Below are 922,746 nucleotides of genomic sequence, written 5' to 3' on the forward strand. Positions count from 1 at the left end.
ATACCGGATTTCTGCTAAGTTAGCCGTTTGGCCCCCCCGCTTATTTGTTTTCTTCGGTTCCATCATCTAGCTAGAATTTCGGTATCAGTGTCTGCAAAAATCAATTCGAACGCAAAAACTCCAGTCGGCAAAAGCTTCCAAGAAAACTGGCTGCAAGCATTAACGTTATCGGTCGGTAGCCCATCGGCCCGCCTCGTCAAACCCTTGATCAACGATATCGATACAATCAGCCAAAGTCGCGAGCCAGATCAGCAGCTTGCGGCGGCTCAGCGAGCCTGGGAGTTCGCTCAAGAACACCACTTGCTGCATATTTTGAAGCTTGTTCCAGCCCAGCAGTTGGAATGGGCGTTTCCCGATCAAGATACCTATGCGTTTCGAAATGAATCGCCAACGGCTATTGAAAGCCAAGAAGTCTGGCTGCAAGCTATCGGGCTGCAAACTGGCGAGTTTCGCTTGACGGCGACCATAACGGCCGGCGATTGGGGGGAACTGCTGCGACGCGAAGCGGTCAGGCAACGTCGCACCATGAGTGCCCAGTCCATGCAGAGTTCCAACACCATGGAGAAGCAAACAATCGCCCAGTGGAAAGACAATGCTTGGACCGTAAAGTTTGTCGACGCCGATTGGGTTGTGTTGAGCTTTGAAGAGCCCTTTGAAACGCAGCGTCCCAGTGTGCTGGATGTCGAAGAAGCTGTGCTCACGGCGCTGATGAGTGCGGAGCCACATTTGTTGCCAAAGGCTTTACCCGGTACAGCGGTTGTCACTGCGGGTCCGTGGGCTGATTCGGTCGAACGCCTTGCCCCATTGCATAAAAGCTTTTTAGCGGGCACCAAATCCAATTCCAATCTGTGGATTCGACGCGCGTGGGCTGCCGTTTGGCCAGTGATCTATCGTGAACAGAATCAACTGAATCAGCCTTGCGATTTGGATTTCATTCGCAAAGAGCTTGCAGATTGTTTTACGCACGTTCCCAAAGCGACCTTATGGATGTTTGCAACGGCCAAACTTGTCTGCAGTTCACAACTTGGGCGAGGCCTTGGTGTGTGCGGAAACTTCCGTCGCGACTGAAAACTTGCTTTAATTTTTGAACGCCCTTGGCGATTTTGCTAACCGCTCAGCAACCCCGGGGATGATGCGGGCGGCGTTTTGATAATAGATCTTCTTTAAGACCTCGTCGGGCAGACCAACCCCAAAAATGTTCCATGCACCTTGTGGCGGCGGTTGCTTTTCTGAATAAGCAAACCATTCGTCTTTGCTTTCCAAGAATCTCCAGTAAGCATTCAACCGTTGAGCAGGCCAAGGACCATCGGTGCCAAACAGGACGCGATCTTGGTACTTGATCAGGAACGCATGCGCTGAATAAGGTTGCCGTCCCAGTTCGCTGATGCGCGAAGCAAACTCGACTACCATATTTGGGTACATGTCCAGCCATTGGGCCGTTTGCTGTAAGTCCTCTGCGTCGTTGCCCATATGCGCAGCAATAAAAGTCGTCTTCGGAAACCGAGCGATCACGCGATTGCGAGCCAGATGCAGTTCGTCTCGTGAAGGTACATCCTTCCCATAGTAGCTCCAGTCTGGATGTCGCAGTAGTTCTTCAGCTCGCTCATTGGTGGAGTCAATCGGCAAGAAGAAGGCGCTCGGATCCGCCGTATGCATGATGACTGGCCAATTCAACTCGCCGCATAACTTCCAAATCTCATCCCAACGTTGGTCATCGATTCGCAGCAAACTGCCGTCGGTAGCGGGATACTCCAAGCCAAACTGTTTAAAGAATTTTAAACCGCTGACGCCGCGTTGATGAGCAAGCTTCATCTGCTCGCAAGTATTTCTTACAAAGTCAGGTTGATTGCAGGCCCAAGACGCAGGATTGTCGGTGGCCCCTGCTCCACGAAAATCAATTTGCCCAAATACAACAAACCGATCGTGATAGTCCGTCCATAAGTACTCTAGATGACGCTCCAGTTGATCGCCAAGTTTTCCGTCCAGTGAAACGCAAACAGCTACATTGTTTGCGTCCAGCATTGCCACGAGGTGTTTGAGCGCGTCGGGATCATGACGCGTGCGATACATCAAGTGAGTGTGTACATCGACGGCAGGGAAACGCGCCGCTACGATCGGTGTACGCGGTGTCATCAGTCTTGACTGCGGCGTGAACTGTGTGATCGATATGTCCGGCGGGCTGTCGGTGTTGCCGAGCTCTTGCGCGAAAGCACTAGTCCCACCAATGACCCAGACGCATAAAACCAATATGCCTACTAACGGTTGGTGCATCGAACTGAAACGACATTGAGCGATTGGGCAATGGTTGTAATTCATTTTGAACTGATTGAAACCTGCAGGCGATTTCTCGTGATGTTGCATTCGGCTCCATCGGACAACGCTTTTAACAATTGGTCAATGTCTAAGTTCTTGGCTTCTACGTCGATAAATCTTTCGCCTAGTTCTTTGGTTAGCTCCGATGGAATCCAGTGTAGTTTCAATTGTTGCATTAAGGTTGGAAAGATATCGATCAGCCTGCCCCGCAGATGCGTAGTAAAGCGAGTTTGTTCCAAGCTTCGTAGTGCGGCTTGCGATGCTCGGGAGTCTAGCTGAACTTGCTGCGTCCCAGCGGCGTTATTGGGTGGCATGGGCGGCAATGAAAGCGAGCTGATAAATAACTCACGATGTGCGGCGACTGGGCCTTTGAGCCATTGATTGGTCCCGCTTTCACGGATCTCGGTTGTAGATCTCCATTTGTTTTGCCAGGCCGAATGTTGCGGAATCGGAATCGAGTTGATCAGCTTTTTTTCGTACGGAAATACGACTTGGCCAGCATCTTCGGTAACGGATTCTAATTGCCAAACGTTGTCTTGTTGAACGATCAAAGTCAAATCGAAACCGGCCAGCAGCAGTCCGAAATGGGTCGCTGTGTCTGCGGATCGTAATCGGCGTGGCGACCATAGGTCATGCTCGATTTTCTCCAAGCCGTTAACTGCAATGTTTTGCCGTTGCGCAAGTTGCATTACAAGGCTACGCGGTTCTATTGTGCTGTCCCAAGCCCAGGCCGCGGTGGACGTCGAAACAAGCCTGCCTTTGGCTTGGGTTGCCAGTGTCCAGTAGCACAACTCGACGTTTGGCAAGTTCTCGGGCCGACATAAATAAGGTATAGCGCCAACCCAAGTCTGGCTTAGCTGGCATGAAGTGCTCAGTGTCTCAAGTGCTTCATGATAACTCTGATCCTGGATAGATAGATCTACCAGTTGTTCAGCATCGATACGACGGTCCAGCCAGATGGTTACGCCGGAAGTCTCGCTTAATTGCGCAACAGCGGAACGCAATGTCACGCCGCGAAGTAATTGTTGGAAATTTTTTTGGAGCTTTTTATAGTTCGACTCAAAGGCTTGGTTTGCATAAGGATAGGTAAACTGCGCAAAGAGCAACGGACTTGACAGAGGCAAAACCAGTACAAAAAACGACAAAACGACGCATCGCTTTGCTAGCACAGCGGTGTATACCAGCGAAAAAAACGGTAAGCATTTTGTTCGATACATTGTCTGACGTAGGCGTGGTAACTAGACTGAGTCGAGCTTAAGGATGAGCGGATGGATATGCAAGGATGGCCGGTAAGCTCTGCAAGCCGCCTCACGCAACGATGACATGCTTCTACGAATGCTTAACCGCTTGTGAGTTTTATGGTGCAGCGATCCCATCGACCGCCCCACATCCTGAATTGTTACCAAGTATACCTCAGCGACGGCGATTCAGCACGCTTCGTCCGAGATGTTGCTTTGCGTTACGGCGTAAACACACTCGTGCGATTGACGGGCTCGGTTGATGCCGCGGTACGAAGGGCTACTGCGTTAGCTATTGGGATCTTGGGTGACCGCCGAACGATATCCGTTTTAGGCAAATTGTTATGCGACAACGATCGAGCTGTACGCATGATTGCGGACGATTCGATGAAAGCGATTTGGGCACGGACGACCTCCCCGATCGGGAAAACTTTACTCGACAAAATCGTGGCCAAATTGGGTGTTGAGGACTTTGACGCGGCGATTGATACCGCTGATAAACTGGTATTCATGCAGCCCAACCTTCCAGAGGCGTATTGCCAGCGAGCCCTTGCATATTATGCCAACGGAGAGATTGAACCGGCGATCGCCGACTGCGAGCGAGCTTTAGAACTCAATGAATTCGAGTACATGGCGTATGTCGGTCTGGGACAATGTTATTTGGAAATAGAGCAACCACGTATGGCGTTGGATTACTTCCGACAAGCCATTGCGGTGTATCCAGACCTGGAACCCGTCCATTTGCAGATTCGCAAACTAGAAGATTCGCTCCGCGAGATCATTTAAGCGACTGCCTGCGATCGAGTGTATTAGAGCAGCGAGAGCCGAAGTGGGCCGGCCGGCTGCCAGTAGGCTGGCTCTTTACAGCCAAGCCTTTGCGGTCTCGCAGACTTTCTCGTGAATCTGTTCTATCGGTGCGGTGGCATCAACAATCAGGTAGTGGGTCAGTTCCGATACCTCAGTGAGGTAGCCCTGGCGGAGGCGTTCGAAGAACTCCTGACCGCGTTTCTCAAGGCGATCTTGGTTGGAGCCGACTCGCTGCATCGCAGTGCCAAGGTCAACGTCAAAGACGAAGGTGAAATCGGGTTCTAAACCTTCGGTGGCGACATGTCCAACTTGCCAGATCGTTTGCGGATCCATGCCACCGCCATGCCCTTGATAGACCACATTGGCCAGGAGAAAGCGATCACACAAAACGACTTTGCCAGCGGCTAAAGCGGGCTTGATTTGCTCACGGACCAACTGCGCCCGAGCGGCCATATACAGCAACATTTCGGCAGTCATCGCCAGCGGGATGTCTTCTCGATGCAGCAGTATGTCACGGATCGCTTCACCCAAGCGCGTGGTGCCCGGATCGCGAAAACAAGCGACCTCTATCCCAGAAGCCGTGAGGTAGTCCGCAAAGAGTTGCAGTTGCGTCGACTTGCCGCTGCCATCGATGCCGTCAAAACTGATGAACTTCATGATTTTCCATCTGGGGATTGGCACCAGTTCGGCGATGGAGCAACCCACCGGCAAGTCTGGTTTTTCGTCGGATGTTGGAACTCGATTTCAGCGGCGTGTAAGCACATTTCGGAAGCTTCTGGAGCTAGGGTGCAATTGCTGGCAAGTTGCCCGTCAGGCTGGTAAGCCGGATCATTGACGATTGGCAGTCCCAAATGCCACAGGTGGCAACGGATCTGATTGGTGCGACCTGTTTTGGGCCAGACATTCAACAAACTGGTACCGTCTGCAAAGCGCTCGACCACCTCGAAATCAGTTTGTGCTGGCAAGCCATCGACGGCATCGATCTGGCGAGCACCGCCCGATTCACACTGGCGCGCTATGGGGGCGTTACAAGAAAATCGAGACTGCTCGGGGTGCCCGTGCACGCGAGCCAAATAGCGTTTCTGGACGGTGCCAGACACAAATTGATCCTGAAGTCTTTTCGCCACCGCATGTCGCCGGACTAGCACCATCACGCCGCTGGTATTGGCGTCCAGTCGGTGGATCAACCGGATCTTCTCTGGGGCATAAGCCAAATTCAAGAAGTGTTCCAGCGTGTTGCGATTGAAGCGACCGCTGGCATGCGAAGGCAGACCCGCAGGCTTGTTGACGATGACCAGCACCTCATCTTCGTCCAGGATTTGGATGTTCGTGTTGACCGGCGGTTCGCTGCAATTCTTTTCCAAATGATTGATGCGTTGGCCTTCGTTCATGATCTGATCCAGCGAAGCAACTTCGCCGGAGAGGGCCAGTTCGCTGGCGACTACGATATTGTGTCGAGGCAATCGGACGGGAAGTCGCAGCAGTCCAGCTTCGGCTTCCCGGACCCAGTGGTCTTGGTCGAATTGCGGAAACATCTCCAGCAGGCACTGGAGCAATGATTGGCCAGCAGACTTGCGAGGAATATGAATTGGCCGAAGGTTTAGGTACGGTTTGCAGCCCGGTTGTTGCTGGTCCAAAGCGGCAAACAACGCGTGGCGTTTGGCAATCGTCTGCTGTTTTTTCGCTTCTTCCGACTGGAAGCAGAACGGGCAGGAGTGGGGTGGTTGATACTGCGGGCAATCCATATCTTCCTGGGTCAGAACATGCTGGCAAGCATAGCACAGCACGGCTCCCGATGGAGCCAAATCGGGTTTGACCGCAACGCGATCGTCAAAGACAAAGCAATCGCCACGGTAGTGAGCTTCGCCGCATTCCTCAAAGTAACGCAAGATTCCGCCGTCCAATTGATAGACCTCTTGAAAACCAGCTTGTTCGACAAATGGGCCAGCTTTTTCGCAGCGAATGCCTCCCGTACAGAACATGACCATCGGCTTGTTTCGGGTCTCCGGTGGCAGTTGGCGAACTCGCTCTGGGAACTCACGAAAGTTTTGAATTTGCAGGTCAACCGCTTGGTTGAAGGTTCCCAGTTCGACTTCGTAGGTGTTTCGCGTATCCAGCAGCAGGATTTCGCGTCCTTCATCCAGCCACTGCTTCAGTTCTGCGGCGGAGATCTTTTGGCTGGTTTTGACCACGGGATCTACTTCGTCGACGCCAAAGGAAATGATCTCCTTTTTCAGTTTTACCAGCATGCGATTGAACGGTTGCGCCTCGCTCCAACTCTCCTTGATCGGCAAATTCGCGAAACGCGGGTCGGCTTGCAGCGTGTCCAGGAAGGGCCGCACGTCGCGTTCTGGTCCTGCGACAAACAGGTTGATGCCTTCACTGGCCAGTAGAATCGTGCCCTTGAGTCGATGTGCGACAGCCAACGCCTTCAGTTCCTGCCGCAACAGTGGCAAATCTTCCAGGCGCACAAACTTGTACGCAGAAATGTTGAGGATATCGAAAGTGCTCGTTGGAGCATCCGAAGTTTGGTCGCAGGTCGTCACTTTGATCAGTCGTTATGCGGAAGGTGTCAGAAGTACAAATGAAACCAGCCAGTGGGCTCTGCACCAGTTGTGTTCGCAAGGTGGATTTCTATCTATCACGTAAGATATTTGATTTTGGTCGAACTGACAAAGTGCGATCTTGGAATTCCTGATCAAGCAGGTTCTGTTCGAATCAGCATCCGTCTGCTAGTTTAAAGCGAGTGGCTAACGGATTAGATGCCAAATGCAATGGCTGCATGGGCCATTAAGACAGACCAGTGTGCGATTTCGGTAAGCGAGGCTTTGTGATTGGACGAGCGAGATACTCTCAAAAGTGGGATGCAGGAGCAAGCGGCCTCGATCGATCTTCGGCCAGCCGCGTTGGATGATTTAAGCGGTGTTTTGGCGCTGCTACGGCCGTACGTCGTAGCGCGGAAACTGCTCAAGCGATCGCGATCAGAAATGGTTGGCTTATTGGGTAACGGTTTTGTGGCAGTGGTCGACAAGCCGACCGGCGAATACGAAATCGTTGGATTTGCGGCAGTGGAGATTTACTCACGCAAGCTGGCTGAAGTCCAATGTCTAGCGGTCCGGGACGATTTTCAGGGCCAAGGCTTAGGTTCAAAGCTGGTCAAATTGTGTGTGGATCGTGCTCGCGAACGAGGCGTATTGGAAGTCATGGCCATCAGTGCTTCGGAAAGTATGTTTCGCAGTTTGGGGTTCGATTATTCGCTGCCCGACCAAAAGCGAGCGTTGTTCTTTCAGTTGAAAACTCGCGATGAAATGTACAACGAGTTGCCCGACGATGAATTGTGAGGCTGCAAGCGGCTGGGCAGCAGTGGTCGTAAGCTGGGTAACAGTGGTTGTAAACTGCCGGTTTTGATACTACAAAGAGCCTTTTCAACCAGCATTTTAGGACACCGCCTGCAAACGGCTTTTCTGATTGGATTCTGTTGATGAGTGACTCCAAAATAACCGGCATTGTGCATCTAATCGAAGAAACCAAATCTTTCGGAGCCAAAGGCTTTCGTAAGCGTTTGGTGGTTATCGAGCAAGACAATGGTCGTTTCGTCAATTACATACCACTGGAGTTTATTCAAGACGGTTGTGACCAGGTCGACGGCTTGTCGGTAGGCGAAGAAATCACCGTCCAGTATCGACTGACCGGGCGCAAGTGGCAAAAGGATCCGCAAAGCGAAGTGAAATACTTCCTGTCGGCTGAAGCGATGTCTTTTTCGCGAGCGGGTGGTAATTCGGGTAGCGCGGCCAAGAGTGCCAAGCTAGATCCTAACGCGGATTTGGACAGTGCCAGCTACGACGACGGTGAGAACGTACCGTTCTAATCTTGCAGTTGCCAAATTTCCGCCGTCAGCAACCAGTGTTCTGGCGTTGGAAGCGGTTGGCTTTGAAGCGGATCGTTGGCGGCATGTGTTTCCAGGATCAGTTTCGCTGTTAAACGTGGTCCGAACAGCAGCGTTTCCATGCGTTCTTCGCCAGCAAGATTCCAGATGACTTTGCCGCGTTCCCAGCCGATGACATGCCCGCGGTTTTGGGTCAAAGGGCCTTCATAGTCAAGGTATTCAAGTCGGTGGTCAGGCAGGCGACGGATCATGCTTTGCTCGCCTTCCATGGGCAAACGCAATAGTTCCCAAGTCCGCAGGTCGTCGCCGAACTGCAACATGAGGTCGAAATGGCTTACGCGGGCTGCTTTGGGAGGGATGGCGGCTAGAGCTGTTTTTCGCGGAAGCAGCGATTCGCCTTCAGAGCCAGCCGTCATCTCGCTGGGCATTGAGTGCCAAAGGATCGCAAAACGGTATTCGTGCAGTTGGTTGGCGATCATCACGGCAGAAAGGGCGTCAATAGGAGTCTAGCGAGCCAGTGTTGGCGCACGTTGTAATGGTACTCAACATGCCATGGCGCGACCAGCAGTGACGAAAAAGTTCGTATTCTGCTGGAACTTCCGATTATGCCGATCGTCCAAGGGCTGACGTGTGTAATTTCCTGAGCACAGGAAGTTTGCAGTCAGAAAGCCCCAAATTATACTCGAACCCAACTGCGATTTATTAGACCTTGCCTGAGGGGAAGGGATTTTACGTCGCCGTTAGGCAAACGTCCGCATAATCCCCGCTGGGGTTTGCGAGAGAAGATCTAACTCATCATGCTGCAAGGCTTTGCGAAAGCAAGTAAGGCGGTTTCCGGTGCGGTTAGTTCTTCCGCAAGCTCGGCAGCAAACACCCTTTTTGTGGTAGTAGAGAAACGGTAATGACCAACCGCAAGTCGCGCAACTCGTCCAATGCATCCAATTCCTCTCCGCTTTCGGCAGTAAATTTCGGTGAAAAAAGAAGAAGTTCTTCGATTTCTCGCCGCCATGAGTTGCGAGGCTTGTTGGTCGAGCAATTAGAACGACGAGATTTGATGGCCAACGACTTCTTGCGTGGCATCTTCGCTCAGGGTACGACAGAGGCCTATCGTGCTCACATGACGCAGCATTTGAATCAGCAAGCGGCCGCGACGCTGGGGACGTCCTTGGGGGCGCCGGCTGGTAGCAGCGCGTTCAATTTGGGGCCCCGTTGGACAGAGCCCACTGGTGGGGCTTCGCCTAACGTTGGTCAGCCAGCGGTCGTTACCTGGAGTATTGTTCCTGATGGAACGATCAACCAGAACGATAACGCGCCAAGTAACTTGGTGGCGTTTATGGATGGGATTTACGGCGGCGGCACCGGGCCTATTTCTCAGCGGCCTTGGTTCAACTTGTTTCAACGGGCTTACGATCAGTGGGCTCAGCAAACTGGACTGACTTTCGTCTATGAGCCAGCCGATGACGGCGCACCCTACGCGGGCGGGGACGGCAACCGCGGTGTCTTGGGCGTGCGCGGCGACATGCGTATTGGCGGCAACAACATCGACGGGAATAGCGGCATCCTGGCGTATAACTTCTACCCGAACAACGGAGGGCGAACCGGTTCGGACGGGGACATGGTGATTGATACTGGGGACAATAGCTACGCGAATAATGCGGACTCCGCCAGTGGCGAGAATCGTTTCTTGGTCAACATTTTAGCGCATGAAATTGGCCACGGCATTGGGCTTGGGCACGTCTTGCCGGTCAACGGTACCAAGTTGATGGAACCCTTTGTGAACACTTCGTTCTTTGGTGTTCAGCATGATGATCTCTTGGGTGGTATTTCCTTGTATGGTGATCCTCGAGAGTCGAATAATACGCGAGCGACGGCTACCGATCTGGGCGAGTTGTCCAATGGGGTTTTGAATCTAGGTGGGATGGCCATCAATAACGCTACCGATAGCGATTGGTTCAAGTTTCGCGTTGCTAGTGGCGGAAAAGCAAGTGTGACCGTTTCCCCGCTTGGTTTTCAGTACACGGTCGGTGATGACGGTGGTCCAGCGCCAGTTCCCGTAGATTCATCGCGTTATGGTGATTTGGCGGTCGAGATTGTCGATGCTTCAGGGACGGTTTTGACGACGCGGAATGCAACGCTTGCAGGGGCAGCGGAAGAGATTGTAGAGTTCCAGTTGCCAGCAGGTGGTGAGTACTCGATTCGGGTTTCTGCCGTTGGTGTGAATCCGCAGTTGTATAACCTGCGACTCCAGTTGAGGGGGGTGGTAGATCCAATCGAACGATCGCGTGCACCGCGTTTGTTGTCCATCGCGCCGAACTCTGGCGAGATTTTGTCGTTGACGCCGAATGTAAGTACGGTTCTGACAACGTTGAATGTTCAGCACGAGTCGCCCACGGAATTGGTTTTCCGTTTTGATGGTGCGCAGCAGTTGGATCCAGCGACGTTGACAGGCATTCGAATTTTCCGAGCTGGAGGGGACGGTGCGTTCAATGGTGCAAGCGATGTTGAAATCATCCCTGGCTTTTTGGGCTTTGGGGAGAATGAGCGAATTGTGATCGCTCGTTTTGCGACGGCACTGCCCGATGATCTTTATCGCGTAGAAGTTTTGGCGGAAGACGTTAATGGTCGCCCTGCCCTACGCAACATTAACGGGGAAGCGTTAGTGCCTCGCGTGAGTGGTACAGATCGAGACACCTATTACTTTAATGTTGAGCTAGGCGTGCAAGTAGTTGCCGTGGTGCCACAGCCTACTAGTTCGAATGCCGCCGGTGTTGTGACTCGCGCTGCAAATCAAATCGATGTGTACTTTGACGGCAACAATGACAAGTTGGCTTTGCCTGCGGTAAGTACATCGCTCGCCACACGGCAGTTGTTCCAGTTAATTTGGACCAAGGACACTGTGACGCCTAATGACGACGTCGTTCAACTTCCTAGCGAAGTTCGCTATGATTCAGTGAGCAATTTGGTGTCGTTGATTTTTGATAATCCTATCGAATCGTATGCGGGTGGAGCTGGGACATTCCGATTGAAGGTCGGAGTTGAGCAAGTTGCGCCATCGCAGGCGTCACCAAGTATTCCTCGAACGATTGATCTGACCTTGGCCGATCCTGCAGGCGATCGGACCAATTCCAATACGTCTATTGGTGTAATCGATGGGAATTTTTCGGCGATCATTTTGCAAGAAGTTCGCACGGTTAATCCTGCCGATCAATTGCTGCACGACTATCCAGGTTCAAGTGCTGAACCCGGAAATCGCGATATACAGGATGAAGGCCATTTGGGGCGAGGCGCTGAGGCCGATAGCAGTCCTTTCATTACCAAGCGATTCTACTCGTTTGTTGAGAATCAACCTTACGGGACCGACTCATTAGGGCGTCCTGTGCAGACTGCGATCAGTGAGATTCAGAAGCAACGTATTCGAGAAGTGTTCGAGTTCTACTCGGCTTATCTTGGAATTGATTTTGTAGAGACCACAGGGCTTGATTCGCCGGATGGTTCAGGGCCCGCTTTGCAAGTGGTCGTGGGTGACCTGCTAGGACCGGTATTGGGCATTAGTGGGCCGGGGGATTTTGTGTCTTCGGTTACCAAGGCGCTTAATGACAATCCGCTGGATTTTACGATCAATTTGGCGATTTTAGACAACTCGGAGTCATGGGATAATGACTTTGGGTTTGGTACGTTGCCTGATCGGACCAGTATTGGCTGGATTGCCGATTGGCGGTTGTCTTCGCTGTACTTACAGCAGTTAAGCTTACCGCAAGACCTCAATGGTCCCAACTTCTTTATTGAAGCGATGCGAGCCATCGGAGCATTGCTGGGTTTGGGGCAGTCTAATGAGTTGCCTCCAGGAACTGTCCAAGGATTTGACCCATTGCTGGGCCGGGTGGAAAATCCAGTAGAGCAGATTTTCCCAGGGGATCATGATATCGTTCATGGACGCCATTTGTATCGGCCAGATAATCGAGATATCGATTTGTATCGCTTTGAAGTTGCCGCTGGTCTTTCTGGCATGTTCACGGCGGAGACGATTGCTGAACGGCTGATGAACTCCAGTGATGTCGATACGCACTTGACACTGCTGCGTGAATATACCGACAGTTTTGGCCGATTGCGAACGCAGGTTATCGCGACTAACGATGATTACTTCAGCAGGGATTCGCTGTTGCGGCTTGAGTTGAGCGAGGGGATTTACTACATCGCGGTTGTCGCTAGTGGGAATCAGAACTTTGATGCAGATGTTGCAGGCTCAGGATCTGGTGGAACAAGCCAAGGTCGATATGAATTGCGAGTGGACTTTAGGCCAACTCCAACGCCAGCAAATTCGCTGCGCGACGTGGCTGGGACTGCGATCGATGGTAACGGTGATGGTTTAGCGGGAGGCGTATTTGACTTCTGGTTCAGAGCAGCGGCTCCGGCCGGAGTGGCGGCAGCAGGTGCGCCACGTACGTTGTATGTGAGCAAGGCATTCAACGGTCTAACGCAAACGGGCTCGCTTTCACAACCGTTTAATAACATTGCGACAGCCTTGAGCGCTTCACGCTCTGGCGACATCATTCGTATTGTTGGCAACGGTGGTTTGGACAACAACATGTCGACCGTTGGGAATAACTTTGCCTATGAGATCGGAAACGGCGGCAATGTGATTGGCACTTTGTCAGATGGCGCAGATTTGGTTGTGCCTGCTGGTGTCACGTTGATGATTGATGGTGGCGCGATCTTCAAGTTTGGTAACAGCCGAATTTTGGTAGGAAGCAATGATACGACGACTGACCGCAGTGGGGCAGCGATTCAAGTGCTGGGAACGCCGCAGCATCGCGTAATCTTTACTTCGTACACCGATGAGTCTGTCGGGATTGATACCAATCCGCTTACCACGTCGCCTGACAAGGGGCATTGGGGAGGGATTGAGATTCGAAATGACTTTGACAACTCGCAGGGCCGCACCAATCGTGAACGCCAAGGCGCGTTCATGAACTTTATCTCGAATGCCGATTTCCGTTACGGTGGTGGCATCGTGTCTGTGGGTGGTTCACAAAGGTCTGTCAATCCAATTGACCTATCGGAAGCCCGCGCGACCATTATCAATAACCGTATTACAAACTCTGCGGCTGCCGCAATTTCGGCTGACCCCAATACGTTTGAGGAAACGTTATTCACGGAACCTCGATACCAAGGCAATGCTCCGTTCACGCCAGATTATGTGCGGGTTGGGCCAGTGATTCGAGGCAACGAAATATCGCAGAACTCGATTAATGGCTTATTTGTGCGTGTCGATACGCTGGCCGGTCAAGATCCTAAAGAATTGACGGTGACGGGCCGAATTGACGAAACTGATATCACAATTGTTCTTGGAGAAAATCTGTTCATTCGCGGAAATCCGGGGGGGGCAATCGCAGAGCGAACAGGTCCTAACGGCGTTTCGTTGGTTGTGCCAACACCAGTAGCTCCTGCAGTTGGAAGCACAGGTTTGCCGGCAGGCACCCATAGCTACGTTATGACTTTCGTCGACATTTTCGGCAGCGAAAGCATGACCAGCGCGGTCTTTGGAACGACGACACTTGCGACGACTCGCTCGATTCGCTTGAGCAATCTTCCGGCGGCTAGTGGTGATTATGTTGGACGTCGACTATATCGGACGTCCGATGGTGGAGTGACTTACAACTTGGTCGCTGAATTAAATCGCCAGCAGGGGACCTTTATTGATCAAGGTGTGACGCAAAACATATCGCCGACGACTATGGGCTTGTCGTTCATTCAACGCGCTCGTCGCGATGCGACACTCGTGATCGATCCGGGCGTGGTTGTCAAATCACAAGGTTCTCGCATCGAAGTTGGCATTGGCGCTACGATGATCGCTGAAGGTACGGATGCCAAGCCGATTGTCTTTACGTCAACACGCGATGACCGATACGGCAAGGGCTCAACCTTCGACACCAACGGGGACGGCATTAATGTGACGGTTGCTGCACCTGGCGATTGGTCGGGTATTTTGGCACGACATTTGTCCAAGCTGAGCATCGACTCGGCAGTCATTACTTTTGGCGGTGGTAGCTCGCGTGTTCCTGGGGATTTCGCATCGTTCAATGCGATTGAAATCCACCAAGCGGAAGCACGCATTGCAAATTCATTGATCGAGAATAACGCATCGGGTGTCGACGATGCAAGTTCGAATCGTCGCGCGGCTCGTGGAATCAATGATGCGGCGGCGATTTTCGTCATGGGTAGTCAGCCCATCATTGTCGACAACATTATTCGCAATAACGCTGGCGTTTCGCCGAACCATTTGACTCAGTTCCAGCAGAATGGCGAGACCGCAGCGATCAGTATCGATCCGAATTCGATGAAGTTCGTTCCTAAGACAGATTACGGTCGCAGCATCGGGCTCGCTTTGGCAACTGACAATGATGCGGGTAACCAAGGTCCGCTCGTCAAAGGCAACTTGCTAGGTGGAAATGCTATCAACGGGATGCGTGTTCGCGGTGGCACGATGACGACCGAAGGCGTATGGGATGACACGGATATCGTCCATGTCGTTCAGAAAGAGATCATTGTTCCTGACTTCCATACGTATGGCGGATTGAGGCTGCAAAGCTCCGTGGGTGAGAGTTTGGTCGTTAAACTGCAGGGGACCAACGCGGGCTTTACGGCCAACGGACGTCCGTTGGATATCACCGATCGCATCGGCGGTAGTCTGTATGTCGTAGGTTCACCGGGCTTCCCTGTGATGTTGACCAGTCTCCGAGATGATTCGATTGGTGCTGGCTTTGATTTTGCTGGGCGGTCTATGTCGGACACCAACAACGATGGCAGTGCTACAGCACCTGCTGCAGGTGACTGGCGTAGCATTCGAATCGATGCCTTTTCGAATGATCGCAATGTCTCTGCCTCTTACGAGTACGAATCGCGAAATCCCAACGCGATCGGCGTGAATGGGGTAGTCGGAGGCGCTCAGGAAATCGGTAGCTTGGCCCCCGCATTAAATGCAGGTGACGAGAACTTAAGGTTAGGTTTGACCGTCACGGGTACAATCGCAGCACGAAATGATCGTGATGTATACAAGTTCTCGGCCGTGGCGGGAACGATGGTTTGGCTAGACTTAGACCAGACGTCATCGACACTTGATTCGGTGATTGAATTGATCGATGCCCAGGGCCGCATCATTGCCCAAAGCAGTAATTCGATGGCAGAGTCTTTGTCGCGAAATGTTTGGTTCGATCCAGAACTAGTCGACAATGGGCAAGTATTCCCGTTAGATCAGTCCGCCTACGCCCCGCGCAACGCGAATGCGGCAGCAGCCGTCGATAATTTTACGGTGAATCCGTTGGACGCAGGTTTCCGCATGGTATTACCCGGAGCGCCTGGAACGACCAACGATTATTATGTCCGCGTGCGTAGTAGCAATCTATTGCCCGGCGACCCAACCAGCAAGCTTCAAGACCCGACAGCCGTCAATCAGGGATTGACGACCGGTTCCTACCGGATGCAGATTCGTTTGCGTCAAACGGACGAAGTGCCAGGTTCTACCGTTCGGTACGCCACCGTACGCTACGCGACCACCGGTATCGAAGTTTTAGGTGGACCTATGCATTCGCCTTTGATTGGTGAATTCTCTGAGACTGACCCGACGGAAACAAATGCTGATCCTTCGTCGGCGATTAATATCGGCAACATCCTTTCGCAAGATCGAGGTGCGACCTCTATTGCTGGAAATATTGCGTCTGCAGGGGACGTCGATTGGTTCCGTTTCACCGTTCAGCGACAGCTAGCCTCGAACTTCCAGTCGCAATATCACACTTCGGTAGTGTTCGACATCGATTACGCGGATGGTCTAGGTCGGCCAAATACAAACTTGTGGCTATTTGAAAGCAACAACGGCGTTCCGACTAATCTAGTTATGTATGGTCGCGATTCGAATATTACCGATGATCGCGGCGTAATTGGTCAAGGTTCTGCTGCGGGGGATCTATCGCGCGGTTCGTTCGGTTCGGGAGATCCGTTCATCGGGATGGTTGAGTTGCCGCCAGGCGAGTATATGGTCGCGGTGACGAATAACTCGTTGACCAGTACCGTGCTGCAGATTTACGAGCAGAACACCTTGGATGGGACAGCAAGTGCATTGACTCGAATTGAGCCAATCGATTCGATACTTCGAATTTCGGAAGATCGATTTGGTGGGACTGTGGTAACTAACCCAGGACCTGCATATCAAGTTGCTTTCCAAGACGCGGCGACCAATGCTGTGCCGTATACGTTGGCAGATGTGAATCTATATGTTGCGAGAACGAATCCTAACAATGGAAATCAGTCTCAACTGCTGATCGGCAACGGTATGACCGCGGCCAAAGAAGCTCAAGGCAGCGGTGGTTTTGGCGGTATGTTCACAGCCGGCCGGGTCCAGGATATTGCCGCTAGCCCACTGGGCTTGATCGTTGGTGCAAACGTGCTGCCGACTGGCATCATCAATGACGCGACCACCAATAACTTTACAAGTGTGCAAGTCAGTGGCGGCGCTGCAACTACGACCAATGCAGGAATTCAGACCTTCAATGCCCGTTTCAATAACGGAAATCCGGAAGTCATCCAGTCGGTTTCTTCTAATGGTTTGCTAAACGGTGTGGGATTGGATTTCACGGCGCTCACATTCGCTGCGTCGGATACCAATTCATTGGCCATGTTTGGCGTGGCTCACCGCGCTAACAACTCGGACTTCGATCGCGCAGTCCTGATTAACGTTAACAATGCTCCTGCTTTCCAACCGGTCGATCCACGTTTGCCCGATCTGGCTTACATCATTCCAGCACAGAATGATCCGACCAATACAGACTATATTGGTGGTTTCCGGAACATCTTGTACCGCTTGGATCCGAACACCCAGGCTGGTATTTCCCCGCCACAGCCAGGGAATCGAAACGGGCTGGTAACTGCAACAGGTACCGGGACTCAAATCCGTGAATACGGCATTTTCGCGGAAGTTTCCACTTACACTCGTGACAATATTCTTGGTGACAGAATTGTCGTTACTCGTGAGGCAGACGGCCCGATTATTGGGATTACCCAAATCGGTACGTTTATCTATGGCGTAACCGCGTCCGGTGAACTTTGGCGAATGCAGGCGACTAACTGGCAATCGGGTTTCCAGGGGGCAGTTCGAATTGCGACTGGACTTCCTAACGGCTTGACAGGCTTGACCCACGGTCCTCGCAATTTGCCAGTGCTGGGAGGAAGTGCTCAAACCGTTCTGACCGTTCCAACCAACACGGTCTCAGGTCAGCTTACTCTAAGCATCTTGGGCTCAACCAGAACGATTGCGTACAACGCCACAGCCGCACAGATCCGAACTGCACTGGAAACCGTGCCCGGCATCGGTGTGGGCAACGTCAGCGTGACCGGCGGACCATTGTCGACTGGCCCGATTCGAATTGAGTTCCTGAATGGACTGGGTGTGATACCGATCGCCATTGTCAGCGATACGCTGATTGCAAGTGCACCGGACCCAGTGATTACTCAGCCGGTTGACCTCAACACTGGCACTATCGATCTGTTCGTAAATCGTGCCAGTGGTGACAACGTAACCTTGAACGTCAATGGCGCTCAAGTTCAAGCTCCAGCCAACGGCGCGGCATTTGCCACTGCAATAGGACTGCAAAACCTGATTAATGGTTTAGCACCTGTCACAACTGGATCGGCTCGCGCTGTAGTAACCGTCGTGCGAGACGGCTTCTACCGAGTGACTTTTGTGGGGGCCAATGCGGCGGCACTGAATTTGACGGTGGCCGGTCCTGCCAGCGTGACGCAGGCGTTTGATTTGCGTATCAGCGATCCGTCCCAACCAACTCCGCTGCAATTGATCGGTGGAACGAATCGTGTGGTTACCATTCCGCCAAATGCTACTGCTGCGATGATGACGACCGCGATCAATGACGTCTTGGCAGTGGCACCAGCCGTGGCTGCTAATGCGGTGGTCGTTGATATCGGCGGTGGGCTGTATCGTGTTTCTTTTGGGGGCGGCACGGGACCTGCGATCCAAATAGCCACTCCAGCGGCGGGCACTTCGTCAAGTGCGGTATTGTTTGCCATTGCAGACACCACCGTTCAATCTCGATTGACTCTTCGCAATACAGCGAACAATACGACGCGCGAAGTTTTCATTCCTGCGAACGCCGATATCGTCCAGATTCAAAATGCGATTGCTGCGGCCTTAGCGAGGGGTGGCGCGATCAATGCCACTGTTGCAGTAGCTAATGGAACGGTCCCAGGACAATTCCGAGTTACATTCTCAGGTACCCAAGCGGCCGATTTGAATCTTGAAGGAGCTAATGCTCCGGCTGGCAATAGTTTGATTTTTGGCTCTGGTCCTCAGTCGTTTACGTTTTCCGTGGTCGGCAGTGAGACACTGACCACTGAGATTCGGTTGCGTGATGTTTCCAATCCGCTCATCGATATTGCGGTACCAATTCCCGCGAATGCAACGGCGGCACAGATTCAAACTGCGATCACTACAGTGTTGAACAATGCATTTCCTGGAACGGTAGCCACAGTTACCGATTTTGACCCGATTCTCACGCCGGGGATCTTTACTATTAGTCTCGCAGGAGCGTTTGCACCGCAATTATCCTTCGTTGCTTCGACAGCCGTCACCTCGACAACTGTAGATGCTTACGATTTGTTGATTGCAGACACGACGCAAACGTCGCAAGTCAGAATTCGGGATGTTAATAACACCATTGACTTGCTCGTAAACTTGCCAGCAAATCCGAGTCCGATCGCAATTCGCGCGGCGATCGCAGCGGCGCTCCCAGCAGCGCAGAACGCGACGCCATCGGTAACGTTGTTAGCGGACGGCAGATTTCGAATTGCGTTTACCGAGACTTCAAACCCAGCGAATATCAACCGCAATTTGCGTGTGATTGGGACTGGTGGAGCGACCGTTAGCCAAGTGGACGGTCAGGATTCAGAAGGCTACCGAATCTCCTTCCATCCTTCGGTGTCGGGTGGCACATTCCAATTGCGTTTGGGAACAGAAGTGACCAATCCGATTACGGTGGTGGCACCGTTCGGCGTAGTGAACGGTCCTGCGACAGCGACGAATATCCGCAATGCCATAGCTGCATTGCCGACGTTCGCGGGGATCGCTAGTGAAAACATCACTCTGCTGGTTACACCAGCAACGCTACTTGGCGGGGCATCGCAGCGAATCGATATTGTGTTTGCTGGACCATTAGCTGAATTGGTTGGTCCATTGTCCCTTGCAAGCTCTTCGGTCTTGGGCGTGCAAGTTGACGGGACGGTCACTAACGGACAAACAGTAGTCAACTATAACGACATTCTGTTTGGGATAACCCCTAACGGAACGTTGCATGCCTTTGATACAAACGGCTTGCCTCAGTTTATATTCCCAGGCGGACTTTCTTCTAGCTTGACTGCCGACGCAACGAACGGTTTGAGCAATGCAGGAGCTGGTGGAACCGACGTGGCTGGTCTCGATTTCAGTGCGATCGATGTGAACTTGTGGCATAACACCAATTCTCGGGCTGATGATGAAGGGCATGGAATACTAGAAACCTTTAATCTGTCGCGAGCTGCTTCGCCTGGTGGGCAGAGTTTGCGATTTGGCTTCCGCGCCAACGACGTCGGATTGCGACAAGCGGGAGATTGGGGTGGTATCTACAACATTGCCGCCGATATTGGGGCTGATGCAGGCAACGGTAACTACAACGTTCCCGGTGGAGCACGCGGGGCGCTGCAAAGTAATCCGATCGACTTGAGTGGATATGCTCCTGACGATCTGCCAATGTTGTACTTTAACTACTTCCTGGAGACAGAGGGTTCCAACAGCCATGCCGCTGATACGGCAGTCATGCGAGACGCATTCCGTGTTTACGGTTTGGGGCCCAACGGTTGGATCTTGCTTGGCACGAACAACTCTTCTGGAAACACGGATCAGAACCTAGCCACTTTGGTCAATCCGCATGAGTTCGATGTCCCAATTTCGAAGAACGAAGATGCATACGGGCAAAGTCGTCGTACGCAAGAGCTGTTCGACGAACCGGGCAAAACCGGTGATTGGCGTCAAGCTCGTATCAATCTGTCTGCCCTGGCAGGCATGAAGGATACGATGATTCGGTTTGAGTTTAGCACGGGCGGTGAATTCCGAACCGGCGATCCGTTGCGCGGTGGGGTAGAGCTGATTGCGAAGACGGGTGGAGAGTTCAAAGCTGGCGATACATTCACGATTTTGCGAAACGGCTTGGTGACACCGGATGTGTTCCAGTTCGTGGTTGGCAGTGAAGCTTTGCTCCCGGGTGCGACTCCAATCCCTGTCACTGCAGCAATGACAGCAGAACAGGTTCGCGATGCAATTCGCTTAGCTCTGGCGCAGCGAATCAATGGCGACAGCAATTTGATTCCGTATCCGGTCTACGGAAACACGGTCGTGCTTTACAAAGCAACTGTATTGGATGCAGGAGCTATTCGCGCTACGACTGCGTTCGATCGAACGGGAGATATATTCGGACCATACGGTAGCGTTGCGTTCCCAGTGGGTGCAAATCCAATCGCCACCAAGAACTTTGATCGCGCCATGCAAGCCGCGCTGGCAAATAGTTTTGAGGGTGTTTATATCGACGACATCATCATTGGGTTTGCTGAGCGTGGAGAGCAGGTCTTTAACCCTGTCACCGCCGGTGGAACAATCTTTGTCGCCAATCCGTTCTACGAAGCATTTGGCGGGCCGGGCGGCGTTCGCGCCGAAGAGGTAGAACTAGGTGCTTATCAGCTCGAAATCCGCGTCGCCTTAGAGTATGGGATTCAGGATCTAACACGTATTATTCCTGACGCAGTAAGTCGACGTGTGGTCGACACCAACGATCGTATTACCATGCAACCGTCGATTGCTGTAAGTCGGACGATCAATGTCCAAGATGGTGAGCAATTCACCATCAGCGATGGTGCGAATACAGTGACTTTTGAGTTTGATTTGAATGGGGATGGGGTAAGTAGCGGGGCTGTAGCGGTTCCATTGGTATTGCCAACCTTAAGTGCGGATGCGCGAGCCGGAATTGTTGCAACTGCGATGCGTGATGCGATCAATGGACCAGTTGCTCAAAGCATTCTTAAAGTGACCGCAGCACTGCGAGGGCAAATCAAGAATGGACTGAACCAAGACATCCACACTGACGCATCCAACATCGTTGAGTTGTTTGGAAACGCGGCTGGGGACCTGTATGGATCGTCGACCTTCACGAATAGCCCCGCATTGCAGCAGCTATTCTTGAATTTTCTGAACTTCCCCTTTGGTCAGGAGGTAACTGATAGCAATATCGTCCGCGATCAAGGCCAGATCATCATCGATTCTAATACGATATTGGATAGCGCCAGCTATGGGATTTTGGTCTCTGCTGGCTTGCAGTTGAGGAACGATCTCGGGCCGAACGTGCAACCACGCCCATATCCAGGTGCCGTTCGCAACTTGGTGACCCTAAATACCGAAAACTTGATTCCTGGTCCTGTGGTGATGAATAACATCGTCGCTAGAAGTGGCGTTGGCGGGATTCAAATCGCGGGTGATCTTGGTGGAGGGCCATCTATCGCTCCGGTCTCAACCGCTCGTGTTTTAAATAACACGCTGTATGGAGGGGACAGTGCTACTGGAACGGGCATTTTGGTTCAACGCGCCACCAGTCCTACCTTGCTGAATAATATCATTGCGAATTTTGCAACGGGTATTTCTGTGATCAACGGTGCAACCGCGGTCACGGGAGCCAACTTGTTCCAAGGCAATAGTACTAACCGCAACGGTATCGGAGCAGGCACGTTTGACGTTGTCTTGGGAGCCAATGAACCTCTGTTTGTCAATACTGCAAACAACCGGTTCTACCTAGCGCCCAACTCACGAGCAATCGACAGCAGTACTGCGTCGCTCCAAGAGCGAACTGGCCTGACACAGGTGAAGTCTGGCGTACAACTGCCAACCAGTCCGATACTGGCTCCGCAGTTTGATGTCGGTGGACTGCGACGTGTCGACGATTTGTCGGTCAATACGCCACCTGCACAGGGTGGGAACGTCTTCATCGATCGCGGAGCTGTTGATCGTTCCGATTTCATCGGACCAACCGTTACCTTGACTACGCCGCTGGACAATGATTTGGTGTTTGTGGATGCCGATCCAAGTCCAACGTACGTGCGTTTGTTGGAGGGTTCCGATCCAATCAGTTATTTCGAAATACTTGTTGATGAACGAGCTGGAACAGGGCCTGATCCCGCGTCGATCAATTCAGACAATGTGATCGTGACTGAAAATGGTCGTGTTTTGGAAGCGGGGGTGGATTACGAGTTTGGTTACAGCGCCAACAGCCGCACCATTCGAATCACGCCGCTATCTGGATTCTGGCGAGACGGCAATGTCTACGAGATCCTTTTAAACAATCGCAATCGGTTCGTGTTCAATGTTCCCTTTGGCGCGGCAATCGCTGACGAAGACCAATTCTCGGTCGTCGATTCGCTCGGCGGTACAGTGGTATTTGAGTTCGATACTGGCTACCAGTTGTATTTGCCGACGAGCCCAAGACTTTTTGTGCCTGTTACCGGAGGACGTCAAAGCGGAATCCAAGACGGAGATCGCTTTACCATTATTGCCAACGGTCAGCGAGTGACCTTCGAACTGGACAGCAATAACTTTGTTGTTACAGGCAATGTGGGGATAACCTACTTGATTACCGACACGCAAGCTCAACTCACGACGAAGATCGTAAACGCGATACGCGATAGTGTGTTGGGGCTGACGCCGGTGGTCTTGAGCGATAACAGCATTGCACTGGATGGTGCGGCGGACATTCAAATTGATTTGTCCAACAGCGCTTTGACACAACCAGCCGAATCGCTGACGCTGTCTCTGCCGGACTTTGCCACCTTGGCCGACGGACAGACATTCACTGTCTCCGACAACCGTCGGACGGTGACTTTTGAGTTTGATACCAACAACAATGTTGCGGTTGGGAACACGCGAGTGAATCTGAGCGACGTTACCACGACACAAGAAGCTGCAGAGCGTATCGTGGCCGCGATCAATTCGACGGAGTTGCTGGTGAATCCAGTGGCCTTGGGCACGTTTGTCGCATTGGGCTTGCCCACTGCAGGACGTGTAAACACGGGTAACACCACCATGACCGTGGTTGGCACCAATCAAAATGTGGTTGATGGGCAAACCTTAAGCATTACCAACGGTCTGCAAACTGTTACCTATGAATTTGATTCCAACAACAGCGTGACTGCTGGCAATGTGCGAGTGCCAATTGGCTCCAGCCAAACGCCATTCGAGCTTGCTGCGGCCCTCGCTCAAGCGATTAACGGTTCAAACCTAGGCGTGGTCGCAACAGCGTTGCGAGACGGTGGCTTGTCATTTGCGACTACAGGGACTCTGACATTTGACTTCCAAGGCTTCTCCAATATTTACGTCAATGGCGAGCCGGGAGTGACTCCTCAGACTACGCTGGAGGTTACCACTGTGCCAGTGGATGGTGAGTTCTTCACGGTTGTTCATAACGGAGTATCGGTTACGTTCGAATTTGAGAACACGACGGTTAACAACAGCCGTGTCTTGAGCCGCAGGCCAATTCTGTACAACAATCAAAGTACGGCGGCAGATGTTGCAGGGGCAATCGCTGCAGCGCTGCGTTCTTCGGTGTTGGCCTTGAACAGTACGGTAGATGGTGACACCATCGTGTTCGACGACAACGCACGAACAACCTACGACTTCAGTACATCCCCGTCTTTGACTCGTTCTGGAATAGCCGGTGGTGTCATACCTGTGTTTATTTCGAGCGACAGTTCTGTAGACCCTGCTGAAGTGGCCGCGGCGATCGTGCGAGCATTACGCAATGCTACTTTGCCTGGTAACCCAGATCGATTCGATACTTCGCTAATCGCTCGCGTGGTTGGCGGCAATCAGGTACTCTTCGAGAATGCGACCAGCGTAAACAGTTCCGTTATTGGAACGCAATTTTTGCCAGGCATCCGGGATTTGGCGGGTAACTTGTTGCGGCCCAATCGCGTCAATGGTGAAACGATCTTTACGATCTTGATGCCGGGAATTGAACTGGACTACGGCGATGCTGCAGATCCATTTAGACTTGTTCCCGGACAGTACCCAACCTTGAATGCCAGCGGTGGGGCAGCTCACGTGATTTTTGAGGGTGGCGTCAGACTGGGAGTGGGTGTTTCGACCGAAGATGATGCGAATGCGTCAGCCGATGGTTTGGGAGATACATTTGATGATGGGGTGGTCTTCAATTCCGCAGTGGTGTTCCCAAGCGGTTTTGAAAGCTCGGCTATCATCAGCGGTCAACTCCAAAACTCAGTGACAGTGACATTGTCCGGTCCTGGATTTGTTGATGCATGGATCGACTTCAACTATGACGGCGATTGGAATGATCCAGGTGAGCAAATCCTGATCAGTGAGGAGTTCTTTGCGGGCAACCTAACTCGAACCTTCAATATTCCAGTGCCTCAAGGTTTTGTCGCGCCGACGGATCCTCAATTCGCTTTTGCTCGCTTCCGTGCTTCGGCTGAAGGTGGATTAACTCCAATCGGAGTCGCCACTAGCGGTGAAGTTGAAGACTATCGCATCACGATTCTGCCTGACAGCAGGCCTCCTGTTGTGGTGACACCTCTGCCAGATATCGCGCCAGACGAAGATGCTGATCCGATTCGCATCGCGCTGTCGCCCACCTATTTTGCAGATCCCGACAGTTTCGACTTGTTGACCTTCACAGCAACCAGCAGCGATCCTAGCAAAGTGGTTGTCAGCATTGAAGGCAATGAATTGGTGATTCGGTTGCTGAAGGATCAAAACGGACCGGTTACGATTACGGTAACCGCCACCGATTTGACTGACTTCAGCGTCAGCGATTCTTTTGTGGTTGATATTCAACCGGTGAATGATGCTCCTGTTGCGTTCCCGGATGTGTATGACGTCGCCGTAAATCGCTCTTTGGTCACTACCGACATCACGGGGCAATTGACAGAAGGTCTAAATGACAACGGCGTGCTAGCCAACGACATTGACGTCGACGGAGACGCGATGACCGCGCTGCTGGTCTCTGCACCAACGAAAGGTACGTTAACGCTACGGGCTAATGGCACGTTCACTTATCGTCCGTTTGCCGGTGCAGTTGTCGGTGATTCCGATACCTTTACTTATCAAGCATTGGATGGTAACGGAGGCGTCTCCAACACGGTTACGGTCACGCTTCGATTTGTTGCTTCGGCGATCTCGCCGCATCACAATCGAGCGTTCCCAACGGACGTTGTCCCGGGAACAACACCAGGCATCACTTCGTCCATTGACGTGCTGTCGATCATCAACCTGCTCAACCAAAATCGAGCGGTCAATCCGAATCGCACTTTTGTGCCTATCGAAGAACTCGAATATGCACCACCTCCTTTCCGCGACGTCAATAATGACTTCATCATTAGCTCGCTGGATGTGGCCGAAGTTATTCGAGTATTGAATCTGCAGTCGCGGTTGGGCATTTTCGCAGGACAGGGCGAGTCGGCAAGCACGACGACGCTGAATGTGGTGTCGTCTGCCAGCGCAGCTTCCCAGGAAGTTTCGCAGGCCTCTCAATCGATCTTGGTTGGACCAATGGTCGAAAGTACAGCGAGTTTGACGCGTGCCATTGCAGAAGAGACGGTCAACACTTTGATTGCACCAGAGGTGAATCGCATGTTGACCTTGTCGAGCGTTGGTTCTGCTGCAACGCCAACTCAGACGCTAGATGCTGCGTTGGCTGGTTTTGGCGAAGAAGATGAGTTGGATTTCGAATTCAGTTCTGCGTCAGTCAGTGAGTCTGACTTTGATGCAGCACTAGTCGATTTTGCAGAGCTTTCTAATCGCAAGCCGCGTTAATCGCGATCGCTAGACAACGAAAGTCAGATTTTGAAAGACGGATTCAGGCCAAAAACCTGGATCCGTTTTTCGTACCAGGCCTGAAAACAAAGCATTTCCTGTTTACGGAGAGCCCGAATTGGCAAAAACTTCTTGGCAATCCGAATTGCCCCCGTTGTCAACTGGAACAGAAATTGCCACCATGGTCACTACAACGCATAGACGTCGATTTTGACAGGCGTAAAATATTGATACGTGACATAATCGCGTGTGAACTATTTGTTCGAAGAAAGGTACATGATGGGGAAAGCACTAGAATTTAATGACGCCGATTTTGATGCGGATGTCCTCCAGTCGACCGAACCGGTCTTGGTGGATTTTTGGGCCCCGTGGTGCGGTCCTTGCCGCCAGATTGCTCCGTTGATTGAAGAACTTGCTGTCCAATATGAAGGCAAGGTAAAGGTTGGCAAGATCAACACAGACGACAACCCTGAAACGGCTCAAAAGTACGGTGTGATGAACATCCCTACGTTGATCATTTTCAAGGATGGCGAAATTGCCGAGCGATTTATGGGCTTGGTTCCAAAATCGAAAATTGAATCTGCGATGCAGTCGGTTTAATTAGCGACTGGGTAACCCTCGCTCAAGCGAGTGGAAACTGATCGCCAATGCTAATCCGGCGGGTTCGCTAAAAACGCACCCGCTGGAATCGTGCCGAGAAATCAGCGATTGATTTCAGGTCGGTCTCCGAGACTTCGCAGCGCCGCACTCAAAGCTACTTTGCTGTGATTTTCAAAGCCAGATCGCGAATCGCTTTGAGGTCGAGCTTACCGGTACCTAGAACTGGGATCTCCTCGACTGCCAAAAAATCATCTTTAGAGGGCAGGTACAGGTTCGGCAAGCCGATGTCGCTTAAGTGCTTTAAGATGACTTCGGTGGGCTTGCTCAATCCGCGATGCAGAACAATCAAGCGTTCGCCGCGTTTCTCGTCGGGCACGGCAGTGACAACCGCTGTCACACTGCCATCTTCGTTCGTTTCACCGATACAACCGTGGATTGCTTCTTCGACCACGCCGTGCGGAATCATTTCACCGCCGATTTTAGAAAATCTGCTTTGCCTACCGGTCAGGTGAATAAAGCCATCATCATCGATGTGGCCGATGTCGCCCGTTTCGTACCAGCCTTCCTTGATGCATTTAGCAGACAGCTCGCTTTGATTTAGGTAACCAGGCATCAAGCCAGGTCCTCGGACGTACAACATGCCGTCGACATTGCGTGGCTGCACCGAGCCATCTTCCAGAGATAGGATCTTCGCTTCGACAGCGGGCAAAGGCTGGCCGACAGAGCCTTCTCGCAGTTTTGAACTGGGGTCTGCATCTGTGCATCGATTGGCGGGGATATTCACCGAGACGAGAGGTCCCATTTCAGTCATGCCATACCCTTCTACCGGTCGCACGCCGAATCGCTCTTCGAATGCATCGGACAGGGATTGAGGCTCTTTCTCGGCACCAACCACCACAAGATTCAGCGAGCGGAACATCTCTGGTTCTACGCGTCTCAAATAGTTTCTGAGAAAGGTCGGGGTCGCAAGCAGCACGGAGGCTTGGAAATCTTGAGTTAACTTGCCAATTTGTCTTGCGTCCAATGGGCTGTAATGGAAGGCGGCCCCCAGTGGCAGCACAAAAGGAGTCCACAGCGTGACGGTAAAACCGAAGGAGTGAAAAAACGGCAAAATGCCAATCAGGAAATCTTTCTCGGTTAGCGAAAGAGCTGTTTGTATGGAACTGATGTTTGCTCGAATGTTTTCATAGGTAAGCACCACCCCTTTGGGATCGCCCGTAGAGCCGCTGGTGAAGATGATTGTCAGAGGGTCGCTTGAGTTTCTTTCCCGCCCCGAACGAGGCTTACACAGCGCAGCGACCGAAGCAAACTTTGCCTGAATTGCGGACACTATCTTGTCCCATAAGCCCACTTGCTCACGGATGTCCTCCAAGTAGATGTAGGAGGTCTTGAGTTCCAGGGGAAACTTCTCCATCGCTTTGCGCGAAGTGATCACGTGGCGAATCTCAGCATTATCCAGGCAACGATTCAAAATTGCTGAGGTTGCGGTGTAATTGAGGTTTACGGCGGTGACCCCATCGAGAGCCAAAGCGAAGTTCACGACGGCTCCGGGCACCGTAGGTGGCATTAAGACGCCTACATTTTGCTCATCGACGCCCAAAGTCCTTCGCAGCACGCGGCGCAGGACTAACGTCCGAGTCAGCAGATCAGAGCCATTTAATTTAACGCCGGTCGAATCGGCAATCCGAAGGTTTTTCGCTCTCGCGCGGCACTCGACAACGAACTCGGCACACAGGTTCCAACTTAGATTCTTAAATACTGGCATGTTTGGGTATTGAGTTGGCGAACTTGACTCAGTGGACGGACGTTTGTTATATCACGCAAGGCCCGTCATCACACTAGTACTGGGGCTTAGGGCAATCACAAAAGAAGTTAACAAAAGATGAATCGCTTTACGTCCTTTTTAGCAGGAATCGTGGTGGGAGTGATTGGGTTGTACGGCAGCATGCACTTCTATGTTGTCCGATCCAATGATGGAGTGCAATTCGTTCGAAAAATTTCGCCCCAAGTTGCCTTTCCTTACGTCGACATACGCACATTCACGGTGACCGACTGGCAGAATCACTCGCAATTGGCGGCCGCGATGGCAAAAGCTGGCAATTCGAAAGTCTTTGGCCAATCGGCGTCCAATGCGGTGGGCGAAACGGTATCCAACGCGGTGGATAACTGGATGAACGACCATAATTGGAATCGCTAGCGGTCGTTGATCGCAGTTAGGGGAAATGCAGAGCTTGCGGCGTGTTTAGGGTGGTCTATGCGGGGTTGAAATCCCGAACTGGAGATCCGAAAAGCTTCTGGTGTTGCGCGTTGATAGCCCTTGCGGTAGGGACAGATATTGGTAGATTAACCCCTCCAAAAAATGGGAGCGTAGCTCAGTCGGTAGAGCATCGGACTTTTAATCCGTGGGTCGCGCGTTCGAGTCGCGCCGCTCTCACTTTTGTTTTCTTTTGTATTCGGCTGGTCTCACACCACCGTTTTCGTGATGTGTCGCGGTTTTTCAAGAATGAATGCGACCACTCGTCTTTCCGGAATTTTGATTCCGGGGAACTAAGCACTTGTTGTAACGCGTCCGTCAGCGAGATTTCCAACTCGATTGAACAGGCTCGGTGGGCGTGCGACGTGCCGGAACATGCACAACCTGCGACAATAGTTCGCAATACCAACTTCAGGCGGGATCTATTTGCAGGCACTGCCGCCTAAAAGCCGACACGCCTGCGGAAGACTTAAATGGGCCTAAAGGAGGGACTGCCTACAAAGTTGAACGGTATTGCGTTTAGATGAAAAGCCTGTCGTAGGCTTCCATCATCAAAGTTTGAGATGCAACCTCAACTTTTACGGATCATGTCGATTAAGTCTTCCGTGGATAGTTTGGCAGCACTGTGCGACCCATCTAGGATTCCTGCGACTAAATCTCGCTTGCTCTCATGCAGCTTGAGAATCTCGTCCTCAATCGTGTCCTTGGCGATGATGCGATAGACCATCACGGCCTTGTCTTGTCCGATTCGGTGCGCACGGTCAGTCGCCTGATCTTCCACGGCCGGGTTCCACCAAGGGTCCATGTGGATCACATAATCGGCTGCGGTTAAGTTCAATCCGGTGCCGCCAGCCTTCAGCGAAATCAAAAATGCTGTCGCATCACCATTTTGGAACCCATCCACTTCCGTTTGCCGTTTCGCCGCCGGGGTCGATCCGTCTAAATAACGATAGCTGATCTGTTCCTGCTCTAGCATTTCACGGATCAAGGCAAGATGTTGCACAAACTGACTGAAGATCAATACTCGGTGCCCCTCCTCCTTCAACTCCTGCAGTTTCTCGGCAAGTTGTTCCAGCTTTGCAGACCGATCTTTCCAAGTGTCATGCACAATCCGTGGATGACATGCAATTTGCCGTAGTCTAGTAAGCAATGCAAGGATCTTGAAACGCTGATCTTGGATGTCAGGCAATTTGGCAATCGAATCCAACTCGCCCATTGCGGATTGGCGAACCGAGTCGTAGATAGCTCGTTCGGCTGGCGACAATTCCACGTACAGATTCATTTCAGTTCGCGGCGGCAGGTCTTTGAGGACTTCTTTTTTCGTTCTTCGCAAGACGAAGGGTTTCAGTCGTTCGCGCAGTGCCATTTGCCTTTCAGGATCTTTGCCTTTCTCAATTGGAGCCGCAAATCTCGTGCGGAAATTTTCCCAACTGCCAAACACGCCTGGAGCGACGACCTTGAATAAGCTCCACAGTTCGCCAAGATGATTTTCCACCGGGGTACCGGTCAGGGCGATCGTCCAATTCGATGGAATCGCTGCGATAGCCAACGACGTTTTGCTGCGTCCATTCTTGATCGCTTGGGCTTCGTCCAGCACCATGCTAGACCATTGCACCTCCGCTAATTTTTGGCTGTCGCGAAGCGCTAAGCCGTAGCTGCAGACGACTAAATCGTTAGCACCGATCGAGCTCAGGAAATCGCCGCGGTCGGTTTCGCGATAAAGATGCACGTTCATTTCGGGTGCAAAATTCTTCGCTTCCCGAACCCAGTTAAATGCGACGGAAGTCGGAGCGATCACCAGGGCTGGTCCTTCATGGGCGCGATCCAGCAGCACGGCAAGTGTTTGGACTGTTTTTCCCAGTCCCATATCGTCGGCCAAGACTCCGCCCACACCCCATTCGGCCAATCGCCTGAGCCATTGGAAGCCTTCGAATTGATACTCCCGTAGCGTAGCGTTCAATCCCGCGGGCAACTGAGGATCGATCGTTTCAGCACGCTCTAGCTTTTCCAGGCACTTGTTCCAGGCTCGAGTGCTTTCGAAATGGAACAACTCGTTCAACTCGCGCAGGTGAACCGCGGATGTCTTATCAAAACGCAGTGTCCCTCGGTCTTGATGGGTGGAATCGTCCAGACGACGCAGTCCGTTCCGCAGATCGTCTGAGATCCGAGCCCACCCCTGGTCACCTATGCGAACAAAGTTGCCTTGGACTTGATTCTCGGCCTGCTCACGCAAGCTTTGTAGCAGGCTGGAAATCTCAATCGACGTTTGGCCGTTGTTCCATTGACCACTTAAGTTGAACCAGTCTCTTTTTTGTCCGATTTCGACTCGGACATTGTTGGAGCTGATCGTGCCCAGGATACGCAACGGCTCTTCCGAAGTCTTGTCCCACAGCACTTCACATTGCAGTTGTTCTGCTGGCGTGGTTTGGATTCGCTCAAGTAACTGGAAGGCTGTCTCGAAGTCATCAATGGTGCCTTGGTGTTCTCTGGGATTCAGTCCAAATGCGGTCAGTGTTTGCTGAGCGAGCTGGATTTCCTTTCGATAGGATCGCAGTAGTTGATATGGTTTGCCATCTTCTAGACCTTGGATAACTGACGGGCCTTTGGCAGGACGTCGCATCGTCCCTAAGGTGTCTTTCAATCGAATACCATAATCCAGTTGTCCTGTTTTTCGCGAACGGAGCAGCAGCACGGCTTTGGGATTGTCATCTCGTTTGGGGCCATGAGTCGACTCGGGTAACAGAAGACCGATGGTACGTTGTGCGGCGACTAGCTTGGGCAGAAGCGTTTCAAAGTGTTGAGCAGGAATGGGAGGCAATCCAATGACAGCGGAGACCACGTCGGTCGTGATCTCGTCGGACTCCCAAAATTGAATTTCAAGTTTGTTTGTATCCAAACAGACCACACCTTCATCTTCAATTTCACAGTCTTCCGCTGAATAACAGAGGCCATTGGAGTAGAAACTTGGGTGGTAGCAATCTTGCTCAAGTTCGAAGGTTATATAGACATCGGAGCGAACGACTTTTGCGGGCACACTATTGATAAGAGCTTCTTCTGAGCCTTCTAGGGCTGCCGCCACTTGGGTGAGCGACAGGTAGGGTGAGTCATAGTAGTTCTCTGGCATTTCAATCAGACTAGCAATTTGCTTAACTTTCTCGCTCAAGTCCTTTCGCATATGCAGCGAGTCTAAAGAGAGGGCTTTACCTTTGGTCCAACCGCCCCCTTTCTTGCGCGGCGTTTGCAAAATCGGGATGACTTTCCATTCTGAAGAGCAAGAAAAATCCCAAACAACTCGTCCGGTAGGCGCAGAGGGCTGGAAGTCACCCAGACAATCGTCCGGTTCCATAGAAAGTAAATCTGCTTGGCCGAGTTCGAAGTCGAGTAATGAAGCGACCTGCTGGACATCAAAGTAAGCGAAGCTAGAAAGCGCCGGTTTTTTTTGATCAGGATCAAAGTCCGAGTTTTGAATCTGCTTGTTGAGCGCAGACTTGTTGTCGTTCAGTAATCGGACAATGTGGGATACAAAAAGATAGCCGTGAGGGCAAGGATATTGACCGTCGGAATCTTCACAACTGCAGCCACAGGGGCTGTTTTCTCTAGCGTCTCCCTTGATGAACCGAGCGAACACAGCGTGCCTCTCTGTTCCGACAACCACTCGGCCGCAGACCATCCCGTCCTTGAAAACGGAATCAATATCAACCGTCGCCTTAAGTTTTTGGGAATTGGTTCGCGACTGCTTCGGGAAAGCCCCCTGCAACATTTCATAATTGCTCAGCCAAATTGATTTGGTGGGTTGGCTGATTGCTGTTTTCATCGCAGCGATCCGCGTTAACGGGACGTCATCATCTAAAACTTGTTGAACCAGCAATGGATCATCCATAAGAGCCGCAAGAGGATTTGGCGATGCTGTTGCGCGTTTGCCGCCAAAGATGGCTCCCAATGCTGCGGACAAAGTATTTCGGTCAATTGGAGAGCGGCGATTTGGTTGGTTCTTCATGAATCCTTGAGACTCCGTGTGCAGTTGTGACTTTACAGCCACTCGCTGGTGAAATTCGTTATTTGCTCCAGAGGCCTCAATTTACCCAAAGTTGCTGAATTCGAGAACGTCAGTTTCCCGGCATTCTGCTCGAAATCGAAATCGCTTTCGATCACATCGCGTCATGGTTCGATGTGGCTCACTTGAACTCTTTGCCGACACCCAGCGAGATTGGTGAAGTTGGTCAAGCGGTGCTGAACCCAAGATGGTCTGCTTCCGTCATCAAGTGATCATTTTCTTTGGTTTCCTTTGCCCAGACATTCATCAATGTTAGTTCCGCGTCGCCCCAGATCGTTGCGAACGCTGCATCGGCGGCATCTCGGCCAGCACCGATACGAACCAAGCCTGCCGGTGGGGCAAGCTTTGTCGGGTCAAACAGGTACCATCGGTCGCCAAGATACGCTTCAAAGAAGCCATGGAAATCAGGTGGCTTCAAACGACAGGCATATCCAGAGATATAGCGTGCAGGCACGCCTAGCGCACGACAAAACGCGATTGCCACGTGAGCAAAATCGCGGCATACTCCTTTGCGCTGGATCAGGACATCGCAGGCTGTGGTGGAAAGCGTCGTTGTGCCTGCTTGGTACGTGAGTTTCTTGTGCGCCCACTGGCAGATGGCGTTTACACGATCAAAATTCGCGGGCAATCCACCAAACAATTGCTCCGCATAATCAGTCAGTTTGTCCGACTCGCAGTATCGACTTTGATTTAAATAGATCAGCACTTCTGCTGGAATGAAAGCGTAATCCAACTGCTCAACGGTTTTTGTCGACTCCATCGCCGCCGCCAATCGCACCGTGGCGTCGTACTCGATCTTCAGCGGACCTGGGGGCACTACCAAGCGATGGAATCGGTTTTTCGCTTGTCCGATCTGGCATGGTACCGCATCCACTTCGGGAGTCACTCGCAAAGACTCCTGCAAAACTTCCTGATGTTCTGTCCTTGCACAAGCAATGTTCAGCAACAGTACCGTCGGTTTGGCAACCTGGTACTCCAATAAGCAGCCTACCTCAATAGGGGCTAACTTCAGTCTACTCATGCATCGCTACCTTTCTGTTGGGAATCAACGGGTCTAGCCAGCTTTTGGAAACGCTTTGAAGTGTCGCTGCCATGGCATCATGCCAAGTTTGAGTGATCGCTTGAAGGTCACTTTCCTGAAAGCGTTGCTGCCTAAATTCAGTTTCATCGCTTTGCATGATGGCCATATCGATTGGATAATCGACGTCGGTCACGCTAGTGGCTGTCATGTCAAAGGCCAACAGAGATAGCGTTGCGGCTTGGGCCAGCGATGTTTTGCAAGTCAGATGTCGATCCAAAACCGCGCGACCATTGGGCGTGCGACCGATGACAAAGTAAGGTGAATCGTCGTTGACTTCGATCCAGTTACCTTCGGGGTAAATCAGAAACAAAGTCGGATTGGGGTCGTCTCGCAGTCGACCTCCGATGATCGCATGCAAATTGAAGCTTAAGTTCCCTTGGTGCAGTGCTTCGTAATCTTCCGAGCGGACACGTCGCAATTGTTCGCCCAAGACATTGGCCACTTGGTACAACCGCGTGAAAGAACCTTCGCTGCTGGACATCGCTTCTTCACCGTAGATCAGCATCTTGTCGCGAATGCTCCGCAGTCCGCTGGTCATCGTAAAAAACGATCCTCCAGCAGCAAGATGAAGTGCGAGTTTCGCTTTGCTCAGTCGCTCGCCGCCTTTGACGATGCGTGTGTCCGCCAAAGCGACAATGCCGTCTTGAACTCGCGTAGCAATACAGAATGTCATTCCGGGCCTTTATCTAAAACACGATCAAATGGATCACTCGGTTATAATCTACGACACGCGTGAAAAGTCAAACGCTCTGCCCTATTCTTTTTGGTCGAGCGAACCTTCTTGAGCCAATGACGACTTGATTTGAGCGATTCGGTCTTGTAACAACCGATACTCTGGAGCTTGCTTGACTAGCGAGAGTGCGGTTTCAAAGCAGGCTAGCGCTTCAGTGAATCTCCCCGCGCGGCGCAACAATTCGCCCTTAGCCGAATGCAAGAGATGATAATCGGCCAGACTTTTTTCAGAAACAATTTTTTCAATCACAGCTAGACCCGCTTCAGGGCCTCGCTGCATCGCGACTGCGACCGCTTGGTTCAGCTCTACAATCGGCGATGGTTGCCATCGCTTCAGTAAATCATACAACGCGACAATCTGCCCCCAATCCGTCTGATCAGCAGATGGGGCGTCAGCATGAACCGCGGAAATCGCTGCTTGCAAGGTGTAGCTGCCAAAGCGACGCGAGGCCAACGCTTGTTCGACCAAATGAAGGCCTTCCCGGATCAGCGCTTGGTCCCAAAGCGATCGGTCCTGTGCTTCTAACAGAATAATCTCACCTTGCGGCGTCGTACGAGCCGGAGTTCGCGATTCATGCAGCAGCATCAATGCGAGTAACCCCTGCACTTCCGGCGCGGGATGCAACTCCAGCAGCAATCTACCCAATCGGATCGCTTCGCTGGCAAGCTCGTTGCGTGTGTGAACGGGACCAACCGACGCCGAATAACCTTCGTTAAAAACCAAGTAGATCACCGATAGCACAGCGTCTAAACGCTCAGGCAAATCCGCTAGGCTCGGGATCTCGTAAGGGATCTTCGCTTCACGAATCTTCGCTTTGCCGCGCACAATCCGCTGCGCCATCGTCGACGTGGATGTGAGAAAGGCGTTGGCAATCTCTTCGGTGGTTAGACCACATATTTCTCGCAATGTTAAAGGCACTTGGATGCTGGGATCGATCGCGGGATGGCAGCAAGTGAAGATTAATCGCAACCGGTCGTCGGTGACATCGTGCTGTGTCCCCTGCTGATTGCCTTCTTGAATCGCCTCCATCCTGGCCAGAATGTCAGGCTGCATTTGCCTAAGTTTTGCTTGGCGGCGAACCAAGTCGATTGCCTTAAACTTGCCTGTCGATACCAACCAAGCGGTTGGATTGGCGGGTTGGCCTTCGACCGGCCACTGTTTTAAGGCCGCTGCAAATGCTTCATGCAAACACTCTTCGGCAAGATCAAAGTCTCCTACCAAGCGAACTAGCGTAGCAAAAACTCTCCTTGCGTGCTGCGTGTAAATCTCGCTGATACTGGTGTCAGTCATCCGAGTTCTTTACTAGCGGTTGGATCAATTCAGGCCCCTGATTCCTTGCGTTGCTTACCTTAGAAGAAACTTCGATAGCCATTAAGTCGTCATTGGCAGGCGGTCTTGCAAACTTCAACATATCGTCAGCCTCGAAGGGTTGCTCGCTGAGCCATCGTTGCCGCTGCGGTTCATCCATGAGCAACAAGGGCATACGGTCGTGCAGATATTGATACTTTTCATTGGCGGTTGTCGTGATGATACTGACCGATCGCAAGGGCGATTCAGGGTTTTCCGCCAGATGCTTATTGTCTTGCCAAATCCCAGCGAAGAAAAAAGGTTGCTGATCGGCCCGAGTGATCCAATGAGGACGCTTGGAGCCATCTGGCATCTTCATCCATTCGTAATAACCGTCAGTCGGGACTAAGCAGCGGTTGGTCTGAACGATTTTCTTGAATGTGGGCTTTTCCAAGATGGTTTCGCTGCGTGCATTAATCAGCTTGGCTCCCTCAGCCTTCGACTTGACCCAAGCTGGCAGCAGTCCCCAGAACATTTTTTGGCATCGCAGGTGATGGTCCGTGCTGCAAGCTACCGTCCAAATGAATTGCGTTGGAGCGATATTGTAACTGGGAGTGATCGATGACGGTACCAGATCGATCGGGTCTTTGAATAACGAGCCGATCCAATCTGCGAGATTGCTTTTTAGCGTGAATCGACCGCACATGAGAGCATGGAAAAGGGATAATCAGCGTTTGGGCTCACTCCAGTGTAATCGCTCGCGTGATCAGGGGCCAGAATCGAAGCACTCCAATTGTGGCACTGGCACCACAGGCCAGCAAAACTGCCCCAGCGGCTACATCTTTCGCATCGCGAACCAGCGGATGATACTCCAACGAAATACGATCCGCGAGTCTTTCCAACGCGGTATTAAACAGCTCTGCGGTTAATACTATTGCGATGCACAATACCAGCCAACACCAATCGTCCCAGTCTGCACGCAGTAGCAAAGCCAGTGTGCTCACCGCAATCGCGACTAAGATTTGGAAGCGGAGATGCGATTCCGTCGCGATGCCATGGCTCAGCCCTCGGACAGCGACCGCGAAAGCCTTTATCTTCAGTGCCATGGCAGATTTCGTTGGAGCTTCAGCAATAAGCTAAAACTCATTGCTGCTTTGTTGCGGAACTCTTCAGGCTACTTTGCGGAGCGAGCCTGTATGGAAGTATTGATCGATCGCTTCCACGACCCGATGTTGCTCTTCGATCGCTAGCTCCGGATAAATCGGGAGATGAAGAATCTCGCGAGCTGCTTTCTCGGTGTGAGGCAGACTGCCGGCGGTGTACCCCAAGTGCTTAAAGCATTGTTGCTGATGAAGCGGAATCGGATAGTAGATCTCGCAACCAATATTTCGTGCTTGCAAGTACTGCAGCAATGCGTCGCGACGTCCTTCATGCACGCGAACTCCGAACTGGTTGTAGACGTGAAACGCCTTGACGTCTTGGCTAGGCAGATCGCATACATCGTCCAAATGGTTTGCGGCGAAAAGCGTTCTGTAACGAGCCGCGTTGGATTGACGAGCCCGGGTGTAGCTGGCTAAGTGATCCATCTTGACACTCAGTACGGCCGCTTGAATGGTGTCCAGTCGCGAATTGATGCCAACCTCACGATGATGGTAACGTGGCTGCATGCCATGTGCGGCAAACAATCGCAGTCTGGCTGCAGTCATATCGTCGTGGCAGGTCAGCATGCCGCCGTCGCCAAACCCACCCAAGTTTTTGGTTGGGTAGAAACTTAAGCAACCGATGTCGCCCCAAGCACACGCAGGTTTGCCGTCATAGCGAGCGCCGATGGCTTGCGCAGCATCTTCGACCACAGCGATGTTCTTGCGTGTAGCAAGATCGCATAGTTGGTCCATGGCGGCGCACTGGCCGAACAAATGCACCGGAATGATCGCCTTGGTCTGCGATGTAATCAATGATTCCACATGCGAAACGGAAATGTTGTAGGTGTCGGGTTCTATGTCTGCAAAAACAATCTTTGCGCCTAAACGCTCGACACAGGAGGCTGTTGCAAAAAATGTAAAGCTAGGCAAGATAACTTCATCGCCAGCCCGCACATTCAACGCCATCAGTGCCAGCAGCAAAGCATCGCTGCCAGAAGCACAACCAATAGCGTGCTTGGTCTCGCAAACCTCAGCGACTTTGCCTTCAAGCTCGGTGACTTGAGGGCCATGCAGGAACCTGCCGCTGTCCACGACGGCCGTGATTGCTTGCAGGATTTCGTCGCGCAGCGCTTGGTTGCCGCGATTGACGTCAAGAAGTGGAACGGGATTGGGTTTTAGAGAAGTGTTCATGAATGAAAGCATCCTTGCTTGTTCGCGGCAGGCATTGAAAAGTATCGCGGCAGCCACATGTAGAATTACTTGTTGGAATCTAAGCCCCCTGCTTGCTCAGCGTCAAGAGAGGTTCCAGAAAACCACGCAACCGCTAAATCTCCGCTGCGATAACTACTAGGCCTGCAGGGGCGGACTGCACGTAGGAAAGCAGTCGATGTCGACCGAAAGAACGTGCGAGTTTTGCTGGCAGACTATCCGCGAAGTTTAGAACATCGCTACAATCTAAGGCAGCGTTGCATTGAACGAAACTTATCAAGGAAAACCACGTGTCAGGAAAACCGCCCCGCAATATTGGTGATTTGCTTCGGGAATTTCGCGAACATCGCGATCGAATGAAGCATGAGATGGCAAAGATTATCGTGGGGCAAGACGAAGTCATCGACCAGATTTTTGCTGCCATCTTCACCCGCGGACACTGCTTGCTGGAGGGTGTGCCTGGCCTAGCGAAAACGTTAATGGTCAGTACGCTAGCTAAAATCCTGGATGTTCAGTTCAAACGTATTCAATTCACGCCGGACTTAATGCCATCGGACATCACAGGCACCAACGTGTTGGATGAAGACGAACATGGTCGTCGGCAGTTTCGCTTTGTCGAAGGGCCGATCTTTACCAACATATTGCTGGCCGACGAGATCAACCGTACGCCTCCCAAGACCCAAGCGGCTCTCTTGCAGGCTATGCAGGAACGTGAGATCTCAGTTGGTACAACGACCTATGATTTGCCGGACCCATTCTTTACGATCGCAACTCAAAATCCGATCGAACAAGAAGGGACGTATCCTTTGCCCGAGGCCCAGTTGGATCGCTTTATGTTTAACATCAAGGTGGGGTATCCTTCGGCCGACGAAGAAGAACAAATCTTGACCAACACGATTCGAGCGGAAAAACCGGTTGCTGAAAAAGTGCTTACCGGCAAAGCGATTTTGAACATTCAAAAACTAGTCGCAGGGGTGGCTGTCACTGACTATGTCATTAAGTATGCCGCAGCCTTGGTCCGTGCAACACGGCCGCACGACAATGCGTCACCTGGCTTTATCAAAGAGCTATTGGACTGGGGCGCAGGGCCTCGTGCAGGACAATTCTTACTGGCTGGCGGTAAAGCGATGGCCGCTATGGATGGTCGATTCTCAGTCGCGATCGAAGACATCCGTCGCGTCGCGATTCCCATTCTGCGTCATCGCTTGGCGACGAATTTTCAAGCCCAAGCAGACGGTATGTCTACAGAGAAGATTCTAGAGCGATTGCTAAAGGAAGTACCTGAACCGGTCATTCCCAAGTATGCTGCCGCCCAAGAAGCTCCGCCAATCCAGTTGTAATATCGAAACTATCACGAGCATGGAAGCGGCTGTGCGACGCATTGAGCACCGCTTCGCGTACGACGTTTAGGTCCCTTTTCGTAATGAATCCATCGATTGAATCAAACGCTGATTGGGAGCTTTTGCGAAATGCGCAACGACAATGGGCCTCCCGCGATGTAAAAGCTCGCGTCGCTCCGCTGCGCATGCTACCCAGCATGCTGCAAAGCAATGCTGAAGCGATCTTTGTCCAGTTGGATCAACGAAATGCGCGTTCGCTGTCGCAGTTCATCTCGTCCGAATTGCTTTCGTTAGCGGCCGCGGCCAAATGGCATGTACGAAATGCCCCGTCTGTTCTCAAGCAGCGATTCACTCAACATCGCGGGCTCGACTTTTATCTTGGACGCATGCAAGTTGAGGTGATTCGTGAACCGTATGGGATCGTTCTGGTAATTGGAACATGGAACTACCCAGTGTTTCTAACGGGCGTGCAGATGCTCCAAGCTTTAGTTGCTGGCAATGCGGTTGTGGTGAAGCCCGCTCCCGGTGCTCAAGCAGTGACGCAGGCGTTAGCGAACTTGTTTATTGAGTGCGGTTTTCCTCGCGAGTTAATTCGTGTCATTGACCCGGCGGCGCAATCGGTCGATGCATGTCTGGAGGCGGGGGTTGATTTGCTGATCATGACGGCGTCGAGCAAGACCGGGCGCTTAGTGGCGGCCAAGGCGGCGGAGAAACTGGTGCCGGTAATAGCTGAGCTGAGTGGTTGTGATGCGATGTTTGTGCTAGAGGGGGCGGATTTGGAGAAAGTGGCCCGCGCGATTGCCTTTGGTTTGCGACTGAATCATGGAGCAACCTGTATGGCACCGCGACGCGTGTTGATTAACGAGCAACAAGCGAACCGCTTGGTCGAACTGCTCTTGACCCATATGCCTCAGCTCGCCGCGCGAAAGTTGCCTTTACCAACGCAGCAGTCCCTGCATGGCCTGTTGGAAAGTGCTACTAGGCAAGGAGCTGTGGTGACCGCGTTTGCTGGTGCGGAATCGATCGAGTGGAATTCGTTTGCGAGTGAAGCAGATGTATCCGCTGTGATCGTCGATCGCGTCGATAGGGCGATGGCTATCGCGCAAGCAGACATCTTTGCTCCAGTAGTTTCGATCTTAAGGCAGAAAGACGCGAGCCTGGAAACGTGGCTGCAGTGCAATGAGCAGTGTCCGTACGCTCTGACGGCAAGTGTTTTTGGCGATCCACAAACGGCTCGTCAATTGGCCACACGTATCAACGCGAGTATGGTCACGATCAATGACGTCATTGCACCTACGGTCGAGCCAAGTCTGAGTTTTGGCGGGCGTGGTGAGAGCGGGTTTGGCGTTTCGCGTGGAGCCGAGGGGCTTCGACAAATGACGCGGGAAAAGTCAATTCTGCTTCGCCAAGGGAACTTTTTGCCGCATCTGGATGCGCCTCATGCGTCCGATGATAACTTGATTCAAGGCCTTTTCGCTTGGTTGCACGGGCAAAATCTAAGGCAAAGAATCGCGGGAATTCGTCGAATGGTCCAAGCCGTGAAGCTCAAGAGCTTGTCAAAGTGATAAAAAGCATCATAACAGTACGTTGACAGTTGCGTGGCGAGCGGACTTCGAGATCGCACATTGTTAGGAACATGGGTTGAAAATGATTGACAAGCAACGAAGCAGTTTACGAGTCGGCGTGGTTGGAAGCGGTCTGGCAGGTTTGGCATCGGCCTGCACGTTGGCTGCACGCGGGCATCGCGTCACTGTTTTCGAAAAGAACGAATGGTTCGGTGGCAAAGCAGCGGTGCACGCCGAAGGTGGCTATCGATTCGATATGGGGCCAACCATTCTAACGCTGCCATCGGTCCTAAAACGTATCTTTGCCGAAGCTGGTAAGAATGTTGAAGAGTATCTGGACTTGGTTCGCTTAGATCCGCAGTGGCGATGTTTTTTCGATGACGGAGCTACACTGGACTTGGTCGAAAATACCAGAGTGATGCAAGAGAACTTGATCGCACTTTCAGGCCGCAAGGAAGTTGCCGATGGCTACGAACGCTTTATTGGTATCTCGCAAAAACTGCATGATGTATCCAAGAAGTTTTTCTTTTGGCGCAGCATCGGTGGGTTGGCCGACACGATGGATGTGGGAGGAGCCTTCTCTCTGGACGTATTGAAAGATGTTTTGTCGCTGCGAATGGGCAAATCGGTCGCAGGACTGGTTCGATCTTGCGTCAGTGACGAGCGTGCGGCTCAAATGATCGACCACTTTACTCAATACGTAGGTTCTTCGCCCGAAGCCTCGCCGGCCGTACTCTGCGGGATTGCTCATATGCAGACCGAAGAGGGTGTCTGGTACCCGATCGGCGGAACACGTGCTGTGCCGGAAGCTCTGTACAAGTTGGGCCAAGAGTTAGGCGTTGAATATGTCGCCAACGCGGAAGTTGCGACGATCAACCGTGACAGCCAGCGAGTTCAAGGCGTGACGTTGAAAGATGGCCGTAGCTTCGAATTCGATGCCGTCGTTAGCAATTGCGATGCAGTCAGAACGCATACGGAATTGATGACCGGTTCGCCCGCTACGGGTCGCTTTAACAAACGACGCAAATACGAGCCCGCTTGTTCAGGCGTGGTGCTTTACTTGGGTTTGTCGCAGCGGTACGACCATTTGCTGCATCATAACTTTGTGTTCTCCAAGGACCCGCACGAAGAATTTGAATACATCTATCGTCGTGGTGAGCCCGCGCCGGACCCAACCGCCTATGTTTGTGCTCCAGCCGCAACCGAACCAGCCGTTGCACCGGAAGGTGGCGAAGCGCTGTATATCTTGGTGCACACTCCGTATTTACGAGAGCATCACAACTGGAGCGAGATGTTGCCGAAATATCGCGAAGTGATTCTCGATAAACTGGAACGCACCGGAAAAATGGTCGGCCTTCGCGATCGCATCGTAACCGAAGCGTCGCTAACCCCTGAAGGTATTCACAAGCGTTATCGTGTATTGAACGGCGCGATTTACGGATTGGCCAGCCATGGTCGATGGCTGGGAGCATTTAAGCCCGCTAATCGTAGTAAGGACCTGAAAGGGTTGTACTTGGCTGGCGGTGCCGCTCACCCTGGACCTGGGATGCCCATGGTCATGATGAGTGGCTGGATCGCAGCGGATGTAGTTGATCAAGATTCCAACAAGCTGGCGACGACTGCAGCGCACTAATCGATTTGTTTTCCGCTCATGCCGAAGCCAAAAAACGAGTTGCTCCAACGGATAGATTGGTTGTACAAAGGCTTTGTATGGTATGCCAATCGTATGGTCCGGCGGTCGTTTGAAACGATGGCTGTCGATGATTCTGCGTTTCGAACTCGGACCATTCCGGCTGATGTTCCGGCACTCGTTTTTGCCAATCATCCTTCCTGGTGGGATCCGATCCTGGCGATCTTGTTGCACGAGTTTGTATTTCCCGAGCGGATGTTTTATGCACCGATCGATGCGGAAGCGCTGAAGAAGTATGAAGTCTTTCGCAAGTTGGGTTTTTATCCAACACAAATGAATTCTCATACGGGGGCTGCCAGTTTTCTGCGTTACTCCAAAGCAATTCTCGATTCCAAGAAAGCCGCAATTTGGCTTACTCCCGAGGGACAATTCACCGATGCGCGTGATCACTCACGACCACTCATGCCTGGGTTGGCACACCTGTTTGTCTCTCAAAAACAAGTTGTAGCCGTGCCCTTGGCAATCGAGTATCCGTTTTGGAACGAACGTTTACCGTACATGCTGATGCGATTGGGTCAGCCGATCTTCTCACAAGATCTGGAAGGGAGATCGAAACCGGAAGTCTCTGAATTGTTGGCTCAGCAGTTTCGAGCTAATCAACAGCAGCTTAGAGAACTTGTGCTTGCGCGTTCGATGGCCCCATTTCACCGAGTGAAGCAAGCTACTCAGCGGCCAGGAAACTTGTACGATGTAGCCAGAATGACCAAGGCGATTTTTAAACGCCAGTCGATTCGGCTTCGTCATGATGATCAATAACATGCTTCACCTCTGGATTAGTATCGCCCTGCTCTGCCTGGCTCTGTTGCCAGCAGTCATGGTCATCGCCAACCTTAAACGGTTTCAACGCGCAGGAGCCGTCGCGGAGATAAGTAAGAAGTCTGATTCTCAATGGCCCAAGATCAGCGTGCTTGTTCCGGCGCGAAACGAGGAGAAATCGATTCGCAACGCCTTGGAATCGATTACCAGGCAGACGTATCCCAACTTAGAGGTCTGCGTGCTGGACGATCATAGCGAAGACGCTACCGCTGAGATTGTCAGCCAGATTCAGTCACAGGTCAGTTTTATTCGACTACTGTCGTCCCAAGATTTGCCGAGTGGTTGGAATGGCAAGCAGTTTGCTTGTTGGCAGCTAGGGCAAGCTGCTACTGGAGATTACCTGCTCTTTTTGGATGCAGATGTGCGACTGCACCCAGAAGCGTTGAAGCTGGTTTTGTCGATACAACAGTCGCTTGATGTCGATTTGCTGAGCGGTTTCCCGTGGCAAGAAACGGAGACGTTTGCTGAGCGATTGCTGATCCCGATGATGTATTTGGTGTTGTTGGGATACTTGCCATTGGGTCGAGCTCGCAAAGACAACAGTCCTTCTCTTGCGGCTGGTTGTGGTCAAATGTTTTTTGCCAAGCGGGATCGATATCTGGAATTGGGCGGCCATTCGCTCATCTCCGCCTCTCGTCATGACGGCTTGTGGTTTCCGCGAGCGTTTCGAGCCAAAGGGGCCACCACAGATTTATTTGATGCGAGCGATCTTGCTGTGTGTCGCATGTATACGAACACTCGCGAGGTCAATGTTGGGCTATTGAAAAATGCGACGGAAGGTATTGCCAACAGTCGTTTGATTTACATTTTTACGGTGCTGCTACTCGGCGGTTTTGTGCTACCGTTCTTGATGTTCTTGCACAGCTTGTATTGGCAGTGGGAATTGTTGCCCAAGCTCATCTTGTGCATAGCGTCATCGCTCTCGTTCTTGCCACGCCTGCTGATTGCCCAGCGTTTGGAGTCCAGTTTACTGGGCGTGCTGCTCAATCCGTTAGCAGTAAGCTGGTTTGTGGCGGCGCAATGGGTGGCCTATATTCGATCGATACTTGGACTGAGTTCGCAGTGGCGCGGCAGAAGTACTTAAAGAAGGGCGGTGGTCTTATTCGATTCAGCCACCAGCGAAGCAAGCGGCGGCCGATCGTTGACCACGGGACCAAGCTCGACCGCTTCGTCGGCAATCCGTTGCGCTTTGAGGCGTCCCTCCCAGAATCTGCCCGTGCACTCATCGAGCTTATTGGCCATTCTTGCGATTGGTTCTGACAAAGCTCGCACGTCATGCTTTAGCGAACCAATCCTATTGCGAAGACTGGGCAAGAGAATGGGGGCAGGAGAATGGTCATGGATTCTATTCTACTGCCCTGATTCTCCTGCCAAAAGAAATTCGGTCGCTCTTCGCGCAACAATCCTATTGCGAAGACTGGGCACAAGGCCCAGTTTCGCGTCGATGCTTGCACCGCAGCGCGATCCAAATCCCACTGGCTTGCCCAGTGGATGGTTGGGTTTCTAGCTACACCAAAGAGCCCGCCAGAACGGGAATCCCACCGGCTCGTCCGGTGGATCGTTCGGCTTCTTGCTTTGCAGTAACGACTTTAGCAAGAAACGGAACGATCTCCTGGGCAAGCCAGGAGCATTAGTGGTAGAGGGGTCGTTTGTTCGTAGGCATGTAGCGAGAAACGTAACAATCTCCCGGACAAGCCGGGAGCATTAGAAAGACAGAAGACCAAGGCACAACGTTCGGAGATCGCGAGCTCTGAGCGACCGTTGGGCTTGCCCCAACGTGTCGCAATAGGATTGGTGTGCTAAACATGCCAGAGTATTGGCCGTAATGTCGCTGGGCACTGGTTGCTTGATGGACGCTGCGGTTGGCCCCTCATCCCCAGCCCTTCTCCCCTGAAGACAGGGGAGAAGGGAGCCAGGGGCGTGGGTGATCCGCCCCGCCCAGCTCACTTGATCCGTCACCGACACCAGGCGATTGCGATGATCCCAAGCCATCTCGCGGACATTACCATTAGAGATCTTGGTCCGACGAATCGTGTTCCCTTCGTTGTCGGAGATAGTCATAAGTCCCATCGGTGCTCAGCAACCGTCCTTTGTGCCTTAGCGTCTTTGAGTGAGACAAAAAGCAAAATTTCACACCAAGACGCAAAGCACACGGAGGAAGTCATTGCTGCGTCCACTTCAGTAACGACTCGCCAATATACAAATACGACGCGAATTCGGTCTATCCAATCTTCAAACCTCAAACTTCCCACTTCAAACTTTTGTTGGTTCTCCAGCCTTCGTGCTAATTCGGCCAAAACTACGTCCACAATTCGGCCCGTAACAATGATAATTCAAAGCGAAAACTCAAACATGCCAAGCTCAGTCTTGGCGTTCGGACTAGTGATTGCAATTGAATTAATCGCTTCACAAACTATCTGCGTGAGAGCATCAATTGAGGTGTTTGGACTCCGCTTACCGTAAAACCAATTGAAAAATCCAATTTGAGATATCGATAGCGAAACGTAATCGCCAACTTGGATGACACACACATAACGCCTTCCTTCAGATACCAACACAAACTCCCAACCATAAAAGGATCTTTGGAATAGCTGCTCTACTTTCAGTTGTGGATTTGCGGCGAGGCAGTCGCGAATTTTTGCCGCCAAGTACCTGCCGTGAGGAGTCTCTGAATCACTCGATTCAAACAATATAGAATCGAAGACGTCTAGCTCAACTCGGACATGACGCCCCACTCTCATATTGTCTCACTCCTTTACGCCGGAAACAATTACAATAATTTCGACGCCTTGCATCGCGTCTGCCATACCGTAGATAGGCGAGTTTAGCCACTGAGAAGTCGTATGCCCATTTAATGGAAACTGTCCAGGTAAGAAATTGTCACGGGACCAAGAGTCTCCCCCAGGGATGCGTACAGTTCTGCAAAAAGGATCACCCAGAGCATGTCGTTCATAGAATCGACCTTTGCTAATGTTCGTGGGGCGCATTACGTTGAATGGGCTTTCGATCAAAGATCGTGGCAAAACACCACCTCGATCTGACGCAAATCTTTGGGGAATAAAGTGATTGCCTTGTGATACCCTCGGTAGCGGCTCCATCAAACTTCTCGCTTGACGCGGCCAGTATCCTTGACTTCTATAGCGCTGATACTCCTGCATCGGAGTTCCTTGAGGGCTTATCCCAAGTCCTGGCTTAATTGTTTGGGCGATTCCGAATCCTGACAAACCCGCCATTCCTGTATTGAATGTTCCAGAGAAAATGTTTCCCTCTGAGAAATCTTCAATCGCCTGCGAGCCGCCATGGTAAACGCCGTAACCACCAATGCCTACTGCAATCGAAGTAGTGGCTGCACTAGGTAAGGCGCTTGCAACATATGGTGCCGCAACTGCGATGGTCCCACCCTTTGCAGTTGAGCATACCAGCCCTTTGTGGTAACTGATGCTATATGGTGTTTGATTCAAATCTATTGGACGGTCATTGTACATGTCATCCGCGACTTGCGAGTTATTCCACCAGATGTAAATGTTTGCGCCCACTGCACCGCCTAGAACGAACAGAGGAACTATCATTCCTGATGGGTCGGTGTATCTCGTCGATTGGTTAAATACATACCGATATAGATTCGCATCGCCAGCGGCAAATGAGATAGGGTCTTGGCTGAGCCATCTTCCGGTCTTAGGATCGAACCAGCGGGCGCGGTTGTATTGTAACTCGCTGTCGGTGTCCCAGTCGCGACCAGTAAAGCCGAAGAGCATCTGGATGCTGCCAGGAGTGCCTGCTCCTACCACAGTGCCACTTGCATTGCGATAGACTTCGCTGATGCGGTTACCAAACGCATCATAGTTCACATGCTGCCGAACAACTTTGCTGTTATCGACCACATCGCGCACACTGCCCAAGTGATCTGTTAGCGGCCAGAGCGTCGTGCCAGCAGTACCGCTTGCCGACGTGGCGCTCAACAGCGGACCATTGTTGGTCAAGAACTGCTCGTCCGCCAATAGCATGTCGACGATATCCGCATATAAGTAACGATTCGATAACCGAAGATTTTGTGCACTGCCTACGCCATCGGTATCTCTGAATTGCAGCAGCGCATGGCCTTCACTGTAAACCCAAGCCGTCTCCGAATCAATCGTCCCGTTGCCGTCCGCATCCAAAAGCTTACCGACTTTGTTATCAAACGCATCGTAAACATACTGAACGCTCTTCTGGATAGCGCCGCCCAGGCTCACTCGATCGGTCACCGACACCAAGCGATTGCGATGATCCCAAGCCATCTCTCGGACATTACCATTGGAGATCTTGGTCCGACGAATCGTGTTCCCTTCGTTATCGTACAGATAATTGTAAGTCCCATCGCAACTCGGAATCACGACTGCCCACCTATTGGACTTCGCTTAGGCATTCCTTGAAGCTGTCGCACAAGTACTCCATCGTATTGCTCGACATGCCGGCCACGTTGATTCGCCCTGTCCCCAAAATATAGATCGCTTTGTTCTCCTTAAGCCAAGCGGCATGCTTTGGATTCAAACCGGAATACGAGAACATTCCCTTCTGACTCAATAAGAAACTGAAATCTCGTCCGCAATCTTTCTCCTGCATCGTTGCCACAAAGCTTTTACGCATGCGATCGATACGATCACGCATACCATCCACTTCCTCGGTCCATTGTTGCTTCAATGTAGCGTCACCAAGAATCTCAGCCACAATAGCCGCACCATGACGAGGCGGGTTGGAATAGTTCGATCGCACGACGACCTTGCCTTGAGACAACGTCGCCTCGGCTGCCGCGTCATCTTTGCAGATGAACATCACCGCGCCGATACGCTCGCTGTACAAACCAAAGTTCTTGGAGAAGGAAGCGCAGACGATCGCTTCTTCGCTAGAGTTCAAAACTGACTTGAGACCCATTTGGTCTGCTACCAGCCCATCACCAAAACCTTGATAAGCGAAATCAATCAGCGGAATCATCCCCACTTCCGCGATGGTCTCCCCGATGGCTTGCCACTGCTCCATCGTCGGATCGATGCCAGTTGGATTATGGCAGCAAGCGTGCAAGCAAATCATGTCACCACGGTTTGCGTTGTTCTTCAGAAAGCTTACCATCGCATCGACATCTGCAGAGATCTTGTCAGCTCCTAGATACGGATGCGTTTGGACATTTAACCCCGATGTCTCAAATATTGATTTGTGATTTGCCCACGTAGGATCGCTGATCCAGATCCGCTTACTGGGCGAAAACTTGCTCAAGATGTCGCTTGCAATTCGCAGCGCACCGGTACCACCAGGGCTTTGCAACGTTGCGACTCGGCTCGCTGGTATGTCGGTTCCCAGCGTTAGCTGGGTAACTTGTTTGGTGTATGATGCCAAACCATCAATGCCGAGATAGCCTTTCGTCTTTTCACTAGAGAGCAATTTTGCTTCGGCAGCTTTGACAGATGCCAGTACCGGAGTCAAACCTTGGTCGTCCTTAAATACACCTACCGTCAAATTAATTTTGTTGGTGCGTGAATCTTTCTGAAACTCCTCGGAAAGGCCGAGGATGGAATCAGGGGGTGCGACTGGTAAGCTTTCGAACATGGCAAATGTAATAGAAAACGAGTAAAACGAAGACGGAAATCAAGGATACGCAGGCACCCAAGGTTAATCCGGGCGTAAAGTACGTCAATTTAACATCCTTCACCGTCGCGGGAAGGTGTACCGTCAACATATGCTGCTCGCTAAATTGTAGACGTGCCTGAGCGTTGTTAGCTCGCCAACCACCGTCTTGAAGAATGGGCAAACTTACAGTGACTTCCGAGTCGGCGGGCATTCGCTGGATTTGGATTTCGTCGTCCAGCAATTGCACTTGAATGTTGGCTGTCTGCTGGGATGGCGTAATGATAGGTTTAAGCCAGGCGAGTTTGTTTGCCTGCCGATACGCCTCAGGCTCCACGGATAGCTGTGCGTCGAAGGATCGGCCGGGCGACAGTAAGTGCATCTTGCCGACCAACTGCAAACGCTGGAATGCGGCGACTTCCGCTGCGGATCTGGGCTGCGAGCGAAACACTAATGAACGGGCTAACGGCTTTGAGTCCGCTGGGGCGGCAGACTTCCAATAAATGGGAATCTCCCCTTGCTGTGTTGTCCACACGGCCTGTGACGGAATCTGTATTGCCAAAGCTTCTGTAGGAACCGTTGTTGTCACCAGCCAAGCACAAAACAGCACTTGCGCAGAAGTAGCAATCAGCAATTGCCACCAGAGATGTTTTTGATCATGAGACCTGGATCGGTGCACTGCAACGGCCATCCACGCACAACAAATTGCCGTACAAACGCTGGCAGAGAGAATCAATCGCAAACAAGCGGCTAGATGGAACGCTCCGCACAGGGCATCCGATGGAACTGGTTGCGTATCGAGTAACCTGAACAACCATGTTCCTGGCTGCGCAGACAGGCAAAAGATCACGACCACTAAGTTCATTATTGCGAGGCTCAAAAGTGCCACCACCCAGCTTTGTGATCTCCGCCGCTTGACATAATGGTAATCCAGAAGCTGACCACCCAACATGCATAGCAGGATTATTGAGACGGTGAACCACTTCATAGGGAAACGAAAGCCATCGTAGAACGGCATTACCATTCGCAGGATGGAGTAGACGCCCAAGGCATCTCCCGTCGCTGCTATCGTACAAAACAGAATACCGACCACAAGCCAACGATTTTTGCGCAGGATGAGTTGTCTTCCGCCTGCGAAGATCGCTGCTAACAATAGCGAACCGATGTGGATCGACGGCGTCCACATCGGTGCGTGGTCCACCGCAGCCGCCCAGCGTGTGTGGCTGGGCGTGTAGTTGCCCAGAGCAAGCGGGGTGATCAAACTTGCTATGTCGCTCAATCGAAATGTAAATTCATGCGAGATACCTCGACTCGCAATCGGAGCAAGTCCACCTGCGTGTAGCCAGCGATACGTAGGAACTAATTGAATCGCCGCTAACAACGTCGCGGCTATGAAAGGGGCAGCTAGAAGTAAGAAGCCTTGCAAAAGATAAATGAAAGCCACGCGAGCTTTTGAAGTTGTTGAGAGGGCCACGCAGGTGCGTCGATGTCGCAACTTTTGCAAGACGCTGACCACTGCGGCAAGGACGATCGCGAGTATGGCCAGGTTATAAGGCATCTGAATGTCCCCGCCTAAATACATCGCTGTCAATGCAACCATTGTAAGTGTTTGCGTGGTAGCGAATGATCGTTTGCCAAGCGTAGAGGAACGGACTGCAGTAACGTAGTGATAGATACCCGTCATCGCCAGCGGGAGCCAAGCCGCAGATACCAAATAAGGTGGGTTGTAGATATAGAAGTAAACCGGGCCACTGAATGCATAACTGCAAGCCATGATGCCCGCGACTGGGGGAGAACGCAGAAAGATACGCGTGCTGGCCCAATACATACCCAGCCAAGCCAGCAGCAAATGGAATGCAAGAAATACGCCTATACTCTGCTCGATACCGATGCAAGGCAGCTTTAGTAGCAGCCGCGGTGGATAGAAAATCATGCTGGTCGGTTCACCGATGATCGACGCACCGGCGCGATCCAGAAAATTGAACTGAGGCCACAGCCAATCCGCGTAAGACCTATCGTGCAGATAGCTCCAAAGCGGATAGTAGAAATGAAGGGAATCGCGAAAACCCAGCACTTGGCCCTGAACCAACAGTGGCATCAGCAAGAAAGCGATCGGCAGCGCTGGCAACAATGCCCACAATGTCGTCCTTCTCGCGGCCGCGTATCGGTACCGAGGGCGATCGTGCATTCAAACTAATTGCGTTCCGCAACGTACTTCCGCATGCGCGCTCGAACTAGCGCCTTGTCCTTGATGGCGGCTAAAGCAGGCTGGTTGGATGGCAAAGCCAATGCGGTTCGAAGCTCTTCCTCCGCGTCAGCCAGCTTGATGGTCGAGGGCGACTGCATTTTATCGGTGAGAACGGCGACGCCTTCGGAGGTGACTTGAACGAACCCGCCATCGACATAGTAGCGGTCAGTCTTGCTGCCGGTTTTGACTTCCATGATCCCATAACCCAGTCGACCGACCATCGGCGAGTGCCCTGGCAGGATACCAATTTGTCCGTCGTACAGCGGCAGATTGACGGCGTCAGCCACCAAGTCGAGTTCGGTTTTTTCTGGAGTGGTAACGGTGCAGCGAATTTGAGCCATGGAGAGTACCCTTAAAGTATGGACGTGAGGCCCTATGGTAACTTCTGGCCGTAAATGTTTGTAGACCCAGCGTCAGAAAACTTCCTAAGCGGGCATTTCCTGGGCAAATTGCCGCAGGACACTGCTACCGTCGTCCATTTCCGCGATTTGGCGCGGGTGGCGGGGGCGTAAATTGCGCTTGGTCATTCCCGGGCTGATCGTTGGGCTGTTGGCCTTGGTTATTGCCTGGTTTTTGCATCCCCAGCAGAGCTTGCAGAGCTTTCTGCATCGATTCGTTGTTGGCCGTACCAGGCAGTTTGACAACTTCCATCGAACCGGCTGGTTTGGCGGCTTCGTCAAGCTGTCGCACCATTTTCACGATCAGTTCTAGCAAGCTTTTGCCTTGAGCGGACACTAAGACAGAGTTGGTAACGCGGTCGACACCCAGCGACAGTTTGCCTTCGAAGGTAAAGTTGACCGCTCCATTGCGAACTACATCTTCGTCGTTATCCCGTTTGGCTTCGCCACCGCCTCCCCCTGCTCCACCTCGCTGCTGCTGGAAGGCTTTGTCATTAGAACTTAACAGGTCACGGTAGGCATCTTTGATAGTCTCCACAATCGCGTCGGCTTTGGAGTAATTTACGCGGACCAATTCTGTGTATCGCAGATCTTTGTCCGACGTTTTGGCAGGCGTGTCCCATAACTTAATCAGATCCGAGATCAACTCCAGTTGTTGCGCATCGGCATTGCGGACAATCACGGTGTTGGTGTCGGGATCGTAGACGAACCGCATTTTCTTTTTACCGCTCAGTTGAGGGTCTTCCTTCTTTTTGTCCTGCGGCCGGTCGTAAAAATAGTAAACACTTCTGGAACCAGTTTCTTGGGCTTTGTCTTCATCGCTGAAGTAGTCTTTAAGATTCAAGACGATCCAGCTTGCACGTGTGTTTTTGATTTGAAAAACGGTAAATGGTTTGTTGGGCGGCGGTTGCTGCAGCATGATCTCTTCGAGCAGATCAAGGGCTTTGGTGTCGTCGCTGCGTACAATTAGATTGCCATTCTCGTCAAAGCTAATCGAGATGGGCGGTGCGGACTGTTTCGCATTCTGACTAGTCAGTCCGGTTGCTTGCGTCGTTTGCTGGGAAGCCTGAGAAGTCGGGCCGTGCGGTGACTGGTCTGTGTTTTCATCGTTTGGCGCGGCGACCAGAGTTGAGGTCCGCAACTTGGAAGATTGAGTGATCTTTTCATTGTTGGGGTCAGCGTTTGGTTGGGCTTCAGGCTGGGCATCGCCATCTTTGGCGTCTGGCGGTGGCGCGCTCGGGTCGGAATTGGGCGTCGGCTTTGGCTGCTCTTCATTCTTTGGCTGCTCTTGCATGGGCGTTCGAAACTCATCCTCGCCCGGCAAGATCAGCGGTGAATCGGAGATTTCATTCCAGCGTTGCTGAAGTTTTTTGAGGTATTCCAAAGTATCTGCCGATCGGTTTGCTTCGATGACTCGGACGCGGGAAGTAAAGCCTGTAGCGGGCGGAATCTCGCCTAACTTGATCAGTAACTTGTTGATCTCTTCTCGCTCCATGTCATTGGCCCAAACCAGCAATTGATTATCGCGGGAGTTTGCACCGACACGGAACTTGTCCGTTTTTCCTTTGTCTTGTTGATTGCGATTGCGCGAGCCATAGTAGTAGTTGTAATAGTCGTAGCTGTTGTTGTTATTGCTCTCTTCCTCTTGTTCCACGCCCATCAGAAAGCGGATAGTGCCAGCTACTTCCTCGGCGTCCAAACGACGCAGTTGGACCACTTCGAATTCTCGCGCAGAGCCATCCAAACGTTCGATGACTTTACCAATCGCATAGTGATCGGCTAGTGATGCATATGCGATGACGGCTTTGTTCTTCTCATCGACCTCCAGTCGCGTCGTTGGCTCGAGCGCGTCCATGGCCAAGAGGCTTGTGACTAACTGCTGGGGGTTCAGTGATGATAGTCGATAGACCTTCATCCCATTGAGCATCGTTTGCAGGTTATCGTTGGCTTCGGAGGGAACATCCACCCGCTTAATGAACGATTCGATGATAGCCAGTTTATCGGGTGGAGCGTGGACGATGATGCTGTTTTGTCGTTTGCTGGCCACCAGGAAAACGTCGGTTGGTCTGGGCGGTCGCTTGGCTTGCGCATTGGCGTTGGGATCACCTCCGCGTTGCTGCATTTGTTGCTGCATCTGTTGCATTTGCTGCATTTGCTGTTGGAACTGCTGCATTTGCCGTGGATCGCTCAGGTCAGGCATCGCGTTTTTCTGCTGCCCAAGAAACACTTCCAATTGCTCTTTTACTTCCGCCGCACGAACGTACTTTAAAACAAATTCACTCGCTAATTGATTGCGAACGGCGGATGATTGCTCTTCTTCCAATAATTGCTGTATGCCTTGCAAGACGACCACCGCGTCCATCACCTCAAGTCGATTGGTCGTGGTCAGCGGTGTAATACGACCGTTGTTGCTTTTCAGATCTTTGATTTCCTCCGCAATGATTTCTGCCAGCAAGCTTTGCAAAGCGAAAGAGGTTCGTACGTAACGATTGGGTGGAAGCGAGCTGAGTTGGTGGCTGGGGATTTGCGGGACCAAGGCCGGATTGATACCCTCGGTCTTGGCTACCATCAAAACATCGCCTAACTCCAGCATCGTATAGCCACGCAGCAACAACAGGCGATTGACCAAGTCGCGAGTCTCCTCGATCGAATAAGGACGCGTTGTCGCCAAATTGACAAAATCGCCGGGCAACTCTTGCCAGTCGAGTGACATGTTGGAAACGCCGGCCAACCATCGTAGTAAATCTGGCCAAGGCTGATTTCGAAAGTTGAATTGAATCTTGCCGTCAGCGTCAGGCATGATGTTGAATTCTTTTCGATCCGGTGGCTCCGGCGGCGTCGTCGGTCGTTTAACAGGACCGCCAGCGGCGTCTGCCTGAGCAGGTGCTGCTGCGTCGGCAGGTTTTTCCCCTGGAGTTCCCGGTTGAGCCCCTGGTGATGGGGGCGTCGGTGCCCCAGGTGTCGCGTTAGGCTGGCCCGGACGCGGTGCCCGAACGACTTGCGTCGTGCCATCCGGCATCTTGATGATTTGATCTTGTGCTGCGACGGGAACTAGCGGGAAGGCGAAAGCCATCGTCGCAGTGACACCGATTAGCCGCTTTAATCGCTTGCCTAGTCCGATTTGCATTTCACGCATCGCCTTAGGCAGAAACATACAAATCGCTCGGGACAATATGCTCATGTGGGGTTGTCCAGAAATGAAGAGGTCTGACGAGACTTATGGTAAAGTACGAGCCGCAAAGATATTGGGTGTGTCCCGTATCCGCACACATTGTACTCGCCAAGCTGCCTGCTGTAAAAGAATGTCGAGATCGCGTTTGCAAATCTTCACTAAAATCTGGCGTTGGTCCGGAGCAAACAGGAATCCTAAGCAGTCGGACCAAGCCATGTGGTTGCCAAGCCGTGCGGTTGCCAAGCTGTGCGGTTGCCAAGCTGTGCGGTTGCCAAGCTGTGCGGTTGCCAAGCTGTGCCGTCACTGAACTGTGCCGCTAGTAGTGCGGCGGTTTCTCGTGAGGCAGAGTCCGGTTGGAGTCGACATGCTGCTGCAGAAACTCCTGCTCACGCCGAAGCTCCGTGTTTTCGCGTTCCAGTCGGTCCAGCGTCTTTCCCAACTGAATCACCACCGCATTCAAATCGTCGACGGTGGATTGCATGTGGGAAATCACAAACTCAAGCTGCTCGACGCGTTGTTCCAATGTCTTCATTAAACGATTCTCCACCACTGGTCACGGCTCAAATTCAAACTCATTGCCGTGGGTTCGATCTCACTAGCGAATCTTTTGGCATCCACGGGGTAGCCTGCCGTCGGCTTCAAATCCGCAATCTTACTCTGCCAAAAGTTATTTAAGCGTAGCATCAGTAGCTCGCGTGTCCACTTGGCAAAGATGGACGCTAGGCCGCATGGGGTCAAGCGATCGCCCTTCGCAAGAAAAGAGAATTCTTTGGGCAGTTGACTGGGCGTTACGTAGTAGCGACTGAGTTCCTTGGCTTCGGATTGGATTGCAAAGAACCATTCTGGCCAACAGTCTGACAGGGCGGCGACGTATTTCGAGCGTCCCCCATGTTTGTCGAAATACAGTTCGATCGCATCCAATGGAGTGGCCATCAAAGTCGCTGACTCGACGCTCATCAGTCTCGCTAGCATGGTCTTTGCCAATCGCAGAGATTCACGAGTGAGCACGGTGGCTTTGTTTCCGTGCTTACCAACCAAGGTGTTGAAGAGTGGTTCGGTAATGACTCGCAAACGCACATCTAAGAACCGTAGCCCCGCACTCTCCATTTTCAACAACGCTTGTTCGCGAAGCTTGCTGTGGATTTGCTCCGGTGCAAAGACTGGTTCTAAAGGGGCTAGGTTGTCTTCAAACCAAGTGGCTTGACTGATTTGTTCTTTGAATTCGACGTCCAGCGATTCCAGCAAGTCCGCCCGATTCAGCATCAGCGCATTATCGCGACTGAGCCGACTTAAGAAGAATCCTACCGTGCGGTCCAGTACATTAAGTTTCCGTGTCGATGAATAAAGCAGTTTGGAATCGCCCAGCGCAATCGGAGCGTCGGAACCGGCGCGAACCTCCGTGGAAAACTCTGGCTTTAAAATCTCCGACCATTGATCGACGGGCAACGTAGAAGGCCCCAGCCACGCAGTGCATGCGATCACCAGCGGTCCTAAATTGGGACCGTACCCGGCTTCATCGATTCCAAGTATTAACTTCATGTGTTTGTAACGCTTCAATCCATTGGTTTTCGCGACCAGATCAATCTTTCGGAGAGGAGAACAGGTTGCGTAAAAACGTTATTGCAATAAAAATCACCATGCCGATCACGATCAGCGGTACGATGGCCGTCATTGCTTTGGGGCGTATTAAAAAGAAAATCGCCGCGACAAGCAAGCCGACTAAGACAACTCGGCCATAAGAAGAATGTTGCATACTTTGCAACTGCGGCCACGCCAGGGCGACTGCCATTAGCACTAATGCGACTTTGATCAGAATGTTGAACCCCCAGATTTTTATCGATTCATCAATGTCCAAGGGTAATTTCAGGATCAAAGCAACCATGAATAGCAAAGCCGACACTCCCAGCAGCAGCCATTGCTGAGTGTCCAATCCCTTTTGCTTAAAAGTACGCTTTTGAGACGCCATAAAATTCTGTCACGCTGCTAGACGCAAGTCGCCAACCTTAGAGTCCATCGAAAAGGAGTCTGAACCTTTTGAGGCAAGTCGTTATCAATATTATGTATGCCTTGCCGGAAAGGGTCAGACCCCTTTTCGGATAGGCGAAAGCTATGGAACGCGTTTGAGCGAATGGAAAAAATCTTGAACGCGATCTTTCGCTCGACACTCCTCGGCGCTCAAGCGATGAGGCTGTCCCATCGCTGCCGCTCGGTCAGCGCCATTCATATAAGCCGTGATCAGCACTCCTCCTTGAACTGGAAATATCTCCGCTTCATGCTTGGGGGTCTTTGCGTCACCCGCCAACTGATAATGATAGCCCGCTAGATTCGCACGCTCGACTGGATAGATGTCGCTGGCTCCCAGTTGGCGAATGCCAGCGATGTAAGCTTCGATATTGAGGCCTTCTAAGTAGACATATCCCAATTCATAAAGTGATTTAGTGATGGGGTTTTGCGACATTTCTGATTTTGAAGATACTCCCGGTCTATTCGCAACGCGATCACCAGGACCAGTCACTGCGTAGCCTTGCAGTTTCAACTCGGTGGTGCGTGAATACGGATTGTACTTGATGGCAATAATTGTCCCCGTTACCGTAAGTATCACAGCACCGAATCCAAATAGCATGAACAGCCCATGCAGCACGCTGTTAGAACGAGCGCGTGATTTACGACGTTTGGGTTTGTCCAAGTAGGATGCAGGTACAACCACCAAGGGAGAATTCTCTCGGGACATGTTGGAAATGTCCTCGAACGGATTTGGTTGGGCTGCCGATCCACTTGCACGCGCACTTTGGGCATGCTTCGTCTCTTTCGCAACGTGGTGCCAGTAGTCCGTGGACTCCCGAGTCGCTTGTACTTGTTTGGGGTCAGGAGTGGATGGCAACGTTCGCCAAATCTGCATCCGATCCCTGGTCAACGGGGCATCTTTGTTGGGCGGTTGCAACTGCAACATGTTTTTGCATTTGCCACATTGGATCATTTGGCCCGGAGCAGCCGATTCGATCTGCAGCAAGCTTTGACAACGATAACAGCGAAATTGAATAGCCATAGAATCAAAAACTCAAACTTTGTAAAACGACCTCGGAGTCTTATCATAACTTCTCATGCGAGAATCGACGATTCTTACACAGGAGATTGCAAGATTTGACAGACGCTTTGTCGACTTTTTGATCTTTCGTAGGCGTAATTTGCTTGCTTCAACGCAGATCCAGCAGGGCCCGCGTGAATTGCTCCGGATTGAATTCAGCTAAATCATCCAGTGATTCACCAATCCCAATAAACTTCACCGGCAACTGGAATTCGTTCAGGATGGGGACTACCACGCCACCTTTAGCACTGCCATCCAATTTTGCCAAAACGATTCCTGTGCAACCGGCGGCTTGGGAAAAGCCGCGAGCTTGGCTGATTGCGTTTTGTCCGGCCGTCGCATCCAGCACCAGCAACACTTCGTGCGGAGCTCCTTCCACTTGCTTGCCAACAACACGTCGGATTTTTTCCAGTTGTTGCATCAAGTTGACCTGGGTTTGCAAACGTCCGGCAGTATCAATAATGCAAACATCGAAGCCTTCGTCCTTGGCTCGCTGAGCGGTTTTGAATGCAACCGCCCCCGGGTCACTGCCACTTTCACCGCACTGAATCTCGCATCCGATGCGTTCGGACCAAATCTTTAACTGAGCGACCGCAGCAGCGCGAAACGTGTCACCTGCTCCCAGAATAACGCGTTTCCCTTGCTTGGTGAAACGATTGGCAAGTTTCGCAATGGAAGTTGTTTTGCCAGCTCCGTTGACACCCACCACAAGGATAATCGTAGGATTCGTTGGAGCCATTTGAATTGCGATCGGACGGTCCTGCATCATGCTGCGAATCTCTTCGCTGGCAACTTGCAAAATGTCTTCCATGTGGACCTTTCGCGCACGGTAGTCATGGCCGATTCGATCTCGAATCTTGCCTGCTACTTGAGCACCCATGTCTGTTTTAATCAGCATCGCATAAAGCTCGCGCTGGAAGGTTTCGTCGACCACGCGACCTTCTGTCTTTAGCAAATCGCGAATGTCGGTGTGCAACCATTCATTAGTCTTTGATAGAGCGGTCTTCAGTCGACTCATCCACCCCGATTTTTCTTCGACGCTATCAGCGGACGGCGAATTGCCCGACGCAGCATCGGCCGAGGCGGACTGGACAGCATCCGTGGCACTCTCCGCTACCGATTTTTCAACAGGTTTCTTTTTCCAAAATACCATTTGTCAACAAGTCTTCGTGTGGCGCTAATCATCAAAACACATCCTGCGTGTTCTGTGCTTAGATTCGCAGTAAAATGTTTTTGCGATACATCCAATACAGTATCATCCAAATTGCAAGAAACGTCAGCGTTCCAAAAAGCAATTCCTTCGCTTCTGGACGGATACTCACAGTCGCCCAGCCTAGGTAACGTTGCCAGTTCTCATTAAACCAATCGACAATCGTCCAACTCATGAAATAAGCCGCGATCGAATTAGCTCCTATGACTCGCAAAGGAAACGACCAACGGGTCCAGCCTTGCAAATCGCAAACGATATGGAATCCAAGTAGAAACGCAAAGCACCATGCGCCACTGTAAAGCGTCCATGTGGGAGTCCAAATCCGTTTAACGATCGGACACCAACCTGCGTAGTCCACCAGCAAAGCAAGTCCGGCGCACGTCACGATGGCCAAGACAAAACGTGTAAGACGAGTACGAACGGTCTCTATCGTTCGCAACCAGTTGCCGGCCAGCAACCCCAACAACATTGTGGCAAGAGTGGGTATGAAGCTGATCGTTGCATAACCGCCTGAAGAGTGCGTAAACTCTTTTTGACGAGGAAACAAATTCATCCAAACGGTATCAAACGCCCAGGCCGCGTTCGAATTTTTGTTCCAGTGAGATTCCAAGCCTGGCCGATGATACGGCCAGTCTGCAGGTACGCCTACCGACGCATAATCAAAGTCCATGCTCGGCGCTGGGTAAGTAGCAAACACCAACCAGTAGCCGATTAAGATGACTCCAATTGCCACATAGTGAAAGGCACTGGGTAACCAAGCAATTAGAAATAGGAACGTATAACCCAGTCCAATCTGCGTTAGCGTATCGTCGAACGTGAAGTTGACTTGATCGCGTCCCAAGCTGCGTAAGAAGATACCCAAGAAGATAAGAATCAAGGATCTGGAGACCGCGTGAATCAGCATCTGTTGGAACGATTGCCCGCGAGCCTTACGCGAGAATATTGAAAACGCCAACGCTGTCCCAACCAGGAATGAAAATCCTGGCTGAATCAAGTCATGCAAGGAACAACCAAACCACTCTACATGCGAAGTATGAAAGTAGATAAAGTCCCAAAAGAAATTTCCATGCATCGCATGCGCAAAACGTTCCAGTTGGGTCATCTCCAACAACATTAGGCACATCACTAACCCACGATAAACGTCGATACTGATCACACGCTTGGCAGGACTGGGCCCTGTCGCAGCAGCATCGCTAAGAGGAGGCTGCGCGGAAGGTAAAGCGGTACCGGAATTTCCAAGGAGGGCCGTTGCGTTCATTTCGAAGTCTCATTCATTGCCGTGTCGCTGTTTTGATTCCGAAGGACGTCGAAACGAAATGCGAGCCGCCTGACTTGCTCGCATTACGACACAGTATCGCCGCTGGCTGGGTTGGCGGGCTCGGTGGTGGGGGGAGGGGTAGTTGGCGGTGCAGTGGGAGTGGCTGCTGAAGCGTTCGTCGCGGATGAACGTGCGGCTTCTTCCTGACGTCCAATTTCCAAGACGCCCGCTTGATCATAGTTTGACGAAGGCAAAGCAAGCGGCGAACCGGTCTCTTGCAAATCTAACTCATCATATTCCGTGTGATCGACTTCGCGACGAACGATCAAATAGGTTGCAGCGACCGCAGCCCAGAACAATGATGCGGCTAATCCATAGATAAGGAGTCCCACGAACACTTGCACGAACTGCCATATGCTGTTGGCAAAGCCCGTACGAAGCTGGCTGAAGTTTTCGATTCCTGAACCCGCAGCATAAGCGGCAATGTACGCCCACGAGCCAGCCGCATAGATCGCTGCCACGATGGACGTGAAAAGCGAAATTATCGTACCCGCCACCACCACTGCAATCAGGACCGTGACAGGCCGTTGGAACAAATAAGCTGCGGCACGAGATAATCCATCGAAAGCATCGCTGTCTTTTTCCGTCACGATTGCAGCGGTCATCAACGGGAACCCCAGTAGAACTAGGAGCACCAACCACGCGATCGGAATCACCACCACAAAGGTACCAAGTACACCAATCGCAGCCAGAACTTCACCGATCGTACCAAAGCGGCCAACCCACCCCAACAGAAAAGGAATAACGCACAGGCTGATCGCTGCGAGAGCTGGCAAGCCTGCCGCCTCGAAAATCGCTCGTAGTCTGGCCAACACTAGCTTGAAAGCGCTCGTCCAGCCAATCGTGGTCCTAGCTCCTAATTCCACAACCGAACGGCGGCAGATCACTCCACCTACCACGCCCCACACCAGCACCAGCCAAACAAACAACAAGCCCAACGCTGCGATACCACGCATATCGAACTTCCACGTGATACTGCCCAGTACGCGAATGAAATCCAAACCCAGCCCAGACGAAACACTCCAAATGTCGGGATAGCCCTGGCCGCTGTCGCCGATCTCCCGCGGAACAGTCAGCAAACCTGCGGCTAGCCGCCAACCTAAAAAGGACAGCCAAACCCCCAACGTTGCAAACAAAACGTGCGAAAGACGCCAGCCCAGTCGTACGAAACCGGAAAGGAAAAACCACCATGGCATCGATCGCTGCCAATCAATAGTTACACGAGTAGAACCGACCGCGTGGAGAATGTCGTCGCCGCGTTCCGCAGAAAGCGATCGGTCAGCATCAGTTGAATTTGGCATCTGGATTGAAAAAAGCTCAGTTCGCAGTTTTGGAAAACCAAGATTCTAGTCGTGGAATTGAGCTTTCTTCAACCACAAGTAGATTCGCAATTTCGGGACAAAAGCAAATGTCCGCCAACTAGGAACCTGAAATCTAATCGAATCGCCATTCTCGAACAGGTGGCGGCGGCTCCTCTGGCTCCTCTTCGTCGTCCTCTGACCGAATGTGGGGCATTCCAATTTCTTCGTTCATCCAGCGGCCCAGATCGATTAACTTGCATCGCTCCGAACAAAATGGCATAAACGACGATTTCACATCAAATACGAAGCGTTTTGCACATGTCGGGCAAGCCAGCGTGTTTGAGGCGGGCTGTTTTTTACCGTTTTTCGACCTATTCATTTTCCAACTGCTTCATTTTTCAATTGCGGACAACTAGGCAGCATCGTGCCGCCGATCGTCACTTGAGTGAGCTTCAGCAACGTCCTCATATTCCTCGATCTGCGCAGAAAATACTAGTTGCCAAATCACCGCAAAGAAAGCGGCAATGCTAATTCCGGCCAGCACATCCGTTGGATAGTGCGATCGTGAAGCGATTCGCTGCAAGCAAGCGACCACCGCAATCACAAAAAAGAGGTATCTGCCGCGAGGATAAAGCTGAGATAACGCAAATGCCATCGCTGCTGCCGTCGCGGAATGCCCCGATGGGAATGACCTCACGCCCGTGTCCCAGCCCTTACGTGTCTGCTCAGGAAACCAAGTTCCCGCAATAGCCGTCACATCTTCAAACGTATACGGTCTAGCTCGACTCATCAGACTTTTGGAGAGATTCGCTACGACCATGCTGGTCACGACCAACGCCAGCATCAAGAGAATCTTACGGCGGTTCGCTTTATCAACGGTCAACAAAACAGCAAAGATCGCTAGAACGCCACTGCCATGTGCAAAGGCTTCGGAGAGCTGGAGGGCTTTCTCAATGTCACCTGGCAAATCACGCTGCGACATCCAAGCCACAATAGCGCTGTCCTGAGAGGCGATTGCAATGGCCGCCAAAGGAGCAATCGCTAGTACCAGCACTGGCAAACTGTGCCAAACCCTTTTGGTTTGCATGGGTTGATTCAAAGTCGGCTTCATCCTATAGCGTTCAATTAATCGCAATATCGCCAAGAGTTTTGCGGGCACTGTCGCCTTTTAGCGGGACCAAAAACAAAATTGAACTGAATCGCATTTCAAGAATCGATTATCGCTTGGATCGGCGACTTGAGCTAGCCGCAGAAGTGCGTTTTGGCATTGGCGTCATCCACAGTAAAATGCCAACTAACAATAGCGGCGTGATTAGCATCCACAGTGAAACGGTGTAGGGTTCCGCTTTTTCAGCCGCCGGTTCCAAGCCTGCTTCTGACGGAAAGTTCGCCGAAGTCGCTACCGGTAGAATTGGCTGGAGCGGCGGAGTGTGAATTCCCAAAACCTGGCTATTGCCTGACAAATCGATTGTGTTGCCAGCAAACGCAGGATCTGCGAGCCCGGGCTCCAAGATCGACTGGCTGCGAAATGGCGAAGTTTGCAATTCGCCCGTTTTACTAAACTGCTGCACATTGTCGGCAACTTGTTGAGCGAACGGCGAACTGAGATTTACCGAATCAACCCCCATGGCCGACAGTAGCAGCCCCATGATGATCGAAGCACAAATGAGCAGGAGCCCCAACAAACGCAATCGTGGAGCAATAGAACGGCTTGGCATGGTAGAATCCTTTCTTGGGACAGATTATAAGCCTAGCCCAATTGAGGGTAGACGAATCCTGGCGAAATCTCTACGACTCCGCCTGGTTTTTGGCTCAAACCATACCTTGCAATCAGCCTCGATTTAGGGCCAAGTTGCGTCCCAAAACGAATCCGCAACGCTTGTCGATTGCTATACTAACTAAGATTCGTTTACTTTTGCCCAGTGTAAGGTGGGGTTCGCAGCCATTGAAGATTCGAAAGTCAGAGGAATGAACGACGATACTTATGAATTCTCACGTCCGATTCGTCGCGCGACGGCCTTAAATCCGGTCGATTCGTATTTGTCGGGATCCTGGGAGGCGTTAGGAGCTGGAGCTCCAATCTTGGTCGCGTTAGCCCAGTTATGTTCACAAGCGATTGTCGATCGGCCAAGAATTCCCGACTTATCGGAACTGTCTCATGAAGCACGCGCAATTCTATACGCTGCTCGAAATCGCGGAATCGTCGAGATCAAAGGGCTGCATACCGCTTTTGAAGCCCCGTCTCGATTGGTTGCCGTATATATCGAGGACGAAGAAGGTCTTACGATCGCTTTTCGGGATGCCAGCAATCCCGAAATCACCGTACAATTCTTGGAGGGCTTCCGCGAGCTATGCGTCTTCGGACTGGTGATCCATCACTTGCATCGAGACTTCTCGCTTTCCACGGCAGGTTTTCACCTAGCACGCCTAATTGAATTCGAGGATGTCAAAGAATGGCTAGCGAAAGGGACCGAATTTGGTCTGCACGATTAATTCAGTTTACTATCATCACGGCGATCGGCTTCAGTTTCTTCTTCGTGGTGATGCATTTTTACACCAAGCGCAACAAGGCTCGACTCGACCGCCCTGTACCAGAGGTCATCGACCCAAATTGGGTTATCCAATCAGACGCCAATAAACATCCGTTGGACCCCATCCTGGTCATTGCTCAAGAAGCTTTAGTAAATATGAAGCAGACGGTGATGGACTACACGGCCACCCTGGAAAAGCAAGAGCGGATCAACGGCAAACTGGGAGAACCGCAGTTTATGGAACTGAAGGTTCTCTCTCGATCCCCGCGACCCGGCAGCGATCAGCCTCATCCGCTGCACGCCTACTTCCGATTCATCGAACCTTCCAGCTCAGCCGGTCGCGAAGTCATCTGGATTGAAGGAAAAAACAATGATCGTTTGGTCGTACACGAATCGGGCTTTATGAACGTCATGCGAGTCAACTTAGCGCCCACCAGCGCCTTGGCGATGCGTGGCAACAAGTATCCCGCAAACCAAGTTGGTCTCGAAAACCTACTCAAAAAGCTGATTGAGAAAGGCCTCCGCGATCGATCGCAAAACGACTGCACAGTGGACACCGAGGATAGCCTCACCTGGGAAGATCGTCCCGCACGCAAGATTGTCGTTACTCATCCCGTAAGGAACGAGTCCGTTGATTTTCATCAAGCCGAAATCATTTTTGACCAAGAATTGCAATTGCCCGTTAGCTATACCGCTTACTTATGGCCAACTGCTGACGGCAAACTGCCCATTGAAGAACGCTATGTTTATCGCAATTTGAAAATCAACGTCGGACTTACCGAGGAAGACTTTAATCCCGACAATCCCAACTACAACTTCCCGTGACCCAAGGTAGTAGGCACTCTCCGAGTGCCGTAACAGGGTAGTAGGCACTCTCCGAGTGCCGTAACAAAAACAACCGCAACTCTCCGATTACCAAATCCAGCTTAATCGCATCCTGCGCCGACCGGCTGAATTAACTTTTAAGATAAGCTGTTCGCCAGTTCTTCCTTCGACGAATCCTCGACGATCTTTTGCAGCTTAATCAGCAGTTTCTCACCGCTAGTAATCTCCATCGAGTTGTACTGCATGGACTCCATCCACTCTGGCTGAAGCATGTTGTACGCTGACCGATGTATCGATTCATTCAATTCGGGGTTCGCGGAAATTGATGTGCAGTGTTGGCTTGCCCACTGCTGGCATCCCGAGATCATGAACTGCCATCGCAGCTTTGACTGTCGGTCACGTGCGCCTTGGTCGCTGACTTCGTGGGCATAACTGTTCTTACGATCAAATAGATAGCAGGTAGATCTTTCCGGGGCATCAATCATGCTGATCAATGTATCGCTCCAGGTCTCCATCGACTGGCGAATGCGGTTCAGTCGCATTGCAAGGTCAAGCGGTTGGCCGATCCCGTTGCTCATCAAGTGCAAGCAGCGATTCCTAGAGTCTTCTTGGCCAGAAAAAACGCTTGCTGCGACCGCATGGGAGTCCAAATCAATTCGGTGATCTTCAAGTCGTTTGGCCACAGCACAAATCGATCGGACCAGCAGATCGCTCAAGAAGACTTCTTCAATGGTCGATTGCAATTGCTTCCATATCAATCCGCGATACGAAGCTCCCGTTTCTTCCAAGCACTCGCGATACTCGCGTAATGTTCGATTCCAGGTATCCATGCGCTGTCTGGAGGCCATCCAATACCGATTCACCGCTTCGCGCGGCAAGCACACTCCATTTTCAATCATGGTCTGCGAGTGGTATGTTAGCAAAGCCGCAATATCTACTAACCATCTTGCATGCATCGATAAACTCCAGGTTTGGGGGCTTGAAACCTACGCGGAAATCACAGCGTTCTCTTGCCACCGAGACGACAATAAGCGTTATGCATATCCCAGACCAATCAGCCATGCGGAGGTGCGATCGAAGCTTTTAGGGCAACTGCAAGTGCTTGTTAGATAGCGGCTTAAGTTAGCTGGTTGCCCGCCTAATGGATTCCTGGTCGGTCTGCTTCGGTTGTAAGCTTCAGTCTCGATGTTGCAAACGTTCAACAAATTGTTGACCAAGCACAACGCTCAACCGGAGGCTACCATATTGGGCTACGCTTCTCAAGAAAAGCAGTCAGCCCTTCATTGGCAGATTCCGTAGAGCACATTGTTGCTAGGACACTTGAGCCGCTGGACAAAGCAGTAAAGACGCTTTCGCCGATCATTTCATTCAGCAAGCGTTTACTCATTTGAATCGCTTCCGGCGCGGACTCGGCAGCATCACGCGCCCATTGCTCTGCAGCAACCCAGCATTGATCGCTGGGGACCAAACGATGGATCCAACCCAACGCACTTGCTGTTTTGCCATCGATTCGTTCGTTGCCCAGCATCAACCTGGCCGCCGAACTTGCTCCATAGCGAAACGCTAAGAGCGGAGCGACATGCCCGGAAACTAAACCCAACCGCGGAGCTGGCAAAGCCAAATAAGCGCGTTCGGTCCCGACAACTAAATCGCTCGCAAGCAACATGGCTAATCCAAAGCCCATCGCGCCACCATCGACGGCAGCCACAATCACTTTTGGGAACCGCAACATCTGCTCAATTAATGTTTGCAGTTCCAGGGTCAACTCCTGCCAGCTTTCCAACGCTGTATCGCTATCTTGCATCGTTTCATGCCAAGCTCGCACGTCAACGCCAGAACAAAACGTTTCACCGGTCGAAGTTAAAACGACCGATCGTACCTGCTTTTCTTGTCGCAGGTCTTCAAATGCTTCTTGCAACAGCCCAACCATCTCTTCGTTCAAAGCGTTATGGGCTGCCTTGCGATCAAGAATGATCGTGGCTGTCGGCGCAGTGACTTTGACAGTAATCATTTTCAGTGTACTCCTTGTAAACCTAGGTTTTAAGTTCCACGTGTATTGCCAAACCAGTGGATGTGCATCCGGTCACAGACTTTCAGTCGATGTTCGGTACACCATGGTTGCAACCATTCAATTTGCATCTTTAGTTCGTCGTGGCTGGTGCCTCGCGGCATTAAGTACACTTTGCAATGATCGATGTCATGTAACAAGGTCAAGTACTCAAGGGCTTCTTCGGCGTCTAACACCGAGCCTACGACAAACTTCAACTGGTAGTCTTTCGATGCGGCAATCAGTTCCCGAACAATCTGGGGGCGGTGACGCGTCTCCTCATGCCTGCGATGCCAGAGCGGTTCCGACTGGATATCGGGTGCGCTATTGCTGAGCTTGGGACTGATCGACATCAAATCGCATACGAACGGTTGTTTGGGAAACACCGTGCCAGCAGTCTCGATCGTGATGTGCTTGCCTTGCTCGGACAAACGGTTAGTCAACTCTTCAATGCCGACGGCGATCAACGGTTCGCCACCTGTGATAACTACATGCTCGCATTCAAACTCTAGAACCGCTTGCGCGACGTCTTGAACGCAATAGCTTTCCCCTTCAGGCTTCCAGGATGCGTAAGGTGTATCGCAGAACCAGCAACGCAGATTACAACCACTGGTACGTACAAAAACGCTGGGAGTACCCGTCAGTACACCTTCTCCTTGAACACTCGCAAAGAGTTCGGCAATTCGCATGAGTAAACTGGCGTTTGGGATAAGTTAACGTAGATGATTGTATCGAAGCTCTTCATGACTATCCCAAAACGCTCAACGGGCTGGAAGCCCATTCTACTTCTCGGGTTTTGGGAAAGGCTCTTCGTGCATAATACCCTTGAGCCTCATTCTTGTTTAGACGGGGCGGTTAACCATCGCTAAAAGATTCCCAATTTTGCAGTCGCTTTTCAACCAATGCGTTCACTTGGCATGTTACCTGCAATACGTATCTCCCAAAGCAAATCAAGTCTGCTCAAAGCGTTGACTATGGTTGATGTCTTATCAAGCAGACGATATGCGTAGCCCATCAAGAATTTTGGTGGACACGTTTTCTAGGCGGCTTTGATTTCAACAAGGGGAATGCAAATGGCTGATCGAAAAAAAGTAGTTGATTCAGACGAAGCAGCACGGCTTCGCAATGAAGATCCAATCACCGGCCAGTCCGGGGCTCATCCCGTTGGTGTGGGCGTAGGGGCCGCTTTAGGTGGAGCCGCTGCTGGCGCTGCCGCCGGCGTTGCAGGCGGTCCGATCGGTGCTGTCGCAGGCGCGGTTATTGGTGGTGTGGCTGGTGGGCTTGCAGGCAAAGGCGTTGCCGAGAACATCGATCCAACAGTCGAAGTTGACTATTGGCGAGATGAATATCCCAATCGCGAGTACTATAGCGAAGAACGCAAGTTCGACGACTATGAGCCAGCGTACCGTGCTGGTATCACGGCGTATGATCCCGCTGAACCGCTCGACTGGGAGACACGCGAGGAACTGGCGCGACATGAGTATGAAGCGACCAACCGCAGTCTTGCCTGGGACGATGCGAAGCACGCTGCCCGCGATGCTTACTGTCGTTTGCAACAGAATCGACCCGCTGGCAACATGCAAAACGAGTCGACTGGCGAAGTGCCCAACATTGGCAATACCGAGCAGTCGCATCGTCGAAGGTAACGCTCGGTAAGACCTGTTTCGGAATTTTTGAGCGTCTGGTTACACATCTTGATTTGTAACAGGCGCTTGAATCCTGGAGCGCTGACTGGGTTGGCAGGGGCAAGGTTGAAGGTGATGACCTTTTGATCACAATAGCACTAGGCTCTACGTCATCGAGCGTGATGTTGACACAAGTCGTCTCACTCGCACAAGGAGTGTCAGCCATATCTCTGTTGTTAGCGCTGCAGTACCTGAGTTCTGCATTGGCGGTACGATTCAAATCAATAAATGGACTTCTAAAGGCCAAGCCCACCCTCCTGTTCTATCGCGGCGAATATTTGCTCGACGAAATGCGCCGTGAGCGTGTCACTAGGGACGATCTATTATGCGGACTCCGACAGCAAGGTTTCGGTGATCTGGCTGCAGTTGACGCGATAGTCTTGGAATCGGATGGTTCGTTAAGCGTCGTGTCGCAGGGTATGAAGGAAATCGAGCGAGCCGGACAGCACGGGCTAATTGGCGTCAATTCAGCCAAGCGGACGACTGAGCAAGTGAAGTAGGCTAGAAAGCCCCTAGTCGAATTCCCCTTTTTGACTAAAATCGGATCTCATTGAAAGTTTCGGGCTGTAGCGAAGCCTGGTATCGCGCTTGGCTGGGGGCCAAGAGATCGCAGGTTCAAATCCTGTCAGCCCGACTTTCTTTCAAAATAAGCCCTTCGGCCAAAACGTCGAAGGGCTTTCTCATTGTGGAACAAAGAGTTACGTCATCAAGACGGCAGTTCAAAAACACAATTTCGAGCAATCTACGTTTTGTAGCATAATCTGCTATAACCCATTTCTCTTTAAGGGTTTGCGAAAGTTCAAACACTTTGGTAGCTAGTTCCGCGGTTTCATCATGCGACCGGTCTAAAACGTCTAATTGGAGTTTGATAGAAGCCAATCGGTCTCGCAGTTCCGTATGTTTCCGAGCGTATGTCTCTTGATCGATGTCTTCCGATAATCGCATGTTGAGCAGTTTGTCTTGCTGAGCCACGATGAGCGATTCTTGACGCTGAAGCTCTGCTCGTTGTGCAATGGAGCTCGCCTGTGCATCGCGCGTTTGTGAAGCGAGAACTAAGCGGAACCAATCCCGCACTCCTTCATCTTCTACCCGCATCTTATCGAAGATCGCCATCACCTGAGCTTCAAGGTGAGCTTCCGGAATACGTATGCGTGGATGTCCAGGCTTAGTGTATTGACTACAGCGATAGTAGACATAATACCGCTCTCCGTTCTTGGTTTTCTTTGTGACCCGTTCACCGGTGATTGGATGGCCACAATGTCCGCACTGGATGAATTCACCGGCATAGGTAATTGAAAGTGAGTGATAAATATGTCCACCAAGTAAGTTTTGTACTCGATCCCAAGTTGCTCTATCAACCAGTGGTTCATGCTTTCCTGGATACCACTGTCCGTGAAACTCGATTTCACCGATGTATGATCGATCTCGTAGAATAGTATGAACTGAACTCCGTGGAAACTTGGGTACCGAATCGCGAAATTGTCGCCCCTCATCGCTCAACTGCTTGACCAGCGTATCTAGTGTGTGGTTCTCATAGGCAAATAGATGAAAAATTCGCTTTACATTGTCAGCGGTCTTCGGCTCCACGGCGACCATGCCCCGCCCATTCTTACGAATGTTTTTATAGCCGTAGGGCGCACGCGCTACGAACCAACCTTCCTGGACGCGGCGGGCCAGACCTTCGCGTACATCCACCGATTGCTGTTCGGTGTAGAAACTAGCCATATTGGCTAGAGTACGTCGCATCATACGACCAGCGGGCGTACTTTCTGTTGGTTGCGATACCGAGATAAATGGTAGTTCGTATTCCGATTCCAGTCGCTCCAGTTCCACGTAATCAAATAGATTACGAGCGGCCCGGTCTACCTTGTAGAAGAGCAAGCCATCCAGGAGGCCAGCATTCTTCTTGGCATAGCTGACCAGTTCGCGAAATGTCTTGCGTTGATCGCCTTTACTTGCTGTTTCCGCGATGCGGAACAACTTAACAATCTCGCCTCCTGCTTGTTTGGCATAGCGTTGCAATGCTTCTTCTTGAACTTCCAGGCTAAAGCCTTCGCGTTCCTGTTCACGGCTGCTGACTCTCGCCAACGCTGCGTATCGCTTCAACATCGCTTACTCCTGAAAGCACATCGATCAGTCGGCCCACACTCATAATCATTGCAAGTGCATCCTCAGCTGACAATTGTTCGGAGTAAAAAGGTTGCCAAATATGTATAGTCCGTTCGACCAGGTTGGCGGTGACCCAGTTGGGAGCACCGGACGGAACCGTTACGTTTGAATCAGATTGTGGCATTGCCTGCTGGTTCACTTGCTCAGCCCATGGATTGCGATAGTCTTACGATTGCCCATGCTTGAAGGTCGCCATCTGTCCAGTTGGCCAGCAGCAATGCCGTCATTTAGCTCGGTGAGAATTCAGCAAGTTTCTCCCTCGAGAAAATCCATTCGGGACCGTATTGGTCCGAGAATTGGATTATTTGCTTGACGAATGTTGGATAGTGGCGAGTCACACCCCCAAAAACCGCTATAACGACCGCGTCTCTGGGGACGAGTCAAGAGTGCCCGTCGTGCACCCGAAGGCAGGTGCGCGACGGCTTATGCCCGCCCGACTCAAAGGTAAGGCTATCGCGGAATGAATTCGCGAACGGCGTCGAATGCAACGACCCATTCTGGGCCGATTCTGTCCCACGTTTCGCAAAGTTGATTAAACGTGTACTGCCAGCTCGGCAGAAGGCTTCCAAAAAGTTGCTTGTCCACGGCATCCATTTTCGCACTCGTAAGGGAAACGATTCGCTCAGCGAGATGCTTTTTTAGTGCGTTCGGTACGCCGTCGAGAGACTCGTAGCTGAAAAGTTCGATCACATCGCTTTTCAGCGACGATTCGTTCAACAAGCAATCCAGCATGAGCGAATCGCCAATTCCTACCAAATCCCGCTTCCGTGGTCGGTATCCCTCGCCCGTGCTTTTGAGCTTCACCAGCATCGCAATTCGTCGCGGACAAAGAGCCCGAACAACGGGGCTAGTCAGCGTCAATGCAGAATGGAAGCCAACTTCATAGCAGAGCGCCGCGAACGCTTCTTGGTCCAGAAATTCTGACGCTGTGCGATCACGCATCCATCGTGAAAATCGATTGATTGACCTCGCGATATCGAACGATACGGCGACTCTAAAATTGCAATCCAGTTCGTCGATGCCAGATTTTGCCCTGTGCTGATTGTAGCATACGATATCTTTCCACATCAGAGATCGCCGCTTGACTTCATCCGGCACGAAGGGTAGCAGTTTCTCGAACTCATCGGAACTATTGTCCAGCAAAACTCGGCGCATGCGAAGTTTCGCAATTTTGGCGTCTGTAATCATCTTCATTATCCTTCAAACAAAAGGGATACTAAATGAAGCAAGCCATCGCCGACCTCGTTCTCGTCCTACGTTGCGTGTGGCATAATTGCATGTGCGACGGTTCATCATGCCTTGCAACGGATAGCGAGAAATCGACGAATCGGGAAGACCCGGCTTGCCTCAATTACGTAGGCGATGTCCGGGTTTTCTTTTCCAGTTCCCGGCCATCACCATTGCCCCGCGGGCACCTGAATTTTTCGAGTTCAAGGTGGCATAAAACTGGAAATTCCTGCGTGAAACGACGGTTCAACTGCGTTTCACGGGCGTTTCGCATTGGCTGCACTCACTGCGATCTCACGACAATCCGATGTCATTTATGCTTCACCAGCCTTTGGCCACTGGTGAGGTATATCCCCGACTCGCACAAAGTGTCCAACAAGACACCCGAAAGAAAAATGTTGCTAACGATTCTAAACGTGCTATTTAGTTATGCATGACAGAGGATTTCAAACAGACACCTGTCGGCGAATCGGGGCTGGATCGATGGCTAACCCCTGCCGATAGTGCTAAAGCCGTATACGGTTTGCTGACTAAGCATACCGACGATTCGGCAGCAGTCGCTAGGGCTGCTTTCACTCCGGCACAATGCGCCTTGTTGAGCGACACGAAGGGTATACTTATGGGGATTGCAAATGGTAGAATTGCAAGCGGACAAGAACGTATCCGATCGAATATTGTAGAAGTGATTTCCTTATTCGACCCCTCCGGCTACTCAACCGCAGAACAGTCAGATACAATCCGCGTGCTCTGCGATATACTCCAGCAGGCATCAACAGCTGGCCTAACAATCGAAGGCAATGCGTTTCCCCACGCAAAGAACAAAGCAGAATTCAGTCGCTAGCATCCTATTCATTACCAAGCAAGGAAAAGGCAACTTTGGAACCGCGGCTTCGAGTTAATCCGAATGTGCTGAAAATGCTCGAAGACTCCGGATGGACGGCCGAGCGATTGCGTCTCCATATCGCTGAGAACTCTACAAAACTTGGAGTTGGGCATCGCGTCTGGCTTATGTTCATTCAAGTCCCGACGGAGAAGTCAAAGGATAAATGCGGAGCAGTTTTTTCAACATACCAAAGATTTTGTTGCTTCATCAATGAGACACTAGGGACGAACCTTACGTACGACCAGTTTTGCGTGAAGGAAGATGTGGAGAAGATTCCAGTACTTCTCCGCACGTTTGAAGCTAAGTTTGATGCAAATGGGCAACCCGAACTTCCTGTTGCGTCCTCGCGTGTTTCACGGAAATGGCTACTACTTGCACTCTCTCTCGCGTCCTTTATCGGCATTGCGATAGTTTGGGGCTATAGCATCAATCGAAATGCAGTCGTGAGCAACAACGGGGCCGTAAAAGCTCCGGAGTTCGAAGTGTTTGTTCTTCCCAAGAGCTCGCAAACTTCCAGGCCTGTTACCGAAGTAGAATTGCCAATTACCCCGGGTGACGCTATGCAATTCCGTGTGAGATCAGAAGAACCCTATCACTATTATTTACTTTGGCTGGATGCAAAGGGTGAGGTTACGCCGCTTTGGCCTTGGCCGAAAATGACTTGGCAGGACAAATTTGATGATCGACCGCGACTCGAACTCACGTATCCAGCAGGGCTGGATTACTTTCAGTTGCAGCCGGATCACGAAGGACTTCACTCGGTCATATTGTTGTACGCTCGCAACCCGATTACTGACTTCGAAAAGATACGACAAACGCTAGCCGCTATCGACTACATGCAGGATGGACTGCTTCCAGTCTCCAGCAGCCTGATGGCTGAGATAAGCAACGGCCGCTCGGCAAGGTCGTTGAATCGTTTCCCACTTGATTCTATGCAAACTAGAAAAGACAATAATCCCTTAGAAGTCATACGGCAAACTTTGAGTAAATCTCCCTTTGACGGTGACGTCTCAACTAAAGCGATTTTGTTTGCATTTGGAGAGCGAGAGTGAGTCTTCAACGACTGATTTTCCTTGGCCTTTTAGTTTTGGCTCCTCGAGCGTCGGTCGGCCAAGGTTTCGATGCTCCATTTCCAAAAAGTGTCGACGAGTGCTCTGTGTCGGAAATCTGGGAAGGAAGTTGTCTAACGCACGGATTTCTGCTCCAGGTTACGGAAGATGAAATCGTTGAAAAAGCAATCTCACTTGGGCTTAATCAACAATTAGACGATTGTCGCTCGCTCATCGAGTACGTAGGAAGGTATCGATCCAATAGACGCAGTCACGCAAACCTTGAACAAGTCTTGGATGATGAGCAATCCTTTTCAACTGCTGCAAAATCGCGAAGCAAGCGTTGGGTTGATGCAGCATTGACATTCTATCAAGAGAAGCCCAGTGTCAGCGACGGTGAACTCTACGCACTCGTTAGGTCTGAAAATAGACGCTCAACAAAGTCGTTGTACCAAAATCTTGCGTGTTTGCGACATATGGAACGCCATGTTGATACAGGCCGGTCGAAGCGGCAGTCGCTTCGGTGTGATGTGACTGAGGAGCTTTGGTTCCATTCTTCAGATTTAAAAAGCGAAGCAATTGCACGCCAAATCGAAGAAATCAATAGTTCATTAGCTAAGAGTGCCAATGAGATGGGCGTTGGTGTGATAGACGAACTTCGCGAGACGCACAGTGCAAGTCTTGCCGAATGGAGTACAGCCATCCCTCATGGCAGTGCGGTGATTGAACTCGTCGAATATGAGCCAATTACGCGTCCCGATCTACCAACTGTTTCAAACAACAGGCAATATGTTGCATTCGTCTCATTTCCAACCAGGAAAGCCAATCAGCTTCCTTACCAAATACACAGTCCTAATGGACATCAGACGAACTACGACATGCCAAATGTGACGCGAGTTGACATGGGGCTATCGAAGGAAATCGACGATCTCATCAAGCTATGGAGATCGGAGATCACTGCACAGAAAGACACTGTAGCAACGTCTGCTCAGCTGTATCGAAAGATTTGGGCACCACTGGCGCCCGTACTTAAGGACACACCTAAGATTTATGTGGTGCCTGAAGGAATGTTTCATCATCTTCCATGGGCCGCCCTACCCGACCGCAACGGAAAGAGTGCCTTGGTTGAGAAGCATTGCTTTATAGAGCTTCCCTTTTCGGACTATATAGCACAGGCAGGTGCAGAAAGTTGTATTGACCAGGTGGCGTGGCCAGATCCTATGCACGAAAGCAAAATCGTGAGTGCGTGCGGCGTTGCGAAAGACCTCGCCTTTGGTCAAGTAACGTCGGACTTCTTGAAGTCTCAAATACCTTCCGACCGTTTGTCCATTATTTCCGGTGGGCAAGCGACTGTCGACCGCGTGATGGAAGAATTACCCCACGCTTCAGTAGTTCAGTTCGATACTCACGGCATGTACTCTCAGTCTGCGCTTAACAGCGCCAGGAAATCGCAGTTCTTAGAGACATTATCTACGCAACACAGTTTGATTTTCTCAGCGCTGTTTTTAGCTGAAGCAAGCAACGATGCTGTCTATAGGACCTCAACGCTTTCAGGCTACATGATTTCCGAATGCGATCTATCAAATCTGCAGTTGGCAGTCCTGGCCGCCTGCCAAACTGACTTGGGCGAGATGGAATATGGCGAGGGTGGGTTCGCACTGCCGAGAGCCTTCCACCTTGCTGGCTGCCGGGATGTAATATCAACAATTTGGAATGTGGATGACCAAGCAGCTGCCGTTTTCACAATATGTTTGTACCAAGAACTTGCACGAGGAAAGTCTGTGTCAGAAGCATTCCACCAAACACAACTGGCTGCCTATCGCGGGAAACTCGGAATTGACACTAAGTCCAACCAGCGCTTTCCAATCGATCCGAATTCTATTCGACAGGGCACTACTAGCAACGAACAGCCCCTCGTCAATAAACCGAATTATTTGCCGCCGGTTTACTGGGCAGCCTTCCAGTTGTCCGGACCTGGCGACCACAATCCTCTAGGCAATTAACCTTCATTCTGGACGGCGATTGCCAATTAGGTCGAAATTCGTTCCACCGTGTTCCTCGTTACTTGCCGCTGTCGGCGATCGTATAGTTCGGTCACTCGACTATCCGCGTGACCAAGCAACAATTGCACTTCACTTAACGACACGCCTTGTTCAAGAAGGTCTGTTGCTATCTTCGCCCGAAAGGAGTGTGGCGACAAGGACGTCGGAAGATTTGCCGCTTTTAGTCGCCGTTTGATCATGCGACAAATATCAACTCCCGAGATCGGTGTTTCCGTAAGTTGCCCCGTTTGCCCCTTACAAGTTCGAAAGAGCGGGAAGTCTTTCTGACTGGCGGAATGATGGACATGATTGACGTACGCAAGAAGCAGAGTTTCCAGATCCAGGCGCACAGGAATCACCCTTTGCTTCGATCCCTTTTCCGAAAAGCGAAGCACGCGTTGAGCACCTTCATCGACAAGGTCACGGATCTTCAATTTGGCGATTGCACCCGCCCTAACGGCCGTGAAACTCAAGATGCCGATAATTGCGCGATCGCGCAGATCGATTGCGGTTCGGGGCTCAATTGATCGAAGTAGCCTGCGGGTCTGCTCGACTGTAATCAAAGGTGTCTTACCCTCAGTAACCGAGTAGCGTTCTGTCCTAACTGACAGCGCCGGATTCAAGATCAAGATGTGTCGGAGCACGAGCGTATCGAACAACCCGCGAATGGCAGCCATGTGCAGCTTCTTGGTAGGAATGCTTCCCCGATGTTCATCAAAATAACGACCAATTATGCCAGGAGTTGCATGCTGCAAATCAACTTGTTGAAGTTCTAGCCAGTTCAGGAATCGCCGAACCGCGTATGCGTAGGCTTTCCTGGTGTGCGGATTTCGCAATTTCCCGACAAAGAATTCGTCCCAAGCATAGCGGCCCTGGGCTCCGAATTGAGCGATACTCGGCGGGAGCGATTCGATGAGACCTGCCAGATCACGATGGGTCAACGCGGGTAGAACTTCTTGCATACAATTCCTTTGTCGTCATTTGCCGTTTCATCGTTGCACATGCTTACGTTGCATACTAGGCGGCAACTGACAAAGCCTCTGTGATGTTAAGAACGTTTTCGAAGTGTTTCTTTGCCTTCTTCCCAAATGCATCATCGGCAGTCACTAGCGGAACAGCCAATCGTTGCGCCATAGCGAGGTAGATGCAATCCGGAAGTACATGTGAGAGCTTCAACGCAATCTCATGCCCGAAAGCGACGTCACGTTGATCGTCTTCGAGCCGCAAAACGTTTGTGGTGACAGCATGAAGCCAGCGGTCACGGTATCCCAATGCATCAGGGGCAGTAATCTGTTTGTCACGAGCTCTACGTGTGATTGCTCCTGCGACTTCATACTTTGCCAAAACGGGCCCTACTAGCTTAAGGCTACAGCTCAGCAAGCGAATTGCATCTGCCGAATCGTCCTCAACCAAGAACCACTTCACGGCAATACTGGCATCTACGACCAGCATCACAACGACTCGCGTTGTTCTCGAATGAGATCGAGGGAAGAAGGCAAAACTCCATATTTCTTACGAGCTTTTTCAAGCTGCGAGAGGGATTCCTGGGCAAAAGCACGTTGCGAATCCAGTGCCGACTGTCTGAGCACAGCGCGAAGGTGTTGCTCAAGCGAGCAGCCGAGTCGATCTGCAAGGTCACGATGTACTCCCACGACCCAATCGTCCAGGTTCCTAACTTTGACTTGCCCCATACCGCTTCCTTTCTTTTTTGGTGGCGAAATCCAATATTGCCACAGCTTACACATGGGGTCAACCAAAAGGTGCGCGAGAGCCATTTCTGACAAATTCGGTGTTTTCCGCGATGCCACCAGACAAGCAAAACGGGGTTATCTGCAGTGGTGGCATTCTCGCTCGCGTTAACCAACTGTTAACCTGCAGCAAATAACCCCTTTTATTTATCACCCGCATGGGGCCGGTGTCAAACTTGAGCGACTGGTGCATTTAGAGGACTTGCGTTAATTTCAGACACAGGACGGTTCGTCATGGTGCACGAACGCGGGGCATTCCAGACGGCTAGGTAAACTCAAGATTGCTCCGGCGTCGGCCACCGGGGCAAATTCACGGGACTGAATTCTCTGTCGTTATTTGACCCAAGGCACGCTCTACTATGTAACACGGGACCGTGCACGCCAATGGCTTTTGTGTTGTCATCGTGAAATTGACCTCTCAGTCAGAGGTGGCTTACGACTGCGACAGCGGGCATCCCATGACTTCGACAATGGATATCCATGCGCGACCTAAATTAAGACGCCCTGTCCACACATTCAGCTTAACTTAGCGGCTCGGATGACCAGTGCCGTATCCATTGAGCACGATTCGGCACCAAGGGTTGGTTCAAGGCGTGGATGTAATTTGGCAGCAAGTAGCACGCAGCAGAATGCACAAACTGCGTGCCACCTCGTCGTGAAGTACTTTCTTGATGCCGTGGCAGCATTCCTGGTATTAGAACAGCGAGCGCCGCCCGTCTCCGCACGTTATGGTATGATGTTGTTTAGCCGAAGAAATGAATCCATGGAGGGTAGGACATAGAAAACCAGCCCCTTTGCGAAATGCGGTTAAGCAGTACGCAACCAACACATCCCTTTTGAAAACCGAACACAAAGCCCCACGAGGGGACACTATTGCCAAGACGAAAAGTCAGCCGTGACCTTTGTCAACAATCCATGATCACCATAAGCTTGTGTCTTGAGTGCGTACCGAATAGTTTAAGTCAAAAATGTCGAATGCAAACCTTGTTCGCTATAGCCGTGACGGAGACCAATTTCATTACTTGTGGGCGGCTCGGCGATGCCTTCTACTCCTATCATCAAAAAGCGATTTGGTTTCTATCAGCATCGAAGGCCCATCTCCGAACGAGCGACAAGGTGAACCTCCAACTGATGTGGGTGAGGAAGTTATCGACATTGCAGAATATTTCGGCAGTGAAAACATCCAAGATGCTCGGCTATTCCGATACATGCAGCTCAAACATTCAACGGTGCGTTCAGCCGATCCGTGGACTGCAAGCGGTCTTCAAAAGTCCATTGAAGGTTTTGCAAAGCGATATAAAGACCTGCTTCAAAGATTAGCCGTTGATGCGCTAGCGGAAAAGGTCCAATTTTGGTTCGTCACCAACAGGCCCATCAGCTCGGACTTCGCGGACGCCGTCGCTGACGCTGCGGCTGGAGCAGTCCCGCGTAATCTCGATGAATTTAGTAAGTTAGAACGTTTCGTTGGTCTACACGGCGATGAACTCGCGGCGTTCTCGAAACTCCTGCACTTCAAAGGCGGGCAAGATGATTACTGGGATCAGCGAAACATTCTGTTTCAGGAGGTAAGTGGTTATCTACCCGGTGCGGATGTTGATGCACCTATACAACTGAAAGAGCTTGTCACCAGAAGAGCGCTCTCTGAGGGAGAGGGCAATCCAGTTATCACGAAGTTTGATGTCCTCAGAGCATTGAAAACCGATGAGGATCTTCTCTTTCCAGCCAATTGCCTGATCGAATTGCTCGATTCCGCAATACCGCGTGCGCAGGAAGCAAACCTGATTCGCAAAATTGTCGAGGCACAATCGCCGGTGATCGTTCATGCATCAGCTGGAGTGGGCAAGACTGTCTTTGCGACACGCATCACACGCGGTCTTCCCGACGGATCTATGGGCATCTTGTATGATTGCTTTGGCAACGGCCAATACCGCAATTCGATGGGCTATCGCCACAGACACAAAGATGCCCTCGTGCAAATCGCTAATGAGCTTGCAGCTAAGGGACTTTGTCATCTCCTGATTCCTGCCGATCATGCCGACGTCTCATCCTATATGCGAGCGTTCATTTACAGGCTCAAGCAAGCTGCAACGCAAGTGAGGCTTGCCAACGCAAGTGGACTCCTATGTCTCGTGGTCGACGCTGCCGACAATGCGCAAATGGCTGCAGAAGAAATCGGTGAATCCCGATCATTCGTTCGCGACCTCATACGTGCTAAAGTGCCAGACAATGTTCGCCTTGTTTTCCTTTGCCGGTCGCATCGTCAGAACGCCCTTGATCCACCTGTAGAGTCGATACGTTGCGAGTTAGAGCCGTTCAGCCGAGAAGAAACAGCAGCGCACCTTCAGCAGACATTTGCGGAAGCAAACGAACACGATGTTTCGGAGTTTCATCGCCTAAGTTCACACAACCCACGTGTTCAGGCACTCGCGCTATCACGCAATAATTCTCTTTCTGAGACGCTGCGACTGCTTGGCCCCAATCCCACAACCGTGGATGACACAATTGGGAGTTTATTGGAAAGTGCCATTGCTAAGCTAAAGGACGATACGGGTCCCATAGAGAAAGTCCAGATTGACAAGATATGCGCTGGCTTAGCTGTCATGCGTCCATTAATTCCCATTCCTATCTTGTCGCAAATGTCAGGCGTTGATGAGGGAGCTATAAAGAGCTTCGCTATCGACATCGGTCGTCCGCTACTTGTGGCTGGCGATACAATTCAGTTTTTTGATGAGCCTGCCGAAACGTGGTTTCGGGAGAAATTCAAGCCTTCGAAAGACACGATGGAGGGGTACATAGCAGGTCTTACTCCCCTTGCCACGACGAGTGCCTATGTTGCGTCAGTGCTACCTCAATTATTACTGGAATCCGGAAGGTTTTCTGAGCTGGTCGAGCTCGCTCTCACCTCTTCAGCTCTTCCTGAAACAAGTCCATTGGAAAAGCGAGACGTTGAGTTACAGCGGTTGCAGTTCGCGCTGAAAGCATGCCTTCGAGTTAAACGCCATCTCGATGCAGCCAAATTGGCATTGAAAGCTGGAGGCGAGATGGCGGGTGACGACCGGAGCCGGAGAATTCTGCAAGCGAACACCGATCTAGCGGCTGCTTTTTTAGATTCGGAACTCATTCAGGAACTGGTATCGCGCCGGACGTTCGGATCAGGCTGGATCGGGGCTCATCACGCCTATGAGGCTTCTTTGTTGTCGGGCCGTCGAGAGCTTTTGGGCGATGCGCGAAGTCGGTTGCGGATGGCATATGAATGGTTGCGCAATTGGAGTCGACTACCGCCGGACGAGCGACGTGATGAAAAGATATCGGATGAGGATATCGTCGAACTTACGTTGGCAGACATTAACATTCATGGTTGCAAAAGTGGGGCACATAACCTTGGAACCTGGCGGCCACGCGACGTGTCGTTCCGCGTCGGCAAGTCAGTAACAAGGCGTCTAATCGACCATGGTCGCTTTGACGAAGTGGAAGCACTTGCACTGGCCGCTGGCAACAATCTTTGCCTCATACTTGCAATTGCCGTTGAGCTGCGAGAAGTCCAACGTACGCCTCCAATGGACGTTACGCAGCGTGCCCTCCGGTTATTGGCAAACTCGCGGATTAAACTCTCAGATGGCCATGCTTGGGATGACCGTGAATCCGCGCTTAATGCTGTAACAGCAATCGTCGAAGCTGGCCTGCAGCTTGGGGCAAGCACCCATGTCGAAGCATCCGAGATTCTTTCTCGCTACTTACCTGCTGAGCCGCCCAGGGTTCTGGCATCACAATACTCCAAAGCCAGGGTGCCAATTTTGCGAGCATATTGTCTACGGGCTGCCTTGCGAAAACAGGTACTAGATCTCCGGGATTTGGCCCATTCTGAGCTGCGTGTCGAGATCGACGAGAAGAAGCACTATTCTAGGTCAAGTGATCTGGTGGAATTTCAAGAGGACATTGGCGCACTGCTTCCCTGGTACCAGCTTTGGGCTTCGACGCTTCTCGGCCGTGTTGCGAAAGCAACTCTTGACGACGAACTGAAACGAACGCGCCAGGCATCTGACAGCGCGCAACAAAACGCTTATCGGGACGAATTCCACACGTCGAACCAAATCGCTTATTTATGGTGGGACATTATGCACCGGCTTGACGCAGTCGATGCAAGCAACCTCGCCGCGTTTACTGAATGGAAGAGCGGCCTAAAAAGGCCGCTCTTTACTCCTACGCTGACCAGTCTCGCTCGGCTGTCCGGTCAGAAAGAGAGCACCAAAGAAAGTGCAATCGATCTTGCTCTTGAGGCATTTAACCTCACGAAGGAGGAGCGGTCAGATGCCGAAAACAAATCAGAGGGGTACGTCAATGCAGCACGCGCCATCTTTCTAGTGAGTCAAGCCGATGCAGCTGCATACTTTAATGAAGCTGTTGAGGTCGCGAGCAAGATTGGCGACGAGAACCTGTCTCGCTGGGACTCTATTTTGGACTTAGCAGATCGTGCCGCTCGTCGTGATCGCCCGTCACCAGAGACCGCGTACCACTTCGCACGCTGTGCTGAGTTGACTTACGACTATGTCGTCCGAGATAAGTACTTCAATTGGGAAGCAACTATTGAGGCACTTTGTGGTCTTTGTCCGGCATCTACCTTGGCCATTTTGAGCCGATGGCGAGACCGAAGTTTCGGATGGTCCGAGCGTATACTTCCTGTTGCGATAAACCAACTCATCAAAAACGGCGTTTTGGGAGCGCGGGATACGTTACCCCTTATCGGATTTCGTGCAAATTGGAGATACGATCAATTGCTCGGCAGTGCGTTATCGGAATGCACGTCGATAGATGAGCGTGCTACCACCGCCGCATACGTCTTTCGCTACATGCAGTTTAGTGGAGGTGACTTTTCTGCTGTAATGAGGTGTACCTCGAAGCATGGAATTGAGCTAAAAGCTCTGGATGAGATCACTAAGTTTGAAGAGGCAAAGAGGCTAGTCGTCCAAGGTAAAGAATCCGAAGCTGTAACAGAATTGATGAGTTACGCGAAAGCAGCGCCAGCAGGGACTTGGGACGCTGTTTTCTCCGGCCAGAATTTGGCCGAACCTGATGGGCTGGTAAAGGCCTATGGAAATTTCAAAAAGACGGAAGCACCTTGGATACACGAGAGATTTTTCAAGGAAGCCATAGCGCGTGTACCCGCTGGTTCCGAGGCATTATTCATTGAAGCTGTCGCAAAAGTTCCTGATTTCGAACTCTTTCACTTAAAGGAATTTTTTGAAGTTGCACCCATCGGATGGAAGGACCGGCCAGCTACTCGACGCGCTTTGGCGACTACTCTCAAAGTCTTTTGTCGTCGGTACTGCATGCAAATTGCAAGAAACAGGTACTTTGAAGTATTGCCCTTCACGACTGCTTGTACACTTGCAGGGATACGTGAAAGCGAATTATTCGACGTTGTGCTCGACGCGGTCGGTCAATCGTCCGCCCTGGCAAACTCGGACAGGTTATTCTCGTTGGTCGGCCTTCTCGCGACTAAGCTTTCTGAAGATGAGGCGCTTGAAACGCTAGATTTCGGTCTCGACCTTCTTACTCCAATCTTGCAGGATCGGGATGGGGATGGCCCATGGTCGAATGGGCTACTGCCTCCCGCGGATGCAAAGGTTGCTCTAGCAGGCTACATTTGGACATCAATGGCAGCGCCGGAAGCCGCCCTGCGATGGGAAGGGTCGCATGTGGTTCTCGGGCTAGCTACATTGAGGCGGCAGGATCTTATTGGCCATTTATTCAATTTTGCAATAAGAAGGCAGGGCGGTCCTTTTGTCGACGCAAGGCTACCGTTTTATGGCCTCCATGCTTTCCAATGGTTCCTTTTCGGCGTGGCGCGTGCCGCGACTGAGTTCCCAGAAGCGTTCGTGCCGTTTGCAGGTCAAATCGCGGATTGGGCGATCAAAGATCAGACTCATGTTCTACTCCGGCTTTTGGCTGCACGCTCGGCGCTCGCGCTGATGAATAATGGGTGGCTTGCTGACACGAATGGTCTCAAGGATCGACTCGTTAACATCAACCAATCCCCCTATCCCATTGTTGATTCAAAGTCCTATGGACGTATCAGTGCCACGGCAAAAGTTCACACACCCGCGAACGACGATGATCGATACTACTTTGACTACGACATTGGGACTTACTGGTATCCATCTCTCGGTCGAATTTTCGCGTTGTCTGGAGACGACATCGAATCCGAGGCGTTGAAGATAATCAGAAACGCATTCGGCTACAATGCGCATGGGCGCTGGGATGACGACGAACGCAGCAAACGTCAGCTTTATGAAGAAGGGCACACGCATCATTCTCACGGGTCGTATCCCCGTGCCGACAATTTGCATTTCTATCACGCCTATCATGCCATGATGATTGTTGCGGGAAATCTCTTGGCTAGGACGCCCACTCATCGTGATTCTGAGTCTGGCGAGAATGACGAGTTCGCAGACTGGCTCGATCGCCATGAATTGTCGCGCGTCGATGGACGCTGGCTTTGGGACAGACGTGATCCGGTGCCATTGGAACGGTATTCGTGGCAGGATCGAACGAAGGATGACGACACAGACCATCGCATCACGTCAAACGATTTCGACGAGGCTCTTAACATCGGAGGCATGTTCAACGTATGGGGGACCTGGACAACGGCTGACTCTAAGTTTGAGCAGTCGAACCGAGTTTACAGCGCATTGGTAACTCCAGATAAATCTCATTCACTTCTCAGAGCACTTGGGACAGCCCGAAATGTTTATGACTACGCCATACCGAGCGCAGGAAGTGAAATGGAAATCGATAAGTTCGGCTTTGCTCTCAAGGGATGGATAGTCGACCACTGTCGCGACCAGGGATTAGATGGTATGGATCCTTGGTCCGGCGGAATCAGTTTTCCTCCACCTTCGCCGGCACGTTTCATAGTTGAATTGATGACTCTTACCACTGACTTAGACGATAGATATTGGAGAAACTCTGAAGCATTAGTTGTGATGACCTCGAAAGTCTGGGGCCATTTCGATGAAGCAAAGCGTCACGAGAACAGCAATCCTGAACGCGGTAGTCGACTTCAAGCAAATTTAGACTTTATCACTGAATTGCTGGCGAAGCTTGGTCGTGATTTGATAATTGAGCTCCAGATAGATCGTCGGCGTCAACGTCGACCTTATGAAAGCAGAGTTGAAAATGACGATGAACGAATCCCAACTAAAGCAAAGCTCTACCTCCTCGGAAAAGACGGTCAATTCACAACACTCTGATGCTATCGTGAAACTGGGGCGTAAACTCGTAGATGAACTTGGGCTAGAGCCGTCAGTTGATACCCTTGGCCGTTGGATGTCGCACCACCTAGCTGAACTTATCACCAAGTGCGAAACGGAAGACGGAGAAGCCAAAGAATTAGCAAAAAAGGAATGCTTTAACGCCATTCTAACGCTTTGGAGGCATCGCCGCGAGTTGCCCAATGGCAAGCGACCCTTTGAGGACATGGTGCCGATTGTCAGGGCTGTTGCGAGCTTAGACCCAGAAGACGAAACCCCACGTTATTTCCGCGAGATGCGTCATCGCAAAGAATCCAATGCAGAGGAATCTGACGTAGAGTGCTGGCTGGATCTAGCAGATGACCTCGACTATTCGGCTAAGTTACTAATCCGACACTGCTTAACACAGGCCGCAAATTCGGCTACTGACAAATCCAAAGAGTGGGTTAAGTACGCAATGGATGCCGGCTTAGATGATGGCCCATTCGAGATTGTGATAAAGCTTGTCTCCCTGGAGGATGAGTCTAGCCTTAACCAAATACTGCGTGAGCAATTGGAGGGGCGAATAGCGCGACTTAAAGCCTTCGTGAGTAAAGCTGGTGCTCTTGTTGAAACCTTGGAGTTACAGCTGAGTTCAAATGAAGAAGGCGTAGAGGAAACGCCCCCACCTGAGAGCAGATAAAAGAACTGATGCATGAGAGTTTTGGAATTTATTTGCAAAACGAGAGCCGCGACGATGGGAGGGGCTAGGCTAGTGGCACATGACGAACCGACCTGTGTTGCCAAGACGTTCGCGCTCACCGTCTTCATCGACCGGAGTCAAGTTGCGCCCGCGCCAAGACAGTCAACGGCGTCGGAGATCGCGAGTTAGGCGCCGCGACCAGACAAACGCAAGCGACCGTCGTTCCAGGGCGCGACGTGGCTAACACGTGGGGGGGGGTAAAATCCAAGTAAATCTAGGGGCGATGAACCGGTGCAAACGCCCAGCACGGAACTGGGACCACTCACGTCGTTTGAAGCAAGTAGCAATTTCGACCGATCATTGCCTCAACTGCCCCCTCTGAACCAACACAATCCAAAGCCCGATTAAAAGCATCGGTCTCGCTTACGTCGTGCATCATGCCCGCAATCTCATCGTGGTTCCTACCAAAGGCACAACAGAGCACCGCAATTGAGACGCTCACTAGATGCGAGCGGAACTCTTCGATGTGATCAGGTATCCATTTGGAAAAATTCGGACTAACTCTGACTCGTACCTTTGCATATTCCGTCGACTCGCAAACGAGAATCTGAGGTGGTGAGACAGCTTGGTCGTCCATTAAGACCTCGACGCAAATAAGCTGATCGGTAGCTTCGCATTCATCAAACACGCAGAGAGACGCAAGGCTCTCAAGCGTACCCAAAAGGTCATCGGAATATGTGATGGTCTCGAAATTAGCTGTGCATTCTAGGCAAATCACCGCATCCCGGACGTTACCTGTCGCTTGGACTTTAGTCCCGAATTGATGCAGTAGAGTTTCAGGGAACCCCTTGCGCACGGAAGATTCCCACTTTGCGAAGAATGATCGCATCCATTCAACATCTTCCTCAAACTTCCTTGTGAATTCCTCTGCCATCTCGTTTTCGAGCCCCGCTAAGAATAAAACCGTGAATCGAGACATGGGCAACTGCATATCCTGAAGCTGGCTGGCATACGGTACAAGTCTCTTAACCTGGTCGCTGCTCAGCGTGTAGAGACGATTGCAAAACGCCTTTTCAATTTCTTGGTAGACACCTGCAAATTGTTGAAGCTCGATGTCTGCATCATAGAGTTCGCAGAAGCAGTTCGTCGCCAGCTGCATCCATCTTATGAATGATGCCAAACGCCCTTGGCTTAGGTCTGTCCAAGCGAGCATTCGGGCAGCGCGATATCCATACCATGAAGATTGGTAACAGTCGCCCGTCCACTTGCAGGCGTGATATGCTCCGAAGAGCGCTTCCTGACGCGATGCATTGGGTAGGCCAAGTGAGATGAATGCAGTGGAAGCTAGATCGGCTGCTGTTACACTTGTTTCAAGACCTTCTTCCTTCGCCGCTTTGTATCTTGCTTGTTGGTATGCGGACGCCGCTTCGCGAAGCCGACCCGCTTTTTGAAGAGCCTCTCCCTTACGAATTAGCAACCTTGCTTCTGCAATCTCTCCATCACGCCCTGACGTTAATTTCTGAATCAAGTCAAAAATTGCATCAAATTCGGGACTCTCAACTAAGTATTCAGAAAGACCTATTACCGTGTCAGTGAATCGCGTTAACGGATAGGAAATGATCCCTTCAGAACGTGCAAAACATGAGGTGAGTTTTCGTAGAATCTCATCAAGATCGAAAACGTCATCACGTTGCCAAGGCGACAATTCCCCAAATGCGAGCATTGTTTCGGCTTGTAGCCGGACTGCCTCGTCGAGATGATCGTTTACCAGCTCATTTAGCCTACGACGTATGGCCGCATCGCGCTCCAGCAAACGTAATTCGTCGCGATCGAATTCACCGCGAACGACGGAGCACCATAACATGGAAAGTAAGTTACAGAATTTTTCAACGGCGTGCGCGTCAGGCGCGGAATCGAGAAAACGCTCGATCTCGTTGTAGACCTCGATGGCAGTGGATACGTCGTCGTACCACCAATTGTCAGTCCACGCGTGGTGATAAGCGCAGTGGACAATAAGTGACGTGTTTTGAGATTTCTTAGCGATTGACCGAGCACGTTGAAAGAAACCCGTCGTTTCATGTCTTGGCAGTTCAAGTTCGCGAGAGAGAAAGCCAGCTTGAAGGTAAGCGCTTACGATTCCATCGTCAGATGCGTAGTTGCCTAGCGGCTCACGAAGCTTATTAAGCACTTCGTCGAGTTCCAACTGACGTTCGGTATCCCTCGGGCCACGTTTGAGCTCCGGTGCTAAGGGCACCGAGATCCTGAGCGTTTCTATCGCGATATGCTCTCGGTTGAACGTCAGGACACGTGCACAAAGCCATTCGCGGTCAAGGATATGAACTTCGAATTCGTACGTCTTTGAAAGTTCTTCTTCCAATTTTGCACGGGTCTTGTCTCGGGCAAACTGGCTGGTGATGAAATAGACAACGGAGAACTTGGTATCCAGTTCGGCGATTTTCTTACAGTCGCTTCGGACTTTGCTGGTCCAGGTCTTCTGGCAACTGAATGCAAATGCCCAGCGTTCCGTTGCTGGCGCTGCCGGTGTACCCCAATAGCAACGCTCAAGTAGCGTCGTTGAAACTGGGTAAGTCGAAGAGTCGGTCTTCGAGTCGCCGCCGCCTAAGGGCCCCGCCTGGGGCTTGAGGTTTGGGCAAAGTTCAGCTTCCGCAATGCGTCGACAGAAATCCTCAAACAGATACTCTTCTTTTCTATTCACCAAGGTTTCGAGATGATATTCAAGCAACGATCGTTCCAGTCGTGGAGCCGACAAACGTTGAGAATCAGAAAAAAGGTATGGGCTATTCGCCCGCATTAAATCGCTTGGCTTGGGGAGGATTGGCTCTCTTCCGTCATGTGGCATTCGTCGTTTCATCACAGGCAACTCGTCGAAGACTCATCGATAGTGACTCATCGATAGTATTGAGGAATGATTCGGTTTCAGTAGCACGTCAATACTTTCGTCAGCTTTGTTTTGATCGACAAACGGTGGCAAATAGACGTCGCACTTTCTAATTAATGAAACGTGTACCTTGGGGAGAGTTTTGGGCACAGATTTGGTGGCGGGACCATGATTGAGGAATAGCGTGTCGTTCTGAGGCAGAGAGAGTTTCATTCGAGCCCAATGGATAGTTCTCGTCGTAGTCCAATGACGTGAATTATCGCCGTTCTATGAGCTTATGCAACTCCACTGATGAGTGTTTCTATAGTGAGTTTGCATGCTCCGGTGGCCGACACCGGAGCAGCACATCGCGTCGGCAGGAATCATTGGTCCATCACCCCTCGCTTGTTCTGAGGTTTAGTCGTGCCGATCGTCATCGTGATCAGATGAGTCGGATCACACAGTCAAGCTAAGTTGCTCAGGTGGGCGTGTCCTGAGAAGCGAACCGTACCAGATGGAAATTGCGCTTATCGATTAAGCATATCGGAGCTTACTTCTGAAGCCTTTAGACTTTTGTACACGTTTCTGGACGTTGCCTTAAATCGAGCAAGACTATCTCTTGCCCGTCGAGTAAGCGCTCTGATTCTAGCCAGCGGATCTGACGCATCGGAACGCGCAAACGGGCCTACGGAAGTTGGAAAAGAGCTAAGCTGCAGAACAATAATTGTCAAGGCGAGTACGCAAAACTGAAGACAACTTACGACTTGCTGATCGCAGCCAGTCCTTGAACTTCGTAATTGCCGACAATAGCTTCTATGTTGACTTTGTGTCATTGAAGACTTCCAATTTTCGCAAGTCGATTCTTACCGAATCTACGACAGCATCGCTGGGTTCGCTGAGGAGAATTGATCTGGAGTCGGCTTCGTAGATGCTAGCGATTCGAAAGTTCTGAAGACGGCGAACTCCAGGCAATAAGCGAAGACCGTGAACGGTCACAGTGTGTTCAGAAAAGTGAAGGACGATGCCGGTCTCTGGATCGTAGCTTATCCGGTAAAGATGCGAATAGGCAAAACTCTCACGCTTCCCATCTTTAAAAACTAGCTCCAGCATTTCTGCCCTGCGCGTGGGCTGGCGAGTGCTAACGAAGGCCTGGTAGTGTTCAGGATCTTCGTAGTCTTCCTCATCTTCTATGTAATCCAACTCGGAAGCAACCGACGGCAATAACTTCAGCTTATCCACGACGCTGCGGGGTTTCGTATCTTCCATACAAAAATCTATCGAGAAATTTGAGGTAACGGTTCTGGACGTATTACTTCGGCGATTCGACGAGCTTTGTCAACGACATACTCGTGTGTACTCGATAGGATATGACGTAGCCGTTCTATCCGCTGCGTCACACGCGACTTTCGATCTGGATGGGCATTTGACTTGCGATCGAGTTCAATCGCGGACATCACCGATCGGTCTTTGCAAACCGCGTTTCGAAGTCCCGCTATGTCGTCGGTGTATATCTCAATTCCGTTCTTAAGCTGGCCACGCGAAGCAGATACGTAAAGTTGCTCAGCACTCGATGCAGAAAAACTCTGGGAGCTTTGGGCAATGAAAACACGCTGGCTTGTATCGCCCTGTGCCGAGTAACTGGTCGTCACCAGTCCATGCGTGAAATGCCCCCAGTTCGATCCGATATTGATTCCATTTTGCAACTCGATTGAACCATCCGGTTTGATATTCTTGATGCGATGAATATCGCCATTGGTTAACCTTTGTTGACCAGCCTTGGCACGACGATTGCGCGTAATGCGAAGACTGTCCCCGACCGCAAATGTTCTAGCCACCGGTCGGAACGTGGCAAAGGCACCAGCAGATGCTAGCGGAAGTCGGGCTACTTCATTGCCTTTTCGGACCCACACATCTTTTTGATCGGTACTTGCGACCTCAAGACGATCCCCCGGCTTAAAGCCACCTTGACCACGCGCATGGAACTCAACGACATCGCCGACAGAATACATTTTAGCATCCTGTCGCTGAGCCTCTGTCCAATGGTAGGGTGTGAGGGTGACAAGCTCATGGTCGCGGCTATCGATTTTCCCCCGTGTCCGAAGCTCGGCTCGTATCGCTTGAGTGACGATCTCCTTTTCGGCATTGCTCGGAGAAATCACGATTGCTGTTTCGCCAGTTTCGATCGTGTCGGCATAGCGTTTTGCCAATGCCTGATTGCGAGACTCGTTGGGCAGTTCTTTGACTGCGCCCAATTGCTCCAATGCGTTGAAACCGGCGGCCACACTTCCCTGGCTTAGTAGCTGGACTGCGTTTCTGTAATTCTCGTCGACTTGCCGACGTATCGTTTTTACTTCTATCGGTTTGATGCCGGATTCTTCCTCTAGCAATGCCAAAGCATTTCCTCGCTGGATCGCACCATGCTGATATCGATCCCCAGCGAGTATGATCCGAGCATCAATGTTCTTTGCGATCTTGAAGAGCTTAGCCATGTCAATCGTGGATACCAATCCAGCTTCATCAAGCCAGACTACGGGCTTATGAGCATCCTTCGCAGGATTTTTACTTTCCAGGAAGCTTGCAAGTGTCTTTGGAGCAAAGCCGTCACTCTTTAGCTGATTTACCGACTTAGTCGTCGGTGCAAGTACGATAACTTCCGATCCATTCTCGCGGATTCCTTCGATCGCTTCTTGTGCGAGCGTAGTTTTTCCTACTCCCGCCTTTCCAGCAACGATCATCACTCGGTTGTGACTGTTCCAGATCTTCTTCACAGCTTGTTTTTGCTCGTCGGAGAGCCAGCCGCGAGCAATCGTACGATTTGGCGCCATAGAATTCACAGTTCCCAATCCCTGTCGAGCGAACCTTAACAGCGACTGTTCTTCAAGCAGGACTTCGCGAGTAGTGACCCAGGCCTGTTCGTCTTTGCCCTCCCGGATAAGTGGACGCTGAAGATATTCAAGCTCAACACTGCCTACGCTGTTGCCTTCAATACCACGCCAAATGGCGTCTGTGAGGATTTCTCGGTCGCGAACCGTGGATTGTTTCTCAAATCGATGAGCAATGGCGTGATCGACCGCCAAGCCTACTTCTTCTTTGGCGGCACGGCGACTAACGGCTAAACGAACGGTTGTTAACAGATCTTGTAGCTCTTTGTCCTGTAGTTTTTCTCGCCAAACAGAGGGTAGTTCTTGAGGCAAAATAGTGTGTGACTTCGCTTCTCGTGTCTTGGCGCCTAGTTCTGCCTTTTTGTTTGGATCGGTGATGTTGTGGTCTTTAGCATATTGTTCAATCTGCTTTAGGCGTTCGGAGTATCGTTCGACAATATGACGCGGAACTCCTTCAATCTCAAACCATTTACTGCCTTGCCGCTCTATCGAAAGGTTGAGCTTCTGGCGTAGTTTGTCTGCCAGACGACTATGGAAGCGAGCTTCGTAGTATGGACCATCCTTTTTGACCAGGGAGATATCCATGGCTTGAGCTCGATTGCCGCGGAATGTTGCATTGGCAAGCCATGCATGGACGTGAATCTGGGGCATTGCTAAGCCCTCTACTGGACGCGAGGTGGTATGTAGCCAAGTTGCCGCGATAATGTTGCCCGTTTTCTCAGTGTGCATCGTGTTTCCGGTATGCACACGGGTTAAGACATCTTGCTCGATCTCGCCAAGTGTTTCATTCACCGATTCCCGAACTAAATCGAGAATACGATGGTCTTGGCTCAAGGCCCATAGAATGCTTACGGATTTACTGACGGAGAAGGTGAGGTCCCAGCCGACGCGACGATCGACACGTGTACGCGGAGTTAGACTGCGATCTTCGAAGGGATGCTTGTTCTCTGCAAGGCGGTCAAATTGTTCCTTGTCGACGATGCCGGTTAACCCCAGTTTTGCCGCACCGTTTCCGAACCAGTGCCCTTTGAGAGCGTTTGGACCTTCCTCGTAATAGTCGCTGTGCTCGTAGTAGGACTTGACCTGAGCACTCGACCGCTGAGCAACTATTCGCAGCATGAACTACCCTTTGCATGGAATTGAGCAGTCAGAATTTGCTCGATTCGGTACCTAGCAGTTCAATATGACAATTTGATGACAGTGGTTTGGCGTGAGACGCAGAGAATCCCAGCAGCGATTTAAAAGCAAGAACGGCGCGTTTCCGCGCCGTTCCATACTAGTTGTGGTGTTAGCGATCTATCGAGCGTTCGCTGACTGAGCTACCGAACCACGCATTTTGCCTTTATCTTGCTCGATCCATGCATCGGCGTCTAGCAAGAGTTGGCGAAGGCGTAGCAGGTCTGAATCTCGCATGTACGAAGTTGTCTTGAACGAGTCAGAATTGTCATCTTTATAGGTTCGGTCCGCTTTGATCGTATACCGATCCCAACCCCCTTCGGCCTTGTCCTTCCAAATTGAAACTTGCAGGCCACCGCTACCGTTGAAGCGTGCAACTGGTCGAGAGTTTCCAACTTGTTGTGCTTCAGTTTGTTCGTTTTCTTGCTCCATGTCATCTCCTTACGTTTTGTTAATGAGCGTTTCGTAACTATCGCTTCTTTTCGACCTTGTCAACTGTTAGCAAAACGGGCTGAGAATCCTCGAAGGAGCATCGTTCAGTCAGAGATTCTTACTGCGTGCTTTCGCACTTGTTCGCCTTGCGAAATGCGTGGATCAGTATTGGGTGTGCAAGCTCCCTCATCGTGCATGGTCACCACTGATGAGGTGGCCTTGAAAGAAGAACGCTTTTATTCACCTATGGTGAGCGTTGCCAATAAGGAGTTCGAAGCTCCGCTGCTTCTTGAAACACCATTGCTTCAATGTATTTGCTAGCGGTGGAAAGACGTCGGACAAAATAGGCGATCGTGCCGACATTTGATATTGAAGCAAACATAAAATGGTCCTTTGCCCAGGCGTATGTGCGTTTGGCAAAGCATCTTTCTCTCCCATCTAGCTCCCTTGGAGGTGCTCTATGCGATTCTTTAGAAGTGTGTCTCTGGCCTTAGTGTCGATAGCAGCTTGTGCATCAGGCTACTCTCAGACGAATATGCTCTTTACGTGTACCGGCGGAGCAGACGCAACCGCAACAACTTGGACTGGTACGTTTACTCATTCAATGGACGCAGCATCGCTGAATGCCGCTAACTTTGTCTATTACGGCTCAACCCAATGGACTGCACTGACAAGTGCCCGTGCCACTAAGCTCGATCTACCAAGTACTGCTCTGTTGAGTGGCTCTTTTGCTACTGGAGCAGTCGGATTTCAAAATGGTCCTAATCCTTCTACTGGGCGGATCGCAAATTCCAATGTCAGTGTAGGCCTGACAGCGGTTAACACAAATCCTGCGAACATGACGGTTTTTCTATATGTCATCGGGAACATTTATTCCACGGCATCTGGAGGAAACGGAAATTTCGATATTGGAGCTAGCGGCGCTGGCTACGAACTTCGTTGGGTTACCAACGTTGGTGGCAGCCCCGTCGCTCCACAATTAAGATTAACTGGTCCCCAGGGGCTCATTACAAGTGTAACAACGAACACTCCAAACCATCTCATTGTGATCGAAATGCCAATAGCCTCCCACACCCTGGCTTCGACAAATACGTCAAATTGCTCGTTTCCAGGCGCTTTAATGGGGTCCGCAACGGCTTGGTCGCAGGCCGGCTTGATGGACCTGCCAGATGGGGGGACTGTGCTCGTGTCGGCAACACCTAAAGTCACTTTGTTCAACAGTCCGAATATTTCGGTATTTGGGGACGCGCCAGATGCCGCTTTGAATCCGCCTACGAGCTTGGAAGATATCGCGGATGAAAATATGGGAACGCAACAATAAGTAGCTCCCTATCCACACTTCCCACCAGGTGCGACAAACGCTCGCGCCTGGTCAATCTTTAAAATATTTACTTTCGCAAACAATCCCAGCCAAAGCAGACGTGAAAAGGCTTCAATGCCACCAGATCTGTGACACCTTCGTAGCTTAAGTGATGGTCCCTTTGCAGTAATCAGTTGCTCGAAAACCACGGCATGGCGTTACATGCTAGCTCTCATTGTTACTCTGGAAACTTCTTCCAGGGTCGTCAATCCACGTGAGGCAAGTTCCTGGCCGCTGTCGGCTAAGAGCTTCATCCCTTTTGAAACTGCATACTCACGTACCTCTGTGGAATGACTTCGACGCGTTATCAGACTTCGAATTGACTCATCGACCACCATGAGTTCGTAAATGCCTAACCGTCCCTTGTAACCCGTTTGCCGACACGACGAACAACCTCTAATGTCTGCGGACGAACAATCAGCGCAAACTCTACGCACTAAACGCTGGGCAAGGACTGAAACCAAACTACTGGCTAGCAAATAAGGTTCAATCCCCAAATCCAGCATTCGCGTGATGGCGCTGGCAGCGTCATTGGTGTGCAAGGTGCTAAAGACCAGATGCCCGGTAAGTGCAGCTTGAACTGCCATAATCGCGGTTTCCGCATCACGAATCTCACCTACCATAATGATATCTGGATCCTGTCGCAAAACGCTTCGCAATCCAGACGCAAATGTCATCCCCTTCTTAAGATTAATCTGAGTCTGCGACACCTTCTCCAATTGATACTCGATCGGATCCTCAAGCGTTACGGCATTACGCTGCGTCGTATCGAGTTCCTGCAGCGCGGCATACAAAGTCGTGCTCTTGCCACTGCCTGTTGGACCGGTAACCAGAATCAGTCCGTGCTCTACTGAGATTGCTTGCCGAAATGCTTGCAAGGTAAACGTGTCCATGCCCAGCTCGGGCAGTGTGTACAATCGGGCGCTCTTATCAAGTAGCCTAACCACAATGCGTTCGCCATTGCTAGCAGGCATGGACGCAATGCGGAGGTCGATCACACGGCTACCGACGCGAACTGTTGCGCGACCATCCTGCGGCAGTCGCTTTTCGGCAATATCCATTCGCCCGGCGACCTTGATTCGTGTCAGCACTTCTTCTTGCAGCTCTTTGGAGATTTCTCGGACATCGAATAAGATTCCGTCCAGCCGCATCCGGACCACCATTGAATCCGCTCTAGGTTGGAAATGAATGTCCGAGGCTTGCAACTGCACCGCCTCGAAAAACACGTTATTTACCAATTCAATGACCGGCGCATTACTGTTATCCTGCAACAGATCGGCTCCAGCGTCCACAGCGAGAAGCTTGACGTCACTGGTAGAAGCGACTTTTTGGCTTTGCTCGCTCTTTCCTCTTCTATACAGCTCAAAGGCGCTGTCAATCATCAGCAGCAGCTTCGCTGAGTCAGTTGCGACGACTGGTAACGGCGATCTTACCCATCGACGGATCGCATCAATGACAAATGGCTGTGTCTCAGATGTGACGGCAATAGAGACTTGCCCTTGGTCATTTCTGGATAAGCAGACCTTTTCGCGGCGACAAAGTTCGATCGGAGTTCTTGAGAAGAATCTGTCGAATACTTCATGCTGTGTATCGATAGATTCAACAATCATGCTTGCGTGGTACAATCATGGCAAAAAGAGGCATACACGACGCCGGTACAGAAACATGGCCATTTTAGCGTGTAAACTCCCGCAATCGAATACGGCCCCACCCATCTAATAAGCATTTTGAGTAAACAACTTCATGTCCAGTGGGTACCCAGCCTTCAGGTAGCTCCGCTTCGTTGCCGAAACCCCAGGCATCCGAGTCAATTATCCAAACTGGTCCCTGATACTCATTAAGAGCAATTGGTTTGCGAAGCTCGCCGGTTCGCATCAATGGAGCTCCACCGTAAAACATCGCTTTGCCCCACGCATTTAGAGCAAATACTGGACGATGACCTAATTGGTCTCGAATATAATACTGGGCCTCAAAAAGCAAGAACGATCGAAGCACGATGACGGGTTGATTCGTTTGGCTAGATTCGCAGATTACTTCACATATGCCACGCATCCCAGGACTGTTTGGAATCTCAGCGATTTGTTTTGTGCATACTGTCACTTGCCAGCTTAGCAATGCAATGCAGGCGATACTGGCGAGCCGCCAGTCCATAATCTGAAAGATGAACCTCACCAGCAGAGGAATAAAGAGCACTGAAGTTGCGAGCAAATATCGCGGTGTGAGTACGGGGGTTAAGAGGACTGACACCCCGATGGCAAGGACAAATGGAACAATAACCATCCACGCCAAGTATTTCTCTAGTGTACTTCCTCGGAAAATACCCCATCCGGCTGCCAGCAACACCAGTCCGTTGATTGCCACACACCACCAAATAGGCAATACGCTTGAGTGAAAGTCGCTAAGAAAATGATCCGGCAAAGTTCTTAACACCGATTCCAGCGTGATCGGTGTGAGCCAATAATCCTCTTTGACCGACGTAATCTGTCTCCACAACACCGGCACCCACGGAAGGTATAGGACAAATGGGCACAACAACAATGTGTAGTCTGCCTTGAAAGAAGAGACGGGGGTCCCTCGCTGAGAAAGCCAATAGGCCAGTGCGAACGCACATTGTGAGGCGACGTAAAACAGGCCAAAGTTATGCGTGTACAACAACATGGCGGCCGAGATAAAATAAGCGTACCTGGCCCAGGGCCGGGAAGACTGGTTCTGCAGCACCTGCCATAGAAAGTACGTTGATACGACCACCAAGCAGACTAGCAATGAATAGATTCGCCCTTCCTGTGACCAGCGCACATGATCAGGTAGAACGGCAAGAATCATGCCTGTCCAGCCTGCGATCAACCACGTCCTTACGGAAGATTTCGAGTTCTGAGCGACACTTAGACGCATCGTGACAATGATGGTAACGATACCAAAAACTAGTGCCAAGAGTCGATAGACAATAATCGAATCGGTAGAAGCAATCGTCTGAACTGCTCGCGATATGGTGTAATCCAAAGGTGGATGTACATCTGCCGCCGTGCGCCGAATCATCTCAAGCCAAGAAAAATGGTTGGCTAGCTTCCATGCGTAGGCTTCATCGAACCAGATTGATCTTGTTACCAGATAAGGCAGCCGAAGTGCGATGGCAGAGATCGCAACTGCGGTTAAGAAAAGCACTTGCACTGGGCGAAAGTGCTTTCTATGACTCTCCGCACCAACATTTCCTACTAGCGTGACCGATTTAGCGGGCGGGGACGGAATAGGATCTGGTGCCATGCGAATTACGTGCGTTCAATGCAGATACACTGGATTTCGGGACAGTATAGCAAACAACCTGAATCGTAACAGTTCGGGGTAGACAACTTCGTAAACAGAGCAATACCTCGGTGAGCTCAAGCATCGCAAATCATCGGTTAGCCAGCGGCCCAGCTGCAGCAATCCGATCAAGACCAAAGAAGGTGCGATCGTTTGCACTTTTTCCTTTTGGAATCGCAAGAGCAGCAGGCACACGCCAAAAAATTCACGGAGTCTACAGCACCATAGCAAAAGAAAAAGGAAGCGTCAGAACTAGGACCACAATTCGATCAGCGTAAATGCGATAATAACTCGGCCATAAGTAGATGCGACTCCAACGCGGCCAACGTGCACATGCGACAACACTTTGGCCAACATCCAAATAAGATCGTAGCTCGGCCAATATGCAAATACGATACGAATTCGGCCTATCGCACTTCAAACTTCTGTTGGTTCTCCAAACTTCATGACAAATTCAGCCAAACGCAACAAAAGCAGCCTTAAATCTCTACCGTCTCAATTCGGCTAAAAACTGCGACAATAATCCGGCCCGAAACAGCTCACCGGCTTTCTCAATACCAGGATCGCTCTATAAGAATACTACGGTTTACGGTGTCTACCCAAATATTTGTAACGTGATACTGCACCGAATCCGGAGTGCAATAAAGTTCAGTAGCATTATCGGGGATAAACCACTTTGGAACTCTGTCACCGGTCGCAAATGTCGTTGAAGCCTTCAAGCCAACTACTTTGCTTGCATGAAACGCTTGAGCAAATTCATCAACTAATTCCGGGTCAGTGTATTCTAAAAGTGCTAGATACATCGGATCGTGCCCGGAATCACGAGTGAATGTTTTTACATAACTTACTTTTTCATTCGGGGGAAACTTTTCCCAAGGTGGAAAATTAACTCGGTTCTCTGATAGCAGAGGATATTCACATCCTGGCACTACAAGGAACCAGCAAACTAGCAGCAACGATAAATTTCTACAATACATTTCGTTTCTATTTACTGTCGAGGTTGATCATCTATGAGGGCGATCTTCGCTCCCTGGCCTTACTCGGCGGGGACCTCGATCTCTGGGTCTGCTTGGCCGACCGCCGTTGCTTTCGGTTACAGGTGGTTCAGCGCTATCACAACCATACTTAATACTCACATCTAACTCCTCCGTGTGAAATGTGCCTGTGAACTCGTATGGACCTCCGTATTGATCAGCATCTTCTCCCTCATAATTAGAACCTTTGTAATCTCCAGGATTCCTAAACTTATCCCAGACGCGATATGCGATAACGCCCTTAAAATTATATTCAGTAATTTGCTCCGTGCAGCATCCACAAACGATGGAACTAACGCCCGTGGTAATCATAATCACTGATGTTGCCCCATAGCAGTGAAAATCATCTGTGAGGATCGAGTATGGTTGATTCCCCACATATCCGCCATAGGAACTTGGAGTGAAATCTATTCTAAGAGAACCAAATTTAGTCTTGTTTCCTGAACATGACAATCCACTACTGTCTTTCATCTTGGTCATGACCGTTTCAAAATTTAATTCTTTCATGATATAGCTATCATTGAAAAGCTTGACTATGTCACTACTTGGAACTAGCAGTTTTTTACCTCCGCCACATTCGTAATGCCAAAGAAAGTCTTGTGTTTCAATTTCTGGATCAATCCAGTTTCCGCCAGTACTAGGAACACCCGGTGCAAGTTCATGTAACCCTAGTGGATCGGCGTTTTCCAAAGAAAAATACATGTTATATAAGGAAGGACCGTTAATAAACCTTAAAGGGTCTCTAACACCAAATCTTCCACTGAGCCCGCTAATCCACCTAGCTCTAAAGTAATGTAGACCGATGGTGCTGTCCCATTCACGAGCGGTATAGGTGTAGCGATTTTCATAATTGCTAGAAGCGAGTAGCGAGCCGCTGGAATCTAGGAACGTTGGTTGGCCGTAGGCGGTATAGGCGTAGCGCTCTACCACGCTGCCGCTGGAATTGGTCATAGCGTAGATCGAGTACTGTTGGTTGCGATGCTGCGCTAGTGCAACTTCTGAAGGCCAATCACTGTTGCTGATCAGCGATGAGGCTGTGCAAGTAAAGCAGGCTGCTGCGGACTCGTGTTGTGATGACTCGCTATTTGAGACTGACGCGTCAGATGACTTTGCCTGGAAAGAAAAAGAACCATTGAATGAAACAGTGGCGTTCAAATAAGGGGCATTCTGATCGCACAACGTATCCCAATCGCTAAGCGAGATTTCTCGATGCGATAAGTGTTTAACCGGAAGTGATGAGGATTGAGACTGCATGTCTGCCATTATAGAGAATGACAGTTGAGCGGTGGTGCGAGATGGGCGGGATAATTGGCAGAATATTGAGGTGGCAGCCTGAAGGGCCGTAGCAATTATTGCCGGTGTGCCGCAGGCCACCGGACTTTGAGGTTCCTTGAGACCGATAAGCCCGAAGGGCTGGCGCAAATCAATTGTCTTGGCCCTCCGGGCCTGAGGGATCAACTGCGCATGCAAACCGTGACCGGATCGGCCACGGCAGCAATTGTGACAAGCCGTTGGCTTGATGAGGCAGGTGCCTCGAGGTCAATTGGCAAGTGGACGCGTAGGCGGCTCGCCCTCCCCGGTCGCTCGTGGAACTCGCGGCCGACCCTCCCGCAAGCGAGAGGGTGAAGAAGAACGCGTACGCCTGGCGGCTGACGGTTAAACGAAGAAGGCGGAGTCGCTGGGCTACATACTACTCAGCGAACGGAGTCGCTGAGCTACTGGCTACTCAGCGAACGGAGTCGCTGAGCTACTCAGCGGGTGGAGTTGCTGAGGTGCCTTCGACATCTGGTTTAGCCGGATGCGTGGCGTCGTGCACTTTACGCAAGCGATCGATGGTCACGTGCGTGTAGATCTGAGTCGTATTCAAATTCGCATGACCCAGCAACGTCTGTAAACTTCTTAAGTCCGCGCCGTTCTCAAGCATCAACGTTGCCGTCGTGTGACGAATCACATGGCACGCGCCGCTCTTGTGAATCCCCGCCTGATCCAGATAGTCTCGCACCATCTTCGAAGCTTGACCGGGCAATAACGGCTTGCCCGTGTTGCTCAAGAAGATTCGATCTGTTGGCATTGCCGCTGGCCCCAATCGCTTGCGACCATGACCGGCCAGCAACCAAGGACGCACATCGGCCAAATACTTTTCAAGCCACTGCAAGGCTCGCACACCAATCGGTACCACGCGATCCTTACGCCCCTTGCCCAAGCGGATCATCAACAACCGACGACTGCGATCAATGTCATAAACCCCAAGCGACAGTAGCTCCTGGCGACGAATCGCACTAGAGTAAAAGATCTCCAGTAATGCTCGGTCACGGATGCCAAGCTCGTCTTTCACATCGGGCTGATTGATCAACAGTTCGACCTCGGGCTCCGTTAAGTAATTCATGGGCAAGCGAACTTCCGCTTTGGGCAGTTCCAAACTTACCGCTGGATTGAATGGCAAGTGACCCTTCAAACATAACCACTGCAGCCAGTGCGACAGGGTCGATAGATAGGACGCTTGCGTCGAACTGGCCAAGGGAGCCCCGCTGCGCAGATGGCCTACATGATAAAGGCTGCGTTGATAAGCGGCCACGTGCTCGGCAGTAACCTGTCCGATGTGATCGATGGCACGCGCCTGCAGCCAGTTAATGAAACGCCTTAAGCTTGACTTGCGGCGATCAATGGTCGACTCTGACCAGTTCAATACGCGAAGATCAAGATAGTACGCTTGCAGCAAAGATGGATACAACATGGTTGGAACCTAGAAATAAAAAGTCTGAAATGGGAAACCAGTAACCAATGCCTTAAGCCTGGCCATGGCAGATGCACCTATGGCGACAGGCAGGGGCTCTCGCAATCTGGCTTGAAAGCCAGGAGAGAGGCACTAAGATCAGATCCTAGAAGGCTTTAGATGATGGCTGCTGACCCCTGGAAGTTACCTGGAACTTCCCTGGAAGTCGGGTGTCTACGGGCAACTAGAGAAGTTCGTAGACGTACGTGGCCCCTTGTCGGCCGCGATGAGCTCGCACGTATTCTAACGATACCAAGCGGTCTAAATGCGTCGATACTTGGTAATCACTCCACTGGATCGATTCACGCAGCATGCGTCTTGTGAAACGCACTTCACAGTTGCGGACGCCGTCCCTTTTTGCGATCGATTCCACCAGTTGCTGCAACAACGTCAGACAGTTCTGTGTCTGCGGCGTCAGCTCGTCCATGCTCAGCTTCAAAATGCGTTCGACCAAACGATTGGCTAAATCAATATCGGTCTGAACCACTTCGATGCGTTCGACGCCAGCTTCGTCACAAATCACGGGACGCTGGTGTTGGTGCAATAAAGCTATCGTGCGAATCAATGTGAGGAACTTCTCATGATCGCGGCGATTGCGAGTTCGGCTGCAAGGGAACTGCATCGTCTCGGCCAGTGGGTTATCGACTTCCATCGGACGAATCACCCGCTGGGCATTGCGGTGCAGGCTGCGAATCTGCTGGGTCTGTTCCAATGAGGCTTTACCTGCTCGCGTTTCGAGTTGTCGTTGGCGCTGTTGGATCGCCAGCGTGTGTTGGCTCGATTCGTCCACGGTGAGGACAAAGCATCGATTCACCAGCTCTTCATCCAACTGCATGCGTGTGGAAGTCAGAAACAATTGCACCGGTCCTTCGACTTCATGCGTTTGCATTTGGAAGTTCCCTTGAGCGTTCTTGCCTACGGTCGCATGCGTCAGCTTACCTTCGCTCTGTAGCAGCTTCAAAGCGTACGCTGCTTCGGAGATGCCTTGATCTTCGCTAATAGCCAGTATCTTGTGAGCAATCGAGCCGGCTGGTAGGTAGTACAGCGATTGACTGGTAAGGTTACTTAATCGCAACTGATGTTCGGGTGGCATCAGATGAAGGATCGAGTCCATTAAGGTGGTCTTACCGGCTGCGCTGTTGGACCTCACGAGGATCGCCAGTGGCTTGTCTAGCAAACGACTGGTTGCCGCCAGGTACGCAGCGAGTTTATTGAAGGGCTCGCCCACCATGCCACACTGATCCAGATCGCTAATGATGCGGCTGATCAACTGGGGATCGCTCAGCAAGCCCAGTGCCTGCTGCTGCTCTTGCGGCGATAGCTCGACGGGTTTAGTAATCCCCTTGGCCGCTTCGATCTGGCGATTGCGCAGCTCTTCAATATGGAGTAAGACTTGGCCGAGATCACGCTTGATGGTGTCCTCCTCGCAGTACAACTCCACAGCGGTTGCGCGTTGGAAGCTATTGCGCGATTGAGCTTTCATCAGATCGACCGTGTCGACGTGAATCAAGTCCGCTCGCGCTGCGGTGACGTTGACCTTCAAAGATAAGCTGGATATGTTGCGATCCAGCCCTCGGATGCGATAGCTGCGGTCACCGCGTGTGATCAACACCGATTCAGATTCCACGGTGAAGCTGACGCCGCTGCCCGGCGGAACTTCATTCGTGCTCTTGCTCGTGCTCGTGCTCGTGCTCGTACTCGTGCTCGTACTCGTACTCGTACTCGTACTCGTACTCGACCCATCGCCCGTCACTTCTTGTACAGCCACTGCATCTTGCAACACTTCCTCTTCCTGAAGTCTGACTCCTGAAGCCTGATCCCTGTTCAGATCCCTTCTCTCAAGCTTGCTGCATCCCGTACCAATCACAAGCCGCTGGGGGTTCTTGCTTTTGGCATCCAGCCGCCAGCCTTCGATGCCCGAGATCACGCCAGCTTCATCCCACAGCGGGATCGTCACGTAACCACGCATCGTCTCTCGGCCATTGTCCTTGTAGATCCCCAACTGCGTTAGTCGATTGCGAATCTCTTGGCCCAGCTTCACGCGATTGCTTGGAACTTCACTGCCCAGCGAGCGATCGGAGAAGCCGACTTGGTACTGAGCCGCTTGAGCGATCGAAAGCCCAAACTGTTCCTGCAAGAAAGTTATCAGCGCCGGTCGATCCAGCATCCCTTGCAGACTATCGGCATAGGCTTCGACGGTCGCTTGCCATGGGGCTGTCAGAAAGACCTCTAAGCGTGGAAAGCTATCTTGATAAGTTCGTGATCGTTGAAGCATGAGAGCGGGTCCATCAAGAGTGTTTGTGTGGGCGATAGATGGAATCAAACAGAAGTTCTTCAAAGCAGGCCCCTTCAGCAGAACGGGCCAGCAAGGCCTTGTGCAAGGGCTGATGATGAAGAATCAAAAGAATTCTTTGGAGGCCATCGATCAGCGTCGGCATCATAGTGCAGGTCATGCTCTACAATGCAGCTACATGCGTCGCAGTTATGACGGTACTTTTACTGAATCAGTCAACAAACGTGAGCACCAAGACGATCTCCTGCTCGCTGAATCATCGTTTACCAGGGGAACCAAGCGAGAATGTACTTGCAGCTCTGCGTCACTATGGCAAAGCGTACTTGTACGATGATTCTATTCCACGATATGCGAGACATGCGCTGGACAAGATCCTCGAATGCCGCTCCGGTGCGTATGGCTCCAGTTGGTTCCGCTGCGGCCAGTGTGATTCCAAACGCATTCTGTATTCGCCATGCTCCAATCGTCATTGCCCCAACTGCGGCTGGCTCAAGCGTAAGAAATGGCTCGATACGATCCAGTCCTGGGAGCTAGATACGAAGTACTATCACGTCGTCTTTACCGCGCCGCATGAACTGACCGAGCTATTCGGAGACAATGCGGCTGAGAGCTATAAGCTGTTCTTCCAGTGTGCGCAAAAGACGCTGCTAGAAACCTGCCAAGAAGCTTTCGGTTGCCGTCCTGGGATCTTGATGACCCTGCACACGTGGGGGCAACGGATGCTGCCGCATGTTCACATCCACGTCATGATGACTGCCGGTGGCATTGACCAGGAAAGTCGACAGTGGACAGAGATCCCTTCCGATGCGCCGGCGATCCAGCCCAAGCGTCTGGCGCAGGTCTTTCGAAAGAAGTTCATCCGAGGGCTCAAGAGTCTCTTTCGACGTGGCAAGTTATTACTAAAATCCACTGCTGAGCAATTAGAAGTTCCAGACGCTCAGTCGTTGGCAGAATGGTTAACACCGATCGCGGCCAGGAGCTGGGTCGCAGATGCTCAGCTCACTCCAGATGTACTTGCCACCAAGCGACAATGCGCGGTCTACTTGTCGGAGTACGTGCAAGGCACGGCGATCAGTGACCAGCGGATCGTCAGCGATGACGGACAAAGTGTTACGATCAGCTTGTGGAATTATCGTAAGGAGCAGTACGAGAAAGAATCGATGCCCGGCGGCGAGTTCGTGCGACGCTATCTATGGCATATCGTTCCCAGAAGCGTTTATCGCATCCGTTATGCAGGCTTATTCCAAGCTCAAAACCGCAAAGCAAACATTCAGCAGACACGTGCCGCGCTGAACGCATTTAACCATCCGCGTTCAGATGATGATACGGACGATGATGACGATGTGAATATAGTTCGACATAAGTCATTACTGCAATCGAGCATTAAGGATGCAAGCAAGCTGATCGAAGAGAACCAATCGCCAAGTACCAAAGCAGAAGTCGATGACCATGCGCCGCGATGCCAACAATGCGGAGCGGAGGGCATGAGCTTCCAAGAGTATCGCAGTCCCTGGCATACGCGTGGTGATATGGGAACAGTGTATTACTTGATCAGCTACTTCGCTGTTATCTGGACATCGCTGGACGATCGCGTGCGAGAGGTCTGCACCAAGGCACGCAAGAACATAAAGTTCAAGCAACTGAGTTTCGAAGATGCTCGGCTGCTTCGATCCGAAGCCAATATTTATTCAGCGTTCGATGTGAAGTTATTAACAGATGATGTTCGCGTCATTACTGCTTGCAGCCGCATGAGCTGCATCAATCAATCAGATACTCAACTACCATTACCGGAGATTTAAGTTGAAAGAGTTGCTTAACTCTCCCGGCCAGGAGAGTGGCGAGTCTTGCGAGCCGAGAGGGGGCGTTCGAATCATAGCCCGCTTCGCTAACAAGAATTGCATTATGAGTAACGAGAGCAACTTGCCTTTAATGGCTGAGCAATTCGAAGATCCGTATCAGTCAGAGAAATCCGCATTTAATGGACAATCATCAACACAAATTCTGGCCATTAAGCTGCGTTCTGGCTCGTTCTTGAGCCCTGCAAACAGCTACTGCAAATTAGATTAGTAGCTGGTAATTCTGTAGAGAAAAACATTGAACAACCGCAAAGCTGGGGAGAAGGACCGTCCACAGCTTGCAGCCGTTTTAATCACTCGTTGCTATCTCTTACTTGGTCAAGAACTCCGATTGTCGCTTCGGAGCGTAAGGCTCCAGTTGGTTCCGCTGCAGCCAGTGCGATCATAAACGAATTTGTTATAGGCCATCGACACTCATTCTCCGCATTCTCTCACCATCTTTCAATGTCACTCACTGTCGTCTTTAATTTGGTCGATACTTATTTTTATTTTTCCATTGGAGGATTTACACAGTTGCAAAATCCTTTGGTTGGAGATTGCTAACAATTCGCAAAATTTCCTTGTATCTGGACGTTCCACACGTTCGATCCTCTTCGTTGATAAATCGATTGTTGAATACGAAGCCTCACCAAGTAACGCAATACTTGCATCACCTAGGAATTCGACTGACTGACTGTCTAATGTGCTAAGGTCTGAGAATTGATGGGTCATCGCTCCTGAGTCGAGGTCCCAAATCATTAAATCTGAACGTCGCTCGTGCAGAGGATGCATCGGCTCGCTTAAGTCATCCGAAATAACAACTGCAACGAATCGGTTACTCGACGAAACAGCCATCCGTCCTGGGCCTTGTTTTTTGTGTAATTGCTTCGTGTATTCAAGCACATTGCGTTCTAATCGATTGTGTCCAGAAGCGCTTAGACGCCAGACGCAAGGGTATCCATCGGCTGATATTAGACCAACCAAATTCCTTCTTTCGTCCACGAATGTGCTTGCATGCAAAAACCAGTCGCCAGCTTGATTTTCGACGTTTAGTTCAAACTCGTTAAACTGTCGTGGATCAGAATTGAGGTCCTTAAACTGGTAGAGAAGCAATTTATGGTCATTTGGAGGCCTACCATAGTCAAAAAACACAAACGCATTAATTGTGGTAAATACTCCCGTCAACAGACTCGATTCAGGTGATAATTGCAGCTTGTGAGACCTATCTTGTTTGTCTATTAGGTAAAGCTCCGGAGATTCTCGATACCGTAACTTGAAACACAGCCACGCGTTGTCTGATGGCATATACACGACGTCATCGAAATATGCAGGAAAGGTTTTAGTATTTAGAATCTGCAAGCGGTTAGGGTCATCCGTCATACGCAGTTTCGTATATATGGTCCCATCCGCGGTGGGATTGCTTTCAACAGTTGAAAAACTATTCACCGTCAGAACGTGGGGTCTCGCGTTAAAACTCTTTTCTTCAAAGTTTTTGAGCAATATCGTGCTAGCATAATCGCTGTCGGAAGACCGGCATCCGATTGCCATAGCTAATAATAGCATCCATCGCGTAATCGACATTTATTTCACTCATTTTCTAATCGGATTGTCAGTTGAGTCTTTAAAGAATCGGAAGGGTTTTCCAGAACACCCGTCTACGAATGGCTTCTGATACCATTTACTTTTATCTGCAGTACAGAAATATCCTTCGCCACCATCCTCTAATGCGAGCGGATCTCGTGGATGAATCGGTGACGGTCGCCGCTCTCCTTTCTGGCCATACACATCACAACCCGTTGATGAGGCAATCTTCTTTCGAACCTCAGTCTGCTCCCAAGGATATCCACCTCCACAAGTGTAGAAAAAAATCGAACAACCAGAGCAAGTATTTCCTTCCAATGCAGTGCGAATGCCAGTCTCAAGAGCTTTGTCTTGAGTTGGTAAGACCTGAATAGGTTCAGAACCAGGTTTCTTTATTTTCACGCCACCCTTCTGCCCCTGATGACCGACAAACAGTATCTCGCAACATCCACGAGACGAAATGATCGACGGAATCGTGGAGGGATCTTCTACGACACCGCTATATCCGTCATTATGCGGTATTGAATCAACTCCCATAGACCAATAACCATTTTCATTATAGGGAGGGAAGTAAAACACGCATCGTTTGTTCTTTTCTTTATGATCGAAAGTTAGCGGACCATCCAGTGGATTGTGGCTAGGCAATCCCCAGGAGTTGTCTGGAACTGGCCGTGGCGGCGTGTAAACCGTTTCCAAGCCACTTGGATCAAGTTTGTTTAGAACTCTTAAAACAAGAAAACCGTACAGATTATCCCCTCCTCTGTACCCAATCGGGTCTCTTCCTACAAACCTTCCACTATGCCCACTCATCCATCTTGCCCTGAAGTAATGCAATCCGACGGTATGATCCCACTCGCGGGCGGTATAGGTGTAGCGATTGTCATAAGCGCTTGTAGCTATGACTGAGGCAGATGCGTTGAGTACCGTTGGCTGGCCGTAAGCGGTATAAGCGTAGCGCTCTACGACGCTGCCGCTGGAGCCAGTCATAGCGTAGATCGAGTACTGTTGGTTGCGATGCTGCGCTAGTGCAACTTCTGAAGGCCAATCACTGTTGCTGATCAGCGATGAGGCTGTGCAAGTAAAGCAGGCTGCTGCGGACTCGTGTTGTGATGACTCGCTATTTGAGACTGACGCGTCAGATGACTTTGCCTGGAAAGAAAAAGAACCATTGAATGAAACAGTGGCGTTCAAATAAGGGGCATTCTGATCGCACAACGTATCCCAATCGCTAAGCGAGATTTCTCGATGCGATAAGTGTTTAACCGGAAGTGATGAGGATTGAGACTGCATGTCTGCCATTATAGAGAATGACAGTTGAGCGGTGGTGCGAGATGGGCGGGATAATTGGCAGAATATTGAGGTGGCAGCCTGAAGGGCCGTAGCAATTATTGCCGGTGTGCCGCAGGCCACCGGACTTTGAGGTTCCTTGAGACCGATAAGCCCGAAGGGCTGGCGCAAATCAATTGTCTTGGCCCTCCGGGCCTGAGGGATCAACTGCGCATGCAAACCGTGACCGGATCGGCCACGGCAGCAATTGTGACAAGCCGTTGGCTTGATGAGGCAGGTGCCTCGAGGTCAATTGGCAAGTGGACGCGTAGGCGGCTCGCCCTCCCCGGTCGCTCGTGGAACTCGCGGCCGACCCTCCCGCAAGCGAGAGGGTGAAGAAGAACGCGTACGCCTGGCGGCTGACGGTTAAACGAAGAAGGCGGAGTCGCTGGGCTACATACTACTCAGCGAACGGAGTCGCTGAGCTACTGGCTACTCAGCGAACGGAGTCGCTGAGCTACTCAGCGGGTGGAGTTGCTGAGGTGCCTTCGACATCTGGTTTAGCCGGATGCGTGGCGTCGTGCACTTTACGCAAGCGATCGATGGTCACGTGCGTGTAGATCTGAGTCGTATTCAAATTCGCATGACCCAGCAACGTCTGTAAACTTCTTAAGTCCGCGCCGTTCTCAAGCATCAACGTTGCCGTCGTGTGACGAATCACATGGCACGCGCCGCTCTTGTGAATCCCCGCCTGATCCAGATAGTCTCGCACCATCTTCGAAGCTTGACCGGGCAATAACGGCTTGCCCGTGTTGCTCAAGAAGATTCGATCTGTTGGCATTGCCGCTGGCCCCAATCGCTTGCGACCATGACCGGCCAGCAACCAAGGACGCACATCGGCCAAATACTTTTCAAGCCACTGCAAGGCTCGCACACCAATCGGTACCACGCGATCCTTACGCCCCTTGCCCAAGCGGATCATCAACAACCGACGACTGCGATCAATGTCATAAACCCCAAGCGACAGTAGCTCCTGGCGACGAATCGCACTAGAGTAAAAGATCTCCAGTAATGCTCGGTCACGGATGCCAAGCTCGTCTTTCACATCGGGCTGATTGATCAACAGTTCGACCTCGGGCTCCGTTAAGTAATTCATGGGCAAGCGAACTTCCGCTTTGGGCAGTTCCAAACTTACCGCTGGATTGAATGGCAAGTGACCCTTCAAACATAACCACTGCAGCCAGTGCGACAGGGTCGATAGATAGGACGCTTGCGTCGAACTGGCCAAGGGAGCCCCGCTGCGCAGATGGCCTACATGATAAAGGCTGCGTTGATAAGCGGCCACGTGCTCGGCAGTAACCTGTCCGATGTGATCGATGGCACGCGCCTGCAGCCAGTTAATGAAACGCCTTAAGCTTGACTTGCGGCGATCAATGGTCGACTCTGACCAGTTCAATACGCGAAGATCAAGATAGTACGCTTGCAGCAAAGATGGATACAACATGGTTGGAACCTAGAAATAAAAAGTCTGAAATGGGAAACCAGTAACCAATGCCTTAAGCCTGGCCATGGCAGATGCACCTATGGCGACAGGCAGGGGCTCTCGCAATCTGGCTTGAAAGCCAGGAGAGAGGCACTAAGATCAGATCCTAGAAGGCTTTAGATGATGGCTGCTGACCCCTGGAAGTTACCTGGAACTTCCCTGGAAGTCGGGTGTCTACGGGCAACTAGAGAAGTTCGTAGACGTACGTGGCCCCTTGTCGGCCGCGATGAGCTCGCACGTATTCTAACGATACCAAGCGGTCTAAATGCGTCGATACTTGGTAATCACTCCACTGGATCGATTCACGCAGCATGCGTCTTGTGAAACGCACTTCACAGTTGCGGACGCCGTCCCTTTTTGCGATCGATTCCACCAGTTGCTGCAACAACGTCAGACAGTTCTGTGTCTGCGGCGTCAGCTCGTCCATGCTCAGCTTCAAAATGCGTTCGACCAAACGATTGGCTAAATCAATATCGGTCTGAACCACTTCGATGCGTTCGACGCCAGCTTCGTCACAAATCACGGGACGCTGGTGTTGGTGCAATAAAGCTATCGTGCGAATCAATGTGAGGAACTTCTCATGATCGCGGCGATTGCGAGTTCGGCTGCAAGGGAACTGCATCGTCTCGGCCAGTGGGTTATCGACTTCCATCGGACGAATCACCCGCTGGGCATTGCGGTGCAGGCTGCGAATCTGCTGGGTCTGTTCCAATGAGGCTTTACCTGCTCGCGTTTCGAGTTGTCGTTGGCGCTGTTGGATCGCCAGCGTGTGTTGGCTCGATTCGTCCACGGTGAGGACAAAGCATCGATTCACCAGCTCTTCATCCAACTGCATGCGTGTGGAAGTCAGAAACAATTGCACCGGTCCTTCGACTTCATGCGTTTGCATTTGGAAGTTCCCTTGAGCGTTCTTGCCTACGGTCGCATGCGTCAGCTTACCTTCGCTCTGTAGCAGCTTCAAAGCGTACGCTGCTTCGGAGATGCCTTGATCTTCGCTAATAGCCAGTATCTTGTGAGCAATCGAGCCGGCTGGTAGGTAGTACAGCGATTGACTGGTAAGGTTACTTAATCGCAACTGATGTTCGGGTGGCATCAGATGAAGGATCGAGTCCATTAAGGTGGTCTTACCGGCTGCGCTGTTGGACCTCACGAGGATCGCCAGTGGCTTGTCTAGCAAACGACTGGTTGCCGCCAGGTACGCAGCGAGTTTATTGAAGGGCTCGCCCACCATGCCACACTGATCCAGATCGCTAATGATGCGGCTGATCAACTGGGGATCGCTCAGCAAGCCCAGTGCCTGCTGCTGCTCTTGCGGCGATAGCTCGACGGGTTTAGTAATCCCCTTGGCCGCTTCGATCTGGCGATTGCGCAGCTCTTCAATATGGAGTAAGACTTGGCCGAGATCACGCTTGATGGTGTCCTCCTCGCAGTACAACTCCACAGCGGTTGCGCGTTGGAAGCTATTGCGCGATTGAGCTTTCATCAGATCGACCGTGTCGACGTGAATCAAGTCCGCTCGCGCTGCGGTGACGTTGACCTTCAAAGATAAGCTGGATATGTTGCGATCCAGCCCTCGGATGCGATAGCTGCGGTCACCGCGTGTGATCAACACCGATTCAGATTCCACGGTGAAGCTGACGCCGCTGCCCGGCGGAACTTCATTCGTGCTCTTGCTCGTGCTCGTGCTCGTGCTCGTACTCGTGCTCGTACTCGTACTCGTACTCGTACTCGTACTCGACCCATCGCCCGTCACTTCTTGTACAGCCACTGCATCTTGCAACACTTCCTCTTCCTGAAGTCTGACTCCTGAAGCCTGATCCCTGTTCAGATCCCTTCTCTCAAGCTTGCTGCATCCCGTACCAATCACAAGCCGCTGGGGGTTCTTGCTTTTGGCATCCAGCCGCCAGCCTTCGATGCCCGAGATCACGCCAGCTTCATCCCACAGCGGGATCGTCACGTAACCACGCATCGTCTCTCGGCCATTGTCCTTGTAGATCCCCAACTGCGTTAGTCGATTGCGAATCTCTTGGCCCAGCTTCACGCGATTGCTTGGAACTTCACTGCCCAGCGAGCGATCGGAGAAGCCGACTTGGTACTGAGCCGCTTGAGCGATCGAAAGCCCAAACTGTTCCTGCAAGAAAGTTATCAGCGCCGGTCGATCCAGCATCCCTTGCAGACTATCGGCATAGGCTTCGACGGTCGCTTGCCATGGGGCTGTCAGAAAGACCTCTAAGCGTGGAAAGCTATCTTGATAAGTTCGTGATCGTTGAAGCATGAGAGCGGGTCCATCAAGAGTGTTTGTGTGGGCGATAGATGGAATCAAACAGAAGTTCTTCAAAGCAGGCCCCTTCAGCAGAACGGGCCAGCAAGGCCTTGTGCAAGGGCTGATGATGAAGAATCAAAAGAATTCTTTGGAGGCCATCGATCAGCGTCGGCATCATAGTGCAGGTCATGCTCTACAATGCAGCTACATGCGTCGCAGTTATGACGGTACTTTTACTGAATCAGTCAACAAACGTGAGCACCAAGACGATCTCCTGCTCGCTGAATCATCGTTTACCAGGGGAACCAAGCGAGAATGTACTTGCAGCTCTGCGTCACTATGGCAAAGCGTACTTGTACGATGATTCTATTCCACGATATGCGAGACATGCGCTGGACAAGATCCTCGAATGCCGCTCCGGTGCGTATGGCTCCAGTTGGTTCCGCTGCGGCCAGTGTGATTCCAAACGCATTCTGTATTCGCCATGCTCCAATCGTCATTGCCCCAACTGCGGCTGGCTCAAGCGTAAGAAATGGCTCGATACGATCCAGTCCTGGGAGCTAGATACGAAGTACTATCACGTCGTCTTTACCGCGCCGCATGAACTGACCGAGCTATTCGGAGACAATGCGGCTGAGAGCTATAAGCTGTTCTTCCAGTGTGCGCAAAAGACGCTGCTAGAAACCTGCCAAGAAGCTTTCGGTTGCCGTCCTGGGATCTTGATGACCCTGCACACGTGGGGGCAACGGATGCTGCCGCATGTTCACATCCACGTCATGATGACTGCCGGTGGCATTGACCAGGAAAGTCGACAGTGGACAGAGATCCCTTCCGATGCGCCGGCGATCCAGCCCAAGCGTCTGGCGCAGGTCTTTCGAAAGAAGTTCATCCGAGGGCTCAAGAGTCTCTTTCGACGTGGCAAGTTATTACTAAAATCCACTGCTGAGCAATTAGAAGTTCCAGACGCTCAGTCGTTGGCAGAATGGTTAACACCGATCGCGGCCAGGAGCTGGGTCGCAGATGCTCAGCTCACTCCAGATGTACTTGCCACCAAGCGACAATGCGCGGTCTACTTGTCGGAGTACGTGCAAGGCACGGCGATCAGTGACCAGCGGATCGTCAGCGATGACGGACAAAGTGTTACGATCAGCTTGTGGAATTATCGTAAGGAGCAGTACGAGAAAGAATCGATGCCCGGCGGCGAGTTCGTGCGACGCTATCTATGGCATATCGTTCCCAGAAGCGTTTATCGCATCCGTTATGCAGGCTTATTCCAAGCTCAAAACCGCAAAGCAAACATTCAGCAGACACGTGCCGCGCTGAACGCATTTAACCATCCGCGTTCAGATGATGATACGGACGATGATGACGATGTGAATATAGTTCGACATAAGTCATTACTGCAATCGAGCATTAAGGATGCAAGCAAGCTGATCGAAGAGAACCAATCGCCAAGTACCAAAGCAGAAGTCGATGACCATGCGCCGCGATGCCAACAATGCGGAGCGGAGGGCATGAGCTTCCAAGAGTATCGCAGTCCCTGGCATACGCGTGGTGATATGGGAACAGTGTATTACTTGATCAGCTACTTCGCTGTTATCTGGACATCGCTGGACGATCGCGTGCGAGAGGTCTGCACCAAGGCACGCAAGAACATAAAGTTCAAGCAACTGAGTTTCGAAGATGCTCGGCTGCTTCGATCCGAAGCCAATATTTATTCAGCGTTCGATGTGAAGTTATTAACAGATGATGTTCGCGTCATTACTGCTTGCAGCCGCATGAGCTGCATCAATCAATCAGATACTCAACTACCATTACCGGAGATTTAAGTTGAAAGAGTTGCTTAACTCTCCCGGCCAGGAGAGTGGCGAGTCTTGCGAGCCGAGAGGGGGCGTTCGAATCATAGCCCGCTTCGCTAACAAGAATTGCATTATGAGTAACGAGAGCAACTTGCCTTTAATGGCTGAGCAATTCGAAGATCCGTATCAGTCAGAGAAATCCGCATTTAATGGACAATCATCAACACAAATTCTGGCCATTAAGCTGCGTTCTGGCTCGTTCTTGAGCCCTGCAAACAGCTACTGCAAATTAGATTAGTAGCTGGTAATTCTGTAGAGAAAAACATTGAACAACCGCAAAGCTGGGGAGAAGGACCGTCCACAGCTTGCAGCCGTTTTAATCACTCGTTGCTATCTCTTACTTGGTGAACATTGCTTCGGAGGGATCCACACAATTGACGATAAAACAACTACTATCAATATAACTATATATCTGATGCTAACGACTGCGATATGATTCTCATCGCGGAAAATGTTTGTGCTCGTAATATCTGCGGCCCCTTCACTATTTCCAATCCGAAATGGCGGAAAATACTCACCAGAAGAAATATCTGATTGTCGATCCCATGGCACGGTGTAAAAAGAGATCTCTACCCCTCCCGGCGAGAAAAGTAGCCTACTGTCTGGTGGATAATAAAACGCGATGAATACAACTTGCGTAGCCAACAATACAACAAAGTTTAGCAACGAGCAGCACAAATGATTGATCCTAAGGGCTATAGCAATCCATGAAATAGACGTTCTCCAAGTGCACCTAAGTATTGCAATCGCCATACTTAACACGCAAATCGCGAGAGATAAAGCATATCCCCCTGCAGGATGCGCCAGGAAAATCGCTACCCAAGTAATTATGCCAATCGAAAATACTGTTGACATTATCTTTTCGGGTCTCCACTACTTTCTCCTACAAACGAGCAGCTAAAATCCTTACAACATTCCCAGTCAAGATCTATTTTGTATTCGCCTTGTCCTTCGCCCTTATGATAATCCTGTATCCAGCGGTTGCCAGTTTTCGGGTTTTCTTCCCACCCATCTCCTCCCGCTGGGAAATAACAGCAATTTGTCGGATACTTAGAAGGAGGAACGAGTTTATTTGAAAAATCCGGCGGTAGATCGGTTGAACAATAATACCGCAGAGTGACAGAAAGTGTAAAGCTGCCGCAGCCACTAGGGCTACCACCTTGTGCTGGGCTCTCTGTGAAAGGATAGTCGTAGCTCTGATCTTTTGCGAATTTTTGAACTTGCATTGCTTCAGTGCGTCGGGAGGTAAAGCCGCCGCATTCACCACCGTTGCATGGTGCATTCTTGCAAGTTGCCCTGATGAACTTAATCAAATACCCTTCGCAAGGTGCTGAAAATCTGACATAAAAGTCAATGTTTAAATTATCTTGACAATCGCGCTTATGCCGTTCACTGCCTCCATCTCTTGTTTGCACAATTATGCTAGTTCCCAAAGGATCAACATTTTCGAAACCGAAGTACGGGATTGCCAAGTTCCAGCCATCGGCGTAGCCACGGGAATCTCTTCCCAAAAACCTACCACTATGCCCACTCATCCATCTAGCTCGGAAGTAATGCAAACCGACGGTATGATCCCACTCGCGGGAAGTATAGGTGTACCTGTTGTTATAGGCGCTGGTGGCTATGACTGAGACGGATGCGTTGAGCACTGTTGGCTGACCGTAAGCGGTATAAGCGTAGCGCTCTACAACGCCGCCGCTGGAATTGGTCATAGCGTAGATCGAGTACTGTTGGTTGCGATGCTGCGCTAGTGCAACTTCTGAAGGCCAATCACTGTTGCTGATCAGCGATGAGGCTGTGCAAGTAAAGCAGGCTGCTGCGGACTCGTGTTGTGATGACTCGCTATTTGAGACTGACGCGTCAGATGACTTTGCCTGGAAAGAAAAAGAACCATTGAATGAAACAGTGGCGTTCAAATAAGGGGCATTCTGATCGCACAACGTATCCCAATCGCTAAGCGAGATTTCTCGATGCGATAAGTGTTTAACCGGAAGTGATGAGGATTGAGACTGCATGTCTGCCATTATAGAGAATGACAGTTGAGCGGTGGTGCGAGATGGGCGGGATAATTGGCAGAATATTGAGGTGGCAGCCTGAAGGGCCGTAGCAATTATTGCCGGTGTGCCGCAGGCCACCGGACTTTGAGGTTCCTTGAGACCGATAAGCCCGAAGGGCTGGCGCAAATCAATTGTCTTGGCCCTCCGGGCCTGAGGGATCAACTGCGCATGCAAACCGTGACCGGATCGGCCACGGCAGCAATTGTGACAAGCCGTTGGCTTGATGAGGCAGGTGCCTCGAGGTCAATTGGCAAGTGGACGCGTAGGCGGCTCGCCCTCCCCGGTCGCTCGTGGAACTCGCGGCCGACCCTCCCGCAAGCGAGAGGGTGAAGAAGAACGCGTACGCCTGGCGGCTGACGGTTAAACGAAGAAGGCGGAGTCGCTGGGCTACATACTACTCAGCGAACGGAGTCGCTGAGCTACTGGCTACTCAGCGAACGGAGTCGCTGAGCTACTCAGCGGGTGGAGTTGCTGAGGTGCCTTCGACATCTGGTTTAGCCGGATGCGTGGCGTCGTGCACTTTACGCAAGCGATCGATGGTCACGTGCGTGTAGATCTGAGTCGTATTCAAATTCGCATGACCCAGCAACGTCTGTAAACTTCTTAAGTCCGCGCCGTTCTCAAGCATCAACGTTGCCGTCGTGTGACGAATCACATGGCACGCGCCGCTCTTGTGAATCCCCGCCTGATCCAGATAGTCTCGCACCATCTTCGAAGCTTGACCGGGCAATAACGGCTTGCCCGTGTTGCTCAAGAAGATTCGATCTGTTGGCATTGCCGCTGGCCCCAATCGCTTGCGACCATGACCGGCCAGCAACCAAGGACGCACATCGGCCAAATACTTTTCAAGCCACTGCAAGGCTCGCACACCAATCGGTACCACGCGATCCTTACGCCCCTTGCCCAAGCGGATCATCAACAACCGACGACTGCGATCAATGTCATAAACCCCAAGCGACAGTAGCTCCTGGCGACGAATCGCACTAGAGTAAAAGATCTCCAGTAATGCTCGGTCACGGATGCCAAGCTCGTCTTTCACATCGGGCTGATTGATCAACAGTTCGACCTCGGGCTCCGTTAAGTAATTCATGGGCAAGCGAACTTCCGCTTTGGGCAGTTCCAAACTTACCGCTGGATTGAATGGCAAGTGACCCTTCAAACATAACCACTGCAGCCAGTGCGACAGGGTCGATAGATAGGACGCTTGCGTCGAACTGGCCAAGGGAGCCCCGCTGCGCAGATGGCCTACATGATAAAGGCTGCGTTGATAAGCGGCCACGTGCTCGGCAGTAACCTGTCCGATGTGATCGATGGCACGCGCCTGCAGCCAGTTAATGAAACGCCTTAAGCTTGACTTGCGGCGATCAATGGTCGACTCTGACCAGTTCAATACGCGAAGATCAAGATAGTACGCTTGCAGCAAAGATGGATACAACATGGTTGGAACCTAGAAATAAAAAGTCTGAAATGGGAAACCAGTAACCAATGCCTTAAGCCTGGCCATGGCAGATGCACCTATGGCGACAGGCAGGGGCTCTCGCAATCTGGCTTGAAAGCCAGGAGAGAGGCACTAAGATCAGATCCTAGAAGGCTTTAGATGATGGCTGCTGACCCCTGGAAGTTACCTGGAACTTCCCTGGAAGTCGGGTGTCTACGGGCAACTAGAGAAGTTCGTAGACGTACGTGGCCCCTTGTCGGCCGCGATGAGCTCGCACGTATTCTAACGATACCAAGCGGTCTAAATGCGTCGATACTTGGTAATCACTCCACTGGATCGATTCACGCAGCATGCGTCTTGTGAAACGCACTTCACAGTTGCGGACGCCGTCCCTTTTTGCGATCGATTCCACCAGTTGCTGCAACAACGTCAGACAGTTCTGTGTCTGCGGCGTCAGCTCGTCCATGCTCAGCTTCAAAATGCGTTCGACCAAACGATTGGCTAAATCAATATCGGTCTGAACCACTTCGATGCGTTCGACGCCAGCTTCGTCACAAATCACGGGACGCTGGTGTTGGTGCAATAAAGCTATCGTGCGAATCAATGTGAGGAACTTCTCATGATCGCGGCGATTGCGAGTTCGGCTGCAAGGGAACTGCATCGTCTCGGCCAGTGGGTTATCGACTTCCATCGGACGAATCACCCGCTGGGCATTGCGGTGCAGGCTGCGAATCTGCTGGGTCTGTTCCAATGAGGCTTTACCTGCTCGCGTTTCGAGTTGTCGTTGGCGCTGTTGGATCGCCAGCGTGTGTTGGCTCGATTCGTCCACGGTGAGGACAAAGCATCGATTCACCAGCTCTTCATCCAACTGCATGCGTGTGGAAGTCAGAAACAATTGCACCGGTCCTTCGACTTCATGCGTTTGCATTTGGAAGTTCCCTTGAGCGTTCTTGCCTACGGTCGCATGCGTCAGCTTACCTTCGCTCTGTAGCAGCTTCAAAGCGTACGCTGCTTCGGAGATGCCTTGATCTTCGCTAATAGCCAGTATCTTGTGAGCAATCGAGCCGGCTGGTAGGTAGTACAGCGATTGACTGGTAAGGTTACTTAATCGCAACTGATGTTCGGGTGGCATCAGATGAAGGATCGAGTCCATTAAGGTGGTCTTACCGGCTGCGCTGTTGGACCTCACGAGGATCGCCAGTGGCTTGTCTAGCAAACGACTGGTTGCCGCCAGGTACGCAGCGAGTTTATTGAAGGGCTCGCCCACCATGCCACACTGATCCAGATCGCTAATGATGCGGCTGATCAACTGGGGATCGCTCAGCAAGCCCAGTGCCTGCTGCTGCTCTTGCGGCGATAGCTCGACGGGTTTAGTAATCCCCTTGGCCGCTTCGATCTGGCGATTGCGCAGCTCTTCAATATGGAGTAAGACTTGGCCGAGATCACGCTTGATGGTGTCCTCCTCGCAGTACAACTCCACAGCGGTTGCGCGTTGGAAGCTATTGCGCGATTGAGCTTTCATCAGATCGACCGTGTCGACGTGAATCAAGTCCGCTCGCGCTGCGGTGACGTTGACCTTCAAAGATAAGCTGGATATGTTGCGATCCAGCCCTCGGATGCGATAGCTGCGGTCACCGCGTGTGATCAACACCGATTCAGATTCCACGGTGAAGCTGACGCCGCTGCCCGGCGGAACTTCATTCGTGCTCTTGCTCGTGCTCGTGCTCGTGCTCGTACTCGTGCTCGTACTCGTACTCGTACTCGTACTCGTACTCGACCCATCGCCCGTCACTTCTTGTACAGCCACTGCATCTTGCAACACTTCCTCTTCCTGAAGTCTGACTCCTGAAGCCTGATCCCTGTTCAGATCCCTTCTCTCAAGCTTGCTGCATCCCGTACCAATCACAAGCCGCTGGGGGTTCTTGCTTTTGGCATCCAGCCGCCAGCCTTCGATGCCCGAGATCACGCCAGCTTCATCCCACAGCGGGATCGTCACGTAACCACGCATCGTCTCTCGGCCATTGTCCTTGTAGATCCCCAACTGCGTTAGTCGATTGCGAATCTCTTGGCCCAGCTTCACGCGATTGCTTGGAACTTCACTGCCCAGCGAGCGATCGGAGAAGCCGACTTGGTACTGAGCCGCTTGAGCGATCGAAAGCCCAAACTGTTCCTGCAAGAAAGTTATCAGCGCCGGTCGATCCAGCATCCCTTGCAGACTATCGGCATAGGCTTCGACGGTCGCTTGCCATGGGGCTGTCAGAAAGACCTCTAAGCGTGGAAAGCTATCTTGATAAGTTCGTGATCGTTGAAGCATGAGAGCGGGTCCATCAAGAGTGTTTGTGTGGGCGATAGATGGAATCAAACAGAAGTTCTTCAAAGCAGGCCCCTTCAGCAGAACGGGCCAGCAAGGCCTTGTGCAAGGGCTGATGATGAAGAATCAAAAGAATTCTTTGGAGGCCATCGATCAGCGTCGGCATCATAGTGCAGGTCATGCTCTACAATGCAGCTACATGCGTCGCAGTTATGACGGTACTTTTACTGAATCAGTCAACAAACGTGAGCACCAAGACGATCTCCTGCTCGCTGAATCATCGTTTACCAGGGGAACCAAGCGAGAATGTACTTGCAGCTCTGCGTCACTATGGCAAAGCGTACTTGTACGATGATTCTATTCCACGATATGCGAGACATGCGCTGGACAAGATCCTCGAATGCCGCTCCGGTGCGTATGGCTCCAGTTGGTTCCGCTGCGGCCAGTGTGATTCCAAACGCATTCTGTATTCGCCATGCTCCAATCGTCATTGCCCCAACTGCGGCTGGCTCAAGCGTAAGAAATGGCTCGATACGATCCAGTCCTGGGAGCTAGATACGAAGTACTATCACGTCGTCTTTACCGCGCCGCATGAACTGACCGAGCTATTCGGAGACAATGCGGCTGAGAGCTATAAGCTGTTCTTCCAGTGTGCGCAAAAGACGCTGCTAGAAACCTGCCAAGAAGCTTTCGGTTGCCGTCCTGGGATCTTGATGACCCTGCACACGTGGGGGCAACGGATGCTGCCGCATGTTCACATCCACGTCATGATGACTGCCGGTGGCATTGACCAGGAAAGTCGACAGTGGACAGAGATCCCTTCCGATGCGCCGGCGATCCAGCCCAAGCGTCTGGCGCAGGTCTTTCGAAAGAAGTTCATCCGAGGGCTCAAGAGTCTCTTTCGACGTGGCAAGTTATTACTAAAATCCACTGCTGAGCAATTAGAAGTTCCAGACGCTCAGTCGTTGGCAGAATGGTTAACACCGATCGCGGCCAGGAGCTGGGTCGCAGATGCTCAGCTCACTCCAGATGTACTTGCCACCAAGCGACAATGCGCGGTCTACTTGTCGGAGTACGTGCAAGGCACGGCGATCAGTGACCAGCGGATCGTCAGCGATGACGGACAAAGTGTTACGATCAGCTTGTGGAATTATCGTAAGGAGCAGTACGAGAAAGAATCGATGCCCGGCGGCGAGTTCGTGCGACGCTATCTATGGCATATCGTTCCCAGAAGCGTTTATCGCATCCGTTATGCAGGCTTATTCCAAGCTCAAAACCGCAAAGCAAACATTCAGCAGACACGTGCCGCGCTGAACGCATTTAACCATCCGCGTTCAGATGATGATACGGACGATGATGACGATGTGAATATAGTTCGACATAAGTCATTACTGCAATCGAGCATTAAGGATGCAAGCAAGCTGATCGAAGAGAACCAATCGCCAAGTACCAAAGCAGAAGTCGATGACCATGCGCCGCGATGCCAACAATGCGGAGCGGAGGGCATGAGCTTCCAAGAGTATCGCAGTCCCTGGCATACGCGTGGTGATATGGGAACAGTGTATTACTTGATCAGCTACTTCGCTGTTATCTGGACATCGCTGGACGATCGCGTGCGAGAGGTCTGCACCAAGGCACGCAAGAACATAAAGTTCAAGCAACTGAGTTTCGAAGATGCTCGGCTGCTTCGATCCGAAGCCAATATTTATTCAGCGTTCGATGTGAAGTTATTAACAGATGATGTTCGCGTCATTACTGCTTGCAGCCGCATGAGCTGCATCAATCAATCAGATACTCAACTACCATTACCGGAGATTTAAGTTGAAAGAGTTGCTTAACTCTCCCGGCCAGGAGAGTGGCGAGTCTTGCGAGCCGAGAGGGGGCGTTCGAATCATAGCCCGCTTCGCTAACAAGAATTGCATTATGAGTAACGAGAGCAACTTGCCTTTAATGGCTGAGCAATTCGAAGATCCGTATCAGTCAGAGAAATCCGCATTTAATGGACAATCATCAACACAAATTCTGGCCATTAAGCTGCGTTCTGGCTCGTTCTTGAGCCCTGCAAACAGCTACTGCAAATTAGATTAGTAGCTGGTAATTCTGTAGAGAAAAACATTGAACAACCGCAAAGCTGGGGAGAAGGACCGTCCACAGCTTGCAGCCGTTTTAATCACTCGTTGCTATCTCTTACTTGGTGAACATTGCTTCGGAGGGATCCACACAATTGACGATAAAACAACTACTATCAATATAACTATATATCTGATGCTAACGACTGCGATATGATTCTCATCGCGGAAAATGTTTGTGCTCGTAATATCTGCGGCCCCTTCACTATTTCCAATCCGAAATGGCGGAAAATACTCACCAGAAGAAATATCTGATTGTCGATCCCATGGCACGGTGTAAAAAGAGATCTCTACCCCTCCCGGCGAGAAAAGTAGCCTACTGTCTGGTGGATAATAAAACGCGATGAATACAACTTGCGTAGCCAACAATACAACAAAGTTTAGCAACGAGCAGCACAAATGATTGATCCTAAGGGCTATAGCAATCCATGAAATAGACGTTCTCCAAGTGCACCTAAGTATTGCAATCGCCATACTTAACACGCAAATCGCGAGAGATAAAGCATATCCCCCTGCAGGATGCGCCAGGAAAATCGCTACCCAAGTAATTATGCCAATCGAAAATACTGTTGACATTATCTTTTCGGGTCTCCACTACTTTCTCCTACAAACGAGCAGCTAAAATCCTTACAACATTCCCAGTCAAGATCTATTTTGTATTCGCCTTGTCCTTCGCCCTTATGATAATCCTGTATCCAGCGGTTGCCAGTTTTCGGGTTTTCTTCCCACCCATCTCCTCCCGCTGGGAAATAACAGCAATTTGTCGGATACTTAGAAGGAGGAACGAGTTTATTTGAAAAATCCGGCGGTAGATCGGTTGAACAATAATACCGCAGAGTGACAGAAAGTGTAAAGCTGCCGCAGCCACTAGGGCTACCACCTTGTGCTGGGCTCTCTGTGAAAGGATAGTCGTAGCTCTGATCTTTTGCGAATTTTTGAACTTGCATTGCTTCAGTGCGTCGGGAGGTAAAGCCGCCGCATTCACCACCGTTGCATGGTGCATTCTTGCAAGTTGCCCTGATGAACTTAATCAAATACCCTTCGCAAGGTGCTGAAAATCTGACATAAAAGTCAATGTTTAAATTATCTTGACAATCGCGCTTATGCCGTTCACTGCCTCCATCTCTTGTTTGCACAATTATGCTAGTTCCCAAAGGATCAACATTTTCGAAACCGAAGTACGGGATTGCCAAGTTCCAGCCATCGGCGTAGCCACGGGAATCTCTTCCCAAAAACCTACCACTATGCCCACTCATCCATCTAGCTCGGAAGTAATGCAAACCGACGGTATGATCCCACTCGCGGGAAGTATAGGTGTACCTGTTGTTATAGGCGCTGGTGGCTATGACTGAGACGGATGCGTTGAGCACTGTTGGCTGACCGTAAGCGGTATAAGCGTAGCGCTCTACAACGCCGCCGCTGGAATTGGTCATAGCGTAGATCGAGTACTGTTGGTTGCGATGATAGTAAAGGATCGTACCGCCTGTACCTGTTTCCTTCCGAACTACGGGCTCGTCGATGTAGCTGGCATAGACATAACGGTACAGGGCATTGCTCGGTCCTTGACCAATTACATAATCACACAGCGTCTGCTGACCTGCTTGCACAAAGACCCAGGAACCGCTGCTGTGCGAGCGCGTAACGCGTCTACCGAGTGCGTCATAGGTAAAGGCCACATCGGGCGTGCTATCGGCGTTGATGTCAGCCGACTTCATGCGGTTGTCAAAATCCCAGACTAGATTGAGAGCGGTACTTGCCCCGGCTTCTCTAAGGTTGACCGGAATAGACGTCATGTTCCCCTTCACGTCGGTCGTAACGCTCTGGGCAGATGCCGATCCAATCTTGTTGGTCAGAAGTTCATGCGTTGGACCGTGTGTGCGAGTGTGAGCCGTGCCATTGATCGTCGTGCTGCTCCAGTCACCGACATCGGTCAAGCTCCAGCTTTGGGATAACTGTGATGGAGCCGAAGAGCCTGCTCGGGCATAACCTGTTAAGCGATCTTCGTCATCGTAGCTAGTCCCACCGGAGGTAAAGCCCCAATCGGCCATGGTACCGCCAATGGTTTCACTGGTCTTGTTCTTGTTCGCATCCCAAGTGTAGCTTAGGTTACCAATCGCAGTGCCCGTGCCACCGAAGGTGATCGACGTCAGCAAATTGTCATTAGAATAAGCTCTGGTTTCAGTCACGCCATTGCTCAAGGTTTCGCCTGTGAGTCTGGTGCCATCGTCGTAAGAACGAGTGCTGACGGTATTGCCATCCAGCTTGAGAAGATTGAGTGCACCGGTGGCGTGATATGTCCGCTCCTGGATCGAACTGTCAGGGTAGGTGTACTTCACCAGCTCTCCACGCGTGTTGTACTCAGTACCAATCGTGTAGGTCTGGCCGTTGGTGGTGATCGCTTCGGTCGCCTTGCGACCGACGAGGTCGTAAGTATAAGTGACCGTGTTGCTGTAGCGACCAGAGACGGCCGTGAGTATTACGCCGATTCGATTGTAAGTGTATGTATCGCTATCGGCGATCGTGCCCGAGGGCGAGTCCACTCTAGTTCGATAGTCACGTTGAGTCATTCTTCCAGCCAGATCATAGTTGAACGTGCAAGTGTCGCCAAACTGATCTTGCTTACGCAGTAACCTACCGGCATTGTCATACACAAAGGTCACGATGCCATAGGTTGCATCCGCAGGGTTGCCACCACTGTGATCCGGATAGGTCTCAGTGAGCTTCTCCCCGCGGTCACTATAAGCATAACTGGTGGCCTGGCTCTCTGCATCCGTCAAACTGGCCAATTGTCCTAAAGCCGTATAAGTAAAGTTCGTCACCGCACTGATGCGATCTGTAATTTGCTTTCTGCGTCCCCGAGCATCGAAGGTGATAAAGGTATCCTTGTTCTTGGCATCGGTCTGTTTGATGGCATTACCCGCTTTGTCATAAGCGGTCTTGGTCACCGCACTGGCAGTTCCTGTGCGCTGGGTGTTTCTTCCAAGGGCATCATAGACCATGTCAGCTCCCACATTGTTGGCATCTCGGACAGTAAGCTGATTGCCAGCGGGGTCGTAAGTTATCGTGGTGGCTTTATCCAATTGGTCAAAGCTCTTGAGAGTTCGGCCCGCCGCATCGGCCCATGTGCGTGTAGCGTATCCCTGGGCATCGATTGACCTGCTTTCCAGAACGGTGCCGTAGCCCGAAAGGCTAGCGGTATTATCGTGCAACTGGGTTGACCATGAGGCCAGGGTATTAACGGCGGTAGCGCCGGAGCCTTTGTAGTTGTTGAGTTTACCGCTCATGACCGTGCGGCCAGCCGAGTCGCTGATGGAGAAGCTGACTTCATCTTCGGAGTTGACACTGACGACCGCTCGGCCGACAGCACCCTGGGAGCTGTTGAAGCTGATGCCAGCTCCGCCGTTAACCTGCGCATCGGCCAGCTTGGTAAGTGCATTGGCCAAACTAACGCTGAAAGTGCCGCTTGGGCTAGTGCCCGATTGTTTGAAGACAGCGACACCACCGGAACTGTCGAGCCCTACTCCGTCGGTCAGGTTATCGTCGTAAAGCGTGATACTAGTCAGGCCATCGGCCACCGAGACGCTATTCAAGCCCGCAATCGGTGGATTGGCGGTATCGACCAGACCTCTGGCGCTCAGCCAGATAGTCCTGTGAGTTGCTCGCCCGCGAGCATCATACTTAGTGGTCGATTCGGTGATGGTTTTCGAGTTATCCGGATTGTTGTAGTTGCTAGAGTGGCTGGTCACGTCCGAGACGGTGATTTGATGGACTGGCCTGCCGCGTGAATCGGCATTGACGATCGAGCCATGTCCCAATGGATCGACATTGGCCCGCGTCAGGGCGCAGCAGCCAGCTTCGATCATCGTCCAGACCTTGCCGGCAAAGTCGGTGTGCGTCGCTTTGTGCCCATTAAGGTCGTAAGTAAAATATTCAGTGGCAGCGATGCCGGTACTCGGCGCTTCGGTATGGGAAGCGACCAAGTTGCGACCGGTATAGGTCCAGGTTTCTCTGGCGTTGTTCTCACCTTCGCTATCGGTGCTATCGAAGTAACGCGGCGATCTTACTTCTGTGACGTTGCTGGCAGCATCGTAAATCGTTTGCGTCTTGGCAACTAGGCTGGTGCCATAAGCAGCCTCTTGGATCGTGTTGCGCTTTCGGCTGTCATAAGTTAGCTTGGTGGTTGTTCCGAGGGGATCGATCTGTTCAACCGAAAGGCCACTTGCGTCATTGATGATATCGTTGACGATGTGCGTCGCATTTGGGGACGTGGAACGTGTGACGGCCAACACTGCCGCGTTGTCGGCTAGGCTTAAGCCTGGAATCGTATATTGGACAGTACGAATCATTCGACCATCCGTCGCGTCATATCCGTAATATGTTCGTCGTTCATAGGGATCTTCAGAATAAAACAGCAGGTTGTTTAAGAACACTCGTTTGCTGATAAGTTCTTTGTTTTCACGAGGGAAAACGTGCGATTCGATTTGCCGTCCTCTGTAGTCGTAAGTTAAGCTTTCAAGCGCCCCGGCGGTTGTGTGAGTCGCGACCAAATAACTTCCAGGGATGTATGTGAAACTTTCAGTCAATCCTATTCCTGTTGATACTTCAGTGCTGCCATCCAAAACATAACCGGCGTTAATTTGTGTGATTAGGCGATCTGCATCGTCGTACGAATAGCTATTTATTACACCCGCACGGTCGATCTTCTTCAAAATCAATCCAACACTATTGCCATCAGACGTGGTTCCATAGATCCATTGCTCACTAGTGCCGTCTTCATAGGCGATCGATGTCACGCGATCCATGCTATCATAAGTTCGAGTAGTAACGTGGCCCTCGGGATCGGTTACTGTGGAAAGACGTCCAGCGGAATCATAAGTCAGGACAGTTTCTGGGCGAGTCCCATTTGTGACATCTGGCGGTTGCTTGACCTTTGTGACACGGCCAGCACCATCGTACTCGTAATCGGTTCGTCGACCATTCTCGTCAATAACGGCTTTGAGAAGGTTCGCGCCATTTCCCGAAGAACCATAGTACTCGAATGTCCTGGTCGCATACTCAGATGTTTGAACATCATTGGTGGCGCATCGATTATAAGTGTAAAGTTGAACGCCAGCGTAAGGATCGATGGTTGCGACATTCGACGAATGGTCAGTCAAGCCAACAGCAATTTCAATTAGCCGATCTGATGAATCGTAAGAGTATTTTGTTACCCTTCCTTGGCGATCTCGATATCGTGTCAAGAGAGTAGAACCACTGAGATAACAAAACGCCTCAAAAGTTTCGTCGTCATATACCTGAAACCGGATCTGTTTAAACTTATTCCCACTTTCAACATCGTAACGAGTGCGAAAGCCGGCATCGTCTCTCGTATATTCTGGCCCGTAGGACAATGAAATCAAGGATTCGGCGTACTTCGGTTCAAATGTGCCAGAGATACTTGGTTGAGTATTTGACGTGTCAAGTGACCAAGAAGAATAGTAACGGCGTGATTGACCACTACGACGAGGAGTTTGAAGCTTGCCCGCGCCTTCATAGATGATGCCAATCTCATTAGCCTGGTCCTCCCAACCGTAGAAACTCGCATACGTTGATTCAGCCTCACCGTTGCGAATCAGTCGCATTAAGCCCCAAGCAGTTACAACAAGGTTTCCATCAATGGTTGAAGCGGTACTAGAGTGCCATAGCGTTTTATAACGATGTCCCGGTGCCGCGACCGGATCTTCGATTTCCAACTTTACCAAGCCATTTGGTCCACTGCTGTAAGTGAAGCTAGATTCACTACCATCTGCATGAGTAACTGTCGTAAGGTGGTTTGAGTTGTAGGTATATTCTGCAGTCCGGCCACCAGGAAATGTCAATTCACTTATCACCCAGTCTCCGGCAACTTGGGTGCTTAGATATTCAACGTTGATACTTCGAACACCATCACTGATTGCATCCATTTGCCACTGTAGCGTTGGATCATTCGTCAATTCCGTGCTTGTAAAATTCTTATAGGTGATCGATATTGCGTGCCTTGTGGGATATACGTAGCTGATTAGTCGTCCGTGCGTAAAGCGACTGTTTCCTGTGGATGGAGGGGGATGGACATCGGTGTTAATTACTTCGAAAGTAAGAACGCGTCCGTCCAATAAAGTGAAGCGTAGATATCTTGCATCGTCAAACTCACCTGTGTAGCCATAATCGCCAGTCAAGGGAGTGGCAGACGCGAATGAACTGTTGAGGACTTCAATTTTTTGGCATTGCGAGGGCGGCTCATCAAACTGAGTTTGATACCCATATTCTTCGAATGAGGTTGCATTGGTGTTCGCAAAATGCAATTGAACTTGCCAACCATCGAACAGTTGTCCAACCAATTCCCCTGCCATGTGGTGACTTTGATAAGGACTTGCATAAGCGTTGTAAAAGCTTGTTGAATTGAAAGCGGCGAGGTCTAAGCGCAGATCGAATTGGCACGCCATATTCGGTCCGAAAGAACCATTCACTAATCCACTTCCGCCGTGACGGCTTCTAAAAAACCTCCGCAAATTGAGAGCACCTCCACCAGATGGATCTCGATAATCATCCGCCCAATGAACGTACGTGAAACTGCGATTATGCACGTAAGAACCTGTTTCTGTGACATGTATATCGCCTCCAACTTTAGGGGATGTACGACGGGGGGGAATTGGCGGGAATCCTGGTTCTGGACCGTCACTGCAACTTGTGCAACCCGGTCCTGGCCCACCAGGCCCACCAGGTCCCATTCCTGGACCTGGATCTGTAATATCGCAGGTTGGATACGGATGCGGTATCTCATTCTGGCATTGTCCGCCAGGGTTGTTTCCTAGTTTATCAGGATCAAAGGGCGGGCCTAGATACTCTGCTCGAACGTCGCCGCCGTGTGAAACTGCCAAACAGCATAGGAAACAACAAAACAAACTTCTTGCCACAAGAGTCTGTACCGGCCTTAAGACTAGAACCATCGCAATTTCCTTTCACTTAACCTAATACTCGTCTACTGACACGTCGGCGTCATTACAAACGGGAACCCTGCGGAAGAACATGCACAATAAACTCCTGATATCCACTGGCGACAGGCGATGCAGCCCGAACTCTTACCGAAGAAATAGTGCCGGTAGTACCAGTGAATTCGGCTCTAGCAATTCCAGTGCTGTCGGCAGCCACAGTGATTGCGGCCAATCCTCCTTGAAACGCGCCAAGATCGAACGACAAAAAACTCGCGGGCATGCCCGGCAGGGTTTTGACTTGCAAGCGGATTGACTCGCCTTGCACGATCGACTGATTACGTTCGCCAAGTCGCTGAAGGCGTGGCACTCCTGGGCCTGGCTGAGCTGACTGCCACACGCGGGCTGGTTCAACGGTATTTAGGTAGGCCTCGGGATTCTGCAAATATACTTGGACGTCGAACTCCTTAATCTGAGCGAACGCACTGTACGCCTGATGTGAGTCAACATCATTCGCCGTAATTCTTCGAAACACTTCTTTCAATGCTAAATCGGAGCCTGGGTCAATCAGAGGAGCGATACCAAATGGCCCACCAGTGCGAGTTATTGTTTCTTCTTTTGGCCGTTCTAAGCCAATGGTAAAAGGCCCTTGGCCCTCGTCCTGATTAGAAACCACTCTATCGCCGATTCCTTCAATATCGCTACGCGGACGCTTTACTCCACCTATTTCCACAGATTGATCTCGGGGCAAAACGCTGCCGCCATCACGAGTTGCGAATTCCTCGACCGCGACTTCCGAGCGGCCAATGATGAGTAGTGACAAGCCGGCGAGGAACACCATTCCAGTCAATGCAAGGCCCAGTGGAGTAAACAGAATCTTACGCAAGCTCATGAGGAATCTCCCAAAAAGCAGGTGAAGGCAAATGAATGTTGATCAAGTCTATCTCGCCGCCTGTAAATCGCTTTTTGTAGCGAGTTCTGAGTCAGTTTCAGCCAAGACCAAGCCGAACGTATTTAGAGACGCTTGCGCGCTCGTCTTAGTACCTGCCATCCCAGATCCGGGACTTCGTTGGAATGCTGCGATCAACTGATTGCGCTGCTCCTTGTCGATTCTATAGACCAACATGCCTTGTCCAATAGTGTCAACTGGCTTTATGAGATTGAAGTAGGAAAATACTGGTCGCGTTACTGTTTCAAACAGAAGTCGGTTGTTGCCATCCGGAACAGGCATTGAATGACCAATGAGGAAATTCTTGCTGACTACGTACCAACCATCCTCCAGCGAATATAACTTCCTTATAATGCCCGCAAGATTGGGATGATTCGAATCAATTTGCGCTGGGAGCTTATATTTCACTCCAAAACTAGCTGGATCGTACGAGCCAAAGTAAGCTAGGTTTAGGTCATTGGAGGCATCAGGATTTCTTGCAAGCCAATCCTTAAGTCGATACAAGTCTTGCCCCCAGTCAATATTACCATCGCACAGGACATCCGCCCCTCGGCCGGGACCACCGGCTGCGGCATTGAAGTAGCTAAGCCAATGGGGCCCTTGTGCGAGGGATGATGCGAGATACGATCCTGTTGTCAACACTAAGGCTGCCGTCGCAATCCTTCGACTCACGGGATGCTGGAAAGTCTCAGCCGAAACAAACCTAGCTAGCTGTGAGACCCAGATGAATAGCAGGGGCAAAAGCGGAAGCGCATAACGCACGTATCGGTTCAGTCCTGTATTGATCGAGATCAGGAGAAATAGCATGCCAGTTGGGATCGCAATCGCAAACAACCATTGCTTCTGACTAGTTGTCATTGGAATCACAAAAACTGCCACCAATGAAGCTGCTAACAATGCCCATATCGCCAAAGGCTCTTTAAAGAAAAGGCCGACTGCGTAAAAGTACCACCACCCTCCCTGCTGCCATCGGCCCCAAAGATAGCTTTTCCATGCGGGATCGAACGCTCCCCTCTCAAAGTCGGCTTTCTGTACATCGATTCCCGCCATGTATGCCGAAGGAAGCGGCACTGGCAGATGCCCGAGGACACTCCCAGCAAAGCGATTTCCTTTGGCTAGGCTAGCACAATCAACGCACGGCTCATTACCGGACAGTGATGCGGAGACAAATTGATAGCTTTTTAGCGTCCGGAAAGAGCCTTGAAAGCCATAGAAAGCATTGACTATCAATAGTGCCGTCACAGATGCGATTACTAGCTGCCCAATCTGCAGCCCAAAACTGAATTTAGGCGTCGAGGCAGCTTGCCCGGCGTCGGTCTCGACTTGCTGAGACAGCAAACGAGAGACCGACAGCAGTAACAGAGACACGAACGCCGCCACGGGCAGAAAGATCCAGACACTCTTCACCAGCATTGCCACGCCGAAGGACATTGCCAGTACAGCGGCACTCGACCATTTCGCATTAAAAAGCCATCCCCATATCGCGTAAGCCACAAAGAGAACGACAACCGCGGACGAAAGATCTGGAGTAATCACACTCCCATACGCCAGCACCATCGGTGAAAACGCCCATAGCGAGGCAGCCATAAAACCGGCATATACGCCGAAAAGCATCGAACTCAATTGAAAGCACAACAACGTCCCGAGCACCGCGATCGGCACTAGGGCAAGGCGAGCGAAAAAGAATCGACGTTCAATCGAAACGCCGTTTAGTTCAATCATCCGGCGACCAACATAAACCTCACTACGAACAGAAGCATCGGATCTATAAGGAGCCCAATCCATTAGTGGCTTGTCAAAGAAGACGACCGGTGCCGCAGCGATAACACGCGTTAATGGCGGGTTAACGGCATAGAGATCAAAACGTCCTGTCTCCCAGTGTGATATGCCTGCCGCCAAATGCCCTACCTCATCCCAGGTTGGAGAGTGAACTTTTGCAGACCAGACCAAGAGTCCGGTCTGGAAGCTAATGAGACATGCCAACGCACAAATGACCCAATGGTCCCTGAGCCAGGAGATACGCAATCCCATACGCAACCTCGATCACACTTAGAAAAGGAGTCTGTTTGAGGCAAGGTCCCCGCGGTTTGCCTTGACGAGTGATTAGGAGAAGTAGAACGACTTTGAAATCTAATTGCAACTAAAATCAAGACGAAATTCCGATTTTTCTTTCGTGTGATTTTTTTGACTTTTTTCGAGATTTTCAGCGTGCCGGTAGTTGATTTTTGCACTCGCACTTCAACCATGTCTCAGCAGAACAAAGAGATGCACCGGCGCTATGAATCCGTTGATAGATGTCAGCCTAAACGTTCCCTGACATTGTGCGCCGCATGCAAGGTCGATGAAGTCAACTGGACGACACGCATAGACGTGTTACTTCTCGGTTAGAGTGGAATTACAATTACAAGGGTCTCGTTGTGCAAAATGACTGCTCGAGCTGGCGGAGTGCTCGAGGCAGATGGCATGAATACTTCAATGGTGCATTCTGATTGCCCATTTGCGACAATCGTCTCACCAACGATTTCTGCTTTGCCTTCCTTGAATGTAGGATCAACGAGCTCTACTGATAATCGATGACCTTTTCTAATTAAGGACGCTAGTGACTCGCTTTGAACGATGATCCGCATCACAGTTCTTTTATTCATGCGCCGGAACTCAACCGAGTCTGCTGCTACAACACTGCGGTGTGTGTATTGAACTAGAAACGTACTTTGAAACTGCTGCTGTTGCGGATTAGTCATTGTCAGATTGATCGTCGTGTTTGACGACGATGCTAAGCCTTTGGAAGGATTCAGTCGCAACTTTAACTCGCCGGACTTTGGGTCAAAGCTGCATTGCTCAATCTCATCCCCGTAGGCCTCTAGCCGCGTTTGTGCCAAATCGATCAGTGGCGATCGTGGCGTTATGGGCACAATTACTTGCTGCACACGTTCCGAACTAACAAGCACGGGCTTTCCACTGTTGATTTCAATCGCCAGTATAGATTGGCCGTGAACGTGGACCTGAAGCACTGGCTCACCCGTTGCGTTCCAGTATGCAAAATTTTGATGTATTTCTTCGGTTCGCCTTGGGATGTCGAACTTAATGGGGATTGAGACGGAACCTCTAGCGGTGATTGAGAGTGAATCAGGGAGCCCGGAAATACAACCACATGAGAAGGTCCGTCTCGGCAGCTCAATTTGGTTGTCGCTCAGGTTCTTGATCGTGAGATGAGCCTCAACAATGGATCCACAAACTACTTTTCCCAGTTCGATTGTCGCAACATCGTCTGGATTGGAAAAAGCCGTCTCTACCTCAAATCGCAGAGGCAATGGAGCGATTTTCTCTACTTTCGTTTCTGGTATGTTGACTGGATTCTCTTGCGCTAACAATGCTATACTCAGAGGAGACATCAAGGCGAATATGCCCAGTGAGGCTCTTGCAACTATTGACCTGACCATTGATTAATCCTCCAAATGCCTTCCAACATTCCACAGCTTGTCGTTGCTTGGGAAGTCTACACATCACCCTGCTATGCCAATCTTTGAATATACCGTCCGTGATGGACACCGTACACAGCGAGGCACGCTCGCTGCGGATTCTCCGCGGCAAGCACGTGACCAGTTGCGGGCTGAAGGCAAATCCGTTGAAACAATTAAGGCAGTTGCCACGACCGCCGATCGCCGGGATTCCGCAGGCTCCATAGTCAGAGATTCAGCCAAGTCGCTTGTTTCATGGAAAAGCCGTCATCACTCCCAGGTCTCGTGGTTTATCCGGGAACTTGCCACGTTGTGCCAAGTCGGAACACCTATGGTTGATTCGGTGCAGATGGCAACCAAACAATGCCGCGGAGCGTTTCGAACTATTTTGTTCGACCTTGGAGAAAGAATCACGCAAGGTGAGTCACTCGCATCTTCGTTTGCGCGTCACCAGCACGTGTTCGGTACAATCCTCTGTGAGATGGTACGCGTGGGTGAACAGTCGGGGTCACTGCCAACAGTCCTGTTTCAGGCAGCTAGTTATCGCGATCGACAAGACAAGTTGAAAAACCGTGTGTTGTCAGCGATACTGTACCCAGCAATTGTACTTTGCTTAAGCGTTGCCGTCACGGTTTTCCTCATGACAGTCGTAGTGCCAACACTTATCACAAGCTTAGCGGAGTTGCAGCGTGAACTGCCCCTGCCCACGGCAATTCTGAAAGGGATTAGTGATTTCCTGTTAGTCTATGGCGTGTACTTGGCCACGTTCACCCTTTTTGTTGGCATAGCCTTCCTATCGTTTATTCGAACCGATCTCGGTAAGATGTATTGGCACCAAACCTTACTCAAAATTCCTGTGCTGGGGCAACTGATCATCAAACAAAACGCCTCTAGGCTTTGTTTGGTCACGGCGACATTGCTGAAGTCAGGTGTGGAGTTGGTCCGAGCATTGGAAATAGCAGAAAGTTCGGTAGCCAACGCGAAGATGCGTGAAATCTTGTCCGATGCCCGTGCTAAGATTTCCTCTGGTGTTGAGTTAGGGAGTGCTCTGGCTGGAAACGGCGTAATTCCGCCCGCACTGATCCAGGTGTTTTCGCTAGGGCAGCATACGGGGCAGCTTGAGGAATTGCTTTTTCGGATCGCGGAAGACTACGATTATCAAGTGAATGCATTGGCTGATCGATTGACGACGATTATGGAGCCGGTCTTGATTGTCGGCTTATCGCTTATCGTTGGATTTATAATGCTGGCGACACTCTTACCCATACTGGAGTCAGGCAATGTTTTATCGGAATAGTTTTATTGCGAATCGACGCAGTCTCGGTCGGCCTGCTTTAGCACGCCAGTCCGGCTTTACGCTGGTAGAGTTGATGGTGGTCATTGCGATCATAGCGTTGCTGTCCGGAATTGTGGGCATTAGCGTACGGACCTATTTGACCAAGAGCAAACAGAATGTGGCGAAGATCGAAATTGGCAAATTCATGCAAGCGCTAGATACGTTCTACACTACGTTTGACAGATACCCCACCAACGAGGAGGGATTGGAAGTACTGGCACAGCCAAGTGACGAATTCAGCGAAGGCCTGCTTCCGTTCATTCCGAAAGATCCGTGGAAGCATCCCTACGAATACCGCAGCCCTGGCGAAAAGGAACCTTTCGAGATCATTTGCTTTGGTGCGGACAAGCGACAAGGCGGTACGGGCGCGGACAAAGATATAACTAGTATGGAACTGAGTCGGGGCTCATGAAATGTTGACTCGAAAGGCGTTTACCTTAGTCGAGCTAGTTGCAGTGCTTGCCGTATTGGCAATGTCCGCCTCGATCATCACTTTGCGTCTGGCGACACCTTTGCGGACAGCCAGAGTTGATACAGCCACCCAGCAGTGGCTAAATGCAGATCAGTATGCCCGATCCATCAATAGTTCGAGAAGCGTACGCCTCCAGACGGTGAAGAGTACCAACTGTTGGTTATTGAAGGTCGAGGATCTGGACGGAGCAGCGCTGCGTTCATGGGCGTTCCCTCCAACGGTCGCGATTTTCCTTCGTAACGGAATCGGCGAAGATGTCAGCTCAGTTGACTTCCCTCTATCAGGCGGTTGTCGCGACTATCAGATAAAGTTCACTGACGGTTCCGTTTCGAAGACCATGCTAGTTGCGGGGGCAACAGGCCATGCCATCCTTCAGAGTCATTAGAATCAGGCTGTCGCAATCAATGTCAATTCGTTGGTCGCCAGCGGGACGTCAGCTAGGTGTAACGTTGATCGAAGTGGTGGTTGGCTTGGTCATGCTTGGTGCCTTGCTGACGGCAATGATGATATCCGCTGGTCGCTTTACCAAAGTCCGGACGGCTGCCATGGAAAAATCTGCTGCGATAGAGATACTCGATGAACTACTAAGCCAATTGTATCGTGAAGGGTTTCCAAAGGATGACCAGATGCACCAAGTCAATCAACGAAAAGATTGGTATTGGCATGTACAACGGAGGCCGTGGGACGGTAGCCCTGAAAAGTTTGACATCGGAACGGTGAGTATCATCGACCATTTTAGAAACGACCGAATCCTGTCCTCTGTGCAGTTACTGATAACAAAATGAAGATCCGCAAAGGTATTACATTGCTCGAAGTCACGCTTGCATTGAGTCTCGCATCAATGCTACTGATTGCGATCAGTGGGATTACCTCTACACTTCAACGTCAGAACAGTGCACTCAAGACCAATCGATTGGAGGATGTGTTGCAATCGTTTCGGATGTTGCTGTGGAATGATTTAGCTCAAGCACAGAGCGCTGCCATGCAGAAAGGAGTGCTGATGCTGTCCGTCCCGGCCTCTAAGTTTTCAGCGCAAAGCGGTCCGCAACTGGTGACTTATGAGCTACTAAAATCAGATGGGTTGCCAATGCGACTTTGCCGCCGCGAATCAGCGGTACAGCCCATGGGCAAGTTTGACGTCTTTGAGCAGACAGTCTTATGGGACATAGAGTCTGTTTTGTTTGAACGACTGGACCAACAAGGAGTAGAACAGCCTCTCCCACAAACGATGGGCCCCGCACCCAATTCACTACGCTTTCGTTTAAAAATAGTAGGTGCCCCGCAGATTATGGAAGGGGCTATATGCGTTCGATAGCGATTGCCTCTTCTGCCAAACAACGACACGCGGTAATTCTTGTCTTTGTGCTAACGCTACTGGCAGTCTGCGGATTGGTGTGTGGACAGTATGCCTCGAAAGTACTGCGATTGCATGCCAAGGCCGCTACGGCGGAGAAACTGCTCCAGTCTCGTTGGGCTGTTATATCACTGCGACGTTCATTACTCACGAATGCAGGACACTTCTTTGAAAGCCAGGTCGACGATGTTTCGAACGGTCTTGGGAGGAAAGTTGTAAGGCTAAATGTCGTACTAGGCAAGCAGCGTTATTCTGCCCAAGTAGAAGATGAGTCCGCGAAGTTGCCGCTGCATACGCTCGCAACTGACGAGAATGATTCGCGGTTGCGGTCTGCAATTCGAGAGTTAGTGCCACAGTCATCTCTGCTGCAAGTTGTGATCCCCAAAAAGCCGACTCATTGGTCTCAGGTTTTCCAGCGTAGTACAGTGATGTCGCCTCGCGATTCTCTCGCCCAATTACAAGCCTTGGTGCCTCGCTTAACACTTTACTCCGATGGTAAAGTGAACCTGCGAATGTGCGAGCCCTCGACACTGGACGCGCTTTGGATCGCAAAGTTTGGAGTCACCGCCCCGCAGCCCCTTCACGAATTGCGATTGAACACGTCCATTGCCGATCTTAGAGCCCTTACTTCAGCCTGTAATCTCAGCACCACGCAAGCTAGTTTCATCCAACAGTATTGCTCGCTGAACTCAAACACTTATTCGCTGTGGATTGAAAACACAAATAACCAAGGTTTTGGATTTACTGCAGTATACTATCGTCGGCAGGTGTCAGGATTTGTCGACGATCAATTTGGATTTCATGCACCGTGATGGCACAACGAAAACTCATCAAGCTCGCAATAGCGTCTGCTACGGTGGTGGTCAGCGCGGCTCATCTCTTTTGTGTTTACCAGATGACTGGGGACACCGGCGAGTCCTTTGCGGAAGTGCCAACAAGCAAGGTTGTAAGATCAGAAGAAGTCTCAGAAAAGTTGAGTGTACAACGCGAGCAACTCGTGGCAGCGGGAATCGTCAGTTTGCATAGGATGAAAAAGCCCACTCCCGTGGCCCCTCCGTCGCCAGCGCCCCAGCCCCCCGCCACGCCCGTTGTTCCTCCCTACCGCTTCAATGGTCAGTTGATCGGCACGCTGCTTGATAGTGAGCCTCAGCATTCTTATGCAGTCCTGCGTGTTGGAACTGGCACAGTTCAATTAGTGAAGCTTTGGGATTTCATTGATCCACCAACAAACTCCGTGCAGCTTGTGGCCATACGTGCCGATAGCGTTGACTTAAAGCCAGCGGACACAACAGCGTTAACCACCATTGAGGTGCTGCAATGATGAGTGAGGTCGCTGAAAACCACGACGCTAGCAAAAAATTTAACGAGTCGCATCAAGCAAATAGCCGGCCGCCTGGCAGGATTGATTTGAGCAACGGTAGCGTTATCCTTGTTGAGTCCTTTCATTGCTATGCCATACCGTCAGAGGAGCTAGATTCCCAAGCGTGCCAATCACAATCTAGGCTTGCTTTCGAGATGGAACGGTACCTTCCGCTTGACGCAGAAGACCTTGCGGTTGCGAATAATCTGCGGCGAGGCAGGCTAAAGCACATGTCGGGGCTATGTATCGGAGTGGAGCGTGAATGGATCCAGGCACAGGTTGCGTTACATGAAGATCAGGGGCATTGGATCGCCGCCATAACGCCAAAAGCGACTCTTCAGATTGATTGGTTGATCTCCTGCGATCGGCTGCCGCCAGAATGTGTCGTCTATGGGTTTAACGATTCTGCGACGGTTGATCACATAGTGGTTAAGGGATCGAAAGTCGTGGCATGGAACTGGATCGCCCAGGACGAAGCAGTGACTAATAGCACTCGACTTAATGAGTCATTAATCCCCGTCTACTGGATTGGGAACAAAAAGATGCTTGATGCCTACGCAAATGAACTTGATTGCGGGAACGTACATTTCATCGAGGATGAAGATATTTCGAGCAAGGCAGCAGCGGAAATACTTGCGGGCAATCTGTCTCCGTCAATCGATCTTCGTTCCCGTCAGTGTCCGACGCAACAACGATGGCTGCCCTACGCACGAACGTTACTGACTTGTGCGTTAATCCTGATGGTGAGTCTGGTTTCCACTTTGGCGGTCATGCTATTGCACATTGCGCAGCTGAGTCACACCGAGATGGCAGCCAGAGATAAGCAGCTTTCACTCTTTACGGACCTGTTTCCGAAGCAACGCCTTCCCGGCGATATACCCGGTCGTCTCGCAAGCGAGAATCGAAAGCTGCAAGGAGAGTTAGCAAGCCTAACCACCATTCCCACAATCCATTCCGTTTTGCCGACTGTGGTCTCTCTGCTTGTGGCATTGCCTGATGATCCGAAGATTAGAGTTGACAGCATCCAAGTGGAAGAGAAATTGATTCGCCAGATCAGCGGTGCCGCTGCCTCACTGGATGATTATGAAGCGACGGTCAATGCCCTGAAAGAAAGCGGGTATTCATTTTCACCGCCTAATACAGCACAGATGCTAGATGGATACTCGATGCGTTTTGAGAACCTCAAGCAAGGGTCGCAGGCTCCATGAACCAATACCTACCAAAACATTTCGAATGGGTGGCGGCCATACTGTTCCTGCTGACTCTGGCCAACGGCATGGCCTTCTGGTGGGCAAGCACGGTACGTAGCCGAACTGGGCTGGCTGTCAGCGAGTTGCGTCGTTGCGAAAGCTTAGCAGGCAGTATCAAGCAACTCAAAGAAAGCCTACCCAAGAGCGATTCGATAGCCGATAGCGGCAACCAGCGAGGATTCAGCCTTCTCAGGCCTTCTCTCGAGGCGGCAAACATAACGCAAACGGCAATCGTGAGTGTGACCGATCGTGGAAAGTCTGCGATCAGCAAAACCGCCTTTGAGCGGATGGACACCAGCGTGGTACTGAGCAAAGTGCCATTACGAGACGTCTTGAACTTCATCGCAGACCTGGAATCAGTCGCACCAAACGCAGTTTGCACCAAACTCGATGTTCGTTCGGCAGATGAAGGCTCTGCACCAACAGAATCGCTGTGGAATGCAGACATTACTATAACCCAGACGTTTCGAAAGCAGGAAAGTAGGTAGTGCCCCCAATCGGTCTTGCCAGCCTGGTAGTTTACTTCCTATAAGCAGTCTTTAAGAAGTGGACGCTGCCGCGAAATACTGGCTTGGAAAGTAAATGGCTGCGGCTCACAATGGTGATTCCCGTTACCTGATAGCCTCGTTTTGTTACACAGCGATCAAAAGTGAATGAGATGGCTGCCATCACTACTTTTGCTTATTATTTTCTCAGCTCTCGGCTGTAGTGCCGTTTCGTGGACGGACACGGATAGTTTGACGATGCTTCGCAGCCCAGCCAAGCATCGCGCAGCTTCTCAGAATGAGCGAGGCATTAAGTATCTGGCGAAAGGACGACCAGATAAGTCTGAAGTGCATTTCCAGAAGGCTTTGGAGTTGGACCCAAACTCTGCAGCCGCCCACAACAATCTAGGCAACGTTCTATTTGCGCGTCGGGAGCTGTATCTTGCCGCATGGGAATTCGAACGTGCAGCGTCGCTCGCGCCGCGTGATGTTTCACCGCTGATCAATTTAGGGCTGGTCTACGACGAAGCAGGTAGGTTCGATGAGGCTGCTGCGAGGTACATTGAAGCTTTGCAGTTGGAGCCAAACAATAGCATTGCCTTGGGTAACCTCGTTCGTGTTTACGTCAAACAAAACGGCGACCCGGTAGAGATTCAGAACATGCTTAGACACCTCGTTTTCATTGATAGTCGTCCAGAGTGGGTTCATTGGGCCAACGATTTACTAGCTACGCGTTACGCGCTTGAACGTGTCTCGGTGATGGACTCAAACCAAGACAAAGAAGCAAGGTCAACCGGTTCCGGAGAGCCACAATTAGAGGTGCTTCCGCCGCCTCCAAGTGCTGCTGGCGAGCCAACCGGGCAAACTTTTATGCTCCCATCAATGCACGGCGCTGTAAATGTCGAAGGATTAGAACCTCCATTCGTATTCCCTTCTATGGAATTCCCTGTCCAACATGCTCTCCCTATAGCGATTCCCGAACAATGAACAGGCACACCAATTCATCCGCGTGGGGAATGATGCAGCAGCAATTGAAGAGCACGACTGGGCTGCATTTTGTACTGGCTCTGCTAACGCTACTGCTAGGTGAGCATCAGGGACTGGCTCAGGCACAACCGCCAGCTCAGGTGCAGGTTAATTTTGCAGGCCCTACCCCATTGTCGACGCTGGTCGAATATGTGAGCAAGCGGACCGGGTATCGGTTCATGTATGAGGATTCGCTGGGACAAAAACAAATCTTTCTTCAAGTGCCTGGTGAGATTCCAGTGGAAAGCCTGTTCGATGTTCTTCAAAGTGCACTGCTGATCAACTCCATGGCCATTGCTCAGACAGAAACGCAGGGTTGGTACAGAATCGTTCCGGCATCTCAAATCCCCAATGTCGCGTTGCCGTCCCAGACTGCCGAAGATCTTAGGAACTCGGGGCCCGCCATACCGGTGACTCAAGTATTCTCTTTGAAAAGAGGAGATCCAGCTCAGATTCGGTCGCTAATCCAACCGTTCTTGACCAACCCCGGTGCAAATGTGATTGCAGTTCAAGCGAACCGCACACTTATCGCAACAGATATTGCGTCCAACTTAAGAAGGATCGCTCGACTCATCGAATTATTAGATGCAGAGCAATTCACATCTTCGGTTCGATTCATAAAAGCCAAGCACGTTTCAGTCGTCGTACTTGCCGAAAAGCTGCAAGCGATATTGGCTGCCAGAGCTCGCATGGAAAGTGGAAATGCTGGAGGTGGACTAGACGCTCAGAGTAACTCTGGTTCTGGCGCATCCTCAGTAGAAATTGCGACTGATGAGCGACTGAATCAATTGATTCTCGTGGGACTGCCAGCTCAAATCGACTCGGCGCTTGCGATTCTAAGTGAACTTGATGTGCCGTTGAGCACAATTACCGCCACTTACCGACCGCAGTACTTGTCGCCTCAGCAACTAGATTCAATCATTCGATCATGGATCGATTCCCTTGCGCCACCTCCAAGCTACGAGTCACGCATCGAGGGAGCTTCTTTGATTATCTCCACGACAGAAGCCACCAAGGTACAGCTTGACCGTATCGTTCCCCAATTGGATTCACGAGAAACTTCGACGCAGCAAAGCCCAATCAGGTTCTATAAGATTCGCAACGTGAGAGTTCAGGATATCCTTGAGACCTTAAATACATTGCAAGGGGGCTTTGGATTGAACCCATTCGCCTCTGGCTCCGACAGCAACAATCGCTCGAATCGTTCAAGAACGACAAACGACCGAGCCGTTCCTGGTCAAAACAATCCGTTTCTCGTCAATGGTGCGACTGCTCAGCCAGGTCTTATTCCGCCAAGCCCTCCCGCCTTTCGAGGCTCAGGACAGAATAACGCGAATTCTCAGCAGCTTATTGATGGTTTCAATCAGAATACAACAAGTGGTTTCAACCAAGGAATGTTTCCAAGTGGCGGGCCAGGTTTCGCGACCGGACAAATTGGTAACTTCCCCTCGGGGTTTCCTTACTTTCCAGGCGGTTTGCCCTATGAACGCGGGATTCAATCACCACTTGGCAACGCAATGGTGACAGCGGACATTGGAAGTAACACATTGATCATTATCGCAGAACCGCAAGTGCAGGTAGCTTATGAGCAGCTTATTGAGTTTCTCGATAAGCGGCGGCCACAGGTTATGATCGAAGCTCGTATCATCATCGTCGACACAAGTGACAACTACACATTAGGTGTTGAGATTTCTGGTGGCGATCGATCAGGCGCAAGACGTCTGTTTGCCTTCAGTAGCTATGGGCTTTCAACGGTGAATCCTGTAACTGGGGCACTCACAATTAACCCAGGCCCTGGTCTTAATGCAACGCTTGTTGACCCTTCGACCGCCGATGTGGTGGTCAGGGCATTAACGACTCATCGCAGGGCACGTGTCCTTTCTTCCCCCAAAATCTTGGTCGATGACAATGCGGAAGGCACTCTAACTAGTGTGAACGAAGTACCTTTTACAAGCGTCAATGCGTCGCAGACAGTCGCCACGACAAGCTTTGCAGGGTTTGCTGAGGCAGGTACCACCATCACAGTCACCCCCACGATCAGTGAAGAGCGTCATGTGAACTTGGAGTACATCGTCACGCTCAACTCATTTACTGGTACCGGTTCGGCAGGCGTTCCGCCGCCCAGGCAAACCAATGAGGTCAGCTCCCGAGTCACTGTCCCAGACACCTATACAATCATCGTAGGTGGTTTAACTCAGAAGAATGCAAGTAGCACACTCAATGGGATTCCCTATTTGGAAAAGATTCCGCTGATTCGAGAACTCACTAGCCTGACGACCGACAACTTTAGCGAGAGTACGCTGTTCGTTTTTCTGCGACCGGTGATTGTCGACGACGACAAGTTTCGGGACTTGCTGTATCTGAGCAAAGGGGACGCCATTCGAGCCAAGGAGGGTCACAACTATCCAGCGAGTTCTCCGTTGCTAATGAAATAGCGTGCAAAATGAGAACTGTCTTAAGTCAAACGATTATTGCCTGGGGCATGTGGATAGAATCTTACGGGACTACACATGTCAACATATCAGCCTGCCGCATTGTTGTTTGACGAGGTAGCGAAGTTTTTCGCAAGCGGTCCTTCGCCGAGTGACATACTCGATTTTCGGCCTTCGTAAGCGACCATGGAACGAGCTAACTGACAGTATCTATTTCCTCATCAAATCTTGTTAGCGAATGATCGACACCGACTGGGGTACACAGAAAGAGTTATTCGCCTATGGTGAGCGTTGCGAACTACGAATTTGATGCGCCGCTGCATTTCATTTGACCGGTCCGTACGGGGATTTGCTAGCGGTGGAAAGACGATGGGAAAAGCAGATGAGCGTGCCGACAGTTGTTATTGAAGCCCCCATAAAATGGTCTTTTGCCTAAGCGTATGTGCGCTTGGTAAAGCATCTTTCTCTCCCATCTAGCTCCCTTGGAGGTGCTCGATGCGATTCTTTAGAAGAGTGTCTCTGGCCTTGATGTCGATAGCAGCTTGTGCATCAGGCTACTCTCAAACTAATCTGCTCTTCACGTGTTCCGGCGGAGGAGACGCAACCGCCACGACTTGGACTGGCACGTTTACTCATTCAATGGACGCGGCATCGCTGAATGCCGCTAATTTCGTCTATTACGGCTCAACCCAATGGACTGCACTGACCAGTGCACGTGCCACTAAGCTCGATCTACCAAGTACCGCACTGTTGAGTGGCTCATTTGCTACCGGAGCAGTCGGGTTTCAAAATGGTCCTAATCCTTCAACTGGGCGGATCGCAAACTCCAATGTCAGTGTAGGTCTAACAGCAGTTAACACAAATCCTGCCAATATGACGGTTTTTCTATATGTTATTGGAAACATATACTCCACGGCATCTGGAGGAAACGGCAACTTCGATATTGGGGCCAGTGGAGTTGGTTACGAACTTCGTTGGGTTACCAACGTTGGTGGCAGCCCCGTCGCTCCACAGTTGAGATTAACTGGTCCAGAGGGGCTTATCACAAGTGTAACAACAAATTCCGTCAACCATCTCGTCGTGATCGAAATGCCAATTGCAAATCACACTCTGGCTTCGACGAATACGTCAAATTGCTCGTTTCCAGGCGCTCTAATGGGGTCCGCAACGGCTTGGTCGCAAGCCGGCTTAATGGACCTACCAAGTGGAGGCACCGAACTCGCATCGGCCACACCTAAAATCATCTTGTTCAACAATCCGAATATTTCGGTTTTTGAAAACGCGCCAGATGCCGCATTGAATCCGCCTACGAGCTTGGAAGATATCGCGGATGAAAATATGGGAACGCAACAATAAGGAGTTCCCTATCCACACTTCCCACCAGGTGCGACAAACGCTCGCGCCTGGTCAATTGCTTGGTTAACCTTGACACGTTTCCGCTCCTCTTGGCCGATTAGAGTTTGGTCCGTTCTCGAATCCATTTTGAAATCGTGGCGAGCGCCTCGGGTGAGAAGGTCTCTTCTATCTCTCCATACTCGCTTACCGCACCCGTGGTGCAGTGCTGAAAGAGATGGTTCAGGTCGGCAAACTCGACGATTCGCACTTCAGTGTTGCCCCCTGCGGTGAGCGCGTCGCGGATTCCGGCGAGGTTGTCTTTGGCGGCGACCTGGAGATCTTTCTCCCCATTGATCGCCAGCACTGGACATTTCACTTCGAGCAGGGTGGGACGCGGATTATAGGCGAGGAGTTGCCGGAACCACGGTGTGGCCGCGACTTTTGCCTGACCGTCGATGACAGTATCGGTCAGCCCCATAGCCTCTCGCTGCTCTGGCGTGTAGTCGGCCATTTGGCGCATCGTCACCTCGCGCACTAGTTTCTCGGCAGTAGCGGTGTCGACGTCATCTTTCAGAAGCGAAAACACTTCGCGTTGGACAGCTGCAGTTTTAGCGATTTCCACTTCGCTTTGGCCCCTCACTCGACCGAGGTCCATGCCCTGACGGACCAGCAGTTCGTCCATCGGCACCCCTACGCCCGCTAACAGCACGATAAATGCGATGTCGTTCGGCCGCTTCACTGCCGCCAGTGGCGCCACAACGCCGCCTTCGCTGTGCCCCAGCAGACCAATTCGAGCGGGATCGATTTCCTTGCGAGATTTCATCCAGTCCACGGCGGAAAGCGCATCTTCCGTGAAGTCATTGTGCGTGGCTTCGGCAAAGTTGCCGGTCGATCTACCGACGCCCCGGTCGTCGAAACGCAGGACGGCAATGCCCTGTCGCGTGAGATGGTCGGCCAGCACTAGGAAAGGACGATGTCCCATAACCGTCTCGTCGCGATCCTGCGGGCCGGAGCCGGTAATGAGCACCACCGCCGGGTGCGGCCCCGCACCGCAGGGGAGCGTGAGCGTCCCAGCAAGAGTGACGCCCGCGACTTTGTTTTCAAAACGGACCTCTTCTTCCTTGTATGGATAGGGTTTCTTTGGCTCTTGCGGGCGGTTGAGCTTGGCCGCTTGCGCCAGCCGCATGAAGACCAGTGGCAGCTTCTGGCCGCCCTGTTGCCAGTCGCCCGTGATTTCCGAACCATCAGCATTGAACTTGCCATCGTACGAACCTCCGATGCTGGCGATCGTTAGTTTGACGTTGCTGGCGTCGTCAGTCGTGACGATCATCGGAATGGGCGTGCCCCCTTGATCCAGGCTGATCATGACTCCCTCGTACTGGCCGTCATTTTCGGTGAACTCGAGTGCGAGCCGCAGTTCGATTAGTGGCGAGGCTTTAAGTGCGCCCTGCCAATGTCCAGCTAGGCCGCTACCGGGCACACCTTTGGCTGGGGTGTCGCCGGCGTTCGCGCCCGTACGTTCTTTACGGGCCAGGATGAAGCGAAACTTTTGGTCACCCTGAGAGAAGTCTCCGGAAATGGTGTTGCCGTCGACTGTCATTTCTCCCGCGAATTTAGGATCACCCGGAATGTTGGGCATCGCGCAGCTAACATTGGCTCCCTCTACAGTCACCGGACTCATCATGAATCCACGTAAACCCTGAACCGGAATATCAATGGTGCCCGACCACGCGTCGCCGACTAGCTCGAAGTCGATGCGGACAGCGAGTTTTACCCCTGGCAATGAGATCTCTCCTTCCCAGTGTCCGGCGGGCGACGCAGGCGGCTGAGCATGCGCCGAATTTGTTAACGTTAGGATTAGGATGCAGATAACAGTCCACGACAGGTTGCGTAGGGTATTTTGTTTCATAGTTATGTCAAATTCATTTCAATTTGGTTTAGTTCTTGTCGTCAAAAATCTTTTCAATCGGTTGTTTGAAGAGTCTCGCAATCTTGAATGCCAGGGGTAAGCTGGGGTCGTATTTTTCCGTCTCGATCGCGTTGACGGTCTGCCGTGAGACGCCAAGCATTTCAGCTAATTCGCCTTGCGACCATTCGTGCTGAGTTCTCAATTCTCGGAGTCGGTTTTTCATCGGAAACGCCGATTGCTGCGGGCAAGCCCCACAGTCCACAGTAAAAAGGTGAATGCGAAATAACCTTCCCAGCCAAAATGCAGCTTGGAGATAAAGCCAGCCAGTTGAAGCAGGTCGACGGTTAGCGCTAAAAACAACATCGCGAGTGCCGCGAAACAGACGGCCTCAAGTTGGATCAGACGCTGCATCTCATCAAGGCTACGCAGCCAACGCCACAACGCGCGAACGTAGAGGATTCCCGGCAACAGCGGCAGCAATGCGACGCAAACGCGCAAGGTTCCCGTCAAATCAGGATCATGTAGTAGCAGTCGCGAGACAAATGCCGCCAGCACTGCCGCTGGCGCCCAAGCGTTGAGCTTGAAAGCATCGCGATACGACATTTGCACGGCTTCCGGCAGAGTAAATGTGTTTGACTTCATGACTAAGGCCTTGGGGAAAATGTGCGGAAGTATGGGTCTGACGATTTTAAGCAAAGAATCACGCCTACCGGCTTTTGCACCAAAACCAGAGAAAGGCCAAGCCGTAAATGAACAGCATGACAAACCCAGCCGGACGCAAATGCCATTGGAATCCAGCGTGGACCCCTGCCACTCGCAGCAAGTCCCAAAACAAGGCGACTCCAAGAAATCCAGGAGAGACAACAGCGAGTGATTTGAGCTGGATGATGCGCTGCAACTCGTCGAGCCCGCCTACCCAACGGCTCAAGTAGAAGATGCAGACCGAAGCCAAACCCAGGGTCGCCAGACTCAACGCGACGGCAAACGCCGGGGAAACCTGATGGTGATCGAAGATGAAAAACACCCCGCGGAGTGCCAAGGCGAACAAGATGCCCCAAGCCAGGGACTTAATCCCGACACGGGTGACCGGCCACGGACTGGGCGATGTTTCAGGAATTGAGTGCATGTTGAGGGACTCCATGTGTAAAGTTTGCTTGATACTCGTATTGTAAAGTGAGCTTTACATGGGTCAAGAGCAACAGTTGCAAAATCATGGCATTTTGCTCGCTCAAGATTTGACGTGCTCAAGAGGACTCGGTTAAACAACCGCCTACAAGACCGTCTTTAGAAAAACTACTCCGTCGATTGTCTAGGTTCTGGAGCAAGTCGATTACCAGGGGAACCCAGCGAGAATGTACTTGCAGCTCTGCGTCACTATGGCAAAGCGTACTTGTACGATGATTCTATTCCACGATATGCGCGGCATGCGCTGGACAAGATCCTCGAATGTCGTTCCGGTGCGTATGGCTCCAGTTGGTTCCGCTGCGGCCAGTGTGATTCCAAACGCATTCTGTATTCGCCATGCTCCAATCGTCATTGCCCCAACTGCGGCTGGCTCAAGCGTAAGAAATGGCTCGATACGATCCAGTCTTGGGAGCTGGATACCAAGTATTATCACATCGTCTTCACTGCGCCACACGAACTGACTGAGCTATTCGGAGACAATGCGGCTGAGAGCTATAAGCTGTTCTTCCAGTGTGCGCAAAAGACGCTTCTGGAAACCTGCCAAGAAGCTTTTGGTTGCCGTCCTGGGATCTTGATGACGCTGCACACGTGGGGGCAAAGGATGCTGCCGCATGTTCACATCCACGTCATGATGACCGCTGGTGGTATCGATCTGGAGAGCCAACAGTGGACGGAGATCCCTTCCGATGCGCCGGCGATCCAGCCCAAGCGTCTGGCGGAAGTCTTTCGAAAGAAGTTTATCCGAGGGCTCAAGAGTCTCTTTCGACGTGGCAAGCTATTACTAAAATCCACTGCTGAGCAATTAGAAGTTTCAGACGCTCAATCGTTGGCAGAATGGTTAACACCGATCGCGGCCAGGAGCTGGGTCGCAGATGCTCAGCTCACTCCCGATGTACTGGCAACTAAGCGACAATGCGCGGTCTACTTGTCGGAGTACGTGCAAGGCACGGCGATCAGTGACCAGCGGATCGTCAGCGATGACGGTCAAAGTGTTACGATCAGCTTGTGGAATTATCGTAAGGAGAAGTACGAGAAAGAATCGATGCCCGGCGGCGAGTTTGTGCGTCGCTATCTGTGGCATATTGTACCTAGAAGCGTTTATCGCATTCGGTACGCAGGCTTGTTCCAAGCTCAAAACCGCAAAGCGAACATCCAGCAGACACGGGCCGCGCTGAACGCATTTAACGATGAGCCGCAACGCGATAGCAGGCTGTTGGTTTAGTGCGTGTTTTTGGTGTGGTTAAAAATTCTTGCCATCATCGCTTGGCTTTTCCGCATCTTACGCGTTGAAGTAGCGCTGGAGCTGTTTGAAAGTTCGTTTCGAGGCGTTCTGCGATGGTTTTTAGAGACTTTTCTAGCTCTACGGTCCTCAATCACGCAATCGATGTTGTGGCCGATAATACACCCGGGGCTGCTGAGCAGTGCTTCATCAGTTTGCTCAGGTTAAAGCTCGTCGATGCCCATCGCCATTCCTGACTGACTCCCTCCTGCCCTCGAAGCAGAAAGCGACGCAGGCCGAACATCGTCTTGATCACCGCGAAGGGTAACTCACCTATATGCTGCCGCTTTGCGTACGCGGCTTGAGCTTCGGGAGTTTTCATTCGTGCCCGCTGGCGACGACGTGCGCCTTCATGTTCGTCGTGCATGACCTCGCGGCCTTGGCGGTTGGGCTGACTACCTTTGGAATCTGGGTTCTTGCGGCACAACGCCGCCAACGGACAACCCACACATTCTTGGCATGTATAAACCTTTCGCTGCAACCGCTTGTCACCACGAGAGGGTGTATGCTCGGTCATTCGATGAGGCAACTGCTTACCAGCTGGGCAGTAATAACAGTCCGATATTTCATCATATACAAAGGCCAATTTGTCAAATCGCTTGGTCTGCGGATTGATCGGCAGGTCTTTGATTCGCTCCGAAGCAACTGGTTGTGTGAGGTCCTCGCGAATCGCAGGATTATCGGCGCACTTGGGTTCGGCCAACGGCCCGATCAACTCGACCGACTTGGACTCGGCAGCGGTAAGATTCTCGCCATTTATATACGCTGTATCTGCGATGGCTCGTTCGATATCAACTTCAAAGTCTTCTGCCACGCAGTCCAAGATCATACTCAACTGATCGTGCTCCACATTCCCGATCATTACATCGCAGTGAACGATCAAGCCACCTTGAGTTTCGGTCGTCACCATCGGCGTGTAGTTCGGTGCATAGCCACCTTCTTTATTCGGAAGAATGCGTGCATCGGTGTCTGTTTTGGGGATTTGTGCCGGCCCCTTGCTGCCGTTCTTTTTGCGAGTTTCGTCCATCGCTTGTGCGGTTCGCATCACATCGGCAAGCTGCTCACGACGAGCTTTCAGATCACTGATCGCAGCGGGAAGCCGATCGGCCGAAACATCCTCACCCAGGAGATCCTGATCCAATGCATCGTTGTTTTCCAGCGTTTCTAGCGCTTGAGCAATTTGCGAATCCAGATGTTCCAAGGCCTTGGCCAATCGAGCGGCGGTCCATGTCTTGTACTTATTAGCATCAGCAAGGACTCGCGTACCATCAATGCAGAGTTCGGAAAGATTAGCGATGCCGAGGTTGATCGCCAGTTTGATCATCTGCTGAAAGATTCCACGCAGTTCTTTGGTGTGCTTGCGTCGGAACTCGCTGATCGTTGAGTAATCGATTTGGCGTCCGCTGGTGAGCCAGATGAAATCGATGGAGTGCTTGAGTTGGTACTCGATACTTCGACTGCTTCGAATTCGCCGGATCATGGCGAACAGCAGAATCTTGGCCATCACGCTGGGGTGAATCGGGGGTTGGCCGAAGGAACCATGGTAGGCAGCTTCCCACTGTTTCCAGTCCAGTCGATCGAGAATCTCATCGACCAAGCGTACGGGGTGATCCACAGGAATGCACTCTGTCAACGAGCAGATAAATTTGACCCACTTACGAGCATTTAGTTTTGACCCGGGGTTTTGATAGCGTTGCTTTTCGGGATTGCTCCTGTTCTTCGAGTTTCGTTGTTTTTGCTAGAGGTTATTTGTGCTCGACCAACGCGGGGCGTTTACCGCTCGCGAGCAGTTAGTTGCGATCCGCTTCGGAACAGCTACTGGCTGCTCCGCTCTTGCGCTTTTCCCGCAAGCGATAGCTCTCGCCGCGAATGTTCACCACCGTGCTGCGGTGAAGTAATCGGTCCAACGCCGCACTGGCCATCACTGAATCTTCTGCGAATACACTGGCCCATTCACCGAACGCCTTATTGCTCGTCAAGATGATCGGCTGGTTGCGTTCATAGCGATAACAGATCACTTGAAACAGCAAGCTCGCTTGCACCTTATCCAACTGCAAGTATCCCACTTCATCAATCAGCAACACCTTGGGCTGCATCAGCATGTTCAACTGACGATGCAACTGATTTCGTTCCATCGCCTTGCTCAGCTTACTGGCCAGGTCACTTGCCGATGTAAAGTACACGCGATGTCCCAACTCAGCGACCATCACCGTCAGCGATACTGCGAGCATCGTCTTACCAACTCCGGGTGGGCCCAAGAACACCACGTTACGTCCTTCGCTGATATAACGACAGGTCGCCAGTTCATCGATTAAGCGTTTATCCAGACCTGGCTGCGCCGTGAAGTCGAATTCACTCAATCGCTTGATGAAGGGGAACTTCGCGAACTGAAGGTTCAGTTGCACTCGTTTGCGATGTCGCTCTTTGAGTTCTCCATCAAGCAGATACCCTAAGAAGTGCGTGTATGACCAGTCTTGGGCTGCCGCCCTTTGGCTAGTCGCATCCAGATGCCCCCTAGCGACAGTTAAGCCAAGTAGCTCAAGTGCTTCGCTGGCTCGCTCCTGGTAGACTCTCGCACCGTCGCCTTCAGCGTGTAACTCTGGTGCAGTTCTTTGTTCTGTAATCTTAGTGCTCATGCGCATGCCTCCTCAAAGCTGTTTAAACTGCGAACTTCTACCGACTCATCAAGCTTTACATTGCAGTGCCGCTGGCCCACCACGGGGTGTTGATCCAGCGTGCATCGCCATAACTCTTCGATATGCTGGTCATTGGCCACACTCTGTCCGATACCCTCGGCCAATGGATGTTCGGCAATAATCGTGTCGTTGCACCGAATGATAATCTGCGTGCCTTGCATTTGAAGTTGCACGCATTGACCAATGTATTGCGGTGGCACACTGTATCGCGCACGGTTGTAAGATACGAACGTATCTTTGCTGACCTTGCGTTCGACTCTAATGCTCGACACATATGGCCTATTGGGATCAAGCTGTAGAAGTTGGTCTTTCTCTTGCTTCCAGAGTTGCACAGGCTGTTGACCAGTCGTGCCATGGGTACGTACGTTGGCTGTTTCATCAAGCCATTGCTGACCTTGCAGATTGAGCTCGTCAAGGCCCGTAAACTCGCGAGCGTTGAGGAAGTTGCCTTTGATGTAATCGACCATGCGTTCGACCTTGCCTTTGGTGCGAGGTCTGTAGGGGCGATGCGTTTTGACTTCGAAGCCGTGATGATCAGCGAAGTCCGCGAAAGTGCTGTTAAGTCGACCAGCACCCGAACGCACTTGGGCCATGTTGTCGTAGAGGATCGACTGCGGTACTCCTTGAAAGTACTCGAAGGCTTTCTGGTGACACTCGATGAGCGTGGGAATCTTCATGCTCGTTGTAAAGCGAATGAACATCTGCCGTGAGTAGCTCAAGACAATCACAAAGACGTAGATGTTGATGAGCTTACCGGTGGCGTCAGGGAATTTGCCCACGTGGCCCCAGTCGCATTGAGCTTGCTTGGCAGGCGGCGTTTCGAAACGCACGGTGGCAGAGGCAAGCTGCTTGGAGCGAGCCTTCAGCTTATTGATGTAGCGTCGCAAGGAGTGAATCCCACCGCTGTAGCCCATGGCTTCAATTTCTGGGAGTACGCGCGTCGCATCCAGATCGAATTGCTCGACCCGCGAGCGAATATACTCGCAGAAAGGGTCAATCTTTTTTGCTCGTGGCTTTCGCGGTTTGCGAGCATTTGCTGTTTGCAAGGGATGCTCGCCGCGAGCAATTGCGCGGACTGTGTTTCGTGAAAGGTTTGTATCTTTGGCAATAGAGCGAATAGATTGCTTATTGGCCAATCGTGATTTAACATCCATGTATTGATCCACCAAGATCATAGGAATGAAGACCTCCTGTCGAAGTTGCCTGAAACCAAATCAGGCGACCTAGGAAGCCGTGGTAAGCTGGGTGGTCTGGGTCGCCCTAGCTGCTGCGCAGCAGCTAGGGCAAATTCCTTCTCTAATCCCAGCTTGGTGGGTCAATTCCTAATTGCTCGCTACTGGGTCATTTCTTCATGCTCGATGACACCGTCCTGGGATCTTGATGACCCTGCACACGTGGGGGCAACGGATGCTGCCGCATGTTCACATCCACGTCATGATGACTGCCGGTGGCATCGATCTGGAAAGCCAACAGTGGACTGAGATCCCTTCCGATGCACCGGCGATCCAGCCCAAGCGTCTGGCGCAGGTCTTTCGAAAGAAGTTCATCCGAGGGCTCAAGAGTCTCTTTCGACGTGGCAAGTTATTACTAAAATCCACTGCTGAGCAATTAGAAGTTCCAGATGCTCAGTCGTTGGCAGAATGGTTAGCACCGATCGCGGCCAGGAGCTGGGTCGCAGATGCTCAGCTCACTCCGGACGTACTGGCCACCAAGCGACAATGCGCGATCTACTTGTCGGAGTATGTGCAAGGAACGGCCATCAGTGACGAGCGGATCGTCAGCGATGACGGACAAGAGGTTACGATCAGCTTGTGGAATTATCGCAAGAAGCAATACGAGAAGGAATCGATGCCCGGCGGCGAGTTCGTACGGCGCTATCTGTGGCATATTGTACCTAGAAGCGTTTATCGCATTCGCTATGCAGGCTTGTTCCAGGCTCAAAACCGCAAGGCAAACATCCAGCAGACACGTGCCGCGCTGAACGCGTTTAACCATCCGCGTTCAGATAATGATACGGACGATGATGACGATGTGAATATAGTTCGACATAAGTCACTACTGCAATCGAGCATTAGGGATGCAAGCAAGCTGATCCAGCAGAGCCAATCGCCAAGTGCCCAAGCAGAAGTCGATGACCATGCGCCGCGATGCCAACAATGTGGTGCGGAAGGGATGAGCTTCCAAGAGTATCGCAGTCCCTGGCATACGCGTGGCGATATGGGTTCAGTGTATTACTTGATTACTTACTTCGCCATGGTTTGGACATCTCTGGACGATCGCGTGCGCGAGGTCTGTACCAATGCACGCAAGAACATACGATTCAAGCAACTGAGTTTCGAAGATGCTCGGCTGCTTCGATCAGAAGCCAATGTCTTCGCTGCTTTCGATGTGAAGTTATTAACAGATGATGTTCGCGTCATTACCGCTTGCAGTCGCATGAGCTGCATCAATCAATCAGATACTCAATTACCGTTACCGGAGATTTAAGTTGAAAGAGTTGTTTGACTCTCCCTTGCGGGAGAGTGGCGAGTCTTGCGAGCCGAGAGGGGGCGTTCGAATCATAGCCCGCTTCGCTAACGAGATTCATGTTTCGAATTACGAGTGCAACTTGCCTTTAGTAGCTGAGCAATTCGAAGATCCGAATCAGCAAGAGAAATCCGCATTTAATGAACAATCACCAACACAAATTCAGGCCATTAAGCTGCGTTCTAGCTTGTTCTTGAGCCCTGCAAACAGCTACTCGAAATTGGATTAGTAGCTGGTAATTCTGTAGAGAAAAACATTGAACAACCGCAAAGCTAGGGAGAAGGTCCATCCACAACTCGCAGCCGTTTTACTCACTCGTTACTATCTCTTACTTTGTCGAGTAGCCAAAAAGCTCAATGTACTTGCTAAAACTGCAGAGAAAAATACATGGAGGACAACCCAGAACATATCAAATGAAAAGAATGTCTCATCAAAAATATAAGTATATACAAAAAATAGTGGGAAATAGGAAACTGGACCCGCGGCACGAAACTTTATCGGAATGCATGGAATGAATGCCGTTGCCGCAAAAGACAGTAGGAAAGACACCAAAAACGTTTTATGCATTTTCATTTTGAAATAGCTCCACTCAGAAGCATGTTCCTTGAGTATCAAAATGGACTCGCATGCAACGTGGATATTGCGAACTGCAATTCCGACGCTGAACGCAATCAAAGTACTTCGCTGCATTGACTGGGTTGTCGAATCCAGCGACACCCTTTCCCGCTTGGCCGCCACATGCGTCTGCACAGCCGCGAAACTCTTCTTCAGGCTTATTACAAGTATCCACACAAGATGGCATTCCAGCCTTAATCAATTCACCGAAGGTAGTTACACAGTTAGAACCGTTTACGCAAAACTCTCTCTTTCCAGAGGTGCACTCAGACATTATTTGATTCCATTTTTCTGCAATCGCCGCTTCGTCTAGCTGACAGTCGAAGCACTTAATTTCGTCAGGCTGTCTACCCTCTCCCACGTGCTTGTCCTGGTCCTGAAGCTCTGTATGCCCACCACATTTATGGCATCCGACCGCCCAAACCTTTTTGTCCGTGTCAGGCCAGAACGAGAAGTAACCACTATCGCATTTTAGTGCGGCATGGCCATATAGTTTTTCACCATCGTCGTCCGTACTCTTGTACCAGACATGCAAGCAGCACTTTAATCCAGAGGGATCGAATTTGCTTAACTGCATATTGGCAAGATACATTGAATAGCCATCAACATAGCCCTTTGGATCTCTGCCGGTAAACCTTCCACTATGACCACTGACCCACCTTGCACGGAAGTAATGCAATCCGACGGTATGGTCCCATTCGCGCGCGGTGTAAGTGTAGCGGTTGTCATAAGCGCTGGTAGCTATGACCGAGCCGGATGCGTTGAGCACTGTTGGTTGGCCGTAAGCGGTATAAGCGTAGCGCTCTACAACGCTGCCGCTGGAGCCCGTCATAGCGTAGATCGAGTACTGCTGATTGCGATGATAGTAAAGAATCGTGCCGCCAGTACCGGTCTCTTTGCGTACCACTGGTTCGTCGATGTAGCTGGCGTAGACATAGCGATACAAGGCATTGCTTGGTCCTTGACCTATCACATAATCACACAGCGTTTGCTGACCTGCTTGCACAAAGACCCATGAACCGCTGCTGTGCGAGCGCGTAACGCGTCTACCAAGTGCGTCATACGTAAACGTCACGTCCGGCGTACTATCAGCGTTGATGTCCGCAGACTTCATCCGGTTGTCAAAATCCCAGACCAGATTGAGCGCCGTGCTTGCTCCGGCTTCTCGCAAGTTCGCTGGTATCGACGTCATGTTGCCTTTCACATCGGTCGTGACGCTCTGAGCTGATGCCGATCCAATCTTGTTGGTCAGCAGTTCATGCGTCGGACCATGGGTGCGAGTATGTGCCGTGCCATTGATCGTCGTACTGCTCCAGTCACCGACACTGGTCAAGCTCCAGCTTTGTGATAACTGCGATGGAGCCGATGTTCCGGCTCGAGCGTAACCTGTCAAGCGATCTTCATCATCGTAGCTTGTGCCACCGGAGGTAAAGCCCCAATCGGCCATGGTGCCGCCGATGGTCTCACTGGTCTTGTTCTTGTTTGCATCCCAGGTGTAGCTTAGATTGCCAATCGCTGTGCCAGTGCCACCGAAGGTGATCGAGGTTAGCAAATTGTCATTGGAATAAGCCCTGGTCTCGGTTACGCCATTACCCAGCGTTTCACCTGTGAGCCTGGTGCCATCGTCGTAAGTACGAGTGCTAACGGTATTGCCGTCCAGCTTAAGTAGATTGAGAGCCCCCGTGGCGTGATAGGTCCGCTCTTGGATCGAACTGTCAGGATAGGTGTACTTCACCAGTTCACCACGCGTATTGTACTCAGTACCAATGGTGTAGGTCTGGCCGTTGGTGGTGATCGCTTCGGTGGCTTTGCGACCGACTAGGTCATAAGTATAAGTAACCGTGTTGCTGTAGCGGCCACTGACAGCCGTGAGCATGGCTCCGATACGATTGTAAGTGAACGCATCGCTATCGGCGATCGTGCCCGAGGGCGAGTTCACTTTCGTTCGATAGTCACGCTGAGTCATTCTTCCAGCCAAGTCGTAGTTGAACGTGCAGGTGTCGCCAAGCTGATCTTGCTTGCGCAGTAACCTACCAGCATTGTCGTACACAAAGGTCACGATGCCGTAGGTGGAATCTCCAGGATTGCCGCCACTGTGATCCGGGTAGGTTTCCGTAAGCTTCTCGCCCCGGTCACTGTAAGTATAACTGGTTACGTGGCTTTCTGCATCAGTCAAACTGGCTTGTTGGCCCAAAGCGGTAAAAGTAAACGTCGTCGTGGCACTGATGCGGTCGGTGGTTTGCTTTCGGCGTCCCCGAGCATCGAAGGTGATAAACGTGTCGTTGTTCTTGGCATCGGTCTGTTTGATGGCATTACCGGCCTTGTCATAAGCAGTCTTGGTCACCGCACTGGCGGTGTCTGTCCGCTGAGTATTTCGCCCCAGAACATCATAAACCATGTCAGCTCCCACATTGTTGGGATCTCGGACGGTGAGCTGATTGCCAGCAGCGTCGTAAGTTATGGTGGTGGCTTTGTCCAATTGGTCGAAGCTCTTGAGAGTACGGCCCGCCGCATCGGTCCAGGTGCGTGTAGCGTAGCCCTGAGCATCGATCGACTTGCTTTCCAAAACGGTACCGTAGCCCGATAGGCTAGCGGTATTATCGTGCAACTGGGTTGACCATGAGGCCAGGGTATTGACTGCGGTAGCGCCGGAGCCTTTGTAATTATGGAGTTTACCGCTCATAACCGTGCGGCCAGCCGAATCGCTGATGGAGAAGCTGACTTCATCTTCGGAGTTGACACTGACGACCGCTCGGCCGACAGCCCCTTGGGAACTGTTGAAGCTAATACCAGCTCCGCCATTGACCTGTGTGTCCGCAAGTTTGGTTAGGGCATTGGTGAGGCTGACGCTGAAAGTGCCGCTGGGGCTTACGCCCGATTGCTTGAAAACAGCGACCCCACCGGAACTGTCGAGCCCTACTCCATCGGTCAGGTTATCATCATAAAGAGTAATGCTGGTCAGGCCATCGGCCACCGAGACGCTATTCAAGCCAGCAATCGGAGGATTGGCGGTATCGACCAGACCTCTGGCGCTTAGCCAAGTAGTCCGGTGGGTTGCTCTTCCGCGAGCATCGTATTTAGTGGTCGATTCGGTGATGGTTTTGGAGTTATCCGGATTGTTGTAGTTGCTAGAGTGGCTGGTCACATCCGAGACGGTGATTTGATGGACTGGCCTGCCGCGTGAATCGGCATTGACGATGGACCCATGGCCCAATGGATCGACATTGGCCCGTGTCAGGGCGCAACAGCCAGCTTCGATCATCGTCCAGACCTTGCCAGCAAAGTCGGTGTGCGTCGCTTTGTGGCCGTTGAGATCGTAAGTAAAATATTCGGTGGCTGCGATGCCGGTGCTTGGCGCTTCGGTATGGGAGGCGATTAAGTTGCGACCCGTATAGGTCCAAGTTTCTCTGGCGTTGTTCTCACCTTCGCTATCGGTGCTATCGAAGTAGCGCGGCGATCTTACTTCTGTGACGTTGCTGGCAGCATCGTAAATGGTTTGCGTCTTGGCCACCAAGCTAGTGCCATAGGCCGCCTCTTGGATCGTGTTGCGGCCCCGACCGTCGTAGGTTAATCGGGTTTCGGTATTCCTGCCATCGAACTGCTTCCAAGCCTGCCCTTCCGCATCATAAACAATGTCTTGAATGATGTAGGTTGCATTTGCAGCGGTATCGCGATTGATTGCGAGGAGTGCTTGGCTGAGCGTTTGACCGCCCGTCGGTGCAGGAGGCGTATATTCTGGAACTGTTCCGGTGACAGTGCGTACCAGTCTTCCATCGGTGGCATCATAAGCGTAATAGGTTGGACGGCCATAAGGATCTGTTGTTTTGTAAAGTTGATTGTTCTCGAATTGCTTTGACGCAATCAGAGTTTTGCCAGCCCTCGGATACGTTTTCGTTTCTGCAACGCGTCCTCGATAGTCATAAATATATTCAGTCAACGCACCATTTACTATATGCTTCCAAATTTGGTCGCTCCCAACGACATACGTGAAAGTCTCTGTAACGGCAACTCCCTGATCGGTAGCGGTATCAGTTGAACCGCTCCGTGTTGCCGCCGCCTTGACTTTAGTTACCAAACGTTGCGAGTCGTCATATTCAAACGTATCTACGACGTTCATTCGATCTATGCGCTTAGTAACTAGTCCCAAGCTGGATCCACTAGTGCCATACTCGATCTTCTCGGTGGTGCTATCTCCATAGGTGGTTGTGGTTAGGCGGTTGAGGTTGTCGTAATTGTAAGTTACAACTCTCGACTCAGGGTCCGTGATAGATGCTATATTTCCGGCCGTATCATAAGTCAGAATTGTTGTTGGGCGAGTTCCGCCCGACGTGTCTGCAGGTTGCTTGATCTTCCACAACCTTCCTTCGGAATTGTATTCATAATCCGTCTGTTTATTCAACGGGTCAATGTATGCCGATACTCGTCCTTTGGCAGCCCCGCTAGCGACGTACTCCCACTTATCAATAGAGTATGCCGAGGTCTGTACATCATCAGTAGCACAACGGTTGTAATATTGAATTCCTGTATAGCTGCCAGAACCGGGGAGGTTCGTGGGGTGGTCCTCCAAACCCACGTGTCTCTCAGTCATTTGACCGTCGGAATCGTAAACATATTTGGTGACGCGTTTGAGCCTATCGCGATAACGTGTAACCTTCTTGAAACTATTATAGCAGAAGGTCTCAAAAGTACCGTCAGGATACTCTTTGTAAATCACTGCATTGTCGGTATCGAAGCTATAGTGGCATTCTGTCCCATCCTCTGCGACAGTGTTGAAGCCCATCGGACTTGTGTTATAGTCGGGCAGAAGACCGGCCTCGGTATCTGCAGTTCCCGAGAGTGCGAACCACGAACTGAAGCTGTCGGTGCCTTGTGGGGTAATGGACCAGGTCTTCATATATTTGGATCTAGCTTCCAAGTATGTAGCGTACTGGTTGCCGGAGCTCTCGGTACCGATGACTTTAGTCCTACCTCCCCCTTCATGTTGGACAAGGAATTCAGAAGTACCTCGCATTCCCAGATACTGAACTTCATCATCTCCATTGGTGAGCATCCGAATAGAGTTCAACGGGATTTGATTGCAGTAGGTGGTACTGGTGTTGTAATCGGTCCATGTCCCCGTTTGCATATTGGACAAATACGCAATCTTCTCTTGGTGCTTTGGTGCGGCGGCGCGATCCTGTATGGAGATGGTTGTCGTAATAGTGGGTGTATCTGACGAATATGAAAAGGTCGATTGCAAACCCGTTGGGTAGTCAATACTTGCTAGCTTGCCGCTGGAATAGTTGTAGGTACGAGATTGACCGTTTGGAACTGAAATAGAACTTACAACCCATTGAGCCGACTGTTGCGACGTTCCGTACGAGAATGTAAGTTGATTTCCAAAATGGTCCGTTACCGTGTCGATCTGGTAAGCACGTGACGGAGATGCCGCCAGTTCACCGCTGGTGAAAGTTTTGAAGACAATCGTTGTGTCTCCAAGGGATGATGATAACTTCTTAAGCTTTCCAACTCGGAGATTTGACTGCCCAACATCGAATAGCTGAAAAAGCATTGAACTCCCGTCCCAGGCCTCCGCAAGAACATATTGAGCTCCGTTGAAATCACTTGTGTTGCTTGAAACTATTGGAGTCTGATTGCTCTGAAGCAGAGTTAGCTTCTTCATCGGGTCTCGCTTGGTCGGTTTCAGGACGGCGTAATCTTGGGACGGGGCAGACCAAATTCGGCTGTAGGGCCGAATCTGGGTAATCATTGGGTCCAATACTTCTGCGTTTATCGTAAAACTTCCACTACTACCTGTTTGAGTCAGAATAATTGTATGGTCGTAGTTGGAAAACACACCGGGCCCAAAACTTCCCCCAAACGACATGTCTAGTGGTCGGTGGATTCGACAGATACCCACCCCGTCTTGATCAAGCCGCGGATAATCCCACCCCCAATGATAAAATGATAGAGACATGCCATCGATCAATGACCCGGACGATTGAATAGATGGTACGCGTACCATAGGACCATTGTTTGGATTAAAAGTAAAATGCTGAAAGTCTTGAGGGTAGCTTCGTTCAATTAAGCTATTCAGCAAGGAATTACCGGAACCAACGCAACTTGAACAAGAAGTGTTGCCGTCTGACGAGTCTGAACGAAGCACACTTAAACCACCACCGAACCCTCCAATCCAGTCAAATAATTCAAGTATTTTGCAAGGCACACAAAATCGAGGAGAGGAGCACGTGCAGCCGCTTCCATATCGCACGTAGTCCGCAACAGGAGTTGTACCCGAACCTTTCTCATAGGTGCCTAAAGTCTGACCGTACGTACCACCCGTTTGCCCACGAGCTACGTCCGTTGGGGTGGACAGCAGCCACAACATCAATAAGACAGGAAAGAATTGGTGTGAGCGTAGAGCTAACATGATACAAATTCCCTTGCGACCAAGTTGTAGTAGAGATGAGCTGTTGTAGATAAGGATGTTTCCGGAAATGAGTCTATTGCAGCGCGAGTCGCTCCCGCTTTACGATAAATCGGACGTTACCAGACGCGACAGGGCTACCAGCAAGAATATGGATCGTATCCGAACCAGTGCTTGTCGTAAAAACAGCAGTCGCGATCCCGTTTTGGTCAGCCACCGTAGTAATCGCCGATAGTCCGTTCTCAAACGTGCCCACTCCAAATGCCGTTAGATTTACCGGCGCCTTCGCCAACGTTTTTACACCTAGCCGCACAGCTTCACCATCTTTAATCATGTAAAAGGCGTCGCTGGCACTCTCAAGAAGTGGCACATTGGTTCCTGGCTGAGAAACGTCGTAAATTCTCGCTGGCTCAACTACGTCTAGGTAACTCGCTTCCTGCTCATGCAGTGCAACAAGCTTAGTTGCAGGCTGAACCGTGTGTGTAAGATCGTCCGATCCAAGAACTTGATAAACTGAGGGATTTGCTTTCCATGCATCAACATCGAACGGTCGAGAAGAATGAATTGGCGATAGCCGCTCTGGATACTTCCCAGTTGAAGCTGCTTCCATAACGGAGTCCATCTGCTTATTCTGGCCCCAAGAAAGTATTGGCACTTTTGGACAAGTCACCTGCCCAAACTGGTACTCCACCTTCGAGTTATCGGGGGCAGTTCGAGCCCGCGTCCTAGCTAAACCTGAAACAGAGCGAACCGTCGCAATATCCGTAATGGGTCGCTCAACTCCTCCAATAACCTGTGAAGTACTTCTGCGAATTTGAGGGTCATGATCGCTCAACTCCGTATTTGGCTCTCGTGTGGAAATGTAGTAGGAGAATACCAACATCGGTAACCCGATTAGGCAACAGATTCCTATAGGACTCAAGAAAAACTTTTTCATGTTTAGAGCACCTCATTTGAAACTTGAGTGAGAGATTTTCCATCAATCGATGAAGGAGGCAGAAGAGTAGAATGTGTGTGCGGAACGTTGAGGTCATTGTCGTATATCTGAATCATTCCAAGGCTTTTCCGTACAGAATTAACCTCACTTTGGCGCAAATGGTAAACCAACATCGAGCCTCCAATCGAATCGACGGGCTCGAACATCTGGAAGTAAGTGAATGGCTCCCAACTACGATGCTTCAGCTTCCCGTCTTGCGCAGATAGCGGCATAGGGTGTCCAACCAAATAGTTTTTGCTGATGATATACCAACCTGGAAGAGGACCGCTGGAAGCCTCATCAAAAATCGTATTCTTTGAAAGCCCCTCAATGTATGCCGGAGGAATCGAATACTCGATTCCCAAAGCTCCAGGACTGAAACCTCCGAAATACGCTAGATGAAGCTGCCCCTTTACATCCGGGTGGTTTTCAATCCACTCCTCGACGTACTTTAGATCCTGCCCCCAATCGACATTACTATCAGCAAACCAACGGTGGCCATTGGCCGGTCCGCCCGCAAACGCGTTGAAATAGCTCAACCAATGCGGAGCACTTCCGAGCGACGAACCAATCAATGCAACCCAGGCCATACCAAGCAACCCAACTGCTATTCTTCGAGTCACCAGACTCTGCATGCCTGCAATCATTGCAGGACATGAGCTCGCAACGATGACAATCAAAGGAAGTGCGGGAAGCGCATATCGCAGATACCTATTCAATCCAGTATTCACGCTCAAAAGCCCCATCACGGTGCTTGCCATTAACAGCAATGAAAGAAACCCAAGCCGGGAGTTCATCGAGAGTTTTAGCGTTCCAATACCAAACGCACCAATGGCAAACAAAGCCAATACCGCGACGGGGGTCTTGAAGGCTATACCTGCCAGATAGAAATACCACCACCCTCCTTGCTTCCATTCACCTGCAAAATAGCTTGCCCAGTCAGGCCTGAACATCCCACTTTCAAAATCGCGTCTTTGAATATCAATCCCTTCCAAATATCGGGCAGGAAGCGGAACCGGGAGGGCTGCAAGAGCAGTGCTTGTAAAGCGATTGCCAGGCAATGGTTCAGGAATATAGCGATCTATTGTGTTACCAAAACTGGAAGGCAACTGACACGATTCGCAGACTGGCGAATATGGACCAGACATAGCCGCTGCAGCAGTTGCACTAGCTGCAGCACAAGCTGGGCAGTCACCGGCAGTTTGATTGATCTTGGCGTTGAACACCACCGGCGTTAAGTCGTGAAAAGGTTTACCCCCAAGCCTTGACTCACCATGCTGAAAATTTACTACCTTAGCGAGACTAGGAAGCGGCTCACCAATAAATGAGCGGCTTACAAACTTGAAGTCTCCAAGCCTTTGAAAACTGCCGTTGAATCCATAGAACGAATTTACGATTAGAAATGCAACCAAGCACGATGCAGCCAAGTAGGCAGGGGCTCTCAAGCGGTTTTTAAGGTCCGAACGACGATCTGAAACTCCAAAAAACCCCGGGACGATCGACGCGATTGCAAGCACCAAAAGATAAACAACCGGCAAAATCAACCAGATGCTTTTGCAAAGCATCGCCATTCCAGTTACGACTCCCAGCGCGAGCATCCATCGCCAATTAGCACAAAGCAGGAACTTCCAAAACACATACGCACAAACGAGCCCCGAAACGGCACTGGCCAAGTCTGGAGTGATGACGCTCCCATAAGCGAGAACATCAGGCGAAAACGCCCAGAGTGCTGCGGCGAGAACTCCCGAAACATTGTTCTCGAAAAGCTCTCGCGCGAATTGAAAGCAGAGCAACGTTCCGAGCAGAGCAATGGGGATCACCATCATTCGGGCGATGAATATCATTGGGTAAATATCTGCCCCGTTGTCCTCAGCCCAAGCCCGTCCCAAGTTCACTTCGGATCGGTAAGATGGGTTGGTCGAGTACAGAGACCAATCCACGACCGGATCCATGAAGAAGTAGACAGGGGCTGATGCAATGGTCCGGACCAGTGGAGGATTGACAGAGTACAGATCAAATCGCCCAAACTTCCAATGCGATATACCTGCCACTAAGTGCCCCGGCTCATCCCAGGTTGGAGAGTGAACTTTTGCAGACCAGACCAAAAGTCCAGCCTGAAGACTCATGAGACATGCCAACGCACAAATGACCCAATGGTCCCTGAGCCAGGAGATACGCAATCCCATACGCAACCTCGATCACACTTAGAAAGGAGTCTGTTTGAGGCAAGGTCCCCGCGGCTTGCCTTGACGAGTGATTAGGAGAAGTAGAACGACTTTGAAATCTGATTGCAACTAAAATCAAGACGAAATTCCGATTTTTCTTTCGTGTGATTTTTTGACTTTTTTCGCGATTTCCAGCGTGCCGGTAGTTGATTTTTGCACTTGCACTTCAACCATATCTTAGCAGAACAAAGAGATGCACCGGCGTTACCCCAACTCTACATTCCACCATGGATCCACGAGGATGACGTGATTGAGATGCACGATCATTGCAAGGACTTCTCGCAGGATGCCAAGATTCAAAAAGCGTTACATTTCTGTCTCCCCTAAAACTCTTCGGATCGTAAGCATACCGTCACACACTAGTCGATGCATTCACCTCTGTTGCCAGCAGAATCACTACATATTCACTATGGAGCGAAAGCGTAGTCCAGTTCCTGAGATTTGGGTCCACGCTCCAGGCATACACTCTTGTCAATCTGATCGACTGCAAGCCCCCGAATGCATGGGGACTAAACCTGGCGACGGGACTTGCAAGTGAAGAATCGGTTCCCCCGCAAGCGGTCCCCCCAATTCTTCACTTGCAAGCAAGGCTCCGCTCCCGCCTATGCCAGGTTTCTTTGGCGAGTTGATTCGGGGGCATGTTGCATCCGAACACACACAACTGAAAGGATTCTATTATGTCTCGTCTAACTGTTGCAGAAAAGGAACACTGGAAACAACGCATCGAAGCTCGCATCACTCGAGCCATTGAGAAGGTCAAAGCCACTCGGCCGGACCGATTCCAAGATATTCAGCATGGTCTGAAAATTGAAGCCCATCGAAAGCTGGGTGTGATCGACCAATACCAACGCGTTCTGGATATCAACCAATCGATAAAGCTGCTTTCCGAAGAGAAAGATTTGATTGAGACCGAAATCCTCAATCACGCCGTTGATCCCTCCTCCACGCATGTCACGCATCGATACGATCGTGAGCAGATACTTAAATCCAGACTGGCTACAGCAATGCAACAAGTTGAAGCCGAGCTTTATTCGAACTTTCCGGAAGGGCAACAGATTCTCAAGCTAAAGCAAGAGAAAGAATCGCTGCTGGACACGATCTGGCTTGCCACCTCGCCGGTGCAGATTCGAAGCCTCTGGTCCGAACTTGCAGGGTTGCTGGGCGACGAAAGCACCGAGCTGCAACAGCAGGTCTTAAGCAAGGTCGAAGCTCTGTAATCCCATCTCTTAATCATGGCTGCATCATTTGGTGCAGCCATTTCTTCCAAAGGACCATCCATGCAAACCTTCATTCATCGAAAGCCAATCGCCAACCAGCATCAACTCGATTTGTTTATCCATTTTAAATCTATCCATGACGATCTGAAAAACTTCTCGCCAAGCAGTGGCAATTGTGGCATGAGGCATCAACCAGTTCACACCGATCCAAACGCTATGTCTACTCATTCAAAGCAATCCCTTTTCGATTTCGAAGAAGCACAGGCTCCAGGATTGGCGACGCTGCCACAGCCCACCGACACGGTTCATGACTACCATGCAATACCAAACCATCATTCTCGAACTCATTCAACAAAACCCAACCCTCTATCAAAGCCTAGAGGCCAGCAACTCTTTGCATTCGACGTTAACGACGCTCGCGACAGAGTTTCGCGAGTCGCATCTGCAGACACTCAGGCAGCTCACGAGTTCAGCTCCAGGCACGAACAGCAAAATCCTGAATCAGCAAGCCTTCGAGATCGCATTGCAGGAAATCGAAGAGCGGATTCTGAACGCATCCCAAGACATCTGATCGCCGATCTGGTTCCAAATCCCACCTTCGCTGCCCCCTACCCGCTCGTTTCTCCCGATTCACCAATCGAATCGCAGTCAACTCCGTTGAATCCGCATCCTGGCACTGCTGACCATGGCCATCCAGTGATCACGAGTGCGAAGGGAAGTGTTTCTGGCGATAAGGCCAAAGCCCGGAACATCATCGCTGCCATCAAAACATTAAAGCAGATTGAATCTGAAAAGCGATTGGCGACTGATGCCGAACGCCAAATCATGAAACGATTTGGCGGTTTCGGTGCCGTGGCACTGTCGCTCTTCCCTGACCCGGTGAAAGGCACTTACAAAGATGCTGCATGGGAAGCACTGGGCCATGAACTTAAATCAATCCTCACCGCCGACGAGTATGAAAGTGCCAAACGCACCACATTCAATGCGTTCTACACATCGCCATTGGTCATTGATGCCATGCATCAGGCACTATCCAGGCTCGGATTGCCTGAGCAAAGCCGGGTCTTAGAGCCCGGTTGCGGTACTGGAAATTTCTTAAACCATCTGGCTGAGAAGGCTCGTTGTATCGGAATTGAGCTTGATTCCATTACTGGCCGGATGACGCAAGCGATCTATCCGACCCAGGATATTCGCGTTGAAAACTTTCGCGATACCAAGCTGCCCGACAATAGCCTCGATGCGGTGATTGGGAATGTACCATTCGCCAATATCAAATATGAACATAAGGGCAATCGATTTGCACTTCACGATTATTTCTTTGCAAAATCAATGGATGCGTTAAAGCCAGGCGGCGTCATGGCACTGGTAACTTCGCATTTCACGATGGACAAGCAAAATGCCTCTATTCGTGAGTATCTGGCGGAGCAGGCCGATTTCGTGGGAGCGATTCGCTTACCCGCTGAAGCCTTTAAGAATGAAGGCACCAAAGTCGTAACCGACATTGTGTTCCTTCGAAAACGCGATGTCTCTTCCCCGGCTCAGCATGTTGATAGCGATTGGATGAAAGTCGGTGAGAAGGAAGTCGACGGAAAGCAAGTTACGGTGAATCAATATTTCTTGAACCACCCTGAAATGGTACTCGGCGACTGGACGCGTGCCAGTCAGCTATATGGCGATGACGGCTTCAGTATCAAAAGCAATGGCGATTTGAAATCGCAGCTTCAAGAAGCTGTTGCGAGGTTGCCACAGTTTGCAACCAACGTTCCCGAACTGCTGCCCTTCGAGCCAGCGCCTGCTCGCTTTACACGGCCCCCGCCATCAAAGCATATCAGCGAAGGCAGCTTCTTTATTGGTGATGATCGGATCATCTACCAAGTTGAAGACGGAGAATCCAAGCCGGTCACGCACGGAAGCACCATTCTTAAGTCCGACGGCACCATGATGTCCAAACGGCTCGCAAGCCTGATTGGACTTCGCGATGCCGCCCGACTCGTGCTTCAGGCTCAAAACGAATCCTGGCCGGAATCAGAACGCGAGACCACGCGCCAAACACTGAATCTCAAATACGACCAGTTCGTTGCACTTTACGGTCCGATTAATAAGACCACTTTCAGTGAAACCGCTGACGGCACCATTATCCGCCGCATGCCTAATCTGGTGAAATTCCGCGATGACCCTGATGCCATGCTGGTCATGTCGCTGGAAGAATATGATGAGGTCACGGGCAAAGCTGAAAAAGCATCGATCTTCACGCGTGATGTGGTCGGCCCGAAACATGCCGTGACATCGGTTCGATCTGCGGAGGAAGGCTTGTTGGTATCGCTTGATGAACGCGGCACAATCGATCTGCCCTTCATGGCGAGTATCTATCACAAGCCTGAAGCGACCATCATTCAGGAATTGGGCGATCTGATTTTCCTGAATCCGGAAACCCAACAGTATGAAACCGCAGATATTTATCTCTCAGGCAATGTCCGCGAGAAACTGAAGGTTGCTGAAGCTGCGGGACCGGCGTTTGAATTTAACGCCAGTAGATTGCGGAGCGTTCAGCCGCCGGACGTTCTGCCAGGCGATATTGATGCCAAGCTTGGCTCGCCCTGGATTCCGGTAAGTGATATCCAGGCATTTGCCGCTGAACTCTTTGGCGTGGAGCCGAAGAATATTCCAATCGCCCATTTAAAGAAGGATGCAACATGGAGTGTCGCTCCTGATTATGTGGCTGAAAATTCAGCGAAAGCCATTTCGGAGTTCGGAACACCCAGGGTGAACGGCATTCATTTACTGGAGCTTGCACTCAACATGAAAACGCCGATTGTCTACGACACAATCGACGGCCCAAATGGCGAAGAGCGGGTGATGAACCAGGATGCGACTCTTGCAGCACGTGAGAAACAGCGGGAGATCAAAGAACGGTTTAAGAACTGGGTATTTGCAGATCCAGAGCGTAGCGAACGTCTGGTTCGGATTTATAACGACACCTACAACAATCTTCGCCCACGCCTGTTTGATGGCTCGCATCTGGAATTCCCTGGCTTGAACCAGGGCATTGAACTTCGCCCGCATCAGAAGAATGCCGTCTGGCGGGTAATGAGCAGTGGCAATACCCTACTCGCCCATACGGTAGGAGCCGGTAAGACCTTTACCATGGCTGCCGCTGGCATGAAGATGAAGCAGGCTGGATTGATCAAAAAGCCGATGTATGTCGTTCCCAATCACATGCTTGAGCAATTCTCACGTGAGTTTATGCAGCTCTATCCGAATGCTCATCTCTTAGTTGCAAGCAAGGAGGATATGAGTAAGGAACGCCGCAAATTCTTGACCGCCAAGATTGCCAGCGGCAATTGGGACGGCATCATTGTGACCCATAGCTCTTTTGAGCGGATTGGTATGTCGAAAGAACGCCAGCAGGCGTTTCTTCAGGAGCAGATTCACGAATATTCCGAACTGCTATCCGAGGCTGCTGCCAACAATACCAGTGGCAAGCATCGCAATATCATCAAGACGATTGAAAAGCAGAAAGCCAACCGTGAAAACCTGCTGAAAGAGCTTTCCGCAGAAGATAAGAAAGACGACGGGCTTGTCTTTGATGAGCTCGGTGTCGATCATATCTTCATTGATGAAGCCCATTACTTCAAGAATTTGGAAACGCCCACCAAAATGGAACGGGTTGCCGGCATCCAAACCGGGGGTAGCCAGCGAGCCTTCGATATCTTCATGAAGTCCCGCTATCTGGATCAGCTCCATTCAGGCCATGGTGTGACCTTTGCGACGGGTACGCCAATCAGTAACACCATGGTTGAGATGTATAACATGCAACGCTTCCTCGATCCGAAAGGTCTGATTGATCGCGGCATCGAGCATTTCGATGCCTGGGCAGCCAATTTCGGTGAAGTCGTCGATACGATGGAGATCTCGCCTGACGGTAAATCACTTCGCCCGCGTAGCCGCTTCGCCAAGTTTAATAATCTGCCGGAACTACAGCAGATGTTCCGTGCGTTTGCAGACGTGCAAACGGCTGAGATGCTGAACCTGCCAAGACCGAAGCTCAAAGGCGGCAGGCCCATTACGATTTCAAGCCCAATGTCCGATGACCAATCCGCTTTGCAATCGGAATTGGTGGAACGTTATGATCGCATCCGTAGCACTAAAGTGGACCCACGCGAAGATAATGCATTGGCGATTACCACCGATGGCCGGAAACTGGCACTCGATGCCCGGTTGCTCAAAGCAGGTTCCTTGGATGATCCACAATCGAAGATCAACCAACTAGTGCAGAATGTTTACCAAATCTGGAAAAGCTCTTCTTCCTTTCGCGGCACGCAGCTTATTTTCTCCGACATGGGCGTTAATACGACAGCATGGGGCTTTTCTCCTTATCAGGACATCGAACGCAAGCTGATCGCCTCCGGCATCCCCAAAGATCAAATTGCGACTATGGGCGACGCGGAATCGGATGCGAAGAAGCAGGCCCTATTCGAGAAAGTCCGAAACGGCTCGGTTCGCGTTCTGATCGGGAGCACTCAGAAAATGGGCACCGGCACCAATGTGCAAAAGCGACTCGTCGCATTGCATCATTTGGATGCACCGTGGAAGCCAGCAGAGGTTGAGCAACGCGATGGCCGCATTCTACGGCAAGGCAATCAAAATGAGGAAGTAGCCATCTATCGTTATGTTACGCAGGGAAGCTTCGATGCCTATATGTGGCAAGCTCTTGAGACCAAAGCACGCTTCATCTCGCAAATCATGACCGGCGATATCAACACAAGGAGTGCTGAAGATATTGGTGGTCAAGAATTGTCCTATGCCGAAGTGAAAGCGATTGCTTCGGGTAATCCAGCGGTACAGGTCTTGGCCGAAGCGGACGCAGAATTGCAACGTCTGCATATCCTTAAGAAGAACCATACCGACGAACAATTTCTGGTTCGCCGGAAACTCAAAGAATTACCCAAGCATATTGAAACCAATGAGCATTATGTCCAAGGCCTTCGAGCAGACAGGAAGCGGATCGAATCATTCGATCATACTGATTTTGAAATCGACGGACGCCGCATCCTTCAGGATGATATCTATCGTGCATTGGATGAAATGCTAATTCGCATCCCGGAACGCACAAACTCCGTCCGCGACTTCCCGATTGGCAAATTTCACGGTCTTGAGTTCGGAATTCAGGTTACGCCGTACGGGACGAAGGACGTTTACTTGAAAGGAGCCACGCATCGGTCTGCCAATCTCGCTCGCGAGTCGATCGGACCCAAAGCGATACTCAATGCCCTTGATCGTATGGCCGATACGTATCAGAAGCGAATCAGCGAAATTGAGCAGGATCTACAGCTCTCACGCCAGCAACTTACCGACTACAGCAGCCGGAAGGATGCGACATTCACTCAGGAATCATATCTGAAACAGTTACGTGAATTACGTGATCAATTGCGGCTTTCCCTTTCGGAATCGAATACAGTGCCAACGGAAAGTCAGCCGCAACTTGATCCAGTCGACATTGCATCAAAGATTAACGCTTTAAAGTCTGAGCAAAGTCAGACACATCAAGTCGAGCGTTCCGTTGAAAAGTCGGTATCGAAGCCTGAAGAATCCGTGGTCAGTAGGATTTCGCGTAGCTTAAGCAGAAGTGAAGCAACCGCCAACACCAAATCGAACGCGGTTTGTTCAATGGGTCGGTAAGAATCACCAAGCTGCTTTGATTGCAATGGTGCATACTCGCTGTTCGGGATTTGGTCGCGTATTTACAATCTGCGTAGGATACGAATTCCATAACCATTAAGCATCATAAACAGGTGTAGGACCGCCAATCAGGCATGATTCCAACCTGGGCCTACCCTTGGGAGAGAGTTCTCTCGCCGATGGTTAACGTCTCCAGCTTGAAACCACGCTTCCCCCTGTCCGCATCACAAATGCCCGCAAGTGATATTGGAAGAAACACGTAAGATGACTGTATTGGTCTAAAGGATCGCTAACGTCAGACCAACAGCTTGCTTTCCCAAAAACAACCAGTTTTCCGACCGATCTTGAACAAATGCATCTCGCATCGCTTGAAATTAGATGGCTACTGAGTGCAGAAAATGTAACTTTAGCAATCCCCTCGCTTAGAGTTGTTTAGTATGTTATGGAAGCGAGATTCTCTGAAATAGAGAATGATTTGCAGCACTTGCCCAGTGGTGCAGATGCGGGTATTATCCAGCTAAGAGAGTAATCGCGACAGCCAAATTGCCGTAGAGACGCTTGTACTCGCAGTTCGGAGAAACAACAAGTTATTACCGCAAAACCGCTACGTAAGCCGCGATAACAGAAATGACTTCTGAGGTCAATTTCTACGCGCACAACCGACAAGCCCTGTGTTGAATTAGAGGAGACGCATATGAGGATGCTTGGCCATCGTCCGATTCGGCTTGCAGTAATAGTCACCGCTCTTAGTCAACTGGCAGGAGAAGTATCCGGACAGGGCTTTCAATTGCAAAGATACAACCCAACACAAATGACGGGGGAGCAAGTAATTGGAACCGCAATTCCCTACGACTTGATTAGAGCTAAAGTAGTGACGGGTCATGTTAGCTGTGAGTTCATGATCGATACAGGTTGCAATGCGAATTTTGTGGACTTGGAATTATAAAAGTATCTTGTTGGCAAGCGAAGCGTTTGGGAAGTCGCGACTCCGAGCGGTATTCGCCCGCATTTGATCTATGACAAGCTCGACATTAAGGTTAACTCAATATCTACGACTTTAACGCCTGTCATAGTTGGGAACATGAGAAGTATTGCCGAGTTTTGCGGAGGGAATTTTCAGGGAGTAATGGGTTTCCCATTCTTAACGGGAGACACATTTGGTTACCGTACATCTGACGGTTCTTTTTATATTGGGAAAAACTCGGTACGCCATTTTGAGAAAGCATTTCCGCTAGCGTTAAGAGAGGATGGATTGCTTTGGACACAGGACGTCGACTTGAGCAATGCCGTTGGTCCATTTTTAATTGACACTGGCTTCGATCATCCTTTGACAGTAAGTGCTGATACATTCAATCTTTTGAACGCAAATGCCCAGTTGAACAATCTGCAGGACAGTTTCACGTTGACTGCCCATGAAGTTACTCCGAGTAAGTCAGCTACGCTGAACCATGTTAAAGTATTCGGAACTGAGTTCTCTAATGTTCCAATTGCAGTGAGTAGAACCGGTAACCGGATTGGTTGGGAACTGTTGAGGAGGTTTGATTTTCAAATCGATCCGACCAGACAGATTATTCTGTTGAGCGAAACCAACGACACTACGAAGGCTTTTCCAGAAAACTGGAGTGGTCTCTTTCCACTGCGGCTGGAAGAATATATGTACTGTCAGTCGCTGACAATATGCCCGCAGCTTCCACGGGTGTCAGCGCCGGGGATTCGATACTTGCTATCAACGGGGAACAAGTAGGGAGCAACGATATCCCAAGAGTTAGAGCTCTCTTAAATGAGTCTACCGGTAATAGCATACTTCTCGAAATATGGAGTAGAGGAAGACAATACAACGTCGAGATAAGAAAACCGTAGCACAGTTGACTGGGCCCATGAATCCAAATTGATTTGAGGTTTTCCGGAGCAAGTATCGATGACAAAGGCTCTTGTCTTTCCCCATGCAAATTCGCCATTCCAGTTCTCTGACCAGTTTCAGGCCACTGGAAATAAACACTATTATATGACCCTCTCACCGCCCACATCCGCAACCTTCCGGATGGGCTGAATACGGCATACAGCCACCGGCGTTCGGTCGCTTTGCTCCCCAAGCAGAAAGGCCGCTTTCCTAAAGGAAGCCTTCGGCCTTTCAACTTGCACCGGCGTCTTGGCCTGCCGTGCTGAATGAGCCATCCGGTCGCGGAATGTGGCCGGATTAACTCATTCGAAAGGATTCGATATGTCTACGATCTCATCAGTACAAACTGCTACACCCATGCTTCTTGAGACCGACCTGCTGCAATTCACTGGCGATTTAGAACGCTACCGCCATCCACTCAACCCCAAAGTTATCTATACGCCAGGCGTCAAGTATCTGGCGGATCAAGCCGGTGCATACTGGCTAATCGATGCCATCGCTTCATATTTCGGCAGCAAGCAAATGACAAAGGCGATGGCCGAGGACTATCGCATTCAGGTGCTTCAGTTCTGGCGGCTTACTGTCAAAGACGGTGCCACCCTACTCACTGCCGAAGCGGACGCAGGCGTTACGCCATTTATTACGCAAGAGATTCCATACACTGACTTTCCACTTCCCAAAGTCGACATCTGGGCTGGATTCGATGGTGATCACTGGACGCTCTACCTGCCAAGCGAGCATTAACTAACCTAGCGGGCAAGGTGTATCGCCTTGCCCCTCCCATTTGAAAGGACTCAATATGCTTACCTCCCCAATCTCCACCAACGAACGACTGAACTTTCAATCGCTTGTATCCGCTGTACAGTCGGACCGCATATGTCTTATGAGTGCGTTTGACACCGTCGAAAGTAAGCCAGCCCTGCTGGTTTGTGCGGTCAATTTCGTCTGCGACGGCGATGCCGCCTACGAGTTCGTACCGCTGGCCGTCCTCTGTGGCGAGAATCCTTATGAACGGTACTTACCGCCAAATGCTGACTCATTGCAAATGGCAACCAAAAAAAATGAGCTGACGAAATGATTGCCATCATCTATCGTCGCTCAATGAATATCGAGCAAGCCAAATCCATTGATCTTGTCGCTTTCCTGTCTCGCATTGGCTTTGAGCCAACGCGTCGCAGGCGTGCTGAGCTATGGTACTTAAGCCCACTTCGAGCTGAATCGACTCCGTCCTTCAAGATCAACCAGACACTTAACTCATGGTATGATTTTGGTGATGGCTCGGGCGGCGATATCATCGACTTCATTAAGCGATTCGAGTCGCTTACTTCAACGTCGGAAGCCTTAGCCCGAATCAAGTCAATCGTCGGTAGCGACTTGCCCCCTGCCCCCAAGCCACCGTCCAGGCAGGAAGTCATACCTGAGCCGAAAATCACCCTGGACGATATCGGCCCAATCAAATCGAAAGCCCTGCTTGCCTATCTCAAACGCCGTGGCATCGAGCCGGGACGGGTAAAAGGCCATGTGTTTGAGGCCCACTATACGATGGGTGAAAACTCATATTACGGCCTCGCCTTCCCAAGCGACTCTGGCGGCTCAGAGATTCGAAATCCCATGTTCAAGGGAAGCATCGGTACTAAAGACATCACCACAATTGACGGTGATCCGAAACGCATAGCAGTGTTCGAAGGCTTCATCGATTACTTAACCGCCATCATGATGAATGGCGGTGCAAAGCTCTCAGAAACCGTCATTGTTCTGAATTCCGTATCGCTTAAAGGCAGAGCAATTAAGCTGATTGAATCGCTGCATCCCGAGACCGTACTTCTATACCACGACAATGACGCTCCGGGTCGGGCAACGCGTGAATACTTCCGCCAGAAATTGCCCGATGTTGAGCTTGTGAGCCAGGCGAAGCTCTACGGCGAGTACAAGGATCTTAATGAGTGGTATGTGGCAGGGCAGCGAATTCGCTAATTCAAGTCTATTTCTTAACAATGATCTTGCATCTTAACTCATCGCTTTTGGCATAGGCCGTGCCCGCGGCGTCGGCCACGCAGCCATTTCCAGGTGAATTATCATTAAAAATATACTGGTCATAAATTCCTGGTGCGATATTCTGAACACGAAACGCACGAACGTTTCCGCCTGAAGGAACCCCATCGTCTACTTTAAAGTCCATCTGCAATGCTTGAGTTGGCGAAAGCGACGAGCTAGCCGTGTAGCCGGAAAGCCACTTACTATTACTAGTATTTCTTCTTCCGGTTCTTCGTGGAATTTAGTGATTAAGGGATTTCCAAGTCGAGGTTGAGTTTACCGCAAAAGAACAGGATCCGAGTACGGTAGTTGTCGAAGTTGCGAAATCCGCGAGCTGAACTTTTGATGGATTGGATACGACTGTTGAAGCCTTCGCTGATCGCGTTGGTTATTCGATGGTCTATGTAGGCCATAAGACCCTCATAGTGCCTCTTGAGCATCTTGGCGACTTTCACCATCGGTTTGATTTGGCAGCGTGTGGCCCATCCGTACCAGCCAGCGAACGTCATCTCAGCAGTGTCTCGATCGGTACATTCCCAGAAGTGCCTGAAATTCTCCTTAAGCGACCATGCTCGACCTGTTTTGATGTCCGAATGCTGCAACTGGTAGAGATAGTTTCGATCCGCCTCCGACAATTTCTCACGTGCAAATAGCAGTAGTTGCCTAGTGCCCTTGAGTCGCTCATCACCTCTCTCGGCAAGCAATCGACTCTCCTGGCGGCGGACAAGATCAACTGCTTCTCCAAGGTACTTACTGACGTGGAATTTGTCGTGCACAATAGCAGCGTTTGGATACACTTCCCTGATGGCAGCTAGGAATGCCTTCCACATATCAGCGGCAACCGCTTTGATCTTCGCTCTTTGTGGTTCGGGCAAGGTTTTTAATAGCTTTTCTGCAGACTGCTGCGTCCGCTGAGGAACAACTTCTAGCACGCGGTGCTGATCCAAGTCGGTCAAGACCGAAACGTAATCCTGCCCTTTACCAAAGTTCTTTTCATCGATACCAACATGCTCAATTTCGTCCATGTTTCGGCGTTGGAGCCCACGCTCCACCGCACGCTGCATGATGCCATTAGTTGCCGCCCAATCTATTCCCAGTAGCTTAGCGGCCGCTGAGAGCGATGAGCAAGCTTGAATGACTTCAATGGCAACTTGTTCAAACATAAGCGTAAAACGTCCGTGCCTTTGGGCCCATGGAATCGCTATGGTCAACACGCCGCACTGAGAGCATTTGCTTCTGGGAACCAAGGCGTGGATGCGAGTCACAAATTGCATCGTATCCAAATGCCTCCAAGTTCGCTCAGGGGCAAGATCGGCTTGTGAGCAGGCGGCATCACAGCGAGGACAACGCAGAGTTGTTCCGGTATGATTGATGTGAATGTCTACGGCCTTCTCAGCAGGGCGAAAATCAACCGATTGCACGCTCCAGTTGTCGTCCAAACCAAGTAACGCATGATAGTGAGTAGTAGTTGCTTCTTTCATAGACAAAGAATACGCTAACGGCCAAATCTACGCACCTACCCACTAAATTCCACGAAGAACCCTTCTTCCATTTAATATGTACCAAGTGGACATACTAAATTCGCTAGCAGTCACGGGGATGATATTAAATGAGTCATTGATTTTGGATGCTGGATACTTTCCAACAACGTCTCCATTCAGGTTGACACTGGTGCAAGTCGAATTGAATCCGATCGCGGGGTTAACGTCTATGGTCAGCAGATTGGCACCCTTGATATTTGAGTTGGCGGGACAAACCGCATCGCTTAGTTGAGAAAAGTAAAGATAGCTTTCTGGGAATGGGATACCAAAACAGTCTTGTCCCTTTCCACACCAAACTCCATTTAGATTGCCGTTCCCATATGACACGTTGCCTTGGGGGTCTGAGAAAAGCCCAAATCGTAGAGCTTGTGTTCGGGGAATATCGCCTGGTAATGCATTGTACGTCGATCGGAAAATGGTTTCAGCGGCACGAAACTGATCGATCTGTTGCAGCTCCGCTCGGATCTTTGATGCTTCGATCATGTCACGGCCCACCAAAACCCCACCCGCGACCAATCCAACCACAACAAGCACAATTGCCAGCTCAATTAGCGTGAAGCCTTCAAGCTCTCGCAATTTTCGTCTACTCCACATTCTGTTTCCTTTCTTTATCCAGCTTTGAGAATCAGCTCTAGTTTTTGTCGTACTACCTCAATATTTTTCTGCAAAACGCCTTAAAATTTTTTCCGACTCCCCGGGCAACTGCACGCGTGTCAGATTGAACTACCATCCCTTCGTAATCACCATCACGCACAATGCATGGCCTAACGTACCGTACGAATAGTTTGGATCGAAAAAACTGCCTCCTTGGGTGCACCCCGCTGACGTGGTATTAACTAATCCCAACATTGCTCCAATACGTCCAGAGTTGGCACGACCATCATCAAACTTATCATCTATGCCTTTCACATCGTTTCTTGTTAATCTACCCTCTTGAGTCATTCCTATCGTTGATTCTCCACCAAGGTAAAGTGCATGCGAATGTGCTGGCCTAAGTGCACCGGTTATGTTTAGCCAGACCGGGTCATTCACGTAGGGATATATGGATATTCCTAAACGTGACATGGCAGTTTTCGGAGCATTCACGCCAATCACAACATGGATGTCAGGGTCACCTGGACCTCCTACTCCCGTATATTGTCCTTCGATGAGTCCTGCTAAAGCAAGATGCTGCCAGAACTTCAAAGGTTCTCGGCGTTCCGCAGTAGATCCTTGAGCATCTACTTTTGCGTTTCCGTTCCCATTACAAGTGGTCGCAGGATCGCCATCACCATCGGGACATGCAGCTGAGGGGAAAAAATTTGTCGCTGTCGAACAGTCTCCCGGTAAACATTTATATTTCAGCTTGAAAGTATTGACTGCGGTATCGAAGGAATCGATTTGACTCATGAGACTTCTCAGTTCTGCTGCCTTTATCAGATCCCTCCCCACCAAAACCCCACCCGCGACCAATCCAACCACAACAAGCACAATTGCCAGCTCAATTAGCGTGAAGCCTTCAAGCTCTCTCTCTTGATTTCTGCGGCATAGCGAGTCCTTCCTGTGCATAGCAGTTGCTCCTTTGAATGTCAGACTAACGCACAAAGGTTAATAAAGCATGAATGGCCGTCTGCAATTTTTCGCTTGAATCTAATTCATCCAATGTTTATGTATCTGCCGCCGGACGCTCACATCCCGCCCGGTATACAGACCATGTGTTGCCAGAATATCAATTCCTTGAAGCCGTCAAGAGCGGCAATGAGTCGGAAGTAAAGCGTCTTCTCGATGACGGCGTTTCGATAAACTCACGCGATGTCGATGGGCTCTCCGCACTGTCGCTTTGCGACAAGCACGGCCGAAACGACATAGCACGCATGCTAATTCAGCGAGGTGCCAATGTCTCTGAATCGATTGGCCGCAATGGCGATTCACTGCTGCATCGTGCGATTGCCAATGGCAATTTGCACTTCGCCAAGCTGTTGCTGGAAAGCGGCATCCACCCGGATGTCAGCAATGCAAAAGGTCAAACTCCCCTGCTTATGGCCGTCGAGCGTGATTTGCAGTATTTCACGAAAACCCTGATTGATTTTGGGGCATTCGTTAACGTCGCCAACCAAAAAGGTGATACGCCTCTTCATCTCGCTGCTCGCCATGGGCGAGCCAGCATCATGAAATTGCTAATTAATGCGGGTGCCGATGCTTCGCTCGTCAATGTTGCCGGTCGCTCACCGCTTGATGAAGCGGTTTCCTCCAAGAAGCTTGAAGCAGTCGCGTTGCTACTCAAACGCTGCGGGAGCACCTACCTTGATCACCCTGCTCTGCTTCGCCGTGCTCAGCAGGAAGCCGTGAGTTCCGGTCAGTACCTACACGCTTTGGCGATGGAGGAGCAGCTTTCAAGAGAAGATGCGGCTAACGTTGCATATCAGCAGACCAATAAGATATCGGGTAATTCCAATGCAGCGGATCAAAGCCGGTAACTGTAAACATATTGCTTAGTGACACTTAGAACACACTCGGCAGAATGTCAAACGTTGGACTGGATTGAAATCATTGATCCGGAAATGTTATGAGCTGCAAGTTCGAGATATGTTGGTAGTCCTTCGCGTTATGCGTGACCAATGGTGCCTTTACCGTGAGAGCCGTTGCTGCAATCCAAGCATCACTAACCTGCATTTCTCGTCCAAAACTGCGAGCTTCCGCAGCAACGCGGGCCCAGTTTCTACAGAGTTCGTCCGAAACGCCGTATCGAACGTAATGCTTTGCAAGAAACTGCTCCATTTGATTTCGTTTGGTCTCTCCCCATCCTTTGACAAGCATACCAAAATAGATTTCTCCCACCGTCATGAAGGAGATGATGAGCCGCGATCCCTGAAGGGATGGGCCATAGTTTTGCGTAAAGCGTTGGTCCTGCCGAAAGCCAAATGAAACAACGTCGGTGTCAACGACCAAATAAGCCACTATGGAATCCGTATCTGACTGACGCCATCAAACCCATCGCGAATAACGTTTAGGAACTCATCAGCTGTCGTATCGGCTGGCCAGAAGTCTGCGTTCAGTTTCCGAAAGTCGTCAAGCTCACCAATAGATTGAGATCGAGCAAGTTCATCTAAGTCGATAGACTCAGGCAATACCGGAAGGTTTATCGCTTCATACGTCGCAATGCTGTTGAGCAATGCTGAAATCACATCAGACGCAGAAGCGTATTTCCCTGTTGCCAACGCGGCTTTTACCAACTGCTCGGCCTCGCCATGTATCTCAATTTGCATCTTAAGCACCTTTCCTTTTGTAGACAAGTTTACGCATTTTCGGCACCAAAAGTCAAGCATTTCCCGCAATGTTGGGGGCGTTAGCTTAAAAGCCTCCGAATCACTTCGAACATTCCAGGGCCATCCGGTTCAACAGCTGGAATACCGCGGTAATAACCTGTCGGTATGCCAAGCAACGCATTCCGACCCTCGCTGACTTCAGGTGGATCGTCAGCACTGTCGTAAAGATAATCGTCATCGTGCAAAATTCGATCATGCAGCAATTGAATGGCAAACTCCCATTCATCTTTTCCCTTTTTCCAATCAACTTCCCATTTCAGCTCGCGTATGACGCGTATCATCCGCTTTCGCCAATCGCGAAGAGATTTCAACGACTTGTCATTCTTGCAGTCACGGGCAATATCCAGCTCGATTTCAATTTCACCTTGGATATAGTAAACAATCGCGGCCGCCGTGCCTTCAATCACTGCCGAAAGCGGGTTACTTGTAGGAGTGTCATCAAAAAGGTATGTTCTCACCAAATCTAGCATGACTAGCTGTTGGCACCCGGTGAGCATGTCGAACACAGGGACCCCAACGGTCAGATTGTCCATGTCAGAATTTTGTAGTAGCTGATAAGTCATGGAGCAAAGTGCTGCTCCGATGATCGTCCGCTCTTCGCCATGGAGTATTCGATGCCCTTTCGGCGAGTTCCAAGTCATAATCTTTCTACTTCACTGCAGCGGGATTGCATACTTTTTCGCGTGTTTGTGTGCCTGTTGAGCATTCTAATCCGGACGCAAGGTGTCGGCTACAACAGTCGAGAACGCTACCTGTCATTTTTCAACTCGATCTATGACCAGACTTACCTTCGTTGCCGGACAAACTAGTTGCGGTAAATCCACCGACCTTCGACCCTGCGTTGCAAATCCTTGATCGTTGCAAAAGTACTGGGGATTTCGAGCAGCTAAAGGTCATGAAGGACGAGCATGCCGTGGCGAGTAATGCACGCTGGCATAAGCAGTTTGTCGAACCAGGCGTGTGGCCGGTAGTTTCAGATACCGAGCAACTGAAATTGGCCATCGAGCATTGGTTACAAAGCGAATCGCGTTCGGCTTCATAATCGAAGCAGATTTGCATTACGTGATGCCCATACGCTTCAAGCTAATTTTGTCTTAACCGAACTGCCTGAAAAACTCAGTCAATGCACCTTCTACGTTAGCTTCTATCTGTCCAGCAAATCGTGTCCAGGCTGATCGACGGTTTGCGGCAATTACTTTCTTTGCACTCCAGACTCAAAACCCAAACTGCCAACGCATATGGCATAACCGACGGGACTCACTAAGCTTATACTCGCTTCCTACGCCACTATTGATGCAAAAGTCATTGTCTGCAGCTGCATTCCACATCCGTTGACCACTAACGCCTCGTATTGCAACCATCTTTCCACTACGAGCAAAACCATCATCCATTTTTGCATCGAGCCAGAGAAGTTCGTTGGCGGTGAACGGATGCTGCTGGATCGAGGCGTGTGACATACTTCTTAGCCATGGCCCCGAATTACCGTTATATACCCCATCTGTCACCCAATAGTGAATGGGGCTTGGACCTGGTGGATTTAAGCAATTGTCAGCACTGCAATCGGCAGTGATATAATAGTTGGTCATCGAATTAGTCGGCAACTTAGGCAACTTCTGGTTTGGTGTATCGCCATTTACGCAAACGGCAAATGTCTCAGCAATCAGACTCGCTGATGAGAGATGATGGAATGCATTGCATCGTTCCAATCCTTGGGCAGCAAATCCGAAGCTTTCGCCTTGTGACCATATCATGTCATCACCGTTGCCGTTCGTCGCACTAGTGAAAAATGTGCTGGCGTTTTTGCAGTCTCCGGGCATACAGTTATACTTCAGCTTGAAAGTGTTGACAGCAGTTTCCAGTTTCTCTTTCGAGGATACGACTTGCCTTAGCCTAGATGCTTCAATTAAGTCCCTACCCACCAACACTCCACCCGCAATCAATCCAATCACCACCAGCACAATCGCCAGCTCAATCAGCGTAAAGCCTTCAAGCTCTCTCTGGTGATTTCTGCGGCATGGCCAGTCCTTCTTGTTCATGGTTGCGGCTCCTTTTACCAATGACCTTAGCATCCTCAAGTTAATTTTGTCTTAACCGAACTGCCTGAAGAGCTCAGTCAATGCACCTTCTACGTTAACTTCTATCTGTCCAGCAAATCGTGTCCAGGCTGATCGACGGCTTAAACTCAGCGTCGGGGCTTGCAAGTGCTAAATCGGTTCCCCCTAAAGGTCTCCCCCAATTTAGCACTTGCAACCTCGCTACGCTCCCGACTGAGCTGAGTTTCTTGGCTCGTCATCAGGACACGATGTTTTGTGGACTGATGTAACAAACAACGAAAGGTTTCTTTTATGACTGACAATTCAAACACTTCTACCGCTACGCCAAAACTACCCAAGTTTCGCAAGCAACTACCCAATGGCATCAGTGCCGCCGTTTTCGAAAATGTCCGCGATGGTCGCACCTACCGAAGCGTCAACCTCCAACGCTCTTACAAACGTGACGGCAAATGGAACCGTATGAGCCTGTACCTGGATCACGAGCATATCCCATTCGTGCAGGAAGCATTGCAAGGTGTTTGGAACTTCTTAAACAGCGTGCCGCCAACAAGCTTCGCAGAATCTGAGCAACCGGTTGAAAATGGTTCAGAAGACACCACTGAAGTTAATAGTGACTCTGAGGCTCCATTCGACACAGAAGAAGTAGCTTAACCCCAATCACGGCAGCCGGTCTCCGGACTGGCTGCCATCACCAGGAGTAAACGATCATGGCAACAATCCTTCAATTCCCAACCTATTCTGCCGGCGGTCCATTCTACATTGCTGAAAGCACCGACGGCGTTGACAATACGTTTGAGATTATCGGCTACGGCAGCGGCAAAGTCGTCGCTCGAACCCGTTACTGGGAAGCACGCGACGCCGCCCATGATGACGCCAAGCTATTAACAATCGCCCTCAATGCGTATCTTTACGGCTACAAAGCTGACAAGCTATTCAGCCGTAAGCTCATCAAGGAGTTTCGTCAGGACTTCCCAGGTCCTTTCGTTTACCAATTCGAATCGGATATTCTGCATCCGTGTCATCTCATTATCGACGATACGACAAAGGAGATTGTGCATACCGAATACGGAAGCCAAAAAGATGAAACCTATCGCTGCACTCGCTTGCTCATCCTGGCACTCAATCATCTGAACCAACAATCATCGCTCAAACAGCACGTTAGCACCCACCCAATTGCCTAGGCAATAAGTACGTTTCCATTGCCGAGCGGGTGGCACGCAGCAAAGTGTTGCCATCGGCAAGCTCTGCTGCGAATCAATCGCCCTTGGCTTGCGAAGGCACGTGCTCCGTGCCGCAAGATCTAGTACGCGAAATGGAGGTTCGCTGCCATACGCGTGTACGGTTGTCCATGTATACGGGTTTGACAGGATACCTTGCAATCATGTGGGAACTCTAAATCATCGAGTTGTGGCAGTGTACGTTCGATAGGGTACATAGCCATCGCCAATCGATTGGAACACTTCGAAAAAGAGTTCTTGTCGACAACCCAAATAGAATGCGGTCAGAGATTCGACCCAGTGCACTCCGGTTTCATCATCTGGTTTGACCAAATGGACTCGGGCATGTTCGCGGAAGCGACGATACCAAGCGGCATCGACCGTTGTTGGCACAAGCAGAATTGCTTCCACTACGGCTCCTTTGATAAAGGCCAAGTAAAGCTCTTGGGATACTGCCTGCAACGACTCTGTGGTTCGGGGCGGGTTTACAAAGACTCTGCCCGACCATTGTCCAGAGGATTCCGCTGAAGCCTCCACGAGTAGTTGATTGTTTGGATTTGTATCAAACTTCGAACCCTGCGGCATCTCGATGCAACGGAACACAGCTTTTGCAGCGTTGAGGAAGGCCAGAGGAGTAGGTGTTCCTTCTACGAAATGTACCGAGCATTGAGGAATGAGTTCTTGGGCAGTTCCCATAGTCCCGTTTGCGTCAGCGGTCGAATCATTCCGCTCCGCTTTCTTCGCGTCCGTTGATTTAAGCTTGTTGGAGTTCGAGAGCAGTTGCAAGGCACTATCTAAGCTCAAATCCGTCAAGCTCGACGGTTTTCCAAGTTCCACGAGTCGCTCTTGCAACTCTGGCCATTGGCGAAAAAGTCGCATGTACCGCTGAGCGGTTACCTCGCTAAAGGCGAATCCTTGACCTTGAAACCAGTTGAGCCATTGCCCGTGGCCTACCTTGTGTTTTGCTTCACACAGGAGCTTACCAGCATACAGAGCATGCTTCACTGTCCTCCTGGCGTAGTCATCTACTTTGACGATCTCTTGGCGGATCGTTTCCGCGAGGGTTGCCAAGTGTTTTTCTTGGGCAAGTTCCCGGCCTGAAGTCGTTTCTGTCGCATTGTTCTCTGACATTGGCTTTCTCTCCGAAGACGGTAGGCACCTATGGTATGCCCGTAAACGGGTACACCATGGACGAATTAAATCATCACTGGCTAAAGAATAAAATCACGAGCCAATGTTGCTTGCGTGGAACGCCAGCCGTAATCTCAAATCCGTCGGATTCGACGGATTTGCCCTCGGTCGATGAAAGTAGAAATCCCCAGCAGTCAGAGAAGCGATGAGAAGATTTCGTAAGTTAGTTGCCCGACTTAGGGGTTGAAGAGGGGTGTTTTCAGAAGGGCTAATTTTTATCAGACGTCTCCTCGATCACGCTTGATCGATTTTTGGCAAGGTTGTCGGACGAAAGGATTTGACCGAAGTTGAAAACTGTTATACGGGTAACCTTGTACCCAGGGACACGGACACACACACTGCTTGGCAGGCGTGTGGCTTGGTCTAACAACCTACGGATATCTTGACATACCTATCAGATGTTACACGGGGAGTTGGACACACTGGGCTAATTGTGGAACCGTTTCAGGGTTTACAAGAATACCCGTATGCCAGCCTGTCCGCTAACGGGTACACCATGTTGCAACGGAGGTGACGGTGAAGACGATTGCTTTGGTATCTCAAAAGGGTGGCGCAGGAAAGTCGACGCTTGCCATCAACTTGGCTGTCGCAGCTTACCGCTCCAAATTTCGCGTTCTATTGATCGATCTAGACCCGCAGCATACTTCGGAAACCTGGTATCAAGATCGCCAGGAAGAAGAGCCCGCTTTGATCACGGCGACGGCCAATCAATTGCCAGATGTACTTAAGCGTGCCCACGAGTCGGGGATTCAAATTGTGATTCTGGACACTGCTGGACGAGATGAACCAGCCACTGCTGTCGCAGTTAAGCATGCGGATTTTTGCTTGGTTCCTTGTCGACCGTCTCCTGCAGACATGAAGGCCATCCCGCCAACGATTGCAACTATTGAAAGGCTTCGGAAACCTTTTGCGTTTGTCTTAACCCAGTCGCCACCTCGTGGCCCACGAATTCGTGAGGCCCAGGTAGGGCTCGGAATGCTCGGACCAGTTGCTCACGTTTCCATTACCTCACGAACGGCGTTCCAAGACGCGCAGGGCATCGGGCAGGGAGTCATCGAATATGAACATCATTCCAAAGCGGCCGCTGAGATCAAGCAGCTCTGGGAATGGATCACTCGCAGAATGAAGAAGCTTGAGAATGTCTAAGAAACGTACGTCCCTCGACGCCGTGCTTCCCAGCAGCAAACCGCTTTCCATGACGGTTGAATCGGTATCAATACCATTGCCGCCAGAAAAAAAAGAGGGCAGCGCCAAGCCCGCTGGAGCGCGTCCGCATGTTAAGCAGCAGGCATTGTACTTAAAGCATCCTGTGCACCGACAACTCCGGATGCTGGCTTTCGAGGAAGAGAAGAAAATGCATGATCTGTGTATAGAAGCCCTAAATCTGCTTTTCGCCAATCGTGGATTGCCTTCAATTAAAGAGCTACTGGAGGAATAGGTCGAATCACGTTTTGGGTTTCACTGCCGCTCGGCACAACCTGGTCAAGCCTTCAATTGTTGCAGAGTACTAGACGAAAGCGTCTTAGCGCTTGAAAGCATTCGGTTGGACTCGAACACAGGACGGTTCGTCGAATGGCACGTAATTCTACGTAAGTCGTTTCTTTGAATTGATATAGGGAAAAAAGGCCTCTCATGCCTAAATGGAGTTATCACACACCCATTTCTGACACGGAGGCCTCACGATGTCCTTTTCTAACTATGGACGACTTCGCCCGCAAGTACGATTTCTGGGGCACGAAAGGCAGCCGCGATTGGGGAGGAAGTCGACCGACCTGTGCAGTCAAAATGATCGCAGTGCTTGGCTGCTATATATGCCAAATTGCTATCGGACGGTGACAACCTTTGAAATCGTTACCGCATACCGACTGAGCATTGGAGATGCCAGACGAGATGAAAGCGTTAGAGACAGAATTGGAATGGAAGGTTTTGATGGACAACTCAAGCGGAGCACGCAATGAGTCGCCTGATGATCTTCCAATCTTCCCACTCATCACCGAGGTTCAGAGCATTGAAGCACCTCAGCAGTTTCTGCAAGTGGGCAACCGGCAGGGTGACGCCCCTGCGGAACTCAAATCGAAACTGTTCGGAATTGCCGACGGAATTGAGTTTTCTGCCGACAAGCAGGAATTTCTGCGAGATCAGACTCGTCGATTTGGGGTTCGCAAACCTGAACTATTCAAGTCGAAGTTTTGGGACGACATGGTGCTCATACAGAATCGGACTGCAAGATACTCCAATGGCTTTGGCATCAGGAAGAAGGCGTCACAGCTGTGGACGATGAGGGTTGGCAGCAATCACAAGAGCGTGTGTCGAAAAAAGTGGCTTGCAGACCCACACTTTGAATCAGCAAAGACACCCCATATCGGCTAGAATGGGCGGCAGTGCCTGAGCCTGATGTAAGCTGCGATGATAAACAGAATTCGGTTCCAAATCGCAATTGGCTGCGGACACGTTTCCTTCCTGAAGTCTCACACAGTCCATACGAGGAGTCGCAAAATGTTCGTACGAGCTTTGGTCGCTAGCTTGGTTCTAGGAGGAGCGGTAGCAAAAGCTGTAGACCCCCCTAATGAACGCTCATTCCTCCTCAAGACGGACATACAGATTACTGATTTCGAAAAGGTTGCCCCTGGTGAGGAGGAGCTTATTCGGCAGATTGTCGTCGCAACGGGCGAACAAATGGCCAAGCGGTATGGGGAGAGTCAAAAGGCTCTACGAAATCAACATGCAAAAAGTCACGGATGCGTTGCAGCGAAATTCACCGTTCGCAATGACATTGACGCTCCATATCGTGTGGGAGTATTTGCCAACCCAAAATCGTACGATGCCATAGTACGCTTCTCGAACGCGGACTCGCGAGTTCGGAACGATTCAGTTGAAGTCGCAGCGGGAGTGCGAATGCATGGAAGTCGTGGTATGGCGATTAAGGTGCTACGTGTAAGCGGTGAGGCCCTGCTTCCACTTCACGGGGCACTAACCCAGGACTTTGTCATGATCAATTCGCCAGTGTTCGTATTCGCCAACGTCGAAGACTATGCGTTGGGCAGCAAACTCATTGCGGAGCACGGCGATGACAAAGGACCTGGTGTGTTCTTCCAGGCACGGAGTGCACCTGGGACTACTGATGAGGAAAAGATGAGAGCCCAGGAAAGTGGAGCGATTGCCGCGAAAATCCGCTCTACGGGAACGCCTCAACCATACCAGACACCTCCAACCAATCCAGTCGAAAACAGCTACTTCGGAGCTGCGCCATTTTTGCTTGGTTCCGGACATGTGATGCGGTTTCGGGTGAGACCAGTCGGCGAAGACGCGGCAGGAAAACAACCTGACATCGAAAGCCCCAACTATTTGCATGAAGGGCTGGTGAGGCGATTGAAGGCAGGGGATTCCGTTCGCTTTGTTTTCGAAGTACAAGTTCGCTCGAGGGAACAGATCACCGACACGGCAACTCAAATTGAAAACGCGTGTCGCGAATGGGACGACTCGTGGAAAGAGTTCGCAGACCTAGAGCTGAGTAAGACGCTGCTCGACGAGGCTGCATGCGAGTCTCTCGTGTTTACGCCATGGCATTGCCTCAAGGAGCACCAACCTCTGGGTTCTATCAATCGGCTGCGAAAATCCGTTTATTTGGAATCTGCGATGATCCGCAACCTGCCGAAGGAACCGGGGGCGTTGCCGGTTGGTCAGTGAGGCCTGCCGATCGTCCTGTAGCGACTTCGTTACCCCTCAAGCGTCTGTCGGTATTCCAAAATTCTGGAGGAGGATGGGGGAGCCTACACGTGAGGGCGTGCTTATCATTTCCAATTACAAGAAAGTGCACCGGACGGTTCGTCCTGGTGTACGAACGCGGGGCATGCTAGACGGCTGGCTCAACTCAAGATTGCTCCGGCTTCGGCTACTGAAACTCTCCGGAGTGGAAGCTGGCGAGAGTCAAGTAGGGAGCCTTGTACCAAGTTTGCGAGTCTTGAGGTTTGAAAATTATCAAATTCTCGGGCGTTTCTCGTATGCTTTCGCAAGCACACACAACGCACTTTGGCTAACATGCACTGTCGATTAAAAATTTACATAAACTCCGGTTTGACTTTGAGTTTGAGATTTCCAAACAATCGATGAGCCAGATTCGAGAGGGGATGAAAGTGATTTCACAATCTGTGTTGATTTTTATCTTTGATGTAGTGGAATTCTGCGCGAGGTCTGCTATTCACTAAGCCACTGACAAGACGCTCAAAGATTACCACGCTCCCATCACCGTGAAAATTTGCGAGACTTTCGACCTGTGGATCGCAGAAAGTAGGAAAGGTTTGAGAAAATGCCAAGTGGTTCGTTTTCAAGTAGATATGGATACAAAGATCAAATTCCGCCGATCTCCATTTGGGAGGATGCACCTCAGGACTTCCGTTACGCAATCCTCCAAGTAGCAAATGAAGATTGTGGTCTATCGCCTAGCCGCCTTAGAGACATCATTTGCCGTGCACTCAGAAAGCAACCCGACGCGAGCAATTGGAGTGAGTACCCAAACATTTGGGATGAAGTGCAATCCCTAATCTTTCGTTGCGAATGGTATCGCGTGTACGACATCCTCGAACTGATCGGAGATGACCTCGTTCAAAAGCGCATTTCCAAGAAAGGCAAGTACGTAATGGCCAAAGATGTTTTTGAGGACGAAGTCAATGTGTTGTTGGCAGAGTCTGGAATCGGATGGAAACTTGAGGCCTGCGTTGTTACGGCACGCGGGGAGGACAGTTACGAAGCATATCTGAAAGCGGCAGAGGGGGCACTTGAAGAGGCGAACAAACCGACGGCACTTTGTGAACTTCAGGAAGCAATCCGCGACGTTTCACGACGGCCCGCACCCGACACCTCGGGAGCGATTCAACACGCAATGGCGGCACTTGAGTGCGTCGCGAGAGATGTCAGCAACGATCCGAAGCCAACGTTTGGAAAGCTGATGCAGATACATCCTACTTTATTCCCTATGCCTGTGGACAACGCGGTTGAGAAACTGTGGGGTTACGCTTCAGAGAATGCTCGGCACGGAAGAGAAGGAAACGACCCAACTCGCGAAGAGGCAATGCTCGTCGTCGGCATCTCAGCCACGCTGGTCAATTATTTGATCCACAAGACTGGGGCGGGGGACAAATGACTTCAGTCAAGTTTGAAAAATGCACCAGCTTGCTGCCCGTACACGGTGGTCATCTGATTTTCCGAGGTCGTGATGCAATACGCCGCAGTCTAAATCTACAGATCGCATTCGACCGTACACACAGGGAGGTTGAGTAATGGGAACACATATCCCGAGGTTGTGCGGTGAGGAATGGCAAAATTGGGCCAACAAGATTCTTTCCGTTCATTATGGACCGACGGAGTATCAGCAAGTTCCCGACCATGATCGTGGGGATGCCGGACTAGAAGGCTTTACTCGAGGGAACGGGCATGCTTATCAGGCCTATGGCTGCGAGGAACCAATCACTACCGCCGACCGCTACGAAAAGCAGCGGAACAAGATGACAATGGACATCGGGAAATTCATCAACAACAGGTCGACCCTGACGCGGATCTTTGGAACAGTACAGATTACTCGATGGGCGCTCTTCGTACCGCACTGCGATAGCAAAGATATGGTCGCACATGCATCCAGGAAAACTGATGAAGTGAAGTCGGCAGCGCTTCCATACGTGGCAGACACCTTCCAGGTGTGCGTATGTCAACAATCCGATTTTTCGGTCGCCGAGAGTCAGCTCCTCAACGCCGCCCAGCGGCAACTTCGCGTTTCCGCAGAATCACCGACGCCTCAGCAAATCGCGGAATGGAACGTGGAGAACGAAGGTCCCTCCCAAGTTCTTGCCGACAAGCTCCTTCGATTACCGACGCTTACGAATGACGAGGCTCGGTCGAAGTTTCATTCTCAGGTTCTTGACTGGTATCTAAGGGGGCAGGACATTCTGGACGGACTTCGAGCGTATCCGGACACTTTTGCGAAAGTGAAATCAGCCAAGTCGCACCGGGAATCATTTCTCGTAACCGGAATTGTCAGTGGTCTACCGCCGCAGGAACATCTGATGCGGTCAGTCAACGACCTCCGCGAAGCCCTGGAGCTAGAGGTCCGTGAACTCCATCGGTTCTCTTCAGAATCGCTGGCATATGAGGCCGTGGCAGACTGGCTCCTTCGCTGTCCACTTGATTTTCCGGAGGTGGCCAATGCCTGACGAAGCCCAAACTCCAATCGATATTCCGGAACTTCGCGTTCCATTCGTTTTTCGCCAACGACCTGTATCTCTTCCGGCAGATCTACGCCCGGCATGGCGAATTGGATTGATTGTGCTTCTTCTTAAGAAGTGCTGTCAGCAGCGAAGAACGAGTCTCACGCGACTTCATGTGCTTAGTTGGGGATTTGTTTCCCCAGAAGGCCGATCGCAGTTGCTGGCCGCTGCCGCTGGCACATTGTCGCCGGACTCTCTCGTGATTCGGTTTGAGCCGTTTCTGCTTCAAGCCGTTGACTATGGAATCGGCGAGGGACTGATTCGACGCTACGGAGGCGGAAGAATCGAGCTCACCGATATCGGACTGCGGTTGGCTGAGGAGCTTGAACAAGATCAGTCAGCATTTGTCACTGAGCAAACTGTGATGGCAGCTCTTCGCACTCGCGTCAGTGAAGACCTTGTAAAACGGATGTTTGGATGGAGGGAAGACGCATGAAGTTCCGAAAGCTTCAAATCCACATCCAGACGCCCAATGGGCCGTACGGAGCCAGCATTGATTTTGCAGATGGTCTAGTGGTTGTTTGGGCAGATAACTCGATGGGCAAGTCAACTTGCGTGCGGTCGATGCTCATTGCACTCGGCATGGAGGCAATGCTTACTTTTAGCCGAACTGACTTGCCGCTTCCACCGGCGGTGAAGTCCCGACTCGACTCAGACAGCGGGGAGCACCTCGTTCTGGAATCGGAAGTTTTTCTGGAGATCGAAAATGCCTCCGGCCAGCGAATCGTTACTCAGAGAACAATTAAAGGGCAGCGAGACAAGAATCTGATTACGGTGCATTCTGGTCCTGTGTTGACACAACCGGATTGTGTCGCGACATCCCGAGACTATTTCGTAAATTTGCAGGGAAGCGCCACGCGTGTGCTTGGATTCCATCATTTCCTGGCAGATTTTCTTGGTTGGACATTGCCGGCCGTTCAGTCATTCGACGGCTCGGAACGGCCCCTTTATCTACAATGCATTTTTCCATACGTTGTCGTCGAGCAGACACGTGGCTGGTCTTCATTGCAGCCTCCCATCCCGACTCATTTCCGAATCAGAGATGCCCAGAAGCGCGTTGTCGAGTTCCTGCTTAATCTTGATGCTCATCGAGTCGCATTGAAACGACAAGAGTTGCAACTGGAGAAGTCTCGCATTGAAACTGAATGGAAAGCGAAGGTCGCGCAAGTCTCGGATATAGCCGAGTCAGCAGCTGGCACCGTTCAATCATTACCTCGACAGCCAGTTGCTTCGTGGCCTCCGCAGGTACCGCCACAAATCGTAGTGCCTTCAGGTGAGAGTTGGATTCCACTGACACACAAGCTCGAAGCCAGAACGGGCGAGCTTGCCCAACTCGTTGAACAGGAGACTCCCCGTGTTCAGGAGATCGCTGTGGCGGCGCAGGCCGAATTAGACGCGACTGAGCGGGAAACCCGCGATAAGCAAACGCTACTCTCCCGATTGCTTCACATTCTTGAGACAGAGCAAGAGGAAGTAAAGCGGGTGGAACACAGGCTCGCGACCATTGCTGAAGATATTCAGCGCCACAAAGACGTAAAGACGTTGCAGGGTCTAGGGTCAAGGCAGGGTTCTGAACTAGACGCAGGCCACTGCCCAATCTGCCATCAGGCCGTTCAGGACAGCCTGTTACCACTCGACAGCGACCAGATTGTCATGTCGCTTGACGAAAATATCGAGTTCCTTACGGAACAGAAGCGAACATTCGAACTGGTGTTGCAGAACTCAAAACGAGTAGCCGACGCAAGGGCCACTCAGGTTCGATCTCTGAACCAAGAATTATCTTCGTTGCGAGATCGCGTTCGAAGCCTACGGCAAACACTCGTTTCCGATGCGAGACTCCCATCGGTCGCAGCAATTCGCAACCGTATGGAACTAGAGAACGCCATCAAACGAGATGACCTGTATCTGGCACAGTTTAATAGAGTGATCGGCTCCTTTGCCGACCTTTCAACGCATTGGAAACGATGCTTGCAGGAAATCGAAGGGTTGCCACGAGAGGACACAACGAAACAGGATCGGCAAAGACTCCGCGCTTGGACAGACTTAATTCGTGAGCAACTCATTCAATTTGGCTTTCGAAGCTTCCCGCCTTCGCAGGTGAATGTGTCAGAAGACAGTTACCGGCCCGAGCATGATGGCTTCGACATTCAAGCCGATGTCACTCGTACAGATTCGGCATCCCCACCAGGCGCTGCCGCATCCCCGAACACGACACAACTGCAAAACAGCATCTCCGCCAGCGATTTAATCCGAACGATATGGGCTTATCTTAACGGCATGCTCGAACTTGGACGTACTGGAGGTACGAACCATCCTGGATTCCTTCTTTTTGATGAGCCACGGCAGCAAAGTACGCGCGATGTAAGCTTCGTCGAGCTTCTGCGCAGAGCGTCCACCTCACATACATTCTCACAGCAGGTAATTTTCTTCACCAGTGAGAATCTCGAACGCCTGCAGGGCCATCTCTCGGGGCTTCCGCATTCGCTAGTGCCCATTGAGGGACGGGTTATCAAACAGTTGCCTCCACAGCAGCCGAGCGAGTCATCCGAAGGCTCGGGAGAGCCGTAAAGGCAGGCCTAACATTTAAAACGAAACTATTCGACCTTCAAAAGCTTCTCGGAAACTGGAAACGATAAGAACACCGGGAACTTTCCTTGACGTAGCTACTAGATTTATTGACTCAATCTCATGCTCCGGTGGCCGACACCGGAGCGGCCCATCGTGTCGTCTGGAATCGTCGGTCCGTCCCCCCTCATGTTCTGACGTTTAGTCGTGCCAATTGCCATCGTGATCGGATAAGTCGGACCACATAGTCTAGCTATGTTGCTTAGGAGGGCGTGTCCTTCGAGCAAACCCAGGCATGCATCGGACGGTTCGTCCTGTGTTACTATTGCGGCGTTTCAAAGTCCGCCAAGAGGCGTCCTGCCCAAACACTTTGCCCACGCTTTTCACTCTCTCGGTCTGGGAACGGTCGAAACCGACGCAGTAGCGAGCGACAATTTCTTCGTGCTGGCTGCGATTGGAACCGACGCTTAGAGAATTCTGTGTGAGGCGACACCCTGGTAGTACAAATTCTTTGTGCGTGGTGATAAGATAAACTGTCTTGCGGAGTTGCGTCACAAGGTCACCGAACAGGATATGCAGCAATGGCAGACATCATACTTACGCGTGATCCGAGCGGAACTAAGCGTGAAATTGCTGTGGCAGTGGTCCAGCAACGACTAAAAGAGCGCGGCTACAACATAGGCGTCGATGGGATCTTCGGCTCGCAAACCGAATCGGTCGTCAAGAGCTTTCAGTTGGCAACAGGGCTTGGCGAGACGGGCGTCGTAGATCCGGGAACATTGACGAAACTTGGTTTCGATCAACGATTGCTGCAAAGCGCCCTTGACGCGTGGCCTCGGTTGACTAGCTTTCGTCCGCCGAAAGAACTCCAACAAAAAGTTGTGGATCGGGGGCTCGGTTGGCACTTCCATCGAATCGAGTCGGCTTACGACGACCTGAATATCGACTTCTACCCTGTACGAGTTTCAAAGTTGCCAACCGTCAGTGGGACGCAAGTCACGGCGATGGAACTACTAAATTTGTTCCGCGTTGGGTTTAACGACTTCCTCGACCACTCCGTTGCGACTTTTGAACCGTATGATCCCGCAATCGACAAGCCTCTTATCGAAGGAATTGACCCGCGATCTGCAATCGGTAAATTTCGAATCTTTTCCCCTCCTCCGATCAATATAGACGATGGTTCGGTCGCACTAACTGAATTCACTTCGAAGTCGTGGATCTTCTCGACTATCTGGACTCACGATGATCGAGGTCATCCGGTTAGCGGAAACCGCGAGTTCGGATATATGGAAGTCGATAGTGAAATTGTTTACTTCGTCCGTGCTGCAGATCGACTCACTGGGGTTTTGGACTTGACGGCTAACGCAACCTCAGGCCTATGGTCTGGGGGCCTCGTGTTCGAGGGTGCTGACAAATTGTGGATTAGCTTCCAGCAAAAGTTCGCCGCCTTTGTCAACGAACATGCAGGTCAGGCCGAGGTTCGGATCGATGATCGGATTAGCCAGCGGATCGACTGGGACGATTTCAAACCGACTCTATTTCATCCCACGTCGGATTGGCATACGTCGCCTTTCACAGGAATTCTGGATTGGATTTATCAGAAGCTCGCCCCAGAGGTTGGCGCTTCCAATCAACTGAAACTGGATGAAGGGATTCTGGGGGACGCCGAAACGTCTGGCATGCTTGCCAAGGCGCTGGGAACGCCGGCACTCACACTGCAGAATGCTACGGTCAGTACCGAGCCTGACCGAATCACGGTGCGCGGTGTGGCTCCAATGCTCAACAACACGGCGATTCCAACCGAGGTCACCTTCGTCGATGACGACGGATTAGTTGTGAACGTTGCCGGGCGAGTTCCCGCCCAGACTCCTTTGGCATCCGCTATCGTCCAGCGATTCGTCGGCGGAAGAGTTTCGATTCCCAACGCTTTGGCCGACCTGCGGATTAAGACAGTGACGATCAGCGTTTTCGCAGCTAAGAAGAAGGCAGTGCTCGAAATAGCCGACACAGGCGATACGAAGCTGGCTGGCCTATTAAAGGTTCGCCAGCCGAAGCTGACGATCGAAATCACGAAGCTGGCCGAAGCCACTCCGGACCTTTTTACCCACTTCTCGGGTTTGTTAGTTGTTTCAAACGTCCCATTTCGTATCGATGCAAAAGTCGGCAAAGATAGTGCGTTCTCGATTGTTCCAACGACGGAGGCTCTGCTTTCCAGTGAGCAGTTAATTCTCGACCTGATTGGTGGCGTCGTTTCCAACCTTCCTGACCTGCCCATTACCGATCTCAACCTGTTGGCTGATTTCGATTCCGGCGCATTCACACTGTCCGCAGCTGCAGCGGGGACCTTCAGCATACCGCTGGGAATCGACGGACCAGAACTATCCAATATTCTTTTCGTCGTAGAAAAAATTGAAGGTAATGTTTCAGGCCGAATCGCCGCAAGTATGAAACTTGGCGGTCAAACGGTCAACGTGCAAGGGACGATTCCCGGCGAATTCACCATCGCAGGCACGCTGCCCCCATTCGATCTGCTCGATTTCGTCGGCGATATAGTTGGTCCAGTACTTTCGATTCCTGCAGGGATTCCAAACCTGCGATTCGAAACTTCGCAGTTCCTACTTGTGTTTGGTGGCGAATCACCTAGGTGTTATGTCGAAACGACCATTGATCGTTTCGGTAGGTTAGCGCTTATTGTTGCCGAGATACAAGGTAAATGGGAAGTCTTGGTTGCCGCAATTCCGCCGACCGACTGGAAGTTTTCGGATCTTTCCCCGGTTCTCTCGCCCTTGAACATCTTCAAGGTGAAAACACCGCGGGTCATCATTGCATCGTTCAGCGAGCCCGAGTTCGAGATTCCCGCGATAGGCGAAATCCACTTGGCCGGACGTGTGCGCGAAGGGGTTGCATTAGAAGCAACGCTGGTTCTGGAAGGAGGAGGGCTCGGTTTCGTCGCCGACCTGATTGGTTTCACAGAACTGCCGCTGAGCCTTGCCGCGTTGAACGACCTCGCCTCAGCGGAGATAATCGCATCGCTTCAGGGGCAAAGGTCGTTGATCCCATCGGTGTTGACGATTGAAAATGTGGAGGTTGCGCTGACCCCCAGACCTCTATCCGTCTTCCTTCGTAGTGACGCAATTGTTGTGATTGGCGGCTCGGAACTTCCTCGATTTCGCGTCGCGGCTGGCATCAGCGATGCCACGCAGAAGTTCTCATTGCAAACGGCCGAACCGTGGGTCGACCCGCTGGGCATCTCGGGGCTAACCATCCGACAGTTGATACTTGATATCCAAACCGCCCCGAACCCGGCCTATGGAATCTTGGGCGAAGTCGAGGTAGCAGGCCGAATTATCCTGGTGGCAGCCCAGTTTGTCGGTAACGCACCGAGCGCTATCGTCGGCGAATTGCAAGGCAAGTTAGCCCTGTCCGACGTTGTAAAAGATTTGGTCGGGCTCACGCTGCCAGCGGCGCTCGATCTGAGCATTGAAGACTTTAGCCTACAGATCGTCTCGAACCCGCTCGGTGTGACGATCGGCAATGTCTTTTTCGAGGCGGGGCTGTCGGTCCGCGGAACGCTTGGCATTCTGGGGATGGAATTGCTCGTCAACGTGCGCATTCGCCCCAATAATGGCGTCTTCGCCAGTGGGGCACTGAAAGAGAAAGTCGAACTTGGCCGAGTCCTCCGCATCTCGAACGCGGCTGGCGATGGCCCGCCATCAATGCTGCTCGACACCACCGGTTCACCGATGCTGCAATTGAGCGGTCAGTTGTCCCTTTTGGGTCTGTCGGAAACAATCGAGGCCTCGGTCGACCGCTCTGGCTTCCAGCTTCACCTCGAACGCAACCTTGGCGTCGGGCGTTACGCCCTGGATCTCAAGTTTGGATCGGCAAGCAAATTTCACGCCAACGGCAGTTTCGAGTTCGGCCTTTCCGCAAGCATCAACACCGATCTCGGCAAAATCGTCCTCGACGCGGGCTTCACTGGTGCGCTGACAGTGAAGATGGAAAACGCCGTCTTTGAACTCAACGCGACTGGTAGCTTTGTTTTTGTCGGGAACGTTCTGAAGATCCCTCGGCTGAGGATCACGGCCGAGATCGATTCGCTGGAAGAAATCCCACCGAAGATTCGGCAAATGGTGATCGATCGGGCCCAAGATGTTTTCAAGTCCGTACTGGAAGATCCGGCCAAGTGGGTCCAGGCAATCGCCGCCAAGGGCATCCGCGAAGTCGAAGATGTCGCCAAGGAGCTGAAGGAACGATTTGGTAAAGATGCCGAGTTCATAGGCCGTCACTTAAAGACAGTGCTGCTCAAATCGAGCGTCGAAGTCGGACAGGCCCTCAAGGGAATCGGCGAGGCACCCGAGCGGATCGCCACCGTCCTGCGAGATCTGGGTGATCCCGCCGCGAACGTGCGCGAGGCCCTAGAGCGGATCGGAATCCCAGCGGCGGAAGTGGGACGGATCATGCGCGAAGTGTTTCCTAGCATTCCACATCTCGACGAAACGATTCACACCGACACTCACGCCGACTCGCCAGTCATTCCACCGATTCGGCAACATACCGACACGCCGTTGGTTCCGCACATCGATCAGCACACCGACACGCGAGTCATCCCGCACGTGGACCAGCATACCGATACCCGCGCGATTCCACCTGTGCGACAACATACGGATACGCCACTCATTCCTGGCGTCCGCGTGCATACCGACGGACGAGGACCGGGCCTTTCCAACCACGTCGACACTCGTTTTGTCAAATCACATCAGGACGTGCCCGGGCCGCATCTCGACACGCACACAGATACACCGCATGTAGGCCATGGCGACATCCACACCGATACACGCGGCCAAGGGCACCTTGATGCCCACAACGATCAAGCCCATCGCGGACATCTCGACGCACATAACGACGAAGCTGGCAGAGGCCATCTTGACGCGCACAACGATGAACCTGGCCGCGGCCACCTAGACGCGCACGGTGATGCTTCCACGCATGTCGATGCTCCATAGCCGCTTACACAGAAGGACTCCAATGGGAATTGAAGTGAGACCGCTTGGCGTAAGTTGTAACATCGCCTGCCAATACTGCTACCAGAATCCACAGCGTGACGCCGGCAACGTGACAGCGAGGTACGACTTAGACAAGATTAAAAAGGCCATCGTTGCGGAAGGAGGGGACTTTATTCTGTTCGGTGGAGAGCCCCTAATGATGGCCGAACGTGACTTAGAAGACCTGTGGGCATGGGGCCTTGAAAAGTTCGGGCGCAATGGCATTCAAACCAACGCCACGCTGATCAACGACAACCACATTCGCATGTTTCACAAATACAAGGTGCATGTAGGAATCTCGATCGATGGGCCAGGTCCGCTAAACGATGTGCGCTGGGCAGGCACGCTCGAAAAGACGCGCGGGCGGACTGGGCGAGTCGAAGAGGTGATTGAACAGCTTTGCCGGGAAGGGCTCGGCCCGAGCGTCATCGTCACGCTCCATCGCTGCAATGCGACCGCCGAGAAGCTACCGATCTTGAAAGACTGGGTGATCCACCTGGACCGGATCGGTGTGGTTTCAGCACGCCTTCACATTCTCGAAGTAGAGCACGACCCGGTCCGCAACAAGTACGCTCTTTCGGCCGTGGAAAACGCCAACGCCTTGCTTCAGTTCGCGGAACTTGAAAAGTCGCTTACACGAATGACTCTCGATGTCTTCACAGACGTCAAGTCCATGCTTTTTGCTCAAGATGATTTGGCGACCTGTATCTGGAAAGGGTGTGACCCACTCACCACCGACGCCGTTCGTGGCATCGAGGGTTTCGGCCAACGCAGTAACTGCGGGCGTACCAACAAAGACGGCATTGACTACGCCAAAGCGGATCAACGTGGATATGAGCGTTACATTGCGCTGTATCACACGCCTTACGAACATGGTGGATGCCAGGGATGCCGTTTCTTTTTGATGTGCAAAGGGCAGTGTCCCGGTACTGCGATCGGGGGTGACTGGCGAAACCGTACTGAGCACTGCGAAGTCTGGATGCAATTGTTCGAGCATGTCGAAGAAGCCTTGATGGCGGATGGGTACCAGCCGATCTCGCAGAATCCGAACCTCAACTACCTAGAAGAGAATATGCTGGGAGCGTGGGCCGATGGATCGAATCCTTCATTGGCCAACATGTTGAAGCAAATGCACGAAGTATACGCTAAGCAGCAAGCCAAACTGGAGGTGGCCGACGCATGAGCCGCCAGGAACCCCTCCCCGCTTGCGCTCATTTTCCCGAACTCTTGCCGTTTCGTTTGCACGACTTCACACGCTTCGCATGGGTCAGCGACGAAGCTCGTACCGTCTGGGAGCAGCGCATTCAGCGCGTAACTGACATGCTGTTAGCAGTCGAAACCGAAGCAATCGCTGAGGGCGATCGAAAGTGTGCATTACGCAGCCTAACAGTCGATCAACTGGACGAGACCCGCGCCATGCTCGACGGACGCGGCGTCGGCCTTGTCGCCCTTCAACCTATTCGGATGTCTTCCAGTTATTCGTCGACGCTCGAACCGTGCCGTGGCGAAACCCCGACGGCCTACTGGTGCGCGCTGGGGACAGAGCCGTTTCTGTCGCAGATGGAAAATGCTTTTCGCGACAACGACCAACGGACCATCGGGCGTTTGCTGGCGTATCCAGACTGCTGCAACGAATTCTTTCAGCGTACTTGGGTCGACGCCGGGATGGTTGATACGACTTGGCCAATGGCCGCCGCAACGTCTTCTGCATGCCACGAGAATTCGCACAGCATCGTGGTCGGCAAGACGTCGCTCTGCGGCATGCAACTGCGTTGGCTTGGCGTTCGCGCTGTGTTCCATCTTCCGTGTGCGTTCGACTGCGAACCCTCGATCGCGCTTGCCCAGCGGCACCTGAAACTTGCGGAAGAGGCTGGGTTTACCGATGCGGTTAACTGGTTGCGCGACATGCTGGCATGGCCGGTCGAGTGGAGTGCCCTCCACGGCATTGCTGAGGTCCGCTCCCCTGTGGTGAAGATCGTGACGCGCACGGATGCGACTCCAGCAAAGTACACCGTTCGCTATCTAGGACATCAGGACGGCATCCCGCGGGAAGCCGGGACAGGCCTCGTCTTCCCCTACAACCGCGGCAATCATTTGCCCATCACAGAAAGCAGGAGCTTCCAGCTTGGATTGCAAAACCCAATCGAACCAGGAAGCGATGACCCACTTAGGTTTGCTCCGTGGTACTGTGCGGACAACGGGTTTGCGTCCCGCTATTCAATGGATCGTGCTCATGTACCGATTGTCGATGTGGCAAAGGAGATAGTCTCGCGTGGAACCTTACCGCGCGAAACCAATCTCGTGTTTGACATTGGCTGCGGCAATGGTGCGTTGGTTCGTAAGATTGCACAGCTTAACCCGCTCTTGCAACCAGGCGGGATCGACCTCGATGCAGACAAAATTGCTCATGCCCAGTTGTTAAACAACTCGGCGTCACAATGCCACTTCGTAAAAGGCGACATGTTCGAGACCGAATTGCTGGAACGGTTCGAGTCGATCTATTTGGTGGTCTTGATGGTGGGAAGATTGACCGAAGCGTCCCGCGAATCGGCCCAGGGCCTGCTAGCCCGAATTCGCAGGAAGGTACAGCATCTAATTCTGTATGCCTACGACGACTACATCGCCACCAACGGCTCCGTCGAAACAATGGCAGCGAAGGTCGAGCTGCCGCTGATTGAAGGCACACTGGCGGCAAACGTTCGACTGGCGGACCTAACGAAATTGAATGTAAGGCAAAGAAAAGAGACGCCATGAATCAGACTCCAATAGACTGGGTGCGAATGGCACGCCCCCAAGCGGACGGTTACGACACACAGGTTACTTTGGCACTGGCGGCAGAGCAGGGATACTGTCGTCCAACTACGATCCCGGCACCCACATTTCTGAACGGAGCGATCTCGTTGCAGGCCGACCCAGACCTATTATTTCCCAATATATGCCATCCAGCCCAGCCTAGTCACGCCAATGTAGCCACGGCCGAGTCGTTATTGCGGCTGTGGCCCGAAGCCGCGGCGCAATGCCAGCAGCTGTTGCATCGCATTACACTCTTTCAAATGAATGACAGCAACGGTGACATGGTTATCGGTTCCATCTGCGGCCCCGGAACCGAAGGCTTCGGATCGATCGCGGTAACGGTCGACCATCATGTTGGTTGCGCCGAAGGAATCGTGCATGAAATGGGACATCACAAGCTCCGCACGTTGGGAGTCGACTTTGAGTCGGCCAATCGACTACTGCTAAACGATCCAGCCGAACTACTACCCAGTCCAATCCGCTACGATTGCCTTCGCCCGATCTCGGCCGTTCTGCACGCGCAGTATTCGTATACCTATATTCTTCAGCTTGATTTGCGGATTCTGGAGGCTGCATTGAACCGCGATCGCGACGATGCCATCGTGCAGCATTCGTTGGCTATCATCGCCCCAAAGATCGAATTCGGCCGTAACGTTCTCCAGCGACATGCTCAGCCAGACAGCGAAGGAGAACACTTCCTTGAAGGCCTATACTCTTGGACCGACGATATCCTCAATCAGTGCGACCATTGGCTAGGCGAATTCGAAGTTACCCCCGAGCCTTTCCAGCACCCAATTTCGCCTAGTTGATTCGATTCGGATCGTCCTGTTTGGACCCACTCATCAATTCTCAGAAAAGTTACTAGAATTCCGCTTGGTTCGTTGGAGTTATGCGATTGCTAAACTGCGCGCCGAGATGTCAGTTTGACGATCGCCAGGTTACACAGGAGGGCGTGTCATTACGCTGGACAGGTACAGCAAAATGTCGGTTCGTTATTGGTCGCAAATACCGACACGCCGAAGGTTACCTACAGGCGTCTACGGCAGCGATTTTGGCAGCTTCGACCTACATGACCGTGAATTAACCGACCCTACTCGCGGCAATTCCTTGCAGAGGTCGGTCGATGCACCCGCCGTCCGATCTCGACCCAAGACTCGCATCGGTGTGTGTACTCCAAAGGATCCGATTCCAAGATTTTCCTCCAGCGCTCTTGCCTAGCCACGGTAAGTCGAGAAACGTAGCCTCATTACCGATTAGAAATGACGCTGCACAAACCCGCGAGTGCCACGAACGTGACCAATGCATCAAAGCTGGAATTAGTCCGCAATGGTCTTGCTTAAACTAAATTGATAACACGACAACGAAACGGAACCACAAACCCAGGAAGAGCATTGTCGTGCTACAATATTCGTCCGCAACGGCTTTCAACAACACGTCGCTTTCCACGTGACTTGATTTGGCGACCTCTTGCTGGAAAATCGACGCTGGGTGTTCGGCTCGGTCAATTGGAAGAATTCAGAATTAAAGGAAAAAAGATGGCAAGTGAGGAAGGGCCGAAGTCACCTTCGCGACCAACAGTAAAACGCCTGTTTGCACTTTCCGAAAATACATGCGCCTTTCCCGCGTGCAGCACACGCTTAGTAGATAAGGAAACAGGCGCAATAGTTGGCGAAGTCTGCCACATATGTGGTGAAAAACCCAAGGCGGCACGATATGAACCTTCTCAGAACAATGCATACCGCCATAGTTTCGAGAACTTGATTTTGCTTTGCAACATTCATCACAAGGTCATTGATGACTATCCAGAAGAGTATCCGACAGTAACACTCACGGAATGGAAGAAAAATCATGAGCGCAGCAAATCGCCCGTTGCGATTGATAGCGAGGACTGCGAAGCTTTCGTAGCAAGGTTTGAAGCTACTGCTGGCAACCACTCGAGCATATGTCAGGCTGGTACAGTGACAGGCGGCCAAGTAGCAAATACGATCGTCAACAAATATAGTCCCGATGTGGAGTCAGGCAGAAAGAAAGAAGTCAAGGTTGAAGCGATAGTCACTGTCTCCTTCGGTGAAGTCAGTGTCGGTTGTCCTTATTTGCTTGTAAAAATCATTGGTCGTAGCGAACGCCCAGCAAAAATCGCAACCGTTCAACTATCTCTTAAGGATCAAGGAATTATGGCTTCACTCCAAAGTGGATTTGGAGAAACTTTAAAACATGATCCCGTTGAAGGTATGGAAGAAGAATTGGCTGTCGATCTGTATCCACGCCAGCCGCCTAATATAAACGGCGGTCTCAAGCTTGAGCTTGATGATTCCGGGGAATTCATTCTTCCTGCTCTCGCAGCACCCATTGCGTATCTGATTTCAAGGCCTGCTGAAAAGCTCTCCTTGAAAGTAGTATTGGTCGACGATTCAGAACTCGTTGTTTCGTCTGGAGAAAAGCTAAGAGCTAAGATTGAAGTGCTTCTTGAACACGCAAAATCCGTTCCTTGCGTTGCAAACTTTCCCCCATCCAAATTCCGCGTTCGAGCTTTTTCCAAGACTCCTCCGAACCACGCGACAGCGGGAATGCTAAATAAGAATCCAATCACTTTCGGTTTGAGGGTAGATGACGCGGAACTTCCAGCTGATAATAAACCGTCGCATCAAGCCACAAATGACTTGCCTTGGTATGAACGGAAAACGGATTGGTTGCCGTACCCTGAGGTGTTGCAAGGAAGTCTTCCTCATTGTGTCTACGCCGCTATTTCCAGCGCATGTAATCATCTGCTGAATCGTACCGTTTGGGAGTCGAATGAGCTACTGGCTGCTCATAAGAGCGCTGGCGGGCGTACCTCTGACTTTGGCGTAGCTACAGCAGCGCGAACTCGAGTTGAGAACGAAATCGAGTTTTTCCATCACACTCACGAACAACCAGAATCATCGCTGCGCGCAGAACAGGTAACCAGTTGGTTGATTGATGGTGGTGTCGTAATACTATCGATGGAACTGTGTCGCGAAAATGGATCTCGGGCCGGACGATGGCACATGTTTACAATTGTTGGCCGTCGTGAGGCTGGGTTTCAGGTTTGGGATACCAATGGACTAAAGGGCGTATTAAGTGAATCAGATATTGAGACTGGTTTCTCGTACCCCAACGGCTGGCGATTCCTTCCCCATGACAAGCAGGACACACTTGTGCTACGGCTGAAACAATCCAAATAGCCGTTAGCCACGTCAACGAAGCTAAGTCAACTCCACCGCAACCGGATTTCCATAGCGGCCGAGGCGAGCCTAAATGGGACTAAATCCACTGAAGTTGTACAATCCGGCGGTTCCAAAGCTCCGTCGAATCTGCTCGCGGTGATTCCAACCACAGTTGCGTTATCAACTCGACAAAGACATTTCCGTAAGCATCGTACGAATTCTCGAACCGGCGTTTCGGGCAAAAGGAGGGCGTGACCTAGGGGGCTGTATACTGCTCGTTGCTCTTTGAAAGCGGTTTTCGCAAGAGCTCTTGAGCAATCGATGACAAGCTATGTTCGCTTCAACACCCTATAAGCTACGAGAAAGGTGCTAGTAGACGTGTCTGTGCATCGGTTCAGAGAAAAGATCGCCATTTTAGAGTGCCTTCAGGGCTGCGAAGTATTCACGACAACATTTTCGATGCGCATCAACGAATCCCCTGAAGTTCCACGCTTCGCCTCGTTCAACATCCATAATCGATCGCCATGAACTCGAAACTTCAAAATAGAATCGAAGCTTTCTGACTGAATCCGCAGGCTTGTCGGTGCATATCCTTCCTCAATTGCGACATAATCCCCGAAAGTTTCGATGCATTGTTTACCGACCGGGCCTAACGAAAATTTGTGCTCAAGCACCGTAGCGGTCCTCGGATCGATCAGGATGCTTCCAGTAGAAAATCTTTGAGTAAAAAAGCCGTTCCATTTGGGACCAACGCCAAGTCCGATGCTAAAACCACGATCTGTTTTAAGGCGGTACGCAAGCTCTGCACGGTCTTCAAAAATCTCGACTTTATAGAACCGCACATTCTCTGGTTCAGAGAACAGCCAACGTATTGGTGGCATCCAGGCAAATCCACGTAGACGTGCAATATCAGACCAAGCGGGGCCCGATGGGGAATCCCCATCGATAAGCACGTGCGTTACCTCACCCTTTGCGTTGATTGCATCGTATTGATAGGCAATTGACTTCGGCGGACGCGCATTCCAAGGCATTGCGGCTTGGGCAACTCGATCCAAAAGACCTATTGCTCGTTTCTGAGTTTCTTCGTCAACAGGTAAACCGAAGATCGGGCTGGGTATCAGCAGTTCCGTTGTACGGTCCTTCGAGGTTGCGTCTTTGACCGAAATCACAATGAAGTAGGGTGTTTCTGACTCCGGGGACTCCAGTACTTCCAGTTGAAGCTTGTATCTTTGCGGGGCGACGAAATTTATCGCGTGGGAAACAACTTCTATGCTTTGGAGTCGACTTTCTCTTTCGCCTTCTGGACGTATTTTTCGATCATCGCTCGGTTTGATGTCTGGTTGTCGAACAACTACAACATGGTAGGACTCGGATCGCGGGACGATGTCGAAGCGCCACTCGTCCCATCCTTGAACGTATTCTCCTGTTTGATCATAGCGATGTAGGGTGGCATCCCGACCGGCGCGTAGCAGCACTTTCTGTGACCAACCAGAGGGCGTCTCGCTTTTGATCTTAATTGTTGCAGCGGCTGGAGTATCCAATACAAAATCTGCGCGACGTGAAATGTCCGTGTCAGCTTCGTGCAGCTTGGGTCCCTTCCAATCGGTTGACTTGTGGTAGCGTCCTGGCATAGAGACAGAAAGAGATGGAAAATTTTGAAACGTCTTCGTCTCAAAAACGTAACGTCCGTCCGCATCAGAAAGCCGCGTTGCGCCACTAAAGCAAGTGCCAATGCAGTCGAGAATTTGAACGGTAGCCCCTTCTATCGGGCGACCTTTCTCGTCGATCACGCGGCCTTCTAAGAAGTTGTCTGCGTAGCAAGATTGTGCTGCAACAAAGCCGCATAGAACAACCGCCAATAAGTAGCGCGCGAAAAAAAACAAGTACATCGCACTTTCCCTTATGGCAACCATGGGTAGAAGCGTCATCGGTTACTAGCGTAATTCGAAGTATCAATACAAAACTCAGCAATTTAGACGCATTGTACCGAACCAGCGTGTCGTATCAAATTGTTTTCCGAGTGTAGCTGTCCTTGATGCGTTTCGACCCTCATGAGCGCGTGACCGCTGCTGTCCTGATCGATTTTTACGGTTCATTGTTACGGCACGACAATTATCCTAAAGAGTGTCGCTCAGGAAACTGGCTGAGCGACGGACATCACTTCAATCATTGGCAGGACGCATTAACGTGTAGCCGGTGAGACGGATCCTTCAAACAACCTAGCGCCGGCGGCACTGGAAAATTTCAATGCCGACCACTTTAGAATCAGTTATTAGTGACTACCTTCGATCAGGCAGCCCTGCTCAACGTACCCGCGAAGAATACGCTACGACAATTAGAAAGTGGTCGCGTTGGAACGGCGCCGTCCCGCTCGAAGCCATTGGCAAAAAAGAACTTCGTGCATTTCTCGATTGGGTTCATGAGGACGCGGCAACGCGTGATGGTAGCAATCCAGGGCGAACAACTAACAAAGTGCGCTCTCATTTGCGAGCAGTATTATCTTGGGCCTGGGAACAGGATGTCTTGCAAGCTCTACCACAGTTCCCCAGGCTCAAACCACAGCGCGACGTTGCTGGAAAGCACTACCTGACGAAAGCAGAACTCAACGCGCTTTACTTCGCAACACACCAACTCAAACAGCCGCGAGGTTGGAACGAAGCACTACATGTCGGGAGATATTGGCGAGCTGCATTAGTCATCTTCTTCAACTACGGTGTTGATACAGGGACAGTGTGGAAGACATTGCCATTCCATGAACCGATACTTTGGCGTCACGCTTCGTGGGGGCGACAGTCGCCAGACCGAGAGATGAAAGAGTCGTCGCCTTGGGGGTGGTTATACTACCGACGCGTGAAAACGCAAAAATCGTTTTGGCGTCCAATGAATCGCACTGTACGGCTTCACTTGAAAAGCCTGTGCCCCGCTGTTGTCGACCCAGACTCGCATGTCTTTCATGGCGGCGGCACTCGTCCCAATAGTCGTTTTTGGGAGCTTTGTAAGTTGGCTAGAGTTTCGACAAAACGAGATATCGAATCGGGGGCAGAACAAGAATGGGTGTTGAAGGACCTTCGTAAGACTTGTGCGACCTACTATGACGAGCACATGCCTGAATCCTCGATTGAAATACTTGGACACTCGGCAGGTGGTATCACGTACCGACACTATGCCCATCGTGCGCCACTGGCGTTCCGCGCAATTCTCAGTTTGCCGCAGCCTTCTGCCTTCAAGTCACTTGCACAGGGCTTTGAAGGACAATGTCCCTGTTGCCGGCGGCGATTCTAATAACTTGTAGTTGCCAACCCTCGATCACATGCCCAAGAACGGGCACGGACGGTTCGTCCTGAGTGGCGAGCTAATATGGCGCAATCTGTCATTTTTCGTTCAAAAGAGCACTCCTGGTCAAGCCTGTACCTTCAATCCGGCGGCATGCACTACTCCGACAAGTTTCGCCGCTGTTCCGCCCAACCATCCGACGAACGAAATTCCTCACTAAAAATGGTTTAACCGCAGGCGACTTGAGCCGCATGGTCAAACGTCGTATACTCGAAGCCTGGCTTCAGGAACGGCTCTCGCCTCACTCGTTTCGGGGAGCTGCAAAACCGACCTTCACAGCCGGGGCGTGCCGCTTTAAAAAGTGCAGAACCTTGCGGGACACACAGACCCTAGAACGACGCGTTTGTACGAAGGGCGACAACGCAGAAATACCCGAAATATTTTTTAATGTATCTCGATTTAGCCTCTATGAGTCCCCTGATTCTGTCCGATAGCGGCTTGGGGAATAGACCACCCTATCCCCTCCCTGTTATCATTGTGACTCTTGTTAACCCGGTAGAAAGGTGGGGAAACTCTTGGCGAACTTCATTCAGCAATTCCTAGACGCGAGGCTCTTCAACATTGCGGATAACGAGGAGCGTCTGCAGAAGCTGCAGGCATCCGCCGAATCGTTAGCCGGGTCGTTCGTTGAGGATAAGGCTCTCTTAATTCAGTTCTTAAGAGCGTCCCTCGTTAGCGAGATTGACGACGATTCACCCGCTCTTGCTCGGATCGAGAAGCATGTAAAGAGCGACTGGCCCACGCTTCGAAGCGCTCAACCCGAGCGTCCAACCATGATCTTACTTGCTGTCGGCTGGCAAGCTGTACAGACCGCCGTGGAACGAGAGCCTGAACTGTCAGCAGCGGTTTGGTACGGAGCGGTAAACATATTGAATGATTCCCAAATCAATCCACGCATGAGCGCGGTGACTGATTTCATTCGTTCTCAAGGGGATGCGCTAGAGGATTTCGCCGCCACTCTGTGGCGTCCACACGTTTCAAAAACTGCAAAGCAAGTTAAGCAATTGGGACAGATTGAAGTTAAAAATGCTTTGGGCAACCACTTGTTGCGAGCAAGTTCATCAGTGGATGCGGCAGGTACTGCGATTGAGGGTGGTAATCAGCACTCGCCAGGAGATGGAGTTTGGGCCATCGCATTTTCAAAACAAGCCGCCGCATCGATTAACACCGCTTTATCACAGCTTGCCAACGCGACGATTGAAACGGTGAAACCGCCTCTGGATGATCTCAACAAAAAGATCACGGCAATTGCTCCGAGCTTACGCGCAGCCATGCCGCACAAAGCCACAGGACTGAGCTATTGTGGCTATCGGAATCAATGTACTCTCCAAGCGTACGGAAGGGCTATAGAGAACTTACGCCTGCCGAAGCAGTCGTTGCGTTGGCTGTGGATACCGCTCAGATTGCTCGCGGACCTTCACCACAAAGCGTCGAATACTTCTTAGAAGCAACCGCTAATCGCACTTTTCCTGACCATAAAATCAAACTTAAGGTTTTCGTGCGAGAGATATCGCAGTCTGCAGCATTCGCAGAGATTCCCCCGGGTGTATTTTACCAGTTCGAAGATACCTGTCGGCTCGGACTGCTCGAGTTCGCTGGGGCTCTCAAAAAAAATACCCTCGAAGCAAAGGAGCTCACAGCCAAGACCGGTGTTGCCGAATCTAAGGCCATGCCTCTTGGAGAGCTTGCGCGACTGGTGTTTCGGGAAATCAAATGCATCGAGTCCATCAACGAGGATCTCTGGAAATGAATGGCACGTGTAGCCAGGCACATTGCCACCCTGATACGGGTTGCATTCTAGGTGAACCAGACCCGTCGAAGTGTAAGAATTGGTCAGCAATCGACGAGTCCAAACCCGCCGCCGAGCAAGACTCGCGAGGTTACATTCCCTGGAGCGGTAACGCATTCGGCCTGGACGACATCCGCTTGCTTTCAGCCCGCGAAAGGCCGCGAGTCGTCGCCCTCATCGGGCCGCATAACGCTGGTAAAACCACTTACCTAGCCGCTCTCCATTTGCTCTTCGTAAGGAAACAAATCGATCCCAACCTTTGTTTTTGCGGTTCACTGACGCTTGGAGGATGGGAGCGAATTGCCGACTTTATGCGGTATCCTCAAGAAACTAGCCCGTCGTACCCTCCACACACTCCCGTCTCGATAGATCGGACACCTGGACTGCTCCACTACGCGTTCAGAGGAGAAGACGAGAAAACTCGCAACATGCTTTTCACGGACGCCCCAGGTGAATGGTTCACCGAATGGGCAATTAGTCCTGAGCCTTCTCAATACCCTGGCGCGGCGTGGACGATTAGGCATGCTGACGTATTCCTCTTTTTTATTGACTGCGATTCATTGACCGGTGCAGATCGCGGCATTGCACGTCACCGAATAAATACGCTAGCCGGACGCCTCGCAGAATACCTGGAGGACAGGCCAGTGGCGGTTGTATGGTCAAAGAGTGACGTTGCTGTAGATCCGAAAATGCAAGCGGCAATAGAAAACGCCGTAAATCGAGTATTTCCGAATGCCCCACATTTTCGCACGAGGTTCAAGTCTAACGGAAATGATGCGCACTTGGTACACGACCCACTTGTATCGTCGTTTATGTTCACGATGCAACGTGGAGTAACAGCGAGTACATTCGACATCGAACTCTGTCCTACAATTCCTACAGACCCATTCCTTTCGTATCGGGGCAAATCGCGATGAGCACTAACTCAGAACGGACTGCTATCGTTATGATCGGCGGTCCGAATACAGGCAAGTCGCATTTCACTTTTCAGCTGTTTGGTCGTCTTTTCGAGCAGTCTGGTCAGCTCACGTTACGTGAAATGCCGAACTTGCAGCTTTTCAAAGAAGGTCTTGAGCAATTAAACAACGGGTTGCCTGCAGAACATACTAGCATGGAGAAGTATGACGATGCCGACTTACGATTAGTCGGACCTGGTGGCAAGCCATTTGACCTACTTTGGCCCGACTACGGCGGCGAACAAATCAGACTGATCCTCGAGAAGCGCGGTGTAGATGCAAGCTGGAAGCAGCGACTTGAAGCAGCTGAGGGACTTTTAGTTTTTATTCGGCTTAAAGAGGTAGTCGATTACAAGAACATCGTTGAACACCCCATTGCAGCGGAACTTGAGCATCGGTCGCAACCGCACGAATTCAAAGATGCAGATTTATCTTCTCAGGTCGGAATCGTCGAGATGCTGCAGATGTTGATTTGGGCCGCACGTTGCGAGACGTCGCGTCGGCTGCGGTCGCCAAAGCTAGGCGTGCTTCTCTCCTGTTGGGACGAGCTTGGGGTTGAGCATGTGGAACCACGTGCGTTATTCGCGGAGCGCGCTCCACTGCTTGAGCAATTCATCCGCGCCAATTGGCAGGACGACAGCTGTTTTGTCATGGGGCTCTCTGCTCTGGAGCGGCCGCTCGATAAAAACATGCGCGATGAGGATTTTGTCAGTCACGGGCCAGAGTCTTTTGGTTACATCGTACATCCCGATGGCTCCCGAGATGAAGATTTAACATCGTCCGTTCTTAAGATGCTCGAACTTATTGATGAGAATTAAATTCGAAACGGCAGTCTACGGCGAAAGCAGTAACGCTCATGCGCTTCTATCCTCGTCGCAACCTGGGATCGCAAAATCGCTGACTGCGATTACAGATTTGCCGCTCGACCTACCAAACGCTGTCGGTAATTTGCCGATGCTGAGCGGATTCCCATACAATGATCACTACGTGTTTCTTAGTACTATCCGCGACACAGCGGCGTCTCGTGGCGGAATGGCGAGAACGACTGCGTTAATCACGGAACTCGTCAACGCCGGGAAGATAGTAACGCTCTCTTCAGTATTCACACAGCTTTGCAGCGATTCACGCCACTTTTCTTCCACTCAAGCCATAGAGATCGAAATTGACGACAATCCGACTATGACTGCAAACGCGGGTACCATCGCCCTAGTGCGAGCATTGATCGCGAACAAGAGTTCACAACCAGTGGTCTGGGTCGGTGAAGAGGGCTTTGCCACGGCGGTAGATGGCCTGTGGCGTGGTATTCCAGCCCCGTTGCGACGTGGTCTTACGTTTCGATTTTGCTGCACGCCTCGGGACGGCCGCAGTCGAGGTGCGAGCTTGATATATACACCTCTAGAATTTCGTGCACGCTGGAATGAGAATCTTACAGTGCAGCCCCCTTTTGATGGCACGCCAACCGCAGAGATTGAGCGACTCATCGGCGACGAGGCGTCCCGCTCCTCTGTCCTTAGTTGGGCAGACGATCTGAACGTAGACGTAGGTTCTTTCGAGATATTCTGCCTTTTGGCGGATTCGCGTAGTCTCTATGACAATCTCAAGTCCGCGACGAATTTGGATGTAACGGTCCTAGTTCGAAATCTATGTCGCCTAGCCCCGGACCCGAAAGACGGAGCAGTAGTCAAAGAGGCGACGCTTTCTGAACTTAGGCGCCGAATCGCGTCAGAACCGGTGGACGTCGTAAGCTACCTTCGGAACATCACTGCTTCTGAGTTTGAGAGCGGTCCTGAGGTAATTCGTACTACGGTCCGTGCGAGATTCGCGAAAGCGTTGCAGCATGATTTCGCTAAATCACAATCGCTTACGGAACAAGCGATCGACGATAATTCGCGACCGTGGGCCTTAGGATTGTTGGAGGCGTTCGCGACGTTGCTACAAAATGCAGAGCGACTGGGAGTCAAGCTGTTTTGGCAGCTCCTTACTCAGTGTAAGCAGCCAGCAATCCAGCAGTGGCTATCAGTGGCTTGCAAGAGCGCTCAGCAAATCGAAGAGTCACTTATCGAACACGTCAGCGAAACCACTCCGCTGGATGATGTCAGAATCGTCGCTGGATTTTGCAAGACCCAAAATTGGTCGCGGCTACATGCGCACGCGGCGATTTGTCTGCTACCGCCCCCAGAAGCTTTACGTGAGCAACTAGCGTTTCCTCGCAACACGAAACTCGGGCTTGCTGAGTTGTCGAAGGTAGTAACGCCTAGAATGTTTGTACCATTAGCTGTAGACGCGCTGACATCGAATACTTCCCAGCCGCTGCGCAATCAGGTGATTGAAGAATGCATCGCAGATGTACAACTGCTCGAGCTGGTGGACGTCACGAGCGCCCCATGGCGACAAGTAGTCAGCAGAGTTATCCCGCGGAAGTTGCGTGAAATTAATCAAACAGCAATTCTTGATGACGCAGTTCGCTCGACTTGGCAGCTTTTAATAGATAGTAAGCTTCAGGATGACGAATTCATTGCAGCTCTTTGCGAAACAAAGTATGCAAATCTTATAGATGAAGACAATCGGACACTGATCTGGCACATTCTGCCGCCTCCAACGAGGAAGAAATACTTAAGGGCCACCGCGAGAGCCTGGGTCGAGCGAGCGATCTCAGGGAATCCTCCCACCGAAAAGCCCGAGCCGCCGCTCAGCAGCGAAATCCTCAGTCCCGACCTTCGCGACGAACTTCTACCCACTGTAGACGCAGACGCAATTCGCAAATCTCTGCACGTTCTCCAACTGTTCCCCGACTTAAGTTCGGCGGACTTCGATCGGTGGCGAGTTCGTTTACTTACTGACCGAAGGGATCTTTCTATCTCGGAATCACGAAGTATCGGCGCGTTTGTTGCGAAGAATGGATGGCGAAGTTCAGCGCAGGCGCTTCTAGCGGACTACGTAAACTACTCGCGGCGCGACCTGCACCCCGCTCTTTGCGAGTGCGCCGCTCTATTTGGCTGGCTCCATCGGTTAAGGTTCTCGCTCTCTAAAGATCCCCCGACCCCCAACGAATGGTGGGAGGAATTGGAGAATACGCTTTGCTACCTTTATCCAGAAGGTCCTTGCGATAAGAACTTGTGGGAGCGAATTGGCGGAGACGTTGCTGACCTGAAAAACAGCGAATCTGGTCGTGAACAATGGCGAAAGCTGCTTAAGCAATTGCGCAAAGGTGCTGGTTATGGAGATGCAACGCTGCCTTCACTCATGTTTCAGTGCCGACGTGATTATTGGAACAATGACGACATGAAAACACTGATCGAAACCTGTCCTTTTCAAGTAGGAGATTCAAGAGAGGATTCCTTTATTGATTAGCTCGCGTCTTACAACTTCGATCGGTGTGCCTTCATTTCGAAAGAACTCACGGGACGAAGGGGAATTGGGCTCACGTAGCATTCCTCCTGCGCGATGAATTGCAACAACTTCCCATTTCGAATTAAAGACCGGCGAGCCCGATGAGCCCCCCATTGTATCAGTCAGATATTGCACGCAGGACTCGTCTGCATACTGAACGAGATTGTGATATAGTGCAATCTGTTTTGGCTGGCCACCGGGGTGTTGAATAATGTTCACTGGCTGGTCCTTTACTGCAGGAGTTAGCGACAATGCGACAGCTCCCCATTTAGTGTTTGCGTCTCCCGAGACACGAACCGCTGTCCAATCATCTTTCTTCGATGTCACGAACACTTCATTGGGAGAAAGAATTAGTCGAGTCACGTTCACATCTCGCCCATCGTGTGTGAGTTCGTAGTTGAAGAGCACGTGAGCAGATGAGGCAGTACCTACTGAGTCGATTACATGGTTGTTCGTAAGCAGGATATTCTCTTGAATTAGAAAGCCAGAGCCGCAGCCGACGCCTGGGATCTCTATCTTTACTACGGCACGCGCCGCTTCGATGCCACGCTCGAGAAAGCTGATCGGAAGTAGAGTTGACTGCTTACCTGTGATTTTTTCAAGTTCACGTGCAGATACATTTCCTCTCCAATCATCTTTTGCAATATCCTGGGGCATGTCGGCTGGCGCTGGGTCAAGAATAATTGGCTCTGCGTAATCCCAATCTGCGTTTGGGAATTCGGCTTTCAGTTGGCTCAGGACCACATCAAAGCTGGTGTGTTTCCCTATCTCTGAAAGCAACTTGAACCACATTGTTTTAGGTGGTCCGCTGAAATCCAGGTATTCAGTGGGAACGGAAATGCTGTTCACGAACACCCGTGCCCGGTCGCTGTCCGGATAGTAATTGCACATGAGCTGAATCAGTTTTGGCGGGACCTTCTTTGGCATATGTATCAGTTCATAAGTTTTTCGGAATCTATTAATAGTTCGGCACTGGAGCACACTTTCACACAGAGTGATGTTTCAACCGCCAATGACAGACCATAATAGGTGAGCTACTTCCGTTTTGCTGATCTCGCTGTGCCCGGAAATCACGCGACTGGCTTCGACATTAGTGATCGCGCCGGCGCCAGCCAATTTGTAACCTGTTCCTTGTGCGGCGATATCCAAATTAGCGATCGTGAGCCCAGGTCCCTGGATCCCGAACGATCCGATTCCGCCGAACTTGGGGAACGGATTCGGGGCGTCGAAGGCGACCGAGCGGTTCATACGCGACGCCAGTGGATACCATCGTCCGACGGCGGAATCGTGCGTAGAATGAGTCGTGACGATCGGACCGCGAACTAGGCGGCGGGAGACAATGGAATGGAAGTAACCGGCAGTATCCTGAGCAAACGGTATATGCGAACAGTACGACCACAGCGACATGGCTCCCTGCAGCAGCGTCAAACTTTCGATCGCGTGCGGAAGCGCCACCGTGTTGGCAGCCCCCACCGTGGCGGCGGTTACAACGATGCAGCCGAAACTGTGCCCGACCAGGTGATAGCGCACGTTTCGGTCGGCAGTTGTTTGCTGCAATCGAACGAGCAACTCGTGCACAGCTCCTTCGCCAATCAACCGTGCACGATCCTTCATTTTCCAGTAGGAAAGAGCCCGCAGCGGCGAAAGGAACCGGTCGCGCCACGAACCGCCGTCTCCACCGAACGCCAGCGGCGCGGTCTCTTCTCCTTGCGGGAACATTTCCTGGTAACCCTGATAGACGGCGACGGGATCGAACGGATCGCGGTCGGCACTGGGGTTGGAACCGAGCCCTTGAGCCCCGAGCCCGATCGCCGTGTCGAGTTCGCGATAGGCATTTTCCAATTCTGCAGACATGCCGCCGTCAGGATTGCTGGACATATTCTGAGTAAGTTCGAGCACCCTGCGAAGCGAAGGTCGAATCCGTTCCCGCGCCTCGGGAGAATCGCCGAGGCGCTCGGTGTACGCTTCCAGTTCGGCGGCCAGAGATGTATTTGAAGACTGCGGGGTTGAAAAAGGAGTAGATCCGAGATTCTCATCTCCCCACGGCTGACTGGGCCAGTGAATGCCAACCAAAACTGGCTTGAAGTCTGGACGTTTCTGGCGGATACGCTGACGATCGTCGTTATTGGCTGCCATGGCCCCAATCCAAGATTGGTATTGGCGACGAGCCCCAGCCACATCACCCTGCCAGCCGTGGCTGAGCACGACGACGTCTGTGACGCTCGTATCGCTGAGGGCCTGCGTGACAAGGCGGCTGACTTGGCCAGCCGGATGATCCATGCGTTCTCGGCCATCCTTATCATACGCGACTAGGTAATAGCCGACGTCCGTGCCTTCGACCATGTCGGTCAGGCCGAAGGAAGATGTCTCAGCTGGACTGAACGAAGGAGTCTCGCCACCTAAACGAGGAAATACGATATCTTGCAGGGAATCGAGCTGCCGTAGCGGCGAGGCTCCCACGGCAAAGCTATCGACTGAACCTACATCGACTTGTGTCAAGCGACCGAAGTTGAGGCCCGTGAGCGTTTCGATTTCGCTGACTGGAACTTGAAACGTTCTGGCGACATCTTCGGGACCGAACGACATCATTTTTCGCAGTAGTTTTTCCTGATCGACGATGAACCCTAGCGCGGCAATCTTGCGGTGGGGTCGGGCAACAACCGCCACCTTCCAATACTTCATTGGAATCGGAATGTCTCGATAAATTGGATCGGCGCTAGTAAACACCGGTCCGGTGAAGACAGTCAAGCGTCGATCCTCATCGGTCGCCTTATCAAGTAGGTAATCTTCGAGCCCGGCCCATAAGTTTTTCCCTTGATTGAATCTGGAATGCTGCGGAGAGCAGTTCGTGAAATGGAACGTGTCATCGTTTGCACGCTTGATGATGGCTGCAGAACGTCCCCACGCAGGGTCCAGGCGGCGAACCAAATGCCCGCGATCTAAATCGTTGTCCGAATACAGATCTTCGCCGACTTGCATGTTCGCGGGAATTCGCGGATCAAAGAACCACTTATCTGTCTCGCGTTTTGGCCTACCAGCTTTGGTTCCATCTATGTTCACGGCAGTGAAGAAGGCCAGTTTTCGCTTGCCATTATGCACGACGCTATAGTGATGATATTTCAGTTCGATCGATTCCTCGCCTGAGTCGGAAACAAACTTGGCAGCGTTGGCGAGCTGGCTAGATGAAAGCTGTGGCAATGGGACCATCCGACCGGTGCCGAGGAACTTGCTGTCGTAACCTTCACGAGCGTCGTAGTCAGGGTCGATTTCGACCTTGAAGGCTTCCATTTCCGCAACCGCGCCACTGGCCGCATCGGTGGCGATATGGGACTGAACGACATCGCCGACGGAAAGGCTAACCGTTACTTTCAATGGAATGGTTACCGAGATTTCGCGAGCTTTCATTTTAGGTTCTTCTTGATTTAGGATGGTGCGAGAATCTGTTTGAGTGGATGCAGCAACACTCAATCCGGATGGTGTCTGGTCCGCTGGCATTTCTGGCGCCAATTGTGTCGGCGCGATGCTGATCGCCGTTCGACTGGGGGCGGCTGTTCCAACTGGTGCCAGCGGCAGCCGGACGGCCGGATCGCCGATGATCACATATGAACGAGCATCGTTGTTGGCGGTCCATTGATTTGCGATCGCGTAGTCATCGACCGGCTTACGCCCCTCGCGGATGTCCAAAAGTTCGCTGCTCAATGCAGAAGACAAATCCGCGTAGCGTTGATTGATCGATTCCAGGGCATAGCCGACCGGCATGCCTTTCATCAACACATCGACGGCGTCCTCGAACGCTTGAATCTGCGAGCCTGCGTCGCGCCATACAATCGAGCACCCCCAGGCTCGTTCGACGTGGCCGATGACCGCCAGGGCACCGCCAGATGGATGCCCGAGTAGCCTTCGAGGTAAAGCAGCGACGAAAGATTTTGCGGCGATCGCACTAGGTTTTTGAAACTGCTGATAGGCAAAATCATCCAAGCGAGGCGTACCTGCCCCGTAACATGCAAAGTGAAAACAAATTAATCCGGCCAGCGTGGCGGAATCGACGATATCTTCCGCAGCGAAGTACTGACTCCGATCAATCGGACCGTTCCCGGGGCCGTTCCAATCCTGGCACAGAAGGGCTCCTTGATAGGCGTTCTGGCGATGGTCGTTCAACGGGAACCCCATGCCGTGGCTGGCAGTGAAGAGGAGAGCTGGTGTCTTCGCTCCACCAAGATATTCCGTTAAACGAAGGCGAGATGCATCGCTTCCGATGACACGATCGATCTTCCAGTTACTTACCGCGCCGCGTTGTTCCGCGCGATCGGCCAAAGGACTCAGCAGTTGCTCAGCGCTTAGCTTCGTCGCGCGATCGTTGGGATTTTGTGGACCAAAGAAGGCTGCCTGTCGGGGCAGGATGACCTTGCCCGACTCGGCATGAACGACGCTGTGGGCATAGCGTGAATACTCGTCGATTGTTTCGAACCATATGCGTCCCACAGCATAGATGACGTCGAGCTGGTACTGAAACTTGAAAGGAATCGACTCTGGATCGCCGATTAGCAACACATAGAAGGGAAATCGATCTGGAACTGCTGGTCCAGGGCCGGTGCCGTTGCGTGTCAAAAAATCGTCTTTGGATTCACCTGGAACGTAACCCTTTGTACCAAGGCATTCCTTATAAAGTTTTCCGGCTTGATCTTTGCGCAAGTTAAGTAGCGGACTCAGAGCTTCCTTTATTCGTGGATCTGCGTCGCGTGCGAACACCACGGCCCATCCCGCCGACGCCACACTTCCGACATCGACGCCAAAACGGGGTCCAAAGGCCTGCGCTTTATTGGCTTGCGAGCGATAATCTAGTTCCTGCAAATGCCGCGTGGTGGCATCGATCGTGAAGGGGCTTCGCGTGAGTCCCGGGTCGCTCAAGGCGATCGCTGCAAGTTGTTTCGATGACTTAGGAGCTTCCAAATACTCTCCCGTGGTCGCATCGATACCATTGAAGTAAAACTGTTGGTCGATCTGGTTTTCTTCGGACATGGAGGCATTCTCGCTTTGCATAAATGGAACACTTGGGGAAACTCGACGCGAACTTGCGCCAGAAAGGTCATCTTTTTTTGCGTCTACCATCCCGGGTACAATGGAATCGGTGTAGGTCACAAAAGTGCGATCAAAATCGAGGCAGGGAGTGAATCGTTCCAGTTTCCTAACCAATCGCAAAATGGCGTCCCGCTCGAAGGACTCAAGCCCGGACAATTTCGAGGAAGCAGCGTGATACAAGCGAAGCCGATCGAGCGCATAGGACATGCCGTCGGTAAACAAAGGAAGACCGCGTCGTTCTAGTAGTAGAAACGCACGGCATGCATCCAAGTGATTACCACGCCGTGCCTCATGCTCGCCGCGAATCGTCGCACCATCGGGTAGCCACTCAAACCATTTCATCAAGTTAGCTGTCCACTCATGCAATGCCTCAAGTTTTCCAAGCCTCAGCAATGTGTATGCGCCCACTGCTGCTGCAACTGGATCTTGGGCTTTGTTCATTAGCAGATACTCGCCGGTCATTGAATCGGAAGCTATCGAGTCGCTCGCTTCCGAGAACATACTACGGCGCATATACCGAGTGAGCAGATCGGCCGTCTTATGAAAAAGACGAATCCCAATCCGATAGGCAGGAGCGGTATGCTCCGGAACTAACAGAGAAACGGTGGGCTGAGGACCTACTTGAGAAAAAGGAATTCGGATGTTGATAGGATCGCGTTTCGGTTGACGCAACTGGCAAATGACCGGCTCCGAAACGCCTCTCAACTCTTCAGGGACGTCAATTTCCAGGGGTTGAGTAAACTTCGTCGTCCATTGCTGGGTGCGGATCGACTCGACTTTCGGATCGTCCGCCAACAGATTACCCACACACCACTCGCACTCTATGAGTAAATGGAAAGGAGTTTCCGCCGCATCATCCGAAGCTGATTCGAGTTCTTTAAGAATGGGTTCCATCGAATAGGGCAAACTTTGGATCCCAATGCTTTGTCCTACCTGATCGATGGAACGCCGCAGAAAGTGCTGTACCTCCAATGATTCGGAGGGAGACTCGTCGACATCTTCCGGCCTGAGGTCCACCACTCGCGATTCACCAGATTTTAAATCGTAGTAAGCCTCGAGTGTTTGACCGGCTGGAAGTCGAGAGGTGAAAAAATACCCACCCGCCGGAAGCTCCACTCGCTTCGTCGTCAATGTCCGCATTTGCAGATGCATTCTCGTGTCGCGGATTTCAACGGGAAGTTCCAACAGGCCGAGTTCGTCACTGGCGAAATGAGTTTTAAATTGTACGCTTGCCTTGTCACCGTTCATTGTCCCACCGTTCCGATATAGCGATGACTTGGCGGCCGTACAAAACGCGGTGCGGGATTAGGACTGACATAGGGAGGTGTGATGCTGATCTGAAATCGATAGAGCCCCGCAGGCCAACGTCCAATTACGGGTGCGCCGACGTTCGAATGGCGTTCGATATTGCCGGCCACCTCTAGAACCTTGACGCTTGCCAGCATCCGGGCCAATTCCGGCTTAATATCGATCAAAACGTCCACATCCGGCGGTCCCGCCAGTCTCCTTAACGGAACGTCGCCCGGTCGAAGCCCGCCCACAGTGAAGTTCTGATCGAAGAGATCGTTCTCAAAATGCATTCGTAAGACCTCGGGTAGTCGTCCCGTCGTTACAAGCCATTGAGAATTCCCGCTCTCGTCGTCGAAGAAGTCAGCGGCCGCCCCGTCTAGTGACTGCAGCAACGTCTTAGTAAACAGGCTCTCACTCGCATTGAAGCCCACGGCTTCCCCACCGGAAATGCTTGAGAATATGACTGGAGCTTTACGATCGTCTAAGCCTCCAAGGTCGTTGTCGAACACCTCCGTCGGACTGGGATTTGCAATCTCCTTGAACCGTTCTGGGCGTACTCTACAAGCATCGATGAAATACACTTGTGACCGAGCAATATTGGGTCGCAGCGGCGAGGGCGTCATACCGTTGCTTAAATTGGCGACGTCAATCGCGTTGAAAAGCCTTCCGCCGCCCGTAGTCTGGCCAAAATCTTGAAGGAGAAGGACTGCGTCATTGCTCGTTCGCTGAACGCCGTGCCCACAGAAATAGAACCAGGTCATATCGTTGGGATCCTTGGCTGCAGCCTCTCTCCAATGAGCCGCGGCGGTAAGCACTTTATTTAATGAACACTCTTGAAACTTTCCATCGGCTTGGGCCTGAGCCAGTTCTGGGAATGCCTGAAGCTCGGCTTGAGATGGAGACAGCAGCAGAGAAACGTGCCCAAGTGGTAGCGGCAGCTCATTCAACGCATTGACCCGCTGCAACCACTCGTACACACGAAAGGCCGAAATTGCGGGAGAAGTAAGCTTCGTCATTCCCAGCGCGTTAGGAGTATCGGGCTGACCGGGATCAGGAAGATTGGAGTACTCGCTGACGCCGAGTATGAGCGCATGCAGCCTATTAATAGCCATAACGGTTTTTCCAATTTGAGATGAGCACGAACTCGGTCGAGATGTTGTTCCGCAATCCGCAATGAGGGAATGTAAATGATGATTTTGGTGAGCCTATCCTTAATCGTCTGCCGTTATTTAAGAATTACGCCGCGCCATCAACGTCTGGTTGGAAAGACGTTACCATACAAATACTTTAGCAATTTATTTTGAATGTGAGCGCCGTGCATGCCTGTAAGCTGAATTTTTAACGTTAATTTATGTAGCGCGGTTGAAGTTCACCAAAGCTTGGAGCACTTTGGCAGCAACGGGGCCGCGGTGACGAACTGCCAACGCGTAAGGAGGGCGTGTCCTTATAGCGGAATGGAGCACAGTTCCTCGAGTCATCGAAGTTTCGAGCCGCGTATCAAGACTAGCCACAAAAAGTTGCCAACCCGTCGACGCAACAACTTGCACCTATCACCTCGGACCGGTACGACCAGCCTTTAACATGGCTAAGATCCGCGATTTCGCTTTCCCGGCGTGCCACGCAGATTTTCGTTTAATTTTACGTAAGACTGTTAACTATTTGAATATTCAACACTTCCGCAGGAAGCGTCTATGTTTCAATGGTTACAAGCACTCTGCAACGGAGCAGGACATCCTACCACTGACGTTCTCCAATACCTGGGTATAACAGCGCAAGACCTGAGTCGCCACTTCTTTCTGTGTGGCGAGACAGGATCCGGGAAGACCAGCGTACTTCGCATTTTGCTTGAAGCGGTCCTGAATCAGTACCAGCCAGGCGGCCTGCATTGCTGCGTGAAAGCAGACGAAGCTGAGTGGATCTGTGATCTAGTAGAATCCACTTCGATGCGTGATCGACTGCTTCATCTCCAACTGGGCAAATTTCATTTCAACGTCGCTGGCTATGAAATGGGGCGAGTAGGGGGCAGCCCCGAAAGCCTTACACGCCTGCTCCAGCGCCTAAATGATCTACGCAATCGGACTTCGGGTGACGGTTCAGAAAAGAACTTCTGGAAGAACTTGTTCTTTGATTACATGCACTTTGCTGCCATCATCGTTTGGCATGCTTATGGCCGAGAATCAACGCTCGAGCATATCTATCAAGTTATCTCCACATCGCCAGCCTCTATTGAAGCGGCGAAAGCTAAGACATTTCTGGATTCCCCCTGCTGGAAGATCCTACAACATGCTGAAGCTAACGTCTCTACTGCAGCAGATATCCGATCGTTTACGCGAGCGGCTGAATTCTACCTTAAGATCCAGAATAGCCTCGGAGAGAAAGCCCGCGCCGCTGGCGTCCAGGAGTGTAGCAGTGTCCTGAGTCCATTCCTACTCTCGCCGTTCTATGAAACTTTCTGCAGTTCGAAATCGGACTTTACGCCGAAGTTGCCATTGCGACAAGTCTATGCCGTGCTTGATTTCCCGGTGCTGGTGTATGGCCCTCAGGCGCAGTTAGCCCAGGCCCTGATCTCAATGATGACGATCGAGGCCGCTCTTCGTCAGGTACGTCCAAAACACTTTACGCTCATTGTCCGCGACGAGATCCAGTTGCTGGCAGCAGATCCACAGTTTGAAACGCTGGCGCATAGCGTTGCCAGAAGTCATGGACTGTCCTTCTGGTCCGCGGTTCAAAATCTCCCGCTGCTATCCACTAGCTTTGGAGGTGATGCAAAAGCGGAAACGCAAATGAAGTCGCTGATAGCTAATTACGGGACCAAGTTTGTATTAGCTAATTCGTGCATGGACGTTACCAATCGTTTCTTCAGTACCATGTTTGGTCAGCATAAGGAGCAGTTCTACAACTTCAGCCAGCAGTCGCAGCAAGTTGGACAGGACAACGGCAGTTTGATGGAGTCTGTTTTCGGTCAATCAGCCTTCAATTTCGGAGCCTCGACATCTTACGCCGATCGCGTGCCACCAGATCACTTTCTACATCTGCGGCGTGGTGGGCCACCTCATTATTTGGTCGACGCATATATTGCTGGACGTATCTTCCCTGAAACAGGGCTTCCCTATCGTTTGGTGACTTTTGCACAAAGGTAACTTCTTATGCCTGGAGAGAAACAAGAATCGCTAGTAAATCTCAAAGACGGGATGAGCATTGGTCTTACGATCATTTTTAGCCTCAGTCGCACCGTTCAAATCTGGTCGAGACTTCCCGGTACGACCGGTGACTGGTTCTATGGCTGGATGTTCGCGGTCGGCATCGCATTGAGTGCTTGGTACTACGAGGTGAATGTTCAAGCCACCCAAGCTGTTGATTTCATCCAGTGGCGTGTAACTGCAGGCCTTAGTGGCATGTGGTTCGGAGTCCACGGCGTGGTACGCGCTATCCGGCAACTGCAGGGCGTACGATTTCATTCATACGAGCCGGGTATCGGGCTCTTTGATTGGTTTTTAGGCAGGCTGACGCCGCAGCATGCGGCAGTGATCTCAGATATTGCGATGGCCATTCTGCTTAGCGTGATGTTTCGGTGCCTGAGATGTCCGATCCAAAGTGGTTGGTACTCCGCGATGTGCGTTTGGATTGCCATCGGTCACGCCTGGATCATTGCGAGAGATGCTCGGCAAAAGCAGATTTGGATCGACTCGCAAGTAGAAGCTTCGCAGTGGTCTCACCGAATTAAACATTAAGGGGTGTTTTCATGTCCAAGCGAAGTAGTAAGCAGACAGATCAAAAGCAAAATCAGAAAGCCTCCCTGGGAGAGCGAGTAGGGCGCAATATTGAAGCCCTTAGCAAAGCTATTCTCAAGGGCTTGAGCGTCCCCTATGAAGGAACGTTCGGCAAATGGTTGCAGCATGGAGCGACGGAGCTAGCCAATATGGCTTTGCACGGCCATGCAGCGCCGGTGTATTCCCATTCGATGTCTCCGGCCGAAGCACCGCGGTCAGAACAACCTGACGCTCAGGACAAACAGGCGGCCACTCCTGAATTTGATAAACAATCGAAGAACCAGTCGGTGGTTACTGGCCCCACGGCGCCGCAAGTTACCGCTCATGGCCCACAGGCGACCGAAGTGTCTCCGTCGACTTCCACTGTCCACGGACCTTCTGTTTTGGAGGCTACGGAGTCTCAGTCCGATAAGGCCATTTTGGCGGGGTTCATGAATCAACTTGCATCCTATGAACCGCAGATGAGCCAGGAGCAAGAGCTAAGTCGTTAGTTTCACATTCAGTTCACCTCTGGAGCCAATCATGAAAATTGAAGAATTACTGGAAAACAATAGGGCGAATCGACCCACGAGAAATCGTAAAGCTAAAGCCACAAGCCGGGCGAAGCGGACCTCGCGATCAGTCGTACATTCCGGTGCTACAATCGGCGATGGCATGCGAACTACTGCGAAAGTAGCAGCGGCAACGACGCTGATTTCGATCCTCATCCATTCTGCGCCCGCATTGCTGGCAGCAATGCTCGGCAGCTTTCTACTGTTCCGCGGCTGCGTTCAACCCGCTCCCATACCGCTGCAATCGGCCACCATGCAAAACGCTTCTGCGTACGTACCTAGTCCAACTTTCAGTCCACCGCAACGCGTCCTATCACCTTCACTGCAAAAAAAGGAGACCAACCAAGTTGCCACGATGCTGGCTGAGCAGGTCCCGCACGAACGGGGACTTGATATGGAAGGTGAGCATTTGGACTTCTCAGATCTCCAGGCCTCACAGCCTCTCATGTCGTCGCTATTGGAAACGCAACCGCCAATCTCGACTCCGAGCACTCTCGAATCGAATATGCGAATGCTACCCGTACCAATACCAGAAAGCATTCCCGACTTTGCACACAGTCCATTCGCCAGAGCAGTGCCAAATCCATCGCCTCCTATGGATGCTGCCGTGTTTGATCTTCGTCGCGGCAAGACGTACCTCGGTACTTGCCAAATGTCCGGTCAAGCGTCCAAGCGAATGAGCTTGTCGATTAGCGAAATTCGTGATCGCGGCACTAACATTCAAGCGAAGCTTACCTTGCTGGAAGCGCCTAGAACCAGCAAAAAATTTGCAGGTACGGTGGTGAACAATCCTCCGCGCCTGATCTTGACGCCCCAAAGCGAAGGAAGCGGATTTGGGACGTTTCTGACTTACATGCCTTGGTACAGCAATTCCCCGATGACCATTACTTTGGAGGTGAGCAAGGATGGCATGCATCTGGAAGGGACCAGTGGTAGCACTGAACAATTCGATCTTTGGGCACAAAGCAGGCCCGACAAAACCGAACGTGACGACGTCCTGACTTCGGATCTTGAAGACTTCGTTGGCTTCGACCCTTCCAACGGCCGAGGCTCGACTTGGTCGATAGACCAGATCGATTCTGAAGCAGTTGCTTCTTCAAATGCACAGTCATGGATCTTCACAAGCCTGGAAGAAGGTATCGGCACTTTTGTTTGGACTAGAAATGACAAGATTCTGTCCAGTGGCACCTACAAGGAAGGAACGAATGCAAGTGAGTTCGACATCGTAATCATGAAGGAAACTCAGCAGCAAGTCTATCGTGGCATCATTCAGCCTCTTGAGCAAAGCAAGCGACTACGAGTATGTGTTTCGAAAGAACCCAATGGCCAAAGACCCAGACAAGTGACTTCCTCGCAGGGGCGGGTCTACGACTTAACTCTTACCGGACCAAAGGAGCACTAGCTATGAATGTAAACTTGCAAGCGGCCAGTTCACGTAGGATTTACAAACCACGTAGCCTTTCGCGGCGGATCCAGCACCTCTGGAATAGCCTTACTCCGCAGCAACGGCACCAGCTCAAAGGATACTACTGGGCTATTAGTGTAAACCTTTGCGTTATCCTTCTTTTGGCGGCAATCACGATGCATGCACGAAAAGACATTGGCATCGTCTTAGATCTCAGGATCTCCGATGGGATGGAATCCGAAGTGTCATTCGATCTGTCTGACAGCGTCGATATTTCGGCGATCGAAGAATTTGAAACTATGAAAACCCAACCTCTTGAAGTGCCCCTGGAAACGCCTCAACTTGCAGAAATGCCCGTTGATCTATCTGATCTCCTTCCGACAACGGTTGAATTGGGAACAGACGTAGGGGCCATGGCAGCTAATGATGCAATCGAGAGTGCGAATTCACTCGCTGAATCACAACTTATCCGAGCCGTCGATAGCAGGATCGCTGCCGCTGGAGGCGCATTGGAGGGCCCAATTCGAATCTCACTTATATTCGATGGGGACGACGATCTTGATCTGCATGTGTCGTATGTCCCCAAAGGCCGCACTTTACCTCGAAATCAAACTATGTTTGGATTTTTCCCCAACAATGATGCTCGTCATATACACTTCGCTTGTAAGCAGAGTGAACATGCAACTTTGGATGTGGACGCCAATGCCAATGGACTCATGGCAAACCCCTGCGAGAACATCATCTTTACGTCAGTACCGAAGTCTGCCACGTACACGATTTCTCTCGACAACTACACAGAGCGAGGAGTTCCTGACGATACACCCTATACGATCGTCGTAAAGTATGGTCGCAAGACCAAGATCTTCGAAGGCAAGTTGAAGCCGACCGATCGCATGAAAGAAATCTGGGTTTTCAAATACCCGCGTTGATGCTAAACGCTGGTCCTAAATCAAACTTATCCACAGCAACGTTGAGGTTGCTTTGTGTGTTAAATAGGTGTTAATAATGTGTTACGCTGTGGATAGCGGCTTCTAAGGTACTCAAAGATATGGACGACTGACTTTGATCGGTGGGTAAAAGCACGAAAGGCGGTGGGTAATTACACGAAGAAGGGTGTGTAAAAGCACGAAAGCAGACTGTCGGTGGGTGAAAACACAAAGCGCTTGACATTGGTGTGTGAAAGCACGATAAGTCGCCTATGGTGGGTGAAAACACGAAACTCAAGACACCGCTACTTCCCGATCGCTATCCCATCGACGATTTCTTTATCTGCGATGTAACGGATGCGATCCCGAAAGACGATCTCGGATCAATGGAGCATCCGATCTTTAGCTTGTCGACCAAACCGGATACCCGTATACGGGAGTACCAGCATAACAGTATATCCATCACCGTCTCACCAAGTGCACAAGGGCTGGCCACCATTCACGATAAGGACATCCTAATCTACTGCATCAGCCAGCTCATCGCCAAGATGAATGCAGGCGGCGAACCCAAACGAACGTTGCACCTCAAAGCATACGATCTTCTTATTGCGACCAATCGTAAGACTGATGGCCGGGGATATGAGCAGCTTGTGGCAGCGTTTGATCGCTTAAGTGGAACGCGTATCAAAACCAACCTGAAGACCGGCGGGGATGAGATTACAGAGGGTTTCGGACTGATTGATAGTTGGCGGATAATCCGACACTGCGAATCGGGTCGGATGCTTGAGTTAAAGATTAACTTGTCTGATTGGGTGTTCAATGCGGTGATGGGCTCGGAGGTGTTGACGTTGCATCGAAACTACTTCCGGCTTCGTAAACCGCTGGAGCGACGAATATATGAAATTGCACGGAAGCACTGCGGCCAGAAGAACGAATGGTGCATATCGCTAGAGACCCTTCAGAAAAAGTGCGGTTCAGCATCCACGCTGAAAGAATTCCGCAGGTTAGTTGCGACGATAGCTGAGGAGGACGCCGATCATGCCCACATGCCGGACTATGCGATCTCAATCGACGATAGCGACATGATTCATTTTCGCAACCGAGGAACGATGCATGAACCGCAGACTGAGACCAGTGCATTCGTACTGCCGCTCATGCCTAACACATACGACGAAGCAAGGAAGGTAGCCCCTGGAATTGACATCTACGTGCTTGAGCGAGAGTGGCGGAGCTGGATTACAGAGTCACCACGCGATCCCGATGCAGCCTTCATAGGCTTCTGTAAGAAATGGTTTCAGAAAAGAATCGGCGGGATAGTTCAATCAAACATGTAATAACGTCTGAGAGCTGAGCTTGACGGGTGCAACAAGGTGATTGAAGAAACGCGATAGGACGCTTGAGCGTGCAGGCAAGTTACGTCAAGAAAAATTGCAACCAAGAGTAGCTACATTATTCATACCGAATGACTTCAGCCAACTACGCTAGGTGTTACCGTGCCCCGTTGAACCTGGGGCACCTCATCGACTTTGGATTTAAGCGAGAAACCGTCGCCGCCCGTTGAGGCGAAGTCCTAAGCACGATGTCTTCCAAACTGAGTTAGCCTATTAGCAGGCAATTCAAACTACCGCTGAGCGTCGACGAAATGAGCTCACCAAGAATGAGGATGGACTTGAAGAAGAGATCGAGTGACTTTGACGTGAATGTTAGTTGTCCCTAAGTGCTTCCAACCGTCAGATCTGTTTGTTTCTCTCGCTGAGTAATTTTCATATAGAACTGATTCTTCGCTTGATAGAAATGAATATTAAATTCTTTAATGACGTCAAACAATGAAAGTAGTCCGAACACTGGGTGAACTGGAAGTGGGTCGCCGACCACGACATCCTTCAGTTTCTTTTCGTAATCCTTCAACTCGTCTCTAGCGATGGTAGGACGAAACCCCATTCTCAGTTGAATTTGTGGTGCATGCTCTTCGAACTTTAAGAAGAATGTTCTAATAGATGTGTCAAACGTTTCATCAGGAGTGTTCACTTTCAGCAAGTATTGTTTCGACTTATCGGCCCAGAGTTTGGGGATTTTATCGCCTGTGGGAAGTTTGTTTACTGGAGAAGGCAGCAAGGAAACAGTTGAGCCCGTATCAAAAATCATCGGCACTTTGATCCAATTCTGTCCGTCATGAGCCTTAATCAACATATGTTCAAAATATGGAAGTCGGCCGTGAATCTTATTAGGTTTTTTATGAGCGTTCTTCGGAGGCTTTGGACCGTTTTTTCTCTCATCCCACCTATCGGGATCAGGAAACGTTGGGTGAAGTTCAATCTCAAGGGTGTACATATTCGACGGTAAGCCAAGGTATCGTTGTCTGCCGACATTGTCACAAAGCATTGCGATTCGTTAACACGTTGTAACGTAGAGATACGATACATTAACGGGTAATAGCGTTTCGCTCTAACCATGGCAGATAAGTTTCAACTGATACCATTCTGGGGTCGGGAACTTGAGATTTCGCTTCCGTAACCTCTTGTTGGCTTGGATCAACGGCCAGACATTCTGATCGAACTCGATTCCGGCCTTCAGAATCTACAAACTCAACCCATTTTAATAGAGTCTTGTGACCCTTGTTTTGATGCTCCCAAATGGTGCGATCCACGATCGCGTCAAACATGCTGATCGGGAGGTATTGTCGGTCTTCGAGCATGGAGCCCAAACGCCCTTTGATTTCTTCGTACAGTTTAAAGGGAACTTTGCCAATAATCCCCTCAGCCCGTTTGAAATAGTATTGCAGTAATTCTTCCATGAATTGATCTTCCACGGTCACCTCCGAACCGTCTGATTCCACCGGCACCGGTGGTGAGACTATAGTTTCAATAGCACGTGCGTGAGCAAACTGCAATACAAATTTCTGCCATGCCCCCTTCGTTGAATGAGTGTCAACAAGTTTTCGGAGTTCCCTTACCGGGATTTCAATATTCAAAACTGCCCGAATCAAATCATCGTGTGCCAACCACAACGGATGATTCTTGGACTCATCTGCGAGAAGTTCCGCCAACCAGGGAAAGGCTGAGTCTAGTTTGAGCTCACGTCCAAACCTTGCCCACGCTTTTAATCCACCTAATTCTGCTAAGGATGCATGAAACTCTATATCTAAGCTGCACAACATCTCAGGATCGGATACGTGTAACTCTTCTATGTTACGCATATCGTGCACTAAAGGGTTCAGAGAAGATTTAACCACTTGAGCAAACTTACCGTTTCGCAACACTTGCTGTCGCACGGCGACGGTAGCAGTCCAGTCGATCTGAAACCTGAACCAAAAAAAACGTTGAATATCGGCAGAACGACCAGTTTGCATTAACCGCTTAAGCGTTGTCAAGACACTTTCACTAAGCTTCATCTGATCAATGGCAATGTCGTTGAGACGGTTACCGAAAAAAGTTCCGCTCGATTTGCCGACTGCGGTCCTGACCTCTTTACTGACATCTTCAAGCAATTCGGCCGTAATCATGGGCAAAAACCGCAGGTTAAGGTAGCTTCGTATCAAAATCGCGCAATTTTGTATCCTAAAGGAGTTCACTGCCTTATGCAACCGGTGTTCCTCCAAACGCTTCCAATATTCGCAGAAGGTACCACGTCCCTCCACTAGATCAAATTGACGGAAACCCGCCCTAGGGCTTTTGAAAGCCCTAATTTAACCCGGGTCGCGCAATATTTGACTATGTGGGAGTTGGTGCGTAGTATTGATTTGCGTGTTTAATGGAATGTGAAATCGCTCTACGGAGATAGAATCTTGCAAGCCCCGATTTCGGGAAGCCTGCTGGCAATGCTAGCAGTACTCCCTGATCCTCGTGGGCGACAGGGACGACGCCATCCTTTGGCTGCAATGCTCGCAGCCGTCATTTGTGGACTTCTCAGTGGTGCAACTGGCTGCGCTGCCATCTCGCAGTGGGTCAGGACTCAAGAAACGCGAGTCTGGCACTGGTTGGGGGGCAAACGCAAACCGCCATCGGAAAATTGCTTTCGCATCTTGTTGGCTCGATTTCATTGCAGTGGCATTGCATGCCTGTTGAGGTGGTGTTGAAGCGACTCGCAGCCTTCCAACCGTACCGCCGAGTATCCCGTGGTGGGAACCAATGGCCCAGATTCCCACTGCCAGATTCCACCGTCCCTCTATTCTGCTCCGCTGCGATTCCGAGTCCGACCACAGACCGTCGCCTATGACGGATGCCGGTATAATTTAGTCGAACAGCGATGTTACGCGGCGAACGAGGCCAAACCAGTCGCCTCTTGAGACGTCGCGGGAGGTCAGCCGGTGACGGTCAGGTTTTCGGAGGCGGTTGGGGTGAATCTGATCTCCATCCGCACCATCATGGACTGCCGCCCGAGTTCAAGGCGTTACATTTAACCAAGGTCGGATATGAGTTGTAAACGGTAGGTTTCTGATGAACTGGGTTTGCCTTTATTGCGCAGAGTTAAGCGGAGTCCCGTGGCTCTTGTATGGGTATTCGACACGCGCGGATGGACTGTCCGCATTCGCGCACTGGAGGCGTCACCAGATTGGCACATTTAACGGTGGCGTTAACTTGGTCGAATACCAGTTGGCAGCCGATGATGCTGCTGTCTTGGTCTTTCGAGGTAACCTGTCACAGGCATCGACCACAATCACCCTGGCTAATCATCAAACAGTAGCAGTCCAACACGGTGGGCTGATTCCCCGACCCGACGTTCTGTCCGCCCTCCCCACAGCCGACTCGGCTGGAGTACCAGTCTCCCTTTCCGATCAACTCACACGACCCGCTACACACTGGCAGACAAAGGCTGACTTACTCCTCGACGCCTTTGCGTCCCATGCGGCACTTCCCGCTGACGAGCGCGAAGAGTGTCTTGTTCGCATCCTCAACTGTATAAGCGACGCAACAGGCATCGACTTCCTGGGCCATGACGCCGGGCGGTTCGGCAACTTTGAAGACATGCGTTACCTGCTCGGCTCCTACGATCAGCCCGACGGGTTGTGCCACCGCCCGGAGCGGCCGACGGACAATGCCGGAGCCTCCGTCGTAGTGTGGGTCGAGCCGCCCCTCTCGGCCCTGTCACCGTTACTCATCGGGTGCCGCCTTTTTAACGGACACCCGCGGGATGGCCGCACACTCGTTCTCGATGAAATCAAGCGTTGGCCGGCACCTGGTTTACCGCCGCTCCGATTCACGGCATCCGAACCTATCTCCTCATACGAATTGTCTGTGTGGGCCGAGGCGGACGGCCGTCTGCTAGCACGTCAAGACGAGTGGGTGATGAGACTTATTGGCACCAATCTCGCAATGAACGACCCGTCAAGGGCGGTTAGCACGGCATGGGACCGTGGTCTGCCGGTGCCGCTCCGGCAAAGAGTTGCGGCCGCGACGGGAGTCTCACATTCGCAGATTGTGGTCGGCGGATACAAGAATGACCCGTGGGTTGCAGCGGAGGATCAAAAGAGGGCAATAATCCACCAACTCGGACCAGCGGCCGGGCCTGGAAGGTTCTTTCCGGCAGGAGATGAACACCACGTCGAAACCATTCTATTCTTGGCTGGCATGTTCAATAGGCATGGGGTGACGAAAGTTCTAATCGCCGACCCTTACCTCGACAAGACGGCGATAAACTCGCTGCTGGTTCGCGTCCGAGAGGTCCCGGAAGTGGTGCTGCTGTCGAGCCATGACCGGCCCGATTTGAGACAATCAGAGCGGTGGTGGAAGGGAAGCCTAAAGGTCACTATTCACAACTGGGTAGTGAGCATCGCCGACTGGTGCCTGAAACCCACCGCGTCTCCTCCGGAGGAGCCGATTGCTGCCCTAATTGAGGCGTGCAATCAGCACAGAAACGCTCTGCCTGCTAAGGTGCGTGTATTGAATGTCTCCCATGCTGACGGGAAGGGGCAGCAATTTCATGATCGCAATGTGGTTGTAGAGCTGAGCAGTGAGGCACGCGAGGTGTGGAGTCTGACAAATTCGCTAAGCATGGTGGCGAGGCGGTATCCACTTTTGGTCACGCTTGTCGATCCCGGTGTTGGACGCGCCGTTGCCGACCATCTTTCCCAACTCCAACGAGGACAGGTGCCAGGCAAAACCAACCTACGCGCAGAAGTTCTATGGGAGAAGCCAACACCACAGGCGACCAAGTCACCACCTGCAAGGCCAGAAATGGTTCAATTCCAGGCAGGTCCTCGCGTATTGAAAATACTGCTCCCAGATTTCTCCCCCGAGAAGCGGCTCAGTGAGGCCGTAGCTCAAGGGCTACTCGAACCAGACGCTGCCTCGGGAAGCACCACTTGGAAGGTGCCGACTGCGAAGCACGCGGAAGTGGCAGCGAAGTGCGTCTTTGCCGTTCTATCGGCTGGTGACCGCGCTGCGGAAGTCCTCCGCGCCCTCGGAGAATGGGCGTACCACGGAGGACTCGGCGAGACGGAATATGCTTTTAACATGGCCGTCGTCCCACATGCCGAAGTCGCACTACGTGATGTCCTCCGCTCTGCGCCCACCCCTGTAGTTTCTGGCCCTCTCGACGTTCGGAGACCAGCACTATTCCCCGAATGCCTGGATGGTGTCCATCACTACATTAACATGAACGCGCCGATGGACATGGAGCCTCGGGGCTCATCAGGCTTACAATTTGCCGCCGGCATTCTGTGGCGTTTGGCCCCGGAACGTCTCGTCGCTGTCGCCGAAGAGGTAGGAGGCAGTTGTATTACCGGTTGGCTTGCGGCGGAAGCCAGCAATCTTACTCAAGCGCAAAGCCAAGCTCTCCTCCGGTCCGGCAACGGACGAGTCGTAGCACTTGGTGTCACACTCTTATGGGACCGGACACTCGATAACCTCGCCCTGCCCGGGGCACGGATCGCGGCGATTGAGGCTGCGATGGTAGCGGCCAACATCTCGCAGTTCGACCGCTACCTCGCCGAGCTTTCGCTCACCGTACCAGGTAGCCGTTCGGCAGCCGAGCTTCATCAGTCAATTACTGCAAGTATCGCTCAAGCACCTCGGCAGCTTGACGCCCAGTCGCTGGAACGGCTCATCGGGATTCTCTCGACCAACGGCCCGCTCCACAGCATTGTGCGTGTCGGTGCGCTCGCACACCTCATCCCGGATCCGGCCGTTGCGATCGAATTGCATCAATGGTGCGTTGACAGGGTTACACAGAACCTGCACTTCCGAAACGCTGCTGTGCCAGAGAGATCATCAAACAGTCCACCGTGGGACAACGTGGCGGTCCGTGAAGCGTTTGCCCGGTCCTACTGGCACGTCCACGGTAATCAAACGCCAGTAAGTTATATCGGGGACATCCTACAACGCCTCAATTTCAGAGCAGTCGATACGCCGCTGTACCCCACCCGCGAATACGGGAAATGGAGTGAACAGGTCACCGCACTTCTATGGGGGATGACACTCGGCATCGAGGTAGTGAATGCCGCATCAGCGGCAAACCGTCCCACCGCCATGCAGGCCGTGTTGCCGGAAATCATCTGGTGTTTACGCGAATTCCGACCGGGACTTTGGCATAGGTACGGTGATTTGCAGGGCCTTCTCGCCGCCCTTGTTGAAAAACTCTCGGCGTGGATTGATGACCCCGCTACTTCACCTCCGGCCCGAACGGACTGGGACAATGTGCTCATTCGTGCAACCATACCGGAACTCTGGAGGTTGCATGGCATACTCGGGTCGAACCACCTAACCCAGGCCCATGCGGCCGACCTGCCCAACTTGACGCAGAACCCGGCGTCGTCCCCTAGTTTGTGCGAAAGGCCTCGCAATGGTCCTACGCGAAACTATCTCGTCGCTTCCTTTGAGGCTCGAAGGGCAGCACTGCCGAACCTGGCCGCGAACCTCGACGCTGCGCGGGATTCGCTGATGGCATGGTGGGATGACCGTTATCCTGGTGCATGAAAGCAAGCTGCAATGCCAACGAATGACGAAGCTATCGACCTGACCCGAAATGAGCTTGTCGCTTTCTGCGAAGAGTTCTTGATGCATCCGTACCTACCGAGCACGGCCAGCATTATCGTTTTGCTTCCCGTCTCTACCAGGCAATCCAAGAGGATGAGCGATACCAAACAATCGGAGGTATTCGGATATGCCGGGTCCAGAAGGAGTATCCAACCCATAAGGATTTATCGAAGTCCCGCCGGCAGCATTGGGATGTATCGCTGATTGCCAAGGCGGACGAGCTGCCTCGCATCCAGTACCCGTGCGATCACCTCTCACTCGCCACCGTCGTCGAGTTCGGGCTGAACTGCGACCTTGAGCACCTCCAGGATGACATTAAGCGTCTCGCGCACGCCGACTCGAACGTATACCAAGGCTTTGCTGCTCACCTCTTCCGTCTGTCAGCAGTGAAGGAGCGACCATCGGCCAGGGACTGGTCACCGCGTTCCGAACGTTTGCACGCGACTGACGCTATCCAGTCGCTCCTGCTCGGAACGACCGTCGAAGTTTATCTCGGAGTGTTCGATCCGACGAACACGAACCCGACCGGTCTATGGCGAATCACCGCCAATGAGATCGTCACGCTCGCCCCGGTGGGGCTTCCTCCCGAAGCGGCCAGTCTCCCAGACAATCCGAGCGACAATAGCTTCTAGGACCACCAAGGGCTGAACGTAACATGCATTGAGCCTATTCGCTTTGTCAATTCCCGTCGGTCAAGGATAAACACCGCGATGCAATGCGAACTGCGTCAATGATGGATGACTGCAATGCCAGTGCCCTGGTCCCCATCAGAAAAAGTTCAATAGCCGTCTTGTTACCCCGACTATTTTTCGAAATGAGCCCTTCGGCCAAAACGTCGAAGGGCTTTCTCATTGCACAGCATGATTTGAGACTCGACCTAAAAGTTCAATGATCGAGCTGGATTTTTTGAGATTCTGGATGAGATCTCATAACTCGTTTTGCGGTCGCACGATACGTCCTCCAAATTCTGTCTGCTGTTTGGGTATTCCATCCTCAATGCGATGACGCTGGCCCCGGTAACGCTATACTGAAGAGCGTCGGTGAATCGTCAGTAATGCCGAACATGGCGTTGCAGTGGTGCTGCAGTAGGCCACGCAGCTTTTACGGAGTTCAGAGGTTCCTCAGCCATCCCCGGCCACCGAGCTTTAACACTCGGCGAGGGAGGCGTTAATCTGGAGTGGAGCATGATGACGCAGACAGTCCATCCACTGAAGCCGTTGACACCCGATGATCGGCTGGGACACATTCCCTATGCGTTCAGGTACACGAGCGCGGCGCTCGGCTGGCATGGGCTTCGAGTCGAACACGACACGCGGCAACCCGCAAGCGAAATTGTTCACCCCCCCCTCGAATGTCTATGGCTTGTCCTAACGGGCAAGATCGTCCCAGAGCAAACCGACCACCGTTGCGAGGATGCTCGGTACAACGGGGACGGCTTGCCGAACGCAATGAATCTCCTGCCGCCTGGCGTCGAGAGCCGATGGCGGTGGCGCAACACGGGTGACTTTACTGACTCGACTCACTACCAGTTGTCCCCGGCCTTGGTCGCTAAAGTCGCTGAAGAGGCATTCGATCTCGACCCGGCTCGCGTTCATTTTCCAGTTCGCTACTACGACCGATCCAGCCCCGAAGTGATTGAGACCCTTACCGCTCTTCGCCGCGAACTGCTCACCGGCGGGCCAGGCACGCGGCTGTGTGCCGAGTCGCTGGCAAACGTGCTGGTCGTCCAACTGATTCGACAGATGTCCAACAGGCAGTTTTCCAACGGGGGAGTCTGCGGGGCGAGCGGCCGACTGGCGCGGCATGCGTTGCGGGAAGTCGAAGAGTACATCCACGCTCATCTCGATCAAAACATCGCCCTCGCCGACCTAGCCAATGTCGCCCACCTGAGCGAATTCCACTTCGCCCGACTGTTCAAACAGACGACTGGACTGCCGCCGCATCAGTTCGTCATCCACCAGCGCGTCGAGCGTGCTAAGCGTCTCATTGCCGAGGGACGGCTCTCGCTTGCCCAGATCGCGTTCGAAGTCGGCTTCAGCGATCAAAGCCAACTCACCCGGCACTTCAAACGGCTCGTTGGCGTCACCCCCAAGCGATTCGCCTGATGAGAGCAAGATTCGCTAAAAAGTCAGCAAGAACCGCCGATACCATCCGGATTCGGTCATCTACTCTTTCATGCAGACATCGCGGTGTCGCGATGCAGCATAGAGTACTCTTCTCTCTAGGAGAAAATCATGGCCAAAGTCAACAAGTGGATGATCGACCCGAACGATGCGGTGATGCTGCTCATTGACCATCAGAGCGGGCTGTTTCAACTGGTCAAGGACATCGAGCTTCCCGTCCTGCGATCCAACGTCGTCGCCCTGGCGAAGGTAGCCCGTCTCGCCAAGGTTCCGACCTTCACGACGGCCTCGGTTCCCGACGGGCCGAACGGGCCTCTCATCCCTGAAATCCACCAACAGAATCCTGACGCTGTGTACGTTCCGCGGACAGGCCAAGTCAACGCCTGGGACAACCCGCCATGGGTCCAAGCCATTGAGAAGACTGGCCGCAAGACGCTGCTCATCGCCGGCACGCTGACGAGCGTCTGCATGGCGTTTCCCTCGCTCAGCGCCGTCGTCGCTGGATACAAAGTCTTCTGTATCATCGACGCATCTGGCAATCACTCCCAAATGGCCACCGACCTGACGCTCGCCCGCATTACTCAGGCTGGCGCGATGCCGATCGACACGTTCGCGGTACTGGGCGAGCTAATGAGCACCTGGAACCGCCCCGACGCGATGGACTTCGCGGCAGTCATGGTCGACCTCGTGCCGCACTACCGGGCGCTGATCGAGAGCTACGACAAGGCGCAAAGCGTGCAGAGGGTCGGCCACGAGACCAAGCTGGACAAGTACCAAGCCAACACGAGCGAAGAATTGCTTCACGCTCATTGAGCTAGCCAAGAAGCCCAACCCGACACTGCACCTGACCGGGGTCGCATGTTCGCTTTGTTGCGTTCATCGTCGAAACGCGGCCCCGGTGGTTGAACGCAAGCGTTGATCGATTTCGTGACGTGAGGATTGCAATGAAAGCGATAGTGCTTCAATCATTTGGCGGCCCAGAATCGTTCGAGCTTTGTGACGTACCCAAGCCCGTGCCGCAGGCGGACCAAGTCCTGGTCCGAGTCCATGCAACCTCCATCAATCCGTTGGATTACCAGGTTCGACGTGGCGATTATCCGGACTTGGTGCCACTGCCAGCCATCACCGGACACGACGTATCTGGCGTTGTCGAAGAAGTCGGGATCGGGGTGACGAGCTTCTCTCCAGGAGACGAAGTCTGGTACACGCCGCAAATATTTGACGGGCCAGGAAGCTATGCCGAATACCACGTTGCTGCCGAAAGCATTGTCGGAAAGAAGCCTGCCTCGTTGAGCCATCTTGAGGCGGCAAGCCTGACTTTAGTAGGCGGTACGGTGTGGGAATCGCTGGTCGTACGTGCGGCGCTAAGAGTAGGCGAAAGCATTCTTATTCACGGTGGCGCAGGAGGAGTCGGGCATGTGGCGATCCAACTCGCAAAAGCGATAGGAGCGAAGGTGTTTACCACGGTGCGCGAAGCAAACTTTGATTTCGTAGGAAGTTTGGGGGCCGAAGTAGCTATCGACTACAGGAAAGAGGATTACGTCGACGCCATCATGCAGGAAACGGGTGGCCGGGGAGTCGATGTTGTACTGGACACCGTCGGCGGTAACACATTATCGCGCAGCCCCGACACACTTACGCAGCTTGGCCGCGTCGTCACCATCGTAGACACTGCACAGCCACAGAACGTCATTGGCGCTTGGGGCAAGAACGCGAGTTATCACTTCGTTTTTACAAGACAAAACCGCGGCAAGCTTGATGAGTTGAGCGCACTGATCGAGCGTGGTCAGTTGAAGCCGCACGTCGGCGCCGTCTATTCGCTCGCCGATATTCCGCTCGCCCATACCAGGCTGGAGAGTCCCAATCACGGTATTCAAGGAAAGATCGCGATCGCAGTCGACCGTCGGCTTGGAGAATCCGTCGATTAAGCAACACCGACAACTTATCTGTACCCGATTTACCATCGCAACTTGCCGATAGTTCAGCTAGACGTGCTTGTCATTCCCGTGCTTGGGCGGATTAGGCATTGCCCACCCAGCCGCGGTGTTTCGACAGGCCACTAGTCGCGATCGGCTGGAATGTACGGAATCAAGCCGTTGAGATAGGCCGCTTCCTGCATCTCTCTGGGAGCCTCGCGAATGTCTACGATTAAGCCGTTAATCGAGAGCATCCAAACCAATGGATTATCGTCTAGATTACTAGGTAAAGTCCATTCGGGATCTAGTTGACAGATCTTGAGCAGCTTGCGGATATCTCTGGATTTGGCCGAGCTACTGCTCTCGCTGACTCCGAAGTATTGATCGATATCCTTTAATCGCATATACGGCTTTTGACTATTATCATCCAGAAAATTGACCCATCCAATCACTCGAGCAATACCGCTGGCCCAAACGTTTGGTTTTCCCTGCAGAAGTGGCGAGGGACGCTTCCTCGCTAATTTCATTGCCAGTTTTTGGCACATGGCAGCATACTCTTCATTGAGCTGCTCTTTGCAAAACTGGTCTAGCAAAACCAGGATTGAGTCGACTTGATCATTTGCATTGACTTTCGCAGCACGCTTGGCTGTCGATTTTTTCAACGGTTTGGTGGGCGAGGTTTGGTTCGGTATAGCGGCGTCGAGCCGAGGTAGACTTTTGACGAGACCGTACCGTTCTGAAGCAACTAGGAAGTCCTTGATCAACCCGTCATGCATTTCGGGAGTGATTTCAACTCCATAACTCATCATCGCTCCTTCATAGATGATTTCATTCTTGTAGGGCAGCAGAACCAAATCGACTAATTTGGGCATCGACCGTACAAATTTGGAAAAAGGCTCTGATAAAGCTTTGACGGCATAAGGGATATAAGGTGGCGTCGATGAAATGAAAAGTGTATGGTCTTGCAGTTCTTGTAACATAATAAACTGTCCAGCCACCGCATGCTTCCATGCTGCGACGATTTCAAGTTCCTCAGAAGATAACTGCGCAGGATTTTCTTCAACAAATTGGTCGATGAGTTTTCGGTCTGCGAGCCAAGCATCTCGTACTTGTACCTGCTTTTCCGGGGCAAGTTGACTCCACTGGTCTGCCGAATCTACTTGGTCGGTTAAGATACCAAGTCGTCTATTGACGAAGAATGAAAACGCTCGTTGGAGTTTGTAGTACTTTTGAACTTCTGCGATGGGTAGAAGCATCGGAAAACTTCGCGTGTTGAGGGAATGGAAGCTTGTTGATCCCGAGCTGCAATGTATTGGTGTAAGATTCGTGCAGAACCGCGCACTTGTCAACGGCGTGGTGGAAATGGCAAGTAGTATGGGTGGGGGATTATCTCCGTTCTCTGCGAGTTACACCACACGCGTTGACATGGTGCGATTTAGCGGCGATAGTGCAGGACATGGCATGGGAAAAGTCCGCAGATTCTGAGCTCGGTTTGTTTGTCGCACGCAACGCGCACCGTGCGGCTGCGCATTTGCCGTTCCTGGTCCTTTATACACGCTACTCGCCACTTTTCTACGCCTACTTCTTGGCTCGTTTGGAGAAAGATCGTGCGGTTGAATTAAATGAACGCACGTGGAATTCCGCTTGGCGGACAGCGGCGGAATTCTTGCACAGTGGCCTCACCTATCGAACGTGGTTGCTCCATCTTGCCCGAGCCGAACTGGACGCCTTTGTGACTAGGTCCCCTGCCCCTTCGGCGATGACTCCGCTGGTCCATTGGATCGACCCGGGGGTACCCCAGACCGATGCTATCTGCCAGCTTGATCAATCAATTATTGCGAAACTTGAGAAGTCATGCCGAATGCTGACCGACGATCATCGAAGACTTTTTCGAGCGAAAGCAACGGGAGTGGACGCAGCGGGCATTCAAGGGAACTTTGGAATTGACGCAGAACGGGCCGAGAAATGGTTTGCCGCAAGCGTCAAGCAGTTGGAGGGATCTGGGCAGGGGGCCACTGCGCGGCTGTTGGTAGTCGATACCCCTGAGCCTCTCTCTGACCTAGCTTGGTGGTGTCAGCGTCTTTTATGCTCCGCCAGTATGCGTCAGTGGGTTTCAGAGCTCGCTGCGATACTTCAATGTGCGGACTCCAACGATGTGCTGGCTCTGATGGATCTAGATATATTGCTGGGTGATCAAGCGGAGTTAATTTACGAGCAAGGACTGGTTGGGTTGAGTCGCTTGCAGTTGCAGCGGTTGTTACAACGACCTTGGTTGTTGCTGGAACTGCAAGCTCGAATGATTGAACGAGGAGGGCGATTGTGGCTGGACACGTTTAATGCCCAACTAGTCGGTGAGGATTTTGACCAGCAGCAAACCAAGATGGAAATGACGTTAGGACCTGAAGCGGTTGGGCTCGTGCGAGCAAAGCTTCAAAGTGTTGGTGGTGAGCAAGTAGATCTCGCTGAGGATAAATTCTCAGCCAACCAAGCTAGGTTTGCTAGGTGGTTCGTTGTTGTGAGTATTGTTGTATGTGTGGCGTTGATTGTGGTATGGGGGGGGATGCAATGGCAACGCAATCGTCGAGCGACCGAAGTCACGAATTGGAGTAACACACTCAGGGACACGCAAGCAGTAGATAGCCGCGAGTATTTGGATGCGTTGGCCGTGTTGGCCCAAGAGTGGTTTAGGGACCAGCCAGCTAATGCAACGCAGTTAAAAATACGTTTGGGTGCGATGAACAACAATCTAACATGGTTGTCGACAGAGCATCATGCTGCGTTGCCGGTCGAAGAGCGCAACTGGCTAGCGCAGTCAGCGAATAAATGGAAGGCAGAGTGTGAACAACTGCTGCAAGCAAGCGATAACGATTTTCCGTTGGACGCGGCCAATGCACTGGCTGTGGAGATAATCAATGCATTGCATCAGCGAGCAGCTCTAGTTAATCGGTAAACTCGATGTCAAAGTCCCCCTAGCTTAACAGCTTGCAGGTTGATTGTAGCAGTTCACGCAATTGCGACTCGTCAGAAGTCAATTGGATCGTTATCTTCGATAGAAACATGTCCTTTTCAGTTCGCTCGAAGACGTTTGAACTATGCTGCAACGACGCACTTCTGGAATACTACTTCATCCAACATCGCTGCCCGGTCCCTATGGAATTGGTGACCTCGGGTCACACGCTTATCAGTTCGTGGATTACCTGATCGCTGCAGGACAGTCGGCTTGGCAGGTGTTGCCATTGGGGCCGACAGGCTATGGCGATTCGCCCTACGCGAGCTTCTCTAGCTTTGCGGGGAATCCGATGTTGATTAGCCTGGATCGACTAGTAGAAGATGGCGATTTGGAATGGACAGAAGTTGTTCCACGCGATGACTTTCGTGATGACCGAGTTGTGTATGGTTCGGTCATTTCTTGGAAGATGGATTTGTTGTACCGAGCGGCCGAGCGATTTTTGCGCGAAGGCAGCCAATCGCGGAAGCTTGCCTTCGAACATTTTTGTCAGCAGCAAGCAAGCTGGCTTGAGGACTTTTCTTTATTCATCGCATTGAAGAGTCACTTTGAAGCAAAGGCTCAACAGGAACATGCTTCTAATTCAATGTGGAATGTCTACTGGGACCGCGACATCAAGTTGCGTGAACCTCAGGCAATGGCACATTGGCGAAAGCAGTTGTCGGGTCCTATTTCCATTCGCAAAGTCTTGCAATACTACTTCTTCACGCAATGGTTGGAGTTGAAGCACTACGCGAATGATCGAGGTGTTTCCATTATTGGAGACTTGCCGATCTTTGTAGCGGCAGACAGTGCGGATGTGTGGGCCTCGCCAAGACAATTTATCGTGGACGAGGAGTGTCGTCCGACGATTGTGGCAGGAGTACCGCCCGACTACTTTAGTGCGACCGGCCAGCGTTGGGGGAATCCCGTTTACAACTGGGATGCGATGCGCCATGACTTTTTTACATGGTGGGTAAAGCGATTTGAGGGCACGCGAACTTTGGTCGACATCATCCGGGTAGACCATTTTCGTGGATTCGAAGCTGGCTGGGCCATTCCTGCCCATGAAGAAACCGCGATCAATGGCGAGTGGGTGAAGGCCCCCGGCGAAGAATTGTTTCGGGAGGTTCGCAAACGCCTGGGCTTACTGCCGATCATCGCGGAAGACCTGGGTTTAATCACACCCGCGGTAGAGCAGCTTCGCGTTAGCCAAGATTTTCCTGGGATGAAAGTTTTACAGTTTGCGTTTGATTCGATGGATCAAGGAAGTACCACGTTCCTGCCGCATAATCATGTGCCTGCGAGCGTCGTATACACAGGCACTCATGATAACGACACGACTGTAGGTTGGTACGAGAAGAGCAGTGATCATACGAAGCAGCGAATTGAAGAGTATCACGGCCGATCGATCACCGATCCAGCTTGGGACTTCATTCGGATGGCACTCGCCTCGGTCTGTCGGACTGCGATAATGCCGATGCAAGACATCTTGTCTTTAGGCTCGGAGTCACGAATGAATCAGCCGTCGGTAGCTGGTGGAAACTGGTCATGGCGGATGCCACCAGACTATGCAAGTCAAGATGCTGCAGATCGGCTTTTGTACTTGACCAAGCTGTATCAACGCGACCCTGCGAGCCAACTTTAGTAGATTAGTAGATGAGCTACCAGCCGGCTTGTTGCCAGAACTCTTTCACGCCGTGGTGCAGCCTTGCTCCCACTTGAGTGATCACTTTCATACAAAGAAAATTTGCAGCTCTGGCAGACAACTCTGGCGCGCATTGGTGCGTGATGCCATACATGAATGCACCTGCGAACATATCGCCCGCACCGGTAAGGTCTTTGGGAGTGCATTTGCAAGCAGGTTCGTGAAACGACTTGCCTTCGTAGCGGACGTGAGCACCATGGGGACCATCCGTGACGACACAATTGGGTACCAGGTCCTTTAACTTTTCGAATGCATCGGCAACCGACTCAGTTTGCGTAATCGACATCGATTCTGGCCCGTTGCAAAACAACAGATCGGTATCGGCGAGAGCTTCGTGAAGAGCGTCTCCGAAGACTTGCGGTACAAAAGCGTCGGAGCAAGTGATGGCAATTTTGGTACCGGCTGCTTTGGCGATACGAATCGCTTCGCGGATTGCATGTTGGCCGGTCTCTGGATTAGCGAATACGTAACCTTCAATAAACAGCCATTCGGAGTTCTCGATGCGTCTGGCTTCGACGTGCGCGGCCGATAGCTTGCTGGATACCGCCAAGCAAGTTCGCATAGTGCGTTCGGCATCGGGGGTGATCAATGCGAGGCATGTCCCTGTCTGTTCGCCCACGAGGATGGGGTTACCGATGTCAATGGTGAGTTGCGAGAACTCCTCAGCATAGTGCAAGCCGTAGCGGTCATCTCCGACGCAACCGATAAAAGCCGCGCTGCCGCCCAACTGAGAAATCGCGATGATTGAATTAGCAACGGAGCCACCGCTAGCCAGTTGTAGCATGTGCCCAGTCTTCTCGAACTGATGAAGCAGTTGGGTTTGTTCATCGTGTGCGACCAATTGCATCGTGCCACGGTCGAATCCTAATGTTGCAAATTCGTCTTCCGAGACATCCAGGAAAATATCTACAATTGCATTGCCAAGGCCACAAACGGCAAATTCGCGCTTCATGAAAACTGCTCACCTTTGTTAAATAGCTGTCGAGAACCCAAGTCTTCGACGGGGAGTCTACATCGTGCGTTTTCAGCGCGTTCTGGCAAGGGGGATTGGGTCAGAAATGCGGAACGAGTCTTTAATTAGTTGACCTTTCACCGCACCGCATCGCATCGTTTAACTGCAACCAAGTTCAATGAAGGCCTCCGTACGTCTGTACCCAAGCGGAAACTTATTTGACTTGCATCGCTGGAAACATGTCACGCATCATTTGGATGGCGGCGGGGCCAACCAGGATTACGAAAACGCCAGGGAAGATGAACAAAACCAGAGGAAAGATCAGCTTCACAGCCGTTTTGGCTGCTTTCTCCTCGGCGATTTGCTGGCGACGAATTCGCATTGAATCGCTTTGTACACGCAAGGCTTGCCCGACGCTCGCACCGAATTTGTCGGCTTGGATAAGCAGAGACGCAAGGGCTCGCAACTCATCTACACCATTGCGACTGCCGAGGTCTTGAAGGACCTGTGCTTTGGGGCGGCCCATTTGTAGCTGCATGTTGCAGAGGCCGAATTCCTCAGCAATCGTTTTATAAGCGGTCTTCATCTCTTCAACCACTTTGCGTAACGCTTGATCAAGCCCCAAACCCGATTCCACGCAAACGACCATCAAGTCCAATGCGTCAGGTAGTCCCAAAAAGAGTGCTTTCTTGCGAGTCATCCGGAGATAGTTCAAGCCGAGCTCTGGGAGATAGAAGCCGATACCACCACCAAAAATCGCTTTGAGTGCAGCGCCGCTGGAGAATCCATTTAAGAATACTCCAATTCCACCGCCGATGATCAAGAAACCGATTGCAAACAGAATCTTCAGGGAGAGAAACATGCCGAACGCTGCTTCACTACGAAATCCAGCTTCACTTAAACGTTGTCGAAGTTTGTTGGACTCTTCTTCCGTCTTAGGTGTTAATGCTTTTGATAATTGAGGGGCGGCCTTGCTCAGCGCCTTGGTCAGAGCTTCCGATGTATTCGTCTCCGGCTTTGCAGCTTGGCTCTGCGAGCGATTCTGCATCTGCGACAAAACTTGCAAACGCTCTTCAGTCCGCGTTTGTTTATCACCGCCACGATCCATCAGAAGCCATGCGATGGAGAAGACCGCAATGCTGATCGAGATCGCAAATAAGATGACGTAATTGATTTCGGCTAAAAACAACATCATTGAACCTAAACTTTAATATCGACAATCTTGCGGATAACGTAAGCACCTAGCAATTGCATGAAAATTGCTCCACCCACCATCCAACGACCTACGGGTTCGTCGAACAGACTCATCACGTACTCGCGATTGAGGAAATAGGTCGAAACAAACAAGCCTGGTGGAAGCATGAACAGAACGATCCCAGACAATCGACCTTCCCCGGTCAGCGCCTGGATTTGTCCCGCCAGCTTGAATCGCTCGCGAATCAAACGTGAAATCTTTTCTAGGATTTCAACCAAGTCACCGCCAGTCTGCCGTTGCAGAACGATCGACGTGACCATGAATCGCAAGTCCATACTCGGGATGCGAGCACACATGTTTCGCAACGCGTCTTCGATAGGAATACCCAGGTTTTGTTCTTCGAAACAGCGACCAAATTCACGTTTGATAGGCTCTTGCATCTCGCCAGCGATCAGTCCGAAACCCGCTCCCAGCGAGTGACCGCTGCGCAACGAGCGACCCAGTAGATCCAAGGCTTCCGGAAGTTGTTTTACGAATTTGTTAATACGTCGCTGCTTCTTGAAATTGAGAAAGAAGTAGGCCGCTGCAGGCGGCAATAGAAACAGCACCGGGGCGATGTAAAGGCTCAGTCCCGCGACGGCGGCAATGCCCACTAAGGCGATGCCACTGAAGAGCACGATGGCCGCGAACTTGACCAATTCCATCTTTATATCGGCCTGGTCCAGCAAGCGTTGAAGGTTAAGGTGTCGATTGCAAAACTCCTCAACCAATGTTTGGGTATCATTGAGCGGGGAAGACAGCAGCGTTGAACCGTCGCGAGCACCTTTGTCAGCGCTAGAACTGCGACCGCTGGTCAACGCAGCTAAGCGATCTTCGACAACGCTTTCAGGTTGTCGTTGAAGCAACATGACGACCACAGCGCCTACTGCGGCAACCAGACCGCCTACAGCAATACTGAAAAAAATAACTGGGGACATTCGCGATATTCCTACTGGAGAAAACTTTCGGTAAAAGTCTAACTCGCAGTTAACGCGAAGGCTGAGGCGTAAGGCTACTTTTCTACTTAATCCGCTTGTAGCGGTTGTGCTGGCTGTTGGTAGAAGTCGACTGGCTAAACTAAGCTCGCATGATCATTCTTTGCCGGAAAGCGCTGGCCGGTAAGCGAACTCCGACAGACTCCAAACGGCTCATGAAGTTCGGGCGAACACCGGTACATTCGAAGTAACCAATCGCTTTGCCCGCTTCATCCACACCATCTTGCACATAGCGGTAAATGTCCTGCATCACCACGGTGTCTTGTTCCATTCCGACAATTTCAGTGATGTGCGTGACGCGTCGCGGACCACCCTGCAAGCGGTTGGCTTGGATGATGAGATCGACGGCCCCAGCGATCTGCTGGCGAATGGCTTTGACCGGCAAATCGAAACCAGCCATCATTACCAGCGTTTCCAGACGAGCGATTCCGTCTCGTGGAGTATTGGCGTGGATGGTGGTTAGCGAACCGTCGTGACCGGTGTTCATGGCTTGTAGCATGTCCAGTGTCTCGCCACCACGACATTCGCCGATGATGATTCGTTCAGGACGCATACGCAGGGCGTTTTTTACCAGGTCGGTAGCGGTAATCTGTCCGGTGCCTTCAATATTCGGTGGCCGGGTTTCCAAGCGTACAACGTGGTCCTGTTGCAGTTGCAGTTCCGCGGCATCTTCAATCGTGACAATGCGTTGGTCATTCGGGATGAAGCTGCTGAGCGTGTTTAGCAAAGTCGTCTTACCAGAGCCAGTACCACCGCAAATAATCATGTTTAGACGGGCCTTGATCGCGCCTTCCAAAAGCATGACCATTTCTGGCGTGAAAGCACCATAGTTTAGCAAATCTTCTAGTTTGAGCGGGTTTGATCCAAATCGTCGAATGGAAACCGCTGCACCGTCCAATGCGAGCGGCGGGATGATGGCGTTCACACGCGAGCCATCTTCCAAACGCGCATCGACCATCGGGCAAGTCTCATCAACGCGTCGTCCAACGCGGGACACGATGCGGTCAATGATCTGCATCAAGTGAGCATTGTCGCGGAACTCGACGTCCGTTTTCTCCAGGCGTCCGCGACGTTCGACATAGATATTTTTAGGGCCGTTGATGAGAATATCGCTGACGGCCGCATCCTTGAGCAGGAATTCCAGCGGTCCAAGTCCAAATGTTTCGTCGAGTACTTCCTCGACGATCCGCTCACGTTCGTTGCGATTGAGAAATGTGGCTTCTGTATCGCACAGATGTTCGACAACCAGTCGAATCTCGCGGCGAAGCGTCTCTCCTTTTAAGTCACCAATTCGACTCAAGTCTAACTTGTCGACCAGTCGCGAGTGAATGCGACGTTTGATGTTTTCAAATTCTTCTTGTTTCGACGAATCACCAGAACGCGAAGAATTTAAAGTCTTCATGACCATTAATCCATTAATAGTTGCTTGAACAAATCGTCGGCGCTATCTGCCAATGCAGCAGCGCCACAGCGCAGTAACTCTTCCTTAGATCGGAATCCCCAGGTAACTCCAATCGCGAAACAACCTGCATTTTGCGCGGTCAACATATCGGTATTGGTATCTCCGATATAAGCGATACAATCCGTCGAGACCGAAAAGTCGCGAGCGATCTCATAAACCGCTGCCGGATCAGGCTTTCGCGGTACCGCATCGCGTTGCCCAAGCACTATCTCGAAAATCGAATCTTTGAAGTAATGTCGCACAAGCCGCTTGGTAAAATGATCTGGCTTGTTGGACAAAACGGCCAGTTTGCAGTTTCGATGAGACAGTTCTTCGATGAGGTTCGCTATGCCAGGATACAAACGTGAATGTTCGGTACAACGCGTGTCGTACACTTCATTAAAACGTCGCATGCAGTCATCTAGCAGGTCGGCTTGAGTTTGCGAATCAGCGCCCAATGCTCGTTCAAACAGCACTCGCACCCCGTCGCCAACCAGTGTGGCGTATGCGGAAAGTGGATGCGTAGGGTGTCCCATCGATTCCAGGACATCATTGGCCGAACTGGCGATGTCCTGCAAAGAGTCCAGAAGCGTACCGTCTAAATCGAAAATCGCTGCAGGGTATTTCATTTTGCTTTTATGGAGTCAGCTCGTTTGGTATGGTTGGTCAGCTTGATTGCTCAAGCTCACTTAAAACATAGTTGAAAGGCAAGTGTCGACAACATCCGAATGATTCATGGCGTGTCAATCGTTTGCGTGTAAGCGTCGGCGAAGTGATACCGCACAAGAATTTGGCTGCCTGCCGCGGTGTCCCCAATTCTTCTTGTGATTGCTCGCGCAGGGATCGCAACAGAGATAGCGTTGAAGTTCCTAGCTTTCCCGGTGCTGCGGATAGTTCGGCTGCATTCGGAGTTTGCTGATGGCAAGACGAGCATTTGCCACAAGGTTTCACCGGGGAATCGCCAAAATGGCTTGCAAGACTGCTGGCCTGGCAGTTATTCGTTGTGGCTAACCCAAGCAATTGTTCGATGCGTTCCAAAGAACGCGATTCCAAGATCTGTAGGCGTTGATAAATACCCGTTGCGACTTGGTCGGCGTTCTCAAAGCGATTGGCGACCCGGTAGCCAAACATTAATCCGGAGGGACGCAGCTCTATCCAACCTTTCTCCGCAAAGTATTCCAACATCGACATGATGCGTTGGCGAGGCTGGTTTAATCGCTGACCTGCAACCGCCATATTGATTTCGGTCCAGATCTTCTTTTTTACTGACATCGATAGCACTGAATCAGCAAAACTCTTGCGTTCGTCTTGGAACTGTTGCACGATCCAATGCAACGGCTTGATGGGCTTGAATTCGTACTTGTCATACCGCGGACCGATCGATTCCAAGTAGCCATCAAGCTCGAGGTAAGTGAAGATCGTCCTGAGAACGTTATCGCGGATGTCATGCTCGTGCGACAAATGATAGTAACTGGCGTAAAACTCATCACGTTGGCCTGAAATGAACCGCATAAAGTTGGTGATGGATTCTTCTGCTGGTAAGTCGCCATGGGCAAAGTTTTGCAAAACATTTCGATCTTGTTCATCGAGAAACGTTAGACAGAGCGATTCTTGACCATCACGCCCTGCCCTGCCGATTTCCTGAGCATAGTTCTCAAGGCCATTAGACATGTTGTAATGCAAAATCATCCGAATGTTCGATTTATCGATTCCCATTCCGAATGCAATGGTCGCCACGACGATGGCTGAGTCAGATTGCATGAAGCGGTCTTGAACGTTGCGACGGTCAGCATCCTCCATCCCCGCGTTGTAGGCGTACGCTTCATAGCCTTTGGATACCAGAAACTCGGCAATCGATTCGCTGGTGGCTTGCAGCGTAGTGTAGATAATCGCAGGACCGACGTTCGCATCGATCGCTTGGCATAAACGATGGTTCTTTTTATTGGACGCGACATTCTCAAACTTTAGATGCAGGTTAGGACGGTACGAAGGGGTGCGCACTTCGTCAGCGTCCGCTACTCCAAGTGTCGTGCGGATATCGGAGGCAACTTGCGGAGTGGCCGTCGCGGTCAATCCCAAGACCGTAGGGATCTGATACTGGCGAACGACATCGCCAAGTCGCAAGTAATCAGGACGGAAATTGTGGCCCCATTGACTGATGCAATGCGCCTCGTCGACGGCCAGTAAATCGATTTTTAAAGTGCGCAGCAACTCGCGGAAGCGTTCGTTGAATAGACGTTCGGGAGCTACATATAAAAGTTTGGCTTTCTCGCTACGCAACTGTTCAACAGTGTTTTTATATTCGTCGATCGTCAACGTACTGTCGATGCGTACCGAACAAATTCCCAGCGAGTTCAAGACGCCAACTTGTTCGCGGATCAGCGCTAGCAGCGGCGAAACGACGATCGTCAGATTGGGCATCAACACGGCTGGCAATTGATAACAGAGCGATTTTCCGCCGCCGGTTGGAAAGATCGCCAAGGAGCTTTTGCCGTCAAGTAGCCGCGTGATAACTTCCAGTTGCCCAGGACGGAAATCCTGCAAACCAAAGCGACTACGAAGCACACTTTCGATATCCGTTATTGCTAATGTAGGCATTCGTAACGAGGTAGATTCCATTTCAAGATCGATCATCGGAAGACGCGGAGCGTTCTCTAAGTCCCGCGTTTTGCCAATCTTACCCAATCTTTGCAGTTCCAGCGACGGCAGGCAGAGAATGCTGGTCGAAAGTTCGCAGAAGCGGCTTGGCTCGTATTGAGACGCTCTCCCTTCGTTTCCTATACTCGCTGCCAAGTGTGTTTTCATGCCAGCATTTCCTTTGGGCATGTTTTGATGGATGGAAACTCACTGGCGTTTCGTCTCCTCATGTAAAATGACAACTTGGTGAACTGGTCGCAGGACATCTCGATCTTTCTTCAGCCTGCCAAAGGCAGTTTGGTCGCTGCTGCGCCCAAACCGATTAGCTCAGGGCAAGCGCGAGATGTGGTCAAGTCAACGCGAAGCTGGCTCCGGTCGCTGATCTGTCTGGTCTTTCTCTGCCTACCGAGTACCAGTTTTGCTCAGGGTATTGAAGTCGTTCCGCCGACTTTGAGTACTCAATTGCCGATCCAGGTATCGGCAGATGAAGCGCGTGTAACGCAACAGGGCAACTACGATGTTTATCAGTTGATTGGGCATTGTCGAATTCAGCAAGGGCCGTTTATTGGCGAATCCAATCAATTAACTTTGTGGGTAGACCAAGCAAGTGAGTTTGATGGAGAGACGCCCGTCAAAGTCATTATGACGGCCGATGGTATGGTCAACATACGATGGTCTGAAACCGATCGCTTGCAAGATGCAACATGGTCGGGGCGGCTGTTTACGGTCTATCCGTTGGACTTGAAAGCGAATAAGACGATCGAATCTGGGGCTTTCGCTGTACCCGAACTTTGGCAGCAACCGCTACAGAACGCCTTTGTACTTCCTGATCAGCAGACTGGTGACTTTCGAGCTAACGGAGTTCAGCCTGCTCAGTTCGCAACTCAGAATCAATCCCTAGAGGGTAGTTTCAATGTTCCCACTTCACCGCTGGGCGGGATTGTGATTGACGATGCTGGGAACATTATTGAAGAGATTCAAGGTGCACCTGTTACCGAGCAACGAGCCTTCCAATTACCAGCACCTGGAGGCGGTTTCAATTCTGCTGGACCTGAGGTCTTTTTGCCGCCTACGATGGGTTCCATACCGTCGACCATGGGGCCTAGCATTAACGCCAATCCTACGATTGTTCCTAATGCCACAACGGGCACTTTGTCGGTTGCTCCAACGCCACCGCCACGAATCGGCGCCAAAACATTTTCCATGACCGGTCGCGGAAACAGTCCCTATCAGATCGAAGTCAAATCGGACCCGTTGCGTAATGAGTCGATCATTGTCGTTACGCGCGGTGTGCGATTAAGTTTCGCTGGCGCAGTTCAACAAACGTCTAAAGGGCCGATGCCACTGGGGGCTGTTTCGTTGGAAGCCGATCGCGTGGTGATTTGGACTTCGGACATGCAGCGTTTGATGAGTGGCGATGCGAGCGAGATTCCCATCGAGGTGTACTTGGATGGTAATGTTGTCTTTCAGCAGGGCCTGCGCAAGGTTTACGCTGACCGCATGTACTATAATGCTCAAGCGGAAATTGGGACGATTTTGAATGCCGAGATTCTGACGCCAGTTCCGTTGTACGAAGGCATCCTGCGATTGAAAGCAGACGTTGTACAGCAGCGATCGCGACAGAATTTCCTAGCGTACGACGCCGCGATGACCAGTTCGCGACTCGGCGTGCCGCGTTACTGGTTGCAAGCGGATCGATTAGAGTTGTCTGACCAGCGCGACGCAGATGATCCAAATCAATACATGAATGCGCAGCGTACGGGCACCACCAACATGCAGGCTAAGGCTCGCAATAACTTCGTGTACATCGAACAGATACCGGTGTTCTACTGGCCATTTTTCAACTCGAATGTTGATTCGCCAAACTTCTTTATCCGCGGTGGTAAGATTAAGAACGATCAGATCTTCGGTCAACAAGTTTACCTGGATTCCGATCTGTATCAATTGCTAGGCATCAACGGTCGCGACGGAACGGATTGGCGGATGTCGACAGACTATCTTTCCAAGCGAGGGTTCGCACTTGGAACTAGCTTTCGCTATAACGTTCCCACATTTATCTTCGATGGCCCAGCGAATGGTTTTATCGATGCATGGGGGCTAGAAGACAAAGGGCTCGACCTCTTGGGGGCAGACCGCATCAATATCACGCCGGAGGAATCGTTGCGTGGACGCGCGATTGTTCAGCATCGTCAGTTGCTAAGTCGCGACTTGGAGCTTCGCGCCGAGGTGGGCTATCTCTCGGATCGCAACTTTCTTGAACAGTATTTCGAACAAGAGTGGGATCAGGAGAAAGATCGTACGACCACCTTACGCATGCGTCGGTACAACGACAACCAAATGCTGGACGTTTGGGGCCAAGTGCGTTTGAACGATTTCTTTACGGAGTCGGAATGGCTGCCGCGACTAGATTACTTTGTGTTGGGGCAATCATTCTTCGATCGATTGACATGGTATTCAAACTCGCACGTTGGTTATGCACGTCAGAAGATCGCTAGTACGCCGACGGATCCTCAAGATGCTGCAACTTTCCAACTGTTGCCTTGGGAGGCCGAGTCCTCAGGGATTCGGGCTGGCACTCGGCAAGAATTGGCTATGCCAATTGCGGCTGGTCCATTTAAGTTCGTGCCCTACATCAACGGCGAGGTCATGACCTATGGCGAGGACCTGACGGGCGAATCCTTGACTCGCTTAACCGGTCAGACTGGTGTTCGAGCATCGATGCCGATGTGGCGAGTTTACGAAGATGTGCAAAGCCGGATCTTTAACGTCAATGGTTTGGCGCACAAGATGAATTGGCATTCGGAATTTTTCTATGCCGATACCAGCGAGAACGTCGATCGTATTCCGCTTTATGACCCGCTGGACGATAACGCTCAGGAACACTTTCGCCGACGTATGATTTTCAATACCTTTGGTGGAGTCATGCCGGACCAATTCGATTCCCGCAGTTTCGCCATTCGGCAAGGTTTGCAACGTTATGTCACTGCGTCTAGTTTAGATGTTGTAGAAGATCAGATGCAGTTCCGGGTTGGCTTGGATCAAAGGTGGCAAACCAAGCGAGGGTTGCCTGGTCGCGAACGAATCGCCGATCTCTATGAAGTGGACATGTCTGCGATATTGTTTCCCAAATCGGAGCGAGATAATTTTGGAGAGACTGTCGGTGCGTTGACCTATGCGTCGCGACTTCATTTGGGAGATCGAGTCACTTTGCTCGGAGACGGCTATGCCGATATGTTTGAAGACGGTTTGCGAGTTTTAGGATCTGGCGTGATGGTCTCGCGACCTGGTCAGGGGCAGATTTTTGTTGGATTAACGCGATTGATGGGCCCGATCGATTCGACCGTGTTGACGGGCAATGCAAACTATCGGCTGAACGAAAAGTACATTGCTTCGGCGGGGATGATTTTTGACTTTGGCGAGGTCGGAAGCGTTGGGCAGAATTTCGGTTTGACGCGAATTGGCGAATCCTTCTTGTTTCAAGTGGGCATGATGGTTGATCGAGGGCGCGACAATGCCATCTTCAACTTCAATTTCGAGCCAAGATTCTTGCCGATTCGAGGATTGGGAGCCGTGGGCGGCAAGCTAGTTCCGCCCGCTGGATTGTATGGTTTGGAGTAATCGCCTCTGGGTTGTCGAGGACCTTGCAAACCGTGTCCGAAGACCGCTATTGTTTCTCGCGAAACCTACTAAAATATGGACTCTGGGTTTGGTAGATAGAGGTCCTCTGGGCATAAACGAAGAATGAATCAACAGAGCTTTAAAGATCGAGCAGATGCTTTAGAAAATGCATTTTTTGCGGAAGTGGACGCCAAGTTATTGGACCAACTTCGATCGAGTTTCGAAAAAGAGCAGACAGCAGACGAACTAGCCGCGCTCTCCGGCATCGGAGATAAAGCGGTGCTGACCGCGTTGGTCGATGCGGGCGTTACCGCTCGATCAATGACCGTGCTGCATCTTTTCCCGCTGATTGCAGTGGCGTGGGCAGACAATATTGTGCAATCCGAAGAACGAGAGAAGATCGTGCTGGCCGCGGCCAAACAAGGTCTATCGGCGGACAGCCCGGCAGGCATGTTGTTGGCCTCATGGCTGAATCACAAGCCAGCGGATTCTGTTTTTGATGCTTGGGAAGCCTACGCCAAGGCCTTGGTCACACGCTTGAACGCAGACGATGCGGATGCACTGCGTTCTAGTATAGAAAAAGAGATCAAAGATGTGGCGCAATCCGCCGGAGGCGTTTTGGGCTGGGCAGCAATCTCCAAAGGGGAGAGTGAAATCATGAAACGAATCATGAAGGCACTCGGTTGATCAAGCGATTGTCGCCTCAGGCAAAGAGCTTTCCGTTGTGGTAAAGTCACGATCAACGCAACTTTGGTACGAAAAATAAGCGAATCAATGCATCCCCAGGGTTCTACAGAAAAACCGCATGTAGTTTGGCATGCCGCAAGTGTCTCGCTGGCCGAGCGCCAACAGCTTAACGGCCATCGAGGGGGCGTGCTGTGGTTTACTGGATTGAGCGGCTCGGGAAAAAGCACGATCGCTAACAGAGTGGATGAGCTTCTGTTTCAGCAGAAGCGGCATACCACGGTGCTCGATGGCGATAATATTCGCCACGGACTGTGTGCTACGCCTACTCAACTGCAAAGCGACTACGATCCAGAGTTCGCTCAACGATTCGGCTTAGGTTTTCCTGCTCAAGACCGACGGGAAAATATCCGTCGCGTTGGTGCCGTTTGCGAATTGATGGCGGCCTCGGGATTGATTGTGCTCACGGCGCTGGTTTCACCGTATCGGGCCGACCGAGATCGTGTACGCAAAACGATCGAGCAGCAGCATGGGGCCGGGAGTTTCTTTGAAATCTTTGTCGATGTCCCACTAGAAGTTTGCGAATCGCGAGATCCCAAAGGACTGTACAAAAAGGCTCGCGCTGGCGAGATCAAAAACTTTACTGGGATTGATGATCCATACGAACACCCCTTCAATCCTGAACTGGTGCTAAAAAATAGCGAACAGTCGATAGATAGCGCCGCACAACAGGTGATTGATGCCTTGCAGCATCAAGGTTGGTTTTACAAATAGATTACAGCTTCAGGTGAAAAGATGGCAGAAAAGTGGCCCATTGGCGTGTTTACTAGTATCGATGCTGGCTTAGGTGTCCAGTTTCCGGTCGTAGTCGAGTTGGGGATTCCTACCATTCAGCTTCACGCCCCCGCGCGTGCCAGCCGAACGCCGGATTCTGCTAGTGCCTTCTTGGAAAAACTTGACCAGCACAATATTCGACTGACCTGTGTTTTTGGCGGTTTCGATGGCGAAAGCTATGCGGATATACCAACGGTCGAAAAGACGGTCGGATTGGTGCCAGAAGCAACTAGAGCAGCCAGGCTGAAAGAGATGTACGAGATCTCCGATTTTGCTTGTTTGCTAGGATGTGGTGTGATTGGATTGCACCTTGGCTTTGTCCCACATGACTCAGCCAATCCTATATTTAAAGACGTGGTCGCTGTCACTCGACAGTTATGTGATCATGCGCAATCCAACGTGCAATCCGTGCACTTAGAAACCGGCCAGGAAACTGCCGAGTCATTGTTGCAGTTCATACAAGCTGTGGAACGTCCCAATTTGTTTATTAATTTCGACCCTGCGAACATGATCTTGTACGGAACAGGAAACCCTATTGAGGCACTTAAGAGCGTTGGCCGCTATGTTCGGTCGGTGCATTGCAAGGATGGTAAATGGAGTGATCAGCCAGGGGTGACCTGGGGCACCGAAGTCAAATTGGGCGACGGTGATGTCAATATGGAGCTGTATCTGCGAACGCTGCAGGAGATCGGCTACGACGGACCGCTGACCATCGAACGCGAGATCCCTCAGGAAGCTGACCGTCAGAAGGAAGAGATTCAGCATGCCAGAGATCTCTTGATCGCCTTGCGTCAAAAGATCTAGGCTGCGTCTACAGCTAAACCGCCGCTTGGTCGTACTTTACGCGATGGTGATAGATCGCCGTCAGCGATTTCAAGATTGCTGTTTTTGCGATATTGAGTTGTGTAAGAGTAAGTCCGCATTCATCGAACTGGCCATCGGTTAGCTTCTTCATCGAAATCGATTCGATCAGGTTTTGCAACTTGGTTGGCGTCGGTTCGACCAGTGTCCGCGAAGCGCTTTCTACGGCATCTGCAATCATTAGGACGGCAGCTTCCAGCGTCTGCGGTTTCGGCCCAGGGTATCGAAACGCCGCTTCGGAGACTTGCGAAGATCCCTGATTGGACTCTTCGTGTTTTTTCGTTGCTTGCTTAAAGAAGTATTCAACCAAGGTCGTGCCGTGGTGTTGCTCGACAAAGTCGATGATCGATTTGGGCAACCCATGTTGACGTGCAAGGTCAGCCCCGTCTTTAACGTGAGCGATAATGACCAAAGTACTCATCGCTGGCTGCAGTGTGTCGTGGCAGTTGACGCCTTGGGATTGATTTTCAATGAAGTAGTTTGGTTTGAACATCTTGCCGATGTCATGGAAATAAGCACCGACGCGAGTTAACAGACCATTGGCACCGATACTTTCTGCAGCCGCTTCGGCAATGGCAGCGACGGTGATGCTATGGTTGTAGGTGCCAGGTGCACGCTGAGCCAACTGTCGCAGCAAAGCGTGGCTAGCATCGCCAAGTAGAAGCAGACTCATGTCTGTTTGGACGTCAAACACTCGTTCAACCAGCGGCAGCAGTCCGGCCAAAATGATACCTGCCAGCAGAGTGTACGAAGCATGACGTAGGGCTTCCCAAGCCAATTGACGAAACAAAGGCGGACGTTGGCGTTCTGGTGATTTTTCGGCTGCGGGTGAATTGCTGGACACAACCGACATTTGTTCTGGCTCTTGGGAGATGCCATTGACTTGTCCGACCATCGCTCCCACGCCCATCGTGGTGGTTGCGACAACCAAAGCCGCTCCCAGGGCGACGTACACCGGGCGTTCACGCGTTCGAATTCGTCCCAGCATCAAGATGCTAGCAGCACAGACAGACAAAGAGATGACAAATTCGGCGAGATCCATGCCCAGCGTTAATGTAATTGCCAGCGCCAAGACCATAAGTAGGATCAAGGCTGCGGACCGCCCAAAGACAATGGTTGCAGTCATTGCGAAAAAGACTAGCGGTAAGACTCGCGCTCGCCAAGGATCTTGAGCGGCAAACACACACAACAAAATACAACTTACTGATAATCCAAGGAGGCGTATCAGGCGACCATTATCCGTCAGCAGCGTGCGGTCAATTTGATAATAGAAGAACAGACCGCACAAAAGACAGATAGCCAGTAGCATCCCTACATAGGCCATCAAACGAACCAGACGTTCGCCGTAGCTTTGTTGGCCAACCCAAGCATCATACTCGGCTCGCAGTAAATCAATGTCATTGGCCACTAGGGGTTTACCACCGGTGACCATGGTCGTAATCGAAGGGAAGTATTGAATCATGGTCGGTTTGACTTCAGATTCACGTTTCTCACGCGCCATGCGAGTCAGTTCTTGTTCGTTCTTTTCCCAAGTAAGCGTTACCGGCAGTCGCGATTGCATGAACTGAAAGATTAGTTCCGCGAAAATGGGTGTTTCCGAACTGCTTGCGAATTGTCGCCGAAGTTCTCGCTTCAGATTCTCGTGCAACACGGGCAATACTTCGACGATGCGAACGCGTTTCACATCTACTTCAATTGCATCTTCTTCTTTGCCTGAGGTAAATACGCGGATCGCGCGCTGGTTGCCTTCTTCGAACGTGTGCTTTAGATTCTCAAGCAACCCTGTTTCTTCCAACGGGCGAAAAACGATGTCCAACGCATTGTCCAGTTTGGCGATCTGAGTATCGTCGGCCAGCATCGATTGAATGGCGGTGAATGCATCGTTGGCGCTGACCGCCGTGCCAGTCGCTTGCAGAGCGCTGAGTATTCCATTGACCACGTTGCGCTGCTCTTCGCTCAACGCCTCAAAGCTGGTGGTGGTTTTGAACCGCAGGACGTGTTCGCGTACGCCGCTGCGCAACTGAGCTAGCGGTTTGGTGTCGTGTCGGTAGTAACATAGTACTTCGCGTCCGGCTTGTGCTTTTTTGTTTTCGGTCTGCTTCTGGTCCAGGACTTCGAAGGGGACGCGAGCTACGATTGCCCTAGCTGGGACGTAGCCTTCGCGATAAGGAAATGGCGGATTCCATGCCCGCACGCTGATTGTGACCAGCGCAAGAGCGGCCAGCACAAATCCAAAACGAATCAAGACTTGCGTTTGCGTTAATCGCGACCAAAGCGCAGACCAAGAAAATGAATCAATTTGAAGCGAAGCGACTCGGTCACTTCGGGTTCGAATAGGCGCGGTTGACATGTTTTATTGCGAAGTCATTAAAGAGCTCCGTCCGCTGAATCGGAATCGTCATCAAAGATAACGCTAGGCGGGATGGTGCTGGAGCTATCATACGCGGTTACAATCCTTTGAACTAAGGCATGCCGCACGATATCGGTTTGGTTCAATCGGACAAAGGATACGCCTTGGATGCCTCTAAGTCGTTGGACTGCATCGCGTAAGCCACTGGTAACACCCCCAGGCAAATCGATCTGCGTGACGTCGCCGCTAACAACAACTTTTGACCCTTCGCCCATGCGGGTTAGAAACATCTTCATCTGGCTCACGGTCGTGTTCTGAGCTTCATCCAAGATGATAAAGGCATTGTTCAGTGTTCGGCCACGCATGTAGGCCAAGGGGATGACCTCGATCGTCTCTTGTTCCATCAAGAATTTGATCTGCTCAAAATCCACCATCTCGTGAATCGCATCGAGCAAAGGGCGCAAGTACGGGTTGAGTTTGGCTTGCAAGTCGCCAGGTAAAAATCCTAGGCTCTCGCCAGCTTCAACGGCGGGACGAACCAGAACGATCTTCTTGATTTGACGCGACTTAAGCGCCTCAACGGCAGTTGCTACCGCAAGGTAAGTCTTTCCGCAGCCAGCCGGACCAATACAAAAGGTCATGTCGTGCTTACGGATTGCATCGACATACCGCGATTGTCCTTCCGTGCGCGGGCGTATGCGTTTGGCAGCCGAACCAATCGCTACTTCCGAGTTTACGAAAGAGGCTTCCTTCGGGCCTGAAGTGCCAAGCACCTCTGCGACTGTCTCTGGGCCAATTCTCGCGTTTCGCATCGCTCGATCCTTGAGTTGCTCAAGGATATCGGTAGCTAAGCGAACGGCTTCTGGTTCTCCGGAGACGCGGATCTGATTTCCGCGGTGAGTGATAGCGACTCCAAACTGATTGCGTACAGCACGCAGATTGGAATCTTGGGGGCCAAATAGCTGAACGGCGATGGCCGGGTCGTGTAGACTTAAAATTGCTTCTGACATGCAGGCGGGCTGCCATAATAAAACGGCAGCTTTGTGCTCCTTTCCAAATGGTAACTTGTTCGTCGGCGGTCGCTACGCGTCAATATAGTGTAACGAACAGCCGATTGTTCTGTTTCAACAACTCCCGTACCGTTTGGTGATCCTTGCGGGTTTTCGCAAACGTGCAATTTACAACTGCTAAGGCTAGCTTGGCGAAACGATTAGGGAAAGTATGTGGCGCCGAATTCACGAGCTTTTCTTGTCTGAGTTAAGCGACCCGAACGGTTGCGACGGTTGCGACATTCGGTTTTCGCTAGCCCAGCCAGCCAGCCAGAATTGTAAAATAACCAACCGGGGCAGCAAAAAATAGGGAGTCGGTCACATCCCAAATCCCTCCCAAACCCGGCAAAAGCTTACTGCTATCCTTGACATTGCAGGAACGTTTGATCACCGATTCCAGCAGATCCCCAACCAATCCTGCCATTGCAAGCAGCACTCCGGCTGCCGCAGGCCCCCATAATGGAAGCTGAGCCGAAGCTGCAGGTTCGCAACCGAACAGATTCGACTTGAGAAACAGGAAGAAAAGCGAACTGACTCCAGCCGCAACCAGAATCCCACCAACCGCACCTTCCACCGTTTTCTTCGGACTGATTACCGGGTCCAGCGGTCGGCGACCAATTGCACGGCCAGAAAAATACGCTCCCGCGTCGGACATTTTAACGACGATCACAACCCCAACCATGGTGATCAAGCCTTCGTAATTGGGTGGAGTCAACCGAATACAAAGCAAGAAATGCGCTAGCAGGCCTGAGTAGGCGACGACCAAAAAGCTTGCCGCCAAGCGACCGGTGGCATCCGCTGAGGTTGCCCGATAGTGCTTCATGGCATCCAAGACTAAAATTCCAAAGGCGACGAAAAGCCCGACACTGGACCAACCAACCATTCCAATCGGACAGTCTGCCGGATACGCCTTACTCGTCGCAAACGAATAAAGCACCGGAGTAGTGCTCAGCAGCAATACGACGGCTGCTACCGCGACGCACAGAGTAACTGAGATTGAATGCCTCTGGCGAGCCATGCAGGCGAATTCATACGTCGTACCTAGCACCAGAAACGCTTGCACCGGGATCAAATACAAACCTGCTGTAGCCCCCCAAAGGGAGTATGCGTCTGCAAACACAAAGACGAGAACGCTGCTGATTAAGACGGCGGCAGAGAGTAAGCGAAGGGACAACAAGGTGCGGAGCGTATGTAGGTTGTTTGAATGCGGTGGTCAAAACTTATTAATAGGATGTATCGCGCATCGGTACTTCGGCAATCCAATGCGAGCTTTAAGTTGATGCCAAGCCGCCAAAGCGTCGTTCGCGTCTGCCGAATTGCTGTACGGCATCTACGAAATGTTCTTTGGTAAATTCGGGCCACGATGTGTCTAAGATAACAATTTCTGCATAGCTTAGTTGCCACAGCAAAAAATTGCTGATCCTAAACTCGCCGCTGGTTCGAATCAAAAGATCGGGGTCCGGCAGATCTGCGGTATACAGATAGGACTTGATCGTGCTTTCATCGATTGCCGATGCCGTCAACTTATTGGCCGATACATCCTCTGCAATATGGCGAACCGCATCGGTAATCTCTTGCCTTGAACCGTAATTGATCGCCAACGTCAGCGTTAGTCGGTCACAATGAGCAGTTGCCTGCTCTGCAGTCGCCAATTGCTTTTGGATCTTTGGTGTCAACTCATGGATACGACCAATGGTCTTCAAACGAATAGATTGCTTGATTAGGTCGTTCTGTTCAGAAGTCAGATACTGCTGCAGCAACTGCATTAGGAAATCCAACTCAAGCTTTGGTCGTTTCCAGTTTTCTGTGGAAAAGCAATATAACGTCAGAAACTTGCAGCCTGACTCAATGGCTCCCTCGATCGCTTGGCGTACTGCGTTAGCCCCGCGGCGATGGCCTTCGATTCGCGGAAGTCCTCTTGCTTGAGCCCAACGCCCATTACCGTCCATAATAATGGCTACATGCTGTGGGCTATCAAGATTGCTCATAATGGTTTTAACGCGTACTACTTCGAGGCGCGAATGCGATTGGACTGATCCAGGAATATGGTTTGGGCTCGATCCGGTCCAATCGAAATAACTCCCACATCGACGCCGACTAGGTTGGCAATTCGCTGGACGTAGGCGATAGCGCCGTCGGGCAGATCTTCCAATTTGCGAGCACCGCTAATGTCTTGCTTCCAACCGGGGAAGCTTTCATATATCGGTTTTGCCTTACGCAACTGCTCTACATGCGAAGGAAAACGGTGCACGATCTGGCCGTCGATTTCGTAAGCTGTGCAGATCATGATTTCGTCCAAATGCCCTAGCACGTCCATCATCATCAGCGAGAGTGTGTTGATGCCGCTGAGCCGGGCGGTATAGCGAACCGCGACCGCATCAAACCATCCACAACGTCGTGGGCGACCTGTGGTGGTACCATATTCTCGGCCAATATCGCGTATCTTTTGCCCAATGTCATCATGCAGTTCGGTCGGGAAAGGGCCTCCCCCAACTCGCGTGCTGTAAGCCTTGGCTACACCAATGACATTCTCTAGCCATTTGCCCGGAACGCCTGAACCGGCGCTGATGCCCACTCCCGACGCATTGCTGCTGGTGACAAACGGAAAAGTTCCATGATCGATGTCCAATAGAGCGCCCTGGGCGCCTTCCATAAGCAATTGTTTGCCATCGTCCAATGCATCCAACAAATAGTTGGTGGTATCCAATGCCAACGGCCGCAAGGCTTCAGCCCACTTCCTGGCATCGCCGATAATCTTATCTAAATCCAACGTCTCTAATTCGCCCTCTTCGGCAAGAGACGAAAGCCACTTACGTTTGAACTCTAGGACGCTGGCAATCTTTTCATCAATATCGCTCGACAAGATGTCGGCCAACCGAATGGCATGGGTCCGTCCAACTTTGTCTCGATAGCACGGCCCAATACCGCGCAGAGTGGAACCGATGCTTTCTCCGGAAACGGATTGTCGATTCGATATGCGATCTTCCACAATATGCCAAGGCATGACCAAATGCGTCCGTTCGCTAACTCGCAAGTTCTTTCGCGGGTCCATGCCACGTTGCATCAAGCCATCCAACTCGGTGAGGAACGTTGCCGGAGCCATAACGACCCCAGGAGCAATAATGTTCATCACGTTGGGATGTAAAATGCCGCTGGGGATATGATGCAGCTTGTAAACCTGGTCTCCCGATACGACGGTATGGCCAGCGTTGGCGCCACCTTGGTAGCGAACCACGATATCATGCTGCGGAGCTAGTAGGTCAACTAACTTCCCTTTGGCTTCATCACCCCATTGCAGTCCAATTACACAAGTTGCTGGCACTATCGCGAAACTCTCTAAAAATCAAAGTAACAGAAGCCTGGCATTCCGGCCTTGCAATGTAACGAAACGGAAAAGTCTAGGGAAGGAGAGGTTGTTTGGTCAAGCCGCTTGCCTCATCTTCTCGACTTGCCTCGTCTAATTTCCATGGCATTTGGCAGGAATCGTCGGTTTTTTCTCTCCATCCAACCACATGATCCACGTCCTGCAAGCTTCGAAGATCGGTCAGAAAGCAGCTCTTTGGGACTGCTAACTGCTCTTCCCAAATCGAATTCGGATCGTCTGCCCGCTGTGCAAAGCGTCCAATTCGAGCTCTCGACCTGCGTCGAATTCGTGCTCAGTATCCTGTCCCAGTGGCATCGTTGCGACACTCGGTAGAACCGAACTACGTACGAAGTGAACCGTGAACTGCTTGTCCGGTAGATTGATGGCGACGGTAAAATCGCTCCAGTCATCCGGAACTTGAGGATTGAATCGAATCTTCCGGCCACGGAGCTCGATTCCCAGCACTGTTTCAATGACCACTCGATACATCCAACTGGCAGCGCCGGTATACCAAGACCATCCGCCACGCCCCAAGTGCTGCGGGTTGGAATAAATGTCGGCCGCTATCACGAACGGCTCAAGCTTGTATACCGCACTAGATTCCGGTGTTTGGCAACGCAACAATGGATTCAAATAGTCCAGTAGCTGCATTGCAAGATTATTTTCCCCAAGGACGGCTGCTGCCTGAACCAACCAAACGGCGGCATGCGTATATTGCCCGCCATTTTCACGAACACCGGCAAGATAAGCGTTGATATAGCCTGGGTCTGGATCGTGACGATCAAAAGGCGGTGAGAACAAGAGAATTAATTTTTGATCATGGTCCACCAAGCGTTGGATCGCTTCTTCGAACGCGTGCTTTGACCGCGATTTTTCCCCTTGGACCAAAACAGCCCATGATTGAGATATCGAATCAATCTTGCATGACTTGTTACGCTGCGAACCCAAAGGCGATCCGTCGTCAAAAAATGCACGCAAGTACCAATCGCCGTCCCAGGCGTGTTGATCCACGGCAGCTCGCAATTGATTTGCCGCCGCCGTGTAATTTGCTTTGCGGTCGCTGGACAAGCGATTGGCCTGTTCCGTCAGCATGCGGTCCAACAAATGAATTAACAACCAAGCGACCCACACCGATTCGCCTTTGCCCTGCACTCCCACACGATTCATGCCGTCGTTCCAATCACCACAACCCATCAGCGGGAGTCCGTGAGCACCAAATTGCAATGAAACATCCAGCGCCAAGGCACAGTGCTCAAAGAAGGAAGCTTGCAGTTGACTGACTTGCGGCTGTTCATACCGTTCAATTTCGTCTGGACTGAGAACTGGGGAGTCCAAGAAGCTCACGTCTTGTTCCCAAATGGTTTCATCTCCAGTGACAGCCACATAATGCAATGCAGCAAAGGGCAAGAATAATCGGTCGTCCGAGAATCGCGTTCGCGTGCCTTTGCCTGACGGTTCATGCCACCAATGCTGAACATCCCCTTGCACGAATTGACGGCTGGCCGCCTTCAATAAATGCGATCTAGCAAGCGCAGTATCCGCGTAAACGGCTGCCATGATATCTTGCAATTGATCCCGAAAACCAAACGCGCCGCCACTTTGGTAAAAAGCGGTTCTTGCGTACAGCCGACACGCTACCGTTTGATATAAAAGCCAATCATTGACTAAACGATTAAGTGCGTGATTGGGTGTTTGAACGTTAAACGGCTGGGTCAATTGCTGCCACCGTGAGAGTGCATTTTGCAAACTTTCATCACTGGAGCGTTGTTCACGCAGTTTTGTTGCAAGGGCTGGCAATTCACTGAAGTCTTGGACAACCGCAATTGCAAAACAAATGCTGCCGGTGCTATGAGGTTCAATCTGCACGGTACTACGAATGGCTGCTCCCACGTCGGCACCAATGCCGTCGGCGCTGTCTAAATCGGCCATTTGCATAGCCAGAGGCAATGGCGAATCACTGGCCGTTTTGTTTAGAAACAAACGATTGCCAGTCATCGAACAATGGTCTGAGTCGCTCAGTAAAACAAAACGCGCATTGGGATAATCTTCGTGGTAACTGTTGCGAACCCACACGGTGGCGTGATCGTTCAGAACGCCTGACTGTAAAAAGTTCAGCGAATGGTCAACGTGGTCGGCTAAAACAACGTCAGCGATGTAAGTAGCACTGATCTTTTTCGGCTTGTCGCTTCGATTACGGAAACGCAATCGCACAAACTTGATTGGCAGTTCGGTGTCCACCCATACTTCGGCTGTCGAGGCCAACTGATGCTGTTGGTAATGAAAAGTCGCGAGACCTGGGCGATAATGCGTCTGTTCTGCGTCTCGAAAGGCATGGTAAACTTGTAAAGTCTCTTCGTCGCGAATCCACAAGTCCTCTGAAACAGGATCCGCCACGGGATCGTTCGACCACTGCGTAAGTTTAAATTGGCGACTGTTGCCAAACCACGTATAACCGCCGCCTGATTCAGTAAGCAGCGTTCCAAATATGGGGTTGCTTAATATCAGCGACCAAGGGCTGGGCGTTGGAAGTGGATTCGTTCGATCAATTTCGTAACCTGCTTCATTGTGGCTGACGCTTCCCCAACCATTGTCAAGCGATGGCAAAGGGGAACTGGCCACAGTTGGCAACGCCGACATCGAGTAAGCTTGATGGGGTTCAATCGATTTTGAAGCGAAATGTCGTGGATCGTAATCAATTGCGAGTGTCGGCTGCGAGTTGAGGAATTGCGTTTGCTCTTTTTCCCAGACTGATGCTTTTGCAAGTATTGCCGCAAGCGAACCCTCACTTGATTCAGCAAAGATTGTAGAACTCAACTCCATCAAGAGGCGTTCTTGCTGACTGAGGTTGATACCTGGAATCGTTACCACTTTGCCGATCGCATTTTGTGGTGTTAGCATGCGTGAACGCAGGTCTTCTAGCATGTCACGAACGTCATTGAAATAGCTTCCCGAATTCTCATCGACAAACACTAAATCGAAATCAAACCCCATGGCTTGCAGATAACCTTGAGCCTTGAGGATTTCGACAACCATCGGCTTGTCTTCGAGCGAATAGACGCGAAGAGTAAAGATTGGTAAGTCGCCTGAGACACCGAATCTCCACCAACCGCTTTGCGATAACTCATTGTTTTCAAATGAGTCACGGTTTCCACGCAGGGCCAAAGAGGGATACAGTAGGCAAGAGCCCAGTCGTTGGTAAAGATGTGACTGCGTTGCATCAATTCGTCGTCCCTTCAGCTCGGCTTGTTGATAAACCCAGCATAAATCAAAAGTACGCTGAACGGTCTTGAAGTCGCTCCATAATTCAAGCAGTTTCTCTAAACCGGTCTTGTTTTCCGACGCCACAGTTGCACAAGCGAGCGTGATTGTTTGTTCGGGTTCAAGATCGATGATGCAACGAAATGAAAATATTGGATCAAGAACTGAGCCGACTGTGTTCGACAAACGTTCCTGTTGCAAGGCAACAGGCGCATCGACATCACGCAACCTTCCTACAAAGTGCTCGCGGGATGTCTCATACGTAAACGCAATAGCGGTTTTGGAATCGTGTGAAATGACCTGTCCAACCCAAAGGTCTGATGCGGCTCCCTCCCGCGAGCGGCGCTGAGCCACCAACGCCGTGCGGTTTGCCATCCGCGATGTTTCAACGAATAGCTTTTGAAAAGCCGGATGAGCTGTATCGGCTAATTGGCTGGCCATGCATAATTCGACATACGAAGTCACTTCAATACGACGTTTCTCTGCCGAATGATTGGTAAGACGCAATCGACGCACTTCCGCATCGCTGTCAGGGCTAACGGTAACATCCAAGAGAGATTCGATATTGTTGAGTCGGCAGCGGTATTCTGCTTTGTCGATTGCAAAAGTAGCGGATGCTTCATCACATTGCGAGTGATTTTGCGGTGCATATGTCGGGCTCCATCGTTCCTCAGAGTGCAGGTCACGCAGGTAGAAAAACGCCCCCTGCCCTGATGCTTGCGATCGATTCCGCCAACGAGAGATCAAAACGTTCTTCCAGCGACTGTACCCTTCTCCGCGATGCGTCAGCATGACGCTAAACGCGCCGTTGCCCAGTAGCATCGTGCGTGGACGTAAAGTGTCAAATCTTTCAAATCGCCGCACTACTAAAGTGTTGTCGACCGGCGAGGGCGCAATCTCATCCCACGTTTGTGTAAGGTCTTCGGTTCTGGGGATTGCTGTAGGATACTTTTCTTGTAACAGCAGTTCGCACGAGCGGGCAATGCTGTGGCGGGAAAAGCGTTCCTGCATCTTTCCTTCAAACAAGCAGTTGATGATCGCCAGCACACTCATACCATGGTGATGAGCCATGTAGTTGCGGACGATGACCGGCGTATGCTTGGCCGGAGCTCGACCTGCGGTGAAATCAACCGCGTCATAGAAGCCCCAGGGCCCAAGTGCTCCCAGGGCCTCAAGTCGCCTGAGATTGTCGGCGGCCGCTTGAGGCACTAAGTCCATCGTCAGTAGCGTGGCGTAGGGTGCAATCACCAAATCCCGAGCTAAGCCGCGTTTCAAACCTAAACCTGGAACGCCAAAGGATTGGTACTGGTAGTCGCCGTTAACATTCAAGGCCGCATAGGCCGATTCGGAGATCCCCCAAGGGATCTTACGATTCCGCGTGTAATGTTGTTGCCGCTTGATAGCCGCCAAAGCAGTCTCGGTCAGTAACGATCTTTCAAAATGTTTTTGCAAAAGCGAGGGCATCAGATATTCAAACATCGTGCCGCCCCATGAGACCAGGCAAATAGATCCAGCGGCATAAGTCGATTGTCTGCCCAAGCGGAACCAGTGCGAGGCCGGTACGTCCCCTTTGCCGATCGCAATGTAGCTTCCCAACCGTGACTCCGATGCCAACATGTCATAATGGCTGCGATCAAAACGGTCGGAATCAACGTTGTAGCCAATTTTGAAGAGTTTGCGTTTGCGATTGAGTAGGAACTTAAAGTCCATTTCCAGAAACGCTTTCTCGGCATCAATACGATTGGATTCCAAGCTTGTCAGGATTTCTTCTATGGCTTGGTGTGCCTCGCAACCACACTGCGAATGTTGAGCATAGACTGCAAGCAATTTACGCAGCGAAACACTGCGCATTGGTTGCGAGTTAATACGATCAACCACTGGGCGGATAAGGTCTAGGTCGCGTTCAAAACCCATCAATGCAAGACGCAACGCATTGAGCTTGCGACGTAGCCACTCGGAAACGTCACTCAGGTTCCATTGCTCCAGTGGCAACAAAACTTGTTCTCTTAGTCGGACAAAAATCGCATCCCATTGTTCGAAGCTCAAATCCACATACTCAACACTCTCCTCTTGAATCCGGACATGACGTTGTAGAGTCGCTTCAATAAACTTCTGCGCAATCTCCGTTTGCTCTAGCAGTAAGGCAACATGGCTACTGTATCCAGCCGAAAGCTCAGTGGTTCCGTAGAGTGCCTTTCGCAAGTCTTCCAGCAGACAATCCAAAGTGTCACGCAGTCCGAACAGCATTCGCGGGTGAAAGCAAGGTTGTTCGCCAAGCTCTGTGAGGCATGATTGCCAAGCCAATAGACAAGCTGCCAGATTACCGCTATCCACGGTCGATACATAGCGTGGCAACAGGGGCTTCAGTTCGTTCGTGTCATACCAGTTGTAATAGTGACCGTGATGTGTCTCTAGTCGTCGCCACGATGCCCAACTGCCTTGCCAGATTTCTGCTAGTTGAGTGATGGACACGAAACCGCAGTCACGAGCCCCCATGGCTGTGAGAAGAAAGAGGCCTTCGTTAGTGGGGGATATCCGAGTTGCAATTCGGCCATCTGGAATCTCTTGGACATTGTCTGGTGGCAGATAATTATAGTCCTCGGTGGCATACGCTTCGAAGAAAGACCAAGTGCGGCGCGCGATTCGACGTAGGTACTTCTGGTCTACCGCGTCTATGTTTCCATTTGCATTCGGCCGGCGTCGCGACAATCCATAGGCCACAAGTGGAGCGGTAAACCAGAGAACCAAGATCGGCAATGCGATCCAAAATGAGCGTTGGTCCGAGAAAGCACCGATGACTACCGCAATGACAGGGCTTGCCCACAAATAGACCAGCATGCTTGGCAGAGAGCCTTTGTTGGCCATCTCGACCGCTTGAGCTGTTTGCCACTGTAAGAGATTCTTGCGACTCACATTCATGCGATACAGTGTTCGGGTAATTGCATCAAGCATTTGTTGAGCCTTGTGACCGGTGAAAATCAGGTCAGAGAAAGCCAATATCAGATTGTGTTGGAACGCGCGGGTCAGTGACATCGCGTGGTCCGTAAATCGAATCTGACGCGGCTTGTGGAGTATTCCGTAGATTGCATGTAGCAAGATCGGAACGAAGAAAATCGTCAAGATTGCCAACACGGCCCAATGCGAGCGATTGGATAAAAATACCACCGCCAGTCCAAGCAATAGGACAATCGCAGGTGGCACGACCGAGCGACGAATGTTGTCGAAGATCTTCCACTTGGAAAGCGCGTTGATTGGGTTGGCTCGCGTACCATTCTCTGTGCGGACGCGCGAAAACAACCACGGCAGAATCTGCCAATCTCCGCGTACCCAACGATGTATGCGCTTTGCATCACCATCATATCGGCTGGGGTAACCATCGAAGACTTCGATATCGCTTGTCATGGCGACCCGCGTGTGTGCTCCTTCAATCAAATCATGCGACAAAATCGCATTTTCCGGGAAAGCACCTTGCAAGGCATGCTCAAATGTCTTCAAGTCGTATATGCCTTTCCCGGTAAAACTTCCTTCCTGGAACAAGTCTTGATAAACGTCTGACGCCGCCGTTACATAAGGACTAACACCCGCGCCGGAGGAATGCAAAGCGGCAAAAGTTGATGTCATGCGAGACTGCAGATCGATACTTACGCGCGGTTGCAAGACAACGTAGCCTCTTTCCACTCGACGTTCGGATTCGTTCCACACAGGCCGATTTAATGGATGAGCTAACGTGCCAATTAGCTTTAGGGCTGCGCCATGCGGCAACTGCGTGTCTGCATCCAACGTGATTACAAAGGGGGCGGCGTTGGAGCCTTGGAAATTCGCCATCGCCTCAAGATCGCCTTCAGCCAGTAAATAGTCGATGCTCGGATCGCCTAACAGCCATCGCCCAAACTCCATCAGCTTGCCGCGTTTGCGTTCCCACCCCATCCACTTTCCTTCTTGAGCGTTGTAACTACGTTTGCGATGGAAAACGTAGAATGGCCCTTTTCCATGAGTGCCGTATCGATGGTTCAGCAATTGTAAGCGTTCAACGGCGGCCTTAAGTATCGTTTCATCGGCTTTTGTGGTCTCGCTATCCGCATCCGCAAAATCGGTCAGCAATGCGAAACGGAGACTCGGGATGCCGTTCGAAAGATAGTGATTCTCCAAACGCCGCATCATGATGTCGACTTCGGCAAGTGACCCAAACAAACAAGGTACCACCGCCATCGTGGGATGTTGCGCCGGGATGCCTTCTTCGAGCTCCAACTTTGGTATTGTTTGTGGCGGCAACACAAGCGTGAATAGCCAGTTACCAATCTGCATCGCTAGTTCCGTTAACGCGACTCCACAAGCTGCCATGACCGATAGAAATACAAGCCATGTTCCATCAGCGGACGCAAACAAGCTGCCAAAAAACATCATGGCGATCAGCCAAAGTCCACCCATTACGAAAAAATACGCAGAGAACGGCTTGGCCTGCAGGAAACGAACGAGTTTCTCTCGCACGATGGGCTCATAACGTAGTTTGTTCTCAAGCTGCCCCAATCCTTTGTCGATCAGCCAGTAACCGACATGGGATTCAATGGCACAATCCGAATGAGTGACCCCTTTATGGTGCTTGCAAATATCAATGACGATCTCAGCAACTTCGTGGTCCTTGTACTCTGTTCGCTTGGAAAGATTCTCCACGGAATTTCGATATCGATTGCGAGTGGTTTGATCGCAAAGTGAATAAATCCCCGCCGGGTCCTTGCGTAAGGTCTTTTCAGCCACGCAGTGGTCTTCAAAAAAAGTGGCCCAATCAATGACCGACATCAGTCGCATGCTAGTGATGGTATTGGCAAAGGAAACCTGCGACCTAGCCACACTCTGATGTTGCAGTTTTTCAAGATCTGATAGTTTCCATCCCACGTCATTTAGTCGACTGTGCAGCAGGCTAAGCAAACGTGAGGCATCCATTCCCGAAATCTGCTCGACTTGCAGTGCGATCCAAATCGCGCTTTGCATCAGTTTGGAGGGATCGATATCCATACGGTCTGTACGTTGGAAACGTTCGACGACACGCTGGGCATAGCGGTGCGATTGCTGGATGAGCCACAGTTGTTCGGCCAGTCGGCGCAGACGCTCCACCAGTGTAATGCGAAGCATAATGGGAAAGGCCCACATCTCGCCAATCGATAACGTGCTTGCCGATTGATAACTGTCTAGAAACTGCGACAGGGAGTCTTCGTCGAGTGCCGAGTCTAGCTTCGTGACCAGTTCATGCGCAAGGAGGTAGACGCGAGGTTCGCCTCCTTTAATGCGTGGAAGTTCGTCCAAGTACGTCGGCGGAAGGTCGTTGTCAATCTCAAGCAGTTGTTCCTCGATCACAAAGTAGTTATCCAGAATCCAATCTGCTTCCGCTGGCACGTAGTTTCCCTGCTGCGCGGCTTGCCGAAAAGTCCGATTCAAGAACCTTAATCGCTCAGCATTATCTCGGAACCGGCGAATTAGCGCACGCCCGTCCCGACGCTTGCGAGGCTGCTCGATGTCAAGATCCGTAGCCAAGCTCTTGGCGTGGCTGCAGAGTTGCTCCGTGCTGATGGTTTGTGAAGAAACAAGCTCGTGGGGATGAGCGGACGAATTCGGTGTTGTCGGATGCATGCAAAGATAAGCGATGGAGACCTCAAGTTGAACAGTGCCCGATTGTTATAATTGCGATCCGCAAAAGATCCTATATGCATTAGACGGACATCTTTTTTAGGAACGTGCGTAGCCGCAAGAGCCGGAGAGTTGTTATAAGAGCAGTACAAGCTTGCAAGTCTGTCCTCTTTCTTCTGTGACGTGTGGAGTCACACAGCGAGAAATCATTTGCGTTCGACACTTTTCTACATCCCTCACGAAATTGGTCCGCTGCCTGTTTTTGGCATGGGCTGGCTATTGCTAGCTCTTGTGTTGGCATGGGTAGCCACGCGGATCGTGGCCTGGACAAAACATCGTTTGGACTGGACTTCCGCGTTGGGCGTTTGGGGATTTATTGCGGCCGCAGTGGTCTTTGTGCTGCCATTACTGGAAACGAAAATCACCTTTGCCGACAAAACAAGCATGACGCTGGGGCTCCCCATTCGCGGCTACGGATTAATGTTGCTCAGTGGCGTGGTCGCTGGAAGCTACTGGACTTACCGCCGCGGTCAGCCTTTTGGAATCGATCTAGATATTCTGTTTAGCTTGGCTTTTTGGGGCATGATCGGAGGCATTGGCGGCGCGAGGCTCTTTTACGTTGTGCAAAAGTGGGAGGAGTTTGAAGCTAGCACTCTGGCGGGAAGATTGGCCGAGGCCCTGCGCTTTACCGAAGGCGGGCTGGTGGTTTACGGTGGGATGATCGGCGGACTGCTGACCACTGGATTGTGGTGCTATCTTCGAGGGCGATCTTATCTCATGCTTGCGGATATCGTCACGCCGCCTTTTCTTTTAGGGCTTGCGCTTGGTCGCATCGGATGTTTGTTTAATGGTTGCTGTTACGGCGGAGTTTGTATGCAGGACTTGCCTGCGATTGTCTTTCCGCCAGGTTCGCCGCCTTATATGGATCAGTTGGAAACGGGTGCCTTATTAGATGCCAAACTCAAGCGATCCAAAACTAGTTTTGTCGCAGAATCGGTCCAGCCCGACGGTTGGGCCGCAAAACAAGGCATCATGCCGGGTAACCAGTTAGCTTTCGAAAGCTATCCCAACCTACAAAGTCCTGCAAGTCCACCCGAGGTGGTCGTTGTGTACACTAATTCGGGCGGAGTTCATCGAAGCATACTGCCTAAGCGAAGTCTGCCGGTCCATCCATCGCAGGTGTATGCTGCCGTGAATGCATTCTTGTTGTGCGGGGTGTTAGCCAGCGTCGCTCTGTATTATGCTCGTCGTGGCTACATCTTCGGAATGGGGCTTGTCCTTTATGGTTTCAGTCGCATTATCGAAGAATTTATCCGCATAGATGAAGCGGGACAGTTTGGAACGACCTTCAGTATCGGTCAGTGGGTCAGTTTTGCTGGTATCCTAGTTGGCGTCGCGCTGTTGTTGCTAAGTGCCCAGCGAGCTCGAAAGGACGCCAGCTCCCGATTAGCTGTTATTTCTGGAAACCCAACGAATCCATCTTGAACGGCAGGTTCCAAATCGTCTACAACAGTTGCGGTCAGCATAGCCGCAACCGTATCGACCCAACACTCTAGTTACGCCAATCAACAACGACATGATTGATATTAAGTCGATTGCCGAAATGCAAATCTCCACGACAGCACTTTGGCATCAGTCACCCTATGAAAACAGTCTCGCTGGCATCATGGCGATCGCATGTCAGCAGCACCGCTACAATTACGATCTATGGCACGAAGAGGATATCGCTCGCAGCAAAGAGGTGTCAGATACGCAAATCGCTAATGTAAAACGAGCGATTGATAAACTGAATCAACAGCGGAATGATTGGATCGAAAAGTTCGATGACTTTCTATCTGTCTTAGTATCGGAGCGTGGAATTCAAGCTGCACCGAATGCTAGACAAAACTCAGAAACACCTGGTTCAATCGTAGATCGTATGTCGATCATGGCGTTGCGAATCTACCATTTGGAAGAACAATTGCAGCGCACCGACTGCGATGAGGATCATCGCGAGAAAGTCGCAAACCGGCTAGCGATCTGCCGATTGCAGCGCGAAGATCTTCAAACATGTTTTATGGAACTGATAGCGGATATCGAAGCGGGCGTCAAACGCCACCGCACGTATCGGCAGTTCAAGATGTACAACGATCCGACAATGAATCCTTACTTGTACAAGCAGCAGCTTCGCCAGTCGGCTTAGTTCCTTGGTAATTCTGGAAAACTTAAAAGCAGGATAGAAAAATGCGACGGATTGCAGTGCTGAATCAAAAAGGGGGCGTAGGCAAGACCACGACTTCGGTAAATCTTGCTGCAGCGCTTTCTGACTGTGGTCAAAAGGTGTGCGTGATCGATCTCGATCCGCAGGCTCATGCGTCTTTGCATTTAGGAGTCGTCGCACATAGCGATAATTCGATTTATGAAGTGCTGTGTGGGAACGCATCGATCGACTCGGTGCGCCAACAAATTAATGAGCGTTTGTTTGTTGTCCCTGCCAGTTTAGATCTGGCAGGAGCGGAGTTGGAATTAGCAAATGAAGTTGGACGCGAGACGATCTTGAAAGACCGTCTCGAAGAATCGAGTGAAGAGTATGACTTCATGATTTTTGACTGTCCGCCATCGTTGGGCGTGCTGACTTTGAATGCGTTGACGGCGGTCGATGAAGTCTTCTTGCCGTTGCAGCCTCACTTTCTCGCTCTGCACGGGCTCAGCAAGTTGTTGCGGACCATCGAAATTGTTGCCAAGCGACTTAATGGCCAACTTCGTTTGAGCGGTATTGTCTTGTGCATGTATGAAACGGCAACAAGGCTGGCTGCAGAAGTAACCAAAGATGTTGCTGAGTTCATCGAGCATCAATCGGCGAACTCTTCCACTTGGGCTGATGCACGATTCTTTGAAACCAAGATTCGTCGCAACATCCGTCTAGCGGAAGCTCCTAGCTTCGGCCAGTCTATTTTCGCATACGCACCAACATCGCACGGCGCAGAAGACTACCTAGCGTTAGCCTATGAAGTTCTTGCGCAATCTTCTGGCACGACTTCGACGTTCCTGCAATCGGAAACCGATGCTAGCCTACGCATGTCTTCACCGATCAACGCGTCGTAAGTCATTGTGTTGTTTGCACATTGCGTGTCGGAAGGTAAGCGTTTCTCACGCATTGCAGTTCGAACGGCTTTACTCCAGATTCACTTGCCGGAGCAAGCTTGCACGGCCGGCAGCGTCAATCAGATTCGCTAACAATGTTGAGCGAGAATCTTGCTTGGTAAAGTGCAGTTCCAGATAAGGCCGCGCGGGATTGTTGCCGTCCAAATTGCGTTGCGGTCGCGTATCGGGTAAAGCGATTGATTCGAAATCATCTAGCAGCGGTTCGCTAGATTCCAAATGATGGACGACCAGCATCTTGCCTCGCGCCGATGCCTCAATTCCGGCTAACGTTTGCAGCATCGACCTTTCTAAATCTGAATCCCCAGTTTCAACACTAGCTTGCCGGTAAGCCTGACTAGAAAAATACACGATGCGGATCTTTGCGCTCGAACCATGAATAGAAGCGTAGAAGCGATCGCGATTTGAAGGTTCATCCAACGATGATGAATCTAGATTCCAGAGCTCTACGTCACGGCCTAATGTTAAACTTTGCAGCGATGGCTGCTGGTGGTTTGTGGGAGCGAACTTTGGAACCAAAACAGTTGGTACACGACGATTGAATTCAATCGTCGTTGGCAAACCCAGGTACTGTTGAAGTGCGAGCCGGTCTTGCTCTTGAAGGGAAGCTTGGCTTTCAATTGCCAATAAATAGTCCGTTTTGCGATTGAGCATGTTGCTATGTGCTTGAAAGCCAAACGGCCCGTCTCGCTGTTGAAAATTCCAGGGCGTGGACTGCAATGCAAGTTTGAAAACCGATGGGTCCGATAAAGCAGGAAGACTTCGAAACTCACCAGCCAATTGAGACTTGCTATTGTCTGCGTTATCAGCAGACCGCACCTCGACTCGGATTTCATATCGCGTGTCAGGTAGCAAAGTCTGGAGTTCAAACTGGGTCGTAAAGTCAGTATCCGCCTTGCAAACAGCCCAGTCCGTCTCCTGCCAACTCGCATTGGTCGAACGATACAGAACCCGGGCCAATGCCGGTGTGCCTGGCACTGCAAAGGCGATTGGTGTTTGGCGAAACATCGTTCCAAAATCCCTTTGATTATCTCCCTCTAGCCAAACGTCCCTTATCGAAGGTAAGTCACCTAGGTTGGGTAGTGGCCACTGCGTCGAGCGGACTTTGACAGCGAACGTTTGGTCAGGGAGATACTCCATTTGAAAACCGCTAGCTAGATATGGGCCCACAGGCCTCGCTGCGTGGGAAGAAGCTGGCAAGCTCTTTAGCTCAAGTCGTTGCACCGGAAATGCAGACTCAATCGCTGTGGTCAATTCAACTATCGATGTGATGCGATGAAAGCCAGGCAGAACGACTCCATCCGTCAAACTTTTTGCAGGGTGATTAACGTAAATCTTGATGGGATCGAGTTGTCCATCTTTGGAGTCAGCTTGAGCCGCTAGGAGCATGGCAAGGATCGCATGCTGATCCGATCCAGCAATGGCCATGCTGGGTGTCTTTAGCGTTGCAGTAAGCGCCTGATAGGCTCTCTGGAGAGCCTGTAGATGCAATGTCTCGGGAGACAAGCCCAGCAGATAAAACTGGCGTAAATATTGAACTCGCTTTTTCGAATCATCGTTTTTACGAAAGGCGCTCGCAGGCGTTGAATGAACAAAGTAATGGAATGAATCAGGAAACGCGTCAAGCCAAAGTTTTAGGGTTTCGTCGTCAAACAAGCTCTCTAAATTTGTTAGATGCACCGGCGTGGTTAGTTGATCCGTTTGCAGCACGGTCGGAGCTGTCGAATCGCGACCAATTCCAATCAAGTAGTCTTCGCCTCCAGGAATTTGGAAGACTTGAAGCTGGTACTGGCCTAACTGCCGCTCGCTCAACAAAGTAGTTTGCTGTGAAGGCTGGTTGGAATCAGAAACAATGCGATAGCGTTTCAGCCAGGGTAAAACGTCACTTTGAAAGCTCGCTAGTGAGCTCGCTGGGTTTGCAACTCGGAGCGGTAAAGCGAAATAGCTTGGCAGTGATGTGACCGTTTCATCTTGTGGGATCGACGTTGAAAAAACCGACAAGGCCGCAGGCTCCAGATCCTTGGTGGCAGCCTTTTCGATCACGGGAACTTCTCCCGTCAGATGAGTCAGCAGCCATTTGAATGCGCCGACTTGCAGTTCTTGGGTATCTTGGTGAGGCCCGGGTGTGATTAAAAGACCGTAATTCTTTGACGATTGCAGATTGCTGTAGTGCTTCTGCAGTTGGTTGTGGATTCGCATGACGCCGTCCAAAGGAAAGATGGAATCATTATCGGAATTGGCTAGCAACAATGCTCTGGGCGCAACCAAAGCTGCTAGCTTGCCATAATCCCAGCCGTAGTAGTTCACGAAGTACATGCAGTCGCAATGACCATTCACGCATCGATCATTGACATGATTGCGCAAGTCGGTGATTCCAGCGACGGGTACGGCTACTTTGATGCGATCGTCTAAAGCTGCTGTAAACCAACTGTAGGCCCCACCGCCACTGCGCCCGGTGATGCCAATTTTCGTCTTGTCTACATACGGAAGTGTTTCCAATAAGTCGATGGCGCGCATGGCGTTCCATGTTTCGACGCCAGCAGGCGTGTACCCACGGTTGATCCAGTCCCAGCGTCCCAAGCGGTAGGTTCCATGATGCTCGCCATGCAATTCGCCTAATTGGATCGTATCGATGGTCAAGCATACAATTCCATGACGCGCGAACCAAAGCCCGTGATGATGGTAACCCGTTTTGTTTCCAAGCAGTCGTCCGTTGGCTGTGTTCTTTGAATGGCCACAAACATATAAAACTGCTGGCCAACCTTCGCTGGGCGGTGACGCAGCAGGTTTGTATAAATTCGCGGTTACGTACAATCCGGGCAGAGATTGGTAATGTAGTTTGTCGATTTGAACTTGTTCAGTTGCCAAGCTGCCGGTGATCGTCAATTGCATCGGATCGCGAGGAAGATCGGAGGAGATACCAAGCATCTCTCGGAGTTCCGATCGCCACTGCTGCTGAATCTGCGACCAGTTCTCTGGATTAACGCCAGCGAGTTCTGCTGCCGTTTGTTGCTCGATTTGTTCCACTTGCGCAGCGAAGAAGCGTTCCAGGCTGTCTTCCTGCGCAGCCGACTGAACACACAATAAGTTGAGTGCCAAGACAAAACATAGCAACCAAATATAGGGACGGTCGCCCGTGTGGGCAGGATTAGCAATCGCCATGACGCGAGCTCCAAGGTGGGGAAGTGGTGGAGGTGGGAGGGGGGCTTAAACGGCCGCTAGGGCCTTGCTCGGTTCATGAGTAACTGGGTTTCAGCATCAAACTTTATTTTGAAGTCCAGCAATCACGGTTTCAAGGAACTCACGAGCGCGGCGGGCAAGTACGTCGATGGCTTCTGCGGATGTCGGCCGCGGAACCAGCGGAGCGGAAATGTTCTCGTAAGCCAGTGGCAGAGAGCGGCCTGTGAAGGCAAAAGGCTCTAACAAGCGGTAATGATCGATCTCGCCAAAGCCAGGGCCGCAGTCTTGATCTTGGGGCCAGTTGCGATGGTCTTTGATGCAGAAACTGCGGATTTCTTCTTTGCATCGTTGGACATCTTCGATTGGGTCCAGGTTCAAGTAATCCATAACGTTCCCTGCGTCATAATTGACCCATACATTCGGATCGTTGACCTCACGGATGATTTCGTCGCAAGCTTGTCCTGTTCCTGTGTCACCACCATGTTGTTTGACCACTAAGGTAACGTTGTAGTCTCGAGCAATGGGGCCTAATTCTCGAAAACGCTGGACCCATAGATCGCGGTTGCCACCTTCCGTGTGTCCAAAAGTCAATACTTGCTGGATGCCAGCGGCTGCCGCTTGTTGAAATCGTTGCTTCAAAACCTTTATTGCCAGCGGCGCTTCGGGATATATCGTGGAAAACATCATAATGGGCTGCAAGCCCAAGTCGCGGCATTGCGAGGCTAGTGCTTTGGCAGCAGCGGGAGACGCATCCTCTGGCATCACTGGAATCTGCTGGCCATTTTCTTCGCGGTGTGATACCCCCCAAGCGACGAAAGTGAACCCGGCTGCTTGGATACCTTGTAACGCGCGTTGCAAAGGGAACGCGCTGTACGGAAGCGTCATGCAGGCGTGCTGAAAGATGGTAGCCGCGTTTGCTGAATTTTCACGATCTTGGTTTTCGAGTTGGCTTGCTGCAAAACAATTCGAAGCTAAAGGCTTAAGCGATAGTGTTGCAGCGGTCGATAAGCCTGTCGCTAACAAACAACGCCTATCGAGCGATCGAGTGGACTGCATTGATTCAATCTTGCTTGGGTGCATCGCTGTGTTCTGAAAGTTAGCGGATAGAGAATGGTTAAGCTAATTAGCTAAACGTACTTCGTAACTCCTGGAACGGCAATCGCGGGTTCTGCAAGTTCGCCCCACTCATATTTGGGCGGGGTCAGGTCTTCACGCGAGTTCCACGCCATATCCCATGTGATCTCCTGCCCGGTATATGTGGCCATGCGTCCCATGATTGCCAATAGCGTACTTTTAGCCATGTACTCGCCATTATTGATGGGTTTGCCAGATCGGATACTGGCAAATAATTCGTCATGTTCTACCTGATAGCAGCTTTTCTCGTCACCGTCATAGGTCCAATCGTAGGCACCTGTCAAACTAACGCCCCGAGAACGTTCCGTTAAACGAGCGGACCCTGCCGAGCCTAAAATGTCGACGCTGATATCGCTCTTGCAGCCTTCAATCTGTCGCGTGTTACTCACCAGCCTTGCTCCATTGGCATACTCATAGACGACGCTGTGATGGTCATAGATGTTGCCATACTCTGGTCCCTTACGGACTTCGCGGCCTCCCATGCCAATTGCTTTGATCGGATACTCATCTCGCATCGCCCATGCGCACAGGTCTAGATTGTGTACATGCTGTTCGACGTTGAAGTCGCCGGAGAGCCAAGTAAAGTAGTACCAATTTTGCATTTGCCAATGCATGTCGGTCCACTCTGGTTTGCGGGGCTTTACCCAAATTGGACCGCGATAATCGTTGGCCAGTAGCGTGCGGATTTCACCGATGGCACCTGACTGGATACGGTCAATCGCGGCTCGGTATGGGTAGTGGTATCGCAGGCAGAGCCCCGAAACGACAGCGAGGTTTTTTCGTTTCGCCTCCTCGCAGCTTTTCAATACGGAATGAACCCCTTGTGCGTCGACAGCGCATGGCTTCTCTGCAAAGACATGCTTGCCCGCTGCGACGGCGGCCTGCAAATGCAAAGGGCGGAAATGAGGCGGCGTGGCAAGCAAGACGACGTCTACCCCACTGTCGATCACATGTTGGTACGCGTCAAAGCCAATGAATTGCCTCTCCGCAGGGACATCGATTTTCACTGCCAATTCTTTGTTACGCTGCAGCACCTTCAAGCTTTGCTGCAATCGCTCCTCAAACATATCACCCACTGCGGTGAGTTGTACATGGGCATCGGCCATCAATGCTTCTGTGGCAGCACCCGAACCACGCCCTCCACAGCCGATCAGCCCTACCTTGATGACGTCGCTGCCAGCAGCGTGCACGGCGGGTGAGTGTAAGGCCGAGCTGGCTACAGTTCCCGCCGCAGCCATAGTGGCTGAAGCAAAAGTGCGTCGGTTAGTTGTCTGCTGTTGATCAAACTGTGATGCCATCCAGCGCGTCCCTCGTCTTGCGATTTGAATCTCATTATCTTCAGCCATTGACGACCATTTTAACAACGTCGACGCCGCGGTGTTGTGTCGAGACGCATGGAATGGAAAAAGAGTCGGGCTAACTAAAGCGTCGGGCCAGCCACCGGCTAGGCGTTGGGGACCATCGCAAGGATCACTTCATCTCCCAGGTCCCGCAACCACTGCCGCACACGCTGATCAAACGCTTCAGGGGATTCGAGCCCGACTACCTGCCACACCAGGGGTGTCTCCAGAATCCGAGCACGGATTGCATAAAACTGGCCAAGGATCTCACTTTGTGTGAGATCGGCAGTCGTCACTGCCGTCAAATTGAGCTTACTGACCTCTGCGCTGCCTGACGCTTCTGCAGCGTTTAGCCGTTGGAGTCGTCGACCAGTCGCGGCGTATCGTTGAGCGTCAATGAAAACGCGCCGTAACTCCTGCTGCGAATTGAATTGAAAAACAGGATCCTGGTTCCAATACAAACTGAGTTGGCCCGCGCGACGAAAGCCCACAAAAAGCTCATGCTCACCAACCATCGTCTGGCCACGCACGGGCATTTGGACGCCATCTCGTAGCAAGTCCTCTCGATCGGTGACGTTCTTCGCCATTGGGGGCTAATCGCGGTTTTCTGAGAAAGTGGATACTTGCCGAACCGATATCGACAAAGTCCACATGGAGACAAGAGACTACTTGCTGAAGTTAACGCGAACCATGGTTTGATTGCCTAGCGGGCCAAAGAAGCTTGGACCCAAGGCCGAATCATTCTCGTTGCAACCCGCTTTTAATTCGCCATTTTCGTTGAGATAAGGGTGATTCAACATCTCGATGCTAGGTCCACACACTCGCAGTACCACTCGCCCATCTTCGTATAGGATGTTGCAACGGTTAAGGCCATGGTTGCTCCAGTCCAACTTGTTATCAATAATCCGAGGCGAATCGCCTAAGATTGCAAAGTTGGGCCGGGATAGATACCGAGGCATCCTGTATTGACCCTGAGAAACAACACCCAAGTTGTAGGCGTACGATCCGCCAATCCAACGTTTCCAAACCTCCAACTCCTCTAAGTCCGCTAGCATCAATTGCCTTAGCGAAGGCAATGAGCGAACCGAAGTCGCATTCATTGCCACCGACTGCATCTGGGAGTTAGGACACAGCAGCGAGTCGTCGTCGGTGAGCAGTTTTTGGTCGTTCAGTTTTGGTGCATAGATGCCAGCAAACGAAAAAGGCCCGTCGATGTCCAGCTCTGGGGCAACTTGCCGGCTTCCATGAAATGCGTAATCCTGAATCGCGTGACCGAGATTCATCAGTTGGTAAGCACATCGATTCTGGCGAGCTTGTTCACGGGCCAATTGGGTGTTGGAGAGAATGACCACTCCAAAGACGAGGATGCAGACAGCTACAGTTGATAGTTCTAAGGCGCTGCGAAACAGACATGCACCGCCGCGGTCAATCGTTTCCGATGGCGACATAGCACCCAAGAGTTTGGTGCGATCGCAAAATTTGGCCCAACGGGAAGGTTTCGATAGTTCGTTACGAAGCCCTTGGTTTTGGATGGCCTGCATCGTGATGGACGCAAGGTCACCGCGTGGTTCCGGAACGTCGTCAGAGGCGGAGTCGAGCAAGCCTTGGAAATCCTCGCTCAGCCGGTCTAACCGCTGGCGAACGGAAGGATCCGCAGCAATTGCTTCTTCGATAAGAAGCAACTCGTCAGGATCTAGGCTATTGAGTAGATAGCCTAACAATAGCGTTTCGTCGATTCGAGGTCGATTCACTTTGAAAACGAATCAAGAGGGCTGTTCGGGTAACTGATCAGGATACATACGACGCCAAGCGTCATTTAGTTTGATCATAGCATTAAATACCCGGCTTTTCACTGTCCCAATAGGAATATTCAAAGCCTCGCTCACATCCGCATACTTCATCCCTTGGAAGTAAACCATGTTGAGCAGTTGCTGTGTGTTTTCGCTCATCTGCGAGATGACATCGCGGACTCGTTGGGCGGTTTCTTGCTTGCTGATCTCGATGGAAGGGTCCATTTCGCGAGACTCAAGCTGTTCTGCGCCCGACCATTCGCGGCCAGCGCTGCTGCTGCTGTCCAGCGGAGCGTCCAGCGAGACCGCTTGACGCCTTCGGTGGTACCGCTTCAGATCGATTGTTTTATTGACTGCGACCGCGTAGAGCCAAGGCCGGAAACGTCGGCCGGGCTGGAAAGTCTCCAGCCGGTCGTGGACAGTGATAAACGTCGCTTGGAACGCGTCTTCTGCCAATTCAGGATCGCCAATGTAGCGAGCTAGATATGCGTACAGTTCCCTTTGGTATCTGCGAACAAGAATCTCAAAAGCTTCCGCGCTGGATGAGTTTCGGAATAGTTCTACCAACTCTTCGTCTGCCAAATCTTGAAGACAGACATCTGTTTGGTGAGCGATTTGGTTGTCTTTGAGTTTGTGCATTTGTCAGATCAGTTCGTAAAAAAGGTTACCGCTTGGGCTGTCAACCTGACGTTGAAGATTCGCAGAACAATCAACCGCAAAGTCTGGGCCGAAAGACGAAAAAGCAACGCTCAACCGATTGGGGCGTGTAAAAGACTCGTTCAACGCCGTTTCCGACAAAGTTAGCCAGCAAATCCGAGTCTGACTTTTCAACTTTTCTTCAAAAGCCATTGTAACATCTTCCTCCCTGAACTGCTAAACGGCAACAATTGTAACCTCTGATCACCCTCCCAAGAAATACCGTTTGCAAGCGGTAAACCCAGCGAAGGCTGCGCAGAAACCTCTGTTCTCCTGCTGGCGCTACGTTCCGCAGTCTCTTGCGGTTTTAAGGATTGGCTAGATTTTTTCGGTTTTTTCGGTTTCCCAATCAATCTGCCAGAAAAAAGTTGGCACCGGATGCGATGGTGCGTGACGGAATGACGAAATAAATGAAGTGGCTCATCAAGGGCACACTCGAGATCAAAATGATTTCGGAACCATTCGCGAAAGCGATCTTGGCCAACGCTGCCAAAATCTGGACAGGAGTTTCGCGGGAGATCCCACAGGCCAGCCCACCACCCGCCTTCGGGCCGCTGCCAAACCAGCAGTCGGTCTTGAGCGTCCCGCAATGCGACGGCAATCTCGAAATGGTCCACGAACTGTTTCTTAGGCTTGGCGACAGGAATCTGATCCTGCAACCGATGTTTGTACGTCGGGCACTGCGAGTTGACCGGACAAATAAGGCAACTGGGGTTTTTCGGTTTGCAGATCATGGACCCTAAATCCATCACGGCATGGTTGACCAAACCGGGTTGCTTCTTGGGCAGGATCGCAGTTGCGAATTGCCACAATTGCTGCTGGCTGGCGGACGCTGCAACTGGAGCTTCTAACTTGAGCAAGCGAGCGTACAAACGTTGTGTGTTCGCTTCTACGATCGGCTGAGCTTGGTCGAACGCAAAAGAGGTGATGGCACCTGCGGTATAACGGCCGATACCGGGCAGTTGCAGAACTGCTTCAAGACTATCTGGAAACACTCCATGGTGGACTGCCATCACATGCTGAGCTGCTTGGTGCAGTGAACGAGCGCGGCGATAATAGCCCAATCCTTCCCAGTGTGATAACACTTCGGTTTCGGAGGCCGCTGCCAAGGTCGCAATGTCAGGGAACCGCTGGAGGAATCGGTGATAGTAAGGGATGACGGTTGACGTCTGCGTTTGCTGTAGCATGATTTCGCTGACCAGCACGCGATAAGGGTCATTAGTTTGACGCCAAGGCAGATCTCTGCCATGACCGCAATACCACGCAAGCAAGCGCGCCCGGAAGCTGGTTAACCAAGCTTTGTCGATCCAATCCGGAAGAGGGGGGGCGATCGTCGACGAACTCTGCAGGCGGATTGGTCGGCTCAATTTTCAATCCCGCGCAAGAACAGCGTTGGCACTAGTCAAATGTCCCTGAGGGTGCATTTTAGTCTTGCATCCCCAGAGTCACTTCGGTGGTCATCAAGTGCCACACGATACTGGGTTTCCCAGAGTCGTTTAATTGCATGATTGGTCTTTCGAAAACGACTTGCACGGATTCATTAGGAGCGTACTTGGCCAACTCGTTTCGCAGGTCGTCAAATTTGGTGATGGAAGCGTCATTAATCAAGATGATTCGATCGTCGGCGCGCAAGTCCGCCAGTGCAGCGCCGCTGGAAGGCAGGACGTTGCCAATCACGTTGGAGTTGGGTTGGCTGGCCATGATGCCTAGAAAACCTCCTCGTCCATGGATAAATTCCAACCCTTCTAACTGCTCGCCTAATTCTTCAAGCGCTTTTGGATCAAGATCGGTTCCGAACAATCGCAGGCTTCTGGATACAGGCAGGTCCGCAAGTACAGAAATGGAAGCTGAGTCAAGATGCGTGTAGATGAACTCTAGTGTTTCGAGGTTGCGGATGTTGGCCAGCAACTCGACATCTTCTGTCGTCATTTGAACATCACGCAGTTGAAGCACTCGTAGGTTCGGCAATGACACAATGTGTTTTAGTGCTTGGCTGTTGATCAACTTGCCACGTGCATGCACCATGTCAACATCGACCAGCCATCGCAAGCTTTCGAGCGAATCTGAACTGCCTCGATAATTGTCATCTAATCTCAACAGATACCGATTGAGCGCTTGGGCGGTAACGATTTGAATTGAATCTCGTCCAATGAAAGCCCCTTGGCGGCGCAAACGCTGCGTCACTTCTACCGAGTGCTCAAGCGTAAGTTCGGTCAATAGGTTTTGAGCGCGGATCGCGGTCACCGTGGAAGCGCTTCGAGACAGCTTTTGTAGGCCGTGCATCGCTTCTTTGCCTAAAGAGGAATCGGGATCGTTGGCCCACATCGAGAGCAGTCTTAGCATTCGCAGTGAGGCTTCAGGAAGAGCTTGTCCAGACTCCGATCTTTCTTGCAGCAAGTTTTCGATGACTAAGGGAACCGCCTCGTTGGGGTATTTGAGCAGCATCTCGGTGGCGGCTTCGCGACTGGCGTACGAGGTAGCATCCAGCTTTTGTATTTCCGCCTGCAGTGCTTCGACCGCGGATTGATCTGCTTGCTGAGCGTAACTGCAAGCAAAATCGGTTTGCCAGGCCCATCCGAAGCTGAACAGGACTGCGACCAAACGAGCCGTGATACCCATCCTCATGCTTCTGCAGCAACTGCTTGCCTGTATGCTGAATCGTACGATGATCGTCTCCAAGAGTCTGCGTCGAACGTCGAACATGATGGGATGTTTGGTTGAAGGCATTCCGGGTACAGCGTTAAAATTTAACACTTTTGCTGGATTTGTCGACAACTTGCACTCCGACGCCGTATTTCCGCAACAGCGAGCGTTCACGGCGGAAAAAGTAACGCCTGCAACGATTGGAAGACAAGCTTGATAAAAACCGGTTACAAAACGCGAAATTGACGCTGGCAAGGAAGGCTTGCTAATCCGATGAACAGAACGTCTGGCTGTGGGTGAACGGATCGCCCTCAAACTAAGAATCATCAGCGAATGTCGGAGTTGCATTCGCCAACCAATAAATGTCAGCGGATGACAGGCAGGGATGCTCGCCCCGTAGATCGCATGGTAGCGACTTGGGGCGATCTGCCGCAACACACGCACGGAGGGTATTGCTGTGAAGAAAGTCTTTTTGCCTGGAATGATTACCGCGGCCATGTCGCTGGCATTTACTGGGGCATCGGTATTTGGCCAGTCAATGGGCTACAACAACGGTTTAACTGGAAGTGCATACCCTGTCCAGACGGGCGGAGCACCCGTCGGACAGCAGTACTTCCACACGACTGGGACAACCATTGGTACGGGCGTGCAGTCACGTCTAGCTCAAAACGCTAATGGGGCAGTCGGTAGCAACCATGTGCATATACCGCCTGGAAATTACAGTGTTGGAGAGAGCGTCAACGGACAAATCCAGTCCGCACTGCCAGCACCAAACGGCTATCAAAATCAAACGGTATATCCTAACCAAGGGACGGTCCAAGCATCCGGGACCACCCAGCAATATGCGCCAATTCCCCAGCCTCAAGTCCAGAACCTTCCGCATAGCTACGGGTATGAAGGTGGCTTTGCCGTGCAGGACTCTGGGGCAGGTTGTGCCAGTTGTGGTACGGGGCAGCCAGCGTACGGAATGGCCCCCAGCTATTCTCCAGTTCCATCCTTTGGTTACGGTGCTGCTCCTGGTTGCGGACCAGCTCCAACACAGCTCGTTCAAACAGTTGTGAATCCGAAGCCTTGGATTTTCGGTGCCAACGCATTGCTCTTCAGCAGAATCGATGACGAGTACGTGCGATTCGCTTCGGACAGTAACATGCCATCGCGCTCGTTGCTATCGACCAACGACGTCGACTTCGGACATGCTGGCGGTTACGAACTGTTCGGCGGAAGATACTTCGGTTGTGGTCGATATGCGGTTATCGCAAACTACTGGACGCTTTTTGCTGACCCGCAGATGGCTCAGTATGATTCCATGCCAGGTGTGAATCAGCGGACGAATGTGCCCTTCACCACTCGCAGCATGGTTGACCCGAACGTTTATTACGGGATCGAATTGCCCACTTCCAACGTATACTCGCGATACGATGGAACGTTCTCGCAACGTGTTCGACGCGACCAAGACTTCCAAAACTTCGAGCTGAACTTCTTCTCGTTTGCGTTGGGTGGAGCGGCTCGAGCAGGTGTTGCGTCGGTCGCTGTGCCTTGCGGCGGAGGATGCGGAGACTGCGGTGATGTTGGCTGTGGACAATCCGCGTGCGGTTCGGCCGGATCTTGTTTGCGAGGACCAACCGGAGCATGTGCCCCCATCTATGGTGCTCGATGCAGCAAGCTGCGATTTGCCCCACTTGCTGGATTCCGCTGGTTCCGATTTGACGACGACTTGGAATACGCTGCAAGCATGACCGACAACGTGTACGGTGGTACCGCTGACGATGTGTACTATCGCAACAATGTTACCAATGATTTGTACGGTTTCCAATTGGGTGGGATCGCCACCTTCTGCACGGGTAAACGCTTGAGCCTGCTGGCAGGCACCAAGGCTGGTATCTTCGCGAACCATATCTCGTACGATTCGTACTCTGGACTTAGCGATCGCGCTGCGACTGTTATGTCTCCAAACAGCTATTACGGTCAAGATTATGCTTTCAGCGTCAATGATACTGACCTTGCGTTTATCGGCGAAGGAAACCTTGGCCTGGGTGTTTGTCTGTGGAAAGGCCTAACCGCGACCATCGGCTATCGCATCATCGGCATCGGTGGCTTGGCGACAGCTCCTGGCCAAATCCCCAATGACTTCGGCTTGATGAACGACGCGATGCATATCAACCGCAACAGCAGCATCTTGTTGCATGGCTTAACCTTAGGCGGTGCCTACAACTGGTAGGTTCGGCGGAATTGTTGATTTCAAAGAATCGTAAAAGCTGGTGATTGGGATTTAGCCCTGGTCACCAGCTTTTGCTTTTGGCACACTAGGTGATTCGCTCAGTTCCCTAATTCCAACGACCAAAGCATATTTATGCCTGAAGCACTCACGCCCCATCTCCCTACTATCGCGTTGACAATGGGCGATCCTGCCGGAGTCGGGCCAGAGATTTGCCTGCGAGCGCTTCAAAATGTAGAGCTGGCCGAGCGATGTAGGCTAGTACTGGTGGGCGATTATCAAGTCCTGGAGCGATGTCGGGAGAAGTTGAAATATGCCGAGCTTCCCCCACGGCTAACTTGGGACGACTTCCTCGCGGGAAAAGAAACTTCGGCCCGCCACCAAGTTATCGATTTAAATTTCGAGTCGTTGAAATCGATGGTACCAGGCATAACCAACGCCAGCACTGGCGAGGCCAGTTACCAGTTTATCCAACGTGCTATCGATCTGGCGTTGCCTGGCAAAGTGCAAGCGGTCGTGACGGCCCCCATCAATAAGGAAGCCTTGCATGCGGCTGGGCACCTTTATCCAGGTCATACGGAAATGTTTGCCCAACGCTGTGCCGGAGACGAACAAGATCGCTGGTGCATGATGCAGTACTCGCCGGAGATCACCTGTTCTTTTGTGACGGTTCATTGTGGGTATCTGGAAGTGCCTCGGCTTCTTACTGTAGATCGAATCTTGGATGTCATCGAGTTGACCTTTGAAGCACTGATGAAGATTCGAAAGCGTTCGCCGAAGATCGTTGTTTGCGGCTTAAATCCTCACGCAGGTGAGCATGGGCTGTTTGGCAATCGAGAAGAAGAACTGGTCATCATGCCAGCGATTGCAAGGGCTCAAGCGAAAGGGATCAACGTGGAAGGTCCCCTGCCCCCAGACACCGCGTTCTTAGCAACGCGCCGCAAGCAAACAGACGCTTTTGTGTGCATGTATCATGACCAAGGGCATATACCGGTCAAAGCCTTGGCCTTTGATTCTGCGGTGAATACTACCTTAGGTATTTCTGTGATTCGAACGAGTGTAGATCACGGCACAGCCTGCGATATCGCTTGGCAGGGCGTTGCCGACCCTAGGAGCTTGTTTGCGGCGACTGAGCTTGCCATTGGCTTGAGTTCTCAGTGCTAAGCCGAATTCAGCTCACTAAACTGCGGGTTTAATCTGCATGTTTCTTTTGAAGCGACCGGTTTTCGAGTTCCAATCTCGCATTGATTTTTGGTACATTCCGATAGCAGCCTCCAAAATTGAAAGACCGTTTCCTGAACGAAGGACGGATTCGAAGAGGTCTCTTTATCGCAGCAGGAGTAACCCATGATCGACACGGTATCGGAATCCAAAGGCAAAACGCTCTTTCAGCGTTACCACCATACTCCGCTTTATCTGCGCATTGTTTATGCGTTAATCCTAGGTGTCCTGATCGGTCTCATGCTTGGATGGACGGAAACGTATGCCATATCAGTTGGTCAATCCATTTTCGGAGATGCTGTCCTTGCTGGTAAGATTTCCAAATTTGTGGCGATGCTGGCAGGTCAGACGTTAGTAACGCTTTCGCTCTTTAGCAAAATCATTCTGCAGTTATTGGGAGCACTCGCGCCGCCACTGATCTTGATTGCCGTTGTTCATGTTTTGATGACGACCGAGATCCCTGGGAAATCGGCGGGACGATTGGTGTTTCTATTGATTCTGAATACTGTGGTGGCAATCTTAATTGGTTTGACGATCACCAATATATTGCAGCCAGGGAAATGGTTTGCCAAAGAAAATGTCAGTGTGGTAGAGGCCTTGGCATCGACCACGGATGTGCCGGCTGCTGCTCACGGTGGCGCTGGTTCATCGACTCCCGTTGAACTGATTGTTCGCAACATCCCAAAAAGTATCCTGGGACCACTGGGCGATCAAGCAAACATCATCGGCGTGATTTTTATAGCGATTGCCTTTGGGATCGCGTTTCGCAAGCTGAAGGATCGACCTTTAAAAACGCCGAGCGACTTTGTCCAGTTTGTATATGACGCACTCATCATCGTCTTGCACTGGATTATCGATATCGTGCCTTTTGGGGTGCTGTGCATTGTTGCTCATATCGTTGGCACCGAAGGCTTTATGCCATTTGCGACCTTAGGCGGTTTTGTCATCACGGTTATTATTGCTTTGGTGCTACAGTCATGTTGGTATTTAGTTCGAATTAAATACTTTTCGTGGTGTAAGCCATTGCAGGTTCTCGCTGGCATGAGAGATGCCTTGTTGATGGCGTTTTCTACCAGTAGTTCGACTGCCACTATGCCTGTCACTTACAAGTGCTTGCGCGAGAACGTGAAGCTACGAGAAAAGTCGGCTAGTCTAGGGGGGCTGGTAGGCGCGAATTTCAATAACGACGGCACCGCGTTGTACGAGGCGTCGGCTGCCATCTTTATTGCCCAATCGATCGGGACGGAATTGGGTTTGACTCAACAAGTGCTGATCGTACTGACATCCATTGTGGCGTCGGTTGGTGCGGCGGGGATTCCAGAAGCAGGTTTAGTAACGATGACACTTGTGTTCACTGCCGTTGGTTTGCCAACCGAAAAGATAGCCACGTTGCTGGCTGTGGACTGGTTTCTTGATCGCTGTCGGACTACAGTCAATGTCTTAGGCGATGTTAATGTTAGTTGTATATTGGATGGCATGGTGTCGGAACATCAGGAGCAATCTTCATCGGTTCAGTCCGATGAACACTCGCCGCCAGTTGAGAATCTTCCTTAGTGTTCACGAATCAATGTTTTATTGCCGAAGTCAAATTCTCTGTGTTTTACTGGTTACTGCTGTGGCGATGCCAACGCGATTACTCGCGTGGTCGGAGTCTGGGCACGCCATCATTGCGTACCTCGCTTATCGGCAACTGTCCGATAAAAAGCAGAAGCTTTTCGACGAACTAGTCCGCTCGCATCCCAATTATAAAGTTGACTTTGTTCCAATAGACGATCTTCCGACAAAACTAGAACGGGACAAATGGAAGATTGGACGCGTTGGGTATTGGCCTGATGTCGCTAGGTCTTACGAGCAATACGATCGACCTACGTGGCATTATCAATTAGGCGCTGCCATGACGATGGGCAACATCGATGGCATCCCCGTACCCGATGAGCCAGGGCCATTGCCTGACGATGCAACGACGCAAACCCAGGAACTCTATGTTCTTCAAGCATTGGAATTGAATGTTCGTGAACTATCTAACCGCCAGAATTCGGCTGATCAGCGCGCCATTGCGCTATGTTGGGTTGCGCATTTGGTTGGCGATGTCCATTTGCCTTGCCACTCTGGAAGCCTTTATGCAGAAGGTCTTTTCACTGAGCCCGACGGCGATCGAGGCGCGAATCGAATCGTGATCGGTGACCTGCGTTTGCATGGTTTATGGGATCAACTGCTCGGTAATCATTATGAAAGAGGTGACGTCAATCGACGCATCTATGAACTGAGCAGTGATCCAGCTTTGGTCGCCCGCAGTAAGCAGGCAACTGCCCGCATGAAGCCCATCGAGTGGCTCCAAGAAAGTCGTTCTGTGGCAGAACAGTATCTCTACACTGGCGAAGTCCAGCAAGCTATTCGGGCTGCCATCGAAGAAAAACGTGACAAGCTACCGCGGCTTTCGATTTCCGATGAATATGGAAAGCAAGCCGGACGCATTGCTCAGGTGCGTGCTGTGGAAGCCGCTGCAAGACTAGCCAAACTGCTAGAAGATAATTTGTAGTTTTGGCCAGATTCCCTACGCGGTTAATCGAGGTAGTGGTCGAGGATCTGGCTTTGGATCTTGATGCCGCGGACTAACGTCCAAACGTGAGTTGGGCTGAACTCGCAGGGTTGCGATGCCGCTAAATCGCGCAAATCCTCTGCGACCGCCGCTTGTTGGTCGTGAAGCGCGTCCATGGTCATCCGAATCGTTGAGCAACGTTGCATTAGCAACTGCTCGTCGGCAAGCACCGAAAGATCCTCTTCTGCCTTTGTCAGCAGCAGTGCAAGTCTCGCAAGGTAGGTGTCGTCAGCCTCGGGTTCTAAACGATGAAGCCGTTCAACCAATTCGCTCAGTCGCATTCAATCAGCCTAGTCTATTAAATTACTGTGTGGTTGTGCACGTAAAACGTACCTGCCAGACGGTACGTTTTTCGATAGGCGAAATCAAATCTCCGTCAAGCAATGAGCGTCAGAAGGATACGCGTCTATAGAAAAAACCCGTACAGTCGATACAATCGAACGAAAGGACTTCAAGAGATCACATTATGGGTACGCTCGTTATCGCGATTTTTTTAGTAGGCATCGCCCTGCTCTTGCTAGGGATCGACCTGTTTTTGCCTACAGGCGGAATTCTCATGGTGACGGCCGCCTTGTTCGCGCTGGCTGGCATGGGATTTGGCTTTGCACACTCGGCAATTGCTGGCGGGTGGTTGACTTTAATTGTACTGCTAGCAATTCCAGTCACCTTGGTCATCTTTGTAAAAATCTACCCGTCCACTGCGATCGGAAAAAAGATGATCATGAATCGTCCGCAAGCAATTCCTTTCGATTTCAATGACTCTCAGTTCCGTCATGTCTTGGCCCAAGGGGATGTCGGATTGGCCAAAACAAACCTTCAACCGGCTGGAAAGATCACCATTGATGAGACCGACTTTGAAGCCGTGAGTGAAACCGGAATCATTCCGGCAGGAACCGCCGTTATCGTTATCGACATCGAAATGAACGTGGCGACGGTCGAACGCTATGAGACAAGCGTTGCTATGGAAACTATCGACGGCGACGCGGAACAGGCTGGCTTGGCGACTGAACAATTTTCGGGCGATACGGATCTTTTGAATTCTGCTCCCGAGGAGTTTAACTTGGAAGACTTCGACTCGTCGAAAGGTGGGCTGAAGTGAACGACAGCCAGCCAACGGCACCAAATGACGAGACAACTCTGCTCAAGCGAATCGGTTTGGGGCTTTGCCTGTTTATGCTCGTGCTGTTTATTCAGCCTATGCTGCAGTTTGTCTGGCTGAAGTTGAGACCTCCGATTTCGAATCCGGCTCAGGTTAACTACCAGTTCAAACTCCATCTGGCAACGGCTTCACTCGGCGAGATGTTGCTGATTCCTGGATTCGGCGAAACACTCGCCACTCGTTGGATCCAAGAACGCGATGAACTGCTGCGTCAATACCCTGACCCCTTAGTCGCCATCGCTCATATGCGAGGCATTGGGAAGCAAAAGCTAGAGGTCATTAAGGAATTCGCTTTGGAGGCCGACGACGTGGTGCCCAGCGAACCTAGTCATTTGGCTCAACAAAAGTCAATAGTTCTTGAATAGTGGACCGTAGCTTAGGTTCGCCACCAAAGTTCATCCCTAAGTGCTTGATCTTACGATTGTCAATTTCGTTCTTAGGTACCGTAGCTTGCCCCTGGATGGTACTAGAACTGCCGCTCAACTCTTTAGCGATCTTCGCAACCTGCCAATGGCTGATATATCGGTCATAACAAGCGAATGTTTGGCCAGCAATGCCCGACTGCTTCAATAGCAGTAAGATCGCTTTGGCGACATCATCTACGTGCACTTCCTTCCCACCCGATTTACAAACAACTTCGTCGCCTCGAGCGACATTGCGAATCAACGAGAACCACTTGCTGGATTCCGGAGGAGTTGCAACACCGTAGATGCCCGTAGGGCGAATGGCGCAGATATCAAGGCCTTCAGATCTCGCGAAGGAATGGACAAAGGCCTCGACGGCTGCTTTGTGCGCACCATAGTGCGACTTGGCAATCAGCGGGTGCGTTTCGTCTAATGGGCGGTCCTGCAAAATCTCTTCGTGCACCGCACAGGAGCTGACGTAGACAACCTTGCCTACTTTTCGCTGGACGGCTGCTTGGAACAACTGGATCGAACCGATCACATTCTGCTCAGCAAACTTAACGACATCGCCTTCGGCTCCGCGAAAACCAGCACCTGGCCGCCAAAGGGCCGCGTGGATTAATGCATCGCAATCCAGCAGGAGGTCAGGCAAGACTGCTGGATTCCCCAATTCGCCAACGATCCATTTTATCTGGAAGGCTGATAGAGTGCTGATATCGGATGTTTCGCGTCCGAGGCATCGCAGTTGATGCCCCTCCCTGTGTAGGAGTTTGACGAGTGCTCGCCCTAAAAACCCGGTGGCACCCGTTATCGCAATTCGCACCCGACTACTCCACGATATATTTCAGACGAACGGACTAAGAGTTAGCGATCAAAGAATTTCTTGATCGTATAAACGGTGGCCGCGCGACCTGCTTGAGCGATGGACTTGGTCAACGGGATCTCTTTCGGACATACTGCGACGCAGTTTTGAGCGTTACCGCAAGCTTGGATTCCTCCCGGCCCCATCAACGCTTCCATACGTTCACCGGCCATCGATTGGCCAACTGGATTCATGTTGAAAAGCACTGCTTGAGAAATGGCGTGTGCACCGACAAATGACTCGTCGTAGGCAGCGTTCTTACGCTGTTGGAATGCTTCCTCCGACTCGTCGGGCAGTCGCTCCAATTCAATCTTGGTAAATTGTGGACAAGCATCCAAGCAGCAGCCGCAACTCATGCATTGGCTGAGCGGATACATCTGCTCTTGCGTCTTTTGCGGAATGCGAGGTCCAGGACCCATGTCGTAGTAGCCGTCGACCGGCACCCACGCCTTGACGCGTTGCAGGTTGCGGAACAATCGACTACGGTCCACCATCAGATCGCGCAAGACGGGGAACTTGGTCATCGGTCGAAGTTCAATCTCGCCCGGTTCTTCTTCCAGCAAACGGTCGACCAAGGCGGAGCAGCTTTGGCGTACGCGGCCGTTAATGACCATCGTGCAAGAACCACAAACTTCTTCCAAGCAGCCGCAGTCCCAGGCGACCGGCGCGACTCCATTCCCGTTGACGGTTCTAGCTTGAGCTGCAATTTTTTGCAGAACGCTAATCACATTCATATCGGGTTCGTAATCAACGCTGTGGTGTTCCCAGTAAGGTTGTTCCCCGGGACCATTTTGTCGGAGCACACGAACGTTAACTTTTTCAGGCTTACGACGTTTGCTGTCAATTGGAGCGATCATGGTTAATCAGTAATGGAGTTAAATGGCTAATGTGAAACTGGATCTCGTTCAACTTTAAACGTGTACGAGTGCTTTTTCGGTTGGTTTGGCCTTTGCTTCTTGACGTTTCTTCCAAGCGACCTCAATCTCTTCGGCACCGACTAATCCATACAGACGTGGGCGAGGAGGTATCAGCGAGGTGTCGACGTCTTCGTAAACGATTTCTGGTTCGCGGCCGCCCCAACTGGCGACAGAACTCTTTAGGAACCGTTCGTTGTTAGCTTCGAAGCGATCGCACCATTCTTCGGCCTGCTGCATTCGCTCGGAACGGTCCTCCGCAGTTAACGCCGGCATTTCAAACTCTGGTTTGTAGTGAGCTCCGCGACATTCGTCACGCATATGAGCACCCTTTAGAATGCACAAAGCGATTGGAATCATGTCTTGCAAGGACTTGGTGAACATCACATTTTGATTCGTCCAGTTGCCCGAGTCGCTCAACGAACACTTCGCGGCACGATCTTGCAAGTCAAGTACCTTTTCGTAAGCGGCGGCTAGTTGGGAATTCTCACGCACAACGGTCGCGGCCCGAGTCATCGTGTCGCCCAGTTCTTGGTGCAACAGGTAGGGGTTTTCGCTGCCACTGTTCTTGAGCAGCAGGTCGTGGCGTTCTTGATGCTGCTTGCGAGCCGAATCAAACACGCTAGATGGCAACTCCTTTGCGACTTTCTTCCGGGCGTTGATGTAGTTGAGAACACTTGGCGCAGAGATCAGGCCGCTGAAGATGCAGCTCAAGAGCGAGTTGGCTCCCAGGCGGTTTGCTCCATGGTACTGATAATCACACTCGCCAATCGCGTACAAGCCAGGAATGTTCGTGACTTGATTCTTGGGTGAGCCAGCTACCAATCCGCCGTCTGAACTGCGCTCGTAATCCACCCATAAACCACCCATGCTATAGTGAACGGCCGGGAAAATCTTCATCGGTTCATCGCGAGGATCAACCCCTTGGAATTTCTCGTAAATTTCCAAGATACCGCCCAGTTTGCGATCGAGTTCTTTGCGAGGAATGTGCGTCAAATCCAAATAAACGCACATTCGATTTGGGTCAACGGAAAGTCCTTCGTTGACGCAGATGTTGAAGATCTGACGCGTTGCGATATCACGCGGAACTAAGTTCCCGTACTTGGGAAAGCGTTCTTCCAGGAAGTAGTAGCGTTCAGATTCGGGAATATTCTTCGGTTCGCGAACGTCGCCAGGCCGACGTGGAACCCAAACTCGGCCACCTTCACCACGTGCCGATTCGCTCATCAAACGCAATTTATCAGCACCTGGAATGGCCGTTGGATGGACTTGAATAAACTCCCCGTTGCCGTACTTACCACCAGCTTGGAAGACGCGGCTGACGGCGCTTCCGGTGCAGAATACAGACATGGTCGAGCGGCCGAAAATTAATCCACAACCGCCCGTAGCCACAATCACCGCGTCTGCGGGAAACGTTCGAATCTCCATAGAGACCATATCTTGGGCAACGACTCCGACGCAATTGCCAGCATCATCCTGGACAGGTCCCAAAAAATCCCAGAACTCGTATTTTTTGACCAAGCCTGCTGTTTCCCAGCGGCGAGTTTGCTCATCCAAAGCATAAAGAAGTTGCTGCCCGGTGGTCGCACCAGCAAAAGCGGTTCGTTTATAAAGCGTGCCACCAAAGCGGCGGCGATCCATGAAGCCTTCAGCGGTGCGGTTAAAGGTCACTCCCAAGCGATCCATTAAATCGATCACTTTGGGTGCCCAGTACGACATCTCTTTCACTGGCGGTTGGTGTTGCAGGAAGTCACCACCGTAGATCGTGTCGTCGAAATGCTTCCACTCGTTGTCACCATCTTGCCGCGTCATATCACTAACGCTGTTGATGCCGCCTTGGGCGCACACGCTATGCGAGCGTTTGACGGGGGTCAGGCTGAGCAAATCGACGTTGACGCCTAATTCGCCCAGTTTCGAAGCGGCGGCCAGACCTGCTAAACCGCCACCTACAATTACTACCTTCGGACTAGCCATACATTCAACCTTTTCGAAAGGAACGCTTCGTTTGCCTTTGTTAACTAATAACTGTTATTCGGGAGCAGCGATAACTGCTGCGGCGCTGGCATGCCCAGAGCTGTGGCCTGCCGGCGGATTGCTTAGCTTGTGAGGATTGGCGGGCACTGTCCCAAGCTCGACACCCTTCTCATACATTCGAATCTCTGTCTTTTCGGCCAACTCGGGGTCAACAGTCTTGACCGCAAATAGGGAGGAGAGTCCTAAAGCCGTCAAAATAACGCCAAAAACGCCGCACGCTTTCAATGCTCGCTGCTGGCCAGCGGCTGAAACCCAAGCTCCCCAAGTGATTCCCGCGGTCCAAACGCCGTTCGCCAAATGGTAGCAGCACGCCACCACGCCAATGACGTAGAAAATAGGCCAAGCGATCCCCGTCATGGCGTACGCCAGCGTACTAGCCGCGTTGTACGGTCGAAACTGAGCCATCCCCAACGGCTCGGCGACATTCTTCAACCACCAGTCGGCATGGAACCAGCCGTGCAAATGAAATACGTGGGTGAAAATGAAGACCATCGCGATGTAGCCGGTATACCGCTGCCAAGTGTACCGAATATTGCTGCCATATCCGTACATCTGAGAATTAGATTGGCCCGTTTGAGCAATCCAAACTCCCACCACCGCATGGAAAATAATAGGCAAGAAGATAAACGTCCACTCAATCAGTGGGAGAATCGCTCCCAAGCTGTGGATGCCATAGACTAAGGATTGAAACCTCTCTGTCCCCAACAGCAAACTGGAGTTCACCGTCAAGTGAACTGTCATGTAAGCACCAATAGGGACAAGACCGCTCAACGAGTGGAGTCGGCGTATAAGAAACTCATGCCGCAAAAAGAACGAATTCATCGAAGTAGCAATCGCTTGCTGGTGGAAGAAATAAACGAAATTTTACGTGTTTATCAACAGGAAAGCCGTCGCAGGCTAACCGCAATGACAAACTTTTCATCACCTGCACAACATACTGCAAACACCACATTTTACCAATGGCACATCGCGAAAAGTCCACTCGTCATTAGCCCAGCAGTTGATGCAGATGGAAGTGATGGCGGCCCAATTTGCCCCCATAGTTTCCTCCGGTTATCTGTCGCACGCCACAGTGCCTTCCAACTTCGCAGGCGGCTAAAATGCCTACCCGCATCGCTTCCGCAATTCCCTCAGCGGTTAGTCCGTCGATCACAAGTTCCAAGGCTGCGCTGCTGTTCTCGCCAACCAAGGAGCCATGCAGATGTCGCAAGGTAGGGCAAAATGACTCATTGGTTGAAGCTCTGAGCTTTTTGTATTTCGAGCCGACCTTCGAACCGCTGCGTGCTACACCTCCAGGAAACGGAGTAATCACATCAGGGACGTTTTGGATTGCGCGGACTGCGGCGTCGCAAGCCTGTAATGCCCCGGTGATCGATTCGGCTAGCACCAAGAAATTGCCGCCGCCAACTGCACCCCTGACACCGGCGGAGTGTTCGCAGACAAACTCACCATCCATGACAGGGATTCGCCAGTAGCGTTTTGCGCCGAACTTCTTGGCGATCTGTTGGCCATCTCCAAAGTATCGGACGTGCGAACCCATCGCGATTCTCTTGTCGCTGTCCAGTCCATTGAAGGCAGACGTGCTAGGGCATGTCAGAACGCATTGTCCAATACGCCGGACCAGTTGCTTCTCCAGTTCCGATGTACTGACCGCGCACATCAAGACGGCAATTCCCGGGCGACCATCGGGAGTCTCAAGCTCCGTAAGCTCGCGCTCTATGCCCGCCTCAGCGCCGCAACCGATGACGCTGGTGCCAAAGCCGACGGCAGACTCCGCGGCGCGTCGGGCCCAGATCTTGTCTGCCGCCGTGATCACGATTTTTGTCGCCTTCATGTCAAAGGCTTCCGCAAACGTGTCCGTGATCTCGATTCCATGGATATGCATCGGTTATGCCTTTCCTCGCGTCTAACCAGTGACCGGCAGGATATCGACGCCCTGTCGCAGCAGTTCGTCATCAGCAATTGAAAACGCGCTGTCGGTTACTGCATGGTAACGCGACCACTGTTGCTGCAGCGGACCTGCCAGTCGGAGCTGCTCAGGTAAGCTTGCGGTAACAATCGATTTCTTTACGGAGCCTGGGTGCGTAGGCTGTCCATTCTCCCAGACAATTTGTCCTTGTGAGACCACGAGTACCGCTTCGGCAAACATCTTTTCTGCATCGCGGTCCTTGCGAAACAGCGTGAAGTTCGCTGGGGCGCCTTGCGTCAACGCAAATTGACTTTTCAAGCCCATCGATTTGGCCGCGCCGCTTCGCGTAATAATAGCGATCTCTTCCAAACTGTACTGGCGTTTCAAATGGGGCAGTTGCGTCCAGTTTCGAACCTCAGGATGGAGTTGCTCCAAGATCTCCATACGGAAATCATAACTCATCAATAATTTGATCAAATGCGGGTAAGCAGTAAACGGAGCCCCATTGGGGTGGTCTGTCGTCAGAAACACTTGCCAAGGATTCTTCACCAGCAGGAACAACTCCAGGCCAATTGCCCATTGCAACGCATTGACAAATTGATCTTCTCGATAGCGAAACGGCAGCACACCGCAACCCGCTTGGCAATCCGCATCCTGGAAGATGTACTTCCGCGGACGAGCCAGCCGCCGATTGCGAAATTGATGCATTGTGTCGGCCGACAAAGTCGCGGTTTGTCCAAAAAAAACTTGGCCAACATCGATCGAAATCTCTGGCTGACGATTGACGCGATCGGCCAATTGGGATGCGGCCGAACTAAAGCCGAAAGGTCCTTCCGAACCGTACGCATGGAACTGCGCATGCGTCAAATGCAGCCGATGACCTGCCACCGCATCAATAGTTGCCAGTGTCGAAGCGATGTTGCCTGCCATACCCAAATTACTGCAATGCACATGCAGCGGATGGGGCAGCGCCAGTTGGTCGATGGCTTTTGCCAAACGAGCTAAGATCAGACGCGGTGTAATCTTCCAATGCACATGCGGCGTCTCCAAGTCCATCTCGCGTTGGTTGTACTTGAAAGCGCTAATCCCGCCAGCGTTGACAACCTTCACTGCCACGCACTGGGTTGCTCGCAATATCCAGGCCACGTAGTCACGTACCTCGTCATCGCCAGCCCCATGTGAAAGTCGGTCCAACAACAGCTCGTCATTGCCCAAAAGCACATAGCCGCCGGTGCTGAGAAGAGGGGTGTCAATCATCTCGCAGTGAGCTTGACGCGCACCACTGGGGACTATCGCGGGCTCAAAGCACGCCGTATAGCCCAACTGCAGATATCGTAGCCCAGTTTCCAGCGTGCTGGGCATCGGCGAACTAAGCCCGCGTGTGTGCGAGCCTGTAAACTTTGGCCGAATTGCTTGGTCGCGTTCATGCAGCAGCAACCGCGTGAGGTTCGCTTTGCCGCCGCCGATATGCGTATGCAAGTCGACGCCGTTGGGCATCAAGACGCAGTCGCTGGCGTCAATGACGCGGTCGTCCGGAGAATGCCTGTGCGTGAAGGGCAGCGTTCCGCCGACGGAAAGCAGTCGCCCGTTATCGACCAAGACATGCTCGACCACCGAATTTCCGACTTGGCTCGGCCAAACTAACGTCGGATTTTGTATTTGAATTCGCACGCGAATAACGGTTGGGGACTTCTGCTGGGGGAAGGAGCACGCACTGCACAAGCTTATAGAGCGAGCCATGTTTGGGCCAGTTGCGTTGGCTCAAGTGGCTTAAAGAATGAAGGACGCTGGTCTAACTGTCAATCAGACGCGTGGGGTTCGTTCAGAGACCTGCGGGTGGCTCGTCAAGCAAAAATGGAACCGACGGTAGCAGAAGTTGGCAGCTTGGCATTTTCAGCCAAATTCTGTTTGCTAAGATGCACACCGCGTGGTTTCCAGCGAATTAGCGGTTTTATCGTTTTGGATTGGAGTGTGCGGAATGCTGATCGTCGCAATCATTATCTACATGTTGATAACGGTCAGCATTGGTTTGTACGCGGCGACTAGGGTTCACGGGTCCAAAGACTTCATGGTGGCGGGGCGATCCTTACCGCTCTACATGAACTTCGCTTGCGTGTTTGCTACTTGGTTTGGAGCGGAAACGCTACTTTCCATCTCCGCAACTTTCGCGAAAGACGGGCTGCAAGGGGTTTCCGGTGACCCGTTCGGAGCCGCCCTGTGTTTGACGTTGGTCGCTCTGTTTTTCGCTCGCGCTTTCTATCGGATGGACCTGCTGACCATCGGTGACTTCTATCACAAGAAGTACGGTAAGGTCGTTGAAGTATTCACGTCCGTGGCGATCACTATTTCCTATCTCGGCTGGACATCAGCCCAGATGACTGCCCTTGGCTTGGTCATTTTCGTGCTTGGCAACAGTGGCCTAACCATGGACCAAATCTCCACCGACCCAGCCATCACGCTGAGCCAAGGTATCATTATCGGTTCGGTTGTGGTCACGATCTACACTATCTTCGGTGGGATGTGGTCCGTGGCCTTAACGGACTTGATTCAAACTGCCGCAATCGTGATTGGACTGTTTATTGTCGCGTGGATCTTAAGCGGCCAAGCTGGCGGATTTGGGAACGTAATTTCGCACGCCAGAGAGGCGGGGAAGTTCCAGCTTTTTCCTGACATGGCCGGCGAAGGTGCATTCGGGAATTGGATGCTTTTTATAGGGGCCTTTATTACATTCGCGTTCGGTTCGATTCCTCAACAAGACGTTTTTCAACGCGTTACTAGCGCCAAGAACGAACGAACTGCGGTCATCGGAACACTCATGGGCGGGGGCTTCTATTTCATTTTCGCTTTTATCCCGATGTTCATCGCCTACGCCGCCGTTGTGATTGACCCAAACTACATGAAGCTGTTTGGTAGCGAAGATAGTCGCGAGATCCAACGAATTTTGCCGGAATTGATTCTTAATCGAACACCGATCGCTGCCCAGATCCTGTTCTTCGGTGCTTTGCTTTCGGCGATTCTATCCACGGCCAGTGGAACTCTGTTAGCACCTTCAAGCCTTTTTACCGAAAACGTGCTGCAGCCAATCTTCAAGATGAACGATCAATTGATGCTGAAAACGCTAAGATCGATCCTTGTGGTTTTTTCGCTATGCGCAACCATTGTGGCTCTTAACTCTACCAGCACCATGTATGAGATGGTTCAGAACGCCTATAAAGTGACTTTGGTGGGAGCGTTTATTCCATTGGCCTTCGGTGTTTACTGGAAGAGGGCCACCACACAGGCTGCGATTTTTTCAATCGCATTGGGAATGCTCTGTTGGCTCAATGCTGAAGCTTTGCAACCTGCCGCAGACGCAACGCCAACGACGTTTCAGTTGATTCCTCCGCAATTGATTGGTTTGGCGGGCGCTCTGGTCGGCATGCTCGCGGGAGGCTACCTGCCACAATGGATTCCACAAGCGGAAGTCGACGAAGAGCAACTCAAATCGAAGCCGCGCGTGAATACAGGACATTAAACGCTTCCCACCGCGCAGCGCCCTAGCCGCAGAACCATAATCTAGTTACGACATACATGTCTGTTTTACTTACTCGCTCAATTGAGTCGCTATGTTCACTGGATTAGTTCAAGGTATCGCTTCCGTGGTCGACATTGCGGAAGGAATCGATTCGCGAGACTTACGCATTCTGTTTCCTGAGTTCGATTCGGAAGTAGAACTGGGTGAAAGTATCTCGATCGATGGTTGTTGCTTGACTGTGACAAAGATCGACGCTGGCGAGTTGACTTTTCAAGCAGGCTCCGAAACTCTTGCGAAAACCAGTCTGGGGAAATATCGCGTTGGCCAGCTAGTGAACTTTGAACGAGCGATGAGGCTTTCCGATCGTTTGGGTGGCCATATAGTCAGCGGGCATATAGACTGTGTGGGAACCGTGCGATCACGCCTAAACCACGATGAGTGGTCTGATTTTAGCTTTACGATTCCCAACGCGTTTTTGGGTCAAATAGTGCCTAAAGGATCGATTGCGATCAACGGCGTGAGCTTGACAATTGTCGATGTGGTTGAAAACTGGTTCAGCGTTGCTCTGATTCCTCACACCTTGGCCGCAACCAATTTGGGGCGGCTTCGCCCGGGGGATCCCGTAAATCTAGAAACCGATGTCATTGCCAAGTATGTTCAGCGGTTGCTCCAATTTCAGTTAAAATCTTAACTGGCATATACCCATAACAAATCGTGCGGGCTTTTCCGTTCCCGACGTTTCATAGGTCCGCATGAAAAACCGCCATACAGTTTCTTATCTCACTAATCGCCTCGGGCTGGCTGGGACAAAACCGCAACGGCGGTTCGGCCAAAACTTCTTGATCGACTTGAACTTGATCGAGCTTATTGCCCGGTCCGCCGAGCTTTCCTCGCAAGACATCGTCTTGGAAGTGGGCACGGGAACTGGCTCGTTGACCAGTCACATTGCGGAGCTTGCCGGGCAAGTGGTGACTGTAGAACTCGACCCATTCATGCAGGAGATCGCGGCCGAAGAATTAGAAGAATATCCTCATGTCACGCTGTTGAAATGCGACGCCCTGGCGTCCAAGCATGAAGTTAACCCTCTTATTTTAGAGCTGATTGAGCAGAAGCGTTCGCAGTTAAACGATGGCCAGTGGAAACTCGTGGCGAATCTTCCCTACAATATTGCGACGCCCTTGATTGCTAACCTTTTTGCACTGCCCGATCCCCCAACTCAAATGGTGGTCACGATTCAGTTGGAGCTCGCCGAACGAATTGTCGCCAAGCCATCGACCAATGACTACGGTGCATTATCGGTCTGGCTGCAATCGCAGTCCGATTGCACTATTATTCGAAAGTTGCCGCCCCACGTCTTCTGGCCAAAACCAAATGTTGACTCGGCTGTCCTGAGGATTGTTCGCAACGACACGCTGCGAAGTCGCTTAGGCGATGTAAATCGCTTTCATGAATTGGTGAAAGCGATGTTTGCCCATCGCAGAAAGACAGTCAAAGGCCAGCTTGCCGCGTTTGCAAAGCAAGCTGGTTTGGCTGTGGATGTGCAAGAGTTGCTTCAACGCGAAGGGTTGTCGCCTGACGTTCGTGCTGAACAATTAAGCGTCGATCAAATCGTAAAGCTGAATGAATCGTTCCAGGTCACTTCCACTTCGACGTGAACAATGCGTATTAACGCTTGCCACTGACATTCATCTTTACACTAAAGACGCTGTCAGAAGCTGTGATGAAAAGCGTCTTAAAGTCTTTTCCTCCAAAGCAGACGTTGGCCGTCCAACGCTTGCCTGTTGGAATGACACCAAGCTTTGTCCCATCTGGTGAATAAACACAGACTCCTTGGCTGTTGGTCAAGTAGATATTGCCCTGTTCATCGATCGTCATCCCGTCACTGGGCTCTTCGCAGAACAGTTTTCGTTCTCCCAGCGAACCATCCGCTTTCAACGGGTAGACGTAAATCTTATTGTCATTGATATCTGCCACATAAAGCAGCGAACTCTTGGAATCGCCAATAATTCCGTTGGGCTGTTTGAATTCGCCATCTAGTAGCTTTAATTCACTGCCGTCAATCTGGCATTGATACAAGCCCCGCGTCTCTCGCGGCGCTTTGTTATGCTCCCACCACTCGCGCTTGTAGAATGGGTCGGTGAAATAAATGACATCGTCCTTTGAAATCCAAAGGTCGTTTGGTCCGTTAAGTTTCGTGCCGTCTGGATCTTTCAGTAAGACTTCGTGCGAGCCGTCTCCGCGGATCATCCACAGTTCATTTTTTTCATCCGCACAAGTGATCAAGTTCCATTCACTGTCGAAGTACATGCCGTTGGATCGTCCAGCATCCTCTAGAAAAGTTGAGACGTTACCTTCCAAGTCAATCAACATAATGCGATTGTTTGGTTGGTCGGTAAACAGAACGCGTCCCGCGACATCGGCCGCTGGGCCTTCGGTAAACCTGCACTGATCCGTCACCAATTCAACTTTGGCTGTTGCAATCAGCTTCTGGAGTTCAGGTGTTGGGGTAAAGCCCTGAGCTTGTAGAAAGGCTTGCGGCACGATCAGCAAGGCCACGCTCATGCATGCGGCAAGGAAATCAGTCAATTGAAACTTCATAGCGATACTCAATCTAATTAGAAGGAAGGAAACGTTGCTTTAAAAAAATACGAGTTGTTTGGGCAGTCAAGTGAATTTACTTGGGCAACTGCAATACAGCGACTACCGGTTGATGGTCACTGGCGAAACGCCCTGTGTCCGTTTTCGGATCAAGAATCTCAGCGGAAACTTGAGTGAAACCCCGGGCGATAAAAATGAAGTCGATGCGGTTGGGCTCAATTTTCTTGAAGCTGTTCCAAGTGCCTTCAGGTTGACCGTCTTTGGCCGTGTACCCGCTGAGCGTGTCTTTCAGTTGGATCGCAGCGCCTTCCTCACTGGCCATCTCTTGATAAGGTTCCGAAGTAGGATTGCAGTTGAAATCGCCGGTAAGGACCAAAGGCAATTCTGGATGAAGTTCGGCAGCTCTTTTGCGAATCAGCTTCGCGCTTTCTAGCCGGGCAACTTTGCCCATATGATCGAAGTGGGTATTCATGTGTACGAATTGTTTGTTGTTGGTTTTGTCTTTTAGAACCACCCAGGTCACCATCCGAGTGATCGCGGTATCCCAGCTTTTGCTGCCAGGATATTCTGGCGATTCACTCAACCAAAAGTGACCACCATCCGTTTTCTCAAAACGCTCTCGCTTGAAGAAGATGGGCACATACTCGCCCTTTTCTTGACCGTCATCGCGTCCCGCGCCAAAATGTTCATACTCGGGTAAGCCTTTAATAATGTCATCAAGCTGACCTTTGAGCACTTCCTGCAGGCCAACCGTATCGGCTTGTGCTATCGTCTCGATGACTTTGCTCGCCCGATTAGGCCAAGCATCTTGTTTGTCAGAAGCAGTATTCAAGCGAATGTTGTAAGTCATCACCGTGGTGGAGTCTGACTCGCCTTTCGCTTCCGAGACGTGCCAACTCGGGTAAAGCACCAAGGCAAGCAGCGTACAAGCGAGTTTCCAGGGCATCGAAAACATATTCATTACTATCTCCTATGAATCAGGTTATTGCGGTTCTACCGGATAAGTATAACAAATCGGGGCATCTGTTGGTGCCCGGGTCAATAGCTTCGTGCAGCCGTCTGTCAGTTTGAAAGAATCGCTCGTGCCGCACCCGCACTACTATGCATAGAAGCGGACACGCTGCGACGCCTTGATGAGTTCTAGCTCTCGAGCAGCACCGACCAAATGCCGAGGGTTGTGCGTGTGCCTCGGGTCGCTGTAGTGACCGCCTTTTAAACCACTGAAGCCAAACACACTGACCATCGGAACAAACTGGACCAAAATGTATAGCGCAGTAAAGCCGGTTGTCGCAGCATGTGACACTTCATAGATCGGATACAAAAGCGAAGCGTCTCGGACGCAATGAAGTTGGAGATTGAGATGCTTTTGACAAGCTTCGACGGCGAGTGACTCAAACGCCTTTGGCATAAAGCAAATCGTCTGCTCTTTGACATACGCGTTGGGGTAAACTCCCAACAATCGAAAGCGGTTAAAACGGCTCACGATCCATCGTTTCCAGCTAGGCATAAAAGGTACGGCATCTACTTTGCCGTGGATGCACCAGTGAGTGATGCGCGTACCCACCTGCTTTTCGAATCCTGCTAACCGAAAGTTGTTGCATCGTATTACCGTCGCATGGCTGTCAATCAGCTCACCGTAGTCGTCGCTAATCACGCCGTTGCCTACAAATGCCACGGGTTGCTCCATCTTTTGAAACAACTCTTCGACAGAAACACGATCTGGCTTTGGAATCGACTCAAGTCGCTCGGTTATCGGCATGGTACGGCATTATCGCATTCTGTAGATGCTGGTGAACAAGGGAGCTTCCCTGCGGCTGGGTATCGTTTCCGCGTCGGTCGCTTTTAGTCTGAGATTCTACTTGCCCTCAAGTCTCCAAATTCTGGTTTGGTCGAGCTTAGTTAGCTCAACCGCTGAGTCAACCTCGAATAGCTCGTCCAACTGCAACTGTTGTAAGACGCTAAAAGGCGTTTGGCCAAAATCATCGTTGGTCAACAATAAGGCGTTGTCATCATTGGTTTTTCCCAAGCCTGGGACAAAGAAGTGGTCTAAAGACCATCGATTTTGATGGAAGAAGTAAACGATCGACGCGGACTCGGGTGTTACCGCAATGATGGGCTGTTTTGCATTCGCATTCTCTGACAGCCACTGCGCAATCTGCTCTGCCTGACGGACTGTGGCGTGTCGATCAGAATGATGGATCGCTTGGGTGACGAAAGTTTGCGTCGTCTGGTAAAGGAAGAACATTGAAGCTAAACCCACGGTCAAGATCGCTTGCTGTTTGCTATTCAAGAATTTCGACATCAGGAATACGCCTGCAATCGACATGACGCTCGTAAGTGGCATCAGGAAGATAAGTACACGCAGTGGCGGTAATGTACCGTGCACTAGGCTTAGGATGCATGTTGCCAAAATGCTGAAAAGGGTTGCCGCACCAGTAATTCGCCAACCGCGTACCTCAAGTTCATGGCCATCGGACTTGCGGAATCGGAATAAAAATACCAAGTAGACGGTGCTTGCGCTAAGCAGCATAATCTGAATGGCCCAAGGAATCTCCCAATGGAAATACTGCCAAAGTTCCCATACGTAACTAGGCAACTGACCAAACAGTTCAGCTATCGGTTTTCGACTAGCGACCACCACTCCAGCGACTTGCCCGCGTGAATTGGCGAGAATGATAGGTAAATAGAGGGCAACCGCAATGACGATTCCTGAGACGACAGCGATCGCTAAACGAAGGATCCCAAGCAGCACGGAATTTGGAAAATAGCGACTTATCCAACTCACATGTCGTTGTTCCGTCCTCAACGGTCTGTCGTACGCTCTGGCGTCCAAGACAAAACGTGTGGTTCCCCAAGCGGTTAACGCAAAGACGCCGTAGATCGCGGTCGGCACCGTATACAGCGCAAGACCGGTTTGTACAGAAAACAACAGCAACGGCCAGAAAGGCCTGCGACTGCGAAAGCTGAGTTCCATTAGCAGCAGAGCTTTTGTTAAAAGCAGAACACTCAGCACATGCCCACGGGCGTTGGAGGCGGCCTCCACAAAAGTGGGGTTGGCTGCCAACAACAGTGCGCTGCCAATACCGACCGCAGGGTGGATAAAGAGCCAGCCCGCCAAACACATGATAAAAACTAAGCTACACGCGGCGATGAATGCGGGTAATCGCAACGTGGTCACCGTGTCTCCAAACAGTGCGATACTCGCCTTGGCAAACAACGAATGCAAGACGTGATTGTTTGGTGCGTCGTAGCGGGTAACCGTGATGAAGACCGGAGGAGCGACGTAATTGAGATAGGTGTGTGCTTCGTCATAGCGAATCGGCTCGTCCATAAATTGAAACGCAATTAATGCATAGAGCGATGTGATTGCGATACAGACTGGGAGCACCCAACCGCTGAGACGATACGCGCTTTGCCTAAGCTCTTTGATGTTTAGTGTCGCATCATTCCAACGGGCGGCGATAAAATATTTGACTGCCCTGCGACTGATGTGGATACCAGAGATCATCACTAATAGAACGATGAAGGCGACCAGCAGAGCAGATTGGGTCTGCTGATAAATCTCTAGTGTGAATGCGTCTGCTGAACCGTCGCCAGCAAACGAATCTAACTGTCGCTTTAGCCAGTCGAAGGAGAGCCAACGCAGGCCTGCTGTGGCGGCCAATGCAATGAACAAGCAACCTTGGATGCCATAGAGCAGGATTGTGGCAAATGGCTTCGGGGGTGGATGTGTGGTGGCTGGCAATTGAGTCATGCGCTATGCGAATTTACTCTGTTGGAAAATCAGCGTTCTTCCACGCCGTCCAACCGCCATCCATCGAATGCACGTTGGTGTAGCCCATCTTCCCTAAGTTGTCGGCTGCCATCGCCGAACGGAAACCACCGCCGCAATACAGGATCAGTTTGCGGTTCGCATCGGGGATAGTTTTTTCAATGTCCCGTTCAATTACGCCTTTGCTAAGATGAATAGCACCTGGTAATTTTCCAGCCGCAAACTCACTTTCCTCGCGAACATCAATCAATGTAAAGTCGTCTTGTGCGTCGATCGCCTGCTTTACATCGTCGACCGAGCAATGCTGAACCTTGGCCTGTGCCTCGCTGGCGATTTTCAAAAATTGTGGCGAATGATTCTTCATGGATCGACCTTTGAATGCGAAGCCCCGTTGCGTTTGCTCTATAATGCCGACGGCACTTTCGATTATATCACGTGAAGATGAAAGTGTTAGCAGTCGTCGATAGAAGTTGGATGCGAATGAATAATGTATGGCTTTGGTTGAGGAATCTGCATAATGCAATTGCCGCGCTGGCTACCATTGCGATTGTTCTACACCTGATTCTGCGTTTTGGTTTGACGACCGATGCGAGAGTCTATGATTTGCCGTTATGGGTGGCATTGATCGGCGGCGGTTTGCCGTTGGTCTGGGGGTTGATTCAGAAGGCGATCCGGCGTGAGTTCGGCTCCGATATCTTGGCGGGAATCTCAATCGTCACTTCGCTAATTCTAGGTGAGTACCTGGCAGGTGCTTTGGTCGTGCTAATGCTCTCAGGAGGAGAAGCGATCGAGGCATATGCGGTTCGCAGCGCGTCCTCAGTGCTTGAGGCCCTGGCTGCTCGGATTCCATCCACTGCGCACCGCAAACAGAATGGGAGCCTCGAAGATATCCTGATAGAACAGATTGCAATCGGCGAAACCATCGTCGTTTTTCCGCACGAGACTTGTCCCGTCGATGGCACGGTTCTCGAAGGCCAAGGGGGCATGGATGAATCCTATTTGACGGGTGAACCCTACGACGCCTCCAAAGCTCCTGGCTCGCAAGTACTTTCGGGGGCGATCAATGGTGAGTCGGCTTTGACGATTCGTGCCGACAAGCGAGCGATCGATTCCCGGTATGCCAAGATCATGGAGGTCATGAAGTCCTCGCAGCAATATCGACCGCAGATTCGCCGATTAGGAGACCAGTTAGGAGCAATCTACACGCCAATTGCGATCGTCATTGCCTGCGCAGCATGGATGGCTTCCGGGGATGCCGTGCGTTTCCTCGCTGTGTTGGTCGTGGCGACGCCTTGCCCGCTCCTGATTGCCATTCCCGTCGCCATCATTGGATCGATTTCATTGGCGGCAAAGCGTTCCATCATTATCCGAGATCCTGCTGTTTTAGAGCAGGCTCCAAAATGCCAAGTCATGATTTTGGACAAGACTGGCACGTTGACTTATGGCAAGCCAGCCGTGACGGAAGTTCTGTCGGCAGTGGATTGGGATTCCAGTGCGGTGCTAAGGTTTGCAGCAAGCCTGGAACAATACTCAAAGCATCCATTATCATCCGCTATTATTCAGGCCGCAAAATCAAGAAACATCGCATACCAATCTGCAACCGAAATCAGCGAACCGCCAGGCCGTGGCATGACCGGGTTGGTCGAAGGGCGACGAGTTCAAATTACGAGTCGCAATAAGCTGCAAGCCCAAGCGCCAGAACTCATTCACTTGCTACCTCCGCTGGCTGGTGGATTGGAATGCGTCGTGTTGATTGATGACCAATATGCAGCCACTCTGCGCTTTCGCGATGCACCCAGAAGCGATGGCGAATCCTTTATTCGACATCTAGGTCCTAAACATAGTTTCGATCGCGTCGTCCTGCTGTCAGGCGACCGGCTCTCAGAGGTTCAATACTTGGCAGACCAAGTGGGCATCAAAGAAGTTTACGCAGAAAAAAGTCCCGAAGAAAAGCTGCATATCGTTCAACAAGAAACCGCTCTGCGAAAAACATTGTACGTCGGCGATGGAATCAACGACGCACCAGCTCTTACAGCCGCGTCAGTTGGTATTGCGTTTGGCCAGCACAGCGACGTCACTAGTGAGGCGGCTGGGGCGGTTATCATGGATTCTTCGTTAACGAAGCTAGATGAGTTCCTGCATATCGGCCATCGCATGCGTTCCATCGCCCTGCAAAGTGCGGTTGGTGGAATGACGTTGAGTATCGTTGGGATGTTCTTGGCAGCGTTTGGTTGGCTGCCACCAACAGCGGGGGCCATTGGTCAAGAGTTGATCGACGTCGTCGCAGTGCTCAATGCTCTGCGAACAGCTTTCCCACCGCAAGCTCTCTCGGATCTTTAGCTTACGGCTTTTTCATCAAATCAAGAACCGCAGCGGTCATCGTGGCGACCGAAACGTAGATGGTACGCTCAAAGTCTGGGTAGTAATCGCTGCTGTGAAGTGAAGGCGGATTGGCTTGCAAGCGAGTGAACTTCTCCATTCGTTCGGGGTGAACGGTTCCCACGCGATACATCAAAATCGGAACTCCGGCTAAACCAAATTCACTGAAGTCTTCACCGCCCATGCTGGGCTCATCAGATAAGACATTTTCAGGCCCGAGCACTTCGCCAAACACAGACTTCATCCTTGAGGCAAGCTCGTCATTGTTATCCAGCGACGGGGTACCTTCGCTAAAGGTCACCTCAGGCATCGGTGCATCGTATGCTTTGGCTATCGCTTCTGCCTTGCGCTGGATGGCGGACAAGACCTTTTGCCTAACATCGTCGGTGTAGCTACGAACCGTGAGTTGCAGGCGACAATCGTTACCAATGATGTTGTGTTTGGTACCGCCATGAATTGACCCGACAGTAACGACTGCAGGTTGTGAGGGTTTGATTTCACGGCTAACTATCGTTTGCAGGGACATGACTAAGTCGGCTGCTTGGACAATTGGGTCGATTGTAGTATGAGGTGCTGAACCATGCCCGCCTCGACCTTTCACCACAATATCAACGCTATCCACATTTGCAAAAGCAGGTCCCGAAATGACCTTGATTTTTCCTGCTTCAAACTCCCCTGCGCAGTGAAAAGCAATTGCAAAATCAGGTTTGGGGTACTTCGTGAATAATCCATCTTTCAGCATCGCGCGGGCTCCAGATCCGCGTTCTTCCGCCGGTTGGCCGATCAGCAATAATGTACCTGACCATAGCTGTTTGTGCTGAGCTAGGAAATCGGCCACCGTTAGCAAATTCGTCATGTGAACGTCATGCCCACAAGCGTGCATAACTCCCGTGGTGCTACCGTCCGGCAAAGCCACTGTGACCTTAGAAAGAAATGGTAACGGCGTGGTCTCTGTGACAGGCAGTCCATCCAGGTCGCTTCGAAGCATGACCGTTGGCCCTTGCCCGTTGCTCAATACTGCTACCACTCCATACCCGCCGACTTGCTGAGTTACGTCATAACCTGATTTACGAAGGTGATCGGCGAATTTCTCCGAGGTCCGTGCTTCTTGGAATGACAGCTCCGGTGAAGAATGGAAGTCAACATAAGTTCTGACGACTTCTTCAATCTGCGGCTCTAACCACTGAGAAACACTTTTCCAGTGCTCGCTGGTGGGGTCCTCTGCCAGCATTGAGGTGGTGGCCGAAAGTCCTATCAGGAAAGCAGCGAAGTATTTCATCAGATCAATTCCTCTTAACGGTCGCGGTGGCACGATGCTACGGGTGGACCATGACGATTCCGGTATCTTCAAAACTAGTCATAGCCGATAGCACTGCGGGGGTTTGGTCTAGGCCAACTGTTCTCGTAATCAAGCTACTGGGATCAAGTTTACTATCCACGGTTAACTGCATCAACTCTTCGAAGCCGCCGATCGGTAATCCATGGCTTCCCAGGACTTCCAATTCCCAAGCAATGATTCGCGCCATCGGCAATCGCGCAATAATATCGCGGCCCGTCATCAGGCCTACTTGTACGTGTTTGCCTCGTTTACGCAGCGAGAGTACTGCGTCCATGACCACTTTGGAGTTGCCGATGGCATCGATGGTGGCGTGCGATCCACCCTGCGTTAAGTCGTGAATCACAGCCGGCAAATCGTCTGTTTGTTTGCTGTTGATAATGATGTCCGCACCATGGTGTTTCGCTGTGGCCAACGCTTCGTCGCGGATGTCCACGGCGATCGTTTGCACACCATGCGCTTTGGCAATCATGATGGCTGAAAGTCCAACACCACCGCAACCAAACACAGTCAGCCACTGCCCCTCGCGGCAGCGCGCTTGTTGCATGACTGCGCGATAAGCTGTCGAGAATCGGCATCCCAAGCTGGCCGCGGTTGGGCTGCTGACCGATTCCGGAATAGGTACCAAATTCAAGTCGGCATAGCGCAGGGCAACGAACTGAGCAAACGAGCCCCAACCGGTAAAGCCTGGTTGATACTGATGGTCGCAAACATGTGTGTCCCCAAGTTTACAGCTATCGCATGCACCGCAACCGGCCGCAAATGGAACCGTCACCCGCTCGCCAACCCGCCAGCGCCGGACGCCTGAGCCAATCGCGACGATTCGGCCTGCTAGTTCGTGCCCTGGCACATGAGGCAGGTCCTTAATGTCAGGGTCATGCCCTTGCCAAGCGTGCCAGTCGCTGCGGCAAATTCCAGTCGCCTCAACTTGCACAACGACGCCATCAACTTCAGGAGAAGGGTCAGGAACTTCAGCGACCTCCACAAGCCCTCCAAATTCTCGGATGACAACTGCTTTCATAATTCCTTAACCGCCTTGGTAATCTCCATGACTGCTTGTTGACCGTCGGCGTAGAACATCAAGGTGTTAGGGGCTGCGAACAACGGGTTGGGGATACCGGCAAAGCCGGGGCTCAAGCTGCGTTTAATGACGATCACCGATCGACATTTATCGATGTCAATGATCGGCATACCAGCGATTGGACTTTTGGGGTCGGTTCTGGCCACTGGGTTCACGACATCGTTCGCTCCAATCACAATCGCGACATCAACGGTCTCTAAGGTCGGATTGATTTCTTCCATCTCTTTCAGTTTGTCGTAACTTATGTCTGCTTCCGCCAAAAGAACGTTCATATGGCCTGGCATTCGTCCAGCAACTGGATGGATCGCGAATTCAACGAGCGCTCCTCGCTTTTCGAGAAGATTCGTTAGGTCTCGCACGGCATGTTGAGCTTGAGCGACTGCCATGCCGTAACCGGGGACAATCACAACACGCTGGGCTCCATCCAAGATCATCGCGATATCATCAGCACTGGTGCTCCGGACATTCGCATAGACGTCATCATCCGCAGTCGCAGCGCCAGTTGACGCCATGGACCCAAACAAAACGTTGGTCAGCGAACGATTCATCGCTTTGCACATGATCTGCGTAAGAATGATTCCGGAAGCGCCCACCAACGAGCCTGCGATAATCAACGCATTGTTGTCGATGACAAAGCCCGTCGCGGCAGCAGCAAGTCCTGAATAGGAATTCATCAGGGAAATTACGACCGGCATATCCGCACCGCCAATAGGGAGGACCAACAAGACTCCCAGCGCAGAGGCCAGTACAATGATAGCGATGTAGGCTAAATTCGCGGACCACAAGGCCTCTGATTGGACCAACGGAACAATGCACATCAGAGCTACCAACAGAATCGCTCCATTAATCAGCGGTTGATACGGAAAGCTAAAAGGTTTCTTGAACTGCTTGAACTCTTCGAGCTTGGCATAGGCAACCAAGCTTCCCCAAAAAGTTACGGTACCGATCAAGCAAGACAAACCGATGGCGATCAAGCTATCAGCCGCATGGTGCTCTCCATTTTGAATCAGGTCTGCCCAAGCCACCAGCGTCGATGCGGCTCCTCCTAGTCCATTGAGTAATCCAACCAACTGCGGCATCGATGTCATTTGGACACGGAGAGCCAGAGTCGCACCTACCGCCGCTCCAACAATCAAGCCAAACGCGATGTAAACATAACCACCGATTGTTCTATCCAGTAAAGTGATGCAGATCGCCAGTCCCATCCCAAAGGCTGCAATTACAATGCCTCGCGCTGCAGAGCGCGGATGCGACATTTGCTTGAGGCCGACAATCAATAAAACGGAAGCGATCAGGTAAGTCAGCGAGATGATGGCCATAAATTATAGTCTGCTTAAAGTGCGTTGCGGTTTATCTAACACGTTTATCGCTTCTTGAACATCAGCAACATGCGACGTGTAACTAAGAATCCTCCAACCACGTTGATCATCGCCAAGACCACAGCCAGCATCCCAAGCATGGCTGAAAAGCCTCCGATGCCAGATCCAGCAACAATCATTGCACCCAATACTGTAATGCCACTGATTGCATTTGAACCAGACATTAGCGGCGTATGCAGCGTAGGTGGCACTTTGGTGATCACTTCAAAGCCCACGAAAACAGCCAGCACAAAAATTGTCAAACTCGAGATCAAGACAAGATTTCGATTGGATTGGGAGCTCACCGCATCTTTTGGCAGCGGCGCGATGGCTGACGTTGGTTCGGCACTGACTGCACCGGACATTGCAGCGGCGTTATCGACACTTTCCTGTGCTGAAAGGTCGGTCGACGAAACCAAAGTCATACCGCAAACGATGATGCAAAACCAAATGATTCTCAACATTCAAAAACTCCTTCACACATAGTCGATTTTACGATTAGTCCACAGTGAAAAGCGAAAGCACTTCGCCCACTTATTCAGTGATTACTTTGCGTCCCAACAAATCAAGCACTCGCGATGATACGACTTCACCAGCGTTTGTCATCATGCAATCGCGAATGATTTCGTCATCGCGATTGAGTACGAGCTCGCCTTTTTTGAACATGTTTTGAATAAACTTAGTCACGTTGTGCGAGAACATGGAGCTCGCATCATAAGGCACTTCGGCCGAAATGTTGGTTGGGCCAAAGATCGTCACGCCATGCACCTGTTGGACTTGATCCGCTTGAGTCAATTCGCAATTGCCTCCCCGCTCGGCGGCTAGATCGATGATCACGCCTCCAGCCGCCATACGTTCCACCGCTTGAGCCGTGATCAGTACGGGCGATTTCTTGCCAGGAATAGCAGCGGTGCTGATAACAATATCGCTTTGGGCAACGACATCGGCCATCAATGCTTGTTGCTTGCGATAGAAATCATCGTCCATCGCTTTGGCATAGCCGCCCTTGTCCTCCGCATTGGATGCTTCCAACGGCAACTCGACAAATTTACCGCCGAGACTTTCCACTTGTTCTTTAACAGCGGGCCGGACGTCATAGGCATGGACAATGGCCCCTAGTCTTTTCGCCGTGGCAATCGCTTGAAGGCCCGCCACGCCGGCCCCGATCACAAAGACCTTCGCTGCAGTCAACGTACCCGCTGCGGTCATCATCATAGGGAACATTTTTTTGCAGTGGATCGCCGCTAGCAGCACGGCGCGATAACCTGCGATGGTTGCTTGGCTCGACAGAACATCCATGCTTTGAGCTCGCGTGATTCGCGGAATCATTTCTAGCGAGAACAAGGTAACACCAGATTTTGCCCAACGGTCAATTGCCGTAGGTTCCCCCAACGGATCACAAGTGCCAATCACAATCTGATTTTGTTTTAACTGATTTACGAAGTCAGCATCACCATCGCGATTGGCTCCAGCAGCGCGAACGCAGGCAATCATTTCGCAAGATAAAACGGCTTCGCGGGAAGCGACCGTGGCCGATTTTTCTTGATAATGCTGGTCTAAAAAACCAGCCGCCTGCCCTGCTCCGTGCTCAACGACAACTTCCAGACCGGTCTTGATCAAAGCTGAAACGCTATTGGGGGTGACTGCAACTCGAAACTCCCCTTCTTTGCTTTCCTTTAAAACTCCAAGCTTCATGGCTTACTATCTGCGTAAATGAATGGTGGACCAGGGTTGTTTCCAGCATGATACCAAATACCGCCGCCTTGCAGAATGACACAACCCGCTCATACAGCCAGCAAGAGTGTTTTCAACTAAACGATTTATTGCGCAATCGCTTGTTCGACTGCTTTAATCCATGCTACTGGTGTTTGTGGGTACAACGTTTTTAAAACAGTTAATTCCTCTGAAGCTTTATTGTTTCCCGCCGATCTAGAGATTGCCAGCAACCAGTCTGCCTTGATCCGATACCAATCCGCAGTCCCTATCTTTTCTCGGTTTACCAAACGAGTCAGTAGATTGACCGCTTCGCGTTGTCGCTCTGGTTCTGCGGCAGTCAACAGCCGTCCTAACCAGAGCAAATTCTGCTTGCTTTGTTGCCCATTGACGTGTTCTTTCCATAGGGCAAGTCCTGCTGCCCAGTCGCCCTGGAGCATCATCAATTGTGCTCGGTCTAAAACCATCGTATCGCGTAAGACCTCCGCCGCTAGTTGATGCGTCGGGCTCGATCTTGAAAGCAAGTCATATTCTTGGGTCCGCTGATCCAGCGATTCGAGTGTGTTCGCCGGACTAGGGGTTCCACTATTGAGATAGCTGCGAGTGGTTCTTCGGAGCATGATCTGACATTGCAGCATTCTCTCGAGTATTGGCAGCGTATCGGAGGGACTGTCGTCGCTTGATTCCGCTGAGATTGTGCGTTGCTGGACACCTACGACTTGATCTCTAGTTGCAACCAGCCATGGCAACGCACTGTGGGGCTGCGAAGCTCCTTGCTTAACCGAAAGAGGCTCAGACGCATGGTCGTTGGAAGTATCGCTTGGGATATTGTGCGAAGCCCCATCGGTCTCGATTAAATCTGACCAATAAGTGCTGCGGCATAGATCGTACAGCATCTGATCGTCTCGCTGAAAGTCCCTGTGCAACTGAGAAGTATGAGTTGAGACGTATTCAATCTTTTGCAAGTTTGACGACAGCAAACCAAGTGCAACGAGCACTGAACGATGGCGACGGATCTCCTCATGCCAAGCGTGATCGAGGCCAATCTTGTCGTCGTTAGCCCCGGTTGCTTGCAGTTCCCACAATCGAACTCCACTTGCGAAATCGCGTTGTGCTATTAATATCGGCTCGGCAATAGCAAGGATTTGGCGGACAGCGGTGACATCGGAGATAGGCTCGCCAGTCAATGCTGCAAACTCAAGAATCAATTGGTGAGCTGACGCATTGAGAGTCGCGTCCTGGCCGATTGCATCGCGTGCGATTTGGACAGCTTGTAAAAGTTCTTTGGGCGCGTCGGGTTCCGTGGCATACTTCACGGCCGTGTCTCGACAGTTCTCTGCGATTCGCAATCTAGCCATGATCGTTTGTTGATTGACTGCAACCGCCTCTTGCTTGCGCAGCAGGTTGTATAGTAGCGCATTGCGTTGGCGCGCGGTCAAAAACGCTTTTCCCAACTGCTGAGTTTGGAGGGCTTGTTGTTCGATACTCTGCAAACGTTGAACAGCTTCTGCCACACGTCCCGCTAGTAAGTCCTGTTGTACTTGCGCATCCAGCAATTCTAGGCTTGCACTGGAGGTGTCATTGGTCGCAGCGAGCGATGAACGGTTGTTGAGCAGCAGCGCTTCAGCACGCAATCTCCAATACTTACCATATTTTTTCCCCACGGCCTCTTTGAGCTTCAACAGCTCGGCCATTGAATTCCTAACGGTCATTGACGCGGCCAATTTGTCCGCGTTGTCCAACGCATTAAGTTCGCCAACAGTGTTTGAGGATGCCGCATCAGAAACTTGCTGCAAGTTGTAACGGAAAACAGCAAAGGCCAGCTCGGGGGGAATCGGGTCGGCGACCAGTAACATCTCCATTAAGATTGCACGCGCCTGATCGGTTGCTTGGGCCACATTGGATCGTAAGAGCACATCGACTGCCAACAGTCGATTCTGATCGCGCAACGAACCACTGAGCGAACGCGACAGGTCGGCTTCCAACAATGTCAGTGCAGCATCGGTTTCGCCCAATGCCGACAAACTCTTGGCACGCAGCAAGTTCAAGCGTGGACTCTCCGACGCTTCGCTTCCCAGTGTGCTAGTCACTCGGTCGATCTCGGTTTTCAGATTGGTAGCCGCCGCGATTCGATCTGCTTCGTTGCCCCCCATCGTATGGTCTAGCTGCATCGCCTGCAGATCGACTTTTAAAAGCAGGATTTCATTAATCAATCGGTAATGCTCGTTGATCCAGGTTTGTAGAGATATGGAGGTTGGTTTCCCCGACAAACTGGAAACTCGGGCTTCTGCATGGCGTTGCAAATCATTTAAAGCATCCGTCGTATCCAAAATGGATCTGACGGCAGTCTCATGAAGTCGTTGGTTGCCCACGGTCGCCAGGCTTGCGGCAACAAAGAGTCGAGCTTGTTCTGAGTTTCCTTTTTGCAAAGCGAACTCGGTATACAGTTCAATGTCAGGAGCGGACGGCAACGATGAATCAGGAAGGTTAAGATTCGATTGGATTGCCGCCATGGCTGATTTCGCTGCGGTGGCCAAACGCTGCCGGTCCGACGCATAAGAATCCGCTGTAAATGTCGCTTGCGAAAGCTGCTTCAGCATCTGTGTTCGAATCAATAGCATAGCGCGTTGAATCGATAGCCGCAAATCGGTCGATGGACTGGCAAGACGTCTTTCCAGAATCAAGATCGCGGAATCGAAATCATTTGCATCAGTCAAACGATCGATGAGCTGATCCAAAGTGGCTTTGCTGGAATGATAACCGAAAGCAGACGCTCGATCGGCCGCAACAATATCTCGGTCAGCAGTTTGCGCGGGTAGCGGCAGCGAAGCACTTGTAATCAAGCTGATCGCTACGAAAAAAAGTGTGCAGCGCGAGTAGTTGCCGCATCGGAAGCGAAAGCGAGATAGCCAAGAAGTGGGACTGCCGTGTCTAGCCATTCTTCACTTTGCGACGGAGTTAGCTTTAGTTTTGACGCGTGAATGGAGCGAGCAGGTGCCGCCTTCGTCGCAGTTCTCTCCCGCAAGGCGGTATCGTCGCTCGGCTACCTTTTGATACGCCCACCGCCAAAAACTTCGTGTTCCTGGAAGGTGGAGCAAAGGGGCGAACGGATACAACAGCGGCAATCGGCGAGTCAGATATCGGACTGCATCAGCGCCTCCGTATCGGTGGCCGCTCGCACTTACGACCCACATTTGTTCCATCAGCATATCGAACGTCAGGTCCGGATACTTTTCAGCAACGCTGGAACTGTGAAGCGACACAAACTCCAGCGACTTGAGGAGGTCCAATCGAGCGAGAGTCTTTACGCCATGCGTGCAAAAGTTGCACTTTCCATCAAAAATGACTGTGTCCACGGCGTACCTCGAGGAGTTCGAACTCCAGTGCTGCAAAAACTTGAGTCCGAGGGCAATAAAATCGGTCGGCCAGCGGAACGCGGTTGAACTCGCATTGCGAGGCGGAGTTCGTCAGATGGCCATACCTGTGTTTAGTATAGCTATTTATGAAGACCGTGTTCAAGTAGAAAACGCAACCCGGGTTTCAAGGTTGCGTTTGTCGCAGTTACGTTGGGACTAGATTAATCCAGACTCGGGATCAATCTCAAGTTGTTTCCGGTCCGCATAAGTTTCGCCTGGTGCGTGCCAAGACGTGATCTGTGCCTCGCCCATTTTCCAGCAGTAGTAAGCTGGTCGATCGTCGATCAGTGCCGGGAAAGCGACAATTCCATCATGTGCGGACTGCAGGATTACGCCTAGTGCTTCCAGTTCGAGGATCAGTTCCTGCAATTGAGCTTCTTCAATCTTGAGGTCTTCGCGGGTGACTTCGATTTCGTCAAGGAAGTATTTATCGACACGAGACTTCCGACTTTCGCGTTGTCGTGCAATCCGGTGCATTTGGATTTTGCGGTCGGTAAGGTCGCGGTGTGCCAGGGAAATGTCCGCCACGATCAGGCGCAACAACGGCAGCATAGCGCTCGCTTGAGCGTAAGAGAAAACGACATCGATTTGTGAATCATGCGAATTCATCCGCGTGATCTCTGTTGAGTAGTTGGCTAACATCCGCAAAACCTTTACAGTGGCGTCCTCGGCTTACAGCCAGTACGTCACTGTCTCTTATAATGTTTCGAACTTTAGACTGATGCAATGCCGATTTTGCTAAATCGGCCATCGGTTTCAGTACAGACCGCGAAGTTCTCAAACAGGTTCACTGGGATCGAAACTTGCCATCTCTAAATCTGGCTGGCCAACGTGCATGGATAGCTCGCTGGCAACATCATCCACCAATTCTGAGGAAACCCGGTCGACGCGGCGTAAAGCACCTGCGACTAGGCTCAAATCTGCTAGGTAATTTATCCTGTAGGGTAGACCGTCGGCAAGTTCTTGTATGCGGGTAATCGCTTGAGCTTCAAAAATACTATCGCGGCCTTTGCAGCGATCCATGCAAAATTCAAAGTAATCAGCCGTCTGACCCAAATCCCAGGCTGGTAAATTGATTCGCAACTGGCAGCGGTCAATTAGTCCGTGTGGTAGATCCAAAATTCGATCTTCCGTAACTCCAAGTACACAAGTTACCGGCACTAGGCTACCTGTGATGCGTCGTACGATCGAATAAATATCGCCCGAGCCATGGTGGGAGTCATCAATAAACAGAGTCACATGCTTTTTCGTGGCCGCCACACCACGCAGCGCGTCTTCCAGCAATGTCCAGCGACGCTCGCGAGTCATCGAGATGGTGTTCTGCAGCAGCGTCTCGCTGACCGAAAGTCGCTCGATTAGCGTACTGAGCATCGAGTCCAAATCGAGTCCCAGGAGCGACAAATAGACCACACGGGTAGAAGTGGAAGACCAACTGAATTGATTTGCCAGGCTGCGGAGCAATACCGATTTGCCAACTAGGGACGGGCCAACCAGCAGACCGAAGGCGCCGTGGTTTTTTACTACGAAACGAACCCTCGCGATCGCTTCTTCGACCGTGCCGCCCTCGTACATACGCGAGCGGCTGGAGACCACGAATGGTGAATGCGTAATTCGCCAGTATTGCGTATAGTGCATTTTGGTGATGATTCCCAGGTTCTGCTGCGATCGTTTCGTTCAGAGTGTCCGCTTATCAGTTAAGTTCGGCAAATTCGGCAGGTCACTGGAGAAAAAATCCCCCGTTTCGCAAGTTCCGATCAAGATCTGCAAAAAGTACCAGTCGAAGGAATTGCGTTTGTCAGCTAAAATATCCGAATCGATCATTCGAACTCAAGCTACATCAAAGCGGCTTGTGTTCTCATTTACTCAGTAACCTTTTGACAGCGGTTTGGAGACAATCTGTGACGCCACGCACTCTGATGGCACTATGCCGCGAAAAAGGCGTAAGATGCGTTGAAGTACGATACATGTGCTTGAACGGTCAAACGGAGCGATTTCATATTCCCGCCGATCGTTTGTCGGAAGAACTGTTCGAAGTCGGCCTCCCCTTCACCGCTTCGCAGAACGATACGTATGCTTCCCAAAACGCCGCCTTGGTTCCGCTTGCCGATACCGCTTATCTAGCTCCCTTTCGTTCGCAGACAACTTTGGTGCTCTTGGCCGAAATTCAAGATGTGGTTACTCGGCGCGACGATGACTTTGATCCCAGAGGCATTTTGCAGCGAGCTAACGAAGCTTGGAAGTCGACCGGCCTGTGCGATAAGGTCTTGATCGGCCAGACGTGCGAAGTTCTCCTACTGCAATCGCTTGATTGCAAACAAGCCGACCGCAGCTCGGAGTTACGGATCCAGCCGCTGGCCGATGACAACGTCTTGGGATTCGCGCTAGACCCCTCAAAGTCAGATGGAGGCAAAGCGAATTTCATCGAACCCGCAGCGAAGGTCTGGCCAGAGGGGCTACCAGTCAATGATGTAGCGACCTACTGCGGCGAAGTGCTCCAACATCTAGCTGACGTTGGAATTGAAGTTGAGTACGCTAACAACTCCGGAACTACGATTGGGCATTGTCGCTTTCAACTGGCACCGGTCGAGCCGGTTCGCGCTGCTGACATTCACTTGCTGGCTTGTGAGATCATTCGAGTGACCGCCGCAAAATATGGACTGATCGCTTGTTTCTTGCCGGCGATCAGTGCCAAGGACCCCATGTTGGGCTGGGATCTTCGCATCAGTGCGCTCAAGTCAAATGAATCGATCGTTTCGGGTTCGAAGCAGTTCGGCCTGTCCGACAAAGGCGTTTCGATCACGGCCGGTTTACTGCGTCATATGGGAGCCGCTATGGCATTCACGAATCCCACCGAAACCAGCTATCGCCGGATACAACATAATGCGAAACACAATGGCGACTCCAAATCAAAAACTGCGATCCATCCGTTCGTCAGCGTCCTGGCTTCCACCAGCCAATTGATTGACCGCACAATCGAACTGGGCGTTTGCGATCAGACTTGCAATCCGTACTTGGCTATCGCAGTGATTCTGATGTCGGCCTTGAATGGTTTGGAAGAGAACATGCAATTGGATGAATCCGGCAGTCTTGTGTCAGGGGCCGAGCGATCGTCGAAACCGAATCTACGTCTGCCAATGACCCTGGAACGAGCCGTCGCTCGGCTAGCTGCAGACCACGATTTTCTGCTAGCGCACGATGTCTTCTCGAACACCGTGCTGAAAGTTTGGCGAAGACGATTGCTTAAGAACCGCATGCGAGCCTACGATGAAATTACTCCGCCCGGCGAGTTTCTGGCTAGATATCGCGGCTGATGCCTCAGGCAGAAAACCACGATTATCAAGTTGCGGATAGGTCGCTTTGTCCTTCTTGTGCTGCTTTCTGACTGCTAGGCTGCACCTGGTGGCTTGGGCGGCGAGAAGTGTTCGTGGTTCAATATTCTTGGGCTCCCTGCGCTCCAAATCGAAAGCGCTATTCCAGAACCAATGGAAACGCCGCCGCTCAGAACAAACGCGATCCAAACCAAGGGGCTGTCAATCTCACTGATGGCAATAGCACTGGGAACACAGCAGATAACGAAACAGACGCACGTTGCGATCGCTATCACCACGCCAAGGAACAGTGAGAGCAGGAAGTGTTGAGCCATCGTGCCTTGGCTATGAAATGGTGGACAGCGAATTTGTTCGTCGGTAAAACCGCTGTAATACTGCTTTCGGCTGAACGCAACGCTGCGGATAAAACCGCTGAGAGCAGCCATGAATCCGAAAAACGCGAACACGTGGGCACCCATAAAGGACATCAAAAAAAGCACGCTTATCAACACCACCCACAAAATCCAGAACTCCGTCGGATAGACGCGTCTAGTTTGGCTGAAGGTCATCTGCGATGGATGGGGGCCAGTTGCTTGGTATGGATTCGAACCGACTGCATAGGGGTTGCTTACGCCTGTAACATCCGGCTGGTCTGATCCTGGTTCTGCATTCATGGTGGCAACCTCGCGGGCTCTGCAAGTTGTTCAGCAAGTTCCGGTAAAGCGACATGTCCATCACGGTACAGAACGTTGTAAGCGCAAAACGGAATGATGTGTCCCGATGGCAATACGTGATGCGTACAACACTGCATGACGCGGCGAACGTCGAAATTATAAACGTCCAAGAAAGAAGTGATGGTGATCCGGAAAAGATCGCGGGCCCCCGCTTGGCCTGCTAGGACTCGCTGCACAAATTGCACTGCCAATTGCTCCTGGCGAGAGGCTTGATTCACGGGTTGCAAAACGGTATTCCGCGAAGCTGTTTGCAACTGCACCAATTCGTCAGCAGCTAAGGAAGTATCATTCGTGGGGCCACAACCGCCAGGACCACAACAGCTTTGACGAGCCAAGTATTGCGAAACAAGTTGAATGCCTTGCTCGCGAGTGAAAGCAAGTCCATTGGCCAGCAAGTCTAAATGATTGGCCATATCAAAGAGCTGAGACAATGGTACAAACCGGCCTTCATGACGCGTCGCCAGCGACAAGATATGGCAATTAGGGTGTGCGCATGGCAGTGGGAAAAAATCGGCTTGGGTAAACTGACCGCTTGTCTGCTCGCACAATCCGTTGATTACGTCGGGGAAGGTGATGCGTCGCTCGAGTACATCGGGCAATTCGTGCCGTCCGCTGTAAGTTGCTGGCTGCAGCGACAATCCCGTAATCCACGGACGTTCTGCTGCGAAAGCAATCAGCTTACCTAACTCTTGGTCGTTAACGTCCGTTTGCAATGTTGTGACGAGCGTCGCATGAATCTCTGCCGCACCGATCCGCTCAAGTGCCTTGCATTTGGTCGCCAACAAGTCCTCGCCTCGCAAACGCCGATAGATTTCATCATCAAAGCCATCGAACTGGAAATACAGCTCAATTCGCCGGCGATTCTCAGCGATTTTCGCAATCAGTCGATCATCCGACGCCAGCCGAATTCCGTTGGTGTTGATCATGATGAAGTCAATGGGTTGTGCTAAGGCATAATCCAAGATTTCGAACAGTTGAGGATGTATCGTAGGCTCGCCACCGGAAAGCTGCATTACTTCCGGTCGACCTTCCGATGCGACCAACGCGTCGATCGCTGCTTTCACTTGCTCCAACGACTTATGCTTCAAGCCAGGGCGACTGTTGGCATAGCACATCGAACACGCCAGATTGCAGGCGTCGGTAATCTCAACAACAGCCACACACGTATGTTGTTCATGCTTGTCACACAAACCGCAATCCAAAGGGCAACCGCGATTCGATTGAGCTCTTGTGTGCTTGGGTAATTTCGCTGGTTGGGCATTTTCGAAGCGATCGAACCAACGCACGTCGCTGCAGATAAAATCTTCTCGAGTGCCGTGGGTTGGGCATTCCTTTAGAAAGTACACTCGTCCCCGCCGAACGATGATTTTGGCTGGTACCACATGCAGGCAAGTCGGGCATAGCGATTGAGTTAAACCACGAAAAGTATAGTCCCGATGATTCGTGGTTTTAGTTGCCATCTAGGTTCCACCTTCGTCCTTCGATTCTATCGTTCCTGTGATAACCGACCTGTCTTTGTCATGTTCGAAGTCATGTTCGAAGCTTGGGGTTATAACCAGTCGAGCCCCAAGTCTAGATTCACTGCGGAATGAGTTAGAGCACCAACGCTGATGCGATCGACGCCTGTCTCAGCGATCCCACCAATGGTATCCAAGTTGACTCCCCCGGAAGCTTCCAATTGCACTTGAGGATTCCGGTTGTTTCTTAGACCAACGCAATATCGTAGTTCTGCCAGCGACATGTTATCCAGTAAAACGATATCGGCATTTCCGCGTAGAGCGTTCTCCAGTTGTTCTACCTGATCAATTTCGATTTCCACAATAACGTTTTCGAAATTAGGAGTGCCGCTGCCAGCCAGATACGCACGAGCTTTTTGGATCGCCGCGAAAGTGTCCAATGGCTGGCCAAATTTATCTGCGTTTGCAGCCAAGTGATTATCCTTGATCAACACCGCGTCGTACAATCCCGAACGATGTGTAAAGCCGCCGCCGCAACGTACCGCGTACTTCTCCAGTCTTCGCCAACCAGGTGTGGTTTTCCGCGTATCGTAGACTCGAGTCGCCGTGTGCTCGACGCGTTTGACAAATCGCTGGGTCCAACTGGCAATACCACACATCTTGCCGAGGATGTTCAGCAGCGTTCGTTCCACGGTCAGCAGGTCTCGCGTGGAGCCCTCAAGCGTGGCGAGAGTCGTACGGGCTTCAAACAGTTGGCTGTCACCGACCAACACTTCGCATTGAACCGAGCAATCGAACTCATTCAGAATAGGTTCTATCAAGTTGAAACCGGCCGCTACTCCTGCCACTCGGGATACGATCGCGGCCTTACCTTGCATCCCGTGAGGTACCAGCGCGGCCGTCGTAAGGTCTACCAGTCGATCTAAGTCTTCGCGGATCGCAAGGCGAACAATCAGCTCCAGGTCTTCCAAAAGAGCGGCATCGATCGTTTGCTGTTTGAACTCTTTCATGCTGTGCCTGTTCAATCCCTAGGAAGCCATATTCTCGGGCGTGTATTTTTTGCGGCGCCATTCTCGAAATGCTTCATAAACAATCGGAAGGACGCTGAATGCGATAATGCCCAATATTACCAGTTCGAAATTTTTCTTGACAAAGGGGATGTTGCCAAACGCATAGCCAGCGAGCACGCACAAGACGACCCAGGCTACCGCACCGACAAAATTGTAGATCCAGAACTTACCGTAATTCATTTTCCCAACGCCAGCCACAAAGGGGGCGAACGTTCGCACTATCGGCACGAATCTGGCAAGGATAATCGTCTTGCCTCCGTATCGCTCGTAAAATGCCTGGGCGCGATCGAGATGCTTGCGATTGAACAGCCAAGAAGACTCTGCCCGAAACACGCGAGGTCCAATGATCCGACCTGCAAGATAGTTAACGCCATCTCCGACCACCGCAGCCACAATTAGCAGCGGAATGAGCAACTGAAGAGAGACGGGAGAATCGGGTAAAGCGACCAAGGCGCCAACCGCAAAAAGCAAGGAATCCCCCGGGAGAAATGGGGTCACTACCAGCCCCGTCTCACAAAAGATGATCGCAAATAACAAGGCATAGAGCCAAGGGCCCATCCAGCCGGCGACCTCGATTAGATGTTTGTCGACCTGAGTAAAAAGCTCTACGATTTGCATGAAACGCGAGGAATCTCAATAAAAGTTGGAATGTGTATTTTGGAATTGAACCAAAATGCGACGGTCGGGAATAAAAATAATTGTTATCTTGGCAATCGAATCGGCTTCTCTTCTGGGTGTGACGTTTATTTTTCCCAGCCACAATAGCCTAAGAGCTAAAGAGTAGTTTATAGAACTTGCTTTGGCGACCGTTGTTCAAGCCATAACTGGGCGAGTCGCAAAAAAATCGATTTCATTCTTGTTTCAATTGGCATACTGAATGCCATGGCTAGCGTCCGTCCGAGCTCCCTCGCCTGCGATTAGTGAACAATCCTAAGATTTCGTTGTCAGCGCAAAGTGGCGAGCTAAACTATACTTACGTTCCTAGCAATTCGAATTCGACATCCTGAGATTCCTTGATAAATTTCTCTCAAAACTCGTCTTCCCGACGACTTAAAACTGATGCAACACGCACTCAAAACCCCTGCTTAAATACCACCGCTGGCGGTTGGTTGCTGACGGGCAGCACGGGGCTGGTTGGGCGATTTGTGCTCAGGGAACTGCTGCGCCAAGGTCAGGATGTCTGTGTGATAGCGAGACGTCGTGGACCGATTTCAGCCGCAGCGCGTATCGAAGCGATCGTGCAATTCTGGGAACGCGAACTGCAACAATATTTGGTCCGACCGCAGATTTTGGAAACTGGACTGCACACGGAGGATGGCGAGGATTCGATCGCCTTGCACTTGGATCGACTGCGTGGTCGTTACACTAACGTCCTGCATTGTGCCGCCAGTGTACGTTTTGACTTGGATCAAAACGGCGTGGAACCGCTCTACAGCAATATCAACGGCACCGCCGACTTAATTCAGTTGTGTCAACGGATCGGCATTCAACACTTTCATCATGTCTCCACCGCGTATGTTTGCGGACATTCGGCAGATAAGGTCTACGAGCAGCCCACCGCACGCTCTGCTGAGTTTCGTAATCCTTACGAGTATTCGAAGGCTGCGGCCGAACGGCTGGTACTAAACTCCAACTTTACGACCAAAACTATCTATCGGCCCAGCATTGTCATTGGCCGCTATCGGGATGGTTGGGCCAACGCGTTTCACACGTTGTACTCCAGCTTGCGGTTCGCCAGAGAGATCGATTTTGCGGATGCTCCAACCTTGATGAATAACGCTGGCCTGCGAGGGCAAGAAGAAAACAATGTGGTGCCCGTGGATTGGGTCGCTGACACGATCTGCAAGATTGCAAACCAGCCCGACCAGTGGGGACGCATCTATCATCTAACGAACGAAAAGCCAGCTCGTGTCTCGGAAATAGTCCGTGCAATCTACGAAGCGTCGAAACGGAATATTACGCAATGGCAGAATCTTCCGACTTTGCTGAGCCAGGAAAGCCACGGTAAAGACGCATTTCAGTTTCATTTGGGGGCATACGCTAACTATTTTCAAAACGATCCGGCCTTTGACGTTTCTAACCTCAATTCGGTCCCCGGCGTTAATCCAGCTCCCGACATGGACTTCGAAATCTTGACGACTGCGTTCAGCTTTGCTGTTCAAAGTAAGTTCTGCGACACAACCGGCTGGGCGACCAGCGCGGCGTCCGCTGTGCTATGTCAATTCACGGGTTACTTGGACCGCATGGCAATCGCATCTGGCGTTGCACCGTCCCAATTGAGACTATCAGTCGCTGGTCCCGGCGGTGGAATCTGGTGTTTGGACCAACCGCAGTTGCCGAGCCCGGCACAAATCCATCTTCCAGCTTGGGCCCTCGACGCGCTGCTGGAAGGGAAAATGACAGTTCAAGATTCAAGCAGGATGGACTTGTTGCACTCCAATCAGTTGACCGTGCCTGAAATAGCCAATGCATTGACCTCACTGATCCAAGAGTTCCGACGTACGATAAACGGTGCTGCGGCAAACGGCGAGGCAACCGGCAAGGCGAACACTTCATCAGCATTTAGCCATTCGGGGGGGGCATCCGATGCTTGAAGATGCGATGCAATTGAAGCAGCCACAGTTCGGCGGTGGCTTGATCAACGAACCGATCGCCATCGTGAGTATGGAATGCTGCTTGCCAGGAGCGGAAGGTTTGGCTGAGTTCTGGGAGTTACTCATCAGCGGTCGATCTGCAGTTGGACCGCTGCCCGAAAGCGTCATCCAAAGGCAACGTTTCTTTGATCCGACCGAGACTAGGCGAGCTACCTCCTATAGCGATGTGGGAGCAGTGACCGCCAGGCGCCCCGTCTCGGCTGATGACTTGGGTTTACCTGCGGCGGAACTCGCTGGGTGGGACCAGTGCCATTTGCAATTCGCGCGGGTTGCGTTGGCAGCTTGGCAGAAACCATTTCAGAAGGCATCAGCGGTTCAGGAGCACCGCTGTGGGATTTACATTGGCCATAGCGGCGGTGTCGACTCCGGTGAGCTTGTCTACGCGACCATGTCACCCGCCACAGCTTCATACTTAGAGGACTGCGAGTCATTCAACTGCTTGCCAAACGAAGTACAAGGGCAGTTGCGGCTGATGTTTCAGCAGAACATGAATGCTGGACGCCCGCATCGCAAACCCGGCCAAAAGCTCAACTGGGATGTCAATGACATCGCCCGACTTGCATCGAAAGTGACTGGTACTTCAGGGCCTCAAATCGTAATCGAATCCGCCTGTGCATCTTCGTCAGTGGCACTTTGTTTGGCCGCATTGGCTCTGAATGAAAATCAGATCGATGCTGCTATTGTCGGTGGCGCGAGCTACAACAAAGCAGATAGCTTGATTTTGTTTTCCCAAGCCAAATCATGCAGCGCAACCGATTCGCGCCCGTTCGATGACGACGCCGACGGGCTGATCAGCAGCGAAGGGTTTGTCGTCTTCATTGCAAAACGATTGGCCGATGCGGTTCGCGACCAGGATTCGATCCAGGCAGTGATTACGGGTGCGGGGATCGCATCGGATGGAAAAGGCAAAAGCCTGTGGGCTCCTCGGCGTGAAGGTCAGTTGGAATCGATGCGTCGAGCGTATCGAGACGTCGAACATCTTGCGAGTGTTCAGTATGTTGAAGCGCATGCGACTAGCACTCAAGTGGGTGATGCCACCGAAACCGCCGCTCTGTCGGAGCTTTTTCGTGCCTCCGTTCCTGGTAAACGACTGCCGTTGGGTTCCGTGAAATCGAACTTGGGTCATACCTTAGAGTGCGCGGGCTTGGCTGGGCTGTTAAAGTCGGTCCTAGCCATGCAGCATGAGCAGATTCCGCCAAGCATTAACTTCCGCAAACCTAATCGACAGATTGATTGGTCGCACACGCCATTCCAAGTGGTAACTGCTCCTTTAGCATGGAAGGTCGCTGACCAAGCCCCAAGAGTAGCGGCGGTCAATGCGTTTGGCATCGGAGGACTGAACGTACATTTGGTGGTAGAACAGTTTAGCCGCAGCAAGCACGCCTCTAACATTCAATACATCCCCCCCCGGTCTTCGCCTGTAAGTATAGTTAGCGACCGAGAGCCGATCGCTGTGGTCGGCATTGGCTGTGTGCTGCCGGGAGCGTTACAGGTACGGCAGCTCACATCGTTGCTAGCCAGCCAGGCTGCTTACATTCAGTCGCCGCCTACTAAGCGATGGTCAGATGCGTTGCCGATGAGCTTCAGCGATCCAAGCGGCAAATCATCGGTATCCATCAAGGCCGGTTATATCGATAACTTCCAATTCGACTGGCGAAGCAATCGGATCCCGCCCAAGCAGATTCAAAATGCGAACCCTTTGCAGTTTATGTTGTTGCAAGCGGCCGGCGAAGCGATGGAAAACGCTTCTTGGTTAGATTCCAGTAAGTTGCTGCAACGTGTTGGCGTTGTAGTTGGAACGATCTTTGGAGGCGAGTTTGCGCACGGCTTGCAAATTGGCCTGCGTCTGCAAAATGCCATCGCTGAATTTGATCAAGCGATGTTGCGTATAAAGTTGGAGCCAGCCAAGCGGCAGCAGTTGATTGCCGATTTCGAAACATCGTTGCTGCAGCACTTGCCAGCGCTGCTGGATGAAACAGGAAGTTTCACAAGCAGCACGCTCGCATCGCGAATTACGAAGCACTACAACTTAATGGGCGGCGCGTTTGCATTGGATGGTGGCGAAAAATCATCTGCCCATGCACTCAATGTAGCCATGCAAATGCTACGGTGTGGCTGCGTGGATGCCATGCTGTGCGCAAGTGGCTCCTCTTCAATTGACTATTATTCATTTTCGCGGATGTTTGCCGAAGGCAGCTTGCCTGGCCAACAAAAAAACCATGACAGCGTTTATCCTGCCGAAGGTGTCGTAACCATAGCGCTGCAGCGCTTGTCAGATGCGCGGCGGCAGGGACGCAACATCCTAGGCGTGATCGATGAGGTCCGCTTCCATGGTAATCGCACAAGTACAACTCCGTCCGATGCGGATCGCCAGCTTAAACAACTCGAACGTCGCATCGGACGTATTACTGGCTCCGAATCGCTCATCGGTTTAGCGGCTGCACTTGTAAATAAAGTATCGGGCGTTCAACGAAACGAACTTAGTTTGCAAAATAGCTATCGCGACGACACGAGCTCAACAATTCATTTTTCCATTGGCCCCAGAGATACTCAGGCCAAACCGAATGCATTGGAAATCAAGATTAGTCCATCAACGAAGTACAACCAATTGGATATGCCCGCAAAGCCTTCTTTCCTTGTTTCGCATTCTGATGACACTCGCCCGCTCGCTGGTCTGCAGACGGTTGGTTGTATACCCGGCCAAGGTTCGCAATCTTACGACATAATGTCTCAACGAGCGATGCAGACCGATGTTGCTCAAAGCGTCGTCTCGCAAGCCAACGTGATCCTCAAGCAACTGCAAAGTCCCTGCTTTAACGATTTGCTGACAGCGCAAGACCCCGATCCAGCGAAACAAATTTGGTCTGTTCAGGCGTCTGTCCTGATCGCGAATATCGCTCATGCAGAGAGCTTGATGCAGATTGGGCTCAAACTGGATGCGATCATTGGACATTCCTTGGGCGAAGTCGCAGCTCTCGTTATTGCAAGGGCATGGTCTCTCGAAGATGCGATTCGGTTCGCTCACGCTCGCGCCATTGCGGTTCAACGAGCAACCGGTGCCATGCGCAGCGGACTGCTATCGATTGCGGCGGCAAGCACTGCCGTTTCCAGCCTGATCGAGCAAAAGCTGACGACGCTTCGAATTACCCATCGCAACACGCCGATGCAAACGGTTGTCGGTGGTAAGCTTGAAGACTTGCATGCCTTACAGCAAACCTGCAAGACGCAGAAAATTGGAAGTGTCCTCCTGAACGTTCCAGCGGCATATCACAGCCCGATTCTAGAATCTGCTCGTTGGGAGTTGATCGACTACGTGGCAAGTGCAATGTTGTATCCACCACGGATCCCAATTCTAAGTACTGTTACGGGACAGTTTACTTCCGACCCAGAAGTTATTCGTCGTAATTTGGTCGATCAATTGACCACGCCGATCGATTACGTTCGCGACTTTCAGCGTCTGGTCACGTTAGGTGCGTCTAGCTTTGTGGAACTGGGACCCAGCGATGTGTTAACGAAAATGCATCGAACGATGAATCCTGCTATTCAGGCTTTGACGGCGGAAGCTTACTATGACCAAATCACAATGACTGCGAACGTCGGTGATGTTCCGTCGGAAGGCTTGCCTCGCTCTGCACCGACGAGGACAGGGAGTGTACTTTCCAAAAAGGTTGCTGGCAAAAACACTCGTGTCGTTATCGATGCGACAACCACACGAAGAGCGGAGATGAAGTCGCGAAGTAGTGCTTTGACGCAAACATCTACTAAGAGCCTTTCCCAAAACCCGAGAAGTAGAATGGGCTTCCAGACCGTTGAGAGTTTTGGGATAGGTTCTACAGGACAAGCTCCTGTTGCGTCTGACTCAGCAGCCAAAAAACCTGTGCCAAATTCCGTAGTGACGGAAACGATGCCGAGCATCGTTCCGACCCCGCAAGTGCTGTCGGAGGCACCGACGGCTCAAGCGTTCTCCGACGGCATTACCCGCGAAACGCTTCAGCAATTCATTATCGACTTTATCGTCGAGCATACTGGCTACCCGCAGGAAATGATCGAACCACATTGGGATCTAGAAGCGGATCTCGGGATCGATAGCATCAAGCAAGCGCAGTTGTTTGGCGAGTTGCGACAAACATTTAACCTTGATGTGACCCAATTTCAGAAAGTTGTCGTACGGACCATTCATGAAATCTGCGATGTCATTCTTGGTAGTCTTGAACAAGCAAGTGTTTCTGCTGTTGAACCGAAAGCTGCTGGAATCGAGATCAACGGAACGCTATCCGACCACGGTCTCTTGGCAAACGCAGAAGCGTCACTGAGCAGTACCAACGATATCAAATCCAGTTTCGAAGACGGCGGACAACTCAACGCTGCAGTCCTCGACGAGTTCATGATTGATTTTGTGGTGGAGCATACAGGCTATCCTCGTGAGATGATTGACTTGGATGCAGAGTTTGAATCAGACCTGGGACTGGATAGTATCAAGCTCGCTCAGCTAATCGGAGAAATTCGATCCTCGTTTGCAATCGAATTGTCTCAAGAAGATCGCCAAGCGTTTTTGCAAAGCCGTACATTGCGTGATATCAGTAATCATTTAGTCGCTCGGCCAATTGTTTCACAGGTAGAGAATGATGCGGACACGGCGGTCGTTGTTGGGACTGCGGACGATCACGTGATGGCGAAAGGGACTGATGCTTCGCTGCGCAGCAGTACGACTGAAAGTCATTTCGAACAACCGCTTGCGCATAAAAAAAAAGAGGGCATCAAAAGCAAACTAACTGAGAATGCCGCGTCCAAGACGCTCAACTTACTTAATCGCTTCGATGAGCATGCCAAAGCACTGGCCGTCATCGATAGCTTCGATATCGAAGCTCGCATTAAACGGCAGTTAGCAGCCTCCGGTATGCTGTTGTTAGAGCCTCGCATTGATGGTCATGCGGATGAATCGTTAGTGCCGCAAGACCTTCCTGCTGTCTTGCCTCCATCTATCACCCAGCGTTTTCAATTGCGGATGTTGGCCAAACCGATCGAGGAATCCGTTGGCTCCCCGCGGTTCTTTGGTCGCGCCGTGATTGTCGGTGAAAACACCATTGCGGATGCGTTGGAAAAGCAATTGAATTGGTTGGGGGTGGAGTGCGTTCGATTGCGGAACCAAGATTCCTCCAATTGGGTTCAGCAGTTGAGTGACCAATGGCAAAACTCGCCGTTGCCTCATCTGTTTGTAACGACGCCGCACGATGCACAAGCCGCTCCACAGATGCATCCCAAGTGGTGGCCGAATCGTTCGAAGATCGCAATCGACGCGGTTTTTTGGTTGTGTCAACAATGGTTCAAATTAGTCGACGAATCGGATTGTTATCAAGATTGCTCCTTGGTGGTGACACCTAACTTGGGAGGGGACTTTGGTTTTGAGTCTCAGGTAGGATCAATTGAAGGCGGCGTAGTTGGAGGAATCCTGAAGGCATTGATTATCGAATGCTGGATGGCTGGTCAAAGACGATTGAACTTCAAGTCGATTGATCTTGCGCCCCAGTTGAGTGCTCAAGCAAGCGTGGAAGCGATCCTCACAGAGCTCAGCTATGGCAGTTACGACTCAGAGATTGGGGTTACCGATCAGGGGCGTTTCGTCGTGCGAGCGGTACCATCGGCCCTGCCTCGCCCAACCGCGAGCCGACCTCAAGCTGGCGACGTCTGGATCTGTACTGGCGGCGCACGAGGAATCACATCGTTTGTCTCCCAAGCGCTGGCGGAAAGATATAAGATCCGATTGAACTTGGTCGGCGTCACTTCGCAGATTCCAATCCCCCAACAATGGAAAGAACTGGATGAAGCTGGCCTGCGATCTCTGAAGCTTCAGGTCATGCAACAAGCTCGCGAGAACCCAGCGGCTTACGGGAATCGCAATCCACTTAAAGTGTGGCAAGATGTCGAGAAAGCGATGGAGATCGAGGCGACGCTAGAAAAGATTCGCGACCTGGGAATTGACGTTCAGTATCATGCTTGCGATTGTGCTGACGCGCAAGCGGTCGATGATGTCGTTAAAAAGATTCAGAACGAGCAAGGGCCGATCCGAGGGATCTTGCATGGCGCAGGGATTGGTCAAGACTCTCGATTTGATCGAAAGCAACCGTTGAAAGTAAAGCAGTGCTTCGATGCAAAAATCACTGGCGCGCTGAACCTTGTGCAAGCAGTCGATCGAAACGAGTTGCGATACTTCATTGGCTTTGGTTCCATCAGTGGTCGTTTCGGAGCCAATGGTCACACGGATTATTCAGCCGCCAATGACGGATTACTTAAGGTCTGCGATTGGTTGCGTACCGTGGCACCGCATGTGAAGTCGATCGGGTTTCATTGGCATGCTTGGGGCGATATTGGAATGGCGACCAAGCCCGAAACGAAGTTGGCGCTAGAAAGTATCGGGATGCAGTTTATGCCTGCTGAGGAAGGGCTGGGGCATCTGATTGGCGAGCTTGAAGGCGAATCTTCAGCGACGGAAGTGTTGATTACCGATGACAGATATTACCGCGCTTTCTATCCTGCCGAAACTGTGGCCGCCGAGTCAGGTGGTTTGAGCGAGTATTCACCGCCCGCTCTGCTAGAACCAGCAGCTCCCGCTGAGCGAACTTCCGCAGGACAGTCGAGAGCAACTAGTTACAGTGCCTTCCTGCAACCAACTCAAGATCCATTTTTGATCGAGCATCGTCTGAATAACTACCCGCTGTTGCCGGTCGTAGTCGAGATTGAGTTGATGGCGGAGGCAGCGTATGAGCATTGGCATCCAATGCACAAGATTGATAGACCGCCCAATCGCCGCCGCACCAGCGATGGTCTGAGTGAGTTGAGTTTGGTGATGAAGGATGTTGTCGTCCATGCGCCGTTCAAATGTTTTTGCGATCAAAGGCACAAACTGCAGGTTCTAGCCGCATCTGGGGCTTCGAATGGTGGCTTGGTGGTTACGATTACCGGCGATACGATGAACCGACAGGGGCATTTGGTTACGAAGGAGAAGCGGTTGTGCGAGGGAGTCGTCGGCTATATCAACAACGCATGGAAGCACCGCGAAGTCGAATCGATCTATCCCAATGATTTGGTTTGGTGCAGACCTCAATTCTCGGTTGAAACGGATGCTTTTCATTCGGGGGCTCCCTTTCGACTGATGCAACGCTTCGGGCTGGAACAATCGCAAATATTTGCCGAAATGACCGCCCCATCCCTGGTCGAGTTAGCGGGACTTCATCGCAACGCTAGGGGTTGGCGTACGCCCAGTGCGTTGTTAGACGCCGCTCTCTATGCGTGCGGCATTCTGGCTTGGCATGAAGTCTGTCCGCAAGTTTGTCTTCCAACAGGTTTTGCGGAGTTGGCTTTTATTCAGCAACCGCGGCCGGGAAAACGGCTTATCACTTGTGCCCGTTTGGTAAAATCGGACGATCGTATGGCTTATTTCGATTTTGACGTTTTCGATGAACAAGGAAACCTTTATATCGCCGCAAAAGGCTATCGTGCAACTTTTGTTCATCAATAATCAATAGACTGAGATCGAAATCTCATTCACGGACCATCTATAACTGTCAGCCGTCGATCGCTTTGTCATGACGTTTGTTGCTAAACAGAAGCTACCGCATCGCATTGCGCCACAGTCCTACTGTTCGGCGGATGTGTTCCAGCGCGAGCGGCAGTGGATGCTGGAAAATACGTGGCAGTTGGTCGGATCGACCAGCGAGCTAAAGCATGCTGGCGACTACGTTACGCGTCAGGTGCTAGGGGTTCCGATAATCATCCGCAACTTTGACTCGCAACTCTCAGCGCTCTCGAACGTATGCGCTCACAGACACAGCATGATTCGTTCCGAACCACGCGGGAATCAAGCGGAGCTCAAGTGCCAATATCATGGCTGGTGCTATGGCAGCGACGGGCTTACGCGGCGGATTCCTTGCGCGAAAGACTTTGCGCCTGTAGATCGCGACACTTTGCGAATTGCCAAGTATCGTTGTGAGTCGATTGGGCAGTTAGTATTTGTCGCCCTTCATCCAGGTGTCCCTGTGTTGCGAGAATACCTTGGACCGCTGGCGACTGTCTTAGAAGAACGTTGTGGAGAAGATTATCGCGTTATGCTGCAAAGGGATTATGAGTATCGTGCTAACTGGAAAGCTGCTGTCGAAAATACTTTGGAAGCGTATCATATACAGTCTGTGCATCCAGAAACGTTTCGGATAGAGCCGGGCGAAATGCGATCGGACCACACGTTCCATACCAATCAATCCTCCTTCAAAACTGATGTACCGTTTGCAGCGGAGAATCGAGTGGACTTGTTCTTTCAGGGCATGCAGTCCAGGCTAGTGCAGTGGCTGGGCAGGTCGGCTCAGCGTGAGTACCAGCATCACCACTTATACCCCAACTTGCTAGTGTCGTTCACCGATGCCGTAACGGTCATCCAGTCGGTACAACCCATGGCTGCCAGTCACAGCCAATCCTTTGTCTATCAGTTTGGCATTGTCCCGATGAAAGCAAGCAAGCTTCAGCGTTGGGTGGCAGCACGCTGGGGTAAATTGGAAGCGATGATTCTCCAACGCATCTTGGCGGAGGATTTTGGCATGTTGCCCAAGATTCAGGCAGGTTTGGAACACAGCTCGCATCAGGGCGTATTAGGTCGATGCGAAGAACGAATCGCTTCTTTTCAGAACTACTGGGCCGACGTAATGATGTTGGAACCCTATTCAGGCGATGGAATTTGAAGCCAGACCCATTACAATCTTCGATTATGCAAGACTTAGAAGGCAAACGAATACTGATCACAGGCAGCTCGCGGGGCATCGGCCGGGCTACCGCTTTGTTGTTGGCCGATAGCGGTTGCGACGTGATTATTAACTACTTGACCAACGAGGCGGCCGCGCTCGAAGTGGCCGACGAAGTCGAAAAACGCGGGCAGCAAGCATTAGTCATCAAGGCCGATGTTTCCGAAGTTACCGATGTGCAGCAAATGATTGATAGTATTGCCGACGCGTGGGGCAGTATCGATGGGATTGTAAGTAACGCGGCCGGTGGAGGATTCCGCACGATTCTTTCGTCAACACCAGATCATTTCGATCGGGCCATGCACATCAATGCAAGACCGTTAGCATTGCTGGCCAAAGCGGCTGTGTTGTTCTACGAGAATAGGGTCGAACCATTCAAGTTCGTTTCGCTGTCCAGTCATGGGTCGCATCGAGCCTTGCCGGCTTACGGTTTGATTGGTGCTTCGAAAGCAGCACTCGAAGCATTGACTCGACATCTGGCTTTAGAGCTAGGTCCGCAAGGGGTTTACTTCAACTGCGTACTGGCAGGACTGGTTCGTACTGATGCAACCTCCAATTTGCCCAATGCAGAGGCCCTGTTTTCGTCGGTAAACCAAAGTATGCTGCTGCCTGATGATCGCGAACTGCTACCTGAAGACGTGGCGTCGGTGATTCGATTCTTACTGAGTACCGATTCGGACTTAATCCAGGGGCAAACTATTGTCGTCGACGGAGGTGCGTCGTTGCATGGCTAGTCCTATCGATTGGGAAAGGCTTTATATCGATCGGGATGCAATCCAGGGCTTGGAGCACTTTCCGCTGCCTCTGACGGTCATGGAAAAGTTTTTTATATGGGATCACACGCCGCAGTATCCCAAGCGTTTTCAAATCGTGGTGGACTGTGATGGATCGCTAGACCTTGCGTGCTGGCATCAGGCGTTACAAACTACGCTTCCACGGCATCCCATGCTATTGGCTGAGGTCGAAACTTACGATCGCCAATGGTGCTTGCCAAAGGAACCGTTTATCGAAGTTGCACTCATTGGCAATCAAGATACCGTTCATGCATCGGGCCAGCATACCCCTGCAGCTATTGCTGAAGCTGTCCGCAGTGATATAAAGCCTGGGCAGCCAAGCGGTTCACTTGCCAATCTTCGAGTGGCCGTATTTCAAGGTTCGCAACAAATCACACTGGCATTTGATGTCTACCATCCCGCTTGTGATGGCCTGGGAATGCGAGTGTTTATCGAGGAGGTTACGTCATGCTACAACGGCTTGATGCAACAAGGGCAGGCACAAATTCGCTGGCGACAGCTTGATTTCAATCGCTTGCGTTATCGAGGCGAATTGCCGGAACCGAAAGCGAAGGATGCTACCAGAAAGACCACGCTGTGGGAGAAACTGGTTCACGCTTACCACTTTCATCTAAGGGGTCCCTACCCTATCGAGAGCAGAACGTCGCGCCAGAGAGCGAACGGTAGCACTGCACTTGCGTTTCGATCTGTCGAACTAGACATGGATGCGCTGCAGGAACTAAAGGCATTCTTGTTGGAACGCGAAATGAGCTTCAATGATTGGGCCATTGCATGTCTATTCACCACGATCCACAATTGGCAATCCGCTCAACATGCGAATCGCCGAGCACGCATTTCTATGCCAGTGGATTTACGCACTTGGGATGACCTGCGGGCGCCAGCTTGTAACAAGATAGGGTTCGGCTTTTTGGTCGCGGAACCCAAACTGGCAGCCGACCGCAAAGCTCTGACGCAAAGTGTAAAGGAACAAGTGGAAATGGTCCGCAGCCTTTGCTTAGGGGCTGATTTCGTGCGAATTTTCGAGCCGTTGGGTAAGCTCGGGGCGTTGGTACGTTTCTTTTTAAAACGCAATTCGTGTTTTGCAACGGCAATCATCACCAACTTGGGGGATGTCACAGCTCGTCAGCGGAAGGGGCGTGACAATGCAGACGGACGATCATCTGCGGGGGATCTGCGATTGCGTGCGATCTATGGTTGGCCTCCCATTCGGTCTGGTACGCAAATTGGAATTGGCCTGTGCCGATACGATCATCGGCTGAGCATTTCCGCCGTCTTTGATCGATCCGTTTTTTCAGATCTGCAGATCGACGAGATTTTTAATCGCTATCAATCGTTGATCCGGGACAGCGTTCTATAAAGCAGTTGCAGGGATGCTACCGATACCAGATATGGATCTACGTAATCTTTGTCCCAATAGCAATCGTTGCAGGTCGATAGTCACGGCGAATCCATTCATAGCGTGGGTCTTCGAACAGAAACTGATCGGCCGTTACGTCTTCCAGTTCAATTACGATGGTCGATCCCTTTGGCCCGCGATCCATCCAGCGCTCAATCAATTTGGTAAGTTCAACGGCGTGCGATTTCCACATGCTGTAGGGAGGACAGCAGAACAGAAGCCATGGTGTTTCGTCCACCAAGACGCCTTCACTGCAGGCAGCCATGAGCTTGCTGGGGTTGTGTGAGATGCGAAACGCATCGCCATTGAAGACACGGGCTCGATCTGCCAGATCGATTCGTTTAGCATTTTCGATGATCTCGTTCGCTCGAAAAGATTGCTTCTCGACAATCGCAGCGTACAACGAACCTCGCGACAAGCTTTCAAAACCTAAAACGCCAGTACCGGCAAACAAATCGACGGCCAGCGTACCCTCGACGGTATATCCCAAGAGGTTAAAGATCGCTTCGCGCGTACGATCTTTCATCGGTCGCGTCGAATCTTCGATTTTGAACAGGATCTTTCGCGAACGGTGGGTGCCACCAATGATTCGTAGAAATCCGTTGCGGGGTGAATTTGGAACACCCGTTGGCTTAACCGTCGACTTGTTACGGGCAGCTTCACGGCGAAGAATGCGCTGATATTCGTTTTGATTGGTAACGTCCATGATGGAATTGGTTAGTGTTCTTTGATCGAGAAACTTCGGAGTTTTCCTGGTAGCATTATTCGGACTTGTAAGTCGCAATATCAATCGTTCGTTCGACGGGTACAACAAAGATCTTCCCGTCTCCAATCCGTCCACTGCGTGCTGTTTCCAGCAGAACGTCAATCACTTCATCCAACCGGTTTTGCGCGACGTAGATCTTGATTTCCACTTTGGGGAGAAACAGCGAGTGGAATTCAGCGTCTTTGTATTCTTCCAAATAGTCCTTCTGGCGGCCGAAGCCCTGGACTTCGCTGACCTGAAGAGCCTCAATCGGTTCCAGCTTTAGCCGTTCGAGTATTCTGTCGACCAGAAACGGTCGCACAATGGCAGTGATAGAGCGCATACTCGGGTTTCCATGTTAAGGGCGTTTTACTCTTTGCGTTGTTTCTTTTTCTTCTTCGGCGACTTCTCACGGCTTAAAGCTTGGTTGGCCGCCAGTTGGTCTTGCAGTCCAAAATACATCTCCGAGTACTTTTGAGATGTTTCCGCGGGAACGACTGGGTATTTCACATCCATCGACTCCAGTTCCTGGGCAATCAAATCGGCGACTACGGCGCGGGCATACCATTTGGCATCGCAAGGGACGATGTACCAAGGCGAGTAGTTGGTGCTGGTCGCGGGTAGCATCTCTTCGAACGCATGTTGATATTCTGACCACAGTTTGCGTTCTTCGAAATCCCCAAGATTGACTTTCCAGTGTTTATCGGGAGATTCCAGGCGGGAGGCGAGTCGTTTAAGTTGCTCTTCTGGCGAGACATGCAAAAAGAATTTCACCACTTTGGTCCCGTGCGAGACCAACATCCGTTCGAATTCACAGATCTCATCAAAGCGGATTGGCCACAAATGGTCCAGCGACTTAAGCTTGGGCAAACGCTGGGGTTTCAAGAAGTCGGGACGTACACGTACCACGAGAACTTCTTCGTAATACGACCGGTTGAAGATCGCAATCTTGCCGCGCGGTGGAAGAAACCGCATCGGCCGCCACAGGTAATGATGCTCAAGTTCCTCGGCGGAAGGAGCTTTGAACGAATGGACAAGGCAGCCTTGCGGGTTTATGCCGCCAAATACATGACGGATACAACCGTCCTTTCCAGCCGCATCCATTCCTTGCAAAATGATGACCAAGCTTTGCTTGTCTTCCGCGTAAAGCTTTTCTTGCTGTTGTTGCAGGAACAGCAGATCTTCTCCCATCGCTCGTACGGCATGTTCCTGCGATTCGAATTCGGTACCCGGAGCGGTCGCGATCTTTGAAAGATTGACTTTCGACTCGTGCTCAACCAGAAAATCGTTGGGTTTGAAACGGTGTTTGGCCATAGATGTCTCTCCTCATTGGTGCTTTTGAAGTCGACATTTTAGTCTAGATCCAATCGACTGCGGACTTTCGTGGAAAAAATCGCGGAATACTGGCTGTTGCTCTCCGTCCAGATCGAGGGCCTGAGCTACTAGTTTCATTGAGTGCAGATTGCCCCAGCAGACTGACTAACATGTTGTCAGCCGTCGGCGACTGGCTGTGAAGTGCCGGTTTTTGCCCCGCGGCGCGGATTCAGTGGGGGAAAGCTGGGTTTTGTTGCCACTGAACTTGTGTCATTCTCAACATAATTGAATACAATAAAGTAGGGCCTTGCAGCTTGCCTCCACTCGGCGACCTCAGCGTCCTAACCCATTTCGTTACGGAATCTCCAGTCTCTCAGCCACCGTAGCCCACAGCAATTTATGGAATTCACGCCTCAATCACTAGCCCAACGCTTAGTCGACTTGAATTTGGTCCCTCAGCAGCGGATCGAGCAACTTTGGAGCGAAATGAAACGCGGCTCCGCGGACGATCTGGAGGAATTCAAATCCTTGGCCCTGCGAAAAGAGTTGGTAACCAACTTCCAGTTGGATCGGGTGCTGACAGGGGAAAGGCTGGGGTACTTCTATGGTCCTTACAAGGTCCTATACCTCATCGGCGCCGGAACGTTCGCTCGCGTATTTCGTGCCGTTCACAAAAACACCGGACGCGTGGTGGCTATTAAGGTCTTGCGAAGGCGGCATCGCAATGAAGTGAAGCAGGTCGAGCAGTTTCTGCGGGAAGGACGCATGGGCCTGCAATTGCGGCACCCCAATATCGTGACCGTATACGAAATTCAAAATGATCCACGTACGCCGTACTTGGTCATGGAATTCGTCGAAGGGGAAACGCTGCGGCATGTGCTGAAAAATCGAGGGAGATTCAGTCCAATCGATTCTCTGAGAGTCATGAAGGACATTTGTGCGGGGCTTGAGTTCGCGTTCAGCCAAGGGGTCACGCATCGCGACTTGAAATTGTCTAACGTGCTTGTCAGTTCGACGGGACGCTGCAAGTTGGTGGATTTTGGTTTGGCGGCATTGGCAGACACCTCTTCCAACGAAGCCATCGCTGATTGCCCGAGTGCACGAGCGATTGACTATGCCGCATTGGAACGAGGGACCGGCGTTCGCAAGGGCGATCCTCGCAGCGACATCTATTTCACTGGCGCGATTTTTTACCACATTCTATCGGGGGTTGCTCCGCTAACGGAAACTCGTGACCGTATGGCTCGTCTGAACGTGTCGCGTCTGCGCGAAATCCCACCCATTGGCGGCATCGTTCAAGATATCCCCCAAGTGGTCATGATCATTCTCAATAAGGCGCTGGAATTTGATCCAGAAAGACGATATCAAAACCCAGGAGCCATGCTTCGCGATATCGAAAAAGCGATTCATCTTCTCGAGACCGGAGGCGACACGACCGCGGCCGCTCTAGATGCACCGACGCTGGACGAAGCCGATATGAGCCAGGAGGGCGAAGGCAAAACGATCATGGTCGTCGAGAACAAAATTGAGTTCCAGAATCTGTTGCGAGAGAAGCTGAAGAACCGTGGTTATCGGGTACTCGTGTTAAGCGATGTTCAACGGGCCATGAGTCGATTTACACAATCGGACGAGCAAGCGGCGGACTGCGTTATTGTAAGTGCCGTGAACTTGGGCAATGACGCGCTTGACTTCTTTAACCAAATGGGCGAGCAACCTCATACGAAAGACTTACCCATGTTGTTGTTGGCCGATCAGCGCCAAACGCATATTGTGGACCGAGCTCGTGTGGCAGAGCATCGCAAGATTATCACCATGCCATTAAAGGTCCGTGAATTGCGCGAAACCATTTTGCAACTGTTTCAGTCGCAACCCGTCAGCGAGTAGTGACCTAGCCACTTTCATAAGGAGCGTGCCTTCAAGAGGCTAGCGACAGCCATTCCAACTGCGCCAGCGAATGTGACTGTTAGGATCAGAAAACTTTGCCAAGGTATGCCGAGTCCGTAGGAATCCGGCGCCAAGCTCTCCTCTGTCCTTACATACCAGATCACGTAGAGTACCCCGTCAACTACTGCGATCTTGCCAACGCCCCATAGAAATAACGATGCAGCGACTATCAAAGCGAAGAAAGCAGTCGATAGCCTGAGTACATCCACAAACGCTGGTAGCGCTCTTAGCATTATTCAAACGATCGAAGTTACGTTTGAGTGCCCAGCATTTTGGCCATGCGATGGAAGTCACTGCCAGGCACAATGAAGCGGACTTTGGTCACCAAAGTTGCCGGATCAACTAGTTCCTCAAACGGGACAAAGGTTAAATCCATCTGACCGCCAACGCTGATCATAACTCCATTTAAGTTTTCTTCGATCAACGCACGATAAGCTCCGATGCCAATCTGCGAACCCAAGATAATGTCGAAAGCATTTGGCTGGGTGCAACGAGATTCATAACCCAACTGCAGGCCCGTTACTTTCCGCGAACCGCCTGTGCGTTTCTTATACGCTGCAGAGATCAACTTGGCCAACATGCGATTGAGATTCACATCCGCAATAGAAATGTGTCCGTGGTCATCGCGGGCAATGCCCTCCAAGTGTTTGCTGGGCAGATACTCCGCCAAACCTTCTGCAACCACGATTACGCCACTGTTTTGTCCTAGCTTCTCTCGAGCAAGCATGACATCGACGATTTGCTCAACCACCAAGTCGACATTCATGATCGGTCGCTTTTTGGTTTGGCCAGTTGACGGATCAGTCACGTTCTCCTCACCACGCAACTCGCCAGCGATGTCTTCAACGCTCAGTACCATCGCAGCTTCACCAGCGATGGCAGCGCCATAAGCTAGCCATCCTGCTGCTCGCCCCATCGCTTCGCACAAGAAGTACGCTTGGCCGGCCGAGGCATCGCGGTTGAGATTACGGATTTCAATGGCCAAGAATTCAGCGGCAGTGAAATAGCCAAAAGTGAAATCGATTCCCGAATAATCGTTGTCGATGGTTTTTGGGAGGTGCACCACAGGCAATCGCTTTTGATCTGCAGGCAGCGTGTCTTGGTACATTTTCATTTTATTAGCCGTCTTCAGCGTGTCGTCGCCGCCAATGCTGATCAAGGCATCGACTTCGATGGATCGCAACGCTTTGTAAACGCGGCTGAGCGGCGCGGTGCGTTCTGCATCGCTCAAGTGCTCTGGGCTGGAAACGCTCTTGCCTGGGTTGCTGCGAGCTGTTCCGATCACGATGCCTGGTGAGGATCGCATCATGTCCAGGCCTTCACGTGTGAAGCGGATAAACTGCTTGCCTTCCTGCAGTGGCTTGCTGGGATCGAAATCGATCAAGTTCGAATAACCATGCTTGATACCGACGACTTCGATGCCCGCATTGAGAAACGTGTAGGCAGCAGCGGTGATAACTGCGTTGGCTGCGGGCGCTGGTCCACCAGCGAACAATATTCCAACGCGCTTAATCTCGTTCTTGCTCATGAAATGATTTCAATCTTTAGAATGAAGTGAAAAACAAAGGAGGAATCTTGGTCGCTCTGCCCAGGGACCAAATCAATGCTTAGGAATGTTTCGCAATCGCTGTTTGGACAGCTTTGCCCATATCGGCTGGTGATGGAGCGACAACGATGCCAGCGGCTTCGAGTGCTGCTTGCTTTTCGCTGGCAGTTCCTTTGCCGCCGGTGATGATCGCGCCAGCATGTCCCATGCGTTTTCCGGGAGGAGCGGTGCTGCCAGCAATGAACGCGGCGACTGGTTTGGTAACATGCTTGCTGACATATTCCGCAGCTTGCTCTTCTGCATCGCCGCCGATTTCACCGATCATCAAGATCGCCTCGGTTTGATCGTCTTCTTCGTACAGCTTCAACAAGTCGATGAACGATGTGCCCACGATTGGGTCGCCGCCCAGACCGACGCACGTGGATTGCCCCAAGCCGATCTTCGTTGTTTGCCAGACCGCTTCGTAAGTCAAAGTCCCCGAGCGACTCATGATCCCAATCTTGCCAGGTTTGTGGATATAGCCTGGCATAATGCCGATCTTGCATTGTCCGGGCGTGATCACTCCGGGGCAATTCGGACCGATCAAAACGGAATTGCTCGCACGTACGACTTCATAAACGCGGACCATGTCCAAGACAGGAATGCCTTCAGTGATCGCGCAGATTACTTTGATTCCCGCGTCGATCGCTTCGAGAATGGCGTCAGCCGTAAAGGCGGGGGGGACGAAGATCATGGTTGCGTTAGCACCCGTTTCCTTGACCGCTTCAGCGACCGTATCGAAAACCGGAAGATCGGCAACTTTCTCGCCCGCTTTACCGGGGGTGACGCCGCCGACCATCTTGGTGCCGTAGTCTTTGCAACCGCGAGTGTGGAATTCACCCGCCTTGCCCGTGATGCCTTGGCAAATAACTTTAGTCTGATTATCTACAAGAATACTCATGTGAGGTTCGCTGTTTCTTTAGCAAGTATGCAAGCTGTACTGGGGTTTGTCTGGTTTGGAGCCAAGTGATCTTGTGTAAGATGTATGATCTACGTGGCTCTCGAATCTTTAGGCGATAGCCGCTACGACCTTTTGAGCTGCTTCGGTTAAATCGTCGGCGGAGATAATCGGCAGACCACTTTCGGCGAGCATCTTCTTGCCTTCTTCGACTTCAGTACCTTCTAATCGAACGACCAGTGGTACATCAAAGCCAACTTCCTTGGAAGCTTCGATCAATGCCGTCGCGATGGTTGTACAACGCGCGATACCGCCGAAGATGTTGACCAAAATGGCTTTCACGTTTGGATCGCTGAGGATAATTCGGAACGCTTCGGTAACTTGAGCTGTATTCGCACCGCCGCCAACGTCCAGGAAGTTGGCCGGAGCACCGCCGTGGTACTTGATGATGTCCATTGTGGCCATCGCCAGACCGGCGCCATTGACCAAGCAGCCAATGCTGCCTTCCAATTTCACATACGATAGGCCGGTGTTGCCAGCACGGACTTCCGCAGGCTCTTCTTCGGACAAGTCCCGCAACTCTTTGACTTCGGGGTGACGGAACAAAGCGTTGTCATCAAAGGTAACTTTCGCATCCAACGCGATCATCTGATTATCTTCGGTGATCACCAGCGGGTTGATTTCGGCCATCGAGCAGTCATAGCTAACGAAGAACTTGCACAGTTTCTTCATGAACATCTCGGCGTTCTTGGCCGCTGGGCCCGAGATATTGAGTTGTTTGCACAGCTTACGGACCTGAAAACTTTGCAAACCGTAGGCTGGGTCAAAGTGTTCCTTCAGAATCTTTTCGGGGGACTCTTCGGCGACCTTTTCGATCTCCACGCCACCTTCGCTGCTGACCATCAGCAACGGTTTGGCTGCTGCGCGATCCAAGACAACGGCCATGTACAATTCGCGAGCGATCTTGCAGCCTTGTTCGATGAAGACTTGGTTGACCTTGGTTCCCGATTCACCGGTTTGGATGGTCACTAGGTCGTTGCCCAGCATGTTTTTGGCTGCTTGAGCGGTTTCTTCCGCGGATTTGACCAATTGGACTCCGCGTTGATTTGCATTCTGCTTGAAAGTGCCTTTGCCACGGCCACCGGCGTGAACTTGCGCCTTGATAACGGCTAGTGGGCCGCCCAGCGTTTTAAAGGCTTCAGCAGCCGCTTCGGGCGACTTGGCCACAATCCCCTGTAGAACTGGCACGCCTGCCGCGCGAAATAAATCCTTCGCCTGATACTCGTGAATTTTCATCCGTCAGATAATCCGAGGCTAGTTGTAGTTATGATTAAAACAATTGTCGGATTATTGGAGGGCTTTCAAAATTGGTCAAGGATAGTCGGCGATGGAAACCCTCGCGATCGGCGGAATTAAGTTGTTGAATCGATTGCCTGCAAGCTTGAGCCAGCCCAACGGTTTTTGGTGCCAGCAAGCCACGTAGTACTTTGTTTCTGGCCGTGAAGTCTCAACGGCCAATGTGGCGTCCAACGGGATTGCCGCTCCTGAAATGACCATTCTCGCTGCACGATCATCGAGTTCTACAAAATTAAACTCAGTCAAGCTCCGGTGAGCCAGCATCGCCAAATCATGCAGGGGGACGGTGTGACTTTTCGAAAGTTCCGCCAACTTAGGGAATCCGATCGCTGGCAGCTTGCCTCCAGTCGCCTGTTCAATACGGCCAAACGATTTTGACGAGCAGCCATGCAGATGCGTGGGGCTGGGCAATTGCAACAAAGTTTCGTCCAAGCGGCCAAAATCGGTAAGCTTGGTCTCCGCGTTTGCTACAGTCTTGGCGTTTCGAGCCGAAGGAGCAAGCTTGTTTTTGCGACGCGATGAAGTCCCCTGACTATCGCTCAACGCAATTTCATTGGTCTTCAAGATTCGAGCCGCAAAAGCTCCGGCGGTTGGGTCGCGATGAGGCCACAATCGATAACAGCCCTCGAGCATTGGCGATTGCCACGCCGAAAGCTTCTCGTCAGGAAACATTTTCAGCGCGCTAGGATGCTCTTCCAGCAAGCTTTGTATCTGAAGTTCATTTTCAAGATCAGCAAAAGTACACGTCGAATAGACCAGTCGGCCACCAACTTTCAGTAGCCGAAGTGCATCACGCAAGATGCGGCTTTGTCTGGCCGCGGAATGCTCAATGTGCTTGAGGTCAAAAGCGTTTTGACCTCGTTTGTCCTTTGCTGTAAGTGTTTGCCCGCTGCACGGGGCATCAACCACGACAAGGTCAAACGCGTTGGCGAAACTGTCGGCCAACTGAGCCGGATCAAGGCTGGTGACCATGAACCTTGGATTGCCTGTACGAGCCAAATTGTAATGCAGTACGGCTACTCGGGAGGCGATCACTTCATTGGCGAGCAGGAAGCCAGAACCGTCCAGATGCTCCAGGACCGCCGAAGCTTTACCCCCAGGAGCCGCACACAAATCGCACGCCAGGTCTTCCGCTTGCGCGTTGGCCAATGCAATCGCCAGCAATGACCCCGCATCTTGAATGTAGTAGTCTCCAACCGCATATTCCAAAAACTGGGACGGGCGAATCGTCGAATCCGCCAGCAATCTGCCAGCAGAATGCCAATCCACTGGCTGCACGTCAAAGGGCACGTGGTTAACGTCACGCTTCAACCGAATACAACGAGGCGGATAGCGTTCCAAAGCTTGTTCGAAAGCAGCCCACTGAGATTCTGGTAAAATGGTTGATACGGCATTCATGTAGCGGCTGAGGTGTTCCTTGGAAGCGTTACGCTAGGCGCATGCTGCAATGTGCGAGCTGCTGGATAATTCGGCGCTGATAGCAATCACAGTATGGTATCGCTCTCAATTTTGGGATGCCGTATGATACCGTGTTAATCCAATCGTGTTACTGAATCCATTTTTTGAAGGCGAATGAAACTCATGGACGGCCAACTGAACTCGAATGCCACTGCGGATACTGCTCCATCTGCCACGCCGGTTCGTCGCTGGCTGGCGGTGGTTTCATTGTTAGGGATTGCCGCCGTTACTTGTGGTTCGTTGTTCTTTCTGATCAACGGCGATTCTTCGGCGGCGGAATGGAAACCACCAGCGCCGCTCAATGCGAAACGGGCAATCGAATCGATAGAAAAACTATGCAGCTTTGGTCCGCGGATGAGTGGCTCTAAGGGGATGGAGTTGCAACAAGAGTGGTTGCGTGGGCAGTTCACCAAACTGGGCGGCGAAGTTCGCTGGCAAGAGTTTGCGATTCGACATCCGGTGACGGGTGATACCGTGAATCTTAAGAACATGATCATCAGCTTTGGTCCGGCAACGCCAGAACGCTTGTTGGTGGCTGCTCATTATGACACTCGACCTTTTCCTGATTTAGATCCGGTGAATCCTCGCGGAAAGTTTGTCGGGGCTAATGATGGCGCCAGTGGGCCTGCGTTGATGATCGAAATGGCTCACGCCTTCTCTGCTCAACCACCCAAGATTGGTGTGGACATGGTATTGTTTGATGCGGAAGAGTTTGTGTTTCAGGATCGCGACGAATATTTTTTGGGATCGGCACATTTCGCGCGGACCTACCTGATGCGTCAACCCAGCGATCCTAAGTATCGTGCCGGTGTGCTGGTGGATATGATTGCTGACAAGAACTTGGAACTATACTACGAACAAAATTCATTTCGTTTTGCACCGGAGTTGACTCAGCAGATTTGGAAGATCGCCGCCCAACTAAAGATCAAAGAGTTTATACCCAAATTGGGGCATGAGTTGCGTGACGACCATTTGCCGCTGAACGAAATCGCGCGTATTCCAGTCATTGACATTATCGATTTCGATTATCCAAGTCGCGGGCGGCGTGGGACAAATTACTGGCACACCATGCAGGATACGCCAGACAAGTGCAGTGGCGAATCGGTATGTAAAGTAGCCGCCGTGGTGCTGCGATGGATAGAGATCGAGGGGGCCGCGAAATAGCAGTTTGCTCAGGCTGAAGGTTTTCATCATGTGGTCTGGTAAGCGTCGGCAAGAAAGCTAACTTAGTAAGACTCCGCCGATTGCTTCCATCGATCCCCCCACCTACGCAGAATCCTACATGTCTCACGAAATCAACTCGCTTGTTGAACGTATTCCGACGAAGATCTATCGCGACGCTGGGGCTGCCAGTGTCGCTGTGGCCGCTGAAATTGGCCAATTGATTGCCGATCGTACTGCAGAAGGACGTCCCTGTGTGCTTGGTTTAGCCACCGGCAGCACGCCGACCAGCGTGTACGATGAACTGATCCGCTTGCATCGTGAGAACGGACTTTCGTTTAAGAACATTATCACTTTTAATCTGGACGAATACTTTCCAATGCAGCCGGATGAACTGCAAAGCTACGTTCGCTTTATGAACGAACAACTGTTCAACCACATCGATATCCAACGGCACAATATCCATATCCCCGATGGCACGTTAGACCTTCAAGCGGTGCCGCAATGGTGCCACGAGTATGAGCAAAAGATCCGCGATGTGGGCGGAATCGATTTGCAAATCTTAGGTATCGGCCGCACGGGGCATATCGGTTTCAACGAGCCTGGCTCAGGACGCGACTCTCGCACTCGTTTAATTACCCTGGACCGAGTCACTCGACGCGATGCCGCCGCCAGCTTTTTTGGCGAAGAGAATGTCCCTCGTCGAGCGATTACGATGGGAGTGGGAACCATCATGGAAGCCCGACGCGTAGTCTTGATGGCATGGGGAGAGGGCAAAGCATCGATCGTGGCCAAAGCGGTCGAAGGAGATGTTTCTCCCGGTATTCCAGCAACGTTCTTGCAAATGCATCCCAATGTGCAGTTTGTGATTGACGAGGCAGCCGCAGAGCAACTGACCTATGGTCGTGCCCCTTGGCGTCGAGAGAACATCGAGTGGACTGATGCGATGATCCGCAAAGCTGTAATCTGGTTGGCATTGAAACGCCGCAAAGCTCTGATGAAGCTCACGGCCGAAGATTACAACGAAGAAGGTTTGCAGGATCTACTGGCCACGCGTGGGACCGCTTACGATTTAAACTTGCAAGTCTTCCGCATGATGCACTGCACAATCACCGGTTGGCCAGGTGGGAAACCCGAACGTCGCAAGCAGCCTGGCGATCGACCGCAACGCGATGATCACATTTTTCCGAAACGCGTGATGGTGTTTTCGCCACATCCCGATGATGACGTGATCAGCATGGGGGGGACCCTGATTCGCTTGGTCGACCAAGGGCATGAGGTGCATGTCGCTTATCAAACATCGGGCAATATCGCGGTCTTTGACGAGGACGCGATTCGGTTCATGGAGTTTGTGACGCACTTTAATCATCAGTTCGATTTCAACTCGCAGAAGTCTGCCGAATTGCTCGCCCACGTCGATCAATTCTTGAAGCATAAAGAGCCTGGCCAAATCGACAACGAAGAAGTTCGCTTTATCAAGGGGCTGATCCGACGTACCGAGGCGATATCGGCGGCGCGCTGCTGCAATGTACCGCAAGAGAATTTGCATTTCCTGGACATGCCATTTTACGAAACAGGACGCGTAGGCAAGAAGCCATTAAGCGACGCCGACGTGCAGATCTTGGTCGACCTGCTGCGTAAAGTCCAACCGCACGTGATTTTCGCTGCTGGCGATCTTTCCGATCCCCACGGTACACACCGCACCTGCTTATCGGCCATCGGTAGTGCGCTGGAGGCCATTGATGAAGACGACTGGTTCAAGAATTGTCGCATCTGGTTGTATCGGGGCGCTTGGCAAGAGTGGGAACCGCATCAAATCGAAATGGCGGTACCAATTAGTCCTGACGAACTGATGCGAAAACGCATGGCGATCTTTCGGCATCAGTCGCAAAAAGACCGCGCGCTATTTCCTGGTTCGGATCCAAGAGAGTTTTGGCAGCGAGCCGAAGATCGCAATCGTGGGACAGCCAAGATCATTGATCAACTTGGGCTGGCTGAGTATGAAGCTATTGAAGGATTCATGGAATGGAAAGATTTCGCTAGAAAATAAGCCGGCGACCACAAGGTGGTTTTGCTTGGCCGCCGTTTCTAGGAAATCTGTGCACGAAATCAAAAAGCGTGCTGGTGTTGTTTGTGCATCCAAAGCCCCAAGCCCGGGTCGTTGAGGAAGTAGAAATCTTTACCGCTGGCCGATGTGTACCAACCATCCGGGCGATCCGCCTGATAGTACTCCGCCATGATTGGTGCTACCGGCGAATGGTCGTAGCGTGCATTCTCAATCAGTTCGGCACTCAACAGATCCGTCGCATAGGTCACTGAAAAACGATTCTCTGTCGAGCCATGGATTAAGTGAGCAGCAGCGCTGAGGTTAGCTCGCAAGTCGTCATTGTTCTTGACTGCATCAAGCACCTCGGGCGTGGTCATGTAGCCGTACTTGCGAATCAAACGGTCGACTTCCGCGTCCTCACCAAATGTTTTGACGCCAGGAGCGATGATGACCAATCGACCGCCATCGCCGATGGCCATTCGCGTACGATAGATCGCTTTGTTGGCGATCCAAGTTTTCGAGTACTTGTCCGGATTCATGTAAACAACCATAGTCTCTGGTGCTTGCTCCAGCCGATAGCAGTTCACTTGCGCCGAAAGAGCGCCCGCTTGTTCAAAGACATCGTGCGAGTCTCCGATGTACAACCCCCGCATGACTTTGGAGCCATCAGGCTGGGAGTCGATGACTGTCAGGACATAGACGATGGGAAGGTCACGGCAAAATCGGTCTGCGGCCTCATTCAAGATGCGTCGCAGCGGCGTGTCGCAACGTCCCATAACGCGTTCCATGCCATACAGTGCGCTCAAGTAGTGGCTTTCGTTAATGCCTTCCGGGCCGCCAACGCCGACGAAAATATTCTTGGTGTAGTTTGCCATCCCAATAACTTCATGAGGGACAACTTGACCAATGGAAAGGATCAAGTCATGGCCGCCTTCCAGCAGCAGCTTATTGGCTTGAGCCTTCCAGGGTTTGGTATAGATCCCTTCGGTTGCCGATGACACGAATTCGCTGTCGATTTCACCTAACGTTTCGACATCGGAGCGCCAATGGTGAGGGCGAAACAGCGATTTAGGAGTGCGAGGGAACATCTTGTCCAGTTGCTTTTCCGACATGGGCTCGTGCGTGCCCAAGGCTGGCATGATATCAACCAGTTTGTCGCCCAAGTGTTGGTGGCACAAATCGGTTATTTCGCCAGCGCGGGAATCAGATCGAGTTTGGTCTGGTGGCAGGGCTAGTACCCGTTTTGGATTCAGTTTATCCAAGAATGCTGCCAGCGTTTGTTGCAGCATGTCAGATGTGATGATCACATCTGTTCCACCGTGGGCGAAATAAATTGTCATAGATATAAAGTTTACCTAGTAAGACTGTTGGCTGGCCAAGCGTGTCAGCTCATAATAAGAACCTCGTTCGCTTTGTTCATCGCATCCATGCATTGTCCGGAAATGTTGACTTACTTCAAGCGATATAAAATGCGGTACGAGTTGGGGCATCTTTCTGACTTTGACCTTGATTTGCCCGAAGACATTATGATGCTTCCGTGGCGGGATGATCTGCTGCGAAATCACGCCAGAGTCAAACACGAATCCTTTCGACAGGAATTGGACGCAATTGTCTTCCCCTGTTTGGCCCAAGCCGACGGGTGCCTGAAGTTGATGAACGACATTCGGCGGCGGAATAATTTTGTACCCGAAGCAACGTTTTTGGCGGTGCAAGTGTCCAAAACGACTGGCGCGCATGTCCCAGTTGGGACTATCCAAGGGCTGCGATACAATCAGACTGACGGTTCCATCCAGAACGTTGGCGTGGTGCCAGACATGCGAGGTCGAGGGATCGGACGCATGCTCTTGACCTTCGCTCTACACGGTTTTTTGTCGGCAGGTTGCAAACACGTTTTTCTGGAGGTGACAACGCACAACTCCAGTGCGATTCGATTGTATCAACGGACAGGCTTTGATACCGTGCAAACGGTTTTCAAAGCGTCTGAAGTACCAGGTTTTTGAAGCAAGTACCCTGGGTTGTGCCAACTACTACGACTTCATCTTGTCCAACAAACGGCCCGGACTGCCCATGATGTTGTAGCCGGCATCGACATGCAGGATTTCGCCAGTGATCCCGTTGCTGAAATCGCTGAGCAAATAGGCGCCTGACTTACCAACCTCTTCGTGGGTGACGTTACGCCCCAAAGGCGCCACGTGCCCGTAGAATTCTTGCATCTCGCCTACACCAGCGGCATAGCCAGCCAGTGTCTTAAGAGGGCCCGCACTTACCGCATTGACGCGTACGCTGGCGGGGCCCATGTCATACGCCAAATAACGGATGGTGGCGTCTAAGGCCGCTTTGCAAATCCCCATCACGTTGTAGCCCGGTACACATTTTTCACCGCCGAAGTACGTCATCGCCACGACCGACGCGTTTTCGTTGAAATAAGGTCGGGCGGCATTGGTGACTGCAATCAACGAATAGACGCTGACGTCCATGGCCAGCTTGAAGCCGGCCCGGCTGGTCTCGACGGTTTCACGCGACAAATCATCGCGGTCCGCAAACGCGATCGAGTGCAGCAAGAAATCAAACTTGCCTAATTTTTCTGCGGCTAACGCCATGACTTGCGTGATGTTTTGATCGTCTTGGACATCCAGCGGCTCAAGAAAAGCGGCCTTGTCGGCGTACTTGTCAATGCACTTGCTGACACGCATGCGATTCTTCTTTTTCTCGTCATCGGGTCGATCAGGCAGATGGGTAAATCCGCAGGTTCCACCATGCTCCATGATTTGTTTGGCGATAGCCCAAGCAATCGAGTTCTCATTGGCGACACCGAGAATTAGCCCTTTTTTACCCTCAAACATCTTCTGAATATCCCTCAAGCCCAAATACCGGAAAACGCAGTGGCTGGCCGACTGCGATGCTAAACACTCTGTGCATAAGATAACGCTCAAACTCCAAATTGCCTATGCGGTACATTTTTAGCTGGCGCTCTGCGTCGCAACAGCTCCATTTTTCGACGTGGACTTGTCAGAATTTGAAAGTACGTAACATTACAAACGTTCCACATCTGCATCAGCGAACTCGTACCGTGCAGAACCACCATAGGTCGATAAAGGAAGTCGTCGTGAATTCATCACTCATGCCACCGATTCTTGATTCTCACGCTTATCAAAGTTACCAGCGTCAACGCCAAATGACCCTGGGTGACTTATTGCTTGAAAACCGCATCGTTTTCTTGCAAGGCGAGATTTACACCGGGAATGCAAATGAAGTCGTCATGAAACTGCTGTACTTGCAGAGCGAAAATCGCCGCAAGGATATCCATTTCTACTTGAATTCGCCGGGGGGCGAAGTCGTTTCGACTCTGGCGATCTACGACACGATGCAGATGCTGTCCTGCCCCGTCGCTACGTACTGCGTCGGTCAAGCGGCCAGCGGTGCGGCAGTGCTCCTGGCCGGCGGTGCGAAAGGCAAACGCTACTGTCTGCCTAATTCGACCGTGATGGTTCACCAACCCCACGGTGGCGTTCGTGGACAGATTTCGGATATCGAAATTCAAGCTAACGAGATCCTACGACTGCGTCAGCGTTTGAACGAGATTCTATCTTTCCACACAGGGAAATCAGTAGAATCAATCGCCAAGGATACAGACCGTGACTTTTTCTTGACCGCCCAAGCTGCTAAAGAGTATGGCTTGGTCGACGACATTTTGGCCAAGAACGAAGTTGAAGTTGAGTCCGCTTCGTAACTTCACGCTGCGTCTTTCACTAAGGGCGCATCCCAGTCTGCACCTTTCCTCATACAGAGCAATTAGTTTTTAGAACAACGACGGAGTCGATTTGCCATGCCGATGATCCCATATGTTATTGAGCGAGACGGAAGAGAAGAACGAGCATACGATATCTATTCGCGACTACTGAAGGATCGCATCATCTTCTTGGGTTCACAAGTGGACGATGAGATTGCCAATGCATTGGTCGCGCAGATGTTGTTTTTGCAATCGGATGATCCGAAAGCTGACATCCACATGTACATCAACAGCCCCGGCGGGTCGGTAAGTGCTGGGATGGCGATTTACGATACGATGCAGTTCATCTCTTGCGATGTGGCGACCTACTGCATCGGCCAAGCTGCTTCCATGGGGGCCGTATTGCTAACCGCCGGTGCGGCTGGCAAGCGGTTTTCACTGCCAAACTCCCGAATCATGATCCACCAACCACTTGCTGGTATGCAAGGGACCGCCGAAGAAATCGATATTCATGTGAAAGAGTTCCGCCGACTCAAGCAACGGCTCAACGAAATCTTGATCAAACATAGCGGCCAATCCTTGGAGAATATCGAAAAAGATACCGACCGAGATCGATTCATGTCGCCTGAGGATGCCGTGCAGTATGGCTTGATCGACAAAGTTGTCGAAGCTATGCCTCGCACCGGAAAACCTGCGTAAGGCGGCGTTGCAAACATCGTTTCATTAAGATCGTCCCGGAGCAACTAGCCGGAACATCGCTCGCTCAATGGCGATGAACTCTGTGTGCGAAATGAAGGTTGCTTGCGGGGCATTACGCGGTATCCGCCAGAGCAACGCGACCTTGTTACCGGCCTACGCGGCGATCATTTACTTTCGATCGGTAGTGGAAATGCAGGCATCAAATGCTGCAGGTCTTCTTTGCCGCGGCCAAGCGGTTTCGTCCATTCACCGTACGCCGGATTCGGCAGAATGATCCAGCGTTTGCCCCAGTACTCCGCGTGCTGCTCGACAAGCTCCTTGCGCCCCGCGACACCTTCTCTGGCAGAGTACTTAAACATCTCGTCAAAATCGCGAAGGTTGTCGCCAACCAGCATGACAACGTCAAACTTCGCAGCCACAACCGCTCGGCGACTGGTCTTGTTGGAACCCGTTTTCGAGTCGGCGCTCAGCAAGTATTTGTCGTCAACCTCCAAGCCAAACTTCTCCAGAATGGCCATCGTCTGGAAGGTCGCTCGAGCGTCACGATTGGTGATATAGATTGGTTGAATGTTCAACGATTTCAGTTTAGCGATGAACTCGACCGCACCAGGGATTGGCACAACCTGCTCCATTCCAGTGTCTTCCCAAACCTTCCACAGATCAGGTACAAATTTCGAGTTGGCTTGAATTTGCCATGACTGAAAAGCGCCGTTATTCAAAACGGTTTCATCCAAATCCAAGACGACCGCTGCGGGACGCGGGTCATCGCGTCTAGCCATCAGGTTTTCCACGCGTTCGGTCGCCATGTTGTAAGTCTGTAAGCAGATGGCGTGGTATTCAGCGGACGACTGCATGAAAAGTGCGGCATCCAGATTTCGATACGGTGGGTCCTCGGGATCGATCTCAATCGCGACCGTGGCGGTTGCTTCTTCAACGGCGGGGGCTTCCACTTCGAGCCCAGTTGGGTCGCTTTCCAGCGAACTATCGCTGGATGATGGAGCTAGTTCGTTGAGGATAACCACTTCTTGGGCATTGCATCGGTCGTGGCCGGAAAAGCAGAACGCGATTACGAAGCATGCAATCAGTATTTGATAGGGGTTACGCATAGGATAATTGTCAGTGGCAATCTAAAGTGAGTTTACCGACAATTCTGTCTGCGGCCCCGCCCAGTTGCAAGCGAATAACGACGCAAAACTGGATTTCTCGCGTTAGGGAGGCGCTCTAACCGATTTTGGACTTGCCCATCCACGGTTGCAAGACTTTAGGAACTAGGATGCTGCCGTCAGACTGTTGGTAGTTCTCCAGGACCGCGATGATCGCTCGCGACAAGGCAATCGCTGTACCGTTAAGCGTGTGGACAAAGTGCGTTCCTTTTTCATTCTTGTTGCGATAACGGATGTTAAGCCGCCGAGCCTGATAATCCGTGCAATTCGACGTGCTGGTGACTTCGCCCCACTGGCCTGACTCACCGCGACCCGGCATCCACGCTTCCAAGTCATATTTTCGGTAAGCTGGGCCTCCCAAGTCGCCGGTTGCCGTGTCGACAACGCGATAGGGAATTTCCAGTTGGTCAAAAATTTCACATTCGTGTTGACGCAATTCCTCGTGCACGGCGTCGCTTTGTTCGGGCAACGTGAATGCGAACATTTCCACCTTGGTGAACTGGTGCACGCGGTAAAGTCCTTTGGAAGCTTTACCCGCCGCGCCTGCTTCCGTGCGGAAGCAATGCGAGATTCCGGCCAGCTTCAGCGGCAATTGTTCCGCGTCAAAGGTTTGCCCGGCATACATTCCGCCCAACGTGATCTCGGCGGTCGCGACGAGATTCAATTCCGTATTCTCGATACTGTAGATTTGAGTCTCAGGGCCGCGTGGATTAAATCCGATTCCATGCAAAATAGCCGTCGTGGCCACGTCCGGCGTAGTTACCGGAATGAAGCCCTTGCCAACCAAGAAGCTGATTGCAAACTGCTGCAGAGCCAACTCCAACAATACGGCATCGCGTTTAAGAAAATAAAAGCCCGCTCCACTGACACGCGCGCCGGCTTCAAAGTCGATCATGTCATGTTGCGTGCCCAGTTCGAGATGGTCTTTCGCTTGGAAATCAAAGACCGAGACAGGCGTCTGGCCGCGAGCGACTTCCAAATTCGCATCATCGTCGGCTCCAATGGGAGCATCGGGATGCGTAAGGTTCGGAATCTGCATCTGGATCGCCAAGATTTCCTGCTCTAACTGGTCGTGTTCGGTTTGAGCAGCATCCTTTTGCACGCGCAGCAACCGGCCGGCCTCTTTCAATTGTTCGCGTTCATCGGGCGAGGCTGCTTTGCCAATCAGCTTGCTGGACTCGTTGGCGCGACGATTCAGGTCTTCCGTCTCCTGCAACTTCCCACGACGAGCGTGCTCGAGCTCCACCAATTTCGCGACATCGGCGTGCACGCCGCGCTTTTGGCAGTTTTTAGCGATGAGGTCTGGTTGTTCAACGATAAGTTTGCGATCAAGCATGGCAAAGCTAGCTTTGGATAAAGTCCGTGGTGGTGACAGGCGGGGCTCAAGTGGAATCGATTCTTCCCTGCGTATGGTGGCATTTGACCACGCTGCTGACAAGGGCGCTGCGCCTGAAACTGCGGCTGTCAAGAAATTGGTCTCTTCTGCGACGAGTGTTCAAGAATTAGGCCATTTCGGCTAGACCCCAACCCAGCTTTTTTTCTACAAAGCACCTTGCTTTTTTCGATAATACCCGGATTTTTACGGAGCTTGGGGTCATGCACCATTTTCGCTATCAACAGATCAGAAGACTGCTTGTCGCCTCTTGCCTGTCCGCCTCGGTCGCCACAAGTTGTCTGAGGGCAGAGGAGGCCACGGATCCATCCAAAAGCACGCCGGTGAAAATCGTTAGCCGCGTCACGGAAGTAGAATCAGATGCCCGCGTGTTGCTGCAATACAAACTACAGCCCGGCGAAACGGTTCAAACTCGCGTAACGCACATGGCCAAAACGCTGACGAAAGTCGACGACCAGGAACAACCCAGCACCAGCCGGACGGTGAGCACTAAGACTTGGCGCGTCAAAGAAGTGAGCGAAGATGGCCACATGACGTTCGACCACAGTGTTCAGAATGTCGATGCCTCGCAGCAGATTGGTATTCAAGACGAAGTTCGCTACAACAGCAATCAGAGCGAAGAAGTGCCGATGCAGTTTAAAGACGTCAGTGCGAAAGTTGATCAAGTGATATCGACCATTACGATTCGCCCCAACGGATCGGTGGTTACTCGCAGCACCAACGATCCTTATGCTCGTTTAAATCTTGGTGAAATTGCAATTCAGTTTCCTGAAGAGCCTGTCGCAGTGGGCGAGAAGTGGGAAACCACTCGTGAGATCCAAGTGCGACGTGAAGACAAATCTCCGATGCGAGTCAATTTGCGCGAGGTCTTTACATTACAGAAGGTCAGTGCCGGCGTAGCGGTAATTGAAGTCCGCAACGAGCCGTTGACACCTATCCGCAGCCCTGAAATTGAATCGCAAGTGATGCAGCAATTGAACAATGGCACAATACGATTTGATATCGACGAAGGGCGTCTGCTGTCCAAAAGCATCAACTGGGACGCAACCGTCATTGGCTTCTCCGGCCCAGGCAGTCTGCTTGAGTATTCCGCTCGTTTGGACGAAGAACTGATCCAATAAAAAAGGTGTCAGGAACCATTGTTTAAGTCATTGTTTAGAGAGATCGGATTGTCCAACGAATCTGAGAAGATCTCGAATAAGACCTCGGCACCCTATGGCTCGATACGATTCGAATTCTCTTTCGATTCGTTGGAAGGCATCATCAATCGATGCTGCTAAAAATTGAAGTCCGCTGGAGCGAGTGCTTCGGCGTTGACTTTTACAATGCGGAATTCGACGCGCATGTTCTGCTCCGCTTCGGTCATGTTTTTCGGCTTGGCAATCAGCGGTTCGGAGATGCCAGCACCGACTGGAGCGATTTGCGACAAGTCCAAAGTGACTTTTGATTGCTTGGCGAAATCCTCAAGCGCCTTCATCACTTGATCAGCACGCGCTTTGGAAAGCGACAAAGCGGCTTGCATTGTGATGTTCGGGTCCGGGTCACCACCGGAGAACGCGCCTTGTTTGATCAGGTCGACAACTTTTTTGGTGTCGTCCAAGCTTAACTCTTTGCCTTGGAAGTAGTAGCGATAATTTCCTGCAACACCGTTCTGCTGGATGATCTTTTTCGTGAGGCCCGCTTTAACCAAATCGATAAGCGTCTTGGTTGGATCCGCATGACCACGAATCACCACGCGAGCGTTTCCGAAAGTACTGGCGGCTTTAAGGGCTCGCATGAAATCCGCACCGTACTGATTGATCGGGAAATCCGTTTGATTTGGGCGAAATGAGATCGCAAAACTGACGATCGTGTTTTCGTCCAAATTGTCGCCAAAGAATTCTTCGGTAGTCTCTGCGGCTTTATCAAATGCGTTGCTCTTTTCGGGTTCGACATATTTGATTCCACCAAGTTTGGCGATCTCTTCGTAGACTTGATTGGAGAACGCTGGCGGCTCGAACTTTTGCGTGTTGACGGCATAGCCCCACTTGATGGCCATGTCCAACGCTTCATCGGTCTTGCGTTCGAAGTTCGATAAGTTGCTGGCGTCGTTGAAAAATGCGATTTGACCGGGTAACCCTGTGAAAGAGCAATCTAGCAACAGTCCGTGAGCATCGATCTCCAATGTCGGCAGGAATTCAACGCCAAAGATTTTTTGGCTCAGCGACAGTATCTGCTTGTACTCCGGGCTCAGCTTCTGAGTCTCTTCGAACGAACGCCGCATGGCGACCAATTTCTCGGTACCCGACAAATAACCTGCGACGTACTTCTTGCACCAATCGGTGTTGGCTTTGTACCAGTCAGATCGCACGGCGATTACGTCAGCGATTGATCGGCTCATTTGCGCGGTACTGTTGATTACGCGAGCACCTTGCACCGTGCCTTCTGCGCCGCTGCCGGCTTCATTGCTTCCGCCAGTCAATCCGATCATATCGGGGGTGATGACACAGCACGCATCAATAGAAGGGTCTTTTCGGAAGGCTTCCGCTGGTCCGTTAGCACCGGTAATATCTTTAGTCCATACAATCGTGACGTCGTCTTTGGCCAACTGAGCGGCTGACATGGAGTCGTACAACAGTCCTACGTGGGGACCACCTTGCTGGACAGCAATCTTTTTGCCTTTGAGTTCATTAAGGTTCTTTACGCCAGGCCTAGCGACAATGTGGTCTCCGGCGCTCCACGACAATTGCAAGATCACCACGGGTTTGGTGGCCGGATCTTTTCCGATGACTTCGCTGGCCATGCCCAGCATATGCATCGTTCCACGCAGGAAAGGTGACTTGCCGGTGACGTAGCGGCGAACTTGTTCGACAAAATCGTCGCCACCGACCAGTTGCAGATCCATTTGTTGTTGGGCATAAAACGAGCCCGGTTTGGTCTTTAGGTCGCCATTGGCCAAGAAAGTTGCCACATCACCGCCCCAGGTAATATAGGGCACTTCGATCGTCTTTCCGTTTGCGACCGGAGCCGTCTTGATATTGCCTACGAGATCGGCGAATTTTTCTTGCCCAAAGGTGCGGTTACAAGAAATGGTGGCTGTGATTATTGCACAAGCAACCAACGGAATGAAACGAAGCTTGAATGCAGGGCTGGTCATAGCTGGTCCAACGAATGAAAAGTGCCTGAAGTTATCGTGTTCACCACCGACGATGATAGCAGATTCGTCACTGGACTGCAGTGTCTTGGAAAAGAAAACCGCGCAAACCCTTTACCTCTGACAACGGAATGCAGTCATGCCGCTATACGGCAGACTAGGTACCTGCCGCCGCGGTTGCTGCATTTTCGCTGCGGTTATAATTGCTACCGAACTCCGATTGCTTCCAAGGCTCGGATCTCCTGTTCCCACTGCATCCGTTCCTGGTCGGTCACATCCGGATTAGGCAACAAGGATCGTCGCGTGCAATTTACCAGTGCTTGCAGCGTTTGGTAGCGTCGTGTCTGACGGATAGCTGGTTGCAAGAAATCAAAGATAGCCGCCTTAAGTTCCGCTTCATCTTTGGGCGCAATCGCTTTAAACTGGCTGCGCAGAGCCGCATAACCAGCCGATGACATGTCTTGCTCTAAACCTTCTTGGTCCAACCACTGAACCAAGTCATCGTTGACCAAGCCAGTTGGCTTGAGCATCCAGCGAATGAACTCCAGTCGGTCTTCGCCGGTTGGGTCAAGGATGGGAATGATCAGATCGCCGACGCGCCCCGGGCGGCGGATGTCGGGCGAGAGCTGATGGATGCGAGCGGTCATCAACAGCCAGATGATTTTGCCTCGCAACCGATTGTCGCTCATCATCCCTTGAATCTTTCCGGTTAGGCGGCGTTCGGTTTCGTGGGCATCCGAACCCACGCCGCCGAATTGCGTATCCGCTTCGTCGACAAAAATGACTACTTTTTCGAGCGACTCTAGCACTCGTTTTAGGCGTTCAAAGATAACGTCGGTTTGGCCGAACCATTGGCTGCGAATGTTCTTGAGAACCAGAACGGGCATATCCATTTCCGCTGCGACGGCTTCAAAGATAAACGTTTTTCCGCTGCCAATGGGACCAGCGATCGCAGCGCCAGGCAGAGCGCGATCATCTCCCAGTCGCAATCGTGGCAACATGTAGTCATCGAGGAATTTCTTCAACTGGGAAAAACCGATCACTTCTCGCAGCGAGTGTTCCGGCTTCTTGAATTCGATAACGTCTTCCCCAAGTTGAGCTTGGATGAAAGCTTCGACTTGATGCGTGGTGTCCTGCCGGTCGATTGGTTTGTTGAGATAATCGGAAACCAAGACTAGTTGCCTCAGGGCGTGCAGCGTGAGGCCTGCGGTGGCACCGGCCACGATTTGGCGGTTCTCTGGTGTACCTGCGTTTCCAGGGTTCTGGCGTGCTGCATGGACATCCAGAAAGTGCCGTCGCGACTGGGTGTCAGGTGACGGGATTTCCACCGACAACATTTGAGGCAGACGGGAGACCCGTGGATGGATTAACGATCGGCTTTCGGCTAATACCAATAATGTGTCTTTGCCGCTGTAGAAAGCCGGGTCGCTTAGCCAGTCGCTGACAATCGAGATACGGCGGAGCTGGGCGTCGTTCATGCGAGCAACATCGCCATCGCCTGCGGGCAAGATCATGTCGGCCCCTTCGACGATGATCATTAGGTTCTCGCGTAAGGCCGCCCGAGAGCAGATCGTAAGTTGCCTGAGAAACTCGAGCGCTTGCGTCGTATTGCCCAACGCGTCGCGTAGGTACTGATCGAATTCCTTGCGGCGCAGTTCAAACTTTGAACCGTCTGGCAAAATTTCCTGCATTGGGATTTTGTCGATCGTCGTGCCGTTCTTCCAGGCGGCCCACGCGTCCCTCAGTTTTACGCGATCGCTTTCAGCGACTCGCACGGGGCCATTCAATTCGTAAGTTACTTGGATTAAGCCTTCGATTTTCGTTTTGGCCAGCAGGAAGGTAATCAACGGCACATAGGCTTGGCCGTCAAAGTACAGATCGTAGATATTGCCGGACAAAACAATCGCTCGAGCTTGGCCGGAATTGATGATTCGCGCTAGCGAAGTATAAAACGGGTAGCTGGTTTGCTGAGGGACTTCGTTAGTTGGAAGATTAACGTCTGCGTTGCCCACGTACTGGAACTCCTACCGAGTAATGAATGGCGGACCATAAACAGAGCGTTAGTATACGCAGAAAATCAGCTCAGTTGCATCTGGCTTCGCAAAGAGGAAGATAGTTACCGCGAAACGTTCGAATCATACCTGCCCAGTGGACATGTCACCAAAACGATGTGATCTACGCCTTTTGCTACCCTGGCACGAAGCCGGGCTGGATGGGCGATGGAGACTGCGTTTTGTGCGGCCTGAATTAGGTAGCCGCACGCTTGCGGCGAGTTGCTTCGAATCGTTTGATCCGAGGCTTGAGCCGTTGGTAGGCATGCAGCATCTCATTTGCATCGCGAAAACGCCGATTGGGGCGTACTTCCAAGCTGCGACGGATGAATTCGATAAAGTCCGGATGGGCCTTGCGACGCAACGTGGCATAACCGGGCGGGGGCCAATCGAAAGGGTACTCCGGCAACTGGTTCGTTAAGATCTTGTACATCATTAACCCTAGAGCGAAAACATCCGATCTTGCGCTAGGACGCCCCATCGCTTGTTCGGGGGCCATGTAGCCTACAGTGCCAGATCCCGAAGCGATCATCGTGCGGATGATCGTTTTCTGAGCGACCTTTGCGATGCCGAAATCCATCAACTGCAAACGTCCATCCGGGTGGACAATCATGTTCTCCGGCTTGATATCGCAGTGAATGATCTTGTTTTCGTGAGCATGAGCCACGGCATTGATCATTTGCTCGATCAAATGAATAGCGGTTGCAAACGAGATGCGTTTACGCAGACGATCCCCTAAAGTCTGAGCTCCCAGTCGGGAGGTGATGACAAAGCGGCCTTCGATAAAGGAGGCATCTTTGATCGGCAGAATGTTGGGGTGGTCTAAACGGGCGACCAAACGTGCTTCTCGCTGAAAAGAATCCAGTAGCGAGGAGGTCACATTGGCTTGATGAGGCATTTTCAACGCGACGTGGACGCCCTCGATGGTATCAAACGCTTGATAAACATGGGCGAACCCACCTTCGGCCAAACGTCGCTCAATGCGATATTTGCCCAGCTTTTGGCGGGCTTTCAGTTGATTATTGTCGCGTCGCGACTTGGCCATTACCGGTAAGCTCTGTGCGATCATAGCAGAGGAATTACTATCGAAAAATGATAGCGGGCTGAATGTCTGATTCTATGCATCACACGAGTGAGAGCGTAGTCAATTTTCAGCTAATGCGCTATTCTATTTGCCAGTCCGAACTTGTCTGCGGTATGAATCAAAAATCCCTTTCGATTTCCGCAAACATTGCACTCCAAGTTATCGGCAGAAGACGGAGCTAGGCTCCGTGTTCCTACCTAACAAGCGAGTAAAAAAACCAACTTTCGCCATCCAAGCGACGTCAACAACGTTACATTCGCGGAATGATCGTTACAGTTTCTCATCCGACGCAATGTCTACGTTGCGTATATCAATACGTTTAAGCTCAAAGCAATGTCGAACCCTCACGATTCTACTGATATGACAACCTCAACTATAAACACGCCACATCGTCCTTGGTGTCTCGCAGAATCTAACTTGAGCGAAGTTCGATCACATCGCTATGAGGTTGCAGTGCTTCCTTTGGGTGCCACCGAACCGCATAACCTTCACCTGCCCTATGCAACCGACACGCTCCAAGTCGATGCAATCGCTCAAGAGTTTGGTAAGAGAGCATGGAGCCAAGGGGCGAAAGTTTTGGTTCTGCCTACCCTGCCCTACGGGACCGAATCCAACCTGCGGCAGTTCCCTCTGGCAATGAACCTCAGCCCCTCGACCGTCTTTGCGGTGTTGAACGATCTACTGGAAAGTCTGCAGCACAGCGGGATTCGCAAGCTGGTGATACTTAACGGTCACGGCGGTAACGAGATTAAGCCGTGGTTACGCGAAATCTATGGAAAAACCGAAGTCCAGGCTTTCTTGTGCAATTGGTTTACCGTGCTCAAAGACGTCTCTGACCAGTTGTTCGAGCATCCCGAAGACCATGCCGGAGAAATGGAAACGTCCCTGATCCTGGCGTTACGTCCAGACCTCGTGGCCCGTACTTCAACCGGCGAACTTGCCGCAGATGCCGGTGAAGTTCGCGAGTTTCGCTTTGACGCGCTCAGCAAAGGTTGGGTCAGCATGACTCGGCCCTGGCATCTTCTGACAACCAATTCGGGTAGTGGAAACCCGCATCGTGCAACGGCCGATAAAGGCCACCAGTCGTTGGAGATCCTGTGCGATCGCCTCGTGCCTTTCCTGGTGGAACTAGCACAGCAACCGATTGATGCTTGGTTTCCCTTTCGAGATTTCGCGGACAATTGAATTCCGGATGCTACTGGAATTTTGCGAACCGGCGTCCTATACTCCCGCAGTCGAACACCTACACTTTTTTAGACGCTGATGAGCACAATTTCTGCAGTTGCATTTGATCTCGATGGCACCACGCTCAACAGCGAAGATCTTTATCTAGAAGTTTGCTCGGAATTGATGCGTCGTCGTGGGCATGAGTACGATTGGGAAACCCGCCGCCGGATGATGGGGTTGCCTGCCCCGCAAGCCTACGAAGTTTTGATCGGCAGCAAAATGCTGAGCGACTCGGTGGACCAACTGCAACGCGAAAGCGACGAAATCTTTGAAGGCATCTTGGAACAAAAATTGCGCCCGATGCCCGGCGTCCATGCGTTGTTGGATTTACTAGACCAGTGGTCTTTGCCACGCTGTATAGCCACTAGCTCTCGCTTCACCTTTGCGGAACGTACGCTGCAAATTGTTGGGCTTCGCGACCGATTCGATTTCGTGATCACGGCCGAACATGTCCCCCACGGAAAACCGGAGCCAGACATCTACCTGGCAGCCGCAGCACGTATGGGAGTAGAGATTGGCGAACTGCTGGTGTTGGAAGATTCCAGCATCGGCGTTCGAGCTGGCGTCGCGTCGGGAGCTTATACCGTCGCGGTGCCCAATGAACACACAAAAGGTTCAGATTTTGCCAACGTGCGGGCAATGTTTTCGTCCCTGGAGGACGAAGGATTTCTTACGTGGCTGCAAACTGCTGCAGTGAAAAACAAAAACGCCGCTAGCTCGAAAGACTAGCGACGTTTTGATGGGTGACAAATCCAAGGGCCAAATCCGCGATGTTTCGCGCACAGGAACCCTCGGGTTTTGCTTAAGCCATATCCTTCAGCTTCTTCAGAGGTCGAACCTTCACTGCGGTTGAAGCAGGCTTTGGATCAGCCCACTGCATTTCCCCAGTCGAAGGATTGCGAACTTGTCGTTTCGGTAGAGCTTTCTTCTGCACTCGAACAATTTTGCAAATGTCTGGGAATGTGAAAACGCCCACGCCCTTCTTACCAACCGCGGTAGCAATCTCTTCCTTGATCGACTCGAATACATCAGAAACTTGCTTCTTGGTAAGCCCTGTCTTTTCAGCAATGTTTGCGAACAATTGCATCTTGGTGAGTGGCTTTTCTTTTGCTGGCGCTGCTTTGGCCATATTCATCAAACCTCGTATCATAAGTGCGAAATTTCTGGTTGTCCCTGCGGACATCATGCTTCGAAGATTAAACGAACAGTCAAGAAATACTGCAACTAGGCCAGAGCATAAAATCATGGAAAAACCAAGAAAAACTAGGTTTTTATGGTGATTTAGGTGCTATTCAGGACGCTTGTGCGTGCAAATTTCAGCCTTGCAGCTAATTCTGGCAGGCAGAGTTTCTCCTGTGAACTAGAATTTTGCAGGTCTCGTTCGCTTATTCAACGCTTCCTCATCGAGTTTTTTGCGCCAGAACTTCATGATTTTTTACTGCCCGACTTGCTACCATCCCAGCCGCTTGCCAGCGAGTTCTGAACTTTCGCAAGGTAGTGATTTGGAGTGCCCGTACTGCCTCATCCGCTTCCCACTGGCGCAATACGTCAGTCTGTCCGAGCCTGCAGCTTCACAGATCATTTCCTTTCGCTTGGCCAGCTCAACGGTCGATAGCAACCCTGCTCCGCAAACCCAAGATCCTTCGGATGCAAGCTTACTGCCTGACTCTTTGCCAGAGGTCTCATTCGATGATTCCGACCAGCTTGTCGTCCTGGATGATGACCAAGAATCGGGCGAAGTAGAGCCCCTGGATTTCGCCCTAGAGCCAGCGACCGCTCCAGCGACGCAACCCAAGCCAGCGTTTCAGCTCAAGACGCCCACCAACGCTTCCCGCCGCAAGTCCAGCTCGCCGCTGGGAGGCATGGTTGGCGTAATCTTCGGTGGCTTGGCTGCACTTCCAATCGCGACCGGAATCATGTGGTATGCAATGGGTAAAGACCCATTTCGCGTCGCGCCCACGATCGCCAAGTATGTTCCGTGGATCGTGCCTGAAAATCTGGCTGGACGTTCCTTTGCTGATTACCACTCCCGTACTAGGAACGATTCCAGCAGCACATGGCCAGACGCGAACCCATCGCAATCCAACCCCACAGAAGGGACTTATTTCAGCGACGAGTCTCTTCGTGACGCTCAGCAGAGGCCGTCCGCCGCTTCGCAAGTCGATGCCACACCAGTTCCTGCTTTACCAGCAGAATCGAAACCATCGGACGCAAGTCCTCCTACGACAGACAGTGCCGTCGCTGAAGCGGTCACGTTACCGTTCGCTCGCGATTTCCAAATCCCAGCGACAAGCCCCGATCAAATTCTGCTGCTTGAAAATCTAAGCAGTTCCGTCGACCAAATGCTGCTGACCAAAGACACTTCCGCGATCACAAAATTTTTGGATGACTTGCAGCGAGTTGTAGAGGGAGTCTCGGCCGCAAACCTTGATCCCGCTGGCAGATTACAGATGAAAGGTATCGAAGACAAACTTGGTCGAGCGGGCAACGGTTCGCTATGGCCCAGACTGGTTGCGGCTGCTAAAGCTCGCTTCCGCGGCGCTGCCGAATTTGACTTAGGTCAGGTGTACATCGATGCTTTCGAACGCGAAGCTGTTGTACCGCTTGACTCGGGCATGCCTACGGGCTTGAACGAAATGGAATTTGAGCGCTGGCTGCCCTCGTCACGTACCCGCGAGCCAGTCCGGAGCATGCAAGTGATCGCCAACAGAACGCCGAACGATGACCAGCTCGAGACTTCGGCCGCCCAGCGATTCGTCTTGATCGGTAAAGTGGTGGAATCCGCCGATACCGAACTGCCCCCGATTTTTGTTGTTTGGGCAAAAGTGCAGCTTTAGCTGAAATTGCCGCTGACGCCGGGCAATGGCTACATCCAGGACTTGCCTTTAGCCGCCGGCCGTTTGGCAGCAGGTACATCAGGCTTGGTCGTGCTGGTGGTTTGTTCTACCACTGGTTTTGCAGCGTTTGCTTTGGGCTTGGCTGGTTTGACAGGGACGTCGGTCCGTACCGTCGAAGTGGATTTGGAATTCAGGAGACCGCCGGTTGGAATACTGGCTGCTCCAGAATCGCTAAGCGATAGCCCTAAGGGCCATAAATGCTTTCCGTGCAAAATTGAGTTCCAAATTCTAAGTTTGATGGGGAGAGGAATTGGATCAAGTTAATGAATTTGCCCGACCACTTTGCAGCTAGAAGTAGGTTGCGCCTTGAGGTCGCTGATGACTTCTATTCTGCAGTCAATATCTTTCTCTTCCGTGGAGCCCATTTCGGCTTGCACCGTAACGACGTGTACCAGCCTCTTGCCGCCGTCGTGCGCGAATTTTAGTCGACCATCGGCCGCGCGAATATCCTTAATCTCAAAAGGTTGGCTTCCTTTGACAATAAACCTTTGATTGGCCGGCTCACTAGCAGTCAGCCTGCCAAGGTCTACCACCGCCGGTGCGATCTCCATAGGGGCACTAATTCTCGCTGCCACAGGCAACGTAAAAGCGTTATTTACAGGATCATTGGTGACGATGACAAGCTCATCTTGCAGCGGGCCCGATGGCGTCGAATCCAATAGCCTTAACTCCAACATGTATGTGGTCTGGTTGCCGCGTCGTTCCATGTTCTGAATGCGCACCTGCAAATTCTGGCTGTTTCCGCGAACGTCCGTGATGGCCCAGTCCGGTCTGCCTGCATAGGAGATTTTGACTATTTGGTTCCTCATCTCACCCTGATTTACATTCCCAAAGTCGACTTGGCCAGGCTCAGTTACGATATCCGAACGAATTCGCCCCATTACCAACAACTGGATCTCCGCGTAGTACGGGCGATCAATGACAACGGTGATCGCCGCAGTCTTAGGGCCAATAAAAGACTTTGTATTGAACTCGGCGAGAATTCCTCCCTTTTCCCAAGTCTTTAGTGTCGGCTTGAGTATTTTGGCCGTGGTGCAACCGCAACTGCTACGGACCGAAGCTATATGAACGTCTTCTTCGTACGAGTTTTCGATTTCAAAGATAAACTCCGCCTTGGCATTACGGCTGACCGTCCCATAATCGTGTTGGGTTGTGCTGAACATGTTCGCCGCCCAAGATTGCCCACGCGCAGGAATGGCGCAATCGCAGATAGCCACTAGAGTGAAAACGGTAGCTAGAATCCTATACATCATCATGCTAACGAGCGCTCGCGGTGTAAAAAGAACCGAATGATGGCTTTATAAAAGCCGCCGCGTCCCAAAACGGGGGACCTCTATCGAACGATTAAATCGACCATCAGCGAGCCGGAACTTCAGCCTAATCGGAAAAGCTTTACATCCGTGACCCTAGTGAAACCAAGATATGGCAGACGCATTGCCGACTTTAATCAGGCATAAAGTTCGGCAGTATTTTCTCGAGCAACTCCATCGGCAACCCGACGACATTGGTGGCCGAGCCTGTCTCCAAATGAACCCAATCCGGTCCATCCTGAAAGCCGAACGCTCCCGATTTGCCGACCCATAAGTCGGTATCCAAGTAGCTTTCAAGCAGTTCTTCAGTCAAGCCGTCCATGCGTAGAACCGAGATGTCGACGTCGATCGTACGCTTGGAGCTCGCTTTGTCCCATACGCACAGGCCACTAAAAACGCGATGACGAGTACCCGACAACCGCTTCAACATTTGTTGAGCATGATCGCGATCGACGGGTTTGCCTAGAATCAATCCGCCACACTCCGCCACGGTGTCGCAGGCAATGACCAAGCCCGAGTCAATCTTTTGAATGACGTTCGCAGCTTTCTGATAAGCGAGTCTGGCAACCAGTTCCGCGGGTGATTCCCGTGAACATATGCCACATTCGGCCGAATCATCCGGCGGGACGACTTCAAAATCGTAGCCAGCTTCGGTCAGCAATTGTCGGCGTCTGGGGGAAGTACTGGCAAGGATCAACCGAGTCATTCAAAACCGCCTCCTCCCTGCATTCGTGGTCGGAACTGGTCCCAAGAGGCTTTCAGCGATTCCAACAGCCGTGGGACATGCCCTGCGGCCATAAACACTCGCGCACTGACAGCCGACTGTGGATAAAAGTTGGTGATAAAATCGAAGCTGAACTCGAATTGCCCGTGACCAATCATGACTGCATTAGCGTACGTGCCGCTGAGCAATTCGTCGCGAAGCTTAAGTTCGTCATAAATCTCTTGTGGATTTTGAACGCGAGGTGGCCTTGGTTCGTGAGGAGCCCTGTCGCTCCCTGGCGAGTGTTCTGAGTCGGCTGGCGGTTTCGCCGGGGGTTCAATACTGGCACCAGGCAGAACATCGATCGGCTGTCCAAAGTCTGTCGCTGGTGAGCTGGCTGGGCGAGCTGGCTGCGTATCGGCGGGCTGCACAAGTGGCGGCGTTTCGAATGGTACGCTTTGCGCTGTCGCAGGCGGTACAAGCGGTGGTGGATCGGTTGGGTTCGCCAAGCCTTCAGGTGACTTGATTTGGCCATGCAAATCGCGAGAGACCAAGCCGACGTTGGCTTGGTTTTCACCGGCAATGGGCCCGAAGCGATTGCGGTAGAGTTCTAGATTCTTCTCCAATGCTTGAATGAATTGCGGCATGACACCGTGCGGCAATACCACACGCGAAACAATCGCATTGGGGCGAGGAAGGCTACGCACAAAATCCAAAAGAAACTCCATCGGTCCCGTGACGATGATAACGCCAGTGCTGATCTGACCGCTGGCTACATTGGCAGGAATGCGAGCGCGCAAAGCAGGTTGGTCGTCAGGGTTTAAGTGGACGTTGGCCATAGCAATTAGTTTTGTGTGATAGTAAGGTCAATTGACCTGTGTGCAAACAGACTCAAATTCAATCGGCTGCGAACGGGTCATCGGTTGTAGCCTTAGATCGACGTTGCTTCAAATCCAAATCCAGCTCCATCGGCGATTTCACGCGAACTAACGTTACGTCGCCACTTACCATCACGGCATTAACGCACAAGATGATGAAGGTGGTGAAATACAGCAACAATAGCGGGCTTTGCATTTGGACTACATTTCGAAAATCCAACAACGTCCAGAAGGGATTGGTAAAGCAGAACACTTCATAGCTAGGCTGGCGAAAGTTATTGAGATACAAAGACAAGAACATGGGCAGCCCACTGCCCAACGATAGCAACAGCCCGCCGAACAAAAACGGCAAAGCAGCGCTGCCCGCTCCTGCCTTTGGCAGAAAAATCATGATTAAGCGGAGCAGTCCTAGGTAAAACGCCAGATAACACCACACGGCTATTACAAAGTAAAACGACATCCATTCCTGCGATGTCAGGATCATCAGCGTTATCAGCGTGGCCACATACCCAGCGAAGTTGATCAAGATAAATAAGTAGCCGGTGCCACCACCGGGGTTCAACCACACACCCAACATGCGTCCGGTGGTTGTTTCCGCAAGTGAGCGTTGTGCACGAATCGACAGCACGCCCGGTTCCGAAACGACGAACATGCCAGCGACACCCCAATGCAAACTGAGCAGCGATAACGTCACGCCCAATGTTTCTCGATTCCAGTTGTAATTTTCCGGCAGCTCGAAAATACAAAACCAGAACAGCAACAGCGATTGAATGGCCAACCAGATTCGGATGGGCCGCGAGTAATTCTCGCCCGGAATGCCGATCGATGCTCCGCCTACCAAAATGGCGAGCACACCATAGCTTGCCAGGAGTACCAACGCTGCCAACACCGCTAAAATGCCGCTGGCTGTGTTAAAGGCGGCATCGCCGCTGGCCGCCGCATCTAAGACGACTCGCAATGTAGTTACCATCGCCGCGATCGAGACCGCTAGTTGTACCAGCAACAATAAGACGGAATGGAACATCGTCCGACAAAATGTCGCCAGCATCACGCTGAAGGAAATCGTCACAAATGATGCCACGATCATGATTGGGAAAATCATGAGCAGACTGGTTAATGAGACCCCGCGCAACAGATACGTTAACGCAATGCAAGGTGTGAGCGCAGAAAAGTACAGCAGCAACTGCACGCCAGCGACGATCACTTTTCCTAAAACGATCTTATGAGAACTGAGTGGAGTAATGGAAAGCACGTCGAAGGTGTTGCTGTTTAGTTCGCTGGACATGGAAAAGAAGGCGGCCAGCGGAATGATCACCAGGGCGGGGATCGCCAGCATCACCAAATAGCCGGTCAGCAAGCTTCGTCCCGACGGATAAAAGTAGATGCCCGGTGACAGTGCCGTGATCGATAAAAACGTCCATATGACGATGCACAAAAGCATGAACCCAAAGGTCCACACAAATTGCTTACTGCGCAATGCTTGTCTGGTTTCTTTGACAACGATAGGGCTGAGAATTTCGCTACCACGAATCAACCATTGGTCAAAAGCGTTATCCCCATCTAACAACCGACTGGTTATGCTTTGATTGAATTTGGATTGAATAGCGATTTCTGCAGCCTCATCAGCATTTTGTCGCGCGAGCTTCACTGCACTGCTCCTGTTGTGATCTGCATAAAAACATCTTCCAACGAGATCGCTTTCGATGAGAACTCAACTACTTCATGTCCATGGTTGACGATCTCACGCAACAATTGGCTTTGTCCGTGGTGATCCCCTAGCCATATAAACTCGAGCAGGTCGCGATTGATTTGCAATTGATCGATTTGAGGCCTGTTTTGCAGGAATGCGAACAACTGATCGGCTGGACCGAAAGTACGAATATGGATGTTGGCACTGCCAGCTTGTCGTTTTTGGATATCATCGACCGAACCCACTGCCAAAAGCTTTCCGCGTTCAATGATGCCGACTTGGTCGCACATTTCCGCTAGCTCTGTCAGGATATGGGACGAAACGAGAACCGCTTTGCCCTCGGTGGCAAGCTGAGTAATCATCTGCCGCAATTCTATTCTCGCCCGCGGGTCCAAGCCATTGGCCGGCTCATCAAGGATCAGCACTTCTGGGTTGTGAATCATCGCTCTGCCTAAACACAAGCGTTGACGCATGCCTTTCGATAAACCGCGAATGTTCTTGGCGGCGATCTTGTCCAGGCCTGTGAAAGCCAGCGTTCTGCGAAGGCTTTGCACCCGCTCCTTACCGACTAGGCCAAAAGCGCGGGCGAAAAAATCCAAGTACTCGACACAGTTCATGTTGTGGTAGGTGCCGAAACCGTCTGGCATAAAACCCATTCGCTGACGAACAATGTCTGGGTCATTAATGCATGACACTCCCGCAATTAATGCGTCGCCATAGGTAGGCAGCTCCAACGTTGCTAGGATGCGCATCGTTGTCGTTTTGCCTGCTCCGTTGGGGCCAATGAATCCAAATACGGTACCACGTTGAACCTCAAAGGAAACATCATTGACGGCGGCTGTCTTTCCAAAGTAGCGATGAAGCCGTCGCAACTCGAGCATCGGCGGCTCGCTGGTATGAACGCCAATCATGGATTAGGGCTCCAATGTCCAAAGATGAGATGAAGCGAATCCTGCTCTTTCGATAGATCGATGGCGCGATCCACATGCAGGCCATCCTCAACGTATGCAAAGTAACATTGTTGTTTGGCAATGAAATCCGGACTCACGAGTAAATCACGTGTTCGCATAAAAAGGTCCGATTGTTGTTTGCCAAAGTATCGATTTCTGGAAGCGCCAAAAAGCGCGCTGAGGACGTCTTGTTGTGCACTTCCATCCAGGCCCTCAGGCATCTGAAGCGGTTGCGTCGACTCCATGCGTTTTATTGCTTTCGACGCACCCTCTTCGTCGATTGGCATCAGTGTGGCAGTTACACCAGACGCGATTTTTTCCGCTAGGTAATATTTGCCCTGCCCATCACATACCAGCAGCAATAGGATGGTTTCTGGAAGCGAATTTTGAACTTGGACGCTGGACGTAGTGCTTGCAGACCGCTCCGCTGTGGCACTAGCAGCCGCCGTCCTCGGATACCCAAGCCACTGAAAGGGTTGCAACGAAGCAATTGGCTGGCATACCGAGAATTGAAACTGTTCGCGAGCACGAACAACGTTTTGGTAAACTTGTTTGTCAGGTGTCCATTGCAGTTGGCCGCCGCTGCCCATCTTTGACAGATTGGTATAGTTTGGCTCGATTAACCAAACTTCGGAATCCTTATTGTATTGCACGCCTTCTTTTGGCTGCAGGCCGCTGAACAAGACCTGCCGACTTAAGCAAACGCCTGCAGTGCCGCCAGGGTCTAGGATTGTCAGCGAACGTACGCGGGAATAGGTATCAAATCCATCGCTCAGCGCCGCGAATGAAACTAAGCAGAACGTACCTACGATCGCCATGGCCGGAAAAACAACCAAAAGCCAAGCGGAGCGATTGGTCCGAATGCAGTAAATCAAAAAGATGGGAGCAAACACTCCCACAAACAACCCAATCAACACGCTGAATGCGGCGACGGGCGGCTGTCCCAACTTCTGTAATGACCAGTACCAAAAGTCTTGAAACTGGAAAGCGTCAACTCGGCTCATGCTGGCACTGGATCTCGAAACAAGGGAATTGAGAAGGTACACTTCCAAGGTCGGATCGTTGACCACGCTGTTCATGTTTGTGTGGGGAAGAATCGCGACAACTCCCAGACCAATACTGGTCGAAAAGCCATTTACGTCAGTCAGGTTATTGGTCGACCAAGTCAATGGGGGCGCTGATTGATCTGCATAGAACCAATCTTTGAAGTGAGATTCGGTCGATCGGAAATTGCTTTGACCAACGAGAATCAATTGGCCCGAATTTCGAATGTATTGTCGAAGGCAGGCGGAAAGCTGCGGATTCAAGCTCGCCAACGCATCGCTACGAACAATCACCTTACGCACCGTCGTCCAATCCAATAGCTCAGTGGAAGCCGTATCGATGCGTGCTAATTGCATTGAGCTTTCGCTGGATCGATACGAGCGATAGTTGGCTTGATTGGCCTCAAAGCTTCGCTCAAAAGGTGTGTGCCAAACTTCTCCTCGGCGCAAGCTGTTGAGTCCGGGCGATCGAATGCGTCGGTCCGACTCAAATGCTGCCAGATCTGAATTATCACCCAGGAATACGATCGACGATCGCGTATTGTCATAGGGCTTTGACAATTGATTGGCCGACAATCCCGCGACGTAATTCCCATCGACTCGGGTACTGAAACTGACAAACGTTGTGATGTTTGGGATCGGCGTTACAAACTCCGCCGAGCCCACGGAGCTACCTTGTGGGATGACAAGCTTGGTAGACACACTCGGTGCGCCACGTCCCGGACCATCCAGCGTCAGCGAAAACTCAATATCAATATCTGATACCGCAGGGGCGCCTGACGCTGTTTCAAATTGGACTAAGAAGCGAGCGTAACCCGAACCCGGCGGATTCAACTGAGTCACCATGCCCGCGAGGCCTGCTCGAGTGGCAGAGTAAGGGTCGTCGATCTGAAAGCCGAACGGATCCTGCACAAACAATCTTCCCGATTCATCATATTGGCCATATGCAAAGCCGGTCGCCAGGAAAATCACCAATAGCAGCGGTAGCAGCACCGCGGGTGAGCGCGAGCGAATACCTTCTGCAAGGTTCCCAAATTTTGAAAGGAACTGGTGTCCGATTGGCGACTTGGGCTCGGAAGTCATTTGGCATCCCCTTGGTCAATTGGAGCAATGATTTGCGTCGGCAAGCGTTCGCTCGCAAAAGGACTCTCGGGGCCAGCAACTTGCGTCGTGATGTATTTGTTTAGAATGCCCAGCGGATACAGAATCAAAAACAACACAGAGGAGAAAACGCAATAGGCTGCCGCAGGGGTAAGCAAGATCAGCATCGTGATCCCGGTTCTTGAACCCTCGCTGGCCAATCTCCAAGCGTAGATGACCACTCCAATCAGCGAGATGGTAATCAGCAATATGAGCGTAGAAGAGGCTTGTTTCATAGTTACTCCTAAAACCTATCTTAGCCGATTCGTGCAGGCAGGGTGAGCGACTCACGCAGCTTATCGTAACCGAGTTAGCGAAGAATTCTCTGGCTCAAACAATCTGTAAGTGCTTGGGTAAACGCGTAACGCGGCCTTCTGCATTCAAGCAAGCCAGTTCGCTATCGGCTTCGACCAATAGCTGGTCTGCTCGAGTTAAACGGTACGCATGTACCACACGAGCACCCTTCGCCGATTTTGTTTCCACATGCAACAGTAAGACGTCGTCAAACTCGGCTGGCATATGGTAAGTGATCTTTAGGCTGCGGACGACCAACATCCATCCATCAGATTCCATCTGTCGGTACGAGATTCCAGCGGCTCGCAGCATCTCGACTCGACCACGTTCAAAGTAGTTCAAATACTGAGCATGGTGTACCCGTTTCTGCCCATCGACTTCGTGATAGCGGACGCGAATTTCAGTCGTAAAGTTCCTGAGAATCTCAACCTGTTGTTCCACTGCATGCTCCAAGTGAAGAGAAAACGCTAATCTTGTAGGTGAAACGACTCTACGTAATTGATTTTGTGCCGCCAGTAGCTTATACCGATGCTATCAATTCAGTTGTATTTATTCCACCATTTCATACTCAGCCGGACAATCTATGAGCAGCGGAGAAGGATCGAGTGTTGGTTACCAAACCGCTCGAGGCAGGAATTATCCTACGATTCGCCAGTTTACTGTATTTCTGGAGAACCGCGTGGGCCAATTGCTGGAGGTCGTTCGTCGATTCGAAGGTACGGGCATTCGCATCGTGGCGTTGTCAATTAATGATTCCGCCGAATGTGCTTTTGTCCGCTTTTTGGTCTCTCAGCCAGAACGTTCTCGCGAGATTCTGGAGCGAGCGGGCTTGGCAATTATTGAATCTGACTTGATTGGCGTTGAACTGCCCGATAGTACACAGCCTTTGTTGCAAATTTGTACGGCCTTGCTCCAAGCAGAAATCAACATCATCCAGGCTTACCCGTTGATGGTGAACCCCAATGGTGGGCCAGCCGTCGCGATTATGGTAGACAATACGGATGCAGCCCTAGAGACACTCAGTCGCAAGGGTTTCCGAATGGTTACCGAAGGCGACTTAGAATAGTAAGCGGTCGCTTCATTGGAACTTCTCTAGAGAAGCCAAAAAGTCGTGGAAGCTCTGCCCATCGTCGCTGGTGTCTGCCGCGCCCGCGGTCGATATCGGGTCAGTGACATAATCGAGTAACGCTAAATCATTGGAGTTGACTTGGCTGGTCGACTGACTGAAGTTACTCGCGCTCAGCGTGCTTAGACTATTAAGCTCGCTAGCGCCCGACGTGTTGGCTGCAATTTCAGCGGCTGTTGGAGTCGGCAAACCGAAATCAACAGGCTCTCCCAAAATCTGAAGGTAGCGATGGTTGCCTTCGCTTGCCCGCAGCAAGACTCGCGAACTCGCGGAAACATTGACTGTTTGCGTGCTGACCTGATTGGAATTCGAGGTAGTGCTAATCGTGAGCTGTGTTCCGGTTGCATTCAAACTCGCTGTCACCGACTTAAAGCCGCGCCACGCACCGTTGGTCTCAAGCCACTGCTGGGTCGAGCCTAAAGTTGCGGCTACAGTAAAGCCTTGTCCAATCGACGAACCCAAGAAATCTCTGTAGTTCACTAACTCCGGCAAGACTTCGCCAATGCTCAGTACATTATTGAGGCTATTGCCGTCATCAGGACGAGAACTAATCGCGATCGACTGCGCAGCGACTCGGCGGAAAGGCAACGGGCTTAATGCAACCGAGTACTCGCCCGGCGGAAGGTCGTCCGCTTGGAAAGCACCGGTCGCGTCGGTTGCCAACTGACGCTGAATTGTTTCCCCAGTAAAAGTGGTCCCCGTCAGGCTCAGGGCAAAGCCACTGAACGTTCCACCCGTGAGAGGCGCTAGCATCGAAAGACGTCCACCAATGGAGCGCGGTATGTAATTTCGCACATCCAGCACCACGGTGGCTGTATCAGTCAAGCCCGTCCCGTCGCTGAGCGTGTAGGTGAACGTGACAATGCCTTCAAACCCCTCGCTTGGAGGATTGTAAATAAGCGAACGTGAATCCGAACTAATCGTGATCGTACCTAGCGATGCAGGAATGCTGCTGACGCTGGCGATCGACAATATCTCACCCTGATCAACGTTGGTATCATTAGCCAAGACATCAATGATTTGGTTCGGTGCAGAAAGAACGGTAAACGCATCATCGTTCGCCGTTGGTGGATCATTCACCGGCGTGATATTAAATGTCACAGTACCAAAGGTGCGACCACCATTGCTGCCTACCAAACGGTATGTGACTATCTCCACACCATTAAAGTTGGCCGCTGGTCGATACGTGATGCTGCCACCACCGGCAGTTACCGAAACAATTCCTCCGTGCGATGCTGTAACCGAATCGATCGACAATGTTTCGCCCGATATGCTTGGTATATCATTTGCCAAGACGTCGTAGGTTGCCAACGCAGCATCTTCAAGAATCGTAAAACTATCCGGCACTGCCGTTGGCGGAGGTACCTGCGGCCCGACATTAACAGTCACCATGGCAGTAGCCGTTCCACCACGCCCATCGCCTAAGGTGTAGGTGAATGTTTCTATGCCATCAAAGCCAGCGCGAGGTGTGTAGATAATGCCGGTTCCATTGGCTGCCAGAGTCACTGTGCCTTGATGGGATGTTGTGCTAACGGCTAGGACTCGCAAAGTCTCTCCCGTGTCTGGTCCGCTGTTATCATTGGCCAGTACATTCAAGAAATTGCCTGTGCTGTTTATATCTACGTTGAACGTGTCGGCAACCGCAACCGGCGGGTCATTCACATCGACTACAGTCATGGTGACCGTGGCTGTATCTTCCGCACCGCTGGTATCGCGAACGGTGTAAGTGAACGTTTCAGTTCCCGCGAAATTCGCAGCAGGAGTGTACAGCAAAGTGCTGCCGGAAATGGAGACCGAACCACCGGCGCTTGGAGTGCTGACAGCTACTATGGTTAGGTTCGCTACCGAACCCGTGCGAATAATATCGTTCGCAAGCACGTTCAGTGTGTTGCTAGCGGAGTCTTCATTGACAGTGAAAGAGTCATTGATGGCATCAAATGATCGACCAATCGACAAGCTAGCGGAGTTGTAGACGATACGCTCAGGCGGAACAGCTCCCTCTCGGTCGTAGAGTGCAAAACTGGATCCCAAATTGTCGGCTGGCTCACCAGTGAAGACTGCTTGACCGCTAGCCAGTGCACGCATCGTGACTTCAGCAAAAAGCAAGGGAGCAGATCCTGAAATTGTCGAAGTCGATCTTGCACCACCCAGCTCATTGATGACACCAGGTGTATTGAAGTCACCCGATAGAGTCAAGTTAAAGCCGCCGAAGTACGCGATTGGATTGGTACCAAAGGGTTCGACTAAATTTTGGTTAAACAGAACATCGAGGTACGCTGAAAAAACGCCTTCGGGATTATCTTCACGCAAGTCCGCCGCCGTAAACCGCACTTTAAAAACTTGCCCAGTTGCGACTTCCGTTATTGCATTGCCATTTTCGTCGGCAAAGCTTATCGAGATTGAACCCAATGGCGGTTCGACGACATCGATACTAAAGTTCTGGGTTGTTACATTCCCAGCAGCATCAGTCAGAGTTAAAGCAAAAGGCCTGGTACCAAGCTGACTGGATACCGGCGTCCAAGTCACAACCCCGGTGACAGCATCAATGGAAGCCCCCGCAGGAGCAGACGTAAATGCATAACGTAGACCGCTGCCTTCTTCGCTGTGTGCCAAGTTTAAGTTCAGCGGCGTTCCGACCACGGCAGTGTTCGGAAACACAGATGGACTGAGTTGCGAAGGAGCAATACTGTCAAATGTGATCGACAAGGCGGGCGATAACAGACTGGTTTCCGTCCCCACCGTTTGCCGAGCGGTCAATGTGGAAGTACCTTGGCCAGCCGCCGAAATCGCTGAGGTTGTAATTGTCGTCGTTGTCCCGGTGGCAACTTGTGAAGCAACAACCTGTCCGTTTCGCAAAATCTCCACCGTCGCTCCGGTCTGCGTACCCGAAACTACGAAAACCATTGATGTGGCACTCGTAATATTGTCTGTCGAGCTGAGGCCAGTATCGCTCTCGGTTGCCAAGTCGATGCCTGTTGGAGCTGGGGGGCGATTGTCTGCAACAGTAACCACGACGGTTTGCAAGTCCGTTGGCGAACCAGTACCGCCGCTGGCGGCTCGCACACCCACAACAACATTGAAGGTCCCCACAAAGTTAGCTGGAGGCGTTATTGTAAGCAGTCCGCTGGAATTGACATTCGCAGTATACTGCACACCGCCACTGCCTGGCGGATTCACGAAGAAGGTTACCGCGTCGCCTTCCGCATCCTGCGCGCTCAACTGAACTGAAACTGCTTGGCCAACCGACGTATTCAACCGATCATTGAAGTCGTTCAGAAACGGAGGATCGTTGGAAGTCTTATTGGCTGCGGTCGCGGTAAACGTTCGCGAAGTTGAATTATTGTCAGCGTCGGTAACAGTCACCGTTATTATCGACGATGTTCCGGCCGCACCCACTGCTCGCAATCGCAACAATCCGTTTTCAATGTCATCGAAGATGGTGATCGATTGTATTACCACAGGATTGATTGGACGATCGCTCGCATTCACCGCCGTTCCCGAGATCGCCTCGCGGACCGATTCGCCTTCAATGAGTTGCCCAAACACAGAGTGATTCGCGTTGAGGAACTGAGTCGCTACTTCGGTAATAAAGAATTGCGAGTTGTTCGTGTCATCGGTACTTTTTGCAAAAGACAAAACGCCTGAACGATTGTGTTGCAAATTGACGTTAAAGATATCGTCAAAGTTACCCAACGGAGAGCCACCAGTGCCAAGTCCCGTTGGATCGCCACCCTGGATGACGAATCCATCGTCGACTCGGTGGAAAATCATGTTGTTTGTTGACGTAGTATTGTAGAAGCCTGACTGAGCTAACTCGATAAATCTAGCCGCAGCCCGCCCAGCTTCCGCTTCAAACAGACGGAAGGTCATATCACCAAAGTTGGTCGAGATGCGAGCCGATCGCCCGCCTTGAATCACTTCCGCTGTAATCGCGCTAGGGTTGCTGCTTTGCACTGTAACAGTCAATGGGCCGCCGCCAGGCGAATAGGCGTCGACCGGGACGTGCAAGGGCGAATTAATCTGAACGGTCTGGTTAGCGATCGCGTTCAAAAAGGGTGTGCTAGAAGTTGGTATCGCGATGCCCGACAGGGTCGACAGTTGCTGAAGCGTTAGAAGACCTTCCTGTGGAGGAGTGCCGTTTTGAAACTTCCACGTTGGATAAGTGGTGATCCCTTCGGCCGTAGCAATTGCATTGGGAGTGCGGTCAGGATTAGTGACATCAACAAAGTCTAAGAAATCCGCTCCGTCTTCAAACAGTCGCTTTTGATCCGCACAGACTGGGCACCAAGCAGCGCCAAACATCGTCACGCCAGCATCGCGAAGCAGCGTCGCGAACGCGACTAAATCTGGCCCCGCTTCACCTTGCGCAGTCAAAGTGATCGACGAGTCGTCGTGAAGCGAAAAAAAGGCCGAGTCAAGCGACGTATCTTGGTGGAAATTGCTGCCTAAGAAATCGCTTAAATCCGACGCCATCAACTCGCGGCGTTCCAGCGGTTCTACACAGTAGCGACGAGGTTCCACCTGATCCTCTAATCGCAATAGTCGCGCTAACCAAGATCGCTTCATTGAACGTGTTCGTGCCAAGTGGCTCGTCGACATCGGATAAACCTCGAAGAACTTTCGGAAAACCACCAGATGATGAGTATCAAGACGGCGGCTAGTGCCCAGCTAGCCAGAATTACCTACTTTACTTAAGCGACCCTCAGGGGACGATTGTTACACTCGTGCAATTATAAATGTCGGCATCCGGCTGCCAAATTTTGCAGTACAATCGACGTAATCGGAAGATTTTCGCTGGAAGGATGTTCTGGCCCTGCTGTTTCGACGCCCATTTCCCGCCAAAGTTCCATAACGATCGTATTCCTCTCAAACCACGCACAACCCCATGAGTTCCATAGATTCGCTTCGCCCTCTCAGATTATTGGCTATTTTCGCTCTGCTAATTGCCGCGAATTTTCATCTGGCCGCCGCACAAGAGACCGCTGCTCGCAACGAGCCAGCGGCCGCGGATTTCTCGATTCTGGAGTTTGATGGTAACCTCGACAAACTTCCGGCAGGCATAGAAAAACCGCCCAAAATAGTGCTGATCAGTGGCGATGACGAATACCGCAGCGAAGAGGCGCTTCCCATGCTGGCCCAAATCCTGGCCGAACAACATGGTATGAATTGCATCGTTTCATTCAGTATCAATCCGGATTGCCAATGCGTTGACCCCAACTACCACTTTCATAACTCCGGGTTGGAGCATCTGGCCGACGCGGATGCAATGATCCTTTTCACTCGCTTTCGTTCTTGGCCCGACGAACAAATGAAGCTGTTCGAGGATTATGTCAAAGCAGGTAAGCCCATTATCGCGCTGCGGACGGCCACACACCCATTTGATTTTCCAAGAAACAGCGACAGTTCCTACAAAGAGTGGTCCTGGAATAATCGAAACTGGGCTGGTGGATTTGGACAAAACATTATCGGTGAGACTTGGCATTCACATCATGGGAAGCATAAATCGGAATCCGCTCGAGCCGTCGTAGAACCGGGCCAAGAAGCTCACCCAATTCTCAAAGGCGTCGACGACGTGTGGGCACCTAGTGACGTCTACGGTGTCGTCCATTTGCCAGCAGAGGCAAATATTCTGCTGCGCGGCCAAGTGCTCGCGGGGATGGAACCAACCGACCCTCCAGTAACCGATGGGCGAAATGAGCCTATGATGCCGTTGGCTTGGACCAAGCCTTACCAGTTCAAGGACGGGCAAGAAGGAAAAATCTTTTGTTCCACGATGTGTTCCTCTGTCGACTTGCAAAATGAAGGCTTGCGGCGATTAGTGGTCAATGCAACTTATTGGGCCTTAGGGTGGCAAGAACTTATTCCCCAATCCAACTCCGTCGAAATACCCGGTAGCTACGAACCAACCTTTTTTGGTTTTAGCCAAACCCCCGACTTTTTTCAGAAGCAGAACAAGAAACCTGCAGATTTCCGACTGAAGTAGCAGTGAACCTGGCCTGCCTGGGCGGCGTCTAAAACTCTATGAAACGCTCATCAAACTCAAATAACTATAAGGCCCTGCAACTCTGCAGCCAAGTTCAACGTACGCTGGAGTATTGCGTCAACGAGGAACTGAGCGAGGAACTTGCCGTTCGTGTTGCGGAGGTTTTGCCAGCTCCCAACACCGGGCATTTATTGGTTGTCGTTGAGCCCTTGGAGCCGGTCCCCATCAACGATTTGCCGTCGATTCTGGAATCCCTCAACAAGCAATCTGGGCGACTGCGTGCAGAGATCGCGCACGCGATCAATCGCAAAAAGACGCCCGGGTTAAGTTTTACGATTCGCCCGACACCGCTCCCTATCGACACGAAAGTGACGGGCGTGCATACCGCTGATTAACGGATCGGTGGCCGACGTCCAGCCAGTCGGTACGCTAACCGATTCATAGTGCTAGAACTCGTCGATCCGACTTCAAGGGGCCTTTAGGCCGCGGACCTATTTGACCACAATTCCAAACCGAAATGGATCATTGGCTTCTTGTATCAGCTTACCTTCACTGCAAAGGTATGCTTCGCCGGTTATGCTGGGGATAATGCGACCATCGCCGTGCCACCGAAAGCTCGCTTCAAATTGGCTGCCAATGATACTTTCCTGAATCCAAGTCTCGCCAACTTGCAGGGTTCCTTTCTTTGCCAAACAAGCAAGTTTCGCGCTGGTGCCTGTGCCGCACGGGGAACGATCATAGGCACCCCCAGGGCAATAAACAAAATTTTTGCTGTGTGCCTGCGGTAGGCTGGGAGGACCAAAAAATTCAACATGATCAATCAAAGCTCCGCCCTCGCCACAAATCCCGTCTCGTTCCAATGCATCCCGGACTTTCTGGCCCAGCGAATTTAATTCCGCTATTCTTGACGGCTCGATCAGCACGGGGCTGGCCTCAATCAAGAAAAACCAATTCCCTCCCCAAGCAATATCGCCCACCAATATTCCATAACCGGTCACTTCTACGGAGATGTTGGTGCGATAAACAAAGCTGGGCACATTCTCAATCGTCACTCGATTGCGGTTATGCAATTTCGCATGAACGCATCCGACGGATGTCTCTAACTTACAGTCCGGTGCCTTAATGCGGCCTAAATGCGCGAGCGTCACAGCGACTCCAATCGCGCCATGCCCACACATATTAAGGTATCCTTTGTTGTTGAAAAAGATCACTCCGCTGTCACAAGTTGGATCAACCGGAGCACACAACAAGGCTCCCACCAATGCATCGTACCCTCGAGGTTCATTCACTATGAAACTGCGCAAATCGTCAAAATTTTCGCGAAATTGGACTAAGCGCTCCGAAAGGGGGCCGCTACCCAAGTCAGGCCCACCGCTGACGATGACCCGCGTCGGCTCGCCTGCGGTATGAGAATCTATGTAATGCATGACGGGACTCAATGAAAACAAAAGAGGAGAATTTCCAGAACGGCGTTTTCCGTCTGGCGGGCCTGTTGCTAAATTTTGCCAGGCCAGTTTTTCCACCATTGGCGAAACTGCTTCCATTGCTGATCGATCAAAGCAAGCTGACTGGACGAAAGATAGTCGTTGGGATTGATTTGCAATTCGTACTCCGCATTGCCCTCCAGTACCATCAAACGCTTATAGTAAAGCACCAAGTCAGGACTTTCATCAAAAGTCGATAGCACGTGCAACGCGTCTCGAAGTTCTAATGCAAGTCGATTTGCAACTGCATCGCCGGCAGCGGCTTGCTCGCATAGCGCCACATATCGCAATATTTCTTTTGGCAATGCATTGCCGACTCCGGTGATGGAACCACAGGCACCGCAGTTAACAAAACCATGATAAACCTGAGTGTCCACGCCGACCATCAACGCCAAGCTAGGATCGCCACTTGTAATGTGTTCCGCAGCGTAGGTTAATGAATCCGCTCCGCCAAACTCTTTGAAGCCAACGAGATTCGGATGTTTCTTCCGCAACGAGAAGAACATATCCGCTTTGGTCTCGAATCCATAATAGGGACTGTTGTAAATGACCGCGGGCACTTTAGGAGCGGCATTTAGAATGGCAGAAAAATGAGCCAACTGCGCTGTTGGTGAACTGCCGCGGGATAAGACGCGGGGAATGACCATCAATCCTGCTGCTCCAACCTGCTGTGCATGAGCCGCATGCGCAACCGCCAGCGATGTGTTCTGCGCACCGGTGCCGACCACGACGGGAACGCCTGCATCGACCAATCGAGCGACCCCTTCCATGCGTACGTCATCGCTCAGCAACGGCCAGTCACCCATCGAACCACAATATACGACAGCACGCATTCCGATCGCAATCAGTTCTTGTCCTTTTTTGACCAACGCATCAAAGTCCACACTGCGATCGCTGCTGCAAGGCGTCATCAAGGCGGGAATACATCCTGAGAAAATATTTTGGCTCATTGAAAATCTTGGTATCCGTTGGGAGTCTAGGTGGTTTTTTCTTGCAGCGAGTTGCTGCTGTAAGTTCTCTAATAGAATCTAATCTGTTTGATGACCTCTAACGAGTAGTTGTGTCTCGCGGATGCCTAGTGTCAACCACAACGAGCGAGAAAGAAATCCCTAGAGAGTTGACAATCGCAGTCGCTTTCGAGTTATTGTCTCACCGCGATTAACCGAGCGACTTCCGGAATTCCCGAATAAGTTTCGTTTCGCCGATTTCAAATCGTTTGCTCAGCCAATGTTCAATTGTAAAAATGGTAAGCCCTGGTATCTCGGTGCTTGAAACGATAGGCCGGTAATTGCCGTCGGTCAGACGATTCATTTGTAAGTGTTCTCCGTCATGTCGCCAGACTTCGGGAACTCCCATCTTGGCGAACAGTTTCATCTTGAATATTGCGGAGGAAGTTAATTCGACTTCAACGACCAGGTCTGGAGCCGGATCTAAATTCAGATTAACTTCCTCTTTAGGCCGGATTAATTCTGCATGCGTCACATAGTAGGCTTCATCCGCTTCAAATGCCTTTTTCATGTCTTTGCGTTTGAATGTTGTCGACGCAACGGACTGAATCTCGATATTGTGAACTTCTGTGTACGTTTCAACTAGCCGTCCAATTAAACGACCGATGCTTTCGTGTTGTCTCAGGGGGCTCATCAATTCAAGCAGACCTTCGTCATAAGTCATACGCGGAACACTACCGCTGCGCTCGTCGGCTAGTGCTTCAAAAGTTTCCCAAGAGATGTCATGCAGAAGCATGCGGGATTCGGGTGGATCAGTCCAGTGAGCGACGTTCATGATCTACGAAGGGATAAAGAAACTATTCGGCTAGCGAGTCTATAGAGACTTGCGAGTTGATAGTATAGCAGAGCCAAAGTGGAGGCTTGCGAAATGGAAATAAAAAAACCCGGCAGTGTTTCCACTGCCGGGTCTCTTATAAAATCTGTTTGATGACCTCTAACGAGTAAGTCGTGTCTCACGGTTGCCTGCTGGTGTCACCACTAGCGAGACAGAAATCCTTAGAAAGGAGGTGATCCAGCCGCAGGTTCCCCTACGGCTACCTTGTTACGACTTAGTCCCAATCATCGAGCTGGCCTTCGGCACCTGCCTCCCTTGCGGGTTAGCTCAGTGACTTCGGGCCCTCCCAACTTTCGTGGCTTGACGGGCGGTGTGTACAAGGCTCAGGAACACATTCACCGCGGTATGCTGACCCGCGATTACTAGCGATTCCAGCTTCATGCAGGCGAGTTGCAGCCTGCAATCCGAACTGAGCAACACTTTTTGAGATTTGCTTGCTCTCACGAGTTTGCTTCCCTTTGTATGTTGCATTGTAGGACGTGTGCAGCCCTAATCATAAAGGCCATGAGGACTTGACGTCATCCCCACCTTCCTCCGGCTTAACGCCGGCGGTCTCTCTAGAGTCCCCGCCATTACGCGCTGGCAACTAGAGATAGGGGTTTCGCTCGTTAAGGGACTTAACCCGACATCTCACGACACGAGCTGACGACAGCCATGCAGCACCTGTGCAAAGGCTCCCCGAAGGGCACTCCCCGCTTTCACGGAGATTCCTAAGCATGTCAAGACTAGGATAAGGTTCTTCGCGTAGCCTCGAATTAAGCCACATCCTCCACCGCTTGTGTGAGCCCCCGTCAATTCCTTTGAGTTTCAGCCTTGCGACCATACTCCCCAGGCGGAGCACTTAACACTTTCGCTACGTCCGGGAGGATGTGAGGGTCCCCCCAGACTAGTGCTCATCGTTTACGGCTAGGACTACCGGGGTATCTAATCCCGTTCGCTACCCTAGCTTTCGTTCCTCAGCGTCAGAAAATGCCCAGTATGCCGCTTTCGCCACCGGTGTTCCAGATGATATCAACGCATTTCACCGCTCCACCATCTGTTCCGCATACCCCTGCATCCCTCTAGCCCTACGGTTTGAAACGCAATTCCACGGTTAGGCCGTGGGCTTTCACATCTCACCTGTAGAGCCGCCTACGAACTCTTTAAGCCCAGTGATACCGAATAACGTTTGGAGAGCTCGTCTTACCGCGGCTGCTGGCACGAGCTTAGCCTCTCCTTCCTCCTAGAATCACTCAAATAAAGGGGATAACCCCAATACCTTTGCTCCTCTACGACAGCGGTTTACAACCCAAGGGCCTTCATCCCGCACGCGGCGTCGCTCGGTCAGACTTTCGTCCATTGCCGAAGATTCTCGACTGCAGCCACCCGTAGGTGTCTGGCCAGTGTCTCAGTGCCAATGAGGCTGGTCATGCTCTCACACCAGCTACCCATCATTGCCTTGGTGGGCCATTACCCCGCCAACAAGCTAATAGGGCGTGGGCTCATCCCCGGGCGGAATCACACCTTTGATCCAAAGATATTATCGGGTATTACCGGCAGTTTCCCGCCGCTATCCCCGTCCCGAGGGCAGATTCCCACGTTGTCCTCTCCCTTTCGCCGCTCTCCTTGTATTGCTACAATTCGCGCACGACTCGCATGCCTAATCCACGCCGCCAACGTTCATTCTGAGCCAGGATCAAACCCTTCACTTGTGTTTTCATTCCTAACGATTGCTCGCCAGGTTTGCTTTTAACCAAAGAAGGCCTTGAGCCTTTGCGTCGGTCATGGTCATTACCCGACGACTTAAATTCAAACAAAACTTACTCAAGAAAACTTGACGTTTTCAACAAGAGGTCATCTACCAGATTGTCAAAGATCAATTTACTAAAACCGTTGCCAGTTCTAGGTTTACTCGCTGAATTCGATCTTGCGATCGTTTTCGCGGGTCAGACAGTTTATCGCTTCACAGTTTGGCTGTCAACACGTTTCGGGAATTTTTTTCGTTACTAACTTTCGTTAGCAACTGAATCGCTTGCTTTCGCTTGCGACTGTTCCCGTCAGCGAGGAGGCAAGAAGATACGAATGTCGGCCTGCTTGTGCAAGGGGCTCTTTCGATTTTTGGGGAAATTCTTTTCCGATACTTAATCTTCCAAGCTTCTAACCCCATCACACCTTACGCAAACGTTGCACTCCTGCGTTCTTCTAGCTCTCAAAGCATTCCGCAAAACGCGACCGATAACTTGAGAAATGAAGCATTTCCAAGGTTTGTCGCATGTTGCGAGCCCCATTTATCGACCAAGGTGACCGCTGACTTCAGTCGAATCCATTTCTTCTCCCAAAAATGTCAGGCTTTCAATGTTGGACGGCAAAAACTCAGTTCGAAACCAAGACGCAGCTCTTGAAGCTGCTATCGATCGCATTCGACGCCTTGCAGGTGACAAAAGCGAACGCCGCGAAAACGCTGGCTCCAATCCTTACGAGAATTCGTCCCCTTCCAGTCCCGAGGCCGAACTTCGTTCCGCGAACGCCGCCGATTCGTTGCTTCGCTTGTCCGAGCTAACGGATACGCCAGCAGTTCAATCTCCCCAGGAAGCCCGCCACACCAACAAAGCTGCCAGCGCTGGAAACGCGGAGCTGATTTCGCCCCAAAAACGCAAGCTTTTTAAAGTAACCGACCAACGCGACGAACCTATCGTGCCTGTCGAGCCCACGTCGATGCAGCACGCTGGAATTCATGATCGCTTAGTCGAAGAGCTGGCGTCCAAATATCTACTTAGCGTCGGTGAGTCCACTGGCCGCTCTATCGCCGACCAACTACGACTGCCTTTTCGTTTGCTTGAGCCGACGCTCTTGCGGATGAAAGCTCAGCAAATCGTGGCGTATGTCGGTTCCACCGCCGTGCATGATTACATTCACGTATTGACCGATGCTGGCCGCGAGCGAGCACGACGCTTCAATGCCGCCTGTACCTACTTCGGCGCGGCTCCCGTTCCAATCAATGACTATATCGAGTCAGTCGGACTCCAATCGGTTGAAAAGCAACACCCAAGCCGCGAGAATCTACAAAACGCTTTTCGCGATCTATTGATTCCACCCAAGCTTCTCTCGCGTTTGGGACCTGCCGTCAACAGCGGGCGCGGGATGTTCTTGTATGGCTATCCGGGCAACGGAAAAACAAGCATCGCAGAACGCGTTACCCGCGCCTTCGGTGAGTATATCTGGGTGCCACGCGCCGTTTCACAAGACGGTGCGATTATGCGGATTTTTGACCCTCAAGTTCACGAAGAGTGTCCGCATTCTGTCGGTGACGGTTTGCTAATCGATAGTCCTTTCGACCATCGCTGGGTTCGAATCCGCCGCCCCACCATCATTGCAGGTGGAGAGCTAACCATGGATATGTTGGAGGTTCATCACAACCACGACACCAATATCGCTGATGCACCTTTGCAACTGAAAAGCAACTGCGGGGTGCTCTTGATCGACGACTTCGGTCGCCAACGCATGACCGTCGATGAACTGCTGAATCGATGGATCGTCCCGCTAGAAAAACGCTACGACTTCCTTAGCATTTCAGGTAGCAAGAAAACTCAGGTCCCCTTCGACCAATTGGTCATCTTCAGTACGAACCTTGAACCTAAAAATCTTGTAGATGACGCGTTCCTACGACGCATTCCCTACAAAATTGAAGTGCCTAATCCTTCGGAAGAGGTGTTTCGCCGCTTGTTCGAAATCATGGCCAAAGCACTCAAGATTCCCTATGACCCAGCCTGTGTGGATTATCTGATCGAGAAGCACTACAAGCCACTGAATCGTCCCTTCCGCAACTGCCATCCACGAGACTTGCTGCTTCAAATCCGCTCGTACTGCCACTACAACCAAGTACCTATGGAAATGAAACCTGAGCTCATGGACTTCGCTGTCGATAACTACTTTTCAATTATGTAGTAACTGCGGTATCCAATCGATCCAGCGAACAGTTGCAAAAATTCTAACCGTTGCCGCTAATATGACCTACGATTTGCACATACTAGGACTGGGCGGTCTTTGAGACTGTCGGTCCATGGAGGCCAATTAATCGTTAAATTCATTACAATCTATGACTCAGTCGAAAGCCGCATTAGCTGTTCCCGTACCAACTGCTGAAGCCAAGATCGCTGACACCAAATTGCGTTCAAACGCCTTGGCTGCGCGTTTGTCTAAAGATCCCCAGTTGAGTCAGTTGTTGTTAGCCGTCGATGGCTATGGACAAATCAATTCCACATGGGTCGCGGACGATATTCACCCTGCGAGTCGAGTGATCGCGAGCCTGTTCGGTTTAATGCAAAGCCACCAGCGTCCTCAAGGCAGCGATGCAAAAACTGCGATGGCGCAGATCCAGTCTTTGGTAAAATTGCTGCAGTGGGCCTTAAAGCGGTCCTCACAAACGTCCCAGCATTTCATGACTAAATCGATGACCGGCAGAGGTTTATCGAATCTGTTTTTTCCATCACAGTCCGCTACTTGGTCCGATCTACTGCGCAGTTGTCTGGCAGCATGCGTTGATAACTTGGTTGTGTATGAGATCAATCGCCAAGTCGGCGGGGATCTCGTCCCCTACCTCGACCATGCACTAGACGCCAATACCAACGCTCATACCGCGATCGAAAGGGATTTTGGATTATCGGTTCCGGCCATCACCCAACAATTCGTTGCTGCCATTGGTACCCAGTGGGCTGTCGAAATGGATTTTGCTGGCCATGAGAAATCGCATTGGTCTGTGGTTTACCATTGGTGCAGTGGCGGTGATGTCATTACGATCCCCAGCTCGATTAATTGCCATCGAATCGATTGGAAACAAATATCGGAATTAAATTCGAAATTGATTAAATGCTTGGCGAGCGACTTGAGCAAGCCTCAGCTTTTAAATGAACAATGTATTAATAACGCTTTTCAAGATTCCAACGCTGCGTCGGGCAACGACTGCGCCGAGCTTCCAGACCAAAAGCGAGCGATTGAAAGTAAGTCAAGCTTTGTGCGAAAAGATGGCCCGGAAGTCCCTCAAGAAAAACTTTCTGGCGCGGCTGCCTGCGAGAAAACACTGGACAAGACCCAAGATTATCTTGATCAATTGCATATCGAGGTCTTGGCAACATCACAGGACCAGAACAAGCCCGTTCGCAGTGAGATTCGCGCCGCCAACGATCCGCAACTGGCAAAACTGCTTGAACAGTTTGTCGATAACTGTCGAATGGAGCAATCAACCATTTCGTTATTACGAGTCAGAGCTATCTCTCTGACAACTGGGCTTGCGCTTCCTGCATATGGAGCTCAATTGCTCGACTGGCATTCTCAGGCTTACCGATCGCTCAAGAATGCGACCACCGCTCCTGTATTGATTTCCTTCCTCAACGCATCGGGCGATCTGTCGATACTTTTTCAAGACCTAGACCGCACTCAGGTGACTCGGCTTGCACGCGAGTCTATTTTGTCGAATGAGTATACCATTGCAACGTCGAATCACAGTTCCGAAAGATGTGCAGTCTCATGCGGAGCGGCCACGGTAAGCTGTCCGACACGAGCCTTCACGTTTGAGCAACTCGCAAACTCTGCCGAGCGTTGTTTGCAAGGCGCATTGCTACAAGGCCGAGGAGCAATTAAGAGCCTCGAAGTATTTTAAAATTGTTTTATGCATGAACTTGAGGATCATTGATTGGTCCAGAGGATGCTTGTGTCGATCGTTTGGTCGGCTTCGATGGCTCGCGAGATCTTCAGGCACTTTTCTTGTAATGATCCTTCCGTATAGCTCAATGCATTGGCCATGTGGTCGATGGCGGATGCTTTATCGCTGCCAGCAACTGCAACGGCAAGCGCAACATTGGCTTGCCAATCCTCTTGGGTACCGAGCGCTTTGGCTAATCGAGCATTTTCGAGAGCATCACGTTTCGAGAGCGGGCGAGTCTTGCTGCGTTCAAAACTTACCAAGGCTAATCCTCTATGGAGAGATTGCGAAAACTTTTTGCTTGCCAGCGCTTTTTGGAAGTGCACTTCCGCGGATTTCCAGTCTGAAATTTCCGCAAATCCGACGGCCAGCACCCAATGTACGAGCACTTCATCTTGAGCTAACTTCTTGGCTTGGCTTAAGTCTTCGCGAGCTTTCTTGGTCTGCGAGAGCGCATTATAAGTCCGGCCTCTAGCGGCCAACGCCACAGGCGTCACCCAAGCTTCATTCTTGATCAGGTGACTAAAGTCCTTCTCAGCGGATTCGTATTCGCTGAGCCGGTGATAAAGCATGCCGCGTACTATCAAGCCAACGGGATCTTCTGCACTGATATCTTTGAATTCGTTTAGGACGTGTCGATTGATCGCTTCATCGTAGTAGCGCGGAAGGTCTGTAAAGTCCCAAAGTTTTTCGAGGAGTTCATAGGCACTTTTCATGAATTCGTGTCGGGCTTCAAACTGCTTGCGCCCTATCTCAAGACAGTCCATGCGTTTCCTTGCCAAGGCCATACCCGCAGCGCTTAACTGCTGCATTTCAAGGCTGTTTTGCATATTTCGCATGCCAATGACAATGGCCTCGTCGGTCTGTTGTCGCCGGCCAAAAGCGGTGTTACGCATCGGGTCGTTGTCCAGCATCTGCCGGTACATCTCGTTGCTTAATCGAATCCATTGCAAGACATTTTGCGATTCCGAAATCATCGAAAGCTGCTTGTCGATCTCTGCCAAGTTTCGCTGATTCTGAATCATCGCAAACTTATTGTCGTTGATGTTCTTATTCAGTTGCCGCAGTTCGGCGAGAGCTGCTTTCGCGACGACTGCCCTGGCGAGCGAGCCATCGCTCTGGCCTAGTAGACTGCCACTCAAAGCACACGCAAGGATGCACATCGACCAATGACAAAGAGTACGTTGATAGTACATGGCGGCACTCGGGTTGACGGTTAGGAGAGGAGTTCGTAGCCGCAGCCGGTTCACGGCAACTGGCTTCTTCCGCTAGAGCTCAACATACCATAAACCTCGCTCAACTGCATCGCGGATAAGTTGGGGAATTGGCCCTGGGAAGAGTGGGCTGACGGATATCCGTCAAGAAATAATCCGGAAATCGACATGATTTTGCCACCAGCATCTTCCGATTTCGTAAAATCAGGAGCAGTCGGATGTGCTTCCCTGTCCGAGAAGCAACGGAATTCCTCTCTTTTCTTTGGAGTTAAAGACGATGCGTTGTCTACGTATGCAGATATTCAAGCAGTTTGCTGGCTACTCTTCCATGTTCGGTTTACTGGTTGGTCTCACCTCCTGCCCACACCAACTTGTGAGTGCCGGAGAGCAAGGAATGGCGATATCCGAGGTGCTCGAGGCCGAGTCCAAAGGCTTGGCAATCGATCGCAAGAAAGCTTTGGAGAACGACCAGGATCTCGCTGCAAAATGGCAGTCGGGCCAAATATTGTACCAAGGAAACTGGGTCGATATCGAAACGCTCAATGACGATGAGCTTTCACCTCAAATGCGAAAGTATCGTGAGCTGCGAAATGTTGAGTTGTTGGACGCTGATGCTCATCGGCGACTTGCAAAATGGTGTGACCAGAACGGAATGAAAGTGCATGCAACCGCTCATTGGAACGCAGTACTGGCTTACGATCCAAACGATCAAGTCGCTCGTGGGAAACTTGGACATACGTGGCTAGGCAGCCGCTGGGTCTCGCAAGCAGAGCTTGAGACTGCGGAGCAAGAGCAGTTAAGGCAGATTGAAGCAGCCAAGAAAATCATGCCGCAAGTGAAAAAGATTGTGTCCATGTTGCAGTCCAGCGATGTAAAGACAAAGCTCAAAGGCGCTGACTTATTAGAGAGCATTGCTTCAAAAGACGCGGTGCCCGCTCTCCAGTACGCTGCGTTGCAAGTCGACGACTCGATTGCTCTGCCGATTGTATCTGCAATCAAAAAATTCCGCAGTGAAACCGCTTGCAAAGCGCTGTGCCTTATTGCGTTAAAGAGTCCGCTTAGTCAGTCAGGGCAATCTGCAATTCAAGGGCTCAAAGAGTACGACGAGCATTTTTACGTGCCCGACTTGCTTGATATGCTCACACTGCCACTGGAGGTCCGTCAACAAGTAGTCCGAACCAATAACGGCAGCCTTTCCTTACAACAAATTGTACTGACAGAATCTCGGTTCGAAAAAAGCGCACTGCAGTTGGAAAAGAGTATCTCGGTTTCTACTGCCCCAAGACATCTTGCCTCTGGCTACCTTGGACGCGTTATCGTCGGTTTCGATAGCAGTTCTAATCAGGAAATAAGTCGCGAAGTTGTTGGCGTTCCAATCCAAGTTGCACAAAACGAGCAAGCCAAGAAAGCGCTCGATACTGTAGCTGATCTTGAGTCCCAACACATGAAAAACCAAGTAGACGAGGTGTCTCAACGAGGTCAGGACTTTCAAACAAGATTGAAAATCGTCTTGTCGGCGGTTTCTGGGTTGCCAGCCGATACAACGGCGGAAGCCTATTGGGATTGGTGGCCCGCCTACAACGAATCGAGCGTTGAGGTAGCAAAGGGTGAAAGCACATTGCGAGTTTTAGATTACTCAGGTTCGGTTTCCCAGCCTACCGTTGGCGTTGCCAGGGCGTACGGCCCCGAAGTGCGCAAGACACTCTACTCGAGTCCTGGAACGACAAGAGGGCCTATCGTGACGCCAATTCGGGGAGCGTCGAACCTACGGCAGGTTCGGCCGATCATTGTTCGCGGGTCGTGTTTGGTCGCTGGCACGCTGGTGCAAACTTCAGACGGGCTGCGTCCTGTAGAGTCGTTGGAAGTGGGGGATTTAATCGTCTCAACGGATGTCGTGACGGGTGAAAACGTGCTAAAGCCTTTGAATCTTACCACCAAGCGTATGGCCGCCGAAACGTACCAGATCGGCTTTACCGACGGGCCAAGCATGCGAGCCACTGGTGGGCACTATTGGTGGGTCAACGGTCGCGGTTGGACACGTAGCCGAGACCTGCAGGCCGGTATGCTAATTCGAACTGCTGGTGCCAGTGTCGAAGTTGTTTCTAACGAGCGCATTCAAGAACCAGTTGAGGTTTTCAACTGCGTCGTCGACGGAAATCACACGTACTACGCCGGCCAACAGCGTTTGTTGAGTTGGGACGTTACCGATCTAAAGCCGACCTTGTTGAAAACGCCTGGTTACGACGGTCAGAAACTCGTCTCCTTGAAAGCTGTGAAATAAGCTTTGATGCGATCAATGCCTTGTCATATCGTAAATTGGCTGCAGTCTGTCGCGACTGCAGCCAACCTTTCGATAAGCCAGCCTAGCTGAATTTGTCGGTGCAGAGCAAAGTCGTGTTTACTTGATGCAAATCAGTTCGCTGTAAGTCCTCAGATAAACTGCACCCGCATGCAGCAGAGGAGTGGCCACTGTTTGGCCGTCCACTTTGTTTTCAGCCACAAGCTTGAAGCCATCGGTCACATCGACAACAAACGTAGTTGCATCTTCGCGGGCACAGTACAACTTGCCATCGGCCAGGATTGGTGAACTACTGAAAGGAGTTCGGTTTTTGGGTAAGCTACCTTCAAACAAGGTCTGGCCCGTTTTTCCATCCAGACAAGTCAGATTTCCCTTGTCACCGAGGAGATAGATCTTACCATCGGCGACCGCGGGTGTTGGCACATCGGTACCGATGTCTTCGCGTTTCCATGCGACGCGGTCATTGCTTTCCAGATTCTCGCTAGTACGTATCGCTGTGATCGATTCACCGCGCGCGTAGGGACAAATGATAAGGTCGTCCACAATAACTGGAGAAGCGATACTGCGGAAGAATCTTTGGTTCGTTGGATTAAAGCCGCCGACAGCAAAGATCTGTTTGCCGTTGCTGTCGTGAGCGGTCAAGTGGTCAGCACCGAGGGTGAAGAGCATTTGTTGGTCGTTAATGGTCGCCACCACCGGTGTCGTATATGCTTGATTGGATTCATCATTGACGTTGAACTGTCGTGCGGTCTTCCAAAGTTCTTTGCCAGAGGTTTTGTCCAATGCAACCAGGTAACTTGGACCGGATTGCATAACCGCAATGACGACCGCGTCTTGAGTCAGGACGGGGCTTGTGCCTAAATCCCACCAGAGGGTGTCCTCCCCGTACTTCTCTTGCAGGTTGAGCTCCCATAGTTTGGTGCCATTCAGATCGCAGGCCACTAGCTCACCACTTTTAAAGTAGGCGAATACGGATTTTCCATCCGAGACTGGTGAAGAGTTGGCGCCGCTGGCCTTCGCGTTCTTGCCTTTCCTAGCCACGCCAGCCTGGAGCTTCCAAAGTTCTTTACCTGAGGTGCTAATGCATGTAATGTGGTTGGTGGCATCGTCAGCGGAAGTAAGCAGGATTTTGTCTGCCACCAGGATCGGCGTAGAAGCACCGCGACCTGGCAAGCTGACTCGCCAAGCAACGTTGTTATCATTGCTCCAATTGGTAGGAAATTCGCCTTCCGACACCGCACCCCTGCCCTTCTCTCCCCGCCAGGACACAAAGTCGCTTTGGTCGGCATGCAGCACAGATAACATTGGGCTTGGCTGGGCAGCCACACTAAGAGCCAAAGCGAGAGCAATGCGAGGGATTTTCATTATGAGTTTCCTGGTCGGGGGCGGGTTAAGTAACGATGGAATGGGTTGCCAATAGCGACCTCGAATGGTCTGCGATGGCTAAAGGTTCAGTTCGTGCGATGAAGTTCCTTTACTGGATCAGCGACATCGTCTTTTTCAAGTGCCTCTTCCTCGTCAAAATTCAGATCGGTGACATCGGATATGGCAGCAGCCAAGTTTCCTATTTGGCGAAAGGCAAAGTAAACAATGAACGGTATTAGTATAGAACCAAGGATTGTCAGCGGGGTTCCTTTCCCAATCACAAAAGTCAGCAAGCCAAACAGCAAGAGCATTGCCAGGGCATTCCAGAGATACATTGCTGCCCACGAATCTCCCCGTGGTTTCATCGATCCGATCACTTCGGCGCTGTAGGGTTGCATCACCGCTCCGTTGTCTAAAACGCCTAACAGGAGAATGGGGAACAGGAACCAGGCACTCACCAGTGTAACGCCTAAACTGACCATCAGCGGGAAACCCATGCTCGCAGTGGCCCAACCCAGGACACCGCCTGGTACCGCCGCGAAGGCTAGAACGATCAACAGCATAATCACATCGCCGATGGCGTCGCCCATGTTGTACATAGGCCATTGACTGACGCGACGTTGTTTATTGGCGGAGGTCTCCAAAACTGCTAAGCCGTTGACCAGTGTGCTAGCCAGAAGCGGCAAACCGAACAAAACTAAAACGAGCGTGCTCCCGACAAACCCTAGTTGTGCATTGGCGCTGCCAGCCTTACTTTGGATCAGAAGTGCGACGACAAACGTAATGCCCAGAAATAGCCCAGGGATGGCAGCGACGACCCACACGGCGGGATCACTTAGGAAGCCAAAGGCTTTTTGGAAAGCGCCATAGGTATCGAAATCGTAGGATTCAAATTTTTGTGTTGACTCGTCTTTCTCCAAGTCCTGCTCGGCGCGACGCAGAAACTCGTCCGCTTGATTCTTGTTTCGCTTCTGATCACGTGCGGCATCGACCGCTGTCTCTTTGAACGAGACATCAGCTCCATCATCGGCGCGAGGTGGCGAAGCTGCTTTTTTGGCGGCAGGGCGAGGCATTGGCCGGGGGATGGAGAATTCTGCGTAACAATCTGGGCAGCGTGCCATATTGCCGATCTCGCTGGTCTTGGCATACATTGCCGTTCCGCAGACTTTGCATGAAAAGCGGAACTCTTCGTCGACACTTTCGGCAGCGCGGAGAGCCGCAGAAATTGCATCCAGTTCGCTTTTGGCAAAATCGTTGGCTTTGGCTGTGGGTTTGACTTCCGTCAGGTCGAATTCGGACAAGTCTAAATCGCCCAGGAGACTACTTTTCTTCACCGGTTGGGTTGAAGGCGCATCGTCCATGAACTTAAAGTCGTCGTCTTGCGAATCGTTGTTCGATACCAAGGGTGCTTTGTTCGGCTCGGGAGCAGATTCCTGCACTACAGGAAATCGCGAAGAGCAGCTTGGGCAAGCCACCGATTTGCCCAGCAGTTTCGGCGGAACCTTCAAACGCTTGTCGCATGTCGGGCATTTGACGCGAATATAATCTGCTTTATCGTCCAACGTATTACCTGTTCGCAAACTCTTTCCAGATGGATTCCAGTCGCTGAGATTCCAGCGATCCATCATGCAATAAAACTAAATAGCGAAGGAAAATCTCATCGCCTTGTTTCAGGGTAAATCCACCCATGCGACCTTTCTCCAGATCGTCCATAGCGGGTTGACTGACAACGAAATCGTGCATGCCGAAGGGATTGTGAGCAAATAGTCCATAGGTTCGCACGTGCCAGCGTCCAGGATAACCAAAACTGGCGGGGTGGACCAGCATTGTCACTCCGGCGGTTTCCAGTTCTTGCGTATTAGTGACTGGCCCGACGTTCCTTTGTGCCGGTCCAGTGTATTGGACCCAACGCGCAGCTTTTCCCCAAGTCGCATCGTCCTGGTGTCCAATGTCATTTTGAATGTGCCCCCCCTTTTTTGCATCGACCTTCATTAATTCGCCGACTCGCACAGCAAAAGCGCCTTCTTTTGTGTCTCCAAAACGCAGGTCGCCGTGAGTTGCTGTTAATCGAATTGTCGTTTCAAAATGAACCACTTGATCGACGAGGGTAAAGCGGAAAACTTGGTTTGAATTGGCCTGTAGCACTTGGTCGGCATTCAGCCATTCCCAGTCGGCTTCCAAAACAATACCGTTTTTGTCGGTCTTGGTGGAAACGTCAGAACTGATGATGTAGCCTTGCTTGGCTTCTGCTTCTTCCGACCAGTAATCCACTCCGTTGATGTTGCCGAAGCTAAACCAGAACGACCGATGGTGTGGGTGGTCACTTTTCTCAAATGGCAGAGCATCTGTAAGCGGATAGTTGCGATTGACACGGTTGCCACGCACCGTTTGCAAAGGGTAGAAAACTGGTTTTGTGTTTGATTCCGGGAGGTACTGAGTGATCAATTGATCGCCGACATAAATGGCGGGCGATTTTGGGTCGGAATTTTCCAGTCGCAGGCTTATGACCGGCGTCGATTCTTGTGCGGTCAGTATGGCAGGGGAGGACAAACTTGCGGCTAGATTTGCAAAGCAGATGGCGAAGCAGGTTACGATAAAGGAAAAACAACGCATGCTGAAACTAGCTCCGATTTCGAAGATTCAATTCATGTTTGGCAATAGGCTCGATAGCGTCGGACACGATAGGGGTAACCGACGGTAAAGAACCGCTCTGGGCCATGATCATACTGCTCCAAGTATAACCTGAATCGGGGCTTGCAGATTTGCTAAGCTCGCTTTTTTCCTCAAGCTTCGTTGCCCCGCTACTTAGCTGTCCGTCTGATAGGTTTCTTCGCAGGGCTGAGTCGAAGGTTCCAGCGTGCTCCAGTTGCTTTCGGAAGCAGGCTGTGGAAGCTGGGACGGGGATCTCAAATGCAGATGGATATAGGCCTTTGCCAGGAAATGTGCCGTCACGGGGGCTGTGATGAAAAGAAAAACGGTGATTAAGATTTCCTGCATGGAGATTACTCCTTCTTTTCCCCAAAGTTGGATCATCGACGCGATTAAGCACCCTCCCACTCCCAGCGTAGTCGCTTTGGAAGGTGCATGCAGACGCTCCATCAGTCCAGGCAGTTTGATGATGCCTACAGAACCTACCAGAATGAAGAACGCACCCAAGACGATATGGAATGCAACCAAGTTTTCTATGATATTGTTCATGGTATCAGTCGATCGAGGAAGTTGGTACAGTCGTTCTATTCAATGATGTCGCCACGCAGAATAAATCGACAGTAAGCTACTGTGGAAATGAAACTGAACATGGCTAGTAGCAGCGCGGACTCAAAATAGAGCGTCGTGTCCTGCTGGATGCCATACAGAATGATCAACGCGATCGTGTTGATGACCATGGTGTCACCGGCCAAAACGCGATCGAGTTGCGTGGGACCCACCGCCAAACGCCATAGATTCAACAGCAGTGCGATGGAGACAGCCGAAAAAGCAAATACAAGCGCATTATCAATCATGGGAAGATCGCCTTTAATCTCTTTTCGTAACGGTTCTTGATTCTGTCAATCATTACTTCAGGGCTTTCAAGGTCCAGACAATGGATCAGTAGAAACCGTCCATCGGCTGACAAGTCGCTGCTGACCGTGCCAGGGGTCAAAGTAATCGTCGCCATCAATGCTGTAATCGCTTCTGGTGTTTGCAAATCTAAAGGCATGCTAATCCAGCGACTGCGTAGAAGAGCGGCCGGTTTTAAAAGAATTAAATACGCTACTTGTGCATTCGCGATCGCAATATCAATGAGCAGAATAAAGATGAAATAGACCGCCAAAAATGGACTGCGAATCTTAGGACGGTCAGGCCAAAAGTGACCTGTGTAAATCGGGATCATGATGCCCAGCACAAAGGCCAGCAGCAGGTTCCCATAGCTGACGCTATTTTCAAGCGCAATCCAAAGCATGATGAGTACTAATGTCATCAATGGATGCGGCAACCACTCTTGCAGTTGGCGTTTGACGAACTCTGCAAAAACAACCCAACGAGATTTAGCCATAGTTACTCGCCTCCTTTCAAAACCGCCTGTATGTTCTGCGCGGTGTTCAAATACTGCAAAGTAGTCCGTTCCGCATGGTCGGTCAGTACGCCCGCAAAAAAGGTAATCGCAATCAATAAAGCGAAGGTAATCGAGATCGCCGTGATCGGCGCGATTGTTGCAGAACGCCTTTCGCGCTCGACGTGTTCAGAAGAAAATTTTTCCGTTGCAGAGTTTCCTTCCAAGGCCTCTTTCTCGGAGCCACTCTTCCAAAACAACATGCTTCCACTGCGGCTTAAGCCAACGAGAATCATCAAGCTTGAAACCAATATTGCGATCCAAAAGATCGGGAATACATGAAACGCTTTAATGCCCTGCATAAACAATAGCTTTCCGAGGAAACCGGAGAGTGGCGGCAGGCCTGCCACCGCAATGGCAGCGATGAAAAAAAGACCACCGGTCATTGCTTGATAACGAAAGCTTGGGCTGACTTCCAGTGAATCTCCATACGACTTGCGGTGTGTGATCAGGAAGTCAACTACTAAGAATAGGGCCGTCATCGCCAGCGTCGAATGGATGATGTAGTAGAATCCCGCCACTCTCATGGCCAAGCTTGGATAGGCTACGGAAATCATAATTAGACCCATCGAGCTAATTGCCATAAAGCTTGCTTGCTGACCCAGACTGGATGCCCCTAAGACGCCAATACCTCCGATCAAGATCGTCACTAACGCTGCAATTGCAAACAGATTAATGACCAAGTAACCGTATTGGCTTTCGAACAAGAACGAGGCCGATAGTTCATACACACGAAAGATAGAATAAACGCCAACTTTGGTCGTGATGGAGAATAACGCTGCCACCGGTCCAGGAGCATTTGCATAGGTGGCTGGCAACCAAAAGTTCAAAGGGAAGAACGCGCTTTTCAACGCGAAAACCACCCACAGCAGCATCACACCGACGTTGAAGATCGCTTTGTCACCGGCCGGTATCGCATCGCATTTGGCATAGAGGTCCGCCAAGTTCAACGTTCCACTGACGCTGTAGATCATGGCCAGGGCCAAGAGAAAAATGGTCGATCCGACCAAGTTTACAACCACGAATTGTACTCCGGCTCGCATCCTTGCGGCACCACCGCCGTGCACCATTAATCCGTACGAAGCAATCAGCAACACTTCGAAGAAAACAAACAGATTAAACAAGTCACCCGTCAAGAATGCTCCATTAATCCCCATGACCTGGAATTGCACCAACGGATGGAAATGCTGCCCACGCTCATCCCATCCATGGAGTGAGTAAAGCAAAACTATCAACGCAACCAAGGCCGTAAGCACCAGCATCACAGCAGTGAGTTGATCCATGACAAGTACAATGCCAAACGGTGACGGCCAGTTCCCTAGGGAGTACGTCCGAACGCTACCATCGCTGGCCAGTACAAGGTGCAATATCGCAAGTCCCAGCGTAGCCAGCATCGATCCGATGGAGAAAATCCGTCCCAAAACAATGTCGTGTCGCACCGCCAGTAACAGCAAGGGCGCAACGACCGCTGGCAACAGTATGGGCAATACCAACCAATGATTCATCCGCGGTCCCTCGCTATGTTCGATTCAGGCCCCAGCAAGCTCACCTCGTCGCTGTCAGTTTCAAAGTAACTTCTCACCGACATCACCAAAATGATTGCGGTCATCCCAAATGAGATCACAATCGCGGTCAGGACTAAAGCTTGCGGCAAAGGATCGGCATAGTTCGTTTGCGCTGCCACAATGATATCTGGCTGGTTGGTCTTTAAACGTCCACTGGCAAAAATGAAAAAGTTGGTTGCATAGGTCAACAGTGTCAGCCCTAAGACGATGGAGAAGGAACGCGAGCGAAGTATCAAAAATATTCCAGCCGCAGTCATAGCGCCTACGGCTGTTGCAATGAGTATTTCCATGAAGTTCTTTCTAAGATGCAATTGAATCTGATTCTCAATGAATGGGACTTGGCAACGAGCTTTATACGCAGCACGTTCGGGAGACCCTATTTACGTGTCCTTGGGCTGTAATTCGCTGGCAGTCCTAGAACTATCTGCTAGGGTGGTCGTGAAGCTTTCTTTGGTAGGAGATGGCCCCGTTGGATTGAAGTCCATCGGCTGCTCATTAATCGTCTCTCTTGCCGTCATCCGCCCAAGATTTGAGAAATTTGCGAGTGCCAACATCACCCCGCCCACTACGGTCAGGAATACGCCTAAATCAAACGCAGTCGCACTCGCCAATTCGATATCGCCGATGATCGGAAAGTGAACATGAGTATGACCACTGGTCAAAAATGGTTTCCCCAAGACCATCGATCCAATTCCAGTGGCTGCAGCAATCAGCCCACCGCCGCCAATCAACGCGTGATAATCAAACCGCACCTGCTTTTCTGCCCATCCGAAGCCGCTGGCCATGTACTGCATTATCAAAGCAATTGCGACCACCAGTGCACCGATGAATCCACCGCCAGGAAGCTGGTGTCCACGTAGGAAGATAAACGCGGCAACCATCAGTGCTAAAGGTAGCATCAAGCGCGTGATCACCACCATAAAAAGCGGATGTCGATTCGGCGATTTGCGAGTCTCGGTTGTCCATTTGGCCAGCCGCTTCCTGAGTTTGCCATGGAGCATTCCATTGATCATGGCGTGAATTGCAATGGCCGCGATACCAAGCACTGTAATTTCCCCAAAGGTATCAAATCCACGGAAATCGACCAGGATCACATTGACGACGTTCGCTCCTCCCCCCCCTGGAACCGATTGCTGGAGGTAATAGGATGAAATTGAGTTCCCCTCGCGACTCATCATTGCCCAACATATTGCGCCGACTGCAATTCCAACCACGCCAGCAAGTGCTGCGTCTCTGAGTTTGCGTCCATGGCTGGAGTCGACCAGCGACTGTTTAGGCAAGAAATACAAAGCTAGTAGCATCAGAATCAAGGTCACGACTTCGACAGAAATCTGGGTCAATGCCAAGTCGGGTGCGGACAAATAAACAAAAGCTACAGCGCTGACTAGCCCAATTACGTTGACCGTGATCAATGCAACCAAACGATCGCGATGCTTTGCAACTACCAAACCGCACGCGCCGACGATGAGCAGCCAACCGATAAACATCACCGGATTGAGCGGCAACGGTGGCTTGGTACCGGACTCATACGAGGACCCAAGAAACGCGGTAACCCCTAAAACAGCGGCGGTGCATATAACGGCCGACAGATAGCGATGCAAGGATCCATTGAACAACCATGTTCCAGCCCTGGCCGAACAGCCTACTACGGTTTCTACAACTCGGTCAAAAACTTGCTTGGCCGGAATCACAGCCAGCGTCTTCCATATCCATCGCTGGTGGCGGTAATTGAATAGGACAATGGTACCAATTGCAAATGCAACGATCGATAAATAAAGCGGTATGGTCCAGCCGTGCCATAGCGACAAATGAAATTCAGGAACCGCACCTTGTAGTACCGATGCACTAGCCATCCTGACCATTGGCCCTGCCCAAGTTTCAGGAAACAGTCCGATCAAGATTACCCATAGCACCAGAAACATTGGCGACAGCCACAGGCCGCGTTTGGGGTCATGAGGAACTTTGGGATAATCACTACGCTGCTGGCCATAATAAGTGAAGAACAGATAACGCAGCGAGTAAGCAACCGAAAATACGGAAGCCAATGTTACTACGGCAGGCAATGCCCAGCCGTTGCCTAGCCATTGCGCATGGACCACTTCCTCCAGCATCATCTCTTTGGATATAAATCCGTTGAATGGCGGAGCTCCGGCCATCGAAAGCGCTGCGATCGATGCCATAAATGTGGTCACAGGCATAAGAACGGCCAGTCCACCTAGCTTTTGAATGTCGCGTGTACCCACTTCATGGTCAACAATCCCTGCATTCATGAACAACGACGCCTTAAAGACTGCGTGGTTCACAATATGAAAGATACAAGCCACGACGGCCAGTTGGCTATTCAAACCCAGCAGCATCGTCAGCATACCTAAGTGACTGATCGTGGAATAAGCCAGGATGCTCTTCAGGTCGTCTTGGAACAAAGCGATGATCGCCGCAACGAGCATCGTTACTAGTCCTACTGAGGTCACAATCGAGAACCATTCGGGCGTACCGGAAAGTATTGGCCACAGTCGAGCCATCAAGAATACACCAGCCTTCACCATCGTGGCCGAGTGCAAATAGGCTGACACTGGCGTCGGTGCGGCCATCGCATGCGGCAACCAAAAATGGAATGGGAACTGCGCGCTTTTCGTAAAGCAACCAATCAAGATCAATATCAATATCGCCAAGTAATACGGAGAGTCTTGGACTTGTTGGCTTCTCGCAAAAATCTCCGTCAGTTCGTATGTGCCAGCCACACTTCCCAGCAACAAGAAGCCTGCCAGCAACGAAAGTCCGCCGCCCGCAGTAATCGTCAACGCCATGCGTGCCCCCTGGCGTCCCTCGGCATACTTGTACTTGAATCCAATCAGCAAAAATGAAGATAGACTCGTTAGCTCCCAGAAGATCGACATGAGCAAGATGTTGTTCGACAAGACAACGCCGACCATCGCGCCCTGAAACAACAACAGATAAGCAAGAAAGTTCCCCATTGCGTCGGATGGGGATAAATAAAATCTAGCGTAAAGAATGACCAGCAATCCAATGCTGAGAATCAAACCTGCCAGCAGTAAACCTAATCCATCCACGAAAAAGCTTACGTTCAAACCTACCGCGGATAACCACGGCCATGAAGCCTGGACGGTCTCTCCACGAACTGCTTCTGGGGTGTTTGTCAATAGAATGGCGAGCGAGAGTACCGTGAGGGACGCTGCGGTGATAGAAGCCGCCGTTCGTCCAGATCGGATCATCAACGCAGGTAGAATTGCTCCTAAGATCGGCAACAAAACAATTAGTGCGAGACTCATCCAATCTCCTTAGATGCTCAAAAAACTGAAGGAATTTCAACATGCTATCCGAACGACTGCCCTGTTGTCACCCAATATCGAAAAATCCAGCCCGTCGCTGCCGCCAGGTGATTCGCACGCTTTTCCGTCTGATCGGCTGACACCCGCGCGCCATAGTCCGAGGCCGGATAGCTCCTGTTGTAACGATTGATCTGATCACGAGCATTATTCGGATGCGGCAACCTAGGAATTGCACGTGATTTTTATGTTCAACGAGGAACTTTCACAGCCCAAAACCTAAGTTCCATGAGACGATTCTGCGTTTCTTGATTTTTGAGGTGTGCAAGTGGACCTAAGTGTATTCGACAGGTTGGAATCCAATATTCGGGGATATATTCGATCCTTTCCAACTGTCTTTGAATCGGCTTCCGGCAGTTGGTTGACCGATACGCAAGGGCGTCGGTATCTGGATTTTTTCGCCGGCGCAGGCACTCTCAACTACGGGCATAACCATCCTCGCGTGAAAGCGGCGTTGATCGACTATCTATCTCGCGATGGGATCATGCATGGATTGGACATGGGTACGAAAGCCAAACAAGATTTATTGTTGGCCTTGGATGAAATCATCTTTAAACCACGCGGGTTGGACTTTAAAGTTCAGTTCACAGGCCCGACCGGTGCGAACTGCGTAGAAGCGGCGATCAAACTCGCTCGCAAAGTCAAACAACGTTCTCACATTGTGGCCTTCACCAATGCTTACCACGGTCACTCCTTGGGGGCTTTAGCGTTGACGGGAAATCAATACTATCACGATGTCTGCTATGGAGCCCGAAGTAATGTTTCACATCTTCCGTTCGACGGTTATCTGGACAATCAAGATACGTCGATCGTGCTAGAGAAGATGTTGAGCGATCCCAGCAGCGGCCTGCCTCTACCGGCTGCAGTAATCTTGGAGACCGTCCAAGGCGAAGGTGGAATCAATGTCGCCTCGAACCGTTGGCTGCAAAGTATTGAGCAGATTTGTCGCAAGAACGATATTCTGTTGATCATCGACGACATTCAGGTAGGTAATGGTCGTACAGGAAGCTTTTTCTCCTTCGAGCCTGCAGGAATCAAGCCGGATCTCGTTTGCTTATCCAAAGCGATTGGTGGAGGTTTGCCGATGTCTCTGCTGTTGATTCAGCGAGAGTTGGATCAATGGAAACCTGGGCAACATACAGGAACCTTTCGAGGCAACAACTTGGCGTTCGTCGCCTGCCGCGCGCTACTAGAACTGTGGCGGGACAGTGACCTGACGGCGCACATTAAATCCTCAAGCGATTTGATGGAAGCTCGATTGAAACAATGGCAACTTGAGTTCCCTGACTACATCGTCGACGTTCGCGGACGGGGTTTGGTGTGGGGAATTGATACTGGCAAGAAAAATATTGCTTCCCATGTTTGCAAAGAAGCTTTCGAACGTGGGCTAGTGATTGAGACCTCTGGCGCACATGACCAAGTCATTAAATTATTGCCGCCGTTGACTTCTGATCAGCATGAGATCATGCACGGATTAAAGTTGCTGCACCAATCGATCGAAGCTGTTGTGCAGCAGCAAAATCGTCATCCATCAGTCATTCCGACGCTTACTCAAAGCGAATGGCAAATCAGTGCCGTTGGCACTATTAGTAGTCTTTGAAATCAAGTCGAAAACTTATCCAATCTTAATTTTAAGAGCTGTCTCTAATGGCATCTGTGACTAACCTGTTCGACGCTAAACACTCTGAGCTGGCCTTTCAAACCGAAAGGTTGGCAGATAACGTGTGTAGCAACCTTGCAACACTGGAAAAAACTGTAGGCCAAGACACGTTCTTAAGCCGCTTTGAAGAGCAAGTGAGTCGGACGCCCGATTCTGCTGCTGTCGTCTTCGAAGGTCAAACAACTACATACGGCGAGCTGAATTCGCGGGCTAACCAACTCGCACGCTATCTTGTCGAACGAGGATTTGAACGGGAAGATCGGATCGGCATATGCTTAGACCGCTCGACAACTGCGATCGTAGCAATGCTGGGCATCCTGAAATCAGGCTGCGCTTTTGTGCCCCTGGACCCGGAATTTCCGGCCGAACGGTTGGCTTACATCGTAGATCACGCACGCATTCGTTTCATTCTATGCGATGAAAACTACCGGCAACTATTTGACGGTAACATCGACGCGGCGATTGAAATTGTTAACCCCGACTCCGATGAGCTATGGCGTGCGTCGATCGAAAATCTGCATTTGCCAATTGGACCTAACTGGCTCGCTTATGTCATGTACACTTCGGGTTCGACTGGTAAGCCTAAAGGAGTGCAAATTGAACATCTCAGTTTGCTGACGTATTGCTTTGCTGATGTCGACATCTATCAATTGACCGCAGACGATAGGACATTGCAATTTTCCACCTTGAACTTTGATGTCGCAATTGAAGAAATCTATCCACCGCTGCTAGTCGGCAGTACCGTAGTGGTTCGCCCTCGCGTGCGTTCCACCGCGGCAATTGAGTTGTCGGATTTGATCGTATCGAATTCCATCACTGCGTTGCATATCGCCACGGCATACTGGAACGAATGGATCGATCTGATGCTGGCGGCCAAAGTCCGAGTGCCAAGTTCACTGCGACTGGTGATCGTGACGGGAGAAAAGATTTCCGTTGAGCATTATCGTCGCTGGCAAAGTCTATGTGACGGGCCATTGCTTTGGTGTAACGCATACGGTCCAACCGAGACTACGGTAACTTGTACGGTCTTCATTCCGCCGGAGGATTGGGACCAGCCGCAAATGCCGATTGGAAAACCGCTCATGGGTTACGATGCCTTTATCCTGGATGAGCAGATGGTGCCCGTAGGCGACGGAGCAACCGGACACTTATTCATTGGTGGGCCTGCACTGGCTCGCGGATATTTGGATCGTCCAGACCTTACCGAAAAAGCATTTGTTCAAGTGCAATTGCCGGGAGAGACAACATATCGCCGGTTGTATCGGACCGGCGATCTAGCACGTTGGTTGCCATCGGGTGATATCGAGTTTTCCGGCCGAGTTGACCATCAGATGAAGATCGGCTCCTACCGCATCGAACCAGGTGAAATCGAAGCGGTGATCCACCAGAACACAGACATTCGCGAATCGCTGGTAATTTGTGATGAAGTCGCCGGCCAAAAATACTTAGTGGCTTACATCGTCGCTCAATGCCAACGACCGACCGCATCCGCAATCGCCGATTTCTTACGTGCTCGGTTGCCTGCCTACATGGTGCCTGCTCGGTATGTTTTCCTTGATAACATGCCAAAGACCATCAATGGAAAAATCGATCGCGCGGCCCTGCCGCCGCCGTCCACCGCAGAAATTGCGCACGTCGGAATAGCCCAGCAAGCCTCCACGCAACTTGAGAAGGAACTGGCTGCCATCTTTGAAAGAGTGCTCAACGTATCCAAAATCGGTGTGCATGATGATTTCTTTTTGCTAGGCGGCAGTTCGTTGCTGGTGACCCGTGTTATCGCACAAATTGCAAGTAAACTGTCCTTCGCGATACCAGTGCGCGACTTCTTTGCCAATCCAACAATTGCGACCTTGGCCAGGCACATCGACCGAATGTCTGTCGGAAACTCCAGCGCTGAAGACATCGACCAAGCATGTCAGCAACTTCGAACTCAACTGCCTCGCATACGTCCTTTTGATGTCCTTAGCGGCGGCTGTCGACTACACGCTATTCATTATCAGCCAAATGGTGCGAGCAATGAAGGACGCCAGTCGCAACGCAAACAACACGCGGTCGTGCTGGTGCCATCGTTGGGGCATGAGTACGCTCGGGCGCATCGCAATTTGCAACAGTTGGCGGTCCAGCTATCCAAGCAGGGGTACGATGCCATTCGCTTTGATTTTGCAGGTACGGGCAACTCCGACGGAGACTTCGACGAGTTGACAGTGAATCAATTTACAACAGACATTCGCTCGGTTGTAACTGCCGTACGCGAGCAAATGGGGTTTGAATCGGTTTCCGTCCTAGGAGTAAGATTGGGCGCGACACTTTCCCTGCATGCAAGGATCGAGAATCTACAAACGTTGATTGGTTGGGATCCTGTCATCGAAGGCGACGCTTACTACCGTATGCTGCAGCGTTTTCACGCGTTGGAACTTACCAGCTTAACCAAGTACCTTACCGTGCGAACTTCCTCGCCTACCGAAATGTTAGGGTACGCATGGCCCAAGCGACTGATCGAAGGCGTATCAAGTCTGAATCTAGGCCGCAGTAGCGTTGTTTCACTGACCAAAGCCAAATCGAACTGGATTCTATCCAGCAAGGGCGACGATTCGGAGGCATTGCGAAACACATTCCGACGCGATTGGAATTTCCAGGATATTCATGACGAGATTCTTTGGAACGACTATAGCTTTACCAATGCGGCATTCGCGTCACCCCAATTGTATCGAATGGTCATCGATCTGCTTAATGGAACCCAGAACTAAGATGGAAACTACCGTAGTCTTTGGAAAATATGAAAACCTCGTTGGGACTTATTGTGGTCCCACGTTCGCTCAGCCTTCCCCGCTGGCGGTACTGATACTGACACCGGGTATGTTGCATCACGTTGGGCCGATGCGTTTGCACGTGCAGTTAGCTCGGCGACTCGCAAACTCCGGCATCTCTTCGCTGCGTTATGACCTATCAGGGATTGGTGAAAGTCTAGCAGTCGGCACAGCCGGAAGTTCGCTGCAGCGTGCGACGCAGGAGGCGGTCGAAGCGATGGACTGGATGCAAAGTGAGCATGGAATCCAAAAATTTGTCTTGTTCGGATTGTGCTCTGGTGCAGACGATGCACTCGCTATTGCGCAAAACGATAGCCGCATTGTTGGTATGTCGATGCTGGATGGACTTGGCTATCGCACGAAGCAGTTTTATCTAAACTGGTTTTTGAAGAAGCAGCTTCCGAAGATGTTGCGAGCGTCCAAATGGTTGGCCTTATGCAAAAGTATCTCAGGCCGCAGAAGTACCCAATCGCAAACGATGCCATTTGGGCAAGACATCCGTGAGTTTCCGGAGCAATCGCAGGCCGAAATGCAGCTTCGCAACCTGATCAATCGCGATGTCCAATTTCAGTTGATTTATACAGGTGGTGTCATCGACTACTACAGTTATGAAAAGCAATTCGCCGATATGTTTCCCAGCTTGAGTGGGCACGCAAACATCCAAACAAAATACTATCCCCACATGGATCATCTGGCGACACTGGCCGAGGACCGTGAGGTGTTGTTAGCGGAACTGCAGCGATGGATATGCCACCTCAGTGACCAGGTTGCTGTGGAGCGATTGCAAACGTTTGCACGCGCAACGGTTGCGGCCAGCTAACCAAAAGTAGGCGGTCACGGAAGCAACACGTGGGCAGTAAATCAATCGTCAATTGGCGAGCGATTGCCAACAAGCCTTACTCGCAATAAAACTCCAGCGTGTCATGAATCGCTGGTGGATAGTTCAGGAACAGCACTCTCGATGTCACGATCCCAAGAGCGTCTTTGTAAAGGTCATCTCTGCTCTTATCCAGTTCGATAAAAGCCTGGATGCGCTCTTTGCTTTCGTCGCTGATCGTCGATCCTTTTCCTTTGGTCATGTTTTTAAATGCCATGACTAATCGTGTTAAACTTGCAAGTTTGGGAGCTTGTTTGTCATACACGGTGGAGGATTGATAATCGAACCGTTCTGCTTGCCAGATGGATCGATTGTCGTCCGATGAAGTTCGAATCGCACTATCCACTGCCACCAACGCGGGTTCGATTGCTTCTGCGGTTTTCGGCCATGCGGACCGCTGCTGCTGCACGATGGCGGCAATCGCATTATGGCGGGAATGGATTGCCAGTCCGAACGCGAGAATCGCCGCTGTAACTAACGCAAAACCAATTGTGAAAAACTTGCCATTCACTCGCATAATAAACGCAGCCCAAAACCTGCGCAGCTAACATGTCGGACGCTTTGGAAATCGAAAATGGGACCGAAAATCTCAAGGCTGTCGGTGTCCAACGCGTGAGAGCAACGATCTCGCTGAAGCACGGGATTGTACACTCAAATGACTGCACGATGTGTGTACCTAGAGCAAGAGCGTTGTGGAATAGCCACAACGCTCTTGGATCAAGGATAATGAAGCAAGTTGTCGAGAAACGCTTAGACCTTCCAGCTTAGAAGGTTTTCTCGTTCCTTCTTGCAATCGCTGCCGTCTGGCGTGTCGTCGGAATCAATCTCGAACCAGGATTCCTCGAACTTGACATAGCCTGGTTCGCCACGCATGTTTTTCTGGATAGCGACGTTGGTTGTCAGTGCGATCACGGCATCGCCCATGGCTACCTTTGGATAGCAGCGAGGCTTGTTTTCTGGAGCTGGATTGCGGATGCAATAGGCCCAATGTTCAATTTCTTCGGTGTAACCACGGCTTATTGGCCCGGTCGATGCGGCAGCCTTGGCGACAGGCGCTGCCGCTCCACCGCTGGCTTGCGTATCAAGAGCATAGCCGCCGCCAGCGGGCTTCACGCCAGCGGTGGCGCTGGTGTCGGAGCCTGCATACAGCATCACTTCTTGTTCTTTTTCAAGAATCATCGTGCCCTTGGTACCCATGACGACTTCGCCATAGCCGCCAAAGCCGTTTCCATTGATTGACGAATACGTAACGACAATCTTCTTATTAGGATCGACCGTGTAAGGGTCGATCACGTTGCCGCCTTTGAGCGTTGGGTATCCGACGTCGAATTTTCCGTCGTACTCTGGTCCGGGGAACTCGAATTGGCAATAAACGTGATCTTCCGCATCGCGATCATGTGGGAAAATATGACGACCGCCAACCGCATGCACGGTAATGGGGTGCGCCTTGCTGCCATCTTTCCTTAGCGCACTGCAGAAGATGCTGGCAGCGTCCAGTTGGTGCGAGCCCAGTTCGGCCATCAAGCCGCCGCCGGTGCGGTCCCACAATCGCCAACGAATCAACTCTTCCATCGCGCTGCGTTCGCGGCCTGAGGCAAGCGTCTTGGAGATATATCCCAATTCCTCTGCGTCGATGTCTTTGTCTCTCGACCAAGCTTCCCACTGCATCACCTTCTTTTGCAGCAACTCGAGATCCGCTGCCGAAGTAGCACCCTTCAGTTGATTTTCAAAACTCTTAAGCTGTTTGGCAATCGTATCGATCTTGTCGCCTTTGGGACCGATTTCACCGCCTGGGATCGGAGGAGCCCAGGAGTCGTTGCCGGGCAGATTGCCACGGTGCCATTGGGCTCGAATGTGGTGGAGTTGGCCTAGCAACCCCCAACGGATCAAATGCACGGCGTTATCGTATAGCACGCTGTAATGGCGTTGGTGCCCGGTCGCTAAGTGCAGGCCCTCTTCGTCGGCGATTCGTGACATCACTTTGCACTGTGCAACATTGTGAGCCATCAGTTTTTCGGTTAGCACATGCTTCTTCTTGAGCATCGCCTGAACCGCGATCGGTGCATGCAGGTGCAACGGCAGGGCGATGATGATTGCTTCGACGGCGTCGTCGTTCAGCAGGTCGCCAATCGCCGACTTGCCTTCGTAGACTTTGACGTTCTTGCGAGCTTCTTCGTAGGAAGAGTAGCCAGCTTTTGCGATCAAGCCGGGGCGAGCCGACGTGGCCGCAGGGCTAGACCAGTCGCCGTAGAACGCGCGGTGAATGGAAGATGGACGGACATCAGCGATCGCAACGACTTGAACATAGTCTGGTGAGCAACCGCCCAGCAAAACGTTGCCTTCATCGCCGACGCCGATCACGCCAACGCGGACAGGGTCAGCAACTTTGCTGTAACCGAAGTACATGGCTCCTAGGCCGGCACCGGATACAGCACCGGCGGCAACAACGCCTTGGAGGAATTCGCGTCGAGTAAAGCCAACGGCTTCGTCAAAGTTGTCCTTGCCAACAACCTTTTCTTCTGGGGAAAGCTGGTCCATATCAGAGGCCCTTCGTTCGATAAATAATGTTTGAGTGAGTGAGTTTTGTATTGTAGTTGAGGAACTAAAAATGACCGTTGGATCGCACAGCTATTTATCTATACGGTCGCAACGGAAGATTTGTTGCCTGCCGCTGCTGGTTTCCGACTTTGCCAAAACGACCATGGTATAAAGTCGAGTCCCGCGTAACGGCCAGCGTCTGCGAATGCGAGCACGAAGCATGCGGCCGCTTCAATCGCTTGATAGTACGTCGGTTGAGCGCCTGTCGCACCGGGGAATTGTGTGAGAACGACGGACACTAGAAACAAGCCTGCAGCAATACCTGCCACAGGTGTGAGCAAGCCGATCACCAGCAGAATCCCAACCGTCATATCGAAAATTGGAATGATTCGATCCACAGTTGAGTTTTTGATCAAACCTTCGTCACCCAAGTTTACCTTCACGACGCCCGCTCGAGCACGCTGTTCTGGAGTCACGATCCGCGATGTGTTTGCCACCAACAAGCCCAAAGCGGCATCGACATCCTTGAGTACAGGCTTGACTTTGCCTTTCCACTCGGTCTCGATGGAAGCTTGTTGAGCTGCGAGGGATTCGGTCCCCGCGCGAGCTTTGTCCTTTTTCATCTTCTCGATTCGCTCAAAGCCGTTTCGGTATTCGGTCAGTTCCTTACTGTAGCCACTGTAAGTCGTTCGAATTGAGGCTTTGGTCTGGTCTACGGCGGCGGCGAGCTGCTTCTTTTGAGCGTCATTCATCGCGTAAGATCGTGCTGCCTGCGAAGCGTACTGATCGATTTTCTCAAACAGTTTCGATTCGTCGGTGCGCAGTGACCCGTCGTGATCAGGTATCAGAGAATGAAAGAATGGAGCCATCGGGCCAACGGCCGCGCCAAGGAAGCCGGCGGAGGAGAAATTTCCCTCACGGACCTTGGATGCTCCTTCTTGAAAAAAGTGCCAACCGACGGCCACGCGCAGGACAACTAAGGCAACGATGGCAACAAAACTAATCTGGGTGTAAGGACGCATATCGAGAGAGAGTTGGACGAAAGGGCTAGCCGACTTCCGCATTTCTGCAGCAAGCTTAACTGTAATTCGATGGCATTCTTAACCGCGGCAAATCGTTGGAAAAATGCCAGAGGTGTGGGAGTCTGCCGAAAACCGCCGATTATGACCAGAACTGATCCAAAAGCCAAGCCGTAAGCTAGCGCAAGCGTCGCAATCCGTTGACAATATCTGCGGTTTGTCCAACAATACTGCCTATCACAATTGAAATTGGTTCTACTCAGAAGTGCGATCCGCTTGGGCAGCCGCCCAGGCAATCGCATTTTTCTTTTCCCAAAATCCTATCCCGAGCGAGAAAGAGTTATGCCTGATTACGTCCCAATGACCAGGGAAGCTTACAATCGTATGAAAGCTGAAATCGATCGGATGGAGAACGAGGAAATGCCGCTGATCGCCGAAAAGATCGCGGAAGCTCGAGCCGAAGGGGATCTCAAGGAAAACGCGGAATACCACGCTCAACGTGAAAATCAGGGCATGTTGCAGGCAAAGATTAACGCTCTGCGGGCAAAACTAGCCAATGCACATATTGTCGATGTCAGTACACTGCCCAAGGATCAGATCGTCTTTGGGTCCAAGGTCAAAGTGAAGGACTTGGACTACCAAGATGAAGAAGAGTACACCATGGTCGGTGCGGGCGATGAGGATTACGACACCGGGAAGATTTTGACCACCAGCCCAATCGGATCGGCGTTGATGGGCAAAAAAGTCGGCGATGTCGTGCAAATCCAAGTCCCGCGGGGCGTGCTGCGCTACGAAGTTTTGTCGATCGAGTTAGGCGAATAAAAATCGAACATGGCCAAAAAAGAACCAAACAATCCCAATCTACCATCCGACCAAGCGAAGCCCGAAAACGTCTCGCTTGGACCTGCTTGTGGGGTCGTGATGATTTTTGGCTGTGTCATATTTGCGATCGGAATGGCCATCGCCGCTTATTTGTTGTTTGGTAAACAGAATGAAATGGCGATCCAAGCCATTCAAACGCAACTTATTCCCTGGGTGGAACAATCCGAACTTACCGAGACCGACAAAAATCGGATTGTCGAGCGTCTGACGCTGCTGAGTTCCCAAATCGAACGGGGCGAAATTGATGATCGGCAGTTGGCTCGTATCCGAACACGCGTGACTCAAAATCCCATACTGCAGTGGGCTGTGGTCGAGCAGACCATTGCCTTTGCCGAAAGCAATGACGAATTTACCGATGCCGAACGAGAGCAATTGAAACTTACGAGCGACCGTTTGTTGCAAGCGTGTTCGATGTATCAAATCAACATGGAAGATTTGGGATTCCTTCTCCAGAACTTGGCCACGCAAGAATCCAAGTCGATGCGGTTAGTGCTCCGGCCCGAAATCACGCATGCCGATGTCATTAGCTATATGCAGCGAGCCGAACAAATGTTGGATCGTCGCGAGTTTAAACTCAATGAAGAGACTCGCTACCAAAGCGTTTCGCAGATCTTTGATCGCATGCTGGACGAGGCTTTGGACCCTGAGGCGAAGCTGCCTTACTAAAACCGTTTTCCTAACTCATGGGCAATCGGAGATGAACGCTTCATGACACTGCCAAACGACGCCAGGGTACAGTCTATTCAGGTCGGCCAAGTCGAGGACTTGGAGATTCCCGTCAAGTCCAACAGCAGTGTTCGCATCATGCGTTCGGCGATTGCCAAGCGACCGGTCGCTGGCCCGCAGCAATTGACAACGCTTGGCGTGGTGGGCGATGCTCAAGCGGACAAACGTTTGCATGGGGGGATCGACAAAGCGGTTTTGGCTTACAGTGGCCAACACTATGCGTATTGGTCAGAGCGTCTAGGTCGAGAATTGGGGCCGGGCGCGTTCGGCGAGAACTTGACCTTCGCTGGACTGGACGAAGCCAACGTATGCATCGGTGACCGCCTAGCCATCGGATCTTGCTTGCTGGAAGTTTCGCAACCTCGGCAACCATGCCTGAAGTTAGCCGCCCACTTGAAGGAACATCGCATGGTCAAATGGGTGTCCGAGTGCGGCTACACTGGCTGGTATATGCGAGTTCTGGAGCCTGGGCAGTTGCAGCCAGGGGATCGCGTGGACTTGGTCGCACGCGACTACCCGCAGTGGACGGTGTCAGTTGCAAACGGGTTAATGTACGGGCAGATTGTCGATGCGACTGCCATGCTGGAATTGTACTCAGTTTCCGTATTATCCACTTCTTGGAAAAAGGATCTTGGCTAGGGGCGTGGGATTTGGGGGCCTGTCAAATTTTTCCTAACTCACCTAAAGCGACCGAAACCCGCGAATACGTCGAATCTCAATGCACTTGTGCTTCATCGGTCTTGCGTTGGAATCGCAAACGCTATTAAATTGTCCACTTCTAGACCTCTGAAAAGTGAATGCCACTTTCCGGTCTTAGAACTTTTGCATCGATCCCAGTGTAATTTTGTCTGAGAGGCTGGACCCGTCATGGTCGACATGGAATTGCTCGCCTTCGAAGATTTGAGTATTGGTCAGAAATGGACCAGCGACTCGCGTATTATTACGCAGCATGACATCCAGGGCTTTGCTAGTCTGACTGGCGACCATACACCGATTCACGTAGACCCGGAATTCGCAGCGAATACACCCTTTCGCCAGGTCATCGCCCACGGTTTGCTTGGACTATCGATTCTTGCAGGTTTGTCCTCCGAGCGGCCGCGGATGCGAACCGCGGCCCTTTTGGACGTTCATTCTTGGAAGTTCATCAAACCTATTTTGGTGGGCGACAGCGTGACCGTAGAGACCGAAGTGATCGATTTGAAACCGCACGGACGTAAGCACGGTGAAGTCCACTGGCATCGAAAACTCTTCAATCAGCACGGCGAAATTGTGCAGTTCGGCATTCTGGTGACTTTGGTCGAATTGCGAGATCCGCTTAAGAAAAGCCGAATTCGAATCGATCAGGTCGAAAGCGGGCCGATGTCCACACCCAACCGGCTCAGCGATTTGACCACACTGAAATAACGCTTGAAGCTGGGCACGCGTGCCAACTTGTTGAGTTGACCGTGTCGAAAAAAGTCTTACATTGGACGCGTCAGTAGCCGCCAGTCAACATTTTAGAATCGTGACGGCGGTTGCAACTTTGGAATTTCCTTCCCTGACGCTGCTGCCAATTCTATCCCTATGCGAACAAATCAAGAGGTTGTCATTTCCGGCGCTGGAGTCGTGACACCTCTAGGTCAGACCTTAGAGGCTTATTGGAAGTCTCTAGAGACCGGCGTCTCTGCGGTAGAGCAAGTTTCGCTCTCTGAACCCGTCGGTCAGCAACATTTTTATTGCTCGACCGTCAAAGATTTCGACGCAAAAAAGTTCGTCCAACCCCGCAAGACTATCAAGCTGATCTGCGAAGAAACCCAGTTCGCTTTCGGCGCTGCCATGACCGCTTGCCAGCAAGCCGGAATCACAAATGGTACCGTCAACCCGGATCGTTTAGCGGTCTGTTTTGGCGGCGAGATTGTCTTCAGCGAGATTCAAGAAGTGCGTGATTTGGTCCGATTGTGTTCGGATGATTCGGGATTCGATTACCGCAAATGGGCGCCACCATTCATGTCGAATATCTACCCATTGTGGATGCTCAAATCATTGCCAAACATGGCCGCATGTCACATTGGTATCGCGCTCGATGCACGTGGTCCGGTCAACACGATCACCACCGATGAAACCTCTGCCTTGATGGCCTTGCATGAAGCTTTCCTGGTGCTGCAACGCGACGCGGCCGATGTCGTGGTGGTTGGCGCATGTTCGTCGTACGTCAATCCAACTCGCATGCTTCAGATCCCCAAGGAGCATTACATTCATCAGGACGTTGATGCGAGCACGTCGGTCAAACCCTTCGACAAGAATCGAATCGGCATGGCGCGAGGTCAAGGCGCTGGCTGCATCATACTGGAGCGAGCCGACCATGCGGCTGCTCGCGGCGTTAAGCCATTGGGCAAGCTATCTTCGGTGGCAAGTACGTTTGCCAAGCCACCTTCGTATCGCGCTGGAAGCAGTTCGGCCATCTCCGCGGCGCTGCGTTGTGCACTGGAACGAGCCAATATCACACATGAACAACTTGACCACGTCAACACCGGGGCTTGTGGCTCGGTGGAGCTCGATGCCGCTTTCGCTCAAGGGGTCAGTCAGCTCAGCCCCCAGTTACCTGTGGTCTCGGTTCAGGGGGGAATGGGGAATCTTGGAGTGGCCAGCGGGCTATGCGAGTTGATCGCTTCGCTCGTGGGCGCATTTCAAACGCAAAGCTCACCTTACACGGTGAACTTTTGCGAACACGATCCGGCTCTCCACGGACAAGTAGTCTTGGATGAACCTGGCCGAAAGATGGAGCGTCCTTATATCGCTAAGTTATCGCAGACGCCTCATGGTCAGACCGCTGCGGTGGTCGCTCAACTTTTGGACTTGTAAACTGTGTCCAGTGATAATCCGCAAGCGTCGCCTTCCTCTTCGCCAGGCGAACCGGTTGCGAAGAAACGTCGCCGCAAAGGTCGCTCAAACCGACCACATCTCAGTCCAGCGGAACTGCAGCGGCGCAGTCAATTGCAGCTTCCATTAAATTACGATCCTAGCTTGCCCATCGAAGCGGATCGCATTGCCATCGTCGAATCGATTCGCAATCATCCCGTCACCATCGTGTGCGGTGAGACGGGCTCGGGTAAGAGCACTCAATTGCCAAAGTACTGCTGGGAGGCGGGCTTGGGCCGCACCGGTTGGATCGGCCATACGCAGCCCAGACGCTTGGCTGCCCGATCGGTGGCAAGTCGTATCGCCAGCGAACTGGAATCGCCGCTGGGAGACTTCGTCGGTTACAAGATGCGATTCACCGATCGCGTTTCAGAAACCACTGTGGTTAAACTGATGACTGACGGCATCTTGCTGTCCGAAGTTCAGCACCATCATCAACTGCACCAATACGATTGCGTGATTATTGACGAAGCTCATGAGCGGTCGATCAACATCGATCTCGTGATGGCTCATCTGAAACGCATTCTTCGTCGTCGCCCCAGCTTTCGCGTCATCGTAACCAGTGCGACCATCGACGCTGAAAAGTTTGCTCAGTACTTTGCCACCGATGCGGGGCCCGCTCCGGTGTTCTTTGTCAGTGGACGCACCTTTCCCGTAGAAGTCCGCTATCGTCCGACGTCCGACGACTGGCAGGCATTGTCCAATGCGGTCGATGAATTGATGGCTGAAGGCACGGGCGACATTTTGGTTTTCTTGCCCACTGAACGCGAGATTCGTTTTCAGGAGAAACAACTGCGCGGGCATCTCACAGACCAAGGGCAACTACAGCGAATCGATATCCTGCCGCTCTTTGCCAGAATGACCGAAGCGGAACAAAACAAGATTTTTAATCCGGGCGGAAAACCTCGTATCATCTTGGCAACCAACGTGGCGGAGTCGTCTATTACGGTTCCCCGAGTTCGCTATGTGATCGATTCAGGTCTGGCGAGAATTTCAAGATACGCGGCCCGTAGTAAGGTGCAACGTTTGCCAATCGAGCCGATTTCACAAGCCAGCGCCAATCAGCGCGCAGGTCGCTGTGGTCGCGTGGCAGACGGCATCTGCATTCGGTTGTACAGCGAGGAGGATTACGCTTCCCGCAGCGCGTTTACGACTCCCGAAATCCGACGCGCCAACCTTGCGCATGTGATGTTGCAAGTCAAACTCGCTGGCATCCATGATCTAGAATCACTGGACTGGCTGGAGGCTCCTTTACCCGAGTCGGTGCGCGAAGCGAAAAAAACACTGCATGAGTTAAACGCCATCAGTGAAGATGAAAAACTTACCGAACTGGGACGCAAGCTCGGCCGCTGGCCGGTCGATCCTCGCATCGCTCGCATCTTGATTGCGGCTCATGACAATCACTGCTTGGCCGATTGCTTAATCATTGCCTCGGGATTAGAGATTCAGGATCCGCGTTTGCGACCTGCCGAGAAACAAGCGGCTGCGGACGAAGCCCACGGAATATTTCAGCACGCGGCCAGCGACTACGGTAGTCTGCTGCTGCTATGGGATTTCTATCACCATCTGAAGTCAACGCTCAGTAGGTCTAAACTGGAAAAGGCTTGCCAGCAACGTTTCCTCTCGACCGCTCGCTTTCGCGAATGGCTGGATGTGCATCACCAGTTAGAACGCTTGACGGAACTGCACGGGATGAAGATCGGTCCGCGACGATGGCTTCCCAAGCCCGCGGTCCAGTTAGCTGCCGAATCAGCGAACGCACGTGAGAACAGATCGTCACAGGTCAAGCACCGTGACGCAGAGCCAAAGAATCCTTTCAAAGAAGAAGTCGAACGACTGCTGCGAGATTCCGATTATCAATCGATCCACTGCTCGATGTTAGCTGGCTTGTTGTCCGGTATCGCCATGCGTCGTGAGGATGGGCGTTACTGGGCGGCGAATCGTTTGGAAGTTCAAATGTGGCCTGGCAGCGGCGTCAAACAAGCGGCGCCCCGTTGGATCGTGGCCACTGAACTGGTTGAAACCTCCCAACGTTATGCTCGCAACGTTGCGGCCATCGAAGCATTTTGGCTAAGCGACTTGGCGCAGCACTTGATCAAGTACTCTTATGACTCTCCGCACTTCAGCAGCAAGACTGGGCAAGCGATGATTCATCGCAAAGCTCACCTCTTCGGCCTACCTGCTCTGCCCGCCGATCGAATTGCGCTGTCGCCGATTGATCCGGTCACTGCCAGGCAATTGCTGATCGATGAAGGGATCGTCAATGGGCAATTAAAGACCCGGGCACGGTTTGTCTCGGACAATCTCAAGTTGCTGGAAGAACTGGAAGAATTCGCGCATCGTTCGCGCCGCCAGCATTTGATTTTGGATCGTTTTCAACTGGAAGCGTTCTATCATCAGCGGATTCCCTTGGAGATTACGGACCGCAATCTATTAGAACAATGGGATCGTAGCCTGGATTCGGAATCGCAAGCAGACGCGTCTCCGTATCTGCGTCACAGCGAGCTGGTCAGGTCATTGAATCGCCAGGAGATCCTCAATGCCTTCCCAGAATCATTGAATGTGGGCGGCGCGAATGTCCCCGTTACATATCAATACGCCCCTGGAACGGAGAACGATGGTATTACCGCCTTCATTCCCGAATCGGCAATTGCTCAAATCTCCGAAGATCGTATTGGATGGTTAGTGCCTGGTTTGCTTCGTGACCGAGTGCAAGGATTGATCAAATCGCTGCCAAAACGATTGCGCCGCAATCTGAGCCCTGCTCCGGATGCGGCCGAAAAAATCGCCCGCCAAATGTTGGAGCAGCAGACGCCCTCGGCTTCCTTTTGGGTTGTGCTCTGCCGCATCGCGTCGGAGTTGGCTGGAGAGAAAATCGAGCGGCAGGACTTTCAGCCCGATAAACTAGATGAGTATCTCAATCTGCAAATTGCCGTGGTCGCACCGGATGGCAAAGTCACCAAGACCACACGCGATGTCGCTGCGCTGCGAGCAACCGTCCATGCCCCACAGCGATCTGCGGCCGTTGCAAGCAGCTTTAAGTTGACAGAGCAGCCTTGGTATCGTACGGGATTGAAGGATTTCGCCGTCGAAGCCCTGCCGGAAAAAATCGTGGTCGAGCAGTCAGGCAGCACCCTCACGCTCTACCCAACTTTCGACATCGCTGGCGATGCGGTCGATGTGGCTGTCGTCGATCATCCCGAGGCTGCCGCGATACAATTGCGGCTGGGCGTTACTCAATTGTTGACGCAGGTTTTTCACCGTGATGTGCAGAGCCAAGTTCGGCATTTACCGGGCCTGCGTGAGGTAAAGCTGAATCTTGGGCGGCGTTTGGCCACTCCCGATTTGGAACGCGGCTTGGCCTGGCTGCTTGTCGATCTTGCGCTGATTCACAAGCAACCGGCGGTGCGTACCAAAGAAGATTTTGAATTGCGGAAGGTCCGTGCCTTTGAACGCATCTCGATGGCGGCCGCTGACGTTGGGCGTTGGCTACCTAAACTTGCCGAATCCTATCAGGCGGCAGCATTACAGTGGGAAGGCAGCAAGCTTTACGCGGCCGCCCAGGAGGATATCCAGCGACAGCTTTCTTGGATGCTGCAGCCACAATTCTTAACAATACACCCCTGGGAATTGCTACGCGAGTTTCCACGCTATTTTGCAGCGATAGAACATCGCATTCGAAAAATAAATTCCGGAGGGCTGGCCGCAGACCAGAAAGCCACTCAATCGCTCGTCACATTCCAGCAGTTCTTTGAACAGAAGCTGCAAAACCACCAATCGATTGTGGCTGCCGACCAACCCTTGCAAGTTCATCAAGGGCGCTTGCTGCGGGATCTCGCCGAATTGGCGTTGATGTTGCAAGAGTTCCGCGTGTCATTGTTCGCTCAACAACTCGGAACCATCATCAGCGTTTCGGCCAAACGCTTGGAGAAGCTTTGCGAGAAAATCGCGTGAACTTCTGCCGCACCGCAGCGTCTGATCTTGATTCAGTCATCAAATTCAACGACGTCTTTCGGTTTGGGCTTTGGCTATCGCCGTTTACAGCGCATAGTGAAAGGAACAATACCGCGCTATCTATCTTGCCCCAATGATCATGCAGACACTGGAAGTCGAACCACGGACGCCTGTGAGCGTCCCACGCAAAATGCCTCCCGCTGAACGTTCTACCAACAAACTAGAGCACAACCTGCGCTCGTCGACGTTGGATGGGACATATTACGGGGGCATGGTCGGTTTTGGCGAAAACTACTTTTCTGCGTTCGCGCTGGCGGTTGGTTTAGGGCAAGTCACGGCGGGGTTGGTGACCAGTTTGCCAATCCTGTGCGGCGGTATCTCGCAATTGATCGCTTTGCGTTTACTGCGCTCCGGTGGTTCGTATCGAAAGACCATCTTGCTGTTTGTGGGTATCCAAGCACTCGCATTTGTACCGCTGATTATCGCGGCAGCCGTGGGCAGTATTCCAGCGTGGCTGTTTTATGTGACGGTATCGATTTATTGGGCAGGCGGAATGGCCTCCGCACCTGGCTGGAATGCTTGGATTTCGCAGATCGTGCCTGGTAAAATCCGTCCCCGCTACTTTGCCAAACGGACTCGGTTTACCCAGCTAGCAACGCTCAGTTCATTTTTGATCGGTGGGATTCTTCTGGAGCAACTGACGCGTGTTGAGCTGCGATTGATCGGGTTCATGCTGCTGTTCTCGTTTGCGTTTGCCTCGCGCTTGGCAAGTGTTTGGTATCTGATTCAGCATAAGACCACGGCAGCCATCGATAGGGCTCATTTTGACGGCGTGAGTACTAAAGAAGCTTGGGTCGCGTTGGATACGTCGTCCAAGAAACTGATCTTCTATTTGATCATGCTGACCGCTTCACTGCAGATTTCAGGTCCATTTTTCGCACCTTATATGTTGGTGCAATTGCAGTTTACATATCCGCACTTTGTGGCGATCGTGGCTTGCGCCTTTGTGACACGTATCTGTACCTTGCACTACTGGGGGTTGTATGCAAAACGTTGGGGGACGCAAAGGTTATTGTGGACCGCTGGTATAGCGATTATTCCGCTGGCTCCGCTGTGGATCATCTCCCCCAACTTTTGGTGGATCTTAGGCGTGCAGGCTCTGGCAGGTGTTGCATGGGCAGGCTTTGAACTTGCGATGCTGTTGGTGTTCTTCGAAGCGATTCCGTTAGCCCGCCGAGCTCAGATATTGACGCTTTACAACTTTGGAAACTCGGTGGCTTGGTTTGTGGGAGCTGCCTTCGGTGGTTGGTGCATTGATATGTTGGGTAAGACGCCAGGCGCTTATCATGCTGCGTTTGCAATCACGGCCGTGGCGCGGTTGGCATGTTTTGTTTGGGCCTACTACAGCATCGGCTCACCGCGTTCGCTGCGTCATCGCTTCAAGGATTTGGAAGCGGAAGTGGGTAGTGTGCATGTTGCCCCAGAGACGCCGATCAATGTTCGTGCGCCGTTGATTACGAGCGTAGAAGCATCGACAGAAAGCGAAATGCCAACTGATAAAGGTTAGCTGATAATGTCGTTTAACCCACTGGCGGCGGCATTGTCTATAACCCAAGTGACTCGCCGCGAAACTGGCTGGATGCCTTGGGCTGGGTATAGAGCCACGTTGGTCGGCTCAGTCCAAATCTGTCGTAGTGCAGGCGTCTTGGAAGCGCCGCAAACCAAAAAGTAGACCTGTGAGGCTCGGTTCAGTGCAGCGTATGTCAGCGTCACGCGCCAGGTATTGAGCTTATCGACCCAATTCTCAACAACCCAGCGATCTTCAACATTCAGGGCTTCGGTTTCCGGAAACAGCGATGCGGTGTGAGCGTCGTCGCCGATGCCCAACAGCACCACGTCCAGAAAGGAACTAGGTTCATTGGCAATCAGATTCTTCAGGAATTTATCGTACGCCGCGGCAGCTTCGGGGGCGGGCAGATCTCCGGTGGGAATGCGATGGACCTGTGGTCGCTGGGGTTCAGGCAAGTGATCTAGCAACGCTTGCTTAACCATCCGGAAATTGCTGTCGTCATGGTCGGCGGCCACATTGCGTTCGTCGCCCCACAGGAGGTTGACGCGGGACCAATCGAGAGAATTGGGTGGGAGTTTCGCTAGCCTTTCATAAAGCAATTTCGGGGTCGAGCCACCGGCCAAAACGATATTGCATTGGCGTCTGGCCAGGGTTGATAGGTGAATCGCTTCGACAATTTGCTCTTCTACGTATTTTGCGCAAGCTTCCGGGGTTTCTTGGACGATAACTTTCACTGTCGATGGCCTGTGGAAAAAATAGTCGGGATAGTTGGGTTCAAGCCAGATTTATCTTGCTGCGACGAAATCAACAGGACTATAAACCACCTGATTCCAAAGCTGGAAGCGTGGTCACGTCGCGGATTGCTAGATATTTAGCTGTCTAAGTTGGCGTATTAGAACCCAATAGCTGCTGAACTCAACCCAAATGCATCACTTATCCCAATTGAAATACTCAAAACTGGTCAGAAGTGTGGCATGTTGCACGCTTGTCGGAATGACTTCACTTCAACCAAGTTCGGTTGCCCAAGCGCAGCAATCGATTGCCGCTGGAATACCGGCGTTGGAAGCGGGTTATGTTAAATTTGAGGGCGCGGAGAACGAAGTTGAATTCACCCCTGGCCGTTTGGTAGCAGTGGTGGGGGAAGAGCACGTGCTGGCTGGTGAAGTCCTGTCGATGTTCGAACTCAAGCTGGCGGAGATGGCTGACAATGCCCCGCCCAGCCAAGTAGCCGCGATGCGGAATAAGTTTTTTCGCCAGGCACTGGTTGAAGTCATCAAAATGAAGATGTTCTCGCAGCAATTCTTTATCCAAATGGCGGCCAACAAACCGGTCAACGATCGCAAAGACGCGCGGCAACAAATCGCAATCCAAGTCAACAAAGCGTTCTACGAATCCTATGTGCCTATTCTTCTGAAGCAGTACAAAGCGGCCAACGAAGTGGAACTGGATCAAATCTTGCGGTCCAAACGTTCCTCGCTGGAAGGTCAAAAGCTAACCTTCATGGACAGCGTACTGGCAGATGAATACGTCAAAAGCAAAATACCAGACAAGGTCCGCATCGATGTGCTTGAGATCCGTGACCGCTATGAACAAGAGCTAGATCAATGGCAACGGCCTGCTCGTGTGCGCTTTCAGAAAATGAGTGTGCTGTTTAGCAAGTTTCCGGACAAGGCGGCAGCTTATCGCGAAATGGAAAGCATGTTCGAAGAAGTGCGTACGGGGGGGGCGAATTTCGCCAGTGTTGCTAAACGACGTTCGCAAGCGAGCAATGCGGAAGAAGGCGGCTACTTTGACTGGACTAGCCAAGGGGTCTTGCGCAGCCAAGCGGTCGAGACAGCCATTTTCACGATTCCGCCAAATCGACTAAGCCAAATCATCGAGGATGATCTCGGGTACCATGTCGTTGTGGTGTTGGAACGTGAGGAAGCGCATGTGCTGCCGTTTGCCGAGGCGTCCGAGGAGATTCGCAAGAAACTCAACGAAGAAAAACGCGACTCGATGCGCAAGAAGCTTTTTGCCGATCTGCAGAAGAAAACTAACGTCTGGACTTTGTGGCCTCAAGATTGGCCCAATGCCCGTCCGCTCAATGATTATTTGGGCATCCCGGCCGAGTAAGGTCTCCAGTAATCTTGCTAAACCAGGTTCGATTGGGAATTTTATCGCCTGGAACCTCGGCGGCGGAAAGCCGCTGTTTGTTGAGTGCGGATGATGGTTTGCAGAAAATCCTTCGCAACCGTTATACGTTCTACAACTCATCCATGGAGGCCAGCGATTGAGTTTTTGCCCGCAAATGGTTGCTCAATACTTATCGCCGCCGTCTAGATTTCTCGATGATCTATTGCAGTGAGGGTTAGCGATCGTCTACTGTTGCCCTCGCCGCTGGACCAGGCGGTGTTTGCCTTAGCACGGAAGGAAACGGCAGAGTTATGAAACGAGTGTGGAATCTTTTGAATACAACGGCAGTCGCATTAGCATTATCCGCACTGGCCTGCGTTAACCTTCATGCACAAACACCTGGAAACGCCACCGAGCCAGTTTTTCGTCTGAGCAAGAATGAGCCGCTTTCACCAGGGTTTGCCCAGCCGCATCCACTGGATCCTGCGATCCAATTGGCCGAGCAGAGCTTGGTTCACATGCGATCGACGGTGAAGGACTACACCGCGATTCTGATCAAGCGAGAACTGATTGACGGACAGCTTGGCGATTACGAATACATGTTCGCTAAGATCCGCAATCGCGATGTTCAAAACGGACAGATTGCCACGCCATTCAGCGTGTATTTAACATTCCTTAAGCCTGCGACTGTCAAAGGCCGCGAAGTATTGTTCGTCGAAAATGCGAATGAAGGTAAAGTCATCGCACATGAAGGCGGCATGAAACGCATGTTGGGGACACACACGTTAGAACCCAACGGCTGGCTAGCGATGAAGGGTCAGCGTTACCCAATCACCGACATCGGTATTGAAAACCTGCTTACCAAGTTGATTGAGCGAGGTGAACGCGATCGAAAGCATGGCGATTGCAAGGTTGAGTTCTTGCAAGGTGCAAAAGTCAGCGGGCGTGATTGCCGCGTCATTCAAGTGACTCACCCAGCGAAGGCTGGTCCGTTCGACTTCCATATTGCCCAAATCTTTATGGATGAAGAACTGCAAATCCCTGTGCGTTACGCGGCGTACGATTGGCCCAAAACGCCAGGAGCTGAACCACAAGTCATTGAAGAGTACACCTATCAGAACATCAAGGTGAACGTTGGTTTGACTGACGCAGACTTCGATCCCAAGAACGCTCAATACAGCTTCCACAAATAAGTGGAAAGGTGGCACGTTCTAACTTCAAAACTGATTCGCCAATGAGGCATGCTCATTGGTGTCTTGAAAACGGGTGTGGGGTATAAGCGACCCTTACGCCTTCTTCCAGTGCTCGAACCGCGTTGGATATTGATTCTGAGGGTCCATCGGTACGTACTCCGTGGCCCGAAGTTCCCAGCCATGGAAATCAAAGGCTGGCAAGTACGTGTCTCCCACGACATCCGCTAGCACTCGGGTCAAAAATATTTCGGTGGCGAGCGGTAAGAATTGTTGAAAGATAGCAGCACCACCAATCACAAACAGTGGGTCTTCTTTCTGTCTGGTGCGAAGGATCTCGTCCATTGACGTTGCGACCTGTACGTCCGCATGCTCGACGCTCCATGCGGTTTGACGAGTTAGCACGACCGACTTTCGACCAGGTAGCACTTTGGGTAACGACTCGAAGGTCTTTCTGCCCATCACGATGGTGTGTCCCATCGTCAAACGCTTGAAACGTTGCAGGTCGCTGCGCAGTCGCCATGGTAGATCGTTGTTGTTGCCGATCACTTGATTTTGCGACACCGCGACAATGAAGCAAATTCGGTTCTTTTCTGAAATGGACATTAAACGGCTACGGGGGCTGCGATGTGGGGATGAGGGTCGTAATTGGTCAGCTCGAAGTCTTCGAATTGAAAATCGACAATGCTGTTGGGGACACGCAAGATTTGAAAGCTAGGTAATCCCCGGGGGGCCCGCGTGAGTTGCAATTGAGCTTGATCAAAATGGTTGGAGTACAGATGAGCGTCCCCCAATGTGTGGATGAACTCTCCTGGTTGCAAGCCGGTGGTTGCCGCCATCATCATCGTGAGCATGGCATAGGAAGCAATATTGAAAGGGACACCTAAGAAAACATCCGCGCTGCGTTGGTACAGTTGGCAACTCAAGCGTCCGCGAGCGACGTAAAATTGAAAGAGCAAATGGCAGGGAGGCAAAGCCATCTGCTGAATATCCGCCACATTCCACGCACTAACGATCAACCGGCGTGAATCAGGCGTCTGACGGATCGCTTGTTCGACTTGCACGATTTGGTCCACGGTTCGACCGTCGGCACACTGCCAGGATCGCCACTGCTTCCCGTAGACGGGCCCTAGTTCGCCCTGCTCATCGGCCCACTCGTCCCAGATACTGACTTTGTTTTCGCGCAGATACGCGATATTGGTGTCGCCTTTGAGGAACCACAGTAACTCGTGCAGGATACTGCGAACGTGCAGTTTCTTCGTCGTCAAAAGGGGAAAGCCCAGGCTTAAATCAAATCGCATCTGCCTGCCAAAGACCGACCGTGTCCCGGTCCCGGTGCGATCGGACTTGTCGACGCCATTTTGTAAGATGTCACTTAACAGATCGTGGTACTGTTGCATGAGAGGTGTTTTATTCCATCATGGAGGTTAAAGGGAAATGGACTTAGCCAATCTTTTCGACGACATGAAACCAAGTCCAATGCCGATCGGAGGTCGCTGCCAGATAGGTCGGCTTCATTCCGGCATCGGTAATCAGTTGGCGCACTTCCTCAAGCGTTAGGGATGCATGCAAGCTTTGCCGAAAAAGCTGTTGTGCCAGTGGAGTTTCATCGCCACAGTGCAACTGGACCAGCGACTCGACCGCTGCAGGCGAGTCTGGCCGCAGTAAGTCTCGCACGAAAATACAGCCACCGGCACGAGGTAGGCGACCGCACAACCGAAAAAAACTCGCTGGATTCGCTAAATGATGGACGATCGAATTGGAGATGACCGCGTCGAAAAACTGATCCGCAAATCCCAAAGTGTTGACGTCGCCGTGATGCAATTGGATGCGTTCGCGACACCCCGCGACCTCGATCCGATACTTCGCCAGTTCGAGCATAGAAATCGAAGCGTCGACCGCCATGACGCGGACTTTCGGGACTCTGGCACACAATTCGATCGGAATCAAAGCCGTGCCGGTGCCCAGGTCGCAGATGTCTTCGCCCAGCGAAATTCCGGCTCGATTGCACTGGACCAATAGGTCGGAGACGAACTGGGTATTCACCTGACTATGGTCCATTTGATCATAGCAATCGGCGTCCTCCCACTGGGACATTATTTCCGGTTCAAGTTCACGCTGCAGCATCGGTCCGTAATTTCGCTTTTGTTTTGAAGGAATTCGCTTATGCTATGAGCTTTTCCTGGTCTCTTTGCACCGCGATCACTTGGAATGCACAGTTTACCGATACTTCCGGCAGTTGAACAACGACCGAACCGCAATTTAGCAGGCGCCGCTGACAGTTCGGCCGCCAAGGGCACTTACAGCTTCATTTCTTTGGGCTGCCCGAAAAATTTGGTCGACAGCGAGCAGATGCTGGGACTTCTGCACCAAGATGGCTACCAGATGGTCGACGCGCCGGATAATTGCGATTTTGTCGTCATCAACACCTGTGGCTTTATCGATTCGGCTCGCAAGGAATCGATGCAAACAATCGACCAAATGCTGGACCTGAAACGTCAGGGGAAGATTCGCGGGGTCTTGGTCACTGGGTGTTTGGCCGAACGCAACCGCGAGCAACTGCTGGAACAACGGCCAGAAATCGATGGCTTGGTTGGCGTATTCGGACGCGATGAAATAGTCTCGCTGGCCGATTCCTTTATCCATGGACTAAAAGAACAAAGGACGATTTTCCGTCCAGCTCCGATTCGAGCCCTGGCCGACGAGGTACGTTTGCCGGCCACTCCTCGCCATTTTGCCTACTTGAAGATCTCAGAAGGCTGTGACCGATTGTGTACCTTCTGTGCGATTCCGAAGATGCGAGGCAAGCACGCCAGCAAACCGATGGATTCCGTGCTCCGCGAGGCGCGAGCGTTGGCCGATCGAGGCGTCCGCGAGTTGGTGATTGTCGCGCAGGACACGACCTATTACGGCATCGACATGTACGGCGAACCACGCCTGAACGAACTGCTGCAGGAACTTAACAAGATCGACGGTATCGATTGGATTCGATTGATGTACTTCTATCCGATGTACATTGATGATCGCTTGATTGAAACGATTGCAAGTTCGGAGCGAATCCTACCTTACATCGATATTCCTCTGCAGCACTACAATGACACGATGCTTAAACGCATGTCGCGACGAGTGACGAGCGATCAGATTTCAGAATTGATTGGTCGTTTGCGAACAGGTATTCCTTCGTTAGTACTGCGTACCACCATGATTGTTGGCTTCCCGGGCGAAACCGACGAACAATACCAGGATTTAGAAGATTTTGTCGCGACGGCAAACTTCGAGCGATTGGGCGTCTTTCCATACTCGTTTGAACCCGATACACCGGCGGCTAAACTACCTGATCATTTGCCTCAGCGAATCAAAAATGAGCGTCAAAAGGCATTGATGGCTGTCCAACAACAAGCAGGGTTCGCATGGGCTCAGGCCCAGGCTGGTCAGCAGTTGGATGTCATTATCGACAAGATTTTGGACGCCGAACAAAACGTTGGGATTGGCCGAACGTTTGCCGACGCCCCAGATGTAGACGCGGTGGTTTACTTAACCGGGGAACCGGAGCGAGCGCTTACCGTGGGAGAAATGTACCGGTCAGAGATTGTTGGCAGTAAAGGTTATGATTTGATTGCCGCTGCACTCCATCCCTGTTCACGAAAGTGATTTGAGGTTTAATAACCATTCATCATCGGCAACGATGACCGCTGGGCAACCAGTCCTCAAGTCAACCGCCGCTGTTGTACGCAGATAAACGTGCAGGATCCTTATGCTTCAGACAAAAAAGATGGCCACCACGGTTTGGAATGTACCGAATTCGCTATCGACTGCACGATTGGTATTGGCCTGCATCGTGTTTGGCTTGATCGAGTATCAGGCATTTATGGCAGCGATGATTTGTTTCTTGATCGCTGCGACCACCGATTGGATCGATGGCTGGTATGCTCGAAAGTACCAGCAAGTTACCAAGTTGGGGCGAATTTTGGATCCCTTTGTCGATAAAGTGATCATCATTGGCACCATGATCGCCTTGTGTGCTCAACCCAACGCAGGGCTTGCACCGTGGATGGTGACCGTAGTGGCAGCTCGAGAACTACTCGTAACGTCGCTGCGAGGTTTGGTGGAAGGAGCCGGGGGGGATTTTTCCGCAAAGCAACTTGGTAAATGGAAAATGCTGTTGCAGTGCGCGGCGATCGTCGCCGTATTTCTGTCGTTGATGACATCCGCAATCCCATTATGGCTGTACTGGACACGCGCGGTTTTGGTCTGGGGAGCGATACTGTTGACCATCCTTTCAGGTTTGGAATATGTATTGATGGTCATTAGAGCCTCGCGAATTCCGGTTGAGTGAGGTTGTCGATGGAATCGCGGAAAGTGTCATTGCCCGACTTGGTTCCTGTGCCCTGCCCTTGCGGACTGGCTCGACGAGCTTTCGCTGACCAAGCCCATTTTCCCGGCACCGTGCATCTGACGCAGATCACCGCCGATGCCGTAGCGCACTATCACCAAACGCACACGGAAATTTACATCATCATTGAATGCCAAACCAACGCGGCGATCGAATTGGATGGTCAGTTGCATTCCGTAAAGCCGCTGGATGCCATTTTAATTCCGCCGGGTGTGAAGCATCGAGCGGTGGGGGAGATGAAGGTCGTCATCCTTTGCTCGCCTGCCTTTGATGAGAGCGACGAGCACTTTTAAGTTTAACGGGAAAGTGAACAACAGCATGGATGCGTTCCGATTGCTTGATTGGCTCTCTGAATGCGACGGCGAGTCGATTTGGAGTCTAGAGTACTGTAAACAACGAGGTTTACCGGACTATCTAATTGACGCATTAGAAGATGCGTACGAAAGTAGTTTTTCCGATCACGCTCAAACCATTTTTTACCAAGACAAACCCGTGAATCAGTTCGAGGGGGTACGAGACGTCGATCTTGCCATTTGGATCGGTAAGCAACTGCGAGTCGATGTGGCAGGAATTTTAGCCCGGCACCTGACTCGAGCTGCAGTGGTGCAAGCTATTAAAGAAGCGTTTGAAGAGGGCTGACCTTGCAGGGCATTAATTGTCATGGCTAGCGCCGAACTTTGGCCGCTGCCGCAACGGCAAGCTGATCGCAACGCTCGTTTTCGGGATGTCCACTGTGGCCAGCGACGTGATGATAAACCATTTGATGTTTCGAAATTAATTGATCTAGCTGCTTCCACAAATCAACGTTCTTCACCGGCTCTTGCCCCTTGGGTGTTCGACGCACCCAGTTGTTCTTCTTCCAGCCTTTAATCCACGACTTGAGTCCATCCAAAACATATTTGCTATCCGAGTAGAGTTCGACACGGCAAGGCCTCGCAAGCGCTGAAAGTCCCATGACCACAGCCGTCATCTCCATGCGGTTATTCGTCGTTTCTCGTTCGCCACCGCTGTCCTCGCGCTCTTTCCCGGTTGGACCATCGCGTAATACGTAAGCCCAACCGCCCGGCCCTGGGTTGCCGCTGCAAGCCCCGTCAGTGTAAAGCTGAATGGTTCGCAATTCGCTGGTAGATTTCGTCATGAAGGGTAGCTGTTTGAGATTTGATTGTCTGAATTGAGTTCGCCATTGTGTAACAAAATCCAGTGTTGCCAAGCACGGCGTCCATTATTCCCACGCGATCCCAACCGGAGATGGAAATGAGTAGAATTTAGGTCCGGTTAACTGAGTGGCATACTGGTAGGCCGTACGGCTAGAGCGATTGGTCCAAGAGTACAACATCATGATTATTTTTGGCTGGCAAACACGCGGAAAAGTCTCGCACGTCCATCACAGCAATTGCCCCGTCTGTCAGACTAGTCGAGATATCCAGTTCCAGACCAACAAGGTTTGGTTCACGCTGTTCTTCATTCCGATATTCCCAGTTAAAACAACTAGTTGTCAGAACGTTTGTTCGCATTGCGGCAGCATTTTTGTTGCTCCTACCAGCGATCCAAACTCTCCTGCGCCTAGTCTCTATTTCAACGGCGCACAGCAACCCGTATCGCAAACATCTTCGACTGCAATTGTTGCCTTCATTTTGGCGGTTCTGTCACCGGCGTTGATCTGCTTGTGCTACAGTTCGATTCCCGCATCAATCGTTGCCATTGTGCTGGGCCATCTAACTCTTAGCAAGATCGCGAAATCCGATGGTCGCCTGGACGGACGAGGTTTGTCGATCGCATCGTTAGCGATCGCTTATCCGGTGCTCTTAGGTTCTATCGTTTTGGTGGGATCATCGTTGGTGATGGTATATCAGCGTGGCACATCTCAAGAAATGAACTCATCAGAAGCGAGGCTGACCGATTCTGATGGCTTTCCGGTTGATGCAGATGCCGACGCCAAGCTTCGCTTTCAAAACGCGGAACGCCAGATCTTAGCTCTGCAAGGGGGCTCGCCCGGCCGGGGCAACAGCCCAGAAGCGATTCGAATAGCCGAATCGTTTTCCGAGATGATGCTGGATGTTCGAGAGTCCGCGTTCTCGAAAGGCAAGAAGCCATTGTTTCAATTGACAAGCGGACAGTTCATCACCTATGTAGAACTGCATGAGGATCGAGCTCTGTTTCTGGTCCATGTTCCAGAGTATCGGAAATTCTCCAAGGAGGCGAAGGAGCAGTTGGCTCAGTTCGCATGGACCGTCGCTCAGTTAACAGTAAAAGATTCGTTGCCAGAAGATGCAGACTTGGCCGTAGCCTTAAAAGGCACCGTGATGTATGGCGACATTATGACTGGCTACGTTACGAAGTATCAGGAACTGCAAGACCACTATCGCTTAAGAAAGAAGGAGGACTTGCTGGCGTTCTTTCCCGAGCGAGCGCTTGAACAAAACCCTTTTGAAACTCCTTCCGAACTGCAGCCAGATCTAGTGCGTAGCAGTGAGCCAGTCGCTAGGGATATCTTGAAACCTACGGTGCCGTCACCCAGCGTGACTGTCGAACCGAACTCAACGCAGCCAGCAGTCGGCGATCCTTTCGCAAGTGTCATGGCACCACCTAGCCAAGCCGCGGAACCACCAAATGCGGAAGCGATGTTATCATCGCCACCGGCTATCGAGCCAGCGGATACCGAGCCACCGCAAACTGATCCGACGCCACTGGCACGGCCCACTCGCGAGCGTTTTGAAGCGTTTGAACCGAAGCTGAAGCTTGAGCCCACCGTCAAAGTTCCCCGCAATAGTTGGGGCTATGAATCGCTAGCGTGGAGCCATCACGGGAAGTGGCTAGCGGCAGGTAAGATCGACGATACGCTCACATTGTTTGACGCAAGCAGCGGCGAGACGATCTCGGAAATAAAGAATCTCGATGGCTTGCGTAACTTTACAGCACTCACATTTTCCTTTGATGACAGCCACTTGATTGCAACAACTTACTCCGGCGAAACTGCGATGTTCCAAGTGAACCAGCAAGGTCGCTTGCAGCACGGCGGAGCGATGTACCGCCATGCGAAAGGTGCCCATGTCCTAGCACGCAGCCCTCGTCATCCGTTTGTCGCCAGTGGGGGCAAAGATGGTACGATTGCGTGGCAGACGCTAGCGATTCCTAGCCAAACAAAGCTGCTGCAACATTTCAAACGCGAACCCTTGGCGATTTGGTTGCCCAACGAAGGTACCACTGCGTTGGCGATCAATGGCGAGAAGCTAATTCAATTTTCGCTGCGCGATGCGTCAATCGTGGCAGAGCAAGATGTGGGAGCGCGCAGTGCTCGGTCCGCATGCTTTAGTCCCGATGGCAGCCAGTGCGTGCTGGCGGAGTATCAGGATATCTACTGGATGGATTGCAGGACGCTAAAACCTGCTTCCAAGATTTATAACGTAAAGCCTGATCGCTTGACGGACCTCGTTTTTCATCCCAACAATCGCTGGCTCGCCGTATCCGGACGCGGCAATGTTTTATTGTTGGACGTCCTGCAGCGCGAGCCGCTAGCCAGAGTGGTCTTCGACTCGACGATGACCGTTAAAGCGCTCCAGTTCGCCCGCGACGGGAATCGATTGGCGGTTTCGTTCCAAAGCTCGGATGCGAATATCCATATTTTTGAGCTTCAGAAGCCTTGATAGCGGCCGACTTGCTGAAGCAGTTAGCCGTTGGTTGCTGTTGCCAGCAGTTGTTGTTCATCCTGCTTAAGCTTGCGATCAAAAATGAAGGTGCCGAATGGATACAACGAAGCAAAAATCGCTTCGGCAACCTTCAGCTTGGGCCACTGCCGCTTAAAGGCGACCCAGAACACGGCGGCAACGAACATCACGAATAACACACCGTGCAGCATGCCCACGATCTTGACCGCCATGGGCTGGCCTGCCAAATATTTCAAGGGCATGGCAACTCCGAGCAGCGCGAGGTAGGAGACGCCTTCTGCCAGTCCAATCACCCGAAGCCAACGAATTGAGTTTAAAAGCATCGTGTCCAACCCGAATTAATGACGTGAAAAGTTCAGTGCTAGGCTTTGTCGCCAGAGCCCCAGACCCTCTTTAGCGTGAGTCCTATGGCGAGCAGTTATAGCCAGAATAGGAAGCCTCGCCAAATCTGGTTGCGGATTTGGTGGATGCTGCTTGCTGCGTCAAAGCGACGCAGGATCAATCGGATCAATCTGCCGCCGAGATTGTAACTATTGGCAGACTTGAGGCTCGGTATATTATACATCGGCCACTATGATTCGTTTCGGGGCTTCACATGACGCATTTTTGGGTTAATCTCGAACCGCAACGATATTGGTTTTCCTGCCTTGTTTCCTTCTGAATTTTATCTCGCTATGAAAAGATTGTTATCTGTACTCCTAGTAGGTTTTCTCTCCTGCACGACGAGCCAAGCCGAAACGCTGGACCTAAGCAATCCTGCCACTCATCTGGGGATCGCTAAGGGTGACCAATTGACGTTGGATGAGGTTCGAGCTTACCTGTCCGACGAATCGAACCACCGGCCATTAGAAGTGGTTTTGCCAGTTGGGTTGGATGCGGGCAAGCAGTCGGTTTATATCCCAGAGGATAATCCGTTGACCAAAGCGAAAATCGAGTTGGGGCGACAGTTATATTTTGATCGCCGGTTGTCCTCCGACGGTACGGTATCTTGTGCTGATTGCCATCACCCAGATTCTGGGTACGCTAAAGAAACACAGTTTGGTGTTGGTGTGCGCGACCAAACCGGAAATCGCAATTCGCCGACTTCATATAATCGTATCTTGAGTAAGGCTCAATTTTGGGATGGAAGAGCCGACTCCTTGGAAGCTCAAGCCGTTGGCCCCATTGCGAATCCGATTGAAATGGGGAACACGCACGAGAAAGCAGTCATGATGTTGGCTAGCAACCCTGTGTACAAGGTGCAGTTCGAAAAGGTTTTCGGACGCGACGTGAACATCGATGATGTTGGCCGAGCGATTGCGGCTTTCGAACGCACAATTGTGACGGGTGCAGCTCCCTACGATTATTTTGAAGCGCTGCGCCGCTTTGAAGAACAATTCGCAGACGACATCGAAGATTTGGAGGCGTTGAAAGAGGACGATCAAGAGTTGTACGACAGGTACGTGGCATTGAAGAAAGCATCGGACGCTAATCCGATGAGCGAATCGGCCAAGCGAGGTCGTGAGCTGTTCTTTACCGCCCGTGCTAACTGTGCCGCATGCCATGTCGGACCGAACTTTACCGACGAACTCTATCACAACCTTGGCGTTGGCATGAATCAACCGGAACCCGATTTGGGACGTTACACACAGACCAAAGAGGAAAAAGACAAGGGCGCATTCAAGACCCCAACACTTCGGAATGTGGCATTGACACCCCCTTATATGCACGATGGGTCACAGAAGACTTTGGAAGAAGTTGTCGAGTGGTATGATATCGGAGGCCATGCCAATCCATGGCTGAGTGACAAGATGAAACCGATCAAGATGACCGCTCAAGAGAAAGCCGACTTGGTCGAATTCATGAAGGCTTTGACGGGCTCATTTGCACCGGTCGAACAGGGCAAGTTGCCTTGATCAAGCAACTGCTAGGAAGTCAACTCGCGCAATCGTCCGTAGGCCGGTAACGAGTAAAGCCGACTCCAAAAGCCGGAACATCGGTCGCTTAATTTCGATCAACATCACTAACCCAATCGGACATTGATCGATTGGCTTTACGCTGTTCCGGCAAGAACAAGAGCGACCATGCTGCCGCCTACGAAGAAACGCGATGCGAAGCCCGCGCGGTCGAACGGTATCTCCGTAGGCCGGTAACGAGTAAAGCCAACGCCAAAAGCCGGAGCATCGGTCGCTTAATTTCGATCAACATCACTAACCCAATCGGACATTGATCGATTGGCTTTACGCTGTTCCGGCAAGTAAAAGAGCGACCTTGCTGCCGCCTACGGATCGCGACGCAACTGCAGATTTGTGTCAGCCGAGTATTTCGCGAACCATTCCAGCCAAGCTTGACGATCGTAGCCTAGGTCCGCATCGGTAATCGAATTTAACGCACCCAAGACACTGTTGTTTCGACTCTGTCTTTCCACGCGTTGCTTTTTCGACTGAGGCGAAAAATTCATCGCGCCATTGTTTTGAAACGCCACATTCGTGTTGGTGTCAGGGCCAACTTCTACAATATGCTTGGTTACCAACACATCGATTAATCTGGGGATGCAACGCTCGTCACCGATTATGCCCAGCACTTCGGCGGCGCGATTAATCGTTTCAGGACGATCCTTGTCTGGACTGCTGTTGCTCAAGTATTGAAGCAATTGCTGGATCGCGACTTCAGATCGATTGGCCAACAAGTAATCAACGCAGCGATCGCGAACTTGCATGCTATCATCACGTACCATGATTTTAATCACGGCGGTGGTAAGGGATTTGGCATCCAATCGCATGATGACGTCCAGCAGAAACAATCGCCGTTTCTCATCGGGCTCGTCCTCCATGAGTTTTACTAAGTGAGGCAACGCCGCGGCCTCGCGTAGGTCAGCGAAGAACCGCTGAGCTTCCTCCGCTCGACGCCCCGTCGAATTCAATTCGCGAAGACTTGAATCGATCTTACGTTTCATCTCGGAAGCGGACCGCTTGCGTTCTTCGAGTACCGTCGCAATGGCAAGATCTTGGGGGGTGCGCCAACGGATGCCATCGCGCACCATCCCTTTGGCTTTCCAATACCGTTCGCTGGGCACCCAACCACCGGACGTTTGGTTGTAGTTCAATACCCGCCACGCACTGCGATTGCTTGGGTCCAGTTCGACGATGCGTTGGTAATGCGCCGCAGCGATGTCGCTCAGTCCTGCTTTGTTGAGAAAATTGACAATGGATTGGTGAGCTTCCAGAGTGTCGGGGGCTACTCCAGCGTTCTTCAAATAAAATTTGGCGGCGTCGTTGGCAACGACCACCGCTTTCACTTGCGACCGAGGCAATGCGATTTGGATTCCGTTTTCTAGCTCCACTTCAGAAATTGCCGTCTTTGGATCTTCAGAAATCTGTTTTCCAACCATGTGGGTGCCGTTGGACAAATAGATTTGGTCCTGAGCGTGACTGGTGATGGGAGCAGCCAGGAATCCGCAGCAGCAAGTCAAAGCGGAAACGGCCGAGCTTCGAACGATATTCATGGTTTTCATGTGTCTGCGAGATGGAAGAGACGACGGGCCAGACCGTGTTATTGTAACTTACGGGGACAGGCAGTGCGAAGGAACTTACGGAAAACCCGGTCGAACTCAAGATTTCAATGGGCCTCAGTGTCGATTGCAGCCCTCTCTGGGGTGCGTCAGCGATAGCCACCATTGGAAATGCGTGTTATCTTGCTGGGAATTCAGGTAACTGTGGGAAACAGTCGGTTTTATAGATGATTACTGGTGGAAAAATGAATATGTATTGTCGTGGAGTGCGAGGCGCAACGACGGTGCCCGAAGATTCCAAAGAGGAGATCTTGAAAGCAACTCGTCAGTTGCTGGCGCTAATGATTCGTATGAATGAAATCGATTCTGCGGATATTGCGAGCGCTACGTTTACTGTCACCAGCGATTTGAAGACCGAGTTTCCTGCATTAGCCGCTCGGCAGTTGGGCTGGTTGGATGTGCCGTTGTTGTGCGGCTACGAGATTTCAGTTCCTGGATCGCTGCCGCGTTGCATCCGTATCTTACTGCTGTGGAATACACCAAAAAGCCAGTCGGAGATTGAACATATCTACGTTCGGGAAGCAGTAAAGTTGCGGCCCGACCTGTCGACTTTGCCTCCGGTAGATTGGGAAGAGTTGGAAGCTTGGATTCAAAGCCAACTGCAGCCGACCAAGTAGACCGCTAGTTTGCAGATGCATCTTTGTCAAAGCCGACACCTAGAACGCAACCAATGCGGCTCGAACGACGGAGCGGTTTACGTGTGAGCATCAATATCCTGCGTCTGCTTTTGGTTGTTCTGTCCCGAGCGGGCATTCAAGCCGCGGCCAACGGCCAGGAAAGTAATCCTTTTCACGCCAGCGGATTTCAGCGGTTTGCAAATCGCACTGGCAGTAGCCCCGGTGGTCACGATGTCGTCGACAACCACCACATGCTTGCCTCTTAATTTCTCGCTGCCGCGGTGACACTGGAAAGCGTTCGCAATGTTGCGTTCTCGTTCAGCACGCAGTAACGTCCCTTGCTTGACACCGAGCTTGGTTCGATCGAGCGCTTTGATCAAAAGCGGTTTCTTGAGCTCATGAGCTACGGCCAAGGCCAAGATCTCCGAAGAGTTATGGCGATGCGTAATGCGTTTCCACCAGTGGTGCGGGACTGAAAGCACATAGTCAGCGTCATCCAGCTTGGCATGTTGGCTGGCTTCGGTTGCCAAGCGTCGGCCAAAATACATGCCAAGCGCTTCCGAATGCGGTTGCTTCATCGCCACGATGGCGTCTTTGATAACTCCCTGATAGACCGCCAAACAATACGTTTGATAAGCGGGCCATTTTCCTTTTTTGCAGTGGATGCAACCGACTCGGTGATTTTGGTGCGCAGGTTGGCTGGCATGCTTGGGAGCTCCGCAGCGTTTGCAGGGGCGGTCAATGATTCCGATGGTCGCTTCACAAGCAGGGCAGACAGCTTGTAACGATGCCGAGGGGCTGTCACAGATTTGACAGATCGGCGGGTAGATCGCCAATCGAATCGATTCTAAAGCCAACGTTGATAGCTTCAGTGCACGCTGCTTGTACTTAGACAGTTGGCTAAGATCGATCTTGTTCATCTTCGCACGTCCCTTTGCCGAGAACCTTTAATGCAAAAAGGCTGACTCACGACGTGAATCAGCCTTGGCAATTTTAACAAACGTTCAGCGAGGCTGCTACCAGCCGAAGACGGCTGATTACTCAGGTTCTTTCGCGTCGATCCATTTCATCAACGAACGTAGTTTGCGGCCAACTTTCTCGATCAAGTGCTCGCGTTGGAGACGGCGAGTCGATTTGAAGAACGGAGCGCCAGCTTTGTTTTCCATAATCCAGTCGCGAGCAAAAGTGCCGTTCTGGATCTCGGTCAAAATCTTCTTCATTTCCTTGCGAGTTTCTTCGGTGACGATTCGCGGTCCGCGAGTGTAATCGCCGTACTCGGCAGTGTTCGACACGCTGTAACGCATGTAGTTCAAGCCACCTTGATAGAAAAGATCGACGATCAGCTTGAGTTCATGCAAGCATTCGAAGTATGCCATTTCGGGCTGATAGCCAGCTTCTACTAAGGTATCGAAGCCAGCACGCACCAATTCGCTCACTCCACCGCACAGAACCACTTGTTCGCCGAAGAGGTCTGTTTCGGTTTCTTCTGCGAAAGTGGTTTGAATAACGCCACCGCGCGTGCCACCGATGCCTTTGGCGTACGCAAGTCCAACAGCTTTGGTCTTTTCGCCCGCATCTTTCCAGAGTGCCAGCAAGCTTGGTACGCCGCCGCCTTTGACATATTCGCTGCGAACCAAGTGCCCAGGGCCTTTGGGGGCAACCAACATGGCTTCGACGCCAGCCGGCGGTTCAACTTGGCCGAAATGCATATTGAAGCCGTGTGAACACATCAAAATGTTGCCTGGCTTCAAGTTCGGCTTGATGTTCTCGCGGTAGATATCGCCCTGGACTTCATCCGGCAGGAGGATATTCACGACGTCAGCTTTGGCGGTAGCATCATCCACGGACATCGGCTGAAAGCCATGGCTGACAGCAAGATCGTAATTCTTGCTGCCTGGGCGTTGTCCGATAATGACGCTGACGCCGCTATCGCGAAGGTTTTGAGCTTGTGCGTGTCCTTGCGAGCCGTAGCCCAGAATCGCTACGGTTTTTCCTTTAAGGGCCCCTAAATCTGCATCGTCGTCGTAATAAATCTTTGCGGACATCAACCTAGTCTCAGTGAGTAAAGTTTGCGGAAGCGCGGATTGCTCCGGCAACATCGGGAGTGGAAAAGGTCGAAAATATAGCCGTCCGAATGAAAATTGCCAACTGCTAGCGAAGTCGACTTGCAACTTGGCGGAAATTCGAGAAGAATACGCACCTGTTGGCACGGCCCATAGGTCGATGAAGCCGACACGGAGAGGTGGCTGAGTGGTCGAAAGCACTTCATTGCTAATGAAGCGACCGGGTCAAACTGGTCCGCAGGTTCGAATCCTGTCCTCTCCGCTTGACTTTTTTTCCATCTCAACCCGTTTTCCTCGTGTAAATCGAGGGAAACGGGTTGTGTTTTTTACGGGCGTTATCGAACTCCCCCGTAGTTCTTTAGGTCGGCTTATTCGCTGCAAGAGTCATTTCTAGTGGGTTTAGGACCCCTTGGAGGTCTTGGGCGGCACGTGTCGCAAGTTCGCAGGCTTCGCTCGACGCAGTGGCGAAAAATGACGGAGAATTGCTTTTTCGCTGTCAAATTGTGAGATCAAGAGTACGTGCAAGCAAGGATGGGTGACACGATAGCAGTTGTCAGCGTATTTTGCTAAGTGAAACTGCAAGGTGTCGTTTCACCGCCTGAGCATCTCCCAGCGTTTGTTGTGTCTGTTGGCTGTGACGCGGCCCCTCTTAGGCTGCGAATGGAATTCTGACAAATCCCCTATGGTAAATTTTTTCCTGCCACTCGCCCAAGAGTCGCGGTGGAGCCAGGATTGACATTGTTGCGACAAATCAGTTGCTTCGAGATGGGAGATTTCATCGGGCGAAGCTGGTCGCCACGCACTCGTCGGTTCACTCGCGGCGTTAAGTTAATGTTGGTCGCAGGCGCCATCGTATCTAGTCTGTATCTTGCGAGCAGTTCAATAGAGTAGAATGGCTCTTTGAAGTTCTAGGGCTAGGCATTGCGAGTTTCCATTTCCCGTAGGCTCTCGCCTCTCTTAGCTGTGCTTGCATCGATATAGGCTGGCAACGCGGTTCGATAGAACCGTGGATGGCGGCCGGGGGGATTGGGGAACGATATCCCACTTACGAAAGTAGTATTTTTCAAAGAGAAGAGAGTCTTAAGAGTACCCATGAAATCAGCCTCCCCACAATTTTCTCTTCGCACCATGTTAGTTGCCGTCATGTTTGCGGCATGTATCGTTCTGTCGTTGCGAACAATGTTGGTAGTTCGAAATGCCGAGATTGCGAAGTCGCTTTTTCTGCGTAAGAGTCAGCTCGCAAATGCATATTTACTCCAAGCATTGCAATCGAATCAGGCCCTGATTGGTGCTGACATCGGTGATCACTTAGATCTTGAAGAACTCGCATCGTATAAGCTCGATAGCAAGGAGCGAATTTTGTATAACGGTTCTTACAAGCGGCTTGCATCACCCAACACACTGGAGATCAAAAGTACGGATCAAATACGAACTGCAACTATATACTCTGCTGGGCAATACGTAGATCTTGAATTCCAAGAAGGTGATCGCAGCCTATATTTTGCACTTGAACCTCCCGCTAATATAGTAGAAGGAGTCCACGGAAGGGTTGGTTTTGAGATCTATTTGCGAGACAACAAGATACTTGCGATATTTGAGTGTATTACGGTGCGGCCAGCCTAAATGTTTATCGAATAATGTGTTCGAGACATGAGACTGTTTTCACTGGCCTGAGTTCTTCCGTGAGACCTGGAGCTCAAAGTGGAAGGCATGGAACCGACGGCGATTGCTTAAAAGCTTCAAACGGCGTAGGAGAGCTTTACTATAATGACGGATTGGACTGTAAACCTCGCGAACAAAGCCCACAAATGTGTGTCTTAATTATGACGCTTCGGCGCGTGTCTCAACGCAGCAAGCAGTGGCGATGACCAGAAGATTTTTTCGAGAGACGCGTTCGGGCATACTGCAACATTCAGCTAAGCTTTTCGGACGGGGTTACTAGCAATAGCTGCCGCGACTTTGTCGACGCAGCTTGCGTCAAGGTGGCTTTTTCCAAACGATCAACGTATGTTCCGAAGTTTTGAGTATGCCTGCAACGCGTACGCCTGAGGGCGAACCACTAAAATGCAAAATTTGTGGGAAGATCAGTCTCGTGCTGGTTTCTGATCCGCCGTCGGATTCGGTGTGTCCAAGCTGCGGACATTTCGCTTGGGTGCAGATCCCAGAAAAGCCGAAGTCTCTTCTTTCAGACGAGCAGTTTCTACGGCTTCCAGCATTCCTTGATAGCCTTCATCTTGCGAGTTCACGGATAGAATTATGCCAATTGCTTGTTGATGGCGTCGCTACATTTTTGCAAGTTGAGTCGATCCGATTGATGTTGATGGAACACAAATCTTTGACGGGGGGGCAACTGAAACTGGTTGCTCATTGGGGGCGTTCGAATATTCAGCTTCCAAACGCTGAAGTGTGCTCGAAACTTGAATCGTTCACCCGACCAGTCCAAGTTCGCAGTGACGACGGATTCGTCTACCGTTGTCCGATTACAACGCATCGCAAGCAGTTTGCCGGTATACTAGAACTTAGACAAAAGCAAAACTTGCCTAAGCATCAAATAGACGAACAAGACAGACTCGTGCGGTCGTTGGCCGCTGTCGCGGTCGGCACGCATCTGTTGGATTGCGTCATCTAATAAACGTTTAAGCTAGCGCAGGTTTCGGTGAGGGATCGAGTTCAATTTCAAGGGCAAGATCAGCGGGCCGTGAGCTGCAAAGAAATCGAAAGAGTGGGCAAGCAGTGATATTGGGAAAGAAAAGCTTTGCTGTGCTCGCCTTGATTCTTTACGTGATTGCGGGGTATTGCTTTCGTCCGACGACGATACGCGTCGGCGATCGCTTCGATGAAGCTGTTTCTGCGATTATGCGTCACGGCGGGAAGCCTGCTCACTTTAGCGTCGTTGGAGGCCATCCTGGGGCTTCCATTACCTATGAATATTTTACAACCCTTATCCACAGGACGTATTTGTTAGAGTATGACAAGCGGGATGGTCGTTTGACTCGCCTCGAATTTACCAATGATCCTACTGTCAACGATAGGCGAACCTTTCATCTTGCTTTCTGGCAGAAACGCAACGAGATCCGAGTGAACGACTTGACATTTCTCGCCCATGTCCCGCTTGGAGTATTCCTGATGGCCACGGTCTTCATCTTTAAAAGCCAATTGAGCAAGCGATTCTATGGGGCTTGCGACAGACAAAAATAGCGAATACGTTAGTGATTGCGGGAGCTATCGTCTTCTTTTAAGATTGCCCTCAGTGGTGACTCCTGAGTGAATGCCAACCCGTGCTATTGTAATTGTCGTGACGAGCGTCGTATTTCCGCTCGCCAAATATTGCGCAAAGGCACGACGCTCGCAAACTGTCGCTTGTTGGGACTTGGCGAGCTCTGCGCCTTTGCGTGCTTTTTTTTCACTTAGTTTTTCCAAGTAGTTGGTGCTAGCCAAATCTACTGAGTAGGGTCGTTTGACAAGTGGTTGGAAATATGGACGGTGAAAGATTCGCTCTGGCGTCGATGTGGATCGCCTTAATCTGTGGAAGTTTTGCCGTGATATTTCCCTGGATCATTCTCCTGGTCAATCGCATCTTAGCGGTTGTCTTGGCAATTAGTCTTTCATCGATTTCCAGCGTTGCATTCCTGGTTTCAAACATCTATATGCCGAACAAATACAACATTCGAATCGATCTCTTGATTATCCCGCTAGTGTTGCTGGCTGCATGGGGGACATGCTTCGGCACCATCATTTTTACAAGACAAAAAGTCAACTAGTAAAGCTAGTCAATGTGTCCCTAGGTGCATGCAAAAGTCGAGTAATATGCCTGGCGACGCGTTCTTCTGGACTTCACGATTTTTCACTCTCAATGCCAGACTTACAGGCTTAATGCTGGTTGTTCTCAAATTTCATGGTTTCATAAAACTTCTTTTCCGCTTCGGTGTCACCGACGATTACCAGTTGCATGTCACCACTGAGCACGGTGTCGGGAGCTGGCCTAGCATTGAAATCTCCGTTCGCTTCAATCGCCACTATATTACAGCCTGTCGATTGACGAAATCGGCTTTCCGCCAACGTCTTGCCAAGCAGAGCGGATGGAACTGGCACTCGGAAAACATCCAAGCCTTCGGCTAGCAATATCGAGTTGCCGCGTTTAAGTATGTTGAAGATGCGGCTGGCTCCTGTCGAAGCGTAAGACATCACGTAGTCCGCTCCAGCACGATGGAGTGTCGAAACGTTGCGGTCTAAGTTTGCCCGTGCAAGAATCTGGACATCGGGTCGCAGACGGCGGCAGTAGATGGCCAAGTAGACATTCACGTCGTCATCATGCGTTGTAATGACGACCGAGGTGCAGTGCATGATGCCCGCCTTCTCCAAGACGTCCAACTCTGCTGCATCGCCCAGGATGTAATGCTCCGGATCTCGAATGCGTTCGGGGTTTCTGTCTACGATTCGATAGTCCGTTCCCCTCGCCTTCAACACTTTGCCGACTGCTCTGCCAACGCGGCCAGCGCCCAGAATGATGGCTGATGGATTTTGGGCACGGTAAAGACAAAACAGCGTGTCGTATTCATCCAGTTCTGCACGCGTGCCCGCAAGCAACAACACGGTACTGGATTCGATGACGGTGTCGGGGCCCGCAATCGTAAACTGCCCCCGATTCCAGACACCGATGACATTGACTTTGGCATGATCGGTCAGTCGAATCTCTTTTAAAGTTCGACCGCCCATCGGTGTTCCCACAGCGGATGCTTCGGCGATCAACAATTTCCCGAACTCCCCGACGACGGTGCTGCGGGCATCTTGTCCGAACACGCGGCGGGCAAAAGATTGCCCTAGCAGTTCGCCCAACTGTAGGACTTGATTACATCCCGCCAGTTCCAAGATATCGATAGAAGCTTGGGCTGAAGCCACCGCGACGATCGACACGGCACTGGAGATTTCACGGACGGTAAATGCAATGTTCGTGTTGGTCGTATCGTGTTGGGCTGCAACGACCAGCGACGCGTGTTGTGCGCGCGCTTGCAAGTAAGTGTTAGGGTCGTCTATTTCGCCGAGCATGACGGAATAACCCTCGTCATACAGACGCAGCGCTTCGGTGAGTTCACCTACCAGCAAAACATAATTCCAGCTTTCACGTTGCAGCATTCGGATCAGCGAGCGTTCGACAGATCCTAGGCCGGTCAAAATCACGTGCCCCGAAATCCTGCTGGAAAGTTCACGCGGTGCGCGCGCGGACGCTTGAGCTTCCAGCCAAGGGACATAGAAGAACTGGATGAACATAAATGGCAACAGCATCAGCATGAACACTGAACCGGACAGCAAAACAATAACCGAAAACAGTCTGCCCATGTCTGACTGGAAAGTGATATCGCCAAACCCGAGGGTCGACATGACGACCATGACCCAGTAGACCCCCGTCGCCCAAGAGTGGCTTTGGCCTTCCATGTTCATTAGAAGATGGAAAACAACCGAAAAGACGGCGACCATGATGACAAAGACGATCAGCAGTTTCCCAAGCGCAAGTAGGTTGCGTCGTCGACCTGGATTTGCCAAAAAGCTCAAAACAATCGGAAGTGATTTCATATCCCGATTATAGCTTTGAAATCGTGGTCGAAAATGACGGTAGAATTATGCGCTCATCTGCGTCGGCAGTCAGAAGCGGAACAAATCTGCAGTGTTTACGGCTTGTATGCGAGGATGACATCCAACGGGACTTGTGTTTTGCAGCCTAGGATTTGGCTGAATCCTATCTGACGAAGCAGGTTTGCATACTGCGTCAAACTGCGTTCCTTTCCTTCGGTGACGATCAACATATTGATGTCCTGCAGCGTTGCCCAACGAGGTCCATCCAGCGATTCATGCAACAGTTTTTCTCCAATCATCACCGCGCCTCCGCTGGGCAACGCGTTGAAGATTCGACGTAAAAGCGTATCAATCTTGTCTGCACTCCAGTCGTGCAGGATTCGTCCCAATGCGTATAAATCTCCAGCGGGTAAGTCATCTGTAAAGAAATCGCCCCCCACCGCTTGGATGCGCTCAGCAGCGGGACTTTGCGAGATCATTTCGTGAGCCAATGGAATCGCGGCCGGTAGATCAAACACTGTGCCACGCAGGTTGGGCCAACGTTCGCAGGCCGCTATGGTCCAATGTCCTGTTGCTCCTCCAAGATCAACCATATGTTGGAATTGGCTGAGGTCTACTGCGTTGACGATGACGGGCGACGTTATCTTGCCAAAGCCATGCATGCCCATCAAGAATTCACGTTTTGCATTATCGTCTTTGAAAAAGCTCGAGAATATTGGTTCATCCCAGCCGAATGTTTCCTTCCATCGATGAGTGCCTTCCCGGATCGCACCTTCGAGATTGCCCCACATCTTCCACATTACATCGTTGCTATAGTTGATATAGCCCGTCATACGTCTGGGCGAATCGGCTGTTAAATAAGCGGTCGCACTGGCCGTATTGGCATACAGGCCATCTTGCTGGGTCAACAAGTTCAGGCCAACACACGCATTCAATAAACGTTGCATGGCATCTGCATCACAATGTAGTCGATCTGCAATCGCAGCAGCACTCTGTGGCGATTCTCGCAGTGCGTCAAACACACCTAGCTTGACCGCTGCGAACATGATCTTGGATCTGCGGAAGTTTTCTAGCAACTCTAGAACGTTGTCTGGGTTGGGAACCGTGATATCTTGCAATGTTGTTGAACTCATGTTTTTTGAGCGGATGACGCTGTTGCAGAAGGGAAGCGAAATACTCGATTGTATGGGCTTAGGCCAGCCAGTCGTAGATCACTTTACCGTGCACGTCTGTCAGTCGGTGATCGCGACCGCCAAAGCGAAAGGTCAATCGCTCGTGATTGATGCCCAGCAAGTGAAGCATAGTGGCATGCAAGTCATGGATCTCGACTGGGTTCTCGACCACTTTGTACCCAAATTCGTCGGTTGCGCCATAGGCAAAGCCGCCTTTGACCCCACCCCCTGCCAGCCATATCGAAAATGCAAAAGGGTTATGGTCCCGACCATCGGAGCCTTGTGCAAATGGCGTTCGCCCAAACTCGCCTGCCCACACGACCAGGGTATCATCCAGCATTCCACGTTGGTCCAAGTCCTGAAGCAAAGCGGCCATGGGTTGGTCTACGGCAGTTGCGTTATCCTGATGACCTTGTTGCAGTTTGCTGTGTTGGTCCCAGCGATCGTGGCCCGCAATGGCCGGGCAAGTCAGTTCGATGAAACGCACGCCTCGTTCCGCTAAGCGTCTTGCGAGTAGGCACTCACGTGCAAAGACAGCGAGTGCTTTGTTGGGATGATCAACGCCATACATTTGAAGAGTGTCGGAGGATTCTTGCGTTAGATCGCTGGCTTCTGGAACTGCCGTTTGCATTTGATAGGCTAGTTCGTAATTCGCGATCGCTCCGTCAATCGCGCTAGACGCTCCGTTGCGCTGCTGAAATGACGAGTCCAATCGAGCCAAAGTTTCGCGGCGGATGCGAATTCGATCGGCTGTTACGTGGCTGGCCGCTTTCAGATTAGCGATCGCTTCGCCGCTCGGTGCGAACGTGGAGCCTTGAAAGGTTGGCGGCAAAAATCCGCTGGCGAAATTATCCAAGCCTCCGGGAGGCGTCAGACCGCCATTGATGACGACAAAGCCAGGAAGGTTTTCTGTTTCGCTGCCAAGTCCGTATACTGCCCACGCTCCCATGCTTGGCCGACCGGCAATGCCAAGTCCCGTATGGAGGAAGTAATTGGCGCTAGTGTGTTCACTGAACTGGCTGGTCATTGATCGCGCGACGCAAAGTTTATCGGCATGCTTTGCGAGATTTGGAAACAGATCGCTAATCCACAGTCCGCTTTGGCCATATTGCTGAAACTTCCACGGAGAAGCCAGCGTCGAACCGTTGTTGTCAAACTGAGTAGGCTCTTTAGTGACAGGAAAAGGCTGGCCGTTCAATTTGTCCAGCGCGGGCTTGGGGTCAAACGTATCCATCTGAGCTGGACCGCCATCCATATACAAAAAGATGACCCGCTTGGCTCGCGGCTGATGATGCGTACGCGAAGTAGCCTGCAAAGCTTCATTAGCGGAAACTTGATCGTTAGCTAACAACCAAGACAAAGCGACGCTGCCAAAACCACAGCCCCAGCGTTGCAGTAATGCACGTCGAGTATGAGTTCGAGAGTGTTTCAAGGTAAAGTCCTGCATCATAATCTTTCGCTCAACGTTCTAACGAACAAAGATAAACTCTTTTGAATTGAGCACTGCCATGACCAAATCAATCCATGCGGGCTGTGAAAATGCACCATCGGGATGTTCGCGAAGGGACTCTAAGCAAACTTCGATCTCCGCATCGTCTGCATCTCGGCTAAACGCCTGTTTAAATAGTGATTGAATACTCCGCTTCGACTCATCGTGGCCGATTGCTTCTGACTGACTGATGTTTTTTTCCACCCAGCGGGTTGCAGACAGCTCGACCAACGGATCATTCAGCATACTCAACGACTGCGCTGGTACGTTCGCGCGGCTGCGTTGCCCCACGGTCGTGCTGGGAAGTGGATAATCGAAGGCGAGTAGAAAAGGGTTAAGGAAATTGCGACGCACTTCAATAAAGATTGCTCGACGGTTATTGCCATCTAACGGCCCGCTGCTGCCGGGCCGCCCGCGGCCTGTCATCATCGAAGTTAGATGGACAGGCACCGAGGGGCCAGCGAGACTTAGATCCAGTCGGCCAGCGAACTGAGTCAAACTATCGCGAATCGATTCTGCGGAAAAACGTTGCACGTTGCGATAGCTGAGCCATTTTCCATCGGGATCCCATTGTTGCTGCTGCGCAGTCGGAGCCGAACTTCGCTGATACGCTTGCGTCAGTACGATATCGCGAATCAACTTTTTCACCGACCAGCCGTCGCGAATGAATTGCTGTGTCATGTAGTCCAGCAGCTTGGGATGCGAGGGGCGAGCCCCTAGGACGCCAAAATTATCAGGCGTTGAGACCAATCCGTTGCCCAACAGTTTGCTCCAAACTCGATTCACCATCACGCGGGCCGTCAGTGGATTTTCGGGTTGAACCAAAAACTGAGCTAGTTCTAAGCGGCCGCTTCCGTCGCTGGGCATCGGTGGTTGATTCAGTATCTCGCGAAAACAACCACGAGGAGCAAGATCGCCATGCTGATGCGGATCACCTCGAACATAGATCGGCGAGTCAATGGCCGAACCATCATGGATCGAAAGAATCGGCACAGGCTCCGGGCGCTGTTTCGCAAAAGCGATCAACTCTGACTGCTGACGTTCGAAGCTTTCATTCAGCTTAACAATGCTGGGGACTTGGAGTTGGACACTCAGTTCGTGCAAGGCAAGCAGCATATCGGAATCAACTGCGGACTGGTCTTGCTCAAACGCTTCCAGTTGCTGACGCAGATAAGCAGCAACGGCGTTGGGAAGCGAGTCCTTCGACCGGGACACTGCGTCCACAAGTGTTCGAAGTGATTTGGAGACATAAGCTGGCGGTCGTGAGTCCGCGGATCGAATCTCTTCAATCGCAAACCAGCCTGCCCCGCGATCTTCCAACGAAAGGTATGCAAGTTGATTGAGATACTTTTGCAGGTCACCTTGGTGATTCAACCACCGGCTGCCATGCTTAGCTTGAATCGGTTTCCGCATGTCGCCAAAAAGCAGTTGATGGAACTCTTGCATATAAAAGCCAGCCACATGGATCGTGCTGGTGCTGTCGACGCCACGTGCAAGAATGTTTATCGTCGGATGGGTGACAGCGAATTCAGGGGATTGGACGATGATTTGCTGGTGCGGGCTTATCCAGTTGCTTCGGAATATATTAGAAGCTCGCTGCACAGGGATGATTTCTTGGAGCCAATCGAATCGCGAGGTCTGGTCGACCCTGCTGGTACTATCCGAGATGATCTTCCAGCCGACTGGCAGTCCTTGTCGAAAATCTGCCATCAGTGAGCTACGGCTGATCCAGTCTTGATAAGACATTTCTGCGCTGCGGATCGAATCGGCAAGTTGTTGCCAGGCTTGGTTGGGGTCGTTGCTTGGAAGTACACGGAGCCAGGCCAGCGGATGGCTGACGTTCGCCAAAGAAGAATTGAGAGCTTCGTCACCTTCTAGCTTGGACAGCAAAGTATTAAGCCATTGGTGGACAGTTGAGTTATCAACCGATTGGAACAGGCTTTCGTCCTGCAGCGAGCGCTCGATAGATCGGATGCGATCGTTGAGTTCTAGGTCGTGTGCGGCAATCTTGTGTTGCGGATCGGTGGGGCGAATCAAGCGTCGTGAAGATTTGAGTATCCCTGCCACCCCATAATAATCTGCTGCCGAAATCGCATCGAATTTGTGGTCATGGCAGCGAGCGCAAGCGATGGTCATTCCGAGAAAGGTTTTCGAGAAGACATCAATCTGATTGTCTAGACGCGTCGCATAGTCCAGTTGCACATCCACGGGAGCTTGGACGGAATCGCCAAACCACCACCAGCCTGTCATTGCTAGAGAAGAGTCCGTGCCGTTAGCTGAATCGAAACGTCGCAGCGGCAGCAAGTCGCCGGCAATATGTTCTTGAACCAGTCGGTCATAAGGAACATCTTCGTTCAATGCCTGGATAATGGCATCTCGATAACGCCATGCATGATGAATGGGGTAATCGAACTCATGCCCCATCGTTTCAGAATAACGAACCAGGTCCAGCCAATGCCTGCCCCAATGAACTCCAAATTGGTCTGATTGCAAAAGTTGGTCAGCGGTGTCGGCAAGACACTGAGCAATCGAGATCTCCGAGTTGAGCTTGGCTTTGAATGCTTCGACTTGTTCCAGCGTGGGTGGGATACCGACTAGGTCGATGTGCAGTCGTCGCAGAATGGTGAGCGCATCGGCTTGCTCCGCAGCGCTCAAGTTCAACTCTTTGAGTTTATCGTCGATCAGCGCGTCGATGGCGTGTCGCAGTTCTAATGGCGGACCCATGGGGGGGGCTGCTTCTAGCAGTGACATAGGCAAATCCACTTTCGCGGTTGGCTTCCATGCCCAATGCTGACGGGCGCGTTGATGTTGCCAAGCGGTTGGCGAATCGGGATCAATATCGTAAGTTGGCCAGGGGGCACCGCGTTTCACCCACTCGACCAGAATTGCTTGTTGGTCGTTTGGCAATGGCTTCTCGGGTGGCATTTCATAAGATTCGCGACGGATCGCAGAAATCAGTAAGCTATCTTCAGGAGCATCCAGTTCGATAGCCGGTCCGCTTTCACCGCCTTTGAGCAAGTCCTGGCGCGAATCAAAACTCAATCCACCGCTTGACTTGCCGACCTCGCGGCTATGACACGACTGGCATTGCTCAGCCAATATAGGACGGACATGATTCTCAAACCATTCTGCCTCGTCAGCCGCGATCTGCTGGCCGACTACCCATGCCGAGGATACGTAGGTAAAAGTGAAATGTAGGATTAGTAGAGCAAGAATACGATGCATAGCAGACTGCAATAGCAATTTTGGCAGGGTCAAGGTGGGAACTCAAGTATAGCCCACATGGGCCGCCTTGTGTGAAAAGCTCTTTTGACCCCTATCTATTTTTAGGCAGCTACAAAGATGAAGACCATACTTGCTGGTTGAAATGAAATCGCTTACGGTCATAATCGTTAAACCATTCAGACCGCTTTATACATACTTTCGGCTTACCACTTGGAGCGATACGTTCATGCCCACTGTTCTTCGTTCCGCGTTTTTGGCGATGATTTCGCTAGTTTGGCAGAATTTCCACATAGTCGACATTTATGCACAAGACCAGCGGCAGCCTAACATCGTACTGATTTTTTTCGATGATCTTGGCTACGGGGACTTTCATTGCTTTCGGCAGGAAGCCATGCCCACTCCAAACATTGATGCGTTGGCAGAAATCGGGACTAGGTTTACTAGTTTCTACGTCTCTCAGGCGGTGTGCACTGCTTCGCGGGCTTCACTGCTGAGTGGCTGCTACGCCAATCGTCTTGGATTGGAAGGAGCACTGAATCACACCAGTCGCACTGGCATTCATCCTGATGAAGAACTATTGCCGGAACTGTTGCAGCAAGCGGGATATCGCACGGGGATGTTTGGGAAATGGCATTTGGGTAATCCGGAACTCTTTAATCCGCTGGACCATGGGTTTACCACTTGGTTTGGAATCCCCTACTCCAATGACAATACAAAGTATCATCCAGTGCTGGCTGATTCCATGCCCGCTTTACCGTTGTATCGCGATCGCGATGTGATTGAACTGGACCCAGACCAAAAGCTATTTACACAACGTCTGACTCAAGAGGCTATTAGGTTTGTTGAAGATTCAAAAGATGTACCGTTCTTTTGCTATGTGCCGCATGTCATGCCGCACGTGCCCATCTTTGCATCGGATGATTTCAGCGGGAAAAGTCAACGCGGGCTTTTCGCGGATGTCATGATGGAATTAGATTGGTCAGTGGGGCAGATTGTGGCAGCCTTGGAGCGAAATCAATTGCTTGAGAACACGCTGATTATCGTAACCAGTGACAACGGCCCTTTCCTGAGTTATGGTTCGCATGCTGGCAGTGCTGGTCCATTGCGAGAAGGCAAACTGACGGCGTATGAGGGAGGTGTGCGAGTGCCGATGTTGGCTGCTTGGCCGAATAAGATTCCCGCTGGTCAAGTGTGCGATTCGCCGATTGCTAGTTTCGACTTTCTGCCGACCTTGGCGAAATTCGCAAGTGCAAAAGTTCCTACCAATCCGATCGATGGACTTGATATCAGTGAAGTTTTGTTGGAAGGCAAACCGTCCCCCCATGCTGCGATCTATCTTTATTCAGGCCGGGAGTTGCATGCCATTCGTATGGGCAAGTGGAAGATTCATTTTCCGCATCCTTACCTAACCGTATTGGGACCCACGCGAGATGATGGCAAGCCAGCAGGTTGGGGCCAGCAAAAGCCTCAATCGATTGAGCAAAGTGGAGTAAGTGGAATTGCGTCACGACATGGGTATCGAGTCGAGCAGCAGGTGTTAGCGTTGTACGATCTGGAAAGTGACCCGGGAGAAGCAAACAATCTGGCTGCCGATCATCCCGATGTAGTGCAACAGATGATGCAGCATGCGACGGCGGCACGAAGCGATCTAGGGGATGCGTTGCAGGACAAAGTTGGCACGGGGCTGCGTGCGGTAGGAAGTCGATAAGATGGCTCGCAATTCCGAAAGGCTGTGGTTCAAGACTGAAGGCAACTTGCAATTGGCGGCGATTCTCGAACGGCCTGCGATCGATTCACGTGGGCTGATCGTGTTTTCGCATTGCTTTACATGTTCTAAGGATTTGAAGTCCATTGTCCGTCTGGCTCGTCAACTCAGCGACCGAGGCTGGACAACCTGTCGTTTTGATTTCCGCGGAATTGGTCAAAGCGAAGGCGATTTTGCAGAGTCAAACTTCAGCACAAATCTCGAAGACTTGGAGCATGTCTGTCGCGCGTTGGCTGAGCTCGGGCAACGCGTCGATTTTCTGTTTGGCCACAGTTTTGGCGGGGCCGCGTCGTTGCTGGCTGCATCGGAAATGAGTCGTTTGGCATTCGCAAGAATTCGTGGTGTGATCACACTAGCAGCTCCCAGCGACACAGCACATCTGGCTGACATCCTAATCGCGAAACAGCCGCGGATCGAATCCGACGGCGAGGGGGTGGTCGAAATTGGGGGCAAGCAGTTCTTAATCCGAGAACAAATGATTCAGAACTTTCGCAAAACGAACTATCAGCAACGTTTGTTGCGGGCTCGACAGGAGGCTCATGTACCTAATCTGGTGATCCATTCCTTGCGAGATAGCACTGTGGCATTTTCGCACGCGCAGACCCTGTATGATTTGTTGCGGCAAACCGACCAACAGAAAAGCTCGGTCGACGTCAGCCTGTATACTTTGTCGCAGGCGGATCACCTATTGGCTCAAAATCCAGCGGATGTCGAAATTGTGGCAGGTTTGGTCGACGGGTGGTGTGCTGCACGGGTTGAAAATTCTCTCAGTAGTTAAATTAGTTTTCCTTGCTATAATGGTTTGTCATGGCAGTCCATGCCAGCACTACTTTATCCCACCTTGGGTTCTGTCCCAACCGCTCGCACGGTAGTTGTTTTGGCTACGTAAGAGCATCGCCTTGCATTATTAAATTGCCATGCATATTCGTTCCACAAAGATTCTTACTTCGCTTCTTACCACCGCAATCTTTCTTCCATGCTTGACCGTTTCGGCTCAAGACGAAACCGCGGTGGTTCGTCCGATTAACGACACCGTCCTTCAAGAAGACTTGGAACGCAGCGTCCGACCTTTATTGGAAAAATACTGTTTCGATTGCCACAGCGGTGACGAAGCGGAAGCGGGAGTTGATTTGGAGCGTTACAAAACGCTGGATGAACTGAGAAGCTCTACATCGGTCTGGGAGCAGGTCCGGGGGCTGATTAAGATTGGTGCGATGCCTCCGCCCGATAGCTCTACGCTGCCGTCCGAAGAAGAACGCAGCGTTGCGACTCAGTTTATTCAAGATGCACTGCACTACGTCGATTGCAATGAGTGCTACACACCGGCACCTATCACCGTGCGCCGACTGAATGCTGTTGAATATGATCACGCGGTAAGAGATTTAACTGGCGTTGATTTGCAGCCTAGTCGAGTAATCGGATTTGTCACCGATGAAGTTGGCAATGGCTTTGACAATCAAGGCGAAGTGCTGACGGTCAGCCCGTTGGCATTGGAAAAGTTTTTTGCGGCCGCGAACTATGTCGCGGAAAAGATCATTGTCACCAACCGTGATAGTTTGCGCCGTCAGCAAAAAAGCGGTACAAGCATCGAAAGGGGCACCTCCTTCGATGCCGTTTTTGATTGTGCGGCTGGTCAATACGACATCAACGCTCGGATGGAGTTTGGATTCGAGCAAAAGTTTTCCGTTGATGCGCAATTACTTATCGATGGCGAAGTGGTAGAACAATTCGAAGTGCCACCAAAGCGTGAGACCTTTCGTTGGACACGGGATTTAAGCGAAGGCGAACATACGATTTCGATACACTTTCTAGATAATGAAAAGATCGGTGGCGAAGGAGGTACGCGGCGGCAAATTCGCATTGAAAGTGTCTCGGTTCGTGGGCCAGTCGACGGTCAGCCCCGTTACCCAAAGGAACATCGCGCTATTGTCGTCGCGCATCCCGATGACGGAATCTCGGTAAATGAAGCGGCAACCAAGATCGCTGAAAACTTTTTGTTAAAAGCATATCGTCGTCCGCCAAGTTCTGATTCGATCCGCTTGATGGTGCAAGCTGTTGAGACAGCCGTGAACGACGGGCGTTCCTTCGAGACTGCGGTTCGAGAAGCAATCGAAGTCGCCTTGGTATCACCAGAATTTTTCTTTCGTCTCGAAGTCAACAGCGGCCAGCCCGTTGAGGATTCTCGTTTTCCAGCTAATGTTCAACATGTTGACGCTTACGACTTAGCTAGCCGACTGTCGTTTTTCCTATGGTCTTCGATTCCCGATCAAGAGCTTTTGCAATTGGCCGCCGACGGGTCTTTGTCGAAACCGGAAGTACTGAACCAGCAAGTGGATCGCATGTTGAATGACCCGCGTGCCGAGACAGGGCTGGTCCAACAGTTCTTCGGACAATGGTTGGGATTGCGAAATCTGAAGGTACTGCAAGTCGATCAAGATCGCTTCCCTATGTACAACCCTAAACTTTCGGATGCGATGTTGCAAGAAACTACGATGTTCTGCGCTGATGTCTTACGGAACGGAAAACTGATCGATTTGCTGTCCGCAAATTATTCCTTTGTGAACCCTAGGCTTGCTGAGTTGTACGGCGTTTCCTTCGAAGGACAGGTTCCCCGCGATCTTTATCGTGGCGGTCGCCGACGTGGCGGTGGTGCTGAACGCAGCGGAGCGTACGAGCAAGAAGATCGTTTCGTCAAAGTGGAATTAGACGGCAACCGCAAAGGCATTCTGACCCACGCTTCGATATTGACTTTAACCAGCAACCCGACGCGGACCTCGCCGGTCAAACGCGGTAAATGGGTGCTTGAAAACATCATTGGCGATCCACCACCGGCAGCTCCGCCGGGAGTTCCATCGCTTGAACAGTCAGCGGAAGGTAAAGGAGAACTTTCGTTAAGGGAGCAGTTGGAATTGCATCGCGCGAATCCAAGTTGCGCATCCTGCCACAAAGTGATGGATCCCATTGGCTTAGGCTTAGAAAACTTCAACGCGGTCGGCCAGTTTCGTGAACAAGACGGCAAGGTTCCGATCGATTCCGCTGGCCAATTGGCCGACGGCCGAGAGTTTCGCGGCTCGGGAGAATTGCTAACCTTGCTGTTGACCGACGAAGAAAAATTTGCCAAGCACTTTGTCAGTAAGTTATTGACGTTTGGTTTAGGAAGAGGCTTGGTTCGCCAAGATTCATGCAGCATCAACGCGGTACTAGAGTCGTCGCGAGCCACTGGTTACGAAATGCGATCGGTTATCAAAGCAATGGTGCTCAGCGAGCCATTTCGGTACCGCGCCGCAAGCGATGAAATCCCTGAATAAGTGTTTGTAGTGCCGCCATCATGCGGCAGTGCCTGCTAAACTGTAAAACCATTCCGCCTGGCGGCGGTACAACGAACCAGTCGCCTGGGAAGTGCAGTTGCGGCAGCATGTCAGATTCGAACCGTTTATCGATCAAAAGCTTCTTGTTCAACCGGCGTTGGGCTAATGCAGGGTTTGTTGCGGCCATTGTTGCGGTCTTTTTTCTGATACGCGTTCCACTGGCGATCAGCAGTAATGGGGAAGTTGACGAAGATTGGTTTACGGTGCCTGGGTGGACCGTGCTACATGAGGGCATTCCAAGAATTCCCTACGCACCTGATCGCGATCCTGCGGGCGTTTTCTATCGGGGAGACGAGATACTGTTTGGAATGCCCCCAGCATTCTTCTATTGGGAAGCGGTTTTCTTTGGGATCTTTCCAGGCGGTTACGCAACCGGGCGACTTGCATCGATGGTCGCTGGCGCAATCACGATCATCTTGGTTTATTGGATGAGTAAGCTCTTTACTGAGAATTCTCGCGTTGCACTAGTCACGGCAGCCGTCTACTCAGTCTCTCGAGTTTTTTACTTTCCTGCGACCACAGTTCGACCGGATATGCTGTGTACCATGTTGGGGGCGATCAGTGTACTGAGCATTTTGAAATGGTCTGAGAATAGTCAGCGGCGTTGGTTGGTTGCCAGTGGTATTGCTTGCGGACTTGGTCTGCTGACGCATCCCTTTGCAATCGTCTTTTGTTTGCAGTGCGGAATCTGGATTCTACTGCAACGACGTATATCGCTTCGATCACGCTTGGCAAATGCGAGTGGACTGACGTGTATTGCTTTGCTGGCCGTTTCACCTTGGGGATTATTGATTGTTCGAGATCCAGAACTTTTCGTGACTCAGTTCAGCAACAACGTGCTCAGCCGGACGCAGGCTGGCCTGGTGCAACGCTTTGTTCTGTTTTGGGAGCCGCTGCAGTATCATGTCTTCTTCTTGAACCAGCGTACGCATTGGCCTCAAATGCTGTTTAGCATCGCCGGTTTGCTGGTGGGGACGTTGCTTGCATTTCGCGGCAAGCTTGTTTGGCGCGGCGAGCTGTTTTGGGCTTGGTCCTCAATCTATTTGCTGGTGGCGTTACAAGGCAAACACCCATCAATGGGCTATTGGTGCTATCCAGCGATCTTTATCACACTGGTCGTTGTCCGAGCTATGGCTGACATTCTCAAACAGATCAAAATTTTGCATGTGCGGCAAATGGCAACGTACGTTTTAACGACCGGAGTCATTTTGTTATTTGTTTCGGGAAGTGGTATTCGAGCATGGTGGCAAATCCTCACGCACTGGAATGACGCTCGATTCAATAGTCGAGTGTTAGTGCAACAACTGTTGTCGGAACTTCCTCAAGATGCAAAGTACCTTGTGGATCGCAGCTACGTGTTTGATTTTTACTTGGCTGGCAGAGATACAACGCTAGGTCTTAATGATCAGCGATTTTTCCAAGCCGCTGGAATCCCCTATGACTATCTCGTCATCAATCCGCGACAGTCTCGACCGGAATTGCCGGATCAGTTGCAAGCAACGTTGGTCAAAGAATACGGTGATCCCAATCGCAACGCTGCCAACGTTTACCGCGGGCCTCAGCCAACTCCGTAACGACAGATGCACTGGAACAAGCAGCCCGAGTATGCATCTTTGCTGATTCGATAATGGAGCGTGTAGGCGAGCGGCAGCAATTATCTTGCCCTAGTGGGATTCGCCCGAATTCCATTTCTACTTCGAGAATCCTGGCGAATTCCACTGCATCGGATATGTTTTCATCTGCCGCTCGCCCTAGCGTCGCATTAGATGTTAAACCATGGTTTGACGACGCAAAATGCAAGCAAGGTGACCAAAACTATTGAGATCAAATTCAAGACAAAGCCTGCTCGGATCATCTGCCGAACAGTGATCAATCCGCTTCCAAATACGATCGCATTGGGCGGCGTTGCTACAGGCAGCATGAACGCGCAGCTTGATCCTACGGTTGCAGGAATGAGTAACAGGTAAGGATGAACACCGACGGCTGGAGCGACGGCAGCCAGGACAGGTACCAGCGATGCCGTGGTCGCGGCATTTGAGGTCAGTTCGGTCAGGAACACAATCAAAGAGCTCACTACCAGCACTAAAACAATCGGTGGCACCCGCCCAAGACTCAGGGCTTGCAGTCCGATGAATTCCGCTACTCCATTGCTTTGCACGGCGTCCGCTAAACTTAGCCCCCCCCCAAATAGGAGCAGAATTCCCCACGGCATTTTCTGTGCAGTCTTCCAGTCCATCGTGAATTTCCGCTCAGTCCATTGGACGGGAAGCAAGAACAACGCAATGGCACCCAACATCGCGATCCAAGGGTCTGTTAATTGAGCGAAAGGTCGAATCGCTTGCCCATTCCACTGAATTACGAGCGGCGTAATCAGTGGACGCAGTAACCACAACAGCACGGTGGCAAAAAACACACTCAACGTGATCCACTCGCCGCGCTGTACGGGACCAAGCGTTACTAGTTCTCTGGCGATCAATTGTTTTCCCCCAACGAGCTTCAAACCTTTGGACGGAAACAAGAAACGCGTGAACACGAAATACATAATCGGCAGAAACACCGCAACGAAGGTCGCGCCAATAGGCAACCAACTGGCAAATGAAAAATCAATACGATAAGGCTCACTGATATTCTTGCTTAAAAATCCGACTAGAAATGTGTTCGTAGGCGTGCCAATGATCGTCGCGACGCCGCCAATGGAAGCGGAATAGGCAATTGCCAGCAGCAGGCAAGCTCCGAAATTGTGCCATGGGGTCTGAGTCGCTTGAGAATACTCAGGGTTGTCATTCTGTTGCGTTTCGCGATGGATAAGCCCAATGACGCTGATTGCAATCGGTAGCATCATCGCGGTTGTGGCCGTGTTAGAAACAAACGCACTGAGGACCGCCGTCACGATCATGAAGCCCGCCACCATACCATTGGCGCTAGTCCCCATGGTTCGTAAGGTCAGCAAAGCAATACGTTTTCCAAGCCCCCATTTTTCCATCGAAAGTGCGATGATGAAGCCACCAAAGTACAAGAAAATGAGCGGGTCAGCATAGGCAGAACAAGCCGCCTCGACACTGGTGGCTTGCAGTAAGGGGAACAGCACGATAGGCAGCAACGCGGTCACGCTAATTTCGACGGCTTCCGTCAGCCACCAGATCCCCATCCACATCATGACTCCCAACGTTGCGCGACCAGCCCACGACAGTTGGATGTCTGTTGGAGCGTCAGTCAGCATTTCCGTGGATGTTGGTAAGCCCTGAGGCGAATCCCCTGCCAGCAATGCAATGCAAGCCACACATGCAAGCGGGCCCGCCAGAAATCCTAGCCATGCGATCCAATGGGTTTCGTTCGTAGTTGTAACTTGTTCCGACAAGGTATACCGCCGATGTTCCGATTTGTTGGAAAGTCTCTGTTGACGCTTTGCTGTGCCAAAGTAGGTAGGATCGTCGCACTGCCTTCCAATGGGATTGGTTGCATGGTTGCGAGATTGTAACACATTGAGCAACGAAGATTACCAGGGGGCGGTGGTCTACTGAAAGTCACGCGAGCGGGTCATGAGCCCTTGCATACGATCGGTCAAATCTTCTACGCGACCAACCACCACATGCACCACGTTGTTACGGTTTTCTAATACGCCATGAATGATCCAGGCATTCGAGCTACGACAAATAACATAATGTCGCTTCCAGGTTTCGGTATGAAAAACCAGATTGATCGATCCGGTTTCATCCTCCAGCGTAACAAAGGTGATACCCTTGGCGGTACTCGGCCGCTGACGCAGCAGGACGATCCCCGCTACTCGGACGAACTGTCCATGGCGTAGCGTTTGCAACTCGGAAGCCGTACGCACTCGAAGCTTTGAAAGTTCCGGCCGCAAGAACTGGATCGGATGCCCCTTCAGCGAAACGCCCAGCGTATTGTAGTCGACATAAACCTCTTCCAAGCGAGGCATGGCACCAAGCTCGACCGGCAACGCTTCGTCGTTATCGGCTGCCTCGATCAGTGGCGGCGTTTGACCTGATTTTTCTTGGGCCAGCGCTTGCCAAAATGCCGCGCGACGATGGCCAGCGATGCCATCCAAAGCACTTGCATCGGCCAAGGTGGTGATGATGGCTTGCGTACAACGAGTGCGTTTCACCAAATCACTGATATCTTGGAAAGCACCCGCTGTGTTTCGATGTCGAACGATAGTTTGAGCGTCCTCTTGTGAAAGTCCTCGGACCATCCGCAAGCCAAGCCGCAGCGCGTACTGCGGGACATCTAAGCGTCCCCCTGGTTTGCGTTGCCACTGGCGTCCAGCCGGCTCCAACGTGCAGTCCCAATCACTGAAGTTGATATCAACCGGTCGAACATCCACACCATGGCGCTGAGCGTCCTGAATCAACTGTGCAGGCGCATAGAATCCCAGTGGTTGGCTATTAAGCATCGCAGCGCAAAACACATCCGGATAATGGTGCTTGAGCCAACAAGAGACATACACTAGCAGTGCAAAGCTAGCTGCATGCGATTCGGGAAAACCGTACTCACCAAAGCCACGAATCTGAGTAAACGTTTGCTCGGCGAACTCTCGCGATAGTCCGCGCTCCAGCATGCCATCGATCAATTTACGATGAAAGCGATCGATAACACCAGGCCGCCGCCACGCCGCCATCGCCCGACGAAGCTGATCGGCTTCGCCTGGGGTAAAGCCGGCGGCCACAACGGCCAGCTTCATCGCTTGCTCTTGAAAGATCGGGACGCCTAACGTCTTGGCTAGCGTCTGTTGAATCTCCTGCGTTGGGTAAGTTGGCTGAATGCCCGTCTCGCGAGCCTTGAGATAAGGATGCACCATCTGGCCTTGAATAGGACCTGGCCGAACAATCGCCACTTCGATGACTAGATCGTAATAACATCGAGGGCGTAGGCGAGGTAGCATGCTCATTTGAGCTCGGCTCTCGATTTGAAAAATACCCAACGTGTCCGCTCGACAAATCATGTCGTAGACATCATTGTCGCCATGCGGAATGGAACTGAGAGTGACCTGCTTCTTGTAATGCGAACTCAGGAAATCAAAGCAACGATGGATCGCCGAGAGCATGCCCAAAGCCAAGCAATCGACTTTCAAAATTCCCAGCGTATCAAGGTCGTCTTTATCCCATTGAATCACCGTCCGTCCATCCATCGAAGCATTCTCGATTGGACAAAGCTCGCACAGAGGTCCTTGTGTCATCACCATCCCGCCGACATGTTGCGATAAATGCCGTGGAAAGCCGATCAAGTTCTGGATGGCATACAAATATCGTTGGCCAACCTCGCTGGTGGGATCGATCCCTACATGCAAGAACTTTTCCGCCATCGACTCGTCGCTTGATCGTCCGTCAAGGATTTTGGAAAGTGCGTCGATACGGTCCAGTGAAATACCTAACGCCTTCCCACATTCTCGAGCCGCCGAGCGCGTGCGATAGGTCACAATGGCCGCCGTCATACCTGCACGCTGGCGTCCATACTTTTCGTAGATGTACTGTAAGACCTCTTCGCGACGTTGGTGTTCAAAATCGACATCGATGTCCGGCGCTTCGTTGCGCTCACGGCTGATAAAGCGTTCAAATAGCAAATCAAGCTCATTGGGATCAACGCTGGTCACACCCAAGCAATAGCAGACGGCGCTATTGGCCGCCGACCCGCGCCCTTGACACAAAATACCACGCTCGCGAGCAAAACGAACTAGGTCCCATACCGTCAAAAAGTACGCTTCATAATGCAAGTCTTCGATCAACTCAAACTCGTGCCGCAACATAGCGAGGACTTTATCGGGTACCCCTTTGGGGTATCGCTTCTTCGCACCCTCCCAAGTGATTTGCTTGAGAAAATTGATTGGCTTCATGCCATCAGGAGCCCATTCGGTGGGGTACTCGTAACGAAGTTCATCCAATGAGAATGTACAAGCGTCAGCGATCGCAATCGTTCGCTCAATAGCCTTTGGATACTTGCTGAATGCTTTTTCAATGGCGGCTATCGATTGAAGATGAAACGACGCATTGCACGGCCGCAGTTTGGCAATCTCAGCCACCGTTGTACGATTGCGAATGGCAGCCAGCACATCATGCAGAATCATTCGTTCGGCGATGTGATAGTGCACGTTGCCGGAAGCGACCAGCGGAACGTTGGCTCGTTCGCTCAGCCATTGGCAGCGGGCCAAATAAGCGTGATCATCTACGCCTAGATGCAGGGTCGTCATCAGGGAAGCCGACGTCCCAAAGATCTCGCGGAAGTGTTTTAACCATGCCAGCCAAGTCTCATCTTCCTTCGGATCGAAGTGAGCTGGCGGTAGTGCGCGACGAATGGAGAATTTTTCTTCGCCATACCATTCGCCTTGCGCTAGATCTGCTTTGGTTGCATTTTCTGCTGGCGGTTGTTGCAGTAAGATGCCTGCGTGCATGTCCATAGCCAGCGGAGCGATATCGCGCCAATAGAGCAGACATTGGCCTTTCGCTGCTCGAGCACGTCCTTGCGTCAGTAAGCGGCATAGCCTGCCATACGCGGCGCGATTTTGAGGCCAAACGACCAGGGGGGGGCCGTCGACAAAATGAAGCTCACTGCCGACCACTAAAGGTAGGTTCGCGTCTTTGGCTGCGGTATGAGCTCGAACAATTCCGGCTAATGAGTTTCGATCGGTGACAGCGATACCACGGTATCCCAGCGCTGCCGCGCGGTCGACCAGTTCGTCTGCGTGCGATGCGCCTTCGAGGAACGAGAAATTGCTTTTGCAATGGAGTTCCACGTAATCCATGAATACGACTCAGTAACCAATGAAGTAAGCATCGTCATAGGCCGCGGACGTTTCAAGGCGAGCTGGTGTCGAATCGATTAGCGAGCGACTTTCAGCGACGTAGTACCTACGGCCGATTGTGAGCGGTTACACAAAGTGCAACGTATGACAAAATTGCCCGAAGCGTGCTCCGGCAGATCTAGCTTAACCGCAAATGGTCCTGCCGTCACCGCTTTGTTTATTTCCGCAACAACAATCTGGTTGGCTGCTTGGTATCGCAACAGAGATTCTGCTTCGGAAACTTCGCGATTTTCTTTTTTTGCTCGGGATTCCAGACTGATGAGGTCTAGCGCAGCCCTTGGGATTCGGCCCCGTTCGTACTGTATCTGAACGACTACTTCGCCAGGAAAGTCCGCATCGCCAACGATTTCTATTTGCCGGGCAAGTGTGTCTTGTTCTACTTCAAACCGCAAAGATTGGCTTTGCGGCAAACGCAGTGTTGGATCGCCGAGCAAATTCATCAGCCACAAGTGCTCTTCTCGCTCTTGAGCCAGATTATGATCTGCTGGGCTGAGAGCACTGGCCATCGACAACATCATGCTGTCCAACGCATCGCCGTTGCCGTGCGTCTTCTCGGTGGCGAAGGCGGCCGTTGTTCGTTTTGCATTTCGCAAGATTTCGCCTAGCGTTGAAGTCCGCAAGTCGAAAGCTTCGTACAACATCTCTTTGGCCAGCACGCTCATACCATAGGGCATAGAGACTCGTGATGCAGCGATCGACGCGATCGGACCTTGCGGTTGACGAATCATTTGTTCGGCTAAACAAGGTTGCGGTGCATCCATCGCTCCACTGTAGCAGGCCAACAAGAAAGCTAAGCTTCCCGAATGGGTACTAGCTAATTGATTCACGTCAGTATGAGAAAGGATGGGATAGTAGCGGTCATTGTACTGGACTTGGTCCAGGTGCTGGACGTTCCCATGCCCAATGTAAACCCATAGCATGCCGTTTCGATTCAACTGATGGATGACGGTGTCTCGAAAGCGATTTGGCGGTGGAAAGTACGGACTAGAGGAACTGGCATGGGTCATCAGCAGTTGATATTCGGCTGGAAGAGATTTCGTCAAAAGCGCTTTAGCAAAACTGCTGATAGCCATATCTGCAATCAAAGAAAAGCCACCTACGCCGGCCACCATATTCATTTCGTACTGCCAATCGCCTCGAATGGCATCTTGTTCATAGGCAATCGAGCGGTTCAACATCTCACGCAGTTGAGCTGCAGACGTAGCGGGTAGTCGTCCGACGGCGCATTCTGGAATTCCGTCGAAGTCTAAATCTGCGTAAGGGTAATCCGTTGCAATTTCTGCTTCGCCACCAAATTTGACGACCGCTTGGGAAGGTAGGTAGAAAGTGGGAATATAAGGCTCGCCGGCTTCCAGCAGATGCAGTTGGTCGATCGGAATCGCATCGGCCGCGAGCAAGATGAATGGTTCGGTCCAATGTTTTTGGCGAGCGGTCTGTTGCAGAAGGGTGCGGGTGGCATCCGCGGACTCTTTTGCGGCGACCACAGTCACGTCAAAGCCTTGGGACGTTCGATACTGAGCCCAGTCTTCGACCGCGGACTCCCAGCCTGCTGGAATCACAACGATGGCTGCTTGTTGAGCTGGAAGTGGCGTGTTTTCCTGTGCGGACGCGTTTTCGTTCGATATCAGCTTGCCGATGGAGCCACAGATCAAGGCCAAACCGAAAATCAGCAAACGTTGAAAGCTGGTCATAGACGGAACACAAAGTTTTGGGGCGTAATTGATAAAGTATTACTTTAACGGACCATCCTAACGTTTCACTGTACCCAAGTTACCCGCCAGCAGCGAGAGCGATTCCCACACACGATTAAAGTTGATACCGTTCAATCGCCGGCTGGAAACAGTAGCGGGACGGCGCGAGCCTAATGCTATTCAAGTTAGAAGCGGCGCGCGAGCCGCCCTGTATTTCCTGGGAATATGTATACCTACACCGGGCAGATTCCACTAGCGGCACCGCCCTTCTCAATCTGGGATCATCAAGTAGAACAATATTCGAGAATTGCTTTTTACCATTTTGCTTGCCATACGTCTTTCTCTTTACATTGCAAAAAAGCAAACGCGATAAGATTTGACAGTCTAGTGTGGATAACGTTTAAGTAGGCTTTGGGAGGCAAAGTGCGCGACCAGCTCGTCGAACAACTTCCAAGCCTCTACCGATATCTATATCACTTGTGCGGCGAAAGACATTTAGCAGAAGACTTGGCACAGGAAACGGTTCTACGGGCTATGAAAAACCTGGCGCAATTGGAGCATTCCACTGCACTTCGAGTTTGGTTGTTTCGGGTTGGGATGAATGTCTGGCACGACCATTGTCGGAGGAAGAACAGACTCGAGACGATAAAACAGGATTGGGGAACGAAGGTACTAGAATACTACGCCGGAGCGGTCGAACCCGACCCAGCAGCAATTTTCGATCTGCGTGAGCAAGTTGAACAGACTCGACAAGCGATGATGCGATTGCCCGAACGCCAGAGGATGGTTTTGACCTTGGCCGTGTGTGAAGAGTTGTCGCATCGGGAAATTTCCGACGTGCTCGGCATTAATACCGATGCAGTTAAGTCCAATTTATCGGTGGCGAAGGCGGCAATGAGGAAGATGTTTAGAAAGGAGAATCAATCATGAAGACGTGTCTTACAACTAAAGAGATCGAAGCGCTTTACGATGGTTTACTCGATCCGATCAAGCATCAACACTTTGCCTTGCATGTGTCTACATGCGAAGAATGTCAAAAATCGCTTGAAGAGTTACAGCAATGGGATCGTCGGCTTTGCCAGTCATACTCTTCGATCGACGTGCGCGAAGCATGGCTGACTCGTATGCAGGAAACGGTTCATTCGCTAGCCGTCCAACAGCCGCGTTCGCATTATACGCATATTCAGGTTACGAAACGCCACCAAAAATTTGGCCTGGGTGCGGTTGCCGTTTCTTTGCTTATTTTGGTCACGTACGTTGCGAGACAGCAGTTCGAAGACAACGGCAAATTGTTCACAGCAAAACAATCTTCGGCTGTTGCACAGAATAGAGGGGCTGGTGTTGTGTCAATCAAAGCCTCGGTTGAACTGAATACATTGAGAGCCGTTCCGACTGTTCGCGCCGAGGGTGACTATCTTGTGGCTAAACACCCCGATATAGGCGAGCCGTTCGAACTCTATTGGGTGCTTCCCATTCACCGTAATTAGCAGGACTATAAACCTTTACCTGGAGAACTATTATGCGTCAGATCTGTCTTAGCACTTCTGTTTTGGTGATTCTTTTGTTGCTATGCAACCAAGAATGCTCCTGGGCTCAACAGTCGCCCACGGCGGTACCTGCTCAAGTGGAAAAGCCAAAGCTTGAGTTACGCATTTTTTCGCTAGCCTACGCTGACGCAAAGGACGTATTAAGTACAGTTTCTGATCTGTACGGAAATCACAACGGATTCGCCGTCTCGGCAGACTTGCGTACTAATCAGCTCATCGTAATGGGCTCAGTGTCGACAATCGAAAGCGTCGCTACATTGCTGAATGTGCTGGATAGTAATCCAGTGACATCTGTCATTCAAGTTGAGAATATTCGCGGAGACACTAGGAAGTTAGCCGAAGACTTGGCAAGGACTTCACAGGTTGACTTGGAGTTTATGGAAGAGTTAGGGATAATGATTATCAGGTCACCATCGCAGGAGAAGGCTAAGCAATTTGTAGAAATGATGGGTCAAATACGATCACAAATTGACGAAAGTATCGAGGTCGTTGATCGCAAAACGATGGTTCGACTTACATGGTTGGCGCCCAAAGATATTGGTTCAGGAGACGCTTTATTTGGATCTGATGAAACCCTGAACGCGGCGATCGGACGACTGGGGGCACTGGGCTATAAAGATCTGGTCATCGCTGGCCAGTTGATGACTCGCTGTGAATTGGGAGCAACCGCAGCCAGCTCTTCGCCAGAGTTTGAAGTCAAAGGAAGGGCTCAGTTATCATTTGATTTCGAAATGCGCGGTAGTGTCATAAAACGCGTAGGATCCGTGAGGTCCGATGAGTTCGATGTGCAGTTGTTCGTACAGGTGACCCCTAGCGAAAATTCTGTTGTTGACAATCAAGAGACCAGCCCGAGAAGCAACCTCTCGGTCGTGGTGCGGTTGAATTCTGATTCAAAACCAGTCATCCTCGGGTCCTCACCCGTACTTGGAAGACAATGCTTCTACGTCGTTCAATTTCTAAACGATTATTAAGAAAGGGTTTCATTAATCTAGGCAATGGTTCGCCTTCGGTTTCAGGGTTAGGGTGAAGTAAGCCTGCCGCAGTGAAATACTTTCGGCCGCCGTTGCCAATAGCGGTCAGACGATAGCGAGGAACTCATTAGGAAACGTTTCTTGGCCCTAGCGGGAGTATCGGCAAAAATCTTCTGCAAACCCTATCTCTCATTTTGGGATACTCCCTTTCCCTTGGGATTTTGGCGCACGATTGTGCCGTCGTCCAGTAAGTAGAAAAGTGCCGTCGTCTGATTGAAATTTGGGTCCTTCGGTTCCATCCAGTGGCTGACTCCCCCAGAGTCATATGCAATCACCAGCACGCGGGTTGTCGATGGTTCAACTTGACCACCACGTCGATCGAACTGATCAAGCAGATGTGGTTCATCATGTATCGCTAGGCTATACGAAGATCCAATGGGGTTGTGGTCATCACAGGAGTAGTAGTCTAGCGGAAGAGATCTCACGTGTGCGTTGGAGTCGCTGTTCCAACTAGATGAAAAGTCTACGTATTGCGCAAAAATCGAAGCTTCAGGATGATAGGGTAATATCAATGTACGCCAGCTATGCAGCCGATGCCCATGCTCGTCTGTTGAATAGACAGGCGGAAAAACACCGAACTCGCTATGATATGATCGCAACGCTGCTTGAATCGATCGCACGTTAACGCCGCAGTCGTATTTTCTGTAGTGATCGTGGAAAAGCTTAAGCTCGTGTTGCACGAAGCGGACTGCAACCAGCCCTACCAGAAAGAATGCTATTAAACCGAAGCAGATCAGAATTCTCTTTTTCATTGACGTCTCCTCTAAAGCGTCTTCTTTCCGAAACGCCAAGATTCCGAGATAGATTTGACCGTAAGTCGTTCCAGGAAGCTTTCATTCTAGTATAGCCCGGTATTTCAAGCCGAAATTGGGGGAAGTAATCGTTACCGACAAGTTCTCGTTAGGCCTTGCTAAACAATTACTGTCCGTAATTATTTATTTTGCCGGGTGTATTTCGTAATTCCATTCTCCATGGAATTTATTCCGATGAATTATAACTTCTGCGAGCTCCTCGTCGGTAACCTTTCGAGCTTTCTCGTAGGTCTTTCCATCTATCCATGCATGCACCTCTAGGCCGGTGGTCGTACGTGTGTTGCCAATGAGGCTTACAACAACCTCTAGAGTTTCAAGAGGAACTCCCTGCCAATTGCGGGTTATGTGGCAAAACAGTTTGTGTTCAATTTTGTTCCACTTGCTTGTGCCGGGAGGATAGTGGCAAACTTCGATGATCAGCCCAGTAGCATTGGCCAATTTTTGTAACTCGGTTCGCCAAAGTCGTGTGCGCGGGCTATTACTCCCGCCACTATCGGCTGTGATTAGTACCCGCATGGCTTTCGGGTAGCTTTTGGAACCCAGCCGTTTCCACCATCTACTGATTGCCGATACGGCAAACTCGGCTGTATCGCTGCTAATACCAATCGTCACGCCTGCTTCATTTCGCCCAATATCATACACGCCATACGGGACTGCCTTGCCCAATTCCTTATCGGGAAAGTCGTGCGTCTCGACTTTGATCGGATCTTTTCGGCGTCGGTACGTTTTCCCTGCGTTTTTCAGGTTTCCCAAGACTTCTTTCTTTTTCGTGTCAACCGAAATGGTTGGCTGATGCTTCTTCTGAAGTAGGACTATTCGCTTTGAGATGAATTCAAACTGCGCATTTCGATCTGGGTGTTGATTGCCTTCGATGGTCTTACGATTCGCCTGAAGGCTGTAGCCAGCCGCCTTGAGCAGTTGGCCTACCTTCACACTGCTGACCTGAAATCCTTGCCGCTGCAATTCAACGGCAAGGGACTTGGTGCTTTTGCATGTCCACCGAAGAGGGGACATCGGATCGCCGCGAGTGCCGGATGAAACGAGTCGATCCAAAGCCTTTTTAAGTTTCGGCTGTTCAACCTCCCGAGATTTACGACCGGCCCCCGGTTGTCTTTGTCTGTTGGAGGATGCTGCGTTGGGATCATCGAGTTCGAGAATGCCGCGACGAATAGTGCGTTCCGAAACCCCCGTTGCCGCAGCAACAGCAGAGATTCCTCCCCAACCCAAGGATCGCGCTTCTGCGGCTGCCCATCGACGACGGGCGCGTTCATCCAAATCCGCTTCAATTGCGGTATACTTCTGTGCGATCCATGTTATGACTTGTGCATCCGGCATACCCGAAATCATCGCAAATTTTAATCATCGGAATCAACCCTAATCCGGACACTTATTGTTTAGCGAAGCCTTAGCTTCCACCTACGCAACCTTTTCGATCGTCGCCAATAGTGGTTAAGCGATCTCAATGCACTAATTTAGAAACGACTCTTGGCAGTAACAGGAATTTCGGCGAAAGGGTTCTGCATCTGCTAGAATTAAACGTTCGCGTTTCATAGCGGTGCCAAGGTGTCCGCTGCAAATGAACCCCGTCAAGTTTTTGGAAACGGTAAATATGACTGAACTCCGATTGTTGCAGATTGCTTGTGGCGAACGAATCAAGGCAATGCTAATTTTGCCATTGTTTGTTATGAGTGCCATGCTTTGCACTTCAGATTCAAAGTCTGAAGCGCCGCCAGAAGACGTATTACAAGCTAGCTCCGTCCAGTTAGCCGCAAAGACTGACAGAGAATGCCGACATCTTTTTCCTGCGGTAGTGCTGGAGGATTCGGTTGGAGATTTTATACTACTGACCGAGTTAGCCGTATCAATGGAAGGGCATGACTTTTGTTTGAACATAAGCAAGGGCGAGTTTGCTGATGCAAGCTGGTTAAGTGAGTCAAGCTGCAAAACTATCGCAGTATTTGGGCCCTGGATAAAGGCGTACCGCTTCACTGAGAACCAAATACCGGATCTGCTTCGAGATATAATTTGCAAGAGCGCAGTCCGGTTAGCAGAACTCCCCCGTTTATCCATTGGAACCGAAGTGAGCATTTATTGCCGATCAATATCATCAACTACGAGTCCAGTGATCCACAAAACACATTTAGCTGCCAATCGTCACATCTCATATAATCAACCGGTGTATGCACCTATGCCATACGGCGTGCTGTTCCCACCATCATACATGGCTCCGTCGTTATGCTGGGTTTATCAATCCAATGCATTAGATCCACAGCAGAAACCGACACTCGCTGGCATTACCATTCAACACATTCCATTCAAAGATGGTGACATTTTCTTGGATGTCGACGCACTTCTTGATTTGCAAGATTGGGTAGTACACACCTTGCCGCCTGCGAGGGCCCTGCCTCGAATGCCGTCAATAGCTCTACATCAGATCACAAATCTCGGAAATACTCAATCTTTCGTTGATCAGTGGCAACCGCTAGGGACTGACGATCTATCGACGCGGATCTTTCGTGGAAAGGAATACACAAGACTAGTTGGTGACTTTCAGTCCAATAATGGCAAGCGATATTCAATTCCCGCTTGCCTAGTACGATCCGACGATAACGTGATTCTACTAGTTTCGTCAGCTACCCTACCGTTGGTTCAACATGATTCCATTGTTCTGGTAGAGCACCATGGGGTTGCAAGGACTGTGCTATTTGATTCCGCGTTTGACCTGCAAAATAGCATCGATTTACATCAGCAGTTCTCACTTGTTGGGTTCCCTATGTTGAAATCGAGCACGAATTTCGATGCTTTAATGGAATCTGGATTTGAGTTAGTTGTGCCATCTGAGCTAAATGGTGACGAGCTGGTGTATGGTTATTCATCAACCGATCACATTGCCGATACTAAGCCTGAAGCTTGTCTGATTTCTCTTCACAAGTTAAGCGATGTTGAAGAAGCGATTGGTGTACCTTGCTCTCCGTCAATCGCATTCATGCAGCAGGACAGCCAATTTTTCTGCTATGGTGTAATTGGTCATGATCCCGACATGACAGAAATCCGAATCTTTACAAAAGCACATCTCGAAGCTTTAAACCAGTAAGGCACTTTGTTTCTGTGGCCGACTGAAATTGCGAAAGAAGAGTCGCGAATCCGCCGGCCTGGATATACAATGAATAGCAGCGCGGTCAACAGACTCGTTGATATCGAGCTTAAGAAAGGTGTCAGGAGTCAGAGTTTGAGATGCCGCTAGATTGTCCAACGAATTGAGCGAGACTTCGAATAAGACCACCGCACTTCGTGGCACCCGGTGATTCGCCGTGTCCTTCGATTCGTTGGAAATTGAAGGGTCGTTTACTGAACTACCAAAAGGCGACATCCAACTAAGGCCACTCTCTCGCTTCTCAACATCGCTCTCTGTCAAGAAACGGAACCTCTCCCGGACAAGCCGGGAGCATTTGAAAGACAGAAGACCAAGGCACATTGTTCTGAGATCGCGAGTTCTGAGCGACCGTTGGGCTTGCCCCAACGTGTCGCAATAGGATTGGTGCGCTAAATTCGTAGGGCACCAATCTCATTGCGAAGACTGGGCAGGAGAATGGGGGCATTAGAATGGTCTTGGAATCTATTCTTTTGCCCTGATTCTCCTGCCATAAGAAATTCGGTCGCTCTTTGCGCAACAATTCCATGGCGAAGACCGGGCGCAAGGCCCAGTTTCGCAACGATGGTTGCACAGCAGCGCGATCCAAATCCCGCTGGCTCGCCCGCTGGGTGGGTGGGTTTCTCGCTACACCAGAGTTCCCGGGCATCGGATTCCATTGCCAGCTATTTGGATATCAAGCAGGCTGGCAGTCTGCAAGCTTTGCGACTTAGCGTTAAATAAGCACTTAGCCGTCGAAGCGGACGATGGCATAGCGTTTCTTGCCATTGCGGAGCACGACCGCGTTGCCGGCGACTTGGTCTGACTCGGTCAACACACGGTCTGTTGAGCTTTCACGGCGATTGTTGATGTAGATACTGCCAGCCTCGATCGCTCGACGCGATTCGCTTTTCGACTTGCACAAGCCACTCGATGCCAAGACATCCAAAAGTGCCGCAGCCCCGTCGCTCAGACTGCTGGCTGGCAAACTCACATTTGGAACATCGTGGAAAATGGCGCTCAGCTCTCGCTGGCTGATCGCACTGATCTCTCCACCAAATAGAATTTCACTGGCCTTCTTGGCCGATGCTAATCCTTCTTCACCGTGAACTAGTTTGGTTAGTGACTCGGCAAGTCGCTTCTGTGCAATTCGTTCGTGAGCGCGTTCGGACGGCAACGACTCTAGATCCATGTATTCATCGTGGGATACATCCGACAGCAATTTGAGCACGTTGAAGACGTCGCTATCGGCGACATTGATGAAGTACTGATAGAACTCGTAGGGACTTGTGCGATCGGCGTCCAGCCAAACGGCCCCGCGTTCGGTCTTGCCCATCTTTTGACCTTCGCTGTTGACCAGCAGTGGACAAGTCATGCCATATAGTTGTTGTCCCAACATGCGGCGTCCCAAGTCGATGCCAGCCGTTATATTGCCCCATTGATCGCTGCCGCCTATCTGGAGTCGGCATTCATGGTGTTTTGCCAGATACACAAAGTCGTAGGCTTGAAGCAGCATGTAGCTGAACTCCGTGTAGCTGATACCGCCGTCGTCGCGTTCGATGCGGCTTTTGACGCTGTCCTTGCCCAGCATCACGTTGACGGGGAAGTTCTTGCCGACATCGCGCAGGAAATCCAGAAAGCTGAAGTGCTCCATCCAGTCAAAGTTATTCACCAAGATCGCCGCGTTTGGCCCATCAAAATCAAGGAACCGTTTGGCTTGTTCCTTGATGGCCGCGACATTCCCCAGCAGCGTATCGCGATCCAGTAGATTCCTTTCGGCCGATTTACCGCTCGGATCGCCCACCATGCCTGTAGCGCCACCGATTAGGCAGATCGGTTTGTGGCCAAATTCTTGGAACCGTTTGAGCAGCATCATCGGCAGTAGATGCCCAACGTGCAGGGATTCAGCGGTTGGGTCAAATCCCGCGTAGATGGAAGCAGGTTTGGCAAGCAAAGATTGGATGCCTGCTTCGTCCGTGCTTTGTCGGATCAGGCCACGCCACTGAAGTTCGTCAAGGATGCTGCGTTCAGACATTTTTATGCGGTCAGTTCTCGTTGTAAAAAGAGGTCATGCGGCATGGCCGCGATTTCGTAGGCTGAAAGTTAACAGATTTTCAGCGTTTTCGGGAGGGAGCTTTGCCGGTCAGTTCGCTGCCGAGCTAATTCTGAAGAAAAGCTTGCAAAGCTTGGATCGTCGAGGAACTGGGAAAAATAGGCAAACCGAGCTTGACTTCGCCGACCCCTTCCCCGCTAAACTAAGTGACAACGCCCAGGTTGTTTTCTTTCAGTTCAACTTGATTCAAAAAGTCCAAGGGATGTCGGACGACGTATTAAGCCGTGAGGATGTCGAAAGCTTGCTGCAATCCAGCGGCATTGGTGCTGCGCCACGTGCGGCACCGACGTCGCGGCCGGAGCCTCGAGTTCGTATCTTGGCGTATGACTTCAAGCGACCCGAACGCATCGGCAAAGACCAGATGCGGGCCATGCAGTCGTTGCATGAAACGCTCGCTCGCAGTTTCGGAGCGGCTTTGTCGGCGGTCTTACGCACCATGACCGAAGTACGACTGATCAGCGTTGATCAGTTGACCTACAGCGAGTTTATCTACTCGTTAGAAGTGCCAACGTGTTACAACTTGCTCAAGCCCAAGCCGTTGGAAGGCAATTGGATTCTCGACTTCTCCCCTTCCCTGCTGTACCCAATCATCGACCGCATGTTGGGGGGGGCCGTAAAGCCAGAAGCTTCAATAAAGCGTCCTCTTTCTGAAATTGAGTTACGACTAGCCAGTCGCATTACGACCACCTTTTTGCGTGAACTGGAACATGCATGGCGAAATGTCATCGAGCTTGATTTAGAAGTTGAACGCGTTGAATCGAATCCGCAATTGGTACAAATCGTACCTCCTAACGAAGTGGTCATCATGATCAGTTTCGAACTGACGATGGGCACCGTGCGTGGCATGACCAATCTGTGCATCCCGTTCAATACTATCGAGCGTGTTGGTACAAAACTAACGAACAACTCTTGGGTTGGCTACACGTCGACCAAGGCCGACAAGAACAGTATTGAGAATCTGACACGTCGCTTAGATGAGTCGGTGGTTGGGTTAACCGTTACGCTTGCAAGATCGACGATATCCACTGCTGATCTTTTCGAGTTGCAAGTCGGTGACATTATCTCCACGGACCACGACGTAAATACCATGTTGGATGTTGAGATAGCCGACGTGGTGAAATTCCAAGCCAGTGCAGGCAGCCTCAAAGGTCGCAAGGCGATCAAGATTGAATCGATTGTGCATGGATCGCCGAAAGCGAGTGCACCAAAAAAAGATAACTCTAAAGTGGAATCAAGTAGTGCTAACTAGTTGATTGAGCCATTTTATTCCTCCAGCGGAAAGCAAACGTTCTGATGAAGTACCATTTTATGAAACGAACCGTTACCACTTTGGTAAGTGGGCTGTTAGGTTTAACCGTGTGGACAACAGTTGGATTGTCACAAGCCGTCGCTGACAATGACTTGGACGCTAACGCCAACGCCGCAAAACAGCTTTCGATGATGCTTGACTGTGTAGCGCCGTACCATCCACAAGCTGGAGTCAGTGGGAAAGCGGTTTTGTCGGGATCGTCGACCATGCAGGAGCTTGGCCAGGAGTGGGCCACCCGCTTTCGGCAGTTTCATCCCGGGGTCGAATTTACGCGTGGCACTTCCGGTGCGGATTCGGCGTTGGAAGACCTGAAGAATGACCCGACGGCCATTGCGGGGGTCGGCCGCATGATTACCGCTGAGGAGATTGAGGCTTTGCGTCAGGGCAAATGTAAAGACCCTGCCGTGATCGTCGTAGCGCTTGAGCCCATTGCGATTTTGGTCCACAAAGATAATCCTTTGCAAGCCTTGACTCCAGCGCAAGTGCAAAGCTTGTTTGCAAAAGCCGAGCGACCGGCGGTCTGGGGGCAGGTCGGAGTTTCTGGCCCACTCGCTCAGAAGCCAGTCCGCATTCATGGTCGGGGCGATCAGAACTCAAGTCGCAACTTCATTGAAATGACGATATTGAACGGACAGCCTGCCGCGCCGTTTGCTGCCATGCATCGTTCGCAGGGCGAGATGTTGCAGGAAGTTGCCAACGACCCGGCGGCACTCGCGATTGGTGGCATTCACGATGCCACTGGGGTGCGTCCGATAGCCCTCACGCTCAATGGCAAGAACGTCGTTCCCTCGGAAGAATCCTTCATGGCTGGTGACTACCCGTTGGTTCGGCCGCTGATCTTGGTCTTTGACAAGAGTTTGTTGGATCACGATAACGGCTTGCGACGCGAGATATTGAACTATGTACTAAGCCGCCAAGGGCAGGAGGAAGTCTTGCGAGCGGGCTTTTTTCCTGTCAACCCGAACTTTATCGCTCAGCAAATGGCTAGCTTCTCCAAGTCTCAGTTGAGATAATTAGTTCCAAGTTGAAAGAAGGCTTGGGAGGCGAATTGCACGCATCCCGAGCCGACAGTGTTCGAGTGCCTACCAGTACGCTAAAACGGATTTACGAAACAACCTTCTGCGAATTCAACATCATGAGTATCTTTTCACTTATCCGCCTTGTTTCACAAGCAGTTCGATCTCCCATTCAGGCCGCTGTGCTGCTTGTATTGCTGCCTGTATCGCTTCAAGCTCAATTCAATACCAGCGGCGTGTTGCAAGACTGGCAGAATCAAGCCTTACCTCGGGCGTGGAGTCCACAGACCTCGACCGGTTCGGGGGCGGTGGCTGGATCGAGTTTTGGCAACAATACTCAATTTGCAACCAGCAGTGCGGGGATCCAAAATTGGCGTCTGGGTGTCTTCAAGCAGGACCTTGATGTGGGGACGCTGGTAACAGGCGTTGAATCTAATTCGCCAGCGGCACGAGCCGGACTGAAAAAAGATGACTTGATTGTTTCGATCAACGGACAGCAGGTTGGGAATACGCCATCCAACGGCTATGTGGATGTGGGGTTGCAAGCAAGCAACACGGCGGTCAATGGGCGCGTGATTGCGTTGATCGCGGATGGTATTACTGGCAAGTTGCGAAACGTGAGTATTGAGATGGAGCAAACTACGCTCAACTTGGATATCACGGTGCGGCTTGCCGACCGAGTCGCTTTGCCCACGTCGTACTTGACGGTCACTTTGCGAAACCGAAGCCGCCCGCAGTATGAGGTCATAGGAGCTCGTTGGGCGGGGACAATCTCAGGAAGTGGACCGATCAATATCAAAATGATGGTTGATCCCAAATCGGTCGTGGCTACGGATCTCTATCAATTTGTAGCGCAAGTGGATGACGCACGTGGTGCGATTCAATTTGTGACGGTTCAGGATGTCGATATCAATCGATTGCTCAATAGAACCTTGCCCACGCAGATATTGACGTTGGAAAACTATGCGCAGTGGATGGCTCGTAACGGCACCAGCAATAATGGACAAGTGGTCCAGGCAAGCTATGTCAATGATATGGAGCGGATCTTTCAGACCGTTTTAGGTCGATCGCCAAACAATGAAGAACGGAGCGGTTGGACTCGCTTTTTGAGCGAAGGAAACAGTTTGGAAGAGATGCGAATTCGATTGTTATCGCATGCCAGCTTTTATGATCGAGCGGGAAATAATCCTAGTGCTTTTATTGGGCAGATGATTCAGGTATTGAGCGGTCGGCCGGCGACGCCACAGGCCCTTCAAGCGTGGACAACGAGACTGAATCAAATGAACGGCTATCGTGAGGGAGTTGTCCGCGAGTACATTGCCACCATGAATGGGCAAGTGCGGTGATCGTCGGTCTGATCGGCGGCATTGCGGCGGGCAAAAGCTATGTCGGCAGGAAGCTTGCCGCGCTAACCGACGGCGTGGTGATTGATGCAGACCGAATTGCCCGTGAGGTGATGGCCGAGGGGCACGTGCTTGATCGTTTGCGAGCGGAATTTGGAGAAGCCATCGTAAGCCCGGTCGGAGCATTGAATCGTTCTGCGCTAGCGGAGATGGTGTTTGCGGAAACCGAAGCCTCCCAGCAGAATCGCCTGCGGTTGAATGCGATTGTGCATCCGCTGGTTCGCGAGAAGGCGATGGTGGAGATGAAGGCGGCCAGACAAGAAGCCCCAGGCAGATGGTTGATTTTGGACGTGCCTTTACTTTTGGAAGGCGGCTGGCGTAACCTGTGCGACAGGATTCTGTTTATCGATACCCCTCTGGCATTGCGACTGAGGTATGCGGCGACGCGCGGCTGGACCGCGGGCGAGCTGGAAAAACGAGAACGCTCGCAAATGTCCTTGGATGAGAAGCGTGCAGGTGCAACCGATTTCATCACGAATCCTGGTACCGAGCCTGAGCTAGAGACGCAGTTGCGGGGGTGGTTGAAAACCGTTGGTTTGGAAAACTAGCCAAAATCCAGCCTGCAATGTGGTGCAATAGCCGGGAAAATGGCGAAAACTGGGATGGGGAGGGCTCTGGCGACTTGAACGAATCGATTCCCATTTACGTATTGCTACGATAATCGTGTTGCTGCGGCTTTTCAGAATCCGTACCATAGGTTATCCAAAGTTCGACTTTGCAAGAACGATTGACGTCCTTCGTCGCAGAACGGAGCCAACTTAGTTAATTGAATGGTGGAAGGTTTTGAGTTATCGAGAACCAAAAAGTTTCCAGGACTCCATGTCAACCATTCGATGATTAAGCTGAGTAGACCAGGAGGAGGGGCTCTGCCGTGTGGCGGTGAAGCACCACGATATTAAAGAAACACAGAGAAAGGTTCACTTGATGGCTGGCCAGATGAAACAGAAGTTCCGTTGGGCATTATTGGCACTAGTTGCGAGTGGGTTTGCGAGCCCAAGTGTGACGTTGGCAGATAGCCTTCCTCGTGTAAGTGAATCGCAAGGGCCGCGTGCCGAAGATCGCTTAATTACGCATACGGTTCGAGGGTTGCTGCAGCGAAATCACCTCAGCAAGCGAAAATTAGACGATGAAATTTCGCGTCGAACGTTCGAGCAATTTTTGAAGGCGCTTGATCCGTATAAATTGTACTTTACGGCCGCGGACTACCAAGATTTCTCACGACACATCACGACCTTGGATGATGAGATCTCTCGCGGCGATATCTCTTTCGCTTATATGGTTTACAAGCGGCTGCTAGAACGCGTCAGCCAACGGATGCCGATGGCTCATGAGTTGATCGACGGCGTATTCGACTTTGAGAAGAATGAAGAGATCATTGTCGAACCCAAAGTGCTTCAATACGCCAGCACTGACGAAGAAATGCGAGATCGTTGGCGCAAGCGAATCAAGTTTGAGTTTCTTGCGTTGCGTGCAGACAAGAAAACCGACGAAGAGATCCGCGAGAAGTTGCATCGCCGTTACCGCAGTGTAGAAAGCTATCGCAATCAAGAAGACGTGTATGAGTTGCTGGAACTCTTTTTGTCGTCTTTCACCAGTTCTTTTGATCCGCACACTTCGTACATGGCGCCTCGTGCCCAAGATAACTTCACCATCATGATGGGATTGAAGTTAGAAGGGATTGGAGCGACGTTGTCTCCCGAAGACGGGGTAGTTACCATCCGGGGCTTAGTACCAGGCGGTGCTGCCGACAAAGATGGACGCTTGAAGATTGGCGATCAGATTGTCGCTGTGGGGCAGGAGAATTCTGCAGAGAACGTCGATGTCGTTGACATGAAGCTAGATGACGTTGTTTCTCTCATTCGCGGTACGGCAGGGACCAAAGTCCGATTGACCGTAAGACCAAAGATTGGCAGCGAAACCAAGATCATAGAAATCACGCGCGCTAAAATCCAACTAGAGGACAGTGCGGCTCGTTCGGAAATCGTAGAACACACTGCGCCTTCCGGAGCGAAGATCCGTGTGGGCTATATCAATCTGCCAAGTTTCTATCTCGACATGGAAGCTGTGCGTCGCGGCAACAGTGATTACCGATCTACGACGGCGGATGTGGAGCGCATCCTGAACGAGTTCAAACAGCAGTCTATTGACGTTGTGGTGTTAGATCTTGCCAAAAACGGTGGCGGTTCGCTGACAGAAGCCATCGATTGTACCGGTCTCTTTATCGACAAAGGCCCGGTAGTGCAGGTGAAAGATTCTGACGGCCGGATCACTCCTTATATGGACGAGAATAAGCCTGGCGTCGCTTGGGATGGTCCGTTGATTGTGAAGACTGACAAGATGAGTGCCAGCGCCAGCGAGATTTTTGCTGGGGCAATTAAGGATTACAATCGTGGGATTGTGGTCGGCGATCCACAGACTCATGGCAAAGGCACTGTGCAAACACTGGTCGATGTAAATCAGCCAATATTGGGTGCTGGAGCGAAGAAATCTTTGGGAGCCCTGAAGGTTACCATTCAGCAGTTCTATCTGCCGGACGGCAAGAGTACTCAGCGCGATGGAGTTGCGGCCGATGTCGTGTTGCCTTCGATCTTAGCGTTTGCGGATATCTCGGAAGCTGATCTCGATTACGCTTTGCCGGTTGATCAAGTACCGCCGCAACCACACATGGATTATCGCATGGTAAATCCTGCCATTCGCATGGAACTGCAACAACGTTCTTCCGCTCGCGTTTTGGAGTCGACGGACTTCGAAAAACTGCTGAAGAAAGTCGAAATCTACAAAGCTCAGAAGGACGAGAAGTATCGTTCCTTGAAAGAGTCTGACTTTTTGGCACGTCGTGCAGAGTTTGATTTGGAGAAGGAAGAAGAAAAGCAACTGACCGATGCGGATGTCCCCAAGAACAAAGTTTTCCAAGATGAATACTATAATCGCGAAGTGCTGAACATCGCAGCCGATTATCTTGAGTTGCTCAATCAAAGCAACTTGGTGCGAAATGCGAAGGCAGCTTTGCGGTAAGCCTATTATTCTTCTTGACTGGAACCCGCATTGCATATCTTTTCAGTGTGCAATGCAAGTGTCACTTCGGCAGGGCTTGATAGCCCTGCCATTTTTCATGTTGGTACAATGTTTCAAACTATCAGAATCGGCCGCCTGCTCGGAATCGATGTCTTCCTCCATTGGACATTGTGGCCATTGTTGATTTACATCTTCGTGACCACGTTTTTCGTCAACGGATTGGCGGCCATTGCCATCACTTTTGGTCTGCTACTGGTGCTCTTTGGATCTGTGTTGTTGCATGAGTTAGGGCATGCATTGGCTGCTCGCTCGGTCGATGTAAAAACGCGTGACATTTTGCTGATGCCCATCGGCGGCGTGGCAAGAATCGAAAGTTCGTTGCTTTCGCCTCGTAAAGAGTTGTGGATAACTTCGGCTGGTCCAGCCACCAATTTCGTAATAGCCGCTGCCGCATGGCTTGCGGCGTTGGTCTCAATGAGCAGCTTGGATATTTGGGGCAGTTGGCCTAGCGCGACGATTTTTGGGCAAATCATCCAAATCAACTTGATTCTTGGAATCTCGAATTTACTGCCTGCATTGCCTTTGGATGGTGGGCGGATATTCCGTGCGCTGGCTGCGATGCGCATGGGGCACTTGGCTGCGACTCAGGCCGTAGCCCGGATAAGTCGTTGGATTGGTTTTGCATTAATCCTGCTGGCTCCCTTCCTATCGTGGCTCTTGGTTCTGCTGGGAGGTTTCATCATCCTTGCTAGTTTGCAAGAGCTATGGTCTGCGCGTTTTCGCCGCGTGTTGGAGATGCAAGGTCAGGACGCCAGCCGATCCAATTGGTCCACGGTTTTTGAGCAGTTTAGCGGACCGGAAGGTGCTGGTCACAGCCAGCGTTTCGATGGTCCTGTTAGCGGCGACACGGTCGACGCGGTGGACGTAAAGAAGCTGTGACAAACAGCTAGGTAACAACGATTGTGGCGTCAGGCAGCAGCCAGCTCAGTGATATTCCTTGATCGAGCCGCCTTCATCACTGGAATCTTTCAACAAACTGATCGTGCGCTGAGTAGCTAAGGATTTTTCAAGCCATTTCCAGTCCACGGTCTTTTGCAGAACAAAGTTTGAGAAGTTACGAAAGAGTCCAACTTCCTGAGCGGTTGCGTGCCCTTCTGAATATTCGTCCTGCACCACTTTCTTACATTCGTTCATCATGCGAAAGTCGCAACCGTCAATAATGAACTTTGGCGAATTGGTATAGATCGTCGTTTGTGTGCCGTGATAAGGGAGTACGAAGTCATCAATGTGGATATGTCCGCGATCACCGCTGATATGAACCCATTGTTGGTTTTCGACCAAGAAGGAACAAAATAAGCTGGCTGAGGTTCCATCTTCGAAATAGATGTTTCCCGAAAACTCGGAAGGCACACGCGAGCACGCATCAGCACCGAAGGCATTCAGAGTTCGGCCGATCACAGCGGAGGGCTGAACCCAGTTTTTCACCGACAGGATCATACGCACGCAGTACCAACCGAGATCCCCAAGGCAGCCTAACGGTTCGAAGTTGGATTGGCTGCGGATGTTTGACTTTTGAAAGTCACTGCCGCCGACGAATGAGAACTGAGTTGCGATACGGCGGACCGTTCCCAGTTGGCAGTCACCATGAATCAACTGCTGCAATGCCTCATAGCGTTTTGAGTGAGCAAACATGACTCCATCCATGAACTGCAGATTTCGCTTGCGAGCTTCTTCGCCGATTTCTTTTGCTTCTGCATAAGAGATCGCGACCGGCTTTTCAGACAGTACATGCTTGCCAGCTTGCAAAGCGGCCATGATCCATGGCTTTCTGATACCAGTTGGCAGTGGAATGTAGACCGCGTCAATGTCGCTGCGCGCAAGCAGTTCTTCGTAAGATCCTAATGCATCTACTTGGTTAGGCATTGGGAATTGCGCATTACATTCTGATACAAAGTTCTGAGCTTTGCTGAGATCGCGGGAGGCAACTGCGGCGAGTTCCGCGTTATCGGCAATCGAAATCGCTCGCCAGTTCTTTTTTGCAATCGCTGCTGCAGAGAGGATTCCCCATCGAACTTTAGTCATATGCCGTACCTCAAATCTTAAGTTTCAAAAAGGCGTCGTTCGCTGCTTGCACAAATCGTTCTACTCTCGTCTTGTCCTTTTTGCCCGGGGCTGATTCTACACCGCTGGCAGTATCTACAGCATCTGGTCGAGCGACATTTATTCCAAATGCGACATTCGATTCGGTGAGTCCTCCTGCCAATATTAGGGCGGTTGGGGCCAATTCTGCCGGGCGCGGATAGCAGGATTCCCAGTCGGTGCGATGGCCAGTACCGCCATAGCCCAGTTCAGTGTTGGCATCGACCAGGATTGCTTTGAGGCTTAAGGAGGCATTGGGCGTTGTCCATTGCTGAACGAAATGAGTTTGAGCTGCTGTTTTGGGCGGCCACTTCAAGGCTCGGATCAGTGGAGGCAAGTTGGTCAGGTGGTCAGCCGCAAAAGCTTCATCGCCATGCAGTTGCAGGTAATCGAAATGTAGTTCGCTGTGCAAATCGCGGATGACATCCCAATCTTCGTTGACAAATAGCCCAACCAATTTGACGCGTCCCTTCAAGGCTGTGGAAATCCGGTGGGCCATCTTCGGCAAAACCAACCGCGAGCTCTGGGGGTAAAAATTTAGTCCAATCGCGTCTGCTCCAGCGTCTGCTACAAGCAGAGCATCTTCTTCGGATGTGATACCACAGATCTTGATTCGAAAGTCGAGCATATAGTTTTGAAAGCTTGTTAAACGGAACACCACAAAAAACTAAGCTACCCACATTGCCTATTTTGCTTGGAGTCGCAGAGCGAATTTATCCATCCAAAACTCTGAAGCTGTCCGTATGCAACGGCCGATTGACAACCAGGGGCGTCATGTTTTTCTTGACTGTCCGTATGGATATACAGCTATTGTCAAAGTTTGCAATGCGAACAAGCACAACGCGATTACCAAAAAAGCAGCGAATTCTGTTCGTTTGGTTCGTCGCTGCGCTACTTGTGGCCATCAATGTCGCACGACCTTTCCAATATGCATTTGAGCATAGTGCGGAAGTTATCGCGTCGGATAATCGCTTGGCGGCGCTTCGAAAGGCTGAAAACGGCGCCATCGAGAAGAATCTTTGGTTTCGACTGGCAAAGAGTGACGGCCTATTGCGAGAACTGCCATTCCGAGCTTCGGTGTCGTCTACAATACCTAGTTTGCAAGTTCAAGGAATTTCGATTCTCAGTCTTGAAGCCCTGGGGGCTCAGCGACTCACCCAAAAGGTAACCGCCCTCTCGACGCCAGCAAAAGCGTCTGCCCACGCGCATCGAACACGGGAGTCTCGATGGAACCGATGGAAAATAACCGTTTTGGAGCACCAGTTGGCTCGCAATGACTGGACTCCACCAGTTTCTGACTCTGAGGGCAATGACGACGACACGCTCGCAGAAAACTCGGCCGCCAGTCCATATCGCTTGGTTTCAGCCAGTGTATCTCCATCAACCGCGGAGCAGTGGACCGGCCAGTTGAAAGCAGAGCTAGAGCGATTGAAGCAAGAGGAGCAAAACGCGGACATAAATTTGGCTCAGTCTCAAGCCGCTGCCAGTGGTATCCTTTCATTTTCAAAACCATGGCGTTCCCGTGTTTTGATCGTGGCGACGGGCTGGCCCCAATTGTCAGCCAGCATCCTTGCCGCGCTTTTGCTCGCGTTTGCGATTACGTATGCAGAAAAGCTCGCTACCTTCGTCGTTCGTTCGCGGTCTGATGGCTTCTACCGCACCATGCAGCGACTGGACATCGACATCCTGCCTGGTTTAGGTGAGGTCGAAGTCAAGAAAATGGGTATCAGCGACCAATCGTTGCAATTAGTAGTTCAGCGGCAGTTTGTTGCGTATCGCCTGGGCGAGTGGATTGTACTGATGTGTGTGTCGATCTGCGTTGTGCGATTCGCGTTAGATCAGACTTGGCGAGGTCTCTTTTTCGATTCCCCGTTAGCCGGGTTATCCTGCATGATCTGGGGACCGTAAGCTATCAAGCGCCACTTGTCCATGTGACAATCAGCGGCGACTTCGCGGTGCGTAGCAGAGCTTCACATTGTTGGACGTTCTCCATCGCTTCCCAAGGCAAGCTTGACCGTTTGCCCTCCGAAGACAGTTCGATGGTAAAGATGGAATGCGTTGCCAACACGCCAGCAATCACGGCCACATCAGTCGCGAATGGGTCGTGCAAACGCGATAGTTGACTCAGCAACTCTTCCTCGTTGGAAGCATGCTCCAGCAGGACCTGCAAGGCGGGCGTTTTGGTCGGCAGTTTTCGGCAAGCGAGCAGTATTCTGCCGTGTGCGTTTCCTAATTGAGGAACACACCAGGCTAGCATCTCGGCAAAGACAGACCAGTTTACTTGAACGTTCTTTGGCTCAAGCGTACCTGCGATGACGTCGCAGGGCTGGGACGCAGCAGAGCTTGTTGGTACATCCAACAGGCTCTTTCCCATGTGGTCATTGATCTGCACTCGGATTGCCGCATTATGTTCGCTCCAATGACAGCCTACCACCATCGATATCATGGGCCCCAATAGCCACTGGATGTCTTTGGTTAACGCGGAACGCTCGGCAGTCGAATGCTGGAAAGCTACATGCTGGCTGTTCCATCGCTTGACGGTTTCGCGGTCGCAAAACCATGGAACGATGCCTCCGACGGATGCTGATTGAAAGTCATGAGGAGAGGAGTACTGAGCGATCGGCAGCACAAAGTCGGCGTCAACCAGTAGTCGATGGATGTAGATCGGATTCGCTTTTGTATCCGCCGCCAGATAGGCAAAGTCCTCCGGCTGAAACGGCCCTTGCTTCACCTGCAAGTCCGACAAGCGTTCTCGCGGCAACTGGTCCAGCATCCGTTCATCCAGCACGTCTCCCAGCAGACCAAGGAACTGATCGGTAGTGAAGTTACAGCGTTCCGCCAGCAATAATGTCAATTGCTCCGGCGCGATTCCTGACTCCAAGAAGTAAGAAACGGTGATCGCCAGCAGTCGTTCTAGATCGGGGACACACGCGCTGCAGGCAATAACAATTCGATCACCGCTGACTACAGCATGCCGAACGGGCGGGAAGCCATCAGGGTCATCCAAGGCTCGACGCACTGCTGAATCGACATCGACTAAACAAGCGTTTGGCCGATGGATTAGATTTGCATGGTCGGGCACTGCCCATGTCACGAGTAAATCGTCACAAGGAATCTGAACTTCCATTACACCCTTCGAATCGGGCATTTCAAACCCAGCTTTCCATTTGACGAAGCCTTGGCCAGCCAAGGCAGACTTAAACCCCAGTGGGCTAGTTGTTGTTTCCAAAGGGTTAGACCTCTTTGGAGCCAAAGGCTAGTCTAATTCCTTGGGTTTGTTTTGGTGAGCATCACCGTCGCGTCGCTCAAGACCGGAACGTTCAAGCAGCGACGACCGCAACACAGACTCAATATGATCATCATCGGCCGGTGGCGGGCCAGCGGCACCTAACTCTTCAGGATCATAGCGAATCTCGTATTGATGTTTGGCTACTGCCAGCAACGTCCCCGGATCGAGTCGTTTGCGGTGGGTAACACGGTAACCGTTTACCTTTGTGCCATTTCGCGAATCTAGATCCTTAACAAACCAGTAGCCGCCTTCCATCGTCAGCCGACAATGCTGGCCCGATACGTTCGCGAACCGCAAAACGATGTCGCAATTTTCGCGACGTCCGATCACAATGCGGTCCTTGCGCAGCGGAATTTCTTCTCCGCCGCCAGTAGGTATTAATCGTCCAAAGTTCGCCATGATTGATGATCAAGAAGAGGTTTTGAAGTGGCAATGTACAGTATAGTCTAAAACTCGCTTCCAGAGACGTCAATGTTTTTCGATGAACTTCGGCGGGACTTCGCTCCAGTTCGTTGGACTAGAAACAGCACGAAATAGACCAACGTCATATACCCGGACAGAAAAATATTGATGATCGTGCCGGTGACCAACGTCATCACGACTACATGCAGAATCGGGTAGCTGCGTTCCACATGGGGGTCGAATCCGGCGACAGGAGAGGCTAACAACCCTGCGATCAAATCCACGAACATGCCAATGGGGTAGACCAGCGAAATGAGGATTCGAGTCCAATAGCCAATCAGCAGAGTCAGGCGAATGCGTTTACTTTCGCGGAAGCGAGAGCCTCGCGTTAGGTAGTCCCCTAGGATGTAGCCAGCAATAAAAATGGATACGCCAATCACCATACCGATGGCGCGGTTGGCTCCCACCACATCATAGCCGAGCGCAAAACTGGGGGCGGCACTGAGCGAACAAACCAAAGTCCAAACCAAGATTGTCTTGGGCAGGGATGCGTACGAGGTCGAAATGGACAATCCGCCCGGTAACTTTCCCTCGGCCTCGGCCTCGGCCGCCATCGCAGGCGCTTGGTAAGGATTCAATGGAGCGTCGGGCATGGCAGCGGGTTGGGGAGACGAAGTGTCTAGACTATAGCATGTATCGTAACACAATATTTAGGACCAGGCTTTGATTCCCAAGTAGTCTGGCCCTTGGAAGGCGATCGGATCGCTCGATGATACTGGGTTGCCGAGCAGGGCCTGTACCCTTTAGTAACCAAGCTCGATCTGTTTCTTATCCGCGTTTTTCTCGCGACGCTCGCAGCTTAAAGCCCTTTCGATTTCTGCCCACAGCCTAGCAATTGGACTGGAAAAGCCAGGATTTTCCGTAGCCAAAAAAATTTCTGTAAGGCTGTGACCAGACGTGTCACACCCCCAACGCATCATTAACCAGACCAAGCGACCGACCGTTCCAGTCGCTGGGCAAAGTTTGATTTTTGATCAGGAGGGTAACTTATCATGTCGGCTGCATTCACCACTCAACTAACGTTCGATTGGGCTCAAGATCAATCTGCGGAAGCTCCAATCGTCCTGCCACTTCAACAACCGTCGGCTAAAAGATCGAGCATCGTCCGAACCGAAAGAAGCTCGGGAACCAAAGTGAACTTGGGGGTGCCCGTGACGGCAAAGCCGATGGACGAAATTCTAGTCGCTCGCAATCTAGACAACTCACGCAGGAATCGGACTGAACACATCAGCGATTTGCTGTTGGTGGTTTTAGACCGCTACGGCATAAGCCCCGACGAGTTTCTTGCGACGCTACACGACTGATCGTGACTGCTTACGTTGACTGAGAACGCGTGTTAACTTAAGCGAAGTGTTGATCACCATTTGACGAGTCGACAATCGCACCGCTTCGCTACAAAATACTCATGCCGTTCATCGTTCACATCGAAGATCCTAACGATCAGCGACTTGCTGCTTACCACGATCTCCGGAATCGAAATCCAACTTTTCTGTCAGGGCACTTTATCGTTGAAAGCGATCTACTGGTTCAGCGGTTAGTGGATAGCACTTATGCGATTGAATCGATACTGGTGGATAACGATCAGGCGATTGACTCGTCCTGGCAGGAGCGCGGAGTGCCGATTTATTGTGTACCCGATCTCAGTGGCTTGATCGGGTTTCATTTTCATCGAGGTGCATTAGCCTGCGGATTGCGTCGACCGCTAGTGTCTGCGTCGCAAGCGCTGCTGGATCATATGCAGCGTGGAACCCAATCGTGGCAAGCTGTCTATCTGCATCAAGTGCAAGCTCCAGAGAATATGGGTTCCATCTTCCGCACCTGCGCGGCGTTGGGTATCAACCAAGTGATCATCGGGCGTTCGTGTGTTGATCCCTATGCTCGGCGAGTCATTCGCGTAGCGATGGGGACATCGCTGAAATTGGATTTGATGTCTGACAGCGACCCCGAGCACTTCTTAGAGTTATTGCGTCAACATTCGGTAGCCAGCGTCGCAGCCACGCTGGCGGATCGATCCAAGTCGCTACGTCAGTGGCAGCCTCCTTCGCAATGGACGCTGTTTCTTGGGAATGAAGCGCATGGCTTGCCCGAATCGGTTCGTTCGATTTGCTCAGACCCGTTGACGATTCCGATGCAGAACCAAGTGGATTCACTGAATGTAAGCAATGCGGCTGCAATATTTTTGTATGTGTTGTCCAGCTAGAGCTAGCTTTTACTTAGCTGCGTATTCTACGGATTGATCTGTACCCCGTGCCCTGGAATCGCTAAACAACATGCACAGCTAGGTAGATTTCCTGATTTGCCTATTTGTGTTCCACGCTCAAATTCCTAAATTGCCGAGGCCAGGCACGGATGTCACCTCAAATGAAACGCACCGCCGTTGGCGGATTTGTCGTTGCCTTAACACTGCTGTTGGTGCTGACCGCTATCGCTGTTGCGCAGCGAGACGCACGCAACATGGATACACCAGCGATCAAAGGAGAGCCTGAATACGCAAAGCAGGCGGTGCAACCGTTGCCAATACCAGCGGGCATGATCAATCGCGAAGCACAAACGAAATTTCCGCACGCAGACTTGCCCGTTGACAGCGATCTGGCGGGCGGTTTCGAAATGCCACAATCTCCCTACGCTCGCGCGACGGACGTAGGTACATCGTCTGCGACTGCTCCTACGCGTTTGATTTCTCAGTTCGAAGCGGCCGCAGGTCCGGCAATTGCCGGTGGACAGTCGGTGCGGATCGATGGCTATGCAAACCCTTTGCGCACGTCGATGCCTGCGCCCCAAGCCGACTTGGATAGCGAAGAGACCGCCGCAGACCAATCAGACGCCAGGGAACTGATGGAAGATGAATTGCGAGCGATGCCAGAGCCGGCGATTGCGCTTGCCCAATATCAACGAGTGGCGGACGAACAGATCCAGCGGGCCGATTGGCAAACCGATGCAATGGACGATGATTCGCAAGTGGTACAAAAAGGTGGCTATGATTTACCGCCTGCAGCAGACAACGCTGCACGCCCTGCCCTTTTGCCACCGCCATTGCCAAGTCTCTCGCCAGGGACGCAGTTGCCCAGCACGAATCCTTCGAGTTCAGCCATGGTGCCGCCGCCTTCCTTTGGCGCAGCGACAGCCACCCTGCTGCCACCGACGGCGGCAGAACCGTTACCCAGCGAAAACAACTCATCCAGCGGTGCTAGTTCGCCCAATGGGTTTGCGGTCCCTTCCAACTCAAGCAGTAATGCACTGGCTCCACCACCAGCATTCAACAGCCAATTGGTTCCGATCCAGCAGACGCCACCGACCTCGATGCCCAGCGCAAGCTTTCCGCCACGATCTGTCAACCCAGCGACGTTGACCAGTGCCAGCCGCGAAAGCAATAGCCCTGGGTTCCCAAGCTTAGATAGCGCGACGATCCCGGAATCAAGTGCAGCCAACTCTGGTGCGGCTGGTTTTGCATCGCCACCACCGTCGTTTCGCGGTGAATCGGCGGGCACGGCAAGGTCGGACGATATAACTGCCCGCAGCGAACATCTCAGCGATCGCCCCGGCGAACGGTTACTTGACGGTGTACAATCACCAGCCCTGCAAATCACGAAAGAGGTTGCGGCTGAAATTCAAGTTGGTCGGCCAGCGACCTTTACAATCATGGTGAAGAATGTTGGACGGACGGCAGCTCATGACGTGACCGTACAAGACATGTTGCCGCAAGGGACGAAACTGCAAGCGACCAATCCACCTGCGAAAGTTGTTGGGAATGGTCGACTGGTTTGGAATTTGGGCAGCTTGCCTGCCGGCGGTCAGCAAGTCTTGACAATGGAAGTCATACCTGAAAGCGAAGGCGAACTAGGGTCTGTAGCCACTGTGCATTTCGCGTCGCAAGCTAGTGTGCGCACCGTCGCGACGCAACCGAAACTAATTGTGAATCAACAAGCGGATTCAAGTGTACTGATTGGCGAAGTTGCCCGCGTTCGCATCACCATCACCAATGATGGAACAGGCGTTGCTTACGACGTTAAATTACAAGAAGACGTGCCTGCTGGCTTTCGGCATCCACAAGGCGATTATCTTGGTTTAGGGCTGAACGATCTTGCCCCAGGCCAGTCGCGTACTGTTGACTTGGAACTGGAAGCTGTCGAGGCGGGTCGTAAATCTAACGTCATCCGTGTTATTGCTTCCAACACCGAAGAAGTGATCTCGGAAACGCCTATCGAAGTGGTAGCGCCGAAGCTTGCAGTACAAGCAGATGGACCGAAGTTGCGTTATCTTGAACGTCAGGCGACTTATAATGTACAGATTCAAAATCAAGGTACGGCTCGAGCACGCAGTATCGAGCTGATAGCATATCTCCCACGTGGCTTACGCTTTAATTCCGCTGGTAATCGGGGAGAGTACTTAGCGGACCAGCATGCGGTTGTCTGGATGTTGGAAGAGTTGGCTGCAAACGGAAACGCCAAAACCGACCTTGTCGTTTTGCCAGTTGAAGAAGGCGACTTTGTGATTCGGTTTCAATCTCGAGCAGATCGATCGACCGCTGAACCTTTCGAGAAACAGGTTCGGGTCGAGGGACAAAGCGAGCTTGCTTTCACGGTGGAGGATGACAACGATCCGATTGAAGTCAACGGTGAGACGACTTATCTCATCCGGTTGATGAATATCGGTACTCGTCGCGATTCGAATATTCAGGTGTCTGCTGAGATTCCTGCAGGTGCGACTTTGATTTCGATGTCTGCTCCGGTGGATTATCAACAACGGCAAAATACGATTGTCTTCAGTCCAATTCCTTCGTTGGAACCCAAAGGCGAGCAGTTGATTCGCTTCTCAGTTTCCCAGCGCGATGAAGGGATGCAGATGTTGCGTGTTGCGGTGAAAAGTGATTTGAGACCGGTCGCGGTTGTCAAAGAGGAAAGCACACATGTCTACAGTGACCACTAGCAAAGACTCGCTAGCGAGCGATAGACGAAATCGGATCAAGGAAGATGGCGATGCGTAACAACAATGCGACACAAATGATCGATATAAAGATCTCCCGAAGAACCTTAGGACTAGCGCTGATCTCCGTCTGTTTTTCAGGCTGCAGTGCGCCTTGGGTAAATCGCACGGAAGAGCAAAATGAGTTTGCCAAGCGAACGAAAGAAGTCAAAAAGCTGATGAAGAGCGAGAATCGCCCTCGGCTCTTGGGCGACGCGGCGACCATTACAGGGTTGGTGCCACAGCAGTTCGAGGCGTTTGGGTTAGTACATAAGTTGCCAGGCACCGGAGGTGATACCAAACCTGGAGAACCACGCGAGTACGTCTTGCGCGAATTGCGTGTGCGTGAAGTGGAAAATCCGAACGCAGTGGTAGCGTCCAAGGGTACGGCAATTGTCAAACTGCGAGCCAACGTGCCCGCCGGCGCAATGCCTGGGGATCGAATCGACGTCATCGTTGAAAAGTCCATGGACTGTGAGTCCAAGGACTTGCGAAACGGAGAGTTGATGGCTACCCGATTGCTGGAACTGGTTCCAATCGAAGGCAAGATTCGGCAAAGTGAGATGAAGGCGCTTGCTGCAGGTCAGTTGGTTACGATGCCTCCCTCGTTAAACAGTACCAAGAAAGCGGACCCCGATCTGGCGATTATCTTGGGAGGAGCCAAGGTGATGGCTGACCATCTGGTCTTTATTCGTATGAACGAGTCGGTCAAACATATTATGTCGTCGACCGCTGCAGCCGATGCGATCAACACACGCTTTGATATCTATGACAAGAATGTGCGAAAAGGGATCGCTGAAGCCAAGAGCGATCGGTCTATCCAATTAGCCGTGCCTGCCAAATACCGCTCAGACATCGACCACTTCATCAATGTGGTACTCAGCGTCGGCTTTATGGAGTCTGACAAAGATCGCAAAAACCGAATGGAAGTATGCCGAACGCGAATGGGCCAAGCGTCTACCGCTCGCAGTGCCGCCAATCAGTTGGAAGCGATCGGAACGGATGCCATTCCAATCTTGAAAGACTTCATCCGCCACTCCGATAAAGAAATTCAGTTCTACGCCGCTTACGCTTTGGCGTATCTAGATGAAGCGGAGGCAATCCCCATTCTAGTCGAGCTTGCGAAAACCGAAGCTGCCTTCAGGCCACATGCGTTGATCGCTTTAACTGTTATCGATCATCGAAATGGTGATGAAGCCCTACGCAACCTCATGCTGGAAAAACAACCAGAACTGTGTTACGGCGCGTTGCGATCACTGCGGAAACGACGGTCCTTGGACTCCGTTGCCGCCGGTCAAATGCTGGATGGGATTGGCCGCATTACCGAAATTGCGAGCCCCCACCCGATGGTGGCCGTATCGCTGTCCTCGGAACCGGAAATCGCTGCCTTTGGGGGCACGATTCCTGTTCAATTGACGCAATTCTACGAAGTGAATTCTCGCATGACGATGCGCAACGAAGGTGGCGCGATCCGGTTAGCACATTTCCGACCGGGCGATGAAGACTTAGTCTCCGTCGCGGAACCCAATTTGCGTAGTGTTTTGCAATCGATGTACGATGTTCGCGCGACCTACAGTGACGTGATTGCGTTTCTGGACCAAGCTGAACAGCAAGGCTGGATAACGGCACCGGTGGAGTTCAATCCTCTGCCCCCTCTGGGCATCAAATACAACCGCGAATTAGGAACTTCCGAATTAGCAAACTCTTCGAAGCCGGACACAAAGCTGGCCGATGGCCCGACGCCAAATTTTGGCTGGTGGGACCCGCGCCGGCTTTTTGCGGACTGAGCAACCGGCTTCATTTGGGCTATTTGTTTTTTGTACCTGTCGACGTGATGTATTGAAATATGCTATACTATCGCGTTCTAAGAACTTCCTGCGCATTTTGCTTTGATGGATTGGCCGGTTGAGCGGTTGCGAAACTGCACGCATTGTAAAGCGTGAAAAAGCCCGGCTATTTTAAAGCGAATTCGGTCTGGAGCGGGAAGGTAAAGACAAGATGCTCTATGTTGAATTACGCGCGTTTAGCTTCCAAACCTCGCGGGCCCGAAAAGGTCTTACGGGGCCTGCTTGTCCTGATTTGTTTTTCGATTGGGTTTGGAGCCAGTTTGCGTTTGGTTGATCCCGTCTACCGGGGGTCAGTCATTTCCCATGGGCTATTGAGCGGCACAGAAACGCCCGTGGAAGAAGTGCCGACGGTGCCTGAGTCGCATTCAGAGTCCACTTGTCCGTCGGAGTTACCTAAGGAAGAGCAGTCTGCCGTCACTTCGGAAAATTCGGTTCGTAAGAAGAATCGAAAAGTCTTCCAACCTAGCATTGTTCAACGCAATACCTCACAGGGCGTTTCCGTAACTGATTGGTCGGTGTTTTGTAAGACGGAATTCCGACACCGAAATGGGTGCGGCGCGGTCTTACGCTGTTGAGTCAGACGCTACTTGTTCGCCAGCGGCTGTACGGGGAAAATTTGAGTACGCGCTGGCCGTGAGTCTTTGAAACCAGAGCGTTGCTTTGGGTTTGTTTAGTTCTCAGGCTTGTTTGTACGTGATCTGTTGGCTGCATTGATGGCGATTGTCCACTGCAGTAGCTTCGATGGTACCGACGGTATTTTCTGAAGCACGCCAAACTCCATGGAAGCCTCCAGCTTCATCGTTTTTCAATTTCTAGGCGGATCGGATTTAAATGAACCTTATTCTAAAACGGCTTAAATCGTTCAATACTTTTTGGGATAGTCGGTTTGAAGATATCAATCGTAAGACGTTATTTTCGACACTATATCGTGATTTTAGTGCGGGGCTGATCGTTGCCCTGACGGCAATTCCAATGGCAATGGGATTTGCAATCGCGATGGGGTTGCGTCCCGAGCAGGGAATCATCGCGGGAGCGTTGGCTTGTATTGTAGGCCGAACTTGGGGTGGTTCGAAATATCAGGTATATGGGCCAACGGCTGCATTCATTCCGGTGATTGCAGCGTTGATCTTCAAGTATGGAGAAGCCAACGGCGGCAGCTTTGACGTGGCTCACGGCTTTCTAGTGCTCTGCAGCATTATCGCTGGCGTCGTGTTGATATTTATGGGAATCTTTGGGCTTGGTAAGTATGCGAAGCTGGTTCCTAACTCGATCATTGTTGGTTTCACGATTGGTATCGCGGTGGCGATCGCGTTATCGAACATAGGCGAGGTGCTTGGACTGAAGCAAGAAATTCGTGGCGAGTTTTTTGAGAAGATGAAATTGATCTTCGAGCACTTGGGCGAGTTCAATATCTACGCGTTCATCCTGGCGATGGTCACTTTCTTGCTCTCGCGATACTTGCTGAGGATCTCTGTCTTTATACCAGCTCCGCTGTTAGCGTTGGGAGTCTGTACTGCAATCGTTGCCACGGTGTGGTCTGACAAAGGGATCGCGGTGGTGTTTGATAAGTACGGAACGATTCCGTCTAACTTCTTCGTTTTTACACCACCTCAGCTTCCCCCGGTAACTACCGGCGTGATTATCGACATCTTTTATTTTGTGACCGCGATTGTGTTTGTCTCAGGCGTAGAGAGCCTTTTGTGCTCGGCGATGGCAGATCGTTTGGCGGATAATCGCAAGACGCCTTTTAATCCCGACAAGGAGTTTTGGGGACAAGGTCTGGTTCAGATTATCACACCTTTGGTCAATGGCTTTCCGTGTACTGGAGCGTTGGCGCGAACGGCCACGAGTATCAAAGCGGGTGCGGTGACGCCATTTGCGGGTTATTTCAAAGGGGTTTTGAAGATACTCATGGCGATGTTTTTGGCGTCTTATCTGCAAATGGTTCCAATGGCTTGCATCGGAGGCATTCTCCTGTGGGTCGCAACGAACATGATTAAACCTTCGGAGGTTCGGGAAGTTTGGCAGCATGGACGCTTTCATGTTGCTTTGATGATCTACACGGCCGTGATGGTGCCGTTGACCGACTTCTTGGTCGGGGTTTTGTCGGCGCTGATTATCTACGGTGTGCTGTATCGATTCTTTGAGAAGCCCAAAACCAACCCAGAAACTCCAACCGACGTGCACGTTCCCAGTTAGTTGCAATTGGTGGTAAAGCTGACTTTGAAACTCACCTAAAAATTGGATGTAATTGAACAATGAAGACATTAGAAAACGTATGTATTCCGCTAGCGCTCCGCAATAGCGACAATCATTTATTGCGATATGCGGCGAAACTGGTGGATTTGGGCATCATCAAAAGTATCTCATTTGTCCATGTGATACCTCGAACGACAACGGATGATCCTGAATCGGAGTTGTCCGATCTGGTGGATCAGATTCGTGTCATTCTGCAGCGAGAGTTTCAGCCTAAGTTACCTCCTGCCAACCAATCGATATTAATTCGAGAGGGCACGCGTGAAGACCAGATCTTGAGATTTGTCGAACAAGGGAAGCTGGGTTTGGTTTTGTTGGGCCATAGCATCTATGGCACTAGCGGTAAGCGGTCGCTGGCAGTACGCATGGCAATGGCCTCCAGTGCTTCAGTTTGGTTGGTCCCTGAAAATTCTGCGTCAGGCATCGACAAGGTGCTAGCGCCCGTGGACTTCTCGACCCATTCGGCCGACAGCATGTCTGTTGCCATGCAAATTTCGGCGACCGCAGCCCTGACCGAATGCACTGCTCTGCACGTGTATTACGATCAGAGCGTGCATCGTTTTGATGATCATGATGCGATCAAGAAAGGCAGTGAAATGACTGCCCTCAATCAATTCGTAGATGCTGCCAACCAGACAGTAGCGGAAGTCCACCGGGTGGTTGAGGAAGGAAGCAATGTCGCTCGAACCATCCTTCGTGTAGCAAAAGAGCAAGGGTTCAACTTGGTCGTAATGAACACGCGGGGGCGAAGCCGGGCGGCATCTGTTTTGCTTGGCAGCGAGACGCTGCAAGTCATCACCGAGACCATGATTCCAGTCCTAGCTATTAAGCACCAAGGGCCGCAACTCAGGCTGGTTGAGGCTCTCTTAAGTGCTGAACTCTGGACAAGCCCTGGCCCAGTTACGAACTAACGGTTGGAATTGAGGTGGTCATTATGAGTCAAGAATTAAAAGGCGCAAAAAGCATTTGGCTGCCCGACTTCTTTGCATCGGTCGTGCTATTTCTGCTTTCAATTCCGGTCAGTATGGGGATCGCGCAGTCCTTTGGGGTTTCGCCCTATGCTGGCGTCATCGGTGGTGTCATCGGTGGAATCGTGATTGGTATATTGAGTGGATCGCATACCAGTGTTAGTGGTCCTTCCGCAGGCTTGACTGCGATCATTTTGATCGAGCTTGCTTCACTGCGAGCTTTTGAGACGTTCTTGTTCGCGTTGTTCCTCGCTGGGGTCATTCAGATCTTTTTTGGACTCTTGCGCGTTGGAGAACTATCAGACTTTTTACCATCAAGTGTTGTTAAGGGATTGGTGGCGGCGGTGGGGATTATCCTGATCCTGAAGCAGATCCCTCACTTGCTCGGACATGATACCGATCCATTGGGCGAGATGTCTTTCTGGCAACCCGATCGACAAACAACCTTCTCCGAGTTTCTTCAGATTTCCGGAGATACGCACGTTGGTGCGGTAGCCATCGGCGTTGTCTCGTTAATCATCTTGGGGACATGGAACTATATCAAAGTATCTTCGATTCGAGCGATTCCCGCCCCCTTGGTGGTAATTGTGGTAGGTAGCCTGATGGCGATTTTTTTAAGTCGCTATGACAATGCGTGGAGTGCTGAGCCGAGACATTTTTTTCGAATCCCTATTGTCGATCCTGGTGAAACGGTAGCGAGCTTTTTTAACTTTCCGGATTTCACTCAGTTTCAGAAGCCAGCTATCTACATGGCGGCCTTGTTGATTGCGGTGGTAGCGTCATTGGAGACGATGTTGAACCTAGACGCAGTTGATCGACTGGATCCTGAGCGTCGCCATTCGCCTCCCAATCGCGAACTGATGGCTCAAGGCGTGGGTAATGCGTTATCGGGACTGTTGGGCGGTTTGCCTTTAACCTCACGCGTAGTGCACAGCAGCGTAAATATCAATGCGGGCGGGCGTACAAAGTTGGCCACGATTTTCCACGGTGTTTTATTCTTGATCTTCGCCGTGACTCTGCCTACGTTTTTTAATCATATACCGCTTGCCTGTATCGCGGCGATTCTATTTTGGACGGGGGCGAAGATGGCCAGTCCGAAATTGTTCAAGGCCATGTGGATGGAAGGTCGCTATCAATTCATTCCCTTTTTGGCGACGGTGATTGCGATCATCTTTACTGAAAAGCTGATTGGCGCGGTGATCGGTTTGGTGGTCGGTATTGGGTTTATCTTAAACAGCAATCTACGTCGTCCAATTCGCAAGGTAGTCGAGAAACATATTGGCGGCGAACTTATCCGTATTGAGTTGAGCAATCAAGTCAGCTTCTTAAATCGCGGTATGCTAGAACGCGCGTTGCGGGGAACTCGGCCTGGTTCTCACCTGTTGCTTGATGCAAGCAACACGGATTACATCGATCCAGATATCCTTAGTTTGATCCGAGATTACAAAGAGCGGATCGCACCGAAATATAACATTGAAGTGAGTTTGCGGGGCTTCAAAAACAAGTACAGCTTGAATGACGAAACACGTTTTATCGATTATTCGACCCGCGAATTGCAACAAGATTTGAAGCCTCGTGAAGTGCTCCAAATACTGCAAGAGGGGAATCGTCGGTTCCAAGCTGGAACGCCTTTGTTCCGCGATTTCGCTAGCCAGTTAAGTACTGCGGCGCAAGGCCAATTTCCCTTCGCCGCCGTTTTAAGCTGTATCGATTCCCGCGCACCAGTCGAAACCATCATGGACTTGGGGTTGGGCGATATCTTCAGCATTCGTATCGCGGGCAACGTCGTGGGCCCGAAAGTCTTAGGAAGCATCGAGTATAGCTGTGGTGTTGCTGGATCGAAGTTGATTGTCGTACTGGGCCACACCAAGTGCGGAGCGGTGAACGCGTCGGTGAAATTTACCTCCACTTCTGTGCGGCCCGAAGATGCAACCGGCTGTCGGCATTTAGAAGCGATTGTGGATCGTATCGCAAAATCAATCAATCTTGTCGAATGTAAATCCATGCATCAGCTTTCCGAACAGGATCAGGGGCATTTTATAGAAGCAGTCACACGGGAGAATGTCTTGCATTCTATTCGACAAATTGTTGACGAGAGCCCGACGATCCGCAGGTTGGCAGACGAAGGCAAGATTGGATTAGTAGGCGCGATTTACGATGTTGCATCGGGACAAGTCGAGTTTTTGGTCAATGATGCCATCGGAATTAGTGAAGAGCTTGGTTACGTCCAGTCTGGCAAAATCGCATTGTAGAGTTGCTCCTGTATCGCGTCCTTGTGTTGCGAGGTTCGTTGTTTTCGATAACAATCGGTGGACACAGTTGACTTTCGATGGAGTGGGGCACGGACCTCTCGGACGCTAATCTACAATCAAGACTCGGGGATAACTTTGGACGATTATGCTGATGAAGCGTTGGGTTTCGGTGAAGCTGCCGCGGACCAGATTCCGGGGCAGCAACGAGAGAATCCGCTTTCGGTTACGCAGGTCAACTCCATCGTCAAAGGAGTCGTCGATGACTTGATTCCGGACGTTTGGGTCGCAGGAGAAATTAGCGACCTTTCTCGACCTCAGAGCGGTCACCTTTATTTCTCGATCAAGGATGCGGAAAGTACGGTGCGAGCAGTTATGTGGCGGACATCGGCCAGCCGATTGAGCTTTGCTCCCAAGGATGGACAACGCGTGGTTGGTTGTGGCAAGGTCGATGTCTATGTGCCGCGTGGCAGTTATCAGATTGTCTTTCGATCTCTGGACCCAGTCGGTGAAGGTGGGTTGCAGGCAGCGCTGCGAAAGCTGCACGCCAAACTGGATCGCGAAGGATTATTTGCAGCGGATCGAAAGAAACCGTTACCCAAATTTCCGCTACGGATTGGCTTTGTGACTAGCCCGTCGGGAGCTGCGATTCGCGATTTTTTAGAGATGATGCGATCGCGGTGGCCTATCGCCAATGTATTGGTGATTCCAGCCAGCGTGCAGGGCGAAAATGCTCCTCGGGAAATTGTCGCTGGCATTCAGGCCGCTCAGCGTTTACAGCCCAAGCTCGATATCCTTGTGGTCGGACGCGGTGGTGGATCGATGGAGGACTTATGGCACTTCAACGACGAAAGAGTTGTTCGAGCGATTGCTGAATGTTCGCTGCCTACGGTTTCCGCGGTAGGTCACGAGATCGATGTGACTCTCAGCGATTTGGCCGCAGATGTTCGCGCGTTGACTCCCAGCGACGCTGCGATTCGCTGTGTCCCCGATGTGGCGGAGATACGCGGATTGCTTGAGAACCTTGGCTCGCGGTCGCAAAGCGTCTTGCTCAATATGCTTGAGCTCTGGCAACGACGGTTGGATGGCCTTGCGGATCGACCTGTGCTTTCACGGCCTGAAGAAGTCTTGCTGCGGAAACAGCAACTCTTGGATGAAACGAGTTCTCGATTGCAGCGGGCTGCCTTGCAGTTGCTGCGTTTCAAAGAACAGAAGCTTGCCACACTGGCCGCAGCGACTGAGGCACTTAGCCCCCTAGCGGTACTCTCTCGCGGATATTCCATTACGAGGCACGCTGAAACTCAGCAGATTGTGCGCAATTCATCGGAGGTAGCTGCGGGTACAGAACTAGAAACGATTCTGCATGAAGGACGTGTGAAAAGCACCGTTAGCCATGTACAATAGCCTGGGAGATACCAGTCGATTTTTCGCTCGCGAACTTGGCGGTTCCCTTCACAGCGTGCGTACGCCTGCGGCCGTCGGTTGAACGAAGTTATCGCGTGAACGGCCGCTTTAAGTGTGTCGCTTCAACGCGAAAGATATAGAATCAGTTCCCAAACTCAGCAAAGGGCCTTTCGTTGTCAGTCACCAGCCACGGTATGGATTTCATTCAACGATACTGCATGCTCGTCCTCGCGGGCGTTTGCTTCTTCCCTCAAATTGGACTGGGCGACTGGCCCGAATTTCGTGGACCCGGCGGGCAAGGAACTGTGCAAGCCGGCTTGCCGCTGACACACTGGCCGTTCCAAGACAAGATTCGCTGGCGAAGCCAAATCGCTGGCGAAGGTTGGTCCAGTCCAATCGTCGTACAGGGCAAGATCTATCTCACCAATGCGGAGACTACCACCAGCAGCGAAGGCGATTCACTGCTGAAGTTATCTTTGGTTGCATGCGACGCGAAAACAGGGAATGTTGAATCCACCACTGAGATATTTCGTGAACTGACTTCCGCGACGGCTTCCATCCACAAGAAGAATAGTCATGCTAGCCCAACGCCTATTTATGATGGGCAACATATCTATGTCCACTTTGGTCATCAAGGTACTGCCTGTTTGACACCAAGCGGCGATATCGTTTGGAAGTTAGATAACCTGAGATATCCGCCGGTCCATGGCAACGGTGGCTCGCCGGTTCTTTTTCGGGATCTATTGATCTTTACCCGAGACGGCGCGAACGTCAGCGAAACAGTTGCACTTGACAAACGCAGTGGCGCGATTGTTTGGCAGCAAGCACGAAACGTGGAAGTCGGCAATCAGTTCTCGTTCTGTACACCGCTGGTCATTGACGTCAACGGCCAACCGCAATTGATAACACCAGGGTCTAACGTTGTACAAAGTCTAGATCCAATGACAGGTAAAGAGATCTGGCGCGTCACCTATGAAGGCTACTCCCTTATCACACGGCCAGTACAAGTGCAGGGGCTGGTCTGCTTTTCGACAAGCTACAACTCTCCCAAGCTACTGGTGATTGACCCGACGGGAACAGGTGATGTGACGTCAACGCATCTGCGTTGGAGTGTCAGTTCTAATGTGCCTAATACTCCGTCCATGTTAGCGTATGATCGTTTCGTCGTGATGGTCAGCGACAATGGGATCGCGTCCGCGATCGACGTAACGACTGGTCAGTCTGGATGGCGTCAACGCTTGGGCGGAAACTATTCGGCCTCCCCGCTTCGCATCGGAGATCAGTTCTATTTCTCCAGTGAGCAAGGCGATTGCACTGTGTTAAAAATGGAAATAGAAGGCGACCAGGTGCGCTCGGAGACTCTCGCCTCGCACGCATTTGAAGAGAGGATTTTAGCTTCGCCAGCTATGCATGAGGGCGATTTGATTCTGCGAACCGACAAGGCGCTCTATCGTATTGGGGCCAACTAGTTCGCTCTTGGATGAGCGTTTTGGTATACCTGTTTGAGATTCGCAGTCGAGACGTGCGTGTAAATCTGCGTGGTCACCAGCGATTTATGCCCGAGCAGTTCTTGTACGCTGCGAATATCAGCACCGCGATCTAGCAGATGGGTTGCAAAGCTATGCCTGAGTGTATGGGGCGTGGTGCGACCATCTAGACCGGTTTCCTTGATGTATTTTTCCAGCATGCGGCCAATACTGCGCGTGGTTAAGCCATCGCCGAATTTGTTGCGAAACAAAGGCTGGTCCCGTCCAATCGGTGTGCGAGCGGATGGGGTTCGCACGCGTTGGTAAGCTTTGATCGCATCTACAGCGAACCTCCCGAGTGCCCCGATGCGTTCTTTGCGACCTTTACCGCGGACTCGAACTGAACCATCCAGCAAATCCAGATCGCCATCATTGATTTCGACCAATTCGCTGACACGCAGCCCTGCGGAGTACATCGTTTCCAGCATAGCTCGATCGCGAAGCCCTGCTGGGTCCGTTCGTGACGGACTGTTCAGCAGCTTTTGTACTTCCTCTGCCGTCAGGAAGTGCGGCAGTTTGCGTGATCCCCGCGGGTTCCTTAGCGGTTTGGCCGGATTGCCCGAAGCAAACTTTTGGCGTTGAGCAAAGCGATAGAAGCTGCGCAAGGACGCGAGTTTGCGGGCGATGCTGCTGCGGTCATAGCCCGCTTCGTGCAGCGCGGAGACGTAAGTTCTCAAATCGGTTGGCGTGACTGCATCTGGATCGACAGACTTGCTGCCATCGTCCGAAAGGTAATCTGCAAGGTCCATCAAGTCTTCGCGGTAAGATTTGATGGTTAAGTCTGAAGCATTGCGTTCAATATCAAGATAGCGAAGAAACTGAGCGATGTGAGAATGCATGCAGGTACTTAAGGTTGCTAGCGATCTTCGCGGGATGGCAAGCGAAAGCGCGATGGACTCTTGATAGGCTTCACATCAGGAAGCGGCCGTTGCGACGCTTGCTCAAGGGCCGCCATATCTCGAATACGTTGACTGAGCATAGCCGCGTCATACCACGAGAAATTTAAGTCAGGGTCTGCTGCATAACGACCTAACATGCGTAGCGTCTCGACGCGATTTGCGTCGTCGAAAAGGAAGACATATCGGTCTTCACCTTTGATAAGTGCCAGCACATTCAACTCGCGATGCATATTCCGCTGCCTCCCTGCTCACGTTACGCCTCTGGATCCGGCGGCCATGAACAGGCAGACGGACCAAACTAACGCTCATATCGGCTAATAGGCCAGCGAACTACGGTGCGATTTTTTAACATGCCACCTCGCGCAACCAAGGTTTGCTTCACATGCAGGAAGCAGCAAAAGCGTATAAAGTCTTCGCTGCGTTGGAGATACGATTCCCAACCACCAAACCTGCCATCGTCACGAAAGTAATAGTACTCCTCAAGCTCACTTGTGAAATCTTCGTTAGCACCGTTATAGCTGGCCATATGCGATATAACCGGCCCGGTAAACTTGATCGGTTGCGGCGGAGTTGCTGATGGTGCTGAAGGGATGAAGCCTTCCGGATCAGGCCATTGGATGGACGGTACAGGTTGGATTGGATCGACTGCGGTTTCCTGATTCGGCGACAGCGGTAGCCAACCTTGATTGTCTGCGGATCGGTTACCCGCGACTTGTTCACCCTCATGAATGATGGTTTGCGTAGGAACAGGCTGGACATGCTCATGATCAGAAGGCTGGTTGGCTTGAATGCCCGTTGCTTCATCTTCGTTGAAGACTTGTGCAGCGGTCGGCGTTGATCTCTTGGATGAGGAAGCTTCTTGCCAGACGACTTCGACATGCGTCGCTTTGGCCACAGTGGGAGAAGACGAAGCTGCGTTTGCAACCGATGTTCCTACCGCTTGTGTATCTGGCGGGGGCACACTGTGTGTTGCTGGTTTAACGGCGTTTGGCGTCAGCGACGCTAGTTTGTCTTTGACAGTCGCAGGGCTAGCCGGCGGTGCGTCGGCGGTGGGAGACACGGTGGTCGGAGCATTGGTATTGGAGCGTGAGTCGTTAGGCAAACTGATCGGCGTCTGCGAAACGAGTTGTTCGCTGGCCAGTTCTCGTTCGGCTTCCAAACGCACCCATTCGGGGATCTTCTTCTCATCCTTGGTCCCCCAGGGTAGTCCATAGCCCACGGGAATGGGATGGAAATTAGGATTGGCGGTATACCAATTGGTTTTGAGTGTCATCCGTGGTGGATAATAGGGATCGTAGTCCGTCACGGCACCTTGGATGACTGCGTCCACGCCTAGATATTGGGCGAAGGTTTGAAAGTCTTCCGGCGTAGCAATGCTGCGTCGCAGATATTGCTGCTCGAAAGCGACCATTTGATTGCGAACCGCACCAATTGGCAATACTTCAAAGCCTGGTACGTTTTGTAATTCGTGTGCATAAGCCGAAGAGATTCGTTCGCCGCTGAGCGTTGGTGATTCGCTTTGGTTCCGAAAAGGCAGCACTGCGACCGTTCTGATTTGTGGGAACGGATTGTGGAACCGTTCCTTGTGCCGTACGTCTGGCAGAAAGCTGCAACCGCTCGACACGCAGCAGATTGCCGCAGCGAAGTAAGCAAGCAGACGTGAAGATGGCAGAATGATCATTGGCGGCTGGTGTGGAACTAACCCATCTGCCGCTCGCCACAACACTGAAGTTGCATTTAAAGTAAACCGCCCCCCCGGGCTAATATTCTTTCGTCTTTACGGGGGCCTTGAGTTAAGCAAAAACTGCCTAAACGGAAAAATTTGCCAAGAGCCATTGGGTTTAGGCAACCGTGCTGAAAAAATGTACCAATGGATATCCTTCTAGGCAGCTTGGGCTATTGAGGCGATTTTTGTGAGGCCGCTGTTAATGCTGCGATCGGAATTGCAATGCCTTTGAGAATGCCTTCCAAGACTAAGTTGTTGCGGACAAACCCTTGGAACTTGCTGACGATCATCCGTCCACGCCGAACTTTGATTTGCTGACACATAACAATCAAGCGGTCGCCAGGAACAACAGGATCGCGAAAGCGAACGTCTTCCAGGCCGCCGAAGCCGACCATTTCTGCTCCCAATAAGTCATATTTGGTGGCGCAGTAGCTGCACAATTGAGCGACCGATTCGAGCATGACGACGCCGGGCATTAAGGGCATACCGGGCATGTGGCCACGAACCCAAAATTCGCTATCGGTGACGTCCTTATAGCCTACGCAGATCTTGTTTTCGGGATCTTCATAGATAATGGCTGTCAACTGCTCCATTTCAAACCGCTGAGCGTTGTACTTACGAATTCCCTCGATATCAGCCGTAATATTGGAATCGTCCAGCGTAGATGGGTCGACTATATATTCTTTCTCTGCCACAGATTCGTCCAGGAACATCAAAGCGGAACATTGACTAAAACTCGCGTGTCGCAACCTGGAAACGATGATGTAGAAACCACGAATCTTTGGCTTAACGACTCCCCTAAATGTAATCGGATTCTCGTTCCAGAGAATACGGCATCACCAATAAATGCGGGCTTTGCTGAGCGTTGGACAATCGGAACCCGATGCGGCGATTAAATTCCAACGGCGTATTCAAGAGTTGGTACGCGCAGCGCCAAAGAGACCATCAAGTGTGGTTGGATTGGTTAGGCTCTGATACCGCCCAGCGAGGGTCGCTCCACAAACCGCTTGGCGTATCGTTACGAGACAACGCAGCAGCCGACCCATAGCCGGCTACATGACTGCCAAAACGGATCACTGGGAGCTCAATAAAGGTCCAACAGCGATCGTCAACAGCAGCCAATTAGGTCTTAATTTTCTTGCGTTTCGCTTTGCGGGCTTTGCTATTTGCGGCTCGTTGGCCGTGGTTGGCCTTCTTTAATTTTCTATGCGGCTTGGTCATCGAATGATCTCAAACGTTGGAATAGTGAACTCAAATACTTGCTATCAGCCTCACCCAAACGACGAAAATCGCTTGCAATTGAGGGCCTTCCTTCGGTAGCCAGCGGTCTGCTTCTGCCACCAAAGGGTCGAGTATCTTAGCGGCATTCCTCGCTGTTGCAAAGTGTGAATTCCGCGGAATTCCAGCACCGCGATTTGGTCGAGGCTGAATCCAGGTTGCCTTACGGTGAGTATCGGTTTAAGTTCTCGCAAGGACACGTAAGTGCCTTGCTCCCTGGTTTTTGCAACCTGCCGTCAGTCTCCCTGTGGGGCAGTTGGCTCGATGGAAGAAGTCTCGCTTAGTTGGAAAATTGCAGGGAAAATGAATGCTAGACCGGCGGTTACCGCCAAGCAGTTCAGGCTGGTCAATCCATGCTTTAGCCAAGTCGAGTCGGGCAAACGCGTCAGAAAACTCTCCGATCCAAAGTAGTTCCAGAAGGGACAACTGATCAAGGCAAACAGGATGACGCGGGTCTTAGGCGTAAACTTCTCGGTCCAGTTTCCTGGGTAGAAAAAGATCGTCAGCAGCAGCGGCGTCAAAAGCATCGCGTCGTAGACATGGTGATAGATGAAAAGCAGTATGGATCCCAGGCAAACTGAGACGAGTGCGGAAGTCACTCCCTCGCGTCGCTGAAGTTGCGTGCAGTGCAGCGGTACAATCACAGCAGCCAAGAGAACATAAAGCGATAGCATCACGAGCAACTGGAGAAGTTCGGAGGGGTTTGCCCCCAACCACTTGGCAATGATCGCAGTCCAATCGATCCGAAGCCAGGTGTTTACCGGTAGTTCGATGGGGTCTGCCATGTGCATGGCTTGTCCCTGCCGGATTGATTCGAGTATGCCGCTCAATGAATCAAAGCGAAGCAGCCAAACTACGGCAACCACGTTCGCGATTCCGCCCAAGATTCCTGCTGCTGCGGCAGCACGGTAGTGACGCAATAGGATAAGCACGATGAAAAGCGGAATCGCATAAGTTGGCTTGCCGCAAGCGAGCACGAACGCAAAGCCTGCCGCCCATGGACTGCGATGCGCAAGGCTTAGCGTCGCAATAGAACCTAGGGCCAGTTCGGCGGTGAAATATCCGCTGACAAAATTGATGTGACCAGGACGACTTACCAACAACAAGCTCATCGCCAGCATGGAGTACATCCAAAACGTGCCGTGCGACCAGATCGGCTTCTTTTCTGTACCTTGGTTTGGTAATCGGATTAGCTCGCGTAGAGGAATCGCGATGATCAAAAAGTAAGAGATCCAGGTGATGACTCCGTAGGCTATTTCCGAAGTCACGCGTGGGAGCATCGCAAGCGGAGCATGGATCACGAAATGAGATGGCCCATAAATGGGCGTCGGGCGAGTGACCGGATAGCCTCGGTCGATAATGATTTGTCCGTAAGGATTTATGCCAGCCAAGAAGGCTTGTGTTGGGAAGTAGATGCCATTGTGGAAGTCGAAGTAGCCCATTGTGTGGCGATCATAAGCACCACCCACTTCGTCATATTGCCGAACGATCCGGGCAATATTGATTCCAGTAGCAATCAGCAGCAGTACTCCTGAGAGTATCAGCGCCATTCTGCTTTTCAAGGATTGCGTCGCCAACGAGTATCAGACTTCTTTTGGATGCAGATCAGGTCCAGACGCGACGTTGACGGGACGACGGGATCCCCATCTTTTTACGGTACTTGGTAATTGTTCGTCGCGCGACGGTCAAACCGTGATTCTTAAGGGAATCGACCAATTGGTCGTCACTTAAAGGATTCGATTTGTCTTCCTGATCGATGATCTCTTGCAGCTTAATTCGAATGGTATCCCATGCAACATCTTCCCCATCTTCGCTGCGAGTGCCGCCGACAAAAAATCGTCGTAATGGCATGATACCGCGTGGTGTTTGCACCCATTTGTCGTCAACTGCGCGTGATACGGTGGTTACGTGCACGCCAACTTGATCTGCGATTTGTTGCATCTTGAGAGGTTCGATGGCTTCGGGGCCTTCCTCCAGGAATCGGTGCTGATAGTTGACGATTTTTTCAGTGACTTTCAGCAAGGTGGAACGTCGTTGCTGGATAGCATCGATCAACCACTGTGCGCCGTTGATCTTCTTTTTGATGAACTCTTTTTCTTCTGTGGTAGCCGTCGGGTCTGCAAGACGACGGCGGTAGTATTCGCTAATGCGCAAAGGTGGTAATGAGTCGTCTTCAAGTCGTACGGTCCATTTGCCATCTTCGTCTCTTTCGACAATGACGTCCGGCGTGACCATGGGGACGAAGGTCTCCATGAAAGCTGAACCAGGCTTTGGATTGAGTTGATGGAGTGCTTCACGGATCTCCATAATTTGGTCGATCGTAAAGCCGGTCTTCTTTTGAATGACGGGTAATCGGTTTTCTGCCAGATCATCCAAGTAGTCTTGGATGATAACCTGCATTTTGTCGACCATCGGCAGGTCGGGACGCAACTGGTTCAACAAGCATTCGCGTAGGTTTCGAGCAGCGATGCCTGCGGGTTCCAGTGATTGGACCACTCGCAAGGCTTCTTCAGCGCGACGCATATCGTCTGGCTTATAGTCTGGCGGCAGCATATCGCCTAACGAGCCTTTGAAGTAACCGCCATCGCGGGCATCGAGGCTAGAGATGATTTTCTCTGCAATCAATTCGACGTCGGTGTCAACATCCATTTCCGCAAGCTGGTGGAACAAGAAATCGTTCAGGGATTCAGCTCGCTCAGGCGTACTGGCCATCATGTCATGTTGGCGGTCCATGCTTTCTTGGATTCGCCCTTTGCTTGGACGAAAGTCATCGAATGTATCGGGCATCATGGAATCCATGTTGGCCAAACGTTCGAAATCTTCCGTGTTCGATTGATCGTCTTTCACGACCAATTCTCGTTCATCTTCAGTGATGGGCCGTGTCGAACCTTCTGCGTCATCTTCCTCGACATTTTCGGCTAGAGATGATGCCTCTTGCTCCTCGATCTCCAACATGGGATTTTCGTTCATCTCTTGTTCGATGCGTTCTTGCAGCGCCAAGATTGGCAGTTGCAAGATTTCCATCGACTGGATCATCTTTGGAGCTAACTTCTGCGTCTGAATCTGTTTCGCTTCCAGACCGAAAGATAATCTCATAACTGAACCTGATTGATAAGTTGTTGAGTTGTCGTCGTAATGCCAATCGGCAAGCCCGCGCCGGCGGTGAGGCCGGTTTCATGCGGTGCCTAGTATCACTTCACATAGGATGCCAACACTCACTAATGTAACACGTACGGAGCAAAAAAGGCAGATTCTCTTTCAGTTTAGCGAATCGAAAATTTCACTTGTGGAAATCACCCCTTGACGGATGACGGTTGGCGGGATTCTAACGTCTCGCTCGATCCAGTCCTTCCCCATTGCGGTAGATCCGGCAGTCGCTGTGTTGCCGCGTTGGTTTGTTGGTCGACGCGTTTTGGCATTTAAGGGAGGCTTGCCGGCGAGAGTTGTCCGCGCTGCCAAGCGACCGCTGGGCATATCGATGTAGTTCGAGTCTGCTTGGCGAAGATTAATTCAGCCAAAAAGCTGTCTGCTGTTTCGAATCCGATTGATATCGTTATAATCGTCCGTTGGTTAGGCTGCAAAGGTTCTTTTGAAGCACCTTCAGCTATTCTGTTCACTCCACTAGAATTGTGTAGCGAGTTCCAACTGCGCAAGAATTGTCCATGGCAAAGAAAGCAAGCCGCACGGCAGAAACTCGCGACGCTTTAGATTCGGCTGTCGAGCCCTCGCAGCCCAGTTCAGCCACTTTGCCGCACGCCAAAGGGCGCTATACGGTAGTCGCCAGGCGCTATCGCCCGCGCACGTTTGACGAACTGGTTGGCCAGCAAACGGTAGCAGCCGCTTTAAAAACTGCGATTCAGTCCGATCGCGTTGGGCATGCGTACTTGTTTACCGGGGCTCGCGGGGTAGGCAAAACCAGTACAGCTAGAATATTTGCCAAGGCACTGAATTTTTCGAAGACCGATGACCTCGCTGCGGACAATGAATTAGCCGCTGCAATCGATAGCGGCGAAGACATGGATGTCATCGAAATCGACGGTGCAAGTAATCGCGGCATCGAAGAGATACGCCAATTGCGAGCCAATGCAACGGTTCGTCCCAGTCGCGCGGCCTATAAAATTTACATCATCGATGAAGTGCACATGCTGACCTTACAGGCATTCAATGCGTTGCTCAAAACGCTTGAGGAACCGCCTGAGCATGTGAAGTTTATTTTCTGTACAACCGACCCAGAAAAAATCCCGATCACGGTGCTCTCGCGCTGTCAACGGTTCGATTTCGCTCCCATCAAAACCGATGAAATCAAAAATCGGTTGGCCGAAATTTGTAAGTCTGAAGGCGTCGCCATCGACGAAGATGCTTTACGTCTGATCGCGCGCCGAGCGAACGGTTCAATGCGCGATAGCCAATCGCTGCTCGAACAGCTATTAAGCTTCGCGGGAGACTCAATCAACATCGCTACTGTCCATGGCATGTTAGGGACTGCTGATGATTCACGTTTGAGCGAGTTGGTAAGCTGCCTGATCCAACGCGATGCAGGTCGGACATTGATGCTGATCGAGCAAGCGAGCCAAGCTGGTGTGGATGCTGGTCAAATGGCCGAGCAGTTGTTGGGGTACTTGCGCGATATCATGGCAATCGGTATCGGAGCTAGTGAGGAGATTCTCAAGACTGCAAACCCATCAGACGTTGCGCAACTTAAGGATATGGCCACACAGTGGGGTACGCAGACATTGCTGTCGGCAATCCAGATTTTGGATGAAACGCTGGTGAAGATGCGACACAGCGTGCAGAGTCGAATCTTGTTGGAAGTTTGCATGGTTCAGATTTGCCACTTGCAAGACCTGCAAGGTATCGCCAACCTGGTCCAATCCATTCGCGACAATGCGCCGATGCCGCCAGTCATTCCAGCTCGCTTTACGCCCGGTTCCAGTTCGCTGTCCAGTCATGCTCCAGCGGCCAATGAGCACGGGCAAGCCGCAACGGTCGACGAAAAAAAAAACGCTGAAGTAGTTGTCGCTCCGCCTTCGAATATCCAAAGCGACTTCGATTCGTCGTCGGAGATGAACTTGGAAACCGACGTTCCGCTTGAGATCGGAATGCAAGTGGTATCCACGGTCGAAACGTTGGTGGAGCAAGCCATTGGGACTCAGCTTGCAACGCCGCAGCCCCCTGCATCTTCCAGTGTTGTCAGTGGCCCAGCGGAAGACGCTTCTGCATCGCAGTTATCATCAGACGGGTCGCCGATAGAGATTTGGCGTCAGGCGGCCGTTGGCTGTGATGGCATGACGTGCGAGTGTGCGCAAATGGCAGTCGCGATCGACGTCGATATGGCCACAAACACTTGGGAGGTCGTGTTGCCGCCGGGGTGCGATTTTGCGCTGCAGATTTTGATGGAAGCAAATAATCTAAATGCGATCCGTGGAAATCTGCTCAGCCGTTATGGATTGACAAAAAACCTGCGTTTCAAGACAGCCGCCGGCGGCACTGCGGCGAACCCCGCTGGCAGCATGGGCTCATCTGACTCAGCGATGCGACCATCGAAGGCCGTCAACCAGAACCAATTGATTCGTTCGCTGAGCAGCCATAGCCTGATTGCTAAGATCATTAAGTCATTGGATGCCGAAGTGACCAAAGTAGATGTGCCGGCGAATTATCAGCTTCCTGAGTGAATACTTAACCACCCATATCGATATCCCTCCTTACAGAATGTGCGATCATGTTTAAAAACCTTGGAAATCTGACTCAGCTTGCGGGCATGTTCAAAAATCTAGGACAGATGCGAGGGCGTTTGGCAGATGCGAAAGAACAGCTTGCCACCAAACAAGTCATTGGAGAAGATTCAGCAAGCTCGGTTCGCATTGAAATGAATGGCTTGGGCGAATTGTTGAAGATCAATATTCAAGAACATTTGCTGACGCCAGAGATGCATGCTCAACTGGAAATATCGATCCAAGTGGCCACCAATCATGCGATTCGTCAAGCGAAAGAGATGCACATGAACTCGATCCGTGAGTTAACTGCCGGGTTTGAGCTTCCAGGTTTGGAAGGCATTATGGAAGAGCTTGCGAAGTAGTAGGCTGCCGAGAAAGTATCATTGCGAATGTCCAACAGCTCTAATGCAGTAGCGGAACTGATCGATCAACTTTGCAAACTGCCCGGAATCGGTAAGAAGTCTGCCGAGCGATTGACGTATCACTTGTTGCGGGTCAAGGAATCTGAAGCGCTCGCACTTTCGGATGCTATTCGCAGCGTGCGATTGAATGTCCGTTATTGTTCTCGCTGCTATAACTTGGCCGAATCGGAACTCTGCGCAATCTGCAGCGATGCACGACGTGACGAGACGAAGCTTTGCATTGTCGAACAACCTCGCGACTTGCTCGCGTTAGAAGCCGCAGGCGTTTACCACGGGTTGTATCACGTGCTGTTGGGACGAATTGCTCCGCTGGATGGTTATGGCCCAGATCAGCTTACCATCGATTCGCTGATAGAGCGGATTCGCAGCGGAAATGTGGCCGAGGTGATTATGGCCACCAATCCAAATGTGGAAGGTGATGGCACTGCCCTTTTCATTTCCAACGCACTTCGAGATTTTCCAGTCCAGATCACGCGATTGGCTCGTGGCGTGACCAGCGGCAGCGTCTTGGAGTTCACTAATCGAGAGATACTTGCTGATGCGCTTTCGGGCCGCCAGAACTTTTAATCCAACTTCCTGTTTGATTTCGAGGATAACTTTTTATGTCACGTCGCGAAAAAATTGAAGCTCTATTAGCGGACGATCCCAACGATCTATTTTTACGCTATGCGCTAGCGATGGAATTAAAGGCAGAGGGGGACTTGGAGACTGCGATTGAAAAGATGAGCGAGTTGACGAGACTTGATCCGCCCCACGTACCAGCTTATTTTATGGCAGCCCAGTATCAGGCCGAGCAAGGGGAAACGGAAGCAGCACGAGCGCTACTGCGCGATGGGATCGAAGAAGCGCGGCGGCAGAACGATCATCATGCGGCTGGCGAGATGAGCGAGTTTTTGCAAATGCTAGGTGATGCCGCTTAGGACTTATTGCATTGCACAGCGAGAAAACATCAGCGATTGTGTTGCGCGTGGTGCCTTGGAGCGAGACATCGTTAATCGTCACCCTGCTGACACGTGATTTTGGCAAGATCGCTGCGGTAGCCAAAGGAGCCAGACGTTTAAAGAGCCCTTTTGACGGTGCCCTGGATCTATTGTCGCTGTGCTCGATCGTTTACATCGACAAGAGCGGCGATGTCTTGGACATTTTGACGGAGTCGAAGCTATTGCGGCGTTTTCGATCCGCTTCCGCAAATCTGAACGCATTGAATTGCGGGTACTATATCGCGGATTTATTGAATCGCATGACGGAGACGGACTTAAATCTGTCCGAATTATTTGATCTCACCGATCGCACATTACAGCGGTTGGATGCGGGCCTGCCGCCACTGAGTTCTACGGTGCAATTTGAATTGCAGGCTTTGCGGATCCTTGGCCATGCCCCGCAGCTTAACAAGTGTGTCCTTTGTGAAGCCGATTTAACAGGTGATCAGCTTCGAACAGCTTTCTCAGTTTCCGCAGGAGGCCTAGTTTGCCAAGCTTGCCTGCCTGGCCAAAGCCACATCTTAAGACTGAGAAAAGAGGTGATATTTTTCTTGCGCACGATAAATGGAACAGATTGGAGTAGCGGTGAAGTCCCGCTTTTGCCTACAGATCGAAAGGCGGAAGTTCGACAACTGATGAATAGCATATTCACGCAGTTGCTCGACCGCCCCATTCGGCTAGCAAGTCTCCTCGATTCCATTCCGTTTTAGTTTGTATGCAACCACGCTCCAAAGCACTCGTCCTGGTTCTGATGTGCGCCGTAGGATTGTTCGACGGTTGCTCTTCATTGCGCCCCGATGCACAAGCCTCGCCAGAATATCGCGCGGCGAAAAATGCTATCGAAAGCTATGAAGATAGCGAAGGGAACTACGTCCGCCCCGAAGGACTCAAAGCACAAAAGAATAAAGAGTCACTTGTAAAGCTGCCGCCAGTGCCATTCTTTGGCAACAAAGCAGAAGATCGTCCAAGAGCACGCGAAGAGTTTGCGAAAGCAGACGAAATCTTCTCTCAAGCGAGCCTCATGGAGCCAAGCCCTGAGCGAAACAAGTTGTTTGTCAAAGCAGCAAAGCAGTACAAACTGGCCGCCAAATATTGGCCTAGCAGCGCCTTGGAGCAAGACGCGTGGCTGATGGCCGGCGAAAGTTTCTTCTTCGCGGAAAACTATCCGGAAGCAGAAGATATGTATGTCAAGCTGTTCGGTAACTACCCCCGGACGAAATATGAAGACTTGATCAACAAGCGACGCATGGAAATTGGTCTGTATTGGATTCGACATGATCGTGCAGCTCCCAAGCCATTTTATGTGTTGAACTTGTTTGATGAACGTCGCCCCTGGAACGATACAGGAAATCACGGTAAACGAGTGCTCGAAAAAATGCGGCTCGACAGCCCAACTGGTCGATTGGCCGACGACGCAACCATGGAACTAGCGAATAACGCGTTTCAAAAAGGACTGTATCAAGATGCCGCCGACATGTATGAAGATCTGCGTACTACTTATCCCGACTCGCCACACCAATTCGATGCGCATTTCTTAGGACTTAAAGCTGTTATGCAGACCTACCAAGGTCATGAATATGACGGTCAGGCATTGGATCAAGCAGAAAAGTTGCTCAAGACAATTCAACGACAGTTTCCTGATCAAGCGCGAGAGCAAGAGGAATATCTACGTCGACTATATGCCGAGATTCAATACAAACGCGCTGAACGGCTTATGGCCACCGCAAAGTATTGGATCAATCGCGGCGGATACCAATCGGCAAAGGGTTATCTTGCAAAAATCGCCACTGACTATGAATCAACTCCGTTTGCGGACGAGGCAAACGCGGAACTGGCACGCATCGGAGAGTTGCCGCCTGAGGCAGAGAAACATCTTCAATGGTTAGCCGATATGGTTCCTCAAAATGACCGAATCTCACAGATACGACGTCAAGTGCCACCGCTTGACCCTTTTGAACCATTACAAAACCTCGGCGAAGTCCCGCAAGAGACGCGTGTCGCAGAGACTCCGGCGAATCAAACTGGTAAATATTAGTAGTTGAAAGAACCGACCCCGCGTGCTTCAAACCACCATGTTCTTTTTCGCGATCCACCAAAGACTGGTTTGCATGATGGTCTTGACCAATTTGGTGATGATCTGTGCAGGCTGTGCTGGGTATCGCTATGGAACTGCGAGCCTCTATCGCAATGATATTCGGACAGTGCATGTGCCGATGGTTCGCTGCGATTCTTTCCGCGCTGGCTTGGGCGCCCAATTTACCGAAATCTTGCAGAAGCGAATCGAAGATCGGACCTCGTTCAAAATTGCTAACAGCGATACTGCTGATTCAACTTTTGTGGTGCGGATTATCTCTGATACCAAACGGGTAACGACCGAAACACGATTCGATGATCCCCGCGATGTGGAAATCGGCTTATCCGTCGAAACGAACTGGAAGGATCGATTTGGGAACGTCTTGATGCAGAATCGATTTCTGCCTCCCGGAGAATCTACGTTCTATTTCACAGAGCAGACTCATATGGTCCCGGAAGGTGGACAGTCGATTACCACGTCCCATATCCGGGCGATGGAACGACTCGCCGACCATATCGTGGACCAAATGGAAGTTCGCTGGTAGTTCGCTTCCTCACGCTGCTATGTAGCAACGTTGGGCAAATTCTTGGTGCATGCCAGAATTGTTTGGCTGCAACACTCTGCATGCTCTGCTTGAGCTTGTATACTGAGAGACCCCACGGATCTTTATCATCGCTTTCGCGGCTAGGCACTGTGAGAAGCTTTCGCTTCAAGCACCTGACGTTGCGAAAGCTCCCGCTCCAGCAGTCCTCCTGCCCTGCCCCACGTTCGCCCATGGCCATGACTCCAACCGACAAGAAATTGCTTTCCCGGTCACTCGTTTTGTACCTGCGCCATGCTTTACTGTTGAGCCTGCGGCTATGCTGCTGGCTGTTGGCTCTGGTCCTGATTCTAGTTGTAGGTCGAGGTGCACAAGCGCAGTCTGTGGAAGACCAACCGCAAGGTCCCGCCCTTGAGCCGCAAGCAGCAATACAAACATTTGTCACACAGGAATCAATGCACTGGCAACTCCTGCTATCAGAGCCCGATATTCGTCAACCCGTCATGGCCACGTTTGACTTGCAAGGTCGATTATGGGTTGTGCAGTATTTGCAATATCCTGAACCTGCTGGATTAAACTTGGTCAGTCATGATAACTACTGGCGAGCAGTATACGATCGAAAACCGCTGCCGCCAGGACAGGATGTACCAGGGCGAGATAAGCTGAGCGTATTCTTTCCAGCGCAATCAGGCTACTCGGCTGGCGTCGATTTCGCCGATCAGTTGAATATTGCGACAGCCGTCGCACCGGATGTCGATGGTGTTTGGGTTTTGAATCCACCATACCTATTGCACTACGCGGATCGAAATCAAGACCTCAAGCCAGACGGGCCGCCAGAAGTTCATCTTGATGGATTTGGTCTCGAAGATACTCATTCAGTTGTTAATAGTCTTTGTTTTGGCCCGGATGGCTGGCTGTATGCTGCTCAAGGGAGCACCGTGTCTGGTGCAGTCCGTCGATATCAGTCGGACCAACAACCGGTGCGTTCCATGGGCCAATTGATCTGGCGCTATCATCCGCAAACTCATCGCTATGAAGTCTTCGCTGAAGGCGGCGGCAATGCATTTGGTGTTGCTTTTGATGACCAAGGTCGCATCTTCTCCGGTCACAATGGTGGTGATACAAGGGGATTTCACTATGAGCAAGGCGGGTATTATCGCAAAGGGTTCAGCAAGCATGGCGAACTTTCTAACCCATACGCCTTTGGCTACCTCAGTCCGATGCAACATGACCCCATCCAGCGGTTTACCCATGCCATGCTGCTTACCAATGGCACCATGTTTCAGGCTTACGCAGCGGATGCATTTCTTGCAATCGATCCGCTGCATGGCACATTGATTCAAACCAAATTGCAGCCATCAGGTTCGACTTATCAGACCGAAGATCAAACGATCGTAGTCCGCTCATCAGACAAGTGGTTTCGCCCCGTTGCGATCACCGATGGCCCCGACGGAGCAGCTTATGTATGTGATTGGTATGATAGTCAAGTTGCTCACATTTACGCCCACGAAGGCACTTTGGATCGAGAGCACGGTCGGCTTTATCGATTGGCAGTTGCCGCACAAGAGGTTGAGCCATGGGATGCCAAGTTGGCGATAGGGATTGATCAACGCACGCTGGATGCTCTGGTCAAAAAACTGGAGCATCCTTATCGCTGGCAGCGTTGGGCTGCGCGACGACTGATCGCGAATCACCCACTGCGCCAACGCGTTCGCAAGGAGTTGATTGCAATGTCGCAACTTGAAGGGCAAGCGGCTTTGGAAGCACTCTGGACACTCCACCAGTGCGGTTGGCTAAGTGACTCAATTGCTGCTGAATCGGATGCATCGGTTACGGTCGCGATCGAAAGCTACTTTATGCATACCAATCCAGATGTGCGTCGATGGGCTGTTCGATTAGCCTGCGATGACAACCGGCTGGAGCCAGCCAGTATGAATGGGCTGCGACGCATGGTGGCAACTGAGCGGAATGCTGAAGTGTTGGTCCAGTTGGCGAGTTCGATTCGCCGTTTAAGCTCGGAGCAATCGATCGCACTGGCAGCGCTGTTGTGTCAATCGGTAAGTCAGTCCGATGATGCGGTCTTGCCTCTAATGCTGTGGTGGATGATCGAAGCGCACACAGACGAACACGAGCTTGTCGCTAAGCAGTTAGTCCAATCCGATGAAGTTTGGCGTAGTCCGATGTATCGTACCGAGTTAGCGCCGCGCCTGCTTCGTAAATGGTTAGCGATCGGAAGGTCACAGGACATGGAACAAGCGAGCTTGCTGTTGCATCGTATCGCTGCGCTGGACGGAATGGTTCGAAAGCAAGCTGCGGAAGCTGCTACGGCTGCATTTGAACAAGCCTACCAAGGGCGTTCCTTGGCAGGTGTTCCCGACGGTATTCTCGATGCCCTGGCGTTGCTTGGCGAGCCATCGACAGGCCTGCGTTTGCGTCGGGGCGATCAAAGCGTGGTGGCGGACGCGATTCAGACCATTCGCGATAGAAAGACCGCGCTGCCAGTACGCTTGCAGCTACTCGCCATCCTCGGCGAAGTTCCTAACCAACTGGCGACCGAACCTCTCGAAGAGATCGCGCTTGACAGTACGCTGCCTGAATCGGTACGCACCGCCGCAATTCAATCGCTATCAGCGTATCCGCAGTCCAAGATTAGTTCGACACTGTTGGAACGTTGGAGCGAACTGAGTTCAAACATCCGAACCGCAGTGGCCAGTGGGCTGGTCATGCGAGTTGAGACAGCAAGTAAGTTGCTGGACGCCATTGAGCTACATCAGGTCAAACCAGACGACTTACCTTTAGAAGTAGTGCGATCTATGCGTTGGCATGAAGACAACGCGTTTCAAAAGCGTTTGCTGGAATTGTTTCCTGAGACTGCAGGATTGAGCCTGAAAGACGCTCAGGAGCAGGTGAAAAGCATCATCCAGCAAATTTCGACTACACAAGGTAATCCCTATCGCGGTAAAGTGCTGTACATGGAAAGTTGCGGTCGGTGTCACAGATTGTTTGGCTCAGGCGACGATTTAGGGCCGGAGCTTACCGGCTATCAACGCGACCAGGTGGCTGTTTTGGCGTTGAACATTGTCGCACCGAGCTTAGAAATACGTGAAGGTTATCAGGCGTATGCGGTGATGACCGAAGAGGGAAACGTACTGAATGGTTTTCTCGAAAGCGAGTCCGACAGTGAACTGCGAATCCGAGCCATCGATGGGAAATCACACGTGGTTGCGAGTGCTTCCGTCGAAGCCATGAAACCACAGGCAAATTCACTGATGCCACAAGGGCTTTTAGACAAGTACACGCCACAACAACTTGCAGATCTATTTGCTTATTTACGCAGCTCTCAACCGCTCAATGATTAAAAACAATTGTACGCTGAATTTCGCAGCGTTTCACACATTTCGCTTACCTTCATTAAATAATCGTGATTAGAACTCAGTCGCATAACGCATATCATCAAGCTTGCTCCCTGATCCCAGGCGGCGTAAACTCACCCGCCCGCGCCTTTGGGGCTGTAGGCGGTGAACCCGTCTTTATCGCTCGTGCGAAAGGGCAATACCTGTACGATATCGACGGCAACCGCTACTTGGATTACATCGGCTCATGGGGGCCTATGATTTTGGGGCATGCTCATCCGCACGTCGTTGACGCTATCACTAAAGCGGCCTGCGATGGAACATCCTTTGGAGCTCCGACTCTCCGCGAGTCCAAACTTGCAAAAATGATTTGTGATGCCGTGCCAAGTATGGAAAAAGTACGTTTGGTCAACAGCGGTACCGAAGCGACGATGAGTGCCATCCGGGTGGCACGAGGCTTCACTGGTCGAAACAAGATCATCAAGTTCTCGGGCTGCTATCATGGACATGTCGATTCGCTGTTGGTGGCGGCAGGATCCGCTGCCGCTACCCTCGCGGTGCCTGACTCACCAGGCGTAACGCCGGGGACTTCATCTGACACGATTGTCTTGAACTACAACGACCATCGAGCGCTGGCCGAATGCTTTGCTCAGTTTCCAGACCAGCTAGCGGCTGTCATTTTGGAGCCCGTCGTCGGAAATATGGGCACCGTGCTTCCAACGACTGAGTTTTTGGATGCGTTGCAGCAATTGACCAAGGCTAATGGTACGGTATTGATTTTCGATGAAGTCATGACCGGCTTCCGTGTTGCGTATGGTGGCGCACAAAGCTTGCTGAATGTGAAACCTGATATGACGACATTAGGAAAGATTGTTGGAGGAGGTCTGCCACTGGCGGTGTATGGCGGTCGCGAAGAAATCATGAACTGCGTCTTGCCAGCGGGGAAGGTTTACCAGGCAGGTACGCTGAGCGGCAACCCACTGGCAACGGCGGCCGGTATCGCGACCTTGGAAATCCTGCAAGCCGAACCACCTTATGAGCAGTTGGAGCGATTGGGGGCAAGGTTGGCCGATGGCTTGGCCGCTGCAGCCCACAAAGCAGGTCTGCCGCATGTGATGCAGCGGGTTGGCAGCATGATGACGTTGTTCTTCAATTCCGGCGCCGTTGTCGATTGGCCAACAGCGAATCAATCGGATCGAAAACTGTTTGCGAAATACTTTTGGGGATTGATGGAAGCAGGAATCTACATGCCTTGCAGCCAGTTTGAAGCATTGTTCTTCTCCAAAGAGCACACGCAAGACGACATTGATGAAACCATCGCTGTGGCGGAACGCGTTTTGGCGGGACTAAATTGAGCCATTTCGCTCAGTTTTCGAGCTTTGCTGCTCCGTTTTTCGTTCGCGACCGCCGGATTCGCTCGACAACAGATTGCTGCTCAAGCAAAATATACGTCTGGCCAAAAGCTTGACTGGCCAAAGGTTTGACTTGGACTTGTCAAGCAAACAAGGTTAGATATCGAGATCCGGCATTCCCCTCCAAGACCCCTTGTGCCCATGAAAGCGTTTATGAATTCGCCGACCTCACTGACTAGACCACGTCGACCGCAGGCTCAGTCGGCATTTACACTGGTTGAGCTACTGGTCGTCATTGCGATCATTGGGATTTTGGCCGCATTGCTTTTGCCTGCCGTGAACAGTGCGCGTGAAGCAGCACGGGCAGCTAAATGCAAAAGCAATCTGCATCAGATTTCGCTGGCCACTGACTTGTTTTGCGAGACCTTCAAAGCATACCCGCCAGCACGTTATCAAGCACAACCAGGCAGCGACCCAGAGTTTGCTTGCGGTGGCTCGGAATCAACTTGGCTGGTTCGCATCATGCCATTTTTGGATGAAGCGGCTGTGACGCATCAATGGGATCAGTCAAAGGCTTATTCAGACAACTCCGATATTATTCGCAGCATCGCGACGGCGGTTTATCGTTGCCCATCCCGCCGCACAAGCTCGCAGTCGGTTGGGCAAGGCATTGTGACTACCGCCACGACGGAATTTATACGGCTACCATGTGGTTGCAAGATTCCGAAACCTGGGATTAGCACCGCTTCGGCTCGTGGCGCAGTTGGGGACTATGGAGGCAATCATGGCGATCTATCGCCGGGGTCATTTGGATTACCAACGGACTTCTATTATGGTGGTAACGGCACAGGCGTCATCATCACCAGCCATGCGCGTTGCGACGGTGACAAACCTTATGACTGGGCAGATCGCGTAAACCATGCCTCCATTACCGACGGCTTAAGCAATACGATCGTCGTTGGTGAGATGCATGTTCCAATTGGCAAGTTAACGCAGTCGCCGCAAGACGCCTTTATTTTCAACGGCGATCAGTTCCAAAACTCAACCCGCGTCGGTGGGCCGACGGTTCCGATTGTCGAAGACCTTTACGACGAAGAAAACGGATTAGTCTCATGGGGTAGTTGGCATTTGGGTTTGTGCCATTTTGCATTTGCGGATGGCAGCGTTCGGTCTATCGGCACCAGCATCGATACAGAGACCTTGGGCTACCTATGCAATCGACGCGATGGTGAATCAATTGTACGTCGTGACTAGTCGAAAATGCTTTGTTTTGATGCTGGCTTTGTTCGCCTTTACAGGATGCTCGAAAAGTCCAACGACATTTCCTGTTGTAGGCAAGGTCGTCTTTCCGGATGGCCAACCCGTACATGTTGGTAACATTGAACTGCGTTCCAGAGACACCAAGATTAACGCTCGGGGTTCAATTCAACCCGATGGAACCTTCACGCTGACCACTTACCGAAAAGGCGACGGTGCCGTTGTTGGCTTGCATGACTGCGTCGTCGTGCAAATGGTTGTGGCAGAAGATGTGACCGGTCATAAACCCAGTACCTACGGGGTAATTGATCGAAAGCATTTTTCTTATGCGACCTCAGGCCTTTTTGTCGAAGTGAAGCCGGAAAAGGAAAACCGCGTAACTTTAGTGGTGGAACGGATTCGTAAAGATCCAGAGGCGGCAAAGGAAAAACATTTGCACGGGTCCGATGCGAAGTGATGCTTCTGTTCACGGCAAGTTCATCAAGCGATGGTCGGTGTATTTGCATCTTCGAATTCCACGCTGAGGCTGGCAATTCAACGGGCTTGCCCGTTTCTGCTAATCGGCTAGAGTCAGTAGTCTGTACAAAAGCTACTCAATGGATTTGATATATGACCGAAGAAGGTACCGCAACGAATCGAAAGTTCCAGCCTAGAGCAATTGCGATGACCATCGCTGGCTCGGACCCCAGCGGTGGCGCTGGATTACAAGCAGATTTAAAGACTTTCCAACAGTTAGGTGTCTATGGTGCCAGCGCGGTGACTTTGCTGACAGTACAAAACACACAGAACGTAGAACGCATCGAAATGCTTTCGCCGCAGCTTGTGCTGGACCAAGTCGAAGCGATCGTCAGCGATCTGGATATCGCGGTGGCCAAGACGGGCGCTCTCGGAAATGCATCGATTATTGATGCTGTTTGTGAACGTTCAGCAGCCTTTGATTTTCCCTTGGTCATCGACCCTGTCATGGTTAGCAAACATGGTCGATTGCTGGTGGAAGATGACGCCATCGAAGCTTATCGGAACTTGATGAAGCGAGCGTTTTTGGTCACTCCCAATCGGTTTGAATTACAGCAGTTGACTGGAATCGAACTAGTGGATGAAGAAGCGGTTGCAAAGGCGATTCACGATTTGCATATTCTGGGTGCCCGTTATGTTCTTGTTAAAATGGGTCCGCGTGACGGCTCATCGCATCACATTTTTGGTGACGGGCAGCAAAATCTTGCAATCAACGTCAACCGGTTTGATACGCTGCATACGCATGGAGCTGGCTGTGTGTTGTCTGCAGCCATCACGGCGATGATGGCATTTGGGCACGAAGACCTGCTGAAGATCATCCACCAGTCCATAGAATTGGTGTTGCATGCGATATTCAATGCACAGCCGATCGGTAAAGGAAACAGCCCCGTCGAAACTCGCATCATGGAATTTGCGAGCTTGCGACAAGGCTGATGATGCGGAGTGGATCGATATGAAACACTGGCCTTGATTTTTACGAATGAAATGGATCGGGGCTGCAATCACGACTGCTAAACTTGCTAGCCACCATGAGCACGTACCTGTTGACGGGAAATTGTTGAGCTCCGCCGATCATTGAGACGTGATTATTCCATGCGACGCCACGCTGCGCTTGCTGATGGCCAGCGTGTCCAGTCCGCCGATTGGTCATTTAAGATGGTGTCAGGAAGCATTCTCGAAAGTTTGACCTCCAATTCCTTTACGATTGGATGCTTTGTCTTCACCGCAAAATCATACTCTTGAAGTCCATTTGCAAGAGCCGTCATCGAGGCTGCAGTGGTTGGTGAAACTAGCGTTGCTCGCAAGCCACGGCAGTACTCGATCCATGCTCCTTCTCGCAGATACTTGTTATTGGAAGCTTTCACGATGCGCTGGTAAACCGTCGAGTACTCGAACGAGGCATCTCGTAACGAAATAAAATGTTTGCGTCGGTTCGCTTGGTTACCTACACGCCCCAGGTACAGCAGTTGGATGCCTTCTACATTTCTCAGTACAGGATCCTGCAACACGTTCGACGACGACAGTGATTGGCATCGCTGACGGATCGAATCCCAATCGACCTCCGACTCAGAGTTGCCGGACGTGAAGCCTACCAGGCCTAGCATTGGGTTTCCGCTTTCGAATCCATTCATGAACAGATGCGTGTTGGGAAAAACGGAATGGAAAGTGTCCATGATTTGTTGAATTTGTGGTTGAGTTAATTGATAAACTGCGAGCCACTGACAAAAGATTCCGCCATCTCGAAGCGCTTGGCGACAGCAAGTGAAGTGCTCTTTGGAATAAAGTCGACTTTCACCAGGAGCCCAAGGCAGGAACAAGTCGGCTGCAATCACATCGAATTGGCTAACACTCGCGGCAATCGCCGTCCGCCCATCCTCAATCAGGACGCTAGCTTTTGGATGCTGTAATATTCCATGGTTGTATGCAGAGAAATATTGGCCCGCGGTTTCTGCGACCAGCGGCGACAATTCGATGGCCGTCACTTGCTCCAATTCCTCAAAGGGTATGACCGCCCCGGCGGTGATACCAGTTGCTAGCCCAATGCAAGCGACATGCTTTGGAGACTCGTGCAGCACAAAGGGCAGCAGAGTTTGCCGTTCTTGCGCATACCGCACTTTGGTGCCGCCCAGGCTGTATTGATTGGAGACAAGTATGAAACGTTCGTGCTGCTGGTCGTCGACAGTGGCAACCACGCCTTCTCGCCCAAACTTGACGTCTACCACGTTCAGTGTCTCTGGCAAATTATGTATCGGGAGTGGCTCTGTCCAATTTCTTGCGATGTAAGATGCCAGCAGCAGTACTGCTAGCGAAGTAATCAACATTCTGCTGTCGATGGGCCGTTTGAACATGGCCGTCGTTGCTCGAGCCAATGCGACAGCCAGCAATAAATATCCGAGATAAATAATCGACCGATATAGTCCAAACGCCGGAAAAGCCAATCGTAAGGCAAGTTCAGCTCCAACGAATCCTCCCAAGCCATTGATTGCCAGTAGCAGTCCCAACGACTTTCCATTGGTACCAGTTAAGTTCGTTTGTACGGCTATTACAAGTGGAAAAACGAAACCTAATGCGAACCAAGCTAGGCCGTACGAGAGACCCACGAAGAGTCCAAGTTGCAAGATATACTCGGGAAGACTGTCGTTGATGATAAGCCAAGCGTTACTGCGGCAAAGCTTATAGAACACGGCGGGCGCCATGGCGATTGCGACGGAACTCCAAAGCAGAGCTCGCTGCAAATAAACGTTCGCATCCAAGAAACTCAATCGACCAAGGCTTGCCAACAGGAAGGCTGGAATACTTAACGCAAAGATGACCACTAGTAAGACGACAATGGGTACAAACAGCGACATCGTGGTCGCCAGGTAGACGTGCTGCAAGGCTAAAACCTCTAAGCCAATCGTAATGGCTCCAGAGATGAATGCGATGGGCAGCGTCCAGCCATAATGCTGCAGTAGATTTCGAAAAAACGACGGCTTGCGCAGCTCTGCGTCAAGCGTTTGCCCGCTTGTTGCAAGGTTGAGTTGGAGTTGATTAGACGTCACATGCGGCGAACTCGTTTTGTCGCCAGCAGCCCATAGCAGTATCAAAATGCCGATGCCAAAGTCGATCAGCGTTGCAAGTAGCATGTTGTTGATTATCCCCAGCAGAGGTATGCCGATGACAACACACAGCAGGATACCTGCGGCGCCTCCAAGCGTGTTGGAGGCATACAACCAAATACTTTTCTGCGCGGTGAAATTCGCATTGCTACGCGAAAGGCCTTCGGTCAGCATTGGAAAGGTAATGCCCATCGCCGCCGCGGGTGGAAAAACTGCAACAAAGGCAACGGCAAACTTGGTGAAGCTCCCTTGCCAGGAACTGAGTTGCGCAAGCCCCAGATAAGGCCAAATCCAATCGGTCCAGGCTTCTAAAAGAAGAACCGGAAGCGTGAGAGTTGCCGCTAGGATTTGGATGTAACCTGCCACAAGCAGCGGGCGTCTAGTGCGCTCAGCAACCAACGCAGCCACAGCGGCACCAGCGGCCAGGCCAAAAAAGAAGCAGCCAAAAACACGACTGGTCGACTCCGTGCTAGCACCTAGAACATCGATCAGTCGTCGTGTCCACAATGTTTGATGCATCAATGCTGCCATGCCGCTAGCGAACAGCAAACCTGCGACGGCCAGCAGATGTGGATGGCGGTGCATGGAGTTAGCAGGCGAGGCTTCGGGCGGTGGCAATCTTGGACTCTTCAACGATACATCAACCATCAAGTCAGCGTAGTGCAATTTCGACTGTCACAGATTGTGATACGGGCGTCGTGCTCAAGCAATCCCTTCGGCATGAAAACATGCGGGAATCTGACTTCGAAAAGCAATTTTGGAAATTGGAACTGCAAGACATAGACACTTGCTACTTCGGTGCGTGGAAAGCGCTATTGCGTCAAAGGTGCATATGCATATGATGTGCGTATGTGTTGGTTGGTCTAGGTTCAGGCAACTCTTCCAAGAGGTATGCTTGATCGGTCGAACAATCGATCAAGCGGATCATTGGTCTGCTTGTGTTGGTATCTAAGCTCAACGATCCATCCGGGTAAAACAATGTCAAGAGAAACAAAAACGATGACGCTCAGCAAGTTGCCGGTAACAGTCCTTTCTGGTTTCTTGGGAGCAGGGAAAACAACGCTGCTCAATGCGGTTCTCGCCAATCGCGAAGGCATGCGAGTGGCCGTCATCGTCAATGACATGAGCGAGGTTAACGTCGATGCACGATTGGTTCGCGATGGCGCGGCACAACTCAGCCGCGTTGATGAACAACTCATCGAAATGTCCAACGGTTGCATTTGCTGCACGTTGCGTGAAGACCTGTTGAAAGAAGTTTCCAATCTCGCACGGCAAGGAAAATTCGACTATCTATTGATCGAGTCGACGGGAATCTCCGAACCACTGCCAGTCGCAGAGACGTTCACCTTTGCCGATGAAGAGGCGATGAGCTTACAGGAAGTCGCTCGACTGGACACGCTGGTTACGGTGGTCGATGCTGTAAACTTCTTTGCAGAAATGGAGTCGATGGATGAACTCCGCGACCGTGGCTTAGGCGTCGATGAAACCGACGATCGCGATGTAGTGCATCTGCTAATGGATCAGATTGAATTCGCTAACGTCATTGTTATCAGCAAAGAAGACTTGGCAGGCAAAGAGCAAACCGATGCGATTGATAGCTTGTTGCGTCGACTCAATCCAACGGCCAGGATTGTCAGAGCTCATCGTGGAAACTTGCCTCTCAAAGAGATCCTCAATACCAATCTATTCAGCGAAGAGTGGGCCGCGAATCATCAGCAATGGCTGCTAGTGCCACGCGGATCAGAGACATCCGAGACCGAAGAATACGGGTTTGGCAGCATGGTTTTTACAGCTCGTCGCCCTTTCCATCCACAACGCTTTTATGAGTGGCTCAATGGCGATGGGTCCGATGGAATCGTGCGTTGTAAAGGTTGCCTATGGTTGGCTAGTCGTCACGATGATGCAGGCGAAATCTCACAAGCCGGAAGCATCTACTCGCTCTACAAGGCCGGTATCTGGGCCGCTTCAGTCGACCGCGAGCAGTGGCCAGACGAAGATCCTGGGTTTGCCGAGGAGATTGCCGAAGTATGGGAAGAACCGTGGGGCGATCGTCGCATTGAATTGGTCCTTATCGGTCAAGAACTTGCTCAAGTAACCGTGGAAGAATCGCTCCGCGATTGTCTCTTGAGCGATGAAGAGATGGAAGCTGGTCCTGCGGTCTGGTCCGCGTTCGAAGATCCGTTTGAATCTTGGGACGAGGAGGATTCGGAAGAAGGCGGTGACTACTAAGGCAAAGTTTCAGAGCTGTAGTAAGTCTCGTTTGGACGGCTTCTTGTCAAACCTTTTCTACGGTCGTGAGTTTTGTTCCTCAAGTGCAGGTCCAACATAGAGTCTTCCAACCCCAACGGGGTTTGATGTTTGACCGAGTTGCGGTCTTGAGGCGGTCGCTATCGGATTCAATCTTGCGCAAAAAGTAGCGTGTCAATACCGAGTTTTTGACAGCCCAGGGCAAGCCCAACGGTCGCCGAGAACTCGCCTTCACACAACAAAGAACGCTGTGTTGGGAAAGCGAAGCTGGGCCTTGTTCCCATTCTTTGCAATAGGATTGGTGCGCTAAGAGCGAACGAATTTTTTATGGCAGGAGAATCAGGGCAGTAGAATAGATTCCATGACCATTCTCCTGCCCCCATTCTCTTGCCCAGTCTTTGCAATGAGATTGTATCGCTAACGGCGTTCGCGATTCGCGAGCATGTCCGATTGGGGCTTGTCCCCATCGGACACCGCTTTGGTGTTCTAGACAGCATATTGATACGTAGCATCCGCGATGGAAGCAAAATTCACAGGTGAACTCGCCCCCTCACCATTGCCGCGCAATTCCATCGCGGCAGCGGATGCAGCATAAAATCTTGAACCGACGCATAAACGGTTACCTCAAGTGGCATCCTTCTCCTGTTCGTTTAGCCCGGTGTCAAATTCTGGAGATTGCTGCCGGCGATCATCCCTTAATGAACTCAACCACCGTTCGGCAATGGCAGAGAGCAGAATTGATCCCGACAAATGCAACACAATGATCACTAACGAGAGGAGGAAATAGAATGGATCGAAAATTCCAACCAGATAGGCCATGAATAATGGTATTCGTCCCAGCGAATTGCTGGGGGACATGCGAAGTTCAATTGTGGGAATGAAGAGGCCAACAAAAGCAAAGAAGCAAACGAGTGCCATAAACAGTCTCAAGTTTCTTGGGCGAAGTTGAAAACCACGCTTGGTGTTGCGTGAGACCGTTTCCACCGCTGGCGGCTGATACGGATTGTCAAGCATTATATTATCTCCATGTTCAGTAGCCCTCTTATTTGATGCGAACTTTAGCCTGATCGCGGAGCATGTTGCGTTAGACCAAACGCAATTGTCGCAGCAATTATCAGCGGCACGATCCCGGTCTCCGCTCAGATAGGGTTGGTTTCGGCGGTCAACTCTAGTTTAATCAATGTGATCGTCAGCCAATTGACACCCTAACCCAAAAGCAACGAAGTTCAGTATAATCTAGTCTAAGCTCCAAAATGCTATCGACGAATTTACCGTCTGGCATTGAGGGTGGACTATTTTGCGACTCTATTGAATGAAAATGCGATGGCTCGTGCATTAAATCCTGACTCTGAAGAAATGGGCATCGTGGCTGACGGACTTGAACGCCTTCTGGACGCAGTCGAGAGGGAAGTGGGGACTGAGATCGAAAAAGAGGTGGAAGAGAAGTACGCCGAAAAGTGGAATCGCTCAGGACTCATTAAGCGTTGGTTCTTGCTCCGCCAAATGGAACGTGAGATAGCACAAAAGATCCGCGAGCAAGCCCCCGACGTTTCTCCCTACGCACTTTTCTGATTGCCCGCTAGTGTGCTCTCTGTAAACTATATGAAATTGCAGATTCTAGGACGATTACATTTTCATGCGAAATGAAACTGGAGGACTAGGTTGGTAGATAATTCGCTTGGAATCGCAAACTACTACGACCGCAAGGACTACGCTGGATTTGGAACTCGCATATTGGTGATCGCCGTGGACTCTATTGTCCTAGTACTTATTGGCATAACGCTGTTTGTTCCCTATTTAGCATTGGCGGTCCCCATACTGGAACCCCACAATCAGATTCGATACTTTTTGTTAATCAGTGTGATCGCAACCTGGATCTACTTAGCCCCGGTTAAACGTTCTCAATTTGGGACCTTTGGATACCAATTACTACGCGTGAGGTTAGTCTCAGCCAAAGGTGGACGTCCTTCGCTCTTTAATATGACAATACGTATGCTTTTGTGGCTTTTTGGCCCCTTTAATATACTCTTGGATTTGCTTTGGCTGGGCGCGGACACTGAAGGTCAGTCGTTGCGAGATTGCTATCTGGGAACATACTTGATCAAGAAAGATGCCAAGCCGATTGGGACTGCGCCATTGCATTTGACGTATTACAACGCGATGGGTTACGCCTTTGCATACCCTCGGGTCTGTCGTCCTAAAGAAGTTTCTAATCGATTGTAGCGTTAACGAATTACCTGAAGTAGTGTTGGACCAACAGAGGAATCTTGTTACGTCGTTACTTTAGCAACCCAGATGCTCTATAAACATGGTTTCGCGCGACGGCCACGCCTTCCAGTTATGATAACGGGACTGCGTTATTTGTCATAGCATAATACTTGAGTTACAGATCACCTTCATGGACAACTTGAGCTCACGCGTAATGTTTCGTTGGATTGCGGCAGTCTTAGTGCTTGCCGCTCTGACGTTGTACATGGTGGTTATGCCCACAATCGAGTGGGTCCGCCAGCAATCGACAGATAAGCCGATGATCAGCGTCGTCGAAGATGAGCTTTCCGCGGGGCAAGAAATGCAAATTCGAGCAGCCAAGCTGGCGATTTTCGCGATCTTCATTTACGTCGGCGCATCTGTGGCCAGCTTTTTGAACGTGGTTGCTTACTGTGTCCCACGCGGAGAACCCTTTGCGCTACGTTCGTCTGCTTGCCCACAATGTGGAACCAAAATCTCTCGCATCGATAACTTGCCTATCCTCAGCTATCTGCGGCTTGGCGGCAAGTGTCGAGCTTGCCAAGTCACCATCCCGATTCGCTACTTTTGGGTCGAAGTGATTGGAGCGGCAATCTTCGGCTCCTTGTTCTTGTTCGAATTGGTGACCGGTGCTGCGAACGTGCCTGGCTTTCACGGTTATACCTACACTGGGGTTGTTTGGATTGTGCTGTATACCAAATGGGATGTCTTAGGGCTGTACTTCATTCACGCAGCGCTGTTATCGACATTGATGTTGTATTCGTTGATCGATTTTGATCGCCAAAATTTGCCGATGCGGTTTGCCATGGCAGTCCTGTTTGCATTTGTATCTGCGGTTATCTTTGTGCCAGAGCTGTTGCCAATCAACTTCAATGACTCGGTGGTCGCAGCTCGAACAGGATCCAGCCAGTCGGGTGTGGGTCGCTTGGCCAACTCGCTGATCGGGATGATTGCGGCCTTGGTATGCTCATCAGGCTTGGCAGTACTAGAAAAATATGCTTGGCGAAAAAGTCACACCGTCGATGAAGTTGGAACGCATGCTTGGAGTGCCGCGAATGGTTTTTTCGCTGCCTGGCTGCTGGTGGGGGGCGTGATGGGCTGGCAAGCTGTCGTGGCCATTGCATGCCTGTGGCTGCTGGTGAGATCGATTGCTTTGATTCTGAATCTTGCCATTCAATCCACTACTATACTCACGGGTACTAGCCTCCTATTCTTGCTGACTTGGCTGCATCATCCATTCTGGAAGTGGATTTTCATCACGGTCGGAAGTCAGTTTTGATGCATCGCGGATGGTAGTCAAGCACGAACAAGATTCCAGCTTGGGAATGGGTCCGGAAAGTAGTTCCATTTCTCAGGTCCGCGGTCCATCTCTTCATCGGTCAGTAAGCACTCTTGCAGGGAGTCGTAGATTCGTAGTTCATCCATCCCGATACCGATAAAGACAAGCTCTTGGCGGCAGTCGCCAACTTCCGAGTTCCAATTCCGTTCCATCGCTTTCTGAAAAACCGGATCATCAGGCCATTGGTCTTGGGGGATTGATGCCCACCAGAATCCCCCTGCTTCCAAACGAGCCACTCGGCCAGCTTGCGACCACACGCCGACTTTATCAAGTCGCGATGCAAGCCAGAAGAAGCCTTTCGATCGCAATACACCACTCCAATCGCCGTGCAATCGATCGTAGAATCGCTGTGGGTGAAACGGCCGGCGTGCTTTGTAAACAAAGCTACTGACGCCATACTCTTCCACTTCGCTGGCTCCATCGCCACGCATGGTCAATTGCCAGCCACGTGACAATTTGGCTTTCTCAAAGTCAAAACGTCCTGTGCCTAAAATTCTTTTGGGTTCGACTTGTCCAAACTCGCTGTGCAGCTTTAAGGCATAAGGGTTCAAGTGTTCTAAGAAACCTTCAATCTCGCCCAGTTGCTCAGCGTCCACAAGGTCGACCTTGTTGAGGATCAGGACATCGGAAAATTCGATTTGATCGATTAGTAGATCTGCAATCGATCGCGTGTCACCTTCCCCTGCCGCCTGTCCTGCCGATTGCAGATCGCGCGTGCTACGAAGATCTTGCATCAAGTTTGCGCAGTCAACAACGGTGACCATCGTGTCCAGTTCAGCCAGATCGCTGAGGGCCTGGCTCTCGCTGATCGCGAACGTAAAGGTGTCTGCGACCGGAGCTGGTTCTGAAATGCCGGTCGATTCAATCAGCAGGTAATCGAAACGTCCTTCTGAGGTAAGCTGCTTTACTTCCAGCAGCAGGTCTTCTCGCAACGTGCAGCAAATGCAACCGTTGGTCATTTCGATCAACTTTTCTTCCGTTCGACTAAGCTTTGCTTCACCTGCAGCGACCAGTTGCGAATCGATGTTGACTGAACTCATGTCGTTGACAATGACAGCGACGCGTAAGCCATCGCGGTTTGCCAATACATGATTCAACAAGGTTGTTTTGCCAGCTCCAAGAAAGCCCGACAATACGGTAACGGGAAGTTTTTTCATAACAGTTAGTGGGCGACTAAGATTGGGGGCGAGTAAACAGATTTTTTGCAACGCAATGAAGTTTATCTTGTGTCTGGGGCTGGTTAGCGAATGCGTCGAAGTGGTCCGCAATGTGAAAGCTCAGCGACCTCCAAGCGGAAGCAATCTGATCTGCTGTAACCACCATGCGACTGTCGTCATCCCAGTCGTGGAGCACTCGCTGCCGGTACGCAGTCCCGCGGAACCGAGCGATGATCCACGACTCGTAGTCCAAGATCCATTGCACCAGCGACATGCACATCCGGCGCATCACAGGCAAGTCAGCTCGTTCCACACGGCGACAGGGTGGTACGAGATCTAGTTTCCAAGGAAGAAGTTCTTCATGTCCGGCGTCGAACTGCAATGGATGAAAACTATAACGTTTTAGGAATAGCCCGCGTTTGCCTCTTTGCAGCAGAACTCCAAAGCCGCGTAAGATGAGAACGTCCCCGTTGTCCAGCATTCGTCGATACACACTTATGCATCTATGATAGTTTACCGGTGGGCTCAGCTTTTCAAATCCGGCCTGGCAAAGCAGGTTGCCTTGCTCATGTTCGATATCTTGGCCCCAACACCAAATCTGTTGGTCCAGCAGAGCGGTTGCGCATGCCAAGTCATGTTCGAAACAAAACGGCAATTGTTGCCTTACCATAGCAGCGCTCCACCCCAGGCCAGTATGAGCGAGAATGCAAGGGCATACATCGCTTGTACGCCTACCAGCTTCAACGCGTTCTTGATGCCAGTTTCTTTCGCAATCGTTAAGGCGGTGACTAAGCAGGGCAGTAAAACACCTGCAAGATAAACACCGGTCAAAACTTGTAACGACGTCATGGGAAAAGCCAGTCCTGAGTCGCTGGCGAACAAGAAGATGCCATCTTTGCGAATCGAAGCCATGATGATTGGCAATGCGGATTCGGCCGGAAGATGAAACAGTATCATGATTGGTCTCAAGTAAGCTGAAAGCGCATCCAAGAAGCCAATTTTTGCCAAGAACGAAGCCGCAATGCATATCAGAAAGAAGATTGGCAACGCCTGCTTTAAAAATTGCATGAATGTTGAACGGACTTCTCGCATCAATCCCCCGACTGAAGGCCACTGCATAAATGGCCTACGAGGGGTGACAAGAACGTTTAACCGATCCCGTGCTGGTAGAGGTGTCGTCAAGCGAACGAAGATCAGTGTGGTCACGCATAAATAGCATAGGAATGCTATGGCTAGAAGTAAGCTGGAGTTTCCATTTGCAACTGCCGCAGCAGACAGCACCGCTAGTGTCGCTGGTAACTGGTAACTGCATGCGGCGCCGAAAGAGATTGCTGCAATTGCGCTGTTCCTTGAGCAATTGGAGCACGCTCTGGTGCTGATTACAGCAGGCACATTACATCCGAATCCCATCATCACACGAACGATATCGCGCCCGCTGAGCCCAATGGGTCGGACCCACGGATCCAATGCATAATTCATTCGTTCAATCAAGCCCGTCGATTTATAAACACCTAAGATCAACGCAAACATTAGCACTGTGGGAAATGCCCAAACGAACAAGAAAGGGCCCATGTTCAAAAGGCCGTATCCGAAATCCCCTTGCTGGGCGGTCAGCGCCCAACTGAGCCAAGCAGGTAGGTTTAGATTTGCCCAACTGATCATTGGCTCGAACCAACCATTGACGATCGGATGCAAGGTGTCAGCAATTCGGTTCGCTCCAAAGATCGTTAGCATGGCAGGCAGAATTACGAGCAGGCAAGCTAGTAAAGGGCCAAGCCACCTGTTTTCTAACCATCCCTCTTTTGGTTCGATTCGCCATCCGGCACGAACGGTGGCAGCAGGTCGCAGAAATCGAGCTTTGCATGTCACGCTCGCTTCAAGGGCTTGGGTATCAGCCAAACTTAGATTCCTGCCATCGACGCAATGAATGGGCACGCCTAAGTCCCGCTTCAATCGTTCGATCATATCGGTCGCAGTCGGTCCGGGCTGAACTTTATCCCAAAAGGTGACGACGACCAGTCCGTTCTTGTTGTGCACCAGCGGAAGCAATTCGGCTAAATCATCGTCAAGCTGCGTGGCTTGAACGACCAGCATGATCGCGGTTGATTCAGCCAGCTTTTTTAATGCTACTTCCGTCGTCTTGGTGTCCGACTTGCGTAGGATACCGGGCGTGTCCACATAAGTGATGTGGTTACTTCGATACGATTCAACAAAAATGGTCGCACCCGCATAATTAGAGTGTTCGGGCGGCCGCCCCGTTAACGACGCGATCAATTGTGTTTTGCCAACACTTTCTTTGCCGACGGCTACGAGTTCTATCGGCAAGGTGCGAGATGCTGCGCAGTGATCCGTTGGCGAAGATTCCGAGAGAGCTAGGGACATGGATAGTTCCAATGGTTAAGTCCGATGAACGAGCATGAACGTGCGTTCGAACTAACAGACACATTCTTCGCCGCAGCAGGATAGATCATCCAAGTACATGCCCCACTTGCGATACATTTCTAGTTCCTCGGCTGGCAAGCCGAGGCTGTTGGCAATCGATTTTGCCACGACTGCAAATCGCTGCCGGTACTTGTAGATAAAGCAAAAGATATGCGAGTCATGCCGGACCAAGGGGCCAGCCAAATAAAGCCCGGAGGCTATCGTGGATTCGTCGTTCTCGTTAAGCAGCGGATAATGGTCCGCGCGGAAGTCGAAAAAGGGATGCAAGGGGCCGATGCTGGGCCGAAATCCAGTCGCTAAGATGGGCGGTGAGAATGTGTCGAAGGTTGCTCCCGATACGCAATCAATCTTGTAGCCGCGACGACGCTTGGTCACTTCAAACACTTCTTCATCCGCAACAAAGCGTATCTTGGAACGTATCGCGGGCTGGCGCAGGCGTTCAATCGAGTAAGGAGATAACGCTACGCTGGGGTCAGAGGATTCATCATCCCAGGGATTCCCACGATCGATCAACGTCACTTTATGACCGAGTTTGGCCAAGTTATACGCTGCATCCACACCGCTTTCATAACCACCAATGATGACGTGAGACGTTCCGGCAAGCGACTGCCACGATTGCACTTGGCTGGTGTGTAGGCAATCGTTTGCGCCGGGAAAAACGTTGGTGCGAGGTGTTTGAAATTCCCCTGCGGCCCAGACGACACACTTGCCATGTATCACGCCATCGGAAGTGGTCACGCGAAAGCCCTCTTCCACTTGTTCAACACACAGTACTGCAACTTGGGTGCGCACAGGCAATTCAAAGTGATCAACGACGCTTTGCAAATACGCTGCGAATTGCGGCCCGGAGGGATGTTCAACGCTTAGGCTATAGCCCGGTGAACTGCCGATCGCTACGGAGTTCAAGTCCAGCATGCCAATGGAGTTGGTTGGGAACGAAGGCGTTATGAACCGCATTTCTGCAGGCCACTTGCGAAACGTGCTGCCAACCCCGTTGCGTTCCAGAACTTCATAGTCTTCGATGCCAGCGTGTTTCAAGGCCACCGCGATACCGATACCCGCTGCACCCGCGCCAATCACAATCACATCCTTACGCGCATCCATAGTAAACCTTGAGCGATAAATCCTTGAGTATTGTTTATTGGCTCAGTCCCGAAGCCCCATAACAGGCGCCTGCTCATCCAGGATGCTGAGTTGACTCATCAGGCCCGGCCGATTCGGCAGTATTACACAATATGCAAATGCATACGATTTGCAATATGGGGCGTTCAAGAAAATGTTGGGAAGTTTTCCGCTAGCAGCTTTTGCTCATCGATACGCCGAAAAATCCCATGTAGCAAAAGCGGTACGCGGACCGCATGGGATGAACACAAGATTGTGGGAGCAACGCGAGTTTGCCAGCCTAGTTCAATAGAGAAATTCTGCTGGAGTAGCTACCCATTCAGAAACGGCGAGCGGAAACCGTTGGCCTATCGGCAGTCCTTGCAGTGCCCTTTGAGTAACACGTCCTCAATGCGTCCGATCGACTTAGCGGCCTTCAATTCCACTTGGCTTTCATCCAAACACTGGACGCTGCCGCAATCGACACACAGCAAGTGCGGATGTGCCGATTCAGTGCCGGTCTCATTGTGGACACGTTCATAACGCCAAACATGGTCACCAAGTTCCATGCGTCGCAACAAGCCCGCATCGGCAAGGTCGCCAAGTGCGCGGAACAGCGTCGATTTGTCATAACCGCTGGCCGCCAATTGCTCGGTTACTTCTAAATGCGTCATCGGACGCGAACTTTTAGAAACCAAATTGATGACCGCCATCCGCGCCGGAGTTGCACGCAGATCTTTCGCTCGCAGTAAAGTCCGAGCAATCTCGATGTCATTTTCTTTTTTACTCATTGCCGACCACGTTGAGCAAGCTGTGAAATGTAACAAATGAAGGGGAGGAACCGGAGGCAGTTGCTAACCGGTTCGTGATGTAGCACTTTGAAGTCAATGGAGTTGTGGAAGCTACGCTAGCTTGACAGGTCCATGATTGTCGCAGTGCCCGTTATGCTGGTGGTGCAAGTGACCATCTACCAAGTAATCGACATGATCACCATGTGGCACCGCCTCATGACCGCAGTTGGGACCGTGTACATGGTCCGCTGCATGGCCCGAACAAGCGTGGCCGCTGGTACAAGATGCAGGATTGGTGTCAGTGACATCTAGGCTGTGCTCAACGACAACGCCGCTGTTGTCTTGGTGGTGCAAATGGCCATCGTGTAAGTAATCCACATGATCGCCGTGCACAATGCCGGTATGGCCGCAATTGGTGCCGTGAACGTGGGGGTGATTCTCATGAGTGTGACTCATCGCGAACTCCTTGTGTATTGCTACATAGTTGTTATTCCGCAGGCTCGTCGCCGTGAGCAAGCCCGTTGGCGATCAACTCGGCAATATGCTTGTCCGCGAGCGAGTAAAAGATGTGTTTGCCTTGACGCCGAGTCCGAACCAAGCGTTCGGCTCGCAGCAGTTTCAAACGCTGCGAAATGGCTGACAAATTATCTTGAAGCAACCCCGTGAGTTCAGATACGCACAATTCTTGCTTGGCGAGCAACGACAGCAAACGCAGTCGATTCACATCGCCCAAAGCGCGAAAGATGGCAGAAGCCCTTTCGCACGAATCGACCTCAGCAGGCCGGACGCTAGGGTCGCGCTCCGCATGAGATGACTCTTCGCAAACAATTTCAATTTCTGAACCAGACAAAATATACACCTCGTCAATCAACCAATTGATTGAATGATTGAATAATGAGAACACTTGATCAAATTGTCAAGTGAGAAACTCAGTTTCTGGTTCATCGGAACGGACTTTTTCGCCGCAGCCAGCCGAATTGCAGCAACTGAAGCGAATATTCAAGATATGTGCGATCACCAAAAAGATACCGCCCAAGGGAGTCAGATAGGGTTGCACCTGTACGATTTTCGACGCCGCCGGTGCGCCAAATATTGCCTGTAAATCACTCTCGGCCATCAGCGGTCGACTCCAGTGACCGCCAGTTTGGCCCTCCACGCTAGCTTCGCAACTCTCGCATTGAGAACAGCTTACGCAACTCGCGGCACCAGAACCCCCAGCGACTGTCACCGTTTTTGCAACTTTTGTGACTTCACTCCCGGACTTGCCATGAGCATGGTCGTGCCCTGCATGATCGTGCCCTGCATGATCGTGCCCTGCATGGTCGTGATGAGCATGGTCGTGATGAGCATGGTCGTGATGAGCATGGTCGTGAGCCGAAGCGGCGTTGGCAGTCGACACCAAACGGAATTTACTGAGTTCCGCGGGGGGGGCAGCATCCGCGTGAGAGTGGGTATGGTCGTGGTCATCCGAGCAGCATTGGTCAGGCAAAACAAAGGCAGCGATCATCAGCAGACTGAGCCCAGCGGCAGCAAAAATGGCCACCGACCGACTGCGGTGCGACCGCCAACCCGGCACAATGGCTCGAAGCACCAAAATCGTACACAGAACAGCCACAATTTGATGGAAAAGCGGATCTGCAAGCCATCGTACGGAGGTGATCGACGGTAAGGCGGCCAACAACATAGGGGTGGCTGCACAATGGATGGCACAACCGACCGAGCAGACAACGCCGACGATGTCGGTACTGCGACTTCCAGTAGTTATTGCATGGTTATCCGCCATTGAATCAATCCATTCCAAGTAGACAACGAAGCTTTCCAGCCAATGGTACGACTTCTCAGCCAGCGAAATCAAGCAGAATCTGCCAAACCGCGTCGACCAATCTCAAAAGTGTACCATCCTTCCCCGTTTTTGCAATTCGTTTGCAACTGAGCTCGGTGTAAAATCGTTTTTCTAGCAATTCTACGGTCGCAAGCGAGCCTGACTATGTGTGTTATTTACTAGACCTGCGTACTCCAGTTACTCAGACCGCATTTCTTGAATCCATTGCCGGACCACCTTGCTGCCTATCGGATCGACCAGGTGGGTGCCTAACGGAGGCATCTGCCGAGGCCCCCTCTGGTTGATGCGGAAGTAAAGTTCTGATTCCAGCGGTTTTCCTGGCTTGATGAGCAAGCTTTCCGGCGGCCCTAACTGTCCCTGAGAAGGTAGCTCGTTCACCAAACGCATCGCATCGTCTTGGGAATGAAAACGCATATCGCGATTATGAGGGGCGATCCCGTCGGGGCGATGACAAACCGCACAATTGACCTCCAGCCACGCTCTTGCCACCTCATTGGCGTCACCTTCCGGAAGTTTGATCACGCTGAAAGGATCATCCTGCGTTGCTAAATTGGATTGGGACCGATCGAAATTTCCGAAATGCCAGTCCGGAAATTTTTCTAGATCCGGCGGTGCCACCTTGGGCTTTTCCCGAAACACATCTAATCGAGCAAGCAGCTCAATTTGGTTTTCTGTATCGCCATGGTACTGCAGTTGATGATTCATCTGCCGCGTGGTCATTCCCAGAACAAACCCTTCCGCTTGTGTGTGACATCCAAAACAGTCCGATCGTGATGGGAAGTAGTAAGGTTGAGTCATCATCCCGCTGTCAGTTCGAATGTCGATCGGCTGAAGCTTGGCTCCGTCCAGTAAATGAGCATCCGTCTGTTGATCGTTATACTCATACGTGTATCCCTCCCACCCGCTGGGCGAATGCACCAACAGTCGAGTCTCCAATCGTTTTGCATCGGTCATCGAAGCACGATTTAGATGCATCCAAAACGTTTTTACGAAAACCGTGCCAATGGGAAACTGCCACTTCGCTCGCTCGTCAAAGACAACCTCCCCTTTTTCTGGCAAAGCGATGTAACGATCTTTGACGGCATAGTCGGACCAAAACGGTACATTCAACTCATAGGGAATTAAACCATCTGCAGGTGTGTTTTCAGCTACCGATGCGAAGAGCCCCGTTTCGGAAAGAAGTCGCGGGAACTTAGCCGCGACGGCCTGCAGATCCGCGTCTTTCGGTTTGAGTCGATAGATATTTCCATCAAAAGCACAGAGATACATTTCGCCAAGATGGTCTTCGCCGAAAGCGGCGATCTGCAGTTTGGATTCAGCAACCAAGCGATTCTGCTTCGCTCGCTTGTCGTCCAGTCGGAGGGTCCAGACATTGCCGCTGAGGTAATCGCCATAGAAGTAAGCTCCCTTAAATTCAGTTAGCTCGTTTCCATGATAGACCAGTCCTCCGGTAACGGACTGGCCATCTTGTCGCGAGTACTCAACCACCGGATCAATCAACTCCAGCGGTTTATGCATACCGGTAGGTTCAAAAGGTTGGAAGCCTTCTCGAATGTTCCAACCATAGTTGCCGCCCCGTTCGACGAGATTGATTTCTTCGACGCGATCTTGGCCTACGTCAGCCGCCCAAAGTTGACCGGTCGTGGAATCGAAGGCTAAACGCCAGATGTTTCGGAAACCGTAGGCCCAGATTTCTGGTCTCGCATCAACACGATTCACGAATGGATTGTCTTCCGGTATTCCATACAACAAGTTGCCGGTTCGACGATCAACATCAATCCTTAAAACCGACCCCAACAACGTCTGCAAGTTTTGCCCGTGCAGATGAGGATCGTCGGCCAGACCGCCGTCACCTAATCCAACGTAAAGATAACCATCCGGTCCGAAGCGAATGCTTCCTCCGTTGTGATTGGGATAAGGTTGATCGATTTTCAAAATAACTTCTTCCGTGTCTCGATCAGCGCGATTGGGGTCGCTCGACGAAGTCCGAAAGCGGGACAGCACTGTAGCCCGTGGCCTTGTGGAGTAGTAAACAAAGAACTCACCGTTTGAGCTAAAGTCTGGATGAAAAGCCAAACCCAACAAACCTTCTTCGTTGCCATCGCGAGAGACCACTTCTTGGATATCCAGAAAGACAGATTTTTCTTTGACATCCTCTCGATTTTCAAACACGCATATCAAGCCTTGTTGTTCAACGACAAACAGCCTTTCCGATTTGTCTGGCGCGTACGTTATTTCGACAGGTCGCTTAAACTGCAAATTGGGAAAAGCGATAACAGGTTCCAGCGGAAGTGGATTCGGGGATTGCATTAAGCTACTGGTATCGACGGCTTTGAACTCACTCGGTAATCCACCTTTGCTCGCCGTCTGATTAGATTGCTCAATGCTCGATTGATTGCTCTTTGATTGGTTGCTGTTCGGTGACTCTTGTTGGGCTCGGGCAACTTGTGGGATTATTACGAGCGCACCAAACGCAAGTTGCTTCAATTGAATAGATAGCGTCGCCATAACCAAAACTCTCGTGCAGTCAAAGGTCCATTCGGAAGGTAGCAGGTTCAACGCCGACAGAACGTGAGCGACGTGCGAAAGCCTGCAACGAACCTGTTGCTTCAGCACATCATGTACCAGAGAGATTGGGTGAGCTGGCGGTAGCATAGATGCAAAGTAGCACTAGCGACAGGGATAACCACAAGACTAGATCGCTTTGAACGTAGTCCAGCGCAGTCATGGTTGGTGCATCTGAAAGTCTGTTGAGGCGTTCTCGGGCAATAGTTTTGGGAATGTCGTGGTACTCGGATAGATCAAAGAGAGCATTCGGCCTTAAGTAGGCACGGAGCATCCCAAGTTGCAATTCTGCAGGCACTCCATAATGCTCAATTAGCTCTACCGCTGCTAGAGTAGCTCGTAGATCGCTGTCTTTCCACTTTCCCGAAAGTGAGAAGCCGCCAGCGTTTCGAAATGGCCCGGCGTTCGTTACCTGATGTGCAATCAGCCAAGCATGAACGTCCTGGCGACGTTCTTGGAAATCAATAGTGGAGTCAAATCGATTTAGCAGTTCGGTAAGCAAAAGCGAATTACGCAGTCGTTGATAATCTCCTCGCTCTGTGTCTAGCTGACGCCAGCTAGCTCGCAGTCGTCCAATAAGAATTCTTCGCTCATCAATGCCTAACGAAGTGTCTGCATAAGCTGCTATCTTCGCGTACAGACCACTGATACTCGAAATTGGTCGACCCCCTAACGCTGGCTCCAGCAGTTGTCGTCGCGTCAAGGCTTCATTTTGCTTCGTCCAGGTCTTCGTTGGCGGGACGAGTCCCAGTCTGGCAGCAGCCATCGCGGCATAAAAGTTATTTTTGAGGTCTTCTTCTAGTACATCATTCACTGTGGACGAATGGTAACTGTTACCGCTGTCATTCATCCATTTCACTGCATCCGCCCAATCTGACCATGAAGCTCCACGGCTGCTATCAAAGTTTTCTGCAAAATTACGAATACGTGAGACACTGTCTTTGCCCCAATACGAATAGCTGCATCCAGCAACAATCAAGATCGCGACTAGAATGAGTCCCAACGGCGTCAGCTTGTTATTGGCGGCCAGCTGAGAGCGTTGCCGTTGACCAGTTTGAGGCTGTCTCGAGTGCAATGCGATTGCCGACAGAATACAGGCACCCGCGACTAACACTCCAGTAACTAGATTGGGATCGAGCAATTGAGTACTGTTCCTGGATTGGCTCACTTGCGCAAGCAGCCCCAGTGTCGCGGCACACATTCCGCCAATCATTCCTCGGTCGACTAAGTTCGCATTGGCGAGCATGCGAATCAAGGTGACTGCGGCAGCCCCTGAACATAGAAGGGCTAGTATCATCGGAGATGACCAGCCCAAAAAAGGCGATACGATCGTTACCGTGAAAACACCCACTGCTATCCATCCATAGCGTAACCACCATGTTTTGATTACGAGATTTGCTTGCTGCTGATCAAAAGTGTTGGTAGCTTGGCCTTCTTGGGAGAAGCGTATTCTAACCATCGCCAAGAAGGTCAGCCCGCTCATGAGAAAGCAGAGCATGGGAAACGCCATCACCACGACTAGCTTCTTCCCAATTGTCATCCCAGAAAATGCGATTGGAGCGACTTTGTTTGCAGTGCTTTCGGACAAGAGATAAAGAGGCGCAAAGGAAGCAGCGACGCGAAGCCAATCGTTTCTACTGTTGGGAGCGACATCGCCCTTTGAGTTTGCATGACTTTTCACTGTCTTTGCCGCTTCAACGCGACGCAGAATCGCTGAACGAAAAGACTCTTTGTTAGGCCGAAAACGCTCGAGAGCGTTGCGTATTTCCAACTCATCTATCAGGAGTGCTGGTTTCATAACAATAGTGCCTTGCTTATCTCGATTTCCGAGTTCACGTCATTTAATCGCTGTCTTAAAAGCCTTCGCGCCTGGTACAGCCGCCCCTCGACTGCTTTTGATGATATAGACAACAATGCTGCGACATCAGAAACGGATGTTTCATCTAAATAATGCATCAACACAACTTGTCGATACTTCGATGGCAACCTTTCAATCTCCGCTTGCAATCGCAGCAGGCGTGGGTCCGCGTCGTATGTTTTGGCGTTGAATGCGTCAAGAGATTCAGTCGGTGCGAGCAGCACGCGTTGACTGCGTCTGTGCTGACTGCGTGCCCAGTTGCGAAACTTGTTCTTGGCTATGCCGCGCAGCCAGCGTCCGTACACCGAAGTGTCGCATGTATCTCCACGGCAGTTTGAGCGGCTAAGAAATGCATCGGCAAGAGTGTCTTGCGCAAGTTCGACGGCTTCGAACGCGGGAACACCCCAAGAGATTAACAGCCCTGTCAGCGGGCTGCCGAACTTATCGATACTCTGTTGAAGGTCCAACGTGCCCTGCTCCTGTGTGCTTTCCAACCGCAGTTGTCTACACAAGGTAGTTGCCGAACCGCATCAAATCACACAAGAAAAGCGACGAGATTTACAAAAAGTAGCTACAGGTTGCCAGCAGTAAGCAAATGGGTCGGCAGCCCATGCCCAGCACTTGTCGTTGACCACCGCTAATGAATGGCCTTCTAGGCGGCCATTTTAGCCCAGATTTCCATGCGTCTCACCGAGATAGATTCGCATGGACCCGCGAACAGAGGAGCTCTTAATTGAGGTCTCCTCAAATTCGTTGGACAATCCAAAACCCAAACAATGACTCCTGACACCTTTTCTATGGCAGGATCATGACTGCACCGGTGATGACCCCAGCTTGAGCGGCCGCTCCGCGAAGGCTCAGCGGCACTGGAGCGACCGTCCAAGGTGCACAGTTGCCTGGGCGATAGTAGCCCAAAGCATACTGACATTCGCTCATCGGATTGATTGCCATCTTGTATGGCAAGAACAAAGTGTTTCCAAAGAAATGTGCAGTGGAGATCAACGGCTGCGCGACTGGACCAAACTCATGTCCATAACGCTCAAGCTGTGTGTCTTCGTAGTACAGAGGCTTATGGCAAAGGCCAGAGGCTCGCCAAGTCACGGTCGATGCCACATACTCGCGTTGGGGTGCTTCATCGCCAGACACGCCGCAGCTTACCGGCAGCCACCACGCTTCTGCTACATAGACGTGATCCTCATCGCTTAAGTCTCGCAAGAAGATCGCTTCACGTTGTCCATCGGCAGTTTCGATTTCGATCGCATCGTAACGCAAGTCAATCAAGCGGCCTTCGACAATAAACCGACCGCGGTAATCCTTCCAAGCTCGCATCGGAGCCTTTTCCGCGAAGTTGTCTCGGCGCTGTGTTGGCGATTCCGAACTCTTGGGGCCAACGCCGAAGCCTGGGGACACATCTAAATTGATCTTTTGAATCTTTGCGTTGACGAGCTCACTGCGGATCGCGTCGCAATCTTCCAGTCTGCCCTGCCCTTGTTGCGGCGGTTTGAATGGACTGGCTGCGCGAGGTTGAGCCGGCGCGTCTGACGGGCTATTCTCTGCATCGGGACGGTCGCTGCGCCCATTGGGCAAGAATGGAGTCGGTGGATTGAAGTCGCCATCTTGTGGAGCGAGCAGCGAGCGTTGGCCTTCACGGCTGGGAGCTGCGGGAGTGGGGTCAGGCAGTTGTAACTCATCGGCCGCCGATGGCGGATCCTGCAAGCCCTGCGAGGGCAGTTCAAACTGCGCAGGGCGTACGTTGCTGGCCGACGAACTGTTGCGTGAAACCCAGACGACGTCTTGGACCGGAGTGGTTGACGTCGCATTGCCAGGCTGCACATGCGCGGCTTGACTGGCCTGAGTGCGCTGTTGTCGCAGTTGATGAATTTCTTGGGACGACCGTATGTTCGTTTGCGTTGCAGCGGCTGAGGTCGTTGAGGGGGATGGGCTGGTTGCTTGCGAAGGTCGCGGAGCTTGCGTTGTATCGAACGCGGCCGCATTGGAAATGTTTGCGCGATTTGACGATTCCGAAACGCTGCGCCATCGAACAACCGTTGTCTCGCCACTGTTGGCCGGCGTGCTAGAGCTGGCTCGTAGCGAGTTAGATGGAGTCGAACTGCCCGTACGCGGGTTGCTGAGCTGCTGGATGTTTTGGCTAGCTTGAAACGGCTCAGGAGACCAAGAGGTGGTTTGAGCCCGGGCGAGCGAGCTGCCAGCGGTTAAAATCAAAAAGCAAGCCGCAGACGCTGCGCCCCCCTGCAGCGTCATGCGGCTTGCCTTTGAATGCGTAGAATGATCAATTAGCTTAGTTGTGCTGATCGTTGGAACCGAATTCAGGGCTGTAATTCGGCGACTCTTGCGTGATTGCAATGTCGTGCGGATGGTTTTCGCGAACCGTGGCAGGCGAGATTTTGATGAAGCGAGCATCCTTGCGTAGTTCCTCAATTGTTTTAGTTCCGCAATAACCCATCCCAGCTCGCAGTCCACCAACCAACTGGTATACATAGTCTGCAAGCGGGCCTTTGAACGGCACTCGACCTTCGACACCTTCAGGAACCAGCTTGGAAAGCTGATCCTGGCTGCCTTGTCGGTAGCGTTCGCTGCTGCCTTTGACCATTGCTCCCAAGGAACCCATTCCTCGGTACGCTTTGAACGTCCGACCTTGGTACAGGATCGTACGTCCAGGGCTTTCGGCCAGCCCGGCAAACAGTCCTCCGATCATGACGCAGTTCGCCCCCGCAGCAATCGCTTTGGCGATATCGCCGCTGTAGCGGATACCGCCATCGGCGATAGTTGGAATCCCGGCCGCGTTGGCTGTTTTGGTCGCGTTGTAGATCGCGGTGATTTGGGGAACACCCACACCGGAGATCACTCGCGTCGTACAAATCGAGCCAGGGCCAATACCAACCTTGATCGCATCAGCTCCGGCGTCGGCTAGGTCCGCAGCGCCCTCTTGGGTTGCTACGTTGCCAGCGATGACGTCAATTCTGAATTGCTCTTTCAGCTTTCGCACTGTTTCAATCACATTGCTGGAATGTCCATGAGCGCTATCCACGATCAAAACATCCACGCCGCGTGAAATGAGGTGCTCCGCACGCTCTAGGTCGAACACGCCGATCGCGGCACCAACACGCAATCGCCCCTTCGCGTCTTTGCAAGCACGCGGGTAGCGATTCATCATGTCGATGTCCTTGATCGTGATGAGTCCTGTTAGTTTGTATTCTTCGTCAACCAGTAAAAGTTTCTCTACCTTTTTTTTCGTTAAAATCTGCTCAGCTTCCGCAAGCGTTACATTCCCCGTGGCCGTTACCAAATTTTCCTTGGTCATTACCTGGGAAATCTCAAGATCTGAGGATTCTAAGAAACGTAAATCGCGCCGCGTCAAAATTCCAACTAATTTATTGCTAGCATCCACAATCGGTACGCCCGAAACATTTTGCTCCTTCATGATCGCCTGAGCTCGGCTGACTTTATCCCCCGGTTGCAGGGTCACGGGGTCAGAGATAATGCCGTTGGCGCTGCGTTTGACCTTCGTGACTTCCTCCCCTTGAGCTTCAATCGACATGTTCTTGTGGATTACCCCCAAGCCCCCTACTTTCGCCAAAGCGATCGCCATTTCGCTTTCGGTCACGGTATCCATCGGGGAGGAGATCAGCGGGATATGCAGCCGAATGTTGCGAGTTAACTGCGAGCTAACATCGGTCTCTGAGGGCACGATTTCGCTGTAACGAGGTTCAAGCAAAACATCGTCAAAAGTGATGCCAGAATAGGCGAGCTTGTCTTCCATAGCGCCAATATAGCCGGGTGTTTCCACCAAGCTCTTTCGTCAAGTGAGTCTAACGGTCGTGGAAACCGGCAGATTATGGGCAGGCGGGGCAGATTTGGCAATCCGCCCTGGGTAGCAGGCAGTCTCCGACTGCCGTCCGCAAAAAATCGTTACAACGGTTACGGCACACGGAGTGGCCCTTCGGCTTGGTTACGGCACACGGAGTGTGCCTACTACTTTGGCAACTCCATCCTACTTTTCCATTGGCTCAGGATGTAATCCACTGGCCAAACGTCGGCTGCATGCTGAGCGTAATGGCAGGCAACCATGCGGCCTGATGAGTCGATGAGGAAATCTGCTGGCAAAACAAACGGATTCTGCTGCTCCTTGGGCAACCGCAATCCTGTACGAAAGATTTCTCGAACCGCAGTCCACCAAGTCCTTGGATCCGCAACAGATCGCAGCGACGTTCCCACTCCAAACAGTTTATACAACTCGCGGTTGGGGTCAGCGATCACCGCGATCGGCAACTGGTCTTGAAAGCGTTTGGTCTCGTCCACCGACGAATGAAACACTACGACCGACTGAATACCGGCCGCTCGCAATTGGTCCACGCGCTGCAGATAAGCTCGCAGTGCCACGTTGCAGATCGGACAACCCGCAAAACGACGAAACATCAAATGCGTCGCTTCTGCGGAATCAGGAATCGTCACCATCTGGTCAGCGATGGTCATACGCTGCAGTGGGAAAAAATCTGGCACGTCACCGTTGGAGAACTTTTGTCGTTGAGCAGACTTCATGATGACGCCAAGGTTGGAGTAATTTACTAGGCTTCTACGACAGCGATTGCACGATTGTTTTAGCTTGGCTCACTAGCTGCTCGGCTCGCGCTTCGGATTCCGCTTCGCAAATGAAACGAATGATCGGTTCTGTGTTGCTGCCGCGGACCAGCAGCCAAGCGTCGGGCCAATCTAAACGCAGGCCGTCCAGGTTCGAGCACTCGGGGGCGGACATCTTGCTTTGAATCGCATCGGCAGCCGCTGAGGGTGAAAGCGAGCCCAGGTCAATTTTGTCTTTGAGCATCACTAGCGCAGGAAGCTCTGCCACGACTTGCTCAAGGGTAAGATCGCGACGCGCCAATAACTCCAAGACGCAGGCCATACCTACAAAGCTATCTCGCACCCAGCCGATGCGAGGATCGATCGGCCCTCCGCTGCCTTCGCCACCATACAGCGCCTTATGTTGCAGCATGCCATCGACGACGTTCGCTTCGCCGACTTTTGTTCGGTAAAACGGAACGCCGAACCTTTCTGCGAGCCGTTGGGACATCGATGAACTGGCACAATTGGTTACGATCGCGCCGGGGAAACTCAACTGGGGATCGGCCGTCATCAGATGCTTACGAATCTCTAGTGCATTCAGCATACAGAGCACAGACGTATATTCTTCACCGATGTAGCGGCCTTGGGAATCGATAATGGCCAGCCGATCGGCGTCAGGGTCTTGGCAAAAGCCGATATCATAGCTCTGCTCACGAACTTGATCGGCAATGGCTTGTAAGTTACCGGCTAGTGGTTCCGGGGGATGAGCGAACTGGCCCGTCGGTGCTTCGCCGCAGATGGTGACTTCGCAACCGAGCTTTTCCAGCAGTAAGCGTCCCAGCCCTGCTCCACTGCCATGATTGCTGTCGAGCAGCACTTTGAAGCGACGCTTGCGGATCGATTCAACATCGACAATCTCGCATAATCGAGCAAGGTGGCCCGCATGCGGTTGGTCGATTTGCTCACACGTTCCAATCGCGGTAACGGACTTCCAGGCGGATTGGTTGGCAAGGTACGCATCGCGGACCGCCATTCCGGGTGCTTGGGGTATAACGCGTCCTGCTTCATTAAACAGCTTGATACCGTTGTAAGGTCGTGGATTATGCGAGGCAGTGATTTGAATGCCTGCGGTGGCCTTCAGCAATCGGACCAATACGCCTACCGTTGGCGTCGCGGCAACATCGGCGTCCAAGACGGTTTTTCCGTGTCCGATCAGCGTAGCGATTGCAGCATGTTTGAGCATCAGGCCGCTTTCACGACCGTCTCGCGAAATGACAACCGGACCGGGTGGCAGTTGGCTGCAAAACGCGGAGATGTAGCGAACGACGGTCGCGGGCGTTAGTTCGGTACCGATGATGCCGCGCAGACCGGAGACGCTGATAATGGGTTCTGACATGACGTTAGTGAGAAAAGAAAGTTGTTGAAGATCACTTATCTTGGCTGTAATCGAAGAAGCCCGCGCCGGACTTCCAACCTAGTTTACCTTGAGCGACCAATGGTTCTAAGATCTGAATCATACGGTCAATGGAAGCGTCGTCCTGTGCCCAACGCGCGTTGCGAAGGACTTGCAGGACAACATCCACGCCGATGCGGTCGATGATGCCGATGGGGCCAAGTGGCATTTTGGTGACAGTCTTCCACGCTAGATCAATTTGCTCAGGCGTTGCCACTTTGCGATCGATCAATTCCAAGGAACTCTTGAGCAGCGACTGCAGCATCCAATTGAAGACATATCCCGAATTCTCGACATGTTGTACTAGGGGCGTCTGGCCAATACGGCCCGCGAACTCCACGAGCAGGGAGACAACCGCCGGTTCGCAAACTGGCCCGGGGACAATATCTACCAGCGTGGCATAAGCCACGGGCACATGGAAATGCAGATGAGCAAATCGCTTCGGCGACACGACATAGCGGCTCAGTTGGCTGGGCAAGAAGTAAGAACTGTTCGAAACGATAATGGTTGGGTTGGTAAACCGCTCCGAGTATGTCTTCAAGACCTTGCGTTTGACTGAGCTTTGTTCGGAAACGCTTTCAATCACCAGATCAATGTTCGTTGGTAACTGGTGGGCTGGCGCAGAAGTCAGCGATCGCTTCAGTGCATCGATGTGTTCTGCTTGCCACACGCCGTCGCGAATTTGTTCCTGAGCATACTCCAGCGTCATTTCGATCGCTCGAACTTGCGTGGCTGGGTCGGCATCGGTGATCCAGGTTTGGATTCCATGAGCTGCAGTTTGCGCCGCAATTTGGCGACCGGTCCAACCCGCTCCAACAACGAGAACCTGACGTATCGATTCGATCATGGAAGCGGTATGTCTTCTACGTAAAACTCGATGGGGTGTTCCACCAAAGCAGCCGGAGCAGAAAACACGAATTGGTAATCGGCTAAAGAGCCTGTGTTTTCGAAATTGACCGTGATGCCGACTTCTGATTCGTTCATCAAGTAAGTCTGCCAACCGAAGTTTTTGACAATCTCGCCTTGGCCATTGATCGCGTATGCTTCGTTCAAAATCAGCCAGTTTCGAAAGGAATCCAAGCGTATTTCGCTTTCGCCAAGCTGTAGCAGCAAGTCGACTTGAACGACTTCGCCGTTGACTCGGGCGTCTTCGATGCTGGCGATAATGTTCCCGATTTGTCGCTGGTTGGTTACGCGTTGATCGAGATTCTTGAACTTGATTGCGACAGGGGAGCTGGGGATCGACGCGATGAATTTACCGGTCAATCGAGTTAAAGTTTTCGCGGTACGCGGCGGCAGGGCCAAGGCTAGCTCAAATTCGGTTTGAGAAGATTGCGTAGGCGAGATCTCAGATTGATAGTTCTCGACGGATTCAATCAACGCACCGGTATCGCATTCACCCAGGATGCTTTCCTTGTCCAGCTTGAACAACAAAGGACGCAGTCGTGGTTCCCAGCTTAACTGAACCGTCACTCGCAATGCGTCTAAGGTTGGGTTCTCGAAAGATCGTGTCGCATTTGTGCTGACCGCTTCCATGCGAAATGGGCCACTGTATTGGCCTCGTTCCGACCGATTGAGGCCGAACGCTCGTCCTGGTCGAAGCGCCAGTGTATCCGGTTCACCATACGGGAAGACCGATAGCTGGTGTTTGTCGCAGAGGTCGTCAATGACTTTCCAAAAGGACTCATTTCGATAATCCACCATGACCTTAGGTTCCGGCATTTCGGCCGAGAAGCTCTCGCTGTCAAGACTGATGTTGTTGCCGGTACTGGCCGCAATTTTTTGAATCGCCGTGGTCAACGAGTACGAACCGCTGAGCGAAACTGTGCGCTCGCGTAGAAACTCTTTGATCGCTTCGCTTTGCAGAGCTTCAAAGACCAAAGCCAATTGTTGTTGGGCGTCGCCTTGTAAACGTTGGTCTTCGAAAACAGTTTGGACGATTGGCAAAGCGGCCGGTCCGATGGCAATTAACCTTCGTCGGGCCGTGTCGCGTTTGTCGATTGAGCCGTCGCCTAGATCATTGATCAGTTGCAAAACCATTTCTTGGATCTTCAACTGCGATTCTTCTGCGGCAGGCTGCGGTTGGGCAAAGACCGCCGTCGCGTAGCAACACAGCAGAAGGAAACTGATCAAGCGAGGCACAGGCATAGCGTCACCACTTTAGTCCAAATTGTTCGCCGCCGCTGCCGGTACCAACGCCACCTTTGAGCGTTTCGTGACGTTTAGCCACGGCTGGTTTGCGGACAGGTTCCTCAGCCACCTCTTCCTTGGGTTGTTCCGATTCGTTGACAGGTGCAGCCATTGCTTGTTTGATCGAAAGCGACATGCGTTGTGCTTCACTATCGATCGACAGCACTTTGACTTCGACCTCTTGTCCCTCTTGAACGACCGAAGAGGCCGTGGAGATGCGGCGGTGAGAGATTTCAGAGATATGCACAAGGCCTTCGATCGCCGGCGCGACCTTAACAAACACACCAAAAGCAGCGATACGAGTAATCGTCCCCTTCACCACCGCGCCAAGAGGAAAGCGGGCGTCGATGCCAGTCCAAGGGTGATCGTCCATCGATCGCAACGAGAGACCGATCTTACCGGTTTCGGCGTCTAGTTTCTCGATACGGACTTTGACTTTATCCCCTTCTTTGACCACTTCACTGGGGTGTTTGACTTTTTCCCAAGACATTTGGCTGATGTGAATCATGCCGTCCAAACCGCCTAAGTCGACAAACGCACCGAAGTCCTTGATAGAACGCACGGTGCCTTCGACCATATCACCGACGGAGATTGCCGCGAGACGTTCTGATTTCTTCGCTTGGCGTTCGCGTTCGAGAATTGCACGATGGGAAAGTACCAAGTTGCCACGGCGTTCGTTCGCTTCGGTAATGACGCAAGTCAAAGTTTGACCGACATAGGAGCTAGCGTCTTCGATTCGATACTCGCTGATTTGGCTCATGGGAATAAAGCCGCGGATAGTGCCGACTTTGCATTCCAAACCGCCGGTATTGGCTGATTCGATCTTGGCTTCGACAATCGAGCCGCTTTCGATATCGGACCAATCGTCTACCGAAACGGCCTCGCCGGGGATTGCGAGCATGTAGAGCCCTTCGGCTTCATCGAAGCCACGCACAATACAATCCAACTGTTGACCGACTTGCGGCATGTCCATGAACTGCAGCAGCGGAACGACGCCTTCATCGGGACCACCCAAAGAGAAAAATACATTATCGCTGTGGATCTTCAGGACTTTGGCGGGATAGCGTTGACCAGCTTCCAACCGACGGCCTACTTGCAGCGACTTATCGCCGATCATCAGGGCATCGAGGTCGGCATCTTGAATCGCCGCTTCCAGTTCGCTCATTTGATCGTCGCTCAATGGAGTCCGAGCGGTTGGCACGGCGATGCGTGGCGCGACAAAGCGATTGGAATCCGTTTCGGGCTTGTCACGCTCTGGTCGACGATTGCCTCGCTTGTCCTTGCCTTTTTCCGATGAAGCTGGAGATGCGTCGGCAGAAGTTTGCGGTGCAGCTTCCGAAGCGTCCGATGAATCCGAATCCGAAGTCTCGTCCGATTCCGTAGTCGCTTTTGGTTTAGGTCCTGCGTTTTGCTTTTTCGCTGGACGGTTATCTGGACGCTGCTTGGGCGACGACTGAGCGCTTTCCAGTGCCTGTCGCATGGCACGAATTTTTTCCAGGTTCAGCGGACCGTCTTGGCCCGCGATGGAGGCCGCAGAAGTGTGGTGCGAAGGGGCCTGGGCCGCGGAGGAAGCGGGCAAAGCGTGCGCGGTGGATTCGTTCGGGTTGGAATCGACAGCAGGCTGCGAAGAATCGGAACTCATGGTAACTGGGAAAGCGATAAAAATGCGGCAAATACGGTTCGTCGTCACGGCAACGCGAAATCGCGAGTCTTGCATTCTAGCATCTACTAGCCAATCGCCAAAGTCGTACGCAGCACTTGTCGTCGGCTTTATTTATCTCAGGATTACTCTGTTTAATCGGTGAACTTGCTATAACATTGTCTCTTGTCCGTGTCCCAAAATTTAGCTTCCGAATACTACCTTCATGAACGATTCCAAGGCTTCTTCCATAACTCTTCCAACCGATGATGAAGCCGCTTGCGCCTCGGAAGTAGACCAACAACGCCAGCGACGAAGAACGTTTGCGATCATTTCGCACCCAGATGCGGGTAAAACCACGTTGACTGAAAAACTGTTGCTTTTCGGTGGTTCCATCGATGTCGCAGGTGCGGTGCGAGGTCGCAAAACGCAGCGATCTGCTACTTCCGACTGGATGGAATTGGAGAAGCAACGCGGGATCTCCATCAGCTCGACCGCCTTGACGTTTCAGTATGGGGACTGCCACATTAACCTGCTGGATACGCCGGGTCACCATGACTTCAGCGAGGACACTTACCGCACCCTGATGGCGGCTGATGCCGCGGTGATGGTGATCGACCTTGCAAAAGGTATCGAAACTCAGACCGAAAAACTTTTCCAGGTATGCGCGCTGCGCAAATTGCCGGTCATCACGTTTGTCAACAAAGTCGACCGGCCAGGACGCAGTCCACTGGAAATCTTGGATGAAATTGAACGCCGTTTTTCCGTGGAACCAATTCCGCAGAACTGGCCGCTTGGCAGCGGCAACGATTTTCGAGGCTTTATCGATCTGAAATCCGAAGACATTCACTTGTTCGAGGACAAAAGCGGCAGCCGCAGGATCGATTCTTCGGTGATTGGCTGGTCCGATCTAGCGTCGCATGATGTGGATGAAAAAACGGCGATCACTACACGCGAAGAGGTGGACTTGATCCAATCGGTTGGTCCAAAAATAGATAGTGAGATGTTTCTGCGTGGAGCTCAAACGCCTGTCTTCTTTGGAAGCGCGCTGACGAACTTTGGTATCGAGTATTTTTTGGATGGCTTTTTGAAGCTCTGCCCAGCCCCAGCTAAATTGCAAGCCACAAATCAATCATCTACAAGCAATTCATCAGCACGCTTTTCAGGCTTCGTCTTTAAGATTCAAGCGAATCTAGATCCACGCCATCGCGACCGGGTGGCCTTTCTGCGTGTATGTACCGGGAAGTTTGAACGTGATATGGAAGTGACTGTTGCACGCAGCGGCAAGAAACTGCGATTACCCAGAGCGCTACGTATTTTCGGACAAGATCGATTCACCATGGATGAGGCTTATCCCGGCGACATTATTGGCCTGGTCTGCCCTGGCGAGTTTCGATTGGGCGATACACTGTGCGAGGGAGAGATTGTTCAATACGAACCATTGCCTCAGTTCTCGCCGGAATTTTTTGCCGTGCTCGAATGCGCAGACACTTCGCGACGCAAGCAGTTCGATCGCGGCGTCGAACAGTTGGTCGAGGAAGGTGCAATTCAAGTTTTCCATGATGCCAACGCCACCCGGCGTGAGACCATCTTGGCAGCCGTGGGAGAACTGCAATTCGATGTGGTGCGATTTCGTTTGGAATCTGAATACAACGCTCCAACGACGCTCAGTTGGCGCTCTTACAAATTTGCACGCTGGTACGTCCCGCCAGCAGAAGGTAACGGTAAAATCAAGTTGCCGCATTCGGGCAAGCGCGTCTTGGATCAGTTCGGCAACCACGCCATCCTGCTGCAGTCCGATTGGGACCTTCGCACCCTAACTCGCGAAAATCCTGACGTGACTTTCCATGCCATTCATAATGCATCCATGCATTAAATTACACGGTCAATACGGAGTCGATGCATATGAGGAAATCGTCTACGCTCGCTTGGGGCTCGTTGCTTGGCACCTTCTTGCTGCTGGGAATGCTCAATACTCAACGAGTCGCTGCTCAGCATGTTGACGCGACGGCTCGACCTAACATTCTGTTCTTTTTTGCGGATGACTGGGGCAAGCTTGCGGGCTTCTATCGTGACGATGCAGCAAGATCAAGCTGGCATGACGTTGTTCAGACCCCAAACATGGACCAGCACGCGAAGCAAGCGGTGGTCTTTCAGAACGCGTTTGTCAACGCTCCCTCGTGTACGCCTTGCCGATCATCGCTGTTATCTGGGCAATATTTTTGGCGAGCTGGAAGTGCATCGATCTTGCGCGGCGCTGTTTGGAACGAGAACCTCGATAGCTGGCCGCTGATGTTGCATGATGCGGGATACCATATCGGAAAAAGCCATAAAGTTTGGAGCCCGGGTACTCCGGTGGACGCTCCTTATGGCAAACAGCAGTTCGCTTATGAGAAGGCTGGATCTCATATCAATAACTTTTCCCAACAAGTCACCAAGCGTATTGAAAATGGAATGTCGATCAAGGATGCGAAGGCGGAAGTCCTAGGACAAGTCGTCGCGAATTTTGAATCGTTCTTGTCAGCCAAGCCGGCGGACACACCATTCTGCTATTGGTTCGGACCTACGAACACACATCGTCAGTGGACCAAAGGCAGTGGTCAGAAGTTATGGAACATCAACCCTGATGATCTGAAAGGCAAGCTACCGGTATTTATGCCCGATGTGCCAGAGGTCCGTGAAGATGTCGCGGATTATATGGGAGAGATTGCGGCACTTGACGCCGCCTTTGCGTTGTTGAAGGAAAAGCTAGCCTCGCAAGGTTTGCTCAATAATACCATCGTCATTATTTCTGGTGATCACGGGCCACCAGGATTTCTGCGAGGCAAATGCAATTTATATGATTTCGGTACAGCCGTCCCCTTAATGATCTCCGGTCCCAACATCAGCGGTGGACGGTCTACGGATAAGCTAGTGAGCTTGATCGACATTGCTCCGACGATCCTGCAATTCGCTGGCATCTCCGTTCCAGAGCGGATGAATGGAGTGTCATTGAAGGCTCTGCTGGCAAGCCCCGAGGACGAAGCATTGTTCGCTCGCAATTATGTTTTCGCTGGTCGAGAGCGACATGTCGATACTGCGCGCGCCGGCTACTTGCCATACCCTCAGCGGTCCATCCGCAGCGAGCAGTATCTGTTGATCAAGAACTTCCAACCTGAACGCTATCCGATGGGAGACCCCTATCATTTGGATGAAGATCCAGACGTGAAGATCTTTGACCAGGAAATCGTAGAGCTAACCCCCGCCAATCTAGAGCTAGTCACCTTTGCAACGTTACCTGATGAAGATGCCAGCCCGACCAAAGCGTGGGTGGTATTGCATCGCGGTGAGCCAGATAATCGTCACTATTATCAGTTGGCATATGGGAAGCGCCCAGAGATAGAGTTGTATGACGTATCGTTGGACCCCGCTCAAGTCAACAACCTGGCTGACGATCCAAAATATAACGAGGTCCGCTTGCAGTTGCTGGAAAATCTAGAATCCGAACTTCGCGATAGCGGCGATCCCCGCATGATCGACGACGGTCGCTTCTTTGAGACCCCTCCCATGGCTGGCCCACTGCAGCCTAAGTTATCGGCCGGTGGCAAATGAAGACCTACGCGAAATCGTCGATCCTACAGACAAGAAGTCCACTATCAGTAAGCAGAAGGCCCTTATGACGACAGAACTGATCGAAGACACCTATGCCGAAGCATTTCGCAGCATCTACGGTCGCGTGTTAGTGACCGCCAAGAACCGGAAGTGGTTAGATGCCGCGTGTATGGCTGCTACGGGCCACGCCAGCAGCACTATCATGTGCGACTGTGAAGCGGGCATCGAAGGTTACGTCGATGGAGTTTCTACCGGGCAAAGAACACCAGACGGGCGTCCTGGTGCCTACTTGCAATTCCATGTGCCGCGGTTTCGCAAAGATCGAGTCCCACATTTGGAACGTGTGATGATGGCTCGTATTGGCCAGAACATTCTCACGTGTCCCACGACCAGTTGCTTTAATGGTTTGGATACACCGGAGTACTTTAAGCTGGGGCGAAAGATCTCTTTTTTTGGTGACGGTTATCAGTACCGTACAGAGCGATATGGTTTAAAGGGCTGGGTAATTCCCATTTTAGGTGGTGAGTTCTTTTTGACGCGGCGCTTTGGTTATGCCGATGGATTGATGGGAGGCAACGTATGGTTCATGGGCAGTCAAGATGCGGCGCTCGAGGCCGCAGAAAAAGCCGCTCAAGCGGCGGATCTCGCCGCTGACGTCATCACGACGTTCCCGGGCGGAGTCGCAGCGAGTGGATCTAAGGCGGGCAGCCGCTACAGCTTTATGATTGCAAGCACCTATGCCGAATTCTGTCCCACTCTAAAGAGCCAACTTGGCGATAAATCGAAAGTGCCAGATGGTGTCGAATCGGTGATGGAAATCATCGTCAATGGCAAGGATTTGCCTGCGGTAGCAAACGCTTGTCTGGCAGCCGTCGATGCGGCGAAGTCCACGCCAGGATTGGTTCGAATTTCAGCAGGAAACTACGGAGGACGACTGGGTAAGTCGTTCATCTACCTGCGTCCGGAACTTCATCCAGCAACCTAAACGAATTCCCTTTTACGTTGGAAGCTCAAACTAGTATGCGCTGCGCTGTCTTTAGTTCTAAACCATACGACATCCAATTTCTCAAACCGGCTTTGGAAGCTGCTGGCCATGAAGCGGCCTTTTTTGAGCCGCGTTTGACCGCCATGACCTCTAAGCTTGCAGAAGGTTTTTCCAGTGTCTGCGCGTTCGTGAACGATCATATTGATCGAGCTGTTTTGCAAGATCTGAATCGCTTGGAAGTAAAGTTGATTGCGCTGCGATGCGCGGGGTTCAATCAAGTTGATTTGGAAGCGGCCAAGCAGTATGGGATTGCGGTGGTGCGTGTACCCGCGTATTCCCCTCATGCCGTTGCGGAACACACCCTCGGACTGATGTTGTGTTTGAATCGCAAATTGCACAAAGCAAACCAACGTGTCCGCGAAAATAATTTTTTGCTTGATGGATTGTTGGGGTTCGATATGCATGGCAAAACAGTCGGCGTGGTCGGTACCGGTGAGATAGGCAAATGCGTTGTGCGGATCTTGCACGGCTTGGGTTGCGAAGTATTGATGTTTGATCCCAAGCAAGACTCGGAATGCCTAACTTATGGTCGATACGTAGCGATCCAAGAGTTGCTGAGTCACTCGCACGTGATTACGCTGCACTGCCCAATGAACGCTCACACTCGGCATATGATCAACAAAGAAGCGATCGATTCGATGCAGGCCGGTGTCATGATCGTCAACACCAGTCGTGGTGGACTGATCGATACCCAAGCGGCCATCAAAGGGCTGAAGTCCGGCAAGATTGGTTCGTTGGCGTTAGATGTTTATGAGGAAGAAAGCGAATTGTTCTTTGAAGACTTGTCGCAACGGGTAGTGCAGGACGATGTGTTTTCTCGCTTGTTGACTTTTCCCAATGTGTTGATTACTGCACACCAAGCGTTTTTCACGCAAGAAGCGCTCGAAGCGATCTCCCGCGTGACGGCCGCGAGTCTCACGCAGTTTGAGCGTGGCGAACCTTTAACCAATGCGGTAAGTTAAGCGGTTTTCGGACGACGTTCGCTTTTCGATATGTTCCATGGCTAAGCTGTACTTTTACTACTCCACGATGAACGCTGGCAAGTCGACGATCTTGCTGCAATCCAGCTACAATTATCAAGAGCGAGGGATGAACACGATCGTCTATACGCCGGAATTTGACGATCGATTTGGAGTTGGAAAAGTAGCGTCGCGGATTGGGCTTTCCGCGGACGCAAAAACGTTTAATCAGACAACCGATTTGTTGCATACGACCCGAGAGTGGTTGAAGCAGCACGAGATTCATTGCGTGCTGGTGGACGAAGCGCAGTTTCTGACCAACGCGCAAGTGCGTCAGTTGAGCGATGTCTGCGACGTGTTATCGATCCCAGTCCTAGCGTATGGCTTGCGGACTGATTTTCAAGGGAATTTATTCGAAGGCAGCATGCAACTGCTAGCTTGGGCCGATACGTTGGTCGAGATTAAGACGATCTGTCATTGTGGGCGCAAAGCAACGATGGTCCTTCGCGTGGACGCCAACGGGCAACCGATGCGGGAAGGCAATCAGATACAGATTGGCGGCAACGATCGATACATAACCGTTTGCCGTCAGCATTTCAAAGAAGGGTTAGCGAATCGGCGTCAAGCAGAATTGCCGTTTGGTGACTTGGATGACGCGGGATGATCGGTAGGCGGAAGCAAGAATGCCTCTCGACTATTCGTGCATAAAAAAACGCCCGTCGATTTGACGGGCGTTTTGGATTGGAGCGGCTCGCTGAGCTCGTTGGCGTATTACCAAGTATACTCGGCACCCAGGGTGAATCCGGTGTACAGCACTTCGCCGTCGTTGTTGATTCCGACTGCTCGTTGGCGTTGTACTGCTAGCGACAGTGGCACTGGGTTAATGTTCTCGCCAGCTAGAGCAACGTTGTCAACATAAATCATCTGGAACGAGGTCTTGAAAGCCCACGAGTAGCTGAGGCGATACCACAGTTGCGTGTTGAACGAAGTTAGGTAAGCGGTGCGTCCGTCGGCAGCGGTCTCGTTGACAAAGAAGGTCGGCGAGGTGTTGCCTAGTACGTCGACGCTGTTAGCTCGGATTTCCGTTGCTTGTTCGCTATTGTTCCCGTAGATACCTGATTTCACTTCCGTACCGATCTTAACTCCCGGCATCAGATTCCACCAAACATCCGCTCCGAGTTGGAAGCCCACAAGCTGGTTGCGTGTTTGCGTCGAGAAGTCGGCAAATCGTAGTCCGTTCGCGGCTGCGGTGTCGTTATTCTCACCGCGAGTTGAGTAGATCATGTCTTCATCCAAATCGAAGTAGCGGAGACCGGCCAAGAATGAACCTTGGAAGTAACCCGCTGGCTCTTGCCATCGACGTCGAAAGTTCACTTCGGCATTATGGATCGCTGACGTATAGTTTACGCTTTGCAAGAATGAACGGTCGGTGTCGTCAAAGCCATCGAACGGAGCGGTACCAAAACCGCTAATGTAGGAATACAGGTTAGGTTGTGCGGAAGTTGCTTGTGCAGTTTCGTTCCACTTGTTCAAACCAAAATAGATCGCTTCGACGCTTGAACCAACGCCGACTTGTAAGTTCGCTTGCAGCATCAAGCCAGGCTCGAGGCTGTCTTGAGCAGCATCACCACTGCTAAGCACAATGGGACCGGATCGACCTAGCGACGTCAGCGGGAAACTGGCGGCGTCTTTGGAGCGACGCAGCGCGATCATTTCGGCTGAGAAGTCAAACCAACGTGGCGTGGCTACACCACCTTCACCGTAGGGTGTTAGGCTGCGAGCAAGTCCGTGGGCTTTCATCAGTGCCGTGTTGACCATGAAGGCTAGCGAGCGACCGCTGCCAATGCAATGTCCTGCCAAAGTGCAGCCGGGCGTACCGCAGTAGCCACACATGTCGCCTTCGCCATCACCCATACCGTGACCCATACCGTGGCCCATACCCAGTCCGGCACCGAATTGATGGCCCATGAGGCCACCTCCTGGTCCGCAGCCCATGTCACAGCCCTGGACGTATTCGCCACAGGTCGTTGGTTCCATGTATTGGCCAGGGTAGGCTTCGTAGCCACCCATAGGCGCACCGTACATGGGGCCGCTCATCATTCCGGAATCAACCGGCGATGGGCTTGAATTCTGAACATGCTGGCCGTAACTAGCCGGCTTGAACGGACCTCCTGCACTCGCAGTGTGTCCGCACGCGAGGACAGCGAGCCCAAAAGAAAATTTCTTAGTCCAACCGCAGAACAACGTCATCGATCTATCTCCAGCGGCATGCAATACCGGCACAACAAGTCGCGACACAACATCGCTATCTATTGGCCACCCCCCTTGATGCCACTGCAGAATTGCAGTGAATCGGTGGCTCGTCAGTGTTCGGAGCATCCAGCAGATACATGCCCAGCGGGTAGCTGGCTCGTACAAACCGGATATTCCGAACTACAGGACATATCGGCAAACGCGGCAAAGAAAGTTCGCTCAAAAAAGCAGGAAACATCGATACAGACCACAAAGTTTGCACGGCGATACCTTCAAAATCCCCGCAATCTCGGGCTAGGCGGTACAAATTGCGCAGCTTTCGGCCATTTTGGCCCCCACACAGTCGGCCAACGCCGCGTTCCGACTGCTGGCCGGTGCGTTCCATGCCTGGAGTTTCTGTCACGCACCAAGCTAGTTTGCTGTGCATTTGTAAAGGCATCTGCCGGAAAGCGACAAAATCTGGTACAATGCGGCGCTTAAGGAAGCATCCTGCAGGTTGGTTGTAAGTTCTTGCCAAGTAAGACCTTACGATACCGCTTCCAAAGTATTCCATTCCTTGTGCAAGTCTGTTCCCCGATGATTTTCAATTTACCACGCTTTATCCCATCGCTTCTTTTTTGTTCGCAGGATGGTGGAGCTGGCGATAACGATGCCGAATCGATCAATTTCGAAAGCACAGATTACAATGCCGATCAGCTCAAGCACTTGAGCGATCTAGAGCACGTCCGCGAGCGCCCAAGTATGTACATCGGGGATACGACCCTGAAGGGGCTGCATCACTTGGTCTACGAAGTCGTCGACAATTCGATTGACGAAGCGATGGCTGGACACGCCAAAGCGGTCAGTGTCATCATCAATGCGGACAGTTCCGTCACTGTTGAGGACGATGGCCGCGGAATTCCTGTCGATCATCATGCCCAGTTGTCGGAATTGTTGCAGCGGGAAGTCAGCACGCTGGAAGGGGTCATGACCGTCTTGAAGTTCGGCGGCAAGTTCGAGAAAAAGGCTTATCAGACTTCAGGTGGTTTGCACGGCGTCGGAGTCACGGTAGTCAACTTCCTTTCCCAGTGGTGTGAAGTGGAAGTGCATCGCAATGGACGAATTTATACTCAGTCCTATGAACGCGGGGTCCCCAACGGACCGGTGCATGAATCGGGAACGACCACCAAACGCGGAACGAAGACAACGTTCAAGCCCGATGGCCAGATATTTCCAAATACGAAGTTCGCTTACGAGGTGCTCGCCAAGCGATTGCAGGAGTTGGCGTTCCTTAACAGCGGCGTTCGCATCAAAGTTCGCGATGAGCGTATCGGACAGGCGGATGAGTTTTTCTATGAACGAGGGATTGTCGAGTTCGTGGAGCACTTGAACCGCGCGAGCAACGCTTTGCATTCCGACGTGATTTTGATTGAAGGCAAGCGGGATGACTTAAGCTATCAGATTGCGTTGCAGTACAGCGACGAGTACACCGAAAACTTGCAGTCTTACGTCAACAACATTCATACGATCGAAGGTGGTACGCACGTCAGCGGTTTCCGTTCTGCGTTGACTCGTACTCTCAATACCTACGGGCGTAAAGAGAATATCTTCAAAGACCTTACGCCCACGGGCGAAGACTTCCGCGAAGGGCTGACGACCGTTATCAGCATGAAGGTTGGCCACCCACAGTTCGAAGGTCAAACGAAAACCAAACTGGGTAACAGTGAAATCGAAGGTATCGTCAACACGGTTGTCGGCGAATCGTTGAGCAAGTATTTGGAAGAGAACCCCAAAGTAGCCAAGACAATTTTGCAAAAAGGGGTGCTGGCGGCTGAAGCTCGTGAGGCGGCTCGCAAAGCAAAAGATGCGATGCGTAAACGCAAAGACGTACTGGGTGGCGGTGGCCTGCCAGGCAAGCTGCGCGATTGTATCAGCAATAAAATGGAAGAATGCGAACTGTACCTGGTCGAAGGTGATTCGGCAGGCGGGTCGGCTGAAGGTGGGCGGTTCCGCGAGACACAAGCAGTTCTGCCTTTGCGTGGAAAGATTATCAACGCTTACAAAAGCCGCGATGATAAGGTCTTGGCCAACGAAGAAGTGTTGAGCATGATTCAGGCGATCGGTAGCGGAATCGGTGCGGATCAGGATGTTGCCAAGCGTCGATACAATCGCATCATCATCATGACTGACGCCGACGTCGATGGCTCCCATATCCGAACTTTGTTGTTGTGTTTCTTCTACCGACAGATGTATCAACTGGTGGCAGGCGGGCATGTTTACGTTGCTCAACCACCGCTGTATCGCGTGGTCCGCGGCAAGAAGGAACGTTACTACATCCAAACTGAAGAGGAAATGAAGTCCCAGCTTTTGGAGAAGGGACTTTCCGACTGCACGTTCATTGACGATACCAACCGGCGAATCGCTGGGGACGATATGCGGAAGCTGTGTAAAATTCTTTCCACGATGGAAGACGGCCTCCTGTCGCTTGAACGCCGGGGTATTCCGCTGCGTATTCATGCCGAACGTATGGAGCCTTCTACAAATCGGATGCCCGTATTTCATTTCGAAATGGATACGGAAGATCGCTGGTTTGTCACCCGCGATCAATTGGATGAGTATCTACGCGAAAAAAATCTGCTGGATACGGCAGCCCCACTGCCAAGCAATGGCGAAGCCAATGGTGCCGCTGCAGTGCCAGCAGAAGAACCCGAACTGCCGATCTACCACGTGATCGAATTATACGAAGTGCGCACGATTAATGCCGGGTTAAAAGAGTTGCAAACCATGGGGTACTCGATCAACGATCTGATACCCAAGGAACGGACCGGAAGCAGTGAAGCTCGCTTCCGTGTCTCTCGCGATGATGTCGAAACAGGAATCGCCGACTTGCGTGAGTTGTTGCCAACTATTCGTCAAGCAGGCGAACGCGGACTGCAGATCACCCGCTTTAAAGGGTTGGGTGAAATGAACCCCGAGGAACTGCGAGAGACGACTCTGGATCCAAGCAATCGTTCGATGTTGAAAGTGACCCTACACGATGCTGCGGCGGCGGACGAAATGTTCCGCGTACTGATGGGCGACAAAGTCGAACCGCGTCGCGAGTTCATTGAAAAGCATGCGTTAGAAGTTCGAAATCTCGATATCTAGCATCGATTCTGCAACCCAGAAATCGACGGCGGAAGTCGTTGGTGGATCGCTGTTATCATCGTCCAGTGTAATCCAGCTTAGGTGTTCTGACGCCGGGCTGTTGGATGAGAGATCGCTTTGATCAGCGATGGAAGCTACCGAGTTTCCTTCATCGGGCGAAAGCTGGTCACTGGTGTTCAGTACGAATGACGCCAGATCACTATTTTGTCCAACGATGAAGTTTGAAGCGGACGCATAAACAGCCGATTCGGTTCTCACGCTCAGTGTGCTGATGGCGGATGTGCCCGTCGTTCCCGTAACGGTGAACATGGTGCAGTTCGCTCGCAGTTGCTCCCAGGTTAGATTGATGGGGTGCATCATGCCCCAGGGGTTGCGCAAGCTGAAGGTGTCGGTCGAGCTGTTGTAGCCCGTAATCACGTACGCATGCGAGCCGACTAGGCCACCGAACGAAGCGGAGCTAGCGGTACCGATGGTCACGGCGAGGCCATTGGCCAAAGCACTTGTCAGCGATTGCTTGGACGCCGAACTCATGACGTAATTAGTTGAATTGTAGCCAAGGATCGGTGCGTTGACGTTAGACATCCATCCGCCTTCGATACCGCCGTAGGTATTCGTGCCGTTGCGACCAGCGTTGCCAGTTTCGTTCCACTGCGCATAAGCTTTTTCAAGTAACGCGATCCACAGCGTTGTCGACGGACTAGTCGCTGATTGTCCGGCTCCCGAATAAGCGAGCGAACCGTTGGAATAGGTTGGCAGTCTGCGATTGACGGTGACATAGTCAGCGGTCCCTGAGCCTGACAAGAAACCTGCGCTAATGGTTCCATTGTTGTAGAATTGGCCAAGAGCGCCTGCATAGAAACGTACGGTGAATGTACCATCTCCATTGTCGATAAACAGATTGCGGATTGCTTGGGGCGTTCGATCTGCGATGGCACCTACGGCAGCGATGAAATAACAGTCACCCAGTTGGCCCTGCTTCATATCGTTGGAAGTAGGATTGCCATTGAAGAGGTTGCCCGTAGCAACGCGATATGAGATTCCTGCGCCGACCAGGATTGGCTCGTCGGCTCCCATAAACCATTTGTCGACTAGGTTGTAGAGCAATTGGGCTGAACTGCCCGCGGCAAGATTGCCTGCAGTTTGACCTCGAAATCTAAGATTGGCTGGATTCGCGTTGACGACATCCTTTGCTAGTTCCCGAACATAGCTAGGCATTAGATAGTTCGAGTTTGTGGAGACAATGTATCGCAAATCTGCCAGTTCAGTTGCATCCACCACGCCATCAGCGCCCACGCTACGCAGCAGTTGGATCATCTCGGCGCGACTGATGGAATTGTCGACGTAGATCGTTTGCAGGAGGTTGCGCAGTGCTGGAGTTTGGACAGAGGTATGCGTCGTATTTGAGGACGCGGTTATGGTAACACTTGCAGTCGCGGTGATGCTGCCAGCTCGAGCCGTAATAACGGCGTTACCCGTTGCGCCGTTTGGGTTAAACAAGCCAGAGCTACTGATAGAGCCGATCGATGTGGACCAAGTGATATTTGGCATCCTGGTCATGGGCTGATTGAACTGGTCGGTACTAGCTACTTGGAATTGAGCGGTCTGGTTGGCGCTGATACTTCGCGTAGGTGCAGTAACGGTCATTCGCGTTAACTGCTGCTGGACGGTAAATGAGAGGGTCCGCGATAAGCTTCCTGACGTCACGCGGAAAGTGTATTGGCCAGCGCGATCAAACGTTACTGATGCACCACCAGTTCCAGGAGCGACCGTGGGCCTTGAACCGCCTGGGCTTGATAGCAGCGTCCAAGTGCTTCTCGGCTGAACACTCATCCGTTGGTTGAATTGGTCATTTGCAACCAACTGCACGGCTTGAGTTCTTTGCGTCACTGCAATAGTCGTGTTGTTCGTGATCTGTCTTCCGTTACTGGTTACGTTCAGTGACGAAGCAGTTTGATTCACATTCAGTCGACTCGTCGCGGTGAGGGTGCCGGATCGAACGGTTACGGTATAGGCCCCTGGTTTATCAAAAGTAAGATTGGCGTTCCTGCCTGAAACAACCATTCTGGGGTTCGTACCGGGTGGTTTCGCTATACTCCAAGTCAATGTCGGCGAGCTCGTCATGACCTTGCCGAACTGATCCAGACCGACGGCAGTCAATCGACTGCTAGTGCTCGCGACGTTCCTGCTGCTGCCAAGTGCAGTATTCACGTTCTCGCCGGAGCGCAGGCCGACGCCTCGCAAAACTTGAACAACGTTCACTTGTAGAGTTCGAGCAGTGGAAGCACCTTGGGAATCCGTGACGGTGACGCGAAAGCTGTAGCTGCCAGCGGAATTGAACGTGATCGTGGTGTTTTTGGCTGCGTTGGAGTTGTTGACTGAAAAACGAGTGGAGGCGCCGGAAGGTTGGCTGACAACTTGCCAGTTGTATCGCAAGTTTGATTCGCCACGATCGTCGGCTCCCAGTACGCTTGCCGTTACGCTAGTGCCTGTAATATTGCCGCTGGCCGAAACGCTGGGTGCTCGCGCAATCGTAGGTGATGCATTGGTAGAATTGGAGACCAGTTGAGTCGAGCCTAAGTGTTGGCTCTGCGACAACGTCAGCAAGTTGTTTTCCAGAGCGCTAATCGAAAACATCATTCTTGCTTCAAGATTCTCGACGCCGAGCGTTCGGGACTTGCGATGTTTGTTCTTCTGACGAGCGCGATCGGGTTGGAATGGCATGTTCAGCGCACTGATAGTGACATAGAGAAGCGGCTGATTCAGGATTACAAACTGATGGCCGATATCAATGAAACTAGGTCAGGAAGAAACCGAAAGGATGGTTTCCCGCAGTTTGTCGCAGGACTCCTTGAAACCACGACTCCAGTCGATCCCTACAATCAGTACAAGTTGAACTTTCAAGCGAGCAGCTTTGCTAGATGGTCAGCTTCCGGTTGCGAGCGGGGACACACCAAGTTGTACTGGCTATGGAATTGTTCACTACCCAGACTTCTTGATGCAGTGCAATCGTGGGGCAAACATGGCGAGGAATTCCGTACAGAACAGTCCCAACCGGAAAGTGCTCGGCGTGCGGAGTTTCAAGTACCAAATGTTCTTCGCTATGCATGACTGGCTTTGCATCTTCGAGTCCAAAAAAGCGAACGCGCGGAGGTTGCATTTCCGATGCGACCGCTTTGTGTCCCAAGTCGATACAAAGTAGGTTTCCTTTGGGCCGGCTGATAACACGAGCAAGGATGACAGCGGCATTCAAAAACTCCAAGTCGGGAGAAAGCTCAGGCTGTCCAAAATCCCAAAGTGCAATCGTGCCCGCTCCAACTTCTACATCGGGTCGATGGGCAAGCAGTTTGGAAGTGGGGGTGCCTGAGACGATCATATTGGCTACGCTGCACCCGGCAGCGTTCAATTGCTCTCGCATTTCCCAAACGGGGGCGAAAGCCGATTGGGCCTGGCGTTGTAGCTCCTCTATATCTGCTTCATGTATATGTCCATCGTATGCGTGGAGCCCTGCGGCATGGATACCCGGCGTTGACGACATGGCTTGGTACAGCAAAATAGCTTCTTCGCCCGGGGCGATCCCCGTCCGGTTCATGCCAACGTTGAGGTCAAGGTACAGAGAGACTGTGGAATTGTTTTGCACTGCACGGCCAGAGATTTCTGTAAGCATCTCATGGTTATCAACCAAGGCGGCGAAATTCGTTTTGGGAAAGACTCGCGTCAGTTGAATGAAGCGATCGATATTTGGCCCAACTAGCGGATAAGCCAGTAAAACATCGCGTCCACCGGCGGCTGCCGTCATTTCTGCTTCGGCGATGGTAGCGGCCTTGAATTTGTCGATCCCCAGTTCGCGTTTCATGGAAACGATCTGAGGCATTTTATGAGTCTTTACATGCGGACGAAACTTTTGCACGTCACCGATCAGCGCAATCATGCGTGCAAGATTCTCGCGGACTCGCTGCGGGTAGATCAAGATTGTTGGGCTGGCGATTTCGTGTTCGTTGGCAATCTTGTACCAAGTTGATTCACTGGACATGGCATACTGATAGTGAAAGTTAGCGGTCGAAAGGCTCCTTTCATGATATCTGATTGGATGGCCAGAACCACTGGGGCGATTATGCTTCAACGGAGGGATGTCACCAGGCACCGCGTTCTGCGATATACTGGGACGTAAGACTGGCTGAGAAGTGTCAGTCAAGTTCCTTGATTCATGGGTAGTCACTTTCAATTCGATGGTGGCAGGCAAAGTTAGTTTGGAAGAATTGGAATGATACGAGTAGGTTTGGTCGGCATTGGCTTCATGGGTTGGATTCACTACCTGGCATATCAGCGTTCTCAGAAAGCGAAGGTAGCGGCAATTTGCACTCGGGATGCCAAGAAGAAAACGGGGGATTGGACCGATATCCGTGGTAATTTTGGCCCGCTTGGTCAGCAAGTTGACTTGACTGGTGTTACGGTGTGTGATGATTGGCAGTCGATATTGAACGCGGACATTGATGCGATCGATATCTGTTTGCCGCCAGCGCTTCATACCGAGGTTGCCATTGCGGCGATGAAAGCGGGCAAGCATGTGTTGTGCGAAAAGCCTATCGCTTTAACTTCAGAAGAAGCCTCGCAGTTGGTCGCTGCGTCCGAGCAAAGTGGACGCGTCTTGAATGTGGCTCACGTATTACCTTACATGGGCGCGTTCCGTTTTGCGTTGGCAGCCGCGCAGTCCAATACCTATGGCAAGGTGCGAAGCGTACAGTTGAAGCGTGTAATTTCCGATCCAACTTGGATTCCAGATTTCTATAATCCCAAGACAGTGGGGGGGCCCATCATAGACTTGCACATTCACGATGCGCATTTTATTCAGTTGTTATGTGGTGTTCCCCGCGATGTGACGGCCGCAGGTTGGCTGCGTGGGGATGTGGTTGAGTACGCACAAGCCTTGTTTCGATTCGAAGATGCAGCGATTGTCGCTAGCGCTTCCTCGGGCGTTTGTACTTCGAGTGCCAGGATGTTTACCCATGGTTTTGAGATTCAATTCGAGAAAGCTACTTTATGTTTTGAGTTTGCCGCTCATAGCGCTGGAGCTGATACATTCGGCTTGTTCTTGTACGATGCCGATGGGAAGACGCAGCGAGTTGAATTACCGCAGCAAGATGAGATTGACGCCTTTCGTGACGAGATTGATGATTTTGCTGCTGCCGTTGATGGGACTGAGCAGAATTCAAATCCACTGTCGGCGGGGCTAGCCAGGAATGCCGTCGTGATTTGCGAAGCAGTGGAGAGGTCAGTTAAAACGCGAAGCTGTGTTGCGATTGCATAGTAGAGGTTGTTCGATCTCCCGCTTGCAGGAGCTTCGACAAGATTCACGCATCCATCATGATGAAAGAGCTCTGTGGTTAGATCCAATTCGCATCATTGAAAAATTCACAACTTTCGCTCGTACCAGTCAAGCTGACACGGGGCACGCGGTCTGACAAATTGTGGGGTGTAAAAAACTTCTCGTTGGTTGTGAGCCGTAGTCGACGGACTGGAAGTCCGTCGTACAGTTCAAGTTTTGAGTTGCGACAAGGTTTTAACAAGTGACTTCGGCAAGTTGCAGAAGTCGTTGCCACGTCAGGTCTTCTTCATCCGACTCCAGATACATTTCAACGCGGTCTAAGTCGCTGTAATTGCGAATGGCGAAGCGTTTACTGGATTTGGTCAACGACTCGGGCAAAGGCAACAGTCGCATTTGTACTGCGTCCAACTGGTATCGCACGCTGCTGGCGACATCATCACAATCGTGGAATTGTTTGTCGACAAGCTTTGCAATGGCTTGTGTGGAACAGAGTTGGCCGGTAAGTCCGTAGGTTTGTGCACCTACGTCGGAGTGGTCGTTACCCATAAAGCCGATGTAGTCTACACCTGGATTCTTCCAGCCTTGGCTGACGATGCGATCGGTCAAGCTGGGGTCGATCAGAGGAGCTTCCAGGCTGGCAAAAAGGAGCCAAGCGGCGTCCGTGCGTTGAGCGATATCGTAAGCCCGGCGAGCCGCATCTTTATGAGGGCTTGGCATCCAGCAAGTGCCACCCAAGCTGCATGATTGGACCTTGCCAAGATACTGAGCTGCCCCAGTGATCACGATTTGATCCAGCAGCATACTTTCCGACAATCGGCGACTGAGCCACTCGAGCAAGGTCATGCCATGCAAACGCCAAGAAATGATATCCGCTTGCAATAGTTTTTTCTGCAACGGACAACGAGCGGCAAGGTCAATTACTGCAATAGTGCAATTGCCAGAGCGCGACATGATTAAACTCCTTTTAGATGAAGACGTGCTTGCTACCTCTCCTTCTGGCATTGGCAAGTAAGGTCTGGTGTCGGGTAATCGACCGATCAATCGCAGTATGTCTTGTAGTGCATCTTGTGGTTACTGCAGACCGAACAGAAGATGTCTCGACAGGCAAACAACCAAGCGGTCGCAAGAGCGGAGAGGAAACATGCACTGAAACGATGGCAGGCTTATAAGGATCGATTCTAACACGTTCCGTCGAACTATAGGATGCCCCCAACACATTGCGGCACGAATAATCAAATATTTCTTGTGCTAGCTATGTGTGGCGAGCCACTCGATTGCTTCATAGTAAGATGAGCTCACTCGCACGGACTGTGACTAGGTGTCTCGATCATGCACACCGTCAGCACAGTCCGCGGGACTCAAGCAAACAGTGAGCGGGACTCATTTTAAGATAGAAGGCTTGCCGCACTTCCGACGATTCTCCGATTGGGATAAGCAGATTGCCATTCCAAGATCGACGAGACAGCTACATCTGGAAGTCGAAGCCAGAGTGTGATTCTTCTTCTACTTCATCGGTGGCGTCCGCAAAATGAGGTCTGCCGGAGCTGGGGTTGTTCTGACGGTTCTCGTTTTGAACGTACAGCGACCAAGTTTCGAGCTCGATCTCTAGCACGTCACGGACGTTTGACAGCCCAGACAAATCGTATTTGTCACTGCAAGCTAGCATCTCGCGCAACAAGTAGACGTAGATGTCGCTCACGGAACTGGTGAGGGACGATTGGTCACCGCGGATGCCTTCCAGCAGTTCGGTAAGGATCTCGAAAATGCGTAAGACCCATTGATCCGAATCCGCGAATTGCTGGTTCTTCCATTGCGTTTCGACGACTTGGCACAAACCGACGGCCTTTTGAATGAGTAGGAATCGCAATCGGGCTGGAGAACTGGAGGCAATTTCTTGGCTTAAGAACGCGTCGGTATCCATCGGAAAAGATCATTCTGTACAGGTGCAGCAAGATTGGTCGGCTCGCCAATGAGCTCAAGTTGTATCGGCTACAACGGTGAAGCCATCGTTACTCAATTACCCGTGCGTGATAAACTTTGCTAATTGTTATCCAATACCTGAAATGCGCAGCCGAATTAGCTGTCAGTTCTTTGCTAGTCGGCAGAATTTGCCAAACGCCAAAACTTCGCGGCCGTCGTAGTTATTTTGTGGCTGGGGAGGTACCATAAGACAAGGGTTTCGACACAATTCGCCGCTGGAAAACCGCAAGACCTCTGTGCTAGCCCAGTTTCCTTTCTCTCTAAAGTAATTGTTCAATGATAAGTAGACTCGCAAAAACCTGTATTGGACTAAGTCTTGTATTTTTCTTTGTCGGCCAAGTGGCAGCGCAGCGCCCCACGGCTCCACAGCTATTTTCCGATTCCACGTTTCTCTATGCACGTGTCGACGATACAACGGAACTGACGCTAAAGTGGAATCAGACCACGCTGGGCAAGTTGCTGGCCGACCCACAAGTCAGCCCTTTATTGCAGGAGATCTATGGGTCCCTGCTGGAAAGTAGCAAGCGATTTGAGGATCGTTTTGACATGACGCTTTCCGACGCACTGAGTATCCCCAGCGGCGAAGCGGCAATTGCCGTGATGCCAGGCTTTCCCGATTCACCGCCAACGTTGTGCATGATGGTTGAAGCCAAAGGAAATATCGATGGATTACTGCAGTTCTTGGACAGAGCATTTAGTGAGGGGTTTGCGCTTCCAGGCGTAGTCCGCGAAGTCCAAGGGATCAAGGTTCATGATCGGATGCCAAATTCACTACCAAATCAAGGGCTTGCATATTTCATTGATCAAGATGTATTGGTATGTGGGAACAGCAGCGAACATATTGAATACTGTGCCCGCGTATGGCAGGGCATGGAAGCATCGCATAAGTCACTTGCTAGCAAATCAGATTTTGTAGAGATTTTATCTCGTTGTGCGGGTTCGCAAGGCGAGCGGCCGCAGTTGTCTTTCTACTTTGATCCTTTGTCGGCGATCAAAGAAGTTTCGAAGGATAATCCAGGTGCGCCCTTTATCTTCGCTATGTTGCCTCCTTTGGGAATCGATGGCATCAAGGGATTGGGGGGCAGTGTCATTTTGGCCCCCGAGGATTTCGACTCAATCGCGCATTTTCATTTATTGCTCAGTTCGCCGCGCCGCGTAATTCTATCTGCGATTCGGCCGTCAGAAGGGCCCACCGATCCAGAGACTTGGGTCCCGGAGGATGTCGCGTCTTATATGACGGTTAATTGGAAGACTCAACCGACTATCCAAGCCATTCGGGAATTGGTGGACACATTTCGCGGTCCTGACGCATTTGACAATGACTTCATCAAACGAGTCTCGGACGAGTTAAAGATGGATTTTCGGAAGGATGTTTTGGGTCAGATCGATGATCGACTAACGATGGCTTCCGTTTTTGTACGTCCGTTGCGCATCAATTCGCAATCGAATATCTATGCCGTTAAGCTTAAGGATCCTAATAAGTTTGAAAATGATACGCTGCCCCGAATCGTGACTTATATCAAATCGCGAGACTCCAAGCTTGTCGAAATTGATCATGGTACACGACGCATTTATCATAGGCCTCAGAATCAACGTGATAACGCACCTAGAACTCCAGACCCGGCATTCACGGTCCTGGACGGTCGTTTCATAGTGGCCGATTCGCTGCAGGCGTTAGAACAGGTTTGCGATACCTATGATTCAGGTACGAACTTGTTGCTGGAGTCATTGGAATTCAAGGTGATTAAGCAGCGGATCAACTCGCAAGTGCAAGGTTTAAAGCTTTGCGGCCTTTCTATGTCGCGTCCAGAAGAGTCATTGCGAACATTCTACGATATGGCATCTGATCCCAAAAATCGCGAGCGATTGGCCGAGTTCGCTGAATCCAATCCCATGCTCAGAGCGCTGAACGCAGGATTAACCAAGCACCAGTTGCCGCCCTTCGATGTGATCCGAAAACACATGACACCCTCAGGCGGGTTTCTTAGCGAAGACGATAGCGGCTTGCACTTCACAAGCTTCAGCATCAAGCGAAAGTAATTTTACTGCCAGCCGCGTTTTACGTATGCCTCAAACCTTGGATGTCGTCGATACCTTAGTGATCCTTGCCGCAGCCGGGCAAGCGAATCGATTTCGCGCGTCGGCTACGGAATTCGCAAGCCAGAACAAAGTGTTTCTCCAGCTCAATGGGAAAGAAGTGTGGCAACACAGCGTGGTTGCCTTCCGCAAGTCCCCGAGGGTCGGTCGCATTTACATGACGGTTTCCGCTCAAGAGCAATCTTGGGTTGAATCGCGGCATCGTGATTACCTTCAATGCGAAGATATCCACTTGGTCGTCGGCGGTCAGCACCGTTGGTCAAGCGTACGGAATGCTTTACAACGAATTCAGCAGGACTTCGCCGACTATTCCACAAACCACTTGGTAGCGGTCCATGATGCTGCCAGGCCCTGCGTCTCGGTCACGGCAATCCGTGACGTGCTGAACGCCGCGAGCACCTGTGGTGCAGCCATTTTGGGGCAATCGTTGTGGGGAACCATAAAACGCGTGGACGGGCAGAACCAGATTATCGAGACGGTTTCGCGTGACAACCTGTTTCAAGCCACTACGCCTCAGGCGTGTCGATGGGACTGGTTGCAATCTGCTTACCGGCCTGAAAACATTGAACGCGCCAGTCGTCAAGGAGAGATTACAGACGACGCGCAACTTATCGCGGCCGCTGGTTTTCCGGTCAAGCTATGTCCGGATTCGCCCAGTAATCTAAAAATCACGACGGCTGCAGATCTACCTTTTGCGGCTATGTTGCTCAACGAAGCGTAGCTTTGTTTCTAAAGGTGCTGGCTAGGTAGAGGTTACCAAATGCAGAAGTTGCCCTTAGAATGAACGTCCAAGAAGTTTGTAGGCTTGGAAAAAAGAAATCATTATGACCACGGACGTACTGTCAACTCTAAACCCACAGCAGCTTGAAGCCGTTTTGCACGTCGAAGGTCCCATGCTAACTTTGGCTGGGCCTGGAAGTGGGAAGACTCGCGTGGTGACGCAGCGGATCGTTAATCTGCTTAACCAAGGCGTGTCGCCCTATGAGATTCTTGCATTAACCTTTACTAACAAAGCCGCCTCGGAGATGCGCAAGCGGGTGGAGGCCTACGCGCCAAACTCTCCTGTTTGGGTAGGCACCTTTCACGGCTACTGTGCAAGGTTTCTGAGATCTTACGCTCGGCATGTCGGACTAATCGAAAGCTATACGATTTTCGACATGGACGATGCAAAAAAGGTGATGCAGCTTGCCGTTGATGATGCGAAAGTCTCACTTACGCATTTAAACATCTCGCAGATCATTCATCGCATTAGCGATCTTAAGAATAAACTTGTCACGCCGGAGATGGTGCAAGGGAACGTGCAAACTGCCCTGGATACGGTCGTTGCCAAAGTTTACCCGGCGTATCAAAAACGCTTACTACAAAATGCAGCCGTTGATTTCGACGATCTGTTGGTACACACTGCTACGATTCTGCGGACTTGTCCCGAAATCCGGCAACATCTTGATAAACGACATCGATTCATCTTGGTTGACGAGTACCAAGATACCAATCTTGCACAGTACCTGATCGTGAGAGCGCTTTCCATTGACTATCCTAACTTAAACGTGACCGGTGATCCGGATCAATCGGTCTACAGTTGGCGTGGGGCGAACATTGAAAATATCTTGAAGTTCGAACGCGACTATCCGAATGTCAAAACGGTCCGTTTGGAACAGAACTATCGCAGTACCCCCGAGATTCTTTCCGTCGCCGATGCATTGATCAAGAACAACAGGAATCGAAAAGAGAAATCGCTGATTCCCACCAAAGCGAATGGTTCCCCCGTACGATTGGTGACCTATATCGACGATCACATGGAAGCAGAAGATATTGCCAATCAGATCTTAATGGCGGTGAAGGAGAATGGGGCGTCGCTGAGCGATTTTGCGATTCTCTATCGAACGAACGCGCAATCGCGGTTGCTGGAACGCGAGCTATTAGCCCGCCGTCTGAACTACCAGTTAATTGGCGGCTTCCGATTCTATAATCGACAAGAAATCAAGGATTTATTAGCATACTTGCGATTGTTATATAACCCCTCGGATGATGTTGCCTTTACAAGAGCGGTTAATACGCCAACGCGTGGCTTGGGTGACAAATCTATCGAGAAAGTTCGCGATATGGCCAACGAGCGCAGCTTGCCAATGCTATCCGCTCTGCGTCTAGTTGCTCAACGTGGAGACTTAAGCAAGGCGGCTACACGGGGTGCCAATCAGTTTTTGAGCTTGATTGAGAAACTTGCGAAAATGGCCACCGGTTCGTTGGTGGAACTGCTGAAGGTGATCCTTAGGGAAACAGATTATGTAACCTACATCGACACCAAGAAAACTTCGGATCCAGACGAATCCATTCAAGACAACGTGAACGAGCTTTTAGCGGATGCGTCCGAAGTTGACGCCAAGGTCCAGGACGGCAATGCACTCGAAGTCTTTTTGGAGCAAGTGAGCTTATTCTCTGATACCGATTCGTTGGACGTCAGTTCTGGGCAAGTGACATTGATGACACTCCATGCGGCGAAAGGCTTGGAGTTCAAGCATGTGTACATTATCGCGGTAGAGGAAAACGTTCTGCCGCACATTCGCAGTTTGGATGATCCAAATCAGTACGAGGAGGAACGTCGCCTGTTCTTTGTGGGAATCACTCGCGCACAACAAACCTTGCAACTATCGCTCGCCAAGAAGCGGGGCTTCAGCAGATTTAGCGTTCCAAGTAGTTTCTTGATGGAGTTGCCGCGCATCGATATGGAAATCAGCGATCGTTCGGACCCATTTTTTGATTCTGGCGATGGATACGGCGACCATAGCTCGGATTTCATGGATGAATACATCAACCAAGATGTACCGGTCAGCGGAATTAGTCAACGAAAATCGAAACGGTCCTCGGACGCTTACGTGGAAGATGAGTTCGCTGAAATTCAGATTGGTGTTCCAGAGAATCAGGAAGGCCAACCGCCAGAGCAGGATGAAGAGCCGCTGCATCGAAAGTTAACGAAGCTGAAAAAGCTGAATTTAGCCAGCTTGAAACCGGCGACGCAAATCGCTCCAGTTTTGACGACCAGTGGTACCCAAGTTGACCACTTTCGCGTCGGAGCAGGCGTGTATCATCCCAAGTATGGCAACGGCCACGTTGTCTCGTTGGATGGCCGCAGCACCAAACGCATGGCACGTGTTCGATTTGAAGATGGCCAGATCAAATCCTTTCTGCTTGCTAGCTCGCCGCTGACCCTGCTGCAATAACGGCGAGCGACAGCAGTGGATGTGTCGCAAGAGACGTCCATGCACTCTGGTCGCGCTGGATGAACGAACCAGAAGTTTATTGTTTGCAGACGCGGAGTAACGATTGATCGTTGTCCGCTGCCAACGATTAATTCCAAGTCCACTTGTCGGCCTTTGGCTGGCCTTTTTCATGGACTGGCTTCAAGTCGGAGTTGACTTTAGCTTCTTTGACGATAGACCAAGGGTCGACCATGACGCCGCCGCTGGTGGTCACAATCCAACTGTTGCCTGCACGCACAAAGCTGCATTGTGGATCGACCGTGGAAGGAGCTGGCATCGCATCCTGCGGTTGCTCAACAATCAGGTTTCGCAGTTCGGACAGATCGCACTGCGCTAGTTCTTCCAAGCCATGGGTGCGAATGATCGCAGCCACGACGCAGAGGTCCATGATGTTGCGCAGTTGACCGATCGCAGGTTCTGCGGCCGAGAGTTCTTCGATCTTGGCGGTAAATTGGTCGGCCCACTTGGCGGCCAGAGCTTGTTTCTTGCCGGTGCCCAAGCGTGTTCCATCAGACTGGACAACTTCTTCTTCCGTCAAGACCTTAATGCCGGGTCCTTGGATGTGCCAAGCCAGAGCATCTTCGCTTTTCTCAACTGGAGCATAGTTGCAAGTCATCCACCAACGCGATTGGTTGGAAGGAGAACTGGCATGACGTAGCATGTCGACATAGCTTGGCAGTCCGCGAACGGGCGAATCCTTGAGCTTCATGCCGATGCGTTTCATTTGATAGTCGGCGGCAAAAATGACGCGAGCCATGTTGGAATTGGTTTCGACGCCGTTGATCAAGACTTGTTGCGGCCCGAAAGCTTCTCGCATGGCGGGTTCAAAGACTTGAGGGGACTGGCCTTTGACCAATTTGACTTGATCAAGAACTGCGCGCAGGTTTTCGCTGCCCTCTTTGGTAGGTTCGATCGAGCAGGAGATGACTTGAGGCGATGGCGTGTTGAGTTTCGCAAAAGCGGTGATGAAATCTTCGGCGTTCATGACCGGCAAGCCAGATTTGATACCGACGACGGAACCATCATCGGCGACCTTCCAGCCTTCGCCTGGACCGACCAGGACGATGTCATTTTGCTCGGGATAGAGCAAGATGTATTCGATGCGAGTGAGTCCGCCCATAAAGGCGATCTCTTCGCTCAGGCTGGTATTATCCTGGTGAGCTTGAACCAGAGCGGCGGTCAAGCTTTTGAGCGAAATGTGTCGGGTTTGAGTGGCGGCGTTGAGTTCTTTGCCAGCGCCTTGCACCAGTTGACGCAACTTCGAAGCCATTTGCGCTGCGTCGGCAGGCAAGACGTCGCGAGCGACCCCATCGGCGTCGACGCTGACTCCCCCTACCACCGATGGAATAATACCAGGACCAATAATCTGTCCGAGGCTTGTTCCTTGAATGCTGACTCCCACCAGGAGGGATGCTGCCAGGGTCCAAAGTCGTTTGCGACCGGAACCACTTGATTTATTCGAAGCTTTTGCCAAGTTCCACTTGCGATTCATAGCGATTCCCGCAGATGAGTTGCTGAAGACGATCAGGCGAATTTGCTCCGAAGGATGGCGGAGGTTCTGCCAGAAACAACCAACGTTCCACAATACGCATGATGAATCACAGCGGTTGGTAAAACGTACCTTATTCCCTTATACAGTAATCTGCGGATGAGCTGCATGCAAGAAAATGCAGCCAAGGCAATCGAAATCATTGTGCAAAAACGTCGGTTATCCGGCTTTTTGCGGCCAACGTTGGCAATGAAGTTCATTGCCATTCAAAAAAGCTTTGAGTGGCGTCGCTTTTGTTAATTCCAAGTCCACTTGTCGGCCTTTGGCTGGCCTTTTTCATGGACTGGCTTCAAGTCGGAGTTGACTTTAGCTTCTTTGACGATAGACCAAGGGTCGACCATGACGCCGCCGCTGGTGGTCACAATCCAACTGTTGCCTGCACGCACAAAGCTGCATTGTGGATCGACCGTGGAAGGAGCTGGCATCGCATCCTGCGGTTGCTCAACAATCAGGTTTCGCAGTTCGGACAGATCGCACTGCGCTAGTTCTTCCAAGCCATGGGTGCGAATGATCGCAGCCACGACGCAGAGGTCCATGATGTTGCGCAGTTGACCGATCGCAGGTTCTGCGGCCGAGAGTTCTTCGATCTTGGCGGTAAATTGGTCGGCCCACTTGGCGGCCAGAGCTTGTTTCTTGCCGGTGCCCAAGCGTGTTCCATCAGACTGGACAACTTCTTCTTCAGTCAAGACCTTAATGCCGGGTCCTTGGATGTGCCAAGCCAGAGCGTCTTCGCTTTTCTCTACTGGAGCATAGTTGCAAGTCATCCACCAGCGCGATTGGTTGGACGGGGAGTTGGCATGACGCAGCATATCAACATAGCTGGACAATCCTCGGACGGGGGACTCTTTGAGCTTCATGCCGATGCGTTTCATTTGGTAGTCGGCAGCAAAGATGACGCGAGCCATGTTGGAATTGGTTTCGACGCCGTTGATCAGAACTTGCTGCGGCCCGAAAGCTTCTCGCATGGCGGGTTCAAAGACTTGAGGGGACTGGCCTTTGACCAATTTGACTTGATCAAGAACTGCGCGCAGGTTTTCGCTGCCCTCTTTGGTAGGTTCGATCGAGCAGGAGATGACTTGAGGCGTTGGCGTGTTGAGTTTCGCAAAAGCGGTGATGAAATCTTCGGCGTTCATGACCGGCAAGCCAGATTTGATACCGACGACGGAACCATCATCGGCGACCTTCCAGCCTTCGCCTGGACCGACCAGGACGATGTCATTTTGCTCGGGATAGAGCAAGATGTATTCGATGCGAGTGAGTCCGCCCATAAAGGCGATCTCTTCGCTCAGGCTGGTATTATCCTGGTGAGCTTGAACCAGAGCGGCGGTCAAGCTTTTGAGCGAAATGTGTCGGGTTTGAGTGGCGGCGTTGAGTTCGCCATCGGCGCCATTTACTTTTTGACGCATTTCAGCCGCCCAGTGAGCGGCATCGGTAGCAAGGACGTCGCGAGCGACGCCGTCGGCGTCAACGCTGACCCCTCCGACTACGCGATTGATAAGGCCGCCGCCAATGAGTTGTCCAAGACTTACGCCTTGCAGGCTGACTGCAAGAGCGATAGAAGACGCGAGTGTCACGAGTCCTTTATGACCTGCGAACTTTGATTTATTCAATGCTTTTGCCAAGTTCCACTTGCGATTCATAGCGATTCCCGCAGATGAGTTGCTGACGACGTTTAGGGCAGATTGCTCCGAAGTACGGTGCCGTTCCTGCCAAAATAATGATGATATGATACACTTTATGCGCAAATGCTGCTTGGTAAAACGCACGTGCACCTTTGGATAAGATAGTTCGTTCATGACTTCGATGCAAGAAAATGCGGAGAATGCTTACCTAATCATCGAGCAAAATCGACGGTGGTCCGATGTTTTTCGGTTGCCAAAAGATCGTCCGACGTTGATTGGTCGCTCTAGCAGTTGCCAGATTGTGGTTCCTGACGACCGCAGTAGTCGGCATCATGCGCAGATTGACTGGCGAGACGCCGCTTGGATTTTGAGGGATTTGGGTTCTCGCAACGGCACTCAGCTCAATGGCGAGACGATTCAAGGTGAACGAACGTTGCAGGTCGGCGACAAGATCCACATTGCCGGATCGACTTATCGATTCACCTGCAACTTGAAGACAGTTTCGGCCGATTCTGCATCGATTGATCCGACGGGAAAAAAATCGGAACGACAAGCAACCGCTGATTTAACGGAGCATGTGGCTGCCGACCCCATTATCGTGCAGCGGAGCCAACCGCGAAGGTGGCTGGCTGAACTGGCAGTGCAAATGTTGGACTGCGGAAGTCACACGGAAGCATCTGAGTTTGCGTTAGACCTGTTGCTACAGCGATGCGGTGTTCAAGCCGGGGCGATCTTGTTGACCGATTCCGAGGGCGTCTCGCGATTGCAGGCCACACGCGAGCGGCCGGGTAAGGCTTATCACCGGCTCAGCGATTTTGTACTGAATACTTGCTTGACCGAACAACGTTCTATTCTGGCTCGCAATATTCAATCGGACCAGCAATTTGTTGACGTCGAATCGTCGTTGAATGTCAACAGTTCCAGCGTGATTTGTGTGCCGATTTTTGATGCGACGCAAGTCATCGGCATGATCCATTTGTACTCTCGAACCGATGAAGCGGAATTATCAAGCGAACACTTAGAGTGGGTTTCATCTGCGGCAGAAGTGTTGGCCGTTGCGATTCCACATTTGAAGCAGCGAGCCAAGCTTGAAAAACGACTGCATCAAACACGTCGTCGCGCACAATCGTTGCAGCAACAATTGAATGAAGTGATCTCCAGCGACTCGATGCTGGGCAGTTCCCCTGCCCTCCAGCAGTTGCGACGGCAGTTAGCTCGCGTTGCAGCCACCGATGCGACCGTGCTCTTGCGGGGTGAAAGCGGTGTTGGGAAAGAATTGGCAGCGCGGCAAATCCACTTGCAGTCTTCCCGGACTGCGAAGCCATTTGTGGCCGTGAACTGTGCCGCATTGACCAGTTCCATACTTGAGAGTGAATTGTTTGGCCATGAAAAAGGATCGTTCACCGGTGCGACTGATCAAAAAATTGGTAAGTTCGAAATGGCCAATGGTGGAACGCTGATGCTGGATGAAGTCGGCGAGATGTCGCCCGAGATTCAAGCCAAATTCTTGCGCGTGTTAGAGGGCCAGCCTTTTGAACGCGTGGGTGGCAGTAAGCCGATCAGCGTCGATGTCCGGATTGTGGCTGCGACCAATCGCGACTTAGAGCTAGCGGTCAACGAGGGCGCTTTTCGGTCGGATCTGTACTTTCGTTTGCGAGTGGTGGAATTGTTTGTACCAGCTCTGCGACAACGCCGCGAAGACATTATACCGTTGGCAGAAAGCTTTCTGGCTCGATTTCGCTCCAAGACGGGTTACGGGCCAACAGGTTTTTCACAGCGTGCGGTGGACGCCATGATGAAATACGATTGGCCAGGAAACATTCGAGAACTTAAAAACAGCGTTGAAAGAGCTTTTGTGCTCTCCAACCATGATCTGGCCGAACCAGAAGATCTTGCCCTGTCGTATATAACCGGCCAACCCATGGCATCGACGTCGCCACCTCAAAGGGACGATGTTTACCGCGAAATGACGCTTGCCGAGCTTGAAAAGCAGCACATCTTGGCGACACTACAGTTTACGCTGGGGCAAAAATCGCGAGCCGCTACGATCTTAGGTATAGAACGCTCGACACTCGATAGAAAACTGAAACGGTTCGATGGAGCAGAAGAACTCTCTTCGGACACTTAAATTACTTGAACATAAGAAACCGAGATACAGGATTGTTATGAAACATTTAATCGCTGTTGCGTGTGGGTTCATGCTGGTATGTGGTACTTCATCGGCCGAGACATCTGTTGATGAAGCACTCCGAACCCTGTCCAAACTTCAGTCCGGCGACGGAGAGCTTGCGGGGGCCGTTGCTGCTGCTGCAAAAGTACAAACCGATGCATCCAATCAGGTGTTGAAAACGTTGCAGACCATGAATCAGGCGACTTCGATTGGAAAGAATTGGCTCGCGTCAATCGCGTCGATGCAATATCAACATGCGGTGGCAAGCGGAAGTGTGGACAATTTGCAAGCTGATCTGGAGGCGTTTCTTAAGGATCAAACGAACGATAGCGAAGCTCGTACGCTGGTGTTCCACTGGCTGACCGATGGCAATCCGGAACTGAGGTCCGCTCAGTTGCAAACAATGATCGACGACGCCAGTCCGGAGTTGCGGTTCGCCGCGATCGCTCAAGCCCTCGGTGAGTTAGAAAAAGGCGAGCCGGACTTGGGATCGCTTCAACGATTGCTTGATAGCGCTCGGCATGCAGATCAAGTTCGCAGCATCATTAAGAAACTCAACAATGGCGGCGAGTCGATCGACCAAGCGAAACATTTCGGATTCCTTTTGCAGTGGCAACTGATCGGTCCATTTGACAATCGAGACCAACAACATTTTGATACTGTTTATGCGGTGGAAGAGGACGTGTTGTCTGGCAAGGTTGACTTGGAAAAGAAGTACGAAGGAAAAGATGGCGTGCAGGTCGTTTGGCAGCAACATCGCACCGATGACGATGAAGGCATGGTGAACCTTGCGAATATCTACAGTCGAGAAAAGGGTGCTGTTGTGTATGGGTACACAAGCTTGATGGTGAACAAGGCTCAAAAGGCTCAGATACGGCTGACTAGTATCAATGCGAATAAAGCTTGGCTCAATGGCGAGGAAGTCTTGGCAAACAACGTCTATCACGCGGGAACAAGGTTAGATCAATATATTGCCGATGTGGAATTGAAAGAGGGAACCAATACGGTTGTCTTGAAGATCCTGCAGAATGAACAAACCGAGAACTGGGCTCAGGATTATCAGTTCCATTGCCGCATCACGGATCGCACCGGAAAAGCGATTGATTTCGTAAGCCCCGAGTAAAGGATTTACGATGTAGGCCTACTTTCGTCGTAGGTCGCCTGATTCTGGATTGTCCTTTCAAAACAAGAGATAGATATGAAACGTTGGTTATTTTCCTGTGCAGTCATGCTGGTCACTGTGTCCAATCTCCACGGCGCGGATTGGACGCAATTTCGAGGCCCCAACGGATCGAGCTTCAATGCTCAAGCGAATGTGCCCGTCACATTCGATGCCAAATCGATGGCTAATATCGCTTGGAAAGTCGAAATGCCCGGTCGTTCGGTGGCCGGTGCGATTGTTGTCGGTGAGACGGTGGTTTCTACCGCGAGCAGCGGTGTAGATAACCAGCGGATCTATGTCACGGCCAATGATTTGAAAACTGGTCAGCGTCTGTGGCAGCAAGAAATGGTTTGCCGCGGTCGTCCGTTTTCTCATCCAACCAGCACCAATGCTGCGCCGACACCTGTTTCTGACGGAAAGCATGTTTATGCGTTCTATAGTTCCAATGATTTAATTTGCTTAGATTTGGAGGGCCGACTGGTCTGGTACCGTTCGCTGGCCTCTGATTTCCCCAAGCTCATGAATGACGTTGGCATGAGTAGCTCCCCGATCGTTCTCAACGACGTGGTGATCGTGCAAGCTGAAGCGCCTTCTGATGCATATTTGTTCGGCTTGGATGCGGCGACGGGCGTGACGTTATGGAAGATGGAGCGACCAAAGATGATGAACTGGAGCAGTCCGATTGCTATGTCTAGCGACAACGAACAAGCTTTGGTTCTAGCAACCTCTGGCAAAGATGTCATTGGCGTGGAACCGCGTACAGGCAAGTTGCTATTTCGAATGAGTGATTCCGCTCAAACCATTCCATCTGCGACTGCGGTGGGCAATCGATTTTTTGCACCTACCAATGGCTTGACCGCTTATCAAGTCGGCAGCCCTGGTACTGAACCGGTGAAGTTGTGGAGTTCCAAAAAGTTAGAGCCCAGCAATGGCTCGCCGGTGGTTGTCGGCGACAAAGTCTGGGTTGTCAAAGGTTCGGTGCTAGTCCAAGGTTCGTCGACTGATGGGGAAGAAGATTGGAAGTTGCGTTTGCCCGATGCCGGATCGATCTGGGCGACGCCCGTCGTGTGCGGAGATAAGGCTTATATATTTGCGGATAGCGGCAAGTGTTTTGTGGCAAAGGTTGGCGGGGCTAAAGGGGAATTGCTAGCCACCAACGAATTGGGCGATGCTGTTTACGGCAGCCCAGCGGTAACCAACGACGCGCTGATTGTCCGTAGCGACAATTTTTTATGGAAGATTACCGAATCGAAGTAGCTGATCGAACTATCGTAAATCTAAACGGCAACAGCCAAAATCAAGGTGCGAGATTGACTTTCGCGAGCCTGCCAATTCAGGGCTCAAGCGGTAGTAAATGTACTTCCCGTCACGTTCTGTTTCTACGATCCCAGCATGATGCAGAACTCGCAAGTGATGGGAAACATTCGCCAACTGCAACTCCAAGAGAATTGCAAGATCGGAGACGCTCAATTGCCCGCAAGTGAGCGTGCGTACTATCTTAAGGCGAATTGGATCGCCCAAGGCTTTGAAATAGAGCGCGCAATCTGATTCGTTTGTGTTATCTGTGGAAGATGATTGCATAGACATCTCAATTTCTAAACGGATGTTGCGGCGTCTGTGTGAATGTTAACTTTATTGTTCTGAAGGACAATCCACAAAGCCTTTAGATTCTGCGGAATTAGTTCAATCTTGCTACTTGACGTCGCCCAACAGCTCTGCAGATAATAGTCAAACGATCAAACGAAGGTTTGAGTGTTTGGTTTTGCATGATATATGACAAGTTGTTTCATCGAGGAGCTAGCGGATATGAAGTTGTTAAGGTCATTCGTGTTGCTGGCTGTTGCAGTCACGCTTAGTTGGTGTTCGAGTTCAAAAGCGGATATTCTTGCAACTGCCATTTTCACTGGTGAGATTTATCGCTATACGAATGCCACCGGAGTGCTGGCCCCTTTCGCGACCGTCTCTGCACCGGACGATTTTTTTCCAGGACTTGCAGGAATCGCGGTCGATGCAAACGCAGGCCGCATTTATGCCGCCGCACGTTTTTCGGGCCGCATCTATTATTTCGATTCGTTTTCTGGGAATCAGCTTGGGTTTCACCAGCTTGGTGCAGGCGTCTCCCCAGTCGGTTTGGCGTTGAATAATGGGCTTCTTTATGTTGCTGACAACGGTGGCAACTCAGTCAGCGTGTTTAACTCTGCATTTACTCTGCAGAGCACAATCAATTTGCCAGATGCTGATCCAGATGAGGAAGGTATTCAAGCTTATCTGCCTAGTGGTCTAGCTTTTGCATCCGCTGATCGTCTGTTGATTTCCACCCTCGGGAACGGCAACGTTTTGAGCCATGATTTGCCTACTGGAACGACGACCAATTTCAGTCAGCCTACTACGCCTGCAGCATCTGCGCAAATTGCGATTGAAAGCGACGGAAACGTCATTGTTGGAACGGCTCCGACTGGCAATGCGGCAGTTCGATTCAATTCCGATGGAAATGTGATAGGAGCGATTGAAGTTTCCGCAAATGAACTTCCCGCTCCGCCATTTCCCTTCGTCTCACCAGACTTCACTAGTCCTTCGGGCATCGCAATTGATGAGAATGGTAACGTAATTGTTGGAGCACTCGGAAGGACCAATCCATTCAGCGGACCATTCGATGAGAATGGCAATGTCGATTTCAGTTTGTTTGGTCAGATAAACGGAACAGACAACTTTCAAAACAACGGCGGACTATTTATTTATTCGCCGGACGGAACTCTCCTTCAGACTATTGCGACCCAGACAACGCCGTTCAGCTCGGTAGCATATATTGCAGCGATTCCGGAGCCAACCAGCATCATGATTCTCGCTGCAGCGACGGGTATTGCAGGCTGGCAACGCAGTCGCAGCAAGCAGAAGCGGTCATCGGAGGGTGTCTAGTCATTCGCGACGAAGTGGGATGAAGTCAACTTGAACAAGTCGCTTAAGAAGGATTATCAACGATCATTTAGCACGGGTTTCACGCTGGTAGAATTGCTGGTCGTGCTGGCGATCATGGGTGTACTCGCAAGCCTGATTTTGCCTGCAGTTCAATCGGCGAGGGAAGCGGCTCGCCGACTGACCTGTGCTAGCAACATGCGGCAGATTGGTATCGCGATGGAGTCTTTCCGTGTCGCGAACAAGTCGCTGCCACCAGGCGCAGTAGCGAAGGAATATCTAGAGCAACCGCAGACTCCGTGGACCTTTTATCGTTGGTCAGCCTTGGCCAAACTGACACCCTTTCTGGATGATTCTGTTATCTACAACAAATTGAATACCGAAAAGCCACTGTATTCCATCAATCTGGCAATAACGCCCGAGAATCGTGAGGGAATAAAGGCTATGGTTCCCATCTTCCTGTGTCCAAGTGATTCCAAACGTAGGCTCAGTCAATCTTTTGGTCCAACCAACTATGCGGTGTGCACGGGAACAGGCTTAAATGGGGGAACTCCCCTTGATACCGACGGCATGTTCTACGTTAACTCAAGCACAATCGATTCGGACGTCAGCGACGGTATGGCAAACACGATCATGCTTTCCGAGTCCATTCTAGGCACGCGAGACACCCGCGGTCGCGATGCACGAACTTCCTATAAATTCGTTTTCAGAGCACCGCTAACGGTAAATGCTTGCAGTACCCCTGCGCAGTGGAACTACGCTGATCCTCGGGGATTCGCTTGGGCGAACGGTGAGTACCGTACGACACTTTACAACCACTTCTACCGTCCAAATGCAATGGAGCATGATTGCATCAGCGCTCAGCTTGGCGGCGGCCCAGATACTCGGTTCACACCTTTCGGTTGGAAAGCGGCCCGAAGCTATCATGGTAGTACCGTCAACGCATTATTTGGTGACGGTGCAGTTCTGAGTGTCTCAGACAGCATTGATCTTGAGGTATGGCGAGCATATGCAACACGCAAGGCGGGTGAGCTGGTTGTTGATCGGATCCGTTGAATTATGAATGTGTTGAAATATGAGTGTTACGGGCAATGAAACAATTTGCCTCGGCCATGCATCAAAACAATCTCGCTTCATCGCGGCAAAAAAGGTCTGTTAGGTAATCAAATGCAAGTTCGTAAATGCGGGGATGGGTACTGGCGCGAGGACCTGCAATATTAAGTCTTCGAGGTTGGTATTGCTCAAGCCAATCTCGCACTTTGAGCGTTGGACGCGAGCCAAACAATCGGACTTTATACAAAGGCTTGCCAGCTCGTTCGGCATGGCGAGCTGTTAGCAGTGTGCCTCCTTCCAAACGTCGGCCGTAAAGGATCAAGGTCGCATCCGTATCGTCGACATTTCGCCGAGTCCGATCAGCGTAGTTTCGGCTTTGCAGCTCTTGCAATCGATAAACCATTGGTATGCGACCATCTTCCGCGAGTCGACCAAGTGGACACCAACCGCCATGGTCAATATTGGCCGCAATCGCCCAATCCAACGCTGCTCGATCCACGCCGGTCTGACCACCAGAAATGATTGTTGCGGGGCGATATTGGAATGGTTTAGTCATGTCGCCCAGTTGCCAACAAAGTCTCAAAAGCAAAACCAAAATTGTTCCAATTTTCAGGCGGTCGACAAGTCAGCTCCATTGTTTCTGCTTTGGTGGGATGCTGCATCGCGAAGCGGAAGCAATGCAGTGCGATTTGGCTTCCAAAACGCCGCTTGGAATGATACTTGGCATCGCCCAGAATTGGGCTGCCGATCGCTTCCATTTGGCAACGGATTTGGTGCTTGCGCCCGGTCTCTAAAAGGATCTTCACGATCGCGGTGTTGTCGAAGGCATGTATGACTTGATAGCTCAAGACCGCATGATCGCTGGCGACAGTCGGTTCTAGATGAGCGATTGATTTTCCCAGCCGCTCGTCTCGGGTCAAATAGTGCTGGAGCCGAGCTGACTGTTGGGCAGGGGCTGGCGAGACGACGGCCACATACTCTTTGACGACGTCTCGTGAGGCAATCTGTTCATTCATCCGAGCGGCTGACTTGCTTGTGCGAGCAAGAGGAACAACGCCCGAGACTTGGCGATCCAGCCGACTGACAGCGGCCAAAAAAACATTACCCGGTTTGTGGTAGGCCTCTTTGATGTAGGCCTTGCCCCATTCCAGCAACGATAAATCGTTCGCTTGGGCACCTTGGACGATCCAGCCAGCAGGCTTATTGAGCACCAGCAGATGGTTGTCCTCGTATATTACTTGAGGCGCGTTCATGGAGCGGCCTCAGGATTGACCATCGCTTTCACAACCGCTGCGGCATAGCAATCTGTATTGGCCGTCAGCGTAACGGCGCGAGCATTATGAATGGTGCTAATGGTCAACCAAAGAGTTTCTGCGGGCATCTGCTCAGTGAATTTATCAGCCCATTCGATCAAGCAGACGGAGTTGCCGTATACAAGGTCATCAAAGCCAATAGAGTCGAGCTCTGCCGGTCGTTCTAGACGATACAGATCTAGATGAGCAATCGGTAACCGAGCCTGATAGAGATTCACTAGCACGAACGTGGGACTAGAGACTGCAGCGGGATCGCCATTCATGGCTTCCACGAAGTAACGTACAAATTGCGTTTTTCCCGCTCCTAAGGTGCCGATCAATGCCAGGCAAAGCGGTTCTTCCATCGCATTGGCAAGCGCATAGGCAAACCGTTGGCAATCTTCAAGAGTATTCCAATGGGTTGAAAACGATACACGAGCGGATTCCGGTTTCATTTATGCTGATAGCCCGTCGCTTTGAGTGGTAGCAGTTTCCCAGCGGTGCGATGCCACAAACCGGTGCGAGAAACGATCTCGCCGATCATGGTCAGCGGCACTCCGTCAACTTCCTCAGGTAGCTGAGCAAGATCGCTTTTTGCAATAGTAAACAGCAATTCGAAATCTTCGCCATCGCTCAATGCATGGTCCACAGGCGTTTTTCCATCTTGGCTCGCAAGTGCCTCCGCCGCTTTTGACGTGGGAATCTTTTCGATCCAAAGCTCTGCGCCAACCTTGCTGGCAGAGCAGACATTAAGCAGGTCGGTCGCCAAGCCGTCGCTGACGTCACAAGCGGCGCGGATGGGAATAAGTTGTCTCAAGCGGCGGGCCAAGGCCACGCGGGGTTCAAAGTCGAGGTGTTTACCTAAAATACTGCCTCCCAAGTGACCGCTGACCACAATCGCATCGCCGACTTGCGCGTGAGCTCGTTGCCAAGCCGGGCCCAACGAGGCAATGCCGACCACGGTTGCGTGGACTACCAGTGGCCCATCCCAGACGTTGGTATCGCCCCCGGCCAGAGCAACTTTATGCTTGGCGGAAACTTCAATCACGCCATGGGTGAGTTCTTGAGCCAATTCGGTCGCGTTGGCACGAGGCAAGCAATAGGACAAAAAAATCGCCATAGGCTCAGCGCCCATCGCAGCAATGTCACTGATGTTGACGGCCGCTAGTTTGCGACCTACAGCCCGAGCACCACATTGATCCAATAGAAAGTGTGTGCCCTCGCACAGCGAATCACATGTGATAACAACGGGATGCGCCGAAGGACTCAATACGGCTGCGTCATCCCCAATCCCAAGTGCGACTTGGGGGAGCTTGGCACTTTGCATATGTGCCCAGGCGATAAAACTTTTTTCCATGAGAAGTCTATTCTTTGATTGTCTATTCTTTGTCTAGTATTTCAACTTGAGCGCCATTGTGGCAGATCTGAGCCGGTATGACGGCAACCTTGGGTAGGTCTGCTTGATGTATCAATTGTTGCAGTCGATCCACATACGCTGCGTCGAAAGTCTGCTGGCTTGCCACCGCCCACATGGTAGGTCCCCAACTGGTTTGTCCGAATCCGCTGATTTGGCTGCTTGCTAGTACGCAACTAAGTTGATCAATATGCGTTCGAGCAGCAACTGGGGAATCTGATGGGTGGAACAGTCCGCCCGCCAATTGGTTATAACGCTTAATCGCTGGAGCAAACCGAGCGATATCCGCAGTTTGGAGGGCAGGTAGAATTTCGGCCTGAGCTAGATCAAGCATTTGCTCAGGAATTTTGGTTTGGCGATTTTCACTGCCGTTGAAAGAAGCTTGTTCTTGATCGCCGCTTAACCCTTCGACGTGATTGCTGATGAAAAGTAACACCTGCCATTCTGCTGGGAATGCTAGTCGAAGCACGTTGCGTTGGCCGCGACTGGGCTTGGCTTGAGTGCTCGTTGAAGGAAGTCGCTTTTGGCCTTCGTCAAAAATCCAACCTCCTTGCAAGAAACCTTCAATACCAATGTGCGATCTTTTCCCACGGCCACTTGCGAGAGCAAGGCTGGAATGCGGTGAATGGTCGGCATCCTGCAAATGCTGCCAGACCTGCCTGGCTGCGATGGCGTTTCCTGCAATCGGAGGGGCCAAGTTGCGCTGTAGCAGAAGTTGCGCAGCGATCAGCGTTGCAGCACAACAGGCTAGCTGAGTACCCGTCCCAAGGCCAGAATGGAGACGCGGGACTTGTTCTACGGTGAATCGGTAGTTCTGATTCGAAGGCAGTTGGAAGTACTGTCTCGATGTTTGGATGGCTTGCTGCAACTTGCTCGCAATCGAAGCTTTCTGCAGGTCATTCAAATGGACAGCAGACGCAAATACAATCTCCGTTTGATTGGCAGCTTCGACACTTATTAGAGTTCGTGGAGACTGCAACATTAATCCCAAACCGCCATAGCAATGGGGTTGTGACGGATCGATTTGTAACAGACCAAAATGCAACCTAGCCGGCGCGGAAACTCGTAGCCGCATGACGCTCAAACCAACAGATGGACAATGAAATAGTACGCGAAATCTAACTTCTTTCGCCCATCGACGCTAGTTGTCGTGCAATAAATTCCACCAGCATCTGCATTGCTTCGCGTTCCCGATCGCCTGCAGTTTTCTCGACTAGTACTTGCGTAAACTCAATCGTTTTCGCAATTTCCTCTGGGCTGAGCAGAGTCAGGCGAGTGGCCGCGATCGCAAGCTCAAGGACTCCGTGCTTGGCACGATTCCAGCCCCAAAAAGGACGCAACTCACGCTGCCATCGAACTTGCCCACGCACTGTCGATCGCGGTCGAGTTACTTGCCAGTCGAATAGTTCCAGAGCGAAGACACGACAGGCATCTGTAAGGACATAACCCGCATCTTGCTCGTACTGGGTGGCAAAGCGGACGCTTTGGCCAGTGACGACTTGAGCCAATTGCAGGGCGTCGTCAGTTACATGAATTATGCAGCGATTCGTGCGATGCAGATTCTTGAATGTGGTCGAGCTGCAGAAAGGTTTCAGCGTCCATTCAATCAGAGCTTCGTCGACATGAGGCCCCAACGCAGAAACGTGCAAGCTGCCATCTTCATTTTCTGTCGTGATCAACGCTTCAAGGATCATGGTATCACAGGATAATCAAGATCGCTTGGGATATCGAGCGCAGGGACTGGTAGCTTGGCAGACGCCAGGAAGTTCGCAAGCAGCTTGTGTCCGAATTGAGTCAATATGGATTCAGGATGGAATTGTACGCCAAAGACCGGATAAAGCCGATGCTCGACAGCCATGATCACACCGTCGTCACTGGTCGCCGTGATGTCCAAGCAAGTTGGAATCGTCGATGGATCGGCCATCAAGGAATGGTAGCGACCAACGGTCAATGGGCTGTTGAGATTTTGAAATAATGAGGAAGCTTGGATGTTGACTTGCGAACTAACACCATGCATCGGGCGCGGACATCGCACGATGTGGCCGCCTAAAGCTTGTACGATGCATTGGTGGCCCAAGCACACGCCAAGTATCGGGATCCGTGTGTGTAATCGTCGGATCACTTCTAAAGAACAACCCGCTTCATCGGGAGTTTGTGGTCCAGGCGAAATAATAATGGCTTCAAAGCCGGATTTCTCGATCGTATCAACCGTCATCGAATCGCTGCGTACAACCAAAGTGGTCTGGCCAAGCTGTTGGAGGTAGCGGTCAAGATTAAATACAAAGCTATCGTAATTGTCGAGCAATAAGATCATGCGAGTTCGGGTCTGCAGTGGTCTACTAGTGCTTCAGCGGATCGGGCGCAAGCCGCCTGGCTTTCGATGGCTACCGGACGGCCTGCTCCGTACCGCTACACAATCCGCGGCAGCCCTATCCGTGCTATGATAGACTCAATAGCCATCGGTTCTAGTCACGATTGATACAAACAAAAAAGGGCTGCTGAAAAATCAGCAGCCTTGCGAGGTGGGCTTTTGGATTGGTTTACCGAAGCAACCAGAGCGGGCCAACTTTAGAACTTAAACATCAAGCCCAAGTCGACGCCTTGAATGTAGGTCACTTGATCCCGAAGCACACCGCCTGGGTTCTGAGGTAGACCAATAAAACCTGACGAATCGATCGTCGTGTCGATCAGGTCGGCTCCGACTCCAACTTCCGGAATGACAATTAACGTGTAACCAACCGAGAATTGCAGTCGCTGCGTGAGGTCCAAACGCAGTTTAGCTCCGATTTCAGGAATGAACGTGAATCGATCGCGAGTTTGGCTGCCTGCCAGATTGGTTCCTGTGAATAGTCCTTGATTGGTCGATGAGAAAGAAGGCGCTGGTGGAGGCACCGCTTCCGTCGTCAATCCAAACACATTCGTCGTTGTACTCATGTTGCCCAGAGCGATCTTGGTCAGCGTGGACAAAGTGCAGAAGCCACTTTGGACTTCGCTCATGATTCCAATGTGACCGCCATGGAACTGGTTCTTCGTTCCAAAGGAATCGATGGTCGTAGTTACCGTGCCATCGACGGTGGAGTTATCGATGCCGTCGACGGAGACCGTCTGCAACGTAGTTCCGTTGTCTAGTCGTAGGAACGTATATCCACCGATCAGGTCTGCACGACTCTTGCCGCTGGAAGCCAGCAGGACTCTGCCGTAAGCTTCGGTTGAGAAGAAGCTTAATGAATCCGTCACGCTGATCGAGCCAGAATCACGTCCAAAAGCTCCAGCGTCGGATGCGACTGCCAACACTTGATTGGTACCGCTGAAAATGTCGAACACGGGCACGCCTAGAAAAGTACTTCCATCGCTGCTAAAGGTTTGCGTACTATCGCCATCGAACAGACCGAACACGCGACCGCCAATTCCGATCGTTTTTTCTGAGTTTAACCACTTGCCGATATTGGCTCGCATACCAGGAGCAAGATTACCGCCGGTCAGTTGGTCTCCGCCAGCCAGAACAGTCGTCGGGGGGACTCCGGTTGGCCCCGTAACGGCCAACGGGGGAGTGGAGTTTTGTCGAGCGAACCAGAGTAACGCTTCGGTCTCCGCCCACCAGTCGTTGCTGGAACTGAAGGCACCTTTGCGGGTGCTCCTTACACTGGAACCGGTGACAACATAGTCTGATGGCGACGAACCAATGATCACTTCCGAATCAAGCTCACCTGCAGACGTCGATAAGACGGATGAACTGAGTTGAGCGGGCGTGGTATATTGCAGTTTGTTATCGGATATCGACCCTCCCAGGTCATCGACGATCCGTTGTCCCATGCGAGCTGGGTCAACCGCGTTACTTCGGAACTCCTCTGGGCGAATATCGGGTGCCACGAAATCGGCACGTGGAAGGAGCGATGTATCACCGATCGTCGTAGGAGCGTCAGCGATGCGGCCAACGCTGGACGCCGGGATGCCTGCCAATGGAGGAATCTCCATCTGCTGGCCCTGAGCCCAGTTGAGGAACGGACCAGTGAACCCTGCAATAGTCAGAGTCAACAGTATTCGATTAATTCTCATGTCATAATCCCGTCAAGCGTCAGCAAACCTACTGTACGCATTCAAGGATCGACTAATCCAATCCCTACCTCGCAAAAAAACCCTAGCTGCGTCACATTCCTCCAGAACATTACAGACTTCCTAAATTGCCTAAGGTGATGAGTGGCGTCGGTTTTACGGAGATTAAACTCCCTTTATCTAGCAGAACGCTTCCGTTAGGGAACTTGCAGGGCTTCTTCGATGGGCGTGACCACATCGAAACTGCTTTTACAGTTTTCCTGCATTCGTATTCGAGGGCGGTGGAAAAGTTGTAGAATTAGGGCAAACAACCCGCGAGCTCGATGGAGACTTTTCCGCTTGGCTACTTCCACTGAACAAAACGGCGAACAAACGGAAGCACTGCTTTCTCCGCCAGATGCTGCTGCTCCTTCAGCGCCCGCTGAACAATCGCCTGGTGTTGACGTCCAGCCATCGCCTTTGACCACAAAGGTTCAGTTACCCAGTCGCCCGCGAGTCACAGCCGGTTGGCGAATTCCTGGCGTTGCTCAGGTGAAGATTGCGCAGTGGATTCGCCAAGTCCAAGCGGTTAATGCCTTGGAAGCTAGCCGCCGGGAAATGACCAACAGCCAACTGAAGAAGGAGGCTAAATCGCTGCAGTACCGAGTCCGGTCTGGCGAATCGCCTCTGGAAGTGCTTCCCGAGACGTACTCTTTAATTCGCGAAGCAGGACGTCGTGCTTTGGGCATGCGTCACTACGATGTGCAGATCTTGGGCGGGGTCGCACTCGCCAACGGGTGCATCGCCGAAATGCAGACAGGGGAAGGCAAAACCCTGACGGCAACTCTTCCGCTGATCTTGCATTCGCTGATCGGCAAAGGAGCTCACTTGGCCACCGTCAACGATTACCTAGCTCAGCGTGATGCGGAATGGATGGCTCCCATATTTAAAGTGTTAGGCTTGAGCGTTGGCATCGTCCTTACACCTGACTTGCAAGACCAGCGACGCAAGGCCTATGCATGCGATGTCACGTATGGTACGGCCAAAGAGTTCGGTTTTGACTTCTTACGAGACCGCTTGCTGCTGCGAGCCGCCGGTCGCTTGGTCGATGGCTTTCTTGGAGCAGGCAGCGAACAGCGATGGACCAATAGCGGCGATTCGCCGGTGCAACGAGGCATGCATTTTGTGCTGGTCGATGAGGCTGACAGTATCTTGATCGACGAAGCGAGAACGCCGCTGATCATCGGTTCGTTGGGGGACGAAGCTCGTGAGATGGTAATTGCGATGTATCGTTGGGCGGCTGAAAATGCCGTGAATTTTGTCGATGAAGAGCACTATAAAATTGATCCCGAGAATCGCAAGATCGAGTTGAACTCGCGCGGTCGCCAGTTGGTACGCGCCCTGCCCCGTACCGAAGAAATGCGTTTGGCTCCGCTAATCGATCTGTACGAGTATACCGAGCGGGCTATTCGTGTGGCTCGCGATTATCATTTGGATCGACAGTACGTAATTCGCGAAGGTGAAATCGTGATTGTCGACGAGTTCACAGGTCGCTTAGCCGACGGACGAAAATGGCGGGACGGTATCCACCAAGCGGTCGAGGCAAAAGAGAACTTGGAGGTCTCGGTGCCTACTGGCCAAGCGGCTCGCATCACGATCCAAGACCTATTCCTGCGTTACGAACACTTGGCAGGCATGACCGGAACAGCGGCCACTAGCGCCAAGGAATTGCGTCGCATTTATCAAACGCCCGTTATTCAAGTTCCAACCAATCGCCCCCCCCGGCGTGTACGATTGAGCGACCGCGTATACGGAACGATGCTAGAAAAATTCGCTGCGATTGTCGAAGAGGTGAAAGAGATTCATGCTCAAGGGCGACCGATTCTGATTGGAACGCGGTCCATCGACAAATCGAATATCTTGGCAGAGATGTTGCGTAAGGAAGGTCTCGCTGTCGATGTCTTGAACGCCAACGAGATTGCCCGCGAAGCAGAGATCGTCGCTCAAGCTGGTCAAAAAGGACAAATCACGGTCGCGACGAATATGGCCGGTCGTGGAACGGACATCAAACTGCAAGAAGACGTCAAAGAGCTGGGGGGGATGTTTGTCATTTGTACCGAGTTGCACGATGCCGCGCGTATCGACCGTCAATTGATCGGACGTTGCGGTCGCCAGGGAGATCCGGGGACTTATCGCCAGTACCTATCGCTGGACGATGACATCTTAAAGAACGCTTTTGGATTGAAGCGAGCGGCTAACTATCGCAAGACGGGAGAGAAATCCAGTGGCCCGCTGCCAAAGTATGTCGCCACTCTGCGACGTGCTCAGCGAAAAGTGGAACGCAAACATTTTCGCGATCGTATGTCGTTGCTGTATCATGAAAAGGAACGAACCAAAGTCCAGAAGGAAATGGGCCAAGATCCCTACCTGGATACCGCCGAGTAGACTTGCTGATGCGAAAACTGTTCTATCTGCTGTTGCTATTGGTGATAGGCTTTGTGGTCTTCTTGGCCTTCTTGCCCACGATCGCTGGTTCGCGATGGATCACGGAACCGATTATTCAACGTTTGGCACAAGACCGATTTGTGTTGACAATCGATGCGGTCAAACTTCGCTGGTTCGCGCCACTGGAGTTTAATGGGATCACGATGAAGCAGGACGGTGATGTTCCTTTGATCAAGATTGATTCGATCGTCGCCCATCGCGGATTATTCGGTTACTTGATAGGAGGCAAGCGTTTAGGCAAGGTCACGATTCACCAACCAACCGTGGACATTGAGTTGCTGGCCGATGGTTCCAACCTCACCAAGTTCCTCGATGCCCTGCAGGGACCAACTGCCACGACTAGTTCAAGCGTGACTGCGAGGCCGCAGTTCGAAATTGATGTCGACGTTCGTAACTTTTCCGCGAAAGTCCAGCAGCAAGCCAGTGATGCACCGTTGGTCGTGGTGCCACCGTTTAGTACGGAATTCAGATATCAAGCGACTGCTGATGGGGCTCGATTGGTGGTGCAGCCCAGTACCATCCTGGATCAAGTGGAATTAACTCAGGAACTTATGCAATTAGGGCTTGGTTACGCCGTCCCGTTGCTAGCGAAGTCCGCTTGGTTTGACGGCCAGGTCTCGCTGGAGGTGGGTGCTTTAAATATCGATCTTGACCAACCGCTGCTGTCGACCGGTGACGCACGCTTGACCATGCATCAGGTTCGCAGTGGGCCATCAGACCCGCAGATTATTCAATTATTGGAGTTGCTGGCTCGCATCCGAGGTCGTGAGCCATTGCAAGAAATTGTATTTGTCGATGGTTCGCAGATTGATGTTACCGTTGCCGATCAAAAGGTAGCTCATAGCGGTTTGCAGTTTGGGCTACCGAGAGTCGACCCACGTTTACAGATCAGCAGCAGTGGCACAGTTGGCTTGGCTGATCGCACTTTGGATTTGCAGTTGAAGATTCCGGTACCGATCGAGAACTTTGCGAGGCGAGATTCGGTGAAGGCGCTTGGTATACCCACGATGGATTTACCGATCACGGGCACATTGGACCAGCCGCGGTTGGATTGGCAAGTATTGCGGGGCGATGCTGGAGTGCTGCTGGGGACCATTCAAGCTCAATTGACCGAAGAAGCACCTGCTGCAGCAGCCGTGGTGGGCGCGTTGGAAGGACTGGCCAGCGGAGAAGCGGACCAGGTGATTAATGCGGCGACGGATATTGCCAAAGAGTTAATCGAGCGACGACGTGTAGCGAAGGAGGCAGCGAAAGAAGCAGCGGCCAGTGGCGAGCAACCTGCCGCTAGCGGCACCCCAATCCGTGATGCACTCAAAGGAATCTTTCGCAACCGCGGGCAAGCAACGACAGAATAGGATTCGGTTGAGTTGTTTATACCGCCGCATTCAGTGAACACGTGACACTCAACTTACGGAGTACTTGCTCTCGAAACTTCTTCGATAGTACGCTTCAAAGTTGCAAGTACGTTGTTGAATTGGAGATAACTGTGCCCCTGGTGTTGCTCAAAGAGAACGTAACTCCTCAATAAATGACGTTGCTCATGCGCTTTACTCCAAGGCCAGGCATGGTCCTTTCCAATATTTTCGTATCGACTTTTCATTAAGCTTGCGCGACGGTTTACCAACCGCTGGCGTGTTTGATCTGGAAGACGTAATAGCCTGGATCGTTGTTCGTCGGCAATAAACTCTTTCCATTCGTCATTTGTAATCAGTGTTAAAGGTGTTAAGGCATCATCTGTAAAAGCGGGCTCTGGAAGTTCCATAATGTCCAGATACTTATTCATAGCGGCAGTCACCAAGTCTGACTGCTTTAAGTAAACACCTGCAAAGACAATTTCCGCTAGCTCCGTAGCAACCACTTCTGCAAGTCCATAGCCTGATCCAGAGGAATAAAGTGCATACTTTCGCGACTGAAGGCCTAATCCACTAGTAATGCCCTCGAGGCTATTGATATCAATAGGTCTAACGTTGCCAACTTGATGCAACAGTTTGCTGATATATTCGTCTCGTTGGGGATCTGAAATTGCCCTGGTTGGGGCTCGGATGCGTCCTAAAGAGTCAACATACGTTCGCTCATCCGCTTCTGTTGTGAACCTTGCTGCCCGTCTTTCATTGCTTTCCGCAATATCACGTTCAAGTTGTTCGCGACCGAGTGAGTAGTTGATAAAGCCCGAGTTTCGGTCGTTGGTAAGGAGAGATGTGGGCCGTATCACGGCGTTATGGGGATACACAAAAACTGGAGATGTCTGCTTGCTAAGTAAGACTTGTGGATCAACATATGCGACTTCGTAAAAAACGTGCGGTATCGCTAATAGGGAAGCTGCTGCAAATGCGGCGAAAAAAGCTGCCACGAATCGGATCAGCAGCCAAGCATTAGAACGTCTGTAGCGAATGCTCCATATCCAAATCGTAACAAGCAACATTAAAGTTACAAATACGCCAAAGTGAAACCCAATATTCCAGTCAAACCAAATACGCCACGTTTCGGGACTTGAATGATTTGAATCGCCGAGGGAAGTTCCCATAGAAGAAAAATAGCCGAACAAAAAAATATAGGTTATTGACCCTAATATACTAATCATGACAGCGATAACGGCAGAATTGGAAGTCGCAATCCCAGCGAAAGCCATCGCTAGGAGCATGAAAAGGGCCAGTAGTTCCGGCAAGTTAGCACCAGTTCGAGCGCCCAGGAAAGCGACCGTGCTAAATGCAAGCAGCGTGACGAACATTCGAAGGAAAAACGATCGCCAGATCGGCAGTCCCCGATCACTCAAGAATCGAAACTGCTGCTGGCTGACATCGACATGAAGAGTGGCCATTCCGGTAAGTAGGACCGCTAGAACCAAGCCTAGCGCCCTTGCCAGCTTCAACGACTCGGGTAACCATTGAACGAACAAGCAAATAAGAATGGCTGCTGTCAGCATAGGAAATGATTGCCGAGCGACCTGCCATAGAAAGGCCTGCCACCAGTTCGGTCGCGATACTATCAGCGTAGAACTGTAAGTGACTAGACTGCAGTTTTGCTTTCCGGATGAGAAGGTTTCCGAAAACGACTGAAAGATATCCGCAAACTGACCGCTGGTCCAGCGCCACTGAAATAGCCGTATACCGCCGACTGCGATTGCGATGGATAGAATCACCACGACCACAATCGGTAAAACCGCTAGTGCTCCACCTAAAATGAACAATGCTGTTGCAATGCCTGTTAGCGTTTGACGCGTCAGCAGGACGCTGCCAAAAAATATGAGCAGAAAGCTAATCGTTACTGTACTCGGATAAAAGATTGTTTCCGAGAGAGGCGAATTCGTGTTGACATTATTTTCCGTCCATGTCAAGAGCGAGTACTCGGAGATCTGAAGCACTATGGTTGATAGAACAACTAGGACGATCGATACGAAGGCCTTCGAATAGAGTACTGTCTGCCAGGGTACGGCCAGGGAACTTAACCAATTCCACGACGTGCTATCGCGTTCAAATCCGATCGATACACCGATGCAAATCATGGCAACAAGAAACGGAATCGCTTCTGCCAGGAGCAAGTCCAAACTCCAAGAATGAATGATCCTCTGTGATGAGAATGCCAAAAACTGCACCATGACGGTCAAGCCAACGGTCAGTGCTACCAACGGCGACAAGACGCGAAACTCTTTCCACAGCAGATGACGATAGATGGTCCATGAGTCCATAATTCCGCTCCTTAGGCTTGGCTGACTGTGAAGGATTCATCGGCCGAAAAGGATAAAATCGATTCGTTGCCTAACGCAATCGAACCTGTCCAATCCGAGTTGGTGCTGGTGACTGCCAAATACAGTTCTTCTAAATTGATGCGATGCGACTGAACATCAAAGATTCGATCGTTGTTTGACAATTGACGTAAGAACTCTTCGTTTATCCCTTGAGCCACTACGGAAACGGATCGCCCTTGGACCGTCGTCGAAAGCCTATCCAAATCATCCAACTCAATTGGTAGAGGTGCTAGTGGATCGTGCAGCGAAAACGTCAAGCTTCGAATGGACTGCTTGATCGCTTCCAAAGGTCCGCAGACGCGAATTTTGCCTTGATGCAAGATCGCTATCCAATCGGCGACGCGCTCGACTTCAGGGATATGATGGCTGCTGAGCAAAATAGTTTTCCCGGCAGAAGCCAAGTCTGCCATCGACTCTAGAAAATGCCGTCGCACTTGTGGATCTAACCCTGAAGTGGGCTCGTCCATGATGAACAGTTCAGGATCAGCGGCTATGACTAACGCCAAAGCGAGCTTGCCCTTTTGCCCCTTGGACAAATGGCGAATCTTAACGTCGGTAGACAGCTCAAACTCTTCAATCAGTGTCGCGAACCGCTTTAAAAACCCCTCAGGGTAGAAACCAGAAGTGAACCAGCCAATTTGGGAAATTTTCATCCAGTCGTAAAGTGCTGGGGAATCTGCTAGATAGCCGACTTTGCGACGAAGCTCCAGCGGTTGTTTGAACGGCTCTAGACCCATGATGGAAATGGAACCGACATCGATTTTGTGATACCCCAACAAGGCCCGGATCAACGTCGATTTTCCAGCTCCGTTCTCGCCAAGCAAAGCGAAGACCGAACCTGCAGGGACATTCAAGCTCACATCATGCAAAGCTTCCTTACGCCGGAAACGCTTGGTAACATTTTTGATTTCAATAACATGGTTCATGACTTACGCCCTTTCTTCGCCAATTGCAGTGCCTTATGAAACAGATCTTGAAGTTGGTTTTCATCTAGCCCGGAGTGCATCGCTTCGGCTAAGACGCTTGCAAGTCGATCGACCAACAATTTTTGTCGGTCAGAGTTACAGCGTTGCTTAGCTCCCGAACATACGGCAATGCCCCGGCCGCGCAGAGGTTCGACGATTTCTTCGGCTTGCAACTGCTGATAAGCTCGCTGGACCGTATTGGGATTTACCGCCAGCGATTTGGATAGCTCCCGCACGCTCGGAACCAATTGGCCACTGACGACCGTCCCTTCAGCGATTGCATATTTTATTTGACGTACCAACTGTTCGTAGATTGGCATGCCATTATCGACATCAATGCGGAATTGCATTTTTTTGGGTCCACTGTGAAAAAAGAAGTGAACATGCTGTTTTGGTGTGTTGGTGTAGCGACACACTGATATCGTATGTGGCGATATGGCCAAAGGGAAGAGCGTTTTTCAAGATTTTTCGACATTTCCAGGTAAACGCACCAGTCAATGGATTCGATTTCAGAGTTGGCTCGCTACCGTCCCGTTCGCAAGCCTTCGGAAAAGCGGGCGAGGTTCCTACGCACCGCAATGACTGTCACCAACTTTAGATGTAGACGCACCACTAGTGAGAATTTGCGAGCAATGCGACTCTGCGTGAAATTCAATTGGGGAAATAGAAGGGCCAGTCCGATCGATGGCAGGTCGTGTGTGGCGTAATCGAGAAAGGTTAACTACAGGCGTTTTCACCGCCTGCAATGCGGCGATCAATGTCTTGCAAAACAGGTCGCACATCAGCTACGCTCTCTACAACATAATGCGCACCGGCCGCAAAGAGATTCTTTGCCGCCACCTGAATTCGCTGGGCTTGCTCGTCCAACGATAAACTTGCAAGTTCGTTTTCGCTGAGGCCAACTTCATTACCAGTGCGCGAAATACCAATCGTCCAGCATCCAGCGTTACGGCCGGCTTGGATTCCAACCGGTGTATCGTCGACAGCCACCACAAGATTCATCGGATAAACATCCAACTGCTTGGCGGCTTCAAAGAGCAGAAATGGCGCTGGACGCCCTCGAGGAACATCATCAGCTCCAATTGCACAGGCTGGATGATAGCCTTGTCTAGCAGCGTGCTCCAATAGAACAGCAATCTGCGAGCGGACATATCCAGTGGTTGATCCAACTTTTATATTCTGCGCCAGACACCATTGGTTGAGTTCAGCCGCACCATCGATCAGTTTGCAAAAATCCACTAGCGAGTTTCCCTGAAGTCGCATGAACGATTCGTACAACGCATCAATGTCATGATCGGTCACTGTCGCTCGATGCGTAGCCTTCCACTGTTGCGCGACTTCAGGCATGTCGGTGATGCAGCGGATGTGATCCCACTTGGCACGTCCCATCGGTTCACGAGCTTGCGCAGAACTAATTGTCACTCCATGCTCTGCAAATGCACGTTTAAAGACTTCCGTCGGAGCGCACGAGCCAAAATCGATAGTGGTCCCGGCCCAGTCGAAGACAATGGCTTTCAGACGTTGAATCATGGGATCAGGCACAAGCAATCTCCTTATCAAATATCCTAGTTAAGGTTTCCTCGGCGGCAGCCAGCGACAAAGTCATTCCGGCTCCACCAAAACCGGTGATAATCTCTACGTTTGTTGCTGGCGTCGCAGTAAAGTACGCTGCATCCGTGTACTTGAGATATTGGCCGCTCCAACGCGCGCTGATGCGCCAATCTGGGATAGCAAACTGCCGCTGGACTTCGCGGAGGATTAATTGATCAATCTCTTCTTGATCAAATGGTTCAATGTCATCGTCGTATTGATGCGAGTCCCCGACGATGATTTCTCCATGTTGATTTTGTGAAAGCATGACATGGATTCCGTAACGGTCTAGTTCTGGTGACTGTTGGTGAATACGATTTTGCAATTGCGTTATGGATGGGCATGCCTGAAACGCTTGATAATGTCGCAGTGTAAGACCACTTGCCACGTGAGTCTCCAAGCGCCACTGGTTGGGTTGCGGAACAGTCCTCATCATGTGCAATTTACATTTGCGTAATCGTGACGAGCGTAACAACGAAGGGTAGAGCGTATCGACGTCATCGCCGCTACAAATCAGAATTCGCTCTGCCGTCCAAGACCTGCCATCGGTTGCAATTAAGCAATTGTCGTCGATCGCTTGAATGGCAGTACCAAAATGTAAGTCGACGGCTTGTCGTTCGAGGTATTTGGCGATCGCCGCGCTGGTTTCAACAGGATTTACTGCCAGTTCGTAGGGGCTCCACAAACTGCCGATCAGTCCCTCTGGGTTTGCACCAGGTGATTTCGCTAATGTTGCTTGTGCATCGAGGATTTCAACTTCGGTGTCATTTGCGATAAGTGTCGCGAATTCTTGCAGCACTTGCCATTCATCTTCTTGGTGAGCTAAATGCAAGGATCCACAGGGCGATAGATAGAATCCGGCGTTAGAAGCGAGTTCAATCCAGAGTTCTCTTGATTGCAATGCTCGCTGGAACCGTTCTCCTTGCGGTTGGCCCAGCGGCCAGATCATGCCAAAGTTGCGTACCGATGCACCGCTCGCTCGACGAGTTCGCTCAAAGATTGCAACCTTATAGCCTCTTACCCAAGCACGCCACGCATGGGCGAGTCCGATGATTCCTCCACCGACCACGGCGATGTCATAGTTTTTCATAGGAATCTGCAAGCTCCTGAGTCTTCCATTCTGTCACTTATGCCAACGTCGAAGCAGATGATTTTTCTTGGGCTAATTGCTCAATCAGCGGTAGGTATGTCTCCACTGTTGGAACTTGTAGGCTTTTAAGTTTGCCAAGGTCATCCCATTTCCGTAACGAAACTGCTTCACGATAAAAGCGGTTGCTTTCGAATGCGTTGATCTCGTCAGTGTTCATCTTGCCACCTTGCAGGTGAAGGCTTAGCAGCGATGGTTGAGACAATTGGGATTCGTAGTTCGGGTCAACAGCACATAGGTAACGCTTGGCATCCACGTGCAGTCGAACGGGCTCGCAAACATCATCATTGAAATGTTGTTGCAGGAATCGATTGCCACTGTTTTCGTGATGGTCGTCCACTCCTTGATCCGGCGCGTCGTCGGGTAGTTCATGCAGCAAGTGACCGATGTCGTGGAGCAGTGCCGCAACGATTAGCGCGGAGGACGCTCCAGACTGCTTTGCAAGGGCAGCGCACTGTAACGCGTGCTCCAATTGCGTCACGTCTTCCCCTCCATACTCGCTGTGTCCCCGGCTTTTAAAGAGTTGCAAAATCGTTTCAGCGGCGTTCATAAAGGTTACCTCGGTCAAAGCACGTCGTAAGCTTGGAAATGTTTGGGGAGTTTCAGACGCACACGATGATGACTAGTCTGCATTTCGTCAATCGTCCAAGCGAAGACCTCTATCACGATATTCATCGATCGCAGTCAAGGTATTGAAAATCGTAGCTCTTTCATGAAGGAAAATGCCGGTAGATTGCGACGGTGCTACGACAAGCAAGCCCATTGTTTCATGGAAACATCACGTGAAATTCACACGGATTATGGATGGGCATTTTCTTCATGAGAAGCTAACGACAAACGAGTTTTCAAGCCGTCTTGTAGGTGCTTTACTACGGCCTGATAGCTTTCACGTAGTCGATTCATAACGATCGTTTAGGTTCGGCCACGATGAACTGCAGTTCGATGCTAGTAGGATCTTTTGAGACAGGAAGTAACGCATCGTGAATCATGTTCACTTGGATTCGAGTGTCTTGGAGGCAACTGGCCGAGACTTGCTGGAGCTGCCAAGGCCGACTGGCTCGCAATTTCCAATGTTTGTATGGGCCTCGTTGGCTGCGTTCGGAACTTATTTCTGCATGTATGCCTTTCGCAAGCCGTTGTCCGTCGCAGAGTTCCAAGATCTTTCGGTGTCTGTATGGACGTTCAAGACGCTTGCCGTGACGTCGCAACTGGTTGGTTATGTGCTCGCCAAGTTGATTAGTATCAAGTATGCATCCGAAGTTGCTCCTCATCGTCGCGCGGTGTGGATTGTTGGTTTATTGTTGAGTGCCGAGTTGTCTCTTATCGGATTCGCGATCGTCCCAAGGCCATACAACTTGTTTTGTTTGATACTCAATGGTCTGCCGCTAGGCATGGTGTTTGGATTTGTGGTTGGCTTTCTGGAAGGCCGCCGCAGCACAGAGGCGATGGCGGCCATCCTTTGTACCAGCTTTATTCTGGCCGATGGCTTTACAAAGGCTTGTGGGAAGTGGCTATTGGTCAATGGTGTCAGCGAATTTTGGATGCCATCGGTCGTCGGGATGCTGTTTATGATGCCAGCGATGTTCTTTGTGTGGATGCTGACGCAGATCCCGCAGCCTAGCGAGCATGACAGGGCCGTGCGGTCGATTCGCAAGCCGATGACCGCCAGCGATCGCAGGCAGTTTTTCTGGAAGTACAGCGGAAGTCTGTTGCCGATCGTCATTATGTTTGTGCTGGTCACTGTATTGCGAAGCGTTCGGTCGGACTTTGCACCAGAGATTTGGCGAAGCTTGAAGGTGGAGACGACGCCTGCACTTTTCGGCATTACGGAGTTCTGGGTGGGGATGGCGGTGACGGTCTTTAATGGTGCTGCTGTGCTATGGGTCAGCAATCGAAGTGCCATAAGGTTTTCGATGCTATTGTGTGTTTTCGGCTTAGGGCTCGTGCTGATTTCAACAGGCCTAGCTCAATTCTCGATGATTAGTCCTTTAGTATTTATGATTTGTTTTGGGATTGGGCTTTACTTGCCGTATGTTGCAGTGCACACCACTATTTTCGAGCGGTTCATTGCGATTACCAAGGAGAGTAGCAATCTCGCCTATTTGATGTGCCTTGCGGATTTCGCAGGCTACCTCGGATACATCTTTGTCCTGTTAGGAAAAAGCTTCTTCACGCCCGGCTCGGATTTTTCGACGTTTCTTTGGCCACTGACATACATAGCGGGTAGTACCGCGTTGCTATGTACTGTCGCAGCATGGCTGCTTACCGATACTCGCGAGCCTACGCTCGCCACTTCATCAACTGCGCAAAAATAGCAAGGATTTACTATGGCAACGGACTATCTCAACCCCCAGCTTCCAACTGGGTTAACCCTGTTTTCGGCTCCGATTGTTCGCGCGACGGAAGCTTCTTTGGAAGGCTACGGCTCGATCATCCATCATGTTGATGAAGTTGAGATCGAGATCGTGCGGTGGCCTGCGGCGGGCTGGCGTCCTGTCGATGAAGACAGTGGAGATGAAGGTGGCGTGACTGAGGGAATCTTTGCCAGTAGCTGGGATGGCGACGTCCTATTTGGTTTCAATGCCGCAGTCGATGGTCAATACATCCTCGGCTACTCCCAGATGCCTAACGAGGCCCAGCGAGGGCATGATCAAACTCCAGAACGACTTATGCTGTGGCATGCAAACTATCATCCCGATGGCGGGCAACTTTTCTTTCCACTCGAGGTTCTTCGTGGAATTTAGTGGGTAGGTGCGTAGATTTGGCCGTTAGCGTATTCTTTGTCTATGAAAGAAGCAACTACTACTCACTATCATGCGTTACTTGGTTTGGACGACAACTGGAGCGTGCAATCGGTTGATTTTCGCCCTGCTGAGAAGGCCGTAGACATTCACATCAATCATACCGGAACAACTCTGCGTTGTCCTCGCTGTGATGCCGCCTGCTCACAAGCCGATCTTGCCCCTGAGCGAACTTGGAGGCATTTGGATACGATGCAATTTGTGACTCGCATCCACGCCTTGGTTCCCAGAAGCAAATGCTCTCAGTGCGGCGTGTTGACCATAGCGATTCCATGGGCCCAAAGGCACGGACGTTTTACGCTTATGTTTGAACAAGTTGCCATTGAAGTCATTCAAGCTTGCTCATCGCTCTCAGCGGCCGCTAAGCTACTGGGAATAGATTGGGCGGCAACTAATGGCATCATGCAGCGTGCGGTGGAGCGTGGGCTCCAACGCCGAAACATGGACGAAATTGAGCATGTTGGTATCGATGAAAAGAACTTTGGTAAAGGGCAGGATTACGTTTCGGTCTTGACCGACTTGGATCAGCACCGCGTGCTAGAAGTTGTTCCTCAGCGGACGCAGCAGTCTGCAGAAAAGCTATTAAAAACCTTGCCCGAACCACAAAGAGCGAAGATCAAAGCGGTTGCCGCTGATATGTGGAAGGCATTCCTAGCTGCCATCAGGGAAGTGTATCCAAACGCTGCTATTGTGCACGACAAATTCCACGTCAGTAAGTACCTTGGAGAAGCAGTTGATCTTGTCCGCCGCCAGGAGAGTCGATTGCTTGCCGAGAGAGGTGATGAGCGACTCAAGGGCACTAGGCAACTACTGCTATTTGCACGTGAGAAATTGTCGGAGGCGGATCGAAACTATCTCTACCAGTTGCAGCATTCGGACATCAAAACAGGTCGAGCATGGTCGCTTAAGGAGAATTTCAGGCACTTCTGGGAATGTACCGATCGAGACACTGCTGAGATGACGTTCGCTGGCTGGTACGGATGGGCCACACGCTGCCAAATCAAACCGATGGTGAAAGTCGCCAAGATGCTCAAGAGGCACTATGAGGGTCTTATGGCCTACATAGACCATCGAATAACCAACGCGATCAGCGAAGGCTTCAACAGTCGTATCCAATCCATCAAAAGTTCAGCTCGCGGATTTCGCAACTTCGACAACTACCGTACTCGGATCCTGTTCTTTTGCGGTAAACTCAACCTCGACTTGGAAATCCCTTAATCACTAAATTCCACGAAGAACCCCACTCGACAATCGCCCCTATCTCGTTCCACTAGCTTTGCCCGGAGACGACGTCGCCATTGAGGACTTCAAGTTCTTCCTTTTTCATGGTGACGAAGGTTGCTATATACATCCCAACGTTTGGCATGAAGGCGTCTTTGCGTTGTCTGGAAGGCAGCGTTTCATCGACCGTCAAGGAAGAGTCCACGCGCGTATATCGGTGAACTTTGCTAAAGAATTTGGCTGCTTGTTAAGTACAGATTTGACATCGATTCACTTAAGCGACTCTGACATTTAGATTCTATGTAGGTTTTCTTAATCAATACATCACCAAAACGTAATGAATTGAACCTTATAGCAAAAAGTCCATCTGGTATCTTCTTGACCAATCATCAACCTGCAATCTTTTAGGAAAATCTAATGGGTGTTTGGGCAAAGGCTATTTTCGTGACAACTTTGATGTTGTCGGTGTGTGGGTGCAACTCTGAACCGCCTCTGTACACGGTCACTGGTAAGGTAACTCTTGGTGGGAAATCGTACCCGCGACTGCTCGTCTACTTCCGCCGAACTGGAGTGCCTGCAACAAGGTTCAATATGGGCGTTGGGGAAACAGATAAAGATGGCAACTTGACATTGCGTAGTTCTGCTGGAAGTGGAATTGCGGAAGGTGAGTACTTGGTTTCATTTTCATGCATTCAGGCGGAAGGCCAAAAATTGGAAATTGATTTGGCAAAAGAAAAGGCTGACGACGATCGGTTTCTAAAAGTGGTCGAGTTAGTTCCCGAGAGATATTTGACTGACGAGACAAGTCAGGTGTCATTCGTCGTCAAGCCAGTCTCGAACAACGAATTTGTTTTCGACATTCCAGCGAAGTAGTCGCTGCGAGTCACCCTAGTTTTAAGCCTCGAAAGGATACAAGATTTATGCGTTCCAAAAATCACATTAAAAAACAGCGGGGTTTTACGCTCGTTGAATTGCTGGTAGTGATCATTATTATCGGAATACTTGCAGGGCTGTTATTGCCTGCAGTACAGAATGCGCGAGAGTCGGCCCGGAAGTCTAGTTGCGCGAGTAATATACGTCAATTAGGCTTGGCGACAATCCAATTCTCGACTGCTTATAAAGAGCAGTTGCCAATGTTAGGCGAAGCGGAAGAAGGCGGGCACTGGTCTGCATTTTTGCTGCCGTTTATCGAACAAAATGCAATTTTCTCTGGGCTACGATTCGGTTCTACTGATTGGGCTGCAGGAGTGGCGGTGACAAATCCAACGATGGAGTCAGCGTCGGCAGTGGAACGTCAGATCGCTGCTTGCGAAACCTATTTGCCATTCATGCATTGTCCGTCGACGAGGGCTCGCGAGCCTGTTTTTGATGCATCGACTTACACCCCACCTTGGTTTGTGGCAGCAAGGCAGCCTGCAAATTACTTGGCAGTAGTAACGGGCATTCAGCCGAATGATTGGAAACCCGACTTTGGATGGGGGCGTCCGAATAGGCCAACTTGGGGAGGCGGGAAAAGAACGCTGCACCACTCCGAGTTGGACGGTTTGTTTATTACGAGGCCCCGTGGCACTTCAGGGGTTGAGAATCGTCTAATACCCGGCGGTCCGGGGGGGGCTGTCAAGGCTGGCCAAGTTCTCGACGGATTTTCAAACACATTGATGTTCGGTGAAGCCGAACCAGATCCTGATTTGGCAATCGATTCAGCCCGGCAAGAAAATCCAAACACTGGTCGCAAGGACCATTGGGCTGTAGGCGGTGATGATTTCGATAACTGGGAAGGAACGGACTGGTCTGAGATGGGAGGATCGACAGCTGTACAAATCAACTATAAAAAGCCTACGACTCGATACTCTGACGCAAGTGCAGAGTGGGCTGCCTATGAAGTAAGCTTTGGCAGTATGCATGCTGGCGGAGCAAACTTCTGTTACGGTGACGGTTCTGTTCAGTTTATATCGGAGAACATTGAGCTAAAGATTTTTAGTGCGCTAGGAACACGAGCAGGACAAGAGTCGACACAGCGTCCGGACGTGCAATAAATCTCCAAGATTGAAGCTTACTGCCCCTACTGTAGAAATCTCGAAAAACCCTGTCTCACTAAACCTATCTCTAAAGATTGCAAAACAAGGTTCAGCTAATAAGTCAAATCTTTAGAGTGTCTCAAGAGCCCTATGGATATTTCATGGGGCTCTTTTCGTATGGAATTCTTTAATGAAGAGCTTTGAATTGAACTTCAGCTCACATTCACTGCATCCAGCGAATGCGGTACTCAGATCTGTTTTTCGTAGTTTTTGTAATTTAGTAAAAATGCGCCTTTGGATATTGATTGATTTTTATACTCTCTTCACGTCGTATTCATTGTTACAAACGATAGATCTTCACTTTCATTCGTATGATAAGCGAATGCATGAATCTTAGATTCGCATCTTTGAGTGGTGTTAATTTTGAAGAGCTTGGGAGGGGGGAGTTTGCTGGGTTTGTGGTCTTAGTTCTATTCACTTTGGTTAGAGGTTTTTATGACTTTTGATATTTTTAGTTTTCTGAAGGGACGAGCATGTTCCTACGCCGCTCTAAGCGTACTTGCAGTTGCGTTGGGCGGAGGTGCAGCGACTGCACAGTTGCAGACTGTTGCATTTGATGATTTCGAAGGCTTGACGATGAAGCCTTTTAGCGTGGCGAATGTTACTATTGGAGATGGTACTGACTGGACACGGGATATTCCGGGCTGGACAGTTTTTAATGCGCCGAACCATGTAGACAACACGCTTGTAACGCATGCCTATAACGGTTGGGCTGCCATGGACGTCAACTCTTGGATTCAAGAGCAAGGGATTCAGGCTGGACGCGATCGAATGAAGTTCGGTGTTGAGAATAACACCGCGTTGGTGGCCGATCCAGATGCTTGGGATGACTTTGCTCCATCGGGCAAGCCATCGCAAGGATATAACTCTTATGTTCAAAGAGTCTACGATGTTTCCGCTGCAAACCTATCGGCGTTGCAGTTGAGCTTCGATTGGGACTTTGTGGCCGAAGATCGCCAAATCGGCGTCGTCGATGTTTCGTTCGATGGCGGTGTAACTTGGCAGAATTTAGTCACAATTGCCTCGATTCTATGGCAGCAGGATCCTGTGTATGGTCCTTTTGCCGTTGCGAACAACACCCGCTACTCGACTAATCCACTTGGGTATACGGTTCAGCCGACAAAGAATTCGTTCGCGGCTGGTACTGATTTCACGCCGACGCACGGTGCGACAACCATGACGGTGCGATTTGGTTGTATTGAGTCCGGTAATGATTGGTGGTTCGCGGTCGACAATGTTGGTTTGACAGACGGTGCGAGCTTGAATGAATTCGAGGATTTTGAAGGTTTGGCGTTGTTGCCGTTTCCAGAGGGTGGTGTTGGGCAGCCACCAGGGGACGGGACTGACTACGCTGACGAGATTCCAAATTGGGTGGTCGATAACTCGCTTATGCTCACGGTAAGCGCGGAGAATGCCTTTCAAGGTTGGCGTGCATTAGATGTTCAATCCTGGATCAACCAGCAAGGTGGTCAGCAGCGATCTTTCTTTAACGAGCCGAGCATCTTCGGATTCAGAAATACCGTATTGGTCGCGGACTCCGATGCTCAGGATGACTTCGACGTTGATGTGTCAGATGGCCTTCAAGAATTCAATTCGTTTATCACTCGTACATATGATTTGACGAATTATGCCAATACAACTTTGAAGATCACGTTGGACTGGGAGTTCCGAGCTGAGAATCCTCAGCGAGGCTTCATCGATGTGTCTTTCGATGGCGGTCAAACTTGGACGATCCTGTTGGATCTCGATTCGTCAGATATTCCTGCGATGCGTACTGCCTACGCCGACTTCCTGTTCATTGATGGTAGTAACCCGCAGTTCGCGACGTTTAACGCTCCACAGTCATTCCAGTTTGGCGATGCTTTCAGTGCTTTGCCTGCTCAGAACAGCAATCAAATGACGCTTCGTATTGCGAAAGTCAATTCGGAAAACAACTGGTGGTTTGCTGTTGATAATATTCTTATCGAAGCTGAGCCGCAAAGTTTTGCTGTTGGTGACACAAATGGCGATAACGTATTTGACCTTGGGGATTTGGAAGGAGTCATCAATGCGATTGATGCTCTATTCACCGGTGATTCCAGCAATGTGAATTTTGATCCGTCGGTAATCCTTGATTATAACGCGGATGGCGTGTTTGATCTTGGGGATCTTGATGGAATTATTGCTGCCATCAATTTGCTGTTTGGCTAATTGTTTTGTTTACACGTTTTACAGATTTAGGATAAAAATTATGAGTATGAAAAGCGTTACTTTCGGTGCGTTTTTGTTTCTTGTGTTAGTCGGATTCCAAGTTCAAGGAAATGCTGCAATTATTTTCAGCACCAGCGATGTCAATGCTAGTGCTGGCAGTCAATTGCAGTTACAACCAGGGGATTCAGCCTCTTTGTATCTATGGGCATCGACGCGAACTGGACAGACACAGCGTGGAATCAATTTGCATTTGAATAGTTCCGACACGTCGGTTATTTCGGCGACATCGAACTTTGTCTATAATCCGGGCGGAACCCGTTGGACGAATACGTTCAATGGGACTTTGAATGGTCCAAATGCGATTTCGAATCTAGTGGCTGGAACAGGCGGCGTCGTTTTAATCGGCGCAACTGGTATATCAACTGGTGGCCTCGATAACTTTGTGCTTTTGAGTCGGCTAGACTTTACCGCGACAAACGAAGGGGTAACTACCCTTGGTGTGATCGCCAACGGTACTCAATCTGTTACGCCCACGAGCCCCGGTTTCGATGCAACCTATGGATCTGCGACCGTTTCCGTCACTGCAATCCCTGAGCCAGGTTCTGTGGCAGTTCTAGCAACGGTTGGTGCCGCTGGTGCGTATCTGCGTCGACGACGCAGCAAAACCAAGCAGTCGAATGTAGTTTGCGAATAGTCAACTACCTTTAGATTCCTTCATTTCTGCGAGAACTGCTTTTCGAAGCAGTTCTCGCTTTCTTTGGTAAAGCTTTAAACTTCAGGAGATTGTTTCAGTGCGTTCGCTATTCAAGTTGGTCGTCGTCAAAATTTGTCTGTGTCTGTTTTCCCTAACTCTGAATGCGCACGATGGCCCGGACCCAATCATGCACTGGAAGTTTGCAAACAAATTTATAAAGGAAAGTTCTGTTTCGGCCCGTCTTGGGCCTGATGCAAAGATTCAAAAGCCCTTTCGTGTCCTCAGCGACGAGTTTGGCGGCTCGCTCATGCTCCGAGGCGCGGGAGCAATGTGTGTTGTTTATGAACGACTAGAAAATCCAAGGTCAATACTTCCCGAAAAAGATCTGACAGTTACCGCTTGGCTATCAATTGATGAAGGTGAAGAGAATGGTGGGATTGTGTCTGCCCTGCAAGACAACGGCGATGCTGAGTCAGGTTGGCTATTGGGATACGACAATGAGGTATTCGTTTTTGGTCTAGCTTCCGAGGGTGCTAACGACGGGAATGGGATGCTGACCTATTTGAAGGGCAAAACTAAGTACGAAAAGGGCAAGGTATATCATGTTGCTGCGGTGTACGACGGCGCTACGATGGAACTCTATGTGAACGGGATTCTCGATGCAACTTCCAATGAACAGTCTGGAATTATCTACTATCCAGAATGGTCACCATTCGTATTGGGTGCATATCAGGATCGAAATGAGAGTTATTCGATGAAAGGTACGTTGCGCGAGATCGCTATTTACGATCGGGCGGCAAAAGCGGCTTGGGTTGTTCACGATTTCGAACATGGGAAACATCTAGTAGCGTTTTCTCCTACTAGCAATCAGGGGGGTGAACTTCATTTTGTTGTGAATCCCTATTTGCAATATGCAACACAGACACAAATTTCCGTTGCTTGGCAGCTTTCAGTCCCTGCGAAAGTAAATGTCTTCTACGGCGAGGATGCGAGCTGCGACTCATCTGTAGAGTGCACATCGAATGGCTTGATACAGAATGTGACGTTGACAAAGCTTAAACCTGAGACGCAGTACTTTTACAGAGTCGAAGCTAGCATTGGAGATCAGGGTTTTCTTGATTCGGATACGTCTACGTTTGTGACAGCCGTGCAAGAGTCGACCCCATTTGCTTTTGCAGTGATTGGTGATACTCAAGGCAACCCTGAAGTTGCCTCAAGGATTGCTGGCCATGCCTGGGCGCAGCGGCCTAGTTTCGCCTTGCATGCTGGAGACTTGGTGGATACTGGCAAGCGTAACACAGACTGGACGCAGCAATTCTTCCCAAGTATGAATGAGTTGATAAGAAGAGTTCCTTTTTATCCTGTGTTGGGTAATCACGAGCAAAATGCAGGCAACTATTTCGATTACATGGTTCTGCCTGATCCCGAGTACTACTATGATTTTCGATTTGGTAATTCACAGATCTTTATGATCGATTCCAATCGCAATGTGAATCCTGGCTCCGAGCAGTATGAATGGCTTGATAAAAAGCTTTCGGAATCGACTGCAACTTGGAAGTTCGTTTGTCACCATCACCCTCCTTACTCATCTGACGAGAACGACTATGGTGATTTATGGAAGTCGAATCAGTCGACACGGGGTGATACGCGAATACGTGAACTCGTTCCTCTTTATGAGAAGTATGCGGTCGATATAGTTTGGAATGGACACATCCATTCATATGAGCGGACTTGGCCCATTCGAGAAGGTGCCGCCGTACAAAAAGATTCGCCGATTTACGTCATAACCGGTGGCGGTGGCGGGGGGCTTGAAACAGCAGGTCCAATACGTCCGTTCTTCCAAAATAATGTCAAACGTGGGCATCATTTTGTGATGGTGTACATCAACGGAACAACCCTTGAATTCAAAGCATTTGATCTAGAGGGCAATCTGTTTGACACGACTCGGATCACCAAGCAGTAGTAGGAGCCTCTTTGCCATGCTGGAGTGCGGGGTTGATTTAAAGAAGAGGGATTCAATGCTTGTGCGTGTTTGCTCGGTTATAGTATTGTTCGTGCTGTCGATCACTGATGCTGCGGCGCAGTCCAGAAAAGCTATCGTGATTGGAATTGATGGACTAAGGCCGAGCGCATTAGAACGTACGTTTCAGCAAGGATTAGCTCCGAACTTGAAGTCACTTGCGGATTCCGGAACCTACTGTGTGGGTGCGGCCACTTCCGATTTGACATTCTCGGGTCCCAGTTGGTCAGACATACTGCTTGGTGTACATCGCGACCAGCATCGTGTAGCAACCAATAGCGTCTCGGGCAATGTGTTTACTGGATCGAACCAAGCTTCATTTCCTGATTTGCTTGCGATTGTAAAGGCTGCGCGTCCTAGCTTGCGTACTGCAAGATGGACCACATGGGCCCCGTTAGATCAGACGAAGTCTCCAGGGGGAACGGACTATAGCTTCTTTCGCCCTTATGATCGAAATGGCGACGCATTGGTAACGCAGAATGCGGTGACATTTTTTCAACAAGACAATGCCGATGTTAGCTTCTTTTATTTAGGCGATGTGGACATTGTTGGTCACAGTGTTGGATTCCATCCGCGAATTGGCAATTACTTAGCTGAAATTGAAGATACGGATCGATTGGTGGGCCAATTGCTGTCGTCGATTCGTTCGAGGTCTGGCTATATAAATGCGACAGAAGAGTGGTTGTTCATAGTTTGTACGGACCACGGCGGTAATCTCGGACGTAGTCACTCGGGAAATAGGCCATGGGATCGCGAAGTATTCATCATCGTCAGCGGCGGAAACAGTGTTGTGCAGAAGCATACATCTGGCTCTCACAACGTTGACATTGTTCCAACCGTTCTGCACCACTTGGACATCCCCGCCCCAAGTCATCTTGCCGGAAAAGTGCTTGGATTTGATAGCGTGAAGAATCAAGAAATTGAACTTGGTTTGAATCTCGTGGAAAACGGCGATGCGGAAGCCGACTATGGGTTTCCGACAAATGTATTCGATCAACGTGTTGCAGGCTGGAATGAGCATAGCGATGCCGATTTCGATGCAGAGACCAGTAGCCGCACGGGTGATCAATCGGTAACTGTTTTGCGCTACGGAGCGAGTAGTGGCGTCGAACTCCCGAGCATTGGTGGCGAAATTCAGGGTGTTGGCGAGAACTACTTCGGTGGGACGGTCGCAAATCAGTTCTGCTCAATGGAACAATGGATTGACTTAAGTTCGCTGGGCGAATTGATCGACGCCAATTTTGCTCAGGCAGAGATTTCCGCGTTGCTCGGAGGCGTTGGGAGTTTTGCAGATAGGGCATCATTCTCAGCGACTTTCTTTGACCGCGCGGGAAGATCGTTAGGAGAGCTAGGTGTTGGACCTGTGACAACACAGGAACGCAATTCTATGACTAGGTTTCTTTCACGGACTAAATCCGGGAGTATTCCACATGGCGCGCGAACAGCAAGACTTATGTTGAGCATGGTTGGTCCCAGAGCTTTAGCAGATAATCTCAACTTCTCCATTGTTGAAGGCGGTGCGACGACGTCGGTGGTAGCATTCGATGATTTTGAAGGACTGGCAATGAAGCCATATAGCGTCGCTCATCAGTTACCTGGTGATGTAAGCGATGGTACCGATTGGACGAGAGACATTCCTGGCTGGACTGTCAGCTATGGACCAATGCATATCAGTAATACTCCTGTGACACATGCATACAATGGCTGGGCAGCGATGGATGTAAACTCCTGGATTTGGCAGCAAGGTGTTCAGGAAGGACGCAACCGAATGAAGCTTGGCCGGGAGCGTAATATTGCGCTGGTTGCCGACCCTGATGCATGGGATGATTTTCCACCGTCGGGCAAGGGATCGCGATATCACTCTTACATACAGCGGACCTACGATATTACCGGTGCAAATTTAGCGGGCCTGCAGATCTCCTTTGATTGGGATGTCGTTACAGAGAACAGCCAAGTCTGCGTTGCGGAAGTATCTTTTGATGGTGGAGCCACATGGGATAGTTTAGTAACTGTTGCGTCGGATAATTGGTTCAACGATCCGGTTTACGGTCCTTTCGCTTGGGCCGATAACACTCGTTTTTCGACCAACCCTCTGAACTACGTTGTTCAGCCCACACAGAAAAACTTTCTTGCTGGAGTGGACTTCTTGCCCGCTCCGGGCGCGACCTCGATGATTCTGCGATTTGGCTGTATCTTTGCCGGAAACAATTGGTGGTTTGCCGTAGACAATGTCGCGGTCAATGACGGTGCTGCGTTCAGTGAGTTGGAAACTTTTGACGGCTTAGCTCTGCTGCCTTTTGCAGACGGTGGCGTCCCTGCTCTTGCGACACCAGCGCCAATTGGAGACGGAACCGACTACGCTGACGAAATTCCAAACTGGGTCATCGACAACTCGTTCATGCTTACAGTAAGCGCGGAAAATGCATTTCAGGGATGGCGAGCGCTAGATGTTCAATCTTGGATCAACCAGCAAGGTGGTCAAGGGAGATCATTTTTCAACGAGCCGAGCATCTTTGGCCTCCGGAACACGGTCCTGGTTGCTGATTCAGATGCTCACGATGACTTTGATGTCGAGGTTCCCGGAGGAACTGACGTGAAGGAGTTTAACTCATACATTAGTCGTACTTATGATTTGACAAACTACGCGAATACCACATTGAAGATTACATTTGACTGGGAGTTTCGTGCCGAAGACTCGCAACGCGGCTTTGTTGATGTCTCGTTTGATAATGGGCGCAGTTGGATAGTTTTGCTAGATCTCAACTCAGCAGATATTCCCTCGATGCGTACTGAGTTCGCAAATTATCTACTCGTTGACGGAAGCAGCCCTCTCTTTGCGACCTTCAATGCACCACAGCTTTTTCAATTTGGTGACGCGTTCAGTTCCTTGCCAGCACAGAATAGTAACCAGATGATATTGCGCATCGCTAAGATCAACGCGGAGAACAACTGGTGGTTCGCCATCGACAATATTCTCATCGAGGCGGAACCGCAAAGCTTTGCCATTGGTGATACAAACGGTGACAACGTTTTTGACCTTGGAGACTTAGAAGGGATAATCAATGCCATCGACGCACTTTTCACAGGCGACTTTAGCAATGTTCTTTTCGATCCTTCAAAAGCTCTAGATTACAATGCAGACAATATATTTGATCTTGGCGATCTTGACGGAATCATTGTTGCACTCGAAGCACTTTTCGATTAGTCCGATATCAAAATCGTAGGCATCGGAAACAACGCTGGAAATCAGCTGTCGGCTGCAATTCAAAAGCGTAGCATAAAAGGACGTCAAATTCTCAGGATCTTCATCAGTCGCTCATCAAGTGTTAAAGATACTTTTCTATGCTGATGGTCCAGTTGGAAGAGAGTTGGACTGCAAACGACTCTCCCTGTACGCTTTGAGTTAAGCATTTGCGAGATTCCATTGACGATTAACTGGACGGACACACGAAGTGTCTTTTTAAGCGACATTCACTTGGGATGGCGGTTTTCCAAGTCGGCCGCATTAATTGAACTACTCGGCCAAATGCAGCCAGAGTACCTATACCTAGTCGGTGATACATTCGAATGGTATCACAAGACAACTTCATCAGCCGATCAGGAAATCAAGTCATTTCTTTGGGCGCTGGATCGGTTGGCTACGAATGGGACAACCGTCTATTTCGTTCCCGGCAATCATGATATGGGTTTGGCGGATCAACGCACCTATCATGACTTTGAAGTACGCTCTAGCTATATTCATCATGCTGTTGACGGTACGAGTTACCTGATCATCCATGGCGATATCTTTGACCTCAGCTACGCCCATCACTGGACCCCTGCCGTTCATTTGGGCAGCTCTCTCTACCCGGCGCTATTGGCAATCGGCGCGTCTTTGGTGCAGATCGGTCTGCCACCGCCCAAAACGAATCGACACTGGTGCACGCAGTGGAAGCAGTTGAGCCGTCGCGCCAATCGGCATGTGGCCCAATATGAATCATTTATGGCCGAGCTGGCCCGTCGTCACGATTGTGGTGGAGTCATCTGCGGACACATCCACCGACCGGAAAACAGGGGCATTGGTGGCATCCATTACCTGAATTGCGGCGACTGGGTAGAGCATTTTTCGTTTGTCGCAGAACGAAGCGACGGGAAATTGGAAGTCCGTTTCATTGATTCAGCAGTCTCCTTCAACAGCACGCACAAACTGATCCGTCAGGCTACGTGACAACGACGCTGTTCATCCAACAAACCAAGGAATTGAAGTACTCATGGCAACAATTTTCTACAGTATGTGTGGCGAAGGAAGAGGCCATGCAACTCGCAGCCAAACCATTGTCGAGTTATTGCTGCCTGAACATGACTTCGTACTGCTGGCTGCTCGCGACGCCTACACGCAGCTATACCAGCGATACCAGGATCACCCGCAGGTCAGTGTGCGCAGGCTACCTGGTCTATTCTTCTCATATCGCAATCAGAAGGTCGACTACGCTAGATCCGTCATGGATACCTTGCCATACCTTGCTAAATTGACGTCCATGGTACGCTATGTCAGTGCAATGATCGAACGCGAGAAACCGACTCTGGCAATTACGGATTTTGAGCCTATCTTGCCTCGAGCCGCAAATCGTAATGGCGTGCCATGGATTTCGCTTGACCATCAGCACTTTCTGTCCACGTGCGATTTTCGTTCATTACCCTGGACCTATCGTTGGCGAGCGCTTTTCCTGCGTGCGTCTATCCCTCTATTTTATCGTGGTCAGATAGCCGAAGCTGTCAGTTCATTCTTTCATCTGCCCCTGCGATCAGGCGCAAAAGATGTCGAACAACTGGGGGTTCTGCTGCGAGCGAGCGTCTTGGCGGCCAAAGACTTAAGCCATGCCCGAAACCATATTTTGGTTTATGTGCGTCGACATGCCCCGGCCAACTTGATGTCGGTTCTCCGGAGTAGCGGTCGCCGATGCATCGTTTACGGCATGGGCAACCAGCCGCCAGTAGACAACATAGAATTTCAAGAACTGTCGGAACAGCGATTCGTCGAGGATCTGGCACGATGTGAATGCCTTGTTAGCACGGCCGGCAATCAGTTGATCGGAGAAGCGTTCTACTTGGGCAAACCGGTCTTAGCTTTGCCCGAACCAGGCAACTTTGAACAAAGTTTGAACGGGTGGCTAATAAGAAAATCGCAATGTGGATGGACTGTTCCATTCAGCTCGCTCACGCCCCACATCTTACAACAGTTCCTACTTGCCGCTCCCGGGTTTCGAAATCAGATGTCGCGCTTAGATTTCAATGGGAACCAGCATGCCATCGCGTTTATCAAGAATGTCCTGGAACAAGTGGGTGGCGTTCCCAGCGAGCGATCTGAAAACGAGTTTGCAGTACCAACGGTCACAGCATCACAGGAGCGATAGATCATCATGATAAAACAAGCGATTGGTAGACTTCCCGGAATACTCACCGACGCGGTAAGGGTGCGAGCTGGTCATGTTGTGCGACCTAGACTGCTAACATACACCGTCACCTTCCGCTGCAATGCACGCTGCATCATGTGCGACTCATGGAAGAAAACGGGTGAGGGGGATTTGACGCTTGACGAAGTTCAGCAAGTCTTCCGACAGTTGCCCGTTCTAGACGCAGTACGACTCACCGGTGGGGAACCGTTCGTGCGAGTGGACTTGCCTCAGATTTACGAACTGGCCATCGAGCATTTGCGGCCTATGGTCGTGCACATTACCACAAACGGTTTTCTAACCGATCGGATCATCAAGTTTTGTGAAACTCGCGATCAAACAAACTTGTTACAGTTAATGGTCAGTTTGGATGGTCTTGAACAGCATCATAATCGCATACGCGGAAGCTCTATTGCATGGAAATCTGCACTGGCAACTTTGGAAAGCCTAGCACCGCGGGCAAAGTCACTGAATCTTGATCTGGTTGTCAATCAAACAATTGTAGACCGGGATGGAATCGAGCAATACAAGCTGCTTCGTGACACCCTGAAGCCGATGAATGTCAGGCATCAGGCTGTCTTAGCCTACGACGCCAGCGCAACCTACAGCCTCGAAAGTGGTCTTGATCTTGCGCCTCGCGAGTTCGGTCAGTTCACAACCTTTGGCGTGTTTGACCAGGCGGACTACCAAGAGCTATTCCAAGAGATGGAAAGAGACATTCAGCAGTTTGCAATGACCGCTCAGTCTGCAAAAAGGTACTACTTGAAGGGGATTAAACAGCGGGTACTAGCTCATAGTGAAAATCAAAAGCTACTCAATCCCCCCTGCACTGCCTTGCGGTCACATCTTCGAATATTTCCTAATGGTGATGTTCCAACTTGCCAATTCAATAGTCATATTGTCGGCAACTTGCGCAGCCAAACGTTTCAAGAGATTTGGGCTTCGCATCAGACCGCTACTCAACGCAAGTGGGTTGCCAACTGCAAAGGCTGTTGGGCAGAATGCGAAGTGGTACCCAATGCCGTTTACAGTCTGGATCTTATACGGGCTGCGTTGTAACCGTTGTGCGTTGGTCCTGCAAGCAGGCACGCAACGTATTCTAGTGGTTTCGTTGCAACCCGCCTTCTTGAGTTCTATACCGCGCGGGTTAGCGTTCGCTCGACTGCAGTGTCAGCTTGCCAACAACTTCACCGATGATATGACGCTCGGATTCATCGACAACGAACGGTCCAAGCACCTTGTCAAAGGTGAACAGCGCTAACGTGTCTGCATCGGCCACATAATTTAAGTCGGGCGTGAAATCCGTTGTGTAACGCGGCAACCTTGAAAATCGAACGTTATCGATTTGTCCTTTGAAAAATCGATTGGGTTGATCGTTCTTGTCAGGATCGGCCCCAATGAATGTAGATAGCGAATTCTGCACACGAGTGCCAGCAGCGGGCAGGCTTGCAACGGAATTTCCATTGACGAACAAAGTTGCAGTTGTTCCATCAAAGCAACCTGCCAGATGCGTCCACGCATCTTTGGCAATAGCTTCTGGTGCCTTTACAAGCACATAGCGATGGTTACCGTTTTCCTGAATGCGAATGTCAAACTGCGGTTTGCCAGAGTTCACGGTGATCGCAAACTCAGAGTTCTGAGTTTTTGCAATAACTGCTTGTGGCCCTGTTTGGTCTGTTTGTCGGATCCAGGCTTCCACGGTGAATGGGCCGTCAGGGATGCTGAGGCTAGCGGGGCTAACTTTGATGCAACTCGATTCATCCTCAAAAATAGCGTACTTGTTTTGGGTGGCTTTACCTAGTTCAGCTATCGTTTCTGCACCAACTCGCATCGGGATTGAACTTTCGGTCGGTGGCAGTTGGACGCGTGTGGTATCGGCAAGATAGTCACCTGAAACGCGCACTGTGGGCATTGAGAAGTTGTCCCAGTCGGTTTCGAGCGCAGCCCAAATCCGAAAGCTGGTCATTTGTGTGTCACCTGGCTCAAGATAAACGTGTTGGTGATCTGGGTAGGCACGCCAGCCTTCCGACAGGCGAGTCAGTTCTACGGTCAACTCCAATGGCTTGCTTGACGCATTCTTGAATTCAAAAGTGCACTGATTTGGCTTGGCTGACTCCTGCATTAAAGGGAAGGCTTCCAGCGTTCGAGTTGGTTTAGCTGAATTCTTTGCCAATGCCAAATCAGCCGTAAATTCAGGCGTGAAAGTCCGCGGGTCGATGACGGCACCCACGGGAATGGTGGCTACATGAAATGCGTCATCGCGAACGGTGACCACGTTGTAATGATGCAAGAAACCCGCGGCGGGAAAGTCAGCTTCCAAGTTTCCACCGGTGGTCGCTAGCGTGAAGTATTCGATTCCATCACGAGCTCCGTCGTAGCGCATGTGGTGGATATGGCCAGCAAACACGGCCGATACATTGCCGGCTGAAGCGAGCAGGTTATGTACGGTATCCCAATTGCTCCCAGAATATCCACCGCCGATCCAACGCGGATGGTGCAAGAACAGAAAAACATGCTTCATGTCTTTGCATTCGATTAACGCTTTGGCAAGGAAGTCCAGTTGAGCCTCGCTCATTTGCTGCAGTCGTCCTTCATTAAAACCTTTCTCTCCGGTTTCAGGGTCGCCTTCGTCCGAATACAGCACGATAAATCCTGCATTCTTATGTTTAAAGGAGTACCACAGGGGACCAAAATGGGTTTCGTAGTTGGACTCATGCTGGTTGCGCGGTTTGTTCGCATCGTTGCGTTCCCAATATACGTCATGATTGCCTGCGACTGGGTACCAAGGCATGTGAAGTCCCTTCATGATGCCAATAAACTCGTCTTTCTCTTCCAGCCATTTGGGCGTCTGGTTGTAGCCTTGGATCAAATCGCCGACGGTCATTACGAGGTCAGGGGCTAGCAAGTTTGTATCGATGACCGCTTGTCGTAAGTACTTAAGCCCTTCAGGTATGCCGGACGTGCGATCGCCGTAGACTACAAAGTGGAACACGCCGTCTTCTTTTGGCAAAGCAAGCAACTTTGCTTGAGAGCGAGTTGAGAAGACTTCGCGATGGTCGTGTTTCGAAGACTGCTGGGCATGGCTAGTTCCTGAAAGCACGAGTGCTACAAGTAATCCGCAAAACCAAAATGCAGATGGTTGGGATGGTATGCAAGGATTGGCCATGGGGAAGCTCCTGTGGGGTGGGGTGATCGATTGGACTCGCGATGAAAAAGCAAACCATAGTTAGATTATCGCCTCGAATCATGATCATCAAGGAAATCAAGAAGCCAATGGGTAGATTTGATGAAATGCCGATGAAGATTCGAGTCTGGATCGTTGGCAATATGAAAGCTTTATGAAGAAAGCCTAGTTCGCATTTACACTTGCTGTCATTCGCTTACAACTCGCGGCTTCGTTCGGGCACGACTCAGCGCATGCGTGTTGAATCGCCCCAGCGTCGTCATTATCGATTGTGTCCCTGAATCAGGGATACGATGCACATTCCCAAGTTGCTAAGCCAAAAGGAACAACTATGAAGCGAAATGGATTTACTCTGGTCGAATTGCTGGTGGTCATCATCATCATTGGCATTCTAGTAGCTTTACTGTTGCCAGCAGTACAACAAGCTCGCGAAGCAGCAAGGCTTGCACAATGCAAAAGCGGTATTCGGCAGGTCGGTCTAGCCGCACTCGAGTATGAAGCGGCTCACAAAAAATACCCTCCCGGGTGGACAACCCATGGCGCTTTGTGGAGTGCGGCTCTGTTGCCATTTGCTGAGCAATCTGCGGTATTCAATACGCTGCGTTTTGTCGAGCAAGGCCTTGGGAATTGGGACAATATCAATAGTCCAAATTACGCAGCGTGCCAGACTGAACTGTCCTTCATGCGATGCCCCAGTGTCCCAGGTGAAAAGTTTTACACTTATAACGGAATCCAAGATCGATTTGCAGTCAGTTATCGTGGTGTTGGGGCATCTGACGTATCATCGGACGATAACAGCACGCGGCCAATTCCGGGGACCAAATCGTTCGAGGCCAAAGAATTGAATGGGATGTTCTACGGATGTAGTGAGATTCGCAACAGCGATATCCTCGACGGAACGAGCAACACGTTTATGTTTGGAGAGTCACGACTGGACCCTCGTTTTGTAAAAGACGGACAGGGGATGGATTTTTGGGCGATTGGTTCACCCCAAATCGACCCATGCCGATGTGATGGTGGCACGGGCGGTACGGAGTTTACCGAAGCTGCAGGTAGTACCTTAGTAAAGCCGAATATTGCTGTGAACGAGCCAGCAACCAATGGGTATTTGATGGAGGTCGCGTTCGGAAGTTGGCACGTTGGCGGAACAGCCTTTGTATTGGCCGACGGATCAACTCACTTTGTTAGTGATAGTGTCGATCTCAAGGCCTACCAAGAGATGGGAACACGTGCCGGGCAAGAAAAGCCGAAGATCAAGTTCTGATTCTAGGTAAGCAGCACTGTATTGGTAATTATTTCGTTCCTAGAACCGGCGGTTATTAATGTTATTATTTAATTTGAATTGGAAGCTATGCCTGTCTTCGGTGAAGGCAACTTTGTTGCTCACCGCTTTAGGGTTGTTGGTTGGTTGCTCTGTTGCTTCGCAACCGAAGTATGGCAAGCTAGGTTTGGTGAATGTCTCGGGCAGGGTTACGCTGGACGGCTCACCGCTGACCAATGCCACTATCGAATTCGTAAATGAAGAAGATCAGACCTTCTCTTTCGGTGCGCTTGATTCCAACGGAAATTATTCATTGATGTTCGATTCCAGGGTCAAGGGTATTATCCCAGGGGAGAAAGCAATCCGCGTTCGTCCTGGTCAACCGGCAGGGATGAGCGAAATGCAGTTAGAAGAAGTGGGTGATGCGGAAGACCCAGATGAAGAGCCTGTAACAGGCGCAAAGATTCCAAGTTGTTACAAGCAGATTGGAAAGCTCAAAGCGAACGTTTCGGGTTCAACTTCGTCTATGAATTTTGATCTCAAGTCGGACTGCTCAACGGGTGGGCCGCAATAGGTAAGAAATGACCTAGCGCTGGCTAACAATTCCATTCATGCATCAAGGGCTTAATGCAATTTCCAAGACCTGCGAAGCCGCTGTGTTCTTAGGCGCTGGGAAGCCCTTGCAACTCCAGCGATTTCAATTGCCGGAGCCGCGGGAAGGTGAGGTGCTTGTGCGGGTCGAATGCTGTACGCTGTGCGGCAGCGATTTGCATACGATTCTTGGCCGACGCATCGAGCCAACGCCGACGATTTTGGGGCATGAGGCGGTTGGCGCGATTGTCGCGTTGGGCTCTTCAGGTATCAAGGATTTTCAAGGGCATGAGCTATCGCGTGGTGATCGGATTACATGGTCAAACTGCGTCTCCTGTGGGCAATGTAAGAATTGCGGCAACGATCTTCCGCAAAAATGTGAAGGGCTTCAAAAGTATGGGCATTCGATTGCCGAAGGTCGATACGCTCTGAGCGGTGGGTTCGCGGAATACATCTTGCTGCGACAGAGAACTGCCATGGTTAAACTAGATACTCAGGTCCCATTGGAGGTTGTTAGTCCTGTCAGTTGTTCGACAGCGACGGTTATGGCCGCGTACCAACGACTTCGGGCCGTTGAAAAGAAGCGAGTCCTAGTCTTAGGAGCGGGGATGCTTGGCCTAACTGCGGCCATGGTTGCAGTGTCGCAGAAAGCAGCATCGATTACTGTTGTAGATCCAGATAGCCAGCGTCGTGAAGCTGCTGCCAGAATTTCCGGTGTACGGACGATTGAGTTTTCGACGCTTGTCGATGAGCTTGCCGCGAGTGCCTGCGATACCGAAAGATATGACTCTGTTATCGAAGTGACTGGAGCTTCAGAGGCAGTTCAGATGGCGCTGCACAGCGGTTGCGACGGGGCATCGATCGCTTTATTGGGCGCCGTTGCACCGACTAATTCTATTGCCGTCGATCCGCAAAAGATAACTCGAAAATGCCTTTCTATTTTTGGTGTTCACAACTACACACCACAAAACCTAATGGATGCGGTCAAGTTCGTTTCGACCTCTGCAAGTGTTTATCATCTGTTGGGCATGGTTAACAAGACATATATGCTCAGTGAGATAAACCAAGCTATCAAGTATGCAATTGATCAGCGGCCGCTGCGGGTAGCCATACGCCCAGATTCAAATCTTTATCACATCTAAGCTTGCTCTTCATCAATAGTTAACCTGCGGAGACTTTAATGCTCCCTCATTACTGGTGCAACCAGCAGGAACAGACTGTTCGGTTTGTTGCTTAAAGGTACTAACGTTTGGGGGATAGTATGAATTTATTGAGGAAGCTAGGTTTCCATAGCTTGTCGTTGATGGGCAAACGACGGCGGAATCAAAGCGGTGTTTCAAGGAAGGATAGTGATCGTACTTTAAAGATCGAAAGCTTGGAAAACCGCCGCGTCCTTGCGGCTGCGATCTTGAACGAAATCAGTGTCGATCCGAGCGGTGGAGATCAACCTTTTGAATACGTCGAGATTAAGGGGATTCCTGGAGCTCAAGCAAGCGACATCTATTTTGTATCGATCGAAGGCGATGCAGGTGTGCAAGGGCTGGCTGATTTGGTCTTTAATCTGAGCAATGTTTCGTTTGGAAGCAACGGTTTAATTGCCATCGTAGCGGATGCCGTTGGTCACTCGGCTCGATTCGATCCAGCGACCAGTTTGTTCGCTACGGAGGCGTTTAACTCTGGAACATCACAAACTCTGGAAAACGGTACCAATAGTTTTGCACTCGTCTACAGTCCGCTAACGCCGATTGTTCAGGGAAGTAACCTCGATCCAGATCGCGACGGCAATATCGATTTGCCAGCAGGAGCAGTCCTGTTGGATTCGATCGGATTTACTGACGGTGGAGCTGGGGATTTAGTGTATGGTCCACTTTTGGCATTGAGTGGAACGGCGCGTCCTGGTGCCGCAACTCGCTTTCTAAACGACAACCGGCCATTGGAAGCTTCTGCCTGGTACTACGGTGTAATGGCAGCTCCAAACTCATCGGTGACATATGCCGCAGCTAGAAGTGCGAATTTTCCGGAAGGTGGTGAGTTGACTCCAGCGTCGGCTAACGTTCCTGGAAGTAACACAGCGCCTATTGCAGTTGCTGATGTTTATTCGGTTGAGCCCGGCGAGAGTCTGGTTGTTTCGGCTGGAGCAGGTGTTTTGTCGAATGATTCCGATCCAGATGGCATCAACTCCATTCTGTCGGCGCGTTTGGTGTCTGGGCCAGTGCTTGGATCGTTAACCTTTAATGCTGATGGTTCGTTTGTCTATGTAAGTAACGGCACGCTCGGCACGGATAGTTTCGTTTATGAAGCGACCGATCTTGCGTTGTTCAGCAATAGCGTTGTGGTGACGATTAATGTCGAGCCCAATACAAACGTTGCGCCTGAACTCACGTTGCCGATGGGGCCGTTTGCATTCACGGAAAATGGAATGCCGGTCTCGATTTCGATGGGCGCTGTTTTAAGTGACGTCGATTCTAGCGATTTCTCGAACGGATTTGTATCTGTGGCCATTGCGAGCAACGGTTCTTTGGAAGACATCCTGTCGATCGAGTCGCAAGGAGTTGGTAGTGGTCAGATCTCCGTGTCTGGTTCTGTAGTACAGTATGAAGGCGTGAGCATTGGAAGCTGGTCGGGTGGAGTTGCTGGAGCTCCTTTGGTGGTGCTTCTGAACCTCAATGCAACCGTGCCTGCAGTGCAAGCGTTGGTACAAAGCGTTCAGTTCTCAAACAGCTCCGAGGCTCCAACTAGTCTGACACGCGACGTCGCATTCGTGGTCAACGATGGTGACGGCGGTCAGACATCGCCACAGGTGGTCGAAGTGAGTGTCATCCCTGTGAATGATGCGCCCGTATTGTCGATGACCAAATCGCTTGCCTACTACAGTGTTGGCGGCGGACCAGTGACATTAGACGGTCTTGTCAGCATGGTGGATGTGGATTCGCCAGACTTTAATAATGGGACACTGACGGTCAGTATTGCCGGTGGCGTACATAGTTCGGATCAGTTATTCATTCGAAGCTACGGAGTTGGCCCGGGGCAACTGAGCGTAGCTGGTAACGTTATTAGTTTTGAAGGCGTCGCTGTAGGATCCTTCATTGGTGGAACCGCTGGCTCGCCGCTAGTAGTGACCTTCAACAGTTCGGCAGACGATCCGGCTGTTGAGGCGGTACTAAGGGCAGTCTCGTTCGATACGTCTGACTCGCGTGTGCAGCCTGCGGACCGAGTGGTCAGTTACGATCTGACCGACGGGGATGGCGGAGCGGCGGGAGCTTCGATTTTGCTTAGGCAATCTTTGGCTCGACGATTTGCCTTCCAAGAAGGCGTCGACAGCGGGCAAGGCGTTCTGTATGCAGGCGCCGCGGATGTTCAATTGGCTGAGAACCAGCCTAATACTCCGCTGCCTGCTGGCAACTCGCCAATTTTAGAGGGGCTGTTGGTCGACTACGACAACGGTACGGCAAATTCTCAAGTTTTGCTTCAGTTCGCAGATCTCTTTGGAAATGGGCCGGGACAAATCCCGGCTGGCGCTCAAATCGCATCGGCTCGGCTCGTGCTCGATACTTTGAATCCTGGTGATGGAGGAACCTTTCATCGCTTGCTAACTCCTTTTGACGCCAGCAACGACACGTGGAATAGTTTCGGTAGCGGAGCATCGCCACGAAACTTTTTGCCAGGTGTTCAAGCTGACGACGTTGAGGCGCGAGCTGCATTCGATTCCCAGATTGGCGTGGCCGCTGGCAACAGCGATACTCGCGTCGGCCCCACAATTGTCGGAGTTACTCAAGACATTCAAGCCTGGGCCAATGGTGAAGCTAACTTTGGCTGGATGATTCAAGGTTGGTTTAGCAGGACCGACGGATGGGGTTTCAGTTCTTCTGAAGCGGCTAATCCTGCGGCTAGACCAAGGTTAGAGATTGACTGGATTCCTGCCGGTGTTGCAGCTTCTAGCTTTAGAAACGGAGTCAATGATTACGAAGGAACTCGCGATACTGCCATCTTGGAGGCTAATCCAGATGGCGGTAGCCCGACAGCCGCGAACATCTTCGTTGATACCAACGATATTGGGTCTAGCAATAACTCTCAAGTGCTTCTCAAATTCGAGTCCATCGTAGGAGGTTTCGGAAGTCAGATTCCGGCTGGAGCCCTGATCCATGCGGCTTACTTGGATTTAGCAAGTACGGCAAGCAACGCACAAGGGGATGGTGGAAGTTTCCATCGCTTGTTGAATGACTGGGATGCTGAAACGGCCACTTGGAATAGTTTCGGTGACGGAGTTCAAGCTGACGATGTAGAAGCACGAACAGCAGCGACTGCTTTAGCCGGTAGCAACGATCTAGCAGCTCGGCGCAAGCAGGAAGCGGGCTTCAATTCCTTTGATGTAACGAGTGACGTTCAGGCGTGGGTGACTGGCACTGCAGGCAATTTTGGATGGGCCATTATTCCTTATCCAAACATTGTGGAGACCAATACGAGTTTCGCAGACGGATGGGGTATTCAGACTTCAGAAGCCACCGACGTCGCATTCCGTCCGCAACTGCGAGTGTTCTATACGTTGCCCGGTGTGACTGTAGATGCTGCTCCTGGACTGGAAACGACAGAAGCTGGTGGTACAGCGCAGTTCTCGGTCGTACTAGATACACCTCCTGCGGACGTTGTGACCATTGGCGTTAGCTCCAGTGACACTACGGAAGGCACTGTATCGATTAGTACTTTAGTCTTCACGCCAGAGAACTGGGATGTGCCTCAGATCGTCACCATCTCGGGCGTCGATGACGCAGTCGTGGATGGCAACGTCGCTTATCAGATTTTGTTCTCTGCGGCCGTTAGTAACGATTCTGTCTACAACGGGCTGGTCATCGGTGCGATCGATGTCGTGAATAACGATGACGACAGCACATCGGCGACCCCAGCCACGGTCACCGGTGTGACTTTTGGCGATGGAACCATCCAACGTTCCATGGTTAAGTCGATTCGCGTGGACTTCAGTGATGTGGTGACGGCGGATACCGGTGCATTTGTACTTGAGCGTCGAGTCGGTGGGGTGTTCCAACCGATTCCTGCGTCCGAGTTAGCGATTAGCTTCACGGATATCGGTACGCCAACGCAGTCGCAGTTCTTGCTGACGTTCTCAGGTTCGACGGTAATCGGAGGGTCGCTGGCTGACGGCAACTATCGACTCACCATCCTTGCTGATCGCGTTAGGTCTAACGGTCTCGATCTTGACGGCGACAACAACGGATCTGCTGGCGGCAACTTTGTTCGTGGGAATGATTCCACGGACAACTTCTTCCGCTTGTTCGGAGATTTTAACGGAACTGGCACAGTCAACGCCATTGACATCAATGCCTTCCGAGGCGCTGTGGGGACAACCAATCCTGTTTTTGACTTCAATTCAGTTCAGGGCGTTAATGCTATTGACTTGAATGCTTTCCGAGCCCGTGTGGGACAATCAAGAAACTTTTAATTAACCAGTTTTCTATTTTAAGGTGCGTTTTATGAAAAAGATTGTTTTTGGAGTTTTTGCTGCAATTTCGAGCATGTTGTCTATGCAGCAAGCTGATGCAGCCATCATTGTAAGTGTCCAAGTGGCCCCAGGTTCGTCAACGATAGTTGCCAATAACGGTGATGCAATTACTGCTGACGTATTCATGGAATTGACGGGCTCTAGTGACGTCGCGGTTTACAACTTTGGTATTCAGTACGATGCAAGCGAACTGACATTCGTTTCTCGCCAAGAGTTCCAATTTGGAAATCTTGATTTTCAGAACCCGGTGAATCCTCCAGGAAGCGCTGGTCTTGTAATCAATATTGATGGTGCAACCTTCGCACCCCTCGGGACGTTCGCTCCTTTTGGACCAGTTCGTGTTGCAAGCTTGGTTTTCACCGCGAACAATCCGATTGGCGATTCATCTGACATCGACATTCTCCCTGGGATCTTCGATCCTGGAGCGGATGCGTTCTTCGCGAGCGATTTCAGCGAGGTTACGAACACTGTCACGTTTGTCGGTGCAAGCGTAACGGCAGTACCAGAGCCAAGCTCAATGGTGGCTCTTGCTTCTGTGGCTGGCGTTGGCGCTTACTTACGTCGTCGTCAAAAAAATAAAGTTGCCAACTCACAACAAGCTTAGCATCTAGCGGCAACTTTTCTCTTCTCGGAAAGCCGAGGGCACTTTCATGCAAAGTGCTCTCGGTCTTTTCGTTTTTCAATACACCTTTCAATTCAGAACAACTTGTCGCATGCAGCGAAAGAAACTATCGATCGAGAAACTAGAAGCCCGCGAGTATTTTGCAGCGGATCCTTTCACGATCGCAGTTCTGCCTGACACGCAATTCTACGCGCAGTCGTTTCCGCAGAACTTTAATGCACAGACGCAATGGATCGTAAACAATCGCATTCAAGAGAACATCGCATTTGTGTCACACTTGGGTGATATCGTGCAAAGCGGTGAGTCGGGTACGACTCGAAATCTCTTGCAGTGGCAACGCGCTGACGCTGCCATGGATCTGCTCGATGGCAATCTGACATCAAACCCTGATGGCTTAGTCCCCTACTCTGCTGCACTAGGCAATCATGACTATCGTGTCGTATCCGATAAACTGAGTGGCTCAAGTCGATATAACGAGTTCTTTGGTGCCGGACGTTATCAAGGAAGAAGTTGGTATATTGAAGATTCCAATCGCACTGGCGCGCATGCTCAAATTTTTGAAGCCGGCGGGTACCAATTTCTTCATTTGACTGTCCAGTACGAACCGCTGGATTCAGATCTCGCGTGGGCTCAATCCATGATTGATCGGTTTTCCGGATTGCCAACCATCCTGACAACCCATTCGTATCTGCATCCGACCAACCAGCGGCGACAGGCAAGTATTACCGGCAACTCCTCTGGGACCCCCAACCCAGGCAACGCAGGTGAAGATGTCTTTCACAAGTTTGTATTTCAGAATCCGCAAATCATGCTTGTCATGAACGGTCATTTTCTTGGCGAGTTTCATCAAGTTTCCAAGAATGTCGCTGGTGAAGATGTAATTGAGATGGTCGCGGACTATCAAGGGCGAGCCAATGGCGGCGATGGATGGATGCGTCTATTGCAATTTAATACTGACGAAGGCCGCATCGATTTTTCAACTTATTCTCCAGTTTTAGACGCCTACGAGTTAGACAGCGACAGCGCATTCTCGATTCCAGTGGACTTTGTTGGGAGGTTTGGTTTGCCTCGGCTCGAGGCACTTCATACATTCAGCTATCAAGATGGGCGTGTGGTGGACGGCGTGATTTATGGTTCAACCAAAGACACGCAGTTACGGCAATCCAACCCAACCACCAGCTATGGCAGTTTATCGACAACGTTGCTGGTCGATGCGGCCTCACCAGGGCAAGCCAATGCCAGCCACTCTTTACTCGCTTTTGAAAGTATCATTGGTGTTGGTTCAGCCCAGATTCCGCTGGGCAGTCAGATCGTAAGTGCATCGCTGTTGCTTGATTCCGTCAATCCGGGCAACGGCGGTTCGCTGCATCGCATGCAGCGAAACTGGACTGAGAGCGACACTTGGAACACGTTGGTTGCTGGAGTAATCGCTAATGGCATTGAAGCTAGCAGTGAATACTTTGCAAGTGTTGGGTCAAGCCAATTGATGGTTGTGCCGACGCAAGCCTCGTTTGCAATCGATGTCACGACCGATCTTCAAGCATGGGCCAATGGAGAAGCAAACTTCGGTTGGGCTTTCTTGCCGTGGGACAACGGCACTGATGGCTGGAGTTTTAGTCCATCGGAAGCCGCGTCGCTTTATCGACGTCCGCAATTAGTAGTTCACTGGCTACCACCGGCGGTTTCAAACGATCGTCCCACACTGATCGGCGCGTCCGGTGAATTCGAGTTCATTGAAGATGGCCCAGCCATCGGTCCGTTCGCTCAAGTTCAACTGCAAGCGAATCAGAACAGTGGTGGCCGAATCGAAGTCAATATTAATGCACATGCTGATCGAGACGATCGCTTGTTTTTGGCAGAGACGGAGTTTGATGGAAAGCTGCTGCGCCAGCAAGGTAATGCCATTTATCTTGGCGAGGAAGTCATCGGGGTTGCCGGAGGTGGGCGCGGGCACGTGCCTTTCGGTATTCAGTTGAACTCAAGCGTGAGTCATGATTTGATAACGTCGCTTATTCAGAACATTCGTTACCAAAACCAATCCGATGTTCCTAGTTCATCGACTAAGTCCCTTGAGCTTCGCTTCACCAGCGACCTTGGCGTCACCAGTAACACCCGGCTGAGCACTATTCGCCTCATACCTACCGATGATCCACCGGAATTAAAGATTAGTCGGTCGATTGCATACTACGCTGCCCAGGGAGATGCGATCGCATTGGACCCTAATATGATTTTGACCGATATTGACTCAAGCCATTTGGATGGCGGTAGAATCTTAGTGCGACTGGCTGACCCAGCTCACCCAAGCGATCGATTAGTGGTACTAGCGATGGGTTCCCAAACGCTAGGGCTCAACGTTACCGGAAATCAATTGCTCTACGACGGTGCGCCCTTTGGAGTAATATCGGACGCAAATAGTGGTATGGAGATCACTATCGATCTATCGCAGAATGCGACTTTGTTAATCGTGAGTCGACTCTTGCAAGCGATCACGTTTCAAACACAAGACGCACGGTTACTGCCTGAAAGTCGTACGGTCGAATTTATAGTCAATGATTCACAAGGGGGGGCGACAACAGCAAGTATAACCGTTCTACAATCGCAGGTCCGTCGACATGTGTATCAGAACGGGTTGAATACTGGAAGTGGAACGTATCAGTCCACCGTAGATGTGCAGATCTCTCAAGCTGCACCTAATCAGAACTTTGGCTCGGGGGCCAGAGATGGATCATTGTTCGTCGATTTTGATTCGGCAGGAGCCAACACGCAAGCATTGCTACGATTTGATTCGCTGTTTGGGGACTCATTCGCACAGATTCCTTTAGGATCAACAATCGTTTCTGCGAGGCTGATCTTAAGCACGACAGATGCTGGCGATGGGGCGAGCATTCATCGAATGAAGTCTGAATGGGCAGATACGGCTACATGGAATAGTTTCGGCACCCGCGGCCGTTGGAATAACATCGGGGGCGTGCAGGCCGACGGTGTGGAAGCGGAGCAGATTTACAATGCTCAAGTGGGCACCTTGTTCGGCAATGGAGATCCAGACCTCGGTGTTACATCTATTGGGGTTACCAGCGATCTGCAAGCTTGGTCGGATGGCATTGCGAATCATGGTTGGCTTTTCAAAGGCTGGGATGGTTTCACGAACGGTTGGGCGTTTGCGTCGGCTGAGTTCAACCAAGTAGAAATGCGACCTCGTTTAGAAGTAGACTGGATTCCGTCCACTGTTTTGTCCCAATCGTTTCGCAATGGTGAAAACGGGTACTCCAATACACGCGACACCCAACTGCGTCAGGACAGTCCGTCTACATCACATGCAACAACAGCGACTTTATTTAGCGACTATAACAGTCCCGATCCAGCGAATTCTTCCAACCGTTTGAATGATCAAGCCCAGGTCCTCGTCAAATTCGAAGAGATCTTTGGCGACGGCTTACATCAAGTTCCTGCAGGCTCAATTATCCATGCTGCGACACTAACGCTGGCAAGCAATACGAGCAATGCGCCTGGCCATGGCGGGATGATCTTTGCTGCTCGTCGTTCTTGGACTGATTCCGCGACTTGGGATTCGATGGCTGGTGGGATAGGCAATGCGGCTTTTGAACTAGCCGCGACACCGACTGCCCTAGCCGGAAACGCGGAATTATCGAAGAAGGTTGGTGGCGGATGGAATGACTTTGACGTGACTGCAGACGTCCAAGCGTGGGTACGTAACGAATGGGATAATCAAGGCTGGGCGGTGATCCCTTGGCTAAACGGTACGGATGGCTGGGGCATACAATCGTCGGAATCTGCCATACTGCGAGAACGTCCACAATTGCGTGTGTACTTTACCGAACCGAGTATACGCGTGGAGGCAGTTTCCAGCTTAGTCGTAAGTGAATCGGGACTGACATCGTCCGTCTCCGTAGTGCTGGCAACTCCACCTGCTGCGGATGTCTTCATTCCAATAACTTTAAGCCAACTGGGCGAAGTGTCCCTCAGTTCCTCGATCATACATTTTAGTCCCAGCACATGGGACAATCCGCAGGTCCTCACGATTTTTGGTATCGATGATAACCGTCGCGATGGCGATCAAACATTGCAATTGCACTTTGGTGCATCGATCAGTGAAGACGGAAATTATGCAGGGAAATCACTTCCCAGTCTCACGGTAATCAATGTGGATGATGGAAGAGTTCCACCGACAGTCCAGAGCATACGCTTCGGAGATGACTCTGCTCAGCGGTCCATGGTCAATTCAATCCAGGTTACGTTTGATTCGCAAGTCGAATATTCATCACAGGCGTTTGTGTTAGAACGCTGGAGTAGCGGTAGTTTTACATCGATTCCCAGTCAAGAGATTTTAGTGAACGCTTTTGATGCCACGCACGGTTCTCAGACGCGTGTGTTGCTTACGTTTTCCGGAAGCAGTATTATTGGCGGTTCGTTGCCCGACGGTGATTATCGCTTGAGGCTGCTGGCAGATCACATCCATGCAAGTGGTTTAGCGCTGGACGGCAATCTCGATGGTGATGCTGGGGGCGATTATGTCGTTGGAGAGCAAGCTGCCGATCGGTTCTTTCGCTTGTTTGGCGACTACGATGGTAATGGCATAGTCAACATCTTAGACATTAACGAATTCAGGCGATCTATCGGGCTGAGCAGGTCGGAATTTGATTTTGACCTGAATGGAGTAGTCAATATCCGCGACGTCAATGCATTTCGCGCCAGAATCGGTAGTCAACGGCGTCAGTCATAGCGCCACGACTAGAGCGACTTGCCATTGACGCTCAGTACCTGCGTGTTGGTCAGAGAATCACCGAAGCGTTCGAAGTCATGGAAGGTCCAGATGACTTCTTTGTTGCGATTGACTTCAATAACTTGTGGGTTGTTCGGTCCTGCGTGGCAATTGCCAAAGACAATATGGCCGCTAGGGAGAACTTGTAAAGTCGTCACCCAAGCGAGCTGGATGTTGGGAAGATCGTTGCTGTCAAGTTCCCAAACGATCTCTTTATCACGGGTCACTTCAATGATGGAGTGGCCGTTCCCAGTACTGATCAGCGTATTGCCGTTGTCCAAACGCAGGGCGGCAAAGCACTGGTTGCCGAAAGCTTCGACGCCATGTCCGCCGGCTGGCATGCGTCCGAAAAGAGGGACGTGATATTCCCAAGCGATGGTGCCATCCGCTTGATACTCGCGGACCAGACCTTCGGCCTCTTGGCACGCTAGATAGTTTCCGGAGGGCAGTTTACGCACTAGCCGCGTGTCGCGATGTGGGTCGGGCTTGCTCACTTGCAGTTTCAACTCGTGGAATATCTCACCCGATGGCGTAAGCTCGATAATCCGGCCGCGACCACTTTCAGCAACCATCGTGTGGCCGCTTGCCAATCTTTGGAAAGCATGGATCTCGACGCGATCCTTCTTTGAGCTCTTGGCATCATATTCCCAGACGACGCGATTATCTTGCGGATCGAGTTCGACGATGTGAGTCCAGTTTGTTTGAAACAAGAGATGACCATTGTCTAGTTGGTGCAAGTCGTGCAGAGGGCCGATCTTGTGCTCCCAAGCGGTTGATCCATCTTCATTGATGATAGCGATTCGATCTTTGGAAGAGTCCGCTGCCAGGATCGAGCGACGCTCTTGAGCGGCTGCCTTAGTAGCTGTAGCAAAAGGTAGTGACGCGCAAACAAGCAGCAGTAAGTGAATTCTGGACATCATAATCTCCAAGGTGGGAACCGATTTAGTGAGCATTTTAGCTTAACTAGCGGTTGCTCAGGACGGTGCAGCCGTAAATTCCAGCGCTGTCGTTGGAAGCGAATAGGGAATGGAGCCGTTGTAGAAGTCTCGTAGTCGCTGTGCAAACGGGATAAACCGGATCGTCCGAGCGAACAATCGTGAGTGCTGGTGCTAGATCGTTAAGGTCTTGGGTGCGGCCAACGGACCACTGGAAATGGATACCAGTGAGCTTCGATTTGAGAAACGCGGGATGAAAGCGACTAAAGCGGGTGAGCAAAGGCGAGCACCAATCGAAAGCGATGGTAGTACTTGCAAAGAATTCAGCCAGTTGGCCGAGCGAAATGTACAAGTTCTGCACATGAGCCGGGGTAAGGTACATGAGCACACCCTCAATATTGACTTGCAGTTGCGTGTCGGGCGTCGCAAAAGTCTTGACATTCTGTAAAGCCGGTGCGGGACTATTCAAGTCAATATCCTGCAAATGCAGCGGGAAAGCGTCTGGGGCTAGCGTGAAAACCTCGGCCGCCGATTTCAAGGAGTTCACTGCAGGTAGGTCAGCGTCAATCCACGCTGCAATTGGAGGTGGTTTTTGAACTGATTGCTGCCAGGTGCCCCAAAAGCGCTGGGCGGCAGAGTCAAATCCGCTGCCGAGATTCAAGACCACCATTGGGCGATTTTGTGCGGAAGCGGCCATCACTGAATCTAGCGTTTGCCTCTGAAACCATTGGGAACGCAGGATGACGGCCGTTCGTGTGGTGCGGTCACCGCCAAAGCGATGTAGGTCGAGGTGTATTATATTGGCAAAAGTCGCGGCGACTGGGTCACGAAAGTCCGCCCATTCTCGACTTTGCTCAGCCCAAGCGCGGCAGGCCAGCGGGATGAGCGCCGTTCGACTCGCGGCGACAGAGGGATCAAAATTGAGTGATCGAGTGATTTTTCCAGCCATTGATTCACGAAATGAAGCGTAGTTGGGCAGATTTGGCCTTGATAGAAATAGCGGTTTCGTCATACTTCGCCGTTCCTTGCGGTCACCTATGGGGCGAAAACAGTGCCATAGTGTTGAAGAGTGTAAGTGAAGAGTAATTATTCGAGGATCGATTTTGACTTCGGCTGCACCGGAATGTGGCAATTAAGTGTGATAATATGATCGAAACAATTCAGGTAGAAAAACGTGACGCAGTCGGTTCCCTCGCAGTGCGGAAGCTACGAGCTGAGGGGCTAGTTCCAGCAATTCTTTATGGGCACGGCGAAGAAAATGTCTGCTTAGCTGTCAAGAAAGAGGCGGTTTCCGGTCTAGTTCGTCATGGCTCGCGCATGGTCTCGCTAACGGGTGCCGTAAACGAAACGGCTTTGCTGCGTGACGTTCAGTGGGATACGTTTGGTTCCTCGGTCGTTCACGTCGATTTTGCTCGTGTTTCCCAGACGGAAAAAGTTCAAGTTGCCTTACCGATTCATTTGCACGGTGAAGCTCCTGGGGTGTCGGCTGATGCCCAGTTGCGGTTTATCACGCATGAGCTGACAATTGAGTGCCCTGCGGCGTCGATTCCAGAATACATCACCGTGGATGTTGGCCACTTGCAACGCGGGCAAGCAATTCATGTTAGCGATTTGAAGCTGGTCGATGGCATGTCGGCGGTGACGGCCGGTAATGTGGTGATTGTTCAGATTTCGGTCGCTGCTGGCGGTGCCGATGGTGCTGAAGGCGGAGCGGGCGAGCCAGAATTGATTCGTAAGGAAAAGGCGGAAACTGCTAGCTAGTATTTCGGCGACAGGTTTTGCCCTATGGAACTGTCCGCAGATGCTGGCGATCGTAGTTGTTTTTTAGTTGCGGGCCTTGGGAATCCAGGTCGGAAGTACGAGAGAACTCGCCATAATATTGGTTTCGATGTTTTAGATGTGTTGTTGGGGCGATTTCCAGGATCGATTCCACAGCGAAAATTTGATGGGCGTTACGTCAAGGTTCAGATTGACCAGAAAAGTCTGATCTTGCTGTGGCCCGAAACGTTTATGAATGAAAGCGGTCGGTCCATAGCCGCCGCCACAAGGTTTTTTAAGGTAGCTCTAGATCAGACGTTAGTTATCTGCGATGATTTGTCCTTGCCAGTTGGCAAGCTCAGGTTGCGGCGCAGCGGGTCTAGTGGCGGCCAAAAAGGTTTACAAGACACAATCAAGCACTTGGGTAGTCAGGAGTTTCCGCGTTTGCGTGTCGGCATTGGTGCCACACCGGCGAATTGGCAAACTACCGATTACGTCCTTGGAAGGTTCGATTCAAAAGATCAACCTCTGGTGGATTTGGCATGTGTAAAAGCCGTCGATGCGGTCTTTTGCTGGATGTCGCAAGGGTTGGATGCGGCAATGAATCTTTACAATCGCGAGTCTTAATCACTATCAATTTGTTACAGGAGTTGTCAGTTGGCTGTCGGAATTTACGAAGGTTTTTACCTTTTCGATTCAAATCGTTACGCTCGCGATCCCAATAGTGCTGCTGCTGCCATTCAGGATGCAATCACCGAATTGGGCGGCGAGATCTTGGTCAGTCGTTTGTGGGCTGAGCAAAAATTGGCATACCCAATCAATGGGCACCATAAAGGTACCTATTGGCTGATCTACTTCAAATTGGAAACGACGAAGCTTACTGAGCTGAATCGCGTCTACCAATTGAATGAATCGTTGATGCGTTGGTTGTTTACCCGCATTGATGCTCGCTTGATCGATGCGTTGGTGGCACACGCTCAAGGCGTCGTACCTCACACCGATCGCGATGACAAGAAGCCTGTTGTGGTCGGCGTGGCCGATGACGACGAGTTAGACGAAGACGAAGAAGACGTTGTTGAGTAAACTTTAAGTCACTGGGGAGTAAGCATTATGGCCAGCTACAACCGAGTAATTTTAATGGGCAATATCACTCGTGATATCGAATTGCGATACACACCAGGTGGTCTTGCTGTCACCAAGGTCGGATTGGCCGTGAATGATCGACGGAAGAATCAGACTGGCGAATGGGTCGATGACCCTTGCTATGTCGATGTCACCATGTTCGGTCGAACCGCAGAAATTGCTTCGGAATACCTTGCCAAAGGTTCTCCAATTTTCGTAGAAGGTAAGTTACGCTACGAAACGTGGGAGAAAGAAGGTCAAAAGTTTTCCAAGCTGTCGGTGGTTTGTGATCGCTTGCAGTTCATCGGACCTAAGGGTGAAGGTGGGCCTCGCTCGCAGTCGCGGAGCACTGAATCCGGCAACTCCAATTTAGATTCCAACCATGTGACGACCGTCGAGGAGCATGCCCCCGACGTTTATCACGACGAAAACATTCCATTTTAGGATTTGATTTAGTTTAGGATTTTCCTCATGCCCGTTACTCAGAAAAAACGAATTCGACAATTCCAACGTTTGCCCCGCGGTGCTAACAACGGAATTGAATTGATGCTCATTCAAAGCGTCGAGCATCTTGGTCGCAGTGGTGATGTTGTTCAAGTCAAACCTGGCTTCGCTAACAATTACCTGCTGCCCGAAGGCTTGGCAATCGTTGCAACCGATCACCACAAACGTATGATCGAGAAGCACAAAGCTAAGCTCAATGCGCTCGCGCTAGAGAAATTGGCTGGTCTGCGTGCGCTGGCTGAGGAGATCACCAAGCAGTCGATCAACGTCGAAGCCAATGCGAATGACGAAGGTCACTTGTACGGTAGCGTTGGCGCTCCAGAGATCGCCGCCGCTCTTCATCAAGCTGGCTTTACGCAAGTCAATGAAACGCAGGTCCGCTTGCCTGGACCACTGAAAGAGCTTGGTCTGTACACCGTCAAGGTGCATTTGCATACGGACATCCAAACAGACCTGAAGGTCTGGGTTGTCCCAGCAGCAGGCTAGAGCCAAAGCTTTAATACAAAGTGATTACAAGGGGCTGTGGCGGAACTGGCAGACGCGCTAGATTTAGGATCTTGTGTCCATAGGACGTGCAGGTTCGATTCCTGTCAGCCCCATACGAAACGCCGGCGATTTGGTAACAAGTCGCTGGCGTTTTTTTATGCCCTGTAACGCAATTCGTACAACCGGCCCCTGTGCACAGGAGCGGGACGTGCCGTCCGGTGTGCGCGGTGTCCGATTGACCGGGTGCAGTTTTGCATTGAGCAAGGGACTGCACCCGGTCATTTGAATTGGGTTTGGGCTTGTTGGACATTCGATTGAAATGCCAACCCTGCCGTGAGCTAGAGTCAACGCAAAGCGACTTCCGCGTCGCTGCTGGCCTGGGCGGCTGCTTGTTTGGCGGCCGTGGAAGTCCCCTTCTCCGCTCGTTTGTATAACGCCGTTCGATTGCGCTCGTCCAGGATCTTTTTGTTGGCCCGCTCGGGATCGGTTTGCGTCCACGTCTCGCGGTAGAGTGGGCTCGAAAGATGGCGGTGGATATTTTGGTCCGTATCCAGCCAACGCACGTGGTAGCGGTTGTCGTGGTAGGTGTGGACAGGTCTGCGTGAAAGAACCTCTTTGGGCTCTACCAAGCACCACGCTCGCACGTGGTATTTCCCTTGGCTGGCCGACCACTGGTAAAAGATAACCTGATCGTATACCGGACGACCTTGTTCATCGTGAAAGTGATTCAACTCAATCAAATCAACGGTCTCCTGAACCGTCGTATTGATGTCAAGATTGCCAATAGTAACCATCAAGAGCGGTAAGCAAGCCCAATGCAACATCTTAGTCCCTCATCGTTTCCCTTCGAAGATCGATTGGCTCGACACTCGTAGCGTTGGTCGGGGTCCAACGCCTGGGAAACCAGTTAAGGCGACGTAGCTACTTGAATATCAAATGCGGCAATTGGTCAGGCCAATGGTCGTAGGGTTAATAGCCAAGCGTTCCGTGCTGGCGGAGGGAGAGGGCACCGCGTCGCGATCATCTGCATTTCGTCTAGTAAGCGAAGCGACCTCGACACAACTGATGTGCCAAGTCGTGAACATCCTATGTACAAAACAGTGGACTGTCCAAAAGAAATACTGGCGGCGATGTTCTTGATGATGATCTGGTACGTTGGGTTCGTCTGGCGAATGCTTCCTTTAATCGTTTGACAAAGGTAGCTGGTTTCACCTTGGCGTTTCGAACGTGTTCTTCTGTGAGTCCGACCGTAACCAATAATTGATATCGGTTGGCCGTGTCAAGCTCGTTAGACATTTTCAGAATTGATGAAGAATTCCACACAGTCTAGCCAGCAATCTTTTCTGCGACGGCAGCCGCAGGACTCGCATGCCGAGCGCGAGATTGGCCAGCTACATGGGTCTAATTCGCTTGAGAATTGCCGAATGGGGCAGCCAGTGAAACGAGCCGCTGACATTCTGCAACTGCTTTCGGGGATTCTGCGATGTGTTGAGCGATCGCTGCCGATCAAAACAAAAGCGAGCGATGACGCTGGGCCGTGCGAAACAGCAGTCCGAGTAAATCTCGCTCCATGTAGGAATCCGCAAGTAGAAATTGGGCCAGACGCGATATGAAATACAGCTCCGTACGAACCCCAGCGCTGGGTGTGGTATTTGTTTTTGCTGTGGCAATTGGCTCGAACTATAGCTTTTCTCAGCAACCCGTGCCAACTTGGCCGGTTGGGCAGTTACCCTCTTCCAGCCATGATCCTGATCTCGCGGCCTTTCACCATCAGTCCAGTCATGGCGTCCAACCATACAAAGTGATCGCTGGGCCACGCGTTATCGATCAGAAAAATGCAATGTCCGCATTCGATCATTTGCCAGTGGAAGCGAAAGTCGCGCAGCCCTATGCCTATGGCTGGTTTGGTGGAACTTCGAATGTGCATTGGAGTCGTCAGTTCGGATACGGCCGTCGGTATACCCAGTGGTCGTTGAAATAAGCGCATTCGCATCACGGAGGGCTTGCGTTACACTGGGGGCATGAACGAACTCATTAACTTTCTATCGACTATCGATTCCAAGACGGAAATGATGCCCGGCACAACGGTGGCGTTACCGGTTATATTTTTTGGGCTTTTTGTGTTGGCGATCTTAGGCGTTTCCATTTCTGGATGGATTGCCTTGTTGATTGCAAAGTTGAACGGATATCCGCTGCCTCTGCGCAGGGAGTCACATGAGGTGCAGCCTTGGGGGGCCCTTGATCTTGTCGTAGTGACGGTCGCTTGGCTGTTAACGCAATTGATCGCTGGCGTGTTGATGCGCAAGTTAGGTATTATTTCAGCAGGTGCTGCGGATACTCGGTCGTTGTTCATCATGGCCTTGGGACAGTTCTTCGCTTTATTGGGCGTACTTTTGGCATCGGGTTGGTTGCTAGCTTGGTTTGGATCGGCATCTCAATATTCAGGCTGGTCGGTTCGCAGTCTGGTTTACGACGTGTTGCTTGGAGCAGCGGTCTTTGTCTTATGTGCACCGATCTTGTGGGCATTGATGGCCATTTCTACGGCCCTGACCAAAGTGCAGTATAGTCATCCTTTGATGGAGGCAATCAACCGCGATCCTAGCAACATCTGGAGTGCGGTCTGGGTCGCAGTCATAGTTGCTCCTGTTGTTGAAGAATTTGGTTTTCGCGTATTGCTGCAGGGCTTTTTTCAGTCGCTAGCTGAGAGGTCATCGCAACCTAAGCCGCTAGTAGCCTTCATGGGGCGTGGGCGATTAAGCACGTCTGAGATGCAGCGCAGCGGAAACGGATCTGGCGAAATCAATTCAACTTCTGAAGGACCGGCAGATGACACTGCCAGCAGTTTCGATTACGATGCTGCAATCACGAATCCGTATTCCGTAATGGAGCAAGGTTTGTCGCAACAGCTTCCGTCGCATTCGCTACCTGGGCAAGTAGTCATTGAATCGCGGGAACTGAAGAAGTGGCCGATTTATCTGAGTGGAATTTTGTTTGGCTTAGCTCATTTTGATTATGGCGTAAGCTGGATTCCACTTGTGTTTTTTGGTTGTGTTCTTGGTTGGCTTTATCAACGAACCAACCGGATATGGCCAAGTTTGACGGCGCATATGTTTTGCAACTTCATAGGCGTGACGGGCATTTCCATGCAAGCGTTATACGGTACACCGACTGCATCTTAAGCGTTACTCACTTCACTTTATCCCGAACATTCTACGACTTCCAATCGCCCAGATATGAAACCAATCAAAAAGCTCTTGGCTGCCAATCGCAGTGAAATTGCCACCCGGATTTTTCGTAGTGCCCATGAGTTAAAGATTCGCACCGTTGCGATCTACTCGCATGAAGATCGGTTTGCTTTGCATCGATTCAAAGCAGACGAAGCTTATCAGATCGGCAAGCCTGGTGAACCTATTCGTTCTTACCTGGACATTCAGGGCATCATCGATATTTGCTTACGCAATGGTGTCGATGGCGTTCATCCAGGTTATGGCTTCATGAGCGAGAACCCAGAGTTTGCTCGCGCTCTTGAAGAAAATGGAATTACCTTTGTCGGTCCCAGTGTTCAAGCACTAGAGATGTTGGGTGATAAAGTTGCTGCTCGAAACATCGCTGAACAAGTCGGTGTGCCGGTGCTGAAAGGTTCGGCTGCGGCGGTGGCCTCGTTAGCCGAAGCGCAAAGTGTTGCGGAGAAGATGGGCTATCCCATCATGTTAAAAGCTTCCAAGGGCGGTGGCGGACGCGGGATGCGCATTGTGGAAACGCCTGACCAACTGCCTTCCTCATTGGAACAAGCTCAACGCGAGGCCAAAAACGCTTTCGGCAGCGATGAGGTCTTTCTTGAAAAACTGGTCGCGCGAGCTCGGCATATCGAAGTGCAAATCTTAGGCGATCGCGCTGGCAATATCGTCCACCTGCATGAACGCGATTGCTCTGTGCAGCGACGTCATCAGAAAGTAGTTGAAATCGCGCCAGCCCCAATGTTGGAAAAGAAAGTAGCCTCACAATTACACGAAGCGGCCTTGGCAATCGCGCGTAAAGTAGGCTATTACTGCGCTGGCACCGTAGAATTTTTGCTCGACACCGATACGAATCAATTCTACTTCATCGAAGTCAATCCCCGCATTCAAGTCGAACACACGGTCACCGAAGAAGTTACGGGTATCGATCTAGTCCGAGCGCAGATCTTGGTGTCCATGGGAAATAACTTAACGGACCCAGTGATTGATATGCCCCCTCAACCTCAGATTGTCACCAACGGCTTTGCCATTCAATGCCGTGTGACCACGGAAGATCCTACCAATTCGTTTCGGCCTGACTATGGTCGTATCACGCATTACCGATCGGCCGGTGGTATGGGGATTCGCTTAGATGCAGGTAGTGCATTCAGTGGAGCGGTCGTGAATCCGTTCTATGATTCGATGTTGGTGAAAGTGTCTGTACGTGGAAGATCACTGGTCGAAGCTGCTGGTCGTATGGAACGTTGTCTGCAAGAGTTCCGCATTCGTGGTGTGAAGACGAACATCCCATTCTTGATTTCGCTGATCACACATCCAACGTTCTTGAATGGTGAAGCGACCACGCGGATGATTGACAAAACACCGGAGTTGTTCGAGTTGCCTAAACGTCGCGACCGAGCGACGCGATTGTTAAAGTTCATTGGTGAGACCATCGTCAACGGTTCGCAGAAAGCCGCGATGAAGACGGTGCGACGCGAGCCTGCGACGGTCCCTACCCTGCTTGCAACTAAAGAGCAACCTCGCGGTTGGCGAACCAAGTTTCTGGAAATGGGTGCCGATAAATTCTGCAAGTCATTGCGCAATCATAAAGAGTTGCTGCTAACGGATACGACCATGCGCGATGCGCATCAATCGCTGCTGGCGACTCGGCTGCGTACCTATGATATGGTCCAAATCGCCGACGCTTATTCACGCATGATGCCGCAGTTATTCTCGATGGAAATGTGGGGGGGGGCGACCTTTGATACCTCCATGCGGTTCCTCAAGGAAAGCCCTTGGCAACGCTTAAGCGATTTGCGAGCGCTCGTGCCCAACATTCTGTTTCAGATGTTGCTGCGTGCTTCCAACGCGGTGGGCTATACGAACTATCCCGATAATGTGGTGAAAGCGTTCGTCAATGAGGCGGCTCAAGCTGGCATGGATATCTTCCGCGTGTTTGACGCATTGAACTGGGCCGACAACATGCGGGTGGCCATGGAGGCAGTTGTCGACAGCGGGATGATTTGTGAAGCTGCGATTTGTTATACCGGCGATATCCTCAATCCAAAACGTCAGAAGTATGACCTCAAGTACTACGTCGATTTGGCGAAGAATCTTGAAAAGATGGGGGCTCAGATTCTTGCGATCAAAGACATGGCTGGTTTATGCAAACCCGCCGCTGCTCGCAAACTGGTCAAGACTCTGCGAGAAGAAGTGGGCTTGCCAATCCATTTCCACACTCATGATACAGCCGGTATCCAAGCCGCTTCGATTCTGAACGCGGCCGATGAAGGGCTTGAAATCGCCGACGGGGCATTTGCTCCAATGTCTGGTGGTACATCGCAAGTGAACTTGAACACTTTGGTCGAAGCTCTGCGCGATAGCGATCGCGCTAGCCAACTGCAGACCGATGCCATGACCACCATCGCGACCTATTGGAAAGAGGTTCGCGAAATGTACCAACCGTTTGAAAGCGAAGCACTCGTGGCAGGTGGCGACCTGTACGAACATGAGATGCCTGGCGGCCAGTACACGAATCTCTATCAACAAGCCAAAGCGTTAGGTTTGTCCGACCGCTGGCCTGAGGTTTGTCGGGCTTATGCGGATGTCAATCAAATGTTGGGTGACATTGTGAAAGTTACGCCGACCAGTAAAGCAGTCGGTGACTTGGCGCTCGCAATGGTCGCGAACGAATTGACGGCCGAAGAGATCAAGTCGGGTGCTCGCGAAATCGCTTATCCGGCTTCCGCGATTGATTTGTTAAGCGGCATGATGGGCCAGCCCCCTGGAGGCTTCCCGGCCGATGTCCAAAAAGCGATCCTCAAAGACCATCCCCCGGTTCTTGGTCGGCCCGGAGAATCTTTGCCCCCAGCGGATTTTGACGCAGTCGGTAAACAACTGAAAGAAAAGTTTGGTCGCGATTTTTCGATGCAGGAGATTATCTCCAGCGTCTTGTATCCGAAGGTTTTTGACGAGTTCGCAGCTCATCAACGGGATTACGGAAACGTCAGCCGACTCCCGTCGCCAACGTTCTTTTTCGGTCCTGAAATCGGCGAAGAACTGAGCGTTGAGCTTGAGCCTGGCAAGCGTTTAATCATCAAGTTTTTGGCAGTGGGCGAAGCTCGTCCAGACGGCACACGCACGGTCTTTTTCGAACTGAACGGGCAACCACGCGAAGTCGAAGTCGTCGATAACTCATTGGAAGCTGGTGGTTCAGCTCGCGTCAAAGCAGACTCCAATGACCCAACGCATGTGGCCGCTAGCATGCCTGGTATGGTGATCGGCGTTTCCGTAAAAGTAGGCGACGTCGTGACCAAGGGGCAGAAGCTTTTGGCACTGGAAGCGATGAAGATGGAGACTATGATCAATGCGGACCGTGATGGTGAGATTGCTCAGTTGTTAGTGCAGTCAGGCAGCCAAGTGGAAACCGGCGATTTGTTGCTAGTACTCAAATAACAGATTGTCTGGCTCGATTCGCAATCGAAGCTTGCCGCGTCATTCATCAAGGTCTATCGCAGGAGAGTTGTGTATCGCCTGCGATTGACTTGATAATTACTCTCTTGATCATCGCTTCGAATTCAATCTATGGCTCGCATTGTCTTTCTGTCGAGGAATAACGAGGGCCATTTGTTTCAGGCGTTAAGCTTGGCTCAAGTGTTGATCGGCCGGGGGCATGATGTCACGCTGGTCACCGAGCCAGAGAAGGCTTGCGAGATTGCTGCCAAGTTTGGCATAAAGTTTGTACCGCTATCTAGCGATGACACCGCGCCCCGTTTGCTAACTCGTATGTTGCCCACAGTCGGAACTATCCTGGGCTGCCGGGCTGATCTAGTGCGCGTCAAGATGTTTCAGATTTTGGCGGAAGCACTGCTGACAAAAGGACCGGACATCCTTTCCGCTTTGCAACCCGATTTGGTTGTGGTCGATCAGAATGTGGTCGCAGGCTCAACCCTCTGTGACCATCTAAAGATCCCCTTTGTCACACTGGCCACATCGGTGCCCTGGCATGCGGAAGCGAACGTTGTTCCGCACTTCAGCGGTTGGCGTTACGACAATTCGACATGGATGAAGTACAAAAATCAGTTTTTCAACCGGGGCTTTGAAGTCTATATGCGGCCGGTGCTGGCAGCGATCAACAGTTATCGCAAAGCTTGGAAGCTGCCGCTGCTGAAGCAGACTGCCGATACGTTCTCTGGCCGAGCTCAACTTTCACAGTTGTGCCCGGCTCTAGATTTTCCGCGCACGCAATTGCCCGCTGCGTTCACTTACGTTGGATCGCTGGGAGCGGACCGCAAAGCGGCATCCCCTGCGTTTCCTTGGGAGCAATTAGATGGGCGACCATTGATTTTCGCTTCGATGGGAACGGTGCGCAGCCAGCGAAACGTAGAAGTGTTCCGCAAGATCTCCAAGGCATGCGAGAGCATTTCAGCTCAACTGGTCATGTCGCTGGGCCGCTTTCAAGACAAAACGCAAGAGTTGATAAGTTCCTTTGGCAAACTGCCGAACAATCAAATCTTAGTCGGTTTTGCTCCCCAGATTGAATTGCTTGATCGAGCTGCATTGTTGATTACGCATGCAGGCGTCAACACCGTGCTAGAGGCCATCACCAGAGAGGTGCCGATGATTGCTTTGCCTCGCAATGTCGATCATCCCGCGATGGCGACCAGGATTGAGTACGCGGGGATCGGGTTGCGGGCTTCTATGCGGCGATTCAAACCGGAGCAGTTGCGAATGATGATCCAGCAAGTTTTGAGCGACGATAGTTTTAAAGAACGCTTGCGTGTGGTCTGCGCAGATTTGCAAAGTTGTGGCGGCGCAACCACAGCGGCCGATATCGTTGAAGCGAACTTGGTCAGTACCTCACCCGTTGGCTAAACAGTCGTCGATTGCTCCGCAATCGAAACGCTCATCCGTCCAACACAGTCGTCGATTGCTCCGCAATCGAAACGCTCATCCGTCCAACACAGTTGTCGATTGCTCCGCAATCGAAACGATTGAGATCATAACCGTTTCGTTCGACGGAGCGAACGACGACGCAGATAGATCCTTAACCAATGTTCATCGAGCTTTATCGCTTAGCACTGTTGGGGTCCACTTGTTCCGCCGCCCGATTCTCCGCGCCTGGCAATTGAGCAGGCTCGTCGATAATCTTCCAGTCCTTGGGAGGAGCGATGGGAATGAATTGCTCTTTGAACTTCAACGACTCTTGGATGCGGTCGATCAAAGTCCAGTTGATCTCTCTGTTGGCAAACTCGAAAACTTCCTTCGAATTATTGGTGGGGTTCCAGTTCGGCAAGTAGATTTCTAAGGACAGCGGCAAGAACTGCTTTCGATCTAGATAGATAGTGACTCTCGAGTAATTCTGGGCGTCGACTTGGTATTTCGGATAAGCTTCGATGGCAATGATGTCCACGCGGGGTTTGCCACTTGCATCGTTGGGGGAAGCAACAGGTCGCAGCCAGAAACGCGCCTTGGCGTCGGCCGCTTTGACACCGAACAAGAAAGGCAAAGGCGAATTGATAATCGCCGCGCCCTGCATTTCTGGCGGCAGCGGATAACGCGTGACGACCTTCTGTGTACGATCAAAATTGTGTAACGTCTTCCCGTCGCAGATCCACCATTCGCCGTACTGTCCTTCCACTTGGCCAAACTGAGGGGCTCCGTCTGGGTTGACACCTTTCAGAAAGTACAACTCTTCGACTTTAAAGAGACCTTGATCCGGCTTCATGAATCGCACAATACCTTTAGCGTATTGTTCGTGCGATTCTTTCCCCATAAAGGTCCAACGCTGGAAGTCACATCGGTAGCGTTCGATCTTCTCGGTCTCTTGGCTCCAGTAGTTCAAAACGTCATTGAGATACTTGTCTTCTTGAGGATTGAGAGCCGGGAAAGGTTGCATCGGCGCTTGGGGAGCGACCGGTGGCTGGCCGCCTGGTAGTTGTTGGGTGCCTGGTTGCAATTGCTGGGCGGGGCTGAGCGGTTGCTGGATGGCTTGTTGGGCACCGGGCTGAAACTGCTGCGCTAGCGCGGTCATGGGTGTTGCGAGTGCCAATGCACCAATCGATGCTCTCAAGACAGAATGGAAGCTTCGTAGAACTGGTTTGCGTTTCATCCGTGACGCCTTCGCTGCTTGTAATAAAGGCCAACCACCATGTTGGCTGCTGGGGCGGAGTCTAGCAATCTCAGCGGGCGAGCCCTAGATCATTTGCCGTCGGAATTCAGCTTGAATTCGAGAAAAAGGAAGAAAGTCGGCCCACAAGCGGCCCCCGCACAAGAGTACAGACGCTTATGGCTGCTCCAGTTAAGTCCTGACCAGGTTCACGCTTCCCCCTTGCGAGAGCCCTAATGGGCCGACCGACATATCATGGACCCTTTGAGCGTATCCGACAAGGGGCTAGACGTTAGAAATACGCGCTCGAAATAAGCAGCCAAGGCCCAAACCTTCCTTTTCCCGAAGCGAACTTACTTGTATACTGAGCTTTCAGTGGACCAAAGAGCGAGCTAGATTTCCAGGTCAAGATCATCGATGTAGGCATGATCACCAGTTCGTATAAGCCGCTCTTGTTCAATTCAGCCATCGCCTTTCGTTTACGTGCGTGGCCCCATAAATACATTTTCTCAGTAACCAGATAGTTCATGCCAGATAATTGGAATAAGCTTGCCAACCTCCTCGGCACGCCATCAATCGACCCGATCGAACGTAAGCCTTCGCCTCCCAAACAACCATCGAAAGCCGTAGAGCCTGCGGCTGTCGAAACCGCACCCGCTACTTCGGAAAATGTGGACATTCCAGCGGAAAGCTCCAGTGTCGAACCGGCTGCGGTTGCGGCGGTCGAGGCCAAACCTCGAAGCAAGAGCACTTGGGACGCCGTCGCCGAATTCTTCGGCGTGGCCGCGCCCGCCTCTGAAGAAGCTCCGTCCGCCCCCGAAACGACTTTTGGCTCGACTTCGCCACAAGTCACCAAGGAAGCACCGGCTGCACAACGAGCAGCTCCAAAGCCAAAGCGATCGTTCTGGGGGACCGAAGAAGAAACGGCTCCGGCAGAACAGTTGTCGCCCCAGCAAGTCTCCGACGAGTTGCTTGGAAAACGCGAAGGCTCGACCAAAGCGGAAGATGATCTCGAAACGCTTCTCGCCAGCTTCAACGTACGGCCTAGCGAACCGGCACCTCCTGCCACCTCGGAAATCCCAACGCCAGCGGCACAGCGCCCTGTCCGACCGGATGGCCCGCCGCGTCGATCTCGCGAGGAACCACCGCGACGAGGACGCCCCGAACGCCCAACTTCCGAACGACCCGTGGCAGAAGACCGCGACCGACGCCCCCGCGGCTTTGTTGGCGAAGATGCCGACATCGACGAAGCGGTCTCCGAAGCTGCGCCCCGCGGACGACGTCCTGCTCGAAGCGAAGCAGATGATGTTCGTCGACCTCGCAGCAGCGAATTGGACGACAGCGAAGGCGGATCACCTCAGCGCCGTGGCCCTCGCCGCAGGCCTCGCCGTGAAGTTGTCGCTGGTGCCGATTCGACAGCACCTGAGCTCGAATCATTGGACGACCAAATTGAAATCATTGATGAGCGTTTAGACGAGGTCGGTGACGATTCTGCTATCGATTCGCCAAGCCGCCGTGGTCGTCGTTGGAGCAACGATCGCGACAGTCGTGGGACAGGCGGCCGTCGCCAGTCTAGTCGAGACGCAGCCGAGCCGCGGGCTGATCGAGAGCCACGCCCCGAGCGCTCGCCTCGAACCGAGCGTGAGGATGTTCGGCCCGAACGTGCGCCGCGGGTAGAACGTGAATTTGGCGCGGAGCGTGCTCCGCGGCCCGAGCGTGCTCCGAGACCTGAACGCGGACCTCGGCCTGAGCGTGGCCCTCGCCCCGAACGTGGTCCAAGGCCCGAACGCGGCCCACGTCCAGAACGTGCGCCAGCCGCCCAGCACGGAGGAAGGCCTGAACGCAGCTTTGATCGATCGGAAGCCCGAGACGATCGACCTGCAGGCAAATCGACTGCTTGGGAAGATCCGCAATTCGTCGACGATGTTGCTTTCGTCGATGACGAGCTTCCCATCGAAGAGACCGTTTTGGATGACGAAGGGAACCCACGCCGTCGCCGTCGCCGTCGTCGCAGTCGTTCACGCGGAGATGTTGAAGCGCCAGAAGGTGACGACATAGTCGCATCCACTGGCCGCCAAATCTACGGTCGTCACGCCGACGAGGCCGAAGACGAAGCGGACGAAGTCGAAGCATTGCAAGCGAGCAATGTGATTCCGTGGGTAGACGCGATATCGGTGATTGTTGACAAGAACATGAAGAATCATCGCCACACCCCGCCCCACAACCCCCGTCATCGCGGTGGCCCACGCGGCGGCAACGATCGTCGTCGGTAGCAGTCACACTCCGTGTGCCGTCCGCCTCCTTCACCCTCCCGAATTCGGAGGGTCCCGTCGGCCGGTAACAAGGTCGCTACGTTATTGCCGGAACCGCGCACAGCCAATCAAGTAATATCCAATTGTGTCAGTAACGTTGACTCGTTTTTAGCGACCGATGTTCCGGCGCTGTCGTTAGCTTTGCTTGTTACCGGGCCTACGAAGAGCACATCTTCGTTTAACCGTTAGCCGCTAGGCGTACGCGTCGTTAGCAGTCACACTCCGTGTGCCGTCCGCCTCCTTCACCCTCCCGTTTCGGAGGGTCCCGTAGGCCGGTAACAAGGTCGCTACGTTATTGCCGGAACCGCGCACAGCCAACAAAGTAATATCCAATTGTGTCAGTGACGTCGACTAGTTTTAAGCGACCGATCTTCCGGCGCTGTCGTTAGCTTTGCTTGTTACCGGGCCTACGAAGAGCACATCTTCATTTAACCGTTAGCCGCTAGGCGTACGCGTCGTTAGCAGTCACACTCCGTGTGCCGTCCGCCTTCTACCCTCCCGAATTGGGAGGTCCCGTAGGCCGGTAACAAGGTCGCTACGTTATTGCCGGAACCGCGCACAGCCAATCAAGTAATATCCAATTGTGTCAGTAACGTTGACACTAGTTTTAAGCGACCGATGTTCCGGCGCTGTCGCAGGGGTGCCAACAGATTCTGTAAATCGCCAAGGAGTTTTCATTTTTGCTCACGAGAACGTATATCTCATCTGTGGGCATCTTTGAATCTGTTGGAAACACTTCCTGCTTGCCTGCAAGCGGGTACGAATAGCGACTGACGTTTAATCTGTCAACAAATCTGCTAACCACATCGTCATGCTTCAGCAAACAACGGATGATATGGAACGATAGTTGCGGCGGATTGTGGTTTCGAAGACTGGTGTTAGACCAATAAGTTTGCGATTCAGCAAAAATATGCAGGTAAATGCATTTACCCAACGCGAACTTACGACCTATACTTAAAGTTGTGAAGGATTATCGGAATTTCCTTGCTACTTGGTGATTGTTGCAGGTGAAAGAAATGAGTCAATTTGCTGTTGGTGACCGAGTCATCTATCGACGCGAGAAGCATTCTACGCATCCGGGCCCACGGGCCAGGAATGTGGATCCAGCACCGCTGGGTGAGCTGTATTCGTACGAGGTCGACAAGTTTTGGACAGTACAGGAAGTGACCAACGGTAGCCTAGTTTTGGTGACTAGACGCGGCAAAAAGCATCTGGTGAAGACGAATGATCCACGATTGCGTCGAGCAAATTTGTGGGAGCGCTTCATGTATGGCGATAAATTTCCGCCGGTAACCGCTGGTCCTATTGGGCTGTAGCACTCCGGCTATGGTTGGTTTGGCTGCCTAGGCCTGTGCGACATTTGTGGTTAGAAAGATTGCTTGGCTGAGATGAAAACGACCGAAGAGACCGTGGAACGGATGCTGGCCACTGCCCAGCAAGCGGCAACTCAAGCGTATGCTCCTTATTCAAAGTTCACGGTCGGCGCAGCCATTTTGCTAACAGATGGCAGTCTTGTTTCAGGATGTAATGTGGAAAACGCTTCGTTTGGCGTGACGATTTGCGCCGAGCGTGTGGCGGCTTGTACAGCAGTGGCTGCTGGAAAGCGAGACTGGCAAGCGATTGTCATTGTATCACCGACGGGCGTTTCGCCCTGTGGAGCTTGTCGGCAGTTTATCTCGGAGTTTGCTTCTCGGCTAGAAGTTTTCTACGGCACCTTAGCCGCCACCCGTGCCAGCGAGCTTAAACAGACCACCTTGGACAAGATGCTGCCTGACCAGATGAGTCTCGAGTCTTGAGTGCTCATCGCTGTCGGCTAAAAGCTTAAGCTTAAACTTAAACTTAAACCTAAACTTAAACAGAGCATGGGCCTCTTCCGCACGGTCTCGTCCCGGTGGGGCTGCAAGTGAGTGCTCCGCCGTTGGAGGCCCGGACTGAAGCTTGAGCGATGCTGAAGACTGTGCTTAGTTCTTAGTTCTTAGTGCTTTAGCTCCAGCCTCTACCTCGCGATGTTGCGTCTTAGGAGGATCGCTTTTTCTGAGTTGAAGGAGTCACCTTCGCGGTAGGCAACAGGGACGGTACGATCGATGATGTAGAACGAACGTTGTCGTTCGGGTTTACCATCGACGCTGATGTACTCACGGCCCAGCCCATTGACCGGATCCCATTCGAACAGACCGACCGTGACCCAAACCGCAAACACATTCGACTGGTTGGTGACCAAATTCGAAAGTCGATTCAGCCGGTTGTATGCCATCAGCGGTTGCGACAGTTGTTCGTTGGCTGGGGCAAACGACGGGAATGCCATCGTATTGACAGTGGGGTTGAGCGGTGAGTTGGCATCCGCCGGTCTTCGAGTCGTGACAGTTGCACTTCGCGCCGGGCGATAATCCTCTAGTAGCGTAGTATCATAGGGATTGCCGATCGGTGGCGTGATGTTTGCATTAAACGGCGAGCGGTAGGCGCCTGCAAACTGCGTTGGGTACATGTGGTGAATGTTTGGGTTCAGCGATGAATAGATATTAGTCGCGTTGTTTAGGATAGGGTTAACGAACGCCGGATTCACAGGATAGCCTCTGCGTAGACCTACAATTGTCGCATTCGTTGTGGCAGTGTTGAACGGCTCAGTCCATGGAATGTTACCCACGGTGTTGAGTCGAGCGGTTGCATTTTGGAACATGTTCCATTCAACTGCGTTCCAAACCGGTTCATCGACCAACGTGTTGATATTGATTTTACCTGGATTGGTATAGGTTGGAGCGACGTTGTTTGGAGTGAGATAATCCGCTAGCATTCGATTGCGAATCGCATCGATTCCCGCGTTGCCCGACGGACGATAAGTAACGTCAACTGCAGCAGGATTAAGGATCTTTGCGGTGTCTGCATAGCGGGGAGGCGTCTCCACCAACTCCATCAATAGCCCAAGTTCTGCGCCTGGTTGTTGAGCCGGATTGCGGCGCATCCAGTATGGTTCCCGTCGAGCCACGCGAACTTCGCCAGTATTGACGGCCGCTGGAGGTACCGGACTGGCACCCGCAGCAATGTTAAATCGGGCGCTGGTTTCAAAGAGGTTCATTAAGTGTCCAAATGGCAGTACCAATCCGCGGTCTGTTGCGTCGGTATTTGCATAGGGATTCAATGCACCGCCGGTCTGGCCAACCGTGAACGCGCCACCCAATTGGCCCGGGCCTACAAATGGCACCAAGCTTAACTCAGATGGATTAGCGAACTGGCGATTGGGCCAGAACAGGGAAGCCATCATGCAAAACTCTGGATTGGATGTGCCTCGATAATCCGCATTGATCTGCGGAGGGTTCAATCCAAAATTACGAGGCGGCCCGAATCCATCAAAGCTACCGTTTATTGCTTGGAAGTTGCCAGGGTATGTGGCGTCAGCCAAGAAGGCGGTCGCATCAGGCACAATTTGATGGCCGACATTCAAATAACCAAGCGTCGAACTGGAATGCGTGAAAGATGGATCGTCAGGATTCTGGTATCCAAGTTCGAACGAAAAATAGACTGGCTGAGGCGGCGTCGTCGAGCGCAAGGTTTGGTACAGAGGCGCAGTGGATGCCGACATGTAAGAGCCTACTTGCGTTGTCCGCGGCGTAACAGGCAGAGGATTCACCCCAATGGCAGGCGGTACTGCGTTAACCAATTCATGGACACTTCGGCCATCTTTGAAACGTGATTCGAACGCCAGTTGATTGGCCGTTAGTGTCACGTTCTGGTAATCGCCATTAGTGTTTTCGCCAGTAAACAACGTTAAGTCGACGCTGAGTGTATCGACCGTAATGTACGGGTTGAAATAGGGGTCATAACCTTGCAGCGGATCTGCTAATCGTTGCAAGTAAAGCTCGCAGAAGTCGGTGTGCGTGCGGTGCGAATTCCAAATTCCATTTTGTAGATACTCGTTGACTCTTACGTCCGTGGGATCGTCCATATCTTCGTCATCAAATATATCCGTGTCCAAAAACTGCCCTGCATCAGAGAGATCTGCATAAGCATCCGGACGTCGAACTTCATAGCCTGAGGGTGGGTTGGTGTTCAACTGGTGCGTTGGCCGCGGATAGTAATTTCCGCCAGGTGTTGGCAGCGGTTCGGAGACGCTGATACCGATACCTTCGTCGGGAGCAAGCGGGTCTGTGGCTAGGTTGTTACCTTGCCAGATAGGATCAGGCGGATCGGCTTGGGTAATCATGGTAACAACTGGCTTGATACGACCGTTGAATCGATCGTTCGCAATCGAGTTATCTAATCGAATGTGTTCGACACTGTTGGCGTTCAATCGGATTCGTTGAGGGCTAGGCTCATAGTAAGGATCGCGCGTGCTGCCCGCCATGGTGTCACGAGAGCCAATAACGGTCTCTGCCCTTGGACCTAACACCGCATACGAACCTGCAGGTAATCCGAACGTGGCTCCATTAACACCGCCAGTCCGATTGTAATAGACCTTATGATTGATATTCACGGTGCCATTTCGAAGATTTGGGACTCGTGTCATACCGAGATCAGTTGGTCTCGATCCTGTAAACCAAATCACCCGTTCAAATTCAATGTTTGTTGTACCGGTTGTGGTTCCAACATCTTCCAAGTCGCTGTACAGACCGTTGGCGACAACGGGATCGCCCGTCTCACCAGATTCGGTTGTCACCGAAGGGGCGAATTCTTCGCTAGCTTGGTTCGTGGCATGTTGGACCAATTCAGATGCCGGTCCTCCAACACTGTTGTCATTTAGCATCTCGCTATAAGTCACCATTGCAGGGTCTTGACCTTTAGTGCGACCGACGCCAATTCGCCAAACGGGTTGACGTCCGTAGGCACCTGTTGTCGAGGGCGGAGCGAGCTTGGCAAGCTGCAGACCGACAACCCCACCGGAGTTAACGTACAGCTCTTTGGGGAACGCAGGGGCCGTTTGTTCGCCGAGGCCAGGGATTGAGGCCGCGCCGGTTTGTGTGCGTGGGTTGTACAGCTCAACAAACAACGAACCTTGTGGGATTCGGTATTGTGTGGGCCTAGCCCCCATGGGACTGGGATACAACGTTGTCTCGCGTACTCGTTTGTCGTGGAATGCAAGAGATTCGGTAAGCAATAGCTCTGGATACTCCATCCCCCACACCACATCGCCTGGCTCGGGTCTCCAGCCTGGATCTCTTCCAAAACCTAACGCACTTGGTGGTGTTTGAGTGATTCCGACTCCGGCTCGTATACCAAAAGGTAAATAGTCATAATCGAATCGCGTCATGATCGAATCAGAGTCGCGGAAGTCAACAACGTTCACTGCCCATTGAGCCAACGTTCGAGCACGCAGCTTGTACCAGTCCCGGGTATTGGGCGTATGACCGTTCATGGTGACAAACTGATAGTCCTGTGGCACCAACAGTTGCGCCAAGCAATACAGTTGTCGAGCGTACAACTGACGCGAGGCAAGTCCGAGTTGTTGCGGACGCTGCGAAGCAGGTGGAGCTGCCAATTGCGGAAGAGTGCGATATGTCGGCGCAATTCCAGAGCCATCATTGGGATAGAACAATCCAATGTTGTTCTTGTTTCCAAGCAAGTTGAAGTATCCCGCTGGCGGAGGATCAATCATATTGCCGTCGTAAGGGTACTGACGAATAACCTCGTTCTGGCCGTTGTTCCATGCGAGTTCTCGCGGATCATCGACTACAACAGGTAAGTTGATTCCTGTAGCACCCGTACCAGTAACGTCATCATTTACGAAGTAGGGACTGCTCGTGTTTTCGACGAAAGCATTTCCGAAAGGACGGTTGAGGTTCATCCTCAAGCCTTGACGAAACTCAATCGGGAACAGAGCTCGTAAGATATCCGGCGTCAACGGCGGCACTAAGTTGGAATCGATTGGATGATGAACTGCAGAAGGGTCGTTGTTAGCGCTTTCGAGTGGATTGTTATCCAAGGTACGGTAATGATGCTCGTGCAGCAGCGTGACCCATTCCAGCAGGTTGCCGACCGGTTGGATTTTCGTTGTGTTTGCTTGGGCTAAAACATTAGGATCGTTGGATTGGATTCGACCTGCAAATCCGATCGGAGCATTGCGCAATTCTTGACTGCGCGTGGTAATCACTTTGTTGATCTGCATGGCAAGGTTGTAACGAATTCCGTTGGGATCGTTATTCAACTCCACAACCTTCGCAAGTCGATCTGAAAGATTACGGATATCCCCGTCGTAACGCCGTACCAATCGCTCTAACTCTTCTAAAGTAAATGGCGTGTCTTGCCCAAACAACTCTTGCGACAGTTCGTAGGGATCGTCCGCAATTTCATCGGGCTCGAATGGGGTGCCGTTGTTGGGGTTCAATAGTGGCGGACGATAAGTGGCGATATTGCCATTCAAATCGATACCAAAGGCCGAACGCCCTCGTGTCATCACCGGAAAGCCCGCACGAGGATAGATGTATTGGTTACCACCAAGGTCAAACGCCCACTGAGGATTGAGCGATGTTAAGCCTCTCTCAAAGAAATAGCTTGAGTAATCATCGCCGGTATCTCCTCCCCCATTATTGATCGAGTCGACTGAGACTTGGTCACGGTAGCGGCCTGGAACGCCTGTGAGTGAGTAGCGGTCGCCAGGCGGGGCATCATTACCATTCCTCAGTCGCATCATTGCTTGCGTAAACTCTAGTTGAGCTTGAAAGCGATTCATTGACGTCGAGTCAAAGAAATCTCTCAGATGGCGAAAGCTCAGATCTCCGGGCCCAACGCCACTGCCCTGCGCCAAAATCTCATTGTTGGTATAAGCCGAAGTCTGTCGTCTTGCAAATGAAAGCGATGATACGTCCGTGTATGTTGGAAGCCCTTGCAGAATATCGCCTGCCAAATTGACGTTGATCCGATTATCCAAATCCGCGATGTGAACCGCCGTCATAATCTTTAGCATCTTGCCTTCGGGTGAGACGATTGTGGGGAGGTCTGGATCAATCCAAACGCTTTCCGCGATCCCATCGCCATCGTTGTCCACATCCCAGGGCCCTTGCACTAGCGATCCTAAGAAATTTCGCAGCGCAGTTTGCTCCGCGGCGGAGCCATTGGTCCAGTTTAGATTAGCAAAGTCTCGTGAAAGACCGCTGAAGCTACTTGAACCAACATTAAACCCATTGTTGACGGGTACACCGGGGCGGATTGGATTGTTGTTCAACGATACCGCTAACGGGCGAGCACACGCAAAATCGACCAGCCTCAGAAGTTGTTGGATGTCCGCTGGGGTTCGACTAGCCAGTCCACTTCCTGATTCATAAAGTTGCCAAATGTAATTCACCAATTCCGGTCGGTGATAAGATGGAATGATTTCTCTTGGATCAAGTCCAGGGTTGCCGTTAGGATCGCGGAAGTCGCCGTTGGGATCCAAACAGGACAGCCAAAAGTCTCGAAAATCTGCAACATCAACGCCTTCATTCGTAGAACCTAAGACGTTACGGGACTCCATGTAGTCCATGTTGGGCAACAGTCCAATCGGCACGACTTGGCCATCAGGACGTGGTAGAGCAGTAGTAGCTCGATTATTGAAGTCGCCCGTCCAGTACTGTGTCAGGTTTCCACCTGCATCTATGGGATCGGGACTTCCATCGACGCCCGGATGAACGCCGAACCCAACTCCATTGTAAACCGCGTCATTAATCAAGTAACGATAAGGAGCCCCCGTCGCATTATAGAACAGGGAGTTTGGGCCGTGAGTCGACAGCCAAGCGTTCAACGTTCCTCGAAACGAGCCAACTCCAGTCACGGCTCCCTCTAGTTCCAAGTCTGTTGGCACATCTGCCAAATCGATCAGAATCGAATATGCCAATGGGTCCGGTGTTGGAGGGCCCGTTAAGATTGACTCCCAACCGATATATTTCAATACACGGAACGATTGATTCGCTAGCGGCCCTTCAAGCATCGTAAAGACGCGAGCGTTGTATGCATCATCGATAGGGCTCAGCACTTGGCCGGTAACAAACTCGGTCGTGATCGCAATGTCATTTTCACGCAGTGGCACTTTGCAAAATGAAGTATCGCTTTCCAAGAGGCCGCTGGGCATTGGGGGCGATTGAGCTCCAACTAAAACTGCTCCATGCGGTGCATTCACCCAAGTATTGTTAGCCGGCGCGCCATCATAGCCGGTTGGATTGCCTGCAACTTGATAGGACCTGATATATCCTTCAATTGCTCGGCGACCATATACATCCCCTAGCAGGGAGTGCATCGAGAATGCGGATGCAGTGCTTCGAGTGCCTCGTAATATCAACGGAATAATATCTGGGTCATAGAGCATTTTCCCAGTATTCTGCAACTTCGCTCGATTGATAATCAATCCACTGGTCCGCGACTGTCCGGAAAAGACCATGTAGGTCACGGCCAGCAAGCTGAAAAGTCCGAGCATGCCAAGGACCACTAGCAGGACTAAACCACGCTTCGCTTTTTGATTCGTTCTCATGGCTTTGTTTCCTAAACGTCGAGAGGAGTTTGCTTTTGCATTGAGGAGTTTGCGCACAGCTTGTCATGCTGTGAATTCAACCGAGGTAATAAGTCTTGAAAAGGTATCCAGCTACTTCACAGTCACTGGATACTCATAAACCGCGACCACGCCTTGGACAACGGTTGCAATCGTTTCAAGTTCCGCCGCTGTGGGCACTGCCGGGAGGCCAATGGCCGGTCCATTGAGAGACGGATCCAAATCAGGGAAATCCCAAGGGCGACCTTGCAGCACGACATCACGTGAGATCTGCGGTGTGCCAGGCGCGGCATCACTCGCCTCACCAATAGCAACAACGCGATACCAAGCATGACGATGTACCAACCGACGCCCATTGGCGATGGTATCAGGTAGATTCCATTGCAAATAACGCGACAACATGATGTAGTCACCGGCTCTTAGCCTCGCGTCAGAGCGAACATCAAAATGAAGAGTCGCGTTCAACAACGAACCAGCGCTGATTGGAGGTAAGTTGTAGTTGGACTGCTGCGTTGCAAGTGCGATTCGCTCTCCTTCCGGCAGGACATCAAACGCCGCCGTGTCTGGTATGTCGAAAGAGCGATCTCGCTTATTGACAACGACAATAGAAACAGTGAACTGTCGCGGGAACTCCAACGCTTTGGTTTCAATTGGAACTATGGTCGCAAACCAACTCAAGTCAGATTTCTTTGCCGAAGAGATCAAACTACCAACGTCCACACCGTCGAATTCTCGTAGCGCACCAAAACTCTTGTCTTGTTGAATCGTCGCCTGGATTAAGTCACCTAAATTTGCATTCTGCGAATCGGCTGCAACGGTTGAGATTGGCAGCGGCAATGTCATGGCGCTAACGTTCTGTCTTGCTAGGCTAGAGACGCGTATTAACCTTGGCGTTTCGACGCCACCTACGGCGAATTGTCCAGAAGCCGCATTCATTAAAATGTGATCGTTGAAGAACGGCATCCGGTTACGACGGATTAAGGCATTCGCATAGTCAGTCGTCCAAGATTTACCCCTGGCTAGCCAGTTAGCTTGATTGACGTAGCTGCTATACAGCGGGTCAAAACAAAAACCTTGACCAATGACACGCCGCCATGCTGCCTCTTGATTGAAAGCAGGCAGATATGGATCATTCATTCGTTTACGCTGTAATCCAACGTACACATCATCCATCGATTTCACGGGCTTATAAGGATGAGCTGGAGCAGCACTGTAGTTTGTCAACGGTGGATCATAGGGGTCAGGGCTATTGCTGTTGGGATAAGGAACTAAGTCGTCGTCGAAAACCCATGGCGACTTGTCGCTGGGAAGCACTAAATCAGCCGCTGCCGAGATGGCCGCCGCGTTGATGGCTCCACCAGTCGCCTGGTTAAGCGCGTACGAGTCGCTGGCTTGTCGGGCCGCCAACGGGATGATGGCCAGCACGCCTGCCAGTCCGAAAAGTGCGATCATCATCGCAAACAGGACTTCCACCAGCGAAACACCTAAACGATGCTGGGCCAAGCGAAACTTTGATACGTTCTTCATGTGATTGATCATTGCGCCGTCGCCCCATCAGTAAAAGACAACATTCGCGAGCGATACAAAACCTCACCGATCGATCGGAACGTCGTCGCCGTCGGCAGCGTTCCGTCCGGTAGCGGCGTGTCATATGCAGAAGCTACCGTCGAGACCGATATCGAGCCCGAGCGAGGTGACACTCGAACCCAAGTGCTCGAACTATCGTTGATGTTCGCCGTGATACGCTCGGATTCCAAATTTCGCGGATAGATTGGTATTTGATTTGGCGTCAGCAGACCCGTGGCACTCGATTCGGCCACGCGCACGATCTGGTCTGTTCTGCCAACAAAAAGGTAAATGTCTTCATGCGCATCATACTTGTTGATCACCGGCAAGCCCGCAGTTCCCGATATGCCATTCATGATCACAGATTCCAACAAGCCAGTTCCGCCAAACACGATGTATACCGGACGCAATGCCACAGGCGATGGATCCGCAGTGGGTGAAATCCAATCGGATGCAAAGTGACGACGCGTATCACGACGATTGATGATTTCTTGGACCGATGCAATCGGCGAGGTCCAGCGTGTGTCCGACGCATATCCACTGAGCGACAAGTCAATGCAAGTGCCTCTTGGCATATCGATAATCTGAGACGCAATAGGCTGAGGCAAAGCTTGCACTAACATCCGCGTAGGTGCTGAAAATCCAACGGGAGGAATGGCTTGCACTGGGGGGCGAATGCTTTGCCGAGCAATGACCAATCCATCCACTTCCGCTTTCATCGTGGCAGGTACTGAAGAGAAATTATCGACAGTTATCAACTGATTGCCGCTGCCGTCCACGTCTCGGGTCTGGTCATTGTTCGCGTCGACGCTGACAACCATCAATCCGCGGTGCATTGCCGGCACATCGGGAAACTCAATCACCGCTCCTGGACGGACTGCTTGAGCGAATCGAGAGTCGTTAGCAACCGTAGAGCCCAAAGTTAGGATGCTACCGTTCACATTGAAGGTTACATTCTCAAAAACCAAAGGTGGCGGAGTCTCCGCCAGACTCAATCGAATGCAAGTGTTATACGCATCATAATTCCCCTCAAAATCGGTGGCCGAAGCCGTGGTTGAAATCAATGGAAAGTTGGCCGCTGTGATTGGTTGCGAACCATCGAATGCAGGATTGCGTTCGGCTCGCGACGACAATCGCTCCAGAACAACAGCCACTGGACGGCCACGAGCGATCGCTCGTGCTCGCGCGGCTTCCAACATGTTCTTGACCAGAATCGCACCCTGGCTCGTCTTACGTTGGCTCATAATGGTGCGCAGTGTTGGCAACGTGATTGCGGACAGCAGCGTTACGATACCTACGACCACCATTAACTCAATCAGCGTCAGCCCTCGTACTTGCGTACGCAACCGGATCGTTCGAAATAGTCGGTGACTCATTACAACGCTCCTCCTGTTTCATCGAAGTTTGTAATGTTGTCCGAAACGCTTTCGCGAATCGCTTGATTCAATCTTGCCGGAGATGTCTCTCGGTACAGCAATTCAGGTGCATTTACAAAACCACCCGAGTTGACGCCTGTAACCACATCTAACGTGTTATTCCCGTTGCCGTCGACGTCAGTGTTCAAAACCCCACCAAGTGCTTGGTTAACCCCGGCGATGTAACCATTCGTGGAAGACTGGCGTGGATGATAGGGGTCTGGCCATAGATAGGGACTGCCTCCGACTGTGATGATGGAGTCCGATTGCGAAAACAAAGGGGAAGGAACGGGATTGGTGCGTGCATTATTGCCAGTCCAGAAGAACCTCAGGCCAAACAGCCCGTCTTGTCCAGCCGACACAATCAAGGGTCGAAGCGTACCCAGCGGCAGGTCCGCTGCGTTATTGGTCATGTATCCCAAGTCCGCTTTGTTGGGATCGAAGGGATCTCCCCCATCAATCGTGCTGTTAACTCCACTGTTGTAATACTTCGCAAAAGGGTCCGGATTGTACCGATCAAGCTCGGCTGCATTCCCGAGAGAGCGTAAGCTTTGCAGTTGTGAGGTTTGGATATCATCGTAGTAGCCTGCAGGCCACCGCAGCCATTGAATCGGGCGTCCCCAGGCATCGACAAACTCTCTCAAGCCATCGCCGTCGGTATCCGCGATCTCTGAATTCGAGAACGCTTCAATGCCAAAGCTGCCTGCTACGTACGAGCTTTCCACAATCAGAAAAAGCAGTTCTGCATTGAAGTTCTGTTCGGTGAATTGGGTATCTGTAAAAATGGTTCCATTAAATGCTAACTGGGCGGGATTGGTTCCAGGGATAATCGCCCTGGCTGCAAGCATAGTTCTCAACTGCGCGTATCGTGCTGAGTCATCCAATGCCACGTTGACAGGAGCTCCCCCAAACGAATAGTAAGCCGAGAATATTGGCTTGGTTCGAAAAGCAAAACCACCGCCCGAAGCGGTAAACAAGTCACCTGGACAGTCGGGCATTTCAAATCGCATGAGATCACGCGTTAACTGCAGGCGAATGCGAGAGTGGATACGTGAGTCGCTCTCCGCGAGTCCCGAAACTGGATCGGTTAATAACGGTGTGAAAACAGGTTGTTTGGGAAGCGTTCGTCGATTGAATCCAAATGGTAGTGTGCCCGGGCTAATAATCGAATCGATTGCTGCATAACGATATTCTTCATATCGATCCTGAATAATCACGTCGATCTTACGAATCGTCGCTCGTGTTTTGGCGACGTTGGCGTCTTGTTGAGCTCCTCGCAAAGCAACCATGACCATGCTCATCAAGATGCCAGCGATCACCGCGACCACCAGCAGTTCGATCAACGTAAACGCCGGTCGCAGTTGTTTCCGGTTTTTTAAGAACCGGACCGCGTCGCCGCCGCTTCCATTTCGCCTATTTGTATAGTAATGAGACATATGTCACTCGATGAGATAAGTTGATCTGCCAAGCAAATCGATGTTACGACCAGCCCTCGTTGAAACGCATTTCAAAAAGCCGTTAAGGAGTCCCTGCTTCAAAAGTCGCCGCACTAAAGTTGGCCACGTTATCGACCATACGCGTCGTGTGCTGTGGATCGACGGCAGTCATGGCCACACCAAATGCTGGGGAGACTTTAAAGTTCTTGTAGATACCGCCAATCGATTCGCCCGAAGGGAAGCGAAACATGGTATCTGCCAAGGAGGCTGCTGGATCACTTGCACCACGCACTTCTCGCACCAATCGGCCACCGTACTTGCCATCAAGCCCTGGGCCCAAGATCTGGAACTTGGTTGGCTCCATGAATTGATATCGCTGGAAAGCAACAAAGCTGGCGGCAGTGGCCGTTGTTACGCCCGGTAGCAGCTTGCCCGTTGAGTTTGCAACGTCAGAGTAAACCGGATAGATAGCCCCGATCTTATTAAGATCGCTGGAGTCCTGTTGGTTGATTGGGCTTCGTTGATAAAAGTTGAAGTAGGGTTGCCCGCCTTTGTTACTGACATAGGTGCGACTGTCAAAGTAAACGTAAGGAGAACGATTCAGTTCGTCCGCATAATCCGACAGATACACCGGTAGCAGATCAGGCCCTTGGCTAGTGCCAGCCGGAGCGACGTTGCCAAAGAATTGCTCTTCATCTGTGCTAACCACTGGAACGTTCAAATCACCGGGGTTGATCGTAAGTCGCGAGATCTCGAACTCGAAAAAGACATTTTCGCGGGCCACGTTGTATTGCAGTTGCGTGCCCCAAGCGACGAACGGTCCGCCGCGGCCAGTAAACGGTCGCTTGGGATCCGAACTGAAACCACCCAAGAAGAATACTAGAGCTTCTGCAGGGTCCATTACCTTAAGGTTTGCATCGGTGTAAGTCCCCGGCGCGATCAGGGTGTCACTGCTATTGCGAATGCAGTAATTGAATGGCGTAGTTGCCCGTTGTGAGGCAGCTTCCACCGCTGGCGACGGATTAAGTAGTGCTAACTCCGAATCGAGTATATGTGGAAACGCATTGCGCAAATGACGCTGAAAAACGCCCCAGTCGCTGCCGTCTGGCGGATAATCACCGAACTTGTCACGGTATCGCTCGATCGCTCGTGCAAGCTCGTCTACTTCCAACTTGAGCGCTCCTCGCTTGGTGTTGTTGACGACGCCGCCAATTGTGGGAATCAAGATTCCTGCCAAGATCGAAATGATCGCAATGACTACCAGCAATTCAACTAGAGTGAACCCTGATCGTGATGAGAGGAACGAGCGTTTCATTGGAGCACTCCGTACTAGGTGCTGAACCAACAACCTGCCTCCACATTGGATTGGGTCTGTCAGTGCCAGCGATAAGGTTTCAAAAATGGTTCTGTTCAATCAATAAACTTTAGGTTCGCTAATCGCGTTCCAAATTCAACAAAGCAGAAGAAGTTCCCCCCTCCTCGCTGTCACTCAACTCCCCCGCAAGCGGAAGAATAAAGTGCTCTGTGGGCTATCACCGCATTGCCTCGTTGAACTATTGTTCGTAGTACCGGCTTTAGCCGGACGTGCATTTAGCCGCTCAACGTTTGGATCAGTTCAATCATCGGCAGGAACAACGCGATGACAATGAAACCGACAGCCGTACCAAGGAAGACCACCAACAGGGGCTCGACCAGCTTGGTCAAACCCTCGGTCAAGACCTTTACTTCTTCGTCATAGTTGTCCGCAACCTTGTACAACATCGTGTCCAGTTCGCCCGTCTCTTCACCGACGTCGACCATGTTGACCACCAAGTCGTTGATGACACGGGAACGAGTCTTGAGCATCCATAAGGCCAAACAAATACCAGCTCCAACCGCCATCACTTGCAGCGCCAAATTAATCAACGCCATGTCGGTGTTTTCCGTGGCTGCCAAAGGATCTTGCTTCTTGCCGCCTTTGCCAACACTGCGTCCGGCCGTCAAAGCAACTGACATAATCATCACTCCTGGAAACGATCCCATCAGCATCCAGTATAAAGCGGCGATGGGATGCATCCCCAACGTCGAGTGTTCTTTCATCGGCTTAGCGATCACTTCACCTTCGCGAATCGCTTCGATGACTTTATTGAAGATCCGTTCAAAGACCGCGTTGTTACTGGTTTCTCGCGTGATGTTCAAGCCTTCCAAGATCGGCACACCGCTGGTCACCAGGGTCCCTAGCGTACGCGTCGTTCGGGCCAAGATGTTTCGTTCCATCAACGATCCGAAAACGGGCACTTTGATAATGAATTGATCAAAACCCATCCGGCCATGCGTGAACTTGCGGCCCAGTTTAATAATCAACAGGTAAGTCACTGGAATCAAAATTAACATGAACCAATACTGGACCACATAGTCGCTGATCGCAATCAACAACTGCGTCATCGCAGGCAACTCGACTTCGAAATCTTCGAACATCTTTTTAAACTGCGGCACGATGAAGGCCATGATCAATGCCAAAATTGCGATCGCAACCAAGGTGACCACCACTGGATAGATCATTGCCCCGACGACTTTGCGTTTCAGCGATTGAGCTGCTTCCAAGAACTCGCTCAAGCGGCGCAGGATCGCTTCCAAAGCACCACCAGCTTCACCGGCCTTGATCATGTTGACATACAACCGCGAGAAGACCTTCGGTGATTTGCTAAGGGCCTCGGACAACGTCGAACCAGTTTCGATTTCATCGCACACATCCATCAACGCATTTTTGAGCTTGCCGGGCTTCTGGTTGTTCTCCAGAATCTTCAGCGAACGCAGAATCGGAAGCCCCGCGTCTTGAAGGATGGAAAGCTGACGAGTGAACGTTGCCAAGTGTTTCGCACCGCCACCGCCGATGGCAAAACTGCGTTTGCGTTTCTTGGGTCCTTTGGCTTTGGCTCCTGCGGCAGTTTTCTTGAGCGAGATCTTCGTAACGAAGTAGCCCATCTGCCGAATCGTAGTTTGCGCTTCTTCTTCGCTGGACGATTCAATAACGTCCTTGATCTCTTGACCAGTGCGGTCCATAGCCTCGAATTGATAGATTGGCATGGCAGTGCGTCCTGTTTACGATTCGGTCCTGTAGACCTGCGAATTGCTTTGAAAAGGTGTTGTTAGGTTTGTTGTTCGACTCCCCCGCCAGCGGGAGCGTCGGTCCAGAGTGGGCCGCGCCTCGGAAGGCTCAGCCACCCTTGTGTTATGCATCCAGTACGGTTTCACGGACGACTTCATCCGCCGTCGTGATTCCTTCAAAAACGAACTTCAGTCCATAGTCACGCAGCGGAATCATGCCGTTTCGCCTGGCCGCCTCGCGAATTTCATCGGTCGGTGCATTTTTCATAATCATGTCACGCATTTCGTCATTCATGATCAAGAGCTCAAACAGTCCCACGCGGCCTTTGTAACCTGTGTTGTTGCAGTTATTGCAGCCCGCGCCGCGATAGTAGGTGTGCTTGTCGTAATCTTCTGGTGGCACACCCAAGTCCAATAGCAACTCCCGCGAGACTTCGGTCGCTTCACGGCAGTTAGCGCAGATGCGTCGCACTAGCCGCTGAGCCAAAATCGCTTCGACCGTCGCCGTGATCAAGAACGTTGGAATCCCCATGTCCTTCAAACGAGTGATCGTGCTGGGAGCATCGTTGGTGTGCAGCGTGCTAAAGACCAAGTGGCCCGTCAGCGAAGCTTGAATCGCAATTTCCGCTGTTTCCAAATCGCGAATCTCGCCGATCAGGATAATATCGGGATCCTGACGCAAGATCGCTCGCAAGCAAGCCGCAAACGTAATGCCCACGTCGTGGTCAATCGGGATCTGAACAATCCCATCAATGTCGTATTCAACAGGGTCTTCTGTCGTGATCACTTTCTCGGTGATCTCATTCATCTCCGAGAGTGCCGAGTAAAGCGTCGTCGTCTTACCACTTCCGGTCGGCCCCGTTACCAGCACGATCCCGTTCGGACGCGTCATTACTTTGCGAAACTCAGTGATCGAATGCTCGTTCATACCGACCTTGTCCAGCGACAGCGATACCACGCTGCGGTCTAGCACTCGCATAACCACGCTTTCGCCGAACATCGTCGGCAGAATACTGACCCGCAAGTCGACCGGGTGACCACCGACCATCAACTCGATGCGACCGTCCTGTGGCAGTCGACGTTCTGCAATGTCGAGATTCGCCATCACCTTGATCCGCGTCGTGATCGCAAATGCCAAGTGACGCGGTGGCGGAACCATTTCATACAAGACACCTTCGGCCTTGATGCGAATGCGGAATTCGTCCTCGAACGGCTCAAAGTGAATATCGCTGGCATGGTCCTTGATCGCAAGCAACAACACCAAGTTCAACAATTTGCGCACAGGCACGCTATCGGCGAGTGCTTCGGCTCCATCCAAATCGAACGGACCGTCCATTCCGATCGCTCGAGCGGCTTCTTCCAACTCCGCGTCATCGGCCAGCGATTTGACCAGCTTCTCAACGCTTTCGGACTCCGAAGAATAGTAACGTTCGATGGCCGCCAAGATCGCACGCTCGGTCGAAACCACCATCTCAATATCGTATCCCAAGAACGTGCGCAGTTCGTCGGGAATGTTCAAGTTCTGTGGATCACAGGTCGCGACCGTCAGTCTGTTGCCATCAAAGCGGACAGGGATGACGCGGTACAGTTGCGCCATCGACTCGCTGATCTTATCCAACACGTCGGGAGCCAAGCTGGTACTCTCCAGCGGCACGACTTGCATATTCCATTGTTCGGCTAATGCCGTCGCAAGTTGGTCCTCGTTGATGATCGACATGTCCTCGGCCAACTTGCCCAACAAGATGCCGGGCTGCTGCTGCTGTTCTTCCAGCAACAACTCCAATTGCTTGTCGGTGATAAAGCCAAGGTCGACAAAGATTTGGCCGATGCGACGAGATGCCATGGTTCTGCGTTTCTTGGTGAGGATCTATTAAATAAAAAGTGGTTTAGCCGGTTCAAAGTCATGCGTCCGCGTGCAATGGCTGCGGCAAGCGTCCAAGGCCTACTCGCCTTCGTCTTCATCGATCTCCGCGCCATCATCCTCCAGGCCGCGTCGAGCGTTCACAATGCGTTTCGCTAAATCATCGGGACGATGCGATTTGGAAAGCACATCTTCCACGGTGACCAAGCCGTCACGCCATAGTTTAAACAGTGCATCATCCATCAGATTCATCCCGAATTTTGCCCCGGTCTGAATGGCCGAGCTAATTCGGAAGGTCTTGTTTTCGCGGATCAAGTTCGCCACGCCCGGCGTAACAATCAAAACCTCGTAAGCCGCCACACGTCCACCGTTGACTCGTGGCAACAGCGTCTGGGCGACCACGCCTAAAAGCGAAGAGCTAAGCTGTGTGCGGACCTGATCTTGCAAGTTCCCAGGGAACGCATCGATGATTCGGTTGACGGTTCCTTGGGCACTGTTGGTGTGCAGTGTGCCGAACACAATATGGCCCGTTTCCGCCGCACTAATCGCCGCTTGAATCGTCTCCAAGTCGCGCATTTCACCAACCAGGATACAGTCGGGATCTTGACGCAACGCACGCCGAATCGCTTCGGCAAAACTTGGCACGTCGACACCGACTTCGCGCTGGTTAATCGTCGACTTCTTGTGCTCGTGATAAAATTCGATCGGATCCTCGATCGTAATAATATGGTGATCGTGGGTTTCGTTTAGGAAGTTGATCAAGCTGGCCAACGTCGTACTCTTGCCGCTGCCCGTCGGTCCAGTGACCAATACCAGACCACGCGGACGCTGTACCATTTTGACTACAGCTTCGGGTAACCCCAACTGCTCAGGCGTCAGTTTATCGTTGGGGATCTGCCGCAGAACCATCGAAATGAAGCCGCGTTGCTTGAAGATCGACACGCGGAAGCGGGCCAGCTCGCCAAACGCGAAACCGAAGTCGGAGCTACCGGTTTCCTGCAGTTCTCTTTGGCATCGTTCCGGAGCGATACTCTTCATCAACTGAACCGTGTCGTCCGCTTCCAACGTCTTAGTATCCAGCTTGCGCATTCGGCCATGCAAGCGAAAGACGGGAGGTTGGCCGACGACGATATGAATGTCGCTTGCCCCTTGTTTAACTGCCGCTGAGAGCAGTTTGTCAATCAGAACTGTTGCCATAAGTTATTTCTCAAGGTTTGCAGGCCGCCGAGGAGGGCTCGACGACCCGCAAACGTAAGTTAAACGGAGATGAGATTGGCACAGGAAAGCAGGCCAAACACGGAGAACTGGTCCTTATGCCACCAATATTGTAGTCCACATCGCGACGGAACTCCAATTATTGCCGAATTTTAGGTCATTAGCGGTTTGGTAGGGCACCACCGCTTACGGCAATTGGCTCCATCGGACCCAGCCTGTGACTTGGCCGGGCCATTTTCGGCTCGCTGGAGACCAGTCGGCCGACTAACGATTGACGGCGATCTGCCCATGCGGAAGTTCCGCTGGCGTCGCTCAAACCAGCCCCTAGGCCTTCGCCCGGTACTCGCGGATCAGATTTTCCATCGCTAGCGGTTCCTGTTCGGTTCGTTTGGCCGTGTTGTAGACCTCGTCAAAGGTGGTGATACCAGCCAGGATTTTGCGGATACCATCGCAGTAAAGTGTTGTCATGCCGGTCTTTATGGCTTCCGTTCGCAGTGCCGCCCCGGACGCTTCGCGGAACATCATTTCGCGGATGCGGTTGTTGACAACCATTAGTTCGTAGATCCCGATTCGGCCACGATAGCCTTTCTTTTGGCAGTACGAGCACCCTTTACCGCGCGAAAACTTGCCGTCGCGAGCAAGGTCTTCTGGGATTCCAGCCTCTTCGAGCATCGCGGCGGTCGGCTTGTACTCGACCTTACAGCGTGTACAAATCTTGCGCACCAGGCGTTGCGCGAGCACCGCGACCACACTACTTGCCACCATGTACGCCGGAACACCCATGTCGGTCATGCGCGTCACAGCACTGGGCGCATCGTTCGTATGTAGCGTACTAAAAACCAAGTGTCCAGTCAGGCTGGCCTGGATACCCATCTGCGCCGTCTCCGTATCTCGCATTTCGCCGACTAGGATGACGTTGGGTGCTTGTCGCAGCATCGCACGGATAATGCGAGCAAAATCCAGCCCGATGTTGTGGCGAACCTCGACTTGGTTGATCCCTGGCAAGTAATACTCTACAGGATCTTCAGCGGTGATGATCTTGCGATCAGGTCGGTTCAGCGCATTGAGTGCAGCGTAGAGAGTGGTGGTTTTTCCGGAACCGGTTGGGCCGGTGACCAGGAAGATGCCGTTTGGTCGCCGGATCAGTCCCGAGAAGATCTTGAAGTCATGTTCGGCCAGCCCCAGTTGCTTGACCCCTACCTTGATATTGTCCTTGTCCAGAACGCGCATGACCGCCGATTGTCCGTGGTTGGTCGGAATGATGCTGACACGAAGGTCCAGTTCTTTCTCGCCGACGGTAATCTTAATGCGTCCGTCTTGAGGTCGACGGCGCTCGGAAATGTCCATTTTCGCCAGAATCTTGATGCGTGACATAATCGCACCCAGCAAGCGGCGGGGCGGGCTGTCGCGTTCCACCAAAGAGCCGTCAATTCGATAACGGATGCGAACACGGTCCTCAAACGGCTCGACGTGAATGTCAGAAGCACGCAGTTGGACGGCCTCCTGAATCATATAGTGAACCAGACGCACCACGGGGGCACTGTCTTGGTCCATGTGGTCGTCCTGGACCAGTTTGTCTTCTTCGGTTTCGGTAAAATCGATTTGCGTATCGGTGAATTCTTGCAACATCGAGTCAGCCGATTCGCCTTCGGTCTGCCCGTAGTACCGGTTAATCGCTTCTTGGATGTGTTCTTTGGCTGCCAGGGCCGTGTCGACTTTGCGGTTGAGGATAAACCGCAGACCTTCGATCTTTTCCAGGTCAAAGGGGTCCGAAACCAAGACGCGGATGGTGTCGTCCTCTTCGGCAAACGGAATAATGCGGTTTTCGCGGGCGACCGATTCGGGCACTAATTGGATAACCGCGTCATCGATGCGAATATTGGGCAGATCCACATATTCGAAGTTGTGGAACTCCGCCAGGGCCATCGTAACTTCTTCGTCGGATGCGTACCCTAGACCAACCAGAGCGTCCCCCACCTGCTTGTCGTCGCGGGCGGCCATGCGTTCGGCTTCGTGCAGTTGTTCTTTGGATATGATACCGCGTGCGATCAACAAATCCGTGTAATCTTGCATGGTCTTGCTCATAGGTTGCTGCCTGCAGAGGAAGGGAAAAGAGTTTGCCTAGGGGTATTTCGAAGTAGTATATTCTAATTCTAGTTGCGTTTGGCTGCGGGCGCTTCGAAATTTCAGCCCTTTTTATGTCAGCAACAAAATGGCCACGTTCAAATAGATCAAGATACCCAGGATGTCAATAATGCCCGCGACAAATGGGTTGCTCATCAATGCCGGGTCCCAGCCTAATTGCTTGAAGACCAGTGGCAGGATGCCGCCGATGCTGGTACCGGCGATAACGACGCTGAGGATCGTAATCGGAATGACGAGCGCCGCGTAGACCGACGGCGCGATCAGTATCGCGGTGACAAAACCGAATGTGCCTAGCAAACTGCCCAGCAGCAGTCCCGTCGCGATTTCGCGTTTGAGGATCTTCCACCAGTCAGAAATCTCGACGTCTTTGGTGGCCAGTGCCGTAATCACTAGCGTCGACGATTGGCTTCCGCTGTTGCCTCCGCTGCTGATAATCAGAGGAATGAAGGCGACCAGCCAAGTGAAACGCACGAGTTCCGCGTCATATTGGTCGAGCATAAAGGCGGTCAGCAAAGCGAAAAAGAACAGCAAAATCAGCCACATGCCCCGCTTCCATGACAGCGTCAGGACGTCGGTTCGCATATAAGAATCAGGCAGCGGTTCTACGGCCGCGATACGTTGCAAGTCGTCAGCGGCTTCTTCATGGATGACGTCGATAATATCGTCGTGTGTGATAATGCCCAGCATATGCCGCTGGTCGTCAACCACGGGAATAGCCAGCAGATTGTATTTTGCGACCTTCCTGGCGACTTCGCCTTGGTCATCTTGAGCCTGGACGCAGACCAAGTCGGTTTCCATCAGTTCCGAAAGCTTGGTATCCTGCCGCCCAATCGATGACAGCAAAGATCGCGCACTGACGATGCCTCGCAAGTGATCTGTTTCGTCGACGACGTACAAATAGTAAACCGTCTCAAAGGATTCGGCTTCGCGTCCCAGTTGTTCTAACGCTTGCCTCACCGTCAGTCCTTCGGCTAATCGGACCGCTTCGGTGGTCATCAGGGCGCCGGCTGTCCCTTCCTTGAAGGTTTGCAGGCGACGGATATCGCGGCGGACAGTGGCTGGCATCAGCATCAAAATCTCGTCGACGCGATCTTCGGGCAGTTCTTGAACCAAGTCGACGACATCGTCGGCGGACACTTCGGTCAGCAGATCTGCAACTTGGCGTGCGTCTTGGTCATTCAGCAGTTCGACCTTGCGATCCCATTCGAAATAGCTGAAGATTTCGGCGCGTAGAGGTGCTTCGGCAAACTGCAAAACTCGCCAGAGCTCATTGTTTTCCAGCCCTTCCATGAACTCGGCCGTCCGCGCAGGGTGCAGAGCGGTGCAGAACTCACGAAGCTCGATCTCATTGGTCTCTGAGAGCATTTCGCGAAGTTCTGGCAGGAAGAGCGTGTTGACCATGGAGTGGCATTCTGGCTGAGACGTCGAACGTGGAGAAGCATGGAGTTTACGTCACAAGCGATGAATGTGCGAGCCGAAAGAAGGTGCGACATCACGAAGTAGGCCGGTAACCAGGTCGCTTGGTTGTTGCCGGAACTGCGCAAAGCCTCCAGGGAATAGTTTGTTGAACCAGTGAAGTTGACTGGTTTTTTGCGACCGAAGTTCCGGCGCAGGAGTAGGCATTGCTTGTTCCGGCCTACGGCAACTGCTACTTTCGCCTGCGCCTAACGGCCCGCGGTTAAACGAAGAGCTGCGACATCGCGGCGTAGGCCGGTAACCAGGTCGCTTGGTTGTTGCCGGAACTGCGCAAAGCCTCTAGGGAATAGTTTGTTGAACCAGTGAAGTTGACTGGTTTTTTGCGACCGAAGTTCCGGCGCAGGAGTAGGCATTGCTTGTTCCGGCCTACGGCAACTGCTGCGTTCGCCTGCGCCTAACGGCCCGAGGTTAATCGAAGCGCTGCGACATCGCGACGTAGGCCGGTAACTAGGTCGCTTGGTTGTCTGCGGACCATGGAGACTAGCGAGTGAGATAGAAATCGCCATCTGCATCGCGCCAGACGCAGTGGATATGGTTGGCCGGATTGCCTGCCGCGTCGGCTTGCGTATTCACAAACTCGATCATAAAAGTAGGCCCTTGGACGATGTAATAATGCCCAATCCCGGTCTCTGTACCGCCTGCCCACGCAAAGTGGATTTTGTCAAAGCCCGCTTCATCGATCTTCTTCCAACGCTCGGCAGCGACATTGTCCAACATGCTTTCGGTATACGTTGAAATCAGTGTCTTTAACGTCGCCTTTTGAGCGTCGGTCAATTGTGATGCGGAGATACCCTTGGGCTCATGGAATTCTGCGTGAGGCACGTCCGTATAATGGATTTCGGGTGGCGATTCTTCTGCAAAGATGGCGACCTTCTTTTGCTTGTCGTCCAAACTGGCAAGCAAGTCGTAGGCGAACTGCTCTTCTCCCTTGAGCACGCGCATGCCCTTCTTAAAAGTCTCCGAGTAGTCCGCTTGCAACGTAGCGGGGTTCGTGGCAAAAAATTGAGGTGTTGATTCAACAATCGCTCCATCCTTCATGACAAAGTTTAGCGATACATGGTGCCCTTCAATGCTCAATCCCCAAATTTGTGAGGCTTGAGGTTGGCCGTAGACGGTAAAGTAGTATTTGTTGGGGTCACGCCACTCTTCTTTCCCTGGCCCTTCCAATTGCCGCAGCAACGTCTCCAAGGACATGATTGAAGTCGCTTTGGTGTAGCCGACCGAACTGAGTACATTCTTCATCAATGCAAAAGCCGCTTCCTTTTGCGATTCGTTCATTTCGCGAACAGGCAAACCTTTTCGAGTGGGCAGCGGAATAAATGCCCACTTGGTGCGTTCAGCGGAGTCGTAAGCGAGAACCGCTTTGGCCAACGAATCGCCAGAAAGTGTCGCGAGAAATTTGGAAGCTGATGCTTCGAGGGTCTCGGCTGCTGGCGATTTGTCTTGTGCTAGGTAGAACGTAGCGTTCTGGGAGTTCGCCAGATAAATCGCCGAGCCAGTCAGAGTGCAGCCAGCCGCTAATAGCAAAAAGGTAGGTAGGTTTCGCATGGTGAGTCTATGGTGGGAAGGAAGAACGAGTTCGAATCCAAGCCCCCCAGTATACCAGAAATCACCGCCAAAGTCAGGCTACTAATCAACCCAACACGGGGCAGACGTCGAACCATTCCCGGCCTTGGGCTTGCATCCACTCGGCACATTGGTTCGGCCCCCAGAACTGTGGTTCATACTGCCATAAGGTAGGTGCCGCCGGACTTCGCCAAGCGCCAATGATTGGGTCGATAATTTGCCAAGCTTGATCGACTTCATCGCTGCGAGCAAACAAACTAGCGTCGCCAAGGATCGCATCTTGCAGCAGTCGCTGGTACGCGTCAGGCAGTTCCTTGTTGCGCGTATCAAAGCGGAAATCTAGATCGCTCAGCCGCATCCGCATTTCTTCATCAGGTACTTTGCTTTGAAAATGCAATTGCAAACCTTCGGCCGGCTGAATTTGAATGACCAACCGATTTGCTTCTGGATTGAATGACTTGCGATCGGCGAACATCACATGCGGCGGCTCTTTAAATTGGATGACAATCTGCGTCGTCCGGCAGCTCATCGCCTTCCCGCAGCGGATGTAAAACGGCACACCTTTCCAGCGCCAGTTGTCGACCTGCAGTTTCAAAGCGGCAAATGTTTCGGTTTGACTGTCATCCGGCACTCCTTCTTCTTCTGTGTACCCGATGTATTGTCCTCGCACGCCGCACTCGGCAAAATCACTGCCTTTAAAGCGGCGGACCGAACGCAGGACTTTCACTTTTTCGTCACGCACCATATCGGCATCAAAGCGAACTGGGGCTTCCATGGCGGTGATCATCAACAGTTGCAGCAGATGGTTCTGGAACATGTCTCGCAAGATACCTGCCTTGTCATAGTAGCCTCCGCGGCGACCGACTTTGACTTCTTCGGCGCAAGTGATCTGGACGTGGTCAATGTAGTTGCGATTCCACAAGGGTTCGAAAATTGAATTGCCGAACCGTAGCACTAAAATGTTTTGAACGGTCTCTTTACCTAGATAGTGGTCGATGCGATAGACTTGCTTTTCTTGGAAAACGCGGTGCACTGCATCGTTGAGGTGTCTGGCGGAAGCTAAGTCGGTCCCAAACGGTTTCTCAATCACAATCCGCCGCTTACCATGTTCTTCGGAAGCTAGGCCGCTGCTGCCCAGTTGAGCGATCGCGGGCTCGTAAAGCTGCGGCATTGTCGATAAATAGTAAACGCGATCGGTGCGTTTGTTCTCTTCGATTTTGTTGAGGAAATCGGCGAGTTCGTCGAAGTCTTCTTTGACCGAAATGTCGCCGGGGTGGTAGAAGATATTCTCAGCGAACGCGGCCCACGATTCGGGATCGTAGTCACGTTTGGCAAAAGTCGCTGTGGATTCTTGCAGTTGCGTACGCCACTCTTCGCTCGAAAAATGGCTTCGGGAAACTCCGACAATGCGTGTCGGCAAAGGCAATCGCTTGCGCTGAAACAAACGATACAACGCCGGAATCAACTTTCGGCTGGTTAAATCGCCGCTGGCACCAAAGATAACAATCGTGTGTGAGATAGCATCCATAATTCACATTTCCAACGGCGATGAGGCGATAGTTCTGAAAGGGCGGTCAACCCCGTGCAATCGCATTGGGGTTGACTGGTTAGGTGGCATGCAACAAGTTGCATTGGGGCTAGGTATGGTTAGGTAGGTTGCTTGCGCAGGTCTAACCATTCGCTGTGGAAAGTGCCAGGCATATCCAAGCGTTGGTACGTATGGGCTCCAAAGTAATCGCGTTGGGCTTGCAGCAAGTTCGCTGGCAGTCGCTCAAGGCGGAAACTGTCGTAGTAAGCCAGCGCGGTCGTGAAAGCGGGAGCAGGAATGCCCAAGTGCGATGCTGCCATGACCACTGAACGCCACGCAGATTGAGCATTCTCAATCGCTTGTTGGAAGTACGGGTAGAGCAGCAAGTTTTCGAGGTTAGGTTCCTTGTCAAACGCTTCTTTGATGCGATCCAGAAATTGGGCTCGGATGATGCAACCGCCTCGCCATAGCAGAGCGCAGTCACCGTAGTTCAATCCCCAGTCAAACTCCTTGCTCGCTTCTTGCAACTGCACAAAACCTTGAGCGTACGAGCAAATCTTGGATGCGTACAATGCTTGACGGACTGCTTCGACAAAGCCTTTCTTGTCGGCGACCATCGACTTAACGGCCGCATCAAAGGCCGGAAGCTTGCTGGTGGTTGGGCCATTAAGAACTTTGGAAGCTCGTGTACGGCCTTCCTTGATGGCAGAAATAGTGCGAGCGAAAACGGCCGCCGTTACCAGCGTGCTGGGCACACCGAGATCGAGAGCCAATTGGCTCATCCATTTTCCCGTCCCTTTAGCGCCAGCGACGTCGACAATCTTGTCGACCAAATGTCCGCCTTTGCCTTGATCATCTTTCGCACTGAAAATGTCGCGGGTGATTTCGATCAGATAGCTTTGCAGTTCGCCTCGGTTCCATTCCGCGAAAACATCGTAAAGCTCATCATTGTTGAGCCCGCCGACGTCTTTGAGCAGATGGTACGCTTCGCAGATCAACTGCATATCGCCGTACTCAATCCCGTTATGAACCATTTTGACATAGTGCCCAGCGCCGCGGGGACCGACCCACTCGCAGCATGGGATATCATTGTTGGGGCCAACTTTAGCTGCGATGGCTTGGAAGATCGGCTTGATGGTGGGCCAAGCCGCTTTGGAACCGCCGGGCATCATGCTGGGGCCTTTGAGTGCCCCTTCTTCGCCACCGGAGACGCCACTGCCCACGAAGAGCAAGCCTTTTTCTTCGATGTACTTTGTTCGTCGTTCGGTATCGGCGAAATGTGTGTTTCCACCGTCGACAATGATGTCACCGGGCTCTAAATGCGGCAGCAATTGTTCGATAAGATCGTCCACCGCTGGGCCTGCCTTCACCAGCATCATGACCAAACGCGGACGCTTGAGCGATTTGACGAAATCGACGATTGAATGAGCACCGAAAAAGTTCTTTCCTTTGGCTCGGCCGTCCATCAACGCGTCCACTTTGTCGGTGGTGCGATTAAAAACCGCGACGCGAAAACCGCGACTTTCGACGTTTAGGGCTAAGTTTTCGCCCATGACCGCCAGACCAATCAAACCAAAATCACACTGCTCGCTCATTATTTTGAATCTTCGATACGTTCGGGAAGCGGGAAAATGAGGAATCGCTCTATTCCTATTGGCTTTTCTCGGTACTAGCGGCCCAACGGAAATGAAATCATCCTGCAATCAAACACAGCCAGGATTCTAATCCTCCAGCCAAATCTAGCAATCCACTTAGAGCTGTCGGATGAGTAGAGCTTGACGCGAGCGCTCAGAGTCACTAAAAAACATGCTTCAGAACGGGTGCTTCGGCATCCTTGCTGGGGATGGCGCCGTAGCCAAGTGGCTAAGGCAGTGGATTGCAAATCCGCCACCGTGGGTTCGACTCCCACCGGCGCCTCTTTCTTTCCCCGCTAAACCCCAACCTACTCGGTGGTTCGTATGCCGCAGCACGGTAGTAGGCACACTCCGTGTGCCATAACAAAGGCCCCCTGCTGACGACACACGGAGTATGCCTGCTACTTTGGGCGCGATCGCCATGCCAATATGCTCATCGCCAATACGACGGCCACGATACCACCGACTAACCACGCGATCGGCAAGCGACCGTTTTCGCGATCAAAGCCGTATGCTTTCAGCGTTTGGTCCACATAAGGCAACGAAAACAACAGTCCGTTATGCCCAGCATGCAAGATGATGCCCGGCAACAAACTGCCAGAGTGGACCGCCAAGTAGCCGAGGAAAACGCCGAGCATCGCGGTGGGCAGGAACCTTTCGATAGAAAGCAGGCTGCCATAAACAACATGGAACAGTCCAAACAACACTGCTGAAAACAGAACAGCTCGATGAGCGGTTAGGCTGCTGCGTAAACTGGACAGCACCAATCCTCGAAAGAAAAACTCTTCAGCAATCGCTGGTGCAATGGCCATCGTAAGGATCACTAACCACCAAGGCAACGTAAGGAATTGCTCACGGAGGTCTTTGGTCTTTTCCAAGACTTCATCGCTGAGTGTCTTGATGCCCAGCAGATCGGACCACCGCAAAATTTCGACGGCAAACATCCACAATGCACAAGCCAATACGCCAGCAACCAACATCGCAGTGATGGGGATAGGTCCCAGTTTCAGCAGGAAAGTCGATCGCAGATTGACGCGGATCATTCGAGCGTAGAGCCAGGGCAGGACTAAAAACAGGCTCAGCAGCACAACCGCATTCAGAATCGCGTTGGACTGCAGAGAAGTGTTGCCTCGCGTTGAAATCCAACTGGTAATAACAAAGTACAATGGAAAAAACAGGCTTAAGTAGGTGGCCAGTTGCCCCACCGTGGCCGTGTCGGTCGGTTGTTCGGGACGCTTGAGTAAATCGCTCCAACGGAAATCGTCCCCCGCTGTGGCTACCTGGTCGCCAAAGCCTTTCGAAGCCAAGACAAGTGCGGCGAGCGTATAAAACAGCGTCGTCAGCAGTACGATGGCCACAATGGCCAGTGGGGTTTCGACGCGGCCTAGGGTATCGCGGGCCAGCAGGATGAGGTTCACCTGGGGCAGTACCGCCAAGCCGGCTGAGAGTTTGACTGTTGGCATCAAGCTGATAATGCCAGGTCCTAGGGACAGTAGCATCACCGGAATGAGATACGCTTGTGCCTCTTTGAAACTGCGCGCGAAGCTACACAAGGCCACCAGGATGCTGCTAAAGAAAATCGCAAAAACAATCAGCAGCGGCAAGGTACGAAACAGCACGCCCCAGTCCATGCTGGCTTGGCCCATCATTGCATCACCAACCCCGGTGACTTTGAGCGTAACGGCCATCGCTACCAAATTGATGAGCGCCGTCAGTACCGAAACACTGACGACTGCCACATACTTGCTAGCCACCAATTGAAAGCGAGAGATAGGCGACGCTATTAATGCTTCCAAGGTTCCACGCTCGCGTTCCCCCGCCGTCAAATCGATCGCCGGGTATACACCGCCAGTGATCGTCATCAGAATCAAGATCAAGGGAATGATGCCTGCCAAGGCCGACTTGGGTGCCTTGGCCGAAGTCGATGGTTTGGCCAACATGCGAATCGGTACATCATCAGCAATCCCCAGCATGGTTCGATGGCGAAACGCGGCTGCTTCGTTGACCAACGCGAACAGCTTTCGCAATTCGATCATGGCATTTTCGCTGAATGCGTCGCCTTCGCGAAATTCGATCTCGAAGGATAAAGGCTGGTAGTCGATGTTGTTTTTGGCCTGTTGTGGGACAACGATAATCGCGATGTCGATCAGTTCGTCGTTCAAGGCCGACGCTAAGTCCCCGTCTTCTACAATTTTAATATCGAATTGCGGCGCGGGATCCTGAGCCAGCGCAAGTTTTGGCGTGGGATTCGGGGTCGCTGAGACTCTTGGTGTTGGGGCGTCGATAAGCGAAGGCTGTGCTTCCTGATCGCGAGCCGTATTGCTGGTGGCATCGTCGGGCTGGCGGGAGCTTTCGATGACAGCCGTGTTATTGCTTGAGCTCCACTGGATCTTCAGCGGTTGCGCGTAGTCGGTCGTTGAGACCATTTTGCCAACACTGATGGCGTCCAGCAGTAAACGCCCTTCGAACTCGTTGGCGACTCCAAGACGAAACGCGGTCGATTGGATATTGCCGCTGGTCAGAATCAAACGATTCATGATCAGGCTGAGCAAGGGATACAGCAGGACGGGCATAAGAAACAGCGTGATGAGTGTGCGTCGATCGCGTAGTGTTTCTTTCAGCTCTTTGGCGGCTAGTCGCGTGAATCGCGAGATCGAATTGGAGTCAATCATGTTGCCGCCACGCTTTCCTGGCGATCGATCAGATCGATAAACATGTCGACTAAGTGCTCTTGGTGGGTTTGAGTTTGCAGTTGTTGGAGTGTGCCTTCCAGTTGCAGCTTGCCACCGTACAGCAGTCCAAATCGATCGCAAAGCCGCTCGGCTTCATCTAACCGATGGGTCGAGATCAAGACCGCTTTGCCTTGCTGCCGCAACTGATCGATAAACTGGAAAATGGTGCGACTGCCGACCACGTCCAAGCCGCGGGTTGGTTCGTCCAGCAGCATCGCCGGTGGATCGTGCATCAGTCCGCGAGCTAAGACCACACGTTGGCGTTGCCCCGTGCTGAGTGAATTGCATCGTTGGTCCAAGTAAGTATACAGCCCCAATAATTCCGCGAATTTCATCACCCGCTGCTGGGCGATAGCACGGGGGACATCATAGAGATCTGCAAAATATAACAAGACCTCGCGGACGGTCAGATACGGATAGCAACCATCGTTGGTCGAGATCATGCTCAACTGTTTTCGCAACAGGTGTCGGTCGCCGTCATGACGAACGCCGCCCACACTGATATAACCTTCATCGGGCGCCAGCAAGCCCATGATCATTCGTAGGGTAGTCGTTTTTCCAGCTCCATTGGGACCTAGTAAGCCGTAAACTTCTCCGGCAGCGACTTCAAAGCTGACATGTTGGACTGCTGGAATGCGTCGCTGGCGAGCGGCGAAAGTTTTGCTGATTTGAGAAGCAATGATCATGTTGCACTGGCAGGAAGTTTTCCGAGCGAATTAACTGAAGCGACCCAAGCCGATGGGCTTGTTCAGTTTATAGTATTCTGGCGAGGGCAAAGGGGGCTGGCGTGAAAGGATACAAGCCTGTGAGGTGGCTCCGAACGCTTAATCGATCGAAAAAGTGACATGCGCATTGACTTAATCATTACCGAACTAGACATGGGGGGCGCTGAAAAGTGCTTGGTGGAGATCGCTTGCTACTTACGTCGCAAGGGGCATGAGGTTCGCGTGATTGCCTTGGGGCGGCTTCCTGCACGCGATCGCGACGAGCTATTTGAAAAGCTTCGTCAATCTGGCGTGGAACCAATCTTTCTCAACGCTCGCGGCCCATTTGATTTCTTCCGCGTACGGTCAGAACTGCGCAAACTCGTTCATAAATCATCTCCGCAAGTGGCATTGTCGTTTCTTTTTCATGCCAACTTATTGAGTAGTCTGGTTTATCCTAAATGCAACGTTCCTTTAATTGTAGGAATTCGTGTGGCAGATGGATCTCGTGTGCGGGCTTGGGTTAGCCGAGGCGTGTACAAGGTCGCAGCTCACGTGGTCTGCGTCAGTCAATCTGTGGCCGATCACGTAATCGAATTTGAAGGTGCAGAAGCTCAGAAAGTTCATGTGATTACCAACGGAATCGATGTCGTACAGCAGCAGGATGTGCCAGCGCATGAATCAGTGGGGACGTTCCTGTCGAAATGGAATGTACGCCAGCCGTTCATGCTCTTTGTTGGTCGATATGTACCACAGAAAAGAATATCGTGGGTCATGCGAGTGGCTGACGACGAGCGTATGCTACACAGTAACTGGCAAGTTGTGACCATTGGCGATGGCCCACTGGGATCAGGGCTTCAGTTGCTTGCTGAGTCGAAGCCGGAATTGATCGTCAATGTAGGTCGCCAAAGCGATGTACTCGCTTGGATGAATGCTTGCGAGCTGCTGCTCTTGCCAAGCGCTTACGAAGGCATGCCAAACGTGGTGCTTGAAGCGATGTCGTGTCGCAAGCCCGTGGCAGCAACGGCCGTACATGGCATACGGGAATTGCTCGGCGATCATTCCGCAGACCAAACAGCGGAGCCCGACGATCGTGACGGATGGCTTGATCTGGTTTTTGAGCTGATGGGTAGCGAGTCTAAACGACAATTGCTGGGGCAATGGAACTGGCAGCGTTGTCAATCGGAGTTTGATTTGCGAGACAAGCTTGCGGCGTACGAGCAATTGCTTATTTCGGTTGCTGGTGCCAAATCCTAGAATCGCAGCCCAGCGGACCTGGATAGAAGGCAGTTTCGTTTTGCATAGACTGTTTTGAGTTGGCCCAACATTCGGCTGCGAAAGTCAGTTCCTTCAGCGAAAATTCTAGCGACCGGCAGGCGTCGGCAAGTTGGTCGCGATTGAGGTCGTGGGGCAAGTGGATCTTGGGGCTCATGATCAATCGAGCGCGGCTGAAGGGGCGTGCGAAGGCGTGTTGGTCCCAAACGCTTGTGTAACGCCAAGGTCGTTTGAAGCCTGCACCCAGCAGCACGATGGGCCACTGCAAACGGCTGGCAAGAAAGATCGCTCCGCTAGCGACCTTGCGCCGGGGCCCGCGGGGGCCGTCGGGCGTAATCACCAGGCCACGCATCTCTTCGTCTTGCATGATCCCCAAGAGGGCTTGGACACCGCCGCGTCCGCTAGAGCCACGGTATACTTTGAATCCGTACAAATAGGCGGCTTGAGTGAGCACTTCTGCATCGCGGTGTTTACTGGCCAGTAACGCCAGACGCGTGTTGCGGCGAACGAAAAATGGCAACGTCAGATATTCGTGCCAGATAAGATAGATGACTGGTTCGTTGTATTCGATGCGACCAACGTCGCACGCGGGGTCATAGTATGCGACGCGATAGTTCAGAGTCATCATCCAGCGAGACATGATCGAGCAAAACAAATAGCCACCCAACCGAGCGACCTTTTTCGACTCCAAGAGACTCTTGCCAAGATTTCGCATAAGCTTTGCTGAACTAGTTCGCCGAAATGGTAAACGCTGGTCTGCTTCCAATCGTCGACTGCTGTCGCCGCGTTTACTTTCGTCCCTTGCCAGGGTAGACGGCTGTTTCGGTGACCACGGCGTCCATATAAATATCGTGAGATTCGACGGGAATTTGCTCAAACAGTTGGCATTCGAAAGCCAAAGCGATCAGCGGCGCGTCTTGCCGAGCGTGCTGAAGGAGTTTGTCGTAGTATCCTTTTCCATGTCCGGTGCGGCCGCCCGATCGGTCGAAAGCGACACCGGGAACCATCACTAAATCGAGGTCTGGAGGCTGGAGTCGTTTGCTGGCCACATCGCGAAGATCTGCTCGCGGTTCCAGGATGCGATACATGCCCAGTTCCAATTCGTCCATCGATTCCAGCCAGAACAGTTCCAGTTCGCCGTCCACGCAATACGGAACGACGATACGTTTTCCGCTTTGCAGCGCCGCTGGCAATGCGTGGCGTGTGCGGACTTCATCGCGAACATCGACATAAAACATGACGGTGGAAGCTGCTGCGTACTCCGGCAGCATCATGAAGCGGTCGGTGATTTGCTGAGAAACCTCGTCTTTATTAGGTTGATTCTTGCGGTTTTCGTGGGCGGCCTTCCGAATGTCGGCTTTGGTTAGCATGGTGTGTGGTCGGTAAATGTTGACGAATCTTGGATTGCCCTCAGCAGTAAAAGCTTGTGCTCATGCAGGATAGTGAATGCGGGGCGAGTTGGGTAGGACGTTTATCCGTGCAAAGACCCCTAAACATATTTGCTAGTCCGTGTTAGGCTTTGAGGAATTTTGCACAGGGCTCGTCCGGCGTTCCAATGGGAACATCATTTCCAATTCATCGTGCGATTGGTGGGGCGGGTTGGTTATTGAATCCTTATTGCGACTTTAGAGGCTGGAAGTGCCCCGTCGAACAGACATCAAGAAAATTCTCCTGATTGGATCAGGCCCTATCGTTATTGGTCAAGCTTGCGAGTTTGACTACTCGGGAACCCAGGCTTGTAAGGCGTTGCGCGAGGAGGGCTACGAAGTCGTGCTGGTCAACAGCAATCCTGCAACCATCATGACCGATCCAGGAACCGCGGAACGGACCTATATCGAGCCGTTGACATGGCAGTTTGTCACAAAGGTGATCGAGCGAGAGCGGCCCGACGCTTTGCTGCCGACTTTAGGTGGCCAGACAGCGTTGAACATTGCCATGGATCTCGACAAGCACGGGATCTTGAAGAAATACAACGTCGAAATGATCGGCGCGCGGCCTGATGTAATCCAAAAGGCAGAAGGCCGCGACGAATTCAAAGAGGCGATGCACAAGATCGGATTGGAGGTTTGTCGTGGCGAAGTAGTCCACAATCTCACAGAAGCACGGCGAGTGCTGGCCGATATTGGATTGCCTTGCGTGATTCGTCCTTCTTTCACGATGGGCGGCAGCGGCAATGCCATTGCCTACAACCGTGATGATTTTGAGACATTGGTGCAGAACGGACTTTCGCTGTCGCCAACGACCGAGGTGTTGATCGAAGAATCGATCATTGGCTGGAAAGAGTATGAGATGGAAGTCATGCGCGATGCCGACGACAACGTGGTTATCGTGTGTTCGATTGAAAACTTCGACCCGATGGGCGTTCATACCGGCGATTCCATCACAGTCGCACCTGCCCAAACGCTTTCCGACAAAGAATACCAACGCATGCGCGATGCCTCATTGCGCGTGATCCGCGAGATTGGCGTAGAGACCGGTGGTTCCAACATTCAGTTCGCGATCGATCCTGCCAATGGGCGGATGATTGTTATCGAGATGAATCCTCGGGTTTCGCGCAGTAGTGCTCTCGCCAGTAAAGCGACCGGTTTTCCGATCGCGAAGATCGCAGCCAAACTGGCGGTTGGCTATCGGTTGCATGAGTTGCCCAATGACATTACGCAAAAGACACAAGCGTGTTTTGAACCGACGATCGATTACGTGGTCACCAAGATTCCGCGATTCGCATTTGAGAAGTTTCCTGAAGCTGATCCGACGCTGACGACGCAGATGAAGAGCGTTGGCGAAACGATGGCCATTGGGCGGACCTTCAAAGAGTCCTTTCAAAAAGCGTTGCGTGGTTTGGAGGTAGGTGCGTTTGGCTTTGGCTGCGACAACAAAGACCGTTGGGGACGGGAAGATCAACCCGATGAAGATGAAATCCGCAGCAAGCTGATTCGACCCAATGCAGACCGCGTGTGGTTTTTACGGTATGCGATGAAGGCTGGTATTTCCCTGGCCGAAATTCATCAATTAACCAATATTGATCCTTGGTTTTTGGACCAGCTTTCGCAAATCGTCGAGATGGAAACCGAGATCCGTGGCGTTCAATCTTTGTCGGCGCTGACGCCAGCGATGATGCTTTCTGCCAAGCAGATGGGTTTTTCCGATCGACAAATGGCTGTCATGCTTGGCAGTTACGACAATGAGATTCGCGCTTGGAGAATCAGGCATGGAATCAAAGCGGTCTTTAAGTCGGTCGATACCTGTGCCGCGGAATTTGAAGCGTACACACCCTACTACTACAGCACTTATGAGTCGGAAGATGAAGTGCCCGACAAAGTGCCCGGTAAGAAACGGGTTATGATTTTAGGAGGTGGCCCCAATCGAATTGGTCAAGGGATTGAGTTCGATTACTGTTGTTGCCATGCATCGTACGCATTGCGCGAGCTGGGCATCGAATCGATCATGGTGAACAGTAATCCTGAGACCGTTTCCACGGATTATGACACGAGCGACTTGTTGTTTTTTGAACCGTTGACTGCCGAAGATGTGCTGAACATTTACGAGCGGACTCAACCCGATGGCGTGATCGTTCAGTTTGGTGGTCAGACGCCATTGAATCTAGCTCGAGCGCTTTCCACGGCCGGGGTACCGATCATTGGAACCAGTGTCGACACCATCGAAGCTGCTGAAGACCGAGAGAAGTTCCAGAAGTTCTTGGTTGAATTAGGACTAAAGCAACCGGCCAATGCGATTGCCAGGAACATGGAGCAGGCTCGGCTTTCGATTCAGCGAATTGGTTTTCCCGTGTTGGTGCGTCCCAGTTACGTGCTGGGCGGACGAGCGATGGAGATCTGTTACGACATGAGTCAATTTGACCGCTATGTCACTGAGGCTTTTGTGGTCGCGGAAGGTCAGCCGGTTTTGATCGATCGCTTTTTGGAAGATGCCACCGAAGTGGATGTCGATGCGATCGGAGATGGTACCGATGTCGTGATCATGGGTATCATGGAGCACATTGAAGAGGCGGGCGTTCACTCCGGTGATTCTGCTTGTACGATTCCCCCCCATCATCTGCCGCAAAGCGTCCTGCAAGAGATCCGCGAAGCGACCATATCCATGGCCAAGCGATTGAACGTCATCGGGCTGATGAATGTGCAGTTCGCAGTGAAGGACGAAGATGGAAAGCAGGTGGTCTACATTCTGGAAGTCAACCCTCGGGCGAGCCGAACGGTGCCGTTTGTTGCAAAGGCCACAGGGGTACCGGTCGCAAACATCGCAGCCAAAGTGATGGCTGGCAAGAAGCTAAAAGAGTTGGGAATTACATCCGAACCGATTCCAAAGCACGTTTCGGTCAAGGAAAGCGTGTTTCCTTTTCGAAAGTTTGCCGGCGTCGATATCGTGTTAGGGCCTGAGATGCGTTCGACTGGCGAAGTCATGGGGACCAGCGAACAGTTCTCGATTGCGTTTGCCAAAAGTCAGATCGCGGCCGGCGTCGTTTTGCCAGAGAGCGGAAATGTCTTCCTGAGTGTTTCGGCTCGGCATCGCGCGAATATGCCGAACCTAGCCAAAAGTTTGCATGAGATGGGTTACAAACTGCTGGCCACTTCAGGGACCGCGGCTCATATCGAGCAATCGGGAATCCCGGTTACGAGAGTTCGTAAGTTGGCCGAAGGAAATCCCAATTTGATTGACTACCTCAAAAACCAGGACGTATCGTTGATCATCAATACGCCCAATGGCAAAGGTGCTAGGACCGATGAGGGGCGTATACGCGCCGCAGCGGTGCAGTTTGGTGTGCCATGTATTACAACGATCCCTGCTGCGGAAGCGGCCATCGGGGCGATGCGAGATGTTCGCGTCAATGAGATGACCGTGTTGTCGTTACAAGAACGATTCGGGCTGACTTGAACCGAGAGCTATGCGCACACCAACCTATCGATCAGTGGAGTTTTTCTGTGATGCGGCGGGCCCTTGCTTGCGCCTGCTGGATCAAACAGTCCTGCCGGACAAGACCCAATACATCGATTGTCGAACGGTCGGGACCGTCTGGGAAGCGATCAAGCAGCTTCGAGTGCGAGGAGCTCCAGCGATTGGTATAGCAGCCGCATACGGCGTCCTGCTGTCCGATGGTTTCACGCAGCGAGTTGAGGGTCAGGCATCCCCGAATGCGAGGCAAGTGGATCGTCAAGCGATTGAACGCGATATCGACTATCTGGCAGGTTCGCGTCCGACAGCGGTCAATTTGTTTTGGGCGCTGGAGCGGATGCGAAACTCGATCCGACTGCAACATGACGATGGCAGCTTGTTTGACACAGTGTTGCAGGAAGCTCATACGATCTTGCAACAAGATATCGCAATGTGCCATGCGATTGGAACCCATGGAGCATCTTTATTGAAAGATGGCAGCGGAGTATTGACGCACTGCAACACCGGCGGTTTGGCTACATCCGAATACGGCACGGCCCTGTCGGCTATATTCACGGCGGTGGATCAAGGCAAGTCGCTGCAAGTTTATGCAGACGAGACGCGACCGCTGTTGCAAGGCGCAAGATTGACTATGTGGGAGTTGGTGCAGCACGAAGTGCCAGCGACTTTGATTTGTGACAGCATGGCAGCGCAAGTGATGCGAGAAGGCAAGATCCAAGCGGTCATTGTAGGCGCAGATCGCATTACATCACGTGGTGACGCGGCCAACAAGATTGGTACCTATGGCGTCGCGATTTTGGCAAAGTACCACGGCATTCCATTTTATGTCGCGGCACCGTCCAGTACGTTTGATATGTCGTTGGAGTATGGCGAATCGATCCCAATTGAGCAGCGTAGCGCGGAAGAAATCACGCACGGGCTTGGCAAGCGAACGGCACCGGAAGGTGTGGCGGTTTACAACCCCGCCTTTGACGTAACTCCGGCGGAGTTGATCACAGCGATTGTGACGGAAAAGGGGATTATTTCGCCGGTTACCAAGGGAAATGTGGCTGCCAATCTGCGATAGCCAAGCGGAAAGGTGGAGTGTTCATTTCGTTCCAAGCGAAATTAGAACTACGCAGTTCTGGTTTGGATGTCTACAATACGAGACTCTTGGAAGAGTGTTTTGTGAGTAGAAATCTTGAGCACCTTTGTGACGCCCACTGTGAAAACCTCGACGCGCCGCCCTGCCCCGGGCCAAGCGACTTCGTTTTTGAGCCGGGCTACGGGGAACTCGATCGCTTGGATTGCTCGGTTGGTCAGCGGTTATTCTGTGCGCTGGATCGACTGTCAACCGGAAGCAGTCCAGCGCGTCTATTTTGCGAACCATACCAGTCACTTGGATGCGGTGGTTTTGTGGTCCGCGCTGCCAGTCAATTTGCGTCGATTGACGCGACCAGTGGCGGCTGCCGATTACTGGGGCACAACGCGCTGGCGTCGATTTTTAGCCAGCTCGTTCAACGCATTGCTCATTGATCGCAAGAAGATCAAAGTGCATCACAGTCCAGTCGAGATGATGATCGAAAGTATTGGCGATGTGTATTCGCTGATTGTCTTTCCGGAAGGCGGCCGATCGTCAGAACTGGAAATGGGGGAGTTCAAAAGCGGCCTATATTATCTCGCCAAGAAGCGTCCCGATTTGGAATTGGTACCCGTTTACATGGACAACATGAGTCGAATCTTGCCGCGCGGCGAATTTTTTCCGGTACCGTTGTTGTCGTCGATTACGATCGGTCATCCGATATTCTTGGAAGCGGGCGAGAGCAAGAATGAGTTCTTGCAGCGAGCGCGTCAAACGGTCCAACGACTCAAAGATCGATAGTTTGACACGGCGAGAAAAAAAGAAGCTGTCCAACCGCGAGATTGGACAGCTTATCGTGCTTTCCCAGAGCGTTAGTAATGCAGGAATCCGTTTGTTGGAGGCTGCTGCATTGGTTTGGCTGGTGATTAGTATCGGATGATCAAATCGGCGGTCAGTCGGTTGGCTAGGATGCCTTCGCGTTCGGTGAGTGGCACTTCATAGGCCACACCGGTTTCAATGTTCGAACGTGGCTTCCACTTGACCCCGCCAGCTTGGGTAACCAAGTCATTGCCGGTAATTCCTGGCGAGCCCAGGTTGAACAAGTCACCGCCTTCAACAGGCAATGGGAAAGCCGTTCCAGAGCTTAAGTAGTTGTACCAGTTCACTTCCGTAAAGGCATACACGTTGCTTCGGCCCAAGCGTCGGTCCAAGTGATTTGACCAGTACATCATTCGGTTTTCGGCTGCGTCATCAGCAGGTTCGATCAAGCCCACGGCGCTCATCCAATGCATCCGATCGCCGATCCGTGTGGCACCGGTGGCGAAGAAATGGAACAGTCCGTCGCCGTTGCCTTGGAGCGATTTTTCTGAGCCCAGAGGAATCTCGTAAGTTCCACCGACGCTCAACAAACGCCCTGCACATGCATCGCGATATAAGTTGTACTTGAGGCCTGCAGCAACGTCCGCGATACCGCTATCCAAGATCGGGCTTTGCGTGTAGATCAAACCATCCTTGGTCGCGATAATGCTCAATCGTTCTGTTAATGCAGCACGAACTTGCAAAGCATAGACTTGAACCGAGTTACCACCCAATGCGTTGGGAAGGTTGTGGTTTAAAAAAATGAAGCGGGCTTCGGTTAGCGTTCTTGGATCTTCAAAGAACACTGGATTGGTCATTGGGCTGATGAAGTCGTTGAAGCAAACATCGCTTTTCTTGATGATTCCGAAACCAAGTAGCCCCAGGTCACCGCGGCTGCCAAATCTGCTGTCGCAGCCACCGTCGCACAGGCTGTCGCAGCCCAGATCGCTGCAGTTGTCGCAGCTTGCATCTGTGCAATTGCAGCTCTGGAAACTGATGGGAACGATGTCGTCTTGTGGCTGGTCAACGGACTTCGTTGCTGTCGCGAAGCGTAAGTTGTCTTGGATAAAGCTTCCGTGAATCCCTTCAGCGGCTCGAGTGTTTTTCAGGCCGACGGCTGCTGTGGAGCAAAGCAGCGCGGCGACACCAAGTATGTTCGTGATTTTCATGAGTAACCTCTTCCGTGATACATTAAAACATCGCAAACAACGCTACTGCACCGCTGCACTGGCTCGTTCGAGCAATCAGGATGTGCGTCGCCGCACAAAGAATCGCATTCGTCGCTACTGGCGAGTTTGCCGTCGAATCCATCGGACACTTGAGGCAAGCCTAACAATTTTTTCTGGCGAATTACCACAAAACTTGCGGCTGTCCTCACCGGAAATGGTAAAGCTTAACGGTGGAACGCAAGGCTATAGTTGGGAGGAATTTACGTTGGTGCGGACCCGTCATTTCTGGGCGGCAAAGTGTGCTTTGTGGCACTCGCAGAATGTTGCAACTACGTTATAAATGCCCACGGCGAAAACGGTGAAGCCAACGCAACCGACCGCTCGGGCTTGTAAGTGTTGATGGAGGCGGTGCTGCGAAGCATGCTTTGCTACTGTTTCCGGCTTACGAGAAGTGGACTCGCTTGACCTTGCGTTTCAAGTGGTAACGATTTATTGGATTGGAGCGGCGTTAAGCATGGGAGTGAAAACGTTGGTGATAGTAATAGTCTGGAACACTGCATGAATTTTGTTTTGTTGGGTCAATCGGTGGTGGTTGATGCGGGCAGCCAAGCGGAGGCGGCCGCAGCAAATGTGGAGGCGGCGAAGTGGCTGAATTTCCAGACGCTAATGCTGTTTGCCATGGTTGTCATAGCGTTGGCGATTGCCACGATCATCGGACGTTATCTTGGTCGGCAAAGCACGCCGACGATCAATCGAGCGTTGGTCGAGCGATTTGTGATGAGGCTGCGCGTGTGGTGGCTGATGGTCGCGATGTTGATCTTCGGCTTGCTGCTGCACCGTGTAGGAACGATCGTACTGTTCGGATTGATCTCTTTCTGGGCCTTCCGCGAATTCATCACGATGACACCCACCCGTCGCGGAGACCATCGCGCGTTATTCTGGAGTCTAATTCTTTTCACACCACTGCAGTACATTCTGATTGGCATCGGCAAGACGGATCTCCAGATGCCAAATGGAGAACGCTTAGACTTGTATGACATCTACAGCATCATGATACCGGTGTATGCATCGTTGTTTATTCCAGCACGTATTGCAATCGCTGGAGATCACAAGAAGTTCTTAGAACGGTCGGCGCAGATTACTTTAGGGTTGTTGATATGCGTCTATTCGTTATCGCATGCTCCAGCGTTGTTGCATTTAGAGTTATCTACCAGCGACGGCCGCCCGTGGCGTGGCAGCCAAGCTGGATTGTTGTTCTTCTTTGTGTTGATCTCGCAATTGTCGGAGGTTTTTCAATGGAGTTGGAGTCAGCTTTCGGCCAAGCATGTAGTGGCAGCAGAAATTAGCAGTTCGCGGACGTGGGAGGGATGTATCGCGGGTTCGTTGACGGCGGGAGTCTGTGGCGGATTGCTGTACTGGGTCACACCATTTCAGATATGGGAAGCGGCGATGTTGAGCATCATCATTGCCTTTATGGGATTCTTGGGCGGCATGACCATGTCGGCAATCAAGCGCAATCGGGGGGTGCAAGATTACGGTACGCTGGTGATGGGGCATGCTGGTGTGCTTGACCGCATCGATTCGCTTTGCTTCGCAGCTCCAATTTTCTACCATTTAACGCGTTTCTTTTTTTCAACTTAGAGCGATTTTTTCGCTGCCATCGTCTGTACATCCCTCATGCACTTTATCGATACGCACGCCCACTTGTTTGATGAATCGTTGAGCCATAATCTTGGCGTTGTTCTGGAGCGAGCTGCGTTGGCGGGAGTTGGTCAAGTCATCAACGTTGCAACCACGGCCGCATCCACTCGGTTGGTTGTGCAAGCTGCGGAAAGTAGCTCCGGGTTGTTTGCATCAGCGGGCATTCACCCCAATTACGCTAGCCAAGCGACGAATGACGATTTTGGCATTGTTTGTGAGGCGATGTGCCATCCCAAGGTTGTCGCTGTTGGCGAAACGGGGCTCGACAAGTATTGGGATGATTGCCCATGGGATGTGCAGCTTGCGAATTTTGAGAAACATTTGCAGTTGGCGGCGGAGAGTCAATTGCCCGTGATCATCCACACCCGTGATTGTTATCCGGAGATGATCGATATGCTCCGACGATTTAAGCAGCAGGCCGACTTCAGTGGCGTCATGCATTCGTTCGCGGGGACGGCCGACCAAGCGATTGAACTCATGGAATTAGGCTTGTACATTAGCTTTGCCGGTATGCTAACCTTCAAGAAAAGTGAAGATTTGCGGCAAGCAGCGGCGGTTGTCCGTCGGGATCGGTTGTTGGTTGAAACTGACAGCCCGTATCTTTCGCCAGAGCCGTTCCGGGGCAAAAAGCCTAACGAACCGGCGCGCGTGATCTACACTGCAGGCACGCTGGCGCAAGTGCTGGGAGTCAGCCTTCTTCAGTTGGCCGAACAAACAACACTCAACGCTCGCCGATTATTCGCTAAAATGACGGGTGATTTACTTCCAATGACTACTTCGAAATAGGAAAGCAATACACGATGGTGAAAACAGCTTCGACCATGATGCCGCTTGGCACAACGGCCCCAGATTTCGCGTTGCCCGATTTGGACGGCAGCACAAAATCATTGCAGTCGTTGAAAGGCGACGTGGCCACGGTTGTGATCTTCATGTGCAACCATTGTCCATACGTTAAGCATGTCGCGCCTCAGCTAGCTGCTATTGCTGACGACTACCGCGACCAGGGTGTTTCGATGATTGGCATCAGCAGCAATGATGTAGCTGAGTATCCGGAAGACGCACCCGAGCAGATGCGTGTGGAAGCCGAGAAACAAGGCTATCATTTTCCGTATCTTTATGATGAGAGCCAATCGGTGGCCAAGGCGTATCGGGCGGCTTGCACGCCTGATATCTTCGTGTTTGATGCATCGTTGAAGCTGGCTTATCGCGGCCAAATCGATGACAGTCGACCCAAAACAGAACGTCCCTTAACTGGCCTCGATTTGCGAAGTGCTTTGGATGCGTTGATTGCAGGGCAACCGATTCCAGAGCCACAGAAGCCCAGCATCGGGTGTAACATTAAGTGGAAACCAGGCATGGAACCAGATTACTTTCACTCAGCACAAGTCAAATAACCCTCCAAAGCAAAGGCGATTCCTATGAGCCAACCGCAGCGATCTTGTATAAGAGTTCTGGTTGGCTTGCTTCCGCATTTGCTGGCATCTGCGGCGTCTGCGCAGGTTGAGCCTGCAGCGACTGAATTGCAGTTCGCGGCGGATCCGTGGATGCAGCCTTTTGGAAACAGCAGCATCTGGAATACGCCGATTGGAACGCAGGCACAGCTTGTTCCTATAACGATCGATTGTGATGCCGGTATTGAACCAGAGCTGGAGTACATCTATCGCATCAGCAACGTGCCATTTACTCGTTCGTTGTTTGCGGTGCGATCATGGCATCAACGTTTGGGTGGCCAAGTGCAATTAGACCAGTTTCCAATCGACGATTTTCTGTTGGGCTCAGATCCAAGAGATCTGCGTTTTCCAACAGCCTGTGCTGCGCTGTTGATGCCTGACAAGCGAACGGTGAAGAACATTTCCGCGTTCTGTCGTTCTTATCGAACGGGGCCGGTGTACGGCGAGAGCGTCCAGTCGTGGGACTTATTCGACGGCGATGGTCGTGATGACGGACGTCCTGTCACTGGCATGTCGATCTTGGGCGGCTCACTGGTCCTCGATGGCGTCCACAGGCTAGAAGATATTGATCATGCGGTGAAGCTTTGTTTGCCGCTTGCTCAGCTTAGCTTGGGTTCTCAGCAAACTGGTTTCCGTTGGCCAGCAACACGTGCGAAGCTTTCCTTGACCGACAAATTGTTGGGAGACAATGAAGCGTTGGTGCTAGGGTGTTTGTTGACTTTGAGTGGTGATGCGTATGAGCAATTAGCGGGAGAGTTGCAAACCGATTTTGGTCGTGCGCTATGTAAAGCGTTTTATCAGTATGGTGGTTACGTAGCAGATCGCTCCATCGATCAGCATGTTCGATTGTGCATGACACCGGAGTATGCGAGGGGCTTACGAGCGAAGTACGGACCTGCAGATTCGAGAAAGGGAATTGCCGCGTCGCTTCCTGACAAAATCGTCCAGGATATGAAGGCCGTCATTTCGCAGTTGGCAGTGGTGGAGGATAATACTGCAATGAGCATCGGTGGTAGCGGCACGCGCAGGGCTACGGCCATGCCGAAATCGGTTGCCACGTTCCCACAGTACGCCGGTGTAAACTCGAAGATTGTTCCGCTGAAGAATGGCTACTTGACCGATGGGCTCCTGTTGCCTGAAAACTGGTTTTTTGCTCGTCCTAGTAAAGAGCAGATCGAGTTGGCTGTGGATGCCAAGCATTTCTACTCGCCGCCTCAATCGATGCGATTCAAAGGGGTGGGGCCTGATAAAGTGGCATCGGTGGCTCAACTTGTTTTTGACACTCAAACGCCATTGAGGCTGTCGGCGCGGGTTCGAGTGCAAGGCGCAATGCGAGTCGATCTAGTTGCAACGACCTACGTTGCTCATTTCACACCCGCAGCGGAGCAGACGGTGGCCAGTAAAGAGTTCCAGCCAACCGAACTTGCCGCAGATGAGCCTAGCGAATGGGAGCTCGTAAGTGGTGAGTTTCGTTTAGGCCCAATGGCGCATCATTTTCGCTTGGAGTTCCGTGCCACTGGAGATGGCACCATTTGGATTGATGATATCGAAGCGATCGTCATTGCTGATCCGCAGAATAATTCAGCGTTGGTTCCATGAACAGCAGACTACCGTCCCTTCAAATTTTATTCTCTGCGGACTGGTTAGCGTGATTCGCGTTGAGCAGTCGGAAGCGTCAAGGACTATTCAACGAACGCTTCGGCGTACGATTCATCGGTCTCCCAGATTCGTACTGCGACGGCTCGAGCGCCGGTCCCAGCGAGGATTTTGGGGCACACCACTTCTAGCAAGTACTTTGCCAAATTTTCGGATGTGGGATTGTAGGGCAGCAGGAAGTATCGAACGGGTTTGGCCTGTTTGAGAACCTCGATGGCATTGTCGTCTTTATCCCAGATAACAAATCCATGGTCCCAGTTCTCGTCCAACCAACCTTTGCAGCGGTTTTTCAGTTCTTTAAAATCGATCACTCGACCGACGTCATCTTGTGTGTCCCCGGCGACCGTAAAGTCGGCTACATAATTGTGTCCATGCAAGTGAGCGCACATGCCGTCATGGCCGACCAACCGATGGCCTGCACAAAACTTGATGCGTCGCATGATCGTTAAGCTCATGATGATTCCTTGGTTGTGTCTTGGGGTAGCGAAGCTGGGTCGAGGGGCGAAGTCAGTTTGCTGTTGGAGGCATGCCGCGAGCGATCGCGACTCGTCTTCTTTTCCAAGTTTCGCCCGATCGCGGCGTTTAGATCGACGCCGGTTTGGTTGGCCAAGCAGACTAGCACGAATAGTACATCCGCAAGCTCGTCGGAAATATCACCTGGAATCTCGGAAGCTTTCCAACTTTGCTCGCCATAAGTCCGCGATACGACGCGGGCAAGCTCGCCAACTTCCTCGGTCAACTGAGCGAGGTTCCCTAGTTCGGAGAAGTAACGAACGCCGACGGTTTTGATCCACTGGTCAACGGTCGCTTGCAACTGGGCTAAGGTCAGATCGGGCTGCGACGATTCCAACGTCTAATCTCCAAACATCTGCGAAATAGATTTATTGGAGTGGATGCGACGGATGGCTTCGGCCAGCAGTGGAGCCACGGAAAGCACGTGAATCTTGTCGATCTTCTTTTCTGCCGAAAGGGGGATCGAGTTGGTGATAACCACGCTATCGACTTCGGTCTCGATAATCGTTTGGATAGCTTTGCCGCACAGCACGCCGTGTGAAGCGGCCAAGTGGATTTGTTTTGCTCCTGCTTTGCGAACCAATTTTGCAGCCCCGCAGATGGAGCCAGCGGTGCTGATCATGTCGTCGAACATCAAGCAAATCTTGCCTTCAACCGGGCCACCAATGATGTTTTTCTGTTGTGTTTCAAACGCGCTGGTGCGACGTTTATCGACGATCGCTAGAGCACCTCCTAGGCGTTTGGAGTGCCCGCTGGCGCGTTTGATACTGCCTTCATCGGGGCTAACGACGACCAAGTCTTCTTGCGGAATATCCAAACTCTTAAAGTAGGAATTCAAGACGGGAGCGGCGGTTAAGTGATCGACGGGGACATCGAAGAAACCTTGGATTTGTGGAGCGTGAAGGTCCATCGCTAAGACGCGATCGGCACCGGCGCGGGTAATAATGTTCGCGACCAGTTTGGCCGTAATGGGTACGCGCCCTTCGTCTTTGCGATCTTGCCTGGCGTAACCAAAATAAGGAATGACGGCGGTGACTCGGGCAGCGCTGGCTCGTTTGCACGAATCGATCATGATCAGCAATTCCAGCAAGTTATCGTTGACTGGTGGACAAGTGGGCTGGATCAGATAGACGTCGCGGCCGCGAACATCATCCTCGATCTTGCAAAAGTTCTCACCGTCGGGGAATTTCCCCAATGCGATGGAGCCCAATTGAAGATGCAAGAATTCGCAGATGTCTTTTGCCAAGGCTGGATTGGCTCGCCCGGAAAAAATCTTTAGTTCTTGCATGGATACCCCATTTCGCGCATTCGTTCTTCTACCAAGGCTAATTCATCGATCGTATTGATACTCAGCGACTCGCATGCTTGTAAGACACTTTTGGCTTGAACAAGATCGCCGGCATTTTTCAAAATTCGAGGACAATCTGTGAGATAGTACTCTTTCTGAGCATTATCGTTACGCAGTTGGCTGAGGGCCCAGCGTAAGCGTTCGGAGTCAAAGAGGTAGGTGCTCATGTTAACCTCCCTTATCTGACGCTGAGTATCGGAGGCATCTTTATGCTCGACAATATCGACAAATTCGCCTGATGCATCGCGAACAATTCTTCCAAGTCCGTCGGGATTATCTTTGCACAGGGTGCCCAGTAGGCAAGCTGGACGTTGCGTATCGAATTCGGCTATCAAACGGTTTAAAGAATCGGATTGTACGAGGGGGGAATCGCCTGCGAGCACAAAAACCGAGCCAACGGATTTACGCAGTTCTTCATCGCAGCAGGCGACGGCATGACCGGTGCCCAACTGTTGTTCCTGCGTGATGAAGGTCAGGTTCCTGCGTCCAGCGAGCTCCTCACGGACAAACTCGGCGCGATAGCCCACAACGACCGTCGTCTTTTGGACCCCCACCTTTTCGAGCGCATCCAAGACCCAGTGAATCATTGCACGCCCGAGCACGGGGAACAGGACTTTGGGCAGATCGCTCTTCATCCGCGTGCCTTTTCCAGCGGCAAGGACAATAGCGGTTCGTAAACTCATATCGATGAAAGTCCAAAAGATCGGGATTGGAGGTTGCCAGTGCAAACCGGCGTGTCTGCTTTAACAGGCCACAGTTTTGCATGATTGCTCTGGTTCGCCAAGTATCTGTCCCTGCTTCAGTTGACGGCATAACGGGTCCACGATAACCTCTCTGCCTTGCGAATTCATTATTCCGCCGTCATTCCGACGGCAACCACACTAGACATTTTAGTACGAGCAATTTTCAAAATGGCAGGATCTGAGCGAAAACGGGAACTGAAACGACGTCGTACGCGAACCAAGAAGGTCGCATTGTGGAAGGCGAAAGCGGCAAAGGCGACCAAGTCTGAGAAAGAAGCGATCGCTGGCAAGCTGCGTCGGTTGACCCCAGGTGCCGAACAGTTGATCGCCGATTGGAAATTGGTTAGCTAACCAGCCGTTTTCCGGCTTTAGTAAACCAAAACAGCGAAAATCAGCTCGTTGGAGGGGTTTCTCAAGGTTGTCCGATCGGATACGCTTGAGATAAATCCATCCCCCCTTAATTGCACTCAAGAGCTGGAGAAATTCCCATGGCGTCTGTCTTGGAAAATCCTTCCGAAGTAAGCATCGAACAAACCGAATGCTTTATTGGTGGAAAGTGGGTCGCTGCCAAGAGCGGTAAGACCTTTGAGACAATCAATCCCGCAACCGAAGAAGTGATTGCGGAAGTGGCTGAAGGCGATGCGGCCGATGTCGATGAAGCGGTAAAAGCGGCGCGGAAGGCATTCGAATCAGGGCCTTGGGCTCGGATGGATGCTCGCGATCGTGGACGCTTAATGTATAAGCTGGCCGATGCAATTGAAGATCAGATCGATGATCTGGCTGCACTGGAAACGCTGGACAATGGCAAGCCACTCAGCGAATCTCGCAATGGCGATTTGCCGCTGGTCATCGACTGCTTGCGTTACTACGCAGGCTATGCTGACAAGATTCAGGGAGCTACGCTGCCGGTGCGAGGGAACTATTTCTCTTACACACGGCGTGAGCCCGTGGGCGTTGCGGGGCAGATTATTCCCTGGAACTTCCCGATGTTGATGGTGGCCTGGAAATGGGGCCCTGCTCTGGCCGCTGGCTGTACCATCGTCATGAAGCCAGCCGAGCAAACGCCGCTGACTTGTTTGCGAATGGCAAAACTTGCACAAGACGTCGGTTTTCCTGACGGTGTGATCAATGTCGTGCCAGGCTTTGGCCCAACCGCCGGTGCCGCGGTGGTGAAGCATCCCGGTGTTGATAAGGTGGCCTTCACCGGCGAAACCTCAACCGCCCAAATCATTATGAAGGAAGCAGCCAACACGCTTAAACGTGTGACCTTCGAATTGGGAGGCAAGAGCCCCAACGTGATCATGCCCGACGCTGATTTGGATAAGGCGGCACAAGGCAGTTACATTGGTTTGTTTTTGAACCAAGGCCAATGCTGCTGCGCCGGCTCGCGCGTTTTTGTGCATCGAGATGTGCATGAGGAGTTTACGGCCAAGCTTGTGAAGCTGGCCACCAATCGCAAGGTTGGGAATCCATTTGATCGTGCGACTGAGCAAGGTCCGCAAATCGATAAAGCTCAGTTCGACAAGATCATGTCCTATATCGAAAAAGGCAAGCAAGCCGGAGCGACATGTCGCAGTGGTGGCCAGCGTGCTGGCGATAAAGGTTTCTTTATCCAGCCAACTGTTTTTGATAACGTCACCGATGACATGGAAATCGCTCGCAATGAAATCTTTGGACCGGTCCTCAGCGTCCTGAAATTTGATGATTGGGAAGATCTGATTCAGCGAGCCAACAACACCTTCTACGGATTAGCGGCCGCGATTTGGACTCGTGACATCAGTAAAGCGCATGACTTTGCGCGGCGCGTTCGCGCTGGAACCGTTTGGGTGAACTGCTATGATGTATTTGACGCAGCGGCTCCTTTTGGTGGTTTCAAGATGAGCGGTCAAGGACGCGAGCTGGGAGAAGAAGGCCTAAAGGCTTACACCGAATCGAAAACCGTGACCATCGCGTTGGATTAAGCACCGTTTGACTCCTTCGGGATGAAATCAACCGGAAAAACTGCGACGGACGTTTATGACGTCCGTCTTTTTTTGTACTTTAAGGAAGATACTTTGAATGCGCGCTGAAATCATTGCCATCGGTGATGAACTTACATCTGGGCAGAGACTCGATACCAACTCGCAATGGTTGGCGATAGAATTGGGAAACCTAGGGGTTCAGGTCGCCTTCCATACGACGATCGGGGACCGCCTGGAGGATAACTTACAAGCCTTTCGTGTGGCTGCCCAGCGTGTTGAACTGATTGTGTCGACGGGTGGACTGGGGCCGACGGCCGATGATTTAACGCGTGATGCAATCGCCGGTGCCTTCCATGCGCCGCTTGAATTTCGCGAGGAAGCAATGCAGCACATCCTTAGTCTGTTTGCTAATCGCAAACGACCGATGCCGGAGCGAAATCGAGTTCAAGCGATGTTTCCGGCTGGTAGTCGCTTGATTGACAATCAATTCGGTACCGCACCTGGAATCGATTTCTCCCACCCATCCTCAGCCAATTGCAGTTGCCGTATTTTTGCGTTGCCGGGTGTGCCAGCAGAAATGCATGAAATGTTCATGCAAGTTGTTCGCCCTCGTTTGATTCAAGAAATGGGTTTGGGGAAACAGCAGTGGTTTTACAAGAACCTGCGTTTGTTTGGCATTGGAGAAAGCGATGTAGAAGCCTTGATTCCCGATCTGATCGCACGCCAACGACAGCCGATCGTAGGCATTACCGTGTCTAAAGCGACGATTAACTTGCGCATCGCAACGCTAGCTTCAACTTGGGGAGAAGCGGAAGAAACCATGGAAGCAACCGTGTGCGAAATTGATAGTCACTTGTCTTCTTATATCTTTGGAGTAGATCAAGACGAACCATGGGATGCTGTCGTCGAAGTTCTTTCTGCTCGGGCTCAAACAATTCAAGTTTTCGAGTACGGCTCTACCAGTGTCCTTGGCCCCTTGATCACGACGGCAGCTAGCGAAGTATCCGTCAGCCAGTTGGTGGAATCAACGCACTGGAGTTTGGAACGACCATCGCAAGACGCAATCCAACAGGCGAGCGAGTGGGCATTGGTCTTGGGGCCTTATCCAAAGATTGCAGACCAGACTCACTACGAGGGGGACTTTCAGATTGAACTTTGGCATCAAGGCAAATTGGTGCATCAGCGCAGCCAACCGATTGCCGGGCATCCGGATATCATTCTGCATCGACTGGCTAAGGCTGGTGCGAAGGATGTTCTGGACCATTGGAAATCGATCACTGGCCGATAACAGGGCAAACTTGAGAGTTGCGTTACACCTCTGATTTCTTGCGGGCGAACTTGGGAAATGCTTGCTAACTGTTAAGTCAAGTTTCAGTAACCGCTGCTGGATAATGGCTAGTCCCAATAGTTGTTCGCAACTAAAATGGACCGCCTAGTGCGGCGATGAATTGCTGCATAATGAAAGGGACCTGGACGAAATCCCACTGGTTGGACCGATACCGTGTCCAGTTCTTATTCGGTAAGCCAACTTCTTCCTATCGTTTTTGGAAGCCTGATGTCCGATGAATCCACGATTGCAAAGCTACTTGATGTTTATGAAGATGCCTGTCAGCGCGGAGAGCAAGTAGACCTTGTCAAGTTATGCGAGCAGCATCCGCACGTGTTCGATGAGCTGCAGACTCGTATTGTAGCACAGCGGCACTCGCCAGCGGATAGTTGTGGTCCACTGGAGAGCCCGGCCGAGCTTTCTTTTCAGACGGGGGTTTCGGATTTAAAGTTTTTAGCAAAAGGTGGTTTGGGTGCTGTCTATGTTGGAAAAGACCTGCAGTTGAATCGCCAAGTTGCGGTCAAGTTCATGCATGCCCAACGCGCAAGTGACAGTGTCGGCCGGCAGTTTTTTGAACTAGAAGCTGAGGTTACTGGCAGGCTGGAGCATCCTGGTGTCATTCCGCTGTACGGCGTTGGCCAGACGACAACCGGCGTACCCTACTATGCGATGCGGTTTATTGATGGGCAAACCTTGGATGCCACCATCCGCGACTACTATGCCCAGCAAAAGCTGAGTGGGCGGACCGAGCATGTCGAATTTCGCGGGATGCTACAAGCATTCGTGTCAGTCTGCAAAACGATTGCCTATGCGCACAATCGCGGGATAGTGCATCGCGATATCAAACCTGACAATATCATGCTAGGTCGATATGGAGAAACGATTGTCGTCGATTGGGGGTTAGCTCTACCGGTCGCGCGGGAAGAACGATTTCGCCAGAGTGGCGAACTTACTCTGATGCCAATGAGTGGAAGTAACTCGCACAGTTCGCAGCATGCTGCCGGTACTCCGTCTTACATGAGTCCTGAGCAAGCATCGAATTTGGCAGCGACGCCTGCAAGTGACATTTATAGTTTGGGCGCAACGCTTTATAAAATTCTTACCGGTTTGCCGCCCGTCGCAGGCGAATCATTGATCGAGATCCGTACAAAGATCTTGGAAGGTCGCATCACCAATCCGTCCGAGTTCAACAAGGCGATTGACCCTGCATTGGATGCGATTTGCCAAAAGGCCATGGCCTTGCTGCCTCATGACCGCTATGGCACTGCGTTGGATTTGGCCAGCGATGTCGAACGTTATTTGGCTGACGAGCCAGTGAGCGCTTATTCGGAGTCTGGAACCGAAAGGTTTGGTCGTTTTTTTCGCCGTCATCGTCTAGCAACCTTTGTCGCGTTAGCAGGTCTCACGGGCTGTTTACTTCTGGCAGCGTTGTCATCGATTTGGTTAGCCAGCGCGAACAGTAAAGAACGTACAGCACATGCGATCGCAGAACAGTCGCGGCGAGAGAACCTCAGCACCTCAGCGATGTTCTTAGCCAAGTCGGTGGCGTACGAAATTGAGCTGTACTGGAAGATACTCGAATCTGAAGCGGAATCTCCTAGCTTGCGGGCGTTGTTGCTGCAAGCGACAAGCGAAAAGCGTTCGTCGGGCAGCTACAGTCCAACAACAACTTACGAGCTGCAAAGATGGCTGGAAAAACGCTATATCTCTGCAGGTTCGTCGGTCAAAGCGTTGGCCTGGGTCGTCAGCGGTTATGAGGGAACTCAGCTTGCTCGTGTTCCTGAGGCCAGCAGTATCGGTCAAAATTTTGCGCACCGCGATTACTTTCATGCGCTGGGCCGCGATTTAACCTTGGAGGAGCTAGCAACACAAGGTCCGGTGTTCCCATTGGGGAGCAAGGAAGTTTACGCCAGTTCTGTATATCAAGGTTCCAATACGCAGACCTTGTTGATTACCTTTGCCGTGCCGATTTGGAGTGCGCCGCGCGATGAGCCTGATCGGCAGCGAATTGGCGTTTTGGCCTTTCCCGTCGAGCTGGGAGAGTTTTCCTTGGGGCGACGGGCAATCTTAGTAGATACGCGACCTGACCTGTTGAAAGGACAAGCTGGATTGATCCTGAACCATGCCAATCTAGCTGCTCAAGGAATGACAGACCGAACGCCATATCTGTTGGCTTCGGATCTTGCGACTGTCAACCAAATTGCCAGTGACCGCAGTTCTGATGGTCTCGTGAAGTCGGCTCGCAACAACATTGTCGAATCTCTTTTCGACCCGGTGGACCAGAAAAGCCGGTTATCGGCTATCGAACCCGTGCAAATTCGCGGTCGTAGAAATTTTGCTGGCGACCGCGGTGGGGAAAATCATACCGGGGGCAACACGGGTTGGGTTGTGATCGCCGTTGAGGAAGATTAGCGGTATGGCGGTGGTTACCTCTTAAAATGCCTGTGAATCGCCGTTTCTATGGCAAAAAACTGTGCGGTACCACGCAGGTCAGGGAGTCAGGTACGCTGAGTGCGCCGGTCAAAAGTAAACCTTTGTGCTGTAAAATCGTATCGACATAAACGGGGAATTGCTGGTAACTTCCCCATCGGAATTGAAATTGTTAATCTGAAGGGGCTGTGACAGTTCACATCCTTCATCTTCAGCGCCCCACCCTACCCCACTGCTCGGTTATGAAAAAACAAACTCTTGCCTCGTTGTCGTTTACTGCTGCCTTGCTATTTGGGTGCCAATCCTCCCAGGCGGAACCCACGCTGACGATCGGGGATAAAGCTCCTGCGATCGACGTAGATCAGTGGATCAGCTTAGGCGGTGATAAATTCAAGCCGGTGACGAAGTTCGAAAAGGGCAAGGTTTACATCGTTGAGTTTTGGGCGACTTGGTGCGGCCCATGCATTCGAAGTATGCCGCATTTGGCCGAGTTGCAGAAGAAATATTACGATAAAGGTTTGCAAATCGTTTCGGTTACCGACGATGATAAAGAAGCGATTGACAAGTTGCTGAGCAAAGAAGCTCCCAATGCGATTGGCAACGACAAAACGTATGCCGAGATCACGGGCCATTACCTCCTGGGCAGCGATCCTGACCAATCTGTGCAGCGGGATTACATGCTGGCTACTCGCCAATCAACGATCCCGACGGCGTACATTATTGGCCGTGATGGATTGCTAGAGTGGGTTGGTAATCCAGCCGTGATGGATGAACCCTTGGACGCGATCATTGAAGGTACCTGGGATCGTGCCGAGTTCAAACGCGAGTTTGAAGATGAGCAACGTCTGATCGACCTTGACCTTGAATTGAATCAAGTCGCCAGGAGTCTGAAAAATCCTCAAGACCGTCAGGCCTTCATCGCAGCCGCCCTACCAGTCATTGATAAGTTTGAAAAGTCGATTCAAACCAAGCAGATCAAGCTGAATGTTTCTGGCACAAAGCTGACCTTAGTAATGGACTTTGCGCCAGAAGCGGATTCTACGACACAGCTTTTCCAGGCGATCATGGCCGATGAATCGGTTTCCCCGGTCTTCAAGCACGACATGGCCTGGAAGGCATATGAAATCTCGATGGAAAAAGATGTCGTGAACTCAGGTTTGCTACAAGCTGCAGCAGATGTCGTCCCTCGTATTTTACCCGAGCTTGCCGATAATTCCCACGCGACCGTACTGGACACGCTAGCGCACTTGCAACATCGCTTAGGTAAACCCGAGGAAGCGCTCGCTACAGCCCAAAAAGCTTATGAGCTGAGCGGCAAGGCACCTGAGTATGAGATATTTGTGAAGCAGCTTCAAAAAGAGTTGAATCTATAAGCACGCGATCGTTTTAGCCGCCTGTCGTTTCGTGAGAGCATGCATGGCAGACTTAAGTGCACCATACTGCGGCTGCCGAAACAAATTGACAAGTAGGATTACCAACTCGCCTAAGAGAGGGAGTTCTTTTTAGCGCGGACCTTTTTTGAGTACTGCTCCATAAACTTCTTCTCTTTGGAGGTCAGCGAGTCTAAGCCTGACTGCTGGATTTTTTCCAGGATCCGGTCCGCTTCGATCGCTTCGGTATCCACACTGTTGTCCGGCTCGGTAAACGTCTTCAACTTGGGACCGAACGTTTTGCGCTTCCAAAGCCGATAACTCATCGACCAGTTCTCAAGGAAATTGAAATTTAGGTTGCCATAGAAATAAACCGCGGCGAAGCCAATACCCGCCAAGTGCACATCGTAGGCGACGGGGTTATCCGGCGACGACTTGAATAGCAAATTCATGACCACGATAAACGCACCGACGGCCCACGCCGGGACTGGAGCAACGCCGAACAGATACAGCACGTGTCTTGGGAAATTGAAAACGAATAGCATCGTAATGGTTAGGACGGCACCCGACGCTCCCAATACCGCTCCTGCGGATTGGTCGACCAAGTTGTGAAGTGCCAGATACACGGCCCCACAAAACACGACGCTGAGCAAATAGATCCGCCAGAATTCACCCCAGCCGTAGCGCTGTTCCACGGAACGTCCGAGGAACCAGAGAGACATCATGTTGAATAGAATATGGCCAATCGATTGATATGAGTGTACAAAACCATAGCTCAGCATCCGCCACCACATCCAGGGGCGAGTCAGGTCCTCCGTATGCAAAGCCATCAGGTCGGAAAATCGTCGTCCGTCCGCCGTTTGAAAAAAAAGATTGGCTACAAAGCATGCAGCGCAAATGATGATAATCATCGATACCGGTGATTTGCCATTCCAGCCCAATTCCAAGCCAGGTGGAGGCGACTCACGATAGTACCCACGGTCATAGATTCCCATATCAACCTTTATTCTTGTCGGCAATAAACAGCAAGCTAACTATGGTTACTACTTGCTGCTAATTCTTGTTCATTTCTTGTTTTGAAAGCAGTACAAAGCAGCGGTAGTTCGTACAAAAAGGCAGTCTTTTACGGCCACGGGCGAAGCCATACAGCCTGCCTCCAATCTGCTTTCGCTAACAATTTCAGCTTCATCGGCAGCGGCGATTGTATACCCCTTCCCCATTTCGTCAAAAGCATAGATGTGCCCGTTGGCCAGAATGGGTGAAGCGCTAAAGTCGCCTCCCAGTCGCTTTTGCCAAATCATTTCACCATCATCGGCATTGAGACAACTGATGACTCCGCGATCTTCGATTACAAACAGCCTGCCGTTTGCATAAAGCGGTGAAGGTTTGCAGCCAATCGCTTTTGTGGCCAACCATTTGACGTGTGTATCCGTGGCATCTCCAGAGCCACTCGGTTCGATGGCCATCATCTTCGCCTTGCTAAAGCCCGTAGAAATGTATATTCGCTGGCCATCGAAAAGTGGACGAATCGCACTGGAGTGTTCTTCATATCGCACAAACCAAAGCCGGTTGCCAGTACGAGGATCGTAAGCCTCGACAGCATTGGCCGCCGGGCTGATCAACTGGGGTTGGCCGTTGACTTGAATGATGTGCGGAGTTGAAAACGCTTTATGCAAGTCTCCGTTGTCTGTTTTAAACTCAATTTGCCGGTCCGTCTTCCACAGGGTTTCTCCCGTCAAGCGGTCTAATGCAATCACATACTGCTGATCGTAGCCATCGAAATGCATGATCAACGAATTCTCAAACAGAATTGGCGAGCTGCCTGGGCCACGATAATGATTGCATGGCAAGTCGCGGCGTTGCCAAACGATCTTTGCAGGACCATCGACATCCATTGCAACGGCTGCGGTTCCATATGCACCAAAGTGACAATAGATAAGCTTGCCATCGCAGACAGGGGTGGGGGAAGCGTAAGAATTTGTTACGTGGTAGTCGGGTTGAACGCTGTCATTGCGAAACAAGACATCGTTTGAAACAATCTGTCCAGTCTTTCGATCCAACGAGATTAGCCGCTGTTCATGGCCTTCACTATCGGCATCCGTCACCCAAACTCGGTCGCCCCAGACCAGCGGTGAGGACCAAGCCCGACCGGGTAGCGGAGTTTTCCAGAGCAAGTTCGTTTGCTCGCCCCATGTCGTGGGAGGCGTCGCAGTCGGTTCTGCTGAACCATTGCCGCTCAACCCTCGAAATTGAGGCCACGCCCAACCTTCCGTTTCCGCCAGTTGCTCTGCCGACCAAGCTTTCTCAACGGCGTACTTGGCAACCGCATGATCCTGGGCAGCCAATGGTAGAGAAGCCGAAAGTGACACTGCGAAAAAAGCCAACTTTGTAAGTGTATTCATACTTCCCAAGTGATTTGTGGCAATTACTATCAAGAGATACAACGGTAGGACTGATGCGGCTACTCATTCTACTCGATCAAGTTAAAGAACGTTACTTGGTCCGATAGCAGCCCCAGCTTTTTTGACGATTCGAATAAGCATCATGTTGCTCTGATTCAACATTATTTCCAAGAAAATGTTGACTTTCTACAACGCTGTAATTATCGGTCATGCCCTGCCGATTTTCGTAAGTCCATGTTTTTCAATGGCTTAGCCCTGTTTCTGAGGCCAGGAAACCGTCTCTGGTACGCCGACTGCAATTGATTTAGTCATTCCCCAACGGGAACTCGATCACATCGATCAGCATCCAAGTTTCTCAGCGTCCTTTAAGAATTCCGCAGCTATGAAGAACTCCTCGGCCCGCGAATACGATCGTGATGAAATCCTTCTCCAAGAAGAATTTGGCAGTACTTTGGCCTATGCTGGTGCTCAACGCAAAACCAGTGCGGACGGCGATTTTGATGGCGAGTTCGAAGTCGTCGACGAAGAAGAAGAAGAGTTGGTGGACGACGATGAATCCTCCATCGAAGACTCCGATTACGGTGACGACGAAGAAGCTTTGATCGATCCAGAAGAGTTGGAAGTATCGGTCGATGCAACCGATGACCCCGTTCGCATGTACTTGATGCAGATGGGGGAAATTCCCTTGCTGAACCGCCATCAAGAAATCGCTCATGCCAAGCGTATCGAGATGATGCGAGCTCACTATCGTCAATGGTTGGTCTCTACCGATTTCGTACTGTTGGGAGCAACCAAGTTGCTGGAGCAAGTCCGCGATGGCAAACTGCGATTGGATCGTACGATCGAAGTCAGCGTAACCAACGCGACTGAGAAAACTGCCATCATGAAACGCATTGGCCCCAATATCGAGACACTGCGTAAACTGCTTGCCTGCAATCAAAAAGATTACTCAGTTGCAATCGATAAAAAGAACTCGATGGCTGATCGCCGCGTCGCTTGGAAGAACTTGGTTCGCCGACGCAACCGAGCAACACGCTTGGTGGAAGAGATGAATCTGCGAGCGAATCGACTGGAACCGATCTTTGAGAAATTGCGAGCGATTCACAATCAAATTGTATCCATTCGAGAGCGTATTGCCGCGACCGAAGCCAACCCAAATCAATCCCCAGAAGATGTCGTCGCATTGAGAGCTGAATTGCATCAGCTCATGAAGGCAACTTTTGAAACTCCGGCCACGTTGGCACGTCGCGTTGAACGTGTTACCCAATTCCGCGAAGATTACGAACAAGCCAAGAGTGAACTTTCGGCTGGCAACTTGCGACTGGTAGTTTCAATCGCCAAGAAGTATCGTAATCGTGGTTTGAGCTTTTTGGATCTGATTCAAGAAGGCAACACTGGTCTGATGCGAGCTGTCGACAAGTTTGAGTATGCTCGTGGATTCAAGTTTTCAACCTATGCAACTTGGTGGATTCGTCAGGCAATCACCCGAGCCATCGCGGATCAGAGTCGAACCATTCGAGTACCAATTCACATGATTGATACGATGAGCAAGGTTCGTCAGTACACGCGAGATCTTGTCCAAGAGCTAGGTCGCGAGCCAACGGTGGAAGAGTTGGCCAAACGAGCGAAACTGACGATTGAAGACGCGAAGGTCATCGTGAAGATGGCTCGGCAACCGCTTTCACTCGACCAACCCATTGGCGACCATGAAGAAAGCACTTTCGGCGAATTTTTGGAAGACCATCGTGATGACGATCCATTGTACGAAGCCAACCAAGAGTCGTTGAAGTTCCATATTCATGATGCGATGCAAACATTGAATTATCGTGAACGAGAGATTTTGAAGCTTCGATATGGTTTGGCGGATGGATATTCCTACACCTTGGAAGAAGTTGGCAAGATATTCTCCGTGACCCGTGAACGCGTGCGTCAAATCGAAAGCAAAGCAGTCCGCAAGTTGCAAAACCCAGGACGTTGCAAAGCTTTGACCAGCTTTATGGATGGCATCGATATTGATCCTGCTCATACGGTCAATGCTCAAGAGACCGTACAATAAACACGGTCAATGCTCAAGAGACCGTACAGTAAACACGGTCCATGCTCAAGAGAGCGAACAACAAGGGCAGCTTGGCTCAGTTCGATACTGGATTTGATTCCGCTGGGCCGCTGCCCAGCGAGGGGCTTCAAGGCCACGTTGAACTTGATTGGAATATTATCTCAGAAAGCTTATTGTTTTGCGTTGGCCAACTCGCCACTCAACTGTCGCCGGACCTTCGCTAACTTTGCTTCCGCATTGTCCTCGTTAGGCAGTTCTTCGCCAGGCGCGTGTCCCCAAAAGATGAGACGGTTGTCCTTCAGCTCGACTTGATAGACCCAGCGCGAGTTGGCCTGGCCAGGTGATTCCGGCAAGACATTCACGCTTTGGATGCCATACTCGACACGCATGGGCTCCAGCATCGAGCAAATCTTCAAAGCGTTCAAGATGCGAGGGTCGCCATAGACCGAACCGACTGGACCGGTCGGTGGATCGACGTCGGGACAGTAGATGTGAAAATACCGCAAGACGTCAGTCGAGTCGAAGTCTTTCCAGGGCAAATTTACCCCGTTCTCATCGACAATAAAGTAAAACTTGTCAACTTGCTGACCTGATTTAGATGAGGTGGAAATGGCGTCAGTCTCGGAGCGAACGTTGGCGCGACTTGCCTTCTCGTAATAAACCCAAGCAAAGGGGCGTCGATATTCCACGTCCACTTTAACCTGTGATCCAGCCATTTTTTGAACGCGGAGGATACGTTCAACCCATGGATGGCTTGCGAAAGCTGCGGCGATGGTCGAACAGGCCTCTCGGTCTTGGAGCGAAATATACTCCAGTTGGCTACCTTTAAAGACTTCGCCAACAATGTCTGAGCGAATCCAAGTGGGAACGTTGGACAGGTTAACATTCTCGGGCTGTAAACCGTACAGAGTTCGATCTAATCGTTCCGCACCAAAGCTTATCCAGAAGATGTAGCCGACTACGATCAACAATCCAGGGCCAACCATGCTAAGCGCAGCGGCGCGAGGAATGCGAGTGGCAATTCGAGACCAAGTCTCGAAACTACGACTCACAAACGATCGCGGCGGCGTTGGTGCTGGTTCCGCTCTGGACATCCCTGTCACTCCGGTCCTTCGTTCAAATTAGGCAAAGCATTCGTCTTTGTACTCGCTGCTTTATGCAGTCGATCTTGCCATACTACCAAACTCGCAAGTGCGACTGCAATTGCACTCCAGTTCGCTCTTCCACCGTACTGCGAACATAGTCCAGCAGCAGCAAGACCTCATCAGAGGTCGCTTTGCCATCGACGATGATATAGTTTGGGAAAGCTGGGCAAATCTGAGCATTGCCTTTACGATAGCCTGCTAAACCACACTCGGAGATTAGTTTCGCTGCCGAACCTGGACCCGCATCGATAAACGCAAGCGCCGTTCTGGCTGACTGAGATGGCTGTTGCGCCCGCTTTAAGATCCACAAAGTCTGCATGCGTTTGGTGAGGGCCGCTGGGTCACCGAATTGCAGCTTCAATTCCACATCCAAAATGGCCAGAGCATCTAAGGAGCTTTGTCGCGTCCCGAAATGCATCTGTTTACGATCGATAACTGAGATCGTCCCATCGCTTTCCAGCAATCGAGCGCTCTGCACCAGTGAGCCAATGTCACCGTTGAGTGTCCCTGCGTTGCCATGCAAAGCGCCACCAACGGTTCCTGGAATACCAACCAGATGTTCAAGCCCACCCAGTTTCGATCCAATGCAAAAACTGATCAGGTGGCTTAGTTTGGCTCCTCCACCGCAGTGAACCTTCTCTGAATCCGTGCTCATCGAAGTAAAAACAGGTGCGGACAAGGAAAGAACAGCTCCATCAAATCCCGATTCGCGGATCAACAAGTTCGAACCGCCGCCGATAATCCTCAGCGGGATTGAAGCCTTTGAGCAAGCGACGACGACGCCGATCAATTCCTTTTCACTAGATGGCTCAATAAAGAAACGCGCAGGTCCGCCAAGGCCCAATGTGGTGTACCCAGCCAGCATCACGTTTTCACGTACGATGTGTCCGAATCCCTCTAAAAAACTCATTCAATTTCTCATCAATACAAGGTTGGCAAGCGAATTGGAATCCTATCGCCTGAACGAACTGCTCCGGTTTTCTGATCGGCAGGCGAAATGGTACACCTGCCGGTGTGTTAGTGTCGATTGCTGGAACGGAGTAAGCAAGCCCCCAGACCTAGCTGGGAGGTCGCAAAAAAGCGTCGCCATCAGACGAAACCTTAGAATATTGACCGCAAAGCTGCCAGTAGCTGCTGAATTTGCTGTTGCGAATGGGCCGCCGACAGGCTGATTCGGAGCAAACTTCGTCCATTTGGAACTGTCGGGGGACGAATTGCTGGAACATAGAATCCGGCCTCAAGCAATCGCTGGGCAGCTTGCACGGTTCTTTCGGGCGTTTCCAAGTAAACGGGAATAATAGGACTGTCGCTGCCACTGGTCTGAGCGCCCATAGCCAGGATTTCGCTGCGCAACCCTGCGCTGCTGAAACGCAAACGTTGGCGTTCCAATTCCATCGACTGGCACAGCAAAACCGCTTGACGGGTTGCCATGGCTGTCCGCCGCGGCAAGGCTGTCGAATAAACGTAACCTCGAGCAAACTGTCGCAAGTAATCAATCGTCGCGGCGTTTGAGACAACGTAGCCACCGATCGACCCGAGCGCTTTGCTACAAGTTCCGATACACACGATGGGAACGTCTGGAGCAACTCCCGGTACGGCCAGTCCACGCCCCCCCTCGCCATATACGCCAACGGCATGGGCTTCATCCAATACCAAGCCTGCATCAAATCGTCTTGCTAGATCGACGAGCTGCTGTAGGTCAGCTAGATCTCCCTCCATGCTAAAAACGGTATCACTGATGATCCAGAAGCCTTGTGACTTTATCCGATTCTTGGAAGCCATCGCCAGTAAGCTTGCTAGTTGGTCATAATCGGCATGCGGGTAAACAACTTTCTGAGCCTTGGCCAATCGGCAACCATCAATCAAGCTTGCGTGATTGAGTTCGTCGCTAAACAGCAAGTCTTGTTCCTGAGAGATCGCTGCCAAGACGGAGAGATTGGTTGCGTAGCCACTACTAAAGGTTAAGGCCGCATCAAACTGTTTCCAATCTGCGAGCGCCTGCTCCAACTCTGCATGAGCTGGCGTGCGACCACTGACCAGCGGGCTGGCGCCACTGCCCCAAGCTTCAGCGTCACTGGCTGCGCTGGATGTAGACTGCGGAGTCATGATGGAAGTCGAAACAACTTCGGGGTGCCAGCGCAATCCCAAATAGTCGTTCGAGCCGAAGTTGGTAAGGCTTCTTCCCGACAGTTCAATAGCCGTGGGACTTCGATGAGTAAACTCCGCCGCAGTGCGCAGCAAGCCTGCTGCCCTGCGCTGGTCAAGCGAATGCTCCACTCGTTGTGTAAACCAATTCAATTCATTCAAACGATTAAGCTCGTCGATGCTGGCAGTGAAAAATGCAGGAGACTCTGACGACAATAGCCTGCTGTAAAATCGCTGGCAGCTAAACTCCGTTTGCCCGCGGGTTGTAACACGTCGATTCGCAGCAAGCCATCGCCGGCGACTACGACCAGATCCTGCGACTTCAGAGCCCCTGCGGTTTCGACAGTTTGGCTGCTAAGGGCTGGGATTATCGCAAGGCAATTTGAGTAAGTTCCCAACGCTCCAATTGGCAGTTCATCAGCCAGCGCCGACAGCGAGGGAAATCGAAATGGCTGTGCTTTTTGAATAGCAATGCGCAAAGGTTTGCCATTTGCTAGTTGCAATTCAGCGAACGCACCGGGCCAAGGTTGCATTGCTCGGATCACTCGGTCCAGCAGATCTACATGCCAGCGAAAATCGAGTTGGCCATCCGACTTATTCAGCCGCGGAGCCTTCGTTGCTTGGCCAGCATCTTGTTTTTCGCCCAACAGCTTGACCTCGTCCAGCGTCTGGCAAGTACGCAGTAGATCGATCGCCTGCAAGGTGGGTTGCACGCCCATGGCGGAAAGTCTCGATTCCAAGTCTGCCGCGTTCTCTCCAGGAAGAATGTCCGTTTCTGCTCGAGCCAGAATCGGCCCTGAGTCCAATCCCGTCGTCATGCGAATCACGCAGACACCGCTTCGACGGTCGCCAAGCAAGATCGACCATTGGACCGGCGCAGCGCCACGATGTTTGGGCAGCAGCGAACCATGTAGATTGATTGCTCCTAGGCGGCAGGCTTCCAGCGCTTCGCGTTTGAGGATCTGGCCATAATCGCAGACGACAGCTAGATCGGCAGCGTAGCTTCTCAATTCCACGATCGATTCATAATCCCGCAGGTCGATCGGCGTTTGGATCTTTAAGCCAGCTTGCTGAGCCCACATGGCAACGGGATTAACCGGAGCTTTCTTTTCCGATGAAAACGGTTTTGTAATTACCGCCACAATCTCATCGTTGGATTGCCGTATCGCCTCGAAGGCAGGAACTGCAAACGGGCCAGTGCCCATCAAAATCAATCTCATGCCAGAGGCCTTTCATCAAGCTATCGAAACGCAAACGAATCTGTCTTAGCCTAGCACTTGAGCGAAATGTATTTCTGCCAAGCATGGTCTGGGCAAGCTATGCGTACCGAGATAACCAATCGTTCACACTAGCTTTCAGGTCATCATCGCTGGGAATGCTGCCAGTTCGCTGTTGGGATTCAAAGTCGACTACTAAAGTGGAGATATCATAATCCAGCGAGCGTTGATCGCTTTCGGCCAGTCGGTCAACGAACAGCACCCCGTCCAGATGGTCGGTCTCGTGTTGAATGATTCTGGCAAGAAAGCCTTCGCAGTCCAATTCGACTTCTCGGCCTTGGACATCGTATGCGCTGACGTGCAACGAGCGGCTGCGTTTTACATTGGCAGATAAGCCTGGCAGCGACAAACATCCTTCTTCGGCTTCCTCGGTCCCTCGTTGGCGCGAAATGATCGGGTTGATAAAAACGAACTCCTCTCCTTCTCCTTTTCTCCCAGCGGGGTTCGCGATGAAAAGGCGGAGTGGAACGTTGACTTGATTGGCGGCAAGCCCAACTCCATGTTGGGCATACATGACATCGAACATGCGATCGACCACGGCAGCAAGCTGGCTGTCGACGCGCGCGACCGGTTGGCTTTTGAATCGCAGAGTTGGATGCGGGAATAGAACCAGTTGTATATCGTCAACCACTCGGTAACCTGAATTCGGAACAAAAAACAATAGAAAATATCGGCACAGTTTGAGGTAATATAGCCCGTCGCGGTATAGCTTGAAAAGAAGCTACCGCAGAAATGTAGGGCAGGAATTACTTAAACTGTCGCGCAAAAGAAAACGCGGAGGTGTTAACTCCGCGTTTTGCTGCTTTTGGCCTGACTGGTTCCCGATTAGGCTATCGGCGAATCAATTCCTGGATACCGAAGGTGAAGAAGGTTCCAAGGCTGAAGTTCAGGATTTCTTCTTCTGGCTTGTAGCGTAGGATGATCGTGTCACCTGGCTGGATCAACACGCGTTCTCGTGGATTGTTGATCGCTCTGGCCATATCGACTTCGATGTTGATCTGTCCATCGCAAGGTGTTCTGCGAAGGATGTATATCCGCCCTGGCGGAACGCCCCCAACAGAGTTCGTGAGGTTACCGAACACACCGCCCCCGCCGCCGCCACGTTGAGCGGAGGCCACACCGCTACCGGCAATCGCCATCGCGCCCAAAACATCCAGGTCATAGTCGCGAGGGATCGGCCATTCTCCACCAGGCAGCAGACCGCCAGTGTAAAAGACTTCTGCTTCGCGAGATTCGATCAAGATAATGTCGCCGTCTTCCAGCAATACATCTTCAGGACGTACGTTGGGGATAACTCCAGGAGGCAAACGGAGTGGGATACGAATGATGTTCGGATCTTCGGGCAATGGCGGAGGGCATCCGCATGGATCTGGGTTCTCATAGTAGTGTCGATAGAAGTTCTGCACGAAAAGATCTCGTTCTGCAGGACGGTAGCGACTGGCTTTGATCACCTTCACTTCATTCTTTGCGTTCAATCCGGGGAGTCCACCGGTGGCCATTAGAGCGTGCAGCACGTCATTTTGGTAAGCGGGTAATTGGACTACGTTGCCGGCAGCACTTTCGTCAGCGCCGCGCAGATAACCCATACGGTTGAATTGAGCGCCACCGCCCATCATACCGCCCATCATGGATACGTCTTGCCGTACGACAGTGATGTCATAGGTTCGCTCTCGAATCAGCGTGACAATAGGAGTCAAGACTTGGCCGTCTTCCTCTTGCAGAATCTGAGCACGAAGATACTCATTTCGGATCACTTCGCGGACCTGTTCTACAGTCATGCCGCGAACATTGATCGGTCGAACCAAGGGTAGCGCGATCGTACCATCTTCCTGCACAGCGGTTGGATAGCCCAGCGATGGTGGAAGAGTGCTTCCCTTGTCTGGGAAGTTGACCGGCGGTGGCTCTGGCGGTTGGTCAGGTGGAGTGAAGGGCAAAACGCCTTCGATGTACACACCTAGGATGTCCCCGCCATCGAGCAAGTATTGTCGCGGCGGTTGCTGCGATAATCTGCCAATGTCAATTGGAACATAATTGTTTTTGGGTTCAGCCAAAAACTGTGGTGGGATGCGCGAAGCGGGTATGCCACTTATCGGTGTAGTGATGCTAGAGCAGCCGGTCAGCGCGCTGCCTGTAGTCATCAAAGCAAGCAAGCCTAACAGCCGGCATCGCTTCTTCTGCGATGACGTCCCTCCGAATGCTTGTTGTGCGAGTCCGTTCAGAAACTTCATTTTCTGTCCCTCACGTCCCTGTGGGGTCGATTTTTAAAAAGGATAAACAGTTATTGGGAAATCGACTAAGTTCGTTTTTGACTCACAAAGTCCGACAAGTGCGACGCGTGTTATTCATCAGCCCGACTAGGTTCAGCGAACCAATCGGCTATTCTGAATCTGATTGGATGATCGGTCCGACGTAGGTAATTCCAAGCCTGGTCGCGGCAGTTGCAATTCAGGTTGTATTTGGCCGGGTATTGCTTCCAATGCAGGAGTGCCTTCTTGGACACCTGGAGCTCCGAGAGCTGCTGGTACCGCTTCGGCACCTGAAAATGATTTTGCCGGTGGGACTCGTTCAGGCATTGGATACATGCCTGGATTCTGGTTGGGTGCCATTAGGCCAGCCTGATGATATTCGCGCTGGATGCCATAGCTAGTTTGTAATTGAGTCCAATTGCCAATGCCGTCTTCCTCGGCTGCTCGGCAACCGTGCGGGAAGCCAGCGAACCAGGACGATACTTTGCGCTGGCCATCTGCGGTTTGGTATTCCCAACCCCAGTACTCTCGCGGCGCAAAAGGCGGAGTGCAACCATCGCCGCCGTCAGCGACACTTAAATAACCTGCTTTGAAGCCGTCGCAGAATGCATCCAAGTGGGCTTCGTTGCAGAAGTGATGCTTCCGGCGATGCCATGCTTTGACAGACATCCCGTTGTTGCGATGCTTCATCACGAAGTTATTCCAGGATGAGTTGTAATTCCAAGAATTCTCAGCAACTTGCATACTCCCGCATCCCGTGACCGCAAGCGATAGCGACGAGGTAGTGATGGCAATTGCAAGCTTTGCAGCTTGTAGAATTCGTTTCGACTTGCGCGATCTGGAAGTTTGATGGGCCATCAGGCTTCCCCCCAAAGAAGCTTAAATTGAATCTTTCACTCAATTCAATTCAGGTACAAGCTGCGTGCGTTTGCATCGCACGACACCAGCCTAAAATGAGCGTATTGTGTTTATCGCCAACTCGAGTGCAAAAATTTAGCGATTATTCGGCTTCTGCCCGTCTTAACGGAATAAACGCTTGTATCAACCGAAACGTTTATCCGCAGGAGCGGCGCTCGATTGCAAGAATCGCCGGCAAATGTGTTAAACATCAAGCTGTCCGAGCAGTCGTTTTCTCCCTAGTAGAAGCGGGAGACATGCTGTTTCCAGGCCTTGGAGCGTACTGAGTAGCAACGGCGCGCAGGTTCCTCGCGATTGCCGCTAGCTACAAAACCGGCTTTGGAGGTGGCGGCGGTGGCGGAGAAGTCGGCGGCGGCGGTTCACTGCTGGGCGGCGGTGGTTCACTACTGGGTGGTTGCGGTTCACTGCTGGGTGGTGGCGGTTCACTGCTGGGCGGCGGTGGCGGAGGAGGTGGCGGTGGCGGTGGTTCAGGTAAAGCATCTGCTTGTACCATCGGCGCACGTTCAGTCAGCAGGGATGTGGAAGAGCTTAAGACGGCTTGCTTGGTGAATCGGAAGAGCCCCCAACCGTTGCCAAGGGCTGGAGCACTCACGGTCACTGAGACTCGACTGGTCGAGTGCGTCAAGGGCGACGGATTGACTTCAATGGTCGCATTGGAAATGTGGAACCTGTTCAAGACTTTCTCGGCGACTGCAATTGCTTCGGCTTCTGTGGCCCCGGGGACAATGACATGTCGGCAAGCTTCATACGATGCGTTGTCAACGACATGCCGAATAGTGGCCAGTCTAGCGAACTCAATGCCCACAACGATAAACAAGACCAGCACTGGCAGCATGATCGCGAATTCAACGGTCGTCGCGCCGCTGCGTTTCCGAATCGTACTATTTCTAAATGAGTTCATGAACGATTGCTTTGCCATACACATCACTTTGTTAACAGGACTGGCAATCGACGTGCAATCTCTTCATAAGCGGCCAGCAAATCACTGGCATTGCTTGCATGGAAGTGCATGCCGCCGCCCTTGGCTGCAACGGCGGCCATCGCGCCTTGATCCGCCTCGTCAGAGAATGTAATGGTAAAAATTTGGACACCCGAAGACGCTGCAGCGGATGCTGCGGAATGAGGACTGTGCCCTAGGTTGTGAATCCCATCCGTCATGACGATCAAGACTTTCACTGCACCGGGACGCGCTCCCGGACCATGAACAATCGCACTAGCGGCCTGTTGAATTCCATCACCAATGTTGGTGCCACCCAACGGAAAACTCAGTGTATAGGGCGTTAGTGACGTAAAGGCCTTAGCGAAATTGGAAGTCAGTGCTTGGTCGGTGACTGCAAAATCAGCATACGTGGAAACTGCAATTTGTGCATCTAACGGCGAACTGTTGACTTCACTTAGAAAGAAGCCAACCGCCGAAACCAGATTTCGCCAGCGACTTTCGGGAGGAGCTGGCGCACCGAAGTCCCAACCCAGCGGAGCGGACGCTGGAACAGGCGGATAGATCGCTGGTTCATTAGCGGCATAAGCCATCGATCCAGATCGATCTATAACCAAACCAATATCGACTTCGACTTGTGTAGATATAGCGGACTGCTTGTTATCCATGGTTTTGATACCGATAACGTTCGACAGCAGCAACGGCAGCGGACCTCCCAATGAACCCTTTGTTCGGTTTGCGGTCACTTTGACCGAGTTTGGGTTCGCGGTTCCAGCGACAAACTCGTATCGGCTTGAAGGCGAAGTTCGGCTAGAAGTCCCGTAGATAATATCGGAATCCGCGACTAGCAGCGGAGCACCTGCTACGGTATTCATGGCAGCAAACTTTTTGGCCGACTCATTAGCTAAAGTTTGATCGCGTGTTACGGAATACTCTCGACCAGCGGCACGTGAAGCTGCATCTGCAGCACAGTATAGCTCCGTATGATACAGCTCAACGTTGGCCGAATTGATGGCGAAGGCAGAGAGCACAAGCAGCATGGGAAGGACCAATGCGACCAAAACTACGATCGCGCCTTGACGCTGGGCCCTTTTGCCAAAGCTCCGTCTGGCAACGTGAGCGTTACGCAGGCAAGCTTGCGCTTCAAAGTGGTCGATCATCAAAGTGGCCGACGTAGAACATCGGGATTGTGAAGGACGACTCATTCAGTTTCCTTCATCATCGTAACGTTGGCCAGAACATTTTTTCTCTGGTAGAGCCATGGCGAAAAAAGGCTATTAGCAGAGCATTCGGCTCGAACTGCTACTGTAATGGGTGTGCCGTAGGGTTGATCTGAAAAATTGGCCGGCGAGACTTCGACCGTGTATGACTTGACGCGTCGTACGTTAAGAATCTCCGTCGCTGCTGCTTGGACATTTTCTATTTTTGAGCTGGGCACGAGCGCAACTCGAGTTGCTTCGTAGGCCGCTATCTTCAGCGATTGCTTCAAGAAGATCATCGATGTTGTCTCGATGGTGGCCATTAAAACCAGAACGAGAACTGGTAAGACGATCGCCAACTCCATGACGGCCGTACCACGGGGTACTCGCCGATGGGTTGTTAGGATCGAACGTGGCTTCGAACTGTACAAGATACTTGATCGATAAAAAACTGCGCAATTTGGAGGTGACTACGCAGAAACCGTAGTGCGCGCTGAGCAAAAGCTCTGTTTTGAATGTCGGTAGTCAGGAAGCTTGACAAAGAAAAGCTGAGGATTGGCGCAACTGTATTGATTGTATGGCGGGCCGATCGCGAATAGTGAACATTTGCGGCGCGATGGATGCTCGCAATTGTTTAAAGTTACTGCTTAGGTTGTTCACCTGTAACCAACACGGCACCAATATCCAAATCACCTTCTACCAGCTCCGTAAAACGGTTGTCTGAGATACCGGTTACAATCGCTTTGGCACGCAGGAACTCTCCATCGACCACCCAAACGTGTCGATTTCGGCGTTCACGACCTTGCTGGACTTTCTCTTCCGCAGACTGTTTGCCCACTAAGTCTTTGGCTCCGTCCATAAGATTCGTGTTACCTTCCAGGATCGGATGGTCATCGGGATGGACGAACTTTTTGTCAGGATAAAACCTTAACGCAGCGTTGGGGATTTTGATCACATCGCTTTTTGAGGAAATCTGGAATGACAAGTTCGCCGTCATGCCAGGAAGTAGTCGCATCTGTTGATTGGGTGTTTTGACGATGACTGGGTAAGTGATCACGTTCTGACTTTCCGAACTGCTTAAGCGGACCTGTTGGATAATACCTTCAGCGAACAGAATGTTTGGATAAGCATCGACGTTAAAGATGACAGGTTGATTGCGTTCTTGTGCTTCACGGATCAATCCGATATCAGCTTCATCTACCGATGCTTCGATATTGACGAATTTGTCCAAATCGGGAGCAACGGTGAACAGTTCGGGGGTTTGGAAAGATGCCGCGATGGTTTGTCCGCTGTCGATTTTTCGATCGACGATAATGCCATCACAGGGGGCTGTGATTCTCGTGTAGTCCAGGTTGGCGACGGAGTTCTCTAAGTTCGCTTCGGCTTGGTCGATCGCTGTTTTCGCTACTGCCACGTCGGCTTCTCTAGCGATTCTGCTAAAGCGCAGAGAATCCAGTTCCGTTTCGCTAATAAAGTTTGCGTCGACAGATCGCAACTGTTTGGCACGAACTTCGTCGTTCTTGGCTTGTTCCAGCAACGCTTCCATGCGTTGTAATTCTGCACGGCGCGTGCTGAGCAGAGCTTCGTCACGCCGCACAGCCGCGTCATAGATTTTTGAGTCGATTCTGGCAAGCAGTTGTCCCTGTTTGACTTGGTCGTTGAAGTCTACGAGCAACTCTTCCACCGGCCCACTCACGAACGCTCCAATTGCGACGCGATGCAATGGTTGCACTTTTCCGGTGGCATTCACGGAAAACGTAATATCGCCCTTGGCCACTTGGACTGTTCGCCAAACAGGCTTACTTCGGGCTTGGAAGTATTGTTGCGTCGCTCGGCCAGCCAGAAAGATGAGACCGAACATTACGCTGAGACCGACAAGCCACTTGAGCCAAAATTTCATGAGTTGGATTCAGTTGGGAGATGGAACGACTATTCAAATCAGCACTTTGACGAGAAAGCGCTAAGTGTAATCTCAATTCGTAGCAACTTGGATTTCGTAGACAAAAATCAGCCTTAGAAACATTGGGATCTATTGGAAAAGGTGGGCTGACCCTTTCGAGGCGATTGGATCTCTTTGCTGTTTGGCTTGGCGGGCGAGGGGCAGCATCCTTAGCAGATTTGCTTTCAATTAGGGGGCTTTGCTGCGCGATTGACATTGTCGTTCTAAACCCATTTTCGCTACATTCGCCATTCGATCGATTAGGAGTTTCTCAAGGTTGGCTTTTTACGGCTAACCGCGGGCAGCATTCCTTCTGGCCTGAATTAGCGGAAAAATCCATCAAATGTCAACCATCCTCGATGTAGTCGGATTGGAGAAAACCTACGGTCGTCGACGCGTTGTCAACGGTGTGAGCTTCCGTGTCGACGAAGGCGAAATCGTGGGGCTGTTAGGACCTAATGGAGCGGGGAAATCCACAAGCTTCAAGATGACTTGCGGAATTGTCTTGCCTGATCGCGGCAAAGTCACATTGGGTGGCTTGGATGTTACCGATTGGCCGATGTTCCGCCGCGCTAGAGACGGTCGCATGGGATATTTGTCGCAAGAGTCCAGTGTGTTTCGTAAACTGACAGTCGAACAAAATATTTCAAGCATGTTTGAACTGCTGGATGTCCCACGTCGCGAAAGGCTGGAGCGTACCGAGGAACTCCTGGAACAATTCGATATTACGCATATTCGAAAATCGAAAGCCTCGAAGTTGTCTGGCGGCGAACGTCGCCGATTGGAGATTGCCCGATGTCTGGTTTCCGATCCCCAGATTGTGATGTTGGACGAACCCTTTGCAGGGATCGATCCGGTAACTGTTCAAGGCATTCAAGAAATTGTTGAACGTCTACGTCGCTTGGGGATTTCAATCCTCATCACCGATCATGCCGCCAGAGAAATTTTAGCTTTTGTCGATCGATGCTATGTCATTAGTAAAGGCCAGGTTCTGTGCGAAGGAACGCCAGACGAGGTTCGCAGTCATCCTGAAGTCCGTCGTCAATACCTCGGCAATATGGACGGCGACACGCCGCAGGTGCCGGAAGAGGTACCTCGCCAGAAGCCTGCACGACCAGCCATGCTGCGACGAACCTCTGCCCAATTGAAGCGGATGGACGTATAGAAAGTCGGTTTAGAGCCTATCCGCAATCCCTCAACGGGTTGGAAGCCCATCCTACTTCTCGGGTTTTGGGATTGGCATTTAGCAATTTGACAACCTAGCCGATTGGTTATGATGGGACGCAGTGGAAGAGTTTCATGAATCTAACGCTATCGTCACTTTGCCTATGAGTGTCTTACCCAGTCACGTCGCTAGATCAATTTGCAGCACTTGCAAAAATTGTCGGGTCATCGTTTCCGGCAAAGGATCAATCTTTCTGATGTGCCGTGAACCTTCCCTGCCTAAATATCCGCGGCAACCGGTCGCTGGATGCACGCTGTACGTCCCCAAGCCAAAAGATCATCGCATCGAAGACGATCAGTCTTCTGACGACGAGGAAGACGATAAATTAAGTTAATCGGACCCAGTCGTTGGCAAAATGGGCTCGGGGTGGCGCTAAGCGAGTGATGCTCAGATGCGGAAGTGTGCAAGCTTGTTCGGATAGCTCGATCAGTTTTTCAGGCTCGAACGGTCGAGTCAAACAGTAAACTCCGCCAGCTTTATTGAGCGGCTCTATCCAACTGGTATCCAGCCGTGGCGCTATGAAGATGACAGGCAAATGTTCATTGATTTGATTGGTCCGCAAGCTAGCAACGTCCGCCGCCGCGACCAAAATATTCTCATCGATACTAGCTACGATGAGGTCAAAGTGCGTGGTTTTGACGGCGGTCATTGCAACATCTTGTGTCCTCGCCAAAAAACAGCGAAAGCCTGCTGAATCGAGCACAGCAGCCAAAGCCGTCAGCATTAAGGGGTCCGATTCAATTACTAGGACCATTGGTCGCTTTGCCGCTTGGTTTTCCATCAGTATCCTCTACAATCTCACCCTTTTCCGGTCCGCCAGCACCTGCCGCAGACCGCTTCCTCCTTTTGTTACGCTACCCGAGCAATCCAACGCTAGGGCAATCGATTCATGGATCCATCAATTCCCGACGACGATTTTCTGCGAGCCGCACGACTAGAGAAACTACGCAAAATAGAGCAACTAGGGATCGATCCCTGGGGACAACGATTTGATGATCGCAAGATGATCAACGCAGTCCGTAGCATGTTCGAACAAGTGAAGTTTCAAAAAGCGGACGGGCAGTTGGTGACGCTCCCAAATTTTGAAGCTGCTGAACCGGTCGACTACAAGGCGTGGAAAGCAGAGCAAGGCGATGGACATGAAGTAGGTCCCGAGGTGCGTGTTGCTGGACGAATTGTATTGCTGCGCACCGCCGGCAAATTGGTCTTCATTACATTGCGCGATTGGACTGGGGATATCCAGATTGCAATCAGCAAAGCCGAAGTTGGCGACGATCAGTTTGCTTTGATCAAGCTGTTTGATTTGGGAGACCTTATCGGTATCGATGGCCGCTTGGGCCGAACCAACACGGCAGAATTGACCGTATTTGCCAAGCAATTGCACTTTATGACCAAATCGCTGGAAACACCGCCCGAGAAGCATGCCGGGCTTCAGAATCCAGAGCTTCGCCAACGTATGCGTTACGTGGATCTGACTTACAATAAAGAATCGCTGCAGACGTTCAAACGCCGAACCACCATCATTCAATCGATTCGCAACACATTGGCCGCGCATGATTTCTGGGAAGTCGAAGGGCCAACATTGCATACGGTCGCTGGTGGAGCGGCTGCGAAGCCGTTTGTTACTCATCACAACGCGCTGGATATGCAGTTGTTCCTGCGGATTGCGCTGGAACTGCACCTCAAACGGTTGATGGTGGGCGGAATCGAACGCGTCTACGAAATGGGCCGCGTGTACCGAAACGAAGGCGTTAGTGTTCGGCATAATCCTGAGTTCACCATGATCGAGTTGTACTGGGCCTATGCCAACTACGAAACCATGATGGATTTGACTGAGGAACTGATTTGCAATGCTCTTAAAGCAACAGGCCAAGGGTACCAAGTACATTGGGGTGACTTGGAAATCGACTTCACCCCTCCCTTCCAACGCAAGACGTACGATCAGTTGTTCTTAGAGAACACCGGCCTAGAGCCTTCGGATTCTGCCGGGATCGCTCAACTGGCTCGAAAAATTGGCATCGATATCCAAGGTAAGCATCCGGATGTCATCAAGAGCGAAGTGTTTGAAGAGAAAGTTGAAGACGCATTGAAAGGACCGATCTTCGTCATCGATTATCCCGCCAGCATCTGCCCACTGACCAAACGCAAGACGGGCAAACCGGAAGTTGCGGAACGCTTCGAATTGTTTGTGCACGGAATGGAATTAGCCAACGCTTACACCGAATTGAATGATCCGATTTTGCAAGAGGAATTGTTTCGCACTCAATTGGACGGACAAGCGGAAGAGGACTCGATGGCCAAAATGGATCATGATTTCGTACGCGCTCTGCGACACGGAATGCCACCAGCGGGCGGCTTGGGAATCGGCATCGACCGACTGGTTATGCTGCTGACAAATTCCCGTTCGATCCGCGATGTGATCTTGTTCCCGCTGCTCAGGCACGAAACCTGATCGTCGCGAAAACTGTATGCACCCAATCGCTATGGCTCCTTCGCGCAAGGAGCCACCACCGTGCGATCCCAATCGACTTCCAGAATCTGTCCGCTATGAGCGAACTCACGGATCAGATAGCCTCGCTGAGTAGCTGGCGTATTGTTAGGTGGATTGCGTGTAGCGCGGTTGAGCATGGCAGAGTCTACGACCGGTGAGACTTCTCGGTACTTGGCAATACGCTGGAAATAACTTTCTACGCCGATCTCATGGTATCGAATGTCAACTTTCTTTTGAGACGCATAAGAAGCGTTGGCCGGCAAACGCGATAACAACGATTTTTTCGTATACCAATCGCAACGTGCCAGCAACCACTGCCCATCGTTCGGATCCAGACCGCGACGCTGCAAGCGTCCGATCAGCAATTGCCAAGCGTTCAAGATTTCCCACGCTTCCAAAGGCACTCGATTGCGGCTCATGAAGAACTTGCGAGTTCGTTTGATCAAATTCTCCTGGATCGACAGCGCGGTCCATTTGGTCCCATTGGTGGCGGTGATAACGTGGGAAAGTTCGACGTCTTTAGAAAATCGCTGAATGAGCTTGTCAGCGGACATGCTGAATCGAGGGAATTCAAAGTGTTGGCCACTTTCGATCAAATCTAGCACTAAGCAGGTCGAGCCGATTTGTAACCAACGCACAAACTCATTGGTCGAGGTGTCTCCGCAACAAATCTGAATCCGTTGCCTGCGACCAAACAATTTGCGATACGACTTAAACGACTTCGAGTCGTCCAAGCAGATCGCTCGAAACCAATGCGATAGGTCAATCATTGGTTTGCGATAGCCATTGCCAGAAAATCCGATGAAAGCGTTCATTTGCATGGCGCGACTACTCAGTCGAAAAGCTCCCGTGCGATCGACAAAGCCACTGCCATCAAATGCGACTCGCGAGGCCAAAAATGCAGCCAACACGCGTCGATGTTTTCGCAATAACACGGCGCAACAAAGCCGATGGAACAGCATCTCCAAGGGAGCATGACAAACTTGCAGTAGCCACGTGGCGATCTTGATTCTGCGATCTTCCTTCGGGATCTCCCACTCCTCGCTTAAATCGTCGGCCAGTTGAGTCCCTCTCGCATTCAACGAAATGCCAATCGTGATCATCAACACCACGCGCGACATCAAGCGATGGATAGCAAGGACGGGAAATAGCAGGACTAAGCCAATCCACCACAACACAAGCCAAAAGCCTGAGGCAATCTGAACGTCATAATTCTCTTGCTGGCCATAGCGTTGGCCGTAAGCATCACAACTGTTGCGAATGACTGCTTGTGGTACAAACTCTTGGCTACACACCAACGGATCATCCAGCGCTTCGGCAATCATATGATCAAACGCGGTGAGATAAGCGACAACTTGTTTCGGAGTGCGACATTGTGGCGTTGCACTTTCGATAAAACCACGATAGCCCAACAGCGAATGCAAGCTGGGCTCCCAAGAAATCGCGCCACCATTAGCAAGAAAGACGCGATTCGGATTGCGATGAGATTCCACCAGTGGCATACGTGCGGCAAAAGAACTCACAAGCATTTGATAGAGCGCTTGAGAGTTTCGTCGAGTCGGAAATGAATACCGGAATGCATATTCCGTCTCGACTCCAATCAAACGATTCAGCAACTGCGAATCATTCGCCTTCGCAATCGGCTTTCGTTTCAGCGATGTATTGCGAGCTTTGATACTGCGCATCGTCAGCTATCCAACTGATAAGGTCATCTACCGTTCTACAGTCCTTTGAAGACAACAACGTTTTTCTTTGTTGGTTTACGAAGCCCGGTTCTTCGAAACCGTCCCAGTCACGTGCCGCATTGTCCATCGAATACATCCTCGAAGTTATCCGAGCAATCAATCATCCTATTCTAACAAGAGTCGCTCACAGCAACCGCGTTGCGTCAAGGAAAGTGAGAAATTTTTTCAAACCGCGAAACGAGATTACCGCATACTTTAGCCAAAATTTTACTTGACAAACGGCCGCCGTTTCGACTTGTACAATGCACATTTTCAGGCACATTTACCATTCATGAAGAAACAAGATCGAGCGAACTATGTGCTGCAACGCCTAGGCGAATTGTATCCGAATCCGGCTGTACCGCTGGACCACCATGATGACTTTTCGTTGTTGATTGCGGTTTTGCTGAGCGCCCAGTGCACCGACAAAATGGTCAATAAGGTGACGCCGAATTTGTGGGCCGTTGCCCGAACCCCACAAGCACTGATCGAGTTGGGCGAAGACCGGATCCGCGAAATCATTCGACCGTGCGGACTCAGCCCTCAGAAGGCAAAGGCCATTGCTGCTTTGTCTCAAATCCTAGTGGACAATTATGAAGGCAAAATCCCTACGACGCTGGAAGAACTGGAAACACTACCCGGTGTCGGGCATAAAACAGCCAGCGTGGTGATGTGCCAAGCTTTCCAGCAACCTGCTTTTCCTGTCGATACACATATCCACCGCTTGGCGGCCCGGTGGGGCCTGTCGGACGGAAAAAGCGTCACGCAAACCGAACGCGACCTCAAGAAACTGTTTCCGGAGGATGCCTGGATCAAGCTGCATCTGCAAATCATCTACTACGGTCGCGAACATTGCTCGGCCCGTGGTTGCGACGGGACCGTTTGCGAAATTTGCAAAACCCTCTATCCCAAACGTAAGCCTTCAACCAAAAAAGCATGAGCATTGTTTGGCGGCTGATGAATCGTCGCCGAACGCAAGCAATCTCCCCGCTTCATTCCATTGTGTCATCCGATGCTTACGCGGTCCGCGACAGAGATCACATTGCCCGAGCAATTGGTCCCAATCCCACAGATCTACCCATACTGTGCATTGCTCCAACTGTGTACTTGTCAGCTCGCGTTGGCACTGGATCACAAGCTGTTCGACTTCGCTCGCGGTCGGTGGTGCGTACCAACCGTTACTAGCCCATCGCTGCAGCGGTCCCCAGTTGGCTCGCGTAGGGATCAAACTGATGTGCTTAACACCCCATGAAATCGCGTGGTGGATTGTTTGCATGTTCCGTTGCTGCCAGTCAATCAATCGTCCCTTTGGGTGCGGTGGTTTTACCAGGACAAACACGCGGATATCAATGCCCATGCTCATCCACTTCTCAATCGATCTGCGAGCTCCATCGCAAGTCATTTCTTTGTTCAAAAGCTTAAGAGTGTCGTCGTCGGTCGACTCCAAACCAACCGCGATTTCAAGTTGGGCGTCCAGCAAATCGTTGAATCGAGTAATATGTCGATTGTCAAAGCGAGGATGATTCTCGACGACCACGCGGTGGAAGTTTTTACAAAGCTCTGCGATCTGCGAGTAATCTTCGACTGGAACCGCTAGCGGGTCGAAAAAGTTACTGGCATTATACAGTTTGATCCAATCCGATTGCTTTCCATCGGTAAGCACTCGGCGGAGTTGATCGGGAATGCTTCCTTGGGGGGTCGCACCAAGTATCGTGTGTTGCCAAAGGTCACACATCGTACACGCCAGCGGGCATTGACGTCCCAGCAAGAAAACTGTCCGCGTGCAATACAAATGAGGCCCGCGGCGTTCGACTTCGATAATCGACTGGACGTCCGTTGCTTGTGCCGTATGAGTTTCCTCTGCGGCCGGAAACTTTACTCGTTGCCGCTTGATCGATGAGGAAGAGTCTGCACGTAGCTCCATACGTTAGACCCACATGGATCGAAATGCGTCGCGATACTCTTGCTCGTGCAATGGGAATAGCGTAGCAGCACGCTCTGGTGCAACGCTGCCATGTTGGAACCGACACTTTTGAAAGATAGGCATGTCGATGTTGCACCAATGAGCGATACCTGCCGCGACAACCTGACCTTTCAACGCATATAACTTTTCGTGATCCCAGTTGGTAAGTTCGACAAAAGGAATCCCTTCCGCCACTTCGATCACTTCTGGAACCGCAAATGGGCTGAAGCCTTCGAATCCCAAGCTTGCCGCTGGCGCCCACGTCCGGATATGGCCGCGGCTTTGACCTCCCGAGTAAGTCAGCGAATGCTTGATTGCATGCACACCCCAACCCTCCTGATACAACATGAGATTGTTGAGCACACTGCGAATGGTTAACTCCGGATTTTCTTCGATGGGATAGTCCTTCAAGTTTTCATCGCCACCGTCGCCATCGATCAAGTGTTTCCAATGTGGGTAACGCTTGCGAATACCGCGGCAGAGCGCAAGAGCCATCGCTCCGCTTTGGACGTCAAGTGGCTTGTAGTCTTCCAGCACCGCCACGGTCGCTTTCCAATCAATGTCTGCTTGAGTAGCATCGATCACCTCCCACAGCATACTGATCCCACAGGCTTGAACAAAGCGAGCCGCTTGATCCGCGTCACTCGACTGCCCATCAACACGCAGTGTGAATGCTTTTAATCGAGCCGGACTCTGGCCACGTTCTAGTAGCAATTGATTCAGCGTTAGCAAAAGCGCACCCGAATCGATTCCACCCGAAAACAAAACGCCAAGCGGTTGGGCTGTGTCGATCGTGTCCAGGTATGCGTTGCATACCGTTCGCAGTGCGCCAATGTAGTCACGTCCGATCGATGCTACGTCCGCTTTCAACCGGTCTCGCTTGGGCGTAAAGTAGCGTTGGTATTTAGGATTCGGATCTGGGCAACCTACTAATTCGATTTCGGTAACGTAGTGAGCGGGCACCATCCGCGTATAAGATGGGTGGAATTGGTCACCGAGGCCCAACTCGATCAACCGCTGCCGGATTTGCTCCATCCTCTCCGCGATGATCAGGCATGGCCCGTCGATTTGTTTGGCAAGAAAGTATCGCATAGGTCGACCAATCGATCTGGCCATGCGTACTTTACGTCCTTCGATCGCTGCAATTGCGAATTGTCCCGAGATCTGCTGCACTTTTGAAGGATCGCCGGTTCGGACCAGATGTTCCGCCTGAGCATAATCGATATTGAGCAAAACATTCCCGGATGGATCCATCAGGTTTTCCACTCGAGACAAATATTGATGCGTGTGCATAGTTTGCAAGAAACTGAAAGGGGTACAATCGAAAGATGCGATCATTATAGCTAATTCAAGATTCTTCAACATTCGCCATGACGAAACACACCATCCGCCAAGAACTCCAAGTCATTCTGGGGTTTGTCGCCATCCTGTGGGCGATCTACTTTTTGGATCGGCTCTTGCCAGTCCAGTTTACTTCCTGGGGCTTGATTCCTCGGACGTTGCAAGGTGTCGTAGGAATCTTCACCATGCCGTTCTTGCATGGTTCACTAGGACATTTGATCGGGAATACTATTCCATTGATCGTCTTGCTTTCGTTGATGGCGGGTTCTCGAGCCAATTCCACCGCGACCATCCTCTCTATCGCGATTTTGGGTGGCGGACTGTTGTGGTTCATCGGCCGCAACAGCATCCATGTCGGTGCAAGTGGACTGATTTATGGCTTGATCACCTTTCTGCTTTTGGCAGGCTATCTAGAGAAACGGCTAGTATCGATTTTGGTCGCCTTAGTTGTCTTCTTCCTCTACGGATCGACGTTGATCTTCGGAGTTTTGCCAACGGCCGGCGTCTTTGTCTCGTGGGACGGACACTTGGCGGGTGCCATTGCAGGCTGCTTGGTCGCGTTATTTGAGACGAAGCAATTGAAGGGCAAGGGAATTGCTGTGGCTCAACGACAAACGCCCTAAATACTCAAGCCGTGCATTTGCAAGCTGGCGTAATCGATCTGACCATTTTGCAAAGCAAGCCAAACCAACAAACCTTTTTGCACGTGCATACGATTGCCTGCTTGCTGGACGACGATACTCTGGCAACTGTCGATCACGCCGTCGGTAATTTCTAAACCACGATGCGCCGGTAAGCAGTGCAAGATCTTGGCGTGGCTGGGCGCATGTGACATTAGCGCCTCGTTCACTTGGAAAGTTGCAAAGTCACGTTTACGCTGATCAGCTTCATCTTCTTGCCCCATCGACACCCAAACATCGGTGTAGATGAAGTCCGCAGATTTCAGCGCTAGCTGAGCATCGGTTGTTTGTTGGAAGTCGACACGATGCTTGGCAGTGATCGAATCGACTAGTTCCGTTGGCATACCATATTCGGTTGGGCCGAGCATGGTGAAATGAACGCCTGCCAAAGCACACGCGTGGAACACGGATCGGGCGACGTTGTTAGCGTCACCCACAAACACAAGATGTTTGCCTGCCAGCGACGGCATCAATTCCTGCATGGTCATCAAGTCCGCCAGCGCTTGGCAAGGATGCGAACGATCGGTCAGGCCATTAATGATGGTCATGCAATCATGTTCGGCCAGTTCGAGTACGGTATCATGCGAATTTGCGCGACAAACCAGCGCATCGCAGTACTGAGCTAAAACACGTACAAAGTCAGAAACACACTCTCGCTGTTTCCAGCCGACATCGTTGGTCAGATAAATTGCGGAACCGCCCAGTTGGATCATGCCAGCTTCAAAGCTGAGTCGTGTTCGCAAGCTAGGTTTTTCAAACAACAAGGCGATGGCTCGATTCTTGAGCAAGCTGGGACGCTCGCCTCGCTGCAGCATCTCCTTCAACTGATGTGACAGTTGCAGAATGACTTGGAATTCCGATGCAGTTAAATCGTGCAGAGTTCGTAAATGTCGATTCTTCATGTGAAAACGAGCCTTCGTCGGCAGCCCAATATCATAGCTCTTACAGTTGAGCATACATTGTGAGGTTGCAACCTACCGAAGAACTTCTCCTTTTGAACGGTCGGAAGTGATCTCAGTTCCAACGCCAGCGGTGGTGTAAATTTCTAGCAACAAGGAATGGCGAAGCTTCCCGTCAACGATGTGGACTTTGCCCACGCCCCGGTTCAACGTCGATAAGCATGCTTCTACTTTTGGAATCATCCCGCCAACGATGACACCATCATGGATCAATTTTTTGGCCTCAGATGCAGACATCGAATGAATGACGCTGCTTGGATCATCCTTGTCCCGTCGGACGCCGTTGACGTCGCTGACAAAAATAAGTTTCTCGGCCCCCAATGTTTCCGCGACCGCCATCGCTGCAGTATCCGCATTGACGTTATATTTTTGTCCGTTGGCATCGATACACATCGACGGGATCACTGGGATCTGTTCGGTATAGGTCAACGATTCGATTGGCTGTCGATCGACCTTGGTCACGTGTCCGACGAAACCCAAGTCGAGTGGTTCGCCCGTGGATTCATCGACGGTTAATTTTTCACCAAACAAAACGTTCGTCGTTTTGAAACTTAAGTTCATGGCGCGGCCGCCAAGTTTTTCAATATCCGCCGTTACGTTCTCGTTGACGGTACCCGCCAATGTTGCTTCAACGATTCGCAGCACGTTCTCGTCGGTAACGCGACGTCCCTTGACCCATTTGGGTTCAATCTTGGCTGCTTCCATGGCCTTGTTGATCGACGGGCCACCACCATGCACGATAACCGGACGCATGCCCACGGTTTCCATGAAAATGATGTCCAGGAGAATATGATGCATGGCCACTCGGTCATCCATCATCGAACCACCTAATTTGATGACCGTAGTTTTCCCGCGAAATCGGCGAATCCATCCCATGGCTTCAATAAGAGTGTCTGCCTTGGCGATCGCTTCATTCACGATGAATAACTTCCTGAGGGTGTGGCGGTTCAAAACAAAATAACGCTCGGAGGGCCGAGCGTTAGACGCTATGACAATGATTTTAATTAGTACCAGCCCGCGGGGACGCCTGCGCCAGCAACAATCCACTGAGAATTTTAACTGGTTGGGCAACGTGCATGTGCAGCGGGAAAAACTTGAGAATTTACCTTGAATTACCCGACTGTGTCAATCCAAGGGAGGCGATCTCTGTACTGCTTATCGACTTCAAAGCCCTGCTTTAACGAGTAGTCGGCGTTTCTTGGTACGTTTCCTTGAACCATAATCGCAGCATGTCCTTGGTTTGTTGGACGCGTCCCCGTAATCTGGGTAAAACTCGCGGGGCCGAGGCAGTCCAGACGAACTGCGAGACCGCGTGAGCTCCTAGTCGGGACTTGTATTCTTCGTCTCCGCGCATTAGATCGTAGGCCTTGCAGCCAAGTCGAGTGGCATGTTGCATCGCCGCCAAATTCATCAGAATACCCGGTCGGAATTCCAGCAAGTTCGGCTCGATCCCCGTCATATAGACACTCAGCCGTTCCTGGCTTACAGCTCCCAGCATCCCCGCAGCCAGCTCTCCATCCAAGTAATAGAGAGCAGAAAACCAAGATTTCTCTTTCCATAACGCTTGGCAAGCTGCGTGCAAAAATTCGCTGAATCCCGCTGCCGCCGTGCAGCCCCCTTCGCCTTTGGAATTCCATCGCGATTGGTGCAGCAAACTGATGGCACTCACGTGCGACTTCGCTTCCTCCCAGGTCTGAGCGACTTGTTGCACAAAGCGTCCTGTGGTCAAGAAATTTTTTATGTCGCGGCGTACCTTGCATCGCTGCCCGTGAGACATCGAATTGCGAATGCAGTTATCTAACGAGTCCGCGAGCGTGATTTCTCGACAAACTTGATCGGTTGTCTCGGCGAAATCTGAGTTGAAGTATTTCCGCATCGCCAACAAGAAACGGTTCATCGCATGACAATCGTTCCGCACACCCTCCAATCGCAGGGTGTCCCACTGGCCTGCAAGTCCTTCTGCAAACAAATGCTGTGCAATGCACTCGGATGCCTGCTGTTCATGACCGCTTGCGCAATATATACCTAAATTGTCGCTACAAACTCTACCACTGCCCAGAAGTTCTAGATTCCTGCCCGAACGCGATGCGTCGCGATACAGAGGCAGATACGCTACAACCGTTCTTTCAAATCGAACGACAAGTATGCACAATTGGAGTTGATTGGTTTGATAGACCTGCCACCAAGCGTTCAGCCATGCAAACCGTCGCGTGAAGTACGTGCCAGCCAACAAATCGAACGAATCGCGATGTGATTGCCACGCATCAACCGATTCGATTGTTTCTACCGTGTACACTGCTCAACCTATCGAAATGCAAAATTGAAATCCTACTCCCAGGTCCTCCGTGGTCGTATGCCGATGAAGTTGTTCTTCTTGGAGGAATGTGATTCCCTTCGTGCAACTAGCTCAAGCGGGAAGCCCTAAGACAGATAGTTTTAGGTTGCAGATGCAGGTGCAGCCCCTGGCTTGGTCTCCAATGCTGCACAAAACTGCATCGTCTGAAGTTAGGCAAAGGAAAACTTGCTACAACCGCTACAACCATCCGTCACAAGATGTCCGGTTATTGATCGCCTGCAACCGCAAAATCGATTCAGATGCGGCTTCGATTGATGACACTAAAGATCAGTAACGCTTAGTATTGCAAGACGCTGTAGACCGGGTAATCCTTCAAGCGATCTCGACCGCGAAGCCCCTCAAGCTCGATTGCAAAAGCGCAGCCTACTACTTCACAATCGCTGTTCTGTAGCAGCCGACAGCATGCTTCCACGGTCCCGCCGGTGGCCAGCAAATCGTCAACAACAAGTACTTTTTGGCCTGGTACGATCGCGTCTTTGTGAATCTCCAAAGTGTCCTGCCCATACTCCAAATCGTAGCTGAAGGAATACCTATCGTGAGGCAACTTTCCTGGCTTTCGCACTGGTACAAATCCAGCGTCCAGCTCCACTGCCAACGGTGACGCAAATATGAAGCCTCGCGCTTCTGCGGCGATAATCACGTCGATGTCCTGTTCACGAAATGGGGCTGCTAGTCGCCGAATGATCTCGGTAAATGCAATTGAATTGCCCAGCATGGGCGTGATGTCACGAAACAGAATTCCAGGCTTTGGGAAATCAGGGATATCTCGGACGTAACTGTACAGATCAAGATCGGATTTCATTGTCTCTCGTGGGAAACGGGAAAATGGACTAAGACGTAGGGATCAGTTCCTTGTCGAAGCACGTATTCTAACGAAAAACGCCGAGCCCGTTGAGGCTCGGCGTTTTAAACTTTGTTAGCAAACGATGAATGCTTACAGGATCTTGTCGATCGATTGGCCAGGTACTGGAATGAAGTACTTCCCGCTTTCGTCGGGTTGCAATGGCGCAGGGTCTTGGAACGAGTTCAAGCTATCGAAATCCGCCAGAGCGAGTTTGCTGTTGATGCAATCGTCCCAGCTCAATTTCTTACCGGAATAAGTTGCCATACGACCCATGATTGCCGTCATGGTGCTGTGAGCACCGTACTCAGCTTCGTTAGGGATTTCCCCGTTCCGAATCGCTTTGAATAGGTCCACGTGTTCGTGTTCCCAACCGTTTTCACTTGCCGGTGCGGTCCAAACGACTTTATTGCTGGAGTCGTAGATCTTGCCGCCTGAAATGTCGGCCCAGCCCTTGGTGCCATGAGCGAACTCTTCGACCGAGCCCCAGGTGTTGGGGATGTGACGGCATTGCGACAACATCTTGGTGCCGTTGGGGTAAGTGAACTCAATCATATGATGATCAAAGATTTGGCCAGTGTCATCTCCCTTGCGGACCTCGCGGCCCCCCTGCCCTTGAGCCTCGACAGGATGCGAATTCATTAGCCAGTTGATGACATCCAAATTATGGATGTGTTGCTCTACGATATGGTCCCCGCTCAACCAATTAAAGTAATACCAATTATTCATTTGGTATTCCAGTTCCGTTTGGTTGGGCTCGCGATTGCGAATCCAAACGCCGTCGGAGTTCCAGTAAGCGCGTGCAAGAATGATATCGCCGATGGCTCCATTTTGCAGTTCTTGAATAATGGCACGGTAACCGGTTTGATGATGGCGTTGCAAACCAACCGCGACAGCAAGTTTTTTCTCCAAGGCGATCTTGTTGGCCTCCAGTACGCGTCGCACTCCGGGGGCATCGCTGGCAACCGGTTTCTCCATGAACACGTGCTTGCCGGCCTTCACCGCAGTTTCAAAATGCAGGGGGCGGAAGCCTGGTGGAGTTGCCAAAAGCACCATGTCGCAATCGGACTCGATCACTTTTTTGTATGCGTCCACTCCGACAAACTCACGGCCTTCCGAATCGACGCGATCTTTATATCGGCTGCGAATACCCCGCTTGGCACTGTTCAATCGGTTCTCAAACGCGTCGCCGAAAGCGACAATCTTTGTGTTTGCATCAGCCGCCAGTGCTTGCGTGGCGGCTCCCGTTCCTCGCCCTCCGCAGCCAATCAACCCTAATTTAATAGTGTCATCTCCAGCGGCGTACGCGGAGCGGGAGATAGGCAAAGTGCCTGCAGCCAATGAACCGCCAGCAATCAGTGCTGAAGAGTTCTTCAAAAAATTTCGCCGCGAATCGCTCGATTTTTCCACTGTCTCGATTTTGTTGTCACTTAATGTCTTATGTCCCATGGCAATTTGCTCTCTTTGGGTATTGCGATTAAATAAGCCGCTGATGCCATCCAGCGATACCGTAACTTCCACTGTAGCAGGACTGCGGCTGCTTGCAATCCAGAACAACCGCCCACTACGCGGATCAAAAGGCAAAAACCGGGTGCTTATTTTTCACAACGCGGGTTGTCAAAAATCGATAGAGGTATACAGTACAGGAGTCGGAAGAAACTTTTGTCGGTCAAGCAAAGCAAGAATTGCTAGCGAATGTCTACGATTGAATACCAAAATACGGAAGCTGACAAGTCAAGTTCAACGACGGGTGCGCAGAACTCGATCCGGCCTGTTGATCAATTGGTGCTGGAATTGCTGCGTAAGGAGCCTGGGTTGACCGTGACTGACCTCACCGAGAGGTTAGAGGTGACGGCAACAGCCGTTCGGCAGCGGCTGGACCGGCTAGAGGAAATGGGCCTGATCGAACGCGAGAAGTGCTCGACTTCGCGAGGGCGTCCTGTCTTCCAGTACCGTTTGACGACTTTAGGCTGGCGTCGCGTAGGGGTGGACTACATGGAGTTCGCCACGGCGATGTGGGACGTGGTGCAAAAGTTTCCAGATAAAGCGGTGCGGCAGCAGTTGCTGGATGCGGTCTCGCAAAAGATGGGGCGAATGTATGGTCAATTGCTGCCTACGGGTACATTGACAGAACGAATTTTTGCGATGGTCCAAGTGCTGAATGACCGGAATGTTCCGACACGAGTTGCGAACTTCGGCAGTTTGCCAGTCATAGAAGTGCAAGCTTGTCCGTTCCCCGACTTTATGGACGATGACCAGAATCGATCGATCTGCGAATTGGAACAGCAGGTTTTAAGCGAAGCCATTGGGCAGCCCTTGGAACTTAGTTGTTGCCGTTTGGATGGTCATCAATCGTGCCAGTATCGATCGGTGTCGCAACCGATGGCGAACCCATAATCAAAACAATCCTAATTTTACTTTCATTTTTATTCCTACTGCTTCAACAGTTGTTATGAGTCACACACTGCAAATTGTCGATCTTCACGTGTCTGTTAACGATAAGCCAATTCTGCGAGGCGTTAATCTGGAATTAAAGTATGGGGAAACCCACGCTTTGATGGGGCCAAACGGTTCAGGCAAAAGCACGCTGGGGCTGGCGATTATGGGGCATCCCAATTATGTGGTCACCCAGGGTCAGATCCTGTTGGATGGTGTCGATGTCACCGAGATGGAAGCTGACCAGCGAGCCCGTGCGGGTGTCTTCATGGCTTTCCAGCGGCCGGTTGCGATTCCAGGCGTGAAGATGGCTGACTTCTTGCGTCATGCCGCTACCAACGTCCGCCGTCCGGACCGCAAGGAAGGCGAAGAGCTGATTCCGATGCGAGAGTTTCGCAAAGAGCTACGTGGCAAGATGGAGCAACTGCGGATGGATGGCGAGTTCGCGCGTCGCTACGTGAACGATGGCTTCTCGGGCGGCGAAATGAAGCGAGCGGAGATCCTGACCATGGCGATGTTGTCGCCTAAGTTCGCTATCTTGGACGAAACCGATTCGGGGCTGGACGCTGACGCAGTCCGCTTGGCATCGACTTCGATCGCTGAGATTGGTCGCGAGAAGATGGGTCTGCTGATCATTACCCACCATGACAAATTGCTAGAGCACAATCGGCCCGATGCGACGCACGTGATGTTGGGTGGTCGTATTGTGGAAACTGGCGGTCCTGAACTGGCTCGTGAGTTGCACGATACAGGTTATGACCGAATTCGCAAAGCGTACCCGGAGGCCGACGCCGCGAATCAAGAGATGCTTACAAGCGACGAGCCCGTCGCCGCTGTTTAACTCCCTAGCTTGCATTAGCAACTGGACAATGATTCCGACGGCCCAAAGTGGCTGTCCGAACAACGAATTTGAATGCAACGATTGGTGTGAGCGTTTCCGATGCTACCAACGAGTGCAGGTATCTGTTCAATATACAAATTAAGAGACGAAAACCATGGCAACTGACTTAGCATCCAACGACTCGATCGGTGAGATCAACAAATACGACTTTCGTACGGAAAGCAAAGCGGTCTTCAAAGCTCGGAAAGGCATCGACGCTGAAATCGTGAACCAGATTTCAGAAATGAAAAACGAGCCTGCGTGGATGCGAGACTTCCGTTTGAAGTCCTTAAAGATGTTTCAATCGCGTCCTGTGCCCAAGTGGGGCGGAGATATCGCGGTCGACTTCCAAGACATTTTCTATTACTTGAAGCCAACCGACAAGCAAGGCCGCTCATGGGATGATGTTCCTCAGGAAATTAAGGATACGTTTGACAAGCTAGGAATTCCTGAAGCTGAGAAGAAATTCTTGGCTGGAGTGAAGGCTCAATTCGAGAGCGAAGTGGTTTATGGTTCGCTGAAAGAAGACTTGGCAAATCAAGGCGTGATTTTTACTGATACCGATTCAGCGGTTCGAGACTACCCCGACTTGGTGCGCGAGTATTTCGGCACTGTGATTCCACCCGGTGATAACACTTTCGCGGCACTTAATTCTGCCGTGTGGTCTGGAGGTTCGTTCATCTATGTGCCACCAGGGGTCAAGATCGAGTTTCCTCTGCAAGCTTACTTCCGCATTAATGCTGAAAACATGGGTCAGTTCGAGCGCACGCTGATCATCGTTGACGAGGGTGCGAGCATTCACTACGTAGAAGGCTGCACGGCTCCCATGTACTCTTCCGAATCCTTGCATTCCGCAGTGGTCGAGATCATTTGCAAACGCGGAAGCCGCTGCCGATACACGACAATTCAGAACTGGGCTAACAACATTTATAACTTGGTTACCAAACGTGCTTATGCGTACGGTGACGCAACCATGGAATGGGTGGATGGTAACCTAGGCAGTAAACTGACGATGAAGTATCCTGCGGTCCATATGTTGGAACCAGGTGCCCGTGGTGAGATTCTGTCGATTGCGTTCGCGTCCAAGGGGCAACATCAAGACGCAGGAGCAAAACTGGTTCATGCTGCTCCACATACGACCGGTCAGATCATCAGCAAGTCGATTTCCAAAAATGGTGGTCGCAGCAGCTACCGTGGTCTGGTTCGTGTTGAAGCTGACGCTGCCAAGACACGCTGCAATGTTGTTTGCGATGCCTTGATCTTGGATCCAAAATCGCAGAGCGATACGTATCCTTACATCGAAGTGATGAACCAAGACGTCTCCATTGGTCACGAGGCCAGTGTCTCACGTATTGGTGAAGAGCAATTGTTCTATTTGATGAGCCGCGGCTTAAGCGAACCGGAAGCCAGTACGATGATCGTCAATGGCTTCATTGAACCGCTGGTCAAAGAACTGCCGATGGAGTATGCCGTTGAAATGAATCGGCTGATCCAATTGCAAATGGAAGGTTCCGTCGGTTAAGCCGCAAAATCAGCACGTCCTAGTATCCATTCAAATATTCCACCTATTCAACATTTATGTCTGTTACCGTCACTCCGTCCAAGTTCAACTCAGTCAGTTTCGATGCCTTTTTGGAGAGTCGAAATGAACCTGAGTGGATTGTCGCTTTACGCAAAGAAGCCTTCGAGCAGTTTGAGTCGATGAATTGGCCTGATCGCCGCGATGAAGACTGGATGCGTAGTGATTTGCGACCATTCAAGTTCGATGCCTACTCGGTAACTGCCGATTCAACCAGTACTGATATTGAATCGCCAGTTCGTTTGATCGACGATGTGGAATTGGCTGGACAGATTTTAAGCGTTGACGGCATAACGACCAAAGAGTGGCTATCGCCTGAAGCGGCCAAGCAAGGCATTGCCTTCTGCAGTCTGCAACAGGCCCTGCATGATCATCAAGAGTTGGTCCGCGAGTTCTTATGGACTATTACAGATTCAACGGCAGATCGATTTGCGGCGTTGCATGCAGCCACTTGGAAAGGTGGTTCATTTCTGCATGTGCCACGCAACCAAGTGCTTGAAAAGCCGGTTCACATTCACGCGGCTGTATCCAGCGGAGGCTACGATAGCGGCCATCAATTGATCGTGATCGGCGAAAATGCGGAGGCAACGGTGCTGTTTGAGTCTGCGAGCCCGACAGAAACCGATGGCGGTCTGCTTTGCGGTGGACTTGAAATCATCGTTCAACCTGGCGGTCGTTTGCGGCTGGTCAACTTACAAGATTTAGGTTTGAACGTGTGGATGTTCGCTCATCAAAAAGCCATCATTCACCGCGATGCCAGCATCCAATGGACGATTGCAGCAATGGGTGCTAGGTTTTCCCAAGTGTCACAGCAAGTCGCTTTGGTGGGGGAAAACGCAAACAGTCAAGTGAACGGGGTTATGTTCACTCGCGAGAATCAGCAATTGACCTACAACACTCTCCAAGAACACGTGGCAAAGAATTGTCGTAGCGATTTCTTGTACAAATCGGCGCTGCAAGACAAGTCACGGACTGTTTGGCGTGGCCTGATCAAAGTTGCACCTGGTGCATTTAAAACGGATGGTTATCAACGCAACGATAATTTGATGTTGAGCAACGAATGTCGGGCTGATTCCATTCCAGGTCTTGAAATCAAAGCTGACGATGTTCGTTGTACACACGGCAGTACTTCAGGACGCGTGGATGAAGAACTGATTTTCTATGCGCAATCACGAGGGTTCACTCGACAAGAAGCGATCCGTATGATTGTCACAGGCTTCTTCCAGCAAATTTTTGACCGAATTACGATTGAAAGTGTTCGGAAGGCGCTTGGCGAAGCGATCGCTCGGCAAGTTCGACAGTACAAGTAAAGCCGCAATCAATACCTCAACCACACAGTCGGTTGCGCAGGTGTGACCACATGCCGTTCAGCCGATAGGAATGCCAACATGAGTGACTCAAACCTCTCTCCCGACCAAGATCCTGCCCACGTCACTTTGGAAGGCGGGAACCCTGACGTACCTGCCGCCAATGACAGCACCCAGCATGTTCCAGCTTCGGATACACCTAGCGATCAACCGGTATCGCCACCTAATCTCTCGGAAGACCGCGTTCGTGATGCTCTAAAGCAGGTTATTGACCCGGAATTGTTTGTCAATATTGTCGATCTGGGGCTGATCTATGACGTCACCATTGACTTGCAAGAAGATGGCAAGCAATCGGTGAAGGTCGAAATGACAATGACCAGTCCCATGTGCCCTGCAGGCCCGCAGCTTGTCGGTCAATCTCAGGCGGTGATAGAGCAACTGGAAGGGACCGGGCAAGTCGAAATCAAAGTCGTCATGGATCCGCCTTGGACACCCGATCGCATGACGGAAGACGCTCGCGATCAGCTTGGAATATTCTAATACTATGAGTGGCACTGAAGAAGATATTTATCAAGAGCATGTGATGGATCATTATGAAGATCCATACCATCGCGGTGATTTAGACAGTAAGACACATACTAGTCATGGCAAAAATCCGTTGTGCGGTGACGTCGTGTCGGTCAATCTAGAAATTGACCAGCAAGGTGTCATTCGCAAGGCCTACTTCGACGGACAAGGTTGCTGCATTTCGCAAGCGAGCGCGTCCATGCTGATGGAAGCTGTCGAAGGCAAAACCATTGCCGAAGTAACTGCCATGGGCGCGACGGAAATGTTGGACTTATTTGGCCCAAAATTGACTCCCAACCGCCAAAAGTGTTGCTTGCTACCATGGAGAGTGCTGCAAACCGCCGTCTTTTCGCCAGTTTCGGGCGAGCCCGCATAGTCTTCGACCGCTGTGGTTTACTTTCTGGAAAGCGAGTCGAGAAAATTGGGAACGGCCGTACTTGCTGGTGCTGTAATTTGTTCGTCGAAGGCGGACGATATGCCAGTCGCTTCTAAATTGATTTCGACACGTCGGCAATTGCGGGGTGTCTGTTGGACAAAGCCAGCGGCCGGGTAGACTTGTCCGGACGTACCGATTGCCAAGAACAAATCACAGCGTTCGAGTGCGGATGCAATCTGATTCATGTAGTAAGGCATCTCGCCAAACCAAACAATGTCTGGTCGCAGTTGACCGACCCACTCGGAATTCTCGGGGTGGATTGATTGATTGTCCAAATCCCCGTGCCAGCGATAGCGTTTTCCGGTGCACAAACAACGGGCCGAAAGCAACTCGCCATGCATATGCAGTATTTGTTGGCTGCCCGCTCGTTCGTGCAAATCGTCAACGTTTTGGGTAACTAACAGAAAACCGCCGTGGTGCGTCTGCTCAAAACGGGCTAATGCAATGTGGGCCGCGTTAGGTGCGACTTGACTATCCTGCAATTGCCGTCGACGTTGATTGTAGAAGTCGTAAACAAGAGATGGATTTCTAGCGAACGCTTCCGGCGTAGCGACATCTTCGATTCGATGGCCTTCCCACAACCCGTCTGAGCCACGAAAGGTTTTAAGGCCGCTTTCAGCGCTGATACCTGCTCCTGTTAATACGACGACATTCATGGCGATAGATTAGTTCTGTTAGGGCAGGAATTGGAGCCTATTCGATGCGGAAGTTGTCTCTCACTGTGGCTATGCAAATACAATGAAATCAATTCGGTTGCGATTAGTTTTCCAGCTTCTGCTTGAGAACCGCTTGAATAGCTTGCGACCACAAATCGTAACCCGCGTCGCTCAAGTGCAATTTGTCCTCGCGGAATAATTCTGGCTTGGGTTCACCCGTACTTAAGTCTAAATAAAGATGCTTCGTCGGGATGTAGTAACAGTTGGTTGTGTTGCGAGTTGTGTTTTGAATTTCGAGGTTCGCTTGCGAAATCAAATCCCATAAGTGCCAGCGTTTGGGAGTTGGAGTGATTTCAATGAAAAAGATGGGGGTAGTCGGATTCGTTTCTCGCGTACGCTTTGCAATGTATTGCGTCAGGCGGCCAACTTCTTCTGGTGAGATATCGCGGTCGTGATCGCCGGCAATATCGTTGGCTACAAAGTACAAGATGGCTTTTGGGCGATGCTGCTCCAGGAGTCGATCGACATAGATCGCCAAGTCGCTATAGCGAGCGCCGCCATAACCTCGGCGTAAGATGCTGTAGTTGGCCATGTCTTGGTCGATAGTGTCCCAAAGACGCACGCTGGATGATCCTAAAAACAAGAAGTCTTCCGGGCCTGCGATTTTTTGCTCATTCTTGGCCACCAAACTAGCAATGTCCTTTTCCCAAGCTTCTGCTTTTTCGCGGTAAATTTCCAGGGACTCGGCTTGAAGCTGACTGCAAAGGGCGATCAGAAGGAATGATTTAAGGAGCATAGTAGAGTCCTGTAGCAAGGGGTGGGTTTTGAGGCGGGCTGCGTCGGGAGATCATAGTATAGCTGGAATGTGGTTCGAGTCGGGCGACGGAAACGGGATTGCTCAACCCCGTCGCCGATGTACGATTACCCGAGCGTGCCGAAGAGAAGTCTCAACAATCGCAAGCGTGCCAACTTCTAGCGAATTGAGCTGGGAAGGTTTCAGGCATTTGCATGAGATTGGAGACGAACGACAGGGGATTTTGCACTGATTGCAGTTAGGTTAACACATGGGCCAGTTGAAAGGCATATTGCTGCGGAAATTAGAAATTCGCAAGGCGGCAGACAGCAGCGATCTGAGGCGAGTTTTGGGGCCATGGCAACTTACCTTTTTAGGGATCGGTGCGATCATAGGTACGGGCATTTTCGTACAGACTGGGACAGCGGCCGTGGGGTCAGCAGATCGCTTAGGTGCTGGGCCAGCGATTGTCGTATCGTATTTGATTACTGCTTTTGCGTGTGCTTTGGCAGCGCTTTGTTATGCCGAGTTTGCTTCGATGGTGCCCGTATCTGGGAGTGCGTATACGTACGCTTATGCTTCCTTTGGAGAAGTATTTGCTTGGATCATCGGCTGGGACTTGATTCTAGAATATGCGATTGGCAACGTCGGAGTAGCGATTGGTTGGGCAGGTTACTTGGTGCCAATATTGAGCGGGATCGGCGTTGATTTACCAGCTTGGCTAACCATTGATCCGATGACAGTGAGCAACGTGCTTGCGAGGCCTGAGCAGTTCACGCCAGAGATGGTGGCTTTTGTTGACAGCGCAGTGGGTTCTTCGCCAAATCTTGGGTTTCAGTTGTACTTTAACTTGCCAGCATTTTTAGTAGTGGTGTTCGTTACAGTCCTATTGTTGGTCGGGATCCGTGAGTCGGCCAACGCGAACTTCGGTTTGGTGTTGTTGAAGTTTGCGATGATTGCATTGTTCTTGTATGTAGGGGTACGCCATGTCGATTTTCAGTCGCATTGGTCCAGTTTCGCTCCCAATGGAACGAAAGGCATACTCACTGGATCGGCCGTTGTGTTTTTCGCTTACATCGGATTCGATGCTATTTCAACAACTTCGGAAGAATGTAAAAATCCGCAGCGAGATGTCCCGATTGGAATGTTGGCCTCGTTGGCGATTTGTGCTGTTTTGTATGTGTTAGTGGCGACCGTATTAACCGCGATGGTGCCATTGGCAGCGTTGAATAATGCTGAGCCCGTTGCGGCCGCGCTACGAGCAGTGGGGGAAGGTTCCGTTGCCACGATCATCTCGATTGGAGCGGTACTGGCGATGTTCAGCGTACTGTTGGTTTTTCAGTTTGGGCAGACTCGCATTTTTTATGCGATGAGCCGGGATGGTCTGTTGCCCAAGAAGTTCAGCAAAGTTCACGCAAGACTCGGTACGCCCATCTGGTCAACGGTGATCAGTGGGTTGATGGTCGGTATTCCTGCAGGTTTGATTGATATCAGTGTGGCAGCGGATTTGACGAGCATTGGAACCTTGTTTGCGTTTGCAGTAGTCGCATTAGGAGTGCTCTTCTTGCGTTACAGTCAACCGTCGACGCATCGGTCGTTTCGCGTTCCGCTGGCGAACGTAGTGTGCCCGACTTGTGCATTGATGTGCGTGATCTTGATGTTTAGTTTGCCGTGGGATACTTGGATTCGATTTATCGTTTGGATGGCAGTCGGTTTGGGTTTCTATTTCTTGTTTATTGTCCGTCGTCGTATGCGAGAGAATCTTGATGCAGCCACTTAATCTTCCTCCGTTAGATAAGCCGCTTGATGTTTTGGTGGTTGCTCCGCATCCTGACGACGCGGAGTTGGGCATGGGAGGTACGATTGTCAAGCTGATTGCCGGTGGATGGCGAGTGGGAGTTTTGGATTTGACCAACGGGGAGCCGACGCCTTATGGAACACCGGAGCTACGCGCTGCGGAAACGGCAGCAGCGACGGCTCATTTGGGTCTGACGTGGCGATACAACGCTGGGCTGCGCAATCGGTTTCTTGAGCCATCGTTAGAGAATCGCGCGATCCTAGCGAACATTTTTCGTTTTGCCCGGCCGCGTTGGTTATTCGCACCCTACTGGGAGGATGCTCATCCAGATCATACGGCGGCTACGCAGTTGGTTGAGGGGGCGAGATTTTGGAGCAAGCTGACCAAAAGTGATTTGCTGGGAGAGCCCTATCACCCTCAGCGGATTTTCTACTACTTCTGCATCCATTTGAGACTAGCAATACAGCCCACGTTTGTCGTCGACATCAGCGAGCACTGGGCAGCCAAAAAAGCAGCCCTGGAGAGCTACCATAGTCAACTGGTGCTTGGCCGCAGCACGCAGTGGCCCACCTTTATCGATCGTGTCGAGCATGAGGATCTGAATTGGGGACGCCTAATCGGGACACTCTACGGCGAACCGTTTCAGAGTCGCGAACCGATTGGGCTTAGCGATTTGAGCGGGCTGATCTAACGGCACTGCCCTCGGGCGGAGGTGGCTGGCAGCGAATTAACCTTTAAAAGCTGAGCCGCCCCGATTCTTTGTTCTGTCGGGATCTGCTACATTATTCGCAGATTGAGGGGATTTCGTAGACGCCAAAACGAGAAGACGCTAGAGAGCAGCAACAAGACATGACGAATGTGGTGATGCCGTTTGTTGAACGGTTGGAAAAGAATATCGAGTCGGTTGTTTTAGGTAAGCATGATGTCGTCAAGATGGTGGTCGTTGCGTTGCTGGCTGGCGAGCATCTGCTGTTGGAAGACGTGCCCGGCGTGGGCAAAACGTTGATCGCCAAAGCCCTGGCCAAAAGCATCCAAGGTAATTTCTCTCGAATTCAGTTTACGCCAGACCTCTTGCCCAGCGATATTCTGGGAACCAGTATCTATAACTCGAAGTCAGGCGAGTTTGTGTTTGCGCCTGGCCCCGTATTTGGAAATGTGGTGCTAGCCGACGAGGTTAATCGAGCTCCACCGCGGACCCAAAGCGCTCTGCTGGAGTGCATGAGCGAGCGCCAGGTCAGTGTCGATGGTCATGCACATCAAGTGCCCAGTCCTTTTTTGGTGATTGCCACGCAGAACCCGTTCGAGTTTGAGGGTACGTATCTGTTGCCTGAGAGCCAATTGGATCGGTTTTTACTGCGAATTGAAATTGGTTATCCTGATCGAGCGTTTGAACGGAATATCTTGCTCAGCCACAACATGGGTGAACCGGTCGACAAACTAGAACCGGTCGTAACACTTGAAGAAGTCAGTAGTGCGCAGCGACAGATACGGCAAGTCAAGTTTGAAGAATCTGTTTTGGATTACCTGCAAGACATTGTCGATGCAACGCGTCACGCGCCTGACCTGCAAGTAGGAGTCAGCACGCGAGGAGCGTTGGGGTATTATCGAGCCGCGCAAGCGATGGCTACCATCCATGATCGCGATTATGTGACACCTGACGATGTCAAGCAATTGGCCATTCCGCTGATAGCGCATCGAGTGGTTCCCCGTGGGTTGGCGGCAGGAACGGACCGTAAAGCGGTTGAGGCAATCGTGCGTCGCATATTGGATACAGTGAAGATTCCAACTTAATTGTGCGTAGGGCGGCAGTAGGCTTTGTTGGTCGGTGGTTCCGCTGGTTGGCGGTTCTGCTGAACGGTAAATTATCTTTTTTGAGGCTTTGATTGTGGCAGGCAACGTCCAAATCGATCGCTTGGCTAAAGCGTCAGTGGCCTTGCCCAACGAGGGGACTGATGTAGTTGGCTCGCGTGAGCAAAACAACTCATGGGTTAGTGGTACTCTAGCTTGGTTAAGTCCGATCGCTGAACGCTGGCAGTACAGGCGGCCGGTTGCTTCTTTGACGGACAGTAACACTTCCCAAAAGGGGCTGCAGCGATGGCTGCGATTTCTCTCAGATCCAACATCTCGTGTACGTACGCGATTGACGAGAGAAGGTTTTCAGTTTGTTTTTCTACTGACCTTCTCATTGATCGCGGCAATCATTCAAAACATTAATCTGCTGGTCCTCTTGGCAGGATCTTTAGCCGGCATGTTGTTGATTCAGTGGCGACTTTGCTCTCGCACGCTCCATAGGATCAGCGTCAATCGCGGACTGCCATCGCTAGTGGAAGCTCGAAAGCCATTCAGCGTTGAGTTGGCGGTGGCGAATCCAAAACGTTGGTTGGGCTGTTGGTGGTTGATTATCAGTGAGTCGGTTCGCGCTAGTCGGAAAAATGCCGTGGGTAGCAATGAAACGCAATCACTGCTGATCAATGTAGAAAGGGTTTTGCCACAGGACACAACGACGGTCAATTATCTCTGCACGTGTATGCATCGCGGCGAATACTTTTTTCGTCGTGCGGAGCTATCAACGCGTTTTCCGTTGGCACTCATGCGGGGCATCCGTACCTTAGATAATGAGCAAAGTTTCTTGGTGCATCCTGCTTTTGGCCGTTTGGACTCCAACTGGCGTGAGACTTTAGAATTGCCCAGAGTCGGTGAACAGCAACGACGACTGCCGATGAGTGGTGGCGATGGTGAGTTCTTTGGATTGCGAGATTATCGCCCTGGGGATCCTATGAGGACCATTCATTGGCGCAGCAGTGCAAAACGCAATAGCTTGGTTGTTCGGCAGTACGAGCGGCAGGAGAACTACGAAGTAGCAATACTGCTGGATTTGACAGTGCCGGAGCCATCGCCGGAAGAATCTAAGAATTCAGCAAATCGCCAGCAGTTCAAACGCGGAATCACGGAGGCTGCGGAAGTCAGTCTGGAAATGACGATTTCGATTATTCGCGAGATCCTTCGTCAGCAAATGGGGGATGTGAATTTTGCAATTGCCGATGGTGGGATCAATGAAAGTTTTCGAGTTGTATCAAGCGTTCAAATGGCTGCTGTACTCAATCGATTGACAACCTCGCAGGCCAGCCGAAAATCGCGGTTTGCGCAAGTGGCAGATAAACTGCTGTTGAGCGTTTCTCCTCGGAATCCGGTGATTGTGATCAGTCTTCGCAACCGGGAAGATTCCGCCATTGACAGTCTACCGGCTCTGAAAGACTCATCGATTCGGGCAAAGAATTTGCGATGGGTTTCGATGCGCTCAGACGATTGGAAAAAGTACTTTACGCGCGGAGCGGATAACGATGAATGATGTTCGATTGCATCGGCTGACCGTGAACTTTGCGTTGTTGGCATTTGCGGCAGCGTGTCTGCTGGGGCTAGGGCAACGCTCATCTGCGATGCCTGGGCTGATTATATTGGGGGTGGTGTTGTCCTATGTGCTGACGGATCGATTACAGGTCTTTGTGCTACCGCGCTTGGCTGGCTACCTGGCGATGTTGGCAGGAGCCATGATTGCGATTGCCGAATGGCTCTTGACCAAGCGTATTGATCAGTTGCACGCAGTAGCCAATCTTTTGATCTATGTGCAATTTGGTTTGATGTTTCAGCAGAAAGACCGACGTGTTTTCGAACAGTGGGGAATCTTTTTGTTGCTTGAGTTGATCGTGGCTGCGCTTGTCAATGACAACCTGCTGTATGGCATGTTGTTGATCCCTGTGCTATTGGTTGGATGTTCGACTTTATTGTCGTATGCATCGTACGTTAGCAACACCAAGGCAGGTCAGACTGGCTTTGAATCGAATGCGTTCCTCTCTCGTATGCTCAAATGGCTTGGTAGAGATGCGGAACTTAAAGCACCGCGTGGTACGATCCAACTGAAATCGATGGTAAGTGTTTCTGATAATGAAAACTTAGCGGGCACTTTATTGGGAATACGTCGCACTTTACTTTTTGTGCTTAACATTCTGCTTTTTGCGACCGCTTTCTTTTATATCATGCCGCGACTTCAGAGCGGCGCGTACGAAGGTGCCGGGTTGACGCGACCTGTCGTAGGTTTTTCTGGAGAAGTCACTCTGGAACAAGTCGGGCAATTATTGGAGACCAATGCAGCGGCGCTCAAGATTCGTTTTATCAGTGTCTTCGATGGCAAGGAAATGCGGCCGATCGAGCCACCGTATATTCGCGGCGCGGTTTGCCATGTGTATACCGGACTTGGGCGATGGGAAAACCTGGATCGTGAAAACGTACCTTCGGAAATTGTCGTCTCTGCTCCCTCGACAAACGATGTCAAACCGGAAGTGACAGCCAGCACCGATGGGATCGAAATCATGGTGGAGGAGCAGACTTACTTTGAAAATGCGACCTTCAGTATTCCTCCGTTTTCCAGCACTAACACGCGTGGTTCATCGCTGGATGTATTGGCAACGGACTGGACCATATTGGATGAAGACCGTCGTACTCGTTCGCGGGTGAAGCAAAAGTATCGCTTTCGATCCTATGCGTTTAAGTCGGGCGTGCAGTCGCGTATTTTGCCCGTAATGTCGGATTGTTTGCGGCCTGAAATGGTGAATCATTCGACCCTGCAGCGTGCATCGCTAAATCGTTATCAGATTCTGGCAGAATTTGACCATCAGCTTTTTCCTGGCATCACGGCACTACGCGATAAGATCCTTGCCAAGGATGCTTCCAAAAGCCTTGCGGAAAAGGTTTTGACGTTAGAAGATCATTTGGTGACCTCACCTGATTTTACGTACTCATTAGCACCAAGTCCTAAGAGGCGGTTTGAAATTGATCCCATTGAGGATTTTGCGTCAAACCACAAAACTGGTCATTGCCAGTATTTTGCCTCGACTATGGCGATGATGCTGCGTTCGATGAACATTCCAGCCAGGATTGTGTTGGGTTTCAGGCCTAGCGATTTCAATACAACGGGTATGTATTTCGTGGTCAGACAGCGTCATGCCCATGCTTGGGTTGAGGCGTTTTTGACGCGAGAGCAACTGGAAGAAGCCGGACTTGATCTGCCTGCCGGAGTGACTTTGGGAGCGTGGCTGCGATTGGATCCTACTCCCGCTGGCGAAGGTTCAAACGCAGGCGGCTCGATTCGCAGTCGCATGGGGCAGTTTGAAACGCTTCAACAACTGTGGCAAGATTATGTGATGGGAGTTGATAGTTCCGATCAGCCACAAATGCTTCAACTTTTTGATGCCAAGAGCCAAGGGTTGTACGGTCAATTTAAAATGAGTTTAGAACGCATGATGTTTGCGTTGCAGAATAATCAACTGGTCGGTGGCGTGCTGACGCCGACAAACTGGTTCTCTCTGCAAGGGGCGATGGCCATGGTCGTCTTCGCATTCGCGTTAGTCCTGCTCTATCGCGGAATCTTGTTTGCTTTGAAGTATTACAGCAAGCTAAATCGGAAGCGTCGAGCAACTGACCTGCAGCGATCGACGCAAATCAGGTTCTACCGTCGAGTGATTCAGGCATTGGCAAAATTTCAACTTCGGCGGAAACCAAATCAGACGCCGCTGGAGTTCGCTCAGCAAGTCGAAGCGTTTTTCGCAGAGCGCAGGGAGGTCTTGGGAAATATCGAACCACAAGTTCAATTCTTGACGAGTATTTATTACCGTATACGCTTTGGCTTTGACGCCGCGATTCAAGAAGCCGAATGGCAAAAGATTGAAGCGGCGACGCAAGCCCTGGAACGACTGGCTGATGGACGCCCTCGTCATTTAGGCAAAGTCTCCATTTCCTAACACATTTTAAACCACTTAGATTGGTTGTTGATGATCGTTGCAATTGATGGCCCAGCAGGAGCGGGAAAAAGCGTGCTGGCGCGCAAGCTTGCAGCCGCATTGGATTTCGGGTTTCTCGATACGGGTGCTATGTATCGGGTAGCGACGCTTGCCTGCCTGGAAGCAAGGATCGATTTCGCTGAAGGTGCCCAGATTGCGCTCTGCGTGACGTCCGCATCGATCGAGTATTCAGAAAATTCCATTCGCTTGAACGGTCGAGATGTAACGCAGGAAATTCGTTCCCCTGAAGTAAGTCGCGTAATTCGACCCATTGCCGATAATGCGGAAGTCCGAGCGTTTATGGTCGATTGGCAGCGACGAATCGTGAATGCCGGCGACTATGTAACGGAAGGTCGCGATCAGGCCACTGTCGCGTTTCCGAACGCTCAATGCAAAATCTACCTTACTGCGTCGCCACTTGAACGAGCCACGCGACGTCATATGCAACTGGCAGCAAACGGAGTGCATATTCCGGTGGAAGCCATACTTGCAGAGCAGGAACAACGTGATTTTGATGATATCAATCGCCCACATGGTTCACTGAAAGTGGCGCAAGACGCGGTCTATGTACACACCGATGGAATGCACGAAGACCAGGTGCTGCAGCGGCTGATTGAAATTGTTAACCAATGTCGCCAACAGTGTCAAAACGAGCGGGCTTCGTAATTCTTAACTTTTCGACGAATCAACTAAATGGCTGACGTATCTTTACCTCGACGCATCCTCAACGACATTGTCTATCGAGTAACACATGGCTCATGTCGCCTACTGACCGTATTGCTGTTGGACTACCGCATTAGTGGACAAGACAATATGCCTGACGAGGGGGCGGTATTGATCCTCTGCAATCATCAGTCGACGCTTGATCCTGTATTGGCAGGTATCCTGTTTCGAAGGCGGCTGGTGTATTTGGCAAAGAAGTCATTGTTCAACAATCGGTTCTTTGGATTCTTGATTCGTTGCTATGATTCGATCCCCATCGATCGAGAACGAGGCGGACTGGAAGGCTTGCGTGAGATCTTGGCACGATTAAAAGATGGCAAGGCGGTGTTAATCTTCCCAGAAGGAACTCGCTCTAGGACCGGTGAGCTGTTGCCGATCAAGGGAGGTTTCTTGTCTGTTGCCAAGCGGAGTAACGCTACGCTTTTGCCAATGGCAGTGGTGGGTGGCTGTGAGATATTGAAAAAAGGAAAACTGCTGCCGCAGCGCAGGCCCGTGGCCGCGATCGTAGGCCAGCCTATTTCCATTGACGACTATCGTGAGCTAGACGACAAGCAGGTGGTGGCGATCGTTACCGAAAGGATGCAAGCTTGCTGGAACGAAGCACATGCGCTTCGCGCCACTTGCAATCCGTGATTGATGGGGAGTCGCGGTGGTTTTTAATCCGAGAAACCTGCTAGTAGAGCGAGTGTCCCTAAGCCGTAAAAAGTGTATTCAACGTCTTGTGCAGGATCCAAGGCGAATCCAGCAAAGCCACCGTTGGTTCGAGCCATCTTTGCAGCATACTTCGCAGCCCCTTTCCAATCGGCTAGCTCCAAGCTTTCCAATTCCCAAAGAGTCACCAATGCTGTGAAGGTACTCAGTAGGTCATCCAGAGGCATGCGTTGATTGGCTGCAAAGCCACCGTCTTCGGTTTGCATTTCCAGCAAGAACTGAACAACGCCAATGCGTGTTTGTGGGTCCATGGCCGATAGGCATTCAAGGGCGACCGCTGCAGCGGCTGTGGGATTAGTGCCAGACCGTTTGGCAACTCGAACTTCGAGGAAACCGCCGTCAGCTTGATGTTGTGCCATTAAGAAACCGATGCAAGGATCGTCGGTGGGAACTGGCAATTCGAGTAATTGTCGACACAGCACGACCAGGAAGGTTTGATAGGAACTCCCCAGCAAGCTTTCTTGCGATTTGGCAAAACCGCCATCCTCGCGGCGCAGCGTATCAAAGAAGGCAACAACTCGATTTGGCCAATCGGGAGCAAATTGTGCAAAAGGGTCGATGTCCGTTGCTGCTGCGATTAACTGTCCGCCATAGATCAGCGAAATGAGATCGACAATGCTTTGCGACCGGTTGAGTGAATCGCGTAGAAAGGACGCGGCTTTCAATGCGCATTGACCTTGCAGTTCGCCGAGGATGGCCAAGGTGCGCAAAGCGAAGCCGGTGTAGTACAGATCGCTGCTACCTTCGCGGCCCGACCAACCGCCATCGGGATTCTGACTCTGCAGGACGAAACTGCGATGCGGTTCTAGTATGTCGTCGCCTAGCAGCGAAGCGCCAGCGAGCATCTGGAGCGTCAATCGCTGAAGAAATGGAATCTGACTCAAAGCCGGCCCGTCTAATGAACGTTGCTTACGCTGCTCGCGCTTCCAACGCCGAAAGGCTGATCGCTTGCAGCACACCATGATCTACTTCGTACACTGCATCAGCCAACTCCAACAGAGCTTCGCGATGCGTGATGATGATCATTGTACGTCGGCCACGGTGTTCTCGTAATGACTGGCGAATTAATAACTCGCTGTGCATGTCAATTTGCGATGTGCATTCGTCCAGGATAAGGAACTCGGGGTTTCGCAACAAAGCCCTGGCGAGCGAAATGCGTTGCCTCTGGCCGCCGGACAACCGGTGGCCGCCATGCCCGACGCGTGTTTCATAGCCATCAGGCAGCGTTGCAATAAACTCATGGGCATGGGCTTCCTTCGCAGCCTGAATCGCTTGCTCTCGCGTCGATTCCGTTGCACCGTAAGTGATGTTGTAAAGGATAGTGTTGTTGAACAATTCCGTCTGTTGTGTGACCAGAGCGATACGTCGGCGAAGGTCTTGGACGTTCATTTCCTTCAAATCAACGCCATCGATTTTGACGGTGCCTTCAATTGGATCGTAAAAACGACACAGTAGGTTGATCATGGTGGATTTACCACTTCCATTTGCACCGACGATCGCAACCGTCGACCCGAACGGAATCTCCAAGTTTACTGAGCTCAATACGCGATGGTCAGGGCGGTATGCGAATGATACATTCGATAGTTCCAGTTTGCGATGAGGTTCAGCTACCGTCTTAGGTTCAACCGGGTCGACGATCTTATTCTGATGATCCAGGACCAAATAAATAGCATCGGCTGCTACACTGCCAGTGTAGATGCTGGAATAGATGGAGCTAAGCTTTCGCAGCGGATCGCTCATTCCAACAAGCATGCCGAAGAACGTCAACAGTGCATGGACGGTCATGGGTTCGTTGGCGACAACAACCCCGAACAGCGATGTCTTCTGGCGGAGCACCAGATACGAGCCACAGATAATCGTTGTGCAAATCATACTTAAGCCAAGGAACTCAATGACCGGTTTAGCTAAGGCGGTAAAGAATGTTACCTTTAGTCCAATCTTCCGCATCATCATGGTCGAGTCATTGAAACGCTGCGATTCATGCTCCTCCATGCCATACGCTTGAACGGTCTGCATATTGTGCAGTGATTCGAGCATCACTTCATGGAACATGGCGGTTTGTCCAAGAATTCGCCGTGTTACCGATTTTAAACGACGCGTAATCCAAATCAGTGTATAGCCCACGAAAGGCGCAATGACGACGCTCAGCAGTAATAGACGCCAATTGATCAATGCCGCGCCGATTACGCAACCGATGATTTTCAGCGGTTCTCGGACGGCAGATCCAAGGACGTTCACCAATCCGCCCGTCAGACCTTCTGTAGTATGTGTGATGTGGGCGCTAAAGCCTGCGATGCCATGCTGTGAATAGCTTGCCCGATCCATGTAAAGTGCCGTCGAAAACAGCTTGGAACGAAGATTCCGTGAAACATCGATAGCTACTCTAGCGACCAACAGTTCGTTGGTTACCAAAAACACATGCTTGACCACAGTTGAGATCATGAGCACGCCAACGATCAAGACAATCGTCTGGAATGCATTTTTCGGTAGCCAACGGTCTACAAAGGGTTGGAACTTCTTGTAGTAGTCGCTCGAGCCCTGTGCGTTATCGCGGCTCTTTATCACAGCGGTCGACTGAATGGTGAAGTCTTGCTCGGACAGTTCGCCATTGGCTTGCGCCGCTTGCAGCCTCTCCAGTTCCGCTTGGAAATTCGTTGCCAAAGTATTGTTGTTGACGACTTGTTCATCGACCCACTCTTGGATTGACTTGTCTTCAAGGACCACTTGCAAAATAGGGTAGAAGGCTCCAATGTTCGCCGACCAAAGGATCGCAACAAAAACGGAGCAGAGTGTCGCTACCGCGATGGACGGCCAGTGCTTGAGTGCGTCTTTAAGTGCTCGGCGGAAGTTTCGCATTGTAAAACGTATCTAGTGGTTCAAAGGTTAAGAAGATTGGAGTTAAAACGGTACGTTCGGTCGATACCTGACTAAGCCGCGTTAGAACGTCGCGCCAAGTCGGGGGGGGCCGAACCGGAGGTCTCCAGCATCTGCTGCAACTGATTTGCACCCCAATGGGAGAAATCGATTCGTCGATAAAACATCCAAGGCTCGCAGCGGAACACTTGGCGGATTAAAAAATTGGTTTGCAGAGCGCAAGCGTATCTATCGAAGCGGCGGTGTTTCCGACCGTACAAAACAATTTGGCTTGGGTTAAGGAACAAGCGATCAAAGCCATGCTTGATCAGCGAGCGATGAAAGCCCACATGTTCGATATCTTCGCCTTCGTAGGTGCCATTCGCGAACGCCTCATAGGTGTAAATGCCTAAGCCACCAAAGCAAGACGCAATAGGTACCATGGCTTCGCCACGTTGAAAATGTATCGCATTGACTTCACTGGTTGTCATCGGCGTCATTTGCTGGTCCATCCGGAAGGCCCACGCATCGTAATGTGCCAGATGATTGCTCCGTAGACCTTTTCGCTTGTAGATCATCCCATTGGAGCCGACGAAATCCCAGCCGGTTTGGCCGATCGAGTGAGCGATACCATCAGGACTCCAACCACCTATCAAGTCTGTATCCAAAAGCACCACGTAATCAGCTTTGGGCGTGTGTTCCAAGATGTACTGTTGGACGCAGTTACGATAATAGGCCATCCAACGAGCTCGTGAACTACATCGGATTGGACGATTTACTGGTGCTTCCAATTGCTCGCAGACCAACTGGACTTTCCGATTCATGCCTGACCATGCTTGTAGTAACTGTCGCGTGTGGTCTGCCGAGTCGTTCTCGTAAACGACGACGTTGTAGTCAGCGAAGCTTCTACCAAGTGACTCAATTCGCAAAATAGTCGCTGGGAGGATGTGGGAGACGTTTCGCGCAAGCCCAGCAATGACCACCGTCGAGTTTCGCATCCGGTCGTAACCAGCTTGCACGTCGCGATGGTACGCAGCGGAATCGGTCGCCGAAGGCGAAAAGCGACTCTCATCGAATTGAACAAAATCAAAAATATTCATTGTTTACCAAACCGCTGTTTTCGGTTCGGGGCAGAAGTAGAAATCCTAAGCTTCGCCGAACTTGGTGCGTTGCCACCATTGCAGAATTTGCCGACTGAAGCAACGTCGTTTTTACGCTTCCAGCCAAGAGTGATTGCAATTTTTTTGACGCGAACGCAGGCGGCCGCATTCTAGACTGCGGAATTGTCAGACGGGAGAAGTCGCTAGAGTTGCGAAGAGATTGAGAAATGTCGAGGCAAAAAAATAGCCAGCCCAGCGAGGAGGTGTTCACTGGGCCGGCTAAATGAGTCACTAACGCTTCCGGGCGATCATCCAGAATCAAGTGGCGACTTGAACTCTGCAGAAGCTATCAGCTATAAAAAGGGACGGTCTGCGATGAAGTTTTCAAATATTGGGTGCCGATTCTCTGTATTCCACAAAGAATCACTCAGAGCTGGCAATTAAAACATTTCGTCTTCGTCGCGAGGCTCTTGGGTATCGTCTTCAAAATTGAAGCTTTGCAGTTGCTCACGGTAGGAGTCTCGTTCGCGACGGGTTGCTTCCAAATCGAACACAAGATACTTCATGTCCAATCGCAACTGGCCAAGTGCTTCTTGGACTAAGTTCAGAATCTTGCGGCGGCGATTGGTACTTTCGACAACTCGCTGAAAGGCTGGCACAAGCGTCACGCGTTGAGCGACTGGAAGTGCATCAATTGCCTTTTGCAACTCGGCAAGTTCTACTGGAGTTTCATTTGCAAAGGCTTCGTTAGTCTTGGCTGCTGCACTCATGGTTCGCTCTCTAATTCAACAAGGGAAGGTTGCGGTCAGTCAACATCTTTGACTGATTCGCGTCATCAAGTTTGATGTTTTATCACTATCGCAGTTCGAATGCCAAACGTCGTTGTGACAGCTAACAATCGTACCTAAATGAATGAAAGTCAAGGACTTAGAGTTTTCTACGCAGTCGCTACAGATTTCCTGCCTGTTTCAGCTTGTTGCAAAATCGCAACCTAACCCATCTTGCGTTATCGACCTAACTTCCAGTATTTAAAGCAGTTACGTGTTTCCGGAGCTTCGAATTCCGGGTGTTGCACGAAATCCACACGCCACTTGAAAAATTCAGGTCGAATTCGCATTGTGCAGATTGAATCGAATTTGTGCTGAGCTGGACAGTTCATGGACGCTTGCAAGCTACAACTCGACGCCTCAAACTTGAGCGAAAAGCGAAAATGTTTTCATTTTCGAGCTTCGTCGCACCAATTTACCCAGCCCAAAAGCTTCCATCGACCGGCCGATGTTGCGTTTTCGCAACACTTATTACCATCGGTTGGGTTCATGGTTACCGTGTCCCGTCAGTTCTTCGTTTTTACGCTGCTGTTTATCTTCCAAGGGCTGGTGCTTTCCATCGCACAGGGCCAGATCAGGGATGGTTTTGAATCGGGACCACCTCGAATTCTACTATGGAGCTCGGATGCGAACGCACGCATAACGTCCAGCGAACTTACGACGGTCATGCCTTACTCAGGCCAAAGCAGCGAGTCGGTAGAGGTGAATTGCGCGGGTGGTTCTTTCATTTATATGGTTTACCCAATCCGTCCCGCCGCCCTCATTCCTGAATTGACTTGCAGTGCCTACATGCGAGCCGCCCCTCGTGGTCTACGAATGGGGTTGCGAGTGATTTTGCCCAGGTCAATCCATCCGGCCAGCGGAACACCCGCGCATGTGCTGGTATTTGGCAATAGCAATGAAGGCCGTGGCAAGTGGTCGCAACTTGCGGTAACAAACATCAAGTCCGAGTTTGACGCTCAGCTCCGCATCCTTAATCAAGCTGTTGGCTACGTCGTTGATGCATCCAACGCGTATGTGGATGCGATTGTGTTTGATGTCTACAGCGGTCCGGGGGCTACGAAGTTTCAGATCGATGACTTGGCCGTCGATGGTTTGGTCGATGCCAACGCAGGTCCCATCGAAGACTTCCCAACGACCTTTACATCGGCCAGTGCGGTTCCTGAGGCATTGGATATCGCAACTCAGTTGGCGCGAATGCAGCGGACGGTGCCACGCATCGCACAATATCGCAATGAGAGTTTAGACTGGTTGAAGTCATTGGGATTCACCGCGGTTCTCACAGAGAACGAAGCCGATTCGCTATTGGTTCAGCAAGCCAGTAGGACAGGCTTGCAACTCATTGCTCCTCCGCCGTTACACCTGCATTCGCTCAGCGGAGAAAGTCTTGGCGCAGCGATCACCAGTTGGCATCTTTCCTCGGCCGCATCACTGGATGACCTTGAGCATACGCGGAAGATCGCCGTTGAGTCAAACAACTTTCCATCGCACATGGCTCATCCTCGTTTCGTCGAAGCGATGGAGTCGCACGCACTCTACAGTCGATTAGCAGAGATTGTCGCCTTTCCAATGCCACTGCCTACCACCATCAATTCAAACCAACAGTCCAATCGAATGGTTAGCGAGCAATTGCGTCAGTCAGGATCTCGGGCGTTGCCGATTGCATCGATTGTTGTTGAACCACCTTACGCTTGGTCCAAGCAATGTGAAGTATTTACTTCGCAGTTCAATGCTCGTGGGCAATTCTTGGGGGCAGCAAGCGACCCTGCAAGCGTGGTCCAACTTCGTCATACACTTGCCCGTACCATTATGCTTGGTTTCAAAGGGGCTTTCTTTCGTTCAACCACTGCCCTGGACTCGGGGCTTGAAAAAGATCTGGCCCGTGCCAGGATGATGAGTGCCGCGAATGCAGAACTGGAATTCTTTCGGCCTTGGATCGAAAGCGGATTAGAACCTCAACCCATTGCGGCGATTGCAAATTCGCTGTTTACCGGAGCGGCCATCAATACCGAACGATCTTCGCTGGTCACACTGCTTACTCAAGGCGAGTTCGACCAAATCGCGCCCGTCTCTCCGCAACGTACCAACTTGGACTTCGATATTCCAAGACAGAATACTGGCGAACAGGCCTATCGGCTAACTAACGGGACGTTGGAGTCGTTGCCCCTGACAGCAAAGCCAGAAGGTTGGGGGATTCGAATTAGCAATCCCGCCATTGTCGAGTATGTGGTTGTAACCAATGACCGAGCGGTGCTTCAGTATTTGCAATCTTCGTTGCCCAACTACGCCCGGCAGATCGCGTCCAATCGAGTGGAGGCCGCCGCTGAAATACTAACCCTAGCGCAAAGCACACTGCATCAAGAGGGCTTAGCGCTTAACAATCCCTGGTGGACGCGTTTGCAAGAAGCCGAATCGGTCTTGCGCAACGCGACCACCTATCAATCCCAGAACAACTTGTCGGCTGCCATTCGAGATAGCGATCAATCGCTGAACACAAGCTTGGAGATCTTGCGCAGCAGTTGGTTGCGCTCGCAGTCGAATTTCGTCGATCCACGCAGCAGCCCATTCTTAGCGAATTTGAGTAGTTTGCCGTTGCATTGGCAAATGGTCCGTATGACAGCCGGTCGTCAATGGCAGCGACACGAAATACCCGCGGCACAGTTCGAAAATTTACAGCAGATGACAGACCTAGGGTGGTCGCACAGTCGACGAATGACCGACCGAGTCGACCACCAGTTCGCTGTGATGCAAGACGCGACTTCGGTTAATCGGTCGACCATGTTGGTTGCCGCCCGCAGCCGAAATGGCGAAGTCATTCCAGGTGGTTTTGCAGGCTCGACCATGCGCGTGCGTACGCCCCCGATGGAAGCCTGGCCGGGACGTGTGATTCGCTTAAGTGGTCGAGTTATGATCGAGCACCCCAGCGACCAACCACTGGCAGGGATTCTATGTTGCGACTCACTTGGCGGCTCAGCCCTTGGAGTTCCAGTTGCGGCCGATCAAAGTAAACTTGGTGTATGGCAAGATTTCGAAATTTTTCGTATTGCTACCCAGGAAACGCCACTGCAATTTTACTTCGACGTGCGAGGCGCGATTGCTGCAAGGATCGACGGTTTGACATTGGAATCGCTCACCCTCACGCCAACCAGCAATTATCTTACGGTCCCTGCTGATCAATAAAAGACCGCGATGGGCCGATGGATTGAAATCGGAATTCAATGCGAATTGAGGGTATTCGCACTATGCTTTATGAACGTCTGATTCTATAGTGAAAGTGTGGTCGGAAGACCACACAACCTCCGGCCGTCATAAAGGCAGAGGGACCATAAATTTGCGTTGGCCAAGATCACTAAGGGCTCGTACAAGTGTACGCTCGATTTTCGCCAGTCTCGCAGCGGCTCCGATTCATGCCGCCAACGGTCGGAGGATTTTTCTTACACTCTTTAGATTAGCCACAGTGCCAGTTGCATAAAAGCAGCTACTACCAGCAAAAATACTGTGGTCCACACCATATTCGCCAGCCAGTTCCGCAGAATCAGCGGTCGCTGCTCATGCCTGGTGGCGGAAATGACCAACGAAACCGCCAGCAGTACCGGTATAAAATACAGCAAGTACGCAGGGGTCATCGAAATCATGGGGCGTTCCGTTAATCAATCGCAGAAACTAGATAGTATTCCTTGAAGATTAATCGAAAAATGTAATTTCCGAAAGGGGCGCTTCTGGCTGCGAATGCCTCCACAGGTACGCTGTAAAGAAGCGCCGGCTAAGTCGTGACCTTCAATGCAACAGACTCTACTTGCGGAACAATCGTCAGCTTTTGAATCGCTTGTGCTGCATCGAGATCCTCCTTCAGTACGACATGATACTGGTACTGGATTGCACTGCCGCGTCGCACCGTTTCCACACCCATCAAATCAAAAAAAGTTGTCATCTCCGAAAGAATTCCTAACCAAGTGGAATCAGAGCCTAACGTGGATTGTAAGGTCAAACAAAACGGTCGTTTCGTATCGCTCGCTTGGTTCGTAAGCTGGCTGGCGAAAGGTAGAGCAGAGATGATCATCACCAGCACTACCCCACACGCAGCTATAGCGTACTGCCCTGCCCCGATCGCCATTCCAGTTACCACCGTTGCCAAAACAAAGGCGACATCTTGAGTTGAAGAGACGGCCGTTCGGAAGCGGACGATCGAAAGAGCCCCCACCAAACTAAATGCCCTAGCGACATTAGAGCCAATGATCTGCGTTGCCATGGCTATCAACACACACATCAACACCAACGTCAGTGTCAACGTTTCATCAGTCGCACTGCCACTACGATGCTTTGCAATCCAAGCGATACAGCCTCCCGCAATTGCAGAGAGGACTAATCGAATCAACATCACATACAAGTCAGTGGAGTCGACTTGTTCCAACGAGAAAACGTCCGGCATCCGATTAAGGACTTTCTTTAAAATCTGTGTCCCTTCAGGCAACCAAACCGAACATGAGATCATGTCGGAAGGTGACAACTGAAGTTCGATATTTGGAAAACTTGCTACGTGCCAGTTGGAATTCGAGCATTAACTGCTTGAACAATGGTGGCAGTACTTCTGTGAACTTTAGCTCCAGTATTTCTTCGTCACATAGCATCCGCGAATCTTGCTGGTCCAACTGTTTTGGAATTGTCCAGTCCTTGGCGGCAGCTCCACGGATGTTGCAATCGATAGTTAATCGCATCGCCGCACCTGAAATGTTAGCAACGCGAGCAAATCGGTCATACGAAATATAAGTCGATGGTTCCAACTGATACTTTCGCACTCGCTCTTGAAACCATGCGAACTCAGGCTCCGATGGACTTTCGCCGCTACCAAGCGATGTAAGCGCCGGGGACGCAGGTTCCATTGGTTTACTCAAGTCCGCGAGAAACCGACTCGCAAATTCATTTTCCACCAAATGCGTCCGGCGTTTGCCAACCACGTCATTCGACTTACGTTTGGTTTCCAACCAGATGACTGGTTCGTGACCATATCGTCGAACGCGATGCTTGCGCTTGGTGCACTGAGGATTCTTGTGAAAGATGTCCAAAGCAGGCGTGTCCAAGTACAAAGAATTGATCCGATACTCGTCCGTTGCCTGGTCTGGAATGTTTTCATCACGATCCATATGCTCTTGAGCCCATTGTCGAATGGCACGCGAGAGTTGAGCGTCGATTGAAAACTTCAACTCAACGCGTTTGGCAATCAAATCACTCATAGTGGTGCGTTTCTCCTCTGATTATCTCGCTGCTTCCTGGTAGCTGTTTAGATAGCTGCTGCGCTCGATGGCAAAATCTCGTAATCGCATCGCAGCGCCAGGTGAGAATGGTTTCCCAGGCTCGCGATCAACGTCTTGGTTCGCCTTTGGCATTTCACCAGTAGACGTTGCATGGACAAATGCGTCATAGGATCCCAGCTTCCGCGTGTCGGCCTTTACCTCCGCATCGATCAAATCGCGATACTCCTGAACGACGGGTCCCAACGCGTCCCAAGCCAAAGACTTGGTTGCGATCGTTTTTACGTTAGCCAGATACTGGCTTCGCAAGGCGGGTACCGCCAAAACCTTGCTCCTTAGTGGTTTGGTCTGGTCGTCCAAGCCGACCAACGGATCCAATTTGACGCCTTCTACCGGCGCGATACCAGAGCGGCCACCGAAACCACCTCGAGGTCCGCCAGCGAAGTCTGCGGGGCCGGGGAATCCTTCCGGTGGTCCAAATCCAGGTGGTGGTCCAAATCCAGGTGGTGGATCGAAGCCAGGTGGTGGATCGAAGCCAGGTGGTGGTCCGCCTGCTTGCATACCGCCAGGAGGGCCAAAGCCGCCCATGCCAGGCCCCATCGGCTTGCGAAATGCTTCATTCATGTCCCCTGGAATCATATGAAAGATTCCATTGGGATCGCGATAGATGCTGTAGTCACTTGCGCGAATCCAATAGCCGTCGCAATTGATTAGCGCGTTATCGAGCGCCAAGAACCAAAGCAATCCGTTAACATCGACGACCTTTCGCAATTCGCCCTCCAGCGACTCGGTCGGTGTTTCGTTCAAGATGCGGCAGAGACTGACAAGTGCTTGCCAGTCCTGGTCATCGCCAGACTTCATTTCATACTTGCTCTTGTAAGCCTGCAAGTCCTCGCCCATGTACGCCAAACCTGCGTTACCCATCGGAGATCCTGAGACTTTCCAACGCGCTCCTTTGCCGGTATCGAAGTTCTCCTTTAAGAACTCCTTATTGAACTGCTGCATGTTGGTATAGATGCCCCAGCTTTCACCATTGATCACCAGCTTGACCAAGTTCGCTTTGGGGGTCGGAATGTACTGCCTCGCAATATGGGAGTACAAGACAGCTCCCAACATCGAGTCGTCCTCGTGCGCGTTCAACAAGTTTAACGTTTTGTAACCATACAGCTTTTGGCCATTCTCAACATAATCTACCGATAAGTTCAGCGAACGTTTATGTCCAGTACCGACCATCATGTAAGAGGACATTCCGCGAAATCGGACTCCGACGCCAGGGTATTGGTGGCCATCGACAATCAACGTGGCAGGCACATCGACGTCGGTGCCATGGAAGTCCTCTAACGTTTTTTCCCAATCGGCTTCTTCAAAGGTCAAAAAGATAGTGCGCAGCGTGTTGGCATCGTAAAGCGCTGCATCGGAAGCCTGGACATCAGACACATTGACTTTGGGGCCTTCGGAAAAAGGCTCCAGTTCATGCCCACCGGGACCACGTCCGCCTCCAAAACCGCCGCGACGTCCCTCAGGCCTGCCTCCTTCTCGCCCATTGCCTCCACCGCGTGGCCCGCCTTCAGCGCGTGGCTCTCTCCCTTGAGCGTTGCCTTCGGGGCGACCGCCACCCGGCGGTCCGAACCCGCCACCACGTCGTCCGCCAAAACCGCCTCGCGGGCGGCTGTTTGCGACCTCGTCAGAGTTCAAGTACTCGCGAGCTTTGGCTCTTTCCGATTGATCCAACCAGCCGTTGGCGTCTGCATCAAACTTTTTGAGGATCTCCAGATTAGGTCGATTCATGCCGCCCGGTCCACCAAAGCCGGGGCCGCCGAAGCCCGGTCCGCCGAAGCCCGGTCCACCAAAGCCCGGTCCACCAAAGCCGGGACCGCCGAAGCCCGGTCCGCCGAAGCCGGGTCCGCCAGGACTTTGTTCATTGCCAGGAGCTTGAGCATGCAGAACTCCTGTAGCCGCTAGCTGTGGTACTACCAAAATCGAAGTGAGCAGGATTTTTTTAAACATATACTTGGTTTCCAGCCATCAATGGACAAATTTTCGCAAGTGCCGAGTTGCTTCGGCTTCATCGCATAACTGCCTAGTCACCAGCTCGCGCGACTTACCGCCGCAACAAGAAAAAAAATTGTGAAGAAAACTTAATACTTGCATTTTGCTACGATGTCACCGGTTTCGCGATGCGACGCCAAAGCCACCTTTGAGTCGTAATAGCAGGCGGAAGCATTGTTTTTTGAAGGATTGCTCGGCGGTTTTGTGCATTCGCCCGCGACTACCCTTTTAGACGATTAACTCGAACGGAACGTAACACTTACATGGAAATCGCGGAACAGATATCGCTCGCCAAACGAGGGGACGAAAGTTCACTTGGAAGTTTGCTCGCCTCGTATCAGAAGTATCTGAAGCTGTTGGCTCAGCTTCAGATTGGTCGAGGCTTGCAGGGAAAAGTGGACGCATCGGATGTCGTTCAAGAAACCTTTCTCGAAGCACACCGAGGCATCGCCCGCTTCCAGGGCGAAAATGAAGCTCAACTGGCAGCATGGTTGCGAGCCATTCTTGCGACTCGGCTTGCAAATACCATGCGACACTACGTTGGGACGCAAGCTCGTGACATTCGATTGGAACAGCAGATCCATGAGGCGCTGGATCGCTCGACTATGTCGCTGGGGGGGATGTTCGTCGATCCACACAGTTCACCCAGCCAGCATGTAGCGCGTAGCGAGATGTCGAAACTGGTCGTCGAAGCCTTATACAAGTTGCCCGATGATTATCGCGACGTTCTCGTTATGCGGCACCTTGAAGGGCGAACGTTCCCTGAGATCGCTGTTGAAATGGGACGCAGTGTGGATAGCGTTGAAAAGCTGTGGCTACGCGGCTTGGCAAAACTCAAAAAAGAATTTGTCGGAGATGAACCATGACCGGCGCAAACAAATTTGATCAGACGGAAGCATTTCAACCCAGCCTTGATGAAGGCGATCCAAGACTGGTCGAGATATCGAGAGCTTATCTAGCGGACTTGGAAGCAGGCCGTACGCCGGATCGCGCGGCATATCTCAATCGCTATCCCGAGCTTCGCGATGAAGCCAGCGAATACTTGGACGGCATCGATCTGGCATTTACATTGCAAGGCCCTCGCAAAGCTCAGAATAATCCCGATCCAAACATCGATGCTCAGCCCTTAGGAGACTTCCGTATCCTTCGCGAAATTGGCCGTGGCGGGATGGGGATTGTCTATGAGGCAACGCAGTTGTCTTTGGGCCGTCTTGTCGCATTAAAAGTTCTTCCTTTCGCCGCTTCGCTCGACGAACGCCATCTGCAACGCTTCCGCTTGGAAGCGCAAGCTGCGGCTCAATTACACCACAATCATATCGTTCCAGTTTACGCAGTGGGTTGTGAACGCGGCACTCATTATTATGCAATGCAGTTGATCAATGGCCAGCCAATTTCAGCCGCGCTGTTTGATAGTGCGGCCGCGACCATTCCAAAGAAGTCCGAGGCGGGGCACGCTTCTACCGTGATGGAAAGTCACCAGCCAACCTTGGAGATGACTCAAACTCTGCAATCGCTGAGCAAGTATCGCGATCGCTATCGCGCAATTGCGACGCTAATGTCGCACGTGGCTGACGCGCTGGAGTATGCGCATTCATGTGGGATCATCCATCGCGACGTGAAACCTGGCAATCTCTTGCTGGATTCGCAAGGGAAAATTTGGGTAACTGATTTTGGACTTGCCCACGTAGCGGCTAACAACAGCGTAACTCGAACGGGGGATTTGGTGGGGACGCTGCGTTATATGAGCCCTGAACAAGCGTCGGGCCAGCGAGGGGTGATCGATCATCGAGCTGATGTGTATTCCTTGGGTGCCACGATGTACGAATTGCTGACCCGAAGTCCAATTTTTGAAGCTCAAGATCGCCATGCGCTGCTGAATCAGATTTTGAACTCCGACCCCAAATCGCCACGACAAATAGATCCAGGCATCCCCATCGAGCTAGAGACCATTGTGCTGAAGGCAACTCAACATTCTCCGGCTGATCGTTATGCCAACGCGGATGCTCTTGCGGCCGACTTGCGTCGATTCTTAGACGAACGCCCAATCCTTGCGAAACGGCCAACTTTGTTCGATCAAACTCGCAAGTGGATGCGTCGACACCCATCGGCCGTGGTTTCCATTTTGTGCACGTTAGCCATCTGCGTGTTAGCTTTGGGTGCTACCACAGCGGCAGTCACGCGACAGAAGATGCTAACTCAAGCTTCGCTAGATCGCGAGCAGCAGCGGGCCGTGCAAGCCGAACAGAGACTAGATCTTGCGCAACGAGCGGCCGATGAAATGTTCACTTTGGCGGAGGATGAACTATCCAACAATCCGCACGAAGAGGTCCTGCGGCAGCGACTGCTCAACTCTGCGCTTAAGTACTATCAAGCCTTTATCGAAGAACGTTCTGGCGATCAAGCCGCGCAGGCCGAATTACAAGTGACTCGGGATCGGATCGCCAAAATCCTTGCCGACCTTGAGCTTGTGCAAGCGGATCGGGATACCTTCCTGCTGCGTGAACCTGCCGTGCAATCCGATCTTCAAATGACTCAGGAGCAATCGGATCAGATCAATGCCTTTATCAGTGAATACGAAAATGATCGCAGTAAGTGGATGCACTGGCGGCATCAATTTCGCGCAGGAGATGTAGATGTAGGAAATGATTCGCAGTCGATGTACGAACGAGTATTAGAGCAAGCCAAATTGAATAACTCGCGGCTCAGCCAGATACTCACGACCTCGCAGCGCAAACGCTTGCGACAAATCTCACTTCAGATTCAAGGACCGACGGCCTTGCGAGACTTGAATATCGCAGCCCAACTTGGGCTAACCAAAGCTCAGAAAGATGCAATTGAAAACAAGACTATCGCTAATCTAATGCAGCGAAGGCACGGCGGGTTCGGCAAGTTTGGTCCGCCGGATTTCGGTAAAGGCCCCGGTGGAAGACGCCCGCCAGAACGCGGGCCTCGCGGGGGTAAATCAGACTTCGATAATTTTGCGGGCGACGGCTTCCGACCACCGTTGGACGGCATGGACCCCAACAACCGATACGGTTTAATGACCAGCAGTGAGGACGACAGAATGCTTATGGCAGAACTGCTACAGATTCTTACTCCCGACCAACGCCAACTGTGGAATGATTTAGTTGGTCCGCCTTTCAGCTTTGTTCAAACCAATTCCGAAGTCAGCTCACCAAATCCGTAATCACCCGAGCTGGTTCGACGCCGGTCAGGCGGTTATCCAAGCCTAAATGCTTGAAGGTAAACCTCTGATGCTCGATCCCCAGCAGGTGTAGTACGGTCGCATGAAAATCTCGAATGTGTACAGGATCTTTTATGATGTTGTACGAGAAGTCGTCGGTCTCACCGTATACCGTCCCGCCTTTAGCCCCACCGCCGGCCATCCACATCGTAAAGCAGCGTGGATGGTGGTCGCGGCCATAATTCGTTTTGCTTAGGCCACCTTGCGAATAGATAGTTCTACCAAATTCGCCACCCCAGATCACCAGCGTCGAATCTAACAGACCTCGTTGCTTGAGGTCCGTGATTAGGCCATAAGTCGCTTGATCGATGTCCTTACATTGCATTGGCAGCCGCCCGCCAACATTGCCATGGTGATCCCAATTATTCAGATAAACTTGGATGAACCGGACATCGCGTTCAATCATTCGCCTTGCCATAAGTACCGTATTGGCGAAGGTACCGGGTTTTCTCGCTTCATCCCCGTACAGTTCATAGGTGCTCTCTGGTTCGTCGTTGGTGTTGGTCAAATCGGGGACGCTGGCTTGCATTCGAAACGCTAGTTCATATTGCTGGATTCGCGTATGCGTTTCCGGATCACCGACTGTCGCAAGCGTACGCTCGTTCAACGCTTTCAAACCATCCAGCATTTGGCGGCGCAAGGCAGCGGGTAGGCCATCCGGATTGTTGATGTACAAGATCGGGTCGCCGCTAGATCGAAAGTTGACGCCAGCGTGTTCACCCGAGAGATAGCCGCTGGACCAAAGCCTCGCTGAAATCGCTTGGATCTGCTCCTTGTTGGTTGGTTGAGCGACCAGTACGACAAAAGTCGGCAGATTATCGTTCATTGACCCCAATCCATAGCTGATCCACGATCCTATGCAGGGGCGACCTGTGACCATATTGCCTGTTTGCATGTAAGTGATGGCAGGCTCATGATTGATCGCTTCGGTGTGCATGCTTCGGATAAAGCACAGGTCGTCAGCAATCTTTGCGGTCCATGGCAGCAGTTCGCTGATCCACATGCCGCTTTGCCCGTGTTGAGCGAACTTGTAGATGCTGGGAGCAATAGGAAACCTTGACTGTCCGCTGGTCATGGTGGTGAGACGCTGACCGTTGCGAATCGATTCTGGCAGATCTTTATCGTACCACTCGTTCATTTGCGGCTTATAGTCAAAGAGATCCATCTGCGATGGGCCGCCGACCATGTGTAGATAGATAACTCGTTTCGCTTTTGGAGCAAAATGTGGTAACCCCAGCGGAGATTGTTCAAAGCCCGCGGTCTCGGCAGCTTGGCCCTGTCCCAGGCCCAGTCGCATCAAAGCAGCAAGTCCAAGCGCGTTGCCTCCCTGTCGAAAGAATTGTCGCCTCGTTTCAGCTCGGACCCAATTTGCTAATTCTGGATGTACGCTTGGAGTGTTCGGGTTGTGGCGTAAAAAACTCATTTGCAAAGAGCCTCATCCAAATTAAGTATTTGATTTGCAACCAGTGTCAAGGCTGCGTGTTGAATTGGATCCAGTTTGGCATCTCGGGGGCTAACTCCAATTTGCAAGAAAGCTTCCGCGCTTTGCAAATCTTGCGAATAATGTTGCAATGCTGCGTCCAACGTTTGCTGAACAATCTGCAACTCATCTTCGTCAAATTCGCGGGCTAAAACACGAACCGCAAGCGTTTGGAACCGTGCTATCCAGTTGTCTAGTTTGGGGTTGGATAGAACATCGCCAGCAAGTACGCGAGCTGACTCCACAAATTGAGGGTCGTTCATAGTGACTAACGCTTGTAACGGAGTGTTGGTTCGCTCGCGTTTGACCGTGCAAGTTTCCCGATTAGGGGCGTTCAGGATGTCCATGGATGCGGGAGGTGCGGCTCGCTTCCAAAACGTATACATGCTGCGACGATAAATCATCGCGGGATCATCCAGTTTGTAAAATCGGGTGTCGCTTTCGGGCATTGCCACGGCTTCCCATACGCCCTCGGGCTGGTATGGTCGAACGCTGCGGCCGCCGATAGTTGGGTTTAACAGTTGGCTGGTGGCAAGGGCATAGTCACGAAGCATTTCGGCATCCATTCGATAGCGAGGGCCTCTGCTGTAGAAACTGTTGTCGGGGTCCGCCGCTAGTTTCTCGGGAGTAACGTGTGCTGACTGGCGGTAGGTTGCGCTAAGCACCATTTGCCGGTACAGTTGCTTGATGTCCCAGCCATTTTTCTGGAAATCGATCGCTAAATAGTCCAGCAACTCTGGGTTGGTCGGCATTGTTCCCGTCACGCCAAAATCGCCGCTGGTTGAGACAATCCCTTGGCCGAACAATTCTTGCCAACAGCGATTGACGGTGACGCGAGCAGTCAGAGGGTTGTCTTCCGATACTAGCCACATCGCCAGCCCTAACCGGTTGCGAGGCCAGTCATCGCGCATGGGATGCAGGACCGTTGGTGTGCTCGCATTGACTTGGTCCAAACGTTTATCATAGTCGCCGCGCTGAAGCAGAAATGCGACCGGGGTACCTTCCTTTTCCGTCATGATGTGCGCGATCGTGCCGCGTTGTTCGACCGCGCGTAATTGCCCTTCCACGTTGGATGATTCGGCGGCGAGCGTTTGGTGAACTTGATCGATGCGATTCAAATAGAATTCAAACAGCGACGCTCGATCTGAATCAGTCCAAACGCTTTGAGGTCGACTGACTAGATAGTGAGTTTGCAGGTCTTTGGCGAGCGTTTGGACCAGCGAGGATTCCACGACACCGGAGTAAAGTCGCAAATCTTGGACACCCACTCCATCGGAAGTTGCCCCCTGGCTGCGTCCGCCAAGCTTCAAAGGTACTTTGGTTAGGCTTGTTCCATTGAGCGAGTCTTGGACAGCGATTAATTTGACGGCAGAACCATTCAGGAAGCATTGAAATGCAGACGATTTCTTTGAGCCGTTGTACGTGAATACCACATGATTCCACGCATCTGCTGTCAGCGCTACTTCAGAGACAACCTTGCAGGCATCCTCTGGCCAGCGATCGATCAAATGCATGGCAACTTTATCGCCTTCTAGCCATACGTCCCAACCGCGATGGCCATTGGCTTCATCCATTTTCGCAACAACTGCACGCCCCCCCGAATTCTTCGGCGGACGAATCCATAATGCGACACTGAAACTATCGGTACTATCGAAATTACCTGCGGTATCCCAAGTGGGCAGCACGTCACTTTGATTATTCCAGGCATGCTGGCCCAAGATTCCAGTCTGAGTCTTCGACGCTCCAGTCAGCGTTTTCGACAAGATATTGGATTCACCCATGGTGTAAGCAATCTGGTTGCCGGCTGCTTCCAACAGCGGTACGTGCAGTACTAAATTCGTTGCAGATTTGGCCATGCTCTGGCTAATGGAATGCTCAAGATTGCTGAGCGCTTGCCCAGAACTGATCCACGTTTCAAAAACCGGCTTGATCGCTTGCCGGTGTTGTTGCACATTCTGCTTCAATTCGTCCAGTTTTGTCTTTAGCTGTACGTGCAGTTCTCGATCTTCCATGTTCGGGACAGTGACAATGGGCGGAGTGTCTTTGCGGTTTCCATCGCGAGGTGGCTGCGTTGTATTATTGAAGAACGCTGAAAACTCGTAGAACTCTTTCTGGCTGATAGGATCGAACTTGTGGTTATGGCAGACAGCGCAGCCAACCGTCAGCCCCAGCCATACCGCGCCGGTTGTTTCTACTCGGTCTCGGGCATACAGTACCACATACTCTTCATCGATGATTCCGCCTTCGTTGGTGGTAATGTTGCAACGATGAAAACCGGTCGCAATCTTTTGATCTAACGTGGCGTTAGGTAGCATGTCACCTGCTAATTGTTCGATGGTGAATTGATCAAAAGGCATGTTTTGGTTGAATGCACCGATGACCCAGTCGCGGTAAGAAAACATCTCGCGATAGTTATCAAAGTGGATGCCATGCGTGTCGGCATACCGAGCGTAATCGAGCCAATAGCGAGCTCGATGTTCACCCCATGATTCGCGGTTCAACAATTGATCAACGTATTGCTCATATCGTTCTGGATGAGGATTGGAAAGTACGGATTCGACTTCCTCGGGTGTGGGAGGCAAGCCCGTTAGATCCAAGCAGACTCGTCGAATCAAGGTTCGCAGATCGGCCTCTTTCGCCGGGGAAAGTTTTAATGAGTCCAGTTTGGCTAAGACGAAGCTGTCGATGGGATTTCGAATCCAGTTCGGCTCGCTAACTTCTGGTACCTTAGGAACGAGCGGCTTTTCAAAGGACCAATGTTTGGAGTAATTTGCGCCCTCCAAGATCCATTGCTCGACCAGCTTGATTTGTGCTTCGGACAATGTCTTGTGCGATTCGGGCGGGGGCATGACCGTTTCGGGGTCCTGCGAACGAATTCGTTCTAGAATCGCGCTTGCTTCTGGTTGCCCTGGCTTGATCGCTCCCGATTCAATCGCGGCATCTCGATCGTCCAAACGTAGATCAGCCATGCGGGTTGAATCATCCAGTCCGTGACAAGCCAAACAATTGTCGGCCAAAATTGGACTGATATCCCTATCAAAGCGAACCGTGGCCGGAACGTTTTCCAGCAAACCGTCAGCGGAAACGATGTTTGGCGCGACAACTGCAATAAAAAGTAGACTGAGGCAGGCTCTCATAAAATAAGCTGTTCTCCAGGGCATCGACTGTGCCGTCGGCGGAATCAGATTTCCAGGCGGGGGATAGGCAGTGGACTTTAAGTCCACCACAACAGTACATTATGACAGATCCAAGTGCAAAATCAATCTGCACTAAACATTTGCTAACTAAAGTGAAGGAAAGCAAAGATGGTTGCTGGAAATTCCATCGGTCAGTGATCGCAGTATGAGCCACCATTGGACTAGTAGTACGTTGCTAGATTCAGAACTTCTTGGCAGCATTAACAGGTTTCTGGCAAGACAGCAGCGAAGATGTGGCCAGCCCGTAATCGACGGCGCATCGAATTCGAAGAGTATTCTTGTTCGAGACTACTCTTGTGTCTTGCGATGGCGGCCGAGCATCAGATTGATTGGGAAGATGATGCTGCGCGAAAAGAATTTAAATGAGGATTCCGCCAACTGAATCGGCGGCGCACTGCTCAAACCCTGCCGTTCCAAGCCGGGCTCTTCAAACAACAATTTTCGATAACCAAAGGCGTCCGACTGAAACTGCACAGCGATCGGCGGTTTGACTGCTATCATCGTTGGTGGAAGTTCCGATTGCAGATTGTCACCCGCAAACGTGGCATCAGTTAGCGGGGGCGAAGGTTCGTCGAATTCCAATCGCGTCCCCGGCGGAATGGTAAAGTCTTGTCCCAGTGCATGCGTGTCGATTCGGAAGCAGAAAGCAATTGCCAAAATCGTAATCGTTGTTTTCATCAGTAACTTTGCTTCCATTCGTTTGGCGATCTGAGACGCTCCCCCATCATTCATCGGCCTGCGAACTGATCATGAATCAATCACTCAATAAACTTAGGGATTCTTCTGGTTCTAAGGTAAGCGGTAGTTGACGAAGCCAAGGCCTTGCCTAGGACGTTAGACTTTGACGATTAAATAGGCGTTGCGAGTGATGCTTTCCACAACGAATCTTCGGGCCATTTGGTCTGTAACAGAATTTATCGCTCGCAAACGGTCGACGAACGATAAGAACCGATGAATCCGTTTCAATTGCTTCGTTGATTACATTCCTGATGACCGTGTTTCTCGACAAGTCCCTGACTAGCCTAGCATCGCTGACTTGTGCAGTGATGTTTTGGGTGGGGGCTGCCGGGTGTCGGTCGAGCAATTCGGTGCAATTGGATTCTACGCCACTTTCCCCCCAATTGATTTCAGCGATCGAGGCTAGATATGAACTCGATCGTCCCAAGGTTACCTATGTCGATGCTGCAGCGCCGCTGACGGATCTTTCCGAGCTGCCTTCAGTCACTTGGGATCTCACACTGGATGATGCGGTTCGGATCGCACTTTATAACCCAGAGATTCTTCGCAGTTTGGGTGCCACCGTCATATTGAACCCGCAGAGTATCACGGGCAACTTCGATCCAGCGATTCAGTCAACGGATCCAATCTTTGGGAAAGAAGCTGCGTTGTCGCAGTTCGACACTCAAATGAGCTCGAGCTTGCTGTACACCAAGAATGACGATGTCTTCAACAACCCAGTCCTCGGTGGTGGAGCGGCCGAGGTTCGCGACGACGTTGCGGCGACGAACCTTGGGCTTAGGAAAACGAATGCGTTTGGTACTCAGTTTTCCGTGCAGAATCGTGTACAGCATTCCAACAGCACGAATCCAGCGCTTTTGTTTCCAAGCTCTTGGACCACTCTGTGGGAAGCGAGTGTTCGACAGCCTCTGATGCAAGGCCGCGGAACGCAGTTTAATCAAATCGCTGGGCCAACTACTCAGCCGGGCTTCCGAAATGCAAATGGTATTGTGATTAGCCAGATCAATCACGAAATATCGATCGCACAGTTCGAAAGAGGTGTGCGAGATATGATTCGCGAAATCTCCAACACCTATTGGCAGTTAGATCTTGCGTATCGAAGGCTCGAAGCAACCAAGCGAGTTCGCGATCTAGGCCTCACCACTTGGAGCGCTACAAGAGCGCGATATGAAAACGGGCTGCCCGGTGGAGGCGCGGATCAAGAAGCCCTCGCTCGCGCTCAGTTCTATCAGTTTCAATCTCAAGTCGTAGCAGATGTGAGTGGCGATTTGCGTAATGGACAAGTTGGAATCTTACAAGCCGAAGCAAATTTACGCCGCTTGCTTGGGTTGCCTCAAAGTGACGATCGATTGATCCGCCCTGTTGATCCGCCTTATCTTGCGCCTGTCGTCTATGATTGGAGTTACCTAGCGAGTCATGCATCGAATTCCCGAATCGAGGTTCGTGAACAAGCGTGGCGCGTCAAACAACGAGAGTTACAGCTTTTGGCCTCGCGAAACTTCTTGCTTCCACGCTTGGATCTCATCGCTACATATCGCAACAACGGCTTTGGAGACGATTTGGCTGGTGGCGGCAGTGGACGATTTTCTAGCGCGCTGAAGGATGCGGCTTCGAACGATCACGGCGAGGTGGATTTTGGTGTGGTATACGATTTTCCGGTAGGGTATCATCAAGCCCATGCTGCGGTCCGAAATGCAGAACTTTTGTTGGCCCGTGAACGAGCAATCTTGAACGAGCAAAAAGAGCAAGTCGTATTCGAATTGGGCAATTCAATGCGGTCGGTCTATCGCAATCAAATTGATCTGGACCTCCAGCAGAATCGCGTCATGGCCGCCCGCGATGCCGTGAAGGCTCGAGAGGCCGCTTACGACGCCGACACAATCACCATTGACCAACTGCTAGAATCGCATCAACGACTTTTGGAAGCTGAACGCGCTTATTTTGATGCACTGCTCGCGATTCAGCAAAGCCACGTTCAACTGCAGTTTGAGTCAGGGCAATTGTTGGCTAACAATCAGATCATGCTATCGGAAATGATTCGCTGATCTTTTGAAGCCCCAGGCAAGTGACCCGCGTGCAGCAGTTTATCGAAAATGGACCACAGTCGAAAGATATCTCAGCAGCCGACCACCAAGCGAACTACTGCCGACATGGATCTTCGCTTGGCCAATCATCCCAGGCAGAAGCTGCAGATCGCTGGCGGACATGGAATGGATTGGCAATTCTGCATAAGCTTCAAAGGCTGCTAATACAGGCACTTCCGCGCCCGAGGCATTAGGCTTGACAGCCACCGGTCCATGATTTGATTGCGATAACTCGCGTGGCACATAGGCCAATTCTTCTTGCGAGATTCCATTGATCGTGGTCTCCAGATAACCGTTCGGAAATTGTCGCGCCAAGGCAATCACCTTTTGACCTACCTGAAGTAGTTTAACATCAGATTGATCCACGACCAGAATCGCCTCCATCTCCTTTGGTTGACCAATCATGCACAATAAGGTGTTCGCTTCAAGAAAAGCGCCACGATTTTGTGTATCTAGCGGAGTGCCAGCCCAGGTCCCAAGTTCAACTTCGTTGGTTGGCTTGTCGACAACATTAGAAGGCGCAAAAAGTCGACCTGCCTTGGCTGCTCGCAATGTCAATTGATTGACTTGTTGTTCCTTGATCGCAACTTGACGCTGGAGGCTATCGATTTGGGCTACGGTTTCGGAGATCTTTCGAGCGGAATCCAATTGTAATGTACTGATGAACTCAAAGGCTACGCGATCTGCAATCAGCCTCGCAAGTTCGCCTCGCAGTTCTTCAAGCTCGATCACAAGTTCTTCGTTCAAGAGCACCGCCAATATATCGCCCGGGTTGACGGTATCGCCTTCGGACTTTTGCACCGACTCAAGCCGACCGGCTTGCGGCAGAACAACCATTTGCGCTTGATGTGGACGCACCACAAAGGTCGCCCATACAAAATGCGGCAGCGGGAAGAAAACAAGAAATAGCGTTGCCAACAAGGCCAGCATACTGGTCAAATAGAAACGGCCTTTTTTCACTTCGCGAAGCCTTCCAGGGAAAAGAAAAAAACGAGTCAAATTCACGGTTGGCATCACGAGCATGCTGACCAGAGACGCCGCGATCAATAAGTGTGCGATGGCCGCCAACCCGTAGGGCTCAAGCACTTTGCTGATGAACCACAACACAGAAAGAGTCACGAACCACCGATAACAAAACGAAAGCACGCTATAGATTGCCACCGCATTCTGGTTTTTTGCGGGCAGTAAGTGAGCTGGCAAAGGTTTCATACCCAAACACCAGACCCGCAATAGGGAGATGGCCGTCATTTTGGCTTTTTGCGCAAGGTTGGGGATCTCTAGGAAATCAGATAGGATGTAGTATCCATCGTATCGTAGCAATGGATTCGCATTGAAAATCACGGTGCTTACCGAGCTCAGGAACATAACATTCAAAGCGAGGTAATGAAGCCAACCTGGGTGCGTGAACCACCAGATGAAAGTGCAAATTGCAGCCAAGAACAGTTCGACATACATTCCTGCAGCGCCGATCGCCATACGATGCCAACGATTGCGCAAGATCCATGAATCCGACGTATCGCAATACATCGCGGGAGTCATCACCAATAGCATGAAGCCAATCTGATGGCATTCGCCGCCAAAATGTTTACACATCAATCCATGCCCCAACTCATGGATGGACTTGGTGAAAATCAAGATCCCCGCCATAAAGAGCAAGTTGTCAAACGCAAAGAAACTTTGGAAGTCAGGTAGCTTTGCGAGAAAGGCTTCGTAGTTGGTAAGCAATAGTGTCAGAGCTGCCAAGCAAACTGCGGCGACGACCCCGGTGAACCAAGGGGTGAATGCAAATCGACATTTAGGATAGAGCCAGTTCAGTAGACGCTCGGGGTCCCACCCAGGAAAACGCAACGACACTAGGCTTGAAAGTATACCGACCGCTTTTTGCTTCAGTTCCTTGTTTCGTTGACGCTGCAGAGGGATAGCTTGTCCACTGGCGTTTGAAATCAGTAAGCCATTTTGATGAATATGGGTTACCAGCCGCTGAACAGATTCCAAACGGATGCGTGATTCAGGGAACGCTTGCGTCAGCATCTGTTTCAATTCTTGATAGCTGACGGAATTCGACAGTTCTGACAGAATCAAAAACTCTGGCTTCCGCAGCCGGAAGTACTTCATGGCCAGTGGGTCTTTCACGATCCAGCAGTATTCGCCTTGATAAACGCTTTCCTGGATAATCAGATCGGACCGCGTTCGCAGCCCTACAGGCCTCTGCTCAGAGGAAATCATCGCTGGTTCGACAATCGACATTATTGCTTCAAGTAAAAGAACACATATCGATTCAACATACGCGGTATCTCGTGCAGCCACAGATAGCCCAGGCTTGTACGCTCACCAGTGTAGATCTTCGCTGATACTGCCGTCTTGGCTTGTTTCAAATCGATGGCATCTTCATCAATCTCGACCTTTACTCGCAGCATTTGCCGATGGTCGGCCGTCAATTGCATTGAGTTTGCGACTTCAATCATCCTGCCTTCGTAGTACTTGTTGGGATCTGCTGCCAATGTAAATTTGACCTTCAGGACCTTGTTGTCCGCAGCAGCGAAACCTCGCAGAAGATGCTCAATGTGCCGATCTTCTACATCCAGTTCTAGTTGCCAGGGACCATCGATATCCGCGATTTCCATCAATACGTTTTGCGGTGCGACCGATCTACCGGTAAGCTTCTGCTGCACGTCCCAAGTGATGACTTGACCTTTCATCGGGCTGGTGACAACGAGTTGAGCTTGCATGCGCTGCAGGCTTTCGCTTTGTCGTTCCAATGAATCGATTTCGGTTTGCAATGAGCCTAAGTTCTGTTCGATTGACGCAGCATTTGAACTGCCGGTACTTTGGAACTTGTTGCGTTCCATGGCACTTTTACGCTGACGCAACGTTTCTAATCGACCTGAGGCTTCCGCTAATCGCAGTTGGAGTTCTTCGCTCTTGAGTTCGACTAAAGGATCCGCTTCTTGAACCATTTGACCATGCGTAACTGGTACCGATACAACTTCACCGGCTGTTTTAGGAAACACCAATCGCCGGTATTGTGGCATCAGATTGCCAGACGCGGAGACATAAAACGCTGCAGGCCAGAACGTAAGCACAAGCCCGACGATGAACGCTAAACTTGCGGCCATGATGGTCTTTGGTAACGCCCGGGGCGTAGTCAACAACTTGGATTTCCCCAGCAATTTCCAAAGTGGATACAAGAATAATGCTTGATGTTCTGTCGCATTGCGCAACGCAACTGCACTGTGATGCGTCGTCAATTGCAGGATGGGCTCAATATCGCTTCGGGTCCACTGCTCGCGGCTATGTTCGTAAACAATTCCGCCGATCAGCGGGTTACTAAGCCTGGTGTCTGTTTCGGGATCTTCGGCCAGAGCGTTGGCTTGTTGAAAGATGGGCTCGATCACCAAACTGCGTGATGCTGAGTTTGATAAATAAGGCTCCAACGCGGATTGAATCTGAGGCGCGACTTCGGCTTGCCCAGGGTACCAAAACGTAGCTTTGGCCTTGAGCACTTCGGAGGCAAGCCGTTCAAGAAGCTGAACCGTGTTGCTGCGATGGTTGACCGTAGGCTGACCACTGATAGAAGTTATCTGGAAGCGACCGCGGCGCAAGAGTACGACGCTGACGCGATCGCAGTCCAGAAGCAGCCTGGTTTCATTCGCAATGTTTAAACACGTTAGTGAAAGGTCGATCGATTGATGCAGGGCCTGCGTGTAACGACTGAAGTCGTTGACCGCAATTCGCTGGGCAGGATGAGCCACGGGTTTCGGGGGGGGGCTTACTGCAGGTTGAGCCGATTCGATAGACTCAAAAATGCTACTGATTCGATCCAGCTCTCGGAAAAATTCCTGGGTATGGTTCGTTGGATTTTCGCAGGGAAAGACCAACTCCAAGACCTGCCCCGGTTTTCCTTTGATCGGTGCCAGGAAAATCACGGGTGATGGATAAGTGAGATCGTCGGTAACGTTTGGAGTGGTTTTGAGGACTGCGCTGCGCTGCTGTTGCGCCACTTGCAAAAGTACGCGTTCATGTTCGCTTTGCGTAAAATTGACTTTGGCCGCTTCCTTCGCTGCAGAAAAATAGGCAATTGGAGAAAATGGCTGTTGGTTGCAATTCCAAAGCGCTCCGGAACGCGCTTCGGAAAGCTCGACCAACCGCTGGATAATTTTCGAATACGAATCCAGTCCACTGCCATTGGAAGCGGATTTTAGTTGATCGAATTCTTCAAAATTGATTTTCACTATCGATAAAACTGGAAGCTAAGCTTCTGCAAGTATGGGTTTCGAGTGGCTTTGCTCCCCGATTTTACAGGTGTACAAGGCAAATGCATCATAGGACTATAGATTACGAAATGCGGAAGCAATGAACCACAGCGGAATCATTTCCAAAATTCGGATCGCAACCGGTGCTTTGCATTCGCTTTCTGACCCGCAACTGCGTTCAAAAAGTTTAGCGCTAAAGCATTCTGCGATGACGGGACGATCGGTTCAAGATTTAGTCCTGGATGGCTTTCCACTAGTCGTCGAGGCTTCACGCCGCTGTTTGGGGCTGGTCCATCACGATGTGCAGTTGGTGTGTGGCATCGAAATGGTCCTAGGGCACTTAGCTGAAATGAAGACGGGGGAAGGTAAGACGCTGACCGCTTCATTGGCTGGCTACCTACTTGCGTTGTACGGCAAAGGTTTGCATCTTGTCACCTTTAACGATTATCTGGCCGAGCGTGACTGCGAACTAATGCGACCCATCTATCACATGTTGGGGCTGACGGTCGACGTCCTAAAGCAAGGGATGTTAGTTCCCGATCGCGCAAGGGCTTATCAATGTGACATCACCTATGGAGCCGCGAAAGAGTTCGGTTTTGACTTTCTTCGCGATCGCATCGAGAAAGCCGCTTCAGGTAAACCCAACGCAGGAGTGATGCGCGGCACGCATTACGCACTGGTCGATGAAGCTGACAGTATTCTGATCGATGAAGCGCGGACGCCATTGATCATTGGAATGAGAGACGAAGCGGAAACCGCAGCGGTCACGGATTGCTACCGCTGGGCAGCAGAGCAAGCGCCACGCTTTCATAAATCGGAGCACTATCAATACCATCCAACGGATCAACGCGTGACACTCAATGCGAATGGTATTCAGCTTGCACGCAGCCTGCCGCAATGCAATGCAGTTCAAAGAATATCGATTCAGGATCTCTATGACTACTTGCAAAAAGCGATTAAGGCCCGCAGAGATTTTCAACTCGATAAAAATTATGCGATTAGCGATGGCGAAGTTGTTATTATCGACGAATTCACCGGTCGACCTGCAGAAGGCCGACAGTGGCAGAACGGAATCCACCAATCGGTACAAGCCAAAGAAGGGCTGGAGATCACCCCCGCAACTCGACAAGCTGCTTCCATCACAATTCAATCCTATTTCAAACGATATCAAATGTTCTGCGGCATGACTGGAACTGCCTGGACATCACGCCGAGAGTTTCGAAAAGTATATCGAAAACGCGTTGTTCGAATTCCAACGCATCGCAAGATCAATCGAATCCAGTTCGAGGATCGCGTCTTTCCCGATGTTGATCAAAAGTTTGATGCAATCGCCGCGTCAGCTCAACAATGGGTAACAAACGGGCGTGCGGTTTTGATTGGCACACGCAGTGTCGGCAAGTCGGAACAACTGGCGGAACATTTGCGAAATAGCAATTTAGATTTTCAGATATTGAACGCAAATCACCTGGAGCACGAAGCCGAAATTATTGAACTTGCTGGCCAAAATCCGGGCATCACGATCGCCACGAATATGGCGGGTCGTGGGACGGATATCAAGTTGTCTGAGAGCGTGCGGGTGGCAGGCGGCCTGCACGTGATCTTAAGTGAGATTCATGAAAGTGAACGCATCGATTGGCAGTTGATTGGTCGTGGCTCTCGCCAAGGCGATCCCGGTAGCTATCAAATATTCGTGGCTTTGGATGACGAGATTTTGAAGATCGGTTTCGGTCCGCAAAAAGCCCGTCGCTTTCAACTAAAGTATGCAAGTGCCAGCGATTCGAAACTCCAATCGCTGTTTCCATTGTTCCGCAGGGCTCAGCGGGCGATTGAACGACGCTACTTGGTCGATCGTCTGGTCCTCTTGCGCAATGACTTGGAGCAAAAGAAAGCTCACTATGCGATGGGACAAGACCCCTACTTGCACGGCGTCAGCGGCTAATCGATCCTACCTCAGCAACGTCTGATAGCGGTAGATCGTAAGCTGTCCGGTTCCGCATTGTAAAAAACATCCAAGTACCGGATATCGCTCACGCCACTCCTTTAGTCCGCAATGGCTATCGACAGTTTTCCTTGTAGGCCGGGGATGTGGACTGCCTGGGAGTTGTCGATCTGTGCCCAGACTTGGAAAATGCCTTCCACGACTTCTGGGCTGACAAAGACTACCTTCGCTGGAACTTGGATCAGTTCCGCGCCAATCGCATACTCAAAACTGCAGTCCGCTCCGACTGTAATCTTTCTTAGAAGGTCCTTCTGGAAGTAGCCTTCTACTCTCAGCTTACTCAGATCGATCACGCGGGCGATTGGATCACCGGCGTTGATCCACTGTCCGCGTTGAATGTAAATCTGAGCGATGGTGCCTTGGAAAGGAGCTCGAATGACGCGGTTATCCAGTTTGACTTGTGCTGCTAGTTTTGTGCGAGATCGCAAGCTCGCGGTCCACTAAGCGACTTCGAATTCCATGGCCGCTTGTTCACCTGAAAGACGAGATTGCTCCAATTGCAGTTGCAATCGCTCGATCTCTGTGCTTGATATCGTTTTGGCGAACTGTCGATTTGCATTGATGCTCTTCGCCAAGGTTTTTTCGGTGACTTCGGCAGACTTTTGAGCATAGTCCAGGTTCACTCGGTTCGTCGCTTGCAGCTTTGCAATTTGCTCTTCTGCTACAGCGACGTCCAGTTCCGCTTGATAGATCTCTGCATTCAGTTGGATCAGAATGTCACTCTCTGCCACGCTTTGGCCAGGTTGGATGTTAATTTCCTTGACGATACCTGGAGCTTCGGAAGAAATGATCGTGTTGTGTGTGGCCACGATACGAGCGTCAAAGTACTCAGCGAATTCTTGACCGCACGCAAGCGGTGCGAACTGGTTGATCAAGCTGACAAACAGTAAAGCGAAAGCGTGATAGCGGAATTGCGACATAAAATAACCCAAGTGCTGAAGGTTTGGCAAAGACCGATAGCTAGGTTAATTACGAGGGCGCGACGCCGCCAAACTTTACGCTGCTTTCAGGGGGCTGGCTGGAATTTCAAGTAGGTTTGCAGGGGCTGAATCGATTGACGCGGTCGTACGGTTGGACGACGCTCGAACTTGACGGCATTATTTGCCCAGAAGCCTGCATGGCCAACATGCGACTAGCAGGCTTTTCCGGATGCGTTTCAATCGTTTACGGTGTGGAAACCGTGAGGCCTTGCCGAGTTTACTGCTGAGTCAAATCGTAAATCACAAGGTCATCGAATTCATTCATATCATCAAAGGATCCAATGCCAACTCGGCCGCCTTGGAAGGTTTTGTCGTTTACCTCCATAATAGGCTTCTCCAGATCGTCAAAGTAGACCGCAATCTCCCCTGTGCTTGATTTGCGTACCAGTCGCACTTGGTGCCAGTTGTCATCCCAAGGAGTTGGATTCTTGTTTTCGGTAAGAGCAAGTCGAGGCGCGTCTTTGACAATCATGATTTGACCACTATGTGGATCGGGTAAAGCTCCCAGGTGTACGTAGTAAAAATGTTTGGCATCCTGGTAGTCAAAAAAGACGCAGCAATCACGATGGTTGCCAGTGTCTTTCGTACTGCGGACGCGAAACCGGATTTCAAAATCAGTTAGCTCTAAATCTTTGATCAAAGCGATGTGCAACGGACTGCGATGAGGCGGAGCATAGTCGCTTTCTCGGGCCGTAATTTCCAAGGTATGGTTGCCGTCATTCTCGGAGTGTTTCCAAGTTTTTGGATCAAGCAATTCCCAACGTTCGATTCCTTTTTCGAAGTCTTCATGGAATACCTTTTTTCCAGCGACGTCCTCAGCCAATGCCCATTGAAACATAGTTGCTGACAGTATCAGGGCATTCATTAGATAACGGTAGGTCTTCATACGGGCAATTGTTTTCAGTGAAAGTGAAGGGAAAGATTTGGATGCATGGTAAGCCATTCGTAGCTGAAACTGATCATGTCACCATTCAGCAAGTTGTCATTTTAACGTCATCTACTTCTAGCGTTGTTTGCCTTTGCCAGATTTTGTTTTGGTGAAGTGTTCTTCCAACGACGCTTGCGATTGGGGTGGTAAGTCGACAGACCAGCGGATGGCATTCAATAACAACTGATTAAATATTGGTGATTCAAAGTCTTTCGCGTGACCCAAAGAGGTATAAAAGGTGCGACCGCTATCGGGTCGCATAAAAGTCCAAGCCAACGGCTCGCTGGCTTGGTCGGTAATAGAGCCGTTGAGCAGTACTAGGGCACCTGGAGCTACGGGGGCTGTCATGTAGAGTGAGCCTTGGGATACAAATTGGTTGAAAGCTTCGCGGTTGGTCGCTTCCGGCAAGAATTTTGCTAAAGCCTCGTCGTTGCTCACCGAAACTTGTGTTGCGATGTTGTTTGCGTAATGATTGGTATAGCTGCCGCCAAAAACCTCAGCGTCCAGATTGCTCCAATTTTCCGTGCCTTCGGGAGCCTCGCCTTGACGCAACAAGAATGCATGGTTCGCTGTGCGAATTCCGATAACAGGTTTACCGCGACGGACATGTTCTTGAATGCGCTGTAGTTGATTTGGCGGCAGTGGCTTTCGTCGGACACTTACAACCAGCACATCGGCTTCATCAATGACCTCAAGGCCTGGCAGCCCAAGTTTTGGGTCGGCTTCTAAAGTCGGTTCAGGACCATATACGATCGAGACACGGAAGTTTTTCCGTAGATAAGTATTGGCGAACTCCGTAAGCGTGCGGCTGGTATCATACTCATGCTCGCAGATCAGAATCGCGATATGCTTTCGATCATCGTTGCGAAATTGGAAAGCCGTATCGTGCAGAACTTGATCGCTGGAAATCGTTGGGCAAACAAAACGCTCGATATGATCCACAATCAGATCGGTGCCTGAAAAGTGATTTACATAGGGCCAAGAATTAGGATTGTACATGGTGTCGGTTAGATCACGCACTAAAACCACGTTCTTGCCATGCTGAGCTAGTTGGCGTAGCCCGAAGGGACGGCCCAACACACACATGTTGGTGTGAACGCCCAAAAGCATTACGTTGTTAATCTTTCGCGTTGATAAAATGTTCCAAACTTCCGGGCCACGGTCGGTCAAAAAATCTTTCACATCATCGATTCCGATCATCGACGTTTGCTTGGTCCATGGTGTGCCTGCGTTTCGGCCTTGGGCCTTTAATGTTGCGGCCCATTGCAGATGCTCTTGTGGATCATCGTCCTCACCGCCATCGGATTGGTCCAGTGGATAGGCTGCCGCTTCTTCGGCCGGGATGCGGTCACACCACCGCGAGATGTCAGTGGGAGTGTCCTCTCCGATCGCAATTTCCATGGCGCGTTTACGGGCAGGATGGTCCACATATGCTTCCATGCAATCACTGGGGGCGTGAATAATAGTCGCGCCTTGGGAACGCAGTTTGTCGATAAACACATTCATCCGCGGCGCGACTTCCGCAACTCGTCGTACCGCATTGATGCTGTGGTGACTATCCCACATATCGCAGACGATTACTGCCGTCGATGATGGATTCCAAGATTCCGAGCGAGTCAGTTGATGAAAACGTCCGCTATTGCTTTGCGTTTCGACTTGGTAACGCAAGTTTAGGATTAGCGTTTCGCCGGCTTGCAGGGAAAGTGACGGAATGGAAAGAGTCATAGCCAAGACGAAGAAAGCACTTAAACTAACTTGCATAAAGCCCTCGAGGCGGTAGGGAGATTTAGGTAGGAAGCCTCCCATTGTAACCAATTCTCAACGCAACGCGAATCGGCACTAACTCGCGCAAAACTTACTTCTAAACTATGCTTGGACAACACCATACTTCGGCAGGAGCGGGCTTGAAGCCAATGCTGTTGTTATTTTGCCTGATGGTCGGTGGTGTGCGCTTGGTTCCGATGGTGGTGTTTTTTGACGACTTGCAGGCCGATCCGGACGCTTATGTTGCTTTGGCAGAGGGGTGGGCCGCTAGTGGCACCTTTGGACGGATCTCAGAATCTGGAGAAGGGGCAGCGACTGTTCTGCCGACCGCTTACCGCCCCCCGCTTTATCCCTATGCCCTGTCTTGGCTGACTCGAATGGACTATCAGCGATATCAGGCCGGTCGCTCGATCACGCCGATGAAGCTATCGCCGGTGGCCGTCGCCATTTTCCAATGGTTGCTAGGCGTTTGTACTTGCTTGATGGTTTTTCGAATTGTCAGTTCGATGGGCAGCCATCGAAATCTAAGTTTACTTGCCGCATTGATGGTTGCGTTTGACCCAATCCTGCTCAGGCAGTCGACCTTGGTTATGACAGAAACCTTGGCCACGTTCTTAGCGGTTCTGTTTTGGGCTTGGTGGTGCCAGCGTGCTGAGCACTTGCAGAGCTATGCGATGGGTGGATTTTTGCTGGGGCTGAATATCCTGTGTCGCCCCACCGGAATTGTGTGGGCTGCTCTTCTATTATCTTGGTTGCTATATCGATTGCTCCAGCGACACTCAATATCAGCAAAAAACCTCATTATGTTTACGACGATGCTATGTGTCACCTTATCACCTTGGATTTTAAGGAACATGCTGACGTTTGGTCGTCCCATCGTTACTACCACACACGGAGGTTACACCTTGTTGTTGGCGAACAATCCGATCTTGTTTGATCACATCCAGCAAGGCCATTGGGGACGCAATTGGGATGAAGACCGTTTTCATACCGCTTGGTCGCGGCGGGAAGTTGGAGAGCCTTCAAGCCAAGATTTCTGGCAGATTGGTCGTTATGAGCAATCACCGACTGAGAATAAAACGGAAGAACTTATATCAATCCAGAATAAACGAACCGTAGAGTCCCGCCCTATATGGTTACAAGAGTTGGACGAAGATCGTCTGGCAAAGGATGCTGCATGGTCGACCATCCGTCGGCGGCCCACGGTCTTTCTGCAAGCTGCACTGGTCCGAGTGGGCTGGCTGTGGGCTTGGTGGCCAGCCGCGAACCAAGCGAGTCGCATTCAGCAACTAGCGATTGGCTCGTGGTATGGAATCGTGTCGCTATGCTTGCTCGCGGGACTTGCAATGTCATGTCGGTCATTACGCTCGCTCCACAAAACTTACTGGCTAAAGTATGCGCCAGCGGGTTTGCTATTGGTCGCATTGACATCGGTGCATGCAGTGTACTGGAGCAACATGCGGATGCGGGCTGTCGCGATGCCAGCGCTCTATGTCGCCGTGGTGCTGTTGTGGAATCATCGCATTGGTCATGGGCTCAGTAAGTCAGAGTGTAGCGATGAAGTTTGAATTTGAGCGTACTCCTGACTGGTTGCGTTATGCCTTGCCGTTTTTGATATGGCGTCGGTCTGCATCGCAAAAGAAAGTCTACTTAACATTTGATGACGGCCCCACTCCTGACGTAACCCTGCCGATATTGGAGGTTTTGGAGAAGTATAACGTCCCTGCTACGTTCTTTATGCTGGGGAGGATGGTTGAAACGCATACCGATTTGGGGCGAGCGGTTCTGCAGGCTGGCCACAGCGTCGGCAATCACGGGTATAGTCACCTCAGCGGTTGGCAAAGTGGGGTGTCTGAATACCTTCAGGACGTGCGGTTAGGCAAGGAAATCATCGAAGACAAATTGCAAACGCAAGTGAAAATGTTTCGCCCCCCTTATGGTCAACTGGGTCCCCTGCAAGGCACTATTTTATGGTGGTCGAATAGCATCGTCATGTGGGATGTTGTAGCACAGGATTATCGAGAAGACCTCGATGCCGCAAAGGTGTGCCAGATCGTGATGCGTCATGTCCAGCCAGGCTCAATTGTATTGCTGCATGACTCTGCAATTGCGGCCGCGAGGATACTGCCCGCTTTACCACAACTGATTGAAAACTTACTGGCAGCGGACTATCAGTTTGCAAAACTGTAGATACTGACCAAACGCTCGGTCGATTATGTAGAACGCCGATCAGCAATGGACGCATTCTCGAGAACCGCTCCTGCGTGTAACTCCAAGATGTCGCAGATCTCACGCAAAGGCTGAGAGGTGCTCAGTTTTTGCTTGATGGCTTCTGTGGCGGCGAGCGCTTCGCGATTGGAAAGCAAGGCTTTCAATGCAGCGATCAACTTTTCAGAAGTCAGTTTGGGGCCTTTAAGAATTGTGGCGACTCCCAACGTTTTCAATTTTGCTGCATTATCAAATTGGTCGTTGACTCGCGGCCAGACAACGTGAGGTACTCCAGCCTTCAACGCATGTTGCAAGGTACCAATGCATCCGCAATGGACTAGCGCCGCACACGAACCGATCAGTTTGCCCAGCGGGACATAGGAAAAGTGTCGCATGCTGCGAGGCAAATCGCGAGGTATGTAATCCGCATTTCGGTCCAAGAAGATCGCTCGGTAACCTAAACGCTGGCAAGCTTGGGCTGCGGACTGAAAAAATGAATGGCCGCCAGGCCCTATGGAACCTGGCACAAATACCACTGGGGCGGGGCCTGCCTGCGCGAACTCAATGGCTTGGCTGGTAGTGATCGAATCGCCAGGGGGATCCCACGTAGGATGGCCGCTAAACTTCACTTGAGCTGGCCAATCGGGTTGAGGCGGAGCGAACCAATTCTGGAATAGACACAGTACGCTCTCCGGTGAAAACCACCAGCGGTGCATGATACGACGTATCGGCTGCAAACCTAGTTCTTTCCGAAAAACGTTCAGCGGTGCTCGCAAGACTGGATCAACAAAAAAGTGATCTGCAACAAAGTACTCGATATGCTTCATCCAGCTCGGCATCCAGTCTGGAAGATACATCATGGGAGTCATGGGAGATTTATAAGTCGAGCGAAGGATGATCGCGTTTAAGACTCCGCTGACCAGCGGTACTTGATGTCTTTCGTTGACTAGCCTCGCTGCAAAACTCCACACTGGAGCAAGTATGCATGTCTTTCCAGGGACATGGAGTTTCATGAGCTTTGCATACGTCTCGCGCATGGGATTGATAGCGGCCCAACCCAAGGATTCTTTCCAAGCGGTATTGGGCTTTCTTAGTTTGTCGTCGCGGCCGACCAATTTCCAATTCACCAATTCGCCAACGGGTTCAAAAGGAATATCAAGTTGCAATGCGGTGGCTTGGAAGGAGGCATTGGTCAGCAGAAAAACTTCATGCCCGCGGTTCTGTAATTCCTTGGCGATCCCCAGGTATGGGTGAACGTCTCCTGCTGATCCGGCAGGATTCAATAGAAATCGGTATGGCGGGGTTACGAGCGCAGGCAACGGACTACAATGAAGAGGAAAATCGGTTAGGCAGTTTGTTTTTGAACACTGTGATCGCGTGTTTAGATTTCTCAGTTTATGTCGACATTGGCAAAAGATAAAGGGTTTGCAATGCTTTCAACCAGAGAAGCGTGGCTTTGGATGATACGAACAGATTGGCTTGAGCCTACATTTCGCATGCCAGTTTTACCTTTTTGGCAGCGAATCGCCCCGGCAATGCTGGGATGTTTGGCGATAGTGCTCGCGTTGCACGTCCGAGCGGGAGCGGAGGAGGCGTCTGACGTAACCCTCAAAAAGATTTTCAAGGATTATCACGAGCAGTTCCTGGTGCTGTTTCCTCTAGAAGCGACCGGGTTTGGCGACAATCGTTTTAACGACTCTCTGCCAATCGACATCTCGATTGATTTTGTGGCGAAGGAAAAAGCGTTCTACGCAACTACTTTGGAGTTGTTGCGTAGCGTCGATCGCGATGCTGCAAGTGAAATCAATCGGTTGGCCGCGTCGATTCTTGAGTATGAACTAGCATTGCGGCTTGAAGGATTGTCATTTAACGCGGAGCGCATTCCGTTCAATCAATTCGAAGGCTTGCCCCTTACGTTCGCTCAGTTTGGCAGTGGTTCGAGCAGTCAGCCGTTTCGGTCTACGGGCGATTATGAAAACTGGCTTTCACGGATGGAGCAATATCCAAACTGGCTGCGAATGGCCATGACGCGTTTTCGAGAAGGAATGGCCGATCGCTTTATCTTGCCGCGAGTCTTAGTGGAACGCATGATCACGCAGATCAAGGACCCTACGATCCTGAGCGAGCGGGTCGAGGATTCTATTTTCTACGGACCAGTCCAAAAGTTTCCTCGCACTATCAGTTCGGCAGATCAAGATCGATTGAAGCAAGCGTATCGGGACGTCATCGCCTCCAAGCTCATGCCCGCTTATCGCGAGTTGTTAGCGTTTCTTGAAACCGAGTATCTGCCGCAAGCTCGCGCTGATTCGGGAGTTGGTACGTTGCCAAATGGCCAAGAATACTACCGCCATTGTGTACGTCGTTGGACGACAACGGCACTTGAACCGGACGAGATTTTCGCGATTGGCGAAAATGAGGTCGCTCGTATTCAGCAGGAAATGGAAGCCGTGAAACAAGCGATGCGTTTCGACGGAGATCTTCCTGCCTTCTTTGATTACTTGAGAGAAGACCCCCAGTTCAAACCATTCCAGTCGGCCGATGAGATCTTAGACTTCTTCCGTTCGATAAAGATTCGTCTAGAACCGCAACTAGATAGAGCATTCTTGCGCAAGCCGAAAACGCCGTTTGAAATACGTCGCACCGAATCCTTTCGCGAGCTGACTGCAAGTGCAGAGTATATGCCGGGGAGTGCTGATGGCAGTCGTCCGGGGATATTCTATTGCCCGATCCCTGACCCTCAAAAGTTCAATATTACCAGTGGCATGGAGTCTCTGTTTTTGCATGAAGCGTTGCCAGGGCATCATTATCAAATCTCTTTGCAACAAGAGAATGAAGCTTTGCCGGAGTTCTCGCGGTTCCTGTGGTACGGTGCTTACGGAGAAGGCTGGGCATTGTATTGCGAATCGATTGGGCCGGAGCTTGGGATGTATGGCTCACCGGAACAAAAGATCGGCGCTCTTGGGGACGAAATGCATCGAGCGATTCGTCTTGTGGTTGATGTTGGTTTGCATTGGAAAGGATGGTCGCGAGAGCAGGCGATCAAGTACATGATGTCCAAGGAACCGATCAGCGAGCAAAGCGCCGTAGCAGAGGTCGAGCGTTATATGGCATACCCGGGCCAAGCGTTGTCCTACAAAATCGGCCAACTTAAGATTCGCGAGTTGCGAAGCCGATGCGAAGAAAAGTTAGGCGATCGATTCTCGTTGCCGGAATTTCACGACGTGATTTTGCGAAATGGTTGTATGCCGCTGAGTATTCTCGAGCGAGAAGTCGAGGAGGCGCTCTTGCAGTAGAACGCTTAGGTTGCAGGTCGTACTGGCTTTTCCAAATGTGCGAGCACCAAAGCAATATCGGCGGGAGTAATGCCACTGATGCGCGTCGCTTGATCGATACTGACCGGTCGAATCTTGCCCAGTTTTTGTTTGGCTTCAAAACGTAAGCTCACAATTTGTTCATAGTCGAACCAATCGGGGATTCGCTTCTTTGCCATTCGCTCTTGGCGATCCACTTGGACTTGTTGCCGCGCGACATAGCCTGCATATTTCGTGTCGTTTTCGACTAGCAATCCGATCTTAGCGGGGAACGCTTGCAGGTCGGGATACGACTGAGCCATCGAGGTCCAGGTTATTTCGGGACGCTTCAAATACTTGTCGCCAGTGACATCACCGACACGGACCGCCTGAAGTACTTTTTTGGCCGTGGCGACCGTCTCCAGTTTTGCCTGATACGCTTGCCAACGAAGGTCGTCGACAAGCCCTGCAGCGCGGCCAAGCGGCGTTAGGCGTTGATCCGCGTTGTCATAGCGTAGCAGCAGTCGATACTCAGCTCGACTGGTAAACATTCGGTAGGGCTCGTCCACCGATCGAGTTACCAAATCGTCGATCAAGACCCCGATATAGCCTTGGTCGCGTGAAACAATCAGAGGCTCTTTCCCAGTTAGACTGATCGCCGCGTTGGCTCCAGCGATCAAGCCTTGGGCGGCGGCCTCTTCGTATCCTGTGGTGCCGTTGAGTTGTCCGGCGAAGAACAATCCAGCGACCTTTTTCGTCTCCAGCGTAGGCTTCAATTGATCTGGCGGGCAATAGTCGTATTCCACCGCATAGCCATATCGCATTATCTGAGCGTTTTCCAAGCCGGCGATCTGCTTCATCATGGCATCTTGCACATCGCGAGGCAGCGAAGTGGAGATACCGTTGATGTAGACTTCGTGCGTGTTTCGGCCTTCGGGTTCTAAGAACAATTGGTGAGATTCTTTGTCGGCAAAGCGAACGACTTTGTCTTCGATACTTGGGCAGTAGCGAGGGCCCGTGGATTGGATCTGGCCGCTGTACATTGGTGCTCGATGCAAGTTCGCGCGAATCAGTTCATGGACTGCGTGGTTGGTGTGCGTAATCCAGCAGGGAACTTGCGATTGATGGATTTCATCGGTCATGAAAGAAAACGGAATCGCTGGCTCGTCACCGGGTTGCTCTTGCAGTCCAGCGGTTTGGATAGTGCGCCCGTTGATGCGGGCGGGCGTGCCCGTTTTGAATCGTTCGATGGCGAACTGGAGACGTTGCAGGGCTCCACTGATACCGCTGGTGGTCCCTTCCCCGGCCCGACCGCCTGGGGTTTTGGCTTCACCGGTATGCATGATCGCTTGCAGGAACGTGCCCGTGGTCAGCACGACTGCAGCGGCTCTGTAGACGGCGCCCCCATTGACCACCACGCCGACGATGCGATGCGAAGCCAGCCCAGAGTCATCCTTGTACGGCTCCGTAATCAGATCCAATACGGTTTCTTGCCGCAGGTCGATGTTGGGTGCATCTTCGATGAGGCGTTTAACTTCAAATTGATAAGCCTTTTTGTCCGCTTGAGCCCGCGGAGAGTGCATCGCTGGGCCCTTCTTCGAATTAAGCATTCGGAATTGAATACCCGTGCGATCGATGACGGTTCCCATCAATCCGCCTAACGCATCGATCTCGCAAACGATTTGACCCTTGGCTACACCGCCGATCGCCGGATTGCAGCTCATTTGTCCGACGGTATCCAGATTGCCTGTCAGCAACGCGACTTTGGCCCCAATTCGAGCCGCCGCGGCGGCCGCCTCGGTTCCCGCATGCCCCGCGCCGACCACAATCACGTCGTACTGGTAAAAAGTCGAATTAGTCATAACGTTGGGAATGGAATTGGCGATCTTGTAACGGGTGTCTTGGAGCTTAACCTTGGAGCTTAACAATGCCAGCAAGATTCGCAAAGCTGAAATCTAGGTGTTCCTGGCAATCTAGGACAGTTCATGCTGATTAGATTGGATTCAAAAGTCCGCTTGCCGATAACTTTATTACAGTGCGCAAAGTCGACAGAGATCGATTGTGCGAAGTTCAGTCGGACGCCTTTTCTGCGGTTATGCAATTGACGATCAGAGCCATGAAGCGAAATCAACTTGCAAAAAGCATGCAATCCGGAATGATTGGCGTTCTTTTTTGGACCGCAGCCTCCGATGCATCCGCTCAATTCGCGGGCAATCAGCCCGACCGCGGTCCTTCAGCCGCCCCGGCCAGCATCGAAAGTCCAAGCTGGCGTGCCCCTGAGCGAATGCAGCAGCAACAGCGGCAATCCATCGGTGGCATGCGCCCAGGCAGCGACGCTGGATACAGTGGCGCAATGAGCAGTATCAAACCCATTTATTGGAACAAGCCTGAGTTCCTCATACCATTCAACGTCGGAACCCAAGGACGCTTGCCCGAGGCGGTGGATCTCGAAGTTTCCACTGACCTGGGACAAAACTGGTTGACCGTTGAGCGCAGTAACTTATCGTCGCGTCAATTCACATTTCGTTCTAGTGGCGACGGCCTCTATTGGTTTCGTATCAAGACGGTGGACGCAGAGGGGCGAGCGTTCGACAGCAGCTCACAACCGATGGCCATTGTCATCGACACCAATCGCCCGCAATTAGACTTGGTCGTCGACACCGATCAGCAGGCTCGCATGGTAGCCGATTTCCGAATCGCAGATGCGAATTTATCAGCATTGGATATGCGTTTGGAGTATCAGACGGAATTGGACGCGAGCTTCGTTCCAGTTCAAATGCAAACGCAGTTTGGGCGTGATTCTATGGAGATAGTTGGCAAGGGGATCTGGGAACCTCCTCTCCATGCAAAACAAATGGTCGTTCGATTGGTAGTGAAGGATCTTGCTGGCAACGAAGCTGAGCTGATTCGATTGCCTACGATGATGCGAACGGCCAGTGCGGGATCGGGGTTAACGCTGACCAGCGGCGGCAATTCGGTCTTCAGCCAGTTTTTTCCCGGCAGCGATAGCACCGATCCGGCGGCAGGACCAACCATAAGTTCTTCCGTCAATGCACCGCGTACGTCGCTAGCTGGAAACGGCATCGGGCATAGCCCTGAGGTGCTGCCCGCTCCGCCCGTGGCTTCACGTCCATTGCCGGTCCGGACCGATTTCCCACAACTGCCCAGTGTCGACCCGCTTCTGTTGCCAAGCAGCAATCCATCGTCTTCGTTTTTAACGATTGAACCATCAAGTACGACCGGCAACACCCGCTACACATTCCAAAGTGTCGACGAATCGCGCAACAGCTTAAGTCCAAGTGTCGCGCCGCCTAACGTCATACCGCCAAACAGCCCTCCGGTTAGTGATCCATCCAACAGTATTCCTCCACGGCAGCCCAACGCGTTTGCCAGCAACTCGCGTGCTTTCAGTCTCGACTACAACGTGGAGGTAGATCCGGGAAACCGCATCGCTGATGTTGAATTGTGGGCGACGACCGATGGCGGAAAAACGTGGACGCAGTGGGGGAGCGACCCAGACAGGACCTCTCCGTTTGACGTGAGAGTTCAAACCGATGGCCTGTTTGGCTTTCGAATGGTCGTGGTTGGAACCAATGGCCTTGCCAATCACCGTCCTTTGCCGGGCGATGATGCGGATGCTTGGATACAAGTCGATACGAAATTGCCCACCGCGCGGATTCATAGTGCACAGTATGGGCAAGGCGTCGACGCCGGTGCCCTGATTATCGAATTTAGCGCGCAAGATGAATTTCTATCGGCCCGACCGATCGCGTTCTACTACAGCACAACTCCAGATGGGCCTTGGACCACGATTGAAGCCGAAGTCCCAAACACTGGCCGATACAAATGGCCTGGCAATCCCAACATGCCGCGCCGTGTCTATTTGAAAATGGAAGCCTACGACCAAGCGGGCAACGTATTTACCGACCGCATGGAGTTGCCCGTCGACTTGGAAGGCTTGGCCCCACGCGGGCGTATCCAAGGTTTCAGGCCAATTCCGCAGTAGCCTGCAAAGCTCACCATTTCCTGATATCGTCGGGCTGCTCTGGTTGGCCCGGGGATAGGGCATTTGGTCACACCTGTGGATGGGAGCAAGATGATCGTCGGATCAAACTCGGGCAGCCACGACAGAAAACAGGGCTGGTTTTGAAGGCAGGTGCCTTCTGTCATTGCAAGCGAAAGCCTTCAATTGGACGTTCTATCGCCGAACTGCTTGAGCAATCGCAACAAAGACTGACTTCCAAAGTTTAATTCTGTTATCATAATTTTGGATAGTTGATCAATGCACTACTGGCTTTGGTCAATCGCTCCTCACCCTATCGCACCTCGACTCGACCGACATCGTGTTACCAAAAGACTCTTCGATCCTGGTTTTCGGTCACCGTAATCCCGATACCGATGCCATTTGTTCGGCTATTGCTTATGCCGATTTGTTGCAGCGAACGACTAGGCCGACCGCGGTGGCCGCCTGCTGCGGAACGCCCAATCAGCGAACGGAATTTGCGCTTCGACGCGCCAATCTGCCTTTGCCTAGAATTGTGATGGACGTTCGCCCAGAGGTTGGCGATGTATGCCAGAAAGATGTTGTAACGGCGAGCCCGGGCGACGTTTTCTTCGAGGTCTATATCAAGATGAAACGACGCGAATTGCGCGCGATTCCCGTTGTGGACAATCAGCGAAAGATTATTGGCCAGCTTTCGCTGCTAGACATGATGAGCTTGGTGTTCGAGCATGACCGAGACAACTTGCGAGCCCGAACGGTAACCACCAGTCTTAATCGCGTCTGTCAGGTCTTGGAAGGCGAGTATCAGCACGAAGTCGATCTGGATGAGTGCGAAGAGCTGATCACAATGGTCGGCGCGATGAGTGCTGAAGGATTTACGCGGCGATTGAGTCAGTATCCTGCCAGACGATTAATTGTGGTCAGCGGTGATCGACCGACGATCCATATGCCAGCGCTGAAGCAAGGTGTCCGCGCTTTGGTGGTTACCGGTGGATACGAACTGTCGCCGCAACTGGTTGAGTTAGCTCGAGCCAAGAACGTGACGGTGATCAACAGCCCCTATGATACGGCAACGACAACGATCCGCATTCGGTCTGCTCAAATTATTGATCCAGCTATCGATAGCCATTTTGACACTTTATCGCATCATCTACCGATGGAAGAGGCCAGGCCGATCATTGAACGTTCAAGTGAACCTATCTTTTCCGTAACTGACGATGACGATCGATTGATTGGGGTCATGTCAAAATCGGACTTAGTCAATTTGCCCAAGCCACGATTGATTTTAGTCGATCACAACGAGCTAGCGCAAGCGGTTCATGGTGCGGAGCAGGCCGACATTCTCGAGGTGTTGGATCACCATCGTTTGGGAGGGGGATTGAAGAGCAGTCAACCAATCCGATTTATCAATGAACCAGTTGGTTCGACTTGTACCTTAGTTGCGAGACAGTTTCGTGCCGCTGGAATCACACCCACCGCTGGCATCGCACTGTGTTTGGCGTCCGGCATCATTTCCGATACGTTGCATCTGCGTTCACCCACCGCGACCGACGTTGATCGAGAGATTTTGGCTTGGTTAGAACCGCTGACAGGCCAAGATCTGGAAGCGTACGCCCGAGAATTCTTCGAAGTCGGTTCCGCCCTTCGAGCGTGCACGCCGCATCAAGTAATCAACGAAGATTGCAAAGAGTTTACTGAACGTCATGTACGCTTCTCGATATCGCAGATTGAAGAGATCGGATTCGATTTGTTTTGGCAACGTAAAGAAGAGCTGCGGTCGGTCTTGGAGCAGCAAGCTAATGAACGCGGGCTAGACTTTGCGGCGTTATTGGTAACCGATATCGTATCGAACGGCTCGTTGCTGCTGCTGTCGCATGAGTCGGACGCTTGGGAAGACATTAATTATCCGCGCTTGGACAAGAATCTGTACGAGCTAGCGAATGTAGTAAGTAGAAAGAAGCAACTATTGCCGCTATTTGCTCAGTTGATAGCCAACACACCATTTGAGGCAGCTTCGGCGAAATAAAATTCGTGAAAGCACATCCCTTAACGCGGCATTGTTCAAAGCGAAAAGCTACCAAAAATGCATTTAGAAAAGCATTCCATCCCTTCGAGCTTGCCGCAATCAAGCAATATTTGGCGATCAATGTTCGTCGGACTGCGGCGTATGCTGCGGTTCGCATTGGTGGTCTACGCGGCGATTTTGGTTGGACTCATGGCCTTGGAAACGACGCTGGTCTACCCCGGAGCCAGGCATGGCAATTTCGAGCAGAAGCATATTGCGCATGAGGATGTTTGGATCGATAGTACCGATGGTGTTCGGATTCATGGATGGTTTTTGCCTGCTGGGCAAAGCGATCGTTCACCAAGAGCCTTATTGATGAATCATGGCAATGGTGAAAACATTTCACACATGTTATCGGAAGCGGCTCGTTATCGCGACCTACATGGCATGGATGTGCTCATCTATGATTATCGAGGATTCGGAAAGAGTTCAGGGACGCCTTATGAGGCGGGAGTGCTTGCGGATGCGGAAGCGGCTTGGCAATGGCTATCCAAACGTACTGCGTTAGGGCCAGATCGAATCTTTGTCTTTGGGCGCTCGTTAGGCGGAGGTGTTGCGGTACACGTGGCATCAAAGTACGACGCAGCGGGATTGATCTTGGATAGAACTTTTAATTCAGTAGTGGATGTCGCGGCTTCGAGGTATTGGTATGTGCCTGTGCGGTGGGTCATTCGCAACCGATTTCAATCCAGTGAAAAAATTGCGAGGTACGGTGGCCCGCTGTTGCAGATGCACGGCGACCGAGATGAAGTGATTGACATTCGTTTTGCCAAGCAGTTGTTTGCTGCTTCGCCGTCGGCTAGGAAAACTTTTATCGAGTCACCGGGAACAACGCACATCGATGCTTGGCCAGACGTTTTTACGCAAGCGACCGATGATTTTCTGAGATTGTACCGTTAGGCAATTGGCGGCCTTGGGGCATGCAGTTGCGGATTATCGCAAGCTGTTCTGAGGCGTAGAAATTATGGTTCGTAGTACCACTGTCGGCGTACTTATCAGTTCGTAGTACCGCCTTTAGGCGGATTTTTCCAGTATGCCGCCAACTACTATTGCGACGCAGCAAGGAAGAAAAACGAGGGGAGCGTGCATTGTTGTGGATTCTCCCTTGACCTGTTCGCCTGCAATGCTGTAGTCACTTATTAAAGCAGATCGCTAGGAGCACTGGCGAGACTTGCAACTCTTCTTGGTCAAATCAGTTTATGCGATTAGGAATCTTTTTACCGTCATGGATCGGCGATACGTGCATGGCAACACCAGCTTTGCGAGCAATTCGCGCTGGGATTCCTGACGCGGAAGTGGTTGGAATCGCTAAACCGGGGCCGACCGCTCTCTTGGACAACTCGCGTTTAATTGATTCGTGGGTAAAGTTCCAACCGCGTGGTGGGGCGATTCGCCGTCGAATGTCCTTGGTGAACGCCATTCGCGAGCGACAGTTAGATGCCGTTTTGTTGCTTACCAATTCATTAAGCAGCGCCATGATTGCGTGGTTGGCCAAGGTGCCCTCGCGGATTGGTTATGCGACCGATTATCGCGGACTTTTGCTAACGACCAAAGTGGCCAAGCCAATCGCTGCCAAGGGGTTCGCTTCGCCTTCCTTGATCGAGTCCTATCTGCAGTTGGCAAGCGCGCTCCACGTCGACGCGAGCGATCGGAAAATGGAACTTACGGCCAATCCGGTTGAAACGGAACGTTTGGAAAAGATCTTCAAAGTCATTGGATTCGATAGTCGACGTCCCTTGATTGTTATCAACAATTCAGCGGCTAGTGCGAAGTCTCGGATTTGGCCATCGCAGTATGTTGTTCATTTGGCTAGGCAACTTGCTTGGGGCATGAAAGCTCAAGTGCTGTTGCACTGTGGGCCAAACGACCGAGCGGAATGCAATACGGTCGCCGAACAAGTCAACAGTCCATTGGTACGCAGCATGGGTGAATGGCATGACTTGCCACTTTCGTTGTCGCTGGCGGTGTTGGCGAAAGCTGATGTGGTGGTAAGTACCGATTCAGGGCCACGCCACATGGCTGTCGCGCTCGATCGCCCGGTGGTCAGTCTGTTTGGTTCTACGGAGCCGCAACGGACGCGAACCTTTAATCTTGAGGAAACGGTTCTGGAAAGTTTCCAAGAGTGCCGTCCTTGCTACAAATCGGAATGCCCTCTGAAGCATCATCATTGCATGCGGCAAATCGAAGTCGACACGGTCCGGGCGGCGATTGAAAGCTCGTTGCGCGGTAGCATGCAGATCCGCATGGTTGCATAGCAAGTCTGGCGTGGACAAATCATTTGTTCTAACAGCCTGTTCACTAAAATTCGCTCATTTTGCAAGAATCGCTTAACCGGCAAAGTCGCCCTAGCCGATACAAACTGACAGTTGGTCTGTCATTACAGGTTTGTGGGTCTTTAGACTGGTAAGTCATTTATGAAGTCGAATCCATCTCAGAAATCATTGCCCGAGGATGCTGGAAGCATGCTTCTTCGTTCTGTTATCGCAGAATATAAAAACCAAGGCAAACAGGGCGCTACCGATAAGATTGAAGAGATGTTTGCAGCAAAGACCCGACGAAGCTGGGAAGGTGACCAAGTCCGCGTCAGATTGGACGAGTTCCTGCCAGTGATCCTGCAAGCCACTGTGGATCGAAGCGCTTGGCTGGATGACTTCGAAAAAGAAACCATCGTCATCAGCAAAGATTTGCATGAAGTGTTGGCTGCTTATCAGCACATGCGTCGACAGCAGCGATCTGCCGCTTAGCACAAGCTAGTGTTCGCAACGATGGACGGGACAAATAAAAGTCTGTTTCGTCCGACGCGTCACATTCCGCCTCGCATTGCTTAGCACTTCACCCTAGCGAGGCAGGAACACTCTATTTGGTCCGCTGGCGACCTCCTTGCGTCGAAATCGCGGATTTATTGGACAGCAATCTTCATGCAGGCACAGTTTTTGCGGATTTTCTCTAAATCTTTGCAAAATTGACATTCTTGGAATCGGTTCGTTTAACTAAATTCCATGACTGTCTTCATCCTCATTGTGATTGAACGGAACCATGGCCGCCCGCGACCTGACTATCGAAGAACTTGCGGTCTACTTGCACATTACGCCTGCGCAAGTGGCAAAGCTCGCTTCGCGCGATAAGCTACCAGGCCGCCGCGTGAGTGGCGAGTGGCGTTTCTCGGAGTCGGACATTCATCATTGGATGGAAGATCGCATTGGTGAAAGCAGCTTGGAAGATCTATTGAAGGTCGAAGAGATGTTGCACCGTGTTCGGGAACCGAGCCCATCGGTATCTCTTTTGGATTTCATGTTCGAAGAGGCGATTGCGACACCGCTGCCTGCTCGTACTCGCAATTCTGTGATTCGAGAGATGTGCGAGTTGGCGACTAGGACTGGCCTGTTGTGGGATGCCGACGAAATGATGCAGGCTGTGGCTGCCCGCGAGGACTTGCATCCAACGGCATTAGAGAATGGGGTTGCGATGCTGCACCCTCGGCGTCCGCGTGGCTCGATTTTGGGACAGCCCTTGATTGCACTTGGCCTCTCGTCTCAACCGATACCCTTCGGGAACCGAGCGGGCCATTTGACCGATGTTTTCTTTTTAATCTGCAGCACGGACGACGCGGTCCACTTGAAGATTTTGGCTCGATTGTCTCGCTTGATTGGCGACAGCAAGTGGCTTCAGCAGTTGCGTGAGGCAAGTAGTCCGACTGAAGTCATCGAGTTGATTAAATCGGGTGAACGCGCTCTTTCGCCGGTTAGCGTGTAGGGAAACGTTTTCTGAAACGGCATGCAGATGGAACAACGGCGTTTTCGCTGAAGTTTCTGCTTTGTGGGTGGTCGTTCGATTGCTTTTGGCGGTAACAACTGTCACAATCTAACAATCGCAAGCAGTACCGCACTTGGACCCGCAATTATCCTCGAGGCTGATTATGGACTTTATCCAGCAACCTATCAAAATCGCTCGACGGCGAATCGTGATGCAAAATTGGCTGGACTGGTGCAGTCGAATTGCGTTGGTAGCATTTTGCACAGCGGCGGTGGCAATTGTCACGGCGAAGTTTGTAAAGCTTCCAGTGGCTTTCCAGGATTGGACCACTATATGGTTGAGTGCCGCTGGCGGTTTAACATTGGTGCTAGCGCCACTGCTTGCGTGGTGGTGGCGACCAAGCCGCGATGCGGTCGCGACCGCAATTGACTTGCGACTCAACCTTCGCGAACGACTTAGTTCTGCGGCCCAGTTGACTGCCGAGGAACGATTGACGCCCATGGGTGAAGCGCTTTGGAATGACGCGAACCAGAAGGCTCAAAGCCTTGATGTCCGCGACGCATTTCCGGTTCGAATTCAATCGCATTTTGTTCGATTGGTTGCACCGCTGGCAGTGGTCGCATTTAGCTTTCTGTTGGCAGACCCAACTGGCTCGTCTGCTGGCAGCGACCAGCCATCGCCGCTTACTGTTGCGCAAGTGAAGAACAGCGTTGAGCCGCTACTGCAACAAGTTCGCAAGCAACGCGAAGCGGCCGAGAAAGAAAAACTGCCGGATGCGGATCTGTTGAAATCGTTGGAAGGCCAATTAGAGGACTTACGTTCCAAGCCTCCGCGAGACCCCGCAAAATTCATGAGTGAACTGAAGAAGATGCAAGACCAACTGGAGGCAAAACGCCAAGAGATGGGGACCGGTGAGTCGCTAAAAAAACAGTTGGCAAGCATCAAAAAAATGGACAATGGCCCCGCTGAAGATCTCGCTGACGCAATGAAGAATGGCGACATGGAGGAAGCCAGTGAGCAGGTCCAACAGATGATGGACAAGTTACAAAAAGGGGAGCTTTCGAAAGAGCAGCAGAAGAAATTGGCTGAGCAATTAAAGCAAATGGAGAAAGCTCTGGATGAGGCCGTCAAAGCTCATGAAGCCGAAAAAAAGAACCTTGAAGAGCAGATCAAACAGGCCGAAGCAGCCGGTGATAAAGATAAGGCCGCTCAACTGGCCGAAAAACTGAATGCTCTCAAACAAGCCGACGCAGATATGAAAGCGGCGGCTGAACTGCAGGAAGCGTTAGCTCAGGCTGCCGAGAACCTTGCCAACGGGGATCAGCAAGCTGCCGCAGAAGCGATGGAAAAGATGAGCCAACAGTTATCCAAGATGGCTCAGAACTCTAAACAAGCCGAGTCATTGAAGGAACTGCAACAAAAGATCAATAACAGCAAACGATCCTCGACTTGCGCCCAGTGCCAAGGCAACGGTTGTGCTACTTGTCAGATGAAGTCAGACCAAACAACGTTCAGCAAGAATGCCAAAGGTGAGGGCCGAGGAGGCGGCGAGCGCCCCGAGGAAGAGAACGATACTTCCAGCTTTGATTCCCAAGTGCGAGGCAATGTAGGCCAAGGTGAAACGGCTCTGGGTGGCAAAATCGGCGGTGAGAATAAAAAGACGCCAACTCAGATTGATGTTCGCGAAGCGATTTTGAGCGCGGAAGTCGAAGAGCCCGATCCGATTGAGCACGCCCGTTTGCCAAAACGCGAACGAGATATTTCCAAAGAGTACATGGATGCAATTCGAACTGGGAAATGATGCAAGCGGTTGTTTGTCATGGATGAAGAAGTCGAAATATCGCTCGAAGATTTAGGTCGTACGTACCAAAAAATCTTTATAGACCAGAACTCGCCAACCGATTCTGTCCAGACGGTGGATGAACCGCATGCGGCCGAAGGTGGCGAAAATGAACCCCTTTGGAGCGACGACGAGGTCTTGCTGCACGAATCGGTCCCAACGACACCTGAGGGGATCCTCGAGGCGGTTCTGTTTGTTGGGCACCCGAAGAACCGGCCGGTCAGCGCGACCACGCTTGCCGGTCTCATGCGTGGCATAAGTTCCGCGGAAATCCCGGATGTGGTCGCGCGACTGAATGATCGGTATGAAAAGTGTCGGCAGGCATTTCGTATCGTAGAGCAAGAACAGGGCTTCCTGTTGTCGATGGTTTCTGAATTAAACGAGATCAAATCGGTCTTTGCAGGAAAGGTTCAGCCAGCAAAACTGAACCAGCAAGCCATCGATTGCTTGGCTCTGGTCGCCTACAACCCCGGTGTCACGTTAGAAGAGTTGGAGATGAATTGGAACCGGCCCGCAGGGGCTGTGCTGCGCATGCTAATTCGGCGAAACTTAGTCGAATTAAAGATCGAGGGAAAAGGGAAATCGGCTGTTCGGCGGCACTACACGACGCAGCGTTTCTTGAATTTAGCTGGCCTAGATACGCTCGAGGACTTACCGGTCGCTTGGGATTAACAGCACCTGTTCCGTTTTTGTATGTAGCACCGCCTCTAAGCGGAAGTCCGTTGTACCGCCATTGCGCAAAAACGCCTGGGGAAAACTCAAACGAAATCCGCCTTCAGGTGGGACGACGAACCACTACGTGGTACATCTGGGGACACAGCACAAATGGTCAGGCCATCTTGCCCGTACGATGCCTTATGGAACGTGCGTGCCGGAACCGGTAGCGTTCTTATTGGGATTTTCTTGAAGTTCTCGCTCTAGACGCTCCGTGAGATGGAACCGTTTAGTTGATTCATCTGAAATTTGCGGCTGTAGGTTTTCTGAATCGAAATTGGCTGTGTTACCAAAGACAACACCGTCCTTGGCATGGGGGTTGGTGCCGTCCGCCATAAACGCGACGGCAAGCATTGTTGTCCCGACTTGGATCTGATCTCCGTCAAAAAGTTCAACAGCGGAGATTTCGGCCCTATTCACGAATGTACCATTAGCACTACCCAAATCGCGGGCTCGGAACTTCCCACCGGCACCTTCGATCATCAGATGACGCCTGGAAAGATGCGGATCAGACGGGATGGACAGATCTACCGTCGAATGGCGGCCAATTTGCAGAATCCCATCGCTGCGAATCCAAACGCGTTTGCCTTTCGCCGGGCCAGCAACCACATCAATCACACAAATCATAGGACACCTTTTCGACGGTTGTCAGCGTCGGGGTTTAGCGATACCGGTGGAGGACCGGCACTTTCGCAGCATAATTAACTTTAGGACAAAAAGACCTACTTGGAAGCAGGTAGTAGCAGATTTTCGCGTGGATATATAGGTACAAATGTGTTCAAATCGGGTCTCAGTCTGATTAGACTTAAATCGCTTTCGTGCGAAAAGCATCATAATCGACCCACGGCTTTCCACGCATCTGGGATGCCGTACACACATTTTCATACGAATTATCGATGACAAAAAGTTTAGTGGGTACGTTCGTAAGTGCTATCTACGACCTGATCGAAAAGGTCCAGCGAGTTCGTCGCTCCAACAAGCCAAGAGCGACTGAAATTGCGCCGTTGTCTTTCATGCGTTTGGAAGCTCGACGCGTTCTGTCGGTCAACGGCGTTTTCGATGGAGAAGCGTTGTCGGTAACCATTCTGAATGATGGCATCGGTTCTACGACGGCTAACTTGCAACTGATCGATGCGGACCAATTCTTCTTGGATGAGAACGACGATGGTTTGCATGATCCATTGACCGAGGCATTTGGTCTGCTTGCCGACTTGCGTCAGATACAAGTGGTTGGTGATGGAGGCGTTGGTATCTTCAATTGGTTCGATGATTTTTCACCCGCTGCGCTGAATCTGCCCGCCGTTGACGTAATCGCCCTAAGCGATCTAGCCGAAGTGAACATTGCGGCAACGGCCTCTCCACAAGGTAACGTATCTATTGATGCGCTGAGCACGACGATTGATGGAACTCTAACCATCGGTAACTCGGGCAACCTGACAGTGAGCAATGCCAGTCCTACTTCTAGCTTTGATCTGAGTGGTACTAGTGCGATTTCCGTCGACGGCTTAACTTCGATTTCCGTTGGTAGTTTTACGCAGGCCGCCGGTAGCAGTCTCCAATCTGTTGATTCGATCGATATCGAAGTTGACTTGAATGCGAACATTGAAGGCACGATCAACTCGACAACAGGATCTATCTTTATTGAATCGCTTGGAACGGGCATCACCATGGCAGGGACTGGTTCCTTAACTGCTGACGCTGGTGATGTTAAGCTTCTTGCAACAGCGGACCCCGCGGGCTCCATTGTGGCCTCAGAGATCAATTCTGATGGAGATATTTTGCTGGAAGCTCAAGATGATGTAACCGTAGTTGGCAGTATCTTCAGCAACTCAGGGCACATTACGTTGCTCGCTGGGGACTCGATTGATATCAGTGGCTCTGTTGCTACTTCGAACACTGGCACAATTTTGATCAACGGTAACAGTGTCCTGATCTCGGGGACTGTTGCCGCAGATGGCGATGTCCTCATCCGTTCGGAAACAACGCTTGAACTGACGGCCACCGCATCGATCACTTCCAATCTTGAACAAGTTGGGCTGGTTTCCAATAGCGGTGACATCAATCTCTTAGCGGGCTCGCAAATCAGCGCGTTGGAAGCAGCAGTTTCTGCTTTGAATGGCAGTTGGACCGCGGCAGGTAGTATCGTCGCAACCAACGGCTTAGCTGCACAGTCGCAGGGCAATAGCACAATTTCAGGTGATATCGTGGCCGCCAACGGAACGGTTGCCATAGCGTCTGACGCAGGTATTCAACTAGGGCATATCGAAGCACTTGCCGTTTCATTGCAAGCCGTGAATAACATCGAAGCAATCAATGCTGGTGTCGCTGGTTTGAACATTGATGCACAATCAATTCAATTGGTTTCGTCGAGCCCGACGGGGCGAATTGGAAACGACGACCAGGGTAATGGCACACCTGACTTGAATTCTAATGCCATTTCGATTGGCAGCAGTACAATCGCCGCCAGTGCAGCAGCAGGTATCTACTTACGCGGTCAAGGAAACGTCACTGTCGGTAATGTTGGAGCGATTAGCAAATCGGTCTCCGTCAGCGAGAACCGAGTTCGCTTTAATGAGGTAACTCAAGCACTTGCCGGTCAAACCACAGCGGTAGCTGCAATCGCTCCGCAAGATGACCTTACCGCGGCTGGCCCCATCAAAGTCCGTGTTGACGCGGGCTCGTTGGTCATCACCGATGGCCTCGATGGCGATGGCATTGGAGTTTCAACGACCACCGGCGATATTCTGCTATGGGGAGCGACCAGTTTAGACGTTCAAGCGAGTGTAGTCAGCACGACGGGCGATATCACATGGCGTTCCGATGGAGCGGTACTCTCTAACGCCGCAGGTACATTGGAAACAGATGGCACGGGTTACATCGTTGGCGCTAGTGCCACGCTTGCTGGGCCTATAACGGCCAATTCTGGCCTGCTGATACAAGCCACCAACAATCTAACGCTCAATGGTACGTTGACCAGTAACTTGGGTAGCGTGGGTTTGATTTCAACATCAGGCAATATCAGCCAAAATGCAAATGTTACCGCTGGCAATGATTTGTTTGTGCGTTCTGGTTTGGATTATACCATGGCTGCGGGGACCAGCAGCAATGTGACCAACGATGCAGTGTTGGTTGCGGGCGGTGATATTCGGCTGGGGCTGTTGATCGCCAGCAACGCGGGTCTAGATGCAGGCGGCAGTATACTTGAAACAGTTCCTGATCTGAACACCAACATCCGCGCCAATAATGTCATCCTCAACGCTGGTGTTGCGGTTGGTCAAAGCGATAGCGGGAATGGTACTCCTAATGTAAACATCAACGCCATCGATCTTGAAGTTGGCACGCTGAGCTCTCGCAGTGGGATTGGTGGAACTTACTTGCGCGAAGTGATCGCAGGCGGGGATCTTACTCTGGGACCAATCAATGCGATCGTTGCTACGATTGCGGTCAACGAAGTGAAATTCAACAGCAGCAATCCAGCCGTCGATTTGTCGGCTCAGCCCACCACGTTGGGTCCACAGGGTAATGTCCAGTCCAATGCCGCTATCAAGATTCACGTGACCAACGGTAGCTTGATCGTCCAAGACGGAGCGGATGCGGACTTGTTCGGAGTCAACGCGGTGGGGGATTTGCTGCTGCGAGCCAGCGCGAATATGACCATCGCTGGTCAGATCACCAGTACGACAGGTCATGTCGAACTAGATGCAGGTGGAACACTGACGGCTAGTCGCTTGATCAATGCTGCTGCAGGCACGGTCTATGTCCATGCGACGGATATCAACTTGCAGGTTGGCGGTAATGTGACGGCCGCAGACGATATTCATTTGAGGGCCAGCAATGATATTGCGATCGCATCGCAGGTAACTTCCAGCAGCGGCGCAGTCGCTGTGGTTGCCGATCGGAATATCACGATTGCAGCAACAGGCGTAGTCACCTCCAGCGGGGTTGCGGCCAGCGATGGGGTTTACGTCAGTGCAGGCAATAACTTAACGCTGGCAGGCAGCGTCAATTCTGCACGCGACTTATTGTTGGAAGCAGACAACGATATCTTGATGAGTGGTACTGCGACAGCATCGAACGATACTGCGATGTTGAATGCAGGCCGCGATATTAGCTTGGGACGCGTGACTGCGACGTTTGTCTCGATCATAGCGGGCGGAAACATCTTGGATGGCAACGCAGCCGTCGTCAATGTTGTTGCGTCCGAGTTGCAAATGGAAGCTGGCGGCTCTATAGGAGCTAGCAGTTTGCTCTCACCGATCGACCAAAACCCAGCGGCGATTGATCTGAATGTTACCACGGTTGCTGCTCGAGCCGTGGACGGTATCTACTTGGAAGAGATCAGTTCTGGCACACCGGATTTGATCATCGGCGTGATCGGAACCTTCGATGTACTAGTCCTCGCAAATGTGAATCGCGTGAACTTTAACAGTTCGCCGGCTTCTACTTTGCCGACAATTACAGGGACTGCTGCCGGGAACTCTTTGATTCGAGACGACCTCATCGCTACCAACGGACCTATCAAAGTTAACGTTTTGGCGGGTAGCCTTATCATTCAGGATGGTCCCGATCTGAATACGCTAGGTGTTAGTACCGCTGGCGATATCCTTTTACGGGCAGCTCAGAATATTATCGTCAACGGCGATGTGCTTAGCGACCTAGGTGCAATCGAACTGGATGCAGGAGCGACGCTAACGGCTAGTCGCTTGATCAATGCTGCTGCAGGCACGGTCTATGTCCATGCGACGGATATCAACTTGCAGGTTGGCGGTAATGTGACGGCCGCAGACGATATTCATTTGAGGGCCAGCAATGATATTGCGATCGCATCGCAGGTAACTTCCAGCAGCGGCGCAGTCGCTGTGGTTGCCGATCGGAATATCACGATTGCAGCAACAGGCGTAGTCACCTCCAGCGGGGGTGCGGCCAGCGATGGGGTTTACGTCAGTGCAGGCGATAACTTAACGCTGGCAGGCAGCGTCAGCTCTGCACGCGACTTATTGTTGGAAGCAGGCAATGATATCTTGATGAGTGGTACTGCGACAGCATCGGACGATACTGCGATGTTGAATGCAGGCCGCGATGTTAGCTTGGGACGCGTGACTGCGACGTTTGTCTCGGTAGAAGCAGGCCGTGATATCACTGATGGCAATTTCGCCGAGGTAAACGTGGTTGCTTCGGAATTGCAATTGCGAGCAGGGCGCGCGATTGGAGCTAGCAGTTTAGCTTCGCCCGTAGACGAGAATCCAGCGGCGATTGATTTGAACGTGACGACAGTTGCCGCAAGAGCCGGGACAGCGATTTACCTGGAAGAAATTGCAGCGGGCGGCGATTTGGTGATTGGCGGTGTGTCGCAAATGACCGTGGGCATTGAAACCAATGTAAACGTCGTAAACTTCAACAGTTCTCCTAGTACGCCTCTTGCGACTGTAAACGGTAGTGACACCGATGACGCGTTGAGTGATTTGGAAGCCGTTGGCCCGATTAAAGTCAAAGTGAACGCTGGTAGCTTGTTGGTAACGGACGGTCTGGACCTTGACGGGGTTGGCGTATCGACGACAACGGGCGATATATTGTTGTGGGGTTCCAGTTCCGTAGTGGTTGACGCTGGAGTGCAAAGCGTAACAGGGGATATCACTTTGCGTTCCTCTGGCAATATCAATGTCACGGCCAACGGTTCGCTGCAGACCGACGCAACAGGCTTTATCATTGGCGGCAGTGCCACGCTGGTTGGGCCGATAACGGCTAATGCAGGCCTGTTGATTCAGGTCACCAATGACCTAGTGATCAATGCTGCATTGACCAGCGGAACGGGTAGCGTGGGTTTGATATCGACGTTGGGGAACGTCAACCAGAATGCAGACATCACCGCTGGCGATGATTTGCATGTGCGAGCAGACCAGAACTACACGATGGCTGTTGGAGTGACCAGCACGATAACAAGTGATGCGGTGCTAATTGCGGGCAACGATATTTCGCTCAGCACGTTGACTAGTGCGAATTTTAGTATCGATGCAGGGCGCGATGTACTTTTGGGTTCAGCAAGTGCGACTAATAACGGAGCGATCGTTGCTGGCCGTGATGTGATTTTGGGATCAGCCACTACAACCAATAATCTAGTGATCCGTGCTGGTAATGATGTTCTTTTGGGATTTGTTTCTGCGACGAATATTGGAATTACAGCGGGAAGAGACATTGTCGAGCAGGTGCCTGATTTTTCGGTAAACGTTCGCGCAACCAACGCGATCCTGGATGCCGGCAGAAACATTGGACAATCGGACGAGCTTAACGGAACCCCCGGCATCAACGTCCGAGCGATCGACACCGAAATTGGCACTCTATCGACACGCAGCACGACGGGCAGCACGTACTTGCAGGAAACAGCCGCTGGCGGAGATTTGCGAATTGGCCCAGTCAATGCGATCACGGTTAGTTTGAGTCCGGGTAGTTCTACTTTTCGACAAGTGTTTTTCAATAGCAGCGAAGGGAACGAATCGCCCTTGTTCCCAATTACTCCGCAGAGCGTAATTGCGCAAGACAATGCGATTGCAGGTGGAGCGTTTAAGCTGAATGTTTTGAACGGTAGTTTGATTGTTCAAGATGGCGTTGATGCTGACTTGTTCGGAGTCAGCGCGGTGGGGGATTTGCTGCTGCGAGCCAGCGCGAATATGACCATCGCTGGTCAGATCACCAGTACGACAGGTCATGTCGAACTGGATGCAGGTGGAACACTAACGGCTAGTCGCTTGATCAATGCTGCAGCAGGCACGGTCTATGTCCATGCGACGGATATCAACTTGCAGGTTGGCGGTAATGTGACGGGCGCGTTGGATGTACTCTTGCGAAGTACCAATGACATCACCATCGCATCAGTAGTGACCTCGAACACGGGTTCGGTCGCTGCTGTTGCCGATCGGAATATCACGATTGTAGGAACTGGTTCGGTTCAAGCCAATGGTGTCAAGAGTATCCAGGACAATGACTTGAAGGACGATGGATTGTATATCAGCGCGGGAAATGACCTCGCTCTCACGGGCGTCGTCGGCTCGGCTCGATCTGCACTGCTCGAAGCTGGGAATGACATCTTGATGAGTGGCACTGCCACCGCGTCGAACAATACAGCCATGCTCAGTGCGGTGCGCGACATCAGCTTGGGACGTGTCAACGCGACGTTTGTCTCGGTAGAAGCAGGCCGTGATATCACTGATGGCAATTTCGCCGAGGTAAACGTGGTTGCTTCGGAATTGCAATTGCGAGCAGGGCGCGCGATTGGAGCTAGCAGTTTAGCTTCGCCCGTAGACGAGAATCCAGCGGCGATTGATTTGAATGTGACGACAGTTGCCGCGTTTGCTGGTACGGCGATTTACTTGGAAGAAGTGGCAACAGGCGGCGATTTGGTGATTGGCTGCGTGTCGGAAATGACAGTGACGATGGCAACCGTCGTCAACAGAGTGAACTTCAATAGTTCTGATGCCACGCCGCTACCGGATGTAGTTGGCAGTGATACCGACGGCGAGCTAAGTGATTTGGAAGCCGCTGGTCCGATCAAGGTCAAGGTGAATGCTGGTAGCCTGATCGTTACCGATGGTTGCGATAATGATAATATCGGTGTGAGCACGACGACGGGAGATATCTTGTTGTGGGGGGCTACTTCGGTAGTGATCGAGTCTGGGGTACAAAGCGTCGAGGGTGACATCACCCTGCGATCTTCAGGAAACATCAACGTCGCTGCCAGCGGATTCTTGGAGACAGATGCGACAGGATACATCGTCGGCGCGAGTGCAACGCTCAGTGGCCCAGTGACGGCCAATGAAGGATTGCTAATCCAAGTTACCAATGACCTTGTGATTAATAGTGCATTGACCAGCAGTACTGGCAGCATTGGCTTGATATCGACGCAGGGAAATATCACTCAGAATGCGAACCTTACCGCTGGCGATGATTTGTTTTTGCGAGCGGGTCTAAACTACACAATGGCTGTTGGAGTGACCAGCACGATAACAAGTGATGCGGTGCTAATTGCGGGCAACGATATTTCGCTCAGCACGTTGACTAGTGCGAATTTTAGTATGGATGCAGGGCGCGATGTACTTTTGGGTTCAGCAAGTGCGACTAATAACGGAGCGATCGTTGCTGGCCGTGATGTGATTTTGGGATCAGCCACTACAACCAATAATCTAGTGATCCGTGCTGGTAATGATGTTCTTTTGGGATTTGTTTCTGCGACGAATATTGGAATTACAGCGGGAAGAGACATTGTCGAGCAGGTGCCTGATTTTTCGGTAAATGTTCGCGCAACCAACGCGATCCTGGATGCCGGCAGAAACATTGGACAATCGGACGAGCTTAACGGAACCCCCGGCATCAACGTCCGAGCGATCGACACCGAAATTGGCACTCTATCGACACGCAGCACGACGGGCAGCACGTACTTGCAGGAAACAGCCGCTGGCGGAGATTTGCGAATTGGCCCAGTCAATGCGATCACGGTTAGTTTGAGTCCGGGTAGTTCTACTTTTCGACAAGTGTTTTTCAATAGCAGCGAAGGGAACGAATCGCCCTTGTTCCCAATTACTCCGCAGAGCGTAATTGCGCAAGACAATGCGATTGCAGGTGGAGCGTTTAAGCTGAATGTTTTGAACGGTAGTTTGGTCGTTGAAGATGGCGTTGATGCGGACTTGTTCGGAGTCAGCGCGGTGGGGGATTTGCTGCTGCGAGCCAGCGCGAATATGACCATCGCTGGCCAGATCACCAGTACGACAGGTCATGTCGAACTGGATGCAGGAGCGACGCTAACGGCTAGTCGCTTGATCAATGCTGCAGCAGGCACGGTCTATGTCCATGCGACGGATATCAACTTGCAGGTTGGCGGTAATGTGGAAGCCAGTGGCGACGTATTGCTGCAAGGAGTTACTAGTGTCCAGGTGGCCGCTCAAGTTCGTAGTGTAAGCGGAAGCGTTGGTATCTTGGCAACCAATGGCCCGATAACCCAAAGCAGTACAGTTACTGCGAGCCGTGATTTGCTAATTCATGCCTCCAACGGTAGCTACGTGATGTCACCAAATAGCGTGAGCAATGCTGGCGGCAACGCGTTGCTTCGAGCCGATGGTGACGTGGTGATTTCTAGCTTAAATGTGGGAGCGAACGCGGCGATTATCTCGACGATCGGCAATATTCAAGGCGTCGAGCTAGCACAAGCCAATATCACGGCAACAAACCTATCGTTATCCGCTCTAGCGGGATCCATTGGTCGCAATGATCCGCTGGGCGATGACTTTAATGCAATCGGGTTGGGTGCTGTCAATGTCAATGCGTTAGATATTCGCGTCAGTGGGAACGTTGCTGCGCATGCGAATTCGGGTGTCTATCTGAATCAGGTTGCTGGCACAAGTTCTCAAGATCTAAACATCGCGATAGCTTCCTCCGTTGCAGTCGGGGTAACCGTCGTAAGACCTCATTTTAATAGTAGTCGCCTTGCCTTGACTGAAGCGGATACGGCAAGCGTTCTGGAGTATGTGAAGACAACAACTTCACAAGCAGGAACAACTCGAGCGATTGATATCCGAGTTCAGAATGGTTCGCTAAATGTGCTTGATAAACCCGCGGAGGCGGTCGTTGGGATTCTGGCCAGTGATGGTGGAATTTACCTGGCAGCCAATCGTACTACCGCCACTGGGGCGACGGTTGATACGGGATCGATTGCGTTCGCAGAGAGCATTCGCACGGACGGTGGAGTTGGTCGTGGAAACGTCGAATTCCGAGCGTTGAATTGGATATCGGAAACAACGGCGACTGCAGAAGTTTTTGGTCAAGATTTGAGAATCGATACCAGGGAGTTTGCTCACCTAAGCAACACCTCTGTGAATACCTTGTCGGCAACCGTGATGCAGCCAGATGCATTGCGTTTTGCGTTTCAGCAGGTCAACCAAATTGCTAACGACAAGGGTGATGATTTTCTAGGTAGCATCGATATCCCAGGCGAAACCAATACAGATTTCTTCACCGGTGTTCCAGCGGATGCCAATCGAGTGGATGCAGCGCGTTTTCGATTTTCTGAGCGTACAAACAATGAATACTCGTTGTTCGTGGTCAATTCGAAAGCGTTGTCGGTTACCAAGGTGACGGCGGTAGGCGACGCTCCTCACGTCTACATTGAGACGAAAAATGCAGGTGACTTGAATGTGCTAGGCACAATCTCGACGGTTAGTTCGACGGCCAACGAAGGTCTGATTGTCTTAGTGGCGGGTGGTAACCTCTCCATCGAAGCGGCTGGCGCAAGGCTGTTAACTCAGGCTGAACTTGCTCCAGGGCAGTTCCGCGTTCAAGAGGTCAATCGGCTTGGTTCGGCTGACTTCATTTTTAATGTGTTGCCTTACAACGGAGGGGAAGGCATAGATCCTCGAGCAACGTTTACTTCCACAGAGTTTGTTATTGCCGACGAAGGCGAGCTGTCTAAGCTTTCTCTCCAACTTGCAGATCCAAAGCTGCGTGAACGAACGGATGTTTTCCAAAGGGTCGTAATGCAGTTTGGCAATGTTGGGGAAGCTGGCTTCAATGTCTTCATACGCTACGCAGATGGGTTTGGACAAGAGTTTGATACGTTGGGGGATCTCGGTACAAGAAGTATTCTGAACGCAAGCAACGATTTGGCTCCTAATGAGCAAGCGATTGACGCACGGTTAGCTGGTTCTAATGCGGCTGCAATTCTTTCAAGAGCAATTGCGTTTCAGGACCAGTTCCTGTTTTCTAACCAGGTTCTGGCAACGCTAGGAGTCATACGTCGAGCAGACGACTTCTTCCTTTTTCAAAATGCATCCAGTCAGATTGTCGATGCCGCGATCGAGAACTTTGTTGTTGAAAATGTAAAGTCAAATGGCGCTGAAGTTGGATTCGCTGAACTGCCAAAAGATATCCCGGCAATAGCTCCGCCTCCAATCTTGGCTCCTCCAGAACCAATCTTTGTGGATTTCAATCCTGCACCCAACATCGAGTTTGAATTAACGACTCAGACGGAACGACGTTTTGAAGTTTCCGTGTATCGCGTGCCCTTTGATGATGAAAACGAAGATGGATATGCGGCAGATGGCGAATTGCCCACCAGCCTTGAAATCTTGAAATTACAGATTGTTGAGGATTCCAATTCCGAGGTATCGGACGATCTGAAAAACAGTGTTCGAGTCAAGAAGCAAACGTTATCCACGGGTTCAGGAAAACCCACTAACGAGCAGATTGAACAATTGAAGGCAGCATTTATCAATGATCCAGAAGTTGCCGCCGGTGCATATGCGATCATTGAAAAGGGGGCCGATGAGAAAGAATTAGTTCTCGAAGTATTCTCTGTGCGTGATCAAGTGGCCGAAGAGGAAGGGGACGATGAAACGATTCCTTTGATTCGTCAACGTCAACCAGCCAACGTCGAAGAGAATTCAGAGCAAGATTCTGTAGAGAACCAAGAAGTCAAAGTACCTTCAGAAGCTGACGGAGCAATTTTGATTCGTCGCAATCACGATTCACTTTCGAGTATCGGAATGCAAGCTTCATCGGGCTTCCTTGCCGGAGCCGTTTGGTTAGCCAGACGCAGACACGGCGATGGTAGTCGTTTGCTGGAGCAGATTGGCTCGCAAGCAGCGGCAAGTCCCGTCAAACTTAACCGTTCGGCGCGTCGGGCGCGTAAATTCGCCCAGACGCATCCTAATACAAATTCCTAAAGCCGTTTTAACTGTCCGAGATTGTACCTATGAGCCTTTGCCCAAATTGCAATAGCACAAATGATGATGATGCAGTGAACTGCAGTGCCTGCGGCGCGAGCCTGCAACCGCAGCAAGAAGATGTCTCTGCGACGGTAAACCAAGCAGATGTTGCGGCAACCGCTGAAGATGAAAATCGCATGACCATGCCTTTTCAAGAGTCGACTGCCGAATCATTGGATTTCGAAACCGACAGCATTGCTCAAGACGAGCCTGGCAAGAAGACGGTGACAACCCAAGACGGTATTGTGGTGACACCGTCAGGTACGATAGTGGCCCCGGACGATGCGACCAGTCGCGTGGATGAAACGATAGATGTCACCGACGGAACGCCGTTCTCCTTAGTTGATGAAATCGAAGGACTCGACGGTGACTCAATCGACAGCACCTTACAGGTTGACGAGCGAAGTTTGAGCTCCAGTGCTACGATTGATTTAGACCTTAGCGGCAAGAATGACGTCAGCGATAATCAAGCTACTATTCTTTTTGGAACAGAGGCTCCATCGCCCACCCCATCGGATCAAACCATCGTATTTGGATCAGAGGGAACTGACCAAGGAACGTTGGCCGTTGATGACTCCGGGACTGAAGGTCGCTTAAAACGAATGTGGGAGGGAGCAGTTGGTTCTAGCGCCAACCCGATGCACTCCTTAAGTGCCGTCAGCTTGCAGGCGTCCGATTCGATCTTCGAACGAGTTGCGACGCGCAAGGTCCTCGATGCTAATGCGCCCATGTCGGCAGATGCTGACTATAAAATTATCAATAAGCTGGGTGAAGGTGCGATGGGGATCGTCTTTACCGCCAGACAGTCGGCCGTCGATCGTTTGGTCGCCTTGAAGACAGCGAAACCGAATTTTCAGAAGAACGAAGACGCTCGGCGGCGGTTCTTGTACGAAGCGCAAATTACCGCCGACCTTGATCACTCGAACATCGTTCCAATTCACGAGTTGGGGGTCAGCGAAGATGGCATGTTGTTCTATTCGATGAAGATTGTCGAGGGAGATCAATGGAGTCGCGTGATCACGGAACGAACGCGGGAGCAGAATCTTGATATCTTCATGAAGGTAGCTGACGCAGTCGCTTTTGCTCACTCCAAAGGCATCATCCACCGAGATCTCAAGCCAGAGAACACGATGTTAGGCCGGTTCGGCGAAGTGTTCGTGACGGACTGGGGGACGGCAGTCAACCTCCGCAAGGATTCTTCGCTGATTGTTGGTTTGTCCAAAGCGGGCGAACGCCGTGTTACGCTGGAGAACGCTGAGAATTTCCGCGCGGGCGATTCGGTTGTCATCGTAAGTGATGATGAAGTATTCGAGCGAAACGAAGTAGGCGGTGTGAATGGACAAGAGTTGCTGCTGAGGAAGAAGCTGGCGCATGACTACAAACCAAGTCCAGGATTGCGTGTGACCAAAGCGATCAACATGGCTGGTACGCCTTGTTATATGGCACCGGAAATGGCCGGACACCAATTGAATCGACTGGGGCGTTGCAGCGACATTTATGTATTAGGCGGAATTCTGTTTGACATGGTAACAGGTCGCCCGCCGCACACCGGTCCGACCGTTACGCATTGTTTAAAAAATGCCCTGGAAAACGATCTTGAGCCACCGGAAAACGCCTCGGATGATGCGCTACTAAGAATTGCTTTGCGAGCGATGCAGACAGATCCTAAGGATCGCTATCGCAGTGTTGAGGAGATGCAGGATGCCGTCCGTCAGTATCGACGGCATGCGGAAAGTATTTCTTTGGCCGAACGTTCGCATGACTTATTGCAACATGCCAAAGTAACAGGTGACTACGAAACCTATTCACGAGCCATGTTCGGTTTTCGCGACGCGATAGAGTTGTGGCCCGAGAATGCGGTTGCTAAAACGGGTTTGCTTGAAGCTCGCCGGGAGTATGGCGAAACGGCCTATGGTAAGGGCGACTATGACTTAGTCTTGCAAACCGTCGATCGCAGCAACGAGGATGAAAACAAGCTTTATGAAAAAGCGGTCCTTGCCAAGCAGCGGCGCATTGATCGTGAATCGCGAATTAAAAAACTGCAACGAGCTGTGGCCGCGATTGTGCTGTTGGCAGTGTTTGGACTAACTGGCATGCTGATGTATGCCTTGAATGAGAAACGAATCGCCGAACAAGCACGCGCTGAAGCCGTAGTTGCTAAAGACAAAGAAGAAATAGCCAAACTTGAAGCTGTGAATAATGCCGCTTTAGCCAAGGAAGAAGCGGAGCGCGCTGACAAGGAAGCTGTGGAGGCCAAGAATGCCCGAATGCTTGCTGAACAGCGAGAGATGGATGCCTTAAGGGCTAAAGAGGAGGAACGCATCGCTAAGGAAATGGAGACAAATGCCAAGATTGCCGCAGAGCAAGCGCAGAAAACAGCCGAGAAAGAACGAAAAGCTGCAGTCGAGGCACGCGTTGCGGAAACTGCCGCAAAACGGGATGCCGAGCGGAAAGCGATCCAGATTCAGCTTGACGAATACAAGTCTTCGGTAGCTCTGTCACTTTCACAACTGAGCTCTTTCGACATCAAGTCAGCTCGAGATAACATCGCTCGATTGAAGAATGCGCCAGCAACGTTCGCTCAAGGAGCCCTACCGGCCTTCGACACCTGGGGTTGGCAGCGTATCAACTTGCTAAGCAACGCGGATTTACCTCAGATGGATTTGTCTGGAGAAACACTGGCTACCGCAGCAGCAGCGAATGCGGATGTCATCGCAATTGCAACCAGCGATGGCAAAGTCAGGATCCTAAAGCCAGCAACGGACGGGTTGCAACTATTGAAGGAGTTTGACGAACCTAATCTCAAGTCAGTCGCGATGGCCGTTTCGCCTGATGGAACTCAGTTGGTGTACGCCTACTCTACCAACGAAAAGAATGGGATGAAGTACTGGGACTTGCAGGCTGGCGAGCCCGTGGAAATTCAAGCCACCGGGAATCGCGTCTTCCACGGACTGTCATTTTCCAACGATGGCACGAGTTTGATCGCCGGTATCAATGCCGGAATTTGGGTCTGGAACGTAGCCCCCAACTGGCATACACAATCGAAACCCACGAAGGTGCTCGAGGAAGTTCGCGGTAGACTGGTTAGTATACAACCGATCGGCGACACGAAATTTCTACTGACGACAATTTTTCCAGACAATCCGCCGCTGCGCATTGTCGATATCGCAAGTGGAACGAATGATCCCATTGTTTTGCCAGATAGCATTAAAGGTTTAGTTCGCAGCGCGTGGCTAACCGTTGATGGAAAGGAATTGGCTGTTGGTCTTACCGACAATAGACTTTTTGTCGGTGCGTTCGACGCCAACAAACTGACCATGAACAATGAAATCGTGTTGGACAATAAGCATGCTGCCGACGTAACGACAATGTTACAAGATCAATCGGGGCGATTGATCTCTTCCAGTGATGCCGAGCCGGTTTTACAGATTTGGAAAAAGTCTGATGGGCAGTGGCTGCCGGAAACAAATTTGGCTGGATTGCCAACGAATCTCAAAGGAGTGGCCGCGTTAAAAAATGGCACGGTCGTAGGAGTTGATTCTCAAGCAGACTGTCTTGTTTGGGATATCGATCGTCAGATACAGCGTGCCCGCATGGAACGCACGATGGGGCAAGATCGAGCGCTCTACAGCAAACCAGTGCAACACGTGGCGGCTGGAAGCTTTGACGGTCAAGCGTTAGCTATTGATTCCAACGGTGTCGTGGATCTATGGAACCTACGCAACGGGGCCACCAAACTGCTGGACCAAGAACGATTCAGCTATATCGGTCATACTCCGGGCGCTACGTTGGTCGATTCTGCAGTAGGCGCCGAACAGAAATACCTCGTTACTGCAGCAAGCTTAAAGAATGCTGATCGAAATTACTTAACGGACCCTAACGCGGTCTGGGAGTTTTGTTTATGGGATATGGATTCGGCTGCCATGTTACGTCGCTGGACCCAATCTACTTCGTCGAAAGCTGGTGACCAACAAGCAGGCTTAGTTGAACCAAGGATTTCGCTATTGGACCATGGACGAAAAGCGTTGTTTGCCTCTGATTCCAGTACGCGAATTATCGATCTCGCAACCGGCGAGGAAGTTTTTCGCAGGGATAGTTTTGGGACTTTCTTTGCCGTCACCAATCCTGCCGACGATTCGGTAGTTCTCTTGGTCAGGCGATCAGGGGCGGTGCGCATCCTTGATCTCGATAATGTATCTCAGTGGGACTCGCAAAAACTTGCTGACGACGGTTTGCGATTCTTTGGTGACACACCCATGAATGCCGTATGGACCGAAGATGGCAAACGTTTTTATGTGGTCTATGCAAGTGGCAATGTGGCTAAAGTCGATTATGGCCAGGGACAAATTTCACTGGCCTGGAACTCTACCAGCTTAACCAAGAACGCGAAGCTATGGAGCGACGTGTTGTCGCCGTTTGCGGGGCGAGTGCGATCGCATGCGGATATGGATGTTTCCGTGGTAACTCGAGGCAATGCCGACCGACTGCAGGTTGCAATCCGAGGTGGTACCAAAGATCGCCAAACCAAGCACTGGGAAATTGAATTCGATGCAGCAAGCCCCGAACCACGCGTTGCAACCAATGAAACACTCGGCGGTTCACGATGGTTGAAACAAGCGTCGGATGGCAAAACCGTTTTGGTCGACCAATTGCACGATCAATTGGAGATCGATACGCGACGACTTAAAAACTTGCACCAAGTCGATCAGCAAATTTTTGTCTCCAGTCGCACGACGCAAACTTATGCGATCTCGCAAGGGTCAACCGAAGTGCAAGGCTACGGACGAACCCCAGTTGTTTCGGCGACTGGGGATCGAACTGGCCGAAAATTGTACGCACTCATGAGCGACAGTTCGATGTGGAAATTCGAGCTTGACTCAGAAGACAAACCAACTTGGACCAAGCTTTCTATTGCTGTTGAAAACGCGTCCAAGTTGGCCTTATCGTCCGACGGTAGCCGACTTGCGATTTCCAGTGGCGACTCAATTTCAATTTGGGACGCTGATGCTGGGCAAGTAGTCAAGAAGCTAGACAACGTGGGGGCATTCGCTTGGAATCCATTGAGTCCCACCGAGTTTGTGGTTAGTGACTTGCAAGGGAACTTGCGTGTGTTCCATGACGATTTTGAAGAAGAGAAATCATTGCAGCATCCGCTTGGCGAAGGTGAATCCATCTTGAGCGTACAGTTTTTCCGAGAAACGTGGGCTGGTGAAGCGGTCAATCCTAGACGTCATATTTTGGTGCACTCGCGGAATCAAGCCCAAGATTTTGTGACGCTGCATCCTGTAGATCCGAAACCAGAGGCGATGGCTGGGAAGCTCGCGGACTTGCAACAAGCTCCTGCGATCGATGATAATGATCAAATGGTGAGAGTAGAGCTTGTCGCGCCAGCAAGTGTCGTATCTGTTTCGCCAGCCGAAGGGATCTTTGCGACCGGAACCAGTAATGGAACTGTCAGTGTCTGGTATTGTATGCCGACCTGGGGTGGGCCGCGACAACTATTTGACTTGGAAGGACATCGTGGAGCGGAGATTACGACGATGGACTTCACTGCGGATGGGAAAACACTCATCACCGCAGATACCAAGAATCGCCTCTATGCTTGGCTGTCCAAAGATCCTCAGGGTGAACATTGATCACTATGATTTATCGAAGTTTGCAATGGATGTTTAGGCGAAGCCGACTTGCTTTTGTTGCTATGATCTCGATAACCGTTTGGTCGCAGTGCATGGAATTGCGAGCGGCCGAGGTTGCGCGATATCAAGGGACTTGGAATAGCCAAAGTACAGGGCATTCAGGCCCCATGCGAGCGGCACTGCGCCCGCAACGCGATGGCAGTTACGATGCTGTTTTCGTTGGGCGTTTTGCGAAGGTGATTCCGTTTGCTTACCGCGCTACACTGCAGCCCGCTGGCGATGGAGGCTACTATGCAAACAAGCAACTTGGGCCACTTTTGGGCGAATATCGGATGCAAGCGGCAGTCACTGGTGGTAGTTTCAATGCAAATTTCCAAGCCGCTGGTGATAGTGGGACGTTTAACATGCGGCGCAAACGTTGAAGTCACATGGCTTGCTCGCACCGGTCTGCAGATCGGCTGACTATCGATTCGAGGAGCTTGCTCCTGATGGACTGCTAACTGGCCGATAGCTCACGTAGTTGCTTGTTGTGCCCGAGCGATGGTTGCGATGGGCCATCGCAAGTAGATTGGTTCGAGCTTCTTGGAAATCAAGCATGACGACTTTTAAGCTAACCGGTAGCGACGCGGCGGGCTTTTGATATTGGGTGCCAAAGACCCATTCTTCCAGCCAGTTATCGGAGATTGCAGGCTTTACCAAGTTCAACGCCGATCCGATTTGGTGCAATGGAGTTGGATTGGCACGACGTTGGATTTCTTTTGCATATTGGTTCGCTTCCTGACGCAGTTGGATATGTTGCCGCGCAAATTCCAAAGCGTACTGAGCAGCGTCTTCGTCGCCTGATTGATACAGCGCCAAATGGAAGCGTTTTCCAATTAGCAGTTGGTCCGCTTTGGATGCCAGTGGTTCTCGAGTTGTGCCATACGCATAGGCCCGCACTTCCAGGAGGTCTGCTTGCCAAGTCATCGGGACTTCTAAAAGCAGCGTAAAACGACGTGCTCCTTCGATCGATTGTTGCGGGTTCGAGCGTAGTTTGAAGAATACGCCCGTTCGCCGATCAAGCGTGCCGGCAGCGGTCAGGACTTGGCGGGCTGCGATCTCGTTCTGCTCGACCGTTTCATGTGTTGCATCGTTGAAGCCTGCGTGTCCATCCGCTTTGGCGAACACCGGGTAGAAGCCACTGGCGTTGAGGGCTGCTTGGCGTTCCTGGGTGTAACTGCGGGTCACTCGAATCGCGCCGTCAATGTGGCTGTACATTTCTGTGCGGGGCGAATAGTCCGCAATTTGGACGTCTTCATGTTGAGTTCTTGCCTCCACGACAATCTCGCTGAGTGTGCCGTGGAAGGTTGGAGTGACCAAGGTCGACACGTCAAAGCTGACTTCGATGAATCGGCTATTGGGCAATTGCGAGCTGGCGTGTTGTTCCCTAACGGCTAGCGCCGGCACAATTGCTGGGACATCGAAATCGATGCCCGATGTGAAGCTCAAAAAGATATAAGTGATTGCAGTTAAGACTTCCATGGCAGTCCCCCATCCATGTACGACGTAAGGCTTTAGGCCTACCAGAGGTTACCTGCGAGACGCAGTCCTCTTACATCGCGAGTTGAAAATCCCTGCATTCCTTTCGCAGTGAGAATTGCGAAAGAACTTTCCGTCATGGATTGGAGAAGCGATTGCAGCCCCCGCTGAATCGACTTGCTTCTCGTGCAAGGTATTCTACGTCGAAGCGGTTAGTCAGATCAGTAAATTTTTTTCGCGGCGTTTTGATCGAACGCAGAGTTTGCGCAGTCGAGCCATCTTTACCTGCCGCGGGGACTGCTGCTTTCCTAGCTTGCGCAATTCAACAAGTTGAACGACAACCTTCGCCGAAGAACCCAACTGTCCAAAACGCGGAGCGGTTCCGTTGCGGAGGAACTCTCATGTCGCCTTGGACTGTGTCGAAGTCAGCGGAATGCTAAGGTTTGGTGCCGATAACCGCAATCGCCAGGTCTCGCAGTTGCTTGGCGTCCACGGTGCCAGGCGCCTCGGTCATCATGTCGGTCGCGCGCTGAGTCTTTGGAAACGCGATTACGTCGCGGATGTTGTCCAGATGGTTGAACAGCATGACCAGCCGGTCGATTCCCAACGCGATACCTCCGTGTGGAGGGGCACCGAATTGCAAAGCGTCCAGCAAGAAACCAAATCGGTCTTTGGCAATCTCTGGTGTAATTCCCAGCAAACCAAAAATTTTCTGTTGCAGTGCGTTGTCATGAATTCGGATCGTGCCACCACCGGCTTCATAGCCATTGATAACCAAATCGTAGGCAACGGCACGAGCTGCTTTTGGATCGGAGTCCAGCAGCGCGACGTCTTGCGGCCGAGGAGCGGTGAAAGGATGGTGCATTGCGACGTAGCGTTTTTCTTCTTCGTCAAAATCAAACATCGGAAATTCGACGATCCAAGAAAAGTGCATCTGTTTTGGCTCGTACATCTTTAGCTCCGCGCCCAAACGACGTCGCAATCCATAGAGACCTTTGCAGGTGACGGACCATTGATCGGCAACGATCAACATGAGGTCTCCCGGTTGGGCATCAAAGGCGGATTTAATCGCGGCGAGTACTTCGGGTTCAATATTCTTAGCGATTGGAGACCACAGTGAACCATCAGCTTCTACTCGGAACCAAGCCAATCCTTTAGCGCCGAAATCATGCTGCACAAACTCTGTTAGCTCGTCGAGTCGCTTGCGAGAGAACTCTTCGGCACGTCCGTCCACTTTGATACCACGTACATGGCCACCGTTATCGAGCGCTCCTCGGAAGACACGGAAAGCGGTTGGCTGGACAGCGGGTCCAAGGTCGACGATTTCCATACCAAAGCGGAGGTCGGGCGCGTCGTGACCGAAACGTCGCATGGCTTCATCATACGTCAATCGTGGCAGCGGCAGCGTCAATTCGATGTTCAGGAATTCTTTGGCTAGTTTGACCATCAGCCCCTCGATCATGCCGATGATATCTTCGTTATCGATGAAGCTCATTTCGACATCCAACTGCGTAAACTCTGGTTGGCGATCAGCGCGCAAATCTTCGTCGCGGAAGCATCGGGCAACTTGCACGTAACGATCGTAGCCAGCGACCATCATGATCTGCTTGTACAACTGCGGAGATTGCGGCAGTGCGTAGAAGTGATTTCGGTGGACACGGCTGGGAACTAGGTAATCGCGAGCACCTTCAGGCGTACTGCGACCTAGAATCGGGGTCTCGACATCGATGAAGCTGTTCTCTTCGAAGTAGTCACGCATCGACTTGATGATCCGGCTGCGATTGATCAGCGTTTCTTGCATCTGAGTGCGTCGTAGATCCAAGTAGCGATACTTCAGCCGTAAATCTTCGCCGGGCAGTTCCGTTTGGTTAGGCACAAAGGGGGGCGTGGCCGACGCGTTCAGCAGCTTAATCGACTCGGCACGGATCTCAATTTCCCCGGTGGCTAGTTTGGAATTGGTCTTGCCTTCCAAGCGTTCAGCAACCGTACCGGTGATTTGAACCACGTCTTCGTTCCGCAGTTTTTTGGCCTCGCCGACGCAGTTGGGGCCGCTTTCGGGCGCGGCAACCACTTGAGTGATCCCGTATCGGTCGCGAAGATCCAGGAAAACTGCGCCTCCATGATCGCGGCTGGTATCAACCCAACCGCACAGGGTCACGCGTTGACCGATATGAGAGGATCGAAGTTCGCCGCACGTATGGCTGCGCATCATAGTTGTTAAGTTCCTGGAAACTGAATTTGAAGCTGCGGTTGGATTTCGTAATCCAACCGGAAAAACGGCAGATTCTAAGGTCCGGCGGTAAAAATGGCTACGCCCAATCCTCAGTAACACGAAACCGCATCCACCGGCCGACCGCTTGACCAGAGCCCGGCCATGGATAACTTGAAAGGGCAAGTCGGGGCTCCCCACCGCCGCGAGTTTGCTTTCGTTAGCCCCTCGGCGGTTCGACCTCTCCTATTTCACTTGGAATTAAACATGAAATCAGCCCTGACGATCAGTGCGGTGGAGCAAGCGCATGGAGGCCCTTTCGTTCTCTGGGATACCTTCCCTAACGCCTGCGAACTGGCAAAACGGATTGGCTTTGATGGTGTGGAAGTCTTTGCCGGTGGCCCTGACTACTTTCGTCAACCAACTTTCCAGGCGACTTTGGACGCGTATGGACTGGAATTGGCGGCGGCAGGGACGGGAGCCGGTTGGGTCGTGCATCGTCTATCACTGTCCGACGCCGATGGTGCAAAGCGTTTGGCGGCTGTGGATTTTGTGAAGTCGATCATCGAAGCAGTGGCGCCTTGGTCGACGCGAGTGATCATTGGATCGATGCAAGGAAAAGCCGAACTTGCCGACGATATTCGAGATTATCGCAAGCGTTTGGCGGACTCGCTGCAAGGACTCGCGGAGTTCGCTGCTCAGCATCAGACCGAGTTGTTAATCGAACCGCTGAATCGCTACGAAACCAACTTGATCAACACCGTGGCCGATGGATTGCAGTTGATTAGCCAAGTGGGGATGTCCAACTTTCGCTTATTGTGCGATGTATTTCATATGAACATCGAAGAGGCTTCGATCAGTAAATCAATGAGCATTGCGGGAGGGCATTTAGGGCATGTTCACTTTGCTGATTCGAATCGATGGGCTGTTGGTTTTGGGCACATTGATTACCCTTCCATTATTCAAGCACTGAAAGAAATTGGCTATGCTGGGTATTTGTCTGCGGAGGTATTTTCCAAGCCGGAGGCAGAAACTGCGGCTCGGCAGACGATGCTTGCCTTTGAATCGCTTTGCGGAAATCGAACTCGAGATTCCCTGACCGGTTGATTCCTTGAGTCGCGGTAACGATTGAATGGGCTGCCTTGTCATACTTTTGAATTCTTAAATAACGAGACGATCGCTTCATTATGTTGCTTCAGCAATTGATCCATCCGGAGATACTGTCGGTTCTAGCGGCAGCAGGCCATCATGGTTTGATCTTGATCGCGGATGGGAATTACCCGGCATCCAGTAAGCGAGGGCCGTCGGCTCGAGTTGTGAGCATGAATTTGTCGCCGGGGGTGATCACTTGCAATCAAGCCTTGCAGGCGGTTTTGTCTGCTGTACCAATCGAAGCAGCCTATACGATGCAGACCGAAGCCTCTGGCCCTTATGCTCTGGACGGAGATCCGCCGGTCTGGACGGATTATCGCCAGTCCCTGGCTGCGATCGGGTCAAAGGTCAAGTTGGAGCCGTTGGATAAATGGGAATTCTATAAGCATGTGGCCACTCCCGACCACGTGTTAACGATCCAAACCGCTGATCAGCAGCGGTATGCCAATATCCTGCTGGCCATTGGTGTTCGGATGTAGTGGCCGCAGATTCTGTGGAAAGTGGCAATGAGGCGGGTACGAGAATCCTGTTGTCTTGGCGGGCTAAGCTGCGGTCGCACAGGAACAATTGCCGCACCGACTATTGCCGACGAGGCGAAACCCTTGTCAAAAGGCCAACTTGCGGGTAGTTTCAAGGGTTTCCGATCGCCACCCCTCTCACCTGCCCTGAAACCCAGCTTATGATCGCAATGGACCGCACTCAAACGCTTCCCGACGAGCAACGAGTGGTGATTACATCGATCGGATTAACATCTCCCAACGGATCTAGCCTGGAGGCGTATCGCGAAAAGTTGCTGGCCGGAGTGAGCGGCGTTCGCGATTATGAAATCCGCTATGTTGGCAAGACATTAGCCGGTGTGTGTGAGTTTGAAGCGACGCGGTATCAGTCGAAAAAAGATATTCGTCGTGGAACGCGAGCTGGCGCGGTTGGGATTTATGCTTCTGCCGAAGCGATTGCTCGAAGTGGTCTTGATTGGGCGAACGTCGATAAATCTCGAGTCGGTATCTATGTTGGAGTTACCGAGCATGGAAACGTCGAGACGGAAAACGAAATTTATAACATCAAAGGATTCGACTACGATACGCAGTTTTGGTCACACCATCACAACCCTAGAACGGTGGCGAACAATCCGGCGGGCGAAATCGCTTTGAATCTCGGCATCACCGGGCCTCACTACACGATCGGAGCGGCTTGTGCGGCGGGCAACGCGGGAATTATCCAAGGCGTGCAGATGCTGAGGTTGCAAGAATGTGATTTGGCCTTGGCTGGCGGTGTTTCCGAGAGCATTCATACCTTTGGAATTTTCGCGTCCTTCAAGAGCCAAGGGGCGCTGGCCACGCATGCCGATCCTGCAAAGGCTTCTCGCCCGTTTGACGTAGATCGCAACGGCATCGTCGTCTCCGAAGGTGCCTGCATGTATGTTTTGGAGCGACTGTCGGATGCGAAAGCACGGAACGCGGAAATTATCGCGGAGATTGTTTCTTATGCGATCAATACCGATGCCACCGATTTTGTTTTGCCCAATCCAGAACGTCAGGCACAGTGTGTGCAGTTAGCGTTACAACGCGGCGGCCTGAGTCCCGAGCAGATTGATATTGTCAGTACGCATGCGACCGGCACCACCAGTGGTGACGCCCAGGAAACGATCGCTTTGCGAAAAGTGTTCGCGCCCGATGGGCCAACCAACTTTAACAATACGAAAAGCTTCATCGGGCACACGATGGGAGCTGCTGGCGCTTTGGAATTGGCTGGCAATATCCCCTCGTTTCGCGATCGAGTGTGCCACGCTACCATCAACGTCGACAACTTAGATCCCGAGTGCGCGATCGAAGGATTGGTTTTGAATCAACCGAAAGAGCTGGAACGAGTCGATTATATCCTCAACAATTCCTTTGGAATGTTAGGCATCAATTCCGTGTTGATCGTTCGGCGTTTTTCGTAATACTTTGTTTTTGTTTGCAAATTTGAAATCAGGAAACTAACTCAATGAGTCCCGCTGAAATCCGCGAAGAAATTGTCGATATCCTTAGCGATATTGCACCGGATGAAGATCTAACCACGCTGAATGATGAACAAAGCTTCCGCGAGCAGATGGAGCTGGACAGCATGGACTTTTTGGACATCGTGATGGAATTGCGTAAACGCCATCGAGTTCAAATTCCAGAAGACGAATATAAAAACTTGGCGAGCATGAAATCGACGGTCGAATATCTCGAACCGAAGATGCGCGACATTGTCAAAGCGTAGCGACTTGTCTCTAGCGATTTACTGGTTTGGTTAACCGTTGATTTGCAATCGATACATTTGACAGCGTCAACGGTTCGAGACCTAAACATTTCTCCCGATAAAGCGCAATTGCACGGATGGCGTGACCACGCGGGCCAATCGGCCACTTGTGTTCGCGGCGGTCATAAATCTTGCTGACAAGAAATTCGACCGCGGCATCGACTCTCCGCGATTTCAGCTCTTGTGCAGTACTGGAATAAATGAGCCATTCCAGAATATGGCCTGTGGTTTGAACCTTTCGTTCATCATTATTCTCCATGCCCCGCGACTCAAACCAATTGGTACTGAACGACCCGTCGGGGTTTTGCAGCGTCCAAGCGTATTCCCTGTAGTCGCGTAGATACTTTTCGGCGACTGCGAACTTTCCATTGATTGGCTGATTTTCTTCTTTGCGTTGCTGAACAGCAAAATGGATTCCCATCAAGCGATGAGTGCCACCACAAGCTGCACCATTGATTGGCTGCGCTAATTCCTCGGAAAGCAACCGCTCGACATTCCATGTCTGGCGATCGCTGGAACGCCAATTTTGTTGAGTTCCCAAGTAGTAACTAAGACCGATCAGCTTAAAAGTCAGTTCAGTGCGAGGACGGCAGGTCGCCATCTCGTACTGGACTAGGTTTGCGACCGAATACTTCTTACCGTTGACGTGCAACGGGTACTGCGAAGACACGCCAGACTGCGCTAAAATGGCCAGGAATTGTCCCTCGTGTCCTTGCACGCCTCCTCCGACATTAGGGCGGAAGGAGTTTCCTACTGGCGAGAAGATGGTTTGTGTTTTGCAAATGCGGTTTGCACACATCCAAGCGATGGCGTTGACTCGTTGGTTGTTATAGATCAATTCCGCATCAGCACCAAAGGGCAGAAGCGCGTGCATCACAGCCCACGGGCTACGCTCGCTGGCCGATTCAGGGTTCAGCAAATAATATTCGAGCGTCTCGGTAGCCCGTTTCGCCTTCAATTCAACGACTGGGTCCACCATTAGCTTCGGAGGTGGCTTTGGTACAGATACCAAACCAAGATCTGGCGAAACCGGCTTAATCGAAGCTTTCGCTGGCTCCTGTTTGGCAGGACTGCTGGACGCGATGTTGGATGGCAACGGACCATCCTCGGCGATAGGCTCAATTACGATTGGCTTGGGGCGGCGTAATGTGGGCCTTGAGACAACATCCGCCTTCAGTGCATCGCTTTGTTCTGGAGCACTTGCAGGCATTGAAGTCGCATCCGCAGCTTCATTGTCATCTCGATCGCGCTGGGCAAGCTTCGATGGCGCTGGTTCTTTCGGGAGCAGCGGGAGAGCATCCTCCTCAGGCTGTGCATCGTTAGTTGCTGCGTCATCTTGCGCCAAAGCGTAATCACCCTCAGCATCCGACATGAGCGGGAAATCTTCGACGGGGTAATCGATTGGATTGTCGAGCAGTTCCGCGATCAGGACCGTATCGACGATCTCCTCCATCAGTTCTGGACCACCTTCCAGTGAGAGGGCAGCTTCGCGGTCGGCTGATTTTTGACCAGTCCCGTCGTTCACGAATGCTGGATTATCCGTGTCCTCGCCCATCACAATGACCGTCGATGATCGCTTCGCGTTGTTGGTTGTCGCGGTCGGTTTGCCCACAGCACTTTGATGAAGCCGCTCGTACTCAGCATGCAACAGCGAAGTTTCCCGATCCAATTTGGACTGTGGCCCGGAGGGGTTCTGTGCAATGGTTGTCGCTGGGGGCGCAGATTGAGGTTTCTGTTGAGTGGAATCGCTTGGTGGGGCCGCTGGATCAAAGATGATGAAGTCGATAGATCCAGATGATGCAGCTTCGTCCGCTTTCCCTCGAATCACTTGCTTCTTTTCACCACTGGGCGCAGAGCTATTGCTGCTTGAAGTCGATTCTTGACTGTTGGCGGAAGCACTTCGCAGTGGATTGGCAGCCGACGCGTTCGGCTCTTTGCCTTCTCCGCTCGCTTTTTCATCAGCGAACATCATTCCTTGCAGAAGGATGGCTGCTGCAATGGACGAAACCTGGGCTAGGGTTCGTACGGTTGAATGCATAGCGAACTTCATTGATGACGTAATCTTTTTCAATGGCTAGCGGTATTCTCGCAGCGGGCTGGTGGAGAACAGGAACTATGGATGGTGGGGTTAGTATCGACCACAAATAATGAACACTGAAGCTACACTACTGCAGGATATAAAAATGATCGACGAGGAAGGGGGGGGCTATCAATAAAAAGGAATCCAGCCAGCAGCCCGATCTGCTAGGGATGGTGGCTCATCTTCGGTGATTTCACCCGCCAAGTAGCCTTTCCATTTTGCGACATTGCCGCCGTAGTTCATGCCAGTCGCCTTTGCTAAAGCCTGTGTCGCCTCATACTGCAAAGCGGGTGAACGTTCTTGCAAGACAGCCGCCAGCATGCCTTTTGCTTCTGGTGTATTAAAGTTGCCTAACGCCCGCACTGCTTCTTTTTGAACGCCATCTTCATCGGGATCCTTCAAGAGCTTTTGCAGCGTGGGATAGGCGGCTGCTGGTTCTTGTTTGCCAATTGCTTGGCAGACGGCCATACGAACTTTTTTACTTTCATCGGCTGCCGCCGCTTGGAGCAGTTCTGCTGCGCGATCTGATCGTACACTTCCAAGTGCCAAGGCTGCTTCGCGCCGCATTTCCGGGCTTGGATCGTGTTGCAGTATGGCGTCCAAATGAACAAGCCATTTGGATTGTTCATCGCTGGGCATGCTGACCAACTGCTTCTTTAGCAGACGCAGTTCTTCGATTCGTTCATAGTACGTTGGGCCGAGGGCCACGTCTTTGGCCCACTCTCGCTGATAATAGGGATTCATCTTTTTCAGCGCAAAGGTAGGGCCATCCAGGCAGCCCACGACGCTGGATAAAAGCATAAGTAGCGATAGTTGTTTCACGTAATGCTTGCGCATGGAGCGATCGTAGTCGACAGGAGGAAAACTAAGTCCAGCGGAACCTATCAAACTTGTTCGAACCAATGCCAGATAGATATCGAGAAGAAATTCATAGAATCGGCCGGAATAGGCAATCCAAAGAGTTCAAAGACACAAACCAAGTAATTCAAAAAACCTAGTGAATCTAGGCAATCCGGACGATAGCTCCGGATCGCCAGAAGATCGCTTTCGCGTTTTCGCCTAAACACCCTTGCCCTAGTTTCGACTGCCGCTGAGGTTTGTTAGACTAAGGGTTGGTACTTTTTCTCTAAAGTTCCTTCCCACCTATCCGTCAACAAAGGTTTTCCGATGAGACCGTTTGCCAGCCTAGTCCCGTTTTGCATCGCCTTGATATACGCTCCTATTTGTTGTGCGCAGACTACCTCCAAGACAAGCGTATCCATTGTCGGAGAAGATTTTCATATCAATGGCAAGCCGACATATCCAGGCCGACAATGGAATGGCCATCGCATCGAAGGCCTGCTCCTCAATTCGCGAATGGTGCAAGGCATCTTTGATGACTTGAATCCTGAAACGGCCAAACAGTGGGCCTATCCTGACACTGGGCGTTGGGATGCAGAACGCAACGTCACGGAGTTCATAGCCGCGATGCCACAGTGGCGAGCCCACGGTTTGTTGGCGTTTACCATCAACTTTCAAGGTGGTTCGCCGGAGGGTTACTCCAAGTCGCAGCCGTGGATCACTGGAGCGTTTGAAAATGACGGAACACTGCGTCCTGCGTTTGCCGAACGGATGGCGCGAATCCTGAATGCAGCCGACGAATTGGGGATGGTCGCGATCGTAGGCTACTTCTACTTCGGCCAAGACCAAAACTTGGAGAACGAGGCGGCGGTGGTGCGTGCCACCGAGGAAGCAACTCAGTGGCTGCTAAAAGGCGGCTGGCGTAATGTGCTGGTGGAAGTAAACAATGAGACCGATGTTGCCGCCTACGACCATGAGATTCTCAAGCCGGCTCGTATTCATGAGTTGATCGAGTTGGTACGCACCATTACGCACGATGGACGCCGCTTGTTGGTCGGTACCAGCTACGGTGGTGGTACCATACCGAAGCCCAACGTAGTGAAGTCATCTGATTTTCTGTTATTGCATGGTAACGGAGTCAAAGATCCTGCTCGGACTGTCGAAATGGTCCAGCAAACGCGGGGTGTAGAGGGCTACCGGACGATGCCTATTTTGTTCAACGAAGACGATCATGAAAACTTTGATCGAGCCCAGAATAATTTTTCGGCAGCGATCTCGCAACATGTTTCGTGGGGCTGGTTTGATTATCGTCGTAAAGGAGAATCGAAAGAGGACGGCTACCAGTCACCGCCTGTCGACTGGGGGATCCATTCGGAACGAAAGAGGGCCTTCTTCGATTACCTAGGCCAGATTACGGGCGAATCTCCAAAGTAGTACTCAATGCCGCACGTTGCATTCGTTCCATTCACGGGCCTTCGTGTCGCAGATCAGCGGATGTTTGACATTGGAATGAGCTTACCTGGTTTGCGAAGCAGATCGGAGGCACTACAGGAACTACCCGCACTAGGTTTGTTGACACTCGCAGGAATGTTAGATTCACAGTGGTCCTGTTCGTATCATCCCTCTGCCGTTTCGGGGGATCTTGTTCATGAAGTTGTATCTTCGCAGCCTGATTTAGTTGCGGTAAGTGCTCTTACTGCATCCATTGAAGAGGCCTACGCCTTTTGCGAGAGTTTGAAGAATCAAGGAATAAAGACTGTCGTGGGCGGTCTCCATGCTACATCGCTACCTGATGAAGTACTTCGCCATTCAACTTCAGTATGTGTTGGGGATGGTGAGTCGAGTTGGCCTGAAATTTTAAGAGATGCTGCTAGCGGCACCTTGAAGCCGGTTTATCGTGCGAGTAAAGCATTCGATTTCTCTTCTTCACCGCAGCCAAACCTAAAGTTAATCAATCCTGCAAAGATTCCTCGGTGGACGGTCCAGACCCAACGAGGCTGCCCTTGGGCTTGCGAGTTTTGCGGAGCGAGTCGCCTACTTGGCCCTCCCAGATTCAAGCCGTTGGAAAACATCTGCAATGAAATTGCCCAGATCAAGCAGCTTGACCCAACGCCTTGGGTTGAGCTCGCCGACGACAATACCTTTGCAGACCGCAAAGTTTCCTATGAATTGTTGCGGCGAATTAAAGACTTCAAAATACGATTTTTTACTGAGAGTGATTGGCGGATTGGCGAAGATGCGGAATTACTGCGTCTCCTTGCCGAAGCTGGTTGCGTGCAAGTGCTCGTTGGATTCGAATCGCTTGCACTGAATTACCATGGCATGGGAAAAAAAGCATCGGATTTTTCTAGGATGCTGGAAGCGGTAGACGCAATTCAAGACGCGGGGATCGTGGTCAATGGATGCTTTATCTTGGGAGCAGATGGTGAGAGTCCTGCCACCATCGATTCGCTCGTGGAATTTATCGACTCGAGTAGTTTGGCTGAAATACAGCTTACGCTGCAGACTCCTTTTCCGGGCACCAGCCTGTATCGCAAATTGGAGCGAGACGGACGGTTACTTGGGCGGTCGTGGAATCATTACAATTTATTTGACGTTGTTTATCAACCTATTGGGATGACCGTAAGCGAATTAGAAGATAGATTCCGCGATGTTGTTTCAAATGTCTTCAGCCCTTCCTGTTCTCGCAGACGAACGGAGAAACGCAAAAAAATCTGGAGGCAACACCCAAGTTTTAGGCACCGGTATCAATGATAACTCCCCAGACCGTCTTAAAGTTCTTGGTGTTCCATTCGCCATCTCATGTTGCGGTTATGCAAAGTCGTCACGCCACATGGTTGGGCATGATGATGGTTCTTGTCGCGGGCATAGCCAGGGAATACGATGGCGAATATTTGATTGCAGAGCCATGGCACTTGGTTCTTCCTCTCCTTGCGTCGGTCTTGGGCGCAACTGTTCTATTTTTATTACTGGGAATTGCTGCGCTATCGCGAGGGGTGAAACCAGCCTTAATTGCCCACTCGTACCGCTGTGTCCTGAACGCCTACTGGATGACAGCTCCCCTCGCTTTGCTTTACGCTATTCCAGTCGAGAGACTTTTCGAGGCACCCGAAGCTACTTGGTTGAACCTCTACTTCTTGGCTGCTGTTTCGCTTATGCGTGTCCTCTTGATCACCCACTCAATCAAACTTATTTTTGGAATCGGGTTTTCCGAAGCATTGATGCCTGTCATGGTTTTCAGCCTGGGGCTTGGTTACCTCGCACTGGTTTTTATTCCCACTCCGATTTTTATGATCATGGGAGGTGTCCGAATAACTGAAAGTGAGCAAATTATCGTGCAAGCTAAGCTACTCATTCAGGTTGCCGGCGTTTTGACAGCCCCAATTTGGATCATCGGCTACTTGATTGTGTTGCTGCGCAAGAGTCCTTGGAAATTCCAGATGTTTGACCAGGATGTTGGTCACTTATCCGTCAGCAATAGCACTTGGATTTGTGTCGGAACGTGCTTTCTCGCATTTCTACCAGCGCTCATGTTTACGCAAGCGGAGCAAAAGAACCGATGGCGATTCGAGAAGTTTTTGCAAGACCAGGATTATGAAGAGCTCGGGCGTCTCAGCCATCAAATTTCGCTGGCTGACCTTCCGCCTGGCTGGGTGCCTCCACCGCAGATTGGTTACAAGTTAGATGAATCGGATGCTATACAAACTGTGATATCCGCGCTTAAAAGCAATCCGTCCGATTGGTTACGGTTACAGTATTTAGATAAAGTGGAACGATATGCACATGGTCTCAATTTCCGACGGTCATCAAGATCTCTACTTGATCTTACCGACGAACAGTTGGAAGTGTTTGTAGAAGTGATTGAGTACCTTGAAAATCCCACATCGATCGCAACAAGTCTCTCGGACACGATCGACGCCGACTTGTTTGATCGCGGTGACAAAATAACGGAGAAGCGAAGAGAGTTGCTTGAAAGAATCCGTCAGCATGTACCTGAAAGACAAGCTGAGGCAGAAGCAATAGATGAAATGGAAATTGCTCCGCCGACAAACTGAGTATAGCTTGGCCGGTATCCAGCAGCATCGGCACTTCCCTTGACAACTTGTAGCACATTACACGATTGCAGATTTCCAAACAGATGAATAAACCTATCTCCCCAGTGCACTTAGCGGTTGACCTTGGAGCGTCCAGTGGTCGTGTGTTAGCGATCGCCTGCGATGACAACAAATTGACATTCGATACGTTGCATCGTTTCGATAACTCAGCCATCGATCTTGGTGGCAGCCTGTACTGGAATCACTTGTCGCTCTGTCGCGAAATCCAAAACGGTATGCGCATCGCATCTGCTAAATTCGGCTCTGCCATCCGCAGTATCGGAGTTGATACCTGGGGCGTCGACTATGTCTTGCTCGACAAACAAAAAATGCCACTCGGGCCAGGCTATTGCTATCGAGATCCCCGCAATGCCAATGCTATGGAACAAGCCTTCGCTCGACTTTCCAAAGAAGAAATCTTTGCAGAGTCGGGCATCCAGTTTATGCAAATCAATACGCTATACCAGATGTTTGCTCAACGTCTGTTGCAACCCCGCGTCCTGGATTGCACTCAATCGTTCCTCATGGTACCAGACTTCCTGCATTGGCTGTTAAGTGGCCAACTGATCAATGAAGCTACTAACGCTTCCACTACTCAAATACTCAGGCCCGGCATTCAAACTTGGTCCGAAAAAATCTGCCAAGCTATGGATTTTGATTTGAACTGGTTCTTCTCGCCAACGCAACCAGGCACTCATCTAGGCAAACTATCCAAATCCGTGGCCACGCACAATCATATCGAACCCATTGACGTCATTTGTCCTGCCACTCACGACACTGCCTCAGCCGTCATTGCTGTCCCAGTACCGCAGTTTAAGCAGAGCAAACCGAAATGGGGATACATCAGCAGCGGTACGTGGTCCTTGATGGGCGTGGAACTTGACCAGCCAGTGGTGAACCAGCAGGCCTTGGAGTTGAACTTTACTAACGAAGCGGGCCCCAATGGTTCGGTCCGATTGCTGAAGAATATCGCGGGGTTGTGGCCTCTGCAGCAATGTCGTGACCAAGAGGTGCGTAAGGGGCAAAGCTTGGATTGGCAGCAGATGGTCGATCAGGCAAAAACGGCCCGCGCATTACAACGGTTGGTCAACCTGGATCATCCCAGCCTGATAAGCCCAGCCAATATGCAAACCGCCCTTTTCGAATTACTTCAACAAAGCGGCCAGACGGTCCCACAAAACCAAGGCGAACTCACGCGGTTGCTGTTGGAATCGTTGGCGATGCGATATCGAGTTTGCCTGGGCTGGTTAGAACAACTGATTGGCTACCGCCTTGAGCAACTCTATATTGTTGGCGGCGGTGTGCAGAATGAATTGCTGTGCCAAATGACTGCAGATGCAACCCAACGCCCTGTCATCGCAGCACACAGTGAAGCGACCGCGATTGGCAATGCGATGATGCAAGCGGTGGGCATAGGGCGATTCGATACGATCGTCCAAGCAAGGCAATGGCTTGCAGGTGCCATCCAGCCAAAAGAGTACATGCCGCAAAACTGCCAGGCCTGGGATGATGCCTACGGCCGGTACCAGGACATCTTGTAGTCGGCACAATCCTCTCAAGTCCTGACTGCAAACAAAATTTTAACAATCACGACATCTGGTTGCGATCTTTAACAAAGCTGCGCGAAGAAATGGATCGGCGAGCCAGGGATGTGTTGAACCGGATATCGCTCAAAGCGTATCACGTGTCGGTCAGCCAGATCGGTCAGAAATTGCTCGACTGACTCTGCTTCCTGTAGCCCTCCTTCGTGCCCAGTATATGCCATGACACTTAGGCAACCAGCATCCTTGATAAGCTTGACTGCTTGAGTCAGTGCCTGCCGCGTGCTGTCAGCGCTGGTGCGTATCGTTTTGTCGCCCGCCGGAAGATACCCAAGATTAAATACCACACCTGCGACCAACCCATGATGCTCCTGAATTACCAGATCCGGCAGATGTTCGTGGCTGCGCTTGACCCAATGCACTGTCGGGCAGCGGAGGTTGTTCTCGCGAACGAAATCAGATTGGTAATAATCGTCCAATCGAGATTTCGTTGTCTGCAAGGCTGAGTCTTGGATATCAATGATGTACAACGTTCCCGATTGTCCTATCCGTTGACTTAAGAACAGCGCATCATGGCCATTGCCTGCCGTAGCATCAACCACGATGTCGCCTGCTTGAACATACGCCTGCAACATTTCGTGTGCACGTTGTGTGAGTCTCTTGGGGGCGAAGCCATTGGGCTGCAAGACTCTCAGCGGTTCCATCGCAGATCTTTCGGAATTGGTAAACGCGAGAATAAATGTTGGACCATGAGCGACGCGCACCAAGGTGCAAGGTAACAGCCTTTGGCACCCAGCCCATTGAGAATTCCTAGCCGGGGAAACTGTGGATGCATTCCCAACAGCGGCTTTTGGTCGAACGTGCTGGGACGAATTGCGGCACGATGCTCGAGCACTTCACAACCAATATTCAACCGCTGGCCTAACGCTTCCAGTAACGAATCGCGTCCTGTCGGAGACGGTAGACCATCCAATGGCCGCCATTGATATGTTGACCCAAGCAGCCAGTCCGTCGTCTTCGGACGTCGCATCAAATCCAAACAACCGACAGTCCGTGCAGCACTTGCAGGGGTTATCCACCAGCCCGCATGCAGCGTCGAGTTATCAATGGGCTTATCCAGTCGGATTTGTAGGATGTCACCTTGAGCTGGATTAAATCGAGCATCGGCGAAATAGCGGTGTTGTTGGTCAATGATGCCCCGACAACAGATCACGTAAGACGCGGTCACTTGATCTGGACGAAAGTAAACGGAACCAGCGTGCAAGAAGATGTCTTCATCCAAATCGACCCATGCTTTACGATACAAGCCTTGAGATTCGAAGTATCGATGCGACGCGTCTAGATAGCGATTGGTATCCAGGCGAGATGCTTGCGACATGAAAAATCCGCAGGGATTGTTCACGAGGCTAAGATCAAACCAGCCTGGCTCCAACCAAGTAGTCTCCACCTGCGGAAATTTTGCGAGCCGCAATTGCACATCTTCAATGTTAGCAGAAGATTCCAGCAAGCGAACAGATCCGGAGCGATACCAAATCGTCGCATTCACGCGTTCTTCGATCCAGCGATAAAAATGATCACTGACGGCAAACGCTTGGCTCCATCGATAGGTTTCATTCAACCTTCGGCCTGTGATTGGAGTAACTAATCCGGCTGCAACACGCGAAGCAGTGGACGCGGTTTGGTCATCAAGCAATAAAAACGATTTGCCTTGCTCCAGCAGCGACCAGGCCAAGCATGTTCCGGCAATGCCACCACCCAGAATGAGCACATCTACATGTTGCGTCACAGCGATTCCTTAGAACGACCGTTGTTCTTTGGCAGGAACCTCTTCTGCTTTTTTCTTGCCGCCAAAAAACTGGGATGGCAAATCGAAGAGGTTAAAGTCTAAAGGTGGTAATTGTAGCTGATCATCCTTGGTTGCAGGTAAGGCCAGCTTTTCAAGGTCGACTGTGGCCAACAACGTAAGCCCTTCCGGAGTTTGAGTCATATGCGCTTGCAGGCCGCGCAACCAGCCTAACCATTCGGCTTTGTAGTCCGCTGTAGGAAGGAGCGATTTCATTTGGATACTCATAGGATCAAGAATCCCGATACCCCGCAATTGCGTTTCATTCCACACGGACTCCTCGTTCTTGATCACTTGATCCAGCACATATTCGCCTCCTAATGGCGATATCAATTTTGTATCTAATAGATATTCTGTCATCGATTTGGCCAACAGAGGTTCTAGCTTAAACTGCTGTTGCATGGCATCCAGCAATCGCAGATTACCTCGTGTTGCCGAAAACGCGCGGCGATACCAAAAGGTATTGATCCACGAGACAAGCTGCGTGTTTTCAAGATCTTTGACGTGCAATCGAATCTGAGCCGGATCTTCCGACGCGACCGGTTGCAAGAAAGCGATCGCATGCTCCAAAATGCTGCGGTCAAATGAAATGACACTAAAGCCGCCTCCTTGCCAACGCCACATACCAAGCAAGGCCCGAGAAAATCCATTGAAGTCCGGACGAGAGCCTCCCAAGCCTAATGGTAATTGATCAAGGTATCCGGGTTGAGGCCATGCCCCAAGGTAAAAAGGCGTTTGATTCAGGGCTCGCCAAATCTCCAGCAATCCTGGCTGCTCATTCGGTACTGGTGGAACGCTGTCCTTCAACCCAGCAAACAAAACATTGTCAGGCGATTGGCTGCCCAAAAGATTTTGGCCCGCCATATGAGCTTGCACGCTGACGACGTCGTCGATCGGCTGCGCGATGATGGTGTTGACGGGGCCAGCCAAGAAACGTCCCCATTTACCAAACTTGGCGATATCCAGCGGAGCAACATAAGCTTCGATGGCCAGCCTTTCTTGGTTCACGTTTTCCGCTTGTTGAAACCTACGCAAGCCAAACACAAGCGGCTCTGTACTCTTCCATTGCGAGGAATAGAAAGCAGCATCTTGCAAGTAGTTTGCAGCCTCTTGTGGCGTGCAATCCATTAATGGGACATCGCTGATGGGAAGCATCGCGCCCAGTCCGCCGCGACGAGAATCGACCCAACGATTGCCGTCACGCAACAATTGACTGTTATCCGATGTTCGCTCAAACCATTCGGGCAGCAGGTCGGCATCAATTAAAGATTGAATGGAATCGTAAGGGATTTGCTCCGCATCGGCCATCAAAGCAGCCATTTCGACAGCCGCAATCCTCGCTTTGGCTGCATACCGCCGCCGCAACTCAATGTCATATTGTGGCGACATGAGATTTTGGAAAAACTCCGGCGAGAAATACCCGAATAGATCGTAGTTGTTCTGCGTCGGAAGCAACAATCTGGCATATCGGAAATTTGGCGAACTGGCCAGCGACGAGCCACCTTTCCGTACTTCTAGGAACCGTCGTGCAAGTGTTTGCGAGGTAGTAATCAACAAATAATTATCGTGCACAACGCGGAATGACCGGATGGTGTGGTCTCTGTTGGATAGCAGTGTTACAGGATGCCCATCAATGTCGATTATATCTAGCTGAACTCCTTCAGCTTTTAGCTGTTCTGCGGTCGCTTTGCGTTCTGCATCCATAGAAGATTGCAGTCGAGCGATGTTCTTCGCTTCAAACAAAACTCCCATAGAAGCGCCGTCTTGCAAGTAAAGATCGTGCCCAATGATGGCCATGTCACCGATGATCGCATCGCCGAACAATTTCGCTAGCAGGTTGGTGCGTGTATTGAGCATTAACTCGATACGTGAGTTTGCGTCGCTATCAGAACCGCGAGTGGTTACCATGCGAGCTAAACCCGCCCCCTTACCAGTACTGATTTCTCGAAACCAAAGGTAGTTAGCAAACCTTCCAAAACGTATGTATAAGCATTCGGGAGGTACGCTGGACGCTATCGATTCGATGGGTAAGGTGTCGGGCGTTGGTGGGACTGGCGGCGAGATCCATAGCGGCGGCGCAGGAACCGTCACATTGGCTTGGTCGACATTGCGAGCCGGCGAGCGGAGCGTCTCGCGAAAGACTTGGTCGCGAAGTCGCTCGGTACTTGCCAAAAGTTCAAGAGTTGAAAGCGGCTTTGCCAGCGGATCTTCAGCGTCTTGCGACCTTACTTGCAAATCGATCGGGGCTAGACCGAGTCGGCGGGCCATCGTTTCGACCATAAATGTTTGGAATACTAACGGATAGTCGCCCTCGTCCAGATCGCTTTTTGCAGACGCGACATAGTTCTTCATCCAGACATTTGCGGAATTTTTCCAAGCAATCGGCGACGAGGTAGGCTGCTGGACAGGGACTACCGTTTGCAACGAAGTTTTTGTATCCGCTACGGTCAGCATCAGTGGATTGGAACCGACGAATAGAAAGTCGATATCCAAGGCAATCGGCTCGATCGCTCGTTGTCTGGCGGAGTCGACCGCATTACGTAACCGTTCGACCAATCCGCCGCGGCCTAGAGGACGTAGAGCCGGTGCTGGACCAACGCGAGGCGGCGGAGGCAATTTGCGAAGCGTGAAGGCAGGATAAAAAGTACGACTATCAGCCTCAAAGATTTGTACTCTCGGCGGAAGATTGGATTTATATTCGCCAAGGTACACTGAGATGCGCCCAACGCCAAAGGGTTCACCGGCCACAGCTATCTGCTCCAAGGCCGGCGCGGGATTCAAGTTTGTACGATTGGCTGCGTCTTGGGCTGTTACTGTTTCAGAAAGCAAAACGAGAATACAGACGACCCAAATTCGACTCCTTGTAATCCTAAACATTCTAATACGCTCCTTCTTGTGGATTCTGCACCCCCGACAGCTTATCTCGCCGACTCGAGAAAAGCGATTAGGTCTGCCAGTTCCTGGTTATTTAAAAGGTCAACCATGCCGTTAGGCATGATCGAAACCGTACTAGGCTCTAGTACTTCGACATCTGCCGATTTGATGATGACAGAACGATCCGCTGTCAGCAACAGTTCAAAAGTTTCCGAATCAAGATATCGCTTTAGGATGCCGTTGTAGACCTGTCCATCAGTCGTTAGAACCTTGGTTGAATGGTAGCTTTGCTCCAGCCTCGCGCTGGGAAACATGATTGCTTCTAGCAAGGCGACGCTGGTTCGCGACGAACCAATTCGGCTAAGCTCTGGTCCAGTGTCACCACCAACATATCCGACGCGGTGGCAACTGCTGCAGGCAGCTTTCTGACTTCGAAACAGTTGCATGCCGCGAGCTGCGTCGCCACTTGGTAATGAGGCCAGCTTCGCTTGCACCTTTTCAGCAATATCTTCCGTTGGCCTGCTAATGATGTCTATCGTTTTCGAGGCAAGTTGCTGAAGCGTTGCACTGCGATTGCGGTACAGACTCTTGATTTGGCTTTCACTGAGCGTTCTTGCGGTTGGCATGGCTTGCAACCGTTGCAGCAACTGCTGGTTTAATGCGTCATCCGCATTGCGACTGATTGCTTCCAGTGCAATCGCTAGGGCACGAGGTGATAGTTGATCAAGGCGATCAAGCAACAGACTTGCACTGCTGGTTGAAACGGAACATCGCAGCAAAGCCGCCCCAGCCAGTTCGCTGAGGGCTGGCTCGCTACTTGATAGCGAGTTAACGACTCGCTGTTCGAGCTCTGCTGCAATGCGTGAATTGTTTGGCATAGCAGCCAAAAGCGAGAGCGTAATCTGCAATTGCTCGGATTGCATAGCCACTTGTTGAAGTGCGGCAGGAACGAGTTGGGATGCCTGCAAATCGATGGCCCTAAGCATCGTAGCCAAGTCCACTGCATGATCATGATTTGCGGATTGCAAACAACTCGAAATTGCATCCTCGAAAATTAAAGGCAATGGCTTATGCTGATACAGTTCCAGCAGCCTGATCGCAACGCTCGCAGACTCTGGCTTTTGGACAGATTGAAGCAAGTGTTCTGCCAGAATCTTCTGCACTTCGCCCACTTGGCTCCAACCTGCGAGAAGCTGTTTGAAGTATTGAGGGATGGAACCAAGCTGTGCTGCCTCATTCAGAGTTGTTTGAATCCAGTCCAAGTATTGTAACGAGATAGCAGGATTCGCTGCCAAGATATCGGCTGCCAAGTTCGATAGTGCTGAGTCGTTGGATTGGATTGCCTGCATCAATCGCGTTTGATCAACTCGGTCAGCGTTATCAAGTTGCTGGAGTGCGATGCAAGCCGCGTAAAACTGGTGATCGGTCAGTTCGTGGCCGTTCACGATCGCGGCTAATTGTTCGACGTCAGCTAGCTCAAACAATGCATATGAGATCGAATGTTGCAGGATACGATCTTGATCTTCCGACTTTAAGGACTGAATGAGTGCAGCAACTGCGTCCGCATTCCCCAGTCGGCCAAGTGCCTCGGCCGCGGTCCGCACGACCGCATGAGAGCGATGCGCAAGAAGCTCAATCAGCGTTTCGTATGCGTGCTTATTCCGATGTAGCGATGCAATGTGGCAAGCAGCCTGAATTATCGCCGGATCGTCGTCTCCCAGCAAATCACACGCAAGCTTCAGCGACTTCGCGTTCCCAATCCAACTGAGTGCCCACAGCGAAGTTAATCGAAAGCTGACTGGTCGCTCGATATCTGCTAACTGAACTGCCAACAAGTCCACCACATTTGATTTGGACTGATCATCAAGCTGCGTAAGCTGATACATAGCGGCTTTGGATACCCAGGGGCGTCGGTCATGAATGAACGCTGTTAACCAAACAGGATTGACGTTAGACCAATCCGACGGCGTCTTCTTTTCACTCGCGTCTGCTTGGGGTGCATTGGATTTCGAGAGACGGTAAATACCGCCAGGTGCAGTCTGTTGATCGATCTTAGATGACGGACAACATAAGTCGTACCATCCGCCAGTATCGATAATGATCAAACTTCCATCGGCATCTTGAATTACATCCGTTGGATGGAAGTCGATTCGATCCGCAGTGACAAGATCATAATCGATGGACCGAAAGCTGGCTCCATTCGAAATCAATTGATGAGCGGTAACCTTTTGCAGATTGAACAAAGTCGCGATCAGAAATTCGGACGTTTCGCTCGCATCAGGTAAGAAGTCGAGTTGATCCGCGAAGGTCAGTCCGCTAGGGGCGGCAGGACCAAGCTCAATCATGATCGGCATTAAGTCTCCTGTGCGAGGATGTGAATCAATTACATTGTGGGGTTTGCCATAAAGGCCACCATAAATGCTGTGAACAATCCCATCACGCACACCATTGCCTGGGTGATGCAAAAACGTACTTGTAAAGAATCGCTCTCCACTGCGGCTTACTGCGAATTCGACGGGATTATCCATTCCGCCTGTCATCACCGGTTCGATCGCTCCGCCGTCAGGATGTCGGCGATAAATGTGAGCGGCGCTGGATGTTTGCTTTCGTCCATCCAGAAGTTCATGCGATTGCTGCCCAAACGCCCCCTTGCACCAGTAAATCCATCCGTCGCGTCCCAAATAAGGTCCATGCAAGTCATTCGCGCAATGAGTTATCGTTTGGCCATCGAACCAGATCTCTCGTGATTCAAAGTAACCGTCGGAATCGCTATCGGTAAGTTTGAAGATATGAGGCGGAGCACAAGCAAAAATCGCATCGCCATAATACAACACACCTTCCGTGAAAGGCAACTTGTCGGCGACAATCTCCCTGCGATCAAAGACACCATCTGAGTTGTCATCGATCAAGCGAACGATGCGGTGCAAGGCTTGCTTGTTGTGCTCCGCAATAGGGGATGAAACACCTCCTGATTCGACAACCAACAAGCTGCCATCATGATTCCAGTCGGCCATCATGGGCCAACGCGTTAGCGGTTCCCCAGCGGCTTTGCGAAGTTCATAACCATCAGGGATCTGAAACTGAACATGATCAATTTCGACTTTGGTCATGTTCGATGTGAAGGTCTCTTGAGCTGTTAGACTGCCCGCTAACATCACCATGGCGGCAGCAACAGATGTTACGGTTCGGTAGCCCAGCATTGGATAACAGCTTGGCATAAGAGCGACTCCGACGGATAAAGCACAGGAAAGTTACCCTAAGTTTAACCGCCTGGCACCAAATCGCCAACGAGCTAGTAAACCTGCACTGAAGCGAACCATGATCGGGGACTTCCCCCGAGAACTGGCCTTTGTAAAGCAACAGACCCATGCGACGCCAACCGCGTCAATGCGAAAAGCCCGAAGTCGCTATTTTCACCAGGTTAACAAGCTTGGAAAAATTTTTGAAACTTCTCAAGTCTTCGGAATCTGCGGGTGCTGTTGTCTCCGATAAGAAAATTGGCTAGCTGTATGGGCTAATCCGTAAATTCTACCCAAGCGTATGTAATCGATCGACATGTGGACTTCCGTGCCCAACCAAAATACCTGGCAATGTATGCCCCACATCAAAGAACGCTATCTCGTGGCGATACTGATGGCGATGTTCTTCGGAGCAGTATTTCCGTACGTCCTCAGTTTCATGAAACATCACCCAGACGAACGCCATTACACCGATGCTGCCATCCAAATGGTCGCTGGCGGCGATTTATTGACGCCACGCACGGCTGAAGGCGAGCTGAGACTGAAGAAACCGATCTTAACATATTGGCTTGTGGCTGTAGGCTACCAAACCTTTGGCGTATCTTCCCTAACAAGCCGCTTGCCGTTTCTCGTCATCGGCACACTAGTAGTCGGATTAACCTACCTGCTAGCAAAGGAACTTTGGCGAGATCAACGGTTGGCATTGTTGGCTGCTTGCGTTGTTGCCATACAACCAGCGTTGATCACCAGCAGCATGCGTTCGATTCCAGATGTTGTGTTGACGGCAAGTCTGTTGCTGAGCGCGATTGGTTTTGTTCGCTTGTTTCAAAAGCCCCAGCACGACTGGCCGACCATTGCATGTGCTTACTTGGGATTGAGTTTAGCGATCCAATCAAAAGGAATCCCCGCGGCAGTTTTTGGAGCGATCGCCGTCCTGGTCTTGTGCTTTGCGCGTTGGGATTTGGTACGCAGTCACTGGATTCGCCACGGGATTGGCTTGGTGGGTTGCTGCCTAGTTTCGATCAGTTGGTTTGCGTACATGTTCTTATTGCATCGAGAACATTTCTTGCTCCAATTCTTCGGCGACCAAATTGGGCAGAGGTTCCGAGACCCACCACATCAAGTAGTCATGGACGTCTTCATGGTTACTTTGCTGTTAGCTTTATGCTCGATGCCATGGTCGCTTGCGGTCGTGGAAGCGATCTTCAGCGGAGATTGGCGATTACGAATCGCGTTCAAAAAGCAGGACTTCCAATGGCGACAAGTGGCTTGCAGTGCTGGAAGTATGGTTGCCAAGTGGCCAGCACAGGCAATGATACTGACTTGGATCGCGGTCTATATCATCTTGGCGTCCTGCGTAGATCGAATCAATATTCGGTATCAATGTCCTATCGTGCCTTTTGTTGCATGTTGGATTGCTTATGCGATGAGTACGCTTTCTGAAGTTCGGCAGCAGGTCTGGTTTCGTCGGCTGGCCGTTACCTCCTCTGTTGGTTTATGCATCGCCACATTGACGGTGCTTTGGGGAAGCTATCTTTTCTCCGCGGTCCAGTTTGTCACCGTGACTGTATTGTTGTCTGCATGCCTTTGGGCGGCGTTGAATGCCCGACGGTTTCTTCGGACAGATGTCACGTCGATTCACGCATTGGGTGCTTCTATGGTTGCGTTCGTGGCTTTGATTCCCACGGTTTACTTTGCGTTTTGGTCGTTTGCGTATAGCCAGTTTGAGCAGCCTGTTATTGCGGCATATCAAGCGCACGCACCAAAAAACACGCCAGTAGCAATCATGACTGTGCCAGCTCACGGAGCGAGGCTTCAAGTGCAATCAGGTGGCACACTACCTATCCAGTACCATGGAGACGCGCGGCTGCAGCTTCGCAACCACCGCGATGTTATCTCTCATGACGTCATGTTGCTGACGGTTTGGGATACTTTTCACATCGATTTGTCCGAGTATCAACTGACAGAAGTGCCAGATGGCTACTGGGAACTTTCCGCCAGCAAACTGTTGCAGGCACTTTTTGCGGGCAAATCGCGTGAATACTTGAGTCAACATCGAACCAGTCTTGTTCTGGCCGTTCGGAAGCCGGAGGTTATCGCAGCGCGGGACCTGCCACGTTCTTCTGGCAGCAAGTTAGCGGCTCGTCCGGTAAGCTTCAGCGATCCCAAGGACGAACCTTCAGCAATCAGCCCAACTGAATCCGAACTTAACATCTACCGCTAAGGGGACGGATAGTTGGACAGCGCCAATCATCTCCTGCTGAACCAATTCGGAAAGCTGGTCGGCGTCTGATTGGTGAACCTCGAAAACTAATTCGTCATGGATCTGCAACAGCATGTTGGCCCGCAACGTCTGTTGCTTCAGTTTTCGCCAGACACGGATCATGGCCATCTTGATTAAGTCGGCGGCAGAACCTTGAATCACGGTGTTAATAGCCATTCGTTCGGGTTCAAGCAGTGTTTTCTGCTGCGACTCATTCAATAAAGAAAAATCGCGAATCCCTTTTAGATAGCGGCGGCGACCTGACATCGTGGCTACATATCCATCGCGTCGAGCTTGTAATAGAGTGGACAGCATGAAAGCGCGGACGTTTGAGAACTTCGCAAAGTAGTCATCGATAAACAGTGCTGCATCCGACTTGGGTATGCCGATTGATTTTGCCAAACCAAACGGACTTTGACCGTACAGGATTCCAAAGTTGATCGCTTTGGCATTGCGCCGTTGATTCGAAGTGACCAGTTCAGGCGCAATGTTATACACCTGCGATGCCACCGCGGTATGAATATCTTCGTTGTTGAAAAACGCGGACTTTAGCGTAGGGTCGTCACAATAATGGGCCATCATCCGCAGCTCGATCTGCGAGTAGTCCGCTGCTAGCAGTACCCAGTCCGTTTGCCCGGCTGTGAAAGCGGATCGAATTCGTTTTCCTTCTTCAGTGCGAATGGGGATGTTCTGCAAATTTGGGTCAGTGCTGCTTAATCTCCCTGTGGCGGCTACATCCTGGCGAAACGAAGTATGAATACGGTTGGTTTTTGGGTTGAGCAGTTTAGGTAATGCGTCGACATAGGTGGACTTGAGTTTGGTCATCTGTCGATACTCGATGATCAACGCCGGTAGAGGATGTTCGGCGGCCAATTCCTGTAAGACCTCGACGTCGGTGCTCGGACCGCTTTTGGTTTTCTTGACTACGCGCAGCCCCATTTTCTCAAACAAAATCTGCGCTAGTTGTTTGGGACTATCGGGGTTGAATTCCATTGCAGCGACTTCGAAAATCGCGGTCCGCAAGCTGTCAATTCGGAGTTGGAATTCGTCATGCAAGCCAGTCAGGGTTGCAACGTCGACCGAAATACCAGCTCGTTCCATCTCCGCTAGGACTTCGACCAAGGGCATTTCTAGTTCATGAAACACTTCTGATGCCGCAAGTGATTGGAGGCGCTCTTGCATACCGGGTATCAACTGCAGCGCAACGTCTGCGTCTTCCGCCGCATACTCCGTTACTCGATCGATATCGACTTGGTCGATGGTGATCTGCTGCTTGCCTGATCCGATCAAGCTTGTGATGGGAATCATTTCATGCTCCAAATTCCGTCGCGATAGTTCATCTAGGGAATGGTTTCGATCGCCCGGCGAGCAGAGATAGTCGGCGATCATCGTATCAAAGGAAACGTTCGCGATTTGGAATCCATGGTTGGCGAAGACCGTTAAGTCATACTTTAGATTCTGCCCCGCTTTAGGAATCGCTGGATCGCTAAGGAAGGGACCAATCACTTCCTGGACGTTTGTTAAGGGCAACACGCGATGTTGTTGCGATTGTGGGCCTTGGACCGGAATATAGACAGGGGCCGCGTTAGGCCAGGCTAGTGCGATACCGACTAAGTCTGCTTGAGCCGGAGATGTGCTGTTGGTTTCCGTATCGATAGACAGGAATCTAGCAGATTTGAATTGAGGTGTGTCCCCATTGGGGCCAGCTCCAGCGACTTCTTGCGTTGCGTTTGTCTGGACCGCAGTAAACGCCTGCTGCAACTCGTCGCGCAGTTGACTCAGTTTTTCGAGAGAGTCGATGCAGCGGTATTGCGAGCGGTCGATTTGCTTTTGAGCCTTACGCTCGCGAACTAAGTCGCTATCGTTGGCTTTCGCAAGATATCTTTCTGCAAGTTTGCGAAATCCCAACTGCTGAAACATCAGCGCGAGTGCTTGGTGGTCTGCCTTTGGTCGATGCCATGCTTGCCAATCGAATTCTATGGGAACATCCCGCCGCAATTGAACCAGCGTGCGACTTAGGTAAGCATTCTCGCGGTGGTCTGCCAGCGTTTGTTTCCGCGCCGCGCCTGCGACCGCTTCTAAATTTGCATAGATATTGTCGAGATTATCAAAGGTGTTTAATAGTTCGCGAGCTGCTTTGGGGCCAATCTTCGGAACACCAGGCACATTATCGACACTGTCCCCGACCATGGATTGGAAATCGACTACTTGTTCGGGTCGAATTCCCCAGTCTTCAAGCAGATCGCCAGGACCGAACGTGGTTCCTTTGCGAAGATTGAGCATCTTGGTTCGATCGCTCAACAACTGCCGGCAATCCTTATCGCTGGTGACCAACAATACTTGGTAACCTTCCTGCTCCGCGATGTGGCTCAAGGTCGCCAGCAGATCGTCGGCTTCAAAACCGGGCACCCCTAGCGACGGGATACCGAGGGTTGTCATACTATCTCGGATCTTTTCCACTTGCGCGTGCAACGCAGGCGGCATGGGCTCGCGGTGGGCCTTGTACTGATCGTAAATTTCATTGCGAAAGGTAACTTCACTTAGGTCGAAGCAGCAGAGCAGATAGTCGGGATCATAGCGTTCCTTCAGCTCGATCAAGTCACGGAAGAAGCCGTGAATGGCGCCGACTTCTGTGCCGTCGGGAGCTGTCATGGTCGGCATGGCGTGAAAAACTTGGTAAATCAGCGAGTGAGAGTCGACCAAAATCACAAGTTTTTTTGGAAGCGTGGTGGAGGACGCTGTGTCGGCCGCGTGCGGCTGAAGTTCGACTTGAGTCGAAGAAAAAAGCAAGTTTTTGTCGTTAGAATCGGCAAAATCGCGTGCCTCCACCGGTCCGGCAGGCTCATCGAAGCCCTCAAGTGATAATTGCCGAGGAGAATTTCTTTTTTGAGTCATACTTGAAGAATGATGGATTTGGGCGAATTTACCGGGAACAATTTGACGGGAACTGAAGCCCTATTTAGTATTCATAGGTGTGAATCTGCGCCGTTGGACCGTTATTCCTAAAGGAACCACGGGCTTAACTGTGACGTAGTTTCCATGGATGGGGCATCTAGATGTCTGTTTGCCTCACTCATCTACTTTGTTTTACCGCGACAACCGAGGATCGCCCATGGCGGCACGTGATCAGAAAATCCAATCGATCTATGTTATTACAGTTTCCATCTTTGGTGCACTGTTCCTGATTGGTTGGCTCTACACCGCGTTCCAGGCTTCCACCACATCCAAGCAGATGGCGGACGCTCAGCAACGAGCAAGATCGACACAGAATGAAGTGTCGAAATTGAATAACCAGCAACAGTTGGTTTCCAAAATGTTGGGTTCGCAGCCTTTCAGCGAAGCGGAATACAACCAGCTCAAAGACACTTTAGCTGGCGACGAAGAAATGCAAAAGATCCAAGACCAGTTCGCTCGAGACATGGGCCTGTTTGGGCCAAGTGTTCCCGAGCAAGATCGTAATTACTCGAAACTGGTGGCTTACCTCATGCAAGAACTGCGTGCTCGTAACCAACAGGTCGACAACGCGAACCGCCAGCTAGCCGAGGCTGCCGCTGAAAACACCGCAGTCATGGAACGGGAACGCGAAGCGGCTGCCAACGAAAAGAAGCGCGCTGATGACCTTGAACGCCAACTTAGCAGTGAACGAGCGGACTTCACGGCCAAGCTTGACGAAAGCCAAAAGACGATCGAAGAGGTTAACAAAAGCCTAACAGTTGCCAACCAGAATCACGCTCGAGAAAAGAACAAACTAGTTGCCGATATTGCCACCGCTCAGAACGAGAACAAGGACCTGCGTCGGCTGAACAATGACCTGCGAGAACGAATTGAAGAGTTGATGGGCGAAGATTTCCAATCACCTCAAGGTCAGGTCGCTGCCGCCGGCGCTGATGGCAAGAATGTCTGGATCAATTTGGGCAAAAAGGATGGCTTACGCCCCGGCGTTCGATTCAGTGTCCTAGATCCTGATCAAGGACGTTTGTCGGATAGTGCTAGGCCCAAAGCACGAGTAGAGATCATCGAAGTGCAGGAAAAGATGGCAAGGGCTCGAATCTTGGAAGGTACCAACCGCGACCCCATCGTGGAAGGCGATTTGGTTTATTCCGTCGCTTGGCAACCAGGGCGTGTGGTCGAGTTCGCGTTACTGGGCAAAATGGACCTAAATAACGATGGTGTTGACGACCGTGAAAGGGTCAAAGAATTGATTCGCGAAAGCGGTGGCGTGGTCGTTGAAGAACTGACGCCAGATGGCAAACAGCAAGGCAAGATGACGGTCAATACGCGATGGCTGGTCATTGGTGAATCTTACAGCACCGAAGGTGAAATGGCGAATCGCAAGGGTGACTTCAGTGCCAAGTATGCTGACATGATGAAGCGTTCCCGCGATTTGGCTGTTACGACGATCAATCTTGACAAGCTGATGAACTGGTTGCGTTCCAACGTCGATGACCGCTCCATCCCATTTGGGACTGCAACTCGGCCTGGCGATTTAGATATTCAAGAGCGAATGCCGCCTTCCCGCGGGGCTGTAACGGACATTTACAGCGATCGTTACCAGATGCGTCCCCAAGGACCGCTCAGCGGGAATTAATTTCCGAAGCGTTGAGCTTGATCTTTACCAAGTAGAGCGTCTTAGGCCCTGAGCTTAAGACGCTTTTTTCATTTCACACTCTGCAATCTAGCAGCCTAGCAAATTAAGTTCGACCTCAGGTCAATGGCAGCAAGCTACCGAATGTACTCAGCAGTCTAAACCTTGTGGGCAAGCAGTTAACGCTGCTTTCTGCTAAACTGAGGACTGCGTCGAAGTTGACTTGATCGCAGCGCACAGCCCGATGAGGATTCGGGAAACCAGATTGCAGCCTGCTGGCACACTGGCCCACTGTGGCAAAGTCAACCTTCGCAAGCGGTATCGATCGATGCCATCGGTCAGCTACCCACCTATCTACCTACTTGCAGCTCCCACCCCCCAGCTTAGCTGCCTTATGTTAAATCGCTTAATTCAAAAATCGACTAGTCAAGCGACTGGTATGCGTGTTTCGTGCTTGGACCGTTTATGGCCACTAGCGCTTTGCGTCTTGGTTGGTTTCTGCCAACCATGCACAGTGCATAGCAGAGAACCTGGCGAGTCGCCCAACTCAAACGTCGCAAACATTTCGGTCGAAGCGCTTGAGTTCTTTGAGAGACAGGTGCGACCGCTATTGATCCAACGATGCTACGAATGCCATGCGGGTGAGGAAAGCAGTGGTGGTTTGAAATTAGATTCGCGCCAGGGGTTGAGCGTTGGTGGCGATAGCGGTCCGGCGATAGTGCTTGGCAAACCGCATGAAAGCCTCTTGATCGAAGCGATCCAATATTCCAGTGAGCATTTGCAAATGCCTCCTGACGGAAAACTGGAAAAGTCTGAAGTTGATATCCTTGTCCGTTGGATCGGAATGGGTGCTCCCGATCCTCGGGATGCCGAAATCGATTCTGATCATGAAGCCGCAGGCATGTCGATCGCAGACGGGAAGACGTTCTGGGCATTCCAACCAATTGCGACGTCATCGTTGCCAGAGGTTGACGACCCCAATTGGGTTCAATCCCCAATTGATCTGTTTATTCTCTCCAAACTCCAAACAGCTCAACTGACTCCTGCGCTACCGGCTGATCGGTTGACGTGGTTAAGACGCGTTACGTTTGATTTAACAGGCTTGCCACCAACCCAAACGCACATCGAGCAATTCGCAAACGATACGTCTGCGGATGCTTTTTCATTAGTCATAGACCGGTTGCTCGCTTCGCCTGACTACGGCATACGTTGGGGTAGACACTGGTTGGACGTTGCACGGTACGCGGATTCCAATGGCCTCGACGAAAACTTGGCCTATGGAAACGCATGGCGTTATCGCGATTATGTTGTTGATGCGTTCAATAGGGATCTGCCTTTCGACGAATTCATCATTCAGCAGTTAGCAGGCGATCTGATCGAGCGGCCAACCATCGATTCGCGAACGGCGACGGGTTACCTTGCATTGGGAGCGAAGGTGCTAGCCGAACCGGATCGCATGAAGCTAACCATGGATACGATTGATGAACAAGTCGATACGGTAGGCAAGACCTTTCTTGGCATGACATTCGGTTGTGCGCGTTGCCACGATCATAAATTTGATCCGATCAAACAGCGCGATTATTACGCACTAGCGGGAATCTTTCAAAGCACACGGACTTTTGCAGAAACCAACACCGGGGCGATCAAGCATTGGTACGAACACTCATTTGCCGGTGACGAAGACAAAGCCCGCTTGAAACAGGTCGATGATGCAATTGCCGCAAAGAATGCGGCAGCGGCTAGCTTCAAGAACGCAGCGTTTACTAAAATTCGCGATTCCGCCCGCCAGCATGCTGCCGTCTACCTTGCGGCGTCGACAATGTTGTCACCATCAGCATCGCTTAAAGAATGTAGCGAGATCGCAAAGCTCCTGGACCTGCATCCTCGCATCTTACATCACTGCCGATTGCATCTGCATCATCACTTCGATGACCCTCTCTTCGAAGCTTGGCATAGCTTGCAACAATCGTCTGACGCAGCAGTGGATGCTGATGGCACCGAACCATCTACGGCTTCAAATTTGAGATTTGATCGCGTGAAGCGATACTATGAGTCGCTCTTTGAGCAGGCAAATCAAGCTTGGCAGGCTACGAAACTGGCTGATGCAAATGCGACCTCGTTAGCGGACCCACGATTGGAAATCGCTAGGAAAGCTCTCGAGGATCCTGCTGGGTTCTTAGCTGTTCCGCCTCAGGCAGAATATGCACTCGACGAAGCAGCCCTAGCGGAATACCACCAACTGCTTGACCAAGCGAGGATTCTAGAAAGCGATGCAGCAGACGAAGCGTCCGCCATGGGCGTGACGGAGGGGGAGATCGTTTATGCGATACCACTTCATATCCGCGGCAGTCATCACAACCTTGGACAACTTGTTGCAAAAGGTTTTCCCGAAGTGATGCTGCAAGGAGAGCCAGTATCGTTTTCTGAGCAGCAGAGCGGTCGCTATGAGCTAGGAAAATGGATCGCAAGCAAAAACAATCCTTTGACAGCGAGGGTTATTGTCAATCGTGTATGGCGGTGGCACTTTGGGACAGGGTTGGTTGCGACACCCGATAACTTTGGTGCTTTGGGCTCGCCGCCGACCCACCCAGAACTGTTAGATTGGTTGGCCAACTGGTTTATGCAATCAGGCTGGTCATTGAAGGCTTTGCACCGGTTGATTCTGAATTCGAGCACGTACCAAATGGCGTCCACACATGCGACCTCGGCGGCGTGTTTTGAGGCCGACCCAGAGAACAAGTGGCTGTGGGCATTTCCACTTCAAAGGTTGGATGCCGAGCAGATTAGGGATGCGGTACTCGCTGTTTCAGAACGACTGGATCGCTCCATGGGTGGAAAAACACTACCCCTGCGAAATCGGCAATTTGTCTTCAACCATACGTCGGTAGACCATACAACTTACGATAGTTTGAGGCGTGCTGTCTATCTACCGGTCATTCGCAACAATCTCTACACACTGTTTGAGCAGTTTGATTTCCCCGATCCAACGATGCCAACAGGCAGTCGAAATTCAACGACGATCGCTCCGCAATCGCTTTTGATGATGAACGATGACTTGATCATGGATTCTGCAGAAGCCCTAGCTGAACGGACGATGAAATCGAGTCAAAACCAATCGGACCGCATTCAGTGGCTGTATCGACAGACTTTAGGACGCCCAGCAAATACTTCGGAACTGCAAATTGCAGTACAGTTTCTGGATGCGATGCAACGCATGCAGGATGAGGGTAAAGCAGCAGAGCTTCACGCGTGGAGTGTCTATTGCCACGGCTTGCTAGCGAGTAATGAATTCATGTATGTGAGGTAAACGCAATGACATTCCAGACAGTTCAAGATCGCAGGCGTTTGCTCAAGACATCCGCAGTTGGTTTTGGAGCGATGGCTTTTCATGCCTTGATAGCGTCTGAATTGAACGCGCAACAGAAGGCTTCTCCGGTTGATTCGGGACACGGGGTTCACTTTGCTCCAAGGGCCAAACGAGTTGTCTTCTTATTTATGAAAGGGGGACCATCTCAAGTCGATACGTTCGATCCCAAGCCCTTGTTAGATCGCGACGATGGAAAGGCACCACCGTTTGCTTTGCCAAAGGTCACGTTTGCCAAACAGGGCAATTTGCTTAAGTCACCATGGAAGTTTCAACGTTATGGAGAAAGCGGGCTGCCAGTCAGCAGCCTATTTCCGCATTTGTCTGAGCATGTCGATGACCTATGCATTCTGCGGTCGGTCCATGGCACAAATCCAGCCCATGGTGGCGCGGCGCTGAAACTGCACACAGGTAGTGATCAATTCGTGCGTCCTAGCTTGGGAGCTTGGGTGACCTATGGATTAGGCACAGAGAACGAGGATTTACCCGAGTTTGTAACGATTTGCCCAACGCTAGCCCACGGGGGAGTCAACAACTGGGGCGCGGCGTTTCTACCAGCACATTGCCAGGGTACACCGATCGGGAACGCAAGTCAGTCGGCTGCTGTCGCAAAAGTGAAGCACTTACGGAACAGCAGGCTTTCGCTTGAAATGCAGAGGCAGCAACTGCATTTAATTGAACAGATGAATCGAGCACATCTGACGCAGTTTGGACCCCATCAAGCCTTGGAAGGACGATTGAAATCATTTGAACTAGCGTTTCGCATGCAGTCGTCCATGCCAGCGATCCAAGAACTGGGTAATGAAAGTGAAGCGACGTTCCGACAGTATGGAATTGATGATCCTGTGACAGAGGATTTCGGTCGCCAATGCTTGATCGCTCGTCGTTTCTTGGAAAGCGGCGTGCGTTTTGTATAAGTGACGCATAGCGACAGCGAGGTACAGTGGGATCAGCATAGCAATCTGTATCATGGCCATACGAAAAACGCCGCCGAAGTCGATAAGCCCATCGCGGGCTTTTTGAAAGATCTAAAGCAACGAGGTCTCCTGGACGACACGCTCGTCTTATGGGGAGGCGAGTTTGGCAGAACTCCGACAGCGGAAGCGAAAGATGGACGTGACCACAACCCGCATGGTTTCACAATGTGGATGGCTGGTGGCGGCGTCAAAGGGGGGATGGCCTACGGTGCCACAGACGACTATGGTTACTATGCAGTTGAAAACAAAATGCATATTCACGATCTGCACGCCACGATTTTGCACTTGTTGGGTTTAGACCATCAGCGGTTGACGTACCAGTACGCCGGACGGGACTTTCGATTGACGGATGTTGCAGGCAAAGTTGCGCTGGACATCTTGGCCTAACTTTGCAATAGACACGTCGTCGTTCGCTCCGTCGAAAGAAGCGGATTGTATCGTGTTGTTTTCAGTAAGCGTACATCAGAACCAGTGGGTTTTTAGTCGGCGGGGGCTTGATTTGGAGGGTAGGGTTTGATAACGGCGACCGATGGGGTTGCCGAAACCTCTATGCCAGGAACCTACAGCATGACTCGTGATCTTTCCAAGTCCCAACTCTGGGCTCAACGACTCCTACGTTTTCAGTCGTCGGGTCTTAGCATCGCTCAGTTCTGTCGAAATGAAAACCTTTCGTTCCATGTCTTCAACTATTGGAGAAAGAAGCTTCACTCCAGTCCAACAGCCCTTAATCCTAATCCAACAACTCTTAGCGCAACGTCACCAAGCCAAACGCAATCCGATTCAAGCAACAATACGCTTCACTTCACCATCGAAACACGTGGCATCAAGATCCTTTGCCGCTCTGATTCCTCCAGCGCTGTCGAGACTTTGTTGACATGGGCCGCTCGACAGCATGACTCCGGCGATCATCTAGACGCCGGTTTCCAGCAACTCATTGTTCGCAATTAGCCATCCGCAACTTATTGAGTCCGTCTATGCTCGCTGTCGCCTCAACCACTCGGGTCTACCTCTACATGCAAGCGGTCGACATGAGACGTTCCTACGATGGCCTGCACGCCATCGTCCAAGCCAACTTTCAACGCGATATTCGACTTGGTGATTATTTCATGTTCATCAATCGTCGTCGTGATCGCGTCAAGATACTCTGGTGGGATCGAGATGGGCTCGCCATCTTCATGAAAAGATTAGAAGCTGGTACCATCCAGGTGCCACTTACTTCAAGCCAGTCCAAGAGCCTAGTCATTGATCACGCTCAGCTTTCCATGTTGCTCAGTGGCATCGATGTCTCCAACATCAAGCGTCGAAAACGATTCTCGGTGCAGGCTCATGTTAGCAACAATACTACCTCGTCATCAGGCTTGTAAAATCTCTTTATCAAGTTACTCTTTTTTGAAGATATTGCGGAACCACTTTAGGGCTTCATGCGTTCAATAAGTATGCAAGACGCGACCTCGAATAATCATCCATCTGACAAGCCTCTCTCGGCAATCGAATTGCTGCAGAAAGAGAACGAGCAACTCAAGGCCAAGCTCCAATGGTTCGAGACAGAGTACCGCAAGTTGGCAGCGATGCTTGCCAACATGCACAAGAAAAAAGAGAAGCATATTTCGCCCGGTGCGACTCCTTGGCTCCCCTTCGATTCGCAAGAAGAACTTGAGCAAGCTCGGCAAGAAGCGGAGGCCGAAGCACAAAAGGTTCTGGATGACGCTCAATCCAAAAGCACGCCCAAAGCCAAGAAGAAACGCAATGAATCGCTCCCGTCGCACCTTCCTGAAGTGAAGGAACTTCGCGATGTTCCAGAGCAAGATCGCATCTGTCCAGAGCATGGTCCCATGGCGATGATCGGTGTCGATAGGACCGAAACCTTGGTTTATGAACCAGCCAAGCTTTATAAGCGAGTGATCGAGAACCCCAAGTATGGCTGCCCATGTTGCAAAGAGCATGGAATCGTTTCTGCCGAGCGACCAACCGGATTGGTTGAGGGTAACAAATACGATTCGAGTATCGGTGCGGTGGTGGTCGCTCAGAAGCTTGACTTGCATCTTCCGCTGTATCGTCAGACGGATGTCTTTGCCAGCAGTGGTTGGACGCCCAGTCGTTCGACATTGCAGAATCTGATGGTGCAAGTGGACTTTGCGTTGCTTGGGTTCTTCATGTTCATGGCCAGGCGTGTGCAGAAGGACTCCGCAGTCGGACTGGATGAAAGCAGTTGTCGAATGCTGATGCCAGAGGAGGAGCCGAAGGTTAAACCCGGTGACCTGAAGACGCAGCGGTTGATCGAGAAGATGCGTGAAGCGAAAGGCAAGGGTGAAGATAGCTTGATAGGGAAGATGTGGGCTTATCGGGGTCTAGATCAAGCGCCCTATAACATCTTTGACTTTCGGATATCGCGTCACCGGGATGGCCCGGATGAATTCTTTCGAGAGAGTCGCTGTATTATTCAAGGTGATTGTTTCTCAGGAAATGAAGCCGTGGTGCTTGATAACCGCGATCGCTTGCAGTTCGCGGCTTGTTGGTGCGCATGCGCGTCGTAAGGTTTACGAGGTGTCCAAGGAGAATCCGTATCGGCAAAAGCTGTTGGATATGCTGCAGGGGCTTTACGATGTGAACGTGCGCGAGCAGGGGATGAATGCGGAATCACGAGTGGAGCATCGTCAGCGTTATGCGGTACCGTTGTTGGAGGCGATGAAGAAGTACATTGATAGTTTGGATGAAGGGCAATTGTTTCCCAAGTCGGACATGGCAGGAGCGTTGGGATATATCCGTAACCACTGGGATGCTCTGACGATCTACACGGCGCATGGCCAGATTCCGATCGACAACAATCGCGTAGAGCAGTTGATGCGTCAGGTGGCATTGGGACGGAAGAACTGGTTGTTTGTTGGCAACGTGGAATCTGGCGAGCGGGTGGCTAGGTTGATGAGCATTGTGAGCAGTGCCAAACGTCACCACTTGGATGTCTGGCAGTACTTGAAGGACATTTTGGATCGCGTACTAGCAGGCGAGACTCAATACGAGAAACTTTTGCCGGACGTATGGAAGCAGGAGCATCCCGAAGCGATTCGCGAGTACCGGGCAGAGGAAAGCCGCTATAAATCAGACCGCAAGCAGATAACACGAGCCCGCAGAATCATCTCCGCCAAGCTCAAGCGACAGCAAACCCAGGGCCAATCCAACTAACCCCAACAACTGGTTGTGGTGGACGCTTACGTTTTCAGACCAAACGACGACTCTCGTTCCGTCGTCAAGCTCCCCGACCAGATGGGATTTGGATCGCGTTGCGGCGCAAGTATTGACGCGAAGTTAGGCCTTGTGCCCAGTATTCGTAATCGGATTGTTGCGCTAAGAGCGACCGAATTTCGTATGGCAGGAGAATCAGGGCTGTAGAATAGATTCCATGACCATTCTCCTGCCCCCATTCTCTTGCCCAGTCTTCACAATAGGATTGGAGCGCTAAAGCATGGCATGCGCGCAAGTCCGATTGGGGCTTGCCCCCGACGGACACCGCTTTGGAGATCTAGATTGCGTGCCTCCGGTGATACCCTCGCGAACCTAGCACACCAATCCTATTGCGACGCGTTGGGGCAAGCCCAACGGTCGCTCAGAGCTCGCGATCTCAGAACGATGTGCCTTGGTCTTCTGGCTTTCAAATGCTCCCGGCTTGTCCGGGAGATGTTTCCGTTTCTTGCTAGAGAGCGATGTTAACTAGCGAGGAACCGAACGATCCACCGGGCGAGCCGGTGGGATTCCCGTTATGGCGGGCTCTTTGCTGTAGCGAGAAACCCAACGATCCACTGGACAAGCCAGTGGGATTTGGCTCGCGCTGAGGTGCAAGCATCGATGCGAAGCTGGGCCTTGTGCCCAGGCTTCGTAATCGGATTGGTGCGCTAAGAGCGACCGAATTTCGTATGGCAGGAGAATCAGGGCTGTAGAATAGATTCCATGACCATTCTCCTGCCCCCATTCTCTTGCCCAGTCTTCCAACCCCAACCGGGTTTAACATCAAAGCCTGGGGTCGCGCAGCGCACCCCAGGAAAAGCGACCTGGGCCACGAGAACCCCAACGGGGTTCAACAATCCATATGAACAATCCAAGAACGCCGTGGAACCGTCGTCCAACCCCGCTGGGGTTGATAACATGTGTGTGAATTCTTCATCCAGGGTGCGCTGCGCGACCCTGGGCTTTGATGTTTGACCGCGTTGCGGTCTTGAGACGGTCGCTAACGAGATTCATGATTCGAATTACGAGCGCAACTTGCCTTTAGTGGCTGAGCAATTCGAAGATCCATGTCAGGCAGAGTAGTCCGCATTTAATGAACAATCATCAACACAAACTGTGGCCATTGAGCAGCGTTCTAGCTCGTTCTTGAGCCCTGCAAACCGCTACTCAAAATCAGTTTAGTAGCTGGTAATTCTGTAGAGAAAAACATTGAGGAAATGCAAAGCTGAGGAGAAGGACCATCCACAGTGCACAGCCGTTTCACTCACTCGTTACTATCTCTTACTTTGTGAACTATCTGTTTACTGCGTAAAACAGATAACTTCCATCATCCTTCGTTAAATGCCAAAGCGAACTATCGCTAGCATCTACCAGCAAAACGTTTTCGCTGTTTAGAAAAAACACCTTGTCCCATTTACGGTTGTGATACACTTCAGGCAGCGACGTTTCATCCAGAATGAGTGAAGAATCCATTAAGTCATAAAAATATGTTGCGTCACTATTATAAACAATAAGCTTATTTGAAGCATCGGATGCCAACCTGAATAGTGGCCCTTCAGGTTGTGATTGTAATGTAATGGTTTCGTCGACCGTATTGTCTTCGTAGTTTAGAAGGCGGAGAGAATGCGTTCGTGTATGGCCATCCGCTAGAGAAGTTACAAGATACTGCACAAGATACGGGCTTGAAAGAAATGCAGTTGCATAACATTTGCCGAGATTAGACACCGCGGCTGTTTTTTGCATCTGGTTCAAGCTAGACTTTTCCAACACTGCACGATTCTTTATATCAAAGACTCGCGGAGGAGTATTAGTGTCATAGAAGGCAACGAGGGAATTGTTCTTGTCGACTGAAAAGCGCACTTGATGGAGCAACCGATAGGGGCTTGATATTTCTATTTGCATTGCCAAAAGAGTTTCTGGAGTCCGAACATCACCAAATAGCGTCATCAACGTTGGCATGCTCGGCAGTCGCGTGTCAGATTGTCCCAGAAAGACTAAGCATACTGCATCCCGTTCTGGCAATACAATTAAATCGGCAAGGACATGACCGCGAATCTCAGTTTTACTAATGGACTTGCACCCATTTTCATCGCAATAGTTCAATTTAATTATTTTAGAGTATTCGTCCCTTTCACCAGCAGCATAGCTCATTGAAATAAAAGCTCCTTCTTTCCAAGGCGAAAAAAACATTCCTTCGGCAAATTGAGAAATCCTTGTTCTCGTAATCTGCCTCCCCTGAACCGAAATTTTACTTAATACTGTTTCTTCTTTATCAATTTTCGCCTCCCAAACGTTCCCTCTGGAGTCTTGATTAAATTCAAAATTCTTAGGAATCTGCCCTTCAAGTCGAGTATCTAAACATAAATGAAATATCAAGACGACTACCGAAAAGGCAAGCTGCTTATTTATCATCTGCTAATTCCTTTGATTGGTCGATCTGTTTGCGTCTTATACAGTTCAAAAGGTGCATACTTCCATCCTGGACAATCTTCCACCGGCAGACCGTGCTTCTTCTCATCAAAACAATTGACCTTCTTTCGATCTTTCGGTTTTTTCGGCTCAGGGTCAATGCCATGATCGTAAGGCCGACCAATATAGGGTGAGAAGTTGAGTCCGTAGAAATCACAGCCTGTTCCATTAGCTATCTTCTTTCTGTTCTTGTCACGATCGTTGGCACTGTGAGAGTAGCTAAGTTCTGGATCAGTTGACTTGGTACCACCACAACTAAACGACTGGATTTCGCATCTATCACAATTCGCCTCAAATGCAATCCTTAAACCATCTTCTAGATCCCAGTTGGGCAATATTTTGTCGGGCTTTGCCTCAAATCCCCCCGGATTTCCGGAGCCACCCTGATGTCCAAAGACCAACACCTGGCAACACTGATTGTCATCTACTTCCTTTAGAAACTGCTCGCGAGTTGCCACATCCTTAATAGTAACCCCATCCTCTGGATAATCCATGTATTCAGGAGCCCCTTTTAGTATGATTATGCACCGCTTTAAACCGCTACCTTCAAGGTCCTTAGGCGTTGCGAACTTTTTCAATCCATGTGGATCGCCAACTTTTAATACACCGGATCCAACATATTCGAATAAATTCCATTTGCTGCCTCTGTACCCAATCGGATCTCTTGACATAAACCTTCCACTATTCCCACTCATCCATCTTGCTCGGAAGTAGTGCAAGCCGACGGTATGATCCCACTCGCGAGCGGTGTAGGTGTAGCGGTTGTCATAAGCGCTGGTAGCTATGACTGACGCAGATGCGTTGAGCACCGTTGGCTGGCCGTAAGCGGTATAAGCGTAGCGCTCTACAACGCTGCCGCTGGAATTGGTCATAGCGTAGATCGAGTACTGCTGGTTGCGATGCTGCGCTAGTGCAACTTCTGAAGGCCAATCGCTGTTGCTGATGAGCGATGAGGCTGTGCAAGTGAAGTTGGCGGCTGCGGACTCGTGTTGTGATGACTTGCTATTTGAGACTGACGCGTCAGATGACTTTGCCTGGAAAGAAAAAAAAGCATTGAATGAAACAGTGGCGTTCAAATAGGTTGCACCTTGAGCACACAGCGCAGCCCAATCGATAGTCGAGGTTGCTCGATGCGATGTGGGATTAACCGGAAGTAGCGTGGCTTGAGAGGGCATGCTTGCCATTATAGAGCTGACAGTTGAGCGGTGGTGCGAGAGGTGCGAGAGGTGCGTGAGTGGCTAGTTATTTGGCGGAAGTTTGGGCAGCGGCCTGAAGGGCCGTAGCAATTATTGCCGGTGCGCCGCGCGCCACCGGACCTTGGGGTTCCCTGAGACCGATAAGCCCGAAGGGCTGGCACAAATCATTTATCTCGGCCCTCCGGGCCTGAGGGAACAACTGCAGATGCAAACCGTGGCCGAACCTGCCACGGCAACAATTGCGACAAGCCTTCGGCTTGAAGAGGCAGACGCCGCACGGTCAATTGGCAACTGGACGCGTAGACGACTCGCCCTCCCCGATCGCTCGTGGAACTCGCGATCGACCCTCCCGCAAGCGAGAGGGTGAATAAGAACGCGTACGCCTGTCGGTGTGCGTGGCTTTGTGCCCGTTGAGGTCGCAGGTGAAATACTCAGCGGCGGCGATCCCGGTGCTTAGCGTTTCGGTATGGGATGCGATTAAGTTAAGACCGGTGAAGTTGCAGAGGAACTATTGCGTTTGCGAATCCAAGCCGAAAAGAGGCAGAAGTAGGACTGGCCGGACTCGAACCGACAACCAAGGGATTATGAGTCCCCTGCTCTAACCATTGAGCTACAGTCCCATCGTGAAGCGACCATTCTAATGATATAAACCAAGCACTCAATATGTGTTCTTGACAACAATCTGGCTTGGTTCACATTAACCTTTATGACGCAGGCCTGCGAAATCGCTGCATTTCAATGGAATTTTCCGCGAAAGAACTGGCGGAGGCTCGCACACGTTGCCTGCCGTATGCTAACGTTGACCTGCGCAGGAATTGAATTCCGAATGATCGTTCCTACGCCTAAATGGACCAATGATTACAAATCTGTCGGTCTCAGGTTGGAATCCTATTATGACACCACATGCGTCGCATCGACGTCTGTCGCGTTTTGGAAACAAGCTTCGCCGAACTGAACCTCACTTGTGAAGAACTCTACCTTGCCACTGTCTAACTCCAGTCATGATGAACAACAGCTAGACATTCGGTCGGATGGCAGCCGAGCGGAGTTGCGCTTTTTTCCGCAGCCCGGTGCATGGTGGTTATCGGATTTGAGCGAACTATATGCGTTTCGCGAGTTGCTGTGGATGTTCTTCCTGCGTGATTTGAAGATTCGCTACCGACAAGTTTTCATCGGCCTAGCCTGGGTTTTGTTACAGCCTACGCTGGGAATGGCCATTTTCTTAGCCATCTTCTGGCTGGTTGAAGCCAAGCCGACTAGTGCTGCGGCAAACTATGCGTCCGATGCGACTATCGTCTACTCAGGCATGTTGCTGTGGCAGTTTGTGGCCGCTTCCCTGCGTGATGCCACGGGATCCTTAGTCAATTATCGACATGTCATTACCAAGATCGCTTTTCCTCGCCTGTTATTGCCACTGGCAAGTGTCTTATGCGCTGGATTTGATTTGTTGATCGCATCGCTGCTTCTGCCCGTGGTGGTATGGGTCGGAGGAGACCAATTGCAGTGGGGAACCCTTTGGTTAACGCCGTTGGTGATCCTGGTGCTTTTGATGTTTGTGGTAGGCTGTGTCGCTTGGCTGTCCAGTCTGAATGCTTTTTATCGCGACATTGGATATGCATTGCCATTCTTGTTGCAAATAGGCATGTTCTTGTCACCGGTCATCTACGATCTATCTCGGGTGCAAGCGAGCGAGAAAATACCACTTGTCCTACGTCTGATTTATGAATCCAATCCAATCTGCAGCGCGATTGGTTGGATGCGTCATATGATGTTTGGTGGACCAGCTCCAATGGCACTGACGACAGTATTGGCAGTAGTGATTTCAATCCTGGTCTTTATCACCGGTTTAGCTTGGTTTCGTTCCCAAAACGAGCGTTTGGCAGACCGTATTTAATTTTAGCAAACGCAGCTTGAATCATCTCGCATGTCGAATTTAGCAATAGATATCCAGCAAGTATCCAAAGAGTTCATCATTGATGGGCTGGGGGATTATCAACGTGCAACGGAAGTGTTTGCAAGTTGGCTGCGATCGAAAGTAGTTGGCTCCAAACCCGCCGTCGAAATGGCCCGAAAGGCGGATGTGTATGGAGTAAAGCAAGTGGGCCCGCGGCGGTTCCTGGCGCTTGACCAAATCAACCTTCAGGTTCATCAAGGTGAAACGCTGGGTATCGTAGGCAGCAATGGAGCCGGAAAAAGTACGCTCTTAAAAATCCTTTCGCGAATTGTGACACCTACGAAAGGCCGAGTGGGCGTGGCAGGTCGGATTGGCTGTTTGTTGGAGGTTGGGACCGGCTTTCATCCTGAGCTAACTGGACGCGAGAACGTGTTTCTCAACGGAGCAATCCTGGGTATGCCGCGCCGTGAAATTCGTAAGCGATTTGATCAGATCGTGGAGTTTGCGGAAATCGACAAATTCCTGGATATGCCGGTAAAAAGGTATTCCAATGGCATGTTGATTCGCTTGGGGTTTTCAGTGGCAGCTCACTTGGATCCTGACGTTCTCATTGTGGATGAGGTCTTGGGGGTGGGGGACGCGGCCTTTCAGAAGAAGAGCTTAGGGAAAGCCCGCGAGTTTCGCGAACAAGGCCGAACAGTGCTGATGGTATCCCACAATCTACCGATGATCGCGGGGTTTTGTACCAGGGCGATTTTGCTGAAGGATGGTAAGTTGGTTGCGGACGGTTCTCCACATGAAATCATTGAGCAACATCTGCACCATAACGTGGGAGTAGCTCAAAGCCAAAAGTGGTTAGCAGGCCAACAGCAAGTTCAGACTGAATATGCCAGCGTGTTGGAGGTTGAGGTGAAAGATGCGGGGGGCCGTTCGACATTATCGTTGGATTCCCCGATCGATATCGATATTCACTTTCGCGTAAACGAGCCTGGGCATCGAGTCTGCTTACAATTGCAAATCAGCGATGAGTCGGGATGTCAAGTTTTCAAGAGCATCAACGCGCCGCCGATGAACGAGATTCATGACGAATACTACGGCAAGCTGATGCCGTTGGGCGAATATCGTTGCACTTGCCAGATTCCAGCAAAGTTTTTGAACGCTCGCCGGTACTTGATCAGTTTAAGTATTGGTGAAGAGCCTAATCGTGTGGATCAAATCGCAGATGGTTTGTTGGGGTTTGAAATTTTTGATACTGCGGGCGATTTGGCCGGGATCAATGTATCGTGGGCCGGATTCGTGACGCGTCCGATATTGAGGTGGAAAACCTTTCCCAGCGATTCTATGGCTACAAATGAGCGATTGCGTTGACTGGTCTCGCTCTGTTGCTTGACCATCCGCAACTCCTGCAACTATAACAAGCGATGTACGGTCTTGTGGCAACTTCCGAACTGGTTCATTTACATAGATTGATAACACATGCAGGAATGCATCAACGTTGATGGAGTTTCGCTGTACTTAAGCAAAGCGATTGAAGATGGCGGCCAGTGGATTGGGCAGGACGAAGTGCTGCGGCAACTGGCCGCTTGTTGGTTGGTCGTGGACGATTTAGATCAACCGCTGACACCCAGGTTGGTCGGGGTGCCGGGAATTGGCAAAACGGCACTGGCGATGGCAGCCGCAAAAATTCGAGAGCAGCCGTTGTACATATTTCAGTGTACGGCAGATACACGCCCGGAAGATCTGTTGATCACGCCGGTTCTATCTCAAGGTGGATCGATCGCGTACCACGCTTCGCCGCTGGTCACCGCGATGATCAAAGGTGGGGTCTGCATTCTGGACGAAGGCAATCGCATGAATGAAAAGTCTTGGGCGTCACTGGCCCCCCTTTTGGATCATCGCCGCTATATTGAGTCGATCGTTGCAGGAGTGACAATCAAAGCGACGCGGGATTTTCGCTGTGCGGTTACGATGAACCAGGACGATTCGACTTATGAGATCCCAGATTACATTCTCAGTCGTTTACAACCAACCTTGCAGATCGCTTTTCCGTCGCGTGACGATGAATTGAAGATCTTGCGTTACCACTTGCCATTTGCGCCCAGTGAACTTCTAAATTTGACCGTCGACTTCTTGCAGCAAGCTCACTCGTTGCGGCTAGATTTTTCGGCTCGCGATGGTATCCAAGTGTTGCGGTATGCGTTAAAGAGATTAGCTCAGAATCAGGATCACCCGATAGCCAGTGATAGTGTTTGGCGTGAAGCGCTGTACTCTTGTTTGGGCGATGAAGCGCTTGATTTAGAAGCGGCCGCGAAGCGCAAGTCGCAAACCTTTGGCGGGGACGGCGGCACCTTTGGACTGGGGGATTTCTTCATGGATGAAGACGACCCGATGAATCCTGGTTAGGATAAACGCCTTGCTAAAAAGGGTTGAGAAGATCGTTCAGAGTGTCGATGTACTTCTTGATCGATTGGTTTTGGATCAGCCGGTGCTGCTGGCGTTGAACGGATTTCGTCCTAGCGTTCGTTAGACCAGATTGGGATTCAACGAACGGGACAAAAATAAAACCCGCTAACCATTTTATTTGGTTAGCGGGTGAAGCGTGATGCGTGATGCGTGATGCGTGCAGCGTGAGACTAGAACTGCTAGTTGCGGTATGAAACATTCAGTTTCACAATCGGCAACACGTCGGAGTCGGTTTTGACCATCAGCGAGCCATCGAACGACGCGTCAGCCTTTTTCGGCTTAAGCGTGACTGGCAGCGTATGGACCGCTTGCGCTTCGTCGGAGCCAGCAAACTCAACGTCAAACTCTTCGCTGGTAACCTCTAGGATTCGGAATTCCTTTTGGCCCTTGAGGATGAAAAGTTGTTGGTAGCTTTCTTGGGAATCATCACGTGCAATTTCGACAACTTGTGGCGAGACCGAGATGGTGGCTTCCACATTACCGGTGACCACTAGCGGGACAGTCTTGAGGTTGCGGTCATTGGTTTGGATGATCACTTCGGTCATGATGGGTCCAACGGGAGCGTCCTTCTGCATCTCGATTTGCAAGTTGTAGGTCACGCGGCCAGCCGATCGCTTGCTTTCTTCGGCGCGGGCTTTGATATAACCATCAACGGTCTTGAGGCCTACAATCGCCCAGTCGTTGCGTCCGGCGTAATCGATAGTCATTTCGATGGTTTTTCCGGTACCTTCGCCGACGTTGCCAAAGCTAGCTTCGCCTGGATTAAAGACCACATCGCTGCGGATGTAGCCCTTCACGTGCAGTTGCACTTCAGAATAACTTGGGCGGTCAAAGCTGACGGTCAACGTTGCGGACTTTGCACCAGTGAAAGAACCGGTGTTGAAGCGAGCTAAAATCGAGCCGGTCTGGCCAGGCTGAATGGTCTGCGTCTCGACGATCGGCGTGGTGCAGCCGCAGCTTGCGCGAACGCCAGCGATGTGGATGGGTTGATCGAAGGGGTTAGTCAGCTCGAAACGAAACTCGGTTTTCGCGGCGCGGGCCACGGTGCCAAAATCATGGCTAGTAGTTTTGAAAATCGCCGCGCTCGGGGAAACAGCTTGTGCAATGCTTGCGGAGGCGACAAGGACCGTAGTGGCCAAAAAACTTGAATAGAACTTCATAGGATTGACTCGTCGTTGTAGTTGGATGGCGTTGGAGCAGTGCAATTTTGGGGCCAAAAGCACCGGTTCGTCACTGGTGTTTTTGAAGAGGTCGGTAAAGCGTCCGTCTTGGGAAAAGTTCCAACGTCCGAAATTCGTGAACCAGAAGACTTTATGCAGGAGTGTGGGCATTAGAACCGCTCACACCATAGTATCAATCCTGCAAAAGAATTCGCGTTTCGAACGACGTTGAAATCGACTCAACTTTTTTCCATTGAGGGGCATATTCGGCAACAACAAACGCCGTTCCCTAATCAAAATAATTTACCCAAATTTCCTATTTTGCGTCAATTGCGATTTTTTCGAGGTTTTGGCCGGGCGATTGGCATATTCGCCGCCGTTGCGTAGGCTTGTATTTTTGGGCTGCGCTGGTCACGATGCTTCGCCTGCGACCACACGTGGCAGTTTTGAATTAGGGCGGACTGCCACTTCCGGATACGCGTTCACTACGAAAGATTGTCGATGCGACTGATTTATCTCGACTACAACACTACCACGCCAATTGCAGGCGGCGCTCGGGAAGCGATGTTGCCATTTTTGTACGAGTTCTATGGGGCGCCCACGTCGACTCACTGGACCGGAGCGGCCGTATCGGAAGCGATTGAAGATGCGCGCGCCAATGTCGCGTCGATGATCCAGTGCGATTCGCATGATGTCATTTTCACTTCGGGGGGAACCGAAAGTATCAATACGGCAATGCAGATGGGGTGGGAGGTGCTGAAGGGAAGTCATTCTTTCGGCCATCAAATCTTACTGACCACTTGGGAGTACGAAGCGGTCCACCGGAAGGCGGCTAGTATGGCTGGGCCAAGCTGTGACGTACAGGTATTGTGTGGTGGGACGGTTGGCGGTTGGTCCGTCCCCGCGGTATTAGCAGCGATTGGAGATCGTCCGACCGTTTTGTGTGTCACGCTGGCTGATGGTCATACGGGGATTGTTCAACCGGTTGAACAGCTCGCTCAGGCGCTGGACGACTCGGGGCAAAAGGACCATGTCGTGACCGTCGTGGATGCTTGCCAAGCGCCCGGTAAGCTAGAGATCAACTTCGACCGTTTGGGAGCAGACTTCCTGACGCTTTCGGGACATAAAATGTATGCTCCCAAAGGCGTCGGCGCATTGGCGATTCGCGGAGGTGTTAATGCTGGACCTTTGCTGCACGGTGAGTGGAATGAACGAGGCATGCGTCCTGGGATGCTGAACGTGCCTGGCGTCATTGCTATGTCTTCAGCGGCACAGTTGGTCACTGCTAGTGTGGCCAAGTTTACGGAGCGGTGTCGCGATTTGTTTCAAATCTTTGATGAAACGATGAATCAATGTCGTGGAAAGGTCTTTCCTTATCTGACGCCCAATGGAGCCAGTTTGCCGAACACCCGGTTGTTCATATTGAACGGTTGCGATATCGATCTATTGTTGATGCGATGTCCCGAGTTATGTCTCAGGAGCTTTCAGCATGTGGACCTTGATGGTCCGGAAGACTTGCCTGCATTGTTGCCGGAAGAACCGGCTGCTCGAGCCAAGAGTCCTCATCAAGTTGCATCGATCAGCGACTTGGACCAACGTCACTTCTGTGCGTTATCTTCCGCCGGTTTGTCGTTGGACCAACGGCGCTCAGCGTTGCAGTTAAGCGTCGGATGGAATACCACGGAAACGGAGATGGTGCGTGCAGCAGAAGTGATTTGTGAAGCTTACGATCAGTCTGAAGGAGGCTTGTAAAGCCAACCTAATGACTAATTTTGCGGAGCTTGTGGTTCGCCACGACTCACAGGTCTCCTCGATCAAAAGAGTACAGGCACGAAGTCGGCTAGGTATCTTCGCCAGACCGGCCAGCTATGGTCGCCATCGGTTTCGACCCACTTGTGATCAATGGCCTTGTCCTTCAACGTTTGAATGAAAGTTTGATTTCGTTCGAAAAGGAAGTCATCTTTTCCGCAAGCGATCCACAGTAGTTCCAAGTTCTTGTTCGTTTTTTGCGCATCGGCCAGTGCGGTCGCGATGGCGTCGTCGTTGGGGATGGCGGAGCTAAAGCCGCCGACCCAAGCGAACACATCGGAATGGTTTAATCCGACAGTCAACGACTGTCCGCCGCCCATACTGAGGCCGCAGATTGCTCGTTTGGCTGGAGTGGCTTCCACGCGATAAGTTGATTCGACCGCGGGCATGACTTGCTGCATCAAATCGGCTTCGAACAGTTCAACGTTTCGACCGCGTTGATCTGGCGGGGCGACATGGCCATTGAGCATGACGACCACCATCGGCTTCGCTTTGCCAGCGGCGATCATATTATCGAGAATCCAGTGCGCTTTGCCATGTGCGACCCAAGTGGCTTGGTTGTCACCGCTGCCATGTTGCAAATAAAGTGTTGGGTAAGTTGCATCGCCCGACTCATATCCCGGCGGCGTGTAGACCGCGAATTGGCGCACATCGCCAGCGGCTTTTGAGGCGTAGTCATGCAAGTGAACGGTGCCATGCGGCACGTCTTGGAAATCATGGGGGGCGGGCGGATTGCTTGGAAGGTGCAGGATGCTGGTGCGCGGCGAACGCATCGGTTTGATTTCGGAATTGTTTGGATCAATCATTTGGACGCCGTCGACGCGAAGCGAATATTCCCAAACGCCGCTAGGAATGTTGGTGAGGGTTGTAGCCCAGACACCGTTTTCACCTTTTTTCATTTCGACCGTTCCTTCCGGCCATTGTCCAGCGACTTGAACCGCTTGAGCTTCTTGGCCGGCAAACCGGAAGGTCACGCTGCCATCAGAGCTGATTTCCGGTGAGACAACAGGCCCACGACGCTGCTGAGCAAAGCTAGGGGTGAAGATCAGCGCGCACAGCAAACCGCCGATTAAAAATTTCTTGACCATATTCGATAGTGTTCCGCCAGAGAGGTGAAGAAGTGTGATGCAATATCATCCTACTGGATATTGAACCATTCGTGGCGCGAGCGGATCGTTCGGTTGTTCAATTTTGTGGAAGCTTGCAAGCGAATCGGCCCGACACCAAGTTTTGAGGCGTCCAAAGTGACCGATTCTTGTTGTGCGGGAATGGTCGCTACCGTTTCAAAGTGATGCATGATGGTGACCTCGGTTGGCCAAGCTTTGCTTAGTTTGAGTTCGACGGCATTGGAGTTGGAAGCGGCCACTTGTGACGGCACAATCAATTGCAGTTGATCTTCGGGGGGGCCAAAGCAGAACTCGATCGACTTTTCGAGTCGCACGCGCTCAGTAGAATTGTCTTGAGCGATCACTCGCAATTCTTCGTACCCTTGCAAAGCTTGTTGCTTGGCGTCAATTCGCACAGCGATTTGGTTGCTTCCCGCGGCCTTGACGACTCCGTCGGTTAGAACCAGAAAGGAGACGGGGCCCGCAGTCGACGTTGAGCTTTTTGAGGCGATGCGTATTTCCATGGCGTTGGTGATATGTTGGTCTGCGGCCACACCGGTGATATCGAATTCTGGCGGAGTTGCCCACGGCTGGCAAAGTGGATCGCCCACGATCAGCAACTGGTAGGGGCCCATTACGTTTTGGTAAAACGCTTCGGCTAGAGTTGAACCACGCGCGTAGGTTTCATGGATCAGCGGAAGAGGGAATTTTTGTTGCAACGAATAAGGTTCATTGACTGCACCGCTGCTGCCGGCGGCTCCATGAGCGAGAAATTCAGTCAGCTTGGTTTGGCCAGCTTGATTCATCATGCCGTTCAAGCTGGTGAGGTTATCGCCAATGGCGCCAGGTAGAAGTGTTGAGCCAGATGCGAGCCAGGAAAAGGATGCAGAACCCATGGTTACGCCAGCGACAGCGTTCTTGCGGATGGGAAACGTGGTCGTGATCTTTTCTGCTTGAAAGCCGGCCGATTTAAGTTTTTCGATGGCCAAATCAAACAGCGGTTCGCGGCACTTGGTTCGCACGTCAGATGTCGACGTAAAGTAGAAGGTGCCCTTGGGCTGCGTGAAATCGGCTGTAACGCTGCGTTGCAGTACGGCGATCGCTTGTTCTAGAGAGTTTCCAACGGGCTGAGTAGCCGCCAGCACGATGGACATGAGATAGCGACTGCCACCGGTATTGTCCCGCGTTTCGATTCCGTTAGGAGTGTACGTCAATCGAGCGTCAAAGCCGCGTGGCTCGGTCCAATCGATAGGCGCGTTCTCGGTCGCGATGCGCAACGTTTGAAAACGACTTTCGGTGCGTAAGCTTTTGAAAGCAGGATGTTCGTCGATTAGTTTGCCGTAGCTCCAACCGGCTTCAACTGCTTTGCCGAGGTTGTCGAGTGCTTCATCTGCTTGGCCGCTTTGAGCCGCGAGAACAGCAAGCTGGAACCAAGCCGAGCTTTGGTAGGGAAAACGTTTCACGTAGGCTTCGAGAAACTTGCGATCCACTCGTAATTCTTTGGTTGGCTCTGGAGTTGACGTGGCATCGTTGGGCTCTGTCGCGTTGCTGGGCTCTGTGGCGTCGGTGGGCCCAGCGTTATCGTTTTCGGTGGCTGCTTTGGAAGCGGATTGCAACAGCGGCCGCATGTCGTCCGGGATGGGCAATTGCAAAGTTTGCTGAACGGGCAATCGGCAATAGAAGTTGTTGTACAGCGACACGATGCTTTGATTCGCCAGAACTTGTTGATACAAGTAAGTCGCAGAATTCAGGCTTGCGATGGGCGAGAACCACGCTCGTTGTTCGGCAGGAACATTGACGGCCGGCGTCACGGTGATGCGGGTCGGAATGTCACAACTGTAGGCGATGCCTTGGATATGCGGTGTGAGGTTGCGTTTCTCAATCTCCGTGAGCACCGGTTGGAGAATCGTTGATTTGAAAACATCCTGTGAGATTGTCTCGCCTGCGGGCAATGCCTGCAGAACGATGACGTTGCGGGCGGGGATGTTGCGCAACTTGATAAAGTGGTTTGCAACGGTTCGTGAGTTCTGTGAATCGCCGTTGACGACGACGACCCAACTGGAAGCGGTGGCTCCGGCTTGAATTGTGCCGCTTGTTTGCCATGAGAATAGGAAGCTGGCGAGGCAAGCTGCCGTTAGGCGAATGAAGTCTAGGCTAACGCTAGCGATACGAATATTCAGATTTTCAGGCGTCATGCGGTGTTACCTACCCCCACTAGGATCTGGTTCAGAGCTGGTTACATTAGAAGGCGTTTCACGTTTCTTTGCAAAGGTAAGTTGAAAAAGGTAGGTCAGATATGGCTCAGTTGAGCATTCGGAAAGATGATTGTGCGTTGGACTTTCTATCCTTGGGAGCAGTAGTTCATCGGCTTGACCCAGGCATTCTGCCGTTCCGACGTGCACAGCAACTGGATATTCATGTGTCTGGTGGTGAATACAACGTAGCGGCGAATTTGTCGGATTGCTTTGGTTTGAGCACCGGCGTCGCCACCGCCATGGTCGATTATCCTATCGGCGAATTAGTTCAGGCGCGCATTCGCCAGATGGGTGTGAAGACTTATTACAAGATGTTCAAGCACAATGGCGTGAACGGCCCCAACATTGCCACTGTGTACAGTGACCGGGGTTTGGGAGTTCGACCGCCGATCGTGTTTTACAATCGCGCCAATGAAGCGGGTGGAATGCTGAAGGCTGGCGATTTCGATTGGAAATCGATCTTTGCTGCCGGTTGTCGCTGGTTTCACAGTGGCGGTATTTTTGCGGCGCTTTCTGACACCACGTCCGATTTGATCATTGAGGGCATGAAGGCAGCCAAAGCGGCTGGGGCGGTCACCTCATTTGACTTGAATTACCGAGCCAAGCTGTGGTCCGCTTTGGGGGGCGATTCCGTGGGCCAAGAACGGATTAGCAAGATCGTGGAAAACGTCGATATGCTTGTCGGTAACGAAGAAGACTTGCAAAAAGGGCTTGGTATCGAAGGCCAAGACGTCGAAAAAGCATCCAGCTTAGATCCCGCTTCGTTCTTCCAAATGATTGAGAAAGCGACCAAGAAGTTCCCCAACGTCAAGATGATTGCGACCACATTGCGAGAAGTCAAATCGACCAATCGGCATGAATGGGCCGCAGTTTTGTGGTACGACGGCAAACAATATGTCAGTCCCACAATGCAATTGGATGTGATTGACCGGATTGGCGGCGGCGATGGTTTTGCGGCAGGTTTGATTTACGGCATGTTGGCGGGCAAGGAGCCTGAGCAAGCGTTGCGGTTGGGTTGGGCTCATGGTGCGTTGCTGACCACATTCCCCGGCGACGTCACGATGGCCAAACTGCCAGAAGTCGAAGCCTTGGCCAAGGGCGGTTCGGCTCGCGTTCAGCGCTAGGCCAACTCCAGCTTGGTCCGCAGCTAACGTTTTCAACGGTCGGTGGACGTCTGTTTTGGACGTCCGCTTTGGTTGCCGTGGTTTTTGAAGTTCTTCGAATTGGACTGCCGCTTAGGTCGACCTAAGCGGCAAGAAGGCCACGAAAGCGAGAAAATGAAGGCATCCAACTGGCCCATACCTGTCAAACCGCTCTTGGCAGGAAGATGAGACAAGCATAGACTTGCGGGTTTCTGTCAGGAAATTGCGGCTAGGCATCATCCCCGCAGACGCGCAGAACTGTTTAAGAGTTATATCGGTGTGCATTGGAAGCGCATTTGCGACCAACTTCCGAGATGGCTTTTCGGAGTCGTTGGGATGGGCGTGCCACTGGTTTCCTCTCCCATCACTTACAGCAATCTTACGAAATCGCAAAAATTACGCACATGTCGTGGCCTTCCCCCCTACATCTTCTCGCTCAAGCAAATTCCTCTATTTCCGCCGGTGCGTCGCTTGAGTCGCCGTTTGTCAATGGATTGAAGATGATTGCGGTGATTGTTGCCGTTTTCATCCTGCCGTTCATCGTTGGGCGATTCATTGCCAAACGTATCAAAATGCCGACGCACGGATCATCCATCGGCATCATTCTAGCAACTTTAACTGGCTGCTTGATCATTCTGGGAACCAATGAACTTCGATACGGGATCGACATCATCGGTGGTACCGACCTGATTTATGAACTGGACCGCACGGCGATGCGGGAGGCCAGTCAAGGCGGAGCGGAAGTGACCGCTAAAGATCTGATTAAGCCACTGGCCGAACGTATCAACCCGGCTGGAACCAAGGAAATTTTGATTCGCCCCAGCGGCAATGACCAAGTCGAAATCATCATTCCGAACGTCCAGCAAATGGAAGTGGACGAGATTAAGCGCATGATTTCCCAGGCTGGGATTTTGGAGTTCAAGATTGTCGCTAACGCCAGCGACCATGCGGACATCATGTCGTTTGCTCGCAAGCAAGCAGAAAATCCAGTCGAGTTCGACCGAATGGCTCGCGATGTCGTCAACGATAAAGGGGACGTGGTCGCGATTTGGCGAACCGTTGGCCGCGAAGACGAAGTGAAGAACGGCGTGCGAGCGTTGCGTAGTCCAATTGGAAGTTCAAACTTAGCTCGCGATGCCAGCACGGGACGCTTGCTGCCACCCTATCCAGGCTCTAACGAAACCAATGGATTTGAACGCTGGCTGCAGCGGCAAGGAATCCCAGAAGTGGAATTGCTGCTGGCCCTGGAGCGTGGCGGCCAGCCCTTCCCTGTCGTGACAGGTTCCGATATCGCCAACGCACGGGTGTCTGCCAGTACCAATGGTGGCTATGAGGTGCAATTTAATATGCGGACCGACGGTGCCGCTAAGCTTTCGAAATTGACATTGCGGAATCAACCTGACCCAAAACGTGATTTCAGTCGGCAAATGGCGATCCTACTGGATAACCGAATTCTGTCGGCTCCAAACTTGAACGCTCCGATTTCCAGCAGTGGTGTGATCACCGGTAATTTTACTCGAGCGGAAGCAGAGTTTTTACAGAAGATTCTGCAGTCGGGCTCGTTGCCAGCCGCCTTAAATAAAGTGCCTATCAGCGAAAATCAAGTCGGCGCGGAAATGGGCTTGGACGCCATTACCAAAGGCTTCATGGCCGCTGTAATGGGCTTAGTTGCCACAGTCCTGTTCATGTTGGTTTACTACAGATTCTCGGGGATTGTCGCGTGTATCGCATTGGGTATCAACCTGCTAATCATTCTGGCATCGATGGTCATCATTCGCCAGCCGATTACGCTACCTGGTCTGGCTGGTTTGGTACTGTCGGTGGGTATGTCGGTTGACGCCAACGTGTTGGTGTTTGAACGTATTCGTGAAGAAATGGCTAAGCGTTCCACCGGGAGACTGGCTATTCGAAATGGGTTCGACCGAGCGATCACAACGATTATTGACTCGAACTTAACAACGTTGATCTCGGCTGTTGTCCTTTACTGGGTGGGTACTGACCAAGTTCGTGGTTTTGCGATTACGCTGATCATCGGTTTGGCGGCCAGTATGTTTACAGCAGTATTTTGTTCGCGAGTTATCTTTGAGATCAGCGAACGCATGCGTTGGGTCAGCTTTGGCATGTCGGACATTGTCGCGTTCATGCGAAAGAATTTTCTGGGGGAGAAGGACATCGATTTTATGTCGTTCCGTAATATCTGCTATGCGATTTCTGCCGTTGGAATCTTGGCTGGTATCGTTACGCCGTTGATTCGCGGAACGCAGATGTTGGATATCGATTTCAACGGCGGAACCATGCACGTTTTTGTGCTGGACAAGGAAATGCCGACCGATCAAGTACGATCATTAGTTAAGTCGATTTTCAGCGAAGATGATAACAAACTGCCGATCGAGACCAACTTGACCAGCGTCAAGATGGACGAGTATGGAAAAGATCGCGTTTATAAATTAGTGACTTCGATGCAGAACGTCGAAGCCGTAACGAAACGTTTGGTGGATGGTTTTGAGCAAAGCCCTGCGGGCGTGCGGTTGCTGACATACAAGGTTCAAACAAGTATTGGAGGTTCGCCGACAAGCTCTGGCGACCTTGTGCCGTATCGTTTACGAATGAAATACGTTGCTTTCCAAGAGGAACCTGCGGCCGAGGCCCAGGACGACTCGGCACCAGCCGCAGAAGCTCCGGCGAGCCCTGATGCGGAAGCGGCGGTTGAACAGCCAGCACCGGCGGAAAACGCTGAGGCGGAAGCTGAGGTGACCGAAATTGAAACAGAGGTGCCCGCGGATGCTCCCACTAGTTCGGATGGCGGTGTGCCTGGGATTGAGGTGCAAGAAAACATTGCTGCGGTCAGAACTTCCGTGGCAATCGCTTTCCAATCTGGTGATAACAAAGAAGCTCGGATCAATGCTTCAGGAATATTGGATAAATTGATTGTGGCTGGCGGCGATATCGGACTGAAGCTCAATGAGAGCCAAATCCAAATCATCCCAAAGAACGCGGAAAGCTGGACACGAGCGAGCGATGTTGGGTATCCGCAATGGACTGTCAGTCTACCGCTAGATGACGCGACCACTCGAGATTTGATGGCGAAGTTTGAAGGTCACTTGGCCGACGAACCTATTTGGCAATCGGTTTCCAAGATTGATTCGCGCGTCGCCGGCGAGATGCAAACCCGAGCGATCTTGGCTTTGGTCGTCAGCATGATTTTAATCGTGGCCTATATCTGGTTCCGATTTCAAAAGATATCCTACGGCTTGGCAGCTCTCGTGGCGTTGATGCACGACATTCTTATTACGCTCGCGTTTGTCGCGGTCAGCCATTGGTTGTTCCGACCGTTGGGTTTCTTGCTGATCGATGACTTCAAAATCTCGTTGAATATGGTAGCGGCCTTCTTGACCATCATCGGTTACTCGCTGAACGATACGATCGTTGTGTTTGACCGAATCCGGGAAGTGAAAGGCAAAGCTCCAAGATTGACTTCTGATATGATCAATCACAGCGTGAATCAAACGTTAGGTCGAACGTTGCTGACGTCCGCCACGACCATTTTTGCGATCTTGTTGCTATACATTTTTGGTGGCGAAGCAGTCCATCCTTTCTGCTATGCCTTGTTGATCGGTATCGTAGTTGGAACTTATTCGTCGATCTTTGTGGCCGCTCCGCTGTTGTTGTGGTTCGCCGATCGCGAAGAAGCCAAGAAGACCGCTCGCGCGGCATAATCATCTCAAGAGGAACATCATGCAGTTAGTTAAATTTGAAGGCGAGAATGGCCCTGACGTTGGCAAGATCGAAGCCGGATATGTTCATCCGCTGGATCTAACCTCGTTTAATTATGCAAGTCTGTCGGAGTTGCTCTTTGATCCTGCGGTTGCAGACAAAGTAGGCTCTATGGCCATACGCTCAAACCCAATTGCGCTTGCGGACGCGAAGTTGCTTGCACCGATCGATCACCAAGAAATCTGGGCTGCTGGTGTAACTTACAAACGCTCACAAGCCGCTCGAATGGAAGAGTCGGAGGCGGCCAAGGATTGCTACGACCGCGTTTATGATGCGGATCGACCAGAGCTGTTTTTCAAAGCGACCCCCAGTCGTGTCAGTGGTCACGGCGGGCCTTTACGAATTCGCAAAGATGCGACGTGGAATGTTCCAGAACCGGAACTAGCACTCGTTCTTTCACCCACGGCTCGCATTGTCGGTTTCACTATTGGAAATGACATGAGTTCACGCGACATTGAGGGCGATAATCCGTTGTATCTGCCTCAAGCAAAGCTTTATAACCAATGCTGCGGCCTTGGGCCCTGTGTTACGCTGATCGAGTCGATGCCTGATTTGATGTCCGTCGAGATTCATTTAAGCGTGCTGCGCGACGGCCAGGAAGTCTTCGGTGGTTCGACTGGCGTTTCCGCAATGAAACGTAAGGTTGAGGATCTGGTGCAATGGCTTTTCCGCGACAACGATATGCCTCACGGGGCCATTCTGCTGACTGGAACTGGGATCGTGCCTGACAGCAATTTTACGTTGCAACCAAAAGACGTCGTCAAGATTTCGATCGACGGAATCGGTACTTTGGAAAACTACATTGTTCAGGGGTAGAGCCCTCGGCAAGTGACCTTCGATTTGCCGGAACTGCGGTCGCTGGGAGTTGAGCTAGCTCGCTAGCTTTTTGTCGGCGCAAATTGGTGTCGATCAGTTTTGGCCATGAGCGGCGACCTTGTTACCGGCCGACGTGCTGCATTGGATTTGCCGGAACTGCGGTTATCAAACATCCGTAGGCGGTAGATAGCTGATTAAGCCGCGCTGGGTCGCTTGTTCCCAAAAGGCTTGCGGCAGTTTAAGCGAGGCAGATTCCACCAGGCCAGGAACACGCTGGGGTTGGCTGGTGGAAAGTGCCACGGCAGCAATAGCCGGATGACTGAGCCCAAAATCGACGGCCGCTTGAAACGGCGTTGTACTAAACTGCTCACATAATTGATGGAACTCGGTCCGCCATCGCTGACGCTCGCGGTCGTTCGGATCGTTCAGATCGAGTGGGCGGTAGTCGTATAAGTCGCCGCCGACAACAAAGCCGCCTTGGAAAACCGCTGAGTTGATGACGCCGATGTGGTCGCTCTGCAATTCGTCCAAAAAAGCAAGCAGTTCGGGGGGGTGATTCATGACGGTAAAGCTATTGGCCAGCATGACCCAATCGAAATCGCAGTCCCTTTTGAGCGTCTGGATTGTTCGCCAGTTTTTCGCTCCGACTCCCACTGCGATCGCGGCCCCCTGTTGTTTCAGATACTGCAGCGCTCGATAGGCTTCCAAAATGTTGTCTTGTTTTGCGGCCGCATCTGCTTCGCTGGTCGCGCTTGCCAAGTAGTCGTCCGGATCGTGCAACGAAATGAGTTGAGGTTTGTAAGGGCCCAACAATTCGCAACCCTGCTGCCAGCAACGCAGGATTCCGTCATAGCTGATGTCTTGTATGGCATCATGCTGCAAGCCAAACCAAGCGTCGGGTTCAAAGGATTGTTTAGCGTTTGTCAGTGGAACGCGACGCCAGCCGAGTTTGTTATTCAGCACGATCTGCGATTGCTCTACGTTCAGTTCATGCAAAACGCGGCCGAGGATCTCTAGCGCCATCCCCGCGCCATATTTCCCCGCGGCATCAATCGCGATGGGGCCTGGTTGAGAGGCAAACCAAGCGGCAATCAAATCGTGCTTTTGTTGGTCTGGTATCACACCGAACAAATTTCCCAAGCAGGTTGTTCCAAAAACGATGCGGGGGATCGTGACGCCTGAACTTCCAAGTGTGACCAACATTGAATCTGCTTTCCTTATCATCCCTTCCACCTGAAACCCGACGGTCGGCGCTGTTGTCTACACAAGTTTGAGTGACGCTGCTGGGTTTGTTGAACCGCGAGGGCAGCACCCCGCGTTTGTTGGGGCCCCATGGCTGTGACGCGGCCCGTTGGGCACGCGGTTGAACGAAACGCGGCCCGATAGGTACACGGTTAATTAAACGTTGTGACGCTAGGGCTACAACTGATACCAGTAGGTAGCAGCACCGCTCCAAAATGATTTTTGTTCTTCGTCGCTAAGTTGCTTGGTCAGAGTTTCGCAGACTTCGATCCAGTTCGCGTACGATGTCTTCAGTAGGCAAACTGGCCAATCGCTGCCAAACATCAAACGTTGGGGGCTGAACGCATCGCAGGCCGTGCTCCAATAGCGAGCGATAGAATCGACGTCCCACTGTTCGTCGCGGACTTCGGTGGCCACCCCAGAGAACTTACAAGCGACGTTCGGACGCTTGGCCAGTTCTCGGAGATTGGTCTCCCATGCTTGGTCAAAGCTGCCAGATTCTATTTTTGGTTTTGCAATGTGGTCCAGAATGATGCGAACTTTGGGATGCCGATCGACAAACCGAATCGCTTCGGGTAATTGGTGAGCGTAGATCAGCAGATCGTAGGCTAAGTCGTACCGGGGTAGCACTTGGATGCCCTGGTCGAAATCGCTGGAGTCCAAGAAGCCTGCTGGTTCGTCTTGGACCACATGACGTATCGACTTAAGCCATCCATAGTGTGTCCATCGTTCCATGATGCGATCGACATCTGGGTCTTTCAATGGAGCCCAGCCGACCACTCCGCCAATCAATTCATATTGCCGTGCGAAATCCAGTAGCCACTCCGTTTCTTGGACAGACTGCCGCGCTTGGACCGAGATCACGCGTGAAACGCCAGTAGCGTACGCCACATCGCTGAGGTCTTTGGGTAGGAAATCTTGCCGCAACGTCGACATCGAATCGTTGATCCAAGGGTACTGCTGCGGGTCATAGCTCCAAAAGTGATGGTGAGAATCAATTCGCATAGTTTGGCAGGTTCTCTGGTCGACCGAGCGACGGCTGGTTGAAAATGCGGAAGCTGAAATAATGGTGGTAACGTCCACAACCAAGCGGTTGTTCAGCCATTCCCATCAACGGTTAGCAACATTGCTAAAATTGTCATGATACCTCCCACACTGGGAATGCAGAAGCCGGATAGCTCGGTTAGCTCGAATCGCAAGGTTCAACACGTTGGTCACAGTACGCATGTTTCAGTGTGATTTTCTCGTCATCGGTTCCGGCTACGGCGGCAGCATTCTAGGCACTATCTTGGCCAAATCCGGAAGATCGGTCGTTGTCATCGACCGCGATCAGCATCCAAGATTTGCAATTGGTGAATCGAGCACTCCGACCGCAGATGCCACGCTCGCTTCATTAGGGGATCAATATGGGCTTGAAGAGTTGCGAACGCTGGCTTCCTTTGGCAGTTGGCAGCGAGCGTATCCTGAGGTTCGCTGCGGCTTGAAGCGTGGGTTCAGTTATTTTTGTCATCACCCCAATCGTGCTTTCGAAGATGATCAGAAGCATTCCAATTCGAGTTTGGTCGCCGCCTCGATCAGCGATAACTTCAGCGATACACATTGGCTGCGAAGTGATGTCGACCTGTTTCTTTCCCAGCTTGCCCTGCGACAGGGGGCGGAGTTGTATCAGAACTCAAGCGTTACTGAGTTGAAACGTCGCGGCGATCGATGGCAAGTTTTGGTACATGATCAAGCTGGTCGGTCAGAGCCATATGGGATCGAAGCTCGCTGGTTGATCGATGCAACAGGCAATGGGATGTTCAGCCGGACGCATCTAAACGCAGGGCAAAGCGACGGCGAATTGGAAACCAAAGCGTCCGCAATCTATGGACATTTTCAGGGCGTTGGTTCGATGGCCTGCGACAGCGAGGTTGAAGCTTGCCCCATCTTCGATCCGGATCATGCAGCGCAGCATCATATCATTGAAGATGGCTGGCTGTGGTTCCTGCGTTTTCAGCAAGACATTACCAGTGTCGGGCTGATGAGTTGTGATCGTGTGACACCGTTGGACCAGCAGTGGTCGGGCGTCTTGGCTCGGTACCCAACATTGCAGCGTTTGCTTGGCGATGCAACGTTGATTGATTCTGTCGCGAAGCAGCCGCGATTGATCGGTCGCATGCACCGTCAGGAAACGCCGTTAGCGAGAGTCAATCGCATGTCGTATGGGCCAGGATGGGTTGCGCTGCCCAATGCCTTCGGATTTATTGACCCTCTGCACAGTACCGGCATCGCTCACAATTTAATCGGCGTTCGAAGGCTCGCAGAGATTCTGTTAGGCGCGGAGATCGATATCGATGCCAGATTGGAAGGCTACCAACGGCAACTGGAAAGAGAAATCCGCTGGATTGATAGGTTGGTATCGCTGTGCTATGCCGGCTTGCCTAACCCGAGGCTGTTCATGGATCTAACGGCGGCCTACTTTGTCGCTGTGATTGCTCAGGAGCAGGCGACGTCTGCCAGTAGCCTTGTATCCGATGATTTTCTAAGCGTGTCTGACTTGCGATTGCAAGCCCAAATTCAAGGGCTGGCAACTAAGCTAAAGGCATGCTCGGCAGCGGAAAAAAATGACGCGTATCCGATGATTCGCAGCAGGCTGGTAGAGTGCATTGCGCCCTGGAATCGCGTGGATTTGTTGAGCGATCAGGCTCGAAATCGGATCGAGCATTCTGCGGTTGCAAAATGGTTGCTTTAGCCGGGCGGCTTGCCAATTTCGGCTAAAGCATCTACATTTTTCGCTCTTCCTTGGCAGATCGAACTTTTCTTGACCGACCGCACGCTATGAGTTCAAAAAAATTGGCCGCAAAACTTCGTTATGCGGTAGGTGGTGACCACGCTGGATTTTCGATGAAGGAAGAGGTGACGAAGTTGCTGGGCGACCAAAAAGTCACCTTCGTCGACTGCGGCACGTTTGATAGCGAGCCGAGCGACTTTCCAGACTTTGCGGAAGCTGTTGCGAAAAAGATTATTGCGGGCGAAGTCGATCGCGGAATCTTGGTCTGTGGGTCAGGAGTGGGGGTGAGTGTAGCGGCTAACAAGTTTCCTGGAATTCGGGCTTCCCTATGCCACGATACTTACAGTGCGCGGCAAGGTGTCGAGCATGACGATATGAATGTGTTGTGTATCGGAGCTCGCGTCATTGGGCCAGAGGTTGCTTATGAGATTATCAAAGCGTTTTTGAATGCACGATATGCACCTCAAGCACGTCATGCCAGACGCCTGCAAAAAATCCTTGACATCGAACAACGTACGATGAAGCAGAAACGCAAGTAGGCTTGCGAGCTGATGCACGTACGCTGACTTCTTTATTCGCTGCGGCAATTTATGATCGACCAAGCTCCTGTCGCCGTCATTACTGGATCGTCCTCAGGGATCGGGCAGGCGATCGCTTGGGAGTTTGCTCAAGCGGGGTATTGTGTCTACGCGCACGGGAATCGAAATCAAGTTGGACTGGCAAAGACACTTGCACAACTTACGAAGCTCTCACAAGCATCTCTGGGTTTAGCTGATGGTGGGGGAAGTACTTGTGACGGCAGCCTCGCAGATCTTGCTACGGACATCGGAATTGAGGAGCTTTTTTCCAAAGCGTTGAACTGGCGTCAGCGAATCGATGTCTGGGTCAACGCGGCAGGGGCTGATGTATTGACGGGGGCTGCAGCCAAATGGAGCTTTGCAGAAAAGCTGGATCGACTCTGGGCTGTCGATGTACGAGCGACGATTCAGTTAAGCAGAATGGCGGCAGAGGTGATGCAGAATCAGTCGTCATTGAATGCGGCTCGCCCTTGCATCATCAATATCTCTTGGGACCAAGCCGAACGAGCTATGGCTGGCGACAGCGCGCAATTCTTTGGAGCAACGAAAGCGGCGATAGCTGCATTTTCGCGATCGCTTGCGTTAACAGTGGGGCCGCGGGTCCGTGTAAACTGCCTTGCTCCCGGTTGGATCCAAACCAGTTGGGGCCAGGAAGCGTCGCAAGCATGGCAATCGCGTGCGGTTGGCGAGTCAGCGCTTGGACGCTGGGGAAGCCCACTGGACATTGCGCGTGCTGCAGTGTGGCTTAGTAGCATGCAAGCGGAGTTCATTAATGGTCAGGTCATCGCGATCAACGGCGGCTGGAAACCCAACTACGCGGACTAAGACGAGTCGCGTTCAAGGAAACGGGTACTACCAACAAGCGTTGAACGGCATCGCGATTAAACCTAGATGGTCGACGTTTTCCCTTCCGTCGATGTCGGTGCGATGACTTGTCCTTCGCGAGGGTCTTTGGTCACGGGAGGTTTCGCGTTCATGGTGCCGGGTACAACGCGCGGGCCTGGCAAGGCGGAATCGATAATGCGTTGCAAATCGTCGGCATCTACCACTTCGACGTCGATCAATCGCTGTGACAACGCTTCAAGAGCTGCGCGTCGCTCGCTGAGGATTGCTCGGGTTCGCACGACGGCTTCATCGATGATGCGTTTCACTTCCTGGTCGATTTCTCGTAGAGTTTGTTCTGAGTGTTCGCGACCATAGCTTTCAGTGGCGGTGCTTAAAAATGGCGATCGGTTGGACTCGCGATAATTGATTCGTCCCAGTCGACTCATGCCATATTCCATCACCATGCCGCGAGCGATGGAGGTCGCGCGTTCGAGGTCGTTCGATGCGCCGGTGCTGATATCGCGGAAAACCAATTCTTCCGTGATGGTGCCGGCTAACAAGACTTGCATTTGCGCCTCGAGTTCTGCTTGTGTCATCAAGTACCGATCGCCTTCGGGACGCTGCATCGTATAGCCCAGGGCAGCTACACCGCGTGGGATGATCGACACTTTATGTACTGGGTCGGCATCGGGCAGTGAGTACGCGACTAGAGCGTGTCCCGCTTCATGATAAGCAACTCGTTTCTTCTCCGATTCGTTCATGATGCGTTTCTTCTTTTCCAAGCCAGCGGTAACTCGCTCGACGCCGTCATTGAACTCTTCTTGGCCTACTGAAGATTTGCCTTTTCTAGCCGCCAGCAATGCAGCTTCGTTGACCAGATTCGCTAGATCCGCACCGACAAAGCCTGGCGTAATCGAAGCGATATGACGCAATTCGACGTTTGGCCCAAGCTTGACGTTCTTGACGTGGACTTTCAGAATTTCCTCGCGACCTTGTTTGTCGGGGCGATCGACCAGTACGTTGCGATCAAAACGACCGGAGCGCAGCAGTGCTGGGTCTAACGTTTCAGGACGATTGGTTGCCGCGATCACAATCACGTTGGTGTTGGCATCGAAGCCGTCCATTTCAACCAGCAACGCGTTTAACGTTTGTTCGCGTTCGTCGTGAGAGCCCGGCATATTCCCGGCTCGGCTTTTTCCCAGTGCATCCAGTTCGTCGATGAAGATAATGCAAGGGGCTTTTGCTTGCGCTTGCTGGAACATGTCGCGAACGCGAGCCGCACCTACACCCACGAACATCTCGACAAAGTCGCTGCCAGAGAGCGAGAAGAATGGTACGCCCGCTTCCCCCGCGATTGCTTTGGCCAGCAACGTTTTGCCAGTACCTGGTGGTCCGACCAGCAGTACTCCCTTTGGTATGCGTCCGCCTAGCTTTTGATACTTATCCGGGTGTTGTAGAAAGTCTACGATCTCTCGCACTTCTTCCACCGCTTCATCAATGCCAGCGACATCATCAAAGGTCACACCGATATCTTCGTCGGCATACAGCTTACCTCGTGAGCGTCCGAACTGCATTGGCGACCCAATACCATTCATTTTGCGCATCATAAAAATGGCCAGCGTAAGCAGCAGCAAGAAAGGCAGCAGAAACGGAATGTACTCTGCCAGCGGGCTGGGAGGTTCGGCATTCTTCCAATCGATATTGGATTCATTCAGCGATCGAACCAACGCTTCATTGGTTTGTGGGTTATCGTTTTTGGTCGTACGGAAAGTGATCCACTGGTCTTTGCTGTCAGTCAGGACATTGCCCGAGGCATCGCGCAGCACATACTTGGCCTTTCCGCGAATGAACTGTGTACCAATTTCGACATCGCGAATGTTGCTGAAAACTTCGGTTTGTTTGCTGTTGGTTGCCGAGATAACTTCCACGTTGCCGGAGTAGCCTTCAGCGAGTTGGTCTGTACCACGCCCGATGTACTTGGTGTTTTGGATTAGCTCCTGCAAGTTGGGATAAGACAGACGATAAGTCCTGTCCATCAGGAACATGCCCAGCACCAAGAGCGAAATTGCGGTCAGCGCCGCATATCCAATCCAGTTGTTGTTTTTCGACTCAGATTTCTTTTCGGGAGCACGCTTGCCGGGCTTCGACTCATTCGGATTGGATTTAGCGAGGTCTTTATCGTCGGACATCTGGTTCTGATAGGTTAAAGTGAGGCGTCAGCGGTTTTGGTCATCTGCGTGCGGTTGTTTCAACGCACGCTACCCATTGAAACTGTAATTAGCAGTCGTCGGCAAGTCGCATTCCAAGCGGAGCTTCCAAGGATTCACGAAACATTCTGGTTCCATTTTTACCAGTTCTATCGAAGAATCGCCATAATCTAATCGTCCGGTCGACGGCAGAAAGCTAACTGCGTGTGGTTGAGTGAATTCTGTAATGGACTTAAAATCTTGAGCGTGGATAGTTATGTAACGCTGGCGATGCACTTCAAAAAGTGTTCGATGTCAGCGTGAATTTGAAGAGTGTACTAACGTGAAGGAACCGCCTGTGACCCAACTGCGACGAAATGTAGCAGTCTTAGGTTGCACGGGCAGCATTGGTTCGGCGACTTTGGACGTTCTGTCGCAACTGGGCCCCCCCTACCGTCTCTGGGCCGTATCAGCGCATCGCAGTGTCGACAAGCTGCGGACAATCATAGACCAGCACCAGCCGGTGGCGGCGGCCCTGACTGATCGCCAATGCGCTCAAGAGTCGGGTTGGAGCAGCCAAGTCCCAAGCGATCAAGGCGGCTTTTCTGCGTGCCGCCGCTCAGTGGGCCTGGAATCGCTCATCGAAATGGTGCAATCACCGGATGTCGATGTGGTGGTGGCTGCCATTGTCGGGGCCGCTGGCCTGGAAAGTTGCTTGGCGGCGGCCGATGCGGGCAAGCGATTGGCGTTGGCCAATAAAGAAGCGTTGGTGGTGGCAGGCCCGCTGCTTACGAAAAAATGCATGCAATCAGGAGCTGAATTGCTGCCGATTGACAGCGAGCACAGTGCGATTTTCCAGTCCGCATTGTCTGGGCGTGGGCTTGCGGAGATCAGCAAACTGGTACTTACGGCTTCTGGAGGTTCGCTGCGGGACTGGCCGCGAGAAAGGCTGGCGACAGCGACAGTGCAGGATGCGTTGAACCATCCAACTTGGAAAATGGGTGCCAAAATCACCATCGATTCGGCTACGATGATGAATAAGGCGCTCGAAATCATCGAGGCTCGTTGGCTTTTTGGGATTCCAGCAACACAAATCTCGGTCGTCATCCATCCGCAATCTATGATACATTCGATGGTCGAATTCATTGATGGTTCGGTGATCGCTCAGATTTCCCCACCGGATATGCGGTTGCCGATTCAGTATGCGCTGACGTATCCTGAACGAAAACCTGGACCCGCTCGTAAACTGGATTGGACCGAAACGATCAAGCTGGATTGGTATGCAGCGGATCTGCAGCGCTACCCGGCGTTGTCCTTGGGTTTCGAGGCCGCGGCGGCTGGCGGATCCAGCGGAGCGGTTTTGAACGCAGCCAACGAAGCTGCTGTAGCGTTGTTCCTGGAAGAACGGCTAAGATTTACCGATATCACGGATGCAGTACGCGACGTATTGCACCAACATAATTTTGTAGAAACTCCTTCCCTGTCAGAACTAATAGAACTGGACGCTTGGGCTCGACGCGAAGTTTTGCGTTGGAGCGAGCTCCGTAAAGGCACTTGTGCATGAATTCTTTTCTCGCTCTCCACGACCTGCTTCAATCCTCCTTTGACTTGCTAAGCGTTATTGAAACGGCCGAGCCATCAGGACTGCAAGCTTGGGGAACTCGGCTTTATAACATCGCTTTGGTCGTTGTAGGTTTGGGCTTTGTCATCTTCGTCCATGAGCTTGGGCATTTTTTGGCCGCTAAAACTTTCGGCGTCAAATGTGACAAATTTTACGTTGGTTTCGATGTGCCTATTCGCATCGGACCAATTCGTTTGCCAGCCAAGCTGTTTCACTTTCAATGGGGCGAGACAGAATATGGAATCGGCGCGATTCCGTTGGGTGGCTATGTCAAAATGCTGGGCCAAGACGATGACCCTCGTCGTGCGGAAGAAGAGGCTAAACGTATTCGAGAACAAGCGGAAGTTGACGGCGTTGAACTCACGCCCACGGGACTGGACCCCCGCTCGTATCCTGCCAAACCAGTTTATGCCCGGATGATTATTATCTCGGCGGGCGTTGTGATGAACTTAATTTTTGGTGCGATCTTCGCTGCCGGAGCCTTTATGTGGGGGGTGCCTTACATCCCTTGCGTTGTAGGAAATACGATCCCCGGTGATCCAGCTTGGGTGCACGGGATTGAACCCGGCGATCAAATCCTCAGCGTTTCCGCAGATCGCCCGCCAACGGATCAACTGCGTTTTGATGACATGCGCCAAGAGGTCGCAATGCATGGGATCGCGAATTCCGAAGTTCCAGTTCCGATCGTACTGCGCCGCGATGGGAATGAAATGAACCTCCCGGTGAAAGGCAGTATTATCAAAGACGAGAACAAGCCATTGATGACGATTGGAATTCTCAGCGCAACGACGACAAAGTTCTCCAGCGATCGGGTCTTTTTGCCCTCCGTGGTTTTTGATTCTCAGCTAACTTCCAACAATACGACATTGCCAGATTTTCACATTGGCGAAACGATCATTGCGGTGAACGGTGAGGCGTTGCCAGAATTCCAATCCCAGGGCGCGCCGGCTTCGTTTGAGTTGCATCGTCGAATTGATGCCAAGTTCGACGAGACGGTGAGCGTGACTGTCCAATCTGCAGCGGTAAAGGGCAAGTCGCCAGAGACGCGTGAACTTCAATGGGCTCCTGTCGCTCGCCGAACCGTTGGTATTCAGTTCGCTGTTGGTCCCGTCGTCCAAATCCAGAACAATTCACCGGCCGCTGAAGCCAAAGTTGGACTGAACGACCGGGTGGTTGCCTTAAACGGAAACTCGATCGACGATGCCGCGACGCTCCCGCTAGCGATTGGAAAGCTGGCTGGTCAGTCAGCCACATTGACCCTGAAACGAATGAATAACGCACAGGAAGGCGAACTGTACGATTTCACTTGGTCGGTGCCAGAGAATTTTGTTTTCGCAGAGACATCTAGTCGCCCGATTGCCATCAGTGGTTACGAGTTGCCAGGCTCCGGTTTGGTGGTCAGCGTGCTGAAGGAAGTCGAAAACATTGAAGAAGGATCGCCAGCGTCGGAAGCAGGCATGAAAGCTGGCGACTCATTACGTCAGATTCAGATCATGCGACAATCCGACGAAAAGCTCGCGAATTATTTTCAAAAGACCTATCAAGGAAAAACTAGCATCTTCCAAGAGCAACCGTTGGACCATTTGCATAATGCCATTTACGTCAATGAAACCATCCAGCGTTTGCCTTTGGGGACACAGCTAAAAATCGAATACGAGCGCGACGGGAAAATGCTGGCGGCCACCGTGGTTGTGCAACCGGACAAGAAATGGATGTCACCTGAGCGCGGAGTGCTATTCACTCCGATGTCGGGAGTCTATGCCGAGGACAATTTGGCGGCTGCACTAGGGCTTGGGGTTCAAGAAGTTGGACGCCAAATGAAGAACGTGGTGAAGTTTCTTTACATGCTGGTCACCAACAAAGTTCAGCTCAATATGCTGGGTGGTCCTGGCGTAATTTTCTACGCTGCCACGCAAGAGGCTTCGGAAGGTCCGACCCGTTTGTTGTTGTTCTTGACCATGCTCAGCGCCAACCTTGCAATCATTAACTTCTTGCCAATCCCTGCGCTTGATGGTGGCCACATGATGTTCCTCGCGGTGGAAGCGATCAGGGGACGACCCGTCGATGAAAATTTGCAGATGAAGCTGACCATGGGCGGTGTGCTGGCACTTTTAAGTCTGATGGTTTTTGTTATCGTCAACGATGTGTTAAATTTATCACGTCTGTTTAGTTGATTTTGCTACAAGGGCTCATTTCCATGTTGATCCAGCGCTGCGCATTGTTACTGGCGGTGTGTGTTATTTTGGAACCATGCTGTGCGCAGGAGGCAAGCCCTGCCACCGCGCAGCAAGCGGCTGATGTGTTGGATCTATCGACCTTGCCACCGGTAAATTTGGTGGACAAGATGGTCCTGCAAAACGTGGCGGGCCAGAGTTACATGGCCCAAGGCAATGCGGAGGAAGTAGGCAAGAAGATTCGTGAGGCCTTGCTGGCCAAGGGATTTACTGAGCTAGAAAACGCAAGTTACACCGAAGGTTACACTTCTGCGAATTTCCAAAGCAAGGGTTTTCTGATTGTCCTTATGGTCATGCCAGCAGGCAAGCCGAATCAGGTGAACGTGACGCTGAAGAACCAGGGGAATTTGGATTTGGCGAAAGTGCCTGTTCCCAAAGAGCTAACGCCACTCTACGCGTTTCCTAACGTTGCTGCTTATGTCAGCGGTCTTTCAGTGGAGGAGACTCGTCAGGCGTGTCTGCAGCACCTCAAGAACGAAGGCTGGAAACCGTTTGGCGATACGACGGTGTCGTTCTTTGTGAAGAAAAATGCAGTGATTCTTCAGGTGATGGTCAGCGCAGCGCCTGCGCAAGGCGGTAAGACGAACGTACAAATTTCCGCCGAGCAAATGTCCGTCGACCTGCCGGTGCCACCGGAGTTTGAGCAGCTTCAGTATGCCGACGCCACGACCTCGATGCAGTTTACCAGCCTAGCTTCAAAGGAAGCCCTGATTCGTTTCTACAAGGAAGCTCTTGGCGAGTTTGGCTGGAAGGCTACCACGGATCAACCGATTACAATTAGCTTTGAGGATGTACTGATCTTCCGAAATGACCGCAAGGATTTGATCGAGATCAAGTTCCGCGAAGCTGACGGTAAACTTCGCTGCGGTCTGTCATACCAAAATGCAAGTCAAGTGGCGGCGACCGATGCCCGTGTAGCTGAGGTTATTGCTGAGAAGAACAAGCAAGCCGCCGAGATGGCGGAGCGAAAGAAGAATCCACCCGTCGTCCAGATCGCTGCAATCCAAGGCTCAAAAATCGCCAATCAGGGGAATGCGAAAGTCGAGCTCACGGTTGCCAGCGGTACGGCGAAGAAATCCGTCGACAAATGGTTGGAATTGCAGAAATCCAACGGCTGGACTATCCAGAAGAATTTTGATCAGTCGGTCGCTGGCGATTACGATTTAAGCAAGGATGACATGAAGCTGCGTTTGAACTTTGTCGACCCAGGCTTTGTTCCCGGCGAAATATCAATCTCGATCGATGGCGATCACAAGTTGGAGTTCACTGCCAATTCAAAATAAGTGGCAGTTGGATACCAGCGGCAAAGGTGGGGGTGAACTGGCTAGCAACAATTCAAGCGTGCTAAGGTTGAATTTCACCACGCTTGATCTTGGCCATTTTCTCTGCGGTGAGAATTTCCACTCGCTGCGTCTCCAGCATATCATCAGTGATTTTTGGCGGATCATCGTAGACAACCGTGTCTGATCGCAACTCGATACGCAGTGTAATCGCGCCTAACTGTACGCAATCACCGTTCATCAAGGTCGCGCTGTTGATCCGACGATCATCGATATAGGTACCATTGGTAGAGCCTAGGTCGCGAACGGTAAGAGCACCTTCAGGATTCAACTGAAACTGGCAGTGCCGACGGCTGATCGAAGGATGATTGATAGAAATATCCGTGTCCGACCCGCGTCCAACGATCGAAGGAGGGGTAAGAATCCATTCGGCCGACTCTCTGCCTTGGGCGGTATTCACAAGTACCAGCTTATACTGCATAGCCCTGACCTGAACGAACGAGATGATTGGCGGAAAGCATTGACATTTTTCTATTGTAGCTCAGTTACCGACGGCAAGGAATTGCGAAGGCTGCAGTTGTCTTGCCCCATTTCAACCGGTTGCAACCGAATTGGAAATCGTAACAATAGCATATCACTTCTTGATAACCTTACCATATTGGAAAAATGACTACGCTCAACGAACGTTACAACGAGGCCGAACGACTCAAAGATTCAGGCCAAATCGATGCTGCAATTGAAAAATTAGCGCAAATCGCCGTGGATTTCCCGGACCATGTGTTGACTCATTTGGCGTTGGCCAAACTTTACACGCAGACTGGCGAGCATGAAAAAGCAGTGGCCCATGGAAAGAACGCGTGCGATTTGGAACCAGATGAATGGTTCAACTTCACCGCTTTGAGTATGACTTATCAGAAGGCATGGGCGGGGACCCAGAACCAGGAATACATCACACTGGCCGAAGATGCGATGGCTCGCTCGCGGATGCTGGAGCGAGGGTAATCGGTCTTCACTGCGATTGGCGCGGGGGTTGGTTACCTAGGCCAGCTTCCCTGTTTTCGCTACGTCGGCAATCACATTGGTAAGCGACGTTCTACGCTCCAAGCATGCCTGGGACCGAATCGCGTTCAGACTGCGGGGGCTGCTAGTAACTGGCCAATGACCGTTACGGCAGCTCCCAAAGATCTGGCGGCCATCCGGTAGTTCATGTGTCCCGAAACTTCGGGCTGTATCTCGATGAACAAGTTCGTTGCTTGCTTGAGCTTTGACATTTTCTTTCGCGTGAGATGCAAGTACTGCTTGGAATCTTGAGTATCGAAGGGAGCGCCAAGCGCGTGGGCAAAATCATACAACTCGCGGTGGACTTCGGCCAACTCTTCGTCGTCAGTGACTTCATCAGAATGTTTTAAGAACGTGCGAACCATCCAAATGTGGGCCACTTGTTCGTCAATCGCTTGCATCAATTCTACGTCGTTCATCGGTACGATTTTGGTGAAGTACTGGGGGCTTTAGGGAAGGTCGGTAAGTAGAATACCTGTCAAAGCCTTACGCAAAGCCGCGTAGTTTAGACGAAATCGGTTTTCCGCTAAAGTTCCCCTAATCTGCGCAATTCGGATATCCGATTCAATTGGTAAGCGGTCTGAAGTGGCCGTTTTCTAGAGATGACCATCTCAGACGAGTTACCGCGAGTATCACAAGCTACCGGTCGCTCGACCATCCACTAATGAAAAGCAACCAAGCGGACAAAATGCAAGTTCGAGCCATAGTCTCCATGAGTCTGATCGCCCTAGCGGGGCTGTCGTCGACTACTGGTTGCCATGCTCCTCAGCATAGCGTTCATCGCCCGTTCGTACATACGTTGCAGGGGTCTGGCTGCGGCGATCTGGCGTCAGTTTCATGTCCACCAAACTATGAAGCGCCGTTAATTAGTATGCCAGGAAGTCTCACCGGGCGTCTTCACAGCAATTGGCTCAGCCGCAAGATCGCAGAGCACAAGGAAGCCAAGTCAGCTCCGCCGTGGCCGCGATTTCATCCGGTTCCGGCGCGACCGGTCTTCTACCCGCCTGAGCAACCTGAGTTCTCCTTGCAACCGGACATACTAGGCGCCTTTCAACCTCAGGCTTCGCCTCCCTACGAAGCGCCAGTCCGTTAAGCTCGGAGGTGATAGGCTGTGCGCGACTCCTTGCACTGCATCACAACTCGAGGTGGCCCGGACGCAACAATGCGACCACCGTTGGTGCCTGATCCGGGGCCCACATCGATAATCCAATCCGCGGCATTTAATATCTGTTCGTTATGCTCTACAACCACCAAACTATGTCCCGCATCGACCAGCTTCTGCATGCAACGAATCAGTTTTTCGACATCATAAAAGTGTAGTCCGGTGGTTGGTTCGTCCATCAAGATAAACGCTCGACGATTGGCTGCGTTTAACAGGTAGTGGGCTAACTTCAATCGCTGCGCTTCGCCCGCAGATAACGTGGAAGAAGTTTGCCCAAGCTGGATGTAGTCGAGTCCAACCTCGGTCAGCACGCTGAGCTTTTCTTGGATCTTTGGCTCGCCGCGAAAAAACTCGATCGCTTCTGCAACGCTCAAATCTAGAACTTCGGAGATCGTTAGGTCACGATAACGCACCGCGAGCACTTCGGGGCGAAACCGTTTCCCATTGCAGTCTGGGCAGATGACTTGCACATCTGCCAAGAAGACCATGTCAATTTCGAGGCTACCGTTTCCTTCGCAAGTGGAACAACGGCCTTCCGCATTGTTGAAAGAAAAACTTCCCGCACTGAGATTGGCCGAGGTAGCATCCCGGGTTTGGGCAAATAGATTGCGAATGTCGTCAAAGGCCTTTACCAAAGTCACTGGAACACTCCGTGATGACCGCGTTGCAACCCCTTGATCGATCAATATACATTCATCAAAAGTAAATTTGCCGTCTAAGCGATCATAAGGCAGAACGCTGTCGGTCGGCAGGTTTAATCGCTGCAATACGGCTGGGTACAACGTCTCGTTGATAAGCGAACTTTTGCCGCTGCCGCTCACACCACTGACCACACACAGAGCGCCCAACGGAATATCGACGTCGATGCCTTGGAGATTGTTGCCATGCGCGTTTTTTAGATGAATGAAATTTGCCAGTTTACGATTGGCTCTCAGTTCTTGGCCACGCGTTGCCTGGAACAGGTACTTCGCAGTCAACGTCTTGGCACGTTTCAAATCATGAGGTAATCCCGCGAATACAATTTCGCCGCCACTGCGACTTGCTAGCGGACCGACCTCAATCAAATAGTCCGCATTCAAGATCATCGGCGGTTCATGCTCGACAACCAAGACGGTGTTGCCGCGATCGCGCAATCTGCAGATGACGTCTACTAAACGCTGGCTGTCTGATGGATGAAGGCCTACGGTTGGTTCATCCAGGACGTACAGCATATTGACGAGGTTAGAGCCCAAGACGCTCGTTAAATTGACTCGTGTTTGTTCGCCTCCGCTTAACGTTCGCAGCGGTCGGTCCAGTTGAATGTAATCAAGGCCAACCGCCGTCAGGTAATCGAGGCGATTGCTGATTTGGTTGAGGATCGACGTGGTTGCTGATTTTTCAAAGGGAGTCAGGCTTATATGTGAAAAGAACGATTGGAGTTCTTGCACAGTCAATCGGTTCAGTTCCGAAATGCTTTTTCCACTAATCTTGAATGCCAGTGCTTCTGGCCGCAATCGCAGACCATCGCACTGTGGGCAAGGTTTATACGTGTGCCAGCGTGCTGCAAAGATCCGCACGTGCATCTTGTACTTCTTGCGTTCAAGCCAGGCAAAGAAACCTTGTAGTCCACCAAAGTTATGTTTCTTACTACCTTCAAACACAATTGCTTTTTCACGAGCGGAAAGTTTCTCGTAAGGTTTGTCGACGTCCAGCTTCTCTGATAAAGCCAAAGCTAGTAATTCATCGAGTTCGTGGGAGTACGCTGGTGTTGTCCAAGGTGCGATGGCTCCTTGTCGCAGCGATTTTGAAGCGTCTGGCACAATCTTCGACATATCCAACTCTTGGACTTCCGCCAATCCTTGGCAGCGGCTGCAGGCACCGATTGGTGAATTGAATGAAAAGAGCCGCTGGTCTGGCAGCGGATATTCCTTGCCACAAGTTCCACACACTAGATCCTCGTGGAACTCAAAGGAAAAGTATTTCATCCCGTCGATAACGGAAAATTCTTTAGGGAGACGATCCTGCAGCGACGCTTCCACGTCATGTTGTTCTATCAACAGCACAATGGAACCGTTTCCCCATTCGAACGCGTTCTCCAACGCTTCGCTCCAGCGGTCATCATCGCCGCCGGACTTGAGTCGGTCTACCACAACCAAGACCTTTGTCGCTTGACTGACACTGTGTGCTAACTGTTCGCGATTGTCGTCGGAAATGTTGAGTGTCTGTTGATCAATGACGACGCGCACAAATCCCGATGATTGAAGGTGAGCGAACTGAAGTGCTAAATCCGTGGTGTCTTCCCACTGCAGTTCAAAGGTTGGCATGGCTCGTCGCCCGCTGGGCAAGGTCTTTAGCCAGTCCATTAGCAGCGATGGAGAGCTCCGCTGGACAATGGAGTCACAGTGAATGCAGTGCAAGGTCGCGATCTTTGCGAACAGCAGACGCAGATAGTCATCGATTTCAGACGTTGAGCTGACGATACTGCGATTGTTGCGTGACGCGCCTTTACGTGTTACCGCAATGGAGGGGGGCAAGTTATCCAACGTGTCATACTCAGGGCGGTCCAGACGCTGAAGGAACTGCCTAGCATAGGAAGAGAAACTTTCAATGTAACGCCGTTGGCCTTCGGCATAGAGCGTGTCGAAAGCCAGCGAGGTCTTGCCGCTGCCACTAACACCGCAAACGACCACCAGCGCGCCCAAGGGGATATCTACATCAACATTTTTGAGATTGTGGACGCGAGCTCCACGCAGGTGGATGGACTCGGGCATCGATGCATCATGTTTTGAGCGGTTGCCGCGTGGAGTTTTTTTCAAATCTGGCACGATGGTATTGCCGCTTGTCATGGAAGTATTGTCGCGTTTCTTGCGTGCTAAGTTCTGCGTACCAGGGCTAGTCGTACGTCGCACACGTTGGTTCCCGTTAGACCGCAATTGATGACGGAGTTTAATTCCGATAGCACTGAATTTGAGTCAAAACGATCCAATGCGAAGTGCGCTCGATCTCGGATTTTACGCAGGGCATTGAGAGAAAGGTGGTCTATCCAAGCGCCTGCGGCATTGGTGTTGCCATCTTCGCCGTCGGTACCGCCTGAGAGCAAGCAGAACTCCGCTGATCCATCGAACAAGGGGTTATCCAGTAACTCAAGCGCAGCGCTCAGCACCACATGTTGATTCCGACCGCCGCTTCCTAACTCTAAGCCATTGGCTTGCAGCGAATGCATGTCCACCGTCGGTTCACCGCCTACGATTTCACAATCAACGTTGGCATTGTTTAGCAGCCCGGCTAGGTTGCCTGCCATCTTTTGGCCAACGTGTCGCGCGTCGCCTTCGCAAGTTCGATGGCACAGCATCATGTACCGGTAACCTAGCTCCACAGCCTTTACGCCGGCAGCATCCACTGCCGTTGCGTTATTGGCCAAGATATGAATACCATGGTTGGTGACGGCCAAAGGCGGTGTGCTTTCCATTTGACTGGCACGCCGTCCCTTCAGTGCTAGTTCAATTTGTTTGGTTGATTCGTGTGAGCCGCCAAGCAGAGATCGCATGACTTCCACCGCGTCGAGAGCAGAGGATTGTGGCTGAGGGAATGTAGGGCCTGACGCAATGGTTGATAGGTCGTCGTCGAGCACATCGGAGATAACAATGGTCGCTAGTTGTTGCGCGCGACAAGCTCGCAGGAGACCGCCGTTTTTGATTTTGCTGATCGCTCGACGGACGCAGTTCAGTTGATGGATGTTTGCGCCAGCGAAGCTAAGTGACTGAGTGATCCGGATCTTGTCGGCCAGAGAGATGCCGTCAATCGGGTCGACCAGCAGGCTTGAGCCGCCACCGCTCAGTAGAAACAGGACCATATCATGCGGGCGACAGTTTGCCACTAGTTGGATGATCTGCTGTGTCCCCTGTACTGCTTTTTCTGTTGGCAGATTGCTACCTAAGGGTCTCGATGGATGCAAATGAACGGTATCTGGAACGTTATTGTTGGTGCGGTCGGCTTGCGGAAGCGTTAGGCCTGGGACGTTGACCCATCCGTAGAGCCGTTCTCCAAGGCCAGCTTGTTGGAGCGCCAGACAGACTCCTTGACTCATCCCCAGTGCCGCTTTGCCTGCACCGACGATTAAGATTTTCGAGTCTGGCTTGAGCTCGAATTCTTCTTCGTTGATCGCCAGGAAGGGGGCATCCCAAGAAATGGCTCGATAGCTAGCAGAATCCGCTCGCACGGCGTCGACTCCAGCCTGCCAAATCGTTAACGCGTCGCGTGTTATGTCTGTATGTGAAGATTGCATTTCGCTAATGATAACCGATTCAGCATTGCGGTAAATCTGCGAGGTTGGCATACTCCGCAACGGAGTCTAAAACCGCTTTCCCGCAACTTGATGATTCGTTTCATCGCATGGGTTTCCACCAGAATTGCATACCGAGGAAGATTTTGTCGGCGTTTGGTCAACGTTGCTCCTTACTTTTGCTTGCTTGTTTCTGCGCGATCGCTACGTCGACGTTTCGAAGTGCGATGGGTGGCCCAACTGTACCCTGGATGACCAGTGAATCGGATGCAGCAGATGCTCCGTTGCGATCCATCACTGCCGCTTCACGCGATAAACTGTGGGCAGTAGGCGACCGAGGGCTAGTGATGCACTCGACGGATGCTGGTAATCGTTGGAGTCAGCGACAAATCGGTGCGAACGCCGATCTTCGACAGGTCGAATTTGCGAGTCCTCAACATGGTTTTATTGTTGGCGGTTTTATTTGGCCGGTGACCGGGCGCAGCGACGGTTGTTTACTGCGAACAGAAGACGGAGGCCAAACGTGGCAAAGTCCATCGTTGATTCCACTTGGTCGATTGATGGGGATTCGAGCATTTTCAAAAGACCAATTGTTTGTATGGGGCGATTACTCGGTCGAGCATCGCAGCGCTTTGCTTGAAAGCAATGATGGCGGAGTCACTTTCAATCGCCGTGAAACACCGTGTGCGCATATTGTAGCTGCAGCTTGGCTTAACCCGGCTCAAGGCGTTATTATCGATCGGCTATCGCGAGTTTTCGTCACGCAGAATGGCCGCGATTTTCAACAAGTCGATTTGCCTGCCAATCCGTTATCGCCACTTACAGGGGCAGCCACTGATGGAAAAACTGTCTGGCTTTGCGGCGACCAAGGCCAACTGTATAAATCCACCAGCCTCCACAGTTGGCAACGCATTCATTTTGATTCTCAAGCTTTGGCGAGTTTAAACGTTTCCTTGACTTCGATTCACGCTGCGGAAGGATCGATATGGTTGACCACGGACTGGCCCGGGTTGGTCTTCAGTAGCCATAACGGGCAAAGCTTTCATGCCAACCAGACCGGTTGCGCGGTTCCTTTGCATGGCTGCTGTCGCGTTTCTGCAACGCAGGTGATCGCGGTAGGTGCGATGAACAACATCGTCGAAACACGCAATGGTGGAGAGGGCTGGTGGGATAAGCATCAAGCCGGAAGCAAGCTAGGCATGCTGGTGATCGCAGCGCGCGTGAATGATCTGCCGTTGGACGCGATGGTCCACAGTGCTTTGGGTGAGAAGCAACACGTGGGGGCATTGGTAGTTCATTCTCAAGACGCCATATCTAAAGCGGACGTCTGGCCAGATTCTGAACAACGAGCGCAGCAAATCGCTTCGGTGTCAGCAGCAGCCCATTTCCAAATGTTAAAGAACTTCCCGGTCGGTTCACTCAGCGGCAATTCCCATCGTGCGATCGATTTGGCTGGGTACGATGCCACAGGGCAGCAGATATCGCCAATCGAGAAAGAAATCATCTTGGCCATTCGAGCTTGGCGTCCTGACATTATCGTGGTGGCGGGAGCGGACCCACAATCACCTTTCGTGTCGCGATGCACGACCGCTGTGCTGCATGCGATTCAAATCGCGGGTGATCCAAAGTTTCAACTTTCTAGCAACGATGCATTTTTCGAGTTACCTAGCTGGCGTGTCCAGCGTACGCTCAGTCGCATGCCGCGGAGAACTGTTGGGTCACTTGCAGATTGGAAGATCGAGCCAGCCGCTTTGTTGGGTGAATCGGGCCAAACGGTGGCTGATCGTGTGCGGATCGCTTGCGGTCTTTTACAGTCGCCCTTCGAAGTCGAAAAGCTGATTGGCCAAAACCTTCCTCGCAATGCAGGTGGCATCAGTCCGCACAGCACAATCATTTGGAATAGCAGCGAGTTGTACGGCGACTATACCAACCGTTCCAATACACGTCGAACCGCGATACAGAATACGTCATACTATGCCGGGATTCTGCAGAGCGAAGGCTCGCGCCGACGTGTCCAGGATAACAAGCTTCGCAATTTGCAAGTGTTAATGGCATCTACCAAGATGAGTGCAGCGTTTGACGCTTTGGTAGTGATGGATCTACAGAATGAAGCCCAGCGGAAGAAGTGGCTGTCCGACATGCGAGCATACTCCGATACGTTGCCACCGGACGACAAGTGTCGGTTCCTGGTGGAGCTGAGTTTGGTTTACTTGCAGCGGGGCGATTGGCGACACTGGCGATTGTGCGTCGAATCAGCGCTGATCGATCCACGTCCAAGCGTCTGGCGAGAAATCGCCTGCTATCTCGCATTACAATTTGCTCGCAGTGAAGAGTACTCGCGCAGCTTTGCCAGCAGCCATTCAAGCAGCCAAGCTGAAGAATCGAACCCAGCCGAATCGGCCATCATCGCGCCGGCTGCTTTTGTAAGCCCTTTTGAATCGGCCAGCGAGCCGTCGTCATTGCGGTCGGTGTCAAATAGAGCCAGTGACGAAGGACCGCCCCCTGTGCAAACGGCCGAATTCCAGGGCACGCTTGCAGCTACTCAAGTGTCAGAACAAACCGATGCACCTGCGGCGTTGCGCGCCTCGGAAAGTTCCGCCACAGGAATCCAGAAAGCCAATCTCGCAAGCGATCCGTTTGTGGACGATTCATTGCTCAAGTTGGCATTGCCCAACCAGCTATCGGATCCGCGATGGTTGCTCATGCGCCGGGCGATCGAGGGACGTGATGAGATGTCGAAGGATCGCTCCGTGCTGTTGCTCAAACCTCTAACGCAATCGCAGTCAGTTCTAGGCTGGATGCGACTGGCAAATGCTGAAGTCAGTGAGCAAGGGCGATCTAGCAGCGCCGCATTGATTCGAAGTCACCTTGCGAGTCAGCGACCGGTGCTTGATGGACAATTGAACGATCCGCTATGGGAACAAGCTCCACAGTTGGAACTTCGGTCCGCTTGGCTTGAAGACATCGCTGTTAGTTCGACCATCAAGCTTGCGCACGATTCGCAATTCATCTACTTGGGCATTTCCTGTCCGCTGGATTTCGCGGGACAAGCGGCAGTGGGCGATGAAGCAAATGATCGAGTTGCTGGAGAGAATAGCGGCACGCAATTGCTTTCCACCAAGCAGCGTGATAGGGTGTTTGACTCCGTCGACCACATTTCGATTCGACTGGATACCGATCGCGACTATGCCACATACTATCAATTCACCATTTCCAAGGATGGCAGTCGTCAAGATTCGGTAAACCATTTTGACATCTGGAATCCGAAATGGTACGTGGCCCAAAGCTCTCGGTCTGACGTCTGGGTGGCCGAGGTAGCAATTCCGATTGAGGAGCTAATGGAGCTTGGTGCAAGCGGAAAAACAATCGCAGTCAATGCGAGGCGTCAGATTCCAATGGTCGGGGTGCAGAATATTGGCGGCGTGCCTTCGGATGGATGGCTGCCTCAAACGTCAACGTTGGTCCGCTTAGACGCCCCAATGCAAGAGTAAGCGGAACATACGGCAATAGCTCCATTCGCTTGGCGACGTTCAAGCAGTAATTCCCAAGCGGCATCATGAAAGGCAACATGGCCCGCAACTGTGGGGCAAAACTGGAAAATCGATTGGCGAAAGTGTGGCAGGCAGGCTTTTAGAAAATCGTGATGCCATTTATGCTGTGGCAATCATTCGACTTAATGCTTCCTAAGCAATGTTTCCCAAACGCGATTACCAAGCGTTTGGGCCGAAGGTCCGGAGATCAATGACTACAGCACAATGGCATGAAATACTGCGTGACTACAAACAAGAGCACCTTATTGCCCACTGGAAAGAGTTGACTCCCGGGCAACAAACAACGCTCGCTTCTCAAATTTCCGACATTGATTTTGGTAGGTTGGATTCTCTTTGGCGTGGTGAAGAGGACACACCGAATTGGGCTGAGATGGCACGACGAGCTGAACCTCCTACAGCCATCCGATTGGGACAGCAGCCGACAGGTTTTACCGAGGCGGCAGCCCTGGCGGCAGGGGAAGAGGCACTCAGCAAAAATCGAGTTGCAATGATTCTCGCCGCTGGAGGCCAGGGGACTCGATTGGGTTTTGAGCATCCTAAGGGAATGTTTCGCATCGGGCCGGTAAGCTCCCGAACGTTGTTTGAGATGCTGATCGATCGTCTGCGAGCGCTGATGCGAAAGTATCATGCTTCCATTCCCCTATATGTGATGACCAGCCCGGCGACTGATGCGGCCACGCGGATGTTCTTTAGCGAATTCGATCGCTTCGGTTTGGGGGAAGACCAACTGCGGATATTCTGCCAAGGCACGATGCCAGCAGTGGACGCAACGTCTGGCAAGGTTTTGATGAGTTCTCCGCACGAGATTGCCCTGAGCCCTAATGGTCACGGAGGCCTTTTGTCCGCTCTGACCAAAAACGGTTGCTTGGAAGATGCAGCCGACCGCAATATTTTGCATTTTTTCTACTGTCAAATCGATAACCCGATGGTTCCAATCTGCGATCCTCAGTTGATTGGCTATCATCTGCTTGCGAAATCTCAAGTGACAACCCAAGTGGTGAAGAAGCGATTCCCGATGGAGAAAGTGGGCAACGTCGTGTCTGTCGATGGCAGGACAAGGATCATTGAATATAGTGATTTGCCCCAAGAAGCCGCTGAGCTGACCAATGCGGACGGCAGCCTTAAATTGTGGGCAGGAAACATCGCGGTCCACTTATTTGATCGTCGCTTCTTGGAAAACATGCAAGGCCAAGCGACCGCGTTGCCTTTCCACCGAGCCTTCAAGGCGGTTCCGTTCGTGGACGAAAAAGGTGCGCTTCACAAGCCAACGCAGCCAAATGCGTTCAAGTTTGAGCGATTCATTTTCGATCTTCTGCCTATGGCAGAATCCGCATTGGTGGTCGAAGGTGACGCATCGGAAGTGTTCGCGCCTGTCAAGAACGCGGAAGGCGCTGCCACCGATACACCATCCGCAACCAAGAAAGCGATCAGCGATTTGCATAAGAAATGGCTACGCGAGGCTGGGGCAATCGTTTCTGACGAGGCTACAATCGAGATACATCCTTCGTGGGCAATCAACGCTCAAGAAGTAAAAGCAAAAGCGGGCGGCATGGTATTGAACAACGATACATACCTCAATACTTAGTTTTGAATCTACAGTGCGATTGGTAAAGGTGGAAAAATGTTGCATGCGGTGATCATGGCAGGTGGTTCAGGGACACGTTTCTGGCCAGCTTCTCGCCAAACCATGCCCAAACAATTGTTGCAGATGACTGGGGAACAGACCATGCTGCAAGCGACTTTCGAGCGACTTAACAAATTGGTTTCGCCCGAGCATGTCCTGATCCTCACGAATCAATCGCTGAGTGATACCGTTGCGCAACAAGTGCCACTGCTGCCCCGCGAGCACATTATCGGCGAGCCATGCAAACGCGATACGGCTCCATGTATTGCTGTCGCGGCCTCTCTGATTGCGGCGGTCGATCCGGATGGCTCTATGATCGTCATGCCTTCAGACCATGTGATCGAACCCCGCGAGGAATTCCATCGCACCGTGCAAGCTGGATTGGCGCTAGTGGAAGAAGATCCATCTCGCATTGTCACGTTTGGCATCAAACCGAATTATCCCGCCGAATCTTTTGGCTACATTCAACGTGGGCAATCGATTCCCAGCACGTTGAACACCTCGGCTTTTCAAGTCGAACGATTTCGCGAAAAACCCAACCGTGAGACCGCTCAACAGTACATTGACAGTGGCAGCTTTTACTGGAACAGTGGGATCTTCTTGTGGAAGGCGAATACGATCCTCAAAGCGATCGAAGAGAACGAGCCTGAAATGTTTGCCCATATCCAAGAGATCGCTTCATCGATCGGCAAGCTGGATTTCACGAGCAAGTTTGAAGCGGAATACTGCAAGATCAATGGCAAGTCGATCGATTTTGCGGTCATGGAACACTACAAAAACGTCGTGGTTGTCGAAACCACATTTCGCTGGGATGACGTGGGATCGTGGCAAGCCATGGCCCGTTTGGTGGCCCCCGATGAGAAGGGCAACGCTGTACAAGGATCCTACTTGCCGATTGACTCCAGCGGCATGATCGTGCGATCAGATAAGGATCATTTAGTGGTCACCATTGGAACGCAAGATATGATCGTGGTACATACACAAGATGCAACATTGGTGGCTCCCAAAAGCGAAGAAGAACGAGTGCGTGAAGTCGTCCAGCAATTGACTGAACTGGGACATCTGCGCTACTTGTAGGAGGGCCGAAGGCTGCCGATGTGGTAGCCATCGCTAGCGGGATTTCGCCGTTGAATTAGGATGTAGTCGTGACATCAAGAAATTCCGATAACGATTCCTTCCTGAACGAACTGACTGTCCAACAACTTGGCGACAACTGGCCAAGCTCTGGACGGATTGTGGGGATCGATTACGGTACCGTTCGAATTGGGCTTTCTATCTGTGATCCCACGCGGCAATGGGTCAGTCCGCTGACCACTTACAACCGCCGGAATGAAAAACTTGATGCGAAATTTTTTTCCGAGCTTGTGAAGCTTGAACGGATTGAAGCATGGGTGATTGGCTTGCCGGTCCACTGCGATGGACAAGAAAGCCAAAAAAGTCGCGAAGTACGCGACTTTGCTCAGTTTTTGCACTTTTTGACAGACCTGCCAATTCGGTTTTTCGACGAACGCTACACCACACGGCTAGCAGATCGATTGCTAGCCGAAGGAGAATTCACCAAGAAGCAGCGAAAAAGAAGGATCGATCGAGTGGCTGCTCATCTAATCCTCGAACACTTCTTAGAATATGATAGAGCCAAGAATCAACCACCCAGTTGATCTTCGTCCCCCCTCCCCTGTCGGTTCTTCGATACTGTAGATGCGTATGAAAGTCGGATTGTTTGTCCCCTGCTACATTGACCAATTCTATCCAGACGTTGGACTAGCTACGTTTGAACTGTTAGAGCAGTTTGGCTGCGATTGCGATTACCCTCAGCAGCAAACGTGTTGCGGACAGCCTATGGCCAACAGCGGTTGTACTAGCCAAGTGGGACCACTGGCAAAAAATTTCGTACAGCTCTTCAAGCCATTCGACTACGTGGTCGCCCCCAGTGGATCTTGCGTTTCAATGATTCGAAATCATTACGACGAGTATTTTCAAAATGACGAAGAATACGCCCAAGTTCAAGCGAAGACGTTCGAAGTCTGCGAGTTTCTGACCAAGGTCCTGAAGATCGAAGCAATCGATGTCGAATTCCCGTATCGGGTCGCTTTGCATCCCAGTTGCCATGGCCTGCGTGAACTGCGGTTGGGGAACTGTAGCGAAGTCATGAAGGATCAAGGGGACGCGATCCGGAAACTGTTGGCGTCGGTCCGAGGAATTGAGCTAGCCACGTTGCAGCGAAGCGATGAGTGTTGTGGTTTTGGCGGAACTTTTGCGGTTGTAGAAGAAGGCGTGTCGGTGCTGATGGGCAAGGACCGATTGGCTGACTTTCGCAGTTCAGGTGCCCAGGTTGTAACGGCCACGGATGTGAGTTGCTTGATGCACTTACAAGGGCTTTCGCAGCGAAACCGAGACGGAATGGAGTTTATGCATATCGCTCAAATACTTGCAGGTCGAAAGCCCGCCTCGGTTGCCGCAGCCAAATAAACTACTTACAAATCTAGAATTTATAATGAACGCCAGTATCCCAACCGAAGCGTTGCCAAAGATCAAAACGACCGCTACACCAACAGCCAAAGTGGAACTGCCGGTCCTGAATCGTATGGACCATCCGAAATTAGCTAATGAGTTTGTTCGCGATGAAGAACGCGCTCATTGGCATGACGCTGCGTTATGGTTTGTTCGGCAAAAGCGCGATCGTCAAGCGGCATCTCTTCCAGAATGGGAAACACTGCGCCAATTGGCCTCGGAAGTTAAGCAACACACGATTGCCAACTTGCCGGAATTGTTAGAGCAGTTTGAACGGAACGCCACTGAACTTGGGGCCGTGGTTCATTGGGCGGCAGATGCGGAAGAGCATAACCGCATTGTGTTAGAGATTTTACGGGCCAACAACGTCCAGCAAGTAGTCAAAAGTAAGTCGATGCTGACGGAAGAATGCCATTTGAATCCTTACTTGGAAAAAAATGGAATCAACGTCGTCGATACCGACTTGGGTGAATGGATCGTGCAACTAAGACAAGAATCGCCAAGCCATATCGTCTTACCTGCCATCCATATCAAAAAGGAGGAGGTGGGGGAAACGTTTCATCAGCATATCAATACCCCTAAAGGCAACGCCGACCCTGACTTTCTCGCGAAAGCAGCCAGAAAACAATTGCGGTCTGAATTTATGACGGGGCAAGCTGGGATCAGTGGCGTGAACTTTGCCATCGCGGAAACAGGCGGCATCGTTATTTGCACAAATGAAGGCAACGCGGATTTAGGTGTCTCGCTGCCTAACATCCATATCGCTTGCATGGGGATCGAAAAACTGATCCCTAGAACCGTCGACCTGTCGGTATTCATTCGTCTGTTGGCACGCAGTGCAACTGGCCAACCGATTACCGCTTATACGTCGCATTTCCATGGCCCGCGGCCTGGTGGCCAGTTACACATCGTTCTGGTAGACAACGGCCGCAGTGAGATTCGGGCTGACGAACACTTCCGTCGTTCATTGAACTGCATTCGCTGCGGTGCTTGCATGAATACTTGCCCGGTCTATCGACGAAGTGGGGGGCACTCTTATAAAAGTGCAGTTCCTGGTCCGATCGGCAGTATTCTGAACCCGCTGTCAGAGCCCGATAAGTACAAATCGTTGCCGTTTGCTTGTTCCCTTTGTGGCTCATGCACCGATGTTTGTCCTGTGAAAATCGATTTGCATCACCAACTGTTTTTATTGAGGGGTAAGTTAGGCAAGGACAAAGTGCTGCCTTGGTCGAAGCGTTTGGTGATGGGATTGGCCAGCCAAGTTCTCCGTAGGCCGGCCATTTACAGATTGTCCGGCGCGATGGCCCGCATGGTATTGCGCATCGCACCACGCTGGCTGATTTATACTCGATTGAATGCGTGGGGGAACGCCCGAGAGATGCCACCAGTAACCAATGGTACATTCCGTTCGGCGTATGCGGCTAGAAAATCAAAGAAGGCTAGTGGATTATGAGCAAACCGTATCTTCCCCAAACGCAATCCAAAGCGGCGATTTTGCAACGACTCACGGCTGTCAATGTCCCTGCAGTAGAACTGCCCGAGGTGATCGAGGGCGATTGGATTCACTTTGAAGACCGCTACGCGAAACTCGAAGAAGTCATTCGCTTTGTCGGTGGACAATGCAAGCTTGTGCCCTCCGAGGAATCTGTTGAGCAAGAGCTGCAGTTGTATCCTGAGTACTCTTCAGCGAAGTCGATCTGGTCTAATTTTAATCCGATCGCGGGTAATATCGATCTTGCTTCCATCGCACAACCTCACGACCTAGAGGCGATTGATTTTTCCATCTACCAAAGCAATCTTGCGGTGGCTGAAAACGGCGCGGTTTGGGCAAGCGATGAAGCGTTGCGTCATCGCGTTGTCTTCTTCATCGCTCAGCATTTGGTATTAATCGTTAATCGAAGTAATATACTCGACACACTGCATCAAGCTTATGCTCAGATCAAGCTTCAACGGCCAGGCTTTAATTGCTTCATCTCTGGTCCTAGCAAGACGGCTGACATTGAGCAATCGCTGGTGATCGGTGCACACGGTTGTCGCAGTATGATGATGTACGTTATCGATCGATAGCCAAACACGGCAACGGAAGTGTCGCTAGGGACGTGGCATGCACGCTTATTTGCTGAGGTCAATCGAATTGATGCGGTCGATTAGCATTCGCAGTCGGCCAAAGTTCCTGCGATTGAAGTGCAAGCACAGACGCGGTAGATCGATGATTTCCGGTTCGTTCTTCTCTTGCTCTCGCGGTCCGCATTGACACAAAGTCCCCGAGACTAAGATGTTCGAGAACTCTTTGGCTAAAGAAGCGACAAATTCGTCGGGCAAGCGCTGGTTTAATCGGATCACCAATTCATCGTTTACGTAACGCATGCTGTGGTAATTTCGATAGAACCCAAGCAGTTCTTCGACGACTCCTTCAACATCGGTTTGAATGCGAAACAAATGAAGATCGTCAGGGCTGATCAACCCACCGCCCAGCAGCGCGTCTTTGATAAACCGTTCCAGCGATTTCCAATACGTGCCATTGGGTTCGTCCAGAAAGACGATTGGCAAGATCGTTTGCTTGCCAGTCTGAATCAGTGTTAGCACTTCGAGCGCTTCGTCCAGCGTTCCAAAACCGCCTGGCAGACAAACGACCGCGGCACATTCCTTAACGAACATCAGCTTTCGAGTAAAGAAATACTTGAGCGTAACAAGCTTTGGGTCACCTTCAATAAATTCGTTGGACGACTGCTCAAACGGCAGAATGATATTCAGCCCCATCGATGCTTCACGCCCAGCACCTTTATGACCGGCTTCCATAATCCCCGGGCCGGCTCCGGTTATGACCATCCAGTCATGCTTGGCCATGCTGTGCGCGAGCTTTTCGGCCAGATGATAGGTTGGATGATCCGGCTGCGTCCTTGCGGAACCAAAGATGGTTACCTTGCGTCGACGTCGAAACGGCTGAAATACTTTGAGTGCATAACGCAATTCTCGCAAAGTTCGCGAAAGTAGTTTGAGATCGCCTCGACTAGCTCGATCTGCCTGCAAGCGATCGATTGTGCGCCTCATCAAGTTTAAATAGTGCTCGTGATCAAACGATATCGATTCTTGTTCAAATATCGGCTGTGGACGATGTTTTTCATCTTCACCGAAAGCTTCTTGTTTGATCACTGGCCGCCCTTTCCCTTGAAAATACCTGTCTGAACACTTAACCATAGAATAACAAAAAACGCCTTGGTCGGCTCGACCAAAGCGTTAATTGCTTTTCACTTTTTAAGTAAGAAAGGACTAGCTCACTGACGCGATCGTTTGCAGTACGCGGGCAATGATGCGATAGGGGTTTGCTTGCGAGTTCGGTCGGCGATCTTCCAAGTAACCCTTGTAAGCATTGTCCTTCACAAAGCTGTGAGGCACACGAATCGACGCACCACGATTGGCCACACCCCAATTGAACTTATCAATCGACTGAGTTTCATGCAGTCCAGTCAGACGCAGGTGGTTGTCAGGACCATAGGCTGCGATGTGTTCGTCTTTGTACTTGTCGAACGCTGCCATCAGCTTCTCAAAGTACTCCTTGCCACCTTCATCGCGAAGTTTAGCGGTGGAGAAGTTGCAGTGCATACCGGAACCGTTCCAGTCGCCGCGAATCGGCTTGCAATGCAGTTCAACCGATAGACCGTACTTTTCCGCATGGCGAATCAACAGGTAGCGTCCCATCCACAAATCGTCGCAAGCCTTCTTGGCCCCTTTTGCGAAAACTTGGAACTCCCATTGCCCCTTGGCAACCTCAGCGTTAATCCCTTCAAATTCGATGCCCGCATCAAGACACAAATCCATGTGTTCTTCAACGACTTGTCGAGCAACATCACCTACTTGGTTATAACCAATACTGGTGTAGTAGGGACCTTGCGGGGCTGGATAGCCATCGGCTGGGAAACCAAGCGGACGGCCGTTTTCCATGAAGAAGTATTCTTGTTCAAGACCGATCCAAAGATCTGCGCTGTCCTCGAACATTGCGCGGTGGTTGCTTGGGTGAGGCGAACCGTCTGGCAGCAGAACTTCGCACATGACCAAGAAACCATTCTTGCGACTTGTATCTGGATACATAGCAACTGGCTTCAGGATACAGTCAGAGCTACTGCCTTCCGCTTGCTGAGTTGAAGAACCGTCAAATCCCCACATCGGAAGATCATCAACGGACTTGGGCTCTTTAGCGACGATCTTCGTCTTGCTGCGCAAATTTGGTTCGGGTAGGTAACCGTCAAGCCATACATACTCAAGCTTATATTTTTTGTCTGAGGACATTCGCCAAAATCTCGACTATGAAAACAGGAAACAATGATGTAACGCTGCCGAAGCAGCCACTATATCAAGTCAACCGAGTCGAAACTCCGGCCAGCATGCCTTCACTCGGAAGTCATCGGACCGCCCTTGTCGCTTAACAGCCTACCCAAACTGTTGTCCAACAAGCGAGCTAACGTGATTGGAATACGATAGCTGGCAATATTGCATCCGACAAGCGGCTAATGGAAATTCAACGCCACTACGCAAAAGAAATCTCGACTAGTTTGGTTCGCAATTACGCCCTTTTGGTAAATGGTAGTCATTGCAGAGGTGATAACGCCCTGGCTTCGTTTCGCGGGCTTTATTGATGGTGCATCCAGGTTGTACGACGCGACTGCTGCGGCTGTCGAATAACCTGAAGTCAAGCCGAGTCCGTGATTCGCCAAAGAAGCATGCAGCCCCCTTAATCCCGAGCGAAGGAAGGTAAAATCGAATTAGTTTTTAGCTAATAATCGCTGCCGAAGCGCCGCGACTTGTTGGTCTCCAACAATCGGTTCCACGGCAACATAGAAAGATTCCGATTGCTGAGCATCTAGCAATACGACACGCCCCTGCTCTTCTTCCACGCAACGCGGATTGGGAAATCCGGTGGCAGGTTCCAACCCTACCACGTACCCATCTACTAAAGCCGCCGTGTTTTTCCAGATCGTTAAACAAGGTAGCGATTTGGTCGCAAAAGTAACGAGAAACGCCAAGCTATCAGGCTGGTTGATCAAGGCTGCTTCGTTCATTCCGTCAGCGTCCGACGCCGGCTTCAAGAAATAAACTTGCTCCGCATACCCCGGCGTTGGACCAAGGCATTGGCTCCAGTCGTTCAGCCCTTCGGCTGCGCGGGCATCGCGGGCCGACACCCGGCTAGCTGAAGTCAAAATCTCAACCCCCTCGCTTAAAATCGGTTGGCCAACGTTGATGTGATACAGCAATTGCATCGTGGCTGGTTGCGTTGATCTATTCGTGACCTGATCGAAAACTTCCACCTTCGCACTGCCTGCACGAAACCGATAACGTGTCATTAGTTCGAGGTTGCCAACAAGGAACTTTGTCTCGGGCACAACTCCGACGACATCGATGTATCCCTCCGTTTCATGGATCTCGATCCACATCTGGGTTGCTGGCAAGTTCGCAATGCGTCCGTGCAATGGCCATTTCAAAGAACCATGCGGAGAAAAGTCAGGCGCGCCGTTGCTGGTTAATCCACATCGCACTAGCAATTCGTCAAACCCTTCCAGCCAGCCAATGCCACTTGCTTCATGAACAGGCACATGGCATGGATGCACAGGACCTTGTACTGGGCTGATCCAGCCTACGTGTACGTCGCCCGCCCAAGCCTTCCAAATTCCCATCCCTCGTGTCGGGACGATTTCAACAAGTATGCCACCGGTGTCGACAGCAAGCATTTGCACACCGTGACTGCGTCCCCCCGACAACTCGCGCCAGTACAATGAGATGACTCCAGTTCCGCACGGAAGCTCCCACTTGGACTCCAACGCTTGCGTATCTTGATGCTCGTGTTGGTTGACCAGGTAAGTCTTTTTCATGCCTTCGCCTTACTCTTGAATTTCCACCTTGCTCGAACCATGAATACAGGCCAACAATCCCGGCATATCTTGGTACCGCAATGCTCCTGGCAGAAAATCTCGATGACGAATCGAATCTAGTTCTGCGAAGCGAAAGCTTTCCGGAGAGTGCAATTGTATCAGACGAACCGAAGAGGGGCGGCGCAGCGCTGCGACCGCTGCTAGAAAGCTGTCGCTGCCATTCGCGTTCACTTCAATTTGAACATCTGGACGTTTCACTACTAAATCATCGACTGCAGACATGAGTACACCAGCACGGCGCAGTATCGCCGGTGCGTTATATCCAAAAGTGAACGCGGCGGCAGGTCGCGGGTTGGGCACCAACCGCTGAGTTTCTGATCCGCCAAACTCGTTAAGCAAAGGGTCCTCGATGTTCAATTCCAGCACCATGGTGTCCGCGTTGGTGTTTGGTTTGAATGGTCTGTTTGCATTGATGTAAACTTTGATGCTGCGTATGTTTGGCCAATCAAACTTTACTTCGGCCCCTCTTCCGCGTTGCTTCAAGGGATCGTCAATCATGATCCGCCCGCTTGCGACCGCCACTCCCGAGGAATTCTTCAAGACCAATACTGGATGCTGTTGGTCCAGAGGCCACGAGTATTCTGCTGAGCAATCCATTGCCCATGGTTCGGCAAAGGACGTCAGAACTTGCCAGCCTTGTTTGAGCTGTTGGCCAGCTTGAGTCTCTAAGTAGGCTTTTGCCTCTGAGCGTCCGCCCAATGCAAAATGCGTGTCGATTTGTTCTTGCCAATGCTTGACGAGCTTCTTTTCCAGTTCTAATCCCTTAAGTGGCTCGTCGTACTGGCCACCCCATACCGTCAATTCTTCGCGAGTGAGGTAATCAAAGTCGTTTTCAAGAATTGGTTCACGAAGCCCTAGGTCAAATAGTCGATTCATAAAACCGTACATGGCCACGCGGCTTACATGATTAAAATTGTGAGGGAAATGAGTGGCCGCGAACAACTCGATTTTTCCGCCCGCGCCCATCAATGAATAGAGTTGTTGTAGTTGAGGAAAGCCGTCTGCTTTGACGTTCTTGGTCCAATCATCGGCAGCAGTAATGCCCATTGGTCGCGGAGCGATCATGGCAGCCATTTCCACGTTGCCCGTATGCGTCCGAAGATGAGCCGCGTTCTCACAAGTGCAACCGCCTTGCATGCCCGTTGAGACCATCACAGCGGGAAAAGCGCCAGCGATTCGATCGTCTAAAGCGGCCGTTATAAAAGATTGTGTGCCACCGCCACTGGCGCCTGTAATCGCCAACTTGGAGCCATCGACAAAAGGCAACGACTGAAGAAATTCAATCGCTCGTATCGAATTGATGGCCTGCAGACCCATGATGTTGAGCTGATACATTTCCGCGCGTGGACTGAAGAACAAGTACTTCGAGTCTTCATCGGTCGGGTTCACAGAGCTATTGCCGTAACCATGTGCTCGCTCCATGCTGATCTGTTGGCTGTCGGCATAACCGATCATATCATAAGCAAACGCCACGCATCCCATTGTCGCGAGTTGAACACACCTAGCTTGGATATGATTTCGAGCGGCTGACTCAAAGCGTTCTGCGCCGCTAGCAAGCAAGGCTTTCACTTCGTTATCAGAACTGCGATACATACGGCCGTCGGTCCAATGCCCATGTGGATTCAAAACGGCGGGCAGTCGCCTGTCACTCAAATCGCCCTCGGGCAGAAACAGTGAGCCGGTAAGGTAAAAGCCAGGTAATGTTTCAACGATCACTTTGCGAACAACAAAGCCATCGCGCGTCAAAGTATCAAAGACCTTAGGTTCCAGAGGTGCAAGTTGCGGTGCGGGGAGCAGACCTAGAGCCAACTCTAATTGGTCCTTCAGTTCACTTTTTCGTTTCAACCAATCCTCTTTGTTGGCAGGAACAGTGAACGGTGCATGGTCATCCAGAGTTCTAAGTTTGAAAGGCAACACGCTAGCCGATGTTTCTTGAGCTAGTCCTGATGGCGCGGCGAATGCGACCAAGGCCAGCGTGAGACCACCAAAGCAACACCATTGTCGCCAGCAACTAGCGGAACATGTTTTCCTAGTCGAGCATTTTGTGGAGGAGTAAAGGCTTGATGATTGTTGTTTCGACATCGCGGTCTCCTCAGGAGGGGGGAAGCTTAGTTGTGTTTCGCAACGGTCGCTTGGTGGGGCTGGAACGTAGTGTGTCGCGTTTGATCGACCTGCTGGATCGCCGCAACTGCTGTATCATACAGTATTCGCTGGGCTCGGAACTTGGTCTGATCATGTCCAGGGCTTAAACGGATATAAGTTGCATCTGGCTGCAATTCCCAAGCGTTTTGATTGTCGCGAAAGTAGGTATCCAAAATCGAGATTAGTCGTCGTTGCGAAGTTGGGTCTTCGACGGGAACCAACAACTCTATCCGACGATCCAGATTTCGGGGCATCCAGTCTGCTGAACTGAGAAAGACCAGTTCGTCGCCTCCGTGATAGAAATAGAGTACCCGAGCGTGCTCAAGAAAACGATCCACCACGCTGACGACATGAATGTTTTCGCTGAGGCCAGGAACACCGGGTTTCAAGCAGCATTGCCCACGGATGTTCAGCCGGATAGTTACCCCCGCTTGGCTGGCACGATACAAGGCAGCAATCAATTCCGGATCAACCAACGAATTGAGCTTCACCGCAATATGAGCCCGCTGGCCCTGCCGCTTTCGTTGCGTCTCACCATCGATCAGCATCAACAAACGCCGACGCAAACCAGTGGGCGCCATTTCTAAACGATGGAATTGTTGCGGTTGGCTAAAGCCCGTGATAGCGTTAAAGAATGCACTAGCGTCGCTCCCCAGTTCTTCGTCGCAAGTCAAATAACTAATGTCGCTGTACATCCTAGCGGTCGACTCGTTGTAGTTGCCCGTTCCAAAGTGACAATAACGAACGATCCCGTGCGGCTCGCGTCGTACCACAATGCAGATTTTCGCGTGCGTCTTCAACCATTTGACACCATAGATGACTTGCACGCCGGCTCGCTCCAATTCCTTTGCCCACTCAATATTGCGAGCTTCGTCAAAACGCGCTTTCAGTTCCACCACGGCCGTTACGTACTTTCCACGTTCTGCAGCACGCTTGAGCGCCGATACAATCGCGCTTCCACGGCTGGTACGATAGAGCACTTGTTTGATCGCCAAAACATCCGGGTCATCCGCGGCTTCTTCCAACCAGCGCACCACCGGTTCAAAGCTCTCGTAGGGATGGCAGAGTAGAACATCCTGCTGCGCTATGGTCTGGAACATAGAGACCGACGGGTCAATGAGTGGCGAACGTTGCGGCGTCCAAGCACTATCCCTGAGGGCAGGGAAACCTTCCGCATTCGTCAGATGCATCATGCTGGCCAAATCCAGTGGTCCGGGAATGCGAAAGAAATCGTTGGGTGACATGCGTAGCGCATCTTGCAAAAACTGAATTGCTGTCTCCGATGCGTTCGAGGCAATCTCGATTCGCACCGAATCGGCTACTCGTCTGGCCGACAGCACCTTCTCCATACCACGCATCAGGTCAAAGGCCCCATCCTCTCGGACACTAATGTCGCTATTGCGAGTCATTCGAAACGGGACGCACTCCAGCACTTCACTCGTTGGAAAGAACTGACCAATAAAGGTGGCTACGATGTCTTCGGACAGTGCG

The 922,746-nt window shown here is 51.5% G+C and carries 667 protein-coding genes, 6 tRNA genes, 1 rRNA gene, 1 other RNA gene and 2 pseudogenes (1 of these 677 only partly in view); 331 read left to right on the forward strand and 346 right to left on the reverse strand.

The features are described from left to right. Positions 1-87: 87 nt before the first annotated feature. Positions 88-1,068 carry a hypothetical protein gene (locus SH302x_RS04200; RefSeq protein ID WP_479367493.1) on the forward strand — a complete coding sequence of 327 codons (981 nt, stop codon included), beginning with the start codon at positions 88-90 and terminating at the stop codon, positions 1,066-1,068. A gap of 9 nt (positions 1,069-1,077) precedes the next feature. On the opposite strand, the gene SH302x_RS04205 is transcribed toward SH302x_RS04200, so the two are convergent. Both SH302x_RS04205 and SH302x_RS04210 read right to left on the reverse strand, forming a co-directional pair. Next, a complete protein-coding gene (locus tag SH302x_RS04205; protein WP_479367494.1) occupies positions 1,078-2,361 on the reverse strand; it encodes an amidohydrolase family protein in 1,284 nt (427 codons plus the stop codon). Then, positions 2,313-3,530, reverse strand: a complete 1,218-nt coding sequence (locus SH302x_RS04210) for a hypothetical protein (protein ID WP_479367495.1) — start codon at positions 3,528-3,530, stop codon at positions 2,313-2,315. Before SH302x_RS04210 ends, SH302x_RS04205 begins: the two co-directional genes overlap by 49 nt. 141 nt (positions 3,531-3,671) lie before the next feature. Here SH302x_RS04210 and SH302x_RS04215 point away from each other — a divergent pair, with 141 nt between their 5' ends. Further along, positions 3,672-4,337 (forward strand): tetratricopeptide repeat protein, encoded by a 666-nt coding sequence (locus SH302x_RS04215; RefSeq protein ID WP_479367496.1) that lies wholly within the window; start codon positions 3,672-3,674, stop codon positions 4,335-4,337. Positions 4,338-4,412: 75 nt separating this feature from the next. Here the strand turns inward: SH302x_RS04215 and tmk are convergent, their stop codons facing one another. Beyond that, entirely contained in the window at positions 4,413-5,015 is a 603-nt protein-coding gene (gene tmk, locus SH302x_RS04220) for a dTMP kinase (RefSeq protein WP_479367497.1), read from the reverse strand. After that, positions 5,012-6,904, reverse strand: coding sequence for a sulfurtransferase (locus tag SH302x_RS04225; protein ID WP_479367498.1), 1,893 nt, complete (start codon positions 6,902-6,904; stop codon positions 5,012-5,014). The genes tmk and SH302x_RS04225 overlap by 4 nt, the downstream gene beginning before the upstream one ends. Before the next feature lie 288 nt (positions 6,905-7,192). On the opposite strand from SH302x_RS04225, the gene SH302x_RS04230 reads away from it, so the two are divergent. Next, positions 7,193-7,699: a GNAT family N-acetyltransferase gene (locus tag SH302x_RS04230; protein WP_479367499.1), complete on the forward strand. Its 507-nt coding sequence runs from the start codon at positions 7,193-7,195 to the stop codon at positions 7,697-7,699. Between the two features lie 140 nt (positions 7,700-7,839). Continuing rightward, a complete protein-coding gene (locus SH302x_RS04235; protein WP_479367500.1) occupies positions 7,840-8,226 on the forward strand; it encodes a DUF3127 domain-containing protein in 387 nt (128 codons plus the stop codon). On the opposite strand, the gene SH302x_RS04240 is transcribed toward SH302x_RS04235, so the two are convergent. Further along, on the reverse strand, positions 8,223-8,726 hold the full coding sequence (locus tag SH302x_RS04240) for a hypothetical protein (protein WP_479367501.1): 504 nt from the start codon (positions 8,724-8,726) through the stop codon (positions 8,223-8,225). The genes SH302x_RS04235 and SH302x_RS04240 overlap by 4 nt on opposite strands. Before the next feature lie 419 nt (positions 8,727-9,145). Here SH302x_RS04240 and SH302x_RS04245 point away from each other — a divergent pair, with 419 nt between their 5' ends. Together SH302x_RS04245 and trxA are read left to right on the forward strand one after the other, a co-directional pair. Then, positions 9,146-26,146: a cadherin-like domain-containing protein gene (locus tag SH302x_RS04245; protein ID WP_479367502.1), complete on the forward strand. Its 17,001-nt coding sequence runs from the start codon at positions 9,146-9,148 to the stop codon at positions 26,144-26,146. Between the two features lie 249 nt (positions 26,147-26,395). Then, a complete protein-coding gene (gene trxA, locus SH302x_RS04250; protein WP_479367503.1) occupies positions 26,396-26,746 on the forward strand; it encodes a thioredoxin in 351 nt (116 codons plus the stop codon). Between the two features lie 154 nt (positions 26,747-26,900). On the opposite strand, the gene SH302x_RS04255 is transcribed toward trxA, so the two are convergent. Next, a complete protein-coding gene (locus tag SH302x_RS04255) occupies positions 26,901-28,511 on the reverse strand; it encodes an AMP-binding protein (protein ID WP_479367504.1) in 1,611 nt (536 codons plus the stop codon). Between the two features lie 117 nt (positions 28,512-28,628). Here SH302x_RS04255 and SH302x_RS04260 point away from each other — a divergent pair, with 117 nt between their 5' ends. Both SH302x_RS04260 and SH302x_RS04265 read left to right on the forward strand, forming a co-directional pair. Beyond that, the gene (locus SH302x_RS04260; RefSeq protein WP_479367505.1) at positions 28,629-28,943 is read left to right on the forward strand and encodes a hypothetical protein; all 315 of its coding nucleotides are present in this window, start codon (positions 28,629-28,631) and stop codon (positions 28,941-28,943) included. A 164-nt stretch (positions 28,944-29,107) separates the two neighbouring features. Further along, positions 29,108-29,180: transfer RNA gene (locus SH302x_RS04265), tRNA-Lys, on the forward strand. 391 nt (positions 29,181-29,571) lie between these two features. Here SH302x_RS04265 and SH302x_RS04270 read toward each other — a convergent pair. The 7 genes from SH302x_RS04270 to SH302x_RS04300 form a co-directional block, all read right to left on the reverse strand. After that, positions 29,572-32,997 carry a DEAD/DEAH box helicase gene (locus SH302x_RS04270; protein ID WP_479367506.1) on the reverse strand — a complete coding sequence of 1,142 codons (3,426 nt, stop codon included), beginning with the start codon at positions 32,995-32,997 and terminating at the stop codon, positions 29,572-29,574. Positions 32,998-33,220: 223 nt separating this feature from the next. Continuing rightward, entirely contained in the window at positions 33,221-34,075 is an 855-nt protein-coding gene (locus SH302x_RS04275) for a transglutaminase-like domain-containing protein (RefSeq protein WP_479367507.1), read from the reverse strand. Next, entirely contained in the window at positions 34,068-34,808 is a 741-nt protein-coding gene (locus SH302x_RS04280; RefSeq protein WP_479367508.1) for a proteasome-type protease, read from the reverse strand. Before SH302x_RS04280 ends, SH302x_RS04275 begins: the two co-directional genes overlap by 8 nt. Positions 34,809-34,889: 81 nt before the next feature. Next, a complete protein-coding gene (locus tag SH302x_RS04285; protein WP_479367509.1) occupies positions 34,890-36,158 on the reverse strand; it encodes an RNA polymerase sigma factor in 1,269 nt (422 codons plus the stop codon). Further along, positions 36,151-36,861, reverse strand: a complete 711-nt coding sequence (locus tag SH302x_RS04290) for an SOS response-associated peptidase (protein ID WP_479367510.1) — start codon at positions 36,859-36,861, stop codon at positions 36,151-36,153. The genes SH302x_RS04285 and SH302x_RS04290 overlap by 8 nt, the downstream gene beginning before the upstream one ends. Positions 36,862-36,895: 34 nt before the next feature. Next, positions 36,896-37,261 (reverse strand): diacylglycerol kinase family protein, encoded by a 366-nt coding sequence (locus SH302x_RS04295; RefSeq protein ID WP_479367511.1) that lies wholly within the window; start codon positions 37,259-37,261, stop codon positions 36,896-36,898. A gap of 63 nt (positions 37,262-37,324) precedes the next feature. Then, positions 37,325-38,488 carry a DegT/DnrJ/EryC1/StrS family aminotransferase gene (locus tag SH302x_RS04300; protein ID WP_479367512.1) on the reverse strand — a complete coding sequence of 388 codons (1,164 nt, stop codon included), beginning with the start codon at positions 38,486-38,488 and terminating at the stop codon, positions 37,325-37,327. Positions 38,489-38,829: 341 nt separating this feature from the next. On the opposite strand from SH302x_RS04300, the gene SH302x_RS04305 reads away from it, so the two are divergent. The 5 genes from SH302x_RS04305 (at position 38,830) to SH302x_RS04325 (ending at position 45,001) form a co-directional block, all read left to right on the forward strand. Next, entirely contained in the window at positions 38,830-39,846 is a 1,017-nt protein-coding gene (locus SH302x_RS04305) for an AAA family ATPase (RefSeq protein ID WP_479369238.1), read from the forward strand. Positions 39,847-39,929: 83 nt separating this feature from the next. After that, entirely contained in the window at positions 39,930-41,411 is a 1,482-nt protein-coding gene (locus SH302x_RS04310; RefSeq protein WP_479367513.1) for an aldehyde dehydrogenase family protein, read from the forward strand. A gap of 82 nt (positions 41,412-41,493) precedes the next feature. Beyond that, the gene (locus SH302x_RS04315) at positions 41,494-43,044 is read left to right on the forward strand and encodes a phytoene desaturase family protein (RefSeq protein WP_479367514.1); all 1,551 of its coding nucleotides are present in this window, start codon (positions 41,494-41,496) and stop codon (positions 43,042-43,044) included. An 18-nt stretch (positions 43,045-43,062) separates the two neighbouring features. Beyond that, on the forward strand, positions 43,063-43,857 hold the full coding sequence (locus tag SH302x_RS04320) for a lysophospholipid acyltransferase family protein (RefSeq protein ID WP_479367515.1): 795 nt from the start codon (positions 43,063-43,065) through the stop codon (positions 43,855-43,857). Between the two features lies 1 nt (position 43,858). After that, entirely contained in the window at positions 43,859-45,001 is a 1,143-nt protein-coding gene (locus SH302x_RS04325) for a glycosyltransferase (RefSeq protein ID WP_479367516.1), read from the forward strand. Here the strand turns inward: SH302x_RS04325 and SH302x_RS04330 are convergent. The 17 genes from SH302x_RS04330 to SH302x_RS04410 form a co-directional block, all read right to left on the reverse strand. After that, complete coding sequence (locus tag SH302x_RS04330) at positions 44,998-45,159, reverse strand: hypothetical protein (RefSeq protein ID WP_479369327.1); 162 nt, start codon at positions 45,157-45,159, stop codon at positions 44,998-45,000. The two genes, SH302x_RS04325 and SH302x_RS04330, sit on opposite strands and share 4 nt — an antisense overlap. A gap of 462 nt (positions 45,160-45,621) precedes the next feature. Then, on the reverse strand, positions 45,622-45,978 hold the full coding sequence (locus SH302x_RS04335; RefSeq protein ID WP_479367517.1) for a hypothetical protein: 357 nt from the start codon (positions 45,976-45,978) through the stop codon (positions 45,622-45,624). Positions 45,979-46,664: 686 nt separating this feature from the next. Continuing rightward, positions 46,665-48,290 carry an RHS repeat domain-containing protein gene (locus SH302x_RS04340; RefSeq protein WP_479367518.1) on the reverse strand — a complete coding sequence of 542 codons (1,626 nt, stop codon included), beginning with the start codon at positions 48,288-48,290 and terminating at the stop codon, positions 46,665-46,667. Positions 48,291-48,300: 10 nt separating this feature from the next. After that, the gene (locus SH302x_RS04345; RefSeq protein WP_479367519.1) at positions 48,301-49,497 is read right to left on the reverse strand and encodes an amino acid aminotransferase; all 1,197 of its coding nucleotides are present in this window, start codon (positions 49,495-49,497) and stop codon (positions 48,301-48,303) included. Further along, entirely contained in the window at positions 49,466-51,703 is a 2,238-nt protein-coding gene (locus SH302x_RS04350) for a hypothetical protein (RefSeq protein ID WP_479367520.1), read from the reverse strand. Before SH302x_RS04350 ends, SH302x_RS04345 begins: the two co-directional genes overlap by 32 nt. A 5-nt stretch (positions 51,704-51,708) precedes the next feature. Beyond that, positions 51,709-52,104, reverse strand: coding sequence for a F0F1 ATP synthase subunit delta/epsilon (locus SH302x_RS04355; protein ID WP_479367521.1), 396 nt, complete (start codon positions 52,102-52,104; stop codon positions 51,709-51,711). A gap of 124 nt (positions 52,105-52,228) precedes the next feature. Next, on the reverse strand, positions 52,229-55,342 hold the full coding sequence (locus SH302x_RS04360; protein WP_479367522.1) for a secretin N-terminal domain-containing protein: 3,114 nt from the start codon (positions 55,340-55,342) through the stop codon (positions 52,229-52,231). Between the two features lie 307 nt (positions 55,343-55,649). Then, positions 55,650-55,865: a SlyX family protein gene (locus tag SH302x_RS04365; protein ID WP_479367523.1), complete on the reverse strand. Its 216-nt coding sequence runs from the start codon at positions 55,863-55,865 to the stop codon at positions 55,650-55,652. After that, the gene (locus tag SH302x_RS04370; RefSeq protein ID WP_479367524.1) at positions 55,865-56,872 is read right to left on the reverse strand and encodes a ribonuclease H family protein; all 1,008 of its coding nucleotides are present in this window, start codon (positions 56,870-56,872) and stop codon (positions 55,865-55,867) included. The genes SH302x_RS04365 and SH302x_RS04370 overlap by 1 nt, the downstream gene beginning before the upstream one ends. Before the next feature lie 40 nt (positions 56,873-56,912). Beyond that, a complete protein-coding gene (locus SH302x_RS04375) occupies positions 56,913-57,299 on the reverse strand; it encodes a hypothetical protein (RefSeq protein ID WP_479367525.1) in 387 nt (128 codons plus the stop codon). 141 nt (positions 57,300-57,440) lie between these two features. Continuing rightward, positions 57,441-58,379, reverse strand: coding sequence for a hypothetical protein (locus SH302x_RS04380; RefSeq protein WP_479367526.1), 939 nt, complete (start codon positions 58,377-58,379; stop codon positions 57,441-57,443). 148 nt (positions 58,380-58,527) lie between these two features. After that, positions 58,528-59,571, reverse strand: coding sequence for a signal recognition particle-docking protein FtsY (gene ftsY / locus SH302x_RS04385; protein WP_479367527.1), 1,044 nt, complete (start codon positions 59,569-59,571; stop codon positions 58,528-58,530). Between the two features lie 58 nt (positions 59,572-59,629). Beyond that, positions 59,630-60,886 carry an acyltransferase family protein gene (locus tag SH302x_RS04390; RefSeq protein ID WP_479367528.1) on the reverse strand — a complete coding sequence of 419 codons (1,257 nt, stop codon included), beginning with the start codon at positions 60,884-60,886 and terminating at the stop codon, positions 59,630-59,632. An 83-nt stretch (positions 60,887-60,969) separates the two neighbouring features. After that, positions 60,970-62,247 carry a hypothetical protein gene (locus SH302x_RS04395; protein ID WP_479367529.1) on the reverse strand — a complete coding sequence of 426 codons (1,278 nt, stop codon included), beginning with the start codon at positions 62,245-62,247 and terminating at the stop codon, positions 60,970-60,972. A 133-nt stretch (positions 62,248-62,380) separates the two neighbouring features. Then, complete coding sequence (gene yacG, locus SH302x_RS04400; RefSeq protein WP_479367530.1) at positions 62,381-62,626, reverse strand: DNA gyrase inhibitor YacG; 246 nt, start codon at positions 62,624-62,626, stop codon at positions 62,381-62,383. A gap of 33 nt (positions 62,627-62,659) precedes the next feature. Continuing rightward, on the reverse strand, positions 62,660-63,334 hold the full coding sequence (locus tag SH302x_RS04405) for a phosphatase PAP2 family protein (RefSeq protein WP_479367531.1): 675 nt from the start codon (positions 63,332-63,334) through the stop codon (positions 62,660-62,662). 130 nt (positions 63,335-63,464) lie between these two features. Then, positions 63,465-63,965: a hypothetical protein gene (locus SH302x_RS04410; protein WP_479367532.1), complete on the reverse strand. Its 501-nt coding sequence runs from the start codon at positions 63,963-63,965 to the stop codon at positions 63,465-63,467. A 250-nt stretch (positions 63,966-64,215) separates the two neighbouring features. On the opposite strand from SH302x_RS04410, the gene SH302x_RS04415 reads away from it, so the two are divergent. Both SH302x_RS04415 and SH302x_RS04420 read left to right on the forward strand, forming a co-directional pair. Continuing rightward, positions 64,216-64,740, forward strand: a complete 525-nt coding sequence (locus SH302x_RS04415) for a hypothetical protein (RefSeq protein WP_479367533.1) — start codon at positions 64,216-64,218, stop codon at positions 64,738-64,740. Next, positions 64,701-65,603: a DUF1571 domain-containing protein gene (locus SH302x_RS04420; protein WP_479367534.1), complete on the forward strand. Its 903-nt coding sequence runs from the start codon at positions 64,701-64,703 to the stop codon at positions 65,601-65,603. The genes SH302x_RS04415 and SH302x_RS04420 overlap by 40 nt, the downstream gene beginning before the upstream one ends. A gap of 137 nt (positions 65,604-65,740) precedes the next feature. Here SH302x_RS04420 and SH302x_RS04425 read toward each other — a convergent pair whose 3' ends face one another. From SH302x_RS04425 to SH302x_RS04435, 3 genes are all read right to left on the reverse strand, one after another. After that, positions 65,741-66,559 carry a hypothetical protein gene (locus tag SH302x_RS04425; protein ID WP_479367535.1) on the reverse strand — a complete coding sequence of 273 codons (819 nt, stop codon included), beginning with the start codon at positions 66,557-66,559 and terminating at the stop codon, positions 65,741-65,743. 281 nt (positions 66,560-66,840) lie between these two features. Then, complete coding sequence (locus SH302x_RS04430; protein WP_479367536.1) at positions 66,841-67,614, reverse strand: enoyl-CoA hydratase/isomerase family protein; 774 nt, start codon at positions 67,612-67,614, stop codon at positions 66,841-66,843. 29 nt (positions 67,615-67,643) lie between these two features. Next, complete coding sequence (locus tag SH302x_RS04435) at positions 67,644-68,339, reverse strand: 7-carboxy-7-deazaguanine synthase QueE (protein WP_479367537.1); 696 nt, start codon at positions 68,337-68,339, stop codon at positions 67,644-67,646. A gap of 384 nt (positions 68,340-68,723) precedes the next feature. Here SH302x_RS04435 and SH302x_RS04440 point away from each other — a divergent pair, with 384 nt between their 5' ends. From SH302x_RS04440 to SH302x_RS04450, 3 genes are all read left to right on the forward strand, one after another. Continuing rightward, positions 68,724-69,296 carry a hypothetical protein gene (locus SH302x_RS04440; RefSeq protein WP_479367538.1) on the forward strand — a complete coding sequence of 191 codons (573 nt, stop codon included), beginning with the start codon at positions 68,724-68,726 and terminating at the stop codon, positions 69,294-69,296. A 161-nt stretch (positions 69,297-69,457) separates the two neighbouring features. Continuing rightward, positions 69,458-69,835: a DUF421 domain-containing protein gene (locus tag SH302x_RS04445; RefSeq protein ID WP_479367539.1), complete on the forward strand. Its 378-nt coding sequence runs from the start codon at positions 69,458-69,460 to the stop codon at positions 69,833-69,835. Positions 69,836-69,895: 60 nt separating this feature from the next. Beyond that, a tRNA-Pro gene (locus SH302x_RS04450) sits at positions 69,896-69,969 on the forward strand. On the opposite strand, the gene SH302x_RS04455 is transcribed toward SH302x_RS04450, so the two are convergent. Both SH302x_RS04455 and SH302x_RS04460 read right to left on the reverse strand, forming a co-directional pair. After that, positions 69,951-71,444: a recombinase family protein gene (locus SH302x_RS04455; protein WP_479367540.1), complete on the reverse strand. Its 1,494-nt coding sequence runs from the start codon at positions 71,442-71,444 to the stop codon at positions 69,951-69,953. The genes SH302x_RS04450 and SH302x_RS04455 overlap by 19 nt on opposite strands. A gap of 510 nt (positions 71,445-71,954) precedes the next feature. Beyond that, positions 71,955-72,692 carry a hypothetical protein gene (locus SH302x_RS04460; RefSeq protein ID WP_479367541.1) on the reverse strand — a complete coding sequence of 246 codons (738 nt, stop codon included), beginning with the start codon at positions 72,690-72,692 and terminating at the stop codon, positions 71,955-71,957. Positions 72,693-73,164: 472 nt separating this feature from the next. On the opposite strand from SH302x_RS04460, the gene SH302x_RS04465 reads away from it, so the two are divergent. From SH302x_RS04465 to SH302x_RS04475, 3 genes are all read left to right on the forward strand, one after another. Continuing rightward, positions 73,165-73,572, forward strand: a complete 408-nt coding sequence (locus tag SH302x_RS04465; protein ID WP_479367542.1) for a hypothetical protein — start codon at positions 73,165-73,167, stop codon at positions 73,570-73,572. A gap of 74 nt (positions 73,573-73,646) precedes the next feature. Beyond that, complete coding sequence (locus SH302x_RS04470; protein ID WP_479367543.1) at positions 73,647-74,666, forward strand: hypothetical protein; 1,020 nt, start codon at positions 73,647-73,649, stop codon at positions 74,664-74,666. A gap of 290 nt (positions 74,667-74,956) precedes the next feature. After that, positions 74,957-76,666: a CHAT domain-containing protein gene (locus tag SH302x_RS04475; protein WP_479367544.1), complete on the forward strand. Its 1,710-nt coding sequence runs from the start codon at positions 74,957-74,959 to the stop codon at positions 76,664-76,666. Between the two features lie 26 nt (positions 76,667-76,692). On the opposite strand, the gene SH302x_RS04480 is transcribed toward SH302x_RS04475, so the two are convergent. From SH302x_RS04480 to SH302x_RS04490, 3 genes are read right to left on the reverse strand one after another with little or no spacing between them, the layout of a single operon-like run. Next, positions 76,693-77,667: a tyrosine-type recombinase/integrase gene (locus tag SH302x_RS04480; RefSeq protein WP_479367545.1), complete on the reverse strand. Its 975-nt coding sequence runs from the start codon at positions 77,665-77,667 to the stop codon at positions 76,693-76,695. Positions 77,668-77,722: 55 nt separating this feature from the next. Next, positions 77,723-78,157, reverse strand: coding sequence for a type II toxin-antitoxin system VapC family toxin (locus SH302x_RS04485; protein WP_479367546.1), 435 nt, complete (start codon positions 78,155-78,157; stop codon positions 77,723-77,725). Further along, positions 78,157-78,450 carry a FitA-like ribbon-helix-helix domain-containing protein gene (locus tag SH302x_RS04490; RefSeq protein WP_479367547.1) on the reverse strand — a complete coding sequence of 98 codons (294 nt, stop codon included), beginning with the start codon at positions 78,448-78,450 and terminating at the stop codon, positions 78,157-78,159. Before SH302x_RS04490 ends, SH302x_RS04485 begins: the two co-directional genes overlap by 1 nt. Before the next feature lie 971 nt (positions 78,451-79,421). On the opposite strand from SH302x_RS04490, the gene avs3a reads away from it, so the two are divergent. Then, positions 79,422-85,703 (forward strand): AVAST type 3 anti-phage nuclease/ATPase Avs3a, encoded by a 6,282-nt coding sequence (gene avs3a, locus SH302x_RS04495; RefSeq protein ID WP_479367548.1) that lies wholly within the window; start codon positions 79,422-79,424, stop codon positions 85,701-85,703. Then, positions 85,630-86,385: an AVAST type 3 anti-phage protein Avs3b gene (gene avs3b, locus SH302x_RS04500; RefSeq protein WP_479367549.1), complete on the forward strand. Its 756-nt coding sequence runs from the start codon at positions 85,630-85,632 to the stop codon at positions 86,383-86,385. Before avs3a ends, avs3b begins: the two co-directional genes overlap by 74 nt. A 322-nt stretch (positions 86,386-86,707) precedes the next feature. Here avs3b and SH302x_RS04505 read toward each other — a convergent pair whose 3' ends face one another. From SH302x_RS04505 to SH302x_RS04520, 4 genes are all read right to left on the reverse strand, one after another. Further along, positions 86,708-89,257 carry a hypothetical protein gene (locus SH302x_RS04505; protein WP_479367550.1) on the reverse strand — a complete coding sequence of 850 codons (2,550 nt, stop codon included), beginning with the start codon at positions 89,255-89,257 and terminating at the stop codon, positions 86,708-86,710. Positions 89,258-90,076: 819 nt separating this feature from the next. Beyond that, positions 90,077-90,529, reverse strand: a complete 453-nt coding sequence (locus tag SH302x_RS04510; RefSeq protein WP_479367551.1) for a hypothetical protein — start codon at positions 90,527-90,529, stop codon at positions 90,077-90,079. Positions 90,530-90,537: 8 nt separating this feature from the next. Next, complete coding sequence (mobF, locus tag SH302x_RS04515) at positions 90,538-93,264, reverse strand: MobF family relaxase (RefSeq protein WP_479367552.1); 2,727 nt, start codon at positions 93,262-93,264, stop codon at positions 90,538-90,540. A gap of 177 nt (positions 93,265-93,441) precedes the next feature. After that, positions 93,442-93,753: a hypothetical protein gene (locus SH302x_RS04520; protein WP_479367553.1), complete on the reverse strand. Its 312-nt coding sequence runs from the start codon at positions 93,751-93,753 to the stop codon at positions 93,442-93,444. 460 nt (positions 93,754-94,213) lie between these two features. Between SH302x_RS04520 and SH302x_RS04525 the strand changes: the two genes are divergently transcribed. Next, on the forward strand, positions 94,214-95,074 hold the full coding sequence (locus SH302x_RS04525; RefSeq protein ID WP_479367554.1) for a hypothetical protein: 861 nt from the start codon (positions 94,214-94,216) through the stop codon (positions 95,072-95,074). Positions 95,075-95,271: 197 nt separating this feature from the next. Here SH302x_RS04525 and SH302x_RS04530 read toward each other — a convergent pair whose 3' ends face one another. The 5 genes from SH302x_RS04530 to SH302x_RS04550 form a co-directional block, all read right to left on the reverse strand. After that, the gene (locus SH302x_RS04530) at positions 95,272-96,723 is read right to left on the reverse strand and encodes a GspE/PulE family protein (protein WP_479367555.1); all 1,452 of its coding nucleotides are present in this window, start codon (positions 96,721-96,723) and stop codon (positions 95,272-95,274) included. A gap of 64 nt (positions 96,724-96,787) precedes the next feature. Further along, complete coding sequence (locus tag SH302x_RS04535; protein WP_479367556.1) at positions 96,788-98,374, reverse strand: glycosyltransferase family 39 protein; 1,587 nt, start codon at positions 98,372-98,374, stop codon at positions 96,788-96,790. A gap of 1,043 nt (positions 98,375-99,417) precedes the next feature. Then, positions 99,418-100,398: an RHS repeat domain-containing protein gene (locus tag SH302x_RS04540; RefSeq protein ID WP_479367557.1), complete on the reverse strand. Its 981-nt coding sequence runs from the start codon at positions 100,396-100,398 to the stop codon at positions 99,418-99,420. Between the two features lie 796 nt (positions 100,399-101,194). Continuing rightward, on the reverse strand, positions 101,195-102,181 hold the full coding sequence (locus SH302x_RS04545; RefSeq protein WP_479364653.1) for a tyrosine-type recombinase/integrase: 987 nt from the start codon (positions 102,179-102,181) through the stop codon (positions 101,195-101,197). A 223-nt stretch (positions 102,182-102,404) separates the two neighbouring features. Continuing rightward, on the reverse strand, positions 102,405-104,495 hold the full coding sequence (locus SH302x_RS04550; RefSeq protein WP_479364652.1) for an MTBMA_p00010-related P-loop-containing protein: 2,091 nt from the start codon (positions 104,493-104,495) through the stop codon (positions 102,405-102,407). Positions 104,496-104,704: 209 nt separating this feature from the next. Between SH302x_RS04550 and SH302x_RS04555 the strand changes: the two genes are divergently transcribed. Together SH302x_RS04555 and SH302x_RS04560 are read left to right on the forward strand one after the other, a co-directional pair. Continuing rightward, a complete protein-coding gene (locus SH302x_RS04555; protein ID WP_479364651.1) occupies positions 104,705-106,312 on the forward strand; it encodes an IS91 family transposase in 1,608 nt (535 codons plus the stop codon). Positions 106,313-106,415: 103 nt separating this feature from the next. Beyond that, positions 106,416-106,580, forward strand: a complete 165-nt coding sequence (locus SH302x_RS04560; RefSeq protein WP_479364650.1) for a hypothetical protein — start codon at positions 106,416-106,418, stop codon at positions 106,578-106,580. Positions 106,581-106,816: 236 nt separating this feature from the next. On the opposite strand, the gene SH302x_RS04565 is transcribed toward SH302x_RS04560, so the two are convergent. From SH302x_RS04565 to SH302x_RS04580, 4 genes are all read right to left on the reverse strand, one after another. After that, positions 106,817-107,929 (reverse strand): hypothetical protein, encoded by a 1,113-nt coding sequence (locus SH302x_RS04565; RefSeq protein ID WP_479364655.1) that lies wholly within the window; start codon positions 107,927-107,929, stop codon positions 106,817-106,819. Positions 107,930-107,938: 9 nt separating this feature from the next. Further along, positions 107,939-109,219 (reverse strand): RHS repeat domain-containing protein, encoded by a 1,281-nt coding sequence (locus SH302x_RS04570; protein ID WP_479364654.1) that lies wholly within the window; start codon positions 109,217-109,219, stop codon positions 107,939-107,941. Positions 109,220-109,712: 493 nt separating this feature from the next. Beyond that, positions 109,713-110,699 carry a tyrosine-type recombinase/integrase gene (locus SH302x_RS04575; RefSeq protein ID WP_479364653.1) on the reverse strand — a complete coding sequence of 329 codons (987 nt, stop codon included), beginning with the start codon at positions 110,697-110,699 and terminating at the stop codon, positions 109,713-109,715. Between the two features lie 223 nt (positions 110,700-110,922). Then, positions 110,923-113,013: an MTBMA_p00010-related P-loop-containing protein gene (locus SH302x_RS04580; RefSeq protein ID WP_479364652.1), complete on the reverse strand. Its 2,091-nt coding sequence runs from the start codon at positions 113,011-113,013 to the stop codon at positions 110,923-110,925. Positions 113,014-113,222: 209 nt separating this feature from the next. Here SH302x_RS04580 and SH302x_RS04585 point away from each other — a divergent pair, with 209 nt between their 5' ends. Beyond that, positions 113,223-114,830 carry an IS91 family transposase gene (locus tag SH302x_RS04585; RefSeq protein ID WP_479364651.1) on the forward strand — a complete coding sequence of 536 codons (1,608 nt, stop codon included), beginning with the start codon at positions 113,223-113,225 and terminating at the stop codon, positions 114,828-114,830. Between the two features lie 103 nt (positions 114,831-114,933). Then, positions 114,934-115,098 carry a hypothetical protein gene (locus SH302x_RS04590; protein WP_479364650.1) on the forward strand — a complete coding sequence of 55 codons (165 nt, stop codon included), beginning with the start codon at positions 114,934-114,936 and terminating at the stop codon, positions 115,096-115,098. Positions 115,099-115,714: 616 nt separating this feature from the next. On the opposite strand, the gene SH302x_RS04595 is transcribed toward SH302x_RS04590, so the two are convergent. From SH302x_RS04595 to SH302x_RS04605, 3 genes are all read right to left on the reverse strand, one after another. After that, complete coding sequence (locus SH302x_RS04595) at positions 115,715-116,572, reverse strand: RHS repeat domain-containing protein (protein WP_479364649.1); 858 nt, start codon at positions 116,570-116,572, stop codon at positions 115,715-115,717. A 796-nt stretch (positions 116,573-117,368) separates the two neighbouring features. Further along, positions 117,369-118,355, reverse strand: coding sequence for a tyrosine-type recombinase/integrase (locus tag SH302x_RS04600; protein WP_479364653.1), 987 nt, complete (start codon positions 118,353-118,355; stop codon positions 117,369-117,371). A gap of 223 nt (positions 118,356-118,578) precedes the next feature. Beyond that, a complete protein-coding gene (locus SH302x_RS04605; RefSeq protein ID WP_479364652.1) occupies positions 118,579-120,669 on the reverse strand; it encodes an MTBMA_p00010-related P-loop-containing protein in 2,091 nt (696 codons plus the stop codon). A 209-nt stretch (positions 120,670-120,878) separates the two neighbouring features. Here SH302x_RS04605 and SH302x_RS04610 point away from each other — a divergent pair, with 209 nt between their 5' ends. Then, entirely contained in the window at positions 120,879-122,486 is a 1,608-nt protein-coding gene (locus SH302x_RS04610; protein ID WP_479364651.1) for an IS91 family transposase, read from the forward strand. A 103-nt stretch (positions 122,487-122,589) separates the two neighbouring features. Beyond that, on the forward strand, positions 122,590-122,754 hold the full coding sequence (locus tag SH302x_RS04615) for a hypothetical protein (protein ID WP_479364650.1): 165 nt from the start codon (positions 122,590-122,592) through the stop codon (positions 122,752-122,754). A gap of 616 nt (positions 122,755-123,370) precedes the next feature. Here SH302x_RS04615 and SH302x_RS04620 read toward each other — a convergent pair. From SH302x_RS04620 to SH302x_RS04635, 4 genes are all read right to left on the reverse strand, one after another. Next, on the reverse strand, positions 123,371-129,280 hold the full coding sequence (locus SH302x_RS04620; protein ID WP_479367558.1) for an RHS repeat domain-containing protein: 5,910 nt from the start codon (positions 129,278-129,280) through the stop codon (positions 123,371-123,373). A 532-nt stretch (positions 129,281-129,812) separates the two neighbouring features. Then, a complete protein-coding gene (locus SH302x_RS04625; protein WP_479367559.1) occupies positions 129,813-130,634 on the reverse strand; it encodes a hypothetical protein in 822 nt (273 codons plus the stop codon). Between the two features lie 48 nt (positions 130,635-130,682). Further along, entirely contained in the window at positions 130,683-132,722 is a 2,040-nt protein-coding gene (locus SH302x_RS04630) for an ArnT family glycosyltransferase (protein ID WP_479367560.1), read from the reverse strand. 353 nt (positions 132,723-133,075) lie between these two features. Then, the gene (locus SH302x_RS04635) at positions 133,076-134,131 is read right to left on the reverse strand and encodes a hypothetical protein (RefSeq protein ID WP_479367561.1); all 1,056 of its coding nucleotides are present in this window, start codon (positions 134,129-134,131) and stop codon (positions 133,076-133,078) included. Positions 134,132-134,204: 73 nt separating this feature from the next. Between SH302x_RS04635 and SH302x_RS04640 the strand changes: the two genes are divergently transcribed. The 12 genes from SH302x_RS04640 (at position 134,205) to SH302x_RS04695 (ending at position 145,220) form a co-directional block, all read left to right on the forward strand. Next, positions 134,205-135,446, forward strand: a complete 1,242-nt coding sequence (locus tag SH302x_RS04640; RefSeq protein WP_479367562.1) for a type II secretion system F family protein — start codon at positions 134,205-134,207, stop codon at positions 135,444-135,446. Further along, a complete protein-coding gene (gene gspG / locus SH302x_RS04645) occupies positions 135,430-135,897 on the forward strand; it encodes a type II secretion system major pseudopilin GspG (RefSeq protein ID WP_479367563.1) in 468 nt (155 codons plus the stop codon). Before SH302x_RS04640 ends, gspG begins: the two co-directional genes overlap by 17 nt. A 1-nt stretch (position 135,898) precedes the next feature. Then, complete coding sequence (locus SH302x_RS04650; protein ID WP_479367564.1) at positions 135,899-136,342, forward strand: pilus assembly FimT family protein; 444 nt, start codon at positions 135,899-135,901, stop codon at positions 136,340-136,342. A gap of 19 nt (positions 136,343-136,361) precedes the next feature. Further along, positions 136,362-136,742, forward strand: a complete 381-nt coding sequence (locus SH302x_RS04655; RefSeq protein WP_479367565.1) for a type IV pilus modification PilV family protein — start codon at positions 136,362-136,364, stop codon at positions 136,740-136,742. Then, on the forward strand, positions 136,739-137,272 hold the full coding sequence (locus SH302x_RS04660) for a hypothetical protein (protein WP_479367566.1): 534 nt from the start codon (positions 136,739-136,741) through the stop codon (positions 137,270-137,272). The genes SH302x_RS04655 and SH302x_RS04660 overlap by 4 nt, the downstream gene beginning before the upstream one ends. Next, a complete protein-coding gene (locus tag SH302x_RS04665; protein WP_479367567.1) occupies positions 137,260-138,123 on the forward strand; it encodes a hypothetical protein in 864 nt (287 codons plus the stop codon). Before SH302x_RS04660 ends, SH302x_RS04665 begins: the two co-directional genes overlap by 13 nt. Next, positions 138,123-138,632 (forward strand): hypothetical protein, encoded by a 510-nt coding sequence (locus SH302x_RS04670; RefSeq protein ID WP_479367568.1) that lies wholly within the window; start codon positions 138,123-138,125, stop codon positions 138,630-138,632. The genes SH302x_RS04665 and SH302x_RS04670 overlap by 1 nt, the downstream gene beginning before the upstream one ends. Continuing rightward, positions 138,629-139,879, forward strand: a complete 1,251-nt coding sequence (locus SH302x_RS04675) for a hypothetical protein (RefSeq protein ID WP_479367569.1) — start codon at positions 138,629-138,631, stop codon at positions 139,877-139,879. The genes SH302x_RS04670 and SH302x_RS04675 overlap by 4 nt, the downstream gene beginning before the upstream one ends. Next, positions 139,876-140,409 carry a hypothetical protein gene (locus SH302x_RS04680; protein ID WP_479367570.1) on the forward strand — a complete coding sequence of 178 codons (534 nt, stop codon included), beginning with the start codon at positions 139,876-139,878 and terminating at the stop codon, positions 140,407-140,409. Before SH302x_RS04675 ends, SH302x_RS04680 begins: the two co-directional genes overlap by 4 nt. A 255-nt stretch (positions 140,410-140,664) precedes the next feature. Further along, positions 140,665-141,393, forward strand: coding sequence for a tetratricopeptide repeat protein (locus tag SH302x_RS04685; protein ID WP_479367571.1), 729 nt, complete (start codon positions 140,665-140,667; stop codon positions 141,391-141,393). Further along, positions 141,390-143,867 carry a secretin GspD/PilQ domain-containing protein gene (locus SH302x_RS04690; protein WP_479367572.1) on the forward strand — a complete coding sequence of 826 codons (2,478 nt, stop codon included), beginning with the start codon at positions 141,390-141,392 and terminating at the stop codon, positions 143,865-143,867. Before SH302x_RS04685 ends, SH302x_RS04690 begins: the two co-directional genes overlap by 4 nt. A gap of 492 nt (positions 143,868-144,359) precedes the next feature. Next, positions 144,360-145,220, forward strand: a complete 861-nt coding sequence (locus tag SH302x_RS04695; RefSeq protein WP_479367573.1) for a hypothetical protein — start codon at positions 144,360-144,362, stop codon at positions 145,218-145,220. A gap of 97 nt (positions 145,221-145,317) precedes the next feature. On the opposite strand, the gene SH302x_RS04700 is transcribed toward SH302x_RS04695, so the two are convergent. From SH302x_RS04700 to SH302x_RS04715, 4 genes are all read right to left on the reverse strand, one after another. Further along, on the reverse strand, positions 145,318-147,108 hold the full coding sequence (locus tag SH302x_RS04700; RefSeq protein ID WP_479367574.1) for an alpha/beta hydrolase family protein: 1,791 nt from the start codon (positions 147,106-147,108) through the stop codon (positions 145,318-145,320). Between the two features lie 28 nt (positions 147,109-147,136). Next, positions 147,137-147,331: a helix-turn-helix transcriptional regulator gene (locus SH302x_RS04705; protein WP_479367575.1), complete on the reverse strand. Its 195-nt coding sequence runs from the start codon at positions 147,329-147,331 to the stop codon at positions 147,137-147,139. After that, positions 147,328-147,750 carry a hypothetical protein gene (locus tag SH302x_RS04710; RefSeq protein ID WP_479367576.1) on the reverse strand — a complete coding sequence of 141 codons (423 nt, stop codon included), beginning with the start codon at positions 147,748-147,750 and terminating at the stop codon, positions 147,328-147,330. The genes SH302x_RS04705 and SH302x_RS04710 overlap by 4 nt, the downstream gene beginning before the upstream one ends. A 64-nt stretch (positions 147,751-147,814) precedes the next feature. Next, positions 147,815-148,234 carry a hypothetical protein gene (locus tag SH302x_RS04715; RefSeq protein WP_479367577.1) on the reverse strand — a complete coding sequence of 140 codons (420 nt, stop codon included), beginning with the start codon at positions 148,232-148,234 and terminating at the stop codon, positions 147,815-147,817. 240 nt (positions 148,235-148,474) lie between these two features. Between SH302x_RS04715 and SH302x_RS04720 the strand changes: the two genes are divergently transcribed. Next, positions 148,475-149,515 (forward strand): IS91 family transposase, encoded by a 1,041-nt coding sequence (locus tag SH302x_RS04720; RefSeq protein WP_479369239.1) that lies wholly within the window; start codon positions 148,475-148,477, stop codon positions 149,513-149,515. A 151-nt stretch (positions 149,516-149,666) separates the two neighbouring features. On the opposite strand, the gene SH302x_RS04725 is transcribed toward SH302x_RS04720, so the two are convergent. The 3 genes from SH302x_RS04725 to istA all read right to left on the reverse strand — a co-directional run bounded on the left by SH302x_RS04725 (position 149,667) and on the right by istA (position 153,422). Beyond that, positions 149,667-151,205 (reverse strand): IS1182 family transposase, encoded by a 1,539-nt coding sequence (locus tag SH302x_RS04725; protein WP_479367578.1) that lies wholly within the window; start codon positions 151,203-151,205, stop codon positions 149,667-149,669. 157 nt (positions 151,206-151,362) lie between these two features. Continuing rightward, positions 151,363-152,208 carry an IS21-like element helper ATPase IstB gene (gene istB / locus SH302x_RS04730; protein ID WP_479363697.1) on the reverse strand — a complete coding sequence of 282 codons (846 nt, stop codon included), beginning with the start codon at positions 152,206-152,208 and terminating at the stop codon, positions 151,363-151,365. After that, complete coding sequence (istA, locus tag SH302x_RS04735) at positions 152,205-153,422, reverse strand: IS21 family transposase (RefSeq protein WP_479363699.1); 1,218 nt, start codon at positions 153,420-153,422, stop codon at positions 152,205-152,207. Before istA ends, istB begins: the two co-directional genes overlap by 4 nt. Before the next feature lie 223 nt (positions 153,423-153,645). On the opposite strand from istA, the gene SH302x_RS04740 reads away from it, so the two are divergent. Next, positions 153,646-154,755: an IS91 family transposase gene (locus tag SH302x_RS04740; protein ID WP_479367579.1), complete on the forward strand. Its 1,110-nt coding sequence runs from the start codon at positions 153,646-153,648 to the stop codon at positions 154,753-154,755. A 628-nt stretch (positions 154,756-155,383) separates the two neighbouring features. Here the strand turns inward: SH302x_RS04740 and SH302x_RS04745 are convergent. The 3 genes from SH302x_RS04745 to SH302x_RS04755 form a co-directional block, all read right to left on the reverse strand. After that, positions 155,384-161,365, reverse strand: a complete 5,982-nt coding sequence (locus SH302x_RS04745; RefSeq protein ID WP_479367580.1) for an RHS repeat domain-containing protein — start codon at positions 161,363-161,365, stop codon at positions 155,384-155,386. Between the two features lie 526 nt (positions 161,366-161,891). Beyond that, positions 161,892-162,698: a hypothetical protein gene (locus SH302x_RS04750; RefSeq protein ID WP_479367581.1), complete on the reverse strand. Its 807-nt coding sequence runs from the start codon at positions 162,696-162,698 to the stop codon at positions 161,892-161,894. 56 nt (positions 162,699-162,754) lie between these two features. After that, positions 162,755-164,977 (reverse strand): ArnT family glycosyltransferase, encoded by a 2,223-nt coding sequence (locus SH302x_RS04755; protein WP_479367582.1) that lies wholly within the window; start codon positions 164,975-164,977, stop codon positions 162,755-162,757. 716 nt (positions 164,978-165,693) lie between these two features. Between SH302x_RS04755 and SH302x_RS04760 the strand changes: the two genes are divergently transcribed. After that, positions 165,694-166,233 (forward strand): hypothetical protein, encoded by a 540-nt coding sequence (locus SH302x_RS04760; RefSeq protein WP_479367583.1) that lies wholly within the window; start codon positions 165,694-165,696, stop codon positions 166,231-166,233. A 24-nt stretch (positions 166,234-166,257) separates the two neighbouring features. Here SH302x_RS04760 and SH302x_RS04765 read toward each other — a convergent pair whose 3' ends face one another. Further along, positions 166,258-166,461, reverse strand: coding sequence for a hypothetical protein (locus SH302x_RS04765; RefSeq protein ID WP_479367584.1), 204 nt, complete (start codon positions 166,459-166,461; stop codon positions 166,258-166,260). 79 nt (positions 166,462-166,540) lie between these two features. Between SH302x_RS04765 and SH302x_RS04770 the strand changes: the two genes are divergently transcribed. From SH302x_RS04770 to SH302x_RS04800, 7 genes are all read left to right on the forward strand, one after another. Further along, positions 166,541-166,804 carry a hypothetical protein gene (locus tag SH302x_RS04770; RefSeq protein WP_479367585.1) on the forward strand — a complete coding sequence of 88 codons (264 nt, stop codon included), beginning with the start codon at positions 166,541-166,543 and terminating at the stop codon, positions 166,802-166,804. A gap of 86 nt (positions 166,805-166,890) precedes the next feature. After that, positions 166,891-171,912 (forward strand): helicase-like domain-containing protein, encoded by a 5,022-nt coding sequence (locus tag SH302x_RS04775; protein ID WP_479367586.1) that lies wholly within the window; start codon positions 166,891-166,893, stop codon positions 171,910-171,912. Positions 171,913-172,606: 694 nt separating this feature from the next. Further along, positions 172,607-172,858, forward strand: a complete 252-nt coding sequence (locus SH302x_RS04780; RefSeq protein ID WP_479367587.1) for a hypothetical protein — start codon at positions 172,607-172,609, stop codon at positions 172,856-172,858. Between the two features lie 671 nt (positions 172,859-173,529). Then, positions 173,530-173,772 (forward strand): PDZ domain-containing protein, encoded by a 243-nt coding sequence (locus tag SH302x_RS04785; protein ID WP_479369240.1) that lies wholly within the window; start codon positions 173,530-173,532, stop codon positions 173,770-173,772. Positions 173,773-174,133: 361 nt separating this feature from the next. After that, positions 174,134-174,556, forward strand: coding sequence for a DUF6876 family protein (locus SH302x_RS04790; protein WP_479367588.1), 423 nt, complete (start codon positions 174,134-174,136; stop codon positions 174,554-174,556). Positions 174,557-174,611: 55 nt separating this feature from the next. Further along, positions 174,612-174,890, forward strand: coding sequence for a DUF6117 family protein (locus SH302x_RS04795; RefSeq protein WP_479367589.1), 279 nt, complete (start codon positions 174,612-174,614; stop codon positions 174,888-174,890). Continuing rightward, a complete protein-coding gene (locus SH302x_RS04800; protein WP_479367590.1) occupies positions 174,887-175,786 on the forward strand; it encodes a DUF8464 domain-containing protein in 900 nt (299 codons plus the stop codon). Before SH302x_RS04795 ends, SH302x_RS04800 begins: the two co-directional genes overlap by 4 nt. Before the next feature lie 7 nt (positions 175,787-175,793). On the opposite strand, the gene SH302x_RS04805 is transcribed toward SH302x_RS04800, so the two are convergent. The 4 genes from SH302x_RS04805 to SH302x_RS04820 form a co-directional block, all read right to left on the reverse strand. Then, the gene (locus SH302x_RS04805) at positions 175,794-175,991 is read right to left on the reverse strand and encodes a hypothetical protein (protein ID WP_479367591.1); all 198 of its coding nucleotides are present in this window, start codon (positions 175,989-175,991) and stop codon (positions 175,794-175,796) included. A gap of 103 nt (positions 175,992-176,094) precedes the next feature. Beyond that, complete coding sequence (locus SH302x_RS04810; protein WP_479363897.1) at positions 176,095-177,327, reverse strand: ISL3 family transposase; 1,233 nt, start codon at positions 177,325-177,327, stop codon at positions 176,095-176,097. 42 nt (positions 177,328-177,369) lie between these two features. After that, entirely contained in the window at positions 177,370-177,981 is a 612-nt protein-coding gene (locus tag SH302x_RS04815; protein WP_479367592.1) for a prepilin-type N-terminal cleavage/methylation domain-containing protein, read from the reverse strand. Between the two features lie 129 nt (positions 177,982-178,110). Continuing rightward, positions 178,111-178,935, reverse strand: coding sequence for a prepilin-type N-terminal cleavage/methylation domain-containing protein (locus tag SH302x_RS04820; protein WP_479367593.1), 825 nt, complete (start codon positions 178,933-178,935; stop codon positions 178,111-178,113). 53 nt (positions 178,936-178,988) lie between these two features. Between SH302x_RS04820 and SH302x_RS04825 the strand changes: the two genes are divergently transcribed. Further along, positions 178,989-179,843 (forward strand): ankyrin repeat domain-containing protein, encoded by an 855-nt coding sequence (locus tag SH302x_RS04825; protein WP_479367594.1) that lies wholly within the window; start codon positions 178,989-178,991, stop codon positions 179,841-179,843. A 70-nt stretch (positions 179,844-179,913) separates the two neighbouring features. Here SH302x_RS04825 and SH302x_RS04830 read toward each other — a convergent pair whose 3' ends face one another. The 3 genes from SH302x_RS04830 to SH302x_RS04840 all read right to left on the reverse strand — a co-directional run bounded on the left by SH302x_RS04830 (position 179,914) and on the right by SH302x_RS04840 (position 181,333). Further along, positions 179,914-180,324, reverse strand: coding sequence for a PIN domain-containing protein (locus SH302x_RS04830; RefSeq protein WP_479367595.1), 411 nt, complete (start codon positions 180,322-180,324; stop codon positions 179,914-179,916). Then, complete coding sequence (locus SH302x_RS04835; RefSeq protein WP_479367596.1) at positions 180,324-180,632, reverse strand: hypothetical protein; 309 nt, start codon at positions 180,630-180,632, stop codon at positions 180,324-180,326. Before SH302x_RS04835 ends, SH302x_RS04830 begins: the two co-directional genes overlap by 1 nt. Positions 180,633-180,712: 80 nt before the next feature. Then, positions 180,713-181,333, reverse strand: a complete 621-nt coding sequence (locus tag SH302x_RS04840; RefSeq protein ID WP_479367597.1) for a hypothetical protein — start codon at positions 181,331-181,333, stop codon at positions 180,713-180,715. A gap of 152 nt (positions 181,334-181,485) precedes the next feature. Between SH302x_RS04840 and SH302x_RS04845 the strand changes: the two genes are divergently transcribed. Continuing rightward, positions 181,486-181,734 (forward strand): hypothetical protein, encoded by a 249-nt coding sequence (locus tag SH302x_RS04845; protein ID WP_479367598.1) that lies wholly within the window; start codon positions 181,486-181,488, stop codon positions 181,732-181,734. Between the two features lie 172 nt (positions 181,735-181,906). On the opposite strand, the gene SH302x_RS04850 is transcribed toward SH302x_RS04845, so the two are convergent. Continuing rightward, the gene (locus SH302x_RS04850; RefSeq protein WP_479367599.1) at positions 181,907-182,728 is read right to left on the reverse strand and encodes a type II secretion system protein; all 822 of its coding nucleotides are present in this window, start codon (positions 182,726-182,728) and stop codon (positions 181,907-181,909) included. A gap of 309 nt (positions 182,729-183,037) precedes the next feature. On the opposite strand from SH302x_RS04850, the gene SH302x_RS04855 reads away from it, so the two are divergent. Together SH302x_RS04855 and SH302x_RS04860 are read left to right on the forward strand one after the other, a co-directional pair. Next, a complete protein-coding gene (locus SH302x_RS04855; protein ID WP_479367600.1) occupies positions 183,038-183,397 on the forward strand; it encodes a hypothetical protein in 360 nt (119 codons plus the stop codon). A gap of 56 nt (positions 183,398-183,453) precedes the next feature. After that, positions 183,454-183,927: a hypothetical protein gene (locus SH302x_RS04860; RefSeq protein WP_479367601.1), complete on the forward strand. Its 474-nt coding sequence runs from the start codon at positions 183,454-183,456 to the stop codon at positions 183,925-183,927. Between the two features lie 216 nt (positions 183,928-184,143). Here SH302x_RS04860 and SH302x_RS04865 read toward each other — a convergent pair whose 3' ends face one another. Continuing rightward, on the reverse strand, positions 184,144-185,094 hold the full coding sequence (locus tag SH302x_RS04865; RefSeq protein ID WP_479367602.1) for a DUF3102 domain-containing protein: 951 nt from the start codon (positions 185,092-185,094) through the stop codon (positions 184,144-184,146). Between the two features lie 576 nt (positions 185,095-185,670). Here SH302x_RS04865 and SH302x_RS04870 point away from each other — a divergent pair. The 13 genes from SH302x_RS04870 to SH302x_RS04930 all read left to right on the forward strand — a co-directional run bounded on the left by SH302x_RS04870 (position 185,671) and on the right by SH302x_RS04930 (position 205,017). Beyond that, positions 185,671-186,300: an AAA family ATPase gene (locus SH302x_RS04870; protein ID WP_479367603.1), complete on the forward strand. Its 630-nt coding sequence runs from the start codon at positions 185,671-185,673 to the stop codon at positions 186,298-186,300. Next, on the forward strand, positions 186,293-186,592 hold the full coding sequence (locus tag SH302x_RS04875; protein ID WP_479367604.1) for a ribbon-helix-helix domain-containing protein: 300 nt from the start codon (positions 186,293-186,295) through the stop codon (positions 186,590-186,592). Before SH302x_RS04870 ends, SH302x_RS04875 begins: the two co-directional genes overlap by 8 nt. A gap of 440 nt (positions 186,593-187,032) precedes the next feature. Beyond that, positions 187,033-187,524: a hypothetical protein gene (locus tag SH302x_RS04880; protein WP_479367605.1), complete on the forward strand. Its 492-nt coding sequence runs from the start codon at positions 187,033-187,035 to the stop codon at positions 187,522-187,524. 126 nt (positions 187,525-187,650) lie between these two features. After that, positions 187,651-188,841 (forward strand): catalase family protein, encoded by a 1,191-nt coding sequence (locus SH302x_RS04885; RefSeq protein WP_479367606.1) that lies wholly within the window; start codon positions 187,651-187,653, stop codon positions 188,839-188,841. Between the two features lie 619 nt (positions 188,842-189,460). Then, positions 189,461-190,294, forward strand: coding sequence for an AbiJ-NTD4 domain-containing protein (locus SH302x_RS04890; RefSeq protein WP_479367607.1), 834 nt, complete (start codon positions 189,461-189,463; stop codon positions 190,292-190,294). A gap of 136 nt (positions 190,295-190,430) precedes the next feature. Then, on the forward strand, positions 190,431-191,357 hold the full coding sequence (locus SH302x_RS04895) for a hypothetical protein (protein ID WP_479367608.1): 927 nt from the start codon (positions 190,431-190,433) through the stop codon (positions 191,355-191,357). Continuing rightward, positions 191,350-191,847, forward strand: coding sequence for a hypothetical protein (locus SH302x_RS04900; RefSeq protein WP_479367609.1), 498 nt, complete (start codon positions 191,350-191,352; stop codon positions 191,845-191,847). Before SH302x_RS04895 ends, SH302x_RS04900 begins: the two co-directional genes overlap by 8 nt. Beyond that, positions 191,844-193,979, forward strand: coding sequence for a hypothetical protein (locus tag SH302x_RS04905; RefSeq protein WP_479367610.1), 2,136 nt, complete (start codon positions 191,844-191,846; stop codon positions 193,977-193,979). Before SH302x_RS04900 ends, SH302x_RS04905 begins: the two co-directional genes overlap by 4 nt. A gap of 578 nt (positions 193,980-194,557) precedes the next feature. Next, complete coding sequence (locus SH302x_RS04910; RefSeq protein ID WP_479367611.1) at positions 194,558-198,982, forward strand: peptidoglycan-binding domain-containing protein; 4,425 nt, start codon at positions 194,558-194,560, stop codon at positions 198,980-198,982. A 22-nt stretch (positions 198,983-199,004) separates the two neighbouring features. After that, on the forward strand, positions 199,005-200,204 hold the full coding sequence (locus tag SH302x_RS04915; protein ID WP_479367612.1) for a radical SAM protein: 1,200 nt from the start codon (positions 199,005-199,007) through the stop codon (positions 200,202-200,204). Continuing rightward, positions 200,201-201,775 (forward strand): class I SAM-dependent methyltransferase, encoded by a 1,575-nt coding sequence (locus SH302x_RS04920; RefSeq protein ID WP_479367613.1) that lies wholly within the window; start codon positions 200,201-200,203, stop codon positions 201,773-201,775. Before SH302x_RS04915 ends, SH302x_RS04920 begins: the two co-directional genes overlap by 4 nt. Continuing rightward, positions 201,772-202,623 (forward strand): aKG-HExxH-type peptide beta-hydroxylase, encoded by an 852-nt coding sequence (locus SH302x_RS04925; protein WP_479367614.1) that lies wholly within the window; start codon positions 201,772-201,774, stop codon positions 202,621-202,623. Before SH302x_RS04920 ends, SH302x_RS04925 begins: the two co-directional genes overlap by 4 nt. A 582-nt stretch (positions 202,624-203,205) precedes the next feature. Continuing rightward, complete coding sequence (locus SH302x_RS04930) at positions 203,206-205,017, forward strand: hypothetical protein (RefSeq protein WP_479367615.1); 1,812 nt, start codon at positions 203,206-203,208, stop codon at positions 205,015-205,017. Between the two features lie 407 nt (positions 205,018-205,424). On the opposite strand, the gene SH302x_RS04935 is transcribed toward SH302x_RS04930, so the two are convergent. Beyond that, positions 205,425-206,888: a carboxypeptidase-like regulatory domain-containing protein gene (locus SH302x_RS04935; RefSeq protein ID WP_479367616.1), complete on the reverse strand. Its 1,464-nt coding sequence runs from the start codon at positions 206,886-206,888 to the stop codon at positions 205,425-205,427. Between the two features lie 358 nt (positions 206,889-207,246). Between SH302x_RS04935 and SH302x_RS04940 the strand changes: the two genes are divergently transcribed. From SH302x_RS04940 to SH302x_RS04960, 5 genes and pseudogenes are all read left to right on the forward strand, one after another. Then, a complete protein-coding gene (locus tag SH302x_RS04940; protein ID WP_479367617.1) occupies positions 207,247-208,281 on the forward strand; it encodes a site-specific integrase in 1,035 nt (344 codons plus the stop codon). Positions 208,282-208,835: 554 nt separating this feature from the next. After that, positions 208,836-210,082, forward strand: a pseudogene (locus SH302x_RS04945) (GTPase-associated system all-helical protein GASH). After that, complete coding sequence (locus tag SH302x_RS04950) at positions 210,079-211,038, forward strand: TRAFAC clade GTPase domain-containing protein (RefSeq protein WP_479367618.1); 960 nt, start codon at positions 210,079-210,081, stop codon at positions 211,036-211,038. Before SH302x_RS04945 ends, SH302x_RS04950 begins: the two are co-directional and overlap by 4 nt. Beyond that, a complete protein-coding gene (locus SH302x_RS04955) occupies positions 211,035-211,895 on the forward strand; it encodes a TRAFAC clade GTPase domain-containing protein (RefSeq protein ID WP_479367619.1) in 861 nt (286 codons plus the stop codon). The genes SH302x_RS04950 and SH302x_RS04955 overlap by 4 nt, the downstream gene beginning before the upstream one ends. Further along, positions 211,885-214,428, forward strand: a complete 2,544-nt coding sequence (locus SH302x_RS04960; protein WP_479367620.1) for a GAP1-N1 domain-containing protein — start codon at positions 211,885-211,887, stop codon at positions 214,426-214,428. The genes SH302x_RS04955 and SH302x_RS04960 overlap by 11 nt, the downstream gene beginning before the upstream one ends. Here the strand turns inward: SH302x_RS04960 and SH302x_RS04965 are convergent. The 3 genes from SH302x_RS04965 to SH302x_RS04975 all read right to left on the reverse strand — a co-directional run bounded on the left by SH302x_RS04965 (position 214,402) and on the right by SH302x_RS04975 (position 221,948). After that, positions 214,402-215,394 (reverse strand): trypsin-like serine peptidase, encoded by a 993-nt coding sequence (locus SH302x_RS04965; protein WP_479367621.1) that lies wholly within the window; start codon positions 215,392-215,394, stop codon positions 214,402-214,404. The genes SH302x_RS04960 and SH302x_RS04965 overlap by 27 nt on opposite strands. 75 nt (positions 215,395-215,469) lie before the next feature. Continuing rightward, positions 215,470-220,794: a DNA/RNA non-specific endonuclease gene (locus SH302x_RS04970; RefSeq protein ID WP_479367622.1), complete on the reverse strand. Its 5,325-nt coding sequence runs from the start codon at positions 220,792-220,794 to the stop codon at positions 215,470-215,472. Next, positions 220,791-221,948, reverse strand: coding sequence for a caspase family protein (locus SH302x_RS04975; protein WP_479367623.1), 1,158 nt, complete (start codon positions 221,946-221,948; stop codon positions 220,791-220,793). The genes SH302x_RS04970 and SH302x_RS04975 overlap by 4 nt, the downstream gene beginning before the upstream one ends. Before the next feature lie 579 nt (positions 221,949-222,527). Here SH302x_RS04975 and SH302x_RS04980 point away from each other — a divergent pair. From SH302x_RS04980 to SH302x_RS05005, 6 genes are all read left to right on the forward strand, one after another. Continuing rightward, on the forward strand, positions 222,528-223,976 hold the full coding sequence (locus tag SH302x_RS04980) for a TraM recognition domain-containing protein (RefSeq protein WP_479367624.1): 1,449 nt from the start codon (positions 222,528-222,530) through the stop codon (positions 223,974-223,976). A gap of 6 nt (positions 223,977-223,982) precedes the next feature. Further along, positions 223,983-224,567, forward strand: coding sequence for a hypothetical protein (locus SH302x_RS04985; protein WP_479367625.1), 585 nt, complete (start codon positions 223,983-223,985; stop codon positions 224,565-224,567). Between the two features lie 11 nt (positions 224,568-224,578). Continuing rightward, positions 224,579-225,097: a hypothetical protein gene (locus SH302x_RS04990; protein WP_479367626.1), complete on the forward strand. Its 519-nt coding sequence runs from the start codon at positions 224,579-224,581 to the stop codon at positions 225,095-225,097. A gap of 31 nt (positions 225,098-225,128) precedes the next feature. Then, positions 225,129-226,559 (forward strand): hypothetical protein, encoded by a 1,431-nt coding sequence (locus SH302x_RS04995; RefSeq protein ID WP_479367627.1) that lies wholly within the window; start codon positions 225,129-225,131, stop codon positions 226,557-226,559. 179 nt (positions 226,560-226,738) lie between these two features. Then, positions 226,739-227,491 carry a hypothetical protein gene (locus tag SH302x_RS05000; RefSeq protein ID WP_479367628.1) on the forward strand — a complete coding sequence of 251 codons (753 nt, stop codon included), beginning with the start codon at positions 226,739-226,741 and terminating at the stop codon, positions 227,489-227,491. A gap of 269 nt (positions 227,492-227,760) precedes the next feature. Continuing rightward, positions 227,761-228,822, forward strand: coding sequence for a replication initiator protein A (locus SH302x_RS05005; RefSeq protein WP_479367629.1), 1,062 nt, complete (start codon positions 227,761-227,763; stop codon positions 228,820-228,822). A gap of 379 nt (positions 228,823-229,201) precedes the next feature. Here SH302x_RS05005 and SH302x_RS05010 read toward each other — a convergent pair whose 3' ends face one another. Both SH302x_RS05010 and SH302x_RS05015 read right to left on the reverse strand, forming a co-directional pair. Beyond that, positions 229,202-229,819, reverse strand: coding sequence for a hypothetical protein (locus SH302x_RS05010; RefSeq protein WP_479367630.1), 618 nt, complete (start codon positions 229,817-229,819; stop codon positions 229,202-229,204). Positions 229,820-229,910: 91 nt separating this feature from the next. Further along, a complete protein-coding gene (locus tag SH302x_RS05015) occupies positions 229,911-230,990 on the reverse strand; it encodes a hypothetical protein (RefSeq protein ID WP_479367631.1) in 1,080 nt (359 codons plus the stop codon). A 315-nt stretch (positions 230,991-231,305) separates the two neighbouring features. Between SH302x_RS05015 and SH302x_RS05020 the strand changes: the two genes are divergently transcribed. From SH302x_RS05020 to SH302x_RS05045, 6 genes are all read left to right on the forward strand, one after another. Continuing rightward, positions 231,306-231,563 carry a transposase family protein gene (locus SH302x_RS05020; protein WP_479369241.1) on the forward strand — a complete coding sequence of 86 codons (258 nt, stop codon included), beginning with the start codon at positions 231,306-231,308 and terminating at the stop codon, positions 231,561-231,563. A 361-nt stretch (positions 231,564-231,924) separates the two neighbouring features. After that, a complete protein-coding gene (locus tag SH302x_RS05025) occupies positions 231,925-235,401 on the forward strand; it encodes a VPA1262 family N-terminal domain-containing protein (protein WP_479367632.1) in 3,477 nt (1,158 codons plus the stop codon). A gap of 446 nt (positions 235,402-235,847) precedes the next feature. Next, the gene (locus tag SH302x_RS05030) at positions 235,848-236,093 is read left to right on the forward strand and encodes a hypothetical protein (protein WP_479367633.1); all 246 of its coding nucleotides are present in this window, start codon (positions 235,848-235,850) and stop codon (positions 236,091-236,093) included. Positions 236,094-236,645: 552 nt separating this feature from the next. Continuing rightward, the gene (locus SH302x_RS05035) at positions 236,646-237,566 is read left to right on the forward strand and encodes a helix-turn-helix domain-containing protein (protein WP_479367634.1); all 921 of its coding nucleotides are present in this window, start codon (positions 236,646-236,648) and stop codon (positions 237,564-237,566) included. A gap of 129 nt (positions 237,567-237,695) precedes the next feature. Then, positions 237,696-238,397: an isochorismatase family protein gene (locus tag SH302x_RS05040; RefSeq protein WP_479367635.1), complete on the forward strand. Its 702-nt coding sequence runs from the start codon at positions 237,696-237,698 to the stop codon at positions 238,395-238,397. Between the two features lie 143 nt (positions 238,398-238,540). Continuing rightward, entirely contained in the window at positions 238,541-239,512 is a 972-nt protein-coding gene (locus SH302x_RS05045; protein ID WP_479367636.1) for a zinc-dependent alcohol dehydrogenase family protein, read from the forward strand. A gap of 131 nt (positions 239,513-239,643) precedes the next feature. Here the strand turns inward: SH302x_RS05045 and SH302x_RS05050 are convergent, their stop codons facing one another. Then, entirely contained in the window at positions 239,644-240,756 is a 1,113-nt protein-coding gene (locus tag SH302x_RS05050) for a DUF6398 domain-containing protein (protein ID WP_479367637.1), read from the reverse strand. A 200-nt stretch (positions 240,757-240,956) separates the two neighbouring features. Here SH302x_RS05050 and SH302x_RS05055 point away from each other — a divergent pair, with 200 nt between their 5' ends. Together SH302x_RS05055 and malQ are read left to right on the forward strand one after the other, a co-directional pair. After that, entirely contained in the window at positions 240,957-242,450 is a 1,494-nt protein-coding gene (locus SH302x_RS05055; protein WP_479367638.1) for a hypothetical protein, read from the forward strand. Positions 242,451-242,592: 142 nt separating this feature from the next. Further along, a complete protein-coding gene (malQ, locus tag SH302x_RS05060; RefSeq protein WP_479367639.1) occupies positions 242,593-244,134 on the forward strand; it encodes a 4-alpha-glucanotransferase in 1,542 nt (513 codons plus the stop codon). A gap of 16 nt (positions 244,135-244,150) precedes the next feature. On the opposite strand, the gene SH302x_RS05065 is transcribed toward malQ, so the two are convergent. From SH302x_RS05065 to SH302x_RS05090, 6 genes are all read right to left on the reverse strand, one after another. Continuing rightward, positions 244,151-245,146, reverse strand: coding sequence for an adenosine kinase (locus SH302x_RS05065; RefSeq protein ID WP_479367640.1), 996 nt, complete (start codon positions 245,144-245,146; stop codon positions 244,151-244,153). Positions 245,147-245,360: 214 nt separating this feature from the next. Continuing rightward, the gene (locus SH302x_RS05070; protein WP_479367641.1) at positions 245,361-246,341 is read right to left on the reverse strand and encodes a type II secretion system F family protein; all 981 of its coding nucleotides are present in this window, start codon (positions 246,339-246,341) and stop codon (positions 245,361-245,363) included. 5 nt (positions 246,342-246,346) lie between these two features. Next, positions 246,347-247,318 carry a type II secretion system F family protein gene (locus tag SH302x_RS05075; RefSeq protein ID WP_479367642.1) on the reverse strand — a complete coding sequence of 324 codons (972 nt, stop codon included), beginning with the start codon at positions 247,316-247,318 and terminating at the stop codon, positions 246,347-246,349. 139 nt (positions 247,319-247,457) lie between these two features. Further along, positions 247,458-248,783: a TadA family conjugal transfer-associated ATPase gene (locus tag SH302x_RS05080; RefSeq protein ID WP_479367643.1), complete on the reverse strand. Its 1,326-nt coding sequence runs from the start codon at positions 248,781-248,783 to the stop codon at positions 247,458-247,460. Further along, complete coding sequence (locus tag SH302x_RS05085) at positions 248,783-249,445, reverse strand: HAD family hydrolase (protein ID WP_479367644.1); 663 nt, start codon at positions 249,443-249,445, stop codon at positions 248,783-248,785. Before SH302x_RS05085 ends, SH302x_RS05080 begins: the two co-directional genes overlap by 1 nt. 37 nt (positions 249,446-249,482) lie before the next feature. Continuing rightward, positions 249,483-251,621 (reverse strand): RecQ family ATP-dependent DNA helicase, encoded by a 2,139-nt coding sequence (locus SH302x_RS05090; RefSeq protein ID WP_479367645.1) that lies wholly within the window; start codon positions 251,619-251,621, stop codon positions 249,483-249,485. Positions 251,622-251,699: 78 nt separating this feature from the next. On the opposite strand from SH302x_RS05090, the gene SH302x_RS05095 reads away from it, so the two are divergent. From SH302x_RS05095 to SH302x_RS05110, 4 genes are all read left to right on the forward strand, one after another. Further along, positions 251,700-255,071 carry an organic solvent tolerance protein OstA gene (locus SH302x_RS05095; RefSeq protein ID WP_479367646.1) on the forward strand — a complete coding sequence of 1,124 codons (3,372 nt, stop codon included), beginning with the start codon at positions 251,700-251,702 and terminating at the stop codon, positions 255,069-255,071. A 123-nt stretch (positions 255,072-255,194) separates the two neighbouring features. Further along, positions 255,195-255,758 carry a hypothetical protein gene (locus SH302x_RS05100; protein WP_479367647.1) on the forward strand — a complete coding sequence of 188 codons (564 nt, stop codon included), beginning with the start codon at positions 255,195-255,197 and terminating at the stop codon, positions 255,756-255,758. A gap of 87 nt (positions 255,759-255,845) precedes the next feature. After that, entirely contained in the window at positions 255,846-256,529 is a 684-nt protein-coding gene (gene cysC / locus SH302x_RS05105; RefSeq protein WP_479367648.1) for an adenylyl-sulfate kinase, read from the forward strand. A gap of 21 nt (positions 256,530-256,550) precedes the next feature. Beyond that, positions 256,551-257,393 carry a sugar phosphate isomerase/epimerase family protein gene (locus SH302x_RS05110; RefSeq protein ID WP_479367649.1) on the forward strand — a complete coding sequence of 281 codons (843 nt, stop codon included), beginning with the start codon at positions 256,551-256,553 and terminating at the stop codon, positions 257,391-257,393. Between the two features lie 13 nt (positions 257,394-257,406). Here SH302x_RS05110 and SH302x_RS05115 read toward each other — a convergent pair whose 3' ends face one another. From SH302x_RS05115 to SH302x_RS05140, 6 genes are all read right to left on the reverse strand, one after another. Further along, positions 257,407-259,800 (reverse strand): HD family phosphohydrolase, encoded by a 2,394-nt coding sequence (locus SH302x_RS05115; RefSeq protein WP_479367650.1) that lies wholly within the window; start codon positions 259,798-259,800, stop codon positions 257,407-257,409. A 17-nt stretch (positions 259,801-259,817) separates the two neighbouring features. Continuing rightward, on the reverse strand, positions 259,818-260,810 hold the full coding sequence (locus SH302x_RS05120; RefSeq protein WP_479367651.1) for a PhoH family protein: 993 nt from the start codon (positions 260,808-260,810) through the stop codon (positions 259,818-259,820). Between the two features lie 292 nt (positions 260,811-261,102). Then, positions 261,103-262,023 (reverse strand): phosphatidate cytidylyltransferase, encoded by a 921-nt coding sequence (locus SH302x_RS05125; RefSeq protein WP_479367652.1) that lies wholly within the window; start codon positions 262,021-262,023, stop codon positions 261,103-261,105. 97 nt (positions 262,024-262,120) lie between these two features. Beyond that, on the reverse strand, positions 262,121-262,837 hold the full coding sequence (gene uppS, locus SH302x_RS05130) for an undecaprenyl pyrophosphate synthase (protein ID WP_479367653.1): 717 nt from the start codon (positions 262,835-262,837) through the stop codon (positions 262,121-262,123). A gap of 17 nt (positions 262,838-262,854) precedes the next feature. Continuing rightward, positions 262,855-264,171, reverse strand: a complete 1,317-nt coding sequence (locus SH302x_RS05135) for an adenylosuccinate synthase (RefSeq protein WP_479367654.1) — start codon at positions 264,169-264,171, stop codon at positions 262,855-262,857. A 246-nt stretch (positions 264,172-264,417) separates the two neighbouring features. After that, positions 264,418-273,096, reverse strand: a complete 8,679-nt coding sequence (locus tag SH302x_RS05140; protein WP_479367655.1) for a GH36-type glycosyl hydrolase domain-containing protein — start codon at positions 273,094-273,096, stop codon at positions 264,418-264,420. A 207-nt stretch (positions 273,097-273,303) separates the two neighbouring features. On the opposite strand from SH302x_RS05140, the gene SH302x_RS05145 reads away from it, so the two are divergent. The 3 genes from SH302x_RS05145 (at position 273,304) to SH302x_RS05155 (ending at position 276,177) form a co-directional block, all read left to right on the forward strand. Further along, positions 273,304-274,578 (forward strand): prolipoprotein diacylglyceryl transferase, encoded by a 1,275-nt coding sequence (locus SH302x_RS05145; RefSeq protein WP_479367656.1) that lies wholly within the window; start codon positions 273,304-273,306, stop codon positions 274,576-274,578. A 91-nt stretch (positions 274,579-274,669) separates the two neighbouring features. Beyond that, on the forward strand, positions 274,670-275,275 hold the full coding sequence (locus SH302x_RS05150; protein WP_479367657.1) for a DUF4254 domain-containing protein: 606 nt from the start codon (positions 274,670-274,672) through the stop codon (positions 275,273-275,275). A gap of 41 nt (positions 275,276-275,316) precedes the next feature. After that, on the forward strand, positions 275,317-276,177 hold the full coding sequence (locus SH302x_RS05155; RefSeq protein ID WP_479367658.1) for a ParA family protein: 861 nt from the start codon (positions 275,317-275,319) through the stop codon (positions 276,175-276,177). Positions 276,178-276,246: 69 nt separating this feature from the next. Here the strand turns inward: SH302x_RS05155 and SH302x_RS05160 are convergent, their stop codons facing one another. From SH302x_RS05160 to SH302x_RS05195, 8 genes are all read right to left on the reverse strand, one after another. Further along, positions 276,247-279,396 carry an alpha/beta hydrolase family protein gene (locus SH302x_RS05160; RefSeq protein WP_479367659.1) on the reverse strand — a complete coding sequence of 1,050 codons (3,150 nt, stop codon included), beginning with the start codon at positions 279,394-279,396 and terminating at the stop codon, positions 276,247-276,249. A 96-nt stretch (positions 279,397-279,492) separates the two neighbouring features. After that, the gene (locus SH302x_RS05165; protein WP_479367660.1) at positions 279,493-280,470 is read right to left on the reverse strand and encodes a sugar phosphate isomerase/epimerase family protein; all 978 of its coding nucleotides are present in this window, start codon (positions 280,468-280,470) and stop codon (positions 279,493-279,495) included. Positions 280,471-280,541: 71 nt separating this feature from the next. After that, on the reverse strand, positions 280,542-281,894 hold the full coding sequence (locus SH302x_RS05170; protein WP_479367661.1) for a Gfo/Idh/MocA family protein: 1,353 nt from the start codon (positions 281,892-281,894) through the stop codon (positions 280,542-280,544). A gap of 98 nt (positions 281,895-281,992) precedes the next feature. After that, a complete protein-coding gene (locus SH302x_RS05175; protein ID WP_479367662.1) occupies positions 281,993-282,475 on the reverse strand; it encodes a hypothetical protein in 483 nt (160 codons plus the stop codon). A 78-nt stretch (positions 282,476-282,553) separates the two neighbouring features. After that, positions 282,554-283,639 (reverse strand): hypothetical protein, encoded by a 1,086-nt coding sequence (locus SH302x_RS05180; protein ID WP_479367663.1) that lies wholly within the window; start codon positions 283,637-283,639, stop codon positions 282,554-282,556. 12 nt (positions 283,640-283,651) lie between these two features. Continuing rightward, positions 283,652-284,317, reverse strand: a complete 666-nt coding sequence (locus tag SH302x_RS05185) for an RNA polymerase sigma factor (RefSeq protein ID WP_479367664.1) — start codon at positions 284,315-284,317, stop codon at positions 283,652-283,654. Positions 284,318-284,505: 188 nt separating this feature from the next. Then, positions 284,506-285,741 (reverse strand): A/G-specific adenine glycosylase, encoded by a 1,236-nt coding sequence (gene mutY / locus SH302x_RS05190; protein WP_479367665.1) that lies wholly within the window; start codon positions 285,739-285,741, stop codon positions 284,506-284,508. A 58-nt stretch (positions 285,742-285,799) separates the two neighbouring features. After that, positions 285,800-286,993, reverse strand: a complete 1,194-nt coding sequence (locus SH302x_RS05195) for a PDZ domain-containing protein (protein ID WP_479367666.1) — start codon at positions 286,991-286,993, stop codon at positions 285,800-285,802. Positions 286,994-286,997: 4 nt separating this feature from the next. Here SH302x_RS05195 and SH302x_RS05200 point away from each other — a divergent pair, with 4 nt between their 5' ends. The 5 genes from SH302x_RS05200 to SH302x_RS05220 all read left to right on the forward strand — a co-directional run bounded on the left by SH302x_RS05200 (position 286,998) and on the right by SH302x_RS05220 (position 292,992). Continuing rightward, positions 286,998-287,234: a hypothetical protein gene (locus SH302x_RS05200; protein WP_479367667.1), complete on the forward strand. Its 237-nt coding sequence runs from the start codon at positions 286,998-287,000 to the stop codon at positions 287,232-287,234. A gap of 240 nt (positions 287,235-287,474) precedes the next feature. Further along, positions 287,475-289,235 (forward strand): BBP7 family outer membrane beta-barrel protein, encoded by a 1,761-nt coding sequence (locus SH302x_RS05205; RefSeq protein WP_479367668.1) that lies wholly within the window; start codon positions 287,475-287,477, stop codon positions 289,233-289,235. A gap of 132 nt (positions 289,236-289,367) precedes the next feature. Beyond that, complete coding sequence (gene pdxA, locus SH302x_RS05210) at positions 289,368-290,396, forward strand: 4-hydroxythreonine-4-phosphate dehydrogenase PdxA (protein ID WP_479367669.1); 1,029 nt, start codon at positions 289,368-289,370, stop codon at positions 290,394-290,396. 183 nt (positions 290,397-290,579) lie between these two features. After that, complete coding sequence (locus tag SH302x_RS05215) at positions 290,580-292,007, forward strand: dicarboxylate/amino acid:cation symporter (protein ID WP_479367670.1); 1,428 nt, start codon at positions 290,580-290,582, stop codon at positions 292,005-292,007. 67 nt (positions 292,008-292,074) lie between these two features. After that, positions 292,075-292,992, forward strand: coding sequence for a S1/P1 nuclease (locus SH302x_RS05220; RefSeq protein WP_479367671.1), 918 nt, complete (start codon positions 292,075-292,077; stop codon positions 292,990-292,992). Positions 292,993-293,015: 23 nt separating this feature from the next. Here SH302x_RS05220 and SH302x_RS05225 read toward each other — a convergent pair whose 3' ends face one another. Continuing rightward, a complete protein-coding gene (locus tag SH302x_RS05225; protein WP_479367672.1) occupies positions 293,016-293,333 on the reverse strand; it encodes a hypothetical protein in 318 nt (105 codons plus the stop codon). Positions 293,334-293,518: 185 nt separating this feature from the next. On the opposite strand from SH302x_RS05225, the gene SH302x_RS05230 reads away from it, so the two are divergent. Both SH302x_RS05230 and SH302x_RS05235 read left to right on the forward strand, forming a co-directional pair. Continuing rightward, positions 293,519-294,151, forward strand: coding sequence for an NfeD family protein (locus SH302x_RS05230; protein ID WP_479367673.1), 633 nt, complete (start codon positions 293,519-293,521; stop codon positions 294,149-294,151). Beyond that, positions 294,148-294,576, forward strand: coding sequence for a ComEA family DNA-binding protein (locus SH302x_RS05235; protein ID WP_479367674.1), 429 nt, complete (start codon positions 294,148-294,150; stop codon positions 294,574-294,576). The genes SH302x_RS05230 and SH302x_RS05235 overlap by 4 nt, the downstream gene beginning before the upstream one ends. On the opposite strand, the gene SH302x_RS05240 is transcribed toward SH302x_RS05235, so the two are convergent. The 6 genes from SH302x_RS05240 to SH302x_RS05265 all read right to left on the reverse strand — a co-directional run bounded on the left by SH302x_RS05240 (position 294,536) and on the right by SH302x_RS05265 (position 302,005). Next, complete coding sequence (locus SH302x_RS05240) at positions 294,536-295,438, reverse strand: NAD-dependent epimerase/dehydratase family protein (protein ID WP_479367675.1); 903 nt, start codon at positions 295,436-295,438, stop codon at positions 294,536-294,538. The genes SH302x_RS05235 and SH302x_RS05240 overlap by 41 nt on opposite strands. Positions 295,439-295,479: 41 nt before the next feature. After that, positions 295,480-296,334: a succinate dehydrogenase iron-sulfur subunit gene (sdhB, locus tag SH302x_RS05245; RefSeq protein ID WP_479367676.1), complete on the reverse strand. Its 855-nt coding sequence runs from the start codon at positions 296,332-296,334 to the stop codon at positions 295,480-295,482. 54 nt (positions 296,335-296,388) lie between these two features. After that, complete coding sequence (gene sdhA, locus SH302x_RS05250) at positions 296,389-298,365, reverse strand: succinate dehydrogenase flavoprotein subunit (RefSeq protein ID WP_479367677.1); 1,977 nt, start codon at positions 298,363-298,365, stop codon at positions 296,389-296,391. 54 nt (positions 298,366-298,419) lie between these two features. Further along, positions 298,420-299,247 (reverse strand): succinate dehydrogenase cytochrome b558 subunit, encoded by an 828-nt coding sequence (locus SH302x_RS05255; RefSeq protein WP_479367678.1) that lies wholly within the window; start codon positions 299,245-299,247, stop codon positions 298,420-298,422. Between the two features lie 166 nt (positions 299,248-299,413). Further along, positions 299,414-300,310 carry a formylmethanofuran--tetrahydromethanopterin N-formyltransferase gene (fhcD, locus tag SH302x_RS05260; protein ID WP_479367679.1) on the reverse strand — a complete coding sequence of 299 codons (897 nt, stop codon included), beginning with the start codon at positions 300,308-300,310 and terminating at the stop codon, positions 299,414-299,416. A gap of 21 nt (positions 300,311-300,331) precedes the next feature. Continuing rightward, positions 300,332-302,005, reverse strand: a complete 1,674-nt coding sequence (locus SH302x_RS05265) for a formylmethanofuran dehydrogenase subunit A (protein ID WP_479367680.1) — start codon at positions 302,003-302,005, stop codon at positions 300,332-300,334. A 307-nt stretch (positions 302,006-302,312) separates the two neighbouring features. Here SH302x_RS05265 and SH302x_RS05270 point away from each other — a divergent pair, with 307 nt between their 5' ends. From SH302x_RS05270 to rsmA, 3 genes are all read left to right on the forward strand, one after another. Next, the gene (locus SH302x_RS05270; RefSeq protein ID WP_479367681.1) at positions 302,313-303,848 is read left to right on the forward strand and encodes a high affinity choline transporter 1; all 1,536 of its coding nucleotides are present in this window, start codon (positions 302,313-302,315) and stop codon (positions 303,846-303,848) included. Positions 303,849-303,939: 91 nt separating this feature from the next. Then, positions 303,940-304,539: a riboflavin synthase gene (locus tag SH302x_RS05275; protein ID WP_479367682.1), complete on the forward strand. Its 600-nt coding sequence runs from the start codon at positions 303,940-303,942 to the stop codon at positions 304,537-304,539. A gap of 61 nt (positions 304,540-304,600) precedes the next feature. Beyond that, on the forward strand, positions 304,601-305,503 hold the full coding sequence (rsmA, locus tag SH302x_RS05280; RefSeq protein WP_479367683.1) for a 16S rRNA (adenine(1518)-N(6)/adenine(1519)-N(6))-dimethyltransferase RsmA: 903 nt from the start codon (positions 304,601-304,603) through the stop codon (positions 305,501-305,503). A 10-nt stretch (positions 305,504-305,513) separates the two neighbouring features. Here the strand turns inward: rsmA and SH302x_RS05285 are convergent, their stop codons facing one another. The 5 genes from SH302x_RS05285 to SH302x_RS05305 all read right to left on the reverse strand — a co-directional run bounded on the left by SH302x_RS05285 (position 305,514) and on the right by SH302x_RS05305 (position 310,582). Then, on the reverse strand, positions 305,514-306,446 hold the full coding sequence (locus tag SH302x_RS05285) for an SMP-30/gluconolactonase/LRE family protein (protein WP_479367684.1): 933 nt from the start codon (positions 306,444-306,446) through the stop codon (positions 305,514-305,516). Between the two features lie 76 nt (positions 306,447-306,522). Beyond that, the gene (locus tag SH302x_RS05290) at positions 306,523-307,407 is read right to left on the reverse strand and encodes an endonuclease/exonuclease/phosphatase family protein (RefSeq protein WP_479367685.1); all 885 of its coding nucleotides are present in this window, start codon (positions 307,405-307,407) and stop codon (positions 306,523-306,525) included. Positions 307,408-307,545: 138 nt separating this feature from the next. Continuing rightward, positions 307,546-308,205, reverse strand: coding sequence for a glycosyltransferase family 29 protein (locus SH302x_RS05295; RefSeq protein WP_479367686.1), 660 nt, complete (start codon positions 308,203-308,205; stop codon positions 307,546-307,548). Positions 308,206-308,301: 96 nt separating this feature from the next. Further along, a complete protein-coding gene (locus tag SH302x_RS05300) occupies positions 308,302-310,200 on the reverse strand; it encodes a glycosyltransferase family 39 protein (RefSeq protein ID WP_479367687.1) in 1,899 nt (632 codons plus the stop codon). A 13-nt stretch (positions 310,201-310,213) separates the two neighbouring features. Then, entirely contained in the window at positions 310,214-310,582 is a 369-nt protein-coding gene (locus tag SH302x_RS05305; RefSeq protein WP_479367688.1) for a rhodanese-like domain-containing protein, read from the reverse strand. A 116-nt stretch (positions 310,583-310,698) separates the two neighbouring features. On the opposite strand from SH302x_RS05305, the gene SH302x_RS05310 reads away from it, so the two are divergent. Then, positions 310,699-312,558 (forward strand): heavy metal translocating P-type ATPase, encoded by a 1,860-nt coding sequence (locus SH302x_RS05310; RefSeq protein ID WP_479367689.1) that lies wholly within the window; start codon positions 310,699-310,701, stop codon positions 312,556-312,558. 1 nt (position 312,559) lies between these two features. Here the strand turns inward: SH302x_RS05310 and SH302x_RS05315 are convergent, their stop codons facing one another. The 9 genes from SH302x_RS05315 to SH302x_RS05355 all read right to left on the reverse strand — a co-directional run bounded on the left by SH302x_RS05315 (position 312,560) and on the right by SH302x_RS05355 (position 323,136). Further along, on the reverse strand, positions 312,560-313,876 hold the full coding sequence (locus tag SH302x_RS05315; protein WP_479367690.1) for a M20 metallopeptidase family protein: 1,317 nt from the start codon (positions 313,874-313,876) through the stop codon (positions 312,560-312,562). A gap of 37 nt (positions 313,877-313,913) precedes the next feature. Continuing rightward, entirely contained in the window at positions 313,914-314,954 is a 1,041-nt protein-coding gene (locus SH302x_RS05320; RefSeq protein ID WP_479367691.1) for a zinc-dependent alcohol dehydrogenase family protein, read from the reverse strand. Continuing rightward, positions 314,951-316,333 carry an NAD(P)(+) transhydrogenase (Re/Si-specific) subunit beta gene (locus SH302x_RS05325; protein WP_479367692.1) on the reverse strand — a complete coding sequence of 461 codons (1,383 nt, stop codon included), beginning with the start codon at positions 316,331-316,333 and terminating at the stop codon, positions 314,951-314,953. The genes SH302x_RS05320 and SH302x_RS05325 overlap by 4 nt, the downstream gene beginning before the upstream one ends. 44 nt (positions 316,334-316,377) lie before the next feature. Continuing rightward, positions 316,378-316,836, reverse strand: a complete 459-nt coding sequence (locus tag SH302x_RS05330) for an NAD(P) transhydrogenase subunit alpha part 2 (RefSeq protein ID WP_479367693.1) — start codon at positions 316,834-316,836, stop codon at positions 316,378-316,380. 70 nt (positions 316,837-316,906) lie between these two features. Next, positions 316,907-318,067, reverse strand: coding sequence for a Re/Si-specific NAD(P)(+) transhydrogenase subunit alpha (locus tag SH302x_RS05335; RefSeq protein ID WP_479367694.1), 1,161 nt, complete (start codon positions 318,065-318,067; stop codon positions 316,907-316,909). A gap of 125 nt (positions 318,068-318,192) precedes the next feature. Next, positions 318,193-321,024, reverse strand: a complete 2,832-nt coding sequence (locus SH302x_RS05340) for a hypothetical protein (protein ID WP_479367695.1) — start codon at positions 321,022-321,024, stop codon at positions 318,193-318,195. A gap of 3 nt (positions 321,025-321,027) precedes the next feature. Next, positions 321,028-321,441, reverse strand: a complete 414-nt coding sequence (locus tag SH302x_RS05345) for a thiol-disulfide oxidoreductase DCC family protein (RefSeq protein WP_479367696.1) — start codon at positions 321,439-321,441, stop codon at positions 321,028-321,030. Between the two features lie 216 nt (positions 321,442-321,657). Next, positions 321,658-322,143 carry a DUF2203 domain-containing protein gene (locus SH302x_RS05350; RefSeq protein ID WP_479367697.1) on the reverse strand — a complete coding sequence of 162 codons (486 nt, stop codon included), beginning with the start codon at positions 322,141-322,143 and terminating at the stop codon, positions 321,658-321,660. A gap of 135 nt (positions 322,144-322,278) precedes the next feature. Continuing rightward, a complete protein-coding gene (locus SH302x_RS05355) occupies positions 322,279-323,136 on the reverse strand; it encodes an ExeA family protein (RefSeq protein WP_479367698.1) in 858 nt (285 codons plus the stop codon). Between the two features lie 263 nt (positions 323,137-323,399). On the opposite strand from SH302x_RS05355, the gene SH302x_RS05360 reads away from it, so the two are divergent. Then, positions 323,400-324,812 (forward strand): type I glutamate--ammonia ligase, encoded by a 1,413-nt coding sequence (locus SH302x_RS05360; protein WP_479367699.1) that lies wholly within the window; start codon positions 323,400-323,402, stop codon positions 324,810-324,812. A gap of 74 nt (positions 324,813-324,886) precedes the next feature. Here SH302x_RS05360 and SH302x_RS05365 read toward each other — a convergent pair whose 3' ends face one another. The 4 genes from SH302x_RS05365 to SH302x_RS05380 form a co-directional block, all read right to left on the reverse strand. Continuing rightward, positions 324,887-325,483, reverse strand: a complete 597-nt coding sequence (locus tag SH302x_RS05365) for a hypothetical protein (RefSeq protein ID WP_479367700.1) — start codon at positions 325,481-325,483, stop codon at positions 324,887-324,889. Continuing rightward, positions 325,480-327,003, reverse strand: coding sequence for a radical SAM protein (locus SH302x_RS05370; RefSeq protein WP_479367701.1), 1,524 nt, complete (start codon positions 327,001-327,003; stop codon positions 325,480-325,482). The genes SH302x_RS05365 and SH302x_RS05370 overlap by 4 nt, the downstream gene beginning before the upstream one ends. A gap of 89 nt (positions 327,004-327,092) precedes the next feature. After that, a complete protein-coding gene (nadC, locus tag SH302x_RS05375; protein WP_479367702.1) occupies positions 327,093-328,010 on the reverse strand; it encodes a carboxylating nicotinate-nucleotide diphosphorylase in 918 nt (305 codons plus the stop codon). 18 nt (positions 328,011-328,028) lie between these two features. Then, positions 328,029-328,688 carry a DedA family protein gene (locus SH302x_RS05380; RefSeq protein WP_479367703.1) on the reverse strand — a complete coding sequence of 220 codons (660 nt, stop codon included), beginning with the start codon at positions 328,686-328,688 and terminating at the stop codon, positions 328,029-328,031. 395 nt (positions 328,689-329,083) lie between these two features. Between SH302x_RS05380 and SH302x_RS05385 the strand changes: the two genes are divergently transcribed. The 5 genes from SH302x_RS05385 (at position 329,084) to SH302x_RS05405 (ending at position 341,661) form a co-directional block, all read left to right on the forward strand. Next, complete coding sequence (locus tag SH302x_RS05385) at positions 329,084-330,664, forward strand: SDR family oxidoreductase (protein ID WP_479367704.1); 1,581 nt, start codon at positions 329,084-329,086, stop codon at positions 330,662-330,664. Next, positions 330,657-338,240, forward strand: coding sequence for an SDR family NAD(P)-dependent oxidoreductase (locus SH302x_RS05390; protein WP_479367705.1), 7,584 nt, complete (start codon positions 330,657-330,659; stop codon positions 338,238-338,240). The genes SH302x_RS05385 and SH302x_RS05390 overlap by 8 nt, the downstream gene beginning before the upstream one ends. A 67-nt stretch (positions 338,241-338,307) precedes the next feature. Continuing rightward, positions 338,308-339,450, forward strand: a complete 1,143-nt coding sequence (locus SH302x_RS05395; protein WP_479367706.1) for an aromatic ring-hydroxylating oxygenase subunit alpha — start codon at positions 338,308-338,310, stop codon at positions 339,448-339,450. A 26-nt stretch (positions 339,451-339,476) separates the two neighbouring features. Next, on the forward strand, positions 339,477-340,244 hold the full coding sequence (locus SH302x_RS05400) for an SDR family oxidoreductase (RefSeq protein ID WP_479367707.1): 768 nt from the start codon (positions 339,477-339,479) through the stop codon (positions 340,242-340,244). Next, positions 340,237-341,661: a condensation domain-containing protein gene (locus SH302x_RS05405; protein ID WP_479367708.1), complete on the forward strand. Its 1,425-nt coding sequence runs from the start codon at positions 340,237-340,239 to the stop codon at positions 341,659-341,661. Before SH302x_RS05400 ends, SH302x_RS05405 begins: the two co-directional genes overlap by 8 nt. Before the next feature lie 37 nt (positions 341,662-341,698). Here the strand turns inward: SH302x_RS05405 and SH302x_RS05410 are convergent, their stop codons facing one another. The 3 genes from SH302x_RS05410 to SH302x_RS05420 are packed head-to-tail and all read right to left on the reverse strand — an operon-like array spanning position 341,699 to position 343,759. Beyond that, a complete protein-coding gene (locus SH302x_RS05410) occupies positions 341,699-342,406 on the reverse strand; it encodes an RsmD family RNA methyltransferase (protein ID WP_479367709.1) in 708 nt (235 codons plus the stop codon). A gap of 55 nt (positions 342,407-342,461) precedes the next feature. Then, positions 342,462-342,788 carry a P-II family nitrogen regulator gene (locus SH302x_RS05415; RefSeq protein ID WP_479367710.1) on the reverse strand — a complete coding sequence of 109 codons (327 nt, stop codon included), beginning with the start codon at positions 342,786-342,788 and terminating at the stop codon, positions 342,462-342,464. Positions 342,789-342,814: 26 nt separating this feature from the next. After that, a complete protein-coding gene (locus SH302x_RS05420; protein WP_479367711.1) occupies positions 342,815-343,759 on the reverse strand; it encodes a PPK2 family polyphosphate kinase in 945 nt (314 codons plus the stop codon). 399 nt (positions 343,760-344,158) lie between these two features. Between SH302x_RS05420 and SH302x_RS05425 the strand changes: the two genes are divergently transcribed. Then, the gene (locus tag SH302x_RS05425) at positions 344,159-345,643 is read left to right on the forward strand and encodes a protein kinase domain-containing protein (RefSeq protein ID WP_479367712.1); all 1,485 of its coding nucleotides are present in this window, start codon (positions 344,159-344,161) and stop codon (positions 345,641-345,643) included. Between the two features lie 310 nt (positions 345,644-345,953). On the opposite strand, the gene SH302x_RS05430 is transcribed toward SH302x_RS05425, so the two are convergent. The 4 genes from SH302x_RS05430 to SH302x_RS05445 form a co-directional block, all read right to left on the reverse strand. Continuing rightward, positions 345,954-347,231, reverse strand: a complete 1,278-nt coding sequence (locus SH302x_RS05430) for a 6-phosphofructokinase (RefSeq protein WP_479367713.1) — start codon at positions 347,229-347,231, stop codon at positions 345,954-345,956. 79 nt (positions 347,232-347,310) lie between these two features. Further along, a complete protein-coding gene (sucD, locus tag SH302x_RS05435; RefSeq protein WP_479367714.1) occupies positions 347,311-348,189 on the reverse strand; it encodes a succinate--CoA ligase subunit alpha in 879 nt (292 codons plus the stop codon). A 108-nt stretch (positions 348,190-348,297) separates the two neighbouring features. Further along, positions 348,298-349,482 carry an ADP-forming succinate--CoA ligase subunit beta gene (sucC, locus tag SH302x_RS05440; protein WP_479367715.1) on the reverse strand — a complete coding sequence of 395 codons (1,185 nt, stop codon included), beginning with the start codon at positions 349,480-349,482 and terminating at the stop codon, positions 348,298-348,300. 75 nt (positions 349,483-349,557) lie between these two features. Beyond that, on the reverse strand, positions 349,558-350,940 hold the full coding sequence (locus SH302x_RS05445; RefSeq protein WP_479367716.1) for a methyltransferase RsmF C-terminal domain-like protein: 1,383 nt from the start codon (positions 350,938-350,940) through the stop codon (positions 349,558-349,560). Between the two features lie 174 nt (positions 350,941-351,114). On the opposite strand from SH302x_RS05445, the gene SH302x_RS05450 reads away from it, so the two are divergent. Together SH302x_RS05450 and nagB are read left to right on the forward strand one after the other, a co-directional pair. After that, positions 351,115-352,164: a M28 family peptidase gene (locus tag SH302x_RS05450; protein WP_479367717.1), complete on the forward strand. Its 1,050-nt coding sequence runs from the start codon at positions 351,115-351,117 to the stop codon at positions 352,162-352,164. 118 nt (positions 352,165-352,282) lie between these two features. After that, the gene (gene nagB / locus SH302x_RS05455; RefSeq protein ID WP_479367718.1) at positions 352,283-354,211 is read left to right on the forward strand and encodes a glucosamine-6-phosphate deaminase; all 1,929 of its coding nucleotides are present in this window, start codon (positions 352,283-352,285) and stop codon (positions 354,209-354,211) included. 59 nt (positions 354,212-354,270) lie between these two features. Here the strand turns inward: nagB and SH302x_RS05460 are convergent, their stop codons facing one another. Next, complete coding sequence (locus SH302x_RS05460) at positions 354,271-355,548, reverse strand: nickel-dependent putative hexonate epimerase (protein ID WP_479367719.1); 1,278 nt, start codon at positions 355,546-355,548, stop codon at positions 354,271-354,273. A gap of 102 nt (positions 355,549-355,650) precedes the next feature. Between SH302x_RS05460 and SH302x_RS05465 the strand changes: the two genes are divergently transcribed. Further along, complete coding sequence (locus tag SH302x_RS05465) at positions 355,651-356,208, forward strand: GNAT family N-acetyltransferase (protein ID WP_479367720.1); 558 nt, start codon at positions 355,651-355,653, stop codon at positions 356,206-356,208. Positions 356,209-356,235: 27 nt separating this feature from the next. On the opposite strand, the gene SH302x_RS05470 is transcribed toward SH302x_RS05465, so the two are convergent. Then, positions 356,236-357,051, reverse strand: coding sequence for an enoyl-ACP reductase FabI (locus SH302x_RS05470; RefSeq protein ID WP_479367721.1), 816 nt, complete (start codon positions 357,049-357,051; stop codon positions 356,236-356,238). A 278-nt stretch (positions 357,052-357,329) separates the two neighbouring features. Here SH302x_RS05470 and SH302x_RS05475 point away from each other — a divergent pair, with 278 nt between their 5' ends. Next, positions 357,330-357,938, forward strand: coding sequence for a ClpP family protease (locus tag SH302x_RS05475; RefSeq protein WP_479369242.1), 609 nt, complete (start codon positions 357,330-357,332; stop codon positions 357,936-357,938). Positions 357,939-358,034: 96 nt separating this feature from the next. Continuing rightward, entirely contained in the window at positions 358,035-358,637 is a 603-nt protein-coding gene (gene clpP, locus SH302x_RS05480) for an ATP-dependent Clp endopeptidase proteolytic subunit ClpP (protein ID WP_479367722.1), read from the forward strand. Between the two features lie 164 nt (positions 358,638-358,801). Here clpP and SH302x_RS05485 read toward each other — a convergent pair whose 3' ends face one another. After that, a complete protein-coding gene (locus tag SH302x_RS05485; RefSeq protein WP_479367723.1) occupies positions 358,802-359,743 on the reverse strand; it encodes a 5'-nucleotidase, lipoprotein e(P4) family in 942 nt (313 codons plus the stop codon). Between the two features lie 115 nt (positions 359,744-359,858). Next, positions 359,859-361,136, reverse strand: a complete 1,278-nt coding sequence (serS, locus tag SH302x_RS05490; RefSeq protein ID WP_479367724.1) for a serine--tRNA ligase — start codon at positions 361,134-361,136, stop codon at positions 359,859-359,861. Here serS and SH302x_RS05495 point away from each other — a divergent pair. After that, a complete protein-coding gene (locus tag SH302x_RS05495) occupies positions 361,135-361,320 on the forward strand; it encodes a hypothetical protein (RefSeq protein ID WP_479367725.1) in 186 nt (61 codons plus the stop codon). The two genes, serS and SH302x_RS05495, sit on opposite strands and share 2 nt — an antisense overlap. A gap of 196 nt (positions 361,321-361,516) precedes the next feature. Next, positions 361,517-362,314, forward strand: a complete 798-nt coding sequence (locus SH302x_RS05500; protein WP_479367726.1) for a hypothetical protein — start codon at positions 361,517-361,519, stop codon at positions 362,312-362,314. A gap of 155 nt (positions 362,315-362,469) precedes the next feature. Here SH302x_RS05500 and SH302x_RS05505 read toward each other — a convergent pair whose 3' ends face one another. From SH302x_RS05505 to SH302x_RS05515, 3 genes are all read right to left on the reverse strand, one after another. Beyond that, positions 362,470-364,329 carry a hypothetical protein gene (locus SH302x_RS05505; RefSeq protein WP_479367727.1) on the reverse strand — a complete coding sequence of 620 codons (1,860 nt, stop codon included), beginning with the start codon at positions 364,327-364,329 and terminating at the stop codon, positions 362,470-362,472. 203 nt (positions 364,330-364,532) lie between these two features. After that, entirely contained in the window at positions 364,533-366,338 is a 1,806-nt protein-coding gene (locus SH302x_RS05510; protein WP_479367728.1) for an AAA family ATPase, read from the reverse strand. Between the two features lie 235 nt (positions 366,339-366,573). After that, positions 366,574-367,446 carry a serine/threonine protein kinase gene (locus SH302x_RS05515; protein ID WP_479367729.1) on the reverse strand — a complete coding sequence of 291 codons (873 nt, stop codon included), beginning with the start codon at positions 367,444-367,446 and terminating at the stop codon, positions 366,574-366,576. 375 nt (positions 367,447-367,821) lie between these two features. Between SH302x_RS05515 and SH302x_RS05520 the strand changes: the two genes are divergently transcribed. Together SH302x_RS05520 and SH302x_RS05525 are read left to right on the forward strand one after the other, a co-directional pair. Further along, complete coding sequence (locus SH302x_RS05520; RefSeq protein ID WP_479367730.1) at positions 367,822-368,646, forward strand: creatininase family protein; 825 nt, start codon at positions 367,822-367,824, stop codon at positions 368,644-368,646. 78 nt (positions 368,647-368,724) lie between these two features. Beyond that, on the forward strand, positions 368,725-369,417 hold the full coding sequence (locus SH302x_RS05525) for an HAD family hydrolase (protein ID WP_479367731.1): 693 nt from the start codon (positions 368,725-368,727) through the stop codon (positions 369,415-369,417). A 73-nt stretch (positions 369,418-369,490) separates the two neighbouring features. Here the strand turns inward: SH302x_RS05525 and SH302x_RS05530 are convergent, their stop codons facing one another. Next, entirely contained in the window at positions 369,491-369,823 is a 333-nt protein-coding gene (locus tag SH302x_RS05530; RefSeq protein WP_479367732.1) for an HU family DNA-binding protein, read from the reverse strand. A 292-nt stretch (positions 369,824-370,115) separates the two neighbouring features. On the opposite strand from SH302x_RS05530, the gene SH302x_RS05535 reads away from it, so the two are divergent. Then, positions 370,116-371,525 (forward strand): hypothetical protein, encoded by a 1,410-nt coding sequence (locus tag SH302x_RS05535; protein ID WP_479367733.1) that lies wholly within the window; start codon positions 370,116-370,118, stop codon positions 371,523-371,525. 29 nt (positions 371,526-371,554) lie between these two features. Here SH302x_RS05535 and SH302x_RS05540 read toward each other — a convergent pair whose 3' ends face one another. From SH302x_RS05540 to SH302x_RS05580, 9 genes are all read right to left on the reverse strand, one after another. Next, on the reverse strand, positions 371,555-371,797 hold the full coding sequence (locus tag SH302x_RS05540) for a hypothetical protein (protein ID WP_479367734.1): 243 nt from the start codon (positions 371,795-371,797) through the stop codon (positions 371,555-371,557). A gap of 48 nt (positions 371,798-371,845) precedes the next feature. Next, positions 371,846-372,748 carry a DUF1573 domain-containing protein gene (locus SH302x_RS05545; RefSeq protein ID WP_479367735.1) on the reverse strand — a complete coding sequence of 301 codons (903 nt, stop codon included), beginning with the start codon at positions 372,746-372,748 and terminating at the stop codon, positions 371,846-371,848. Between the two features lie 280 nt (positions 372,749-373,028). Continuing rightward, the gene (locus SH302x_RS05550) at positions 373,029-373,601 is read right to left on the reverse strand and encodes a Maf family protein (RefSeq protein WP_479367736.1); all 573 of its coding nucleotides are present in this window, start codon (positions 373,599-373,601) and stop codon (positions 373,029-373,031) included. Next, positions 373,598-374,437 carry a DUF3467 domain-containing protein gene (locus SH302x_RS05555; RefSeq protein WP_479367737.1) on the reverse strand — a complete coding sequence of 280 codons (840 nt, stop codon included), beginning with the start codon at positions 374,435-374,437 and terminating at the stop codon, positions 373,598-373,600. Before SH302x_RS05555 ends, SH302x_RS05550 begins: the two co-directional genes overlap by 4 nt. Positions 374,438-374,495: 58 nt before the next feature. Further along, complete coding sequence (locus tag SH302x_RS05560; RefSeq protein WP_479367738.1) at positions 374,496-376,124, reverse strand: ABC transporter permease; 1,629 nt, start codon at positions 376,122-376,124, stop codon at positions 374,496-374,498. After that, positions 376,121-377,077, reverse strand: coding sequence for an ABC transporter ATP-binding protein (locus SH302x_RS05565; RefSeq protein WP_479367739.1), 957 nt, complete (start codon positions 377,075-377,077; stop codon positions 376,121-376,123). Before SH302x_RS05565 ends, SH302x_RS05560 begins: the two co-directional genes overlap by 4 nt. Continuing rightward, positions 377,074-379,242, reverse strand: a complete 2,169-nt coding sequence (locus tag SH302x_RS05570) for a hypothetical protein (RefSeq protein WP_479367740.1) — start codon at positions 379,240-379,242, stop codon at positions 377,074-377,076. Before SH302x_RS05570 ends, SH302x_RS05565 begins: the two co-directional genes overlap by 4 nt. Continuing rightward, entirely contained in the window at positions 379,239-379,535 is a 297-nt protein-coding gene (locus tag SH302x_RS05575; RefSeq protein WP_479367741.1) for a hypothetical protein, read from the reverse strand. Before SH302x_RS05575 ends, SH302x_RS05570 begins: the two co-directional genes overlap by 4 nt. Positions 379,536-379,629: 94 nt before the next feature. Next, positions 379,630-380,034: an acyl-CoA thioesterase gene (locus SH302x_RS05580; RefSeq protein ID WP_479367742.1), complete on the reverse strand. Its 405-nt coding sequence runs from the start codon at positions 380,032-380,034 to the stop codon at positions 379,630-379,632. A gap of 142 nt (positions 380,035-380,176) precedes the next feature. On the opposite strand from SH302x_RS05580, the gene SH302x_RS05585 reads away from it, so the two are divergent. Then, positions 380,177-380,659 carry an ACT domain-containing protein gene (locus tag SH302x_RS05585; RefSeq protein ID WP_479367743.1) on the forward strand — a complete coding sequence of 161 codons (483 nt, stop codon included), beginning with the start codon at positions 380,177-380,179 and terminating at the stop codon, positions 380,657-380,659. A 12-nt stretch (positions 380,660-380,671) separates the two neighbouring features. On the opposite strand, the gene SH302x_RS05590 is transcribed toward SH302x_RS05585, so the two are convergent. Then, positions 380,672-385,285, reverse strand: coding sequence for an Ig-like domain-containing protein (locus SH302x_RS05590; RefSeq protein ID WP_479367744.1), 4,614 nt, complete (start codon positions 385,283-385,285; stop codon positions 380,672-380,674). A 319-nt stretch (positions 385,286-385,604) separates the two neighbouring features. Between SH302x_RS05590 and SH302x_RS05595 the strand changes: the two genes are divergently transcribed. After that, on the forward strand, positions 385,605-386,702 hold the full coding sequence (locus tag SH302x_RS05595; RefSeq protein WP_479367745.1) for a ThuA domain-containing protein: 1,098 nt from the start codon (positions 385,605-385,607) through the stop codon (positions 386,700-386,702). A gap of 38 nt (positions 386,703-386,740) precedes the next feature. Then, positions 386,741-387,097, forward strand: coding sequence for a hypothetical protein (locus tag SH302x_RS05600; RefSeq protein ID WP_479367746.1), 357 nt, complete (start codon positions 386,741-386,743; stop codon positions 387,095-387,097). A 96-nt stretch (positions 387,098-387,193) separates the two neighbouring features. Here SH302x_RS05600 and SH302x_RS05605 read toward each other — a convergent pair whose 3' ends face one another. From SH302x_RS05605 to SH302x_RS05620, 4 genes are all read right to left on the reverse strand, one after another. After that, positions 387,194-388,129, reverse strand: a complete 936-nt coding sequence (locus SH302x_RS05605) for a proline racemase family protein (RefSeq protein ID WP_479367747.1) — start codon at positions 388,127-388,129, stop codon at positions 387,194-387,196. A gap of 68 nt (positions 388,130-388,197) precedes the next feature. Further along, positions 388,198-389,136, reverse strand: a complete 939-nt coding sequence (locus SH302x_RS05610) for a dihydrodipicolinate synthase family protein (RefSeq protein WP_479367748.1) — start codon at positions 389,134-389,136, stop codon at positions 388,198-388,200. Between the two features lie 208 nt (positions 389,137-389,344). Next, positions 389,345-389,968, reverse strand: a complete 624-nt coding sequence (locus tag SH302x_RS05615; RefSeq protein ID WP_479367749.1) for a Uma2 family endonuclease — start codon at positions 389,966-389,968, stop codon at positions 389,345-389,347. 225 nt (positions 389,969-390,193) lie between these two features. Further along, positions 390,194-391,719, reverse strand: a 16S ribosomal RNA gene (locus SH302x_RS05620). A 643-nt stretch (positions 391,720-392,362) separates the two neighbouring features. Between SH302x_RS05620 and SH302x_RS05625 the strand changes: the two genes are divergently transcribed. Together SH302x_RS05625 and SH302x_RS05630 are read left to right on the forward strand one after the other, a co-directional pair. After that, the gene (locus tag SH302x_RS05625; protein ID WP_479367750.1) at positions 392,363-393,952 is read left to right on the forward strand and encodes a DUF8689 domain-containing protein; all 1,590 of its coding nucleotides are present in this window, start codon (positions 392,363-392,365) and stop codon (positions 393,950-393,952) included. Positions 393,953-394,103: 151 nt separating this feature from the next. Further along, positions 394,104-395,663: a hypothetical protein gene (locus SH302x_RS05630; RefSeq protein ID WP_479367751.1), complete on the forward strand. Its 1,560-nt coding sequence runs from the start codon at positions 394,104-394,106 to the stop codon at positions 395,661-395,663. Between the two features lie 26 nt (positions 395,664-395,689). Here SH302x_RS05630 and SH302x_RS05635 read toward each other — a convergent pair whose 3' ends face one another. Next, positions 395,690-396,901 carry a tetratricopeptide repeat protein gene (locus SH302x_RS05635; RefSeq protein ID WP_479367752.1) on the reverse strand — a complete coding sequence of 404 codons (1,212 nt, stop codon included), beginning with the start codon at positions 396,899-396,901 and terminating at the stop codon, positions 395,690-395,692. Between the two features lie 295 nt (positions 396,902-397,196). Between SH302x_RS05635 and SH302x_RS05640 the strand changes: the two genes are divergently transcribed. Next, complete coding sequence (locus tag SH302x_RS05640) at positions 397,197-399,200, forward strand: polymorphic toxin-type HINT domain-containing protein (RefSeq protein ID WP_479367753.1); 2,004 nt, start codon at positions 397,197-397,199, stop codon at positions 399,198-399,200. Positions 399,201-399,317: 117 nt separating this feature from the next. On the opposite strand, the gene SH302x_RS05645 is transcribed toward SH302x_RS05640, so the two are convergent. The 9 genes from SH302x_RS05645 to SH302x_RS05685 form a co-directional block, all read right to left on the reverse strand. Next, positions 399,318-400,583 carry an outer membrane protein assembly factor BamB family protein gene (locus SH302x_RS05645; RefSeq protein WP_479367754.1) on the reverse strand — a complete coding sequence of 422 codons (1,266 nt, stop codon included), beginning with the start codon at positions 400,581-400,583 and terminating at the stop codon, positions 399,318-399,320. Positions 400,584-400,669: 86 nt separating this feature from the next. Then, positions 400,670-402,211, reverse strand: a complete 1,542-nt coding sequence (locus SH302x_RS05650) for a hypothetical protein (RefSeq protein ID WP_479367755.1) — start codon at positions 402,209-402,211, stop codon at positions 400,670-400,672. Then, positions 402,150-403,196 carry a DUF6807 domain-containing protein gene (locus SH302x_RS05655; protein WP_479367756.1) on the reverse strand — a complete coding sequence of 349 codons (1,047 nt, stop codon included), beginning with the start codon at positions 403,194-403,196 and terminating at the stop codon, positions 402,150-402,152. Before SH302x_RS05655 ends, SH302x_RS05650 begins: the two co-directional genes overlap by 62 nt. A gap of 192 nt (positions 403,197-403,388) precedes the next feature. Next, on the reverse strand, positions 403,389-403,781 hold the full coding sequence (locus SH302x_RS05660; protein WP_479367757.1) for a Na+/H+ antiporter subunit G: 393 nt from the start codon (positions 403,779-403,781) through the stop codon (positions 403,389-403,391). Between the two features lie 35 nt (positions 403,782-403,816). Next, on the reverse strand, positions 403,817-404,086 hold the full coding sequence (locus SH302x_RS05665; RefSeq protein ID WP_479367758.1) for a K+/H+ antiporter subunit F: 270 nt from the start codon (positions 404,084-404,086) through the stop codon (positions 403,817-403,819). Next, positions 404,083-404,619 carry a Na+/H+ antiporter subunit E gene (locus SH302x_RS05670; protein ID WP_479367759.1) on the reverse strand — a complete coding sequence of 179 codons (537 nt, stop codon included), beginning with the start codon at positions 404,617-404,619 and terminating at the stop codon, positions 404,083-404,085. The genes SH302x_RS05665 and SH302x_RS05670 overlap by 4 nt, the downstream gene beginning before the upstream one ends. Before the next feature lie 2 nt (positions 404,620-404,621). Continuing rightward, positions 404,622-406,181 carry a monovalent cation/H+ antiporter subunit D gene (locus SH302x_RS05675; protein WP_479367760.1) on the reverse strand — a complete coding sequence of 520 codons (1,560 nt, stop codon included), beginning with the start codon at positions 406,179-406,181 and terminating at the stop codon, positions 404,622-404,624. Further along, positions 406,178-406,531: a Na+/H+ antiporter subunit C gene (locus tag SH302x_RS05680; RefSeq protein ID WP_479367761.1), complete on the reverse strand. Its 354-nt coding sequence runs from the start codon at positions 406,529-406,531 to the stop codon at positions 406,178-406,180. The genes SH302x_RS05675 and SH302x_RS05680 overlap by 4 nt, the downstream gene beginning before the upstream one ends. A gap of 90 nt (positions 406,532-406,621) precedes the next feature. Beyond that, complete coding sequence (locus tag SH302x_RS05685; protein ID WP_479367762.1) at positions 406,622-409,531, reverse strand: monovalent cation/H+ antiporter subunit A; 2,910 nt, start codon at positions 409,529-409,531, stop codon at positions 406,622-406,624. 325 nt (positions 409,532-409,856) lie between these two features. Here SH302x_RS05685 and ectB point away from each other — a divergent pair, with 325 nt between their 5' ends. Genes ectB through SH302x_RS05700 form a run of 3 tightly spaced genes read left to right on the forward strand, consistent with a single transcriptional unit; the run spans position 409,857 to position 414,875 of the window. Then, the gene (gene ectB, locus SH302x_RS05690) at positions 409,857-411,188 is read left to right on the forward strand and encodes a diaminobutyrate--2-oxoglutarate transaminase (protein WP_479367763.1); all 1,332 of its coding nucleotides are present in this window, start codon (positions 409,857-409,859) and stop codon (positions 411,186-411,188) included. A gap of 47 nt (positions 411,189-411,235) precedes the next feature. Then, positions 411,236-413,995 carry a non-ribosomal peptide synthetase gene (locus SH302x_RS05695; RefSeq protein WP_479367764.1) on the forward strand — a complete coding sequence of 920 codons (2,760 nt, stop codon included), beginning with the start codon at positions 411,236-411,238 and terminating at the stop codon, positions 413,993-413,995. Position 413,996: 1 nt separating this feature from the next. After that, complete coding sequence (locus SH302x_RS05700) at positions 413,997-414,875, forward strand: serine aminopeptidase domain-containing protein (RefSeq protein ID WP_479367765.1); 879 nt, start codon at positions 413,997-413,999, stop codon at positions 414,873-414,875. 76 nt (positions 414,876-414,951) lie between these two features. On the opposite strand, the gene SH302x_RS05705 is transcribed toward SH302x_RS05700, so the two are convergent. The 3 genes from SH302x_RS05705 to SH302x_RS05715 all read right to left on the reverse strand — a co-directional run bounded on the left by SH302x_RS05705 (position 414,952) and on the right by SH302x_RS05715 (position 418,534). Next, positions 414,952-415,443 carry a hypothetical protein gene (locus tag SH302x_RS05705; RefSeq protein WP_479367766.1) on the reverse strand — a complete coding sequence of 164 codons (492 nt, stop codon included), beginning with the start codon at positions 415,441-415,443 and terminating at the stop codon, positions 414,952-414,954. Between the two features lie 239 nt (positions 415,444-415,682). After that, a complete protein-coding gene (locus SH302x_RS05710) occupies positions 415,683-417,470 on the reverse strand; it encodes a Gfo/Idh/MocA family protein (RefSeq protein WP_479367767.1) in 1,788 nt (595 codons plus the stop codon). Between the two features lie 98 nt (positions 417,471-417,568). Then, positions 417,569-418,534, reverse strand: coding sequence for a hypothetical protein (locus tag SH302x_RS05715; RefSeq protein WP_479367768.1), 966 nt, complete (start codon positions 418,532-418,534; stop codon positions 417,569-417,571). Between the two features lie 297 nt (positions 418,535-418,831). Here SH302x_RS05715 and greA point away from each other — a divergent pair, with 297 nt between their 5' ends. The 7 genes from greA to SH302x_RS05750 all read left to right on the forward strand — a co-directional run bounded on the left by greA (position 418,832) and on the right by SH302x_RS05750 (position 428,516). Further along, positions 418,832-419,311, forward strand: coding sequence for a transcription elongation factor GreA (greA, locus tag SH302x_RS05720; protein WP_479367769.1), 480 nt, complete (start codon positions 418,832-418,834; stop codon positions 419,309-419,311). 9 nt (positions 419,312-419,320) lie between these two features. After that, complete coding sequence (locus SH302x_RS05725) at positions 419,321-420,037, forward strand: hypothetical protein (protein ID WP_479367770.1); 717 nt, start codon at positions 419,321-419,323, stop codon at positions 420,035-420,037. 42 nt (positions 420,038-420,079) lie between these two features. Next, the gene (locus tag SH302x_RS05730) at positions 420,080-420,736 is read left to right on the forward strand and encodes an MOSC domain-containing protein (protein WP_479367771.1); all 657 of its coding nucleotides are present in this window, start codon (positions 420,080-420,082) and stop codon (positions 420,734-420,736) included. 228 nt (positions 420,737-420,964) lie between these two features. Next, the gene (locus SH302x_RS05735) at positions 420,965-421,501 is read left to right on the forward strand and encodes a MaoC family dehydratase (RefSeq protein WP_479367772.1); all 537 of its coding nucleotides are present in this window, start codon (positions 420,965-420,967) and stop codon (positions 421,499-421,501) included. Between the two features lie 159 nt (positions 421,502-421,660). Then, positions 421,661-422,938, forward strand: coding sequence for a beta-ketoacyl-[acyl-carrier-protein] synthase family protein (locus SH302x_RS05740; RefSeq protein WP_479367773.1), 1,278 nt, complete (start codon positions 421,661-421,663; stop codon positions 422,936-422,938). A 3-nt stretch (positions 422,939-422,941) separates the two neighbouring features. After that, a complete protein-coding gene (gene hrpA, locus SH302x_RS05745; protein ID WP_479367774.1) occupies positions 422,942-426,949 on the forward strand; it encodes an ATP-dependent RNA helicase HrpA in 4,008 nt (1,335 codons plus the stop codon). Positions 426,950-427,082: 133 nt separating this feature from the next. Further along, positions 427,083-428,516: an MFS transporter gene (locus SH302x_RS05750; RefSeq protein WP_479367775.1), complete on the forward strand. Its 1,434-nt coding sequence runs from the start codon at positions 427,083-427,085 to the stop codon at positions 428,514-428,516. Here the strand turns inward: SH302x_RS05750 and pgl are convergent. Next, a complete protein-coding gene (pgl, locus tag SH302x_RS05755; protein WP_479367776.1) occupies positions 428,513-429,253 on the reverse strand; it encodes a 6-phosphogluconolactonase in 741 nt (246 codons plus the stop codon). The two genes, SH302x_RS05750 and pgl, sit on opposite strands and share 4 nt — an antisense overlap. A gap of 259 nt (positions 429,254-429,512) precedes the next feature. Here pgl and SH302x_RS05760 point away from each other — a divergent pair, with 259 nt between their 5' ends. Together SH302x_RS05760 and SH302x_RS05765 are read left to right on the forward strand one after the other, a co-directional pair. After that, positions 429,513-430,634, forward strand: coding sequence for a peptidylprolyl isomerase (locus SH302x_RS05760; RefSeq protein WP_479367777.1), 1,122 nt, complete (start codon positions 429,513-429,515; stop codon positions 430,632-430,634). A 311-nt stretch (positions 430,635-430,945) separates the two neighbouring features. Beyond that, positions 430,946-431,827, forward strand: a complete 882-nt coding sequence (locus SH302x_RS05765; RefSeq protein WP_479367778.1) for a DUF1571 domain-containing protein — start codon at positions 430,946-430,948, stop codon at positions 431,825-431,827. Between the two features lie 93 nt (positions 431,828-431,920). On the opposite strand, the gene SH302x_RS05770 is transcribed toward SH302x_RS05765, so the two are convergent. From SH302x_RS05770 to SH302x_RS05780, 3 genes are read right to left on the reverse strand one after another with little or no spacing between them, the layout of a single operon-like run. Further along, positions 431,921-432,430, reverse strand: a complete 510-nt coding sequence (locus SH302x_RS05770; RefSeq protein WP_479367779.1) for a dihydrofolate reductase — start codon at positions 432,428-432,430, stop codon at positions 431,921-431,923. Continuing rightward, positions 432,430-433,224, reverse strand: coding sequence for a thymidylate synthase (locus SH302x_RS05775; protein WP_479367780.1), 795 nt, complete (start codon positions 433,222-433,224; stop codon positions 432,430-432,432). Before SH302x_RS05775 ends, SH302x_RS05770 begins: the two co-directional genes overlap by 1 nt. 43 nt (positions 433,225-433,267) lie before the next feature. Beyond that, a complete protein-coding gene (locus SH302x_RS05780) occupies positions 433,268-433,921 on the reverse strand; it encodes a class I SAM-dependent methyltransferase (protein ID WP_479367781.1) in 654 nt (217 codons plus the stop codon). 114 nt (positions 433,922-434,035) lie between these two features. On the opposite strand from SH302x_RS05780, the gene rimO reads away from it, so the two are divergent. The 4 genes from rimO (at position 434,036) to SH302x_RS05800 (ending at position 436,856) form a co-directional block, all read left to right on the forward strand. Then, entirely contained in the window at positions 434,036-435,475 is a 1,440-nt protein-coding gene (rimO, locus tag SH302x_RS05785) for a 30S ribosomal protein S12 methylthiotransferase RimO (protein WP_479367782.1), read from the forward strand. Between the two features lie 103 nt (positions 435,476-435,578). Beyond that, positions 435,579-436,160: a CDP-diacylglycerol--glycerol-3-phosphate 3-phosphatidyltransferase gene (gene pgsA, locus SH302x_RS05790; protein WP_479367783.1), complete on the forward strand. Its 582-nt coding sequence runs from the start codon at positions 435,579-435,581 to the stop codon at positions 436,158-436,160. Between the two features lie 8 nt (positions 436,161-436,168). After that, positions 436,169-436,510 (forward strand): cupin domain-containing protein, encoded by a 342-nt coding sequence (locus SH302x_RS05795; protein WP_479367784.1) that lies wholly within the window; start codon positions 436,169-436,171, stop codon positions 436,508-436,510. 25 nt (positions 436,511-436,535) lie between these two features. After that, a complete protein-coding gene (locus SH302x_RS05800) occupies positions 436,536-436,856 on the forward strand; it encodes a hypothetical protein (protein ID WP_479367785.1) in 321 nt (106 codons plus the stop codon). Between the two features lie 25 nt (positions 436,857-436,881). On the opposite strand, the gene rnhA is transcribed toward SH302x_RS05800, so the two are convergent. Further along, positions 436,882-437,355: a ribonuclease HI gene (gene rnhA, locus SH302x_RS05805; protein ID WP_479367786.1), complete on the reverse strand. Its 474-nt coding sequence runs from the start codon at positions 437,353-437,355 to the stop codon at positions 436,882-436,884. Between the two features lie 199 nt (positions 437,356-437,554). Here rnhA and SH302x_RS05810 point away from each other — a divergent pair, with 199 nt between their 5' ends. Beyond that, positions 437,555-439,861, forward strand: a complete 2,307-nt coding sequence (locus SH302x_RS05810; protein ID WP_479367787.1) for a zinc-ribbon domain-containing protein — start codon at positions 437,555-437,557, stop codon at positions 439,859-439,861. A gap of 23 nt (positions 439,862-439,884) precedes the next feature. On the opposite strand, the gene SH302x_RS05815 is transcribed toward SH302x_RS05810, so the two are convergent. Then, complete coding sequence (locus SH302x_RS05815) at positions 439,885-440,205, reverse strand: DUF3817 domain-containing protein (RefSeq protein WP_479369243.1); 321 nt, start codon at positions 440,203-440,205, stop codon at positions 439,885-439,887. 351 nt (positions 440,206-440,556) lie between these two features. Here SH302x_RS05815 and SH302x_RS05820 point away from each other — a divergent pair, with 351 nt between their 5' ends. Beyond that, positions 440,557-441,777, forward strand: coding sequence for a cytochrome-c peroxidase (locus tag SH302x_RS05820; RefSeq protein WP_479367788.1), 1,221 nt, complete (start codon positions 440,557-440,559; stop codon positions 441,775-441,777). A 365-nt stretch (positions 441,778-442,142) separates the two neighbouring features. Here SH302x_RS05820 and SH302x_RS05825 read toward each other — a convergent pair whose 3' ends face one another. After that, the gene (locus tag SH302x_RS05825) at positions 442,143-443,366 is read right to left on the reverse strand and encodes a HEAT repeat domain-containing protein (RefSeq protein ID WP_479367789.1); all 1,224 of its coding nucleotides are present in this window, start codon (positions 443,364-443,366) and stop codon (positions 442,143-442,145) included. Between the two features lie 251 nt (positions 443,367-443,617). Here SH302x_RS05825 and aroH point away from each other — a divergent pair, with 251 nt between their 5' ends. After that, a complete protein-coding gene (gene aroH / locus SH302x_RS05830) occupies positions 443,618-444,049 on the forward strand; it encodes a chorismate mutase (protein ID WP_479367790.1) in 432 nt (143 codons plus the stop codon). Between the two features lie 77 nt (positions 444,050-444,126). On the opposite strand, the gene SH302x_RS05835 is transcribed toward aroH, so the two are convergent. Beyond that, the gene (locus SH302x_RS05835) at positions 444,127-444,969 is read right to left on the reverse strand and encodes a ComF family protein (RefSeq protein ID WP_479367791.1); all 843 of its coding nucleotides are present in this window, start codon (positions 444,967-444,969) and stop codon (positions 444,127-444,129) included. A gap of 117 nt (positions 444,970-445,086) precedes the next feature. Further along, on the reverse strand, positions 445,087-446,094 hold the full coding sequence (gene ilvC / locus SH302x_RS05840) for a ketol-acid reductoisomerase (protein ID WP_479367792.1): 1,008 nt from the start codon (positions 446,092-446,094) through the stop codon (positions 445,087-445,089). A 191-nt stretch (positions 446,095-446,285) separates the two neighbouring features. Here ilvC and SH302x_RS05845 point away from each other — a divergent pair. Both SH302x_RS05845 and SH302x_RS05850 read left to right on the forward strand, forming a co-directional pair. Beyond that, positions 446,286-446,374: transfer RNA gene (locus SH302x_RS05845), tRNA-Ser, on the forward strand. Between the two features lie 830 nt (positions 446,375-447,204). After that, on the forward strand, positions 447,205-447,735 hold the full coding sequence (locus tag SH302x_RS05850; RefSeq protein WP_479367793.1) for a hypothetical protein: 531 nt from the start codon (positions 447,205-447,207) through the stop codon (positions 447,733-447,735). Between the two features lie 461 nt (positions 447,736-448,196). Here SH302x_RS05850 and SH302x_RS05855 read toward each other — a convergent pair whose 3' ends face one another. Further along, positions 448,197-448,358: a hypothetical protein gene (locus SH302x_RS05855; protein WP_479367794.1), complete on the reverse strand. Its 162-nt coding sequence runs from the start codon at positions 448,356-448,358 to the stop codon at positions 448,197-448,199. Between the two features lie 17 nt (positions 448,359-448,375). Between SH302x_RS05855 and SH302x_RS05860 the strand changes: the two genes are divergently transcribed. From SH302x_RS05860 to SH302x_RS05870, 3 genes are all read left to right on the forward strand, one after another. Then, the gene (locus tag SH302x_RS05860) at positions 448,376-448,741 is read left to right on the forward strand and encodes a hypothetical protein (RefSeq protein WP_479367795.1); all 366 of its coding nucleotides are present in this window, start codon (positions 448,376-448,378) and stop codon (positions 448,739-448,741) included. Between the two features lie 131 nt (positions 448,742-448,872). Further along, on the forward strand, positions 448,873-449,310 hold the full coding sequence (locus SH302x_RS05865; RefSeq protein WP_479367796.1) for a hypothetical protein: 438 nt from the start codon (positions 448,873-448,875) through the stop codon (positions 449,308-449,310). A gap of 278 nt (positions 449,311-449,588) precedes the next feature. Further along, entirely contained in the window at positions 449,589-449,873 is a 285-nt protein-coding gene (locus SH302x_RS05870; RefSeq protein WP_479367797.1) for a hypothetical protein, read from the forward strand. A 109-nt stretch (positions 449,874-449,982) separates the two neighbouring features. Here the strand turns inward: SH302x_RS05870 and SH302x_RS05875 are convergent, their stop codons facing one another. From SH302x_RS05875 to SH302x_RS05890, 4 genes are all read right to left on the reverse strand, one after another. Next, complete coding sequence (locus tag SH302x_RS05875) at positions 449,983-451,683, reverse strand: potassium channel family protein (RefSeq protein WP_479367798.1); 1,701 nt, start codon at positions 451,681-451,683, stop codon at positions 449,983-449,985. A gap of 95 nt (positions 451,684-451,778) precedes the next feature. Beyond that, positions 451,779-452,816 (reverse strand): class I SAM-dependent methyltransferase, encoded by a 1,038-nt coding sequence (locus SH302x_RS05880; RefSeq protein ID WP_479367799.1) that lies wholly within the window; start codon positions 452,814-452,816, stop codon positions 451,779-451,781. 58 nt (positions 452,817-452,874) lie between these two features. Continuing rightward, complete coding sequence (locus tag SH302x_RS05885) at positions 452,875-454,287, reverse strand: DUF1501 domain-containing protein (RefSeq protein ID WP_479367800.1); 1,413 nt, start codon at positions 454,285-454,287, stop codon at positions 452,875-452,877. A gap of 36 nt (positions 454,288-454,323) precedes the next feature. Then, positions 454,324-457,569: a PSD1 and planctomycete cytochrome C domain-containing protein gene (locus SH302x_RS05890; RefSeq protein WP_479367801.1), complete on the reverse strand. Its 3,246-nt coding sequence runs from the start codon at positions 457,567-457,569 to the stop codon at positions 454,324-454,326. Positions 457,570-457,795: 226 nt separating this feature from the next. On the opposite strand from SH302x_RS05890, the gene SH302x_RS05895 reads away from it, so the two are divergent. The 4 genes from SH302x_RS05895 (at position 457,796) to SH302x_RS05910 (ending at position 464,276) form a co-directional block, all read left to right on the forward strand. Further along, the gene (locus SH302x_RS05895) at positions 457,796-459,277 is read left to right on the forward strand and encodes a sulfatase family protein (RefSeq protein ID WP_479367802.1); all 1,482 of its coding nucleotides are present in this window, start codon (positions 457,796-457,798) and stop codon (positions 459,275-459,277) included. A gap of 1 nt (position 459,278) precedes the next feature. Continuing rightward, a complete protein-coding gene (locus tag SH302x_RS05900) occupies positions 459,279-460,112 on the forward strand; it encodes an alpha/beta hydrolase family protein (RefSeq protein WP_479367803.1) in 834 nt (277 codons plus the stop codon). 139 nt (positions 460,113-460,251) lie between these two features. Then, on the forward strand, positions 460,252-462,642 hold the full coding sequence (locus tag SH302x_RS05905; RefSeq protein ID WP_479367804.1) for a DUF1592 domain-containing protein: 2,391 nt from the start codon (positions 460,252-460,254) through the stop codon (positions 462,640-462,642). A gap of 107 nt (positions 462,643-462,749) precedes the next feature. After that, positions 462,750-464,276 carry an ArnT family glycosyltransferase gene (locus SH302x_RS05910; protein ID WP_479367805.1) on the forward strand — a complete coding sequence of 509 codons (1,527 nt, stop codon included), beginning with the start codon at positions 462,750-462,752 and terminating at the stop codon, positions 464,274-464,276. Between the two features lie 188 nt (positions 464,277-464,464). Here the strand turns inward: SH302x_RS05910 and SH302x_RS05915 are convergent, their stop codons facing one another. The 3 genes from SH302x_RS05915 to SH302x_RS05925 all read right to left on the reverse strand — a co-directional run bounded on the left by SH302x_RS05915 (position 464,465) and on the right by SH302x_RS05925 (position 471,207). Next, positions 464,465-466,183 carry an SLC13 family permease gene (locus tag SH302x_RS05915; protein WP_479369244.1) on the reverse strand — a complete coding sequence of 573 codons (1,719 nt, stop codon included), beginning with the start codon at positions 466,181-466,183 and terminating at the stop codon, positions 464,465-464,467. Positions 466,184-466,216: 33 nt separating this feature from the next. Continuing rightward, entirely contained in the window at positions 466,217-469,456 is a 3,240-nt protein-coding gene (locus SH302x_RS05920) for an error-prone DNA polymerase (RefSeq protein WP_479367806.1), read from the reverse strand. A 77-nt stretch (positions 469,457-469,533) separates the two neighbouring features. Further along, the gene (locus tag SH302x_RS05925; RefSeq protein WP_479367807.1) at positions 469,534-471,207 is read right to left on the reverse strand and encodes a C25 family cysteine peptidase; all 1,674 of its coding nucleotides are present in this window, start codon (positions 471,205-471,207) and stop codon (positions 469,534-469,536) included. 423 nt (positions 471,208-471,630) lie between these two features. Here SH302x_RS05925 and SH302x_RS05930 point away from each other — a divergent pair, with 423 nt between their 5' ends. The 3 genes from SH302x_RS05930 to SH302x_RS05940 are packed head-to-tail and all read left to right on the forward strand — an operon-like array spanning position 471,631 to position 473,725. After that, a complete protein-coding gene (locus SH302x_RS05930) occupies positions 471,631-472,137 on the forward strand; it encodes an RNA polymerase sigma factor (protein ID WP_479367808.1) in 507 nt (168 codons plus the stop codon). Then, entirely contained in the window at positions 472,134-472,694 is a 561-nt protein-coding gene (locus SH302x_RS05935; protein ID WP_479367809.1) for an anti-sigma factor, read from the forward strand. The genes SH302x_RS05930 and SH302x_RS05935 overlap by 4 nt, the downstream gene beginning before the upstream one ends. 32 nt (positions 472,695-472,726) lie before the next feature. Beyond that, positions 472,727-473,725: a secretin N-terminal domain-containing protein gene (locus SH302x_RS05940; RefSeq protein ID WP_479367810.1), complete on the forward strand. Its 999-nt coding sequence runs from the start codon at positions 472,727-472,729 to the stop codon at positions 473,723-473,725. A gap of 182 nt (positions 473,726-473,907) precedes the next feature. Here the strand turns inward: SH302x_RS05940 and SH302x_RS05945 are convergent, their stop codons facing one another. Together SH302x_RS05945 and SH302x_RS05950 are read right to left on the reverse strand one after the other, a co-directional pair. Further along, positions 473,908-474,537: a DUF1559 family PulG-like putative transporter gene (locus SH302x_RS05945; RefSeq protein WP_479367811.1), complete on the reverse strand. Its 630-nt coding sequence runs from the start codon at positions 474,535-474,537 to the stop codon at positions 473,908-473,910. A gap of 183 nt (positions 474,538-474,720) precedes the next feature. Further along, positions 474,721-475,932, reverse strand: coding sequence for an ISAzo13 family transposase (locus SH302x_RS05950; RefSeq protein WP_479369234.1), 1,212 nt, complete (start codon positions 475,930-475,932; stop codon positions 474,721-474,723). 241 nt (positions 475,933-476,173) lie between these two features. Between SH302x_RS05950 and SH302x_RS05955 the strand changes: the two genes are divergently transcribed. After that, positions 476,174-477,691 (forward strand): hypothetical protein, encoded by a 1,518-nt coding sequence (locus tag SH302x_RS05955; RefSeq protein WP_479367812.1) that lies wholly within the window; start codon positions 476,174-476,176, stop codon positions 477,689-477,691. Positions 477,692-478,475: 784 nt separating this feature from the next. Here SH302x_RS05955 and tyrS read toward each other — a convergent pair. Continuing rightward, positions 478,476-479,762 (reverse strand): tyrosine--tRNA ligase, encoded by a 1,287-nt coding sequence (tyrS, locus tag SH302x_RS05960; RefSeq protein ID WP_479367813.1) that lies wholly within the window; start codon positions 479,760-479,762, stop codon positions 478,476-478,478. A gap of 280 nt (positions 479,763-480,042) precedes the next feature. Here tyrS and fliM point away from each other — a divergent pair, with 280 nt between their 5' ends. The 6 genes from fliM to SH302x_RS05990 all read left to right on the forward strand — a co-directional run bounded on the left by fliM (position 480,043) and on the right by SH302x_RS05990 (position 487,522). Then, on the forward strand, positions 480,043-481,089 hold the full coding sequence (fliM, locus tag SH302x_RS05965; RefSeq protein ID WP_479367814.1) for a flagellar motor switch protein FliM: 1,047 nt from the start codon (positions 480,043-480,045) through the stop codon (positions 481,087-481,089). A gap of 59 nt (positions 481,090-481,148) precedes the next feature. Next, the gene (locus tag SH302x_RS05970) at positions 481,149-482,162 is read left to right on the forward strand and encodes a PstS family phosphate ABC transporter substrate-binding protein (RefSeq protein ID WP_479367815.1); all 1,014 of its coding nucleotides are present in this window, start codon (positions 481,149-481,151) and stop codon (positions 482,160-482,162) included. Positions 482,163-482,284: 122 nt separating this feature from the next. Beyond that, positions 482,285-483,511, forward strand: a complete 1,227-nt coding sequence (locus SH302x_RS05975) for a PDZ domain-containing protein (protein ID WP_479367816.1) — start codon at positions 482,285-482,287, stop codon at positions 483,509-483,511. Next, on the forward strand, positions 483,508-484,116 hold the full coding sequence (gene coaE, locus SH302x_RS05980; RefSeq protein WP_479367817.1) for a dephospho-CoA kinase: 609 nt from the start codon (positions 483,508-483,510) through the stop codon (positions 484,114-484,116). Before SH302x_RS05975 ends, coaE begins: the two co-directional genes overlap by 4 nt. Before the next feature lie 376 nt (positions 484,117-484,492). Then, positions 484,493-486,583 (forward strand): carboxy terminal-processing peptidase, encoded by a 2,091-nt coding sequence (locus SH302x_RS05985; protein WP_479367818.1) that lies wholly within the window; start codon positions 484,493-484,495, stop codon positions 486,581-486,583. Positions 486,584-486,691: 108 nt separating this feature from the next. Further along, positions 486,692-487,522 carry a site-2 protease family protein gene (locus SH302x_RS05990; RefSeq protein ID WP_479367819.1) on the forward strand — a complete coding sequence of 277 codons (831 nt, stop codon included), beginning with the start codon at positions 486,692-486,694 and terminating at the stop codon, positions 487,520-487,522. A 45-nt stretch (positions 487,523-487,567) separates the two neighbouring features. On the opposite strand, the gene SH302x_RS05995 is transcribed toward SH302x_RS05990, so the two are convergent. Together SH302x_RS05995 and SH302x_RS06000 are read right to left on the reverse strand one after the other, a co-directional pair. Then, positions 487,568-488,665, reverse strand: coding sequence for a Gfo/Idh/MocA family protein (locus SH302x_RS05995; protein ID WP_479367820.1), 1,098 nt, complete (start codon positions 488,663-488,665; stop codon positions 487,568-487,570). A gap of 10 nt (positions 488,666-488,675) precedes the next feature. Then, positions 488,676-489,350, reverse strand: a complete 675-nt coding sequence (locus tag SH302x_RS06000; protein WP_479367821.1) for a phosphoribosylanthranilate isomerase — start codon at positions 489,348-489,350, stop codon at positions 488,676-488,678. Between the two features lie 197 nt (positions 489,351-489,547). On the opposite strand from SH302x_RS06000, the gene SH302x_RS06005 reads away from it, so the two are divergent. Continuing rightward, positions 489,548-490,630: a hypothetical protein gene (locus SH302x_RS06005; RefSeq protein ID WP_479367822.1), complete on the forward strand. Its 1,083-nt coding sequence runs from the start codon at positions 489,548-489,550 to the stop codon at positions 490,628-490,630. A gap of 4 nt (positions 490,631-490,634) precedes the next feature. Here SH302x_RS06005 and SH302x_RS06010 read toward each other — a convergent pair whose 3' ends face one another. From SH302x_RS06010 to SH302x_RS06020, 3 genes are read right to left on the reverse strand one after another with little or no spacing between them, the layout of a single operon-like run. Beyond that, entirely contained in the window at positions 490,635-491,951 is a 1,317-nt protein-coding gene (locus SH302x_RS06010) for a nickel-dependent lactate racemase family protein (protein WP_479367823.1), read from the reverse strand. Positions 491,952-491,978: 27 nt separating this feature from the next. Beyond that, the gene (locus SH302x_RS06015) at positions 491,979-492,410 is read right to left on the reverse strand and encodes an FHA domain-containing protein (RefSeq protein ID WP_479367824.1); all 432 of its coding nucleotides are present in this window, start codon (positions 492,408-492,410) and stop codon (positions 491,979-491,981) included. Positions 492,411-492,457: 47 nt separating this feature from the next. Further along, positions 492,458-493,066, reverse strand: a complete 609-nt coding sequence (locus tag SH302x_RS06020; protein WP_479367825.1) for a hypothetical protein — start codon at positions 493,064-493,066, stop codon at positions 492,458-492,460. Between the two features lie 399 nt (positions 493,067-493,465). Here SH302x_RS06020 and SH302x_RS06025 point away from each other — a divergent pair, with 399 nt between their 5' ends. The 9 genes from SH302x_RS06025 (at position 493,466) to SH302x_RS06065 (ending at position 507,628) form a co-directional block, all read left to right on the forward strand. Continuing rightward, entirely contained in the window at positions 493,466-493,777 is a 312-nt protein-coding gene (locus SH302x_RS06025) for a hypothetical protein (RefSeq protein WP_479367826.1), read from the forward strand. 101 nt (positions 493,778-493,878) lie between these two features. Next, entirely contained in the window at positions 493,879-494,673 is a 795-nt protein-coding gene (locus SH302x_RS06030; protein ID WP_479367827.1) for a TrmH family RNA methyltransferase, read from the forward strand. Between the two features lie 161 nt (positions 494,674-494,834). Then, positions 494,835-497,399, forward strand: a complete 2,565-nt coding sequence (locus tag SH302x_RS06035) for a hypothetical protein (RefSeq protein ID WP_479367828.1) — start codon at positions 494,835-494,837, stop codon at positions 497,397-497,399. 50 nt (positions 497,400-497,449) lie between these two features. After that, complete coding sequence (locus tag SH302x_RS06040) at positions 497,450-499,222, forward strand: flagellar basal body P-ring protein FlgI (RefSeq protein ID WP_479367829.1); 1,773 nt, start codon at positions 497,450-497,452, stop codon at positions 499,220-499,222. An 891-nt stretch (positions 499,223-500,113) separates the two neighbouring features. Beyond that, on the forward strand, positions 500,114-501,481 hold the full coding sequence (locus SH302x_RS06045; protein ID WP_479367830.1) for a SulP family inorganic anion transporter: 1,368 nt from the start codon (positions 500,114-500,116) through the stop codon (positions 501,479-501,481). 59 nt (positions 501,482-501,540) lie between these two features. Then, a complete protein-coding gene (locus tag SH302x_RS06050) occupies positions 501,541-502,449 on the forward strand; it encodes a universal stress protein (protein WP_479367831.1) in 909 nt (302 codons plus the stop codon). A 23-nt stretch (positions 502,450-502,472) separates the two neighbouring features. After that, complete coding sequence (locus SH302x_RS06055) at positions 502,473-504,758, forward strand: SulP family inorganic anion transporter (protein ID WP_479367832.1); 2,286 nt, start codon at positions 502,473-502,475, stop codon at positions 504,756-504,758. Between the two features lie 135 nt (positions 504,759-504,893). Further along, entirely contained in the window at positions 504,894-506,159 is a 1,266-nt protein-coding gene (xseA, locus tag SH302x_RS06060) for an exodeoxyribonuclease VII large subunit (protein ID WP_479367833.1), read from the forward strand. 218 nt (positions 506,160-506,377) lie between these two features. Next, on the forward strand, positions 506,378-507,628 hold the full coding sequence (locus SH302x_RS06065; protein ID WP_479367834.1) for an outer membrane protein assembly factor BamB family protein: 1,251 nt from the start codon (positions 506,378-506,380) through the stop codon (positions 507,626-507,628). Here SH302x_RS06065 and xerC read toward each other — a convergent pair. The 7 genes from xerC to rpoN form a co-directional block, all read right to left on the reverse strand. Next, a complete protein-coding gene (gene xerC / locus SH302x_RS06070) occupies positions 507,625-508,524 on the reverse strand; it encodes a tyrosine recombinase XerC (RefSeq protein ID WP_479367835.1) in 900 nt (299 codons plus the stop codon). The two genes, SH302x_RS06065 and xerC, sit on opposite strands and share 4 nt — an antisense overlap. Positions 508,525-508,541: 17 nt before the next feature. After that, positions 508,542-508,814: a hypothetical protein gene (locus SH302x_RS06075; RefSeq protein WP_479367836.1), complete on the reverse strand. Its 273-nt coding sequence runs from the start codon at positions 508,812-508,814 to the stop codon at positions 508,542-508,544. Positions 508,815-508,882: 68 nt separating this feature from the next. After that, entirely contained in the window at positions 508,883-510,265 is a 1,383-nt protein-coding gene (locus SH302x_RS06080) for a hypothetical protein (RefSeq protein WP_479367837.1), read from the reverse strand. A gap of 215 nt (positions 510,266-510,480) precedes the next feature. After that, a complete protein-coding gene (locus tag SH302x_RS06085) occupies positions 510,481-511,005 on the reverse strand; it encodes a 3-hydroxyacyl-ACP dehydratase FabZ family protein (RefSeq protein ID WP_479367838.1) in 525 nt (174 codons plus the stop codon). A 427-nt stretch (positions 511,006-511,432) separates the two neighbouring features. Then, the gene (locus SH302x_RS06090) at positions 511,433-511,531 is read right to left on the reverse strand and encodes a 50S ribosomal protein bL37 (RefSeq protein ID WP_479367839.1); all 99 of its coding nucleotides are present in this window, start codon (positions 511,529-511,531) and stop codon (positions 511,433-511,435) included. Positions 511,532-511,824: 293 nt separating this feature from the next. Further along, complete coding sequence (locus tag SH302x_RS06095; protein ID WP_479367840.1) at positions 511,825-513,138, reverse strand: glycosyltransferase 87 family protein; 1,314 nt, start codon at positions 513,136-513,138, stop codon at positions 511,825-511,827. Positions 513,139-513,193: 55 nt separating this feature from the next. After that, a complete protein-coding gene (gene rpoN, locus SH302x_RS06100; RefSeq protein ID WP_479367841.1) occupies positions 513,194-514,684 on the reverse strand; it encodes an RNA polymerase factor sigma-54 in 1,491 nt (496 codons plus the stop codon). 566 nt (positions 514,685-515,250) lie between these two features. Here rpoN and dnaX point away from each other — a divergent pair. The 12 genes from dnaX (at position 515,251) to thiD (ending at position 528,730) form a co-directional block, all read left to right on the forward strand. Further along, positions 515,251-517,260, forward strand: coding sequence for a DNA polymerase III subunit gamma/tau (dnaX, locus tag SH302x_RS06105; RefSeq protein WP_479367842.1), 2,010 nt, complete (start codon positions 515,251-515,253; stop codon positions 517,258-517,260). A 47-nt stretch (positions 517,261-517,307) separates the two neighbouring features. Continuing rightward, positions 517,308-517,664, forward strand: a complete 357-nt coding sequence (locus SH302x_RS06110) for a YbaB/EbfC family nucleoid-associated protein (protein ID WP_479367843.1) — start codon at positions 517,308-517,310, stop codon at positions 517,662-517,664. Positions 517,665-517,691: 27 nt separating this feature from the next. Then, complete coding sequence (gene recR / locus SH302x_RS06115; RefSeq protein WP_479367844.1) at positions 517,692-518,291, forward strand: recombination mediator RecR; 600 nt, start codon at positions 517,692-517,694, stop codon at positions 518,289-518,291. Between the two features lie 35 nt (positions 518,292-518,326). Beyond that, a complete protein-coding gene (locus SH302x_RS06120; RefSeq protein ID WP_479367845.1) occupies positions 518,327-518,644 on the forward strand; it encodes a tetratricopeptide repeat protein in 318 nt (105 codons plus the stop codon). Between the two features lie 11 nt (positions 518,645-518,655). Continuing rightward, positions 518,656-519,414: a DNA repair protein RecO gene (gene recO / locus SH302x_RS06125; RefSeq protein ID WP_479367846.1), complete on the forward strand. Its 759-nt coding sequence runs from the start codon at positions 518,656-518,658 to the stop codon at positions 519,412-519,414. A gap of 5 nt (positions 519,415-519,419) precedes the next feature. Next, a complete protein-coding gene (gene bamD / locus SH302x_RS06130; protein ID WP_479367847.1) occupies positions 519,420-520,739 on the forward strand; it encodes an outer membrane protein assembly factor BamD in 1,320 nt (439 codons plus the stop codon). A gap of 22 nt (positions 520,740-520,761) precedes the next feature. Further along, complete coding sequence (lptE, locus tag SH302x_RS06135) at positions 520,762-521,322, forward strand: LPS assembly lipoprotein LptE (protein ID WP_479367848.1); 561 nt, start codon at positions 520,762-520,764, stop codon at positions 521,320-521,322. A 230-nt stretch (positions 521,323-521,552) separates the two neighbouring features. After that, positions 521,553-524,678 carry a DUF7133 domain-containing protein gene (locus tag SH302x_RS06140; RefSeq protein WP_479367849.1) on the forward strand — a complete coding sequence of 1,042 codons (3,126 nt, stop codon included), beginning with the start codon at positions 521,553-521,555 and terminating at the stop codon, positions 524,676-524,678. Positions 524,679-524,740: 62 nt separating this feature from the next. Beyond that, positions 524,741-526,027, forward strand: coding sequence for a glutamate-1-semialdehyde 2,1-aminomutase (gene hemL / locus SH302x_RS06145; RefSeq protein ID WP_479367850.1), 1,287 nt, complete (start codon positions 524,741-524,743; stop codon positions 526,025-526,027). Positions 526,028-526,237: 210 nt separating this feature from the next. Then, positions 526,238-527,278, forward strand: a complete 1,041-nt coding sequence (locus SH302x_RS06150) for a DUF1559 family PulG-like putative transporter (RefSeq protein WP_479367851.1) — start codon at positions 526,238-526,240, stop codon at positions 527,276-527,278. Then, the gene (locus SH302x_RS06155) at positions 527,271-527,738 is read left to right on the forward strand and encodes a hypothetical protein (protein ID WP_479367852.1); all 468 of its coding nucleotides are present in this window, start codon (positions 527,271-527,273) and stop codon (positions 527,736-527,738) included. Before SH302x_RS06150 ends, SH302x_RS06155 begins: the two co-directional genes overlap by 8 nt. Before the next feature lie 152 nt (positions 527,739-527,890). Beyond that, a complete protein-coding gene (gene thiD / locus SH302x_RS06160; protein WP_479367853.1) occupies positions 527,891-528,730 on the forward strand; it encodes a bifunctional hydroxymethylpyrimidine kinase/phosphomethylpyrimidine kinase in 840 nt (279 codons plus the stop codon). Positions 528,731-528,882: 152 nt separating this feature from the next. Here thiD and SH302x_RS06165 read toward each other — a convergent pair whose 3' ends face one another. After that, positions 528,883-531,543, reverse strand: a complete 2,661-nt coding sequence (locus SH302x_RS06165; protein ID WP_479367854.1) for a spermine/spermidine synthase domain-containing protein — start codon at positions 531,541-531,543, stop codon at positions 528,883-528,885. Between the two features lie 351 nt (positions 531,544-531,894). Between SH302x_RS06165 and SH302x_RS06170 the strand changes: the two genes are divergently transcribed. Beyond that, entirely contained in the window at positions 531,895-533,124 is a 1,230-nt protein-coding gene (locus tag SH302x_RS06170; RefSeq protein WP_479367855.1) for a GTP-binding protein, read from the forward strand. Positions 533,125-533,766: 642 nt separating this feature from the next. Here the strand turns inward: SH302x_RS06170 and SH302x_RS06175 are convergent. Beyond that, positions 533,767-534,156: a hypothetical protein gene (locus SH302x_RS06175; protein ID WP_479367856.1), complete on the reverse strand. Its 390-nt coding sequence runs from the start codon at positions 534,154-534,156 to the stop codon at positions 533,767-533,769. Between the two features lie 309 nt (positions 534,157-534,465). Between SH302x_RS06175 and SH302x_RS06180 the strand changes: the two genes are divergently transcribed. The 3 genes from SH302x_RS06180 (at position 534,466) to SH302x_RS06190 (ending at position 536,668) form a co-directional block, all read left to right on the forward strand. Next, a complete protein-coding gene (locus tag SH302x_RS06180; RefSeq protein WP_479367857.1) occupies positions 534,466-534,714 on the forward strand; it encodes a hypothetical protein in 249 nt (82 codons plus the stop codon). Between the two features lie 90 nt (positions 534,715-534,804). Then, on the forward strand, positions 534,805-535,365 hold the full coding sequence (locus SH302x_RS06185; protein ID WP_479367858.1) for an RDD family protein: 561 nt from the start codon (positions 534,805-534,807) through the stop codon (positions 535,363-535,365). A gap of 175 nt (positions 535,366-535,540) precedes the next feature. Beyond that, positions 535,541-536,668, forward strand: a complete 1,128-nt coding sequence (locus tag SH302x_RS06190; protein WP_479367859.1) for an A24 family peptidase — start codon at positions 535,541-535,543, stop codon at positions 536,666-536,668. A 17-nt stretch (positions 536,669-536,685) separates the two neighbouring features. Here SH302x_RS06190 and zigA read toward each other — a convergent pair whose 3' ends face one another. The 18 genes from zigA to SH302x_RS06280 form a co-directional block, all read right to left on the reverse strand. Beyond that, the gene (gene zigA, locus SH302x_RS06195) at positions 536,686-537,885 is read right to left on the reverse strand and encodes a zinc metallochaperone GTPase ZigA (protein ID WP_479367860.1); all 1,200 of its coding nucleotides are present in this window, start codon (positions 537,883-537,885) and stop codon (positions 536,686-536,688) included. Positions 537,886-537,901: 16 nt separating this feature from the next. Then, the gene (locus SH302x_RS06200; protein ID WP_479367861.1) at positions 537,902-538,555 is read right to left on the reverse strand and encodes a hypothetical protein; all 654 of its coding nucleotides are present in this window, start codon (positions 538,553-538,555) and stop codon (positions 537,902-537,904) included. Further along, a complete protein-coding gene (locus SH302x_RS06205) occupies positions 538,549-540,267 on the reverse strand; it encodes a nucleoside recognition domain-containing protein (RefSeq protein ID WP_479367862.1) in 1,719 nt (572 codons plus the stop codon). The genes SH302x_RS06200 and SH302x_RS06205 overlap by 7 nt, the downstream gene beginning before the upstream one ends. Positions 540,268-540,318: 51 nt before the next feature. Continuing rightward, complete coding sequence (locus SH302x_RS06210; protein WP_479367863.1) at positions 540,319-541,431, reverse strand: NAD(P)/FAD-dependent oxidoreductase; 1,113 nt, start codon at positions 541,429-541,431, stop codon at positions 540,319-540,321. A gap of 365 nt (positions 541,432-541,796) precedes the next feature. Continuing rightward, entirely contained in the window at positions 541,797-542,219 is a 423-nt protein-coding gene (locus SH302x_RS06215; protein ID WP_479367864.1) for a Fur family transcriptional regulator, read from the reverse strand. A gap of 111 nt (positions 542,220-542,330) precedes the next feature. Continuing rightward, positions 542,331-542,675, reverse strand: a complete 345-nt coding sequence (locus SH302x_RS06220) for a hypothetical protein (protein WP_479367865.1) — start codon at positions 542,673-542,675, stop codon at positions 542,331-542,333. A 31-nt stretch (positions 542,676-542,706) separates the two neighbouring features. Further along, positions 542,707-543,069 (reverse strand): ArsR/SmtB family transcription factor, encoded by a 363-nt coding sequence (locus SH302x_RS06225; RefSeq protein ID WP_479367866.1) that lies wholly within the window; start codon positions 543,067-543,069, stop codon positions 542,707-542,709. 66 nt (positions 543,070-543,135) lie between these two features. After that, the gene (locus tag SH302x_RS06230; RefSeq protein WP_479367867.1) at positions 543,136-544,002 is read right to left on the reverse strand and encodes a MerC domain-containing protein; all 867 of its coding nucleotides are present in this window, start codon (positions 544,000-544,002) and stop codon (positions 543,136-543,138) included. A 237-nt stretch (positions 544,003-544,239) separates the two neighbouring features. Next, entirely contained in the window at positions 544,240-546,570 is a 2,331-nt protein-coding gene (locus SH302x_RS06235; protein WP_479367868.1) for a PQQ-dependent sugar dehydrogenase, read from the reverse strand. 109 nt (positions 546,571-546,679) lie between these two features. Continuing rightward, positions 546,680-548,425 carry a hypothetical protein gene (locus SH302x_RS06240; RefSeq protein WP_479367869.1) on the reverse strand — a complete coding sequence of 582 codons (1,746 nt, stop codon included), beginning with the start codon at positions 548,423-548,425 and terminating at the stop codon, positions 546,680-546,682. Beyond that, a complete protein-coding gene (locus tag SH302x_RS06245) occupies positions 548,422-548,952 on the reverse strand; it encodes an RNA polymerase sigma factor (RefSeq protein WP_479367870.1) in 531 nt (176 codons plus the stop codon). The genes SH302x_RS06240 and SH302x_RS06245 overlap by 4 nt, the downstream gene beginning before the upstream one ends. A gap of 328 nt (positions 548,953-549,280) precedes the next feature. Continuing rightward, entirely contained in the window at positions 549,281-550,747 is a 1,467-nt protein-coding gene (locus SH302x_RS06250) for an SHD1 domain-containing protein (protein ID WP_479367871.1), read from the reverse strand. A 37-nt stretch (positions 550,748-550,784) separates the two neighbouring features. Continuing rightward, positions 550,785-552,266 (reverse strand): IMP dehydrogenase, encoded by a 1,482-nt coding sequence (gene guaB, locus SH302x_RS06255; protein ID WP_479367872.1) that lies wholly within the window; start codon positions 552,264-552,266, stop codon positions 550,785-550,787. Positions 552,267-552,478: 212 nt separating this feature from the next. Continuing rightward, on the reverse strand, positions 552,479-553,045 hold the full coding sequence (locus SH302x_RS06260; RefSeq protein WP_479367873.1) for a peroxiredoxin-like family protein: 567 nt from the start codon (positions 553,043-553,045) through the stop codon (positions 552,479-552,481). Positions 553,046-553,079: 34 nt separating this feature from the next. Continuing rightward, positions 553,080-554,462: a phosphohexomutase domain-containing protein gene (locus tag SH302x_RS06265; protein WP_479367874.1), complete on the reverse strand. Its 1,383-nt coding sequence runs from the start codon at positions 554,460-554,462 to the stop codon at positions 553,080-553,082. Positions 554,463-554,493: 31 nt separating this feature from the next. Next, the gene (locus SH302x_RS06270; RefSeq protein ID WP_479367875.1) at positions 554,494-555,366 is read right to left on the reverse strand and encodes a 3-hydroxyacyl-CoA dehydrogenase NAD-binding domain-containing protein; all 873 of its coding nucleotides are present in this window, start codon (positions 555,364-555,366) and stop codon (positions 554,494-554,496) included. Then, positions 555,363-556,667, reverse strand: a complete 1,305-nt coding sequence (locus SH302x_RS06275) for a hypothetical protein (protein WP_479367876.1) — start codon at positions 556,665-556,667, stop codon at positions 555,363-555,365. Before SH302x_RS06275 ends, SH302x_RS06270 begins: the two co-directional genes overlap by 4 nt. A 4-nt stretch (positions 556,668-556,671) precedes the next feature. After that, positions 556,672-558,351, reverse strand: coding sequence for a 30S ribosomal protein S1 (locus tag SH302x_RS06280; RefSeq protein ID WP_479367877.1), 1,680 nt, complete (start codon positions 558,349-558,351; stop codon positions 556,672-556,674). Between the two features lie 223 nt (positions 558,352-558,574). Between SH302x_RS06280 and SH302x_RS06285 the strand changes: the two genes are divergently transcribed. From SH302x_RS06285 to SH302x_RS06305, 5 genes are all read left to right on the forward strand, one after another. Further along, complete coding sequence (locus SH302x_RS06285; RefSeq protein WP_479367878.1) at positions 558,575-560,224, forward strand: peptide chain release factor 3; 1,650 nt, start codon at positions 558,575-558,577, stop codon at positions 560,222-560,224. Positions 560,225-560,253: 29 nt separating this feature from the next. After that, entirely contained in the window at positions 560,254-561,939 is a 1,686-nt protein-coding gene (locus SH302x_RS06290; RefSeq protein ID WP_479367879.1) for a sulfatase family protein, read from the forward strand. 64 nt (positions 561,940-562,003) lie between these two features. Beyond that, entirely contained in the window at positions 562,004-562,924 is a 921-nt protein-coding gene (fhcD, locus tag SH302x_RS06295) for a formylmethanofuran--tetrahydromethanopterin N-formyltransferase (RefSeq protein ID WP_479367880.1), read from the forward strand. Positions 562,925-562,941: 17 nt separating this feature from the next. After that, the gene (locus tag SH302x_RS06300) at positions 562,942-563,946 is read left to right on the forward strand and encodes a 2-hydroxyacid dehydrogenase (RefSeq protein ID WP_479367881.1); all 1,005 of its coding nucleotides are present in this window, start codon (positions 562,942-562,944) and stop codon (positions 563,944-563,946) included. Between the two features lie 37 nt (positions 563,947-563,983). Then, positions 563,984-564,607, forward strand: coding sequence for a thymidine kinase (locus tag SH302x_RS06305; protein ID WP_479367882.1), 624 nt, complete (start codon positions 563,984-563,986; stop codon positions 564,605-564,607). Positions 564,608-564,714: 107 nt separating this feature from the next. Here SH302x_RS06305 and SH302x_RS06310 read toward each other — a convergent pair whose 3' ends face one another. Further along, positions 564,715-566,028, reverse strand: coding sequence for a BBP7 family outer membrane beta-barrel protein (locus SH302x_RS06310; protein ID WP_479367883.1), 1,314 nt, complete (start codon positions 566,026-566,028; stop codon positions 564,715-564,717). Between the two features lie 220 nt (positions 566,029-566,248). Next, positions 566,249-566,623 carry a hypothetical protein gene (locus SH302x_RS06315; RefSeq protein ID WP_479367884.1) on the reverse strand — a complete coding sequence of 125 codons (375 nt, stop codon included), beginning with the start codon at positions 566,621-566,623 and terminating at the stop codon, positions 566,249-566,251. Between the two features lie 149 nt (positions 566,624-566,772). Here SH302x_RS06315 and SH302x_RS06320 point away from each other — a divergent pair, with 149 nt between their 5' ends. Beyond that, entirely contained in the window at positions 566,773-569,322 is a 2,550-nt protein-coding gene (locus SH302x_RS06320; protein ID WP_479367885.1) for a DNA gyrase subunit B, read from the forward strand. Here SH302x_RS06320 and SH302x_RS06325 read toward each other — a convergent pair. Continuing rightward, positions 569,296-572,043 (reverse strand): C2 family cysteine protease, encoded by a 2,748-nt coding sequence (locus tag SH302x_RS06325; RefSeq protein WP_479367886.1) that lies wholly within the window; start codon positions 572,041-572,043, stop codon positions 569,296-569,298. The genes SH302x_RS06320 and SH302x_RS06325 overlap by 27 nt on opposite strands. A gap of 193 nt (positions 572,044-572,236) precedes the next feature. Continuing rightward, positions 572,237-573,352, reverse strand: a complete 1,116-nt coding sequence (locus SH302x_RS06330; RefSeq protein ID WP_479367887.1) for a D-TA family PLP-dependent enzyme — start codon at positions 573,350-573,352, stop codon at positions 572,237-572,239. 231 nt (positions 573,353-573,583) lie between these two features. On the opposite strand from SH302x_RS06330, the gene SH302x_RS06335 reads away from it, so the two are divergent. Beyond that, the gene (locus SH302x_RS06335) at positions 573,584-574,627 is read left to right on the forward strand and encodes a Gfo/Idh/MocA family protein (protein WP_479367888.1); all 1,044 of its coding nucleotides are present in this window, start codon (positions 573,584-573,586) and stop codon (positions 574,625-574,627) included. A 252-nt stretch (positions 574,628-574,879) separates the two neighbouring features. Here the strand turns inward: SH302x_RS06335 and SH302x_RS06340 are convergent, their stop codons facing one another. Together SH302x_RS06340 and SH302x_RS06345 are read right to left on the reverse strand one after the other, a co-directional pair. Next, positions 574,880-575,596, reverse strand: coding sequence for a glycosyltransferase family protein (locus tag SH302x_RS06340; RefSeq protein ID WP_479367889.1), 717 nt, complete (start codon positions 575,594-575,596; stop codon positions 574,880-574,882). 514 nt (positions 575,597-576,110) lie between these two features. Continuing rightward, positions 576,111-576,566 (reverse strand): flagellar protein FliS, encoded by a 456-nt coding sequence (locus SH302x_RS06345; protein WP_479367890.1) that lies wholly within the window; start codon positions 576,564-576,566, stop codon positions 576,111-576,113. Positions 576,567-576,901: 335 nt separating this feature from the next. On the opposite strand from SH302x_RS06345, the gene SH302x_RS06350 reads away from it, so the two are divergent. The 3 genes from SH302x_RS06350 (at position 576,902) to SH302x_RS06360 (ending at position 581,940) form a co-directional block, all read left to right on the forward strand. Continuing rightward, the gene (locus SH302x_RS06350; RefSeq protein ID WP_479367891.1) at positions 576,902-578,665 is read left to right on the forward strand and encodes a hypothetical protein; all 1,764 of its coding nucleotides are present in this window, start codon (positions 576,902-576,904) and stop codon (positions 578,663-578,665) included. A 25-nt stretch (positions 578,666-578,690) separates the two neighbouring features. Next, positions 578,691-579,443 (forward strand): IspD/TarI family cytidylyltransferase, encoded by a 753-nt coding sequence (locus SH302x_RS06355; protein WP_479367892.1) that lies wholly within the window; start codon positions 578,691-578,693, stop codon positions 579,441-579,443. A gap of 103 nt (positions 579,444-579,546) precedes the next feature. Then, complete coding sequence (locus tag SH302x_RS06360) at positions 579,547-581,940, forward strand: ATP-dependent helicase (protein ID WP_479367893.1); 2,394 nt, start codon at positions 579,547-579,549, stop codon at positions 581,938-581,940. Between the two features lie 127 nt (positions 581,941-582,067). Here the strand turns inward: SH302x_RS06360 and SH302x_RS06365 are convergent, their stop codons facing one another. Together SH302x_RS06365 and SH302x_RS06370 are read right to left on the reverse strand one after the other, a co-directional pair. Further along, positions 582,068-583,471, reverse strand: coding sequence for a DUF1598 domain-containing protein (locus tag SH302x_RS06365; RefSeq protein WP_479367894.1), 1,404 nt, complete (start codon positions 583,469-583,471; stop codon positions 582,068-582,070). A gap of 293 nt (positions 583,472-583,764) precedes the next feature. Further along, a complete protein-coding gene (locus SH302x_RS06370) occupies positions 583,765-585,168 on the reverse strand; it encodes a DUF1598 domain-containing protein (RefSeq protein ID WP_479367895.1) in 1,404 nt (467 codons plus the stop codon). 154 nt (positions 585,169-585,322) lie between these two features. Between SH302x_RS06370 and SH302x_RS06375 the strand changes: the two genes are divergently transcribed. The 3 genes from SH302x_RS06375 to SH302x_RS06385 all read left to right on the forward strand — a co-directional run bounded on the left by SH302x_RS06375 (position 585,323) and on the right by SH302x_RS06385 (position 589,739). Continuing rightward, positions 585,323-587,278: a sigma 54-interacting transcriptional regulator gene (locus tag SH302x_RS06375; RefSeq protein WP_479367896.1), complete on the forward strand. Its 1,956-nt coding sequence runs from the start codon at positions 585,323-585,325 to the stop codon at positions 587,276-587,278. A 37-nt stretch (positions 587,279-587,315) separates the two neighbouring features. Next, positions 587,316-588,443 carry a hypothetical protein gene (locus SH302x_RS06380; RefSeq protein ID WP_479367897.1) on the forward strand — a complete coding sequence of 376 codons (1,128 nt, stop codon included), beginning with the start codon at positions 587,316-587,318 and terminating at the stop codon, positions 588,441-588,443. 75 nt (positions 588,444-588,518) lie between these two features. Then, the gene (locus SH302x_RS06385; RefSeq protein WP_479367898.1) at positions 588,519-589,739 is read left to right on the forward strand and encodes an outer membrane protein assembly factor BamB family protein; all 1,221 of its coding nucleotides are present in this window, start codon (positions 588,519-588,521) and stop codon (positions 589,737-589,739) included. Positions 589,740-589,748: 9 nt separating this feature from the next. On the opposite strand, the gene SH302x_RS06390 is transcribed toward SH302x_RS06385, so the two are convergent. Further along, positions 589,749-590,063: an ArsR/SmtB family transcription factor gene (locus SH302x_RS06390; protein WP_479367899.1), complete on the reverse strand. Its 315-nt coding sequence runs from the start codon at positions 590,061-590,063 to the stop codon at positions 589,749-589,751. A 192-nt stretch (positions 590,064-590,255) separates the two neighbouring features. Here SH302x_RS06390 and SH302x_RS06395 point away from each other — a divergent pair, with 192 nt between their 5' ends. Together SH302x_RS06395 and SH302x_RS06400 are read left to right on the forward strand one after the other, a co-directional pair. Beyond that, positions 590,256-591,398: an NHL repeat-containing protein gene (locus SH302x_RS06395; RefSeq protein ID WP_479367900.1), complete on the forward strand. Its 1,143-nt coding sequence runs from the start codon at positions 590,256-590,258 to the stop codon at positions 591,396-591,398. 30 nt (positions 591,399-591,428) lie between these two features. After that, positions 591,429-592,451: a DUF1559 family PulG-like putative transporter gene (locus SH302x_RS06400; protein WP_479367901.1), complete on the forward strand. Its 1,023-nt coding sequence runs from the start codon at positions 591,429-591,431 to the stop codon at positions 592,449-592,451. Between the two features lie 61 nt (positions 592,452-592,512). Here the strand turns inward: SH302x_RS06400 and SH302x_RS06405 are convergent, their stop codons facing one another. From SH302x_RS06405 to SH302x_RS06440, 8 genes are all read right to left on the reverse strand, one after another. Further along, positions 592,513-593,004, reverse strand: a complete 492-nt coding sequence (locus SH302x_RS06405) for a putative molybdenum carrier protein (protein ID WP_479367902.1) — start codon at positions 593,002-593,004, stop codon at positions 592,513-592,515. Further along, positions 592,997-593,701, reverse strand: a complete 705-nt coding sequence (locus SH302x_RS06410) for an RluA family pseudouridine synthase (RefSeq protein WP_479367903.1) — start codon at positions 593,699-593,701, stop codon at positions 592,997-592,999. The genes SH302x_RS06405 and SH302x_RS06410 overlap by 8 nt, the downstream gene beginning before the upstream one ends. Continuing rightward, positions 593,698-594,195 carry a tRNA (adenosine(37)-N6)-threonylcarbamoyltransferase complex ATPase subunit type 1 TsaE gene (gene tsaE, locus SH302x_RS06415; protein WP_479367904.1) on the reverse strand — a complete coding sequence of 166 codons (498 nt, stop codon included), beginning with the start codon at positions 594,193-594,195 and terminating at the stop codon, positions 593,698-593,700. The genes SH302x_RS06410 and tsaE overlap by 4 nt, the downstream gene beginning before the upstream one ends. Next, positions 594,192-595,097: a thiamine-phosphate kinase gene (gene thiL, locus SH302x_RS06420; RefSeq protein WP_479367905.1), complete on the reverse strand. Its 906-nt coding sequence runs from the start codon at positions 595,095-595,097 to the stop codon at positions 594,192-594,194. Before thiL ends, tsaE begins: the two co-directional genes overlap by 4 nt. A gap of 22 nt (positions 595,098-595,119) precedes the next feature. Next, a complete protein-coding gene (locus SH302x_RS06425) occupies positions 595,120-596,229 on the reverse strand; it encodes a hypothetical protein (RefSeq protein WP_479367906.1) in 1,110 nt (369 codons plus the stop codon). Positions 596,230-596,272: 43 nt separating this feature from the next. After that, positions 596,273-596,848, reverse strand: coding sequence for a DUF447 domain-containing protein (locus SH302x_RS06430; RefSeq protein WP_479367907.1), 576 nt, complete (start codon positions 596,846-596,848; stop codon positions 596,273-596,275). Beyond that, positions 596,845-597,468, reverse strand: coding sequence for an anthranilate synthase component II (locus SH302x_RS06435; protein ID WP_479367908.1), 624 nt, complete (start codon positions 597,466-597,468; stop codon positions 596,845-596,847). Before SH302x_RS06435 ends, SH302x_RS06430 begins: the two co-directional genes overlap by 4 nt. 254 nt (positions 597,469-597,722) lie before the next feature. Beyond that, entirely contained in the window at positions 597,723-599,210 is a 1,488-nt protein-coding gene (locus SH302x_RS06440) for a BBP7 family outer membrane beta-barrel protein (RefSeq protein WP_479367909.1), read from the reverse strand. Between the two features lie 336 nt (positions 599,211-599,546). On the opposite strand from SH302x_RS06440, the gene SH302x_RS06445 reads away from it, so the two are divergent. Next, on the forward strand, positions 599,547-601,631 hold the full coding sequence (locus SH302x_RS06445) for a preprotein translocase subunit SecA (protein WP_479367910.1): 2,085 nt from the start codon (positions 599,547-599,549) through the stop codon (positions 601,629-601,631). Positions 601,632-601,639: 8 nt separating this feature from the next. Continuing rightward, positions 601,640-603,046, forward strand: coding sequence for an AsmA family protein (locus SH302x_RS06450; protein WP_479367911.1), 1,407 nt, complete (start codon positions 601,640-601,642; stop codon positions 603,044-603,046). Positions 603,047-603,099: 53 nt separating this feature from the next. Here SH302x_RS06450 and SH302x_RS06455 read toward each other — a convergent pair whose 3' ends face one another. From SH302x_RS06455 to SH302x_RS06480, 6 genes are all read right to left on the reverse strand, one after another. After that, the gene (locus tag SH302x_RS06455; RefSeq protein ID WP_479367912.1) at positions 603,100-605,376 is read right to left on the reverse strand and encodes a hypothetical protein; all 2,277 of its coding nucleotides are present in this window, start codon (positions 605,374-605,376) and stop codon (positions 603,100-603,102) included. Between the two features lie 11 nt (positions 605,377-605,387). Further along, on the reverse strand, positions 605,388-606,362 hold the full coding sequence (locus SH302x_RS06460; protein ID WP_479367913.1) for an ABC transporter ATP-binding protein: 975 nt from the start codon (positions 606,360-606,362) through the stop codon (positions 605,388-605,390). Next, complete coding sequence (locus SH302x_RS06465) at positions 606,359-606,751, reverse strand: GntR family transcriptional regulator (RefSeq protein WP_479367914.1); 393 nt, start codon at positions 606,749-606,751, stop codon at positions 606,359-606,361. The genes SH302x_RS06460 and SH302x_RS06465 overlap by 4 nt, the downstream gene beginning before the upstream one ends. Before the next feature lie 367 nt (positions 606,752-607,118). Continuing rightward, positions 607,119-607,943, reverse strand: coding sequence for a phosphonoacetaldehyde hydrolase (gene phnX, locus SH302x_RS06470; protein WP_479367915.1), 825 nt, complete (start codon positions 607,941-607,943; stop codon positions 607,119-607,121). After that, complete coding sequence (locus SH302x_RS06475; RefSeq protein WP_479367916.1) at positions 607,936-609,081, reverse strand: TIGR03364 family FAD-dependent oxidoreductase; 1,146 nt, start codon at positions 609,079-609,081, stop codon at positions 607,936-607,938. The genes phnX and SH302x_RS06475 overlap by 8 nt, the downstream gene beginning before the upstream one ends. 37 nt (positions 609,082-609,118) lie before the next feature. Continuing rightward, positions 609,119-609,688 (reverse strand): phosphonate degradation HD-domain oxygenase, encoded by a 570-nt coding sequence (locus SH302x_RS06480; protein ID WP_479367917.1) that lies wholly within the window; start codon positions 609,686-609,688, stop codon positions 609,119-609,121. Positions 609,689-610,118: 430 nt separating this feature from the next. Here SH302x_RS06480 and SH302x_RS06485 point away from each other — a divergent pair, with 430 nt between their 5' ends. The 13 genes from SH302x_RS06485 (at position 610,119) to SH302x_RS06545 (ending at position 626,633) form a co-directional block, all read left to right on the forward strand. Continuing rightward, the gene (locus SH302x_RS06485; RefSeq protein WP_479367918.1) at positions 610,119-611,453 is read left to right on the forward strand and encodes a DUF5690 family protein; all 1,335 of its coding nucleotides are present in this window, start codon (positions 610,119-610,121) and stop codon (positions 611,451-611,453) included. Between the two features lie 12 nt (positions 611,454-611,465). Further along, positions 611,466-611,882 (forward strand): hypothetical protein, encoded by a 417-nt coding sequence (locus tag SH302x_RS06490; RefSeq protein ID WP_479367919.1) that lies wholly within the window; start codon positions 611,466-611,468, stop codon positions 611,880-611,882. A 42-nt stretch (positions 611,883-611,924) separates the two neighbouring features. Further along, entirely contained in the window at positions 611,925-613,157 is a 1,233-nt protein-coding gene (locus tag SH302x_RS06495) for an ISL3 family transposase (RefSeq protein WP_479363897.1), read from the forward strand. Positions 613,158-613,215: 58 nt separating this feature from the next. Beyond that, positions 613,216-613,455, forward strand: a complete 240-nt coding sequence (locus tag SH302x_RS06500) for a cupin domain-containing protein (protein ID WP_479367920.1) — start codon at positions 613,216-613,218, stop codon at positions 613,453-613,455. 122 nt (positions 613,456-613,577) lie between these two features. Further along, on the forward strand, positions 613,578-614,033 hold the full coding sequence (locus SH302x_RS06505) for a hypothetical protein (RefSeq protein ID WP_479367921.1): 456 nt from the start codon (positions 613,578-613,580) through the stop codon (positions 614,031-614,033). Between the two features lie 47 nt (positions 614,034-614,080). Continuing rightward, positions 614,081-615,196, forward strand: coding sequence for a DUF1559 family PulG-like putative transporter (locus SH302x_RS06510; protein ID WP_479367922.1), 1,116 nt, complete (start codon positions 614,081-614,083; stop codon positions 615,194-615,196). 477 nt (positions 615,197-615,673) lie between these two features. Then, complete coding sequence (locus tag SH302x_RS06515) at positions 615,674-617,428, forward strand: hypothetical protein (protein WP_479367923.1); 1,755 nt, start codon at positions 615,674-615,676, stop codon at positions 617,426-617,428. Positions 617,429-617,468: 40 nt separating this feature from the next. After that, positions 617,469-618,122: a PEP-CTERM sorting domain-containing protein gene (locus tag SH302x_RS06520; RefSeq protein ID WP_479367924.1), complete on the forward strand. Its 654-nt coding sequence runs from the start codon at positions 617,469-617,471 to the stop codon at positions 618,120-618,122. Between the two features lie 97 nt (positions 618,123-618,219). Next, positions 618,220-620,085: a metallophosphoesterase gene (locus SH302x_RS06525; protein ID WP_479367925.1), complete on the forward strand. Its 1,866-nt coding sequence runs from the start codon at positions 618,220-618,222 to the stop codon at positions 620,083-620,085. 55 nt (positions 620,086-620,140) lie between these two features. Further along, positions 620,141-623,347, forward strand: a complete 3,207-nt coding sequence (locus tag SH302x_RS06530; protein ID WP_479367926.1) for an alkaline phosphatase family protein — start codon at positions 620,141-620,143, stop codon at positions 623,345-623,347. A 219-nt stretch (positions 623,348-623,566) separates the two neighbouring features. Continuing rightward, positions 623,567-624,349: a UDP-2,3-diacylglucosamine diphosphatase gene (locus SH302x_RS06535; RefSeq protein WP_479367927.1), complete on the forward strand. Its 783-nt coding sequence runs from the start codon at positions 623,567-623,569 to the stop codon at positions 624,347-624,349. Positions 624,350-624,392: 43 nt separating this feature from the next. Next, positions 624,393-625,535 (forward strand): glycosyltransferase family protein, encoded by a 1,143-nt coding sequence (locus SH302x_RS06540; RefSeq protein WP_479367928.1) that lies wholly within the window; start codon positions 624,393-624,395, stop codon positions 625,533-625,535. A 6-nt stretch (positions 625,536-625,541) separates the two neighbouring features. After that, positions 625,542-626,633, forward strand: coding sequence for a radical SAM/SPASM domain-containing protein (locus SH302x_RS06545; RefSeq protein WP_479367929.1), 1,092 nt, complete (start codon positions 625,542-625,544; stop codon positions 626,631-626,633). 88 nt (positions 626,634-626,721) lie between these two features. Here the strand turns inward: SH302x_RS06545 and SH302x_RS06550 are convergent, their stop codons facing one another. After that, positions 626,722-628,740 carry a LamG-like jellyroll fold domain-containing protein gene (locus tag SH302x_RS06550; RefSeq protein ID WP_479367930.1) on the reverse strand — a complete coding sequence of 673 codons (2,019 nt, stop codon included), beginning with the start codon at positions 628,738-628,740 and terminating at the stop codon, positions 626,722-626,724. 349 nt (positions 628,741-629,089) lie between these two features. Here SH302x_RS06550 and SH302x_RS06555 point away from each other — a divergent pair, with 349 nt between their 5' ends. From SH302x_RS06555 to SH302x_RS06580, 6 genes are all read left to right on the forward strand, one after another. After that, positions 629,090-630,022, forward strand: coding sequence for a DUF1559 domain-containing protein (locus tag SH302x_RS06555; protein WP_479367931.1), 933 nt, complete (start codon positions 629,090-629,092; stop codon positions 630,020-630,022). A gap of 58 nt (positions 630,023-630,080) precedes the next feature. After that, positions 630,081-630,593, forward strand: coding sequence for a transthyretin-like family protein (locus SH302x_RS06560; RefSeq protein WP_479367932.1), 513 nt, complete (start codon positions 630,081-630,083; stop codon positions 630,591-630,593). A 37-nt stretch (positions 630,594-630,630) separates the two neighbouring features. Beyond that, entirely contained in the window at positions 630,631-631,752 is a 1,122-nt protein-coding gene (locus tag SH302x_RS06565) for a zinc-binding dehydrogenase (protein ID WP_479367933.1), read from the forward strand. Between the two features lie 119 nt (positions 631,753-631,871). Continuing rightward, positions 631,872-636,065, forward strand: coding sequence for a DNRLRE domain-containing protein (locus tag SH302x_RS06570; RefSeq protein ID WP_479367934.1), 4,194 nt, complete (start codon positions 631,872-631,874; stop codon positions 636,063-636,065). A gap of 31 nt (positions 636,066-636,096) precedes the next feature. After that, positions 636,097-636,729 carry a PEP-CTERM sorting domain-containing protein gene (locus SH302x_RS06575; RefSeq protein ID WP_479367935.1) on the forward strand — a complete coding sequence of 211 codons (633 nt, stop codon included), beginning with the start codon at positions 636,097-636,099 and terminating at the stop codon, positions 636,727-636,729. 109 nt (positions 636,730-636,838) lie between these two features. Then, positions 636,839-641,488 (forward strand): DNRLRE domain-containing protein, encoded by a 4,650-nt coding sequence (locus SH302x_RS06580; RefSeq protein WP_479367936.1) that lies wholly within the window; start codon positions 636,839-636,841, stop codon positions 641,486-641,488. Between the two features lie 8 nt (positions 641,489-641,496). On the opposite strand, the gene SH302x_RS06585 is transcribed toward SH302x_RS06580, so the two are convergent. Further along, positions 641,497-642,480, reverse strand: coding sequence for an outer membrane protein assembly factor BamB family protein (locus tag SH302x_RS06585; RefSeq protein ID WP_479367937.1), 984 nt, complete (start codon positions 642,478-642,480; stop codon positions 641,497-641,499). 10 nt (positions 642,481-642,490) lie between these two features. Beyond that, on the reverse strand, positions 642,491-643,474 hold the full coding sequence (locus tag SH302x_RS06590) for a class I SAM-dependent methyltransferase (RefSeq protein WP_479367938.1): 984 nt from the start codon (positions 643,472-643,474) through the stop codon (positions 642,491-642,493). Positions 643,475-643,608: 134 nt separating this feature from the next. Between SH302x_RS06590 and SH302x_RS06595 the strand changes: the two genes are divergently transcribed. The 6 genes from SH302x_RS06595 to SH302x_RS06620 all read left to right on the forward strand — a co-directional run bounded on the left by SH302x_RS06595 (position 643,609) and on the right by SH302x_RS06620 (position 646,445). Next, complete coding sequence (locus SH302x_RS06595; RefSeq protein ID WP_479367939.1) at positions 643,609-644,223, forward strand: 50S ribosomal protein L25; 615 nt, start codon at positions 643,609-643,611, stop codon at positions 644,221-644,223. A 24-nt stretch (positions 644,224-644,247) separates the two neighbouring features. After that, entirely contained in the window at positions 644,248-644,847 is a 600-nt protein-coding gene (gene pth / locus SH302x_RS06600) for an aminoacyl-tRNA hydrolase (RefSeq protein ID WP_479367940.1), read from the forward strand. A gap of 30 nt (positions 644,848-644,877) precedes the next feature. Continuing rightward, on the forward strand, positions 644,878-645,303 hold the full coding sequence (gene rpsF, locus SH302x_RS06605; RefSeq protein WP_479367941.1) for a 30S ribosomal protein S6: 426 nt from the start codon (positions 644,878-644,880) through the stop codon (positions 645,301-645,303). Between the two features lie 27 nt (positions 645,304-645,330). Continuing rightward, positions 645,331-645,786, forward strand: coding sequence for a single-stranded DNA-binding protein (ssb, locus tag SH302x_RS06610; protein WP_479367942.1), 456 nt, complete (start codon positions 645,331-645,333; stop codon positions 645,784-645,786). A gap of 27 nt (positions 645,787-645,813) precedes the next feature. After that, positions 645,814-646,332 (forward strand): 50S ribosomal protein L9, encoded by a 519-nt coding sequence (gene rplI / locus SH302x_RS06615; RefSeq protein WP_479367943.1) that lies wholly within the window; start codon positions 645,814-645,816, stop codon positions 646,330-646,332. A 30-nt stretch (positions 646,333-646,362) separates the two neighbouring features. Beyond that, positions 646,363-646,445 (forward strand) — tRNA-Leu (locus SH302x_RS06620). A gap of 231 nt (positions 646,446-646,676) precedes the next feature. Here the strand turns inward: SH302x_RS06620 and SH302x_RS06625 are convergent. Further along, the gene (locus SH302x_RS06625) at positions 646,677-647,156 is read right to left on the reverse strand and encodes a hypothetical protein (protein ID WP_479367944.1); all 480 of its coding nucleotides are present in this window, start codon (positions 647,154-647,156) and stop codon (positions 646,677-646,679) included. 483 nt (positions 647,157-647,639) lie between these two features. Here SH302x_RS06625 and SH302x_RS06630 point away from each other — a divergent pair, with 483 nt between their 5' ends. The 5 genes from SH302x_RS06630 to SH302x_RS06650 all read left to right on the forward strand — a co-directional run bounded on the left by SH302x_RS06630 (position 647,640) and on the right by SH302x_RS06650 (position 654,422). Beyond that, positions 647,640-647,945 (forward strand): hypothetical protein, encoded by a 306-nt coding sequence (locus tag SH302x_RS06630; protein WP_479367945.1) that lies wholly within the window; start codon positions 647,640-647,642, stop codon positions 647,943-647,945. Continuing rightward, on the forward strand, positions 647,942-648,313 hold the full coding sequence (locus tag SH302x_RS06635; RefSeq protein WP_479367946.1) for a hypothetical protein: 372 nt from the start codon (positions 647,942-647,944) through the stop codon (positions 648,311-648,313). Before SH302x_RS06630 ends, SH302x_RS06635 begins: the two co-directional genes overlap by 4 nt. Positions 648,314-648,353: 40 nt before the next feature. Then, the gene (locus SH302x_RS06640) at positions 648,354-649,511 is read left to right on the forward strand and encodes a CPBP family intramembrane glutamic endopeptidase (RefSeq protein WP_479367947.1); all 1,158 of its coding nucleotides are present in this window, start codon (positions 648,354-648,356) and stop codon (positions 649,509-649,511) included. Positions 649,512-649,565: 54 nt separating this feature from the next. Continuing rightward, entirely contained in the window at positions 649,566-653,003 is a 3,438-nt protein-coding gene (locus tag SH302x_RS06645; RefSeq protein ID WP_479367948.1) for a pyruvate carboxylase, read from the forward strand. Between the two features lie 129 nt (positions 653,004-653,132). After that, the gene (locus SH302x_RS06650) at positions 653,133-654,422 is read left to right on the forward strand and encodes a nucleotide disphospho-sugar-binding domain-containing protein (protein ID WP_479367949.1); all 1,290 of its coding nucleotides are present in this window, start codon (positions 653,133-653,135) and stop codon (positions 654,420-654,422) included. Between the two features lie 193 nt (positions 654,423-654,615). Here SH302x_RS06650 and SH302x_RS06655 read toward each other — a convergent pair whose 3' ends face one another. Together SH302x_RS06655 and ffs are read right to left on the reverse strand one after the other, a co-directional pair. Next, positions 654,616-655,659, reverse strand: a complete 1,044-nt coding sequence (locus SH302x_RS06655) for a TIGR03009 domain-containing protein (protein WP_479367950.1) — start codon at positions 655,657-655,659, stop codon at positions 654,616-654,618. Between the two features lie 138 nt (positions 655,660-655,797). Next, positions 655,798-655,895: signal recognition particle sRNA small type (gene ffs, locus SH302x_RS06660), an RNA gene on the reverse strand. Positions 655,896-656,183: 288 nt separating this feature from the next. Between ffs and SH302x_RS06665 the strand changes: the two genes are divergently transcribed. The 3 genes from SH302x_RS06665 (at position 656,184) to SH302x_RS06675 (ending at position 659,764) form a co-directional block, all read left to right on the forward strand. Continuing rightward, the gene (locus tag SH302x_RS06665; RefSeq protein WP_479367951.1) at positions 656,184-657,929 is read left to right on the forward strand and encodes a hypothetical protein; all 1,746 of its coding nucleotides are present in this window, start codon (positions 656,184-656,186) and stop codon (positions 657,927-657,929) included. 1,055 nt (positions 657,930-658,984) lie between these two features. After that, positions 658,985-659,284 (forward strand): hypothetical protein, encoded by a 300-nt coding sequence (locus tag SH302x_RS06670; RefSeq protein WP_479367952.1) that lies wholly within the window; start codon positions 658,985-658,987, stop codon positions 659,282-659,284. A 72-nt stretch (positions 659,285-659,356) separates the two neighbouring features. Beyond that, complete coding sequence (locus SH302x_RS06675; protein WP_479367953.1) at positions 659,357-659,764, forward strand: cytidine deaminase; 408 nt, start codon at positions 659,357-659,359, stop codon at positions 659,762-659,764. A gap of 200 nt (positions 659,765-659,964) precedes the next feature. On the opposite strand, the gene SH302x_RS06680 is transcribed toward SH302x_RS06675, so the two are convergent. From SH302x_RS06680 to gnd, 13 genes are all read right to left on the reverse strand, one after another. Continuing rightward, on the reverse strand, positions 659,965-666,399 hold the full coding sequence (locus SH302x_RS06680) for a hypothetical protein (protein WP_479367954.1): 6,435 nt from the start codon (positions 666,397-666,399) through the stop codon (positions 659,965-659,967). Between the two features lie 111 nt (positions 666,400-666,510). Then, the gene (locus SH302x_RS06685; RefSeq protein WP_479367955.1) at positions 666,511-667,944 is read right to left on the reverse strand and encodes a type IV pilus modification PilV family protein; all 1,434 of its coding nucleotides are present in this window, start codon (positions 667,942-667,944) and stop codon (positions 666,511-666,513) included. Between the two features lie 8 nt (positions 667,945-667,952). After that, positions 667,953-669,359, reverse strand: a complete 1,407-nt coding sequence (locus SH302x_RS06690) for a pilus assembly FimT family protein (protein ID WP_479367956.1) — start codon at positions 669,357-669,359, stop codon at positions 667,953-667,955. Then, a complete protein-coding gene (locus tag SH302x_RS06695; RefSeq protein ID WP_479367957.1) occupies positions 669,359-670,834 on the reverse strand; it encodes a type II secretion system protein in 1,476 nt (491 codons plus the stop codon). The genes SH302x_RS06690 and SH302x_RS06695 overlap by 1 nt, the downstream gene beginning before the upstream one ends. An 82-nt stretch (positions 670,835-670,916) precedes the next feature. Next, a complete protein-coding gene (locus SH302x_RS06700; protein ID WP_479367958.1) occupies positions 670,917-672,149 on the reverse strand; it encodes a type II secretion system protein in 1,233 nt (410 codons plus the stop codon). Between the two features lie 275 nt (positions 672,150-672,424). Next, positions 672,425-673,900 (reverse strand): type II secretion system F family protein, encoded by a 1,476-nt coding sequence (locus tag SH302x_RS06705; protein ID WP_479367959.1) that lies wholly within the window; start codon positions 673,898-673,900, stop codon positions 672,425-672,427. A gap of 145 nt (positions 673,901-674,045) precedes the next feature. Beyond that, positions 674,046-675,764, reverse strand: a complete 1,719-nt coding sequence (locus SH302x_RS06710; protein WP_479367960.1) for a GspE/PulE family protein — start codon at positions 675,762-675,764, stop codon at positions 674,046-674,048. Between the two features lie 99 nt (positions 675,765-675,863). After that, the gene (locus SH302x_RS06715; protein WP_479367961.1) at positions 675,864-676,979 is read right to left on the reverse strand and encodes a type IV pilus twitching motility protein PilT; all 1,116 of its coding nucleotides are present in this window, start codon (positions 676,977-676,979) and stop codon (positions 675,864-675,866) included. 342 nt (positions 676,980-677,321) lie between these two features. Beyond that, entirely contained in the window at positions 677,322-679,082 is a 1,761-nt protein-coding gene (locus SH302x_RS06720) for a GspE/PulE family protein (protein WP_479367962.1), read from the reverse strand. A 111-nt stretch (positions 679,083-679,193) separates the two neighbouring features. Continuing rightward, complete coding sequence (gene mgtE, locus SH302x_RS06725; protein WP_479367963.1) at positions 679,194-680,543, reverse strand: magnesium transporter; 1,350 nt, start codon at positions 680,541-680,543, stop codon at positions 679,194-679,196. A 555-nt stretch (positions 680,544-681,098) separates the two neighbouring features. Then, a complete protein-coding gene (locus SH302x_RS06730) occupies positions 681,099-682,166 on the reverse strand; it encodes a DUF3500 domain-containing protein (RefSeq protein WP_479367964.1) in 1,068 nt (355 codons plus the stop codon). Between the two features lie 85 nt (positions 682,167-682,251). Continuing rightward, positions 682,252-683,703: a glucose-6-phosphate dehydrogenase gene (gene zwf / locus SH302x_RS06735; RefSeq protein ID WP_479369245.1), complete on the reverse strand. Its 1,452-nt coding sequence runs from the start codon at positions 683,701-683,703 to the stop codon at positions 682,252-682,254. A gap of 128 nt (positions 683,704-683,831) precedes the next feature. Continuing rightward, entirely contained in the window at positions 683,832-685,307 is a 1,476-nt protein-coding gene (gnd, locus tag SH302x_RS06740) for a decarboxylating NADP(+)-dependent phosphogluconate dehydrogenase (RefSeq protein ID WP_479367965.1), read from the reverse strand. A gap of 250 nt (positions 685,308-685,557) precedes the next feature. Between gnd and SH302x_RS06745 the strand changes: the two genes are divergently transcribed. After that, positions 685,558-685,629, forward strand: a tRNA-Cys gene (locus SH302x_RS06745). 118 nt (positions 685,630-685,747) lie between these two features. Here SH302x_RS06745 and SH302x_RS06750 read toward each other — a convergent pair. Continuing rightward, positions 685,748-688,018: an ABC transporter permease subunit/CPBP intramembrane protease gene (locus SH302x_RS06750; protein WP_479367966.1), complete on the reverse strand. Its 2,271-nt coding sequence runs from the start codon at positions 688,016-688,018 to the stop codon at positions 685,748-685,750. Next, positions 688,015-688,764, reverse strand: a complete 750-nt coding sequence (locus SH302x_RS06755; protein ID WP_479367967.1) for an ABC transporter ATP-binding protein — start codon at positions 688,762-688,764, stop codon at positions 688,015-688,017. The genes SH302x_RS06750 and SH302x_RS06755 overlap by 4 nt, the downstream gene beginning before the upstream one ends. A 159-nt stretch (positions 688,765-688,923) precedes the next feature. On the opposite strand from SH302x_RS06755, the gene SH302x_RS06760 reads away from it, so the two are divergent. Beyond that, positions 688,924-690,039: a glycosyltransferase gene (locus tag SH302x_RS06760; protein ID WP_479367968.1), complete on the forward strand. Its 1,116-nt coding sequence runs from the start codon at positions 688,924-688,926 to the stop codon at positions 690,037-690,039. On the opposite strand, the gene SH302x_RS06765 is transcribed toward SH302x_RS06760, so the two are convergent. Both SH302x_RS06765 and SH302x_RS06770 read right to left on the reverse strand, forming a co-directional pair. Continuing rightward, positions 690,011-690,772, reverse strand: a complete 762-nt coding sequence (locus tag SH302x_RS06765; RefSeq protein ID WP_479367969.1) for a lysophospholipid acyltransferase family protein — start codon at positions 690,770-690,772, stop codon at positions 690,011-690,013. The genes SH302x_RS06760 and SH302x_RS06765 overlap by 29 nt on opposite strands. A gap of 73 nt (positions 690,773-690,845) precedes the next feature. After that, on the reverse strand, positions 690,846-691,427 hold the full coding sequence (locus SH302x_RS06770) for a 5-formyltetrahydrofolate cyclo-ligase (RefSeq protein ID WP_479367970.1): 582 nt from the start codon (positions 691,425-691,427) through the stop codon (positions 690,846-690,848). A 268-nt stretch (positions 691,428-691,695) separates the two neighbouring features. Between SH302x_RS06770 and carB the strand changes: the two genes are divergently transcribed. The 3 genes from carB to SH302x_RS06785 all read left to right on the forward strand — a co-directional run bounded on the left by carB (position 691,696) and on the right by SH302x_RS06785 (position 696,826). Continuing rightward, the gene (gene carB, locus SH302x_RS06775; RefSeq protein WP_479367971.1) at positions 691,696-694,947 is read left to right on the forward strand and encodes a carbamoyl-phosphate synthase large subunit; all 3,252 of its coding nucleotides are present in this window, start codon (positions 691,696-691,698) and stop codon (positions 694,945-694,947) included. A gap of 10 nt (positions 694,948-694,957) precedes the next feature. Then, a complete protein-coding gene (gene mtnA / locus SH302x_RS06780) occupies positions 694,958-696,031 on the forward strand; it encodes an S-methyl-5-thioribose-1-phosphate isomerase (RefSeq protein ID WP_479367972.1) in 1,074 nt (357 codons plus the stop codon). A 138-nt stretch (positions 696,032-696,169) separates the two neighbouring features. Further along, entirely contained in the window at positions 696,170-696,826 is a 657-nt protein-coding gene (locus SH302x_RS06785) for a lysophospholipid acyltransferase family protein (RefSeq protein WP_479367973.1), read from the forward strand. A gap of 125 nt (positions 696,827-696,951) precedes the next feature. Here SH302x_RS06785 and SH302x_RS06790 read toward each other — a convergent pair whose 3' ends face one another. Continuing rightward, positions 696,952-698,052 (reverse strand): hypothetical protein, encoded by a 1,101-nt coding sequence (locus tag SH302x_RS06790; RefSeq protein WP_479367974.1) that lies wholly within the window; start codon positions 698,050-698,052, stop codon positions 696,952-696,954. Positions 698,053-698,610: 558 nt separating this feature from the next. Between SH302x_RS06790 and SH302x_RS06795 the strand changes: the two genes are divergently transcribed. Genes SH302x_RS06795 through SH302x_RS06810 form a run of 4 tightly spaced genes read left to right on the forward strand, consistent with a single transcriptional unit; the run spans position 698,611 to position 702,803 of the window. Then, complete coding sequence (locus SH302x_RS06795; RefSeq protein ID WP_479367975.1) at positions 698,611-699,693, forward strand: phosphatidate cytidylyltransferase; 1,083 nt, start codon at positions 698,611-698,613, stop codon at positions 699,691-699,693. 36 nt (positions 699,694-699,729) lie between these two features. Then, positions 699,730-700,539 carry a TatD family hydrolase gene (locus SH302x_RS06800; protein WP_479367976.1) on the forward strand — a complete coding sequence of 270 codons (810 nt, stop codon included), beginning with the start codon at positions 699,730-699,732 and terminating at the stop codon, positions 700,537-700,539. A 14-nt stretch (positions 700,540-700,553) separates the two neighbouring features. After that, positions 700,554-701,147 carry a thioredoxin family protein gene (locus SH302x_RS06805; protein ID WP_479367977.1) on the forward strand — a complete coding sequence of 198 codons (594 nt, stop codon included), beginning with the start codon at positions 700,554-700,556 and terminating at the stop codon, positions 701,145-701,147. A gap of 24 nt (positions 701,148-701,171) precedes the next feature. Next, positions 701,172-702,803, forward strand: coding sequence for a hypothetical protein (locus tag SH302x_RS06810; RefSeq protein ID WP_479367978.1), 1,632 nt, complete (start codon positions 701,172-701,174; stop codon positions 702,801-702,803). Positions 702,804-702,886: 83 nt separating this feature from the next. Here SH302x_RS06810 and SH302x_RS06815 read toward each other — a convergent pair whose 3' ends face one another. From SH302x_RS06815 to SH302x_RS06830, 4 genes are read right to left on the reverse strand one after another with little or no spacing between them, the layout of a single operon-like run. Further along, entirely contained in the window at positions 702,887-703,315 is a 429-nt protein-coding gene (locus SH302x_RS06815) for a 6-pyruvoyl trahydropterin synthase family protein (protein WP_479367979.1), read from the reverse strand. After that, positions 703,312-703,710: a nucleotide pyrophosphohydrolase gene (locus tag SH302x_RS06820; RefSeq protein WP_479367980.1), complete on the reverse strand. Its 399-nt coding sequence runs from the start codon at positions 703,708-703,710 to the stop codon at positions 703,312-703,314. The genes SH302x_RS06815 and SH302x_RS06820 overlap by 4 nt, the downstream gene beginning before the upstream one ends. A 3-nt stretch (positions 703,711-703,713) precedes the next feature. Further along, the gene (locus SH302x_RS06825) at positions 703,714-704,661 is read right to left on the reverse strand and encodes a ribose-phosphate diphosphokinase (protein WP_479367981.1); all 948 of its coding nucleotides are present in this window, start codon (positions 704,659-704,661) and stop codon (positions 703,714-703,716) included. After that, positions 704,649-705,404, reverse strand: a complete 756-nt coding sequence (locus tag SH302x_RS06830; protein WP_479367982.1) for an NTP transferase domain-containing protein — start codon at positions 705,402-705,404, stop codon at positions 704,649-704,651. Before SH302x_RS06830 ends, SH302x_RS06825 begins: the two co-directional genes overlap by 13 nt. Positions 705,405-705,632: 228 nt before the next feature. Here SH302x_RS06830 and SH302x_RS06835 point away from each other — a divergent pair, with 228 nt between their 5' ends. The 5 genes from SH302x_RS06835 (at position 705,633) to SH302x_RS06855 (ending at position 712,555) form a co-directional block, all read left to right on the forward strand. Continuing rightward, positions 705,633-705,815, forward strand: a complete 183-nt coding sequence (locus SH302x_RS06835; protein ID WP_479367983.1) for a DUF6800 family protein — start codon at positions 705,633-705,635, stop codon at positions 705,813-705,815. 137 nt (positions 705,816-705,952) lie between these two features. Further along, positions 705,953-707,425: an aldehyde dehydrogenase family protein gene (locus tag SH302x_RS06840; RefSeq protein ID WP_479367984.1), complete on the forward strand. Its 1,473-nt coding sequence runs from the start codon at positions 705,953-705,955 to the stop codon at positions 707,423-707,425. Between the two features lie 97 nt (positions 707,426-707,522). Then, positions 707,523-708,713, forward strand: a complete 1,191-nt coding sequence (locus tag SH302x_RS06845; protein WP_479367985.1) for a competence/damage-inducible protein A — start codon at positions 707,523-707,525, stop codon at positions 708,711-708,713. Between the two features lie 213 nt (positions 708,714-708,926). Further along, positions 708,927-711,164, forward strand: coding sequence for a protein kinase domain-containing protein (locus tag SH302x_RS06850; protein WP_479367986.1), 2,238 nt, complete (start codon positions 708,927-708,929; stop codon positions 711,162-711,164). A 260-nt stretch (positions 711,165-711,424) separates the two neighbouring features. Next, entirely contained in the window at positions 711,425-712,555 is a 1,131-nt protein-coding gene (locus tag SH302x_RS06855; RefSeq protein WP_479367987.1) for a TlpA disulfide reductase family protein, read from the forward strand. 110 nt (positions 712,556-712,665) lie between these two features. Here the strand turns inward: SH302x_RS06855 and SH302x_RS06860 are convergent, their stop codons facing one another. Both SH302x_RS06860 and SH302x_RS06865 read right to left on the reverse strand, forming a co-directional pair. After that, a complete protein-coding gene (locus tag SH302x_RS06860) occupies positions 712,666-713,547 on the reverse strand; it encodes a rhomboid family intramembrane serine protease (RefSeq protein ID WP_479367988.1) in 882 nt (293 codons plus the stop codon). A 69-nt stretch (positions 713,548-713,616) separates the two neighbouring features. Then, positions 713,617-714,954 carry an outer membrane protein assembly factor BamB family protein gene (locus SH302x_RS06865; protein ID WP_479367989.1) on the reverse strand — a complete coding sequence of 446 codons (1,338 nt, stop codon included), beginning with the start codon at positions 714,952-714,954 and terminating at the stop codon, positions 713,617-713,619. Positions 714,955-715,336: 382 nt separating this feature from the next. Here SH302x_RS06865 and SH302x_RS06870 point away from each other — a divergent pair, with 382 nt between their 5' ends. Then, positions 715,337-717,010: a sigma-70 family RNA polymerase sigma factor gene (locus SH302x_RS06870; RefSeq protein ID WP_479367990.1), complete on the forward strand. Its 1,674-nt coding sequence runs from the start codon at positions 715,337-715,339 to the stop codon at positions 717,008-717,010. Between the two features lie 170 nt (positions 717,011-717,180). On the opposite strand, the gene SH302x_RS06875 is transcribed toward SH302x_RS06870, so the two are convergent. The 11 genes from SH302x_RS06875 to SH302x_RS06925 form a co-directional block, all read right to left on the reverse strand. Beyond that, on the reverse strand, positions 717,181-718,104 hold the full coding sequence (locus tag SH302x_RS06875; RefSeq protein WP_479367991.1) for a cell division protein FtsQ/DivIB: 924 nt from the start codon (positions 718,102-718,104) through the stop codon (positions 717,181-717,183). 82 nt (positions 718,105-718,186) lie between these two features. After that, positions 718,187-719,065 carry a UDP-N-acetylmuramate dehydrogenase gene (murB, locus tag SH302x_RS06880; RefSeq protein WP_479367992.1) on the reverse strand — a complete coding sequence of 293 codons (879 nt, stop codon included), beginning with the start codon at positions 719,063-719,065 and terminating at the stop codon, positions 718,187-718,189. A 191-nt stretch (positions 719,066-719,256) separates the two neighbouring features. Next, complete coding sequence (locus SH302x_RS06885) at positions 719,257-720,453, reverse strand: aminotransferase class I/II-fold pyridoxal phosphate-dependent enzyme (protein ID WP_479367993.1); 1,197 nt, start codon at positions 720,451-720,453, stop codon at positions 719,257-719,259. Between the two features lie 5 nt (positions 720,454-720,458). Next, on the reverse strand, positions 720,459-721,520 hold the full coding sequence (locus SH302x_RS06890; protein ID WP_479367994.1) for a methionyl-tRNA formyltransferase: 1,062 nt from the start codon (positions 721,518-721,520) through the stop codon (positions 720,459-720,461). Positions 721,521-721,617: 97 nt separating this feature from the next. Beyond that, positions 721,618-722,208 carry a peptide deformylase gene (def, locus tag SH302x_RS06895; protein WP_479367995.1) on the reverse strand — a complete coding sequence of 197 codons (591 nt, stop codon included), beginning with the start codon at positions 722,206-722,208 and terminating at the stop codon, positions 721,618-721,620. A 199-nt stretch (positions 722,209-722,407) separates the two neighbouring features. After that, on the reverse strand, positions 722,408-723,805 hold the full coding sequence (locus SH302x_RS06900) for a polysaccharide biosynthesis/export family protein (RefSeq protein ID WP_479367996.1): 1,398 nt from the start codon (positions 723,803-723,805) through the stop codon (positions 722,408-722,410). Positions 723,806-723,937: 132 nt separating this feature from the next. Continuing rightward, the gene (locus SH302x_RS06905; protein WP_479367997.1) at positions 723,938-724,681 is read right to left on the reverse strand and encodes a hypothetical protein; all 744 of its coding nucleotides are present in this window, start codon (positions 724,679-724,681) and stop codon (positions 723,938-723,940) included. A gap of 364 nt (positions 724,682-725,045) precedes the next feature. Then, positions 725,046-725,642 (reverse strand): TadE/TadG family type IV pilus assembly protein, encoded by a 597-nt coding sequence (locus SH302x_RS06910; RefSeq protein ID WP_479367998.1) that lies wholly within the window; start codon positions 725,640-725,642, stop codon positions 725,046-725,048. Positions 725,643-725,665: 23 nt separating this feature from the next. After that, the gene (locus SH302x_RS06915; RefSeq protein WP_479367999.1) at positions 725,666-726,883 is read right to left on the reverse strand and encodes a vWA domain-containing protein; all 1,218 of its coding nucleotides are present in this window, start codon (positions 726,881-726,883) and stop codon (positions 725,666-725,668) included. After that, positions 726,880-727,242, reverse strand: coding sequence for a TadE/TadG family type IV pilus assembly protein (locus SH302x_RS06920; protein WP_479368000.1), 363 nt, complete (start codon positions 727,240-727,242; stop codon positions 726,880-726,882). Before SH302x_RS06920 ends, SH302x_RS06915 begins: the two co-directional genes overlap by 4 nt. Positions 727,243-727,517: 275 nt before the next feature. Further along, positions 727,518-728,777, reverse strand: a complete 1,260-nt coding sequence (locus SH302x_RS06925; RefSeq protein ID WP_479368001.1) for an efflux RND transporter periplasmic adaptor subunit — start codon at positions 728,775-728,777, stop codon at positions 727,518-727,520. A 382-nt stretch (positions 728,778-729,159) separates the two neighbouring features. Here SH302x_RS06925 and lptB point away from each other — a divergent pair, with 382 nt between their 5' ends. Then, positions 729,160-729,981 (forward strand): LPS export ABC transporter ATP-binding protein, encoded by an 822-nt coding sequence (gene lptB, locus SH302x_RS06930; protein ID WP_479368002.1) that lies wholly within the window; start codon positions 729,160-729,162, stop codon positions 729,979-729,981. A 385-nt stretch (positions 729,982-730,366) separates the two neighbouring features. On the opposite strand, the gene SH302x_RS06935 is transcribed toward lptB, so the two are convergent. Beyond that, the gene (locus SH302x_RS06935; protein ID WP_479368003.1) at positions 730,367-730,822 is read right to left on the reverse strand and encodes a response regulator; all 456 of its coding nucleotides are present in this window, start codon (positions 730,820-730,822) and stop codon (positions 730,367-730,369) included. A gap of 108 nt (positions 730,823-730,930) precedes the next feature. Here SH302x_RS06935 and lysS point away from each other — a divergent pair, with 108 nt between their 5' ends. Further along, positions 730,931-732,493: a lysine--tRNA ligase gene (gene lysS, locus SH302x_RS06940; protein WP_479368004.1), complete on the forward strand. Its 1,563-nt coding sequence runs from the start codon at positions 730,931-730,933 to the stop codon at positions 732,491-732,493. Between the two features lie 29 nt (positions 732,494-732,522). Here lysS and SH302x_RS06945 read toward each other — a convergent pair whose 3' ends face one another. Next, positions 732,523-734,217 (reverse strand): proteasome accessory factor PafA2 family protein, encoded by a 1,695-nt coding sequence (locus SH302x_RS06945; RefSeq protein ID WP_479368005.1) that lies wholly within the window; start codon positions 734,215-734,217, stop codon positions 732,523-732,525. A gap of 331 nt (positions 734,218-734,548) precedes the next feature. Here SH302x_RS06945 and nth point away from each other — a divergent pair, with 331 nt between their 5' ends. Next, entirely contained in the window at positions 734,549-735,196 is a 648-nt protein-coding gene (gene nth, locus SH302x_RS06950) for an endonuclease III (RefSeq protein WP_479368006.1), read from the forward strand. Here the strand turns inward: nth and SH302x_RS06955 are convergent. Beyond that, complete coding sequence (locus tag SH302x_RS06955; protein WP_479368007.1) at positions 735,179-736,180, reverse strand: hypothetical protein; 1,002 nt, start codon at positions 736,178-736,180, stop codon at positions 735,179-735,181. The genes nth and SH302x_RS06955 overlap by 18 nt on opposite strands. 3 nt (positions 736,181-736,183) lie before the next feature. Then, the gene (locus tag SH302x_RS06960; RefSeq protein WP_479368008.1) at positions 736,184-737,473 is read right to left on the reverse strand and encodes an asparagine synthase-related protein; all 1,290 of its coding nucleotides are present in this window, start codon (positions 737,471-737,473) and stop codon (positions 736,184-736,186) included. 116 nt (positions 737,474-737,589) lie between these two features. Here SH302x_RS06960 and SH302x_RS06965 point away from each other — a divergent pair, with 116 nt between their 5' ends. Further along, on the forward strand, positions 737,590-738,183 hold the full coding sequence (locus SH302x_RS06965) for a rhomboid family intramembrane serine protease (protein WP_479368009.1): 594 nt from the start codon (positions 737,590-737,592) through the stop codon (positions 738,181-738,183). On the opposite strand, the gene argF is transcribed toward SH302x_RS06965, so the two are convergent. The 5 genes from argF to SH302x_RS06990 all read right to left on the reverse strand — a co-directional run bounded on the left by argF (position 738,180) and on the right by SH302x_RS06990 (position 743,845). After that, entirely contained in the window at positions 738,180-739,142 is a 963-nt protein-coding gene (gene argF, locus SH302x_RS06970) for an ornithine carbamoyltransferase (protein WP_479368010.1), read from the reverse strand. The genes SH302x_RS06965 and argF overlap by 4 nt on opposite strands. Before the next feature lie 72 nt (positions 739,143-739,214). Further along, complete coding sequence (argB, locus tag SH302x_RS06975; protein WP_479368011.1) at positions 739,215-740,117, reverse strand: acetylglutamate kinase; 903 nt, start codon at positions 740,115-740,117, stop codon at positions 739,215-739,217. A gap of 259 nt (positions 740,118-740,376) precedes the next feature. Continuing rightward, on the reverse strand, positions 740,377-741,495 hold the full coding sequence (locus SH302x_RS06980) for a GNAT family N-acetyltransferase (protein ID WP_479368012.1): 1,119 nt from the start codon (positions 741,493-741,495) through the stop codon (positions 740,377-740,379). Positions 741,496-741,832: 337 nt separating this feature from the next. After that, positions 741,833-742,357 carry an adenine phosphoribosyltransferase gene (locus SH302x_RS06985; protein ID WP_479368013.1) on the reverse strand — a complete coding sequence of 175 codons (525 nt, stop codon included), beginning with the start codon at positions 742,355-742,357 and terminating at the stop codon, positions 741,833-741,835. 132 nt (positions 742,358-742,489) lie between these two features. After that, on the reverse strand, positions 742,490-743,845 hold the full coding sequence (locus tag SH302x_RS06990) for a Gfo/Idh/MocA family protein (protein WP_479368014.1): 1,356 nt from the start codon (positions 743,843-743,845) through the stop codon (positions 742,490-742,492). A gap of 246 nt (positions 743,846-744,091) precedes the next feature. Here SH302x_RS06990 and SH302x_RS06995 point away from each other — a divergent pair, with 246 nt between their 5' ends. The 6 genes from SH302x_RS06995 (at position 744,092) to sufU (ending at position 749,541) form a co-directional block, all read left to right on the forward strand. Continuing rightward, positions 744,092-744,793 (forward strand): helix-turn-helix transcriptional regulator, encoded by a 702-nt coding sequence (locus SH302x_RS06995; protein ID WP_479368015.1) that lies wholly within the window; start codon positions 744,092-744,094, stop codon positions 744,791-744,793. A gap of 55 nt (positions 744,794-744,848) precedes the next feature. After that, the gene (gene sufC / locus SH302x_RS07000) at positions 744,849-745,673 is read left to right on the forward strand and encodes a Fe-S cluster assembly ATPase SufC (protein ID WP_479368016.1); all 825 of its coding nucleotides are present in this window, start codon (positions 744,849-744,851) and stop codon (positions 745,671-745,673) included. Positions 745,674-745,827: 154 nt separating this feature from the next. Next, positions 745,828-747,234: a Fe-S cluster assembly protein SufB gene (sufB, locus tag SH302x_RS07005; RefSeq protein WP_479368017.1), complete on the forward strand. Its 1,407-nt coding sequence runs from the start codon at positions 745,828-745,830 to the stop codon at positions 747,232-747,234. Positions 747,235-747,290: 56 nt separating this feature from the next. Beyond that, the gene (gene sufD, locus SH302x_RS07010; RefSeq protein ID WP_479368018.1) at positions 747,291-748,601 is read left to right on the forward strand and encodes a Fe-S cluster assembly protein SufD; all 1,311 of its coding nucleotides are present in this window, start codon (positions 747,291-747,293) and stop codon (positions 748,599-748,601) included. Between the two features lie 78 nt (positions 748,602-748,679). Continuing rightward, positions 748,680-749,138, forward strand: coding sequence for a metal-sulfur cluster assembly factor (locus tag SH302x_RS07015; protein ID WP_479368019.1), 459 nt, complete (start codon positions 748,680-748,682; stop codon positions 749,136-749,138). 4 nt (positions 749,139-749,142) lie between these two features. Continuing rightward, on the forward strand, positions 749,143-749,541 hold the full coding sequence (sufU, locus tag SH302x_RS07020; protein ID WP_479368020.1) for a Fe-S cluster assembly sulfur transfer protein SufU: 399 nt from the start codon (positions 749,143-749,145) through the stop codon (positions 749,539-749,541). A gap of 17 nt (positions 749,542-749,558) precedes the next feature. Here the strand turns inward: sufU and SH302x_RS07025 are convergent, their stop codons facing one another. After that, positions 749,559-750,257 carry an NAD-dependent deacylase gene (locus SH302x_RS07025; protein WP_479368021.1) on the reverse strand — a complete coding sequence of 233 codons (699 nt, stop codon included), beginning with the start codon at positions 750,255-750,257 and terminating at the stop codon, positions 749,559-749,561. Between the two features lie 103 nt (positions 750,258-750,360). Continuing rightward, positions 750,361-751,053 carry a GDSL-type esterase/lipase family protein gene (locus SH302x_RS07030; RefSeq protein WP_479368022.1) on the reverse strand — a complete coding sequence of 231 codons (693 nt, stop codon included), beginning with the start codon at positions 751,051-751,053 and terminating at the stop codon, positions 750,361-750,363. 268 nt (positions 751,054-751,321) lie between these two features. On the opposite strand from SH302x_RS07030, the gene SH302x_RS07035 reads away from it, so the two are divergent. The 7 genes from SH302x_RS07035 (at position 751,322) to SH302x_RS07065 (ending at position 760,038) form a co-directional block, all read left to right on the forward strand. Continuing rightward, entirely contained in the window at positions 751,322-752,830 is a 1,509-nt protein-coding gene (locus SH302x_RS07035; RefSeq protein WP_479368023.1) for an amino acid permease, read from the forward strand. Next, the gene (gene bshB1 / locus SH302x_RS07040; protein ID WP_479368024.1) at positions 752,817-753,539 is read left to right on the forward strand and encodes a bacillithiol biosynthesis deacetylase BshB1; all 723 of its coding nucleotides are present in this window, start codon (positions 752,817-752,819) and stop codon (positions 753,537-753,539) included. The genes SH302x_RS07035 and bshB1 overlap by 14 nt, the downstream gene beginning before the upstream one ends. Before the next feature lie 173 nt (positions 753,540-753,712). Beyond that, positions 753,713-754,639, forward strand: coding sequence for an AAA family ATPase (locus SH302x_RS07045; protein WP_479368025.1), 927 nt, complete (start codon positions 753,713-753,715; stop codon positions 754,637-754,639). Between the two features lie 94 nt (positions 754,640-754,733). Then, positions 754,734-756,197: a DUF58 domain-containing protein gene (locus SH302x_RS07050; RefSeq protein WP_479368026.1), complete on the forward strand. Its 1,464-nt coding sequence runs from the start codon at positions 754,734-754,736 to the stop codon at positions 756,195-756,197. After that, the gene (locus SH302x_RS07055; RefSeq protein ID WP_479368027.1) at positions 756,190-758,643 is read left to right on the forward strand and encodes a transglutaminase TgpA family protein; all 2,454 of its coding nucleotides are present in this window, start codon (positions 756,190-756,192) and stop codon (positions 758,641-758,643) included. The genes SH302x_RS07050 and SH302x_RS07055 overlap by 8 nt, the downstream gene beginning before the upstream one ends. A 30-nt stretch (positions 758,644-758,673) precedes the next feature. Next, entirely contained in the window at positions 758,674-759,348 is a 675-nt protein-coding gene (cmk, locus tag SH302x_RS07060) for a (d)CMP kinase (RefSeq protein WP_479368028.1), read from the forward strand. A 27-nt stretch (positions 759,349-759,375) separates the two neighbouring features. Next, positions 759,376-760,038, forward strand: a complete 663-nt coding sequence (locus SH302x_RS07065; RefSeq protein WP_479368029.1) for a lysophospholipid acyltransferase family protein — start codon at positions 759,376-759,378, stop codon at positions 760,036-760,038. 23 nt (positions 760,039-760,061) lie between these two features. Here the strand turns inward: SH302x_RS07065 and SH302x_RS07070 are convergent, their stop codons facing one another. From SH302x_RS07070 to SH302x_RS07085, 4 genes are all read right to left on the reverse strand, one after another. Then, entirely contained in the window at positions 760,062-761,000 is a 939-nt protein-coding gene (locus tag SH302x_RS07070; protein WP_479368030.1) for a prenyltransferase/squalene oxidase repeat-containing protein, read from the reverse strand. A 25-nt stretch (positions 761,001-761,025) separates the two neighbouring features. Beyond that, complete coding sequence (locus SH302x_RS07075) at positions 761,026-762,972, reverse strand: ABC transporter ATP-binding protein (RefSeq protein WP_479368031.1); 1,947 nt, start codon at positions 762,970-762,972, stop codon at positions 761,026-761,028. A gap of 71 nt (positions 762,973-763,043) precedes the next feature. Further along, on the reverse strand, positions 763,044-764,069 hold the full coding sequence (locus SH302x_RS07080) for a hypothetical protein (protein WP_479368032.1): 1,026 nt from the start codon (positions 764,067-764,069) through the stop codon (positions 763,044-763,046). Positions 764,070-764,509: 440 nt separating this feature from the next. Next, positions 764,510-764,839 carry a transcriptional regulator gene (locus SH302x_RS07085; RefSeq protein WP_479368033.1) on the reverse strand — a complete coding sequence of 110 codons (330 nt, stop codon included), beginning with the start codon at positions 764,837-764,839 and terminating at the stop codon, positions 764,510-764,512. A 546-nt stretch (positions 764,840-765,385) separates the two neighbouring features. Here SH302x_RS07085 and SH302x_RS07090 point away from each other — a divergent pair. Then, entirely contained in the window at positions 765,386-768,076 is a 2,691-nt protein-coding gene (locus SH302x_RS07090; RefSeq protein ID WP_479368034.1) for a hypothetical protein, read from the forward strand. A gap of 263 nt (positions 768,077-768,339) precedes the next feature. Here SH302x_RS07090 and SH302x_RS07095 read toward each other — a convergent pair whose 3' ends face one another. The 4 genes from SH302x_RS07095 to SH302x_RS07110 form a co-directional block, all read right to left on the reverse strand. After that, complete coding sequence (locus tag SH302x_RS07095; protein WP_479368035.1) at positions 768,340-768,531, reverse strand: hypothetical protein; 192 nt, start codon at positions 768,529-768,531, stop codon at positions 768,340-768,342. 128 nt (positions 768,532-768,659) lie between these two features. Continuing rightward, positions 768,660-769,325: a DUF4956 domain-containing protein gene (locus tag SH302x_RS07100; protein ID WP_479368036.1), complete on the reverse strand. Its 666-nt coding sequence runs from the start codon at positions 769,323-769,325 to the stop codon at positions 768,660-768,662. Positions 769,326-769,359: 34 nt separating this feature from the next. Further along, entirely contained in the window at positions 769,360-770,127 is a 768-nt protein-coding gene (locus SH302x_RS07105) for a polyphosphate polymerase domain-containing protein (RefSeq protein WP_479368037.1), read from the reverse strand. 21 nt (positions 770,128-770,148) lie between these two features. Next, positions 770,149-772,152, reverse strand: coding sequence for a CotH kinase family protein (locus SH302x_RS07110; RefSeq protein WP_479368038.1), 2,004 nt, complete (start codon positions 772,150-772,152; stop codon positions 770,149-770,151). A 305-nt stretch (positions 772,153-772,457) separates the two neighbouring features. Between SH302x_RS07110 and SH302x_RS07115 the strand changes: the two genes are divergently transcribed. Together SH302x_RS07115 and SH302x_RS07120 are read left to right on the forward strand one after the other, a co-directional pair. Next, positions 772,458-773,060, forward strand: a complete 603-nt coding sequence (locus SH302x_RS07115; protein ID WP_479368039.1) for a sigma-70 family RNA polymerase sigma factor — start codon at positions 772,458-772,460, stop codon at positions 773,058-773,060. Next, the gene (locus tag SH302x_RS07120) at positions 773,057-775,381 is read left to right on the forward strand and encodes a serine/threonine protein kinase (RefSeq protein WP_479368040.1); all 2,325 of its coding nucleotides are present in this window, start codon (positions 773,057-773,059) and stop codon (positions 775,379-775,381) included. Before SH302x_RS07115 ends, SH302x_RS07120 begins: the two co-directional genes overlap by 4 nt. Here SH302x_RS07120 and SH302x_RS07125 read toward each other — a convergent pair. The 3 genes from SH302x_RS07125 to SH302x_RS07135 form a co-directional block, all read right to left on the reverse strand. Then, positions 775,362-776,861: a DUF1501 domain-containing protein gene (locus SH302x_RS07125; protein WP_479368041.1), complete on the reverse strand. Its 1,500-nt coding sequence runs from the start codon at positions 776,859-776,861 to the stop codon at positions 775,362-775,364. The genes SH302x_RS07120 and SH302x_RS07125 overlap by 20 nt on opposite strands. Continuing rightward, positions 776,858-780,055, reverse strand: a complete 3,198-nt coding sequence (locus tag SH302x_RS07130) for a DUF1553 domain-containing protein (RefSeq protein WP_479368042.1) — start codon at positions 780,053-780,055, stop codon at positions 776,858-776,860. Before SH302x_RS07130 ends, SH302x_RS07125 begins: the two co-directional genes overlap by 4 nt. Before the next feature lie 348 nt (positions 780,056-780,403). After that, positions 780,404-780,793 (reverse strand): hypothetical protein, encoded by a 390-nt coding sequence (locus tag SH302x_RS07135; protein ID WP_479368043.1) that lies wholly within the window; start codon positions 780,791-780,793, stop codon positions 780,404-780,406. Positions 780,794-781,104: 311 nt separating this feature from the next. Here SH302x_RS07135 and SH302x_RS07140 point away from each other — a divergent pair, with 311 nt between their 5' ends. After that, positions 781,105-782,898 carry a TolC family protein gene (locus SH302x_RS07140; protein WP_479368044.1) on the forward strand — a complete coding sequence of 598 codons (1,794 nt, stop codon included), beginning with the start codon at positions 781,105-781,107 and terminating at the stop codon, positions 782,896-782,898. A gap of 39 nt (positions 782,899-782,937) precedes the next feature. Here the strand turns inward: SH302x_RS07140 and SH302x_RS07145 are convergent, their stop codons facing one another. Further along, on the reverse strand, positions 782,938-785,184 hold the full coding sequence (locus SH302x_RS07145) for a hypothetical protein (protein WP_479368045.1): 2,247 nt from the start codon (positions 785,182-785,184) through the stop codon (positions 782,938-782,940). Continuing rightward, a complete protein-coding gene (locus tag SH302x_RS07150) occupies positions 785,184-787,169 on the reverse strand; it encodes a GAF domain-containing protein (RefSeq protein ID WP_479368046.1) in 1,986 nt (661 codons plus the stop codon). Before SH302x_RS07150 ends, SH302x_RS07145 begins: the two co-directional genes overlap by 1 nt. A 121-nt stretch (positions 787,170-787,290) precedes the next feature. Between SH302x_RS07150 and SH302x_RS07155 the strand changes: the two genes are divergently transcribed. Then, positions 787,291-789,129, forward strand: coding sequence for a preprotein translocase subunit SecA (locus SH302x_RS07155; protein WP_479368047.1), 1,839 nt, complete (start codon positions 787,291-787,293; stop codon positions 789,127-789,129). A 101-nt stretch (positions 789,130-789,230) separates the two neighbouring features. Here the strand turns inward: SH302x_RS07155 and SH302x_RS07160 are convergent, their stop codons facing one another. The 4 genes from SH302x_RS07160 to SH302x_RS07175 all read right to left on the reverse strand — a co-directional run bounded on the left by SH302x_RS07160 (position 789,231) and on the right by SH302x_RS07175 (position 792,858). Next, a complete protein-coding gene (locus SH302x_RS07160; protein WP_479368048.1) occupies positions 789,231-789,617 on the reverse strand; it encodes an efflux RND transporter periplasmic adaptor subunit in 387 nt (128 codons plus the stop codon). A gap of 12 nt (positions 789,618-789,629) precedes the next feature. Next, a complete protein-coding gene (locus SH302x_RS07165; RefSeq protein WP_479368049.1) occupies positions 789,630-790,109 on the reverse strand; it encodes an efflux RND transporter periplasmic adaptor subunit in 480 nt (159 codons plus the stop codon). A gap of 277 nt (positions 790,110-790,386) precedes the next feature. After that, positions 790,387-791,007 carry a hypothetical protein gene (locus SH302x_RS07170; RefSeq protein WP_479369246.1) on the reverse strand — a complete coding sequence of 207 codons (621 nt, stop codon included), beginning with the start codon at positions 791,005-791,007 and terminating at the stop codon, positions 790,387-790,389. Positions 791,008-791,172: 165 nt separating this feature from the next. Continuing rightward, a complete protein-coding gene (locus SH302x_RS07175) occupies positions 791,173-792,858 on the reverse strand; it encodes a ThuA domain-containing protein (protein ID WP_479368050.1) in 1,686 nt (561 codons plus the stop codon). A gap of 107 nt (positions 792,859-792,965) precedes the next feature. Between SH302x_RS07175 and SH302x_RS07180 the strand changes: the two genes are divergently transcribed. Together SH302x_RS07180 and SH302x_RS07185 are read left to right on the forward strand one after the other, a co-directional pair. Then, positions 792,966-794,429 (forward strand): phospholipid carrier-dependent glycosyltransferase, encoded by a 1,464-nt coding sequence (locus SH302x_RS07180; RefSeq protein ID WP_479368051.1) that lies wholly within the window; start codon positions 792,966-792,968, stop codon positions 794,427-794,429. Then, positions 794,419-795,051: a polysaccharide deacetylase family protein gene (locus SH302x_RS07185; protein WP_479368052.1), complete on the forward strand. Its 633-nt coding sequence runs from the start codon at positions 794,419-794,421 to the stop codon at positions 795,049-795,051. Before SH302x_RS07180 ends, SH302x_RS07185 begins: the two co-directional genes overlap by 11 nt. 23 nt (positions 795,052-795,074) lie before the next feature. Here the strand turns inward: SH302x_RS07185 and SH302x_RS07190 are convergent, their stop codons facing one another. Next, positions 795,075-796,352, reverse strand: a complete 1,278-nt coding sequence (locus SH302x_RS07190; RefSeq protein ID WP_479368053.1) for a glycosyltransferase — start codon at positions 796,350-796,352, stop codon at positions 795,075-795,077. A 213-nt stretch (positions 796,353-796,565) separates the two neighbouring features. On the opposite strand from SH302x_RS07190, the gene SH302x_RS07195 reads away from it, so the two are divergent. Next, positions 796,566-798,362 carry a DUF885 domain-containing protein gene (locus tag SH302x_RS07195; protein WP_479368054.1) on the forward strand — a complete coding sequence of 599 codons (1,797 nt, stop codon included), beginning with the start codon at positions 796,566-796,568 and terminating at the stop codon, positions 798,360-798,362. A gap of 5 nt (positions 798,363-798,367) precedes the next feature. Here the strand turns inward: SH302x_RS07195 and mnmG are convergent, their stop codons facing one another. Continuing rightward, positions 798,368-800,221 carry a tRNA uridine-5-carboxymethylaminomethyl(34) synthesis enzyme MnmG gene (mnmG, locus tag SH302x_RS07200; protein ID WP_479368055.1) on the reverse strand — a complete coding sequence of 618 codons (1,854 nt, stop codon included), beginning with the start codon at positions 800,219-800,221 and terminating at the stop codon, positions 798,368-798,370. Positions 800,222-800,514: 293 nt separating this feature from the next. On the opposite strand from mnmG, the gene SH302x_RS07205 reads away from it, so the two are divergent. The 8 genes from SH302x_RS07205 to SH302x_RS07240 all read left to right on the forward strand — a co-directional run bounded on the left by SH302x_RS07205 (position 800,515) and on the right by SH302x_RS07240 (position 810,692). Next, positions 800,515-802,365 (forward strand): hypothetical protein, encoded by a 1,851-nt coding sequence (locus SH302x_RS07205; RefSeq protein WP_479368056.1) that lies wholly within the window; start codon positions 800,515-800,517, stop codon positions 802,363-802,365. 337 nt (positions 802,366-802,702) lie between these two features. Continuing rightward, a complete protein-coding gene (locus SH302x_RS07210; RefSeq protein WP_479368057.1) occupies positions 802,703-804,388 on the forward strand; it encodes a putative manganese-dependent inorganic diphosphatase in 1,686 nt (561 codons plus the stop codon). 141 nt (positions 804,389-804,529) lie between these two features. After that, positions 804,530-805,327, forward strand: a complete 798-nt coding sequence (locus tag SH302x_RS07215; RefSeq protein WP_479368058.1) for an alpha/beta hydrolase — start codon at positions 804,530-804,532, stop codon at positions 805,325-805,327. A gap of 299 nt (positions 805,328-805,626) precedes the next feature. Next, complete coding sequence (waaF, locus tag SH302x_RS07220; protein ID WP_479368059.1) at positions 805,627-806,682, forward strand: lipopolysaccharide heptosyltransferase II; 1,056 nt, start codon at positions 805,627-805,629, stop codon at positions 806,680-806,682. A gap of 207 nt (positions 806,683-806,889) precedes the next feature. After that, positions 806,890-807,171, forward strand: a complete 282-nt coding sequence (locus SH302x_RS07225; protein ID WP_479368060.1) for a hypothetical protein — start codon at positions 806,890-806,892, stop codon at positions 807,169-807,171. A 292-nt stretch (positions 807,172-807,463) separates the two neighbouring features. Then, complete coding sequence (locus tag SH302x_RS07230; RefSeq protein ID WP_479368061.1) at positions 807,464-808,180, forward strand: PTS sugar transporter subunit IIA; 717 nt, start codon at positions 807,464-807,466, stop codon at positions 808,178-808,180. A gap of 163 nt (positions 808,181-808,343) precedes the next feature. After that, a complete protein-coding gene (locus SH302x_RS07235; protein WP_479368062.1) occupies positions 808,344-809,981 on the forward strand; it encodes a hypothetical protein in 1,638 nt (545 codons plus the stop codon). Between the two features lie 18 nt (positions 809,982-809,999). Beyond that, positions 810,000-810,692 (forward strand): SMC-Scp complex subunit ScpB, encoded by a 693-nt coding sequence (locus tag SH302x_RS07240; RefSeq protein ID WP_479368063.1) that lies wholly within the window; start codon positions 810,000-810,002, stop codon positions 810,690-810,692. Positions 810,693-810,875: 183 nt separating this feature from the next. Here the strand turns inward: SH302x_RS07240 and SH302x_RS07245 are convergent, their stop codons facing one another. Then, positions 810,876-811,361 carry an FHA domain-containing protein gene (locus SH302x_RS07245; protein ID WP_479368064.1) on the reverse strand — a complete coding sequence of 162 codons (486 nt, stop codon included), beginning with the start codon at positions 811,359-811,361 and terminating at the stop codon, positions 810,876-810,878. A gap of 269 nt (positions 811,362-811,630) precedes the next feature. Here SH302x_RS07245 and SH302x_RS07250 point away from each other — a divergent pair, with 269 nt between their 5' ends. The 3 genes from SH302x_RS07250 (at position 811,631) to SH302x_RS07260 (ending at position 828,539) form a co-directional block, all read left to right on the forward strand. Beyond that, a complete protein-coding gene (locus SH302x_RS07250; protein ID WP_479368065.1) occupies positions 811,631-822,439 on the forward strand; it encodes a beta strand repeat-containing protein in 10,809 nt (3,602 codons plus the stop codon). A 29-nt stretch (positions 822,440-822,468) separates the two neighbouring features. Next, entirely contained in the window at positions 822,469-828,117 is a 5,649-nt protein-coding gene (locus tag SH302x_RS07255) for a protein kinase domain-containing protein (protein ID WP_479368066.1), read from the forward strand. Between the two features lie 62 nt (positions 828,118-828,179). Beyond that, a complete protein-coding gene (locus SH302x_RS07260; protein WP_479368067.1) occupies positions 828,180-828,539 on the forward strand; it encodes a hypothetical protein in 360 nt (119 codons plus the stop codon). A gap of 40 nt (positions 828,540-828,579) precedes the next feature. Here SH302x_RS07260 and SH302x_RS07265 read toward each other — a convergent pair whose 3' ends face one another. Next, on the reverse strand, positions 828,580-829,638 hold the full coding sequence (locus SH302x_RS07265) for a hypothetical protein (protein ID WP_479368068.1): 1,059 nt from the start codon (positions 829,636-829,638) through the stop codon (positions 828,580-828,582). 433 nt (positions 829,639-830,071) lie between these two features. Beyond that, the gene (gene aspS / locus SH302x_RS07270; RefSeq protein WP_479368069.1) at positions 830,072-831,847 is read right to left on the reverse strand and encodes an aspartate--tRNA ligase; all 1,776 of its coding nucleotides are present in this window, start codon (positions 831,845-831,847) and stop codon (positions 830,072-830,074) included. 264 nt (positions 831,848-832,111) lie between these two features. On the opposite strand from aspS, the gene SH302x_RS07275 reads away from it, so the two are divergent. From SH302x_RS07275 to SH302x_RS07290, 4 genes are all read left to right on the forward strand, one after another. Continuing rightward, a complete protein-coding gene (locus SH302x_RS07275; protein WP_479368070.1) occupies positions 832,112-832,951 on the forward strand; it encodes a TIM barrel protein in 840 nt (279 codons plus the stop codon). An 80-nt stretch (positions 832,952-833,031) separates the two neighbouring features. Beyond that, positions 833,032-833,475: an RbsD/FucU family protein gene (locus SH302x_RS07280; protein WP_479368071.1), complete on the forward strand. Its 444-nt coding sequence runs from the start codon at positions 833,032-833,034 to the stop codon at positions 833,473-833,475. Between the two features lie 200 nt (positions 833,476-833,675). Then, on the forward strand, positions 833,676-834,938 hold the full coding sequence (locus SH302x_RS07285) for a beta-ketoacyl-[acyl-carrier-protein] synthase family protein (protein ID WP_479368072.1): 1,263 nt from the start codon (positions 833,676-833,678) through the stop codon (positions 834,936-834,938). A 44-nt stretch (positions 834,939-834,982) separates the two neighbouring features. Beyond that, positions 834,983-835,243 (forward strand): acyl carrier protein, encoded by a 261-nt coding sequence (locus SH302x_RS07290; RefSeq protein WP_479368073.1) that lies wholly within the window; start codon positions 834,983-834,985, stop codon positions 835,241-835,243. A gap of 10 nt (positions 835,244-835,253) precedes the next feature. On the opposite strand, the gene SH302x_RS07295 is transcribed toward SH302x_RS07290, so the two are convergent. Both SH302x_RS07295 and SH302x_RS07300 read right to left on the reverse strand, forming a co-directional pair. Then, positions 835,254-837,320: a hypothetical protein gene (locus tag SH302x_RS07295; protein ID WP_479368074.1), complete on the reverse strand. Its 2,067-nt coding sequence runs from the start codon at positions 837,318-837,320 to the stop codon at positions 835,254-835,256. Positions 837,321-837,491: 171 nt separating this feature from the next. Beyond that, on the reverse strand, positions 837,492-838,199 hold the full coding sequence (locus tag SH302x_RS07300) for a HEAT repeat domain-containing protein (protein ID WP_479368075.1): 708 nt from the start codon (positions 838,197-838,199) through the stop codon (positions 837,492-837,494). Positions 838,200-838,529: 330 nt separating this feature from the next. Between SH302x_RS07300 and SH302x_RS07305 the strand changes: the two genes are divergently transcribed. From SH302x_RS07305 to SH302x_RS07320, 4 genes are all read left to right on the forward strand, one after another. After that, positions 838,530-839,636 carry a hypothetical protein gene (locus tag SH302x_RS07305; protein ID WP_479368076.1) on the forward strand — a complete coding sequence of 369 codons (1,107 nt, stop codon included), beginning with the start codon at positions 838,530-838,532 and terminating at the stop codon, positions 839,634-839,636. 6 nt (positions 839,637-839,642) lie between these two features. After that, positions 839,643-840,956 (forward strand): B12-binding domain-containing radical SAM protein, encoded by a 1,314-nt coding sequence (locus SH302x_RS07310; protein WP_479368077.1) that lies wholly within the window; start codon positions 839,643-839,645, stop codon positions 840,954-840,956. Continuing rightward, positions 840,953-842,257, forward strand: a complete 1,305-nt coding sequence (locus SH302x_RS07315) for a hypothetical protein (RefSeq protein ID WP_479368078.1) — start codon at positions 840,953-840,955, stop codon at positions 842,255-842,257. Before SH302x_RS07310 ends, SH302x_RS07315 begins: the two co-directional genes overlap by 4 nt. A gap of 83 nt (positions 842,258-842,340) precedes the next feature. Then, positions 842,341-843,837: a rhamnulokinase gene (locus SH302x_RS07320; protein ID WP_479368079.1), complete on the forward strand. Its 1,497-nt coding sequence runs from the start codon at positions 842,341-842,343 to the stop codon at positions 843,835-843,837. Positions 843,838-843,905: 68 nt separating this feature from the next. On the opposite strand, the gene mnmM is transcribed toward SH302x_RS07320, so the two are convergent. The 4 genes from mnmM to SH302x_RS07340 are packed head-to-tail and all read right to left on the reverse strand — an operon-like array spanning position 843,906 to position 851,772. Beyond that, a complete protein-coding gene (gene mnmM / locus SH302x_RS07325) occupies positions 843,906-844,541 on the reverse strand; it encodes a tRNA 5-(aminomethyl)-2-thiouridylate-methyltransferase MnmM (RefSeq protein ID WP_479368080.1) in 636 nt (211 codons plus the stop codon). Then, entirely contained in the window at positions 844,529-845,623 is a 1,095-nt protein-coding gene (locus tag SH302x_RS07330; RefSeq protein ID WP_479368081.1) for an NAD(P)/FAD-dependent oxidoreductase, read from the reverse strand. Before SH302x_RS07330 ends, mnmM begins: the two co-directional genes overlap by 13 nt. 9 nt (positions 845,624-845,632) lie before the next feature. After that, positions 845,633-848,557, reverse strand: coding sequence for a hypothetical protein (locus SH302x_RS07335; protein ID WP_479368082.1), 2,925 nt, complete (start codon positions 848,555-848,557; stop codon positions 845,633-845,635). A gap of 41 nt (positions 848,558-848,598) precedes the next feature. Continuing rightward, positions 848,599-851,772 carry a DUF7133 domain-containing protein gene (locus SH302x_RS07340; RefSeq protein WP_479368083.1) on the reverse strand — a complete coding sequence of 1,058 codons (3,174 nt, stop codon included), beginning with the start codon at positions 851,770-851,772 and terminating at the stop codon, positions 848,599-848,601. Positions 851,773-852,148: 376 nt separating this feature from the next. Here SH302x_RS07340 and SH302x_RS07345 point away from each other — a divergent pair, with 376 nt between their 5' ends. After that, positions 852,149-854,017: an ArnT family glycosyltransferase gene (locus tag SH302x_RS07345; protein ID WP_479368084.1), complete on the forward strand. Its 1,869-nt coding sequence runs from the start codon at positions 852,149-852,151 to the stop codon at positions 854,015-854,017. Here the strand turns inward: SH302x_RS07345 and polA are convergent. Then, positions 853,973-856,951, reverse strand: a complete 2,979-nt coding sequence (polA, locus tag SH302x_RS07350; RefSeq protein ID WP_479368085.1) for a DNA polymerase I — start codon at positions 856,949-856,951, stop codon at positions 853,973-853,975. The two genes, SH302x_RS07345 and polA, sit on opposite strands and share 45 nt — an antisense overlap. Positions 856,952-857,168: 217 nt before the next feature. On the opposite strand from polA, the gene SH302x_RS07355 reads away from it, so the two are divergent. The 7 genes and pseudogenes from SH302x_RS07355 to SH302x_RS07385 all read left to right on the forward strand — a co-directional run bounded on the left by SH302x_RS07355 (position 857,169) and on the right by SH302x_RS07385 (position 866,162). After that, on the forward strand, positions 857,169-858,644 hold the full coding sequence (locus SH302x_RS07355; protein ID WP_479368086.1) for a hypothetical protein: 1,476 nt from the start codon (positions 857,169-857,171) through the stop codon (positions 858,642-858,644). A 511-nt stretch (positions 858,645-859,155) separates the two neighbouring features. After that, entirely contained in the window at positions 859,156-861,948 is a 2,793-nt protein-coding gene (locus SH302x_RS07360) for a PSD1 and planctomycete cytochrome C domain-containing protein (RefSeq protein WP_479368087.1), read from the forward strand. 5 nt (positions 861,949-861,953) lie between these two features. Further along, a pseudogene (locus SH302x_RS07365) lies at positions 861,954-863,369 on the forward strand (DUF1501 domain-containing protein). A gap of 180 nt (positions 863,370-863,549) precedes the next feature. Next, a complete protein-coding gene (tnpA, locus tag SH302x_RS07370) occupies positions 863,550-863,930 on the forward strand; it encodes an IS66 family insertion sequence element accessory protein TnpA (RefSeq protein ID WP_479363620.1) in 381 nt (126 codons plus the stop codon). Positions 863,931-863,956: 26 nt separating this feature from the next. After that, complete coding sequence (tnpB, locus tag SH302x_RS07375) at positions 863,957-864,346, forward strand: IS66 family insertion sequence element accessory protein TnpB (protein WP_479363297.1); 390 nt, start codon at positions 863,957-863,959, stop codon at positions 864,344-864,346. Positions 864,347-864,418: 72 nt separating this feature from the next. Beyond that, a complete protein-coding gene (locus SH302x_RS07380) occupies positions 864,419-865,516 on the forward strand; it encodes an IS66 family transposase (RefSeq protein ID WP_479368088.1) in 1,098 nt (365 codons plus the stop codon). A gap of 10 nt (positions 865,517-865,526) precedes the next feature. After that, positions 865,527-866,162, forward strand: coding sequence for an IS66 family transposase (locus SH302x_RS07385; RefSeq protein WP_479368089.1), 636 nt, complete (start codon positions 865,527-865,529; stop codon positions 866,160-866,162). A gap of 1,332 nt (positions 866,163-867,494) precedes the next feature. Here SH302x_RS07385 and SH302x_RS07390 read toward each other — a convergent pair. The 3 genes from SH302x_RS07390 to SH302x_RS07400 form a co-directional block, all read right to left on the reverse strand. Then, the gene (locus SH302x_RS07390) at positions 867,495-868,613 is read right to left on the reverse strand and encodes a hypothetical protein (protein ID WP_479368090.1); all 1,119 of its coding nucleotides are present in this window, start codon (positions 868,611-868,613) and stop codon (positions 867,495-867,497) included. Beyond that, positions 868,610-869,845, reverse strand: a complete 1,236-nt coding sequence (locus tag SH302x_RS07395; RefSeq protein WP_479368091.1) for an RHS repeat domain-containing protein — start codon at positions 869,843-869,845, stop codon at positions 868,610-868,612. Before SH302x_RS07395 ends, SH302x_RS07390 begins: the two co-directional genes overlap by 4 nt. A 568-nt stretch (positions 869,846-870,413) precedes the next feature. Continuing rightward, positions 870,414-870,486: transfer RNA gene (locus SH302x_RS07400), tRNA-Ile, on the reverse strand. A 344-nt stretch (positions 870,487-870,830) separates the two neighbouring features. On the opposite strand from SH302x_RS07400, the gene SH302x_RS07405 reads away from it, so the two are divergent. From SH302x_RS07405 to SH302x_RS07415, 3 genes are all read left to right on the forward strand, one after another. Further along, a complete protein-coding gene (locus tag SH302x_RS07405) occupies positions 870,831-871,760 on the forward strand; it encodes an ABC transporter permease (protein WP_479368092.1) in 930 nt (309 codons plus the stop codon). A gap of 30 nt (positions 871,761-871,790) precedes the next feature. Next, positions 871,791-873,128, forward strand: coding sequence for an ABC transporter ATP-binding protein (locus tag SH302x_RS07410; protein ID WP_479368093.1), 1,338 nt, complete (start codon positions 871,791-871,793; stop codon positions 873,126-873,128). Between the two features lie 108 nt (positions 873,129-873,236). Further along, complete coding sequence (locus SH302x_RS07415; protein WP_479368094.1) at positions 873,237-874,163, forward strand: AAA family ATPase; 927 nt, start codon at positions 873,237-873,239, stop codon at positions 874,161-874,163. Positions 874,164-874,402: 239 nt separating this feature from the next. On the opposite strand, the gene SH302x_RS07420 is transcribed toward SH302x_RS07415, so the two are convergent. Then, a complete protein-coding gene (locus tag SH302x_RS07420; protein WP_479368095.1) occupies positions 874,403-875,383 on the reverse strand; it encodes a DUF1573 domain-containing protein in 981 nt (326 codons plus the stop codon). A gap of 501 nt (positions 875,384-875,884) precedes the next feature. Here SH302x_RS07420 and SH302x_RS07425 point away from each other — a divergent pair. Beyond that, positions 875,885-877,135: a cysteine desulfurase family protein gene (locus SH302x_RS07425; protein ID WP_479368096.1), complete on the forward strand. Its 1,251-nt coding sequence runs from the start codon at positions 875,885-875,887 to the stop codon at positions 877,133-877,135. Between the two features lie 62 nt (positions 877,136-877,197). Here the strand turns inward: SH302x_RS07425 and SH302x_RS07430 are convergent, their stop codons facing one another. Both SH302x_RS07430 and SH302x_RS07435 read right to left on the reverse strand, forming a co-directional pair. Next, positions 877,198-878,280 carry an esterase gene (locus tag SH302x_RS07430; protein WP_479368097.1) on the reverse strand — a complete coding sequence of 361 codons (1,083 nt, stop codon included), beginning with the start codon at positions 878,278-878,280 and terminating at the stop codon, positions 877,198-877,200. Positions 878,281-878,330: 50 nt separating this feature from the next. Further along, a complete protein-coding gene (locus SH302x_RS07435; RefSeq protein WP_479368098.1) occupies positions 878,331-880,493 on the reverse strand; it encodes a TPR end-of-group domain-containing protein in 2,163 nt (720 codons plus the stop codon). A 101-nt stretch (positions 880,494-880,594) separates the two neighbouring features. Here SH302x_RS07435 and SH302x_RS07440 point away from each other — a divergent pair, with 101 nt between their 5' ends. The 3 genes from SH302x_RS07440 (at position 880,595) to SH302x_RS07450 (ending at position 886,285) form a co-directional block, all read left to right on the forward strand. Beyond that, complete coding sequence (locus tag SH302x_RS07440) at positions 880,595-881,677, forward strand: PfkB family carbohydrate kinase (RefSeq protein ID WP_479368099.1); 1,083 nt, start codon at positions 880,595-880,597, stop codon at positions 881,675-881,677. A gap of 422 nt (positions 881,678-882,099) precedes the next feature. Continuing rightward, positions 882,100-885,411, forward strand: coding sequence for a protein translocase subunit SecD (secD, locus tag SH302x_RS07445; protein WP_479368100.1), 3,312 nt, complete (start codon positions 882,100-882,102; stop codon positions 885,409-885,411). A gap of 19 nt (positions 885,412-885,430) precedes the next feature. Further along, a complete protein-coding gene (locus SH302x_RS07450; RefSeq protein ID WP_479368101.1) occupies positions 885,431-886,285 on the forward strand; it encodes a fumarylacetoacetate hydrolase family protein in 855 nt (284 codons plus the stop codon). A 165-nt stretch (positions 886,286-886,450) separates the two neighbouring features. On the opposite strand, the gene SH302x_RS07455 is transcribed toward SH302x_RS07450, so the two are convergent. Both SH302x_RS07455 and SH302x_RS07460 read right to left on the reverse strand, forming a co-directional pair. Continuing rightward, positions 886,451-887,488, reverse strand: a complete 1,038-nt coding sequence (locus SH302x_RS07455) for an aldo/keto reductase (RefSeq protein ID WP_479368102.1) — start codon at positions 887,486-887,488, stop codon at positions 886,451-886,453. A gap of 216 nt (positions 887,489-887,704) precedes the next feature. Further along, positions 887,705-888,532, reverse strand: a complete 828-nt coding sequence (locus SH302x_RS07460; protein WP_479368103.1) for an amidohydrolase family protein — start codon at positions 888,530-888,532, stop codon at positions 887,705-887,707. A gap of 205 nt (positions 888,533-888,737) precedes the next feature. On the opposite strand from SH302x_RS07460, the gene SH302x_RS07465 reads away from it, so the two are divergent. From SH302x_RS07465 to SH302x_RS07475, 3 genes are all read left to right on the forward strand, one after another. Continuing rightward, a complete protein-coding gene (locus SH302x_RS07465; RefSeq protein ID WP_479368104.1) occupies positions 888,738-890,258 on the forward strand; it encodes an NAD(P)/FAD-dependent oxidoreductase in 1,521 nt (506 codons plus the stop codon). 86 nt (positions 890,259-890,344) lie between these two features. Then, the gene (gene rpiB, locus SH302x_RS07470; protein ID WP_479368105.1) at positions 890,345-890,836 is read left to right on the forward strand and encodes a ribose 5-phosphate isomerase B; all 492 of its coding nucleotides are present in this window, start codon (positions 890,345-890,347) and stop codon (positions 890,834-890,836) included. Positions 890,837-890,887: 51 nt separating this feature from the next. Continuing rightward, on the forward strand, positions 890,888-891,700 hold the full coding sequence (locus SH302x_RS07475) for an SDR family NAD(P)-dependent oxidoreductase (protein ID WP_479368106.1): 813 nt from the start codon (positions 890,888-890,890) through the stop codon (positions 891,698-891,700). A gap of 62 nt (positions 891,701-891,762) precedes the next feature. Here SH302x_RS07475 and ftsH read toward each other — a convergent pair whose 3' ends face one another. Further along, complete coding sequence (gene ftsH, locus SH302x_RS07480) at positions 891,763-893,889, reverse strand: ATP-dependent zinc metalloprotease FtsH (protein WP_479368107.1); 2,127 nt, start codon at positions 893,887-893,889, stop codon at positions 891,763-891,765. Between the two features lie 355 nt (positions 893,890-894,244). Here ftsH and dxr point away from each other — a divergent pair, with 355 nt between their 5' ends. From dxr to SH302x_RS07495, 3 genes are read left to right on the forward strand one after another with little or no spacing between them, the layout of a single operon-like run. Next, on the forward strand, positions 894,245-895,450 hold the full coding sequence (gene dxr / locus SH302x_RS07485) for a 1-deoxy-D-xylulose-5-phosphate reductoisomerase (RefSeq protein WP_479368108.1): 1,206 nt from the start codon (positions 894,245-894,247) through the stop codon (positions 895,448-895,450). Further along, positions 895,447-897,681: a site-2 protease family protein gene (locus SH302x_RS07490; protein ID WP_479368109.1), complete on the forward strand. Its 2,235-nt coding sequence runs from the start codon at positions 895,447-895,449 to the stop codon at positions 897,679-897,681. The genes dxr and SH302x_RS07490 overlap by 4 nt, the downstream gene beginning before the upstream one ends. A 23-nt stretch (positions 897,682-897,704) precedes the next feature. Next, a complete protein-coding gene (locus tag SH302x_RS07495; RefSeq protein WP_479368110.1) occupies positions 897,705-899,024 on the forward strand; it encodes a hypothetical protein in 1,320 nt (439 codons plus the stop codon). A 61-nt stretch (positions 899,025-899,085) separates the two neighbouring features. Here the strand turns inward: SH302x_RS07495 and SH302x_RS07500 are convergent, their stop codons facing one another. Then, positions 899,086-899,502, reverse strand: a complete 417-nt coding sequence (locus SH302x_RS07500; protein WP_479368111.1) for an FHA domain-containing protein — start codon at positions 899,500-899,502, stop codon at positions 899,086-899,088. Between the two features lie 185 nt (positions 899,503-899,687). On the opposite strand from SH302x_RS07500, the gene SH302x_RS07505 reads away from it, so the two are divergent. Continuing rightward, positions 899,688-900,023, forward strand: a complete 336-nt coding sequence (locus SH302x_RS07505) for a tetratricopeptide repeat protein (RefSeq protein ID WP_479368112.1) — start codon at positions 899,688-899,690, stop codon at positions 900,021-900,023. Between the two features lie 125 nt (positions 900,024-900,148). On the opposite strand, the gene SH302x_RS07510 is transcribed toward SH302x_RS07505, so the two are convergent. The 3 genes from SH302x_RS07510 to SH302x_RS07520 all read right to left on the reverse strand — a co-directional run bounded on the left by SH302x_RS07510 (position 900,149) and on the right by SH302x_RS07520 (position 905,506). Next, positions 900,149-900,499, reverse strand: coding sequence for a cobalamin adenosyltransferase family protein (locus SH302x_RS07510; protein WP_479368113.1), 351 nt, complete (start codon positions 900,497-900,499; stop codon positions 900,149-900,151). Between the two features lie 670 nt (positions 900,500-901,169). Then, a complete protein-coding gene (uvrA, locus tag SH302x_RS07515; protein ID WP_479368114.1) occupies positions 901,170-904,130 on the reverse strand; it encodes an excinuclease ABC subunit UvrA in 2,961 nt (986 codons plus the stop codon). Continuing rightward, positions 904,094-905,506: a glycerate kinase type-2 family protein gene (locus SH302x_RS07520; RefSeq protein WP_479368115.1), complete on the reverse strand. Its 1,413-nt coding sequence runs from the start codon at positions 905,504-905,506 to the stop codon at positions 904,094-904,096. Before SH302x_RS07520 ends, uvrA begins: the two co-directional genes overlap by 37 nt. A gap of 224 nt (positions 905,507-905,730) precedes the next feature. Here SH302x_RS07520 and SH302x_RS07525 point away from each other — a divergent pair, with 224 nt between their 5' ends. The 7 genes from SH302x_RS07525 (at position 905,731) to SH302x_RS07555 (ending at position 915,256) form a co-directional block, all read left to right on the forward strand. Further along, complete coding sequence (locus tag SH302x_RS07525; RefSeq protein ID WP_479368116.1) at positions 905,731-908,994, forward strand: hypothetical protein; 3,264 nt, start codon at positions 905,731-905,733, stop codon at positions 908,992-908,994. A 250-nt stretch (positions 908,995-909,244) separates the two neighbouring features. Further along, positions 909,245-910,639 carry a UTP--glucose-1-phosphate uridylyltransferase gene (locus SH302x_RS07530; RefSeq protein WP_479368117.1) on the forward strand — a complete coding sequence of 465 codons (1,395 nt, stop codon included), beginning with the start codon at positions 909,245-909,247 and terminating at the stop codon, positions 910,637-910,639. Between the two features lie 36 nt (positions 910,640-910,675). After that, entirely contained in the window at positions 910,676-911,755 is a 1,080-nt protein-coding gene (locus tag SH302x_RS07535; RefSeq protein WP_479368118.1) for a mannose-1-phosphate guanylyltransferase, read from the forward strand. A gap of 68 nt (positions 911,756-911,823) precedes the next feature. Next, positions 911,824-912,336: a Holliday junction resolvase RuvX gene (ruvX, locus tag SH302x_RS07540; RefSeq protein WP_479368119.1), complete on the forward strand. Its 513-nt coding sequence runs from the start codon at positions 911,824-911,826 to the stop codon at positions 912,334-912,336. Positions 912,337-912,376: 40 nt separating this feature from the next. Continuing rightward, a complete protein-coding gene (locus tag SH302x_RS07545) occupies positions 912,377-913,147 on the forward strand; it encodes a (Fe-S)-binding protein (protein ID WP_479368120.1) in 771 nt (256 codons plus the stop codon). 115 nt (positions 913,148-913,262) lie between these two features. Then, entirely contained in the window at positions 913,263-914,642 is a 1,380-nt protein-coding gene (locus tag SH302x_RS07550; RefSeq protein WP_479369247.1) for a lactate utilization protein B, read from the forward strand. After that, on the forward strand, positions 914,639-915,256 hold the full coding sequence (locus SH302x_RS07555; RefSeq protein ID WP_479368121.1) for a LutC/YkgG family protein: 618 nt from the start codon (positions 914,639-914,641) through the stop codon (positions 915,254-915,256). Before SH302x_RS07550 ends, SH302x_RS07555 begins: the two co-directional genes overlap by 4 nt. A gap of 45 nt (positions 915,257-915,301) precedes the next feature. On the opposite strand, the gene SH302x_RS07560 is transcribed toward SH302x_RS07555, so the two are convergent. The 5 genes from SH302x_RS07560 to ppk1 all read right to left on the reverse strand — a co-directional run. Beyond that, the gene (locus SH302x_RS07560; protein ID WP_479368122.1) at positions 915,302-916,387 is read right to left on the reverse strand and encodes an LOG family protein; all 1,086 of its coding nucleotides are present in this window, start codon (positions 916,385-916,387) and stop codon (positions 915,302-915,304) included. Positions 916,388-916,459: 72 nt separating this feature from the next. Next, entirely contained in the window at positions 916,460-917,476 is a 1,017-nt protein-coding gene (locus SH302x_RS07565; protein ID WP_479368123.1) for a glutamine synthetase beta-grasp domain-containing protein, read from the reverse strand. Positions 917,477-917,949: 473 nt separating this feature from the next. Next, a complete protein-coding gene (locus SH302x_RS07570; RefSeq protein ID WP_479368124.1) occupies positions 917,950-919,053 on the reverse strand; it encodes an aldose 1-epimerase family protein in 1,104 nt (367 codons plus the stop codon). Positions 919,054-919,062: 9 nt separating this feature from the next. Beyond that, positions 919,063-921,195, reverse strand: a complete 2,133-nt coding sequence (locus tag SH302x_RS07575; protein WP_479368125.1) for an alpha/beta hydrolase family protein — start codon at positions 921,193-921,195, stop codon at positions 919,063-919,065. Between the two features lie 26 nt (positions 921,196-921,221). Continuing rightward, positions 921,222-922,746, reverse strand: partial view of a polyphosphate kinase 1 gene (gene ppk1 / locus SH302x_RS07580; RefSeq protein ID WP_479368126.1) — the 3' portion only. Its footprint extends 656 nt past the window's final position; 1,525 of the gene's 2,181 nt are visible here — the last part of the coding sequence; its start codon lies off the right edge, out of view; it ends in the stop codon at positions 921,222-921,224.

This window comes from Njordella calcicola, from assembly GCF_056494125.1.

Bases quoted from the DNA above. Each gene is read 5' to 3' on its own strand.
- SH302x_RS04205 (WP_479367494.1), bottom strand. From the start codon at position 2,361: ATGCAACATCACGAGAAATCGCCTGCAGGTTTCAATCAGTTCAAAATG.
- SH302x_RS04210 (WP_479367495.1), bottom strand. From the start codon at position 3,530: ATGTATCGAACAAAATGCTTACCGTTTTTTTCGCTGGTATACACCGCT.
- SH302x_RS04215 (WP_479367496.1), top strand. From the start codon at position 3,672: ATGGTGCAGCGATCCCATCGACCGCCCCACATCCTGAATTGTTACCAA.
- tmk (WP_479367497.1), bottom strand. From the start codon at position 5,015: ATGAAGTTCATCAGTTTTGACGGCATCGATGGCAGCGGCAAGTCGACG.
- SH302x_RS04235 (WP_479367500.1), top strand. From the start codon at position 7,840: ATGAGTGACTCCAAAATAACCGGCATTGTGCATCTAATCGAAGAAACC.
- SH302x_RS04245 (WP_479367502.1), top strand. From the start codon at position 9,146: ATGACCAACCGCAAGTCGCGCAACTCGTCCAATGCATCCAATTCCTCT.
- SH302x_RS04255 (WP_479367504.1), bottom strand. From the start codon at position 28,511: ATGCCAGTATTTAAGAATCTAAGTTGGAACCTGTGTGCCGAGTTCGTT.
- SH302x_RS04260 (WP_479367505.1), top strand. From the start codon at position 28,629: ATGAATCGCTTTACGTCCTTTTTAGCAGGAATCGTGGTGGGAGTGATT.
- SH302x_RS04270 (WP_479367506.1), bottom strand. From the start codon at position 32,997: ATGAAGAACCAACCAAATCGCCGCTCTCCAATTGACCGAAATACTTTG.
- SH302x_RS04275 (WP_479367507.1), bottom strand. From the start codon at position 34,075: ATGAGTAGACTGAAGTTAGCCCCTATTGAGGTAGGCTGCTTATTGGAG.
- SH302x_RS04280 (WP_479367508.1), bottom strand. From the start codon at position 34,808: ATGACATTCTGTATTGCTACGCGAGTTCAAGACGGCATTGTCGCTTTG.
- SH302x_RS04285 (WP_479367509.1), bottom strand. From the start codon at position 36,158: ATGACTGACACCAGTATCAGCGAGATTTACACGCAGCACGCAAGGAGA.
- SH302x_RS04290 (WP_479367510.1), bottom strand. From the start codon at position 36,861: ATGTGCGGTCGATTCACGCTAAAAAGCAATCTCGCAGATTGGATCGGC.
- SH302x_RS04295 (WP_479367511.1), bottom strand. From the start codon at position 37,261: ATGGCACTGAAGATAAAGGCTTTCGCGGTCGCTGTCCGAGGGCTGAGC.
- SH302x_RS04300 (WP_479367512.1), bottom strand. From the start codon at position 38,488: ATGAACACTTCTCTAAAACCCAATCCCGTTCCACTTCTTGACGTCAAT.
- SH302x_RS04310 (WP_479367513.1), top strand. From the start codon at position 39,930: ATGAATCCATCGATTGAATCAAACGCTGATTGGGAGCTTTTGCGAAAT.
- SH302x_RS04315 (WP_479367514.1), top strand. From the start codon at position 41,494: ATGATTGACAAGCAACGAAGCAGTTTACGAGTCGGCGTGGTTGGAAGC.
- SH302x_RS04320 (WP_479367515.1), top strand. From the start codon at position 43,063: ATGCCGAAGCCAAAAAACGAGTTGCTCCAACGGATAGATTGGTTGTAC.
- SH302x_RS04325 (WP_479367516.1), top strand. From the start codon at position 43,859: ATGCTTCACCTCTGGATTAGTATCGCCCTGCTCTGCCTGGCTCTGTTG.
- SH302x_RS04330 (WP_479369327.1), bottom strand. From the start codon at position 45,159: ATGGCCAATAAGCTCGATGAGTGCACGGGCAGATTCTGGGAGGGACGC.
- SH302x_RS04335 (WP_479367517.1), bottom strand. From the start codon at position 45,978: ATGACTATCTCCGACAACGAAGGGAACACGATTCGTCGGACCAAGATC.
- SH302x_RS04345 (WP_479367519.1), bottom strand. From the start codon at position 49,497: ATGTTCGAAAGCTTACCAGTCGCACCCCCTGATTCCATCCTCGGCCTT.
- SH302x_RS04350 (WP_479367520.1), bottom strand. From the start codon at position 51,703: ATGCACGATCGCCCTCGGTACCGATACGCGGCCGCGAGAAGGACGACA.
- SH302x_RS04355 (WP_479367521.1), bottom strand. From the start codon at position 52,104: ATGGCTCAAATTCGCTGCACCGTTACCACTCCAGAAAAAACCGAACTC.
- SH302x_RS04360 (WP_479367522.1), bottom strand. From the start codon at position 55,342: ATGAGCATATTGTCCCGAGCGATTTGTATGTTTCTGCCTAAGGCGATG.
- SH302x_RS04365 (WP_479367523.1), bottom strand. From the start codon at position 55,865: ATGAAGACATTGGAACAACGCGTCGAGCAGCTTGAGTTTGTGATTTCC.
- SH302x_RS04370 (WP_479367524.1), bottom strand. From the start codon at position 56,872: ATGAAGTTAATACTTGGAATCGATGAAGCCGGGTACGGTCCCAATTTA.
- SH302x_RS04375 (WP_479367525.1), bottom strand. From the start codon at position 57,299: ATGGCGTCTCAAAAGCGTACTTTTAAGCAAAAGGGATTGGACACTCAG.
- SH302x_RS04380 (WP_479367526.1), bottom strand. From the start codon at position 58,379: ATGGCTATTCAATTTCGCTGTTATCGTTGTCAAAGCTTGCTGCAGATC.
- ftsY (WP_479367527.1), bottom strand. From the start codon at position 59,571: ATGGTATTTTGGAAAAAGAAACCTGTTGAAAAATCGGTAGCGGAGAGT.
- SH302x_RS04390 (WP_479367528.1), bottom strand. From the start codon at position 60,886: ATGAACGCAACGGCCCTCCTTGGAAATTCCGGTACCGCTTTACCTTCC.
- SH302x_RS04395 (WP_479367529.1), bottom strand. From the start codon at position 62,247: ATGCCAAATTCAACTGATGCTGACCGATCGCTTTCTGCGGAACGCGGC.
- yacG (WP_479367530.1), bottom strand. From the start codon at position 62,626: ATGAATAGGTCGAAAAACGGTAAAAAACAGCCCGCCTCAAACACGCTG.
- SH302x_RS04405 (WP_479367531.1), bottom strand. From the start codon at position 63,334: ATGCAAACCAAAAGGGTTTGGCACAGTTTGCCAGTGCTGGTACTAGCG.
- SH302x_RS04410 (WP_479367532.1), bottom strand. From the start codon at position 63,965: ATGCCAAGCCGTTCTATTGCTCCACGATTGCGTTTGTTGGGGCTCCTG.
- SH302x_RS04415 (WP_479367533.1), top strand. From the start codon at position 64,216: ATGAACGACGATACTTATGAATTCTCACGTCCGATTCGTCGCGCGACG.
- SH302x_RS04420 (WP_479367534.1), top strand. From the start codon at position 64,701: ATGGCTAGCGAAAGGGACCGAATTTGGTCTGCACGATTAATTCAGTTT.
- SH302x_RS04425 (WP_479367535.1), bottom strand. From the start codon at position 66,559: ATGCATGCAAGATGGTTAGTAGATATTGCGGCTTTGCTAACATACCAC.
- SH302x_RS04430 (WP_479367536.1), bottom strand. From the start codon at position 67,614: ATGATTACTGTCAAAGTCACTGCGCCGACAGCCACGATCATTCTTGAT.
- SH302x_RS04435 (WP_479367537.1), bottom strand. From the start codon at position 68,339: ATGCGAATTGCCGAACTCTTTGCGAGTGTTCAAGGAGAAGGTGTACTG.
- SH302x_RS04440 (WP_479367538.1), top strand. From the start codon at position 68,724: ATGGCTGATCGAAAAAAAGTAGTTGATTCAGACGAAGCAGCACGGCTT.
- SH302x_RS04445 (WP_479367539.1), top strand. From the start codon at position 69,458: ATGTTGACACAAGTCGTCTCACTCGCACAAGGAGTGTCAGCCATATCT.
- SH302x_RS04455 (WP_479367540.1), bottom strand. From the start codon at position 71,444: ATGTTGAAGCGATACGCAGCGTTGGCGAGAGTCAGCAGCCGTGAACAG.
- SH302x_RS04460 (WP_479367541.1), bottom strand. From the start codon at position 72,692: ATGATTACAGACGCCAAAATTGCGAAACTTCGCATGCGCCGAGTTTTG.
- SH302x_RS04465 (WP_479367542.1), top strand. From the start codon at position 73,165: ATGACAGAGGATTTCAAACAGACACCTGTCGGCGAATCGGGGCTGGAT.
- SH302x_RS04470 (WP_479367543.1), top strand. From the start codon at position 73,647: ATGCTCGAAGACTCCGGATGGACGGCCGAGCGATTGCGTCTCCATATC.
- SH302x_RS04480 (WP_479367545.1), bottom strand. From the start codon at position 77,667: ATGCAAGAAGTTCTACCCGCGTTGACCCATCGTGATCTGGCAGGTCTC.
- SH302x_RS04485 (WP_479367546.1), bottom strand. From the start codon at position 78,157: ATGCTGGTCGTAGATGCCAGTATTGCCGTGAAGTGGTTCTTGGTTGAG.
- SH302x_RS04490 (WP_479367547.1), bottom strand. From the start codon at position 78,450: ATGTGTAAGCTGTGGCAATATTGGATTTCGCCACCAAAAAAGAAAGGA.
- avs3a (WP_479367548.1), top strand. From the start codon at position 79,422: ATGTCGAATGCAAACCTTGTTCGCTATAGCCGTGACGGAGACCAATTT.
- avs3b (WP_479367549.1), top strand. From the start codon at position 85,630: ATGACGATGAACGAATCCCAACTAAAGCAAAGCTCTACCTCCTCGGAA.
- SH302x_RS04505 (WP_479367550.1), bottom strand. From the start codon at position 89,257: ATGAAACGACGAATGCCACATGACGGAAGAGAGCCAATCCTCCCCAAG.
- SH302x_RS04510 (WP_479367551.1), bottom strand. From the start codon at position 90,529: ATGGAAGATACGAAACCCCGCAGCGTCGTGGATAAGCTGAAGTTATTG.
- mobF (WP_479367552.1), bottom strand. From the start codon at position 93,264: ATGCTGCGAATAGTTGCTCAGCGGTCGAGTGCTCAGGTCAAGTCCTAC.
- SH302x_RS04520 (WP_479367553.1), bottom strand. From the start codon at position 93,753: ATGGAGCAAGAAAACGAACAAACTGAAGCACAACAAGTTGGAAACTCT.
- SH302x_RS04525 (WP_479367554.1), top strand. From the start codon at position 94,214: ATGCGATTCTTTAGAAGTGTGTCTCTGGCCTTAGTGTCGATAGCAGCT.
- SH302x_RS04530 (WP_479367555.1), bottom strand. From the start codon at position 96,723: ATGATTGTTGAATCTATCGATACACAGCATGAAGTATTCGACAGATTC.
- SH302x_RS04535 (WP_479367556.1), bottom strand. From the start codon at position 98,374: ATGGCACCAGATCCTATTCCGTCCCCGCCCGCTAAATCGGTCACGCTA.
- SH302x_RS04540 (WP_479367557.1), bottom strand. From the start codon at position 100,398: ATGACCAATTCCAGCGGCAGCGTGGTAGAGCGCTACGCCTATACCGCC.
- SH302x_RS04545 (WP_479364653.1), bottom strand. From the start codon at position 102,181: ATGTTGTATCCATCTTTGCTGCAAGCGTACTATCTTGATCTTCGCGTA.
- SH302x_RS04550 (WP_479364652.1), bottom strand. From the start codon at position 104,495: ATGCTTCAACGATCACGAACTTATCAAGATAGCTTTCCACGCTTAGAG.
- SH302x_RS04555 (WP_479364651.1), top strand. From the start codon at position 104,705: ATGACGGTACTTTTACTGAATCAGTCAACAAACGTGAGCACCAAGACG.
- SH302x_RS04560 (WP_479364650.1), top strand. From the start codon at position 106,416: ATGAGTAACGAGAGCAACTTGCCTTTAATGGCTGAGCAATTCGAAGAT.
- SH302x_RS04565 (WP_479364655.1), bottom strand. From the start codon at position 107,929: ATGTCGATTACGCGATGGATGCTATTATTAGCTATGGCAATCGGATGC.
- SH302x_RS04570 (WP_479364654.1), bottom strand. From the start codon at position 109,219: ATGCAGTCTCAATCCTCATCACTTCCGGTTAAACACTTATCGCATCGA.
- SH302x_RS04575 (WP_479364653.1), bottom strand. From the start codon at position 110,699: ATGTTGTATCCATCTTTGCTGCAAGCGTACTATCTTGATCTTCGCGTA.
- SH302x_RS04580 (WP_479364652.1), bottom strand. From the start codon at position 113,013: ATGCTTCAACGATCACGAACTTATCAAGATAGCTTTCCACGCTTAGAG.
- SH302x_RS04585 (WP_479364651.1), top strand. From the start codon at position 113,223: ATGACGGTACTTTTACTGAATCAGTCAACAAACGTGAGCACCAAGACG.
- SH302x_RS04590 (WP_479364650.1), top strand. From the start codon at position 114,934: ATGAGTAACGAGAGCAACTTGCCTTTAATGGCTGAGCAATTCGAAGAT.
- SH302x_RS04595 (WP_479364649.1), bottom strand. From the start codon at position 116,572: ATGACCAATTCCAGCGGCGGCGTTGTAGAGCGCTACGCTTATACCGCT.
- SH302x_RS04600 (WP_479364653.1), bottom strand. From the start codon at position 118,355: ATGTTGTATCCATCTTTGCTGCAAGCGTACTATCTTGATCTTCGCGTA.
- SH302x_RS04605 (WP_479364652.1), bottom strand. From the start codon at position 120,669: ATGCTTCAACGATCACGAACTTATCAAGATAGCTTTCCACGCTTAGAG.
- SH302x_RS04610 (WP_479364651.1), top strand. From the start codon at position 120,879: ATGACGGTACTTTTACTGAATCAGTCAACAAACGTGAGCACCAAGACG.
- SH302x_RS04615 (WP_479364650.1), top strand. From the start codon at position 122,590: ATGAGTAACGAGAGCAACTTGCCTTTAATGGCTGAGCAATTCGAAGAT.
- SH302x_RS04625 (WP_479367559.1), bottom strand. From the start codon at position 130,634: ATGAGCTTGCGTAAGATTCTGTTTACTCCACTGGGCCTTGCATTGACT.
- SH302x_RS04630 (WP_479367560.1), bottom strand. From the start codon at position 132,722: ATGGGATTGCGTATCTCCTGGCTCAGGGACCATTGGGTCATTTGTGCG.
- SH302x_RS04635 (WP_479367561.1), bottom strand. From the start codon at position 134,131: ATGGTCAGGTCAATAGTTGCAAGAGCCTCACTGGGCATATTCGCCTTG.
- SH302x_RS04640 (WP_479367562.1), top strand. From the start codon at position 134,205: ATGCCAATCTTTGAATATACCGTCCGTGATGGACACCGTACACAGCGA.
- gspG (WP_479367563.1), top strand. From the start codon at position 135,430: ATGTTTTATCGGAATAGTTTTATTGCGAATCGACGCAGTCTCGGTCGG.
- SH302x_RS04650 (WP_479367564.1), top strand. From the start codon at position 135,899: ATGTTGACTCGAAAGGCGTTTACCTTAGTCGAGCTAGTTGCAGTGCTT.
- SH302x_RS04655 (WP_479367565.1), top strand. From the start codon at position 136,362: ATGTCAATTCGTTGGTCGCCAGCGGGACGTCAGCTAGGTGTAACGTTG.
- SH302x_RS04660 (WP_479367566.1), top strand. From the start codon at position 136,739: ATGAAGATCCGCAAAGGTATTACATTGCTCGAAGTCACGCTTGCATTG.
- SH302x_RS04665 (WP_479367567.1), top strand. From the start codon at position 137,260: ATGCGTTCGATAGCGATTGCCTCTTCTGCCAAACAACGACACGCGGTA.
- SH302x_RS04670 (WP_479367568.1), top strand. From the start codon at position 138,123: ATGGCACAACGAAAACTCATCAAGCTCGCAATAGCGTCTGCTACGGTG.
- SH302x_RS04675 (WP_479367569.1), top strand. From the start codon at position 138,629: ATGATGAGTGAGGTCGCTGAAAACCACGACGCTAGCAAAAAATTTAAC.
- SH302x_RS04680 (WP_479367570.1), top strand. From the start codon at position 139,876: ATGAACCAATACCTACCAAAACATTTCGAATGGGTGGCGGCCATACTG.
- SH302x_RS04685 (WP_479367571.1), top strand. From the start codon at position 140,665: ATGCTTCGCAGCCCAGCCAAGCATCGCGCAGCTTCTCAGAATGAGCGA.
- SH302x_RS04690 (WP_479367572.1), top strand. From the start codon at position 141,390: ATGAACAGGCACACCAATTCATCCGCGTGGGGAATGATGCAGCAGCAA.
- SH302x_RS04695 (WP_479367573.1), top strand. From the start codon at position 144,360: ATGCGATTCTTTAGAAGAGTGTCTCTGGCCTTGATGTCGATAGCAGCT.
- SH302x_RS04700 (WP_479367574.1), bottom strand. From the start codon at position 147,108: ATGAAACAAAATACCCTACGCAACCTGTCGTGGACTGTTATCTGCATC.
- SH302x_RS04705 (WP_479367575.1), bottom strand. From the start codon at position 147,331: ATGAAAAACCGACTCCGAGAATTGAGAACTCAGCACGAATGGTCGCAA.
- SH302x_RS04710 (WP_479367576.1), bottom strand. From the start codon at position 147,750: ATGAAGTCAAACACATTTACTCTGCCGGAAGCCGTGCAAATGTCGTAT.
- SH302x_RS04715 (WP_479367577.1), bottom strand. From the start codon at position 148,234: ATGCACTCAATTCCTGAAACATCGCCCAGTCCGTGGCCGGTCACCCGT.
- istB (WP_479363697.1), bottom strand. From the start codon at position 152,208: ATGAGCACTAAGATTACAGAACAAAGAACTGCACCAGAGTTACACGCT.
- istA (WP_479363699.1), bottom strand. From the start codon at position 153,422: ATGGATGTTAAATCACGATTGGCCAATAAGCAATCTATTCGCTCTATT.
- SH302x_RS04745 (WP_479367580.1), bottom strand. From the start codon at position 161,365: ATGTCTCTATCATTTTATCATTGGGGGTGGGATTATCCGCGGCTTGAT.
- SH302x_RS04750 (WP_479367581.1), bottom strand. From the start codon at position 162,698: ATGTTGGTATTCTCCTACTACATTTCCACACGAGAGCCAAATACGGAG.
- SH302x_RS04755 (WP_479367582.1), bottom strand. From the start codon at position 164,977: ATGGGATTGCGTATCTCCTGGCTCAGGGACCATTGGGTCATTTGTGCG.
- SH302x_RS04760 (WP_479367583.1), top strand. From the start codon at position 165,694: ATGTCTCGTCTAACTGTTGCAGAAAAGGAACACTGGAAACAACGCATC.
- SH302x_RS04765 (WP_479367584.1), bottom strand. From the start codon at position 166,461: ATGAGTAGACATAGCGTTTGGATCGGTGTGAACTGGTTGATGCCTCAT.
- SH302x_RS04770 (WP_479367585.1), top strand. From the start codon at position 166,541: ATGACTACCATGCAATACCAAACCATCATTCTCGAACTCATTCAACAA.
- SH302x_RS04780 (WP_479367587.1), top strand. From the start codon at position 172,607: ATGAGGATGCTTGGCCATCGTCCGATTCGGCTTGCAGTAATAGTCACC.
- SH302x_RS04790 (WP_479367588.1), top strand. From the start codon at position 174,134: ATGTCTACGATCTCATCAGTACAAACTGCTACACCCATGCTTCTTGAG.
- SH302x_RS04795 (WP_479367589.1), top strand. From the start codon at position 174,612: ATGCTTACCTCCCCAATCTCCACCAACGAACGACTGAACTTTCAATCG.
- SH302x_RS04800 (WP_479367590.1), top strand. From the start codon at position 174,887: ATGATTGCCATCATCTATCGTCGCTCAATGAATATCGAGCAAGCCAAA.
- SH302x_RS04805 (WP_479367591.1), bottom strand. From the start codon at position 175,991: ATGGACTTTAAAGTAGACGATGGGGTTCCTTCAGGCGGAAACGTTCGT.
- SH302x_RS04810 (WP_479363897.1), bottom strand. From the start codon at position 177,327: ATGAAAGAAGCAACTACTACTCACTATCATGCGTTACTTGGTTTGGAC.
- SH302x_RS04815 (WP_479367592.1), bottom strand. From the start codon at position 177,981: ATGTGGAGTAGACGAAAATTGCGAGAGCTTGAAGGCTTCACGCTAATT.
- SH302x_RS04820 (WP_479367593.1), bottom strand. From the start codon at position 178,935: ATGCACAGGAAGGACTCGCTATGCCGCAGAAATCAAGAGAGAGAGCTT.
- SH302x_RS04825 (WP_479367594.1), top strand. From the start codon at position 178,989: ATGGCCGTCTGCAATTTTTCGCTTGAATCTAATTCATCCAATGTTTAT.
- SH302x_RS04835 (WP_479367596.1), bottom strand. From the start codon at position 180,632: ATGCAAATTGAGATACATGGCGAGGCCGAGCAGTTGGTAAAAGCCGCG.
- SH302x_RS04840 (WP_479367597.1), bottom strand. From the start codon at position 181,333: ATGACTTGGAACTCGCCGAAAGGGCATCGAATACTCCATGGCGAAGAG.
- SH302x_RS04850 (WP_479367599.1), bottom strand. From the start codon at position 182,728: ATGAACAAGAAGGACTGGCCATGCCGCAGAAATCACCAGAGAGAGCTT.
- SH302x_RS04855 (WP_479367600.1), top strand. From the start codon at position 183,038: ATGACTGACAATTCAAACACTTCTACCGCTACGCCAAAACTACCCAAG.
- SH302x_RS04860 (WP_479367601.1), top strand. From the start codon at position 183,454: ATGGCAACAATCCTTCAATTCCCAACCTATTCTGCCGGCGGTCCATTC.
- SH302x_RS04865 (WP_479367602.1), bottom strand. From the start codon at position 185,094: ATGTCAGAGAACAATGCGACAGAAACGACTTCAGGCCGGGAACTTGCC.
- SH302x_RS04875 (WP_479367604.1), top strand. From the start codon at position 186,293: ATGTCTAAGAAACGTACGTCCCTCGACGCCGTGCTTCCCAGCAGCAAA.
- SH302x_RS04880 (WP_479367605.1), top strand. From the start codon at position 187,033: ATGCCAGACGAGATGAAAGCGTTAGAGACAGAATTGGAATGGAAGGTT.
- SH302x_RS04885 (WP_479367606.1), top strand. From the start codon at position 187,651: ATGTTCGTACGAGCTTTGGTCGCTAGCTTGGTTCTAGGAGGAGCGGTA.
- SH302x_RS04890 (WP_479367607.1), top strand. From the start codon at position 189,461: ATGCCAAGTGGTTCGTTTTCAAGTAGATATGGATACAAAGATCAAATT.
- SH302x_RS04895 (WP_479367608.1), top strand. From the start codon at position 190,431: ATGGGAACACATATCCCGAGGTTGTGCGGTGAGGAATGGCAAAATTGG.
- SH302x_RS04900 (WP_479367609.1), top strand. From the start codon at position 191,350: ATGCCTGACGAAGCCCAAACTCCAATCGATATTCCGGAACTTCGCGTT.
- SH302x_RS04905 (WP_479367610.1), top strand. From the start codon at position 191,844: ATGAAGTTCCGAAAGCTTCAAATCCACATCCAGACGCCCAATGGGCCG.
- SH302x_RS04910 (WP_479367611.1), top strand. From the start codon at position 194,558: ATGGCAGACATCATACTTACGCGTGATCCGAGCGGAACTAAGCGTGAA.
- SH302x_RS04915 (WP_479367612.1), top strand. From the start codon at position 199,005: ATGGGAATTGAAGTGAGACCGCTTGGCGTAAGTTGTAACATCGCCTGC.
- SH302x_RS04920 (WP_479367613.1), top strand. From the start codon at position 200,201: ATGAGCCGCCAGGAACCCCTCCCCGCTTGCGCTCATTTTCCCGAACTC.
- SH302x_RS04925 (WP_479367614.1), top strand. From the start codon at position 201,772: ATGAATCAGACTCCAATAGACTGGGTGCGAATGGCACGCCCCCAAGCG.
- SH302x_RS04935 (WP_479367616.1), bottom strand. From the start codon at position 206,888: ATGTACTTGTTTTTTTTCGCGCGCTACTTATTGGCGGTTGTTCTATGC.
- SH302x_RS04940 (WP_479367617.1), top strand. From the start codon at position 207,247: ATGCCGACCACTTTAGAATCAGTTATTAGTGACTACCTTCGATCAGGC.
- SH302x_RS04950 (WP_479367618.1), top strand. From the start codon at position 210,079: ATGAATGGCACGTGTAGCCAGGCACATTGCCACCCTGATACGGGTTGC.
- SH302x_RS04955 (WP_479367619.1), top strand. From the start codon at position 211,035: ATGAGCACTAACTCAGAACGGACTGCTATCGTTATGATCGGCGGTCCG.
- SH302x_RS04960 (WP_479367620.1), top strand. From the start codon at position 211,885: ATGAGAATTAAATTCGAAACGGCAGTCTACGGCGAAAGCAGTAACGCT.
- SH302x_RS04965 (WP_479367621.1), bottom strand. From the start codon at position 215,394: ATGCCAAAGAAGGTCCCGCCAAAACTGATTCAGCTCATGTGCAATTAC.
- SH302x_RS04970 (WP_479367622.1), bottom strand. From the start codon at position 220,794: ATGAACGGTGACAAGGCAAGCGTACAATTTAAAACTCATTTCGCCAGT.
- SH302x_RS04975 (WP_479367623.1), bottom strand. From the start codon at position 221,948: ATGGCTATTAATAGGCTGCATGCGCTCATACTCGGCGTCAGCGAGTAC.
- SH302x_RS04980 (WP_479367624.1), top strand. From the start codon at position 222,528: ATGTTTCAATGGTTACAAGCACTCTGCAACGGAGCAGGACATCCTACC.
- SH302x_RS04985 (WP_479367625.1), top strand. From the start codon at position 223,983: ATGCCTGGAGAGAAACAAGAATCGCTAGTAAATCTCAAAGACGGGATG.
- SH302x_RS04990 (WP_479367626.1), top strand. From the start codon at position 224,579: ATGTCCAAGCGAAGTAGTAAGCAGACAGATCAAAAGCAAAATCAGAAA.
- SH302x_RS04995 (WP_479367627.1), top strand. From the start codon at position 225,129: ATGAAAATTGAAGAATTACTGGAAAACAATAGGGCGAATCGACCCACG.
- SH302x_RS05000 (WP_479367628.1), top strand. From the start codon at position 226,739: ATGCATGCACGAAAAGACATTGGCATCGTCTTAGATCTCAGGATCTCC.
- SH302x_RS05005 (WP_479367629.1), top strand. From the start codon at position 227,761: ATGGTGGGTGAAAACACGAAACTCAAGACACCGCTACTTCCCGATCGC.
- SH302x_RS05010 (WP_479367630.1), bottom strand. From the start codon at position 229,819: ATGTACACCCTTGAGATTGAACTTCACCCAACGTTTCCTGATCCCGAT.
- SH302x_RS05015 (WP_479367631.1), bottom strand. From the start codon at position 230,990: ATGATTACGGCCGAATTGCTTGAAGATGTCAGTAAAGAGGTCAGGACC.
- SH302x_RS05020 (WP_479369241.1), top strand. From the start codon at position 231,306: ATGCTAGCAGTACTCCCTGATCCTCGTGGGCGACAGGGACGACGCCAT.
- SH302x_RS05025 (WP_479367632.1), top strand. From the start codon at position 231,925: ATGAACTGGGTTTGCCTTTATTGCGCAGAGTTAAGCGGAGTCCCGTGG.
- SH302x_RS05035 (WP_479367634.1), top strand. From the start codon at position 236,646: ATGATGACGCAGACAGTCCATCCACTGAAGCCGTTGACACCCGATGAT.
- SH302x_RS05040 (WP_479367635.1), top strand. From the start codon at position 237,696: ATGGCCAAAGTCAACAAGTGGATGATCGACCCGAACGATGCGGTGATG.
- SH302x_RS05050 (WP_479367637.1), bottom strand. From the start codon at position 240,756: ATGCTTCTACCCATCGCAGAAGTTCAAAAGTACTACAAACTCCAACGA.
- SH302x_RS05055 (WP_479367638.1), top strand. From the start codon at position 240,957: ATGGCATGGGAAAAGTCCGCAGATTCTGAGCTCGGTTTGTTTGTCGCA.
- malQ (WP_479367639.1), top strand. From the start codon at position 242,593: ATGCTGCAACGACGCACTTCTGGAATACTACTTCATCCAACATCGCTG.
- SH302x_RS05065 (WP_479367640.1), bottom strand. From the start codon at position 245,146: ATGAAGCGCGAATTTGCCGTTTGTGGCCTTGGCAATGCAATTGTAGAT.
- SH302x_RS05070 (WP_479367641.1), bottom strand. From the start codon at position 246,341: ATGATGTTGTTTTTAGCCGAAATCAATTACGTCATCTTATTTGCGATC.
- SH302x_RS05075 (WP_479367642.1), bottom strand. From the start codon at position 247,318: ATGTCCCCAGTTATTTTTTTCAGTATTGCTGTAGGCGGTCTGGTTGCC.
- SH302x_RS05080 (WP_479367643.1), bottom strand. From the start codon at position 248,783: ATGGTCATGAAGACTTTAAATTCTTCGCGTTCTGGTGATTCGTCGAAA.
- SH302x_RS05085 (WP_479367644.1), bottom strand. From the start codon at position 249,445: ATGAAATACCCTGCAGCGATTTTCGATTTAGACGGTACGCTTCTGGAC.
- SH302x_RS05090 (WP_479367645.1), bottom strand. From the start codon at position 251,621: ATGAAAACACACTTGGCAGCGAGTATAGGAAACGAAGGGAGAGCGTCT.
- SH302x_RS05100 (WP_479367647.1), top strand. From the start codon at position 255,195: ATGAATCAACAGAGCTTTAAAGATCGAGCAGATGCTTTAGAAAATGCA.
- cysC (WP_479367648.1), top strand. From the start codon at position 255,846: ATGCATCCCCAGGGTTCTACAGAAAAACCGCATGTAGTTTGGCATGCC.
- SH302x_RS05110 (WP_479367649.1), top strand. From the start codon at position 256,551: ATGGCAGAAAAGTGGCCCATTGGCGTGTTTACTAGTATCGATGCTGGC.
- SH302x_RS05115 (WP_479367650.1), bottom strand. From the start codon at position 259,800: ATGTCAACCGCGCCTATTCGAACCCGAAGTGACCGAGTCGCTTCGCTT.
- SH302x_RS05120 (WP_479367651.1), bottom strand. From the start codon at position 260,810: ATGTCAGAAGCAATTTTAAGTCTACACGACCCGGCCATCGCCGTTCAG.
- uppS (WP_479367653.1), bottom strand. From the start codon at position 262,837: ATGAGCAATCTTGATAGCCCACAGCATGTAGCCATTATTATGGACGGT.
- SH302x_RS05140 (WP_479367655.1), bottom strand. From the start codon at position 273,096: ATGCATCCGACAACACCGAATTCGTCCGCTCATCCCCACGAGCTTGTT.
- SH302x_RS05150 (WP_479367657.1), top strand. From the start codon at position 274,670: ATGATTGATATTAAGTCGATTGCCGAAATGCAAATCTCCACGACAGCA.
- SH302x_RS05155 (WP_479367658.1), top strand. From the start codon at position 275,317: ATGCGACGGATTGCAGTGCTGAATCAAAAAGGGGGCGTAGGCAAGACC.
- SH302x_RS05160 (WP_479367659.1), bottom strand. From the start codon at position 279,396: ATGGCGATTGCTAATCCTGCCCACACGGGCGACCGTCCCTATATTTGG.
- SH302x_RS05165 (WP_479367660.1), bottom strand. From the start codon at position 280,470: ATGCAGTCCACTCGATCGCTCGATAGGCGTTGTTTGTTAGCGACAGGC.
- SH302x_RS05170 (WP_479367661.1), bottom strand. From the start codon at position 281,894: ATGGCTGAAGATAATGAGATTCAAATCGCAAGACGAGGGACGCGCTGG.
- SH302x_RS05175 (WP_479367662.1), bottom strand. From the start codon at position 282,475: ATGGCGAAGAACGTCACCGATCGAGAGGACTTGCTACGAGATGGCGTC.
- SH302x_RS05185 (WP_479367664.1), bottom strand. From the start codon at position 284,317: ATGCACAAACTCAAAGACAACCAAATCGCTCACCAAACAGATGTCTGT.
- SH302x_RS05195 (WP_479367666.1), bottom strand. From the start codon at position 286,993: ATGGGTATCACGGCTCGTTTGGTCGCAGTCCTGTTCAGCTTCGGATGG.
- SH302x_RS05200 (WP_479367667.1), top strand. From the start codon at position 286,998: ATGCTTCTGCAGCAACTGCTTGCCTGTATGCTGAATCGTACGATGATC.
- pdxA (WP_479367669.1), top strand. From the start codon at position 289,368: ATGCCTGAAGCACTCACGCCCCATCTCCCTACTATCGCGTTGACAATG.
- SH302x_RS05215 (WP_479367670.1), top strand. From the start codon at position 290,580: ATGATCGACACGGTATCGGAATCCAAAGGCAAAACGCTCTTTCAGCGT.
- SH302x_RS05220 (WP_479367671.1), top strand. From the start codon at position 292,075: ATGCCAACGCGATTACTCGCGTGGTCGGAGTCTGGGCACGCCATCATT.
- SH302x_RS05225 (WP_479367672.1), bottom strand. From the start codon at position 293,333: ATGCGACTGAGCGAATTGGTTGAACGGCTTCATCGTTTAGAACCCGAG.
- SH302x_RS05230 (WP_479367673.1), top strand. From the start codon at position 293,519: ATGGGTACGCTCGTTATCGCGATTTTTTTAGTAGGCATCGCCCTGCTC.
- sdhB (WP_479367676.1), bottom strand. From the start codon at position 296,334: ATGATCGCTCCAATTGACAGCAAACGTCGTAAGCCTGAAAAAGTTAAC.
- sdhA (WP_479367677.1), bottom strand. From the start codon at position 298,365: ATGGCTAGTCCGAAGGTAGTAATTGTAGGTGGCGGTTTAGCAGGTCTG.
- SH302x_RS05255 (WP_479367678.1), bottom strand. From the start codon at position 299,247: ATGAATTCGTTCTTTTTGCGGCATGAGTTTCTTATACGCCGACTCCAC.
- fhcD (WP_479367679.1), bottom strand. From the start codon at position 300,310: ATGCATATCCATGGAATCGAGATCACGGACACGTTTGCGGAAGCCTTT.
- SH302x_RS05270 (WP_479367681.1), top strand. From the start codon at position 302,313: ATGCTGATCGTCGCAATCATTATCTACATGTTGATAACGGTCAGCATT.
- SH302x_RS05275 (WP_479367682.1), top strand. From the start codon at position 303,940: ATGTTCACTGGATTAGTTCAAGGTATCGCTTCCGTGGTCGACATTGCG.
- rsmA (WP_479367683.1), top strand. From the start codon at position 304,601: ATGAAAAACCGCCATACAGTTTCTTATCTCACTAATCGCCTCGGGCTG.
- SH302x_RS05285 (WP_479367684.1), bottom strand. From the start codon at position 306,446: ATGAAGTTTCAATTGACTGATTTCCTTGCCGCATGCATGAGCGTGGCC.
- SH302x_RS05290 (WP_479367685.1), bottom strand. From the start codon at position 307,407: ATGAATATGTTTTCGATGCCCTGGAAACTCGCTTGTACGCTGCTTGCC.
- SH302x_RS05295 (WP_479367686.1), bottom strand. From the start codon at position 308,205: ATGCCGATAACCGAGCGACTTGAGTCGATTCCAAAGCCAGATCGTGTT.
- SH302x_RS05300 (WP_479367687.1), bottom strand. From the start codon at position 310,200: ATGACTCAATTGCCAGCCACCACACATCCACCCCCGAAGCCATTTGCC.
- SH302x_RS05305 (WP_479367688.1), bottom strand. From the start codon at position 310,582: ATGAAGAATCATTCGCCACAATTTTTGAAAATCGCCAGCGAGGCACAG.
- SH302x_RS05310 (WP_479367689.1), top strand. From the start codon at position 310,699: ATGAATAATGTATGGCTTTGGTTGAGGAATCTGCATAATGCAATTGCC.
- SH302x_RS05315 (WP_479367690.1), bottom strand. From the start codon at position 313,876: ATGAAATACTTCGCTGCTTTCCTGATAGGACTTTCGGCCACCACCTCA.
- SH302x_RS05320 (WP_479367691.1), bottom strand. From the start codon at position 314,954: ATGAAAGCAGTTGTCATCCGAGAATTTGGAGGGCTTGTGGAGGTCGCT.
- SH302x_RS05325 (WP_479367692.1), bottom strand. From the start codon at position 316,333: ATGGCCATCATCTCGCTGACTTACCTGATCGCTTCCGTTTTATTGATT.
- SH302x_RS05330 (WP_479367693.1), bottom strand. From the start codon at position 316,836: ATGTTGAGAATCATTTGGTTTTGCATCATCGTTTGCGGTATGACTTTG.
- SH302x_RS05335 (WP_479367694.1), bottom strand. From the start codon at position 318,067: ATGAAGCTTGGAGTTTTAAAGGAAAGCAAAGAAGGGGAGTTTCGAGTT.
- SH302x_RS05340 (WP_479367695.1), bottom strand. From the start codon at position 321,024: ATGGCTAGACACGGCAGTCCCACTTCTTGGCTATCTCGCTTTCGCTTC.
- SH302x_RS05350 (WP_479367697.1), bottom strand. From the start codon at position 322,143: ATGTTAGCCAACTACTCAACAGAGATCACGCGGATGAATTCGCATGAT.
- SH302x_RS05355 (WP_479367698.1), bottom strand. From the start codon at position 323,136: ATGCACTATACGCAATACTGGCGAATTACGCATTCACCATTCGTGGTC.
- SH302x_RS05365 (WP_479367700.1), bottom strand. From the start codon at position 325,483: ATGAATGCAGAACCAGGATCAGACCAGCCGGATGTTACAGGCGTAAGC.
- SH302x_RS05370 (WP_479367701.1), bottom strand. From the start codon at position 327,003: ATGGCAACTAAAACCACGAATCATCGGGACTATACTTTTCGTGGTTTA.
- nadC (WP_479367702.1), bottom strand. From the start codon at position 328,010: ATGAAAGAGTTCAAACAGCAAACGATCGATGCCGCTCTTTTGGAAGAC.
- SH302x_RS05380 (WP_479367703.1), bottom strand. From the start codon at position 328,688: ATGCAAATCGTAGAGCTTTTTACTCAGGTCGACAAACATCTAATCGAG.
- SH302x_RS05390 (WP_479367705.1), top strand. From the start codon at position 330,657: ATGCTTGAAGATGCGATGCAATTGAAGCAGCCACAGTTCGGCGGTGGC.
- SH302x_RS05395 (WP_479367706.1), top strand. From the start codon at position 338,308: ATGACGTTTGTTGCTAAACAGAAGCTACCGCATCGCATTGCGCCACAG.
- SH302x_RS05400 (WP_479367707.1), top strand. From the start codon at position 339,477: ATGCAAGACTTAGAAGGCAAACGAATACTGATCACAGGCAGCTCGCGG.
- SH302x_RS05405 (WP_479367708.1), top strand. From the start codon at position 340,237: ATGGCTAGTCCTATCGATTGGGAAAGGCTTTATATCGATCGGGATGCA.
- SH302x_RS05410 (WP_479367709.1), bottom strand. From the start codon at position 342,406: ATGGACGTTACCAATCAAAACGAATATCAGCGCATTCTTCGCCGTGAA.
- SH302x_RS05415 (WP_479367710.1), bottom strand. From the start codon at position 342,788: ATGCGCTCTATCACTGCCATTGTGCGACCGTTTCTGGTCGACAGAATA.
- SH302x_RS05420 (WP_479367711.1), bottom strand. From the start codon at position 343,759: ATGGCCAAACACCGTTTCAAACCCAACGATTTTCTGGTTGAGCACGAG.
- SH302x_RS05425 (WP_479367712.1), top strand. From the start codon at position 344,159: ATGGAATTCACGCCTCAATCACTAGCCCAACGCTTAGTCGACTTGAAT.
- SH302x_RS05430 (WP_479367713.1), bottom strand. From the start codon at position 347,231: ATGAGCAAGAACGAGATTAAGCGCGTTGGAATATTGTTCGCTGGTGGA.
- sucD (WP_479367714.1), bottom strand. From the start codon at position 348,189: ATGAGTATTCTTGTAGATAATCAGACTAAAGTTATTTGCCAAGGCATC.
- sucC (WP_479367715.1), bottom strand. From the start codon at position 349,482: ATGAAAATTCACGAGTATCAGGCGAAGGATTTATTTCGCGCGGCAGGC.
- SH302x_RS05445 (WP_479367716.1), bottom strand. From the start codon at position 350,940: ATGAATGCCGTATCAACCATTTTACCAGAATCTCAGTGGGCTGCTTTC.
- SH302x_RS05450 (WP_479367717.1), top strand. From the start codon at position 351,115: ATGAAACTCATGGACGGCCAACTGAACTCGAATGCCACTGCGGATACT.
- nagB (WP_479367718.1), top strand. From the start codon at position 352,283: ATGTCTCACGAAATCAACTCGCTTGTTGAACGTATTCCGACGAAGATC.
- SH302x_RS05460 (WP_479367719.1), bottom strand. From the start codon at position 355,548: ATGACAATTTATTTCGCCCACGGTGGAACAGATGTGATCATCACATCT.
- SH302x_RS05465 (WP_479367720.1), top strand. From the start codon at position 355,651: ATGTTGACTTACTTCAAGCGATATAAAATGCGGTACGAGTTGGGGCAT.
- SH302x_RS05470 (WP_479367721.1), bottom strand. From the start codon at position 357,051: ATGTTTGAGGGTAAAAAAGGGCTAATTCTCGGTGTCGCCAATGAGAAC.
- SH302x_RS05475 (WP_479369242.1), top strand. From the start codon at position 357,330: ATGCCACCGATTCTTGATTCTCACGCTTATCAAAGTTACCAGCGTCAA.
- clpP (WP_479367722.1), top strand. From the start codon at position 358,035: ATGCCGATGATCCCATATGTTATTGAGCGAGACGGAAGAGAAGAACGA.
- SH302x_RS05485 (WP_479367723.1), bottom strand. From the start codon at position 359,743: ATGCGTAACCCCTATCAAATACTGATTGCATGCTTCGTAATCGCGTTC.
- SH302x_RS05495 (WP_479367725.1), top strand. From the start codon at position 361,135: ATGGCAAAGCTAGCTTTGGATAAAGTCCGTGGTGGTGACAGGCGGGGC.
- serS (WP_479367724.1), bottom strand. From the start codon at position 361,136: ATGCTTGATCGCAAACTTATCGTTGAACAACCAGACCTCATCGCTAAA.
- SH302x_RS05505 (WP_479367727.1), bottom strand. From the start codon at position 364,329: ATGACCAGCCCTGCATTCAAGCTTCGTTTCATTCCGTTGGTTGCTTGT.
- SH302x_RS05515 (WP_479367729.1), bottom strand. From the start codon at position 367,446: ATGATCGCACAGAGCTTACCGGTAATGGCCAAGTCGCGACGCGACAAT.
- SH302x_RS05520 (WP_479367730.1), top strand. From the start codon at position 367,822: ATGACAACCTCAACTATAAACACGCCACATCGTCCTTGGTGTCTCGCA.
- SH302x_RS05525 (WP_479367731.1), top strand. From the start codon at position 368,725: ATGAGCACAATTTCTGCAGTTGCATTTGATCTCGATGGCACCACGCTC.
- SH302x_RS05530 (WP_479367732.1), bottom strand. From the start codon at position 369,823: ATGAATATGGCCAAAGCAGCGCCAGCAAAAGAAAAGCCACTCACCAAG.
- SH302x_RS05535 (WP_479367733.1), top strand. From the start codon at position 370,116: ATGATTTTTTACTGCCCGACTTGCTACCATCCCAGCCGCTTGCCAGCG.
- SH302x_RS05545 (WP_479367735.1), bottom strand. From the start codon at position 372,748: ATGTTCAGCACAACCCAACACGATTATGGGACGGTCAGCCGTAATGCC.
- SH302x_RS05550 (WP_479367736.1), bottom strand. From the start codon at position 373,601: ATGACTCGGTTGATCCTTGCCAGTACTTCCCCCAGACGCCGACAATTG.
- SH302x_RS05555 (WP_479367737.1), bottom strand. From the start codon at position 374,437: ATGGCCAACGTCCACTTAAACCCTGACGACCAACCTGCTTTGCGCGCT.
- SH302x_RS05565 (WP_479367739.1), bottom strand. From the start codon at position 377,077: ATGATTGGCGTTCATACCAGCGAGCCGCCGATGCTCGAGTTGCGACGG.
- SH302x_RS05570 (WP_479367740.1), bottom strand. From the start codon at position 379,242: ATGACTTCCGAGCCCAAGTCGCCAATCGGACACCAGTTCCTTTCAAAA.
- SH302x_RS05575 (WP_479367741.1), bottom strand. From the start codon at position 379,535: ATGAAACAAGCCTCTTCTACGCTCATATTGCTGATTACCATCTCGCTG.
- SH302x_RS05585 (WP_479367743.1), top strand. From the start codon at position 380,177: ATGAGCAGCGGAGAAGGATCGAGTGTTGGTTACCAAACCGCTCGAGGC.
- SH302x_RS05590 (WP_479367744.1), bottom strand. From the start codon at position 385,285: ATGAAGCGATCTTGGTTAGCGCGACTATTGCGATTAGAGGATCAGGTG.
- SH302x_RS05595 (WP_479367745.1), top strand. From the start codon at position 385,605: ATGAGTTCCATAGATTCGCTTCGCCCTCTCAGATTATTGGCTATTTTC.
- SH302x_RS05600 (WP_479367746.1), top strand. From the start codon at position 386,741: ATGAAACGCTCATCAAACTCAAATAACTATAAGGCCCTGCAACTCTGC.
- SH302x_RS05605 (WP_479367747.1), bottom strand. From the start codon at position 388,129: ATGCATTACATAGATTCTCATACCGCAGGCGAGCCGACGCGGGTCATC.
- SH302x_RS05610 (WP_479367748.1), bottom strand. From the start codon at position 389,136: ATGAGCCAAAATATTTTCTCAGGATGTATTCCCGCCTTGATGACGCCT.
- SH302x_RS05615 (WP_479367749.1), bottom strand. From the start codon at position 389,968: ATGAACGTCGCTCACTGGACTGATCCACCCGAATCCCGCATGCTTCTG.
- SH302x_RS05625 (WP_479367750.1), top strand. From the start codon at position 392,363: ATGTTGGACGGCAAAAACTCAGTTCGAAACCAAGACGCAGCTCTTGAA.
- SH302x_RS05630 (WP_479367751.1), top strand. From the start codon at position 394,104: ATGACTCAGTCGAAAGCCGCATTAGCTGTTCCCGTACCAACTGCTGAA.
- SH302x_RS05635 (WP_479367752.1), bottom strand. From the start codon at position 396,901: ATGTACTATCAACGTACTCTTTGTCATTGGTCGATGTGCATCCTTGCG.
- SH302x_RS05640 (WP_479367753.1), top strand. From the start codon at position 397,197: ATGCGTTGTCTACGTATGCAGATATTCAAGCAGTTTGCTGGCTACTCT.
- SH302x_RS05645 (WP_479367754.1), bottom strand. From the start codon at position 400,583: ATGAAAATCCCTCGCATTGCTCTCGCTTTGGCTCTTAGTGTGGCTGCC.
- SH302x_RS05650 (WP_479367755.1), bottom strand. From the start codon at position 402,211: ATGATGGATCGCTGGAATCTCAGCGACTGGAATCCATCTGGAAAGAGT.
- SH302x_RS05655 (WP_479367756.1), bottom strand. From the start codon at position 403,196: ATGCGTTGTTTTTCCTTTATCGTAACCTGCTTCGCCATCTGCTTTGCA.
- SH302x_RS05660 (WP_479367757.1), bottom strand. From the start codon at position 403,781: ATGAACAATATCATAGAAAACTTGGTTGCATTCCATATCGTCTTGGGT.
- SH302x_RS05665 (WP_479367758.1), bottom strand. From the start codon at position 404,086: ATGATTGATAATGCGCTTGTATTTGCTTTTTCGGCTGTCTCCATCGCA.
- SH302x_RS05670 (WP_479367759.1), bottom strand. From the start codon at position 404,619: ATGGCTAAATCTCGTTGGGTTGTTTTTGCAGAGTTCGTCAAACGCCAA.
- SH302x_RS05675 (WP_479367760.1), bottom strand. From the start codon at position 406,181: ATGAATCATTGGTTGGTATTGCCCATACTGTTGCCAGCGGTCGTTGCG.
- SH302x_RS05680 (WP_479367761.1), bottom strand. From the start codon at position 406,531: ATGGAAATACTCATTGCAACAGCCGTAGGCGCTATGACTGCGGCTGGA.
- SH302x_RS05685 (WP_479367762.1), bottom strand. From the start codon at position 409,531: ATGAGTCTCGCACTAATTGTTTTGTTGCCGATCTTAGGAGCAATTCTA.
- SH302x_RS05695 (WP_479367764.1), top strand. From the start codon at position 411,236: ATGGCATCTGTGACTAACCTGTTCGACGCTAAACACTCTGAGCTGGCC.
- SH302x_RS05700 (WP_479367765.1), top strand. From the start codon at position 413,997: ATGGAAACTACCGTAGTCTTTGGAAAATATGAAAACCTCGTTGGGACT.
- SH302x_RS05710 (WP_479367767.1), bottom strand. From the start codon at position 417,470: ATGGACCAGCTTTCCCCAGAAGAAAAGGTTGTTGGCAAGGACAACTTT.
- SH302x_RS05715 (WP_479367768.1), bottom strand. From the start codon at position 418,534: ATGCGGAAGTCGGCTAGCCCTTTCGTCCAACTCTCTCTCGATATGCGT.
- greA (WP_479367769.1), top strand. From the start codon at position 418,832: ATGCCTGATTACGTCCCAATGACCAGGGAAGCTTACAATCGTATGAAA.
- SH302x_RS05725 (WP_479367770.1), top strand. From the start codon at position 419,321: ATGGCCAAAAAAGAACCAAACAATCCCAATCTACCATCCGACCAAGCG.
- SH302x_RS05730 (WP_479367771.1), top strand. From the start codon at position 420,080: ATGACACTGCCAAACGACGCCAGGGTACAGTCTATTCAGGTCGGCCAA.
- SH302x_RS05735 (WP_479367772.1), top strand. From the start codon at position 420,965: ATGGTCGACATGGAATTGCTCGCCTTCGAAGATTTGAGTATTGGTCAG.
- SH302x_RS05740 (WP_479367773.1), top strand. From the start codon at position 421,661: ATGCGAACAAATCAAGAGGTTGTCATTTCCGGCGCTGGAGTCGTGACA.
- SH302x_RS05750 (WP_479367775.1), top strand. From the start codon at position 427,083: ATGATCATGCAGACACTGGAAGTCGAACCACGGACGCCTGTGAGCGTC.
- SH302x_RS05760 (WP_479367777.1), top strand. From the start codon at position 429,513: ATGACTTCACTTCAACCAAGTTCGGTTGCCCAAGCGCAGCAATCGATT.
- SH302x_RS05765 (WP_479367778.1), top strand. From the start codon at position 430,946: ATGAAACGAGTGTGGAATCTTTTGAATACAACGGCAGTCGCATTAGCA.
- SH302x_RS05770 (WP_479367779.1), bottom strand. From the start codon at position 432,430: ATGTCCATTTCAGAAAAGAACCGAATTTGCTTCATTGTCGCGGTGTCG.
- SH302x_RS05775 (WP_479367780.1), bottom strand. From the start codon at position 433,224: ATGCAACAGTACCACGATCTGTTAAGTGACATCTTACAAAATGGCGTC.
- SH302x_RS05780 (WP_479367781.1), bottom strand. From the start codon at position 433,921: ATGTCCCAGTGGGAGGACGCCGATTGCTATGATCAAATGGACCATAGT.
- rimO (WP_479367782.1), top strand. From the start codon at position 434,036: ATGCACAGTTTACCGATACTTCCGGCAGTTGAACAACGACCGAACCGC.
- pgsA (WP_479367783.1), top strand. From the start codon at position 435,579: ATGCTTCAGACAAAAAAGATGGCCACCACGGTTTGGAATGTACCGAAT.
- SH302x_RS05795 (WP_479367784.1), top strand. From the start codon at position 436,169: ATGGAATCGCGGAAAGTGTCATTGCCCGACTTGGTTCCTGTGCCCTGC.
- SH302x_RS05800 (WP_479367785.1), top strand. From the start codon at position 436,536: ATGGATGCGTTCCGATTGCTTGATTGGCTCTCTGAATGCGACGGCGAG.
- rnhA (WP_479367786.1), bottom strand. From the start codon at position 437,355: ATGACGAAATCTACCAGCGAATTGCGAACCATTCAGCTTTACACTGAC.
- SH302x_RS05810 (WP_479367787.1), top strand. From the start codon at position 437,555: ATGATTATTTTTGGCTGGCAAACACGCGGAAAAGTCTCGCACGTCCAT.
- SH302x_RS05815 (WP_479369243.1), bottom strand. From the start codon at position 440,205: ATGCTTTTAAACTCAATTCGTTGGCTTCGGGTGATTGGACTGGCAGAA.
- SH302x_RS05820 (WP_479367788.1), top strand. From the start codon at position 440,557: ATGAAAAGATTGTTATCTGTACTCCTAGTAGGTTTTCTCTCCTGCACG.
- SH302x_RS05825 (WP_479367789.1), bottom strand. From the start codon at position 443,366: ATGAATATCGTTCGAAGCTCGGCCGTTTCCGCTTTGACTTGCTGCTGC.
- aroH (WP_479367790.1), top strand. From the start codon at position 443,618: ATGAATATGTATTGTCGTGGAGTGCGAGGCGCAACGACGGTGCCCGAA.
- SH302x_RS05835 (WP_479367791.1), bottom strand. From the start codon at position 444,969: ATGAACAAGATCGATCTTAGCCAACTGTCTAAGTACAAGCAGCGTGCA.
- ilvC (WP_479367792.1), bottom strand. From the start codon at position 446,094: ATGTCCGCAAAGATTTATTACGACGACGATGCAGATTTAGGGGCCCTT.
- SH302x_RS05850 (WP_479367793.1), top strand. From the start codon at position 447,205: ATGAAATCAGCCTCCCCACAATTTTCTCTTCGCACCATGTTAGTTGCC.
- SH302x_RS05870 (WP_479367797.1), top strand. From the start codon at position 449,589: ATGGACGGTGAAAGATTCGCTCTGGCGTCGATGTGGATCGCCTTAATC.
- SH302x_RS05875 (WP_479367798.1), bottom strand. From the start codon at position 451,683: ATGAAATCACTTCCGATTGTTTTGAGCTTTTTGGCAAATCCAGGTCGA.
- SH302x_RS05880 (WP_479367799.1), bottom strand. From the start codon at position 452,816: ATGAGTTCAACAACATTGCAAGATATCACGGTTCCCAACCCAGACAAC.
- SH302x_RS05890 (WP_479367801.1), bottom strand. From the start codon at position 457,569: ATGCATCGTATTCTTGCTCTACTAATCCTACATTTCACTTTTACCTAC.
- SH302x_RS05895 (WP_479367802.1), top strand. From the start codon at position 457,796: ATGCCCACTGTTCTTCGTTCCGCGTTTTTGGCGATGATTTCGCTAGTT.
- SH302x_RS05900 (WP_479367803.1), top strand. From the start codon at position 459,279: ATGGCTCGCAATTCCGAAAGGCTGTGGTTCAAGACTGAAGGCAACTTG.
- SH302x_RS05905 (WP_479367804.1), top strand. From the start codon at position 460,252: ATGCATATTCGTTCCACAAAGATTCTTACTTCGCTTCTTACCACCGCA.
- SH302x_RS05910 (WP_479367805.1), top strand. From the start codon at position 462,750: ATGTCAGATTCGAACCGTTTATCGATCAAAAGCTTCTTGTTCAACCGG.
- SH302x_RS05920 (WP_479367806.1), bottom strand. From the start codon at position 469,456: ATGGATTACGTGGAACTCCATTGCAAAAGCAATTTCTCGTTCCTCGAA.
- SH302x_RS05925 (WP_479367807.1), bottom strand. From the start codon at position 471,207: ATGACCAGCTTTCAACGTTTGCTGATTTTCGGTTTGGCCTTGATCTGT.
- SH302x_RS05935 (WP_479367809.1), top strand. From the start codon at position 472,134: ATGAAGACGTGTCTTACAACTAAAGAGATCGAAGCGCTTTACGATGGT.
- SH302x_RS05940 (WP_479367810.1), top strand. From the start codon at position 472,727: ATGCGTCAGATCTGTCTTAGCACTTCTGTTTTGGTGATTCTTTTGTTG.
- SH302x_RS05945 (WP_479367811.1), bottom strand. From the start codon at position 474,537: ATGAAAAAGAGAATTCTGATCTGCTTCGGTTTAATAGCATTCTTTCTG.
- SH302x_RS05950 (WP_479369234.1), bottom strand. From the start codon at position 475,932: ATGCCGGATGCACAAGTCATAACATGGATCGCACAGAAGTATACCGCA.
- SH302x_RS05955 (WP_479367812.1), top strand. From the start codon at position 476,174: ATGAACCCCGTCAAGTTTTTGGAAACGGTAAATATGACTGAACTCCGA.
- tyrS (WP_479367813.1), bottom strand. From the start codon at position 479,762: ATGTCTGAACGCAGCATCCTTGACGAACTTCAGTGGCGTGGCCTGATC.
- fliM (WP_479367814.1), top strand. From the start codon at position 480,043: ATGTCGGACGACGTATTAAGCCGTGAGGATGTCGAAAGCTTGCTGCAA.
- SH302x_RS05970 (WP_479367815.1), top strand. From the start codon at position 481,149: ATGAAACGAACCGTTACCACTTTGGTAAGTGGGCTGTTAGGTTTAACC.
- SH302x_RS05975 (WP_479367816.1), top strand. From the start codon at position 482,285: ATGAGTATCTTTTCACTTATCCGCCTTGTTTCACAAGCAGTTCGATCT.
- SH302x_RS05985 (WP_479367818.1), top strand. From the start codon at position 484,493: ATGGCTGGCCAGATGAAACAGAAGTTCCGTTGGGCATTATTGGCACTA.
- SH302x_RS05990 (WP_479367819.1), top strand. From the start codon at position 486,692: ATGTTTCAAACTATCAGAATCGGCCGCCTGCTCGGAATCGATGTCTTC.
- SH302x_RS05995 (WP_479367820.1), bottom strand. From the start codon at position 488,665: ATGACTAAAGTTCGATGGGGAATCCTCTCTGCAGCAGCGATTGCAAAA.
- SH302x_RS06000 (WP_479367821.1), bottom strand. From the start codon at position 489,350: ATGCTCGACTTTCGAATCAAGATCTGTGGTATCACATCCGAAGAAGAT.
- SH302x_RS06005 (WP_479367822.1), top strand. From the start codon at position 489,548: ATGCGAACAAGCACAACGCGATTACCAAAAAAGCAGCGAATTCTGTTC.
- SH302x_RS06015 (WP_479367824.1), bottom strand. From the start codon at position 492,410: ATGGCGAACTTTGGACGATTAATACCTACTGGCGGCGGAGAAGAAATT.
- SH302x_RS06020 (WP_479367825.1), bottom strand. From the start codon at position 493,066: ATGCCCGACGCTCCATTGAATCCTTACCAAGCGCCTGCGATGGCGGCC.
- SH302x_RS06025 (WP_479367826.1), top strand. From the start codon at position 493,466: ATGTCGGCTGCATTCACCACTCAACTAACGTTCGATTGGGCTCAAGAT.
- SH302x_RS06030 (WP_479367827.1), top strand. From the start codon at position 493,879: ATGCCGTTCATCGTTCACATCGAAGATCCTAACGATCAGCGACTTGCT.
- SH302x_RS06035 (WP_479367828.1), top strand. From the start codon at position 494,835: ATGAAACGCACCGCCGTTGGCGGATTTGTCGTTGCCTTAACACTGCTG.
- SH302x_RS06040 (WP_479367829.1), top strand. From the start codon at position 497,450: ATGCGTAACAACAATGCGACACAAATGATCGATATAAAGATCTCCCGA.
- SH302x_RS06045 (WP_479367830.1), top strand. From the start codon at position 500,114: ATGAACCTTATTCTAAAACGGCTTAAATCGTTCAATACTTTTTGGGAT.
- SH302x_RS06050 (WP_479367831.1), top strand. From the start codon at position 501,541: ATGAAGACATTAGAAAACGTATGTATTCCGCTAGCGCTCCGCAATAGC.
- SH302x_RS06055 (WP_479367832.1), top strand. From the start codon at position 502,473: ATGAGTCAAGAATTAAAAGGCGCAAAAAGCATTTGGCTGCCCGACTTC.
- SH302x_RS06065 (WP_479367834.1), top strand. From the start codon at position 506,378: ATGCTCGTCCTCGCGGGCGTTTGCTTCTTCCCTCAAATTGGACTGGGC.
- xerC (WP_479367835.1), bottom strand. From the start codon at position 508,524: ATGCATTCTCACATCGCTCAGTTTCTTCGCTATCTTGATATTGAACGC.
- SH302x_RS06075 (WP_479367836.1), bottom strand. From the start codon at position 508,814: ATGCATCGCGAGTTGAATGTGCTGGCACTTATCAAAGGTGAAGACCGA.
- SH302x_RS06080 (WP_479367837.1), bottom strand. From the start codon at position 510,265: ATGATCATTCTGCCATCTTCACGTCTGCTTGCTTACTTCGCTGCGGCA.
- SH302x_RS06090 (WP_479367839.1), bottom strand. From the start codon at position 511,531: ATGACCAAGCCGCATAGAAAATTAAAGAAGGCCAACCACGGCCAACGA.
- SH302x_RS06095 (WP_479367840.1), bottom strand. From the start codon at position 513,138: ATGGCGCTGATACTCTCAGGAGTACTGCTGCTGATTGCTACTGGAATC.
- rpoN (WP_479367841.1), bottom strand. From the start codon at position 514,684: ATGAGATTATCTTTCGGTCTGGAAGCGAAACAGATTCAGACGCAGAAG.
- dnaX (WP_479367842.1), top strand. From the start codon at position 515,251: ATGGCAAAGAAAGCAAGCCGCACGGCAGAAACTCGCGACGCTTTAGAT.
- SH302x_RS06110 (WP_479367843.1), top strand. From the start codon at position 517,308: ATGTTTAAAAACCTTGGAAATCTGACTCAGCTTGCGGGCATGTTCAAA.
- recR (WP_479367844.1), top strand. From the start codon at position 517,692: ATGTCCAACAGCTCTAATGCAGTAGCGGAACTGATCGATCAACTTTGC.
- SH302x_RS06120 (WP_479367845.1), top strand. From the start codon at position 518,327: ATGTCACGTCGCGAAAAAATTGAAGCTCTATTAGCGGACGATCCCAAC.
- bamD (WP_479367847.1), top strand. From the start codon at position 519,420: ATGCAACCACGCTCCAAAGCACTCGTCCTGGTTCTGATGTGCGCCGTA.
- SH302x_RS06140 (WP_479367849.1), top strand. From the start codon at position 521,553: ATGGCCATGACTCCAACCGACAAGAAATTGCTTTCCCGGTCACTCGTT.
- SH302x_RS06150 (WP_479367851.1), top strand. From the start codon at position 526,238: ATGAATTCGCCGACCTCACTGACTAGACCACGTCGACCGCAGGCTCAG.
- thiD (WP_479367853.1), top strand. From the start codon at position 527,891: ATGACCGAAGAAGGTACCGCAACGAATCGAAAGTTCCAGCCTAGAGCA.
- SH302x_RS06165 (WP_479367854.1), bottom strand. From the start codon at position 531,543: ATGGTTGATGTATCGTTGAAGAGTCCAAGATTGCCACCGCCCGAAGCC.
- SH302x_RS06170 (WP_479367855.1), top strand. From the start codon at position 531,895: ATGACGCTCAGCAAGTTGCCGGTAACAGTCCTTTCTGGTTTCTTGGGA.
- SH302x_RS06175 (WP_479367856.1), bottom strand. From the start codon at position 534,156: ATGCTTGACAATCCGTATCAGCCGCCAGCGGTGGAAACGGTCTCACGC.
- SH302x_RS06180 (WP_479367857.1), top strand. From the start codon at position 534,466: ATGGCTCGTGCATTAAATCCTGACTCTGAAGAAATGGGCATCGTGGCT.
- SH302x_RS06190 (WP_479367859.1), top strand. From the start codon at position 535,541: ATGGACAACTTGAGCTCACGCGTAATGTTTCGTTGGATTGCGGCAGTC.
- zigA (WP_479367860.1), bottom strand. From the start codon at position 537,885: ATGAAAAAACTTCCCGTTACCGTATTGTCGGGCTTTCTTGGAGCTGGC.
- SH302x_RS06200 (WP_479367861.1), bottom strand. From the start codon at position 538,555: ATGGTAAGGCAACAATTGCCGTTTTGTTTCGAACATGACTTGGCATGC.
- SH302x_RS06205 (WP_479367862.1), bottom strand. From the start codon at position 540,267: ATGTCCCTAGCTCTCTCGGAATCTTCGCCAACGGATCACTGCGCAGCA.
- SH302x_RS06210 (WP_479367863.1), bottom strand. From the start codon at position 541,431: ATGGATGCGCGTAAGGATGTGATTGTGATTGGCGCGGGTGCAGCGGGT.
- SH302x_RS06215 (WP_479367864.1), bottom strand. From the start codon at position 542,219: ATGAGTAAAAAAGAAAATGACATCGAGATTGCTCGGACTTTACTGCGA.
- SH302x_RS06220 (WP_479367865.1), bottom strand. From the start codon at position 542,675: ATGAGTCACACTCATGAGAATCACCCCCACGTTCACGGCACCAATTGC.
- SH302x_RS06230 (WP_479367867.1), bottom strand. From the start codon at position 544,002: ATGGCGGATAACCATGCAATAACTACTGGAAGTCGCAGTACCGACATC.
- SH302x_RS06235 (WP_479367868.1), bottom strand. From the start codon at position 546,570: ATGGCGACGCTATCTATTCAATTGAAGCAACTTGCGTTTGGTGCGCTC.
- SH302x_RS06240 (WP_479367869.1), bottom strand. From the start codon at position 548,425: ATGAAACCAGCACTCCTGATAGATGAGTTGGAAATACGCAACGCTCTC.
- SH302x_RS06250 (WP_479367871.1), bottom strand. From the start codon at position 550,747: ATGACGCTGCAGGGGGGCGCAGCGTCTGCGGCTTGCTTTTTGATTTTA.
- guaB (WP_479367872.1), bottom strand. From the start codon at position 552,266: ATGGAAGACAAGCTCGCCTATTCTGGCATCACTTTTGACGATGTTTTG.
- SH302x_RS06260 (WP_479367873.1), bottom strand. From the start codon at position 553,045: ATGAAGTCTGCTCAACGACAAAAGTTCTCCAACGGTGACGTGCCAGAT.
- SH302x_RS06265 (WP_479367874.1), bottom strand. From the start codon at position 554,462: ATGTCAGAACCCATTATCAGCGTCTCCGGTCTGCGCGGCATCATCGGT.
- SH302x_RS06270 (WP_479367875.1), bottom strand. From the start codon at position 555,366: ATGATCGAATCGATACGTCAGGTTCTCGTTGTTGGAGCGGGTTGGACC.
- SH302x_RS06275 (WP_479367876.1), bottom strand. From the start codon at position 556,667: ATGCCTGTGCCTCGCTTGATCAGTTTCCTTCTGCTGTGTTGCTACGCG.
- SH302x_RS06280 (WP_479367877.1), bottom strand. From the start codon at position 558,351: ATGAGTTCCGATTCTTCGCAGCCTGCTGTCGATTCCAACCCGAACGAA.
- SH302x_RS06285 (WP_479367878.1), top strand. From the start codon at position 558,575: ATGAACGATTCCAAGGCTTCTTCCATAACTCTTCCAACCGATGATGAA.
- SH302x_RS06290 (WP_479367879.1), top strand. From the start codon at position 560,254: ATGAGGAAATCGTCTACGCTCGCTTGGGGCTCGTTGCTTGGCACCTTC.
- fhcD (WP_479367880.1), top strand. From the start codon at position 562,004: ATGACGACAGAACTGATCGAAGACACCTATGCCGAAGCATTTCGCAGC.
- SH302x_RS06305 (WP_479367882.1), top strand. From the start codon at position 563,984: ATGGCTAAGCTGTACTTTTACTACTCCACGATGAACGCTGGCAAGTCG.
- SH302x_RS06310 (WP_479367883.1), bottom strand. From the start codon at position 566,028: ATGTACGGTGCGCCTATGGGTGGCTACGAAGCCTACCCTGGCCAATAC.
- SH302x_RS06315 (WP_479367884.1), bottom strand. From the start codon at position 566,623: ATGCACAGCAAACTAGCTTGGTGCGTGACAGAAACTCCAGGCATGGAA.
- SH302x_RS06320 (WP_479367885.1), top strand. From the start codon at position 566,773: ATGATTTTCAATTTACCACGCTTTATCCCATCGCTTCTTTTTTGTTCG.
- SH302x_RS06325 (WP_479367886.1), bottom strand. From the start codon at position 572,043: ATGCCATTCCAACCCGATCGCGCTCGTCAGAAGAACAAACATCGCAAG.
- SH302x_RS06330 (WP_479367887.1), bottom strand. From the start codon at position 573,352: ATGTCCAGTGAATCAACTTGGTACAAGATTGCCAACGAACACGAAATC.
- SH302x_RS06335 (WP_479367888.1), top strand. From the start codon at position 573,584: ATGATACGAGTAGGTTTGGTCGGCATTGGCTTCATGGGTTGGATTCAC.
- SH302x_RS06340 (WP_479367889.1), bottom strand. From the start codon at position 575,596: ATGTCGCGCTCTGGCAATTGCACTATTGCAGTAATTGACCTTGCCGCT.
- SH302x_RS06345 (WP_479367890.1), bottom strand. From the start codon at position 576,566: ATGGATACCGACGCGTTCTTAAGCCAAGAAATTGCCTCCAGTTCTCCA.
- SH302x_RS06350 (WP_479367891.1), top strand. From the start codon at position 576,902: ATGATAAGTAGACTCGCAAAAACCTGTATTGGACTAAGTCTTGTATTT.
- SH302x_RS06355 (WP_479367892.1), top strand. From the start codon at position 578,691: ATGCCTCAAACCTTGGATGTCGTCGATACCTTAGTGATCCTTGCCGCA.
- SH302x_RS06360 (WP_479367893.1), top strand. From the start codon at position 579,547: ATGACCACGGACGTACTGTCAACTCTAAACCCACAGCAGCTTGAAGCC.
- SH302x_RS06365 (WP_479367894.1), bottom strand. From the start codon at position 583,471: ATGAATCGCAAGTGGAACTTGGCAAAAGCTTCGAATAAATCAAGTGGT.
- SH302x_RS06370 (WP_479367895.1), bottom strand. From the start codon at position 585,168: ATGAATCGCAAGTGGAACTTGGCAAAAGCATTGAATAAATCAAAGTTC.
- SH302x_RS06375 (WP_479367896.1), top strand. From the start codon at position 585,323: ATGACTTCGATGCAAGAAAATGCGGAGAATGCTTACCTAATCATCGAG.
- SH302x_RS06380 (WP_479367897.1), top strand. From the start codon at position 587,316: ATGAAACATTTAATCGCTGTTGCGTGTGGGTTCATGCTGGTATGTGGT.
- SH302x_RS06385 (WP_479367898.1), top strand. From the start codon at position 588,519: ATGAAACGTTGGTTATTTTCCTGTGCAGTCATGCTGGTCACTGTGTCC.
- SH302x_RS06390 (WP_479367899.1), bottom strand. From the start codon at position 590,063: ATGCAATCATCTTCCACAGATAACACAAACGAATCAGATTGCGCGCTC.
- SH302x_RS06395 (WP_479367900.1), top strand. From the start codon at position 590,256: ATGACAAGTTGTTTCATCGAGGAGCTAGCGGATATGAAGTTGTTAAGG.
- SH302x_RS06405 (WP_479367902.1), bottom strand. From the start codon at position 593,004: ATGACTAAACCATTCCAATATCGCCCCGCAACAATCATTTCTGGTGGT.
- SH302x_RS06410 (WP_479367903.1), bottom strand. From the start codon at position 593,701: ATGAACGCGCCTCAAGTAATATACGAGGACAACCATCTGCTGGTGCTC.
- tsaE (WP_479367904.1), bottom strand. From the start codon at position 594,195: ATGAAACCGGAATCCGCTCGTGTATCGTTTTCAACCCATTGGAATACT.
- thiL (WP_479367905.1), bottom strand. From the start codon at position 595,097: ATGGAAAAAAGTTTTATCGCCTGGGCACATATGCAAAGTGCCAAGCTC.
- SH302x_RS06425 (WP_479367906.1), bottom strand. From the start codon at position 596,229: ATGCGGCTACGAGTTTCCGCGCCGGCTAGGTTGCATTTTGGTCTGTTA.
- SH302x_RS06430 (WP_479367907.1), bottom strand. From the start codon at position 596,848: ATGATCCTTGAAGCGTTGATCACGACAGAAAATGAAGATGGCAGCTTG.
- SH302x_RS06435 (WP_479367908.1), bottom strand. From the start codon at position 597,468: ATGATCTTATTGCTCGACAATTACGATAGCTTTGTATTTAATCTTGAC.
- SH302x_RS06440 (WP_479367909.1), bottom strand. From the start codon at position 599,210: ATGAGAATTAATCGAATACTGTTGACTCTGACTATTGCAGGGTTCACT.
- SH302x_RS06450 (WP_479367911.1), top strand. From the start codon at position 601,640: ATGCGAAAACTGTTCTATCTGCTGTTGCTATTGGTGATAGGCTTTGTG.
- SH302x_RS06455 (WP_479367912.1), bottom strand. From the start codon at position 605,376: ATGGACTCATGGACCATCTATCGTCATCTGCTGTGGAAAGAGTTTCGC.
- SH302x_RS06460 (WP_479367913.1), bottom strand. From the start codon at position 606,362: ATGAACCATGTTATTGAAATCAAAAATGTTACCAAGCGTTTCCGGCGT.
- SH302x_RS06465 (WP_479367914.1), bottom strand. From the start codon at position 606,751: ATGCAATTCCGCATTGATGTCGATAATGGCATGCCAATCTACGAACAG.
- SH302x_RS06475 (WP_479367916.1), bottom strand. From the start codon at position 609,081: ATGAAAAACTATGACATCGCCGTGGTCGGTGGAGGAATCATCGGACTC.
- SH302x_RS06480 (WP_479367917.1), bottom strand. From the start codon at position 609,688: ATGAACGCCGCTGAAACGATTTTGCAACTCTTTAAAAGCCGGGGACAC.
- SH302x_RS06490 (WP_479367919.1), top strand. From the start codon at position 611,466: ATGGCAACGGACTATCTCAACCCCCAGCTTCCAACTGGGTTAACCCTG.
- SH302x_RS06495 (WP_479363897.1), top strand. From the start codon at position 611,925: ATGAAAGAAGCAACTACTACTCACTATCATGCGTTACTTGGTTTGGAC.
- SH302x_RS06505 (WP_479367921.1), top strand. From the start codon at position 613,578: ATGGGTGTTTGGGCAAAGGCTATTTTCGTGACAACTTTGATGTTGTCG.
- SH302x_RS06510 (WP_479367922.1), top strand. From the start codon at position 614,081: ATGCGTTCCAAAAATCACATTAAAAAACAGCGGGGTTTTACGCTCGTT.
- SH302x_RS06515 (WP_479367923.1), top strand. From the start codon at position 615,674: ATGACTTTTGATATTTTTAGTTTTCTGAAGGGACGAGCATGTTCCTAC.
- SH302x_RS06520 (WP_479367924.1), top strand. From the start codon at position 617,469: ATGAGTATGAAAAGCGTTACTTTCGGTGCGTTTTTGTTTCTTGTGTTA.
- SH302x_RS06530 (WP_479367926.1), top strand. From the start codon at position 620,141: ATGCTTGTGCGTGTTTGCTCGGTTATAGTATTGTTCGTGCTGTCGATC.
- SH302x_RS06540 (WP_479367928.1), top strand. From the start codon at position 624,393: ATGGCAACAATTTTCTACAGTATGTGTGGCGAAGGAAGAGGCCATGCA.
- SH302x_RS06545 (WP_479367929.1), top strand. From the start codon at position 625,542: ATGATAAAACAAGCGATTGGTAGACTTCCCGGAATACTCACCGACGCG.
- SH302x_RS06550 (WP_479367930.1), bottom strand. From the start codon at position 628,740: ATGGCCAATCCTTGCATACCATCCCAACCATCTGCATTTTGGTTTTGC.
- SH302x_RS06555 (WP_479367931.1), top strand. From the start codon at position 629,090: ATGAAGCGAAATGGATTTACTCTGGTCGAATTGCTGGTGGTCATCATC.
- SH302x_RS06560 (WP_479367932.1), top strand. From the start codon at position 630,081: ATGTTATTATTTAATTTGAATTGGAAGCTATGCCTGTCTTCGGTGAAG.
- SH302x_RS06565 (WP_479367933.1), top strand. From the start codon at position 630,631: ATGCATCAAGGGCTTAATGCAATTTCCAAGACCTGCGAAGCCGCTGTG.
- SH302x_RS06570 (WP_479367934.1), top strand. From the start codon at position 631,872: ATGAATTTATTGAGGAAGCTAGGTTTCCATAGCTTGTCGTTGATGGGC.
- SH302x_RS06575 (WP_479367935.1), top strand. From the start codon at position 636,097: ATGAAAAAGATTGTTTTTGGAGTTTTTGCTGCAATTTCGAGCATGTTG.
- SH302x_RS06580 (WP_479367936.1), top strand. From the start codon at position 636,839: ATGCAGCGAAAGAAACTATCGATCGAGAAACTAGAAGCCCGCGAGTAT.
- SH302x_RS06585 (WP_479367937.1), bottom strand. From the start codon at position 642,480: ATGCTCACTAAATCGGTTCCCACCTTGGAGATTATGATGTCCAGAATT.
- SH302x_RS06590 (WP_479367938.1), bottom strand. From the start codon at position 643,474: ATGACGAAACCGCTATTTCTATCAAGGCCAAATCTGCCCAACTACGCT.
- SH302x_RS06595 (WP_479367939.1), top strand. From the start codon at position 643,609: ATGATCGAAACAATTCAGGTAGAAAAACGTGACGCAGTCGGTTCCCTC.
- pth (WP_479367940.1), top strand. From the start codon at position 644,248: ATGGAACTGTCCGCAGATGCTGGCGATCGTAGTTGTTTTTTAGTTGCG.
- ssb (WP_479367942.1), top strand. From the start codon at position 645,331: ATGGCCAGCTACAACCGAGTAATTTTAATGGGCAATATCACTCGTGAT.
- rplI (WP_479367943.1), top strand. From the start codon at position 645,814: ATGCCCGTTACTCAGAAAAAACGAATTCGACAATTCCAACGTTTGCCC.
- SH302x_RS06625 (WP_479367944.1), bottom strand. From the start codon at position 647,156: ATGTTGCATTGGGCTTGCTTACCGCTCTTGATGGTTACTATTGGCAAT.
- SH302x_RS06630 (WP_479367945.1), top strand. From the start codon at position 647,640: ATGAAGAATTCCACACAGTCTAGCCAGCAATCTTTTCTGCGACGGCAG.
- SH302x_RS06635 (WP_479367946.1), top strand. From the start codon at position 647,942: ATGAAATACAGCTCCGTACGAACCCCAGCGCTGGGTGTGGTATTTGTT.
- SH302x_RS06640 (WP_479367947.1), top strand. From the start codon at position 648,354: ATGAACGAACTCATTAACTTTCTATCGACTATCGATTCCAAGACGGAA.
- SH302x_RS06645 (WP_479367948.1), top strand. From the start codon at position 649,566: ATGAAACCAATCAAAAAGCTCTTGGCTGCCAATCGCAGTGAAATTGCC.
- SH302x_RS06650 (WP_479367949.1), top strand. From the start codon at position 653,133: ATGGCTCGCATTGTCTTTCTGTCGAGGAATAACGAGGGCCATTTGTTT.
- SH302x_RS06655 (WP_479367950.1), bottom strand. From the start codon at position 655,659: ATGAAACGCAAACCAGTTCTACGAAGCTTCCATTCTGTCTTGAGAGCA.
- SH302x_RS06665 (WP_479367951.1), top strand. From the start codon at position 656,184: ATGCCAGATAATTGGAATAAGCTTGCCAACCTCCTCGGCACGCCATCA.
- SH302x_RS06670 (WP_479367952.1), top strand. From the start codon at position 658,985: ATGAGTCAATTTGCTGTTGGTGACCGAGTCATCTATCGACGCGAGAAG.
- SH302x_RS06675 (WP_479367953.1), top strand. From the start codon at position 659,357: ATGAAAACGACCGAAGAGACCGTGGAACGGATGCTGGCCACTGCCCAG.
- SH302x_RS06680 (WP_479367954.1), bottom strand. From the start codon at position 666,399: ATGAGAACGAATCAAAAAGCGAAGCGTGGTTTAGTCCTGCTAGTGGTC.
- SH302x_RS06685 (WP_479367955.1), bottom strand. From the start codon at position 667,944: ATGAAGAACGTATCAAAGTTTCGCTTGGCCCAGCATCGTTTAGGTGTT.
- SH302x_RS06690 (WP_479367956.1), bottom strand. From the start codon at position 669,359: ATGAGTCACCGACTATTTCGAACGATCCGGTTGCGTACGCAAGTACGA.
- SH302x_RS06695 (WP_479367957.1), bottom strand. From the start codon at position 670,834: ATGTCTCATTACTATACAAATAGGCGAAATGGAAGCGGCGGCGACGCG.
- SH302x_RS06700 (WP_479367958.1), bottom strand. From the start codon at position 672,149: ATGAAACGCTCGTTCCTCTCATCACGATCAGGGTTCACTCTAGTTGAA.
- SH302x_RS06705 (WP_479367959.1), bottom strand. From the start codon at position 673,900: ATGCCAATCTATCAATTCGAGGCTATGGACCGCACTGGTCAAGAGATC.
- SH302x_RS06710 (WP_479367960.1), bottom strand. From the start codon at position 675,764: ATGGCATCTCGTCGCATCGGCCAAATCTTTGTCGACCTTGGCTTTATC.
- SH302x_RS06715 (WP_479367961.1), bottom strand. From the start codon at position 676,979: ATGGCAACAGTTCTGATTGACAAACTGCTCTCAGCGGCAGTTAAACAA.
- SH302x_RS06720 (WP_479367962.1), bottom strand. From the start codon at position 679,082: ATGAGCAAGACCATGCAAGATTACACGGATTTGTTGATCGCACGCGGT.
- mgtE (WP_479367963.1), bottom strand. From the start codon at position 680,543: ATGGTCAACACGCTCTTCCTGCCAGAACTTCGCGAAATGCTCTCAGAG.
- SH302x_RS06730 (WP_479367964.1), bottom strand. From the start codon at position 682,166: ATGCGAAACCTACCTACCTTTTTGCTATTAGCGGCTGGCTGCACTCTG.
- gnd (WP_479367965.1), bottom strand. From the start codon at position 685,307: ATGAGCGAGCAGTGTGATTTTGGTTTGATTGGTCTGGCGGTCATGGGC.
- SH302x_RS06750 (WP_479367966.1), bottom strand. From the start codon at position 688,018: ATGATTGACTCCAATTCGATCTCGCGATTCACGCGACTAGCCGCCAAA.
- SH302x_RS06755 (WP_479367967.1), bottom strand. From the start codon at position 688,764: ATGATCATTGCTTCTCAAATCAGCAAAACTTTCGCCGCTCGCCAGCGA.
- SH302x_RS06760 (WP_479367968.1), top strand. From the start codon at position 688,924: ATGCGCATTGACTTAATCATTACCGAACTAGACATGGGGGGCGCTGAA.
- SH302x_RS06765 (WP_479367969.1), bottom strand. From the start codon at position 690,772: ATGCGAAATCTTGGCAAGAGTCTCTTGGAGTCGAAAAAGGTCGCTCGG.
- SH302x_RS06770 (WP_479367970.1), bottom strand. From the start codon at position 691,427: ATGCTAACCAAAGCCGACATTCGGAAGGCCGCCCACGAAAACCGCAAG.
- mtnA (WP_479367972.1), top strand. From the start codon at position 694,958: ATGCGCACACCAACCTATCGATCAGTGGAGTTTTTCTGTGATGCGGCG.
- SH302x_RS06790 (WP_479367974.1), bottom strand. From the start codon at position 698,052: ATGAAAATCACGAACATACTTGGTGTCGCCGCGCTGCTTTGCTCCACA.
- SH302x_RS06795 (WP_479367975.1), top strand. From the start codon at position 698,611: ATGAATTTTGTTTTGTTGGGTCAATCGGTGGTGGTTGATGCGGGCAGC.
- SH302x_RS06800 (WP_479367976.1), top strand. From the start codon at position 699,730: ATGCACTTTATCGATACGCACGCCCACTTGTTTGATGAATCGTTGAGC.
- SH302x_RS06805 (WP_479367977.1), top strand. From the start codon at position 700,554: ATGGTGAAAACAGCTTCGACCATGATGCCGCTTGGCACAACGGCCCCA.
- SH302x_RS06810 (WP_479367978.1), top strand. From the start codon at position 701,172: ATGAGCCAACCGCAGCGATCTTGTATAAGAGTTCTGGTTGGCTTGCTT.
- SH302x_RS06815 (WP_479367979.1), bottom strand. From the start codon at position 703,315: ATGAGCTTAACGATCATGCGACGCATCAAGTTTTGTGCAGGCCATCGG.
- SH302x_RS06825 (WP_479367981.1), bottom strand. From the start codon at position 704,661: ATGCAAGAACTAAAGATTTTTTCCGGGCGAGCCAATCCAGCCTTGGCA.
- SH302x_RS06830 (WP_479367982.1), bottom strand. From the start codon at position 705,404: ATGAGTTTACGAACCGCTATTGTCCTTGCCGCTGGAAAAGGCACGCGG.
- SH302x_RS06835 (WP_479367983.1), top strand. From the start codon at position 705,633: ATGGCAGGATCTGAGCGAAAACGGGAACTGAAACGACGTCGTACGCGA.
- SH302x_RS06840 (WP_479367984.1), top strand. From the start codon at position 705,953: ATGGCGTCTGTCTTGGAAAATCCTTCCGAAGTAAGCATCGAACAAACC.
- SH302x_RS06845 (WP_479367985.1), top strand. From the start codon at position 707,523: ATGCGCGCTGAAATCATTGCCATCGGTGATGAACTTACATCTGGGCAG.
- SH302x_RS06855 (WP_479367987.1), top strand. From the start codon at position 711,425: ATGAAAAAACAAACTCTTGCCTCGTTGTCGTTTACTGCTGCCTTGCTA.
- SH302x_RS06860 (WP_479367988.1), bottom strand. From the start codon at position 713,547: ATGGGAATCTATGACCGTGGGTACTATCGTGAGTCGCCTCCACCTGGC.
- SH302x_RS06865 (WP_479367989.1), bottom strand. From the start codon at position 714,954: ATGAATACACTTACAAAGTTGGCTTTTTTCGCAGTGTCACTTTCGGCT.
- SH302x_RS06870 (WP_479367990.1), top strand. From the start codon at position 715,337: ATGAAGAACTCCTCGGCCCGCGAATACGATCGTGATGAAATCCTTCTC.
- SH302x_RS06875 (WP_479367991.1), bottom strand. From the start codon at position 718,104: ATGTCCAGAGCGGAACCAGCACCAACGCCGCCGCGATCGTTTGTGAGT.
- murB (WP_479367992.1), bottom strand. From the start codon at position 719,065: ATGAGTTTTTTAGAGGGATTCGGACACATCGTACGTGAAAACGTGATG.
- SH302x_RS06890 (WP_479367994.1), bottom strand. From the start codon at position 721,520: ATGAGATTGATTTTGATGGGCACTGGCCCGTTTGCAGTTCCTGCCTTC.
- SH302x_RS06900 (WP_479367996.1), bottom strand. From the start codon at position 723,805: ATGAAGTTTCTGAACGGACTCGCACAACAAGCATTCGGAGGGACGTCA.
- SH302x_RS06905 (WP_479367997.1), bottom strand. From the start codon at position 724,681: ATGGCCCATCAAACTTCCAGATCGCGCAAGTCGAAACGAATTCTACAA.
- SH302x_RS06910 (WP_479367998.1), bottom strand. From the start codon at position 725,642: ATGAACTCATTTAGAAATAGTACGATTCGGAAACGCAGCGGCGCGACG.
- SH302x_RS06915 (WP_479367999.1), bottom strand. From the start codon at position 726,883: ATGAGTCGTCCTTCACAATCCCGATGTTCTACGTCGGCCACTTTGATG.
- SH302x_RS06920 (WP_479368000.1), bottom strand. From the start codon at position 727,242: ATGGAGTTGGCGATCGTCTTACCAGTTCTCGTTCTGGTTTTAATGGCC.
- SH302x_RS06925 (WP_479368001.1), bottom strand. From the start codon at position 728,777: ATGAAATTTTGGCTCAAGTGGCTTGTCGGTCTCAGCGTAATGTTCGGT.
- lptB (WP_479368002.1), top strand. From the start codon at position 729,160: ATGTCAACCATCCTCGATGTAGTCGGATTGGAGAAAACCTACGGTCGT.
- SH302x_RS06935 (WP_479368003.1), bottom strand. From the start codon at position 730,822: ATGGAAAACCAAGCGGCAAAGCGACCAATGGTCCTAGTAATTGAATCG.
- lysS (WP_479368004.1), top strand. From the start codon at position 730,931: ATGGATCCATCAATTCCCGACGACGATTTTCTGCGAGCCGCACGACTA.
- SH302x_RS06945 (WP_479368005.1), bottom strand. From the start codon at position 734,217: ATGCGCAGTATCAAAGCTCGCAATACATCGCTGAAACGAAAGCCGATT.
- nth (WP_479368006.1), top strand. From the start codon at position 734,549: ATGAAGAAACAAGATCGAGCGAACTATGTGCTGCAACGCCTAGGCGAA.
- SH302x_RS06955 (WP_479368007.1), bottom strand. From the start codon at position 736,180: ATGGAGCTACGTGCAGACTCTTCCTCATCGATCAAGCGGCAACGAGTA.
- SH302x_RS06960 (WP_479368008.1), bottom strand. From the start codon at position 737,473: ATGGATCCATCCGGGAATGTTTTGCTCAATATCGATTATGCTCAGGCG.
- SH302x_RS06965 (WP_479368009.1), top strand. From the start codon at position 737,590: ATGACGAAACACACCATCCGCCAAGAACTCCAAGTCATTCTGGGGTTT.
- argF (WP_479368010.1), bottom strand. From the start codon at position 739,142: ATGAAGAATCGACATTTACGAACTCTGCACGATTTAACTGCATCGGAA.
- SH302x_RS06985 (WP_479368013.1), bottom strand. From the start codon at position 742,357: ATGAAATCCGATCTTGATCTGTACAGTTACGTCCGAGATATCCCTGAT.
- SH302x_RS06990 (WP_479368014.1), bottom strand. From the start codon at position 743,845: ATGGGACATAAGACATTAAGTGACAACAAAATCGAGACAGTGGAAAAA.
- SH302x_RS06995 (WP_479368015.1), top strand. From the start codon at position 744,092: ATGTCTACGATTGAATACCAAAATACGGAAGCTGACAAGTCAAGTTCA.
- sufC (WP_479368016.1), top strand. From the start codon at position 744,849: ATGAGTCACACACTGCAAATTGTCGATCTTCACGTGTCTGTTAACGAT.
- sufB (WP_479368017.1), top strand. From the start codon at position 745,828: ATGGCAACTGACTTAGCATCCAACGACTCGATCGGTGAGATCAACAAA.
- sufD (WP_479368018.1), top strand. From the start codon at position 747,291: ATGTCTGTTACCGTCACTCCGTCCAAGTTCAACTCAGTCAGTTTCGAT.
- SH302x_RS07015 (WP_479368019.1), top strand. From the start codon at position 748,680: ATGAGTGACTCAAACCTCTCTCCCGACCAAGATCCTGCCCACGTCACT.
- sufU (WP_479368020.1), top strand. From the start codon at position 749,143: ATGAGTGGCACTGAAGAAGATATTTATCAAGAGCATGTGATGGATCAT.
- SH302x_RS07025 (WP_479368021.1), bottom strand. From the start codon at position 750,257: ATGAATGTCGTCGTATTAACAGGAGCAGGTATCAGCGCTGAAAGCGGC.
- SH302x_RS07030 (WP_479368022.1), bottom strand. From the start codon at position 751,053: ATGCTCCTTAAATCATTCCTTCTGATCGCCCTTTGCAGTCAGCTTCAA.
- SH302x_RS07035 (WP_479368023.1), top strand. From the start codon at position 751,322: ATGGGCCAGTTGAAAGGCATATTGCTGCGGAAATTAGAAATTCGCAAG.
- bshB1 (WP_479368024.1), top strand. From the start codon at position 752,817: ATGCAGCCACTTAATCTTCCTCCGTTAGATAAGCCGCTTGATGTTTTG.
- SH302x_RS07045 (WP_479368025.1), top strand. From the start codon at position 753,713: ATGCCGTTTGTTGAACGGTTGGAAAAGAATATCGAGTCGGTTGTTTTA.
- SH302x_RS07055 (WP_479368027.1), top strand. From the start codon at position 756,190: ATGAATGATGTTCGATTGCATCGGCTGACCGTGAACTTTGCGTTGTTG.
- cmk (WP_479368028.1), top strand. From the start codon at position 758,674: ATGATCGTTGCAATTGATGGCCCAGCAGGAGCGGGAAAAAGCGTGCTG.
- SH302x_RS07065 (WP_479368029.1), top strand. From the start codon at position 759,376: ATGGCTGACGTATCTTTACCTCGACGCATCCTCAACGACATTGTCTAT.
- SH302x_RS07075 (WP_479368031.1), bottom strand. From the start codon at position 762,972: ATGCGAAACTTCCGCCGAGCACTTAAAGACGCACTCAAGCACTGGCCG.
- SH302x_RS07080 (WP_479368032.1), bottom strand. From the start codon at position 764,069: ATGAATATTTTTGATTTTGTTCAATTCGATGAGAGTCGCTTTTCGCCT.
- SH302x_RS07085 (WP_479368033.1), bottom strand. From the start codon at position 764,839: ATGAGTGCAGCAGCCAAGACTAACGAAGCCTTTGCAAATGAAACTCCA.
- SH302x_RS07090 (WP_479368034.1), top strand. From the start codon at position 765,386: ATGGTTACCGTGTCCCGTCAGTTCTTCGTTTTTACGCTGCTGTTTATC.
- SH302x_RS07095 (WP_479368035.1), bottom strand. From the start codon at position 768,531: ATGATTTCGATGACCCCTGCGTACTTGCTGTATTTTATACCGGTACTG.
- SH302x_RS07100 (WP_479368036.1), bottom strand. From the start codon at position 769,325: ATGCCGGACGTTTTCTCGTTGGAACAAGTCGACTCCACTGACTTGTAT.
- SH302x_RS07105 (WP_479368037.1), bottom strand. From the start codon at position 770,127: ATGAGTGATTTGATTGCCAAACGCGTTGAGTTGAAGTTTTCAATCGAC.
- SH302x_RS07110 (WP_479368038.1), bottom strand. From the start codon at position 772,152: ATGTTTAAAAAAATCCTGCTCACTTCGATTTTGGTAGTACCACAGCTA.
- SH302x_RS07115 (WP_479368039.1), top strand. From the start codon at position 772,458: ATGGAAATCGCGGAACAGATATCGCTCGCCAAACGAGGGGACGAAAGT.
- SH302x_RS07120 (WP_479368040.1), top strand. From the start codon at position 773,057: ATGACCGGCGCAAACAAATTTGATCAGACGGAAGCATTTCAACCCAGC.
- SH302x_RS07125 (WP_479368041.1), bottom strand. From the start codon at position 776,861: ATGAGTTTTTTACGCCACAACCCGAACACTCCAAGCGTACATCCAGAA.
- SH302x_RS07130 (WP_479368042.1), bottom strand. From the start codon at position 780,055: ATGAGAGCCTGCCTCAGTCTACTTTTTATTGCAGTTGTCGCGCCAAAC.
- SH302x_RS07135 (WP_479368043.1), bottom strand. From the start codon at position 780,793: ATGAAAACAACGATTACGATTTTGGCAATTGCTTTCTGCTTCCGAATC.
- SH302x_RS07140 (WP_479368044.1), top strand. From the start codon at position 781,105: ATGACCGTGTTTCTCGACAAGTCCCTGACTAGCCTAGCATCGCTGACT.
- SH302x_RS07145 (WP_479368045.1), bottom strand. From the start codon at position 785,184: ATGTCGATTGTCGAACCAGCGATGATTTCCTCTGAGCAGAGGCCTGTA.
- SH302x_RS07155 (WP_479368047.1), top strand. From the start codon at position 787,291: ATGAACCACAGCGGAATCATTTCCAAAATTCGGATCGCAACCGGTGCT.
- SH302x_RS07165 (WP_479368049.1), bottom strand. From the start codon at position 790,109: ATGTCGCAATTCCGCTATCACGCTTTCGCTTTACTGTTTGTCAGCTTG.
- SH302x_RS07170 (WP_479369246.1), bottom strand. From the start codon at position 791,007: ATGTTTCAATGGGCATTGGCTGAGGACGTCGCTGGAAAAAAGGTATTC.
- SH302x_RS07175 (WP_479368050.1), bottom strand. From the start codon at position 792,858: ATGCAAGTTAGTTTAAGTGCTTTCTTCGTCTTGGCTATGACTCTTTCC.
- SH302x_RS07180 (WP_479368051.1), top strand. From the start codon at position 792,966: ATGCTTGGACAACACCATACTTCGGCAGGAGCGGGCTTGAAGCCAATG.
- SH302x_RS07185 (WP_479368052.1), top strand. From the start codon at position 794,419: ATGAAGTTTGAATTTGAGCGTACTCCTGACTGGTTGCGTTATGCCTTG.
- SH302x_RS07195 (WP_479368054.1), top strand. From the start codon at position 796,566: ATGCCAGTTTTACCTTTTTGGCAGCGAATCGCCCCGGCAATGCTGGGA.
- mnmG (WP_479368055.1), bottom strand. From the start codon at position 800,221: ATGACTAATTCGACTTTTTACCAGTACGACGTGATTGTGGTCGGCGCG.
- SH302x_RS07205 (WP_479368056.1), top strand. From the start codon at position 800,515: ATGATTGGCGTTCTTTTTTGGACCGCAGCCTCCGATGCATCCGCTCAA.
- SH302x_RS07215 (WP_479368058.1), top strand. From the start codon at position 804,530: ATGCTGCGGTTCGCATTGGTGGTCTACGCGGCGATTTTGGTTGGACTC.
- waaF (WP_479368059.1), top strand. From the start codon at position 805,627: ATGCGATTAGGAATCTTTTTACCGTCATGGATCGGCGATACGTGCATG.
- SH302x_RS07225 (WP_479368060.1), top strand. From the start codon at position 806,890: ATGCTTCTTCGTTCTGTTATCGCAGAATATAAAAACCAAGGCAAACAG.
- SH302x_RS07230 (WP_479368061.1), top strand. From the start codon at position 807,464: ATGGCCGCCCGCGACCTGACTATCGAAGAACTTGCGGTCTACTTGCAC.
- SH302x_RS07235 (WP_479368062.1), top strand. From the start codon at position 808,344: ATGGACTTTATCCAGCAACCTATCAAAATCGCTCGACGGCGAATCGTG.
- SH302x_RS07240 (WP_479368063.1), top strand. From the start codon at position 810,000: ATGGATGAAGAAGTCGAAATATCGCTCGAAGATTTAGGTCGTACGTAC.
- SH302x_RS07245 (WP_479368064.1), bottom strand. From the start codon at position 811,361: ATGATTTGTGTGATTGATGTGGTTGCTGGCCCGGCGAAAGGCAAACGC.
- SH302x_RS07250 (WP_479368065.1), top strand. From the start codon at position 811,631: ATGACAAAAAGTTTAGTGGGTACGTTCGTAAGTGCTATCTACGACCTG.
- SH302x_RS07255 (WP_479368066.1), top strand. From the start codon at position 822,469: ATGAGCCTTTGCCCAAATTGCAATAGCACAAATGATGATGATGCAGTG.
- SH302x_RS07260 (WP_479368067.1), top strand. From the start codon at position 828,180: ATGATCTCGATAACCGTTTGGTCGCAGTGCATGGAATTGCGAGCGGCC.
- SH302x_RS07265 (WP_479368068.1), bottom strand. From the start codon at position 829,638: ATGGAAGTCTTAACTGCAATCACTTATATCTTTTTGAGCTTCACATCG.
- aspS (WP_479368069.1), bottom strand. From the start codon at position 831,847: ATGATGCGCAGCCATACGTGCGGCGAACTTCGATCCTCTCATATCGGT.
- SH302x_RS07275 (WP_479368070.1), top strand. From the start codon at position 832,112: ATGAAATCAGCCCTGACGATCAGTGCGGTGGAGCAAGCGCATGGAGGC.
- SH302x_RS07280 (WP_479368071.1), top strand. From the start codon at position 833,032: ATGTTGCTTCAGCAATTGATCCATCCGGAGATACTGTCGGTTCTAGCG.
- SH302x_RS07285 (WP_479368072.1), top strand. From the start codon at position 833,676: ATGATCGCAATGGACCGCACTCAAACGCTTCCCGACGAGCAACGAGTG.
- SH302x_RS07290 (WP_479368073.1), top strand. From the start codon at position 834,983: ATGAGTCCCGCTGAAATCCGCGAAGAAATTGTCGATATCCTTAGCGAT.
- SH302x_RS07295 (WP_479368074.1), bottom strand. From the start codon at position 837,320: ATGCATTCAACCGTACGAACCCTAGCCCAGGTTTCGTCCATTGCAGCA.
- SH302x_RS07300 (WP_479368075.1), bottom strand. From the start codon at position 838,199: ATGCGCAAGCATTACGTGAAACAACTATCGCTACTTATGCTTTTATCC.
- SH302x_RS07305 (WP_479368076.1), top strand. From the start codon at position 838,530: ATGAGACCGTTTGCCAGCCTAGTCCCGTTTTGCATCGCCTTGATATAC.
- SH302x_RS07310 (WP_479368077.1), top strand. From the start codon at position 839,643: ATGCCGCACGTTGCATTCGTTCCATTCACGGGCCTTCGTGTCGCAGAT.
- SH302x_RS07315 (WP_479368078.1), top strand. From the start codon at position 840,953: ATGATAACTCCCCAGACCGTCTTAAAGTTCTTGGTGTTCCATTCGCCA.
- SH302x_RS07320 (WP_479368079.1), top strand. From the start codon at position 842,341: ATGAATAAACCTATCTCCCCAGTGCACTTAGCGGTTGACCTTGGAGCG.
- mnmM (WP_479368080.1), bottom strand. From the start codon at position 844,541: ATGGAACCGCTGAGAGTCTTGCAGCCCAATGGCTTCGCCCCCAAGAGA.
- SH302x_RS07335 (WP_479368082.1), bottom strand. From the start codon at position 848,557: ATGTTTAGGATTACAAGGAGTCGAATTTGGGTCGTCTGTATTCTCGTT.
- SH302x_RS07340 (WP_479368083.1), bottom strand. From the start codon at position 851,772: ATGCCAAGCTGTTATCCAATGCTGGGCTACCGAACCGTAACATCTGTT.
- SH302x_RS07345 (WP_479368084.1), top strand. From the start codon at position 852,149: ATGCCCCACATCAAAGAACGCTATCTCGTGGCGATACTGATGGCGATG.
- polA (WP_479368085.1), bottom strand. From the start codon at position 856,951: ATGACTCAAAAAAGAAATTCTCCTCGGCAATTATCACTTGAGGGCTTC.
- SH302x_RS07355 (WP_479368086.1), top strand. From the start codon at position 857,169: ATGGCGGCACGTGATCAGAAAATCCAATCGATCTATGTTATTACAGTT.
- tnpA (WP_479363620.1), top strand. From the start codon at position 863,550: ATGACTCGTGATCTTTCCAAGTCCCAACTCTGGGCTCAACGACTCCTA.
- tnpB (WP_479363297.1), top strand. From the start codon at position 863,957: ATGCTCGCTGTCGCCTCAACCACTCGGGTCTACCTCTACATGCAAGCG.
- SH302x_RS07380 (WP_479368088.1), top strand. From the start codon at position 864,419: ATGCAAGACGCGACCTCGAATAATCATCCATCTGACAAGCCTCTCTCG.
- SH302x_RS07390 (WP_479368090.1), bottom strand. From the start codon at position 868,613: ATGATAAATAAGCAGCTTGCCTTTTCGGTAGTCGTCTTGATATTTCAT.
- SH302x_RS07395 (WP_479368091.1), bottom strand. From the start codon at position 869,845: ATGCCCTCTCAAGCCACGCTACTTCCGGTTAATCCCACATCGCATCGA.
- SH302x_RS07410 (WP_479368093.1), top strand. From the start codon at position 871,791: ATGTCGAATTTAGCAATAGATATCCAGCAAGTATCCAAAGAGTTCATC.
- SH302x_RS07415 (WP_479368094.1), top strand. From the start codon at position 873,237: ATGCAGGAATGCATCAACGTTGATGGAGTTTCGCTGTACTTAAGCAAA.
- SH302x_RS07420 (WP_479368095.1), bottom strand. From the start codon at position 875,383: ATGAAGTTCTATTCAAGTTTTTTGGCCACTACGGTCCTTGTCGCCTCC.
- SH302x_RS07425 (WP_479368096.1), top strand. From the start codon at position 875,885: ATGCGACTGATTTATCTCGACTACAACACTACCACGCCAATTGCAGGC.
- SH302x_RS07430 (WP_479368097.1), bottom strand. From the start codon at position 878,280: ATGGTCAAGAAATTTTTAATCGGCGGTTTGCTGTGCGCGCTGATCTTC.
- SH302x_RS07435 (WP_479368098.1), bottom strand. From the start codon at position 880,493: ATGACGCCTGAAAATCTGAATATTCGTATCGCTAGCGTTAGCCTAGAC.
- SH302x_RS07440 (WP_479368099.1), top strand. From the start codon at position 880,595: ATGGCTCAGTTGAGCATTCGGAAAGATGATTGTGCGTTGGACTTTCTA.
- secD (WP_479368100.1), top strand. From the start codon at position 882,100: ATGTCGTGGCCTTCCCCCCTACATCTTCTCGCTCAAGCAAATTCCTCT.
- SH302x_RS07450 (WP_479368101.1), top strand. From the start codon at position 885,431: ATGCAGTTAGTTAAATTTGAAGGCGAGAATGGCCCTGACGTTGGCAAG.
- SH302x_RS07455 (WP_479368102.1), bottom strand. From the start codon at position 887,488: ATGTTGGTCACACTTGGAAGTTCAGGCGTCACGATCCCCCGCATCGTT.
- SH302x_RS07460 (WP_479368103.1), bottom strand. From the start codon at position 888,532: ATGCGAATTGATTCTCACCATCACTTTTGGAGCTATGACCCGCAGCAG.
- rpiB (WP_479368105.1), top strand. From the start codon at position 890,345: ATGAGTTCAAAAAAATTGGCCGCAAAACTTCGTTATGCGGTAGGTGGT.
- SH302x_RS07475 (WP_479368106.1), top strand. From the start codon at position 890,888: ATGATCGACCAAGCTCCTGTCGCCGTCATTACTGGATCGTCCTCAGGG.
- ftsH (WP_479368107.1), bottom strand. From the start codon at position 893,889: ATGTCCGACGATAAAGACCTCGCTAAATCCAATCCGAATGAGTCGAAG.
- SH302x_RS07490 (WP_479368109.1), top strand. From the start codon at position 895,447: ATGAATTCTTTTCTCGCTCTCCACGACCTGCTTCAATCCTCCTTTGAC.
- SH302x_RS07495 (WP_479368110.1), top strand. From the start codon at position 897,705: ATGTTGATCCAGCGCTGCGCATTGTTACTGGCGGTGTGTGTTATTTTG.
- SH302x_RS07500 (WP_479368111.1), bottom strand. From the start codon at position 899,502: ATGCAGTATAAGCTGGTACTTGTGAATACCGCCCAAGGCAGAGAGTCG.
- SH302x_RS07505 (WP_479368112.1), top strand. From the start codon at position 899,688: ATGACTACGCTCAACGAACGTTACAACGAGGCCGAACGACTCAAAGAT.
- SH302x_RS07510 (WP_479368113.1), bottom strand. From the start codon at position 900,499: ATGAACGACGTAGAATTGATGCAAGCGATTGACGAACAAGTGGCCCAC.
- SH302x_RS07520 (WP_479368115.1), bottom strand. From the start codon at position 905,506: ATGCAATCTTCACATACAGACATAACACGCGACGCGTTAACGATTTGG.
- SH302x_RS07525 (WP_479368116.1), top strand. From the start codon at position 905,731: ATGGGTGGCCCAACTGTACCCTGGATGACCAGTGAATCGGATGCAGCA.
- SH302x_RS07530 (WP_479368117.1), top strand. From the start codon at position 909,245: ATGACTACAGCACAATGGCATGAAATACTGCGTGACTACAAACAAGAG.
- SH302x_RS07535 (WP_479368118.1), top strand. From the start codon at position 910,676: ATGTTGCATGCGGTGATCATGGCAGGTGGTTCAGGGACACGTTTCTGG.
- SH302x_RS07545 (WP_479368120.1), top strand. From the start codon at position 912,377: ATGCGTATGAAAGTCGGATTGTTTGTCCCCTGCTACATTGACCAATTC.
- SH302x_RS07550 (WP_479369247.1), top strand. From the start codon at position 913,263: ATGGACCATCCGAAATTAGCTAATGAGTTTGTTCGCGATGAAGAACGC.
- SH302x_RS07555 (WP_479368121.1), top strand. From the start codon at position 914,639: ATGAGCAAACCGTATCTTCCCCAAACGCAATCCAAAGCGGCGATTTTG.
- SH302x_RS07560 (WP_479368122.1), bottom strand. From the start codon at position 916,387: ATGGTTAAGTGTTCAGACAGGTATTTTCAAGGGAAAGGGCGGCCAGTG.
- SH302x_RS07565 (WP_479368123.1), bottom strand. From the start codon at position 917,476: ATGTCCTCAGACAAAAAATATAAGCTTGAGTATGTATGGCTTGACGGT.
- SH302x_RS07570 (WP_479368124.1), bottom strand. From the start codon at position 919,053: ATGAAAAAGACTTACCTGGTCAACCAACACGAGCATCAAGATACGCAA.
- SH302x_RS07575 (WP_479368125.1), bottom strand. From the start codon at position 921,195: ATGTCGAAACAACAATCATCAAGCCTTTACTCCTCCACAAAATGCTCG.